The sequence below is a fragment of the Synechococcus sp. CC9616 genome, assembly GCF_000515235.1.
GTDB lineage: Bacteria > Cyanobacteriota > Cyanobacteriia > PCC-6307 > Cyanobiaceae > Parasynechococcus.
In genome coordinates, this window is the sequence record NZ_KI911558.1 from 1,765,987 (window position 1) to 2,449,795 (window position 683,809).

Below are 683,809 nucleotides of genomic sequence, written 5' to 3' on the forward strand. Positions count from 1 at the left end.
CTTGACGCCAGTGATCACAGTTCTGGCATTGAGCCAAGACATTTCCGATGCCTTCTTACCCCTTACAACGCTGATGATTGGCTGCTTCGCGGCTGATCTAGCCGCAACCGCAATAACATTTCAACTGGATGACCAAAGCATGCCCGGACTATGGGCATACGTTCTCTATGTCAGTTTTTTCACCCTCTTCAGCCCGTTGATCACCTGGGCGGCGATCAGCCAGTTGTTGTTCAATCGAACAACGGGATGGCATACCAGCAAGCGGTATTGATTGTTCAGATCATTGCGAACAGCTCCATGGGAATCTGATCCATACACCAGGCCACGCCTCTGGTCACGAACTCACAATGTCCAGCGTTCCCCAAGGCCGATCAAACAATCAGCCGAACTGGCTCGAACTCAACCGTTGTGTCCGGTTCGGTGACACCGATGCCGCCGGCGTGATGCACTTTCACCAGCTCTTGCGCTGGTGCCATGAGGCATGGGAAGAAAGCCTCCAGCGCTACGGCGTCGCGGCAGCCGCAGTTTTTCCGGGTGGTCGGGGTTCTGAGGGCGAACCGACGATCGCCTTACCGGTGATTCACTGCGAGGCGGATTTTCTTAAACCCGTGCATGGAGGTGATGAGCTGATCGTGAAGCTCGAACCGGAACGGCTTGATCCAGGCAGGTTCGAGCTACGCAGCACCTTTTTGCTGAAACAACCGGAGACGATCGTGGCCCGGGGTTTGATCCGTCACCTGGCGATTGATATTGCAAGCAAGCGTCGCTGCCATCTCCCGGAAAGCGTGGATCGCTGGCTGGAGGCCTCTGGCCTGGGACAACTCAGAGAGCTCTGAGCCAATCACGCCAGCGCTGGCGTTGCCATTTGCCAGCTGCAGACGGTTCCAGTTCGGGGCATTGCAACCAGCGTCGCGGTCGATCCGCCGCCGGCCACCCAAGGGTGAGCTGCTGAAGCGCCGGCAGCACGGATGGATCCGACGAACGAACCAGAGCCACCAACCGCTCCCCCCACTCAGGATCCTCCACCCCCAGCAGCAGCAGTGCTTGCACTGGAAGATGCGCCTCTGCAGCCGCTTGCAGCAGACGGGCCTCCAGCTGTTCGGGAAACACCGTCTCCCCTCCGGAGTGAACGGCACCGTCAAGACGCCCCAGGATGCAAAGGCCCGCGCTGAGATCAGCAGCGTCTCCGGATCGCCACCAGCCATCGTCGTCACAAAGGCTGCTGAACCCGGGCTCGCGCAACGGTGACCAACGTCCAATCGCCAGGCGAGGCGTACGCACCCCCAACGCTCCATCCGGCAGCAGCCTCAGCTCCACATCGTTCAGGGCATCCCCGCAACCGTGCTCTCCAGCCAGAAAACGCTGGGGCGGCAATGCCGACACCATGGCCGCGGTTTCGGTGGCCCCGTAGCAAGGTGCGAGTCGAATGCCAGCTTGACGGGCCTGATCGGCAGCAGCCATCGGCAGAGCCGCGCCACCAACCCAGATCAGGGCAAAGCGCTGCAACCAAAGCAAACCCCTTTCGTCTGCCAGCAACCGGACCAACTGGGTGGGCACAAGGGAGAGCAGCCAAGGCTGCTCATCAGGGTTCGCCCGGGACGGACAGCTGTCCAGCAGGGTCGATGGCTCCTTGAGTTGTGCCGGCGGCAGCCAGACATGGGTCGTTCCCCAACAGCGGCTTCGCCACCAGGGCATCAAGCCACTCATGTGATGAAACGGGAGGGGGTTGAACAGACACGTCTGCTCCGGGACCAGTCCGATCGAGCGCAGCCAGTCCCCGGTCGCGGTGGCGGAGCGATCGAGATGACTGGCTGGCTGAGCACAAAGACGGCGCTCACCGCTGCTGCCCCCGGACGAAACCAGCACGCCGGAGCCTTGGGGCAACTCGCCCTGATCGGGCGAGTCCATCGAGGCCGACGAACCCACGAGCTGCACCCATCCGGATCTCTCCAGTGCCTTCTCCAACGCGGCTGCACTGCGCTGTGGGAATGCCGGATCGCACACCAACCTGGAGAGGGACATCAGGCCTCAGCCGCCGCCCAAACCTGGCTGGGATCGGCACTGAACAGCGGACCGGAAGGACACCAGCCCGGCGCCAGACCAGGAGCTGCAGGGGTCGGCCCCGTCATCTGAAGTGCGGCCAGATGGTTCAGCCAGCGCCTGCCGATCCCACTTTCGAATGCAGTGCTGACCATGCGCCACGGCACACCCTCCTGAAGCTGGCGCAACAACGGACGGGGGTCCCCCTCCAAGGCCGGGCGACGGACCTGCCAACCGGCCCAGCGATCCCTCAACCGCGGATCAACATGCAGAGATTCATCGAGAGCGACAGGACCCTGCTCTGCCAGGGCTTCCAGCCCCTCATGATCCTCGGGGGGCAACGGCTGCTCCAACCAGGCGAACCGCGGATCACCAGCCAGAGCCTGCATCCAGGCTTTCGCCGTCGAACGGTCCCAGCCGCCGTTGGCGTCAAGGCGGAGACGTGCCGTCGACGGCAATCGCTGCATCAATTGCTCCAGCCAGCGACGCTCGAGTCGATCGGCTTCAGCAGCCACCTTCCACTTGAAGGTCATCGCCCGCCGTCGGCCGCGCTGCTCCAGCAAACGATCCAGTTGGGAGAGCATCAGTCCACCAGCGGGGAGCAGCTGGGCGCCGTTGGGGGCGGACAACCAGCCATGCGAGCGGGATCCCACGAGCCCGTCCAGTTCCGCCAGAGCGGATCCGAGACCGAAGCCAAGAGCACCCGGTAGCTGCGGCAGCAACGTTTCAAGGCGCTCCCGCGGCAAGCACGACGGCAAAGCAGCCAGCTGTTGCTGACAGTGCGGCAAATGACTCTGATCCAGTGGAGCCACCTCCCCCCAGCCGGTCGCACCCGTCGTCGCCTCCAACCGCAGCAACCAACCACATCGATCCTGCAGAACCCCTGCTGCCGTTCGAAGCGGCCGGATCAGCGCGAACCGGAACGGTCGGATCTGCAGCTGGAGGTCCATCCCTTCATGGTTAGGACCGCAGCGCCCCCATGGCCAGTCCGATGCTGAGGCCCAGTCCGTTCCATGCCTGAAAACGCAGGGCTAAAAATTTGCTGCCGCCGATCCGCAGAGGCTGATCGTGATGGTCCAGCAGCAGGCGACTGAGGGCCACACCGGCCGGAAGTCCGAGCCAAGCAAGAAGGGCTGTGACTGGCCACTCCCCCAGAAGCACCGGCAGCGATTCCAACAGCAGCGTCACGGTGATCCAGACGGGAATCAGCGCCGCGGAACGGGCCGTTCCAAAACGCACCACCGGTGAACGCTTGCCATGGGCAGCGTCCTCTTCGACCTGATGAAAGTGCGAACAGAACAACACCAGGCTCGTCGCCAAAGCGGGACCGGCACCAAGTTGGAGGGCTGTCTGCCAGGGAATCTGGGCCTCACCTTGGGGTCCCAAAACCAGCAGGGACGCAGCAGTGGCCAGCGGGCCGAACGCCAGCCAGCAGAGCGGCTCCCCAAGCCCGAGATAACTGAGTCGGAAAGGGGGACCTTGATAGATGTAACCGATGCCGCAACAAGCGAGCACCAGCGGCAAAACCGCGGGCTGGCTGCGCCAAGTCAGCCAGGCCATCAGCAACAGACCCAGCAGCAGCACGGCATTCGCCAGCAGGGTCAATCCATCGCGACGACCGGTCAGATTCACCAGCGAATGGGGTTTCCCCACCAGGTCCACCCCGGTCTCAGCATCGAAGAGATCGTTACTGAGGTTCTCCCAGAGCAGGAGCAAAACAGCCGCCAGCAGGAATCCGAGCAACTGATCCAGGCGCATCGGCTCTGCTGAACCAATGCGCCAGCCGCTGGCCAGAAGCGCCGGCATCACGGCCACGGAATACATCGGCCACTTGATGGCTGCACGCCAAAGTTTGCGGCGCTGGTCGTAACGGGTTGCGACAGCCTGACGCTCTGACATGGACTAGAGCCCTTCAAGCAGGGTCAGGACCCATACATTTGAGCAGTCCACCCGCACGGCTTTCCCCGCGGATGACGGCTGACCACCGTTTCAGCACCTTGCTCGATGCCGCACGCAGCGGCTGGGAACAACGCAGCTGTGAAGACAGTCTGCTCAGCCTTGCGCTGCCGATTGAAGGAATCGATCCCCTGCCGGCCCTGCCGCATCTGGCCAACACGGACGCGTTCCGTTTCCTGTGGGACTGTGCACCTGGGCTTTCCCTGGCGGCCAGTGGGCGTTGCCAGCATCTGGAGCTGGCGGGGTTAAGACGTTTCGAGCTGGCTCAGCGCTTTTGCGACGTGACGCTGGGTCGGCTCATCGATGCCACACCAGCGACACACCCCCAGGCGCGGGCAAAGGTGTTGCTGGCCTTCAGCTTCTTCGAGCAGAGCGACGAACGCGATCCTCTGCCCAGCTCGGTGCCGTCCGTGCAGGCCGTCCTGCCGCGGTGGCAGCTCAGCCGACAGGGGCAACGTGGCTGGCTGCGCATCAACGGAACCGTCAGCGACATTGCCGACGCGAGGGAACTCGCGGAACAGTTGTGGCTGAAAACCCGAGAACTCGAGGCACCCCCCGGCGGCCCGCCGCTGCAGACGAGCGCGCCCATTCCAATTCCTGGCCGCCTAGCGGCAAAACCCTGGCAAGACCGCTACCGCCAGGCCCTGGACCGAGCCCTCGAGCTGGTTAATGAAGCGGAGCTGCACAAGCTCGTTCTGGCCGTTCGGCAAACCATCGATCTGGAGGAACCTCTCGACACCCTGCCTTTGCTCCAGCGACTGAGACATCAACAGGCCGGCAGCTGCCGATTCCTCTGGCAGCGCCAGAAAGGTGACGCCTTCTTCGGGGCCTCGCCGGAACGATTGCTCTGCCTGCGGGGTGACAACCTCCGCATCGATGCCCTGGCTGGCACAGCAGGGCGAGGGGATGACGGCAGCCAGCTGCTCCGCTCAGACAAGGATCGGCGCGAGCACGAACTGGTGGTGGAAACCATTACGGGCCGCCTGCAGCAAATGGGCCTGAACCCCTGGCATCGACCTCAGCCACAACTGGCGCGCCACGGTCTCCTGACCCACTTGCACACACCGATCACCGCAGATGCTGCCGGACGATCGGCGCTGGCACTGGCTGAGGAACTGCACCCCACTCCAGCGGTCGCGGGCTTGCCGAGGCGGGAAGCCATGGCATGGCTGCGGGCCCTGGAGCCGTTTGAACGCGGCGGCTATGCCGCACCGATCGGATGGATAGACAGTGCTGGAGACGCGGAATTACGGGTTGCCATTCGATGCGGCCATGCCCGGGGACACCGGCTGGATCTCACAGCGGGTGCTGGTCTGGTGCGCGGCTCAATCGCCGAGCGGGAACTGCAGGAAGTGGGCTTGAAACTGGCGGTGCTGGCCAATCAACTGGAGCTGCGCTCAGCGCTTTGGCAGTGAGCGCAAGCGCCACTCAAGTGACGAATCGCTGATCGCCGTTCCGAACGGTTCGGCACGTCCACCCACATGCTGCTGAAGGAAGGCTTCCACCAGCGCCACCATCGCCAGCGCATTGCGAGGGTTGGCCAGCCCATGGCCTTCGTCGGGGAAGACAACGAAATCGATCGGCAACTCTCGCCTCGCCATGGCAGCTGCGATGGCTTCGCTCTCCTGCAGCTTCACCCGTGGATCATTGGCGCCATGGCCCAGCAAAAGCGGCCGTTGAATGCGCTCAACGTGATTGATCGGGGAGATCGCATCAAGATCCACCTGACCCACACCGATCATCCGCTCGAACATGGCGCGGCCTGCTGCCCAGTACGGAGGCAATGACGCCAGCATGGTTCGCAGATTGGACGGTCCGACCTCCGAGATGGCGGCAGCAAAAAGCTCGGGATCACGGGTGAGGCCCGCGAGTGCTGCATAACCTCCGTAGGAGGCCCCCATGATCACCAGACGATCCGGATCAGCGATGCCCGCATCAACCGCCCATTGCACAGCATCGACAAGATCGTCCTGCATAGCGCCGTACCACTCACCTTCACCGGCCAGGAGATGGGCTTTGCCGAAACCGGTGGAACCGCGGTAGTTCACGCTCAGGGCGTGATATCCACGATTGGCCAGAAGCTGATGCAGCGGATCGTATCCCCAGAAATCCCGGGCCTGGGGACCGCCGTGCACAAGCAGCACAAGGGGTTGGGGTCCCTCAGCCGGCATCGCTGTGCGGGTGAGATAGGCCGGCAGTCGTCGACCATCTCGAGCCTTCAGATCCAGGCTCTCCATTGGAACCAGGGCGTATTGGTCAAGCTTTGGCTGAATCGCGAACAATTTGCGCGATGTTCGACGCTCGCGATCCCAGAGCCAATACTCGGCACTTCGGTCAGAGGAACTGATCGCCACAAGCCAAAGCCGATCACTCCGGTCGCGATCGAGAATTGAGAAACTGGCATCACCAGCGAGGCGCTGTAAGGCATCCAGATCAGGCTGAACCGTGTCATCCAGAACAACCCGCCGGCTGCGAAGGTCGGTCTCCACCAGCACCATCGGCGTACCGGTTTCTATGTCGCTCACTGCAAAGCCCACGGCACCGGCGCTGGAGCGATGCACAAGCTCAGGGCGACAATCAGTGCCGCAACGGGCTAACTGATCCCGGCTCCAACGGACGATCCGGGGGAGATCCTCGTCAGTGGTGAGAGCCCCATACAGCCACCGTCCATCACGGGTGAACCCGATCGGGCCGGACACGCGGGAGTCTCTGAAGTCAAAGCGCTGGAAGGGCCGCCATTCCGTCTCACCGGGAAGACGCAGCTCATAGGCACTGCCACCATCCGGCAGGGGCTCGCCCCGTAGGTAGGGATGCCAGTCGCCATTGACATGCATGACGCTGACGGGACGACCGTCCGCCACCGTGTAGAGCAACCGCATGGCCCCGGTGCTGAGGCTAAGGACGTAGAGGTCGTGGTAACGGGGGTCACGATCGTTGAGCCCCACCACAAGCTCGTCTGGCACATCGCGGTCAGCGGCCACCAGCGCGGCCTGGACACCTTTCGGCGGTGTCAGATCAACACTCTCCCCAGTGATGGGATCAATGCGCACCAGCACCGTGTTCTCGTCACCATCGCCATCGCGGCTGGAAATCAGATAACGGCCATCCGCGGTCCAGCTGGCTGGGTCATGAGGTCGCCGGCTGGCGCGGGTCAGCAAACGTGCCGGAGAACGACCCTCGAGATCCCGCACCCAGAGGTTGAGCACTCCTTCGTAAGGAGCCAGGAACACCAGGCGCTTGCCATCAGGGCTGAGATCAACAGCCGCAATCTCCGGGTTGCCGAACAGCACCTGGCGGGGAATCAGCGGCGGCTCCTCTGCAGCGGCAGGCGGCGTCAGGGTGACTGGCATCGTCAGCAGGACCCCGCTGAGCAATGCGACTGCCCGGCAGGCCTCTGATGTTGTCCAAGACCAACGGCGCATTCAGTCGCTCCAAAAGCCCGTCCAGTCTGGCGAGGCTCTCAACCTGCGCAGCCCCATAAGTCGCTCAGAAAGCGCGATGCAGACGTTCGATCGTCTGATCCGCAAGAGGCTGCTGCATCAGCCGTTCCACCTCCCGAACCCCCGTGGGACTGGTGACATTGATCTCGCTGAGCATTCCATCAATGACGTCGATCCCAACAAAGAACAACCCTTCCGTCCGCAGCGCCGGAGCGAGAGCCGAACAGATCAGGCGTTCCCGATCACTCAGCTCCGTGGCTTCGGCCTCACCACCCACAGCGAGGTTGCTACGGAACTCCCCACCACTTGGCCGCCGGTTGATGGCGCCCAGCGGTTCGCCGTCGACCAGCAGGATGCGCTTATCACCTTCCTTCACCGCCGGCAAAAAGCGCTGAGCCATCACCGGAAGACGCTCCTGTTCCGTCACAAGCTCCAGCAGAGCCTTGAGACCAGGCGCCTCTGCGGCAACACGAACAACACCGAGACCAGCACGACCGCCCAGGGGCTTCAACACCACTTCCCCCTGTTCATGTGCGAAATCAGCCAACTCCTGAACCCGGCCAGCCACCAGCGTCGGGGCCATCCAGCGGGAGAAACGCAACGCCCCGAGCTTTTCATTCCAGGCCCGCAGGGCACTCGGACGGTTCAGCACCAGAACCCCCGCTCTCTCCGCCACTTCCAGCAGATGGGTGGCGTACAGGTAAGCCTCATCAACCGGCGGATCCTTACGCATCCAGATCGCATCAAAACCGGTGAGCAGCAGCCGCTCACAGGGCCCGGTTGTGATCCATGGATCCGGCGTGACGGGAGTTGCCATCGCCAGCGGCTCCTCACCGCGGGCGATCAGATCCGACGGCGTACAAGCCCAGAGCTCATCACCGGCCCGGTGTGCGGCCTGCATCAAAGCGGCGGACGAATCCTTCTCCGGGTTGATCTGCCGGAGCGGATCAAGGACAAAGAGCTGGCGCATCCTCAGGCGGAAAGGAGCGGATCCAGATCACCGGCTCTGTTGAGGGCGTGAAGTTCATCGCAACCACCAATGTGCTGATCATCGATGAAGATCTCGGGCACACTGCGACGGCCTCCACTGCGCTCAGCCATCGCGTCACGGGCAGCGCTATCGCCATCGATGGCGTATTCGGTGTAACTCACCCCCTTACTGTCCAGAAGACTCTTGGCGCGAACACAGAAGGGACAGGTGCGCCAGGTGTAGATCTCGACCTTGGCCATAGGAGGAGGTGCTGTTTGCTGGATCTTATGCAGCTCCGACGCGCTGATAGCGTCGATCCCTGTTCAGATCTCAGATCTTGCTGGATCTCACCGACTTCAAACGCGATCTCTCCGAGCTCACTGACCGCCTGGGCAATGCCCAGGACTGTCTTTGACGTTCCTGCACTGAAGGCACGCCAGCAAGACCTCGAACAACTCGCTGCTCAACCGGATTTCTGGGACGATCAGCAAAATGCCCAGAAGCAGATGCGTCGCCTTGACGAGGTCAAGGCACAACTGCAGCAGCTGGCGCAATGGCAGGGGTCGATCGACGATGCCCAGGCCACTCTCGAGCTCTATGAGCTTGAAGCCGATGAAGAGATGCTCGGGGAAGCCCAGCAGGGCCTGACCCAGCTGCGTCAGGGTCTTGATCGATGGGAGCTCGAGCGGCTGCTCAGCGGCACTTACGACAAGGAGGGCGCCGTGCTGACGATCAACGCCGGCGCCGGCGGAACGGATGCCCAGGACTGGGCCCAGATGCTGCTGCGCATGTACACCCGCTGGGCGGAGGATCGCGGCATGCGGGTCAGCGTCAACGAACTCTCGGAAGGAGAGGAGGCCGGTATCAAGAGCGCCTCCATTGAAGTTGAGGGCCGCTACGCCTACGGATACCTGCGCAATGAAAAGGGCACCCATCGGCTCGTGCGGATCTCACCCTTCAATGCCAACGACAAGCGACAGACAAGTTTCGCCGGTGTGGAGGTGATGCCGAAGCTCGATGAGGAGGTCGATATCGACATCCCTGAGAAGGACCTGGAAGTCACCACCAGTCGATCCGGTGGTGCCGGTGGCCAGAACGTCAACAAAGTGGAGACTGCGGTGCGCATCCTTCATGTGCCGACCGGACTGGCCGTGCGCTGCACGCAGGAACGCTCGCAGCTGCAGAACAAGGAAAAGGCCATGGCCCTTCTGAAAGCCAAGCTTCTGGTGATCGCCCAGGAGCAACGGGCCGCTGAAATCGCTGACATTCGCGGCGACATTGTGGAGGCGGCCTGGGGAAACCAGATCCGCAATTACGTTTTTCATCCCTATCAAATGGTCAAGGACCTGCGCACCAGCGAAGAAACCAACGACGTTCAAGCTGTGATGGATGGCGCACTTGACCCCTTCATCGACGCCTCTCTGCGACAAGGTGTTGACCGTCCCGGTGGGGAAACCGACAGCTGAATCCGATGACAACCGAGAGCACGCCTGCTTCAGCCGCACCGCCGAGCTTTGTGAAGCAGGCCATGCGAAACATGGTCCGCAAAGGACGTCAGAGCCTTTTCCACTTCGGGCTGACCGCGCTGGGATTCATCGGTTTCATCGTGCTGGTGGCCAGCCTCGGCCGCCCATCACTGCCGCAGTGAAGTGATCGAGCTGGATCTGGCGTTTGATTCCAAGGCTCTGACGCTGAACGATGGGGCAACGGGCGAGCTCGTTGATGAGGGGATCTGGGCCGGGGAGTTAAGCCTCTGGATTGAGACCATGCGCATGGACCCGTCCATCTCCTGCCCGTCATGCCTGCGGATGGCTGATGAAGTCAGCCTTGGGCTGCGTTTTACGGACGACGCCACCATTCGAGAGCTCAACGGCGCTTGGCGGCAACGCGATGAGAGCACCGATGTGCTGTCCTTTGCCAATCTGGACGGGGAGTCGAACTGGCCCAGCGCTGGCAGCCATGAACCTGCCTGCGTTGAACTCGGAGACATCGTGATTTCCTTGGATACCGCCGCACGACAGGCTGAAGAACATCAACACAGCCTTGGTCACGAACTGCGTTGGCTTGTCAGCCACGGCCTCCTGCACCTGCTCGGCTGGGACCATCCCGATGACGCCAGCCTGCAGGCCATGCTCTCGCAACAGGAGCGACTTCTCGAGAACGGCGGTAGTGTTCAGAGCCACTGCGTCCGAACAGTGGACGCTGAACTCTGACGTGATGCCCACTGATACCCAGATCCCGGCGTCCGAAGAAATCGCCGCCATGCCTGGACCAGCACAGCGGGGGCTCCGTAAGAACGCATGGCGCATCGCTGGAGATCTGCCGGCGAGTTTTCGATATGCCGCACAGGGGTTGGGATATGCCTTCCTGAGCCAGCGAAACTTCCGCATCCATGTCATCACCGCTGCGGTGGTCTTTGCCCTTGGGACCTGGCTGCAACTGGACCTGATCAGAATGGCGGTGCTGGTGCTGACGGTTGCTGCCGTTCTGGTTCTTGAGCTGCTCAACACAGCCATGGAAGCGGTGGTGGACCTGGCCATCGGACGTCGCTTCCATCCCCTTGCCCGAATCGCCAAGGACTGCGCCGCGGCTTCCGTGCTGGTCGCTGCCATGAGTTCTCTGCTGATCGCCCTTTTCCTCCTGCTCCCTCCGCTCCTGCTCCGCCTGGGGCTCTGATCTGAACGACGCCGATGCTGCTGGTCATCGACAACTACGACAGCTTCACCTTCAACCTGGTGCAGTACCTGGGTGAACTCGCTCCGCATCATCCAATTGCTCAGGATCTGCGGGTCGAACGCAACGACAGCCTCTCGATCGAGGAGATTCAGGCGCTGCAACCCAATGCTGTGCTGCTCTCTCCAGGCCCGGGAGACCCTGATCAGTCAGGCGTCTGCCTGGACATCCTGCGTCAGCTGTCTCCCTCCACTCCCACACTCGGGGTTTGCCTGGGCCATCAAGCGATCGCCCAGGTCCATGGCGGGCGTGTTGTGAGGGCCAAGGAGCAGATGCACGGCAAAACCTCTCCCGTGCTGCATCGCGGTGAAGGAGTCTTTGCAGGGTTACCCCAGCCCCTCACGGCCACGCGCTACCACTCGTTGATCGCGGAGCGTGAAAGCCTGCCTGACTGTCTTGAGATCACAGCCTGGCTGGACGATGGAACGATCATGGGCCTCCGGCACAGAGATCACCCTCATGTGCAGGGCGTGCAATTCCATCCTGAAAGCGTGCTGACGGATGCCGGACACCAACTGCTGGCCAATTTCCTGGGCGACGCCGAGCGGCACTCCAGCAAGTGATGGCCTTGCAATCGCTGTTAGTTTCCTGACCCGTCCCTGAACGCGATGTCTGTTTTGCGCTCAACCCTGGCCGCTGTCGCGGGACTGACGCTGAGCCTGTCAGGCTCCGCGATTGCTGGTGGGGGAGTCACGATTAACAGCTACGGACAACGAGCGCTCCTGATCCAGGGAGGTGGCCAGTCCGTACTGCTCAACCCATTTCGATCCGTCGGCTGCGCCGCTGGCCTGGCTGAGCCGCGGGTCAACGCCGGTGTGATTCTGGCCAGCTCGGAACTGGCGGATGAAGGGGCCCGTGGAGTGGCCGGTGGTCGATTTCTTGTTGCTCCAGGCTCCTATCGCATCGGTGGATTGAGCCTGGAAGGTTTTTCGAGTCCCCATGACCGCCTGGGGGGTCGTCGCTTCGGCAGTGCCACAATCTGGCGCTGGGAGCAGGGCGGGCTGAGCTTTGCTCATGTGGGCGCCACCGCAGGACCGATCACCGGTGCCGAACGGGTTTTGCTGGGCAACCCCGACGTGCTGATCATCGGCGTCGGCGGAGGCAGCAAGATCTACGACGGTCAGGAAGCGGCTGAGCTAGTCAACCAGCTCAACCCCCGTCGGGTGATTCCTGTTCAGTACGTCAACGGAGAACCTCCGGACAATTGCGATCAAACCGATGTGCAACCGTTTCTGGATGCCATGGCTGGAACAACAGTCCGCAATGTGGGCCGCACCCTGAGCCTGCCTGGAAGCCTGGGTGACAGCACCGTCATTACGCTGATGCGCTGAAGAGGGCCGCCAGTCCAGCGTGATCCAGGCGCGCAATTGAAGCCAGCAACAACAGCACCCTTGCCTTCTGAGGGTTGAGGCTGCCGGCTGGCAGCAAGCCGAGCCGCTGATCATCAGCATTGCTGTGCACAGGCCCTGAACCACAACGGTTGGCCCGCAGCAGCAGCGGCCGCGCACCTGGCCAGGCCTCAAGAGCGCTGCGCTCACCAACGGACAGCTGTCCCGCACCAGTTCCGGTGAAAACCAAGCCGTCAATACCCGCCTCGAGCAAAAGCGTGATCATCTGGGCATTGGGCTCCACACAGCCGTAAACGATCGCCACCTGTGGCCACTGCTCCGGCAGAGCGAGATCGGGAAACGGAACAGCAGAAGCGGGGGAGGCCATCGGGAGATGCACGCCGGCATCGTCCAGCCAGCCCAACGGCCCTGAGCCCGGGCTTACGAAAGCCCCCACCCCCTGGGTGGCCACCTTGGTGACAGCGCGAGCCCCATGGATCTGACCATCCATCACCACCAGCACGCCCTTCCCACGCGCTTCGGGACTGACCGCCACCTGAACTGCCTGGAACAGATTGAGCGGACCATCCGCGCTGAGGGCCGTGGCCGGTCGCATCGCCCCCACCAACACCACTGGACGGGGATCGTCGATCAACAGCTGCAGCAACCAGGCCGTTTCCTCCATCGTGTTGGTGCCGTGGGTGATCACCACCCCGACCAGCTCTGGGTCAGAGCGAAAGGCATCACGAATGCGCCCCACCAAGGCGCGCCAATGCTCAAACAACAGGTCGGCGCTGTCGACATTGGCCACCTGCTCGACGCTGATCGTCGCCAGATCCTGCAGCTGCGGAACCGCGGCCAGTAGGGCATCACCCCCCAGCACTCCAGCGGTGTAGTCGTTCAGCGTTGCATTGTTGTCCGCACAGCCGGCGATGGTTCCACCGGTGGCCAGCAGCAGCAAGCGGTTCATCGCTCCAGGGGAAGGAACGCCTCAATGAAGCGCTGCATCTGGCTGGTGGTGCCGATGCTGACCCGAAAACAACCATCAATCAGAGGCTTACCCGCCATCGAGCGCACCAAAATTCCGGCCTGCCGCAGGGCCTCATCCACCTCGGCCACCGGGCGCTGGGGCCAGATCAGCAGATAGTTGCCGCCATCGCAGTGATGCCGTACACCCGCCTCCCGCAGCGCCTGAAGGGTCCAGTCGCGAGCCCGCAGCACCTCGGCCACGTAGGCATTCACATAGGACTGATCCGCCAAAGCGGCGAAGGCCGCGGCCACCGCCACGCTGTTGACGTCATAAGGACCGGTGACGCGGCTCACCCGATCGACCACATCGGCATGGCCAATGGCAAAGCCGATGCGCAATCCAGCCAGACCAGCGGTTTTGGCCAGTGATCGCAGCACAAGCAGATTCGGCGTCGCATCAAAATCGACGGTCGGCAGCACGCTGTCGCCGGTGAACGCCTCATACAGCTCATCCACCACCACCAACGTCTGGGGCGCTGAGGCAGCCAACGCGAGGATCCGCTGTGGCTCGAGACGGGTTCCGGTGGGGTTGTTGGGGTTGCAGATCAACAACAACCTCGGCGAACGTTGCCTCAATGCAGCCTGGACGGCTGCCAATGGGAATGAAAAGCTCTCACCCTCGTAGGGGATGGCCTCAAGCTCCATACCCTGCATTCGGGCACAGGGGCTGTAGTAGCCAAAGGTTGGGGATGTCGTGAGCAGCACATCACTCGCATCGCCATAGGCCTGAAACACCGCATGAATCGCGGCATCCACCCCGTTGAAGAGCCCCACCTGATCGGACTTCAACCCCAACCGGCAGCCGCTTTCCTCCAGGTTCTGCACCACGACCTCCCGCAGCCCGTCGTACTCGGGGTAAACGGCGATCTCTTCACTGCTGAAACCTCGCAATGCCTGTGCCACCAATGGACTGGGGCCAATGGTGTTCTCGTTGAAGTCCAGCCGCAGCATCTGGCGGCGACCCTCCAGAGGAGCGCTGTAGGACGTAAGCGTCTCCACAGCAGGCCGCGCTGCAGGGGCTCCAGCGGTGGTGAGGCGACGCTCAGCTTGGCTCACATGCGATCGAGGGTGGAAATCCCCAGCAGTCCAAGCCCCAGTCTGAGGGTGTCAGCCGTCAAACGGCACAAGGCCAATCGGGATGGGAGCGCTTCCGGCTCGGCCTTCAGCACCGGAACCTGGTCGTAGAAACGGTTGAACACCTGGCTCAGCTCGAACAGATAACTGCAGAGACGATTGGGCAACAACTCCTCCTCCACCTCCGCGATCACAGCATCGAACTTCAGTAGCTCCCGCACCAGAGCCCATTCCTGGGGTTCTGAAAAGTGCAGCTGAGCCGTTGAGGCATCCAGATCACCGCCTTTGCGGGCAATCCCCGCAACACGCACAACGGCATACAGCAGATACGGCGCCGTGTTGCCCTGCAGCGCCAGCATCCGATCGAAGGAAAACTGATAGTTGGTGATCCGGTTCTGGCTGAGGTCGGCATACTTCACCGCGGCCAGCCCAACCGTGCCGGCCACATGCTGAATGAACTCTTCAGGCTCGCTGCGCTCCTCCTCCTGCAAACGGGAGCGAAGGTCGGCCTCCGCCCGCTCCACCGCCTCATCCAGCAAATCCCGAAGACGCACTGTGTCGCCTGAGCGGGTCTTGAGCTTTTTGCCGTCCTCTCCCTGCACCAGCCCGAAGGGCACATGCTCCAGCCGTGCGCCCTCAGGGATCCACCTGGCCCGCTGCGCCACCTGGAACACACCGGCGAAATGATTCGCCTGGCCTGAATCCGTCACATAGATCACCCGACGAGCAGCATCCCCATCAGGTGCATCGGCAAAGCGAAAGCGGATCGCCGCCAGATCGGTGGTGGCGTAGTTGAAGCCGCCATCGCTTTTTTGAACGATCACCGGCAGTGGCTTGCCGTCTTTGCCCTGCACACCCTCAAGGAACACGCACTGGGCACCGTCATCGGTGACCAGCAGCTCGGCGTCCTTCAACCCATCAATCACCGCGGGAAGGAACGGGTTGTAGAACGACTCACCCCGTTCGCTGAGGCGAATGTCCAGACAGTCGTAGATCTTCTGAAACTCCCGACGGGACTGGTCGCAAAGCAGCCCCCAGGCCTTGAGCGACACCGGATCGCCCCCCTGGAGCTTCACCACTTCCTCCCGGGACGTGGTCTGGAAGGCCTCGTCGTTGTCAAAGCGCTTCTTGGCCTCGCGGTAGAACGCCACCAAGTCACCGAGATCCACCGCATCAGCGGTGTCCAGGGCTTCCGGCGCCACCTGCTTGAGATGGATAATCAACATGCCGAACTGGGTACCCCAGTCGCCCACGTGATTGAGGCGCAGCACCGGATGGCCGCGGAACTCCAGCACCCGTGCCAGTGAATCACCAATGATCGTGGAACGCAGATGCCCCACGTGCATCTCCTTGGCGATGTTAGGGCTGGAGAAATCCACCACCACCGGCGCCGCGTTCGTAACCGCCGGCCCCCCCAGCCGCTCGTCCCTGATCCGAGCCGACACCTCCGCCGCCAACCGCTCCGGACGGATCGTGAGATTGATGAATCCAGGGCCTGCGATCTGAGGGTCGAAACACAGGGACGTGAACTCGGCATCGTCCTGCAACTGCTCCACGATCGCCGCAGCGATCTGCCGCGGTGCCTGCTTCAAGGGTTTCGCCAATGGCAGCGCCCCGTTGGCCTGGAAATCGCCGAATTCCGGTTTGCTGGCGGGTGCCAACTGGGGATCCAATGGCCCATCCACATCGGGGAAAGCGCGATTCATCGCTGCCCGCAGCTGCTCATCCAGGACGTGGGACAGGCTGAGCATGGGCAGACGCCGAGCGATGTGGGGTTCAGGGATTGATCATCCCCTGCCGCTGCCCAGCATCCAGCTCAGCCGAACCGCATACTCAGATCCAGCCAGCGGCTGCGGGTGACAGGGGCGCTGGTGGAAATCAGATCGATACCGGTGACGGCATAAGCCCGAAGCTGCTCCGGCTGTACACCCGATGCTTCCAGCACGATGGGCCTTGTCGCCAGCGCACGCAGCTGTGGAATGAGCTTCTGCAGCTGCTCCGGTGTGAATTCGTCGAGCAGCACTGCGTCAGCATCCGCCTGGATCGCCTGCTCCGCCTGCTGAGCTGTTTCCGCCTCCACGATCACCCTGACGGGCCAAGGGGCCTGAGCGCGGACAAGCTGGATGGCGCTCTCCATGCTCCCCGCCCACGCCAGGTGGTTCTCCTTGAGCATGGCCGCGTCATCAAGACCCATGCGGTGGTTGCATCCACCTCCGCAACGGACGGCATATTTCTCGAGAACACGTAGTCCTGGAGTGGTTTTGCGGGTATCCGCCAACTGCACGCCGGTTCCGGCGAGTTCAGAGACCAGGTCTGCCGTGGCCGTTGCGATGCCGGAGAGATGCATGGCCAAGTTCAGTGCCGCACGTTCCGCTCCCACAAGAGCCGAGGCGGAACCCCGGATCTCCACCAGACGATCACCCGCGCGAACCGAGGCACCTTCATCGACCAACCAGTCCATTTGCACATCAGGATCCAACCGCTGAAACAATTGCTCAACGCCCGGACCACCGCAGAAGCGTCCCGACGATTTACTGACCCAATGCGCGACAACCTGACGACCTTGCAGAGCCGGAGCTGTCAGATCGCCGCGACCGATGTCCTCCTCGAGCCATTGATCCACAGCGCGGCAGATCGCCGGCGAATGCCAATCCACACCGAGTCGGTCACTGAATCGAGCCTATTGGAACTCTTAGATCCAGGATTCTGACCAGACCAGAATGTTGCAGGACAGAATAAAATGAACAACAAGTGTTGAGACAATGAACGCAATTTTATACATGAAATGTTCTCCATTACAAATGCAATCGAGGAGTGAATCGACAGCCTAAAGAGGAACCAAGCCCGAGGCCCGCAAAAGCCAAAGCACAAAAGAAAGCACCTAAAATAAGCACCCGAAAACACCTGAACTGCCTTTCATACATTCTTTCGAGCTAAGAACAACCCGCCTTACATGGCCAAAATCCTGCATAACACTTTCCTAAAGCAATAAAATTTCAACATGCCAAGCAAATTTAAGACAGCAATCACTTCTTCTTGAGCTTTGCCTGGACAAATTCAGAGAAGGGCTGAAATCCAAAGATAATGGCAACCAATACGAAGCCCATATAATTCTTGGCTCTCAACATATCAGTCAAATAAAAGAAGATGACAACGGATTTTAGATTATCAAACAATTCAACCCAACCGGCAAGCTTAGAAAGCGACTGAATAAATTTCTTCATTAAATAATTGGCATTTACTGAACCTTAGCCCACCTGTAGCTACAAGACATATGCAGATAAGATTAGAGACAAATAAGACCTGCCTCCACGAACATATCTGCCCACACAGGATTGATCAACTCAGCGATATTCACAAGCAATAGGGCTTGATTAACTTGACCATGTGAATGAGCATCGGAGCCCTTAAGATCCATTTGCAAAACATTCTTTTCACCTTCTGGATGTTCGCTTTTCAACATCCAGAAAACCATGATTTCCCCAATCTCATCCTGCAAATTTTTAACATTGGCCATCGAGTATGAAGCTAGATCTACTTTCTGAACAGGCCAATAAAATTAAACGAACATAGGGAATTGAACTGCACTATGGCCTTAGGAATGAGTGATCGCTAATCAAGTACAACCAGCCAAATAAAGACGCACATACGGTCGGTATAGGTATTGCAATGTCCATCCAGATTGACTGGCTGAATGTGATGAATCACACCCTCTACAGAGTTACTTGCCAATGCAGAAACGCGAAAACACCCTGTCAAGGACGGCATCCGTAAGCTCCTCACCGGTGATCTCACCAAGCGCGCGAATCGCCTCACGGAGATCAATGGTCCAGAAATCCCAGGGCAACGTCTCAGCAGCAGCCTCATGGCTTCGAGCCAAAGCACAGGCTGCAGTGGCGGCGAGATCGCGCTGCCGCTGATTGAGAGCCAACAACACACCTGCCGCCTCGCTGGCGCCACAGCGGTGCAACACCGCCTGCACAAGCTGGTCTTCGCCGCGGCCATCAAGGGCGGAGAGGTGCACATCCACCGGCACAGGACAGACAACGGCAGGCAGATCAGCCTTGTTGGCCACTATCAGATGGGGAACATGCTCCGGAATCCGTTCAAGCAGTTCGGCATCGGCATCCGTCCAGCCGACATGACCATCAACGATCAGCAACACCAAATCAGCTGAGGCCATCGCCTCCTCGCTACGGGCGATCCCCAGCAGCTCAACGGCGTCCTTGGTGGAGCGGATCCCAGCCGTATCCAGCAGGGTGACGGGGACTCCCTCCAGCACAATTTCACTTTCCAGCAAGTCACGGGTGGTTCCCGGCAGATCGGTGACGATCGCTCTCTCCCGCCGGCTCAGACGATTCAGGAGTGAACTCTTGCCGACATTGGGACGCCCCACCAGGGCCAGCCTCAGTCCCTGACTCAACACCTGGACGCGTTCGCCATCAGCAATCAAGGCGAGCAGTTCCTCTCGTACGGCTGCCAACTCCCTCAGAACAGCTTCTCCATCGAGAAGCGGCAGGTCCTCCTCAAAATCCACCCGCGCTTCCAGCTCCGTGAGCTGATCAAGCAACCGCTCACGCAAACCGTTGATCCGGACCTGGATACCACCGTCCATGCCCGACATCGCCAGTTCCGCGGCACGACGGCTACGAGCGGACACCATGGCGCTGACGGCCTCAGCACGCGTCAGGTCGAGCCGGCCATTCAGCACAGCCCGCTGACTGAATTCCCCCGGCAGGGCGCGACGGACGCCGGACTGAGCAAGCACACGTTCCAGCACCTGCTGAACGGCGATCACACCGCCATGGCAGTGAATCTCCACCACGTCCTCGCCGGTGAAACTTCGTGGCGCCCGCATCAGCAGCACCAACACCTCATCGAGCCGCCCCTCTCCGGAGGCATCAACAACGTGGCCATAGAAAATGCGATGTGTGTCCCAAGACGGATTTCCGGGACAACGCACCAAGACCTGGGCAGTCTCTAGCGCCGCAGGTCCTGACACACGAATCACAGCGATGCCTCCCTGGCCGGGACTCACCGCAGTCGCAATCGCAGCGATCGTGTCCTGAGAGGCGCTGATCAGTTGGTCGATGAACCGTTCCTACCTTCTTAGGATCCGCCATCGAGTTCGTCGCCCCAGCAGCGGTTGATGGTCAAGCTGCTCTCTGCGAGCCGACAACGCCTGCGGCGCTGGCTTCACTGGCTTTGGTCCCAGGAAGGCACGCCTGGGCAGCGGGCCAGGGGCGTCGCCGCCGGCGTCTTCTGTGGCTGTTACCCGTTCTTTGGGCTCCAAACCGTTCTCAGTATTGGCGTCGCCTCATTGGTGAGAGGGAACCATCTGCTGGCGGCTGCAGGAACCCTGATCAGCAATCCGCTGACCTATGTGCCCCTCTACTGGTTCAACTACCAGCTGGGATGTTGGTTGCTGGGACAAAACACTGCCCTACCCGATCTGAACGACCTCAATCGCAGCAACGTCTGGGAACAAGGCTGGAGCTTCACCAATCGACTGTTGCTGGGTTCCACTGTTGTCGGAGCTGTTCTTGCCCTGATGCTTGGAGCTGCGGCGTACGTGATCTTCCAGCGCAAACCAGCCCAACAGCCCTGAATGGCAGTGGTCCCTTCAACCGACTCCTGTTCTGGCGATGTCAATCACATCAGCCATGGAACGAATCTGATTCATGGTGCGGCTGAGTTGATCAGCACTGCCCAGCTCAACGCGCAGGTCAATCCGAGCCGGGCGACCTTGGGCTGTCTTGACACGGGCATCGCTGACGTTGATTGCACCATCCGACAACCGCATCAGGATGTCCTTGAGGATGCCGACACGATCGATCACCTCAATCCGCAACTGCACTGGGAAACGCTGGCGATCTCCTCCAGGCGCTGAGTTCCAGCGCACCGGCAGTCGTCGTTCACGGGGAATCGACTCCACATTCGCGCAATCCTGCCTGTGAATGGTGATGCCGTGGTTCCCCAGGGCAACCGTGCCCACGATCAGTTCACCAGGCAGAGGACTGCAGCAGCCACCCAGGCGGTAATCCAGACCTTCCACTCCAAGGATCGCTCCCTCCCCACCGCGACGGTCTGGGGTGACGTCTTTGGACGGAACAAGAGCCCGAGCCAACTCCTCGTTGCTGGGTGGGACGACATCTCGCTCTGCCAGCAGTCGGATTTCCTCGCGCAAACGGTTGATCACCTGATGCAGGGTGACCGCTCCAAAACCGAGCGATGCGAGTAAGTCGTCGGTGCTATTGACGTTGCAACGCTGAGCCACTTTGGCCATGGCCTTGCCGTTCAACAGAGCATCAAAACCATCACGACCCAATTCCCTCTCAAGGAGAGACTTACCCCGCTCAATCGTCTCATCGCGGTGGCTGCGCTTGTACCACTGACGGATACGATTCCGAGCTGTTGGCGTGGCGACAAAATTGAGCCAGTCGAGGCTGGGGTGGGCGGTTTTACTGGTCAGAATCTGGATGAAATCACCGTTCCGAAGGGGCGTCGGCAAGGGACAAAGCCGATCGTTGATGCGGGCACCGTTGCAGTGATCGCCCACCTCGGAGTGGATGCGGTAGGCGAAATCAACTGCAGTGGATCCTTTCCGCAATCCAACAACATCCCCTTTAGGCGTGAACACGAAGACCTCTTCGTCAAAAAGATCCTCCTTGATCGAAGCGAGGTAATCGTTGTGATCGTCATTGCCTCCGTCTTGTTGCCAATCCACCAGTTGACGCAACCAGTTGAATCGCTCGGCATCACTGCTGCTACTGGCCGGCGAGCCTCCCTCCTTGTACTTCCAGTGAGCGGCAATCCCGAATTCAGCGACCCGATGCATCTCGATGGTGCGGATCTGCACTTCGATCGGTCGATGGCGACCAATCACTGCCGTATGCAGTGATTGATAGCCATTCGGCTTTGGCAAACCGATGTAGTCCTTGAAGCGCCCAGGAATGGGGCGGAAGGTGTCGTGAACCACCGCCAAAGCCCGGTAACAGGCCTCGACGCTTGGCGCGATGATCCGCAGCGCTGCAACGTCGTAAATCTCGTGAAAAGCCTTCTGCTGGCGCTGCATCTTGCTCCAGATGCCATAGAGATGTTTGGGGCGGCCACTCACCTCGCAGCCGTCTAATCCCGCCTGCCCCAAACGCTCATTGAGCAATGCCACTGTGACGGCGAGCCGTTCCTCCCGTTCGCTGCGCTTGCTGGCAACCTCCTGCTGGATTTCACGAAAGGCCTGGGGTTCGATCAGCTTGAAGGCCAGGTCTTCCAGTTCCCACTTGAAACGTCCAATGCCAAGACGATTGGCCAATGGCGCATAGATCTCCTTCGTTTCGCGCGCGATGCGCTGCTGCTTCTCCGACTTCAGCGCCCCGATCGTGCGCATGTTGTGCAACCGATCAGCCAGCTTCACCAACACCACGCGGATGTCGCTGGCCATGGCCAGGAACATCTTGCGCAGGTTCTCGGCCTGAGCCTCAGTCCGATCGTTGAAGTGAATACCGCCGAGCTTCGTGACGCCCTCCACCAATTCCCGCACCTCGGGGCCGAAATGAGCCTGGATCTGCTGAGGTGTGACGTCGGTGTCCTCCACCACGTCATGCAGAAAACCGGCAGCGATCACACTGGCGCTAGCTCCGATGTCCCGCAGAAGATCGGCAACAGCAACGGGATGAATGATGTAAGGGTCGCCGCTGGCACGAAACTGTCCTTCGTGGAGCTGAAACCCGAAATCAAAGGCTGACACCAGCAGCGCTTCTGGATCGGTGGGGCAGCTCTGCCCAATGCCGGGGGGAACATTCGTGATGCACTGCCGCAACCAGTCCGGCAGATCGATGCCGTAATCATCTGGATGACGGATCGGATGGCGTCGCAATTGAGGACGACCGCCTACCTCAGGAGCCGAATCGAGTCCGGTTCGATGCGTATCCGGTGTTGAGGCGGCGTTGAGCATCCGGCCCAGTGGGTCAATCCATGGTATTCAGTGCGGGGTATCCCGTCCCGTCCATGGCTCAGCCGGTTCTGGAGCTCGAACAGCTTCGGCTTCGCTATCCAGGCAGTGAGCACTGGACTCTCGATGGATTGGATCTGGATCTTCATCCCGGCGAGAAGCTTGCACTGGTGGGAGCATCGGGTTGTGGCAAGAGCACGGTGGCCAGAGCCGTCCTGCAGCTTCTGCCGGCTGGTAGCCACTGCGAAGGCGAACTGAGGCTCAACGGCAGCGACCCTCGATCTCTGGATCGACCCGCTCTGCGCCGGCTGCGTGGAACCGCTGCCGGACTTGTGTTTCAAGATCCGATGACCCGTCTCAATCCATTGATGACGGTGGGAGGGCACCTACTCGATACGCTCCGTGCCCATCGGCCAAACAGTTCAAGCCGCTGGCTGCGGACACGTTCAGAAGAACTGCTGGAGAAAGTGGGGATCGGCGCCAGCCGCTTCCGCGCATACCCCCATGAACTGAGCGGCGGCATGCGCCAACGCCTGGCGATTGCCCTGGCGATCGCACTGGAGCCGCCGCTGCTGATCGCCGATGAACCAACAACAAGCCTGGATGTGGCCGTTGCAGGTCAGGTGATGGCCGAGCTCAGTGGTCTCTGCGATGAACTCGGCAGCGCACTGCTGCTGATCAGTCACGACCTCGCCATGGCAGCACGTTGGTGCGGCCGGATGGCCATGCTGGATGGGGGTCGGAAAGTGGAAGACGGCCCCAGTGATCAGCTGCTCACGTCCCCGGTCTCCGACATGGGGCAACGCTTGGTCAGCGCCGCACGAGCCAGGGAAGGCGGGCGTTCCCCCGAACGCCCGCAAGCGCAAACCGTGCTGAGTGTGGAGGAGATGCGCTGCTGGCATGTCATCGGCGGGGTGCCATGGGCACCAATCTGGCTCAAAGCGGTGGATGGGGTCAGTTTCAATCTGCGGGCAGGAGAAAGCCTCGGCGTCGTGGGTGCCTCCGGTTGCGGCAAAAGCACGCTTTGCCGCGCCCTGATGGGACTGACAGGCATCAGGGGTGGACGGGTGGATTTGCTTGGACAGAACTTGCTCACATTGCGGGGGCGTCCACTGAGACATGCCCGCAGGGCTGTCCAGATGGTGTTTCAGGATCCACTGGCTTGTCTCAACCCAGCTCTGCCGGTCGCCGATGCGATCGCTGATCCGCTTCTCATTCACGGACTGTGTTCAAAGGCCTCAGCTCGCGAACGCTCACGAGCCCTGCTCGAACGGGTGAGTCTGAGCCCCGCCGATCAATTTCAGAATCGTTTGCCAAGGCAACTCTCCGGTGGCCAGCAGCAGCGGGTGGCCATCGCCCGAGCCCTGGCACTGGAGCCGAACGTGCTGATCTGTGATGAGAGCGTCAGCATGCTCGATGCGGAGGTCCAGGCCGAGGTTCTCGCCCTGCTGCGGGAACTCCAACGGGACCTGGGGCTCGCCATGATCTTCGTGACCCACGATTTGTCCGTCGCCAGTGGCTTCTGCCATCGCGTCATCGTTTTGGACAAAGGACGGATTGTCGAGGAGGGGCCTGGTGATCGAATTTTTGAACATCCGCAGGCCACGATCAGTCGCACACTTGTGGATGCCTGTCCTCGTCTTCCCTGACAGCCTGGAGGGGAAAAGCAACGCGCTTCATGGGATGTCGACACGCCTGGTTGATGGCCGCCACAGCAACCCTGACGATTGCTGCAGCTCCGGCTCTGGCAAGAGCCCCTGAAGTTGTCGAGGTGCCGACGGGACCCGCCTTCGTACGGCTTCCTGGCCAGAAGGAAGTCAAAGCCCGAAAGGGACTCAATCTGCGACCGGCAACGCAGTTGCGCACCAGCAAACCCGGACGCATGCAGGTGATGCTCGGCAATGGACGGCAATTCCGCATGGGAGGGGATGCCCTGCTGCGCCTAACCGGTAACAGTGTGGAACTACTCAAGGGATCGGTGATCGGATGGATCCGACCGAACGCCAAAAACCGTCAGCCCTTTCAAATCCGCACCCGACTGGCCACCGCTTCAATCCAGGGCACCACGGTGTTCATCGAACTCAATGACGACACCTTCAAGGTGTTCAGCTGGGAAGGCCGCGTGCAAGTCAAAACCAGAACGGGCGAAGTCTTTACTTTGGAAAGTGGTCAACAGCTGCTGCTTGATCTCTCCAGACAGATGAGCGTCGTCAAAGGACGTCTCGATGGCCTGGAAGCGGCCCTCGGGGAATCCGGCGGAATGTTCACACCCGATGAATGGGAGGAGCGAACCAAGGAAGCGGAGAGTGAAGAGGAAGACATCAGCTGGGATCCGCCAGCGCGCCTGGAGGACAGTGAAGTTCAACAGCGCCTGACCAAGAGTGCCCTGATCAACGGCTTCTCGACTCCGCTGGAAACCTTGCCGGAGATCGAACGGGAGCTGGGTGCAACAGCCCCTTCAGCCACTCCATGACGGCATGGATCACGCCGCTGGTCTGGCGGCTGGCCGTCGTGTTCCCTCTGATTACGCCCTGGGCGTTTGAAGGATTCGACGCGATCAGTCGGCAGCAATTGTTCCAGTGGCGCGGCCCTCGGGAAGCCAGCGACAGCGTTGTCGTTATTGGTGTGGACGAAGCATCTCTGGACCCGGCACTGGCTGACTTCGGTCCCTGGCCCTGGCCCCGCTCGGTGCAGGCCGATCTTGCGGCGTACGTGCTGGGTCTCGGCGCAGAACAGGTGATTTTCAACATCGTCCATTCCGGACCAAGCGGATATGGAGCGGCTGATGACGACGCCTTCGTTGAAACATTGCAGCCGTGGAGCGAGCAAGTGGTGCTCAGCGCGTCCTATGTGCGACAGCTCCAGGGGGATCTGGAGCAGGTGCAGCTGAAACGCCCCCACGCCAGCGACTTCCCAAACGTGGGGTTGTCCAGTTTCACGCTGGACCGCTACGGCGTTGTTGTGGCAATCCCAGGAAAAAAGGAACTGGAGCGGATGCTGTCGACCTTTGCTCCACCCCATCCAAAACCTCTGGCCCACGTTGCAGCCGGAACGAGCATCCGCGATGGCGACGACGGAATCGACTTTCTTGGACCCGCCGGCCACATTCCGATCATCCCCGCCTGGATGGTGGAGTCCATGCCGGAGGAGAGCTGGAGCGGACAACAGGTGATCTTTGGCGCCACAGCGCCATCCCTCGGCGACCAGCTGGAAACCCCCTTCGGCCAGGTCAGTGGGTCGGAGGTGCTGTATGCCGCTCTGGCCGGTGAACTCGACGGTCGAGGCTTCCGGAAACCAGAGCAGGCAATGCTGATCGGGTTGTTGATCCTCTGGGGACTGATCGGACTGTGGCGCCTTGGAACCGGAGGAGCCGCGGCGACCACCGTGATCACAAGCCTGGGGCTGACGACAGTCGCTGCCGGTGGCACCGTCCTGGCCTGGTCCCTGGGTCTCTGGCTGCCGGGGGCCGCGTTAATGCTCTCGCCACTGCTTGGTGGGTCTGTGCGCGCGTCGGTTCAGTTCGTCCAAGAGAACCGTCAGCGGCGCTTTCTTCACACCGTGCTGTCCCGACGGGTTTCGCCGACTCTGATGGACGACATGGTGAAATCCGGCGAAACCGTTTGGACACAGCTCGGAGGCCGAAAAGCACGTTGCGTGGTTCTCTTCACGGATTTGGTGGGATTCACCACCCGCAGCAGCACCTTGGAACCGGCGGCATTATTCACGCTGCTGAACCGTTACTTCGAAGCCATCGCCGAACCGGTCCTGCGGGAGCAGGGGTTGCTCGACAAATTCATCGGGGACTCCCTGATGGCTGAATTTGGCATTCCACACCATCGCGGCGACAAGGAAGAGGCACTGGCAGCCGTGAGGGCTGCCCTGAGGATGCGGGACAACCTCAAACAGCTGAATGCGGAACTTCAGCTGGACGGGCAGGAGCATCTCGCCCAGGGAATCGGGCTCCACTTTGGCGAGGTGATGGCAGGCAATCTCGGCTCAAGCCACAGGCTCGAATACACCGTGATCGGAGCCACCGTGAATGTGGCGAGTCGCTTGGAAGGGTTGACCCGACACTTCGACCAACATTCGATTCTGATCAGTGGCGAATTGCGCGATCTGCTTGGGGATGCTGTCGAGGTGATCGACCTTGGACCACAGATGGTGAAGGGATGGCCAGTACCGATTCAGGTGTTCTCTCTGCTGAAACTCAACGACAACAGTCTTTAGGGTTCCAGGGGTGGCAGCTGGTCATGTCCTTCAAATCCTTTCTCACCGAACTCAGTCAGCTGATCCATCACCGATCAGTCATCAGTTGCACGTACCCGAAGCTGGTCGCTCTCGAGACCGTGAACGAACTCACGGAACTGAACTGCGCTTTCCCGGGACTGAACTGCAGCAAAGGCGCCGAGGTCCTCGCGCATGTGAACCAACACCAGAACCCATCAGTGCTGTTCATCACAGAACATCTCGCGGATGGATTGGGGCTGGAGCTCGTCCAAACGCTCAGCACGTCGCGCTTGGACCATCGCTGCGTTCTGATCCTGACCCATAACCATGATCTCAATCGCGACGGAATCAACGATCCATCGATCTCTGCCGTGGTGCTCGATCACAACATCGGGAGGGATACCTGTGTCCTCGAACAGGCTCTCAAAGCCGTCAACCGCAATCAGCGATTTGTGGATCCGGAACTTTCCAAAGCAGACGGATTAAGCTCGGCCAACACAGAACCTCTGAGTGATCGCGAACTGGAAGTACTGGGCCTGGTCGCTGAAGGATTAAGCAACCGCGAAGTGGCGGAGCGTCTCTATTTGGCTCCCACCACAGTGCGTGATCACCTCCAATCGTTAATGAGAAAAATGGATGTGCGCAGCAGAACCGGTGCAGCGGTTGCTGGGCTGAGGATGGGATTACTGGCAGGGTGATTCAGGCAGCTCGGGGAAGATCAACGGCCTGGTGGAGATCAACAGCCTGAGGAAGTTCCACAACCTTGGGCTGATCCACCACGATGAGATGGCGACGAAGAGGTACAGGGAAAACCTCGTTCCGCAAAGACCGCATCAAGGCGGAAACCCATAACCGTCGACAACGAACGCGGATAACCATGGATAAAAACCACAGCGATGCACCATGAAAAGCATCACCGCAGAAAAGTCCAGTCAATAGCAAATTCAGTGGTCAGATTGCTGGGTGGCCAGCGGCATCTGAGTGAGTCGCGTCGTCGATCTCTGACATCGAAGATGCTTCCAAAAACACGACAGCTGAAGGATTGAGATAAAGCAAAGCTTCTCTGAGGGTTGGGGAAGACCGTCCGTATCTGTTTCCCATGCAGGAAACGTTTGTATCAATTACTGAGTTCGGAGCTCTTGGTGGAAGTCAACACACCACCCACGCAGAACTCATGGGTGGACGTACACCCATCACCACAGAGGCAGTGCTGGCCTACAACCAGCTGCGTAACTTTCTCAACCTGAAGCCAGTCTCGATTGAAGACGTGGGGCGATGGGCTTTCGCTTCGGGTTTGACAAACAACACCACAGCCTCCGGACAGGACGAAGCAGGAGTGGGGCTTTGGTACGCCATGCAGGGTGCCAAGGTCGGTTGGATTGCCGATCAGGCCTTTCATCCGGAACTGCTGGCCGATCTTCAACGATTGGCACGACTTGGCGATCCAGCCGATGTTCTGGCGTTGTCCCGACGGGTGGATCAAGACGGCTTCATCGAACACCTCGAAGCCCATGGAGGCATCGAAGCCTTCATCAACACCCTGAGGATGGAACCCCACTACGGCGGCTGGATGCATTCCAGAGCCCATGGATGGCGAACCATTGAAGGGGGTGCCATTGCTCACGACGTGAACCACCTCACCGTGCTGAGCCATGACCAAACCAGGTCATTCATGAACGACACCTTCGACTGGCCGCAATGGCCGGCTCTTGAAGTTCCTGATTCTGTGGTGATCGACTACTTCCAGAGCATGGTGACGCTGAGCGATCCCACGGGGTCAGGCCCTGACGGAGTCGATCCATCTCCTCAGCCACAGCCCTCTCCTCAACCTCAACCTCAACCTCAACCTCAACCAGACGACAACACGCTCGACGTTCAGATCAACGGTGATCTCTGGTGGAACGGCTTCACCGCTGACATCACCCTCACCAACACCTCCGACAAGCGACTCAACGACTGGACCTGGAGCTTCACCAGCCCCCACACCATCAGCGGTGATCCCTGGGGAGCCAGCCTTTCAACCACTGATCTCGGCGATGGCCGCTTCCGCCACACCTTGTCCGGAACGGGCTGGGGACGACGGATCAAACCCGGACAGTCAGTCACCGTCGGCTTCAACGGCACCCAGCAGGTCGACATTGGTCAGAACGGACAGCTCGATGCCTCACTGCTGCTGGCTGATGACAGCCCCATCCAACCCCAGCCTGCTCCCAGCCCAACCCCAACTCCCCAACCTCAACCTCAACCGGAACCGGAACCAGCACCAGAACCAGAACCACCACCAGCACCCAAACCTGTTGCTGATTACAGCGAGGCGTTGGGGCTTTCGCTGTTGTTTTACGACGCCAACCGCTCCGGTGACCTTGATGAATCAACCAACCGTGTCCCCTGGCGTGGGGATTCCGGGCTGCGTGATGGGCAAGACGGCATCTATTTCGGCGATGCGACAGCGGAGAACCTGCAGGTTGGTCTCAACCTTGATCTCACCGGTGGGTATCACGATGCCGGCGATCACGTGAAGTTCGGTCTACCCCTTGCCTCGACCCTTTCAACCCTGGCCTGGAGCGGAATCAGCTTTGCTGACGGTTACGCCAACAGCAACCAGATGGATGCCTTGCTGAACACCGTCCGATGGGGAACGGACTATTTGCTTAAGGCACAGGGGACTAATGCCATCGGAGAAACCACGTACTTCATTGCACAGGTTGGAGATGGGCAGGCAGACCATGCTCTGTGGAGCGCACCGGAACAACAAACGGTTGAACGTCCGGCGCTGGCCGTCACACCAGACAACCCGGGTAGCGATGTCGCCGCGGCGAGTGCTGCGGCCCTGGCCTCCGCATCCGTGTTGTTTCGAGAGACGGGAGACTCCGGATATGCCGACACCTTGCTTGAGGCCTCGGAATCTCTGTTCACATTTGCTGATCGCTATCGAGGGCGATATTCCGACTCCATCAAGAGCGTTCAGAGCTTTTACAACTCATGGAGCGGCTACAACGATGAACTGGCTTACGGAGCAGCCTGGCTGGCCAGGGCAGTGGATGCACAGGGGGGAGATGGTGACACCTATCGCTCCAGAGCTGTCGATCTCTATCAAAAGGAGATCGGCGGTCTCAACAACGGCTGGACCCATAACTGGGACGATGCGTCCTACGCCACAGCCGTTCTGCTGGCGCAGGATGCTGAATCCGCTGGCAGCCTCTCCGACGTTCGTGGCTGGCTCGACAGCTGGGTCAGTGGCAGCAATGGAGTCCATCTGACGGATGGAAACCTGCGCCACATCAGCTCATGGGGATCTCTGCGCTACGCGGCCAACACCGCAATGCTCGCTGCTGAAGTCGCCGACAAACTGATTGATCCCGACGGTCGCTACAGCGCACTGGCTTCCGAAAGCATCGACTACATCCTTGGAGACAACCCAAGGGAATCGAGTTACCTGGTCGGGTACGGGATGAATTATCCGCAGCAGCCCCATCATCGAGCCGCCTCAGGCGTGGGCTGGGAGAACTTCAACAACAATCAGCCGAATGCCTATGTCTTGGAAGGAGCTCTGGTAGGAGGTCCAACGGCGCCCGACGACCTGTCTTACACCGACTCCCGCAGTGACTACATCAGCAATGAAGTCGCCATCGACTACAACGCTGGCCTGACAGGTGCACTCGCCTACCTCAATCAGGTCTGATCCGAACGTCGCCGCAAGATCCCGATCAACTTCTCCATCACGGGGGGCAAGGGAGCTTCGAACACCATCCGTTCCCCACTGATCGGATGATTCAGTCCCAGCTGAACCGCATGCAACGCCTGACCAGGCATCTCGATCGGCAGCCTGCGGCACCTGCTGTAGGTGGGATCGCCCACCACGGGGTGATTCATGTGGGCGCAATGCACCCGAATCTGATGGGTGCGACCCGTATCGAGCTTGAAACGCATCAAGGAGTAATCACCAAAGCGTTCCAGCAAGCTCCAGTGGGTGCAGGCATGACGACCGGCGTCACCACTCACCACTGCATATTTTTTCCGATCGACTGGATGTCGGCCAATGGCTCCAACAATCGTGCCGCTGTCTCCACCGGGAACGCCATGCACAACGGCGAGGTAATCCCTTGAAGCGATCCGCTTCTGGATCTGAACCTGCAACCGCACCAAAGCCTCCTGAGACTTGGCAATCACGATGCAACCGGTGGTGTCCTTATCCAGTCTGTGAACGATCCCCGGCCGCAGTTTGCCGCTGATCCCAGGCAAATCCGGACAGTGATGGAGCAAGCCATTAACCAGGGTGCCGTCCTTGTTTCCTGGCGCGGGATGCACCGTTAATCCTGCCGGTTTGTTGATCACGATCAGGTGGCTGTCCTCGAAAAGCACATCCAGATCCATGGGCTCCGGCTTCAAATAAGGCAGCGGCTCCGGCGGCGGCATCCAGAGCTGAACCTGATCTCCCTGGCGAAGAGGGGTTTTGGCTTTCCCTGTCGTTCCATTCACACGGACATAACCAGCGTCGATGAACTTCTGGATCCGGGCACGGCTTTGCTCGCTTCGCTGGCTTACCAACCAGCGGTCCAATCGCATCGGCAACGGCTTGGGATAGATCAGGGTCAGCAATTCCCCCTCCCCCTCTCCGAATCCCTGGGTGAACAGCTCCGGCGGCTCCGCTCTTCGACTCCTTGCGCTCATCCAGGCAGCTCCAAGGCAATCCGGCCGAGAGCCGAGCGACGGAAATCATCAAGCAAACGCTGGGCCATACGACCCGTATCGGCAGAGGTATGGCGCTCTGATGACGCTTCCAACCAGAGAGCAGGATGCAACGTCTCCCCGGATAAAGGGATGCCGTACCGCTTGTCGAAAATGTTGAGCATCACGCCGGCCTCCTCCCGTCCCTGCAGGTCGAGCAACAGCTGGAGGAAAGCCTGTGCCACCAGTTCACCGTCATAGGCGGCCTGGCCGATGTCATCGCAAAGAGCCAGATGCAACGCGGCCTGCTGGTCATCAAGCCGTGGGGGCAGGACACCCGGCGCATCCAGCAGATCCAGATCCTGGCCAAGACGCACCCAGCGGAGGGTTCGGGTCACCCCGGCGCGACGGGCGCTGGCGACCACTTTCTGTTTCACCAGTCTGTTGATCAGGGCTGACTTGCCGACATTGGGGAAACCAAGCGTGAGAGCCCGCACCGGGCGAGGGCGCATGCCCCGTTGACGGCGTCGCGCATTCAACTGATCACCAGCACGGATGGCCGCCTGCTGAACCTGCTTCACGCCAGTCCCCGCCTTTGCATCGCACCAGACCGTGCGTTGCCCCTGAGCTTTGAACCATTGCTCCCAGATCTCGCGAGCCCGATTTGTGATCATGTCCCGTCTGTTGATCACGAGCAGGTGCTGTTTGCCCTTCACCCAACGATCCAGATGGGGATGACCGGTCGCCATCGGGATGCGGGCGTCACGCACCTCGATCACCAGATCCACCTTGTCCAGATTGCGGCTGAGTTGCTGTTCAGCCTTCGCGATATGCCCTGGATACCACTGAATGGATGGGGTGGTCACGGCACAACCAAGACCGGACAAGCCGAGTGCTCGATCACCTTCAAGGCGGTGCTGTCCATGTCCTGAGCAGGATTCAAGCCTTGAAGACCCATCACAATCACATCCACATTCAACTCAGTGGCCAGAGAACAGATCTCGAGCGCTGAGCAAGCGGGCCGTTCCACGACCGCACAGGGGACTCCCACATGTTCCACAGCCGTCAGGGTCCGTTGAAGCAACTGGACAAGGCTTTCCGACAACCCTCCTTCAGCAGCGTCCTGGACTCCCACCAGCGACAGACGTGAAAGACGGGATGCGTGCTCCTCAGCGAAGCTGATCACCTTCTTAACGATTTCCAGGGCTTGGTTCCGTTGTTCGATCGGGAACAAAACGGTCTCAAACATGTCGGAGCCTCTGGCTAGGAGCACGGGTTAACCTCCTCCCGTTTTCATACCGCACGACACAACCCCATGGCGAAGCGTTCCCTGGCCAGCCTCAACGCCGGCGATCTGAAAGGCAAACGCGTCCTCGTGCGGGTTGATTTCAACGTGCCCCTCGATGACAGCGGTGCGATCACCGACGACACCCGGATTCGAGCGGCCCTGCCGACGATTCAGGACCTGATCAGCAAGGGCGCCAAAGTGATTCTCTCGGCACATTTCGGCCGTCCCAAGGGTGAGGTGAAGGAGTCGATGCGTCTGACCCCTGTGGCAGCTCGCCTCAGCGACCTGCTCAGCAAGACCGTCACCAAGACCGACAGCTGCATCGGTGCAGACGCTGAATCCAAGGTGTCTGCCATGAACGATGGCGATGTGGTGCTTCTGGAGAACGTTCGTTTCTTTGCCGAGGAGGAGAAGAACGAACCCGGCTTCGCCGAAAAGCTGGCAAGCCTGGCGGATGTCTATGTGAACGATGCCTTTGGCGCCGCCCACCGTGCCCATGCATCGACCGAAGGAGTCACCAAATACCTCAAGCCTGCTGTCGCTGGCTTCCTGATGGAAAAGGAACTTCAGTACCTCCAGGGCGCTGTGGACGAGCCGAAGCGTCCCCTTGCTGCGATCGTCGGTGGCTCCAAGGTGAGTTCCAAGATCGGTGTGCTTGAGGCTCTGATCGACAAGTGCGACAAGGTTCTGATCGGCGGCGGCATGATCTTCACCTTCTACAAAGCACGCGGTCTCTCGGTCGGAAAAAGCCTGGTGGAAGAGGACAAGCTCGAATTGGCCAAGGAACTGGAAGCCAAGGCCAAAGCAAAAGGTGTGGAGCTGCTGCTGCCGACGGATGTGGTGCTGGCAGACAACTTTGCGCCTGACGCCAACAGTCAGATCGCCGACGTGACAGCCATCCCTGATGGATGGATGGGGCTGGACATCGGTCCTGATGCCATCAAGGTCTTCCAGGCTGCCCTGGCCGATTGCCAGACCGTGATCTGGAATGGCCCCATGGGTGTGTTCGAATTCGACAAATTCGCCACTGGAACCAATGCCATCGCAACAACCCTGGCCGAACTGAGCGGAAAGGGCTGCTGCACGATCATCGGTGGTGGCGACTCCGTGGCTGCCGTGGAGAAAGCAGGCCTGGCCGAGAAGATGTCCCACATCTCAACGGGAGGCGGTGCCAGCCTTGAACTTCTTGAAGGCAAGGTCCTTCCTGGAGTGGCTGCTCTCGACGACGCTGCTTGATCAGAGGCCTGGTCTCAAGTTGACCACTGGTCCGCTCCTGAATCAGGAGCGGACCTTTCTGTAGGCGCCGTCAAGCGCGACGACCCTTGCGATCGCCCTTCTGACGCCCCTTCTGTTTGTCTTCGATTGGGGGCAACCCAACCTGGCGACGGACAGGATTGATGTAGGCCCGGTAGTCGGCATTGAGGGCACGACGGGACTCCCGCTTCTTTTGAACACAGCCCTTGTAGGACTGAAGATTGTTCGCCTGACCAATGCAGCGTTTTTCCTTCTCCAGAATGGAGATCCGTCGATTGAAACTCTGACGTTTCCAGGATTTTTTGGCTCGGAACAGCTCTTCCTGTTGTTCCGGCGTTAAGCGCGCTTCGCGACGCATGGAGAGGTCGCCCCCATCGTCGTAAATGTATTGAGCACGAACGACACTGATTGGACCAACGGCCAGGATGGCAGCCGCCGATGCGAGCAGAGCGGAACGACGCAACGCTTTGCCGGTGAAAAGACGCTTAGGCATGAAAGAAAATCTCCAGATCAAACCGTTCACACTCTGACGACAGCAAGGGGCGAAGATCTGATCGATTTCCCTCCAAAACATGACCAGATCTGACTTGCGTCTCGGAATGGTCGGTCTCGGCGCGCTCGGATTGCCAATGGCGGTGAATTTGAACAGCGCTGGTTTCCCTCTCCATGTGCACACGCGGAGTCGAAAAGCGGAACGGAATCCTGCTCTGCTGGGCAGCCAGGGATGCGCCACAGCTGCGGAAGCCGCCTGTGGCGTCGATGTTCTGGTGGTGTGCGTCAGCGATGACGCCGCCGTCAACACGGTGCTGTTCGGTCAAGGCGGTGCTGCCGAAACCCTGGCGGAGGGCAGTCTCGTGGTGGACTGCTCAACGATCGCCCCATCAACCTCCCGAGCTGCCGCAGACCAGCTGGCGCTCCAGAAGGTCAACTACATCGATGCGCCAGTCACCGGGGGCACGGAGGGGGCACAGGCCGGCACACTCACCGTTCTCGTTGGAGGAGAACCCTCCGATCTCAAGCGGGCGCGTCCTGTCCTGGACATCATCGGCGGCACCATCCATCACTTCGGCCCCGTGGGGAGTGGGCAGCAGGTGAAAGCCGTGAACCAAGTTCTCGTGGCAGGAAGCTACGTCGCCGTCGCCGAGGCATTGGCTCTTGGAGAACGGCTTGGACTACCGATGCCAGCTGTGGTCGATGCACTACGCCATGGCGCCGCTGGCTCATGGGCTCTCAATCATCGATCCGGCGCCATGTTGGAGGGGCACTATCCGCTGGGATTCCGCCTGGCGCTCCATCACAAGGATCTTGGAATCGCACTCCAGGCAGCTGCTGATGTCGATCTGAACCTGCCGATCGCAACCAAGGTTCGAACCATGGAGGAAGACCTGATGACAAACGGCCATGGAGCAGAAGACGTTTCCTGTCTGCGCCGCTGGCTGGATCAGGCCGGAAAGCCAGAAGAATCGTAAACAGCGGGAAGTGGCCTAGCGAGCAAGCTCCCGCCGATCACTCACCACGCGAACCCGCTTCGTAATCGTCACGACACCGTCGGGATGCACCAGCATCGCCGCCCAGTTCTGCACACCAGGCCTCTGAGGGGCCTGCACCATTTTGAAGAGACCACCGCCACCAAGGGGTTCAAGCGAGAGGTTGGGGCTGATCTGCTGTTCCACCTGAGCTGGTGTGAGGCTGAGCAGACCGCCCGCCACAATTGCCTGCCCCAGGGGTTCCTCCACAATCACGTCCACGTCGTAGCGGCTGCCCGTGAGCACCGCATCGGGGATCGCAAGGGTGATCGGAAGACTTGTTTCGCCGCTGCGCAGCAACGTCTGTTCAGCCAGCAGTTCCTCGGCCAGCAGGCGATCAGCCTCAAGGCGAACCGCGAGCCGCTGACTTCCCACAAGGCGATACCTCAGACCATCTGAACGGCGCTCACCACGCACCGTCACCTCCAGGATCTGACGCCCTGAGCCATCACTGGAAACACTGCGCACTGTCCAGCTTGCGTCGGGAAACTCCTTTTTGAAGCGGGCCAAGCGTGCTGACAGACCAGGCAGCGTGGCCGGATCAACCAACGCATCGATGGCACCGGCATCCACCCCGTTCAAGGCTGTTTCCAGCCGAGCGTTGAAAGCATCGGCAGCTCGAACCAAAGGAGCTGTAACCGGCAGCAAAAACGCGCTCAGAGCAAAAGCGGCAGCTGCCTGCACTGGGAAACGCACCAGTTGGATCCCGAGAACCGCCTTAAGTTAAGCGGCTTCCATGGGGATGACCGCGGCATGACGAGGCTTCTCATCGCCGCCAGCGGCACCGGAGGGCATCTGTTTCCAGCGCTCGCGTTGGCTGAGGCAATACCTGAGAACTGGAGCATCCGCTGGCTTGGCGTGCCCGATCGCCTGGAGACAAGCCTTGTTCCTGAGACGTACAACCTGATCACCGTCCAGGCAGGTGGTCTGCAGGGACGCGGGCTCACCAAATTGATTCAGTTGTTTCGTCTGATCGGCGCCGGTTTTGCTGTGCGCCAACTAATCCGTCAACACAGAATCAAGGCCGTGTTCACCACAGGTGGGTACATCGCAGCACCGGCCATCCTCGGCGCCCGTCTCAGTGGATGCCCGGTGGTCCTGCATGAATCCAATGCCATTCCAGGCCGGGTCACCAAACTGTTTGGGCGTTTCTGCCATGTGGTGGCCGTTGGCCTGCCGGCCGCAGCAGAACGGATTCCGGGCAGTCGACCGCAAATGACCGGTACTCCAGTTCGAAAGGCCTTTTTGGAGACCCAGCCGATGCCGGCATGGGTTCCCCAAGGATCCGGTCCACTCCTGGTGGTGATGGGTGGCAGTCAGGGGGCTGTCGGCCTGAACCGCATGGTTCGAGCGGTTCTTCCGAACCTGCTGCAGCGAGGTTGCCGGGTCGTCCACCTCACCGGCCGCAATGACCCTGATGTGGGAGGCGTCCAGCATCCCCTGCTGGCGGAACGACCCTTCAGCGATGAGATACCGGGCCTGCTTCAACATGCCGATCTCGCCATCAGTCGAGCAGGTGCAGGGAGTGTGAGCGAACTAGCGGTCTGCGGCACACCGGCGGTGCTGGTGCCGTTCCCCCAGGCAGCAGATCGACATCAGGATGCCAATGCCGCCTGCGCAGCAGAGTTCGGCGGTGCCGTGATCGTGCATCAGCATGAACCGGAACACCAGGCGCTTGCCAACAGCCTCGAGCGACTGCTGGCCCGGCGTTTAAATCACGAAAGTTCGTTCAGCGATCCGCTGCCGCTGATGCAAGACGGCATGAAGAGACTCGCCGTGCGCCAGGCCGATCAGGATCTTGCAGCCATTGTTCAAGCCCTGATCGTCTGATGCAGCGCGTTCAGAATTCTGCGGTTGTCCTGTCGTTGCATCAGGCTGATCCTGAGCCAGTGGTCATCGAGGCCCTGGAATGAGCGGCAATCACGCAACAGGATGCGATGTTGCTGCTCCAACGACTCCTTGACCGGTAGCAATGAACGCTCGGACCGGATCAGGAGAAAATTGGCCGCGGATGGCATTGGCTCAAGTCCCGGACATTCCGCCAGCTGTTGCTGCATCCAGAGGCCTTCACGGGCTGTCCAGCGCTGAACCCGATTGCTCCATCGCTCATAACGAGCGCCGTTGCCCATGAGTTGTACGCCGACGGATGCAGCTGGACCGTTCACAGGCCAGGGGTCCCGCCAGTCGGTCCATTGCTGCAGGCGCTTTGGTGCCGCAATCGCATAGCCCAAGCGCAAACCGGCGATCCCAAAGAGCTTGGTGAGACTGCGAATAACGACCAGATTGGGATGGTCAGCGACGAGTGAAATCAACGAATGTTGCTCGCCCTGGGGAACGAGAGGCAGAAAAGCCTCGTCGCAAATCACCAGGGCAAAGCGATCCAGCAAGAGCTCCAGGGAGCTTCGGCTCCAGAGCTGCCCCGTGGGGTTGTGGGGATTGCAGAGCCAAAGCACATCGCCGGAGCCTGGATCCGGGAACACCTGGGGAAAAGCGCTTGCCCAGCGCAGTGGCATCACCCTGTGGCGGGTTGTTGCCTGCCAGGTGCTTAAGGCACGGGAGTAATCAGCGAATCCAGGTGCCAAAAGCACATTCAGACCAGCAGAGGCGGCATCGCGTGCAGCCCAGGTGAACAGCTCAGCAGCGCCATTCCCCGCCAGAACCTGTTCCGGATCGAGGTCGTGGACATCAGCGATCACCTGGCGCAGGCGCTGCTGCCTGCGATCGGGATAGTCCCGAAGGATCTGCCTGGTATTGAGACGCAACCAAGGGGTCCAGGGAACGAGCGATGCACTGGCATCGAGCAACTGCTCCGGCCGGCACCCGAGCTGTTCGGCAAGCGCATCACGGTTACCGCCATGGCGCAGGTCGACGGCCATCCCTGCTCCCGATACAACACAAGTACATCTCCAGCGTCGCCCACAGCCATGCCGCCAAGAGGCCTGCTGATTTCAGTCCTGATTGCGACGTGGGTTACACCAGCACAAAGCCAGACGTCTTCTGCGGTCGATCTCATCCGCGTTCTGCAGGAGCGACGTTGCCCCGCATGCCGGCTGGCGGACACGGATCTTGTCCATGCCGACCTGCGCGATGCCGACCTCAGCGGAGCACAGCTGCAGCGAGCCAACCTCGGCCAGGCCCGTTTGGATGGAGCAGACCTCAGCAAGGCTGATCTCAGCTTCACCAGCCTGCGTGGCGCTTCGCTGCGCGGCGCCGATCTGCGCGGCAGCCGCCTGTACGGAACGGATCTACGGGACGCGGATCTCAGCGGAGCCCTGCTCGACAACGACGCACTAGAGCAAAGCCACTGGCAAGGCGCCAAGGGCATTCAGACCGGAATTCGCAGCCATGCAGGCCTGCACAACGCCGGCGTCGATGCAGCTCAGCAAGGACGCTGGCCGGAAGCCGAACGCCTCTTCAGCGCAGCCATCCTCGAAAATCCGGAAGAGCCTCTGAGCTGGGTGGCCCGTGGCCTCAGCAGAGGAGAACAAGGGAAAAATGCACTCGCCGCAAAAGACCTGGCCTACGCCGGAACACTGTTTGCCGCCAGCGGGGATCAGATCAAAGCTGAACAACTGAAACTGGCCAGCGAGCGTGTTTACGACAAGCCACAACAGAACGGAGCATCGGGCAACGGCCTGGGCTCAGCCCTGCTCAGTGGAGCACTCTCGGCTGCGCAGGCTTTGGCACCAGTCGCTCTGAAAGCACTGATGCCGATGATTCCCTAGCGATCAACCATTCCTCAGTGATCAACCGCCCGTGCGCAGGAGTTGACGTGACGAGGGGGTGGCCGGTCGGTAGCCATAGCCGTAGGTGCCCCCCTGTTCATCGTCGATGACAGTTGGGGTCACAATGATGACAAGCTCGTCTTTGTTGCGAGTAGAGCTCGAACTGCGGAACAAGTGCCCCAGAATCGGGATGTCTCCCAGAACCGGCCATTTCCGAGACTCCTGATTATCGGTTTCCGAAATCACGCCGGTGAGGATCAACGACTGACCGTCTCGCAACCTGACATTACCGGAACTAAGACTTCGTTTATTAATATTGAAAATTGGAACTCCTTCCTGCTCTCCAGCCGATTCAGCAACAGAAATTACAGGTTTTAAATTAATCGTAACGAAACCATTGTCATCAATTTTTAATACATCAAGAGCAACGGTCAGGCCAGCATTCTCACGTGTATTCGCGAATTCTTCATTGCCATTATCCAAGACGTTTTTCGAGACTCCTGTAATAAAACTGGTTCCGGCTTCTACTGTGGCATTCTCCCCTTCCTGCACCAGCAACGTTGGCTGAGAGAGTGTTTTTGCTGCACCAGATATAATCACCGACTCGATATAAGCGTAAAAAGAATTGTCAGGCTGACGGTACTTAGAGGGATCTTGACCTGGAACATAAACAGGCCGCCCATCTTTGTCATAAACGGGCTTCAGCGTCTGAGCAGTTGCTGGGTTTGTTGACGGTACATAAACGGGTTGACCATTTTGGTCATACACAGGAACCAGGGTCTGAGCCGACGATGGATCTGTCGTTGGCACATAAATCGGCTGACCATTGCTGTCGTAAACAGGAACCAATTGCGGCGCAGCATTTGGATTGGTGCTTGGCACATAAATCGGACGTCCAAGATCATCCAACTTGGGAACCAGCTCAGTTTCGCCATCCGCATTGGTCACATACTCCTGAGCCTCAACAAAAGCTGAGTTCGCCGTTTGCTGAGCGATCTGGGCATCAACTGTTCGTTGACCAGCCTCAACAGGATTGACAACCGTCTGGGCTGGAACCCGGGGAACTTTTCCTTGGTAAGCACCAGGCTCTCCATAGTTGTCACCAGAAGGGTCATACCCCCCTGTTCCTGCCGTATTACCAGGTTTGTAACGACCGAAATTGAGATGGGCATTACCGTTCTGACTTACGACAAAGGTGTCACCCATTCGCGCCGAGAAACTAGAATCGATGGTCTGACTATTTCTTAAGGCAACACTGAGAATCTGGATCTTGACAGCCACTTGGCGCTTACGCAGATCAAGCTGCTTCAAATAGGACTCAGCAACACTGATCAGGGACGGATCGCCTACAAGCGTTACTGTATTGAGACGTGAATTAGTGACACCACTTAATCCAAGCAATGGACCAGTGGCACTGCCAAAGGTTTCGGTCTCGGTAATGCTATTTCTCGTCTGGGACGCATTGTTGCTGATTTGTGACGACCCTACGGTTTCTGATTCACCTGTTGTGATCTCGATGGTTTTCACATGGGTCATCGCAGCACCGAGGCTGGCGAGATACTGCGCAGCTCCTTCAACACCAACCTGATTTAAACGAAACACTTTGGACATTTGCGGACCAAACGTTTTGGCCGCCACTGTTGTCCCCACTAACAATGTGCGTCCATCCAGTTTTCCCTGGAGTCCGGATGCCATGAGCACACTGTTCAACGCCCGATCAAAACGCTCATCTCGAAAAGCCATGCTTACAGGACGACCGAATGAACCCTCTGTGTCCGCCGTCGTGGACTGATCCGGATCACCGACATACACAAATCCATAACCTCCCAGTCGAGCCAGGGACATCAGTGCGTCTTTGGCAGGAGCATTGTTCAGCGTCAACGTGACCGGTGGTCCGGTCACATTCACGAAACTACGATTGCTGATAAGCATGGTGCCAACCGCCATATCACCAACAGGAGGAGCCATGGCGCGAGGCTGCATCGGCGGCACATAGGTGGGCTGAGCAACGCGCCCCGGCCGACGTAAATCCAACTGTCCTGTTTGACGAACAACACTGGAAGTCCCCAATCCTGCGAAGCGGACGATCAAATCCTCACCGTTGGAGCTGATCCGAGGCGATGACAACGAAACACCTGTATCTGCCTGAATCAGCAATTCCAATCTGGATCCTGAACCATCCAGCTGGATGCTTTTAAGCCCTACATCGGGCATCGACAACTGCTGGGTTCCGGAATGGAACAAACGTCCTGACGAAGTGCTGAGACGCCCACGCCAGCTTGAGGAGTCCTGTTGTTGCTCAACTACGCGAGCCCCGGAACCGACACCAGCGATGACAATGTCGACGGTGTCGTCCAGACGCTGCACGCGCAATTGAACCGAATCGGTCTGCTGCGCCAGTGCGGAACGCGCGGTTGCAAAAGGCCCCGCTTCTGTAGCCATCGCCAGACCGACAACGAGAGCCAATGAACACAGTCGCTTCTGAGATCGGAACAGCACGCCAGAGCGACTCGATGAGCATGGTTGATTGGATGGTATCGATGAGAACGACCCACCACCAGCCTCAGAAGGGAGCCTCTCCTGCAGAGCCAGCTCCGGCTGCAGGATCGGAATTGGATGGATCCGTGGTCTTTATCTGATCAACGGGAGCCTGGCGGTCGTAGAACGTCAACTTCAAACGAAGATCGGTTTCGGCGATACCGCTCAGCTTGGCTTCCGACTCATCCCCACCTGGCGGGTCGACCGCTTCCAGTTCGAGATCGCTGCTTTCCACCAACACTTGCAGTCGCTCAACACGCTGAAGGAAATTCAGCAATGCGCCATAGCCACCAGTCACTCGCAGGGCCATAGACGTCCTCCGATAGCCCAACGTCTCCAGTGGATCACCAGACTCGGAGTTGGCGTCGGCGCCCTTCTGATTGGGGTTTTGCTTGGTCTGACGCTCAGGGGCATCGGAAGCAGACGAGCTGGAAGCTGGAGTGGAAGCAACTGGCTCGTATTGCATCAGCATCACGCCTGATGCCATGGACTCGCGGTTCAACAAAGCCAGAACGGTTTGAATGCTGTCGCTGTCGGCAATCAGATCCACCAACAGAGCCTGACGTTGTTCTGCCTGCTTTTGGGTCTGTTCTGCTGAGGCGATCGCCCTTTCAATGGCTGGCAATGAGCTTTGAAGACGCCGTAGTTCGTCAAGCCGTTGACGCAGCTCCTCGACGCGGCTATGGGCGGAACGAATTCCAAAAAGAAAAACAGCCACAGAAGCAATCGCTCCCGCCGACAGCGGAACAGCGATCAAAATCCGCTGCCGCGTAAACCAACCTCGTTTAGATGCTCCAGAAAGGTTGGTCATCCGTCAAAACCTTTCTGGCGCAGAAGTTCATAACGACGAGCAAGGCCCTCAGCACCCAGTGCGCGCAATTCAGCTGGTGATGCCCGAACCGATGAATCGATCGCAACAGACATGCTGAATTCCGTTAAGCCATCGTCTTCAGTGCTGGCCAGCTCAACCCTGGCACCCTGATCCGGAACGGCTGGCAATGACTCAAGATTCAGAGCCAGAGCATTGATTCGTACAAAAGCACCGGTCGTTGGGGAACTGCGAGCAAGTCCGGTCAAGGAAACCTGATCAGGAAGCACACTAACGCTGGTGAGCTGCACACCATCTGGGGTGACCTGACGCAGTTGCTGCAGAAAAGCTGAGCCCGATCGAACGGACACCAGCTGAGCTGAAATCCGTGCCGAGTCGTTCTCAAGAGCTTTGGTTTTGGCTTTGATCGACGTCAACCGTTGATTGGCGCCCTGGAGGCGGGCCTCAAAGGGTTGTAGGCGATCGACCTCGCTCTGCAAACTGTCTGCCTGGCGCATCAGCCAGAACCAGGCGCCAAAGCAGAGAATCAAAACAACCAGGCCGGTCAAGCCCCCTTTCAGAAGCAGGGCACGCGCCGGTTCAATCACAACCGGCTCTGGCAAAACGCCGAGCTCGGCTCGACGTTCACTCAGCAAATCAACAGACTCAACTGGTGGGACCGATGCCATCAGCTCTGCCCTACGCACAATCCCGCGAATGCCAGACGAATGAAGGGGTCCAAACCCCCCGATTCCTGCTCCGGCATCAGGGGAGAAGCAGTCCAGCTGTTATCCAAGACCAAGTGACGATCAGCAGCTGTCTCATTCATCAATCGAGCAGGATCGACCACCTTCTCTTCTGCAACAGTCGCTAACCAGCCAAAAGGCAAATTCTTTTGGCTTTTTAGTTTGCGCCAGGCCTGCACTGTGGTTTTGAACAGTTCCACTGCATCATCATTCGATCGAATGGATTGATCCACTTCTGGAATGCCATCTCGCAGAAGCAAAAGACGACAACCAGGCTGACCCGAGGACTGAATCATCCAAGCCAGATCACCGAACCAATCATCAGGCATTGAACGTTGCAAAGCACCTAACGCAGACGAAAGACTCCACTCGACCCTGCGAAGAGGGACATCGGCAGCCTCAACAACGTCAATCCAGGCCTGCAGGACACTTCTAACGACACCGATCACCAGAGTGTCGTCGCCGAGACCAAGCGTGGAGACATAGAGATTGCCAGGATCAAGTGAATCATCCAGCCCAGCCAGGTAGGCACGAGCTGATTCAACAGATTGGATGGAATCGTTCAAGCCAGCTTCGAACAACCGCCACCGACACGACTGGAGTGGCAGCACCAGCTCGATCTGCGCTCCAGGAAGATCACAATCCTGGAGGAGCTCACCAAGAAAATCACCGATGACCTCCGGTTGAAGCGGAACTCCTTCACGACAACAATCGGGAGGCAACGAACCACTACGCCAGAACCATTCATCACAGGTCATCCAGGAGCAGAAAAGACTGCTGTCAGTTATGGCGACAAGAACACGCTGGGCACGCAGCAGGCGCCTCCAAGACGCTTGCAGGCTTTGAACCTGTGGAAGCTCACCGAAAGACAGTGATGGCAATTTGATTGATTCACCCGAACAAGCTTATCGAGCTGAGCGCAAAGAAAAAGCTACGAAAGGTTTTCCTTCTCATCCAAGGCTCAGAAATCGCTCATTAGAAACCAAAACGCAAGCACAACTCCGTGACGATTATTGAATTGGTCGACCAGACAGAGCCATTGCATAAAGCCACCCCGAACTTTAAAATTCAGACAAATTACAACAAAAACTGAAAGTTAATGTCAGCAAGATTAATTAAAAATATCAATCCTTCCGGGAGCTCTTCTCCTAGGGATTTAGTATCAATTAATGGTATCGTCTATTTTGCAGCGGATCAACTTAACGATATTTCAACGGACGAAAATACTAGCATAAATGTTCCAACCTCTGATGGAAATGAAACAGAAAGTGAAGAAAACGAACTCAATCCTGAAGAATCAGATGAGAGTGAATCCGAGAACGGAGATGCAACCGAAGCAGAATCAGATTCCAGTGGATCAACAACTCAGGAATCAGATTCCGGTGAATCTTTAACTCAGGAATCAGACACGGCAGGTACAACACAATCAGGATCAAAGCCAAGTGGCCTCTGGAAAAGCGATGGATCGGAAGGAGGGACAATCCTACTTAAATCGTTCGACTCCGTAAGCAACTTAGTCGAAGCGAACGGACAACTTTATTTTGTCGCTGAAGTTGGAGGTCAGTTCCAGATCTGGGAGAGCGACGGAACCCAGGGTGGAACAAAACGCGTCAAGGATCTTGTTCCAGGCCCTGACAAGTCTTTCTCACAAGATCTGTTTGCACTGGATGGCGTCCTGTTTTATAGCGCCTACGACGCACCTGATGGCAAGTATCCAGAACAAAATGGATATGAACTTTGGCGTCGGGAGGGCAAAGGTGTTGGCACTCGTTTCTTCAGAAATCTCATTCCAGATGTTTACATTTTAGACCGAGAAATTACAACAGAAGCTGTTCCTTATATCGTTAACGGAGCCCCTGTTCTGGATGCAGAAGGTGAACCAATCAGCAGACCAGAACAAGTGGCCATTCTGACAACAGAAACGTACGTCGGAGATTCATACCCTCAGGAACTAACTTCACTCAACGGTAACTTATTCTTCACCGCAGACTCGAGCAGATTTTACTCTCGTGAGTCTCTCGCCGCATCAGAAAGTGCTCTCGTTGGTGGCACAGAACTCTGGTTCAGTGATGGCACTGAAAGTGGGACACGGCCAATTAATTTAAACACAAATGTCTATGATATCTACAGACCAAAAGATGGTACATATTACGCTGACTCACGCAACGAGTTTGGCACACCAACCGATGGCAGTTTAAATTATACATTACCTTACAGTGAATACTGGCTGAACCAAGTCTCGTCAAGCTCGTTTCCCAGAAACCTAACTCCCTTCAAAAACCGGTTATTTTTTGTTGCTAATAATGGTGTCAATGGTTTCGAACTCTGGTCCGTCGATGATGACGGTTCAGATGCCAGTTTGATCAGTGATGCCATCAGGCCAGGTATAACGAGCTCATCACCGGAGGAATTAACTGTAGTTGGTGACACGCTCTACTTCACAGCAGCGAATGATTCCGGGCGTCAGCTTTATGCCATCGAATCCTCCGTTGGCAGGTTCCAGTCCTCAGGTAGGGTCCCAAAACCAAAATTCGTCTCATCAGCTGGACGAGACCCACAGAATCTCACCAATATCAATGAACAGCTTTACTATTCATCGAAATCAGATCTAGGGCGCGAACTCTGGTCGGCCAGTGGCACAAAAGGACAATTCATTGCAGACATCAATCCTGGTGGTCGATCATCATCACCCGACAACTTTACATTTGTACAGACACTCTCTAATCAAAAAAATTCAAGCTCGATGTTCTTCACGGCTAACGATGGAGAACGAGGCATCGAAATCTGGAGACTTCCACTCGATCAAAAAAATGCCAAGCCGGAACGTTATTCGGATATTTTTCCAGGGCCATCAAGCAGTGATCCAAGGAAATTGGTCAACAGCGACCAGGTCCTATTTTTCAGCGCCAGCGATGGCTTTCTAGGTCGTGAATTATGGACTCTCGGGCCATCCATTAAAGGCCCAACAGGAAGGCCTGGCTCTGGGAGCTCCAAAATTCGCATAAGTGAAGGACAAACGTTTATTTATCGATTTACCACTGATGACGACGACAACGAGCAATGGAAAATCAATGGCGGCCTAGACAGTAAACTTTTCAGTCAAAAAAAGATGAAAAAGAAGGGTGAATTGTTCTTCAAGCAACCCCCCGATTATGAGCGTCCTAAAGACAATGGAAGTAATAATATTTACGAGGTTGCAGTTCGTGCAACGGACTCATCATCCAATCTTTCCTCTGATCAATACATCTATGTCGAAGTTTTAGACGAGCGAGAAGGTGGCCCCGGTGATGGCGAAGTCATTGAAGACATCAATACTGAGGAAATCATTATCGACGATGGGGCAACGGATTCGGATGTTGATAACCAATCAGGGAAGACCGCTTCTCTGGTGAGCAACATTCGCAAAGGCCGGAGCGGTTCCAATCCATCTGGATTGGAACTCTTCAATAAGAGCCTTTTCTTTTCAGCCGACAACGGCAAATCAGGATCTGAACTTTGGGCGAGCGATGGCTCTTCGGCATCAACCCGACTCATCAAAAATATCAACCCAGGAAAGAAAAGTTCATCACCATCGAATCTAATCAACTTTAATAAGCGCCTTTACTTCTCCGCAGATGATGGCCAAAAAGGGGTAGAGCTTTGGAGAAGCAATGGCATAAAAGATGGGACAAAACGCGTTGCAGATATTAATCCCGGTGCATCAAGTTCAAATCCATCCAACATGACGACTCTGGATGGAGCTTTACTATTTGCTGCAGACAATGGTCAAGACGGCCAGGAACTTTGGAAATTTGATCCAATAAACGACAAGCCAAACCAACTTAAAAACATCAATTCGAATTCAGGCTCACTTCCAAGAGATTTAATAAATTTTGATCGCAATGTCTATTTTTCAGCTGAAGGAAATATTTACGGCCGAGAGCTCTGGGTCAGCGACGGCACTAAAAGTGGCACCAATCTCTTTCTTGATATCAATCCAGGCGGCTTCAGCTCCAATCCCAAAGATCTGACAATCTTCAAGGATGATCTTTATTTCACAGCTGAATCGTATTTTGGTGGTCGACAAGTGTGGACAAGCAATGGCAGCACAGGGGGGACGAACAAACTCTCACCAATCTCATCTCTACAGATTTTTTCCGATGTTGAGGAACTGACGGCCACCCCGGATCAGTTGTTCTATACAGCCCAAACATCAATCCAGATTGGAAACGAAATTCCAGCAGAAAACCAGTCGGACGACGTGTCTAATGCCACAAATTCAGAGGCGAGTTCAACCCGAAGTTCAGTCGGAAGAGAGCTCTGGATATCGAGAGGACCTGTCGACAGCATGAAGCTGGTACTTGACATTTATGAAGGGCCTGGCAGCTCTGATCCTACCGTGCTTACGGCGATCGGAAATGTCATTTATTTCAGTGCTGATGATGGTGTGAATGGCGAAGAACTTTGGGTCAGCGATGGGACAGACGTCGGAACACAACGCCTGACAGATATCAACCCAGGGGCAAAAAATTCCTCACCAAGAGATATCACAGGCATGGATGATTCCATTTACTTCACTGCAATCAACGAAAAAACTGGGCGCGAGCTCTGGCGCCTTAGTGAATCCAGCTACTCAAACTCAGTTGCCCGGGTCGTCCAAGCAAGGAAAGGATCGCGCAGCATGCGCGCAATAAAACAAACAAAGGATGAATTTGTCTTCAACCTTCCCAAGGAGTTTGGCAAAAATAAGGCCGATCAAATCATTAACTTCAGGCCCAGTGATGGAGATCAGATTCATCTGGACAGAGATATTTTTGAGGAGAGTGGAAAACGTATCGACCTCGTCACCGTGTCATCCATCCGACAGCTCAAGGCTCAGCAATCACAGCCAAGTCAATTCATCTACTTCGAACCCAGGGGACAGTTGTATTTTGATCGCAATGATGACCAATCCGGCTATGGAAAAAATGCTGGGTTATTTGCCATCTTGAAAGGCGGACCTGACTTAACAGAATCTGATTTCAAGATCATCTGATTCAGTCCTGCCAGGGCAAACCACTGCCAACCGCCTCCGTGATCGACCGCAAGCCGTGACGATCAAGCTGCAACAACAGTCCCTCCAGAATCGCCGGCACCAAGTCGGGCCCCTGAAAGATCCAGCCGGTGTAAAGCTGAATCAGGGAAGCACCGGCAACCATGCGTTCCCAGGCCGCCTCTGCTGAATCAATCCCCCCGACTCCGATCAACGGCAAGGCCGGGCCCGCACCGGCCCTCAACCGACGGATCACCTCGAGAGCGCGAGGCTTAAGTGGACATCCGCTGAGACCGCCAGGTTCTTCAGCCAGTGGTCTGCCGGTCTGCGGGAGACGCCTCTGCTCCAGCCCCAGCCTGTCCAAGCTGGTGTTAACAGCAATCACGCCGGCAAGACCTTCTTCAAACGCCAGACGGGCAATGCCGTCGATCGCCTCATCCTCAAGGTCGGGAGCGATCTTGACCAGCAAAGGAGGGCAGGCAGGCAGACGTCGCAATCTCTCCACCAACCAGCGCAGGTGGGCGGTGTCCTGCAGGTCGCGCAACCCTGGGGTGTTGGGGGAACTGACATTGATCACCGCGTAATCCGCCAGCGGTGCCAAGACCTCCAACGAGGCTGCGTAATCATCCGCCGCCTGATCGAGAGGCGTGACTTTGGACTTGCCGAAATTGATCCCCAAAACAGCCGGACGCTTCCCGGAAGGAGCGAGTCGCTGACGTTCCAGGGTCTTCAGCAGGGCTTTGGCGCCGTCGTTGTTAAATCCCATGCGATTGAGCGCCGCCTGTTCGGCGGCAAGCCGAAACAAACGCGGCCGAGGATTACCGGGCTGTCCATGCCAGGTGACGGTGCCGAGCTCCGCAAAGCCGAAACCAAAGCAATCCCAGATGCCAGCGGCAACACCGTTCTTATCGAAACCGGCCGCTAATCCAACAGGGTTACTGAACCGACAACCAAACAGCACCTGCTCCAAACGCAGATCCCTTCGCTGCAGTTCAGTCGCAACGCCGTTGAGCACCGTGGAGATGCCAGGCCAACCTCGGCGCAGACTGGCCTGGCCCAGGGCAGTTAAAGCGCTTCTGGACAGCTGCTCCGCATCGAGTCCTTCATCACGGCTCAGCACAGGACCCAGCCAGCGACGATAGAAATCACTGGTGGTGGGCGATCCAGCCTGTGAGCTCTGAGCCATGCGGATCCCTCAGGACTGTTCTGATCCTCCCTCGCGGCGGCGCAGCCGCCACCTCCCCGCCTGCACCGGGTCCACAGACCAGTCACGCCATCGCCAGCTGCTGCTGCGTTCCTGCAGTTGCTGCAGTGGCTGTTCAACAAGCTGCGCCAATTCCACTGCCGTGAGCGTGAAGGCTCCAGCGGCCAGACGTTCGGCAAGCTCGAGGCGAGTGAGCAGACGTTGCAGTTCAGCTGGTGCTGCGTCATCCGATGCTGAGGCCCTTGTTGACACAGGGGGGGACGTCAGCGCCTGCCCCCGCGAATAGGCAACGGCGATGCGATCCACCCGTTCATTATCCGGATCACCACTGTGACCTTTGACGTAAGAGAGAGGAACATCAGCCAGACGCGCTTGATCGAGGGCCTGCCAAAGGTCTTGATTGAGGACAGGCTTACCGGCGGCCGTTTTCCAGCCTTTGCGTTTCCAGCCGGCCATCCAGGAACCGAGCCCATCGATCAGGTATTTGCTATCGGTTCTGAGGGTCAGATCGGGATGGCGGGGCAGAGCCTTCAGGCGTTGCAGCAAGGCCAAAGCAGCCTGCAATTCCATCCGGTTATTGGTTGTTGCCGGCTCATGACCACCGAATTCCTCAACGCTGCCGTCCTCGAAACGAATCAATGCGCCCCAGCCCCCAGGTCCGGGATTGCCACTGCAAGCACCATCGGTTGCGGCAGCCACAACCCGACCACGCTCATCAGCCATTGATTCCCCCAGCCGGAGTTCGGTAGAACACGGATTGGCGTCGTTGATCACATGTCGCGAACCTACCGAAGGACCTCGACGGTGGCGGCCATCAGCCTGGGACTCGCCCTGGTGCTGCCCGGTGGAACAACGGCACGGGCATTATTCGACAGCAAACCTCTGCAACAGCAAAGATTTGCTGTTCTTGCTCAGCCGATCGGGCAAAACGACTGGAAGCTGCTGGTGCTCGAGCAGATCAAGACACGGCCGCTGTGCTGGACGCCAAGGTCAGATGGACTGATGGATCCGACGCTGAACACGTTCAACTTCAGCGGCATCTGCAGCCGTTATCTGGACAGCAACGGGTACTCCCTTCGCAGCGGCGGGCAGGACCTCAACCTTCGGTTTCGCCTGCGCTTGAAACAGAGGGGCAATCGCTTGCACCTCCAGGCCATTGATCCTGATCAGTCCATGCCGATCACGGTGGGGACAGCCACCGTGCCCCGGCGCGATCGCAATGGCTTCGTCAAGATCGCGCTGGATTCTGGATGGCGCCTTGAGCGACGGACATACCAGGGCCGCACCCTGAGCCATGTGTACTTCGCGCATCCAGACCCCATCAATCGCCTGCTGGCCAAGGCCGACAACAGCAGTTCGGGGGGATTTTCACGTCTTGGAGCTCCTCAGGCTCCAGGTCGACCCAGTCGCAAACCCACAGCAACAAGCTCTCGGGTTGCAAGCAGTGGACCGATCAGGCTTGACGTGATTCCGTATCGCCGCTGAGCCAAGCGATTGGCACAGTGACAGTCGCCAGAGCGACTTCATCGGGTGGCTGCTTCCATTTCTCAGGTCTAGTTTTTAATTGTGTGAGGAGTGCTGACCGCCTCTTCAGGGTCGAAACAAGGACAGACTCCTGAATGCGTTCCATCCAGAAAACCCTGCCTTTGGCGGGGTTTTTTATTGGAAAGTGAAAAATCAAAAAAAACGGCCTCCGTAGAGGCCGTTTCAATGTCATCAGAGAAGGACTGAAAACCAGGCGTGACTGGATCGACGCAAGCCGATCCAGGGGGTCACTTGATGGTGGCCTTGCCGCCTGCTTCCTCGATTTCCTTCTTCAGCGCTTCAGCATCGTCCTTGGAAATGGCTTCCTTGACCGGCTTGGGTGCCGCTTCAACGAGGGCCTTGGCATCGCCGAGGCCGAGGCCTGTGGCGTTGCGGACAACCTTGAGCACTTTGATCTTGGCTGCAGCATCGAAGCTTTCGAGGATGACGTCGAATTCAGACTTCTCCTCGGCAGCTTCGCCACCACCACCACCACCAGCAGCGCCGGGGGCAGCCATCACAACACCAGCAGATGCTGCGGCAGACACACCAAAAGCCTCTTCGATCTGCTTGACGAGCTCGGAAGCTTCAAGCAGGGAGAGAGATTTCAGCGATTCGAGAATTTCGTCGGTTTTAGCAGACATGGTTTTGAAAGGGGAAGCAACAGATCAGTGAACAGTGGTCTCGGCAGGGCCGAATCAGCCTTCGCCGCCTTCGGCGTGCTGCTTGAGTGCCCTGGCCATACCAGAGGGAACCTCGTTGATGCCCACAGCGACCTTCGTGGCCACGGCGTTGATAGCACCGGCGATCTGAGCCATGAGCTGCTCCTTGGAAGGGAGATCGGCAATGGCTTTGATCTCGTCCTGCGACAGAAGCTTGCCTTCGAAAAGGCCGCCTTTTGTCTCGGACTTCTTGAGTTCCTTCTGGAAGGTCTGAACGGCCTTCACACCAGCACCAACATCGCCCTTCACCAGGACGAAAGCGTTGGAGCCAGTCAGCAGGGAATCGAGGTTGGCCCAGGAGCTGTCGCCATCGATGGCGCGGCGCATCAAGGTGTTTTTGGTCACCTTGCAAACGCTGTCGCTGGCCCGCAGGCGATCCCGCAGGTCAGACATCTCCTTGATGGACAGGCCCTTGAAATCAAGGACCAGTGCCAGTTCAGCGTCGGCGAGGAGCTCCTTGAGCTCTCCGACGATCTGCTGCTTGTTCTCCAGCGTGCGGCCCATAGGGATTGGATCGGATCAAAGGAACAAGCTGGGCATGCGGCCGATCGAGTCTTCAAAAATGAAGACGAGGCCGCGTGCCGATCCAATCCAAAGGGATTAAAAACCGTGTCGCGTTTGCCTCGGCGGGATTTGCATCAGCCGGATCCAAGGGATCCGACGACAACCTGCTGTCTCTGGCCGGGCGCGTGCCCGAGATTTGGCTCTCGCCAAAAAGAGAGTGTAAAGGAGAGCCTGATCAGCTCCCCTGCTCAATGTCCTGCAGAGCCGAGAAATCGACCTCAACGGAGGGCCCCATGGTGGAGGTCACATACAGGGACTTCCAGTAACGACCTTTGGCACCACTGGGCTTGTTGCGATCAATCGTCTCTTGCAACGTCTTGAGGTTCGCAAGCAGGGCCTCGGGGCTGAAGCTGGCCTTGCCGAAACGAACGTGGACGATGCCGGTGCGGTCGGCACGGAACTCCAGCTTGCCGGCCTTGAATTCCTTAATCGCAGCCTCGAGATCCGTGGTGACGGTGCCCGCCTTGGGGTTGGGCATCAAGCCGCGGGGGCCAAGAACCCGTCCAAGTTTTGCAACCTTGGGCATCATGTCCGGTGTGGCGATCAGGAGATCGAAATTCATCTCGCCCTTGGCGATGGTTTCGACCAGCTCCTCCTCACCAGCCAGTTCAGCGCCGGCTGCTTTGGCTTCTGCAACCTTCTCACCGCGGGTCACAACAGCGATGCGGACGGTCTGTCCGGTGCCATTCGGCAGCGCAACGGTGGTTCGCAGCTGCTGGTCGGTGTATTTGGGATCGATGCCGAGGCGCACATGGGCCTCAATCGTTTCGTCGAATTTGGCCGTGGCGTTGTCCTTAACCAGGGCAATCGCCTCGAGGGGGGCGTAGGCACGGTCCTCGATCTTGCCGGCCAGGCTGGCCAGGCGCTTAGAGATTTTGGTCATATTCAGAGGTGGGGTTCAGGCGACATCTGCGATGTCTCCCCCGAGTGGGTTGGGATTGAAAGGGAAGGGCGACGTCAGTCGCTGATGGACACGCCCATGTTTCGAGCGGTTCCTTCAATGATGCGCATGGCAGATTCAATGCTGGTGCAGTTGAGATCCGGGAGCTTGGTCTTGGCGATCTCCTCGAGCTGTGCTCGCTTGATCGAACCGACGCTGCCTTTGGCGGACTCTCCGGAACCCTTCTGGATTCCAGCGGCCTTGGTGATCAACACAGACGCGGGTGGCGTCTTGGTGATGAAGGTGAAGCTGCGGTCCTCATAGACCGAAATCTCCACCGGGATCACATACCCGGCCTTGTCCTGCGTGCGGGCGTTGTACTCCTTACAGAACATCATGATGTTCACCCCGTGCTGACCGAGGGCAGGGCCCACCGGCGGCGCAGGGTTGGCTTTGCCGGCCTGCAGGGCCAGCTTGATGACTGCTGTGACTTTCTTGGCCATCGACTGGGGAGTTTGGACAGCTGCGGATCACCGGGCCCTTGGGTCTGGTGCGGCGGGGTGAAGATCACCCCAAAGGCCGCCCTCCGCAGGGAGACGGCCGCCTGTGGTTAGTTCTGTTTGCTGATCTGGGAGAACTCCAGCTCAACCGGAGTCTCCCGACCAAAGATCGAAAGCAGGGCCTTGAGCTTGTTGCGTTCGCCGGAAACCTCGATCACTTCGCCCTGGAAATCCTTGAACGGACCAGCCGTCACCAAAATCTGATCGCCTTCGGTGAGATCCACCTTGACCACGGTTTTCTTCTCTGCAGCACGCTTGAAAATGCGATCCACCTCGGCACGACTGAGGGGGCGAGGTTTGATGTGTCCGCGTGCTTTACCGGTTGCGCGACGGTCCTCCGCACCCACGAAGTTGATCACGTTCGGGGTGCTGCGCACGGCCATCATCGTGTCCTCATCGAGAACCATGCGCACCAGCACATAGCCGGGAAACACCTTCTCCTCTGTGGACTGTCGCGTGCCGTCCTTCTTCAGCTTCACGGCCGGCGTCTGAGGAATCTCGATCTCAAGAATGCGATTGCTGACCCCGAGGGTCACGGCCCGCTGTTCAAGGGTGGCCTTGACTTTCTTCTCACAACTGGAGGCCACCTGAATGGCATACCAGCGGGCAATCGCCGTCTTGGCGATGCTGGCTTCCTGAAGAGTCCCCTCCTCTCCATCGTTCGGAGCTGGGAGGTCGAGAACCTGCTCCGTGTTGGATTCCGTAGTGGTCAGGTCGTCAGACACGGTGATGAAAACAAACGGATCAGCGGAACACCTGAGACGACGCCCAGCCAAAGAAGCGACTCACCGCAGCGATCGTGGCTGCCGAAAGACTGACCATCAAGATGACCGCGATGGATTCGCTGAAGAGTTGCTGACGACTGGGCCAGACCACCAGCTTCAACTCTTCCAACGTTGCCGCAAGAAAGCCTCCCTGACGGGGAACTTCCGTTCCTGCACCGGCGTCGACGGTTTTGGTTTCCTCAGAGGTTGGGCTGGTCACGGAGATGGGACCGGGAGTTGAACAAGTCGCCCGAAGGCAAGGTGCCAAACAAACACCCTACCGGACGCAGTTCACTCAAGCCGGTTCAAAGACAAAGGGAGCCTCGGCGCTGTCCCCGGCACGCACACACACGCCAGTCGCTCCGCTGAATCGTTCTTCAAGCAACTGGGTGGCCAAAGGATTCTCGAGCTGGCGACGCATCACCCGCTGCAGTGGTCTGGCGCCGTATTCCGGCTCATAACCCTGACGGGCCATGGCTTCCGCAACGGAATCCTCCACCACAAGCGATAGCCCCTGCTCGGCCAGCAGGGAGGAGAGATCAGCCAGCTGCAAGCGCACGATCCTCACCAGGTCATCAACCTGCAGAGGCCGGAAGCGGATCACCTCATCAATCCGGTTGAGGAACTCTGGTCGGAACTGGTCCGCCAAAGCTTCATCAACCTGCTGCTGCAAGGCCTCATCATCCCAATGCTCCTGTCGGGCCTGATCGAGGATGGCGCGACTGGCCAAGTTGCTGGTCATCACGACCACGGTGTGGCGGAAATCCACGGTGCGTCCCTGCGAATCCGTGAGTCGTCCGTCATCCAGCACCTGGAGAAGCAGATTGAACACATCCGGGTGGGCTTTCTCAACCTCATCGAGAAGCAGCACTGCATAGGGACGACGTCGCACCGCTTCGGTGAGCTGGCCGCCCTCCTCGTAACCCACATACCCAGGGGGAGCTCCAATCAAGCGAGCGACGGCATTGCGCTCCATGAATTCGCTCATATCGAGACGCACCAGAGCGTCTTCCTCATCGAAGAGAAACGCTGCCAGAGCCTTGGCCAATTCGGTCTTGCCAACCCCGGTCGGGCCAAGAAACAGGAACGAACCCACGGGCCGCCGAGGATCCTTCATGCCAGCCCTGGCACGACGGATCGCTGCCGCTACGGCTGTTACGGCCTCCGCCTGACCAATGACGCGCTCGCCGAGATGCGATTCAAGGGCAAGCAGCTTGCGCCGTTCACCGGCCAGCAGCCGCTGTACCGGGATCCCTGTCCAGCGCGCTACCAGATCCGCAATGTCGCCAGCTTCAACCTGCTCACGCAGCAGGGCCGTGCCGGCTGCCTGAGCCTGGGCCTGTGACATCTCGAGTTCCTCGCGCCGCTGCTGAACGGTGCGCAGCTGGTCGTACTGCAACCGTGCCGCCTCCTCCAGGTCTCCCTCGCGTTCCGCTTCGGCGATGGCATGACGCAGATCCTCATCCTGTTGAAGCAGGAGGCCGAGTTCCTCCAGCTGGGCTCTCTCCTCCTGCCAACGCCGACGCAGGTCCTCAAGCCTGGCTGACACATCCAAGCGATTGCGCTGCAGCTGGATGCGCTCCTCTTCCGGGGCCTGTTCCGCAGCCAGAAGAGCCAGCTCCACGCGACGCAGTTCGGCCTCGGCCTCCTCAACCACTTGGGGCTTGGAGGTCACCTCAATCTTCAGCTGAGCGGCAGCCTCATCGATGAGATCAATGGCTTTGTCCGGAAGGCAGCGATCACTGATGTATCGATCCGCAAGGCGGTTCGCCACCTGAATCGCCTCGTCGGTGATGGTGACGCCATGGTGAAGTTCATATCGCTCCTTGAGCCCCCGCAGGATCTCGAGGCTCAGATCCAGATCCGGCTCCCGGATCAACACCTGCTGAAAACGGCGATTGAGCGCCGGATCCTTCTCCACCGTCCTGCGGTAGTCCTCCGGAGTGGTCGCACCGATGCAGCGGAGGTCCCCGCGGGCGAGAGCCGGCTTGAGCAGGCTGCCGGCGTCCGTGCTGCTGCGATCGCTGCCGACGACGGTGTGCAGTTCGTCGATGAATAGCACCACTCCTGAATCGGCACCGCTGACCTCGTCCAACACCGCTCGAAGGCGCTCCTCGAATTGACCGCGAAATTTGGCCCCAGCGATCAGAGCCCCAAGATCCAGCGCGACAAGCCTCAGATTCTGAAGGGATTCAGGCACCTCGCCGGAGACAATGCGCTGGGCGAGCAGCTCGGCAATCGCGGTCTTGCCAACCCCAGGAGCACCGATCAGCACGGGGTTGTTCTTGCTGCGACGGGACAGGACCTTAATCAGGTTGCGAATTTCCGCATCGCGCCCGATCACGGGGTCGAGATCACCAACTTCCGCTTCAGCCGTGAGGTCTCGGCCGTAGGACTCCAACGGGGTCGGTTCCCGCGCCAGCTCCGGTTCCGCAGGGGCTGCTGATGGAACTGGAGGACTTGCAGGAGGCGCTGACGTGGGAGCGGGAACCGGTGATGTGGTGGCAACCGGAGCTGGAACGGGATTGAAGGTCGCCTCACGGGGCGGCTGCGCGGGCCGCGGCGCGGGGCGCTGCAGCTCCGCTTCGAGTCGATCCGCAGGCAACCCCAGGGCTTCGAGCAGTTCCGCACCGATGCGGGGGTCTCGTCCCAGAGCGATCAGAACGTGAGGAACGTCGATCAGACGGGATCCCCAGCGCTGGCGGGCCCGCTCCGCAGCATCGAGCAACTCCTCGAGGTCGTCTCCGACGAACAACGCCTCCACGCGCTCCTGTGGCTGCTGCGCCAGCACATCCTCGAGACGATCCAGGAGGGCATCCGGCTGCACCGACAGGGGAGACACCCAGCGTCGAAAAGCTGGGTCGCTGAACAACACCTGAATCAGGTGCTCCACATCCAGCTGGGCATGGCGCCAACGACGGGCAACGTCCTGACTCGACAGCAACAGCTCCCAGGCCTCATCGCTGAAGCGATCCGGTTCCTGGGTGAGGCTGCCCCTGATCGGAGCGGGTTCGCGCATCGAGGTCATTCAGCTCAGGCAGCAGAGCGGGAGGCGAGTTCAATCAATTCCACCTTGTAGCCATCCGGATCCTCAACAAAAGCGATCACGGTGCTGCCGTGTTTCATCGGCCCGGGTTGCCGAACCACACGGCCACCCTGACTGGAGATGCCGGCACAGGTGCTCTGGATGTCGTCCACACCGAGGGCGATGTGCCCGTAAGCATCTCCAAGGGAATAGGAGTCCGTATCCCAGTTGTGGGTCAGTTCCAAAACGGTTTGCTCACTCTCAGGTCCGTAGCCGACAAACGCCAGCGTGAAGCGTCCGCTTGGGTAATCCTTGCGCCGCAGCAGGGTCATGCCAAGCACTTCGGTGTAAAAGGCCAGGGAGCGATCCAGGTCTGCGACCCGGAGCATGGTGTGCAGCATCCGCATAGGAAGCGGGGTCAAAACCTCTGCTCATTCTGCCGACGTGCCACCGGTCACAGCATGGGAGCGGGGGGTGACTCATAAGATCCCCAGGTTTACCCACGTCCAACGTGATCGATTCCCTCGACCTCGTCATCGACACCATCGTGGCCCGTGAGGTGCTCGACTCACGCGGCAATCCGACTGTGGAGGCCGAGGTGCTGCTCGAGGGTGGGGCCATGGGGCGCGCCATCGTTCCCAGTGGCGCCAGCACCGGCGCACATGAGGCCCACGAACTTCGTGATGGCGGCTCTCGGTATATGGGCAAGGGGGTGAGTCAGGCCGTCACGCATATCGAGGAGCGCATTGCTCCAGCCCTCTGCGGACTGTCAGCCCTCGATCAGGCTGCTGTCGACGCGGCAATGCTTGAGCTTGACGGCAGCGACAACAAATCCAATCTCGGAGCCAACGCCATCCTTGCGGTGAGCATGGCCACTGCCCGCGCTGCCGCCAACGGTCTTGGCATCCCCCTTTATCGCTACCTGGGTGGACCATTGGCCAACCTGCTGCCGGTGCCGTTGATGAATGTGATCAACGGTGGCGCCCATGCCGCCAACAGCCTGGATTTCCAGGAGTTCATGCTGGTGCCCCACGGCGCACCCAGCTTCCGAGAAGCCCTGCGTATGGGGACCGAGGTGTTCCACACCCTCAAGGGATTGCTCAGCGCCAAAGGCATGAGCACCGCCGTTGGCGATGAAGGCGGTTTTGCACCCGATCTCGGCAACGTGGAAGCCGGGGAAATCCTGGTGGAGGCGATCAGCAAGGCCGGCTACAAACCGGGCGAACAGATCTCCCTGGCTCTGGATGTGGCCAGCAGCGAGTTTTTCAAGGACGGCCGTTATGCCTTTGATGGCGGCAGCTACACCAGCGCCGAGATGGTGGACCAGCTGGAGCAACTGGTGGAGAAATTCCCGATCGTCTCAATCGAAGACGGACTGGATGAAGACGACTGGGAGGGCTGGAAACTGCTCACCGAACGCCTCGGCGCCAAGATGCAACTGGTGGGCGACGACCTGTTCGTGACCAACACCAAACGGCTGCAGCAGGGCATCGACAACGCCACCGCGAACTCAATCCTGATCAAGGTGAACCAGATCGGTTCGCTCACCGAAACCCTGCAGGCAATCGATCTGGCGGGCCGCTCCGGCTACACCAGCGTGATCAGCCACCGCAGTGGAGAAACGGAAGACACCACGATCGCCGACCTGTCCGTCGCCACCCGTGCCGGCCAGATCAAGACCGGTTCGCTGAGCCGTAGCGAGCGGGTCGCGAAGTACAACCAGCTGCTGCGCATCGAGGACGAACTGGGCAGCCAGGCCATCTATGCCGGCGCTGTCGGGCAAGGCCCCAGAGGCCGCGGATGAGTAAACCGACGATCAGCGGTTGGCGCTGGGCAACTGATCCAAGCGCTGATCCCGTCGCAATTTGACCTGCATACGGAACCAGCCGAGGCTGACCGGCAGGGCCGCCGCAATCGGAGCGACGGACCAGATCGGATTCGTGCTGGCTCCAAGGATGGCCGCTGACAGCGCAAGACATCCCAGCAGCACCGATTGGCCGATGGACTGCTGGGCCAACGTCATGCGCCTGAACTGACGATCGGATTCCCCCAGACGAACCTGTAGTTGCAGATCTCCCTGCTCAAGGCGTTCCAGGCTTTCATCGAGACGCCTGGGCAACGCCACCGCTCGGGTGCTGATGGCGCCGACCTGACGGCCAAGTTCGTTCAGGAGATCGTTGGACCCGGGTCCGCTGGAAGTCATCAGGGGCAGTAGGTACGGCTTGGCAATGGCAACAAGGCTAAAAGCAGGATCCAGCGTTCGGCCCACCCCCTCAAAGGTGGATAAGGCCCGCATCACGAAGATCAACTCAACGGGAAGTCGAAACGGCTGGCCATAAACCAGGTCGTAAAGATCACCAGACAACTTGTCGATCACATTGGCGGTGAAAGGAGGCGTCAATGCCTCCTGGAGCATCATGCGCACGAGCCTGCGAACAGGCCCCACATCAATGCCACCGGTGATCACCCCAGCCGCCTGCATTTCCTCCACCAGAGCTGCCGCATCCCTGGCTGCTGCAGCTCGCACCATGGATCCAAGGCGACGACGCAGGCCATCGGACAGCAGGCCCATCATCCCGAAGTCGTAGTAGATCAGGGCGCCATCACTGGCCACTGCAAGGTTGCCGGGATGAGGATCCGCGTGAAAAAAGCCATACCGGACCAGTTGCTGTAGGTAGCTGGCGGCACCGATCTCAGCCACAGCACTGGGGTCGATGTCCGCCGCCACCAGCGCGTCGCGATCGTTGACCTTGATCCCGGGCAGGTAATCAAGACACAGCACCCGCCGGGTGCTGAGTTCCCAGACCACGCCGGGAACCCGGACACGGTTGTCGTCGAGGAACTGCTGACGGAACCGGGCTGCGTACTGGGCCTCAACCCGAAAATCGAGTTCCCGAAGCAGAACCCGGCGACACTCGCGTGCCATTGCAGGCCAATCCCGACCTCGACCCCAGCTCGGATGGCGCTGAAGCACCGCAGCCACCTGCTGCATCACCTCAAGATCAAGGCGAAACAAGTCCTCCAGCCCAGGACGCTGCACCTTCAGCACCACCTGGCGACCGCTGCGCAGGCTGGCGCGATGCACCTGAGCCAAGGATGCGGCACCCAAAGGCTCCGGATCCAGATCGATCACCTCTGCGCATCGCTGCCCAAGCTCCTCCTCCAGCATCGTCTGAACGCGATCAAACCCGAAGGCGGGAACGCTGTCCTGAAGAGCCGTGAGCTCCTCCACCCAGCCCGCAGGAAGAATGTCGGGGCGTGCGGACAACAGCTGGCCAAGCTTGATGAACGCCGAGCCCAGATGAATCAACTCCGCGGTGAGCCAACGGGCTCTTCGTTTTTGACGAGCGGCCCGCTGTTCCGGCAACGCCTCACCCCGATAGGTCCAGCGTTGTCCGTCCCACCAGAGCAGGGCCAGGAGGGTGAGAACGGTCCTCCAGATCGTCAGAGCACGCATCATTCTGGGCAGAGCAGCCAGCCGTCGCGCCAAGAGCATCAGGAGCGAACCTCAAGCTGCTGACTGATCTCGGCAACCTTTGCCCGCAATCTGTCGATAATTGGCTGGGGGGTGGAGTCAGCCGTGGAAACGGAAGGGGATTCGACCTGTGAGTGGGGGACTTCAGACGAATCCGTGCTGCTGTGATCCAGGCGTTCGGCCTCCGCTCGAACTTCCTCCTGAAACAGCTCCCATTCCTGCCGAATCCGCTCCGGCGCATCCTGCGCCAGCACAGCCAACTCGGCGGCCACATCAGCAAGGCCATGGCCTAGACGGGCGCCCAACCGATTCACTGTGGCGCGAAGCATCGCTTCCGGAGAGCCCATCGATCCGACACGTTCAACTGAGACTGTGGCAGATCTGGGCGTGAATCATGGTTGCGCCGGAAGCTGCTCAGCCGGCGCAACCGGCAGAGGCGGTGGCGGTGTTAGGAGCACTGGCTCCTCGATCGCTGGTTCTGGCAGCGGCAGGGGCTCGGTCACAACCGCTGGCTGGACGGGGGGAGCAGGGGGAGTGGGAGGGGGCTCGGGAGCCACCACAGTCGGCTCAGGATCCGGAGCGGGGAGGGTTGGTTCGGTCCAGTCGGGCTCCAAAGGCGGGGCTGGAAGCACACCAGTCGCCTGGAGCTCCTGCTCAGCCTGTTGCGCTTGCTCCGCTAACTCTTCAACGTCTTGGTCCTTTTTCCGTTCAGCCTCGAGGCGCGCCTCAACGGCTTTGAGATCCACCTGAAAGCTGTTCAACTCGCCACCGTTTCGACCTCGCAAAGCCTCCATTGATTCACCGGGGAAGAGAGCCGGCTCAAAGGATTCAGGCGTCGGTGTCTCCGCGTTGCTCTGAAGCGTCACCACACGATGGGTAATGCCATACCCAAGGGCGAAACAGCAACCTGCAACGAATGGACCCACCCAGAAGCGGGGGCGTTTCACCGGTTGAGATTCGTTTTGACCGGTGGATTCCACAGCAAGGACGTCGGTGGGGCTTGATCCTGGCAGCAAACAACTTGATCAGGTTGTGTAGTCAGCGTTGATGCGCACGTACTGATCCGAGAGATCACATCCCCATGCCCTGGCCTCGGCCGATCCCTCCATGAGCTTCAACCGGATCAGCACGTCCTTGCCGCGCAACACATCGCTGGCGGCCTGGCGATCGAACGGCAAGGGCTGACCCGAAGCCATCAGCTGATGTTCACCGATCCACAACGCCACATCCTCCGGGTTGAAGCGCACCCCAGAGCGCCCGGCCGCGGCCACGATCCTGCCCCAGTTGGGATCGCGACCATGTACGGCGGTTTTCACCAGCGATGAACCGCAGATCGTACGGGCGATCTGCAACGCCGATGCTTCATCCACAGCCCCTTCCACCCGCACCTCGATCAGGCAGGTGGCCCCTTCCCCATCCCGGGCAATCGCGCAGGCCAGCTCCTGCATCGCTTGCGTCAACCCGAGCTCCAGCTGCGCATGGTCGGGCTCTGCGAGAGGTTCACCGGCCGCAAAGGCGAGAACGGTGTCGTTGGTGCTGGTGTCGCCATCCACGGTGATGGCGTTGAAGGAACGACTGACGGCACGGCGCACCATCGACTGCCAAAGCGCCGGCTCAACGGCGGCATCGCATGTGAGGAAGGCGAGCATCGTGGCCATGTCCGGGTGAATCATTCCCGAGCCCTTGGCCATCCCGCCGATTCGAACGGTCCGATCGCCGAGCTGCGCCTCCAGGGCGATCTGCTTGTCCACCAGATCGGTTGTGAGAATGGCAGCCGCCGCGCGATCGCCACCGTCTTCCGTGAAATCGGCCAGCAGTGGCTGCATCCCAGCAAGCAAGTTGGGCATTGGTATCGGCACACCGATCACCCCGGTGGAGCAGATCAGAACCAGCTCCTCGGAACAACCGAGCTGGTCAGCGAGAACCCGCGTGATTCTGAGGCTGTCCACCAGTCCCCGGTCACCGGTGCAGGCATTCGCCTGTCCGGAATTGATCAGCACAGCCCTGGCATGGCCTGCGGTTTGTTGAAGGCGTTCGCTGCAGAGATCGACGCAGGCGGCACGCACACAGGACGTGGTGAAGCAGCCGGCACAGACCGCTTGCTCCGGAGCCACGACAACGGCGAGATCAGGCCTGCCGGAAACCTTCAGGCCCGCGGAGATGCCGCCGGCCTGAAATCCCTTCGCTGCTGTGACGCCACCGGTACAGCGTCGCCAGGGAGAGTCAGCCACTGCAACCACGGCGGAGCGTGAGACTGGCCACATCCTCTCTCCGGACCATGCAACGCCGCATCGGGCTCACCGGCGGCATCGCCAGCGGCAAAAGCCGTGTGGGCCGCCTGCTGGAAGCGTATGGCTGGCCTGTACTCGACGCCGACAGCTACGCCCGGGAAGCCCTGGCAGCTGGCAGCGACGCCACGCTTGAAGTGCTGAAACGCTGGGGAGATGCCGTGCGCGCGCCTGATGAACCGCTCGGCCTGAACCGGGCTGCCCTGGGACGCATCGTGTTTTCGGAAATCGAAGCGCGGCGGTGGCTGGAGCAACTGGTGCACCCGGTGGTGCGTCGACGTTTCGAACAGGACCTCAAAGGACTGTCGGAAGCGCCCTGCATCGTGCTGATGATTCCGCTTCTGTTCGAAGCGGGTCAGACCGACCTTTGCAGTGAGGTGTGGCTGGTGGACTGCGAGGAAGAGCAGCAACTGGAACGGCTGATGCAGCGGGATGGGCTTTCAGAGAAGGAGGCTCAGCTGCGTATCAAGGCGCAATGGCCCCTGAGCAGGAAGCGTCCCCTCGCCGATCGGATCATCGACAACCGAGGACCGGACACAGCGTTGAATGAAACAGTAAAAGCACTGCTGGCGGCGGGATGACGCAGACGTTCCGGGAAGAACGCGACAGTCTGGGACCGATCCAGGTGCCCAGCGAGCGGCTTTGGGGAGCTCAGACCCAGCGCTCTCTCAAGTACTTCAGCATCGGTGAGGATCGGATGCCGAAGGACATGATCCGGGCCTACGCCCTGGTCAAGAAGGCAGCAGCGATCACCAATGCACGATCCGGGCGTCTCGGGCAGAACCAGGCCGAGCTGATCATCAGGGCATGCGATGAACTACTTGAGGGGAGTCATGACCAGGAATTCCCTCTCTTCGTGTGGATGACCGGCAGCGGCACGCAATTCAACATGAATGTGAATGAGGTGATCTCGAACCGCTGTTGTCAGATCAGCGGGGGGGCACTGGGCAGCAAGCAGCCGGTGCATCCCAACGACCACGTCAACATGTGCCAGTCGACCAACGACAGCTTCCCAACGGCAATGCACATCGCCGCTGTCTTGGGAGTCTGTGAATCACTGCTTCCAAGCCTTTCTCAACTCAGGGAGTCCCTGCAACGCAAAGCCGATCAGTGGAAAGACCTGATCAAGATTGGGCGCACGCATCTGCAGGATGCGACGCCACTGACCCTGGGCCAGGAAATCTCGGGTTATGTCGACATGCTGAAGGACAACATCAACCGCCTGGAGGCATCTCTGACGGGGGTGATGCGTCTCTGCATCGGTGGCACAGCTGTGGGGACCGGCATCAATACCGACGAGGGGTTCGCTGAAGCTGTTGCCGAGGAGATCTCAGAGCTGACGGGACAACCCTTCTGCTCCGGATCGAACAAATTCAGCCTTCAGGGAGCCCATGACGACCTGGCCTGGCTCAGCGCCGCCTTGGCCAATCTGGCCGGCTCACTTCTCAAGATCACCAACGACATCCGCCTGCTGTCTTGCGGACCCCGGGCTGGTTTCAACGAACTGCAGCTACCGACCAATGAGCCGGGTTCCTCGATCATGCCCGGGAAGGTGAACCCAACGCAGTGCGAGGCCCTGGCCATGGTCGCAATGCAGGTGATCGCCAACGACCATGCGGTTCAGATGGGGAATGGTGGCGGTCATCTCCAGATGAATGCCAGCAAACCGCTGATCATTTTCAACATCATGAAATCGATCAAAATCCTCACTGACGGCTGCAGCAATTTCCGGCGATTCCTCGTCGACGGTCTGGAGGCCAATGTCGAACAGATCAACCGCTATGTGGAGCGGTCGCTGATGTTGGTGACCGCCCTCAGTCCTGTGATCGGTTACGAGAACGCCTCTGCCATCGCTCACCATGCCCATGCCAATGATCTGACGTTGAAGCAGGCGGCACTCGAGCTTGATCTGGTGAGTGAAGACGACTTCGATCGCATCGTGGATCCCCGTCGCATGATTCATCCAGGCAGTCCTGAACAACGCAGCTAGCCGTTACGTCCGTATTGCGAACGGAACCACTTGGTGATCACCCATTTGTGACCCTCCTCCACCGGCATCGCTTCATGCAGCGTGAAGGGATTCGGGGTTCCATCCGCCTGCAGGTTGTTCCAGGCGAGCCCGAAGCCTGGCAACGGCGTGAAGCAACGACCAAGCCGCTTGAAGCAGGTCTCCCCCCCGCGCTCGACGGCATTGAGGTAGATCATCACGGTCCAGGTTCTCTGGCCTCCTTGCCTGGTGTGCTCGTCGAATTCCTTTGTCCCCGGGCTGAACCAATCGGTGTGTTCCTTGAAGTATTCGCCGTGGTCGTAACGCTGTCCCTGAATGGGTTCTGAGAGTCGGGGATCCACTCCCACCAGATCCGCAAAGCGTTGATCCAGGCGCGCGGCCAGATCGGGGCTGTTCTGGCGGAGATGACAGGTGCGGCTCGTGCGGTAATCGCGACTGCCTCGCGTCACGGTGGAGGGTTGCAAGGAGCCGTTGATCGCATCAATGACGTCCTGGCATTCCGATGGGGAGAGCAGGTCAGGGATGTCATACAGCTGAGCCAGCGGAGTATCCAGACGCCAGGCACGCGGCCGATGCTCAGGACGCGTGAGGGGTGCTTGAAACCAGTGCAGCCACGATGGTGCGTCAATGGCGGAATCATCCCAACGCGGGGACGATTGCTGAGGGGAGGCCAGCACCGCCTCGATCTCCTGGCGATCGAAACCCTGCTGCATCGCCCGCTCGATCAAACCATCGCGATCACAGCCGCGATCACGGTTATGCAGCAACCAATCCCTCCAGGTCTCAGGAATGGCTGCTGCGTCGGACATCAAGCCTTGAGCTTCGTACTCAGAATTCTGTTAGCCAGCTTTGGATCCGCCTTGCCGCCGGTCTTCTTCATCAGCTGACCGACGAAGAACCCCTGCAGTTTGGTTTTGCCACCACGAAAGGCCTCCACTTCAGCGGGGTGGGCCGCAAGCAGCTCATCCACGATCGCTTCGATCGCCGCAGGATCGCTGATCATGCCGAGACCGCGCCCATCCACGATCGCTTTTGGAGATCCGCCCTTCTCCAGCAGCTCGGGAAGAATCTCCTTGGCGATCTTGCCGCTGATCTTGCCGGATTCAATCAGTTGCACCATCTCCGCCAGCTGCTCCGCACGAAATGGCAGCTCTGTGTAGCTGAGCCGATTGCTGTTCACATAGGCGGCAATGTCACCGGTGATCCAGTTGGCCGCAAGCTTGGCGTCCGCTCCAGCACTCACCACAGCTTCGAAATAGTCCGCCATCGGGCGTTCATCGGTGAGCACGCGCGCGTCGTACTGGGATAGTCCAAGGGCTTTGGCATAACGGTGACGCTTGGCCGCCGGCAGTTCCGGAAGTTGCGAGCGCCACGATTCACGCTGTTCGGAGCTCACCTCGATCGGGCCCAGATCCGGATCGGGGAAATAGCGGTAATCACTGGCTCCCTCCTTGCTGCGCATGCTCTTGGTGAGCTGCTTGCCCTCATCCCAGAGGCGGGTTTCCTGCACGATCGGCTCGCCGCTCTCGTAGGCCTTGATCTGACGCTTGATCTCGTACTCGCAGGCTTTCTGGATGGCTGAGAACGAGTTCATGTTCTTGATCTCGACCTTGGTGCCAAAGGGGGCATCCGGTCCACGCCGCACCGAGATGTTCACGTCGCAGCGGAGGGAGCCCTCCTGCATGTTGCCGTCGCTCACTCCGAGGTAACGCATGATCCGGCGGATCTCGGAAGCGTATTCCGCAGCCTCCCGACCCGTACGCAGATCCGGCTTGCTCACGATCTCCGCCAGCGCCACACCGGCGCGGTTGTAGTCCACCAGGGAATGGGTGGAACCATCCAGTCTGTCGCTGCCGGCGTGCACCAACTTGCCGGCGTCCTCCTCCATGTGCAGCCGCTCGATGCCAATGGTTTTGAGATAGGTGTCCTTGCCTTTTTCAGCCACTTCCACCTCGATCCAGCCCTCCTCGGCGATCGGCTCGTCGTACTGCGAGATCTGGTAGTTCTTCGGCAGATCGGGATAGAAGTACTGCTTGCGATCGAACTTGCTGTGCTCAGAGATGTTGAGATTCAGCGCCATCGCAGCCTTGACGGCGTACTCGAGCACCCGTTGATTCAGCACAGGCAGTGTTCCTGGCAAACCGCAAACCACCGGATCGATGTGGGTGTTGGGGTCGTCGCCGAAGGCTGTTGAAGCCGCCGTGAAAATCTTGCTGTCAGTTCCCAGCTGGACATGGGTCTCGAGGCCGATCACGGCTTCCCAGGCTGCTTCCACTGCTGCTTCCACTGCGGCCATGACGGCATCGCTCACTGGGGCGAATCCTATGGAAAGACTGGGCACGCGAACGATGCTGCTTCGAGATGCTGCCTAGAACGGTTGCATCTCTGACAGCAACGTGGCGATCGAGAAGCCCCAGCAGCCAATCCTGATCCTGGGTGGTGGACTGATGGGCCTGGCCATCGCCCATCAACTGGCCCGCCGCGGTCGAGCCGTGCAGGTGATCAGCCGCCGCCGCAGTGAAGCTGCGGGATTCGTTGCCGCCGGCATGCTTGCCCCCCATGCAGAGGGCCTGTGCGGGGACCTACTGGCATTGGGCCAGTCCAGTCTGGAACTGATTCCGCGCTGGGTCGCTCAGATTGAGCTGGATGGCGGCCTGGCCTGCGGTCTGAGAGCCTGCGGCATCGTCGTGCCGTTTCGTTCCGGCGACGAACGGGACAGCTACCCAACAGCAGCATCGGGGGCATCGCTGAATCGCCGACAGCTGGAACGAGAACTGCCGGGCATCGGCGGGGACTGGCAGGCGGGCTTGCTGTTCGAACAGGACGGTCAGATCGATAACCGCAGGCAACTGATGCGTGGTTTGGAGAGAGCCTGCGCCTCCCTCGGGGTGCAGTTCATGGAAGGGACGGAGGCGCTGGAGCTGCGACTGGACGAAACCGGTGCACTCGAAGGCATTCGTTTACGCCATGCCGTCGGAGACGAACAAGACTGGCCGGCACGCCAAGCCGTGCTTTGCTGCGGAGCCTGGAGTCGACAGTTGTTTCCGGGGTTGCCGGTGTTTCCCGTTAAGGGACAGATGCTGTCGCTGCAAGCTCCCCGCGCTGCGCTCAAACGGGTGATTTTTGGGCCCGGCACCTACCTCGTTCCGCGGGAAGACGGACTCGTTGTGGTGGGTGCCACCAGCGAACGGGAGGCTGGCTTTCAGGAGGGGCTGACGCCGGATGGACAGAAACAGCTGGAAACCGGATTGCAATCGCTGCTGCCGCAGGCCGCTAACTGGCCATCGATGGAACGCTGGTGGGGATTCCGCCCCTGCACCCCCGATGAGGGCCCACTGCTTGGACGAGGACCTGTGGCTGGGTTATGGCTCGCCACCGGGCACCACAGGAATGGCGTCCTACTCGCGGCGATCACAGCACAACTGCTCTCAAGGGCCATCGTTGGCGAGGATCAAAGCCCGAACGACAACCAATTGGAGGCATTCCACTGGAATCGATTCACCAGGGAGCACCCATAAGCTCAATACCCGCCCAGAAGAAGGGATTGCCCACACCATCAGCGACCCGGCGTTGTTGGGCGGGCGTGAGCTCGGTCAACAAGGGGGAACCATCGGCTCCAACAACTTGATCATCGACCAAACGGATCAATCCACGAATGAAGGCTTGCCGCGTCAACTGCATGGCTTCCGCTTTAGGGACATCCTGATTGAGGTAGCGATACATCTGAACGAAGTAGGCGGAGGTCACCACGTCGTCGACATACCAGAGTGTTCCAACGGCGCTACGGGCCCCAGCCTGAAGGGCCAATCCACTGAAACCGAGTTCGGCATCAGCATCACCAAGCGCTGTTCGACAAGCACTGAACACCACGAGGTCGAGCGGAACACCGCGCCGGCTCTGACGCAACGCCGTGAGCTGCTCCATCGAGATCGGACCCGTTCCGGAATGGAGTTGGGAGGCCTTCGGACCGCCAGGTTTGAATTCTGCATGGGTGGCCACATGCAGCTTGTCGTAATCCGCTGAACTGGCCTTCTCAAGCAGCGTCGAAGGCGTGAAGTCCTTGTTGAGAAACTGATCCTTGCCACCGCGGCTGCTGATTCGATTCAACTCCTGCGGCACGAGCGGCAGCGATGCCAATCCGTCGAATTGAGAGGCACCAAATGCCAATAAACGCTGGCCAGGTTCGTCCGAGGGATTGAACGTTGTGAGAGCCAGCGACGGTGTGATTGAAAACGCGAAGCGATCGCCAAAAAATCGCTCTCCGTCACTTAGGGCAGCGAAGGGAACAGCCTGTAAGCCGCGATCGGCCGCGATCAACAACGTGGTGACCTTTTCTCTCAGCAGAACCGGCATCAGTTCCGCGATCAGCACCGCATGGAGCTGACGTGATGGTGACGCAGGGTCAGCCTCGTTCAGAGGCTCGAGACGGGACAGCTGGGTGTAGAGCTTCCGAAGCTGAGTTTGGAACTGCTTGAGCGACAGATCCATGCGCAATCCCTCAACCGCGCCAGACGCCAGGATCAAGGTGAGATCCAGGAAGGCATCGGTATCAATGGAGGAGGTTCGTCCTGCCGCTTCCGTGAAACGCACATGCAGAACCGCTGGGTTGTAAGCCTGCCGCTCAAAGCGAGGCAGTTGAGCTCGAGCTGAGACCTCTCCAGAAACCTGAGCCAAGCCTTTCTGTGGCGTTACCAGAGTGGTGAGCCCTGTCCAGGTGACAGACGCCAGGCAACACGCAAGTCCAATGGTCCATCGGGAAGCGTTCAGCCGAGTCATCGCGAACCACCGGAGCGAATCGTTTGCATGGTCTGCTGCAAAAAGTTGGCAATCTCAGCGGGTTTCGGTGTCTTCACGCCTGAGAGATCAGGAAGGTTGAGGTTTTGCGTGAGCCGCTTGGTCGCTACTTCGTCACTGCTCACAACGGTCTGACTGGCTTGTTTGGCATCGACTGAGGTCACGTTCGCGACTGGAGACGATGGTTCGGTCGACGAGTTATCTGAACCAGACGAGGCCTCAGTATCTGATGCTGCATCGGCTTGAGACGACTCATCGGCGTCGGATGTCGACTCAGTGTCTGATGCTGACTTCGCTTGAGACGACTCATCGGCTTCGGACGTCGACTCGGTGTCTGATGATGACTTCGCTTGAGACGACTCATCGGCGTTGGACGTCGAGATGCTCGATTCGTCCGGTGATGAGTTTTGAGTCTGAGCCGGCGCAGAAGACGATGTCGGTCCAGAGGAGGAGGCAGGATCACCTGCACCCTGCTCTGCCGTCTCAACGACTTGGAATCCTGAATCCAAACTCAAATTCACATCCAATCCATCGCCGGACAACGACGAGGGCGCAGGAGCTGCTGCGGCATCCTCCACCACCACTTCAGATCCACTGTCAGCAACGGATGCTGAAGAAGTTGAGGAAGATGACGATGAAGAAGATGTCGACGAAGAACTTGAAGAGGAGGGCGCAGGAGCTGCGGATGACGACTGTGTCGTTGCCGATGACACAGGATTTTGTGTCGTTGTACTTTCGACGACGGCAACCGCTTCGACAACTTGCTCTCCTCCCTCGTCTTCAAGGAGGTCGGAGAACGAATTGGGTTGTTGCTTGGCAGTGGGATCAAGATCCTGCTTCAGAGCGGACGACTGATCAAACTTGGTGTCGTCTGATGTGACCTTTTTAGGTCCAGGTGTCTCTGTTGGCTTGGGCAGATCAGTCGGCTTGGGCTGATCAGTCGGTTGGGGCTGATCCGTCGGCTTCGGTTTGTCCGTCGATTGGGGCTTGTCAGTCGGCTTCGGTTTGTCCGCCGGCTTCGGCTTGTCTGTCGGCTTCGGTTTGTCCGTCGATTGGGGCTTGTCAGTCGGCTTCGGTTTGTCCGTCGATTGGGGCTTGTCCGTCGGCTTCGGTTTGTCCGCCGGCTTCGGCTTGTCTGTCGGCTTGGGCTTCTTCGGTTTCGGCGTTGGCGTAGGTGTAGGCGTAGGTGTGGGTGTCGAGCTGTCGTCCGAGGATGAAGCACAGCGATTCGAAGATGCTCCCGATGAACAAGTCACCGAAGAAGCAAAAGCTCCCTGCACCGTCAACGTTCCAGCATTCACCGTTGTCGCACCCGTATAGGTATTCGCTCCGGACATCGTGAATGTTCCAGACCCTGCCTTTGTGAATGCACCCGTACCAGACATCACACCGCTGAATGTGGTGGACGCGTTATCACCTCCTGCAGTCAAGGTGTAAGACGTCAGATCAACATTTCCCGCCCCAGCTAGAGAACCAATCGCGTCATCTGCACCCAATTCATAGGTCGCACCCGATTCCACAGTGACCGCCGTCGTATCTGCAAGGCTCCCCGAAACCGTGAGCGTTCCAGCATCGACTTCAGTGGAGCCTTCGTAGGTATTTGAACCCGTTAACGTAACAGTTCCAGACCCCTTTTTTGTCAACGATCCCGCACCACTTATAATTCCTGTAAATGTTGCTGTGGCGTCAGTATCAGCTTCAAGAGTGCCGCCAGAGCCACCAAGTACAACGGAATATTCTTTGTCACCTGTACTAACTGAAAATCGCAATGTTCCACCATTCAGGTTCACTGTATCGCTCGTTCCCAACGCAGCACTGTCAGAGACACGCAACGTTCCCTCATCAACGGTGGTATCACCCGAATAGGAATTCTCAACTGTTAAATTCAAAGTACCTGAGCCTGCCTTGGTCAGACCTCCCGTTCCTGTATTGACAGCCGCGACAGAAGAATTACCCGCAACTCTAAAAGTAATATCATCATCACTACCTGTTAAAGCTTGCGAGAAGCTAAGCCTCGCCGAGCCAGAATTAAACTCAGTTGGGCTGTTGACAGTAATCGCCGAGCCCCCAGTGATCCCATTTGTATAAGATGAATCACCAATCGTAACGGTGGAGAACGTCGATGCCAAATTATTGAGGTCATGCACTTCAAAATCACCGGAGGATTCAACTCCGATCGATTGACCAGAGGTGTAGGGATAGACCTCCACGGAGCCAGTTCCAAAAACTGAACTGCTGAAATAAACAGCAGCGTCGGCTCTCAACGTTGTCGATGCACTGCTACTACCAGTAATTGGGACTACGCCCTGAACAGCCGTACTATTTTTGCGCTGCCCCAAATAAGTTTCAGACCATATACGAATCTCAGAATTTGTTGTATCGCGCTTACTCAAAAACTGAATTGATCCATTATTCGAAAGAAACTGATACTCTTGATAACCGTTTGACCCTGAACCAGAAAGTATAATTCCCCGATAACCCTTGGTCGTTTGACTCGAAGAACCTTCAAGACTAATTCCACCGCCGGAGCTTGCTGAACTCTGAATCAAGACAGTTCCGGCCTGATCAGAGTTCGTATTACCTTCACCCAGCCAAATTCCAGCACGATTAATGGAGGTGCCAACGATATTGATGGCAGATGTGGACGTGCTGGCACTACTAATGGCCACATCTGGATAATAATTAACGCCTCCAAAACGGAGGCCTACACCTCCACTCGAAGAGACTTGATCACCTTCAATATGAATGGTTCCCGTACCTGAATCAATTACGACTGCGCGCTGTGAGCCAAAACCGTCTGCCTCATCGGAATCCACGCCCGAGCGACCCCGCACAATCACATCACCACCACCAGAGTTGATCGTGATGCGTGAACCCGTTTGATTGCGAACGCTGCCTAAACTGATACCAGGTTGCTTAGGATTTCTTGAAAATATTTCACCATCTGGATAAATTGAAGTACCGATATAAGCATAACCATCAGGATAACCATCTGAATTGGAATCCAACCCCCCAGCAAGTACAATCTTGCCTCCTGATGAGTTAAGCGACGAACCAGAATCCAAGTTTATGTAATGCTCGCCATAACCAGACTCTTTATTACCTGTATTCGACCAAAGTACAATATCACCACCGTTGGTTTCAATAGCTTTGCCCTCGTCAACAACAATTTGACCATTCGCTTTTGCGACGACATTCAAAGCACCGCTTGTTGAGGAAACATTGTCATTTAATACAACATCATTATCTGCTTCAAACGTTAATGTCGCGCTGCCGCCGCTAGTTTTACTGATCGGACTCGTTAACGTAATATTTCCGACATCAGAAGCAGATCCGGACGAGCCAAGAGACGTATCATCAGTGGCGGTACTAATTGTAACAGAGGTTCCAGAATCTAAAGTGTTTGAAATAGTCGTAGCTGGCGCAGAATTGATCGTGTAGTTGTAAGGATCCTGCAGCCATAATCCAGCCTCCCCTTCGACAGCCGAGGCCTCAACGTTGATCACTGGATCAAGTGACAAAGTTGCACCCGATGTTTCAATTCGCCCGCCATCACCATGCGAGGCCCCCCCGTTAGCACGCAACAAACCTCCGACCTCCGTCACAGAATCACTGCTGTGGATGTCACTCCAAACAACAATTTCACCGCCATCGCCCTGGTCCAAAGCCGAGGCATCGAGACGCGCTCCCGGTTGAATGGATGTTGTCGTGGCCTGACGAACATCCGAATCGCTGTTCTGCCAACTGCCACCCACCTGAATGGTTCCACCGCCTGTTTGGCCCGTGGCCAAGAGCTGGGACGTGCCATCCACCTCGATCGCATCCCCCATCAAGGTGAGCGTGCCAGCCGTGCCCTTCGCTGAACTCACTGAGAGACGACTGTCCGTTAACTCCACCCGTCCACCGGGGGCATCCAGCAGCAACTCGTCATCGATGCTGACGTTGATGCCATCGAGATAAATACCAGGGGGCAGCGAAGAGCTGTCCGCACTGCCGAAAGAGACGTCGTCACCAAAGCCTGCGGCTCCACGCAAAGGGTCCCCTTGAAGTCGGCTTAAATCAGCAGGAGTGCTTGTGATGGCATCGAAGGCACCACCAGGAAATCGCAGTGTGCGAGCCGTACTGAGGTTAAGACGGGGAACATTGGTGAAGCTGGCGCCACGCGTCAGTGAGATACCGCCAGGTGAGAGCCAGAACAGATTGGCTTTGCGGCTGAGTGAAACCATCTTGTTGAGATGGGTTCCATAGGGAGACGTCACGCCAATTACAAGATTGCGTTGACGGCCAGGGTCAATTTCTATCTTTTTGATCTTTCCTCTCGTATCAAATTGACTGAAGCGATGAAATTTATTTTTACCGGAATTCGTTCCTCCACTGATACGACAGATACCTGCCTTGCAGCGACCACCAAGCTTGCCATTCACTTTTGTCGATAACCCTTTGGAACCTTCGGTGGCACGCACCTCTGCACGCAGCCGAGCAGGGACAACCAAGCGAAAACCCAACAGAACACCAAGGCCCGCAAGGACAAGTGCCACAGGTCGCCTGGAACGACTCACAAGCAAATAGGAATCAAGAAAGAATTTGAGACTAGTCGAATCTATTTACACATTTATGAGACTCATAAGTCGCAGCATGATCTGTGTTGTTTTCGCCAATCTTTTTGACCGGCTGTCATTCACGCAGCAGTCCTGAGCGTTGATCTCGCTTTTAATCATCAATATCTCCAGAACCACCTTCACTCTTTGTTTGTTCTGGCGCAGCTGATTGAGCCTCCGATTCAACCAGGTCCTGTCCGGCTGCCAAATCGTCCTTCTCAGGAGCGACAGCGTCAGGAGGAGGCTTCACCACCACCGGTGTTGATGCCGGAGCCTGCATCCTCCCCAGAGCAGCCACAAGAGTCCTCGGATCCAAGCGCTCAGCCCGGAACGTGGCGTCCAACCCTCCAGGGCAAAATCCCCTACAGCGAAGCTGAGCTGCAGACGATCTTCAGTAGCTGCGGCTCAGCCAGCGTGGCGAAAACACTGAATGCCTGCGCTGCAGCCCTCACCGCACGACTGGTGAAGGACGGCTATGTCAACAGCCGTGTGTACGTTTTGGCGTCCCCAGCCCCGGGGGCTCTCGATGTGGTGCTGGGCGTCATCGCCGAACTCCGCGTCAGCAGCGATGACGACGCCCTCAAGACCAGTGTCGAACAACAACTCGATCCCCTGATCGGCACCGTTCTGCACCTGCCGACCCTGGAAGAGGCGTTGGTCAAGGTACGTCGAAGTGGCGTTGGTTCAATCCAAGGAAGCATGGGCCGGCTTGGGAGTGACCCCACCAAAGCGGTGATCAACCTCGCCGTGGAGCCGGCTCCACCGAGTCCACTCCAGGGTGATCTGAGCCTGAGCAACACAGGCAATGCAGGCAGCGGTGAATGGCGTGCGATGGCGTCACTCCTGCAGAACAACCTGATGCGCCAGGGAGACACGGGCCTGCTGTTCATCGAGCTCGACGCTGATGGGGAACTCGAGCTCGGCACCGGTGTGATCTCAGGCACCTACACCTGGCCCCTGAGGGATTCCTGGACACTTACAGGGTCCTTCGGATACAGCTATCGACGCTTCGTTGAATTTGAAAAGCCTTTTTACAACTTCAGTTTTCGGACGCTGCAAGGACTTGTTCAGCTTGAGACCCTGCTGAAGCAGGAGCCAACATTCCGTTGGACGGCATTCGCAGGCGTCAGCGCCAACCGCACCGACAGCTTCGAATCAGGAGGCAAGCCCGACATTCCCCTCGTCGCCGGCGGAGCCAATGTTCTGAGGCTGGCCGATGGTGATTGGGACAGCTGGAGTCGTAGCGGATATCTCAAAATCGGCACCAATCTCAGTGGCGTGGCATGGAATGCCTTCTGGAACGCCAATCTCTACGCCATGCAAGGGCTGGCCGTCCTCAGCCCCGATCAACACCTCTTCAACATGGCTGCGATGGGCGTCGAACCCGGAGAAGCCCGGGCTGTGGGAGCTGTGGCCGATTTCTCCTGGGGCCTCTCGCCCGGCACCACGCTGAACCTACGAGGAGCCGGCCAAGCCGCGTTGAATCCACTGCCCGGAAGCATGACGTTCGTGCTGGGAAGCGATGTGGGCCTCAGAGGCCTACCAGGGACGGTGATCAGTGGCGAAAGCGGTGTGTTGGGGAGCGGAGAGCTGGTCTGGGCCGTCTGGTCACAGGGCGATCAAAGCCTTCAACTGGTGCCATTCATCGGCATGGGTGGCGTCTGGAACGACAGCGGCCGCATCAAAAACACCCTTGGATCAGGGGGGCTGATGGCCCGATATCGCCGTGGTGGCTTCGAGCTGGAGCTGGGTTGGGTGGATGCGTTCAACAGCGATGACGATTCCGATGATTGGAATCAGTGGATCCTTGGCAACGGTTTGTACACCAAGGTCCGCTACAGCTTCTGACCGACAACGACGGCGTCAGTCCTCTGTCCGCCAGGTCTGATCCGAAGGCGTCCAGTCGTTCAGTTCTGCAGCAGAAAACCACAGGCCAATTTCGAAAGATGCGGTTTCCGGAGCATCCGAACCATGAATCACGTTGCGGCCGATGTTCACGGCCAGATCACCGCGGATTGTGCCGGGTTCCGCCTCGAGGGGTTTTGTCGCACCGATCAACTTGCGCGCACTGGCAATCACACCATCGCCTTCCCAGACCATCGCCACCACAGGGCCGGAGGTGATGAACTCCACCAAACCAGCAAAGAACGGGCGATCCTTATGGACGCCGTAATGCTGCTCCGCCAACTCACGGCTCGGGGTGATCTGCTTGAGCCCCACAAGTTTGAACCCCTTGCGCTCAAAGCGACCGATGATCTCGCCGACGAGGCCGCGCTGCACACCGTCAGGCTTGATAGCAACAAAAGAGCGTTCAACAGCCATGAAAAAAGTGTCCAATACGGCGCCATCGTCAATGGACGCCCCACCACTTGGCAAGCACAGAGCGCAGCACTGCCTTTATCTTTCAAGTGCTTCTCCCTTGCCGCCATGGTGCTGACCGGTACAGAACGGTCCTGGTCGGTGGCCCGAAGTGCCGAGCTGTACGGTCTCGATCGCTGGGGAGATCCCTATTTTTCAATCAACGCCCGAGGCCATGTCGTCGTGCAGCCGCGGGGCGATCGCGGGGGCTCCCTCGATCTAGTGGAGCTGCTCAAGGGGCTGGAGGCTCGAGACCTGCATCCACCGCTGCTGATCCGCTTCGATGACATCCTCGAGGACCGGCTGGAACGGCTCCATGCAGCTTTCGAACGCGCCATCGCCCACTACGACTACGGCGGTCGCTACCAGGGGGTCTTCCCGATCAAGTGCAACCAGCAGCGCCATGTGGTGGAGCATCTCGTGGAAGCGGGACAGCGCTGGAACTTCGGCCTGGAGGCCGGCAGCAAAGCGGAACTCCTGATTGCCCTGTCCCTCACCAAAAACCCCGATGCCCTGCTGATCTGCAACGGTTACAAAGACAGGCGTTACATCGAGACAGCAATCCTGGCACGACGTTTGGGCCATCAACCGATGGTTGTGATCGAGCAGGCCGATGAGGTGGAGAGGATCATCGCTGCCAGTCATGACCTTGGCGCTTCCCCCTTCATCGGCATCCGAGCCAAGCTCTCCACGCGCAGTACCGGTCGATGGGGGAGCTCCGTTGGAGCCCAAGCGAAATTTGGCCTGGACCTCTCCGAGATGCTGCAGAGCGTCCGGGCCTTGGATCAAGCTGGCCTGTTGCAGGACCTGCGTCTGCTGCACTTCCACATCGGCAGTCAGATCAACGACATCGCTGTTCTCAAAGATGCGCTGCAGGAAGCCGGACAGATCTATGTCGAACTGACCCGTCTGGGAGCACCCATGGGCTTGTTGGATGTCGGAGGCGGCCTCGGCATCGACTACGACGGCAGCCGCACCGCATCATCCGCCTCAACCAACTATTCGCTGCAGAACTACGCCAACGACGTAGTGGCCACCGTGCGGGAATGCTGCGAGCCCCATGGGATTCCGGTACCCACCCTGGTGAGTGAGAGCGGTCGCGCCATCGCCAGCCATTTCTCCGTCCTGGTGTTCAACGTGCTCGGCTGCGGTCGCACCCCCGAAGTGGAGCCTCCCGTCGAAGACGACGAACCACTGCCCGTCCGCAATCTGCGGGACACCCTCCAGCAGATCCGCAGCCTGGGAAGCGATCAGACCCCCCTTTTGCAGGAAGCCTGGAACGACGCCATCAAGTTCCGGGACGATGCGCTTGCTGCATTCCGTCTGGGCTACATCCGCCTCAGTCAACGGGCGATGGCTGAACAACTCACTTGGACCTGTGCCAAGGAGATCAGCCAACGTCTACCGGACCACGAACCAATCCATGATGACTTGAGAGGTCTTCAGAGAGCTCTGGCCTGCACCTACTACGCCAACCTTTCAGTGTTCCGGTCCGCGCCGGACACCTGGGCAATCGATCAGCTGTTTCCGCTCATGCCGATCCATCGCCTTGACGAACGACCCACGGAGCTGGGGCACTTCGCAGACCTCACCTGTGACTCCGACGGCAAACTTGCTCGCTTCATCGATGCTGGAACCAGTAAGCCCCTGCTGGAACTGCACCCCATGCAGGACGGCCAGCCGTACCGCATCGGCATGTTTCTGGGCGGGGCATATCAGGAAGTGATGGGCAACCTCCACAACCTCTTCGGCAGCACCAATGCCGTCCACATCCGGCTGAATCCCGGCGGTAGCGGGTACAAGCTGGACCATGTGCTGCGTGGTGATACCAATGCGGATGTGCTCGAGGTGATGCAGCATGAGCCGGATCTGCTACTGGAACGCCTGAGGCAAGGGTCAGAGAGTGCGATCCAGCGCGGAGATCTGAGCATCGCCGATGCCCGCCGTCTGATGGATCACCTCAAAGGCAGTCTTGGCCAGACCACGTACTTGGAGGAATGAAACGAATCGCGCAACTGGCACGGGGGCTTGCCCCTTACGTGGGGGTGCTGGGCGCACTGGTTCTTCTCCGCAGCACAGGACTCGCCCAAACAGTGGATCTCGTTTTCTATGACCTGATCACATACAACCGAGCGGCGCCATCCGGAACGCAGACGGCGATCACCCTGATCGGAATATCAGAAAGCGATATCAAACGCTTCGGCTGGCCGATTGATGATGCACTGTTCTGCCAGGCCATCGACACACTCAACGCCCTCGATGCTGCTGCGATCGGATTCGATCTCTACCGAGACAAGGGAGTCGGAGATCAGCAACAGTGCCTTCGGGATCGCTTCCGCGATGACTCCACATTGATATCGATTGCCAACATCGCTGCCGGCATCGGTCCGGTGCCAGAAACCCCTCCGGAGCGGCAGTCCTACAACGATCTAACGGTGGACGCCGATGGAGTGCTGCGACGGGATCTCCTGCACGTGACCGGTCAGGACGCCGCCACCGTGTCGTTTCCCATGCGTGTCATGGAGGTCGCAACAGGCGTCACCAACCTGCGGGAAGCGATGGAGAACGGAACCCATCACGACGCATGGCTCAGCGCCAACGGCGGTGGCTACTTCAACGAAGTCGATGCAGGTCTGGGGCTGCAACGCCTCATGCAATTCCATGAACCCGGCAGCTTCCGTCAATTCACGCTGACCGAGCTCCTCGATGGGGACGTTCCCAGCAAGGCGATTGCCGAGCGCATCGTCTTAATCGGCAGCACAGCCCCCTCGCTGCGGGATCTGTTTGTAACTCCGCACAGCCGTTTCCGTGGAGGAACCGAGCTCTTTCAGATGTCTGGTGTGGAGGTTCATGCCAACCGAGTGGCCAGCCTGTTGGCCAGCCAAGACGGGAGCATGACCATCGGCTGGATTATGCCGGGCTGGGGAAATCTGCTGTTGGTGCTGAGCTGCGCCGCAGGCGGACTCCTGCTCGGGGAACGCGTTCCCAATCTGAGACGGAGCGTTTTGACGGTCAGCCTTGCTGCGGCAGGGCTGATGGGAGCACTGACCTTGCTGCTGATGAATCAGCATGTCTGGATCGGTGCAACCATGCCCACCACCGCTCTGATCGGCATGGGAGGTGCCGCCTGGCTTCGTCGCGGAGCCCTAAGCCAGCAACATTCCCAACAGATCCGTCGCCTGCTCGGACAGACCACCTCTCCGGCGGTGGCACAACAGCTCTGGAATCAGAGAGAGGAGCTGCTGAGCGATGGTCGTTTTGAAGGGCAACAGCTCCCCGTCACCGTGCTCTTCACAGACACGGCGGGCTTCACCTCGGTGTCCGAGAGCCTCAATCCGAGGCAACTGATGGACTGGCTGAACCGTGGCATGGCCGTCTGCATTCCAGCAGTCACCCGTCGCGGCGGCATGGTGAACAAATTCACCGGGGATGGCATGTTGGCCGTGTTCGGAGTCCCCTTGGCTCAGGACCCCAGCGCTGAGGCAGCAGCGGCGATCGAGGCTGCCAAAGAAATCAATGCAGGGTTAAAGCTGCTCAACAATCAACTCAATGACGAAGGGGCTCCGATGATGCGTATGCGGATCGGCATCAGTTCCGGTGACGCCCTGGTGGGATCGATGGGAAGCACGGAGCGCATCGAATATGCCGTCATCGGCGACACAGTCAATTGCGCGTCCCGCCTGGAAAGCCTGCAGAAAGAAACCCATGTCGGGGCCCTGAGAGTGCTGGTGTCCGAGCACACACTGGCCTTGCTCAGTGCTGAAGCCAGGGCTCAGCTACAGCTGATCCAATGGGGGCCAATGCAGGTGAAGGGCAGAGATGAGCGGATCACAGTAAGCGAACTCAGGATGGACAACGAACCGGCAGCTGGCTCGGCCACTGTGACGTGACCAGGTCTGCCAAGCCAAATCCGGACAGGGTCGCCGCTGTTGGGACGGTGGAACCACAGCTTTGGCGCAGCGCTTGCAGTGCCTGCTGAACATCAACATCGGCAGGCTCCTGGTTCGGCAGTAGGAGACTGACCGCTGGAGGCGCTGCCGTGGTCACGAAAGAGAGTGGATCGGCAGCAGCATCTGACCCAGAGCTGCAATCAAAACCTGATTCCCAAACCATGGGAACACGGATGGGCTTCACACGTATCAACGTGATGCCAGCTGGCGCGGCAGGCAGGCTGCGTGAAAAACCATCCCCACCGGCTTCAGGCTTCAAACTGATCGTGAGTGAAACGGGGTTCGCTGTAGGCCCATGAACCATCGCAATATCGCCTGCTGACGAGAGGCCGAAGACACTATTCGCGGGCACAAGATGGGCCAAGATCCGTGCCGTGCATTCTCCGCGGGTGCCACCACCAACCCGTCGACCTGGAAAGGTGCTGCGGGAATCGGTCAGACCATGGGGGCTCAGACCCAATGTGCAGCCGATCAACCCTGCGACGATCAGGACAAAGCTGCGGCCGCAAGACCTGCCAGAAAGGAGCTTGAGAAAAGAAGGCTTCAAGAGCAACAAGAGCTCCGCAACTCAATGCTGACGACACCAGAGGGAGAGGTAAAGCACACCATTTGATTTACTTGGAAAAGAACTTATTGAAAGTCTGCGCCATCCGATCGATCAGACTGAGTTCGAAAGATTTCTGCTGATCAGGTGAAAGGCTGCGATCAGCCGCTTCTCGGGAGGTCATCACTTTGGCGAAGGCTTCCATCGCTGTCTCATTTTTCAGAAAGACATCCTCAATTCGCTGCTGACTGATTTCCTGAAGCATGACATGACCGATCGCTCTGACTGAAGCCGTGCGAGGCGCATTGGTCAATGCAGCAATTTCACCAAAGATCGTTCCCCGTTTCAGCCGAGAGAGTTCCACAGAGTGCTCCCCTCCGGATGGATCAGGTATCAAAACCGAACAGACTCCTTTCAGCAGCACATACATCGATCCGCCGACTTGACCACTGTCAACAATGATTTCGCCAGGTCCAAACGCAAGCGCCCTGTCCTGACAGACAATGCCATTAATCTCTTCATCAGACAGGGATTCGAAAAGATCGATTGATCGCAACAGTTCAAAACTCTGAGACTGAATGAACTGTTGCCTTTCCGAATGCAAGCGCCGAGTCGAATGGTGAGTATGAAGATCAATTACCGGGTATGGCACCGAATAGCCAGCACGCTCCAACTCATACCATATACATGAGTAAATTTCGGTCTTGACCTTATTACGCAAACCGAAGTCGTCGACAAAAAATTTCAACAAGTAAGAAATACACGATTCATCGAATGAACGGATCGCAACAACGTTTCGCGATGGATCAAGGATGCCTTCATGCCGATCCAGAACGCTCCTAAGCAAGGCAACAGCTTCCCCTGGAGGCAGATCGTACGAAAGGCCAACCTCAATCGTAAGACGATATTGAGAATCAGAAGGTCTTGAAAAATTAATAACCTTACCACTATCGATGAATGAGTTTGGAAACACAATTATTCGATCATTAATATCATCATAAAGATACATACTATTCCAGGTCACATTATCAACACGTCCCTGTTTTCCATCAATTTCAACCCAGTCTCCCACAGCAAATTGACGCTCCACCTGAACTGTTAAAGCCGACGATATATTGCTGATCTGTGAAGCCGATCCTGGACCAACAATGAACGCCAGGCCTCCAAGAATCGCTGCTGAACCAACTGTGGTCAACAAACCCTGACTTCTCAGCTCAGCCGAAACAACAATGGCAGATGCAGCAATAAGTGAAAAGTCCTTGAGAATGCGTGGCGGCGCCATCCCACGCGTACTGAAACGCGCTGAAAGCGCCCAGATCAAATCCAGAACGATCTCTACAACAGCGACATAAATACCGGTTTTGGCAACCAGACGGATCCACTCAACGACGTCACCCTGAATACCGGCGAGCACCAGGAATCGACTGATCAGGGCAGCCGTGATGGAGACCCTGAAAAAAACCGTACTGGGGATCAGCCTGCTGAATCTCCAGAGCTGCAACTGACGAATACGCCCAAGCACAAAGGTGAGCAGCCAGAGAACAACCAATAAAGCAACAGTCATGTCAATCCCGAAAAACAATGCAAGACATGCTCAGGCCATCAACATAATAAAAATGACCCACAAAACCTTGCATAAACAATGCAAGGCCTGATCAACAAGCAGCGGATAACCAATTCGGCACTTGCCAAAATCAATACAGAAATGCGTGGCCATTTCAGCCATACCGAGAAGTGGAATATCAGTCAATATCGCAACCATAAATCCATGGGTTGCCGTATGTGCAGTGAGCCACCATTTCCAGTTGATCGTGACATCACAACCAGGACATTTTTCAACGGCCATCTTGTCTCCCTGCAGTGGATAATCTGCAACGAAATGACCAAAAATTAGGACGACAAGGAGGTCCAAAGGATGCTGGAAAGAGCTTAAAAAAGAATGCCATTCAAACTCCACGCCTATGACCTCGGATTGATAACAAGCCTAGGCAGGAACAACCTCTCCAGCAAAACTGAAGCCTTTCCTGGCACGACAACGAGCGGGCAACGCAGTCAGAGTTTTCTCCACAGTGTGGCTCCGTTCCTTGTCGTTCCTCCAATCAAACCTGTCACGAGGAAGGGATCTGGAATCGAGGAGGAAGCAACTGCTCAGACAGGCACCGTTGACCCTGAAGGCGATGGGAAGGATGAAGGATCCTGAGTCTCGACCCTGAGTGGTCTCAGTCGATCAGGCCACGTTTGATCAGAGGCTGAGGATCAACGATGGTCAAAGAACCATCTCTTTCCTGCACGGTTCCCCGACTGCGAAGCTTGCTGAGCGTCCGGGAAGCCGTTTCGCGCGCCAGCCCTGCCAGCAGAGCGATTTCTTTCTGTGGCAAGGGAGGAATAAGGGCAAGTGGATCATTCTCCTTCGAACTTTTGCGTGCCAGGTACGCCATGGCATCGAGAAGTCGCGATGTGGCGTCTGCTGTCTGGAGAGCAAATCGCCGATTGAGATCACGCAGCCTGGTGGTTTCGAGAGAGGCCAACGCCAGGGCGAACATGGCGTGCTGACGCAGCAGTGTTGAGAACGGCTGGATCCGCAGCTTCACCAGCCGCACGGGGGTCAACGTGACCACATCGGCAGATCGAACCAATCCATCTACGGCCACCATCTCACCGAAGACATCCCCTGCTCCAAGCAAAGACATCACCACTTCTTCACCATCAGCGGTGTAGGTGCGGACCTTGGCCAGACCGGACAGCAACAGAAACACCGATTCCCCCCAGTCCTGCTCCATGACGAGAACCTGATCAACGGCGTGCTGGGTCTCTCGATGCCGATCGAGAAGCTGCCGCAGCTGGTCCTGCTCCAGTGAGGCAAACAAGGAAGCCTGAGCAAGTTCATCGGGCGTCAGAGGCGTCATGGCAGGTTTCCGATCAGGAGGAAGACAGCGTGGAGATCAAATCCTGCTTGGCACTCCGAAGGGCATCACCCAAGGCAGCACCGTCCCGCCCCCCAGCCTGAGCCAAATTCGGACGACCGCCACCACCGCCGCCGCAGCGTTTGGCAACCGCGCCGATGAACTTGCCGGCCTGCAGTCCTGAGCCGATGACGTCCTTGCCGAATGCTGCGACAAGAATCACCTTTCCAGGATCCGAGGGATCCGGAAGCCCTCCCAGAACAACAGCTGCCTTCTCACCGAGGCGCTCACCCAGTGTCCGGGCCGCTCCCTGGAGACCCGCGCCGTCCACGCCATCGAGACGTTCCACAAGCAGCTGAAATCCAGCGACGGGCTCCGCACGTTCCGCCAGAGCGGCCGCCTTCGCCACCGCCAGCTCAGCCTGCGCCGCTGCCAAGGCCTTGGCCGTGCTCTTGAGTTCCTCCTGAAGCGCGACCACCCGATCGACGATCTCAGGTGGTTGGACCTTGAAACGTGAACTCAACTGCTTCACAACAGCATCCCGTTCATTCAGATAAGAGAGCACTGCAGGACCGGCAACGGCTTCAATGCGACGAATACCTGCGGCGACACCGCTTTCCGCCACGATCTTGAACAACCCGATCTCAGCGGTGTTCACCACATGGGTGCCTCCGCAAAGCTCCATCGAGACGCCCGGCACATCGACAACCCGTACAACATCGGCGTATTTCTCGCCAAACATGGCAACCGCTCCTGCTGCTTTCGCTTTCTCGATCTCCATCTCCGCGACTTCGAGGTGATGGGCCTCGGCGATCCAATCGTTGATCAGGATCTCGACCCGCTCCAGCTCCTCCGGCGGCACGGCACGGGGACAGTGGAAATCGAAGCGGAGACGCTGAACATCAACCAAGGAGCCTGCCTGACCAATCCCGGGATCCACCACCTGCTTCAGCGCCGCCTGCAGTAGATGCGTAGCGGTGTGATGGGCCTCAGCCCGACGCCGGCAGCTCCGATCCACCTGGGCCGTAATCCTGTCGCCGATCGCCAGCTGACCGCGCTCAATCCGACCGGTGTGAACGAAGACATCGCGATGACGACTCACCGACTCGATCGTGACAATCACATCCCTGCCGGTGAACACACCGCGATCGCCGACCTGTCCGCCGCCTTCTCCGTAGAACGGCGTTGCTTCAAGCACCACCTGAACAGCGTCACCTGCACTGGCCTGTGTGACCGGTTCCCCATTCGCAACCAGGGCCTGGATGATGCTGGAGCTCTCGAGTGACTGGTAGCCATCAAAGGTGGTCACCTCAAGATCGGAGACGACCTGATCAATCGCGTCCTGCAGGGTGAGGTCGATGCTGACGGCAGCGGCCTTCGCACGCTGACGCTGAGCATCCATCGCAAGCTCAAAACCGGAGAGATCCACGCTGAGACCATGCTCCTCAGCGATCTCCTGCGTGAGTTCCAACGGGAATCCGTAGGTGTCGTACAACTCAAAAGCCTGCTCTCCACTGATCTGGGCCGGTTCAGCAGCCAACAGATCAGCCAACAGCTTTTCACCACGCTCCAACGTCTCGAGAAAACGGGCTTCCTCCCGTTGCAGCTCCGAAAGAATCACATCCTGACGCTCCAGGACTGTGGGATACGCTCCCTTGAGCAGGCTGATGGCCGCCTCGCCCATGGTTTTTAGGAACGGTTGATCGATCCCCAGGAGTCGTCCATGACGGACGACCCGACGAAGCAGACGCCTGAGGATGTAGCCGCGGCCGAGATTGCTGGCACTGACTCCATCACAGATGAGTTGGGTCACAGCTCGGCTGTGGTCGCCGATCACCTTGAGAGATGTCTGACCAGCAACATCAAGCTTGTAGTAGTCAACATCCGCGAGTGAGGCAGCTGCCTGGATCAACGGGAAGATCAGATCTGTTTCGTAGTTGTTGGGAACCTTCTGGAGGATCTGTGCCATCCGCTCGAGACCCATGCCGGTATCGATATTGCGGTTGGCCAGTGGTGTGAGCGTGCCGCCGGCGTCGCGGTTGTACTGCATGAACACCAGGTTGTAGAACTCGATGAAACGGTCGTCGTCTTCGAGATCGATTGCGTCATCACCGAGTTCAGGATTGAAGTCGTAGTAGATCTCCGAGCAGGGACCACAGGGGCCGGTGGGACCCGACGTCCAGAAGTTGTCCGCTTCATCCATGCGGATGATGCGTTTCGGATCCACCCCCACCAGATCGCGCCAGATCTCTGCGGCTTCGTCGTCCTCCCGGAAAACACTCACCACGAGGTTGCGGGGAGCAATGCCGTACACCTTGGTGCTGAGCTCCCAGGCCCACTCAATCGCCTGCTGCTTGAAGTAATCCCCGAAGGAAAAGTTCCCGAGCATTTCGAAGAACGTGTGGTGGCGTGCCGTACGGCCCACGTTTTCGATGTCGTTGGTGCGGATGCACTTCTGACTGCTGGTCGCACGTGCCGCCGGACGCTCGCGCTGTCCCAGAAAGACCGGCTTGAAGGGCAGCATGCCGGCGATGGTGAGCAGCACCGTGGGGTCGTCAGGAATGAGAGACGCACTTGGAATCACCTGATGACCACGGTCTTTGTAAAACCCCAGGAACGCCGCGCGAATCTCCTCACCTGTGCGAGGTGCGGACGCTGCAGAAGTCGACGAAGCGGCGGCAGCCATGGACATGAGGGCAGTTCCAGACGTCATGATCGCTCCTGAACCTCCCGAAGCCTTGGCTGATCCACCAAGCGATTCCGAGGTCCGATCCCGGCTTCGTCTCATCTCGATCGGCTGGGCTGTACTGGCCGGAATCAGCGCTGGACTGTTCAGCCTCGGGTGGGGCCTGGAGGACGCTGTCCGCTCGGGAGGCTGTGGTGTGTTCTACGGCCTGCTGGCCTTCCACCTGCAGCGGGTGGATCCGGATGATGGCCATCTGCAGGCTGGTCTCGTTGGCGCCATCTGCGGCGTGCGCAGTCTTGGCCTGCCTCTGAACCTCGAGGGCTTGCAAGCGGACGCTCTGGCATCATTATTGGTAGAGCTCCTAAAGGCTTGGCTGCCGTTGATCGGCAGTGCTGTCCTGCTCCAAGGCACCCATCGCTTCCTTCCCGCGTCGCGGCCATGAGCCTGCTGCACGCCACCTGGCTTCCCGCCATCCGCACTCCAAGCAGTTCCGGACAACCGGCACTGCTGGTTTGGGCTGACACCTGGCGGGTCGCCATACCTGCCGGGCCGGGGCTGACGCCAGCCTCCCATCCCTTCACCCTTGGCGATGAAGACCTGCGAGCCTGGCTGAGTGAGCGCGATCTGGCTCCGCCCAGCAGCATCGACGCCACCGCCTGTCTCACCCTGCCAAGTCGGTCGGTTCGCCCACGTCGAGCTCGCAATCAGCCGGCTGAGCCAACGGAAAGCGAAGAACCCGCCTGGACCGGTTTGCCGCTTCAGGCCGGCGAACCCATCCCCAAACAAACCGAATGGTGGCCATGGCAGGTGCAGGGGCTAGCTCTGGAGCCAGCAGCAGCAACGGAATGGCTGTCCAGACTTCCTCTCTCAGGGCGCCATCCCGATCTGGCGGAGGAGCTGCGCTGGTGGAGCCATCTGCAACGCTGGGCCCTCAGTCTGGTGGCCCGTGGGCGCTGGATTCCCCAGGTTGAGCTGAGCAAGGGAGAGGGCTATCCCCACAGGGCGCGCTGGGTACCGCTGCTGAACAGGGAGGAAGACCGCAGACGCCTGGAGGATCTCGCCGTCAGCCTGCCACTGGTCGCTACCTGCGCCCTGCCCTGGCGTGAACCGATGGGGAGACGCAGCAACCGCACCACTCGCCTGCGTCCCGAGGCGATGCGGGCCGCCAACCCGGTCGCCTGTTGTCGGCCACGCAGTGGTCGTCTGCGTGTGGCGACGCTGCTTGAAGATCTTGTGGACGCTCTGCTTCGCAAGGACTTTGAGCCCAACCTCGACGATCTGGACCCCCTGCTGAGCGCCTGGCAGCACGCACTGGGCTCGGAAACAGGTGTGATCGATCTCGGCGAAGAGGATGCGGAGCGCCTGTCCAGCACCAGCCTCCATTGGCGAGAGGGCATCGCCGGCGATGTCGCCGCAGCCCGAACCTGCCTGGAGCTCCAGACACCACCGGAAGGGGAAGAGCTCTGGGACCTGCGCTTCGCCCTGCAGGCGGAGTCGGATCCAAGCCTCAAACTGCCGGCCGCCTCCGCCTGGGCGTCCGGTGCCAACACTCTGCAGTTGGGGGAGGTGAAAGTCGAACAACCCGGCGAAGTCCTGCTGGAAGGACTGGGGCGAGCCCTCACCGTCTTCCCGCCAATCGAGCGGGGTCTGGAGAGTGCCACCCCGGAGTCAATGCAGCTCACTCCGGCAGAAGCCTTTGTGCTGGTGCGCACGGCCGCACGACAGCTGCGTGATGCCGGCCTAGGAGTCGATCTGCCAGCGAGCCTCTCAGGTGGTCTTGCCAGCCGACTCGGCTTGTCGATCAAAGGGGAACTACCCGAGCGTTCAACCGGTTTCACCCTCGGGGAATCACTGAGCTGGTCCTGGGATCTGATGATCGGTGGAGTGACGCTCACCCTCCGGGAACTGGAGCGACTCAGCGGCAAACGCAGTCCCCTCGTACGCCACAAAGGGGCCTGGATCGAACTTCGGCCCAACGATCTCAAGAACGCTGAACGGTTCTGCGCTGCCAATCCGGAGCTCAGTCTCGATGACGCCCTGCGACTGACGGCCACGGAGGGGGAACTGCTGATGCGACTACCGGTGCATCAATTTGAGGCCGGGCCAAGGCTTCAGGCCGTTTTAGAGCAGTATCACCAGCAAAAAGCCCCGGATCCGCTGCCGGCTCCGGATGGGTTCTGCGGCCAGCTGAGGCCTTACCAGGAACGCGGGCTGGGATGGCTGGCCTTCCTCAACCGCTTTGACCAGGGCGCCTGCTTAGCGGATGACATGGGTCTGGGCAAAACGATCCAGTTGCTGGCCTTCCTCCAATACCTCAAAACCGAACAGGAGCTGAAACGACCGGTGTTGCTCGTCGCGCCGACCTCCGTGCTCACCAACTGGAAACGGGAAGCGGAAGCCTTCACACCCGACCTCTCCGTGTGCGAGCACTACGGACCGCGGCGTCCCTCCACACCCGCTTCTCTGAAGAAGTCCCTGAGTGATGTGGATCTGGTTCTGACCAGCTATGGACTGCTGCAACGGGACAGCGAGCTCCTGGACACCCTGGACTGGCAGGGAGTCGTGATCGATGAAGCCCAGGCGATCAAGAATCCTGGTGCCAAACAGAGCCAAGCCGCTCGCGATCTGGCCCGAGCCGGTAAGAGCGGTCGATTCCGCATCGCTCTGACAGGCACCCCGGTGGAGAACCGGGTGAGTGAACTGTGGGCTCTGATGGATTTCCTCAACCCAAAAGTCCTTGGAGAAGAGGATTTCTTCCGTCAGCGTTATCGCCTGCCGATCGAGCGCTACGGCGATATGTCGTCGCTCCGCGATCTCAAGGCAAGGGTGGGGCCTTTCATCCTGCGTCGACTGAAAACCGACAAGGCGATCATCTCGGACCTACCCGAGAAGGTGGAGCTGAGCGAATGGGTTGGTCTCAGCAAGGAACAGAAATCGCTATACAGCAAAACGGTGGAGGACACCCTTGATGCCATCGCCAGGGCACCGCGCGGTCAACGACATGGTCAGGTGCTGGGTCTGCTGACCAGGCTCAAGCAGATCTGCAACCATCCGGCCCTGGCTCTGCGGGAAGAGACGGTGGATCGAGAGTTCTTGGGCCGTTCCGCCAAATTGCAGCGTCTCGACGAGATCCTCGATGAAGTGATCGAAGCGGGAGACCGTGCTCTGCTGTTTACCCAGTTCGCTGAATGGGGCCATCTGCTGCAAGCCTGGATGCAGCAACGCTGGAAAGCGGAAGTGCCCTTCCTGCACGGGGGAACGCGCAAAAGTGAACGACAGGCCATGGTGGATCGCTTCCAGGAGGACCCCCGCGGACCGCAGCTGTTTCTGCTGTCCCTCAAAGCCGGAGGCGTCGGCCTCAATCTCACCCGGGCCAGTCATGTGTTCCACCTGGACCGCTGGTGGAATCCGGCCGTTGAGAATCAAGCAACCGACCGCGCCTATCGCATCGGCCAGACCAGCCGGGTGATGGTGCACAAATTCATCACGAGCGGCTCAGTAGAGGAGAAGATCGATCGAATGATTCGCGAGAAATCACGCCTCGCCGAGGACATCGTTGGATCCGGCGAGGAATGGCTTGGCAGTCTGGGGGGAGATCAGCTGCGAGACCTGGTGGCTCTGGAGGACAGCTGATCATGAGGAGCAGACCATGACGATCACCAACGGCAACAACAACGGGATCACCGCTATCGGCGACGAAGGGCTGGGACAACAGCCCTGGTGGGTGCAGCAATGGATGGAGCTGATCAACGGCTACCGCTTCAAGAAACGTCTGGAGCGCGCCTGGGGTTACGCCCGCGAGGGCAACGTCACTTCAATCCGATTCGAAGGCCGCCGGGTGCATGCCCGCGTGCAGGGCACAGGTGAGGAGCCTTACAAGGTGAAGCTGTGGCTGGATGTGTTGAACGATGAGGACTGGGGCTACGTGCTCGAGGCCCTCACACAGAAAGCGCGCTGGTCTGCCCAGTTGCTGGCTGGAATCATGCCGGTCGACATTGAGCGTGCCTTCGCCGCAAGCGGCAAACGGCTGTTTCCTTTCAAATTGCAGGAAGTCCGCAGTGAATGCAGCTGCCCGGACAAGGCCAATCCCTGCAAGCACATCAGCGCGGTGTATTTCCTGATGGGGGATCGCTTCAGCGAAGACCCCTTCGTGCTGTTTCAACTGAGAGGGCGCACCCGCGCCAAGCTTCTGGAAGACCTGGCGGAACAACGTCGCAAAGCCCTTGCCGCTCTCGCCGAACAGCACGGAAATGACCGGGACGCAAACGCCTCCAAGGAGGATGCCGCTCCGTTACCTCCTCACCCTGCTGTGCTGGATCCCGCCCTGTGGTGGCGCTACGACCGCAGCCTTGACGGTGATCTTGTGGTGATCACGGCTGCCATGGAAGGTGACACTGGACTGGATGCCGCCGGTGACCTGCCACTGGCTGAGGAACCTCGTTTCCCTGAAGCCCGCTCGACTTTCCTGAACAATCTCAAGGCGCACGGTCAGGCCAGTGCCCAGCGCGCCATGCTTCAAGCGATGGCTGCTGGACACTGAACATCCTGCTCACCAACCATCCGTGCGGCAAACCCCTTGGCTCAGTGATGACAATCAGGGGGTGGTGAAACTTTTGCTGAGCTCGCACAGGCGCGCATTCGGGGAACCACTGCTGGCCAGCGAACGCTCGCATCACTCCAGTCGCCTGATCTGCCAGGAACTGTTTGGATGCGGATTTCCTGTGCTGGCACACGGCGCAGGGGACGATCCTGCTCTCACCTATGCCAACGCCGCCGCTCTGCAGCTCTGGGAGCGCCCCTGGGCTGAGATGGTTGGGATGCCCTCCCGCCTGACGGCACCAGAGGACCAACAAAGTGCACGACAGCGCGCCTTGGGAGACGCCAGCCAAGTTGAGGCGATCAGCAACTACAGGGGCATTCGAATCAACAGCCAAGGGCGACGCTTTCGCATCGAGAACGCACGCATCTGGACGCTCTGGGATGCAGAAGAGCAGGTCTGCGGCCAAGCGGCAAGCTTCAGCGATTGGTGGTGGCTGAGCACTGGTTGAACTTCAATTCGGTTGCCACCACAAACCAGTCGTAGCAACCGAACCCGGTCGTACAGGCCGATCCAAAACGGACGGTTCTCCTGCTCCTCGTTGGCATCAAAACCCCGCAGATTGTCGTTGCGGGCGATCAACAACAGTCCGCTGATGTTCCCCTTCAGGAGTAACAACCATGCTGACCATGCGCCAATCCCCCTTTGATCTGTTCGAGCGACTCGAGCAGCAGATGGCCACCGCTGAACGCATCCCCCAGGCCGAAGTGATCGACGGTGACGGTGCTTACACAGTGCGCCTCGAACTCCCTGGAGTCGAGCGCGACTCCATCGACGTGAAAGCCACGGATCGCACCCTGATGGTGAGTGCCGAACGCAAAGGCGCTGCCGATGCCGACAACCAACAACCAGCTCTGCTAAGTGAATTCCGGACGGGCACCTGGAGCCGCAGCTTCCGCTTTTCAACTGGTCTCGACCGAGATCAGCTCAAGGCCTCCTACCGCGACGGGATTCTGGAAATCACCGCTGGCAAGGCTATTAGCCACACCAGCGTGACGGTGAACGTTGAGATCTGACCAATAACCAGAGAGGAAGAACGGACACCCAACCCCGCTTCGGCGGGGTTTTTTTGATGGAAACCTCCTTGATCTAACCCCCCAAGCCAAAAAAACCATTGGCGACGAAAAGCAGACTGAATCCACCCAAAAACACCAAACCAAACCAGGACAGACCTCGCATGAACGGTCCGTTGCGGTGCTCCTCCGGAACGAGGGGGCTGTTGATGGTGTCCATGGCCATCCAGGCAAACAACGGCGCGGTGATGAAGCTGCCGGTCATTGCTCCGAAGACAAATTGCGTCACGGTGAGGCCGGTCGACTGCGCCAGTACCAGCGCCAGGATCGCGGCCAGCAGATGCAGCACCATCCAGACGCTGAAGCGGCGCCGCTGGGGTCCAGGTGAGGCATCGCCGCTGTCTTCCCCCTTCCACAACCCTTGAATCGCAGCGATGCTGCGGGGGTAGGCATCCAGGCAGGTGATGGTGGTGCTGAACATCGCCGCAAACGCAGCGGGAATGATCACCCACGCAGCCCAGCCCCCCATGGCTTCGGTGTAGAGGCGGATCAATCGCTGGGCAAAGGCAACTCCGGTGCCGGCGAGCATGCCGTCGCCGGTGCCATACATCGTGTAGGCACCAAGAATCACGAAGAACATGGCCGTCACCACCGTGACGCCATAGCCAAGGTTGAAATCGAATCCCGCCTCCTGCGGACTGGCGGTGTGGTCGGTGTCGCGGGCCCGGGAGAACATCCATAGCGAGGGCCAGACGCACATTTCCACCGGTCCGGGCATCCAGCCCATCAGCGGGATCAGAAAGCCAAGGTTGGCGAAGGTCCAGGGCGTCGGGTCGGCAGCCAGCCAGGTGGATCCGACATCGCCCACCGGACCACGCACCAGCAACGACACAGCCGCCACCCCGGTCAACAGGGTCAGCAAGGCCACCAACAACTTGGACAGACGATCCAGGGCTTTGTAGTGCCCAAACAACAACACCAGGCCACTGACGACAAGCACCGCCATCGCCAGGGCGTACTTATTGAATCCACCCAGCAGCGGCACGTTCTGGAGCAGCAAGCCCGCCACGAAACTCACCGCCGCGATCGTGAGTGTTCCCGTCACCAGGCTCACCAACAGGTAGAGCGGGAGGTAGGCGGAATGGCGCCTCTGGAAGCCCTCCAGCAACGACAGTCCAGTGGCAGCCGTGAAGCGGGTGCCCACCCGCAGGAACGGGTATTTGAGCAAGTTGGTCAGCAGGATCAACCCCACCAACGCAAACCCAAAGCGGGCCCCGGCCGTGGTGGACGACATCAAATGGGATCCACCGATGCAGGCACCAGCCAACAGGATCCCAGGCCCAATGCTGCGTCGGAGCGTCGATGACGCCATCACAAGGTTGCGGTTGCGACCAGTCTCCGCCGCCTCCCCCCATGAAATCTCCGTAAAGTCGACATCCGTCACTTCGGATTCATGGTCGTCGCTCCAGCTGCTCCCCGCTTGAGCCTGCAATGCGAAGCGATCGCCGCTGACACCTCCACAATCCGCTCGCTCGACTGGGAACGGAGTCGCTTCGATATCGAATTCGGCCTGCGTAACGGCACCACCTACAACTCTTTCCTGGTACGGGGGGAACGCACAGCCCTGATCGACACCAGCCACGCGAAATTCCGCGACACCTGGATCCCCCTGCTCAAGGATCAGATCGATCCGAGCACGATCGATGTCCTGATCGTGAGCCACACGGAGCCGGACCATTCCGGTCTGATCGGAGATCTGATCGACCTGAACCCCAACATCGAAATCGTGGGGTCGAAGGTGGCGCTGCAGTTCCTCCAAGACCAGGTACACAGACCCTTTAAGTCCCGTGCGGTGAAGTCCGGCGAAGAATTTGATCTGGGGACCAACCCCGAGAGCGGCATCCAGCACCGTTTCGAATTCCTCAGCGCCCCAAACCTGCATTGGCCGGACACGATCTTTTCCTTTGATCACGGCACAGGAATCCTTTACACCTGCGACGCCTTCGGCCTGCACTACTGCTCCGAGGACGTCTTTGACGCCGATCCCGGCGCCATTGCTCCTGATTTCCGCTTCTATTACGACTGCTTGATGGGTCCCAATGCCCGCAGCGTGCTGCAGGCCCTCAAGCGCATGGATGGCCTACCTGAGATCAACACCATCGCCGTGGGACATGGGCCGCTGTTGCGCCATCACCTCAGTCACTGGGTGAGCGACTACCGGGAATGGAGTGGTCAGAGAAGCAAAGGAGAGAGTTATGCAGCCATTTGCTACCTCAGCCAGTACGGGTTTTCAGATCGAATCAGCCAGGCGATCGCCCATGGCGTTGGCAAGGCGGACGCCCAGGTTCAGCTGGTGGATCTGCGTGCCACCGATGCCCAGGAGCTGACGGCACTGATCGGGGATGCCAAAGCGGTGGTGGCACCCACCTGGCCTCTGGAACCGGATGCCGAACTGCAAGCGTCGATCGGCACACTGCTGGCCGCACTGAATCCCAAACAGATGGTTGGCGTGTATGACGCGTTCGGCGGCAACGACGAACCGATTGACGCCGTCGCTGATCAATTGCGAAACCAGGGACAGAAGCAGGCCTTCGCTCCCCTGCGTATCCGTCAACTCCCGCAGGGATCCGATTACCAGAGATGCGAGGAGTCGGGAACGGATCTTGGGCAGCTGCTGACCAAGGAAAAGACCCTTGCCGCGATGAAAAGTCTGGATGGCGACCTGGACAAGGCACTTGGGCGGATCAGCGGTGGCCTCTATGTGGTGACGGCCAGCCAGGGGGAGGGTGAGGAACGCCGCCGCGGAGCCATGGTGGCGAGTTGGGTCAGCCAGGCCAGCTTCTCTCCACCAGGCCTCACAGTTGCCGTAGCCAAGGATCGAGCGATCGAAACCCTGATGCAGACGGGTGATCGCTTCGTGCTGAATGTGCTGCGGCAGGACAATCACCAGTCTCTGCTGCGGCATTTCCTCAAGCGCTTCCCCCCCGGTGCCGATCGCTTTGCAGGTGTGAACGTGTTGGATGGAGTCGCCGAAGGTGGACCGGTACTCGGAGATGCTCTGGCCTACCTGGGTTGTCGGGTGGAGCAGCGCCTGGAGGGTCCAGACCACTGGATCATCTATGGCGTGGTGGAACAGGGCAATGTGGCGGATACCGATGCATCCACAGCCGTGCACCATCGCAAGGTTGGCAACCACTACTGATGACAGCGTCAGCGACAGCAACCACAACAGCCACACGGCAGACGATCACCCTGCCGATCGACACAGGGGCCACCAGCCTGCGCAGCCTCAGCCCGCAGCGCAGCCGCTTCGAGCTGGAATACGCCCTTGAACGCGGAAGCACGGCCAACAGCTTCCTGTTCGAAGGGGATGAGAACCACGCTGCGGTACTGGTCCACCCCCCAGGAGCTGCCTATGGCGAGGTTTTTCTGCCTGCTCTGACCGCAGTCATGCCCGAACCCAACCAGAAACTTCTGGTGGTGGTTGGCCATGTGAACCCCAATCGAGTCGCCCTGCTTCGGGAGCTGGCAGTGGCTTACACAGAGCTTGAGCTGATTGCATCCAACGCCGGCGCCAAGGTCTTGAACGAGTTGTGGAGCCTGCGAAAACCAGCCCCCCCTGGAGAGCTGTCAGACGAGCCGGCACTCCCGGATCTACCTCCGATTCGGGTGATCCGTCATGAGCAGAGCATGCCGCTCAGCCATGGACGCACCCTGTTGCTGCTGCCAGCCCCGACACCTCGATGGCCCGGAGGATTACTGGCTTTTGAAGAAGACCTCGGGCTGTTGATGAGCGACAAGTTCTTCAGCGCCCATCTCTGCACGGAAGACTGGTCCGAGAGCAACCGAAGCAGCACTGAAGAAGAGCGACGCCATTTCTACGACTGCCTGATGGCCCCCATGGCTCGGCAGGTGGACGCCCTTGTGGACCGCCTCGAAGACCTCGACATCAGCACCATCGCACCTGGCCACGGGCCAGCCATCGAAACGAGCTGGAGAAGTCTGCTGAGTGACTATCACCGCTGGGGGCAAAGCCATCAGCAGGCAAGCCTCAGCGTTCTGCTCCTGTTCGCCAGCGCTTACGGCAATACAGCCGCGATCGCCGACGCCCTGGCCCAGGGCGTGGGGCGCACCGGCATCCGGGTGAACAGCCTCAACTGCGAATTCACGCCAGCCAACGAACTGGTGGATGCGATTCAAAGGGCGGACGCCGTCCTGATCGGGTCTCCAACCCTGGGAGGACATGCCCCAACCCCCATCGTCTCCGCCCTGGGAACCTTGCTGGCCGAAGGGGATCGCAGCAAACCCGTCGGTGTGTTCGGCAGCTTCGGCTGGAGCGGAGAAGCGGTGGATCTACTCGAGAGCAAATTGCGGGATGGTGGGTTCTCGTTCGGCTTTGAGCCCATTCGGGTGAAATTCAGTCCGGATGCCGCACGGGTGAAGCAGCTCGAGGAAATCGGTACCCGCTTCGGCCGCCAGCTTCTGAAAATCCAGAAGCGCGCCCAGCGTCGTTCAGCTGGTGGCTTGAGTGAAAGCCGCAGTGACCCTGCCGTGGTTGCCCTCGGTCGGGTGATTGGAACCCTGTGTGTCCTGACGACTCGCAAGGGCGACATGAGTGGCGCGATGGTTGCCAGCTGGGTGAGCCAGGCCAGTTTTTCTCCTCCGGGAATCACCGTGGCTGTCGCCAAGGATCGTGCCGTCGAAACTCTGCTGCACAAAGGCGATCGCTTTGCGTTGAATGTTCTGGCTGAGGGGAGAGAAGCATCGCTGATGAAACAGTTCCTTCAACCCTTTGAACCCGGTGCCGATCGCTTCTCCGGCCTGGACCTGGAGGAAAGCCCTGCCGAGCAACCTCTGTTGCCAGAGGCTCTGGCCTGGCTGGATGGGGAGGTGAAACAACGAATGGAATGTGGCGACCACTGGCTGCTGTATGCCCAGGTCAACCATGGCGGCCTGTTTGATACAGAAGGCTCCACAGCCGTCCACCAACGGCGCAGCGGGGCGAACTACTGAGGAGCCCTTTCGGAAGGGAGGGAGTCTTATCAGTGGGGGAGCAGGCGTGACAACACAAATGCCACGGCGAAACCGGACCCACCAAGGATGCTCACCATGTCGTGTGTTTCCTCAAAGGCTTCCGGCACAACTGTTTGCAGCGTCATGGCCAGAACGCCACCTCCAGCCAGGGCAATCAGAGCTCCCTGCAAGATCGGGCCCGTGTCTTTCAGAAACACGAATGACAGCAGCGAAGTGAACGAACAGATCAACACCACGCCACCCCACATCAAGAGAATTGTCTTGAGCCGCCAGCCGGAACGCTGGAGTCCAGCTCCGCTGGCAAGACCCTCGGGAATGTTGGTGATCGCCACACTGATGATCACCGAGAGACTCACGATCCTGTTCTCCAACAGTGAGATGCCAATGCTTGCCGCCTCTGGAATGCCATCGATCAGAGCACCAATCACCAAGGCCATTCCGGCGGTTTGAGCGGAATCATCAGAGGACTCCTGAGGGAGTCCTCCGTGGATCGGAGAACGTCGACGTTTCACCCCCCTGTGTTGCAGCATCCGATTGAACAGCACAAAAAAGCAGAGACCCAGAAAGAAGCCGAACAAAGCCGGGCCAAGACCAGCTGTTTCGTACGCCACCTCAAGCAGGTCATACGACAAAAGCGAGATCAACAGACCTGCGCTGAAGGCCAGCATCACGGCAGTAATGCGCTTGCTGGGATGGGTGAAGGACCCGATCCAGGCCGAGATCAACAAGGATGCCGTCGCCAGAAAAGCCCAGCCAAACGCTTCATATGGCGTGGCCTGACCTATCGAGGCAGTCGGGGCAACAGCAAAAAGGAGAGAACAATCCAAATGTGTGAATTCGTGGATGTGCTTCTGCACAGCTAGCGACAAATCGTGTTGTTGAACTCCAGGATTGAGGGATGAATCTTTTGAACTGATGACCCATGGAGGGCCCGATCTCCTCGCCATTGCAGCAAGCAATGGCGAGAACCTGAAACTCGCCCAGCAGTTCGTCGACGCAGCCGCCGCCAGAGATGCCTCCGCAGATCTCCTTGATCTCACCCTCCTCGATCTTCCCGTTTTTACGCCGCGAAAGCAGAAAGAGGCTCCACCCAACGGACTGAGTGAACTGGAACAACGCCTGTTCAGCGCTCCACGCTGGGTGATCTGCGCGCCGGAATACAACGGATCGATCCCCCCTGTTCTCAGCAATGCAATCGCCTGGCTGTCCGTTCAGGGAGATGACTTTCGTGCCTTGTTCAACGGCAGACCCGTTGGCATCGCCAGCGTCTCCGGGGGCGGTGGCATGGAGGTGCTTCTGTCGATGCGCATTCAGCTCACACACCTTGGTGCACAGGTGGTGGGGCGACAGCTACAAAGCAACAAGGCCAAACCACCGCGTCAGGAAAGCGTGGATGATCTCGTGGCACGCCTGCTGCAACTACACCCCTTAGTGCTGTGAAATTCCGAGCATCAACCGAGCGATTTCACAGCCAGTTTGACTGGCTCGATTCGTGGCACAGCTTTTCCTTTTCCCATCACTACGACCCCCGCTGGATGGGGTTTGGACCACTTCGCGTCATCAACGACGACACCGTGGCAGCCGGTCGAGGCTTTGGAATGCATCCTCACCAGGACATGGAAATCGTGACCGTGATGGTGCAAGGCCAGCTGAACCACCGCGACTCCATGGGCCACAGCGAAGTGCTCAAAGCCGGAGAGGTTCAGAGGATGAGTGCTGGCACCGGAGTGGTGCACAGCGAAATGAACCTGGGCGAGGAAGCCTGCCGCTTTTTGCAGATCTGGATCGAGCCAGATCAACGCGATCTGAAGCCTGACTACGAACAGAAACCCTTTGGCATCGGACGCGACTGGACTGCTCTTCTGGATCCATCCGGAAGAGACGCTGCCATGGCCATCTCGCAGACACTCTTCCTTTGGAGAGCCAAACCGCAGCCCGGCGATGAACTCTCACTGCCAGCAGAAGGCGGTCCCATGCTTTGGCTGCAGCTGATTGATGGCGCGCTCAGCTGGACGTCGGAGCAGGGAGAGCCCGCAACCCTGGTGAAAGGAGATGGCGTGGGGCTCCACCGTGATGACCCACGTCTTCATCGGCTGAGAGGGACAGATTCCGGCGCTGACGTCTTGCTGTTCGCAATGAACGCTTAACACCACATGTGGTGAAGTGAGCATTCGAGAACGCATTCATTGCGACAGCACCGTGTATGGCCCCTAGCAATATCCACTGCGGCACCAGCACTGCGATTTTGACAATCTCCATGTCAATTGGTGAGCTGCGTCAGCCACCTTCGAGCGATCCCAAAGACATTCGGTGCATCACAGAAACACCACATCTTGTGCCCTGAAATAGCGAAGTCACAATTCAACGATCCCCCGAGCGATGGGATTTCTGATGAACCATCAGACCGTGGTGCGATACCGCGGCTTTCTGCTTCTGCCACAACTCAATCAGAGCTGGTTGGTCCGCCCTGAGCGGAGCCCGATGCGTCTGTTGCCTTTCAGGACAACCACCTGCTCGCTGGCGGATGTCAAAGCCCTTCTCGACTGGAGGCTCTCTCAGGAAGAAATAGAAATCAAAGCAGCCTGAAGATCAGGCTGCTGCCGGCGGTGGAGTGGGGTGGTCGATGGGTTGAAGAGGAATCACCAGGGTTGCCCAATGTTCAGGACGCGCCGGACGTTCACGACGGGCCTGGCGCACACCAAAAGGAACTCTCACAACGTTGGTGCCCTCGATCGGCAATGTATGGCCGCGACGAAGAGCCGATTCCAGGCCATCCGGTAAATCCGGAAGAGTTGGCGGTGGAGTGTTGCTAGTCCGATCCATGGTGTCCCCCGACAGACGAATCAGTTGTCGAACAGTTTGTTTTCAAAAGAAGCAAACCCTGTTCAAACCAAACCAAGTTTTCGGTTTTCAGTGAAAATTTAACGCGGTAACGCCTCAAACACCAGCAAACAGCTGAATTCAGGCGGCTGTCGCCATCTCCTCCACGGACGGACACGTGCAAACCAGATTGCGATCTCCGAAAGCGTTATCGATCCGAGCCACTGCAGGCCAGACCTTTTGCTGGTCCTGACCCTGCATTGGGAACGCCGCCTGCTCACGGCTGTAAGGACGGTCCCATAGATCAGACATCACCGTGGCCATCGTGTGGGGAGCCTGCTTGAGAGGGTTATTGATCGGATCAATGGCGCCGGTTTCAATGGCATGCACTTCCTCCCGGATCACGATCATCGCGTCGCAGAAGCGATCGAGTTCCGCAAGGCTCTCACTTTCGGTGGGTTCCACCATCACTGTTCCCGCCACAGGCCAACTCACGGTGGGGGCATGAAATCCGAAATCCATCAGACGCTTGGCAATGTCATCCACATCAATGGATGCGCTGCGTTTGAGAGGACGCAGGTCGAGGATGCATTCGTGGGCAACACGACCGGTGGGACCACGAAACAACACCGGGTAGTGCTCATCGAGGCGATGGGCCAGGTAATTGGCGGACAGAAGCGCCACAGCACTGGCCTGGCGGAGAGCCGCTGCACCCATCATCCGGAGATACATCCAACTGATTGGAAGAATTCCGGCACTCCCCAGGGCGGCTGCGGACACGGGGCCAATCGCAGAATTTGAGGGTGATGTCGCCAAGGGGTGGCCAGGCAGGAACGGGGCGAGGTGATCGGCCACACCGATCGGACCAACTCCGGGTCCACCACCACCGTGGGGGATGCAGAACGTCTTGTGCAGGTTTAGGTGACAAACATCGGCTCCATAGGCGCCAGGACGACAGAGACCCACCTGAGCGTTGAGATTGGCGCCATCGAGGTACACCTGCCCTCCGTTGGCATGGACCAAATCACAGATCCTGCGGATGCCCGGTTCAAAAACTCCATGGGTGGATGGATAGGTGACCATGAGTGCTGCGAGCCGGTCGGCATGTTCGGCAACACGGGCTGCGAGATCCTGCTGATCGATGTTGCCGTCGGCATCGCAAGCCACTGGAACCACCCGCAGGCCAGCCATCACCGCACTGGCCGGATTGGTGCCGTGGGCACTTGTCGGGATCAGGCACACATCGCGGTTCGCATCACCTCGGGACAGGTGCCAGGCCCGTATCACCAGAAGGCCGGCGTATTCCCCCTGGGATCCGGCGTTGGGCTGCAGTGACACTGCAGCGAACCCAGTCAGAGCCGACAACCACGCCTCAAGATCTCGGGAAAGGCGCTGGTAACCCTTGACCTGATCGGCCGGAGCAAAAGGATGCAAGGAACCGAATTCCGGCCAGCTGACGGGCAGAAGCTCAGAAGCAGCATTCAGCTTCATCGTGCAACTTCCCAGGGGGATCATCCCGTGCACCAGCGACAGATCTCGGCTGACCAGCCGCTGGATGTAGCGCATCAACTCGGTTTCACTTCGGTAGCGATGGAACGCTTCCTGCCTCAGCCATGGGGTTGTCCGCTGAGGAACACCGCTCAGGTCACCGGTGACCGAAGCGACAGGGGACGGTGCCGGCTTCTCGACAGCTGAAGCCAGGGCTGCGACCAGTTCAGAGAGTTCAGCGTCTGTACTGCATTCATCGAGGGCGATACCGAAGCCGCTGGCCTGGTCTGCTTCAACACCATGAGGCAACACCTGCAGGTTGAAACCGGCAGCCCTTGCAGCCCGATGAATCAGGGGTGCCTGAGGGCAGCTGACAACGACACTGTCGAAACGATCGATTGCAGCGAGGGAGAAGCCGAGCGACATGAGCGATGCTTCAAGACGCTGTCGCAGGCTCACCACCCGTCGCGCAATCGCGGTGAGACCTTCCGGTCCGTGATGGACCGCGTAAAACGATGCCATCACGGCCAACAACACCTGAGCTGTGCAGATGTTGCTGGTGGCCTTGTCGCGACGGATGTGCTGCTCGCGGGTCTGCAGCGCCAGGCGCAGCGCCGGCCGTCCCTCCGCATCGCGGGACTGACCAACCAGTCGGCCTGGAATCTGACGCTTGTAGGTCTCTCGGGTGGCGAAAAACGCCGCATGCGGTCCACCGAAACCCATCGGAACCCCAAAACGCTGCGCACACCCAACGGCGATATCAGCACCCATCGAGCCCACCGGCGCCATCAGTGTTTGGGCCAGGGGGTCGATGGCCACGGTGACCAGGGCCCCGACGTCGTGGGTGCGCTCGATTAACTCCGTGGGGTCCCAGACGCGTCCGTCAGCACCAGGGAGCTGCAGCAGTACGCCAAACACGCTGTCGTCAATGACGACGTCGTCCGAGTTCACCTGCTCCAGCTGAATCCCAAGTGGTTCAGCACGTGTCTGCAGGACCGCCCATGTCTGTGGCAGCACGGCTGAATCCACGAGGTAACGCAGAGCATCCGGTCGCTTGCACACCCCATGGCTGAGAGCCATCGCCTCTGCAGCCGCCGTGGCCTCATCCAAGAGCGATGCGTTGGCGATCGGCAGACCGGTGAGTTCGCTGATCAGCGTCTGGAAATTGAGCAGAGCTTCTAGCCGCCCCTGAGCAATCTCCGCCTGATATGGCGTGTAGGCGGTGTACCAGGCGGGATTTTCAAAAACATGCCGCTGAATCAACGCTGGCGTTGCGGTGCCGTGATAACCGAGGCCGATCAGCGATCGAGCGATGCGGTTATCGGCGGCGATGCCCTGAAGATCTCTAAGGGCTGTTGCTTCGTCACAACCCTCAGGAAGTTCTGCGAGTGGTGCCGTTTGATCGAGGATGTCGTCTGGAACGACATCAGCAATGAAGGCGTCGAGATCCCGGTAACCAAGCTGGGAGAGCATCTTCTGCTGGTCCTCCTCGCTAGGGCCGAGATGGCGCTGCAGGAATGGGGAGGACAAGGCGACCGAAGCGAGATTGCGGAGATCGTAAAGAAGGGTCACCAGCAACCGGTGTCAGCTGGCGTTCACCTTGGCACCATATGCAGCTGAATCGAGCAGCGTTTCGAGCTGGGAAGCATCCTTGGGGCGCACCATCAGCAGCCAGCCCTTGCCATGGGGGTCGCTCTGCAGTTCTTCAGGGCTGTCGAGCACTGATTCATTGCGCTGCACCACCTCACCATCCAGCGGGGCGTACATGTCCTCAACCGCCTTAACGGATTCCACGGAACCGAAACTGGCGCCCTTGCTGAGCTCGGAACCCACCTCAGGAAGCTCCACAAACACGATGTCTCCCAGCTGATCAACAGCGAAGGCACTGATCCCAACCCGAACCAGCTCACCATCGGCATGGGCGAACTCGTGACTGTCGGCGAAACGGAAGGATGCTGGAAACTCAAACGCCATTGGCTGGCTGGTCATGCTCTTGCTCCAGTTTGCGGGAGATTGATCAGACCTGCCGCATCGAGAGCTGCCAGCGCCTCGGTTAGAGCCAGCTGAACATGGGCCCGGTGCGTCCCTCCCTGCAGATAGAGGTTGAAAGGCTCACGCAAGGGGGCGTCTGCGGAGAGCTCACTGGTCGACCCATCAATAAAGGTGCCTCCCGCCATCACAAGTTCACTCTCATATCCGGGCATCGCCGCTGGCACTGGGTCCAGGTAGGCACCCACCGGTGAGCAGGCCTGGAGAGCTCGACAAACAAGAATCAGGCTCTCGGAGGAGCCCAGTTGCACGGCCTGAATCAAATCGCTGCGGTGATCTCCCGGGCCGGGATTCACGGCAAAACCCAGCCGTTGAAAGGCACCAGCCACGAGGTCAGCCCCGATCAAGGCCTCAGACACCATCTGCGGCGCTAGAAACAACCCCTGCAGGACCAAGCGCTGCAGGTCAAACCCTGTTCCCCCCTCGCTGCCGATGCCTGGAGCCGTCAAACGGCAACAGGCCTGCTCCACCAGATCAGCCCGACCAGCGACGTAACCACCTGTGGGGGCAATGGTGCCACCCAGGTTTTTGATCAGGGACCCGGCGATCAGATCAGCTCCCACATGGGGCGGCTCTTGCTCTTCCACCAGTTCGCCATAGCAGTTATCGACAAAGCAGACGCAATCAGGCTGGCGTGCATGGATGAGGTCGCAGAGTCGCCCGATCTCGGCAACGGCGAGCGATGGCCGCCAGCTGTAGCCACAGCTGCGCTGGATCAGAACCATCCGGAGCGGTGCCTCAAGAGCCTGTTCCAAAGCGGACTGATCGACAGCACCCGAGGCGGTGAGGGGAAGTTCGCTGTAGCGAACGCCGAAATCAGCCAGGGAACCCTGCTGCGTTCCACGCAGACCGATGACCTCCTCCAAGGTGTCGTATGGCCGTTCAGTGATCGAGAGCAAATGATCTCCCGGACGCAGCACGCCGAACAGTGCCGCGGCGATCGCATGCGTACCGCTGACGAACTGCAATCGCACCGCGGCCGCTTCGGCACCCAGCACCCTTGCGAACACGCGGTCCACCACCTCACGGCCCTGGTCCCCGTGGCCGTAGCCCGTCAGCGATGCAAAGTGCTGAGTGCCGAGCCGCTCAGCTGCGAAAGCGCTCAGAACCCGCTGCAAACGCGGCGCTACTCCCGCTGTGCGCTGCCTGGCGATCGCGTCCTGATCGGCGACCACCTGTTCAACCAAAGATCTGGCCCGCTCACAGGAGCTGGACTTGGCTTCACCAAAGGGCACTGGCTGAATCCGAGTTTCAGCAATGCAGCATGGTCACCCGAACACGAACTAGATCGGTGATTCCTTTAGATTTCCGTGACTAACGGCACCATCCGCTCCCGATCTACTGCTTGAGCGGCGCTGTCACCCCCTGGAGCATTCCTGTTGGTATCCACGCAAACAGCTGACACCCGCGAGGGTCGGCAATGGGCTGCGGTCACGGCTCCCCGCGGTCCTCTGCCTTCCCGACAACGTCGGCTCAAATCCGGCACAACCGGCTTCATGCTGGTGATGCACGTCCTGGCAACGGTGGCTCTGCTACCGCGGTTCTGGAGCTGGCAAGGCGTTGTTGCCTTCGGATTCCTCTACTGGGTCACGGTTCTGGGGGTCACCCTCGGACTCCATCGCCTGGTGGCCCACCGCAGCCTGGTGGTTCCGGTCTGGGTCGAGCGAATCCTGGTGATCATGGGCACTCTGGCCTGCCAGAGCGGACCGATCGAATGGGTGGGATTGCACCGCCACCATCATCGTTTCTCCGATCAGCCGAGCGATCATCACGACGCCGGTCGGGGGTTGTGGTGGAGTCACAGCGAATGGATGCTCCACGACATCCCTGCGTTGAAAGAACTCGATCGTTACGCAGGCGATCTTCTGGCCGACCCCTTCTACCGCTGGCTTGACCGCTGGTTCCTACTTCTCCAGATCCCTCTGGGTCTGAGCCTCTACTGGATCGGCGAAGCAACCCAGGTGCATGGAGGAGGGTTAGGTCTTGTGCTGTGGGCCATTCCCCTCAGGCTGGTTGTTGTGTATCACGTCACCTGGCTGGTGAATTCCGCCACCCATGCCTTCGGCTATCGCAACTTCGACTGTCCGGACCTTTCACGCAATTGCTGGTGGGTCGCGATCCTCTCCTTCGGTGAGGGCTGGCATAACAATCACCATGCGCACCCAGCCAGTGCTCGCCATGGCCTCCGCTGGTTTGAATTCGACTTCACCTGGCAGCACGTCCGACTGCTCAAGCGCCTTGGTCTGGCCAGCAGGATCCGTACAGCTCGATACGTGCCAGGTGCCTCCTGATTAGACGACAGCCAAGTCGTAGGCTGACCGATCGGAGTGAAATCGTTGACCCGTCCTGTCCCATGCCAAAGCGTGTAAAAGTCGTTCTCAATGAGGACATCCTCAGCCTCGGCAGGGACGGTGATCTTGTGGAAGTTGCTCCCGGATATGCCCGCAACTTCCTGCTGCCCTTCGGCAAAGCCGTTCCGGTGACGCCGGCGGTGATGAAGCAGGTGGAGCACCGCCGCGCCAAGGAAGTTGAGCGCCAGGCAGCTCTCAAGCAGCAGGCTTTGGATTTCCAAACCGCCCTCAACACGATTGGCCGCTTCACCGTTAAGAAACAAACCGGGGAGGACAACGTCCTGTTCGGCACGGTGACCAACGGCGATGTGGCTGAAGCCATCGAAGACGCCACCAAGAGGGAAATCGACCGACGCGACATCGTCGTGCCGGAGATCCACCGCACCGGCAAATACGCCGTCACGGTGAAACTTCACAGCGAAGTCACTGCTGAAATCAACTTGGAAGTGGTCAGTTACTGATCGCTAGCGAAACGGCTCAGACGAGCCAGAGTGAGAGAGCTGTCCTCAACGCCCTGCCGCCATGGTGAGCGTCCCCCTACCTGAGAACAACGATGGGGGACGCCGCGGCATCGCTCGAGGACGTCGCGATCAGGAACCCAATTTCGAGGCTCTGCCCGATTCGATCCCACCCCAGAACCTGCAGGCGGAAGAAGCTGTGCTGGGGGGGATTTTGTTGGACCCTGATGCCATCAGCCGCATTGCTGATGTGCTGCAGCCGGAAGCCTTTTATCTCAATGCGCATCGAGAGATCTTCCGCACTGCTCTGATGCTTCACGGCCAGGGCAAACCGACAGACCTCACGGCGATGACAGCGTGGCTGGCCGATACCGGTTCCCTGGACAAGGTGGGAGGCAGCAACCGGTTGATTGAACTGGTGGATCGTGTCAGTTCCACCGCTTCGATCGAGCAGGTGGCGCGGCTCGTCATGGACAAATTCCTACGGCGCCAGTTGATTCGCTCCGGCAATGAAGTGATCAAGCTGGGGTTCGATCAAAGCCTGCCAATGGAGCAGGTGCTCGATCAGGCGGAGCAGACGATCTTCGCGATCAGCCAGGAAAAACCCTCCAAGGGCCTTACGCCAACGGCCGAAATCCTCACCCAAACCTTTGAGGAGATCGAAAGCCGTTCGCTCGGCACATCGGTAGCCGGCATCCCGGTGAACTTTTACGACCTGGATGCGATGACCCAGGGCCTGCAGCGGAGCGACTTGATCATCGTTGCCGGCCGGCCGGCTATGGGTAAAACCTCGATTGTGCTGAATCTGGCCAAGAACGTGGCCCAGCTGCACGACCTGCCTGTCTGCGTCTTCAGCCTGGAGATGAGCAAAGAGCAACTCACTTACAGGTTGCTGTCGATGGAGGTGGGCATCGAAGCCGGCCGCCTGCGAACCGGCCGCCTGCAGCAGGAAGAATGGCCCTTGCTGGGCCAGGGCATCAACACCCTCGGACAGCTGCCGATCTTCATCGACGACAAACCAAACTCCGGCGTGTTGGAGATGCGCTCTCTCTGCCGGCGCCTGATGGCTGAACAGGGCAAGGAGCTGGGCCTGGTGGTAATCGACTACCTCCAATTGATGGAAGGCTCGAGCCCCGACAACCGCGTACAGGAGATTTCACGGATCACCAGAGCTCTCAAAGGCATGGCCCGAGAGCTAAACGTGCCGGTGATTGCCCTTTCTCAGCTGAGCCGGGGTGTTGAGTCACGGACCAACAAACGCCCGATGCTGAGCGACCTGCGGGAATCGGGCTCGATCGAGCAGGACGCCGACCTGGTACTGATGATCTACCGCGACGAGTACTACAACCCTGAAACCCCCGACCGAGGCATCACCGAAGTAATCGTGACCAAGCACCGCAACGGGCCGGTTGGCACAGTGAAGCTGCTGTTCGAACCCCAGTTCACCCGCTTCCGCAATCTCGCGGTATAAAATAAAACAAACACTAAACAATCAATTGGGAATGTTCAGCTTTCAAATTCTTGCTCTCCAGTGCAAGGACACAGAGAAATAACGACAGCGAAGCCCTGGATGACAGACAGACGAGCCGTTGACGCCATATGGGATGAACAATAATGCAAACAAAACGATATGAACAGGCAACCAACAGCCTTGAACAAAACAGCCTTGAGCACAACAGCCTTGTAAATCAATACATCGACAAATCATTTCAAAGCTGTACTGATCTACAACAACTATCTCAAACGCTTAGTCCAAATCTTGTGGCTTTGCAGCTCAGCAAAGGTCCTCTGCAAGGACGCATCCGCATTGTTGCATTGAAGGAGTTTCGATTCAATCTGCTGGAAACAAACCAGAGTTTATTCCTCAGCGGAAAACGAAGACCCGGCACATGCACCATGGCCATTCCACTACAGGAGATAGAGACCAACAACACGTACCGAGCCCAAGGCATAGAAATGCCTTGGGCAGGAATCATTGGTTTCAACCGAAGGCTGACTGATTTTGATCTAAAAATCCCTGCGGGAGCCCAATTGGCGACAGTGGTGATCAGCCACGAGACATGGAGCAACCGTTATGTGAAACAAGGTGATAGCTCATGCCTGTCGGAACGATGGGAGAAGAGCAATCAACTGGAACTACAAAGGCCGTATTTCCTCAACCTTCAACAACAACTACTGAACCTGGTAAACGGCAAAGCAGATGTATGGACGACCAAGGAGTCCGATCAGTTGATCGATCGTCTGATCCAGTGTTTTGAAGATCCAACAGCACGCACCCTGCCGATCGCAAAGCGCGAAGTGCGTCATGAAGCTGCCGTTGAATTACTGCATTGGTGCGCCAACAACCCCACATCCTTGATCAGCATCGAAAAAATTAGCAACGAAATTTTTCAATCACGCACATCCTTATTCAAAGGTTCGAAAGAACATTTCCAACGCACACCAATGGAACTGCAACGTGCGATCCGAATGGATCGCGTACGGCAACTGCTGCTCAATCCCAGGCAATGCCGAAGCCAAGGCCTCAAGGGCGTCGGCGAAATCGCAGCCTCCCTAGGCTTCAGCAGCCGCAGTCATTTTGCGAAGCACTATGAGGATTATTACCACGAATTACCGATAGAAACACTGAAGCGAGATCAAATGCAATTCAGCTAAACGAGTACAAACTTTATTCGCGGACTATTACGCTCGTAACTAGTCCTGTTTAGCCCTGAAGCGGGTTGTGGAGCCAAAACAAAATCAGTAAAAATGGCTCAAAAATCTGCCGTTGGAAAGAATCTCTCTCAAGATTAAAGCAAATGACAATGGCTCTTTCAACTACTACTTAGACAGCAGATGATCGTCTATTCACAGCAAACCTTTATGCATTACAGCAGAATCAAAAAAGTGACATTTCAGAAGACAGTAAAGATGGCGGGTCGAAGAAAGACATACTGCGATCGGAGGCAAAACTCACCTCAGCATCCCATTCAACAGTTTGAAAAAAACCAGTCTCAACAATTTGAGTAAATGCTTGTTTGGGAGGATTTGACTTTTTAGGCTTATCAAACACACGACTAGAGCGGCCGGAGCCTCGACAACCTCCTCGAGAACGACGCGAAGATTGATTCACTGAAAAAACGGCAATATTATCAAACGGCCAATCTGGCTCATCAATCAAGGAATTGCCCTTACACAACAAATCATTTGCAACATCTTTTTGAGTGACGCCAGTCGATGGATCTAGTACACCTATGAAACGATCGCGACGAAGTTGCCCGATGACAAAATCCTCCCGTGCATACCGCTTCGAACTTGCTGTAGGGGGCAAGCTTTTAACTTTACGGGTCAAACCTGATGCGAGGGCAGAACCAGTGAGACTGACATCAACCAACTGTCGAGATGGCTTTAATTTCTTAAACAACTTCTGCTCCAATGTTGCTGCGGGAATATTCTTATTCTTACCTGCCAAGTTAGCAACAACAGCAGAAACCATAGGGGCTGCCTGAGACGTACCGCTTTTAGCCGTAACACCGGACACAGTAAAAGCATCGGAACTCACAATTCGCTCACCAGGCGCAAAAAGATGAACGGTTTCCTTGCCAAAATTTGAAAAGGGTGCAACGGCTCCAGCCAAGGTGACTGCACCGACAGATATCATCCCTGGAACATTTGCGGGAGTTCCAGGTAGAACATCATTATTGTTGGATTGATTTCCAGCTGCGGCTACAAAAACAGCACCATACTTTTCACGACCCAAACGCACTGCTTCCTCCATAAAAGAAAACTCAGAAGGAGGCAATCCAACATCACCAAAACTATTATTGATCACCTTGGCACCATTATCCAGAGCATAAGACCAAGCAAATAATGCATCGGACAACCGCCCATTACCATTCACATCAAGAATGCGGAGAGGCATTATTTTTGACTTGGGTGACAAGCGAGTCACAATGCCCGCAACATGGGTCCCATGACCCTGCGGATCGCCATTATTCAACAATGAAGTGCTTAAGCCGGCAGAGCTAAGCACATCAAATCCGTAGACATCGTCGACCACTCCATTGGCATCATCATCAAGACCGTTTCCAAGAATTTCAGCAGCGTTCGTCCATAGTTTTGGGACAATATCGCTGTGATTGAGATTGAGGCCTGAGTCGACAATCGCTACGACAGCCATCAATAAAAAGATTCAATCAATCTATAGCAGAACTTGAGATAAATGAAAAGGGGAATGACCCGTGAAGCACAGATTATGAGTTTCCATAAGGGAACCGATTCGATCGCTTAGATCAATGTATACATGTTCTTCATCATCCAGACATAGCCAATCCATAACAGTTGAAGGATACCGGGTTGCAAGTTTATTGATAGAGAACGCGAAACTAGCTACGGAAAACACAGCTAGATCATCTCAACCAAATCGGCAGTGAATTGTGAGTGATCGAACTGCGGTGAATTCCTGATTACTGCAACCACACCTCCAAGATCACCCAATCCAGGCTCGTCACCGTTCTGGTTGAAGAGAATAAAAACATCTTTTTTATTCGCCTTGGAAATAAAGTCGATATCGCTATTTTGGAGTTTCTTGAACATCTTCTTGTTTTTCGGAATCCCAATCTCAGCCCCGTTTTCAAGGCCAAAATCCACTGCCCGAATCACCAGACGATCGGACGCTGGATCGAAACCCTTAATGATCTGAGCATTTTTCTTTGTGTATTTATCACGAGGTATTAGCTCATAAGAGACGCCGGTCACATCATCGGACGGAAGAGGATCGTCGGAACCAGGCTCACCGGGTGCATTGGAATTATTAACATTCTTGACAGTCACATTAACCTTTCTCCGAGAAACATTGCCAGATACATCTTCGGCTGTTACAAACATCGTGTATTTTGATTTCTCCTGAAAGCCAGATTCTTCACCCAAGACAACGACACCAGTTTCAGGGTCAATATCGAAATAGCCTGAATCACCTTTACTATCATCCAAGCCAAATACGATTGGAGGTGTATCATCAGTCGCTGTTGCCTGATAAATAGTATCCGCTTCAGACAACGCTCCTTTCACTTTGGCCCTGCCACCGGAGGTAAACTTCGGAGGATCATCATCAACATTATTCACCTCAAACCGAACAAACTTCTCAGAGGAGTTGCCAGCCTCATCATGGGCGGTGACAACAAAAGAGCGCGGTTGCTGAGAATCCTCATGATCAGGATTCAAGCCGAATCTCACATCACCTGAAAGGGGATCAACAGAGAAAGAATCAGTATCATCAATCGAGTACATTACCAGCGATTCATCATCAGAGGTGACCGCGTAAATCAGCTGATTATCACCACTATTCTCATCCAGGGACAGTGCAATATCAGCCGACGTGATTCGGGGTAAACGCGTATCCAATGTGAACACAAGTGGCTCCGAAGCAACGGATTGATTTCCCACTGGATCAGTCGCACGAACCGTCAGCCGATGCACACCATCGTCCAGTTTGGGTAATTGATCCGTATAACTCCATTGCCCTGAAGAATCAGCACGCACAGTACCGATCTGCTGATCATCCAGAAAAAGATCAACGGTGGAGTTGATCTCGGCCGTGCCCTTGAAATCAGGTGATGGATGGTTGGTTAATTGCTTTGAAGACGGTGTTTCAGCATTGTCACCACGAATCAATTCAGGAGTCGCGGGTTGAACGGGTGGATTCGTGTCTGGCTTCACCTTGATGGTGTAGGGAACAGTAAGGGTTTGTGAATCTCCCTTGGAATCTTCAACACGGAAAACAACAGAATGCTTACCGAGCGCATCAACATTCGGAGTCCCCTTCAGGTGACCATCCGGCGTCACACTCAACCAGCCCGGTCCATCCACCATCGAAAAGCTGAGAGGGTCTCCATCAGCATCAAAGGCAAGATCAGCAATCGAGGATGCATAGGGCTCTTGCACAAAGGCATCATCCAGTTCCCAAGCGATTGATTTCCAGACAGGCGGCTGATTGTCGGTCCGCTTTCGAACAACGCGGAATCCCCAATCAGAGCCTTGATCAGACGCTGCCCTGGGCTTACCAGGGGGCAGCGAACTCATGGAGTTGCGATTCACAGGATGGAGGAAACTGCCACCTTTGCGAAAACGAGCTGGTAATTTACTTTGTCCAATCTCAGTAAGATCATCAAGCCATTCCCAGGCATTGCCAGCCTGGTCGAACGTGCCATGGGGGCTGGGGTAGTCGAAGCTGCCGACTGGAGCAAGGCCTGAAAAGGAAGAACCTTCGATATTGGCCTGTTCAACCCCGATGGAATCACTCTGGGTTGGGAAGGCATACAGCGTTGGAACCGACGCAGACGAATACAAACCAGCCTTAAGCCATTCCGCATGGGAGGGAAGCGCAAAGGCACCGTCATCAAACGCATCCTGATTGCGTTGAATTGGTTCATTCTTATTGTCATCCTGCTTGGGCATCATCGTGTAAACACCTTTCTCCGTACTGCCAGTCGACAGCCAGTTCACATAGCGAGCAGCATCCCAGAAACTGACATAAGTCACGGGGTAATTGGCCAACTCAGGGACAACCGAATAGGAATAGTCGCCTGATTCACCGTCTCGAGTGATTCCACCGATCCCTCGATCAAGATCCGTCAGACCCATTTTTTTATCGTAGAGATAATAATCGTCGACGGAGGCCACGGAATTCAAAAATTGCGCATATTGTGCATTCGTTACTTCGTAGGTTCCCATGTAAAATTCATAATCGGGCAAAGGCAAAGTCGACTTGGACACAGGGTCGATCGGTAGTGGATCCCCAGGACGAGCGCGAACCAGAACATTCGGCATCACAGGCCGAGCCTCAGCCACCTGAAACGACCAAAGATCGCCCTCAACAATGGAACCATCCTGCTGTTCCGTATCAACACGCCAGTAATAGGTACGGCTGGGAATCAACTCTTCGGGTGGTGTAAATATATTATTGGCTTGCGAACTGGCCAATGGGAGGCTGCTTGAATCCTCCCCGAAGTAGATATGATTCAGCGCAACATTCTTACCTTCAAGCCACATTAAATCAGCGTCAGGCTTGACAGTCTGTGAACCACTGGGGGCAATTGGGGTCCTGGCTTTCTTTATACGATGACCTGGGATCCAATAGGAATCAGCTCCAAATTCATAGGCACCACTATCGGGGGCCTCTCCCTGATATCCATCAGTAACACCATGAATATGCAAACCAAGATCAATCAGAGGTGATCCTTCCCTTGGGCGAAAATCAAAATTTTCCGGGTCACGTAGCTCTTCTTTAATCAACGTTGTGCGTCTATCAGCTTGTCCGTGATCGCTTACATAGGAATTACCAATCGCCTGATTCGGTGAGCCAACGCCAAAGGGATCAGGCATCCGGTCGAAAGCGTTGTTATGAATCGTTGAATTGAAATGGCCCAGACGCCGATTCGGATCCTTCCCATATTTTGATGGTATGTATCGACACTCCCACTCCAAACAACCAGGAGTGGAGTCCAAGTAACCATAAAACTTGCCACGACTAGAACTAATATCGTAAGAAAAATTAGAAACTAAAGTGTTATTCACTATTTCATGCTGATCACCTTTAATTCTCATTCCACGGCGCGTTTGCCTTGAAACATTGTGATGTGCGGTACCGCGGATACCAGCGGGACTTCCATCAAATCGAATGCCATTGCGACCTGGAGCATCATGAATCCAGTTGTAGGCGACCAAAGATCCTTCTTGAGATGACGCAGGAACCTGTATCCCTGAGATGTCTCCATCACCATGGAAGGCGTAAATATGGTTGTAGCGCCAAACAGAGGAATCACCAATTTTTCCTCCACCACCAAAGCCAAAGGTGTGGAAAGTATTTCTCTCAACATTCATACGTGGTGCCGCCGCGACCCTCAGGGCTCCTCGATCGCGAACATTGTGCAAATAACTGTTCTTCAACTCCAAACCAGGGCCTGCAGCACGCAGAAAACCACTGATGCCATTGGCAAATTCAGAGTTGATAAAACTGATATTGGAATCGGGAACATTCTCCAATTCCGGACGACCTTTCAGGCTGACTGGTTGAATGCGATTATTATAAAGAGGGCGTTGTCCATCCTTCAACATCCGACCGTCATAGGTTGGATAAAGAAAGCGCATCTGATCAAAATTTAAATTGGTCGCTTCATTCAATTCAAAGATTCCAGTATGTAAGGCGATCCCTTTAAAATCTAAAAATGATGAATCCTTGATCTCGAGCAACGAGTGATAATCGGCATCTGGATGTTGGTCAGGATCAGCGATATAGGAAGTTGAACGATCCCAGGCACGAGCCTGCAAGTCACTAAGATTGGGATCCTGGTCATCAGGCAGCCAGACGTAGAGATCTCCTGATTCCTTGTCGTAATGCCATTCCTGAGGACGATCCAGCAATCCCAAGTGGCCCTCGAGATGATAGTGAAACTGTTTGGTTCCCTGGACAGGTCCATTTTTAAGAGGCCAGAGATCGGCAGTCTCTACGGAACCGTCGTTGCCACTGGTCCAGTTGAAATTCTTCAGGGCCTTCTGTCCAGGGCTGCGGAGCCACAATTCAAAGTTTGGATCAATGTCAAATGATGATTCGCCAGCCTTGTGATTTATAATCTCGCCAGAATGAGTTAGACCAAAGCTCTTGTGAGGCACCAGCATGGCCCCATCAACACTGAAGCCGAGATCAGCCAATCGTTGTTGACTTTCATGATTGGTATACACATCTGGCAACTCAGAATTCACCAGCGCGAGAGCTCGCGTTCCTTCAATATCCCAGTAACTTTCTGGTGTTGCATTTCGGCGATCGGAATCATCAAGCCGATCCCATTCCTTTGTGATGTTCGGCCAACGGGCCGCCGTTAACATCTGACCATCGAGATAAAGCTGTGAAATATCAAAATTTAAGTTCGTCTTCCAGATGTTGTCGTCATGCGGCTGCCAGTCGGTCGTAATCTGCTCAGCTCCGGTCAGGACAACATCCTCGTTCTGATAATTTTCAAACGTGATTGGCGCGTCTTCCCGGCCATTCAAATTCTCGATTCTGAGACGCTCTCGAAACGTTCCGCCACGGATTGAAATCACATCACCGGGTTTGGCATTATCAATCGCGTATTGAATCGTTCTGAACGGCGCCAGCAAGCTGCCGGGGTTGCTATCACTTCCATCGTTGGAAACAAACACAACACCGTCTGTTGGCGGCAACGCATCAGCCGCGAGAATCAGCGTGGCAGAAGCGGTCGCAGCAGAAGTGAATTCAGGAGCCAGACCATCCACCACAAGCTCAAGAGCCTTGGCCTGTGAAAGTTCCTCTCCGTCGGCATTCAACTCTTGGGCGGTGATGGAATAGCGGCCATCGAGAAATGCTTTCTCATCAGAAAGGGGCAACTGCCATTCACCGTCTTCATCGACGGGCGCCGAACCGATGTACGTCGACTTTGCAGTGGAATCCTCAGACGACTCTGCAAACAACTCAATTCTCGAACCAGGAGTCGCCACACCGGAAAATCGAGGAGTTCGCACCTGGGTGACCGCATCGCGATCCGAGCTGCCTGTGTCCGATGCCGCATCGAGGCGAAGTGCTGAAAGCAGCTCCAAGTCCGGGTTGATCTCCGTCGGATCGAGCTCCTCATCCACATCGGGCAATGCATCGTCACCGGGGGATGTCTGATCCGCCACGGAGATCAGACCATCCGCTTCTGGATCCTCGTCTGGGAGGTCTGTCTCTGATTGTTCGTCGTCCTCAGAAATCGACGTGACATCTGAATTGGTTCCATCAGAGTCGTCATTGGTCGAATCTTCATCGACAGCGACAACAGTGTCATCATCCGATTCCCCATCGGCGTTAGAAGACGACACAACCTCATCATCGCTGTCAGAATCGTCAATCGATGGCACGTCAAGGCTTGTCATGCTCACCATCGCTCCATCCCCTGAAGCCGAAACGTCCTCGTCTGTGAGTTCAACAGGTGCTGGTGTTTCAACTGTCAGTGCAACAACAACATCAAGGGAACTGCTGTTACCAGCGACATCTGTTGCAACAACCCTGAACTGCAGACGCTCGGGTATGGCGATCAACTCCTCTGTCGTCAGACGAACCTCTCCAAGGATGGGGTCAATCGACAAGCCATCCAGGGAGGAACCATCGAACGGCTCCAGGCTGTAGACAAGCTCCGACAGATCCGTCGCCGTAGCGGTGTAGATCAGATGACTGATGGGAGGCAGCTCATCGACCGAAGCAGCAGTGATGCCGCCACCGCTGCTGCTGTCATCAAGGATTGCCGACTGAAAACGCGCGTCCCATCCCGCAAACAGGGCCTTGGCAGACGTCTTCCAACCTGTTTTGCCAGATACAGTCCCATCAGGATTTACATCGAGGCGTCGAAACAAGCTCGATTTACGGCCTTGTTGACGGAGCAGAACCTGAAAACCCGTCTCGGTGCCAATGGCCTGAATCGCATCCCATCGTTTTGAACTCTTATCGCTTAACGCCTTACCTGCCGCATTCTTCAACGTGACAGATCCGTCCTGAGACGCCATCCGATATCCCTGTCCAGCATCGAGAAACCCATCTCCATCCGCATCCTTCTCCAAACCGAAAATGCCATCCACTTGGATGACATCTCCGAAACGATCTTCCCAATTCCTCTTTAACGCACGATTAACAGGTTGCCATTTCGAGCGCCCATTAATACGTCCTGCTGAATTAACATTCAGAAAACGAAACAAGCCTTTTTTATGCTCCTCCCCCTGAACAAGAACCTCATATCCATTCGATCCAGAAATGGCGCGAACTGGCGTCCAGCTTTTTGTCGAGTCATCAGTAAAAAGCCGATCTTTCCAGTTGGTTAGGGGGAGCTCTCCGCCATCCACAACCAACGTAAAAGTATCCGCACTATCAACAAAGCCATCACCATCCCGATCAATGCGTGAAAGATTTACTGAATGATTCGCAGACATGGCTTTGGCAAAGAAGAGTAGTTGAGCTAATAAACGAAAATCAATGGAAGATTGAGAAGCTAACCGGCAAACAAATCAAGATCTATTAGCTGATCATTGACTACGTTATATCGACAATCTCAGATGTCAAAACAGGATTTCCTTCAAGCACAGCGAACAAACCGCCAGCTCCCCAATTCTTATTTGATCCATTTGCATTGAAATAGAGTCGACCAGAAAGTTGATGGTAAACAAAATCAGCATCACGCCTTGCTGTTTTCTTCCATTTTTTAGCCCTACTGATTGCAAAGTTCGCGTCAGACTCAGCCCCAAAGGATTGGACATCAATTTCCAGACGTTGTGACGATGGATCAAAGTTTGTAATGATATCGGCATTTTTTCTTCCAAAAGAACCACTTCCGCGCACCTTGACAGTGTCAACAATTTGTTCCGTCACGGGTTCCTCGACAGGTTCTGTAACCAGTTCCGTCACGGGTTCCTCAGTAGGTTCTGTAACCGGTTCTGTCACAGTTTCCTCGACAGGTTCTGTAACCAGTTCCGTCACAGGTTCCTCGGTAGGTTCTGTAACCGGTTCTGTCACAGTTTCCTCGACAGGTTCTGTAACCGGTTCCGTCACAGGTTCCTCGACAGGTTTATGGGTCACATCAACAATCTCAGATGTCAAAACAGGGTTTCCTTCAAGAACCGCAACCAGACCACCGCTCCCCCATCCTTTGGCCGCTTTATCCGGATTGAAGAACAACTGCCCAAAACGTTGTCGGTAGACAAATTCGGCATCCAACTGGGCCGCTGCCTTCATCTTCTTTCGCTTATAAATGGCAACGAAGGCATCAGAATCAACTCCAAAGGATTGAGCATCAATCTCCAGGCGTTGCGACGCAGGATCGAAGTTTGGAATGCGATCGGCATTTTTCTTTCCATAGGAGCCATCCCCAACAATCTCAATCGAGTCAATAACGGGGTCCGTCACCGGGTCGGCCACAGGATCAATGACCGGGTCTGTGTCTGATTCAGGCTGCGACTTCTCAGTTGACAAGACAAGCTCCTTTTCAAAGCTGTTGCCGGCAGAATCCTTGGATGAGACGCGGATCTGGAATGACTGATCAGCACTCAAATCCTCTGATCCACTAAACAACAATTGTCCATCTTGAATACTGAATTGACTGTTGTTTGTATCTCCAGCACCCTCCACCAGGGCATAGGTGTGGACATCAACTGGATCAGAATCTGTCGTCGTGAACGTCGCCAGAACATCGCCCTTTCCGGAAGCCGAGCTCAATTCAGTTGTCGACAGGGCTAAGTCGGTGGGTCCATTAGCAGGCCCAACAGTGAAACTCCAGACATCACCAGGTACTTCACCTTCATCCGTGACGGTGTCAACACGCCAGTAGTAGGTCTGGCCTGGGACGAGAGATTGCTGCGGTGTGAAAATATTGCTGACCTGGGCGGCCTGAAACTCGAGATTGGCAGGATCAGAACCGAAGTAGACCTTGTTAGTGATCATCTCCAGTCCCTCCAGCCAGATCAGATCGGTGTTCGGCTTGGCACTTGCCGCACCATCCCCAGGAATCGGACTCTTGGCATCCTCCGTTTTATGGCCGGGTATCCAGTAGTAGTCGTCGCCATATTCATAGGGGCCAATATCAGGGGCATCCCCAAAAAATCCATCGGTGATCCCAGGCTTGTACGTTCCCTTGTCGATCAAGGATGAACCCGCACGTGGCCTGAAATCAAAGTTCGCTGTATCACGCAGTTCATCTTTGATTGAATGGCCACGCATCCACTCGGTCGTTGAGTTCCCGGTTTTATTCTCTGGGTTCAGTACAGGAATCGGGTGTCGCTCAATATTGCCGGCGTTATTATGAACAATTGAGTACAAATTACCCTGATACGGGTTAGAGCCGCGACGCCCTTCTTGTCTATAATCGTAGACATTAACACCGGTTTCTGGAAGAATTAATCCCTGCGTTGCTGGGTCGTAACCACCCGTGTAGCCATAGAACTTATCTTTATCGAAGCCAAAATCATATTTTTCATTGTCAAACGCGAGATTACTTATCAGGGTATGTTGATCGCCCTTGAAGCGATAACCTCGCCGATTGTTGAAGCTCACATTGTGATGGGCCGTTCCACCGATACCAGCGGGATCCCCATCAAAACGGATACCATTACGACCAGGCATATCGTGGATCCAGTTGTGTTGCAACGTGGTTCCAATCGCAGCACCCCGGTTGATCTGGATACCAGAATCATCACCGTGATAATGATAATCGTAAATACGATTTAGCTCCCCGAGTGATTTGCCACCCTGTTGGCCAAACTTCGCTCCCAGGCGAGTCATCCCGCCAAAACCCATCGAGTGGACGCTGTTGCGACGCGCCACCATTCCGTCATAAACACGGAATGATGCGAAACCACCATTACTTGGATTATTGTGAAAATGAGAATTTTCAACCAAAAAGTGGGCAGAGTTAGCCCCAAGATCAAGATCGGCGCCGAAGTTATAAGCAAACTCATTATTAATCCACTTCATATTGGAATTGTGATACCCAAAGCCAGTGGAAGGATCGATATTTCTATCCTCTCCCTTAACACGCCCGCCACCTCCAGCACTGTTGCCGAAAGGGTTGCGATAGGGATCCGCAATGATCGTACGCTTTTCAGCGTTCAACATGAAACGCGGATGAGCTGAATAGAGAAACTTCGTGTTTTTAAATGTAATGTCGTGATCACCCCAAAGATCAAACGCTCCAACCCTGAAGGTGATGTCGTTGAAATCAATAAACGAGGATCTCTGCATCTGCAGGATCTTGTCCGGAGTGCCCCACGCAGACAGGTCTCCGTCGGAGCCAACATTCTTGCTTGGGGTATTGGTTCTTGCCAGTTTGGATGTTTCTTCCTCACCGTAACCGCGAGCCTCAATCCTTTGTTCGTTGGGATTAGCGTTGCCGTCGAGCCAAACGAACAGCTCTCCAGTAGCTTCTTCGTAATGCCACTCCTTGGATTGATCGAGGAGATCTAGATGCTGCGTTAGGTAGTAAACGCTTGGCTGTCCAGGCCCTGTGAGAGTGCCATCCACCTGGAAGGAAGAATCTCCAGCGTTGTGTTGGATAACATCAACGGCATTGTTCTTGTAGCCGACAGCCACAGCACCTTCAACGCTGAATCCAAGATCTGAAAGCTTGTGTTCACTCTGATTGGGAACGGTATTGGCGCGCGTCTTCAGGTCCCAGTAACTGCCAGGCGTTGGATTACTGCCGTCTGAATCATCCAGCTCATGCCAATCTTTGGAGATGTTCGGCCAACGGGCGCCGGTGAGCATCGAATCACCGAGAAAGAGCTGGGTGACATCAAAGTCAACACTGGTTTTCCAGATATTGCCCTCGTGAGGGACCCATTCACTCGTGATCTCCTTCGCGCCGGAAACAACTACCTCCTCATCGTTATAACTCTGAATGGTGATCCGTTGATCGGCCGATCCATCCAGATGGTTGAACCTGAGATGTTCCCGATATGTCCCCTCGCGAATATTGATGGTGTCGCCAGGCTTCAAACGAGCGATGGCATATTGAATCGATCCAAATGGTTCCTCAAGCGTGCCCGGATTGGTGTTATCACCATCCTTCGCCACAAAGTATGTCCCTGATGTGTTGCTGAAATCTTCCGTCAGTCCTTCGGTGATCTCTCCATCAACGTTGATCACATCTCCATACACCTCTTCCCAACCCTGATTGAGCGCTCGCTTTTGGGAAATCCATACGTCGAAAACAGATTCGTTCGAAGCAAGAAGACGACCATCCGAATCAGTTGACCACTCACCGAATAGACCTCTGTTGCTCGTGCCTGTTCCCTTCAACAGAATCCTGTAGGCACCTTCTTGCTCAGGATCTGGATTCGGAACAGCGCGGAAAACGTCATAACCCCACTTGAGTTTATTCGATGAACCAGAAAAAATCTTTCCTTTTTGCCCACTAATTTGAATAATCTTGCCCTGATCAACAATCTTGGATCCGTTGCTTCCATCCAGCAGACCATCACCATCCGCATCCAACTGAGCCGATGTCAGCTCAATCGTGGCATCAGCTTCCGACTCGGAGGTGAACTCCGGCACCGTCTGATCAATGGTGAGGGACGATGCTTCAGAACTGGATGGATCCTCGCCATCGGGTTTTAGCTCCCGCGCCGTGAACAAAAATGTGCCTTCAGCCAGGGCTTCGTTGTCTGCCAAAGCAAAGCTCCAGGCCCCAGACTCATCGGCCACCGCCGATCCCAACACGACATCACCAGCAAGCACCTCAACGGTGGATGCTGCCGTCGCCACACCTGAGAACACCGGGGTGTTGTCGTTCGTGAATCCGTCCGATCCACTGTCGACGGAGACGTTAAGTGTGGAGAGACTGTCATCCCCGACAGGAGTCAGAGGATCAAGGACGGGAATTTCAGGGTCATCAACCGGGATCTCACCGGAAACAGGGACGATGTCGTCCTCTGTTTCGGGTTCGTCGGTGCCTAAATCATCGTCATTGGCATCATCGGCGTCATCAGACGTTGATCCATCAGACACTGCACCTTGTTCAGAATCTGATTCAGCCGCTTCTTCCACACCCACACCCACACCCACTACACCGTCATCCGGCACGGTGTCCTCGACACTGAGAGCGCTGACGCCACCCTCACTCTCTGTTGATGCCTCGCCAAGATCGACGATGGTCTTGGACAGCGACACCTGCACGTCCAAACGGTTGCTGTTACCCGCCAGGTCTGTGGCCACAACAGCGAAGCCGATGCTGTCCGGCAGAGGAACCAGTGCAGCAGGATCGAGCCGAACCTCTCCGCTGGCAGCATCGATCGACAGACCCGCCAGTGGCAGCTCGCTGAGGGACTCCAGCGTGAAGGTCACATCTGAGGCATCCTCTGCGGATGCTGTGTAGATCAGCTGGCCAACCGGGGCGTCGTCGTCCACCGACGCCGCCGTGATGCCCCCACCACTGCTGTCCTTTGCCAGGATCGACTCCCGGAATCGGGAATCCCAGCCAGCCAGAAGGGCCTCGACCGCTGGCAACCAGGAGGTTTTGCCAGTGATGACACCTTCCGTGTTGACATCAAGCAGCTGAAACGCAGATTGATTGCGCTTTCCCTTCTTCAGCAGAACCTCAAACCCGTCCTCGACGACCAACGCCTGAATGGCATCCCAGCGCTTGGAGCTGGAGCTTGAAAGAGGATCCCCCCCCTTGGTCTGGAGTGTGATCGGATTTGAATCGGTGAGGAGCTTGTAGGCCTTGCCCTTGGCGCGATCGAGGAATCCATCGCCGTTGGCATCACGTCGCGGGTCGTGCCCGATGAAGCCGTCCTTCCGGATCTCATCACCAAAGACGCTCTCCAGGCCACTCTTGAGTGCCATGTCGATCGATTGCCACTTGGAGGAGCCGTTGATCACACCAGAGGCATTCGCCTCGAGCACCTTGAACTGCCCCTGTTTCTTCCCTTGCCCTTCCAGCAGCAGTTTGTAGCCGCCATCACCCCCATCCGACACCGCCTTAAGAATGTCCCACCGCTTCGTGGAGGAATCTGAAAAGCCTTTTCCCTTCCAGTCTTTGAGTGGCAGCTCTCCCTCAGCGGTGGCCAACTTGTATCGTCTCGAACCATCAACCAGGCCGTCTGCGTTGTTGTCTCGTGAGGGACGCTTGGTTTGGCTGGCCACGAGCTCGAAGTATTGTTCAACCTTTCATTCTGATGGGCTGAGCAGTACTACGCCAGCCTTGAGCTGAGCCCCAACGTACGGACTTACCAAAGCAACTGGCTCAGTTCATCCTCAAGGCTGTACATTTAAGAAATTGCTAATAAAAAGCACTTCAGGTCAAAGCGATAACGTCAACAAAATGTTTTGCTGACAATGGATTCCTAGGGGGAGTGAACCGAAGACAACATGAGATTCTTTGCAAGCCTGCCCGAAGCTTCGACGTGGTCGAAGGCGGCGATTGCGATACCGGTTGTGAAGCAACTATCACTGCAGCTCGACTGAGGCCAATGAGCGACTCCAAACTACTTTTGAATAAGCAGTTTGAACTTTAAAAGCCATCATTAGTACCCTTATGGCCCATTGCTTAAAGGAAAACGTCAGAGTGTTTGTATCATCCAATAAGCAGGAGCTCCATCCCCTAATTCGATGACGTCCACCCTTTTCAACAATGCGCTGCATTTTGATGGCACAGGTGGCGCCTATTTAGAACGTACGAACACAGCGGTCGATCACTCACCGTTATCACGAACATGGGTCAGACCAAATGCCGTCGCCGACGGTAAGACTGGGAACAGGAGCCAACCATGGGCCTCAAGTATTATTTTCAAGATTGAATCAATCAATACCGATAACAACTCGGTACTCTGGCGAAAAAGAGGAGGTGGAGTTGATCACATTACATTAAAGCTAGATACATCTGGCAAGCTTATTTTTACACTTGGCCGACTGGGTGACGGCAACTACATAAAATTCACCTCAGCAAACAGTCTTGCAATAGATCAGTGGACTGCCATATATATCGATTACAATGGAGGAAGGACGAGAGAGACGGATAATTACAGCAGTCGATTCAGGCTGAGAAGCATTGATCTTTCCGATGGAACTTCAACAGATTTAACAACCGCAGGCACATGGGAGGCATTCGGGAATGGAAGCCGTAATAACGTCACTGGCTCGCTATTGTTAGGAGCAAATAGCGCAGGAAATAATAATTTTTCCGGAGATATTGCAGCATTTGCGATTACAACACTGAAGGCAAATGTAAATCTTCCTGATGACACTGAAATCGATAAATTTGTCAGGGACCCCAAGACATGGCTATCAGATTACAAAATTGGTAACAACTTTAGATACCCGTCTCAGAGGACTAATCAGGCAGGTACAAATTTCGCAATGAGTAGTGCCGGTGCTGCTACCACAGCATCCTCCCAAGCCACACAAGTCTATCTCTTTGGAGATGACATGCCGCTGGGTGGAGCCAGAAGCGACAGTTACGCAGACATGAAAGTTCGAAATAGAGTTTATCCCGGCTTCTCTAATGTTGAGCTAATCAATGGAAGCGGTACAAACTTTAATTCTGCATCATTTACATCGATCTATACACCACTAAGTCCATCAATTAGTTCCGTCAGCTCGTCAACAGCGAATGGCACCTATGGGATCGGTGATGCGATCACCATCAACGTTGAGTTTTCAGCGGCTGTAGATGTCGTCACAACAGATGGAACACCAACTTTAGAACTGGAAACCGGAGATACAGATCGCACAGTCGATTATTCCTCAGGAACTGGTACATCGACCCTCACATTCACATACACGGTGCAGGACGGGGACACTTCCAGTGATCTCGACTTCACGGGAACATCCGCACTCGCCCTCAACAGCGGCACCATCAAAGCCAGCACTGGGGCAGCGAATAACGCAAATCTCACGTTGGTATCGCCGGGAGCTGCAAATTCACTCGGGGCTAATAAAGCACTTGTCATTGATGGCACAGCGCCAACCGTTCAATCCGTCAGCAGTTCCACCGCTGATGGCACCTACAAAACCGGCGACACGATCACCATCAACGTCGTCTTCTCTGAGGCCGTCACCGTCAACACCACCGGCGGTACCCCCCAACTCACCCTCGAAACCGGAACCACCGATCAAGTCGTCAACTACTCCTCTGGATCGGGGACCACCACCCTCGCCTTCTCATACACCGTCCAAGCCGACGATTCCTCCGACGACCTCAACTACAAAGCCACTTCCTCCCTCGCCCTCAACGGCGGCACAATCCAAGACGCCGCAGGCAACAACGCCACCCTCACTCTCCCCGCCCTTGCAGGCAGCGACTCCCTCGCCGGCAACAGCGCCATCGTCGTTGACACCACGCCTTCTCCGAGCCCATCTCCAAGCCCTAGCCCCAACCCATCTCCAAGATCTCCTACTCCTACTCCTTCCCCAACACCAACACCTGCTCCATCACCAACGCCAACGCAAAAGTCCAATCCTTCCCCAACTCCTGATCCAACTCCAGCCAAACCAGACAACTCAAATCCCCCCAATCTGATCCTTGATGCCAAACGAATTGGCAACCAACACGGGAAGGCAACCTACAGAATCAAGCCTGGCGCCAATGTTTGCCAGTCCGTTCTCAATCTCGACAATCAAGCCACGGGCGACGACACAGAAGAAACTGGAGAAGAGCTCACTTATCGAATCACAAAAGGAAACAAAAGAAGCCTTTTTAATATCAGCAACACCGGCATCCTCTCATTCATACCGGTAGAAAATGCATTCAAAAAGCAGATCCAAATCCTGCCTCTCACCATCAGCATCACCAGCAGCAAACGCCTACTCCCAACAACCACTCAAGTGGTGATTGTCATCCCTGCCAAAGCCACCACAAAAAGTACGTGCGACCCAAAAAAATTCAAGCCAGAAGAAGATGGGTTTCGGCTGTTAGGCGGCTCCTGTGATGACACGTTTAAAGGGCGTTACTCATACACAGCACTTCACGGAAAAAAAGGCCATGACCGACTCATCGGCCGGGGAGCCAATGATTCTCTCTATGGCGGACAAGGCCATGACACGTTGCACGCAGGAGGAGGAGATGACCTGCTCATCGCTCATGAGGGGCATGACGTTCTGAAAGGGCGCAAAGGCAACGATCAACTTCGCGGACATTCAGGCCATGACACCCTCCGCGGTGGAAGCGGCAACGACACCCTCAGCGCTGGCTTGGGTGACGACCTCCTCAATGGCCAAAGAGAAGATGACCTTCTACGTGGACGCCCAGGCAACGATCGCCTCCGCGCACACTCAGGCCATGACACATTGCGCGGGGGAGAGGGCAACGACTCACTCTCCGCCGGGGCAGGAAACGATCAACTTGTGGGGCGCAAAGACAACGATCTCCTCAAAGGACGCCAAGGCAACGACACTCTGCGCGGCGGGCCGGGAGATGACATTCTCAAGGGCGGCAAAGGCGCTGATCAATTCCGGCTGTCCAGGGGCACAGACGACATCCTCGATTTCAAACCCCATCAAGGCGACACCATCAAAGCCCCCTCATCCGTATCGCTTCAATTCGTTGAGAACGGACAACATCTCCTGCTTCTCGACCCCAGCTTCAACATTCACTCCACACTCCACAACACCTCAATTGACGCCTTGCTCAATGCTCAGCCTGGGCTCGTGAACTGAACACCTGCTGCTGCCGATAATGAAGCCATGAGCTTTTCCGCCGCCCCCACCGAATCCTTCGACGTGATCGTTGTCGGCGGCGGCCATGCCGGTTGTGAAGCAGCGATCACCGCTGCACGACTCGGGCTGAGCACAGCTCTGTTCACTCTCAACCTCGACCGGATCGCCTGGCAGCCCTGCAACCCTGCCGTCGGCGGCCCCGCCAAAAGCCAGCTCGTCCATGAAGTGGATGCCCTCGGTGGTGTGATCGGACGCCTGGCCGATGCCACCGCCATCCAGAAACGCATCCTCAACGCCAGCCGCGGCCCGGCTGTGTGGGCCCTGCGCGCCCAGACCGATAAACGCCTCTACTCCCGCCAGATGCTGCAGCTGTTGCAGCACACCCCCAACCTTGCGCTGCGCGAAGCGATGGTGACCGGCCTGGAAACAACCGGTGAAGGCGATCAGCAACGCATCAGCGGAATCCACACCTACTTCGGCAGCGTCTACGCCGCCGACGCAGTGATCCTCACGGCCGGCACCTTCCTGGGGGGCCGCATCTGGGTGGGTCATCAATCGATGGCCGCTGGCCGCGCTGGCGAACAGGCCGCCGAAGGCCTCACCGAAGCTCTCCAGCAGCTCGGATTCCACACCGATCGGCTCAAAACCGGTACCCCCGCCCGGGTGGACCGGCGCAGTATCGACCTCGATCAGCTGGACGAGCAACCCAGCGATGCGGCCGATCGCTTCTTTTCCTTTGACCCGGCCGCCTGGGTAAGTGGTGAACAGATGAGCTGCCACATCACACGCACCACAGCAGCCACCCATCAACTCATCCGGGACAACCTGCACCTCACCGCCATCTACGGCGGCGTGATCGACAGCAAAGGGCCCCGCTATTGCCCCTCAATCGAAGACAAGATCGTTCGTTTTGCCGATAAGGACAGCCACCAGATCTTCCTGGAACCGGAGGGACGCGATACGCCGGAGATCTATGTGCAGGGCTTTTCCACAGGCCTGCCGGAGCCGATCCAGCTGCAACTGCTGCGCAGCCTTCCGGGTCTTGAACAAGCGGTGATGCTGCGCCCGGCCTATTCCGTGGATTACGACTACCTGCCTGCCACCCAGCTCAAACCATCCCTGGAAACCAAGCGGGTGCGTGGCCTGTTCAGTGCCGGGCAACTCAATGGCACCACGGGGTATGAGGAAGCGGCTGCCCAGGGCCTGGTGGCCGGCATCAATGCCGCACGGCTGATCGGCGGCCAGGAGCCAGTGCACTTCCCCCGCGAGGGCAGCTACATCGGCACGATGATCGACGACTTGGTGAGCAAAGACCTGCGCGAGCCCTACCGGGTGCTCACCAGCCGCAGCGAATACCGGTTGATTCTCCGGGGCGACAACGCCGACCGCCGCCTGACGCCACTGGGCCGGGAACTTGGCCTGATTGACGATCGGCGCTGGCAGCTGTTCGAGGACAAACTCCAGGCCATGGAAAGCGAAAAGCAACGCTTGGAGAACGTGCGCCTCAAGGTGAGTGATCCCATTGCACCAGCGGTGGAACAAGAAACGGGAGCGGCGATCAAAGGATCGATCACTCTGGCGGACCTGCTGCGACGTCCTGGCATGCACGCCGCCGATCTGGTGCGCCATGGCCTGGCCGATGCCGATCTGCCACTGCCAGTGCGCGAGGGGGCTGAGATCGACATCAAATACAGCGGCTACCTGCAACGGCAACAGCAGCAGATCGATCAGGTGAAACGTCAGAGCCAGCGCAAGCTCCCTGCCGATCTGATCTACGCCGACATCGGCACCCTCTCTCGAGAAGCACGGGAAAAGCTGGATGCGATTCAACCCACCACGCTGGGACAGGCTTCGCGCATTCCCGGTGTCAGCCAGGCTGACACCACTGCATTACTGATGTGGCTGGAACTGCGGCAGCGCAGCCACCTCGCCACCGCCAAAGAAGCTCGATAGCTTTGGGATCATTGGGCTTCGGCCTTGTCTTCCAGGGTTCCTACATCACGTGCCTACTGGAACCTGCGAGCGGAGCAGGTGATGGACAAGGTGTTTGAGCAGGATGCCTTCGATGCGGGAGAGCGGCACCTGATGGCGGTGGACGTTGCCGTTGAGGAGCCAACGACGATCCAGGACGCGCAGCCGAACCCAGCTTCATCAGCAAAACCCCAGGAATCAAACCTGTGGTTGCTGCCGATGCTCACCGGGATCGCCGTAGCCAGCGTGGTGAGTTGCGGCTGGCTGATTGGCAACTGGCAGATCTCCCAGTCTCAGCTCGAACAGGAACGCAACCTTCTGCTTGTTGAGCGTCTGCGCCAGACCATCGCGCCATCGAAAGAACCGGTTGCGACTCGAGAACAAGTTCAACAGCCACAATTCAGCGATTTACCGCCACCAACCGCTCAATCGACCTCCACCCAACAATTGCCGAGCCAACAGCCAGCTTCACAACAGCCAGAGACCATCAGCCTGGCACCACTGACCCTGCCGATCCGCCAAACACCCTTGTCGACCCAGCAACCTGACCAAGCGTCTGTGACGACGGCACCCAACGCTGGACTGTTTGACGACGAGCCACAACTCACCGGTGTTGTGCAGGGGCCTGGCGGCAGCAGTTCTGCGATCTTCCAGATTGGACAGGGATCCCTTTCGGCCGGCATCGGCGAACACATCGGCAACAGCGGCTGGACACTTGAGGCCATCAGCGACACCGGTGCAGTGATCAGTCGCAATGGCGAACGTCGCAACCTGTCGGTTGGGGGCGTGTTCTGATCGAAGAATCCTCCCTGTTCGCCTCGCCTCCTCAGCTCTGGCAGGCCCCAACTGAGGCGGTGCTCTCCGGAGAAGGTCCACGCCAACTCCCGGGACCATGGCGTCTGATGCTGCTTGGAGATGGCAGCCCAACACGCCATCTCCGCTTGTTGACCGGAGAAGCCGTCGCGGTGGACCTGATCGCCATGGAGCCTGAACAGCAACGTCAGGCTGATGCACCAGCGGAAGTGGGCGAATTAGAGGCTCCTCTGCTGCGACGCCAGGTCTGGCTGACCTGCGGAGGAATCACCCTCGCCTGGGCAGAAAGCTGGTGGAATCAGGCCGAAGCCGATCTCCACCTGCAGGACCGCAACCTGCCGATCTGGCGCAGTCTCACGCAGGGACGATCGGAACTGTTCCGGGAAGTGGATGGCCTGGCCCTGGTGGATGCGGACTGGTTACAGAAAGCCTTCGGATTACAGGGGCCCTTCTGGAGTCGCCACTACCGGTTTTTCCGGGGTGGGAAGGCGCTCACAGTGATCCGGGAAGTGTTCAGCCCACAGCTTGAAACCTGGCTGGGACCAACCCTGCGACAGGAACTTCAGAGAAGTTCATGAACTAGCCAACGAGATTGTTGGGATTTGCTCTTGACAACTTGCCATTAGGTATGCAGCGAGGAAGATGTGAGAACAGTGATTCCCCGTGTCATGGCAGCCTCAGCCTCCTGGCTCAGCCTCACCGACCTCGGCCGGATCTATGGGATTTCGGCCATTCATTGCGGCCGCACAATGGAACATCTCGGCTGGCGAGATAGTCGTGGACGCCCGACGCCAATCGCCGTTGACATGGGTGCCGCCATGTCATCGGGACCCCACAGCCAAGGTCGAGGCACCCTCTGGAATCGAGACATCTGCGGCAGGGAGCTGCAGGCCCGCGGCTACTCGCCCATGAGCCGGAGCCTGCAGGTGCAGCAGTGGACCCAGTTTCTGGAAGCGATGGAGGAGGGATCTCCATCGATCGATGCCACCGTTGAACAGATGGCGGAAGACATCCCCGGCGAACTTGCGGAAGATGTCAACCACCAACTCGCTGCTCGTGGCTGTCGCTTCCGCGTCAGCCATTAAACGCAATGCTCAGGCGAGGCGAAGGCCTTCCACCTGCTGAGCGGCCTTCTGCAGCAACGCCCGCAGTTGCTCCTCATCGGTATTGCTGAGGCTGGTTTTCACAAGCCGGGCGTGGGGTACATGGCTGCGAAGACGTTCGACAACCTTGTCGGGCGTGCTATCTCGAACCAGCAGTGCCAGGGCCGCACTTCCCTTCGGCAGCGTTTCACTGAGATCCTTCAGGAACTGGTCGTTGATGCCGATATCACTGAGAGCTCCGGAAGCGGCTCCGGCGCCCGCTCCAACGGCGAGTCCCACGAGCGGATTCAGGAAAATCAGTCCAACCAGCATTCCCCAGAAGCTGCCGCTGACAGCGCCTGCTGCCGCCAGGTTGATTGCCTGGCGCAGATGAACATGGCCGTCCTCCGCGTGTTCCAGAACGACGGCATCCTCCAGGGAGATCAAATGCTCCTGCTGGATTCCGACCAGTTCCTGGCGAACGGTCTCGGCTTCCTCAACCTTTGGGAAACCGATCACGATCAAATTGCTCATCGACTTGAAATGGCGATCAACTGAAAACTAGGAACGGACCACAAACAGCGTCAGGTACGACGACGACTCGACCGGGGCAACGACCGACGTGAGCTCTGATCCGAGCCACGACTCCAGCGCTCGACGCGAAAATTGTCATCATCCGGCCAGCCTTCATCAGCGTTCGAATCAGCAGCTGCAACCTCGCCTGTCCCATCGGGGGTCTGACTTCGCCTGGAAATCGCATCAAGAGGACGCCTGACGGGACGACCTTCAGCAGCAGCAGGACGAACGGCGGAGGAAGCCTGCTCCTGCCATGGCTCGCGCCAATCCTCGTCATCCTCCAGGAGCCACTCCACCTTTTCACCGACCCAGCGGCCCACGGAATCAAGATCCAACGAGGTCCGGCGCTGTCCTGGCCGGCGACCAGACACCCCATCAACAAGCTGACGACCGGTCTCCAGCCATTGATCCATGCGTTGGTCCAAACCATCCCGACGGCGGGAGCCGCGCAAACGTTTGTCATCCATGGTCTGACGTTACCGGCGGCGATGGCGCAACCAGTGTTCCCGTCGCAGCCCAATCACAACAATCACAACGCCTGCACACTCCAGGGTCAGCAGAAAGGCATCCATGGATCAAGGCGAAGGCTCAGCCGGTACGTAGTCGAGCAGACAGCTGGCATGCCACTGTCCGCCATGCAGCCGTTCGCAGCAAGGCCGACAAGCCGCATTCCGCATACGACGCCGACACGCGGTGCGCTGGCAACAGATCGGACAAACCGCCCACCAGCGAGGTGGTTTTGACGGGACGGGGTAACTGTGACGGACACGAACTTCAAAACGCTGCTGATCCGCATTGATCTGGGCCATCCGTTGCCGAAACCTGGGCCCATGGCCCTCCCGGCTCCTCAGAACCAGATCCACCCAGGCATGAATCATCTCGTGACAGAGGGTGCTCTCCGTCGCCTCCTGGGGCAGGGGCTCAAGCAGGGGGCGAGACAACACGATCTCGCAGCCGCGTGCTCCAGCGACACCAGGACCACGGCGATAAAACCCTGCCGTCCGGCTCATGCGGCCATCGCTCCAACGAACCGCAACACGTGGCTCCCCCGCACGGACGAGCACACCATCGAAGTGTTCACGATTGAGGCGATGAAACAGAGGCAGCAGGGGTAAAAGCGGCAGCGGTCGGTCAGTGATTTGGTTGCCCCGTCATCCTGCCGCGGTCAGTCAGACTCGGCGCTGCTTCAAAGGCAAGCGATGGAACTGGGTCTAGTGCGCGAGATCGGCAGCAAGGCGCTACTGGCCGGAGGTGGCGCTCTACTCCTCTACTGGACGTTCACTGCCGTGAAACTGGTGCTGAGCGCCAGGGGCATCAATCCACTGATCAAGCAGTTTTTCACCCAGGTGGCTGCCGGTCGGATTGATGCTGCTTATCTGCTCACCACCAAGTCCTACCGACAACACGTCAACCGGCAGCAGTTCATCCGCTTTCTGGCCGGTCTGAAACTGAACAAGTACCGCAATCTCAAATCGGGTCGCCCGCGCATCCAAGAGAGCGACGTGATCCTGACTGTGAAGCTCAAGGCCGAAAACGACGACGAGCTTCCCCTCGACTTCACGTTCACCAAGGTTGATGACAACTGGCGCATCGCCCGCATCAACCCGGTCAATGCCTGATCAGCACGAGCGGGCCGCAGAACTGCGGCACTTGCTCAACCGTGCAGCTCACGCCTATTACGTTCTCGACGCTCCCGAAATGGAAGACGCGGTCTATGACCGCCTCTACCGGGAACTTTCAGAGCTCGAAACATCCAACCCAAGCCTGCAAAGCCCTGACAGCCCCACCCAGCGGGTGGGTGGTCCACCTGCCGAAGGGTTCAGCAGCGTTGAGCACCGGGTGGGCCTGCTCAGCCTCGACAACGCTTTTAATCGCGACGACCTCCAGGCCTGGCACGAGCGGCTGCTCAGGGTGCTGGACCGCCCCGAGGACAGCCGCCTGCCCCTAGTGGGGGAACTGAAAATTGATGGCAACGCCCTGGCGCTGAGCTACCGCAATGGGATCTTGCAGCGAGCAGCCACCCGTGGCGACGGCAGTCGCGGTGAAGAGATCACCGCCAACGTACGCACGATCAGCTCGATTCCCCTGCGCCTGCAGATCGACAACCCACCGGAATGGGTGGAAGTGAGAGGAGAAGCCTTCATCCCCGATGCCACCTTTACGGCCATCAATGCCGAACGCGAGCAACGGGGCGAGGCCCTGTTCGCCAATCCCCGCAACGCCTGCGCCGGAACCCTGCGCCAACTGGACCCAAAGGTGGTTGCCTCACGCCGGCTCGACTTCTTCGCTTACACCTTGCATCTACCGGGTGATGCCCAACCCCCCAGCCAATGGGCAGCCCTGGAGTGGCTGAACACGGGCGGGTTCCGCGTGAACCCGAACCGGGAACTTTGCGCAGATCTGGCAGCCATCAACCGCTTCTGCGACCACTGGGAGCAGGGTCGCCATGACCTCCCATATGCCACCGACGGCGTGGTGGTGAAGTTGAACGACCTGCTGCTGCAAGACGAAGCCGGCTTCACCCAGAAGGCACCGCGCTGGGCGATCGCCCTGAAATACCCCGCGGAAGAAGCCCCCACCCGTCTGCTGCGCGTTGGCGCTCAGGTGGGCCGCACCGGTGCCGTCACCCCCGTGGCCGAATTCGAACCGGTTGCCCTGGCCGGCACCAGCGTCAGCCGCGCCACCCTCCACAACGCTGACCGGATCGCTGAACTGGATCTGCATCTGGGCGACACGATCGTGGTGCGCAAAGCCGGGGAGATCATCCCGGAAGTGGTGCGGGTGCTACCGGAGCTCAGGCCCAGCACAGCCACCCCGGTGCAGCTGCCGGAGCAGTGCCCCGAATGTGGCTCGAGCCTGGTGCGGGAGGGTGATGAGGCCGCCACCCGCTGTGTGAACAGCAGTTGCCCGGCGATCCTTCGAGGAGGCATGCGGCACTGGGTGAGCAAGGGCGCCCTGGATGTGGATGGCCTCGGCAGCAAGCTGATCGAACAGCTGGTGGACCGTGGCCTGGTGCGCTCGCTGGCCGATCTCTACCGGTTGGATGCGTCCCTGCTCGCCAGCCTGGATCGGATGGGAGACAAGTCAGCCACCAACCTGGTGGCGGCTCTCGAAGCCTCCAAACAGCAGCCCTGGCACCGCCAGCTATACGGCCTCGGAATCCGACACATCGGCGAGGTCAACGCCAAAGCGCTCGCCACCGACTTTGTCAGCATCAACAGCCTCGCGGCAGCGGCCCTGGACGCACCGGAGCAGATCGCTGCGCTGCACGGCATCGGCCCGGAAATTTGCGCCAGCCTCGGCCAATGGCTGCGCACACCCGCCAACCAACAGCTGCTACAGGACTTGCGCAGCGTCGGCCTCTCCCTGGAAGCGAGTGCCTCCGAGCAAGAGGCCGCGAGCCAAGCCGGAGCTGACGCCAACGGCGTTCTGCAGGGCAAGACGTTTGTTTTAACGGGCACCTTGCCCAACCTCAGCCGCAGCGACGCCAAGGCGCTGATCGAAGCGGCCGGCGGCAAGGTGAGCGGCAGCGTCAGCAAGAAAACCGACTATTTGGTGGCGGGTGAAGCCGCTGGAAGCAAATTGAGCAAAGCCGAAAGCCTGAAGATCACGATTCTCGATGAATCCGCACTCCATCAACTTCTTGAGAAAAGCCAATAAAAAAATCCCCACCAGTTAGAGCGGGGATCGTATTTCTGTCCAGGACGGTTAATGCACAACTAGCATGAACAAGATCTTAAAAATGCGCAATCGGCACCTCAGCCATGAAATCCTGATAGGAAACATTCAACACAGTTGTCTTGTAGCCGCCACCAACGATCTTCACGTGATCGCCCGTATCTTTGAACCGAAGATCAGCATCAGCGGGGATCGCGATGTGGTCCTTGCTGAGATCAAAGTCTGTGATTGAATCCTTGCCCTTGGACAGCACAAATCGATCCTGACCTTTGCCACCGGTGAGTTCATCAGATCCCTTACCGCCGTCCAGCACATCGTGACCCTTGCTGCCAGCCAATGAATCCTTGCCAGCTCCACCGTCAAGAACATCATGGCCACCTTTACCCACCAGGGTGTCCTTGCCCTTGAAGGCTGTGATCACATCGTTGCTTTTTTTGCCCTTCAAGGTCTGTGCCCCTTTGGGATCACCGGTGATCTCTTGATCAGATTGCCGTCGGCATCGAACTCAATCACCAAACGACCGATGTAGTCGTAATCGCCGGCTTCTGTGACCACCGCCGTTTGCGTTCCGCCAGCATTGGTCACCCAGGTTGGGTACTCCTCGGTTTTAACGTCTCCTTCACGGGGAACATCATTGGCGTCACCAGTCACCGGCTCTGAACCACCGGCGATGATCACATCCACATCCTTCAACTGGGCCGCCAGGGTTTCTTCGTAGTCGAACACCTGCATGTGGGAGGTGAGAATGATCTTGTTCAGATCAGGATTGGCAGCCTTCAGCGCATCCACCTCGGTTTGAATCACAGCGGCGGTTGCTGCAAGTTCCGCATCCGTCAACAGCTGCGCACTGGCTGTGGGCGACACAACAACACCACCCGAACTGGTGAGATAAGGCAGGCCCGGTGCGGTTGCTCCAATCACGGCGATCTTTTGATCATCTTTGGTGAAGATGACCGAGGAGGTCAGCGTCTTCGCTTGCGGTGCTTGACCACCGGGAACGACCAACGGAGAAAGAAATGTGTCTCCAGAAAAGTCAAGATTGGTAGACAAGAAGGGGAACGTTGCACCTGTATGTGGCGCACCAAAGATGTTGCCAACAGCCTCACCTTCATCGTCCTTTGCGCTGATCAACTCAGCGAAGCCTTCCGACAGAATTGAAGAGTCAATCTCGTGATTACCGACGGCAATCGCATCAAGACCAAGTTCGTTCTGAATCTGCAATTCGCTCAAGCTACGGACACCATAGAGAGCATCACTAGCCTCACTGAAATTACCGGGAATGCAGGTATTTCCAGAACCAATAAATACGGATTGATTGGCACCAGAGTCTTTCTTTCGAAGAGCATTCAGAACAGCAGTCAAACCAGGAATATTATTGAGTACGGAATTGCTTGTAGTCTGCTGATCATTGATGTGAAATAGCTCAAGCTTGTAAGCCATGAAAAGAAAAATGACCTTCAGTAATTTAAAAGCATATGCAAAGAGAAAAGTTAATGCTCACTCAAGAACTGGCTAAAATGCAATTTTTTGATCAGCTAGAAATAAAAAACCTCCCCTTATGGGGAGGTTATTGTCTTCAAAAGTCGAACAACAGCATTTGGCTAATCGAAGTAGATCAGAACAGATCGTTATAGCTAGACGGGAAGGTGGAGACGGAGCCAGACATCTCACTCGCCACGAGCAGCGCGCCCTTGTCATCAGCCTCAGGCACGTAGTAGATACCCTCAGGTGACCATGCATTGGGTGACCAGAATGTCGCCAAATGCTTCACATCTTTGAGATCAGTGACATCAAAGACAGGAATGATGGAGCCAGCTGGCAAGCTGCCATCGGCGGTGCTGCTTGGGTCAAAGGCACGCTTAAGTCCAACCGCGACAAGGTGACGCTCGTTCTTGCCCTTTTTATTGGTCATGCTGAAGGAGACCGTGTGCTCCGGCTCGGTGCCTTTGTCGTCGCTGCGGCCATCGTCGTAATGGTTGAGACTTGCAGCAATCTCCTCAAGCATGTTGCCGGCGTGATAGAGGGTCTTCCCTTTCGCGTCGAAGATCGAGAAATCCCTGGTTCCCATCATGTAAAGATCACCAGTTTTAGGATCATTCATATCCTTCAGAGTCTTCAAACGACCTTCAGCCAAGATCGCAGAATCAAACTTAGATGCATCGCTGTATTCATCTTCTAAATCCTTAGAGCGAACTTCGTCGTAATAGAAGCCATCATCTTTGTTGGCGCCATGCTTAAGGGTAACAAATAGTTCGTCGTCATTCTCTACATCAAAGTCACCCTTGTTGCCGACTCCTCCTTGATCATAAATGTAGATAGTGGCATCTTCTTGCCAAGGATCGGCATCTGAGAAAACAGCGCCGCCTACATCATTCGTACCATAGGAGAAGGTTTTTTCTCCTTCAAAGGCATCGGTCAGTCCGTCTTCAATCAGGGCCTCGATTTCGAGGTTCACATCATCAGGACGGATTCTGCCATCTCCCTCACCGGGCGAGACATAGAGAAGCTTACCCGCCGAATTGACATAGGAGCTGATGCCATCAGGTTGCGACAATCCAAAGAGATTCTGTTTCTCAGTCGGCGCAAAAATCTCATCCTCATTGTTGGTATCGATTGGGATACCATCAAAGCTCTTCGGCTCGAGGCCAAAAACTCGCTTGATTTTCTTTTTGGCAATATCGACCACGGCGATACCATTGTTCTCCTGGAGAGCAACAATCGCTTCGCTGTCACTTGAGGTCGCAACGTATTCAGGCTCAAGGTCAACAACGCCATAGTTCTTGTAATCACCCTTGTCCGGACCAGAGAGACGAACGCCGGCTTTTTCAAGCTTCTTGTTGGATTGATTGAACTCCAACGTCGTGACGTCAGATTTTGAGGGCTTTTTATTATCGACATCAATAATGGCAACCGAACCTTTCGGGTTGGTACCGATACCGTATTGCTTCTTTTCGATCCCGTAGAAATCAAGAGGCTGGCCTTCATTCGCCACAATCAAGGTGTTGCCATCGGGGGTAAACACCAACTGGTCGGCCAGGTTGCCCACAACCTTCGTTGTGGCGACTTCCTTGACTGGATTTTGCCACCAACAAGCTGAAAAAAGGTCACCTTTGACTCAGCTGTCTTCGGCGAGACAACAGTTGCAGCCGCAAGACCCTGGGAACTGATCGCGATATCTGTGGCATCACCTTTCAGGAAGGCTTCACCAATCACCTTTGGCTTTTTCTTGAATCCCTTGGAATAGTCGAGGACGATAACCTGACCGCCTTTTTCGTTATATTCACCGGTAATCAACCAGGCATGCTTATTAACTGGGTCGTAACTGATTTTTTCTGCGCCACCAGGCTGAATATGGGTTTTAGCCTTTATAACCTTGCTTGAAATTTTGGCGTCACCGTTGGAATCAACGATTTTGTTGGCCATGAGAGATGCCTATTTGATGTTAGGTGTTTAAAAATTTTGTACTTCACATGGTAAATCTGGGTTAAAAGTCAGCTAAATATTGTTTATCAACCGCGTAATGTATTACGCATCACATTTATTCCAATCCCTAGAGACATGATTGATCGTTCGACCATTCACCGTTGGATCAAAACCGACTGCGGTCGTGCCAAATTTGCAGAACTGGCATCCCAGAGGGGCTGGCTCGCGTCAGCAAGGCTGCTGTGGTTCGTGGTGATCGCTGCCCTGCGGGACTGGCGCCTACCCAATCCCGATCAGAGCGACGTCTCCACGTCCTGAAGCGCTCGTCTGGCTGCACGGCTCACCAGCCAGACCACGGCCACCGTGGCAAGCACCCCAACCACCCGCAGCCCCCAGGTGCCGGCATCCGCCTCACCACCAAGGACGTCACCGAAACGGGCCACATCACCGGCCAACGCCCCCAACCCGCAGAACAGCACCGTGCCGGGCAGGATCGCGATCAAGCCAATGCAGTAGTCCCGCAGGCTCACCTCACTGAGGCCGTAGGCCAGGTTGAGCAGCGAAAAGGGAAAGGCTGGAGAGAGGCGCGTCAGCAGCACCAGCTTCAGCCCCTCCTTGCTGACGGCTCGCTCCACCGCCTGCAGCTTGGGGAGCTGCTCCAAGCGGCGCCGGGCCCAATCGCGCAGCACCGAACGCCCCAGCAGAAACACCACCACAGCACCAAGGCAGGCCCCGACGAACACCAGGCCGCTGCCGAGCCAGGTGCCGTAGAGCACCCCGGCCAGCATCGAGGCCCAAACCCCTGGCAGCAACAGGGTCACCCAAATGGCATACAACGGCATGAACAGCACCGCCCCGGCCGGTGAGCGCAAGAGCTCCAACACCTCCGGGAGCCAGTGCTGAACCGAAGAGATCAAGCGCAATCACCCATGCATGGAGTGGAGCATTGCACTCAACTGGACGCTGAGGTGTAAAAGCGCAGGGCAAACAACCAGAACGACCGCGCCGCAGCGAAGAAGATCACCGCCAAACCAAAGCCGGTCAGCAGCATTGGTGCTGCGGCTTCCCCGAGCAGCACCTGGGCGGGAACGGTGGTGAGAAAGGCCACCGGCAGCACCACGGTGAACAACAGGCGCAAGGCCGGGGGATAAGCATTGAGGGGATAACGACCGGAGGCCAGCAGGGCCCGCAACACCTCGGTGGCATTCCATGTCTTAACGAACCAGATGCTGGTGGCAGCAATCAGAAACCAGAGCGAATAGAGGATCAAGCCACCGGCCAGCAGCATCACCTGCACGGTGAGCAATGAGGAGAAGGTGAGCATCACGCCGGCCTGATGACAGCCCCAGGCCAGGAGCCCCAGGCCAAGGCCTATTTCTGGCAAACCTGCAGGAGAAAGCGTGCGCAACGACAGCCAGAACTGGCTGTCGATCGGCTTGAGCAGCACGAAATCCAGGGTGCCCTCGCGCACATGTGTGACGATCGCCCCAAGATTCGGGCGCAGCCAGGTGGTGGCCATGCCGTCGAACACGGTGTAAAGCCCTTGCACCATCAGGGCCTGGGCCCAGCTCCAGCCCCCCAGAGTCTGATCGGGGCCATAAAACAGCGAGAGCAGAAACAGGCTGCCGCTGAGGCTCATCGCCACCGCCAACAGCTCGATCAACACATTGGCCTGATACTCCAGCTGCACCGCCACGGCCGTGCCCCAGAAGCGACGCAGGGTTCGCCAGTAGCGCCCCATCAGGCCCCCATCGCGCTGTATCGGCGCACGCCGGCCCGCCAGAGCAGCAGCACCAGCGGCAACAACAGGGCGATCCAGGCCAATTGCGCCCCGAAGCCCGCCATCAAATTCACCGGTTGCCCGGCCAGCACTCTGGCCGGGAAGTCGATCAGATACGGGAAGGGAGTCCACTGGGCCACAGTCCGCACCGCCGGCGGAAACGCCGTGAGCGGCGCCAACAGACCGGACAGGAACACAAAGGGAATGAACTGGAGCCGCTCGAGGGCGCTGGCCTTCTCACTCCAGAAACAGAGGGCCGCAATCAAGCTCTGGAACAGAAAGGCGATGGCAAAGGCCATCCAGGTGGCCAGCCAGGCCAGCAGGAAGCCCCCCAACGACGGCAGCCAGAAGGCCTGGGGCTGCACCGCAAAGAACACCACTGCGATCAGAGCCGCGAAGGGCAGACGGGTGAGCTGCTCGCCGAGGTGGGCCGCCACATAACGCCAGAGCGGATGCAGCGGCTGCAGCAGATAGGGCGAGAGCCGGCCCAGCAGGGCATCCTCCTCGAAGGCATAAACCACCCACACAACCGAGAACTGGCGAACCAGAAAGGCGCTGAGGAAATAGCGATCCAGGGCCACACCATCCAGCCCCAGCCCCGAGCGCGCGTCACTACCGCTCCAGACGCTGAGCATGATGAACGGCAACACCCCTGAGAGCGCCCATAGGGCGATCTCGGCGCGGTACTCGAGCATGTGGGCGTACTGGGAGCCCAGCAGCACCCGAATGATCCGCCGGTTCAGCCCGAAGATCCGCATCAGACGCGCCCCTGCCGGAACAACCCACCGATCAGCTCCTCGATCGGTGGATCGGTCACATCCAGATCACGAACAGGAAAGCGATCCAACAGCTGCGCCACCACCGCGGTGAGCTGGTCGCGGGGAACCAACAGCCGCACGTCACACCCCTCCAGCTGCTCCAGCCGTCCCAACCCGGCCAGTGCTCCCGGCTCAATCGACGACTCCAATTTCAGCCGCACCTCACGCTCCGGCGCCAGCTGATCGGCCAGCACGTCCAGGGGACCGTCATGGAACAACCGCCCCTGGTGGATCAACAGCACCCGGGGGCACAGGGCCGTGATGTCTGCCATGTAATGGCTTGTGAGCAGCACCGTTGCCCCCGTGCGGCGGTTGTAGTCCGCCAGGAACTGACGCACCCGGGCCTGGGCATTCACATCCAGGCCAAGAGTCGGTTCATCGAGAAACAGCACCTCCGGCTCATGGAGCAGGGCCGCCAGCAGTTCAGCCTTCATCCGCTGGCCCAGGGAAAGCTTGCGCACCGGCCGGGTGAGCTCCTCCCCCAGCTCCAGCAGATCGGCCAGCTCACTGATCCGCCGCCTGGCCACCCCATCGGGGATGCCGTACACCGCCGCATTCACCCGCAACGAATCCATCGGCGGCAAGTCCCAGAGCAGCTGCTGCTTCTGCCCCATCACCAGGGTGATCCGGCGCAGAAACTCCGCCTGGCGGCGCTGCGGCCGATAGCCCGCCACCTGCACCTCCCCGGCGCTTGGGTGGATCAAGCCGCAGAGCATCTTCAAGGTGGTGGTTTTGCCGGCACCGTTGGCTCCGAGAAAGCCCACCATCTCTCCGGGCTCAATCCGGAAGGTGACGTCCTGCACCGCCATCACATCCCTGGTGCGGCGGCGGACGAAATGGCGCAGGGTGCCGGCCAACCCGGGCTGCTTCTCGGCAACCCGGTAGATCTTGCTCAGCCCCTCAACCTGAATCACCGAATCAGCTCAGATCCGCCAGGCGCTTACGCGCCAGATCCGCCTGGGCCTGCTTCTCATCCAGGTTGGCCTGGCATTCCGCCACCACCTCTGGCGGAGCCTTATCGGCGAAGTTGGGGTTGCCCAGCCGGCCCGCCAGGCCCTTGATCTCCTTCTCGGCCTTGGCGATGTCTTTCTCCAGGCGGCCCTTGAGCGCGTCGAGATCAACGAGGCCTTCGATTGGCAGCAGCACCTGAAGCTCTCCGCTCACCCCCGCCAGGGCCTTGGCCACCGGAGCGGCATCGGCCTCAGCCGGCGCCATCACCGCCACTGACTCCGCCCGGGTCAAGGCTGTGATGTCGGCCGCACCCTGAGTGAGCACCGCTGCCAGCGCGGCGCGGCCGGTGACGAAACGCACCGGAACCGGTTGGGAAGGCTTGAGGCCCGCCACCGCCCGTAGGTTGCGCACCACCCGGATGGCACCGATCAGCTCAGCAAAAGAGACTTCCAACGCATCATCCAAAGCGCTCTCCTCCAGTGCCGGCCAGGGCTGCAGGGCCAGGAACATGGTCTCCGGCTCACCGGTGACGCTGTGCCAGAGCTCCTCGGTGAGGTGGGGCATCAGCGGATGCAGCATCAGGTGCATCTGGCTGATCACCTTGGCCAGCACCTGCTTAGCGACCCGCTGATCGGCGAGGGCCTCCGCTGAGGGGTTCTCACCGAGATTCAACCGACGCTTGCTTAGCTCCACATACCAATCGCAGACATCGTTCCAAGCGAACTCATAGAGCCCCTTGGCCGCTTCACCCAGGCCGTAATTGCTGTACCGCTCAGCCGTCTCCCGATTCACCCGGGCCAGACGCGACAGGATCCAGCGATCTGCCAGCTGCAGAGCAGCGGGGTTGGCATCCCCCAACTGACCCGGCGTCTCGCCGCCCAGATTCATCAGGGCGAAGCGGGTGGCATTCCAGAGCTTGTTGGCGAAGTTGCGGGACGCCTCCACCGTGGCGGAGGTGTCCTTTTTGCGGTCGTAGTCCAGACGGATGTCCTGCCCCGCACCGGCCACCTCCCGCACCAGGGCGAAGCGCAGGGCATCGGTGCCGTAACGCTCGATCAGCAGCAGCGGATCGATGCCGTTGCCGGCGCTCTTGCTCATCTTGCGGTTCTGCTCGTCCCGCACCAGGCCGTGGATGTAGACGTCCTGGAAGGGCATCTCGCCGGTGAAGGCGCCGGCCATCATCGTCATCCGGGCCACCCAGAAAAAGATGATGTCGAAGCCCGTCACCAGGGTGCTGGTGGGGTACCAGCGCTGCAGGTCAGCGCTGTCGGCATCGGGCCAGCCCAAGGTGGAGAAGGGCCAGAGGCCGCTGGAGAACCAGGTGTCGAGCACGTCTTCGTCCTGCTCGATCTCCGCCAACGCGCCGTACTTCGCCTTGGCCTTCACAAGGGCTTCGGCGGCGTTGCGGGCCACCACGTAGGGCGTGGTGTCGGTGTATTTGCAGCCGGTCTCGCTGATGACGAACCAGGCGGGGATGCGATGGCCCCACCAGAGCTGACGACTGATGCACCAGTCGCGGATGTCGGTGAGCCAATCGCGGTAGACCTTCTCCCAACGCTCGGGGATAAAGCGGGGGTCCTTGTTCTCGAGAGCCTCGCGACAGCGGGTTGCCAGTGGTTCTGTTTTCACGAACCACTGGGTGGAGAGCAGCGGCTCCACCGGCACCTTGCCGCGATCGGAATAGGGAACGCTGTGGCGGTACTCCTCCACCTTCACCAGCAGCCCCAGCTCATCCAGGCCAGCCACCACTGCCTTTCGGGCCTCAAAGCGATCCAGTCCTTCGAACTGACCAGCCTCCTTATTCATCGTGCCGTTCTTGCGCATCACCGTGATCTGGGGCAGACCGTGGCGCTGGCCGATGGCGAAATCGTTAGGGTCGTGAGCAGGCGTCACCTTGACGCAGCCGGTGCCGAAATCCTTCTCCACGTGGTCGTCGGCGACGATTGGAATCTCGCGCCCCACAAACGGCAGCGTGAGGGTCTGACCCACCAGATTGGCAAAGCGCTCGTCGCTGGGATTCACCGCCACCGCCGTGTCGCCCAGCATTGTTTCGGGCCGGGTGGTGGCCACCTCCAGGTGACCCTCGCCGCTGCTGAGGGGATAGCGGAAATGCCAGAGATGACCCTCCACCTCCTTCATCTCCACCTCGAGGTCGCTCACCGCCGAACCTGAGGCGGGGCACCAGTTCACCAGGTATTCACCGCGGTAGATCAGCCCCTGCTCATGCAGCCGCACGAAGGCCTCCTTCACCGCCTCACTCAGGCCCTCATCAAGGGTGAAGCGCTGGCGCTTCCAATCAACGGAATAACCCAAGCGCCGCAGCTGGTCCACGATGCGGCCACCGCTTTCGGCCTTCCACTGCCAGGCCCGCTCCAGAAATGCCTCACGGCCGAGGTCGTGACGGGTCTTGCCCTCCTGCTTGAGCTGCTTCTCGAGGATCGTCTGCACCGCAATCGAGGCGTGGTCGGTGCCGGGCAGGCACAACACGTTCTTTCCCGCCAGACGTTGGTAGCGGACGATCGTGTCGATCAGAGCTGTGTTGAAGGCATGGCCCATGTGCAGGCTGCCGGTCACGTTCGGTGGCGGGATCACCACCGAAAACGCTTCTCCCGGTGCTTTCGGATTGGGATGAAACGCTCCCTGGTCCTCCCAGGCCTGCTGCCAGCGGGCTTCCGTGCCAACCGGGTCGTAGGTCTTTGGGAGATCAGGCACGAAACAAGGGCAGGATCCGAGCGGCCATGCTCGCAAAAGGGTGAACCAGGGAAACGCTCATAAAATCATCTCAATACTTGGAAAGAATGCGGCGTTCTATCCAGTCCCTGGCAGCAGTGCTTCTTTGTTCGGGATTGCTGGCGTCTTGCTCCAACAACGAAGGAGTCAGCCTTCCCACGGTGCTGAGGGTGGCCAGAACCATTCCCAACGACTCCGGGGCTGAATATGACGACTACGAACGCATGGGGGCACTGGTAGATGGCCTTGTCAAACAACTTCGAAGCGTAGACAGCTCGATTCAGATTCAAACCGCACTGTATGGACGGAGGAATTTTGTTGACGAAATTCAGAGGCAAACGAGCAGCGGATTCGGGCCAGATCTGATCATCACCGATAGCGAAACGACTCTGGAATTGTATTCCCGAGATCTCATCCATCCAATTGGATCAGACGCCAAAGTTAGTGACAATATTCCAGGGTATATTTTCAATCTCGTTAGAGCTAAAGACGGACAACTTGTTGGCCAACCCGTCAGCCAATACGTGCAGTTAGCATGTTACAACAAGGAAAAGGTACAAACGCCACCCGATTCGCTAGTCGATTTACCCAAAGACAATGACGACCTGACATTTGGCTTAGCCCTGCAACTCAAGGATTTGTACTGGACTGCAGAAGCTTTTCAAGCTGAGCAAGCTATTGAAATTGCCATGCAGGGCCAGAAACCATCGAAAGAACAGGCCCAGAAAGTCAGCACATGGTTGACATGGCTTAAAACAGCAAGTTATCAACAAAACATCCGTTTCCTCAATGATCAGAACAGCCTTCGCCGCGCGCTGATTTCCGGAGAGCTGGACTGGATTACTTGCTGGAGCACAAATCTCCCGGAACTACGCGAAACAATGAAAGACAAACTTGGGGTTGTAGGAATACCAAAGGGACCATCCAAAAAGCTTCGTGCCATGACAAGACTTTCAGTTTGGTCTTTGGGACGAAACTCAAGCCCCAGACAAAGAGAGAAAGCTCTCACATTCATCGACTTTATTACAAAGCCCTGGGCACAAAAAACCTATGCTCTCCGCAACAAAACATCCTTTCCGGTCGATAAAAATGCAGCCAAAATTGTGGCATCTAAAATCCCTGGCGGGCTATCCGCTTTATCGCAATATGAAAAATTAGCCATCAAGGTTTCGGCCGCAGCAAGCCGAACCAAAGCGATGGTGTTCAGAGACCCAGAACGCTATGACACGATCTCTGAACATTTACTCGACACGATTTACGATATCGAAACCCCTGACGAAGCCAGCCAGAATATCCTCTCTGCGCTTCAGGAGGAAAGGAAATGATTAAAGAATTCCTGCGCGAAATCATCAGCTGGCTCGGCTATCTTCAACGTGGATCCGTTCTTCTTCAGATTTCTCTATTTGTTGTCGCTATTGCCCTAGAGCGACGCTTCCAAAACCGACTGCGATCAAAAATCCCCTCTGCAGCGGTTAGCCTGGTAACACCAATAATCTTGTTGATTATTGGTATAACTAGTATTGCTCTTGGCTTTCCAGGCGGCTTCCTCCGCTACCTTTCCGCCGTCTGGCTGACCTGGAAGCTTGTTAAACCTATCAAAGAAATTTTAAAGAAGCGCGCTCCCAATTTTCCAGCAGATGAAGTTGATAAATCTATTTTCAGACCAATTTTCTTGGTACTTTTACTTCTCACATTTTTCCAAATGATCGGAAGCCGTGAAGCACTTTCAGTGATTCAAATCGGCACCATCTTTGGCGTTGTTCTCACCATCGGGAAACTATTCTCCGCTGTTGTCGTGGTCTACGCCATCTTTACTCTGGCGAGCCGTCCCGCCTCATTTCTCGCCTGGATCAGTGGAAAATTTTTCGGCATTTCAATTCAAGGTCGAAAAGCCCTGGAATTGATCCTTCGCTACTCGATGATCGGCCTCGGCATCATCGGAGTGAGTTACTACATCGGAATCAACGGAACAGCCTTGGTCGCCGTTGCCGGTGGACTTTCCGTTGGCATTGGCTTTGGCCTGAAGGAAATTATTTCCAACTTCATCAGCAGCATCTGGCTGCTGTTTGAAGGAACGGTACGTCCTGGCGAGGTGCTGATGGTGAACGGCGACCCCTGCACGGTTCGGAAACTTGGCATGCGTGCTACGCAGCTACGTCGCGGCAGGGATGGTGCCGAGTTGCTGGTTCCAAACCAGAATTTCTTCACGCAGGAAGCGGAATCCTTCACGGCGGAGGAAACCTCCAGACGCGGCAATGTAGATGTAGGCGCGGCATATCACCACGAACCCCAGCAGGTCATTGATGTTCTGGTGGACGTGGCCAAGAGCCATGAAAGAGTTTTGGAATACCCACCGCCAGCGGCATTCACAACGCAATTTGCCGACTCCTCAATCAACTACAAAGTGCTGTTCTGGGTCCGCAATCCACTCGACGCGTTCGCCGTTGAAAGCGATCTTCGCCAGATGATCTGGGTGGCATTCGAAGAGCATGAAATCGGCATTCCATTCCCGCAGCAGCAGGTTTACCCGATGGAGTGGCCGCCCTCGAAGAACCAGACCCTGCGCATCGGATCAGCAGATCACAGCCTTCAAGCAGAACCTGCCAACGACGATTCAAGTGGAGAGACGGCGTAGATAGTTGTTCTGGCTGCCGCCATTAATCCAACCGGTGGCAATCGTTTTGCTGAGACTGGCATTCACCCTGCCGCGATGAATGTGGGAGGGCCCAGCCGGAAAAATCACCAACTTGCCGCGTTCAGCAGGCTCGTGATGCTCTTGCCAGTGGAATTCGGTCCCGGCCTCATCGACGCTGTCGCAGTAAAGGATCCAGGCCAGAACGCGATGGACGGGCTCAGTGGCTTCCTCACCGATCGTCCAGTCGCAGTGCCATTGCCGGAATCCCTCCCCTGGTGCGTAACGCTGCAGGTTGAAGATCGGCATCACAAACAGGTCCTGATCAGGACAGACCGAGCGAAACAGCGGGCGTTCCTGGAGGTAATGCTCGAGCGCCGCGGACACGCCTCGAATCAGCACCTGCGAAAGGGCATAGGCATCAGGATCGCTTGGGTCGATGGCGACAAGACTGATATCGGTCGAGACCTTGGCAGGCTGATCGCCACCACCGGGGCCGAAGGCGATCCCCGGCCGCTGCAGATCCATACGACGGTCAAAAAACGCCATCACGCCATCGGCCACAGCCTCGAAGCCTGAATTGCGATAGCGACCGATCAACCGCATCAAGCCGTCTCCCGCCGGGGAACCACCACAACCGCATCCAGCTCCTGCCAGCGGTCCTGGTCCGTCACAACATCAGCCATGAGGCCAACCCGCTCGATCACGCTGCAGGCCCGTGACCGGTCCAGAGGGACTCCGGGACCCATGGGCAGGATCAACACCTGCTGCTCAGCGGGATCCGCCATCACTTTCAAATCGAGATCCTCCAGCTCACGCTCGAAGAACAGGCGCCGCATCCTGCCGGTCAAGGTGGGACCAAGTGCATCGGCGAAGGACGTCATGCCGGTCTCGTCGCCACGACACCCGCAATTGAGAGACAACCAGATCAACAGCTTGACCCAGCTTTCGACCGTCCAGGCCGGCTGAAAGCTGTCCCGGTGCTGACGCACCAGTTCAGCGATCGCGAAATCAAACAAGGTGGCCTGGAGGCCGGTGGCATCAGCGGAATCCATGGCTGTCATCCTCTCCTTCAACGAGTCAGACTGAACCGACTGGCTGTATCCACCATGGCCCTAGACCTCAACGACCCGGAACTGGAGTTTTCCGATCTGGTCTACGCCTACCAAAGCTGGGTGATGGCGGTGATCAACGACGAGAAGCTCGGCAGTGAAGAGAAGCTGCTGAACGATGACATCGCTGAGGATGCGCTCAATTCGATGCGCTTCCTGCCCGGTGAAGTCACCAGCGCGATCGAAACCAGCCTGGCGCGTGTCTACGACGTCGACGCGGACGAACTGGCCGAACTGCTGTTCCCGGAAGAGTGATCCTTCATGGGATGGACCGTTGCTGACATTCCCTCCCAGGAAGGCCGCATCGCCTTGGTGACGGGAGCCAATATCGGCCTAGGGCTTGAAACAGTTCGCGCCCTGGCGATGAAAGGGGCAACCGTCTTGATGGCGTGTCGCTCGCATAGCAAAGCTGAATCAGCGCGCAGCGCCCTGCTCGAGCAAGGCCTGACGGGCCTGGACCTGATTGATCTCGACCTCGCGGATCTCGACAACGTGGGGCCTGCGGCCGAAACGGTGCAACGTCGTTACGGCCAGCTGGATCTGCTGATCAACAACGCCGGTGTGATGGCCCCGCCATACCAACGCAGCCGCCAGGGGCATGAACTCCAGTTCGGCGTGAATCACCTCGGACACATGGCGCTCACACAAGCGCTTCTACCGCTGCTGAAACAGGACGGCAGGGTGGTGACGGTGACGTCCGGTGCCCAGTATTTCGGGCGCATCCGCTGGCACGACCTCGCCTGGCAAGAGAATTACGACCGTTTCGGCGCCTACAGCCAGAGCAAACTCGCCAACGTGATGTTTGCCCTTGAACTGGATGCCCGCCTGAAGCGATCCGGTAGTGGAATCAGATCCTTGGCCGCCCACCCCGGTATGGCCCGCACCAATCTGCAACGCAGCAATCTCACCGCCGAGAGCAACCAGCTTGAGCACCTGGCGGTGAAGCTGTTTGATCCACTGCTGCAAAGCGCCTCGATGGGGGCTCTGCCGCAATTGCATGCCGCAACTGCAAGCTCGGCCGCAAGCGGTGATCACTTCGGACCGGATCGGCTGGGCGGTCTGCGGGGACACCCCACCCGCTGCCGTGTGGCACCGGCGGCACGCGATTCCAGCCAGCGGGAGCGGCTTTGGAGCGTGAGCGAAGAACTTATTCAGGCCTGAAACGGCTTTGGCTGAAGCGAACCAGCAGCTTCTGAAACTGGGGCCTTACGTGATGGGGCGAGTGCGCCGCGGTGTTGTCGGAGACAGCCGCTACGCCCGCCGCCTTCGCAGTGCCATCCACGACGCAGCCCATGACCCGGATCATCGTCCCGTGCTGATCAGCGGTGAACCAGGGCTCGGCAAAGACAACCTTGCCGCCCTGATCCACTACGGCTCCGATCAGCGCCGACAGTTGTTGTTGCGCTTCAACCACCGGGATCTTCAAGGCCCGGCTGGCGCGCTGCTCTGCGAACTGGGAGACAGCACTGTTCTGATTAATGGGTTCGACCAGATCGATTCACCCCTGCGCCAGATGCTGATCGCGATGGCGCGTGGTGAGGTCAACACCTTTCATGGCCGGATGCTGTTCACCAGCGAAGCCAGTCAGCCTGATCTCGATGGCATCACCGTGCTGATCCGGGTCCCACCATTGCGCGTGCGGCGATCCGACCTGGGTGACTGGCTTCGCTACCACGTGCGCCTCTAGTGCCGCGAACTCGGCTGGAACCAGCCCCCGCAACTACCAGATGTCGTGGTGCGTCGACTGCAGAATCACGACTTCCCCAACAATCTTCAGGAACTCGAAACCCTGGTGGACAGGGCTCTGAGGCAAGCCCGCCAGCAACGTGGTGACCACTTACCGGTTGCCCTGCCAGAAGCCGTGTTCTGGACCGGAACGGAGCAAGGTCGTCATCGCTTCGACCTCTGGCGCTGGAAACCGCAGTGGCGCCATTGGATGAGAGCTCCAGCCCTGTGGAACAGCCTGCTCTACGGGCTGGTGAGCTGGTTGTTCATCGCCGTGAATCTTGCGCTCTGGCTTGGACCCCAAACCCGAGCGGACAACAGCGTGCTGAAGTTGTTCTGGGCCTGGTGGTGGCCCTTGATCCTGCTGACCTATCCCCTGGTGGGTCGCCTCTGGTGCGCTGTCTGCCCGTTCATGGTCTGGGGACGGTTAGCCCAGAAGCTGACACCATGGCGCCAAAGGGTTTGGCCCCATGGGGATACGGATCGCTGGGCAGCGCCCGCGCTGGCCGCTGGGTTCGCCGCGATCCTGTTGTGGGAAGAGGTCTGGAATCTGGAGGACACGGCCTGGCTGAGCAGCGCATTGCTGCTGCTGATCACCACCGGCGCCGTGATCGGATCGATGCTGTTCGAGAAGCGGTTCTGGTGTCGTTATCTGTGCCCGGTGGGTGGGATGAACGGCCTTTTCGCCAAGCTCGCCATCACCGAACTGAGAGCAGAGTCGGGAACGTGCAGCGGTAGCTGCAGCAGTTACGCCTGCTTCAAGGGCGGCCCCGCCGAGGGAGAAGGACTGGCCAGTGAAGGGTGTCCCTTGGGAAGTCACCCTGCCCAGCTCAGCGACAATCGCAACTGCGTGCTGTGCATGAGCTGCGTCCAGGCGTGTCCAAACCGGTCGGTACAACTGAGGCTGCGACCACCGGCTGCCGATCTCCAACGCAGGATGGATGCCCCTGCGGGTGAGCGGGGACTGATCCTCGTTCTTGCGGGGGGGGTCTGCCTGCATCACTGGCAACGGTTGCTGGGCTGGCTCCCTCTTGCGCCGATGTCACTGCATGAAGGGCCATTGCTCCCAAGATTGAGCTTTGCCGCCTTAGCCCTGGCCATACCGTCTGCCGCTGGAATCTGGTTCCAACGACGTTGGCTGTACGCCTGCTTGCCCCTGCTTTGGGCCCTGCTGCTGGCGCGACATCTACCCCTGGGGATGCAGGAAGCCGGCACAGTGCTGCCGGAAGGTTGGCCCCAATGGCAGGCAGACCGCCACGTGATCGCCTTCTGTCAGACGTTCGTGGTGGGAATCGGATGGATCGGAGCTGCCGTACTTCTGCGACGACTTGCGGATCTCAACCGTTGGAGCTGGCTGACTGGCACGATGATGCTGCTGATGATGGGTCTGGCCGGTCGCTGGCTAGTAGCCCTCTAATCGTGATGAACGATTCCTCCCCAAGGTTGAATGCACGCCAGAAACAACTGCTGGACGCACTGAAATCCAGCCTTGATGAGATGAGTGGCCAACAGCTGCATCGCAGTTTGATGGGAGGGCCAGGAGCCATGGGCCTGGCAACGGTGTATCGCAACCTGCGTCAGCTTCAGCAACGCGGGCTAGTGCGCTGCCGACATCTCCCCAATGGCGAAGCCTTATATGCACCGGTTGACCGTGATCGCCACCACCTCACCTGTGTTGATTGCGGCATCACCAGACCCCTGGACCACTGCCCGATTCACAGCCTTGAAGTGCCCCCGGACGCGGGCCGCGACTTCGTTTTGCTGTTTCACACGCTTGAATTCTTCGGTGTTTGTAGCAGTTGCCGAAACCGGCAGGAGACCGCTTCATGACTCTGGCCGCCACCTATCTGGGAGCAAACGGCTGGTTGCTCGATTTCAACGGACTGCGGGTGCTTGTTGACCCATGGCTGAAGGGAGAGCTCAGCTTCCCACCTGGCGCCTGGCTGCTTCGCGGAGAACTCGGAGAGGAGCGGGACACGCCGGACAATTTGGACCTGCTGCTCCTGACCCAGGGGCTTGCCGATCACAGCCATCCAGCCACGCTCAAAACACTGCCAAAAGAGTTACCGGTTGTGGGGTCCACAGCGGCGGCACGGGTGGTGAAACGACTCGGATTTCAATCAATTTCTGCCTTGAAACCCGGCGAATCGCTGACGCACAAGGGACTCTCGATTCGCGCCACCGCCGGAGCCCCGGTGCCGTCCATTGAAAACGGCTACCTGCTGAAGCACAGCTCCGGCAGCCTTTATCTCGAACCCCACGGTTATCTGGACCCATCACTGGGCAAGGAGCAACTTGACGCGGTGATCACACCAATGGTCGATCTCGGACTGCCGTTGGCAGGTGCATTCGTGAGGGGGTGCACAGTCGTGCCCGAGCTGGTGGAACGGTTCCAACCAACGACCGTCCTGGCCAGCACATCCGGCGGTGACGTGCGCTTTGACGGAGCCCTGAGCCGGATGCTGCAACTGCATGGCTCTATCAGTGACGCGGAAAAACAGCTGCCAGCAGACACCCGCTGCATCGATTCAGAAGCAGGAGAGCGTTACGTACTCTCGGCACGCTGACGCACCTGGAGGCGACGCTGAACCGAAGCCAGATCCTCAGCAAAGAATGAAGCTTGTTGCAGCCAGAACGGTCTCCAAAAGACCAGGCTCCCCCTGAATCCCTAGTCATAACGAGATCAGAACGAGCGCTCAGTGACAGAAGGTCAAGGTTGCGTTACATTTCGTATCAATCGCACTCGACGGATGCAGTCCAATCAAGCCAACGACCAGTGGTTTCAGTCTGCTGCTGCACGCGATATCCACTTGGATCAACTCAAGAGAGTCGAGCGATTCAACGGGCGGGCAGCCATGCTCGGGATCGTGATCGGCATCATCACCGAAGGTCTTACGGGAGCTGGAATCGCCCACCAGATCGGACTGGGAGCTCTCGTTGATGGCTATGCCGCCTGCCGGACCCAGTTCCTACCGTTCTGCTTCTGATTGATAGACAGGAATTTGCCCAGAAGTGCGGACTTGAATCCGTGCTTCTGGGCAGGTTTTCGATCAAACAAGACGACTGAGACATCGTTGTTTCGCTGTGTACAGGAAACAGGCTCAGACGATCGGCGGATTCACCTCAGCCAGTTGCCGGCAGGGAGCCTCCAACCCTTGAGATGGCACTCTGCAATCCAGTGTTGGTTGCCGAGGACTGTCATTGGCTCCGTGCCCTGGGGTGGCAAGCAACGTTCCAGTCGTCAAGACAATGCCTGCCAAACCACAGAGCGTTGAAACGAGGATTTCACGAGTATGTGGGGAGATCATGCTGGTCATGCGAACTCCTTGGGTGGTGGAAAGGACGTCGACCTTTCTCGGTGAGTTCACCATCTCCCAGACGAGTGCTGGTTACATCCCCCAAAGGAGGGACATGTGGACTGCTGAGGCCATGTGAGCATTCCCTCTCAAAACAAGAGCGACTGACAACACAGCAGCCATTCGCACGGCAAAGATCCAGGGATCTGCGTACGTTGAATAAATGGAACGGCTTTACGAACTCGACGTCATTGGCCTCGATGACGCTTGCTACCTGAAAAGGACGCTGAGAACAACCGGCGCCTCAGCAGTCATTGAATATCGCGTTCTGGGCGGCGCCCAGGAGATGTCCATGTTCAATTACACCGTTGAAATCAACAATCACGCTCTTGATCGCTATCCCTGGTCTTCCGAAAAAATCTGAACTCAGCACTGTTTCCGACTGAACGTTCAACGACAAACCTGCTCAAGCATTGCTTCTCCAACCGAGCCCGGCGGCACAAGCAACCATCTCGCTTTCGTTCCATCGCTGTAAGTTGCCCTGGTGCGACCGCGTTCACAATCGGCCTCAACCGTCCAGAGATCACCTTCAGACGATCGATGGAGAAAATACACAGGTGAGACAATCTTCACTGACTCGCAACGACCCTGATCACAACTGATATCAACCCAGCGAGTCATGTTCCTCGCCTGCGCAGTACGATTGATGCCCATGAATGCCACAGACAAAAAACCGATCATTAGGAGTTTTTTCAAAATCAAAGCGCGCAACTCGAGAGGATTTTCAAGATCTTAAACATCCGAACCAGTCGTTGAACGACACATTCACCAAGGTCAGATCATCGAAGAAGACAGATTGACAGCAGGGATCCATATGCTATCAATCCCGACGACACTGCACGTCATATATTGAGCGATCGAGAAGGGCCATAGCAATCGATGGCTGACTTAAACCTTCAGGCTGGCTGATGCAACCAAGCTGCGCTTACTTGGTGCAACGGTTACGAGACAATGACCCGCATTTTGAAGGATCAATGGCTGGCCATGTCGATTGCCTGTGTGGGCCTGGTGGCATTGCTTTGGGTTGAGTGGATCACCACATAACACTCGACTCAGCCGTCATCGTCTGCGTTGCACGCAATCGTCAGGGCCAAGCAAGCCGTCTCGACATGCCTCTGAAATCACCTGAATCCGTTGCTCAGGTGTCGTGGCACCACGACTGTTCAAGAGCTCATACACAGGCAGGCTGATCAAGCGCTCCTTGAGGAGCATGTCGTTGGTTTGAGCCGAGACCGGAATCGCAAGCAAACCGAGAGCTGTCAAAGCAACAACAGCCTGACCACAAGACATCAACATCGATCAAGCGCAATCGCTGGAACCAACTTGCACGAAAGACGGCTGGAAACAAGCTGAGCATCGATGCTGATGGGCAAACATCAACCAACAGCAGCGAGATCGATCAGAGCACTGCATGACGCAAGCGAAATCCGTTCGTCAAACAAGAGTGAACTTGATGCGTGGGAATCAGTTGGCAGTCACGAGAGTCACTCAGATTCAGATGGACCAAGCCAAACAGCTCCAACGCTTAAACCTTTTGGAAGACACCAACACGAACGGAGATGAGCTGGTCGGCCTCTCTGTGCAGTTGATTGAGGACCCCAGCGGTATCAGCGTTGCTCCCCTGGCGCAAAGAGGTTGGTGTGGCTGATCAGCAGCATTCGCAACTGCTGCAGCACTGATCTTGGTCTGCATGTCCATCGGCGCAAGCCTGAGAGCAATACACCTTTCCTTCTCTCTCAACGGATGTTTGCGCAGAAACCTGGCAGCCACAGGGCTCACAGGCACATTCCAATTGGGTCGTGGCCATGGTGAGAACACTTCAATAACTTCTTATAGAACTGAACCCCTCTTGATGCATTCACCCATCTGGGGGAGTTTTCAACAGGTCTCAAAGTTTGTCTCCGCAAACAACGCTGGACTGACTCCCCAGCAGTCAGGGAGTCAGATGCATCCCAAGCGCCCGACGACCCGGATTAGCCATCGGAATGAAGAGGCATCCGTCGATGAGGCCCTTCAATTCTCACGATGCATCACCTAAAGGGGATTGAGAGAGATCAATGACGCGACGCAGGCAATCAATTGATCGCAGGCAAAGTCGGCAACGATGCTTCCGCCAGCTCCGATCACGAAGCATCGCTCTGGCCTTCCAACCAGCAGGCCGTTGCGACATCCAGTGCAAACTTGCCATCAAACTCTTGCTAAAGGGCTGAGGTTTCGACACACAGACAATGGATCACCTGATCAAATAACACCAAGTCCTCGCAGGAGGAAGACCTTCGCGCAGGAAGCTTGTCAAAGCTATGCCCATAGACGGCCTCAGCAATCATCACAATGAAAGGATATCAACCAATCCAAATCGCTGATAAAATAAGCATTCGGCAAACGCTCCAAGCGCAGGAAATGATTCAAATCACAAGCAACTGCCCGCAAAGCTTGATTGCGGATCTCGGAATCAAGCAATGGCCAATCTGGAGCTGCGAAGCAAGCACATTCCCCTGGACATACGATGAAAAAGAAACATGCCTGATTCTTGAAGGAAGCGTGAGGGTGACTCCCAACGAAGGAGAGGAAGTTGAATTTTCAGCAGGGGATCTTGTTGAATTTCCAAAGGGATTAGCTTGCACCTGGCATGTCAAGCAAGCTGTCCGCAAACACTACAAATTTGGTTGAGCCAATGGATTGGCAGACGGAGGCACAAGCAGCCCTCAGAAAAGACGTGCCGTTCTTTGTCCGCGGCGCCGTCAAAAAAAGAGTTGAAGCAATGGCACTGGATGATGGCTTGACGAGCATCGATCTATCTTTTTATCTTTCAGTCAAAGAACGTATGGCACCCAAATAAAATTTAATCAGGTCTCAAAAAAATATATCTATAACCCGTTAATCGTATCCCAAAACCCTGAACGCTGTATCGGCGGCTGATAAGAACAATATTTGCCGACGTAGGTCTGCCAATCGATTTCCAGCTGCATTAGGTCTTGAATCATCTTTTGAGGCGCCTGACGCTGTTGCATCTCATAATTTTCTTCATTCATAAAGTGTGCAAGATTTGTTGCATGGCGACAAGCATAATCATGCCTACCAGCACGATTTTGCTGTTCAGCCATATCCATGACATTTTTCCACTTCTTAAGAGGAGGACCCTCTTCAGCATGAAGCGGCGCCGAAAGCAATAAACCCAAAGCCACAAAAAAGAATGGTTTCACAAAGCATCTTATTAGAAACTCAAGATTAACAGATTCAAGGCATCAACCCTTCAAAAGAAGGAGTGTCCCTAAATCGAGGCGCCCTCCAACGCCGGACTCAGGGATTGCACTGAATTCACCAATAATCACACTCAGATATCAATCGCCACTCTTTCGCAGCAAGAAATCAAGATCATGAACACCTGATCACAGATGTGATGACACTGCGCAAGAAAAAATGCTCGGAAGAAATTTATTTTCCCTGCTTTAGATGCATCAAAACACATCAAAAACTTCAACGGCGCGTGCAGGAAGAGCACTGTTTGAGACATGGACAGCAGCAACCCTAGCCCAAAATAAATTCATCTTCCAATGCAATCGCATCATGATATCTGCCAACATCCTGCAACAGCTCAACTCTGCTATGGAGCCGTTGCGTGCCTTGCTGATCCAGAGGAGCTTCGTTAAATTGCATCACATCTCGATCAGTCCATGACGGATCATTGTCATGGCCGTCATCATCTCGAGGAAAAGCAACATGCATGATTGTCGAGAGGCTTGGATGACCATAAAGTTCAAAGCTCTCCCATGACGTATCAAGATATATTCTTCCGAAACTGATATTGATGATACAAAAATAAAGTGGCAATGCGCCGGGAAAAGACGCTCCTGTGTTGCAACTTCCTTGCATGACATTGGAACTTTCCTAAGGTTCACGTCTCCAACATTCACCCTCCATTCAATGATATCTGTCGGCGGGAGAAAATCGACGATCAATCTGCATTGAAATCACGATCGACGCAATCAAATGGGATCAAAATGCATTGCTCTCTCGATCAAAAATCTTGGTTTTGCAGACCTCACTTCTTTTGATGCGAACTGGCTCGTGCAAGCCAGCAACCGCACAGTCATGAATGGGCGATCACAGGATCGAACTGTGGACAGCCTGCTTGTAAGGCAGGTGCTCTACCGCTGAGCTAATCGCCCTGATCTGGAGATTCTGCCTGAACACGGCACGCTGAATCCAATCCTTCACCGATCGCCGTCATGGCCTCCGGTCGCGACCACGATCGCGCCACATGCCTGAGCTGTCTCCCCTTCGGACTTCTGCTGGGCGTTCTGCTCGGCCATTGGTGCGGACTGATCGGCGCAGTGGCCTTCTTCGTGGGGGGCCTCTGGCTTTCACCTGATCTCGATACTCACTCCAACGCCTTGCGCCGCTGGGGGCCCCTGGCCTTCCTGTGGTGGCCCTACCGCCGACTGTTACGCCATCGTTCCGTTTGGTCCCATGGGCCTCTGCTTGGAACGATTGGACGTCTGTCGCTGTTGACAGCTTGGTTGTGGTGTCTTCTGGCTGTCATCCCTGGCGCAGATTGGAATACCTTCTGGTCCAGCGCGATCCAGTGGTTCAACGCTCAGCCCCAACAGGCTGTGGCCATGTTGGTTGGACTGGAAGCCAGCGTTTGGTTGCACCTGATCCTTGACGGGGATCCATTACCCGTTGAGTGGAACCGGAGTCGCCGGCAATGAGAGGGTGGGCGCGCGTGTTCTCTGCTGATCCATGGACGAAACCAGCGGTGCGGCGCTTCTGAAGCTGATCGATGTTGTTGCCCGTCTGAGAGATCCGATGAACGGCTGTCCATGGGATTTGGAACAGACCCACCGTTCGCTGGTGCCTTACGTCCTGGAAGAAGCCAACGAAGTTGCTGACGCCATCCGCCACGGTGATGACGACCATCTCTGCGAGGAACTCGGCGATCTCCTGCTCCAGGTGGTGCTGCATGCTCAGATCGCCAGCGAGAGCCAGCGTTTCAACCTCTCTCAGGTAGCAGACGGGATCACAGCCAAGTTGATACGCCGCCACCCGCACGTCTTCGGTGGTGAACTGCGCAGCTGGGATGCCATCAAGGCAGAAGAACAGGGGCAAAACGAGGCTGCGTCAACGAGTCCGCTCAGTGATCTGCTGGCGAAAAAAGTGCGCGGTCAACCCGCTTTGGCCGGAGCCATGAGCATCTCCAAAAAGGCAGCGAAAGCTGGATTCGAATGGGACAACCTCGATGGGGTTTGGGAGAAAGTGCGCGAAGAGCTGGCTGAGCTTCAGGAAGCGATCGCCAGCGGAGACACCCAACACGCCCAGGAGGAACTCGGTGATGTGCTGTTCACATTTGTGAACGTGGCGCGCTGGTGCGGAATGGATCCGGAAGAGGGGCTGGCAGGAACCAATCGTCGCTTTCTCGACCGTTTTTCACGGGTGGAAGCAGCCCTGGGAGGAAATCTGCAAGGCAAGAGCATCAATCAATTGGAGGCTCTCTGGCAGGAGGCCAAAGCCCAGATTCGATCAGAAGGGACGCGCCCCGAACAATGATCACAAACACCGTTTGAAAAAGACGGCGGAACTGCCGTGAGGAGTGAAAATTCCGCGCCAATGTTAGAAAAACACCACCTGTGGTGTCTGTCAATTCTCAGACACCAAATCTGTACATCTCAAATGTCGAACAATTCACGCTTCAGAAAACTGAGCATGTCAGCCCAGGCCCGATCGGCCAGCTCAGGATCCCAGCGCCAACCGTCATCACGCATGAAGGTGTGATTCGCTTCATAGAGATGGGTTTCATGACGGAGGCCTGACAAGGCCTGAAGAATCTGGTCACGGGCATCTGAAGGAACGTGCGGGTCCTCCGTCCCGAACAACGTGAACAGTGCACCTTGAATCTCAGCGACCCGCTGCAGTGAATCGGCAACGCCGCGGCCAAGTTTTCCGTTCTGAAGACCCGTCGGATACAGGCAGGCCGTCGCCTTCACGTTGGCCCGGAACGCGGCACGAAGAGCGAGATGCCCACCGATGCAGAAACCCATCGCGCCAAGACGGCCGGCATCCACATCCCCGTCCGCTGCCAACCACTTCAATAGGGCGACGGCGTCGGCATCAAAAGCGGCGATGTCGGAACGGCGGGCATCATCGTTCCCCCGAAGACGGCCCATCGCATCCGGTTCGATCACCGTGCCCACAGGCTCGAGTCGATGAAAGATCTCTGGCGCCGCCACCACAAAGCCATAACCGGCGAGGCGATTCGCCAGACGCAGAATCGGGTCGCCTAGTTGATAGATATCGGAATAGAACAAAACACCCGGGTGGGGGCCACCAGCAACAGGCCTCGCCACATGGACTCGCATCAGGCTGTCATCGACAGTCATTCCGATGGTCTGCTGCTCGATCCGCATGAGAGGCGGCAAATCACTCGTCGAGTCTTGGACGATCTCGCCGGCGCCGCTTGAGATCCCCACGTTTTTTCTTGGCCTCCAGACGTCGCCTGACTGCCCCACGACCAGGACGGGTGGCTTTGCGCTGAGCGGGCGGCGGCTGCAGAGCCTGACGCAAAAGAGTCGCCAGCCGAACCATGGCCAGCTGACGGTTCCGCCACTGGGAGCGCTCTTCCGCAGCCACAACTCGCAAACGACCATCGAGAAGGCGAGGAGCAAGCCTCTCTTTCAGCCGGGCCAGGCGGAAGGGCCCAAGGTCCGAACATGCATCCAGATCGAGCCACAGCTCAACACGAGAATCCGTGGTGTTGACACCCTGTCCGCCAGGGCCTGAAGCCCTGCTGAAACGCCACCGAAGGTCCCTGGCGGGAATAACAAGACGATCGTTAACGATCAAGTCCACATTCATATCTACTCTTCACCTTGTTCATTAAAAACAAATGATCAATCGTTAAATCACCTGTACCAAAACTACGTTTGCTTGCAACTCATTTGATTGTGAATTAAAAATAGTTCGCAAGTCGAGCAAATTGAATTCATAAAAAAGGTGGTGAAGCTGCGCTCTTCCGCCGCAACTCCCACCAATCACAGTCAAACACTACATTTAGCACCAGTCAATCCTTATACAACCAAATGTAGTGTCAAGACCCACCAGAGAGTTAGCTGGATGGGTGCAGGCTCGGATCGCGATGAGCGGCTGGATCGACGAGGTACATCAAGGCGTGCGTTACGGGTTGGCAGGCGAGGTCTTGATCGAGGAGATCAGCCCGTTCCAACGAATCACCGTGATCAGAAGCGAGCGCTACGGCCGGGGGCTGATGCTCGATGGCTGCTGGATGACGGCGGAAGGTCAGGAACGGCAGTATCACGAGGCTCTGGTTCATCCCGCCCTGTGTGCTGCAGCCGCGGTCGAACGCGTGTTGGTGATTGGTGGCGGCGATGGCGGCACGGCCCGTGAGTGCCTGCGCCACAAAGATGTCAAGCAACTGGACCTTGTTGAGATTGACGCCCGTGTGGTGGAGCTCAGCCGGATCCATCTGCCCGATATCGGCGGCGGCGCCTGGGATGATCCACGTCTGCAGCTGAGCATCGGCGACGGCATCGCCTGGGTCTCGAACGCAGAAGCGGCCAGCTACGACGTCATCCTTGTCGACGGCTCCGACCCGGCAGGTCCCGCGGAAGGGCTGTTCAACCAGGCCTTTTTTGAACATTGTCGACGGGTCCTCAGACCAGGGGGCGTGTTCGCCACCCAAAGCGAATCTCCGGAGGCATTCCGTGACGTCCATGTGGCGATGGTGCGCTTGATCCGTGAGGTGTTCGGTCACGCCGATCCGCTCTACGGATGGGTTCCGATGTACCCCAGCGGCATGTGGAGCTGGACCTTTGCTGCTGTCGATGGCCCCCGCTACCGACAGCCCGATCCCTGGCGCGCCGAACACATTGCTGGTGGCTGTGAACTCTGGAGTCCGCGTTGGCAGCAAGGCGCGTTTCTGGCCATGCCGGCCTTCATCGAAAGAGAACTCAAGCCATGAAGAAGCTGTTCGATACGGATGGGAAGATCTTCATGGGAGCCCAACGGAATCCCAACAACTGCCGAGTGGGTTTGTTCGGCGTTCCCTATGACGGCACCACCTCCTTCAGGCCGGGCACGCGTTTCGGTCCTGCGGCGATCCGCGAAGTGAGCCAGGGATTGGAGAGCTACTGCCCCCAGCTCGACCGGGACTTAGACGACATCGCCTTCGCTGATCTTGGAGCGGTCGAGATTCCCTTTGGTGCACCCCAACCGGTTGTGGATGCGGTTCTGAATGCGACACAGACCGTGCTGGCACTGGGCCTCAAACCACTAATGCTCGGCGGTGAGCACTCGATCAGCTCCGGTGCCGTGGCAGCAGTCGCAGCAAAGCATCCCGACCTTGTCCTGCTGCAACTCGATGCCCATGCCGATCTCAGGGAGACATGGTTGGGAGCACGCCACAGCCATGCCTGTGCCATGCGTCGCTGTCTTGATGTCCTGCCCAGTGGTGATCTGCTGCAACTTTCAATCCGCAGCGGCACACGCGAGGAATTTCTGGAACTTCGGCGCAGTGGCCGTCTGATCACAAACGCGCAGACATTAGAAACCGCGTTGATCCCATGGCAAGACCGACCGCTGTATTTGACGGTTGACCTGGACTGGTTCGATCCCTCTGTGCTGCCAGGAACCGGTACCCCGGAACCCGGGGGATATGACTGGCACGATTTCGCAGACGTGGTCGACGTGCTGAAACGTCATCGTCTCGTGGGGGCCGATGTTGTGGAGCTCGCACCGCAACTCGACAGCAGTGGCGTCAGTTCCGTGCTCGCAGCGAAGGTCTGCCGCAGCCTGCTCCTGCTTCTGGGTTCGGACCAACCAGACGCTCAATAGAAGTGGCAGGCGTCCACGCGCTGTTCCCGCAAACGGGCATGCTGGCGCCCCAGTAAATCCAGAACCAGAGTCGGATGTTTATGAATCAGGGTCAGGAAGCTGGCTCGATTGAGACGAATCAACGACAGCGGCGTCAAAGCCTTTGCATCGCAGCTGTGGAATTCGCTCGTTTCAACCAAATCGCGATAAAAAAACAATTCGCCCTGCCCGTAGCGAATCCTGTTTCTTAGCCCTGTGCTGAGTTCAACCAAACCGAGCTGAACCACATACACAGCCTGGACCTGTTCACCTTGTCGGTAAACAAATGAACCGGTCGGAAGCGTGAGCCTGTCACCCTCGGGATGATCCAGAAACAGCTGAAGAGGAGTTGCTTTGGTCGTTGAAGCCCGCAATGCAGAGGCTGAAATTAAAGAAGCATCTTGATCAAGGAAATCCCGATCCACAGTTGTTCACGACACAAGATCGATCAATGGACCTGCCGTTGCGGAATGTTGCTGACGACAACATTCACGCCAGAGCTCGATCCAGCTCCAGCTGACGGTCAAAATCAACGGTTGCGGTTTCGCTTAAACGAGGAAGTTGCGGAGAGCGAGGCGTCCAGTGATGGCAGACCACGAGTTCCGCGACCTCGGCATGCACCTCAAGATCTCTCAGGCGACACCATCCGGATTGACCAGCGTCTCCGGAACAGTGCTGACAGGTTCGGCAACTGAGCCTGCTTGCCAAGAACAACTAGGAAGGACGCTCAGGGTAAGGACGGTTGAAGAAATGGACGACCCACAAACCCAGATCTGCCAAATCACTTCCATTTGCTGAAGACCTCCATAAGATTGCGCGTCCTCCCCTTTTGTTGATGCCATTACTCCGCACTCCCCTGCATGACCTCTGTCTGGAGAGCGGCGGACGCATGGTGCCATTCGCAGGCTGGGAGATGCCTGTGCAGTTCAGCGGGCTGGTTCAGGAGCACGCCGCCGTTCGCAAAGGCATTGGGGTCTTCGACATCTCTCACATGGGAGTGCTGAGGTTGGAGGGTCCCAGCCCCAAAGACGCCCTGCAGCAGCTGGTGCCCAGTGACCTGCACCGGATCGGCCCTGGCGAAGCCTGTTACACGGTGATGCTGAATGCATCGGGGGGCATCCGCGACGATCTGATCGTTTACGACCTTGGAGCCATCGACAGCAAGAGAGGTGCTCTGATCCTGGTGATCAATGCCGCCTGCGCTGAGAGTGATACAGCCTGGATCCGTGAACAGATGGAACCCGCTGGCCTAACGGTCAGTGACATCAAGGACGGTGGCGTTTTGTTGGCCCTGCAAGGGCCAGGGGCCATCAGCCTTCTGGAGCGGCTCAGCGGCAGTGATCTCAGCGGTGTATCACGGTTCGGACATCGAGAGCTGAGGCTCGATGGGCTCAGCCATCCCGTCTTCACCGCCCGGACCGGCTACACCGGCGAAGACGGGGTGGAGATGCTGCTCAATGCGCAGGATGGTCGTCTGCTGTGGAAGCGACTGCTCGCAGAAGGGGTGACTCCCTGCGGACTTGGTGCCCGCGACACCTTGCGGCTTGAAGCGGCGATGCATCTTTACGGACAGGACATGGACGAGACAACCACCCCCTTTGAAGCGGGGCTCGGCTGGCTGGTGCACCTGGAAATGCCAGCTGACTTCATTGGCCGGAAAGCCCTCGAAATCGCTGCCGAGCAAGGTCCTAACAAACGACTGGTTGGACTGAAACTGCCAGGCCGAGCCATCGCACGGCATGACTATCCAGTACTGCACAACAACGAAACGGTCGGGTCGATCACCAGTGGCAGCTGGTCGCCCACCCTCTCCGAACCGATCGCTTTGGCCTTTGTTCCGGCCGCCCTGGCCAAGCTGGGCACGGAACTCAAGGTCGCGATCCGAGGGCGTGAGTCATCGGCTGTCGTAGTGAAACGACCCTTTTACAGGCGCTCGGCGTGATCCAGGCAGCCAAGAACTGATCAGACTGCAAGAGATCCCAGAACGGCGGAATGGTTGAGCTGGTGATGGAGGAGATCGTTCCTCTGATCGCTCTTGCCTTGGCTGGAGTGGCGGCTGGTCGCTTCTTTGATTTCAAGCAGGGAAGCGAAAAAATACTCACGCATTTCGTTCTCTGGCTGGCAGGGCCATCGGCCCTCTTCCTGGCGATCCAGAACAGTTCGGCAGATTCACTGCTGGATGCCGGGCTCAGCTTGACGAGCCTGCTGGTGTTTTCCGTGACCTACCTGGGCACGGTTCTTGTGCATCGCTTCTGGTTGGGCCACGCGGTCGCGGACGGCGCCGTCGCCGCCTGCTGCACCACCTCGATGAATTTGATCATGATCGGATTGCCGATTTCGCTCAGCGTTGCCGGAGATCAGGCCGGAGCCGTTGTGGCCATCAACGCCCTCTTGTCGCTGGTGATCTTCGTCCCAGTAACGGTGGCCTTGCTGGATCCTTCCAAGCCTGAGCAGAGGGATGACTCCTCGAGTTTGGGCAGTCATGTCGCCAGCTCGCTGGGCAACCCCCTGGTCGTTGGCACCTTGATCGGACTGGTTGTCCTCAGCCTTCACATCACCGTTCCCTCCACCATTGAGCTCACGCTTGGTCTCCTCAAGGAAGCAAGCGTCCCCGTTGGCATGGTGGCCCTCGGCCTCACCGTGAATTCCATCGGCCTGCGGTCCATCAACCGGGAAGTTCTACTGATGTGCGGAACCAAAATGGTGGTCGTGCCAGCGATCGCCCTCGGTGCGGCCGTTCTGTTCCGACTCCCCCCGGCCGCGGCCACCGCTCTTGTGGTGTTGTTCAGCTGCCCGCCCGCTCTTCACTCGTACATCCTCGCCAGCGAATACGGCACCTATGAGCAGGAGTCCGACGGCATCATCCTGCTCTCGATTCTGATTTCCGTTCTATCGATCCCCGCCTTCATTTATGCCTGCCAGATGATCTGGGTGATCAGCTGAGAGGCGCGGCAACACTTCCACCGGAACCACGCTGCATGGGATCATCCGGTCTGACTAGGCCCTTCCCATCCCATGCGCAGCAACGGTTGCGGCGACCTGCGCAAGCAGAACATCGACGATCAGGTGATGCTGTGCGGCTGGGTGGATCGGCGCCGCGACCATGGCGGGGTGATCTTCATCGACCTGCGCGACCGCAGCGGCACGGTTCAGATCACCGTCGACCCGGACCTGGGGGCGGAAGCCTTCGCTGTTGCGGAACACCTGCGCAGTGAGACCGTGCTGCAGGTGAATGGCAAGGTGCGGGCGCGACCCGCTGAATCCCTCAACGACAAGCTGGCCACCGGTGCCGTGGAGGTGCTGGCCAGTGGCATCACCGTGCTCAACAGCGTGAAGGGCAATCTCCCCTTCCCCGTGTCGGTGCATGACGAGGAGAACACGCGCGAAGAGCTGCGCCTTCGCCACCGCTATCTGGATCTGCGCCGCAAGCGCATGAACGACAACCTGCGCCTCAGGGCACAAACCATCCAGGCAGCCAGGCGTTTTCTGGAGAAGGAAAGCTTCATCGAAGTGGAGACACCGGTGCTGACGCGCTCCACCCCGGAAGGTGCCCGCGACTACGTGCTGCCCAGCCGTGTCTGCGGCGGCGAATGGTTTGCCCTCCCCCAGTCCCCCCAGCTGTTCAAGCAGCTGCTGATGGTGGGCGGCATCGAGCGTTACTACCAGGTGGCCCGCTGTTTTCGCGACGAGGACCTGCGGGCCGACCGCCAGCCGGAATTCACCCAGCTGGACATCGAAATGAGCTTCATGGATCAAGAGCAGATCCTGGAGTTGAACGAAGCATTGATCTGCGCCATCTGGAAGGCCGTGAAGGGCATCGAGCTACCGCGGCCCTTCCCCCGCATGACCTGGCATGACGCCATGGACCGCTACGGCACCGACCGGCCCGACACCCGCTACGGCATGGAGCTCAACAATGTGAGCGACATCGTCAAGGACATGGGCTTCAAGGTGTTCAGCGGTGCCGTGAAAGCAGGCGGATCGGTGAAGTGCATCGCCGTACCCGGCGGCAATGAGGCCATCTCCAACGTGCGGATCAAGCCCGGCGGCGATGTGTTCAGTGAAGCCCAGAAAGCCGGTGCCGGTGGCTTGGCCTTCATCCGCGTGCGCGACGGCGGCGAAATCGACACGATCGGCGCCATCAAGGACAACCTGAGCGATGAGCAGAAGCAGGAGCTGCTCAGCCGCACCGGCGCGGAACCCGGCACCCTGCTGCTGTTCGGCGCCGGCGACACGGCAACAGTGAACAAGGCCCTCGACCGGGTACGTCAGTTCTTGGCCAAGGAGCTGGGCATGGTCAAGGCCGACCGGGACAACGACCAGTGGAACTTCCTCTGGGTGGTGGACTTCCCGATGTTCGAGTTCAACAGCGACGAGAACCGTTACGAGGCGCTGCATCACCCCTTCTGCGCTCCCAACGCCGAGGATCTCGGCAGCGATGCCTCGCAATGGGCTGAAACACTGCCGGGCGCTCGGGCCCAGGCCTACGACCTCGTTCTCAATGGTCTGGAGCTCGGCGGTGGATCCCTGCGCATCCACGACTCCGCTCTGCAGCGCCAGGTGTTGCAGACCGTTGGCCTGCCACTCGAGGAGGCCCAAGAGCAGTTCGGTTTCCTGATGGACGCCCTCGATGTGGGCGCTCCGCCACATGGAGGCCTGGCATTCGGTGTGGATCGCATGGTGATGCTGCTGGCAGGAGAGGAATCCATCCGCGACACCATTGCCTTCCCCAAGACCCAGCAAGCCCGCTGCCTGATGACCAATGCCCCTGGTGGCGTAGCCGACAAACAGCTGGAGGAACTGCATGTGGCCAGCACCTGGGTGGATCCAAGCGAGGAGGACTGACCTCTGCGAGTGGGCTGAGTCGGTGGTGTTCTTGCCAGTGATCAGCGTCTGATGCGACGGTTCGGCACCAGTCGCTGAGATCCATGGATCTAGCTCTTCCCTGTCCTCTGGAGGCCGGATGGGAGTTGATTCGCACGGTGGTCTTACCGAGGGAGGGGGCTGATGGCCTGCCCTTGGGCGGGTTCTCCGCAGCCGCTTACCAGCCGGAGTCGGACCGGCTTTGGCTGCTCAGTGATGCTCCCCATGGTCATCTCATGACGTGGGGTGGATTGGCCCAGCTGCTCAACGGCATGGCCACCGCGCTGACGCCCGGGCCAAGGCTGCTGCTTCGCGATGCGGATGGGCAACTATTGCCGGAAGGTTTTGATGGCGAGGCACTGGTGCTGGAGGGCAGCCGTGCCTGGATCACCAGCGAGGGCCGCCGCACGCCGGATCGCACTGCCCGGCTGATCAGAATTGATATGAACACAGGCCGGCAGCAGGAGGTGCTGCCGCTGCCGCCATCTTGGAGGGCGGCACCAGGGCGTGGTCTGGCGATCAATCAGGGGCCGGAATCCCTGACGGCGTTGGCCCCTTCCGAGCTGCTGGTCGCCGCTGAGCGACCTCTGCTACAGAGCGACGATCCATCACTGGTTCCGATGGCGCGCGTCAGCAAGGGAGCGGCGATGCGGGATGAGGGCGCGTTGCAGATCCGACCTTTTGCCAAGACTGCTGGTCTCACCGACCTGCTGGCTCTGCCCCGGCAGCGACGTCTGCTGGCCCTTCTCCGCGGATTTCAACCACCACTGAGTTGGACCGCCCAACTGCTGCTGTATCCCTACCCCAACGGCAGGGCTGCCCCGCCGCTCAAGCCTTTGCACGGCTGGGATCTGCTCACAGCTGGGCTGCCGCCGGACAACTGGGAAGCCCTGGCCGTTGGCCCACGACTGCGCGATGGACGCACCACGTTGGTATTGGGGAGTGACGACAACTTCAACCCTCTCCAGTCAAGCTGGATCGCGGTGATGGCTCCTCGCCGCACCGACGCCTGTCCCGACTGATGCGATGACCATGCGCCGCCGCTCTGTTCTCTCCATGCTCGGCCTCGGAAGCGTGGGCCTGCTCACGGCCAAAGGGTTGTCGGGGTATTCCTCCAACGGCATTGGATCCGTCCCCGGCAAGAAGGCCTTCCCCTTCACGCCGGTGCGTGTGGCCTTGCCGGTGAACAGCGATGGCCTGACGGCCGCGGAACAGCAGACCACCTACCGCGAGATCGCTGTTGAAGACCGGCTCGTCGTGCCGGAGGGGGTTCGTTCCGATCTTCTTGCCGCATGGGGGGATGCCCTGGGCAGCAGTCGCTTCGGGTTCAACAACGATCACCTCGGCTTCGTTCAGCACGATGCGAATCGGGCGTCGATGACGGTGAACTTCGAGTACATCAGCCCGAAACCCTGGGTGGATGGCTTCGAAGAGGTGGTGGGCCAACCTCTCCCCTACGCCGCCATGGTGCGGGCGCTGGCTGCCAGCGATGGCCTGATTGATTGCACGGCTTTGGCCGCCACGGACCCGCGTCTGGCTCAGATCCGTGCCATCGCAGATCAGGCGATGACCGATCTCGGCGTTGGTGTGATGACCTTGAAACGGGACAGCCAGGGCCATTGGGTGCGTGCCAAAGCAGCCCAGGACCGGCGCATTGATGGCATCGCCGGCCTTGAGAATCCCGCAGAACGGCTGCGCTGCACGGGGCCGGCCACCAAGGTGTTCGAGGCGGCCAGCCGTCAGGGCTACGACGACGGACTGGGCAGCGCGGTGATCGGCACTTTCGCCAACTGCGGCGGCGGCACCACCCCCTGGGGCACGGTGCTCAGCGCGGAGGAGAACTTCCAGTCCCAGGTTCCGGAACCGGTGTTTGCCGACGGCAGTTCCTTGGCGCCCTCCCAGCGGCCTTTCCTCTGCCTTGAGAGCAAGTTGTACGGACTCGGCAACGTCTACGGACTGGCGGGCAACAAGTACGGCTGGATGGTGGAGGTGGATCCGGATGCCCCCGATCACCAAGCGGTGAAACACACGGCGCTGGGACGGTTTCGCCATGAGGCAGTGGCGGTGCGTGCAGAAGCGGGCCAACCCCTGCTCGTGTATTCAGGCTGCGACCGACGCGGAGGCCATCTTTACCGCTTCGTCAGCAGCAGGACGGTCACGGAAGTGAAAAACAAGGCCAATTCCCGTCTGCTGGAGGAGGGCGAGCTGCAGGTGGCCCGGTTCCAGGCGGATGGCACGGGCGATTGGCTGCCGCTGCGCCCCGACACCGCGGTGGATCCTTTCCTACCCAGCCGGTTTGATCAAGCGGAGCTCGCCTGCCCCGTAGAGCTTCCCAACAGCGATCGCCAGCAGGCCGTTGCCGAGTTGTTCCGCGACGATGCGTCCGTTCAGGCCTACCGCAAGCGCTATCCAACCCTGGCCAGCCTTTATCGCGGGGATGGGGATGCCATGCAGGGGGCAATCCTGGTGGATGCCCACCTGGCGTCCAGCGCCATCGGGGCCACGCCGACCGCCCGCCCGGAAGACACCAAGATCGATCCAATCAGTGGCGATCTGTTGATTGCCTTCACCTCCGGTTCGCCGGGGAGCACCGGTGGTGCTGATCCTGCGGTGTTTCAAGGGCCTGAGGGGCAGGCCAGCTGGCCCAATGGCTGGGTGATGCGTCTCAGCGATCAGGGTGAGAACGGCTTTCGCTGGCGCATGGCGGTCACGGGGGGGACTCCCTGGGCCGGTGGTCTGGGGTTCACCAATCCCGACAATGTGGCCGTCGACGCCAAGGGCAACCTCTGGATCGTCACGGATCGCTCGATGAAAGGGTCAGCCGGAGATGTCTTCGGCAACAACAGCTGCTGGTTTGTGCCGCGCAACGGTGGCCAAAACATTGGCCAAGACAGTAGCCAAGACGAAACGGCCGCCTGTTTTGCCATCGGTCCGATGGAGTGTGAGGTCACCGGCGTCTGCCTGGATCGTCCGGAGAAGACCCTGTTTCTGGCAATTCAGCATCCCGGTGAGGTGCATGGATCGCGCAAGCAAGGCGATGAGGAGTTCCAGACCCATGACCTGGTAGATCGTGAGGACACGGCGTTTCAGCAATTGCGTCAGTTGCCTCTGGGATCGAACTGGCCAGCGCAGGCCCCCGGTCGGCCCCCTCGCCCAGGGGTTGTCGCCGTCCGTCGCAGCAGTGGTGAACCTTTGCTGGGGGCCTAACCCCAGGCTTCACGCTGCATAGAGAAGGAGCCCCAAGTCCATCAGCTGGTTTAAACAGATCCCGAAGGTAATCAGCGCATTTGTCGCACCGCAGTCTCTGGCGAGGAACCCTGAAGTTGGACTTCACAACGGTCAGCTTTTGCCCAGTAAGCCCCGACGGACAGGGGGAACCCGTGAGCGCCGCAGCAGCGGCACGACGGATCTGCTGCGGCTGTATCTCCAGGACATTGGCCGGGTCGACCTTCTCACCAACGAAGAGGAGGTCACGCTGGCGCGTCTAGTGCAGCGCCGCGAGGCCCTGCTGCAACAGCAACGGGATCTGGCCGAAAGCCATGCAGCCATTGGGGAATTGCATCGTCTCGAAGAACTGCAACGCCGCGAAGCGAACCAGCACAGCCACTGGCCGACCAAGCAGGAATGGGCTCGAGCGGCCGGACTGCCCTTGCCGGAGTTGCAGCAGCGAATCGACGTGGGATACCAGAACTGGGCTGAGCAGGCACAACTGGAGGCCAAAGACCTGAAGATTGCCCTCCGCAACGGTCGGCGGGCAAAAGACCACATGATCCAAGCCAACCTCCGGCTTGTGGTGGCGGTGGCCAAGAAATATCAGCAGCGGGGCATGGAACTCCTCGACCTTGTGCAGGAAGGGACGCTCGGGTTGGAACGGGCGGTGGAAAAGTTCGATCCCACCCGGGGGTTCCGCTTCAGCACCTATGCCTACTGGTGGATCCGCCAGGGCATCACCCGTGCCATCGCCACCCAGAGCCGCACGATCCGGCTGCCAGTGCACGTCACCGAAAAGCTCAACCGGATCAAGCGTGTCCAACAGGACATCGCCAGCAATGAGGGCAGAATCGCCTCAATGGCTGATCTGGCCCGTGAGTTGGGCATCAGTGAAGAGACCGTGCGCCAGACACTCGCCCGCGTTCCGCGTTCCGTGTCACTGGATACCCGTGTCGGCCGGGATCAGGACACCCAGCTCGGTGATCTGATCGAGGACGGCAAGGCCACGCCGGAGCAGACCCTGACCCACGATGAACTCCACAACGACCTTGAACATCTGCTGGATGAACTCACCAGCCGGGAAGCCTCCGTGCTGCGGCGCCGCTTCGGCCTGGAGGACGACATACCCCAAACGCTGGCTCAGATCGGAGAAGCGCTGAAACTGTCGCGAGAACGGGTCCGTCAGATCGAAACCCGTGCCCTGCTCAAGCTGCGCCAGCCACAACGTCGCAGCAAGGTGCGCGACTACATCCAGGGGCTGGATTCTTGATTCGCGAACACTGAGCGCTCAGACCCCCCTGCCTGCTGACGAACTGACCAAACCCAGCGCAACAGCTCTGGAGCACCAGGCTGACGCCAGGTACCTTGAAGAAACGACCGGCAAGACATGGCCAAATTCGTCTTCATTACCGGTGGTGTGGTCTCCAGCATTGGTAAGGGCATCGTGGCTGCCAGCCTTGGTCGCCTGCTGAAGTCGAGGGGCTACAACGTTTCGATCCTGAAGCTGGATCCCTATCTGAATGTGGATCCGGGCACGATGAGCCCGATCCAGCACGGTGAGGTGTTTGTCACCGAAGACGGCGCTGAAACCGATCTGGATCTCGGTCACTACGAACGCTTCACCGATACGGCGATGTCCCGCCTCAACAGCGTGACCACCGGTTCCATCTATCAGGCGGTGATCAACAAGGAGCGGCGGGGCGACTACAACGGCGGGACTGTCCAGGTGATTCCGCACATCACAGGCGAGATCCGTGAACGGATCCATCGGGTGGCGGCCAACAGCAATGCCGACGTTGTGATCACGGAAATCGGCGGCACAGTCGGCGACATCGAATCACTCCCCTTTCTTGAAGCGATCCGTGAATTCCGCGGTGATGTGGGTCGCCATGACCTCGCCTACGTCCACGTGACCCTGCTGCCGTTCATCGGAACCTCCGGCGAACTCAAAACAAAACCGACCCAGCACTCGGTGAAGGAGCTGCGCTCAATTGGCATCCAACCCGATGTGCTGGTGTGCCGCAGTGACCGTCCCATCGGCGATGAGATGAAACGCAAGATCGGCGGCTTCTGTGGTGTCCTGACGCGAGCCGTGATCCCCTCACTGGATGCCGACAGCATTTATGCCGTCCCCCTCACCCTGGAACAGGAAGGCCTGTGCCGGGAAGTGCTCGATGTCCTCGATCTCGCCGACCACGAAAGCGACATGGCTGACTGGGCCCAGCTGGTGCACAAATTGCGCAACCCCGGCCCGGCGGTGAAAGTGGCCCTGGTGGGCAAATACATTCAGCTCAATGACGCGTACCTCTCCGTCGTGGAGGCCCTGCGTCATGCCTGTCTGACCCAGGACGCCTCCCTTGATCTTCACTGGGTTTGCGCGGAGCAGATCGAAACAGACGGTGCGGATGCTCTGTTAAAGGGGATGGATGCGGTGGTGGTTCCGGGTGGCTTCGGCAACCGTGGAGTGGATGGAAAGATTGCTTCAATCCGTTGGGCGCGGGAGCAGCGGGTCCCGTTCCTTGGCCTCTGCCTGGGCATGCAGACGGCGGTGATCGAGTGGGCACAAAATCAAGCCGGTCTGACGGAAGCGACCAGCGCTGAACTCGATTCAGGCACACCCCATCCCGTGATCCATCTGCTGCCTGAACAACAGGACGTCGTGGACCTTGGCGGCACAATGCGACTGGGCGTGTATCCCTGCCGAATCGCCTCAGGCACCCTGGCCCATCGACTGTATGGCGAAGAAGTTGTCTACGAGCGACACCGACATCGCTACGAATTCAACAACGCCTACCGCAATCTGTTTCTCGAGTCTGGTTACGTCGTGAGCGGCAGCTCGCCGGATGGACGGCTGGTGGAACTGATCGAGTTGAAGGGACACCCCTTCTTCACCGCCTGTCAGTACCACCCTGAATTCCTCTCACGTCCAGGACGACCGCATCCGCTGTTCCGGGGCCTGATCGAAGCCGCGCAACAGCGCCTGCCCGCGTCCCCAAGCGAGGCTCTCCAGACGCAGCGATGAGCTCAGTCGCCACCCTGCCGGTGGTGGAAACCTTCCACTCCCTTCAAGGGGAGGGGCATCACAGTGGTCGCAGTGCATTCTTCATTCGACTTGCCGGCTGCAGCGTGGGTTGTCGCTGGTGCGACACCAAGCAGTCCTGGCCGGAAAGCGTTCATCCCCTGCAAAGCGTGGACGATCTTGCGAATGCTGCCCTGGCTGCAGTGACGGGTGGTGCCTGTTTCACCGTGATCACCGGAGGTGAACCGCTACACCACGATCTGGGGCCTCTCACGACAGCCCTTGGTCGAACGCAAAGGCCGCTGCATCTGGAAACAAGTGGGGTGGATCCACTCAGTGGTCAGTTCGACTGGATCACCCTCTCGCCGAAGCGCCATCGGCCTCCACGCACCGAACTCCTGCGCCGTTGCCATGAGTTGAAGGTTGTGGTGCACAGTCCGGAAGATCTGGCTTTCGCTGAAGAGATGGCCAACCAGACCGATCGTCAGGCGGAACTTCTTCTTCAGCCTGGTTGGGACAGCGATCGCGGCAGGGAGTTATCGGTGGCACACGTGAGACATCAACCGAGCTGGCGACTCAGCCTGCAAACACACAAGTGGCTGGGCGTGCGTTGAAACTAAAGCCAAGGCTTCTCAATCGACGATGACGACAATTGCCCTCCTCGGTACCGGCCTGCTTGGACACGCCATCGGCCAACGCTTGCTGGAGCAGGGCCAGACGCTGAAGGTATGGAACCGAACCCCCGCACGAATCAGCGCGTTGATCCGTGCCGGTGCAACGCCGATTGAACGACTGAGCGAGATCAGCAAAGGATGCGATGCCGTCATCACCGTCCTGAAAGACGGCCCAGTGACCAGCGACGTCGTGCAGACCCTGGGTGATCTCAAGGGACGGTGCTTGATTCCGATGGGAACGATGGGAATCACGGAAAGCCGCACCCTGGCGACGTTGATGAAAAGCCGGGGCGGGACCTATCTCGAGGCGCCTGTCCTGGGCAGCCGACCAGAAGCCCTAAGCGGATCATTGCTTGTGATGGCCGGCGGCGAACCGGAAGTGTTCAGCCGACATCAGGATCTGCTCGGCCTCCTGTCAGCTCAACCGATGCTCGTCGGACCCGTGGGAAGCGGAGCCGCCACCAAATTGGCTCTCAATCAACTCATCGCCAGCATGACCCACGCGTTTTCAATCTCGTTGCGCCTCGTGCAACAGGCCGAGGTACCAGTCGAGACGTTTATGAACATCCTGCGGCCATCCGCCCTCTACGCCCCCACCTACGACAAGAAACTGAAACGGATGATGGAGCGGCACTACGGCGACCCGAACTTCAGCACAGCCCTGCTTCGCAAAGACTTGGCGCTGTTCCTGCAGGAAGCCATCCATGCCGGATTGAACCCTGAAGGACTCAGGGGACTGTCAACTCTTTTGGCACAAGACAAAGCCCGCGATCTTGATGACCTGGATTACTGCTCCCTGCACGAATTGACGGCTCAAGACGAGAGCTGAGCAATCGCATTAAGCTATTTTTGAAACAACCACCTGCAGCCAATACGAATACAACTCCAGCACATTTAACTGATCAATCGAAGCATTGAGACTCAATAGAAAGATGCTCAGTGCACACTAAACCAACAAGGAAACGACAAGCAACTATGATGGATGGCAACACAATAGAAATCGATCGCTAAATCCAAACAATGGATAATGTCAGATTAATCATTTCCAAAAACCTAGCGATCTACTCCTGAAGCACTAAACGAAGCCAGCAAAATGTTGCCGCGATCTGGACCCCCAGCATTTCGACTGGATCAAGCCCGGCAGGTTCACCGACCTCAGTTGCCCATGAAATGAAGCATGGCTTCCACAGCAGAGAGACCGATTAGAAACGTGCCCGCCAAGAGGGAGGCTTCCTTAAACGTTCTGGCCATCAGCAGCGCCGCAACACCGGTGGAAAGCTCAATCAGAAATCTAAAGGAAATCTGAAGCGGCACTGTGAAGACCCGTAAAGGTTTTGGCAGCCTGGCACGGCAAGTTCACTCAAGTTCATGAAAAGTGCTTTACAGAACTGAGTAAAACGGCTCAAATCTTTTTCTCTCAGCAAAGAAATCATCAATCGTCACATCACCGTGGACGTCTTGAATGAAGAGATGGAATCCAGAACCGCCATCGCCCTGTTGTCCGGCGGCCTCGATTCCGCCACCGCAGCCGCGCTGGCGATTGAATCGGGTGATCGGGTGATCGGCCTGTCCTTCGACTATGGACAAAGGCACCGCCGTGAACTGAAAGCAGCGGAACAAGTGGCACAGAGTCTCGGCTTGGCCGAGCACCATCGGATCAGTGTGAACCTCGCCGCCTGGGGCGGGTCTGCCTTGACCGATGACCAGGTCCGCATACCAACAGATGGCGTCAAAAACGACGGAATCCCGGCGACCTATGTTCCCGGCCGCAATACCGTCTTCATCTCCATCGGCCTGAGCCTGGCAGAGGCAAGAGCCGCTCAACGCCTCGTTCTGGGGGTGAATGCAGTGGACTACTCCGGCTATCCAGACTGTCGCCCCGACTATCTCGAGGCCTTTCAATCTCTGGCCGATCTCGCCAGCAAATCTGGACGCGAGGGACATGGCACCAAGCTTTGGGCACCACTGGTGACCTGGAGCAAAACAAAAATCGTCCAGGAAGCTCTACGACTGGGTGTCCCCATCGCAGACACCTGGAGCTGTTACAGCGGTGGAGACCATCCCTGCGGAGTCTGCGACAGCTGCCGCATCCGTGATGCCGCTCTCCAAGCCGCCGGCCGCTCGGATCTGTGCAGCTGAACGAACCCATCCGTCGCAGCCTGCCCTGGCGTCAACCCGCCACGGTGGCCAGGCGTCTTGCCCAGGAATGGGGAGAAGCTGGCCTGATTTGGCTGGATGGAGACGGCAGTGAACGGGGCCGTTGGGTGACTCTGGCGGTCGATCCGGTTGAACAACGCTGCAGCCGCGGAGGCCCCGGCCAACCAGAGGCCCAAAACCCTTTTGAACTGCTGCGCCAGCTGGGACAAGGGCACTGGTGCGGCTGGCTCAGCTACGAAGCTGCTTGCTGGACAGAACCCGCCAACCCCTGGCCGATGGATGCCATGGCGAGCCTCTGGATCGCACGACATGACCCGGTCCTGCGCTTTGACCTGCTGACTCAAAACCTGTGGATCGAAGGGACAGACCCACTTCGCCTCGAACGGATGTCGCGCTGGCTGACAGCCTCCAATGAGGCAGCGGATGCGCAAGCGGAACCGATCGAGATCGCTCCGGAACAATGGCATTGGCATAGCGACCGAGCCTGCTTCACGGCAGGGGTGCAGCGGATCAAAGAACTGATCGCTGCAGGCGATTTGTTCCAGGCCAACCTCACCGCGTGCTGCAGCACGCCCTGGCCAGCGGAACGATCCTGCCTGGACCTGTTCCTGAAACTGCGTCAGCGTTGCCCAGCACCCTTTGCAGGACTGCTGATCGGAGACGGAGACGCTCTCGAGGAAGCCGTGCTTTCCACGTCACCGGAACGGTTTCTACGGGTCAACTCCAAAGGCTGCGTCGAAACACGACCGATTAAGGGCACGAGGCCACGGGATCTGGATGAGCGACAGGATGCCGACCAGGCAGCTGATCTGGTCTGCAGTGACAAGGACCGGGCCGAAAACGTGATGATCGTGGATCTGTTGCGCAACGATTTGGGTCGGGTCTGCAAGCCAGGCTCGATCCAGGTCCCGCAACTGCTCGGGCTGGAGAGCTACTCAGCCGTTCATCACCTCACATCCGTCGTCCAGGGTGAACTGCAAAACGGTCTCTCCTGGGCCGATCTGCTGCAGGCCTGCTGGCCGGGAGGCTCGATCACAGGCGCCCCGAAACTCAGGGCCTGCCAACGCCTGGCAGAACTCGAACCCGTCAGCCGGGGGCCCTACTGCGGATCCATGATCCGGGTCGACTGGGACGGTCAATTCGACAGCAACATCCTGATCCGTTCCCTGATGCGGAAGGGCGATCGACTGAGAGCCCACGCCGGCTGCGGGATTGTTGCCGACTCCGACCCGGAGAACGAAGCCGATGAACTCAACTGGAAACTGCGACCGCTCCTGGACGCCTTGCGATGAGCCAAGCGGTTGCCTGGATGGATGGTGAGTGGAGCTCTCCCGATGAGCTCTCCATTCCGGTGAGCGATCGCGGCCTGCGACTGGCCGATGGCGTGTTCGAAACGATCCTGACGATCGGCAGCAAGCCACAGCTGCTGTCGCTGCATCTGGTGCGATGGCGAACAGGCGCCGAGCTCCTGGCCATGCAACCGCCACCGCAAGAAAACGACCTGGAACCGCTGCTAATGGACGCCATCACGCGGGCACAGCTGGGCCAGAGCACAGGTGCCTTGCGGTTGAACTGGAGCCGCGGATCGACAGGCGGTCGCGGCCTGGTTCATCCAACCAGCGGCAAGGAACGTTTCTGGCTCACCCTTGACCCCTGCGAACCGGAGTTCAAGCCTGTCACGACGATCATCAGTAGCCATGAACGTCGCAACGCCAACAGTCGTCTGAGTCGATGCAAAACCTTTGCCTATGGACAGGCGGTTCTGGCCCGTCGGGAAGCACTGGCCGCCGGGATGGACGACGCCCTCCTGCTCAACACCAACGGTGAACTCTGCTGCAGCACCAGCGCCAATCTGCTGGTGTGTCGTGATGGAGCCTGGCTGACACCCCCGCTCAGCAGCGGCTGCCTGCCAGGAGTGATGCGCGCCAGAGCCCTGGCTACAGGTCTGTGTCGGGAAGCCTGGATTGGGGCAAGCCTGAAACCAACGGATCAGGCCCTTCTGATCAACAGTCTGGGTTGTCGAGAGATTCAGTCCGTGAATGACAAAACTCTCATCAGGGCGAGCCAAAGCCAGACACTCTGGGGCAATCTTCTGCTCTGAAGCAGCCCGATCAGCCTGGCAGCAATCTCAGCACCGACTCGGCCCAGCCACGGCCATGAGGAGCTCGAGCCAATTGAAAACGACCGGCTTCGATGCCTTCGATCAGCTTTGGGTGGGGTCCCTTCATCCCAGGAACCACAACAGCGATATCCGCCACCTCAAGCAGTGGCAGATCATTGGGCGAGTCCCCGAGTCCCAGGACCTGAACATCACCACAATCCTGTTGCTGCTTCAGTGCTTCGAGAGCCCGGCCTTTGCTGATGCCCTCACCAAGAAGGTGAGCCATGCGGTTGCCCTCGACAATCGTGAGTCGATACTCCTGAACCATCGCGATCAAGCGGTCCCGGCTTGAGCGAGCAGGAGCCACAAAGGGAACGCTGCAACGACGACGCTGAGCCATACGCAACGCCTCCCCACTCAGACCAAGCAATCGATCGCCTTCCGCATCACTGAGTTCATCCAGTGCGAGCAACGGCTCACCAAGCTTTGCCTCGATCTCTTTGAGCTTGGGTCTGAGCTCCTGCCAGCCAGGTCCAAGGCTGATCTCCCATTCCTCGCCATCGGGATGCTGTCCGTGGATCGCTCCACCGTTCTCCACAATGAAGGGATCGGACAGACAGGCATCTTGGCGGAAGCGACGCACTTCCTCCGCCGTCTTGCTGGTGCAGGGAATCACTGGGATTCGTTGCTCTTGCAACCAGCGAATCGCTTCAGCAGCGGGCGACCAGTCGTAGTGATGATCCAGCAGCGTGCCGTCGAGATCGGTCACGACCCACCAGGATGAAGGATCCTGAGTCATCGGCTGACGAGCCATACCACCTGGTAGGGATCAAGTTGAAGCTGTTGTTGACCACTCTCCAGATCACTCGCCTGGAGGCAATCGTGCCACGACGATAAGGCGGCTTTTTCGCTCAAGGTGCTGAGGGGAAGGTTGAGTCGCGCACTCGTCATGTTGTGCACGGCATAGAGGGATTGTTGAGGAGTGCCGCGTTTCAGAACAACCAGATCAGAGCGCCCGTCACTGATCAAGGTCATGGGGGTATCGGGGTGCAGAGCTGGCATCAACGCACGTACGCGCATGGCATGGCGCAGAACGTTCAGCACAAGCGTGGGATCGCTCTCTGGATCATCGAGTCGACGTTCGAGGGAATCGGTTTTGAACTGCGGTCGGTTGAGATCACGACGCTGGCCGGTTTTTCGAAATTTCGAGACGTCGTTGGGGGTGGCCAGCAAGGCGGGAAGGTAAAAGGCAGGCACACCCGGCAACACCATCACCAGCAGCTGCGTCAGCAGAAATCTCTCCAGTTGCAGATGGGAGGGATCAATGCCTCCGTCGGCCATCGCACTCCACCAGCTGATGTTGATCTCGTAAGGAACATCGTCTCCGCTGCTCAACCGGCGATGACTGATCAATCCACCACGCTGTTCGCAGGCGATCAGGAACTGGAGCAGGCGTTTATCAGGCATCAAGCCTTCCAACGGCCGAAGTCCTACGCCGTCATGACAGGCCGTGAAATTGAGTAATCCGGTTTGATCCGGCAACGTCGGCCAGCGACTGAGCCAGGTGTTCAGCAGATCGGCGCGACCACTGATCGCTGCCTCCAGAAGCAGAGGAGGAAGAGGAAAGTTGTAAGCGAGATGAGCTTCCTGTCCGTTGCGGAGATAAGACAGATTCTCCTGCTCGGGAACATTGGTTTCGGTGACGACGACGCCATCTGGACAGAGCGACTGAAGCAGCAGACGCAGAACCTGCACCAACCGATAAGCCTCCGGCCTGTGGATACAGGTGGTGTTCGGTTCCTTCCAGATGAAGCCGACGGCGTCGAGTCGAATCCAGCGGACACCATGACGTGACATCCGCCGCAACAGCTCCGCGAATCCGATCAGCACCTCAGGGCTTCGCCAATTGAGATCCACCTGATCCGGGCCGAAGGTCGTCCACACCTGACGTTTGGCGTTGGGAGGGCCCAGCTGAGTGAACAAGGCCGTGCTGCGCGGCCGGACTACATCGCTCCAGCAGGGATCGGGAGCGGCTTCAAGAACACAGGACTGACCGGGATCCTCCCGTCGCAGAAACTGCCGGACCCATGGATGAGAGGCGGAGACATGGTTCAGCACAAGATCCGCCATCAATCGACGTCCCTCCGCAAGAGCAGAGAGATCGGACCAGTCCCCATGACGCTCCTCCAGTTGCTCATAGTTCGCCACTGCAAAACCACCATCACTGGTGGATTTGAGGAACGGCAGCACATGAATCACTGCAGCGAATTCGGCCAGATGGGCATTGACGATCCTTCTCAGACTTCGCAGACCAGAGCAGCCTGCATCCGCCACCGTGTCGGCGTAGGTGATCAGAACCGCATCCGCTCCACTCCAAAGCGCTGAAGCCTCCGAGGTGTCCCCGTTCCCTAACGAGCTCGAAGAAGATTGCAGCAATTGCGACGACAGTTCTTCGAGATCACAGGAAGAATCGACCGGGTACAAATTTCCCAGAAGCTTCCGCAACGTTCCCGCCTGCGGGTCATGCATGGAGCTTCACCTGTTGGATTTCCCACAGGTATGGAGCAGGTCCCTTCGTCTTGTTGTCGCCTTCAACACTGCATGGATTTTCAGCAAGGTCTGATCACCACGGTCCATGACTACAGCCTCGGGAATCTCGATGCCGTTGCCTTCAGAAAAGAGCTCTCGCAGAAACGAACGGCACTGCTGATTCCATGTCTGATGGACGAGTTCAGTCGACCTGCCCTCGGATTGATCCGTGACGCTCTGAAGGAACTCGAAGGTCTCAGCAGCCTGGTGGTCGCTCTCTCCGCTGAAACAGCTGAAGACGTCGCTGCCGCGGAGGCGTTCTTCAACGGAATGCCCTTCCCTGTCCAGGTTCACTGGACCAACGGTCCAGCGGTTCGGGAAGTACTTTTGTCCGTTCAAGAGCTTGGCCTGGAAGTCACAGGACCACCAGGGAAAGGGTGGGCTGTCTGGCAGGGTCTTGGGGTGGCTTGCAGTCATGCAGAGGTTGTCGGATTGTTTGACGCTGACATCCGCACCTTCGGATCGTCTTACCCCGAACGCATGTTGCGTCCGCTGCTCGATCCGTCCCACGGCGTGGCGTACGTCAAGGCGTTCTACAGCCGCCTCTCCCTGGAAACACAGGCATTGCAAGGTCGGGCAACACGCCTCTTCGTTGGCCCCCTTCTTGCCAGCTTGGAACAGATCTTCGGGCCCCTTCCATACCTCCGCTACCTGCAGTCATTTCGCTACCCGCTGGCTGGGGAATTTGCCTTCACCACCGATCTGGCAATGAACCTGCGTATCCCATCGGATTGGGGGCTGGAGGTAGGTCTGTTATCAGAGGTGTATCGACACGTGGCGTCCAGCCGGATTGCTCAGGTTGATCTTGGATTGTTTGATCACAAGCACAAAGACCTGGGAAGCAAACCATCGGAAGGCCTGCAGAGAATGGCCGGAGAAATTTTCTGCACAGTGCTTCGCAGCCTGATGGAGCACGAAGGTTGTGTGGTTTCAACCGATCAATTACCCACCCTGGAAGTGCTGTATCGAAGGGTTGGAGAAGATCGCGTCCGACAATTCGGCCTCGATTCAGCCATTAACCGTCTGCCCTACGACAGACACAGAGAAGAACTTGCCGTACAAAGTTTTTCAAGCCTGCTCAGACCGGGTCTGAAACGATTCCAGGACACGCCGATAGCGCATCAGCTACCCAGCTGGTCACGTCTGAACAGCTGCAACCCCATGCTTCAAAAAGATCTTGCTGAAGCAGGCCAGTCCGATCGCAGACACTCAAATCGTACGGCCATGATGCAACGCCCTCAATATCCAGCATACGTTTCTCAGGGTCTGCACAGTGAAACTGCAGCTTGAGTCTGCCTTTCAAAGCTCCTGCATTTGCTGACGAATCACCCAGTCCGTTGCGGCACGCTGTGATTGCCATGCTTGTAACAATTGCTTGGCAATAATTTGAAGCTGATGAGGATCAGCCGTTGCCTCGATCGCCCGGTTCATCCTTTCAAGCTCGAATTGCTGAGTGATGCTCATACTGATTCCTTTGGTCACAGAAAAATCATCAACGCGAATCCTTTATCGCCGTGACCTATAGAAATAAACGTCTCTGTTGCGACGAAATCCGACCAGTGTCAGGCCATTCGGATCTAACTGAAGATCACAAAATCTTTCGTCCTCACGCTGATATGCGCTTTGGATGATCCGTCTGGTTTAGAAAACAAGAACCCAACTTGTGTGAGATGCACTACAACTGGGATCAACACCAACGACTGGCTCAAACTATCGCGTGCACGCCGAAGGAGGATTTTGGCGTGGGCTTAGCCCTGATGGGCGTAGCGCTGCTCATGCTGACAAAAGACCTCGAAACGGACCTCGTGGATCAGTCAGTTGATCGTGATGCAATCGTTTAATGTTCTGCGAGGCACATTCCTTTTGAAAAAGTAGCGGTCGATATCGTTAAAATATTAAGGAAAATAGTATTGGTGTCGATGCCTACAAAACAATCAAAAAAGTAAATCGATACTCCTACCACTGCTTTTAGCCTTTCCATGCTCGAATGTTGGTACGAGAACAATTCCAGCAAAATGGTCATTCTCAAATGCATTGGTCCCGATCGGTTTTACCGAGAGAAGGTCGTCATGCCGATGGAGACCTTTTGCTTTGAGGCTCCACCTCAAGCCCGGCTCGAGATATGGCAGATGTCCTTAGAAGGGCAAATGCTTCATCTCCGCGCCGACGCCGCCGACTACGCCTCCGGTTGCGCTACCAACACGTACGACAGTAGCCTTGTAGCCTGATGAACAGCTGATCAAAACCTTTTAAGTTTAACGACAAATACTTTCAGGTTTCCCCGTCAACAATCAATTGTTTTGATGACGATTGGGAATAATATTTTTTGAGTTATCTAAACGCAAAACCATTGAAATAAAAAATTTTTTCACATTCATATCGCAAATCCTGCACGAATATTACAAACCAGTTAAAAGGTTTTACCTAATAGGCAGTCACATGCTCTATAGATTAAAACAGCTCTTTCATTGATTGGCTGCCAGGCTGTTGTTTCATTAAATAAATCAATTACAAATACCAACACATTGAAATTATCTAAAGAAATTAGCATAAAAAATTAGTCAAAAAAATCATACATCCATTCAATAACTGGCTTTATGATGCCAACTTGAAAATGATTTCGGAAGAATTAATTTTACTCTGAAGATCAATAAGATCGATTAAACTCAATCAAGCACGAATAAAGATTTCAGGATTTGAAACCGCCAGGGGTGATGCCTAGCAATTCAGCCGTCAACCTTGAACGAATCACACCTCCAGGTTGGACGGGCTGCCGGAAACGGCTTGATAGCGACGAATCCACCTCGGACTGCTCGGGCTTTAGTTGAAGAAGTTCCGCTGTTTTGGCAGAACGGATGACCCCTGTGGACTCTTGCTTGAAGGCGGAGCGACGGTAAAGGAGCTGGGAGGTCTGAGACGACGACTTTGCGTCCAGTGCCAGTCCAGCTCGCGTAGTCTTGGTGGGCAGATCGGTCATGGTGGTTGCCTCTGTGATTGCAAGGCCGTCGGTTTCCACTCTGAACAGAAACTGGACCTTGTATCGTAGTGAACATCTGTAGCCTTCGCTACAATTTCATTGTGCCAACAACTACCGGCAAAAAACGTTCGGCCTGAAACTCAACCTCCAAAAAGATAGATTTTTTAATGATTCAGAATTTCGATAAACGGCACTTCCGCCTCAATGCCTTACTGCATCTTGGAGCAATGAAGGACATTCCTTGGAGAAAATGCTTCCTGGTATCAGCCGTCGTTCTGACGATGCCATTCCAGGGATGCAAATCCTTGCCCAAGGAGGTGAAATACCAAAACGCAGAGCCAGGAGATGCCCTGGTCGTCAGCGAAGGTACAACGATCGAGCTCTCTCACGCCTTTAAAGGTGGAGAGCCGAATGGCCTCTATGACGGCGGGGTGATCGTGGACGAGCCTGACAACGGCCGAAGGTTGATCGAAATCAATGCTGTCTGCAGCATGCCTGATCTACCTAACTGGCCTGAATACGACAACATTTACGGGCGATGGCTTGAAGCTGATGAAGAGCCTGGGGTTGATGGGGGCGACACCGATTGGCAACTGTTGATGTACTTCGATGGCCGTCTAGTTGATCAAGGGAAGCAAGGAGCACCGTCATGGGCGAAGCGGCTTGCCGAAAATCTCTGCAGAAAAGGCGACTTCGAAGACGAGTCAGCAAAAAATAGGTAACACCGGTTACCAGCGACAGCGATCTCTCGGGCGAAAAACTTGCAGACGGTCTCAGATGCAACAGTTCACCCCAAAACCGTGACGCACCATGGGAATGGTTCTCATTCTTGCCCTATGGCCAGTACGGGTAGCGTCAGTTCCTGGGATGAATCGCTGCTTATTGCGATGATTCAGTATCCAGTTCCTGTGATCAAGGGACCGGAGGACATCCAGACGCAGGTCGATCAGATCTGCAAGGCTGTTGCCACAACGAAGGCCGGCTACCCAGAAGCCGATCTCATCGTGATGCCTGAGTACTCCACTCAGGGTCTGAACACGGCGATCTGGACGTACGACGAGATGCTTCTCCGCATCGACTCTCCAGAAATTGATCGTTTCAAAAATGCTTGCAAGGAAAACGACGTCTGGGGCGTCTTCTCCTTGATGGAAGTGAACGACGATCCCAGCCTCCCACCGTTTAATTCAGCGATCATCATCAACTCAGATGGTGAAATTGCACTTCATTACAGGAAACTGCAACCATGGGTTCCCATTGAGCCCTGGTCACCAGGCAACTATGGAATGCCTGTCTGTGATGGACCCAAAGGCTCAAAACTAGCTGTCTGCATTTGCCACGACGGCATGTTCCCCGAACTCGCCAGGGAAGCCGCATACAAAGGGGCCAACGTTTACATCCGAATCTCAGGATATTCCACCCAGGTGAATGATCAATGGATCTGGACGAATAGAACAAACGCTTGGCAGAATTTGATGTACACAATTTCTGTCAATCTGGCTGGTTACGATGGTGTCTTCTACTACTTTGGAGAGGGAACCGTCTGCAACTACGACGGCAATGTGATCCAACAAGGCCATCGGAATCCCTGGGAGATTGTGACAGCAGAACTCTTCCCCCGATTGGTGGATAAAGCCCGTGAGAACTGGGCACTCGAAAACAATATCTTTAATCTGGGATGTCGTGCCTACGTCGGTAAACCCGGCGGTGAAAGAGCTAACTACCTCACTTGGGTAGAGGATCTAGCCAACGGAGAATACAAACTGCCATGGGACAGCAGCATACGTATTCGCGATGGCTGGAAGTATTACCCCGACGGAGTCAAGCTTGGACCAATGCCAAAAACAGAAGCTCCTGCGGCTGAACCTGTAGCAACAACTGTTTAATCCATACACGATCAGGCTTCAGGCAATACCTGAGGCCTGATTATTTCTTATAAAGGAATTTCACATACCACAAAATATTTTTTTACACAGTAGGAATGGCAACAATATATTGATTTCAAAGCAGGCATCTTTTGTGGTGTGTATCAACTGCGACTTTTGATTCCCCTTTGGATGGATTCAATGGATTTGTCGCAACTGCATCGATGCCTGAAACCCTTTTCAAGGTTGATCTCACAAAACCGATGGATCAACAGGAGATGCCGGGTCATAACAGATGGCATCCCGATATTCCAGCCGTCGCTTCGGTGAATCCAGGTGACGTCTTCCGAATTGAATGCAAGGATTGGACAGACGGACAAATCAAAGATGATGACAACCCGCAAGATATTGCCGATGTCAACCTAGAAGTTGTTCATGTATTGAGCGGACCTATTTGGGTCAACGGAGCACAACCAGGAGACATTCTCGTTGTCGATATTCTTGAAGTCGGCGCTCTACAAGGCGATGAATGGGGTTTTACTGGTATTTTTGCCAAAGAAAATGGTGGAGGTTTTCTCACTGATCACTACCCAAAAGCAGCTAAAGCAATCTGGGATTTAGAGGGCGTTTACACATCTTCGAGACACATTCCAGGTGTGCGCTTCGCTGGTATTACACACCCTGGACTCATCGGATGCGCTCCTTCCATGGAGCTGCTGAATGAATGGAATCGGCGGGAAACTGAACTCGTTAATACTGCACCAGACCGCAGAACGTATGGTGCTGGTCTTTCTGGCAGTGAACCCGTTCTCGCAGCGCTTCCAAATCCAAACAGTGCAATCCTCGGCAATGTTGCAGCTGGCGACTTCGACCGTATTGCCAACGAGGCTGCCCGCACAGTTCCGCCCCGTGAACATGGCGGCAACTGCGACATCAAAAACCTGACCAAAGGCACGAGAATTTACTTCCCTGTATACGTTGAAGGTGGAAAACTCTCAATGGGTGACATTCACTTTTCACAGGGTGACGGGGAGATTTCTTTCTGCGGTGCCATTGAGATGTCTGGCTACCTTGATTTACATGTTGACGTGATAAAAGGTGGAATGGCGAAATATGGGATGGTTAATCCCATGTTTAAAACTAGTCCGGTTGAACCACATTACACAGATTACTTGGTCTTTGAAGGTATATCCGTTGATGAATTCGAGGGCAAGCAGTATTACATGGATGTTCACATAGCATATCGCCGAGCTTGCTTGAATGCAATTGAGTATTTGAAAAAGTTTGGTTATACCGGTGAACAAGCTTATTTGCTCCTCAGCTGTGCTCCTGTAGAAGGAAGGGTCAGCGGTATTGTTGATATCCCAAACGCATGTTGTACGCTTGCACTACCAACCTCAATTTTTGATCAGGATATACTCCCGTGTTGATTCTTTAAATCAACCAAAATAGCCACAACGTCCTAAGCTTCCATCATTCTGATGGAAGCTTTTTAACTTAAACTTCAAAATGCCAGTTTACGAATTCGAATGCAAGTCTGATACTTGCGCAACCAGTTATGAGGTTTGGAGATCTATTGAACAACGCTCCTACGATACGCAATGCCCCGAATGTGGCTGCGATGGCAAGAGGCTATTCTCTCCACCGATGATGCTATCCACAAGTATTCGATTGAAAACCGAAGATAAAAATCCAAAAGTCGTTCGACGAGAAGCACAGGAAAAAATCAACAAGCCAAGGTTGCGTTCGAGTGATTCCCGTCCATGGATGCTGAATAGAGGTTGTTGAACCGTCAGATCAACAACCTAAACAGCAAAGATTAAATTTTTGCCCTCAAATCAAACCGTCAAGAACTCTTCGATAACCCGATCTGATAATTGTGAAGTTGGCCCACTAGACACGATACCGCCGCGTTGCATCGCATAATAGAAACTTGACTGTTTAACGAAATGGAGATGCTGTTCAACCAACAAGACACTGATACCTGTTTCTTTGATGATTCGCTGAACAGCTCTCTCAATATCAAGAATGATAGAAGGCTGAATCCCTTCTGTCGGTTCATCAAGTAAAAGGAGCTTTGGCTTTCCAAGCAACGCTCTCGCAATAGCAAGCTGCTGCTGTTGACCACCACTCAAATCGCCACCGCGACGATTTAAAAACTGCTCAAGGATGGGAAAAAGTTCAAAAACAATTGGATCGATATGCTTATTTTTTCCCATACCGCCTGGAAGTGATTCCATTCCAATCATCAAATTTTCTTTAACAGTGATCCTTGGAATAATGTCACGTCCTTGTGAGACATAACCAATTCCACGTCGAGCACGCTTATAAGGGGCCTGATCAGCTAAAAATACTCCATCGTATTCAATAGAACCAGAGCGCTGCTCGAGCAATCCAATAATTGTTTTCAGAAAAGTAGTTTTACCAACACCATTACGACCAATGAGACAAATCATCTCTCCTTCAGGTATGTGGAGATCTACATTCCTAAGGATATGGCTTTCTCCATAGTAGACGTTTATCCCACTTGCTTTGAGAATGGTTTTTGTGGCGGAAGGGTGTGATTTGGTTTGGATTTGAGTCATGATAATTTAGAGAATTGAATAATAAAAGTTAGTCAGATTGGCCGAGATAAACTTCAATCACTTTTGGATCAGCTTTAACTTGCTCCAAAGTTCCTTCTGTTAACTTTTGACCTTGATGCAATACGGTGACTGGCGCTCCAAGATCGCGAATAAATTCCATATCATGCTCAATAACAACCACGGTATGTTCCCCGGCTAGAGATTTGATCAACTCGGCCGTTTTATTGGTTTCATCGTCTGTCAAACCAGCCACAGGTTCATCCAACAAAATAATGTCAGGAGACTGTGCAACCAGCATCGAGATCGCCAACCACTGCTTCTGTCCGTGAGAAAGAGAACCTGCATCAGCCTTCGCAAATGGAGCCAGACCGACATAGTCCATCAAACGATGCACCTCATCTTTCACAGTGCTATTGAGTTTTTCAAACATCAATTGGAATGGAGCCTTGTTAGGCGAAGCTGCTAATTCTAAATTTCTTGCGACTGTGAGATGTTCAAAAACACGTGGGGTTTGAAATTTACGTCCAACACCAAGATTTGATATTTTCTGCTCAGATAACCCTACAATACTGGAGCCACGTAATGAAACAGAACCCTTGGTTGGTTTTACTTTACCAGTGATTACATCTAGAAAGGTCGTTTTACCGGCACCGTTAGGACCAATAATCGATCGCAACTCACCATGCTCAAGAGCAATCGATAGATCTGTGAGTGCGAAAAATCCATCGAAATCAACACTTACATCACTTAGTTCAAGGATTGGGGTGGACATAGTTTTGGGTGCAAAGTAAGAGCGGAAAAGATAATGTTAAAAATTTGAAATCATCCTGTATACCCCTGATCTAAATCAGCCTTGGGATATGTTGGTGATTTTTTGGCAATACCGAAGGCAGCAAGCATTGTTTGTAAACCTCCATTCTTAAACCATCCGTAGATTCCGTCAGGCATCAGTGTGACGACAAAGATAAACAACCCACCCTGAACAAACAACCATGCTTCTGGCAATGCTTCACTCACAAGGCTACGGAGATAGTTAACAAGAACAGCTCCAATAATCGGACCAATCAAGGTACCTCTTCCTCCGACAGCAACCCAGATCACCATTTCAATAGACATTGAAATGGCCATGTACTGCGGTGAAACAATGCCGGATTGGATGGTATACAAAGCACCGGAAACACCAGCCAAACCTCCAGCAACCAAGAAAACAATGACCTTAAAAGGAACAGGGTTAAAGCCACTGGAACGTAAGCGAGCTTCGTCGTCTCGAATACCGATGAGGGCATCACCAAAACGGCCACTAGTAAGGAACTTGCAAAGCAGATAAGCAAACGGAAGTAAGATTAAAGTAATTCTATAAAAAATAATTTGAGCATCATCAGAACCCACAATTAATCCAAAAATTTCAGTCGTACTTGTTTTCAGCCCATTGGTACCATTAACAAGTTTTTGTTGACCATTGAAGAAATGGTAAAACACCATCAACGATGCCTGTGTGATGATCGAGAAATACACACCTTTGATGCGGTTTCTGAAAATCAAGTAGCCAACCAAACCAGCCACAATTGCTGGTATGAGCCAAATCGCAATCAGAGTCCAGGGAAAAGACCAGAATGGCTGCCAGAAGAAAGGCAGATTGTCGACACCGTAATTCTCAAAGAATTTAGGAAGCCCATTGGCACCCGTCGTGAAATCGTTCTGGGTGACGAGCAACAGGTGCATACCAATCGCATACCCGCCAAGAGCAAAGAAGATTCCTTGACCCAGACTGAGGAGACCTGTATATCCCCAGATCAAATCGATACCTAGAGCAACAATCGCTAGTGAAAAATATCTACCAAAGAGATTCAAGCGAAATTGTGAAAGAATTGCAGGTAAAACGAAAAAGGCAAAAGCAAGAAGGAGCCAGGGAATTAGCTTTTTAAAGAGTTTCATGGTGATTTAGAAGATAAAGATCAGGATTCAACAGATCGTCCCTTCTGGGGGAACATACCTGTAGGCTTGAATTGAAGGAACGAAATAATAAAGATGAATATCAGCACATAAGACATACTTGTGGTGGCGAAGAACTCAATAACTGCAGATGCAGGATTAGGAATATCAGGGAATGCAATCAAGATGGCACCTGAGCCGATAATTGATTGAATAATGCCCAACATCATGGATGCGATCACCGTTCCCACCAAGTTGCCAACTCCTCCCAAAACAATCACCATGAAGCAGGAAACGATATAAGCAGCTCCAAGATTTGGGCCAACTGATCCAAGCAAAGTGATTGCACATCCAGCAACTCCTGCCAGGCCAGAACCAATACCAAACGTGATGCTGTCAACACTATCTGTAGGAATGCCCAGACAATTACTCATCTGCCTGTTCTGAGTCACCGATCGTATACGCAGTCCCCAAACGCTTTTGGTTAAGAACCAAGCAACAAAAGCCAGAAGAAGTGCTGAAAGGATAATGATAAAAATTCTGATGCCTGGTAGCTCAATACCGGCAATGGAACCCCAACTTCCCTGCAACCATTTCGGTGCAGTCACATCAATATTTCGTGGTCCAAACCAGGGCTTTGCTAATGCTTTTGAACCAGATAAGGCGGTAATGGTTACGAATCCAATAATTGCAGAAACAACCCAAAAAATTCCAGAAAGATATGGATAAAAAGCAGCACGTTTGAGCGCTTTTGGTGAAAAACGTGACGCTAAGAATCCAAGTACAACAGCCACAACGATTCCAATCGTCATGCTCGTAGAAACACTACGGATGAACTGAATCAAAACCAAACTCACACCCCAGGTTGCAAGGAGCGTTTCGAGAGGGCGCCCATACAACTGGCGAATCAACGTGCGCTCCAGCAAAACACCGACGATTGCTGTAATCACAAAGGAAAAAACCAATGCAAATAGGTAGTACAGCTGAAAAACACCCTCGCCTAACGGACGAAACATGTTCTGCGTGACAAATGTCACATAGGCTCCAACCATCATCAACTCGCCGTGGGCGAGGTTGATAACGCCCATCAAACCGAAGACAATGGCAAGACCTGTCGCTGCTAAGAGGAGTACCGATCCAATACTCAGGCCATCAAGGAGTTGAGAGAAAATTAATTCCATCGGTTCATAGAGAAAAAAAGTGGGCCTACATGTAATTGTGACCCACTCGAGAAACTATTTCAGATGTAAAAATTACATCTTGGACTTTCCGGTGCCTGGACGATCAGGTGTCCATTTTGAACTTTCCAGCGTCAGGGCGATCAAGAGTCCAGTCGCACTTGAAGCCTTTGGTTTCAGGCACGTACTGGTTCCAGGTGATCGGTGCAACGGGGGTTTTGCTATCCCAGAGGATCTCAAACTGACCATTCTCTTTTGCTTGTCCGATACGAACCGTCTGAGAGATGTGGTGATTGGGATACATCTCAATCGGGCCCTGAGGAGCATCGAGTTTGATACCGATCAGTGCATTTCTGACAGCATCAAGATCCTCGAAGGTACCTGCTTTCTCAACGGCAGCCTTCCACAGATAAACCATGTTGTAGGCCGATTCCATCGGGTCGTTGGTCACCCGTTCGTCGCCATACTCCGCAAGGAATGCATCGTTGAACGTATTGGAAGCCTCGGTTCCGAGGGACATGAAGTAGTTCCAGGCGGCATACGTGTCACCCACATACTCAGGTCCGATCTGACGGATCTCCTCTTCTGCGATGGAGAAGGACATGATCGGGTACTTATCAGGAGTGATACCCGCAGCCTTGAACTGCTTGAACAGTGCGACGTTGGAGTCGCCGTTCAATGTATTGATGATGATTCCGCCATCAGGGAACTCCTTCTTGATCTTGGCGATGATCGGAGCAACTTCTGTGTTGCCAAGAGGAATGTAGTCCTCACCGACGGTTTCACCACCGAGGCTCTTCACCTGTTCTTTGATGATGGTGTTTGCTGTGCGTGGGTAGACGTAGTCGGAGCCCACGAGGTAAACCTTCTTGCCGTATTTGTCGGCAAACTGCTCGAAGAGCCAATCCACAGCAGGTTCTGCCTGCTGGTTCGGAACTGCACCTGTATAGAAGATGTTCTTGGAGCACTCCTGACCTTCGTACTGAATCGGGTAGAAGAGGAAGTGATCTTTTGCTTCATACACGGGAAGCATGGCCTTACGGCTGGCAGACGTCCAACCACCGAAGACAACGGCGACACCATCAGCGTCGATCAGCTTCTGAGATTTCTCAGCGAAGGTGGGCCAATCAGAGGCACCGTCTTCAGAGGTGTAAACGATCTTGTAGCTCTTGCCGTCAACGGAAACACCGCCTGACTCGTTGATCTCCTTGATGGCAAGTTCCTCGACCTCTTTCAAGGTTGTTTCGGAGATGGCCATCGTTCCACTGAGGGAATGAAGGATGCCAACTTTGATCTCTCCATCAAATTCGGCGCCACCGCCGCCATCGCTAGCGGTGTCACCGCCGCCGCCACCTCCGCCACAGGCGGTGATGGTTACGCCAACTGCTGTCGCAGCAAACGCTGCCAGCAAACGCTTTGATAGTGCAGAAGTCATAAATAAGAACACACACTGTGGTGAATGCGCCGTGAGGCGAAACGTGACGGTATGAACCAGATATGACAGCCTTTGTATCATCAGCAACCTTTTGGCAACTGCCGCGCTCAAGCGGCTGTATTCGGTAACTGTTGCAACACAAACGCGACGACTTTTTCGAAACCCTCACCATTCGACAGATTTGTGAAGCACCACGGCCTGTTGCCTCTCATTCGGTCGGTATCCCGTTCCATCACAGACAAATCAGCCCCAACCATGGGAGCCAAATCAATCTTGTTGATGACCAGCAGATCGGATTTGGTGATTCCCGGTCCACCTTTTCGGGGAATCTTGTCACCGGCAGCCACGTCAATGACGTAAATGCACAAATCCACCAGCTCTGGACTGAAGCTGGCGGCGAGATTGTCGCCACCGCTTTCCACTAACACCACATCCAGGTGGGGGAACTGTGTTTCGAGTTCCGCCACGGCGGCACGATTAATAGAACAGTCCTCGCGAATCGCGGTGTGAGGACAACCACCTGTCTCCACGCCTCGGATGCGATCCGGCTCCAGAGCACCGGCTCGCGTCAAAAAGAGGGCATCCTCCTGGGTGTAGATGTCGTTGGTGACAACGGCGAGCTGAAGCTGGTTTCGCAAGCGGCGGCAAAGAGCCTCCACAAGAGCCGTCTTTCCAGATCCCACAGGACCAGCCACACCGAGACGCAGCTTGCTGCTCATCAACTTCGAAACAAACGTGAGTACAACTCAGCATGGGCAAGCTGAGCCATCGATGCACCGACCCCGTGGCTCCAGAGCTGCCTGGGGTCCTGCAACTGCAGCCAGACAGCCTGCTCAGAGATGAGCGGCAGCAGGCGTTGCTGCACGACCTGCGCCCTGGAGGGACCCAGTGGCAGCAACCGCACCGCCGCACTGAGCTGATTGGCCACCCATCCGTAGAGATAACCCTCAACCATGTCGGACTGGGAGACGTCCAGCGCGACTGCGGACCAGGCCCATGCTGATGGCCAGCTCAGCGGCGTCGCCTGGGGCAGCGGATGCCCCATCTCCTTGATCAGCTGAAACAGCGATGCACCCATCTGGGTCTGCTGCGAGCGCACCTCAGAAGACTCACGGTTCGCCAGCAACCAGGAGTCCTGATCGATCAGCCACTGCCGTGCTTGCTGATCACCGTGAGCCCTCCATTGCCGCAGGGCATCCGACAGGCCCTTAAGCGCTGCCGCCTCGAGGCGAAGCGCCCCATGCCGCAGTTCAGCTTCCAGCCAGTCCTGAATCTGACGCTCATCGCTGAGAGTGGCGGCCTGAATCAGTACCTCCAGACCTTCGGAGTAACTGAAGGCACCAACCGGCAAGGCCGGACTCACAAGCTGCAGCAGGGACAGTGCCGACATCAGTGATAGTGCTGTTCATAGGCTCCGCCCTCCGGCTGGAATGGCTGCTCACAGGAGCGCACTTGCAGGCCTCGTCCCAGCAGCATCGACGCCAGTACGGGATCATCCAGAAGCAGCAGTCGATCCGGCTGCAGGTCCAGCGCCACGTGGCGATTGCCCAGGTGATAGGCAGCTTGAAGCAATTGCAGAGGCGACTCCGCCCTCACCTCCAGAAGCTTCTCCTTCGCAGCCATCACACGAACAAGATTGAAATCCTGACTGTCGGAAAGAAGATCACCGGGAGCCAAAGGGCCCTGCCTTGGCAATTGCAACAACACCTCCTGACCACAGAGCGTGCGACGACGACCTCGCAACGACGTGCGCTGCTCAGCCGTAAGCGGCAGCTGCATGCCATGTGCAGCGCCCGAGCGCTGACCGTGACACCGCTCAAGCACAATCACCGTCTCGCCCATTCCCGTCGATCCAGGTTCCGTGAGCCTGCCCAGCTCGACCCTCTCATTTGGTATGGATCGCTACCGATTGGTGCGATCGACCGTGCCGAATGTGGTCTCCACACAACACGTCGATGAACGGCCCTGACCCGTGGCATGGCTCCTGCCAGCTGCAGTTCCTCAGAACAGAGCATGGAACCATCCACCAAGGTGGCTGCAGCGCACCTTTCAAGTTGCTCAGGTCAGATCAGGGGGACGATGGCCGCTGCGAACTGCCGTTGCTCCACACGGCCGGCGGACTGGTCGGCGGTGATCGTCTCAACATCGATCTGACGCTCAGGCCCAACAGCCGAGCACTGATCACCAGCGTTGCCGCTCAAAAGGTGTACGGCTCAGTGGGACGCAGCCAGCTGCATCCGCAAGGCGCTTGGTCTTACCAGAGCGTGACGGGCTCACTACAACCCGGCAGCGACCTGGAGTGGTTACCCCAGGAACTTGTGCTCTACGCCGACGCACTGCTGGAGCAGCAACTCAGGGTGACATTGCCTCTGGATGCCTCATTTCTCAGTGCAGAGATCGTGCGCCTGGGACGGACCGCGGCGGGCGAGAGCCTCGAGCGAGGCTGCTGGAGATCCAGCCTGGCCTTGCAGCGCAGTGATGGCGATGACCACCACTGGGAGATGGTTGATCGACTGGAGCTGGGCGGCAGCAGTCTCGAGAGCGTGCACGGCCTTGCCGGTGCACCGGTCTTCGGAACCCTGGTTTGGGCAGCACCGATGCATCTCGACAAAACAACGATGACCTCCTTGCTCGAAGGGGCCCGGGAGGATCGCTGCGGCCTCGCAGGAGTGATGCACTGCGGTGCACTGCGACAGGGATTGGTCGCCCGGTACACCGGCCACTCCAGCCGTGATGCACGATTCTGGTTCAGCCGGATCTGGTCCCGAACCAGATCCCTGCGAGGACTTCAGCCAGCCCGAATTCCACGTGTCTGGCCTTTGCAGGAAGAGCCGTTACGACGACAAACGTTCACATCAAACGCTCAAACGGCAACAGCAGGGACAAACTGAAAAAGAGCGAGGCTCTCCATGTATCTCAGTCCGCAGGAAAAGGACAAGCTCCTGATCGTGACCGCTGCACTACTGGCGGAACGCCGCCTTGGCAGGGGCCTAAAGCTCAACCATCCCGAAGCTGTGGCCTGGCTCAGCTTTCTTGTTCTCGAAGGTGCCCGTGATGGCCGAACCGTTGCCGAACTGATGCAGGACGGCAGCACCTGGCTGAGCAAGAACCAGGTGATGGAGGGGGTCTCCGAACTGGTGCACGAGGTGCAGATCGAAGCGGTCTTCCCGGACGGCACCAAGCTCGTCACCCTGCACGATCCGATTCGCTGAGGCACTACTCAATGTCACCCTTGACTCCCGGCGAACTGCTCGCTGAACCAGGCGAACTCGAACTCAATGCGGGACGCCCTGTCACCACCATCCACGTCGCCAACAGCGGCGACCGTCCGGTGCAGGTGGGATCCCACTTCCATTTCTTTGAAGCCAACGCTGCCCTGCAGTTCGATCGTGCAGCCGCTCGCGGACAGCGGCTCGACATTCCAGCCGGAACGGCGATTCGATTTGAACCGGGTGACAGCCGTGACGTGAATCTGATCCCCTTCGCCGGCGATCGGCGTGCCATCGGCTTCAACGGCCAAATCAACGGACCCCTCGACGCCTGATCCATGCCTTTCCGCATCTCCCGCCAGGCCTACGCCGAAACCTATGGACCCACCACCGGGGATCGGCTTCGACTCGCCGACACCGAGTTGATCCTCGAAGTGGAAAAGGACTTCACCGTCTACGGCGATGAAGTGAAATTCGGCGGCGGCAAGGTGATCCGTGACGGCATGGGCCAGGCCCAGACCTCACGAGCTGACGGTGCCGTCGACACCGTGATCACCAATGCCCTGATCCTCGATTGGTGGGGCATTGTGAAAGCCGATGTCGGCCTCAAAGACGGCCGCATCGTCGGCATCGGAAAAGCTGGAAACCCCGATACCCAGGAGGGGGTCACTGTTGTTGTGGGCCCTGGAACCGAGGCAATCGCTGGAGAAGGTCACATCCTGACTGCCGGCGGCATCGACACTCACATCCATTTCATCTGCCCCCAGCAGATCGAAACCGCCCTCGCCAGTGGCGTCACCACTCTGATGGGCGGCGGCACCGGTCCAGCCACCGGCACGAACGCCACGACCTGTACACCCGGCGCCTTCCACATCGGCCGCATGCTTCAGGCGGCTGAGGGTCTGCCGGTGAACCTCGGATTCTTTGGGAAAGGCAACGCCAGCACAGCAGAGGCTCTGGAAGAACAGGTTCGAGCCGGTGCCTGTGGCCTGAAGCTGCATGAGGACTGGGGCACCACGCCAGCAGCAATCGATGCTTGTTTGTCCGTGGCTGATCGAATGGATGTGCAGGTGTGCATTCACACCGACACCCTGAATGAAGCCGGCTTCGTCGAAGACACGATCGCCGCCATCAAGGGACGGACGATCCACACCTTCCACACCGAAGGGGCTGGCGGTGGCCATGCCCCGGACATCATCAAGATCTGCGGGGAAGCGAACGTTCTTCCCAGCAGCACCAATCCCACCAGGCCCTACACCCGCAACACACTCGAGGAGCACCTCGACATGCTGATGGTGTGCCACCACCTCGACCCGAAGATTCCCGAGGACGTGGCCTTTGCTGAATCACGGATCCGCCGCGAAACCATTGCCGCCGAGGACATCCTCCATGACCTGGGAGCGTTCTCGATCATTGCCAGCGACTCACAGGCGATGGGCCGGGTGGGTGAGGTGATCACCCGCACCTTCCAGACCGCTCACAAGATGAAGGTTCAGCGCGGCGCGCTTCCGGAAGACAACGCACGCAACGACAACCATCGCCTCAAGCGCTACATCGCCAAGGTGACGATCAATCCAGCCCTGGCCCATGGCATCAGCAGCCAGGTGGGGTCCGTCGAAACCGGCAAGCTGGCGGATCTTGTGCTCTGGAAACCAGGCTTTTTCGGGATCCGACCGGACCTGGTCCTCAAGGGCGGCTCGATCGTCTGGGCTCAGATGGGCGATGCCAATGCCTCCATTCCCACGCCGGGGCCAGTCCACGGGCGTCCCATGTTCGGCGCCTTCGGCAAAGCCCTGGCCTCCAGTTGTCTCACCTTTGTGAGCCAGGCAGCGATGGACCAGGACATCCAACGTCAACTCGGGCTTGAACGGACCTGCATGGCGGTGCAGGACACACGGAGCATCGGGAAAAACGGCCTGAAACTTAATTCAGCATTGCCTTCCGTGAGTGTGGACCCGCAGACCTATGAGGTCTTCGCTGACGGAACGCTGCTCACCTGTGATCCCGCGGAGGAACTTCCGATGGCCCAGCGCTATCTGCTGCTTTGACCTCAAGGCACCTCTTTCAGGCCCGGCTCCACTTGCTCTAGCTGCTCCATGGTCAGGACGGAACGGAGCAGCAGCGTTAAGGGGTCGGAGCCGACACTGAAACTGCCGTTACCAGAAGGAGCCAGGGATGGTGTCGACGTGCGGCCGGCCAGATGTTTGTCGAAAAACAGCTTTGCCATTCCCCTGAGCTCAGTGCGAGCCAACGGCTGATCAGGTCCGGTGATCACTGGCGGCAGAGATGACGTGGCATCCAGAAACGAGAGATGGGTGCCGTTGTTCTGAACAGCCAAAACGGAACCCGGCTGTCGAATCGCGGTGAAAGGACTGAGCTGCTGCGACACCGGCGGTGCAAACACATCGTTCATGCCGGCGATGACCAACATCGGAACCTCCAACTGAGCCATGGAGGCACTGCTGAAGATGGGATTGGTCACCGGGTTCACCGCAACAGCCGCCTTGACGCGAGAGTCTCGAAAACTCGTGCGCTCCACCACCCGATTGGGAGCGGTGCACTGCCAGACGATCGCTGGATTCAGCACCACCGTGTTCGGATCATCGAGCTGACGGCATCCCTGCACGAGGTGTGGCCAATCGAGCGATGCCCCAGCCAGGGCGGTCACGGTGTATCCACCGAGGGACTGACCGAGAACACCAACGCGCTTGGTATCCACACGGGTTCCCCAGCGCAGCTCTACCTGATCAATCAGTTCGCTGACGGTGGTTGGTTGGCGATACCAGGCATTCGCAGGGGGAATGGCTCCTTTTCCCTCGATCGCTGCAGTCACCGTGTCTGCACTGGTGAAAGGCAAGTTGAGAGCTGCTACGGCATAGCCGTGACTGGCAAGCGTCTCACCGACGTACAGCAGCGCATTCATGTCGGTGTTCAAACCAGGAACGAGAACCACCAAGGGCGCCTTGCTGTCAGCCGTTGCGGTGGTTGGCAGATAAAGCGCGGACTTGATGCTCTTGGCGACACGACCCGCGAACGTGAACGGCAGCTGCTGAAATCCGATGCTTCCTTTCACAGCCGCCAAGTTGAGATCAGGTCCGCTGGCAGGTGATCCAGACAGTCCCGACAACCGCTCAAAGAGCTTGTTCTGAAGGTTGTAATCCTGCCTGAGTGTGCGCAGAAGAGAGGTCAATGCGCCAACCTTGATCGGGAGGTTCGGTAAGGGATAGGCCTCCAGCACAGGGATGATGCGAAGGCTTCCAGATGTTGAGGCTCCGAGAATCAAGGCGGAGGTGAGCGCATTCTCCGCAACCTTCGATGGCTGATTGATCAGCTTCGCAAGTTGCTGGATGGTTCGTTGACCCAGCGCTGTTCCGAGGTAATCCGAAGCCATCACGGCATTCACCGGAGCTGACTGGTTCAGGGCCCCGCGCAGCGCCTTTTGCTCGGATGGCTTCAGTAAACGGAGGGCCTCGCGCAGTTCAGGAGCGGGAGGATCACCCGCTGCAAAAACGGCAAGCTCTGAAATCGATAGGGACCGTTCGAATTCACCCAACTGGAAACTGATTCGCTCTGCACACAGGGCAGGTGCAGCGAGTGCAAACAGGCCAATCACTGCCAGAAATGAACGCTTCATGACATCGACACAGTTGTGGGGACCCTAAAAACAGCTCGCGAATGTGTCATCCGACTGTGAGAGGACTCCATGCCGTCGACGGTTCAAGCGACTGATCAGCCGTTCGGTAGCTGTTGCAACCTGCAACTATCGTTCAGCACTTTTTGATGTGATCGAGACTTCGACTGGTGATGTTCACTCAGTACCGGCCGACACAGGGATATGACGAATACTTTTGTCGAAAACGCTTGGCACCCCGGGCCGATCTGGAGCCGCTGCTCTCCACCCTCGGCCAACTCGGTCTGTCGGAACTGAATCGATCCCATGCATCCGCCAGCCATCTTCTGCGCCGGCTGGGCGCAACTTTTCGACTGAATGACAGCGGGCGACTGGGCGGAGAACGAATCCTTCCGTTCGATCCTTTGCCACGGCTGATTCATCGCAACGACTGGTCAACGCTCGAGCAAGGCCTGTTTCAACGCCTCGAAGCCATTGACCTGTTTCTGAACGACGTCTACGGAGACCAACACATCCTCAATGACGGCGTCATCCCCCGTGAAGACGTGGAAAGTTCCCAAGGATGGCGACCCCAGATGAAGGGCATCCAGTTACCGCTTAATCGCTGGTGTCATATCTCAGGCCTGGATCTTATTCGCGATGGCGAGGGCACATGGAGGGTTCTGGAGGACAACCTTCGATGCCCATCGGGCGTCGCCTACTTCCTCGAGAACCGACGGGTGATGAAACGGCTGTTTCCAAGTCTGTTTCGAACGCGAACGGTTCAACCGATCGACGACTACCCCTCACACCTCCTGAGAACTCTGCAGGACCTCGCACCATGGAGTGATGCACCCAAGGTTGTCTTGCTGACCCCTGGGGTCTTCAATAGTGCCTATTTCGAACACAGTTATCTCGCTCAACAGATGGGGATCAGCCTCGTCGAAGGCAGAGATTTGATGTGTGAAAACGGCCGTGTCTGGATGCGCAGCACAGCTGGACTGGAAGCAGTGGATGTGATCTACAGACGGATCGACGATGACTTCCTCGATCCAACTGTGTTTCGCCGTGACTCAATGCTGGGTGTTCCGGGAATGATGGAGATCATGCGAAACGGACGGCTTGCCATCGCCAACGCTCCTGGAACAGGCGTTGCCGACGACAAACTGATCTATGCCTATCTACCGACAATCATTCGTTATTACATGGATCAAGAACCAATTATCGAAAATGTTCCAACATACTTATGTTCAAAACAAGATGATCGGAATTACGTCCTCGAGCATTTAAAGGAACTTGTGGTCAAATCCGTAGCAGAAGCGGGTGGCTATGGCATGTTGATTGGCCCACATGCATCATCAGAAGAAATCGAGAGCTTTGTCGCAAAGATAAAAGCTAATCCTCGTAATTTCATTGCACAGCCCACATTGCAATTATCCACTGTTCCCTCACTTAGCAATGGTGAATTGTATCCCTGCCATGTTGATCTACGACCCTATGTCTTACGCGGACGCAACAACTGGGTGAGCCCGGGCGGCTTGACGCGTGTCGCTTTGAAACGTGGATCCTTGGTTGTTAACTCCTCTCAGGGTGGTGGCTGTAAAGACACCTGGGTCGTCAGCGACAGTCAAGAGGCCGCATTGTGCTGAGCCGAGTTGCGGACTCTTTGTATTGGATCAATCGTTACGTTGAAAGAGCGGAAAACATCTCGCGTTTTCTTGAAGTCAGTGAGTCAATGGCTCTGGACTGTCCACCAGGAAGTGCCGAACCATGGTTGCCCTTGATCGATGCCAATGGAGATCGAGATTTTTTTGACCAACGCTATCCCAATGGTTCACCAGGTGATGTGATGACATTTCTGCTCTTGGATCGGGATAATTCCAACAGCATTGTGAGTTGCATCGACAATGCCAGAGAAAACGCAAGACAAATCCGAGATGTGATCACCACGGAGATGTGGGAACAGCTCAACGATCTCTACTGGACTGTTCAAGATGGTGAAGCCTTGTGGCAGGAGCCAGATCAAGAACAGTTGCGGATCATTCGGCGCGGTTGTCAGCTTTTTTATGGGATTACAGATGTCACGCTGAGCCGAGATCAGGCCTGGCTATTCAGTCAACTTGGTCGCCTCATTGAGCGAGCCGACAAAACATCCAGAATCCTCGATGTGAAGTATTTCTTGCTTCTCCCAACACCAACAGAGGTTGGTGGTGTTCTGGACGAGCTGCAGTGGATTTCACTTCTGCGCACAGCAGATGCTTATCAGATGTACCGGCAGAGCGTGCAGCAATCAATCACACCAGCGTCCGTCGCTCGATTTCTACTTTTAGACCCTATTTTCCCAAGATCTGTGCGCTTCTGTCTTCAGGAGATCAACGACACATTGCGACAGATTCAACAACAGCCACGATCAGGTCCCCCAGATGATCTGGAATGCTTGCACGGTCAGCTGCTGGCGAAGTGGAGTTATGTACGCATCGATCTGTTGATCAAAAATGGGCTGCATGAAGCGATCGACCAACTTCAGAGCGATCTCAACCAACTCCACCAACTGATTCACGACAACTACTTCGTTGTCACGGATTTCGGCTCCGTTCCCAGTGATCCCTCATGCGCGCTCAGCTAGTCCATCGCCTGACCTACACCTATGACGCCCATGTGAGCCTTGGTGAACAGCGGCTGTGTTTACGTCCAAGAGGACAAGGCCATCAGCGCTTGATTGAGCATCGCCTGACAGTCACTCCACAACCGTCCCACAGTCATGACCTTCTTGCTGCGAGTGGCGATGCCATCCAGCGTGTGCGGTTTCTTGCTACCACCGATCAACTCAAGATCGAGGCCAGCAGCCTGGTGGAAACCATCTCATCAGCACCCCTGCTGGACTGCTTCAACGGATTGGAACCTCCGCTTCCCTATCCAAAAGGTCAACTGAATTCAGATCTACAAGGAGCTTTGGCGGGCTGGCTTCCGAACGGACAGCACGACCCATCTGCCGTTGAGTTAGCGCAGGACGCACTGATGGGAAGCAACCAACAGGCCATTCCCTTCCTGCAACAGCTGATGGAGATGATTCAGGATCGCGTCAAGTACACCAAACGCCATGTTGGCCCAGCATGGCCAGCAGGTCGAACGCTGAGGGAGCGCGTGGGCTCATGCAGGGATTTGGCATGGCTCATGGTCGAGTCCTGCAGAACCGTGGGATTACCGGCTCGCTTCGTCAGCGGATATCACCTGGCCGATCCAGCACCGGACAACTACGACCTGCATGCCTGGGCTGAGGTTTATCTCCCGGGCGCTGGATGGCGGGGATTTGATCCGAGCGCAGGCCAGGAAATCAACGATCGTTACATCGTCTTGGCGACATCATCAAAACCAGTCTTAACAGCAGCTGTCAGTGGGACATTCAGTGGGCCCCCTGGTACAAAAAGTGAGCTGATCTGGTCGATCAAGGCAACGGTTGATGGTGGCCAAGCAACGCCATCGTTAACTACAACCGCTCAAGCCGCTTGAAGCTCAGGCCAGAGCTGTGGCTTTGGAGCTGATACAGATGTAACGGCCATCAGCGCAGGAATATCGGCACTGTTGTAAACACGGAATTCATCAACCAATGACACCCCAGGCTCACGCACGGCTTGATTGAGAACGACAGAGCCATCGGGATCAGAGATCGAACGATGAAAAGTGCCGGGTGGGATGCGAAGAATATCTCCACCGCTGTCCAAACGGACGATATGAAACGGGTCGGACCAGGCCAGATTCACCAGATAAAACGTGCGACCCCCACTTGCAGCCAGAAGATTGTCTTCTTGGTGCGGATGAAGATAGAACTGCCAAGCTCCAGTCTTGGGGTCGTCAGGAGGGCTGACTGCGGGCCCGGAGTGCACAACAAGGTCCCTGGCGTTGGATGAACCCACCGTCACATCGAAAAATCTGACGGCTGGAGTATCCCGGAAACGCTTGCATGGCAAACGTTCAAACATTGATTTAACCCGTAAAACCAGAACCGAAAACTCTTTAGAGAACAATCCTCAAGAAGGCCGTCGTCGTTGCGACGGTTTTCACACGAAACTGGTCTGATGACATTTCAAAGATGCCCGAGCGACCCGTGACCATCAGGCGACGCTCCTTTTTGCTCGGCACAGGACTGACAGCCCTAGGCCTGACTGGCGACAACCTCGGGGCATCCCCTGCCGAAGCGCAGGAAACGCCACGGTCGTGTCGTCCTGAGGATCCCCTGCAAGCGTTGAAACAGGGCAACGAACGCTTTGCTGCCGTTTGGCAAAGCAAGAACAGGGCTTCAACAGCAGACGAGAGGGCCAAGGTGATGGCCAGCATGTGGCTCCACAACTGCTTTCTGCCATCAAGCGTTTTAGACGAAGGGCAGGCACCTTGGGCCACGATCCTCACCTGCGCGGATTCACGCGTCTCTCCGGAATGGGTTTTCGACGCTGCCCCCTCTGATCTGTTCGTCATCCGCAGCGCAGGCAACACGGCGTTTGACGAAGCCATTGCCTCGATGGAATACAGCGTTGATGTTCTTGAGACCCCGCTGATCATGGTGATGGGCCACAGTTCGTGTGGCGCAGTGGGTGCTGCTCGGAGCAACAGACCCCTGAGCCCACTGCTGGAGCGGCTCGTGGATCCAATCCGACGCTGTCTCAACCCGGAGGAAGACCTGGAGGCGTCGGTGAAACGCAATGCCTTAAATACGGCTCAGCAATTGACCAGGAAGAGTGAACTACTAAGAAAGGCAGTGTCCGAAAACAAACTCCGGATCGTTGTCAGTTATTTCAATATTGGCGATGGCATCGTGAACCTGGTCTGAGAGGATGGCCTTACTCTTACGAACACGATGCGGCAAATGTGATGACTTAATTCAATACCAAACGAGCATCAAAAAAACACTCTGGATTCATGCATGCCCTCACAAAACAGCAAGCACATACATCATTAAAAACCTCAGACGAAACAAGTCATTGCTATAGAAATATGGCACTCTTATTGCGCAAAACAACATAAAAAACTCGCATCATCTTATTCACAAAGACTGGAACTACTTCGATCAGCAACTCAAAAATATTCCCCGAAAATTCATCAGTGCCTACTAAGCAGAGAAACTCTGCTTACACGAATAGTAAAGCCAAGTTTTTTGAACCCTTGATCGACCTTGCTTCGCAGAATGGTTTTCGATTGAGTCTGATCGTTGTCCTCCGGGATCAGGCAGATTGGATTCATTCAACGTCGCGCATCAAATACACCGCTTTCAGGAAAAGGGCTCATTCAGTCAGTACAGAAAATCCATTCAAAAACGCAACCGTTTCAGCGGCGTCGATTACACCAACAAGTTTGAGGCGATCACATGCAGCCCTGAGATCCAAACAGTTTTTATTCCATTAAGTAGCAGAGCCAGGATTACAGATCCGAATCACATCTGAACAGTCAGCCACCTAAGTAAGCCATTTCTTGACGACGTTGTCCGTGGCTTGAGCAACCTCGTTCCTCGCTGTAGCGATCCTCGCGAGCGATCCAGAGGTCACGAATTGCATTCATTAATCCGTCCTCATCAATCAGAGGCTGAAGCCAGGGACGCAGATCCTTTCCCTGAGTTGCAAAGAGGCAAGTGAAGGCCATCCCATCGGCAGCCACCCTGAGCCGGTTGCAATCACCGCAAAACGGTTCACTAATCGAGGCGATCGTGGCGACCTGACCTTTCCCGTCGCTGAAACGCCAGCGGTTGGCGGTGCTGCCAACGGCTCGTCCCATGGGTTGAATAGCCCAATGTTGACGGACCCTGGCCAGCATCTCGGAAGCCGTGAGCACCTGGTCCTGATGCCAGTCGTTGCGATGCCCAACATCCATAAATTCGATGAACCGCAACTCGATGCCATAACGCCGGGCCAAACGAGCCAACGGAATCAGCTGATCCTCGTTGTGGTGTCGCTGGATCACGCTGTTGATCTTGAGTGCACCCTGGCTGGGGTCAAAACCTGCATCCAACGCGGCATCTAAACCCGACAGCACCCGATCAAACAAATGGGCCGCGGTGTCCGGCATTCCTGCCATACGAACGAACCCATCGCTGTCGGCCGCATCGAGACTCAGGGTGATGCGATCCAAACCCGATTGACGAAGAGCGAAGGCTCTCTCTCGGCTGAGCAGGACTCCGTTGCTGGTGAGGGCCACCTCCTGGAGACGAGACAAGGGATCCTGTGGATCAGAACGGCCAAGTGTGATCGCTTGCAGCAGGGGTTCCAGCTGATGGCTCAACAAGGGCTCCCCGCCGGTTAAGCGCAGAGACTGCAGCCCCAGCCGGCATGCAGCGCGGATCACAGCAATCTGCGCCTGGAGATTCAACCGATTCGACGGTTCATCATCAGAGGGACAGCAATAGGTGCAAGACAGGTTGCAGCGAGCTGTCAGCGACAGGCGCAACACGCCCAGCGGACGCCCAAAACGGTCCTGACTCTGACTACACGTGCTCATCAGACAAGGCTGCCAAATCCTCCGGACAGTTGGCATTGAGAAGTGCTTGAGCAGGCAGCGACACGGGTCGGTACGGGATGCAGTTCAACCAGGCATGCCAACTCCATTCTTCTCCTTTCAATTGAGAAACAAGTGTCGACTGGAAAGGCGAACCGGACGGGTAAATCCCCAGAAGAGGCTGCAATTGCTCTCCGTCATGGGCCACAGCCGCAACTTGAGGTTCCATCGCCCAAACCTTGATCAGACATCGCAGAACCTCCGTGGTGAGTCTTGGCATGTCGACGGGCAACACCATCACAGGTTGATTCATGTCCGGCGACAGAACCTGAGCCATTGCCTGCAAAGGGCCGTTGCAGGAACGCGGATCCTGGAGAAATGAGACCCCATCGCGACAACGAACCATCTCTGCATGATCTGCATGACCGCTGACAACCACAACAGGCAAGGCAAGGGCGGAGAGCTGATCCAGAAGAACTGTCAACCAAACGCCGCCTCGTGGATGCGGCATCAGAGCCTTATCCCTACCCATCCTCCGGCTCATCCCACCACAAAGAAGACAGGCTGAAAGGCGAACTTCGCGTCGATGTTTTGGAATAACAACCATTGAAGTAGCAACCGCAACAAAAACAGGGTCGACAAAGAATGCTGATCAACAGAATTAGCAAGGCAAATGTTTGAACTGAACCTGAGCGAAGGCATTCAGTAACAAAGGCCACATTTCAAGAGCCTCCGGAATTGTTTACTACTCAACGTTGGGCGGACAATTTTTCAGGACCGTCTCGTCAAACCACGGGTGCTGCACTTTTGAAACCCGGGGCTCAAAGTATCTTTTACCCATGCTTGGCGACCTCTGGTCATTCCAGGGGAGATATAGAACTCTTCATCTCACCTGGTTCGCCTTTTTTCTGACGTTCGTCGTCTGGTTCAATCTCGCCCCTCTCGCGACAACAGTTCGAGCCGATCTGAACCTTGATATCGGTCAGATCCGCACCGTTGCCATCTGCAACGTGGCCCTCACCATCCCGGCCCGCGTGCTGATCGGGATGCTCCTAGACAAATTCGGACCCCGGATCACCTATTCCTCGATCCTGGTCTTCTCTGCAATTCCCTGTCTGCTGTTTGCTTCAGCGCAGGATTTCAACCAGCTCGTCGTCGCTCGACTGCTGTTGTCCATCGTTGGTGCCGGCTTCGTGATCGGCATCCGCATGGTGGCCGAATGGTTCCCGCCAAAAGAGATTGGATTGGCCGAAGGCATCTATGGCGGCTGGGGCAACTTCGGCTCCGCTTTCTCGGCCCTCACCATGGTGGCCCTCGCTGGCTTCCTCTCCTTTTCAGGGGGATTCACACTTCCCACAGGCGACATTCTGAATTGGCGCGGTGCCATCGCACTCAGCGGCATTGTTTCAGCCGTGTACGGCGTCTTCTACTTCTTCAGTGTTACTGATACGCCACCAGGCAAAAGCTATCAACGTCCAGCAAGAACAGCAGGCCTGGAAGTCACCTCCATTCGTGATTTCTGGGGTCTCATCGGAATGAATGTGCCCTTCGCAGCCATTCTCTGTGTGCTGTGTTGGCGTCTAAAAAAGGTCGGTTTTCTCACCGAATCCACCTATCCCCTGGCTCTTGCAGCCGTGGGTCTGTGGTTTGCTTTTCAGACGTGGGGAATCATTCGCACCAACCGCGAATTGCTCAGCGGATCCAAGATCTATCCGAAAGAAGACCGCTACGAGTTTCGACAGGTCGCCATTCTCGAGCTCACTTACATCGTGAACTTCGGCTCCGAACTGGCCGTGGTCTCGATGCTGCCGACCTTCTTTGAAACCACCTTCGATCTGCCGAAGGCCACTGCCGGCATCCTGGCCTCCTGCTTCGCCTTCGTGAACCTGGTGGCCCGCCCTGCCGGTGGTCTGATCTCCGACAGCGTTGGCAGTCGCAAGAACACCATGGGCTTCCTCACCGCCGGTCTCGGCGTGGGTTACCTGGTGATGAGCATGATCAAGCCGGGCACCTTCAGCGGCACCACCGGCATCATCGTGGCCGTGTTGATCACCATGCTCGCGTCGTTCTTCGTGCAGTCCGGTGAAGGCGCAACCTTCGCGCTTGTGCCCCTGGTGAAGCGTCGTGTCACCGGACAGGTGGCTGGCCTGGTGGGCGCTTACGGCAACGTTGGTGCTGTGACTTACCTGACCATTTTCAGCCTCCTGCCGATGTGGATGGGCGGCGGCGGTGAACCCACGCCTGAGGTGATCGCAGCCTCCAACAGCGCCTTCTTCCAGGTGCTGGGCGTTGCCGGTTTGATCGTTGCTTTCTTCTGCTTCTTCTTCCTCAAGGAGCCAAAAGGATCCTTCGCAGAGCTGCACGAAGGCGAAACGGCCTGAACCATCTCTTTCCGCAACATGCTGATGTTGCTCAACGACCCGGAGCTTCGGCTCCGGGTTTTGTTCTTGTTTCAGTCCCCGCATGTCGAACTCACCCCGCAGCGTGCGCAGCCAATGCCCTTACTGCGGAGTGGGCTGCGGTCTTGAGTTGATGCCTCCAGCGGTCAAAGGCCAGGCCGTGAAACGGGACGCTGAAGGCAATCCGATGTGGACAGCCCGGGGAGATCGGCAGCATCCCTCCAATCTCGGGCAGGTTTGCATCAAAGGGGCCACCGTCGGCGAAACCCTGGCCCCTGGAAGGCTGCGCCAACCTCTGTTCCGCAAAAAGCTCGAGGACGACTTCGCACCGATCAGCTGGAACGAGGCCCTCGAAACAATCACCGGACACATTCAGGCGAGCGTGACCAAGCGCGGCAACGCCGATGGCATCGCCATGTACGGCTCCGGTCAGTTCCACACAGAGGACTACTACCTGGCCCAGAAACTGCTGAAAGGCGCACTGGGCACCAACAATTTCGATGCCAACTCGCGCCTCTGCATGAGCTCAGCGGTGGCGGGCTATACCCGCAGCCTGGGATCCGATGGTCCTCCCTGTAGCTACGAGGACCTCGACCACTGCACGGTGGCGTTTCTGATCGGCACCAACACCGCCGAGTGCCATCCGGTGCTGTTCCAGCGCCTGCTGAAGCGAAAACGAAAAAACCCAGGCAGCGTGAAGATTGTGGTGGTGGATCCACGCCGCACCGACACCGCCAAAGCCGCCGACATCCATCTCCCGATTGCACCGGGCAGCGACCTGGCTCTGCTGCATGGCATCGCCCACCTGGTGCTGCGGGAGAACGGCCAGGATCCGGCCTTCATCGACGACCACACCGAGAATTACGACGCCTTTTTTGACGTCGCCGCCCGCTGGACCCCAAGGCGGGTTGCCCTGCACTGCAATATCCCCGAAAAACGCCTGCGGGACGTAGCGCAGCTGTTTCATCGACGCGAGAAGCTTCTCAGCCTCTGGTCGATGGGGGTGAACCAACGCCGTGAAGGAACGGCGGTGGTGCAGGGATTGATCAACCTGCATCTACTCACCGGCCAGATCGGCAAGGAAGGGGCCGGCCCTTTTTCCCTCACCGGCCAGCCGAATGCCATGGGCGGGCGCGAGGCCGGAGGGTTGTCTCATCTGTTGCCGGGCTACCGGTTGATTACCGATGCGGATGATCGTGCCGAGGTTGAGCAGGCCTGGCAGCTGCCCAAAGGATGGATCAATCCAAAACCAGGCTTGGCGGCATGGCAGCAGATCGAGGCGATGGAACAGGGCGCACTGGATCTGTGGTGGGTGGCTGCCACCAACCCCCTGGTCAGCCTCCCCGATCTCGAGCGGGTGAAGTCAGCCATGCACAGGTGCCCACTGGTGGTGGTGAGCGAGGCCTACGCCGACTCGGAAACCTCGCATTACGCCCACCTGCTGCTGCCAGCGGCCCAGTGGAGTGAGAAGGCCGGTGCCATGACCAATTCCGAACGACGGGTGACCTATTGCCCTGCCTATCGACGCCGATTCGGCGAAAGCCGGCCCGACTGGGAGGTTTTTGCTGACGTGGGGCGCCGCTTGGGCTATGGCGAACATTTCAGCTTCGATTCAGCGGCCGCGGTCTACGCCGAATTCACCGCGCTGACCCGAGGACGCCTCTGTGACGTCAGTGGACTGAGCCACGAGCTGCTTGAACAGGACGGACCCCAGCAGTGGCCTTACCCCCATGGCAGCACCCCAAGCACAGTGGCGAAACGCCTCTACGAAGACCATCAGTTCGCCACCCCCAGCAAACGCGCCCGCTTCAGCACCGATCAACCGCTCGGGCTGGCGGAACCCCCCTGCGAGACCTACCCACTGGTGCTGACGGTGGGCCGCTACCTGGAGCAGTGGCACACGATGACGCGCACCGGCAAGGTTGAGCGGCTGATGAAACAGCATCCCGAACCGCTGCTGGAGATTCACCCAGGTGACGCGCAGGATCTGAAGCTGATCAACGGCGAACTGGCGGCGATCAGCTCGCGCCGCGGCCACCTCACCGCCACTGTGAAAGTGACTGATCGCATTCGGCGTGGATCGGTCTTCTTGCCGATGCACTGGGGATTCACCCAGGAGAAGGCCTGCGAGGCCAACACCCTGATGCACGACGAGGCCTGCCCGGTGTCGAAGCAGCCAGAACTCAAAGCCTGTGCAGTGATCGTGGCACCGGCCGTTTCGGTGGTGAAGCCCGTTGAGCAGCAGAAAGGCAGGCTGGAGGCTCTGCGGCGGCTGATTACACCAGCACTTCGCTGAAGGCCGCCTCAAGGTTGTGGTGATCGTGCCCCGGCCTGGCCAACTTGCACAACGCAAAGCGATCCAACTCACTGAGCAGGGCCCATTGCTTCAGCGACAGCTGCACACCCCGAGCCGTGGCCGCCTCTTGCACCGCAGCAGGCAACTCCTTGACCTGTTGCCAGGGGGCGCTGCTAACGAGTGGCAGATCCCTAGCCATGCCATCGGCCATGGTGCGCGTGCAATCGCGCAGGTGTTGGCGAAGCTGCTCAAGAGCATCGGCCCCGTCCGGCCAATCCACAAGGGTTTGGCGTTGATCCTGGGAGAGTTGCAGCCAGTGACTGAGCTTTAACTTCACCCCACAGAGATCGAGTTTGCGACGCACACACAGCGGGATACAGCGCCAGTTGCCGATGAAATCCTGCTCAAAGGCAAAGCAATGATTGGCGGAATCACATCGGCTGGACATCAAGCAAAGCCTTGATTGGTGTCAATGATGACAACGGCAGACCAGGAAAACAGGGAAGTTTGAATCGATACAAATCAAGGTCAGTGCGCTTCGCAATCTCCCTCGGAATGCTGCTGGGAATGTCCCATGGATGGGTCACAGCTGAAGCGTTCCAGCATCAGCCCAACCCGGCGCTTAATTTTTTAGAGACTGTTAAAACTAATACACAATTTGAGCCATTTGGTAGTCCAAAACACCAACTTTTTCCATACTGAGATTCTCCTTTGAGAATTTCTGCCGTGACCAGCAGCATCTCGTCCGCTTCCGGCCGCAGTCCCATTACCCTGGCAGCCGGCTTCCTGGGTGCATTCATCGTTGGCTCGCTCGCCGTTCAGTTGGTTCGCAGCCAGTCGGCTTTCGTCCAGGCCGGTACAGCTGCCGTGGAACCCGTGATCGCCGGGCCTGCTGCTGTTTGGGCTCCTCTGGCCGAACGCGACATCGCCGCAGTGAAGACAGAAGTGAACGCAGAAGCCAGTGCAAAACCTGCTGCCGTCATCCAACCGTCCGTGGAACCCGTGGTCGGATCGGAAGCAACCCTCTGGTCTGCTCTCAGCCAACGCTGATCCAACACGGCACGGTCTTGGCCCAGACGACGGTCAGCGGTGACCCGAAACTGGTGCTGGGTGATCTCGAATTCAGCAGCCATGCCGTGCCCTTGATCGAATGACGAAAGACCTGAGTCATCTGAACCAGCAAGGTGAGGTTCACATGGTGGATGTGGGAGATCGGCCTGCCACCAACCGTGAAGCCCATGCCAGTGGGGCTATTCGCATGAAGCGCTCAACCCTGACCATGGTTCAGCGGGGAGAGACGCCCAAGGGAGATCTGCTGGCGGTGGCCCGGGTCGCTGCCATCCAGGCCGCGAAACGCACCTGGGAATTGATACCCCTGTGCCACCCACTGCCGCTGAGCGGCATGGATGTGACGATCGACGTTGACGATGCTCTACCAGGACTCGTCATCCACTGCCGTTGCCGCACCACAGGCCAAACGGGTGTGGAAATGGAAGCGATGACAGCCGTTTCCGTGGGGCTGCTGACCCTTTACGACATGCTCAAGTCGGTCGATCCAGCCATGACGATCGAGACCATCCAGCTTCAGTTCAAAGAAGGGGGGCGACATGGGGTCTGGAAGCGCTGAACCTTACGGACGCGAAGGGCTACCCCTGAACGAGGCGCGCCGACGGGTTCTGGCGGCGATTGATCCCTTGCACCGCACCGAAGAGCTACAGCTGAGCGATGCCCTGGGTCGTGTGAGTGCAGCTGCAGTGCTGGCCCCAGACGCCGTCCCTGGGTTTCGGGCCTCCATCATGGATGGCTACGCCCTGGGGCAGTCCAGCCAGCCGTCCGTCGGAGACCACTGGATATTGAAGGGCCGCTCGGCAGCTGGCGACCCTTTTCACGGAACACTGGTCGCAGGTGAAGCCATCAGGATCCTCACGGGCGCACCCCTGCCAGAAGGCGGTGACTGGGTGCTTCCCCAGGAACTGGTGACCCTTGCGGACAACACCATTCATCTGAACAAGGAGCCCTCAGACCGGCCCTGGATCCGATCCGCAGATGAAGAATGCCGTCCTGGAGAGCAGTTGCTGGCTGCTGGCCTGCGTCTTGGCCCAGCCGATCTTGGACGCCTCAGCGGCTGCGGCATCGCTCAACTGACCGTGCAGCAGCAACCCCGCATTGGCCTCTTGATCAGCGGCGATGAACTGGTGCCGCCTGGACAAGCCAGACCGCCAGGGGGGATCTGGGAAAGCAACGGCACCTTGTTGGAGACGATGCTCCGCGCTCTTGGGCAACGGGTTGATCAACGCCAGGTGGTCGCGGATCAGCCTGAAAGCCTGCGAAAAGCTCTGAGCGATCTGGCCAGGAGCTGTGATGTGGTTGTGAGCACCGGTGGCGTGTCAGCCGGTGACAGTGACTGGATCCGACCCCTGGTGGCCGAACTGGGTGCCGTTGAATTCTGGAAATTGTTCCTGCGTCCTGGCAGACCCTTCGCCTTCGGAACACTCGGCACAAAGGTGCCGTTCTTCGGGCTGCCCGGCAACCCTGTGGCCGCAGCCATCACAGCATTGCAACTGCTCTGGCCAGCCCTCCAGGCCCTGGAAGGGCAGACACAACCCGAGCTGTTCCCAAGATTTGAGGTGCAACTGAAGGATCCGCTGCCGAGACGTCCAGGACGCCCGGAACTCGCCCGGGCCCGCCTCGAGACGAACGACAAGGGTGACCTGCTGGCTCGGATAGACGGCTCCCAGGCGTCATCGCGCATCGGTTCCCTACAGGGGGCCGACCTGCTGCTGGAGCTTCCCGCCTCAGCCGGCAGCCTGGAGCCAGGCACACGTGTTTGGGCGCAACTGATCCGCCGGCGACTTTTCTAGGCAGACTCCGGTTGAAAGCGTCGCCGCTCCCAGGCCTGGAGCCGACCCAAGGAATCAAAAACGATGCTGATCTGCTGAAACAAACCAGAACCCAGCAAGCCACCGATGTGCAGCTGGAACGTCTGATCGGGCAACTGCTCAGGCACAGCAAACACCAGACCATCAGGCATCACAGCAGAGCAGCTCTGGTGCAGGACTTGCTCCGGATCAAACACCGCCGGAACGGGAGCCGTGATCCGGCCGCTCACGCCAGGCAGAGGTTGCAAGGTTTCGCACTGGCCCTGCCAACCCCGCAAAGGCTCCAGCAACGCTTCAGGTGTCCCGCACGTGGGACGTTCAGCCTCCAGGCTGGATGCATGGCGGCAACGGAACGCCACAGCGCCGACTGTTTGCAGCAACCACCGCGCATCAAGCCACTCCCAGATCAGCACCAGCATCGAACGGGACCGACCCCGGAACAGATTGATCTCATGGCCGAAGCGGCTCCGCTCCGGATCGAGATGCAGGCTGGATTGTCCGCCAGCACCTGAAAACTGCCAGCAACCGCCACCAGCGTTGTACGTCTGCCGGCTGATCGCATAGGTGGCCTGACCCCCCGGCGCAAAAAACAAGCCAGAACCATCCCAAGTGCCTGTGTCGGGATCACTGAAAGAGATCGCGTAGGTCGTGGGATCCAAAACGCGCACGGGTTGATCAAGGTCCAGAACACCATCGGCATTGCGGGCGAACCACAAACCGGGTCCCTGCCAATGCCCCTCGAAATTGCCGCGATTGAGAGTCCATTGGTCGGTCGTCACTGACAACGCTGCATGGGAAATGCTGCTCAGGGTCCCAGACATGGTCTTAGAGGGACGTGTTCTCCGTTAACCAGGTGCCCTGATCACCACACCATTCGCGCTTCCAGAACGGGGCGTGATGCTTGAGCTCCTCCAGCAAGGCCGCAGCGCAGCGCTGCGCTGCACCGCGACGATCCGCCTGCACGGCGACCAGAACGATCGGATCACGCGGCAGCAACCGCCCCACCCGATGCAACACCAGAATCGACGCCACCTTGTGCTCCTGCCGCAGGCGCTGCGCCATGGCCGTGATCTGACGTTCGCAAAGACCTGGACAATGCTCCAGCTCAAGCGCCTGAAGAGGCCTTCCATCCATGCTGATGGAACGAACCCGACCGATGAAGATCGCCTCGGCCGCTGCATCTCCAGTCCAGGTGGCGAGCTGGTGCCATGGATCAAAGGGTTCAGGACACACCTCAACACGACAACTGGTCATGCTTCATCCACCCGTGAATGGTGGAAGAAACGCCAATTCGTCTCCAGCCTGCAACAGCTGATTAGGACCGACCAACTCCTGATTGACCGCAATGCTGATCCCTTTTAGTGGGCCAAGATCCAACTGGTCCCATACCGCACCAGCCGTCGACAGTCCCGGCGTGAACGGAAGAGAACGCTCACCCCAACCAGCCCGTTCTCGCAATGAGGCGAACAGCAGCACCTTCAACACCGTGTCCAAAGCAGCTGGAGCGGTTCTAGCGTCCAACGCCTCTGCCGCTGTGCCATGGGTCTTGCCATCGCCCTGCTGACCATCTCCGACACGCGCACACTGGCGGACGACGCCAGTGGAGATCAACTGCGACGCAACCTGGAAGCCGCCGACCATCAGCTTTACGAGCGGAAACTCTGCCCTGATGATCGCTATCAGATCCGCGCTGAGCTGAGCCGCTGGATCGCCGATCCGATGGTGGATGTGGTGATTACAAGCGGCGGCACCGGTCTGACCGGTCGCGATGGCACTCCCGAAGCCGTCGCACCTCTCCTGGACAAAACAATCGAAGGATTTGGTGAACTGTTTCGCGTGCTCTCGTTCGAAAGCATCGGCACCAGCACCCTGCAAAGCCGTTGCCTTGCCGGCGTAGCCAACGGCACGTTCGTGTTTGTCCTGCCGGGATCTCTGGATGCGGTGACCACAGCTTGGAACCGGCTCATCCATCCCCAACTCAATCCCGACACCCGCCCTTGCAACCTGGCCCAACTCAAAGACCGATTGAAGGAATAGAAAATACGTGCCTCAGAACGGAATCGGCATCGTGACTGACGCTGGCGGTGGCATGCATGCCTCAACCTGCTGATCAATCACATCACCAACCACAACAATCGAAGGGGACTTGAAGGCCTGGGATCGGCATTCAGCCGCTACACCAGCCAGGTTCGCCTTCAGACAGCGTTGACCCGCAACCGTGCCCTGCTGAATCACCGCGACAGGAGTCTCTGACGGCAAGCCACCCGCCATAAGCTCTTCCGCGATCCGAGGCAGATTGTGCAGTCCCATGTAAATCACCAATCCGTCACTGGCTGCGGCCAAGGCACGCCAGTTCACAGAAGGACGACGCTTATCGATTTCCTCGTGACCGGTGACGAAGGTCACCGATGAACCCACCCGTCGATGTGTGACCGGAATCCCGGCGTAGGCCGGTGCAGCGATGCCGGCCGTGACACCAGGAACAATCTGAACAGGAATGTTGCGCCCAGCTAGGTAAGCCGCTTCTTCGCCTCCCCGACCGAACAGGAAAGGATCACCTCCCTTCAACCGCACCACCGTGGCGTGTTTATGGGCCATTTCAACAAGCACCGCATTGGTGCTCGGTTGTGGCACCGAGTGATGCCCGCGACGCTTGCCGACGAAGTGTCGTTCACAGGCCTCAGGCACAAGATCCAACACCTCTTCGGGCACGAGCGAGTCATACACAAGGGCATCGCAGCGGCTCAGCAGCCGATGGGCCTTAAGCGTCAGCAACTCGGGATCACCGGGACCAGCTCCCACCAGAAACACGGTTCCAATCAACGTCTGATTCACGGCAGTGCTGCTAGCAAATCGATCAAGCCATCACGAAGCAGAGGGCGTTCCAGTAACGGAACCGTGACTGAAGGTGGCGACATCTCAGCAGACAAACGGTTGGGGGCAAGCACAAGTGGAAACGGACTGGCTTCTGGATGGAGAGCCCGGTAGTCCGGCCAGTCTTCGAAGGACGTCAACGGACAGCCAAGACGACGGGACAACGACGACAGGAAGCGATCGGCAACTCCAGAGCGAAGGGGGTGGTGGATCAGCGTGGTGTTGGGACCGAATCGGGCCTGCTGAAGATCTTGCGACACCAACGTCCACCAAGCCGGCCAGGCACCAAGAAAAGGCAGAAGGGTCACACGGGAATAGCTCTGGATCAGCCGGCGGCGGATCAGGGGAAGGTCGATCCGTACATGGCTGCCAGGCAGCAGCAACAGAGGAATCAGCCAAAGCGAGCCTGAAGATGACGCCGAGCTGTGGTCAGCCGTCAACACCTCAAGTTCAACAGGTGCCTCGCGTCGTCTCTGCAGACGAGCGACGAATTCGGTGATGCAGGCAGAAACAAGACCCTCAGAACGACCATGGACAACCAAACGGATCGCGTCGTGACCAGACCACGCCTTAGAACGCAGAAACGCCCACGGATCCTGTGGCGACTCAGCAAGAGACATCGTCAATCAATGACTGTCCAGGATCGATTTCAAGCACACTGGCCCGGTTCAAGCTTACCCTCGGACGTCTGTGAAACCAGTGACTGACACATCACGCAGGACTGGAGCGTTCAATCAACAATCATCAACGGAACCCCATTCTTGGTAACAACCCAGCCTTTTTGTATTCGATGCGGCGAGTCATACCAGAAGTTGTACTAAGGTGAAGTTGGCGTACAAACCTTCGTGAAACGCCGATTCAGCACTGGGACGGAGCACAGATTCAGTCAATCCGTTACAGGGCTAGAAAACTCATTTATGTCAACAAATACTTCTCCATCTCAATTTTATTTAGATGGAAAAAAGTTAAACAAAATTGAACAGCAAAAAGCCGAGAAAGATGGTCTGGCTATTGGTTCAGAGCTTGACCATTTCGCCAAAATTGGCTGGGAAAAAATGGAAAAATCTGATCTTGAGCTGCGCTTGAAATGGTACGGGATGTTCTGGAGGCCTAAAACTCCCGGAAAATTTATGCTAAGGCTGCGGATCCCGAATGGAATCCTTTACCCACAACAAACGCGCGTAATCGCCACAATTGTTGAGCGGTATGGAGATAATGGCAGCTGCGACATTACAACCAGACAGAATTTACAGCTCAGAGGAGTACTAATTAATGATCTACCTAATATTATTAAGCAACTCAAGGATGTAGGCCTACAGACACTTCAATCAGGATTTGATAATCCAAGAAACGTCACGGGAAATCCACTGGCTGGCATTGATCCGCAAGAAATTATCGATACACGCCCCTTCACGATAGAACTACAAAACTTCTTAACCAATAAAGGAGAAGGAAATCATGAATTCTCAAATTTGCCACGCAAATGGAATACAGCAGTTGCAGGCTCGAAAGATAATTTCCTACTGCACAATGATATTGTCTTTCACCCAGTCTCCAACAATGGAATCCTTGGCTTTGGAGTTTGGGTAGGTGGAATCTTATCCCCTCAAATGAATTCCTATGCAATTCCACTGAATGCATGGATTCCCCAAGACGATATTTGCCGGATGACAGATTGTGTGATCAGAGTTTGGAGGGACAATGGAGAACGAAACATCAGGTCTAAAGGACGATTTAGAGCCTATGTTGAAGCCGTTGGCTTTGATACTGTACGGCAACAAATTGAAGAACTGTATGGACCCTTAACACCGGATCCCGGCTCAATCTTTGATGAGAAACCGAGAAGCCATTATGGTATTCATCAACAAAAGCAGGAGGGACTTTACTATGTTGGTCTTCATGTTCCTGTCGGGCGTTTAACAGCCGAAGACTTGCATGATTTGGCAACTGCAGCAAATTCATACGGTGAAGGCGACGGTGAAATACGTTTGACCGAAGATCAAAACCTTATTCTTGCCAACATTCATCAGGCACAAGTTAGCAATTTGCAGAATGATCCCTTGTTGACGCGGTTCCCATCGAATCCAGGAACTGTGGCATCAGGAACAGTGTCATGCACCGGCAGCGCGTATTGCAGCTTTGCCATGGTTAATACAAAAGATCGAGCCAAAACAATTGCGGACGAACTTGATCAAGAACTCAATCTTCCCGACGAAGTGAAAATTCATTGGACGGGTTGTCCAAACACATGCGGGCAAGCCTATATGGGTGCCATTGGCCTCACAGGTAAAAAAGCCAAAAACAGTGAAGGGATCATCGGCGAAGGATTCCAGATCACTGTTGGTGGTTCTCAGGGACCTGACCCCACGGTTGGGGACATTTATATGAAGACAGTTCCTGCAGAAGATGTTAAATCGGTTGTAAAAGATCTTTTGATTGAAAAATTCGGAGCAACCTGCAAAAGCTAAATGAGAATAAAATACCAACTTGACACTGTGATTTCCAAAGAAACGGAAATCTGGAACCATCTGCACACAAAGCGTCGTCAGCCCATTGACCCACAATGGTTACTTGATCATTATTCAATGGATATCAGCCAAGAGCTGAAGATTATAATTTGCGAGAAATTAGGCCATCAAGAAGACAAAGGGTGGGAAAAAGTAAAAGTTTTGATTAAAACCTTTGGCGTCCAACCTGAACTCATTCACGCTGCCGGTCTCTGCCACCAAAAAGAAGCCTATCACTGGCTTTTGTCATTAATCGTTGATGAAAAGGAAGAACAATATTATTGCAACGTTGCTGAATCTCTTGCGTGCTGGGGCGCGGAGATTCCGGAGCAAGTGTTAATGACATGCATGATGCATAAAAGCCCATCGATAAAACTGGCTGGATTATCAATGTTGAACTTTCGTTCTTATCAAATTTCAGCAAAAGAACTTATAAGATATTGCGAATTAGCCCTCATCGAAAATTATGATGCTCTCAATCTGGAAGTTATACGGATTCTTCAAAAAAGAGACGAACCTGTCATCTCAGAACGATTATTCAAACTTTGCTCTGGAGGTACAGATGCAACTGCAAAGTCTGCATTGAAAGCTTTGGGATGCATCAATACTGCAAAGAGTCGGGAATGCCTCCAACGTCTTACCAAGACACTTCCAGACAGTGAAAAAAAGAATTTTGCTAAAAAACAGTTGTCCCAGCAATGTGTATCAATTAGCCAACATTGATAAAAATCGAAGCAATCTAGCCCTCATAAAATTTTTAACAATTCCCACTGAAACAATTATCAGAACTACCATTGTTTCAAGACCCCCTAAACACAATCGACTTGAAGTTAGTTCTGACTTCGCATGCATCGCCGATCGTGATTTCTTGAAAGTTCAGCTTTTCGAAATTTTTTGATTTCAAAAAAACCTGTTTTATCCGTTCTTTGTTCGAAACCATCAATCAGGCAGATGTCAATGCTTTGAAGAATCTTATTAAAAGCCCCGAGGGATGATCCATCAATAAAATGGCTATTTGGCAATCCGATAAAACAAATTTAAATTATTTACAGCAGACAATTTTTTGCAATCATCCACGCTAACGATTCAGCTGCTCAAGACTGATTCCAAGATAAGTTGCTTCTTTAAAAAGTTGTTGTGTCGCATCGCGATCACCGCGCTCAAAAGCTTTGCGATATCGCAGCTGAAGCGACTTGAGAATTGCAAGATCCCGTTGATTGGAGACGTCCATCGGCCCAGATCGATCGCAATAGTGTATCAAGCAATACAAAATTTGCCAATCAATGCGGTCTTTTCAGATGCGACAGCCTTTTTGGCCGGCCTTCGCTGGCCCATGCCCAGAACAACGCACTGGATCAAGCCACTGGATCAAGCCGGCTCATACAGCAAAACAACAAGATTCCATCGCAGTCCGGAGTTTGATCAGAAACTTTTTAGGCCACTATGTTTCATGCAAAAACACTCATAACTCTCTTGCAATTGCATTGGGAGGCGACCGATCAGTCAAATGGTGATGACTTTCCTGAGCATTATTTTCCAAGCACTGACGAGTGCACTCCACCTCACTCATGTCGTGATCTAGTGTCGTGGCTTCACGAATCCACCAGCCCTCTGTTGAGCAGGTCCAATCGTGATCTTGCCCTGACGGTTGGTTCCGGATAATCCAGTGACCAGACCTTCAACCGCCGTTTCCACACGATTCAAGACGTACCTGCAAAAGGTCGGCAGTGGCGAACACACGAGTCAAGGCCTGAGTCGTGACGAAGCTGCTGACGCCCTCTCCTTGATGTTGCATCAGGAAGCGACTCCTGCACAAATCGGGGCGTTCCTGATCGCGCATCGCATCCGTCGTCCAGAACCCCAGGAACTCGCCGGCATGCTCGATACCTATCGAGAGCTTGGCCCTGTCCTGACATCCGACAGGAACGCCGTAGCTCCGATCTGCTTCGGCATGCCCTTCGACGGGCGGACACGCACCGCACCGATTTACCCGCTCACTGTGCTTGTGCTGTTGGCCGCGCTTCAGCCCGTGGTGCTGCAGGGCGGAGACAGGATGCCGATCAAATACGGCGTCACCGCCCTTGAGTTGTTCAAAGCTCTTGGCCTTGATCTGTCCGGCTTGGATCTGACCTCAGTCCAGGAAGGATTTAACCGCCACGGTTTCGCACTGATCCACCAACCTGAACACTTCCCGATCGCTGAAAGCCTGGTCGGTTATCGAGAAGAGCTTGGAAAACGTCCCCCAGTCGCCAGCCTTGAACTGCTGTGGACTCCACATCAAGGCCCACACCTTCTGGTGAGCGGCTTTGTTCATCCCCCAACCGAAAGTCGTGCCTGGGATGCACTGAATCAGGCAGAGGAAACAGATCTCGTCACCGTAAAAGGCCTGGAGGGTGGCACCGATCTGCCCATTGGACGAGCCTGCATCACGGCAACCATGCAAGATGGACATGTCGAGCGGCTGATCCTTCATCCTCGCGACCATGGCTGTCACGAGAAGGATGTCGTGTGGCATGACCTCGACACCTGGACCGTGCAGGCGCGTCAGGCTCTCGGCAATCAGGGCCCGCTCAGCAAAGCTCTGCGCTGGAACGCCGGAAGTTACCTCTGGTTTTGCGGCATGGCCGATGACATTCAGACAGGACTCAGCAAAGCCAATGCGCTGCTTGAGGACGGTGCCGCTCTTTCAACTCTGGATCAGCTGTGCTCATGGCGGAATGAAATCGCCATCCGATAACGCTCAAACGACACTCCTGCAATCGTGATGAACTCCGGAGCAACCAGTCGCCATCCACGTCGTTCAAGCAATGGACGACTGAGCTGACTTGCCTCGGTGTGAAGAACAGGAATGTGCTGCAAGGCAGCTTCCGCTTCCACGCGATTCAAAAGAGCTGTGGCATGTCCGCGTCCGGCAGAACGACCGCGGCAATACAACAAGGCCAGCCGATCGGAGGGATATCGGACAGCAAAAGCCTCGCCGTCACCGCTAAGCCAGCCAGAGCCTTCGGCGAAGGTTCGATCTAAAACTCCCGGAAGCCACGCCAAGGAAGCCCAGGCACGCACCTGGGCTGGAGAGTAAGAACCAGGCGCCTGAGTCTCAACGGCATCGGCATAAATCTCACGCAACAGAGGGTGATCCCGCTCATGGATTGAACGCAGAGCCATGCTCATGAGCCTGTGGGAATGTGAATGTCCTCCAGCAGCCAGTGCCGTGAAGCGCTTTCGGATACCGATCCTCCTGAGCGCCTTCCTGACTCTGCTCAACGATCGTTTGAGCGAAAGCATCGTCTTTCCGCTGCTCCCGTTTCTGCTGGCACAATTCACCCCCAACGGACGGACCCTTGGACTGCTGGCCGGCAGCTATGCCCTGGCCCAGTTCCTGGTAACCCCTCTCATCGGCACACTCAGCGATCGTCATGGGCGTCGACCGGTGATTGCCATCTGCGTTTGCGGATCGATTGTCGGACTCGGGCTCTTCGCCACCACGGTGAGCTTGCCTTGGCAACAAGCGGCCGGCCTGCCACTGCTGCTTCTGTTCACTGCACGCATCATCGATGGCATCAGCGGCGGAACCGCTGCCACCGCGGGAGCTGTGCTGGCCGACATCAGTCCTCCGGAAGGTCGGGCACGGGCCTTCGGGCTGATCGGGGTGGCCTTCGGACTGGGGTTCATTCTTGGTCCTGGCCTGGGTGGCTGGTTAGCGACCTTCAACATCGCTCTGCCTGTCTGGGTCGCCACGGGTTTTGCCGTTGTGAATCTGCTCGTAGTGGTGACGATGCTGCCGGAGACCCATCCTCCTGAAGCACGCCTGACCTCCCTGAAACAGCGCGCCCTCAACCCGTTCACCAGGATCGGCAGCCTAATGAGCGGTAACAGCATCGGACGGCTTTCCGGAGGCTTCTTTCTGTTCTTCCTCGCCTTCAACGGCTTCACGGCCATTCTGGTTCTCTACTTCAAGCAGCGATTTGACTGGGGGCCGGACCTAGCCACAACAGCATTTCTGATTGTCGGACTCGTGGCCACTCTGGTTCAGGGCGTGCTGATCGGACCGCTCGTGAAACGCTTTGGAGAATGGCGCCTCACATTGGTTGGATTGGGACTGGTGATCGTGGGATGTCTCTTGATCCCTGCGATCGGGACCGCCAACCGCATTACAAGCGTCTATCTCGCCGTTGGGATGCTGGCGTTCGGAACCGGACTCGTCACTCCAAGTCTGCGCAGCCTGGTTTCGAGACGTCTGGGAGACAACGGTCAGGGAGCTGCTCTTGGAAGTCTGCAATCTCTTCAAAGCCTGGGAAGTTTCCTTGGCCCTCCGCTAGCGGGCTTGAGCTACGACGTGGTGGGCCCCGCCAGTCCATTTGCAGGAGCTGCATTTCTGCTCATCATCGTGATTGCCCTCGTCGCAGGCAGTTCCACGCGCGTGTGATTGCTACGTTGCAGGCGACGAGGCCATGCCGTTTGCAACCGTCATGCCCACAAACGCTCTGTCCCCTGACCGCTACATCAACCGGGAGCTGAGCTGGATCTCCTTCAACGAACGGGTGTTGTCCCAGGCGTTCGACAAACGCACGCCTCTTCTGGATCAGGCGAAATTCAGTGCCATTTTCAGCAACAATCTCGATGAATTTTTCATGGTGAGGGTGGCCTCGCTCAAATCACAGGTTGAAGCAGGCATCACCACGCCAAGCGAAGACGGCAAAACACCACTGGAGCAATTGCTAACGATCCGGGAGCGTCTGATCCCCCTGCTTCAACGTCAACAGAAGCACTACAGCCACAACCTCAGATCAAGCCTCCACGATCACGGTGTTCAGCTGCTTGATTACCAGCAGTTGAACAATCCCCAGCGCGAGTGGGTTGACGAATACTTCAAAGCTTCGATTTTCCCGGTTTTAACCCCATTGGCGGTTGATCCGGCACATCCATTCCCATTTGTGAGCAACCTGAGCCTCAATGTGGCAGCCGTGATCAGGGATCCGGAGACAGGTCAACAACAGTTCGCAAGGGTGAAGGTGCCGCAAAAGAATCTTCCTCGCTTCATTGCGATTCCCAAAGAGCACAGCTCATCCGAGCCAACTCCGATCCATACCGCCGTACCGCTCGAACAGTTGATCGCATTCAACCTCGAGGTGTTGTTTCCAGGAATGACGGTCGAAAGCCACTACTTCTTCCGCGTGACCCGCGACGCCGATCTCGAGTTAAGGGATCTCGAAGCGGACGATCTGATGCTTGCCCTTGAACAGGGACTTCGTAAACGACGCGTTGGCGGAGAAGTGGTGCGACTTGAAGTTCCCAGTGAGATGCCGGACAACGTTGTGGAGATGCTGATGACGGGGTTGGCTGTTGAAGAAGAGGATCTCTACCGAATCGATGGTCCGCTGGGACTGGACGATCTGTTCGGGCTGATTGGGCTTCCGTTATCCCACCTCAAGGACAAACTCCATAAAGGATCGACACCGGCGGTACTGGCAAGAACCCAACAGCATCTTGTCGAAGAAGGGTCAATCAAACCCGAAGAATTCGAAAGCATCTTTTCCGTGATGAGACAGCAGGACGTCCTGTTGCATCACCCCTATGAACTCTTCTCAACATCCGTTGAGGAATTCATCAACCAAGCTGCCGATGATCCACAGGTGATGGGAATCAAAATGACTCTTTACCGGACATCGAAGGATTCACCAATCATCGATGCTCTGATCAGAGCGTCAGAAAATGGCAAACAGGTTATGGCACTGGTTGAACTGAAAGCCCGTTTTGACGAAGACAATAATATCCAGTGGGCCCGCCAGCTTGAGCGATGTGGAGTCCATGTGATCTATGGCGTACTTGGCTTAAAAACGCACACAAAGATCGTGCTCGTGGTCCGCAAAGAACAAGAGAGATTACGCAGTTATGTCCACATCGGGACGGGCAACTACAACTCCAAGACCTCGAAGCTTTACACGGATCTCGGCTTACTCTCATCACGACCAGAGCTGGGGCAGGACCTCGTTGAACTTTTCAACTATCTGACGGGGTTCTCAAAACAGCAAAGTTTTCGCAAGCTTCTCGTCGCTCCTGTGACCCTGCGCAAGGGAATGGAATCCCTGATCAGGCGTGAAATCGAACATGCCCGTGAGGGACGACAAGGGCAAATCCGAGCCAAGATGAATTCCTTGGTGGATCCAGACATCATTGCGCTGCTTTATGAAGCCTCGAACGCAGGCGTAAAAATTGATTTGATCATTCGAGGGATGTGCAGCCTGTACCCAGGTTGCGCCGATCTCAGCGAAAACATCAGCGTTGTCAGCATCATCGGGCAGTTTCTGGAGCACTCCAGGATTTTTTGGTTTGGCAATGGAGGATCGCCTGAGGCATACATCGGAAGTGCCGACTGGATGCGACGCAACCTGGATCGACGTGTAGAGGCAGTAACACCGGTTGAGGCACCAGAGCTGCTCAGAAAGCTCGAACAATTGCTCGAGCTTTACCTACAGGACAACCGAGGAGCCTGGGATATGAAAAGTGATGGAAGCTTTGTACAGAGGCATCCAGGAGAATGCGAAGAACGCAATTCCCAGATTCAGTTGATCGATTTATGGAGCAAAGGCCTTCCGATATCTTGATTTTTCGACATGAAGTAATTAAAAGCGACTGTCAGGATTGCTACACCATCCCGGGCGGATTCATTCAACGACTGAGCTCGAATGCACTGTCGAGTTAATTGCAAAGCTCACGCGATGAGCTCCTGAATGTTTTCGGTTTTCTCGCTGTTACAACCGTTCCACGGTGCTACATTCAGCCCAAATTCATTCAGGAGACCAGGGTGATGGGGATCCCTCTGGAATCTTCTGGTTCGGCTGCCAAGTCGAACCGGAAGGAACCTGCTTTGCCGTCATCGACAAGGCGTTCAACTGGCCGTTCAAGCGGCCGTCTTGCGACCGATTCGATCGGCTTTTATCTCAGCAGCATCGGCCGCATTCCTTTGCTGACCGCAGCTGAAGAAATTGAGCTTGCCCATCATGTGCAAGCAATGAAGCAACTCAAGGAGTTGCCGCCGCTCGAACTGACTGCCCGTCAGAAACACCAGATCCGCATGGGCAAACGGGCCAGGGATCGGATGATGGCCGCCAATCTTCGGCTTGTTGTCAGTGTTGCAAAAAAGTACCAGAACCAGGGCTTAGAACTTCTCGATCTCGTTCAAGAGGGAGCGATCGGCCTCGAACGCGCTGTCGATAAATTCGACCCTGCCATGGGATATAAATTCTCGACCTATGCCTACTGGTGGATCCGCCAGGGAATGACCCGCGCGATCGATAACAGCGCACGCACGATCCGACTGCCGATTCATATCAGCGAAAAACTTTCCAAGATGCGACGCATCTCCCGGGAACTATCCCATCGCTTCGGACGACAGCCCAACCGTCTTGAACTGGCTAGTGCCATGGGCATCGAACCTCGGGAGCTTGAGGATCTCATTTCGCAAAGTGCTCCTTGTGCCTCACTCGACGCGCACGCCCGCGGTGAAGAAGACCGCAGCACACTGGGCGAACTCATCCCCGACCCGAACGGGGATGAACCGATGGAGGGCATGGATCGCAGCATTCAGAAGGAACATCTGGGCGGATGGCTCTCTCAACTCAATGAACGGGAACAAAAAATCTTGAGACTACGCTTCGGACTTGACGGAGAAGAGCCGCTGACACTTGCTGAGATTGGACGCCAGATCAACGTCTCCAGAGAAAGGGTTCGGCAGCTCGAGGCCAAGGCCATCCTGAAACTGAGAAACATGACTAATCAGCAGCAGGCAGCCTGATCAATCTTGTTAATCGCAGGACAACTTGCGGTGCTCGGTTTCGTGATCGGGCTTTTGGTTTTATTGGCCGTATGGATTCGTTCACAATGGCCTGAAGCCAGAGAGCTTTCACGAAAAGTAATCCACATCGGCTGTGGACTCTTACTGCCTTTGTCATGGTCTTTGGGACTTCCCAAACTTTTGGCACTTGGAGCGGCGGTGTGCGCAACAGCCATCGTTTGCATCAATCATCGGACGCACTGGTTCGCTTTAATCGAGGACGTTGAACGTAAAACCTACGGAACCATCTTTTACTGCTTATCAATCTGTTGTTTAATCTTTTTTTTCTGGAGCTCCTGTCCAGGAGCCATGCTGGCTGGAGCATTGGTCATGGCAATCTCGGATGGATTAGCAAGCTTGATAGGACGATTCGTGCAATCACCGAAATGGCATTTATACGGCCAGACAAAGTCGCTTGCAGGCACATCAGCCATGCTTCTGTCGACTCTAGGAATCATTTCTATCGTTCAACTTTCAATAGGGCCAGGTTTATCGACGCCGCAGATTTTGACAATCAGCATCGTCATTACAGGGCTCGAACAATTAAGTGGCTATGGAATTGACAATTTAAGTGTTCCTGTTGCAACAGCATCAATGATTGGCTTGATTTCTGAATGGCCAAAGACAACCTAGCGTTCGAAAACTGTACCCTTGAAGACCTCACTATATTGCTTGAGAAGATTGGGTTTTTGAGCAACAAGCTGCTCTAAATCTTTATACTTTTGCCTCACAAAATTCTGACCATTTAATACCTCACTGCCCAAATTACACTTATTAATAAAGTTCTCAAAGTTACGGTAATAGTTGGAATTTTGTCGCTGATTTATCTTGTATTGCATTGGAATACCCACAGTCATTTTAGATGGCTCCATGGCAATAAAACCACTACGATTGTCCTTGATTGGAGCATCATTTGAACGATGCTTTCTCCCACGCATCAGACTTGCACAATATTCATCATGACTCCTGAAAATCCTGTGAAAAACAAACCAAGGCTCGCACTTCCCGATCAATGATGTACAAAAATTCGGGTCAATTCGCTTACCTGAAAACTTCTTGGCAGCGGCGTACTTTATAGTTTTTCCATTACTCATTAGAGCATTAATGTCCGACCTATTACGCGTTATTCCATTAAAATTATGAACAATTGGTATGCCTATTTTTGATTTTAATCGACCAATTGACTTCACTATAGACATCTTTTGAAGCATCTGAGATTCTTCAAAAACGCGTGAAAAAGGCTCTGCATTTCCAGGTAAATCTGAGTACCACAGGTTCGAAAGAATATCAAAATTGCCTGCCGCTCTAAACATTGAATCAATGTTCTGGCCAAAAGACGAAGAAACCAGATATTCATCTATATCTAAAAAAGCAAGATGAGATAATTTTCTTCTCCGTCGTTCAGTAGACCAGGCGAAATGATAAATAATTTGCTGGAATGACTTATTAGCACGCACACTGGTTCCCATCAACCGATCAGCGTCGTAGAAATTGACATTGGCATACTTATCATTTATTAAACGCATTACTTGGTAACTATTGTCAGTTATTCCATTCAGATAAATATCAATTTCATCAATTCCTATGCTGAGATGATGATAAACCCACTCAGCCAAGTAAGCAGCTTCATCTTTTGCGATGGCAACCAATTTAATTGAAGCCATTTAAAAAAATCTATTAATTCAAATTTATCACATTGGCAAGGGCCCACCCAAGCCTTAACCAAATTACCGAAAAAAATTGGAAACCTACGCATGGAGGCTTATCATCATCAAAGATTGGCGATCAAATGCATGATAAACTGTTGATAACAAACCTTTTAAGGATGCAAGACACGAGTTTGCCCAAGGTATTTGTTATTGGACATCACAAAATTGCTACCCGTAGTATTCATCAGCTTTTCAAAGTAGATGGCTACAAATCAATCCATTGGAAAGGAGGTCATATTGCTGAAACGATGCTGCACAACATGAGAATGTCGCAGCCGCTGCTTCAAGGCATCGACAATGCTTTGGTCTACTCAGATATGGAATATGTCCACGATGATGGAGAATTTTTTTATGGACATCGACTGTTTCCAATTCTAGATCTCCAATATCCAGGTTCGATATTTATTTTCAATACTAGAAATTTAGAGTCCTGGATCAAGTCCCAGCTTGCCCATAAATCAAAAAAATCAGGGCTTTACGTCAGGCGAATCAGGAAAGGCCTGAGAACCACATTTCCCGATCGCAAAATCAACAACAATGACGTCATTAAGATGTGGCGTCGTACTTGGCAGCAACATGAGGACGAGGTCAACAGATACTTTTCAGGAAAAAATAATTTATTAAGAGTCGATATAGAAAGCACAGAGAGCAAAAAACAACTCATTACCTCCCTGAGACATTACGGTTATCAACTCACGAGTGACGATCTTCCATATGTTGGCGCCACTCCAAAAAAAAGAAAAATCTCAGACCGTCAAAGCAAGTCCCCTAACTGAGCCCGCCAACTCTTTTAAAAGCGTACGAGTGGTGTCGATACTGATGCAGGCATCCGTGATGCTCTGGCCGTAAGACAGCATTGAAAGATCGGACGTCAATTTCTGGCTACCTTCCACAAGATGACTTTCAAGCATCACGCCCATGAGTGATGTGGAACCACTGCTGACCTGTTCAGTGACTGCTTTCAGAACATCCGCCTGACGCCGATAGTCCTTGTTGGAATTGCCGTGGCTGCAGTCCACCATCAATCGATCAGGTAATCCGGCCGCGGCCAGCTCACTGGACGCAGCCTGAACAGCTTCATGGTGGTAATTGGTGCCCCTATTGCCACCTCTCAAAACAAGATGTCCATTGGGATTACCGGTGGTGCTGACGATCGATGCGTGACCTTCGTGGTTAATACCCAGAAAATGGTGCGGTTTGGAGGCCGCCTGCATCGCATTGATCGCGATGGTGGCACTCCCATCCGTACTGTTTTTGTACCCAATCGGCATGGACAACCCGGATGCCATCTCCCGATGAGTCTGACTTTCCGTGGTGCGGGCTCCGATCGCTGTCCAGCTGATCAAATCGGCGATGTACTGCGGCACAACCGGATCCAGTAGTTCCGTGGCAGTCGGCATCCCCTTCCTGGCCAGATCAAGCAGCAATCCCCGGGCACGGCGCAACCCGGTGTTGATGTCGTACGACCCATCCAGATGTGGATCATTAATCAACCCCTTCCAGCCAACTGTTGTGCGGGGTTTCTCGAAATACACCCTCATCACAATCTCTAATTCAGCAGCGTGTTGTTGACGAATTGGTGCCAGATGTTTGGCGTACTCCCTCGCCGCATCAACATCATGGATAGAACAAGGACCGACGATGACCAGCAGTCGATGATCCTCGCCACGAAGGATGGCTTGGATACGACGACGAGCGGCAGCAACCGTTTCGATGGCCTTCGCGTCAATCGGCAAATCACCGTGAAGCAGGGCCGGCGCGACCAACGGTCGCGTTTCCACCACATGGAGATCGGAGGTGGTGGCCATTGAGCATTGGAAAGACTGCTCAAGGCTACGCACCCCTGCACGATGGGCCCGGACCATTCCCATCCGGACCTTTCCCATCCGGACCGTGCCAATGAAGAATGGTTTTCTGTTCCGTTGATATCCCGTCTTCATGCTGAGCGCTTACCGCACGCTGGCCGCCGACCGGGAAGCCCAAGGCATCCCGGCACTACCGCTCAATGCTGAGCAAGCAAAAGGCCTGACTGAGCTGCTGGAGAAGCCACCGGCTGGCGAAGACGAGGCGTTGTTGCATCTGCTCAGCGAGCGCATTCCGCCCGGGGTCGACGAAGCGGCCTATGTGAAGGCGAGCTGGCTGAGCGCTATCGCTCAGAGTGAGGTGACATCACCTCTGGTTTCCCCACTCGAGGCCACAGAGCTGCTTGGGACCATGGTGGGGGGCTACAACGTGGCGGCGCTGATCGAACTGCTCGGTCACACGGATGACAGCCTGGCCGGCTGTGCTGCCGAGGGGCTCAGCCGCAACCTGCTGGTGTACGACGCCTTCAACGAGGTGATGGAGCTGGCGTCGAGCAACCGTTTTGCCAAGCAAGTGGTCGACAGCTGGGCATCGGCGGAATGGTTCACATCCAGACCTGAGCTGGCCAGCGAAATCACCGTCACCGTCTTCAAGGTGGACGGGGAGACCAACACAGACGACCTCTCGCCGGCCACCCACGCCACCACCCGTCCGGATATCCCACTGCATGCCCTGGCGATGCTGGAAACCAGGGATCCCGAAGGCCTGGACACAATCGCCGCTCTCAGGCAGAAGGGACATCCCGTGGCCTACGTGGGCGATGTGGTGGGCACGGGAAGCTCACGCAAAAGCGCCATTAATTCGGTTCTCTGGCATACGGGCAACGACATCCCTCACGTCCCGAACAAACGAGCGGGTGGCGTGATCCTCGGCGGGAAAATCGCCCCGATCTTCTTCAACACCGCCGAGGACTCCGGCGCATTACCAATCGAATGCGACGTCACGGTTCTAAACACCGGAGACGTGATCACTATCCGGCCCCGCGCCGGCACGATTGAATGCAACGGAACGGTTGTGAGCCGCTTTGAGCTGAGGCCCACCACGATCAGTGATGAAGTGCGTGCCGGAGGTCGCATCCCTCTGATGATCGGCCGGGCCTTGACCGACAAGGTGCGTGCCCAACTGGGACTGCCTCCGTCGGACCTGTTCATTCGCCCCACCGCTCCAAAGGACACCGGCAAAGGCTTCACCCTGGCCCAGAAAATGGTGGGCAAAGCCTGCGGTCTGCCAGGAGTTCGCCCTGGGACAAGCTGCGAACCGCTGATGACCACCGTCGGCAGCCAGGACACCACCGGGCCGATGACGCGGGATGAAATGAAGGAACTGGCTTGCCTGGGCTTCTCCTCGGACTTGGTGATGCAGAGCTTCTGCCACACCGCCGCTTACCCCAAACCGGTGGATCTGCAGACGCAGAAGGACTTGCCGGATTTCTTTGCCCAACGTGGCGGCGTCGCCCTACGTCCCGGCGACGGCATCATCCACAGCTGGCTGAACCGAATGCTGCTGCCAGACACGGTGGGGACCGGTGGTGACAGCCACACCCGCTTCCCACTGGGCATCTCCTTCCCAGGTGGATCAGGCGTGGTGGCTTTCGCTGCGGCCATCGGCGCCATGCCGCTGGACATGCCCGAATCGGTGCTGGTGCGGTTCAGCGGCTCGCTTCAGCCCGGTGTCACCCTGCGCGACGTGGTGAATGCCATCCCCTGGGTGGCAATTCAGAAGGGGTTGCTCACGGTGGAGAAATCCAACAAGAAAAATGTGTTCAATGGTCGGATCATGGAAATCGAAGGGCTTCCGGATCTGAAACTCGAGCAGGCCTTTGAGCTCACCGATGCCAGCGCCGAGCGATCCTGTGCCGGCTGCACCATCAAACTCTCGGAAGAGACCGTTGCTGAATATTTGCGCAGCAATGTTTCGCTGCTGAAGAACATGATTGCCCGTGGTTACAGCGACGCCCGCACCCTGGCTCGTCGGGTTCATGCGATGGAGGCATGGCTTGCTGACCCCCACCTCATGGAAGCGGATCAGGACGCCGACTACGCGGAAGTGATCGAGATCAATTTGGATGAACTGACCGAACCGGTGCTGGCTTGTCCGAATGACCCTGACAACGTGAAATTGCTCAGCGAAGTGAGTGGCGAGCCAATCCAGGAGGTCTTCATCGGCTCCTGCATGACCAACATCGGTCACTACCGGGCCGCCGCCAAAGTGCTTGAGGGGTCGGGAACAAACAAGGCACGACTCTGGGTTTGCCCACCCACCCGGATGGATGAGGACACACTCAAAACCGAGGGCTACTACGCGACCTTTGAAGCTGCCGGCTCTCGGATGGAGATGCCGGGTTGTTCACTCTGCATGGGTAATCAGGCTCGCGTGGACGACAACACGACTGTGTTCTCAACCAGCACACGCAATTTCAACAACCGGCTCGGCAAAGGCGCGCAGGTGTACCTGGGCAGCGCTGAGCTGGCAGCGGTCTGCGCTCTGCTGGGGAAAATTCCAACACCTGAGGATTACCGCAGCATCGCCGCAGCGAAGATTGATCCGATCTCGAGCGAGCTCTACCGGTACCTGAACTTCGATCAGATTCAAGGATTTGAGGATCAAGGACGGGTGATGAGCCCGGATGAGGAAGCCGCTGTACTCGCCGAAGCCTGATCCAACACACCAGGTGCCTTCTCTGAGCGAACCGAAGCAACGACGCCATCATCTCGGCTCAAGCAGAAGCATCAGGAACCTGCTTGAGCGCCGCTGGCTGGTGGTCGTTCTTGCGCTGGCGCTCACAGGCCTGGGTGCTGCGATCACCGGGATGCTGTTCAAAGGCGGCATCAATCTCCTGCGAGATTGGCGCCTGGCCCTGCTGGATGACTTCCCTGCATGGGTGGTCCTGCCGGCACTCGGAGCCCTCGGAGGACTGGTGTCCGGTTGGTTGGTTACCAACTTCGCTCCAGCAGCAGGCGGTGCTGGCGTGACCCACATCATGGGATTCCTGCGTCACCGCTCGGTGCCCATGGGGCTGCGGGTGGGCCTGGTCAAACTGGTTGCCGGAATCATTGCCATCGGCAGCGGTTTTCCGCTGGGACCGGAAGGCCCCGCTGTCCAGATGGGAGGGTCCGTGGCCTGGCAGATGTCCCGCTGGTTGAAGGCCCCCGTGGCCTTTCGGCGCGTGATCGTGGCCGCTGGCAGCGGCGCCGGAATCGCCGCCGTTTTCAGTGCTCCGATCGGTGGTTTCATCTACGCGATCGAAGAACTGCTCCACTCAGCCAGGCCGGTGGTTCTGCTGCTGGTGATCATCACCACCTTCTCCGCCGATACCTGGGCAGATGTGATCGGCTTCCTGGGACTCAACCCCGGCGGCAGTGGCCTGCATCAAACCCTGGGTTTTCAGCTGCAACGTGAATTCACGCCGATGGTGGACTTTCTGCCGATCGACCTGGCCTATCTGATCGCGCTCGGAGCCGTCATCGGCGTTCTGGCAGAGCTTTACTGCCGTTACGTGCTTGTGATGCAGCGCCAGGGCAACCACTGGTTCGGCAATCGGTTGATTCTTCGCATGACCCTCTGCGGACTGGTTCTGGGAGGCACCTACGCCGTGTTGCCCGACATCTTCCACAACACAACAGAGCTCAAGGTGTTGATCGCTGAAGGGAATGCAGGAATCCCACTGGCACTGGGTGGATTTTTGGTGATGTTCTTCACCACAGGACTGGCCGCCGCCTCAGGAGCACCTGGAGGGTTATTCATGCCGATGCTCACCCTTGGTGGAGCGATCGGTCTGGCCTGCGGCGGCTGGGTGGAAACGCTCACCGGTCACGTTCCCAGCACATACGTCTTTGCCGGCATGGGCGCCTTCGTCGCGGGCTGTTCGCGAACACCGATTTCGGCAATGTTCCTGGCCTTCGCTCTCACCAAGGATCTGCTCATCCTGAAACCGATCCTCGTGGCCTGTCTGATGAGCTTCGTCGTGGCAAGGCTGTTCCACCCACAATCAATCTATGAGCGCCAGATGGGAATGGAACTGGAAGTCGAGGAGGCACTGCAGATGAGGCTGGACCGACATCGGCGCCCATTCACGCCACCACCGCTGCCGGAAAGCGGGCGGGAAGGAGGCAACCTCTGAACCAGGAAACACTGCTGTTTGATCCGGCAGTACCGGAACCGAATGCTCTTCGGGCTGTGCTGGCTTTCCCGAGCACCTACTCGATTGGGATCACCAGCCTGGGATATCAGGTGGTCTGGGCCACCCTCGCCCAACGCCGAGACGTGGATGTTCGACGTCTGTTCACCGATCAAGGCGACCCCCTGCACCGTCGCTGCGACCTGTTTGGACTCTCCCTGAGCTGGGAACTGGATGGACCCGTGTTGCCGGACATGCTCAACCGTCAACGGATTCCGATCTGGTCCGCAGAGCGGGGCGACAAGGATCCAATCGTGTTCGGCGGCGGTCCGGTGCTCACGGCCAACCCCGAACCTCTCGCCCCGTTCTTTGATGCCGTGCTTCTAGGAGATGGCGAACAGCTGCTGCCGGCATTCATCAACGCCCTGCAGAGCTGCCGGTCCGCCCCTCGAGAGGAACGACTGCGGTTGTTGTCGAAAGTGCCAGGTGTTTACGTCCCGGCGCTGTATATCCCCCGCTACGACAACAGCGGCCAGCTGGTGGGCGTGGATCCGATCGACGCCGATGTCCCGGCGACCGTTGAAAAGCAAACCTGGCGAGGAAACACGCTCAGCCACTCCGCGGTGATCACCCCTGACGCTGCCTGGCCCGACATCCACATGGTGGAAGTGGTGCGCAGCTGTCCGGAACTCTGTCGCTTCTGCCTGGCCAGCTATCTAACCCTGCCCTTCCGAACGGCTTCTCTGGATGACGGCCTGATTCCTGCGGTTGAAAAAGGCCTCATGGCCACCCGGAGGCTGGGTCTGCTTGGGGCATCGGTCACCCAGCATCCGCAATTCAATGATCTGCTCCACTGGCTGGATCAGGATCGCTTTGATGACACACGCGTCAGTGTGAGTTCGGTGAGAGCCGCCACGGTGACGCCAGAGCTGGGTCGAATCCTGGCGAAACGAGGCAGTCGCTCCCTCACCATTGCGATCGAAAGCGGCAGCCAGCGCATGCGGGAGCTGGTGAACAAGAAACTCAGCGGCGAAGAGATCCAGGCGGCGGCCAGCCATGCCCATCAAGGAGGACTCAAGGGTCTGAAGCTGTACGGGATGGTGGGACTGCCCAGCGAAACCGACGACGATGTGGACGCAACAGCTGAGCTGTTGCTCAACCTGAAAACATCAACCAAGGGATTGCGCTTCACGCTTGGTGTGAGCACATTCGTGCCCAAGGCCCAGACCCCGTTTCAGTGGCAAGGTGTGCGACCGGAAGCGGAGAAACGGCTGAAACGACTGGCCAAACGTCTCAAGCCGAAAGGCATTGAATTCCGTCCGGAAAGCTATGGCTGGAGTGTGATCCAGGCCATTCTCTCCAGGGGAGATCGTCGTCTGGCCCCGGTGATTGCCGCCGTTGGTGAATCGCGAGAAAGCATCGGTGGCTGGAAGAAGGCCTACAGAGCTGCTCTCAACCATGAGCTGGACCCCATGCCAGGCCCGGAACTGCCAGCACCATCTCCCTGGAGTGATCTGGTTCAGGACACCTGGGAAGCATCAAGAATTCTTCCCTGGACCCATCTCAGAGGTCCGCTGAGTGAAGAGACACTGCGGAACCATCGTGATCTCGCTCTCGAGCGCCATGGTTCTGAAGAAAACCGCAGAGTCCGGCCAGCAGGATCCAGCCCAGAAGATTGAGACGACTATCGAAAAAAGGCAGATCCGTGGCATGCATGCCAACCAGAACAAGGCACGCCGCCCACCAAGCCCGATCCATCGGACCACTTCTGAGCATGCCCCGTTGCAGAGCCATCACCAGCAGAAGCAGCACCATGCCCACCACCAGAAAAGCAACGGGCCATCCGTGGCTCACGCCAAGCTCGATCGGAAGGTTGTGGGAATGGCCGTGCCACTTCCGCTGAGCGTGGATCGGATACAGAACGCTGAAGGCCGCGGCACCCCATCCAAACCAGGGTCTCTGACTGATCAACTGCAGGCCGAATCGCCACTGTGCCAAGCGGGTGAGGCTGTCCGTGGACTGTCCTTCCAGGAGACGCTGACGCAAGCTGCTTGGCAGCAGAGCCTCGGCCCACTGCTGAATCGCTGAGGGCACGCCAGGCAGGACAGCCAGCAGCAAAGGTGCTGATAGCAGAAGAAACAGAGGGAGCAGCCACCACCACTGGGCAGGGCCCAGCACCCAGGGCACAGCCAGTGGCAAAGACGCCATGGCGTTCCTTGAGCGGGTAAGCACCACAGCCACAACGATTGCCACGGACAGCAGGAACGCCAGAGCGCGACACCAGGGGGGGTCCCGACGCGCCAACACCGCCGCCAAGGCAAACGACCAGACCACGGCCAGCCAAGCACCAGCGATGTTGGCGTAATCAAACAAACCGGACAAACGACCCTCTGGCTGGCCACCGGGAGCGAGAAACCAGATGATTGCTCCGCCGAACAATTGCCATGGGCCCGTCCAACCCAGCTGCATCTGGCCAAAACCAGTGATCAGAACCGGCACTGTGCCCGCCAACAACAAGCGAGCCGCTCGCTGACGGCGCGAGGCTGTGAGCAGGAAGGGACGAAACGCCCAGAAACCCCAGAAGAAAGGAATCCAGTTCGCGAGTCCGGCCCAGGCCAGGCCAGCGTCCGCCGCCAACAACGCACTGATCAGCATCAGAACCGTTGCCAGCAGCAGGGGACTCATCCAGGGGTCGGTCAGTGGAGTCTCGGACCGACCACAACTGCCAGCCAGACAGGTCACGAACAGACAAACACCAGCGAGCAAAGCGCTCGATGGCAACAGAAACAAACCCAGCTGAAAAGCCAGCCAACCCGGTGATTTGATCTGGAACAAACCCCTCACGCGAAGACAGCTGTACGTCCGCGATAAACGATCACCTGCCGTCGTAGATGCAACCGCAGTGCACGTGCCAAGGCCATGCGCTCGGTGTCGCGTCCTTTACGAATCAGATCCGCCACCTCATCGCGGTGACCGACAGGAACGGTTGTCTGCTCAATGATCGGACCATCGTCCAACTCCTCCGTCACATAGTGCGCCGTGGCGCCGATCAGCTTGACGCCACGGTCCCAGGCCCGCTGGTAGGGCTGAGCCCCTTTGAACGCCGGCAAAAAAGAATGGTGGATATTGATCACATCGGGGAATCGGGCCAGGAATTCCCCGCTCAACACCTGCATGTATTTGGCAAGAACAGCCAGCTCGATCTGGTTGTCCTCCAGTAATCCGAGAATGCGTCGCTCCACCTCAGGCTTGTTCTCCCGGCTGGAGGGTATGCAAACAAAGCGAACGCCGAATCCTGAACAGAGAGCCTCCAGATCCGGGTGGTTGGCAATCACCAACGGCACCTGCATCGGCAGCTCGCCACTCTGGACACGCCAGAGCAGATCCACCAGACAGTGACTCTGTTTGCTCGCAAAGATGGCGACCTTCGGCCAGGCATCTGAAAAGTGGAGCTTTGCCTGCCCAGACAGGCGGTCAGCCAAAGCCTGTGCGGCTGCAGGCAGAGCCTGGCGAGGAATCCCAAATCCCTCCAGCTCCCATTCGATCCGGCTGAGAAACACGCCAGCGCCGGCATCGGTGTGGTGGTCTGCATGACGAATGTTGCCACCGTTGGCTGCCACCCAGCCGGCAAGCTCACTCACCAGTCCAGGCCGATCCGGACAGATCAGCTGCAGGATCACAGTGGCTACCGACACGGAAACGCTTTGAAAAGCTGATTCTCCCGTGGCGGAGGAGCTGGTTAAAGTCCTTCAACCCTTGAATTTCCAATGCTGAACGCCCTGCGCCGTTTCGCTGCGTTCTGCCTCTGCATCGCCCTCTCTCTGGGAGTCCTCGCGCCGGCAGAAAGCCATGCGGACACCGCCAAACCCGAAGACATGGCCGTGATCCGTCGCCAGGCGGAAGCGTTCATGAGTGCCGAAAAACGTCTGCCGGAACTGGCCAAGCTGGTGAGCGACGAGAACTGGGTTTTCACGCGCAACCTCATCCACGGTCCTTTGCAGGAAGTGGGGAGAGAAATGCTGTACATCAATCAGCGTTTGAACCGATCGGAGCGCAAACAGGCAGACAAGCTGGCCCGATCCCTGAAGACAGCGCTCGCCGAACTCGATGAAGCATCCCGGCTTCAGGATCCAGCCAGGATGCAGCGGGCCTACAGCGCTGTGGCGGCAGGCTTCGATGCCTATTCCGATGTGATTCCTGAAGAGGCGCTCAGCTGAACCAGTCGATCGCCGTTGTCGGTGCCGGTGTCGTTGGCGCCGGCACCGCCTGGCATCTCGCCCAATGCGGCTATTCGGTCTGTCTTTACGACCCAAGACTTGGTGCGGCGGTCGATTCAGACCAGATCAACGGGAATCGGAACGGAACCAGTGCCTCCCTAGGGGTGCTGATGGGTCACGTTTACCGACGACACAGCGGTCGTGGCTGGCGATTGAGACAGCGAAGCATGGCCCTTTGGCCGCAATGGATCAAAGCCCTGCAGACCTTTGAACCTGATCTGCGGCTTCAGAGCCCCCTGATCCAGCTGGCCGATGACGACGACGTTCTGAAACGGATGCAAGGCCTGGTTGAGCGTCGCAAGGGCCTTGGCCTGCAGCTGATTCCAGCAATGGATAATCCCGTGCCCTGCCTCGGTGGGTTGAGCTCCTTACGGGACGGCCGGCTCGAACCATTGATGCTGCAACGTGCCCTTCGTCTGGCCATGGCCACTGTTTCCGTCCAGCAACACCCAGCAAAGGTGCGAAACCTGAAACGAACCGGAACGAACGGTGACCCACGCTGGCGTGTCGAAACCGGTGAAGAGAGTTGCCAGGACTACGAGGCCGTTGTGATCTGCACGGCTCTCAACAGCGATGGGTTGCTGGCTCCATTGGGCCACGAGCGACCCATGACCCCGGTGCTTGGCCAGGTCATCGATCTTGAGCTCAAGGATGGGCCTTCGAACTGGAAGAACTGGCCGGCGGTGCTGAGCGTCCAGGGCTTCAACCTTGTTCCAAAGCAACCGGGTCGTCTGCTGCTTGGAGCCACCTTGGAGCCTGGAGCCGAAGCCGACCCAAGTGCTCTCAAGCTGATGCTCGATCGCCTTGGTTCGACGCTGCCATGGCTCAAGTCAGCCACCCCAGTCGAGCATTGGTGGGGCCTGCGGGCAAGGCCTGTCGATCGGCCTGCACCTCTCCTTGAACAGCTGGAACCAGGCCTGCTACTGGCGTCTGGCCACTACCGCAATGGTGTGTTGTTGGCGCCAGCCACGGCGGAATGGGTACAGAAAGGCCTGAATCGTTCATCCGCGATGTTTACCAGTTCTTAAATCAACACTGAACGCTCTTAACTAATGTCCGCGTGGAAAATGTTCACCAGTGACCAAATTCATGCGTCGTGTCCACGCCCATCGGGCCCTGATGGCCATCGCTGGTGTCTCGACAAGCCTGACCCTTGCATCCTGTGGCGGAGGCGGTGAGCAAATCAAAGGTTCACTCAACGCTGCCGGCGCATCATTTCCAGCTGCGATCTACCAGCGCTGGTTTCAGGAATTCGCTCCTGAAGGCGTCAGCGTGAATTATCAGTCGGTGGGCTCCGGTGCAGGGGTGCGTCAGTTCACCGCCGGCACTGTTGATTTCGGTGCGTCCGACAAACCGATGAAGGACGAAGCCATCGCCAAGGTGAGTCGCGGTGTTGTGCAAATCCCAATGACAGCCGGTGCGATCGCCGTGGCTTACAACAACCCTGACTGCGATCTTTCACTCACCCAAAAACAACTAGCGGGCATCTTTCTCGGACAGATTGAGAACTACAGCGAACTCGGTTGTGCCGACAAGGCGATCAATGTGGTTCACCGGTCCGATGGCTCCGGAACCACCTACAACTTCACGAAACATCTGGGAGCCATCAGCCCTGAGTGGAAAAAGAATGTTGGTTCAGACAAGTCGGTCAAATGGCCAACCGGTGTTGGAGCCAAAGGCAATGAGGGTGTGGCTGCCCAGCTGAACCAGATCGCTGGAGGCATCGGCTATGTGGAATTGGCCTACGTGAAGGGTGATCTTCAGGCGGCTGCCGTGCAGAACGCCTCTGGTGAACAAGTGAAGCCCACCAATGCCACTGCCAGCGAAGCGCTGGGTTCCATTGACCTAGGCCCCGATCTGATCGGAGGCAATCCAAATCCGGAAGGGGGCTATCCGATCGTCACCTTCACCTGGGTGCTGGCCTACGAAACAGGCAATGGTGACAAAACAGCTGCCCTGAAGAAAACGTTTGAGTTCATGCTCTCCGACAAGGCTCAAAGCCAGGCCCCCGACCTTGGTTATGTGAGTCTGCCGGCAGAAGTCGTCGAAAAATCCCTGGCTGCCACGCAGAAGATCAGTGATTGATCTCTGATCTGAATTCAACGGACTGAATGCAACGTCCAGAGGATCAGGACAAGAAAAAGGGGCCCAATGGGCCCCTTTCCATTCGCTGAGATCAACCGATTTCAAGCTCAGGCGATCACTTGGACTCGGTGAATTCGGCATCGATGACGTCATCGGCGGAAGGACCGGAACCGTTACCAGCCGCCGCTCCATCTCCAGCATCGCCACCCGGTGCAGCGCCACCTGCTTCAGCTCCAGCTTGCTGATAAACAGAGGCCCCGACGGTGTAGAGCTCCTGCTGAAGTTCCTCCAGCAGAGTCTTCATCGCGTCGTAGTCATCCTTATCGACGGCCTCTTTGAGCTTGAGGCGCTTCTCCTCAAGCTTGGCTTTGGCATCGGCATCGACCTTGTCACCCAGCTCACCCATCTGCTTCTCAGCCTGATAGACAAGCGTTTCAGCCTGATTCTTCAGGTCGATCTTTTCGCGCTTCTCCTTGTCAGCGCTGGCGTTGGCCTCGGCATCCTTGACCATCTTGTCGACCTCGGAATCCGAGAGGGTCGACGCGCCGGTGATGGAGATCGACTGCTCCTTGCCGCTGCCCTTGTCCTTGGCGGTGACGCTGAGGATGCCGTTGGCATCAATGTCGAAGGTCACCTCGATCTGGGGCACCCCCCGTGGAGCCGGAGGGATGCCATCAAGACGGAAGGTTCCGAGCGACTTGTTGTCGGATGCCATCTCGCGCTCACCTTGGAGCACATGGATTTCGACATTGGTCTGACCATCCACCGCGGTTGAGTAGGTCTCCGACTTCTTGGTCGGCACCGTGGTGTTGCGGCTGATCATCTTGGTCATCACACCGCCGAGGGTTTCGACACCCAAGGACAGGGGAGTGACGTCCAGCAGCAGGATGTCCTTGACCTCACCGGCCAGCACACCGCCCTGAATGGCAGCACCAACGGCGACCACTTCGTCGGGGTTGACGGTCTGGTTGGGATCTTTACCGGTGATGCGCTTGACCAGCTCAAGCACGGCCGGGATGCGGGTGGAGCCACCCACCATCACGATTTCGTCCAGCTCACCGGAGGAGAGCTTGGCGTCCTTGAGCGCCTGCTCAACAGGCATGGCGCAACGGTCGATCAGCTTGGAGGCCAGTTCCTCGAACTTGGCGCGGGTGAGGGTGAGATCCAGGTGCTTGGGACCCTCAGGGGTTGCCGTAATGAACGGCAGGTTGATCTCGCTCTGTGTGGCGTTGGACAGCTCAACCTTGGCCTTCTCAGCAGCCTCAGTCAGACGTTGCAGAGCCTGCTTGTCCTGACGCAGGTCGATGCCTTCGTTGGACTTGAACGTTTCAGCCAGATGATCAACGATCACCTTGTCGAAATCGTCACCGCCGAGGTGGGTGTCACCGGCGGTTGAGAGCACCTCAAACACGCCGTCACCGACTTCCAGAACGGAGACGTCAAACGTGCCGCCGCCGAGGTCGAAAACCAGGATGCGCTCGTTGCTCTTCTTGTCGAGGCCGTAGGCCAGAGCTGCCGCGGTGGGCTCGTTGATGATGCGCAGAACCTCAAGACCGGCGATCTTGCCGGCGTCCTTGGTGGCCTGACGCTGGGAGTCGTTGAAGTAGGCGGGAACGGTGATCACCGCCTGGGTGACGGTTTCGCCGAGGTACTTGCCGGCGTCTTCCGCCAGCTTTCGCAGCACCTGGGCTGAGACCTCTTCAGGGGCGAACTGCTTGTCGAGAACCGGGCACTTCACCTTGACGTTGGAGCCGGCCTTCTCGACGCCGTAGCTCACTTCCTTGGACTCCTCATTCACCTCATCAACCCGACGGCCGATGAAGCGCTTGACGGAATAAAAGGTGTTGTCGGGATTCATCACCGCCTGACGTTTGGCGATCTGTCCGACCAACTGGTCCTGGTTCTTGGTGTAAGCAACCACGGAGGGCGTCGTACGGAAGCCCTCGGCGTTGGCGATGACGGTGGGCTTGCCACCCTCCATCACGGATACGCAACTGTTCGTGGTGCCAAGGTCAATGCCGACAACCTTGCCCATCGGTGCCCACCTCCTGAAAATGCGGTTCTGAACCACGTCATCTTCATCAGCAGAGCCCTGGACAGGCGAGGTGTGGTTCCCGAACAGGCAGGCTGGATAAGCGATCCGGCGCAAGAATGATCAACGGTGGAACAGCTCTGCTGGGACTGCTCGGTGATCCGGTGCGGCATTCCCTATCGCCTGTGATGCAGAACGCTGCTCTGGAGAGGATGGGGTTGAACTGGTCGTACATCCCACTGCCCTGTGAGAGCCGGAATCTGCGGGAGGTTCTCCAGGGACTGCACGCTGTCGGCTGTCGAGGCCTGAATGTCACCATTCCCCACAAGCAGAACGCGGCCGCGCTCTGCGACGAACTCAGCCCATTGGCGAAGCGCCTTGGTGCCGTGAACACCCTGATTCCTCTTGATTCCGGAGGGTGGCGTGGGACTAACACCGACGTCGAGGGATTTCTGGCCCCATTGGAAGAAGTGAGGGACTGGCAGGGCCGACGTGCACTGGTCATCGGCAACGGAGGATCGGCTCGGGCGGTGGTGGCAGGTCTGCAGACCCTTGGACTTCAAGCACTCACGGTGGTGGGCCGACGCAGTGAAGCCCTATCCAGCTTCATCTCGGAACTCTCGTTAGAGCAGTCTCCAGTGGATGGCTGCCTGGTCAGCGATCAAGAAGCGCTGCAGGATCAGATCAGATCAAGCGATCTGGTGATCAACACCACGCCGGTCGGCATGGCTGAACACGACGATGCCGATGGCTTACCCCTGGGGCTCGCGGTATGGAACAACCTCTCGGACAACACAACGCTTTACGACCTGATCTACACACCGCGGCCGACACCATGGCTGGCGCTGGGGCAGAAGCAGGGGCTTCACTGCATCGACGGTCTGGAGATGTTGGTGCAGCAGGGAGCCGCTGCACTGAAGCTCTGGAGCGGACGTGACGATGTTCCCGTCGATGCCATGCGCGCCGCAGCCGTCTCGGTACTGAAGCTCTAGCTTCAACGCAGCTTTCGACGTGTTGTGGAGATTCCCCTTTGGCAGCGAGTTGTGGCTCCGCTGGTTTATCTGCTGCCCTGGAGCGATGCGATTCCGTTTGGAGGGCCCCTGTTTCAGCAGTACCCATGGCTGCAATGGTTCACCCTCCCCGTCCTTCCCCTGGCCCTGCTGGAGCGCAGCATTCCCTTCGGACTGGGAGGCCTGCTGCTGTTCTTCGTCCTCTTTCTGGCGGTGGTGCGCAACCCTTCGGTGCCCTATTTCCTGCGCTTCAACACGCTCCAGGCACTGCTGACTGACATCATCCTGGTCGTGCTCGGATTTGCCTTCACGATCCTGCTGCAACCCCTGGGAGGCAGCGGACTACTGATCCGAACGCTCTCCAGTACCGTCGTCATCGCCACTCTGGCGATCCTCGTGTTCGCCCTGGTGGAGTGCCTGCAGGGACGTGAACCAGACCTCCCGGGGATCAGCCAGGCCGCACGCATGCAGCTGTATTGAGAAGGAGGAGACTCGCCAGGGGATAAGGTGTTGGATTCGTCGCTCACTCAGTGAGCCTGAAGCCCCTTCGGAGCAGTCCATGACGCAAGATCCCTACTACGAGACCATGTACATCCTTCGGCCGGATATTCCGGAGGAGGAAGTCGAAAGTCACGTCACCAAATACCGCGACATCCTCGTTGAGACGGGTGCCGAGGTGCTGGACAACCAGATGCGCGGCAAACGGCGCCTGGCCTATCCAATCAACAAGCACAAGGAAGGGATCTACGTCCAGCTCAGCCACAATGGCGATGGACAGCACGTCGGCGTTCTTGAAAAAGCGATGCGGCTCAGTGAGGACGTGATTCGCTATCTCACCGTCAAACAGGAAGGTCCACTGCCCGCTCCCAGGGTGGTTCCAGGCAGTGAGCCTGCGCAGCAGACACAGGAAGCGGCAGCAGCCCCAGCGGGCTAACTGCAGGCTTCAGAGTGAACACGGTTGTGTGCTGGTTGGGCGGGCGATAGCGTCCGCTCATGGATCCCGTCGACCCCTTCCATCAGGCACCAGAACCGGATTGGATGAAAACATCCAACCAGGGCTCCGATGTCGAAGCCCTGAAAAGCAGGATTGAGGACCTTGAAGATCAGGTGAGGGCCTATGAAGCCCTGCTGGACGACCTACCCGATCTGTTCGAGCGGAAATTCCAGCAACGCCTTGAGCCACTGCTCGAGCGATACCGTTTGCTCGCTGAACAATCGACTGACCCTCACGCCGGCAATCCGCCAATGGTGACGGGTGGTCCAACAAATGTGGTGCGTTTGCCGATGCCGAACATTCCTGCGCTGCTTCGCCGACGCCAACGATCAGCCTGACTTGCGCTTGTTGGCTGCCCAGAGACGGATAGGCAGGCCCCAGACGTAGATAAATCCCTCTGCAGCACGATGATCAAACTGATCGTCGCTGCCGTAGGAGGCCATCGACGGAACATAGAGGCTGCTCTCTGAGGAGCCGCGGCCGATCACGGTCGCATGACCCTTGTGCAGACGAAGCCGAACAATGCCGTTGACGTGTTGCTGCGTGCGATCCATGAAGCCATCCAGCGCATCTTTGAGCGGACCAAACCAAAGCCCCTGATAAACCAGGTCGGCCCATTGCATTTCCAACTGGCGTTTGCTGCGCAGCACATCAGCTGCCAGGGTCAGACTCTCCAGGTCCTGATGGGCCTGAATCAACAGCAGCAACCCAGGGGTTTCGTAAATCTCACGGGATTTGATTCCAACAACGCGGTTTTCGATCATGTCGAGACGCCCGATCCCATGAATCCCAGCCAGACGGTTGGCTTCACGGATCATCGAGACCGGATTGAGAGGCTCTCCATTGATTGACACCGGATCACCGGCCTGAAAACGGATTTCAATCTCCTCAGCGCGATCGGGTGCTTGATCAACAGAGGCCGTCATGGCGAACACTTCCTCTGGAGGAGCCACCATGGGATCTTCCAATGGACCGGCCTCAATGCTGCGCCCCAGCAAGTTGAGATCAATGGAGTAAGGCGATTTCTTGCTCACCGGAGCAGGGATTCCATAACGCTCGCCATAGGCGATCGTCTCCTCACGACTCATACCCCACTCCCGGGCCGGTGTTAACACCTTCAGATCCGGTGCCAACGCGGCGATCGCCACGTCAAAACGCACCTGGTCGTTGCCTTTGCCCGTACAGCCATGGGCAACGGCATCTGCACCCATCTCCCGTGCAACCTCAACAAGTCGTCTGGCGATCAGAGGGCGCGCCAGGGCTGTGGATAGGGGGTAACGGCCCTCATACAACGCATTCGCACGGATCGCAGGAAAGGCGAATTCCTCAATAAAAGGCTGCACCAAATCACCAACAAGCGATTGACTCGCTCCTGCATCGAGAGCTTTCTGGCGAATCGGCTCCAACTCATCGCCCTGACCGAGATCTGCAGCGAAGGTGATCACCTCCTCCACACCCCACTCCTGGATCAGATAGGGGATGCAGACACTGGTATCGACCCCGCCGGAATAGGCAAGCACAACTTTTTTGGCGCGGCCCATCAGAGGGACTCCTGTTCAAGGTCGACTGATTCTCCCTTCCCGGGGACCAGCAACCAGAGACCCAGCACAAGCGCTGGAGCAGCGATGAACAGCAGCACCAGCGGCAGCGGCGCGCTGAGAGGTTCCGGATGCGATGAACCCCATTGACGCAAAAGAAGACTGATCACCAGGGCTGATCCCCAGGTTCCAACCATCACAAAAGCCTTGTTCAATGAAAGAAGGTTGGGCGTCGTCTATGTTGAAGGATTGAAGGCGTGCGGCGGCATGAGCGCTCTCGACAGCATCAACCCTTCTCTCACCCGCTACGGGCGCAGGGATCCGGCGCCGGTGCTTCCGCTGCGAGAGGAGCCCGATCTGCTCAGCTGGCTGGAAGCCAGCGGACGGCTTGTGGCTGATGAAGAATCAGGATCGCCGGAAGTGAGCACCGTTGAAGAGGAGGAACTCTCCGCTCTGATGGGTGAAAAAGAGGAATACAACAACGCAGACGAGCAGAACGAGGAGCAATGGGAAGACTGAGGCATTGCCCGTTCACCAGGGTGGTCGAGGCCGGTCAGCTCACGTAAGTTTTCTGCGTCAGATCCGTCCTTTGTGAGCGATTCAGCCCGTCTCCCCTCATCGAGTCGGCCCATGCCGTGGTGGGAAAACGGATCCCTAAGTGCCGGACTGCTGATCCTGGTGGTGATTAGCAGCAGTTTTGCCTCTGACAAATGGATCCCCAATGCCCAGCTGAGCCTTCCTCTGCTGATCGCCACGTTGATGGCGTCCATTGCAGCAGCCGTAGGAATTCCGCGGCTGAGAGCTTTGAAAATGGGACAGGTCATTCGTGAGGAGGGACCACAAGGCCACCGCAGCAAAGCCGGAACTCCCACGATGGGGGGACTCCTCGTCGTCCCCGTCGGCACGATTATCGGCAGCCTTGTGAGTGTGAGCGGCAGCGCCGCTCAGCAGTTGCTGGCCATAGCAGCCGTCACCCTGGCTTACATGGTGATCGGCGGATTCGACGACTGGCAAAGTCTCACGAAAAAGACCAATACAGGCTTAACTCCACGCGGAAAACTGCTGCTGCAGGCCTTAGCAGCAGTGATCTTTCTGGCGGTGGCTGCTTGGCAGGGATGGATCAGTGATCAGGTATCCCTGCCCTTCGGGATCACACTGCCACTGGGCTTGATGATCTGGCCTCTGGGATTGTTCGTTTTTCTGGCCGAAAGCAACGCCACCAATCTCACCGACGGACTCGATGGTTTGGCCAGCGGCTGCGGGGCCCTCGTCTTCATGGGCATGGCGGTCCAACTCATGCTCCGCGGCCACTCCGGCGATCCAGCCATCGCCGGTTTCTGCATGGCCATGGCAGGCGCCTGGCTCGGTTTTCTGATGCACAACCGCAATCCCGCCCGTGCCTTTATGGGCGACACGGGTTCTTTGGCCATGGGAGCCGCCCTCAGTGCCGTTGCGCTCCTCTCGGACAGTCTCTGGCCTCTGTTGCTGATGGGTGGTGTGTTCCTGGCGGAATCGCTCTCAGTGATTATTCAAGTGTGGGTGTTCAAAGCCACTAAAGGTGCAGACGGACAAGGCCGCCGGGTTTTCAGGATGGCGCCGTTACATCACCACTTTGAACTGGGTGGCACCAGCGAGCGCACCGTGGTGCCATGCTTCTGGCTGGCCACACTCGGCATGGTGATTCTTGGCCTTGTGCTTCGACCAATCGGCTGACCTGATGACGTACTTCACCTGGAGAGAAAAAGGACTGACCGGCGATTGCGCCAGCCTTGAGGCCATGGCTGCTCGATTTGAGGAATCCGCCAGCTTGATGCGGCGGATGGCCGATGAAGGTTTTGTGTTGAACCGCAATGGAACTGAACAACGCATCACCCATCCAGATGCTGCTGTGTTCAAAGCATGGGGATTCATTAGCGAAGAATCCCCTGTGCGTCAGCTCACATTGATGCCCGATTTAGACGATTAAATGGAACAATTGCTCTCAACCGTGGCCGATCTATTGTCCGCTGCAGCGTCAGACCCAGACAGGGTTTTGCGCTGGGGACTTGTTTATTTCGGAATCTCCTCAATTGGCTTTATCGCCGTTTGGTTAATTGGAGAAATTCGCAGCCAAAACAAAAATACTAACGGTTAAATCTTAAATCTGACCATAATCCATCAAGAAATGGGCTGCAACATGATTTGTGCTTGTGATGGATGATGAGACTGTTACCCCAGGCACGTAATAAGAAGTATCTGTCGCTTCAGCTTCCCATGAATCCATGAAGAAATTTGCTGAATGAAGAGTGTCCTGATAATCAGGCCAATCAGAAGATGTCTCAGCTTTTATATGATACTTGCCATTTTTTTTCTTGACATTTTTAATTGTGACCGCATGATTATGCCATTCTCCATCGTCTTGATAACTGGTGATGACTCCCTCCGGTAAATCACTTTCTTCATAATATGTCTTGAATTGTTTGGCAAGCTTTTTCAGATTCATTGATCCAATAAAACGATCAGCTCGATCCGAAAAAGCGATGATATCGGTACCATCTTCTGGATCAAAAACAAAGGCTTTGTTGCCACTTTTTTTTGATTTTACCTCGGCATCTCCGGCGCCGAAACTAAATATCCATGAATATTGTGTTGTGCTATCTGGAATATATGATGTTGTTGTTTCTGTTGTAGTGGGATCCGTTGAGCCAGTCCACTGAGACATGATGTGTTGAACGTCATTCTTCAGTAATAGCTCATTGGGCTGATGACGACAAAATTCAAATCAATCACTGGATGGATCAGTGATTGATTACAAGGGCTCCTTCCGGTGCTCTGGTTGATTGGTGTCACCGCCACAGAAGCCAGTCATGAGCCTCTTTCCCCGCACCGTGATGCTTCTGGGAAGCGGAGAACTAGGAAAAGAGGTTGTCATTGCAGCCCAACGACTGGGATGCAGGGTCATCGCCTGTGATCGCTATGGCGGTGCTCCAGCGATGCAAGTCGCCGATCTCGCAGAGGTTCTGGACATGACTGATGCCCAGGCTCTGCTGGAGGTCGTACGGCGTCACCGCCCCGATGTGGTGATCCCAGAAATTGAAGCCCTCGCCGTCAGCGCCCTGGCGGAATTGGAGCAGGAAGGCATCACGATCATTCCCACAGCCAACGCCACGGCTGTGACGATGAACCGTGATCAGATCCGAGATTTAGCCGCAGGAGACCTCGCTCTGCGAACCGCTCGCTTCGCCTATGCCAGCAGTGTCGAAGAACTGATCCAGGCAGCAGAACCACTGGGGTGGCCTGTGGTGGTGAAACCTGTGATGAGTTCTTCAGGTAAAGGGCAAAGCATCGTTGAGGGTCCGGAAGGACTGGCGAATGCTTGGTCCAACGCCATGGATGGTGCGCGTGGCATCTCAACGCGCGTGATCGTGGAGGAATTTTTGCAGTTCAACCTGGAGATCACCCTTCTCACCGTGCGTCAACACAGTGGCGAAACCCTTTTTTGCCCACCAATCGGACACGAACAAGAACGGGGCGACTATCAATGCAGCTGGCAACCAGCCGAGCTCAGCCCCCGGCAACTCAATCAGGCGCAGGCAATGGCCCGCACCGTGACAGACCATCTCGGTGGGGTTGGTCTGTTCGGCGTTGAGTTTTTCCTCTGCGATGAAGAGGTGATTTTCTCCGAACTTTCACCACGTCCTCACGACACGGGTCTGGTGACGCTGATCAGCCAAAACCTGAGTGAATTCGAGCTCCATCTACGTGCGGTTCTCAATCTGCCAATTCCAAAACTGCGAACAGCGGACGCTGCGGCAAGCCGGGTGATTCTCGCTGAACAGGCTTTGCAATCCGTGAGCTACGCGGGCGTGGAGGATGCCCTTGCAGAACCAGACACCAAGGTGCTCCTCTTCGGCAAACCGAGTGCCCGACCAGGCCGACGCATGGGTGTGGCGCTGGCCAGCGCTGAACAGTTGACTGAGGCCCGCTCAAAAGCAGACCGTGCAGCTGCCTGCATCAAGGTGCGATCGAACTGACGAGGGAACGTTGATGCTTGGTCCAAGCGACTGGGACGGGAGCTGCCACAGAGCCCAGCGAGGAAACGTGGTGATGCTGCTGTTGCAGGAGAGCCAGATAGGAATCGACATGGGCATCCCAGCTGAAGTGACGATTGACGGAGTTCAGACCGTTTTCACTCCATCGAGTCCAACGCTCTGAATCAGCCGAAACCTGTTCCAGGGATGTCTGCAGATCGACGGGATTGGTCACATCAACAAGAAGACCGTTGTTGCAACGGGCGTGGATATCGCGCGGCCCTCCATCATTCGTGGCCACCATCGGCAAGCCGCAGGCTGCGGCCTCCAAGAGGGTGAGTCCAAAGGGTTCCGTCAAAGCCGGATTGACAAACATGCCCTTGCGGTGGGCCGCCCACCGATAAAGCGCTGGAATCTGGCCGCGACGATGCCGTTTTGGATAAGCCACAATTCCATACAGCTCATAGCGGTCAACAAGGTCGAAGAGCTGCTGAAACACTCTGCGCTGCTGCGCTTCCTGCTGCTGAAGATCATCGCGACAGCCAAGGATGAGCACCAGATTGTGACGCTCTCGAAGCTCTGTTGAACGTCCAAAGGCCTCAACGAGAGCGGGAATGTTTTTGCGGCGAACGGCTCTCGAAATTGCCAAAAGTGGTGGTTTCTCGGGAACCCTCAGGAACGGACTCAGCAATGTCTCCACGCTCGCGCGCTCCTGAGGAGATCCATTGGGATGGAAACGGGTCGCATCAACTCCAGGTGGCACCACCACGGCACGATCTCGGCTGTACTGGCAATAACAGGAATATTGGTGATCAGCCTCCTGTCGCGTACTGGTGATCACCAGATCAGCCTGAGCCAGGGCCCGCTCCTCGGCCTTGATACGAGAGCTCATTGCATACGACTGTTCAACTTGCTGGAGATCAAGCCCTGCTGCCAACAACCGTCGCCGCTTTTCACAGCCGAGGGAGTGACCTGTGAAGATCAGCGGAATTCCCAGTCGTCGACTGACAATCGCCCCCACGCATCCGGCATCGGCGTAGTGGGCATGCAACCAATCAACCCCTTGGCCAGGCCGGCGTAGATGCTGCACCAGCCGATCGGCTAGTTCCTGCAGATATGGCCAAAGCAATTCCTTGCGGAGATAACCATCTGGGCCAAACGGAATCCGCAGAATGCGAGCACCTGGAACAATCAGCTCCTGGGGACAGCCATAGTCGCCCGCAACATTGGAATCCTTAACCAGGCGCGTCACGACGTCGACCTGTTCAACCTCAGGCCGTTTGGCCAGGCTGCGCACCAGATCCAGGACGTAAAGGGTCTGTCCACCGGTATCAGCATCACGACCAAGTTCCAGATCCCTGGACCGCAGAAGCCCATGCAGATGCAGATGCAACAGCCGGATGCCCATATGCAAGACCTCCCAAACAGCCGAAAGCACAAGTGCCTTCATGTTTTTGTTTAGGGTCGAAAGAGGGCGTTAAAGATGAAAAAAATATTTGATGTCGAGAGGATAAACGTTGAGCATTCTCCAGAACTCGCTCCCAGACTGGGGTTCTGGAGGTCAATTGACTAGACGAAGCGATCGTTAGTGAGGCTGAATTTGTAACTGATCTGAAATGTCAGAGCGCATCACTGATGTCAATTAAAGGCAATATTTGGTTTCCCCAGCCACCAGAGCTGAACCGCAACGAGCCAGATGGACCGGGGCTTTCAACACCCAACTGCTCATTAACCCAGGCCAAAATCATTGGGGCCGCGATGGCCGGTTGTTTCTCATCGCGGAAGCTGCGCAGGCTGAAGTGATCCGCACCCTTCACCAGCACCAGCCTGTGACCTTCACGCACGGCACCTGACGTTCGCATCGGAGCAATCGCCTCGGGACCTGAAGGAACCACCCAGTCCCTGGTACCGCTGACAAGCAGCACCTTGGCACTGAGACGTGACGCACTGCCGGGGTCGAACAGGAGACGGAGCGGCGGGCTGACTGCCACCACGGCTTTGACCCGCGAATCAGACACAGCTGCCTGCTCAATTCCAGACAACCAGCTGCATTGCAACACCCAGCTGATGTTCCGCTCAGGGGCTGAGAGATCACTGCAGCGAGAGACCAACTTTCTCTCGATAGGGGCACCGCCGGCCAGCTGAAGACTGGTGGTGGCACCCCAGGAATGTCCGACCACCGCCACGGATTGCGTGTTCAGGGACTGCCCAGAAAGCAGTTTTCCAGACTCAACAGCATCCAGCAATGCAGAGATATCGCGAGGCCGCAAAAGAAGTTCCTTGGGACCTGGGGGTGGACGATCACCCGCCAGCATCGCCTTCTGTTGCGTGAAGTCACTGCCGGGATGATCCGGCATCAGGACGGTGTAGCCCGCTGTCGCCAGGAATTCACCCCAGCCCTCAAATGATTCCGGGTCATCCCAGAGACCATGGGAAATGGCCACGAGGCGACCGTTAGCGGGGCCTTTCGGTGAGAGCAACAGCACCCGCAGTGGTTCTGGCCGATGGGAGACCGGCAGCATCAGCTGTGATCGAATCCAGCCTTGGCGAAGCTTGCCCTGAAGAGCGGAGCTCGTTGAGACGGCCGGGCCGGCTTTCGCCAGAGCCGCACCTTCCTGCATGTTCGTCATGAGACGGTTCGCCATGGTCGCCAGCTGAGAGAGATCAACAGAGGCCTCCTGTCCTGGCATCTCGCGCAGAAATCCGAGCACGTTGGCTTGTCCCTTGCGCTCCGCACGGATGAGTGCATCCGTGAGAGTTCTGCCATCGGGAGGCAGATCCACCCCCTCAAGCTTCACGAGAGAGGCTGCTGCAAGCAGAGCCTGCTCAAGAAGGGGTTGACCGGATGACCCTTCCAGAAAAAGGCGGGTCTCCACTGGAAGGGGCGCCAGAAAGATCGTTTCAAGCAGCGAAAGAAGCTGGCCTCCACTCGCCCTTTGCAGATCCTCAAGATCAGGGCTGGAGCGAATCAGCTGGGCCGCACTCTCCACCTCACCCAGATTGATGGTGATGCTGGTTTCCAGAATCGGCATCCTCAAAACCAGCCGCTCCAGCGCAGACACAGGTGCGCTCAAGAGAGTGAGAGAAAGACTGCTGAACAAAGCAGCCCAGTAGGAGCGGGAACGAACCATCAGGCGGCGATTGAAGGAATCTCTGGCGGATGCTGCTCCAACACGCGGCTGAGATAGCGGCCCGTATGACTAGTCGGATGCTGGGCGACCTCTTCAGGCGTGCCAGTGACCAGAACCTCGCCGCCCTTATCACCCCCTTCAGGACCGAGATCAATGATCCAGTCGGAACAACGGATCACATCCAGATTGTGCTCAATGCAAATGATGGAATTTCCCTTATCGACCAACCGCTGCATCACCTCCATCAGCTTGTGCACGTCGTAAAAACTCAAACCTGTTGTGGGCTCGTCGATCAGATAAAGCGTCTTACCGGTGGCTCGCCGTGAAAGCTCCGTCGCCAGCTTCACTCTCTGGGCTTCACCACCTGACAAGGTCGGCGCGGGCTGACCCAAGCGGACATATCCCAGTCCCACATCCACAAGGGTTCGCAAACGGTCAGCAGCCTGTGGAATCGCAGAAAACACATCTGCTGCCTGTTCCACCGTCATCTGCAGAACATCAGCGATGGTGAAACCCTTGTAAGTGACCTGCAAGGTCTCCCGATTGAAACGGGCGCCCTTGCAGACGTCGCACTGGACGTAGACATCGGGAAGAAAATTCATCTCGATCACATTCACCCCCTGACCGCGACAGGATTCGCAGCGCCCACCTTTGACGTTGAAGCTGAACTGGCCGACCTGATATCCACGGGCCTTGGCTTCCACGGTGGCCGCAAACACCTGACGGATCGGATCAAAGGCTCCGGTGTAAGTGGCCGGGTTGGATCGAGGCGTGCGACCGATCGGGCTCTGGTCGATCACGATCACCTTGTCGATGGACTTGATGCCCCGAAGCTCGCCAAGACCATGGGGAAAGGGAACTTTCAGTCCAAGGCCATTTTCAAGAGCGGGATGCAGCAGCTCATTCACAAGCGTGCTCTTGCCACTACCGCTGACACCGGTCACCGCCACCAGGCGGCCTAAAGGAAATTCAACGGTGAGGTTGCGAAGGTTGTTGCGATTGCAATCGATCAGCTGCAGTTTGCGCGTGGTGGTGTTGCGCCGTTCCGCTGGGGTTGGAATCGAACGGCGACCACTGAGATAGGCACCGGTGAGTGAGGCTTCACTGGACAGAAGATCATCCACAGACCCTTCCGCGACGATGTGACCTCCGTGAACACCGGCACCTGGACCGATGTCCACAAGGTGATCCGCAGCACGAATCGTGTCTTCGTCGTGCTCGACGACCACAAGCGTGTTGCCCAGATCTCTCAGGCGCATCAGGGTGCTCAACAGGCGATCGTTATCGCGCTGGTGTAAGCCGATGCTGGGTTCATCGAGAACGTAAAGAACACCCGTCAGACCAGCACCAATCTGAGTCGCCAGGCGGATCCGCTGCGCTTCACCTCCGGACAGCGTCATCGCCGGACGGTCAAGACTGAGGTAATCCAGCCCGACGTCCAGAAGAAAACGAAGCCGCAATCGAATTTCCCGCAGCACAAGATCCCCGATCTGGATCTGTCGAGGGTTGAGCAGAGGATCCTCATTCTCAAACGCTCCTACCCCCATGAGGCGTTCGATCCGCTCGAGGGTCTCGGAAACGCTGACAGATGTCAGTTCAGTGATCCGATACGGACCCACACGCACAGCCAACGCCTCCGGTCGCAGACGCTGACCGTTGCAGGATTCACAAGGAACCAGCTCGAGATACTTCTCAAGTTTTTGGCGAATCGCCTCACCGCTCGCATCCCTGAGCTGGCGTTCAAGAATCGGCAGGATCCCCTCAAATGGACGGGTGTATCCGCCCTTGCCTTTTCGATAGCGACTGTCCGCCTGAATCAGAATCGGCTCGCGGCTGCCATTCAGCAGAACATCCCTCTGCTCATCGGTGAGCTCATTCCAGGGGGTTTTGATTTCGAAGCCGAAAGCCTCCCCCACGGAATAGAGGAGGGAGAAGTAATAGCTGTTGTCCTTGTCACTCCAGGGAGCCACGGCTGCATAGACGGGCTGCGTGGGATCGGGGATGACCCGTTCCTTGGTGAATCGACGTAGATGACCGATTCCATGGCAGGCCGGACAAGCGCCATAGGGGCTGTTGAACGAAAACAGGCGAGGAGACAGCTCCTCCATCACAGCGCCATGTTCCGGGCACGCGAAGTTTTCGGAATACAGCCGTTCGCGATCAATCCCCTCGGGCAGCTCTTCGCCTGTTTTGGGAACAACCTCCACAAGCGCCAGACCATCCCCGCGCTTCAGAGCGGTTCGAAGCGAATCAGTCAGTCGTTCCTGGATCCCCTCTCGAGAAACCAATCGATCCACAACCACCTCGATGTTGTGAATGTGGTTCTTGTCTAGTTCGATGTTGTCCGCCAGTTCACGCACATCGCCGTTGATCCGCACCCGAGCGAAACCCTCGGCCGCCAGACCACTGATCAACTTGCTGTGGGTTCCCTTCTTGCCACGCACCACTGGTGCCAGAAGCTGATAACGCGTTCCTTCGGGAAGCAAGAGGATCTGATCGACCATTTCGTCGATGCTCTGCGGCCGGATCGAGCGATCACATTTGGGACAGTGAGGTTCTCCCGCACGTCCGAACAGAAGGCGAAGGTAGTCCTGGATTTCGGTGACTGTCCCAACCGTGGATCGGGGGTTGTGGCTCGTGGATTTCTGATCGATCGAAATCGCCGGAGAGAGACCTTCAATCGCATCAACATCTGGCTTGTCCACCTGGCCGAGGAACTGGCGGGCATAGGCCGACAAACTTTCGACATAACGCCGTTGCCCCTCGGCAAAGATCGTGTCGAAAGCCAGAGAGCTCTTACCGCTGCCGCTGACCCCTGTGAACACCACCATCCTGTTGCGGGGAATGGTGACGTCGACGTCCTTGAGGTTGTGCTGACGCGCCCCTCGAACCCGGATCACATCGTCTGAATCACTGCTGATGTCATGGATCGGAACCGGACGATCAGCGCGATTGGCAGCGACTCGCCCCATGACGCCTCGGTCGTAAGCGCTGAATCTTAAGAAGAACCTTCGACCTCAAGCCGCCTTTCGATCCAAAAGACTGGCTGCATACGCGTCAGCCTGATCTCCACCAGCCAGCTCTGCCAGCTCCTGCTGTCGTTGCTGAGTGTCCCGCAGTCGGGACACTCGTGACTGGGTCATGCCGTCAGAAACGTGCTTGCTGACTCGAAAATGATGTTCAGCCTTGGCAGCCACAAGCGGTTGATGGGTGACGCAGAACACCTGCCGGTGGCGAGCCATGGAATGCAGAAGATCACCAATGGCGCCACTGATCCGACCACTGACGCCGGTATCAATCTCATCAAAGAGAAGCGTGCCGGATCCATCAACAGCAGCAAGGGTCGTCTTCAGCGCCAGCAGAAAACGGGACATCTCACCTCCGGATGCCACCTCTGCAAGAGGGGCCAGAGGCTGCCCTGGATTGGCTGAAAACAGAAACATCACCTGATCCGATCCATGCTCGGCAGGCTCTGCTTCAGAGAGCCGGACCTCAAAACGCAGATGCTGCAAGCCCATGGGTCGCAACAGATCCATCAGGGATGATTCCATCCGACGAGCGGTTTGAAAACGAATCTGATGCAGCCGTTGATGGCTGGCATCCCGGTGCAAGCGTGCATCAAGTTCTCGTTGACTAAGTGTCGTCAGATCGCATGCAGAGCCGTTTTCAGACAACTGGGCACGCAAGGCATCACGCCGTTCGATCAATGCGGGCAGATCCAGACCGTGACGCCGCTGCAGCCGCTTGAGAATGGAGAGGCGATCCTGCAACCGATCCAGACGCTCGGGATCACTTTCAAGGGTCATGCCGTACTGATCAAGAGCACGCAACAAAGTCTCAACAGCGACCTCCAGATCCAGAACCTGATCCCGAACGGGAGCCAGAGATCCATCCATCTGAACCATGGCCTGAAGCTCCTGAATGGAAGCGGTCAGATGGTCCGTCAGAGATGGCGCCTGATCCTGGCCATCACGGATTCGGGACAACAGCGCAGCCAGACCTTCCTGAAGTCTCACCCCGTAGACCAGACGATCCTGCTCCTGCTCAAGCATCAGCTGCTCGCCAGGATCATCCAGGTCAGCATGTTCAAGTTGATCCAAGAAGTCCTGCAGTTCCTGCCGCTGCTGAATCAGATGGTCGGCCTCGGCCTGATATCGGCGAAGTTCAGCAAAAGCCTCATGCCAGGACGACCAAGCTGTTCGAGCCTGAATCAGCTCCTTGTCGAGCGCTGCGCCACCGAGTTGATCGAGCCAGCAACGCTGCTGTCCGGGCCTGGACAGCTGCTGCGTCTGGCCCTGAACCGTGAGATCAATCAGAAGGGGACGCAGATCCAACAACTGCTGTCGATTCACAGCAGTGCCATTGAGACGACAACGACTGGAGTAACGGCTGTCCTGACCCCGCCACTCGCGGCTGAGCAGGAGATCCTCTTCGTCGGTCTCGAAACCAGCGAGCGTTAACCAGTTCCGAACAGCTGGCGTCAGGTTGAAACAGGCTTCGATCCTGGCCCGATCACAGCCGCTCTGAATCAGGCGAACACCAGCGGCACCTTGCGCCCCCCCAAGAACAGCATCGAGGGCATCGAGAAGAATCGACTTTCCAGCTCCTGTCTCTCCGGTGAGCACTGTGAATCCAGCCTCGAACTCAAGTTCGAGACTGTCGATCAAAGCGATGTTCTGCAGCTGCAGACCGGTGAGCACAGAACGAACCGGTGGTCGGCCCGACCGTAGCGGCGGTTGACTTCGTTTAGAAGGGGGGGCAATCACGGAACCCCACACCGATGACCGAGGAGCTCGGGGATTTCATCGAAGCCGCAGGGTTGCTCACCTATGACCCTGCTGCCATCACCCGGATCTACGCCGGACATCCCCAGCGACTGATCCGACGTCTATGGCAAACCTTGGTACCGATCGGGCTCTTCCTAATGGGTGTCGGAGTCGACTGGCTTCTTGGACTTCTCCGTAATCCAGACCGATCCCGCTCAAGAGCCAGAGAGTGCGCAGAACTCCTGGTGGAACTCGGCCCTGCGTTCATCAAGGCTGGACAGGCACTGTCTACCCGCCCGGACATCGTGCCCCCGGTGCTGCTCGAGGAGCTGGCGCAGCTCCAGGACCAGCTGCCAGGTTTTGACAGCGATCTGGCGATGGCCTGCATCGAGGAGGACCTCGGCGCTCCGGTGGACGACCTGTTCGAGGATCTTGAACGGGAGCCGATTTCAGCGGCATCCCTTGGGCAGGTTCATCGAGGGGTACTCAAAAACGGCCAGAGAGTGGCTGTGAAGGTGCAACGACCTGGGCTGCGTGAACAGATCACGCTGGATCTGTACATCGTGCGCAATATCGCCGCCTGGCTCAACAGCAACATCGGTCTGATCAGAAGCGACCTGGTCGCACTGATTGATGAGCTGGGTAAACGGGTATTCGAAGAGATGGACTACCTCAACGAAGCCGACAACGCCGAACGCTTCAGGGAACTCCATCGTCAGAACCCAAGGATTGCCGTCCCAACGATTCATCGAGAGGTCACCAGTCGACGGGTTCTGACGATGGAGTGGATCGAAGGGGTGAAACTCACCAACCTGGAGGCCGTCCGCGAGCTGGGAATCGACCCGGACGACATGGTCCAAGTGGGCGTGAACTGCAGCCTGCAGCAACTGCTGGAACATGGTTTTTTCCACGCTGACCCCCACCCCGGAAACCTGCTGGCGATCGCCGACGGACGTCTCTGTTATCTCGATTTCGGAATGATGAGCGAGGTAACGCGGGAATCACGCACGGGTCTGATCCAGGCGGTGGTTCATCTTGTGAACCGCAATTTCGGGAAGCTGTCGAAGGATTTCGTCACCCTTGGCTTCCTGGCTGAAGACGTGAATCTCGAACCGATCGTGCCGGCCTTTGAACAGGTGTTCAGCCAGGCGCTGGAAGTGGGAGTCAACCGGATGGACTTCAAGGCCGTGACTGACGACATGTCCGGCGTGATGTACAAATTCCCCTTCCGTGTTCCTCCCTACTACGCCTTAATCATTCGATCCCTGGTGACGCTGGAAGGGATTGCCCTGAGCGTGGACCCTGACTTCAAAATCCTTGGAGCGGCCTATCCCTACTTCGCCAGGCGTCTAATGGAGGATCCCGATCCCCAATTGCGGCAAAGCCTCAAGGAAATGCTGTTTGACGGAGACGCCTTCCGCTGGACCCGCCTGGAAAACTTGGTGTCGTCAGCCGCAAGCGAAGCGCAACTGGACTTAAACACGCTGCTGGACCAGCTGCTTGATTTTCTGTTCTCAGCCAATGGCGGTCTGCTTCGAGATCAGCTTGTAGAAACGACGGTGGAACGTTTGGATGCCATCGGCTGGTCAACGATGCAGCGTCTTGGTCGAGGTCTGCCAAAACGTCTCCTACCCGCTGCGATGTCCAATCCGGGAATGGAATCGGGTGACCCAATGCTGCAACTTGAGCCAATTCGTCAGTTAATTGAGGTGCTTCAGTCGCTTCCAGGGTTCAATCCCGACTTGTTGATGCGACGTCTGCCTCGGGTGATGAATGATCCCGCCTCACGTCGCATGGGTGTGAAAGTGGCTAAGGGTCTGGCCGAACGAGGTGTTGTCCGTCTGGTCAAGGTTGCTGCAGGCGTTCGGCCCTAGATTTTCACCAATTTTCTTCGAGTAATGCTTAAAAACCGAGGTCACCGGTCCACCGCAATGGCCCTGGTAGCAAGCATTGGTATCGCTGGTCAATTCTGTTTCAGCCCATCCGCTCATGCGGCAAAAGACGTCGCTCTTGTGAGCGGGGCCTTCCGCCGTTCGATTCCGGTGAAAGAGATCGAACATCTCGCCAAATCAGGCGAGCCGATTGGGCTTCTGAAAAACCTTCTCAGCCTCTCGGGCCAGGATCCAGCGGACGTGGCCAAATTGCTGAATCAGAAAATTGATTTACCGCTGGTTCTGACAAGCAGGCTGGTGAGCACACGAATCGGAGACGCGATCATCAAACGCGTAGCCAAGATCATCTATCCGATCTACACGCCGCAAGCCACCGTCAGTGTTCCAGCAATCCGAGCCGGGGTCGTCAACGGTCTGCAGCTCGAAGAGGGCGGACTGACAGCCGTTTCGTTCCTCAAGGCCTACCCGAATGACGTCATGGCAGTCAATCTTCCAGCCCTGTTCGCGGTGATTGACAAAGCTCAGTCGATTGCTGGGCTGGTGAAGTTCTTTTCGGACTCTCCTCTTGATGGACTCAAGGATGGCTCAAAACCCTGACGCCTAGATTCCGGCAGACCCTCCTGAACGACCGCAGTCGTGTTTGAAAACCTTCGTCGGCGTTTCGCAGCCACTCCGGTGATGCAGGACTGGCCGGGCCTCATCGAGGCATACCGGAGCTGGCTTCCCGTCTCGAGCACGACCCCTGTCATCACACTGCGGGAGGGAGCCACACCGCTCATCCCAGTGCCGTCGATCGCTGAACGGATCGGCAAGGGGGTTTCGGTTTTTGTGAAATACGACGGTCTCAATCCCACCGGGTCTTTCAAAGACCGGGGGATGACGATGGCCATTAGCAAAGCGAAGGAAGCTGGTTGTGAAGCGGTGATCTGCGCCAGCACGGGAAACACCAGCGCAGCAGCAGCGGCCTATGCCCGCCGCGGTGGCATGCGGGCCTTCGTCCTGATCCCTGATGGTTATGTGGCCCAGGGAAAGCTGGCGCAGGCCCTCGTCTATGGAGCTGAAGTTCTCGCGATCCGGGGGAACTTCGATCGAGCTCTCGACATCGTCCAGGAGGCGGCCAAAACCTACCCGGTGACCCTGGTGAATTCAGTGAATCCGTTCCGCCTGCAAGGTCAGAAAACAGCAGCCTTCGAGATTGTGGATGCGTTGGGAGAGGCCCCGGACTGGCTCTGCATCCCGATGGGCAACGCAGGCAACATCACGGCCTACTGGATGGGCTTCCAGGAGTATCAGAAGGCGGGTCACAGCCGCAGGCTGCCCAGGATGATGGGTTTTCAGGCCAGTGGTTCAGCCCCTTTGGTCAAGGGGATGACCATCACCGAACCGGAGACGATTGCAACAGCGATCCGAATTGGCAATCCGGTGAATCGTGAGAAAGCGATCGCTGCACGCAAGGCCAGCAACGGAGCCTTTCTGGATGTCACCGATGCCGAGATCATTGATGCATACAAGCTTCTAGGCGGCGAGGAAGGCATCTTCTGCGAACCGGCCAGCGCCGCGTCCGTTGCCGGTCTGCTGAAACGCAGGGACGAGGTTCCTCAGGGCGCAACCGTGGTGTGCGTTCTCACCGGCAATGGGCTCAAGGACCCGGACTGTGCAATCAACAACAACGACGCGGCTTTCCATACCGATTTGAATCCAGATCTCAACACGGTGGCCAAGGTGATGGGGTTCTAGTTCGGACCCAAAAACCTGCGGAGACAGTCGGCAAACAGCCTGAGGAGAAGAGGACACAACCACACCCCAGAGCTGTGGAAAGTCCAGCACGACAAGATCGATTCGAAGTGAAGCCGAAGTCCACAACTGGTGGAAAAGTGGAATTCCGACAAATTCCGCACAATCGGCTTCGCGTTCTCCACGTGTCTCTGCTTCCAAGACCGAGTGCTGTAACTGGCAGATATGGACGTTTTCCCCTTTTCCCCCGCCCCTTCTACGACGGTTGTTGTTTTAATTATTTCTTGAATACAAAGAACAAAACAGCCGAACATGATCCATTGATGGCGTTGCCATTGCGTTCAGGGCATCCCTGTGAAACGGTGGGGCACTCGAACAGCCCCAAGCCCCCGGCACGATGAAAGTGGTCTGCTCTCAGGCGGAACTCAATGCGGCTCTTCAGCTCGTCAGCCGTGCTGTCGCAACACGCCCAACACATCCGGTGCTGGCGAATGTTCTGCTGACGGCTGATGCCGGTACCGGGCGTGTGAGCCTGACGGGCTTCGATCTGAATCTGGGAATTCAAACCTCACTGGCCGCAGAGGTGGAAAGCAGCGGAGCCATCACCCTTCCAGCCCGTCTGCTCGGCGAAATTGTGAATCGTCTCTCGAGCGATTCGCCGATCACTTTGGCGACTGAGGAATCCGGAGAACAAATTCAGCTCAACAGCCTCAGTGGTAGCTATCAGATGCGCGGCATGCCCGCAGACGACTACCCCGAATTGCCGATGGTGGAAAGCGGCAGAACTCTGAAACTCCAAGCCTCGGTTCTGGTGGAAGCTCTCAAAGGCACGCTCTTTGCCAGCAGTGGCGATGAGGCCAAGCAGCTTCTCACTGGTGTGCATCTGCAATTCCGTCAACAGGCTCTCGAAGCAGCCGCCACGGATGGCCATCGCCTGGCTGTTCTGGAAGTGGACAACGTTCTTCAGGATCAGGACGAGCCTTCAGCCAGCTCCGACAGTGATGAAGAGGGATTTGCAGTCACCTTGCCGGCGCGTTCTCTGCGCGAAGTGGAGCGCATGATGGCGGGTTGGCGTTCCGGCGAGCCGGTCAGCCTGTTCTGTGATCGTGGTCAGGTGGTGTTTCTGGCAGCTGATCAGATGGTGACCAGCCGAACGCTGGAAGGCACTTATCCGAACTATCGACAGCTGATTCCTGATGGTTTCACCCGCAGCCTGGGCTTGGATCGCCGTGCTCTGATCGCTTCGCTCGAGCGGATTGCCGTGCTGGCCGATCAACACAACAACGTGGTCAAGTTCAGCACTGAGCCGGACAAAGGCATCGTTCAGATCAGTGCCGATGCTCAGGATGTTGGCAGTGGGTCGGAATCACTGCCCGCCAATCTCAGTGGCGAAGCGCTGCAGATTGCCTTCAACGTCCGTTATCTGCTGGATGGTCTGAAGGCCATGGCTGTGGACAGAGTGGTTCTCCACTGCAATGCCCCGACAACTCCCGCTGTGCTGAAGCCTGAAGATGTCGCTGATGGTTTCACCTATCTGGTGATGCCGGTCCAGATCCGGTCCTGATGTGAGCTTGCCGGATCAGCTGCTGCTCAGTGATCTGCTGCATCACACCGTCCGTTGTGATCTCGGTCTTGACCACGGTCCCGGCGTAAAAGCCTGGATGCATCCACCGGTGCATCGCCTGCTCGGCTGGGTCAGTCGCCCTTCAGCTCTGCGGATGTCGCGGGAGGTGTGGCGACTGGATCAGTGTTGCGGCTTCACCGATCAGCAGATTTTTGTTCGAGGGGAGCCATCGCTCACCGATCAGAACACCCTGGAACGCCTGCCCACATTGATGGACGCAGATGTGCTGGATCGCCAGGGAGAACGTTTGGGAGTTCTGGTGGATCTGGTGTTTGAACCCTCTTCCGGTGTGATCCTGCACTATCTGTTGGCCCGCAGTGATCCACGTCTGCCTGGCAGTTCCCGTTGGCGCCTGACTCCCGATCGCATCGTTGATCAACAGCCCGGTGTTGTCTCCACCGGGTTGATCAGCCTTGAGGATCTGCCACTTTCGCGAGCCAGCGTTCGAGAGGATTTGCTGCGGCGAACCCAGCGCTGGAGAGATCAACTGCGTCAGATGGGTGATCGGGCGGGTGATCGTCTTGAGGGCTGGTTGGAAGAGCCGCCATGGCAAGAGCCGGATCAACCGGAAGGGTCACCGCCGCAGAGCCGCATGGAGGATGATCCGCTCGATGATTGGGATGACTCAACTTGGTCAGCACCTCGTTCATCACGAACTAGGGAGGACGACCCCTGGGTTTGAGGGGCATGGTCCTGATTGTCGGCAACACTGGATGCACGCGTTGTTTCAGCCTTGATCTCCCTTTCTGATTCCCCTGGATACGACCACGTGGCAGCGCTCAGGCAGGAAGGTCTGAAGCCACGGGATTGGGACGAGATCTGTCGACGATTGGGACGTGTGCCGAATCGGGTCGAGCTCGGCATGTTCGGCGTGATGTGGTCGGAGCATTGCTGTTATCGCAACTCCAGACCTCTGCTCAGGGGCTTTCCCACTGAGGGACCCCACATTTTGGTTGGACCTGGGGAAAACGCCGGTGTGGTGGATCTTGGTGACGGTCACCGTCTGGCGTTCAAGATTGAAAGTCACAATCATCCGTCTGCTGTGGAGCCGTTTCAGGGCGCTGCCACAGGCGTTGGAGGAATCCTTCGGGACATCTTCACCATGGGCGCAAGGCCGATTGCGTTGCTCAACGCCCTGCGGTTCGGGCCGCTTGAGGATTCCGTCAATGTGGGTTTGATGGAGGGGGTGGTTGCCGGTATCGCCCATTACGGCAATTGCGTCGGGGTGCCAACGGTCGGCGGTGAGGTGGTTTTTGATCCGTCGTATTCCGGCAATCCATTGGTCAATGCCATGGCTCTTGGCCTGATGGAGACCGAGGAGATCGTTTGCTCTGGTGCGGCGGGTCTGGCCAATCCCGTCGTATACGTCGGCAGCACCACCGGCCGCGATGGGATGGGGGGAGCCAGTTTTGCCAGTGCTGAACTCAGTGCTGATTCCCTGGATGATCGTCCTGCGGTGCAGGTTGGTGATCCTTTCCTTGAGAAAGGTTTGATCGAGGCCTGTCTGGAGGCTTTTGACACCGGTGATGTGGTGGCAGCTCAGGACATGGGTGCTGCTGGTCTCACCTGCAGCTGTTCAGAGATGGCAGCCAAGGGTGGAATCGGGATTGAGTTGGATCTGGATCGGGTGCCAGCCAGAGAGGAGGGGATGACTCCTTATGAGTTTCTGCTGTCTGAATCGCAGGAACGCATGTTGTTTGTGGTGAAGGCCGGTCGTGAGGATCGATTGATGGAGCGTTTCCGACGATGGGGCCTCCAGGCTGCTGTGGTCGGTCGGGTGCTCGAGGAGCCACTGGTGCGGGTGTTGCATCACGGAGTTGTGGCCGCAGAGGTGCCTGCGACTGCTCTGGCGGATGACACCCCGATCCAACAACACGATCTGCTGGATCAGCCGCCAGAGGACCTTCAGGCGCTTTGGCGCTGGCGGGAGGAGGAGTTATCTGATGTGACTGATCCTGGAGATCTGTTGATGCGGTTGCTGGATGACCCCACCATTGCCAGCAAACGCTGGGTCTATCGGCAGTATGACCAGCAGGTTCTGGCCAACACCGTGATGTCGTCCGGTGCTGGTGATGCGGCCGTCGTCCGCTTGCGCCCCCAGAACTCAATGGAGAAGGAGTCACGTGGTGTTGCTGCCACGGTGGATTGTCCCAATCGTTGGGTCGCCCTCGATCCCGAGAGAGGGGCGATGGCCGCCGTGGCAGAGGCCGCACGCAACCTCAGTTGCGTAGGTGCAGAGCCACTGGCGATCACGAACAACCTGAACTTCCCTTCACCGGAGACGTCGCAGGGTTACTGGCAGCTCGCCATGGCTTGCCGTGGCATTGCTCAAGCCTGTCGAGAGCTCGACACGCCAGTGACGGGCGGAAACGTGTCCCTCTACAACGAAACCAGACGCGACGACGGCACCGTCCAGCCGATTCATCCCACACCCGTGATCGGCATGGTGGGACTCGTTGATGACGTCAGCAGGGCGATTGGTCTCGGCTGGCGTCAGGCGGGTGATCCGATCGTTTTGCTTGGGGTTCCTTTGGATGATCAGGGAGATCCCCGGTTGGGTCTGTCTGGCAGCAGCTATCAGCAGTTGGTTGCTGGTCGGCTGGCTGGGCGTCCTCCCATCGTCGATCTGTCGCTTGAACGTGCGGTTCAGGCTTTGCTTCGTCAGGCCATTGCTGAAGGCCTTTTGGCGTCCTCCCACGACAGCAGCGACGGCGGTTTAGCTGTGGCGCTTGCCGAGTGCTGCATCACCTCGGGACTTGGAGCTGAACTGTTGGTCCAGGATCAACCATCGCGTCTTGATCGAGCCCTGTTCGGGGAAGGGGGGGCTCGCGTCGTGGTGTCGGTGAAGTTGGAACAGATGGAGGGCTGGCAGAGCCTGATCCAGCGTCATCCGGATGTTCCCCTCCAAGCGCTTGGACGTGTGGTCGATCAACCGAGCTTGCGCTTTGACCTTGCAGGACAAAGGGTTCTGAACGGGACGATTCAAGCCCTGCAAAAGGTTCACGAAGAGGCTTTGCCTCGACGTCTCAGGCGTGATGCAGAATCTTGAGCCCAGTGTGAAGTCGAGGCGCCCTGTGCAGCTGCTTGAGGCCGAGCGTCCCGACCGCATGGAAGAGGCCTGCGGAGTTTTTGCTGTTCTCGCCGCGGAGCAGCCCGTTGCGAATCTCGCCTATTTCGGCCTCTATGCCTTGCAGCATCGCGGTCAGGAATCCGCTGGCATCGCGGTGTTCAACGAAGGCAATGTCTGTCTTCACAAGGACATGGGTCTGGTCAGCCAGGTGTTCGATCAGGACGTTTTGGCCCGTATGCCGGGTGATCTCGCGATCGGCCACAACCGTTATTCGACAACGGGCAGCAGTCGTGTCTGCAATGCCCAGCCCGTGGTTCTGATGACCCGTCTGGGAGCCTTCGCTTTGGCTCACAACGGCAATCTTGTCAATGCCGCGGAACTTCGCAGGGCCGTTGACGATGGTCAGGTGGAATTCACGTCCACCACTGATTCAGAACTGATTGCTTTTGCCATTCAGCAGGCCGTTGAACGCGGCCTGGACTGGTCATTGGCGATCAGTGCCGCGCTCGAGCTCTGCAGGGGTGCCTTCAGCCTGGTGATCGGCACGCCCATCGGCTTGTTTGCTGTCAGAGATGGTCACGGCATCAGGCCTCTGGTGTTCGGGCGATTGGGTGATCCCGAGTTCGGGCACTGGGTCGTGAGCAGCGAGAGTTGTGGATTGGAGATCATCGGTGCCCAGTACGTCGATGACGTGCTTCCCGGTGAGCTGGTTCTGTTTCAAGAGGGCAGTCAGGAGCCGTCCCGACGGCGGTGGACTGAGCAACCCAATCGACTGTGTGTGTTCGAGATGATTTATTTCTCGCGACCCGACAGTCGTTTTTTTGGAGAATCTCTTTACAGCTATCGCCAGAGAATTGGTCAGACCCTCGCCAGGGAATCCGCTGTCGATGCCGATCTTGTGATCGGAGTGCCCGATTCCGGTATTCCTGCAGCCATCGGTTTTTCTCAGGTCAGCGGCATTCCTTATGCCGATGGCTTGATCAAGAACCGTTATGTGGGTCGCACGTTCATCCAGCCGACTCAGGCGATGCGGGAGGCAGGAATTCGCGTCAAGCTCAATCCACTGCCGGATGTCCTTTCTGGTAAACGCATTGTGGTGATTGACGATTCCATCGTGCGCGGAACGACGAGCCGTAAGCTCGTTGTGGCTCTCAGAGAAGCAGGAGCCACGGAAGTGCACATGCGGATCAGCTCCCCGCCAGTCACCCATCCTTGTTTTTACGGAATTGACACCGATACCCAGGACCAACTGATCGCTGCCCGTTTGACGCTGAAGGAAATCGAAGAACAGCTCAAGGTTGATTCACTCGCGTATCTCAGCAAGGAGGGGATGGTTGAAGCAGCGAAGGCGGACTCCGGTCACTTCTGCACGGCTTGCTTTGACGGCGACTATCCGATTCCCATGGATCAGGAGGTTCTGTCCAGCAAATTGATGCTGGAACCTTCGGGAATCGCTGCCGGCTAGCGGTTCGTTAGCTCCGAGACTTGTCCTGGATCAGGGGAATCAGTTCCAGGAGAGTTTCATCGGAACTGAGATCCAACTGTTCGAAACTGGCTTCACCAGGTTTGCCGCATGCAAAGTCTCGGGCATCCAATCGCCCATGTCGTTTGCGACTGGTGATCAGTCCGACGAGATCGTCACCGCTGCAGAGCGCCTGGATCCTGTCGTTGTCGTGTTCAAGATGCACCGCAATCTCCCCCAGATCCCCCCGCTGGCAGAGACGCAGCTGGGATGCATCGATGCGAGTGATCCGCCCCTGAGCGGTTGCCACAAGGATTGTGTTGGTTGCCATCAGGCTGATGGCGCCTGCGATCCGTTCTCCCGGGAACAGTCGCATCGTCATGGGTCCCTGAGCCAGACGCCCCATGAGAGGTAAACAGTCTTCCTGAACGGGAAGTTTGATGATTCGACCGATGTCACTCACCAGTGCCAGATCCGAACCGGTTCGGCAGATCACGGCAGCGCGAAGACTGATGCCGTCCTTGAGCTTCACCACACTCGTTGCCCGTCCAGATAGATCCAGGACCTCGCTCAAGGGAAGCCGTTTGAATCGTCCATCGATGCTCAGCAATCCGAGGCTGAGATCAGAACAATCTCCCTGAGGGAGGGGTTCGATTGCGATCACTGGATCCCCTTCAAGACCTGTGGGGAGGAAACGCTCGAGTACGCCCGGTTGTTGACCAGCAAATTCCCAACGCACCGTTGCCACTCGGCCTCCAGCGCTGATTGCCAGCAACCTCGGAGGGGGTTCGATCGGCAGGATTAGACGCGCCGGTGAGGGTTCATCACCAAGTGGACTCGCCTCGTTGATGTGAAGCCGTCCGAGCACCTGGGGAGAGATCACCTTCACCTGACCGTCGGCCTGAATCAGCAGACGAGCATCTCCCGGTAACGCAGCGAGGGCCTGTTGTCTCAGCAGTTCCGTATTGGGTCGTTGGCTGGCGGCCCGCTCGGCCATCAATTCATCACCCCCTTCCACAAGCCGTGTGCGGCGTGGTGTGGCGAAGCGTTTTTTCAGTTCTTTCAGCTCGTCCACCAGAGCGTTCAGAAGCTGATCTCTGTTCTCCAGAAGCAATTTCAGACGCTCCCGTTCCTGACGCAGATCCTCAAGTTCCTTGCGGAGGCTCTCCTGCTCCAATCCCGTGAGCCGACGCAACGGCATGGCCAGTACCGCGTCTGCCTGACGTTCCGAGAGATCGAGACGCACCATCAGGCTGGCTCTGGCGGAAGCGGCATCTGCCGCTTCCTGAATCATGCTGATCACCTGTTGCAGGTTGTTCAAGGCGGTGATCAGGCCTGCAACCACCTCGAGGCGATCCTCCGTCTTACGCAGCGCGTGGCTGGTGCGTCGAATCAGGGTCAGTTCTCGATAGTCGAGAAACGTTTGGAGCAGCTGACGCAGGGAAAGCTGCTGTGGCTGGCCATTGACGAGGGCGAGGAGGATGGCTCCGAAGTTGCTCTGCAGGGCCGTGCGTCGTTGCAGATCTGCGAGAACTTTTTCCGGGTTTCCGTCTCTGCGGAGCTCCACCACGACGCGCATTCCTTCGCGGTCGCTTTCGTCTCGGATATCAGCAATGCCGCCGATTTTTCCGTCGTTCACGAGCTCGGCCAGTTTTTCGATCCAACCGGCTTTGCTCAATTGATAGGGCAGTTCGGTGATCACCACGGCGTTGCGCTTATGGCGGCCCTTGCCGGGTTGCACTTCTTCGATGTGCGCCACACCCCGCATCGGAATGCTGCCGCGGCCTCGCAGGTAGGTGTCACGCAGGCCACTGCTCAGCAGGACTTCGCCTCCTGTCGGAAAATCCGGTCCAGGGATCAACTCCAGCAGCCGTTCGTCACTGATGGCGGGCTTGCGGATCAGGGCGATCAGGCCATCGACCACCTCTCCAAGGTTGTGGGGAGGGATGCTCGTGGCCATGCCGACGGCGATTCCTGAACAACCGTTGAGCAGCAGAAAGGGGAGTTGCGCCGGAAGCACCGTGGGTTCCTGCTGGGAACCATCGAAGTTCGGAGCGAAATCGACCGTGTCGTCGCCGATTTCGTCCAGGAGGGCCTGGTGGGCGATCGGAGCCAGTCGCGTTTCGGTGTACCGCATGGCAGCCGGTGGATCGTCGTCGACCGAGCCGAAGTTGCCGTGTCCATCCAGCAGAGGGTGACGGCTGGAGAAGGTCTGAACCAGGCGCACCAGAGCGTCATAAACAGCCTGGTCGCCATGGGGATGGTATTTGCCCAGAACATCCCCGACGACACGGGCGCACTTGCGGTAGGGGCGATCCGGGGTGAGTCCGAGCTCCTGCATCGCAAACAGGATCCTGCGTTGAACAGGTTTCAACCCATCGCGAGCATCAGGAAGTGCCCGACCCACGATCACGCTCATGGCGTACTCGAGGTAGGAGCGCTGCATCTCCTGATGCAGGGCGATCGGTTGGACGCGCTCCTCAGCCATTGCGTCCGCTGAATCGAGTGCGGAAGGCGCTCAGCCTACAGATGGTCAGGAGCGTTTTTTCCATGTCGCATTGGCTCTCGCCCGTTCGACGGTGTCCGCCAATTCTTCATCCGCCATCAGCTGAGCAGCAGCGGCACGGATCTTTGTACCCCAAAGCTGTTCCTCCTGATGGGGAGCCAGCACATAATTCGGTTCCTTCGCCAAGGAGGTCTTCGCCAGGCGGAGGGCCTCGTCTCGATTGCGGTCTTGCCGATAAAGGGCAGCAGCCAGAGCCAGCATCGGTTCGGGATTGTCTTCGATGCTGAGCACCTTCCGCCAGCGTCGAATCGCCTCCTCGCGATTGCCCAACTGATAAAGCACAAGGGCTTGGTTATTCAGGGCTTCCCAGAAATCCGGTTTGAGTGCTGTGGCCTTTTCAAAAGCCTGCAAGGCCATCTTCAGTTCCTCCTGCATGATCCGGGCGTTGCCGAGATCGAAATAGGCAGCGGAATTGTTGGAATCGAGCTGCAAGCCTCGGTTCAACAGGCTGATCGCCTCGTCCGGACGATCGGAACGCAAAGCAATCGCAGCTTCAGCAAACCAAAGTCCTGCTTTGTCGGGGTTGAGGCTTTTCGCTTTTGCGAGCGACACGCTGGCAGCATCCAGCTGTTCACTGCGAAGTTGGGCTTCCGCCAGCACCGACCAGAGACGTTCGTCGTCGGGGTGAAGGCGCACAGCGAGGGCTGCGAGTTGTGCGGCTTCCCGTGGCTGGCCGAGTTGCAGCAGTTGCGCTGCGGTGCGTCCGATGCCGAGAGATGACCCTTTCAGCTCCTCTTCTGATGGCAGGTAGACGTAGGGAACCAGAGCTTCAGCCGGCAGGCTCCAACCGATCAAGCCAACACCGAGAAGCGCTGCAGCTAGTCCTCCGAAGGCTGATTGACGGTTTCGGCGTTGAGCCATGGGTGCCAGACATTGCTCAAAGAGTAGGGGGCTAATCCATCTGTGCCGCTCTTGCATTTCTCCGCCACATCCAGGGCTTGATCCGTCGCAATGCTGAACTTCGCAGTCGCTGATCCCAGGTGGCGTCATCCCAGCTGAGAGCTTGCTGTCGGGTCAGCTGAAGCAGCCAGGGCCTCGGTTGCAGATCGGCTTCCCTTGTCTGCGGCAGGTCGCGGTGATTCCAGGGACAGACGTCCTGGCAGATGTCGCAGCCAGCGACCCAGGCTCCGAGGGAATCCTCGATCGCCGGGGGCAGCTGAGGGTTGCGATTTTCGATCGTGTGGTACGCCAGGCAGCGGGTGGCATCCACCACAAACGGTTCCCGGATCGCGTCTGTGGGGCAGGCTTCCATGCACGCTGTGCAGCGTCCGCAGAGACTGCGCGATGGTTCATCCGCCTGCAGTCGCTCCGTGATCAGCAGATGTCCCAGAACCATCCATGAGCCTTGAGCGCTGTTGATCAGATTGCTGTGCTTTCCAATCCAACCCAGTCCTGCCTCTTCCGCCCAGGCCTTGTCGAGCAGCGGGGCGGAGTCAACGCAGACCCGCCATCGGATGTCCGGGCATTGCTCTGAGAGCCAGCGCCCAACCCGTCGTAACCGTTGGTCGACCACACGGTGGTAATCGCGACCCCAGGCGTAGCGAGCGATCTTGAGATATCCGGGCTGTATTTGCTGATCGACGTAATAGTTGAGTCCAACGGCCAGCACGCTTCTGGCTCCATCCAGAAGCTGTGCGGCGTTCTGTCGTCGCGGGGCAGCCATCCAGGCCATGTCCGCTGCATGGCCTTGGTTCAACCAGCGTTGCAAGGCTTCGGTGCGCATCTGCAGTCGCCTGCTCCCCGGCAGGTTTGCGATTCCAACCGGCGCAAAACCCTCCTCACGAGCGCGTGCTTTCAGGGCGGCGCTCAGGTTCTTGGAGGAGCTTGGATCAACGTCGGCCATCGACCTTAAAGTTGAGCGCTTTTTTGGCATCTTCACGTGACCGCAACCGATATGGGACGCACTGCAAACGGACGTTTCGCTCCCGTGCTCCGCTGGCTCGGCCTCACCATGGTGGTGGTTCTTCTGCTTCAGATGGCTGCCGTGCTCACGGGGGTTGACTGGAGCGACGAAACCAGGCGCCCGCAGGTGATCGGACCGCTGGTGGCGATTGCGCCAATGGGTTTCATGGGTCTCCTGATCGCGTTGATCGGCTCCCGGTTGGATCTTCCGGAGCAGCGCCTGACACCCCTGCGCTGGGTTGTCTGTGTGCTGTCTGCCGTTTTGGCGATCGGGATGTTGACAGCTGTTCCCCTGTCCCTTTCTTCTGATGGATCCGACGGTCCTGCTGCACAGCGGATCGACCAGGGCCGCAAGGCACTTGAAGAAGCTCGAACCATCCGTAAGGACGACAAGCAGGTTGCGGCGGTTGGGGAACAACTCGCCCAGGCAGGTCAGCTCGCAGCTGATGCCACAGCTGAGGACAAAAAGCGGGCAGCTGAACAAATGATCGATATGCAGATCGCTCAGATGGATGAACAGCTCAAATCACTGGAGACGCAGCAGAGTCGGGCGGCCAGTCAAAGGCTGATTGGTGGAACCGGGAGTGCCGTGGTGCTGGCGATTGCCTTCGTTCTGCTGGCGCTATGCGCGGTTCTCTGATCGATTGGCGCCGGGCGCTGGTTAGGTTGGTTCCAACCTTCCGACTCAGGGCTCAGAAGCTCCTTGGTCCAGTCCACTCCCAGACCTGATCTGCCGCTGACAGCGAGGCTTCAGCAGGATCTCAAGAATGATCTGATCGCAGGCTTGCTGGTGGTGATCCCACTGGCAACCACGATCTGGCTGTCGACCATCGTCAGTCGTTTTGTGTTGGCGTTTCTCACGTCGATACCCAAGCAGTTCAACCCATTCATCACTCTCAATCCTCTGCTTCAGGATCTGATCAACCTGGCGCTGGGACTGACGGTTCCACTGATGGGGATCCTTCTGATCGGGTTGATGGCTCGCAACATTGTCGGACGTTGGTTGCTTGAGTTCGGCGAAGGCACGTTGAGTCGGATTCCTCTCGCTGGTTCGGTCTACAAAACCCTTAAGCAGTTGTTGGAGACCGTTCTGCGCGACAACACCAGTCGTTTCAGGCGGGTGGTGCTTGTGGAATACCCGAGAGAGGGGCTGTTCAGCGTCGGGTTCGTCACCGGTCAGGTGGGTCCATCTCTGCAATCCGATCTCAACGATCCTCTTCTCAGCGTCTTCATTCCAACCGCACCGAACCCCACCACCGGTTGGTACACGCTGGTTCCGGAACAGTCCGTTCGAGAACTCGATATTTCCGTTGAGGAAGCCTTCCGAACGATCATTTCAGCCGGCATCGTCAATCCCGATGAACGGGAAGCACCGGTGAATCGCAGTTTTTCAAGCCTGATCGCCCAGCTGCGTTCCTCCGTCTCTCCAACAACCTGATCCGATGCAGTCCAGATCGTTGTCTCGTGAGCTGGCCTTGTTGCTTCTTGGCCAGGTATCTGATCAGAGCAAGTCGGCTGATCGTCATCCAGCGATGGAGAACCTGCTTCAGAAAGCACTCGACAGCCTGATGCAGCACTGGCGGGAATCTCTTGATGGCAGTGCCGCTGAGCTTGAGCAAGCGCAGCAAGCTCTTCTGGACAGTGAACTTCAGGAGGGCGGTGGATCAACCCTCGATTCGGCCCGGTCCCATCTGCGTGCATCGCTGAGCGCCTCGGAGCAAGTCCTTAATGGACTGTCAGCCTCAATGGAGTTGCCCCGTTTGCTCCTACTCGGCGATCAAGACCAGATTCGGCGTTCCGCCCTGAAGCGCGTTCAATTGGTTTTGGAACAGCGGTCCAGCATCGATTCACGTCTCGACTCGGTTATGGAGGGATGGCGTCTCTCCCGGTTACCGAGAATCGATCGCGACATTCTGCGGCTGGCTGTTGTGGATTTGATCGATCTCTCCACACCAGCACCGGTTGCATTCAATGAAGCTGTGGAACTTGCCAATCGCTACAGCGATGAACAGGGACGTCGCATGATCAACGGTGTTTTGAGGCGTTTCCACGACGCTGCAGCGACCACTCCGGCCTGATGGTTTTCGACTGGTTCCAGCGAGGTGCGGATCAACCAGGGGAACCGCAGCCCACGCCTTCACCACAGATCAAAACGGAGAATCCAACAGGGTCCTCCCCGCAACAGGACCCTGGATTTTCCCCTGATTCGTCGCTGGACACGGTTACAGCGCCGCCGACGAATCCAACGTCATCTCCAGAGGATGAAGCGCTGGTCTGGGCCCGAGAGGCCTATGCCCGTCTCAAGGCTCAGCAGCAAGCATCAGAGTCCGTCCCTGCTCAGCAGCCTTCCCCGGAACCAAGTCCAGAGCCAAGTCCTGAACCGACTCCGGAGCCCACACCGAGCCCTGAGCCCACTCTGGATTCAACGCCCACACCAACGCCAGCGGCAACGACGTCGACGGTTGATGACGTGCCCTCCGAAGCGGTTGCCGAGTTAGTTGCACCGGCGTTGTCCTTTCTCGAGCAGGCCGCGGCCCAGCGTCAGCTGCGTCAGCAGGAACAGGAGGCGCGTGCTGCTGAATTGCCTTCTCAGTCATCGCCGAGTCCAACAGAGGCTCCGGCCTCGAGCTCATCGGTTGCCGAGTCGAATGAACCGACCCTTGGTGCTTTCGACGAGGATTTCACCTGGTCGGCAGAGGTTCTCGCAGCGCAGGGACGCCTTGCCGATCAGGTGTCGCTTGAGGAGATTGATTGGCTGAGTCGGCTCCGGCGCGGCCTCGAGAAGACCCGACAGGGCTTCGTGACCGGATTGTTGGAAAACCTTGGCGATGACCCGCTCACGCCTGAGGTTCTCGATGATCTGGAAACCCTGTTGCTGCGTGCTGATGCCGGAGTCCAGGCCACCGATCAGGTGCTTGATGCCCTGCGTCAGCGGATGAATCAGGAGGTTGTCGAACCTGCCGAAGGTATTCGCTTTCTCAAGGAACAGCTTCGGGGCCTTCTGGAGGAACCGATCCGCAGCAGTGGCGTGGATCTGCTGGCACCCGAACGCGGTCGTCTCAACATCTGGTTGATGGTTGGTGTTAACGGTGTCGGTAAAACAACCACCCTCGGGAAGATTGCCAACCTGGCCGTTCGCAGCGGCTACTCGGCTCTCATTGCCGCAGCGGACACCTTCAGAGCCGCTGCAGTGCAGCAATTGCAGGTCTGGGGTGACCGCAGTGACGTGACAGTGGTTTCCAATCCCAGTGACAACGCGGATCCGGCTGCGGTTGTTTTTGATGCGATCGGAGCGGCACGTTCGCGGCAGGCCGATCTGCTTCTGGTCGATACGGCAGGCCGCCTGCAGACGAAGCACAACCTGATGGAAGAGCTTCAGAAAGTCCGCAAGATCATCGACAGGCTGGCTCCGGAGTCGAAGGTCGAATCCCTTCTGGTGCTGGATGCCAGTCAGGGACAGAACGGATTGAGGCAGGCCATGGCCTTTGCCAAAGCTGCTGGGCTCACGGGTGTTGTGATCACCAAGCTGGACGGCACAGCTCGCGGAGGAGTTGCCTTGGCTGTGTCGTCGGAAGCTGGATTACCCATCCGGTTCATCGGTGCTGGCGAGGGCATTCGCGACCTGCGCCCCTTCAACAGCTTTGAATTTGTCGAAGCTCTCTTGGCGGGGCGCTAAAGCACCGACGCCAAGCCGTTGCTACCTTGCGACTCCCCCGGTGGCCAGGCCTTGAGCAGCAAGCCACCCCGTCGACATCCTTCCACGCCTCTGCGAAGCGCCAATCCAACGCCGCAGGCGATGGCGTCATTGCGCCAGCTCTTCGACAGTCTCAGCGGGGAACAGCGGCGAAATCAAGACCTTCTGGTGTCTCTGGGCTTTGCTCTGCGGAGCTTCACCAATCTGCACCGCTTTCTGGAACTCGTTCCAGTGGTGGCATCTCGGCTGCTCACAGTGGATGGAGCCCTGTTGGTGCCGTTTCAGGCCGACGGCAGGCTTTGGCGCGATCAGCTGCAGGCCGTTCCAGCTGACGATTGCCAGGAGCTGCTGCGCCGACTCGCTGGTTTCGAGCCCGGCCATGCTGCCGGCTTCGGAACCGAGGAAAGCCAGCTGTTCGACATGGATCGATTGGTCCAGCGTCTGTTTCCACGGGCTGGCATGTTTGCCACCTCCGTCGTGTCTCGCGGACGTCCGCGAGGACGTCTGTATGTTTTTGATCTCGCAGGGGAACTCGTCTGGACCGATGTGCATCGCCGCCATGCCCAGCTTGTCGCTGATCTGGCTGGTGTCGCGATCGAAAATGATCAAATGCTGCAGGAAGCCCGTCGCCACGAACGGGTTGATCGACAGCTGAGCATCGGTGCGGAAATTCAGGCCCAGCTTTTGCCGGATCGCTGTCCTGTGATCGAAGGTGTTGAACTTGCGGCTCGTTGCAGGCCCGCGTTTCAAGTCGGAGGCGATTACTACGACTTCATTCCAACCCGACCGGAATTGATGGGTCGTCGTCGCGAGAGAGGTCGCTGGGCCCTGGTGATGGGGGATGTGATGGGTAAGGGAATTCCAGCTGGATTGCTGATGACCATGCTGCGGGGAATGCTGCGCGCTGAAGTGCTCAGCGGTCTTCCACCGGATCGCATCCTGCACGATCTGAACCAGCTGGCCCAGGAGGACCTGGCTCAGTCGCATCGCTTCGTGACGTTGTTTTATTCAGATTTCGATCCGCGTACCCGCTTGCTCCGTTACGCCAATGCTGCTCACAATCCACCGCTGCTCTGGCGCGCCGAGCGGCGCAATATCAGTCGTCTGGATGCCGCGGGGCTCCTGATCGGATTGCAGCCGGAAGCGGATTACAGCAGTGGGGAGGTTCGCCTGGAGCCGGGAGATGTCCTGCTCTATTACACAGATGGCGTCACCGAAGCACCGGGAATCACGGGTGATCGATTCGATGAGGCGCGGTTGATCCGAGCGTTGGAGAGTGCTTGTCGCAGTGGTCAAGGATCCCAGGGGATCCTTGACACCTTGTTTGAACGGCTGGATCGCTTCGTCGGTTCTGATCGTCAGCTCGAGGACGATGCCTCGATGGTGGTGCTCAAGGTGCCGGAGGCGGTCACGTTGCCGAGTGTGAGTCTGCGCTCCTCGCCCTGACAAGCTGTTGGCACAGGCTTGTGGGTCATGGCTGGCGGGGTTACGGGTGGCTCGGATGGAACCTGGAGCGATCGGTTTGAGCAGGGACTTCATCCTTTTATTGAGCGCTTCAACGCGTCGATCGGGTTTGATCTTGCGCTTCTCCAGGAAGATTTAGATGGTTCGATCGCCCATGCCCGAATGCTTGCGGGTTGCGGAGTGATCACAACTGACGAGGCGGATCAGATTGTCGGGGGCTTAGAGACGATCCGTGCTGAAGCGGCCAGCGGCGTTTTTCAGCCGGGACTGGCGGATGAGGATGTTCATTTCGCCGTCGAACGCCGTTTAATCGCCTTACTGGGACCAATCGGCAAAAAGCTCCATACCGGTCGCAGTCGTAATGATCAGGTCGGGACCGATCTCCGACTCTGGCTTCGTCGTCGTCTTGATGAACTCGATCCTGGTCTGGGCCGATTGCAGACGGCGTTGTGGCGGCAGGCGGATCGCCATCGCAGCACGTTGATTCCCGGTTACACACACCTGCAGCGGGCACAGCCGCTCTGTCTTGCTCACCATCTGCTGGCCTACATCGAAATGCTTCAGCGGGATCGCGATCGTCTTGGAGATGTCCGCAAACGGGTGAACATTTGCCCTCTTGGTGCTGCCGCCTTGGCGGGCACGTCAGTTCCGATTGACCGACGCCAGACAGCCAATGAGCTTGGCTTTGCTGCTCCTTATGCGAACAGCCTGGATGCGGTGAGCGATCGCGATTTCTGTGTTGAGTTCACAGCTGCAGCGTCTCTCGTCATGGCCCATCTCAGTCGGCTGGCTGAGGAAGTGATTGTCTGGGCGTCAGAGGAGTTCGGGTTTGTGGGGCTGAGCGACCGTTGCGCCACAGGGAGCAGCTTGATGCCCCAGAAAAAAAATCCGGATGTGCCGGAACTCGTTCGTGGAAAGTGCGGTCGGGTGTTCGGACACCTTCAGAGCCTGCTCACCATGATCAAGGGTCTTCCTTTGGCCTACAACAAGGATTTTCAGGAAGACAAGGAAGCGTTGTTCGATGCCGTGCGCACGACTCGGGACTGCGTTGAAGCGATGGCGATTTTGTTTGAAGAGGGGTTGACGTTTCGTCCTGAGCGGCTGGAACAGGCGGTGGAACAGGATTTCTCCAACGCCACCGATGTGGCTGATTACCTCGTGGCCAAAGGGGTGCCGTTTCGTGAGGCATACCAGTTGGTGGGTTCCGTGGTGCGCCATTGCCTGGAACGCTCATGCCTGCTCAGGGATCTCAGCCTCGAGGAGTGGAAGCGACTTCACCCGGCCTTTGAGGGGGATTTGCATGACGCCCTGGCCGCTCGTGCTGTTGTTGCCGCTCGTCGCAGCGAAGGGGGCACCGCTTTCGAGCGGGTGGATGAACAGCTGATCGCCTGGTCGGATCGACTCGATCTCGGCATCGAATGATCGACCGGGATGACCCGGTTGCGAAAACGGGTCTACGCTGAAATGACCAGAGGTACGTGCTTCTCCTTCGAAGTCCAGGACCCATGGTGATAATCCAGGTCCCTCCGGTCCTTTTTTTCGTACTCAGTCCACTTAAAAGTGAGCATTTTCGTCGGCAATCTCCCCTTCCGCGCTGAGCAGGAGGATGTGATCGAGCTATTTGCCCAGTTCGGTGAAGTTGTGAACTGTGCCCTCCCCCTGGAGCGGGACACAGGCCGCAAACGTGGCTTTGCGTTTGTTGAGATGTCCGATGAGGCCGCCGAAGAAGCTGCAATTGAGGCTCTACAGGGCGCTGAATTGATGGGTCGTCCATTGCGGATCAACAAGGCAGAACCGCGTGGGAGTGCTCCCCGTCGTGGCGGCGGTGGTGGTGGATATGGCGGTGGTGGTGGTGGATATGGCGGCGGTGGCGGTGGCGGTGGCGGTGGCTACCGCGGCGGCGGCGGTGGATATGGCGGTGGTGGTGGTGGATATGGCGGTGGTGGCGGTGGCGGATACGGCGGCGGCGGTGGTGGCCAGGATGGTGAGCGACGCTCAGGAGCCCGTGGTTGGGAGGATCGGAGTTATGGAGCTCGCGATAACCGCGACAGCAGCAGCGGAGAAGGCGGGGGCTATGACGACGGACGCAGTCGGCGTCGCCGTGGTTCTTCCACCGGGGGAGGAGATGACTACTCCGGATATGGCGGCGCAGAGGGCTGATTGATGGTTAGAGGCCGGCATCCCTGAGTTGTTGGCCTGCTGATTCAAGAACGCCGATCCCTGCGTCCCGACGTTGGGCGTTTAAGCCGATTTCACGACGCCAGTGGCGCGCTCCTGGGACACCTTCCACCAGTTGAACGAGATGGCGGCAGAGATCCCATAGCCGACCGCCGCGTTTGAGATGCGCTTCCGCGTGAGGCAGAAGTCCCTGCACCACATCGGATGCCTTGACCGTCTTCGGTAAATCGTCAAAGACATTGGCGTCGATGCACTGCCATCGCAGTGGATGGGCGTATGCAGCGCGGCCCACCATGGCTCCGTCGCAATGTTGCAACGCTTTCAGACAGTCCTCTGGTGATTCCAGACCGCCGTTGAGTTCGATCAGCAGGTGAGGACGACGTTCCTTCAGCGCTGTCACGCGTTCATGCTGCAGAGGTGGAATCGTTCGGTTCTGTTTCGGATCGAGCCCTTCGAGCCAGGCTTTCCGCGCGTGAATGGCAAAACGGCTTGCTCCTGCTGAGGCAACCCGATCCACAAAGGCCGTCAGCAGGGCATCACTATCGAGATCATCAATGCCAATCCTGTGTTTCACCGTTACCGGACGGTCAGTGGCTGCGCACATCGCTTCAACGCAGCGGGCTACAAGATCAGGCTCCGCCATCAGACAGGCCCCAAAATTTCCAGCTTGAACTTTCTGGCTTGGGCAACCGATGTTCAAGTTGATCTCGTCATAACCCCAGTCCGTCGCCAGCCGTGCGGCCTCAGCCAGAAGGGCGGGATCGTCACCTCCGATCTGCAGAGCGATTGGATGTTCGATCGGATCAAAATCCAGAAGTCGTTGCTTGCGATCGCTGTGATGGAGTGCCTGGGCGACCACCATCTCGGAATACAGGAGCGCACGTTGGCTGATTTGGCGCATCAGCACGCGGAAATGTCGATCGGTGCAGTCGAGCATCGGCGCCACGCTGAAGCGATAGGCGCCCATTAATTGATGGGGCTCAACGGAGTTCATCGCCCCATGCTGCCTGTCAGTCGTTTTTCAGCTCGTTTAGAACCATCTGGCTGACCTTTCTTCTGCATCGATGACTCAGATCGCTGCTGCTCTAACCAGACGCTCGCTGCTCTTCGCTGCTTTGACCGGTCCCTTCTGGCGACTCAAGCCAGCCTTGGCGGCATCCAAAGCTGCTGATCCTGCCTGGGATCTCAGTCAGGAGGATTGGCGCAAGCGGTTGTCTGCCGATGCCTATCGGGTGCTGCGTGAGGAGGGCACGGAGCGCCCATTCACCAGTCCGCTGAACAGCGAGAAGCGTTCGGGGACCTACCACTGCGCTGGCTGTGACCTCCCCCTGTTTTCCTCAGAAGCCAAGTTCGATAGCGGAACCGGTTGGCCCAGTTTCTGGCAGTTCCTGCCCCAGGCCGTGGCAACGAAAGTAGATTTCAAACTGATTATTCCGCGCACGGAATATCACTGCCGGCGCTGCGGTGGTCATCAGGGCCACGTGTTTAATGACGGACCGCGACCGACGGGAAAGCGTTACTGCAACAACGGAGTTGCCCTCCGCTTCCAGCCTGCTTGATCTGATTGTCGTTGGCGGTGGTCCCGCTGGATATATGGCAGCGATCACTGCCGCTGAGCAGGGAATTCAGCAGGTGCTGTTGCTTGAAGGAACACCTGAGCCCTTGCAGAAAGTGCGCATCAGTGGGGGTGGTCGCTGCAATGTGACCCATGCCTGCTGGGACCCCCGTGAACTGGCCACCCATTACCCCCGTGGCAGTCGACCACTGCGGGGTCCGTTCAGTCGTTTCGCCTGCGGGGACGCGATCGCCTGGTTTGAAGACCACGGGCTCACGCTGGTGGAGGAGCCTGATGGGCGGATGTTTCCGCAGCAGAACCGCTCCGAGGCGGTGATCCAGTGCCTGCAGAACGCTGCCCGGGCCACGGGTGTTCAGCTGCTTACCAAGGCGATGGTCCAGCACGTGCGCGTTCACCCCGAGGGTGGCTTTGTGCTCGAGGGCCGCGGCCTGGAGCCTGTGCATGCACGCAGCTTGATGCTGGCCACGGGGGGACATCCCAGCGGCCGAAAACTGGCTGAGGCCCTGGGCCACCAGGTGGTGCCTCCGGTGCCATCGCTGTTCAGCCTCACCCTGCAGGCGCCGGTACTGAACGCTTGCAGTGGCATCGCCATCGACGATGTGGGCCTCGATCTGAAACTTGGCAACCAGCGTTTCCGCCAGACCGGGCGGGTGTTGATCACCCATCGCGGTCTCAGCGGTCCTGCCACGCTGCGTCTCTCAGCCTTTGCTGCCAGGGCGCTTCATGAGAGCCGTTACAGGGGTGAGCTGAAGCTGGATTGGAGTGCTGGGCTGGGACGCTCGGGAGTGACCGAGCGGTTGCAGCAATGGCGGCAGGAGCAGGCCCGACGAACGCTTTCAGCAGCCAAGCCTTTTGAGCATCTGCCAAGGCGGCTCTGGCAGGCCTTCCTGACCCTGGCCGCTGTGGAGGCTGAGCGCCGTTGGGCCGATCTGCCGATCAAGGCCGAGCGTCAATTGGTAGAGCTGCTCTGCGCCCAGAGTTTGTCGATCACAGGACGCGGGCCCTTTGGGGAGGAGTTCGTCACCGCCGGCGGTGTCGACTTGGGGGACGTCAACTTGGCCACGATGGAGAGCCGTCGCTGTCCCGGTCTTTATCTGGCCGGTGAACTGCTGGATGTGGACGGGGTGACCGGTGGATTCAATTTTCAGGCCTGTTGGAGTGGCGGTTGGTTGGCGGGTCAGGCGGTGGCTGCAGCACTTACTGGATCTGATCAAACACGGTGAACATCGGCAGATACATCGCCAGAAGAATTGAACCCACAATTCCTCCGACCACAACAATCATGGCGGGTTCAAGCATGGACGTGAGCGCCTTCACCATCGCGCTCACCTCGTCTTCATAGAAGTCGGCAACCTTGCTCAACATCTTGTCCATTTCTCCTGTTTCTTCGCCGATCGCCAACATATTGAGTGCCATATCAGGGAGAACTTTCTGGCGAATCAGTGCTGTGCTCAGCAATACTCCCTCCTGCACCATGGTCCGTGACGCGATGATTGCATCAGAAATAATGGTGTTTCCAGCTGTCTGACTGGAAATTTCCAAAGACATCAGTATCGGAACACCAGCTCTAGTCAGTGAGCTGAAGATCCGGCAGAATTGAGCTGTCGCCGTCATCATGATCAGATTGCCGAACAGAGGTAATTTGAGGACAAGGCGATCAATAGTGCGTCGACCTTTGTATGTGCCGTAATAGCGACCGAACAGCCATATCATAATTAATAGTGTTCCCACAATGTAAAGAGCCGTTGTCGATCGAAGTAATTTGCTCAGATCGACAAGTAGTTGGGTAAATGCTGGAAGCTCTGCCCCAAGATCCTCAAAAATTCCAGCAAATGTTGGGATCAAAAAGATCGTCATCCCTAAAAATACCAGGATTGCAATGACAAGTACGGCAACGGGATATCCCAGTGCCCCTTTGATTTGATTTTGTAATTTTGCATTGTCTTCCAATAATTTTGCAAGGCGCTTGAGAGATTCATCAAGAACTCCACCGGCCTCACCTGCCTCCACCATGGCAACACTGAGCTGATCAAAGACCTTTGGCCATTGGCGAATAGCAGCCCCAAGAGAGACGCCTTCGTTCACATCCAGGCTCACTTTGGTGAGTGCTCGTTTGAACATTGGTAGTTTCTGTTGTGTTGTCATAAGATCCAGGCTGCGAACAATCGGCACTCCGGCGTCCACTAGGGCTGCAAGCTTGCTGGCAAAAACAGCTTTCTCTTTGACCCCAGGCGGTTTCTCAAAAGCTCGTCCAAGATCGAATGACAGCAGGGATTGTTGTTCGTCCTTGCCGTTTTGATTGGTATTTTTTTTTCCGGTGTCGGCGGCCTTCAATTCAGTGGCTTTAATGCCCCTGCGGCGCAGTAAGCGCTTTGCTTCCACCAGGTCTGCAGCCTTCAGTGTGAGGTTGCGAGGCTGGCCAGTGGAACTGTTGTAAGTGGCGACGAAGGAGGCCATCTTTCAACTCGTCAGCGGTTCATTCATCACTGATCAATCGTTCCAGTTCGCCGGGCTTGCTCGCTTTGGCGAGACCTTCGGATCGAGTGATGTCGCCAGCTGTTACAAGATTGGCCAACGCTTTCTCCAGAGTCTGCATGCCGAGTTCTCCACCGGTTTGGATCTGGGAATAGATCTGAGCCGTTTTGCCTTCTCGGATCAGGTTTGCTGTTGCTGCGGTGTTGATCAGGATTTCCTGGGCCATCACCCGGCCGAACTGTCCCGGTTTGGGATTGTGACGTCGGCAGAGTGTCTGAGAGAAGACGGCCACAAGGCTTCCCGAGAGCTGGACGCGGATCTGGGTTTGCTGGGCAGGAGGAAACACATCCACCATGCGGTCAACCGTTTGAGCTGCGGAACTGGTGTGCAACGTTCCGAAGACAAGGTGGCCTGTTTCGGCAGCGCTGATCGCCAGTTGAATCGTCTCGAGGTCTCTCATTTCTCCCACCAGAATTACGTCTGGGTCTTCGCGCAAGGCGGCCCGCAGGGCATTCGCAAAACTGCGGGTGTCTTCATTCAGCTGTCGCTGATGCACAAGGCTCTTGTCGCTCTTGTAGACGAATTCGATTGGATCCTCGATGGTCAGGATGTGTTCGCTTCGGGTGTGATTGATGTGATCCAGCAGTGCCGCCAGGGTCGTCGTTTTCCCTGAGCCTGTCGGTCCTGTAACCAGTACGAGGCCGCGTGGTCGCTTGCTCGTCTCCATCACCACAGGGGGAAGGTTCAAGAGTTCGGCGCTCGGAATATTGCTGCCGAGAGCTCTCAGGCAAGCGGCATAGCTGCCCTTTTGCCGGTAGACGTTCACGCGGAAACGGGCGACCCCTTTGAGCCCATAGGCGCAGTCCAGCTCCCAGGTCTGTTCCAGGGTTTTGCGCTGACCGTTGTTGAGCATGGAGAAGATCAGCCGATTGCAGGCCTCTTCCGTGAGCGGATCCTCCAGCATCGGACGCAGTTCTCCGCTGAAGCGTCCGTAGGGAGGTTGTCCCGAAGCGATGTGCAGATCGCTGCCGCCGCCTTCGACGAGCTGCTGCATCAGATCTTCGATCATCAACTCCATCACGGTCTCCTCACAGGCGTTCAGTCAGGCAGTACGGGCATTCCAGCCAGGACTCCTGGAGACCGGCACCACACCCTTTACAGGTCATTGTGCTGAGCGCCCGGGCTCTGCGCTCGGATTCCAGCCCGGAATCCGTGAGGATCATCCGGCCAACCTCTTCAAGGGTGGTGTGGCCCTCGCGAACCAGCTGAAGGCTGTAGCCCAACAGGGTCACCATTCCGGACTCGAGGGCGAGCTGGCGAATCGTGTCGGTGGTTGCTCCTTTTGAGACCACGGTGGCGATCTCTTCGTTCATGCGAAGCACTTCGTAGACCCCGACGCGACCCTTGTAACCACTTCCCTGGCATCTCGGGCAGACTTTCTCGTTACCGGCGTGATGGTGGGCTTTGTAGAAGGTCACCTTTGCCTCGCCGCTCGCCATCAGTCCGAAGCGTCCGAGTTCCTGTTCGTCAGGGTGATAGGGCACCCGGCAGGCTGTGCAGACCCTTCGCATCAACCGTTGGGACACAATTCCAATCAGCGCGGCGGAGACCATGAATGGCTCCACACCCATCTCGTCGAGACGGGCGATTGTGCTGGGAGCGTCATTGGCATGGAGGGTGCTGAGGACCAGGTGGCCGGTGAGAGCCGCCTCGATCGCCGTTTTCGCTGTTTCCAGATCCCTGGTTTCCCCTACCAGCAACACATCCGGGTCCTGTCTCATAAAGGCCCGCAATGCCGTCGCGAAGTCGAAGCCCTTCTCGCGGTTCACCTGGCATTGCGTGATGCCCGGCAGGGTGTACTCAATTGGATCCTCCACCGTGGAGATGTTGATGCCGGGGTCGTTTCGTTCAGCGAGCAGGGAATAAAGGGTTGTTGATTTTCCTGAGCCTGTCGGGCCTGTCACGAGGATCATTCCAAATGGCTTCGCCCCAAGATCCCGAACGGTCGACAAGGTGTCGGGATTGCTGATCAGTTTGTCCAGTCCTAGTTGCGTGGCGCTGCTGTCGAGCAGACGCAGGCAGACTTTTTCACCGAAGCGGCTGGGCAGGGTATTGACCCTGAAATCAATCACCCGTTCGCGATATCGCCGTCGGATGCGACCGTCCTGGGCCTGTCGACGCTCGGCAATGTCGAGGTCAGCCAGGATTTTGAAGCGTGAGGTGACCGCAGGAATCAGACGGCTGGGCAGCGGTTCGATGTATTGCTGCAGCACCCCGTCCTGCCTGTAGCGCAGTCGCAGACCTTTCTGCTGAGGTTCTACATGGATGTCACTGGCGCTGACCGACATCGCCTGCAGCAGGATTCGATCCACCAGGGTCACCACAGGTGATGCTTCGGCATCCTTCAGGCTCTCCTCGAGATCGACCGTGCTGCTTGCGATTTGTGCCTGTTCTTCCGGGTCTTCCTTAAGAACGCCTTCGGCGCTGAAACCCTCCAGGTAGGAAGTGGCCGTTTCCTCAACATCTTCGTTGCGGGGTTCATGGCTCTCGGCCGTTTCGGCACTGTGCACGTCCACCGCCTCGGATTCGCTCTCTGATGCAGGCATGGATTTTGTCCATGCTGCTTCCAGATCGCTCAGCAAAGCTGGCTGCAGCAAAATTTCCCGATTGAGCTGGGAGAGGCGTGCCACCAGTTCGTCTGAGTGCTGCTGGTCCCAGTGACTTGGAACGGCCACAGCCAAATGGTTCTCATCCAGGCTCACGGGCATTGCCGGGAATGCTTTCCAGGCGTCGCTGTCCATGCTGCTCTCCATGCTCTTGAGCAGGGGCAGACCACTGCTCAGTTCATCGGGCGAGAGAACATGACGACGAAGCAGCAGTTCCAGTTCCAGGCGCTGCTGGGCTGCATCAAGTGCGTCTGGAATCGGCCTGGATAGGGTCACCTTGTGTCGTTGAAGGACTTGAAGGAAAGGTGCGGGCTTCCGCAGCTTGTGTGAGGAGAGCGTTGCCCTTCAACATGTCTAGGCACCAAACCCTGACCGGTCAGCATGAGTGGCGAAGCCCCCACCCCTGAGCAGGAGCAGAGCGTGGAACAGAACGAGGCTGCGACAGCTCCAGAGGCTGAGGCGACGAACAACGAGGCCATCAGTGATGCCTCGAGCGTCAGTGATGCCACGGCTGCGGATCCGAGTCAGCGGCTGCAGCAGCTTGAGCAGGAGCTGCAGAAACTGACCCAGGAACACGAGACCCTGCAGTCCCAGTACATGCGCATTGCTGCTGATTTCGACAATTTCCGCAAGCGACAGAGCCGGGATCAGGATGACCTGCGCCAGCAGCTGGTTTGCTCAACGCTCAGTGAAATCCTGCCGGTTGTCGACAATTTTGAAAGGGCTCGCCAGCAGCTGAATCCTGAGGGTGAAGAGGCTCAGGCCCTGCATCGCAGCTATCAGGGTCTGTACAAACAACTGGTGGAGGTTCTGAAGCAACAAGGGGTTGCTCGTATGGAGGTGGTCGGTCAGGACTTCGATCCCACCCTGCATGAAGCTGTTTTGCGGGAAGAGAGTCACGACCATCGCGAAGATGTGGTGATTGAAGAGCTGCAGCGGGGTTATCACCTCAACGGCAAGGTGCTGCGTCACGCCATGGTGAAAGTGTCGATGGGTCCTGGGCCGTCAACCGATGGATCCGATTCGGTGGATGCTGATCAGCCTCAGGCTCAGGAGGGTTGATGGCTGATTACTACGACCTTCTAGGCGTTTCCCGCGATGCTGATGCCGACACTCTGAAGCGGGCTTATCGGCGCCTGGCTCGTCAGTACCACCCGGATATCAATAAGGAACCTGGCGCTGAGGACCGTTTCAAGGAAATAGGTCGTGCTTACGAAGTGCTCAACGATCCCCAGACCAGGGCGCGTTACGACCAGTTCGGAGAGGCCGGTATCGGCGGTGCCGCCGGCGGCCCGGACATGGGTGACATGGGGGGATTCGCTGATCTCTTTGAAACCTTCTTCAGCGGTTTCGGAGGTGCTGCTGGCGGTGGTCGTCCACGCCGGCGTGGTCCCCAGCAGGGGGACGATCTTCGCTATGACCTCACCATCAGTTTTGAGCAGGCCGTCTTCGGCGAAGAGCAGGAAATCAAGATTCCCCATCTGGAGACCTGTGAAACCTGTGGCGGCAGCGGTGCCAAGCCAGGCAGCGGACCCACCACCTGTGGGACGTGTGGCGGAGCTGGACAGGTCCGCCGCGCCACCCGCACCCCCTTCGGCAGTTTCACCCAGGTAGCCGAATGTCCGAACTGCAATGGCACGGGTCAGGTGATTGCCGATCCCTGTGGTGCTTGCGGTGGTCAGGGTGTCCACCAGGTGCGCAAGAAACTGCGCATCAACATTCCTGCCGGCGTTGATACAGGCACTCGTCTAAGGGTCTCCGGTGAAGGAAATGCTGGTCCAAGGGGTGGTCCCTCCGGCGATCTCTACGTGTTTCTCACCGTCAAACCCCACCCACGGTTGCAGCGCGATGGCCTCAATGTCCTCTCTGAAGTGAAGGTGAGCTACCTCCAGGCCATCCTGGGCGATTCGATCGAAGTCGATACGGTCGATGGATCCTCGGAACTTGAGCTTCCATCCGGCACCCAGCCTGGGGCCGTGCTCACCATGCCCAACAAGGGAATTCCCAAGCTCGGAAATCCTGTTGCCCGAGGGGATCAGAAAGTCACAGTTACGGTTCAGCTGCCTGGTCGCCTCTCCGATGCGGAGAGACGACTCCTGGAGCAACTCGCCGGCCACCACTCTGCCCGTGGCAAACAGCACCATCACCACAACAGCGGTCTTTTTGCTCGCTTGTTCGGCCAAAAGTGATGGCTGCCCGTTCCCTGGACCTGAGGGGCACCCCCTGTCCGGTGAATTTCATCCGTTGTCGGCTGGCTCTTGAATCGATGCAGACCGGAGAGCGTCTCGACGTTCAGCTCGATCGCGGCGAACCCGAGGAGATGGTTGTTCCGGGTTTGCGAGACGAGGGTCATTTGGTTGAGACCACCATGGTTGAGCCGTCCTGGGTTGCCCTGACGGTGATCTGCGGAGGCTGAGGGGCATTGTCTGCCTTGCCCGGCACGGTGGTGGCGCTTCAGGCGAACTATCTGGAGGTTGAGCTTGATGCGGCCCCGCGGGGAATTCCCAGGCGTTTGCTCTGCACGCGGCGTACCCGACTGAACCATCAGGGCGCTGCGGTGTATGTCGGTGATCGCGTCCATCTCGAGGCCGTTGATGCCCAGCAGGCCCGCGCCGTGGTGTCGGGTGTTGACCCCCGCAGCAGCTGGCTTTCCCGCCCTCCTGTGGCCAACGTCACTTCGGTGCTGGTGGCTCTGGCTGTGGATCAGCCCAATTTTGATCCTGATCAAGCCAGTCGTTTTCTGCTGACAGCGGAGCGCACCGGTCTGTCCGTTCAGCTTCTGCTGACCAAGTGCGATCTGATCTCTTGCGAGCAGCAAGAGGAGTACAGGGTTCGCCTGGGGGGGTGGGGCTATGAACCGCTTCTGCTGTCCAGCCAAACCGGTGAAGGCATCAGTGCACTGAAAGAGCGATTGCTCCGAACATCTCTTTCTGTTGTTTGCGGACCATCCGGCGTGGGCAAGAGCAGTGCCCTCAACAGACTCATGCCCCAGCTGAGCCTTCGCGTCGGTTCAGTGTCAGGACGGCTGCAGCGAGGTCGACACACCACGCGACATGTGGAACTGTTCCCTCTGGTGGATGGTGTGCGGGTGGCGGATACACCAGGGTTCAATCGCCCTGACCTCCCGGACGACCCTCGAGAGCTGGCACTCCTGTTTCCGGAACTTCGTCAGCAGCTTCAGGAGTGGCCCTGTCGCTTCCGCGATTGCTTGCACCGTGGTGAGCCTGGCTGCGGGGTCCAGACGGATTGGGAGCGCTACAGCTTTTATCTCAGAACTCTCGAAGCAATGGCTGGATCTAGCCGCCCATCCCGGGGAGATTGAGGTTCAGGCCGCCGGTGAGATCCTCCATCCGTTCCTTCATAGTTGTGGTGGAGGCTTCGTAGGCGGCTTGCAGGGCCTGCAGTGTCGCGGTTTCACAAACGTCCTGACCCTGGCTCAGCAGCTCAGGATCGAGTCGAACGCGCAGGGGCTGTTGGTTGCCTGAAAGCCAGATGGTTGCGCGGCCATCCTCGCTGCTGCCCTCGATTTCCATGCCATCCAACTCCTCCTGCAGTTTCTGGGCGTCCTGCTGGATCTGCTGGGCTTTGCGGAATGCTTCGGTGAGTTGGCCGAAATTGGGGAGTCCGAACCCTGCCATGGTGCTGCTGACTGAGCCGGCAGACTAAGTCGCTAAAGCAAAGCCAAGGCGCTTCACTTCAGGATGCAGCGACAGATCGTGGTGTGACCTGACGCGTTCCTGGACCAACTTGATCAGCTGGTCGATGTCGTCGGCCGTTGCGCCACCACTGTTGACGATGAAGTTGGCATGCAGTGTGGACACCTCTGCTCCACCGATTCGCGTGCCTTTCAGCCCGAGTCCTTCGATTAGGCGACCGGCCTTCAACGGCTCAGGATTGCGGAAAACGCTGCCGCAGCTCGGTTGTGTGTAGGGCTGAGTGCTGGTCCGTTTGCTGAGATTGCCGCTTGTGATCCGACGCAGTTCCCGAGGGTCATGGCCTGGTTCCAGATGGAACCGGGCGGACAACACAAGCAGCGGTTCCTGCTGCAGGCGGCTGTGGCGGTAGTCGAAGTCAAGGTCCTGGCGACTGAGTTCGAACGGATCTCCACCTCGAAGAGACACAACCTGCACGGAATCAAGCCATTCCTGGGTACTTCCCCCTTGTGCTCCGGCGTTCATCACCGCAGCTCCACCCACGGTTCCAGGGATTCCCACAGCCCAGGTCAACCCGCGCAGTCCGGATTGAGCGACTTTGCGGGCCAGGGATGGGATCGGTTCTCCAGCGAGAGCGTTTACAACTCCTGTCTGCTGATCAAGTTCGACCCCTTGGAGCCGACGCAGACAAATGGTGAGGCCGCCCAGTCCCTTGTCGTGAATCAGCAGATTGGATCCAGCACCGATGACGCGGCAAGGAAGCCCTTGCTTGTTCGCCCAGTTCAACCAGTCAGTCACCTCCTCGATGCTGGTGGGTTCTGCCAACCACTCGGCCGGGCCGCCGACTCTCCATGTGGTGAATTCGGAGAGTGGGACCTGGCAACGGGGTTGGAGCGCTGGCATTGCGATCAAACCGCTACCACAGTGGTGGCTAGGTTGGATTGCTCACTGCGCACCAGCCTTTGCCAAAGGCTGTTGACATCGCCGGCACCCATCGCGAGCACGAGATCGTCAGCAAGACTTTCGCTCTTAACCTGCTCAACCAGCTCATCAAGGGCGTCGGCAACCTTGACCGGCAGATCCGGTTTCAGTTGACGAATCTGATGGGCGAGGGCGTGACTGCTGACGCCCTCGAGAGGGGATTCTCCAGCCGAATAGATCGGTGCCAGCAGTAAGACATCGCAGTTGACGAGTGCTTTGGCGAACTCCTGCAGGAACTCACTTGTTCGTGAGTAGCGATGCGGTTGAAAGACGGCGACCACACGTTGAGGTGCGCTGGGGAGAGGGCTGCGGCCGCTCTTCACCATCAGCTTGGCCATCTCGAGCGTGGCCTTCACTTCACTGGGGTGATGTGCATAGTCATCAACGATGTGGCGTCCATTCCAGGTGCCTCGATGGTCAAAGCGACGGCCCGGTGTCTGCAGCACCGTGAGACCGCGTTGCAGGGTTTCGAATGGAATGCCTTCCAGTCGGCAGGCCGCCAAGGCGGCTGTTGCATTGCTCAGGTTGTGAAGACCTGGCATTGGCAATGTGAATTCGCCAAGGGCTTTGCCGTGCTCATAGAACGTCGCCAAGCAGCGATCGCCATCAAGCTGATGTGGGATGGCTGCGAAATCGACATCATCACGTCGCTTCACTGACCACCAGGCGTTGGCTTGAAAGTGTTCTCGAAGGATGGGATCGTCTGCGTTGGCCAGGAGCCGATCGCATCCCTTGCCAAAACGCTGGAGGGTTGCAATGAGATCGTCGAGCCCCTTGTAGTGGTCGGTGTGATCCAGTTCAAGGTTGGTGATCACCCCGAGGGACGGTTGAAATTTCACTAACGAGCCATCCGACTCATCGGCCTCTGCAATCAGGAGTCGTCCTTCTCCAAAATGCCCGTTGCTGCCAAGGCAGGGCACGATTCCGCCAATGATGGCGGTTGGGTCCTCCCCGGCTGCATGAAGGAGTGTTGTGGTCAGGGTGCTGGTTGTGGTTTTTCCATGACTGCCAGCGACAGCAATGGAGGGTTGCAGCTCCATCAGAGCGGCCAGCAGATCGGAGCGATGCCAGATGTCGAGCCCGATCGAGCGTGCTTTCTTCAGTTCAGGATTTGTTTCCGGAATTGCCGTGCTGATCACGACAATTGGAGACGTTTTGTCCTCGTCGACAAGCGTCTGAATTGTCTCAGCAGTCTGCTTTGAAAAAACCCTGACGCCCTGGTCTCTTAGTTGTTGAACAGTGGTGTTCTCTCGGGAGTCGGAACCACTGACTGAATGGCTACGTTTGGCAAGGATGATTGCCAAAGCAGACATCCCGATACCGCCGACACCGATGAAGTGAACCCTTTGGCGGGAATCGAGAGTGCGTGACAAGGATCCCCGTCTGACGCTCGAAAGATAAGCCAGCTGCCTTGATCCGTCCTGAGTCGCTGGGACGGATTCTGCATTTCTGATCAAAAGATCCCTGAAATGTGGACGGGGAATTTTTACTTATTTCTGTATGATCGGCGGCCAAAACCCCTCTAGACGGAAATTCCGTTTCTCCCATGACCCTGCGCGTTGCGATCAATGGATTTGGCCGGATTGGTCGCAACGTGATGCGGGGTTGGATCAGCCGTGGGAATGACACCGGCCTGGAAATCGTGGGGATGAACTCCACATCCGATCCGAAGACCAGTGCCCATCTGCTCACCTACGACTCGATTCTCGGCAAACTCGATCCCAGCGTGAAGATCGAGACCACCGACGACACGATGGTGGTGAATGGCAAGGAAGTAAAATTCTTCGCCGATCGCAACCCTCTCAACTGCCCATGGAAGGACTGGGGCGTTGACCTGGTCATCGAGTCGACAGGTGTGTTCAACACCGATGAGAAGGCCAGCCTCCACCTTGAAGCTGGTGCAAGCAAGGTGATCCTGACGGCGCCCGGCAAAGGCCCTGGTGTCGGAACCTTTGTTGTCGGTGTCAATGATGATCAATACCGGCATGAGGACTGGAAGATCCTGTCCAACGCCAGCTGCACCACCAACTGCCTCGCTCCGATCGTCAAGGTTCTCGATCAGAACTTCGGGCTTGACTGGGGTCTGATGACCACCATCCACAGCTACACAGGCGACCAGCGAATTCTCGACAACAGTCACAGGGATCTGCGTCGCGCCCGTGCAGCCGCCCTCAACATGGTTCCGACAACCACCGGTGCTGCAAAGGCCGTTGCTCTGGTTTACCCGGAGGTGAAGGGCAAGCTCACAGGTTTCGCCATGCGCGTTCCAACTCCCAACGTCTCCGCCGTCGACCTCACCTTCGGTCCTTCCCGCCCCACCAGCGTTGATGAGGTGAAAGCAGTGATCAAGGCCGCTTCCGAGAACGGCATGAAGGGCATCATCAAGTACAGCGACCTTCCCCTGGTGTCCACCGACTACGCAGGAACCAACGAATCCACCATCTTCGATGCGGATCTCACCTATTCCATGGGAGACAAGGCCGTGAAAATCCTTGCCTGGTATGACAACGAGTGGGGTTACAGCCAGCGCGTGGTTGACCTGGCTGAAGTGGTCGCCCGTAACTGGAAGTGATCGTCCGATCCTGAACCTTGTAGCCCCCTCCCTCCGGGAGGGGTTTTTTGTTTTAGGGATTGCCGTAGTGCGCGAAACCATGGCTGTGAATCACGGACTGGTCGTCACTCCATCGCACTCCAACGGGATCGCTGCTGATGTTTCCGATGCGCTGAGCACCTGGAACAAGCTCTAGCCAGGGGCTCACCCATTCCGGCGGCAGGCTCAGAACCAGCTCGAAATCCTCACCACCTGCCAGGCACCAGTGATCCCAGGGCGATCCCATTGGCCAGTTCTGCGGCCGCGGCAGTTGAGCGCGGTCCAGCACGGCTCCGCAGGCACTGCTTTTGCACAGTCCCTCAACGGCGGCTAAGAGCCCGTCGCTGCTGTCGGTTCCCCCCGCTCGCCAGGGCAGGCTTTTTGGTTTGCTTCGCACGAGTGCCTGCAAGGCATCAAAGCGAGGACTGGGTCGCCGATGCTGCTGGACGGCCTGTTTCCTGAGGCTCTCTGGAATCGATTGCGATGTCACAGCAGGATCGTTTTGCAGCAACGCAAGGCCCAATCGGCTGAGGCCATGCGGTCCACTCACAACCAGAACGTCTCCGGGCCTTGCCTGACTGCGATGCAAATGCAGGGAACCGAGCCGCCCCAGAGCGCTGATGGAGAGCAGTCGTTGTGCCCCATCGGAGCAGTCCCCTCCCAACAGAACACCGCCATGGCGGTGGAGGGCTTCTGACATGCCTTGATAAACCCCATTCACCCAATCCCATGGCGTGTTTCCAGGGGCGACAAGGGCCACGGTGACTCCCTCGACGGTCTCAGCACCGCTGGCGGCCAGATCGGACAAATTGGCAGCCACGGCACGCCAGCCCACATCAGTTGGATCCGTTGTTGCTTCACTGAAATGGATGCCGTCCACCAACACATCGGTGTTCACGAGGAGCGGCCTCGGGTCCGCGGTGAGACAGGCCGTGTCGTCGTCCAGTTGACCGGCAGGAGCGAAGTGCGACAACCGCCTGAGCAGCTCAGCTTCGCCGAGATCCGCCAGGGTCTCGCTCATGCGTGCGCTTTCAGTCCGTCCGCACCGCTGATCACCTTGATCGATTGGATTCGATCATCCGTCGTGAGTTCCTCGAGCACGTCGAAGCCGTCCACCACATAGCCATAGGCGGCGTTGCGGCCATCCACAAGATTGAGTCCTGCAGGCGTGAGTTCAGCTTCATAGAGGAACATGAAGAACTGGGAGGAGCCGTCGTCGAGGGCATTGGCGGAATGGGCCCAGCCCAGTGTCCCCAGCGTTGCGAACGGCAGGGTCGGCGTCGCCTTGAACAGACCGACGTCTTCAAAGGTTTCGTTGTAGATCGTGTCCGCTTCTTCGGGAACGCGAATTTCAAGGGGAACCCTGCGTTCCTGGTTGGTCTTCGGATCGAGGTAACCCAGTGCAGGACCCTCAGGGTCACCGCTCTGCAACACGTAGAAGTCCTCGGCACGAATGAAGGGAAGCCCGTCATAGAAACCCTTGAGGGATAGATCCACGAACGCTCCGGCGGTCAGTGGTGCGTTGTACCCATCGACCACTGTCGTGAGATCGCCTTGGGTCGTCTTGATCGTGAGGGTGGCTCGGCCAACGAGCCGGGGCAGAGCATCAAATTCCGCCGGGATCGGTCGTTCAAAGCCATCGGGTACGAGCAGCGCTTCGACATCGCCAATTCGGCTGAGGGTTTCACGTCGTGCCTTGATGAAGCCAGGCTTGTCTTTGCTGTCGACCTGCTGCTTCAGGTTCTCCAGCCCGATATCCACCTGGCTGAACAGGGACTCTGCTTCGGATCGTCGGTCCTCCGGTATGACTTCCAGGATTGCGTTTTGTCGTGTGCTCAGCAGTGCTTCACTGCGGCTCACCGCCTTGCCGAGAGCACTCCAGCGTTTGGCGCGCAGGTCGTCACTGGTTCTTTCGAGGCGGTGTTGAAGAGTCCGGATGTCGTCCTGTTCGAAGGGTAGGGCGTCTCTCAGGATCGCCGCAGGATCCTTCACCGCGTTGCCTTGAGGCAATCCGGCACTCGCAGACTGCGGAAAGGCCAGGAGAACGGTGGCGAGCAGGGCGATCAGACCACGTGTGAAATGCTGATGAGCCAAGGGGAACCCAGTGCTGACGGGACTTTGGCACAGCCGTATGATCCCCTGAGCCGTTCCGCCGGGATGATCTCCAGCAACGACTTTCGCACCGGCACCACGATCGAACTCGATGGTGCCGTCTGGCGAGTGGTCGAGTTTCTGCATGTCAAACCAGGCAAGGGCTCAGCCTTCGTGCGCACCAAACTCAAGGCTGTCAAAACGGGCAACGTGGTTGAGAAAACATTTCGCGCCGGCGAGATGATTCCTCAGGCCTTGCTCGAGAAGTCATCGCTTCAGCACACCTATATGGAGGGCGAGGACTACGTCTTCATGGATATGGGGACGTATGAAGAGACGCGTCTCAGTGCTGACCAGATCGGTGACAGCCGCAAATATCTCAAGGAAGGGATGGAGGTGAATGTCGTCTCCTGGAACGACAAGCCCCTTGAGGTGGAGCTGCCTAACTCCGTTGTTCTCGAGATCAAGGAAACCGACCCCGGCGTGAAAGGCGACACCGCAACGGGCGGGACCAAGCCCGCGATTCTTGAGACTGGTGCACAGGTGATGGTGCCCTTGTTCCTTTCAATCGGCGAGAAGATCAAGGTTGATACCCGTAATGACTCTTACCTCGGCCGAGAGAACTGAATCCTCATGCAGCTCGATCACGATCAATTGCACCGTCTGCTTGAGGTGCTTGCCGACAGCGACATCCAGGAGTTTCGGCTCGAGGGGGATGACTTCCGTCTTGAAGTGAGGCGAAATCTGCCGACCCAGACTGTGATGGCGCCTGTGATGTCTGCGCCTCTTCCAGCCGCCGAACAAGCCCCGGCCGCCGATCCCGCTGCTACAGGCAACCCCCCCCCTGCTGCCACGGCCAGTCGCAGTGACCTTCTGGACATCACTGCACCAATGGTTGGAACCTTTTACCGGGCACCCGCTCCGGGAGAGGATGCTTTTGTCGAGGTCGGCAATCGCATCAATGTCGGTCAGACGGTGTGCATCCTCGAGGCCATGAAGCTGATGAACGAACTGGAGGCCGAAGTCAGTGGTGAAGTGGTGGAGATTCTCGTGGACAACGGCACACCCGTTGAATTCGGTCAGGTGTTGATGCGGGTGCGCCCTGCCTGACCTTCCGTCAGATCCCAGGCTGCCTGGATGGCGGCGATCATGCTGTCTGGTCGCGCGATACCCCTGCCAGCGATATCAAACCCCGTCCCGTGATCGGGGGACGTTCTCAGGAATGGCAATTCCAGGGTTGTGTTGACTGCGGCGTCGAAGGCCAGAAGTTTCACCGGGATCAAGCCCTGGTCGTGATAAAGGGCCAGGATTCCATCCGGTCCTGAGTGATCTGGTTGGTTCCAGGCCTGGGCAGCCCCAAGCCAGCAGCTGTCGGGTGGTTGCGGACCGTCAACACGTAGCTCCGGATGCTCGCAACGCCACGCATCGAGCAGGGGTTCGAGCCAGCTGGATTCCTCATGGCCCAACTGCCCTGATTCACCGGCGTGGGGGTTGAGACCGGCGACAGCGAGATGGGGCTGGGGCTTGAAGCGACGGCAGAAACTCAGGAGCACCGACAGTTTGTGCCGGATCAGCTCAGGCGTGAGCGCCATGGGCACCTGCTGCAACGGCAGATGCGTGGTGGCCAGCAGGGTGTTCAGTCGCCAGCCGGTGTGGGGCGAGACAGCTGTGAACAACATCGAACTGCGCGACTGTCCTGCCAGCTCGGTCAGCCGTTCCGTCTGGCCTGGGTAGTGATAGCCAGCAGCGTGCCAGAGATGTTTTGCGATCGGCGCCGTGACCAGGCCCCGTGCTCCGGGATCGCTGAGGCACTCCACGGCCCGTGTGAGCCAGTGGAATCCTGCGGCGCCACTGATCTCACTCGCCTCGCCCGCATTGATGGTCTGCTCAAGCGGTTGATCCTCGATCTGCAGCTGATCTGGATCAGCAATCTCAGTGCAGCCCAGGGAGAGCAACTGTTGATGAACCTTGGTCAGGCTGCGTCGACAGCCCACCAGCAGTGGTTGGAGTTGATCGGGCAGTGCCTCTGAGCCCAGCGCTTTGAGGATGACCTCCATGCCGATCCCCGCGGGATCCCCGAGGGCGATCACCAGTCGTTGGTTAGCGTCAGGGGAGGCGGGCATCGACGTGCTCAGACTGCTGCTGCTGGGATTACTGCTGGTGGGAATGGCCACTGCTGTCAGCAGGCAGTGGCTTCGGATTGATCTGGATCGTCTGCGGGATGACTTTGGATTGCCAACGAGCGATCAGCAGGATTCCTCCGGGATCAATCAATAGCTGATTGGGAATCCGAAAAAGTCTCCACCTGACTGACGTCCTGTTGCCAACAGTCCTGAAGACCGGAATGGAAATCAGGGTGCAGCAGGTCGTAGCCGAGGTGCTGACGCAACAATCGATTGCTGACCCGTCGATTCTCGCTCCAGAACGAGCGTGCCATGGCACTCATGCCCTCATGGCTGTCCTCAAATGATTCCTCAGCCGGGAGCGGACACCGCAGCAGGCTTGCTGCAAAGCGCAGCAGGTCACTGCTCGGTGCAGGGTGGTCATCACAGACATTGACGATCTGCGGGCGTTGGCCGGCGTTGGCGCAGTGCATGAGATGCAGCGATGCTCCGGCGATGTCCTCGACATGAACACGGCAGAACACCTGACCGGCCTTGTTCATCAACCGTGCGCGCCCCTGCTGCAGCGCGGTGATCACGGACCGTCGAGGCCCGTAGATGCCGGGCAACCTCAGGATTTGAACCGGCAGTCCGGACTGCAGCCAGGCCTGTTCGCAATCCAGACGACGTCGGCTGCGTTCCTGGCTGGGATTGGCCGTGTCCGACTCGCAGACCCATTGGCCTCCGGTGTCTCCATAGACACCTGTTGTGGACAGATAGCCCACCCAGCGCAGAGGCAGTTGCCGAAGCAGAGGTTGCAGCTGGTTGAGGACAGGGTCGTGGCCGTCCTTCGTCGGAGGGATGCAGCTCAGCATATGGGTGACGTCAGCGATCTCACTGAGGCTTGGAGCGATGCCAGCGTCACTGTCAAAACAGAGATCATTCGCCCCTTGGTTGGCTTGCCGTCGCGTTCCCAGAACAGGTGTTCCCAGGCTTTGGAACAGCTGAGAGACGGTTTTGCCGCTGTATCCCTGGCCGAGGATGAGCAGTCGAGACCCTGACGGAAGGGGCCGGCAGCGATTGACAAGTTGGCTCAGCATCAGTACAGATGTATCACTTGATGTTTGCTTTCATGTCGCCAGCCTTTTCTCGTCTCCATCCGATCATCCTTGGTGGGGCTCTGTTGATGTCGGCGCTGTTCATGGCTCCGGAGGAGCCCGTTCAGCAGGCTTCCATCTGCCAGCGCCTTCACTCTGTCGATGCTTGTCGCGTCTGGTGAGCGAGGTCGATTCTCAGGCGGCCTGGAAGCTGAGGCCTGAATCATCCGGTCGCTCCCTTTCGCCGGCTAGCTGCCGTTTTGCGTCGGGCTCTGCCCACTGCAGCAGCCGCAGTGCCAGACGAAGGTCGCCGTCCATCCAGGCGCGAATGGCCATCGCCCGGCGTGGGTCGTAAAACCTCTGTCTCCGGTACCACTCGAAGACGTCCGAATCAGACTTGTGACCGTTGCAAGACAGACAGGCCGGCACGCAATTTTCAGTCACACTCAGACCACCGCGACAGCGGGGCAAAATATGATCAATTGATTCGGAAGGTTTGCCACAATAAATACAACTTTTACCAGTAAATGTATGTAGAGATTGTCTCCATCGTCGAACGCGCAACTTGGGGCAGAGTTCATCGAGAAAAACTGCGTCCTTGTTATGCATCCGAGGATCTCGGTTAATCAAATTTTGCCGTGAAAGCAGATGGCGTCAATGTGTCGAGCGCTGCATTTTCGTCAATGCTCTTGCGGAGTGATATTGATTGATTGCGAGAAACTTGTCGATCGTCTGTGAACCTCTAAGATGTTTGTTTGTGGGCAACGTTTGCTCCGTCATTGACGTCCCACTGTTGCTATCTCGAGCTCTCACCCTCTGGAATGGTCAGAGTGGTGAGTCCGTTCGACGCGGTGACGCAGGCACAGTTGCGTCGGGTGAGGCCCAGAGGATGTTGGCGCGGACAACGCAAGGGTTGGGAGTTCCCGATGGCGTCAGTGGATGCCTTGCAGTCGGCCCTGGGCACGCGTTTCCACATTCGTGACGACTTAAAGCAGTGGATGGCCTGGAGCCATCAACCGCTTCCGCCTCTGCCTCCCCACCGTGAGCTGATTGCCGCTGCCGATCTGGAGGAACCCCTTGAGGATGGGCGGCGGCCTCTGGCACATCAACGATCCGGCGCGCGTTGGTTGCTGGCGCGGCGCGGTGCTGTTCTTGCCGATGAGATGGGACTTGGCAAGACCCTCACGGCTCTGTTGGCCGCCAGGGCCCTAGCCCGTTGTGCGTCCCTGAGGATCCTGGTGGTGGCCCCTGTGGGTCTGCATGCCCACTGGCAACGCGAGGCGGATGCAGTGGCGCAGGTTGTGGAGCTGGTCAGCTGGGCACGACTTCCCACCGAGCTTCCCGAGGCCGGCACGGTGTTGTTGGTGGATGAGGCTCATTTCGCCCAGACCTTGCAGGCGCAACGCACGGAAGCATTGCTTCGGCTCGCCCGTCACCCGCGCCTGCGAGCGATCTGGATGCTGACCGGTACGCCAATGAAGAACGGTCGGCCGAAGCAGCTGTTTCCTTTGTTGGCGGCCATCGATCATCCAATCGCGCGTGATCAGCAGCGCTTTGAGGAGCAGTACTGCCAGGGTCATTGGAGTGAGCGGCAAGGTCGTTATCGCCAGTGGCAGGCCGATGGAGCCAGTCAGCTGGATGAGCTTCGTCAGCTGACTCGGCCGTTGATTCTCCATCGCCGTAAGCAGAAGGTGATTGGGCTGCCTCCCAAGCAACGTCGGCACATCCCGATTGCGCTGGCCCAAGCTGAATTAATCGGTTTCGACCATCGCGTCGATCTTGTGGTGGAGGACTATCGATACAGGGTGCGAAAGGGACAGGTCCGATCTGACGCTGAATCACTGGCAGTGCTCACGTCGCTGCGTCGGATTGCTGCTGAGTTCAAGTTGCCTGCCGTTCGGACCCTTGTGGACGAGCTTCGATTCAGTGGTGAGGCTGTCGTTTTGTTCAGCGGTTTTGTTGACCCATTGATGCTGCTGCATCAGCAGATTGGAGGGGAGCTCTTAACCGGTCGCCAGCGCCCATCTGAACGTCAGCAGGCTGTTGACCGATTTCAATGCGGCGATAGCGATCTGCTGCTCGCGACCTATGGGACCGGTGGACTCGGCTTCACCCTGCATCGGGCCCGCCATGTTGTGTTGCTCGAACGTCCCTGGACACCGGGGGACGTTGAACAGGCCGAGGATCGCTGCCATCGCCTTGGAATGACGGGGGATCTGATCTGCCATTGGATGCAGCTTGGACCCGCTGATCAGTTGGTGGATGGACTGGTGGCCAGCAAGGCTCAGCAGATCGAAATTCTGTTGGGTCCTCGACGATTGGCAGTGGCCCGTCAGCCGCTGGCGTCCATGGTTCGAAGCTGTTTGCAGGTGGCCTGACGCACTGCCAGTTCCTTGCGAAGCAGGGGATCGCTCGACGACGAGTTGCTGCTTTCGAGGAGAGCGAGTGCGGCGTTCACGTCGGTGCAAGCGCTCTTGGCATCTCCTCTCAGAATGTGGACAAGGGACCTATCACTGAGCGGCCCTGGCATGTCCGGATGCTGTTTGACTGTCTCATTGCAGCGCTCGAGCACCTGATCCAGACGATCGGGTTTGAACTGCTCCAAGCAACTGCTGGCGGCTGCCTCTGAAGACACACCGCCAGGTTTGGTTTGCGACGGGGGAAGCGATGAGCTGCAGGCCATACAGCCGAGCAGCAGTCCAAGCTCAGTAGCTGTAACGATCGTCGTCCTGATCGTCGAAACCGTTGATGGCCGTGGCGTTTGGAGCCATGCTGCTGTAGCTCTGCGTGGTTCCTTTGCGGCTTCCAGCTCCGAAGAGATCGCCGAGGTACTGACCGCAATCTGGGAAATTGCCAGGATCCTTCACCACAGCTTCGGTGATCATCACAGAAGCATGTTCAGGAGAGGTTTTGAACATGCCGTTCCCCTGTCGTTTGATCACGGCGTAGGAGGCATTCCAGCTGACGCTGTGATCGTTGCCGCTGGATCGCATGAAGCAATAAATCTTGGCCCCTTTCGTTTCTGTGGTCTCCGCCGCCACGGCTTGCGGCAGGGCGCCGACAAGGGCCCCAATCAGGCCCAGGGTGCAGACAGCCAGGGATTGACCGGAGCGCAACATGGCAGAGAAAACATCACAACTCAACTCAACGTATCGGTCAGATTCGGACTGTCGAGGGCATTACTGTCCGTTGAGACCAAATGGTGTGAGCAGCCTCACAACCAGTGGCAGCACGAGCAACACTGTGATCAGACGGACGGCGTGCAGAGCGGCGACAGCTGCGCCGACGCCGAATTCCGCTCCGACCAAGCTCATTCCGCTGATGCCGCCCGGTGCTGCACCGAGCAACGCCACGACGGGATCAATGCCGAGAAGTCTGCTGCTCCATAAACCGACAACCACGCCTGTGAGTACGAGTGTGAGTGTGATCAGCAGCGCCGGCCGCCAGAGGGCCTGCAGTTGATCCAAGGAGGCCCGTGTCAAACCGGTGCCAATCACAGTCCCAATGCCGATTTCCAGAGCTGTTCGAGTGCCGCTCGGCCAGTCGGCGAGTTCCACCTTTCCACTCATGCTGACCAAGCCGGCTCCAAGCAAGGCACCTGCCAGTGGTGCTGCAGGAATTCCGCTGAGGAGTGCCAGCAGTCCGAGTGTCGTGCCTGCCAGGAGATACAGGCACAGCGTTGCCAGAGGGGGCATCGATCACAGGTCTTGCTGATTCAGTCTGATCTTGAGGCTGGCCCTGCCATGTGCTGTCATCGGTCCAATCTCACTTTCTGTGCGGGTATGACTGCTTCCGTTTCCTTCCGGATCACACGCACGGCCGAGGACCTTGCACAGACGATCACAACCTTGTCTCAGCGACTGGTCAAGCTCGAGCAACGTCAGGAAGCATTGGAGTTGCAGCTGCGACATCAGCAGCAGGACTCGCAACGGGTTCCGGAAGAGGAGCTGGCGACTTTGGACGGTATTGATCAGCTGTTGCGCGAGACCCGAGATCTGCTTGAGGCGTCTGCGATCCCAAACAATGACGATGGTGGTGAATCCGACCATCAAGACCACCACCATGACTTTCATGGTGAGGAAATGGCCGCATAAGGGTGGCGCTTGATGCCAAAATAAAAAGAAAGGCAACTATGGCATCCACCATCTCTGCCTCATCTGCTTGCAACAGCCTCAAGTCCTCCAACACACTCCACAGTTCCGCCATCGGAACGAAGTCCGGTTTTGAGGAACGAGGCCATGGCCTCGAAAAACTCGAATTTGCCCTCGCATTTGCTGAAATGCGTGGTGAAACCGAGCGTTGTCTCAAATTGAGAGCTCAGATTGCCGCCCTAGGTGGTAACGCAGAGGAGCCAGGAACCTGATGTTGAAAATTTACTCTAAAGAAGTGCATCGTTCACTTTGAAGAGCTGGAGTTTTTAAATTCGACGCGGTAAGATTTATTCAAAAGAGAAGCTTCGCGTTCATTGACGCTCACAATTGCCAGCCGTCCAGCTGTTGCTGATCAACGAATTGCTTATCAGCAAGCTGCCAATGAATTCTTCGAGCAGGCACAGGACCAGGCTCATCATGGTTTGATTTCAGAAGCTGGCCTCTTGATTCTCAAGGGCCTCGCTCAGGAACGTCGCGCCCGAATGTCAGGGCCACAAGTCATGCAACTGATCAAGCCAAGAATTTGAGTACTACCTATTGATTTTCAAGCGGGTGACCGGATTTGAACCGGCGACGTTCAGCTTGGGAAGCTGACATTCTACCGCTGAATTACACCCGCATTCTTTCGTTTTAGCCAAGAGCGTCGGCAGCTGCAGCAACACCTGAACCCATCGTGCCCTTATGCAATCCAAGTGATTGAAGCGTGGTTTCGATGGCTGCGATGGCAGTTATCACATCTCGATCGCAGACAAATCCCAGATGACCGATCCGGAACACTTTTCCTTTGAGGTGATCCTGGCCTCCTGCCAGAAGAATATCGAATCTCTTCTTCACTTCCTGCCGCAGTTGTTCCGCATCGACGCCCTCAGGGGCCACAGCGGTGATCGCCGGACTGCCAAATCCTTCCGCTGCGAAAAGAGGAAGACCCATCGCTTTCATCCCCGCCTGCGTGGCAGCACGATGGCGTGAATGACGAGCAAAGATGGCTTCAAGCCCTTCCTGCTGCATCATCTCGAGGGCTACTTCCAGTCCCAAATAAAGGTTCACTGCCGGTGTGAACGGATTGCTGTTCTTGGCGGCCGTTTTTCGATATGGCCCAAGATCGAGATAGAACTTCGGTAAATCTGAGCGTTCATAGGCCTGCCAGGCTCGTTCACCCATGGCAACAAAGCTCAGGCCAGGCGGAAGCATGTAGCCCTTCTGAGAACCGGAGGCCACCACATCGACCCCCCAGGCATCCATGGGGACATCCGTTGCCCCCAGGCTCGTTACACAGTCAGCGATGGTGATAGCGGTGCCATGGGCTCTGACGTAGCCGCTGATCGTTTCCAGATCATTGATCACGCCGGTTGATGTTTCCGAGTGCGTCAAGATCACGGCTCGGATCGCCTTGTTGGTGTCGGCGGTCAGGGCATCACGGAAGGCCTCCGGGTTCAGCGGTTGTCCCCATTCCGCTGAGATCACCTCCACGTCGAGACCGAAGGCTCTGGCCACCTTCACCCAGCGTTCTCCGAATTTGCCGTTGTCGCCGCAGAGCACCTTGTCGCCACGGCTGAGCGTGTTGATGATTCCCGCTTCCATCGCGGCGGTGCCGCTGCCGGTGATCACCAGCACGTCGCCGTCGGTTTGATGCAACCACTTCAGTTGCTCCGTGGTTCGTTGAACCACCGCTTGAAAGTCACCGCTGCGGTGGCCGATGGGATGCCGTCCCATCGCTTTCAACACTGATTCCGGCACCGGGGTCGGCCCCGGAATCATCAGGGTGAGTTTGTCCTGCATGACGCTGGGTGGCCAATCGGCGACTCTAGAAAACAGCTTCTCATTCACTTATCCCGTCTCCTGTCTCAGGACTGACCTTGCCGGTCTGGGTGGCTGCGGCAGCCAAGGCCGCAGTCCGCGCCTTGCTGCAGGAACGCTTTGAGCCGGATCAGGCGTTGTGGATCCCTGAACGGACGGAGCCCATGGTTGTGCCCGTGGTGTCGTCAGCGCTTCTGGATGCTGGCCGGTCGGCTTTGGCGATCAGTCATTGCGATCCAGGGGAAGGCCTCGATCTCACAAGAGATCTGGAGATCTGGGTGACGGCGCGTTGGCGAGACACTGCTGAGCCTCCGATTGCACTGCTCGGCGGTGCGGGGATCGGGCGGTATGCCGCTGGAGGGGAGCTCTGCGTCTCGTCCTTTGCTCGCCGGCTGTTGCAGCTCAATCTTGAGTCCTTGTTGCCCGCAGGTCGCGGCGTGGAACTTGAGGTGGTCTTGCCGCGGGGGCGTGAGCTTGCCGAGCGCACCAGCAATGCCGCTTTTGGTGTTGTCGATGGTTTGGCATTGATCGGTTTACAGGCGGAGGTCCAGCGCAGTGCAGCACCTGATCAGCTGGATCAGGTGCTGGATCAGGTCAAACGCCTTGCGACCGATCACGATTTCGCAGGTCGATTGACGTTGGTAATTGGTGAGAACGGTCTCGATCTGGCGCGGCAAGCGGGTTTCGAGCCTCGGATCAAGGTGGGGAACTGGATGGGGCCTGTTCTCGTCGCGGCTGCCGAAGCTGGGGTGCAGGACCTGCTGTTGTTGGGCTACCACGGCAAGTTGGTGAAACTGGCGGGCGGCATTTTTCACACCCATCACCACCTGGCTGACGGCCGCCAGGAGGTGCTGATGGCTCTGGGACTGGATGCTGATCTCACGAGGCCGCAGTTGCAACAGCTGCGCTCCGCAGCGTCCGTCGACGGTGCTTTATCCGCTCTGGAGTCCGAGGATCCGGCGGCGGCCACTCGTTTGTGGGATCGGCTTGCCGAGGCCGTCGAGCAGCGCAGTGCTGTCTATGTCGCTCGCTACGGCCGCTGGTCCATGCGCATTGGGGTTGCTCTGTTCGATCGCAGTCGCCAGCTGCGCCGTTGGGGCCCAACGGCGGCGGAACGCTTCTTTACGCTGAAGGATTGACGGCTTTCAAAGCCCGTCCCAGCTCTGCATCGATGTCCCAGCCTTCTTTCGACGGTCAGCGGCAGCCGGCCATCGTCATTCTGGATTTCGGATCCCAGTATTCCGAGCTGATTGCAAGGCGTGTGCGGGAAACCGAGGTGTTTTCGGTGGTGCTGGGATACAGCACGTCGGCTGATGAATTGCGGGCCCTGGCGCCCAAGGGACTCATCCTGAGTGGGGGTCCCAGTTCGGTGTATGCCGATGGAGCACCTCTTTGCGATCCGGCGATCTGGGAGCTCGGCATTCCCGTGCTCGGGGTCTGTTACGGCATGCAGCTGATGGTGCAGCAGCTCGGTGGCGTGGTGGAGGCCGCCACCGGCAAGGCCGAATACGGCAAAGCGCCGCTTGAGGTAGATGACCCCACCGATCTGCTCACCAATGTGGACTCCGGCTCCACGATGTGGATGAGCCACGGCGACTCGGTGAAAGCTCTGCCCCAGGGCTTTGTACGGCTGGCTCACACGGCGAATACGCCAGAGGCCGCCGTGGCGCACTTGGAGCGACGTTTGTATGGCGTGCAGTTTCACCCGGAGGTGGTGCATTCCACTTGTGGGATGGCTCTGATCCGGAACTTCGTTTATCACATCTGCCGTTGCGAGCCGGACTGGACCACTTCGGCATTTATTGATGAGGCAGTGGCTCAGGTTCGCCAGCAGGTTGGCGACAAAAGAGTGTTGCTGGCTCTTTCAGGCGGGGTCGATTCATCCACCCTGGCCTTTCTGCTGAAGAAGGCCATCGGTGATCAGCTCACCTGCATGTTCATCGACCAGGGCTTCATGCGCAAAGGGGAGCCTGAATTCCTGATGGATTTCTTTGATCGCAAATTCAATATCCATGTGGAATACATCAATGCCCGGCAGCGCTTCATCGGCAAGCTCAAGGACATCACGGATCCGGAGCAGAAGCGCAAGATCATCGGCACCGAATTCATCCGCGTCTTCGAGGAGGAGAGCAGGCGACTCGGTCCGTTCGATTACCTGGCGCAGGGGACGCTGTATCCCGATGTGATCGAGAGCGCTGGTACCAATGTCGACCCCAAGACCGGTGAACGGGTGGCTGTGAAGATCAAAAGCCACCACAACGTGGGGGGGCTTCCCAAGGATCTTCAGTTCAAGCTGGTGGAACCGCTGCGCAAGTTGTTCAAGGATGAGGTGCGCCGGGTTGGGCGCGCCCTGGGTCTGCCCGAGGAGATTGTGCGTCGCCATCCCTTCCCGGGGCCCGGCCTGGCGATCCGGATTCTGGGTGAGGTCACCGACGAGAAGCTCAATTGCTTGCGCGATGCCGATCTGATCGTTCGCGAAGAGATTCGTGAGGCTGGGTTGTATCACGACATCTGGCAGGCCTTCGCGGTGCTGTTGCCTGTGCGATCAGTTGGTGTGATGGGAGATAAGCGCACCTATGCCTGGCCGGTGGTGCTGCGTTGCGTGTCCAGTGAAGACGGAATGACGGCGGACTGGTCACGTCTTCCTTACGACCTGATGGAAACCATCTCCAACCGGATCGTGAATGAGGTGAAGGGGGTGAATCGTGTGGTGCTGGACATCACCAGCAAACCTCCCGGCACGATTGAGTGGGAATAGGGCTGGACCCGTTGCCTGTGGTCGATACCTTGGGCCATCGGCCTTGACTCCGTGACGGCGACCCAACAGCAGGATCAACAGCTGCAGCGACGCCTGCAGCAGGACAGCATTCAGCTCGGCGGTCGCACGATCTACCTCAATCCTTTTCTGTACTGGCGTCGCTTCGACAGCAACACCGATCGTTGGTTGCGCGAGCCAGGCCAGCTCAGCGAGGACCAGATCGTGGCCAACCGCTCCCGCTTTTATCCAGAGCTGGACTGGACTCAGCTTGAGGCTGACCAGGTTGCGATACGGGATGGCGCCATCGAGATGTTTCTCAAGAGCCTTGAGTTGATCAGCACGTTCCATCCCGAGCTGGGCTCCGGCCAGATGCTCGAGGTGGAGCGCAAGATGACGATCACCAAGAAGCGGGCTTTTGAGCGCTGGGTCGACAAAGCTCTGAAGCGACGCAGTCGCGATGAAACCCGTGAACATCGGCGCTTTGAGCGCAGCCGCTTCTGGCGTGCCTGGTGGGAGTGGATCCGTATGGACACCACTCAAAAAGCAGTGGTGCCGATCGTGATGCTGATGGTGATCTCCGGCGTCGTTGGTTGGTCCTTGGCAGCGAGGCAGTCGGCGTGCCCGACGCTCTCGCTTCCTTCAGGACAGACTGGGGTTCGTTAACGCAGGCCCCATGGCCGATAGCCCTAGCGCGGACAATCCTCTGGATCAACTGCGTCTGTCCCTGATGCAGGACGTGCTCCCCGTGGGTCTGGCTGTGCTTCAACGGGCCCGCCAGGGTGGTCCAACCAAGGTGGCGGAAGCATTCAATGGTGGATCGGATGATCCGATCGCTGACCTGCGTGAGGAAGGTGAGCCGGCGGCTCGCAGCGTTCGAGAGCAGCTGGATCAGGTCAGTCCCGGTCTTGGCAATCCTGTGATGCCGGTGTCGGTTTCCGTTGAAGAGCCTGCGGACTCTGCTGATGAGCGATCGGAGCTCATCGATGCTTTGCAGCGGATCGAGGGACGACTCGAAGAGCTGAACCGCAGGCTGCCGGCGGATTCCTGAGATGTCCATCTCTGGCTCTCAGGGCCGTGCTGCCCAGCGTCAGACCGGGCTGCAGCAGCAACCGCTGGTGCTTCTGCTTCTGGTGCTTCTGTTCTGCGGCGCGATGGGGGCCCGGCTTGTCTGGATGCAGCTTCTGGAGCACAACCGCTTCCGTGAGCTCGCCGATGAGAACCGGATTCGCTTGGTCCCGCGTTCGCCGATCCGTGGTCGCTTGCTGGATCGCAAGGGTCGGGTTCTCGCCTCCAGCAAGCTCACTTACACCCTGTATCTCGAACCGCGTCTGGTCAGCGACCAGGACTGGCCCGCTTTGCGCGATCGTTTGGCATCCCTGCTCAACCTCAAGTCCGAGCAACTCGACGCCCGCCGCGGCCGCGGCTTGGATCGTGATGGCTATCGCACCACCCTGGCGCTCGATCTGAAGCCTGAGCAGGTTCTGCGTTTCCGGGAGCAGAGCGCATCCCTGCCGGGTGCCCAGGTGGACGTGGACATCCTTCGCTATTACCCCAACGGCACCCTGGCGGCCCATGCCATCGGTTACACCTCGCCTGTCACCGACGAGGAGTACAAAACCCTGGCGGAGAAGGGATACAAGATCCGTGACCGGATCGGTCGCATTGGGGTCGAAGCGGCCTACGAGAGTCACCTGCGGGGTCAGTGGGGTGGCCAGATGCTGGAAGTGAATGCGATGGGCGAGGTGCAGCGGAACCTCGGCGATCGCCCATCCGTGCCCGGTAAGGACCTGATCTTGACGCTCGATCTGGATCTGCAGCGGGTGGCTGAGCAGGCCCTGGCCGATAAACCTGGAGGAGCGATCGTCGCTCTGGATCCCAGCGACGGCAGCATCCTGGCGCTGGCCAGCAAGCCCACGTTTGATCCCAACTTCTTCTCCAAGCTGATCACCACGCAGAAGGAGTACGACGCTCTCTTCAAGTCGCCCAAGAAGCCTCTGTTCAGCCGAGCGATGAATGCCTACGACCCGGGCAGCACCTGGAAGCCGATCACGGCGATGGCGGGTATGGAGTCCGGCAAATTCCCGCCAGAGACGAAGTTGCACACCACGGCCTGCATCACCTACGGCGGTCACTGCTTCCCCGATCACAACGGTGCCGGTTTTGGGCATATCGGCTATGCCGATGCTCTGCGTTTTTCCAGCAACACGTTCTTCTACCAGGTGGGCGTTGGGGTGGGATCCATGGAGCTGAAGAAGGCGGCGACTCAGCTCGGTTTCATGCAGAAGACCGGTATTGAGATCGGTTGGGAGGAGAGCATCGGTCTGGTGGGTGATGAGCAATGGGCAGCCGAAGGCCGCGGCGGCTGGGCGAAGCCAGGATCCATGCCCTGGATTCCCGAGGACATGGCCAGTGCCTCGATTGGACAATCCGTTGTTCAGATCACTCCATTGCAACTGGCACGCTCCTATGCGGTGTTTGCCAACGGCGGTTGGCTGGTAACACCGCACTTCGCCAAGTCAGACAAGGATTGGCGATTGCCGCCTTACAAAACCAAGGTGTCCATGAAGCCGTCCACGTTGAAGACCATTCGCGAGGGTCTGCGCAAGGTGGTCTCTGAAGGGACTGGAGCAGCTCTCAATGGCCCTGAGATTCCCCCTGCTGCCGGCAAGACCGGCACCGCTGAGGACAGCACGGGTGGCCCCGACCATGCCTGGTTCGGCTGTTATGCCCCCTATCCCAACGGTGAGATCGTGGTGGTTGCTTTTGCCCAGAACACTCCAGGTGGAGGCTCTGTTCATGCGCTTCCGATGGCGAAGAAAGTGCTGGCGGAGTGGGAAAAAGTCCGCAAGCGTTGAGCGTCAGGCTGCGGCTTTGAGCTCTGATTTGAGAACGTCGCGGTAATAGCCGCGCAGCTGTTCTGTGGCCCCTGCCCAGCCCCAACGTTCGGCCTCTGATCGGGCAGCTTTGCGCAAGGCTTGCCGCTCCAGGTCATTGCCCAACAGTTTTCGGGTGGCAGAGATGAGGCTGGCGGCTCCACCATCGGCGCCGTCGGGCTCGTACAGGCAGCCGTTGATGCCATCCGTGATGATGTCTGGAATCCCACCGCGGTTGGCTCCGACCACAGGGCAGCCGGCGGCCATCGCTTCCAGCAGCACCAGTCCGAGTGTTTCTGTGCTGGAGGGGAACAGGAAGGCATCACCGCTGGCATAGGCCCCAGCCAGTTCTTCGCCCGCCAGGTAACCGACGAAGGTTGTGGCGGTGCCTTCGAAATGCCGTTCCAGTTGTTGACGATGAGGGCCATCACCAACAAGGGCAAACCGGGTATCCGGCAGTGCCTCGAGCACCGGACGAATGCGTTCGATCTGCTTTTCTGCAGAGAGCCGCCCGACGTAGAGCAGCAGGGCGCCGCGATCGTCGTATTGCCCGAGCAGGCGCCGCCTCATCTCGTCGCCGCGCAGCTCGGGCCGGAACAGATCGGTATCGACTCCTCGTTGCCAGAGCGATGTGTGCTGGATGCCCTTCTCGCTCAGTTCCTGAACCATCGCCGTGGAGGTGCACAGATTCAGCAGAGCCTGGTTGTGGGCGGCCTTGAGCATTTCCCACAGGAGTGGCTCCAGCATTCCCAAGCCGTAATGCTCGAGGTATTTGGGCAGGTGGGTGTGGTAACTGGCCACCAGAGGAATGCCTTTGTTCTTCGCGAGCCAGATGCCGCCGAGACCCAGCACCGCCGGGTTCACCACGTGGATCAGATCGGGTTGAAACGCATCGATCGCGTCTGACACCGCTGGGCGAGGCAAGGCCAGTTTCAGTTCGGGATAGAGCGGCAGCGGCATCGCCGGAACGCCAATCAGGCGCGCACCCATGTACTCCTCCGGACAGCCTTCCGGGCAGAACACCACCACCTCATCACCGGCGTCAACGAGGTGTTTCACGGTCTTGGTTAGACGCGTGACGATGCCATCCACCTTGGGGAGAAACGTTTCGGTGAAAAAGGCGACTTTCACAGTTCAGACAAACGCGTCAGGCCGGAACGCCGATGGCCTGGGCCTGGGTTTTGGTCCAGGCGGAGGTGCAGAGGATGCGGTTGCGGTCGCAACGGTCGGCATAGCGCGTCGCGATTTCGACCACTTCTTTGAGTAGCCCGTTATCCAGGGTGGTGGGGTTCAGACCCAGCTCGATGAAGCAGCGGTTGTCCACGATCAGGTCGTTTTCCACCGCTTCGTTGCGGGGGTTCGGCAGGTTGTTCACCTGAGCGCCGGTGAGTGCCGCCACCTTCTTGGCTAGCTCGCCCACCTGATGACTCTCAGTCATCTGATTGAAGATCTTGACCCTCTCGCCCGGCTCCGGAGGATTGTCCAGGGCCAGCTGCACGCAGCGCACTGAGTCGCGAATGTGAATGAACGCCCGCGTCTGGCCGCCGGTGCCATGGACGGTGAGGGGATAGCCGATGGCTGCCTGCATCAGGAAGCGATTGAGCACCGTGCCGTAGTCGCCGTCGTAATCAAAGCGATTGGTGAGGCGTGGATCACGATCTGTTGCTTCCGTGTTCGTCCCCCAGACGATGCCCTGGTGCAGATCGGTGATGCGGACCTTGTCGTTCTTGTTGTAGTAGAGGAAGAGCAGCTGATCCAGCGTCTTGGTCATGTGATAGACGCTGCCAGGGCTGGCGGGATGCAGGATCTCCTCCTCGAAGCGACTGCCATCGGGCTGAGGCACCTCAACTTTGAGATAGCCCTCAGGGATGGTGGCGCCGCGGTGGGAGCCATATCCGTACACACCCATGGTGCCCAGGTGCACCACATGGATATCGAGGCCGCTTTCCACAATCGCTGCGAGCAGGTTGTGGGTGCCGTTGACGTTGTTATCAACCGTGTAGCGCTTGGTGGCGCTGCTCTTCATGGAATAGGGAGCGGCGCGCTGTTCGGCGAAATGCACCACCGAATCAGGCTTCTCGTCCAGCAGCAGATCCAGGAGCCGCTGGTATTCGTGGGCGATGTCCATGTGGACAAAGCGCATCGGCTTGCCGCCGATCTCACTCCAGGCCTTGAGCCGTTCACCGATGTTGGTGATCGGCGTGAGGGATTCCACCTCGAGATCAACGTCGATCTTGCGGCGGCTGAGGTTGTCGACGATCAACACGTCGTGGCCCTGATCAGCCAGGTTCACCGCACAGGGCCAGCCGCAGAAGCCGTCACCGCCGAGAACGAGAACTTTCACCCCAGACTCCTGCAGGAATGAGCAAAACGCTCAGTTGAGGCAAGCTACTACAGGGATTTTCAGCTGATTGCCACGCTGACCGCAACAAGGGCCATCACCAGCACAGCGCCACCGATCATCATCATCAATGAGCCCTGACCACGCAAACGCGATGTCTCGGCATCCATCACTTCCATGCGCGGTTCCTTCGCGAAAGCGTTGAGGCGTCCACCATCTTCCGTGGTGACCTGCATCGTTAAAGCTGCGAATTTTCCGGACCTTATGGGTTTAATTGCTTACTGACTGGCTATGTATCGCCAGATTCATCGGACTTCATCTCTCTTCATTTGTCGCAATCTTCGTCAGCTCACCAGGCCGATTGTTGGTGAGCTTGCTGAGGCTTCTTCGCGTCGGGGCAGACGTCCGGCGCTGTAGGCCAACCGACCGGCTTTAACCGCCTGGCCCATGGCTTCGGCCATTGCTGCTGGAGACCCGGCCAAGGCAATGGCGCTGTTCACCAGAACGGCATCGGCCCCCAGTTCCAGGGCCTGTGCTGCTTCGCTGGGAACCCCGATGCCGGCATCCACCACCACAGGAACGCTGGCGTTTTCAACAATCAATCGGATGTTGGCTGCATTGTTCAGGCCCTGACCGGAACCGATCGGAGAACCAAGAGGCATCACGGTGGCGCAGCCTGCCTCTTCCAGCCGTTTGGCCAGGAGTGGATCTGCATTGATGTACGGCAGAACGGCGAATCCTTCGTTCACCAGCCGTTCGGCCGCCTCCAGGGTGCCGATCGGATCGGGAAGCAGGTGACGGCTGTCCGGGATCACCTCGAGTTTTACAAAGTTGTTGTCCTCCTGGCCGGCCAACTTGGCGAGTTCCCGTCCCAGCCTGGCCACGCGCACAGCTTCATCGGCATCGCTGCAGCCGGCGGTGTTGGGAAGCATCCAGATGCGCGACCAGTCGATGGCGTCCATCAGGCCGGCATGGCCGGCTGCCACGGCCTGAACACGGCGTACGGCCACCGTCACCATCTCGCAACCGGAGCGTTCGATGCTGGCCTGCATCGTGGCCAGGTCGGAATATTTGCCTGTCCCGGTGAACAGGCGACTGCTGAATTGTCGTCCGGAGATGGTGAGGGGGTCGAGAGCGTTCAACGTCGAGACCATGACGCGTGTTGAGGTTGAGAGAACGGCATGGCAGTGCCGATACGGATGAGCAAAACGCCCTACCCTGCAGCCACATCATGTGTGCTCGATGCCCTTCCTGCTTGCCATGGATCTACCGATCGGCAGTCAGGTGCCTTTCATGAGCAATCCCCAGCTGCCCCTTGATCCGATTCAGCTGGCGGTGCCGACTGAAGTGGATGACGGAAACGTAGAAAGTTTTGACCCGGTCAAGCGTGCAGTCCTCCTGGCGGACACCCTTCCCCGTCTGTGGTGTGGAACGTACAAGCCGTTTGATGGCAATCCGGAAGTCAACGTGAAGCTCACCCTCACATCTCTCACGCCGATGGGTCAGATGGTGGATCTTAGGGGCTCCATGGAGCTTGGTTCTGTCACCACACCCGTGCAAGGCAATCTGCATGCCAAGTCAGATCAGCTTGATCTGATCCCCCTGGCAAGTCCCTTGATTGCAGGCGCTGAGCCCGGTGGAGTGTTCCTTGGTCTCCAGGCGTTCAGTCCTTCCGGGTGGGAATCGCCTCGCTTGATCAACACCAACGACTCAGGTGGTGGAATCGGCGGACGTCTGGCTCTCTCCAGCGAATGCGCTCAGCCGCCCCTCCAGCCTCTTTGGTGAGCTGGTTTCAGCCGATGCGTTTCTGAAGTCTTTTTAGACGCTTGCTGGCTGTGCTGTTGTTCGGCTCAATTTCGAGAGTTCGTTCATAAATCGCGATGGCTTCTTCGGTTTGCAACAGCTTTTCCTGCGCAAACCCGAGATTATTGAGCGCAACGGGATAATCAGCTTTGGCTTTCAAGGCCAATTTGTAGTGCTTAACAGCACTTTCAAAGTTCTTTTGCGCAGCCAGCGAAAAGCCCAGGGCGTTTTCAATTAAGGCGCGTGCTTCATCCGGTTCGCCAGAAAGGCGTTTCGCGGCTTGTTTCAGCGTGGCTGTTGCCTGCGGATAAAGCCGTTTGCGCAGCTGGACTGAGGCAAGCTCATACAGGTCGGATGCCTGGCGGGACGCAGCGGCACCAGCCTGCTCCAACTCGATCAGCTTGATTTCGTCCCGACGAACATTAAATAACTGGCGACCCACCACGACAGCAACAATCGCGAGCAGGCCAACCAGGCCCAGTAGATAGGTCTGGGGCAGCAGGTTCACGGGGGGAGGTCAGACCTTGGCGGCACTCACCACATTGGTGAAGCTGCTCGGATCGACAACGGCCAGTTGGGCCAACATCTTGCGGTTGATCCGGACATCGGCCTTTTTCAAGCCACCCATCAGTCGGCTGTAACTCACGCCATTGATGCGCGCTGCAGCGTTGATGCGGGCAATCCACAGGCGGCGGAAATCACGCTTACGGCGACGACGGTCCCGATAGGCGTTACACAACGCCTTCATGACCCTTTGGTTGGCGGTGCGGAACAGGGTTCCATTGCTTCCGCGGAAGCCACGGGCCAGCTTCAGAATCTTGTTACGACGCTTACGGGCGACGTTGCCTCTCTTGACGCGGGCCATGACGTTAGAAGGAGTTGATCAGGTTATGAACGGAACAATCAGGCGTACGGAAGCATCCGGCTGACGCGCAGTTCGTCCGTTTCATGCACCACTGCTTTGGTCGCAAGGTGACGCTTCTGCTTGGGGGTCTTGTGATCCAGCAGGTGATTGCGGAAGGCGCGCCGACGCATGAACTTGCCGGTGCCGGTTGCTTTGAACCGCTTGGCGGCAGCTTTGCGGGTCTTCAGCTTGGGCATTTCGACTGCTCTGTCGGGCACAAACGACAACAATACGATGCAGCGCGACCCTCTTCATGATTTTCCGCGTGTTGCCATTGGCCGTCCTGCTTGCGATGGCAGCAGGCTGTCGTGCAGTGGAACTGCAGGCTGAACCCGAGAGTGCCCCCGCTGCGGTGCGTGCTGTTCCGGCAACCCATCAACCGGTTCCCGCACCTCCTGAGGCGACCGGATCATCGCCAGTGCTCTGGGTGTCTCTTGATGATCATCTCGGTCGTAGCGGTCAATCACCGCTGCTGACCCTCAGAAGCTCATCAGGCCCCTTGATGCTTGAGGACGCAGCTGGACAGCAATGGAGTTCCCCCGCGATTTCGATTGGCTGGAGGAGCGTGCCGCTGGATATTCCGATGACGTTCGCTCGGCGGGTCGCCGGGCCATTTGCCAGCTTTGAATCCGCTGATCGGGTCGCTCAACGCTGGCGTGGGATCGGTGTGACGGCCGAGGTCGCTCACCCCGGCGATTGGGAAGTCTGGGCGCCGCAGGCGTCGCCGGTGCCAGACGGTCTGCGCGTGCGGGACTGGAGTGGCAGCACAACCGCAGTGGTGAAACCCGTTCTGGAACGCGCGGAAGGAGGCACCACACTCGCCGGACCGATTCAGATCAAGGCCCCCAAAGGCCTGCTGTGGAAAGGCGGTTTGTATCGCGGTCCGTTTCGCCTGCAACGGGATGCCTACGGCAGTTGGACGTTGGTGGAACAGGTCCCCATCGAGCGCTATCTGGAGGGTGTTGTCCCCCATGAGATTGGTGCCGGTTCCCCGACCGCAGCGCTCCAGGCTCAAACCGTGTTGGCTCGAACCTGGGCGCTCGCCAACAGCCATCGCTTCCGGATTGATGGGTATCACCTCTGCAGTGATACCCAGTGCCAGGTTTACAGCGACCCTCGCCAGGCTGGCCGCGCCGTGCGGCAGGCCATTCAAGCCACCAGCGGTCGCTTGTTGAGCTGGCAGGGTCAACCGATCAGTGCGGTTTATCACGCCAGTAACGGAGGCGTGATGGCAGCCGGCACCGAGGCCTGGGCGATGGATCCCACCCCATATCTCAAGGCTGAGGCCGATGGAGAGTCGGCCTGGCGGAATCGCCATCAACTGCCGTTGACCCAGGCAGCCGCTGTCGATGCCTTGCTTCAAGGCGGGGCAGGAGCCTATGGAACCAATCACCCCCTGTTTCGCTGGAGGCGCACCCTCACGGCACCGGAGATCAAGCGTTCGCTTGGTGCCGAGGGTATGGGGCTGAGCTTTCCCCTCAACGTTTCCGTTCTGGAGCGAGGAACGAGCGGTCGTGTTCTGGCCCTGAAGATTGCCGGCTCCGGAGATGCGGCCCCCGTGATCCTCAAGCTGGATCGGATTCGGCGGACCCTCAGGCGGCTGCCCAGCACGCTGTTTGTGATCACCCCTCAGGCCGGTGGCAGCTGGTATGTGCGAGGCGGTGGCTTCGGTCACGGCTCCGGTTTGTCCCAGGCCGGGGCGATTGACCTGGCCTGGCGAGGCTGGTCGACCGAGAAAATCCTGCGTCATTACTACCCGGGGACTGTCTACGGCCCCCTTCCTGCGTCGGTTCAAGCCCCTTAGAGTCCTGCGACCTGGTTTGCCGCATGGCTTCGGTCGCTGCTTCTGGTGATCACCGCAGAGTGAAGTCGGCGGCATTTCTGTTCGCCTGCGGCTGTGCTGGAGCAGCTCCCCACTGGCTCGACCCTGCCCGCTCTCTCTGGCCGGCGATCAGCCTGGCCTTGGTGCTTGGTGGATATGGGTTGAGGTCGGTGATGCGTGCAAGCTTCTTAAAGACTGAACCCGAGTCGCAGAAGCTGGTCGCTGAGCGCTTGCCGACGCTGGATGTCGTGGTGGCGGCCCGTGATGAAGAAAGTGTCGTCACGCGATTGGTTGAGCGGCTGTCCGCTTTGCGCTACTCCGCCGGACGACTATCCACCTGGGTGATTGATGACGGCAGTGAGGACCGAACTCCACAGCTTCTCGATGCATTGGCTCAGAAGCATCCTCAGCTTCAGGTGATTCATCGCCAAAGAGATGCCGGTGGCGGAAAATCCGGTGCGTTGAATGCAGCGTTGACTCAACTGAAGGGTGAATGGTTGCTGGTGCTTGATGCCGATGCTCAGCTGCAGGAGGATCTGCTGGAGCGCCTCATGCCCTACGCCCTCGATGGAGGCTGGTCAGCGGTTCAGTTGCGCAAAGCAGTGATCGATGCAGATCGCAACTGGCTCACCCGTGCACAGGCCATGGAAATGGCTCTCGATGCGGTGCTTCAAAAAGGACGTTTGGAGAGTGGTGGCGTTGCTGAGTTGCGCGGTAACGGGCAGTTGATCCGTCGCGCGGTGCTTCAGGCCAGTGGTGGTTTCAACGAAGACACCGTCACCGATGACCTGGATCTGAGCTTCCGACTGCTCACCCATGGAGCTTTGATTGGAATCCTCTGGGATCCGCCGGTCCAGGAGGAGGCGGTACCGACGCTGTCCGCCCTCTGGAAACAACGTCAGCGCTGGGCAGAAGGTGGCCTACAGCGTTTCTTTGACTACTGGCCCACACTCACGTCTTCGCAACTGACCATCTGTCAGCGCTGGGATCTGGCTTGCTTCTTTCTGCTCCAGTACGGCCTCCCGGTGGTGTCGTTCGCTGATTTGAGCGCCAGCCTGGTGAGCCGCACCATACCGACCTTCTGGCCCCTGTCTGTGGTTGCGTTCAGCGTTTCAGGGATGGCTTATTGGCGCGGCTGCCGTGGTCGCCAAGAAGGTCCGGCCATTCCCTCGCCAGGCCTTCTGAACCTCCTGGTTGCGATTGCTTATCTGGGTCACTGGTTCGTGGTGATTCCCTGGGTCACGTTGAAGATGGCCGTGCTGCCCAAACGTTTGGTCTGGGCCAAAACAAGCCATGCAGGAGAGCAGTTGCCCGTTCAGGCCTGACGGTTTTATCCCATTTACCTTCCTCTCTTGTTTTCCCCTTTCAGAAACGCGATTGATCGACATCAAGATCTGGAGTGGGGTCAAATTCTTCTGACACCTTTTCAGTTGGGTGCTTGGTCGTTGCTTGAGCCCATGGGGGTGCAAAACCATGCTCCCCAGCTTTGTTGGATTCGAGCCGATGTCTTGGCTTGCGTCTGGATGGCGGGTGATCAAGAAGGAACATCGGGGATGTCCGTTGTTTTGAGTTTGCTCAGTGCACAGAACAATGCCTGGAGTGAACCGCAATGCATCTCACAAGATGCACAGCGTTCAGAGCAGAATCCGCTTCTCTTTGTGTCTGATGGCCGGCTTCATCTAATTCACTCTGCTCAGCGTGTGCGCGATCCGGAGGACACGAGTTGGGCTGATCAGGACAGCAGCTTCTCCATGCAATGGACTGCCATGCTTCGCCACCAAAGCCTGGATTTAGAGGATTTTCAGCCCGATGATCCCAACAGTTGGGGTGCTGAAGCATGGAGTAAGGCCAATGATCTGGTCGATTCAACTGCTTTTTGTCGACACCCTCCTTATCGCCTTAAAGACGGCATATGGTTGCTTCCTATTTATCGCAGCCTTGAGCAAGGGGGAGCGTTTGGTCATGACCACACGGAGATCTTGGAGCTAAATGATCAAGGGTTGGCCGTTGGCGCTCCAGTCCCGGTTGCGGAGAGTGTGGGACGGGTGCATGGATCAATCGTGCCCTCAGCGGATGAAACAACACTCCTCCAGTTCTTTCGGAGTCGATTGGCTGATCATGTGTATCGATCCATCAGCATTGATTCCGGCCAAACCTGGTCGGCTCCGGAAGCCACGATGCTGCCCAACAACAACAGCTCGATTCAGGCTTGTCGCTTGAGCAGTGGTCGTTTGGCGTTGATTTTCAACCGATTTGGTTTTCCGCCTGATCTCGATGGCTCGGAGTCGGCTCCTAAGTGGGGGGAAGCTCGTTGGCCCCGAACGCGTTGGCCCCTTTCGATTGCGTTAAGTGATGACGATGGCCTGACTTGGCCTTGGATTCGTGATCTCGATACCGGATTTGGCTTTAGCGGAGCTTTGAACTGGACCATTAACGGGCAGCTGGCTTATCCGACTCTTATTGAGGGACAGCCCGGTGAACTGCATGTGGCCTATTCGTGGGGTGGGCGCCAAGCGATTCGTTATGTCTGCTTGAAGGAGATAGACATTCTTGGTGATTAAGCATCGAACTTCGATGCTGAAATAGTTTTATTGATTCTGAATTATTGCCAAATTGTCTCTTCAAAATAGAAGAGAAAACTTATTTATATTACTCCATCTATGCTTCGATTAAATTAATTTGCTTTTTGATCGATCAGTCGTTACTTGTTAAGTTATTGCCGGTCAAAATTGTATTATAAATAGCTGCTAAATGTTGATTTTTAGTCGTCTAAATCTACATCGAGAACTTGGCCATTAAAAAAATCAGCCAGGTTTTTGGCTTGTCGTTCAATGCCTGTTGCCCCTGCATCGGGCTTGGCCATCTGTTGTGGTGGCGGCACCTGAGGTGTCGGTGGATTTGTTGGTGAAGGTCTTGCTGGTGAGGTTGTTCCTGGTGAGGGTGTTGTTGGTGCTGGATCTTGTTGTGCAACTTGTACGGCTGGTGTCGTTTTCACGCCCAACTGTGGTGAGGGCGGTTTGGTGCCAATCGGTTGTTGGATTGCTGGTGGTTGTTGGGCGACAACCGCTGGGCTTACAACCGGAGCTGGAGCTGGGGCCATGGAGCCGCTTTGCGGCTCCAGGATGAGTTGGCGTGAACCCCCCAGCGCTTTGGCGATGGCTTGTTCCAGCAAGGCAGTGCGGCTTTGCACCATGCCCATCCAATTGCCGGCCACCTGCACCACGGCCCGATTGGCATCGAGTCGAACCAACTGGCCCTGCTGGGACAGCAACATTCGCGTTGAGGGCAATTCCAGGCTTCCAAGGATCTGTTGCCACAGCTCCGGCAGGTTGGTGCTGTTGTTTCCGTTGCCGCCGGATAGATCCGGTAACTCTGGCGTTGCGGCTGGTGTGGAAGTCGTGGCGGCAGCCACTGCATCTGCAGCAGTTGGTTGCGTCGTTGCTTCTGGTTCCCCCTGTGCTGCCTTAACGGCAGGTGCCGAAGGAGCAACGGGTTTCGCCGCAGGAGATACGGCAGTTGGTGTTGCTGCTTGCGTCTTCATTGGCGTTGCAACCGCGGCTCCAGATTGGGCCGGTGTTGCTTCCGCGAGCAGTCCCAGCAACAGCACCTCAAGCCACAGGCGCGGCTGCACGCTCTGGCGCAGCTGCTGTTCCGTTCCCCTTAGCTGGGCTTGCCACTGCAGCAGCCTTGATCGTCCGATTGTCTTGGCAAGATCTGGAAGTTGATCGCGGAACTGGGGAGAGACGCTGGTTAGTTCAGGGCGATCCGGTGCGGCGGCCATCAGCACCAGATCCCTCAGGATTCCCGCCAGCCCTTGCAGGACTGCTCCAGGATCGCGGCCGCGATCCAGCAGGTTGCGGGCTGCCTCCAGCAGCTCCACCGGCTCGGCACTCCTCATCGCGTTCACCAGTTCGAGCAGTTCCTGCTCAGGCACCGCCCCCAGCAGATCCCAGACAGCGCCCGCTTCGATCGGAGGCGGCAGCAGGCTGAGTTGATCCAGCAGGCTTTCGGCATCGCGTAATCCCCCCTGGGAACGCTGGGCCACCACATGAATGGCCTCTGGCTGGATCTCGATCGCTTCCTGTTCAGCGATCCAGCTCAGATGCCTGTTGAGGGCATCAAGGGGAATGCGACGGAAATCAAAACGCTGGCAGCGGCTGAGGATCGTTGGCAGCACCCGTTGTGGATCGGTGGTGGCCAGCACGAACACCACCTGTGGCGGTGGTTCCTCCAGGGTTTTCAACAGGGCGTTGAACGCCGCAGTGGAGAGCATGTGGCATTCGTCCACCACATACACCTTCCAGCGCGCCTGCACCGGCGCGAAGCGGGAGCGCTCGATCAGCTCGCGGATGTTGTCGACGCCAGTATTGGACGCGGCATCGATTTCGATGACATCGAGGGCGGTGCCGCTGGCGATTGTGGTGCAGAGCTCGCAGGTGCCACAGGGTTCCGGTGTGGGCCCGTCGCTGTTGAGGCAGTTCAGCGAGCGGGCCAGGATCCGGGCGCTTGAGGTTTTGCCAGTCCCTCTTGGACCGCTGAACAGGTAGGCCGGTGCGATCCGGTTGCTTGTGAGGGCATGGCCAAGGGTGGCGGCGATCGCCTCCTGTCCCACCAGTTGGTCGAAGCGTTGGGGACGGTATTTGTGATGCAGCGGCTGGTAGGCCGTACTCATGCGCCACAGGCGATGTTGCGAGGCTACTCAGCCTCGCGGGATCCAGGCAGAGCAGTTGGTTGTTCCAGCAGTGCGTCGATCCTCTGCTTCAGATCGTCGATCGCTTCAAGCTCATCCGCGAGGCTCTGGCTGCTGAGCAGCAGGCGGCGGTTGGAGCCGTCTCCGGCTTGCTGCAGCAGGGTCTCCAATTTGCCGAGCAGCTTCTGGCGCAGCTGCTCCAACTTGGCCACCCCCTCTCGGGCCAAGGCGCGGGCGTTGTCGTCCAGCCAACCGCGCTGCACCAACAGTTCCAGACCCCTTATCAGGGCTGAGGGCATTAGGCCACTCCAATGACGGGCTCTTTCGAGAGCCGATTCGATTTGGCCGCTGCGGTGGCGTCCGGTTTTGCACCAGGTGGCGAAGTGCTCGCAGTTGTTGAACAGCAGGTTGTAGTTCTGCTCGCCGATGCGGCTGATCGCGCGCCGCAAGGTGACTCCAGTGGTGGAGGCAGCATCGTGCTCAATCACCGTGATCGGTTGCTCCTGGCGGAACGCATCGATCGGGCTGCGCAGGATTTCACGCCCTTCCAGGTAGTGGGCCACGGTGCCATCACCCAGGTCGATTCCGTGATGGTGGAACAGGCCGTGCTGCCGCGGCACCTGCAGGTGATCAGCCGCCGCCAAGGCTTCAGGCGGTCTTTTGCTGGTCTGTTCCGGGCAGTGGCAACACCTTGCCCCCCGTGTGCTCCTCCACCATCGCGCGGGTAATCGTGAAGGCCTTCACACTCTTCTGAGAGGGGAGGTCGTACATCAGATCCAGCATCAGCTCTTCCACGATGCCGCGCAAAGCGCGGGCGCCGGTTTTGCGCCGGTGGGCTTCCTGAGCGATGGCTTCAACCGCTGCCGGTTCGAAATCCAGTTGCACGTTGTCCATGCTCAGCAGGGTGCGGAACTGTTTCACCAGTGCATCGCGGGGCTCGGTGAGGATCGACTCCAGAGCATGTTCATCGAGGGGTTCCAGCACGGCACTCACCGGCATGCGACCAATGAATTCGGGGATCAATCCGTACTTCACAAGGTCGTCAGGCTCGAGGTGGCGAAGCACGTGAGCTGCCTGTAGATCCCGGTTGCCGCGGCCGCGGCCGCGGCTGTCGCTGGGCACAAAGCCAATGGCGTTGCGGCCTATCCGCTTCTGCACCACGTCTTCGAGGCCAACAAAGGCACCGCCGCAGATGAACAGGATCTGGCTGGTGTCGATCTGGATGCAGTCCTGATAAGGATGCTTGCGGCCACCCTGGGGTGGCACGTTGGCGACGGTGCCCTCCAGCATTTTCAACAGGGCCTGTTGAACGCCCTCGCCGGACACATCACGGGTGATCGAGGGGTTTTCGCTCTTGCGGGCGATCTTGTCGATTTCGTCGATGTAGATGATGCCCCGCTGCGCTTGATCCACATCCATGTCGGACTTCTGCAGTAATCGCAGCAGGATGTTTTCTACGTCCTCACCGACGTAGCCGGCTTCCGTGAGGGTGGTGGCATCGGCCACGGCAAACGGCACGTCCAGCATCTCGGCCAATGTCTGGGCGAGCAGGGTCTTGCCGCACCCGGTGGGACCGATCAGAAGAATGTTGCTCTTGTGCAGACGGGTTGCGGTCTGCTCGGTTTCGCCGTTGCCGTCGCCTTGCCAGGCCAGTCGTTTGTAATGGTTGTAAACCGCGACAGACATCACCTTTTTGGCGGCGTCCTGACCGACCACCTGCTGATCAAGGAAGTCCTTGATCTCCTGAGGTTTGGGAATGGAGGCAAGTGTTGGCGCCGGCTTACCGCTCTTGCGTGTGGCGGGAGCGGCTTTGCGGCTGGCTTCAGGGCCTTGCCGAGCATTCCCCTGACTGTCAACGAGTTCCTCATCAAGGATCTCGTTGCACAGATCAATGCACTCGTCGCAGATATAAACGCCTGGTCCGGCGATCAGCTTGCGAACCTGGTCCTGGGACTTGCCACAGAACGAGCACTTCAGATGGGCATCGAACTTGGCCATCGAACGCCAGAACCTTCAAACGGGACTTTGCAGAGTGCGACCGGTGCTGGCCTCCCTGAACACCAAGGATCGTGAACCTGAGCGCTGCTGTCAGCCCTCCGTAACGATTCCTCCGTCCCCGGAACTGTCCACCACTCGGTCGATCAGGCCGTATTGAACCGCTTCTGGCGGCGAAAGGAAGTAGTCGCGGTCAGTGTCTTCGGAGATTTTGTCGAGAGGCTGACCGGTGTGCTCCGCCATCAGGCCGTTGAGGGTTTCCTTTAAAAAAAGGATTTCCTTCGCCTGGATCTCGATGTCCACCGCCTGTCCCTGGGCTCCGCCAAGGGGCTGGTGGATCATGATCCTCGCGTTCGGGAGAGCAAGGCGTTTGCCCTTGCATCCGCCGCTGAGCAGGAAGGCGCCCATGCTTGCTGCCAGCCCATAACAGATGGTCACCACGTCGGGGGCGACCTGCTGCATCGTGTCGTAGATGGCCAAGCCGGCAGTTACCGAACCACCGGGTGAGTTGATGTAGATCTGAATGTCTTTCTCAGGATCCTCGGCCTCCAGAAAGAGCATCTGAGCCACGAGAGCGTCGGCAACGGCATCGTCAACGCCTGTGCCCAGGAAGATGATCCGTTCCCGCAGCAACCGGGAATAGATATCGAAGGCGCGATCACCGCGGCCGGATTGCTCCACCACGGTGGGCAGGGGCCCTGGCGCGGAGATCGGCATCTCGGAGCGCCAGCGGTTCTGGATGGGGTGGTGACTGCGGGCGTCGATCACGCGCTCGGTGTCCTGTGGAATGGCATCAATCTATGGGTGATGCTCAGCTCTCGGCGTCCGCCTTGGACTTGGACTTCGCTGCAGCTTTCTTGGCCGCTGGTTTTGTCTTGGCCGCAGGCTTGCTTTCCGTGTCGTCAGCTTTTTCGGTGACGATTTTTTCGGTGACGGTGCTGTTCTCCTCAAGCCAGCTCATCAGCTGATCCTGGATCAGGTCATCCATCACCGCCTGCCGAAGACGCTCAGGGTCGATTTTTGCGTCGGCTGAGATCTCTTTTTTCACCTCGTCGAGCTTTGCCTCCACGGCCTTGTCGTCGACTGTGATGCTCTCCTTCTCGGCCAGTGCTGTGAGGGCGAAACTGCGGCGCAGTCGCTCCTCCGCCTCAGGACGGGCGTTCTGCATCAGGTTGCGAACCAGATCCTGGGTGAACAGTGATTTCACATCCATTCCCTGCTGCGCAAACTGGGCGGCGGTCTGTTCCACCAAATTGCGACTTTCCTGCTGGATCAGTGCTTCCGGGAGTTCCACCTCCAGCTGATCCACAAGGGCTGCCACCAGGGCATCGCGTCGGTTGCTGGTCTGGCGCCGTTCGGCATCGTCCTTGAGACGTTGTTCAAGGTCGCTGCGCAACTCCTTCAAGGTGTCCTTTTCGCCGGCCTGTTTGGCGAAAGCGTCATCGAGCGCAGGTAGTTCGCGGGTTTTGAGGTCCTTGAGCTCAATGTCGAAGTCCGCCTTGCGGCCCCGGGCATCCTCCTTGGGGTAGTCGTCTGGGAACTGGCAGGCCACGGTTGCCTTGTCGCCGATGTTCATGCCGATCACCCCCTCGATGAATCCGGGGATCATCCGGCCGTGCTCGAGATCCACATCCATGGATTCAGCACTGCCCCCCTCAATCTCCGTGCCGTCATCGCTGTAGCTGCCTTTGAAGCCCAGAACCGCAATGTCCCCCTTGGCTGCGGCACGCCCCTCAACTGGAACAACTGTCGCCAGCTGCTTGCGGGAGTCTTCGATCATCTCTTCCACCTTGGCCTCGTCGTAAGAAACCGGTTCGTATTCGGCCTTCAATCCTTTGGTGCTTTTCAGCTTGGGTGTTGGGGACACATCGGCCTCCAGGGTGACCGTGAACTCCTCGCCGGGTTTAAAACTGTCGAGCAGCCCATCAAATCCCCCGCTCAATTCAGGCTGGCTGATCGGTTCCAGGGATTCCTGCTGGATGGCTTCCCGCCAGGCACCATCCACGAGTGATTCCAATGCGCTGGCCTTGATGCGGACCACACCCAGTTGCTGCACAACCACCGTGCGAGGCACCTTGCCTTTGCGAAAGCCGGGCAGGTTGATCGTGCGGCTGAGGCTCTTGATGGCGTCCTCGTAACTCGCCTTGCTGCGCTCCGCTGGAACCGTCACTGTGACGGCCAGCCGGCTGCTGGGGCGGGCTTCGGTGGTCACCTTCAAGGAAGCGGCGCTCATGGCAGGTGGCGGGGATGTCAGGGCAGCAGCGCAGTTTAAGAAACGAGTGGTGTCGTGTCCCCGTCTAAGCTGCAACTAGGGAGAGTTTTCGTTGCCACATTCACAGCGTTGAGGCGAAACAGAGCGAGGCTCGAACATCGTTGATAACAGCCCACGACAACCTGCTTGTATTCGACACTTCCCGATCGTCCACTCAACGTTGCAGTCCTCGGTGCCAGTGGTGCTGTTGGCCAGGAGTTGCTGCTGCTGCTTCAGGAGCGTCATTTTCCAGTCGCTCAGTTGAAACTGATGGCCTCGTCACGCTCGGCAGGCACCACGCGCCAATGGAGTGGTGAAGCGATCACGGTTGAGGAAGTCACGGCCCAGTCGTTCAAAGGCGTGGATCTTGTCTTGGCATCCGCTGGTGGTTCCGTCTCACGTCAGTGGAGAGAGGCGATCACCGCCTCCGGTGCCGTGATGGTGGACAACTCCAGCGCCTTCCGGATGGAGCCTGGTGTTCCTCTGGTGGTCCCGGAAGTCAACCCCAAAGCAGCTCTGGAGCATCGGGGCGTCATCGCCAATCCCAACTGCACCACGATCCTGCTCACTCTGGCGCTAGCTCCTCTGGCAGCACATCGGGCCCTGCGTCGGGTCGTGGTCAGCACGTATCAGTCAGCAAGCGGGGCCGGTGCCCGCGCGATGGAGGAACTCAAGGGCTTGTCCCGTGTGGTGCTGGATGGCGGTACCCCGGTCAGCGAGGTGCTGCCCCATCCCCTCGCCTTCAATCTCTTTCTTCACAATTCACCTCTGCAGCCGAACCATTACTGCGAGGAAGAGATGAAAATGGTGAATGAAACGCGCAAGATCATGGACCTCCCCGATCTGCGTTTTTCGGCGACCTGTGTCCGGGTTCCGGTGCTGCGAGCCCACTCCGAAGCCGTCAATATCGAATTCAACGAACCGTTTCCAGTTGAAGAAGCACGCCATCTGCTTGAGCAGGCAGCTGGGGTTGAACTGATTGAAGACCTTGCAGCTAATCGGTTTCCGATGCCAATCGATGTCACTGGCCGTGATCCCGTTGCTGTGGGACGCATCCGTCAGGACATCAGCGATCCCAATGCCCTTGAGCTCTGGCTGTGTGGCGATCAGATCCGCAAAGGAGCCGCTCTGAACGCCATTCAGATCGCTGAGCTGTTGATCGCCTCATGAGTCAGTCCGCTGAGCTCTCTCCAGCACCCTTTGGCCGTGTGATCACGGCGATGGTCACCCCCTTCGACTCCCAGGGAGCGGTTGATCTCGCCCTCGCCGCTCGCCTGGCGCGTCACCTTGTGGAAACGGGCTCGGATGGTCTGCTGGTCTGCGGCACCACCGGAGAGTCGCCCACCCTCAGTTGGCAGGAGCAGCTGCAGCTGCTTGAAACTGTTCGTCAGGCTGTTGGCCCCGGCGTGAAGGTGCTGGCGGGATCCGGCAGCAACAGCACTGCTGAAGCGGTTGAAGCCACCCGTGAGGCTGCCTCGGCTGGTGCTGATGGTGCACTTGTGGTGGTGCCCTACTACAACAAGCCTCCTCAAGAGGGCTTGGAGGCCCATTTCCGTTCGATCGCTGCAGCGGCGCCCGAGCTGCCGCTGATGCTTTACAACATTCCCGGCCGTACGGGATGCAGCCTTCAGCCCAGCACGGTGGTTCGATTGCTGGACTGCCCGAATATCAACAGCTTCAAAGCAGCGAGTGGCACCACTGAGGAAGTTACCCAGTTGAGGTTGCACTGTGGATCCCGTCTGGCGATCTACAGCGGAGATGATGGCCTGACCTTGCCGATGCTCTCCGTCGGAGCCGTGGGCGTTGTGAGCGTGGCCAGTCATATCGCCGGATTGCAGATTCGCGCCATGATTGAGGCCTATTTCAACGGCGAGGGTGCAGCGGCACTCGGCCATCACGAACAGCTGCAGCCCCTGTTCAAGGCATTGTTCGCCACCACCAATCCGATTCCCGTCAAAGCAGCTCTCGAGCTCAGCGGCTTTCCAGTTGGCCCACCCCGTCTTCCTCTTCTCTCCCTGCCTGACCCCATGCGAGATGCCCTTTCCCAGACCCTTTCTGCCCTGCGCCAGACCTGACGGGTCGGTTCAAAGGCTTCACGAAAAAGCTATTCCTTTATTCGCTTCTTCCCATGACCAACAGTTCCAGATCGGCCAAAGGCCAGGAGCCCTGCCTAAGGGTGATTCCCCTCGGAGGCCTGCATGAGATCGGTAAGAACACCTGTGTGTTCGAGTACGGCGATGATCTGATGCTGGTGGATGCCGGTCTGGCCTTCCCCAGTGATGGCATGCACGGGGTGAATGTGGTGTTGCCGGACACCAGCTTCCTGCGCGAGAACCAGAAGCGGATCCGCGGCATGATCGTCACCCACGGTCATGAAGACCACATCGGTGGGATTTCCCACCACCTCAAGCACTTCAACATCCCTGTGATTTACGGGCCGCGGCTGGCCCTGTCCATGCTCACCGGAAAAATGGATGAGGCGGGTGTCACCGACCGCACCACCCTGCAGACCGTCAGTCCCCGTGACGTGGTGAAGGTTGGGCAGCACTTCTCTGTGGAGTTCATCCGCAACACCCACTCGATGGCGGACAGCTACTCGCTGGCCATCACCACTCCGGTTGGAACAATCATCTTCACAGGTGATTTCAAGTTCGATCACACCCCGGTGGATGGGGAGAACTTTGATCTCGCCCGCCTCGCTTATCACGGGGACAAGGGCGTGTTGTGCCTTTTCAGCGACTCCACCAACGCAGAGGTTCCTGGCTTCTGCCCACCTGAGCGCTCTGTCTTCCCCAACCTCGACCGCCACATCTCCAGCGCCGAGGGTCGGGTGATCATCACCACCTTCGCCAGTTCAATTCATCGTGTGTCGATGATTCTGGAGCTGGCGATCAAGAACGGCCGCAAGGTGGGTCTGCTCGGACGATCCATGCTCAATGTGATCGCCAAGGCCCGAGAGCTTGGCTACATGCGAGCTCCGGACGAGCTGTTTGTGCCGATCAAACAGATCAACGACGTTCCCGATCGCGAAACGCTGCTGCTGATGACGGGCAGTCAGGGTGAACCGTTGGCGGCTCTGAGCCGGATTTCCCGTGGCGAGCACCCGCAGGTGAGGGTGAAAACCACCGACACGATCATTTTCTCCGCCAGTCCGATTCCGGGTAACACCATCTCAGTCGTCAACACGATCGACAAGTTGATGATGCTGGGAGCAAAGGTGGTGTACGGCAAGGACAAGGGCATTCACGTGTCCGGCCATGGCTTCCAGGAAGATCAGAAGCTGATGCTGGCCCTCACCAAGCCCAAATTCTTTGTGCCGGTGCACGGCGAGCACCGGATGCTGGTGCAGCACTCCAGAACCGGTCATTCCATGGGCGTTCCGGTGAACAACACCCTGATCATCGACAACGGTGATGTGGTGGAGCTCACTCCGGATTCGATCCGCAAGGGGAATCCGGTGAAGGCCGGTATCGAGCTGCTCGATCAGTCCCGCAACGGCATCGTTGATGCTCGCGTGCTGAAGGAGCGCCAGCAGTTGGCTGAGGATGGGGTCGTTACAATCTTGGCTGCGATCAGCACCGATGGAGCCATGGTTGCTCCGGCGCGGGTGAACCTGCGTGGTGTGGTCACCACCGCCGACGCCCGCAAGATGTCGATGTGGACCGAGCGTGAGGTCGGCTGGGTGCTCGAGAATCGCTGGAAGCAGCTCTGCCGCAATACAGGCGGTAAAGCTCCGGAGGTGGACTGGATGGGCGTTCAGCGTGAGGTGGAAGTGGGCCTCGGCCGGCGGATGCGGCGCGAACTGCAGGTGGAGCCGTTGATTCTCTGCCTGGTTCAGCCGGCTCCGGCTGGAACGCCGGCTTACAAGTCGAAGGCGATGGAGGAGAAGGACGACCGACCGGCCCCCAGGAATCGGGGAGGTCGCCATGGCGGAGGCGGGCACTCCGGCCAGGGACGTCGTGAGCCGACACCAGCTCCAGTGAGGACGAACCCCGCCAGAACGGCTGTTGCTGAAAAGGTGGAAGCAAAGGTTGAAGCCAAAGCGGAAGCCAAAGCTGTATCCGCTCCAGAGCCGGAGATGCCAGCAGGTAGAACGCGCCGTCGCCGTTCAGCGGCGGTTTAAGCGTCTCCACAGGTCCAGCAACTGTTGGGAGATTGATGAGGTCGAGCGATCCTGATCGGCCTCATCAGGATCTGATTTTTCGCTGTAATTGCTGTCCGTCAGTTCGCTGCTCTTAACGCGCAGCAGGTAATCCCCCAGAACCTCCATCGGATCAGGCTCAGTAGAGGGCGTTGGTACTGGTTCAGAGTCAGTGACAGGCAGTGGATCTGGGATTGGCTCCGGTTCAGGTTCTGGTTCAGGTGCAGACGTAGATGCCGGTTCGCGAGATGCCGCAGGAGTTGGAGTAGGAGACGGCGTTGGCGATGGAGTCGGTTGAGGCTCAGCTGATGCCTGGGGCTGAGGTGTCGCTTCAGGTTCGTCTGACGTTTGGGGTGGTGTTTCTTCTGGGGGGGCAGGCTCGAACTTGATCTCAGTTGTCAGATCAGAAGTTGGTTCTGGTGCTTGAACTGTGCCGCCACTTGCCGCTAAGTCCTCCAGCCAGGGCATGGCACTTGAGCCAGCAGGAAGGGAGGATCCTGCGCTGGTCGTCGTTCCTGCCAGAAAGGGATCTTTGAGTAGATCCGGCAGTGGCAGGTTTTGAGTCAGTGCTGCTGGTTCTGGGGACGATGGCTGGGATGTTGGTGGTTCTGGCGATTTCTCTGATGTTTGCGGAGCTTCAGCCCAGCTCAGTCCCTGTTGCGCCAGCTCCGCCAGCGTGTCGTGGGGCTGACTGTCGAGCACCAGTTGAAAGTACTGGGCGGCTGTTTCTGGCTGGCCCAGTCCGTACAGGTCGATGTTGCCCAGCAACAGCGCCACAAAAGCTCTCCAGCCGATGACCGCGGCCTGCGTTTCAGAGTCTTTAGGAGCCGCATCGAGCTCATTAAGTAGATCTGTGGCGATCTCGTGCGCATCGGCGTGACGCGCTTCTGCGAAGGCCTGCTCGGCATCCTGATAGCGCTGTTGGAATTCGCCGTCCACGACTTAGGGCTGCCTTGAACCTGTTGTATCGCTCTTCAGGGTTTGTCGAGGGGTGAATTGGACCCCTGTGCTTGATGACGTTCACCACCACCAAGACCAAAGCCGGTATGAACAGCTTGCAGAGCTGCGACGCCGTCCTCTTCCGAGACCACGCAGCTCGTGCGGATTTCACTGGTGGCGATCAAGGCGATGTTGATGTCGGCATCCGCAAGGGCCCGGAACATCCGGCCGGCTGTTCCAGCGGTTGCGGGCATTCCAGCCCCCACAGCGCTGACGCGGGCAATTCCGGAGCTTTCATCGAGAGCAGCTCCGGGCCATTGGGCGAGCAGTGGTGCAAGCACCACATCCGCACGTGCCCTGTCGTCCCGCCGCAGGATGAAACTGATGTCTCGGGAGCCATCACCGTGCTGGCGCTCCGATTGCACGATCGCATCGAGGCTGATGCTGGCGTCAGCAAGGGCTGAACACAGTGCAGCTGCGGTACCAGGTCGATCCGGAACATGGCTCACGCTCAGTTGGGCTTGATCGCGATCCAGAGCCACACCACGAACCTCCGGCTCGCCTTCTCCTTCCACGGCTGGATTCAACTGCACCTGGTTGTCTGTTACATCAAAGGCTTCCTGCACGGCTTGAAGTGCATTGCGGCCGGCATTAGAGGCGATCACACAGCTCACTTTCACCTCGCTGGTGGCGATTAGGCGCAGGTTGATGCCCTGCTGTGAGAGACAGGAAAACAGCTTGGCTGCGATGCCTGGGCGGCCCATGATCCCAGCACCGCGGATGCTGAGTTTGGTCATGCCGCCCTCTGCGGCCAGTTCACCGCCGAGATCATCCAGCAGGCTCCCGGATACCTTGCGCGCCTGGTCGAGATCTTGTTCTGCGACAGTGAAGGTGATGGCATTGCTGCTGCCGTCGTGAGTGGACTGGATGATCAGATCCACGTTGATATCAGCAGATGAGAGTGCTTCAAACAGTCGCGCTGCAACACCTGGCTGATCGGGGATGTGCGACAACGCCAGCACGGCTTGTCCATCCACCTGCTCGACACCGTCCACAGGACTGCACAGCTCCAAGCCATCGCGTCCGATGCTGCGGCTGCTGCGGCTGGTGAGTCGCGTGCCCGGCTCATCGCTCCAGCTGGAGCGCACCACCAGATTCACGCCGTAGTTACGTGCGATCTCCACCGCCCGGGGATGCAGTACGGAGGCGCCCAGGCTGGCCAGTTCGAGCATTTCGTCACAGCTGATCGTTGGCATCAGCTGGGCGTCCACCACTTTGCGGGGGTCGGTGCTGAGTACACCGGGGACATCGGTGTAAATCTCGCAGGCGTCGGCACCGAGGGCTGCCGCCAGGGCGACGGCGGACGTGTCTGAGCCACCGCGACCGAGGGTGGTGATCTCGGCGATGCCACCGCTGCCGCAGCTGGTTCCCTGGAAACCGGCGACCACCACCACCTGCCCTTCACGCAGCCGTGCCATCACCCGGTCTGTTCGGATCTCAAGGATGCGGGCCCGCCCATGGGTGGACTCCGTCACGATTCCTACCTGGGGTCCGGTCATTGAGGTTGCGCTAACTCCCTCGGCATGGAGAGCCATCGCCAGCAGAGCGATCGACACCTGCTCACCGGAGGCCAGCAGCATGTCCATCTCCCGTTGGGGAGGTTCGCTGTTGAGACTGGCGGCTAGACCGGTGAGTTCATCGGTGGTGTGCCCCATGGCGGAGACTACGACGACTACCTCGTCGCCGTCCTCACGACTGCGGGCAATGCGCTGAGCCACAGCTTTGATCCGTTCGCTGCTGCCAACGGAGGTGCCCCCGAATTTCTGCACCAACAGGGCCATGCGCCGCGCTTCACCAACGCTGGATTTTCTCATCAGTTGGCGGTTTGCAGCTCAACATCTGCCAGCCCAACATCCTTCAGCCCAACAACCCATCGCGGAAGGCATCGCTTGCCAGAGCTCCCCGCTTCAAACGGGCCTCCACCTCGAGCAAACGCCCCAGCAGCGACAGGAACCGTTTCGGAGGACGACCCTGCAACTGCTTGCGCATCACGTAAATGCGCTTGGGGTTGCCGATACCGGCCGCTTTGGCAATCACCGCCACATCCCGCTCTCCCTGCTGCTCCAGCAGGCTCACCCAGAGCCAGCCTCGGATTTGCCCGGTGAGGGTGGCCACGATCCGCAAGGCCGGTTCGCCGGCGTCGATCAGGGCGTCCCAGCGGGCGATGGCGTCACCGGGCTTGCCCTCCAGCAAGGCGTCGCCCACCTGCAAGGCGTTGGTGGCCAGGCCGCCCACCAGCTCCTGCACAAGCTTCAAGGTCACCAGGCCGCTGTCATCAGCTCGCAGCGACAACTTGCGTAGTTCGGATTCAAGGCGAGCACTGTCATTGCCGATGGCCTCCACGAGCGCATCGATGGCATCGGGCTCGAGCGTCAGCCCAATGGCGATGGCGGTGCGCTCCACCAACTGGCGCTGACCAGCACCATCCCAGACGGCAGGCAGCACAAAACTCTGCTCGTGATCCAGGCCCTTTTTGATCCTTTTCTGCAGTGTCTTGGTGGTGCGCAGTCGCCCATCCGGTTTGGCTGGGTTCACCAGCACCAGGTGCGTGTTGTCGGGAATCAGTTCAAGGGCGGCCTCGAATTGGTCAGCCAGCTCTGTTGGGCAGGCATTGCAGAACGGACTCCGCTGCAGCAGCACCAGGCGGTCACCGCCACCGAACGGAGGTGTGCGGGCTTCTTCCAATGCCTGAGACGCTTGCCCGGTTTCAGCGCCATCAAGACGACTGAGGTTGATGCTGCTCCAGCTGGGATCGACGACCTGTTCGGTCAGACCCTGAAGGGCTCGGTCTCGCGCTGCCGCGTCATCACCCCAGAACAGATGGATGGGCATGTACTGATGATGGCAGCGATGGTCAGTTGTGGATGCAGGGTCGTGCTGGGTCAGGCCAGGAAGTCCTGGTTGGTCCAGAAGGAGGCCAGTTCCTGGTTCTGATCCAGGGCATGTGCCCGACGGATGGCCCCCTCAGCGTTGACCAGTCCGAAACCATGGGTGGTGTCGAAACCGCTTTGTCCCAGATCCATGGCGCTGCCGATCATGATTTCACGCAGTTCACCGCCATCGAGAGCCCCGTTTTCACTCCACACCAGTGCAGCGACGCCTGCCAGGTTGGGATTTGCACAGGACGTGCCACCGAAGCTGCGAACAAGGCCACCACTGTTCAGGATCGAATCGCTGTTGGTTGGCGCGACCAGCGTCAGGTTGTCGCCGCGGTTGGAGTAGCTGGCCAGTTCGGTGTCTGTGGCATTGCGATGCCCGCTTTCAAATTCAAAGCCCGTGGCGCGCAGGGCGCCGACGCTGGCGATGTGGTCATAGCTGGTGCTCGCTTTGGCAATTCCGGAAACGCTGGTGAGGTAGTTCGGATCCTGGAACGTCGTTCCGCCACCGTTTCCAGCAGCAATGGAGAAGAAGCTGAAGTCGCCGCTGCTGTTGAACAAGCCGTTCATCTCGTTTTCCGTGCCGCCGTTGGTCCACCAGGACTCCCCTTGTACGCCTCCCTGGAAGACCAGCTTTTGGTCGGGGTTGCGGTTCGCGATCGCATCGGAGATGGCGTCTTGCAGCTCGACCCCACCGGCATAAACGTTGTATCCCCATAGCCCGGCATCGGGAGCAACACCGGCCACTTCGCTGTCGTCATGGGTGGCAGCCATTACGCTCATCGCTTGATGGCCGTGATCGGACTGCGAATTCATGGTGTTGACAGCGGTTTGATAGGTCACATGACCGAGATCTCCGTGGACATCTGGGTTGCCGGTGCCGTTCGCATCGAATCCGGCGTCCAGGGACACCAGAACCACGTCTTCGGAGCCTGTGTTGAAGCGCCAAGCGCCATTGACATCCATCACCTGCGTGTTCCATTGGTCGTCGCTGCGGGCGTCCTGATCGGGTGTGAGATCGATGGCGATGTCATCGAACTGCAACCGTTCCACCCCCTGCAGATACAGCTCGTCGCCATTGCTTAAACCAAGCGAATCGAACACGGTGCCGCCGTAAAAGCTCTGATTGCCAAGCTCAGATGCCGACTGAGCATCGATGCTGTGGCTTCCATTGAAGAAGGACACATCGCTGCTATCGACACCATCGAGATGAAGCGTGTCTGTGCCACCGCGGCCCTGGAAGATGCGTGCCGATCCAAATGCAGATCCAAGATCCCGATAGGTGAAATCGTTGCTTGTTTCATCGCCCAGATGATTGCTGCCGAACTGCATTGGCTTGATCATCGTGATGGTTTCTTGGAATGATTCGATCACGTTGCGTTGTTGTCCGCTGCCGGTGAATTTGGTGACAGAAACGGAGTATCGATCTCGCAGGCTGCCACCGGAGACGGCATTGATCTTGTCCTTGAGATCAACCAGAAGGGACGATTGGCCCCGATTGATTGATTGCGTGCCCAGATCGATGACGTCGCCGGTTTCGAGGTCCTTTGCTGTGATGCTCACTTGCACAGGGGCGCCCTGGATGTTGATCTCGTCATGACGGCCAACCTGGATCGTCCGAAAGGGATTGCGCCTTGATGCGTCAAGATTAATTTTGAGTGCGCCGTTTTCAAATACTTCAGCGAGGCTGCCATCACTGGAAGCATCGATGATTCTGCGTGTCTTGAGTGGTTTGAATTCTGTGAGTGGGCTGTCTTTGCCCAGGTCAAACCAATCCGGTTTGACCTTCTGGATTTCGAAATCAGTGGTCTGCTGAAGGATTGCTACAGGGGACTGATCAAAGTTAAAACGTTCGCCGATATTTTTGCTGACAACATCGATTTTTTGATCGGTTCCGATGTTGCCATTAAGCATCAGCATTGATGATTCTTCGTCGCTGCTGTTTGAGACAATTGTGTCCTGTTTCGCGCTGATTCTGTTTGATTTGCGGAGCTTCTTTGAGAGTTGGAAGGCCATGATTTTGAGTGGAGGTTGTGACCTCTTGGGTCGTGAATCAACCCTCCACGTTTTCGATCATCTGTTCAGTGATCTCGTCTGGCTGGGGCGGTGATGTTGCGCTCGATTGCCTGTGATCGCGCTCACATCGTTGATGATGTCAGTCATGGCGACGGATCATCCAATCTTCACGGAAAGCATCCGTCGGATTCGGGCATTGCTGGGAGAGACCGGCCTGGATCCGCTTCAGCAACAGGTGCTGGAACGGATCGTGCACAGCAGTGGCGATCCCTCACTGGCCTCATTGCTGCAGTTCAGTGATCGGGCTTGTGACCGTGGCGTCACAGCGCTTCAGCAAGGTGCCGCGATCGTCACCGATACGGCGATGGCCGCAGCAGCAGTTGCGCCCATGGCCTCCCGCACCCTTGGAACGGATGTCCATTGCCTGTTGGACTGGGCTCCGACCCAGGCTCCGCCAGGGACCACCCGTTCTGCTCTGGGGATGTCCCGTGCCTGGGCAGAACTGGCCACCACGGTGCCCACGCCACTGGTGTTGATCGGTAGTGCTCCCACTGCGCTTGAGGTGCTGCTGGATCAGGTGGCGCTTGGTGGATCGGTTCCAAGCTTGGTGATCGGCATGCCGGTGGGTTTTGTTGGTGTTGCTGAAAGCAAGCGGCGATTGGCGGCCAGCGCGCTGAATCAGATCCGGCTTGAGGGCAGCCGTGGTGGTGCTGGTTTGGTGGCCGCGACGGTCAATGCTCTTCTGCGGGTGGCTGCAGCGTCAGGGCATCGCCCTGCCAGCTAAGTCGCCAGCCGCCAGGGAGGTCGCTCTGTCCCCCTGGCTCTCCAAGTTCCAGTCGACCGCTGAGTTGCTCCAACTGCATGGCATCGAGTGGAGGCACTCCTTGCTGCTCCAGCCAGAGAGCCAGCAGCACTCGGCGTGTCTTACTGCTTAAGGCGCCGATCTGGCGGCGTTGGAGCACTCCGTCGCACTCGAGTTGTTGGAGCACCAGTTCGGCGAGCTCTGCCTGTATGTCCCGCACATGGGACAGTCGCTCTGCCAGTCCAGCCATGCGCAGACTGCTACCTGGATGGAGCTTTTCCAGCACGGGCACCACGTCATGGCGGATGCAATTGCGAGCCAGGCTTCGATCGTCGTTACTGGGATCCAGCCAGATCGGCACGTTCAGCTCTGTGCAGATGCTCAGGGTTTCGGCGCGGCTGAAACTCAGCAGTGGCCGGCGCAGCCATGGGCCCTCAGGGACGTTCTGCCGTAGGGGCCGGGCTGGCCTCAGGCTGCTGAGTCCTTTGAGATCAGTACCGCGCGCCAGATGCAGCAATAGGGTTTCTGCCCGATCGCTGGCGGTGTGGCCGCTCACCACATCTCGCTGCTCCTGATGAGCTAACCGTTCCAAAGCGTCGTAACGCCAGTTTCGGGCGCTTGCCTCGCAGCTCACGGCTTCAGGATCTGCCCGTTCCACGTGCATCCGGATGGAGTTGGCCTCACACCATCTCCCCAGCTCAGAGGCGATGGCAGCGGAGCGGGCATGCCAGCCGTGATCGCCATGCCACACCATCACATTCCAATGGTGCAGACGCGATAAATCAATCAACAGCGCGAGAAGCGCCGTGGAGTCCTGCCCGCCGGAGACAGCCAGCAACAGCGGCGCTCCATCCGGCAGCAACTCAGGCGATCTGAGCAGGGTCCGATGCAATCGATCGTGCCATTGGGTCCAGGGGTGTTCCGCCGGCACGGAGATTCTGGAAATTGTTTTGATTCTCTCTTGGGGTGCGCGTTGCCCGGTGTGAGAATCAAGTCATCTGAACGCGCTTCGATGACCCGTCTTCAGCAGCTGCCCGTCGCTTTATGCCGCAGCTTGGAACAGCGCAGCACCCTGAAGGTGATTGCTGGTCTGATGAATTTTGATGCCGCCAGCGTGGCTCGGGTGGCTCGGGCTGCAGGCCATGGCGGTGCTGATCTGATTGATGTGGCCTGTGATCCTGAGCTGGTGGCCTTGGCCATCAACGAATCCGGCGGCGTGCCGGTGTGTGTGTCGTCGGTGGAGCCTGAGCTCTTCCCAGCAGCAATTGCTGCTGGCGCGGTGATGGTGGAAATTGGCAATTACGACGCCTTTTATCCCCAGGGTCGAGTCTTCGGCGCCGAGGAAGTGCTTGCGCTTACCCGCCAGACCCGTGCGTTGCTGCCCGAGATCGTGCTGAGCGTCACTGTTCCCCATGTGCTGCGGATGGATCAGCAGGAGCAGCTGGCGATCGATCTGGTGGCCGCTGGTGCCGATCTGATCCAGACAGAGGGCGGTACGAGCGCCAAGCCGTTCAGCGCCGGCAGCCTTGGCCTGATTGAGAAAGCCGCTCCCACCCTGGCTGCAGCCCACAGCATCAGTCGCGTCGTGGATGTCCCGGTGCTGTGCGCCTCAGGTCTGTCTGCAGTCACCTTGCCGATGGCGATTGCCGCAGGGGCCTCCGGTGTGGGTGTGGGTTCTGCTGTAAACCGTCTCAACGACGAGCTGGCGATGGTGGCTGTTGTGCGTGGCCTTCGGGATGCCCTTGCCAGATCTGTTGTTACTCGCGTCTAAGGCCTAGCCTTAGATCCAGTGCCAGGTGATGCCATAACTGCTCTGCACGCTGGCAAAGGTATGCCAGTTGCTTGTCTAGATTGCCGTCTCGGGCGCCGAACAGATTGGCCTGTTGCGCCGTTAGGGGACTGAGTGGGACGCGCTCCAGTGCATCGGCTGATCTGATGAATCCGGACCATACCGGTCCTGACAGGATTGAAATGCATTAGCGGCGCAGCACCATTAACTGTTGGGGATTCGCATCCTGGAAGCCCAGTTGCCGGTAGAAGTCGGCGCTGTAGGTAGTCATTAGGTAGACCCGTTCAACGCCCACCACGGGCGGAGAATGCAGCAGTTCTTCGATCACCCGGCGGCCCAATCCATGGCCCTGGAGATCTCCAGCTACCACAATGTCCCAGAGCACGGCACGGCTGAAACCATCGGAGGTGGCCCGCCCGAAGCCCACTAGCCGCTTGCCCCTCCATAGGCTCACTACAGCATTGCTGCCGGCCAGCAGGTGCCGCAGCTGGGCAAAGCTGCGGCCGCGGGCCCAGAAAGCATGGCGATCGAACAGTCGCTGCAACTTGATTAGCGCCCGGCTGGGGCGAAGATCTGGTCCGAGACCGAGCAAGCGCAGCCCGGGAGCACCGGGGGCATGGTGAACCAGCCGGATCGGGGTCACTGGTCTGGAGGCCACAACAATTCATCTTGCTCCCCTGCGACAGTGGTTGCCCGATTCTTTGTACCGCTGCTCGAGCTCCAGTCAGCTTGATTGGCGCAGGGAAGTTCATCATCGAGAATGAAAGGTGCAGTTGCGGTTACCTAGTAAGTCAAAAAGGATTTTGATATTTATTTGTAAGTGAGCTCAGGGTTACATCATTCATTGCTGAGGACTGATTTCAAATTCCTATAGCTCACTGAGTTCCCAATGGAGGACTTGACGGATCAACGTTTTAGGCAGATGATAAAATACCACTTTTGCCTTGGTCGATTTAATTTGAAAGCTGTCATTCTTGCCGGAGGGTTGGGTACAAGGTTAAGTGAAGAAACTCACTTAAAACCTAAGCCAATGGTGGAGGTGGGTGGAAAACCGATTCTTTGGCATATTCTCAAGATTTATAGCAGTTTTGGAATTGATGAATTTATAATTTGCTGTGGCTATAAGGGGTATTTAATTAAGGAATTTTTTGCAAATTATTTTATGTATACTTGTGATGTCACCTTCCATTTGGATGAGGATAATCGCATGGAGGTGCATCACCGTAAGAATGAACCGTGGAAGGTTACTTTGGTAGATACTGGTGAAGAGTCGATGACTGGTGGGCGCCTAGGTCGGGTTCGCGATTATCTCGGTGAAGATTCTTTTTGTTTTACTTATGGTGATGGCGTTGCTGATGTTGATATTCACGCCAGCATTGATCATCATAGGCGTTTAGGAAAATTGGCAACCCTCACCGCAGTTCAGCCACCTGGCCGCTACGGCGCTTTGAATCTTGACGATGATATTGTGCGGCAATTTCAAGAAAAGCCTGATGGCGATAACGCTTGGATCAATGGCGGATTTTTTGTGCTCCAGCCTGATGTCATCAACTGGATTGAAGGCGATAAAACTAGCTTTGAGGCGGATGTGTTACCCCGTTTGGCAGCAGCTGGTGAGCTCACTGCATATAAACACCAGGGCTTTTGGCAGCCGATGGATACCCTGCGCGACAAAGTACGTTTAGAAACGCTCTGGGAGACGGGTCAAGCCCCCTGGAAAGTGTGGTGATGCTTAGTAAGGATTTTTGGCGAGGTTGCCGTGTGCTGTTGACGGGACATACGGGTTTCAAAGGTAGTTGGCTCACACTCTGGCTGCTCTCTTTAGGGGCCGAGGTTTGGGGTTACTCCTTAGAGCCGGAGGGAGCTCCTAATTTGTTTCAGACCCTGGTGCTTGACAAGCCCAGCTTCGGTCAGTTCCCCGGTTCTTTGCATCATCGGATTGGTGATCTCCACGACCTTCCTGCCTTGCAGCAGCTTGTTTCTGAATCCAGGCCGCAGGTGGTTCTGCATCTGGCGGCCCAACCACTGGTGCGCCTAAGTTATCACCAGCCGTTGCTCACTTGGTCTACCAATGTGCAGGGTTGCCTGCATCTTTTGGAGGCGATAAAGCCGCTGCGGCATCCCTGTTCTGTGGTGATGGTTACCACTGACAAAGTTTATGAGAACCGGGAGTGGGATCACGGATACCGGGAAATGGATCGATTGGGTGGACTGGACCCATACAGCGCTAGTAAGGCTGCTGCTGAATTAGCAATTGCTAGTTGGCGAGCCAGTTTCTGTGGCTTGGCTGCTCATCAGACGAGCCATCTGGCTATTTCCACAGCGCGAGCAGGCAATGTGATCGGGGGTGGCGACTGGGCTGCGGACCGTTTGCTACCCGATGCTATGCGCGCTGTTGCCGCTGGTGAGCCCGTGATTGTGCGTTCACCTGAGGCCACCAGGCCATGGCAGCACGTGTTGGAGCCACTCGGTGGGTATTTGTTGTTGGCCCAGAGGTTGAGTGAGAACCCATCCGATCTCTCCAATGCCTTCAATTTCGGACCATTGCTGGAGGCCAATCGCAGTGTGAGCCAGTTGCTGGAGGCGGTGTTTCAGTACTGGCCCGGCGAATGGGTTGATCGTTCAGATCCTGAGGCACCCCATGAGGCTGGGCGCTTGCACTTGCAGATTGATTCCGCTTATCACGAACTGGGGTGGCGCCCATGCTGGCCTTTTCAGAAAACGGTGGAGCGCAGTGTGAACTGGTATCGCCGTGTGGCCCAGGGGCAGAATCCCCTGGATTGCTGTCTGGAGGACCTCAAGGCCTATCAAGAGGCTATGGGTTGTGGCCGCTGAATTGTTCAGCACACCCCTGGAGGGTGTATGGGAGCTTCGGTCCCAACCTTTCCAGGATCACCGTGGCGCTTTTTTGAATGCGTTTCGGCTTCAGGACCCGCTGTTTCAACAGGTGTGGCGAGATCGACCGATTGCCCAGGTGAATTTAAGTTGCACGGAAGCGGTGGGCACCGTGCGTGGCTTGCATTTGCAGGCCTTTCCCCATGCAGAGGCCAAGCTAGTGAGAGCTTTGCGCGGCCGTGTTTGGGATGTCGTGGTTGATTTGCGCGAGTCCTCCTTCACCTTCGGACGCTGGCATGCAGTGGAGCTGAGCCCAGAGCAGGGCAATGCCCTGCTGATCCCTGAGGGCTGTGGCCATGGTTTTCAGGTTTTGGAACCCTCTAGTGAACTGTTGTACTTGCACTCAGGCGCCTGGATTCCTGAGGCTGAAGGTGGGATTCGATGGGATGATGAAACATTGGCGATTGATTGGCCAAAGCCTGTGTCTGCCCTTAGCGAGCGAGATCAGTTGTTGCCTCGCCTGGAGTTGAAACCATGAGTCATTGCTGTCGCCATTGCGGTTCCCCTCTCGCTCATGAGGTGATTGATCTGGGCCATCAACCCCCCAGTAATGCTTATCTCACTGCGGATCAGCTGACTCTGCCTGAGATCACCTATCCCCTGAAGGTTTTTGTTTGCACCAACTGCTGGTTGATGCAATTGCCAGCTCACGCTGCAGCTGATCAATTATTCACATCTGATTATGCTTATTTGTCCAGTACATCTAGTAGTTGGTGTGCCCATGCCAAAGCGTTTGTATCTCAGGCAATTGATCGCTTGGGATTAGATGAAAAGAGCATTGTTGTGGAGCTTGCATCTAATGACGGCTATCTCCTTCAGTATGTAAAGCAGCAGGGTATTTCCTGTTTAGGAATTGAGCCAACCCATGCTACTGCTGAGGCTGCTCGAGCCAAAGGGATCGAAACCATCGAAGAGTTTTTTGGAATTGCTTTGGCAGAGAAGCTAGCAAAGGCGGATCTGGTTGTTGCTAATAATGTGTTGGCGCATGTTCCCGATATCAATGATTTTGTCGCGGGTATTGGGTGTTTGTTGAAGCCTGATGGCCAGGCCTCTGTTGAATTTCCCCACTTGCTGAATTTGCTCCAAGGTAATCAGTTTGATACTATTTATCACGAACATTACAGCTATATCAGTCTGAAGGCTGTTCAGCGGATTGTCCAAGCCGTTGGATTGCAGGTGGTTGATGTTGAGCAGCTTCAAACCCATGGCGGCAGTTTGCGCATCTGGTTAGCCCATCAAGGGCAGGTGGATGTAGCCGATTCGGTTGCCGAAGTGATAGCGCTTGAAGACGCTGCTGGCCTTGAAACCTGTGAAGCCTACGCTGGCTTTCAGAAGCGTGCAGAAGCAGCAAAATTTGACTTATTAGATTTTTTATTGGCCGCTAAGAAAGATGGCGCGCGTGTTATAGGTTATGGTGCTGCGGCCAAGGGAAATACATTGCTAAATTATGTAGGTGTTTGTTCTGATTTGCTGCCTATGGTGGCTGACCGGGCGCTCAGTAAGCAAGGAAAATATTTGCCTGGGAGCCATATCCCTGTGATCACCCCTCAAATGTTGAATGATTGTCAGCCAGACTTAGTTCTAGTGCTTCCTTGGAATCTTATAACTGAGCTTAGCGAAGAAATGCCCGACTACAAATTGCTAACGGCAATACCTTGCCTCAAGGTGATTGAGTAATTGTGATGCTGATATGACACGTCACGTGCGTAAGATTCCATACACCAAGCCTTCGATTACGGAGCTTGAGGTTGAGTATGCGACTGATGCGGCTAGAAATGGTTGGGGAGATCATTGTTATGATTATATATATCGCTTTGAAAATGCTTTTAAGCAGTATTTAGGCGTCAAGTATGCCATAGCTACCAGTAGCTGTACTGGTGCGCTGCATATGGGCATGCATGCCTTGGGTATTGGTCCAGGTGATGAAGTCATCATGGCCGACACAAATTGGATAGCCACAGCTTCGCCAATTGTGCATTTGGGCGCAACACCTGTATTTGTGGATATTTTGCCTGATAGCTGGTGTGTGGATCCAGAGCAAGTTGAAGCTGCAATCACCTCTAAAACAAAGGCAATTGTTGCTGTTCATCTCTATGGAAACCTTTGCGAGATGGACAAGTTGCTTGCCATCGGAGAGCACCATGGTATTCCCGTGATTGAAGATGCGGCAGAAGCTATTGGTTCAATTTATTATGGTAAGGGTGCTGGAAGCATGGGTCGATTTGGCGCCTTCTCCTTCCATGGAACAAAAACAATTACAACTGGCGAGGGTGGCATGTTTGTAACTAATGATCCCGACCTCTATGAGTATGTACTAACGCTCTCCAATCATGGTCGGATGCGTGGGCAGCTCAAACAATTTTGGCCTGACATGGTTGGGTTTAAGTATAAAATGAGCAATATTCAAGCTGCAATTGGATGTGCTCAAATAGAGCGAATTCAGTTGCTCACTGACTTGAAAAGGGCTATCTTTTTAAATTACTATAAATATTTGAGTGGGCTTCCAATTCGCATGAATCCTGAGCCTAAGGGCTGTACCAACAGTTATTGGATGCCTACGTTTGTTGTTAATGATGGGATTTCGTTAAAGCGTGATGAGTTGATTGAAGCACTAAAAAGTAAAGGAGTTGATGCTAGAGTATTCTTTTGGCCTTTGAGCTCAACATCAGTAGGTGGGCGAAAAGCTTTTGAAAAGAACTATCTCTCTGAATCGATTCATTTACGTGCTCTGAATCTCCCTTCACACCATGAACTTTGTCGTAAGGATTCAAGCTTTGTTTCTTCTATTGTTAGATCGTGGATCGAACGACATAATTAGTCAAAGACCTTATTTATAGTGCTCATGTCTCCATCGATAGTTGTGTTTGCAGACGCTGAAGTTGGGTTTTGCTGTACACAGTGGTTGATCGACAATTACAAGTCAGATTTGACTATGGTAGTCACTACTTCTCAAAATCAGATTTTTGACCTAGCGAAGAATAATGGTGTTTCTTCGCATGTATTCCAGGATGATATTTCATATTTGCGGTCTTTCAATGTAGAAGAAACTTTGTGCGATATTGGTTTGTTGCTGTGGTGGCCAAGTATTATAAGCCCTTCTATTATAAACTCTGCTAGGCATGGGTTCGTCAATACTCATCCAAGTTTCCTTCCGTTTAATCGAGGAAAAAATTATAATTTTTGGGCGCTTGTAGAAGAATGCACCTTTGGAGTAAGTATTCATACGGTTGAAGAAGGCATTGATTGTGGAGACATTATTTCACAAAAAAAAATTAATTATACTTGGGAGGATACGGGTGAAACTCTTTATTTCAAGGCAATCGCAGGGATGAAAGAATTGGTTTTTGATACTTATCCGCTCCTTCGACAGTTAAGGTTTCCTAGGAAGAAGCAAGATTTATCAAAAGGCTCTTTTCATTTTTCATCTGAACTTGAACCCGCATCCATCATCGCTTTGGATCAGCCCACAACTCCTAGACAGTTGTTTAATGTTTTGAGAGCGAGAACCTTTCAGGGATACCCGGCATGCAGATTTTTAGACAATGGCGTAGAATACGAGGTTAGAATTGACATCACTGAAAGAGAATGAAATATTCTGAATTTAAGAAAAACTGTATAGACCAAATCCATGCACAGGGAGTGGACAAAGATCTTTCTGCTGTTACAAGTAAATGGTTTTCATTGGCTAATGGTTATGGATATTCATATCATTTTGAATGCCTTGGGAGACCTTTAATTCAATATCCTCAAGATATAGTTCAATTTCAAGAGCTGATTTCTCAGGTCTCCCCTGATCTTATTGTTGAAACTGGAATTGCGCATGGCGGCTCACTTGTCCTTTCTGCTTCAATGCTTTGCCTTTTGGATGTTATGGATGGGCTAGATCCTAGGCAATCTCCTCGGAAAGTTGTAGGAGTGGACATTGATATTCGGCCACACAACCGCAAGGCTCTTGATGAACATCCCCTGCGCTTCAAGATGGAGCTGATTGAGGGATCATCAATTGATCCTGAGATTATTCAACAGGTTCGTAGTCATGCCCAGAGATTCGATCGGGTACTAATAGCTTTGGATTCTAATCATACCCATCAGCATGTGCTTGCTGAGCTGAATGCTTATGCTGATTTGGTATCTGTAGATAGTTATTGTATCGTTTTTGATACTGTGATTGAAGATTTGCCAAGCGGATCGTTCCCAGATCGCCCTTGGGATGTTGGGAATAACCCTAAAACAGCTGTTCGTGAATGGTTAAAGTTTCACGATGAATTTGAAATTGATAGAAGCATCGATAGCAAGTTGCTAATTAGTGTTGCTCCTGATGGCTACTTACGTCGTGTGTCGTGATTGCGTATGATTCTGCAGTTTATATTGCATAGTTTTCGGAATTTAATTATAATCTTGTATTTTAGTATGGATTTATTATTCGGAATTCGTCAATTCATTTGATCTTCTGCTGACTGATTAATTATTCTATAATACTTTATGTTAATATAGCAGTACCCTCTGTGTAGCTAATGCATGAATTTGTAACTATATTTATTCCGACTCACAATCGTCATGGATTGTTGATGAGAAATCTTGTTTGGTTAGAGCAATCTGGATGTCAGATTGTAATCGCTGATAGCTCGAATACTTCTTTTGAATTAGAAGTTGATAGATTAAATTCTGGCTCGGGCCATAAGGGTAATATATTATATTTTCATATGAATAATATTGATTATTACACAAAGATTGTTTCTGCATTAAAGGCTATTAAAACAACTTTCACTATTATGTGCCCAGATGATGATTTTATAATATGGAAAAATATTAAATATCTTGTTGCAGAAGCTGTGAAGTCAAATGCTCAAACAGTTGTTGCGAGAGATTTAAGTTTAAAAGAATGTAAAAATGGTTTTGATATTGAAGAATCATCAGAATATAGAAAATTTGGGATAAAAAGTCAAGATAATCTTTTACTGCATTTGAAATCAGCGATGTCTCCAATTGTTTGTACATATTACCAACTTCATAAGACTTCAATGCTTCTAGACTTATGGTCTCACATGGAAAAGAATAAGAGTCTGATGCCTGGTAATAAGTTGGCTGAGATTGTTTTTCGCTCAGGCTGCTTTATTAATGGTCCTGTTGTTTTTTGTGATAAAATATTTAGAGTATTGGGTTATGAACCACCTTTAAGGTCATACGATAAGAGTAAAGCCATTCAAAGGTATATACTTAACTTCTCAGAGGAAGTAAGGTATCTTCAAGATAATGGTATTTTCAAGGATTTTGTCAACATAATTGCTTCATATATAAATAAGCATCATCCTGGCTTGTCACATAAGAGTAATGAGATAGCCTTGAATTTCATCATTAATCCTATGTTTCGAAGGATGAAATCAAAGCATGAAATTTTATGGAAATCGCGTTATTCATTAGGATTTGACTTTTCTAGTGACAAGGATATGTTTGTTCGCTCTAATGAATCGTTAAAGTACGTTTTTGGTATTAGTAATGATTCGTATCGCCTTCCCGAGTATTTCATGAATCTTGAATCATACTTTTTGTCTGATGAGAGTGAGTGGAATAACTTAATTAGACTATTATCCTTCCTGAATAAACACAAATTAGAACCTCTATAAAAATTTACTACTCGCATGATCATCCGATTGTCAGAATTAAAAGTTTATAAGAGTCAAATAAAAATATATCTCCAGGTATCAAGCTGTCTCAGTCCCAATAGTGCCCTAATTTGCTATATTTTTCTTTATTTAGTATATCCACTTGCCTCAATCTTTGGGAGTTTATCAGGTTAAGAGTTCTTTTGCTCTCTTCTATCTTAGATTTTGCAACAATAGTTTTCCTGTTGACTGGACCGAGTTTTTCTAATGATTCTACCCATTGCCTTGCAATACTATATGAATCATCAAAGCTTTTAGTTATATTAAGCAATAGCTCAAACCAAATCTGCTGATTTTTGAATAAGCTATTAACGTTTATGATGAATGTATCTGATATACTAGTATTGAGCTCTTCAATAATTTTTGCAAGATAATAGTTCTCAATTATGATCGGTCTTTTACCTCCAGCTGTAAATAATGATTCTATTGAATATCCTTCTTTATAAGCATCCTTGAATGTCTCAAAAATTACTTCGTTGATCGAATAAGCATAACCTTCAACTTCTAGATGTTGAAGGCATCCATGAGAGTATCCGCTTATAACCATAGGTATAATATCTCTTATTGAGAAAAGATATATAAGTTTAAGCCCACTACATGATTTTTTCACTAAATGAATTAATTTTGACACTTGCTCAGGGCTTGTTGGTAATAATTCATTGGACAGACAAGCGATATGATTCGTTTTACCATTAAATAACTGACTTATTTTTTCAACAAGTATATCCGGTTCGTAGATATGGTTAAAAAGTGTCTGTTTTATCTCAATCGGCTTAAAATTGATAATATTTAGTGACGAGTCTACCAATAGCTTATAGTGCCTACCTTCGTAGGTATAATTTTTCAATGGTAAAAAAGGAAGGACCATCGATTGAAGACTTGTGGAGCCACATTTTCCGAATCCAAAGTTAAGAATCAATGTATTTTGCTCTCCTCGAAGCTTTTCCAGATTATTGATATTTTTTATTGTTGAAATGTTCATTTAATTTTCTGTCTGATATTATTTACATTCTATACTATCATGATTTAAAATTCAACAACCAATATTAGTTGGTCATGATGACCAGATATGGATATTATTTAAAATATAAATCGTAAATAATCTGTCTTGGTAACAAACTTTTGACCATGACTCCTCTTCTCTGCACTTTTTATCTCATATTATTCTGTTTTATTTATTTTCTTCTGTTATATTTGCTTCTTCTTGTGATTTTTGAAATGACTACATATTTATTGTGCGCTTGTTTCCTTGTAAACTGCTGGGGAGGCTCAGGAAAAACTAATACATCATTTAGCTGATCGTGTCTGCAGTTTAAGGATCGTTTGGCCTTATACCTGCTACCACCAAAGGAGAAGGAAACAAATATATGTCTCTGCCTTGACAGCGCTTCACGAACATGATTTATGATAATTACTTAAAGCGTTCTACTTTAAAGTTCACCCTCCTTATTTTATTGATAGCATGAAATTAGTTTGTTTTCCATGTGAAATTCAGCACCGAGAATTTGACTCCAAGTTATTGTTAGCAATGCGTATCGTCTCCAAAACTAAAGGAGATTGTGCTGTATTAATTGGTTATGATAAATACTTTTCATCAATTCTAAAAAATACTAAAAGCGTATTTTTGCTAGATAAAAGCATGAGTACTATAATGTATAATGCTAGAATAAAGCCCTGCAAACTTAATGACGGCATTGTTTTTATTAATGATGAAGAAGGTGTTAATGATCTTGATGAAACCCCTGAGGCTTTGGATATTAGGCTTGATCCAAATTCAATTAGTTATATTGACAAGTATTTGGCCTGGGGAGAGGATGATGCAAACTTTTTTGCTAGCAGAAAATCAGGGTTATCTTCAAAAATAGTCATCACAGGGAGTCATAGGTACGATCTCCTAAATCATATTGGAAGACAAATATATCAGGAAGATATAGCTGCCATAAAATCCTTATTCGGTTCATTCATATTGTTTAATGACAATCTGATGGTCGATCAATATGATAAAACCTATGTTCCACCAACTAATCAATTTGCTGCTGATGCTAAATCACAAGCTAGAGCTGAACGAGAATGGGATAATATTGTTAGCGAGCATGTACAGAGACGCACAAAAGTCCGGGATTTTCTTCTTAAATTGTCTAAAAATAATTTTAACGTTGTAGTAAGACCACACCCAGTTCACGACCCAATTTACTGGCATGAAAATTTTCGTTTAAATTCTAGAATACATACTTTATATCAAGGACCTGTAGAACCTTGGATCCATTCAGCAGATGCTGTTATAACAACTGGTTGTACTACTGGTTTACAAGCTGCTTTGGCTAACAAGCCAAGTTTTGAGCTACCTGTGACGGCAAAATCAAAGGCCTTTAGTTCTAAAGTTCTACCTAAATGTCATACAATTACAGATTTCAAAAATCTCACCTCAGCAAATCTCTCTGATCATTTTTCTAGCCGCCAATCTGAAATTAAGAAAAGATGGTTTACTTCTGAGTCTTCCACAAAACAAATGTCTGAATTAATTATCACTCACCTCCACTCTTTAAAGTCGCACGGCTCCTTGAATTGGCTTAATAATATTTCACGTCTTCAACCTTTACCTCCTAAGTGGAGAAACATAACTACTGATCTTGTCCTCAGAAGAGCTACATCGATCAATAAAATACTTGGCACTGAGGACAAAGTTAAAATATCAAAAGTAAATAACAGTCTATATCTTGTCCATCGAAAATAGTCTTAATAAGATTTACTCCATCCTGTGTCTTCCTTCCAAGACCATACTCGTGGATCGCGAAAATGGTCTGCAATCCGATCAAAATCCCGTTCACTCATTCCAACATAATTAAGCCACCTCGCTAAATCCTTTGGTTTAATATGATCCATTTTTTCTACAAGTTTGATGCCTTCTGTTCTGCTCAAAATTCCTGCACGAATATCCTTTGACGCGTGATCTGTGCATCGACCATAGCCGAATTTAATAAATTTTAGATAGTCATGAATACCATTTTCGTGCATATCATCTAAATTAGATCCTTTTCTGTAAGTCCTCTCAAAAGGAGTATCACTTACCTCGAAACCATATTTCTCTACTACTAATTCCAAATGAGTATTCGACTCCCATGGTATGTAGTGACCCAGAAATATTTGTCTTAGACCAATATTGCTTATGTCTTTGTCACTTGGATATTTCCAAGGTGTCATATCCTTATCGGTGATTCCATCGATTCCTACGAAGAAATTCCAATCAAAACCTCTTCCATCATGTTCAGTGCGTTCTCTATAGTTCATTTCTGGAAAGTCACTCATAGAAAACTGCCCACATAAATCAGCGTAACCATGCTCACCCCAGAATATTAAGGGGATTTTTTGTTGCACCGCAATTCGAGGAGCTGTCGTGTAGATGCCGACGTGTGAATGCCAATTCATATCTCCCATGACTATGAAAGCTATTTTGTTCAGTTTCTTCAATGTTTTGACTGATGGACTAATAACTAAATGATCACAATCAAAAGCATTTCTCATATTCCATAAGTTTTTCCAGCCAATATCTGTATAATTATTTCCATTGTATGTTACAAGAAGAGGATTTAATCCCATTACCTCTTTTATATAGTGGGTTTGATAATACGAATCTTTTCCTCCGCTAACAGATACAATACAATCATAGCTTTTCGATAAATTTTTTGAATTAATTATTTTGGATAAATACTCCTTTAGCTGATCATACCTTTTGTTTGTTTGTGAAAGTTTTACTTTCGATATTTTGCACCCCATGCACTCACCATCTTCAGCAAATTGCATAGGAGCTGCGCTAATAGATGTGTATAAGCATGATGTACATTGGCGAATTTTTGTCAGCTTAGAACCATCATATTTGTCTTTATGAAATGTGGAGTTTTCACGCGCTTTTTCCATTAATAAATTTTTTTCTGTCTGTGAATATTCTGGTTCTCGTTTAATGAAGGGAGAATCAATTGATGGATATCTAACGTTTTTACAGCCACTTTCTACCAACTCTTTCTTAATATTAAAGTACGAAAGTTCGGTGAAATAAAATACATTAGAAGCTGCTACTGCTGAAACATTCTTGCTGTTCAATCCATGCATAAAATGCGAATTTGTTGTGGCCCCGCTATTAATGATAATTGGAATATTGATTACCATTTTTTCGATTACTTCTATTATATGTTTATCATATCCAAGGGTTGAACCGTCATTATTTATAGAGCTGATGATTAGTTCACCTACTCCCAATTCTGTTGCGTATTCGATTGCCCTATCAAGAGTAAAGCCTGTATTTATCTTTCCTTTCGCTTTCCACACTGAACTCCCTGTAGAATCATGTCTAATATCAATTGATCCTGTAATTGCCTGTTTTCCATATCTTAAAGACGATTTTCTGATTAAGTCCGGGTTATCAAACAGAGAGCTATTAATTACCACTTTGTCTGCACCAGCTTGAAATAGTTCATCAATTTGCGATGAGCTCCGAATTCCACCACCAATTGTTAACGGACAGTGGCAAAACTTTGCCGCTTTTTCTACAAGTTCAATAAATGAACCTTTTCCAATATTGTGATATTTGTCTTCTCGTCTAGAATCCATTATGTCTGTATCACTTATATTGTTAAGAATGATCTCATCTGCATTCCAGTCTGAGAGTCTTTTGATGGTTGGTATTGGATCGCCAATCGCTTGAAAATATTTGAAGAGTTGACTTCTTACAAGAAGTCCCTCTTTTACCAAAATAATGGGTATGAGTCTTTTGAGTGTCATTTACATACCTCCAAAGAAGTTTTTAATCAAGCTTAAACCTTGATATTGTGATTTTTCAGGATGGAACTGTACTCCCAATAGAGAATTCTTTTCAATTGCTGCTGTGACTTCTGAATCTCCATGTTTATAGCATGCCACCCGATTATTAATGTCCCAGCATTTTACATAGTAAGAGTGTAGGTAGTAGAAGTCACCATTTAGTAGCTCTAGGTTTTTATTTCCAACCGCGCAGCTTTGGTACGTAGAATTCCAACCAATTGATGGTACAGGAGCCTTACTATTATCTAAGAATTTTACACTCGCATCAAAGTATCCAAGGCCTGTCTCATTTTTTGAGCTTTCCTCACTTTGTTTGCATAAAAGTTGCATACCTAAGCATATACCTAAACCCGGAACGTCGCTCTTTACCAGTTTCTCTATTACACGATCAAGCTTTTTCCCCCTGATATTTTTCATCCCTTCGTCAAATGTACCTACTCCAGGCAATATAAAGCCGCATTGATTTTGGCTCTGTTTGAAATTATCTTCATGATCAACAGGCATTGCATCAAAATTTAAGAAGTTCAATGCATTTACGAGTGAACCAATATTTCCTACACCGTGGTCAATGATCAAAATCTTACTTGTTCTTTTTTTCATCAGTGTTAAAGTCTATAATCAGATTATTTTATTTTATTGAATGTTCCGAAAAATAATTGTCTTAGGTGCCAGAGGCATGGCTGGCCAGGCATTCTATAAATACTTCAAGGAGCGCGATCTTGATGTATTGGGCGTATCGCGTAATGGTCCTGATCTTAATCTTAATCTTGTCACTGAATACGATTTCTTAGAGGATATTTTTTGTTCTTTTAAGCCATGTATTGTTGTTAACTGTGTAGCCCTAGTATCATTACAAGCTTGTGAAGATAACCCAATTCTTTCCTACCAAGTTAATTCTTTGTTGCCTTCTAAGTTGGCTTCTTCATCTAGGCGTCATAATTTTTTGTTCCTTCATATCTCTACAGATCACTATTATTTGTTGGATGATGTCCCCTCTCTTCACTCCGAAATTGATCCTATTATTCTAATAAATAGTTATGCCAAGTCAAAGTATCTTGGCGAGTTATATGCTTCCTTGTGCGACAGAAGTTTAATTATCAGGACAAATATTACTGGTTTCCGCAATTCTGTTCATCGTCCGACATTTATTGAATGGATGATTGATTCGCTTCAAACTTCCGCTTCGATTCAGCTTTTTACAGATTTTTACACATCTACTATTGATGTATCCACGTTCTGTTGCTTTGTTTATTCGTTGGCTCAGATAGGTTGTTCTGGTTTATTTAATATTGCATCTTCACGGTCAATATCAAAATTCAAATTTGCTTCCTTACTGGCAAAAGAAATGAAGGTAGACTTGTCCGGTGCTTCTGAAGCCAGTGTTCAAGGACTACATCCTGCGAGAGCCTCAGATCTTGGATTAGATTGTTGCAAAGCAGAAGCAATACTCGGTTTAGTTATGCCATCGCCAGAGGAAGTCGTATGTTCTCTTTGGCGTCAATACGACCTATTATAAATAATGTGTTATAGTCATGATTCTTTTATTGCTTAATTGTTCTATGCATATTGGTACCTCTGAAATATCCTACAATGCTCCTAGTTATTTTATTGCAGATATTGCGGCAAATCATGACGGTAGTCTATCTCGCGCAATTGATCTGATAAATCTCTGTGCTGAGGCAGGTGCTAATGCTGCTAAATTTCAAAACTTTTTTGCTGATAGTATTGTTTCCAAATTGGGTTTTAGTAAGCTGAAAGATCTTGATTCTCATCAGTCTTCTTGGGAATCTAGTGTTTATGAAACATATGATCGTGCGTCGATTTCTTTGGATTGGTCAAGCCATTTAAAGAAGGCTTGTGATAGTGCTGGTATTGATTATTTGACTGCGCCTTACGATTTATCTATCTTAGATTTTTTAGATTCATATGTATGTGCCTGGAAAGTCGGATCCGGAGATATCACCTGGTTAGAAATGATTGAAAATCTTGCAATACGTGGCAAGCCTTTGTTATTAGCAACAGGGGCTTCATCTTTTGACGAGGTTAAAATCGCCTTTGATTGCGCAAAAAGATTAACCTCTGAAATTGTTCTTATGCAATGCAATACTAACTACACAGGGTCATTATCCAACTTGCGACATGTAAATTTATCTGTGCTTAAGACATATGCTAGATATTTCCCTGAAGCAATTCTTGGTCTTTCAGACCATACACCAGGTCACTCAAGCGTCTTAGGCGCAATTACTTTGGGGGCTCGAGTCATAGAAAAGCACTTCACGGATGACACATCACGTCCAGGTCCTGATCATCCCTTTTCTATGGATTCCACATCATGGACTGAGATGGTCGTAAGGTCACGAGAGCTTGAGGCCGCCCTAGGCGATGGCGTGAAACGTGTTGAGGCGAATGAGATTGAGACAAACATCCTTCAGAGACGCTCCTTACGGGCTGCATGTGATATCCCAGCCAAGACGGTTCTTGATAGCTCGCTTGTTTCCGCACTTCGCCCTTGTCCTCCTGACGGTTTACCACCCTCTCACCTTCAACGCATTGTTGGAAAAACCACTATTGATGCAATAGCAAAAGGGGATCTAGTTCTTTTGGGTAACCTTTATGCCTGATGCGAGCTATCGTTATACCTGCTTTTAACGAAGAAGCAACGCTAGACGAAATCTTACTTTCTGTATATGATTTTTGTGATCTTGTTGTGGTTGTCAACGATTGCAGCACAGATGCGACTTTAGAAATTTGTAGTCGTTATGATTATGTTCAGACAATTACCAATAGCATCAATCGCGGATATGAATATAGTGTGTTAAAAGGATTGTACCATTCTTTAAAATTAAATGCATCGTCAATTTTAACTATTGATGCGGATGGTCAACATCCAATTCATGAGATCCCGAAACTTTTTGATTTTATCGAAAACCATGGTTATTCAATTTCAATAGGTTCTCGCTCGAAGTTACCTAGGATATCTGAATACATCTTCTCAATTTATAGTTACATCTTTTTCGGTGTATGGGATATAACTTCTGGCTTTAAATGCTATAGGTCAAGTGTAATTAGCAATAATGTGTTTCCAGACTACCCCTCTGTAGGCACATATTTTACAATCAAATGTTTACTTGATGGCTTCAGAGTTAAATCATCTTATATTATTACTCACGATAGAATCGAAGGAGTTTCAAGATTTGGCTTGAGTATTACTGCTGAATTTAAAATTCTAGTAGCTTTTTTTAATGCAATTATCCTTCATCTTCAAAGGTTTTTACTAATACTTCGTCTTCGATAATTAAGACATCAATTTCTGTTTTAAGAAATACATCGTAAGCATCCTTTGAGTTGCTTACTATTGGTTCTCCATGTAGATTAAAAGATGTATTTAGCAGACCATAACAACCTGTTCTTAGTCCAAATGCTTCTATAAGATCATAGTATTGTACATTTGTTTTTCGATCTACTATTTGGGGTCTGCAAGTTTCATCATATGGATGAATCGCTGCTTCTAGCAGTTTTTTGCCAGCTTTTGTAGTCTCACAGCACATTGTCATATATCTGTAGCTATTAATATCGGTGTCTAGATTAAAGTACTCTTCAGCATATTCTTCAATAACCGAACAAGCAAACGGCATCCAAAAATCACGATTTTTAATCTTTTCATTGATAATCTTTTTTATTTTGTTGCTTCTGGGATCTGCCAAGATCGATCTGTTTCCTAGAGCTCTTGCACCAAATTCTTCTCTACCAGAGCATCTTGCTACGATTAATCCATTGCATAACATTGATGCTACATCATCTTGATTATATCTTATTTTTCGAATTGTAATTTCTCGATCTTTGTTCCAGATTAGTTGACTACTTAATGTTTTATCTTCTTGTGTTACTGCGTTTTGGCCCAAATACGGCGTGAATGTTGTCATACTATCAATATGCTTTTTTTCTTTGAATAGATAAGATAATACACAGCCCATTGATTGTGATGAATCATCTGGAGATGGTGGTACAAATAAGTTTTTAACACTAGTTTTTTTTGCTATTAACATATTATTCTTGACGTTCATGCATACACCCCCAGCCATAACCAAATTGTTAATTTTCAAATTTTCAGTAAGGTTGCTTATCCACTTTCCAACTAGATACTCTGTATATCTCTGAATAGCACCACTTATTGAATCAAATCGCTCACCATCTAGCATTTCTTTAATAGCAAAATATAAATCTTTTGGTTTATTTTTAAAGACAAAATTAAATTTCTCTACATCTTGTAAATCTTTGAATTTATTTACTATATGCTCAGAGTATTCCTCTTTGCAGTATGGTGCCATACCCATGACTTTGTATTCATGTTCGTTCGGTTTTAAACCAAGAATAAGAGTGACATATCTGTATAGTCTACCAATAATAAAGCTATCACCAGAGCATATTTTTTCTATTTTTAATTTTCCTTCCTCTCTCTTGTAAACATATGCTGTATAATTAAGATTATCACCAAAAGCATCTAATGTACAAACTATACAGTCATCCGCATGATAAATTTTCGGAGCCATAAAGTAAGCATAGTTTGCATGGCTCCTAGAGTGATCCATGAACACTATGTCATCAACACTAATTCCTAGATGATGAGATACAACGTCCTTTCTAATATTTGCAAATCTGAGTACCTGTTTAGAAGATACGTGGCCTGAGTCACCGTGCATTTCATTAATTATTTCGTTCCAGAATTTTTTACCTGGAAACTGCTCTACATCTAATTTATCCCTAAAAACTTCTAATTGACTGATCTCTGCTTTTTCGTACAGGCGAGGCTTCCATACCTCTCTTTGTTCTCTTATATAGTCTTGAATTGTGAATTTTGTATAGTGTCTAGTCAAAATATACCCTGGACTCCACATTGTCGATACAAATACTACTTTGTCAATATCTTTCCTCTTTAAGTTATTCTTTTTTAGTAAAAAATTAATTGCTTGAATCGGATATCGCTCATCATTTTTGACTCTTGATAACCTTTCTTCGGATAATGTCCCAATTAGTTTTCCCTCTATCCAAAGACTTACAGTAGAATTTTGTTCCCAGTTAATGCCTACTACTTTCATTGATTCAACTTATTTTCAAAATTTTAGCACGCCACTTGTGTTCTCTGCTTAGTTTAATCTCTCAAATCCGGAGTGGCACAATGGGCCGTCAATCAACTTCAAAAGGTCATCATTACTTTTGCAGTTTGAAAGCATTTGGATTACTTTTTTGAATTCTTCTAAATATTTTTTTATTATATCAGAGCTGTGACTTGTCGATGCGTAGAAATTTGTCCCTGATAAATAACCTGCTTTTAGCATTTCTTGAGTTATTAATGTTTTACATGCTATTGAGTCTCTGTTCTTGACCACAAAGCCTGCCAATGATGCGATGCCAGTAATACTATATTCTATGTCATTTTCTGTGAATATTTCTTTCCAGCTTTCTTTTACCTTATTTCCAAGCTGTGTAATATATTCCCAGCTTTTTTCCCGTTCCATTATTTCCAGTGTTTTGAGAGCTGCTGTAGGCCCAATCCGTTCAGTCCAGAAAGTGCTACTAATAAAGGTATTTTGCGCTTCATCCATATATTCTTCTTTCCCTATTACTGCTGTGATTGCGTAACCATTCCCTAGTGCTTTCCCAAATATACAAATATCTGGCGTGACCTTATATTTTTTATGCAGTCCCCCAAAGGTTTCTCTAAATCCAGATGTGCATTCATCAAATATAAGTACAACTCCTTTCTCGGTGCATAGTTTTCTTACATTATCTAAGTAACCTGATGTTGGCTCAGTATTTCTTTCTACTTCCATTTTCACTACACCTATTTCACGATTTTCAAGTATTAGTTTTAACGCCTCCAAGTCATTGTAATTAAATGGATAAACTGTGTCTTGAAGAGCTTTTGGTACCCCTTTTGGTTTAAGACCTGTTAGCAGGTGTTCATCAAGTCCCTCACCGTTTCTCAGATTTGTGGCTAAATACCAGTCGTGCCATCCATGGTATCCGCATATTGCCACTCCATCTTTCCCAGTTGCCGCTCTAGCGATTCGAATCGCGATAGCATTGGCCTCACCACCTGTTCGTGCAAAACGTACTCTGTTTGCCCATGGGTGTATCTTGACTAACTTCTCAGCTAGATAAACTTCTTCTGGGCAATTAAGTGTCGACATATTGCTTCTCCCAATTACTTCTTTCACTGCTTCGTCTATTTCTTCTCTTGCATATCCTAGAGTGTTAGTGCCTATTCCCATCATTGACATATCTATGAATACTCGACCATCCAAATCTTTTACTCTGCATCCATATGCGCTGTCGTAATACGTTGGCCAGTTGTTTGGTAAAAATATTTCTGCTCTTTTCGAGAGTAACATATTACCGCCCGGAATAACTTTTTTGGCCCTTCCCCATAGTTTCTCTCCCGTTGACTTTTTCATGCCTTCGTTACGTTTGTGCATCAAATTACTATCAAAAATATTAGGATTAAGTTCTTTCAACTTCAGAACCTCTTTCCATCCTGCCCCGATGCTGTCGTTCAGGTGTTGATCAATTCTTCTTAATAAGTCTATGTCCTCTTTCTCATCTACTGTCCATCTTAGATAAGAATAATCCTCCGCATTTTTTATACAGTGTCTTTTGACTTGGTCAGTATTTTTCATCCAAGGTGTCACATGCTCTCTTTCTTCGTTGCTATTTGCCTTTTCATATGCACTTTGTAGTACTTCCATTGAAAAGACCTCTATATCCAATCCGTCAGGATATGTTGGAGGGTTGCAGTTACTTATGTAATCAACTTTCTTATTCCTGAAGGTTCTTATTGCATCATCTATTAGGTTTGGATCAGCTAATGGACAGTCTCCTGTAATTCTTACAATTATATCTCCTACGTATAATTTGGCTGCATGATAAAATCTACTAAGCACATCTATTTCCTCTCCCCTATAGCATTTAATACCATTTTGCACAGCCAACTTGCAGAGCTCATCGTCGCTAGTTTTTTTTGTTGTCGCCAGTATTATTTCGTGTGTTTCTTCGGAACGTTTGAGTCTGCTTATTAATAGCTCTAATAAACTAATCTTCCCTACTTTCATCATGACTTTGCCCGGCAAGCGTGTTGAATTGTATCTTGCTTGTATAACTATGATTGTTTTCATTATTCGATTACTGAATTTTTCCTTATTATAGAGGTTTTGACCCAGTTGTTACGTTCGTCAGTATATTTGCCTGTCGATATATCTCTTACACTAGAGTCCATAATTGTATAGTGTGTGTGCCATAAAAACATTTCTTCCGGCTTTGTTTTGTAGCTCTTTATACCCCCTTTATGATGATATTTGTTGCTCATGTCAGCCTTTGACCAAAAGTCGTGGATGATTATCCAACTTTTATTTTTTGTGACTCTATTTCCTTCCGCACTTATTGAAAACAATTCTTCTCTATCACATAAGTACAAGCAGAATCCGTAGATCAGTATATCAATACTGTTAGTTTTAACTGGTAGGCTTTCTGCACTTCCTTTTCGTATATTTATTCCATGTGTCTTACCTGTTTCTATTGCTGCTGTACTAGGCTCTATACCTAGATATTCCCAATCATAATTCTCCCTTAGAGCTTTTAGTCTTCTCCCATCACTACAACCTATTTCTAGTAAACTAACCCTGTTATCAAGATGTTCTGCAATTTCTTTTATATATTTACATATGGGATCATATTTTAAAAATTGGTTCTTATCATAGTTCTTATTTCTTTTATACCATTCGTCCCCTTCGGTGTTCATAAAGACTTCTCTTTGTTTGTCCGCCATTTCCTTGGATCAATATCTTCTATTTTAGCCCAATTCCATCCTAAATAGTCTGATGTGCTGCACTCTTTAATTCTTCTTTTTTCTATTTGCAATATTTGGATTAAATGTTCCGCGCTCTCTACACCAATTGTTATAGCTTCTAAGCTTTCAATACTACTTACAAAATTTATACATTCTTCCAGCTGTGTCAGATTTTTTTCTTTTAGGGATGCTTTCCATCTTTGATGGTGCTTTATCATCTCCTTACTTAGCTTATACCCTGTTAGATTCTTACTAAGTAGTATTCCCTGCATAAAAATACTTCTTGCGAATATTTTTACCCCATTATCTTTCAGCCACTTTATCCCACCATTTCTAATTATTCTCTGATCAAATACCGATATAGGTAGTTGAACAATGTCAATATTTTTAATCTTTACTTCGCTGATCTCATTTTTTTCATATATCGATATTCCTATGTTGTCTATTTGCCCATCTTCTTTTTTTTCTTTCATCCAATTTAATAGACATTCGCCTTCGTTTGTTCCTAATATACTTGGAGTGTGAACAAGAAGCCCTTCTAATTTGCAAACTCTGAGTTTTTTAAAGCTTCCCTGTAATGCTCTTTCAGCTTTCGTTGTCGAGAATATGCCATTTTGAGTTACATCCTCTATGGCGATTTTCGTGATTATTTTAAATTTTGAATTATTTTTTATACACTTTCCCAGGTTTTTTTCTGAACTTCCATAATTCATTGCAGTGTCAATATATTTAATTCCGTAGTTTTCACATAGATTGATTATTTTACGCATTTCTCCAATTCTTGTCCTACCTTTTTTGTTTGTAATTCCATATTTCATTCCGAATTGTGCTGTGCCTATGCAAAATTTTGTTTTCATACAGGCTTAAACTTGTCGTCTACATTGTTAGTTATTAATCGCCTTATTTCGGAGATTGTCAGGAAGTCTGGATTTTCACCGGAATTATATTTAAAGCCTTTGACCACCTTCTTTAGCTCTAGCCCACTTTCTATGTATTTCTTTTCGACACTTCCATCTGCGGGCATTATAACATATTTATTACCAAAGTCATACGTACTTTCACTATCTGCTTCTGTGATCATCTCTTCATGGATCTTTTCTCCTGGCCTTATACCTATTATATTTTTCTTACAGCTCGGACCAATCGCCTCGGCAACATCCATGACTTTGTAACTTGGGATCTTTGGCACGTATATTTCCCCACCTTTATTTTCCTCCAATGTCTTTATAACCATTTGCACCCCTTCTTGTAATGTTATGTTGAACCTTGTCATGTCTTGATGTGTAATTGGCAATACTCCCTCCTTCGCTTTATTAATAAAAAATGGTATGACGGAACCGCGTGATCCCATAACATTTCCATATCTTACGACCGAGAATCTTAAATCTCGAAATCCCACCATGTTGTTTGCAGCAACAAATAACTTGTCTGAACATAGTTTACTTGCTCCATATAGATTTATCGGCGCTGCTGCTTTATCTGTACTCAAAGCTATTACATTCTTTACTTTGCTTTGGAGGCATGCTTTTATGAGATTATCTGCACCGATTACATTCGTTTTTATAAATTCCATTGGATTATATTCTGCTGCTGGCACCTGCTTTAGTGCTGCTGCATGTACAACAACATCTATTCGCTCTAATGCCAATAACAACCTTTCGTGATCTCTCATATCTCCCAAGAAGAATCTAATTTGAGGAAACTTATCTTGTGTGTATGTTTGCTGCATTTCCCACTGTTTTAGTTCGTCTCTGCTGTACACAACAAGCCTTTCTACACCAAAGTCTGAACCTAAAATTTGTTTTATAAAGGCCTTTCCAAAACTTCCCGTACCCCCGGTTAGCAAAATTCTCATCAAGCTTTATTTGCTCTTTTGATCCTAACATGTTGCCAATTTCCATTTTTTTCCCATCTTTTTGCTTGTTATGCTTCTGCTAACCTTTAAGTCTATAATTTTCGTTCATGAAGCTCTTACTTAGTCCGCGCAAGCCTGCCCTTTCGAAGCGATCGCTCCCTTTGTGCACCTTTCGCACCAGTAAAAACTATTTGTGGTGTTTAATCCGTGACCGGCTATTGGAATATTCCTTCAGCTCTACCCCCAATATCCTAGATGCTGCATGTCATGCATCATTAACTCGTACTATGTTTCCTCATTCATGTCAATACTTTGGTCTTGATATCTCATTGTCTAGACTATCTGAGGCTAAAAAGGTATCGTCCCCAGGTGATGTCTTTTTTCACGCAGACTTAATTCGCCCTATTCCTATTTCAGACTTTTTCCACCTAATTGTTTGTTGTAATACTATATCGCATATCCCCTCGGAATTCCACCCTTTGGCTCTTGCTAATTTATGCCAAATGTTAATGCCAGGGCATGACTTGTTGCTCAATTGTTCTCTTGATGGAAGTCATACGACGATTTCTCAGTATCTACTGAATAGTTTTTTGACAGTCGAATGTATCTATTATGATTCTGTGTACTCTGCTGAAGTTGAGGATAAATCGTCCTTAAGTTCTTCAAATATTGTTTCAGAAACTATTAGGTGTGAATCCTCTGTTCCTAATGATGCCTGTATGCACAAGCAGCTTTTCTTGCACGCTAGATCCCTAATACTACCTCCCTGTGGCGTTACCAATTTTGAACCAAATTCTGATTCTGTCATCAGTCTTAATGCAGTGCCTAAAGTCAAGAGTCTTGTTTTTTCTGATGATCTCGACCTTGTAGCTCATTTATCTTCTAACAATGGTTGTTCAGCTGTATTTATTACATCCAAGTTTTTTTCTACAGATATCGGTCGAAAATTTTGTCTAGCACTTGAGTCAATTTCTGTACCCTTTTATGTTCTTAGTACTGGACTCGCTATCCCCTCCCATCTGTATAATTTTTATTATGTAGGTTTGGAACAGGGTTGGTCTTGGGATTTAGCTCAGGATCGTTTAGCCATTAATCAGTTGCGTCAACGACAAGATTCAGCAAATCATATTGTTTTTGTTAAAGAACGTGGCGATAGTGTCTGTCGTCCTTCTGTAGTGAGTTTGGATTTTTGATTATGAGTAATCCGTTCTTCTCTGAATTATGTAGGGATTTCTATCGCTTATTGCTTAAATCAGACTTAACCTTGGAAGAAAGGTATCGTATAGGTAATTTGGTCTCCCAGATCTCAGCAAAGAATCAGCTAGATCGCTGGAAAACCATTACTAAAGCTAGAGTTGAATTTTCTTCCCAACTTAATTCTCTTGTCTATAATGGTTTTCTTCGTTTAAACATACCCTTCTCATCTCTGATCATTGATGAGATTTCCTCGCTCCCATGCCAGGGCCATGGTAAATATTCAGATGGAAATCGTGTTGAGACAGAATATCTTCATAATGTTTCCAGTCTTTCTTCAGTTCGACGTCTCTGCAGTGATTCTCAACTAAATACACTTGTATCCTTGTATCTTGGTGCACCTGCTTATCTTTATGAGTGTGAGGCTTGGTGGCAATATCCTCAAGGCAATTCTCATAGACCAAGTAATGCTCAGCTCTGGCATCGTGATAGAGATGACTTCCATGAACTTAAATTATTCTTCTATGTTACTGACGTTGATCAAGAATGTGGTCCTCATGCCTTCATACCGCATAGCCATAATCCTTCAACCATCTCTATTGCTTTTGATGATGTAGATTATCCACTAGTGTCAGGACGTTCGTCCTCATTTATCGATGATGATCATCTTCAGCATCTTGGTCTGTTGGTCTCACCTAAGGTTTGGCTTGGTAAAGCTGGAACCTGCTTCCTAGAGGATCCTCGCGGATACCATCGCGCTTATCTGCCCACTCTCAAACCACGTTTAATGTTCAGTCTTGTATGGACTGTAGGTCCTGGTTTTAACCATTAAGTTTATAATTTTTTGTCAGATTATCTTTCTATAATTGTATAACTATTTCCTCCTGCCTTCATTCTGCTGTTATTTATTATCTAGAACTAATAATTACAGTTGGTTTCCTCCTGGATTGCTATTTATTCATTGCTGCCGGCAATTTTGGTGGGTATCAGATACACCTGTTCCACTAACACCGCTACTGGGGTGTGGAGCAGTTCTTCAATTACCCTGGGGCCCATGTCGCTGCTCTTCAGATGGTCAGCTCAAGCTATGTCCTTCACACGGCCCGGCTGATGCTGTTGGAGGTTGGCCAGCCGAAGCTCGCTAACCGTTTGCTGTGCCTGTGGCTCACTACGGCATCGTTTTAGGACAGCACAACTTCAGCCGGCCAAAACTGCTTCCACGGGGCCGAGAATGCATGGCGATCGAAGAGCTGCTGCTGTTTTAGTCCCTTGGCTGGGCGTCAGAACTTTCCCGAGGTCAAGCTAGTGCTGGCTGGAGGCATAGCGAACCAGCCGGATCGGGGTCACGCGTCTGGAAGCCGCAGCACTTCATCTTGCTCCCCGGCGATAATTGTCTTCTGCTGTCTGGCCCCGTAGCACCCATGCCCGCCTACGACCTCACGGCTCCTTATTCGCCGAAGGGCGATCAGCCAACCGCGATTGACCAGCTGGTGAAGGGGGTGAACGGTGGTGAGCGTTATCAGACTCTTTTGGGGGCGACTGGAACGGGCAAGACCTTCACGATGGCCAACGTCATCGCCCAGACCGGCCGACCGGCGCTGGTGCTGGCCCACAACAAGACCCTGGCGGCGCAGCTGTGCAACGAACTGCGGGAGTTTTTCCCCGAGAACGCCGTTGAGTACTTCATCTCCTATTACGACTACTACCAGCCGGAGGCCTACGTTCCGGTCAGCGATACCTACATCGCCAAGACGGCGTCGATCAATGAGGAGATCGACATGCTGCGCCACTCGGCGACGCGCTCGCTGTTCGAGCGGCGCGATGTGATCGTGGTGGCCTCGATCAGCTGCATCTACGGCCTGGGGATTCCCAGCGAATACCTCAAGGCGGCGGTGAAGTTCGAGGTGGGGGAGACCCTCAACATCCGTGGTCAGCTGCGGGAGCTGGTGAACAACCAGTACAGCCGCAACGACACCGAAATCGCCCGCGGTCGTTTTCGGATGAAGGGGGATGTGCTCGAGATCGGCCCCGCTTACGAAGACCGGTTGGTGCGGATCGAACTGTTCGGTGACGAGGTGGAGGCGATTCGCTATGTCGATCCCACCACCGGCGAGATTTTGCAGAGCCTGGATGCGGTGAACATCTACCCGGCCAAGCACTTCGTGACGCCCAAAGACCGGCTCGACACCGCCATCCGTGAGATCCGCCAGGAATTGCGGGATCGGCTCGACTTTCTCAACACTGAGGGCAAGTTGCTGGAGGCCCAGCGGCTGGAGCAGCGCACCAAATACGACCTGGAAATGCTGGACCAGGTGGGCTACTGCAATGGCGTGGAGAACTACGCCCGCCATCTGGCTGGCCGCCAAGAGGGCACCCCGCCGGAGTGCCTGATCGATTATTTCCCCGACGACTGGCTGCTGATTGTGGATGAGAGCCATGTCACCTGCTCGCAGCTGCAGGCGATGTACAACGGCGACCAGGCCCGCAAAAAGGTGCTGATTGAGCATGGTTTCCGCCTGCCCAGCGCGGCGGACAACCGGCCGCTGAAGGGAGAAGAGTTTTGGGAAAAAGCGCGTCAGACGGTGTTCGTCTCAGCGACGCCGGGCAACTGGGAGATGGAGGTGAGCAGCGGTGAGGTGGCCGAGCAGGTGATCCGCCCGACGGGGGTGCTCGATCCGGTGGTGGAGGTGCGGCCTACCACGGGCCAGGTGGACGATCTGCTGGGGGAGATCCGCGACCGTGCCAGCAAAAATCAGCGGGTGTTGGTGACCACCCTCACCAAGCGCATGGCGGAAGATCTCACCGACTATCTGGCCGAGAACAAGGTGCGGGTGCGTTATCTGCACTCGGAGATCCACTCGATCGAGCGGATCGAAATCATTCAGGATCTGCGCCTTGGTGAATACGACGTGCTGGTAGGGGTGAACTTGCTGCGGGAGGGCTTGGATCTACCGGAGGTGAGCCTGGTGGCGATCCTTGATGCCGATAAGGAGGGATTTCTGCGGGCCGAGCGCTCGCTGATCCAAACAATCGGCCGAGCAGCCCGCCATGTGGAAGGGAAGGCAATGCTTTATGCCGACAACATGACCGACTCAATGGCCAAGGCCATCTCTGAAACCGAGCGCCGGCGGGCCATTCAGCAGGCATACAACGAGAAGCACGGCGTCGTGCCCACGGCAGCCGGAAAGAAGGCAAGCAACTCGATCCTTAGTTTCCTTGAGCTGAGCAGGAAGTTGAAACAGGACGGCCCTGATGCCGATTTGGTGCAGGTTGCAGGTAAAGCAGCGAAAGCCTTGGTGAGCGATCCTGACGCAGGTATGGCTCTTGAGGCACTCCCGGAACTGATTGATCAGCTGGAATCGAAAATGAAAGAAGCGGCCAAGAAGCTAGATTTCGAGGAGGCGGCGAACCTGCGCGATCGGGTCAAGCAGCTGCGCCAGAAGATGACGGGCTAATGGGTCAACCAACCTTTCTTTGCATTGGCGGACAGCGTTGCGGAACAACAAGACTGCACCTGATCCTGTCTGCTCATCCTCAGGTGTTGATGACCGATTCAGGAGTGGATGCCTTTAACAAGGAAATTCATTATTTCGACGAGCATGTGCTGAATCAACCATTGTCATGGTATGAGGCTCACTTCGCGGATTCAGGAATAACTGGTGAAATTACACCTGCATATTCTGCTTTGAGTCAACAGGCTGTTCTAGAGATTGCTCGCTATCTACCCGATCTGAAGATAATTTTTGTTGTCCGTCATCCCCTTCACCGGATCTGGTCTCAAATCAGCATGATGCGATCGGCATGGGGAAAAAATGACCTTTCATCTGCAGAATTGGCCAAGCTAATTACGATCGCTGAATCTCCAGCTGTCGTTCATCGGTCTGACTATTTCCGCACAATAAGCAACTGGAGTGCTGCGTTTCCTCCTGATCAATTGCTCATCATCACGTTCGATCAATTGCTTCAGCCGGCTGGACTTAGTCGTCTGTTGCATCACATCGGGGTAAATTTAATTCGGTTACCCCTTAAATCATATTCAGAAAAGGTGTTGGCGGCTCCGAAACTGGCGATGCCTGAGGAGCTGAGATGGTGGATTGCTTTGCGCTGGCTAAAGATGCTACGCGACTTGCAAGAATGGGGGGTCAATGTTGATGCTTGGATTGACGACTTAAATCAGCTTTATCAGGAAATTCCCCTTTCATTTCAGAGCCAGTTTGGGAGTCTTTTGGATCATGCACATTCCGCAAACCAAGACAAGTGGATGAAAGCCCATCAACGAGATCAGGCTTTGATTCGCAGCATTCGTGATCGACTGCAAAACGTTCAGGCCGCCAGCTGATCCAGCACCTGACGGGCGCGCAACACCACGGGTGACGGAACGCCGGCGAGGCGAGCCGCTTCGATGCCGTAGCTGCGGCTGGCGCCGCCGGATTGCACTTGATGCAGGAACACCAGATCGTCTCCGGTTTCCTCCACCAATACCTGGAAGTTGGCTACGTTATTCCACTCGGCAGCGAGGTTGTTGAGCTCGTGGTAGTGAGTGGCGAACACGCTGCGACTACCCAGATCACCCGCTAGGTGCTCGCTCACCGCCCAGGCGATGGAGAGGCCATCAAAGGTCGCTGTGCCGCGTCCGATCTCATCGAGGAGCACAAGCGAACGGTCCGTGGCGTGGTGAAGGATGTTGGCGGTTTCGGCCATTTCCACCATGAAGGTGGACTGTCCCGCTGAGAGATCATCCACAGCTCCCACCCGGGTAAAGATGCGATCGGCGATGCCGATCCGGGCGGTTGTGGCGGGCACCCAGCTGCCGATTTGGGCTAGCAACTGAATCAGGCCAATCTGGCGCAGATAGCAGCTTTTGCCGCTGGCATTGGGCCCCGTGAGCACCACCAGGTCCGTGCCCTCCCCCAAGTGCACATCGTTGGCGGTGAAGCTTTTCTCCACTAGCAGTTGCTCCACCACTGGATGGCGGGCGCCCGTAAGTCGTAGTTCCCGACCGTTTAGAACGTTGGGTGGGCAGTAGCCCTCGGTGGCAGCCACATCGGCCAGGCCGCAGAGAGCATCCAATCCGGCCACCGCCCGGGCGGCTTCCCGGATAGGCGCCGCCATGGTTCCCACTTGTTCACGTATCTGGCAGAACAGTTCGTATTCCCGCTGGCAGGCCCGCGCGCGCAGTTGAAAGATGCGCCCTTCCCTTTCCTTCAGCTCCGGCGTAATGAAGCGCTCCTCATTGGCCAGGGTCTGGCGGCGGATCCAGTGATCCGGCACCGCGCTGGCCTTGGCTTTGCTGACGGCGAGGAAGTACCCAAAGGTGCGATGGTGCTGCAGCCGCAGGTTGCTGTTGCCGCTCAACCGGCGTTCCTGCTGCTCCTGTTGGGACAGCCAGGCGTCCTGGTCGTCCAGCTGGTTACGCAGACCATCCAGCAGGGGATCCATACCGTCGTGGATCAGCCCTCCTTCAGAGAGAGACAGTGGAGGCGCCTCCACCAGGGCATGACGGATGGCAGCGGCTAACGCCAGCAGCTGATCCTGCCGCTGCACCAGCGCCACCAACCAATCGGGTTCTGAAGCGATGGCACCGTTCAGCCGTTCTGCTAGCTGAGGCAAGCGTTCGAGTCCGTCAGCGATGGCCACCAGATCTCGGGCCCCGGCATGGCCGGCGCCTGCACGGCCCGCTAGCCGTTCGAGATCCCCCATCGGCCTGAGCAGACGACGCAGGGCCAGGCGCAGGGAGCGTTGCTCCACCAGGGCACTCACCACCACCTGACGCTCCTGGATCAGGGAGCAGTCCATCAAGGGTGCTTCGATCCAGCGGCGCAGGCAGCGACCCCCCATGGCGGTGAGGGTGCGGTCGATCGCCCAGAGCAGCGAACCCTGCAGTTGGTTGTCGCGTTGGGTGGCGGTGAGTTCCAGGTTGCGGCGCGTCTGAGCGTCCAGAACCAGGGCATCGCCGTTGTGAACGATGCATGGCACCTCGAGGGGCACGCGGGCGTCGGCTTCGAGCGGTTGTGTGTCCCGCAGGTAGGCCAGCAGGCCGCCGGCGGCTCGCAGGGCGAGGGGAAGCTCCGGTAGCCCGAGGCCATCGAGGCTGCTGAGGCGGTAGTGGTTGAGCAGGGCTTGTTCGGCCTCTGGGGCACTGAAGGCTGTGCTGCTCAAGGGGGTAAGCCGCAAACGTTCCGGGCACCAGGAGGGTGTGGTTTCACGGTCCTTTCTGTCACTAGCCCTTGCAGCCCAGAGCAGTTCCGAGGCCTCCAGCTGGGCCAGCTGTTGATGCAGCTCACTGGCTCCACGGCGCTGCATCACCTGCACCTCACCGGTGCTCACGTCGGCCTGAACGAGGCCCCATGGCAAGGCGTTGTCGTTGCGGTCTGGCTCCACCACAACAGCCGCTAGCCAGTTGTTGCGGCGGGCGCTGAGCATGCCCTCCTCCAGCACCGTCCCGGGGGTGAGAACCCGGGTGATGTCCCGCTTCAACAAGGATCCCTTGGTGGGGCTGGTTTCGAGTTGATCGCAGAGGGCGACGGAATAGCCGCGACGAATCAGTTCGGCGCAGTAGCGCTCAGCGGCGTGGTGGGGGATGCCGGCCATCGGCACCCGGCCGATGGCCTTGCCCCCCTCCTTGCCGGTGAGGGTGAGCTCCAGTACCCGCGAGAGCTCGATCGCGTCTTCAAAGAAGCATTCGAAGAAATCCCCCAGCCGGTAAAGCAGTACACGCTCTGGGTGGGCCGTCTTGAGCTCCACGTAATGCCGCAGCATCGGCGTGAGCTGGGCGGCCTTCACCTGGCCGTGGTGGGCCCAGGCGGGTTGATCATCGGAATCGTCCGGCGTCGCAACGTCTTCAGCGACTGATTCGCTGGCGTTGGTCTTGCGTTTGTTCGCCTCCTGCCTCTGACGCGGCCGGGCTGCGGCATCGGCATTGAGCTTGGCGTCCGTTAGTTCGTTCAGCTCGGGTGCAGCCGTGTTGCCCTGCAGGCTGGTGCTTGTTTTGGGGGGTTCCGGTTCGCCGAACAGGCTGCCCTGCAGGGCGAGGGAGTCCTGCTGTGCCACCGAGCCAAACATCGTTGGACCGAGGATACGAGGGTTGTCGCGTTTCGGGTTGGCGATGCATCTGCTGATGGCACTGGATCAGGGCTTCGAGTCCTTGGCGGCGGTAGCGCTCACGTCGTTTTTGCTCCATCAACGCTTTGAGTCGCTGGTGCTGGTGAGCCCTGCGGAGGAGACGTTTCCGCAACTCGACGCTTTGGCGGCTGCATTTGCCGTGCCGCTGCGTCATCAAGCCATCGGCGATGCCGCGGCTCTGCATCAACTGCCGGCTTCGGTGCGCCCGTATTTCTTCTGCATCGAAGCGCTGCAGCAGTCAGATCCCGGCCGTTACCTCTACGTCGATGCCGATACCTTGTGCGTGTCCAATCTCGAGGCACTTACCGACTTGCCCCTCAGCGAGGAGAGGCCTATGGCTGCCGCCTCCCATGGCCGGCCTATGCCCGATCGGGCCCTGCTGCTTGGCCTGGAGACCCAATACCACTACTTCAATGCCGGCGTGCTGCTTTTCGACAGCAGCTGCCTGGCTGCGCTGCTGACGCCCCCTGATGTGGTGCAGTATTTCCTGCAGAACCGTGCCCTCTGCCGCTTTCGCGAGCAGTGCGCGCTCAATGCCTTGCTGCGGGGCAGGTTGCAGTACCTACCTGGTCAGTTCAACCTGCTCAGCTGGATGCGCCCGCGCCAACAAGACAATCCCTGGCATGAACTTGCCTGCAATCCGATGGCCTATTGCCTGCCGGATGTGCGCGACAACGCCGCCATCGTGCATCTCTCAGCTGGAGCGCTGCCGAACCGCCTGCCGGCGGAGCGCTTGGAGCGTTTTGACCTTTATTGGTTGATGCTGCAGCAAGGCCTTCAGCAGCCGCAGGTGGCACCACAGTTGCCCCGTTATGCCGAGCGGTGGTGATGGGGGAACCGGCGTTGTTGGATGGCGAAATGAGGAGCCAGGAAGCGGTTCAGTCGCTTCACCGGGGTTTCGCTGATGTGAAACAGCAACAGCTGCTTGGGCGCTTCAGTGCTGAAGTACTGCAGCACCTCGCTGTGATGTTGATACCAGTCCAGCAGCCAGCGCTGCTTGAGTTGGCGGCGGTTGCGGATGCCGTCGGGGCGAAGGGCGTCCAAGTAGGCCTGCGCGAAGCGGCCCTGGTCATGCTTCAGGCGTGAACGGATCCAGTCGAACGGATTACGGGTGTTGAGCACGAACAAGGCATCGGGATAGTCCCGGTGCAACGCTTTGAAGTAGCGGGACCCCTCGATCAGGGGCTGGTCATCGCTGTTGCTGCCTCCCCAGGGCGTGCCTGGGATGCAGATCATGTCCGTATAGGCGGTCCAGCGATCGATCCCTTGCAGCAGTGGTTGGCCTGCCAGATGGTTTTGATGCAGCGCCATGGCTAGGGTGTTGGCGCGCCAGTGCACCGAACTGATGCCGTTGGCCTTGAAATAGTCGTGGAACGACGTGGTGCCGCATTTGTTGAAGCCGATCAGAAAGATCGGCGGTGTTGTCTGGCTGGCGGTTCTCATGGCATCCAGCGGTCATCGCGCCATAGCGCTCGCTGCTCTGGGTTCTCCAGCACGTTGCGGCACAGCTCCGGCAGAGCATGGGCCCGGATAGCCTCCAATGGAAAAGGCGCCACGGCATTGAGTTCGCGCACCTGCATCACCGCGGCATGTAGGGAATCGGCTTGGCCAGCGGTCACAGCCCCTGCATGCTTGCGGTAGCTCACGTGGATGCGGTCAACACCGAGAATCGACACTCCAGCCCTGGCCATGCGCAGGTACTGGTCGTAATCGGTAGCAAGGGATAGACGACGGTTGTACATCCCGCCCGCTGCTCCATAAGCCGCGCGATTGAAGGCTGTTCCGGGGTTCGTGATGAAGTTCATCATCTCCAGCAGCGGTGCACTGAAGGGCTGAAACACGGGTTTGGCATGGCCCCGCGGGTTGCTGCTGCTGAACAGATTTACGCGGGTGTAGATCAGGCGAGGGCTTTCGCTGCTGAGCAGCTCCAGGCAATCGGCAGCCCGGTGGGGGTGGTTGAGATCGTCGCTGTCCAGGGTGATCAGGATGTTGCTGCGGGCTGCGGCGATGGCCCGCTCCCGGCCAGCCGCTTCGCCGCTGGATCCAGGCTCTTGCTTGATGTAGCGGATGCGTGGATCGCCAAGACCTTTCACAAGAGTCTTCAGGTCCGCCTGATCGCTGTGGTCGTCCACGACCACGGCTTCCCAGTCCTCAAGGCTTTGGCAAAGACAGCTGGCCAGAGCTGCCCGCAGTTCCAGCGGTCTGTTGTGCGCTGGGGTGATGAAGCTGACCTGCGGTAGGCGGCTCATGGCACGGCGCGTGTGACGGCTGGTCTCCGATCCAGCGGTATGCAGGATCTCACGTGTGACAATGTCCTAACGATCCGCGTTTCCATGCAGTTCCTTAACACGCTCACCGTTCTGGCCCTGGTGGTGATGTCCTTCGCTTTGATCGTCGCCGTTCCAGTGCTCTATGCCTCCAGTGAGGACAGCGGCCGCTCGAACCGTTTGATCTTGCTGGGCAGTGGTGTTTGGGTGGCTCTGGTTCTGCTCAACTGGGGTGTGAGTTTCTTCGTCGTCTGAGTTCGCCATGGCCACCTTCGAGGGACGGTTCACGGACACGTCTGGATTGCGCATCGCTGTGGTGGTGGCTCGTTTCAATGATTTGGTCACCGGCAAGTTGCTGAGCGGTTGCCTGGATTGCCTGGCGCGTCATGGCATCGATACCAGCTCCAGCAGTAATCAACTGGATGTGGCCTGGGTGCCTGGCTCGTTTGAATTGCCGATCGTTAGCCAGCAACTGGCCCGCAGTGGTCGTTACCAGGTGCTGATCACTCTCGGAGCCGTCATCCGTGGCGACACGCCCCATTTCGATGTGGTGGTTGCTGAGTCCAGCAAGGGGATTGCCTCTGTGGCCAGGGAGACTGGCGTGCCAGTGATCTTTGGGGTGCTGACCACAGACACCATGCAGCAGGCGCTTGAACGGGCTGGAATCAAGAGCAACCTGGGCTGGTCCTATGGACTTCAGGCTTTGGAGATGGGCTCCCTGATGGCGGCATTGCCACCAGTTGAGGCCTAATGCGTTGCGGATTGACCTTGAGCCCCTCCGTGGTGCATGATCATCTCGTCGCAGGGAATACATCTCGCGCCAGCGACCTGCGGATGTAGCTCAGTGGTAGAGCATCTCCTTGCCAAGGAGAGGGTCGAGAGTTCGAATCTCTTCATCCGCTTTTGAAGTTAAATGTCATTAAGTCATGTTCACAAGTATTTACAAATCTAATTTGCTCACAAAAGCCTGAAGATTTAATATTCAACGAATGTTTTTTCAGTTTTTGAATACAAGAAGAATAAAACAACTATTAAATTGTTTGACGTCATAACCCCTTTCTTTATAAGTTTCCTCTTATAGTAATATCCAAAAGTACGGCGCGATAACGATCGGCTGAATGAACTCTACCGAAATTAACAAGTCGTTTACCTCTCCAAAGTGTTACTGCGATACTGCTATTCATAAACATATAACTATTTTAGCAATCGATCGGTCAGAAGCCTAAAAAGGATAGTTGTCAGGAGTCTTTGTAGTTTAAGGATTCCGCAAGATGGTTTTAGATTTGGACCAAGCCCTAACAATCAGAGCCCGAATGATCCTGGTGCGTGCAAAACAATTAAGTGTTGAGCCATCTCGGAAGAATCTGTCGCATTTTTCTGGTTTGCACTACAATCGAAATGCCAACACCCCTAAAACCACTGAAAGAGACCAAGAGTGAGGAAAGTTCATCTGAAAATAGAGATGAACAAGTCAAATTATCTCTCACAACCAAACAAAGGCTCGGTGACGCTACGAACCAGTGGTTAGCTCGAAACCGTTCAATGGTTCTTCGCCAAACGCCAGTTTGGGCGCAGACACTAGCTTTTTTAATGATAAGCCTCAGTACCATCGCAGTAATAGCTGGCATTTTCTTTCGAATTGACGAGGTTGTAACTGTTCAAGGACAGTTGAAGTCAATTGGTGGAACCGTTGAAGTGGAAACGCCTGTGGGTGGCCAGATATCAGGAGTGTTTTTTACGGATGGTGAAAAGGTCATAAAAGGTCAGCTCTTAGTTCGTTTTGACACTCGCCAAGCTTTGGAGCGTAAAACAACATTGACAAAATTAATTGAAATAGAGCAAAAAGAGTTGCAAAACCAGTTGAAAACCTTTGAAAGTCAATTATCTTCTTTGCAATCACGTGAAGAAGTCCTGGAGCAACGATTAGTTACCAAAAAGCTAATCACTTCTGAAATGGGTGAATTAGTTGAGCAAGGAGGTTTTCAGCGACTTCAACATCTTGAACAATTAGATCAAGTATTTGAAATGCAAAAGCAAATTACAGAGTTAAAGGAGCAGAAAAGTCGTTTGCAATTACAATCCGATCAAACAAAACTAGAATCAATTAAATCTTTAGATCAGATGAAAAATCAGCTGAAAGAAATTAATCTTCAATTACAATATCAAAATGTACATGCTCCAGCTACAGGAGTCGTGTTTGACCCTGCTGCACGTTCAAAGGGAGTTTTACAGTCTGGTGAAAGAATCTTATCTATAGTGCCACAAGAAGGTCTATATGCTGAGGTGTTTGTTCCTAACCAAGATATTGGATTTGTACGCAGTGGACAACAAGCAAAAGTAAGAGTTGATGCGTTTCCATTTACTAGGTACGGAGAAATCTCTGCAAATGTTAGCCAAATTGGTGCAGATGTTCTTCCACCAGATAGTGCAATGACCTTTTATCGGTTTCCTGTAAAGTTGGAGCTAAATAAATTTTATTTAGAAAGTCGAGGGATACAAATACCTCTAAAGTCTGGCATGGCAATTACCACAAATCTTAAACTACGCGAAAAACGACTCATAAGCCTCTTGAGCGATCTTTTGGTCGATCAAACAGATAGTATACGGAGTATTCGGCAACAATGAATAAAGATAGTGTAGTGCTTAATTCAGTATTGGATCCAAATCCGGATGAGTGGTTATCGATTAAAAGAATTAACCATTTACATCAATATATTTCTCCAATCTCAAAATTACTTAAAGAAGCCAATTTACTGGACCAAGTATTGGATGCTTGGATCAAGCATGAATTGCGTGTAGAAGCTTCATTGTCTGACGATGGTTTGTCAAACTCTGATAATGCTGAATTGAAGTGGGCTAGGAATCATTGGGGCCATCGTTTAGAGTCTATTTACTTACGTCATAAATCTATGCTTGATTTAGTTAGCTATAAACTTTTGCGTGTAGCCAAGCGTGACTTTGCTTATGAATTATATCATAGACTAAAAGCACATGAAAATACATTTGAGAAATTGTGCTTCGAGTTTTCAACTGGTAATGAAAAATGGCGAGGAGGTTTGTTTGAAGATCAATCTCTTGCTTTATTTCCTGTAGCAATGCAAAAGTTTATTTCGTCAATGCACAGCGGAGATATACATCCTCCAGTTAAATACGGAGAAGAATATGCGATTTTTAAGCTAATAAAATATACATCTGCTGCATTAGATGATGATGGTGAAGAGCGTTTGCTAAAACTAGAATTGAATAATTGGCTTGAAGGAACGCGTCAAGCGTCCTACCATCACTTATTATCTGAGTGTTAGAGACTATTTCGCTTGGCAGCCACCGATCAATTCGACTCATTGTTCAGCCAAATCTCTGGACAACTTCCTTACTCACACCTCACAAGAGATCAATTTCAAAATTTGACTTCTGGATCAAAAATCCTAAGTTTTGATCCAGGCCAGCTGATTTTGAGGCCTGACGAGATACCCCGCAGATTGTTCTTGGTTTTCCAAGGATCTGTTCGACTTCTAGCAAAGCGACCTGATAACAGGGAAGCGATCACTTTGTGTAGACGTGGACCTGGTCAATTATTGGGGTGGGTGAGTTTATTGCGGGGATCACCTTGCGAGTGGGTCACCGCTTCAGAGTCATCTATGGTGATCACGTTATCATCAGAAGCATTCATAGAGGCATATAAAAAAAATCAAGAATTTGCGATTTCGTTCCAAAAATTAAATCACCCTCAAGAAGCTTACGCTGTATTATCTGCCTCTGTACAAGATAAAACAGTATGTGATAAAAATTGGGCAGAATCTCTCCTTAAGTTGAGTCAAAATAGTGCGACATTAACTTTTCCTCATGACCAAGTATTTGAACCGAATGATCACAATGCAGCTTCAGATTGGTTAATCAGCACAGATGGTTTTACGGGTGTTCCCGTTGGATCACTTCTTACTGCTGGTAGTCAGTTACCAGATCGTCCTGGATATCAGCTTGATGTTCGTTGTGTGCGTACTCTTCAAGAAAACAAACAACAATATAATCAGGCCATAGATAAATTCAAAAATCTTGCCGAAGAGGCACAAGATTTACCAGGCATGTCTCTTCGTGAATTGGGAATTCTTGAAGATGATTTCCTTGAAGATGAGCAGAGGTTTCCTGTCGTCTGCGGACGGGGTCCTATTAAGGAAGCTCTTGCTGTTTGTGAAATGATTGCATTACATCAATCTGCACCTTTTCGCAAAGATATTATTGAAAAAATTCTTGAGGACCAATTCCGGCGAAATAAAAGTCTTTCATTAGAGCTTGTAGCTCGTTTGTGTGAGCTTTTGGGCCTTAATTGTCAAATTGCTGCAGTTGACTCTGAATTTATTAATAGTGTAGAGTTACCAGCTATATTAATGATTGAAAGTGTACCCGTTGTAATATATGCATTGAAGAAATCTTCTGTCATTATTGCTCATCCGCACAGAGGAATTTGTCGTTATTCTTATAAAGAATTTAAAAGCTACTTAGGCAAAAGATTCTATTTTGCTCTTCCAAGGCGAGTAGGTAGCACACCCACAAGTCGTTTTGGATGGAATTGGTTCACACCATTAATTAGTAAATATAAAAAGTCATTGATCTTAGTTTTTGTAGCATCTTTGTTGGCCCAATTATTCGGCATAGCTATACCTTTAATGATACAGCAAATTATCGATAAAGTACTCGCCCAAGGAAATTTAAGCAGTTTAAATGTGTTAGGTAGCGCAATGGTTATATTGGCATTATTTCAAGGTATTCTTACTGCCCTCCGTACCTACATATTCGTTGATACGACTGATCGAATGGATTTGACTTTAGGGACCGCTGTAATTGATCGTTTATTAGCACTTCCTCTTGATTTTTTTGAAAAGCGTCCTGTAGGTGAACTAAGTCAACGTTTAGGAGAACTTAATACTATACGAGGGTTTTTAACAGGAACAGCGCTAATGAGTGGACTAAATCTTATTTTTGCTTCGTTGTATTTAATAGTTATGATTATCTACTCTCCGCTTTTGACAGCTGTTGCTTTAAGTATTTTGCCAATCTATTTCCTTTTGATTTTTGGTATATCACCCATCTATAAATGGCTAATAAGACGTCGGGCAGTTGCACAAGCTAAAACACAAAGTCACTTGGTTGAAATTTTGGGTGGCATTCAAACAGTTAAAGCGCAACATTTTGAATTAACTGCAAGATGGAAATGGCAAGATCGTTATAAAGAATATGTTAATCAGGGTTTTCGCAGCACTGCACTCGGTACAGCCTCAAGTGTTGTCGGGAGTTTTCTGACACAATTAAGTGGGCTTCTTGTACTTTGGGTTGGTATGTGGTTGGTTCTTAATGGAGAACTTACTCTTGGTATGTTAATTGCCTTCAGAATAATCAGTGGAAATGTTACAGGACCATTATTGCAATTATCAACATTATACCAAGGATTTCAAGGAGTACAAATATCAATGGAGCGACTTTCGGATATCATAGATCAAAATCCCGAGCTTTCTAATACAGATGACTTAAACCAAATTCCAATACCACTTATAGATGGTAATATTCGCTTTGAAAATGTTTCCTTTCGTTTCAAAGATAGCGGTCCGAATCAAGTTGATGATGTTAACTTAGAAATAAATTCTGGTAATTTTGTAGGCATAGTTGGACAAAGTGGTAGTGGCAAAAGTACACTCATGAAGTTATTGCCACGTCTTTATAAAATCAACCATGGCCGAATATTCATTGACGACTACGATATTTCTAAAGTAAATCTTTCGAGTTTGCGAAGACAAATTGGTATTGTCCCACAGGATTCATTGCTATTTGAAGGGACAATATCTGAAAATATTGCCCTTAATGATCCGCAAGCTACTACTGAATCAATTATCGAAGCGTCAAAAATAGCTTGTGCTCACGATTTTATAATGAGCTTAGGACAAGGTTATGCAACAAAAATAGCAGAGCGCGGAAGTAATTTAAGTGGAGGTCAACGACAACGGATAGCAATTGCTCGAACTATACTGGCTAACCCTCAATTGTTAATTATGGATGAAGCTACAAGTGCTCTAGATTACAATACAGAACGCCAGCTTTGTCAAAATTTGCAAGTTTGGGCTGAAAATCGCACTGTTTTATTCATAACCCACCGTTTAAGTTCTATAAAAGATAGTGACCTCATTGTTGTAATGCATGACGGTCAGCTAGTGGAGAAAGGAACGCATCCCCAGCTAATTTCAAATTGTCAAAGGTATGCTGCATTGTACGAACAGCAAGGCGAATAAGTAAGATTTGTTTTAAGCGCTATAATCTCGTTAGATAATATTTTAAAATTTTAAGCATATTTATCTTATAATGGCTTGTAAAGACTTAATTAAAAGATTTATTGCACAAAGATTTAATTGCTTATTTCGTTGATATTTGAAATATTGACAACTGGTTGTAAAATATAAGCTTTGTATTTATTATGCTGCAGATCTACTATTGTGTCTAAGCGAATTGGATTCCTCATTGATAATGCTTTAGTTCTTCATTGTGGACAAGTTTCTACTATAGATAATATTTTTATAATTAATTGTAGGAACCCACTATTCTCGTAGAGGCTTCAGCTGTTTTAGAAGCTGCTTATATACTACTAATTGGTTTGACATTAAGCAGTGTATAGATATTACCATTACACTTATCAAAGCTTTAAAAGTCCATCACTCTAGTTGCCCATTAAGCACAGCCTTCATATAAAGATTTTAGTGGGGCCTGTAGACTGTCGACTAACTTGTCTGCTGAGCTACTTTATTTTGAAGCACTAAACTCTGGTAATCTCAGCACAAACTGGGGTTGCAGATCAATACAAAATCTTTATTTTCTAAAATACGACAGTATTAGCTATTTTATTTGTAAACTAATATCTAAGAAAAATGCACACTGTAAACGAAATCTGGCTTCAACTTTCGTACTTGAGTCAGCTCTGGTGATTTTATCACTTCTTAAGTTTTTGCGGCTTCGCCGTATTACTTAATTTAATTGGTACCACTTAACAGATAACTAATTAATCTAGCTGGAAAATTATTAATGAGACCCTTTCGTTTATACCTTCTCTATGGAATAAATTTAGATTAATATATAGAAAATAAGTGATGCATTTTGTTGAAAGGATCTAGTCATATATTTATCGTAAAAGGCTCTCGAATGAGGAGCTGGAAATGCTTGTTGAAGCAAATAATATCAGAAACTTAAATTGAAATTCCCCGAGAATGCGGCTAAAAGTCTAATGGTTCAAGCAGAATTGGATGGCGGGTAAATTTGGGCATCAAATTTGTCGCTCCATCTTAAACGAAGAGGTAAGCAGCAGATCCACTCTTGGTTTTGAAGTCATCGGCTTCACCAGTAACAGTCGGTGAATCTATGGTAGGTATGCCCTCTGCTAGAAATGAGTTATCACTAGCGGATTGCATGAACCCATTGCTACTCAACGAAATGCATACTTGGATCCGGCATAACGCCGCTAGCTGGTTTGGCATTATGTAACAGGTAATTGTTGCCAGCTGAATATTTTATTGCATAAAAAAGCCCCTCAAAAGAGGGGCAGGAAAATGAGTGACTAATCGAAATTTAGAGGAATTCCATTTTGAAGTCACCTGATGCTGCAGCTGAAAGTCCAATAGTTCCAGCAGAGTTAGTTGTTGGGTCAAATTTGACAACCAAATCGGTCGCTCCACCTTGAACGAAGAGGTAAGCAGCAGATCCACTCTTGGTTTTGAAGACACCAGCTTCGCCAGTAACAGTCAAACTGTCCATCGCAGAAAGACGTTCTGCTACAGATGAGTTGTCACCAGCGGATTGCAGGAATCCGTTACTACTCAACGAAACGTCACCCTTGGATGCAGCATTCGTGCCGCTAGCTGGTTCGACATGGAGTAGTTGGTAGACGTCGCCTGCGGACTTATCAAAGTTGACGACATCCATTGCTCCAGTTGTCGAGTCGGCAACTGAGCTCCAACCAATAATTCCAGCGAAACCTGCGGTTCCATCTGCCAGACCACCCTGGTTAGATGCACTGAAAGTGATGCTGTCTGCTCCAGCTTGACCGTAGATGGAACCAAATCCTCCACCTGCAGAGAATGCAGCATCTCCAGCAGTCTTATCAGCAACGTTGTAACTGAGAAGAATGGAGTCGCCGCCACCTCCAGCTAGAACCTGAGCGCCTGAACCGGCGCTGCCGAATTCAGCGAATTCAATAGTGTCAGCACCTGCTCCTCCACCAATTGTAAGACCAACAGCTTCAGCGAAAGTTGCGCTCTCAAAGTCAAGAGAGTCAGCGCCACCACCACCGAGAATGAAAGCTGTATCAGAAATGTCGCCATCAACGATCAGCTTATCGTCTCCATCTGCAAGCTTGACTTGTCCAGAATCGAAAACACCAGCCGCAGCTGTAATGGTGAGGGTGTCATTTCCTCCCCCAGCGATAATTGAAAAATCAGTACCAGCTTTCAGATTGAGTGAAAGACTGTCAGCTCCGCCGCCACCAGCAATTGTGCCACTACCAATTTCTGAAGCGGAAAGAATCAATGTGTCCTTTCCAGCACCCATAAGAATGGCAGCACCTGATGCTGACACATCGGAATTGCCGGAGAAGTCGTCAGCACCAGCGCCAAAAGCAGCTGTACCAACATTCAGGTCAAGAGCACCTTTGTTTGTTACGACATCACTGCCGTTTCCAAAACTGATGTTGGAAATTGTGTTGGTTCCCGACAAAGTGAGAGTGTCACCTCCAGCACCTCCCTTGAGGGTTTCGCCAGAGAATGTGACTGAGCTGAGAGAAATGAGGTCAGCCCCTCCGCCCATCGTGAAAGAGACGTTTTTGGCTGAAGAAGCACCGTCGAGAATTTCGACTGTGTCCTTTCCAGCACCGGCTAGGAGGGTTGCCCCACTGACTGCGCCGGATCGATAGGAGAAAAGATCGCCTGAAGCACCGCCTTCAGTCAAAAGACCGGGCGAGACGATTACGTAGTTAGCCATGACTGTAGAGGGTGGTCAGGTTTGAGACACCAGCGGTAATATACGAGCATCAAGCGCTTTGGTCAATCGGATGTGGCCAGATCCAAACCAGCCACACTGCTCCAAGCATTCAAGCAATTGATAGAGCTGAGTCTCTTAAGTCCCATGCGGGTAATTTCTGTAGTTTTTTTGTTCGAATTAAGAGCCATTTTTATTGCTTCAGCAAGCAGGTTGACGTCTCTGTGGTCTGTAAGAATCAGTCCATCGACTTGTTGATTGCAAAATTCTCTGACGGGAGGAACATTGCTTGCAACAATATTTCTACAGCAATGAAGTGCTTCCACAAAACTCCAACTAGCAACATATGGGTGGGTTAGATAAACATGGCAAGAAGAATTTTGAAGCCAATTTATATATGATTTTTCACTTAACCTGCCTATCCACTTCACTTTATGGTCTAATCTCCTCGATTTTAGATATGAGATTGCCCATTGTTTCCAGGATCCTTCTTTAGGCTTAACACCTCCGTAATTCATTTCATCTTCACCAGCTATTTGTATCTCTATTTGTAAGTCCTTTAGTTTCGGTATGCAGCGTATAAATTGTGAAAATCCTCTCATTGGCTCCATGCCCCTAGTTCCATACGTTAGAAATTTTTTTAAAGGATGACTAGGTTGATTTTGGGATATTTTCATATTATATTTATTTGTGTCAATTCCATCAAATATAACTTGACATTTGGTTTGCAGAATTTCTGGAAGTTGTGATTTTTGCCAAATAGTAGGGCTTACGATTTTGTCAGCTGATATTAATTCAAGCGAAATTAGGGAATTTCTTAACCAATGTTTTTGGACAGATTCTGGAGTCAAACTTAATTCTGTATTTTTAGGATCGTATGTATAAACGCTTGATATTGGATTAAACCACCATTCTAAATAACTAATTGTGAGTGAATGCGGCCAAAACAGTTTGGCGTAACTTCCGCAACCCCAACCTGAATGACTAATAATTATGTCTGGTGCCCATGATTGTCTTTTAAGTTCTTCAAAAGCAGATTTATATTGCTCAGCCAAGCGTAATGCACGTTGAGGTGCATTGAGATTTAGATTTTTCAGAAAATCGCCACCCGATTTCCCCTTTAGGCATAAACGTTTGACTCCTTTAACAGTTCTGCCATAGTGTGTTTGGCACAAGAAAATAACATCATTTGATTTCGATGCAAAGAAATGAGATATATGCTTAAATTGGCCTGGAAAATTTGGATGTAAAAATAATATATTCGCCATCTAACCGCATTAATTGTTCTACAGTATCGTACCTCAAGAGTTTTTAAAAGCAATGGGATTGCCACTGGCCCTCAAAGCACATGAGCAAGGAGATCTCAAAAAAGCTGAAACCCACTATAAACGTGCAATGGATCAGGATTCAAGTAATCCTGTTATTTATCAAAATTATGGATCTTTGCTGAAAAGTCAGGGTAGAAATGACGAATCGATAAAAATTTATCAGGCTGGACTAAGTCTCTACCCTGAAAATATTGGAATAAATCATAATTACGCTAATTTGCTTCGAAAAATCAAGCCTGCTTCGGCATTAGAAAAATACATTTTTTTGCTTCAGTTACATTTAGAATCAGGCAATCAACTTAATAATGACAATGTCTGTTCGGTTTTGTCAGATATTGTTAGCTTGCAAAGAGAGCTTGGCCTTTACCAGTGGTCGCTTTTAGTTAATTCCAATGCTCTGCTTATTAGCAATGAAAACGCTTCGCTGGTTGTTAATCTTATGCTTTTACTTGATGATTGTAATTTATCTGAGTCTTATAATGAACTTGTAGATTCGCTGCAGTCTCAATTAAAGGATTTTGTGAACTCCGTGCCACCGTATAAGCGTATCCAAATTCTTTTTGGCCTGGCAACTCACGAAATACAAAGGTTTAATCCGAGTAATGCAAATAATTTTTACCAGGAAGCTTTTATATGCGCACAAGAGTTAATGGATATTGATTCTGATCAATCTGATGATGCTCGTCACTTAATTACTATCAATGGTTGGAACATAGGTTGCAACTTGCTAAAAATGCAAGATTTTGAGAAAGGTTGGAAATTATTTGAGCATGGACTGCAAACTCCATGTAATGGCCCTCAGCGTTGGCAACGTTCTTTAGCTAAACCTTTTTCTTCGGACGAATTAACCTTGTGGAGAGGAGAATCTTTGATCGGAAAAACGATATTGCTTCTTGATGAGCAAGCTATTGGGGATGTAATGATGTTTGCTTCGCTACTTTCCACATTAGTACAAGAGTCCAAAACTGTTTCATTATTCCTATCTGATCGTTTAATACCCATTTACAATAGACACTTCTCTTCACAAATTAAGAGTAATAAAGTTTCTATATTTTCTAGAAAAGATTTTGAATTGGGCCGTTTAGAATCAGGCCAATTTGACTATCAATGCCCAATAGGTTCTATATGTCAATATCGGTTTACTTCAATTGATTCTTATGCACCATCAGTTCCATGTTTAACGGCCGATCCAATTGCTCGAGAAAAATTGCGATCAAGCTATATTAAAAATGCAGAAGGTAAACGATTAGTAGGTCTCAGTTGGCGCGGTGGTGGAAAATCAGATCGCATGAAACAAAAGTCAATCGATGAAGAGGATTTTTTTACGTTTTTGCAGAGCATAAAAAATGTTCGTTTTATTAGTCTTCAGTACGGGAACTGCGAAAAGTTAGTTAATTCATGGAATTCTCGTGGAATTGATATAATTTATGATCCATCTGTTAATGCATTGAAAGATATGGATTGTTGGTTAAGTCAGGTGTCATGTTGTGATGCTGTCTTGAGTGTTGCTAATACAACTATTCATGGTGCCGGCGGTTTGAATCTTCCAACATTATGTTTATTGAGCCGTTTTGATGATTGGCGTTGGTTTGCCGATCCATCAATTATGAGAAGTTATTGGTATCCTTCTGTTGGTATAGCTAGAGAATCTAAGACCTTAGGCTGGCAAACCGCATTTCAGCAAGCAAAACAATGGCTTGAAGATGGATGTCCCACGACATATGGTCCAAATCATAGCCAATAGGTTTAAAATGATGATATGATACATTTAGTTTATTTTTAAAAATGTACGATTCTTTTCTGGACAAGTTTAAAAAAGGTTATTATAGTGAAGTAATTAGACTTGCCGATGAAAATAATATTCAACCAGGTAATGATCCGAGAACTTCTAACATAGTTGCAGCTTCTCATTTTTCTATTGGCCAGTTTACAGAGGCATTAGAAATATTAGGTGAGTTAGAATCAAGTCTTGGTGATGATGAAGGTTATCTTGGTTTATATGGTGCTGCCTTGAGGAGAGTTGGCAATTATAAATCTTCTGAAAATATTTTTGAGCGTGCTCTTTCTATATCTCCTACAAGTCATTCGCTTAGAAATAATTACGCAAATTTGTTGATTGATATGCACGAATTTTCAAAAGCTGAAGCAATTCTCTTAAAATTATTAAAAGAGAATCCTGAATACGAAGACGCCAAGGAGAATTCAAAGCGTCTCGATGCAGTTCGTTCGCTTTTTTCAAAAGCAAATAGTTCTAACGCTAATATTGCTAGTTCCGATTCTGTTTCTGATAATACATTGCCATCGCAAAAGGCTATACTTGATCCACTCATGAGAGCATTTTCACGCGATGAAGTTAAAAATCACGGGCGATTAGCGCCTCCTCCGGATTTAAAGAAAGCAGCATCATCTTCGGATTCTCGCGCAATTGGTTTGGAAAAGCTTAAATTAGCGCAGGTTGCTGTTAAAGAATCTAATTATGATTATGCACTTTCGCTATGTTCACAAACACATCAAGAAATTGGTGTAGAATCACTGATTTATGATTGTGCTTCTGATGGTTACATCCCTAAAAATAAATTTTTAGAAGCAGAGATATGTATATTGCATTCTATAATTTTAGCTCAGCCAACCATGAAACATTATATTAATTTAGTTAGCCTTGCCTCTATGCGTGGTGACATTCAATTGGCAGAAGTATATCTTCAAAAGGCTATATGCTTAGATTCAACTCATAGTAGCTTAGGTAAATTAAAGGATTTTCTCCATAAACGAAAATCTGAGCTTAAATCTACCCCTTTTCAATTTGAGCTTCAATGGGCTTCTTCAAAATTGCAATTACATAAAGCTGAACTTAACGTCACATGATTCGGAATAATCAAGGTATCCTTTATATAGCTACTGGTCCAAAATGTAAGGAAGAAGCTATTTACAACATGTCACGTTCGCGTCAATTTTTAGGCTCTCGTGTATCTTGTTTAGTCACTGATGTACCTACCGATATTGACTACAAATATTTTGATTATGTTTATAAGCATAAAAATCCTTGTTATGGTTATCGAGATAAAATTTTGCCTTTGCTCAATCTGCCTTTTAAGTTTACTTTATTTCTAGATTCTGACGCTTTTCTCATTCAGCCAGTTGATAACATATTTGATTTAGGAATTTATGCTGACTTTGCAGCTGTTCATGCTCCAGTTCGCCATCCACCTGGGTTTCACTCTGAATTTGTACCATCTTCTTTTCCCGAATATAATTCCGGTGTGATGTTTTTTAAGAGGAGCAAAGTTCAGAAGAAACTTGTGAAGCTTTGGTTGAGCTATTATGACTTTCTGTTTGATAATTATGCACAATCCTGGGATCAAGCATCTCTTCGTATTGCTCTTTGGGAAATGATGCTTTCTCGTAAATCTTTTCGTTTGTTGTCGCTTCCATCTGAATTTAATTTACGCACCTCTAAGCCATGGATAGCAGGAAGAGGCCAACCTGTCTCTGTTATCCATGGTCGATTTGATGCCTCAGAAGTGAATGAATTTATTAAATATTTAAATTCGGATTTTGACAGATTCCGCACTTCATTTGGTTGGTTAAATGCTTATCCAAATTCCTCTATAAGGGCTAAATTTGATCGTATGAATTTTTAAGTAAATCTCTCCATATCCATTCAGGTCGTGCTCTTTTCAAATCTTCTTTTTTCGCTTTTTCTTGAATTATATGCCATTTTTTGTTATTTTGAAATTTTTGAGATTTAGCGATATTAATTTCTTCGTTTGGATCTTTTTTTATGTTTGTTGCCCAAAGTATATTTCCATGCGAATTAGTGCAAATTTTTCGGTTTCCATGTATATAAAGTCTTTCTTTGTTATATTCTACAACTACATTTTGTCGCTTTCTGCAATATACCCTAAGACTCTTGCTCGGATTATTCTTTTGGAGTCCTAATATTATGCTTTTAAAGGCTCCCGTGAGGTTAATTGGTTTCTTTATTTGTATGCTTCTCTTATTTGAGTTGGCCTGTTTTAATATAAACGGTACTCGGATTGAGCTCTCAAGAAAAGTACCTTTGTAAAGCATATTTCCATCTCCAAGCATTTCGCCATGGTCTGACATCACTAGAATTGTCGTATTGTCCGAGTCAGGTCTTTTATTCAATGTATTAATTAGTTTGTTTATTTGTTCGTCTAGTAAACATAGGTGATCTGCGTAATCTTCTCTTAGTTCTTTAATATCTTGCTTTGTCAATAAGTCTTTCCATTTTTGTTCGCTTTCTTTAAGTTGGCATTCATGGTTAAGCGCATTGATCCATAGTCTTTTTTCTATTACGGCCGGAAGATTATTACTTTTATTGATTCCTCGCCATGGATGTGGTGTGTCAAACGGTTCATGTGGTCCTACGAAGCTTACCCAGAGCAACCATGGACTTCTTTCTGGCAGCTTCTCAATTTTTTCAACTGCTTGATTAGCTAACCAAATGTCTGGGTAAAGATAGTTTGGTAATATTGTCTCGTTTCTTTTCCATGCAAGTGCTTTTTCAATCCCGCAATATCTTCTGTACAAATCTTTTCTTTGCATTTCAAGATATCCCTCCTCTTTCCAATGATCAGTTATTTTGCAATCTATAGTTCTAAGGGCTCTTGGCCCTGGAATTTCGAGGACATCGTCAAAACCTAGTTGATGTATGAGTCTTTTTGTAACTCTTATATCTCTTGGTTTGTTATGACTTGACCAATGAGTTTTGCCAACAATACTTGTATACCACCCATTTTTCTGTAGGTCTCGAATGATAGATGGCGCATCACTTGGAAGACTGACGTCCTCATTTTTAGTGATGCAAGTTTGGCTTGGCTCTAAACCAGTAATCCAACTAAATCTTGCTGGTACGCACTGGGGGCTATTTGTGTAACATCTCGTAAGTATAATTCCATTTTCTGCAATCTTTTCATATGTTGGCAGTTTAATAACAGGCTTTAGCGGATTGCCCCAGTCCCCTCTCCATTGGTCAAAGCTTATAATTAGCAAATTGTTTCCAGTTGGATTTCCCACCCCTAAGATTTGAATTATTTTAATCTATTGACTTTATCACCTCATTCTCTGGATTGCTTTCAATGAGACGATTTTGGTTAGGCTTGCATCAGGACGTAACTCGGCCTCTGGGAGGTGTAAAGCAGATGCATAGGTTAGGGGAGGTTATTGAGGAATTGGGTTATCAAGCTACACTTATTCAAGAAGATGCAAATTTTCACCCAGGTTGGTTTAGTAGTAAATTGCCAACCATTTCCTATGACAAATGGTTGAACAGAGGTGGATTTACGTCAATTGAAGATGTTCTAATTTTGCCTGAGACATTCATCAATTCACCTTTATTGTTACGAGACGACTTATGTAAGGTAATATTTAATCAAAATGTATCCTACAGCTTCGGCACGCCAAGTTTTCCAGATAACGTTTTTCCGTCGCCAGATAATATTGTTAGTTTGTATCACTCGGATTTAATCTCCAAGATTTTATGTGTTTCTCGTTCTGATCAGCTATTTCTTCGTTCTGCCTTCGGTCTGGCCGAATCGCGTGTAGGTTTGATTATTAATGCAGTAGAAAGTAATCTATTTTTTCCACATAAGCGTAAGAAGCTTCAGGTAGCTTTTATGCCAAGAAAGAATTCCCATGATTGTAAGGCTGTTATATCTTTGCTTAAGCGTCATTCCTGGTTTAAGGGCTGGTCTGTTTGCCCAATTACAAACTGTACGCAAGATCAGGTTTCCAAGCTCATGAAGGATTCTCTGATCTTTCTATCATTTGGACATCCCGAAGGATTTGGCTTGCCGGTGGCTGAGGCTTTATCTTGCGGATGTTATGTAATTGGGTATTCGGGCTTAGGCGGTCGTGAACTATTTAGACACTCATCTTCTTTTAATGCATCCAATGAGATCATGGTTGGTGATTGGCTTGGGTTCCTTTCGGCTATCAAGTCTTTTATTGATCAATTTAATGCAGATCCAAATTCTGTCTTCAAAAATTTACTACTTTGTTCTAAATCTGTACGAAAAACCTATAGTTTTGATGCCATGAAGCGTAGTGTCGATGCCGCATTTGCAGGAATCGTTAGATAATTAATTTATTAACTTATTCTCTGCATCGAGCGCTTTCACGATTTTTTGGATAACTGCTTATCGTGTTAATTTTAATAATGTTTTATATTTTCCTAATGTTTGAACATATGCTTTTGTCCCACCAGAAATTTATTGCGAGTTGCATGTTCATCGTAGCGGTCTTGATTCTATTCAATAATTCATTGTATTTATAGGCCTGTCTGGCGATTTTTAATGTTTTAAAGCATGCCGTTTGCTGAAACTATTTCAATTTGTTTGCCCAATCCCAGCCAAATCCATAGCGTTTTTGTACGCCAATGGCAGTGGCTAACAATTTTTTTCGTAGAATATCACGTAATAACTGATCAATAGTTTTTCCCTCCGGCTCGCCCGCATTCGCCTTTGCCATGTTTGTTTGATACTTCTGAGGCTGTAATTCGAGGAAGCTCTGCAAGTTATCCCAACTACCACTGGGGTCCTCAAAGAATGTCTCGCTTTTCATGACCAACAACTGTTCAGAGGGGAACAGTGCCTCGTATCGATCTAGTTGCTCGAGATAAAGACTGCGACTTAGATAGCTGTGTTTTTGCAGACTATAGGGATCTTTTGTTGCTAGCCGTTTACACTCAGCCTTTAACGCATCTGCAGGCTCCAACCTCTCAAACCCCCGTTTGCGGGCATGGAATACCTGAGAGAGTGCCCTTTCCACTGGGTCCCTGAGCAAAACGATCAGCTTCACGTTTGGTAGCAATGCTTTGATTCTCCTCGGCGCCTCGGGGTGGTACAGATAAAATGGGGTGATTTCCCCACAGTGTTGATCTTTACCAGCTTTATCGAAGTGGTGTGCGTACCACTCGACTGGTCGCTTGTGATTTAGATCGAAATAATGCACTTCCTTGCATGCAGGCAAAAACACCTGTGGGTGTGATGCCAGCAGCTGATGCAGCGTGGTGGTTCCGCCCTTCTGGGTGCCAAGGCCGAGGAAGTGGGGAAGATGGCTTTTCTCGGTCATGCGCGTTCGGGTGAAACGGCCTCAGTAGGCTGCCATCACGATTTTGGTAGTTGCCGTCACCATGCTCAAGCTCCTGCTGGGTGATCCCAATGCCCGCAAGCTGAAGCGCTACCAGCCGATTGTGACTGATGTCAACGTCCTGGAAGAGGACATTGCACCCCTCAGCGACGACGATCTGCGCTCAAGAACACTTGGGTTCCGGGAGCGGTTGGCAAATGCAGGCACCTTGGAGAACCAGCGTCCTGTGCTGGACGAGATCCTCCCTGAGGCCTTCGCCATTGTTCGGGAAGCCGGCAAGAGGGTGCTGGGCATGCGCCATTTCGACGTTCAGTTGATCGGCGGCATGGTGCTGCACGAGGGCCAGATCGCTGAGATGAAAACCGGCGAAGGAAAAACGCTGGTGGCCACCTTGCCGAGTTTTCTGAATGCCCTGACGGGGCGAGGCGTTCACGTGGTGACGGTGAACGACTATCTGGCACGTCGTGATGCCGAGTGGATGGGGCAGGTCCACCGTTTTCTCGGCCTGTCTGTCGGTCTCATCCAGCAGGATATGCGTCCTGAGGAGCGCCGCCGCAACTACGGCTGTGACATCACCTATGCCACCAACTCAGAGCTGGGGTTCGATTACCTGCGGGACAATATGGCTGCCAGTATTTCGGAGGTGGTGCAGCGTCAGTTCCAGTACTGCGTGATCGACGAGGTCGATTCGATCCTGATCGATGAGGCCCGTACGCCGCTGATTATCTCTGGACAGGTGGAGCGTCCCCAGGAGAAGTATCAGCAGGCTTCCCAGGTCGCCGAGGCTCTCGAGCGCTCCGCGGAGATGGGCAAGGACGGGATTGACCCGGAGGGTGATTACGAGGTGGATGAGAAGCAACGCAGCTGCACACTCACCGATGAGGGTTACGCCAAGGCCGAGCAGATGCTTGGAGTGCAGGATCTGTTCGATCCTCAGGACCCATGGGCGCACTACATCACCAATGCACTCAAGGCGAAGGAGCTGTTCACGAAGGATGTGAACTACATCGTTCGCGATGGCGAGGCCGTGATTGTGGATGAATTCACCGGTCGGGTGATGCCCGGGCGCCGATGGAGTGATGGTCAGCACCAGGCGATCGAGGCCAAGGAAGCCTTGCCGATTCAGCCGGAAACCCAGACCCTCGCCTCCATCACGTATCAGAACTTCTTCCTGCTCTATCCACGTCTGGCCGGTATGACCGGCACCGCCAAGACGGAGGAAGTGGAGTTCGAGAAGACTTACAAACTGCAAACCACGATCGTTCCCACCAACCGCGTGCGGGCGCGCCAGGACTGGGCCGATCAGGTTTATAAAACCGAAACGGCCAAGTGGCGCGCGGTAGCCAGTGAAACCGCTGAGATTCACAAGAAGGGTCGGCCCGTTTTGGTGGGGACCACGTCTGTTGAAAAAAGTGAGCTGCTCAGTTCGCTCTTGGCTGAGCAGGACGTCCCCCACAATCTGCTCAACGCTAAGCCCGAGAACGTCGAGAGGGAGTCGGAGATCGTTGCCCAGGCCGGCCGAGCTGGTGCAGTGACCATCGCCACCAACATGGCTGGGCGTGGCACCGACATCATTCTCGGTGGCAACAGCGATTACATGGCTCGTCTCAAGCTGCGGGAAGTGTTGCTCCCTCGTCTGGTTCTCCCGGAAGAGGGCCACAAGCCGCCTGTTCCGCTGCAACGCAGCGCCGCTGCCGGTTTTGCAGACGCCCCAGCAGCGATCGCCCCAGCCCGTGTCAGCGACAGTCTTTTCCCCTGTCAGCTGGCGGATGACACCGATCAGGCCCTGGGTGCGCTGGCGCGCGATCTGGTGAAGGCCTGGGGAGATCGAGCGCTTTCGGTAATTGAACTGGAAGAGCGCATCGCCACTGCCGCTGAGAAAGCGCCCACCCAGGATGCAGAGATCCAGGCCCTGAGAGAGGCGATCGCCCGGGTGAAAGCGGAATACGACGCTGTGGTCAAACAGGAGGAGGAACGGGTGCGTGAGGCAGGTGGCCTGCATGTGATCGGCACCGAACGGCATGAATCCCGCAGGGTCGATAACCAGCTGCGGGGCCGGGCCGGGCGTCAGGGTGATCCTGGGTCGACCCGATTCTTCCTGTCGCTAGGCGACAACCTCTTGCGAATTTTCGGGGGAGATCGCGTCGCCGGTTTGATGAATGCTTTCCGGGTGGAGGAGGACATGCCAATCGAGTCCGGCATGTTGACGCGCTCCCTGGAAGGGGCTCAGAAAAAGGTTGAGACGTACTACTACGACATCCGCAAACAGGTGTTCGAGTACGACGAGGTGATGAACAATCAGCGCCGGGCGGTCTACTCAGAGCGGCGCCGGGTGCTGGACGGCAGAGCCTTGAAAAAACAGGTGATCGGTTATGGCGAACGCACGATGAATGAGATCGTGGAGGCCTATGTGAATCCCGATCTGCCTCCGGAGGAATGGGATCTCGATCAGCTGGTGGGCAAGGTGAAGGAGTTCATATATCTGCTGGACGATCTCAACTCTGATCAGGTGCATGGGCTCGGCATCGAGGAGCTGAAGGCATTCCTGCAGGAACAGTTGCGCAATGCCTACGACCTCAAGGAGGGCCAGATCGAACAGCAGCGCCCCGGCCTGATGCGTGAAGCGGAGCGTTTCTTCATCCTTCAACAGATCGATACGCTTTGGCGTGAACATCTGCAGGCCATGGATGCCTTGCGCGAGTCGGTGGGTTTGCGCGGTTACGGCCAGAAAGACCCGTTGATTGAGTATAAAAACGAGGGTTACGATATGTTCCTGGAAATGATGACCAACATGCGCCGAAATGTGATCTATTCGATGTTTATGTTCCAGCCATCCACGTCAAAATAGTTTTTTAAATATTACTATCTTCTAGGCAGTTGCTCTCTCGATTTCCAATCCCATTTGAACATATGATTGTTGGCGACGCTTCCGGAAAATAGTGAATATTTTAATTTTGATTTTGTCAAGACGTAGGGGAATGAGAGTTGATCTTTTATCGTGAATATACAATTCTGAAGAAACCATTCTTGCATCAAGTAGCGCGCTGAGTAGTGATATGCAAAAAAGGTCATCTGAAAAAGTGCATTGTCGTTAAAATTTGAGTCTGCAAGGTAGCTATTGATTTGTTGATTGATCGGTTCGCCCTTAAAACGTTCATAGAAGTAGGGTAGATCAGGTCTGGTTTTTCGAGTAATAACTTGAGCTTCTTCTTCAATGGTGTGGAGCGATGGATGCTTGAACAAACATAATGGTGCCCCTTGAGATGTTTTAAGGACTTCTTCCGGCAAGTCGCTCTGTGGATTGATTCTGATAGATGAATCCATCCAGATATACCAGTCGGCTTTGTGAAAGCGCCATTCGAGCATTTTGGGTATTTTTGATTTCAACCTTGTATGCATGGCCATCTCTCTGCTATGCGTATTGTTGTCATCATAATATTTGAAGGAAAAATTATGTTTAGATTGAGGTGTGATGTCCCAAGGTTTTTTTGAGCCGAAATGGGCAGATACAATACGAAACTTCATGCATTCCTTGTATAAAATTTGAAGATTTTAAAAGTCATAACAATGTTTGATTGTGGTCAAGTTCCCATTTTTTGAATGAAGCGTCGTAGTCGGGTCGAGGCTGGACCCCATCTGGAACAGCTTCTCCCAACTGTCGGTACAGCCCCTCCTTGCTGCAGCGGTAGAACACCGAGCCCTGGTTCAGATGCTGACGGGGCAGCCCGGAGGCTTTGATGTGGTGCAGCATGATTCTGTCGCCGATCAGGTGGCCGTACTCCGGCATCAGCACCCAGTGGTGCAGCAGCGGAAAGGCTGCGCGGCCGAACACCAAGGCGTTGGTATCCACGAACTGCTCCGGATCGGTTATGGGGCAGGGGCCCATCACGCTTCCATCCAGGCGGCACAGGGTGCGACTGGTGGAGACCACCGCAGCACCTGATTGTTCCATCGCTGCCAGGGCGCTTGCAATGTGGTTCGGGGCGTACCAGTTATCGGCATCGAGAAAGGTCACCACGTCCACGCCAAGGCCTATGGCGTGATAACTGCCGATAAGACGCGGTGTGGAGCCGATGTCGCCATGGCTGCGCGGCAGTCGCACATGTTCGGCGCTCCACTGGTTGATCCGAGGTCGGGGATGGCCGTCGGCCACCAGTACATGCAGGCAGGGAATGGTCTGGCTCAGCACGCTCTGGTGGCACTGGTCCAGTACGGCCAGAGGCTCTTTGTAGTACGGCGTGATCACTGCGACCCGCGCTTGCAAAGGACTCACCACAAGCGCCACCAGGGGCGGGCTTGCAGGGCTTGCTGAAGACGGGTGTCCTCGATCAGCGCGCCACTGGCCAGCTGGGCAGCCAGGCTTTGCGCATCCGGCCGCAGGCCGTCGTAGTACTGAGGCAGAGTCCCGGCCCGCAGATGGTTGCGGTACAAGCTGCGCCAACTGTGGCCGATGCCTGGATCCAGGCGTTCGTTGCGCTCCAGCGCTTCGGCTCCCTGCCGGATCTTGCGCTCGAACTGCTGGTAGCTGCGGATCGGCAGGTGCAGGATTTCGAGCTCCTCGCTGGCCGGTGCTGGCAGGGGTTTGCCATTAACGCTGGCGCTGTGGTTTCCGTCGCTGATCTCCACCCTGGGGTGGGCGCGGTGGATCACCTTTGGGGGTAGCGGCTCACCAAGGCTGTTGCAGGATTGGCGCTCTCGCAGGGTTTGGCGCTCGTGGAAGGGGCGTTGATCTTCGGCATCCCGAGGCGGCGGCAGGAAGTTGCTGCGATCAACGCTGATCGCCTTTATTTCCTCGGGGATCGCCATCAATGTGGCCTGAAGGGATCCCCTCATTGGGTACCAGAATTCATCGGCATCGCCGTTGATCACCCAGTTGGCGTTGAACTCTCGGGCGGCCATACGTGCCATGCGGGTCACCCAGACGGCCTGGTCGTGGGTGTGGTCAGGCTCCTGCAGCAGCCGCAGGCGACCGCGCTGTTCATACCGCTGCAGGATCTCCAGGCTGCCGTCCACCGAACCGTTGTCGGTGGCGATGATCGATCGACCCCCTTATCGAAGTGGAAGCGCAGCGTGCTCTCGAGGATGTCTGCCTCATCTCGGCAGAGCAGGGTGAGAACCACGGTCATCACCGACCTCCTCTGCGTCGCGTGGCCGTCAGCACCCGATCGTGTCTGGTGCTGCTGCGGCCGTAGTACCAGCGCATCTGGGGCGTCAGGCTGGTCAGCGGCAGTGCATGGGACTCGCTGATCGCCTGACAGGCCTGCATGCGCTCCCCCAGTTCTGAATCTGTGAAGGCTGCCGGTGTGCGGTCGAAGCCGAAGGTGCGGAAGTCATCGCGATGCAGCAGGTGGGCCATGGCCCGGAGATCAGGGTCCTGAGTCAGTTCGACTAGATCAGCGGCCGGCCGGCGTCCCTCCCCAGCAGCAATGCGTTCCAGTTGGCCCTTGAGGCTGGTGGGCAGGTTCAGATTTGCGTTGAGCTCAGCAACGCTGTTGGCCAGTTGATCGCAGTGCAATAGGTGATCCACCATCGCCGCTTCGCCGTAGTGGGTGAACCAGGTGATTGGGAAGCCGTGCACATAGCGCAGATCGTGGGCCTCCAGCGCATCGGGAAGCCGGCGTAGGTAAGCCAGCAGTTGCTCCCGGCTGGGGGGGTGGCTGCGTACCTGCATCTCGGTGTTGCGGCTCTTCTGGCGCAGGTATTCACGGCAGGCCGAGGCCAGACGCTCATAGGGGTGACGGATGCAGGCGATCACCCGGTAGCGCTTGAGGAAGCGCCACTCCGGGAAATGACGCAGATCCATCAAGGGAAGGTGGGCGAGATCCACCTGGCGTTGCAGAACCTGGCTGAAGCTGAAATCGAACAGGCTCACCACATCCCGTCCCTCGGCAGCCTCGAGAAACGCCTGCCGCAGGTTGGTTCCAGCACATTTCGGAACGTGCAGGAACACCAGCCTCAGGCTGTGGTCAATGATCATTCCGTGTCGCCTAGGAATTGCAGAATTTCTCGATCTTTCAGGCTTTGAGATTCTCCGGCGCAGACATCGCGCAGCTGCCGTCCAGCTGCCACTTCCTTCAGGCAACGCTGCAAATTGATCACCGTGTTTTCCAGATCATCAATGCGTTGCATCAGATTGCGGATCACATTGGCTTCCGCATCCGGCAGTGCCGAGTGGGCCAGGGGATTGATGCGTACGCCGCTCTGATGGATCACGCGGCCGGGGATGCCCACCACGGTGCAATCGGCTTCCACATCGCGCACGACCACGGATCCAGCACCAATGCGTGTGTTGGGTCCCACGTTGATGGCGCCCAGCACCTTGGCTCCTGCTCCCACGACGACGTTTTCCGCGAGGGTTGGGTGTCGCTTGCCTGATTCCTTGCCCGTTCCGCCCAGAGTGACTCCCTGATACAGCAGGCAGCGGTGACCGATTTCCGCGGTTTCACCGATCACCACCCCCATGCCGTGGTCGATAAACACGCTTGTTCCGATCCTGGCTCCTGGGTGGATTTCAATCCCCGTCAGTCCCCTCCCCAGCTGACTGAGGCAGCGAGCCAACAGTTTGAGGGGCAGTCTTGATCTCCACAACCTGTGGCTGAGGCGGTGCAGGCTGATGGCATGGAATCCCGGATAACAAAACAGAATCTCCAGCAAGCCGCGGGCAGCCGGATCACGCTCGCGGATAATCGCCAGATCGGCGCGGAGGTGATCAAGCATCGCGTTGGCGTCAACTAGCAGCCGGGGTTTGCAAACCGATCTCCTTACGGAGTTGCTCAATCGTATCGACGCTGAGGTAGCTCTCAGCGCAATGCACCTGGGGCATCCGCATCAGTTGGGATCGGTTCTGGCGCAGGCTCTGTTCAACCAGGGGCAGACTCGGGCGATCACAGAGGACGTGGCTGGAGGCCCTCAACAAGGCCAGAAGGCGACTGCCAACATCCGGTGTCGCGGTCATCAGCAGCAGTTCATTGCCGCGCATGGAGTGCAGGATCACTTCAGCAGCTCGGAGAATGCCGGGGCTGATGCTCACAAGGCCAACACAGCTGCCCGGCCGCAGCTCCTTGAGCATCGCCAGTTCCTGGCGGAAGTCATTCAGATCCACAGCAACGGCTCTCACGCCATGGGCCTTGGCGAGCTCCTCGACGGGTTGGAGAAAATAGCGACTGGTGACGACGGTTCCATTGCTGGAGCTCTCCAGCACGCTTTCCAGCTCCTCCATCGGCACCACTTCGACAGGAACGTCCAGGCTGGGCTCCAATTCCTCGGCGATCAACATCGACGCTCCGATGTCTTCGCGGGGAGTGCTCACGAGAACCCTGGCTCCACAGCGCAGGCGCCAGTCGATCTCACGGGTGAGCATTTCGCGGGTTTGCTGCAGGGTGCAGCCGGCGTTGAGCAGCCCGTCGACGCATTTACGAACCTCGCGATCAAGATCGGTGACCCCTCGATTCCTGATGTGGGGGGGTGTTCGGATTTCTCGGGGCTTCTGCTGGTCGCGTACATAGATCCCAGAGCCGGCCATCGCTTCCACGACGCCATCGGTTTCCAGTTGGCGATACACCTTGCTGATCGTGTTGCGATGCAGGCCGGTCTGCATCGCCAGCTGACGGGTGCTGGGCAATCGGTGCCCAGGGGGGTAGTGCCGCGCTGCAATCGCGAAGCAGATCTGGTTGTACAGCTGGGTCGACGCCGGAATGTCGCTTTCCTGCTGGATGTGGAATCGCACGCCGGTAGGCCGGGTTGGAATGCGGCCACCCTAAGGAGCGAATCGCCTGGTGACAATTGGTTGGGTGTCCCGTGAACCTGTGACAATTTCCAACTCTCCTCGTGGCAACTGGGTTCAGGTGCTCGGAGGCGATGTTCCACTGCGCAGCTGGTGGGCCGACGTTGACCATCAAAAGCACGTTGACGTATCAAAAAATGTACGGGAACGTGTTGTTCTCGTGCTGCCTGAGGTTTTCGGCGTCAATCTCTGGGTGCGAAGCGTCGCGGAGCGCATCGCCGAGGCTGGTGTTCAGGCTCTTGCGATGCCGTTGTTTGCCCGCACGGCCCCCGCTCTTGATCTTGGTTACGAGCCGGCGGACTTGCTGGAGGGCAGAAGACATAAAGACGCCACTACAGCGGATCAGATCCAGGCGGATGTGGCTTTGGCGATCACCTGGTTGCAGCAGCGTTGTCCCAAGGCGAGCGTCACGGTGGTGGGGTTTTGTTTTGGGGGTCATGCCGCTTTGCTGGCGGCGACCCACCCCCAAGTGGTGTCCACGTTTGATTTTTATGGCGCTGGGGTGAGCCGGATGCGCCCGGGCGGAGGGCCACCGTCGTTGGAGCTCCTGCCTCAGGTCAAGGGTCGTCTCACCTGTCTTTGCGGCACAAGAGATCCGTTGATTCCCGCCGAGGAACGTGCTGCGATCAGAGCCGGCCTGCGTTCAGCGGATCCGAACGGTCATCGTTTTCGTTTCGAGGAGATTGAGGGGGCTGACCACGGATTTATGTGTGAAATGCGCAGCAGTTTCAATTCCAAAGCCTCAAGCCTGGGATGGCAGTTGCTGTTGGAGGACTTCTCTTCTCTTGCTTAGCCGGGTTTGGACGCCAGCTTGGCGGCCGTTGGTCGTGGCGGAGAAGGAATGGTGCGAACAGCCTTGGCAGCAGCCGCTTCTTTTTCTTCCTTCTTCACCAAAGGAGTCTTCCTTGGTGTCAGGAACATGATCATGTTTCGTCCTTCACGCTTTGGAGCTTGCTGAATTTCGGCTTTTTCTTCGAGGTCCTTAGCCATTCGTCTCAGCAATGTTTCAGCCAGGGCGGTGTGCTGAATTTCGCGACCTCGAAAAATCACGGTGCACTTCACCTTGTCGCCGGCTTTGAGGAATCGTTCTGCCTGGCCGATGCGGACGTCGTAGTCGTGTTGATCGATCTTGTATCGCATCTTGACTTCTTTCACTTCTGTCTGATGCGATTTTTTCTTGGCTTCCTTGGCCTTTTTCTCCTGCTCGAATTTGTATTTGCCGTAATCCATGATTCGGCAGACGGGTGGGTCGGCCTTTTCACTCACCAAAACCAGATCGAGTTCGCGCTCCTTTGAGACGTCCAGCGCTTCTTCGCGACTGATCACCCCGAGTTGAGTCCCGTCTGAATCAACGACCCGCAGCTGCGGGTAATTGATGCGCTCATTGATGTTGGGTAACTCCCGGACAGGAGCACGACGGTCAAAGCGGGGACGTGGAGCCATTCAGATGTTGTTTGGGACAGGAGTGGTCGTCTGTGTCAACCCACAGATCCACATCCTTCACCTTAGTTGTCGCTCGATCAGTGTCATCGCTTCCTTTAGAAGGTCTTCGCCAGCCAGCCAGTTGGGGTTGTGCTGGCGCCGAAACCAGGTTCGCTGACGTTTCGCGAATTGCCGTGTGCGCTGGCTGGTGATCTCAATCGCTCGCTGTCTGCTGATCGAACCAGCAAGCGTGTCAAGTGCTTCTCGGTAGCCAATCGTTTGCAGCAGGGGAAGTTGTGCTCCATAGCGATCGGCGAGCCCCTGGGTTTCAGCCAGGAGGCCATGGCCATACATCTCCTGCGTGCGTTGCTGGATCCGCTGTTGAAGCTTGCTGGGATTCAATCCAAGCTCCAGCACGGTCCATGGAGGAGGTGACATCGATATTTGTTCGCTCATGGGTTGCCCGGTTGCGTAAACCACTTCCAGTGCCCTTTGCGTGCGCACCGTGTCGGCTGCCGCAATTGATGTTGCGGCTTTTGGATCCGCCGCTCTCAACAGTGAGTGGCAGATGGACTGGCCCAGTTGCGACAGCTGTTCTCGTAGTAGCGGTTGTGGAGGAACGGCAGGAGGTCTCAGTCCTGCTGTGATCGCCTTGAGGTAAAGGCCGCTTCCCCCGACCAGGAGTGCGATTCCCTGTTGTTTCAACTGTTCATTGATGCTTCGTTCCGCTTCGCTCTTGAATTCCTGAAGCGTGATCGGTTGATCCGGCCGCCGAAGATCCAACAGGTGGTGGGTCACCCGCGCACGTTGGGATGCTGTGGGTTTGGCCGTGCCAATGTTCATGCCGCTGTAGAGCTGTCTCGAGTCCACGTTGTGGATCGGAATGTTCAGCCGTTCGGCGATGTCCAGAGACAGAGCTGTTTTCCCACTGGCTGTGGGCCCCAGGAGCACGATCACCAGGGGTTGGCAGGACATGGGGATCGCTTGAGGGGTGCACCCAGAGTGGGAAGATCTCCGCAGAGGCCTCTGTGTGCCTCCACGGGCCGCCGGTGGTAATCTGAGCCTGCCAGGTCGAGGTTCCAAGGCTTTGAGGCGTCAAAGAACCCTGTCTCCTGGCTTAAGAGCTTCTGAATGAGCGACGCTTCCAAGGTTCAGAACGCCTACGGCGCTGAACAGATTCAGGTTTTGGAGGGCTTGGAGCCCGTCCGCAAGCGTCCGGGGATGTACATCGGTTCCACCGGTCCCCGTGGTTTGCACCATCTCGTCTACGAGGTGGTCGACAATTCTGTCGATGAGGCTCTTGCCGGACACTGCGATGAAATCCTCGTCGTCCTGGGTGAGGACGGCTCAGCTGCCGTTAGTGACAATGGCCGCGGAATCCCCACCGACGTTCACTCGAGAACAGGCAAGAGCGCCCTGGAAACGGTCCTCACGGTCTTGCATGCCGGAGGCAAATTTGGCGCGGGTGGCTACAAGGTGTCCGGCGGGCTGCACGGTGTTGGCGTTTCAGTGGTCAATGCCCTGAGTGAGTGGGTTCAGGTCACCGTTCGGCGCCAGGGCCAGGTACATCGCCAACGGTTTGAGCGGGGCGCGCCAATCGGGACCCTTTTGTCGGAGTCGTTGCCTGCTGGCGAAGAGGAGCGCACCGGTACGACGGTGTGCTTCAAACCCGATTCCGAAATTTTTACGGTCGGGATTGTCTTTGATTACGCCACCCTGTCCGCTCGCTTGCGCGAACTCGCTTATCTCAATGGTGGGGTGCGAATCGTTTTTCGGGACGAACGTGAAGCAGCACGCAATGCAGAGGGAGAGGCCCATGAAGAGATCTATTTTTATGAGGGTGGCATTAAAGAATATGTTTCTTACATGAATTCTGAAAAAGATGCTCTACATCCAGAGATTATTTATGTGAATTCCGAAAAAGATGGTGTTCAGGTTGAGGCTGCCTTGCAGTGGTGTTCAGACGCTTACTCCGACAGCATTCTTGGTTTTGCTAACAACATCCGCACTGTTGATGGAGGAACCCATATTGAAGGGCTTAAAACAGTTCTCACACGCACCTTGAATGCTTTCGCCAAGAAGTTAGGCAAACGCAAGGAGGCCGATTCCAATCTGGCCGGAGAGAATATTCGCGAGGGCCTCACGGCTGTGCTGTCGGTGAAAGTACCCGAACCGGAGTTTGAGGGACAAACCAAAACCAAACTTGGTAACACAGAAGTTCGCGGCATTGTCGACAATCTGGTCGGCGAAGCACTTTGTCAGTTCTTGGAATTTAATCCATCGGTGATTGGCTTGATTCTTGAAAAGGCGATTCAGGCTTTCAATGCAGCAGAGGCGGCTCGACGTGCCCGAGAGCTTGTTCGGAGAAAAAGTGTTCTGGAAAGTTCAACACTTCCCGGCAAACTTGCTGATTGCAGCTCCCGAGATCCATCCGAATCGGAGATCTACATTGTTGAGGGTGATTCTGCTGGTGGTTCTGCCAAGCAGGGCCGCGACCGGCGCTTTCAAGCTATTCTTCCGTTGCGAGGAAAAATTCTCAATATTGAGAAAACAGACGACGCCAAGATTTATAAAAATACTGAGATCCAGGCCTTAATCACTGCCCTTGGCTTGGGGATTAAGGGTGAGGATTTTGATGCAAAAAATCTTCGCTATCACCGCGTCGTGATCATGACGGACGCCGATGTGGATGGAGCTCATATTCGCACTCTGTTGCTTACTTTCTTCTATCGATACCAGAAAGATCTAGTTGCAGGAGGCTACATTTACATTGCCTGCCCGCCTTTGTATAAGGTCGAGCGCGGAAAAAATCACACTTATTGTTATAACGAATCTGATCTCAAAAAAACGCTGGATGGGTTCGGAGAAAAAGCGAATTACACGATCCAGCGCTTCAAGGGTCTTGGCGAAATGATGCCGAAGCAATTGTGGGAAACAACGATGGATCCCTCAACCCGAATGATGAAACGCGTGGAAATTGAGGATGCCCTTGAGGCAGATCGTATTTTCACCATTTTGATGGGCGACAAGGTGGCCCCTCGCCGTGAGTTCATCGAGACCCACAGTGCTGAGCTGGATATGGCAGCCCTTGATATCTGATGGGTGCTGTTCGATTAGGCGGTGTTCGCTTTGAAGGTGTTTTGCGCTGGAGTTGGTTGTTGGGAGTCGCTCTGATGGCTCCCGCGACGTTGCCGGCAGGAGGCGGTGAGATTTGCCAGCCCCAGATCCGACGTCGTTATCAGGGCAGCGGACCATTGCACACCACCCTTGAAGCTGATCTGCACCAGAGTCCTGTGGCAATGGCTCCGGCTTTATGCAGCCTTGCCGCTGGAACTCCCCTGCGCTTGTTGCATCGTTGGTCTGGAGATGACGGACGAGACTGGCTTCATGTTCACGAACTGACAGGGGAGTCTCGTCGTGGCTGGCTCCGGGTCTGATGCCCTTCTGGTAGGTGTTGGCGCCGTGCCAGGTGCCTGGTTGCGTTTGATTTTGGTGAATCGCTGGTCGCCAATTGTCCCCAAGAAGCATTGGGGCACGTTTGCTGTGAATGTGATTGCCTGCTTTGCCCTTGGTCTGGTGTTGTCGCTGATTGAGGCTGTTCCTCAGGACGCCAAAGCTCCTCTGGCATTGCTGATTGCTGTTGGATTTTTCGGGAGTCTCAGCACGTTTTCAACGTTTGTTCTGGAACTATTGGCTGAGCTTCAGGCACGGCGTCCTGCAACGGCAACATTGTTGGCACTGGCATCCATCGTTGTGGGTTTGATGGCTGCTGCAGCCGGCTATGGCCTCGGTTATCTCAACGATGCCTGATTCAAAACCCTCCCTCAATCGAGAGTTGGATGAGTTGCGGCTGGTCGCCATCGGCGCTGTCCCTGGGGCTCTGTTGCGCTGGCAGATCACGAGTCAGATCAATGATCAGAATCTTTTCGTCAACGTTTTTGGCGCAGCCGTTCTCGGTATTCTTGTTGGCCTTCAATCCTCTCCGAAAAGAACGCTGTTGATCGGAGTTGGGTTCTGCGGTTCTCTCACCACGTTCAGCGGCTGGATCTTGGCTGCTCTGCGTTCGCTCGCCGCAGGGGACTGGCGGCAATGCATCACGTTGATTGCCACGACGCTGGTGTTAGGGCTGGCGGCTGGTGCAGTCGGCTTGCTGATCGGTCGATGGCTTAGGCCGCAAGCGCTGCCTCGATCGCGGTTGTGAGTTCGCCATCCTCCGGCGCAATGCCACTTTTAAAGCGAGCAATCACTGTGCCATCACGGCCAACAAGGAATTTCTCGAAATTCCAGGCCACATCACCGGCCGGATCCATCTGATTGAGAGTGGTGAAGGGCTCTGTGGTGTTGCCCATGGCATGTACTTTGTCGAAGAGCTCGAAACTGGCGCCATAAGTGGAGGAGCAGAACGTCTTGATCTCGTCGAGAGTTCCAGGTTCCTGAGCGCCAAAGTCATTGCAGGGGAAACCGAGCACCGTTAAACCTTTGCTTCCGTAGCTGTTCTGCAACTCCTGCAGGCCGGAATACTGCTTGGTGAAGCCGCAACGACTGGCCACATTCACGATTAACAGGACCTGTCCTGCGTAGTCACCCAGGGACTTGCTGCTGCCTTCGGGGGTGGTCACGGTCACGTTGCTGACGCTGATGGCCATGTCCTGAGTCGTCTGTTCTGCGAGAGGTTAACGCCCTGAATCCCCATACACTTGGTCGTCAGCTGAGGTTCGATGGCTGAAAGTTCTGGGGTAGCAACCGGGGTCACCGTTGAGCACCACATGCTCGCTGATGTGGTGACGCGTCAGCTTGAAGCGATGCTGGCCGTCGGCAATTACGACGCTGTCAAAATGTTGCTGGAACCGGTTCAGCCGGTTGATATCGCAGAAGCCATTGCCAATCTGCCAACGACGCTCCAGGCGATTGCTTTTCGTTTGTTGAGCAAGGACGAGGCGATCAGCGTCTATGAATACCTCGGTACGACGACCCAACAGAGCCTGCTCAGCAAGCTGCGGTCCAGCGAGGTGCTTGAGGTAGTCGAGGAGATGTCTCCCGACGATCGGGCTCGCTTGTTCGAGGAACTGCCCGCCAAGGTTGTTCGTCAGCTGCTCAGTGAACTCAGTCCCGATGAGCGCCGCGTCACCTCAGAGCTGCTCGGATTCAGGGCTGAAACCGCAGGTCGTCTGATGACGACTGAGTTTATCGACCTTAAAGAAGATCATCTGGCGCAGGAGGCGCTGGAAATTGTTCGTCGCCGTGCCCGCGATACCGAAACGGTTTACAGCCTTTACGTCACCGATGCTGAACGGCACTTAACCGGAATTCTTTCGCTGCGGGATCTCGTCACCGCTGATCCCGGTACCCGCATTGGGGACGTGATGACGGCTGATGTTCTGAGCGTGCAGACGGATACGGATCAGGAAAAGGTGGCGCGCACCATTCAGCGTTACGACTTTCTGGCGGTTCCCGTTGTTGATCTCGAGCAACGTCTGGTGGGCATCGTCACGGTGGATGACGTGATTGATGTGATTGAGCAGGAAGCCACCCGGGATCTTTACGCGGCTGGTGCTGTTCAAGCAGGTGATGAAGACGATTACTTCTCCAGCAACCTGTTCACGGTGGCGCGCCGTCGGGTGGTTTGGCTTGCAGTGCTTGTGGTGGCCAGCTTCTTCACCTCTGAGGTGATTGCCGCCAATGAAGACGTGCTCCAGAAAGTGGTGTTGCTGGCGGCCTTCATTCCTTTGTTGGGGGGAACCGGCGGCAACGTCGGTGCCCAGAGTTCAACCGTGGTGATCCGAGGCTTAAGCACCCAGAGCATTTCATCCCTTGGTTCTATGAAGGCGGTTGGCCGTGAAGTGATGGCCGGAGCGCTGCTTGGCATTTTGATGATGCTCTTGGTCGTGCCGTTCGCCTGGTGGAGAGGTGAAAGTGCTCTGGTGGGCATCTCTGTTGGGATCAGTCTTTTGGCGATCACGACCCTGGCTGCGACGGCTGGAGCTGCATTCCCTCTTGTGTTCGATCGGATGGGTCTGGACCCTGCCTTGATGTCCACGCCGTTCATCACCACCTGCACGGACGTGGCCGGCACGCTGATTTATCTGAAAACGGCTGAGTGGTTGCTGACCCATCTTCCCCAGCTCCAGCAGGCAGCGAGTATTTCTACCCAATTTCTGGCAGCTTCTGTTTTCTGAGAGCTTGTTTACGTTTCTTAGGAGTACTCTTTACATAACTCAATGAAGCGTCATGGCTCCTGCCACTGCTGTTGCTTCCAAGCCCGCAACGACTACTACCACCCGTTCCGTCAGCGTTGACGTTGACCTGGTTCGCTCTTACTTGCGGGATATCGGACGAGTGCCGCTTCTGACGCATGAGCAGGAAATCACCCTTGGGCGTCAGGTTCAGGACCTGATGGATTTAGAGGCTCTTGAAGGGGAGCTTGAAAGCCGCGATGGGTCATCGCCAACCCGTGATCAGCTGGCCAAGGCAGCGGGATTGTCTTACCTGCAGCTCAAGCGCAAGCTTCAGCATGGTCGCCGCGCCAAAGAGCGCATGGTTGCTGCGAACCTCAGGCTCGTTGTGAGTGTTGCCAAGAAGTACACCAAGCGGAATATGGAACTTCTCGATTTGATTCAGGAGGGAACGATCGGACTGGTTCGCGGTGTTGAAAAATTTGATCCCACTCGTGGCTACAAGTTTTCCACCTACGCCTACTGGTGGATTCGTCAGGGCATCACGCGTGCGATCGCTGAAAAGAGCCGCACGATCCGCCTCCCGATTCACATCACAGAGATGTTGAACAAACTTAAGAAGGGGCAGCGAGAACTCAGTCAGGAATTGGGTCGTACTCCCACAGTCACTGAACTTGCTGAGTTCGTTGAACTTCCTGAGGATGACGTCAAAGACCTGATGTGCCGTGCTCGCCAGCCGGTGAGCTTGGAGATGAAGGTCGGGGATGGTGACGACACCGAATTGCTGGAACTGCTTTCTGGAGATGGTGACCTCCCGAGTGATCAAGTCGAAGAGGATTGCTTGAAAGGTGATTTACGCAACCTGTTGGGACAGTTGCCTCATCTTCAGGAACAGGTCCTGCGTATGCGGTATGGCATGGATGGAGAGGAGCCGATGAGCCTCACGGGGATTGGGCGGATTCTGGGCATGAGCCGTGATCGGGTCCGTAACCTTGAGCGTGATGGTTTGGCTGGTTTGCGTCGGATCAGTGATCAGGTTGAGGCTTACGTGGCGTGCTAGTCGAGTTTTAGACTTCAGTTTTGTTTGGCATGTAATTTGAAGCGCAAACTTCAGTTTGTACACATTGGCAAGTGCGGAGGTTCTACACTTAAAACAGCACTTTATCGTTCAACGGTAATTGCTGAAAAATATTCTTCTTTTTTTGAATCACACATCAATGGTGTGGTTGTTGATCCTAGCTGTGATTATTTTTTTTGTGTACGCAATCCCATAGAAAGGGCTTTTTCGGCTTTTGAATGGCGAAAAAAGCTCGTTCTTGAAGACTTGGCTTCACATCAAATTGATCGCTTCCCCGGAGAGGCAAAAATTCTCAGTAAATATAAAAGCCTTGGTAACATCGCTCGATCTTTGTATCGGCCTAATAACCGGCTTGATCAGGCTGTAGCAAGAGATTTCCGATCCGTGCACCATTTACGAGAGTCGATATCTTTTTACTGCCAACCTTTATTTGGTGTTCTTACTCCTTCCAATCTTTTTGGCGTTGTTTGTCAGGAGACTTTAGTTGAGGATTGCTCCAGGATTTTGGGAATAGACGCATCAGGCATGCGAGAAAGAAGTAACTTATCCAAGAGGCGTATTGATCAGGATCTTGATGCCAAGGCCCTCGGTAATTTAAAGAGATTCCTTGTTGAAGATTATCAATGTCTTGCAGTACTTTGGAGTCTTGGCGCGCTTAGTGATCAACAGTTTTGGCATGTCATGACTTCATCTGCTGATAAGCAAGCTTCAATCTAAAAAATAATAATTATGAGTTTCGATGCAGTCAGATTTTATCAGGGTCTGTTGGCTGGGCTTGTCTGGCAGAATAACCAGACAAGAGCTGTCTTTTCTTATTAATCGTTAGCGAAGAGTTGCTCCCCCTTGGGTGGGATTCCAAATCCAATTTTTGTTAGCTACTCGCACGTTCCGTAGAAATGTGGTCATTGCATCAAAATTCTTGATGGAATTTGTTGCGCACCCAAAAAGATGGATAGGGTAATTTGACTGATCAGGCATTTCTCCAACTTCTATGGCGGTAACGATCTTAAAATATGATTTAATTTGTTGAGCCCACCAGTCTGATGGAGCAACTAAAAAATGTGCATTTCTTTTATCAGATGTTTTTTTTGAGGCAGGAAGTAAGTCAATGCAAAAGAAAAAAAAGGCTGGGTCAAGTGTTTTTATTTCTTTGAGAGTTTCGCCAATGTTTTCTCTGCCAACATGTTCGAGTACGTCAATTGATGTAATGATGTCAAATGGATGATCGGGGAGTTGCGAAAATTCCGTGACTGCAGGATCGTAGCCATAGGCTTTCGCGGGAACTGATGTATCTTCATTGATGGCATTGACAAGTCCTCCTTTTCCGCATCCATGATCAAGAATATGTTGGATCGGTTGGACTTGATGGGCGGCAGCGACGGCTAGTGGAATAGTTAGCTCATGTTTCATTGATCCTTTTGTGTTGTATTCTGATGCTTTTCCAAAAGAAGAATTTTTTTTGTGTAATTCTTTGGAGGCTTCAAGGAAGTTACTCATTATAATTGTGTAGTTTAAACTTGTTTAATCTTACCAAGAAGAAGCTCATTTAGCTTCTGAGGGTTCTCGTCATGGGGGCAGTGTCCAGCTCCTAGGATAACTTCGAGCGAGCGCACGCAGCTGATGTTGTTATTCCAATGTTCTGCTTCCACTAAAGGCTCCCATGGATCCTTCTCGCCCCAGATAAGGTCGACAGATATCTCCAGATCTCTCATTAGGTCCGGAGCCAGCACATCGTCGAAAAGGTTGATGAAGCCGCGAAATGCCTCTGCTGCTCCTTCACGGCGAGTCGGCTCGTAAAGCAATTCCACTAACGTGTCGTCGATGTTGTTGCCGCTGGGGTAGGCCTGTTTCAGCACCTGCCTGATCACGCCAGGCCGTGCGGCATTGCGGAACAGGGCCGTACTTAACCAGCGCTGCCGCACCAAGGTTTTAAGTAGCGGCCTGATCAAAGCCATCCATGCGGGTTGTGTGGCCAGTTGCTTGTCATCCATCAAGCGCTGAGCGCAATCAATCAGCACGACACCTTTGCAGGAGATCTTGCTTGGACCCTCCAGCAGCATCTGAGCTGCTTGCAGGGCCACAACGCCGCCGATCGAATTGCCGACCAGCAAGACGGGTTTTTCGATGACCTCCTTGCAGAAGTCTGCCACCTGCTGGCCCCAGAGATCAAAGCCGTAGTGCACGGCGCCTGGTTCGATCGCTTCATCCTTCAGGCGTGCCCTGGGTTGATCACTGCGGCCGAAGCCCAGCAAATCGATGGCGTAGGTGGGAGCCAGTTTGCCCAGCACAGGTTGGTTGAAGCGCCAGTGGCCCGTGTTCGCTCCGAAGCCATGGATGAGCAGCACCGCCAACTCGGAATCGATTTGGGGCTGGCTCAAAGACCAGCCAACTGTCCAGTCCTGCCACTGCCACAGGAATTGTCTTGCTGGCTTCATGCCCCAGTTGACAGATTGCCGGCTGGCTGATCAGTCGCTGGCTCGTCGAGTGCCGGTCTGCCGCCACCGAACAGCCGGTCTTCCAGGTTCTTCACCAACACATAAAACGGCGGCACCACCCCAAGGGACAACACCGTGGCCACTACCAGTCCGCCAAAGATCACGGTGCCGAGGGACTGCTGGCTGTTGGCTCCAGCGCCGTTGGCCACCACCAAGGGAAGGAAGCCCGCGAGGGCTGCGATGGCCGTCATCAGGATGGGACGCAGCCTGGATTCAGCTGAGGCCACGACCGCCTCGCTGGCGTTCATGCCCTGTTTGAGCTTCTGCTCAGCCACTTCCACGATCAGGATTCCGTTCTTGGCCGCCAGACCGATGAGCGTGACCAGTCCTACCTGGGCATAGATGTTCAGGTCGATTGAGCGAATCGCCAGGAAGGTGAGTGCACCCAACATCGCCAGAGGCACTGTGGCCAGGATGATCACAGGCGTCACATAGCTCTCGTACTGGGCTGACAGCACCAGGTACACGATCAACACGCCAAGGCCGAACACCAGAACGCTGGCGCTGCCGGCTGACAGCTGAAGAGCTGCCAGACCGGTAAAGGCGTAGTCGATGTTGTTGAAGTTGAGCGACTCAAACAGTTTCTGAATCGAACTGAGGGCCTGGCCGCTGCTCTTGCCCGCCGCCGGACCGCCCTGGACCAGGACGGAACGGGACAGGTTGTAGTGGTTGATGGTGGGAGGTGCACTGCTCAGGTCTGCTGTGGCGAACTGAGATACCTGCACCAGCTCACCATCCCTGGACCGGACGTAATAGCCGAGCACGTCTTCGATGGTTTCGCGCTGATCCGGCGCTCCCTGCAAGTAGATGTTGCGGACCTCGCCGGCTTCATAGGTGAGACCGGTGTAATTGCTGCCAGCGAGGGCGGCGATCGTGTCCATCGCTTCCTGATAGTCGACGTTGAGTGCACCCATCACGTCCCGATCGATCGAGAGCCCAACAGCTGGTGAACTTGGATTGAACTGGGAATAGACCTTCTGGAAGTCGCCGCTGGCGTTGGCTTCCTTGATCAGTTCACCCGCCATGTCGGAGAGCTGGTTGAACGAGTAAGCACCGTTGCTGAGGTCGTTGAACTGGAAGTAGAAGCCACCTTGGGGCGAGAAGCCTGGAACCGCCGGCGGCCCGATGGCGACGGCCATGCCATCACTGAGCCCAACCAGTTTTTCGTTGAGGCTTTTGATGATCGCTTCGGCGCTTTGGCTGGCTTGTTTACGTTCGGAGAGCGGCTTCAGGCCGAAGAAGAACAGTCCCTGGTCCGGGCTGGAGCCGTTGAAGCCAGATCCGCTGATGATCGCGGCATTTTCCAGCTCCGGTTCTTCGCCCAGCACCTTGGCGATCGCCGAAGCGAACTCCTTGGTTTCGTTGAGTGAGGCGCCGTTCTGCAACTGGTAGATGCCAAGGCCATACCCCTGGTCTTCGTCAGGGATGAAGGCCGTGGGCAGGGCGCCGAAGGCGAACATCGTGAGGGCGATTCCGGCGGCGAGTCCAGCCAGGATCAGCAGTCGCGCTTTGATCAGGATCTTCAGAAGCGTGGCGTAGAACGACTGAAGCCGCGCGAATCCGGCGTTGAACACCCGGAAGATCAGACCGAGATTGGCGCCGGCCAGGGCACCGACAACCAGGCCGAGGATGTAAGTCCAGGACCCGAAGGAATCGGCACTGAAGTGACCGAAGGCCAGTCCCACGATCACCCCGATCACAATCCATGAGAAGCCGCGCGGCTCCTTGGGTTTCTGCTTGGGCAGGATTAGGCCCGACAGCATCGGCGAAAAGGTGAGGGCGTTGAAGGCTGAAATCGCGATCGAGAAGGCGATCGTGAGCGCGAACTGCTGATAGATGATCCCGATGCCACCGGGATAGAAGGCCACCGGCACGAACACCGCCATCAGCACAAGGGCTGTGGCTAGCAGGGCGCCGAACAGCTCACCCATGCACTCCAGAGCTGCCTCTCGGGGCTTCATGCCTTTCTCGATGTTGCTGGAGACGGCTTCGATCACGACAATCGCGTCGTCCACGACAAGCCCGGTGGCCAGCACCAGGCCCAGCAGGGTGAGCTGGTTGATCGAGAAGCCGAAAACTTTCAGAAACGCAAACGTTCCCACCAGGGAGATCGGAATCGCCAGGCTGGGCACCAACGTGGCGCGCCAGTTCTGCAGGAAGACGAACAGGATGATCAGAACGAGCACGATCGCCAGTCCAAGGGCGTCGATCACGCCATCCACGGATGCTTCGATGAATTCACCGATGTCGTAGATCTGATTCACCGTGACGCCGGGCGGTGCGGTGGAGGCGAACTGCTCCATCTGCTTCACCACGGCATCGGACACGTCCAGGGCATTGCTGCTCGGCGTTTGGAACACCCCGATGGTCAGAGAGGGGTGATTGTTTTTGTCGATCGCCTGAACGGAGTAGGTGTTGGTGCCGTAGCGCACCTCACCTACATCGCTGAGCTTCAACAGATTGCCCGTTGCTGAGCGGTTGAGGATCAGGTTGTTGAAATCGTCGATCGAGGTGAGATTCCCGTTGTTCTCCACCAGGATCGGGTAGGTGTAGGCCTGATTTCCTGCGGCTGGTGGCCCGCCGACAAGGCCTCCGACGGCGATGCTGTTCTGGGCTTGCACGGCCGAGGTCACGTCTTCCGAGGTGAGGCCGTTGGCGGCGAGTTTGTCGGGGTCAACGAACAGCCAGAACGCCGGGTTGGCGCCGCCATACACCGTCACGGTGGCGACGCCATTGATGCGTGAGAGCGGGTAATAGAGCTGGTCGTAGATCAGACCATTGAGATAACCCGCATCAAACTGGCCCTCGCTGGATCCCACTTCGTAGGCGAGCAGAATCGAGGGTGTGCTCTGCTCCACCGACACACCGGTGGCAGAGACCTGTTCCGGCAGCTGTGGCATTGCCAGGGAAACCCGGTTCTGCACATTCACCTGGTCGATATCGATGTCGGTGGTCTGGTCGAAGTAGACGCTGACCGTGCTGTTCCCCAACATGTCGCTGTTGGAGGTGATGTAACTCATCCCCGGAACACCATTGATCTGCTGTTCCAGGGGATTGGTGACCGCCTGTTCGGTGACTTCGGCATTCGCACCGCCGTAGACCGCCGAGACCTGAATCAGGGGGTTGGCGATGTTGGGCAGGTTCGCGATCGGCAGGGTCGGGATGGCGATCACACCCACCAGCACGATCAGGATGCTGCAAACGGTCGTCAGAACCGGGCGCTTGATGAAGTTGTCGGAAAAGGACATCGCGCTCAGTTCGTCGGTTTGGCCGAGGTTGTCGACTTGGCTGAGCTCACCTTCACCGGCATGCCGCTGCGCAGCATCGAGGTGTTGCTGACAGCGATCACGTCACCGGCCTTCAGGCCTGATGTGACGGGATAGACGTTCTTCTGCAGCGTTCCCAGCTCAACTTTGGTCTGCACCACGATCGGGGTGTTGCTGGGCAACTTCTCGAGCTCCTTCTTTGTTTTATCCGGCGTGCTCTTGGAGGCCTTGATTTTGGGCAGGGCCTGACTCAAAGGGATCACCCGATAGACGAAGGGTTGCTCGGCCTGCATCATCACGGCCTGAACGGGAACGGCCAGGCTCGTGGTGTTGCCGGTGACGATCTCCGTCTGCACGTACTGGCCGGCTTTCAAGGCGCCATTGGGGTTGGGAAACTGCGCCTTCACCATCACCGTATTGGGGGCGCTGCCGGCTTCGTCTTCCTGACCGTAGTAAGGCGAGATGAACACCACTACGCCGTTCGCCGTGATCGGTGGCTTGCCCTGGGAGGTCAGCCTGACGGGCTGTCCTTTCTGCACGGTTGTGGCCAGGGATGACGGGATCTCCATCAGGGTCCACAGGTTGGAGTTATCGACGATTCCTGTGATCGTCTGCCCTGTGGTGACGTAATCTCCCACCTTCACCATGTCGAGGTTGCCGATCACCCCATCGATCGGTGAACGCACCACCTTGTAGCCGAGGGTGGCCTCATCGGAGCGGGCTTCATCGCGGGACTGGATCGCTTCGGCGATGTATTTGTCGCGATCCTTGGCGGAGACAGCTCCTTGGTCGTAGAGGTATTCGTAGCGTTGCGCGTTTAAGCGGTCTTTGACCGCTTCCGATCGAGCCGCATCAAGAGCTGCCCGTTCCTGAATGTTGTCCAGCACCAGAATCACCTGGCCGGCCTTCACCGTGTCTCCATCCCTGGCCAGGATCTTCACCACGCGGCCATCAATGGATGGCTTGAGATCCACATTTGCTGTGGCTTCGAGGGGGGCAATCGCTTCCACCACGGGAGCGAAATTGGCATTGCCCACCTTGGTGGTCTGAATCGAGAGGGGGGTCTGCTTCGTCGATTCCTGGCCGCATCCCGCCAGTGCTGCTGCCAGTGCTGCACCAAGAAACCATGTTCGCCGGGCGAATGAGAAGGTCATCCAAGAAGCGCAACACCTCCCGAAATTAACGACGAGAATTGACTTTGCATGGTTCGAGGAGTCTGCGATTCAGCTGCACCAGCTCACCCAAGCCCTCAGCACCGTGCTGCTGGGGAAGCAGCACCAGGTGCGGTTGGCTCTTTGCTGTCTGATCGCGGGGGGGCATCTGTTGATCGAGGACCGACCCGGCATGGGGAAATCGACCCTGGCGGAATCACTCGCCAGGAGTTGTGCACTCGCTTTCAAGCGAGTCAGTTTCACCAGCGATCTGCTGCCGGCTGATCTCACGGGCCTGACGGTGTTTGATCCCGCCACTGCGAGCTTCCGCTTCCAGCCCGGACCGATTTTCACGCAGGTGTTGCTGGCTGATGAAATCAACCGTGCCAGCCCTCGCACCCAGAGTGCCCTGTTGGAGGCGATGGCCGCCGGGCGCGTCAGCGTGGATGGCACCAGCCATCCGCTGCCGCAGCCTTTCTTTGTCATCGCCACGCAAAACAGTCTTGATCAGGTGGGCACCAGCCCCCTTCCGGAAGCCCAGCTGGATCGCTTTCTGATGCGTCTCAGCCTCGGATATCCCGATCGGGCAGCGGAAAGGGACTTGCTGATGGGAAAAACTGTTCCAACCGAGTCGCTGGTGTCGACCTTGGAGTCCGTTCAGCTGATCGACTGGCAGCAGCGCTGTTCTCAGCAGCATTGCTCACAGAACCTGATTCATTACGTGTTGGATCTTGTGCAGGCCACACGCCAGTGCGGCACTGGTCTGTCACCGCGAGCCAGTCAGGGACTGCTGGCCGCGGCTCAGGCCTGGTCGCTGTTTGAGGAGCGTCCCCACGTGACGGTGGATGATGTTCAGATCGTCTGCGCTGCAGTGGTTGAGCACCGTCTCGATCGCGGGATCCCATCAGAGCCTGATGGCGGTGCCCCACTGACGCAGGCGTTGCTTCAGCAGGTGAATGCGCTTCGTTAAGCCGCCGCTGATTCGACGTCAGAGCGGCACACAGCTGCGTCTGGGTCTGCGCAATCTGTTCATTCTTCCAACCCGTTTTGGTCTCCTCTGGCTGGCTGCAGCCGGGCTTCTGCAGCTGGTGGCGATTCAGATGCGCAGCAACGGCACCCTTCTGCTCAGCTTTTTGTTGTTGGGCCTGATGCTGTTGGCGATGCATCTCACCCATGACGCTTTGAGCGGTCTGGAGATGCGTTGTGGCGAGCCATCGCCAGGGTTTGCCGGCCAGTTGTTGGCCTATCCCTTGCTCATGACCAGCCGCCTGCCGCGGCAACACCTGCAGCTGTCCTTTTCAGCTGCCCAGTTGCACGAGATTGCTGAACTCACGACTGGAGATCATCAACTGGAGGTGCTCTGGCGTCCAAGCCATCGCGGACTGCAGCGTCCGGGTGCGCTGCACATTTCAACCACGTCTCCCCTGGGATTGTTTGTCTGCTGGAGTCGCTGGGAGCCTGAAACACCTCAGCTGATCTATCCCGCTCGCGTGCAGGGACCCGTTGAATTCGATTGTCCAGAACAGGGTCAGGCTGGAGCGCAGGAGTGGCAGGACCTGAAGCCCTATCGCCCCGGGGAACGACTGACCCTGGTCCACTGGGGAAGTCTGGCCAAAGGTCGTCCCTTGCAGCTGAAGCAGTTCAGCGATCCAGCGAGTCAGCACCTAATGCTGAAACCCATGTTGGGTGTTCCCTGGGAACGGGCTCTGGAGCATCTCGCCGATTGCACCTGGCAGCTCCATCACCAGGGGGAGAGCTACGGCCTTCAGCTTCCAGGTCTCACAATCGAGCCCAGGCGCGGCGCTGCCCATCGCGATGCCTGTCTGGCGGCGCTGGCTGTGGCATGAGCCGAATCCTTGCCTGGTGCACCGTGCCCTTGCTGTTGCTGCAGTGTCTGGGGCTAGATCCCTCGATGGTCCTGGGTTGGGTGACCCTCGCCATGGTGTTGGTGTCCAGTTTCAAGTTGCTGGAGGCTCGTCGATCCGTCGAATTCCGGCTGGTCGGGCTGCTGCAGTTGATCGCCGTGGGATTGCTGGCAGCCCAGTCCCCGGGATTGCTGGCCAGCTTGCTGCAGATGCTCTCGGCATTGTTGGCACTCGCCTCTTTGCTGGCGGTGGACGTGGTTGGCGTATCCCGCGTTCGAGTCCTTTTGCTGCGCAGCCTTCAGCTCATAACCGCGGCTTTGCCGCTGGCTCTGATGCTGTTTTTGCTCTTGCCGCGTATCGGCCCTCTCTGGGGTTCGGATCTTGGCGGTTCCGCTCGAGCGCGCACCGGCCTGTCCCCCGATCTGGATCCCCTCGGCATTGCGGAACTTGTGAGAACGGACGCGCCTGCGGCTCGGCTGAGTTTGGGAGAGAACCGTGAGCCGCCCGACGACGGCTACTGGCGGGTGTTGGTGCATTCCCACTTCGATGGGACGCGTTGGCAACGCCGACCCTCTGCACGTTCCGAACGATTCCTTGACCAGACCCTGGCCATGTCCAGCACGGCTGGACAACAATGGTGGACCGTTGAGCCCAGCCCCAGCGATGCCTTGCCCTGGGATGGCCGTTCCCGACCGACATCGCCAGGTCTGCAGTTGGACGCGCTCGGTGAGTTGCGCCTGCGCCAACCGCCAGCAAAACAAAGGGTCTATCGCTTGCAGGAGCTGAACGATTCCGCGCCCTGGCGGCAGCAGCCTGCGACCGCAACTGATCTGGAGCTGCCACCTGGACGCCAGCCACAGCTTGAGGCTCTTGCCGCAACCTGGCGCACTCTCCCAAACGACCAGGCCCGCCTTGCCGCGGCGGAGGACTGGTTCCGCCAGCAGCGATTCACCTACAGCCTTCAGCCGGGTGTTGTGCGATCCGGATCATTGGATGAGTTCCTGTTTCAGACGCAGGTGGGGTTCTGTGGGCACTACGCCAGCGCCTTCTCCGCTCTGATGCGGGCGGCCGGGGTCCCGTCCCGCGTTGTGAGTGGCTACCGCGGTGGCCGTCTAGTCCGTCCCCTGAGCGGATCGCCTTATCTGGATATCCGTCAGAGCGAGGCCCACGCCTGGAGTGAGGTTTGGCTGGATGGACGGGGTTGGAGTCGGGTGGATCCCACAACCTGGGTCGATCGGGTGGATGCCTCGGCACGTCCCTGGAGCGAGGGAGCCGCTGCCGCCATGTCGGCACCCTGGTGGCGCTGGATGCAGTGGCAGTGGTGGGGCCTTGATCTCGCCTGGACCCAGTGGTGGCTTGGCTGGAATCAGGTTGGCCAGCAAGAGCTGCTGCAGCGCTTGCTGGCTTGGGCCGGTGACTGGACCGGGTTGATCGTGCTGTTGGGGGCCGGCGTAGCTGGCGCCAGCGGTCTGTGGATCCTGCGATGGCTGCAGCGTGCACCAGCTGCGGATCCGTTGCAGCGCAGTCTGTTCTTGCTTGCCAGCCTTGGGGCCGTGCCCGCGCCTGGCGAAACGTTTCCCCAGCTCTGTCGCCGCGCGGCGTCCTTAAAGCCAGAACTCTCTGGTCTGCTGGATGCGATGGCCCAGCAGCAACAGTTGCTTGCCCATGCCCGCCTGCGTCGATCGGAGCAGCGTCATCACAGCCGCCTTTGGCGCCAACTGCGTGGAACGTTGGCCCGTCGTCTCAAGGCGATGCGATGAGTGCGAGGTCTTTGCTTCCTAATACGTGAAAACTCCTGATTAGTTGCCTAACCAGGAGAATATTTGAAAGAATCTTCTTTCAGAATGTCGCAAATTGAGTCTTTAAGACCATCCCTTTGCTGACTGAGATTCGACGTTTCTAACACCATCTGCAAGATCAGTTGTGCTGAGTTTTGCACCGAAAGGAGGCATGCCGTTTTTCCTTTGGTCACCTTGTAAGTGATGGCCTCGGGCATTGCCTTCATCGCAACAGCCACAGCGGTCTTGGTCGCCCTGGTCTTGAGGCTCGGCTACTGCTGTGAGTGGTTCGGAATGCATCCGTTCTTTGGCTGAGACGGAGAACCAGCTCTTCGAGTCCTAGTCAGGTCTACGGATGACAACCGCAGCAAGCCGCATTCACCGGACTTCTTTTCTGGAACTTCGCTGGCGAGTGAAGCGATTTGGATGTTCCTTCTGGACATTGGACGCTTAGAGCCAGAGCAATGTGCCTGATGAGCGACAAAGCCGCAGCAGTGATGGGCAAGTGAGCCAAGACTCAGCACACTTCAAAAAGTGAAAAGCTGACTGAATGAAAGGGATGAGTTGGCTTCGGAACCTTTTGTTCAGTGCAGGGATCGCTCTGTTTTTGTTGTGCGGCGCTGGTCCCGCGGCAGCTTGTGTGGAAGGTCTGGCTTGGGGCATGCAACTCGAGCAGGTGAAAATCCATCTGGGAGACGGTCAACCCATGCATCGAGATCAGTCCGGGCGCTATGTCGCTCGCGACGTGTTGTTGGATCGACTTCCCGTCTCACAGGCCACCTTTGACGTGGACCCGGATCAAGGCTTGTTGCACCTGGCCTATGAGTTCGCCATCGACGACATGACTGAAGTTCTTGCGGGACTTCGCGCCCGGCACGGCCCACCTCTCAGCACAAACCTTGAACACAACAGCCACAACGACCAGGTCTGGGTTTGGAACACCGGTGAAGATTTGATCACCGCTGTGAAGCAGGACGTTGCCGGCGAGCAGGCCTTCCTGATTTCCTACCGGCCCAGCCGCCTGCGACCCGAAACACTCTGAAGCAACACCTCAATCCGAGGACGGGGAGGCATGAAGAGTCCGGTGACTCACGTCCCCTAACAAGATGTCCCAAGCCAACGAGGGCGTGGATTCCTGCCTGATGGACCAACGAGGCAGCTCCGAGCATTGCGATCCCAGCGCGACAGCGCCTGGCCTAAGGCGGACTTTGTTGGCCTGGTGGGACGTCAATGGCCGTAAAGACCCTGCCCTGAAGCCGTGGATGTTCACCAAGGATGGCCGCTGGCCAGAGCCCAACGAAGAACTCTCTGTTCTGCAGTGCTGGATTGCTGAAGTGATGCTGCAGCAAACCCAGCTGTCCGTTGTGCTTCCGTACTGGCAGCGCTGGATGGAGGCGTTCCCCAGCCTTGAGGCCCTGGCCGCGGCGTCATTGCAGAAGGTTCGCCTGCAGTGGCAGGGGCTGGGCTATTACTCCCGGGCGCGTCGCCTGCATGAGGCGGCCCAGATGGTTCTGGATCAGTCGTGGCCGCGTGATCTGGAGGGCTGGCTGGCTTTACCAGGCATTGGCCGCACCACCGCCGGGGGCATCCTGTCCAGTGCCTTTAATGCAGCGGAACCGATCCTGGATGGCAATGTGCGGCGGGTTCTGGCGCGTCTGAAGGCACACCCGTCACCGCCGGCACGGGATCAGGCCCTGTTCTGGCAGGTGAGCGAGGCCTTGCTGGATCGCAGACGTCCGCGCGATTTCAATCAGGCCTTGATGGATCTCGGTGCCACGGTCTGCACGCCTCGCCATCCCAATTGCCGGTGTTGTCCCTGGATCGGCGATTGCGCTGCCTACGCTGCCGGCGATCCGACCCGCTGGCCCGTGACCGACGACCGCAAGCCTCTGCCCTTTCAGGTGATCGGCGTGGGTGTTGTGCTGAATGCTGGGGGTGACGTGTTGATTGATCAACGCCTCGAAGAGGGTTTGTTGGGCGGACTCTGGGAGTTCCCTGGAGGCAAGCAGGAAGAAGGAGAAGCCATCTCGGAGTGCATTGCTCGTGAGCTGCGCGAGGAACTGTCGATTGAGGTCCGCGTCGGGGAGGAGTTGATCTGCATCGACCACGCCTACAGCCACAAAAAGCTGCGCTTTGTGGTGCATCTCTGCACCTGGCTCTCCGGAGATCCGCAACCACTGGCCAGCCAGCAGGTGCGCTGGGTTCGACCGAGCGACCTTGCCGACTACCCCTTTCCAGCTGCCAACGCCAGGATCATCGAGGCTTTGCTTGGCAAGTTCAACGACTCTGACCAGGCTGGAGCAAGTCGCAGCGCGGCCTGATGTTGGAGACCGGTCGTCCGACACAGGTGTTGTGCCTGGGGGAGGCTCTAATCGATCGCCTTGGACCGCCGGGGGGCGATCCGCTCGTCGGCCGACCATTTGATGACCGTCTTGGCGGGGCCCCAGCCAATGTGGCCTGCGCGCTGGCGCGCCTCGGCACATCGGCTGCCTTCCTCGGACGCCTCGGCGCCGACGATATTGGAGCGTCGTTCCAGGCTCTGTTCAAAGATCGTGGGGTCGATCGAGCTGGCTTGCAGATTGACCCTGAGCGTCCCTCACGCGTCGTGCTGGTGCGGCGGGATCGTTCCGGTGAGCGGACGTTCCAGGGTTTCGCCGGTGACGCAGGTTTGGGATTTGCCGATCAGGCCCTGGCTGCAGAGGGATTGGCTGAAGCCTGGCCCCAACTTGCAACAGTGGCTTCCTGGTTGCTGATCGGCACGATTCCTCTGGCGACGCCCCAATCCGCGCAGGCTCTGCACTGTGCCGTCGATCTGGCTCGCAGGCAGGGGACAGCGATTGCTCTTGATGTGAACTGGCGCCCAACGTTCTGGGATGCTTCAGCGGATCCGGGCAGTGGGCCTGCGCCAGTTGCCCTGAAGGCGATCCAGCCGCTCCTGCAGCAGGCCGCACTGATCAAGCTGGCTCGGGAGGAGGCGCTTTGGTTTTTTGGCTCCGACGATCCCGCTCATATCCAGGCCGCTCTTCCGCAGCAACCAGCGGTGGTGGTGACCGACGGTGCACAGCCGGTGCGCTGCCGCATGGATGGCGTGTCTGCTCAGATCCCCGCGTTCAAGCCCTCCAAGGTGGTGGATACCACTGGTGCCGGGGATGCCTTCACCGCAGGCCTGTTGCATCGCTGGGCTGCGCCGGTGCCGGAGCGTCTGCGTTTTGCAGCCGCCTGTGGGGCATTGGTCTGCGGTGGCGCTGGCGCAATCGATCCTCAACCCAGCGAGTCAGAGGTTGTCTCCTTTGGAGGAATGAGCTGAGCTTGCCGTCCGCCGCTGGCCAGCGGCTCAAGCACCACGCTCCAGGCTTCCGGCAAGGACAAGCTGAGACGTTCAGGCCATTCCACCGCCATCAGGGCGTTGAGGGCTTTGGCTTCCTCCTCTTCCTGAAGAAAGAGTTCATCGGCAGCAGCGGGGTGCTCCAGGCGATACAGATCGAGATGCACCAGGGGTAAGTGCCCGCCTGTGTAGTGCTGCGCTAACGCAAACGTTGGACTGGTGATCGGTTCAGTGATTCCCAGCCCCTGTGCCAACCCCTGAACCAGAGACGTTTTGCCAGCGCCAAGTGGGCCGTTCAACAACAGAATCGAACCCGGCGGCAGTTGCTCGACCAGTTGACGCCCCAGTACGTGGGTGGTCTCAAGGGTCTCAAGATGCCAGGCAAGCCCTGTAGAGTCCGCCACAAGCGAGCCCGAAGTCTCGGCGTCTCTGCAGCGATTGATCTTCACGACTCCTAGGGAGCATTAAAACCATGGTGGCAGCGCCCACAACAACGGCCGAGCTGAAGCTCGCCAATGATTACGTCATTGCCGACCTCAACCTTGCCGACTTCGGTCGCAAGGAGCTCGACATTGCCGAGACCGAAATGCCAGGGCTGATGGCGCTTCGAGAGAAGTACGGCCAGGAAAAGCCTCTCAAGGGAGCCCGGATCGCCGGTTCTCTGCACATGACGATCCAGACCGCCTGTCTGATCGAGACCCTTGTGGAGCTGGGCGCTGAGGTGCGCTGGGCGTCCTGCAACATCTTTTCCACCCAAGATCACGCCGCTGCCGCCATTGCAGCCCAGAACATTCCGGTGTTCGCCGTCAAGGGTGAAACCCTTGAGGAGTACTGGGATTACACCCACCGCATTCTCGAGTGGGGCGATGGTGGTTCCCCCAACATGATCCTGGATGACGGTGGTGATGCCACCGGGCTGGTGATGCTCGGCAGCAAGGCGGAGCAGGACATCACCGTTCTCGACAATCCAGGTAACGAAGAGGAGACCTTCCTGTTCGCGTCCATCAAGAAGAAGCTGGCTCAGGATCCCAGCTTCTACAGCCGCACCAAGGCGCAGATCCAGGGCGTGACCGAGGAAACCACCACCGGTGTGGCGCGTCTGTACAAGATGCAGAAGAGCGGTGAGCTGCCCTTCCCCGCCATCAACGTCAACGACTCGGTCACCAAGAGCAAGTTCGACAACCTCTACGGCTGCCGCGAGTCGCTGGTGGACAGCATCAAGCGCGCCACCGATGTGATGGTGGCTGGCAAGCAGGCCCTGGTGATGGGTTACGGCGATGTGGGCAAGGGCTCAGCTCAGTCCTTGCGCGGCCTTGGCGCCACCGTCTGCATTGCCGAAGTGGATCCCATCTGCGCACTGCAGGCGGCCATGGAGGGTTACAGGGTCGTGCGTCTCGAGGATGTGGTTGATCAGATGGACATCTTCGTGACCGCAACCGGCAACTACCAGGTGATCCGAAATGAGCACCTGCTGAAGATGAAAGACGAGGCGATCGTCTGCAACATCGGCCACTTCGATAACGAGATCGATGTCGCCTCTCTCAAGACCTATGAGTGGGAGAACATCAAGCCGCAGGTTGATCACATCACCCTGCCTAGCGGTAATCGGATCATCCTTCTGGCTGAGGGACGCCTGGTGAACCTCGGTTGTGCCACGGGTCACCCCAGCTTCGTGATGAGCAACTCCTTCACCAATCAGGTGCTGGCGCAGATCGAGCTGTTCACAAAAGGCAGCGAATACGGCAAAGAGGTTTATGTGCTGCCCAAGCACCTCGACGAGATGGTGGCGCGTCTTCACCTCGATCGCATCGGCGCCAAGCTCACCGAGCTGAGCAAGGACCAGGCCGATTACATCAACGTGCCGGTGGAAGGCCCCTTCAAGCCAGACCACTACCGCTATTGATCCATCGACGTTTCTCGGTGGTAATTTAGTGTCTAGTTGTTGAATTGAGATGAGTGTATTTTTGAAGCCTTCTTGCACTCTTGGTCGCAAGAAGGCTTTTTTTATGCACAATTGGCGTTGCGCGGGATCAACGATGAACTCATTGTTGTCGAGTAATTTTGGTAGCGCATATTTGAAGGTTGGTACTCAGTTTAGCGACTACGGATGGCCACGATATGATTTACCGGAAATTCTCACATTGAATGAGGTGAGAAGTAAGAGTCGCGATGGTGGGATCCTAGGGGGACATCTTTGTTCTGGGATCGAGTCTTGTATTGGAGGTGACTGGGATTTATGGATCAATGCTCGCGACCCCTTGAAAAGACTTTCTAGTGGAATTGTTCGGTTTCATTCGAAAGCATTTGATTTTGTGGGTAATGATTTGGATTTCACAGGCTTTCAGCAGAAAGCTGTTGAAAAGCTCGAGGTGTTAATGGCGGGTCCACTTCGCCATGAGCAAAATGGTGTTGCTAAGCGCCTCGCAGGTTTAGCGATTGCCGACTCAGTCTCTTTTGATCGAGAATCAAACTTAGAAACTCTGTCTTGTTTCCCGCTGAACTCTGAGCATGCATTGCTTTACGAGGTCGCAAAGAGTCAGCTTCAAAAAGTTAAGGTGTTTATTATTCCTGATTATTTGCATGCATCATTAATATGCATTGAAAAAATGTATGATCTCCCACCGATCATTAATTTATTTTCTGATTTGAAGCACAACCCGGTTCAGCTTGGGAAAGCAACAGCGTCTCAGAAGAAGATTTTTGAATATTCGCTTCCAAGGCTTCGTGAAATGTGTGCAATCGACTCACGCCTTTGGTTAGATATTAAGGCAAGGTTTAAGTCTTGCGTAAGCGATTTTCAAATCAGCAAGAAACAGATTGCAATTCGAGAAGCGATTCACGAAAATGGCCTGTTGAATCACAAAATACTTGAAAAATATTCTTCTGACGAAGAGATTATAAGTGCTATAGTGAGATCAATTTCTATACTTTGCAAAGGAAAGAAAGAGCTTGCAAAAGATATTGTCTTTGAAATTACCCGCTGGTCGCGCTTCGACCCTTCAGCAGCCACTGAGATTCGCGAAAGGGCTTTGACGGTTTTGGGATTGACTGCGTGAAAATGGTGTTCTTAGGAATATTTTTAGGTCAAACTTTGTCATGAATAGGAATTTAGTTGTAACTGATTAGTCGGCGTGGAAGACTTGCGCCGTTTCGCGCGGTCTCCATGGGGCTTTCTGATTTGATCACGCAGCTGCCTGAGCTGATCGGACAGGCCGTGGAGTCCAACCAATGGCTCGGGTACATCGCAATTTTCGCGGCGATGTTTCTCGAAAATCTGTTTCCGCCGATCCCGTCAGAGTTGATCATGCCCTTAGGCGGGTTTTATGTGCAGCAGGGCCAGTTGCAGCTGGTGCCGGTTGTGCTCGCTGGGCTGTTGGGAACAGTGCTTGGAGCACTTCCCTGGTACGGGATCGGTCGTTTGATCAACGAAGACAGAATTGAACAGTGGCTGGCTCGCCACGGTCGGTGGATTGGGATCAGTCCCCAGGAGCTGGCGCGGAGCCACCGCTGGTTCACCCGCTATGGCAACGCCCTGGTGTTCTGGGGACGTCTGGTGCCGGGCATCCGCACCTTGATTTCTGTTCCCGCCGGGATCGAGATGATGCCGATGGGTCCTTTTCTGATCTGGACCACGGCTGGCAGCCTGATCTGGACGCTGCTGCTCACTGTCGCCGGCATGGTGCTCGGGGAGGGTTACAGCAATGTCGAGGCCTGGATCGACCCCGTCTCGAAGGTGATCAAGGTTCTGCTCGTTATCGCTGTGCTGGCCGGCGGCATTTGGCTGGGCCTGCGGGTCTGGCGCCGCCGACAGTCATCCGACTGAACAGTCTTCGGACTGACCTGCGGCACCACACAATTCCCTCAGAAGGGAATCTCTTCGTCGCTGGCTTGGTTGCCGCCGAAACCGCCAGCAGCAGCTTCGTTGTCGCGTTTGGATCCGAGCAGTTCCAGCCGGTCGACTCTGACGACCGGCTTGCTGCGCTCTTCGCCGCTGTTGCGGTCGTTCCAGCGGTCCAATTTGAAGCTGCCGACGATCCCCAGCAGGGACCCTTTCTTGACGTAGTCCGCTGCGACCTGGGCCTGCTTGCCCCAGATTTCAAGGTTGAACCAGTCGGGCTCATCGTCCCGGCTGCGCCGGTTGACGGCCATGGTGAGGTTGGCAACAACGCTGCCTGATTCGAAGTAGCGAACTTCGGGATCCCGGCCGGCACGGCCGACAAGGGTGACGGAATTCACGCCCATGGATGACTCTCTCCTGTGATTTGGTCAATGATGCGCCACAGATGAAGTGGCTGCTTTTAAGGAGTTCCACCCCTGACGTCGGATGTATCAGGTCTGCCTGGAAAACGCCCCTAAACTTCTGCGATCTGAAATCGGTGTCTGTGTTTCTCCGTCGCTTCCAGCTGTCACGAGACATCGGCATCGATCTGGGCACCGCGAACACCCTGATTTACGTTTCAGGCCGCGGCATTGTTCTTCAGGAGCCCTCTGTGGTCGCCCTCGATCTCGAGCGCGGTGCCACCCTCGCTGTGGGGGATGAAGCGAAGCTGATGCTGGGCCGTACGCCCGGCAACATCCGCGCGGTGCGGCCACTTCGAGACGGCGTCATCGCCGATTTCGATGCCGCTGAACAGATGCTCAAAACCTTTATCAACAAAGGCAATGAGGGTCGCGGAATCATGGCTCCCCGCTTGGTTGTTGGAATTCCCAGCGGCGTCACCGGGGTCGAGCGTCGCGCGGTCCGCGAAGCCGGTATGGCCGGGGCCCGAGAAGTTCACCTGATTGATGAGCCGGTCGCCGCAGCGATTGGTGCCGGGCTTCCCGTCACCGAACCGGTGGGAACCATGATCGTTGATATCGGTGGTGGTACCACCGAGGTGGCGGTGCTGAGTCTTGGTGGCACGGTCCTGAGCGAGTCGGTGCGTGTGGCCGGTGATGAGATCAGCGATTCGATCGGCGTGTATCTCAAGAAGGTCCACAACATGGTGGTGGGCGAGCGCACTGCTGAGGACATCAAGATCCGCATTGGATCGGCCTTTCCGGATAACGAATTCGATCAGCAATCCATGGATGTGCGCGGGCTGCACTTGCTGTCCGGGTTACCGCGCACCATCAATCTCAAGGCCGGTGACCTGCGCGAGGCGATTGCTGAGCCCCTCAACGTGATCGTCGAGGCCGTGAAGCGCACCCTCGAGCGCACGCCTCCTGAACTCGCTGCAGACATCGTTGACCGTGGCATCATGCTCGCCGGCGGTGGCGCTCTCGTCCGCGGGATCAGTGACCTGATCAGCCATGAAACAGGGATTTTCGTTCATGTGGCAGAGGACCCTCTGTTGTGTGTGGTGAATGGCTGCGGTCAGGTGCTGGAGGACTGGAAGCGTCTCCAGCGCGTGGTCGATACGCCTGAATTCGTCCGCTCCGCCGTCACCGCCTGAAATCCGTGGCACCGACTCAGTGGCCCGGCGGCAGCAGTTGGCGGGGCTTTCTGAAGCTCTGGCCATGGTCCCTCCTGCTGATCGCCTTCCTTTTGGTCCGTGCCAGCAAAGGCGCCGGATTTGCTGATGCTTATGCCTTGCTGATCCGTCCGTTCTGGCCAGGCCCTGCCCAGAGCGAGTGGTTGGGTGCAGCGGCAGATCTGGAGGCAAGGGCAACGCTCCAGCTTCTTGAGGCCGACAACCGGCGCCTGCGTGGATTGCTCGGTTTGCAGGATGGAGGGAACAGTCCGGAGAACCTTTCTGCTGCTGTGATTTCACGTTCCCCCCGCGGGTGGTGGCAGCAGCTGGAGCTGGGCAAGGGTGCCCTAAACGGCATCTCAGCAGGTGATGCGGTGATGGGTCCCGGCGGATTGGTGGGGCAGGTTCAGAGCGTCACCCCCGCAACCAGTCGGGTGAAGTTGCTCACAGCTCCGGGGACGGAGGTCGGTGTATGGCTGCCCCGCTCTCGCAGTCATGGACTGCTCGTGGGGATGGGCACCAGCCGACCCCAGCTTCGGTTCATCGAAAAGGATCCCAATGTTCGGCCCGGGGATCTGGTAAGCACATCACCCGCAAGCACCCTGCTGCCGGCCAACCTGCCCATCGGCGTGGTCCAGTCGGTGGACGAGCGGGCTGTTCCAGCTCCCCACGCTGTGGTGCAGTTGATCGCCGCACCAGAGGCGATCGACTGGGTTCAGGTCCGCAGGCGCTGACCATGGCACGCCTGCACCGTCAGCCCCTGTCCCTGGCCACAGCCCTCCTAGTTCCTTTGCTCTCGCTGGCCACGCCGAGCTGGTTCGGAGTTTCCGGCGTTGGTCCCGCCTGGGCCGTGCTCTGGCTACTGCCTTGGTCCCTGGTGGATGGTCCTGTGTCCGGTGCCTTCGCTGGAGTTTCCCTGGGGTTGGTTCTGGATGGACTCAGCCTCGGGGGAGCCACGCAAGTTCCAGCCTTGCTGTTGCTGGGCTGGTGGTGGGGTCGCCTGGGCCGCCGTGCCCCACCGATCCAGCGCAGCCTCAATCTCGGTTTGCTTGCCTGGATCGGGAGCGTCGCTCTCGGGCTCAGCCTGATCCTGCAGATTCTTGTGCTCCAGGGTGGTGAGCTGGGTCCCTGGTTGGCTGGCTGGGCCTGGAAGACCACCTGGAGTCAGTCCCTGATCACCGCCTTGCTCGCGCCGATGCTGGTCTCGATTCAGCTGTTGATCTGGCGACGGAGGGCGCCGGCATGACGGGGGTTTGGACGCGCCGCCAACTGCTGCTTGCGGCTGCTGCTACGTCCCTGGCGGCCTGTGGTCGTCCGACAACGTCCGGACAGGAGCTGGATCTCTGGACGCTGCAGCTGGCGCCCAAATTCAATCCTTACTTCGCTGATCTGCTGGCCGAATGGAAGCGCAGCCACCCGCGTCTGCCGGTGCGTTGGACCGATCTGCCCTGGGGGTCTGTCGAACGCAAGCTGCTGGCGGCCGTTTTTGCACGCACGGCTCCGGATCTGGTGAATCTCAATCCGCCATTTGCGGCCAATCTCGCCAGCAAGGGGGGGCTCAGTGATCTTTCGCCTCTTTTGTCGAAGGAGGTGGAGCAGCGTTATCTGCCATCGGTCTGGCAGGCCTGCCGTGATGACGATGCCGGGCAGATCGCGATCCCCTGGTACCTCACCGTGCGGCTCAGCCTTGTGAACCGCAGCCTGCTGGAGCAGGCCGGCATCGCCTCACCGCCGCGTTATTGGAGTGAAATTCCGGATTTCGCCCGTCGTCTGCGCGACAAAACCGGACGCTATGGCCTGTTTGTGACCGTGGTGCCGGATGACTCGGCCGAGATGTTGGAAACGCTGGTGCAGATGGGCGTGACGCTGCTGGATGATCGGCGTCGCGCTGCGTTCGACAGCCCTGCTGGCCGTCGAGCCTTTCGCTACTGGACTGATCTCTATCGAGCTGGGCTCCTGCCCCGCGAAGTGGTGAGCCAGGGCCAGCGACGGGCCATCGAGCTCTTCCAGAGCGGTGATCTGGCCCTGGCGGCGACAGGTGCGGAATTTTTGCGCAGCATCCAGACCAATGCGCCCGGTGTGGCTGCTGTGACCGAACCCCATCCTCCTCTCACCGGCTCTGATGGCACTGCCAATGTGGCTCTGATGACTCTGGCTGTGCCGCGTCAGAGTCAACGCCGCGCAGAGGCTGTCGACTTCGCTGCATATCTCACGAATGCGGCCAATCAGACCCGCTTCGCCACAGAGGCCAGGGTTCTGCCGTCTTCAAAGCAGGCCCTCGTGACGATTCGTCAAGCGCTCGAGCGGGAGCAACCCACCACTGCGGCCGCGGCTCAGATTCGATCAGCGCGATTGTTGTCTGCCAAAACTCTGGAGCAGGCCCGCGTGCTTGTGCCGGCGCTGCCGGGGATCAAGCGGCTCCAGAAGATCCTCTACACCCAGTTGCAGAAAGCGATGTTGGAGCAGATCAGCAGTGATCAGGCTGTTGTATCGGCTGCAAAAGAGTGGAATCAGTACGCAACCTCGAGATGGCCGGACGCTTGAATTATTAAGAGAATCGGAAAACAGGTTGCGGTGCAGGCTTTTTACATCACCAAAGCAACATTGAACTGTAGGGTTACACGTCGTTAAGCGTGTGGCCGATGACGGGCAGTGGGCCCTCGCAACCAAAAGCCACGATTTTGGTGGTGGATGACGAGGCAGCTGTGCGGCGTGTCCTTGTAATGCGGTTGCAGCTGTCTGGATATCGCGTTCTCTGTGCTGAAGATGGGGAAGAGGCCCTTGAGCTCTTCCACAGGGAAGAGCCTGATCTGATCGTTCTCGACGTCATGCTTCCGAAGCTCGATGGCTTCGCGGTGTGCCGTCGGCTGCGCGCTGAATCCTGCGTACCGATCATCTTTCTGTCAGCCGTTGAGGCGATCTCCGAACGAGTTGCAGGGCTGGACCTCGGAGCGGATGACTACTTACCAAAGCCTTTCAGTCCCAAGGAGTTAGAGGCGCGCATTGCCACCATTCTGCGGAGAGTTGGTCGCGGTAATGCCGTCGTTGAGAACCGTGATGTGCCCACTGGCCAGGGTGTTTTCAAGCTGGGTGATCTGGTGGTCGACACCAACCGCCGACAGGTGAGTCGCGGTGGGGAACGCATCAACCTCACCTACACCGAGTTCAGTTTGCTTGAGCTGCTCTTCCGTGATCCAGGGAGCGTGGTTCCAAGAGCCGAAATTCTCGAGCAGCTCTGGGGCTATCCGCCTCGGCGTGCCGCTGATCTTCGCGTCGTTGACGTGTATGTGGCCCGTTTGCGCGGCAAATTGGAGCCGGATCCTCGCAACCCTGAGTTGATTCTCACGGTGCGCGGCATCGGTTATGCCTCTCAGCGGCTTGGAGAAACAGCGACAGCCTGACCTGGGGTTGACGGCTGATTAGCGACATCCGACCAACGGGCGGGCAAGATGACGCCCGTCTGCCGTTCATCCGTGTCTGATCTGCGCGACACCCGCCTGGAGAAGGCCCATTCGCTTCAGGAGTTGGATCAGGGGCCCTATGCCCTGCACTTCCGCCCCTCTCACCGTCTGGCGACGTTGCAGAGCGATCACGCGGATCTGCCGAATGGCGAGGAGCGGGATGTCACCGTTTCCGTTGCTGGTCGTGTGATGACCCGCCGGGTGATGGGCAAGCTCGCCTTCTTTACCCTTGCTGATGAAACCGGCACCATCCAGCTGTTTCTGGAGAAGGCCGGCCTCGAGGCGCAGCAGGAAGGCTGGTTCAAACAGATCACGGGCCTTGTCGATGCCGGGGACTGGCTGGGCGTCACAGGCATTCTTCGCCGCACGGATCGGGGTGAGTTGTCGGTGAAGGTCCGTGATTGGCGCATGCTCAGCAAGGCGTTGCAGCCCTTGCCCGATAAGTGGCATGGCCTGGCTGATGTTGAGAAGCGCTATCGCCAGCGCTATCTCGACCTGATCGTGTCACCGCAGTCGCGCGAGACCTTTCGCCGTCGCGCTCTCACGGTGAGTGGGATTCGTCGCTGGTTGGATGAGCGTCAGTTTCTTGAGATTGAAACGCCTGTGCTCCAGGCGGAGGCGGGTGGTGCGGATGCCCGTCCGTTCGTGACGCACCACAACACCCTCGACCTTGCTCTCTATCTGCGGATCGCCACGGAACTCCACCTCAAGCGTCTGGTGGTGGGTGGATTTGAAAGGGTCTACGAGCTCGGCCGCATCTTCCGCAATGAGGGGGTGAGCACCCGCCATAACCCTGAGTTCACCTCTGTGGAGGTGTACCAGGCCTATGCCGACTACGTCGACATGATGGAGCTCACCGAGTCGATGATCAGTTCGGTCTGCCAGCAGGTCTGCGGCGGCACACGTCTGACCTATCAAGGGGTTGAGGTGGATCTCACGCCGCCCTGGCGTCGCGCCACCATGCATGAACTGGTGCAGGAGGCCACCGGGTTGGACTTCAACGGCTTCGACAGCCGTGAGGCAGCCTCGGAGGCGATGCAGGCGGCAGGTCTTGAGGTGCCCAGCAAGGCGGACAGCGTCGGCCGTCTGCTGAATGAAGCGTTCGAACAACGCGTTGAAACAGAGTTGATTCAACCCACGTTCGTGATGGATTATCCGATCGAAATCTCACCTCTGGCCCGCAAGCACCGCAGTAAACCAGGCCTCGTGGAACGCTTTGAACTGTTCATCGTGGGTCGTGAGACCGCCAATGCCTTCAGTGAGCTGATCGATCCCGTGGATCAGCGACAACGATTGGAGGACCAGCAAGCTCGCAAGGTGGCTGGAGACCTGGAGGCCCAGGGTCTCGATGAGGATTTTGTCAATGCACTGGAGGTCGGGATGCCGCCGACGGGAGGCCTTGGGATCGGGATCGATCGGCTGGTGATGCTGCTGACGGACAGCCCGTCAATTCGGGATGTGATCGCTTTTCCGCTTTTACGTCCAGATGTTTGAGAGGTTTGCCCCCCCAGAGTGGATAATTAGGGCAGTGGCATGGTCCGAACTCCATGAGTGGTGAGCGCGTAGGGTTTCGCTTCAAGCACGCCGATGCGGTGGTCAAGCGCAATCCGCAGGGCCGTTCTCGTCGGGGTTGGGTGATGGAACCCGTCGAACAGACCACCAGCCGTGGCACCAAGATGCCGGCTTATCGCATCCGCTGGCGTGACAGCGAACGTCCTGAGATCGTTCTGCAGCACATGCTGATCGCCGATCCGGATCCGACACCTCCACCCGAGGGTGTGAGCCTGGAACCCCCGGCTCCCAAGGCCTGAGATACCTGGCCTGACCTTCAGGGGTCGAGGCCATGACGACGTCTCAGGTTCTTCAGCTCCTGTTCAGCCTCGAACAACGCCCAGTCCTTGTCCAGGTCGACTGGTCTGCTGGCTTTGGCTTCCTCGTCGCTGAGCCTTGCCAGCTGTTGATCCACCTCTGAGAAGCGGCGTCCCAGATCATCAAGGTCGCTCCAGAGATGGCGCCCCTGTTGCATCAAGCCGTCGAGATGGTTTGACGCCCGAGCAGCCAGGTCAGCGGCTCCAGCCCCCTTGGCCCGATTCATGCGGTCCCGCCAGGCCCGTACGTCTGCGGCGAGATCGAGCAGTTGTTGTCGCTGAACATCTGCTTCTGCTTGGAGCTGGATTCTTTGTCTCTTGAGGGCTTCAGCCCGATCCTTGAGGTGCTGGTCCTGGAACAGTCGCTCCTGATTGGGATTGCTGCGCAGAAATGCAGACAGCCGTGCATCGAGCTCTCGTTCCAGCTGGTCCAGCCAGCTCATGGTGTGTCGCCAGCTGGCGTTGTGATCACAGGCTTTTCGATTTCCTTGAGCAGCGGCTCAATCGCCCCGGTTTTTGAATTCAGGATCATCTGGGTGAGCTGGGCGGCTTTCACCTCTCCGACGTCGCCTTCAAGCTGACCAAGCCGATCGAAGGCTGCCAGATAAAGCGCTTCAAGCTCCCGGATCAGTTGTTCCCGTTGTGTCCTGATCGCTTCCCGCCGTTCGTCCTGTTTCATGACGCTTCGCGCTATCAACGTCAGTCTGCCGGCTCCAGCCAGTGAAGAGAGAAGCTGTCGTCGCAGTCATGCCAGCGCTGCTTGATGCACCAGCCCGATTGTGCGGCCAGATCGGCGGCGGCGGCGGGTGAGTATTTCACGCTGTGCTCAGTGATCATGCGCTCATTCGCCTGGAAAGTCCAGGTTTCACCCGCCAAGTCGATGGTCTGCTCACAAGCACTCACAAGGGCCATTTCGATGCGTTGCTCTGCGTCCTGCCACGTCGCTTGATATTGAAATTGCTGGGGATCGATCGTTCCCTGTAGATCCTTGTTGAGTCTGCAGAGCAGATTGCGGGCGAAGGCTGCCGACACTCCTGCGGCATCGTCGTAGGCGGCCTCAAGGGCGATGGGATCGCGGGGTTGATCGAGTCCCAGCAGTAGCGGCCCACCAGCCAGCAGCTGGCGGAATTGACGCAGCACCCGGACGGCGTCGTCATGCAGGAAATTGCCAAGAGAGCTGCCTGGGAAGAAGCCGATGCGGCGCTGCCCATTCAGGCGGGGATGGTCGGGAAGATCAGTGAGGCTGCTGTGGTCACAGCAGATCCCAACCATGGCGGTGCTGGGATGACTGGTCGCCAAACCCGCCAGGGACTGCTCAAGGGCTGATCGACTGATGTCGAGAGCGACGAATGCCGGTGGTTGGATCTTCGCCAGCAGCGGATCCACTTTCCTGGCGTTGCCGATGCCGAACTCCACCACCACCCCACTCCCTGCAGTGTTGGCAATGTCATCGGCATGCTTTTCAAGCAGAGCGATTTCAGTGCGGGTGAGGCTGTATTCCGGTTGCTCGCAGATCTGCGAGAACAGTCGCGATCCCTCGGCGTCGTAAAGCAGCCAGGCCGGCAGCTGACGCGGTTGATGCTGCAAGCCATCCCAGACCAGCTGCACCAGATCCGCCACGGCTGGTTGCAGATCAATGAGCTCGATGTTCATCGGGCCAGTCGCACTCCCGACGCCATCCATCGACTCGCCGGCGGGTAGAAGTTTCTGTACGTGTCCCGGGCATGGCCAGGGGAAGTGAGAAAGCAGCTGCCTCGCAGGACGAACTGAGAGCTCATGAATTTGCCGTTGTATTCACCGATTGCTCCGGCGGCTGGTCGAAAGCCTGGATACGGCCGATAGGGACTTGACGTCCACTGCCACAGATGGCCATGGGCCTGCGCCATCGCCTCACCGTGCCGCAACTTGGCGATTTCCCACTCTCCTTCGCTGGGAAGTCTGGCGCCGGCCCAGCGGGCAAAAGCATCGGCTTCAAACCAGCTCAGATGGCGCACCGGCGCATCAGGACGCAGGGGCTGCCGCCCCATCAGGGTGAATTCCTCCTGCCAGTCCCAGGAGTGGCCTTCGCCGCGCCAGTAGCACGGTGCTTCCCACCTCTGCTGTTGACGCTGACTCCAGCCTTCGCTCATCCACAGGTCTGCATGCTGATAACCGCCATCCGCCATGAAGGCCCTGTACTCGCCATTGGTCACCAGTCGGTTCTGCAGTGCGAAAGGCTCCAGCCAGAGGCGATGCCGGGGAGCTTCATTGTCGAAATGGAAGGCATCGCTTTCATAAACGCCTGGATGGCCGATCTCAACCAGTCCGCCATCGCAATTCAGCCACTGGGTGACACCTTCTGGCCTGAAGGCAACGAGATCTGACTTGGGTGCATAAACCGGTTCCAAAGGCTGTCGGCTGAACCCATCCAGGAGATCCATCAACAGCAGTTCCTGATGCTGCTGTTCGTGATGGAGACCGAGCTCCGCCACCTGCATCAGGTCTGGTCCAGCTGACTCGAACAGACGGGTGAGGCCTTCATCCACGCTAGATCGCCACTGCAGCACTTCATCGATCCCGGGACGACTCAGCAGACCCCGCTGGGGTCTGGGATGACGGGCTCCGACGGCTTCGTAATAGCTGTTGAACAGCACACTCCAACGCGGGTCACAGCGCTGATGGCAAGGGAGGTGGGGTTGCAGCAGAAAGGTTTCGAAGAACCAGTTGGTGTGGGCCAGATGCCATTTGGGTGGACTGGCATCCTCCATGCCCTGGAGTCCAAGATCCTCGGGTTGCAGTGGATCGATCAGCGACTCACTGCGCCGTCGCACCTCCAGCAGGGTGTTCAGCAGCAAGGGGCAGTTGATGTTCCGCGGACCCTAGTGGGGAGTGTCAACGAGCTGACCACCGGTACGATCACGGCGAAGCATTCGGTATTGCGTGAGCGAGTCCAGCGCCATGGCTCCGGGCACCGTGCTGAACGATCGTTACAGGCTGGAGTCTGGGCTCTCTGACCCCGATCCGGTTCAGGGCTGCCTCTGGCTTGGAAAGGATCTTTTGGCGGGTGAGATTCCCGTGGTGATCCGACAGCTTCTGTCAGCGGACACCACATCGAGATTCCAGCGCCACTGGCCCCTGCTGCAGTCGTTGCTGCACCCTCAGTTGCCACGCTTTGGTGAATTGCTGGAGGCGCAGGGAGCGTTCTGGGCGGTGAGGGATTGGCAGGACGGCAGCGGTTTCGATCAGATCCTCGAGCAGCGCCGTGAACGCCAGCTGGTGTTCGGTCCCGGCGAGGTGCTGCTACTCCTGCGTCAGATCCTGCCTGTGCTGGCTGTCCTGCATGGCCGCGGCGTTGTGCATGGCGATGTCAACCCCCGCAATCTGCTGCGCAGGCACAGCGATGGCTTGCCTGTGCTGTTGGACTTCGGCCTAGTGCAGGCCGATGGGGAAGCTCCTTTACCTGGAGCCTCGCCCGGTTATGCCCCGCGCGCCCAGGGGCGACAGGAATCCTGTGCTGCCTGGATGGATCTGCATGGGCTTGGGGTGACAGCGTTGGTGTTGCTGACAGGGCAAGCGCCGGAATCCCTCATCGCTGTTGATGCCAGCGATTGGTCCTGGCCGGACGGCCTTGATGTACACAGTGCTTTTCGCTCTGCGCTGGAGCGTTTGCTGAGCGAAGACCCGCAACACCGCTTCGCAGCGGCAACTGAGGTGCTTCAGGCCCTTGAGGCGGTGCCTATGCCGGACAGCACCGGACCGATCGCACGCTCGGATCGCACCGTTGTTTTGGCGCCGGCTGCACCGGATTTGCCAGATCTCAAGCCGGTCTTCACAGACCCTGCGGCGTCCTCTTCACCGGGCACAGCTTCGGCTCAACCACGCCGACTGAGTCGGGCTGAAGAGCGGGAGCAGGGCGCTGAGGGACGTCTCTGGCCGGTGGTCGCTGCTTTGGTCCTTTCAGCGCTGGTGGGAACGGCGATCGGTTGGTATTTGTTGTCGCGAGGCGCATCCAAAGGCACGGCGCCTTCCACCAGTCGCGATGTGGTGGGTCGTGCTCCCTCGGTGAGTCTTCCGCCGGCTGAAGTGGATGAGCGCCGGCAGTTGCTCAGCCGCTTGCGGGCGTTGCAGGTTGATCGCAGCTGGTTCCTCAAGCTCGTGGACAGCAGCCTGCTCAGCCGGTTCCCCGAACGGGGAGGCCGGTTGCCCAGTGATTCCCTGGAGGATGCCCCTCTCCGCCGCGTCTGGAATGACCTGGCCGAAGAGTGGCTCGCCAGAATTGAGCAGCTGCCACCTGGCCTCCGATCCAAGCTGGGACAGCTGAACGACGCCGACTGGCGTCAGCAGCAGCAGGTGCTCGAGAAACAGGGCGTTCATCCCCGTGTTGTGGAGCAGCTGGTCAGCGCTGCTGCGCGCAATCTGCTTCCCGGGGATTCCCAGGGTCGTAAGCCGCCGGAGCCGTACCGCCAGCTCTGGTATGCCGCAGCGGTTCAAAGCCTGGCTGACGTCAAGATTGAGACGCTGGTCGCCAAGCCCAGGCAGGCCACCAACCTGTCGTTACGTATCCCAGCTGGTGGCGCTCGTCTGATCGCTGTCGCTGTCCCAAGCGGGTATGGGCTGGTGATGGGGATCAATGGCACGCCGTTGATGCAGATGACCATCTACGGCTCTGAAGGGCAGGTGGAAACAGAGCGTGGTCCCCTGCGGGTGGTGACGCTGCCTGCGGAGATGAGCTCTCCGGTTCAGGTCCTGGTGACGAACGAGGGCGTTGCGTCCGGTCTGCTCACCTTGTCCTGCCGTGCGGACCAACCCAAGCGTCCTGTCACTCCGGCTCCTGTCAGGCCCGAGCTGAGGCCGCCGTTGCCGAACCCGATTCGCGAGCCAGATCCTGCGCTTGGTCCTGACCTCGAGATCCCGACCGAACCAGTGCCGGATTCAGCGACAGGTGCTCCGATGCAGCCGGAGCCGCTGGCACCTACCGAACAACAGCCCTCCATGGAAAGGCCCTCCATCGAGGTACCCCTGGTTCCGGATGATGAAACTTAGTAGCGAGCGATCGCTGCCTTCACTTCCTTTCTCACCTGTTTTTCCTTCTCTGCAGCTCTCTTGTCGTGCAGCTTGCGACCTTTGCCCAATCCAATGGTGATCTTGATCCAGGACCCCTTGAGGTGAAGGTTGAGTGGAATCAGCGCCAGTCCCTTCTGATCAAGCTGACCCCGCATCTTGTCGATTTCCCGGCGATGGGCCAGCAGTTTTCGGGTGCGTAGTGGGTCGTGATTGAAATAGCTGCCGGCATGGCTGTGGGGAGAGATGTGCACGTTCATGAGTTGCAGCTCTCCGTTCCGGATCAGGCAGAAACCATCCCGGAGATTGGCTTTGCCGGCCCGGATGGATTTCACCTCAGTACCGACCAACTCGATTCCTGTTTCCAGTGTTTCGAGAATCTCGTACTGGTGGCGGGCCTGCCTGTTGTCCGCCAGAAGCCGATTGGCCGCAGCCCGTGCCGCCGCTGCGGCCTTTTTTCCTCCTTTCGCCATGGCGCTGTCTGCCTTCCCCGACCCTATCTAGTTCTGGGCAAATTGCCCGCATAGAGGTTGTCTCCTCCAGTTCCGCTTGCAAGCCTTCACGCCGCCCTGCAGCGTTGGAGCTTTGTTTGCCTTTTGCATCAACGGTATACTGTTGATGCAAATTAATTTATTTAGAGCCAAGGGAGATGTTGTGCAAAAGCGCGGTCCTTTGCGTCTGGCCTGGATTGCGGAAGAGGGGGCTCGCCCTTGCAGGTGATGGTCACCAACGAGGAGGTCACATCATCTCTGTTTACACTGTCCTGCCGAGCCGATAATCCTCGTCACTTCAAGCTGGATGTTGACTTGAATGCGCTGCAGGATTTGGTAACTTGGGAGGTTGCTTCTATAATTTAGGGTGGTTAATTGTTCAGTAATTTTGATACTATTCGAAAGATTTAATGAGTTTCAATTGAGTAGTCAGATTTTCTCTGGCTCAGATAAATTGTTAATAAAAGCCTTTCTCAAGCATCTCAAGGGCTTTGGTCCACGACAGAAGGTTGTTTTCTGGTTTAAAGCGTTCTAGAAAGGCTGGCCTTAATATCTCATATTTACGGCATAATCTTTTATTCTCTTGAACAGCTTTTTGTAAAAGTAGTGAGAAATCTTTACCAATTAAACACACTTTATTTAGTTCCATATATGAATCCATAGGACTTGCTATAGAAATACATCCATGCTGAATCGAGTCTGTGAGTCTGTTATGGCTGACTCCATTTTTAAGAGGATCTTTTGGATTAGAGGGTATAAGTGAGATGTGGGAATTGCCAAGTTCTTTGACAAGTTGCTCTGGTTGTCTGTTCGCGTCCCAGGGAACAAATCGCAGAGTCCAGTGTTTTGATTGAGGTAAGCTTTTTGTCATTTGGTATTTGAATGCATTTAAGGCATTAGTAGACGCCAATACTGTGAGGACATAATTCATGTTTGCGTTTGAATTTTTTGTTAGTGGGGGCAGGATGTCTTGTAGGTATTCAATATTCTTATCGTTTCCAAACCAGATGAGTCTGCAAATCTGATTGGGCAGTAGCCTTTTGAAAGGCTGTTCTTCGAATAGTTGTGGATCTGTGATTGTAATTACTCTTGTTTGTGAAGCAACTCTTTTGAGAGCATGTTCCTTCATTTTTTTTGACGGTGTAATTACTAGATCAGATAAATAGAGTAAGTTTTTATACATTTCTCCGCCTTGATCCGCGTATTCGCAGATATTGTCTGAGTACATGCAGGCTATTTTTGCTCCCTTTCTTTTGATGTTAAGGACAACATTTAAATGAAATTGGCAAAACTGATCACCGTTTTCTGTTGTCTTGTCGTGTCGCATCTTGCCGATAAAGCATATATCTGGCTGACTAATTTTCTCTATTTCTTTAAATGTATATCTTATATTATAAGAGAGAACTTGCAGATCGTAACCATTTTTTTTGAGGCATTTCATGAGTGGAAGTGTCTGCAGCCTGTCGCTCGCTAGTGTTGTTCTACCCTTCCAAATCGCGTCGGTAATGTCTCGATGCACTCCTGTGCAAGGTATTAAAATAAGTGCTTTCTTATTCATGAATATATTGTTAATTTATCGCTTTAATGTCACTATAACTTTCACCTGACTGTTTTTCTTTTGCGGTTGCGCGTTTGTCAAGCAACTTCCGGCCTTGGTCTAGGCTATTCGTGATTTTGATCCACGACCCTTTGAGATGAAGATTGAGCGGGATCAGCGCCAGACCTTTCTGATCGAGTTGGCCACATAGCTTGTCGATTTCGCGGCGATGGGCCAGCAGTTTTCGGGTGCGTAGTGGGTCGTCATTGAAATAGCTGCCGGCATGGCTGTGGGGAGAGATGTGCACGTTCATGAGTTGCAGCTCTCCGTTCCGGATCAGGCAGAAACCATCCCGGAGATTGGCTTTACCGGCCCGGATGGATTTCACCTCAGTGCCGACCAACTCGATTCCTGTTTCCAGTGTTTCGAGAATCTCGTTCTGGTGGCGGGCCTGCCTGTTGTCCGCCAGAAGCCGATTGGCCGCAGCCCGTGCCGCCGCTGCGGCCTTTTTTCCTCCTTTCGCCATGGCGCTGTCTGCCTTCCCCGACCCTATCCAGGTCTCGGTACCCTGCTTGCATGGCGATTGTCTCCTCCAGCGCAGATCGCAGTCGTCCGTCAATGGAGCGCCCCTCGAATGAGGTGCTCAATTCCTCTCCCACGCCCGACGAGGTTGGCTCCAGGCCTGATGACGGACTGCGTCCGCGCCGCCTGGACGACTACATCGGACAATCAGAACTGAAGCAGGTTCTTGGGATTGCTGTACAGGCGTCGAGCGCTCGCGGTGATGCCCTCGATCACGTCTTGCTGTACGGGCCCCCTGGCCTGGGCAAAACCACCATGGCTCTGGTGCTGGCTGAGGAGCTTGGGGTCTCCTGCAGGATCACCAGTGCTCCGGCACTGGAGCGCCCGAGGGACATTGTCGGGCTGCTGGTGAATCTGCAGCCAAGGGAGCTGCTGTTCATCGATGAAATCCACCGCCTCACAAGGGTTGCCGAAGAGCTTCTCTACCCGGCGATGGAAGACCGCCGCCTGGATCTCACGGTTGGCAAGGGCAGTACAGCCCGCACGCGATCACTGGAGCTCCCCCCGTTCACGTTGGTGGGCGCTACGACCCGCGCCGGTTCACTCAGCTCGCCACTGCGCGATCGCTTTGGCTTGATCCAGCGACTGGAGTTTTACGAACAAGCCGATCTCGAGGCGATCGTGGCGCGAACCGCCGGTTTGCTGGGGGTCTCACTGACGAGTTCTGCCTGTTCCAGACTTGCCGGATGCAGTCGAGGTACTCCACGGATCGCCAACCGTTTGCTGCGACGGGTCCGGGACGTGGCCAGCGTTCAGGGTTCCCAGGAAGCGATCGACGAGGCACTCGTGGCCCAGGCCTTGAGCCTGCATCGTGTCGATCATCGAGGCCTTGATGCCAGCGACCGGCGCCTGCTCACGTTGTTGATTGATCAGCATGGAGGTGGGCCCGTCGGCCTGGAGACGCTGGCGGCCGCTCTGGGTGAAGACGCCTCCACCCTGGAGTCCGTTGTGGAACCGTTCCTGCTGCAGCAGGGCCTGCTGATGCGCACACCCCGTGGACGCATGGTCACCGATGCAGCGCGCGCCCATCTCGATGGAGCAGAGGCGGCATGATCCGTTTGGCTCTCGCGTTGACACTGCTTTTGCAGTTTCTTTTGCCGCCTTCAGTGTTGGCGGAGACCTATCGGTCGCTCTACGACCAGGCACTGATGGCCAGCCAGGCCGGAGACTTCGCCCGGGCTTTGCCGCTCTGGGATCAGCTGCTCGATCTCGAGCCCAGGGATGCAGCTGCTCTGAGCAATCGAGGAAACGTGCGCCTGGCTCTCGGCGATCCCGATGGAGCGATAGAAGATCAGTCCCGCGCCATCGCATTGGCTCCCGCTGAAATCGACCCCCATCTCAATCGGGGGACGGCTGAGGAGGCCCTCCAGGACTGGTCAGCGGCGGCCAATGACTATCTCTGGATCCTGGAGCGGGATCCAGAGGACCCATCTGCTCTCTACAACCTCGGCAATGTGCGGGGATCTGAGCAGGACTGGACGTCTGCCCGTCAGCTGTTCGGCGAAGCCTTCAGTGTGCGGCCGGGATTTGCCATGGCCCGCTCCAGTGAAGCCCTGGCAGCCTGGCAGGAGGGTGATCTGGGATGGGCGGAGGCCGAACTGCGCAAGTTGATTCGCCGTTACCCGATGTTTGCCGATGCCCGCGCTGCACTCAGCGGCCTGCTGTGGCGACAGGGTTCCTCCGGAGAGGCGGAAAGTCACTGGGCCGCCGCTGCAGGGCTCGACCAGCGATACCGGCAACTCGACTGGTTGCTCGAGATTCGCCGCTGGCCCCCACAGCCTGCCGCCGATCTGATGGCCTTTCTGGCTCTCGAGGAGCGATGAGTCATCACGAGCTGCTGGATCGGGACCTGACGCAGCTGATTGAGTTGCGGCGTCATCTGCATGCTCATCCTGAGCTCAGCGGCCAGGAGCATCAAACGGCGGCGCTGATCGCCGGCGAGTTGCGTGATCTGGGATGGCAGGTGCAGGAAGGGGTTGGACGAACCGGTGTTCTGGCCGAACTCGGACCCAGCTCTGCTCCCCTGGTTGGTCTGCGCGTGGATATGGACGCACTGCCGGTGGAAGAACGCACGGGTCTTGCGTTCGCCTCCAAACAGCAGGGGGTCATGCATGCCTGCGGACACGACATCCATACCTGCATTGGTCTCGGCGTGGCGCGCATGCTGGCAGCGGAGTCCGCTTTGCAGGCACGGGTCAGGCTTTTGTTTCAGCCAGCAGAGGAGCTGGCAAAGGGCGCCATCTGGATGCGGGATGCCGGTGCCACCGAGGGACTGCAAGCCCTGTTCGGAGTTCACGTGGTGCCGGATCTGCCTGCCGGAACCGTGGGTGTGCGCAGTGGTTGCCTGACCGCAGCCGCCGGTGAGTTGGAGATCACCGTGAACGGTGTTGGCGGCCATGGGGCTCGACCCCATCAGTCCGTTGATGCGATCTGGTTGGCTGCCAGGGTGGTCACGGAGTTGCAGCAATGCATCTCGCGACGGCTAAATGCTCTCCAGCCAGTGGTGATCAGCTTCGGGAAGATTGAAGGTGGCAAGGCCTTCAACGTGATTGCTGATCAGGTGCGTCTTCTCGGTACGGTGCGCTGCCTTGATGTGGAGCAACATCAGCAGTTGCCCCAGTGGATCGAACAAACCGTGGAAGAGATCTGCCGCAGTGGCGGTGGCCAGGCGCAGGTTCGCTATCGATGCATTGCTCCCCCCGTCTGGAATGACGTTGCGCTGACGTCCCTGCTGGAAACCGCTGCGGTGGGTTGTCTGGGTCGCGAGTCTGTCCTTCCCGTGGACCTTCCGTCCTTGGGTGCTGAGGATTTCGCGGAATTGCTGAGGGATGTGCCCGGCACGATGATGCGTCTGGGTGTCGCGGGGCCACAGGGATGTGCGCCGCTTCACAACGGTGCCTTTGATCCTGATGAACGGGCCCTTGGCGTTGGCGTCCGCGTGCTCACCGCAACGCTGCTGGCCTGGATGGAGCGGGGGGTGAACGGATGAGGCGGACCGTCACCATCTGGTTGTCCTTCGGGGCGCCGCTGATGATTCTGTTGGCGGTGCTGGCCAGTCAGCAACGTCAGGGCAATGACCGGGTGCAGGCTCTGCCGGCAGTTCTGGTGGGATCAGGCCTGATCATCAGCAGCGCCGTCGGCCGCCGCCGACGTCGCGGCAAGCTGCTCAGTGCTCTGCTCAGCAGCCGGGCTCAGCCGGATTGATTCATGACCCAGACCCCTGATTCACAACAACCTGATCCGCAACAGCCAGATCTCGAGGCCCTGCGCGAGGCGATTGCCAGTGGCGATCCTGTGCGGGCGATGCCGGCCCTGACCCAGCTGCGCTTCTGCACGGAAGAGGATGCTGTTCCTCTGCTGGTGCTTGGCACTCAGCAGCAGCCGTTCCTGGTGCGATCCCTGAGCTGCAGCGGACTGGGTTACAAGCGCAATGAGGAGGGCTGGCAGGTTCTCACCCGACTGGTTAAGGGGGATTCCGACCCCAATGTGCGTGCCGAGGCGGCCAACGCGATGGTGAGTTACGGCGTCCAACGTTCCTGGGAATTGCTCAAAGATGCGTTTACAGCCGATCAGGCCTGGTTGGTGCGCTGCAGCATTCTGTCCGCCTTGGCAGAGCAACCCGACATTGATCCAACCTGGTTGTTGGAGTTGTCCCGTCATGCCATCGACGATGGCGACGGCACGGTCCGGGTCAGCGGTGCCGAGATCTTGGCGCGTCTGGTCCGTGAGCAGCCGGCGGATGGACTTGGCGGCACAGCTCGCAGCTTGCTGCAGCCCCTGCAGCAGGACGTTGATCACCGTGTGGTGGCGGCCGCCTTAAACGGTTTGCAAGGCGGCTGAAGGTTCGATTCTCCAAACGTTGCTAGTACTTCGACATCACTAGGGGTGCCTAAGCGTTTCACGACGCCGACAGGCTGAGATCACACCCTCTGAACCTGATCCCGGGTCATGCCGGCGAAGGGAAGTGACCAGCGTGATCGAACCGGCTTCTGCCGACTCCTGACTTTCCACCGCACTTTTGATCATGCGTGCTTCTTGGGTTGAGACCCGCAAGGGCCAGGCCAACGTGTCTCAAATGCATTTCGCCCGGAAGGGCGAGGTCACTGAGGAGATGACTCATGTGGCCAAACGCGAGAACCTGCCTGAGTCCCTGGTGATGGAGGAGGTGGCCCGGGGCCGCATGATCATCCCGGCCAACATCAATCACACCAACCTGGAGCCGATGGCGATCGGCATCGCCAGCAAATGCAAGGTGAACGCCAACATCGGAGCTTCGCCCAACGCCTCCGATGCAGCTGAGGAGGTGAACAAATTGAAGCTGGCGGTGAAGTACGGCGCCGACACGGTGATGGATCTCTCCACCGGGGGCGTGAACCTGGATGAGGTTCGGACAGCAATCATCGATGCGTCTCCGGTGCCGATCGGTACGGTGCCCGTCTATCAGGCCCTTGAGAGCGTCCATGGCTCAATCGAAAAGCTCGATGAGGATGACTTCCTCCACATCATCGAGAAGCACTGCCAGCAGGGCGTTGATTACCAGACCATCCACGCCGGTCTGCTGATCGAGCACCTGCCCAAGGTGAAGGGCCGCATCACCGGCATCGTCAGCCGAGGCGGCGGCATCCTGGCCCAGTGGATGCTTTACCACCACCGTCAGAATCCGCTCTTCACCCGTTTCGACGACATCTGTGAGATTTTCAAGCGCTACGACTGCACGTTCTCGCTGGGTGACTCGTTGCGTCCCGGTTGCCAACATGACGCCTCGGATGCTGCGCAGCTGGCCGAATTGCACACCCTGGGTGAGCTGACCCGCCGGGCCTGGAAGCATGACGTGCAGGTGATGGTCGAAGGTCCTGGCCATGTGCCGCTGGACCAGATCGAATTCAACGTGAGGAAACAGATGGAGGAGTGCAATGAAGCGCCCTTCTATGTGCTCGGCCCCCTGGTGACTGACATTGCTCCCGGTTATGACCACATCACCTCAGCCATTGGTGCGGCCATGGCCGGCTGGCACGGCACGGCCATGCTCTGCTATGTGACGCCGAAGGAGCACCTTGGCCTTCCCAATGCCGAGGATGTTCGTGAGGGTCTGATCGCTTACAAGATTGCTGCCCATGCGGCCGACATTGCCCGCCATCGCCCTGGAGCTCGCGATCGTGATGACGAACTCAGCCGGGCTCGCTACGCCTTCGACTGGAACAAGCAGTTCGAGTTGTCGCTCGATCCAGAGCGGGCCAAGCAGTATCACGACGAAACCCTGCCGGCCGATATCTACAAACAGGCCGAATTCTGCTCCATGTGTGGACCGAAGCACTGCCCGATGCAGACCAAGATCACGGATCAAGATCTCGATGGAATAGAAGAAGTATTAAAATCTAAAGATACAAAACACTTTGCTTCAAATCCAATTTTAATGAAATAAACTATATTTTAGGATTCTTGAGTCGATGAGTATGCTTGATTGCTTTTTCAGCGTTGCGTTAAACATATTTTTGTACGATGACTGAAATAGGTGTTTATCATGGCGATGAGGAGTGGGTTCTCAAGGGAATAGCCCAGGACCTCGCAAATTCACTTGAGAAAGTTAAATCTATTTCTGTCTTAAGGACTGATCAAGTATTTAAGGGCAAGAGGCTTGATGCCGAATATCATATATTTGTTCAACAGGGTCAGCTAAATAAGAATTGTCTAAATAAAAAAGAAAATGTACCTGACGGTACTATTTGTCTCTTTACGCATCTTGATATCACTAATTTTAGGCCAGATATATTGAGCAAGTGTAAGGCTGTGATATTTAATTCTTCTATTCAGCTTTCAATGGCTATAGCGAATGGCTACAATCCGAAGAATGCTTATTTAAAACCACATGCTGTAAATCCTAAATTTCATCGTATAATGAAATTTGATAGCCCGGATATGTTGCATATTATTGAACAACTAAGACAATCTGGATGTAATTTAGAAAGCCGCTCATCTGTTGGATTTTGTGGTCGTTATTGGAGTAAAGCTACATATACTAGGCGCAAAAATTACTCAAAAATTAAGAAAGTTGTTTATGAATTAGCAGATTTAAAAATACCTGTTGTGATACTTGGCCCAGGATGGGAAAAGCTTATTACCCAAAAAAGTCCTTTTATTTTTCTTATAAATTCAAGTTACAAGTATTACCCTGTATTTTATAATTTGATGAGAATTTTTGTTTCATTGTCGGTACATGAAGGTGGCCCGCTTCCCATATTGGAGTCAATGTGCTGCGGCGCTTATCCAATTGTTACGAATACAGGTTTTTCTTTGGATGTTTTGAGAGATCAAAGTGATGGAATTATATTAGACCCCTTTAAGCCTTCAAGTTTTTATACTGAGGTGATAAAAAGCCAATTTTATTCTGATCACTGGAACATTTATGCCATCCGAAAGCAAGCTTCTCAATATAGTTTTGATGCTCTTGCAGCTCTAATAGTAAAAATTTGCAATTTAAAATAGAAATAGATTTTTCGATGTACCTTGAACATTATATGATTTCAACATATTCTTATTCTTTTATTGCTATGAGCTTAAACTTTTGCTTGCTTGCCACGTCTTTCAATAAGTATGCATATGATTCTAGCTTGCTACGGTCAAAAGAACCGAACAAGTTTTCTATATGGCTGATGCATTTTGGATCTATCTCGCATGAATATTCCTTCATTTCAAAATCAACATCATACATAAAAGCTAGTGGAGATGAAGTACTATTTTTGCTTATATCCTTTGTGCACGCTTTTTTGCTCAATAGTCTTAGTCCCTCTGGATGTATCGCTTTTTGGTGAGTAAAGTCTATAATTTGCCAACGATGCGTAGGGTGAGGGCATTCAACGTGGATAACAGCTTTATGTTGGCATATTCTATAAATTTCTTGGATTATTCCGAAGAAGATTTCTGGATCAGCTGGTAGATGTTCGAAGACTGATTTCATAATTATCTCTCTTACTGAGCAATCTTTGAATGGATAAGGAATATTTTTTAAGTCTAAAAGAAGATCAGGATTGCAGTGACTGCTAGAGTCAATATTTATGTAACCAGTCTTTTTCTTATTCCCACATCCTAAATTAAGCTTTAGATTTTTTGAAAATACTTCAGGTAACATAGAAATTTTCTGCTCCTGCATTTGTCAGAAGTGCATAAGTAAGGACTTGCATCTGTAAATATTATTCATGAAAGTAACGACTTGGATTTTGCAAGCACATTCTCAACTGTAAATCCAAACTCCTTCAAACAAGTGCCGCCTGGGGCGGAAGCTCCGAAGCGGTTCATGGTGACGCTGTCGCCATCGAGGCCGATGAAACGGTGCCAACCGAAGGATTCAGCGGCTTCCACGACGATGCGCTTGCGGACGGCGCTGGGCAGGACCTCCTCTTTGTAGGCATCGCTCTGTTCGTCGAAGAGTTCTACGCAGGGCATGGAAACAACGCGTACATTCTTGCCGTCAGCGCTGAGTTGTTTGGCGGCCTGAACACACAGGTCGAGTTCGGTGCCGGTGCCGATCAGAATCAGATCCGGGGTCCCATCGCAGTCCTCAAGGATGTAGCCGCCGAGTGCGACTTTGTCGATGGAGGAGTTGGCCTGGTTGGCCATGCCCTGGCGGCTGAGGCAGAGGGCGCTGGGGCGCTTGCGGTTTTCGATCGCCAGCTTGTAGGCGCCGCTGGTCTCATTGCAGTCGCCAGGGCGGAACACCAGCATCCCGGGCATGGCGCGCAGGGAGGGGATGGTTTCGATCGGTTGGTGGGTTGGGCCGTCTTCTCCCACGCCGATGGAGTCGTGGGTGAGCACGTAGATCACACCCAGTTCGCTGAGTGCGGAGAGCCGCATCGAACCGCGCATGTAGTCGGCAAAGACCAGGAAAGTGCCGCCGTAGGGGATCAGGCCGCTGTCGTGATACGCGATGCCGTTGAGGATGGCGGCCATGGCATGTTCGCGCACGCCGAAGTGCAGGTAGCGCTTCTCAGGGGTTTCAGGCTGGTAAGAGCCGGTTTCCCCCTTGATGTCCGTGTAATTGGAGTGGGTGAGGTCGGCGGAGCCACCGATCAGTTCGGGCAGGTTCGGCCCAAGAGCCCCCAGGCAGATCTGGGAATGCTTACGGGTTGCCAGACCCTTCTCTTCAGGGCCGGCGGTGGGTAGATCCTTGTCCCATCCCTGAGGAAGTTCGCCGCGCAGCATGCGCTCGAACTCGGCGGCTTCGCTGGGGTATTTGGTGCGGTAAGCGGCCAGGGCCTGGTTCCATTCGGCCTCGAGGCTGGCGCCACGGTCAATCGCCTGGCGGTACTGGTCGTAGGCCTCCTGAGGCACTTCAAAGGGGGCATAACTCCAACCCAGTTGCTTGCGGGTCAACTCGGCTTCTTCTTCTCCAAGAGGAGCGCCATGAACGCCAGCGGTATCGCCTTTGTTGGGGGAGCCGTAACCGATCGTGGTGGTGACTTTGATGATCGATGGCTTATCGGTGACTGCCTTGGCGGCTTCGATCGCTTTGGCGATGGCATCGACATCCGTGTTGCCATCTGCGACGTGCTGCACGTGCCATCCGTAGGCCTCATAGCGCTTCAGCACGTCCTCGGTGAAGGACACGTCTGTGCGGCCGTCGATGGTGATGTGATTGTCGTCATAGAGGGCAATCAGCTTGCCAAGTTTCAAGTGGCCGGCCAGGGAGCACGCCTCGGACGCGATGCCCTCCTGGTTGCAGCCATCACCCATCACCACATAGGTGTAGTGATCAACGACCTTGGCGTCGTCCTTGTTGAACTTGGCCGCCATGTGGGATTCGGCGATGGCCAGACCCACCGCATTGGAGATTCCGGCACCGAGGGGGCCGGTGGTCACCTCAACACCGGGCGTTTCAAAGGTTTCCGGGTGACCCGGGGTCTTCGAGCCCCACTGCCGGAACTGCTTGATGTCCTCGATCGTCACCGAGTCGTAGCCGGTGAGGTGCAGCAGCGCATAAATCAGCATGCAGCCGTGACCAGCCGACAGCACGAAGCGGTCGCGGTTGAACCACTTGGGGTTCTTGGGGTTGTGCTTGAGGAACTTGTCCCACAGGGTGTAGCCCATCGGAGCACAACCCATCGGCAGACCGGGGTGGCCGCTCTTTGACTTGTTGACCGCATCAACCGCCAGGAAGCGGATGCTGTTGATGCAGAGCGTGTCGAGAGAAGCGGGAGCGGCGACCATGGTTCTGGGGAAATTGCGTAAGAGTTTGACTGATGGCGGCAGAGCCGCTGTTAGCTCATCTGTCGAATGGCCAGGCAGACGTTGTGACCGCCGAAACCAAAGGAGTTGGACAGCACTGTTCCCAGTGTGTGCTCTCGAGCCGCGTTGGGGACGACATCCAGATCACAGTCGGGATCAGGATTAATGTGGTTGATCGTGGGTGGAACCACGTTGTTCTGTAAAGCCAGAACACAAGCCACCGCCTCAATGCCGCCGGAGCCACCGAGCAGGTGGCCGGTCATCGACTTGGTGGAACTCACAGGGATCTGCAAGGCCCGATCCCCAAGGGCCCCCTTGATGGCCGAGGTTTCGTTTTTGTCGTTCGCCGGCGTGCTGGTGCCGTGGGCGTTCACGTAATCGATCTCGGACGGGTCGATGCCGCCGTCCTGCAGGGCCAGCCGCATCGCTTCAGCGCCCCCCACGCCACCCGGGGTCGGCGAAGTGATGTGAAAGGCGTCACAGGTCATGCCATAACCCACGATTTCGGCCAGAACGGTCGCTCCGCGCGCGTTGGCGTGTTCGAGGGTCTCCAGCACCAGCAAACCCGCCCCTTCGCCGATCACGAAGCCGTCGCGCTCTTTGTCGAACGGGCGACTGGCCGTGGCTGGGTCGTCGTTGCGGAACGAGAGGGCCTTGGCACTGGCAAAACCCGCGACCCCCAGGGGCGTGATGGCGGATTCAGCTCCACCGGCCACCATCGCGTCCGCCTTGCCGAGCTGCAGCAGCCGGTAAGCATCACCGATGGCGTTGGAGCCTGCCGCGCAGGCCGTGGCCACCGCAGAGCTGGGGCCTTTGGTCCCTAGCGCAATCGCGGCAAGGCCAGTGGCCATGTTGGGGATCATCATCGGCACCGTGAACGGGCTCACACGCCCCGGCCCTTTGCCTTCCAGCACATGGGCCTGGGTTTCCATCGTGAGCAGGCCGCCAACGCCCGAGCCGATGATCACCCCAATCCGTTCGGCGTTCTCATCGGTGATGCTGAGGCCGGCATCTGCTAGCGCTTGCTTGGCAGCCACGACACCGAACTTGCAGAAGCGATCCCAGCGTTTCGCTTCCTTCGGTTCTATCAGCGCAGTGGGATCGAAATCCTTCACCTCAGCAGCGAAGCGGCAGGCATGGGCCGAGGCATCGAACAGGGTGATGGCCGCGACACCATTGGTGCCGAACGTCAAACCGTTCCAATAGTCCTGAACCGTGTTGCCGATCGGTGTGACCGCGCCGAGGCCGGTGACCACGACGCGATGGAGACCGTCCACCATGCCGTTCCTCAGGCCTGCTTGTCTTCGATGTACTTGACGGCGTCGCCGACGGTGGTGATGCCCTCAGCGGCTTCATCGGGGATTTCGATGTCGAATGCCTCTTCCAGAGCCATCACCAATTCCACGGTGTCCAGGGAGTCGGCGCCCAGGTCGTTCTGGAAGTTGGATTCAGGCTTCACCTCGCCAGCGTCGACGCTGAGCTGCTCCGCAACGATCGAACGCACCTTCTCGAGGATCGCTTCCTGGGACATGGGCCGTGGCAACGGGACGCTGCATCCTACGGGCACGCCCTGAGCTCAATTCACGTGGGTATGAACAACGGTGACGGCTCTGCCGCCGAGGGGTTGCACAGCAGGTACGTTGAGCCCCAGGACTTCTTTGAGCACCGGGCATGTCCCACGCCGTCAAGATCTACGACACCTGCATCGGCTGCACCCAGTGTGTGCGTGCCTGCCCTCTCGATGTGCTCGAAATGGTGCCCTGGGATGGTTGCAAAGCCGGCCAGATCGCATCCTCACCTCGCACCGAGGACTGCGTGGGTTGCAAGCGCTGTGAAACCGCCTGCCCCACCGATTTCCTCAGCATCCGCGTTTACCTTGGCGATGAAACCACTCGAAGCATGGGGCTCGCCTACTAAGCCCTGATCGAATCACTGAAAACCCCATAAGCTCTGCCCGGCGACTGCCGGGCTTTTCTGTATGTGCGGAATCGTTGCTCTGGTGGGGTCCCGTGAGGCGGCCCCGCAGCTTCTTGAGGGGCTGCGGCAACTCGAATATCGCGGCTACGACTCCGCCGGCATTGCGACGGTGGATGCCAAGGCCGAAGGACTTCACTGTCTGAGGGCCAGCGGCAAACTGGCCAACCTCACCAAACGTTTTGAGGAGCTCGGCTCACCAGGCCAGTGCGGCATCGGCCATACCCGCTGGGCCACCCATGGCAAGCCGGAAGAACGCAATGCCCACCCGCACCGGAGCATGGATGGATCCGTTGCCGTGGTTCAGAACGGCATCATTGAGAACCATCGTGTACTTCGGGAACAGCTTGAGGCGGACGGGGTGGTGTTCCGCTCCGAAACCGACACGGAGGTCATTCCCCATCTGATCAGTGCTGAGTTGCAGCGACGCCTGGCGGCGGGTGAACAGGCCGGTGGTCCGTTGTTGCTGGCTGCACTGCAGGCGGTGCTTCCTGCTCTGCAGGGCGCCTATGCCCTGGCGGTGATCTGGCAGGAGGCTCCCGGAGCGCTGGTGGTGGCTCGCCGGGCTGCCCCCCTGTTGATCGGCCTGGGTGAAGGTGAGTTCCTCTGTGCCAGTGACACGCCGGCTCTGGCGGGTTTCACGCGCACAATCCTGCCGATGGAGGACGGAGAAGTGGCTCTGCTTTCTCCCTTGGGAGTGGAGCTTTACAACGAAGCAGGGCTTCGCCAGCAGCGAATGCCATCGGTTCTCTCTGGTGCGGACCACGTGGCGGATAAGCGCCATTTCCGCCATTTCATGCTGAAGGAGATTCACGAGCAGCCGGATACTGCGAATCTTTGGGTTGCCAGGCATCTGCCTCAGGGTCTGCCGGCTGCTTCTCCTGTTGCCCTCCCCTTCGACGACGGGTTCTACGAGGGCATCGAACGTGTCGAAATTCTTGCCTGTGGCACCAGCCGTCACGCTGCGATGGTGGGGGGCTATTTGCTCGAGCAGTTCGCTGGCATCCCCACAGTCATTCATTACGCCAGTGAGTTCCGTTATTCACCGCCGCCACTGGCGCCCCACACCCTCACCATCGGGGTGACCCAATCCGGCGAGACGGCAGACACTCTTGCCGCTCTCGCCATGGAGGCGAAGCGCCGTCTCGACCACGGCAATCCTGCTTTTGCGCCACGTCAGCTTGGTGTCACCAATCGGCCGGAAAGTTCGCTCTCGCGCCAGGTGCCAGACATCCTCGACATCGGGGCTGGGATTGAAGTTGGCGTTGCTGCCACCAAGACCTTCATGGGTCAGTTGCTGGCGTTCTACGGCCTGACCATCGCGTTTGCAGCGCGTCGCAACAGCCGTTCGGATGATGAGATTGCTGCGTTAGTGCAGGAGCTGCGCCGATTGCCCGATCAGCTGCAGGGTTTGGTTGATCTGCATGATGAGCGCTGTGCAGCGTTTGCCCACCGCTTCGCGGAAACACAGGATGTGATTTTCCTGGGCCGCGGCATCAACTATCCGATTGCGCTGGAGGGGGCCCTCAAGCTCAAGGAGATCAGCTACATCCACGCGGAGGGTTATCCAGCCGGCGAGATGAAGCATGGTCCGATCGCCTTGCTTGATTCCCATGTGCCGGTGGTCTCGATCGCGGTCCCCGGTCTCGTGTTCGAAAAAGTGCTCAGCAATGCCCAGGAAGCCAAAGCGCGGGATGCACAGCTGATCGGGGTGGCACCGGATGGACCGGATACGGCTTTGTTTGATGAACTCCTGCCTGTCCCGGTGGTGAGCGAGTGGATCAGCCCTCTGCTTACCGTGGTTCCCATGCAGTTGATGAGTTATCACATCGCTGCCCATCGGGGCCTGGATGTGGATCAGCCGCGCAATCTCGCCAAGAGTGTCACGGTCGAGTGATGCTCAGATTGCTGCGGCCGTAACGGTCTTCGAAACGCACGATGTCGTCTTCTCCGAGGTACTCACCGCTCTGAACCTCGATCAGTTCAACAGGGATTTTGCCGGGGTTGGAAAGCCGGTGCCGACAGCCCACAGGGATGTAGGTGCTTTGATTCTCACCGAGCAGCTGCTGTTCGCCGTCCCGCTCCACCAGAGCGGTCCCGCGCACCACCACCCAGTGTTCGGCACGGTGGTGGTGCATCTGCAGCGAGAGGCTGGCACCTGGCTTCACGGAAATCCGTTTCACCTGCCAGCGGTGGTCCTCCACCACGCCGGTGTATGAGCCCCATGGCCTGTAAATCTTGCGGTGCGCTTTGCCTTCCGGACTGCCATCCGTTTCCAGCTGTTTCACCACCTTCTTGATGGCTTGTGCCTGAGAGCGGTCCGCAATCAGCACGGCATCGTCGGTTTCCACCACCACAAGATTTTCAACCCCTAGACCCACCACAAGGCGATGCTCGCTGCGTATGTAGCAGTTGCGGCTCCCTTCTGAAATCACCCGTCCCTGCAGCACATTGCCCTCGCTGTCTTGCGTTCCCGTTTCCCACAGCGCACTCCAACTGCCTACATCGCTCCAGCCGGCATCCAGTGGCAGGACGGAGCCAAGGTCTGTTTTTTCCATCACAGCAACGTCGATGGCCACGTTCGGGCACTTGGCGAAGGCTTCGCGCTCGAGACGCAGGAATTCCAGATCTGCCGTGTCCTGCTCAAGGGCCGCGCGGCAACAGCTCACCACCTCTGGGACGAGCCGTTCCAGCTCAGCAAGCATGGCGCTGGCACGGAACAGGAACATGCCGCTGTTCCAGGTGAAGCGACCCGTCGACAGAAATTGCTCAGCAGTGGCTTGATCAGGCTTCTCCACAAAGCGACTGATCGGCACATCCAGCAGCTGATCGCTGCTGAAGGCCTTAGCGGCTTCGATATACCCGTATCCCGTTTCCGGCGCTGTTGGCACAATGCCGAAGGTCACCAGGCGTCCCTCTTCGGCTGGCCTGCGGCCCGCTGCCACAGCATCGCGGAAATGTTGGGCATCACGGATCAGGTGGTCCGCCGCCAGCACCAGCAGCAGCGGATCGTCGCCCTGGGATGTGGCCTGAAGCGCGGCCACTGTCACCGCTGGCGCGGTGTTTCTCCCCATTGGTTCCAGCAGGATCGCGTTGGGCTCGACGCCGATCTGGCGCATCTGCTCAGCCACGATGAAGCGGTGATCCTCGTTGCAGATCAACAACGGTGGTGCCAGGCCCTCGAGACCAGTCAGCCGCTGCTGGGTCTGTTGCAGCAGGGTGGCATCCCCATCACCGCTCAGCGGCCAATACTGTTTGGGGTAACTGGCGCGAGACAGCGGCCACAGGCGGGTTCCCGTACCGCCGCAGAGGATGACCGGTATTAAGGGAGTAACAGCCAAGATTCCCGAGTCAAGGCTTCCCAGAATCGCCTGCATGCACCGACTCTGTCGATGGTTCTCAGAGATCGAGCAATCCAGGTGGAGGTGTGAGCAGCAACCATCCGTCCTCGAGATGCACTTCAGGCACGATGGCTTCGACGAAGGGAACCAGCTTGACTTTGCCGTCCTGGCGGGTGATTTCCAGCAGATCGTGCCCGGCGCTGATCAAATCGGACACTGTCCCGATCGGATCACCATCAGGGTCCAGATGAACGTCCAGTCCGATCAGATCAAGCAGGTGGAATTCTCCGTCCCCCAGCTCAGGCCGGTCGTCTGCCATGACAAGAAACTCCAGACCCACCAGAGCTTCAGCTGCGCTCCGGTCATCGATCCCTTCGAGATGAACCACGAACAAGGATCGGCCAGGCAGCTGGCGGCCGCGTTGAAGACGAACTTCCTGGGGCTGCTCGCCCTTGCGACCGTTCAGCCAGCGAGGCCCTGGGTTGAGGAACCGTTCCGGAAAATCAGTGCATGGGTTGATTTTCAGGTCCCCCTTCAGGCCTTGCGCTCCGACGATGTGGCCAACCGTGAGCCATTCCATCGGCTTGGACATGACGCGGGTCGTCAGAATTGTTGATAATGCCTTGTAATCTGTTCAGCTCAGAGCGATGGCGACAGCATCAGCACCGATCCTGCCTGGTTCGACCGTCACTGTTGAGGATCCCCGCTCCATTTACAACGGGTACACCGGATTCGTGCAACGCATCAGTGGTGATCAAGCCGCTGTGCTGTTTGAAGGCGGTAACTGGGACAAACTTGTGACGATGCGTCTCAAGGATTTGAAGGTTTCCTGAGTTTGATGCCGTCGCCTACCAGCCTCCAGTTGCGCTTAAGGGCCATGGTGCTGGAGACGAAAACTGTCTCCGGACGTGTTTACAACGCAGTTGTATTTGGCGCGATTTTGCTGAGCGTCCTAGCGCTGATGATGGATCCCAATCCGTTGTCAACATCAATTTATAGGCAATCAGAGATTGGCTGGATCCAACTGATTCAGAACGGTTGTCTTGCTGTTTTCATGGCGGACTTCGTTCTGAACATGTACGTCAGTGAGCGCCCGATTAAATATCTCTTCAGCTTTTATGGTCTGATCGATTTGCTGGCGATCGTTTTCTTTGTGATACCGCAGATTCGCAGTGAAATACTGCTTTGGGTTTTCAAATTTGGTCGTATTCTCCGCGTCTTCAAGCTTCTTCGTTTTATCGATGAAGCACGAGTTCTTGGTCAGGCACTGCAAAAAAGTGCCCGCACAATTGTTGTCTATCTTTTCTTCGTTTTCATGCTCCAGGTTGTGCTGGGGTATTTTATTTTTGTGATTGAAAGTGTTAATCCAGACAGTCCCTTTAAGACTATGGGTAATGGCGTTTACTGGGCGATTGTCACAATGACAACGGTTGGATATGGAGATTATGTGCCGCAAACCGCACTAGGGCGACTGCTTGCGTCTGCTGTGATGATGCTGGGTTTCGGAATCATTGCGATTCCGACTGGGATTCTCACTTACTCGGGAGTGCAACAACAGCGCCAGGAGTTAAAAGCCAACAGCTGTCTGGCCTGTGGTCGTTCCGGGCACCGTAATGATGCGGTTCATTGCGATCGTTGCGGCGGGTTGCTTGTTGATCACAGGCCTTCCAAGGTTTGAAGTGCGGCTTCTGCGGCTCTTTGCTCCGCTTCCTTCCTTGAGCGACCCCAGGCTTCAGCTGTGAACTGCTCCTTGAGAAGTACACGGGTGTGAAATCGATTGGGGTCCCCATGTCTGCTATTGCTCTCTTCGGTGAGATAGCGCGGGAGGCCGATTTTGCGAGATTGGCTCCATTCTTGTAAGGCCGATTTGCTCTGGAAGCGAAGGGGATGATCGATGACATCCTTAGCACTTTTGATCCATCGGGGCTCCAGCCATTGATGAACCAGTTTCATGCCTTGATCTTGAAGGTAAAGAGCACCGATGAACGCTTCCGTCGCTTCAGCTCTCAGGGTCTTGAGAGCTTGCAGATCGCCCCTGGCGTCATCTCCCATTGTGAGGATTGATTCAATCCTGATTGATTCACCAAGATCAGCAAGCCATTGGTCGCTTACGAGTTGTGCCCGAAGTTCAGATCGTTTCCCGACGATGAGTTGTGGATACTGTTGATCGATAAATTCTGAGCAGGCCAGCCTCAAAACCGCGTCGCCAAGAAATTCGAGACGTTCATGGTTTTTCCCCATGCGTGCAGACGTATGGGTCAATGCTTCATTGATGACATCTAAATCCTGAATGGCGTTCTTCCATTGCGGCTCGATGCTGACGAGGAAGTTCCTTAGCTTTTGTAGGCGGTCTGCGGGTACTGGCGTCATCGAAGTGAGCATCCGATCCGGTTCGGGTGATGCGTTTTTGGTCTCAAGTCGATCAACATGCAAATTTGTTTCTTCCATTGATTCAAATGTGGCGGAGCAACATTCAACTGGATTCTTCAGAATGATTTTCTTGGTGAGGTGCTGATCCGTTTAGGCATCTTCGGCAAGAGGATGTCAGCAAACATTAAGTGCTGTCGACGCATCTGGCTGAACCAGCTTGCGTAGAGCTGGCAATGTTTCCATGCTCAATGGTGAGGATTCCAATGAATCGGAACTGGTCTGCTTGCAATTTTCAGATTCATCACGGTTCAACGGATCAAAGTGTTCCCTATGCCAGTTATCTTGAGCGGCATCATGATTTTCAGGTAAGGGTTCTCTGTGGGGGCAAAAGTTGATGACAATCCTCCTGAAAATATTTTTCGTCAATTCAATCTTGGTGTGCTCGAGCGGTTTGGTGAATCCATGGTGGTCTTTGAGTGGCTGCTGCTTCAGCAGGGCATCTCAGTGAATTTTGCCTATCCAGGTCGAAAGAATAAAAGCAAGACTGGCCAGCAGCATGCTGAGCATTCGTTGCGGTATATCGATGATGCGTTGAAGATGAATTGTTTTTTGAAGGACTTTGAGCGGCGATGTGAGCTTGCATAGGCTCAAGAGGAGCGAACGCCCTTTATGGGATATGGAAAAAGCCCTGCTGATTTCACCTTATTAGAGCCATCCACAGTCCCTGGGCTGAGGCCGGGATTTGGGTGAAAGCAGGGCATAAGCCGGGTTCTGTTCACCATTCCATAAGGATGGTGGGTGGTTATCTATCTGGGACCGTCGTTACCGACGGCCTCGAGCGGCGCGTTCAGTCGGAACAGGGCTGATGGCCAACCGTTGTTCCTTGGCCTTGCTCCCAGCCGGGGTTTACCGAGCCAGCACCTCTCGATGCTGCTGGTGCGCTCTTACCGCACCTTTGCACCCTTGCCTGTGCCTGGGGGAATCCCCATAGGGCCATCGGCGGTGTGTTTCTGTGGCACTCTCCTCACGGTCACCCGCACTGGGCGTTACCCAGCAAGCCTGGCCATCTGGGAGCCCGGACTTTCCTCAATCGGATCGAAGGGATCCGATCGCAACCACCTCGCCTGCTTTCAGACTTCATCATGCCGCCTCGGCATAATTTGTTCCGAGGGATCAACACTGCCCTTGCCCTGGGGCTGTAGCTCAGCTGGATAGAGCGACGGTTTCCTAAACCGTAGGTCGTGGGTTCGAGTCCCGCCAGCCCCGTTGAGTTCTGGTTAAGTCGTAGTGAACGCTACATCTGGTGGGGTGGCTGGATTGCTCTCCATCGCTAGGGTTGAGTAACCCAGGTGGGTGCTATGACCCAGCTTCACGACCTCCGACTTCGCTTACTGGTCCAGCAGGAGAGCGAGAGGATCGCCGATTCCCAGCCGACGGATCTTGATCTCTCGGTGGTTCAGGCCCGTTGCCTCTGCTGGCTAGCGCTTCTGGCTGAGGCTCACGAAGATCAGGCCGGCGACGCGGAACGTCGCGGGGATACCGAGCAAGCCATGGGTTGGTTTGCAGATTCCATGCGGCTTCGGGACGTCATTCAGGTGGTGTCCTCCATCGAAATACCTCTGCCGGGCATGATTGAGGACGATGAATTGGAGCAAGACAGTGATTCCGGCCCTCTAGCGGCTTGAGGGGTGTCATAGTGGAATTTGAGTGAATGAGGACTGCGGTGCCGGAAGAGCCCTGCCAATGTCCGGACTGCCAGAGGTTTTATCGGGAGCATGACCGATTGATCCGGGAGTTCCCCACTCTTCGTCAGCAACAGGAGCTCAACTGGGCTGCCTTGCAATCCTTCCGTACGCTCTCCGGTCGTGTGCTGGAGGATCTTCAAAAGCAACAGGGTGCCCGCCAGCAGAGTGAAGTCACCAGTGGTCAACAGCCTGCAGGTTCGGGTGCTGGTGCAGGAGCCGCAGAGGAAAGCAGCGATGCTTTCCAGCAGGCGATGGCGGACCTCGAAAACATCAATGCCCATCTGTTCTCCATCGAAGCTCTGATGGAGCGTGTGTTTGATGTACGTGTGCCTGAGGAGATCGAACAGAAATTCCGGGAGCTCGCCGGTGAGCTGGCTCCTGATCCACTCAATGTCGATCGTCTACGTCTGAATCGCCTGCTGCATCAAACGCCCGACTTACCCGACCGCAGCTGAGGCTGGGGTTTCGTTGTGGCGCCGACAGAGGCGGGCAATCATGCCTTCCTCATCGGCTGGAATCACCATTGTTGAGTAGTTGCCCCACCAGTGCAGCGCTTCCGCTAGCTCCTTCTGCAGCTTCTTGTCGTGTTCACCCACCCCGCCAGTGAGTGCAAGCACGTCCACGCCGCCGAGGCTGGCGGCCATGGAGCCCAGCAGCTGAAGCAGACGGTGTCGGAACACGTCGAGAGCTGCGATGGCGCCGATGTGTCCTGCGGCGGCCGCTTCTCGGATCTCCCGCATGTCGCCACTGAAACCCGAAAGCCCTTTGAGGCCTGATTCCTTCTGAAGAATGGCCGACATCTGATCTGCGCTGTATCCCTCCCGCATCAGGCCCAGCATCAGGCCTGGGTCAAGATTGCCGGAGCGGGTTGCCATCACGAGTCCCTCAAGAGGGGTGAATCCCATGGTGGTGTCGATGCAACGGCCGCCGTGAATCGCTGCCAGGGAGGCTCCTGCTCCAAGATGGGCGCTCACTAGTCGCAGTGTTGAGGGGTCTTTGTTCTGGCTGCGCCATCGATCGGCCACCGTTTCTGCGATGTGCTGGTGGTTGATGCCATGGAAGCCAAAACGGCGGAATCCCTTCGTTCTGAATGCAGCAGGGATCGCGTAGGTGTATGCAGCAGCCGGCATGCTGCTATGAAAAGCCGTATCAAAGCAAGCCCATTGAGGCAATGAGGGGGCCCAGGTCGTGGCCCATGCCATCCCTTTGAGGGCTGGTGGATTGTGCAGCGGTGCATTGGGAGTCAGAAGCTCCAGCGTCGCCAACACCTCCTCCGTGATTTGCGTGGGTGCCGTGAAGCGTTCACCACCATGAACGACGCGATGGCCGATCAGTCCGACCTGTTGCCGATGGGGATCCAGGTCGGGTTCCAGCCAATTGTGGAGCACATCCTCGAGAGGCTCATCCGCAGCGATGCTTCGTCCGCTGTGCCAAAGGAAAGCCCCGGTGGAATCCACCAGGGCCGCTTTGATGCTTGAACTGCCGAGGTTGATGACCAGCGTCAGATCAGTCATCAGCGAACGTCGCAAGTGATCTCAACGTTGAGGGCGTCGACGTTCCAGATGTTCTTGCAGTACTCCGCGATGGAGCGGTCGGATGAGAAGAACCCGGTCCGCGCCGTGTTGAGCAGGGACATCCGATTCCAGTGCATCCGATCGGTCCAGGCCAGGCTTACAGCTTCTTGAGCCCGCACGTAATCGCCAAAGTCGGCCATCACGAAGAAGGGATCGTTGCCGGTGAGGTTGTCCATCAGTGGGCGGAACAGTTCCCCATCGCCATTGCTGAAGTGGCCCATTTCGATCAGTCGCAGGGCTTCCTGCAGCTCTGGGATGGCGGCGATGAAGTCGCCGGGACGGTAGCCCTGCTCCTTGAGAGCCTTGATCTCTTCCACGGTTTTGCCGAACAGGAAGAAGTTCTCGGCACCCACCAGCTCGCGGATCTCAACATTGGCGCCGTCGAGGGTGCCGATGGTGAGGGCGCCATTCATGGCGAACTTCATGTTGCCGGTGCCGGAGGCTTCCTTGCCAGCGGTGGAAATCTGCTCCGACAGATCGGAGGCGGGATACACCTGCTCAGACAGTTTCACGTTGTAGTCCGGCAGGAACACCACCCGCAGGCGTCCGTCCATGTCGGGATCGCTGTTAATCGTGTCAGCGATGCCATTGATGAAACGGATGATCAGCTTGGCCATGTAGTAGCCAGGAGCCGCTTTGCCTCCGAAGATCACTGTGCGAGGGGCCATGCCATCGGCCTGACCGTTCTTGATCCGCAGGTACTGGGTGATCACCTGCAGGGCGTTGAGGTGCTGACGCTTGTATTCGTGGATGCGCTTCACCTGAACGTCGAACAGGGTGGAGGGATCCACCAGCACACCGGTGTTCTTGTGGATGTAGCCGGCCAGCTTGCGTTTGACGGACAGCTTGGTTTCACCCCACAACTCAAGGAAGCCTTGGTCGTTCTGCCGCTCTTCAAGCTTGCGCAGAGACTCCATGTTGGAGATCCAGTCTTTGCCGACATGCTCATCCAGGAGGCTGGCCAGTCCTGGATTGGAGAGGGCAACCCAGCGTCGGGGGGTGACGCCGTTGGTGACATTGGTGAATTTGTCAGGCCAGAGATCGGCGAACTCGGGGAGCAGATCGGTTTTCACCAGGTCTGAGTGGAGGGCGGCCACCCCGTTGACGTGATGGGCGCCGATCGTGGCCAGGTGAGCCATCCGCACCGCTTTGCTGCCCTCTTCATCAATGATGGAGAGCTTGCGTTGCATCGCATCGTTGCCTGGATAGCGGATGCGCACCTGCTGCAGGAAGCGACGGTTGATCTCGTAGATCAGCTCCAGGTGTCTCGGCAGCAGATTGCCGAACAGATTGAGATCCCACTTCTCGAGGGCCTCGGGCAGCAGGGTGTGGTTGGTGTAGGCCACGGAACGGGAGGTGATGTCCCAGGCCTTGTCCCACTCCATGTGGCGATCGTCGATCAGCAGGCGCATCAGCTCCGCCACGGCGATGGCAGGGTGGGTGTCGTTCAGCTGAACGCTCCAGTACTTCGGGAAGTCCTCCACGGGCAGTCCGCGGTTGTCGAGGCTGCGCAACATATCCTGCAGTGAGCAGCTCACAAAGAAGTGCTGCTGCTTCAGGCGCAGGCGTCGGCCCTCGTCGGTTCCGTCGTTGGGGTATAGCACCTTGGAGAGGGTTTCGCTGCCGACTTTTTCCTCAACGGCTCCGTAGTAATCGCCGATGTTGAAGGCATAGAAGTCGAAGCTCTCTGTGGCATCGGCGCGCCAGAGCCGAAGCCGGTCGCAGATGTTGACCCGGTATCCAAGGGTTGGCACATCGTGTGGCACACCGATGGCGTGCTCCGCAGGAATCCAGCGGGAGCGATAGTTGCCCTTGTCGTCGATGTAGCTCTCGGTTCGGCCGCCGAAGCCCACGAAACAGGCTTCATCGGGTTGGGGCAGTTCCCATGGCCAACCACCCTTCAGCCACTTGTCGGTGATTTCCACCTGCCAGCCATCACGGATGAGCTGGTCGAAAATGCCGAATTCGTAGCGGATGCCATAGCCGGTGGCGGGAATCTTGAGGCTTGCCAGCGATTCCATGTAGCAGGCCGCCAGGCGGCCGAGTCCGCCGTTGCCCAGACCGGGCTCCTCTTCGACTTCAAGAATCTGCTGAAGCGACTCGATGCCGAAGTTGCGCAGGGCCTCCTCGGCTTCCTTCTGGATCCCCAGGTTGAGCAGATTGTTGTTGAGCTGAGGGCCGATCAGGAATTCGGCGGAGAGGTAAGCAACCGCTTTCTGGGGATGGGCGCGCATTGCCTCCATCGTCGCCAGGTACCGCGTCATCAAACGGTCCCGCACCGCGTAGCTCAGGGCCATGTAGAGGTCATGGCGACTGGCAGTGGGAGCGAGTTTGCCGAGCGTGAAGAACAGATGCTCGGTCATCCCATCGAACACACTCTTGGCATCGAGGCCGGCGCGTTCTGGATCGTTGTAGCAACCGGGGGTCGGAAGTCTCAGATCGAGGGGTTGTGAGGCGGTCATGACGACAGAAAGGTGAAAGGGGAAGCTATGGCTCTCCCCGTTGGTGTGTGATGAGGGGTGCGTCAGCAGCAGCCGGAGTCTGCTCCAAATTTCCAACGCCAGTTGTTGATCTCGGGAGAATCCATCCCCACGGTGTAGGCGTAGGAGCGGTGCTTCTGGATCTCGTCCTTCATGCGCTCTTTGACGTGGGCGGCACGGGAGCCGAGTTTGTCGACGCGGTCGATCACATCGATCACCAGATTGAAGCGGTCGATCTGATTGCTGATGGCGAGTTCCAGTGGCGTGTTGATGTTGCCGTGCTCCTTGTAACCACGCACGTGCAGCCTGTGGGCGCAACGACGGCGGTAGGCCAGGCGGTGAATCAACCAGGGGTATCCGTGGAAGTTGAAGATCACCGGTTTGTCCGGCGTGAACAAGCTGTCAAAGTCGGCGTCACTGAGGCCGTGGGGGTGCTCACTGTCCGGTGAAAGCGCAAACAGCTTCACCACATTCACGTAGCGGACCTTGAGCTGGGGGATCTGTTCCCGCAGGATTTCGATCGCCGCAAGGGTTTCCTTGGTGGGAATGTCTCCTGCGGAGGCCATCACGACATCGGGTTCGTCGAGGTCGGTGCCGCAGTCATCGTTGCAGGCCCATTCCCAGATGCCGGCACCCTTGGCCACATGGCGGCGGGCGGCTTCGAGGTCGAGGTACTGCAGATGCTTCTGCTTGTCGGAAACGATGATGTTGGAGACGTTCGTTTCCACGAGTGCTTTCTCAGCGACGGCCAGGAGGCAGTTGGCGTCAGCAGGCAGGTAAACGCGGGTGATCGACCCCTTCTTGTTGCCGGCCAGATCCATGAAGCCGGGATCCTGGTGGGTGAAGCCGTTGTGGTCCTGACGCCACACCGTGGAGGAGATCAGGATGTTCCAGGGCCCGATCGGGGCACGCCAGGGAATTTCCTCGCAATGCTCCAGCCACTTGCAGTGCTGGTTGTACATCGAGGAGACCACGTGGGCGAAGGCTTCATAGGTGTGGAAGAAGCCGTTGCGCCCTGTGTAGAGGTAGCCCTCCATCATCCCGACGAGCGTGTGCTCTGAGAGCATTTCGATCACCGAGCCCTCGCGTGATAACTCGCTCCCATTGAGGTCTTCTGGCAGGAAGTTGGCCATCCAAACCTTCTTGGAGGCCTCGTAAACAGCCTGCAGACGATTGGAATGGGTTTCGTCGGGACCGAAGAGGCGATAGCCACCGGGGTTGTCGCGAATCAGGTCGCGGATCACCTCGCCGAGGGGGTAAGTGTTCTCGGTCTCTGTGGTGCCGGGGGACTCCACGGCCACAGAGTGCTTTTCAATCGCTGGGAACAGCAGGTCCTTGCGCAGAACACCTCCGTTGGTGTTGGGATTGCTGCCCATACGGCGATTTCCTTTGGGGGACTGATCGCGGATGAACTGCTTGACGGAACCGTCTTCTTCGAAGAGCTCCCAGGGGCGATAGCTCTTCATCCAGTCCTCGAGCAGTCGCAGATGGCTCTCGTTGGACTGCACGTCGGCGACGGGAACCTGGTGGGAGCGCCAGAAGTTCTCGATTTTCTTGCCGTCGACTTCCTTGGGGCCTGTCCAACCCTTTGGCGACCGCAGCACGATCATCGGCCAGCGGGGTCGGAAAGACTCGCCGCTGCTGCGTGCCTGCTCCTGCTGTGCACGGATCTCAAGTACAGCCTGCTCGAGGGCGACTGACATCTCGCGATGCATCGTCATCGGGTCGGAGCCCTCGACGAAGATCGGTGTCCAGCCATACCCGCGGAAGAGGCTTTCAAGCTCTTCGTGATCGATCCGGCTCAGAATCGTGGGGTTGGCGATCTTGTAGCCGTTCAGGTGCAGGATCGGCAGAACGGCGCCATCCCGGATCGGGTTGATGAATTTGTTGATGTGCCAGCTGGTGGCCAGCGGTCCGGTTTCCGCCTCGCCGTCACCGACGCAGGCAATGGTGATCAGCTCTGGATTGTCGAGGATCGATCCACAGGCATGGGAGAGCACATAGCCGAGCTCACCACCCTCGTGAATGGATCCCGGCATCTCGGCGGTGCAGTGGCTGCCGATGTGTCCCGGGAAGGAGAACATCTTGAAGAACTTCTTCAGTCCTTCTTCGTCGATTGACTTGTCGGGATATCGCTCGGTATAGCTGCCATCGATGTAGACGGGGCCTCGGGCTCCAGGGGCACCGTGCCCAGGACCTGACATGTAGATCATGTTCAGGTCGTATTTGTTGATCAGGCGGTTGGCATGGGTCCAGATGAAGGCCTGGCCAGGACTTGATCCCCAGTGGCCCAGCAGGCGTGGCTTGATGTGCTCTGCACGAAGGGGTTCCTTCAGCAAAGGGTTGTCCTGGAGATAAATCATGCCGACGGCCAGGTAGTTGGCCGTACGCCAGTAGGCGTCAAGGTTGTGCAACTCCTCCTCTGAAGGAGATTGCACGGCAGCGAATGCTTGCTGTTGGTGCGCAGTCGTCATGAATTGCTCGAAGTAGCAATGCTGGTCAAGGCACCCACGGCCTCAGAGGGACGAAGGAAGCTTCATCCAGACCATGTGGTTGTTTGGAAAGTAGCCATCTCATTGCGCTCTGCCGTTAAACATCTGGACAAGCTTTCGGTTCTTGTTCAAACGGGACCATTCCTTTCCGGCAATGAGCAGTCCGCTTCAGGAATCGCCACTAATCTCGGCTTGACCGCACTGCAGCACCATGCTGTTACCCACCCTGCTGAGTGAGATCAGCAGTCACGACCTGGAAGTGGCGGAGACTCTGATTGGAGTCCTCCGCTTCATTCTGATTTTTGTCGGCGCAAGAACACTGGCTGAAATCTTGTGTCGTCTCGAGTTACCAACAATTCTTGGGGAGCTGCTCGCCGGCGTCATCATTGGTGCCTCCGGCCTGCATCTGCTGGTGCCACCGGAAACAGGTGTTCAGCTCAGCGCCATGTTTTCGAATGTTGTGGCAGGTCTGGCACACATACCCGCTGAGGAGATTCCCGAGCTGTACGAAGAGAGTTTCGGGGCTCTGGAATCCGTTTCCACCCTTGGCCTTTACTCGCTTCTGTTCCTGACCGGACTGGAGAGCGAACTTGAGGAGCTCATGGCCGTTGGTGTTCAGGCCTTCTCGGTTGCCGTTGTTGGCGTTGTGCTCCCATTCGCCCTGGGAACCTTCGGCCTCATGGCAATCTTCCATGTCGATGCCATTCCGGCCATTTTTGCGGGGGCATCGATGACGGCCACCAGCATCGGCATCACGGCGAGTGTGTTCGGCGAGCTCGGCTATCTGAGAACCCGTGAGGGACAGATCGTGATCGGTGCCGCCGTTCTCGACGACATCCTCGGCATCGTGATCCTGGCTGTTGTGGTGTCCCTCGCAGCTGGCGGAAGTCTCGAGATTGCTCCGATCGTGCAGCTCGTTGTGGCCGCCGTGGTGTTTGTGGTTGTCGCTCTACTGCTCAGTCAAAAAGCTGCGCCAGCCTTTGACTGGGTGATCGATCAACTCAAGGCTCCCGGGGCCAAGCTGATCGGTGCCTATCTGTTGCTCGCTCTTAGCTGCTTCGCCGCAACTGCCATCGGGCTTGAGGCGGCGCTGGGTGCTTTTGCGGGTGGTCTGATCGTCAGCACATCAAAACACCGCGAAGAAATCCAGACCGCGGTAACGCCGATTGTTGCTCTGTTCGCAACGGTCTTCTTCGTTCTGGTTGGTGCCGGAATGGATCTGTCAGTGATCAACCCTGCGGACCCTGCTTCTCGCTCGGCTCTGGTGATTGCGGGATTCCTGTTTGTGGTAGCGATTATCGGCAAGGTTGTGGCTGGTTGGGCCGTGTTCAGCGATAAACCCACCAATCACCTAGTGGTGGGTCTGGGAATGATGCCCCGTGGCGAGGTCGGTCTGATCTTCCTTGGATTGGGCACAGCCTCGGGTCTGCTCAATCCCGGCCTGGAAGCAGCCATCCTGCTGATGGTGATCGGCACCACCTTTCTGGCACCGGTGCTGCTCCGAATTGTTCTCAAAGGCAAGCCGCCTGAAAAGGGAGACAGGGTTCCCGATGAATTCGTCGCCGATCCCACTGCAGGAACCTCAACGCTCTGAATCGTTGGCCTGATTGGTTCAGGGGGACTCAGCCGTCCTCCTGACCGTTGTCTGACAACAGCAGCAGCAGACTCCAGCCGATCCCGATCAGCGCCATGCTTGAGGCCCATTCAGGCCCGAGGGTCCAGCTGAACACCAGCTGCGTCACCAATCCCACGGCCATTGCCAGTAACAGACTGCTGGCGATCAGAACTCCCTGTCGACCTGACTCCGGCACGGGGCTTGATTCCAGACTCTTCTCAAAACGGGCCAGCGGACCGCTGAGAGGGATGTAGAGCGCCAACGCCCAGAACAGGGCTCCGCGCCAGATGGCCGGTTCAGCCAGCGGGCCGCCGATCACCTCGTAGCTCTGCATTCAGCACCCTTGTTGAGCTGCCTAGCATCGCCGCTTCCGCGCCGGACTGTGGAGTCCTTCACCTGGAACTACATCGAGCATCCCGTTCACAGCGTGCGACAAACCCCACCGCACGCCGAGGACGGACGGGATCAGCCCGCCGTGCTGCTGGTGCATGGATTCGGCGCGTCCACGGATCACTGGAGACACAACATTCCGGCCCTGGCGGCCCGTTATGAGGTCCACGCCCTGGATCTGCTGGGCTTTGGCCGCAGCGCCAAGCCTCAGGGATTGCCATACGGGGGAAGTCTCTGGCGCGACCAGCTTGTGGCCTATGTCCATGAACGGATCGGTCGTCCCACGGTGATTGCCGGTAATTCCCTGGGAGGCTTTGCTGCACTGGCTGCCGGTGCCGCTCTGCAAAACGATTGTGCCGGCGTGGTTTTGTTGAATGCGGCTGGTCCTTTCAGCGATGAGCAAAAGCCTCCCAAGGGCCTTGGCGCAATCGCACGCCAAACCATTGGAAACGCCCTTCTGAAGAGTCCCGTGCTGCAGAGGCTTCTGTTTGAAAATCTGCGCCGACCGGCCACCATTCGCCGCACTCTCAATCAGGTGTATCTCGATCGCACGAATGTGGATGACTTCTTGATTGAGTCGATCCGTCGACCATCCCTCGATCGAGGGGCATTCGGCGTGTTTCGCACCGTGTTCGATATTCCTCGCGGCCAACCTCTAGACGAACTGTTCGCGGAACTCCAGGCGCCGCTGCTTTTGCTCTGGGGAATCCGCGATCCCTGGATTAATGCACCTGGGCGAAGGTCCACTTTCCAGCGGCATGCTCCCGCTGCTACCACCGAAGTGGTTCTGGAAGCAGGCCACTGCCCCCACGACGAAGTTCCCGATCAGGTGAACGAAGCCTTGTTGCGATGGTTGTCCCAGCTCGAGGTCAGCCAGAGCACAAGCAGTCCTGAAGGCCACGGTTAGCTTCCGGCCATCTGACCCATCCCGGCGGATGCCGATGACACTGACGCAGCAAACCGCTCCTTACACCCATTGGGAATACGTTCACCCGGAGAGCGGAGACAGGCTTCGGGTTGTGCCTGAGCGCGGAGGCATCGTCACCGAATGGCGCTGCGGTGATCGAGAGGTTCTTTATTTCGACGCCAAGCGTTACAGCGACCCCACCAAAAGCATCCGCGGCGGCATTCCCGTGCTTTTCCCGATCTGCGGAAACCTGTCGGGTGATGTGCTGCCGGTGAACGGAATCGATTACACCCTCAAGCAGCACGGTTTCGCACGCAATCTGCCCTGGCAACTGCAGCTTCTTGATGATCAAACGGGCATCAGCCTCAGCCTCAGCGATACGGACGAGACCCGCGCGTCCTACCCCTTCTCTTTTTTGATCGAGATGCAGGTCCGCCCCATGGCCCAGGCTCTGGAGATCAGGACGTCCATTCTCAATCGCAGTGAGCAGGTGATGCCATTCAGCTTTGGCCTGCATCCTTATTTCAACGTGAGCGATCTGTCTCAGGTTGAGCTGGCAGGTCTCAATGAACGCTGCCTCAACCACCTCGAGATGGCTGAGACCGACACCGCCTCCCAGCTCGGTCGCTTTCTGGACGGGGTCGATTTCCTCTGTCGTCCCGCCGGCCCCGTCACCCTGATCGATCAGGCCAACGAAGGCCATCTGCAGCTGCAGCATCAGGAGCCGATGGATCTCACGGTGATCTGGACCGAGCCCCCTCGCCCGATGGTCTGCGTTGAGCCCTGGACGGGTCCGCGCCAATCCCTCATCTCCGGCGATCGCAAGCTTGAAATTCAGCCGGGCGATCGCCACGAACTCAGCTGCCGCTACGCCATCTCCTGAGCGGCTAGCCGCCGACGCCTGGGAGTCGTCCAGGGCTGAGTTGCCGCTTTGGATCGAACTGTTGCTTCACAGCTTCAATCACCGTGCGTGCCGGTGCATCCAGCCAGCAGGGAATGCGATCAATGGACACATCAGGCTGTTGCAGCACGGTGAGGCGTCCGCCCAGCTCCTCCACCCTGCGGCGCAGCTGGACCACCGTCGCGGCTTTTGTGGCTGATGCCTGCTGCGGTTGCCAGCCATCACCGCAGCCGGCCCCTGCCGCCAGATCCCAGTGCCAGCCTCGCAGTCCTGAGCATTCCGTGCTGATCAGCAGCGATGCCAGCGCTGCTGGCGGCAGGACCACACGCACCAGCCAGTGCATTGGATCGGCGAAGCGTCCGCTGTAGAGCGGGTTGTCACAGGCGTGTTGTTCCGCGCTCAATCTGTGTTGCTTCCCAAGAGATGCGAGGCGGCTCAGCTGGTCTCGCACCGCCTGATCGGACACGCTGCTCACCAGCAGCCGCAGTGTCCAGGCGTTGTCGCCCTCGTTCCACCAGTCGCAGCGTTCTGGCGTGAGGGTTGAGCGCAGCACGCCCGCGCGAAAGCGTTCCAGCTCTTCAACTCCCCCTTGCAGGTGAAGAGCGGCATGGGCTGGTCGGATCGGTTGCACCTTGAGGGTGATGTCGGTGATCAGGGCGAGACTGCCCCAGCTGCCGCAGAGCAGACGCATCAGGTCGTAACCAGCCACATTTTTGACGACCCTGCCGCCAGCCTTGGCGCTGGTTCCGTCGGTTCTCAGCAGACCTATGCCGATGATCTGGTCGCGGATGCCGAGGTGTCGCTGACGCAGTCCGCCCGCCAGGCCACGGGCCACAAGCCCACCGATGCTGCCGGCACTCTTGAGTTCTTGAGGATCCGTGCCCCGCGGCCAGTCGACGGGGAGCCACTGCCCTTCTCTGGCCAGGAGTGATTGCAGGTCCGCCAGGGAGAGCCCCGCTTCAACCGTGATCGTGAGGTCATCGACGGCGTGGTCGATGACCCCTCGAAGTGCGCGGCAGCTGAGGACATCGGGGGTTGCCTCGATCGTCGGCCCCCAGTGCAGGCGGCTCCCCATGCCACTGGGCACCCAGGGAGTTGCATCCTGATGCCACTGGCGCACCAGATCGATCAGCGCATTGCGTGTGGCAGGGGAATGATCCACGGCACGATGGTGCCATGAAGGTCGTGGCGATCGATGATGACCCCACCGGCTCGCAGACGGTTCATGGTTGTCTGTTGCTGCTGCGCTGGGATGTCTCAAGCCTGAGACGGGGGTTACGTCATCCCTCGCCGTTGCTGTTTCTGCTGGCGGATACCCGTTCGCTGGCGCCGGAATCGGCCGCCCAGCGCAATCGCGAGATCGCTTCGAATCTGGATCGTGCCCTCGAAGCTGAAGGCTTGCGGCGGCAAGACGTGCTGCTCGTGAGTCGTGGCGACTCCACCCTGCGGGGCCACGGGGTGTTGGAGCCCGCCGTATTGGAGCAGGCCTTTGGGCCGTTTGATGCCACCTTCCATGTGCCGGCGTTTCTTGAGGGTGGCCGCACCACGCTGAACGGGGTGCATCTGTTGCATGGGCAACCGGTTCACACCACGGCCTTCGCCCGGGACCGGCTGTTCGGCTACGACAGCAGCGATCTGGCGATTTGGCTGGAGCAAAAGAGCGGCGGCGTGATTCAGGCCGCCGATGTGGAGCGCATCCACGCGAATGACTTAGATCAGGCCTGCGCAGATGATCAGTCGGCCCTGATCGCTCGGCTACAGCAGTTGCAGGGCAATCGTTCTGTTGTGGTCGACGCTGAGCGCCAGGAGCAGCTCGAGGCGTTTGCGGCTGCGGTGCGGGCGTTGCAGGGTGAGAAACGGTTTCTGTTCCGAGCGGCGGCCAGCCTTGTGAAGGCGCTGGCGGATCCCGGTCCTCAGCAGCTTGATGCGTCCGGTCTGGCGCGGCTGCGGCGTCGTGATGCCGATGGGCGTGGCCGACCGGGCCTGGTGATGGTCGGATCCCATGTGCCTCTGGCTGATCAGCAACTTGAGCGTTTGCTGGAGGCATCGACCTGCATCGCTGTCGAACTACCGGTTAGGCGTATCGCCCGGGTTGTTGAGGGTCCGACACCGGATCTGATGCTCAACGATCTTGAGATGATCTGGCGGGCTCAGCTACGCGATGCACTGGCGACGGGACAAACCCCGGTGCTGTTCAGCAGCCGTGGTGAACTCCGCTTCATCTCTGAACAGGAGAGTCGTCGCTTTTCACAGGCCCTGTCAAAACTGATGGCCAGGTTGGCAGCTGCTCTGGCGTCAGAGCTTGGTTATCTGATTAGCAAGGGTGGCATCACGACTCAGACGCTTCTGACTCATGGTCTCGGGTTGGAGGCTGTGCAGCTTGAGGGTCAGCTGCTGCCGGGACTCTCGCTGGTGCGGCCTCTGGAGGGAGCGTTCCGAGGGCTACCGATCCTCACGTTCCCCGGCAACCTTGGCGATCCTGGAACCCTTGAGGACGCCTGGCAGCGGATGCAGGCCGGCTGAGGCGGCCAACAGTTCCATCGGGTGAAGCACGTCAGCCCGATCTCCAAGATGACGACGCAATTGCATCGTGCAGCCGATATTGGCGCTGGCCACCAGCTCAGCACCGGTACTGCTGAGGTCGTCTGCCTTGATCCGCCCCAGTTCAGCCGCCTCTTCGTACTGCACCAGGTTGTAGATGCCGGCGCTGCCGCAGCAGACGCCGGCTTCGGTGGCTTCCTTGAGTTGTAGATCCGGGATGGCACGAAGCAGCTGGCGCGGCTGGGCCTGAATCCCCTGCCCGTGAATCATGTGGCAGGCATCGTGCATTGCCACGGTGGTGGCGAGCGGTTTCAACCGGGCTCTGAACGCCTCGCTCAGGCCATGAATCGCCAGAAATTCCTGCACGTCCTGCACCGGTGCACGGAACTGGGTGTCTTCAGTGGTCAGCAGCTCGCCGTAGGCCTTCATGGTGTGGCCGCAGCCGGAAGCGGCGACCAACACCGCGTCGAGCTGGCCTTCAATGCCATTCATGCTCCGCACCAGATCGGTGGCAAGCCTGCGTGTCAGTTCCAGCTCCCCCTGGTGATGACTCACTGCACCACAGCAGCCCTGGTCTGGCGGGATCACCACCTCAAAGCCGTTGGCCTGCAGCACCCTCACCGTTGCGGTGCTCACATTCGGATCGAAGCAACGCTGCACGCAACCGAGCAGCAGCGTAACCCGGCCGCGGCATGCACCCTCAGCGGGATTGATCAGAGGCAATTGATCGCTGAAGGCCTCCGCTGCCAGGGGCGGCAGCAACCGCTCCATCGCTTCGATCTCAGGGCCGAACAAACGGGTGAGCCCTGTGTGGCGGGCCAGGGCCTGGAGCGGTGTGCCGGTGTAGGCCCGCAAGGGTTGCAGCAGGGCTCGCAGGCGATTGGGGTAGGGAAGGACCTGCAACAGCAACTGGCGGAAGCTGGTCTGCCAGGCGCTGCGTTGCCCGGCGTTGATCAGTTTTGGACGGGTGTGTTCGATCAGCTGGTCGTAACGCACGCCGGAAGGGCATGCGGTGACGCAGGCAAAGCAGCCCAGACAGGTGTCGAAATGGCTCGCAACGGTGGCATCCAGCTCCAGCTCACCGGCTTCGATCGCGCGAAGAGCGTGGATACGACCTCGCGGTGAATCCATCTCACTGGCGAGCACGCGGTAGCTGGCGCAGGTGGGCAAACAGAAGCCGCAATGCACACAGGGATCAGCGGCTCCCGGCGGGAGGCCGGGAAGGGTGGTCGGTGAGGCCATGCAGCAATTCTGGCTGATTTGCACCGTTCGGATCGGGCCATTCGAGTTCAGAGGGAGGCTCTGACTCAGGCGTTGTGGTTCGGGTCAGTTGATTGCAATTGACCTGCCGACCCTCCGCTGCAATCACTTGATGGATTCGTTGGTTGCAAGGATGCGTGCCTGATTGGGAAGATCCCTTCCTCACTCATTGATTTGAATGTCTTGACTGTGATGTCAATAATTTCGCGATGCGCAGGATCATTTCAAGTCTGATTTGGTATCAGCTGGTTCGCTATTGAGTCGTTGATGTTGCTCCGTTGATGTTGAGTTTGGCATCTGTCAATTGTTCTCTGGGGGCCTTGGTATGGGATGGATGCTCTGAACAGTGTTTTAACAATTGGATCCATTCGCGGCCCCATAGCAATGATGTGATATTCTTTAATTTGTTCTTAATCTTTGATCATTGCGGGTAGAAATTTGGTTTTTCTGGCCAGACTCAAGATGCTGAATGATGGTGAGTAATCGTGTGCAACATGCATCAATTCTTGTTGTTGTTGCGGGTCCATCGGCCTCGGGTAAGTCAACATTTATTAAGCAGCTGAAACGTCGGAATCGTTCATGTTTGGCTCTACAGACTCTCGCATCAATGGCAATTTCGCCGACTTTCAGGTTTTGTTCAATGGGGGCGAATCCGGCCAGAAACTTGATCAAGCGAGGGGAGAGTCTTGTGCCGAAGAATCACCATCGGATTCTTCATCTTGATTTGACATCTGACAGCCGTGGCAAGCATTTGAAGTTCTGTCCGATTATTTTTTCTCAGTTCAGGGCCATTCATTCAATCCAGCTTTACCTGCCATACCAGGAATGGCGACAACGGATTCAAGCAAGGATGGACGCCGAGGAAAGTATCAGCGAACGTGCATTGGCATTGTTTGAGTTTGGTCTTGTCAATCGTCGGAAGGCTGAAAAGGCATATCGAAATATCTATGCGCGCTGGGAAAATTATTTGGATCGCAATCGTATTCATTCTCGCGTTTTAATTGATCCTCGAAATAACACCATTTTTAAGCGTCATCCTGATGATATTCGGCGAAATCCATTGAGCTCTGTCTTCTATTCGGTGCTTTGTCGAATGCCAATTCTCTCGGCTGATTAAGGCTCCGATGTACAGATAGCGATAATTTGTGCACTAATTTTATATAAAAGGTCGCCAATCATTGGTCCCAAAGTTTGTTTTTAAGTTCGTTTCTGTTGATTCAGAACCGTTCAATGATTGCCTGCGCGAAGCCCCTGCAGCTCACCGGATCAACCTGGGGGGGTACATCAGTCGGGCCAGGTCATAGGTGACCTGTTTGTCGGTGATCGCAGCACTCAGGGTGATCTATGCCATCGCCAGTTGTGTCAGCCAGTGATGGTGTTTGCTGGGGTGAGAGCTTGACTTTGGATCACGCATCTTTTCAGCCTTAGATTTTTCTTTAATTGAGACTTTCTTATTTTCGTTCCCTATGTATTATATAGCAGGGGAAAATCTGGCTAAATGATTTATTTGGAGTTGTTTGTTCGCAACACCTTGGTAAAGGCATGTTTGATTTTAATGTGCAGTCTTTTTAGTATCGTGAATGGGTGTTGTCTGCTTGGAGGGATTGGTTGAGATTGATATTGCCTTTCGTGGATGAATTTAACAAGCTTCAATGTAAGTTCCAGAGTGTCGTCAAGGTTGGGCTTGTAGTTGAACCCGGTAATGTTATTGATGAGGATCTCTGTTGATGTTCGATGGGAACTGCGGTCGGTATTGGTGTTGTGACTTGGAAATAGAGATGTCTGTGTAGGGAAACGTTTCGCGCAAAGCTCTTGATTTGATTTGAAATAACAATTCTTTATTAATGTGGTCGCATCTGCAGTAAAGTAAGTGTAATTATTTTTTTCTATTTGAGGAGTTAATTGGTTGAAAATTTCCTTCATCGTTTGCTGCTCGTCTTTGCTGAGTTGTGCGTTAAGTCTTCTTGAGATCTCTATCATTGGTTTTGACCATCCAGCATTTTTGGCAGAATTTATTGAGCTTAAGGGAAATGCAAGGTCTTTAGTATTGATGGATAGATGTGCGCAAAAGTTTTTAAGAATCTCATTTTTTCCTGTAAATAATTCCCTGCAATAGCGCTCGACGACTACTTGGTTGGCTCCAAATTGATGTTCAAATGTTTCAGTTAGCCTGAGCCAGTTGAAGCTATCGCTGGGTAGGCCATGCAGAAACTCTTGAATTGATTTTGTTGTACCGTCTTTGACGATTTGAGAGTAATATGAACTAATAAACTCTTCCTGTGGACGAATATATAAAATGATATATGGGTTGAGGTTGGAATATTTAGATGCTATGTTTAAGGTATTAGCCATAAGGGGAGCGTCGTTATAGCCTTTGATTGCGTTGCCGCAAAATCCTTCCCAGCTAAGGATGTATGTATTGAGTTGGCTTGTGCATGGTCGCGATTGTTTAGTGATTAGGTCTTCGAGTGTATTGGCCAATCTTTTGGCGGCTGTCTCGTTCCCTTCGGCATGTTTGCGAAGCACGCGCCGTGCATCACGTGGGAAGGTAAGTAATCCAATTCCCTGGTGAGCTAGTGCTGTTCGGTTGGTTTTGAGAAACGCCTCAATGGATGTGGTGCCTGTTTTATGGGTGCCGATGTGAATCCATAGTTTCGGTTTCATTGCGTTGATCAATTATTTAGAAGCGCTGGATGATCGCTTCAGCGAAACCGCTGCAGCTCACCGGATCCACCTGGGGCTCCATCAGTCGTGCCAGGTCGTAGGTGACCTGCTTGTCGGCGATGGCGGCACTGAGGCCCTTGGTCACCAGATCAGCGGCCTCCTGCCAGCCGAGGAACTCCAGCATCATCACGCCGCTGAGAATCACCGAGCCCGGGTTGATGCGGTCGAGTCCCGCATGTTTGGGAGCGGTGCCATGGGTGGCTTCGAAGATGGCAGCGTTTTCACCGATGTTGGCGCCAGGGGCCATGCCGAGCCCCCCCACCATTGCCGCGGCGGCATCGGAGATGTAGTCACCGTTGAGATTGAGGGTGGCCAGGATCGAATACTCCTGAGGCCGGGTTTGAATCTGCTGGAAGATGCTGTCGGCGATGCGGTCATCGACTAGTACCATCTCCTTCCATTTGCCGCCACCGTGGCTGCTGCCGATGGAATCAATCACCGCTTGCACTTCGGCGTCGATGTCTGATTTCTTTTCAGGGGTAAGGCTGTCGTAGCCAGGTTCAATCATGCGGGCGTTGGCCTGCACGCTCAGGCTTGAATCCTTTTCCAGGTTCCCAAGGATCCAGCTCTCCCGTTCCGTGATGCAGACGTCGCGGAATTCGCTGGTGGCCAATTCATAGCCCCAGTCGCGGAAGGCCCCTTCCGTGAACTTCATGATGTTGCCCTTGTGCACCAGTGTGACGTGGCGCTTGTTTCCTTCCAGGCGCAGAGCGTGTTGGATCGCCTTGCGGATGTGGCGCTGGCTGCCGTGCTTGCTCACGGGCTTGATGCCGATGCCTGATCCTTCAGGAATCTGGCGTTGGCCGAGCTTGCCATTCGCAGGAATCACCACCTCGTTGAGGTGCTTGCGCAGTTCTTGGCCGACGGCGTCATCGGCTTCCCATTCCACGCCCATGTAGATGTCTTCGGTGTTTTCCCTGTAAACGATCACGTCCAGGTCCTGGGGACGCTTATGGGGACTTGGGGTGCCGGCGTAGTACCGGCAGGGACGAACACAGGAATAGAGATCGAAAATCTGGCGCAGGGCCACGTTGAGGGAACGGATGCCACCGCCTACGGGCGTGGTCAGCGGGCCCTTGATCGCGACGCCGTAGCTGCGAATTGCTTCGAGAGTGTCTTCGGGCAGGTACTGATAGGTGCCGTAAAGCTCGCAGGCTTCATCCCCGGCGTACATCTTGAACCATTCGATGCGCTTGGAGCCGCCGTAGGCTTTGGCGACTGCCGCATCCAGCACCTTCTGGGTGGCCGGCCAGATGTCCACGCCGGTTCCATCGCCGCGGATGAAGGGAATCACCGGGTCATCGGCCACAACGGGTTGGCCTTTCTCGAAGCGGATCGGTGTGCCTTGGCTGGGGGCGGTGAGCTTCTCGAACTGGGCCATGGCGGTCGATCGGGCGTCAGCAACTTGAGCCTATGACTGAGCGGTGAGTCCTACCGTTGCTTGAGGGATTGGGATCGGATGGGCAGGGACGAGCTCTGGGTTGTGGCGGCTTGCTTCAACGAAGAGAGCCTCATCTGTCAGTTCATGGAAGCGGTGCTTCAGCTTCAGCAGGTGGATCGACTCGTGCTGATCGACGATGGCTCTCGCGATGCCACGGTCGCAGTGATCCGTCAGTGGCAACAGGACCACGCCGAAGCTCCGGTGACCCTGCTTGAGCTCACCCGCAACTTCGGCAAGGAAGCCGCAATGCTGGCGGGACTGGACTTCGCCAACGGTCGCTGCGCTGCTGCGATTCTGATTGACTCCGATCTGCAGCACCCGCCAGAGCGGATTCCTGTGCTGGTGGCGGCCTGGCGGGATGGGGCTGAGGTGGTCACCGCCGTGCGCGATGACAGGGATGAAGAATCGCGAATGAAAGTGGCCACGGCCTCCTGGTTCTACCGGGTGTTCAACAGGTTGGTTGATTCGATTCAGCTTCAGGAGGGTGCCGGTGATTTCCGTTTGCTGTCCGCACCTGTGGTGGAGGCGGTGACCCAGATGCGTGAGGCAACACGCTTTTCAAAGGGTCTGATGCCCTGGACCGGTTACCGCAGCGTTGAAATCCCCTACAGCCGCGTGGCTCGGGCTGGTGGCAGCAGTTCCTGGAGTTCCCTGAAGCTGTGGCGTTATGCCCTCGATGGGATCTTCTCGTTTTCCGTGAAGCCGCTCAAGGTGTGGGGGGTGATTGGCGTGCTGATCTCCTGTGTGAGCTTTTTCTATGCCGCTCTGATCGTGCTCCGCACACTTGTGTTTGGCATCGACCTTCCCGGCTATGCCTCACTGATCGTGGCGATACTGTTCCTGGGGGGGATTCAGTTGATTGGAATCGGTGTTCTGGGCGAATACATCGGCCGGATTTACATCGATGTGAAGCGGCGACCGCATTACTTCATCAGAGCCATTCACCAGGAATGAATTCAAAAGCGCTTTTAAGGTAAAATAAGATTAAAATCCATTAATCTTAAGACAATCTTGTGGTTAGGCTCAATTTGGGGTGTGGCGATAAAATTCTCCAGGGATATGTGAATATCGACACGGTTTCCACGCGTGCGGGCAAGCAGCCTGACATTAATGCTGACATACGTGACCTAAAAATGATCAAGTCATCTATTGCTGATGAGATTTTAGCCGTTCATGTTGTTGAGCACTTTTATTATTGGGAGGTTGTGCCATTGTTGAAGAGCTGGAGAAGGCTGCTAAGGAAAGGCGGAAAGCTGATTCTTGAATGCCCTAATCTTCTCTATGCCTGCCAGATGATTGTTAAAAATCCTTTAATGCGTAGTCAGCCTGGCAAGGCTGGTCAGATGTCGATGTGGCCCCTGTATGGGGATCCATCATGGAAAGATCCATTGATGTGTCACAAATGGGCCTATACGCCTGAATCTTTGATGGCTGTGCTGCATGAAGCTGGGTTTAAAAGTGTTCAGCAAGAGCCAGCTCAGTTTAAATTGCGTGAACCCCGTGACATGCGAATTACAGCTATCAATCCAGATTAATGCTCTTCAAAGATGTATCACGCATATTCAAAGCTTTTGCGTTTCAGGCCATTCTTTTTGACGGTCGGTCGAGTTGAAAAGTCCACAGCCAGTTTAAACGTCTCCTGATCCATCCTGAATCAGGCAAGTCTGGAGGCCTAGGACATGAGGCACTAAGCATTTCGGATTATTTTACAACTGCATCTAGTTGCTGATAGCTTCCAGCCGAAATGTGATCAACTTAAAATTTTGAGAGAAGCTTTTGCTAAATGTGATTAAGCATGATGTGATTGCATTAAAAATCTTTCTTGAGACAATCTGGTTAAATCCTCTTTTATATTATTAAGTAGGTTTGTATTGTTTGAATGCGATAATTTCTATATATAAATGTTCGATTCTGCGCGTACGTCTTTTGTAATCACTTGATCGTGCTTGGCTTTTCCTCTTGATCCAGCCTGGGAGGAGTCTGACAATCCTCTTCGAATTCTGAAGGCAACGATTGATTCGAATATCATTAGATTCTCTATGGAAGTTCTGGCAAGATCATTATGCTTTATGTATGACAAACGGGAGTTTGGATCATTGATGAGCCTAATGGAGCGAGAATTAATTCTGGCTATTATGTCGTTTAGCTTGTGAATGAAATTAATTCCTGTTCCGTCGCCGTGGAACCCCTCTATGTAGGCGGTGTGCGTATCCTCAATGATGATTACACCTTCGGTCCCGATTGCCCCCATGAGGGCAAAATCAATTGTTTTAGCCTGTGAAAATCCAATGTGGCTTCCATCATCGATGATGATGTCAAACTGCCCACATTTTTTGACAAGGTTTTTCCATACCTTCGGATCACTTTGGTCTCCACAGAAAACGGTGTAATCATCACAACTTAACTTTACGCATTCTGGATTTAAGTCTAGCCCATAGATTTTTGAGTGTGGCCCAAGGATTTTCTTCCAAGCTTCTAAAGACCCGCCGTCCATCACGCCAATTTCAAGAAATTTTATTGGCTTGCTGTCTTTTTTCTTCTTAGTTAGAAATTGCTCAAGTGCAGACGCGTAAGACAGGTAGTAGCTGTCATACTTGCTAGTTTTCCTAGTTGAAGCTGTAAAAGCTTCTTCGATTAGCTGGAGGAGCGCGGGCATGTAGCGCCGTGAGTTCTAATGTGGATTTAGTCTAGTTTACTGCTTTATCGAGAGGAAGAGGTTCGCTCCTGCTTTTCTTGTTCATCATGTGAAAGTTTGTATATGTAAATCGTTCGCATGTTTTCGTGTCGGACTGGTTTTGAATCAATGTTGGGAAGATCTAGATTCTTCGGTGTCTCTGCGCCGTCATGCACTTTTAGGACCTCTTACTGGATTTCAGAACTTTTATGACTCTAAAAGCTGTTGCGCTGACGTCCACTCCTTTTGGCGGTTGCTCGAGTTGAAAAAGGCCGCAGATTGCTGAAAAGCCTCCTGATCCATACCCGCTGCAGCATGGCGCTGAGCAGGGTGGATCAGCACAACGGGTCGTAAAGCGCGATGGATCCTTTTGGGGCTGTGCGCTGTGATCCAGCAATGACGAAATGCTTCGCCATACATCGATCCACTGAACAAAACACCAGCAAAGCGTCTGTTGGTATGCAGCCCAGCCCGGCGCAGACGGGGGATGGCCAGCCCGCTCAACAGCTGCAGGATGAGCCACTTTATAAATCCTCCGGTCTTTATGCTTCGCCACCAAAGCCTCAGCGACAGCCCTTCCGGCAGGGCTTCCAGCGTCGTCCGCACCCAGGTGATCGATTCGGAACGGGACAGATCCAGCACCGCATCCAGTACCAGCGGCACAAGGTGAATGTGCTGGTGGCCATCGAGGCGGATGTGCCGCAGCCCCGTGAGCTGGCGATAGCTGCTGAACTGCTCCAGCAGAACCGTGCGTAACTGGGGGGCGATACGTCGGCGCTGCCAGGGCAGGAGTGAGGCCACCAGCAAGCTGCTGAATCCGGTTGGAAGATCCGGGCAGTGGGGCAGACCATGCCCCTCGGTGAGACAGACATGCAGGGTGAGCGGTGGTGGGTCGGTGAGGTCGCGCCAGGCCTCGACGGCGTTGGCCGCACTTGGACCATTCACCAGAAGACTGGCCCCCTGAAGCAGCCCGCTTTGGGCGAGAACGATGATGGCCGAATCCACGCCCTCCGCCAGGCCGAGGTCGTCGGCGTGGAGCAGCGGTGGTTGGCCGTTCTGTTGCTGCCGAGCCTTGGCACTGAAACGGGCGGCACGGCTCCAGATCAAGGCATTGAGCAGCGTGGGCGTGAACACAAGGACGGCCGTTCGCAGCGGCATCGGCATCCAGTTGCCCAGCAGCAGAGGCAGCAGCGCACAGACAGCCAGATTCACCGCGTACTGCAACAGCAGCCAGCGCCTGGCAAACCGCCGGCCTCCCGTTTCCTCACGGAAGGTCACCAAGGCATGACCGATGTAACCGGCGATGGACGCCATCAGAAAGGCCAGGGGGTTGGCCAGCCACAAAGGAGCTACCCGCTCCAGGCTGAGCAGCGCGGTGGTGTGCACCAGCGCTGCAGTACCCCCAACGGCGCCGTATCGGCTCAGACGCAGGATCAGAGATGGTTCGCTCATCGGAGACTCTGGCTTCAAGGCTTGGTCACTCAGGAGCGTTCAAGGGCGTGGCGCAGAGGCCTGTTGACGCAACAGCGTTGCAATCAAACTCCAGGCCCGCTGGTCATAGGCCTTGACGAAGTCATTGAAGCTTTGGGCGGCTTCCGCATCCGCGCCATCGGAGATCACCCGAAGCACCAGCCAGGGAACCCCCTCCTGTTCAGCCACCTGGGCCACGGCGGCCCCTTCCATCTCCACGGCTGTCAGATCCGGCAAGGCATCGCATAACGACATCAAGACGCTCGCATCACCGATGAACTGGTCTCCGGTGCCGATCAGGCCAGGCCTCGGCCTGCCGAAACCTGGGAGCTCTCCAGCCAGATGACTCTGATCAAGTGCTTTTCTGGCCCATTCGAACCAGGCCTGCTGGGGGTTGAGTACAGCGCGATCCAGAGGCGGCACCACGAAGCGCGGCAGAATCGGGCGAACGTCCAGGTCGTGCTGCACAACGGCATCCGCCAGCACGACATCCCATTGCTGCAGCGATGGATCCGCCCCACCCGCGACGCCGGTGAACAGGATGAGATCGATCGGGTCATCCGCCGGGGCAGAAGCCAGGACGCGGGTGGCGGTGCGTGCAGCACAGACCTTGCCCCAGCCGCTCCAGGCCAGGGTGATCTGAACTGCGGCGCCGTCATCACCAGTCCAGCGACCGCGATGGATCACCAGGTCCCCGAATGTCTCCTGACTCGGCTCTTCCAGATGGGCCAGATCAGAGCCGATTTCCTCCGGCATGGCTCCAAGCAGACCGAGATGGAGCGGGCGAGTCATGAAACCTGTGATGTGATGTCACCGTAACGGCGACCCCTGGACGCCCCCTGCAGGATTAAGGGAGGCAAGAGCACAATCTTGAACGCAGGTGAAACCGTTCGCAGTGTGGAGCAGGTGCAGGCCCTGGCCTCCGCCGTCACCCTTGTGAGAAGGCACTTTCCAGCGGCCACGCCCAACCTTCGCCCCTGGCGCGACGACGCTCAGACACGTCAGTGGAGTGAACCGGAGTCCATCGACCTTGCCTTTCATTTCCCAGGCTGGAGTCCTCGCTTGCAGTGCCGCAGCCTGCTGATTCAGCTACGCCTCAGCAGTGACGATCAAGAGCGGCAGGCCCACCTTCTCGGGGTGCTGATGCGTGGGATGACCTACGAGGGCGAGCGTTGGCGGTTGGCCACTGTTGGTGACTGGCAGCCGGCGGGGTCCCATCTGCCTCAGCCGGACCAGGTGAAACAACTCCGCGAAATTTGCCAGGACTTGTTTGAACTGTTTCCGACTGATGCAACGAATGGCACCGGGCCGTAACCCTTCGCAACTCAGATCACCGCTGTTTGAGGCTCTCCTAATAAGGTCAATCAGTTGCTTGCCGCAGGCTGATCATGTCCGTTGCTTTGGCTGCCCAGATCCGTGAAGGCACAAAAAAATCACACACGATGGCCGAGAACACCGGCTTCGTGAGCTGTTTTCTCAAAGGTGTTGTTGATAAGGCCAGCTATCGGAAGCTCGTCGCTGATCTCTATTTCGTTTACACAGCGATGGAAGAGGAGATCGGCAAGCTTGGGGATCATCCTGTGGTGGGTCCGATCGGCATGGAGGAGCTCAACCGCCGCGAAACTCTTGAGCAGGATCTGACTTACTACTACGGAGCCAATTGGCGGGATCAGATCGAGCCCTCTCCTTCGGCGGTTGAGTATGTCGAGCGCATTCATGCCATCGCCAAGGAGTCGCCCGAGCTGTTGGTTGGCCATCACTACACCCGCTACATGGGCGACCTTTCGGGTGGCCAGATTCTCAAGAACATCGCGCAAAAGGCGATGAACATGGACGGTGATGACGGCTTGCGCTTCTACGTCTTCGACGAGATCGACGATGAGAAGGCCTTTAAAACCAACTACAGATCGGCCATGGATGCTTTGCCCATCGACCAGGCCACGGCGGATCGCATTGTTGAGGAGGCCAACCATGCCTTCCACCTCAATATGAACATGTTCAAGGAGCTGGAAGGCAATCTGGTTGCCGCCATCGGCAAGGTTCTCTTTGGTTTCCTCACCCGCCGGCAGCGGGCCGGAAGCACGGAGGCGGCAACCGCCTGATTCTGTGGCCACCAGGGTTGTTCGTTTCCTGGTTCCTGGAACCAGCGGTCGTTTCCGCTGCGGTGGTCTGAGCGTTGAGTTACAGACGGCCCGCCTTGTCGGGACTGTCTGTGACAGCGAGATCGTCACCTACAGGGAGCGCCGTGATGATTGCCATCACATGGCAGATCTGCTCAGCACGGAGTCTGCTTCTGAGGATGTTCTCTGGATTGTGAGCTGGGGATTTGATGTTCCCCAGCTGATCAGGCGTTTGAGGGGCCACCGGGTGGCCTATCACGCCCACAGCAGTGGCTATGGCTTTGATCTTCCGCCAGGTGTTCCGGTGCTGGCGGTTAGCCGCAACACCCTCGGCTACTGGGGGGACCGGGCGCCGCGCAATCCCTTGTTCCTCGTGCCGAATGCGCTGGATCCTCAATGGCTCGAACACGGGGACCGGGCGGATGCCAGCGGGCGCGATCGTCCGATCGACGTGCTTGTGCAAGCCAGAAAAAGCAGTGATTACGTCCTGAAACAGCTGGTTCCTGCCCTGCGTCAGCGCGGGGTGACGGTGGAGGTGCAGAACGGTTGGGTGGAGGACCTTGTCTCGCTGTTCAATCGGTCAAAGGTTTACTTGTACGACTCGGCTGAGTACTGGCGCGTTCGCGGGGTGACGGAAGGATTTGGTCTTCCACCACTTGAGGCAATGGCCTGCGGTTGCGTCGTGTTCACCAGCCTTAATCATGCCCTTGCCGATCACTGTGACCCAGGGCGTTCAGCCCACCAGATCGGTTGTGGCAGCTTGGCTCACGACCTTCATCGCATCCAGGCTGCGATTGGTGAACCCTCCCAATGGCGTCCTCCGGCAGCGGAACTCGGTGCCCTGCTGCATGCCAACGCAGAGCCGCGACTGCTGGACCGTTGGCGACACGTGTTGCTGGAGCTCGATCAGCTTCAGATGCAGTGGAATCAGGATCCGCCGCTTTCAAGCCCTCCCACCTGGCGCCTGCGTTGGGGCCAGATCAAGCAGCGTGCAAGGCGAGTGGTCGATCGGTTTCCCGGCTGGCCGAATCAGGCCTGAAAGCCGATAGCTGGCGGCTTAACTCTGCCTGAAGCCTGGATTTTTACGCGGATTCGTTTCGGCGAAGCGATCGGTTCCTTCTATGCCCGTTTTGCAGAGCCAGACCTGGAATGAGCTGAGTACTCTCCTGCGTGAGCTGTCTCCAAAAAGGCAGAAATTTCTCGGCTTGGTGTTGTTTACCTCCCTGATTCAGGGAGTTGTCGATATTTTTCTGGTTGGCCTGCTCGCGCGGTTGGTTGGTCTACTGGCTGGAGCGAAACTGGGCGATCAAATCCCTGGGATCCGATTTTTCGGTGGTGGTCTCCTTGACCAGGCTGGATGGATTGTTGTTCTCCTGATTGGATCTTTTTGGTTCGCCTCGGCAATCCGGTTTGGGGTGGCACTGCTTGAAGCCCTTCTGGCAGCTGATATCTGGTCTGATCTAGTTAATAAAGTTTATCGCAATCTCCTGCTGCAGAACTACGATTTTTTCACTCAAAAACGTACATCTGTTCTCTCTGAGCGTTTTAATCGCATTTTAACTCGTGTAACTGCAGCTGTAATCTCTCCACTGATTGCGATTACTGGAAATCTGCTCACTGTTGCAGCTCTCTTGATCGGTGTTGCTTTTTCCTTAGGTGGTAAAGCCATCTCTGTTTTTCTATTCCTGTTAGTCGCTTATCTTATCGCCTCTCTGATAATTACGCCCTATATGCGTTTAGCGCTTCGACAGAAGATGCGTTTTACCCGAAGAATTCGACTTACATTTGGCGAATCATTACGTTCTATTCGCGACCTTCAGCTCTATTCATCGCACGATTTCTTTATCCAGCGCTTTATGCGGGATGGCACGATTGCAAAGCGTAATGATCGACTTGCCAATCTTCTTCCAAATGTACCCAAGTTTTTAATTGAACCAACTGGAATTACGGTTTTGTTTGTGATTGGTATGGCTCCGGCTCTTATTAATCAGGACGGCGGTGCTTTGCGAGATGCCATGCCCGAGTTGGCTACTGTCCTTGTCATCCTGCAACGAATATCAGGCCCTCTTCAGTCAACATTTCGCAATATCAACAAGCTGCGAGGTGGCCTTCCCGAGGTGAAAGACGCCTTGGAATTGTTATGTATGAAGCCCACTCGTTTGGAGCTCTCGGATCCTGTCGTTCCATCCCCGGATGGCGTGATGCCGCGTCGATTGATTGAGTTGAGTGATGTGACCTTTTCATATGCCACTTCTCAGAAACCTGTTCTCAGCAATATCGACCTTTCCATCCCGGTTGGCTCCAGAATTGCGTTGGTTGGAAAAACCGGTAGCGGTAAAACAACTCTTGCCCATTTGTTACTTGGTTTATTTCGTCCCGATTCTGGCGATTTGATGTTGGATGGATTACCTGTCTCGGATGAGGAAATGCCAGCGTGGCAGGCCAACTGTGCATTTGTTCCGCAGCAAATTCGGTTGCTTGATGCCAGCGTGAGAGAAAACGTGGCGTTCTGCGAACAGCCTGATTCAATTGATGATGATGAGGTTTGGGCTGCATTGAAAGCTGCTCAGTTTGCAGATGTGGTTGGTGATATGCCCTATGGCTTGTTCACCATGTGTGGTGAAAACGGTATGAAGCTCTCTGGTGGTCAGCGTCAACGACTCTCATTGGCGCGTGCGTTCTATCGCAAAGCCAAGCTGTTGGTTCTGGATGAAGCCACCAGTGCTCTCGACAACAAAACTGAGCATGACGTCATGCAGGCCCTCGAGCTGGTTGGTCGTCGTTGCACGATGGTGGTGATTGCGCACCGGCTGTCCACGGTGAAGAAGTGTGATCGGATCTATGAACTCGCTGATGGTGGAATTCAGGCCTCCGGAGATTTTGAGACTCTTACGGCAATCTCGCCAAGCTTCCGGGACATGGCGATGATCGATGAAGGTTGAGTTTGATGGCTGATGTGATTCTCCTGTCCACTGCGGACTGGGATCACCCCTTGTGGACCAACAAGCAGCATCTGGCTGTTTCTCTTGCTGATGCAGGTCACCGGGTTCTGTACATCGATTCTCTGGGTGTCCGCCCTGCCCGTGTCGGACGCTCAGACGCAAAACGGATCATGCGCCGATTGCGCCGATGCCTGTCCCCGTTGCGGCAGGTACGTCAGCATGTTTGGGTGCTTTCGCCCCTGGTGATGCCTGGGCAGGTGAGCGGTTTGAAGGGTCGACTCAACCGCTGGAGTCTCAACCTTGCCCTGTTCTGGGCGGATTGTTGCCTCGATCTGCGCACCCCCCTGCTGTGGACGTTTAATCCCAACACACGTTTTTATCTGAAGCTTGGTCGCTTTCATTCCACGGTTTATCACTGTGTGGATCGCATCCAGGCGCAACCGGGGATGCCTGTCGCGGAACTCGAATCTGCCGAACAGGATCTCTGCGGGGCTGTCAATGCTGTTTTCACGACAGCACCTCAGTTGCAAGAGGCCTTGTCGCCCCTGAATGCCGGTACTCACCTGTTCGGCAATGTCGCCGATGCCAGCCATTTCGCTCAGGCCCGTTCTGGGGCTCTTTCGCGGCCCAGTGATTTGCCGTCGATCGATGGCCCTTGTCTGATCTTCATCGGTGCCATCGATGCCTACAAGCTCGACCTGCCGCTGTTCGAAGCCCTGGCTGCCGGGAATCCGCAGTGGACCTTCATCCTGATTGGCCCTGTTGGTGAGACCGACCCGAGCACGGATGCATCCGTGCTGACCGCGCATCACAACGTTCATTGGCTGGGCCCAAAGCTCTACAGCGAGCTGCCGGCGTATCTGGCTGCCGCTGACGTCGCTCTGCTGCCGCTGCAGCTCAACGATTACACCCGCCACATGTACCCGATGAAATTTTTCGAGTACCTGGCTGCCGGTTGTCCGGTTGTGTCCACTGCCATCCCTTCCCTCTTGGATCAAGCGGATGTGGCCTATCTCTGTCCCCCGGACGTTGAGCCGTTCCAGGCGGCGATTGCTGGGCTACTGAAGGGGGACGGTCCTCCGTTGGAGCGGCGTCTGGCCAGGGCGGCTCAGTTCACCTATGACAGTCGTACCGCTTCGATGCTGGACTGCCTTGGGGCCCATGGGCTGATGCCTCCGGATCCAGCTCCGCCGCAGGCGATGCCGTATCACCGTGTGCGGCGCCAGTTGCGGGCTGGATGGTTCGCCGCGAGCCTGGGTCTGCTGCTGGTGCAGGGACTCGAACGACTGGGAGTCTCCGGGCTCAGCCAACGTTGTCTGGATGGCTTGCTGAGCCGGAGTCCCGATCGCGTTGTGTTTCTTGCGGCGCGAGCCAGGCAAGCGTTTGCTGCCGGCAACCATCCCACCGGCCGACAACTGATCGAGCGGATCTGGCTGCTGGACGGTGAGGCAGAGCTGCTCCATCAACTTCTCTTCCGTCGAGGCTCGCGTCCCGGCGATCGAACGGATCAGCTGGCGATGTTCGATGCCTTGGCAGCCAGCAGCGTCCTACCGCTTCATTTCGCCGGCTATTGCCGTGTGGTGCGCACCTATCGAGCCATCGATGCCAAGGACCCGGCCACCCTGCAACGCTGTTGCAGGGCATTGGCGAGTGTCATTGAGCAGCTCGAACAGGATCCGAATACGTATCGCTGCCTGAAACCGAACCGTGAGAATCGAGCCAAATTGCTGATCTCCGCTCACCTCACCAGGTTGCGTGGATTGATGGCACTTCACGACCATAATGGCCTTGATCAGGCGGCCCGTGAGCTTGGTAGCTGCGCCGAGCGCTACGACCCGTTCGCGATTGATCGCACCACGGCAACTCGGATGACGCGCAACATGATGCGGTGTCTGGCGATCGCAGCCGTGATGGCTTGGCATGCCTCCGATAGCCAGCGCATGGATGCCGTTCTGGCGCAGGTCGAGCGATTGCGTACAGCCTGTTATGCCGATTGCTTTGATGCCATGTCGCAACGGACGCAGGAGGACCATCGCGGTTTTGCCGATCAGATGCTGGAGAGGCTGCGCTGTTGCCGCTGGTCCACGGATCCCTCTGCAATGGATCCCTCTGCCACGGATCTGTCAGCCACGGTTCCATCAGCTGAAGCGTTTGTTGAGCCCCTTCTGCTCGTTTATTTCCCTGTGCTGCGTCCAGACCGTGCCGAAAAGGCTTGGCGCTTTCTCACGGCACTGACGGGTCAGGCGACGGCATGAGCAAGGGGTCGACTCCGGCGATCGCCTTCACGATCGACTCTCTCAAGCTTGGTGGGGCTGAAAGAACGCTGCTCCGCTGGGCTGTCTGGTGTCGTGATGCCGGTTGGCGGGTGGTGGTGATCACTCGCCAAGGGCCAGAGCGTGATGCCTACCCGCTGCCGTCAGGGTTGATTCGACGCCGGGAGGCCCGACTCCCCTTCGGTTTGGAGCGTTTGGGTTGGTGGGCGTTCCCGGCCAGACTGCTGGCTCTGAGATCCCTGCTGCGAGAGGAGTCTGTCTCGATCGCTGTCGGCGTCACGGTGCTGCCCGCCGTGAAGCTTCTGCTTGCCAGCCGCGGTCTGTCAATCCGTTGTGTGGTGGCCGAGCGCAACTACCCACCGGCGCGTTCGCCCTCCTTGCCCTGGCGTTGGCTGCGGCGTCTCAGTTACCCCTGGGCTGATCTTCACCTTGTCCAAACCACAACAATCGGCGCTTGGTTGCAGCGTCATTGCGGTGCGAATCGCCAGCTACTGCTTCCCAACCCTGTGATCTGGCCGCTGCCCAGTCACGAGCCGTCCCTGGCTCCGGAATCGCTCCTGCCGGAGGATGCCCAGGTGATCCTGGCGGCGGGAACAAAAGCCCAGCAGAAGGGCTTTGATCGGTTGATGCCGATCTTTGCTGCTCTTGCTGATCGATGGCCTCGTTTGCGGCTGGTGGTGCTGGGGCTGAGCGACCAGCCCTATCGAGGTGTCTGTCAGCAGACCTGGTTGAGAGAGCTGCTGGGTGCGAATCCCGACCATCAGCAGCGCCTTCTCATACCAGGGGCCGTCGGCAACATGGCTCACTGGTACGAGCGGGCCAGCCTGTTTGTGCTGCCGTCGCGCTTCGAAGGATTCCCCAACGTCCTGCTCGAGGCGATGGCAGCTGGCTGCGCATGTGTCGCCAGAGATTGCCTAACCGGCCCCTCTGATCTGATTCAGGACAGCCACAACGGTCGATTGCTGGCGCAGGATGCCACGACAGATCAATGGATCGACGTGCTCGAGCTGCTGCTTCAAGACGCTCCAAAACGTTCTCAACTGGCAAGGAATGCCCTGGCCGTGAGGGAGCGGTTCAGCGAGCAGCGGCTTCGGCAGTCGTTTTTGTGCTCCCTCGAGGGTCTGAACCGTGGATGATCTCTGGGTGGTGCTGCCCCATCTCGGTGCCGGAGGAGCCCAGAAGGTCGGTCTTTTGGCTGCTGAACACTTTGCTGAAAAGGGTCTTCGGGTCAGGGTTCTGTCGCTGCGACCGGAGCATCCCGTGAAGCACCGTTTGCCGGAGAACGTCACAACCTTCAGCATCGATCTCAATCCCGATGGAGCCGTTCATCCCTGGCTCAGGGATGTTTGGGATCGGTCGCTGATGGCGCGTGGACGTCGCTTCAGCGTCGCCCAACTGATCCGTTACCGGCGCTTGTTGATCCGTTTGATCACGCAGATCTTGGTTTTGATCCTGCAGCTGCTCCCATCCGGGGTGAACCGTCACTTTCAGCCTGGTTGCAAGGGATTTGCAGGCTGGTTGTTAGCCCACTGCATGCTCAGCGCCGGTGGTCTGCGTTATGCGCGACTGCGTTCATTGCTGGTTGAGCAGCGTCCGCGACGGGTGTTGGCACTGCTCAGCAAAACCAACATCCTTTGCTGCTCAGCAGCTTGGGATCTGCCGATTCATCTTGTGGTGTCGGAACGGAATGACCCGCGCTTGCAGAGGATGGATCGTCTCTGGCGCTGGCTGCGTCGTGTGTTTTACCGCCGGGCTGATGTGGTGACAGCCAACACCGAGGGAGTGCTGGAGGCTCTTCAAGAGATGGGATCGTGGCGACGGTTGGAGCTGTTGCCCAATCCACTGCCTGCTCTAGTCAGCACACACAGCTCGCCCGCTTCCACGGACCGTCGCCAACAAATCCTGTCAGTCGCCCGACTCGTGCCCCAGAAAGGTCTCGATCTGCTGCTGCGGGCCTTCGCCTCATTACCTGAAACCGTTCGCTTCGGTTGGACCGTTGTTTTGGTTGGGGATGGCCCGGAACGAGAGCAACTAGGGAGCTTGGTTGAGAGTCTGTCGATTGCGGATTCGGTTCGGTTCGAGGGATTCCAGCCAAACCCGTTGCAATACATGCAATCTGCCGCCATTTTTGCGCTCCCATCCAGATTTGAAGGCATGCCGAATGCCTTGCTGGAAGCGATGGCGTCCGGGTTGCCGGCGGTGGTGACCGATGCCTCGCCCGGACCTCTTGAAATGGTGTCGGATGGTCGCAATGGTCTGGTCGTGCCGACGGAGGATCCCGCCGCGTTTGCTGCTGCTCTCAACACATTGATGGCGACTCCGGCGCATCGGCTTCAGCTGGGTGAAGCGGCGCGGCAGACGCTGCGTTCGATGGAATGGCCTGTGGTGGAGCCGCTGTGGCGATCCGTTCTCGCTCTCGAACAGCTCTGATGGACGGCGTGCTGACGCCAAACCTGCCATCCACCGGTCCTCCGCGACTTCTGGTTCTCGCGCCGACTCGCCGCGCCGCCAGTGAGACTTTCATCCGCGCCAATCTGCAGCGCTTGCCGTTTTTGATCGATGCCTACTTCGGGGACGAAGTCCTCTGGAGGCAACCACGTCGGTTTCTTTATGGGCTGGCTGTCTTGATCAGCAAGGTGCTCAGTCGCCTTGGATTGCTCCGTCTGGCGTCTCTTCTCCCTTCCGCAGTGGCGGTTCTTCTGATTCGCCATCACCGGCCGGACGTCGTGCTTGTGGAATTTGGATTTCATGCAGTGCGGGTCATGGAACTGGCGTCCTGGTCTGACCGTCCGTTGGTCGTTCATTTCCGCGGTGCTGATGCCTCGGCGGATCGCTATCTGAAGCGGCTAGGTGCTCGTTACCGCCGGCTGCTCACCCTGACCTCAGCGTTGATTGTTAAAAGCCGTGAGATGCAACGGACCCTCACACGGCTTGGTGCCGGCGCTCAGCCGGTTTTGATCAGTCCTTCAGGGGCTGATGAACATCGGTTCAGCGGGGCAGCACCGGAAAAGAATCCTCCTTGTTTCCTATCGGTTGGTCGTTTTGTTGAGAAGAAGGGTCCTCTTGAAACGCTCGAGGCCTATCGCATCTTGCGGCAGACAGCTCCATGGGGTCGGCAGTCCTCGTTGGTGATGGTCGGCGATGGTCCCCTGCTCGAGATCGTCCGAAGCAAGGTGTTGGCTTTGGGCCTGGAGAACTCGGTGCGCTTCCCAGGGGTGCTTGCCCCTGACGGCGTGGTGGCTCTGATGCGACAAGCCAGAGCCTTCGTGCAGCATTCCCGTACCGCAGCCGATGGGGACCAGGAGGGATGTCCTGTGGCCGTTATGGAGGCTCAGTTGTGCGGTTTACCCGTGGTGGCGACGGTTCATGGCGGGATCCCTGATGTGGTTCAAACCGGTGTCAGTGGATTCCTGGTGTCGGAGGGGGATGTCCAAGCGATGGCCGATGCGATGCTGCGTTTGGCGAACGATGGGGCACTGGCACAGAGGATGGGTTCCGCTGGACGCTCTCACGCTTTGACGTCTTACACCGTGCAGCACCACATCAATGAGGTCAGTTCTCTGCTGAATTCCCTGGTGCCGACGGGCTGATGAAGGAAGCGTTGATCCGGCTCATCTACATCACCAGTCGCGGTCACAGTGGCTCCACACTCCTCAGTCAGCTGATCGGCTCCCACAGCCGCGTGCTCTGCCTTGGTGAGATCAAGATGCTCACCAATGCGGATCCGCATCGAAAACTGTGCAGCTGTCATCGCCTGCCTCCGGAGATGTGTCCGTTCTGGAGCGTTATTCAGGACCGATTGATTGATGCGATTGGGCAGACGTTCATGCAGCTCGATTTGAGCGGGGACGACCCATCCAAGTTTCGGCGGGACAATCTGGCCCTGCTTCAGGCGGTGGCATCAGTGAGTGATTGCTCAATCCTTGTGGATTCATCCAAATCGATCCAACGTGCCATGGCATTGCAGCAGGCGTTTTCCAACACGTCTGCCTTGAACTTGAGCATTCTCCACCTGCATCGTGGCCCGCTTGGCTCCCTCAACAGTGCCTTGAAAAAGGGAGACGATTTGCGACAGGCCGCTTACAACTACAACCTGATGTTTTTTCGTACCCAGGAGCAATTGAAAGTGTGCCGCAGCATGTTTGTCAGCTATGAACGACTGGCGACACGGCCGCGGCAACAATTGCGAAAGATTATGGAGTATTTGGGTTTATCGCTTGAAGATTCACAGCTCACCTGGCGGGCTGGTGTACATCGTGATATCCATGGCAACGTCATGCGGTTTGGAACATCGGATCGGATCCGCCTCGATCGAAAATGGTTGTGGCAACTGTCTTGGCGGCAGATGCTTTTGATCAGTGCCTGGACCTTGCCGGTTCGGTTAAGGCGTCAAAGTTTGCTTCAAAGGATGCGGAAATGGATCAAATTTGGTGACTGGCAATCCATGTTCGAGTGATAACAATGATCAAAAAAACAATGTTTGAATTCGGATCTATGTCGTTGTGGGATCGCTTTTTTTGGTCGCATCGTGATGACCAGCCTTTGGGAACATTGGTGTCGTTCCCGAAATCAGGTCGTACCTGGGTGCGCGTGATGCTGGATCGCCTGCGTATTCCCCTGCATTACACCCACGACGGCAGCGACCATAAATATGCGACTCACTTTGATGCGTTGCAGTGCTGTGGTCTCGAGTCCAAGGGTCAGCCACTGGTCTTTCTTCATCGCGATCCACGCGATACAGCGGTCTCGGGGTTTTTTCAAAAATCCCTGCGGATCGAGAACGGCTACGAAGGCGACTTAGCGCAGTTCATCCGCGATCCGCATCACGGCCTTGAGAAAATCCTTGTGTTCAATCTGGCCTGGATTGATCACTGCACTAGCTCAGCCAACTCCAATCGAACACTCTCCTACGAGGCATTACGGGCCAACACTGTGGACGGACTGACAGCTTTGATGACAACTTATTTGCCGTCCCGTCCTGTCAGTCGACGTCGCATTCGCAGAGAGGTTGAGCACGCTAGTTTCGATCGAATGCAGCAGCAGGAGAAACAAGGCGTCTTTGCTCGCCGCTATGACAAAGCGCTGACTCCCGGTGATCCTGATAATCAGGACAGCTTCAAAGTTAGGCGGGGCAAGATTGGAGGCTTTACGGATTATTTTTCGGAGCAAGATTTGGACTTCGCTGACCAACTCCTGCAGCGCTACAACTACTCAGATCGCTTAGCAGCTGCCCACTTGGCTGCTCTGATTTGAGGCTTGCTTCAGTGTCTGGCATGAATCCTCGACGTCCTTCTTTGCTGCTGATTCGTGGACTGGGCCACAGCGGCACCACGATCCTTGATCTTGCTCTTGGCGCCCATCCCCTCGTCATGGGGCTTGGGGAAGCCACAAGGATTCTGGAGACCCCGAAACCTGGTGAGGAGCACCGAGGTCCGGCCATGTTGCGCGGAGCGCATCGGTACGAGCGACGCTGTACATGTGGGGCGATTGCTGCAGAGTGCCCTGTTTGGGGTCCGATGCTGTGTTGGCTTGATGATCATGACGATCAAACTCTGCCGATCAAGATGCAGCAGCTTGTGCAGATTGTGTCTCAGCTTGAGGGACCAACTCCGGAGCTAATCGTGGACTCTTATCAGGATGATTTTGAGTTGTCCTTGGATAACCAATCTGAATTGAATCGATTGGTACTTCACCTCACACGCGATGTGCGCTCTTGGGTGCACTCTCGCTCCCGAAGTGCTCGTGATCGTGGTGCTTGGTTTTCAGCTTGGCAACCCTTGTTGCGTTGGGTGCGGACCAATGCCCGTCATGAAATGTTGCTAAAACGTTCGCCCAATCCTTTGTTTCGGTTGGGTTATGAGGAGCTTGCGCTTGATCCTCGACATCATCTTGAGCGTTTGTGTGGTTGGTTGAATCTTGACTTTTCTGAAGCGATGTTGCGGCCTGGATGTTGTTCAAGCAGCCATATACTCTCCGGCAATCGGGTGCGATTTGACCCCGAACGTACAGGGCATATTACTTATGATGGAACTTGGTTGAGTTATCCAAGTGGTTTGGCTCAATTGGCACTATTGATGCCTTGGATAGCTGCAATGAATCGTCGGCTTGTTTATTCTGGTCAGTTAAAACGGTAAATCCAGCCCTTATTTTTTTTAGGGCTGAACCGGTAAATCTCCTTGTATTTATTGAGTTCTTCACCAAGAAAATCAGTATTGCCTCTGTCGATATTAATCAAAAAATCTCCAGTTCTTGGTGTGTATGATTCGCCACGATTTATCCCGTCGACCGTTGTGTATGACCGGGTCTCAGGGTTAAAAAAGATTAGACGGTCATATTTGAATCGATCGAGATGGCGCTTTCTCCGAAACCATGATTTTGTGAAGATAAGATTGACATCCTCGCCGCGCTGTTTTGCCTCTTTTGTTAGTTGATCGACCTTGCTAAATGTCTGTTGCCATGAATTTTGTTTCGATTTAATCTTGCCAACATTTTTGATAAAACTATTTTCAAGTTTGTTTTCAAAGCTGATCAAGCCGATACAAATTGTTGTGACTGTTAGCCCGATTCCTATTTGACTGCGACGTGAATTTGGCCAGCGTGTTGCATTCCAGAGTTGCCAGATAAACGCAACATCGAGAACAGCGATGAGTTGAATTGGGAGGCTGGTGTAGCTATGACCTTCGTAACCAATGATTTCATAGAGTGCAACGATATAGCAAATGGCTGCGATATTTAAATTGTCTAAAAAATTAAAATTGATATTTCGACACGCTACAATTAACGTGCGAATCAGGATGAAACCAACTAGGAACAAGCTGCGTGGATCTAAATCGAGCCCACCTGAATTATCCATTGTGTAGCTACCAACATTGTGATAGATGCTTGGTAGAAAAGATAAATAGGCATAGGATATGCCAAAAAATACTACAAATGAGCATAGCCACAGTTCAAGACTATAAGCTTTCATTAGTTGAAGACGTTCGCTCCAGTTGCTTTGAAACCATTGCAATTTTGGATAAGATTGAAGCTGTCCAAGTGAGCCGAGTACTAGCTGAACAACTGCAGGTGTGACAAACAGCAAAATGCCAATATCCTTCACAAACATTCCTACTAGAGCAGTTGCAAGAGTGATATTTTTGTCGCCAATATTCTTGCTTTGTTGATGACGTAAGTAAAAAAAAATGTAAACACTAAAGAGCAGTGTCAGTATCCGTTCGCTGTAAATCAGCTGAAAAAAAGCGAAGCCTGTGGATGGAGCACTCAGGAATAGGAGACTAATGATGAGCAGAAGATAGTTTGCTGATGGATAGCCGCAAAGCCTGCGAATAAAACGTGCGCCAAGGATGATGATGGCGAATAGTTCTGCGGCGCTGACGATCATCCACACTTTTACATAGGGAGTAAACCAGCTGAGAATGTGTAGGTCCTGGTGAGCAAGCGGAAAAAATCGATAGTCATTGCGAAGCATTGTTTCCACAATAAATTCAAATCGAATTGAGAAGTTATCGAGAAGTTGATGATCAATTATTCCGTCATACCAGGCCACGAGTTCAGGATAAAACCAGCTCGTTCCATTCACCATGGCGATCGTATAGATCACAAATAGACCGAGTACAGCAGGATGTTCCTTGGCAAATTGGTATAAATGTTGCCACCAGGGTATTGACTTGACTGTTGCATTCTTGGGGCGGCTGCTCCAAAGCAGGACAACAACCACGCTCAGAAGCAGCACTAATGCAATGTCATGCGAGGTTCGGTTGTAGTGATAAAGCAGATCTTTACCCGCATTGCTACGAGGTGAGGGAAGCCATTCAGTGGCCTTGTCCAGCCAAAGCCATGCTCCTACTGCTCCCATGCTTAAGAAAGCCGAGATTGCCGATAGAACAAACCAGGGTTTGAAGAGATAGTTTAAATGTTTGAAGTTCATGCTTTTGACAAGTTGTTTTGGCTGAGAGGGTGATCGCCTAATGCAGAGTTATCTAATGGGAGTGATCAGCGAATTTTGAAAAGTTTGTATTTACGATCTGGATTGGATTGTCATCTGATGAGATTTCGCAAACAATATATTGATCTCACAATAGTGTTTCCATGAATCTCAGATTTTGCACCAACGTCGAGCTGTGGGCCAGAGCTGCTCGGCTTCAATAATTGGAAATTGTTTGACTATCGATTGATAAGTTTCTGCGTGACAGCGACCAAGTTGTGCCATTAGGGAGTCGGGAAGATTCGTTGTGCCTTCACTTGCATTGATTCGTTGTTCCCAGAGCGGTTCTTGGTAATCCACGTTTAAATGACAACATAGGCGGCTATATTCGGCCTCGCTAAAAAGTTGTTCGTAAAAACTGATGAAGATCTGATCGGGACAAAAGACGCGCTTCAGAGCATTCAAAGTAGCGGCGTAATCGCTTCGCAGGCTCATGCGATTTGAGTTTAGGCTCTTGGAAGCGAGAGCTTGAAAGTGATCACGTTCGGCGTCTGGATGGAGTTGCCCTTTCTTTCGTAATTGCATCCTGTGCTGGGACAGCCATCGTTCGAGAGGATCACGCATGACAAAGACCGTTCGAATCGCAATATTGCGGCATTCCAGTTCCTGTCGGATCCAAGTCAGTGTCTGTGGCTCGAGGCAGGCATAGGAGGGAGTTATGTCACCCGTGAGCTTGATGTCATGTTGCTTCAGAAGTGAGAGGAAATAGTCGAAATATCGTTCTGGGCGATTCAGGAATCGTGCTCGTCTCCATGTGCGCCACTTCCATGGCATTGGGCGCTTTGGTTGGAAGCGGCTGAACTGCGGCAGAAAGAGTGCATCGTGAATGTGATATTCCTTGCAAAATCCAAAATCGGCATCATTCCGTCGATGAAGGTTGTGATGAAGCCAGCTCGTGCCCGCTTTCTGGGCCCCCAAGCCCAGTAAGAAGGTACCTGCGGAGTTCATGTTTTCACTCATTCAATTGCAATGGGAGTCATGTGCTTCACCAGATCGTCGATCGCTTTCATCTGGCTGAGGAACGGCTCCAGCAGATCCAGGGGCAAGGCACTGGGACCATCGCAGCGGGCCTGGTTTGGATCGGGGTGGGCTTCGAGGAACAGACCCGCCAAGCCAACAGACATACCCGCTTTGGCCAGATCCACCACCTGGGAGCGACGTCCACCGGAGGCAGTGCCGCCAGGGTCGCGGCACTGGAGGGCATGGGTGACATCGAAGATCAGCGGCAGGTCGTCGCAGGTACGTTTCATCACCCCGAAGCCGAGCATGTCCACCACAAGGTTGTCGTAGCCGAAATTGGTACCCCGCTCGCAGATCAGCAGCCTCTCGTTGCCGCATTCGCGAAATTTTTCAACAATGTTGCGCATCTGTTCAGGGCTGAGGAACTGCGGCTTCTTGATGTTGATCACCGCTCCTGTTTCAGCCATCGCCCGTACCAGATCGGTCTGCCTGGCCAGGAAGGCCGGCAGCTGAATTATGTCGGCCACCTTGGCGGCTGCCGTGGCCTCCTCCGGACTGTGGACATCGGTGATCACGGGTATGCCATGCCTGTCCTTCACCGCCTGAAGGATGGACAGCCCCTCGTTCAGTCCTGGCCCGCGGAAGGAATGAACGGATGAGCGGTTGGCCTTGTCGTAGGAGGCCTTGAACACCAGTGGAATAGCCAGGCGTTCACAGACGAGTTTGTAGTGACCGGCGCAGCGCAGGGCGAAGTCCAGATCCTCCAGGACATTCACACCGCCGAGCAGCGCAAAGGGGCCGTTATTGGCGAAGGTGATGTCGCCGAGCTGAATTTGACTTGCTGTCATCACCGACCATTGGTGCCGGGCGGAGCTTACCGGCTCTGTTCTGCGGGGTTATGAGCGATAGCCTCCAGCCATGAGCTTTCTGGCCGGCCTCAACGACGCCCAACGCCGGGCGGTGGATCACCACGAAGGCCCTCTGCTGGTGGTTGCTGGTGCTGGCAGTGGTAAGACCCGCGCCCTCACCCATCGCATTGCGCACCTTATTGGTGCCCATGGGGTTGATCCGGCCCATGTGTTGGCGGTGACCTTCACCAACAAGGCTGCCCGGGAGATGAAGGAGCGGCTGGAGCTTCTTCTGGCCCAGCGTCTGGCTCAAAGCCAGTTCGGACAGCCTTGGAGCACGTTGCCGGCTGTTGAACAGAGACAGTTGCGCTCCCGCATCTACAGGGAGGTCACCAAAGAGCTCTGGATTGGCACCTTTCACGCGCTGTTTGCGCGGATGTTGCGGTTCGATATCGACAAATTTAAGGATTCCGAGGGCCTCACCTGGACCCGCCAGTTTTCGATTTACGACGAGGCCGATGCCCAGAGCCTGGTTAAAGAGATCGTCACCCAGGAGTTGCAGCTCGATCCCAAGCGTTTCGAACCCAAGAAGGTTCGCTGGGCGATCAGCAACGCTAAGAACCAGGGTTGGCTGCCGGATCAGCTGGAAGCCAACGCGGAAGGGCAGCGTGGAAAGCTCACTGCGGAGACCTATCGGCGTTACCGCAGGGCCCTGGCCGCCAATAACGCCCTCGATTTCGACGATTTGCTCTTACTGCCTGTTCAGCTGTTGCAGCAGAACGAGCAGGTTTGCAGTTACTGGTACCGGCGGTTCCGGCACGTTCTGGTGGATGAATACCAGGACACGAACCGCACCCAATACGAATTGATCAAATTGCTGGTGACGGGCGGGAAGGATCCCCAGAACGTTGAGGACTGGGGTGGACGTTCCGTTTTTGTGGTGGGCGATGCGGACCAGAGCATCTACAGCTTCCGGGCCGCGGATTTCACAATCCTGATGGGGTTCCAGGATGACTTCGGCGATCGAGAGCCGGATGACTCCACCCGCACGATGGTGAAGCTCGAGGAGAACTATCGCTCCACTGCGACGATTCTCGAGGCTGCCAACGCACTGATCGCCAACAACAGTGAACGGATCGACAAAGTGCTGCGGCCCACGCGCGGTGAAGGTGAGCTGATCAGCCTCACGCGCTGTGATGACGAGATCGCTGAGGCCGAAGCCGTCGTGCATCGGCTGCGGATGCTGGAAGCAGCCCACCCGGATCTGAGCTGGGGGGATATGGCGGTTTTGTACCGCACCAATGCCCAGTCCCGAGCGGTTGAGGAATCGCTGGTGCGCTGGGGGATTCCTTATGTGGTGGTGGGTGGTCTGCGGTTTTACGACCGGCGTGAGATCAAGGATCTGCTGGCTTATCTGCGACTGCTCGTGAATCCAGCTGACACGGTCAGCCTGCTGCGGGTGATCAACGTGCCCAAGCGGGGCATCGGCAAGACCACGATCCAGCGCTTGACCGATGCGGCCAATCAACTGGGGATCCCGCTGTGGGATGTGGTGAGTGATCCCGAAGCGGTGCGCTCCCTGGGCGGACGCTCCGCGAAAGGTCTGCTGCAGTTCTGTGAACTACTGAACGACCTGAGGCAGCAGGTGACTGAAGCGGCTCCATCGGAATTGATTCAGCAGGTGATGGAAAAGAGCGGCTATGTCCGCGAACTGATCACGGAGGGAACCGATGAGGCGGATGAGCGTCGGCGCAACCTGCAGGAGCTGGTGAACGCCGCGCTGCAGTTTCAGGAGGAGAACGAGGAGGCTGATCTTGAAGGATTTCTCGCCACCGCTGCCCTCTCCAGTGATGCCGATAGCAAGGACACAGCCGCCGATCGCGTCACTCTGATGACATTGCACAGCAGCAAGGGACTGGAATTCCCCGTGGTCTGTCTGGTGGGACTGGAGCAGGGTCTTTTCCCCAGCTTCCGCTCCCTCGATGACCCCGCTTCCCTTGAGGAGGAACGGCGGCTCTGCTACGTGGGGATCACCCGTGCCAAGGAACGGCTGTTCCTCTCCCACGCCAGTGAACGGCGCTTGTGGGGCGGTATGCGTGAGGCTGCCGTGCCGTCGATCTTCCTGTCGGAACTTCCTGAGGCTTTGGTGCAAGGCGACCTGCCCCAGAGCGGCGGTGCTTCCCTGAGGCGAGAGCGGCGGTTGGAGCGGCTCACCCGTGTTGATCGTGATGTGACGTCGTCGCCTCCGGCGAACGCCGTTCGGCGGAGGCATGCCGGGCCCGCCCCCGGTCGCAGCTGGAGTGTTGGCGACAAAGTGACCCACAGCAGCTTCGGAGTTGGCGAGATCACCCACACCTTCGGCAGTGGCGAGAAGGTGTCGATTGCGGTGAAGTTCACAGGGATGGGACCCAAGATCCTTGATCCACGCCTGGCGCCCATTGAGCCAGTCGACGAGGCCTCATGAAAACCATTTCTTAGTTTTTCAAACCTGTCTTGCCTCAGCGCTGCCGAGGGACAGACCATAAAAGTTGCCGACTAACCTCCTCACCAATCCAAGATCGCCAGTGTCGACTTTCAGCCAGGTGATTCCGATCTTCATCGGCTACGACCCGCGCGAACGGGCTGCCACGAATGTTCTGATTGACAGCCTTTATCAACTGAGCAGTGTGCCGCTAGCGATCACACCACTGGTGACCCCGCAATTGGAGCAGCAGGGTCTGTATTGGCGTGAGCGTGATCCAAAGCAGAGCACGGCGTTTTCATTTACCAGGTTCCTGGTGCCGCATCTGATGGACTACAGCGGCTGGGCAATCTTTATGGACTGCGACATGCTCTGCCGCAGTGACATCAAAGCTCTCTGGGATCAGCGGGATGAGCAATACGGGGCAATGTGTGTCCAACACGAGCACATACCTGGGGAAACAGTGAAGTTCCTGGGGGAGGTCCAGAGCGCTTATCCCAAAAAGAACTGGAGTTCGCTGATGTTGCTGAACTGCAGCCGCTGCCGAAAGCTGACACCTGACTTTGTCAATAAAGCCTCAGGCTTGGAGCTTCATCGTTTTCATTGGCTTGAGGGTGATCATGAGATCGGTGCGATCCAGGGAGGGTGGAACCACCTGGTCGATGTTCAGACCCCTCCTGAGGTGATGAATAAGCCTCCGATGCTCCACTGGACTTTGGGAGGGCCTTGGTTTCGTGAGCAGCGGACCATGGGTGGAGCGCTGGCCGCAGAATGGTTCAGTGCCCGTGACGATGCCATGAAGCTCTGGGATTGATGGCGATTCAACGCGCGCTCGTCGCAGTCCCGGCTCGCCTGCAGTCGTCTCGACTCCCAAACAAGGTCTTAGCGGATATTGGGGGGAAGCCCATGATTCAGAGGGTGCTGGAGGGATGTGTTCAGGCCTCTCAGGTGGAGACCGTGGTTCTGTGCACCGATAGCTCTCAGCTGCATGATCTCGCGGTGCAATGGGGTTTTCCCGTCTTGATGACCTCAGGGGACTGCAGTTCCGGAAGTGAAAGGATCGCTTCAGTGGCGGATGCGTTGCTGGCACTTGCCTGGGGCGATGCAGCCCCCAGTGCAGCTGAAACGGCTGTGATCAATGTGCAGGGGGATCAGCCGTTCATTGATCCGATCACCATTGATGCAATGGTGGCTGAATTTCGACGGCGTGATCCTCTCCCTGCCGTGGTCACTCCGGTCTATGGCCTTCGGCCGGAGACAGTGCACAACCCCAACGTGGTGAAGACTCTGCTGGCCCATGACGGCCGTGCGTTGTATTTCTCCCGCTCGGCGATTCCCCACGTTCGCGATGTAGACCCTGCTGAGTGGCATCAGCACACCACGTACTGGGGCCATGTTGGGATGTATGGCTTCCGAGGAGATGTTCTCGCGGGTTGGGATCAGCTTCCAGCCTCGCCACTCGAGGATGTCGAGCGTCTAGAGCAGCTTCGCCTTATCGAAGCTGGCCTCACCATCGCCACCTTTGAGGTGCAAGGGACGTCCTTGTCCGTCGACACCGCTGAGCAGCTGGAGCAGGCCAGGGCGATCGCTTCAGGTCGCTAGTCGTTCCGATCTCTCCAACCTTGTTCGCTTAGTTGCTGCCAGCGTCCTTTCGCTCGCAATATCCGTTCTGCCAGCTCTCTCACAGCACCGTGTCCGCCAGAACGGCTCAGCACTGCATTGGCTCCACGACGAACCGGGCCGCATGCGTCGTTGGGAGCCAGCAAAAGTTTCACCACAGGACGTACAGCAAGGTCGTTGAGGTCATCCCCCAGAAAGGCAGTTTCGCTTTGAGGTCTCTCCAGCTCCTTTTGCAGAGCGATCAGAGCGGCAGGTTTGTCCTTGATCCCAACCAGACAGTGGCGAATCCCCAGTTGATCTGCACGCACCTGGGTAGCGCCCCCCTGACCGCCGCTTAGAAACACCACCTCCAGCCCCTCCTGCTGCAGCAGACGAATGCCGAGTCCGTCGCGGACATCAAAGCGTTTGGTTAGCTCTCCATCGGCGTTAAACCACAGTCCGCCATCGGTGAGCACTCCATCGACATCGAGTACTAGCAGGTTGATCTGCCGCAAGGTCTGGCGAATCAGGCGCCAACGCAGCTCCCTCATGCCAAGCCGGCTTGGACGAGATCATGCAGTCGCAGCAACCCGAGCATGCGCTTCTTGTTGTTCACCACAGGCAACACCGAAATCGGCTTGCGACGATTGCGTTCCATGCGTTCCAGGGCGTTGACGACCAGCACATCTCCTTCGACGGTGATGGGGTCGGCTGTCATCAGATCCTTGGCGGTGAGATCGGGCCAGGATTCAGTCCCATGCTCCTGAAGGGCACGCCGCAGATCACCATCGGTCAGGATTCCCACCAAGGCCCCAGGTTGAGCGGGGTTTTCGACCCATCCACTGCCGATTCCATCACGTGTCAGTCCCCCAATGACCTCCGGTAGGGATGTGCTGGGTTGCATCGGATGCAGTTTGCTGGCGGGGACCATCAGATCAGCGGCCGTCAGCGTCAGCTGTTTGCCAAGGGATCCTGCTGGGTGATTCAGGGCAAAATCTGCCGGAGAGATTCCCCGTCTTTGCATCCACACGGCTGCCAGGGCATCACCGATGGCCATGGCAACTGCGGTGCTCGCGGTTGGAGCAAGATTGAGAGGACAAACTTCGCGATCCACCCCAGCGATCAGCACCACATTGCTGCCTCGTGCAAGTGACGATTCAGCACGGCCAACAATGGCAATGCGTCCGGTTCCTCTCCGCTTCAAATGGGGTAAGACCTCAAGAAGTTCTGCCGTCTCGCCACTGTTGGACAGCATGAGGCAAACATCCTCAGGCGCCACCACCCCGAGATCACCATGCAGGGCATCAAGAGGATTGAGGAATAAGGCCATCAGGCCAATCGATGAAAAGGTCGCAGCAATCTTGCGAGCCACGATCCCGCTTTTGCCTACGCCTGTGATCACCAGCTTTGCCTTGCGATCGGCACAGTGATCCAACAGTGCCAAAGCGGATTCCACTTCGTCACTGTTGAGACGTTCCGCTGCCGAAGCGATGGCAGATGCTTCCTCTTGCAGGCAGCGTGTAAGAGCAGACACGTGCTCGATCCGAGATGATCAGGCCATTGTCGTGCACACCTCGCGATGGACATACCAGGTGTGCCAACCGCATTGCTGGAAGACCTTCGTCACGCTGCAACGAGCGCGGGGGCAACTCGGTTGGCTCTTGTCGGTGGTGTGGTCCGTGATGGTCTGCTGCACCGCGAGCAGCAAAGAACCTGGACTGGCGTCACCGATCTGGATCTGGTGGTGGAAGGAGACGCTTCCGCCGTTGCATCCGCACTGAAGCAACGCTGTGGACCGAACCGGTTGACCCGCTGCCTCGAGCACGCCAGCTTCGCGACGGTGGCGTTGACGCTGGATGGCCTGGCGGTGGATCTGGCGACCGCCCGTGCTGAGACCTACCCGGCTCCGGCCGACAATCCCGTGGTGCGGCCAGGCTCCCTGGAATCCGACCTGGTGCGGCGTGATTTCACCATCAATGCCATGGCCCTTGATCTGCTTTCTGGAGAGCTGATTGATCGTTTTGACGGGCGCGTCCATCTGGCGGCACACCAGCTTGTGTTTCTGCATCAGGGAAGCGTTGCGGATGATCCGACCCGTTTGATTCGCGCTGCCCGCTACGGCGCACGGCTGGGTTTTGATCTCAGTCCAGATGCCCTGGATCAGGTTCAGTCCACCATCGCCAAATGGCCCTGGCCTTGGCACCCAGGCGATCAGGCTGATCCGTTTCCCCCTGCACTTTCCACGCGATTGCGGATAGAACTGGACCGCCTGCTGGACCATGAGCCCTGGCAACAGGGCCTGGATCTTCTCGATCGTTGGGGGGCTTTGTCCCTGATTGACGTCGGCTTGCAACGGGATACTCAGCGGTCCAGGCGTCTGCGCTGGGCTCAAAGTTTGGACATGCCCCTGCTGCCAGCCCTGTTGACGGCCGCGGATCACCCGCTGGAAACGGCACGACGGTTGCAGTTGTCTGGGGTGCAGCTGTGCTGGCTTGAGCAGCTTCCGTCCCTGCGCCAATGGGCTGAGAGCGATGCGCCGCCTCTGAAGGCCTCGCCCTCTCAGTGGACCCAGGCTTTGGAACGTGGCGGTTGGTTCCCAGGCACGGTGGCTTTGCTGATTTGTGAGCGACCGCAGAACTGGCGTCCCCTGCTGCGCTGGTGGGGCCGCTGGCGTCATCACCGCTCCTCGTTAGCGGCTCGCGATCTGATTGCTGCCGGCTGGGCGCCGGGCCCTGCCCTTGGGGCCGAGCTCCAGCGCCTGCGCCTGGTGGAGCTTGATCAGGGTCGATGAGGCATCGGCTGCATTGGGATCTGCTTCTCGCTGTTGTTGTGGCAGCAGCGTTCGCGCTGCGTTGTCTGCTGCTGATGGATGCCACCGGCCTCTGGAGCGATGAGCTCTACAGCGTGGGCAAAAGCTTCCAGGCCAGTCCTGCGGCCCTGATTGCGATGCTCCGGGAGGACACCCACCCGCCCGCTTATTACGCCCTGCTTTGGATCTGGGGACAGGTTGTTGGGCAGAGTCCGATCACGCTGCGCTTGTTCTCTTGGCTCGCCTACCTGGCGGGAGGGCTGGTGATGGTGGCTCAGTCCAGAGCGCTTGGGGGACAGCGTGTGGTCCCCTTGGCTCTGCTGCTGGCCTTCTGCAGCCCTTTTCCTGTCCGTTTCGCAATCGAGGGCAAGAGCTATGCCTTGCTGGTTCTGGTGGTGGCGCTGGCCTGGTGGTGGCGTCGGGCGGAACGCCCACTTCTTTATGGCTGCGCGGTGGCCTTTGCCTCGCTCACGCACTTCTATGGCCTTTTTCTGTTTTTAGCGACCGCGTTTTGGGACGGGTGGAAGCAGCGCTGGTCCATGGCGTTTGCAGCAGGACTGGCGGTCCTGCCCAGTCTTGGCTGGATCGTGTTTGCCTCCTCCTATCTGTTGAGCTCTCGTTCCGGTAGCTGGATCGGTCGGCCGGATTTCGCTCTGCTGGAAGACACCCTGGCGCGGGGTATCGGCGTCTGGCCCATTCCCAAGCTGGTGCTGCTGGCCGTGTTGCTGGTGCTGTTACGCCGCTGGGGGAGTCAACGGTCGCAGTCCTGGAGCGACCCTGATCTGCTTGATCGCAGTGGGCTGATCCCTTCCGCTGTGATGACCGGGGTCGTGGTGCTCGTGTCTTTCTTCAAACCCCTCGCCTTCAGCCGCTATTTCGTGGTGATGTTGCCGGCTCTGCTGCCCTGGCTGGTGATGCAGTCGCTGGACTGGAGCCTTGATCGCCGCGGACGCTGGCTGGTGAATGCTGCCCTGATCGTGCTGCTCATCAGCTGGTGGGGGCCTGGTTTTGCCGAGTTGGATCCGGTCGTCGGTGGCGTCCGGAGTGGCGTCCGGGAACAGGATCACTTCCGCGCCGTCAGTCAGCGTGCGGCTGGCTTGGAAGAGCGCTACTCACCACGGGCGCGACTCTTGAATCTCAGCGACCGCATGGAGTGGTCGATGGGGAGGCTTGAGCAGCCAGTCGGCAGTTGGCAGGGTCCGCGTCTGCTCAGGGCCCGTCTTGAGGACACCACGCCTCCAGCCGAACTTTGGTTGGCCAGCAGTGGTCCTGAACGGGCGATGCAAAAGAAGCTCAGACCTCTCGAGGAGATGATGGAGCAGGCCGGCTACATCTGCGCGGAGGAGGCATCAGATCTCAGCCATGCTCGGCTGTTGCACTGCCAATCTGGGTCCAGGATCCCTGAGAGATGAGCGTCATGGCGGCGGGCTTGCTGCAGCTCACCAGGAGCGGTCCACAGGTTTGGGGATCCACCAGCAGCTCCTGCAGAACTGAGGGGCTCTGCCCTGTCATTGAAATGCTTCTGTCGAGCAACGCCAGGGCTCGGCGATTGGCCGGTGCCAGGGTGCTGGCCAATCCCTTATCCAACAGCTCGAGAACACCGTCGTAGGCCGGGATGGCTGTGGCATCCAACTCCACGTGCATGTCTGAGCCAGCCAGCATTTCCCCGAGGTGTCCCAGCAGCCCGAAGCCGGTGATGTCGGTGCAGGCATGCAGGGCATCTCCGAGTTCCAGGAGTTGTTCGACCAAGGGGTGCTGGCTCTGGCTCATCCGCTGCAATGCAGCGTCAAGGTGATGGGGGTCAGCGGCTCCGCGCATGGCAGCGGCGAAGAGCACGCCGGTTCCCAGGGGTCGGCTCAGCAGCAGTACGTCGCCGGCCCGCATCCCCTGTTTGCTCCAGATCCTTGGTGCGGTGCCGTTAACGCTCAGGCTGACCTGCACACCAAGACTGTCCGGTAGCGGTGGTGCATGGCGGGCTTCCAGCGTGTGGCCTCCGACCAGGGAGGCGCCCTGCTGCTCGAGGGCCGAGCGGATCCCGGCCAGGGTTTGCCCGAGCAACTGTTGCTGCTGCGTCAGTTCGGTGGCGGGCAATGTGATCACGGCCATGGCGCTTGTGGTGCGGGCACCGCTCGCCCACAGGTCTGAACAGGCATGCAGGGCGGTCAGTCGGCCGTTGAGCCACGGGTCGCTGACCAGGGCCGGGAAACCGTCAACGCTCTGAAGCAGTGATGCTTCGCTGCTGATCAGCACGGCATCCTGCGGGCTGGTCCCCAGGCTGGCTAACCCGGCGTCTGCCAGGGCCGCGGCGAGAGACTCTGCAGGCAACTTGGCTGCACAGCCCCGGCAGGCCATTGCTTGATCGCCGTCCTTGGCGGATGTCTGCATGCCTGCTGCTGGCGCGAACCCCGCCATGAAGCGCCGATCGATCCGTTCTTTCCATCGCCACGCAAGGGAGCTGGCCCCCAGGCGCCAACGACCCCTGCGACCCCAGGCACGGCGTCGGTCGTTCTGGCTGAGGTCGCCGATCAGTTGGAGGGCCGATGGCTGGGGTCGCCACGGCCGTGCCGTTTCGCCCCTGCAGAGGGCTTCCACATTGCGGGCGAGCGGCCGCGCTGCTCGAACAGCCCACACGCCTGAGGCGGGTCGAGGCGCGTTGACCAGCACCGCACAGTCACCGCTGGCGAAGATGTCGGTATGTCCCACAACGTTGAGGCGGGCATCGGTGCAGACCCGCCCGTGCCTGTCGACCGAGAAGCCACAGTCCGACAGCCATGCTGGGGCCCGGCTGCCGCTGCAGAGGAGCACTGGACCTGTGGCGGTGTCTTCGTCGGTGACCAGCCGAATGTCGGCGTCGGCCATGGCCTGCCGGATCTGACGATCCAGCTGATTCAGGCGGGTCTGCAGTTCCAGAGTGCGCTGCGGCCAGCGTCGGCGCAGCGCCAGGACCACCTCGATGCCAGCGGGTCCAGCGCCGACGACGCGAAACGGGCTGTGAACCTCGGTGTCCTGCCCGTCCAAAAAAGCCAGCGCCGGCTCCAGCGGTTTGATGGGGACTCCTGCGGCAGTTGGTCGCGATATCGCTCCAACATTCAGGCTCAGCAATCCGTATGTCAGCGGTGGTCGGCTGTCCAGCAGCAGTTGTCGGCGATTTGGATCGATCCCGGCAATGTTGGCGCTGATGAACGCCGCTCCAGCTCGATCGCAGAGATGGCGCAGGTTGATCTCGACTTCGTCACGGCGATAGAGGCCGGCGATCAATCCCGGAACCATGCCGGAGTAAAGCGCTGTGCTCTGACGGTTCACCAGGATGAGAGTTCGTTTTGGCCGCGTGCGCGGCTGCATCGCCCAACGTTTGAGGAGCAGGGCATGGCTGTGCCCCCCGCCGGCCAGCAGCAAAGCTCCCTGGTTGTTCACGCCGCTGTGCGATAGCCGCTGGGATTGGCCTGCTGCCAGGTCCATCCATCGCGGCATATGTCCAGCAGGGAGCGTTTGGCACGCCATCCCAGAGCTTCTTCGGCCAGATCAGGACAGGCTTCCAGCCTTGGCACATCCCCTGGACGGCGTTCCACTACTTCAAAGGGGATGGTCAGACCGGTGGCCTGCTCGAAGCCGTGAACCACCTCAAGCACCGAAAGCCCCTGACCTGTACCGATGTTGAGGGTGAGATGGCTGGATGGACCCTGCTTCAACAGGTGGCTGATGGTGGCGCAATGGGCTTCGGCGAGATCCATCACATGCAGGTAGTCACGGATGCCTGTGCCATCCGGCGTCGAGTAGTCCGAACCGAAAATGCGCAGCTTTGATCGTCTCCCGGCTGCCACCTGGGTGATGAATGGGAACAGATTGTTGGGAATTCCAAGAGGGTCTTCTCCGATTCGGCCGCTGGGATGAGCCCCTACCGGATTGAAGTATCGAAGACTGGCAACGCGCCATTCGCTTTGACGGCAAAGGGCCTGCAGCAGCTGCTCCACGGCCACCTTCGTCTGGGCGTAGGGGTGGATTGGCGCCGTTGGCATGCCCTCATGCAGCGGAAATGTGTCTGGTTCGCCGTACACCGTTGAGGTGCTGCTGAACACGATGGTGCGGCAGCTGTGCCGTTCCATCGCTGCGGCCAAAACGCGACTTCCATTGAGATTCACATCCCAGTAGAGCAATGGGTTGGCCACCGACTCGCCGACAGCCTTGAGGCCGGCGAAATGAATCACACCATCGATGGGGCCGCGGCTTTGAAAGGCTCGATCGACCGTCTCTGCATCCCGGATGTCCCCCTTCAGCACGTGCAGTGCTGTACTGCCGCTCAGTTCCTTCACCCGTTCGAGGGCCAGCGGGCTGCTGTTATCAAAGCTGTCGAGGACCACCAGCTCGTAGCCCTGTTCAAGCAGGACAACGCAGGTGTGGCTGCCGATAAAACCAGCTCCGCCGGTGATCAGCAGACGGTTGGCCATCAAAAATGCTGGTCCGGAAAGACCTGATTCTGGATCAGGCCTTCAAATCGCCTGTCACTGCGGGGGTTCATCCCTAAGGTTCAAAAACCGACGGTCTTGAAGTGGAGAGTGGATCAGCGGTTGCTGAGTTGAAACGTTTGATCGGCTCCGATGGCCGGGCGCTGCTTCAAAAGTTCAATTTGCTGCGCCCGCTGGTTGAACAGATGGTGATCGCCGAGTCCGTCTCGCAAACCCCGGTGGATGACGACTCCCTGATGCGTGCCCGCCAGGGTCTGCTTGAGCGTCGCGGTTACGAGACGATGGAGGAATGGCCTCAACTGCTCGAGGAGTTGGGTCGTCCGGAACAGGCGGTGCTTGACCAGCTGAAGCGGGGCATTCAACAGAGGGCCACGGCCAGAAATCAATTCGCTGTGAAGGCGGAAGCGCGTTTCCTCGAACGCAAAAACGAGCTTGATCAGGTTGTTTACAGCCTGTTGCGGCTGGAGAACCGCTTCCTCGCCAGGGAGTTGTATCTGCAGATTGAGTCCGGCGAATCCAACTTCGCTGATCTGGCCAAACGTTATGCCGAAGGACCGGAGCGCAACACCAATGGAATTGTTGGACCCGTTCCCCTTACCCAGGCCCATCCGTCGCTAGTTGAGAAATTGAGAGTCTCCCAGCCAGGTGTGCTGCTCGAGCCTTTCCGGATTTCCGACTGGTGGCTCGTGGTGCGTTTGGAGCGTTATTCGCCAGCCACATTCACCGATGAGATTTCAGATCGAATGTGCCGGGAAATGTTTGATGAGTGGATCAATGAGCAGACCACAACTAGTTTGAGCCAACTGAACGGGAACGTCGACGCCAGCGCCCACTCATGACGACGTCACCTCCGTTTCCCCTGCTCAAGCATCCGGCCTTCAAGGGTCTCAGCGACTCCGGTGCTGCACGTCTGCGCCAGGGCACCAAGGTGCTTCGCTTTGAACTCGGCCAGCAGCTTGTTGAGCCGGATGACATCCCAGCCAGGGTGCTGGTGGTGCTCCAGGGGCAGGCGCGTCTGGTGGGGCGTCATAACGGTCGGCTGACCACCGTTGGCAAATTCGGCCCCGGCAGTGTTCTGGGTGCCGCCAGTCTGTTGGTGGGAAAACCCTGTGAAAACATCGTCGCCTCGCAGGAGGTGGTGGCCTGTTCGATCAGCGATGAGCTCTGGAGTGATCTCTACATCTCAGAGACGGACTTCCAGGGTTGGTGTGATCGTCAGATCTGGCCTCAGGAACTGCTCCAGCTCCTTGAAGTGCTTGCCGAACGTTCCGCCAGTGTCGAGGACACGGCCATTGAGTTGCTTGAGGACGGTCTGAAGCTGGCGCAGCGCTGTGCAGCAGAGACGGCTGCCATCGACGCGGCCCTTGCCGAAGGGCAACTCCTCTTCCTCTCCTCGCACTGGGGTTCGGATGAGATCGGTAAGGCTGTCCAGTCCGAGAGCGACCTTGAATCCAGCGGGAGCTTCCGTTCGCGTCTTGTCGCCCTGGCCCCGGAGTTCCAGCAACGCCTTTCGCAGACACTCCCCCCTGCTGATCCGGAAACGGACGGGGACAGTGCTCGTGGAGATCTGATTCCCTTTGAGGATTCAGAAGCGGGAGAAACACTGCCTCCGGTCAGCCGCTACAGCCCGGAACGCAATGTGGTCGACAGCCTGCGGCTGATCCGAGCAGACGGCCCACTGCAGGAGACCCTGGCCTGTTTCCAGATGCTGGCGCAGCTGATGAAGTTGCCGTTTCGTCGTGATTCGATCGAAAAAGTCCTCCAGGACAATCTGCGCCGAGGACTGACGCCCAATCTCCAGCTTTGTGGTCAGCTCGCGGCGAGCCTTGGGCTGCATGTGATGGCGGCGCGGGTGCCCGCCGCTGCCGGCACACGACTCCAGGTTCCATCGCTGGTGCCTTGGAAAAACGGATTCGCTCTTGTGGTGGCCAGCCATGAACGGGCGCTGAAGCTGGCTTCTCCGAAGCATGGGATGGTCACGCTGCTTCCGGATGACCTTGAGGAGAATTTCCCGGAAGGAATCGAATTGCTCCTGATGGAGCGATCCAACGCGACACCGGATCAGAAGTTCGGGCCTGGTTGGTTCTGGCCGGCGCTGAAGCGTTACCGGGGTGTTCTCACTCAGGTGTTGGCGGCCAGTTTCGTCGTCCAGCTGTTCACGCTCGCCAACCCTCTGCTGATTCAGGTGATCATCGACAAGGTGATTAGTCAGCGAAGTCTCGACACCTTGCAGGTTCTCGGCATCGCTCTCGTGGTGGTGACGATCCTCGAGGGTGTGCTCGGCAGCCTCAAGACCTTTCTGTTTGCGGAGACCACGAACCGGATCGATCAGCGTTTAGGTGCAGAAGTGATCGACCATCTGCTTCGTCTGCCGCTCGGCTACTTCGACCGTCGCCCGGTGGGTGAACTGGGGACACGGGTCGCTGAACTCGAGAAGATCCGCAACTTCCTCACCGGACAGGCCCTCACCACGATTCTGGATGCCGCTTTTTCGCTGATTTATATCGCCGTGATGGTGATCTACAGCTGGTTGCTCACCCTGATCGCCCTCTGTGTTCTTCCGATCCAAATCGGCTTGACCATTCTTGGGGCACCCCTGTTCCGCCGTCAGTTCCGCGCTGCTGCTGAAGAAAACGCCAAAACCCAGAGCCATCTGGTGGAGGTACTCACCGGCATTCAGACGGTGAAGGCTCAGAACGTGGAGATGGTGAGTCGTTGGCGCTGGCAGGAGTTTTATTCCCAGTACATCGCGCGCACTTTTGAAAAAACGATCACCGGGACGGCTCTGAACCAGACCAGCCAGGTGCTTCAGAAAATCTCCCAGCTCATGGTGCTTTGGATTGGTGCCTCGATGGTGCTCAGCGGTGATCTGACCCTCGGCCAGTTGATTGCTTTCCGAATCATTTCGGGATATGTGACCCAGCCACTGCTGAGGTTGTCGACGATCTGGCAGAACATCCAGGAGCTGCGTGTCAGTTTCGAGCGCCTTGCCGATGTGATCGACACGCCGGAGGAATCGGATGAGGTGGATAAATCGAAGGTGATGCTGCCTCCGTTGCAAGGTCTGGTGCGCTTCGAGGATCTGTCCTTTCGTTTCCGTCCAGGCCAGCCGGAAGTCCTCAAGGACGTGAATCTGGAAGTTCCGTCTGGAACGTTTGTTGGCATCGTCGGCCAGAGCGGCAGCGGCAAAAGCACGTTGATGAAGCTTCTGCCTCGTCTTTATGAACCTGGAGAGGGTCGCATCCTCATTGACGGCTACGACATCGGCAAGGTGGAGCTCTATTCGCTGCGCCGTCAGATCGGCATTGTTCCCCAGGACCCGTTGCTGTTCAGCGGCACGGTGAGTGAGAACATCGCATTGACCAATCCCGAAGCCTCCAGCGAAGAGATCGTGCGGGCGGCCCGATTGGCGAATGCCCACGAATTCATCATGGATTTGGCCAGCGGCTACAGCACTCCAGTGGGTGAACGGGGAGCTGCCCTCAGTGGTGGTCAGCGCCAGCGTGTAGCCATTGCACGAACCCTGTTGAGCAATCCGAAGCTGCTTGTCATGGATGAGGCGACCAGCGCCCTGGACTATGAAACTGAGCGCAAGGTCTGCGACAACCTGCTGGAAAACCTCAACGACCGCACGGTTTTCTTCATCACGCACCGTCTTTCCACCATCCGCAATGCGGACATGATCGTGATGCTGGATAAGGGAGCCATCGTCGAAGTCGGCACCCACGACGAGCTGATGAATCATCGCGGGCGTTACTACGCCCTTTATCGCCAACAGGGGGACGCCTGATCATGAAGCTGAATCCTTTCAAGCGCTTTCGGGGCGGTTCCTTGGCTGAGCAGCCGGAGGTTGAGGACGTCACTGGATCGACCGTGTCGATCACCAAGTACGACGAGTCCGTCCTGCAGCAGAGCCGTTTCTGGATGCGAACGGTCACCTGGACTTTGATCGGCACCACGATTTTCGGTGTGGCCTGGCTGGCCCTGGCACGCACCGAGGAAATCGTCGTGGCGACAGGAAAGCTCGAGCCGATTGGTTCAGTGAAAAAAATTCAAATGCCTGTTGGAGGCGTTGTACAGCAGATCCTTGTGAAGGATGGTCAGGAGGTTCAGGCCGGCCAGGTGCTGATCAAGCTTGATACCGAAACCAGTGAAGATCAGAAAGAGGCGTTTGAAAGTCAGATCAAATCCACGGAGCAAAGTCTGAAGCTCAAGGCTGAAGAGCTCAACCTCAAAAAAAAGGAGTTGCAAAGCTATCTCGATATGAACCTTCAGGAGCAGTCCATGCTGCGTAACAAGTTGCAGTTGGAAATTGAGATTCTCAGTCGTTATGAGAAACTTTCCTTGGAAGGTGCGACGGCTGAGCTTCAATATTTATCCCAGAAAAATACTGTTGAAGAAACTCGTGGCCGCTTGAGGCAGTCCCAAGTCGATCGTCTTCGCCAAACTGCAATTCTCAACCAAAGTATTCAGCAACTGGAGCAGTCAATCCAGCAACTTAATGTTCAGCTTGCTGATCTGAAGGCAAAATTAACTGAGAGTCGTGTCACGCTGCGCTACCAGGAGCTGAAGTCACCCGTTCGTGGGTTGGTGTTTGATATGCAGCCCACCTCTCCTGGTTACACGGCCCAGAGCACAGAAACCGTGATGAAGATTGTTCCTTATCGCCAGGATGGGCCAGGGGGGGAAGAGGACTATGGCGCTCTGGAGGCAAGGGTCGAGGTGCCTAGCAACAAGATCGGATTTGTCCGCACCGGTATGGAATCGGATATCAGCATTGATTCCTATCCATCCACAGATTTCGGTGTGCTCCAGGGTGAAGTGACCAAGGTCGGATCAGACGCCCTGCCGCCCGATCCTCAGGAACAGCGTCAGGAACTGGCCTTCCCCGTGACGATCACATTGGCCGATCAGCAGCTCAAGCTGAAGAGTGGAAGCAATCTCCGGCTCGGAGTCGGCATGAGCTTGAGTGCCAACATCAAGCTGCGCAAGGTGTCCTATCTCCAGCTTCTTCTGGGTGAGTTCCAGGACAAAGCAGAGTCTTTGCAGAGGCTCTAAGTTCGATGCGGATTCTGTTCATTCACCAGAATTTTCCTGGTCAGTATCTTCATATTGTCCAGAGATTGGCGCAGCATGGCAATCATCAGCTTGTTGCCCTTGGTATCAACCAGCTGGACAAAAGCAGGCCTATTTCTGATTCGCTGAACTATTTTCAATATCGGCTTGATCGAGGAAATACAAAGGGTGTCCATCCGCTTGTGATGGAAACAGAAACCAAGATGATTCGCGCTGAAGGTTGCGCCCGTGCTGCTGAACAGTTGAAGCTGAAAGGATTTACGCCCGATGTGATTTTGGCTCATCCGGGTTGGGGAGAGCCCATGTTCTTGAAAACGATCTGGCCTGATTCGCCGTTGCTTTGTTATCAAGAATTTTTCTATAAAGAGCACGGTTTTGATTCTAATTTTGACGCTGAGTTTCAGGAAGATCGTTCCTGGGGAGCGCAAGCAAAACTCATTATGAAAAATGCTTATTTGCATTTAACGCTTGAGCAGTCTGATTGGAATGTTTCTCCGACGCATTTCCAGGCCAGCAGTTTCCCGCCCTTTTGGCGCCAACGCATCAGCGTGATTCATGACGGAGTTGATACGGAGCGGGCCAAGCCGAATACCAGTCCCGATCCCTTAACTCTCCCGGATGGAACCGTGCTGGAGGCGGGGCAGCCGATCGTGACGTTCGTGAACCGGCGACTTGAGCCCTACCGAGGCTGTCACACGTTCATCAGAGCGATCCCTCTTCTTCAGGAACAATGCCCAGAGGCTCGCATCGTGATTGTTGGAGAGACCAAGGGGGTGAGTTACGGCGCCGCCTGTGAAGAGGGCGAATGGGGAGATCGTTTTCTGGCTGAAATTGATGGCCGCTACGACCCTTCCAAGGTGCATTTCACCGGAACTCTTCCTTATGCGAGTTTCATTCCCCTGCTGCAGCTGAGTGCTTGCCACGTCTATCTCACTTATCCGTTCGTGATGAGTTGGAGCCTGCTCGAAGCGATGGCCTGCGGTTGCGCTGTTGTGGGCTCCGATACGGCTCCTGTGCGGGAGGCAATTCGCCATGGGGAAAACGGTTTATTGGTTGATTTCTTTTCGTCTGGCGATCTGGCGACGGCTGTGGCTGAGCTGCTGAGAGATCGGGAGCGTGCTCGTGTCTTTGGCGAAGCTGCGCGCGAGACGGTTCAACGGACTTATGAGCTCAATGCCTGTGTGTCCCGACATCTGGCTCTGATCAATTTGGTGGCCAGCGGTTCAATCGGAGCCTGAAGCGGCAAACTGGAGCGCTGATTGCGATCGTTCGTCTTGACGCAACTGAAGAGCCTCCGGGGCATGGTGGATCTTCTGCCGGACGCTTTGCAGCGCTGGCAAGCGGTTGAGGCTGCGGCACGCGAACACTTTCGTCGGTCCGGCTTCGGCGAAATCAGGACGCCATTGCTGGAAAACACAGACTTGTTCTGCCGTGGCATCGGAGAGGCCACCGATGTTGTGGGCAAGGAGATGTATACGTTTCAGGATCGTGGCGAGCGTTCTTGCACCCTGCGACCGGAGGGCACGGCTTCCGTGGTTCGGGCTGCTTTGGAGCATGGACTGTTGAGTCAGGGCCCACAGCGGCTGTGGTATTGCGGCTCCATGTTCCGCTATGAGCGACCCCAGGCTGGACGTCAACGCCAGTTTCATCAGATCGGCGTTGAGTGGTTGGGGGCTTCCAGCCCTCGCAGTGATGTCGAGGTGATCGCCTTGGCCTGGGATTTGCTTGATCGGCTTGGAGTTGGTGGCCTCGAGCTCGAGCTCAACAGCCTTGGTTCGATCGAGGATCGTCAGGCCTATCGGTCTGCGCTGGTGGGTTGGTTTCAGGAACGGCGCGATGCGTTGGACGACGATTCCAGGTCGCGTCTGGAGAGCAATCCACTGAGGATTCTGGATTCCAAGAATCCTGACACCCAGGATTTGCTGGAGTCGGCTCCCCGCCTGATTGACGCTCTTGGCTCTGACAGTCGGGAGAGATTCGACAGTGTGCAGCATGGTCTTCATGACCTTGGCATTCCCTTTCGCTTGAACCCTCGCCTGGTGCGGGGCTTGGATTACTACGGGCACACCGCCTTCGAGATCACCAGTGACCAGCTCGGCGCGCAAGCCACTGTCTGTGGTGGTGGTCGTTACAACGGTCTGGTAGAGCAGCTGGGTGGTCCTTCAACCCCAGCCATCGGCTGGGCGCTGGGACTGGAACGGTTGATGCTGGTGTTGGAGTCTGCCGCCTCTAAGGATTCATCCGGACCTGCTGCGCGACTAACGGAAGTCCCAGTCCCCACGGCTTATTTGGTGAATCGTGGAGACTCTGCTGAGCGGGCTGCGTTGGTGTTAGCCAGACAGCTCAGACGTGCAGGACTTTCCGTGCAGCTTGATGACAGTGGAGCCAGCTTTTCTAAGCAGTTCAAGAGAGCTGACCGCTGCGGTGCAAAACAGGCTTTGGTTATAGGTGATGATGAGATAAAGAACGGGATTGTCCGCATCAAAGTCTTGCAACAACAGGCAAGCGAAAGCACCTTTTCACTCGGGGATATCAACCTAATTGTGGATCATCTTAAGGCAAGCTGAAATGAATATTCATCTGGTTACTGGCGGCGCTGGCTTTCTCGGCTCACACCTGATTGATTGGTTAATGGAGGCTGGGGAAGAGGTGATATGTCTGGATAATTATTTCACGGGTCGTAAGTGCAACATTGAACGCTGGATTTCACATCCGCGCTTTGAATTGATACGTCACGATGTTACTGAGCCGATTAAATTAGAGGTCGATAGGATTTGGCATCTTGCTTGCCCTGCATCGCCGATTCATTACCAAACCAACCCAGTGAAGACCGCCAAAACGAGTTTTCTTGGGACTTACAACATGCTTGGTCTGGCAAGGCGTGTGGGAGCGCGTTTGCTCTTAGCTAGTACCAGTGAGGTGTATGGGGACCCTGAAATTCATCCCCAGCCAGAGTCTTATCGTGGTTGTGTAAATCCCATAGGGGTTAGAAGCTGCTATGACGAAGGGAAGCGAATCGCTGAAACACTTTGCTTTGACTACAAAAGAATGAATGGTCTTGATATACGAATAGCGCGAATTTTCAACACTTATGGGCCTAGGATGTTGATTGATGATGGTCGGGTTGTCAGTAATTTCATCGTTCAGGCTCTCCGCGGAGAGCCGCTTACGTTGTATGGCGATGGAGGCCAGACTCGTTCCTTCTGCTATGTCAGTGATTTGGTGGAGGGTTTAATCAAATTAATGAACGGTGAGCAATCGGGTCCTGTGAATCTCGGTAACCCCGATGAATTCACAATTCGGAGGCTGGCTGAGCTCGTGAGGTCCAGGATTGATCCCAGTTTGGAATTGATCTACAAACCTTTGCCTGAGGATGATCCACGTCAGCGATGTCCACGGATAGATACAGCGCAGCAAGCGCTGGGATGGCAGCCGACTGTGTCACTGGAGCAAGGATTGGGAGCGACGATCGACTCCTTTCGTAGTGTCCTCAATCTGGAGATGAGGTCAGGAGCGTGAGGGTCCAACGGATCTGCTGCATCGGTGCCGGATATGTCGGGGGGCCGACCATGGCGGTGATTGCCGATCGTTGCCCCGATGTCCAGGTGACTGTGGTGGACATCAACCAAACTCGCATCGATGCCTGGAATAACGCTGACCTTGCTCAGCTGCCCGTCTACGAACCCGGATTGGATGCAGTTGTCGGGCGTGCTCGCGGTCGAAATCTGACGTTTTCAACGGCTGTGTCTGAGGCGATTGCCTCAGCCGACATGGTGTTTATCTCGGTCAATACCCCAACCAAGACCAAGGGATTGGGTGCTGGTCAGGCGAGTGATCTCCGCTGGGTTGAGGCATGTGCTCGAGAAGTCGCCCTTGCTGCAACTGGCCACACCATTGTCGTGGAGAAGAGCACATTGCCTGTCCGAACGGCTGAGGCGATAAAAACGATTTTGGAGGCAGCCCACGATGGCAGTGAGATGCGATCGTTTTCGGTGCTGTCTAACCCTGAATTTTTGGCAGAAGGAACAGCGATTCGGGATCTTGAGACGCCAGACCGTGTGTTGATTGGCGGTGAGGATCAATCGTCCATTGATGCTTTGGCGGAGGTGTACAGCCATTGGGTTCCTGCCAACCAAATCCTCCGTACCAATTTATGGAGCAGTGAGCTCTCGAAACTCACTGCTAATGCCTTCTTGGCTCAAAGGATTAGCTCCATCAACTCTGTGGCGGCTCTATGTGAAGCCACTGGTGCCGATGTTCGGGAGGTTGCCCGCGCGATAGGTACCGATAGCCGCATAGGGCCAAAATTTCTTCAATCAGGACCAGGTTTCGGAGGTAGTTGCTTTCAAAAAGACATCCTGAATTTGGTGTATCTCTGCCGATATTTTGGATTGCCAGAAGTCGCTGATTACTGGGAAAGTGTTGTGACGCTGAATACCTGGCAGCAACATCGGATTTCACGTCTTGTGGTGCAAAAGTTGTTTGGCACTGTTACCGGCAAGAGACTGGCGATATTGGGGTTTGCCTTCAAGGCTGATACCAACGACACGCGCGAGGCTCCCGCCATTCGTATTGCTGGTGATCTTCTGGAGGAGGGGGCTCAATTGGCGATTCATGATCCCAAGGTCATGGTCAGTCAGATCGCTCGTGACTTGAAATTGGAGTCATCAGGAACCAGCGAAGGGCTCAGTGGAATTGGCAGTTGGGGGCAAGCCACATCGGTTGAGGAGGCAGTCAACGGAGCTGACGCAGTTTTAATCCTGACGGAGTGGCGCGACTATCAGTCGCTCAACTGGAAGTCCCTTGCTGCTCGGATGCGAAGACCAGCTTGGGTCTTTGATGCTCGTGCGGTTGCCAATCCCATCCAGGTGAAGGAGGCAGGTCTCATGCTTTGGCGTGTGGGTGACGGCGCTCAGTGAGCCGCACGGTTGTCGTTACCGGAGCTGCTGGCTTCATCGGAGCTGTTTTAACGCAACGTCTTCTCCAGCGGGGCGATCGCGTTGTTGGTCTTGACAATCTCAACAGCTATTACGACCCCTCTCTGAAACAGGCGCGCCTGGCCCAGATCACGGCCATGGCTCCTGAAGGCCAATGGCGCTTTGAGCGTGTGGCCCTCGAGGAGGGAGAGGCCTTGATGGCCCTGTTTGCCGAGGAGTCACCTCAGGTGGTGGTGAATCTGGCGGCCCAGGCGGGGGTTCGTTACTCGCTCGACAACCCCGCCGCTTACATCCAGAGCAATCTGGTGGGCTTCGGTCACATCCTTGAGGGCTGTCGCCACCATGGCGTGCAGCATCTTGTGTATGCCTCCAGCAGTTCGGTGTACGGGGGGAATCGCAACCTCCCGTTTCACGAGCGACAGCCTGTGAATCATCCCGTGAGCCTTTATGCCGCCAGCAAAAAGGCCAACGAATTGATGGCACACACCTACAGCCACCTCTATGGATTGCCCGCCACCGGGCTGCGCTTCTTCACGGTGTATGGCCCTTGGGGCCGCCCGGACATGGCCCCGATGTTGTTTGCTCGCGCCATTCTCGCCAGCGAGCCCATCAAGGTGTTCAATCACGGCCGGATGCAGCGGGACTTCACGTACATCGATGACATCGTCGAAGGGGTGCTGCGCTGTTGCGACAAACCTGCAACAGCTGATCCCCTGTTTGACCCACTGCAGCCTGATCCTGCGACGGCAGCTGCTCCGCATCGGGTGTTCAACATCGGCAACAGCCAACCCACTCCCCTGCTGCGCTTCATTCAGGTGATGGAACAGGCGCTCGGGCAAGAGGCAATCAAGAACTTTCAGCCCATGCAGCCAGGAGATGTGGTGGCGACGGCAGCCGATACCCAGGCACTGGAGAACTGGGTGGGATTTCGACCTTCAACATCGATTGAACTTGGCGTTGAGCGTTTTGCTCAGTGGTATCGAAGCTTTTACGCAGTTTGATCAATGCATCCCGCGATGGCTGACCAAGATTGTTCGTTCTTCCGTTGATGCCATAAAAAAATCGGCCCTATGACCGATTTGATGATGGATTCAAGGAATGCTGATCCGCTGATGAATCAATCAAAAAGCACTGGATGTCGATCAAGCCGAACCAACGCCTGTGTAGGAGCCATAGAAGAAAAGACCCACCACGAACAGAACAGCCATTCCACCTGCCGTGGCAACCAGCCAGAGAGGTAAAACGCCTTCAGTCCAGCGGGAACGCCACGGAACGGCCGGGCGACCATCAGGAAGACGATCAGGAATTCGACCGTCGGGGAAGGGAGACTTCTTTCCGCTCATGGGACTCAGACCTCAGTTGAAGAAGTAGCTGGAGAACAGCACACCGGTGGTGAACACAAACAGCAGGCCCAGAAACAGGCTGGTGCGATTGAGTTCAACCGGAAGATTGTTCGGATTGGGATTGCGTTCCATTTCGGTGTGACTCAGCGGCGGATGAATTGCATCGCGGCGAGGGCGCCGAGGAAGAACACCGTTGGCACACCCAGGGTGTGAACGGCAAGCCAACGCACCGTGAAGATCGGATAGTTGCGTGGCGTGGTGGACATTGGAGCCTGTGTCATGGCTTATTTCAAGCGAACGTCAAGTTGGTCTTTGCCCTCAAATCGCTGGCTCACAACAGGAGCTCTGCTTTCAGTTGCCTGAAAGTAAGCATCCGGACGGGGGGTCCCAAATGCGTCATAGGCAAGGCCTGTGGACACGAATAGGAATCCAGCCAGAAAGATCGACGGAAGAGTCACGGCATGGATCACCCAGTAGCGGATGCTCGTAATGATTTCGAAGAACGGCCGTTCTCCGGTAGAGCCTGCAGCCATGGTCTCGGGCGTATCAGCCAGGAGATCCTAAAGGGCAGTCCAGGGTGGTCGTCGGTGCTGGTCCTCTCCAGTTACACAGCGTTGCCGACCCAGCGCAGAAGATTGCCCCGTTCACCAAGCACAAAGGCGTGTTCTTCATCCAACACGATGCGGGTGAAATTGCTCGGTTGACTGTCTCCGACTGGATCGATCTCCCAGTTATCGCCATTGTCATGACTCACCAGCAGGGTGCCGTTTCCTCCTCCGGCCCAGATGTCCCCGTTCTCATCCCAGGCCATATCCAAGTAGCCGTAGCCATTGGTGATGGGAATGATGGGCTTGCTCCAGCTCTCAAGATCGCCGGGATCATCGTTTAAACGAATTTGAGCGCCGCGGGCCACCATCCAGAGGTTCCCGTCGGACTGGTAGCCGATGCTCTGCAATCTCTGGCTGCTGACGCGTTGATGCACTTGCCACACCGCATCACCGGGCTCCCAGGTGGCATAGAAGTTGCCAAGGCCGCTCACACTGACGTAGCTGCCGTCGTCGCTGCGGCGAAGATCGCGAACGGCACCTGCCGCATCAGTCACTCTGGCTTCCCAGCTTCCACCGCCGTCGTGGGTCTCGTAAACGGCTCCGACGTTGGTGGCCAGTTCTGCGGAATTAGAGGTCAAGGCCGTAATGAGATACGGCTCACCTGGCAGTTTCGTGTCGAGAAACAGACGGGTCCAGTTCTGACCGGCATCGGTGCTGTGCATCAGCAGTCCGGGTTGGCCGGCGATCCAACCTTCCTGTCCATTGAAATCGATACTGATCAATCGGAAGTTTTCTTCGTCTGGTAGGTCGAGGCTTCGTTCGCTCCAGCTCTGGCCTCCGTCATCGGTTTCCTGGATCATTCGATTGCTACCCACCAGAAAGCCATGGTTGGCATCGGTGAAGGCCACGTCCAGGGGATTGGCTTCCGTGTCCAGGTTCTGCGCTTCCCAGGGACTGATGGCAGCGATCGGGAGTCGTGTGGTGACGCAGCCGCTGAGGCTGACGCCGAGAGCCATCACAAGCGCCAGGTTGAGGATGGAGGTCAGCAGTCGGTTCATGGCTGGGCTGGTTAGCGGAGGGAGTAAAGCGAAAGGAAGAAAGCGAAGGCCAGAGCCAGACCTCCGAAAATAAGGACGTTTTTCTGACCAGGGGTCAGGCGATTCACACCCAGGCCGTAGTCAAGATTCTCGTCGAAGCCGCTAGCTTTGCTGCGGGGACCGATGTCACGGAAGGCCGCCACCCTGCTCCGACAGACCGGACAGCGGAAGCTCATCGGATCAAGATCCTCAAAAGCCGTGCCGGCAACAATCCCCACTTTCTTGACGCCCTCGTCGGGGTCGTAGACGTAACCGCAGCTGCGGCATTCAAAGCGGTGGGTGCGGGGGTCGCTCTCGGTTTCCGCTGCGGCAGTCAGCTCCGATGCGATCTCCGGCGAAGCGCTCGTGTCCTCAACGGACTGAATCTCGTCGCTCACCACGTTGATGTCATGCCGGAAGACTCTATCGACGTCATCTTCCGTCAGTGAGTGCCAGACTGCTCCTTGACTATGGGGACGCCCATGTTCGCCCTGCCCGGCTACGACGCCTTCCTCGGCTTTCTACTGATCGCCGCTGCCGTCCCGGTTTTGGCACTGATCACCAACAAGCTGTTGGCTCCCAGGAGCCGCGCAGGTGAGCGCCAGCTCACCTACGAATCCGGCATGGAACCGATCGGCGGGGCCTGGATTCAGTTCAATATCCGCTACTACATGTTTGCCCTGGTCTTCGTCATTTTTGACGTGGAGACCGTTTTTCTCTATCCATGGGCTGTTGCATTTCATCGATTGGGCCTTCTGGCCTTCATCGAAGCGCTGATTTTCATCGCAATCCTGCTAGTGGCCCTCGCCTATGCCTGGCGCAAGGGCGCCCTTGAGTGGAGCTGAGCCATGACTGAACTTTCACCCCCTTCCATCACAGCCGTCCGCGATCTGCGCGAAGCGACATGTGGCCCCATCGGTGCACCTCAGGTCACCACAGACCTGAGCGAGAACGTCATCCTCACGAGCCTCGATGATCTGCACAACTGGGCCCGACTGAGCAGTCTTTGGCCTTTGCTCTATGGCACAGCATGTTGCTTCATTGAATTCGCAGCCCTGATCGGGTCTCGCTTTGACTTTGATCGTTTCGGTTTGGTGCCCAGAAGCTCACCGCGACAAGCTGATCTTCTGATCGTCGCAGGCACTGTCACCATGAAAATGGCGCCTGCGCTGGTTCGGCTCTACGAGCAGATGCCGGAGCCGAAATATGTGATTGCCATGGGGGCATGCACGATCACCGGCGGCATGTTCAGTGCCGATTCCACAACAGCTGTCCGGGGAGTCGACAAGTTGATTCCGGTTGATCTCTATCTGCCGGGATGTCCCCCCAGGCCCGAATCGATCTTCGATGCCGTGATCAAGCTCCGTAAGAAAGTGGGCAACGATTCCATCGCTGAGCGTCATCAGCATCAGCAGACCCACCGCTACATCACTCTGTCCCATCAGATGAAACGGGTGGAACCCGCTGTGACTGGCCAGTATCTGCGCGCCGACACCCAACGTGAAGCCCTCGCTGCAGCTCCTGGGCAGGCATTGGTGACGGATGCGGCCGTTCTTACCCCTGCTGCTGAACCCGTTGAGTCATGACCGAAACACCGGCTACCCCGCCAGCACCTGAGAATGACTCTTCGGCAGTTGTGGCCTCTGAGCCTGGCAAGGTCAGTCAGTGGTTAGCCGAGCAGGGCTTCGAGCACGCTGTCCTCGATCCCGATCACGTTGGAGTTGAACAGATCGGAGTTGACGCGCCGATGCTTCCGATCCTTGCTGCGGCCCTGAAGGCCCATGGCTTTGATTACCTGCAGGTGCAGGGGGGGTACGACGAGGGACCCGGCAAAAAGCTTGTCTGCTTCTACCACTTTCTGGCCATGGCCGAACAAGTGGAGGCCATGGCGCATTCCCCAGACGTTCAACCCCGAGAAGTTCGCCTCAAGGTGTTTCTCGATCGCGAAGGGACGCCGACCCTGCCTTCGATTTATGGATTATTCCGCGGTGCCGATTGGCAAGAACGTGAAACCTTCGACATGTACGGCATCCAGTTTGAGGGGCACCCCCATCCGAAGCGGCTACTGATGCCGGAGGACTGGAAGGGATGGCCCTTGCGGAAGGACTACGTACAGCCTGACTTTTACGAAATGCAGGACGCTTACTGATCGCGCCCTGTGGCTTCACGACGATGCTTCCGGTAAAAACGCATCACAGCTAAAGCCAGGCTGCGTGGATCATGCCGCAGGGTGGCCGTTGGACGGGCGCCCTGCAATGGCGCCTGCATGACGTCGTATCCATCCTGGCGAAGACTGTCCAGGTTGCAGATCACCGGATCAGCTCCACGGGACCGGTAATGCTCCACCAAAGGGGATGATCCGAGATCATCCTGTGCCAGAACAGCCGTGAACAAACGCCGGCTGATGCCGATGCTGGCGAGCTGTGCCTCGATTGCCCGTAGATGGCCGCTGACATCCAGTCCATCCGTCTCTCCGGGCTGGGTCATCAGATTGCAGATGTAGAGCCTCGGGGCGCGACTGGCCTGAATGGCGGACACCAGCTCTGGAACCAGAAGGTTGGGAAGCAGGGAGGTGTACAAACTGCCAGGCCCCAGCAGGATCAGATCGGCATTGGCGATGGCTTCGAGGGCCCGGGGCAGGGCTGGCGGACGTTCCGGCAGACAGCCAAGGCGCACGATCGGGCTGGGGGCCTTGCCGATGTTGCTTTCACCCTCGATGCGATCCCCGTTTTCCAGCTCCGCCCATAGGCGCACATCCACGTTGGTGGCCGGAACCACCTGGCCTTGCACCGCAAGCACCCGACTGGACGCGGTGATGGCCGTCTCCAGGTTGCCGGTGATGGCCGTCAGTGCTGAGAGGAAGAGGTTGCCGAAACTGTGCCCTTCAAGGCCGCTGCCGGCGGAGAAGCGGTATTGAAACAGGCGCGTCAGCAGGGGCTCCTCGGTGGAGAGGGCGGCAAGGCAGTTGCGGATGTCTCCCGGTGGCAGAACGCCCAGCTCTCTGCGTAGAACACCGCTGCTACCGCCGTCATCCGCAACGGTGACGACCGCTGTGATGTGACTGCTGTAGCGCTTCAGTCCGCTAAGCAGTGTCGACAGCCCGGTGCCGCCGCCGATCGCAACGATGTTGGGCCCACGGTTGAGACGGCTCTTGGCTCGCAGCGCATCCACCAGGATCGTGTCTTTGTCGGGAACGAGGGCGCGCTGAATCGACCCGAAGCTTCTGCTTTGTCCCCAGAGCAGAAGACCGATCCCCAACAGCACTACCAGTGGCCCTGTGATCTCGCGCGGCAGCACAGCGGTGATGAAGCTGAGAAACCAGCTGAGGGTTTCCAGGATCCAGTAAATCGGCTTCAAATCGGCCCAGACGGCCGCTCCCAGCAGGGCCATGAGCAGCCCCAGGCCTGAGGTGAGCACCCAGCGCTTCACCACGAGACCGGGCTGCAGCCAGCGCATGGCGCGGCGGGAGCGCGTCAGCAGATCGCGTCGCCGCTGATCTCTCAGCACCTTGGCTTGTCGTTTTCTGCTCTGCGTGGGCACAGGCGCCAAGAAGCGTGAAAGCAGGGCGTCACCTGAACTGTACGGAGGCTGTCGACACCAGCCAGGATGTGGCCCAAACGACGCGTCCCCCCGTGACCGAGAACCAACCGGTGGTCGAGATGCGCGACCTCACCATGCAGTGGGGCTCAAGACGAATTTTGGACGCTGTCAATCTCGACATGCAGCCCGGCGAACGATTGGCAGTGGTGGGCCCGTCCGGTGCGGGAAAGTCCACGGTGCTGAGACTGTTGGCTGGGTTGCAGATGCCCACCGAGGGAGAACTGAGATTGTTCGGAAAGCCGCAGAGCTATCTGCGCCTGGACCAGGACAATCCTCCTGATGTGCGCCTGGTGTTCCAGAACCCCGCCCTGCTGGCGTCGCTCACGGTCGGGGAGAACGTTGGTTTCCTGCTTCGCAAGAAGGGGGGATTGACCGAAAAGGACATCAGTGAACGGGTGGAGGCCTGCCTGCAGGAAGTGGGACTGTTTGATGTGGCTGATCTGTATCCCGGGGAGCTGAGTGGCGGAATGCAGAAGCGGGTGAGTTTTGCCCGGGCCCTGATCGACGATCCGCAGCGCAGTGATCAGACCATGCCCCTGTTGCTCTACGACGAGCCCACGGCTGGTCTCGATCCGGTGGCGTCCACCAGGATTGAAGACCTGATCGTGAAAACCACCACGGTTGCCAAGGGTTGCTCCGTGGTGGTGAGCCACGTGCGCAGCACGATCGAGCGATCGGCCCAGCGGGTGGTGATGGTGTACGGAGGCCAGTTTCAGTGGCAGGGATCGGTGGATGAGTTCCGCAGTTCAGACAACCCATTCGTTGAACAGTTCAGGACCGGTAGCCTTCGCGGACCCATGCAGCCTGCGCACTGATTGCCGATGAGACGCAGTGTTCGTGACGCCATCGTTGGTTTCTCCGTGATCGGAGCGATTGTTGGTTTTGCGGCGACGGTGGCTTGGATGCGCGGCATCCGGATCGGGGCGAGCGAGTGGAGGGTCACAGCCCAGTTTTCAGATGCCTCAGGACTGGCGGAGCGATCACCGGTCACCTATCGCGGCATCCTGGTCGGTTCGGTGAAGGCGATCCGTGTCACGCCCGGCGCGGTGGTGGCGGATCTCGAGATCAGTCAGGGCGATCTCAAGCTGCCGATGCCTGTGACCGCCACCGTTGCCCCGGGGTCACTGCTGGGGGGTGACGCTCAGGTCTCTTTGGTCAGCAAAGGAGTGGCTCTGCCGAAGGATGCTCCGATGCCCCGATCCGGAGAGTGCGATTCAGCAAAACAGCTCTGTGACGGCGGCACGATTCGTGGATTGCAGGCCCCCAGCATCGCCACCGTCACCAGAACGCTGCAGCAGCTTCTTTCTGAAGCAGAAAAGGCGAGGTTGGTGCCGGCTTTGGCTCAATCCACCCGCCAGTTTGAAAACACAGCGAAGGACGCTTCCCAGTTCCTGGAGAATGCCGAACTCACGACAAAGGAGATCGATGTACTGGTGAAGCAATTGCAGGCTGAAATCGCCAAGGCTGAGCCGATGATTTCCAACCTCAATGCCGCCACGGCAAATGCTATGAAAGCATCGGCCCATGTGAACAACATCGTGGCGTCTTTGGATAATCCGGCCACCTTGAACGAATTACGTCAGACCGCATACAACGCCAGCCAGCTCACCGCAAAGATTGATGCGGTTGGCGGCGATGTTGAGAAGCTCACCTCTGATCCGGAATTTATGAAGGGTTTGCGCAACGTCACCATCGGGTTAGGAGAATTGTTCTCTGAGATTTATCCAGCAGAAACGAATTAAGCACGATAAATACACGGCTTAGTGCCTATATCGTGCTGATGGCATCCATCGCCACCGCTGCAATGGCCTGATCGCTGGCTTTGGGCAGTTGGACATATTTCCCTCCCGCGGCTTCAGCCAGGTCTTTGCCCATGCCACTGCCGATGAATTTCCGCTCCGTGTCGATCACCAGCAATTTGATGCCGAGCATGCGGTAGCGCGCTGCCACATCCAGAACCTCCTGTTTGAGGTCGGGTTTGTCCTCGCCCTCCAGCTCCGGTTGCCCCAGAGAGGTGCTCAGTGGAACGTTGCCGCGCCCATCGGTGATCGCCACGACAACCACCTGGCTGAGATCGCCGGTGGCCAGAGCATTGGCGCCGACGCGGGCCGCCTGGGTCAGGCCATGGGCCAGCGGTGAGCCACCACCACAGGGCATCGACTCCAGTCGCCGGCGGGCGGCGGTGATGGAGCGTGTGGGCGGCAGCAGCACCTCGGCCTGATCGCCACGGAATGGGATCAGGGCCACCTCATCGCGGTTTTCGTAGGCCTCAGTGAGAAGACGGATCACGGCACCTTTGGCGCTCTGCATGCGGTTCAGGGCCATCGATCCGCTGGCATCCACCAGAAACACCACCAGAGCCCCGGCCTTGCGCTGCAGCAACTTGGCGCGCAGGTCGCCTTCCTCAACGATCACGGTTCGTTCCGGCTGCCGTTCGCGGCGCACCTTCTGATACGGGGCGGCGGCTCGAAGCGTTGCGTCCACGGCAATGCGCCGGACGGGCCCGCGGGGCAACATCGGTTTCACGTACCGACCGCGGCTGTCACTCATCACCATCGAACGGCTGCCGCTGCTGCCGCTTTTGCTCTTCGCGGCATTGAACAGCAGCAGATCGGGATCGATGGCCACCGCCTCGGGGTCGAGCATGAATTCCTCCGGGATTGAAGGGGGTGCCTGATCCTCTGGAGTGTCGTCCTCGTCTTCGTTGTCGGGTTCGTCGTCGTCCTCGTTGCTGTCCTCCGGGGGTTCCTGCTCCTCATCCGGCGGCGTTTCTCCTTCTGGTGGCGGCGGCGGCTCCTGCTCCTGCGGCGGGGGTGGCTCCATCTGCTGATCCGGTGGCGGCAGCTGGGAAGCGCGCGGAGCAATCACCAGCGCCACCGCAACCTGGAGGTCGTCGGCTTCGACTCGATCGCGGCCGCTCAGAGCGGCATGGGCGCGAGCGACCCGTACGGCGTAGAGCTCCGAACGGTGACCTTCCACACCGCCACGGATCGCTTCGTTGACGAGATATTGAATCTGCTCGTGGCTGATCTGAACATCCGGCAGCCATTGGCGCGCGAGCAGCAGCTGGGTGGCCAGGGCATCGGTCTCCTCCGCCCAGGTCTCCGCGAAGGAGCGGCTGCACTGGCCATGGTTCAACACCGCATTGGTGATCTCCACGCGCTGTTCGGTCGTGACCAGTTGATTGGCCGAAAGGGCGATGGCAAAGCGATCCAGCAAGTGATCGCGCACATTGCCCTCCTCGGGGTTGTACGTCGCAATCAGCAGCGGGCGACAGGGGTGGCTGAGGCTGAGCCCCTCCCGTTCCACCCGGTTTTCGCCGCTGCCCACAGCCGCCAGCATCAGGTTCACGATGCCGTCGTCGAGCAGGTTGAGTTCATCGACGTAGAGCACGCCGCGGTGGGCATCGGCCAGCAGGCCCGGTTGGAACACGGCACTGCCGCTGGAGAGTGAGGCGGCCACATCAACAGCACCGATTAAGCGATCTTCCGTGATGCCGAGGGGGATCTGAACGAAAGGCGCTGGGATCACCTTGGAGGGGGCATCACCGCTGATCTGCCCACGTGTGGTGGGATCCCATTCCTCGGGATTCTGTGGATCGAGATTGCGTCCCACGCCGCTGATCGCATCGAGAATGTCGATCGGTGGCAGCAGGGCATGGAGGCCGCGAGCGAGCACGGATTTGCCGGTTCCGCGTCCACCTGCAATGACCACGCCGCCTAAGCCTGGATCGACGGCCGCCAGAAGCAGGGCCAGTTTCAACGTGCCGTGGCCGGTGATCGCAGCCAGCGGGAAAGCACGGATGGCCCGGTCGTCCTTTGCCGCTACACCGCTTGCCACCATGGACGCGTCGAGTTCCTTTGTGCCGGCCAGTCTCGCCGATGCCCTTTTCAGACGATGCAGCCTTGGAGGCACCGTTGGCGGTGGCCCTGGGGGCGAATCAGCCCAGTGCGATTGGTGGGCCGCGGCAGACGCTCGCGGCGGTGCGTCCCCTTTTGGAAGAGCAACTCAAGGCCTGGGCTGATCAGCCATTGCAGTTTTATTGGTCAGCTCTGCTGACCACCGATCCGGTGGGGCCTGTGGAGCAACCCTGTTACCTCAATGGTGTGTTGCTGGTGAGGAAGATCGCAGCGGAACCGTCAGAAACTTCGGCTTTACAGCTTCTGGATCGGCTGCATGGGCTGGAGCGTCGGTTCGGCCGTGATCGTGAGCGGGAACAGCGCTGGGGACCACGAACCCTTGATCTCGACCTGTTGTTCTGGGGGGAATTGCGGCTGGACACTCCTCGGGTGGTGCTGCCCCATCCCCGTCTGCACCTGAGAACGTTCGTTCTGGAGCCCTTGCTGCAGGTGATGCAGTCACATCACAAAGTCTCTGGCCATGGAGAGTGACTCACCCAACCCTTTCACTTTGGCAATCAGATCATCGTCCTTGTAAATCAAGGCGTCTCCCTTCCTGGATGTGATCTCGATCTCTCTCAATCCTTCGCTTACCTGGATCAGATCATCATTGGGATCGAAATCAGCGATCACGTCATAACCAGTTCCTCCTTTGACGATGAAGAGATCGCTTCCGCTATCTCCCCAGAGACGATCCTTTCCTTTGCCTCCGATCAGCTCATCATCACCTTGTCCACCCTTGAGTTGATCTTTTCCATCTCCTCCATGGAGGACATCGTTACCCCTCAAACCTGAAATCTTGTCATGGCCCTTCAACCCGGTCAGCTCATCATCGCCTTGTGTGCCTGAAAGGATGTCGCGACGCTTTGTCCCGGATTGCCTGCTCCCGCGTTCTTTCTCATTGAAGATTGTGTTGGAGACAAAGAGAGAGGCCCCTTCTGAATCTTCAATTGTGTAAGAGAATTCAATCAATGTTGAGGATTCACGATCGGGAGTGAACAACCAGGTGTCGTTGTCTTTCTGTTCGAGTGAACCTCCAGAAGTCTGCAGGCCACTGATACTCAACTGATCGCCATCGGGGTCGCTGTAGCCCTTGAGAAGATCACGGGACCGAATCAGAATGGCGGAACTTTCACTTGTTCTGGCTTTGAAATTGCTGTTTGACTGTTTGAACGATGCTGTACCACCGCTCTTTAATGGAGCATTGTTGAATGAAAGGATCTCGACAGATTGAGTAGCGGCTGTGATTCCTCCGTTACCATCTGAGACGTCGTAACTCAGTTTTGCTGTACCAGTGAAATCGTTTTTGGGAGTCAATGACCAGGTTTTGTCATTGATATTTTTGACTGTCCCATTATTTGCCTTGAGATCATTGATAAAAAGAGAATGTCCATCTAAATCTGTATAACCTTTCAGTAGGTCCGAGGATTTGACGAATATTGTTTTGTTGACTTTTCCATCGTCCAGATCAGCTGCTGAGCCAGTGAGTTTTGGGAGGTTGTTAAGGACCTTGAATGATTGGTTGGCTTTGGAAGTTCGTCCGTATGGGTCCATGACGTCATAGCTTAGTGTAATTACACCTGTGAAATTCTCCTCGGGCGTTAATGTCCACGATGTGTTGTTGATCGCCTCGATCTTGCCGTTATTTGCTTTAAGCCTGCTAATAGATAGAAGGTCTTTGTCGGCATCGGTAAAGCCAGCCAAAAAATCAGATGACTTGAGCTCTACGACCTGATTGACTGTTGTGGAGTCCAGCTCTGCTCGCTCGCCTGTCAGAGAGGGAGCGTCATTAACATTCTTGAGGCTAAAACTGTTGGATGCTGCAATCGAGTTGCTGTTGCCGTCGTTGATTCGATAGTTAATGTCAACCGTTCCGAAATAATCGCTGTTCGGATTAAAGGTCCAAGAGCCATCGCTGTTTTCTGAAACCTTTCCATTGCTTGCCTCCATCTCTACGACGGTAAGGTTGTCTCCATCTGCATCAGAAAAACCTTCTAAAAGGTCAGCTTTCCTCAACGTGTAACTTGCGTCTTCTCTGCCTGTTTTCAGGATTGCTTTCTCGCCGGTAAGGGCTGGTTTGTTATTGGATTGAACGACTTTAAATAATTTTGAGGCGTTAATCTCTCCGCCTTTGCCGTCATAAACTAAGTAGTTAAGTGTGATTATTCCGGTCTGGTTTTTTTCTGGTGTGTATGTCCAGCTGGTTCCTGTTTGAGAGAGGACTCCCTTGTCTTCGTTGGCTACTAGGTCGCTCACGGAGAGAGTGTCTCCGTCTATGTCTGTAAATCCCTGAAGTAATTGGGCTGATGTGAATGTTAATGACGAATCGTTTATTATTTCGGGAAATGTGAATTGAGTGCCAGTCTTTTTAGGTGCATCATTGACAGGTTTGATTTCAAATATGTTGGAACCGTTTGTCCAGCCATTGTCGTCTTTGACGACGTATGTGAGTGTTACCGTTCCGTTGTAATTGTTTTCTGGGGTGAACTTAAAGCCCTTATTGGAGGGATCCGATGTGATGACGCCTCTGTCTGCGGAGAGGCTTTCAATGCTCAGTGTTCCTGACCCTTCGTAGTTTGTCAGCAGGTCTGCTTCGTAGAGAAAGATTGGCTGATCTTCAAGTGTTGCGGCGAGTTCTAGCGGTTGCGTTGGTTGTGTTTTGCCTTTGAGTAGAGGAGCCATTGCGTTGATTCTTCGATACGCATATTGTTTCTTTTGTGGTGATCTCTTGAACCCCCCATTTGGGTGATGTCTGTCTGAGCATTGGCCGAGGACTCTCAGGCGTTATTCAGATTCTTCCGATAAACAATCTGGCTTGTGTCTTTGGTGTGATGGATGGTTTCTGCCAAGTGATCAGCGGAACCAAGCGGATTACAGCCATGCTGTTAGACCTTTTGCCTGTTCCTCATGGCGCCGCTGCCGACTCCAGAGCCCTACGCGTTACTGGATGCCGTCGATGCGCTTGATGCGGGCAAGATTCGCTTTGAGCGCAATCGGATCAAGTTGCCGATGGGCGTTGAAGGCACCTTCGGCATCATTCGCCATCCCGGGGCTTCGTTAGCGGTTCCGATCACCAACGACGGCCAGGTGGTGGTGCTGCGCCAATACCGTTTTGCCGTGCAGGCGCGGTTGCTCGAATTCCCCGCCGGCACCCTGGAGGAGGGTGAGGACCCGCTGGATTCGATGAAGCGCGAGCTCGGTGAGGAAGCCGGCTACAGCGCTGAGCGGTGGGACGCCCTGGGCCCGATGCTGCCTTGCCCCGGCTACTCCGATGAGGTGATCCACTGCTTCCTGGCGCGCGAACTTACCCCCCTGGAGAACCCGCCGGCGGGAGACGACGATGAAGATCTCGAGGTGTTGCTGATGAGCCCAGCCGCCCTTGATGCGGCTTTGGCCTCGGGCGATGAATGGCTGGATGGCAAGAGCATCACCGCCTGGTACCGCGCCAAACAATTGCTGGGTCTGGCATGACGACGCCCCGGGTTCTGTTCTGGCACCGCCGTGATCTGCGTCTGGCAGACAACCTTGGTCTTGCCGCTGCGTCTGAGATCAGTCCTGCGCTGACCGGTGTTTACGTGCTGGACCCTCAGGTGATCACACCGCCTGAGCATCTGCCGCCGATGGCACCGGCTCGTTTGTGGTTTCTGATCGAAAGTCTGATCGAGCTGCAGCAGCGCTGGCGTGAGGCCGGCAGTCGTTTGCTGATCCTTGAGGGGGATCCTGCGGCGGTGTTGCCGCAGCTGGCAGAGCGGCTTGGCGCCGAAGCAGTGCTGTGGAACCGCGATGTCGAGCCCTATGCCCGGGAGAGGGATCGCCAGGTCGCCAAGCGTCTGCAAGCCGACGGACGTCGGGTTGTTGTCGATTGGGACCAGCTTTTGATTGCACCGGAGCTGCTCAAGACCGGTGGTGGCGATCCCTATCGGGTGTATGGCCCTTTCCTGCGCAACTGGCGCGGCCAGGTGCAGGCCAGGCAACCCATCTGTACGGATGCTCCGTCCGGTCTGCTGGATTTGGATCCAGAGCATGTTCCTACGGGGGATCCCCTGGCTGCGCTGCGCGAGTCCCATGGTTTTGAGGGCGCCGATCTCTGTCCCTGTCGTCCCGGTGAGACGGCAGCGGTCCAACAACTGCAGACGTTCTCTGATGGTGCTCTGTCCAGTTATGAGCCCGATCGCAATTTCCCTGGCGTCGTAGGGACGTCGTATCTGAGTGCGGCTTTAAGTGTTGGCACCTTGAGCCCTCGCCAGGCCTGGGTGGCCGCCCAAGAGGCCCGTGAACAATCCCGCAGTGATGAGCAGCTGGCCGCGATTGGCGTTTGGGAGCAGGAACTGGGCTGGCGAGAGTTTTATCAGCAGGCGCTGTTTCATTTTCCGGAGCTGGCGGACGGCCCCTACCGCGAGCAGTGGCGCCGCTTCCCCTGGGAGAACAACGAAGAGTGGTTTGCCTCCTGGAAAGAGGGGCTGACCGGCATGCCGATCATTGATGCCGCTATGCGTCAACTGAATCAGAGCGGTTGGATGCACAACCGTTGCCGAATGATCGTGGCGTCGTTTCTGGTGAAGGATCTGATCTGCGACTGGCGCTGGGGAGAGCGCGCCTTCATGGAACTGGAGGTGGACGGGGACCTGGCGGCCAACAACGGCGGCTGGCAATGGAGTGCCAGCAGTGGCATGGATCCCAAGCCCCTGCGGATTTTCAACCCAGCGACCCAGGCTTCAAAATTCGATGCCGAAGGCGATTACATCCGGCACTGGGTGCCGGAGTTGAAGCATGTGAACACGAAGGATCTGCTCAGCGGCGACATCGCTGGCCTGGAACGACGCGGTTATCCCGAGCCCTTGATCAACCACAAACTTCAGCAGGCGCATTTCAAAGCGCTCTACGCCACCATCCGCAGTTGATTAACATTCTTGCTCGCAAAGCATCAGGCTCTGCGTGATGACCATCGGCGCTGGTGATTTGATTTCAACGTGTTGATTCAAGGCTCGATTTTGTTTGTTGTGAGGTTCATGTATTGAATCAAGTGATTGATTGGCGTTATCCCACTCAAGCTGCCAGGAAATGGATGGCTTCTGAAGACAGTTCGGGTTTGTTCTCCAGAACGGCAAATATCCCACCGCGTCCAAATCCAGGGTTCTCGCCGTTTTGGTTGTAAATCAGCCGTCCTAGAGGTTCAAAATAAATGACATCAATGTCTTTCGTAATCAGCTTCTTAAGTTGTTTCTTCCTGGAGGCAGTAGCGAATGTTGGATCTGAATCAAGCCCGTTCAGTCGCCTCGCTCCAAGCAAGAGCCTGTCACCTTCATTAATGTCAAAGTCTTTGATTGTGTCAGCACCTCGCCTGCCAAATCGATCGTTGTGGATGAACAAGAATTGATCAGCTCCTCCTTTCCCGATCAGAATGTCTGCTCCTTTCCCTGCCAAAAGAGAATCATCGTCCTGCGTTCCTCTGATCTTGTCGGCTTGTTTGCCCTTTGATTGGATGATGTTGGTCGTTTCCGAGTTCAATGCTTCCAGCGCTTGGATGGGTTGATTGTGCTTGCCAGCTGATGGATGCGGAGGGTTTGGCTTTTCACTTCCGTTGCCTCGCGTCAGAGGATGATCAGTCCCTCCAGTAATCTCTTCTTCAGATATTGGAGCCGGAGAATTTTTGATCGGTGCAATGTTGAATCGGTTGTTGGCATTGACGGATCCTCCGTTGCCATCCGCAACTGAGTAAGTGAGGCCGATGATGCCGTTGAATGTTTTGGCTGGCTTCAGTGTCCATGATCCATTGTCATTCTTGGAGAGCGAGCCATTGGAAGCGGAGAGATTTGTGATGAAGAGTTGGTCTCCGTCGGGATCGTAATATCCCTGGAGGAGATCTTTTTCTGTAATTGTGTATGCCGAATTCTCCTTTCCTGCTGAAAGAGATGCTTGCTTCCACGCGAGTACTGGGATGTCGTTGATTGGTGTAATCCTGAAGGATTGATTAGATGCAATCGAGCCTCCAAGGCCATCATCAATGGAGTAGTTCAGGTCAACTTGGCCGTTGAAATTGCTGGTGGGCGCGAATGTCCAGGATTGATCGCCATTGTTTGATAGTGCGCCATTGGATGCTGAGAATTCTGAGATGAAAAGACTGTCTCCGTTGGGGTCTGAGTATCCCTGCAGTAAATCAGTTGCTCTAATAATGTAATTCAGGTCTTCACGTCCTTCAGAGAGAGTTGCTTTCTTTCCAGTCAGTGCAGGTGCTGCATTGGTTGCAACATTGTCGTCTTCCATGCCCCAGATTCGTTGCAGGGCATCAAGATCTGCATCTGTGAAGGAAGCGTCCCAGCCATCGGGACTGATGTTGTAAGACATGACGGAATCGTCCGTCGTCCATTGACTGTTGAATGGATCTTCATTGGGGTGGGATAAACCCAGCGCGTGACCGATCTCGTGGATGATCGTATTGGCATCAAAGCTGTCGTTGGAGCCAGAGGCATTTCCCCTCAGAGAATCTTGTGTGATGTCCTTCCAAAGGACATTCCAGCTGGAATCAAGATTCACGACTTGTCCAACAGTGTCGCTAGTCCATGCGTTCCAACCGTCAACGGAGATGATTGTCAGATCTGATTCATCCAGGTTTGATGTTGCTTGAAAATCAAGGTCGATCAGGGGGTCAAGTCGCAGAAAAAGATTATTGATGAACTGAGTTGCGTCGTCTTGATGTTCGAGTGTCTTTAGTTCACTTCCGAGGTATTGAATATTGATCGATTGATCGTATATATAATAATTAAGTGTTTCGCGCCCGCTTAAATATGCCTTTGTGATGTCTCCAAAAGCGTGGCTGATGAGTAGAGAGGGATCGATTGATCCTGTTTGATTGTTTCTGCTGAAATCATTCGGTGAATCCGCAAGCCATTGCTGGTTGCTTTCGGATTGATTTTTGCATGTTGGGCATGCGCAGGTTTTAACGTGGATATGGTTGGCTCCTGCAATCTGTTCTTGATCAAGAACAGACTCACTGAATCGATGAACCTGCATCAAAGAAGATGACGGCTTCTCTGAGGAAGGCATTGAATTGTTTGAATCTTGCCCTTAGTCTTTGTGATATGGCTTGTTGTTTCCCCTTCGTATGGCTGATGGTTGTCTAGGTTTTATCCTTCAAGTCCATGAACGTTTCTCACGGGGATTTCATGCTTTTCTCATGGTGCTTCTGTCTGAGGATGAGCGAGCAGAAAGCGTGTTCGATATTGCTTGAATATATGCGTGAACAGTTCGCTTGAGCAGTTGAGAATCACAAGCTTCCAGTATTCATATTTTTGACGACGATCGCAGTGATCAGTCGCAGTGGTTAATCGCGGTGATCAGTGAGTGATTGATTCAACCTGATTGATCGTTCATTGATGATGCTGGGATCAGCATGTCTTGAACAAATGCATACACCGTTTGGTTGGGGTTTTCCTTCCCAACATTCAATCTTCGATGTGTCAGAACGGGCAGGGCGAAGCTTCTCTTAAGCAACCATTGGAGCCGGGGCTGCCGGGACGCTGCCGTTTAACAACTGCTGAAGCACGGAGACCACCTGCTGCTGGGCGAGCTCACTTAGTTCAGGGAAGATCGGCAAGCTCAGTACCTGGGTGCACAGCCGCTCTGTCGTTGGCATGGATCCCGACTGAAGGTTCAGATGGTCGTAGGCGGGTTGCCGGTGAATTGGGATCGGGTAGTAGATGATCGTGCTGACGCCATTGTCTTGCAGACTTTGTTTCAGCCAGTCGCGGCTTGTGCTCTCAGGCAGTCCATGACGGCTGCTGATCGCTGAAGGGCTCGATTCCGGTTGGCCAAGAGAGTCGCTCGGCGCGCAGCAGTTGACTCGTACCACGAACTGGTTCCAGCTGTGGCCGTCTTCATCTGAGGGCAGGGTGATGCCAGGCAGATCAGCAAGGAGTTCGAGATAACGCTCGGCAAGTGCCCTGCGTTTGTCGATCCAATCGCTGAGCAGCGGCAATTTGACATTGAGAACTGCAGCCTGGATGGCGTCGAGGCGACTGTTGTAACCGAGTGCCGTATGCAGATATCTCTGAGGCATGCCATGCACGGCTAATTCGCGCATGGTCTGTGCCACGTCGTCGTTGTTGGTGGTGACTGCCCCTGCATCCCCGGCAGCACCGAGATTTTTGGTGGGAAAAAAGCTGAAACATCCCACATCACCAAAACTGCCCACGGCCTGGTCCTGCCATGTGGCTCCTGTTGCCTGGGCACAGTCTTCGATCACCCGGAGGCCATGGGCGGAGGCCATGGCCATGACCCGGGTCATATCGACTGGTCGACCAAACAGATGGACAGGAATTAAAGCCTTGGTGGCTGGGGTGATCGCCGCCTCGATTTGATCGAGATTGATCAAATACGTGTCGGGATTCGCATCGACGAAAACCGGTTCAGCTCCAACGGAACTGATCGCTTCAGCTGTCGCAAAGAAACTGAAGGCACAAGTGATCACCTGATCCCCTGGACCAACACCGAGTGCACGCAGAGCAAGGATCAGGGCATCGGTGCCGCTGTTACAGCCCACGGCATGACGGGTACCAACGTTGTCGGCAAAGGCCTGTTCAAAAAGTTGGATCTGGGCTCCACCGATGTATTGACCGCTGCGCAGCACTTCCAGCACTGCCTGCTCGAGGTCTGAGCCCAGATCGTTGATCTGCTGGCTGAGGCTGAAAGGAGGCACTTGCATGAACGCCACCTTAAGCCGATCCATTCGGTGTCGGTCAGCCGAACCAGCTCGGTTCCTGGCCGGGATGCCATTTCACATTGCATCCAACGGAAGCGATTTGCTGAGGATTCACCGGTTGATCATTCAGAACGGCGTTGATGGCTTGGCGCAGGTCAGCGCCATTCAAGGGTTGGTCGTTGCCGGGTCGGCTGCCGTCGAGCTGGCCGCGGTAACGAAGGCTGTGTTGATGGCTTTCTGTTTGGGCGAACAGATAAAACTCCGGTGTGCAGGCGGCTTGAAGAGCTTTGGCCAGCGTCTGTTCCTGATCCATCAGGTAAGGGAAGCGCCAGCCGTGTCGTGTGGCCTGATCCGCCAGTTGATCGGCGCCATCCTGGGGGTGCGTGATCAGGCTGTTGCTGCTGATGCCCACCATTTGAATGGTCTCTCCAAAGTCCTGTTCCAGGCGCGTGAGTTCCGGTTCGATGTGCTTGACAAACGGGCAGTGTGAGCAGATCACCATCAGCAGAATCGGCCGTTCATCCAGATCGTTGCTGGCGAGCTCACTGCTCTTTGCTGTGGGCAGGGAGAAGGCGGGCAGACCCGTCTCCAGAGGAAGCATCGTGGAAGGGGTCAGCGCCATGGTTCCGATGCAGGAACAGAAAGTCCCTATCAGGATGGCGGTCTGGGGAAGCAATCGAGATGACCATGCCAAGGCCAGGGGAGTCACCGTCAGCCTGGGCGTCGATGGCACTGCTTGTTCTTGCCGGTTGCTCCACCAACACGCCCAGTTCAGCCCCCTGGAGCGTCTTCCCTTTGCCGCGCAGTTCTCCGCACGATGGCCTGGCGGTGGTGAGCCAGCCGGATGGCTACGGCCTGCACATTTTTCTGGAGACAGACACCAGTGATTCCAAGCTGTGCAAGCCGCGCTGGATTCCAGACCCAGCACGGCTCTTCAATGGCCGCGGGACAGCACCGTTCAGCTCAGGTCTGGCATCGCGTCAGGAATTCTTCGAGGCAATGCGGCGAAAGGATGTTCTGGACGCTGTGAAGCAGGAGCTTGAGCTGCTTTGCACGGCCCGGGCACCGCAGGCACGTTGGCAATGGGTCGATCCACCCCGTTCTGAGGCAGAGGTGTCACCTGTTCAGCTGCCGGCTCTGGAGGAGCCTGAACTTCTCACCAACCCAAACGAGGAACTGAAACGGCAGAAGGCCTTGCTGGGGGACGACACCGACACAGATGGTCGGGCCAGACTCTGAATTCAGAAAGCCGACCAGACAACCGGTTCCGCCTCGCGCCAGTAGCGGCTGAAACGACCCAGCCGGGGAGGCCTTGGCAGGTTGACGAATGGTTCTCCGTCGAGGATCCAGAGGGGCAGCTCCCGATCGATGGAGGCGGCGATGCGATTCAGGCGAGGGTCCACCGCTCCACTGGTGACAACGCCATCAGCACCGTGGCGATGGGCAAACGCCACAACTTCCTTCACCACATCGCCTTTGCGGATGGTGACGGGAAGTTCAAGACAACATTCGTACAGGAAGCCAAGCCGCTTGCGGCTGATCCGCTGATGTGCGATCCAGGTTTGATCGAACACAAACAGCGCCGGCGTCTGGGGCCAGTCCTCGAGAGCGGGATTGGCAGGGCCGAGGGCTTCCTCATGCACCCACACAATCGGATGGCTGAGATTCATCGCTGGCTTCCCTTTTTGTGGTGGCCCTGCGCCTTGTCGCTGCGATGTCCGGAACGTCGCGTTGGAACACCACGCACGCTTGGTTGCACGGCAAACAGTTGGCTCTCCAGGTGCGCATAGCTGCCCTCAAATGGGCAGTGTTCAGAGCTGGGGCAGCTGTTGCAGAAACGGCCGTTGCTGTAGCGCTCGAGGTTGTCCCTGTTGAAGAAGTAAGGCTTGTGGCTGAAGGTGCTGGCAACCCATTGCCAGCTGAGGTGGTTGCTGGCGGGGTCACCATCCAGCAGATGCTCGAGGAACCAATCGGCTCCCGCTTTCCAGTGCACCTTGCGCCAATGCACCAGCCAGGCCGCCATCCACATGCGGGCGTGGTTGTGCAACCAGCCGTTGGTCACCAGTTCGTGCTGGAAGCCGTCCATGCAGGCCAGTCCGGTTCGCCCTTCACGAACGTCATCGGGAAGCTCTTGGGCGTAGCTGATGGCGTCATGGCCGGTCTTGATCGCTTCCTGGTCGTCCTCGATGCGATCCCCCAGCTCATGCCACATCCGCTGCCAGAAATCGCGCCAGCCCAGCTCGTTGATCAGTTTGCCGCCCTCCTCACGGCTGCGAATCCGTTGAAACATCGCGTCGCGCACCTCAGCCAGCGTCAGCACGCCGTGGCGGATGTAAGGGGATAGCCCTGTGACAGCTCCATTGAGGTGGTTGCGGCTTTTGGCGTAGCGCTTCGCATCCACGCGCTTGAGTGCTTTGTCTGCAGCTTGACGTCCACCCTGAATCGGGCTGATGCGCCCCTGAGCTTCAGGGAACTCGTGTGCCAGCAGCTGATCGAGGTCGTTTCGTGAAGCGAACTGCCGTGGCAGATCGCCGCTGATTGAGGTTGATGGAGCGGTGGTCACCGGCTTTTGGCAGCAACGGTTGGGAGATCTTGGCGAGTGATGGGGGAGAATCGCGCGATTCCAACCCGTTCCGGTCCGCCTGATGCTGCTTGATCTCACCGGCAAGAAGATCCTCGTCACCGGCATCGCCAACAACCGCTCGATCGCATGGGGCATCGCTCAGCAACTCAAAGCCGCTGGTGCCGAGCTCGGCATTACCTATCTCCCGGATGAGAAGGGACGCTTCGAGGCCAAGGTGCGTGAGCTCACTGCACCCCTCGAACCCAGCCTGTTTCTGCCCCTGAATGTTCAGGATGCCGAGCAAATGGCCGGTGTCTTCGCTGAAATTAAAGAGAAGTGGGGCGTTCTCGATGGCCTGGTGCATTGCCTTGCTTTCGCGGGCAAGGAGGAACTGATCGGTGATTACAGCGCCACCACCTCTGAGGGTTTTGCCCGAGCTCTCGAGATCAGCGCCTACTCGCTGGCACCCCTCTGTGCCCATGCCAAACCCCTGTTCAGCGAGAAAGCCGGGGTGGTCACGCTTACTTACCTCGGCGCTGAACGCGCTATCCCCAACTACAACGTGATGGGTGTGGCCAAGGCCGCTCTGGAAGCGTCCGTTCGCTATCTCTCCGCCGAGCTCGGCCCTGACAAGCAGGTGCGCGTTAATGCCATCAGTGCCGGCCCGATCCGTACCCTGGCCAGCTCCGCGATCGGCGGCATTCTCGACATGATCCACAACGTGGAGGAGAAGGCACCCCTGCGGCGCACCGTCACTCAGATGGAAGTGGGTGGTACCGCGGCCTTCCTGCTCAGCGATCTGGCCAGCGGCATCTCCGGTCAAACGATCTATGTGGACGCCGGTTACTGCATTAACGGCATGTGATTCAGTCTCGAGGCCCCAGGGACGTTCTGAGGCTGACCTGGTGGATGATCCGGCATGAGCAGCGTTCTCTGCTGATTGCCACCGCCGTTTGCCTGGTCACTCTTCCTGTTCACGACACCATCGCGGCGGTGCTGTTGCCGGAAGACCTGCTCCAGGTTCTGGGATTTCTGCTCGCCTTCTTCCTCGGTTTCCGCTTCAGCCAGGCCTACAACCGCTGGTGGGAAGCCCGGGTGCTCTGGGGTGCGCTGGTGAATGAAAGCCGGAACTGGCGGGATCTGCTCACCACCGTGCTGCCGCGTCGATCGTCATTCGCGATCCGGCAGCGGCTGCTGCAGTTGGAGGTGTTGCTCGTCTGGTGTGTGAACGCCAGCTTGCGAACACGAGATGGACAGATCGGCTCCCTGCCTTCAGCGGTTCAGGGGCTAGCCGAATCCCTGCGCATTCAAGATCCATCAGTGCAGCTGGTGCTGCAGGTCATGGCCCGCCATCAAAGAGAGCTGGTCGAGCAACAACAGCTGAACAGCATCGAGCGTGCTGATCTGATCCACGTGCAGCAGGAGCTGACCCGTGCCATCGGTGGTCTTGAGCGCATTCGCAGTCAGCCTCTGCCGGCGTCGTCGACCTTCTGCATCAGAGCCCTGACCTGGGTTTATGGCTACCTCGTGTTCCTCAAGATGGATGCGCTGGGTCTGCTCAGCGCTGCCGTTGTGGGTTGGCTGGCATTCCTGACCTTGCTGATGGCCGAGCGGATCGGCATGTTTCTGGAAAACCCGTTCCGCGATCCAAGGTTTGCCCTGCCCCTTGATCGGATCTGTCAGCTGATCACAGCCAATCTGCTTGGCGATGATCATCCACTGGCACAGCATCAGAGGAACCATCCCGGTCCGGTGGTGACCTGAGGCCCGAAGCGCTTGGCGGCACCTCCCCGTTTCGCGATGATTAGTGCATTAAGTGGTGTCATCGGAGTCACGGACATGCGCAGTGGAACCGTGCATCGGGTCACCGGTGAAACCAATGTGAAGGTGCGCCTCGATCTCGATGGCAGCGGGAGCTGCCAGGCCTCAACCGGAGTGCCGTTTCTCGATCACATGCTGCATCAGATCAGCAGTCACGGTCTGCTGGATCTGGAGATTCAGGCTGTTGGTGATACCCATATCGATGACCATCACACAAATGAGGATGTGGGCATTGCCGTTGGTCAGGCCCTGGCTCAGGCCCTGGGAGACCGTCGCGGCATTCATCGTTTCGGCCATTTCGTCGCGCCTTTGGATGAGGCCCTGGTGCAGGTGGCGCTCGATTGCTCCGGTCGACCGCATCTCAGCTACAGCCTGGAGATCCCATCCCAGAAGATCGGCACGTATGACACCGAGCTCGTGAAGGAGTTCTTCGTGGCCGTGGTGAACAACAGCGGCATGACCCTGCACATCCGTCAGCTGGATGGTGTGAATTCCCATCACATCGTGGAGGCCTGCTTCAAGGCTTTCTCGAGAGCTCTGAGGATGGCCACGGAGATTGATCCCAGGCGCTCCGGAGCGATTCCGAGCAGTAAAGGCGTGCTCGAGCAGGCCGGAGCGAACTGATTTAGGCGTCCGGGACACGCTTCACAGTCCGTTACGAGAGGATGGGACAACGTTGATTGCTCCTCCGTGACCGTCACTCCTGTTCGCGCCTACAACCGCAGCGACTGGGCCAGTGCCTTCGTCAACGTGGATCAGGAACTGACGGAGGTGCCTCTGTCAGCGGTTCGTGGAACGGTGCCAACCGAGCTCAATGGCACCTTTTATCGCAACGGGCCAGGGCGTCTGGAGCGTAATGGCCATCGTGTTCACCACCCCTTCGATGGGGACGGGATGATTGCGGCCATGCGTTTTGAGAACGGCAGCGTGACGCTGAGTAACCGTTTTGTGCGAACTGAAGGCTGGCTTGCGGAAGAGAAAGCCGGCAAGGTCCTCTACCGCGGTGTGTTTGGCAGTCAGAAGCCCGGCGGTCGACTGGCCAATGCCTTCGACCTGCGCTTGAAGAACATCGCCAACACCAATGTGGTGCGTCTTGGTGATCAGCTTCTGGCGCTCTGGGAGGCCGCTGAACCCCATGCGCTCGATCCGATCAGCCTGGAAACCCATGGTCTGTCCCGGCTTGATGGAGTCTTGAAAAAAGGTGAGGCCTTCAGTGCCCATCCCCGCTTCGATCCTGGCCATCACGGCAGTCCGCGCATGGTGACCTTCGGCGTCAAGACAGGGCCACGCAGCACGATTCGTCTGATGGAGTTCGCCACCGAGGGGCCGGAGGCCGGTCGTCTGTTGCATGACCGTTCCGACAGCTTCCCCGGCTTTGCCTTCCTGCACGACTTCGCCATCACCCCCAACTGGGCTGTATTCCTCCAGAACGCCATCTCTTTCAACCCGATTCCCTTCGTGACTGGTGAAAAAGGGGCTGCTCAATGCTTGGCTTCGCAGCCTGGCGGCAAGGGACGTTTCTGGTTGATTCCGCGAGATTGCGGACGTTTTGCAGGGCAGAAGCCCCGCATCCTTGAAGCCCCCGATGGCTTTGTCTTCCATCACCTCAATGCCTTTGAGGATGGCGATCACGTTGTCGTTGAGAGCATCGTTTACGACGACTTCCCGTCGATCGGCCCGGATGAGGATTTCGTTGAGGTGGACTTTGACAAGGTCCCCGAGGGCATCCTGCATCGCTGCCGTCTGGATCTCAGCCGCGAGACCGTGAAAAGCGAGCGCATCAGTGAGCGCACCTGCGAGTTCGCCATGGTGAATCCACAGCGACAGGGTCTCAGTTCTCGCTACGCCTGGATGGCGGTGGCGGAACGGGACACCGGTAATGATCCACTGCAGGCCATTCAGAAGCTGGATTTGAGTAGTGGTGAGACCCAGACCTGGAGTGCGGCTCCCCGCGGATTTGTCAGTGAACCTCTGATGGTGCGGCGGCCCGGTGCTGATTCAGAGGACGATGGCTGGGTGCTGGATTTGATTTGGAACGGTTCCCGTGATGCATCAGATCTGGTGATTCTCAATGCGAGGGATCTCTCTGAGGTGGCTGTGCTCGAGCTGCCTCTGGCGGTTCCCCATGGCCTTCACGGCAGCTGGTCAGATCTGTGAACATCTCAACGCTGTTCTGACATCCCTGAGTCGCGAATTCACAGCTCCCTGGAGCTACAGCTGAAACAGCTGCCGCCATGGGTTGTTCTTTCAAACGTCTCGAAGCCATCGCGCCTTGGCGTTGTCTGTGCTGACAGCTTCAGTCGCTGCGATTCTCTTGCCTGCTCCTGCAGCGGTGCAGGCGGATGAGCCTCCTTGCAGCGGCACTGTGCTGCAGCTTTCGGTGGCGGAACAGGGCACAACATCAGCGGTCCGTTTTCGTTTCTCACTGGCTCTGATGGCTGAAGGCAGCAGTGAGAAAGCCGCTCTTCAACAGCTGCAGGAGAGATTGAGACGTCTGCGCCTCGCGCTAGAGCCCCTGGTTGTTGGGACGTTGTCGGTTCCTGCCCCATCCACCCATCAGCGTGGCAACCAGGTTGATGCTGACCGGCAACACACGGCCAGTACGGGTGTGTCCGGTGAAGTGAAGCGCAGCAAATACAACGCTCTGATTGAGGCTGTTGGTGGATTGCCAGGCGTTCGCCTTCAGGGAATGACATCTCAGGCGGACGCAAGCGAAGCGGAGCTTGTGCAGCAGCGCCTCACCGTGGCGGCGCTTCGCCGAGGAACGGCGGAGGCGGAAGCGATGGCTGCAGCGATCGGCGTCGCTCGGGTGCGTTTGCTGCGGATCAACCGTCAGGATGCGATGGTGCGTCCCCGTGCGATTGCTCTGGAGACGGCGCGATCAGGATTCAGACCCGGAGAAGCACCAAAACCTGCGCAAACACTGCGTCTGCAGCTGGATTACTGCCTGAGTGATGGATTAGAGGGGAAGGGACTGGTTGGGGTCGTTTAGGCCCAGCAGAGCAAGACGATCGTGGGCTTGCAGATCCTGCGGGTGTGTTGATTGGTCTGTTGTGACTGAGAACCAGGTTTCACCTGGATCCTGGATGACGATCGGCTCTGTGAGGGGCTCGATTGCCCTGCGTTGGGCGTTGGGACTGAGGCGCCTGGATCCATTGGTTCCGTACAAGGCACGACCTAGTGCTTTGAGCTGCCGGTTGTTGAGCGTGTTCCAAACGGCATCGGGCAAGGCGTTGATCTGCTTGCGATTGAGCTGATTGAACTGCTTTGGGGTGAGCTTGCTGAGTGCCTTTGTGGGGAGGGTTTTGAGCTGTTTGGGGGTGAGATTGTTGGAGGGCAGTTTGCGCAGCTGTTTGTTGGTCATCGCTGCGACGAACTGAGTGGAGAGTTTGCTGATCTGTGTTGGTTGCAGGGCTTTGATGGTTTTGGGCGTCAGTTTGCGCACCTGCTTTCCCTGCATGGCGTTGATCAGCGTGGTTGCCATGCTTGTGAGCTGAGAGGGTTTGAGAGCTTTGATGGCGCTCGGTTTGATGTTGGCGATCTGTTGCTGAGTGAAGCTGCCGATCACGTCAGGCTTGAATTTCGATAGTTGCGCAGGCTTGAGCGCGCTGATGCTGGCGGGGCTCAGCTGTTTCACCTGCTGAGTGCTCAGGATGGCAATGGTTGTAGGCGGCAGGGCTGCAATTTGGTTTGGCTTGAACGTGGCGATCTGATCAGGCAGCAGGGATGGGATGTTTTTTTCGTTGTTTGGGCCCGAAGTGGGTGGCTTGGTGGGGCCAGGAGGCCGTGTAGGCCTAGTAGTCGGTGCTGTCGGCTGTACGGGGCCAGGTGGCTGTACGGGGCCAGGTGGCTGTGCGGGATCAGGTGGCTGTACGGGGCCAGGTGGCTGTGTGGGACCAGGAGCCGGAGTGGGTATGGGAGTTCGCGGTCGCCTTGGGGCAGGTGCCGGTGCTGGGGCGCCACCACCACCGCCACCACCACCACCACCACCGCCACCACCACCGCCACCACTGGGTGAGGGTGCGGGGGTTGGAGCGGGTGTTTGAGAAATCCCCGAAACCGTGATGCCGTTACCGGAGAGATCGGCAATGTCGGCGCTGCTGTCAGCGCCGGGAGCCCAGTCATCTGCAGCGGCGATGTTGTAAGTGGTGCCTTGGGTGGAGGCGGTGCCGTTCTTATTGAGCAGGAAATCGAGGTTGCTCTGATCGGTGCTGTTGAGTGTGATGCTGGCGGCTGTCGCCGATGTCAGCTCAACGTCGCCGGTGGTGAGGGTGTAGGTGATGCCGGAGCCACCGGTGATGGTGAGCTTGGAGACGTCGATGTCGTTGCTGGAACCTGCATAGGCGGGCAGGTTGCTGCCGCTGAGGGCGAGAACACCGCTGGAATCGTTGTAGGTGGCGGATGTCAGCGTTGGCGCGGTTGAGCTGGGGTTGCCCGACCCATCGGTCCGCACAATTAGCGTCTCCTCATCGAAGTCTCCGGCGTTAATGCCCTGCAGCAGAACCGATCCCACGGACGCGACGCTGATCAGCGCATCACTCCCGGACTGGGAGATCGAGTAATCCTGGCCGTTTTCGATGCCAACAGCATCTCCGCTTGCAGCGGAGAAGTCGGTGATCAGGTCATCGCCGCCACCGAGCTGGAACTGATCGGCACCGGTGCCGCCGGTGAGGGTGTCGTTGGCATCGCCGCCGATCAGGCGGTTGGCGCCGCTGTTGCCGATGAGTGTGTTGGCGAGGGCATTGCCCGTGGCGTTGATGTGGCCGGAGCCCGTGAGGGTGAGTTGCTCGACGTTGGCAGGGGCGGTGTAGGTCACCGAGGCCTGGATCAGATCGGTGCCTTCTGAGGAGGATTCAGTGACAACGTCTGAGGTGGAATCAACGACGTAGGTGTCATCACCGGCGCCACCAATGAGGGTGTCGTCGCCGGTGCTGCCATCGATGGAGTTGTTGCCGGTGTTGCCGGTGAGTGTGTTGTCGAGGGCGTTGCCAGTGGCGTTGATGTTGCTAGAGCCCGTGAGGGTGAGTTGCTCGACGTTGGCGGGAGCGGTATAGGTCACCGAGGCCTGAATCAGATCAGTGCCTTCTGAGGAGGATTCAGTGACGACAGTGGTGGCATCCGAGATGACGTAGGTGTCGTCTCCAGCCGCTCCAATGAGGGTGCTGGCAGCAGAATTTCCTGTGAGGGTGTTGTTCGCTGAGTTGCCGGTGGCCGTTCGTGCTGTTGCGCCGGTGATCTCGATATTTTCAACATTGCTTGCAGTGGTGAAGTCCACTGAGGTTTGGATCAGATCGGTCCCTTCGCCGCTGGATTCAGTGACAACATCCGAGCTGGAATCAACGACGTAGGTGTCATCTCCGGCGCCACCGGTCAGCGTGTCAGCGCCAGTACTGCCATCCAGGGTGTTGTTGGCAGAGTTGCCCGTCAATGTGTCTGCACCACTACCACCGATGGCTTTTTCGATCACCGTGCCTGCAGCAATCACAAGGTTGCCGATGTCGCCGGCAATGTTGGAGGGATACAGGCTGGATGCGGATTCATCCGTTGATCGGAGATCAATCGATTGGTCATTGCTGAAGCCACTGAAATCAAAAGTGTCCGTTCCTGATCCATCAAGAATGGTGAAAGCTGTTGAACTGATCCAATCTTTTAAATCCGAAAAGATCTCACTCGTGGATGAATTAATGTTGGTGTTGTATCCATAGGTTGTGTCTCCAGTGAAGGCATTGCTGATGCTGAATCCTTGTGGACCGTATAAATCATCAAAGGCGATCCAGTCCACCGCCATTGGTGAACTTAAAAAGGAGTAAGTTGCTGTGATTGATGTGTTCTCATTTTGAGAGAAATACGACATCATGGTGGTTTGCCATGAGTCATTGGCGTATTTGGCGTCGCTGCTGTAACTGGCAGAGCCGTTGTAATCGCCCTGGTGGCCTAGCCCTAATCCGTGGCCAATTTCATGCAGAATGGTTTGGAAGGTGTAGTTGCCATAGCCACTGCGTCCACCATGCCAGCTTGAGGACACGTTGACATTCACATAGTTGATGTTCCCAGAGAGTGAGCTTGAGGATGCATAGGCACCTGAGTATGCATCTCCAAAGCGGAAATCAGCGTCCGAATTTGATGTGCTCTGGAAATCAATGCCTAAAGCATCTTCAAAAATTTTGAAGGCTTCATCAACGAGTAATGCTCTTGCAGAAGAGATACCGCTGCCGTCAAAATTATTGCCAGATGTGTTGTACGTAATAACGCCGTTTTTTGCATATGTCCCTGTATTTGTCAGGTTGAACTTCCTGGGGCTGCTGCTGAAATCACTCCAAAATCCAGACCTTAAATACGTTGCCAGCGTGACATTGGAGCCTGCGGCCCCAGCTGATATCTTCTCATCGCTTTGATTGGCGAGAATGAGTTCGCCAAGCTTGGTGATATCCGCATCCGGCAATGTGCGGCAGCAAATGCAGCCGGCAGGATGACCAAACAGGACTTTCCTCGTTAAATCATCTGATAGCGATTGAATAGGTCCGAGGTTCGAGTTGTTTATTGCATCACTGAACTTGTTTCGCATTGAAGCTGCTGCTTCCTGCACCTTGGATTTTCATCCTAATCCTGAGAAATTGATGAGTGAACGGCAATCCTCAATTTGTCGGGTTTTGATGAGCTCGGTTCAGGCGTGACTCCTTCCAGGCCAGCCTCGGTGCCAGCCAGAGAGTTGCCAGCACAAGGGGGGTGACTGGCACCGCTGTAATCACGATGAAGGCCTGCAATGCATCGATCGAGGTGCTGTCTCCAAGGCCTGTGCCGATGCGCAGCAGCACGAGGGTGAGGCTGCCGATCATCAGAGCCCAGAACAACCGCAGCGGTGCTGGCGGCTCATTGCGGCCGCTCACCACCATCGCAGCGGCGTAACTCATGGAGTCGGCACTCGTGCACATGAACAGCACTACCAGCACCAGGCCAATGGGGATCAGTAGTCCGGCCAGGGGCAATTGACTAAGGATGGCCAGCAGTGCCGCGGCGGCTCCGTTCTGAGCCAGGGCATCACTGATGCCTCCTCCTGCCAGTTCCAGGTGCATGCCTGTTCACCCAAGCAGGGTGAACCAGAGGTTGGTCACGATCGGGCAGAGGATCGCCACTGCCAGCACCAGTTCACGGATGCTGCGCCCCCGGCTGACGCCGGCGGTGAAGAGCCCCATCAGGGGGGCATAGCCGAGGAACCAACCCCAGTAGAAAACCGTCCAGCCGTTCACCCAGTTGTCGGGAATCGCATTGGGGGTAAGAGCCATCTGTGGCAGATGGATCAGGTAGGTGAAAAAGCTGCTGAAGAAATGCTGGATTAGCCATAGGCCTGGGCCCAGCAGTAAGAGGCCCGCCGCCATGGCCAGGGTGAGCCACACGTTGAGCTCTGAGAGCCATTTGATTCCCTTCTGTATGCCGCTGACTGTGGAGCTCGCGAACACAGCTGTGAGCAGCACCACCACCAGGGATTGCAATCCGGCACTGTCGGAAAGCCAGGGCAATTGTCCAGCGGCGTTGCTGAGCTGTAGGGACAGGAAGCCCAGAGGGCCAACAGTGCCGGCGATCGCGGCCACCACAGACAATCCATCCGCCAGATCACCCAGGGGGCCATCCACCCAGCCCCGCGGCACGATATTGACCAAAAGCGTTCTCGGACGCAGGGGTTCTCCTCGGCGTTCCATCATCGAGAAGGTGATGGTGGTGGTGGTGGCGACCAGGGCCCAGGCCAGGAACCCCCAGTGCAGAAAACTCACGGCCAGGGCTGGATCCACCGCTGCCGCCGTGCTGGCTTTGACACCTTCGAACACCGGTGACGGGGTTTGAAAGTGAAACAGCGGTTCGGCCGCGGACCAGAACACGCCACCTCCCGCCAGCAGGGTGCAGATCAGCACTGCGCACCAATCAAAGAATTTCAGGCTCGGCTTGGCCTCCTCACCCCCAAGCCGGACTTTCCCGACAGGGCTGATGGCAAGGATCAACGCGATCAGAAACAGCAGCACCACCGTCCACTGCCAGACCCCACCCAGGGCATTACTGACAACGGCTTGGCCGCTTTCGGTGAACTGCTTGGCCAGGGCCAGGTCAAGGGCAGAGACCAGCAGAAAAATCAGTAGGGGAACGGCGCCAACCCAGAGAGGGTTTTCCCGCAGCCAGGGGCGGGGGGGCGTGGCGCTATCAGGCATGGACACAGGTTTAGAGACGAACGGCTTTGCGCTGGTGGCTCCAGCAGGACAGATCAACAGCAGGCGTGTTTCCGCTGGCAAGACGGGCCAGAGAGTCGCCGATCAACGGGGCGAACTTGAAGGCTTGGCCGGATCCGCCAGCAAACAAGCTCAGAGTTGGTGTCAGTCGATCGAGGATGAAATTCACATCGCTCGTCATTGAGTAAGGACTGATCACGGTTTCGACCCGTTCTTGAATGCCTTCCACTTCGTTGAACAGGAAGGTGTCGAGCAGTTCCACGAGCCGTGGAGGCGGCTCGGTGGCCATGGCATTGGGCTCGGCTACGCGGAGCACCTCCGGAGCCCAGTCGATTCCGGCTTTGATCCGCGGTCGGCCATCAGCCGTGTGGCTGAGAACGGGGAAGCCGTAATACAAGCCACCGTCGTCGCCGCGTTCCTGCTGGAAGCAGAACCACTGGGGATAGCGATCGGCCAGGGCTGGATCGACGGTGTAGTGGGCCCAGAGCATTGGCCAGACCTCGAGTTTCGGTGCCAGCCCCAACGGAGCCAATAGCAGCTGACTCCAGATGCCGCTGGTCACCACAACCTGGCCAGCGCTGATGTGATGGCCGTTCTCGAGGGTGATGCCCGCGCCATCCGGATCAATGCCTGCCACAGGGCAGTGTTCGACCAGGCGATGCCCCGCCTTTCGAGCTGTGCGGATCCAGTGGGCGATCACCTTGTCGCTACGTACCGCGCCGGCAGTGGGCTCGAAGAGTCCGGTGAAGTCCGGTTTCGGGTTCAGGGGAAACCGTGTCTTGATCTCTTCAGCACTGAGGGCTTCATAGGGGATGCCCTGGTCGTCCATCACCCGGCGAGCACCGGGAATCGACCCCTCGATGGTTTCTTCATCCCAGCTTTCGCCATAGAAGAGGAGACCATGCGTTTCGCGCAGGGGTTCACCCGCCAGGACCTCTTCCTGTCGCCATAGCCGGTTGGCTTCCTGAGCTAGCCGGCAAAGCACTGGATCGGAATACATCTCCCGGAACATCCGGGTTTCGCCGAAGCTGCTGGCACCGGCGTGGGCCAGGGTTTTGGCCTCGAGAAGGACGACATCACCGATGCCGTGGCGTGCCAGAGCAGCGGCACAGCTGAGGCCAGCCATTCCTCCGCCGATGATCACAACGGAGGTTGTCTGAGGCAGGTCCGCAGGAGTGGTCATAGAAGTTCTCCGAAACTGAGCCCAATCGGGTCGTTGGATCGTTCCGCTGCCACATGGACGAGGGCTTCGCTGACGGAGATTCCCTGCTTCCGTTGCTCCAAGAAGTTCATGGCTCGCTGACGCACTTCGCCTCGCACGAACGCATAAACCTCTTCAGGACCAGCATCTTTCCAGGCCTCAGGTGAGAAGCGTTCGATCGAATCGGCGATCACCGCACCGGCATTCACCAGCGGGTCAGGCAGCACCTGGATCCCGCGCTGACGAAGTTCCTCCGCGAGTTGTGGGTGCTGAAAAGGAGCATTGGCGGCCGGTACGACGGCAGATGTACGAATAGCTCTCGTCATCTCGGCTGTGATCAGGCCGGAAATCGAGCAGGGCACCAAAAGATCCAGCTTGAGTTGCCACCAGGGGCATCCCTGAGGCAGGGGTGTTGCGCCAGGAACGGCTGCTCGCTCTCGGCTGAGATCCACGGTGAACACTGTCCAGCCGTGGCGCGCAAGCGTGCGCGCCACCGTGCCGCCCACGGCGCCGCAGCCATGCACCAGAACGCGACCTGGCTTGGCATCTTTGAGTTCCGCGTTGAGAGCCGCTTCAACGGCGCCGAGGGTGCCATGGGCGGTGGCGGCACTGGCGTCAACAGGGCTGCCCACCGCAGCCAGAACATGTGGGGTGAGCGCCGTCAGGCGCTCCATGTCCTCCAGGCTGGTGTTCAGATCGCAACCGGTGATCATCGAGCCCTCCAGGGACTGCAGCAATTCAGCGGTGATGCTGATCAGCTCGTCCTTGACGGCTCCCGGTTCCTTGGCTCGCGCCACGATCTTTCCGCCTGCGAAGCCGGTTCCATAGAGATCGTGCTTGTACGTCATCAGCCCCGCCAGGCGTTCCCCATCGGCGATACAGGCCGCATCCGTCGGGTAATTCAGCAGGCGTAGCCCACCGTTTGCAGGCCGTTCGGAATTGGTGTCCTCGGCAACCACGAACACCGACAGGTGCTCGGAGACGTGTTCGGCCAGCACCGAAATGTTCGGGCTCGGTTGGGTCTTCGTTGCCATCAGGCCACTTTCTCCATCATCTGATGGTGCTCGACATAGTCGAGACTCCACTCGTTGGGGGCCTCGGCGATGCGTTGCTGCAGCCGAGCAAAAACCATGTCTGCAGCTGCATCACCGGCAGCACCAGCAAAGCTGTGGCGGCTCCAGCTGCGGATCGTCGCCATCAGGCCGGCGGCAAATGCTGCAGTGTCTCCGTCTTTGTCCCAGCGCCGGCGGTAGGGGCAGGTCACATAGACAGTCCGCTCATCCACCAACCGCAGACCGTTGCGGTATGCGGCGCTGCTCTCGTCTTTCAAGGGAGCCATGAACTCCTCTGGAGATTTGTAGAAGTTCAGAATGGTGCCGTTGCGGTACTGCTCGTCGTTGATCAAGCCCTCATCGGCCATGCCGCGCCAGATCTGATGAAGCTGGTCATGAACATTGCGGGTTCGGCCGCCGTTGTGGCCGAGATAACGCCCTTCTCCGTCGCGGGAGAGGTTCACTGTCAGCAGGCGGCCGCCCACGGTGAGTTCACGGCTGCGCAGTTCAAGGATGTGGTTCCAGTCCTTCATCGCCTGGGCGGTGAAACGCTCCAAAGCATCCGCATCGCCAGAGGCCAGCACGTGGGTGTGGCTGTCGAGTGGCCCCGGTGAAGCACTGAGCCAGTGCATCGCCGTGGCGGAAAAGCCAAAGCCCACCGTGTTTGGAGCCACGGAGGGCTCATAGAAGCTGCGGGCACTCACTAGCACCGTGGGCTTTGGAGTACGGGGGATCTGAAGCGCCAGGTTCTCCGCCAGCGCGATGTTGTCATTGCTCGGCAAGTCGTTGCCAATCAATGTCAGATGCGCATCAGGCTGGTTTGCGTGCAGGCGATCCAGCACCTGGTTCCAGAGTCCGACAGCCGTTCCTCCATCGGCGGCTCCGTAATCGATCAGAACATGGCTGTCAGAGACACCCATGTGATTGACACAAGTCAAGGCCCAGTCAGAGGCGGCTTCGATGCACAGAAGAGCGCCCTCGGTCTGTGCGCTGTAACCCGTGGTCATGGCGATGGCCATAGACCTCGTCAGCGGCAGGCCTCACCGTACAGACCATGGTCTTCAGGACCCTTGATCAACTCATCAGCTTCAGATCTCCTGGAGCAGGCGCCGCAACTGCGGTTCCAGAAGCGTGAAGGCCTTGCCGCGGTGTCCGTGTTGTTTTTTTTCCGCCAACGGCATCTCCGCAAAGGTTCGACCGGTGCCGGTCACCTCAAAGATCGGGTCGTAGCCGAAGCCACCCTCGCCACGGGGTTCTGTGGTGATGATCCCCTCGCAGCGACCTTCCACTTCCAGCAGCGGCTGCCCTCCCGGCTCGGCGATGCAGAGGGCTGCACAGAACCTGGCGCAACGGTTGCTTTCACCAGTCAGTGCCCGGAGCAATTTGGCGATCCGTTCCGGATCACTAGGGGCGTAACGGGCTGAATGCACTCCTGGGGCTCCGCCAAGAGCCGTCACGCTTAATCCTGAGTCGTCCGCCAGGGCCCAATGGCCGGTGAGGCGCGCGACGGTTTGCGCTTTGATGCGCGCGTTCGCCTGAAAGGTCTCGCCGGTCTCGTCAACGTCAAGACCGTCGGGCTGGGCTTCGATGCTCAAAGGCAGGCCGTCGAGCAAGCCCTGGAATTCACGGATCTTGCCCTTGTTGCCGCTGGCGATCACCAGGACGCGGTTGTGATCGCTCATGTGGCTTCCGCGAGGTCGCGGGCCCAGCCGAGTACGGAGGCGACCCGTTGTGGATCAGGCCCTTCGCAGTAGAGCCGCAGCAGGGGCTCGGTGCCGGAGAAGCGCAGCATCAGCCAGTGACTGGGCCCCAGCCGCAGCTTCACGCCATCGGTGCTGATCACCTCCTGGACCGGCAAGCCAGCGACCTCCGTTGGGGGCGCCTCAGCCAGCAACCCTTCCAGGCGACGGCGCGCCTCCATATCCGCCAGTCGCAGATCGAGGCGGTCGTAGTGACTGGCCCCACCATGGCGTTGCTTCAACGCATCGAGCCGTGCACCGAGGGCCTGGCCACCCTCCACCAGCGCTTCGAGAACCAGCAGAGCTGCAAAGAGGGCATCACGCTCCGGCAGATGCATTCCGAAGCCAACCCCTCCTGACTCCTCGCCGCCGACCAGAACGTCACCAGCAAGCATTTCGGCAGCGATGTACTTGAAACCGACGGGGAGTTCGATCACGTCACGTCCGTGGTCCTCCGCGACGAGGCGCATCAGGTCTGATCCACTGACGGTCTTCACAACCGAGCCGGGCAGGCCGCGGGCGCCTGCCAGATGATCAATCAGCAGGGGCATCAACAGCTGGGTGCTGCAGAACCGACCGGATTCATCCACGGCGGCGATCCGATCTCCATCGCCGTCGAACACCAGCCCAACGGCTGGACGTCCCGTTGAAGCGGCTTCCTTAACGCTGATGATCAACGCATCGAGGTATCGCTCCAGCGGTTCCGGGGGATTGCCGCCGAACAGGGGGTCGCGTTCGCTGCGGATCTCCTCCACCAGCGCCTGGGCGTCAGCACCCAGCAGTTCCGAGATGCAGCCAGCGGCAGATCCGTGCATCGGATCGACGATCACCTTGAGGTTCATGGCCTTCAGCCCCTGCACCAGAGCTCGAATATCAAGTTTTCGTTTCAGCCCATCAAGGTGCTCGCCTCGTCCGTCGAAACGATTCACCTTCTGCGGGATCGGCGCTGTGATCCCGCCGGCGGCCAGGCGCTTCTCAACCGCAGCCGTGAACTCCCCCTCCACGGAACCGCCAAAGGGGCCCTTGATCTTGAGCCCAAGCCATTCAGGAGGGTTGTGGCTGGCTGTGATCACCAGGGCACCGAGGGCCTGACGTTCCACCACCGTCCAGCTGCAGGCCGGTGTCGGAACGGCCGTCTCCGTCAGAAGGGGTTCCAGTTCGCAGCCGCGCACAGCCGCTGCAATCGCTTCTGCCAGCTCCGGAGCGAGGAACCTTCGGTCGTAACCGATCACCACGGTGCGGCTGTTGAGCCCGTCCGGCGCGCTGTGTGCCAGCTCCTGGGCAGCGGCCGCTGCCACCGGCAGAAGCCGCTCGACCGTGATGTCGACACCCAGGACTCCGCGCCAGCCATCGGTGCCGAAGCGGATCGGGTTTGGGTCCAGAGGCAGTGGGGCCGAGGACATGGGTTCGCAGGCAGTGATCAGGATTTAGCAGCTGGTCGCCGTAGGGTCGCTCGATGGGTGACACCCCGCCTGCCGCCAACGTCCTCACCGATCGTTTGCTGCGCAGTTGGCTGCGCTGTCGGCGCAAGGCCTGGCTTGATCGTCACGCGGATCCCTCCGATCGCCGATGGACAGCGCATCGCAACCTCCAGCTTGATGATCAGCAACGGTGTTTTGTCGCTCTGCTGCCACAACCTCCAGGTCACGGTGAGGCGGCCTGCCGCAGTGGCGCCAAAGGAGTTGTGGGTTTGCGCCTCAAAGGCTCAGGACCGGCCGACATGGCGTTGGAAGCACATCCACCGCTGTTGTTGAAAGTGCCGGGTGAGAGCCGCTGGGGCCGTTTTGCCTACCAACCGGTCCTTGCGCGCCAGGGGCGACGCCTCACCCGTGAGCACCAACTGCCGTTGGCGCTCAGTGCTCAGCTTCTGGAATCGGAGCAGCAGGCTCCTGTCCCTGAACTGCTGGTTGTCGGAGGAGGTGGCCGTCGCCTCGAACGCGATCGTGTGCCTTTCACAGCGGGTTTGAAGCGTCAGCTCACTGATTCGCTGCGCAAGCTTGCCCAGGATCTGCAGCGGCAGAGTCCACCGGCGTTGGCCGCCGACCGCCGCAAGTGCACGCTCTGCTGCTGGCGTGGGGTCTGTGGAGAGGAGGCCTCAGCGCAGGGCCATCTCAGTGAAGTCAGTGGAATTGGCGCGAAGCGACGGGAAATGCTGATCGAGCTGGGCATTGAGGGCCTGGCGGACCTTGCGGCAGCCGATCCCGATCAGCTCGCATCGCGCATGGAGCGGTTCGGCGATCAGCACGGCGAGGTGGCTCGGGCTCTCGTCCTGCAGGCCAGAGCCCAGCGGGACAACCTCATGACCCGTCTCACAGAAGGCCCGGCTCTGCCTGAACTGATCGAGGCACCTGGGGTTCTTCTCTACGACATCGAATCGGATCCGGACGCTCGCCATGATTTTCTGCACGGCTTTGTTCGTGTACCGCGCTGCAGTGACGGTCGTTGGGATCTGGATCAGGCGCGTTATCACCCGATCCTTGTGTTGGAGCATCACGGTGAGGCGCGTTGCTGGCAACGGCTGGACCGTTTTCTTTCCCAGTACCGGGACTGGCCGATTCTTCATTACGGCGAGACCGAATCCCTGGCTCTGCGGCGGATGGGCCAGCGTCAGTCCGTGCCGGACGTTCAGCTGAAGCACCTACAGGAACGCCTGATTGATGTGCATGCCCGTGTTCGACGTTCCTGGCGATTGCCGCTCAGCAGTTACGGACTCAAATCAGTTGCAAGCTGGCAGGGCTTTCGTTGGAGTCTGCCGGGAGCGGATGGGGCCAGGGCACTGCTGTGGTGGAGGCAGTGGCTGGGTGAGGGCCCGCGGCGGCGCGGTAGCCGTTATGCCCTGCGCTGGATCCTGCAGTACAACCGCGACGATTGTCTGGCGACCTGGGCGGTGGCGTCCTGGATGGCGGGTCAGGACGCCACCGGCTGAGGTGGATCCTGAAATCCTGAAGGACGCTGCAGGATTAGCTCTTCCCCTGTCGGTCCCTGCAGGCTCGTGGCATCCAGGTGCTGGCGGCGCACCAGTGCCAGCCCGATGCAGCCTGGAGAATCACGATTCGGCAACACCGAGGTGATCAGCCCCGCTCGCGCGCCATCCCGCTTGAGCAGCGTGCCTTGGACCAGTGGGGATGTGCTGCTCCAGGTTCGGAGCTGTTGCTTCACACCCCCTTTGCTGGCCAGCTTGGCCATGGTTTCCTGCCCGAGGTAGCAGCCTTTGCTGAGGCTCACCCAGTGACTCAAGCCAAGTTCAAAGGGATTGGTTTCACCGGAGAGCTCCCCGTCGCCGCCTGGCCACCCCTGCTGCAACCGCCAGCGTTCCAGCGCATCGGCATCGGCGATGGGCCGTTGTTCCCAGAGTTCCGGCAAGGCAGCGGTCGTGTCATGCCAGATCACTTCGGAGGACTCCTGATCCGAGAGGGTCTGGAGGCGCCGTTGGGGTTGGCGTGACAGCAGGCGAACCCGGTCTGCCGGAAAAATCACCTGATCGAAGCCCTGCTGAATGCTGTTGGCATCACCGGCCAGCACCATCACGTCCGCACCGCTTTCATCGAAGCGGATTTCCAGCAGGGCTCTGAGACGTCCACTGGCCGTGAGCCAGCAACTGTGGATCAGCTCGTCCTTGTTTTTGCTGAGGTCAGCGCTGGTTTGTCCCTGCAGGAACGATTCGGCACCGGAACCTTCCAGCCGCAGCACTGGAAATTCGGCGTCCCAGCGAAGGGTCGTCAGCGAAGGCGTTTTGTTCATGACGTCAGTTCTGTGGCACAGGCCGCTACCTCAGACAGGAGAAAAAGGCTCACCAGATCAAGACCCGCCGCTTGCATCGCGGCCGCGCCCCCTTCCTCTCGATCCACGATGGTGACCACCCGCTGGACCCGGTAGCCGGCTTCCTTGAGTTGATTCACGGCCTTGAGGGACGACCCACCCGTGGTCACCACGTCCTCGAGAACCGTCACCAGAGCTCCGGATTTGGGTAGAGGACCCTCCAGCCAGGCGCCGGTTCCATGGCCTTTGGCTTGCTTTCTCACGATCAGGGCATCGAGGGAACGTCCTGCTGTTGCAGCCGTCATCGCAACTCCGCTGACCAGCGGGTCAGCACCCAGGGTGAGCCCGGCCACCGCAACCGATTCGGGTTCCACGTGGGGAAGCATGGCGGCACTCACGAGAGCGAGTCCGCTACCGCTGAGGCTCACCGGTTTGCAATTCACGTAGTGCTCGCTCTGTCGTCCCGATGCCAGGGTGAAATGTCCCCGTCGATAGGCATCCCGAGCCAGTTGCCGCAGCAGTGTCTGGCGCTGCTCCTCAGGTGTGAGCGGCATGGTGGGCATGGGGCTGGCGGCGTTGAACAACCCTTCTTAGTTTGCGTGCAGAAGGGAAAAGATCTGTGTTCCCAAGGTTGCTGTTCGCCATGGCGCTGCTTGGTGCGCCGGCTGTTGCGGGTCCTGTGATCTGCACAACCACCATGGAAGCTCCCGACCCGTCAGCGGACAGTCGTTCGCCAGTGCAGGTCACCACCTGTGAAAGCGTGGAAACCACCCGTGAACTGGTCAACCGTCGCTTTTTTACCTGGAGGGCGCCCTATGCCCGAGGTATCGACATGGTTCACCAGTTCACCGATCTGCTTGGCATTGCGGTTGGGGGGGCGGAAGGCAATCGTTTGATGGGCTTTGGTTTTCCAGATCAAGCCGTGATTTGGGATGCTTCTGCCATCGGGAACACCGTCGAAGCGCTGATCGAGGAGCAGAGCCCCGCACGCCCCTGGAGAACGATGGATCTACCGAATGGCTTCGACTCCAGCTTGGCCATGGAAGACCAGCCAAAGGGGTTCGAGATCCCTGCTGAACCAACACCACTGCAGCCGTTGTGGTAACACTTCGGAAGGTTTGAAACGCTTCGGTGTTTTGGCTTTGGGGGTCTAGCAATCTGGTGAATGCAGCGAACTCATAATTCGCCTAAGGCGAGTTCGATCCTCGCGACCCCCATTCCGTTTCAGCGATGAGGCTGCCGCTCCTGGTTCTGCTTCTGCTTCTGCCGGCCTTCTTCGCCGCCGGTGAAGTGGCTTTGTTGCGATTGCGCCCCAGTCGCGTGGAGGTGCTGGTTGATGAGGGGTTGGATGGCGCGCAGGCCATACAGCGACTGCAACGTCGGCTGCGCCGTGCCCTGATGTTGTCGCAGTTGGGAGCCACCCTGGCCCTGGTCGCGGTCGGGTGGGTGAGTCGCGGACTGGGACGGCAGTTGTGGCCTGATGGCACCCCCGGGGCCGCCTGGTTGGATGCCGGCTTGTTTCTCCTGATCGTTCTGGCCGCCAGCCTGCTGGCCGGTTTGATGCCCAAGGCCTGGGTGCTGAATCGGCCTGAGCCTGCGGCTTTGCGTCTCGCTCCGCTCCTGGAGGCTGTGATGCGGGCTCTCGCGCCTCTGCTCAATCTGCTGGATGGGTTTGCAGCTTTGCTGCTGAAGCTGGTGGGCCTGACACCCCAGTGGGATTCGCTCGTGCCTGCCTTGTCGGCAGGGGAACTGGAGACATTGATTGAGTCCGGTCGTGTGACTGGGTTGTTTCCTGATGAGCGCAACATTCTTGAGGGCGTCTTTGCTCTGCGGGACACCCAGGTGCGTGAAGTGATGGTTCCCCGTTCCGGCATGGTGACCCTGCCGGTGGATGTGCGCTTCGCCCAGTTGATGGAAGCCGTGCACCAGACCCGCCATGCACGGTTTCCTGTGATCGGTCAGTCGCTGGATGATGTGCGGGGACTGTTGGACCTTCGCCAGTTGGCGGAACTGATCGCCCTCGGCAAGCTGCGAGCCGATTCACCCCTGGAGCCCTATCTCCAGCCCGCCGTTCGCGTTCTTGAAACCAGCACGCTGGCGGAACTGATGCCGTTGATCCGCAGTGGTCATCCCCTGCTGCTGGTTGTTGATGAGCACGGAGGTACGGAAGGGCTTGTGACGGCAGCGGACCTCACGGGTGAGATCGTCGGCGATGAGTTGCAGGAGGATTGCGATGAGCCTGTGCTTGAGCAGGAGGACGGGCAGGCCGATGTCTGGATGGTGGACGGTGATTTTGAGATTTTCGAGCTCAATCGCCAGCTCAATCTCGACCTGCCGGAAGCGGACGACCATCACACCCTGGCTGGCTTTCTGCTCGAACGTCTCCAGCACATCCCTTCCCCTGGTGAGGCTTTGCGGTTCAACGGCCTCCAGTTCGAGATCACAGCCATGCAGGGGCCCCGCATCGAGCGTGTGCGTCTCATGCTTCCGGTGGCTGAGGAGCCCCAGGACTGATCGCCTTTAATCTTGCCCTCAACCACCATGGTGATCTGATGTCCCCCGACCCCATGGTTCCAGTCAAGGTCGGGGTGATCGGGATCGGCAACATGGGCTGGCACCACGCTCGTGTGCTCAGCCTGCTCAAGGATGCTGATCTGGTTGGCGTGGCCGATCTGGATGAGCAGCGTGGTTGTTTGGCCCGTGAACAGTTCGGCTGCCACTGGTTTCCCGACTATCGGGCGATGCTCAAAGAGGTCGAGGCAGTCTGTATTGCTGTGCCGACGCTGCTTCACCACCAAGTGGGAATGGAGTGTCTTGATGCAGGTCTGCATGTCCTGATCGAGAAGCCGATCGCCGCGAGTCAGGATGAAGCGGCTGCGTTGATTGACGCCTCCAACCGGGCTGGTCGCCTGCTTCAGGTCGGCCACATCGAGCGCTTCAATCCAGCCTTCCGAGAGCTCACCAAGGTGGTGGCCAATGAGGAGGTGGTGGTTCTGGAGGGGCGTCGCCACAGCCCCCACGCCGACCGGGCCAACGATGTCTCCGTCGTGCTGGATCTGATGATCCACGACATCGACCTTGTCCTGGAGCTGGCTCAGGCTCCTGTCGTCCGACTTGCGGCTGCTGGCGGTCGCAGCGCCGAGGGTCCGATCGACTACGTGAATGCAACGCTCGGCTTCAGCAATGGTGTTGTGGCCAGCCTCACGGCGAGCAAGATGAGCCACCGCAAGATCCGCAGCCTGAGCGCCCATTGCCGTTCCAGCCTTGTGGAGACGGACTTCCTCAACCACACCCTGCACATCCATCGCCGTGCCCACGAGTGGTACTCCGCGGACCATGGAGAGCTGCTTTACCGCAATGACGGTTTCATTGAGGAGGTGAGCACCACCTCGATCGAACCGCTCTATGCCGAGTTGGAGCATTTCCTGCAGTGCGTCCGTGGACGCGAAACACCGGCGGTCGATGGCGAGCAGGCCTCAAGGGCACTGCGGCTGGCTGATTTGATTGAGCAGGCAGTCGAACATTCCGCGATGGGAGCCCCGCTTACGGCTCCGATTTAACCAGGCCTTGCTGTTCGGCCAACTGGCGTAATGCTGTGATCTGCCAGCGACGGCAATCCGCTGGAGAGGCCTGATAGAAGAGCCCCCAGGCCGACGTCTTGTGCTTGGCGTACTGATCGGCATCCAGATCTGGATGGCTCTGCTGCCACCCCACCCGTACCGCGTGGCCGATCACAACGTCGAGAGCAAGGTCGTCATCAACCTGCACATCAGGGTTGGTCTCGATGAAGGCCATTAAGGAGAGAAGACATTCACAGCACAGCTGCCGGTATTCGGGGGCCTCAATGCGGCTGAGGAGATGGTCCACCTGGTTTGCGAAATTGCGTTCGCCAGCTGTTTTTTCCAGCACCAGAGCACTGTTGAGGCGGTTGCGTCGTTCCAGCTTGTCCCCGATGACCAGGCCGCGGCAGTGCTGCAACAGGGACCAGATGCCGGCGTAGAAATCACGCGGTACCCGTTGAAGCGTTCCAAGACGGATGCGGTGCTGCAGCCAGCTGTCACCTCCAGGCCGTTGCTCCAGTGGTGCTGGGACTCTCCACTGGATCCGGCCACTCAGATGCAGATGCTCTCCCCTCTGCAAGGCAGCCCGGGCATGGTCCATGTCGGTGAGTACCCCCCGGAGCCGGGTGCGGATCGCGTGGGGGGGTTCGTTACAGACCGCTTCAAAGGCCTTGTCCTGGCTGAGGTTTTTCGCAAGGGCCAGTTCCGAGGTCAGAAGCAGCAGCAACTGTCCAAGCTGCAGGGTCAAGCTGCCTTTCAGCAGTCCAGGTTCGCGTCTGGCGATCGCGTCGAGCGCCAGCAGCAACTCCTGTTCCAGCATGCGCTCCCTGGCATCCGTACCGCTGGTGCGATCAATCAATGCAGCGATCGATGCGCTCGACTGCGGTGTGATCAGACAGGAATCCGCCGTGTAGTTGCGCCCGACAACCACCTGCTTCTGCCGGACCAGCAGGTCCGTCAGGGCATCCTCCAGTTGGGGATGCACCATGCCCATGGCACCTGCGCAGCGACGCACCACGCTCCAGTCCTGGCAGCGCAGGCCATGGTGGTAAACCTCCTCAAGCAGGATCAGCACGTCGACAGGTCGCCCATCCGGTCCGATTTCGATTGCCTTGTCGCCGAGACGTCGCTGCAGAAGCTCCAGCACCTCCGCCTGTTCATGCAGGGATGAGCTGGCCCACAACCGCTGATGCAGTTGTTCAACGGGTGTGTCATCGAGCTCCTGTTCCTGCGCCGCAGTGAGATCAGCTAGGTCTGTGGCATCCCTCAGCCTTGGACCCTGGGGGGGCTGTGCAGCTGCTCTGATCAAGCTGTCCGATTCGGTCGTTGGCAGCGCGTGCCAGCGTCCCTGATCCGCCAGCCGCGACAGCCTGTCGAACTGCACCGGGATCCCCTCGATCAGCCCGCTCAACAGTGTTCGCCCCAGCGCGATGAATGCGTCCGGGTGGAGTTGGAATGCTTCAGCCCCGATTGGAATCACCAGAAGTGGCAGGCCCTGGCCTCGCCAGTGACGCTGCAACAGGTGAAGCTCATCGACAACGGTTTCCACCAGTTGGCGTGGATCGTCGGCCAGGTAACTGATCGTGTCCTCGAGAACGGCAGCAGTGAAACAGAGCGAGCGATCGTCGCAGCGATAGAAACGGGCCGTGTCCTCGGTTTCGATCCGTTGCGAGGGTTGACCACTCAGTGCCAGCCGCGGGTTCTCGCCGATGCGGCGCAGTTGCCGGCTCAGCATCCCGGATGAGAGCACTTTGATCGAATCGTTGCTCTCGACCGGCAGCCCAGCGGCGATCAAAGCGTGCTGAATGGATGCGGTTTCTGGTTCCAGCGCCACCAGTACCGAATCAGCGCCGAGCCGTGCCGGTTGCCGCCGTTCGCAGGGGTCGAGATCCTCTGGGGTGATCAAACCCTCCAGCAACATCTCCCCAACCCAGGCGAGGCTCTGGGTCCAGATCAGAGGAATGTTGCTGTTGGCCTCACGCACCTGACTGCCTGGCGTCTGGCGTTCCAGATCCACAAGATCATCGGGAACGCGATAAAGCTCGGGAAACAGTTGCTCTCCATTCAGGGAAACGGCTAGAGGGCTGAGACGGTCATGCCATTGACGGGCATCGTCCCAGCGACCTTCGCAACAGGCCGTCACCAGTTCGAAGGCAAGAAACAGGGGCCACTCCGATTCAATCCCCGCAAAGCGCATCAGCTCCTCGGGTTCGTAATGCAGACGGCTGACGTCCTCGACGGCTGTTTGATGGCCATCCCGAAGAAAGCGTTTGTAGCCGTAAGCGCCGCCCAGGTCCCGTCGAATGCGGCTGACCGTGCGTTCAATCAGCTCTGAATCCTCCACCGCCCAGGCGGGATATCCGATCACCGACAGACAGGCACTGTCGGCTTCCTTGCTGGCGGACTCCCTCGGCAGCAGGCTTTCGAGCGCCCTTCTCAGACGGACGATGGCTCCCTGGGGGATCAGCAGTTGCACACTGCCATCGCCATAGGGGCCAAACAGGTCAACTCCTTCCAGGGCTTCAAGCGCAGCCTTGGCCATGCCGATTGAGCTGGCATTGCGTTCGGGGAGCCCGTGATTGCCCTTGTCTCCGCGTTCCCAGATCCCGTAGTCGCGCGTGCGGTAGGCCCTGGACACGTAGTGCACCAGGTTCTGCAGAAAATCAGCTTCGTCCCGGCTGCGGACCACCGGCAGCCCTCCACGGGTCAGCTGGGCCAGCTGCAGCAGAAACAACGAGGTGGCATCGAGCTGAAGATGCCCCCAGGCGTTGTCGGCCACAACGGGGTCACCACTGCTGCTGTCGTACTTGGCATGCAGTGCATCCAGGGGATCAAGGCTGTGCTTGAAACGTTCGACCTTGGCGGCCTGGCGCATCATGGCTCTGAGCAGGCCACGCATCAGGGACTGCACCCTTTCATTCAGCTCCCAGGCCCGGCTGCAGCGTTCCCCGAGGCGTCGTCGGTGGGCGATCGCGAGAGCCCAGACGCACTGAATGGAATAGACGCAGTCCCTTACCCAGGCATCGCCGTAGTTGCCATGCACCGTGTGGGCTGTGCTGGCTGGCAGCAGTCCACTGATCGGGTCCTGACGGTTCAGGACAACGCGCTCGATGGAGCTGTCGAGTCGCTTGAGAAGCTCCGCGGCCCGCGAGTCGTCAGTGGCGGTTTCCGTTGAGAACAGAACCATGACCTCTTGCGACACCGCTCCTAAATTCTCCATCTCAGCCTCCGGCCATGGACTTCGTCTCTACGACCCCTGACGATCGGCGGCGCTGCAGGGTTCTTGACATCCCAGTGGATGCCTGCCGGGATGTCCGAGCCGCTGCCCTTGGGCTGCATGCCCGTGGTGGCGGTCGCATCGTCACCCTGAATGCCGAGATGACCATGACGGCTCGGGCCAACCCGGAGCTCCGCAGAGCCATCGCCTCAGCGGAGTTGGTGATTCCCGATGGGGCCGGCGTGGTGTGGGCTCTGTCCCGTCAGGGTGTGAAGGTTGTGCGAAGTCCAGGGATCGAGCTGGCCTGGACTCTGTTGAGCTACGCAGCGGCCCACCAGTGGCGCGTCGCTCTCATCGGTGCCTCTCCAGAGGTGATGAGCGCGCTTCAGCAGAACCTTCCGGACCAGCTTCCGGGTTTGAATTTGGTGATGGCTGTGCATGGCTACCAGCCTGAGGAGGCCTGGCCTGGGCTGAAATCGCAACTACTGGGACTGCAACCCGATCTGATCTTGATCGCTCTTGGAGTTCCCCGCCAGGAAACCTGGTCTCAAGCCATTGGATCCGGCGTTGCAGGGCTCTGGATGGGAGTTGGCGGCAGCTTTGATGTCTGGGCTGGGGTGAAAACCAGAGCACCAAGCTGGATGGGGCGGTTTCAGATCGAATGGCTTTACAGGCTGATCCAGGAGCCCAGCCGTTGGCGGCGGATGTTGTCACTTCCGCAGTTCGTCTGGGAGGTGATCCGGAAGGGTGAGCGCGCTACGCGCTGATCAGCGGAAACCGACGGAGGCCTGCCAGACAAAAGCCAGGAGAAGGAAAAACACCGGGATCAACGGCAGGATGTCGATCAGGGGACCGAAGGCCTGGTAAGCCTCAGGAAGCTGAGCCAGCAGATCGAAGGTGTAGGCAGCCATCCCTGGTCATAAAAGGGCGAGGGCTGGACGCTACCACGTGTGATGGGCCGGTGAGTCTGGTTGCCAGGGAGCGAAATCCTCTGAGAAACAGCCATCCCGGATCGCCTGTCCTATGGCGGTTGTGAACCGGATCAGATGGGTGATGTTGTGCAGGCTCAGCAGCGTGAGACCCAACAGCTCCTCACTGCGGATCAAGTGATGCAGGTAAGCCCTGCTGTGGTTTTGACAGGCGATGCACGGACAGGTCGGGTCGAGGGGGGTGTGGTCATGCCGGAAGCGTGCGTTGCGCAGATTCCATCGTTCTCCTCCCACCAGTGCTGTGCCGTGTCGGCCAAGTCTGGTTGGAATTACACAGTCGAAGAGATCAATTCCGTTGGCCACAGCGATGGCCATCTCCCGAAGTGTGCCAATGCCCATGAGATAACGCGGTCGATCGGCAGGAAGCAGCGGCGTCACGTCGCGCACGATCCGGTGCATCTCCTCCACCGGTTCCCCGACGCTGACTCCTCCGACGGCGATGCCTGGCAGATCGAAATCCGCGACGGCCATGGCGCTTTCACGGCGTAGATGGGGAAAGCAACCGCCCTGAACGATCCCAAACAGAGCCTGGTCTTCGCGGCTGTGGCTGCTGACGCAACGTTCAAGCCAGGCGTGGGTGCGTCGGCAGGCGTCGACCACGTCGTTCTCCGTGGCGGGATAAGGCGGGCATTGATCAAACGCCATGACCACGTCAGCGCCGAGGGCCATCTGAATGGCGATGGCGTGCTCCGGCGTCATGTCGATCATGCGGCCATCACGAGGGTTTCGAAACACCACGCCCCGATCATCGATGCGGTTCAGGTCCCCCAGGCTGAAGACCTGAAAACCGCCGGAATCCGTCAGGATTGGACCTTGCCAACCCATGAACTGGTGAAGTCCCCCCGCCCCTGCGACCACCTCCTCTCCTGGTTGCAGATGGAGGTGATATGTGTTGGAGAGCACCATTTCGGCACCGGTGCGGAGGAGTTGCTCCGTGCTGATGCCCTTGACGGTGGCCAGCGTGCCTACGGGCATGAACCGCGGCGTATGAACCGGTCCATGTGGGGTCTGAAAACAGCCGCAACGAGCTGCACTGCGGGGGCAGTGCGCGCTGATTTCAAAGCTGAACACGGTTGATCACCGTTTTGTTGACCCTACGGTCACGCCTTGAGGGGGGATTCCGTTGACCTGATCCCTCACCCGTAGGTTTGAAAGGCCATGCAGTACGTCAATCGCTGGGAAATCACCACCCTGGTTGGCTGATTTTGCCGGAGCCTGGGTGTTTTATTCCGTTCTGCCCGGCTTGCCCAGAGTGGAACCAAGCTTCCAGCGAATCGCACGTTTTGCGCCCTGGATGGGGTTGGTGCTTGGCCTGTTTCAGGCTGGCTGCTGGTTGCTTCTGACGCCCCTCGGCTGGTCGTCTACTGCGTTGGCTCCGCTGCTGTTGGCCTTTGGCATCTGGTTCAGCGGGGGACTGCATCACGACGGCCTAATGGACACGGCGGATGGACTCGCGGCCGGAGGGGCGCGTCGTCTTGAAGCGATGGAGGACAGTCGCGTTGGGGCCAGCGGCGTTTTGGCTCTGGCCATGGTGCTGCTGATTGAGATGGGATCTCTGATTCAGCTGGGTCCCCAGGCCCCAGTTGCTCTGCTTCTGGCAGCAATCGGAGGGCGCGCCGCCCCGCTGTGGGCCATGGCTCATTTCGATTACCTCCGTCTCGATGGCTCCGCTGCCTTTCATCGTCATCACTTGCGTCCTGGCTGGGATCTTTTGCCGCTGCTGCCGTTACTGGGTCTGCTTCTGTTCCTGGCCGGTGCTCTCCCTGTGGTGATGGGGGCGTTGGTGGCTCTGCTGATACCGGAATGGCTTGGTCGACGGCTCGGCGGACATACCGGAGATTCCTATGGAGCCTCAGTGGTGCTCAGCGAGGCCTTCATTCTGCTGGTATTGGCGCTGCTGGCGATGGCCATCTGAGCTGAAAGGCATTGCCACTGCTTGGAAGTTCGGGAGCGATGCGCGACGGTTGAATCAGCAGCTCAAGGCTTCCGCCATGCTGCTCCGCCAGATCGCGTGCCAACGCCAGGCCTAGCCCCGTACCGGAACGGTCCTGCCCAGCTGCACCGCGGTATCCCCGCTGGAAGATCCTGTCCCGATCGGCTTCTTGGATGGGCGGCCCGCTGTCCCACACAGCCAGTCCATCGTCCAGGAGGCTCAGGCCAATCGACTGGTTAGGAGGGCTATAGCGGAAGGCGTTCTCCAGCAGGTTGGCGACGATCTCCACGATGGAATCGGTACCCGAAGTGGTGATGTCCGTTGCCCATTGCGGCCAATCCTGTGGCCCTTGCCAGGGTCGCCCCTGAAGCGAGGCTGTGGCTGCAGCGCGATCGATCAGGGGACGCAGCTGTTCCTGAAGAGAAACGGGGCTGGATGACAGCCCTGGTGGAAGCAGCAGGGGGCTGCCGGGATCGGCGGCGGCTGGGAGAACGTCCTGGTTCAGGCCATCCAGGGCATTGATGTATCGACCGAGCTGGCTCTGCTCGCTCAGCATGCCCTCCACAAGCTCTCGGTGCTGGCTGTCCGGTTCCATTCGCCGCAGCAGCAGCTGGGCGTAGGTCCGCAGGGCGGATAACGGGTTGCGCAGCTGGTGCACCAGCGTTTGCGTCTGGCGACGCTGGTCGATCAACTCCTGACGCAGCTGCAGGCATTCGAGGTCGAGTGTCAGTCCATGGCTGATCGCAACGGCAGTGCTGCGCAGTCGCTCGTCCAGTGCAGGACTCCAATCCGCTTCAGGGGGGATCTCGGCCCGTAATGCCCCGAGAATCAGCGAGCCGTCCTGAAGCGGGTACCAGCGTCGATCCGGAGACGGCAGTCGAAGATCTGGATCACGTTCGACCGCAGGCAGCTGGAGGTCTCCCCGTGGCCATTGCCGCACCAGCTCCAGCGCCGGGCCGGGGTTCTGTTCGGGTCGACTGAGGTAAAGCGCCAATTGACGCAGAGACGTCTTTTGGCAGAGCGCCGAAAGCAACCTGTCCGAGAACCCGAGAAATCGGTCTGTCAACGGCATCGAGACAGGTGTGCGGATGACAGCAGGGATTTGACCCGCTCGCAGGGGGACTTGAAAAATCTAGGAAAAGTCTTAAGATTTGAGGATCGACCGAGACAGAGCTCACAAGAGCGAATGTCCGCCAGACCTCGTAAAGGTTGCATTTCCGATGCGACCAAGGCTACAGCAGAGGTTGAAGAGTCCCCTGCTGTTTGCCGGCTCCGGCCTTGCTGGGTTGTTGGTGTTCCGACGGCTGCGGCATGGCTGCAGCTACTTCGTGACGCGGTCTCCTGACGTTCCTGCGTCGCCCAGTCCATTCCAATTGATCGGCGCAGTTTCCCTGTGTCCATCACCGGATGGTTTTTCAGCCTTGTTTTCCTCTTAAAAGTTCCATCCCCGGAGTTCAGTCATGTCCAAGAAGCGCAAGCGCATCAGTCGTCGCCGGCTTGCCGGGCAGCGTGTTCTGGCCCACGTGTCGACCCATCATCTCGAAACCGGCGAATACAAGCCCGTCACGGCGGCACGACGCTTTATCGCTGAAGCTGCGCTGGTTCCCCCTGCTCTGCTGAACGTTCGACGCAACGAGCACACGACCGACCGGTTTTTCTGGGGTGAGAAAGGTCTTTTCAGTGCCCAATACGCCGAGGAAAATCATTTCCTCTTCCCTTCTCTGAGGGTGATAGTCGATTCGGTGGGTGAAGATCAGCTCTTCGAAGGGCTCGATCTCGCCGCCGATGATTGGGAGGAGATGGAGGAATACGAATACGCCTTCGTCTGATCAGTTGCTGCTGGATTGGTTCAGCATCTGTATCAAGGTCTGGCTGAGTGAGGGCATCACGTTTTCAGGAATGGTGTGTCCATCCTGAAACTGATGCTTCTCACGGCGAGAGGGATCCAGTCGTTGCCAGATGGCATCCATCGCCATGGCTGGAACGATGGCGTCCTGATCGCCATGGAGCAACAGAACGGGGGGGTGCGTTGCAGGCGGAGTCCATCCCGGATGTGGATAGCCGCTGCATGAGATCACGCCTGCCAGGTTGAGGGAACACCCGACCTCCAGGGCCATGGCCCCTCCCTGGGAAAATCCGAAAAGCACTGTGCTGGAAAGCGCTTCTTCACTGCCATCGAGCTGCGTCAGCCTGGCTCTGAGGGATTCCACCGCTGCCGGCACGTCCTGCCACTGGGCTGGAAACAGGCCGTACCACTGCCGGCCAGGTGGTTGAGGGTGTGGTTCCGGTGCATCGAGAGCCAGTACATCGAGTGGAGTGGGATGGCGATGTTGGAGAGCCTCTCCCACCGGTCGCAGATCATCTGCATTGGCCCCCCATCCGTGCAGAAGAACCAGACGTGGCATCACTGGGGCCTTGAGCTCTGATGCGTAGGTTGGCTCAGCATCATGTTCCCGCGGGATTCATGGCTCCTTTCGCTCTCTTGAGTGTTTCGGACAAGACAGGCCTGGTGCCTCTCGCCGAGGCTCTGCATCGGCGCCATGGCTATCAGCTTCTTTCAAGTGGCGGCACCGCCAAGGTTCTCGAGGCCGCTGGGCTTCCGGTGACCCGTGTGTCCGACCACACCGGCGCTCCGGAAATCCTTGGTGGTCGCGTCAAGACGCTTCATCCGCGTGTTCATGGCGGAATCCTGGCGAAGCGTGGAGATCCTGGACACCGATCCGATCTGGACCAGCAGGGAATTGACGCGATCGATCTTGTTGTGGTCAATCTCTACCCCTTTCGGGAGACGATCGCCAAGGCTGATGTCACCTGGGACGAGGCCATCGAGAACATCGACATCGGTGGTCCGGCCATGGTGCGCGCCGCTGCCAAAAACCACGCTGATGTGGCCGTGCTCACGAGCCCGGAGCAATATGACCTCGTTCTGGCAGCCATGGATGAGTCCAGCGACGGCGTCCCCGCTGATCTGAAGCGATGTCTGGCTCTTGAGGCCTTTCAGCACACCGCTGCCTACGACACAGCGATCAGCGGCTGGATGGCTGATCAGGTTGATCGACCTGACAGTCCCTGGCTCAGTGCTGTTCCTCTTCGGCAAACGCTGCGTTACGGGGAGAATCCGCATCAGAAAGCACGCTGGTTCAGTCAGCCAAAGCAAGGCTGGGGTGGTGCCATCCAGTTGCAGGGGAAAGAGCTCAGCACCAACAATCTGCTCGACCTGGAGGCTGCCCTCGCAACGGTGCGGGAGTTTGGTTACGGCACAGACGGTGACCACCCAGCCAGGCAACCGGCAGCTGTTGTTGTAAAGCACACCAACCCCTGTGGCGTCGCTGTCGCTGACGGTCTGCCCGCCGCATTAACCAGGGCGCTTGATGGAGATCGCATCAGTGCCTTCGGGGGAATTGTTGCCATCAACGGGTGTGTCGAGGCTGCGGCTGCTCGGGAACTCACCAGTCTTTTCCTGGAGTGCGTGGTGGCCCCTGGCTTCAGTCCGGAGGCCCGGGAAATTCTTGCGGCGAAGCCCAATCTTCGATTGCTGGAGTTGGCGCCAGCTGCGATTGATGCCGCCGGCCCGGATCATGTGCGCAGCATCCTCGGTGGACTGCTGGTGCAGGATCTTGATGATCAGCCCAGCACCTCCGATGCATGGACGGTGGCGACTGTGCGCCCGCCGTCCCCGCAGGAACGCCAGGACCTTGAATTCGCCTGGCGTCTGGTGCGCCACGTGCGCTCCAATGCCATTGTTGTGGCGAGGGATGGCCAGAGCCTGGGCGTTGGTGCTGGTCAGATGAATCGAGTGGGTTCTGCCCGGCTTGCACTGGAGGCAGCCGCTGCAAAGGCCAAGGGCGCTGTTCTGGCCAGCGATGGCTTTTTCCCCTTCGATGACACCGTTCGTCTGGCGGCATCCCATGGCATCAGCGCCGTCATACATCCCGGCGGCAGTAAGCGGGATTCCGATTCCATCAAGGCCTGCGATGAACTCGGGGTGGCCATGTTGCTCACAGGTCGCCGCCACTTCCTGCATTGACACAGTCAGGGACCGTCGACCCCTAGCCTCTCGGAGTCGCTCCCCGTCGTTAGATGCTGGCCACGCTCCCTTTCAGCCTGAATTTTTTCCACCCATTGACGGAGTGGTCCTTGCTGGCCGTAGGGGGTTGGGCCCTTTATCTGGGGATCAAAGCCAAGAAGACCCGCACGGGAACTCCCGAACAACGCAAGCAGCTCGTCTCCGGCAAATTTGCCCAGCGTCATTACCGCTGGGGTGCGTTGTTTCTCGCTGTGATGACCCTTGGGACTCTGGGAGGCATGGCGGTCACCTATCTGAACAACGGCAAGCTTTTCATGGGTCCCCACTTGCTTGTGGGTTTGGCCATGACCGGGATGATCGCTGTGGCGGCCTCTCTTGCCCCCTTGATGCAGCAGGGCAATCTGATTGCCAGAAAAGCGCACGTTGGTTTGAATATGGGTGTGCTGACCCTGTTCCTCTGGCAGGCTGTCAGCGGTATGGAGATCGTCAACAAGATCTGGTCGAATCGCTGAGTGCTCAGAAAGCTGCTCGACGTCGAGGAGGGCACAGAAGCCCGTGATTGGCGTGGAAGTCCTCCTGGACTTTCCATGTCAGGCGCCGTGAGATCTGACGCACGATCTGTTTGAGAAGGTGATCACCGCTGGACTGCACGAGTCCGTCTGGAAGCATTGTGATCACCCGCGGCAGCCTGATCCAGACCGCAAGATCGAGATCCCAGCTGACAGCCGTTGCCTTGGACGCATCGTCTGAAACCTGAGAAGCCCAGGGCTTCAGTTCCATGCGGGCGCGGAAGTCAACGTCGTAGTGATCGTTGAGAGCTGGCCTGTCTCCGTCCATCTCCTCATGGAGATCAATGGTTTCAATCCTGTACACCTTCTGCACTTCAGGAAGCAGTCGCAGCCCGATCGTGGGTTCCACTTCGAACCCGAAATTGCCAAAACGTCCGAGTGTCAGCTCATAGGACTGGCGATCAACGGCTTGCACCTGCATGGGTGCCGCGCAGCGCTCAAACCAGTCGTCGTGACGATCCAGGTAGTCGGCTACAACCGACGTGGGGGCGAGCATCTCCATCTGGTCGGAGAACGAACTCCTGTAGCAACGGACCTGAGGATCAGATCCGTTGCCTAGATGGTCGGTGTCGTTGCGCGACAAAAGCAGCGAGGAACGGAAAATGTCTGCGGAGAGGCGGGCGAACCGACTTGAAATATGAAGCGATTGTAAAGCTCAATTCTCGCTGAGGCGCATCAGTTTCTGGATCACTTCCTCAACGGCGCGGTCTGGAGTGGAGGCGCCAGATGTGATCCCAACCGAAACCGGTCCTTCCGGCAGAAAGTTGGTCTCGATGGTCAGGTCCTCACCCAGTGGTTTGTGGTGGATCTGATTGCCGTCACTGATGCGATCAGGTGTGTCGATGTGGAAGGAACGGATCCCACGACTGATGGCGATTTCCTGGAGGTGGGTTGTGTTGGAGGAGTTGAAGCCACCGATCACCACCATCAGGTCAAGCGGTTCATCCACGAGGGAAAAGATCGCGTCCTGGCGCTCCTGGGTGGCATCGCAGATCGTGTTGAAGGCAAGGAAGTGCTCGTTCAGGTGGGCAGGTCCGTACTTTTTGAGCATGGTCCGCTCAAACAGGCGCCCGATTTCCTCTGTCTCGCTTTTCAACATCGTTGTTTGGTTGGCGACCCCGAGGTGCTGCAGATCGCGATCAGGATCGAAACCGGGGGAGCTGGCCCGCGCGAAGCGTTCCATGAACTCGTCGCGGTTTCCACGACCAAGGATGTACTCGGCGACGAGCTGGGCTTCTTCCAGATCGAGCACCACGAGGTACGTTCCGGCGAAGGAGCTCGTGGCCAGCGTCTCTTCATGCTTCACCTTGCCGTGGATAATCGAGGTGAAAGCATGTTTTTTGTGCTTTTCAACCGTGGTCCAGACCTTCGACACCCATGGGCAGGTGGTGTCAACGATGTGACAGCCGCGTTCGTTCAGCAGTTGCATCTCCTGCACGGTGGCACCGAAGGCAGGAAGAATCACGACGTCGCCTGAGCTGACTCCGGAGAAATCCTTCACCCCTTGGTCAACGGAGATGAACTGCACATTCATCTCACGCAGATGATCATTCACGGACGGGTTGTGAATGATCTCGTTGGTGATCCAGATCTTCTCGTTTGGATAGTGGCGGCGCGTTTCGTAGGCCATGGCCACAGCCCGCTCCACACCCCAGCAGAACCCGAAGGCTTCAGCCAGGCGCACGTTCAGGCGCCCGTGGATCAGCTTGTAACCGTTGTCCCGGATTGTGCCGATTAGGCCGCTTTGGTAGGCCTGCTCAAGGCTCTCCGCAACCTCCTCGGCGCGCCCGAAGCCACGTCGGTTGTAACGCTCGGAATGGTGTAAGGAGCGCTTGAAGGCGTGGGTGTCCATGGCTTGCGCTGTTGTGACATGACTCTATGAGGGTTCCGGTGGCTGGATCGCATCAAAAAGCCCGGCTCTGGTGAGCCGGGCGTGGATGTCGATCAACGAACTGTTCGGAATCAGTTGTTGGTGGTGGAGAAACCGGCGTAGGCCTCCATTCCGTGCTCTCCGATGTCGAGACCTTCGATCTCTTCTTCCTCGGTGACGCGGATGCCGCCGAAGAGAGCACCGATGATCTGCCAGGCGATGTAGCAGGTCACGATGGTCCAGATGGCATAGGCAGCAGCACCCAGGGCCTGGATGCCGAGCTGTTGAATGCCTCCACCCACCAGAAGGCCGAGGCCTGAGCCGTCGCCCTGGACGTCGTAACCCCAGAGACCGATCACGACCGTGCCCCAAACGCCGCACACACCGTGAACTGAGAAGGCGCCGACGGGATCATCGATGCCTGCGGCATCGAGAGCGGCAACGGAGAAGACGACGATGATGCCGCCGACCGCACCGGCTACCCAGGAGCCCATGAGGGTGAGGTTTCCGCAGCCGGCGGTCACGCTCACCAGGCCGGCCAGGATGCCGTTGATGATCATGGTGAGATCAGGCTTCTTCGAGGTGATTGTCGAGATCACCGTGGCAGCGATGGCACCGCCGGCTGCACCGAGGGTCGTGGTAACGGCCACGTACGGAACCCACTGGTCCATGGCCAGCTGGGAGCCGGGGTTGAAGCCGTACCAGCCGATCCAGAGGATCAGGGCGCCGAGGGTGGCGATTGACATGTTGTGGCCAGGAATGGCCTGAACGGTTCCATTCGCGTATTTGCCGATCCGGGGTCCGAGCAGCATGGCTCCGACGAGACCGGCCCAGGCTCCAACGGAGTGAACGATCGAAGAACCGGCAAAGTCAATGAATTCGACGCTGCCAACACTATTGAGCCAGCCGCCGTTCCATTCCCAGCTGCCGGCAATTGGGTAAATGACAGCGGTAAGCACGAGGGCGAAGATCACGAACTCGCCAAACTTGATCCGCTCGGCGACGAGGCCGGAAACGATGGTGGCTGCTGTTCCGGCGAAGGCCGACTGGAACAGGAAATCAACGGTGGGGACCAGGCCGGCATCGCTGATGGTCTCAGCGGTGACGGTCGGATCGAAGAAAAATCCTGCGAAGTACAGCCAGCCGTCGATCGCGGCATCGCCATACATAAAGGAGTAGCCCACGAACCAGTAGGCGGTCACCGCGAGGGCGAACACGAACAGGTTCTTGGCAAGGATATTGACGGCGTTTTTCTGGCGGCACATTCCGGCTTCAACCATGGCGAAGCCGGCGTTCATGAAGATCACCAGGATGGTGGCAACCAGCAGCCACATGTTGTTGGCCAGAAAGGCTGCATTGAGCTCCGGCAGTTCTTCAGCCTTGGCGGCGAAGGTGAAAATTCCCAGGCCCAGCAAGGCAACCGGCGCACATGCCAGCCAAGCAAGGGATCGATGGGAACTAAAACCTCGGATGCTCTTGAGAAGCATCATCGGACCTTCGAGAAGACTGGCTTCCTGAAGTGTTTTTCGGCGCCGGTCCGGCGGCGACTGAGTGGCAGTTGTCATGAACAAAGGGGGCAGAACTGCTAAACGAGCAAGGCCTCTAGTCCTTGCTTACGCACACACGGTGGCGACAGTTTCAGAGTGCTTATGTTTGATCTGATACAAAACTTGAAACTGGTCTCAATGGCCGCAGGGAGTTCCAGAGAATCGCGTTCGGTTCGTAACGGAAGCAGCAGGGCAGGACTTCCACGCCCGAATTCAGCGCCTCCCTGAACAGCTCGCCATAACGCGGATCAGCGGCATCGCCCGGTGCGAAGTCCTTCACATCCGCCCGGCTGAGGCAGGGGACGAGAACAGCTCTCGCGTCTGGCAGTACCCCCATCATTTCCACAAGGTGTTTCTGGCCGCGTTCGGTCACCGTGTCCGGGAAGAGGGCTGTCGTCCCATCGGTCCAGGTGGTGTTTTTCACTTCCAGGTAGATCGCCCTTGAATCAGGGTTGCTTTCCGCTGGTGTGAGGAGTAGATCAATGCGGCTGCGGCGATTCACGCCGTAAGGCACCTCCGCGCGGATGGCAGCAATGGGGCCGAGTTGCTCGTCAAGACAGCCCGCTTCAACGGCGGCGCGGATCAGGCGGTTCGGCACGGCTGTGTTGATGCCCACCCAGCAGGGTTTCCCGTCCACGCCTGGAACTTCAGCCTGCTCCCAGGTCCATGCCAGCTTTCGCTTTGGGGACGGTGCATGGCGCAGCCGAACTCTCTGGCCGGGAATTAGAACACCAGTCATTGGTCCGGTGTTGGCGCAGTGGGCCGTGATCTGTTGGCCGCTGCTCAGTTCCACGTCCGCCAAAAAGCGCTTGTAGCGCTTGATCAGGATCCCTTCCACAAGCGGCTCAAAGCTGAGCAGCGGTTTGCCCTCGAAGGCGCGGCCGGTCATGGCGCTAGCTGAGATAAGGCCATGGTGCTCCCGAACAAGCCCACAATGCGCGGATCCTGAATGCATCCGGATGGCGCGATCACTCAAGGGCATTGCCCTTGTCGTCACCCTTGGAACGCTGCTGAGCAAGTTCGGTGGACTGATTCGCCAGCTGGTCATCGCCGCCGCGTTCGGAGTCGGCGCCGCTTACGACGCTTACAACTACGCCTACGTGTTGCCGGGTTTTCTGCTGATCCTGCTCGGTGGAATCAACGGGCCTTTCCACAGCGCAATGGTGAGTGTGCTGAGCCGTCGGCCGCGTGCTGAAGGCGCCCACATCCTTGCGGCCCTGAACACCAGTGTCAGTGCTCTGCTGCTTGGCGTCACCGCCGTTTTGGTTCTTGCCGCTGGTCCACTGATCACGCTTGTGGGTCCAGGACTGAACAGCGAGTTGCATCGCATCGCCGTTGTTCAGCTGCAGGTGATGGCTCCGATGGCGTTGCTGGCCGGTCTGATCGGCCTCGGCTTCGGTTCACTCAATGCGGCCGATGAGTTCTGGATTCCGGCCGTCTCTCCGTTGATGTCAAGCCTTGCCCTGATCGTGGGTGTTGGCCTGCTCTGGTGGCAGCTGGGAGATGGAATCGCCCTGCCAGCCAATGCCCTGCTTGGCGGTGCTGTGCTGGCGGCAGCCACCTTGATGGGTGCCCTGTTCCAATGGTTGATCCAGTTGCCGGCATTGATTCGGCAGGGTCTGGCCCGCTTTCAGCTGGTCTGGGACTGGCGTCATCCCGGGGTGCGGGAGGTCTGGCGGGTCATGGGACCGGCCACCTTGTCGTCGGGGATGTTGCAGATCAATGTCTTCACCGATCTGTTCTTCGCCTCCGGAATCGCCGGTGCCGCTGCAGGACTTGGTTACGCCAATCTGCTTGTGCAAACACCGCTGGGACTGATCTCCAATGCCCTGCTGGTGCCTTTGCTGCCGACATTTTCAAGGCTGACAGCGCCGGAGGATCGGCAGGAACTGGTCTCTCGTATTCGCCAGGGCCTGATGCTGTCGATCACCTCGATGGTGCCGCTTGGAGGGCTGTTCATTGCTCTTGGGGCTCCGGTCGTGGTGTTGGTGTACGCCCGGGGCGCCTTCGACAGTGAGGCCGTCCGGCTTGTCACCGGCCTGCTGATGGCCTACGGCCTGGGGATGCCGGCGTATCTCGCAAGAGATGTTCTGGTGCGGGTGTTTTACGCGCTTGGTGATGGAACCACTCCTTTCCGCCTTTCGCTGGCAGGCATCGGCCTCAACATCGTTTTTGATTGGTTGCTTGTGGGAGGCCCCTCGCCCTGGGGCAACCAGCTGCCGTTCAGTTTCGGAGCGCCTGGCCTGGTGCTTGCCACCGTGGCGATCAATGTGATCACGTGTGCGGCCTTGCTGGTGGCCCTGCAGCGCAGGCTCGACGTCTTGCCGCTCAGGACATGGGCCGTCGATGCGGCCAAACTTTGTGGTGCCGGCCTGCTTGCCGCTCTGCCGGCCTGGTGGCTTCAGGGAGCAGTGCTCTGGCCCAACGGTCTGGCCGGGCAAGCTCTGCAGGTGGCCCTGCCTGGAGCGCTTGGTCTCGTCCTGTTCGGACTGTTGGGGTCCATCTTCGGGGTCCCGGAGGTCTCAGACCTTGGGAGTGCTCTGCGCCAGAGGCTCAGGATTCGTTGAGTCGGACTTCCCGGTCCTCTCGCACCTGGATTGGCAGCTCCAGCTGCTGCCGTCCGATCAGCTGAGGCCCTTGCACGGACACGATCCGGGCTTCTATGCCGAACTCACGGAATGCCGTCTCCAGTTCCTGAATCAACGCCTTCTCGACCTGAGCTTCCGGGTCGACAACTCGGCCGATCAGCCGCTCTCCCAGGGAGCCAATGCGCTGACGCACCACCTCTCGTGAGTTGGTGACTTCAATGATCAGCACATCACCAGTCCCAGAGGAGTGCAACCTTATCGGCAGTAAGGCTCGAGGATTTCCTCCAGTTCACGAAGCTGTGCGGGCGGTAAAAGTCTTGCCAGTGGCAGTTGTGTAGCTCCGCCCGCCAGCGACACCTTCACCGCTTCGATCGCTTGCCTGGCGGCAACGGAAGCGCCCTGCTCAACACGGGCACTGCACTCAATTGCTAAGGGGCCAGCAAGATCAGCATCTCCCAGGTAGAGATGCCAGCCGCTGATCTGGATGAAGAGTCGGTCGGCAAGTGTGGCCTGCAGATCCTGCAGGTCGGCAGCGGGAAGCGACATCTCAGGGGATCGAGTCCTTGCTCATGCTGCCTCAGCCGTCCGATGGATCCGACGCGGGTTCCGGACGCTGGGCGATCACCACGATCAGGTGCAGGAGCAACCCCGCCAGCCAGAGGCCTGTTATCCAACGCAATCCCTGCCAGGGATGACGCATTTCCTGGATGAACCAGAGGCCACTGTTCAGGGCCGCGAAAACCATCGCGTGAAGGGTGAGATTCACCACACGTTCGAAATGCCGGTAAGTGGGATCGTCGGGATCGGCGGGGCCGTACCAGCGGATCGGCATAGCGATGATCAAGGTTGCGAGGCCGATTGTGGCGCCCGAACGGCTTCAGTTGACGGAGGCCCCCTCGATGGGGTCTGATGGTCGGACGCAGGCGCTTGTAGCTCAGCGGATTAGAGCATCTGACTACGGATCAGAGGGTCGGGAGTTCGAATCTCTCCAGGCGCGCTTTTTAACTGCCCTGCGGGCAGTTTTTTTTTTGCTCATTTGCTTCACGGACGGAAGGAAATCGTTTCTTACGATCGGTTTAAGGACAGACGACTTGCCATGAATGAGCTGAATGACAAAGCAATCAATACCGACCTGGCCGCTGCAGATCCGGCGATCGCCGAACTGATCGACCGGGAGCGATTGCGTCAGGAAACGCACCTTGAGCTGATCGCCAGTGAGAATTTCGCGTCCAGGGCGGTGATGGAAGCGCAGGGGTCCGTTCTCACCAACAAATACGCCGAGGGCTTGCCCCATAAGCGTTACTACGGGGGTTGTGAACACGTTGATGCCATTGAAGAGCTGGCGATTGACCGCGCTAAGCAGCTCTTCGGTGCCGCCTGGGCCAATGTCCAGCCCCACAGCGGTGCTCAGGCCAATTTCGCCGTGTTTCTGGCGTTGCTCCAGCCGGGAGACAAGATCATGGGATTGGATCTGTCCCACGGCGGACATCTCACACACGGTTCGCCGGTCAACGTCAGCGGGAAGTGGTTCAACGTCGTGCAGTACGGCGTCGACAAAGAGTCCCAGCGTCTCGATATGGAGGCGATTCGTGAGCTTGCCCTGGAGCACAAACCGAAACTGATTGTCTGTGGTTATTCCGCATACCCACGAATTATTGATTTCGCTGCATTCCGGGCCATCGCTGATGAGGTTGGGGCGTTTCTCCTGGCGGACATGGCGCATATCGCCGGTCTCGTTGCTGCCGGGGTCCATCCCAGCCCTGTTCCGCACTGTGATGTGGTGACCACGACCACGCACAAAACGCTGCGGGGCCCCCGCGGAGGACTCATTCTTTGTCGTGATGCCGACTTCGCGCGGAAATTCGACAAAGCTGTTTTCCCCGGCAGCCAGGGTGGGCCGTTGGAACATGTCATCGCTGCCAAGGCGGTGGCGTTCGGAGAAGCCCTCAAACCCGAGTTCAAGGCCTACTGCCGTGAGGTTGTCGCGAATGCTGCGGCACTGGCGCAACGTCTGATTGAGCGCGGCATTGATGTGGTGAGTGGAGGCACCGACAATCACGTTGTGCTCCTGGATCTGCGTTCGATCGGGATGACAGGCAAGGTGGCTGATCTCCTGGTCAGTGATGTGCACATCACTGCGAACAAGAACACGGTGCCTTTTGATCCGGAGTCCCCGTTCGTGACAAGTGGACTGCGCCTGGGAACAGCCGCTTTAACCACGCGAGGCTTCGACAACGCCGCTTTCCGGGACGTTGCGGATGTGATCGCTGACAGGCTGCAGAATCCCGAGGATGACGCCATCCAGCTGCAATGCCTGGCCAGGGTTGAGGCTCTTTGTCGGCGCTTCCCCCTCTATTCCAGAGAGAAGCAACCAGCGCTTACCTGAGTGGACCAGTCCGGCTTGGAAGCAAGCCGGGGTACTTCCTAGGATCAAGACAGCCTTCATGAACTGAGGGCCTGCCCGCTTCAGGAGCTTCCGTGTCCCTCGCCTCCAGCCCTGTTGCGGTTGCCTCGGTGAGTTTTTTGTTGGCTGCTGCCATCACCACATCCCTCGTTCCGGTTGTGCGTTCGACCGGGATGAGGTTCGGCCTGACAGATAAGCCCGACCCCCGCAAGCAGCACAGCACGCCAATGGTCCGTCTTGGCGGAGTGGCCATGGTGCTTGGTTTCGGGCTCGCGTTGACGGCGATCTGGCTGATGGGTGGGTTTGGACTTCTCGCTCCGGCGAGGGATCAATTGATCTGGAGCACCCTCGCCGGATCTCTCTGCTTCTTTTTGATTGGTCTCGCCGATGACCTGTTCGCCCTGTCCCCCTGGCCAAGGTTGGCCGGACAGGTGCTGGTCTCCAGCGTGATCTGGAGCGAAGGGGTTCGCATCGGTGCGATTGATCTGCCCTGGCTCACGGCCACTGGAACTCCGATCGTGTTGCCGGACAGTCTCAGTTTGATCGCCACGGTGATCTGGCTGGTCGGCATCACCAATGCCATCAACTGGCTCGATGGACTGGATGGTCTGGCTGCCGGTGTTGCCGGAATTGCTGCCGTTGGTCTTGTATCGGTGAGTTTTTCACTGCACCAGGTCGCGGCCGGTTTTCTGGCCGCGGCGCTAGCCGGCTCCTGCCTGGGATTTCTGAGACACAATTTCAATCCGGCTCGCATCTTCATGGGCGATGGCGGTTCCTATTTCCTTGGCTTCTCACTGGCGGCCGTGAGCATCGTGGGTCCCGCCAAGGGTCTGACCACCGTCAGCCTGTTGTTGCCGCTGTTGATCCTTTCCCTGCCTCTGGCGGACATGTCCGCCGTCATCATGGGTCGGCTGCGCGAGGGGCGTTCACCCTTTCACCCGGATCGGCGCCATCTTCACCACAGGCTGTTGCGAGCCGGTTTCAGCCATCGCCGCACCGTGTTGTTGATCTACGTCTTTACCCAGTGGCTGGCTGCTCTGGCGTTGGTTGTGGCCAATGCCGAGATGCGGTTTCTCTGGTTGGCTCTCGCCACGGCGATCCTTGTGGCCACCGTGGTGATCAGCCGCCGTCAACTGCAGACGGAACTGGCTTTTCGAGAAACAGCTCCGTCCACGACCTCAGACCCGAAAGGGATCGCCTCCTGCGGCGATCGTCATGGCTGATCGCGGTGTCGAGATCCTGTGTGTCGGCACAGAGCTTCTGCTGGGCAGCATCCTCAACGGCAATGCGCGCTGGATTTCAGAGCGCCTGGCCTGCTTAGGTCTTCCCCACTACCGACAGACCGTTGTCGGAGACAACGAGGAACGACTCAAATCGGCGGTGCTGGAGTCGGCAGACCGCAGCAGCATCCTGATCACCACCGGCGGTTTGGGCCCTACGCCGGACGATCTCACCACGGCAAGCCTGGCCGCTGCTTTCGATACCCCTCTGGACGAACGTCCTGAGTTGTGGCGGGAGATCCAGGACAAGCTTGGCTCCGGTGGCAGGCCGGTGGCCGCAAGCAATCGGCGCCAGGCGTTCTTGCCACGAGGCGCAGACGTTCTCCCAAACCCCCTGGGATCCGCACCGGGAATGATCTGGTCCCCGAGGCCGGGTTTCACGATCATCACGTTCCCGGGGGTGCCGTCTGAAATGCGGGCCATGTGGTCAGCGACCGCCGAGCCCTGGCTGCGGCTGCACGGCGGAGCTGCCGGCATCTTCGCCAGTCGTCAGCTTCGCTTCACCGGGATTGGGGAATCCAACCTCGCTGAACAGGTGACGGATCTGTTCGAGGGCAATAACCCAACGGTTGCTCCCTATGCCTCGCTCGGCGATGTGAAGCTGAGAATCACGGCCTGTGCGGCCGACCCCATGGCGGCGGAGTCGCTCCTCGATCCGGTCGAAGCAGACCTGCTTCGACGGGCTGGCCAGTACTGCTATGGCCGCGACGACGACAGTCTGGCGTCTGTTGTGCTGCAGCTTTTGCGTGATGCCGGTGAGACGCTTGCCGTGGCCGAGTCGTGCACCGGTGGTGGGATCGGCGCTGCTATCTCTGCCGTCCCCGGATGCTCGGATGTCTTTCTCGGAGGGGTCATCGCTTACAGCAATGCGGTGAAGCAGAAGCTGCTGTCTGTGAACCCCAAGCTGATCGAGACCCATGGCGCCGTTTCAGATCCTGTCGTGGCGGACATGGCCCAGGGGGTTCGCAAGATCACTGGCAGCGACTGGGCCGTGGCCGTGAGTGGTGTCGCCGGCCCCGGCGGAAGCTCCCCCGACAAGCCAGTGGGGCTGGTGCATCTCGCCGTGGCCGGTCCTGATGGTTGCGTGGCTGCAGCAGAACGTTTCGGCGGGCGTCGTGGACGTGATGCGGTGCAACAGCTGAGTGTGATTCGAGGTCTTGATCGGCTCAGGCTGCGTCTGCTGAACAGGCTCCCGATGTCTCAGAGCTAGGGTTCTCGACTGCCGCAGTGGCGCTGTTGAGTACCGGCACCCTCTACGACAAGGTCTGGGATCTGCATTGCGTGGGGGATCTCCCAGGAGGATCAACGCAGCTGTTTGTCGGTCTGCACCTGATCCACGAGGTCACCAGTCCTCAGGCGTTCGCGGCACTCAGAGACAAGAGACTGACTGTGCGATGTCCCGAACGCACCGTCGCAACGGTTGATCACATCGTTCCAACCACCTCTCAGGCGCGACCGTTTGCCGATCCCTTGGCAGAGGAGATGCTCAGCACCCTGGAGCGCAATTGTGAGGAGTACGGCATCCAACTGAATGGCCTCGGGAGTGGACGCCAGGGAATCGTGCATGTGATCGCACCTGAGCTGGGATTAACCCAGCCAGGGATGACCATTGCCTGTGGGGACTCCCATACATCCACCCACGGGGCCTTCGGGGCCATTGCCTTCGGAATTGGCACCAGCCAGGTTCGTGATGTACTCGCCAGTCAGACCCTGGCGATGAACAAGCTGCGGGTCCGTCGCATCAGTGTTGATGGCCAGCTGGCGGATGGAGTGAGTGCGAAGGATCTGATCCTTCATGTGATTCGTGTGCTCGGCGTCAAAGGCGGAGTCGGGTATGCCTATGAATTCGCCGGGACGGCCATCGAGGCTCTCTCCATGGAGGAGCGGATGACGGTCTGCAATATGGCGATCGAGGGTGGTGCCCGCTGCGGTTATGTCAATCCGGATCAGGTCACCTTTGATTATCTGAAGGGCCGCGTTCATGCCCCTTCAGATGAATCGTGGCAACGCGCGGTGGCCTGGTGGCGCGGACTGGCCAGCGATGGCGATGCAGTTGTGGATGACGAAATGGTGTTCAACGCCGCGATGATTGCTCCCACCGTTACCTGGGGAATCACCCCTGGCCAGGGGCTTGGGATCGATGAGCGAATTCCGGCGTTGGAGGAGTTGGACCCCGGAGAACGCCCCATCGCTGAAGAGGCTTATCGGTATATGGATTTGCATCCCGGGACGGCCATTGCCGGAGTTCCTGTCGATGTTTGCTTCATCGGCAGCTGCACCAACGGTCGTCTCGGCGATCTGCGTGCGGCGGCGGCTGTCGCCCAGGGCCGGCATGTGGCTTCGGGAATTAAGGCGTTCGTCGTTCCTGGATCGGAACAGGTGGCGCGGGATGCGGAGGCCGAAGGCCTCGATCGGGTGTTTCGTGCGGCCGGATTTGAATGGAGAGAGCCAGGTTGCTCCATGTGCCTGGCGATGAACCCCGATCGACTGGAAGGCCGCCAGATCAGTGCCAGCTCAAGCAATCGCAATTTCAAAGGGCGTCAGGGATCAGCCAGTGGTCGAACCCTGTTGATGAGCCCCGCCATGGTGGCTGCCGCCGCCGTCCATGGCCACGTCATCGACGTCCGCCGTCTGTCTCTGAATCCCGTCAAGGCATGAGCACGTTTCCCAATGGCTCCATTCCGCAAATCGAGGGCAGGGCGCTCGCTCTGCAGGGAGAGGACATCGATACGGATCGGATTATCCCGGCGCGGTTTCTCAAATGCGTGAGTTTCGATGCGCTTGGTGGCCAGGTCTTTGCGGACGATCGCGCTGAGCTCAACGGTGAGCATCCATTCGACCGCTCCGAGTTCCAAGGGGCCAAGATCTTGGTGGTGAATAGCAACTTCGGTTGCGGCTCCAGCCGTGAACATGCACCCCAGGCGCTGATGCGATGGGGTCTACGAGCGGTTGTCGGGGTCAGTTTCGCTGAAATCTTTTTCGGGAATTGTCTGGCACTCGGGATTCCATGTGTCACGGCGAGCCCGGACACGATTGAGTCGATTCAGCAGGCAGTTCTCGCTGCACCAGACCAATCGTTATGTCTTGATCTGTCGTCGATGCGTCTTGCATCCAGCAGTGTGGACTGGGCTGTCGCGATGGAGTCCGGGCCGCGCGAGATGCTTCTGAGTGGTCGCTGGGATGCCACGTCACAACTTGTGGAGAACAGTGCGGAGAACAAGGCTCTGATGGCACGCCTTCCTTATCTCAACGACTTCATTACGGCCTAGATAGCAGAAGACTGGCTGCGGGATTGGACGCGTGGGTCTATGAAAGAGATAGGCGATGGCGTGATGTCTCGATGGCTCAGTTCACTGTGCGGCCCGCGTCCGTTCTTGCGGGTCTTTTGGCTCCATTGGCAACAGCTGTGGCTGTTGCGGCGCCTGTGCCTCTGGCCATCGAACCTTTGCAGGAGTCGATGCGTTCCCGATTGCTCCTTGAAGGTGCCTGCCGGGCTTGTGATCTCAGGAATGTTGATCTCCGTTCAGCGCATCTGATCGGCGTTGATCTTCGTGGGGCTGATCTCCGTGGAGCTGATCTACGCCTTGCCAATCTCGAGGGAGCTGATCTGAGCGGAGCGTTGATGAGCAAGGCTGATCTGCGGGAAGCCAACCTCACCAATGCTGATCTCAGCGATGTGGATTTATCCCATGCCGACCTCAGCGATGCGTTGGTGATCAATGCGTATGCCCCAGGGGTCCGTACGGATGGAATTCGCTTTGTCGGGGCCAATCTCACGGGAAGCAACCTGATCTACGGCGGGGCTGATTGATCAGAGAGGCAGGTTATCGACTCTGTCATTAACCCTGACGGGGTTGTAAGGAACAAACGGAACGCCGGTGCCATTGAAGTCGAAGTCGTTGAGCCGGAAGCGAACACCGCCGATGCCTTCATAGGGATTGAAATAGATGCCGATGTCGTAGCTGCGTCGTTGCCAGCGGAATTCGATGTTGGAGTTGATCACATCTCCGTAGTACTGCGACCCAGGGTCGACATTGAGGCTGACTCCGCTGCTGATGACCAGCGGTCCGGCGATCTGCTGTGTGATGCCCAGCCCGAGCGTTCCGAAATCAACCACCCGGTCGAATTCGAAGGGACTGGCGCCTCCGCGCAGGGTTCCGCCACCAATCACCGTGAGCTGCGTGAAATCCATGAAGGGCTTGCTGAACGTTCCCAGCGTCAGCGTGGGCCCTCCACTGAAACTCAGGGTTTGCTGGTAGTCCCCGGTTCCGTACGCCGCGAGGGTGCTGTTGACGTTCGTGTTGAGCGTGACGCCAGGGACGATCGGCTCCGGTGTGTAGCGATAGGCGGCCTGAGGTGTGAGTTCCGCGGTTTCTCCAGTGACCAGTGGAAAGCTGCTTGAAAGAGATCCGAAGAGACTGCCTCGTCCAGTCCGCAGCATCTTCTTGCTCTTGTAGCGATCGGCGTAGTAGTCGCCGAAAGCGCCTCGAACCAGATAGCGATGGGTGGACTCACCCTGTGCCCACTCACCACGCTGCTCGCCGTACAGGCCATAGGCCGCATTGATATCGGTTTCTCCAAGAGATCCATTCCAGGATCTGTAGCGATAGGTGCCAAACAATTCGGCCTTCACCGATCCCAGTCCACCCAGGTTGAGGTCGCGGCCGAAACTTCCCCAGTAACGACTGCCATCCAAAAAATTGCTTGGATTGAAGGTGCTGATGTCGGCATTTGCCTTCAGCCGATAGCCGCCGTAACCACCCGTCAGTTGGCCTTCGAGGCCCAGCAGGTCTCCAACCCCGTCGCCCTTGCCGTCGACGGCGCGCTGGATCAGAAGTTGCGGTTGCAGTGTGACTTCTGTGTCTGAACCGAGCTCAATCGGCTTGAGGTTGCGACCGACGAACAAACCATCTCGGTCTTTGTTGTCGATTCCCAGGACCCAGCGGTTCTCGACTTCTTCTTCCTGTTCGATCAGTTGGCGACGACTCACTGGAATTGGGAGTCGATCCTCCACCAGAAGTCTGTTGCGTCGTGCCGTGATCAGGATGGCGCCGTTTGGTTGCTCCCTGGCGATCACCCCCTCTGCATCGATACGTGTCTGCGCTGGGGTGAAGGGATCATTCGTGAATCCCATGCGATCTGCCGTCCAGCCTTCAGGCGTGATCTGAACCCGAGAAGCCTGGATTCGCCAACGGCTGATTGTTCCATCGATGAGCTGGGTGCTGCCCATTCGCTTGAGCTCCGGCACCTTCACCACGCCGAAACGATTCTCATCCTTGACGTTCGAATTGAGTCGCATCAGTGGAACTCCGCTGCGACGTTCCACTTTCAATGCTCCCTGGAACGACACGTCACTCACACGTTGATCGATGTTGGCGATCGCTTCAGTCCGGCGGCCCTGCTGAACGGCCGGAGGAACGCTGGGTTGAGCGGGTGGCTGTTCAGTAGATCCCTGGCTCTGAGCTTGACCGCCATCGCCAAGGGCCACAGCTTCCAGCTGATCGGAGAGTGAGCTGGGTTTGACGCGATCCTCACGATCCGGGTCAGGGCAGCCGAGCGGTGGAGGCATGACGGAAGATTCTTGCTCCGCCGGTTCGTCACCCCAGCGGTAACGCAGTCCCAGCAGATAGGCATTGCTTCCTTCCGTCACACCGTTGTAAGTGCCAAAGGCACCGGAGCGGTGATGGATGCGACCGACCAGTGAGAGTTCGGACGACACAGCCGCTTCCACTTCAAAGCCCATGTAATTCAGCAGCTGGGTGTAGTTCTCACGGAAGGTTTTCTCGTAGAGGCTGTAATCGGTGTTGTAACTGACGCCTTCGATGAAGCCGAAATTCAGCCAGGGCTGAACCCACAGCCTGGCTCCGATCCCCAGGATGCCCTCTCCGAAAGCCTGAGACTGCAGGTCCTGGTAGGGCGTTGCCTGATTGAACTCGCCTCCCGGTTGTCGGCCGGCTTTGTGACCGAACAGATCGGCTTCCAGTTCGAGTGATAGCGGTCCGGCGCGAAAGATTCGTTTCTGCAAGCCGAGGCCCAGCAGATATTCCGGACGCATCCGGCCGTTGAACAGGAATGTGTCGCCGAAGTTGGAATCAATGGACTGGCCACCCCAGGCGGTGACAGCCCAGGCTTCGGGGTTCCAGTCCGGCGGGGGCGGCAGATCGGGAGGGCATGCCATTCCCTCATCAGGTTCCTGGACGGTTGAAACGTCCGGCTCAGGCTTGCTGGCTAGGGATGTGACCGCGCTGTCCTGGTCGTCTCCGGCATTGGTCTGAGGCTCCGATGCACCGATGACACCGGAGAACGACTCAAGATCGACAACGCCGTAGACGTCGTCCAGTTCTCCTTCGTTCTGAAAGAGGTTGTAGCGAAAGGCTGAGGCCTGGAAGTACTGCTTTCCCCGTTGCAGCCTGACGGAACCACGGGCGAACAGGCTTCGGAAACCGGTATCGAATTCAATGCGATCCGCACGCAGAACCGAGTTCCCGATGACAACGCGAACATTTCCTTCGGCGATGGTGACGCCTCGCCGCTGGTCGTAAAACTGATGATCGGCCTCGAGCTGGATCTCCTCCGGCGGCTGTGGAGCTTCTGCCGGCTGCACAACGGAATCCTGTTCGGTTGGCGCGGGCTCAGCGGCCAACGGCAGATAACCAACCGAAGTAAAACCGGCTAACAGCCAGCCGGAGAATGACAGAAGAAGGCGGGGCGCCGCCAAAGGATGCCTGCTGGGGGCTGCGATCCTGCCACTTCAAATCAACTCTGGAGCGCAAACAAGACCAGTGCGTGGCGCGGTCCGCCAGGGCAGCTGGTCAGTCTTCGAGATCCTTGCGGCTTGGGGTGCGGCTTGGATCGCTTGCCAGAAAGCCGAATACGAAGATGCCGATGAAAAAGAAGACGACCGAGTAAACGGAGATCTTGAGGGCGAGCATGGAGACCGACCGGCGTCTGTGAGAGCGACCATCTTATGGGGCACGACAGCGTTACCAACGAGTTGGACCTCCTGCAAGCCAGGCGATCGGCTTGGATTGAAACGTTTCGACGTCGCTCGCGCTGCGATCTCAAGGCTGGTTGGCGCCGCTGTGACCGTCTGCAGGACGCTCCTTTCGAGAGGGATCCTTGGGGGCGGATCCACCGTCCCGACTGGGCAGAACGGGGTCTTTTGATCTGGCCGCGCGGTCGTCAATCGATCCGATTGGAGCAGACCCTGCGCTGGCCGGATGGGTGGAGAGCATCTGAGGCGAGTCGGGCACGACTGGTGCTCAGCTGGTGGGCAGAGGCCATGCGCCTCTGGGTCGACGGCACATTGGTTCATGAGGGAGATCTCTTCGACACCACCTGTCGCTGGTCGGTGCCCGACCGTGTCCGGGAAGGAGCTGAGCTTCATCTCCAGCTGGAACTCCGTAGCCCCGGGCATGACGACGGTGCACTGATCAGCAGTGCGCTGTGTCTTGAACCGAAGGCCCCCGACCGTGATTCCGATCAGGCTCTCCTCCCGGAGAGGTTGATGCTGCATCTGGAGTCGGGCGGCGCACTTCCGGTTGCCTGGCAGCAGATCGATCCCATGACCGATGAGGCCAGTGCTGCTGTGATCAGTGAGCTGGAGCGAGCTGCTGCTCCGCAGGGAGGCATCCACTGGATCGGCCACGCCCATCTTGATTTGGCTTGGCTTTGGCCCGTCGCCGACACCTGGCTGGCAGCAGAACGCACGTTCCGATCTGCCCTGGAGCTCATGCGTTGCAACCCAGATCTGCGTTTCGCCCACTCAACGCCAGCTCTTTACGCCTGGTTGCAGCAGCACCGTCCCGGTCTGTTCGATGCCGTCTGTGCGGCCAGTCGGGCTGGGCGATGGGAGCCGATCAACGGGCCCTGGGTGGAAACCGATTGCGTTTTGGTGAGCAGCGCCTCTCTTTGGCAGCAGTTCCAGCTTGGCCAGGACTTCAGCGATCGCGTCTTCCCTGAATGGACGCACAACCTGGCCTGGCTGCCTGACAGCTTCGGGTTCAGTGCCGGGCTGCCAGCGGTGGCGGCACGAACCGGCATTCAGTGGTTCTGTACCCACAAGCTGGCCTGGAATGCGGATCAGCCCTTCCCGCACCGGCTGTTCCGTTGGCGCAGTCGCGGTGGAGAAGAGGTGCTGAGCCTGATGTTGCCGCCGATCGGCCGGCGTGGTGATCCACTCGACATGCTTCAGGAGCAACGCACCTGGTGCCAGGCGACAGGGGTGCCGACGGCTCTCTGGATTCCAGGCGTCGGGGACCACGGTGGTGGCCCAACCCAGGAGATGCTGGATCAAGTTGAGCTCTGGAGAGAGTCCCCGCAATCTCTCCCCTGCCGGTCCGGCACGGTTCGCGCTTTTCTTGAGTCTCTGGAGCCGTTGTCCACCAGGCTCCCCGTCTGGAAGGACGAGCTGTATCTCGAGCTGCATCGCGGTTGTGCCACCAGTCGCGTCGATCAGAAGCGTCACAACCGCAGCCTCGAGCGCTTGTTGCGAGAGGCGGATGCTCTCGGCTTTCTTCTGCCGCAAGGATCGGATCAAAGCGGAACTGCTGACTGGCGCCCTCTTCTGTTTCAGCAATTCCACGACATCCTTCCCGGGACCTCGATCCCTGAGGTGTTTGATCAGGCTGAACCGGTCTGGCGAGGGGCTCGCAGACAGGCGAAGGCGCTGCGCGATCAACGCATCCAGCGTCTGTTCAGTACTGGGCAGCCGTCAGACAGTGTTGATCGCTGGGTATGGTTGGCCTTGCAACCGCTGGAGCATTGGTCTCCACTGCTGCGATTGCCGAAGGGGAGCTGGCGAGCAGACACGGTTGTGCTGCCGCAGCAGCCGGCATCAGGCGGCGGCGTCTGGGTGCAGCTTCCCGAGCGGAGTGGCCTTACGGCTCTGGCCCTCGAGCGCTCCGCGATTGAGCAGGCCAGCCCGGCGTCGGTGCGAAACCCTGTTGAGGTTGCTTTGCTAGACGATGGGGTCTGGCGGATCGGCAACGGCCGGATGGCGTTCGATCTCTCCGATCGGGGGCTCCTTCAACTTCGTGATGCCCAGGGCATTGAGCAACTGTCTGCTCCTCTGCAGCTTGGTCGCTTTTCCGATCGGGGTGAGTTCTGGGATGCCTGGGATCTGGCCGCGGACTATCGCGAGCATCCGTTGCCCGTGGACAGCATGGCCGAATTGGACGTTCTCGAGACCGGTCCGCTCCTGGCCCATGCCGTGCTGCGCTATCGGATCGGCCTCAGTGCCCTACGGCTGGATCTGCGCCTGAGGGCGGATTGCCCCTGGCTCGAACTGATCTGCAGTGTCGAATGGCAGCAACGTCATGAACTGCTGCGGCTTGAACTGCCCCTCGCTCAACCGGCGGTTCGCTTTGCCGCGGATACCAGTGGAGGTGTGCTGGAACGCCCTGCCAAGGGCGAGACCCAGCGTGAACACTCGCGGTGGGAGGTGCCGGTGATCTCCTGGCTGGCATCGCAGACGGGGGCTCCGGGTGGTGGACTCGCCCTGCTGCTGGATGGTCCTCAGGGCGTCAATGGAACTCCAGAACGGATGGGGGTGTCGCTGTTGCGTGGACCCACATGGCCGGATCCAAAGGCTGATCAGGGTTGGCAACGCCATCGCGTTGGCTTGATGCCAATGGCATCGGACTGGGCCTCTGCCGGCATCCCGCAAGCGGCGATCGCGTTCAGGGAACCGGGCTGGTGGGGCCCCCTCGCTGGCGCTGAAACGGCTGAATGGCTTCCGGGTTTACCAAGTGATCTGGTCCCCTTGGCCTTTCACAGAAAAGATCAGAGCAGACGTCTGCGTCTGTTGAACCCCAGCGCCAGGCGCTGCCTCTGGAAACCTGGCGATGCCTGGCGGGTCAGGCGCGTGGAGGAAAGTCAGCTCTCGGATGCCGTGATGTTGAAACCGGGTGAACTGACCGAATTGATCCTGACTCAGTCCTCGTGATCATCAAAAGGGTCATCCAACGCCTTGGAGGGTGGACCAAAGGCTTGGTAAACACCGAAACCGGTGAGACCGAGCAGCGCAGCGAGCACGCCAATGGCCACGGATAGGGCTGGGGAGGTGGTTTCCATCACATCTCTCGACAGGATCGACCCTTCACCGGAGTCGGCCCCTACAGTATCGGCACTTCACTCGACCCGAGACAAAGCGTCGCCATGGCTCAACGCACCCGTCTGGGAGACCTCCTCCGCCCTTTGAACTCCGAGTACGGCAAGGTGGTGCCTGGCTGGGGGACAACCCCTGTGATGGGGATCTTCATGGTGTTGTTTCTCGTCTTCCTTCTCGTCTTCCTTCTCGTCATCCTTCAGCTCTATAACAAGTCATTGATCCTTGAGGGCATCAATGTCAACTGGAATGGTCTGGGCTGACCGCCTTCCATGAACATCTTCGGCGTCGGTCTCCCTGAAATGGCGGTCATCGGCGCCGTTGCTCTTTTGGTGTTCGGTCCAAAGCGTTTGCCGGAACTTGGACGAACCCTTGGAAAAACCTTGAAGGGATTTCAGTCCGCTTCCAAGGAGTTCGAGCGCGAGATCAACAAAGCGATGGCCGACCCCGAGGTCATCGAAGCTGAGTCCTCCGAAGCATCGGAGCATCCATCCTCGGATCGTTGAGCTTCAAGCCATGTCCAATCGGTTGAGATTGGTCGTGGGCCTCGGGAATCCCGGCGGCAAGTACCAGGGGACACGCCACAACATCGGCTTCATGGCCCTGGAGCTTCTGGCTGAGAAGAACGGCTTTCAGTTTCGCCATCAATCCAAATTGCACGGTCTCACTGCCGATGTCGGCATTGGTGATCAGCGTTTGCGTTTGTTGATGCCTCAGACCTTCATGAATGACAGTGGTCGCTCGATCAGAGCGGCACTCGACTGGTTCGATCTGGTTCCGGATCAGCTGCTCGTTCTCGTGGACGACATGGATCTACCCCTCGGTCGCCTGCGGTTGAGAGCCAAGGGCAGTGCAGGTGGTCATAACGGTCTGCGCAGCACGATCCAACATCTGAGCACTGAGATGTTTCCAAGACTGCGGATCGGAATTGGTGCTCCTGCTGAGAATCCCACCGAACGGAAGGCTCGCACTGTCTCCCATGTGCTCGGTAGCTTCGGAAAAGATGAGCAGGGGACGGTCAAACAGGTGCTGAATGAAGTGCTCGATGGATTGCAGCTGATCCAGCGGGTCGGCATTGAGCGAGCAGGGAACAGCATCAATGCCTTTCGCCCCGAGCATCACTCCGCGCAGCGATGACGGCACTTCCGGCGACCACAGCCCATCTCAGGGTTCTGAGGCAATGTTTTCTGGATCAATGCCTGGAAGGAGAGGTCATTGCCGGGGGGTTCCAGTGGCAGTTCAGCTGGTTTTTTGATCGTGGAGAACTCACCGTTGAACCGTCGCTTGGACGGGCCCTGATTCAGGACGCGTTGCGTCGCTTCCTGGTCCGGGCTGATTACCGATTGGAGCCTGGTGGTGACTATGTCTTCACCGTTCGCGCACGCTTCTGAGGGGTGCTTGCACCTGCCATGAACAGGTCAGGTTCAGATAAGCCTCCACCATCACCAAAGCTGCAACGGCATCGAGGGGAACCGGCGGCACTCTCAGTCCTTCGGGAAGGAGTCGGGTCAGACCCGTAGGTGGCCACAGCTGCCAGTACCGCTGACGGGCCTTCAAGGTTGTTCCGCGTTCATTGACCTGAACCAAAGTGGTGAGATCCTGCAGCGGCTCGATCCAGGTTTTGCTGCCCGTCCCATCTCCCATCACGATCATCTCCAGATCGCCGCGCTGCCTCCATTTGTTCAATGTGGTAAGCACGGCTTCAGGGACCAGCACATCACTGTCAAGCACCTGGGCTGAGTCGGTCGTCACTAGCACCAGGCCGCACTTGCTTCGGCCTGGATCGAAACCGACCACTCTTGTCATTGGGCGAGTTGAATCAACACCATCACCGGGTCAGCGCTCTCACTGGTGCGAGCCGCCACAACCTGGAGATTCACCGATCCGGATTCACGATTCACCAGCTGTTGTCCGAGCTGGCTGAGGGCATTGGGATCGAATTGCAGACCTTCAGTCAGCGAGCCCCGTCTCCTCACTTCGGCGAAAGCCGATGCAAGCAGAAGGTTCATGCTGGTCCGGATGGTGTCGGGTGATCGCTGGGCTGAGTCCAGAGTGGCGCTGGCCAACACTTCTCCCTGACGGGCGACGGTGCGATTGGGGCGGACATCAGGAATGGCGTAAACGATGCTCTCCCCTCGCAGCACGTTTGTTGCGGAGCGCATCGAAACCACCCAGGTTCCAGGTTTGCTGATCATTTTGCGGAGCCTCTCCACATCGCTTCGGGGGACAAGGATGATCTGCTTTTCAGGTTTGTCGCCAGGTAAAACCCGGCTGTAGGCCGTCAGATTCGCTTCACGCAGCAGGCGATCGATCACCTCTTTGGCCTGGCTGGGATTCTCCAGCTGCACCGTGGTCCTTGCCAGGGTCTGACCGCTGCTGAGAGCAACATCCCCTCGCCGCAAGGCGATCAGATTGCGTTCCAGCTGTTTGAGTTCATCCTCCCCAGCACTGATGCGATTGCGGACTGCCGCAAGCTCTGTTTCGGTGCGTCGAATATCGGCGTCACGCGCTGCGATGTCTTGACTAAGCCGATCCCGTTCGGCTTCCAGGGTTTGGCGTTGCGCCTGCAGTGGTTCCAGTTCTTCGCGTAGCTGAGCAGCCTTTTGCTTGGCTTCACCGAGTTTCGTCTCCACTTCCTGGGTTTGCGCACGGGCAGTGCGCCGGTCCTGTTCAGCGGAGGCGAGGGCGCTTCTGTTTTTTTCGAGTTCCGCCAGGTTGGCTTTGAGCTGTTGCCGGCTTTCGCTGAGCTTCTGCTGCAACGCATCGAGTTCAAACAAGCCGACGCGCAGCTGTCGACTGACCAGCAGCATCAGGCCGAGGGAGAGGGCACTGATCAGGCTGCCGGTGAGCACGGTGATGACCACGGCCGTACGGCGTGGTCGCATGTTGAACAAGCTGAGCCGGGCTTTGCCGACCCGGCTACCAAGTCGATCTCCGAGGGTGGAGAGCACCCCACCGAGGACGAGCAGCGACAGGATGAGAAGCCAGCCGCTCACCGGCTCCTCCCTGCTTGCATGAACGGTTCAGCTGAACCGCTTGGCCAGAGCGATTGGATCCAGCACTGTGATCTTCTTGCGATCAATCTGCACCAATCCGGATTGGCGCAAGTCTCCCAGCAGGCGGGTGATTGTGACGCGGGTTGATCCGATCGCTTCGGCGATCGCCTGGTGGGAGAGGCGCAGATCGATCGTGATGCCCATGTCATCGGGCACGCCGAAATCACGGCAGAGCACTAGCAGAAAACTCACCAAACGGGAGGACATGTCCCGGTGCGTGAGTGTTTCAATCATCGTTTCCGTCTGAAGAATCCGACTGGAAAGGCCTTGTAGCAGTCGCAGGCCAACGGCGGTGTCTGCCTCGATTGCAGTGCGAACGGATGCGGCCGGCGCCGTCACCATCTCAACGCGGGTAAAGGCAACAGCGTGATAAAAGCGGTCGGACCGGTGTCCCGTCAGCAGTGAGAGCACCCCGAACAGACTGTTTTCCCGAAGCAAGGCCACGGTGATCTCTTCTCCGGACTCATAAACGCGAGACAAGCGCACCGCACCACGGCGGATCAGATATACCCGTTCTGCTGGATCGCCAGGAAAAAAAATCGTTTTATTGCGTTCCACCAGTTCGCTGCTGGCACCGTCGAGATCGCGGATCACATCAAGCAGTGAACGGCTCGATGGAGCCTGGGACCCCATTGTCGAAGGGGGCACGGTTGGGGAGTAACGGGTGAAACCACTGCTGGCTGCATTCATGGTTTCGCCGCTGTCCCGTGCTGACTATCAGGAAGCTAAGGATCGACGAAGGTTCATCCTGTAACAGTCATTACTATTTCCCGGCCGCGCTCCAGGCTCATCAGGTTCTGACATCGGCGTAGGCCTGCCTCTGGGCGGTGAACAGCTGCTGTAAGCCGGGTTCAGCAAGATCCAGGAGCTGATTGAGTTGCCCCCGGCTGAACGGAGCTCGTTCGGCTGTGCCCTGAATTTCAAGCAGCCGCCCGTCAGATGCCATCACCACATTTAGATCCACCTCAGCCCGACTGTCCTCGCTGTAATCAAGGTCGAGCAGGCCTCTCCCGTCGACAAGACCGACTGATACAGCTGCCACCTGGTTGATCAATGGATCGCGTTCCAGCAGGCCCTGTTGGAGCAGAGCATCCGTGGCTTGACGCAGTGCCAGCCAGGCTCCGGTGATGGCCGCTGTTCTGGTGCCGGCATCCGCCTGAATCACATCGCAGTCAATCAACAGGCTGCGCTCGCCAAGGGCCTGCATGTCCACAACGGCACGAAGACTTCGAGCGATCAGACGCTGGATTTCCTGGGTGCGACCCGACAGCTTCATGAGTTCTCTCGGCTGGCGCTCAGGAGTGGAGCCAGGCAGAAGCCGGTACTCAGCGGAAACCCATCCCAGTCCCTCTCCCATACGCCAGCGGGGCACCTTGTCCTCAAGACAGACGCTGCAAAGCACCGACGTCTGCCCCGTCTGAACGATCAGCGAGCTGAGCGCAAATCCCATGGGATTCCAGCTGACGCTGAAGGGTCTCAAGTCGTTGATGTTGCGGCCGTCTCGGCGAGAAGCAGGGTGATCACTCATGGAATGATTCGACAGCACACCACAGGTGGTGTCAATGGGCTTGATCCTTGTGATCTCGCCGCTACATTCAAGGTCTTCCCGGGTATCCGGTTGACCATCACCTCGATGACCGCCAGCCTGAAATCCACGCGCACCCCATCAGCGGAGCTTCCAAGCCAGAGCTCTCTGGCAAGAGAACAAGCCGCTTTGCTGCCTCTGGCGACGGTTCCCTCGAGGGTGCCCCTGCATCTTGTTGAGCCTGAAGGTCAGCTGCAGGTGCACACCGCTCCGTATCGGGGCAGCTTTTCAACGGTGTTCAGTCAGGCGATGCGTGCAGCTGGGCTCGGCAGTCGTGTTCTGATTGCGCAATTTCTCAAGGGCGGAGTACAGCAGGGGCCTGGCGGCTGCGTCAATCTCTGCGGTGGTTTGGCCTGGTTGCGGCCTGACGTTCAGGCCTGCCTATCTGAAGCCGGTGTCGAGCAGGCCAGGCCTGCGGTGGAAGCCGTCTGGAACGACTGTCGTCATCACTTGATGCAAGGCGATCTCGACCAACTGGTGCTTGATGAACTGGGTCTTGCTGTGGCACTGGGTTACCTCGATGAACAGGAGTTGGTCGACTCCCTGAAGCAGCGGCCTGGTTCGATGGATGTGATCATCACTGGGCCCGCCATCCCAGCCAGCGTGATGTCGATGGCGGATCAGGTCACTGAATTGCGACGAGGTTTCTGATGCTGAAATGCGATCGCTGGATCACTGAGCAAGCTGCTGAAGGAATGATCACTCCCTTTCAAAAGGGTTTGGTGCGTCATCTCGATCCCGAAAATCGTGAGCGTCCCGTTCTCAGCTTTGGCTGCTCCTCCTACGGCTACGACCTCAGGCTTTCACCGCAGGAGTTCATGATTTTCCGGCACGTCCCCGGCACTGTGATGAACCCAAAGCGCTTCAATCCGGCCAACCTTGAGCCGACCCCTCTGCATGAGGACGAGGATGGCAGCTACTTCATCCTTCCGGCTCACTCCTATGGCCTTGGAGTGGCACTGGAGAAGCTGCGGGTTCCTCCCAACATCACAGTGATCTGTCTCGGGAAGAGCACCTATGCACGGCTTGGAATCATTGTGAATACCACCCCGGCTGAAGCCAGCTGGGAAGGGCACCTCACTCTCGAATTCAGTAACAGTTCTGGCGCTGATTGCCGTATTTATGCCAGTGAAGGCATCTGTCAGTTGCTGTTCTTCGAAGGTGATCCCTGCGACACCACGTACAGCGACCGCGCTGGCAAATATCAGCATCAACCTGAAAAGGTCACACTGGCCAGGGTTTGAACCCCCTCCAATCGCGTTTGATTGAAAGGGACTGTGTGTTATTCGCCGACCAAAATATTGTCTTCACTCAAAGGTGTGCTGTTCGGTAGATCGGCAATGATTCCTCCTTGGTTTTTATTGCAAAATCCTTTTGAGTTTCCGTTCCCATCTACATAAACATCTCCCTTGGGCTCGAAATAAATAAGATCAATCCCCTCGGCTGATGCCTTTTTAAATTCTTTTTTGTTGGTTGCGATAGCGATATCGGGCTCATAATCTTTCTCCTCTTCAAGAGTGTCAACAAGATTCTCAAGCGATTGACTTGTCAGTGTTTCTTTTTTATCGAGATTCGCGATTAATGGGTCATCGTTCATCGTTGCTGTTCTTGTCGACAAAGCCCGTCTCAGAATCATTGGTGTCGATGTAAAGCTCTCCCTTTGGCTTGTAGTAGACAAAATCGTGATCTTCTTTGGCAATCTTGTTGAGGTCCTTTTTGGAGTCTGCAACGCCAACATCCGGGTTTCCGCCGAGTTCTTGAAGGACGGAGTTGGTGATAATTGGATTAAAGAAAATCTGATCTGCAATGATGATTTGATCGCCTTCTTTGGTGTCGAAGTCCACCACTTGATCGGCTTTGCTCTTGGCGAAGGGCTCGTCACCAGAGAAGTAGAAGCGATCGGCGCCAGCATTGCCTTCGAGTCTGTCTTTGCCGTCACCATTGAGGCTTGGTTTGAGCAAACCGGTTAAGGCGCCAGCCGAGCCCGGTGCAGACGACTCTTCTCGTACCAGGCCGCAAATTCAGGTGACCAGCTCAGCAAGTGCGGCCACATCAGATCACAGAGCTGACGAATCTCCAGCTGGGCATCGAGCTTTGCCCTCAGATCCATGAAGTGCAGAAACGCCCTCAGGCTGAAACTCACCACAAAGTGCTGGCGGTAATCGAACGGCAGGATGCCCCGGGCATGCTCCTCGGCAAAACCCGCTTGCAGCAGATCGCGGTAACGCTCGGCGGCTGCCTGGCAGTGCTTCAGATCCAGCTGTCTTTGGTCATCTGTGTAGGCATATTTTTTGCCTTGCCGGTCTCGGTAGTCGCCAATCGGCCGCAGATAGAACACCTCTTCCAGGTCGAGGTTTCCATCGGCGGCTCGGCAGATGCGCTCGCCGGTGTAACGCATCGATTGCACATCGAAGCTGACGCCCACCCTGTGGGTGCGGGCCTGTTGCATCACCGAGTGGGGAAACCAGCCAACGTTCAACACGATTTGGGCATGTTCAAGAGGACCGTAGTGGCCCCGCTCTCCAGATAAAAGTCGCTTGATGCAGATCTCTCCAGCTCGCTGCTCATCGGGCCAGTTCTCACGATCTCCGGCGACAAATCCCTCGCTGTAGTCCTGGTGCATGGCGGCATAGACGCACTGCTGGGGATTGGGAGTTGCAGCGATCAGATCGACCCGGAAACGATCCATGGAGTTGCCGATACGTCTCTGCCGTGATCATGGCGGCCAGGAGCCGGCCACGCTCGTCAGCCGTGGCTTCGAGGGCCGGTGGTCGTTCCGGTTGTTGCCAGATCACTGCTACGAACTGGGCTGACACTGCCCATGCCCTGCAGACCAGGGAGAGCTTTGTCCAGGATCAAGGCTTCGCTGATGGCTTTGAGATCCTCTGGCTGCCTAAGGCCGATCGAGCGACCGCGTGGTGTGCCATCGGGGCCGAACAGATCAAGTTGCGGAATGCCGTTGACGTCGTAGCGGTCCACGAGGTCCTGCCAGCGCGGGTTGTCGACATTCACCATCACAACGTCCAACTTGCCTTGCGTGCTCCTTTCCAGGGAGAGCATTGCGGGTGCCATGGCCCGGCATGCCTGGCACCAGTCCGCATAAAACTCGATCACCGTCGGGCGGCCGTTGGTCAGGGCGACGTCCGGTTCCAGAGATCTCCCTGCCAGCTGTTCAAGAGGTGATTCACTTTGGAATCCACCACGCACGGCCACAAGCGTCACGGCCAGGCCGAGAGCGACGGCCAATAGAAGCAATTTCTGGGCCTGGCCCAGAAGTGGCTGTGGCGTGCTGCCGGTCATCAAAAGCACTGCGATGCCAGCACTCTGCCAGGCCTGATCGGTGGATGCGGCTAGCGTCCGGCCATGGTCGTTCTCCGGTTTCTCGTTCTGCCGCTTCGGGCACCACTGCTGCTGCTCCTGTTTGGAGTGGCTGTTGTGATGGGCAATCACTGGACCCTGCTTCAGCTGCATCTGGAGAACACACGCAACATCAGTGCCGAGCTCTTCTGGACCGTGGAGGTCACACAGGTTCTGGCCGTCGTGGTGATCTGCACCATGCCGGACCTGCTGATGCGTCAGGTCTCTCTGCTCATGGCGTCCAGTCGTGTCGTCAGCCTGGTGGTCACCCTGCTTCTGGTGATCACCCTCGGCATCTATTTGCTGCGGCTGAACATGCTGTCGGACATCCTGATCATCGCCACCTCGATTCTCCTGGCGCGCCTCGATCTCAGTCGCATCGGTGTCTGCCCGCCGCCTGCGATCACCGGATGTCTGTTGTTCGCTCTGGTGATCGGTGGCCTGCTGGTTGGATACCTCCTACCCAGCCCCGTCCTGTTCGCAGACACCTGAGCTCTGCCGGTCCGCGTAACGCAGCAGGTTGTCCATCACTTTTTTGGTGTAGTAGCGGGTTTCCGGATAAGGAATGCGTTCCACCCAGAGTTCCGGGGCTGTGTTGAGCTCGTCGTTGCGCCAGCCGCCGACTGTGCCTGGCCCCGCGTTGTAGCTGGCGATGGCCAGCAACGGGTGTCCCTGCCATTGCCTCAGCAACTGTTTGAGGTACGCAGCGCCAAGCCGGATGTTCAGCTCTGGGTCATCCAGTTCTTCCATCTCGAGTGGTCGGCCCGCGAGCTCCGCGGCCGTTGCCGGCATGAGTTGCATCAGGCCGGCAGCACCGACGACCGAACGCACGTCGGGGGTAAAGCGCGATTCCTGTTTGCTGATGCCGTACAGCAGATTCAATGACACGTTCTGGTCCTTGGCAGCGGACTGAAACAGACCACTGAACAGGCGTGGAGACTGGCTGCGTTGCAGACGTTCTCCCTGCTGGCAATTTGGATGGCGCCAGCGCAGGCTGAGCCGGAATAACTGGTCCAACCCCATCCATGGCTCTCCGACGGCGATCCTTAAGCGGCCCTCGACCAGTTGTTCCGGATAGGACGGCAACTGCCCCGTCTCGCTGCGGGCCTGCCAGTGGTCCCAGGCCTGATCCACAAGGCCGAGTTCCCAGAGCTGGTTCACGACCTGATCAGGACTGTTGAGTGGATCCCCGTCCATGGATGCTGGGCCGGGCAGGTCGGTTAGCTCCGGTTGAAGGTCCGGTCGTTGAAGGTCCGGCAGCGGAGTCTGGTTAAGGCGCCGATCCGCAAGCCAGCTGTAATACCCGGTTGGTTGCTGCTCAAGCAGCTGCTGCCAATGGGCACTGGCGTTGTCTATTTGTCCCAGTCGGTCAGCGCTGAAACCAAGCCAGAACAGTCGTCGGCCTTCGAGGGGGCTGGGCAGCGTTCCCTCGGAAAGTTTGGATAACAGGGTCTGAGCAGTCCCCCACTGGCCGGCCAGCAGAGCATCTCGCGATAGATCCCACTGCAGCTGCCAGATCGCAGGGTCATCAGGCCATTGGTCGATCACCCAATCCGCGCCCTGCCCCTGCGCCAGTCGGACGCGACCAGCCGCTACGGCCGGGGACGCCTCGGCCAGTGTGGTTGGCAGCGCATTGAGAAGCTCCGCCTTGGGGATCAGTGGGTCGCTGAGCAGTTCTGCGGCCTTGAGGCTGTTCGGGTGCTGCGGGTGTTGTCTGGTGAGCTTGATCAGTTGCCGTTCTCCACGGCGCTGTTGTTCACGATCGCCGCGCAGCAGTGTTCTGCCGAGTGCCAGAGCTGTATCAGGATCAGATTGGCCTTGCGGCAGGCATTTCTCAGCTGCTGCGGCATCTCCGAGCTGGGCCAGCCCACGCGCCAGTTGTTGACGCTCGTCGTCATCCGGAGACCAGTTGCCCTCGTCTTCGCAGGCGTCACGAAAACGACCCGCCGCGCCCGGCCAGCTCGTTCCCCAGCGGGCCAGATGAAGCGCCCCTCGATGGCCCTCTGTCTGCTCCGGTTCCATGGCTTCCGCAGCTGAGAGGGCTGCGGGATGGCGTGGTTGAAGCCTCAGAAGTTCAAGGAGAAGCTCAGGCTCAGAGGCGCCAAGCCGCTGTCGAGCCCAGGCTGAGGACGCTGATTCTGGAAAGCGTTTCAGAAGGCTGCGCCAGAGATCCGTCGCTCGCTGCTGCTGCCCGAGCTCTTCGGCGGTTTTCGCCGCAAGTTCCAGAGAGACAGCCGCGAGTGGAGAGTTCCCCCAGCCCTGGCCAGCCAGCAGCCTGGAGATCACGATCGCGTCATCACGATCCCGGGCAGCCATCCGCAAAGCGGCCTCTCGGCGCTGTTGTGGATCGATCGACCATCGATAACTCCTCCAGAGCTGTCCGCTTTCGGTCGTTGCTGATGCCGTGTGCTCCAGATACCACTGCCGCACCCACTGCTGACCAAGCCATGTCGCTGTGAGGGCGCTGGCAGCGGTCCCAAGCAACAGCACAGCTCCTAGTCGAGACCCAGCTGGCACTTGTCAGCCTGAAGTGCTGTCATTCTGATTGTCCTCCGCCAATCGGGCCGGCGATGTCGTCCAATCGATCCGCGGCCCGTCCAGGCCGCTGGCAACGCTGGCGGACCTTTGCGCTGGTCAGCATCGCCTTGCTGGTCTGGGGCCTGCGCTGGTTGTGGCCACTGCAGGGATGGCCCGGCTGGATCGTTGTGCTGCTCTTCGCCTGGGCGGGTCTTGAGCTGATCCGGCTCTGTTGGTTTCCCCATCGTTGGCGATGAGCCGGCGCCTGGGTCGGCCTCCGATGAACGGGCAGAGCGTGACCTGTCCCTTGCTTGTTTTTTAGATGGGGCAAGGCTTTTAAGCTGCAGTCCACGAATGAGACCCATGGTTCAAGGAGTTGTGTCTCCGATCGGCCCTTCGCTTGGGGCTGCTGTTCCAGGGTTTGGAACCGATGGCATTCGGGGCAGGGTTGGTGAGGTTCTCACCCCTGCGCTCTGCCTTCAGATTGGGTACTGGTGTGGACGGATCCTGCCGAAGGAGGGCCCGATCCTGATCGGGATGGATTCCCGCAGCAGTGGCTCGATGCTGGCTTCAGCTTTGACGGCTGGGCTCACGGCGGCCGGCAGGGAGGTTTGGACTCTCGGCCTTTGCCCCACCCCTGCGGTGCCTCTGCTGATCCGTCAGCTGGGGGCTTCAGGAGGGTTGATGGTGTCCGCCAGCCACAACCCCCCGGAGGACAACGGAATCAAGGTGTTTGGTTCCAATGGAGCCAAGCTTGATTCTGAGAATCAGGCCTTGATCGAGCAGGGTCTGCGCGGCGATCTGGGAGCCCCTGGACAGTCTGATCTCAGTTGTGGTTCATCGTTCCAGCGCCCGGATCTGTTGGCCTCCTACCGGGACTGCCTCATCGCGTCGGTCGGTCAGCATCGCCTCGATGGTGTGCCCATCGTTCTCGATCTCTGCTGGGGTTCTGCCACAGCCTGCGGAGCGGATGTTTTTCAAGCTCTCGGTGCAGACCTGACCGTTCTGCACGGACAGCCCGATGGGCAGCGCATCAATGTGAAATGCGGCTCCACGCAACTTGAGCCACTTCGTCAGGCTGTTGTCGAGCGCGGTGCTGCGATGGGATTCGCCTTCGACGGCGATGCCGACCGCATGTTGGCCGTCGATGGCCGAGGACGCGTCGTCGATGGCGATCATGTGATGTTTCTGTGGGGCTCCGTGCTCCAGGAGCAGCAGGCTCTCCCTGACCAGAGGCTCGTGGCGACGGTGATGTCCAACCTCGGTTTCGAGCGAGCCTGGCAGCGACGGGGCGGCGTGCTTGAGCGCACCCCCGTTGGAGACCAGCACGTTCATGCCGCGATGGTGTCAAGCGGCGCTGCTCTCGGAGGAGAGCAATCCGGTCACATCCTTGCCGCTTCACACGGTCTCTGTGGAGACGGTCTGCTCACGTCGCTGCAGCTGGCCACCCTGTGCCACGATCAGGGAATCACCCTGAGTGACTGGTTTGATCGCAGCTTTGAGGCGTTTCCACAGAAATTGGTGAACGTGACGGTTCCCGACCGGAGCCGGCGCAAGGGTTGGACGAGCTGCACCCAACTCGTGGAGGCGTTGCGGACCGCAGAGGATGCCATGGGTGAAAGCGGCCGTGTGCTGGTCAGGGCCAGCGGAACAGAACCTTTGCTGCGGGTGATGGTGGAAGCCGCCGATCCGCAGGATGTGGAGACCTGGACCTCACGCTTGGCATCCCTGGCCGATCAGCACCTCAATGCGGCCTGAGCCTGTCCAGAGCCAGCTGAAGTGCTCCATCGCAGGCATCACCGTCCGGTTCACACCAGGCTGCCTGCGGAACGGCTTGCTCGACAGCTTTGTTCACGGCCCTCTGGAACAGGGGTAGGTGAGTGAGGGCACCACCATGCCCAACGACATGCGGTTGATCCAGGTTTAGAGCTGTGGCAACAGCCTTCAAGGCCTCAGCGAGAGAGGCTGCTGAGTGATCGAGGATCTGCTGAGCAGGTTGCAGGCCTTCGGCTGCTGCCATGGCCACCATTGGTGCCAGTGCGGCGAACGCGGCGGCTCCGAACCCTGGCTTGACGACGCAGGCCTTGATGGCGGCGCTGCTGTCACATCCCAGTTCCTGCCACAGCTGCTGACGCAAAGGGTGATCCGCGAGGCGGCCATCGGCCATGCGCAAGCTGAGCTGCAGGCCCTGATGGCCGATGTCAAAGGCGGAGCCGGAGCCATCCAGCAACCAGCCCCAGCCTGCACTGCGATGTTCCCTGCCGCAGCTGTCACGGCCCACGCAGATCATTCCTGTTCCGCTGATTAGCACGATCCCAGCCCGGTCCGGGAAGGCGCCGCGTAGGGCGGTGCGTTCATCTCCAGTTGCCACAGCATGCGTCTGGGGTAGTCCCAGTTCCTCCGCCAGCAGGGCGGAAGCGCGCTTCTGCAGCTTGGATCCCTGTTCGATGCCGCTCGCTCCAATGGCGGCAGCCTGCAGGTGATCGCGAGTCAATCCAGCGGAAACAAGCGCCGCTGAAAGGCTGTTGTGAACTGCGGCCCGGAATCGTTGTTCCCCCTGCTCAGCATCCAGATGGCAGACACCGGGTCCTTCGCCCGTGCCGAGAGTCCGCAGCTGGCCAGCCTCGCTGCGGCTGATGCGGCAGCGGGTGCCCGTCTGACCAGCATCGAATCCTGCGATCAGCACGGGGTCTCCTCCTCTTTGGAAGGCAGGCTCGTCATCGTCGCCAGGCAGTACCAACCGATGATCTGCACCTCTGGTCGGAAGAAAATGGTGTCGGCAATGCCCTGCCCCATCAAACCGGCGATCGCCGCCAGACTCGCCAGGGCAGCGCCGGCGGCCGGCTCGTTGATTCGCAGACCCCTGAGTCCCGAGCGAATGCTGCTCTGAAGCAGCCCCACACACGCAATCAGCCCAGCGATGCCTGTTTCCACCAGGATTTCCAGGGGGACTGAATAGGCGCTGAGGGCGTTGAACTTCGGCTGCTGGTACAGGGGATAAATGCTGTTGAACGCATTGTTCCCTGGGCCGATGCCGATCCATGGACGGTCCTGGATCATCTCGATGGATGCCAGCCAGACATTGATCCGGAAGTTGTTGGAGCTGTCGCCTCGGCCCGCCAGCAGGCTGCTCACGCGGGTGCGGATCGGTTCCACTTTGGTGACGGCGATGGCGAGCAGGGCTGCCCCCAGCAGCAGGATCATCAAAGGAGCGAGTCGCCGCCACAGGGCTGGCCATTCACGTGTGCTGCGCAGCAGCAACAGCAGAATCAGCACAGCGAAACCAGCCATCAGCCCCACCCAGCCACCGCGGCTGTAGGTAAAAACGATCGAACTTCCAGCCAGTCCCAGTGTGGTGATGGCGAACAACCGTTTTCCCCAGCCCTGCCAGCGCAGAACGGCGATGGCAGCGAGGGGCAGCAAGGCCAGCAGATAACCCGCCAGCAGATTCGGATTTCCGAGCGGACCGTAGATGCGGATTGTTCCTTCAGTGATCGAGTTCGGATCGGCCCAGCGGGCCAGCTCTTCAGAGTTGCTGTATAGCTGCCGCAAGGCCAGAACACTGCTGCCCATGCCTCCGCACAGCAGACCAGCCAGCAAGCGATCCCACCAGAGGCTGTTGCTCAGCAGCAGTTTGCTGGCCAGGGCATAGACCCCGAGATACCCAAGAAACTTGACCAATCCTTTGGCCGCGGCGAATGGAACGGGCGAGAAGCCCGTGGCAAGAGCGGCGATACCGAGAAAAAGCAACAACCAGCCGCCGATTGGACGGATCCGAGCGGGGGGGGTGACGAGTGACCACAGCAGCCACAGGGCGCCAGTCGCGGCGATTAGCAGCGTCAGCCCGGCTCGGGTGAAGAAGGGGAGGCCGGCGAGCAGGAGTGTCAGGAGACCTCCGGCGAGCCACTCCAGACGCTTGATGACGTCTGGTTTTGGGTGCAGCACTCCCTGCCAGCGCAGCAGCAGTGGAACGGCCATTGCTCAGGGTCCAGGGCTGACGGTTTCTGCGGGATTATCAATCTCCCGCCAGCGACTTTCCAGCTCGGCCAACTCCGGGAGCTCAGCCTGGTTGCGCTGATACAGCACCCGGTACACGGGAAGTTCTTGTTCTGAAGTGAAGCGCTCCCGTTCCGTCGGCACCGACAGAGGATTGTCGACACGCCAGGGTCTTGCATCAGCGGCTGGCCGGTTGAAACAGCCGCAGAGTTCGGTGAGCGTCACCATCGGTGTGATCACCTCCAGTACATCGCTCTGGATGAAAAACTCACGTCCTGGTTGCAGAGCAGCCGCGATGGCCAACAGCAGAGCCGGTTGCAGCACCCGCCGTTTGCGATGGCGCCGCTTGAACCACGGGTCAGGAAACTGGATCGAGACCCGTTGCATCTGATCGGGCGGCAGCGCTGCCATCCATCCCTCGAGGCTGATGTTGGCGTTGCAGAACAGCACGCGGACGTTGCCAAGACCGCTGGCCAGGGCATCACGGTCTGCGGAGATCACCAGTGGTCGTCGAATTTCGACGCCGAGATGGTTCCAGTGCGGTTGGCATTGCGCCAGGCCGAGCAGGCAGCGGGCTCTGGCACAGCCGATGTCGAGATGGATCGGCTGCAGAGGTTTCTCGAACAGGTCGCTGGGTGGCGGTAGCTGCAGCGGCAGCTGAAAGAACCGACTCAGCGGATTGACGTGCTGACGCAAGGCTCCCGAGTTCAGGACGGGTCGTGCCGAAGCAGACCCCAGCAGGCTGTATAGCCATGCAGGTGGGTTGCTCCGCCAACCGGTCCGATTTCCCCATTGCAAAAGGCTCCGGCAACCGGAAGTTCCGGCATCACCTGCCTGGCCAGGGACACATCACCGTTGGGGACTCCGAACAGGCCGTTGCCGCGCCCGAGGCAGGCCATCAGCAAACCGAACTGAGCTGGAGCAGCCTGATTGGCCGCTGAGCGCAGCAGTTGCAGGGCCTCCTGACGAGAGGCGTCGGCCTCCCGCAGCTGAAACTGCACGTTCTGGCCGGGGCGGACCCGTTCAGCCACGGCCACGGCGCCATTGCTGGGATCCACGCCGATCAGATTGCGAACCAGAAACGCCCCTTCAGCGGTGTTGGTGCCGTCGGGACCGAGTTTGAGTTCACGGCGTTCGATGCCGAGGAACAGTGAGTGTCGAACCAACTCGCGCTCCTGTTCGCTCAGATCCGCCAGCACCCGTTGCAGGCAGGCCACTGGGCTGGCCTTGCGATCACCCTCGCTCAGTTCCAGCAGCACATTGCGTTGCACTTGCTCAATGGCAAACACCGGACCAATGGGACGACATCCCTGGGCCACCACAGCCTCCATGGTCCAGTCGCCTCCGATGGAGCAGACCACCGCACCGGTGGTGACGGCATCGTCGATCAGCAGTGATCCGTGGGGAGCGTTGTGTGGTCCGGCAATCCCTCCGATGCGGACTGCTGTGGGGTATGCGTAGTCCAGACCGCTGATCAGATCGTTGATCCCGCTACTGGTGGGATCGATCAGCACGATTTGGCTGCGGCACTGCCCTGGATCAATTCCTGTCCATTCCTGCCAGCTCAGTGCCGACCCGTCCAGATCGGGAAGGGCATCGGTTGTCAGGGCCCGCGTCTGGATCTCGGCACCGGGGAGTTTGAGCAGCGATACGCTCAGGGCCGGGGTTTGCTCGAGTTCGGATGCCACCCCGCCTTCGGTGGTGCCGATCACCCCACCACCGGCGCATCCAAGCCAGTGTTTGGCCTTCAGCCGTTGCTGGAGCAGAGGCAGCAAACGGGGCAGGTCGCTGGCGTAACTGGTGGAGGCAAACACCAGGGCCAGATCGGCTTCGCTGTGGCGCCCCAGACTGGCAACAACGTCCTGGACAGCTTCATCCAGGGATGGTCTTGAGGACAAGGCGGTCCGACACGTCGGCGTCGCCGATGCCGCCCGGAACCAGTCGAGGGGGGAGAACGACGCCATGCCGTGGACCCTATCAACCTCGATGGCAGAGAGGGCGTTGATAATGACGCCAACTTGTACCGACCGAGTGAACGAGCTGTCCTATCGCGCGCTGGTCTGGTTGACCTATCGACTGGCGGCCACCTTCGCGCTGGGACTTCCGTTGGTTCTTCTGATCTGGTCTTCCGTGCGCCGTGAGGCGTCCGTGGTGCGTTTGCTCTCCCTGTACTGGAAAGTGGCGAGCCTGATGGGGATCAGCATGCTGCTGCTCACCGATCAGCGTCCTCTGGGCTATCTCACAGCGCTGCTGGCTCCGCTGCTGATGCTCATCTCGGTTTGGTTTTGGGTGGACCTCAACGAAGAGCTGGAGGACCTGCCGCCGTGGCGACCACTCCCTCTCAGCGTGCGGTTGTGGCGATGGGCTCTGAGTGGATTCGCCCTGTTGAGTGCCGCCATGAATGCCACGGCTCTGGGTTGCATGCAGCTGGGCACAACCAGTGAATGCAAGGCGTGGCTGGAGGCGCCCAGGGGGGTTCACAGCGTGGTGGAAACAGTTTTTGACTTCGTTTTCGGAGGTCAGTGGACGGAGGGCGTTGCCGCCTTCATCGGTTACGTCGCACTGGTGGCCTATCTGGCCGGCCTTCTGCAGTGGCTGCTGGTGCGCTTGCCTCGACAGGGACGTGTGGCCGGCGGTTTTTGAGTGATGACCAGAACGCTGACGGATCTGCTGCGGGCCCTGGAGGAGCGCAGCCGTCAATGTCCCAATCGTGTGGTGCGTCTAACCGGCACGGTCGACTCAGAACCGTGCGAATTACTGATCTTCCGAGGTTTCAGCAGCAGCACCACCCACCCCACATCGTTCGATCCGGATGCACCGGTGCTGCTCATGCCGGTTGTGCTCGACAACGCTGAGCTGCTGGAGGGACCGCTCCAGCCCGAGCAGGTCAAGGTGTTGATGGGGCCGATGACGCCTGAGCAGTTGTTGGATCAGGCCATCTGGTGAACGCGCCGTTCCAACACGGCGACACAGCGGCCGCAGAGGTGGGGATGCTCCATGTGTTGGCCGACATCGCTTTCGTAGTGCCAGCAGCGCTCACATTTGATGCCGCGAGCTCGGGCGACTTCGATCAAGGCGTTGTCGTCTTGCTCACTGGCAAGGACCTCCGCCCAGGGTTCACCCCCAAGTTGCAGCTGGGACACCAGCAACCAGTCGCGTAGTCCATCCACATCGCGATCACCGTGGTCCCTCAGCCAGTCCAGGGCGGCTTGAAGCTTTGGCTGAGGAGCGTCGATCCGCACCGCTGCTTCTAGCGAAGCACCCAGTTCCTGGCGGCTTCGGCAGCCCTCCATCACTCTGTTCACCGAGGCCCTGAGCAGTCGTAGCTGCTGAACGGGTTCCACAAGGCTGTTGTCGCGCCACTCATCCGGAACCGATGGCCAACCGCGCTGGAAGACGGAGTCCTCCTCCACGGGGTAGGGCAGGTTCTGCCAGATGTCTTCGGCCATGTGGCAGAGCACCGGGGCGATCAGACCAGCCAGACGCTCAATGATCAGAGCCATGACGGTCTGGCAGCTGCGTCGTCGTTGATCCGCTGGTGCGCTGACGTAGAGACGATCCTTGGGGATGTCGAGGTAGAAGTTCGAGAGGTCGCTGACGCAGTAGTTCTGCAGCAACTGGAAGAACCGGAAGAACTCGACGTTCTCAAAGGCTTCCGTGATTTCATCCATCACCTCGGCGGTGCGCTCCAGCATCCAGCGATCGAGCAGGGGAAGCACGGCAACCGGAATGGCGTCGGTTACCGGATGGAAGTCGTGCAGATTGCCGAGCAGATAACGGCTGGTGTTGCGGACCTTTCGGTACACATCCGCGAGCTGACGCAGGATGCCTGCACCGATGGGAACATCGGCTGAATAGTCGACGGAACTCACCCACAGCCGCAACACATCGGCCCCATAGGCGGGCTCCTGCTTCTGGTTCTTGCCTCCCTCGATGATCACCATGGGGTCAACAACGTTGCCCAGCGATTTGCTCATCTTTCGGCCCTTTTCATCGAGGGCGAATCCATGGGTGAGGACTCGCTTGTAGGGGGCTCGGCCGTTAACTGCAACGGAGGTGAGCAGCGAGGACTGAAACCAACCGCGGTGTTGGTCGGACCCTTCTAGATAGAGGTCGGCTGGATAGCGAAGGTCATTGCGCTGGCTTGCGACGGCTGCCCAGCTGGAGCCCGAGTCGAACCACACGTCCATGGTGTCGGTTCCCTTGCGCCACTGATCGGCCTGGTCGGCATAGGACGGTGGCAGTAAATCCGCTTCGTCGTTTTCCCACCACACGTCAGCACCGTGTTCGGCGATCAGGGTTTCGATGTGCTTCAGGGTGTCGGCATTGAGCAACACCTCGCCGTTGCTGCGGTTGTAAAACACCGGGATCGGCACACCCCAGGTGCGCTGACGCGAGATGCACCAGTCGCCGCGCTCTTTCACCATCGACTCAATCCGGTTGCGACCTGAGGCGGGGGTCCACTCCACCTGGTCGATGGCATCCAGTGCCTGCTGGCGGAAGCCTTCAACTGAGGCGAACCACTGTTCTGTGGCGCGGAAAATGGTTGGTTTCTTGGTGCGCCAGTCGTAGGGGTAACGGTGGCCATAGGCCTCCTGCTTCAGCAGGGCACCGGCGGTATCCAGAGCTTCGATGATGGACGTGTTGGCGTCCTTGAGGACGTTCAAACCGGCAAACGGCCCGGCTTCTTCGGTGAGGGTGCCCGTTTCATCCACGGGGCAGAGCACCGGCAGGCCGTTCTTCTGGCCGGTGTGGAAGTCATCGACACCGTGGCCAGGAGCGGTGTGCACGAGGCCTGTGCCGGATTCGGTGGTGATGTACTCGCCACCGATCACCACCGGACTGCTGCGATCCAGCAGCGGGTGGCGGTAGATCAAACCTTGCAGTTGCGCTCCTTTCACCGTTGCTTGAACGGTGAGTTGCCTGTCCAGAGTTTTGGTGAGTGAATCGATCAGCTCAGCAGCCAGCAGAAGCAGCCGACCGCTGCCGTCATCAGCGAGGGCGTAATCCAGCCGCTCGTTCACCGAGACGGCCAGGTTGGCGGGCAGGGTCCAGGGTGTGGTTGTCCAGATGGCGACTTGCAGGGCCTGTCCCAGCGCTGCTCTTTCGGCTGGCAGCTCGACCCCTTGGGACTTGAGGGCATCACGCAAACCATCCGGCAGTTCAACCGCCGCAAAGGCCGCGTAAACACTCGGACTGGTGTGCCCATCGGGGTACTCCAGTTCCGCTTCCGCCAGCGCTGTACGTGAGCTGGGACTCCAATGCACCGGCTTCAATCCCCTGTAGATGTGGCCTTTGAGCACCATCTCCCCGAACACACGGATCTGGGCGGCTTCGTAGGTCTTCTGCAGGGTGAGATACGGCTCGCTCCAGTCGGCCCAGATCCCCCAGCGCTGGAACCCTTTCATCTGGCCATCCACCTGCTTGCGGGCATAGGCGGCGGCTTTCTTGCGCAGCTTGATGGGTGTGAGTGCCTTGCGCTGATCGCCATCCATCGACTGCAGCACCTTCAGCTCGATCGGTAAGCCGTGGCAATCCCAGCCAGGGATGAAGCGCACGCGACGCCCACGCAAGACCTGGAACTTGTTGATCACGTCCTTGAGCACCTTGTTCAGGGCATGGCCCATGTGCAGAGCCCCGTTGGCGTAGGGAGGGCCGTCATGGAGCGTGAAGATCTCTCCGTCGTTCTCCAGGCCCAGCCTGAGGTCGATGCCGTTGTCATTCCAGAACGCCTGCAGTTCCGGCTCGCGCTTGATCGCATTGGCCCGCATGCCAAAGCCGGTCTGCAGCAGGTTGAGCGTGTCCTTGTAGGAGGGACGTTGGTCCGCAGCGTCTCGCGTCTCCTTGCTCACAGGGGCCCTGATGTGACTTGGGGATTATCAGTCTTCAGGCTCAGCCACTGCTTCTGGCTCAGCTTTCGGTTCTGCCACTGCTTTCGGTTCAGCCGTGGTTTGGGGTTCAGCCACTGTCTTCGACTCCGGAAGGTCGTTCTCCTCGCTGTCCAGCGGCTGCGTTTCCGCGGCGGTTGAGCTCGTTTCCGGTGCTTCTGTGGATAGCTGATCCCCGTCGGCGGTGGTTTCAGGGCGCACCCATTTCTTCCCTGACACCCCTGACTTCGCCGCCGGTTTGAGTTGCTTGGCCGCTCCGCTCAGGCCATGGCTCAGGCTTGATGCTGCAGCGCCCAGCTGCTTGAGACCTGTCAGCCAGTACTCAGGAGACCCCAGACGCTGCCGTTCCTCATCGTCGAGAGCGCGCCAGCGGGATTGACCCACCTCCGCGCTCAGGCGGCTGATCAGCAAACTCCCACAGAGCACGGCCAGCATGGGAGCACCTCGTAAGCGGTCACTGCTTGTGACCAGCACAAGGCCGAGCAGCAGCACCACCGCCCCCCAAACGCCATCGCGAGGACGACTCAGCTCCACCGCCAGCAGGGGAAGCAATAGCAGTGCCAAGCCGAACAGCAGGCAGACGTCGCCGCTGAGAGTCGCCAGCATTACCACCACCACCAATTGATTCCATTGTGATCCGATCCCTAAAGTCGGATCGGTGCCCACCTGGCGGAATTGGTAGACGCGCTGGTTTTAGGTACCAGTGGCTAAGGCTGTGGGGGTTCAAGTCCCCCGGTGGGCATCTCTTTCCCTAACTTGGCAAAGGATTGTTTCGGATCTAGTTGGCTGCTGACCAGATGACCCAGGCACCTGAATCGGCTCAGCAGCCGCGTCTGGCGATGGAGTCGCTGCGGTCTGTTTTGAGCGGTTTCATTGATCCTCCGGATGCATGGAATCCGACTGTTGGCCTGTTCATCGCGGGATATGTCCTGGCCGGGGTCACCATCTGGGGCTGGTTCGTCGGCGGTTGGCCCCTCCCCCTGCTTTTGATCACGGGCTTTCTGGCTCTTCATCTAGAAGGAACGGTTATTCACGACGCCTGCCATAACGCTGCGCACCCCAATCGTTGGTTGAACCAGGCGATGGGCCATGGCTCGGCCTTGTTGCTGGGATTCAGTTTTCCTGTGTTTACAAGGGTGCATCTTCAGCACCACGCCAATGTGAATGATCCGAAGAATGATCCGGATCACATCGTCAGCACATTCGGCCCTCTTTGGCTGATAGCCCCTCGATTTTTCTACCACGAGTGGTTTTTCTTTCAGCGTCGGCTCTGGAAGCGCTGGGAGTTGATGCAGTGGGGCTTCGAGCGCAGTGTCTTTGTCGTGATTGTTCTCGCCGCTGCACGCTTTGATTTCTTGCCGTTCATTTTCAATTGTTGGTTTGCGCCGGCCCTGATGGTGGGCGTCACTCTGGGCTTGTTTTTCGACTATCTCCCTCACCGCCCATTCCTCTCACGAAGTCGCTGGCGGAATGCCCGGGTTTACCCGGGACGTTTGATGAATTGGTTGATTATGGGGCAGAACTATCACCTGGTGCATCATCTCTGGCCTTCAATTCCCTGGTTTGAGTACAAGCCTGCCTACGAAGCAACAAAACCTCTTCTGGACTCAAAAGGGTCACCGCAGCGTCTCGGCATCTTTGAAACGCGATCCGATGGTTTCAATTTTCTTTACGACATTTTGGTGGGGGTGCGCAGTCATAAGTCACGACGTAGTCGGATGAGGCGCATTGCCAAAGTTTTGCCAGGGCGTCGTTTGCAACGTGGCTGGATTTCGTTGCTTCAGCGAACAGCTGTTAGTCCGGTGCGTGGAAGGAGTTAATCGTAATACGTTGTTTTTGCCATCGGATCAACGCCTGGTGCAGGCATATCAATAATGCTCACTCCTTGAATATTGAAACGTTGCCTTAGCTCGGAAATAGGCGTTTTGATGTCATCCCAATAGTTCCAATCGTGGATGATATCAGTATTGATTTTGGCGCCGATAGCCAGGGCCTCGCTGAAAAGATCAGGGTCGAAATTCATTGTGCCTGGTTGGATTCCGTTGGGGAGAGTCCAGGCGATTCCGAGGTGGAAGTCAAGAAGTACCTCTGTGATCATTTCCCAGCCGACGTCGGATCTGGCCATGCCGCATTCCACGGCGCTAACGGCAATCTCTCCTGCCATATCGGTATTGGTGCCGGAAAGAATATGCACGCAGTCGTGACGGACCGCGGATTCTGTGAGGTTGCCGGGCTCGCCAGGGAATTTGAAACCTCTTGTGCGGTAAAACGTGTGAATGGCCTTGCCCAGAGTTCCCTGCTCCAGGTTTGCGAGTTGCTCGAAATCTTCGGCCTGTTCGGAATCGCCGATGTAGCCGTGAACCTGTTTAACAACGGCCCAGATTTTGTGGAGCCCCTTTTCGGGAAGAAACTCGTTGGATGCACGGCGCCCATAATCGATCAGCGCCAATTTGATTCTCCTGTGAGCGATATTATTAAGATCCTGCAGCGAGTTGGGTTCAATGCCAACTGTTTCCGCATATTGATTCACTCTTTCAACATCGTCATCATGGAGACTGCCGGATAGATAGGGCATCAAAATTAGGAATTGAATGGCTATCTTTGCTTTGTGCGGCTCAAAAAATGACCGAGAAAAAAATTCGGGAGTTGAAACAGGGAGCGTCTCTAGATTGATGCCTGGCGATTTAAACAAATGGTCTCTCAGGCCAGCCGCAAAATGCATGCTCGGCCGGTGCTCGCTAGTTCGATCTGGAGCCACTGTGAGCATGGCAGAGAACAGTTCAGTGATCTGATCTCTCGAGAAATCAAGCTTTAACATTTATCCCATTTGAGTATATTTTAGTCTAACGCTTGCAGGCCTGTTATAATGTCTTAATAGCGACATTGGTATTTATTTGTCTGCCAATATTTTTGGCACGCGATAAAAATCCTGCTCCCGTTGGGGAGCTTGATTGAGAATGTCTTCGCGCACATTGGTCGGGGTGACGCCGTCCTCGCGGGTGACGTTCACCACTTCTACAGCGCGCGTGGTGGGGGGCACATCAGTAGTGTCGACGGCCTCGAGCTGACTGACGTAATCCAGGATCGGTTCAAGCTGCTTGGTGTATGTCGCGATCTTGTCGTCCGCGAGGTCCAGTCGCGCCAGCTTCGCCACCTTGCGAACGTCATCGGCAGAGATGCGGCTCATGTTTCGCTTAAAAATCTGCAGAGATCCTCGCTCAGAGCCGAGGCGGCCGTGTTGATCAAGGAAGCACCCTGTTCTGCGGTGGCGAGGGAGGGATGCGAGCCCATGCGCCCGTCCGGATGACGGCGCCGGAAATCCTCAGGACCATGAATTGGCCCCGCAGGTGCTGGATCCGGCAGAGGCCGTTGCTTTCTGACGAGTGTGGGTTCCAGCTGCAGGGTGACGGCGATCTCGCTGGGGGTGGCGTGGTGGCCTTCCTTATCGCCGTAAAGGTCGCGAGCTTCTCGCATCACTGGTCCGGCCATGAACCAGTTGGAGAGACGGCAGCGCAGCTTCGAAGCCACCGGTAGGTCTCGACTGGCGGCGGTGCCGTGGGCCTGGGCAAAGGCTGCCCTGGTGGTGGCGATGTTGCCGCCATGGCCATTGATCACAAACACGCGCTCAAAACCGTGTCGGGCCAACGACAGCACGAGGTCGTGCAGCACAGCCAGCAAGGTGGCGGGTTGAAGGCTCATGGTGCCCGCGAAACCCAGGTGATGTTCCGCCATGCCGAAGGCCTGGGCTGGTGTCACCAGAACTCCAGTGCGCCGACCGACTTCCAGGGCTATGGCTTCCGCAGTGAGAGCATCGGTGCCGATGGCTCCGGTGGGCCCGTGTTGTTCGGTGGATCCAAGCGGGATGATCACGCCCTTGCAGTGCTCGAGGTAGGCCTCAACTTCCGGCCAGCTGCGCAGGGCGAGTCTGATGCCTTCGGCGTTGTCGGCGGGGCCTGGATAGGAAGCGGGCATCGCTGGCTTGGCAGTGGTTTGATGATCGCTCAGCTCGGCCTTGATCAGTGGGCCGTACCGTTCCCGTCGTACTTGTCGGTGTTGTAGTAACCGCCTCGGGTTCCGAAGAACAGGCAGGCGAGCGGGAACAGCACGATGCTGCCAAGCAGCACGGTTCCCAGATTGAAGCCGGAGAGAGCGGCGTCCATGCAGTGCTCGATAGTTTCTTCAGCTTGGCGGAAGTGCAGCCAGCGTGCAGCCCATCAAGGGGACTCTGTTGACAATTCCGCGCCCTCTCCAGGGACATCCAACCAACTCCGTAACCATGCCGTGAGCCAGATGAACGGCATGGTGTCGGCGAGAGCGGCCAACAGTTTGAACAGATATCCCCCGGCGATGAAACTCCCAAGTTGTGGCAGCAGGGCTTCGTCCGGATTCACGGGCAGCACGTGGGCGGCGAAATGGCTGATCAGCACCACAGCGCTGGTGTCCACTAGCTGACTCACCAAAGTGGAGCCGTTGTTGCGCAGCCAGAGCGCTTTGCCATCTGTGAGCTGTTTCCAGAAGTGGAACAGCCGCACATCAACGAACTGGGCCGTGAAATAAGCCACCATCGAGGCTCCGATGGATCCGAAGCTCAGGGCCTGAATGTTGCGGAAGGTTGTTTCGTCGCTTCCCGGCATGGCTGGAAGCAGTCCACCCAGCCAAAGGATCAGCAGGACCCAGCCATTGAGAAGAAGACCCACCCACACCAGCTGATTCGCTTTCTGTTCCCCCCAGAGCTCACTGATCAGATCGGTGCATAAAAAGGTGATCGGATATGGGAGAGCGCCGACGGCTACCACGATCGGCCAGCTGCCGATGGTGCCCAATTGCAGAAAGCGAGTCAGGCCAAGGATGTTGAGCATCCCGAGCGTTCCGAGAAACAGGCCTGCCAACACCAGGAACACGCCATCGCGCCGGGCCTGGAGGCTGCTGCTCATGGCGGTGGAGCTTCCGTGCTGCTCAAAGCCTGGCGAAACGGTGGCACTCTGTCAGCAGGATGAAACCAATTCCTTTCGACTTCTACGCCCGCCCAGCGGAGGTGGTGGGACCTGACTTGATTGGTTGCAGATTGGTCAAACGCCAAGCGGATGGAAGCCTGTTCTGGGGCGTGATTGTGGAAACGGAGGCCTATTCCCAGGATGAGCCCGCTTGCCACGGTTACCGCCGACGCTCACCGCAAAACGAAACCCTGTTTGGCCCGCCAGGGCGCTTTTATGTCTATGTCAGTTACGGCATCCACCACTGCGTGAATGTGGTGACGGATCGCGACAACTGGGCCAATGGAGTGTTGCTGCGAGCCGTCGCACTGCCGGATGAGCCAGAAAGGGCGGCAGCAGGCCCAGGGCTGTTGGCGCGTCGTTTCGGATTGGATCGCCACCATGACACCCTTGCCTTAACCGGTGAAAATGACGTGTGGCTGGCTGCTTGGCCGGCGTCCCTCGCCCGCCCCACGCTTGTGACCACAACCAGGATCGGTATCTCTAAGGGGGAAGACCTGCCCCTGCGCTGGTATCTCCAGAACAGCCGCAGCGTGAGCCGCCGCGCCAAGGGAGATCGCATGCCAGCGCGGATTGACGCATGGTCCCCATCCGCTCAGGAGGGGAGATGAGCGGTTGGCATCACCGCCACATTCTTGATCTGGCGGCCTTCTCCAGAGAGGACTTCGTCGCCGTGCTGGAACTGGCCCAGCGTTTCAGCTCTCTGCCCGTCACCGGCGTCCGTCGCTTGCCTGCGTTGCAAGGACGACTCGTGGCCACGTTGTTCTTTGAGCCCAGCACAAGAACCCGCAGCAGCTTCGAGCTAGCCGCCAAACGCTTGTCTGCGGATGTGCAGAGCTTTTCGCCGTCCAGCAGTTCCCTGAGCAAGGGGGAGAGTGTGCTCGACACGGCGCGCACCTATGTCGCCATGGGGGCTGATGTGCTGGTGGTGCGGCATCGTTCCACAGGGGTGCCTCAGCAACTGGCGGCGGCACTTGAGCAGTCCGGAGACCGCACCGTGATTCTCAATGGCGGTGATGGCTTGCACAGCCATCCCAGCCAGGGGTTGCTTGATCTCTACACGCTTGCCCGTCAGTTTGATCCTGCCCAACCAACGCCGGATGTTCTCCAGGGCAAAAGGGTCGTGATCGTTGGAGACATCCTGCATTCACGGGTGGCGCGTTCCAATCTTTGGGCACTCACGGCTTGTGGTGCGGATGTTGTGCTCTGCGGTCCTCCCAGTTTGTTGCCGCAGGCATTTGAGAACTTCGTGGATGCGCCTCCGCCAGGGCAGCCTTCAGACCCCGTCTTGAACAGAGGGCAGATCAGCGTTGAGAGAAGCCTGGAGCAGGCCCTCCCCGGTGCCGATGCAGTGATGACCCTGCGGCTGCAGAAGGAACGGATGAGCCAGCAGCGGCTCACGGATCTGTATCGCTACCACCGCGACTACGGCCTGAGTCGGGAACGCCTCAAGCTCTGCGGAAAGAGCGTGCCCGTGCTTCACCCCGGCCCTGTGAACCGGGGCGTGGAAATGGCCAGTGATGTGCTGGACGATCCCTCGATCTGCCTTGTGGAAGAGCAGGTCCGCAACGGTGTTCCCATCAGGATGGCGCTGCTCTATCTGATGGCTGCCGCTGAATCAGCAGCGGAGCCTTCGCTGGTCTCGAGCAGTTCCTGAGTTTTTGGGTACCCCGTCAGTTGATGGGAGTAGTAGTCCATCGCGGCGGTGAGAGCAGCATCCGGAGACGCGATCGAAGGACCCTCTCCCGCCTTCATCGGGAAGTGTGCATCGGCCGCGTCGATGGCGAGATGCTGGCTGGGCATGCCGGTCAGCAGCATCGCGGCGCGCTGTTGTGTGAAAAGAGCGAAGATCCATTTGATCGACAGGGAAATGCGGTTTTCCCAGCCGGGTATCAGCACCAGGTGAACAAACGCCCAGAGCAGCCAGCCGATGCCTCCGGCAAACTTCAGGCCACGCAGATCAGCAATGGCCGTGGCTCGATCCAGCACCGCCATGCTGCCGAAATCGAAGTAGTTGAAGGTCGGGCGTGATCGATTAGCGACGATGGCGGCGATGTCCTTGCCGATGAAGGTGCCCGCCTGCTTCGCGGGGGCAGCCATGCCGGGAAGAGGTTTGCCATTGCTGGTGTGGCTGTAGCTGCTGAGGTCCCCTGCAATGCGGATCTCAGGGTGGTTTGGGATCGAGAAATCCGGCTCGACAATCACCCGACCCCCCCGGTCCACCTCGCATCCAGTGGTTTCACTGAGTTTTTTGCCCAAATGGGAGGCACGCACACCGGCTGTCCAGATCACCGTGGCTGCCTGGATGCGAACGTCTCCATCCGGGGTACCGACGATCACCTCACCGGGACGCATGGTCTGCACGCGACCCTTGGGCAGGAATTCGACGCCGTCGTCCTGCAGGGATTTCAGAGCTGCCTTGGAAAGCATCTCCGGCATGGCCCGCAGCACGCGGTCGCCGGGATCGACCATGACGATCCGGGTTTTGTTCGGATCGAGCTGCTTGAAGGCGTTCTCCATCGCCCAGCGCATCAGTTCCGACACAGCTCCTGCCATTTCGCAGCCGCTAGGTCCAGCACCGACGATCACCACGGTTTGAAGAAATTCCCGCGCCTCTGGATCCGGTGTCTGTTCGGCTTGCTCCATCGCCATCAGCAGCCGGCGGCGGATCTCCTCGGCGTGCTCGAGAATCTTCATCGGCGGAGCGAAGGTGCGCCAGTCTTCATGGCCGAAGAAGGTGCTGCCTGATCCGGTGGCCAGCACCAGGTAGTCGTAGCTGAGAGCCTTGCCGTTGAAGACGATCTGTTGGCCTTCCGGATTCACCTGGGTCACTTCCCCCAGCAGCACCTGCACATTCCGCTGAGTACCAACCAGTTCACGCAAGGGCGTGGCGACATCTCCGCGGGAGACCAAGCCCGTCGAAACCTGATAAAGGAGCGGTTGGAAGAGATTGAAATTGCGTTTGTCGATCAAGCTGATTCGGACATTCACATTCTTGAGCGCTTTGCAGGCATGAACGCCAGCGAAACCACCTCCGACGATGACGACGTGGGGGGCACTGCGCAGATGTTCCTCAGGGGGTTCGAGCTCAAGAAAGAAATGGTCGCCGGCCATGGCGCGTCCGATTGTCGTGATCTCAGCTCAGGCTATGAATCTCGAACTGATTTGTCTGTGTCCGTTGAAGGTCAGGCTGTGATCAGATCAGCTTGAAGGCTTCCAGAAACAGTCCATACAGCAAGCCGATCCGGCTCAGATCTAACAGTTGAATCACAACAGGCACGGGTCTCCGTGTTGTCCTGCTCCGTCGCAGTCGAACGGTGAGCTCGCAGCTCAACACCACAATCAAGGCAACCACCGGATCCATCTGCCCCAGAACGCCGGCAACGGACGTGATGACGCTGCCAACAAGAAAGCCGATCAACAGGGCGATCAGCTGCAGGGAAAGTTTTCGCCAGGGATTGACGACCCAGGTTTCCAGCCTGGAATTCACCAGCCCAACATTGTTCTGAAGACGCGTGGACTGCAGTCGGATCGCCATCGTTTGATGGGGAAGAGGCAGGGAAGCTTTCCGGTGATCCCCATCACCCGGCCGAGCCCTGCCGCACCATGTCTACACCAGACTTAGTGGTTGTGCAGGTTACAAGCCCTACAGATAGGGGATGCCAATAAAAAAGCCCGGGATAATCCCGAGCCGGACGATGGGGACTGGCGAAGCAAAGCCTGCCTTGATCGGTTTGGCAACCCGCCCTTTGGCAGTTAGCTCGATTCCGCTTTGGCCTTACGCGACGACTTGCCTTCCAGAAGCTCCAGCAGTGCTTCCATCTGTGCCATCACGCCGCGAACTTCTCCTGCCTCAGGCAGGAGGCCGTCCTCCATGACGCCCTGGTGCATTTCTCGCAGCTCCTGACGGATGTAGCGCAGGTGGCTGACGACCTGCTCACGCTTCGACTGCGACATCGATAACAGGAAATTTCACTCTTCCCTTTTACCCCATGATGTGTCAGCGCTGCGTCGACGTCGGGATGGTGAGACCACCGGCCAGGGCCACAAGGGTGAACGTGATCAGTGCAGCAGGTCGCACAAGAACACTGAGCAGCACAACGCTTGCAAGGATTGTTAGCAATGAGAAACGTCGCCTAATCAGGGATCGAAGTTTCATCTCCCAATCGGCTGTGTTTTGAAATGGAGAATAGGGGAGTTGAACCCCTGACCTCTGCGGTGCGATCGCAGCGCTCTACCAGCTGAGCTAATTCCCCTTGCCGGAAAACTAGCCGTCAGTGTCGGAGCGAGAATAAAGAGATTGGTTCTCGCCGATGCAGACCGCCTCCAACCCATCGTCCGGTTCCAGCGATCCGATCACCCCTGAACGCCTGGCTGCCTTTGATGAAGCGTCCATGGCTGAGTTGGCTCAACGTCTTGATGAGGATGACTATCCGACGCCGTTCGCCGGCCTGTCCGACTGGCATCTGTTGAGAGCACTCGCCATTCATCGCCCAGAGCTGACCAGGCCCTACCTGCACCTCGTGGATCAGGAACCCTTTGATGAGGACTGATGTCGGCGCTCTAAAGGGACGACGCGTCCTTGTGGCAGCCAGCGGCAGCATTGCTGCGGTCAAGACCCCGCTGCTGGTGAGTGGTCTGGTGCAAGCCGGTGCTGAGGTGCGCTGTCTGCTCACCCCCAGTGCCGAACAACTCGTCAGTCCTGTGGCGATGGCCACCCTCAGCAGACATCGCTGTTATCGCGACCAGGATCAATGGGATCCAAGCCGTTCCCGTCCACTTCATATCGAACTGGCTGAATGGGCTGAGCTGATGGTGGTGGCCCCGTTAAGTGCCACCACCTTGGGCCGCTGGTCGCAAGGTCTGGCGGATGGTCTGCTGGCGAGCACATTGCTGGCCTGTGAAAGGCCAGTGCTGGCAGCTGTCGCCATGAACACCGCGATGTGGAGGCATCCAGCTGTTCAGGCCAACTGGGAGTCGTTGCAACGGCTGCCGGGTGTCATCCCCCTGTCGCCGACGGCCGGACTGCTGGCCTGCGACAGGCTTGGTGACGGGCGCATGGCTGATCCGCTTCAGATCGAACTCGCCGTCGCTGCCTTGTTCAGTCGTCAAGAGGCTGAACTCAGTGTCGATCGCAGCTGGTCGGGCCGCCGCCTTCTGGTCAGTGCCGGGCCGACCCTCGAGGCGATCGATGCAGCGCGTCTGATCAGCAACCGCAGCAGTGGTCGTATGGGGGTGCTTCTGGCCCAGGTTGCTCGCTTGCGTGGCGCCGATGTTGAGTTGGTGCATGGGCCTTTGCAGGTTCCTCAGGCATGGCTTGAGGGCCTCGACTGCGAGCCTGTGGAATCGGCGGAACAGATGCAGCAGGCCCTCCATCGCCGGCAGGATCAGGCCTCAGCCCTGGCCATGGTGGCGGCGGTGGCTGATCTCAGGCGTTCGGATGGGGGACTGCCGTCCAAACCCCCCAAGTCGGGTCTGCCCCAACTCTTTGAGCAGGGCTGGGAGCCCATGCCGGATCTGCTTCGGGGCTTGGTCGATCGACGGCCGGCAGGACAGCGGATTCTCGGTTTTGCTGCACTGACGGGAGCCGATCACGACCTGCTGATGCGTGGAGGGCAGAAACGGGCCGGGAAGGGATGCGATTTGTTGATGGTCAATCCCATAGACCGCGCTGGTGAGGGTTTCGGTGAGAACCAGGCCAGCGGCTGGTTGCTGGGTGATGGTCTCCAGCAACGCGTGCCGTTGAAATCGAAATTGGCTGTGGCCCACCACCTGCTCGATGCCCTCGGCGAACTTCTCAAGACAACCACCAGTTGTTGAGACCTGCAAAAGACCAGCCGTGGAGACGGTTTAGCAGCTGTAAGATCGCGCTTGGATCGGCATGATCGCCCTTAACAGCCTTCTGGCTTCATCACTTATGCGCATTCGCTCTCTGCTGGCCGCTGTGCTGGCTCTCTGCCTCGCTTTCGTCACCACCGCCTGCAGCGGCGACAGTGAAGCTGTTCAGCGTGGTGGGTCGAATGTGACCTACGACGACATTCACAACACCGGCAAGGCCAACGACTGTCCCACCATCGCTGACTCGGCCCGTGGCTCCATCCCTCTCACCGTTGGTGGTCAGTACGAGTTGCGCGATCTCTGCATGCATCCGCTGCAGGTCTATGCCAAGGAGGAGCCAACCAACCGCCGTCAGGTGGCTCAGTTCGTTGAAGGCAAGATCCTCACCCGTTACACCTCGAGTCTTGATGAGGTCTACGGCGATCTCACCGTGACTGAAGAGGGTCTTCAGTTCCAGGAAAAGGGCGGTATTGACTTCCAGCCCATCACTGTTCTGGTTCCTGGCGGCGAGGAATTCCCCTTCACCTTCTCGAGCAAGTCGCTTGATGCCACCGCTGAGGGTGCCGCCATCACCACCAGTACCGATTTCGAGGGCAACTACCGCACACCGAGCTACCGCACCAGCAATTTCATCGACCCGAAAGGGCGCGCACTCACCACTGGCGTTCAGTACGCCCAGGGCCTGGTGGCATTGGGTGGCGATGACGAGCAGCTGGAGAAGGACAACAACAAGCGCTACATCGACGGCGTCGGCACCATGAGCCTGTCCATCACCCAGGTTGATCCTGAGACCGGTGAGTTCGCTGGCGTCTTCAGCGCCATTCAGCCCTCCGACTCCGACATGGGTGGCCGTGAGGTTGTGGACATCAAGATCAGCGGCGAGCTGTACGGGCGTCTCGAAACCCTCTGACGGCTGCAGCCTGGCTTAACCAATCGAGGGGCCTGCGGGCCCCTTTTTTGTGCTCTTTTCTTTCATCTGGGAGAATCTCGCCGCAAAGATCCCCCCGCCATGACCGTCAGCGCTACTCCGTCCACGCAGGACTCAGGCGTGATCGCTCCTTACGGAGGCACCCTGGTCGATCTCATGGTGTCGCCAGATGAGCGTGAGGCGGTCAAGTCGAGCGCCACCACAACGCTGGAGTGCTCCGATCGCAACGCCTGCGATGTGGAGTTGCTGGTGATCGGTGGCTTCTCGCCGCTGCGCGGCTTCATGCATCAGGAGGATTACGACGCTGTCGTCGCCGGTCATCGCACCGCCTCCGGGCAGCTCTTCGGTCTTCCGATCGTGATGGACACCGATCGAGAGGATGTTGCTGTTGGCGATCGCATCCTGCTCACCTACAAGGGGCAGGATCTGGCTGTCTTCGAAGTCGGGGATAAGTGGGAACCGAACAAGGTTGTTGAAGCCAAGGGCTGCTACGGCACCACATCGCTGGAACATCCTGCGGTGCGCATGATCTCAATGGAGCGCAGGCGCTTCTACCTGGGCGGCACCCTCCAGGGACTGGCGCTCCCTGAACGGGTGTTCCCGTGCAAAACGCCTGCTGAGGTGCGAGCTGGTCTGCCAGCGGGTGAGGATGTCGTTGCGTTCCAGTGCCGTAATCCGATTCATCGGGCGCACTACGAGCTGTTCACACGGGCGTTGCATGCCCAGAACGTGAGCGAGAACGCCGTTGTTCTCGTCCATCCCACCTGTGGGCCCACCCAGCAGGACGACATTCCCGGGTCTGTTCGCTTCCAGACCTATGAGCGACTGGCTGGAGAGGTCAACAATGATCGAATCCGCTGGGCTTACCTGCCCTATGCGATGCATATGGCCGGCCCCCGTGAGGCCCTGCAACACATGATCATTCGCCGTAACTACGGCTGCACCCACTTCATCATCGGCCGGGACATGGCTGGATGTAAGTCATCACTCAGCGGCGATGACTTTTACGGCCCCTACGACGCGCAGAACTTCGCCAAGGAGTGCGCACCGGAGCTCACGATGGAGACCGTGCCATCGCTGAACCTCGTCTACACCGAGGAAGAGGGCTACGTCACCGCTGAGCATGCCGAGGCTCGTGGCCTGCATGTGAAGAAACTCAGCGGCACTCAGTTCCGCAAAATGCTGCGCAACGGAGAGGAAATCCCTGAGTGGTTCGCCTTCAAAAGCGTCGTGGACGTTCTTCGCTCCGCATGATCTCTCAGGAGAGCATTAACATTCCTTCACTTCTGACGGGATTGCCTTGAACAAGCGCTGGCGGAACATTGGCCTCTACGTCCTCCTAGTAGTGGTTGTGGTCGTTGTTGGAACGGCCTTCCTGGATCGTCCTGATCCAGCGACAACGGCACGCACCCTGCGGTACAGCGACTTCGTCGAAGCCGTCCAAGAGGATCAGGTCAGTCGAGTGCTGATCTCACCGGATCGTGGTACCGCTCAGGTGGTTGAGAACGATGGACGGCGCGCCGAAGTCAACCTTGCTCCCGATAAGGAACTGCTTGGGATGCTCACCAAGCACAACGTTGACATCGCAGTTCAACCCACCCGTCAGCCTGGTGCGTGGCAACAAGCAGCAGGGAGTCTGATCTTCCCCCTGCTGCTGCTGGGTGGCCTGTTCTTCCTGTTCCGCCGCGCCCAGGGCGGCGGCGGCGGCAACCCCGCGATGAATTTCGGCAAGAGTAAGGCCCGGGTTCAGATGGAGCCCTCCACCCAGGTCACCTTCACAGACGTCGCCGGCATTGAAGGGGCCAAGCTCGAACTCACCGAGGTGGTCGACTTCCTCAAGAACCCTGACCGATTCACGGCCGTGGGCGCCAAGATTCCCAAGGGTTGTTTGTTGGTTGGCCCTCCAGGTACAGGTAAAACCCTTCTCGCCAAGGCCGTTGCTGGTGAAGCAGGAGTTCCCTTCTTCTCGATTTCCGGTTCTGAATTCGTCGAAATGTTCGTCGGGGTAGGCGCAAGCCGGGTCCGCGATCTCTTCGAGCAGGCCAAGAAGAATGCCCCCTGCATCATCTTCATCGACGAAATTGATGCTGTTGGCCGTCAGCGTGGTGCAGGTCTCGGCGGTGGAAATGACGAGCGCGAGCAAACCCTTAACCAACTGCTCACTGAAATGGATGGATTCGAGGGCAACACCGGCATCATCATCATTGCGGCCACCAACAGGCCCGATGTCCTCGACGCCGCTCTGTTGCGTCCCGGCCGTTTCGACCGTCAGGTGACCGTCGACCGTCCTGATTACGCCGGTCGTTTGCAGATTCTCGGCGTTCACGCCCGCGGCAAGACTCTGGCCAAGGATGTTGATCTCGACAAGGTGGCCCGCCGGACGCCTGGCTACACCGGTGCTGATCTCGCCAACCTCCTCAACGAGGCGGCGATCCTTGCGGCACGTCGTGAACTCACTGAGGTGAGCAACGACGAGATCAGTGATGCAATTGAGCGGATCATGGTCGGCCCTGAGAAAAAGGACGCCGTGATCAGTGAGCGCAAAAAGCGGCTTGTGGCTTATCACGAGGCTGGTCATGCCTTAGTTGGTGCCTTGATGCCCGACTACGACCCCGTCCAGAAGATCTCGATCATTCCTCGCGGTAACGCCGGTGGTCTCACTTTCTTCACTCCCAGTGAGGAGAGGATGGAATCAGGCCTCTATTCACGTGCTTACCTTCAGAACCAGATGGCTGTTGCTCTTGGCGGCCGCGTCGCCGAAGAAATCATCTACGGCGAAGATGAAGTGACAACCGGAGCCTCTAATGACCTTCAACAGGTTGCTCAGGTGGCTCGTCAGATGATCACCCGTTTCGGGATGAGCGACAAACTCGGTCCCGTGGCTCTTGGTCGTTCGCAGGGTGGGATGTTCCTTGGACGGGACATCGCCGCAGAGCGTGATTTCTCCGAGGACACCGCCTCAACAATCGACCAGGAGGTCTACGACTTGGTTGATGTCGCTTACAAGCGTGCCACCCAGGTTCTTGTCGACAACCGTTCAGTTCTTGATGAACTGGCCGACCTTCTGGTTGAGAAGGAAACCGTTGACGCTGAAGAGCTTCAGGAACTGTTGATCACCCGTGACGTTCGCGTTGCTGAGTACGTCTGACATTCCCTGCTGACACGCACTGGCTGCGTCACCAGGACAACCTGATTTTGTCGTTGTCCTCGCAGCCGGTGCTTCTTGTGGTCCGTCCTCAAGAGATGGATCTCAACCTTGAATCCGGTGAAAGTCCGTTGATTCAATGCCTTGAACCTTTGCATGCCTCCGGACTGCTGCATGTGGAAGTGGCCTGGAGTGATCATCCAGGCTGGATGGGTTTCATCAAAGCTCTGCAGAGACGCTGCCCCGGTTTTTTGCTTGGTGCAGCATCCGTTGTCCATCAAGGGGCCCTTGCTCAGATTCGTTCCCTTGGCTTGTCGTACGCCATGGCGCCGGTCTGGAACCCAGAGCTTCAGCAGATCGCCAGACAACAAGGCCAGTTGCTGGTTCCTGGCGTGTTCAGTCCGAGCGAGGTGATGCAGGCGATCGGTGCCGATTACCGGATCGTGAAGCTGTTCCCTGCCGCTGACTTGGGCTGTCAATACTGGGGGCGACTGCGAGCCCCGCTCGGGTCTCTTCCCTTCGTTATCGCTGCCGGAGGCCTTGGTTTCAAGGATGTCTCCAGCTGGTTGGAGAGCGGCCACGGGGCTGTGGCCCTTGGCCGCAGCGCGATTCAGTCCGATGGTGTTGATCCCGCCTTGCTCCATTGGCTGCGACGGTCGACATCAAGAACCTGACGACGCCCAGTGGTTGTCGTGAGACCAAAGTGCTACAGATGAGATAGCTATTGCCCGGCTTCATGTCTCAGCTCACCATCAAGCTCAGCGATAAAGCTGATGCTCTCATCGCTCAGCTGCAGAAGGAGATCTTCAATCGCCGTCGCAAGAAGGTGTCGGCATCTGGAGTCGTTGAAACCCTTGTGGAAAGTGGTGCCAAATCCCAGTCCGACAAACGCTTCGCAACCTCCTGGACGAATCTGATCAAGGACATCGAAAAAGCTGCCAAGCTGGCTTACGCCCACGGCAGCAAGCCCTCCACGTTGTCCGACGAGGAATGGGCCCTCGTTCTCAGTCATCGCAGCCGTGGCAGCCGCCGCTCAAGCAGCAAGGCCAGCAACAGCACCCGTGTCGCCGGAACGCGGGCCCGCCGCACCGTGAAGAAAAAGGTGGCCGCTCAGAAACCTGCCCGTCGCACCAGGACCCGTAGCTCAGTGTCTGCTTCCGCATCTGAGGCGGCTACCGCCAGCAGCAACGGCAAAGCGCCTGTGGCAGCCAGCTGAAACTCACCAGAGACTGCATTGTCCCTGTTGTTTCAGCAGATGGTCGGCCAGAACAAGGGCGACCATCGCTTCCACCATCGGCACGGCTCTCGGTAAGACGCAGGGGTCGTGCCGACCCTTGGCTGCAAGGGTTGTGGCGTTCCCATCCGAGTCGACGGTCTGTTGTTCCTTGCGGATCGTCGCTGTTGGTTTGAACGCCACCCGCAGCACGATCGGCTCACCGTTGCTGATTCCTCCCTGGATGCCTCCGGAGTTGTTGGTCGCCGTGCGCAACCGTCCGTCCTCACTGGGAAGAAAGGCGTCGTTGTGTTCGCTGCCCCTGAGCAAAGTTCCATCAAATCCGGAGCCGATTTCAAAGCCCTTGGTGGCGGGTAGGGACATCACGGCCTTCGCCAGATCCGCCTCCAGCTTGTCGAACACCGGCATGCCCAATCCGATGGCGGGATGACGGACGACGCACTCAATTACACCGCCGCAGGAATCCCCCTCGCGTCCGATCGACTCGATGCGCTCGATCATCTGCTCGGCAACAACTGGATCCGGGCAGCGAACAATGTTCGACTCGATCGCCTCCGCCGTCACGCTCGCCGGATCGATCGATGCCTCAAGACTGTGAATCCGTTTCACCCAGGCCAGCACCTCGGTGCCTGAGGCTTTGCGCAGCAGCTGCTTGGCGATGGCACCCGCTGCCACACGTCCGATCGTCTCTCGCGCTGAGGCGCGACCTCCTCCACTGCGAGCCTGGATTCCGTACTTGGCCTGGTAGGTGGCGTCCGCGTGGGATGGCCTGAAGGCCACGGCCATTTGCGTGTAGTCGCCGGGGCGTTGATCCTTGTTGCGAACCAACATGGCGATCGGCGTCCCCAGGGTGGTGTCGTCCATCAGTCCGCTCAACACCTCCACCCGATCCGCTTCTTTGCGTGGAGTGGTGATGTGGCTCTGGCCTGGCCGTCGTCGATCGAGCTCAGCCTGCACCGCATCAAGATCCAGATTCAGTCGAGGCGGACATCCCTCGACAATCACGCCAACTCCACCGCCATGGGATTCGCCGAAGGTGCTGACCCGGAAGAGATCTCCGAAGCTGCTGCCCATGACCGTTCCTCGCTCGTTGGAGCCTACGTAGCCGCGCTGTCAGGCGTCTTCAATAATGAAGGAATGCCCTGCCAGGCCGAAGCAACGGTAAGGATCAAAGCCAAGATCCGGCCGTAAGACCTGCAGATCCTTGAGGGCGTTGCGGGCACCTGAGCAAGCGAAGCGAGTGCGTCAGTGTTGCGATGGTGTGGAAGGTCTTCCAGGCCTCGTTCATGCTTCGCAGGCGCCTGCCAGGACAGATTGGCGTAGCGCAAGGGAACGGAGGTGTTGGTCTGCTCTGACGGACGGATCTCAGCCTTGCATGGAGAGCTTTTGATTCACGCTTCCTAAAGATCCCTGAGCTCAGTGGACGAACGACTGGTGGATGTCCTGCATCAATTTGATGTTGTCCGAGTAATCAATGGGGATTTGAATCACAGCCGGAACCGTCTGTTGCAGCGCATCCAGCAGGACATCCTTGAACGCTTCGGCATCCGTCACGACGTATCCCTTGCAGCCGAAGGATTCGGCGAATTTCACAGCGTCGTAGTGCCCGAGCTTGATGCCTGAAACGCGTCCGTAGTGAGCTTTCTCCTGGAATTCCACCATGTCGTAGGACTGGCTGTCCCAGATCAGCAGCACGAATCTGCAGCCGATTCGCACGGCGGTTTCTAGCTCGGTGGCCGTGAACAGGAATCCTCCGTCGCCACAGACGGCGATCACTGGTTGATCGGGGTGGACCAGATTGGCGGCGATAGCCCATGGAAGAGCAACCCCAAGTGTTTGCTGGCCGTTGCTCACCAGCACTTGCCGTGCATGCTCCGTCGGCAAGTAGCGGTTCATCCAGATGTAGTGAGAGCCAACATCCAGGGCCACCGTGGTGTCAGGCGTAATTACCTGATGAAGCTCATGCACCACGCGAAGGGGATGCATCGGCATCCCCTTCATGCTGGCTCCCTCTGCAGCTGTGCTTGTGAGTTCGGCCGCCGATGCCGCCGCCAGGGCCTGGAAGTCAGGGTTGATGTCTGAACCCCCGCCGGCGCTCAACGCCTGAAGGGTGTCTGACAGATCTCCCACCAGCTCGACGTCGGGCAGAAAGGCGCGGTCCTGATCTGGTGGCTCGACATCAATGCTGAGCAGAGATCGGTTGTTGTCACTGTTCCAGATGGACGCGTCGTATTCGACGGGATCAAATCCGATGCAGATCACCCCATCTGATGCATCCAGAAGTCGATCCGCCGGTTGATTGCGAAACAGGCCAAGACGTCCGACAAACTGATCTGGAGCCACCCAACGACCGGCAGCCTGAAAGGTGCTGGCATACGGGAGTCCGCTGTTGCGGACGAAGCGCATCAGCGCCTCCGAGCAGGAGGGATCGGATGTCTGCAATCCGAGCAGCAGCATTGGCTGCTTCAGCTCGCTGATCCGCTTGTTGGCTGCGGCGATGAGATTGGCGGAAGCTGCTCCAAGTCGAATCGGCTGGCCCCATCGATCAGAGGGCTCGCAGTCGTTGATCTCACCCAAGCCGATGTCCTTGGGTAAACCGAGGAAGGCGGCGCCGCGCCGACCATGTTCGGCGGCTCGGATGGCATTGCCGAGGACCTCGGGCAGATCGTGAGCGTTGAGCGCCGTCTTGGCGTATTTCGTCACCGGCTCCATCAACGAGATGGCATCCAGTGATTGATGGCAGTGCTTGTAGCGGTCGTCTGTGGAGACTTCTCCGCCGATTGCCAGCACAGGGTCACCTTCCGTTGTCGCGGTTGCGAGCCCTGTCACGAGATTGGTGACACCAGGCCCTGATGTGGCGATGCAGACGCCGATCGTCCCCGTCATGCGGCCCATCGCCTGTGCCATGAATGCAGCGTTCTGCTCGTGTCTGCACAGAACCAGCTCGATTGGAGAATCGAGAAGAGCGATGAAAACGCTGTCGACCTTGGCCCCTGGAATTCCGAACACATGGGTGATCCCATGCGCTTCCAGGGTCTTCACGATGAACTCTGCGCCGTTCATCCATCTACGTCGATGAAGTCACGTTCTGACAGTCCATCGCGGATCAGCCTGTTGTGAAGAGCACAGTTTTCTGTCTGGTCAGACGCTCAGAGCAGATCCTCGCGGATGCCTCGGGGACGACTCGCAACGGGGCGATCCCGCAGCATTTCAAAATCGTCGAAGCTGAAACCCGGTCCAACACAACAGCTCACCAAGCTGTGGCTCCCCTGGCTGTGCGCTGCCATCCAGACACCGGCTTCAACAGCAACCACGGGGTTCTCGAGGCTCATGGAGGTTTCCCGTGAGCATTCGTCATGGTCGCAGTGCTGAAAAAGGCTCAGCGGTGCTCCGCTGATGAAGGTCCAGATTTCGTCGCCTCCATGGACGCAGTGCCAGCGACTGATGTCCTCCGCTCCAAGCAGAAACAGCACAGTCGTGATGGCGCTTCGCTGTTCTCCATCGGGGCGTCGGACGGAGATCCTGCTGCGCTGAACTTCTCGATACCAGCCACCCTCTGGATGGGGAGCAAGCTTCCATGCGGCGATCAGGGTCGGCAGGTGGTCAGTCATCGACGTCGAGGATCAGAGGCGGTCATCAACCGTGATCTTGAGCAAAGCTCCGATCAAACTGGATCAACGGTTGATCGACGTTGACGAGCGGCTCAGATCTTGAGTTGTTTTGGGCGGTCGTCCTCCACGGCTTTCAACAGGACATCGCACATCCAGTTCGCCGGCTTTGTTGGCCCGATGGACTCAATCAGCAGACAGAGACGAACCACCAGGAAGTTCCCGGGGAAATTGAGAAACATATCGGGATGGCGATTGGCAAAGTACTGAGGAATGAGTTGGGCTGTCCAAAGAACGAGAAGAGCACCCAGGAATCCAAATTTGAAGCAGATTAAATTAATCCAGTCCGGCAATTGCATTACTGGATAACTCGTAAAGGGTAGAAATTCCATGCCAGGGAATGATGTAATTTGTGCGATTACGAAGACAGTTAAGATGACAAAAAATTGACGCCCGGCGAGGTACTGTTGGGACCGAATTTTGCTGCAGATCAAGCGCATCACTGAATAGGCTTTCGGATACTCCGACTTCACACCTGTCAATTCATCAGGATTGCGATCAGATAAACTGACGATCGCAATTTGTGATCCCTCGAGGCTGCTTAAGAGCAGTAGTGTGAAAACTAACAGGAGAAATGTCAGCCATATTGGGCTTCCAAATACAAGCGTTAGTGAAGACTCTCCTGACAGGATTCCGAACAATACGATGTAAACTGTAGCGACGAGTAAAAATAGGCTAAATGCAAATGAAAAGAAGTTCTTCATAGTTTTTATGAAGCTTAGCCATTCGTTGCGGTGCGCAATCTTAAATGAATAGCGAAATTGATTCGGCTGAAAGCATCAGAGCTAGGTTTCAACGAAGCAAAGCGGTCTGGCATGTCCCTTCAGGCTTCGTTCGATCAGCAAGCCAAAACTTTTGATCGCCGGGTTGGCATTGATGATACCGATTGCAAAAAGATTACAGGTTTTCTGGCTCAGCATTACCAGAGGACGAATCAGAGGATCTGGCTTGAGATCGGAGCTGGCACAGGTCAGATTGGCCGTTGGGCTCTCGATCAGACAAATCAATATGTTGGGATGGACATCTCTGATGAGATGTTGAATGAATTCAGAGGAAGAGTGTCCGCGCAAAGCAACGTTCAGCTCCATCAGGCTGATGCGAATAAGCGATGGCCTCTGGAATCTCAGAGCGTGTCTTTGAGTTTCAGCTCAAGAACGATTCATTTGTTGTCACCACTGCATGTAATGAGTGAACTCAAAAGGGTTCACGATCATGGTTATTTCCTGATCGGTCGCCTTGGACGAGAAGAATCAACCAACGTCAAAGATGTGATGAGAGAAAAGATGAGATCTATTCTTTTCTCTCTAGGCCACGAGGGTCGCAGGGGTGAAGAGAATAGGAAACAGATTTTAGATCTTCTCTGTGAGCGTGGTGCTACACGACTCGAAGCCGTTGCTGTGTCGTCTTGGATTGAAACTTTCAGTCCTTTGCGCTCCATTGAGTCATGGCTCAATAAAGATGGATTGGCTGGTCAAGAAATTGATTATTCAATTAAAGAAGAATGTATGAAGAGGTTGAGGGCTTGGGCTAAGGATCGCTACGGTTCACTTGAATATTCAGAACCTGTCAAGCAGTCTTACATCATCGAAGGTGTTGATTTGCATTCATTCCGCTAACCACAATGGCAAACGAACTGCTAACAAAGCTTGGAGAAGCGTTGGTCACGGGAGATCTCACCAATGAGAGTCTTCTTCATGAGACCAAGAAGCCAGAGACGATCCAAATCTTGCCAACAGCCAATGTGGTGAAGATTGGTGGTCAAAGCTTTATTGATCGTGGGCGTGAGGCCGTCTTCCCACTTCTTGATGAGTTGAAGCAATGCATACCGCATCACAAAATGATTATTGGTACCGGAGCCGGGACTCGGGCTCGACATGCCTATAGCGTCGGAATCGATCTTGGAATGCCAACAGGTGTTTTAAGTGTGTTGGGAACATTTGTGAGTATGCAGAATGCACGGATGTTGCATTACCTGCTCGCTGATCAAGGGATACCTTTTATTGAGCCAGTCCAATTTCCACAACTTCCTCTTTATCTTGCCGAGCGGCAGGCAGTGATTTTCTTTGGAATGCCTCCTTACACGTTTTGGCAGAGGAATCCAGCCATTGGACGGATTCCTCCAAATCGTACAGATACCGGTGCTTATTTAATTAGTGAGGTATTTGCTGCTAAGTCCATGATTTACGTGAAGGATGAAGATGGTTTGTATACAGCAGATCCGAAGAAAGATAGGAATGCAAAATTTATCCCCAAGATTTCAACGTCTGAACTCAAAAGTATGAATTTGGATGACGTTGTTGTCGAGAGGGCTGTGCTGGACATGATGGAACATGCTGAGCACCAACGTTCGATTCAGGTCATCAATGGCCTTAAGTCTGGCAATCTCACGAAAGCTCTTAATGGTGAAGATGTCGGAACTATCATTTACGCTGATTAATCATCATGACCGTCACCTCAAACACACAAAGCGACAGATTTCAGGATGACTCTCGCCATCACATGAATTCCATGTTGATGAGAGAAAGTTTGGTTGACAAACACTTACTTGAAAGTACAGACCGACAAACTCCGATCGTCCGCATGCTGCCGAATGTGCATGTGGTCAAGATCGGCTCGCGTTCAATCCTCGAAGCTGGTCACCGGGTTGTTCAGCCTGTTGTTGATGTTCTTGGAACTCTTCTTCAGAGTGAAAAGTTGATCCTTGGGGTTGGTGGTGGATCCAGATCACGTCATGTTTTTTCGATCGGTCTTGATCTTGGTCTGCCAACAGGTGTCTTGGCACAATTGTCTGTTGCAGATGCGCTTGGTAACGCACACATCCTCGGAACTCTGCTTGCTCCCCATGGAGTGGTGGCGATCCCGCCTGAGATTTTCGGACACTTGCTGCCGTTGTTTATTCATTCCGCACCTGGCGTGATTTTCAATGGTGTTCCACCGTATTCACTATGGGAACATCCTCCAGAAATTGGCCGTATCCCCAAGCATCGGACGGATGCTGGTTGTTTCATTTTGGCTGAATGTTTTGGCTGTAAGTCAGTCACACTGGTGAAGGATGTGAAAGGACTGTATACAGAAGATCCAAAGCTTAATTCGAACGCTCAATTTATTGATGAGATTAGTGTGAAAGAGCTTGAGCATAAGAAGCTGAGTACGCTGCCGTTTGATCCGGTTCTCCTTGACATTCTCAAAACATCACGACTGGTTTCCAAATTCCAGATTGTTGACGGCAAAAATCCTGAATCAGTTCAGCGCGCTGTAGAAGGGCAGCATGTTGGCACGATAATTCATGCTGATTGATTCACAATCCAGAAAAATAAAAGAAGAGAATATAACTCTACGCAATGTTTCCTGTGGATATCCACCTCGGTTTTCCAACGTCCTGATAAATCTTTCTATTGGCTTTGATGTGGGCTGCATAACGGCAATTGTTGGTTGTAATGGTTCTGGAAAGTCAACATTGATGCGATGTTTGTCGGGACTTTTGAAACTCAATCACGGAGTTGTTGATGTTTTTGGTGCGAACCCACAAGTTAACTTCAGGGAATGGAATCAAACCTGCGCTTATGTGAGTCAACAGCCTACGTTCGATCATGAAATGACAGGGTTGGAAATCCTTGACTATTTCTCGTGTATGTATGGCCAGGCGAAGGAAGAACGTCGACAAAGAATTTCGAGTCTTATCGATCTGATGAATTTAAATGATATAAAGTCCAGGAAAATTTCCTCCTACTCTGGTGGTAATTTGCAAAAAATTCATTTAGCGATTGGGCTCATCAATGACCCCGAGTTGTTGCTTTTTGATGAGCCTACTAATAATTTAGATGCCATGGCCAAGCATCGGTTTTGGTCTTACTTGAAAAGTCTGTCGAGTGATGAGAGGAAAACTTCAATTGTGATCAGTCATGATCTTGAATTTATTGAGCAATATGCCGATGTGTTGGTCGTCATGGACGGTGGTGCGATTCGTTATCAGGGATCTGTACGAAATTTTATCGACGACTCCACTGTTCATGAACAATCCGGCTCAAATCTTGTCGCCGACAAAGCTCATATGCCAAGAACCAGTTTGTTTGATGCTTTATCCCGCGCCATCCATTTTGATATGAATAAAACGGCGCATTCTCATTATGGTGAACGGGGATCACGGCGAGGTCAACGCAATCAAAATCGTCGGAGGGGAGAGAGGTGATCAATGGCATCGTCTTTCAGGCAGCTTTTCAAAGAACGCTGATGAATATCAGGCGCCGCCCAGTGATTTTGTTCCTGTCATTTCTGCAGCCACTGATCTGGATGACGTTTTTTGGTTTCTTATTTCAAAGATTCCCAATCAATCCTGCACAAGGATCAACAATGCAATATATCGATTTTTTGCTTCCGGGGATTTGTGGAATGACGGTACTTCTAGGGTCTTCTCAATCAGGTATCAGTCTGATTCGGGATAGTCAGTCTGGTTTTCTTGAACGAACGATGATCACGGCACTGGATCTTCATGCCTTTCTGCTTGGCAAAATCACCGCTGATCTTTCACGCGTGATTGTTCAAGCTTTCGTTGTAACCCTGCTGGGAATCACCCTTGGTGCGGTTGTGAGTGTTGGGTTTTCGACATTCTTTTCGTTCTTGTTTTTTATCCTGTTTGGTCTTTCCTATAGCCTGTTGTCATGTTGTATTGCGTTGAAGACAGACAGTCAGGAAGCACTTTCCGCTTTTATTCATCTTGTCAATATGCCAATATTTTTTACCAGCACAGCTTTGGTTCCCCTGAGAGCAATGCCCTCATGGATGGAGCAAATCGCTGTATGGAATCCACTCACATTGGCCGTCACGCCGGTTCGTGGCGCAATGCTTTCGCAATCCAGCTGGTGGAATGGGCAGGCATTCCTGGCATTGTCGTTGATGGCAATACTTCTCTATACGCTTGCCTGGAAGAGTTTAAATGTCAGGAGAATTTGAGATGAAATTCCCCTGCAAGACTGATGTCATCTCTTGTCGATCGATATTCTTGATGTTGATGATGCCGGCGCTTGCCTTGATCAGTGCTGGTTGTTTCAAAGCAACCGATGCAGGGCAGGTGAATTTACTTGTATTTGCGGCTTCAAGTTTAACTAATTCTCTCTCGGAAATTGAAGAGAACTTTGAACAGGAAAAGGGTGTTGAACTGACGATTAATTACGCCGGATCGTCCACTCTTGCGCGACAGATCCTCAATGGCGCTGAGGCCGATGTGTTCATTTCCGCGAATCAGGACTGGGCCAATGCTGTGGAGCAACGTCAGGCCGTTCTGGAAAGACGGGACTGGCTGGGGAATCAGTTGGTCGTGATCACGCGTCGCGATGTGCCCAATCAGCTCGAGTCGTTAACCGATCTTCTGGATCCACGGATTCAAAGGATTGCGATTGCGGATCCGGACGGTGTTCCAGCTGGGATGTACGCCAAAGAAGTGCTGGTGGCGTATGGCTTATGGGACGCGCTCCAGCATAAATTTATTTTCGGCAGCGATGTTCGGCATACTCTGGCTCATGTTGAGAATGGCGGTGCTGATGTTGGGTTTGTTTATTCAACAGATGAATTGATTTCCTCTGGAACTGAAGCCAGTGTTGAAATTGATCATGACTCAATGGATCAGATCAGTTATCCAATGCTGCTTTTGAACAATTCCAATAAACAGTTGCAGGCGAATGATTTTTATGAATACCTGAGCTCAGAAGCTGCCCTTGATGTTTTTGAGAAACATGGCTTCCTGGTCAGGGGAGAGCCATGAATGTTTCGGCAATTGATGTTGTTGCAGTTCGCCTGAGTTTGCAGGTAGCGCTTACGGCAGTTCTCGTCAGCCTCCCCAGTGCCATCGCATTGGGCTATCTCCTGGCCAAACATCGCTTCAGAGGAAAGTTTTTTTTGCAGAATCTCATTGATCTTCCTCTCGTACTTCCCCCTGTTGTGACTGGATATTTTCTGTTGGTTGTTTTGGGGCCCAAGGGACCTGTTGGCTCATTTCTTGAAACGACGTTCCATATCAGACTTGCGTTCAACTGGTTTGGAGCTGCCCTGGCCTCAGCAGTGGTCAGTTATCCCTTGATGGTGCGTTCAATACGCAGTGCTTTTCTGTCCATCGATCCACGTCTTGAGCTGGTGTCTCAGACGCTTGGTGTTACACCCTGGAGAACGTTTCTGCGCATCTCGTTGCCGCTCTCTGCCAATGGCATCATTGCTGGTTGCCTTTTGGCCTTCGCGCGCAGTATTGGTGAGTTCGGCGCGACGATCATGATTGCCGGAGATATCCCAGGGCAGACCAGAACAATTCCTCTGGCGATTTACAGCTTGTCCAACACGATTGGAGGTATTGAGAGTGGTTGGCCACTTGTTCTGATTGCTGTTTTGCTGTCCTCGCTATCCTTGTTTTTAGGAGAATTGCTCGAGCGACAAAGCGGACGATATGAGCATTCTTGAGGTCAGCTTTACCCATCGCTACGCTTCAGGTTTTGTTCTTAATATTGATTTTGCAATCAACAGCAAAATCACATCAATTTTTGGAGCTTCAGGAAGCGGAAAGACAACAATTTTAGCGATGATTGCAGGCCTGAAAATTCCTGAGGAGGGCAGGATTGTGTTGAACAATCGTGTTCTCCTTGATCGTCGTTCCAATGTCAATATACCGATGCATCAAAGAAGAATTGGCGTGATCTTTCAGGATCATTTGCTGTTCCCGCACCTCAATGTTGAAAAAAATTTGTTGTATGGTTTTCCTGGTCGTGCCCCTTCCTCAGCGCACCCGGATTTTCAGCGTGTCTGTGAAGTGTTGGAAATCGGCCACCTGTTGACGCGCTATCCCAAGACGTTGTCCGGCGGCGAATGCCAGCGAGTGGCCATTGGTCGAACGCTTCTCAGCAGCCCCGAGGCGTTGCTGATGGATGAACCACTGGCGAGTCTTGATGATCGCCTGAGGGATTCGATTCTGAATTATCTGGACAGAATCATTGAAGAGTGGAATATACCGGCGATTTTTATCAGCCATAACCAGTCACTGGTGCAGCGTTTTTCCAGCCACACAATTGTTGTGGATCAAGGCCGGGTTCTGTCTACTGGTTTGACCTCCGCGACGATTGAGACCTATGGCCCTGATATCTGGAAGTCACCAAGGGGGCCGATGAATTGGCTCAAAATCGATTCATTTGAAGAACGCGATGGTTTTGCATTTGCGATCGTTTTTGGTCAGAAAATCCAACTTCCGTATGAGCGAGACAGTGTCAGTGACAACATGTATATCCAGTTTTCTGCCAGCGAGGTTGTGTTGAGTAAAGAGCCGTTGTCGAACATCAGCAGCAGAAATCACCTGAATGGCAACGTCAAGCGATTTGTCGAACAAGAGTCGCATGTCCTTGTCGGTATCGACATTGGCAAGATCGTCTGGGCAAAAATAACGCGTGAGGCAAAGCAAGAGCTGAATCTTGAGCTTGGTGGTTCCATCGTTCTATTGATCAAAACCCAGGCTCTGGAGGCTTTTGGTTAAGCGGATGTCTCGATTGAGAAGACGTGTTGAGCGGGGCTTATGACCTGAGGCTGTTGAGCTTGGGCTTTTGAGCTGGGCTGTTCACTGGGTGTGAGTGACAGGTATGGATAACAAAAAGCCCCCACCTTGCGGTGAGGGCTTTCCGATTCAGTTGATCTGAATCGTTATTGCTGTTCCAGATGGAACAGGTTGATTCCAGATCAACCGATGGCAGGTGCCTGCAGAGCCACAGGAGTGGACTCAGCAGCAGCCAGGTCGAGGGGGAAGTTGTGAGCGTTGCGCTCGTGCATCACTTCCATGCCGAGGCCGGCACGGTTCAGCACATCCGCCCAGGTGTTCAGGACGCGGCCCTGACCATCAAGGATGGACTGGTTGAAGTTGAAACCGTTCAGGTTGAAGGCCATGGTTGACACGCCCAGGGCGGTGAACCAGATGCCGACAACGGGCCAGGCAGCCAGGAAGAAGTGAAGGCTGCGGCTGTTGTTGAAGGATGCGTATTGGAAGATCAGGCGACCGAAGTAACCGTGGGCAGCCACGATGTTGTAGGTCTCTTCCTCTTGGCCGAACTTGTAGCCGTAGTTCTGGGACTCGGTCTCGGTGGTTTCACGCACCAAGGAGGAGGTCACCAGGGAGCCGTGCATGGCGGAGAACAGTGATCCACCGAAAACACCTGCGACGCCCAGCATGTGGAAGGGGTGCATCAGGATGTTGTGCTCGGCCTGGAACACCAACATGTAGTTGAAGGTGCCAGAGATGCCCAGGGGCATGGCGTCAGAGAACGAACCCTGACCGAAGGGGTAGACCAGGAAGACAGCAGAGGCTGCAGCGACAGGTGCGCTGTAGGCAATACAGATCCAAGGGCGCATGCCCAGGCGGTAGGAGAGTTCCCACTCACGACCCATGTAGGCGTAGATGCCGATCAGGAAGTGGAAGACGACGAGCTGGAAAGGACCGCCGTTGTACAGCCACTCATCGAGTGAAGCTGCTTCCCAGATGGGATAGAAGTGCAGGCCAATGGCGTTGGAGGAAGGGACAACAGCACCGGAGATGATGTTGTTTCCGTAGAGCAGGGAGCCAGCGACGGGCTCACGGATGCCATCGATGTCGACCGGAGGAGCGGCGACGAAGGCGATGACGAAACAGATGGTGGCAGCCAACAGAGTTGGGATCATCAGCACACCGAACCAACCGACATACAGACGGTTGTTGGTGGAGGTAACCCACTCGCAGAAGGACTGCCAGCCGTTAGCGCCGGAGCGCTGCTGGATGGTGGTAGTCATGAGAACGGAAAGAAATGCTTCCGAGGAAGCGGTTTAAGGAAGGGCAGGGATGCCCTGCCTCGACCCAATGTAAAGGAAGTTTGCGCCATGTGTCCTGTTCTTTATGAAGCTGTCGTAAAGAACTGTTGAGCACTGTGTGCGGGTGAGCTTGTTAGCGTCCCGCAAGCCCTGTGGCCGTTGCCTTGTCACCAGATCAGGAGCGGGTGCTGTTCGTGCGGTTGCCCTGCAACCCCATCTTCCCGATCGGTCCCATCTACCTGGCGGACCATCTTCACAAGTGCTTTCCGGGAATGCCGCAGCGCATTCTCGACCTGGCCGCCCTGCCGGTTCTTGATGTTCAGCGGGTGTTGATCGACACGATCGATCAGTTCCAGCCAACGCTCTTGGTGTTCTCCTGGCGTGATATCCAGATCTATGCGCCAGTGGACGGGCGCGGCGGCAATCCGCTTCAGAACTCCTTCGAGGTGTTCTATTCAGCCAACCCGTTGAAGCGTCTTCACGGAGCCCTCGGCGGTCTGCGTCTGATGACCAGCCACTACGGCGAACTGCATCGCAATCAACGACTCGTTCGCCAAGGCTTGAAGAGAGCGCGTCGTTTTCATGAACAGGCCCGGGCGGTGCTGGGTGGTGGTGCTGTCAGCGTTTTTTACGAGCAACTCGGCCGTTCCCTGCCGAAGGGAACCATCGTCTCCGTCGGTGAAGGAGAGCCGCTTCTGGAGAAACTGCTGCAGGGTCAGACTCTCGAGAACGAGCGTTGTTTCGTCGTCGGTGAACCGCCAAGGCCCGGCCTGATTCACGAGCAACCCCAGAGTCGCCCGAAAACCGCCTGCGATTACGACTACATCGCCTCAATCTGGCCGCAGTTGGACTGGTATCTCGAGGGGGGGGACTTTTACGTCGGGGTGCAGACCAAGCGCGGTTGTCCACACAACTGCTGTTACTGCGTTTACACCGTTGTGGAGGGCAAACAGGTTCGCCTCAACCCTGTGGATGAGGTGGTCAAGGAGATGCGTCAGCTCTACAACCGCGGCGTGCGCGGTTTCTGGTTCACCGACGCTCAGTTCATCCCGGCACGCCGTTACATCGAAGATGCCAAGGAGCTCCTTCGGGCGATCAAGGCGGAGGGGCTCAGCGGAATTCGCTGGGCGGCCTACATCCGAGCCGACAATCTCGATGCCGAACTCGCTCAGCTGATGGTGGAGACCGGTATGAGTTATTTCGAGATCGGCATCACGTCCGGATCTCAGGAGCTGGTCCGCAAGATGCGCATGGGCTACAACCTCCGCACGGTTCTTGAAAGCTGTCGCATGCTCGCTGAGGCGGGTTTCCGAGATCACGTTTCCGTGAACTACTCGTTCAACGTGATCGATGAACGCCCGGAGACCATTCGTCAGACCGTGGCATACCACCGCGAACTGGAGAAGATTTTCGGAGCCGATCTGGTGGAGCCAGCCATCTTCTTCATCGGATTGCAACCCCATACCCACCTTGAGCAGTACGGATTTGACAAGGGCTTAATCAAGCCCGGCTACAACCCGATGAGCATGATGCCCTGGACCGCTCGCAAGCTGCTCTGGAATCCAGAGCCGATGGGGAGCACATTTGGTCGGGTGTGTCTCGAAGCCTTCGATCGCAACCCCGGCGATTTCGGCAGGACCGTGATGGAACTTTTGGAGCGCGACTACGGCGTTGCTCCACTTCAAGAAGCCCTGCGGGCTCCTGTGTCGGGTCGGGCTGCTTTAGCGACTGCTGTTCGTTGATTGGGCAGCTGAGTTTTTAAGCCAGCCAGTAAGAGCCCAAGGCCAACCCAGCCGATCAATCCACCGATTGGGTTGGCTGTGCTCAGCAACCAGGCCGGCCCTGTTCCATCCAGCGTGAGAAGTCCCTGGCTCAGCAGGAACCACCCGCCGACTGCGCCGCCATGCAGCCCGATGGCTCCCCAGAGGACGCCGCCGTCGCGCTGTCGTAGTTCAGCGAGAACCAAGGCGAATAAGAACAGTCCGCCCAGCAGCGGAAACAGTTCAGACGGTGGTAAGTCGAACCGCGTGTGCACCAGGCTGAACAGGAGTGCTTGCAACCAGAGGGCGCGTCCGTAGCCAATCAGCAGGGTGAGCTCACCGAGCAACCAGCCGCGGAAGAGAAGTTCCTCGCTGAAGCCAACTCCCAGGCCTAGCGCTACAGCATTGAGGAGCAGGCCTGGCGTGAGATCGCATTGACCCTGGCTTCCTGCCATCAGCAATGCCACCACGATGAACACCAGCAGTGCTCCTGCCAGAAGCAAGCCCCGGAGCAGGCTCGTGAGCAGCACCGCCAGACGGCAACGCACCCCCAGACGTGTCCAGGGGCTGGACTCTCCCCATGCCCGCTTCAGGCGCCAGGGCAAGGACAGCAACAGCGCTGCCAGGCTTGGGAAGGCAGCGATGGTTGGCTGTTGCGTCAGCGGAACACCGGCCAGGGCGAGTAGCCCTTGCAGTCCCAGAAACAACGCCACGAGAGCGGCTGGATAGAGAAATGCGCCACGCCAGCGAGGCTTCATTCCTCGGGTTCAATCGTGCTGGTGAGTCCTTTGGATTTGAGTGTTTCGCAGTAAAACTCTGCCGGCTCCAGATCGCACACGATGACGAGTCCAACGCCGGTGTTGTGGGCTTCGAGCATCACTGCCATGCAGTCCTGTTCACTCAGCTGAGGGACCACCTGACGCAGGGTGGTGACCACGTACTCCATGGAGTTCACGGGGTCGTTGTGAAGCAGCACTTTGTATCGAGGTGACCGTTTGCGCACCCGTTCGGGCGCTTTTTCCAGCACCGCAGCGCCACCTGGATTGCGGACGGGGGTTTCCACCGTCATGACCATGGGACTGTTCTGAAGGAAATCTAAAGGCTGCTGGGGCGGCTTCGGGTCATAGCGCCTGGATCCTGGCCATGGCGTCGTCAACATTGGCGCGGCTGTTGAAAGCGGACAGTCGGAAATAGCCTTCGCCTGCGGCGCCGAAGCCGCTGCCTGGCGTGCCGACCACGTTGGCGTTGTTGAGCAGATGATCAAAGAATCCCCAGGAATCCATGCCGTCGGGGGTTTTGATCCAGACGTAGGGGGCATGTTCACCGCCATAGACGGTGAGGCCGGCGCTGCTCAGTTGCTTGCGGATGATGGAAGCGTTCTCCATGTAGAAGCTCACCAGCCCTTTCACTTCCTGCTGTCCGGCCGCTGAGTACACCGCCTCGGCGCCGCGCTGGATGATGTAGCTGACACCGTTGAACTTGGTGCTCTGACGCCGGTTCCAGAGGCCCCAGAGTTCCACGTCCTCAGCATTGGCAGCCTTGCCCTTCAGCCCCTTTGGCACCACGGTGAAGGCGCAGCGGGTACCGGTGAATCCTGCGTTCTTGGAGAAGGACCGGAATTCAATGGCGCAATCACGGGCACCATCGATTTCATAGATCGAGTGAGGCAGCTCGGGATCCTGAATGAACGCTTCGTAGGCGGCATCGAACAGGATGAGAGCGCCGTTCTTGCGCGCGTAGTCAACCCAGGCTGTCAGCTGCTTCTTGGTGGCGACGGCACCTGTTGGGTTGTTGGGGAAGCAGAGGTAGATCAGATCCACAGGTTCGCTGGGGATCTCAGCGGTGAAACCGTTGTCAGCGCTGATCGGCAAGTAGCTCAGCCCTGCATAACGACCCTCGTCGCCGGCCTGGCCTGTCCGGCCGGCCATCACATTGCTGTCGACGTATACCGGGTACACCGGATCGGTGACGGCAATGCGGTTGCCCTCACCAAGGATGTCGAGGATGTTGCTGCTGTCGCACTTGGAGCCATCGGAGACGAAGATCTCATCGGCGCTGATCGCGCAACCGCGGGACTGGAAGTCGTGCGTGGCAATCGCCTCTCTCAGCCAGGCGTATCCCTGCTCTGGGCCATAGCCGTGAAAGCCCTCGGCTGTCCCCATCGCGTCGATCGCGATCTTCATGGCATCGCGACACGCCTGCGGTAGTGGTTCGGTGACATCACCGATTCCGAGTCGGATCAGGGGTGCATCGGGATGGGCCGTGCTGAAGGCCTTCACACGCCTGCCGATTTCAGGGAACAGATAGCCCGCCTTGAGTTTGAGGTAATTGCCGTTGACCTGAACCACGGAACCGAAGGGTTTCTGCGGAGGCATCCTGCCGCGCCGGCCGCTCCATACGATGCAGAAATGCGTCGTCTCGCCTGCCGTGATCGCTAACGCCATCGATGCACCCATCGATTTCGCAGATCTGGTGGACGCCGGTATCAAGAAACCAGCCCGGTACATGGGCCACGAACTCGGCGTTGAACCGAGGGACTGGTTGGGCTCCCAGGTGCGGTGGGCCCTCACCTACCCCGAGATCTACGAGGTCGGCTCCAGCAATCTCGGCCACATCATTCTTTATTCGATTCTCAACGCCGTGCCAGGGCAGTTGTGTGATCGTGCCTACCTGCCTGGTTCCGATCTTGCGTCCAGGCTTCGGGAGCGGCATCAGCCGCTGTTCGCCGTGGAAAGCCGACGCCCGCTTCCCGGCTTCGATCTCCTCGGTTTCAGCCTCAGCTACGAGCTCGGCGCCACCAACATCCTCGAGATGCTGGATCTCTGCAGGCTGCCGATTCGGGCCTCAGCACGTGGGGACCTGCCTCTCAGTGATCCTGCAGCTCCACCCTTGATTTTCGCGGGTGGTCCCACTGCCACCAGCAATCCGGAACCTTATGCCGCCTTCTTCGATTTCATTGCTCTCGGTGATGGTGAGGAGCTGCTGCCCGAGATCGGACTGGTCGTGGCGCAGGCCAAGGCCGAGAACCTGAGTCGATCCGATCTGCTGCGGGATCTGGCTCATGTGCCCGGGGTCTATGTGCCGTCTCTCTACGCTCCGGGGGAGGACGGCGTCACGCTGCAGCCCCTGGACCCCGAGCTCCCTTCCCGGGTGTTGCGTCGGGTGGCCACGCCAATGCCCCATTACGCGATGGGATTGGTGCCGAATGTGGAAACCGTGCATGACCGACTCACCGTTGAAATCCGGCGCGGTTGCACCCGTGGTTGTCGTTTTTGCCAACCCGGCATGCTCACGCGTCCGGCCCGTGATGTGGAGCCGGAAGCGGTGATCGAGGCCGTGGAAACCGGCATGAAGCAAACCGGATACAGCGATTTCTCGCTTCTTTCGCTGAGTTGCAGCGACTACCTGGCCCTGCCGGCGGTTGGGGTTGAACTACGCAACCGACTGGCCGATCAGAACATCACTCTGCAGCTTCCCAGTCAGCGGGTGGATCGCTTTGATAACCACATCGCCCACATCCTTGGCGGCACCCGTCAGGCTGGTCTCACCTTTGCGCCAGAAGCCGGTACCCAGCGTCTGCGGGACATCGTCAACAAGGGGCTGACGGATGACGACCTCCTCAACGGCATCCGTACGGCCATGCAGAACGGCTACCGCAAGGTCAAGCTCTATTTCATGATCGGTCTGCCGGGCGAGACCGATACCGATGTGCTCGGCATCGTCGAGACCTGCGAGATGTTGCAGCAGCGCTGCCGCGAGCTTGGGCGGCTGAATCTGAACATCACAATCAGCAATTTCACCCCCAAGCCCCACACGCCCTTCCAGTGGCACAGCGTCTCCACCGATGAATTTGTGAGACGTCAAAGCCTGCTGCGCCATGCCTTCAAGGCACTGCGGGGCTTGAAGGTGAACTTCACCGATGTTCGCCTCTCGGCGATGGAGGACTTTGTCGGTCGCAGCGACCGGCGCCTCGCGCCGGTGATCGAAGCCGCCTGGCGTGCCGGTGCAGGGATGGATGCCTGGTTTGAATCGCTCGATCGAACCTATGAAGCGTGGACTGGGGCGATCGCTGAGGCAGGCCTTAAGGGCCACTACCGGCAGATGGAGTTGGGAAGCTGGAGCTCGGTGGCGGCGCTTGATCGGGAGGATTTGGAGGCGTTCTGTCGTCAACCACTCCCCTGGGACCACATCGACACCGGCATCGACAAACGTTGGCTGGCGGATGATCTGAAGCGGGCACTGGCAGCCGCTGTGGTGCCTGACTGCTCCTTCGACGGTTGCAGCAGTTGTGGAGTCTGTGGTCCGGATCTTGGTCACAACGTCGTTGTTCCCGCTCCAGCGATCCCGACCCAAGTGGCTGCGAAGGCGCCGCCGAGCCAGCGCGCCTGTCGGCTGAGAATCCGTTTCGCCAAGGTCGGTTCGATGGCCCTGCTCAGCCATCTCGATCTCGTGAGGATGCTGGAGCGATCGCTTCGGCGCAGCGGCCTGCCGATCAGCTTCAGCGGCGGTTTTCATCCGCTTCCGAGAATTCAGATCGCTCTGGCATTGCCTCTGGGGGCCAGGGCCCATGGCGAATGGATGGATCTTGAGTTCAGCGAACAGCTGACTCCCGAGCATCTGCTTCAGACCCTGCAGCCCCTGCTCCCTGATGGCATGCGTTTGCTTGAGGTCGAGGAGGTGCCAGTCAACGGGCCCAGCCTTTCTCAGGAGGTTCAGTCTGCGGTTTGGAGCTTTGGCCTCGTTGTTGAGAGTGGCATTTCTCCGGACTGGTCCGCCGCCGTTGAGGCGATCACTGCTTCCAGCCAGTTGATCTGGCACGACACCGATAAGAAAGGGCGACCCCGTGAAAGGGACTGTCGATCGGCTCTGATCAGTCTGCGTCCCCTGGCGGAGCCGAAGGGTCATGCCCTCAGCCTTCTTCTGGAGACGGACGTGGATCCCATGGGCCGCAGTCTGCGGCCTCTCCAGATTCAGCACTGGCTTTCCGAACAGATCGGCGATTCGCTGAAACTTCAAGAGCTGTGCCGCGAAGAACTGCGACTGGCCCGGTGCTAATGTCCGTCTTGGACATCGGGAAACGGTTTCAGTCGTCCCTGGCGTTCCCACCCGTTCCGAGCCAACGACGGAACCTGTGTTTCTATCCGTGCGGCTGACTGTTCGCAGCAGAGCCCGGGATTCAAAGGAGTTTCCAACTCCGCCCTATTTCGGTCCTTAAGACCATTCATTAGTTCATCCAACACCCGATGCGGAAGGCCGGTAGGTCTCCGATCGGATCTGAGCTCTTTTGGGCTCCTGTCCCGACATTCCATGCCCCAACACATCGTTATCGCGGAGCAGTTGCGAATCGCAGCGGTGCTCTCTGATGACCGCGTCGATGAGCTGATTGTTGCCCAGGGTCGTTATCAAATCGGCGACGTTTACCTCGGAACCGTTGAAAACGTTCTGCCTGGCATTGATGCTGCCTTCGTCAATATCGGAGAAAGTGAAAAAAACGGCTTTATTCATGTCACCGATCTAGGCCCTTTGCGGCTGAAGAAGGCGTCGGCAGGCATCACCGAACTGCTCGAGCCTCGTCAGAAGGTTCTTGTTCAGGTGATGAAGGAACCCACCGGTACCAAGGGGCCGCGCCTGACGGGCAACCTTGCCCTCCCGGGCCGTTACCTGGTGCTTCAGCCCCATGGCCAGGGGGTGAACATCTCGCGACGGATTGCTTCGGAAGCTGAGCGCAACAGGCTCAGAGCCCTCGGGGTGCTGATCAAGCCTCCCGGTGCGGGGCTGCTGATCCGCACCGAGGCGGACGGGATCAGTGAGGACCTTCTGATCGATGATCTCGAAGCTCTCCTGCGCCAGTGGGAGGGCATTCAGCAGGCTGCGGACACGGCGGTACCTCCAGTTCTGCTGAATCGCGATGAAGATTTCATCCATCGGGTCCTGAGGGATCACATGGGCCCTGATCTCACCAGGGTCGTCGTTGATGATCCCGCTGCAACGAACCGGGTCACGGGGTTTCTTGGTCCTGATGGTGCAGCGGTTCAGGTGGAAGCGCACAGCGAGTCCAACGAAGTGCTTGAGCACTTCAAAATCAACGACGCCATTCGCAATGCCCTGAAGCCAAGGGTTGATCTTCCCTCTGGCGGCTACGTGATCATCGAGCCCACCGAGGCCCTCACGGTGATCGATGTCAACTCAGGCTCGTTCACGCGTTCGGCCAACGCTCGAGAAACAGTTCTGTGGACCAACTGTGAAGCCGCGATTGAAATCGCTCGCCAGCTGAAGCTTCGCAACATCGGTGGCGTGATCATCATCGATTTCATCGATATGGATTCGCGCCGGGATCAGCTCCAGGTGCTTGAGCACTTCACCAGTTCCGTGCGGGATGACGCGGCACGTCCTCAGATCGCACAACTGACGGAGCTCGGTTTGGTTGAGCTGACGCGCAAACGTCAGGGGCAAAACATTTACGAGCTGTTCGGCCGTGCATGCCCGAGTTGTGGGGGGCTTGGACATGTGGCTGTTCTGCCTGGCAAGGATCTGTTGCAGCCTCTGGCGACGGCGGCGGGGCTGGTGCGTTCCGTTGCATCCGCTCGGGCCGAAGTGCTCTCTCCCTCTGAGGCCACGAACGGCAGCCGCCGCCGCCGTGGAGGTCGCGGTCGTGGTGTGGCTGAGCCGGTCAGCGCGGCATCCGGCATGCCGACTGCAGTGGCTCCGGCCGAAGCCAGCGCCTCTGATGACATCCAGGAGGATGCCACGGCAGCGGTGTCGGCCCGACGGTCCGACCCCGAGCTTGTGGCGGTGTCCATGACGCCGGAGCAGCAGGAGCTCTATGGCTGGCTTGGTCTGAATCCCGCGTTGTTGCTGGAGACGCCGCCTGAGTCGGACAACATCATGGTTCGGGTGGTGCGTCCCGGAGAGGATGCTGACGCTGTGCTGGAAGAAGCCAGACAGCAAATGGCGGCAAGCGCTGGCCGCCGCCGCCGCCGTGGGCGCGGTGGCCGCGGTACCGGCAGGAATGGATCAGGAAACGGAGCTGCTTACAGCCAGGGTTCGACGGATGCGACTGCAGTAGCGGCTGATGAGGTCGAGTCGGAGGCGCCGTTGATGGTGGAAATCACGCCGCTTCCGCTCATCCCTGTGGACACCGTGACGGCTGCCTTTGAGACGACTGCTGCTGTGAAGACAGTTGCTGAGATGAAAGGGGCGAATGATTCGGTGGCGGATTCATCTCAATCGGCCGGCGAGGAGCAAGCCGTTGCCGCGCAGGATCCGTCCGAGGAGATTGAGGAGCCGCGCCGTCGCCGTCGCCGCTCCTCTGCTGCGTCATCCAGCTGATCAAAACAGCTGTCCCAGAGAACATTCCGGCCGGTCCTGGTGTTGCCGGCGTGGATGAAGTTGGCCGGGGCAGTTTGTTTGGCCCTGTGTTTGCCGCGGCTGTAGTGCTTGACCATTCCTCGGCAGGGCGTTTGCTCACGGCAGGTCTGAATGACAGCAAGAAGCTCAGCGCCAAGCGGCGCGAGCAGTTGCTTCCCCTGATTCAGGGGCTCTGCACCGACGCTGGCCTTGGCCAGGCCTCGGCCCGTGAAATTGATTGCCTGGGGATTCGTGCCGCGACTGAATTGGCCATGTTGAGAGCGTTGCAGCGGCTGGATCGATCGCCTGAATTGGTGCTCGTCGATGGGTCCTTGCCCTTGCGTCTTTGGTCCGGCCCACAGGCCACGCTGGTGGCAGGGGATTCCCGCTCAGCAGCGATTGCGGCGGCGAGTGTGATCGCGAAGCAGGCACGGGATGCTCTGATTCGACGCCTGTCGCAACGTTTCCCCGGTTACGGACTGGAGCGTCACGCCGGCTATGGCACGGTTTTGCATCGCCAGGCGTTGTTGACGTCAGGCCCCACCGCGCTGCACCGCCGTAGTTTCCTCAAGCGTCTTTGGGTCGGACATCGCTGATCGGCACCAGCGCCGGAAATCGGCCATCAGCTGCTGCCCGACACGTGCCTTGATGCCAACCAGGATCCCGTTCAACAGGGATTCGCCGGTTGTTTCCAGCATTCTTTTCGGGATCATCCGAAGCAGGGGTGGCTGACTGACGCGAACCGCGAGGCTGGCATCCCCGACAAGGCCGCGGTCCGTGGCGTTGAGGTTGGCTTCGAGTGTCAGCTTGAAATCGTCGACCAGTCCGAGCCCTTCGAGCTCACAATCCACGGCGCGCATCAGCAGGGAGCTGTCTCCATGCTCGATCTGCAACGACACGATCGGCTTCACCTGCAGCTGAAAGACCTGAAGGTTGGTAACGAGATAGCGGTACTCACCAGGCCCTTTCCGGGTTAATTGACGCTCGTCGAGCAGCGCTGCCAGGAGCCTTTCCTCCTGTCTCAGATAGTCGGCCAGTCGCTGGGCATGGCCCTGCACAGGCAGATCAAGATGCTGACTGGCATCGAAGGCCAGAGGCATGGGCATCGCCTGACGCGGCATGATCCTATCCAGTCCAGGTCCCACCCCTGATGCCGACACGCATCGCCTTTCTTGGTCCGGCGGGGACCTATGGAGAACAGGCTGCCGCAGCTCTCGTCGACCTTGAGACGATCTCGGACCCTGAGTTCGTGCCCTGCAAGGGCTTGCGCTCCGTAATGGATCAGTTGGCTTCAGGAGACTGCGGTGCTGCCGTGGTTCCTGTGGAGAATTCCGTTGAAGGGGGCGTGACCGCGATTCTTGATGCCCTCTGGATCCACCGGGAACTCTGCATTCGGCGGGCATTGGTTTTGCCGATTCGCCACGCCTTGCTCAGTCACGGATCCCTGAATGGAATCACGGAGGTGCTGTCTCACCCCCAAGCCCTTGCGCAATGCAGCAGTTGGCTTGCTGAGAATCTTCCAGAGGCTCTGCAGTTGCCGACCTCATCAACGGCAGAGGCTGCAAGGATGGTGGCCGGCAGTCGCTTTAGGGCAGCCATCGCGTCTCGCCAAGCGGGAGTCGAACATGGCCTGGATCAGCTGGCGTTCCCAGTGAATGACGTCCCTGGAAACAGCACCCGATTTTTGTTGCTCCAACGCGGTGAACGTCGTCAGACCGGAGATGTGGCGAGTTTGGCGTTTTCCCTGCAGCGCAATGCCCCCGGTGCTCTTCTGGAAGCCCTCGGTTGTCTGGCACGTCAGAACCTGAACATGAGCCGGATTGAGTCCCGGCCTTCCAAACGCGAACTCGGGGAATATGTCTTTTTCGTGGATGTGGATCTCACTGCTGAATCGTCCTCGGCGCTGCAGGAACTGCTGATGGATCTCCAACCGCTTTGTGAGCACTTGGCCCATTTCGGTGCTTATCCGAGCAGCACGTTGAACGACACGTGAGGCCTCAGCGTTTCAGGCGAAACACGCCGAACTGCATCAACCCAGTGGCAAAAGCCCAATGCATCAGAAGCAAGGTGGGTGTCTCCCGCAGGCCTTGAAGCACTGCTGACGGTCCAAGTCCGAGAACGGCACCAGGCCGCCTGACCCCTTCGGCAATGGAATCGATCCATGACGGCAGGGTGGCACTGGTCCAGTCGGCTGTCTCGACGACTGACTGATGGTGATCGCTCACATCGAGATTGGTTTGAAAACCCTTGATGCTGGCGAATTCCGGATGGGCCCACTGATTGAGGAGCTGGCGCATCACCCAACGCTCTCTGCGATTCATCTCTCCATCGCTGGGATCGCGTCGATTCCAATCCGCGACGGCCAGATGACCGCCAGGTCGCAACACCCGCAACAACTCATCGGCATAGCGCTGTTTGTCCGGCATGTGAGGACCTGCTTCGACGCTCCAGACAGCATCGAAGCTGTGGTTGGGACAGTCGAGCTCGAGGGCATCCATCACGGCAAAACGGCAGCTCAGTCCCTCAGGTGTGAGCTCAGTGGCACGCCGTACCTGCACCGGACTGATGCTGATGCCGAGGACATCAAAGCCATAGTCACGGGCCAGGATTCGGGCGCTCCCACCGATTCCGCAGCCCACATCAATCAATTTGGACCCTGGAGGCAGCTGATCGAGCCCGCTCCAGCGAATCAGTTCATGAACAAACGCTTCCTTGGCGCGGCGAAAGTCGCGGCTTGCCGGTGGGTCGCCGTAATGACCGAGATGCACATGCTCACCCCAGAGCCGTTCGAGCAGGCGGTCATCGGTCCAGGCGTCATAGGCCGAAGCGACGCTTTCAGATGATTGGTAGCGCCGATCCCGCCGCAACCAGATCAGGACAGCTGCGACCAGGAGGCTGGCCAGCAGAACACCACTCGCAAGCATCAGTTGTCCTGGCCATCGGCATTGGCGAACGTGTCTTTGAGAACCGTTCGGGCCGCCAGCTGACGACGCGTGTTGTCGAGCATGTCGAACTGGCGTTGCAGACGCTCAAATGTGTCGGTGAGTTCAAGCAGGGATTGTTGTTCCTGCGCCGCGTTGTGATCGAGATGAGCACCGATCCAAAACGACAGCTCTCTAGGTAAATCAGGGAGATCCTCAGGCAATGTCACGTCGCGACCCTGAAGTTTTGCGGTCAGCGTGACGACGTCCTCAAGCGCATCGCGAACGGTGTCGCGAAGGTCGTTGAGACCCTCGTGCTGACTCACTTGATCGTCTTCGATCCAGCTCACCATCGCGCTTCGAAAAGGCGCTTCGCGGGTGACATTGAGCACTCTGAAGCGCTGTTGTCCGAGCGTGACGATGTAGCTGCGACCGTCCTCGGTGGTTTGATGCTGTAGAACTTCAGCGCAGCATCCAACCTCGGCCATTTCTCGGGTTTCCGGATCGACGCGCACGACGCCGAAGCGTTTGTCGGACTCCAGAGCCGTCTGGAGCATCATCCGGTAACGCGATTCAAAAATATGCAGTGGCAGGAGTTGCTGCGGAAAAAGAACGACGTCCGGCAGAGGAAACAGGGGAAGTTCCCTGACGGAATAATCGTTCACGGACGCCTGCCAGGAGATGTCTAGATCCTAGGAACGCCAAGGGTGTTCCGACGGGATCAAAGCTTCACCTCAATGTCCACACCACTTGGGAGATCGAGCTTCATCAGCGCGTGGATCGTCTTGGCTGAAGGGCTGTAGATATCGATGATCCGTCGATGCGTGCGGGTTTCAAAGTGCTCCCTTGAGTCCTTGTCCACGTGGGGAGAACGAAGAACGCAGTAGATCTTGCGCTTGGTTGGCAATGGAATCGGACCGATCGCTGTTGCAGCGGTGTTGTCGGCCGTCTCGATGATTTTTTCGCAGGAAAGATCCAGCATGCGGCGATCGAACGCCTTGAGGCGAATGCGGATTTTCTGCTGAGCGATGGCAGTGGACATGGGGATACAGATTCAGGCCCGGAAAGGCGCGGAAACAGTTGTCGAGGTTCTGAAAGAAATTTAAGGGATGGCGGGGCCGAAGCCCGCACCATCCCTTGAAGGATCACGTTCGGGAGATCACTCGATGATCTTGGAGACCACGCCGGCACCAATGGTGCGGCCGCCTTCGCGGATGGCGAAGCGCATGCCGTTCTCCATGGCCACAGGGCAGATGAGCTCACCGGTCATTTTGATGCGATCACCGGGCATCACCATCTCAACGGCACTGCCGTCATCGGCGGTGAATGCAGTGATCTGACCGGTCACGTCCGTTGTACGGATGTAGAACTGCGGCCGGTAGCCGGCGAAGAAGGGGGTGTGGCGGCCACCTTCTTCCTTCTTCAGCACATAGACCTCACCTTCGAATTTGGTGTGAGGCGTGATGGAGCCGGGCTTCACCAGCACCATGCCGCGTTCGATGTCTTCTTTCTGGATACCGCGGAGCAGAAGGCCGCAGTTGTCTCCAGCCATTCCTTCTTCGAGGAGCTTCCTGAACATCTCCACACCGGTGACGGTGGTTTTGCGAGGTTCACGGATGCCAACGATTTCGATCTCCTCGCCAACTTTGACCTTGCCACGCTCGATACGACCGGTGGCCACGGTGCCACGACCGGTGATGGAGAAGACGTCCTCAACAGCCATGAGGAAAGGCTTGTCCACCTCACGCTCGGGCTCGGGGATGCTCTCATCCACGGCAGCCATGAGCTCTTCGATCTTGGCTTCCCACTCGGCTTCGCCTTCCAGTGCCTTGAGGCCGGAGACCTGAACCACGGGAATTTCGTCGCCCGGGAAGTCGTAGCTGTCGAGCAGCTCACGCACTTCCATTTCCACCAGTTCGATGATCTCTTCATCGTCCACCATGTCGCACTTGTTCAGTGCAACCACCAGAGCGGGAACACCCACCTGCTTGGCAAGCAGGATGTGCTCCTTGGTCTGGGCCATCGGGCCGTCGGTGGCAGCGCAAACCAGGATGGCGCCGTCCATCTGGGCGGCACCGGTGATCATGTTTTTCACATAGTCCGCGTGGCCAGGGCAGTCCACGTGGGCGTAGTGACGGTTATCGGTTTCATACTCAACGTGGGCTGTGTTGATGGTGATCCCGCGCTCACGCTCCTCAGGAGCACCGTCAATGTCGGCATAGTCCTGCTTCTCGGCTTGCCCTTTTTTGGCGAGCACGTTGGTGATCGCGGCGGTGAGAGTGGTTTTGCCATGGTCAACGTGGCCGATGGTGCCGATGTTGACGTGGGGCTTGTTCCTTTCGAACTTCTCGCGTGCCATTGGTGTTTAAAGAATCGAGGGTTGGAGTGAGAGGAGTTTAGAGATCAGGATTAGTTGCCCTGATTCTTGGAAATGATGGCTTCGGCCACATTGCGAGGAACTTCGGCGTAATTGTCGAATTCCATCGAGAAGATGCCCCGGCCCTGGGTCATGGAGCGGAGCTCGGTGGCGTAACCGAACATCTCGGCAAGGGGCACCTTGGCCGAGATCTTGGAGGTGCCATCTTCGACGCCCTGGCCCTCAACCTGACCTCGGCGTGAGGACAGGTCGCCGATGATCGATCCGAGGAAATCCTCGGGGACCTCGACTTCGACTTTCATCATCGGCTCGAGCAGCACTGGATTGCACTTCTTGACGCCGTCCTTGAACGCCATGGAACCAGCGATCTTGAACGCCATCTCCGAAGAGTCCACATCGTGATAGGAGCCATCAACCATCGTGCATTTGACATCGATGAGAGGGAACCCAGCGATCACACCGGATTCACAGGTCTCCTTCATGCCCTGTTCTGCAGGCTTGATGAATTCCTTTGGAACCACACCACCAACAATTTTGTTGACGAATTCGAAGCCGGATCCCGGCTCACCTGGCTCCATTTCAATAACTACATGGCCGTACTGGCCCTTGCCACCGGTCTGTCGGGAGAATTTTCCTTCGCCGCCAGCAGAGGATCGGATCGTTTCTCTGTAGGACACCTGAGGAGCGCCGATGTTGGCTTCCACCTTGAACTCGCGGAGCATGCGGTCCACGAGAATCTCGAGGTGGAGTTCCCCCATACCGGCAATCACGGTCTGGCCGGTCTCCTGATCGGTGCGCACCCGGAAGGTGGGATCCTCCTCCGCGAGTGACACCAGGGCTTTGGAGAGTTTCTCCATGTCCCCTTTGGTCTTCGGCTCCACAGCCACGGAGATCACCGGCTCCGGAACAAAAAGGGTCTCGAGGACGATCGGGTCGTTCGGCGTGCAGAGCGTGTCGCCAGTGGTGGTGTTCTTGAGGCCGAGAACGGCGCCAAGGTCACCGGCACGAAGCTGGTCAACCTCTTCTCTGTCGTCCGCTTTGAGAACCACAAGTCGGGAGATTCGCTCCTTGGCGTCCTTGGTGGAGTTGAGAACGTAACTGCCCTTCTCCAGAATTCCGGAGTACATCCGGACGAAGGTGAGCTTTCCGTAGGGGTCAGCCATCACCTTGAACGCCAAAGCACTGAAAGGAGCGCTGTCGTCGGAAGGACGGACTGCTTCCTCGCCATTTGGCAGCAAGCCCTGAATCGGGGGGACATCAACAGGCGCCGGCAGATAGTCGATCACCGCATCCAGAACAAGCTGAACACCTTTGTTCTTGAAAGCTGAGCCGCAGAGCATGGGAACGAGACCATGCTTGAGAACGCCTTCACGAATACCGACCTTGAGCTCCTCGACCGAGAGTTCGCCACTGTCGAGGAACTTTTCGATGAGGGCTTCGTCGGTTTCAGCGACAGTTTCCATTAATTTGCCGCGCCACTCAGCGGCTTCATCTGCCATGTCGGCGGGGATCGCGGCTTCCTCGATATCCGTGCCGAGATCGTTCTTATAGATGTAGGCCTTGTTGCCAACAAGGTCGATGATGCCGCTGAGTTCACCCTCAGATCCGATCGGTAACTGGATCGGTACGGCGTTGGCTTTAAGGCGACTGGTGATTTGCTCGTAAACCTTGAGGAAATCAGCTCCCGTGCGGTCCATCTTGTTGACGAAAACCATTCGCGGCACCGAATAACGGTCGGCCTGACGCCACACAGTTTCCGATTGGGGCTGCACACCACCAACGGCGCAGAACACGGCAATCACGCCATCGAGAACCCTCATGGAACGCTCCACCTCGATGGTGAAGTCCACGTGACCAGGGGTGTCAATGATATTGATCCGATGGTCTTCCCAGCTCGTGGAGATGGCGGCAGCGGTGATGGTGATGCCGCGCTCGCGTTCCTGGGCCATCCAGTCGGTCACAGCCGCGCCGTCATGCACCTCACCGATCTTGTGCACCACGCCCGAATAGAACAGAATCCGTTCGGTGGTGGTGGTTTTGCCGGCATCGATATGAGCGGCGATTCCAATATTTCTGACGCGTTCCAGGGGAAAGGCGCGGGCCACAGGAAAGTCTCCGGGGTGGGGGCGTTAAAAGGCGGGTGAGACTCTACAGGCCAGACGTGTCTTTTAGACGTGACGCGCTGGCCTTCGGTCTTTAGTAGCGGTAATGGGCGAATGCTTTGTTGGCTTCAGCCATCTTGTGAGTCTCTTCGCGCTTGCGAACAGCGCTTCCAGCCTCATTGGCGGCATCCATCAGCTCACCGGCGAGCTTTTGCGCCATGCTGCGACCGTTGCGTGAGCGCGAGAAGCTGACGAGCCAGCGCAATGCCATGGCGGTGCCGCGTTCCTGACGAACTTCCATCGGAACCTGGTAGGTCGCACCACCAACGCGGCGAGCGCGCACTTCCACGAGTGGCGTAGCGTTTTTAACAGCGGTTTCGAACAGCTCCAGGGGGTCACCACCTGTCCGCTCATTAATCAGACCGAAGGCATCAGAGAGGATCCGCTGAGCCGTGGACTTCTTTCCGTGCTTCATCAACCGGGCCACCATCATCGTGGCGAGTCGGCTGTTGAACTGGGGATCGGGCAGAACCGGGCGTTTTTCAGCGGCGTTGCGGCGGGACATGGAGGGTCAGGTCGTAGTGAGCGAGATGGTTACAGAGGATCGATATGCTGCCTTAATTACTCCTTTGGAGCTTTGGCACCGTATTTGGAGCGGGACTGACGCCGGTCCTTGACGCCTGCGGTGTCCAATGTTCCGCGAATGATGTGATAGCGAACGCCAGGTAGATCCTTGACACGACCGCCGCGGATCAGAACGACGGAGTGTTCCTGCAGGTTGTGGCCGATTCCACCGATGTAAGCGGTGACCTCGAACCCGGAGGTCAGTCGCACACGAGCCACTTTTCGCAGCGCCGAGTTGGGTTTCTTCGGCGTGGAGGTGTAGACGCGGGTGCAGACCCCGCGACGCTCCGGACAGGACCTCAGAGCTGGGGACTTGGTCTTGGCCTTGAGGCGCGAGCGCTCTGAGCGGATCAGCTGTTGGATGGTTGGCATCGAGGGTCGTTAAGCGGTCGGACGCCCCGACCAGATTCGACAATCCACAACATTACTGGGTCGTGGCTCCCATCAGCTTCGACTGAAGGCGCTTCCGCAGGCACAGGGTTCGATCCCTGCACCACTTCGGATCAGGAAGCCGCCTCCGCTGAGATCGCCGCGGTAGTCCAAACAGAGGCCCTGCAGCTGACGCAGCTGATTCTCAGGAGCGTGGAGGGTGACGCCGTCAGCCCGCGCGATGGCAATGCCGGCCAGATGGCCAGGTCGGATGCGAATCACGTGCTCGGCACAGTCTCCCGGTGTCAGATCAAGATGCATCTGCCCAGGAGTGCCAGCCACAGCGGCCTGACGCGCCAGTTCCGCCGCTGCGCTGGCGGTCAGACGCAGATTGGCAGCCATCAGGTTCAGCAGCAATCGCTCACCACAATGGCAGGGCCCTTTGCCGCACCAGTCCCAGTCCGTTGTGAATCCTGGGTGGGCTGCCGCTTCCGTTGATCAACGTCCGTCCTGCGGCGATCAGGGTTGTGGAGCTGCCACCGTCGAGGTTGAGGGCATCGCGCATTCCGAGCTGTCGCATTGCAAGGCTGGTCTCCAGAAGGGTTGGGTTGCTGCCAGCTCCTCTGATGGCCAGCATCCAGATTCCGCCTTTCCCCTGGGCGATCACGGTTCGTGGGGCTGTCTGGCTCAGGAAGCCTGGGCTGAATCCTTCACGTCGACCATCAAGCACGACCTGCCCGCCCTTCATCAGCAGCGGTCCTCCGCCCAGCACATTCGGCTTGTCCCCGAGCTGGTTGCTTGAGCTCATCTCAACCTTGGCCTGGTCTCCTGTTCTGGCCGGTAAAGGTGCTCCGCCACGGGCGACGACCAAATCAGTGCCCTTTGGCAGGGAGACCCCGCGGCTCAGTTTGCTGTTGTCGTATTGAGCGATCACGCTGCCGGCGCGAATCAGGATCGCCTGTTCCTGGCCACTGAGTGAGCGGTAGTAGGGGCCCCAGGCTGATGTGTAGCGACTCAGACCGCGTTGGACGTAGCCGCTGTTGAGGAATCCAAGTCCCCAGCGGCGGCCATTCGCCACACGGAGTGCCTGATCCAGTCGCAAACGTCCAAAGGTCAGTGAATTGTTGGCTTCCCAGGCGATCACACCGCGATTCAGGATCGGTCCGGAAAGCCACAGCCCATCACGACGCAAAGCGCCAAGCGGAAGCTGTTTGATGCGGTTGAAGAAGCCGCCATTGATGGCGACGAGCGCACCAGCAGGTCTGGAGAGCTGGGGCAGGTAGCGGAGGCCCTGCTGTCTGCCTGCCATCGCCAGCGGCATCAGGGTCAGTCCCAGCCGGGTGAGATCCCCCCCGGCGCGCAGCACCACGAGAGGTTTCACCCCAACCCTGACGGTGCGACGTTCGATGGTCAGGCCGCGGCGGATGAGGGCGCTGATCGCCGGGTCCGAGAGTGGCAAGCCTCGGCCTGGGGTCGATCTGACAGCGGTCGTCGCAGGCTTGACCCCATCGAGCACCACGCGCCATGGACCGGCCAGGGTCAGGCTCTGAACCTTCGTGGCCTGCCCGCGCAGCGTCAGAAACGATCCGACTTGCTTGGGCATCAGTCCAAGACTGCGCAACGTGGCTTGTTGCCGTTGATCGCTGCGCAGATTCAGCAGCAGATCACTGCCTCGGCGCTGAACAAAGACCGGCTTGTCGACATCCAGCACCAAACGCCCGGCTGTGCTGCCTTTGCCCTGTCTCAGTTGCCGTAGTTGTGCCGTCGGAAGCTCCAGGCTGAGGCTGTTGCCCTGGCGCCTCAGGCTCACCCCGAGGTTGTTCAGCCATGTCGCAACCTCCAGCGCTACCTCGTCTCCCAGTGTTCTGGTCGAGAACGACTGAATTCCTCGGCGGCGTCCATACCACTCCAGCTGGGCATTGCCGCCTGCGCCGCTGCGACGAAAGCCCAGACGGGCCTCCAGAAGATTCAAGGGCAGCCAGAGGCGCTCCGGTCGCGAGGCACTGCGGCCCTGCCAGGCCCAGTCAGCGGACAGACCTTCCCCCTCGATCGAGATGCGATTGCCACTGACCACCTCGCTGTTACGCAGCTCTGGCAGCGGAGGAGGCAGCTGAGCGATCAGAAGCATGGTGAAAGTCGATAGGGGAGTGACGCCTGCCTAGGATTGAAAAGAGAGATGATTTTGCGGGCAATGACGCCGCAGATCATGTGTCCGTCCGGTTGATGTTCATGCCCGATTCCATCCATTCCGCTGCTGCATCGTGGCCTGTCTGCGACTCCGCTGCACCGGAGTCTGTTGCGGGTGAAAGGGATGCCTGTGGAGTCGGGTTCCTGGCGCAGTTGTCCGGGGAAGCCAGCCACTGGGTTCTGAGCCAGGCACTGCGTGGGCTTGGCTGCATGGAGCACCGTGGGGGATGTGGCGGAGACGGCGACTCAGGCGATGGTGCCGGAGTTCTTTGTGAGATTCCTTGGACGTATTTCAAAGCCGTATGGCCAGAGGCCAAGTCGGCCCGAGGCCTTGGAATGATGTTTCTGCCTGCCGATGCGCAGCGCCGCGAGGAGGCTCGACGTTTTTGTGAGGAGGAAGCTCGCGCCCTTGGACTGACGTCGGAAGGTTGGCGTGTGGTCCCGGTGGATCAGGATGTTTTGGGACCTCTGGCCCGCGAGACAGCACCGGCCATCGAGCAATGGATTGTCGGTGGTGGGCCGGAGGGAGATGCCTTCGAGGCACTACTGCTGCGGCTGCGTCGCCGGATTGGCTCGAGAGCAAGGCATGCCTGGGGATTTGAGTTGTCCCGCAGCTTTTACGTGGCCTCCCTCAGCAGCCGCACGGTTGTTTACAAGGGCATGGTGCGCTCCGAGGTGCTCGCTCGTTTCTATGCCGATCTACGTGACCCTCGCTTTGAGGTGAGTTTTGCGGTGTATCACCGCCGCTTCAGCACCAACACCTTGCCCCGCTGGCCCCTTTCGCAACCGATGCGGTTGTTGGGTCACAACGGCGAGATCAACACGCTCCTCGGCAATCTCAACTGGGCGAAGGCTTCCGAAGCCAGTCTCGAGGAGGTCTGGGCTGATGCCGCCGGTGATCTCAATCCGGTTGTCAATGAGGCCTTCAGCGATTCGGCCAACCTCGACGCCACTCTTGAACTGATGGTGAGGAGCGGTCGCTCGATCACCGACAGCCTGATCACCCTTGTTCCCGAAGCGTTTCGCAACCAACCCGATCTCGAGGAACGTCCTGAGGTGACGGCGATGTACGAGTTCAACGCTGGGATCCAGGAGCCCTGGGACGGTCCGGCGTTGTTGGTCTTCGCCGATGGCAAGCGCGTCGGAGCCACGCTCGATCGCAATGGATTGCGGCCTGCTCGCTGGTGTGCCACGTCTGACGGCTTTGTGATCATGGGCTCTGAGACGGGCGTCGTTGACCTCAGCGGGAAGACCGTCGTGAAAAAGGGCCGTCTCGGCCCCGGGCAGATGCTGGCTGTGGATCTGGAGCGGGGGCAGCTGCTCGATAACTGGGCTGTCAAAGAGGATGCTGCCGCTCGTTTCCCATACAGCGACTGGCTTGCTGAGCATCGACGTTCCGTGGCGGCACAACCCTGGAATCAGGAGCTTGCCCTCAGCGAATTCGACCTGCTGAGGTTGCAGACCGCCATGGGCTTCACGGCCGAGGACCTCGATCTGGTGATCGAGGACATGGCCGGACTCGCTAAGGAGCCCACCTATTGCATGGGGGATGACATTCCCCTGGCGGTCCTCTCCGATCGTCCACACCTCCTCTACGACTACTTCAAGCAGCGCTTCGCTCAGGTCACCAACCCGCCGATCGACCCCTTGCGAGAGAAGCTGGTGATGAGCCTTGAAATGCATCTGGGGGAGCGTCGCCCTGCTCTCAAGCCACAGGCGGCAGCAGCGGCTTTGATCCACCTGGACAGCCCGGTGATGAACGAGGCCGAGCTGGCTGCCATTCATCAGCAGGGCCTGCCAGTGGAGACGCTCTCCACCCAGGTGGCTGTTGAAGCCTGTGCAGGTGGTCTGCAGTCCGCCTTGAAGGCACTCTGCGACAGAGCCGAACAGGCGGTGCGCAACGGTGTCCAGATCCTGGTGCTCTCCGATCGCGTCGATCAGTCCGGTCAGCCATCGGACCTGACAGCCACCACCGTGGCGATTCCGGCATTGCTGTCTGTGGGGGCTGTTCATCACCACCTGCTGCGCCAGCGCTTGCGTCTGCACTGTTCACTCGTTCTCGAGACCGCGCAGTGCTGGAGCACGCACCATGTCGCCTGTCTGATCGGCTATGGCGCCAGTGCCGTCTGCCCCTGGCTTACCTGGGAAACCACGCGCCACTGGTTGTCCCACCCCAAGACCAAAAAGCGGATCGAGCAGGGCAAGTTACCTGCCCTCGACGCGGATAAGGTCCAGGCGAATGTTCGCGTCTCACTGGAAAACGGGCTGCGCAAGATTCTTTCGAAGATCGGCATCTCGCTGCTGGCCAGCTATCACGGCGCTCAGATCTTTGAAGCGATCGGCCTGGGTGCTGATGTGATCGACACCGCGTTCACCGGCACCACAAGCCGGGTCGCGGGCATGACGCTGGTGGAGCTCGCCAGCGAGACGCTCTCCCTGCATGCCAAGGCCTTCCCCGAGTTGAACCGCAGCAAACTCGAGTTCATGGGATTCGTGCAGTACCGCACGAATGGCGAGTTCCATCTCAATACTCCCGAGATGTCGAAGGCGTTGCATGCAGCGGTCAAGGCCGGTCCGGGCTACGACCATTTCTCCACTTACAAAACACTCCTGGCGAACCGCCCGGTGACGGCGCTCCGCGACCTGTTGGAGTTCAAGCTGGCGCCCACGCCGCTGCCTCTGGATCAGGTGGAGTCTGCCGAGAGTCTCTGCAGGCGGTTTTGCACCGGTGGCATGAGTCTCGGGGCCCTCTCGCGGGAGGCCCATGAGGTGCTGGCGGTGGCCATGAACCGCATCGGTGGCAAGAGCAACAGCGGCGAAGGCGGTGAGGATCCCGCCCGTTTCCAGAGGCTGAATGATGTCGATGCCGATGGACGTTCCCTGTCGTTCCCGAGCATCGGCGGTCTGCGCAATGGCGACACGGCCTGCTCAGCGATCAAACAGGTGGCGTCGGGTCGCTTCGGCGTGACAGCCGAGTACTTACGCAGCGGCAGACAGCTGGAGATCAAGGTGGCTCAAGGGGCCAAGCCCGGAGAGGGCGGACAGCTGCCAGGGCCCAAGGTCGATCAGTACATCGCCTGGCTGCGCAACAGCAAGCCGGGCGTGGCGTTGATTTCTCCGCCTCCTCATCACGACATCTATTCAATCGAGGATCTGGCGCAGTTAATTCATGACCTTCACCAGGTGCATCCCAAGGCCCCTGTGAGCGTGAAGCTGGTGGCCGAGATCGGGATCGGCACGATTGCAGCCGGTGTCGCCAAGGCCAATGCCGATGTGATTCAGATCTCCGGCCATGACGGCGGTACCGGTGCCTCGCCGTTGAGTTCGATCAAGCACGCCGGTAGTCCCTGGGAGCTGGGACTCACGGAAGTGCATCGCAGCCTTGTTGAAAACGGCCTGAGGGACCGCGTGCTGCTGCGCGCTGATGGTGGCCTCAAGACTGGCTGGGATGTTGTGATCGCCGCTCTGCTTGGCGCTGAGGAGTACGGCTTCGGCTCAGTCGCGATGATTGCTGAGGGCTGCATCATGGCTCGCGTTTGCCACACCAATAATTGCCCAGTTGGCGTGGCAACCCAGAAGGAAGCCTTGCGCAAGCGCTTCACCGGCGTGCCCGAGCACGTGGTGAATTTCTTCTGGTACGTGGCCGAAGAAGTGCGTCAGCTGCTCAGCCTGCTGGGGGTTGCCCGGATGGAGGACCTGATTGGCCGCAGCGAACTGCTGCAGCCTCGCTCCGTCGAGCTGGCCAAAACCAAATGTGTTGATCTTGCGAGCCTGCTGGCACCGATCAAGGGATCTGAAGATCGCTCCTGGTTGCGCCACGCTGCAGAAGCCCACGGCAACGGCCCAATTCTGGAGGATGTGCTGCTGGCGGATGCAGCGCTGATGAATGCGGTCGAAACCCATAGTCGCCACAGCCGCACGGTCGAGATCATCAACACCGATCGCAGCGTCTGCGCCAGGCTGGCCGGCGAGATCGCCCAGCGTCACGGCAATCGCGGTTTTACTGGTCAGCTGGATCTGACGTTCCGCGGCGCTGCAGGACAGAGCTTCGGCGCGTTCCTGGTTCAGGGTATGAACGTGCGACTGGAAGGCGAGGCGAACGATTATGTGGGCAAGGGGATGAACAGCGGTCGTATCAGCCTCGTGCCATCGGATCAATGCATCGATCCCGGCGAACAGGTGATTCTTGGCAACACCTGCCTTTATGGCGCCACAGGGGGTGAGTTGTTCGCCCTCGGCCGTGCCGGTGAGCGCTTCGGGGTTCGCAACAGCGGCGCCAGGGCTGTTGTGGAAGGCGCTGGCGACCATTGCTGCGAGTACATGACCGGAGGTGTGGTGGTGGTTCTGGGCAGTACGGGACGCAACATCGGCGCCGGCATGACGGGTGGCGTCACCTTCCTGCTGGATGAAGGAGATCGCGTGATGCCACGCGTGAATCCTGAGATCGTTGAGGTGTGCGGCATTACCACCGCTGAGCAGGAAGCCATGCTCAAGGGTCTGCTGGAAGCCCATCTGGCGGCAACCGGAAGCACCAAGGCAACAGTGCTCTTGGCGGACTGGGCCGCGGCGAAGAGTCGTTTCAGGCTTTTGGTTCCCCCGAGCGAGCGGGAAGCCATGGGTCTTGTCGACAAGCTGGCGGTGGTCGCCTGAGTCAGCCCTCTTGCAGTGGCCTGGTTCATCAAGCACGAAACCTTCACCACCGAAACGCTTGCCCTGCCGATGGCAAAGCGGCGGCCCCACCTCGACGCGCACCGGGCTTGGGTGCAGCAGGAGAGCAAGGCAGGCCGGCGGATCCACAGCGGATTTCTGGTGGATGAGCAGCAACGGCCCGGTGGTGGCGGGCTGCTGATCTTCGAGGCGGAGTCCTATGCCGAAGCGCTGGCCTGGGTTCAGCAGGACCCGATGATCCAGGCCGACCTGGTGAGCTGGACCTTGCAGGAATGGATCCCCGTCAGCGGGGATGGCTGGCCATGAGGCGCTGTACCTCACCGGCGTGGTAGCTGCTGCGGGTAAGCGGAGTGCTCACCACCTGCAGGAAGCCGAGCTCCTCTTCACCCATGCGGCGGTAGTGCTCGAACTGTTCTGGCGTCACGAAGCGATCCACGGCCAGATGTTTGGGGCCGGGTGATAGGTACTGGCCGATGGTCACGATGTCCACCAGATGAGCACGCAGATCGCGCAGCACGCCGATCACCTCCTCGTCGGTTTCGCCAAGTCCCACCATCAGGCCGGATTTGCTGTAGGTCTGGCCCCATCCCTCGCGCACCCGTTCCAGCAGTTCCAAAGACCGTTCATAGATGCCCTGGGGTCTTGCTCGTCGGTACATGCGCGGCACGGTTTCGATGTTGTGGTTGAGCACATGAGGGGCTGCATCCATCACCGTGGCCAGGGCCTGCCAGTTGCCGCAGAGGTCGGGAATCAGTAGCTCGATCGTGGTGAGCGGTGAACGCTGTTTCACCTGTTCAATGCAGGCCACAAACTGGGAGGCGCCGCCATCGTCCAGGTCATCGCGGTTCACCGAGGTGATCACAACGTGCTTCAGGCCCAGGCGTGCCACCGCTTCACCGAGGCGTGTGGGTTCGGTGGGGTCTAAAGCCCGAACGCTCTTGTCGAAATCGATATCGCAGTAAGGGCAGGCTCGGGTGCAGCCGGGCCCCATGATCAGAAAGGTGGCGGTGCCACCGGCGAAGCACTCACCGATGTTGGGGCAGCTGGCCTCCTGACAGACCGTGTTCAGGTTGAGGTCGAGCAGCAGGTCGGCAACAGCACCGATGCGCTCCCGCTGCGGGGCTTTGACGCGCAACCACTCGGGTTTGAGCACGGCAGAACCGGATCAATGCTTGACCCTAGATGTTGCAAGGAATCCATCGACCGGTGTGGGGCTTTCTCCTACGATGAATCCAACGGGATGTAGCGCAGCTTGGTAGCGCACTTCGTTCGGGACGAAGGGGCCGCAGGTTCGAATCCTGTCATCCCGATTGGCATGGTTCAGTTTGATGAGTTCTTGCACTTCAGTGCGTTCTCATGAAGTTCTGCGTGTTTGCTGAATAAGACTGTGCGACGGCCGCGTAATCTCAATCAAGAATAAAATAACGATGTGCTTGAAAAGTGCATTGAATTTCTGATCCATAAGCATCCGTGGCTCACCCAGAAAGAAGCGTTTGCGCTGGTGATGAATGGCTATGATCGCTATAGCTCTCACAACAAATATTCAGGGATGTCCAAAACCCTGATGTCGATTTACATGGGAATCCTTGGGCGGGAGTCTCGCGATCAGGTGATGAACCGTATTGCTGTGATCGAAGAGTGGATCTGATCGATTGTCTTGCTGATCGTTGAAATAATGTTCCAGATTTAATCAGCGCCCAGGCTTGATCCATCAACCAATCAAGACCCCACTGATTGAAAGAATGGCTTCAGACCTTGCGTTCAGAAGCGCAGCAGCGCCGATTAAGAAACTGAAGGACGTCATCCTGTTGGGTGAAATCGGTTAATTCCCACAGCCCGAAGGCCTTAGAGGTATGCGTGTTTCTTCTTGGTGAATGCTCGGCACGTCCTCGCGATTGATAAAACGTTGAACAAGGCAAATGAATGCCCTTGAAGCCAAGCTCTGATTCGATGCATGAGATCGACCAGTGGCCTTGATGGTTGTTTGTTGTGGCTCTAGGCGACATAGTGATTTCGTTGAATCTCATGTTGAACAACAAGACAAATGATTCACGAATTTTGATTCAGATCAAGATGGTGCCTGGTGACCAATGGTTTGTCCACGATGACACCTGAAAGTCATGGCAAAGGCAGGCCCGTCAAGGTGGTTAGACGTAGACGTTCGTGAGTCAGGATTGTTTTTGATATCTGCCGTGGATGAAGTGTTAAGTTTGTGAAGTTGATTTAAGCGCCAATTTTGTTGACGGCGGCTCTTGATTTTTTCAAAATATCTCCTCGCAGCGGCACGAAACCAAGCTTTGGTGCAACATTCTGTGCTTTGTCGCTCAACATAAATGTGAAGACTTCTTTGATCGTTTGTGCATCAGGGCCGTTCCCTTTTTTGTAGGCCAGCACCCAGGTCAGCGTTGAAATCGGATACGCACCCTTCGCCGATGGATTGGGGTTGGTTCCTGCAAGATTCTGGTCAAGCGTGATCTGGTTCAGAGCGATCTCGCCGGAGGCCACACTGGGTTTGAGAAATTCTCCGGATTTGTTCTGCAGTTGTGCAGCAACAATCGGTCCCCTGATATAGGACTGATTCAGGTAGCCAATCGCACCTTCCCGGTTCTTGATCACAGCTGCAACACCAGCATTGCCCTTGGCGCCGACGCCCCCAGGCCATTTCACCGCTTTGGCAGAGCCGATGGTCCATTCCTGTGAAAAAGCCTTCATCGAATTGGTGAATGCGCGTGTGGTGCCGGATCCATCCGATCGATACACCCAGGTGATCCGTCCTTCCTTGCAACCCAGCTCTTTCCAGTTCTTCACTTTGGACAAGGCAACCTTGACGGCCTGGGCCTGGGTCAGCTTCAGCTTGCAACCTGGCTTGTTGTAAGCGAAGGCAATGGTTCCGCCCACCATCGGAATTTGCACAACGCCACGCTTCACTTTCCGGATGTCCCTCCGTGTCAACGGATCATCGGAAGCGCCGAAGTTCACGGTTTGATCGATGTAGGCCTTGCGACCGGAGCCGGAGCCAACAGCTTGATAATTCACTCTGATCCCGCCCTGTCCGGCCAGCATTCCAAACCAGCGCTTGTAGATCTACGCGGGAAACGTGGCGCCGGCGCCTGTAATCCTCCCCGCCGCTGATGCAGACATGCTGGCTGCCAAACACAGAATGGAGCTCGTGACGGCTATCTGCTTGATGCGTTGCATTATCCGGATGTGCACATTTGTTCCGTACAGCATAGACGCAACTTTTAGATCAACTTTATTGGCTCAAGTTGCTGACAAAGCAAAGAGCAAAGTTATGAATTCTTTAAGGCGAATAGTTTGTTGTTCTGTTGAGTCAAAAGTGATGTGCAATTGAATCCTTAGCCCCTTGCGTCTCGATGCTGAGCCGACCGTCTTCCCTTGCTTTGGGTGTCCATCATTGGATTGCAATGGCATTCATGCATCAGAAACTGAAAGACGTCATCACAAGTCCCCCCAGTTGCTGAAAAGTGCCCCCGCTAGCTGTTTCCTGGCCGAGCGGACGGGAGAGATAAAAAAGAGCCGGAGTGACGCTGATGTTGTCCGTCACTTGAAATTGATACCACCATTCCCAAACGTAATTGCCATCGTCCGGCGTGTCGCCGCCGTAGAGGCTGGTGGCGAACACCGGCTGTCCAACTGCCATCCCCGCCTTGTTGCCCTGCTGGAACACGTCATCCCACTGAAGTGCCAGGGTCCATGACTGGCTGAACTCCACCAATCCATCCCGATGTACGCCAGGGTCATAGGTGGTCGAGTTGATGCCCCAGCCGGCACTGATCGAGGGAATCCAGCCACTATCGGCAGGCTGCCAGGAGCCCCCAAGTCCAAAGGCATGGGTGCAGCCGCTGTTGTTTTGCAGGCTGTCGTTCAACAGCGGTGTGCCATAGGGCTCCAGCCAGCTGCCGTTCTGCAGCCCCGAGTACACCGCGGCCATGGCCCATGATCCGCTCTGATACCCCGCCTGAATGGTGGCCGTGCCGCCGGCTGAGGATGTGGCGATGCCACCTTGCTGGGTGTTGTCGCTGTTGCCGTTGATGGCGACATAGCTCCCTGTGAGGCTGAAGCCACTCTCTCCAGACCAGATCAACCCGGCGCCAGCCCCTTGGTTCTGGTTGTAAGCCAGGGGGGCACCAGCCAGGGCCGAATAATTCAGGATGGCGTCATCGCCGTACAAGCTCGGGTACATCCCGAACATGTCGTCCTGGGCGACGTTGGGACCAATGATGACGGTGAAGTCTGATCCGATTGGAAATTGGTAAAAGAGCTTGTCGACTGAAAGAACCGGTTCACCGGCATCGTTTGAGGAGTAGGCGATGTTCAGCGCGGACTGATTGGTGGGGGCGCCACTGAGGCTGTTGTTGGCGTTGAAGCTGCCCGTGCGCAACTTGGTCAGCAGCAGGTCTTTTCCGCTGAAGCTGGTCGAGAGGTCCAGTTCGAGATCGAAGAGCAGATTGGCAGCGCCGAGAGAGCGGTTGGCCTCACGCTTGAAGCCACGTGCTGAGCCTTTGAAGGCATTGGCGTTTGCTACAAAGTAGGCCTGGCCCCGCAAGGTGGTGGTGGTTGAGAACTGGGTGGCTTCCAGCTCTCCCAAACGAGCCTCTAAGCCATCAACGCGTCCGCGAATCAGAGCGAGCTCGCTCTCAAATTCCTTGATCAGACGTTGCAACGCATCGGTGACGTCACTGACCTGCTGAAGACAGGTGTTCAGGAGTGCGGCGGCCTCGAAGCGTGTGATGGTCCGCTCACCCAGCAGGCTGCCATTGCTGAAGCCGGCAACACAGCCAAAGCGATCGACAAGTTGACTGAGGGCTTGGTAAGCCCAGTCCGTCGGCCTCACATCACTGAATCGATCCAGCCCTCTGATCGGTTCGACGGCGCTGACAGGCCCTGGTGCCAATACAGAGCATGCCAGGGATAGACCCAACAGTGAGGCGACGCCTTTGCGCACAGCTGCTGACCAGTATTTGGAAAAGGTAGTGATTTTTCTTTGGAGAAAAGCAACGAGTGGGCAGCCAAGCGAGCCGTCCCCTTGTGCGGTCGAAATCGCACAGAAAAAGCGTGCAATCAAGACAGGTTGGGGTGACGGTTTTACTCAAGCGCTGGAGAAGCTCTGAATCGCTTATTGCTATTGAGAATGACTTGCATTTTTGACTTCGGCTAAGTACTCTTGCAAGTAATTCTCAATCTCAGGTGTCGTGACCGTGTCCGCCTATCGCTTTCTGCCGGATGATCCGGTTGCACCGATGGCGATGCCGAGGCTGCAAACCGTCCTTCTAGACCCTGCTGGCCGTGGACAGGCAACGGTTCTAGAGGTGATGGAGGGCATCTGTCGGGTCTATTGCCCATGTGAGGAGACAGAGGGGATGACCCTGGCGTTCCTGCAGTCGGGTGATCGCTTGCGGACCGATCGCTTATGCAGCGATGGCGCCTGTGTGGAAGCACTCACGGCACTCAAGTTCCGCCGTGATGCTGTTGGTTCGGATGAGCTCGGGATGGATGCCGTGAACGAATGGACCCTCCAGCTTCTGCGTGTTCGTCATCTCGGTCAGGCTGAGCAACGTCTCCATGCGCTGTTGGCGCTCCTGGTGAATCGCCTTGGCCTTCGTTGCAGCGATGCCTTCCAGCTGCCGTTCCGTCTCACTCACGATCGGTTCGGAGAACTGATTGGAGCCACGCGTGTCACCACGACTCGACTTCTCTCCAAGTGGCGTCAAGCCGAGCTTCTCGAGATGAGCGGCGCCGATCTAACAATGCGTTTTTCTCCTGAATTGATCGAAAGTTCTCCGCTGAGCTTCTGACCCCTGTGAGGACCATGTCAGACACTGTTGTTGGAACTCTTCTCAGGGAGGTTGAGTGGATTCGGCGTCGTCTTGATGCATTGCATCGAACATATCCATTCTGTGGGAATCAGCGGTTGCGCCAGCGGCTCAACCATGAGCAGAAGCTTTGGCAACGTCGCTGCCAGGAAATCGAGTGTTGCCATGCTCGTCTTCAATCCGCTGTTCGTATCGAATCTCTGCAACGGCAACTGCTCAAGGAGCAACTCAAGAGAGCGCAGCAGCAGACGTCACGCTCATCTGCTCTTCAGACACCAATTTATTGAGCAAATAAAAAACATCGATCTGATTCATCTGTGCATGAGATCTTGATCAGATCGTACAAATCCTTCATTGTTGCTCATCAATAATTGAACAGGTTCACATCCGGGAACCATGCCGAGAGGAGGAGCGACAACCGAGCTCTCGGAGGCGATCACCCTAAAACTCAGCTTTCTGTGCCTCGCAGAAAGCTGAGAGATCGTCCTGACAAGGCAATTTTTCTCTTGTTATTTAGATCTCCAGCTGTTGTTCATTGGATACACGAAATCTATTCATTCCGTCTCCTTCGATTATTGGGATTGTCGATAATACAGATGTCGTCCTTGGACGGGATCGACAGCCCCATTTTCAGCCACCTTTTGTCGTGATGGTCGACAGGGGGTGGAGGGGTTTTGAGAGGAGATAGTCGTCACATGATTTCAAATTTCGTTAGATTAGTTGTGTCCCGTCCAAGGCAGAAAACCCTCTCAATTGCTTTGAGGGGGTTTTTCTTATCGATTTCATTCCTGGGATTTTATTCCAGGGTGAACTGTCTTGAAATCTGTATCTGAGGTGACGTGTAAAGGTTCGCTTTTATGCCACTATTACAATGATCGCAGTACTGTTGTGATTACCAAAGAGCAGGCGATGACTCTGGCTGGAAAACAAATGTTGGAATGCTTTGTTGAGCATATAGAATCAAATTCTTATGAACGTAAAAGATGGTTAGCCCGTGTGAGAGAGGCAGGCTTTGATCAAACCTTGTCTGAGTTTCGGCAAACCTTTGAATGCTGTTCGCAGATCTTTCATCGTCGGAGGTTGATGGGTGGCAATGAGGCGGACTAGCCCAGTATTTATATGTATCAAATATAACTTTTTCGCTATCAGAAGATCATCGCAAAAAGATCATATTTTCAACCAGAATAGATAAGAGTTACAAGCCTCTTTATCATGGATCAAGATCTCCGAGATAGGGGGAGAGAAAATTATTAGGTAACAGGTTTACTATGGCTTTCACAATTTTCTTTGCAACGTCCACAGGAAAAACTGAGGATGTTGCCGATCGTTTAAAAGAGCTTCTTCCGGGTGTAGAAGCAAAAGATGTCGACAATATCGGCTCTGCAGATGAGCTTGCGGCAGCCGAGGGACTGATCTGCTGCATTCCAACATGGAACACCGGAGCTGATGAAGCTCGTTCCGGTACAGCTTGGGATGATTATGTTCAGGAGATTCCCAATTTGGACTTTGCTGGAAAGCCAGTAGCAATCGTCGGATTGGGTGATTCGTCTGGCTATTCAGATTATTTCTGCGACGCTATGGAAGAGCTCTACACGGCTTTTTTGCAGTCAGGTGCCAAGTTGATCGGTAAAGTTTCAACAGAAAGTTATGACTTTGACGAGTCAAAGAGTGTTATCGACGGCAAATTCTGTGGGCTCGCTATTGATGAAGATAACCAGTCTGAACTGACGGATGAACGTTTGAAAGCTTGGGTCCAGCAAATCAATTCTGAGGCTTGATCGGAGATTTGAAAAGCGCCATATAAATGGCGCTTTTTTACTTGTGAACCCAGTCAACACGGATATCCTTCCGTTGATTTAGAAATTTATCAATGGCCATTGCAGCGATACAGCCGTCTGAGCAAGCAACAATGGCTTGCTTATAGGGTGTATTCCGAATGTCACCGATCGCCCAAACACCCTGAGTATCTGTTCCCATACTTTCACTGACCTTGATTCCTCCTTCTGAATTAACATTGACTTGACCATGTAGGAAATCGGTGATTGGAAGTGTCCCAGTGGCGTAGACAAATACTCCGGTCACTTTTAAGTCCACGGGATTGCTTTCAGACGATGGCTTGAGTTCTATTTTCTCAACTCCTTCAGTACTGCCGTGAATGGAGAGCAGTCTTGTTCTTTCCCAATGTTTGATGTTGGGTGAAGCTAATAATTTTTCGGCTCCGATGATTGATTTTTTGGGCTTCGTGTTGGTTATCCAGTGCACAGTTGAGGCGAATTTAGTGAGAACAAGAGCCTCGTCCACTGCTTCTTGATTTGATCCATAGACACCTACATCTTCCCCTTTGTAGAAGGCAGCGTCACATGTTGCGCAATAGCTCACTCCACGACCGAGAAATTCAGATTCACCGGGAAGTGTGGAGGTGCGCCCCATTGCTCCAGTTGCGAGAACCAATGTTCTGCTTCGATATTCTCCTTCGGGTGTATAAACAATTTTGATATCACTTGAAAGATCAACCCCATAAACCTGAGTTTGAACGTATTCACTACCATAAGAAATGGCCTGTTCTCTCATCGCCTTTAGCAGATCAGAACCTGATATTTCTTGGCTAAATCCAGGATAGTTTGCAATTTTGTGTGTAATTGCTAGTGCACCAACATTTTGATTTTTATCCAAAATGCAAGTCTTTAAAGATGATCTTGAGGTATAAAGAGCGCAACTGCATCCAGCTGGACCGCCGCCAATGATGACAACGTCGTAAATTGATGATTCGGACATTATGAATTATTGGCTTGAGTTGAAAGGAGATTTCTTGAAGTCCACCCGAGAGATGATGTCGTTGGGATCATGTCTAGAAAAGCGTTGATTCTCTGAACAGTAATCTCTGGATGGTGGAAGTGAAAAAAGTGCCTGCTTTTAGGCACTGAAACATAGCAATCACCCGGTTTAAGCTTAGTACTCCAACGCTCTTCTGCGTTGCGGTCAACGACGAAATCATTATCGCCATTCATAACTAATGTTGGCACAGAATTCATGGTTAATGAACGATTTAATTCATGGGACACCAAGGAACTCGTAATAAAATTAGTATCAAGGCATTTTGCCATTATTCTGGCTAACGCTGAGTAAACTTTTGGCTCCTTGCTCTCAAAAAGTAGAGAGGTTAAATGCTCTAAAAGTCGAGATCGAGAGCAAGGTAATTGGCTTCTCATTGTGTGGTAATGAGATGACCATTGATTGGCTGTGTTTGTATCAACTGAAAGCAGAGTTAATGATTGAATGAGTTCTGGATATTGGCTTTCGAATAGGGATGCAACAATGCCACTGAAGCCATGTGCAACCAGATGAGGACGCTGCCTTGTATCGACAATGGTTTCGCGTAATAGATCGTGAACGATCGAGATAGTGCAGGCTTCATCCGGATCATGTTGGAAAGACCAACGCCGAACAGTTCTTTTTTCTGATAAAAGTCGGCTCAGTCTGCAGTTGAAACAATACAAGCTTGGTTGGAGATCAAGCCATAGAATCTCAGGTACAACCATATGGAAAAGATTTTCATTATTCTCAGCGAGGGAGGTATCGATACGGCTCTTATTGAGACATGGGTAGGCATTAAATGCTACACGTATGCGTCTGCTTGCTTGACGATTCCAGTGGTAAAAGCTTAATGATTTTGGCGTCAACCATGCGATGGATGGTTTGAATTAATCGCATTTCAGAATCATCAGCAGCCGCTCTTAAAGCTTCAAGCCGTTGAAGAGCAAGGACTGACATTGCTCTAAACGTTACAGCATTGAGATAAATTGACACGATGTCTGAAATGTTTCTCTCCGCACTGGCTTGAACCATCCTTTTCTAATTGATTTTGGGATTTACTCTTGCACTTCGGCCGCAGGCAATGCGTACAAAATGTTGCCTGCTTGTGTTCAGTCGCTTGCTGCCCGGTGTGTTTTTTCTGAGTGCTCTATGTAGAGACACATTTATAATGATAAAAAGCATATAGTGGTATGGAATTTTTATCAGATCAAGGTCAATATATTTCCGGAGAAACGTCTACTTGGGATCGCTGGTTTCAGGAACTGGACAAGCTTCATCTTGTAACGATCCATCATTCTAGGCTTCACTCAGCGACAATAGATCTTAATCGCCCTGTTGCTAGCAAGCAGGCTTATCGGCAAGATCGCATCTGACTTTGATCGTTGCGATTTATTCGGAACTACCGTGATTAAGGTATTGGTTTCTAATAAAAAAGCCCCCCTTTGAGGGGGGCAACAAGGAGCCTTGAATCAGTTTCGCTTAGCTGATTTTTGCTGTGTCCATTGATTCGAAGGCCTTGGAGACGCTCTTGAAATTGAAACCCATACTTCTCAGCGCATGCCAGAAATGTCCTTGTAGGAAGAAGAAGGCCAGATAAAAGTGTGTGTTAGCAAGCCATGCTCTTGCTGTATGACCACCACCAATGACGGATGCGGTATCACTGAAATAGGGTGAAAAAGCAAAATTGAGTTTGAGTGCTTCTCCATAGAATTCAACCGGATAGATGGTTGTATTCTGAGCGCACCAAATACTTGTCACAAAACCCATTAAGGCAATTCCAGCGAGTGAATAGGACAGAATTGCCTCACCTGAATAAATCAAGATCTTTTTGAAGGGTCCGAAAGGTGAACTAACAATGTGCCAGACCCCTCCGATTGTGAGAATGAATGCCAGGACGGCATGGCCACCCATGACATCTTCCAGACTATTGATTGTCAGGAAATGAGTCTGATATCCCCAGACCATGCTCAGATCAATATTCGGCTCGACCTTGCGTACAGCTCCGATCGCTGTGTCGTAAATCCCATGGCGCTTGGCCCATTCCACAAAGGCAATCACACCCAGACCGAGAAAAATGAGGTGATGGCCAAGGATGAAGGTCAGTTTTTTCGGGTCGTCCCAATCAAAGTGGAATTTACCGGCGCGTCCTTCTGCTTCGGAAAGGTCTTTCGGGGCTCTTAACGTGTGCCAGATTCCAGCTGCTCCAAGAACGGCTGAGGAGACAAGATGGAAAGCTGCGATAGCGATATAAGGTTCCGTATTTGCGATTGTGCCACCCTCTCCCAATCCCAAGCCAAGAGAGGCGAGATGTGGAAGCAGAATTAAACCTTGATCTCCCATCGGTAGGGCAAGGTCATATCTGGCGAGTTCGAACAAAGTGAATGCGCCAGCCCAAAACATGATTAGGCCTGCATGTGCTGCATGGGCTGCAATAAACGACCCAGAACGTTTGGCAACACCCGAGTTGCCGGCCCACCAGTCATAAGAGACTGACGGGTTCCCGTAGGATTGCATGAATGGTTGTGAGGGGCATTTGAAACCTAATGTTTTGCGGTATCTGTTTCTCTATCAGGTTCACACTACTTTTTACACATGACTCATAAAAAGCGGCCAATAAGATCATTTTTTACCGCATGTTGTAATTGTCTTGTTTGACCTGGTCAACTGTGTAATTTGTCACTGAGGTTTATTGCCTTTGTTTCTTTTGGCCGCACTTCAAGCTTATGGGTCAATCCGTTCCAGACAGTTTTTGTGGAGAGATTTCTGGATTCCGACAACCTGAAATGCCTCGGCCTTTACGTTGTCACCAAATCTCCTCTTCACAATTTGTTCGAATGACCAATTGCGAGGTAGCGTAAGCTACACAAAGTAAGGCATAGCCAGATTGAATTTGTTGATCATCAAGAAAGCTTTGATCCCTCTGATCTAATGTTCCTTCAATGATTTTTGCAGCGCAGGAGCTACAAGCACCAGCTCTACATGAGTAAGTCATATCAATTCCGGCATTCTCAGCTGCTTCAAGAATATATTCATCGTCTGGACATTCAAATTCACGAACACCATCAGGTGTATTTAGTTGAACATGAAAGTAAGCCATCGATTAGAACTCTCATTTTTTTAGATTAAGATGGAACCGTTCATAACTCGTGTCGGACTAGTTAAGATATCGATGTAATTGTCACGCCTGTTTGTTTCTATTTTTACACGCGTTGACTCGATCGAGTGTCCAAAATGTTTTGAATGATCTCGAGCCGTAGAACTTGGCTGATACGATTTTCAAAACAGATGATTTTATGACTCAACCAACACAACGTATTTCCAGATATCTTGGTTCTGCGCATGGTTGGAGGTCAAAGAGACTGCGGATTGCAGTTGCTCTTAGGCAGCAAGGATGGACCTATAAATCGATAGGTGAGCATTTATTTATATCGCCAAAATCAATCATGAGAGATATCAAATGCTATGTAATCAAGTCTAGGAATTGCGCAATGATCAAATTTTAAGAGCATTTCAGGTTCGTTCTTGCCTTTGGGTTGAGATTTTCATTGGCGGCTCTCACAAGATGAGCCAAATAAGATATCCTATATTGCTTTGAATAGGAATTATGCATCTCATCATTTGATGGGCTTTTTATTTGGAAAGCAATTTTTTCTATTCATGCTGCTCAAATGAACCGATTTAGTTGATGATATTTGAATCAACGATCGTCTAGTCATTTTGCCAGCGGAAAGAGCTGGCAGTTTGATTGTTTTTGGTGCCTCTGCTTATTTCGGTTGGAGGATTGTTGAATTAGCGAACTGTAAACATCGTGTTTGTGATCGTTAGAATCAACCACAAGGATACAAGTCCGACGCTTGTGAGTCCTGCTAGCCATAAAATCAATGACTTTCCTTTAGGCTTTTCATAGATTAATGCTGCAATTTTTGTTTTACTTTGATTGTATATTATGTGATCATTGATCGACATTAACATCATTCTGCTGATTAATCGTTGTTTCCAGTCGTCCGCATATCTTGGCAGTGCTTGATAGATGGGAAGAGTTCCTTCTTCCCTGCCAGGCAATATTCTTTTGATCTGATAGGGGACGCAGTCGTCCCCAAATCGGTTGATGTATTCTTCTGAATTGAGCAAGGTGTCGACAAAATATGCAAATCCGTTTGTTGCTATTTGAATTGAGTATGCCCTTAATTCGCCGTCGTTATAGGAGTAGCGCCCTAAAATGCGTCCTATGACCTGTTTCGCAAGCCGCTCGTTGTTATTGCATTGTATGTATCCGCTGTAAAACCTTTCTGAGAGCAATAATCCTCTTATAAAGTCTCTAACGGTGATGCTCTTATTGCGTAGCTGTGATTCCAGAAATAGTTCTCTATCACAGTCCATTGAGTGGAAAAAGACTTGCCTGTAGCTCTTTTCTATGATGTCTTGAATGTCATCGCCTTTGTTTGATTGATTGAATTCATCTCTTTCTATTTGGTACGATTGAACTCGAGAATTTTGAGTTGTTAGTGCGTATTCAAGTATCGGTAAAGGACTTGGCATGCACGAATTAACCGTTCAATTGAGCCTAAAGGAACCGCTAAATGATTTGAGCACTAAATGAAGCGAGCCGTTAAATGTCAGGCCTGTCTGTATTATTTGATCGTTTTTTTGCACTATTTACTACCAGTTACCGTTGGTATCACGCTCCTTTCGTAAAGATCTAATCCTGATGGCCGATTTCGATCATCAGGATTAGATCACAAAAATTGATTGGTCTCTAGTTGTTCTGCAACGTGGCAGGTTGGTGGCGCCCTTCGTCCAACTCATTGTCAATAATGAGAATTGCTGAGGGTTGGTTATCTGCAAAACGAACTCTTCCCAGCAAATGAGCGAATTCGTTTTCAGCCTGAATCTGCTTCTCAATCATTGGATCAAGAAAAACTGTGGTGCGAACATCGCTGGCACGTTCCGCCAGGGCGTAGAGCTGATGCAACGATGTGGTGATATCAGCTTCCATCAGAAAGGAGGTTTTCATGATCTCCTCTGCAGTTGCCCAGGTTTGCAGGGGGGCCTCCAGGGGATGCAGTTCCACGGTTTGACCTCTTGCGATTAAGTATTCGCCAAATTGAGCGGCATGGTCATGCTCGCTTTGGGATTCCGCTCTGAAGTAGCGGGCGAAACCTCTCAATTCCCGCTCGGCAAACCAGATGGCAGAAGCAAAATATGCGGCGTGGGCATGCCGCTCCATGTTGAGGTGCTGTTGAAAGGCGGAGAGCAGCTCGGAGTCCATGGCTTCGGCAACAGCTCTCCCAACGGGACCTGTGAGAACACTGCTGTTGCTTTTGCTGAGGCTTGAGGTTGAAGTCATGTGCATTCAGTCCTTTAAAGACATCATGCACTGACCATACAGATAAGACCACTATTTGAGGGGAAGATCGTGCGATTTTCCCCTCTTTTAATGATATGCATTCTCAATTTCGTTACTGGACGTTTATTTTTTAATGATATGCATTCTCATTCGCGTTACTTGGGGAGGTATGTCTTACTTCCAGCCATTTGCAGCCATAATCTGTATTGCTAGTTTTTGATTTTTACCGAGCGCGCTGATTGATACATTGTCAGGATTGAATTTGCCAAAAGCTTTGAGCTGAGATGCTGATCCATAGCCTCTCATAGGATATTCATAAGTTGGACCTGCCAGTTTGGCACTGCCTTTTGGGGATGCCAAAAATTCAATCAACTGAATTGCTTCTTTTTTGTTTTTTGCTGATTTTGCGACACCAGCAGCACTGATGTTGACGTGTGCTGGATTTGGCATGATCAATTTGATTGCATTGCCAAGGGTCTTATCCTTCGCTCCTGACTTTCCAGCTTGCATTCTTGCCAGGTAGTAATGATTGACGACTCCAATGCCACATTTCCCCTGGCCAACCGCACGAATTAATGAGGTATCTCCTCCGAAGAATGGCTGGCTGACGTTTGCAACCATTCCCTTGACCCATTGGGAAGCTTTGTTTTTGCCTTTCAGAACGATTTGATCAGCAACAAGTGATTGGTTATAGACATTTTTGCGCTTTCTCAGGCAGAGCTTGCCTTTGAATTTTGGATTTGCTAAGTCAGCATATGTTTTGATCGAACCTGGATCAACGATTTTTGGATTAACGATGATCGCGCGCACGCGTCGTGTTAGGCCAAACCATCGATTATTAGGATCTCGATATTGTTTTGGTACTTCCTTATTGAGAAGGCTGGACTGTATGGGCGCTAATAATCCTGCGTTAGCAGCATTATTAATTCTTGCTGCGTCAACCAGCAGGATCACGTCAGCCTGGGACTTTGCCCCTTCGCGCTTCAGCCGTTCAACAAGCGAAATTCCTGTTGCCTCAATCAACCGCACTTTGATGCCTGTCGATTGACTAAAGGCTTTGAAAACCTCCCTGTCCGTGTTGTAGTGCCTTCCTGAGTAAACTCGAACCTCTTTTGCGAAGGCTTTGGCACTTGCAAAAGGAATGCATAAAGCACCAATTGCAATTGTGCTTAAAAGAGCCTTGTTCATCGAAGACAAAATGGATAATTAAACTGTATACAAGAGGCGATTGGCGGCAGTGCCGATTGCGCTAGTTGGCTGTATCAAATGATGCTCTGCTGTCTCCTCTAGTCTGTCAGGAGACCGCGTGCGGGAATGCATTTCTTATCAACACCTTTGCTTGAACAGCATGATGTTGATGCCATTGTCGAATCGTTGAGTTTTGATTCAACGCTTTGGCGTGACGGCAGCCTGACGGCTGGTGAATTTGCGGCGGCTGTCAAAAAGAATAAACAGCTTGATCCGAAGTCGCCAGCAATGGTGTCTGGAGTGGATCTCGTCACCAAAAAGCTGATTGCGAATCCTCTGATTAAGAGTTTCTCTCTAGTTAAGAGAGTTCATTCGATTATGTTTTCTAAGTGTGAGGAAGGCGATGGCTATGGCTGGCATGTTGACAATCCTTTCTCGAAGTATGGAAGGAGAGATCTTTCTTTTACCATCTTTTTGTCTGATTTAAGTGATTATCAAGGAGGTGAGCTGTCGATTCAACTATCTCAAGAAAGTTGTGATATACGGTTGCCACCAGGACAGATTTTTCTCTATCCGAGCACGGCACTTCATTGCGTTCAAACACTGACGAGTGGTACACGTTTGGTTTGTGTTGGCTGGATCGAGAGTTATGTACCGTCCAGTGAAGATCGTCTATTGCTGTTTAATCTTGAAGCGGCAGCTCGATCTCTTTTAGCGCGTCATGGACGTTCTGATGAGCTTGATCTTATTTATCAATCTTATGTCAATGCTATTAGGCGGCTATCAGGGTAAGCATGTTACATATGTTACTAGGCAAGGGATCATCTCTACCTGCGCTCTGCTGAGTTGAGCTGATAATAGGTTTTTGCTTGATTTGATAATGGCAAAACTATCACCCGTTTCAATGTTCCTGGCGGCATCGTCTTTGATTGTGGCGGCAGGGACAGTCCAATCGGTTCAGGCGCAAAGTGATGGTGGCTTGAAAGAATGGAATACGGATCAAGGTGTCGAGGAGAAGAGCATGCCTGATGCTGATGCAGCAGCTTTGGAGAAAAAGGCTGAGCAGGAAGATGTTTGCGTGCCGATTGGTGAAGGCGAGAACTGTTGGTAAATTCAGCTCCCTTTGCTCTTAAGGCTGCTTTGATAGGCGGCCGTTTTTGATGGCAATTTATTTGTAAAAAAAAAGGGAGCACCATTGATGCTCCCCCTTTGATTGTTTCAGCTTTTGGCTGATCAGAACTTGAAGGTGGTTTTCACCAGTCCGCCGAATTTGTTCTGACCGTCGATCTGCTCCTGTCCATAGGCGTCATCCACCCAGAAAACCGCAGGTGTCACCACGATGTTGTCTGTGACTCGGAAGTCGTAGTAGGCCTCAACAGCGAAGTTTTCGTCGTCAGGCCAACCCTGTCCTTTCACTGATGTGGCATAGCTCGAGTAGGAGCCGACGCCAACCCCAAGCTTGTTGCCCTTCATGAAAGCATCTTTCCAGTTCAGGCCAACCATCCAGCCTTTGACGGCTTCAGAGTTGCCGTCGAACTGGGAATCAGCGAAACCGAAATCAATACCAGCACTGATAGAAGGAATCCAACTGCTGTCTTGTGGAGACCAGTAACCACGCAGTCCAACAGCGTTCAACGGATGACCAAGATCCTTGGCACGGGGGGTTGAGTAACCCATCGCGGCTTTGGCACCAGAGACGTTGCTGCAGCTTGTTAGACCGGCTTCATCTGTGAGGCATTCTTCTCTTTGCCCGGCGTTCTTCAGGGCATACAAGGCGGCAATGTACCACTGCCGGTTTCCATAACCGATCTGACTTAGGAAGTAGGCATCGGTGTTTTCACCAAACAAGCCCTCCTTCGAGTCACCCTTGGCGCCATCGCCTCCATCAGCAACGTAGTTGGCTGCGATGTTCAGAGCAGGTTCGCCAGGATCGACATCTTGTCTCCACTGCAAACCGAAACCCTGACCGGTGCTTGCTCCGAGAACGGCTCCATAGCCACCAAGCTTGAAGGCTTTCAGGATGGGCTTGTAACGCGTTGGCGTTTCAATCATGTAGTAGTTCTCAATCAAAGCACCAACGGTGGCTTTGAACTCAGAACCGATCGGGAAGGAATACCAGAGTTTGTCAACCTTCAGGGTGTTGTCACCACTCTTGGCGTCAGCCAGGTAGGAGTCAGTTTGTGTCCACTGGTTGCTCATGTTGCCCGCTCTCAAACGGGTATACAGACGATCTTTTCCAGTGAATGACGTGTTCAGGTTCAGTGTGAGCCTGTAAGAGAAGTTGAAGGCATCGCTATTGCAGTCTCCGCCTTCGTCATTGCACTCATCGCGATCGGCGTACTGGATCGCACCTGTGAAGAAGTCTGCTTGTCCTTTCAAGCGTGTAGTGGTGGAGAACTGGGTTGCTTCCAGTTCACCGACGCGGGCCTCAAGGCCATCGACGCGGCCACGGATGATGGCGAGTTCTCTTTCAAATTCCTTGATCAGGCGACGCAGTTCGTCGGTGACCTCAGTGATGCGGTCGA

General features: G+C 56.5%; 642 protein-coding genes, 9 tRNA genes, 1 other RNA gene, 3 pseudogenes and 1 riboswitch (1 of these 656 cut by a window edge). Of the genes and pseudogenes, 343 read left to right on the plus strand and 312 right to left on the minus strand.

Going from position 1 to position 683,809, the window contains the following annotated elements:
• Together SYN9616_RS0110290 and SYN9616_RS0110295 are read left to right on the plus strand one after the other, a co-directional pair.
• On the plus strand, window positions 1–271 hold the 3' end of the coding sequence (locus tag SYN9616_RS0110290; protein WP_071991448.1) for a glycosyltransferase family 2 protein. Its footprint begins 932 nt before the window's first position; only the last 271 of its 1,203 coding nucleotides appear in the window; its start codon lies beyond the left edge, outside the window; the stop codon is at window positions 269–271.
• 76 nt (window positions 272–347) lie between these two features.
• Window positions 348–836 (plus strand): thioesterase family protein, encoded by a 489-nt coding sequence (locus SYN9616_RS0110295; RefSeq protein ID WP_028953006.1) that lies wholly within the window; start codon window positions 348–350, stop codon window positions 834–836.
• On the opposite strand, the gene SYN9616_RS0110300 is transcribed toward SYN9616_RS0110295, so the two are convergent.
• The 3 genes from SYN9616_RS0110300 to menA are packed head-to-tail and all read right to left on the minus strand — an operon-like array spanning window position 823 to window position 3,939.
• A complete protein-coding gene (locus SYN9616_RS0110300) occupies window positions 823–2,022 on the minus strand; it encodes an AMP-binding protein (RefSeq protein ID WP_037990946.1) in 1,200 nt (399 codons plus the stop codon). The genes SYN9616_RS0110295 and SYN9616_RS0110300 overlap by 14 nt on opposite strands.
• Window positions 2,022–2,990 (minus strand): o-succinylbenzoate synthase, encoded by a 969-nt coding sequence (menC, locus tag SYN9616_RS0110305; RefSeq protein ID WP_028953008.1) that lies wholly within the window; start codon window positions 2,988–2,990, stop codon window positions 2,022–2,024. Before menC ends, SYN9616_RS0110300 begins: the two co-directional genes overlap by 1 nt.
• 10 nt (window positions 2,991–3,000) lie before the next feature.
• Window positions 3,001–3,939, minus strand: a complete 939-nt coding sequence (gene menA, locus SYN9616_RS0110310) for a 2-carboxy-1,4-naphthoquinone phytyltransferase (RefSeq protein ID WP_028953009.1) — start codon at window positions 3,937–3,939, stop codon at window positions 3,001–3,003.
• Between the two features lie 71 nt (window positions 3,940–4,010).
• On the opposite strand from menA, the gene SYN9616_RS0110315 reads away from it, so the two are divergent.
• Window positions 4,011–5,411 (plus strand): isochorismate synthase MenF, encoded by a 1,401-nt coding sequence (locus SYN9616_RS0110315; RefSeq protein ID WP_028953010.1) that lies wholly within the window; start codon window positions 4,011–4,013, stop codon window positions 5,409–5,411.
• Here SYN9616_RS0110315 and SYN9616_RS0110320 read toward each other — a convergent pair.
• From SYN9616_RS0110320 to grxC, 3 genes are all read right to left on the minus strand, one after another.
• Window positions 5,394–7,418 (minus strand): S9 family peptidase, encoded by a 2,025-nt coding sequence (locus SYN9616_RS0110320; protein ID WP_051411009.1) that lies wholly within the window; start codon window positions 7,416–7,418, stop codon window positions 5,394–5,396. The two genes, SYN9616_RS0110315 and SYN9616_RS0110320, sit on opposite strands and share 18 nt — an antisense overlap.
• A gap of 64 nt (window positions 7,419–7,482) precedes the next feature.
• On the minus strand, window positions 7,483–8,406 hold the full coding sequence (gene gshB, locus SYN9616_RS0110325; RefSeq protein ID WP_028953012.1) for a glutathione synthase: 924 nt from the start codon (window positions 8,404–8,406) through the stop codon (window positions 7,483–7,485).
• 2 nt (window positions 8,407–8,408) lie between these two features.
• Complete coding sequence (gene grxC, locus SYN9616_RS0110330) at window positions 8,409–8,666, minus strand: glutaredoxin 3 (RefSeq protein WP_028953013.1); 258 nt, start codon at window positions 8,664–8,666, stop codon at window positions 8,409–8,411.
• 77 nt (window positions 8,667–8,743) lie between these two features.
• Here grxC and prfB point away from each other — a divergent pair.
• From prfB to SYN9616_RS0110360, 6 genes are all read left to right on the plus strand, one after another.
• Window positions 8,744–9,872 (plus strand): peptide chain release factor 2 gene (gene prfB, locus SYN9616_RS0110335; protein ID WP_156918760.1). Its coding sequence is split into 2 segments (ribosomal slippage): window positions 8,744–8,818 and window positions 8,820–9,872, totalling 1,128 coding nucleotides; the frame shifts between segments, so codons are not numbered across the junction.
• 5 nt (window positions 9,873–9,877) lie between these two features.
• Complete coding sequence (locus tag SYN9616_RS16565; protein ID WP_071991449.1) at window positions 9,878–10,054, plus strand: DUF3285 domain-containing protein; 177 nt, start codon at window positions 9,878–9,880, stop codon at window positions 10,052–10,054.
• 4 nt (window positions 10,055–10,058) lie between these two features.
• Window positions 10,059–10,619, plus strand: coding sequence for an rRNA maturation RNase YbeY (ybeY, locus tag SYN9616_RS0110345; RefSeq protein ID WP_028953015.1), 561 nt, complete (start codon window positions 10,059–10,061; stop codon window positions 10,617–10,619).
• Between the two features lie 4 nt (window positions 10,620–10,623).
• Window positions 10,624–11,082: a diacylglycerol kinase family protein gene (locus SYN9616_RS0110350; RefSeq protein WP_028953016.1), complete on the plus strand. Its 459-nt coding sequence runs from the start codon at window positions 10,624–10,626 to the stop codon at window positions 11,080–11,082.
• Window positions 11,083–11,096: 14 nt separating this feature from the next.
• Window positions 11,097–11,702: an aminodeoxychorismate/anthranilate synthase component II gene (locus tag SYN9616_RS0110355; RefSeq protein WP_028953017.1), complete on the plus strand. Its 606-nt coding sequence runs from the start codon at window positions 11,097–11,099 to the stop codon at window positions 11,700–11,702.
• 45 nt (window positions 11,703–11,747) lie between these two features.
• A complete protein-coding gene (locus SYN9616_RS0110360) occupies window positions 11,748–12,470 on the plus strand; it encodes an MBL fold metallo-hydrolase (RefSeq protein ID WP_028953018.1) in 723 nt (240 codons plus the stop codon).
• Here SYN9616_RS0110360 and SYN9616_RS0110365 read toward each other — a convergent pair.
• The 7 genes from SYN9616_RS0110365 to mnmE form a co-directional block, all read right to left on the minus strand.
• Window positions 12,454–13,437, minus strand: a complete 984-nt coding sequence (locus SYN9616_RS0110365) for an asparaginase (RefSeq protein WP_028953019.1) — start codon at window positions 13,435–13,437, stop codon at window positions 12,454–12,456. The genes SYN9616_RS0110360 and SYN9616_RS0110365 overlap by 17 nt on opposite strands.
• Entirely contained in the window at window positions 13,434–14,552 is a 1,119-nt protein-coding gene (locus tag SYN9616_RS0110370) for a histidinol-phosphate transaminase (RefSeq protein WP_028953020.1), read from the minus strand. Before SYN9616_RS0110370 ends, SYN9616_RS0110365 begins: the two co-directional genes overlap by 4 nt.
• Window positions 14,549–16,321, minus strand: a complete 1,773-nt coding sequence (argS, locus tag SYN9616_RS0110375; protein WP_028953021.1) for an arginine--tRNA ligase — start codon at window positions 16,319–16,321, stop codon at window positions 14,549–14,551. Before argS ends, SYN9616_RS0110370 begins: the two co-directional genes overlap by 4 nt.
• Before the next feature lie 65 nt (window positions 16,322–16,386).
• Entirely contained in the window at window positions 16,387–17,226 is an 840-nt protein-coding gene (gene nadC / locus SYN9616_RS0110380) for a carboxylating nicotinate-nucleotide diphosphorylase (protein WP_028953022.1), read from the minus strand.
• A gap of 370 nt (window positions 17,227–17,596) precedes the next feature.
• Window positions 17,597–17,794: a hypothetical protein gene (locus tag SYN9616_RS17985; RefSeq protein WP_028953023.1), complete on the minus strand. Its 198-nt coding sequence runs from the start codon at window positions 17,792–17,794 to the stop codon at window positions 17,597–17,599.
• Between the two features lie 62 nt (window positions 17,795–17,856).
• A complete protein-coding gene (locus SYN9616_RS0110390) occupies window positions 17,857–18,087 on the minus strand; it encodes a hypothetical protein (RefSeq protein WP_028953024.1) in 231 nt (76 codons plus the stop codon).
• 204 nt (window positions 18,088–18,291) lie between these two features.
• Window positions 18,292–19,662, minus strand: coding sequence for a tRNA uridine-5-carboxymethylaminomethyl(34) synthesis GTPase MnmE (gene mnmE / locus SYN9616_RS0110395; RefSeq protein ID WP_369791944.1), 1,371 nt, complete (start codon window positions 19,660–19,662; stop codon window positions 18,292–18,294).
• 57 nt (window positions 19,663–19,719) lie between these two features.
• Between mnmE and SYN9616_RS0110400 the strand changes: the two genes are divergently transcribed.
• Window positions 19,720–20,178 (plus strand): DUF2062 domain-containing protein, encoded by a 459-nt coding sequence (locus SYN9616_RS0110400; RefSeq protein ID WP_028953026.1) that lies wholly within the window; start codon window positions 19,720–19,722, stop codon window positions 20,176–20,178.
• 15 nt (window positions 20,179–20,193) lie between these two features.
• Here SYN9616_RS0110400 and SYN9616_RS0110405 read toward each other — a convergent pair whose 3' ends face one another.
• On the minus strand, window positions 20,194–22,524 hold the full coding sequence (locus SYN9616_RS0110405; RefSeq protein ID WP_028953027.1) for a bifunctional (p)ppGpp synthetase/guanosine-3',5'-bis(diphosphate) 3'-pyrophosphohydrolase: 2,331 nt from the start codon (window positions 22,522–22,524) through the stop codon (window positions 20,194–20,196).
• A gap of 20 nt (window positions 22,525–22,544) precedes the next feature.
• On the opposite strand from SYN9616_RS0110405, the gene SYN9616_RS0110410 reads away from it, so the two are divergent.
• The 4 genes from SYN9616_RS0110410 to SYN9616_RS0110425 are packed head-to-tail and all read left to right on the plus strand — an operon-like array spanning window position 22,545 to window position 27,446.
• Window positions 22,545–24,170: an ABC transporter ATP-binding protein gene (locus SYN9616_RS0110410; RefSeq protein WP_037990950.1), complete on the plus strand. Its 1,626-nt coding sequence runs from the start codon at window positions 22,545–22,547 to the stop codon at window positions 24,168–24,170.
• A 29-nt stretch (window positions 24,171–24,199) separates the two neighbouring features.
• Complete coding sequence (locus SYN9616_RS15680; RefSeq protein WP_084218342.1) at window positions 24,200–24,994, plus strand: FecR family protein; 795 nt, start codon at window positions 24,200–24,202, stop codon at window positions 24,992–24,994.
• Window positions 24,991–26,748 carry an adenylate/guanylate cyclase domain-containing protein gene (locus SYN9616_RS15685; protein WP_051411011.1) on the plus strand — a complete coding sequence of 586 codons (1,758 nt, stop codon included), beginning with the start codon at window positions 24,991–24,993 and terminating at the stop codon, window positions 26,746–26,748. The genes SYN9616_RS15680 and SYN9616_RS15685 overlap by 4 nt, the downstream gene beginning before the upstream one ends.
• A gap of 23 nt (window positions 26,749–26,771) precedes the next feature.
• On the plus strand, window positions 26,772–27,446 hold the full coding sequence (locus SYN9616_RS0110425) for a response regulator transcription factor (RefSeq protein ID WP_028953029.1): 675 nt from the start codon (window positions 26,772–26,774) through the stop codon (window positions 27,444–27,446).
• Between the two features lies 1 nt (window position 27,447).
• Here SYN9616_RS0110425 and SYN9616_RS17990 read toward each other — a convergent pair whose 3' ends face one another.
• Window positions 27,448–27,627, minus strand: coding sequence for a hypothetical protein (locus SYN9616_RS17990; RefSeq protein WP_232200321.1), 180 nt, complete (start codon window positions 27,625–27,627; stop codon window positions 27,448–27,450).
• Between the two features lie 220 nt (window positions 27,628–27,847).
• Here SYN9616_RS17990 and SYN9616_RS16145 point away from each other — a divergent pair, with 220 nt between their 5' ends.
• A complete protein-coding gene (locus tag SYN9616_RS16145) occupies window positions 27,848–30,430 on the plus strand; it encodes a glycoside hydrolase family 9 protein (RefSeq protein ID WP_051411012.1) in 2,583 nt (860 codons plus the stop codon).
• On the opposite strand, the gene SYN9616_RS0110445 is transcribed toward SYN9616_RS16145, so the two are convergent.
• Genes SYN9616_RS0110445 through SYN9616_RS0110455 form a run of 3 tightly spaced genes read right to left on the minus strand, consistent with a single transcriptional unit; the run spans window position 30,421 to window position 32,665 of the window.
• Window positions 30,421–31,419, minus strand: coding sequence for an RluA family pseudouridine synthase (locus SYN9616_RS0110445; RefSeq protein WP_028953030.1), 999 nt, complete (start codon window positions 31,417–31,419; stop codon window positions 30,421–30,423). The genes SYN9616_RS16145 and SYN9616_RS0110445 overlap by 10 nt on opposite strands.
• On the minus strand, window positions 31,416–32,282 hold the full coding sequence (gene ylqF, locus SYN9616_RS0110450) for a ribosome biogenesis GTPase YlqF (RefSeq protein WP_028953031.1): 867 nt from the start codon (window positions 32,280–32,282) through the stop codon (window positions 31,416–31,418). Before ylqF ends, SYN9616_RS0110445 begins: the two co-directional genes overlap by 4 nt.
• Window positions 32,279–32,665 carry a universal stress protein gene (locus SYN9616_RS0110455; protein ID WP_028953032.1) on the minus strand — a complete coding sequence of 129 codons (387 nt, stop codon included), beginning with the start codon at window positions 32,663–32,665 and terminating at the stop codon, window positions 32,279–32,281. Before SYN9616_RS0110455 ends, ylqF begins: the two co-directional genes overlap by 4 nt.
• Window positions 32,666–32,731: 66 nt before the next feature.
• Here SYN9616_RS0110455 and pgk point away from each other — a divergent pair, with 66 nt between their 5' ends.
• Window positions 32,732–33,940 (plus strand): phosphoglycerate kinase, encoded by a 1,209-nt coding sequence (gene pgk, locus SYN9616_RS0110460; protein ID WP_028953033.1) that lies wholly within the window; start codon window positions 32,732–32,734, stop codon window positions 33,938–33,940.
• Between the two features lie 70 nt (window positions 33,941–34,010).
• Here the strand turns inward: pgk and SYN9616_RS0110465 are convergent, their stop codons facing one another.
• A complete protein-coding gene (locus SYN9616_RS0110465; protein WP_156918761.1) occupies window positions 34,011–34,451 on the minus strand; it encodes a hypothetical protein in 441 nt (146 codons plus the stop codon).
• Window positions 34,452–34,530: 79 nt separating this feature from the next.
• Between SYN9616_RS0110465 and SYN9616_RS0110470 the strand changes: the two genes are divergently transcribed.
• Window positions 34,531–35,427 (plus strand): NAD(P)-dependent oxidoreductase, encoded by an 897-nt coding sequence (locus SYN9616_RS0110470; RefSeq protein ID WP_028953035.1) that lies wholly within the window; start codon window positions 34,531–34,533, stop codon window positions 35,425–35,427.
• Between the two features lie 15 nt (window positions 35,428–35,442).
• On the opposite strand, the gene SYN9616_RS0110475 is transcribed toward SYN9616_RS0110470, so the two are convergent.
• Entirely contained in the window at window positions 35,443–36,180 is a 738-nt protein-coding gene (locus tag SYN9616_RS0110475) for a hypothetical protein (protein ID WP_232200323.1), read from the minus strand.
• Window positions 36,181–36,237: 57 nt separating this feature from the next.
• Here SYN9616_RS0110475 and SYN9616_RS0110480 point away from each other — a divergent pair, with 57 nt between their 5' ends.
• A complete protein-coding gene (locus SYN9616_RS0110480; RefSeq protein ID WP_028953037.1) occupies window positions 36,238–37,314 on the plus strand; it encodes a glycosyltransferase in 1,077 nt (358 codons plus the stop codon).
• On the opposite strand, the gene SYN9616_RS0110485 is transcribed toward SYN9616_RS0110480, so the two are convergent.
• Window positions 37,296–38,360, minus strand: a complete 1,065-nt coding sequence (locus tag SYN9616_RS0110485) for an aminotransferase class I/II-fold pyridoxal phosphate-dependent enzyme (protein WP_028953038.1) — start codon at window positions 38,358–38,360, stop codon at window positions 37,296–37,298. The two genes, SYN9616_RS0110480 and SYN9616_RS0110485, sit on opposite strands and share 19 nt — an antisense overlap.
• Before the next feature lie 48 nt (window positions 38,361–38,408).
• Between SYN9616_RS0110485 and SYN9616_RS0110490 the strand changes: the two genes are divergently transcribed.
• Window positions 38,409–39,209 carry a pentapeptide repeat-containing protein gene (locus SYN9616_RS0110490; RefSeq protein WP_028953039.1) on the plus strand — a complete coding sequence of 267 codons (801 nt, stop codon included), beginning with the start codon at window positions 38,409–38,411 and terminating at the stop codon, window positions 39,207–39,209.
• Window positions 39,210–39,230: 21 nt separating this feature from the next.
• On the opposite strand, the gene SYN9616_RS0110495 is transcribed toward SYN9616_RS0110490, so the two are convergent.
• The 4 genes from SYN9616_RS0110495 to SYN9616_RS0110510 all read right to left on the minus strand — a co-directional run bounded on the left by SYN9616_RS0110495 (window position 39,231) and on the right by SYN9616_RS0110510 (window position 44,182).
• Entirely contained in the window at window positions 39,231–41,675 is a 2,445-nt protein-coding gene (locus SYN9616_RS0110495) for a type II secretion system protein GspD (protein ID WP_232200335.1), read from the minus strand.
• A 97-nt stretch (window positions 41,676–41,772) separates the two neighbouring features.
• Complete coding sequence (locus SYN9616_RS0110500) at window positions 41,773–42,558, minus strand: hypothetical protein (protein ID WP_028953041.1); 786 nt, start codon at window positions 42,556–42,558, stop codon at window positions 41,773–41,775.
• Window positions 42,555–43,244: a PilN domain-containing protein gene (locus SYN9616_RS0110505; protein ID WP_028953042.1), complete on the minus strand. Its 690-nt coding sequence runs from the start codon at window positions 43,242–43,244 to the stop codon at window positions 42,555–42,557. The genes SYN9616_RS0110500 and SYN9616_RS0110505 overlap by 4 nt, the downstream gene beginning before the upstream one ends.
• Window positions 43,244–44,182: a hypothetical protein gene (locus SYN9616_RS0110510; protein ID WP_028953043.1), complete on the minus strand. Its 939-nt coding sequence runs from the start codon at window positions 44,180–44,182 to the stop codon at window positions 43,244–43,246. The genes SYN9616_RS0110505 and SYN9616_RS0110510 overlap by 1 nt, the downstream gene beginning before the upstream one ends.
• Before the next feature lie 218 nt (window positions 44,183–44,400).
• Between SYN9616_RS0110510 and SYN9616_RS16570 the strand changes: the two genes are divergently transcribed.
• On the plus strand, window positions 44,401–48,315 hold the full coding sequence (locus SYN9616_RS16570; protein ID WP_071991450.1) for an ELWxxDGT repeat protein: 3,915 nt from the start codon (window positions 44,401–44,403) through the stop codon (window positions 48,313–48,315).
• 1 nt (window position 48,316) lies between these two features.
• On the opposite strand, the gene SYN9616_RS0110530 is transcribed toward SYN9616_RS16570, so the two are convergent.
• Both SYN9616_RS0110530 and SYN9616_RS0110535 read right to left on the minus strand, forming a co-directional pair.
• Window positions 48,317–49,498 (minus strand): quinone-dependent dihydroorotate dehydrogenase, encoded by a 1,182-nt coding sequence (locus SYN9616_RS0110530; protein ID WP_028953046.1) that lies wholly within the window; start codon window positions 49,496–49,498, stop codon window positions 48,317–48,319.
• 9 nt (window positions 49,499–49,507) lie between these two features.
• A complete protein-coding gene (locus SYN9616_RS0110535) occupies window positions 49,508–50,239 on the minus strand; it encodes a ribonuclease H (RefSeq protein WP_028953047.1) in 732 nt (243 codons plus the stop codon).
• A gap of 51 nt (window positions 50,240–50,290) precedes the next feature.
• On the opposite strand from SYN9616_RS0110535, the gene SYN9616_RS0110540 reads away from it, so the two are divergent.
• A complete protein-coding gene (locus SYN9616_RS0110540) occupies window positions 50,291–51,001 on the plus strand; it encodes a DUF3747 domain-containing protein (protein WP_028953048.1) in 711 nt (236 codons plus the stop codon).
• A gap of 287 nt (window positions 51,002–51,288) precedes the next feature.
• On the opposite strand, the gene rplL is transcribed toward SYN9616_RS0110540, so the two are convergent.
• From rplL to gloA, 8 genes are all read right to left on the minus strand, one after another.
• Window positions 51,289–51,684 carry a 50S ribosomal protein L7/L12 gene (gene rplL, locus SYN9616_RS0110545; RefSeq protein ID WP_028953049.1) on the minus strand — a complete coding sequence of 132 codons (396 nt, stop codon included), beginning with the start codon at window positions 51,682–51,684 and terminating at the stop codon, window positions 51,289–51,291.
• A gap of 54 nt (window positions 51,685–51,738) precedes the next feature.
• Window positions 51,739–52,266, minus strand: a complete 528-nt coding sequence (gene rplJ / locus SYN9616_RS0110550; protein ID WP_028953050.1) for a 50S ribosomal protein L10 — start codon at window positions 52,264–52,266, stop codon at window positions 51,739–51,741.
• Between the two features lie 235 nt (window positions 52,267–52,501).
• Window positions 52,502–53,209, minus strand: a complete 708-nt coding sequence (rplA, locus tag SYN9616_RS0110555) for a 50S ribosomal protein L1 (protein ID WP_028953051.1) — start codon at window positions 53,207–53,209, stop codon at window positions 52,502–52,504.
• A gap of 74 nt (window positions 53,210–53,283) precedes the next feature.
• The gene (rplK, locus tag SYN9616_RS0110560; protein ID WP_028953052.1) at window positions 53,284–53,709 is read right to left on the minus strand and encodes a 50S ribosomal protein L11; all 426 of its coding nucleotides are present in this window, start codon (window positions 53,707–53,709) and stop codon (window positions 53,284–53,286) included.
• Window positions 53,710–53,816: 107 nt separating this feature from the next.
• Complete coding sequence (gene nusG / locus SYN9616_RS0110565) at window positions 53,817–54,491, minus strand: transcription termination/antitermination protein NusG (RefSeq protein WP_028953053.1); 675 nt, start codon at window positions 54,489–54,491, stop codon at window positions 53,817–53,819.
• A 19-nt stretch (window positions 54,492–54,510) separates the two neighbouring features.
• A complete protein-coding gene (gene secE, locus SYN9616_RS0110570) occupies window positions 54,511–54,750 on the minus strand; it encodes a preprotein translocase subunit SecE (protein ID WP_028953054.1) in 240 nt (79 codons plus the stop codon).
• A gap of 75 nt (window positions 54,751–54,825) precedes the next feature.
• Window positions 54,826–57,549: an ATP-dependent Clp protease ATP-binding subunit gene (locus SYN9616_RS0110575; protein WP_369791945.1), complete on the minus strand. Its 2,724-nt coding sequence runs from the start codon at window positions 57,547–57,549 to the stop codon at window positions 54,826–54,828.
• Window positions 57,550–57,563: 14 nt separating this feature from the next.
• Entirely contained in the window at window positions 57,564–57,962 is a 399-nt protein-coding gene (gene gloA, locus SYN9616_RS0110580; protein WP_028953056.1) for a lactoylglutathione lyase, read from the minus strand.
• A 104-nt stretch (window positions 57,963–58,066) separates the two neighbouring features.
• Between gloA and eno the strand changes: the two genes are divergently transcribed.
• On the plus strand, window positions 58,067–59,359 hold the full coding sequence (gene eno, locus SYN9616_RS0110585; RefSeq protein WP_028953057.1) for a phosphopyruvate hydratase: 1,293 nt from the start codon (window positions 58,067–58,069) through the stop codon (window positions 59,357–59,359).
• Window positions 59,360–59,371: 12 nt separating this feature from the next.
• Here the strand turns inward: eno and SYN9616_RS0110590 are convergent, their stop codons facing one another.
• The 4 genes from SYN9616_RS0110590 to argJ are packed head-to-tail and all read right to left on the minus strand — an operon-like array spanning window position 59,372 to window position 63,294.
• On the minus strand, window positions 59,372–61,051 hold the full coding sequence (locus tag SYN9616_RS0110590) for an AarF/ABC1/UbiB kinase family protein (RefSeq protein WP_037990953.1): 1,680 nt from the start codon (window positions 61,049–61,051) through the stop codon (window positions 59,372–59,374).
• On the minus strand, window positions 61,051–61,377 hold the full coding sequence (locus SYN9616_RS0110595; protein ID WP_028953059.1) for a hypothetical protein: 327 nt from the start codon (window positions 61,375–61,377) through the stop codon (window positions 61,051–61,053). The genes SYN9616_RS0110590 and SYN9616_RS0110595 overlap by 1 nt, the downstream gene beginning before the upstream one ends.
• A gap of 45 nt (window positions 61,378–61,422) precedes the next feature.
• On the minus strand, window positions 61,423–62,010 hold the full coding sequence (locus SYN9616_RS15705) for a hypothetical protein (RefSeq protein WP_198015172.1): 588 nt from the start codon (window positions 62,008–62,010) through the stop codon (window positions 61,423–61,425).
• A 45-nt stretch (window positions 62,011–62,055) separates the two neighbouring features.
• Window positions 62,056–63,294 carry a bifunctional glutamate N-acetyltransferase/amino-acid acetyltransferase ArgJ gene (gene argJ / locus SYN9616_RS0110605; protein WP_084218344.1) on the minus strand — a complete coding sequence of 413 codons (1,239 nt, stop codon included), beginning with the start codon at window positions 63,292–63,294 and terminating at the stop codon, window positions 62,056–62,058.
• A gap of 14 nt (window positions 63,295–63,308) precedes the next feature.
• On the opposite strand from argJ, the gene coaE reads away from it, so the two are divergent.
• Together coaE and fumC are read left to right on the plus strand one after the other, a co-directional pair.
• Complete coding sequence (gene coaE, locus SYN9616_RS0110610; protein WP_028953061.1) at window positions 63,309–63,899, plus strand: dephospho-CoA kinase; 591 nt, start codon at window positions 63,309–63,311, stop codon at window positions 63,897–63,899.
• Window positions 63,896–65,308, plus strand: a complete 1,413-nt coding sequence (gene fumC / locus SYN9616_RS0110615) for a class II fumarate hydratase (protein ID WP_028953062.1) — start codon at window positions 63,896–63,898, stop codon at window positions 65,306–65,308. The genes coaE and fumC overlap by 4 nt, the downstream gene beginning before the upstream one ends.
• Here the strand turns inward: fumC and SYN9616_RS0110620 are convergent.
• Both SYN9616_RS0110620 and gatB read right to left on the minus strand, forming a co-directional pair.
• A complete protein-coding gene (locus SYN9616_RS0110620) occupies window positions 65,305–66,135 on the minus strand; it encodes a 2OG-Fe(II) oxygenase (RefSeq protein ID WP_028953063.1) in 831 nt (276 codons plus the stop codon). The genes fumC and SYN9616_RS0110620 overlap by 4 nt on opposite strands.
• On the minus strand, window positions 66,135–67,622 hold the full coding sequence (gatB, locus tag SYN9616_RS0110625; RefSeq protein WP_028953064.1) for an Asp-tRNA(Asn)/Glu-tRNA(Gln) amidotransferase subunit GatB: 1,488 nt from the start codon (window positions 67,620–67,622) through the stop codon (window positions 66,135–66,137). Before gatB ends, SYN9616_RS0110620 begins: the two co-directional genes overlap by 1 nt.
• A 151-nt stretch (window positions 67,623–67,773) precedes the next feature.
• Here gatB and SYN9616_RS0110630 point away from each other — a divergent pair, with 151 nt between their 5' ends.
• Window positions 67,774–68,844 (plus strand): FAD-dependent oxidoreductase, encoded by a 1,071-nt coding sequence (locus SYN9616_RS0110630; protein WP_051411116.1) that lies wholly within the window; start codon window positions 67,774–67,776, stop codon window positions 68,842–68,844.
• Here SYN9616_RS0110630 and SYN9616_RS15710 read toward each other — a convergent pair.
• A complete protein-coding gene (locus SYN9616_RS15710) occupies window positions 68,825–70,102 on the minus strand; it encodes a CHAT domain-containing protein (protein WP_084218345.1) in 1,278 nt (425 codons plus the stop codon). The two genes, SYN9616_RS0110630 and SYN9616_RS15710, sit on opposite strands and share 20 nt — an antisense overlap.
• Window positions 70,099–74,658 carry an autotransporter-associated beta strand repeat-containing protein gene (locus SYN9616_RS17380; protein ID WP_232200341.1) on the minus strand — a complete coding sequence of 1,520 codons (4,560 nt, stop codon included), beginning with the start codon at window positions 74,656–74,658 and terminating at the stop codon, window positions 70,099–70,101. The genes SYN9616_RS15710 and SYN9616_RS17380 overlap by 4 nt, the downstream gene beginning before the upstream one ends.
• Window positions 74,659–74,865: 207 nt before the next feature.
• On the opposite strand from SYN9616_RS17380, the gene SYN9616_RS0110680 reads away from it, so the two are divergent.
• Window positions 74,866–76,566 (plus strand): ShlB/FhaC/HecB family hemolysin secretion/activation protein, encoded by a 1,701-nt coding sequence (locus SYN9616_RS0110680; RefSeq protein ID WP_028953068.1) that lies wholly within the window; start codon window positions 74,866–74,868, stop codon window positions 76,564–76,566.
• A 15-nt stretch (window positions 76,567–76,581) separates the two neighbouring features.
• Here SYN9616_RS0110680 and ndk read toward each other — a convergent pair whose 3' ends face one another.
• The gene (ndk, locus tag SYN9616_RS0110685; protein WP_028953069.1) at window positions 76,582–77,040 is read right to left on the minus strand and encodes a nucleoside-diphosphate kinase; all 459 of its coding nucleotides are present in this window, start codon (window positions 77,038–77,040) and stop codon (window positions 76,582–76,584) included.
• A gap of 105 nt (window positions 77,041–77,145) precedes the next feature.
• Here ndk and speA point away from each other — a divergent pair, with 105 nt between their 5' ends.
• Both speA and SYN9616_RS0110695 read left to right on the plus strand, forming a co-directional pair.
• Window positions 77,146–79,077 (plus strand): biosynthetic arginine decarboxylase, encoded by a 1,932-nt coding sequence (gene speA / locus SYN9616_RS0110690; protein WP_028953070.1) that lies wholly within the window; start codon window positions 77,146–77,148, stop codon window positions 79,075–79,077.
• A complete protein-coding gene (locus tag SYN9616_RS0110695; protein WP_028953071.1) occupies window positions 79,074–80,966 on the plus strand; it encodes a CHASE2 domain-containing protein in 1,893 nt (630 codons plus the stop codon). The genes speA and SYN9616_RS0110695 overlap by 4 nt, the downstream gene beginning before the upstream one ends.
• Here the strand turns inward: SYN9616_RS0110695 and SYN9616_RS0110700 are convergent.
• From SYN9616_RS0110700 to alaS, 5 genes are all read right to left on the minus strand, one after another.
• Window positions 80,920–81,573 carry a hypothetical protein gene (locus tag SYN9616_RS0110700; protein ID WP_156918766.1) on the minus strand — a complete coding sequence of 218 codons (654 nt, stop codon included), beginning with the start codon at window positions 81,571–81,573 and terminating at the stop codon, window positions 80,920–80,922. The two genes, SYN9616_RS0110695 and SYN9616_RS0110700, sit on opposite strands and share 47 nt — an antisense overlap.
• A 67-nt stretch (window positions 81,574–81,640) precedes the next feature.
• Window positions 81,641–83,134, minus strand: a complete 1,494-nt coding sequence (locus tag SYN9616_RS0110705; protein ID WP_028953073.1) for a mechanosensitive ion channel family protein — start codon at window positions 83,132–83,134, stop codon at window positions 81,641–81,643.
• Window positions 83,135–83,164: 30 nt separating this feature from the next.
• Window positions 83,165–83,527: a DUF3307 domain-containing protein gene (locus tag SYN9616_RS0110710; protein WP_051411019.1), complete on the minus strand. Its 363-nt coding sequence runs from the start codon at window positions 83,525–83,527 to the stop codon at window positions 83,165–83,167.
• Between the two features lie 262 nt (window positions 83,528–83,789).
• Window positions 83,790–84,476 (minus strand): Crp/Fnr family transcriptional regulator, encoded by a 687-nt coding sequence (locus SYN9616_RS0110720; protein WP_028953076.1) that lies wholly within the window; start codon window positions 84,474–84,476, stop codon window positions 83,790–83,792.
• Window positions 84,477–84,489: 13 nt separating this feature from the next.
• Window positions 84,490–87,159: an alanine--tRNA ligase gene (gene alaS / locus SYN9616_RS0110725; RefSeq protein ID WP_028953077.1), complete on the minus strand. Its 2,670-nt coding sequence runs from the start codon at window positions 87,157–87,159 to the stop codon at window positions 84,490–84,492.
• Between the two features lie 25 nt (window positions 87,160–87,184).
• Here alaS and SYN9616_RS0110730 point away from each other — a divergent pair, with 25 nt between their 5' ends.
• The 5 genes from SYN9616_RS0110730 to SYN9616_RS0110750 all read left to right on the plus strand — a co-directional run bounded on the left by SYN9616_RS0110730 (window position 87,185) and on the right by SYN9616_RS0110750 (window position 92,772).
• The gene (locus tag SYN9616_RS0110730; protein ID WP_028953078.1) at window positions 87,185–87,601 is read left to right on the plus strand and encodes a hypothetical protein; all 417 of its coding nucleotides are present in this window, start codon (window positions 87,185–87,187) and stop codon (window positions 87,599–87,601) included.
• Window positions 87,598–90,792 (plus strand): DEAD/DEAH box helicase, encoded by a 3,195-nt coding sequence (locus SYN9616_RS0110735; protein WP_028953079.1) that lies wholly within the window; start codon window positions 87,598–87,600, stop codon window positions 90,790–90,792. Before SYN9616_RS0110730 ends, SYN9616_RS0110735 begins: the two co-directional genes overlap by 4 nt.
• 16 nt (window positions 90,793–90,808) lie before the next feature.
• On the plus strand, window positions 90,809–91,699 hold the full coding sequence (locus SYN9616_RS0110740) for an SWIM zinc finger family protein (RefSeq protein WP_028953080.1): 891 nt from the start codon (window positions 90,809–90,811) through the stop codon (window positions 91,697–91,699).
• Between the two features lie 22 nt (window positions 91,700–91,721).
• Window positions 91,722–92,207: an MEKHLA domain-containing protein gene (locus SYN9616_RS0110745; protein WP_028953081.1), complete on the plus strand. Its 486-nt coding sequence runs from the start codon at window positions 91,722–91,724 to the stop codon at window positions 92,205–92,207.
• A 169-nt stretch (window positions 92,208–92,376) separates the two neighbouring features.
• Window positions 92,377–92,772, plus strand: a complete 396-nt coding sequence (locus SYN9616_RS0110750; RefSeq protein WP_028953082.1) for an Hsp20/alpha crystallin family protein — start codon at window positions 92,377–92,379, stop codon at window positions 92,770–92,772.
• 73 nt (window positions 92,773–92,845) lie between these two features.
• Here SYN9616_RS0110750 and SYN9616_RS0110755 read toward each other — a convergent pair whose 3' ends face one another.
• Window positions 92,846–94,141, minus strand: coding sequence for an NRAMP family divalent metal transporter (locus SYN9616_RS0110755; protein ID WP_028953083.1), 1,296 nt, complete (start codon window positions 94,139–94,141; stop codon window positions 92,846–92,848).
• 81 nt (window positions 94,142–94,222) lie between these two features.
• On the opposite strand from SYN9616_RS0110755, the gene SYN9616_RS0110760 reads away from it, so the two are divergent.
• Window positions 94,223–95,971, plus strand: coding sequence for a diflavin flavoprotein (locus SYN9616_RS0110760; RefSeq protein WP_028953084.1), 1,749 nt, complete (start codon window positions 94,223–94,225; stop codon window positions 95,969–95,971).
• Window positions 95,971–97,782 carry a diflavin flavoprotein gene (locus SYN9616_RS0110765; protein WP_037990962.1) on the plus strand — a complete coding sequence of 604 codons (1,812 nt, stop codon included), beginning with the start codon at window positions 95,971–95,973 and terminating at the stop codon, window positions 97,780–97,782. The genes SYN9616_RS0110760 and SYN9616_RS0110765 overlap by 1 nt, the downstream gene beginning before the upstream one ends.
• 29 nt (window positions 97,783–97,811) lie before the next feature.
• Here the strand turns inward: SYN9616_RS0110765 and SYN9616_RS0110770 are convergent, their stop codons facing one another.
• Complete coding sequence (locus tag SYN9616_RS0110770; protein ID WP_156918767.1) at window positions 97,812–98,630, minus strand: ZIP family metal transporter; 819 nt, start codon at window positions 98,628–98,630, stop codon at window positions 97,812–97,814.
• 88 nt (window positions 98,631–98,718) lie between these two features.
• Here SYN9616_RS0110770 and SYN9616_RS0110775 point away from each other — a divergent pair, with 88 nt between their 5' ends.
• The 3 genes from SYN9616_RS0110775 (at window position 98,719) to SYN9616_RS0110785 (ending at window position 100,389) form a co-directional block, all read left to right on the plus strand.
• Window positions 98,719–99,243, plus strand: coding sequence for an NAD(P)H-dependent oxidoreductase (locus SYN9616_RS0110775; RefSeq protein WP_028953087.1), 525 nt, complete (start codon window positions 98,719–98,721; stop codon window positions 99,241–99,243).
• Window positions 99,240–99,950: a pirin-like bicupin family protein gene (locus tag SYN9616_RS0110780; protein WP_028953088.1), complete on the plus strand. Its 711-nt coding sequence runs from the start codon at window positions 99,240–99,242 to the stop codon at window positions 99,948–99,950. The genes SYN9616_RS0110775 and SYN9616_RS0110780 overlap by 4 nt, the downstream gene beginning before the upstream one ends.
• 232 nt (window positions 99,951–100,182) lie before the next feature.
• Complete coding sequence (locus SYN9616_RS0110785) at window positions 100,183–100,389, plus strand: hypothetical protein (RefSeq protein ID WP_028953089.1); 207 nt, start codon at window positions 100,183–100,185, stop codon at window positions 100,387–100,389.
• 3 nt (window positions 100,390–100,392) lie between these two features.
• On the opposite strand, the gene SYN9616_RS0110790 is transcribed toward SYN9616_RS0110785, so the two are convergent.
• From SYN9616_RS0110790 to SYN9616_RS0110805, 4 genes are all read right to left on the minus strand, one after another.
• The gene (locus SYN9616_RS0110790) at window positions 100,393–100,626 is read right to left on the minus strand and encodes a hypothetical protein (protein ID WP_028953090.1); all 234 of its coding nucleotides are present in this window, start codon (window positions 100,624–100,626) and stop codon (window positions 100,393–100,395) included.
• Window positions 100,627–100,764: 138 nt separating this feature from the next.
• Window positions 100,765–103,683: an aminomethyl-transferring glycine dehydrogenase gene (gene gcvP, locus SYN9616_RS0110795; protein ID WP_369791930.1), complete on the minus strand. Its 2,919-nt coding sequence runs from the start codon at window positions 103,681–103,683 to the stop codon at window positions 100,765–100,767.
• 12 nt (window positions 103,684–103,695) lie between these two features.
• Window positions 103,696–104,085, minus strand: coding sequence for a glycine cleavage system protein GcvH (gcvH, locus tag SYN9616_RS0110800; RefSeq protein ID WP_028953092.1), 390 nt, complete (start codon window positions 104,083–104,085; stop codon window positions 103,696–103,698).
• 11 nt (window positions 104,086–104,096) lie between these two features.
• Window positions 104,097–105,347 carry an aminotransferase class I/II-fold pyridoxal phosphate-dependent enzyme gene (locus SYN9616_RS0110805; RefSeq protein ID WP_369791946.1) on the minus strand — a complete coding sequence of 417 codons (1,251 nt, stop codon included), beginning with the start codon at window positions 105,345–105,347 and terminating at the stop codon, window positions 104,097–104,099.
• 192 nt (window positions 105,348–105,539) lie between these two features.
• Here SYN9616_RS0110805 and SYN9616_RS0110810 point away from each other — a divergent pair, with 192 nt between their 5' ends.
• The 4 genes from SYN9616_RS0110810 (at window position 105,540) to SYN9616_RS0110825 (ending at window position 109,624) form a co-directional block, all read left to right on the plus strand.
• The gene (locus tag SYN9616_RS0110810; RefSeq protein ID WP_028953094.1) at window positions 105,540–106,451 is read left to right on the plus strand and encodes a fatty acid desaturase; all 912 of its coding nucleotides are present in this window, start codon (window positions 105,540–105,542) and stop codon (window positions 106,449–106,451) included.
• A 62-nt stretch (window positions 106,452–106,513) separates the two neighbouring features.
• Window positions 106,514–106,972, plus strand: coding sequence for a 50S ribosomal protein L9 (rplI, locus tag SYN9616_RS0110815; protein WP_028953095.1), 459 nt, complete (start codon window positions 106,514–106,516; stop codon window positions 106,970–106,972).
• 61 nt (window positions 106,973–107,033) lie between these two features.
• Window positions 107,034–108,440 (plus strand): replicative DNA helicase, encoded by a 1,407-nt coding sequence (dnaB, locus tag SYN9616_RS0110820; protein WP_028953096.1) that lies wholly within the window; start codon window positions 107,034–107,036, stop codon window positions 108,438–108,440.
• Between the two features lie 143 nt (window positions 108,441–108,583).
• Window positions 108,584–109,624, plus strand: coding sequence for a helix-turn-helix transcriptional regulator (locus SYN9616_RS0110825; RefSeq protein ID WP_084218346.1), 1,041 nt, complete (start codon window positions 108,584–108,586; stop codon window positions 109,622–109,624).
• Window positions 109,625–109,847: 223 nt separating this feature from the next.
• Here the strand turns inward: SYN9616_RS0110825 and SYN9616_RS16580 are convergent, their stop codons facing one another.
• The 3 genes from SYN9616_RS16580 to SYN9616_RS0110835 form a co-directional block, all read right to left on the minus strand.
• Window positions 109,848–111,128 carry a S8 family serine peptidase gene (locus SYN9616_RS16580; protein ID WP_071991452.1) on the minus strand — a complete coding sequence of 427 codons (1,281 nt, stop codon included), beginning with the start codon at window positions 111,126–111,128 and terminating at the stop codon, window positions 109,848–109,850.
• Window positions 111,129–111,352: 224 nt separating this feature from the next.
• The gene (locus tag SYN9616_RS16160) at window positions 111,353–117,922 is read right to left on the minus strand and encodes an Ig-like domain-containing protein (RefSeq protein ID WP_084218347.1); all 6,570 of its coding nucleotides are present in this window, start codon (window positions 117,920–117,922) and stop codon (window positions 111,353–111,355) included.
• A 100-nt stretch (window positions 117,923–118,022) separates the two neighbouring features.
• Window positions 118,023–123,623, minus strand: a complete 5,601-nt coding sequence (locus SYN9616_RS0110835) for an Ig-like domain-containing protein (protein WP_028953098.1) — start codon at window positions 123,621–123,623, stop codon at window positions 118,023–118,025.
• 465 nt (window positions 123,624–124,088) lie between these two features.
• Here SYN9616_RS0110835 and SYN9616_RS17390 point away from each other — a divergent pair, with 465 nt between their 5' ends.
• The 5 genes from SYN9616_RS17390 to SYN9616_RS0110860 all read left to right on the plus strand — a co-directional run bounded on the left by SYN9616_RS17390 (window position 124,089) and on the right by SYN9616_RS0110860 (window position 131,002).
• The gene (locus SYN9616_RS17390) at window positions 124,089–127,133 is read left to right on the plus strand and encodes a hypothetical protein (protein WP_156918769.1); all 3,045 of its coding nucleotides are present in this window, start codon (window positions 124,089–124,091) and stop codon (window positions 127,131–127,133) included.
• 27 nt (window positions 127,134–127,160) lie between these two features.
• Window positions 127,161–129,086 carry a tRNA uridine-5-carboxymethylaminomethyl(34) synthesis enzyme MnmG gene (gene mnmG / locus SYN9616_RS0110845; protein WP_028953100.1) on the plus strand — a complete coding sequence of 642 codons (1,926 nt, stop codon included), beginning with the start codon at window positions 127,161–127,163 and terminating at the stop codon, window positions 129,084–129,086.
• Between the two features lie 24 nt (window positions 129,087–129,110).
• The gene (locus SYN9616_RS0110850; RefSeq protein WP_071991456.1) at window positions 129,111–129,899 is read left to right on the plus strand and encodes a type II secretion system protein N; all 789 of its coding nucleotides are present in this window, start codon (window positions 129,111–129,113) and stop codon (window positions 129,897–129,899) included.
• 14 nt (window positions 129,900–129,913) lie between these two features.
• Entirely contained in the window at window positions 129,914–130,495 is a 582-nt protein-coding gene (locus SYN9616_RS0110855; protein ID WP_198015213.1) for a chorismate lyase, read from the plus strand.
• A gap of 90 nt (window positions 130,496–130,585) precedes the next feature.
• On the plus strand, window positions 130,586–131,002 hold the full coding sequence (locus SYN9616_RS0110860; RefSeq protein WP_028953103.1) for a hypothetical protein: 417 nt from the start codon (window positions 130,586–130,588) through the stop codon (window positions 131,000–131,002).
• 9 nt (window positions 131,003–131,011) lie between these two features.
• Here SYN9616_RS0110860 and SYN9616_RS0110865 read toward each other — a convergent pair whose 3' ends face one another.
• From SYN9616_RS0110865 to SYN9616_RS16600, 3 genes are all read right to left on the minus strand, one after another.
• On the minus strand, window positions 131,012–131,533 hold the full coding sequence (locus SYN9616_RS0110865) for a DUF1269 domain-containing protein (protein ID WP_028953104.1): 522 nt from the start codon (window positions 131,531–131,533) through the stop codon (window positions 131,012–131,014).
• A 50-nt stretch (window positions 131,534–131,583) separates the two neighbouring features.
• A complete protein-coding gene (locus SYN9616_RS0110870) occupies window positions 131,584–132,042 on the minus strand; it encodes a hypothetical protein (protein ID WP_028953105.1) in 459 nt (152 codons plus the stop codon).
• Window positions 132,043–132,150: 108 nt separating this feature from the next.
• A complete protein-coding gene (locus SYN9616_RS16600; RefSeq protein WP_071991457.1) occupies window positions 132,151–132,699 on the minus strand; it encodes a SprT family zinc-dependent metalloprotease in 549 nt (182 codons plus the stop codon).
• A gap of 75 nt (window positions 132,700–132,774) precedes the next feature.
• Between SYN9616_RS16600 and SYN9616_RS0110885 the strand changes: the two genes are divergently transcribed.
• A complete protein-coding gene (locus SYN9616_RS0110885) occupies window positions 132,775–133,194 on the plus strand; it encodes a membrane protein (RefSeq protein ID WP_028953107.1) in 420 nt (139 codons plus the stop codon).
• On the plus strand, window positions 133,187–135,235 hold the full coding sequence (gene ligA, locus SYN9616_RS0110890) for an NAD-dependent DNA ligase LigA (protein WP_028953108.1): 2,049 nt from the start codon (window positions 133,187–133,189) through the stop codon (window positions 135,233–135,235). Before SYN9616_RS0110885 ends, ligA begins: the two co-directional genes overlap by 8 nt.
• A gap of 76 nt (window positions 135,236–135,311) precedes the next feature.
• On the opposite strand, the gene SYN9616_RS16170 is transcribed toward ligA, so the two are convergent.
• The 4 genes from SYN9616_RS16170 to SYN9616_RS0110910 form a co-directional block, all read right to left on the minus strand.
• Complete coding sequence (locus tag SYN9616_RS16170) at window positions 135,312–135,698, minus strand: hypothetical protein (protein WP_051411023.1); 387 nt, start codon at window positions 135,696–135,698, stop codon at window positions 135,312–135,314.
• Window positions 135,695–136,483: a hypothetical protein gene (locus SYN9616_RS0110900; RefSeq protein WP_028953109.1), complete on the minus strand. Its 789-nt coding sequence runs from the start codon at window positions 136,481–136,483 to the stop codon at window positions 135,695–135,697. Before SYN9616_RS0110900 ends, SYN9616_RS16170 begins: the two co-directional genes overlap by 4 nt.
• Before the next feature lie 385 nt (window positions 136,484–136,868).
• The gene (locus SYN9616_RS0110905; RefSeq protein WP_198015173.1) at window positions 136,869–138,299 is read right to left on the minus strand and encodes a hypothetical protein; all 1,431 of its coding nucleotides are present in this window, start codon (window positions 138,297–138,299) and stop codon (window positions 136,869–136,871) included.
• A complete protein-coding gene (locus tag SYN9616_RS0110910) occupies window positions 138,248–138,676 on the minus strand; it encodes a hypothetical protein (protein ID WP_028953111.1) in 429 nt (142 codons plus the stop codon). Before SYN9616_RS0110910 ends, SYN9616_RS0110905 begins: the two co-directional genes overlap by 52 nt.
• Window positions 138,677–138,811: 135 nt before the next feature.
• Here SYN9616_RS0110910 and SYN9616_RS0110915 point away from each other — a divergent pair, with 135 nt between their 5' ends.
• Window positions 138,812–138,994 carry a hypothetical protein gene (locus tag SYN9616_RS0110915; protein ID WP_037990967.1) on the plus strand — a complete coding sequence of 61 codons (183 nt, stop codon included), beginning with the start codon at window positions 138,812–138,814 and terminating at the stop codon, window positions 138,992–138,994.
• On the opposite strand, the gene SYN9616_RS0110920 is transcribed toward SYN9616_RS0110915, so the two are convergent.
• Genes SYN9616_RS0110920 through SYN9616_RS0110940 form a run of 5 tightly spaced genes read right to left on the minus strand, consistent with a single transcriptional unit; the run spans window position 138,970 to window position 144,937 of the window.
• Window positions 138,970–139,593 (minus strand): TVP38/TMEM64 family protein, encoded by a 624-nt coding sequence (locus SYN9616_RS0110920; protein ID WP_028953113.1) that lies wholly within the window; start codon window positions 139,591–139,593, stop codon window positions 138,970–138,972. The two genes, SYN9616_RS0110915 and SYN9616_RS0110920, sit on opposite strands and share 25 nt — an antisense overlap.
• A gap of 35 nt (window positions 139,594–139,628) precedes the next feature.
• Window positions 139,629–140,417 (minus strand): ABC transporter permease, encoded by a 789-nt coding sequence (locus SYN9616_RS0110925; protein ID WP_028953114.1) that lies wholly within the window; start codon window positions 140,415–140,417, stop codon window positions 139,629–139,631.
• Complete coding sequence (locus tag SYN9616_RS0110930; RefSeq protein ID WP_028953115.1) at window positions 140,417–141,214, minus strand: ABC-2 family transporter protein; 798 nt, start codon at window positions 141,212–141,214, stop codon at window positions 140,417–140,419. Before SYN9616_RS0110930 ends, SYN9616_RS0110925 begins: the two co-directional genes overlap by 1 nt.
• Window positions 141,214–142,188 (minus strand): ATP-binding cassette domain-containing protein, encoded by a 975-nt coding sequence (locus SYN9616_RS0110935; protein ID WP_028953116.1) that lies wholly within the window; start codon window positions 142,186–142,188, stop codon window positions 141,214–141,216. The genes SYN9616_RS0110930 and SYN9616_RS0110935 overlap by 1 nt, the downstream gene beginning before the upstream one ends.
• Before the next feature lie 4 nt (window positions 142,189–142,192).
• A complete protein-coding gene (locus tag SYN9616_RS0110940; RefSeq protein ID WP_028953117.1) occupies window positions 142,193–144,937 on the minus strand; it encodes a valine--tRNA ligase in 2,745 nt (914 codons plus the stop codon).
• An 86-nt stretch (window positions 144,938–145,023) separates the two neighbouring features.
• On the opposite strand from SYN9616_RS0110940, the gene SYN9616_RS0110945 reads away from it, so the two are divergent.
• The gene (locus SYN9616_RS0110945; protein WP_028953118.1) at window positions 145,024–146,280 is read left to right on the plus strand and encodes an extracellular solute-binding protein; all 1,257 of its coding nucleotides are present in this window, start codon (window positions 145,024–145,026) and stop codon (window positions 146,278–146,280) included.
• Window positions 146,277–147,590 (plus strand): mechanosensitive ion channel family protein, encoded by a 1,314-nt coding sequence (locus SYN9616_RS0110950; RefSeq protein ID WP_028953119.1) that lies wholly within the window; start codon window positions 146,277–146,279, stop codon window positions 147,588–147,590. Before SYN9616_RS0110945 ends, SYN9616_RS0110950 begins: the two co-directional genes overlap by 4 nt.
• Here the strand turns inward: SYN9616_RS0110950 and SYN9616_RS0110955 are convergent.
• Both SYN9616_RS0110955 and SYN9616_RS0110960 read right to left on the minus strand, forming a co-directional pair.
• A complete protein-coding gene (locus SYN9616_RS0110955) occupies window positions 147,570–148,193 on the minus strand; it encodes a 2OG-Fe(II) oxygenase (RefSeq protein WP_028953120.1) in 624 nt (207 codons plus the stop codon). The two genes, SYN9616_RS0110950 and SYN9616_RS0110955, sit on opposite strands and share 21 nt — an antisense overlap.
• Window positions 148,193–148,642, minus strand: a complete 450-nt coding sequence (locus tag SYN9616_RS0110960) for a hypothetical protein (protein WP_037991503.1) — start codon at window positions 148,640–148,642, stop codon at window positions 148,193–148,195. The genes SYN9616_RS0110955 and SYN9616_RS0110960 overlap by 1 nt, the downstream gene beginning before the upstream one ends.
• A gap of 54 nt (window positions 148,643–148,696) precedes the next feature.
• Between SYN9616_RS0110960 and SYN9616_RS0110965 the strand changes: the two genes are divergently transcribed.
• The 8 genes from SYN9616_RS0110965 to SYN9616_RS0111000 all read left to right on the plus strand — a co-directional run bounded on the left by SYN9616_RS0110965 (window position 148,697) and on the right by SYN9616_RS0111000 (window position 154,144).
• On the plus strand, window positions 148,697–148,954 hold the full coding sequence (locus SYN9616_RS0110965; RefSeq protein WP_028953122.1) for a hypothetical protein: 258 nt from the start codon (window positions 148,697–148,699) through the stop codon (window positions 148,952–148,954).
• Window positions 148,955–148,960: 6 nt separating this feature from the next.
• The gene (locus SYN9616_RS0110970) at window positions 148,961–149,860 is read left to right on the plus strand and encodes an oxidoreductase (RefSeq protein WP_028953123.1); all 900 of its coding nucleotides are present in this window, start codon (window positions 148,961–148,963) and stop codon (window positions 149,858–149,860) included.
• 7 nt (window positions 149,861–149,867) lie between these two features.
• Complete coding sequence (locus SYN9616_RS18220; RefSeq protein ID WP_369791931.1) at window positions 149,868–150,386, plus strand: sigma 54-interacting transcriptional regulator; 519 nt, start codon at window positions 149,868–149,870, stop codon at window positions 150,384–150,386.
• A 48-nt stretch (window positions 150,387–150,434) separates the two neighbouring features.
• Entirely contained in the window at window positions 150,435–151,841 is a 1,407-nt protein-coding gene (locus tag SYN9616_RS15735) for a 4Fe-4S binding protein (protein ID WP_369791932.1), read from the plus strand.
• Window positions 151,842–151,846: 5 nt separating this feature from the next.
• Window positions 151,847–152,254 carry a transcriptional repressor gene (locus SYN9616_RS0110980; protein ID WP_028953124.1) on the plus strand — a complete coding sequence of 136 codons (408 nt, stop codon included), beginning with the start codon at window positions 151,847–151,849 and terminating at the stop codon, window positions 152,252–152,254.
• Entirely contained in the window at window positions 152,251–152,991 is a 741-nt protein-coding gene (locus tag SYN9616_RS0110985) for an MBL fold metallo-hydrolase (protein WP_028953125.1), read from the plus strand. The genes SYN9616_RS0110980 and SYN9616_RS0110985 overlap by 4 nt, the downstream gene beginning before the upstream one ends.
• A 183-nt stretch (window positions 152,992–153,174) precedes the next feature.
• Entirely contained in the window at window positions 153,175–153,411 is a 237-nt protein-coding gene (locus tag SYN9616_RS0110990) for a chlorophyll a/b-binding protein (RefSeq protein WP_028953126.1), read from the plus strand.
• Between the two features lie 532 nt (window positions 153,412–153,943).
• The gene (locus SYN9616_RS0111000; protein WP_028953127.1) at window positions 153,944–154,144 is read left to right on the plus strand and encodes a hypothetical protein; all 201 of its coding nucleotides are present in this window, start codon (window positions 153,944–153,946) and stop codon (window positions 154,142–154,144) included.
• Window positions 154,145–154,170: 26 nt separating this feature from the next.
• Here the strand turns inward: SYN9616_RS0111000 and SYN9616_RS0111005 are convergent, their stop codons facing one another.
• Window positions 154,171–154,491: a hypothetical protein gene (locus SYN9616_RS0111005; RefSeq protein ID WP_156918775.1), complete on the minus strand. Its 321-nt coding sequence runs from the start codon at window positions 154,489–154,491 to the stop codon at window positions 154,171–154,173.
• A 348-nt stretch (window positions 154,492–154,839) separates the two neighbouring features.
• Window positions 154,840–155,076: a hypothetical protein gene (locus SYN9616_RS15740; RefSeq protein ID WP_156918777.1), complete on the minus strand. Its 237-nt coding sequence runs from the start codon at window positions 155,074–155,076 to the stop codon at window positions 154,840–154,842.
• 202 nt (window positions 155,077–155,278) lie between these two features.
• Between SYN9616_RS15740 and SYN9616_RS0111020 the strand changes: the two genes are divergently transcribed.
• The gene (locus SYN9616_RS0111020; RefSeq protein WP_156918778.1) at window positions 155,279–155,428 is read left to right on the plus strand and encodes a hypothetical protein; all 150 of its coding nucleotides are present in this window, start codon (window positions 155,279–155,281) and stop codon (window positions 155,426–155,428) included.
• On the opposite strand, the gene SYN9616_RS16605 is transcribed toward SYN9616_RS0111020, so the two are convergent.
• On the minus strand, window positions 155,429–155,587 hold the full coding sequence (locus tag SYN9616_RS16605) for a metallothionein (RefSeq protein WP_071991458.1): 159 nt from the start codon (window positions 155,585–155,587) through the stop codon (window positions 155,429–155,431).
• A 593-nt stretch (window positions 155,588–156,180) separates the two neighbouring features.
• On the opposite strand from SYN9616_RS16605, the gene SYN9616_RS0111025 reads away from it, so the two are divergent.
• Both SYN9616_RS0111025 and SYN9616_RS0111030 read left to right on the plus strand, forming a co-directional pair.
• Window positions 156,181–156,450 (plus strand): cupin domain-containing protein, encoded by a 270-nt coding sequence (locus tag SYN9616_RS0111025; protein ID WP_028953130.1) that lies wholly within the window; start codon window positions 156,181–156,183, stop codon window positions 156,448–156,450.
• Window positions 156,451–156,454: 4 nt separating this feature from the next.
• The gene (locus SYN9616_RS0111030) at window positions 156,455–156,619 is read left to right on the plus strand and encodes a PCP reductase family protein (protein WP_028953131.1); all 165 of its coding nucleotides are present in this window, start codon (window positions 156,455–156,457) and stop codon (window positions 156,617–156,619) included.
• A 28-nt stretch (window positions 156,620–156,647) separates the two neighbouring features.
• Here SYN9616_RS0111030 and SYN9616_RS0111035 read toward each other — a convergent pair whose 3' ends face one another.
• The 3 genes from SYN9616_RS0111035 to SYN9616_RS0111055 all read right to left on the minus strand — a co-directional run bounded on the left by SYN9616_RS0111035 (window position 156,648) and on the right by SYN9616_RS0111055 (window position 157,949).
• The gene (locus SYN9616_RS0111035) at window positions 156,648–156,983 is read right to left on the minus strand and encodes a hypothetical protein (protein ID WP_028953132.1); all 336 of its coding nucleotides are present in this window, start codon (window positions 156,981–156,983) and stop codon (window positions 156,648–156,650) included.
• Between the two features lie 325 nt (window positions 156,984–157,308).
• Window positions 157,309–157,653: a hypothetical protein gene (locus SYN9616_RS17395; protein ID WP_156918780.1), complete on the minus strand. Its 345-nt coding sequence runs from the start codon at window positions 157,651–157,653 to the stop codon at window positions 157,309–157,311.
• A 224-nt stretch (window positions 157,654–157,877) separates the two neighbouring features.
• Window positions 157,878–157,949 (minus strand) — tRNA-Val (locus SYN9616_RS0111055).
• Window positions 157,950–158,009: 60 nt separating this feature from the next.
• On the opposite strand from SYN9616_RS0111055, the gene SYN9616_RS0111060 reads away from it, so the two are divergent.
• Window positions 158,010–158,492, plus strand: coding sequence for a metal-binding protein (locus tag SYN9616_RS0111060; protein ID WP_028953135.1), 483 nt, complete (start codon window positions 158,010–158,012; stop codon window positions 158,490–158,492).
• Window positions 158,493–158,523: 31 nt separating this feature from the next.
• Entirely contained in the window at window positions 158,524–159,327 is an 804-nt protein-coding gene (gene mazG / locus SYN9616_RS0111065) for a nucleoside triphosphate pyrophosphohydrolase (protein WP_028953136.1), read from the plus strand.
• A gap of 119 nt (window positions 159,328–159,446) precedes the next feature.
• On the opposite strand, the gene SYN9616_RS0111070 is transcribed toward mazG, so the two are convergent.
• Window positions 159,447–160,184, minus strand: a complete 738-nt coding sequence (locus tag SYN9616_RS0111070; RefSeq protein WP_028953137.1) for a dienelactone hydrolase family protein — start codon at window positions 160,182–160,184, stop codon at window positions 159,447–159,449.
• A 13-nt stretch (window positions 160,185–160,197) separates the two neighbouring features.
• Window positions 160,198–160,632 (minus strand): alternative ribosome rescue aminoacyl-tRNA hydrolase ArfB, encoded by a 435-nt coding sequence (gene arfB / locus SYN9616_RS0111075; RefSeq protein ID WP_028953138.1) that lies wholly within the window; start codon window positions 160,630–160,632, stop codon window positions 160,198–160,200.
• A gap of 280 nt (window positions 160,633–160,912) precedes the next feature.
• On the opposite strand from arfB, the gene speE reads away from it, so the two are divergent.
• Together speE and speB are read left to right on the plus strand one after the other, a co-directional pair.
• Window positions 160,913–161,755: a polyamine aminopropyltransferase gene (gene speE / locus SYN9616_RS0111080; protein WP_028953139.1), complete on the plus strand. Its 843-nt coding sequence runs from the start codon at window positions 160,913–160,915 to the stop codon at window positions 161,753–161,755.
• On the plus strand, window positions 161,752–162,627 hold the full coding sequence (speB, locus tag SYN9616_RS0111085) for an agmatinase (RefSeq protein ID WP_028953140.1): 876 nt from the start codon (window positions 161,752–161,754) through the stop codon (window positions 162,625–162,627). Before speE ends, speB begins: the two co-directional genes overlap by 4 nt.
• Here the strand turns inward: speB and SYN9616_RS0111090 are convergent.
• Window positions 162,621–163,019 carry a cyclic nucleotide-binding domain-containing protein gene (locus SYN9616_RS0111090; protein WP_028953141.1) on the minus strand — a complete coding sequence of 133 codons (399 nt, stop codon included), beginning with the start codon at window positions 163,017–163,019 and terminating at the stop codon, window positions 162,621–162,623. The two genes, speB and SYN9616_RS0111090, sit on opposite strands and share 7 nt — an antisense overlap.
• A 115-nt stretch (window positions 163,020–163,134) precedes the next feature.
• The gene (locus SYN9616_RS0111095; RefSeq protein WP_028953142.1) at window positions 163,135–163,353 is read right to left on the minus strand and encodes a hypothetical protein; all 219 of its coding nucleotides are present in this window, start codon (window positions 163,351–163,353) and stop codon (window positions 163,135–163,137) included.
• Window positions 163,354–163,480: 127 nt separating this feature from the next.
• Here SYN9616_RS0111095 and gcvT point away from each other — a divergent pair, with 127 nt between their 5' ends.
• From gcvT to SYN9616_RS0111140, 9 genes are all read left to right on the plus strand, one after another.
• Window positions 163,481–164,587 (plus strand): glycine cleavage system aminomethyltransferase GcvT, encoded by a 1,107-nt coding sequence (gcvT, locus tag SYN9616_RS0111100; RefSeq protein WP_028953143.1) that lies wholly within the window; start codon window positions 163,481–163,483, stop codon window positions 164,585–164,587.
• Window positions 164,588–164,637: 50 nt separating this feature from the next.
• Window positions 164,638–165,588: an AEC family transporter gene (locus tag SYN9616_RS0111105; protein ID WP_028953144.1), complete on the plus strand. Its 951-nt coding sequence runs from the start codon at window positions 164,638–164,640 to the stop codon at window positions 165,586–165,588.
• A gap of 72 nt (window positions 165,589–165,660) precedes the next feature.
• The gene (aspS, locus tag SYN9616_RS0111110) at window positions 165,661–167,490 is read left to right on the plus strand and encodes an aspartate--tRNA ligase (protein WP_028953145.1); all 1,830 of its coding nucleotides are present in this window, start codon (window positions 165,661–165,663) and stop codon (window positions 167,488–167,490) included.
• An 83-nt stretch (window positions 167,491–167,573) separates the two neighbouring features.
• On the plus strand, window positions 167,574–168,530 hold the full coding sequence (locus tag SYN9616_RS0111115; protein ID WP_028953146.1) for an esterase-like activity of phytase family protein: 957 nt from the start codon (window positions 167,574–167,576) through the stop codon (window positions 168,528–168,530).
• A gap of 10 nt (window positions 168,531–168,540) precedes the next feature.
• Complete coding sequence (locus SYN9616_RS0111120; protein WP_051411117.1) at window positions 168,541–170,715, plus strand: PhoX family phosphatase; 2,175 nt, start codon at window positions 168,541–168,543, stop codon at window positions 170,713–170,715.
• Between the two features lie 139 nt (window positions 170,716–170,854).
• On the plus strand, window positions 170,855–171,988 hold the full coding sequence (locus tag SYN9616_RS0111125; RefSeq protein ID WP_028953148.1) for an RNA polymerase sigma factor, RpoD/SigA family: 1,134 nt from the start codon (window positions 170,855–170,857) through the stop codon (window positions 171,986–171,988).
• Window positions 171,989–172,105: 117 nt separating this feature from the next.
• Window positions 172,106–173,740, plus strand: a complete 1,635-nt coding sequence (locus tag SYN9616_RS0111130; protein WP_028953149.1) for a CTP synthase — start codon at window positions 172,106–172,108, stop codon at window positions 173,738–173,740.
• The gene (locus SYN9616_RS0111135) at window positions 173,737–174,351 is read left to right on the plus strand and encodes a 7-carboxy-7-deazaguanine synthase QueE (protein ID WP_028953150.1); all 615 of its coding nucleotides are present in this window, start codon (window positions 173,737–173,739) and stop codon (window positions 174,349–174,351) included. The genes SYN9616_RS0111130 and SYN9616_RS0111135 overlap by 4 nt, the downstream gene beginning before the upstream one ends.
• A gap of 28 nt (window positions 174,352–174,379) precedes the next feature.
• A complete protein-coding gene (locus SYN9616_RS0111140) occupies window positions 174,380–175,240 on the plus strand; it encodes an NAD(P)-dependent oxidoreductase (protein WP_028953151.1) in 861 nt (286 codons plus the stop codon).
• Between the two features lie 326 nt (window positions 175,241–175,566).
• Here the strand turns inward: SYN9616_RS0111140 and SYN9616_RS17995 are convergent, their stop codons facing one another.
• The gene (locus tag SYN9616_RS17995; protein ID WP_232200347.1) at window positions 175,567–175,725 is read right to left on the minus strand and encodes a hypothetical protein; all 159 of its coding nucleotides are present in this window, start codon (window positions 175,723–175,725) and stop codon (window positions 175,567–175,569) included.
• A 156-nt stretch (window positions 175,726–175,881) separates the two neighbouring features.
• On the opposite strand from SYN9616_RS17995, the gene queC reads away from it, so the two are divergent.
• From queC to SYN9616_RS0111160, 3 genes are read left to right on the plus strand one after another with little or no spacing between them, the layout of a single operon-like run.
• Window positions 175,882–176,550 (plus strand): 7-cyano-7-deazaguanine synthase QueC, encoded by a 669-nt coding sequence (gene queC, locus SYN9616_RS0111150; protein ID WP_028953153.1) that lies wholly within the window; start codon window positions 175,882–175,884, stop codon window positions 176,548–176,550.
• Complete coding sequence (locus SYN9616_RS0111155) at window positions 176,547–177,860, plus strand: anthranilate synthase component I family protein (RefSeq protein WP_028953154.1); 1,314 nt, start codon at window positions 176,547–176,549, stop codon at window positions 177,858–177,860. Before queC ends, SYN9616_RS0111155 begins: the two co-directional genes overlap by 4 nt.
• Window positions 177,857–178,669: an aminotransferase class IV gene (locus SYN9616_RS0111160; protein WP_028953155.1), complete on the plus strand. Its 813-nt coding sequence runs from the start codon at window positions 177,857–177,859 to the stop codon at window positions 178,667–178,669. The genes SYN9616_RS0111155 and SYN9616_RS0111160 overlap by 4 nt, the downstream gene beginning before the upstream one ends.
• A gap of 10 nt (window positions 178,670–178,679) precedes the next feature.
• Here the strand turns inward: SYN9616_RS0111160 and SYN9616_RS0111165 are convergent, their stop codons facing one another.
• Both SYN9616_RS0111165 and SYN9616_RS0111170 read right to left on the minus strand, forming a co-directional pair.
• Window positions 178,680–179,468, minus strand: a complete 789-nt coding sequence (locus SYN9616_RS0111165; protein WP_028953156.1) for an HAD-IIB family hydrolase — start codon at window positions 179,466–179,468, stop codon at window positions 178,680–178,682.
• Window positions 179,465–181,198, minus strand: coding sequence for an alpha-amylase family glycosyl hydrolase (locus SYN9616_RS0111170; protein WP_028953157.1), 1,734 nt, complete (start codon window positions 181,196–181,198; stop codon window positions 179,465–179,467). The genes SYN9616_RS0111165 and SYN9616_RS0111170 overlap by 4 nt, the downstream gene beginning before the upstream one ends.
• 72 nt (window positions 181,199–181,270) lie before the next feature.
• Between SYN9616_RS0111170 and SYN9616_RS15750 the strand changes: the two genes are divergently transcribed.
• Window positions 181,271–182,548 carry a glycosyl transferase gene (locus tag SYN9616_RS15750; RefSeq protein ID WP_037990974.1) on the plus strand — a complete coding sequence of 426 codons (1,278 nt, stop codon included), beginning with the start codon at window positions 181,271–181,273 and terminating at the stop codon, window positions 182,546–182,548.
• 9 nt (window positions 182,549–182,557) lie between these two features.
• Here SYN9616_RS15750 and SYN9616_RS17400 read toward each other — a convergent pair whose 3' ends face one another.
• Window positions 182,558–182,740, minus strand: a complete 183-nt coding sequence (locus tag SYN9616_RS17400; RefSeq protein WP_028953158.1) for a hypothetical protein — start codon at window positions 182,738–182,740, stop codon at window positions 182,558–182,560.
• Between the two features lie 497 nt (window positions 182,741–183,237).
• Between SYN9616_RS17400 and SYN9616_RS15755 the strand changes: the two genes are divergently transcribed.
• On the plus strand, window positions 183,238–183,486 hold the full coding sequence (locus tag SYN9616_RS15755) for a DUF1830 domain-containing protein (RefSeq protein WP_037990976.1): 249 nt from the start codon (window positions 183,238–183,240) through the stop codon (window positions 183,484–183,486).
• Between the two features lie 461 nt (window positions 183,487–183,947).
• Here SYN9616_RS15755 and SYN9616_RS0111195 read toward each other — a convergent pair whose 3' ends face one another.
• A complete protein-coding gene (locus SYN9616_RS0111195) occupies window positions 183,948–184,235 on the minus strand; it encodes a hypothetical protein (RefSeq protein ID WP_198015174.1) in 288 nt (95 codons plus the stop codon).
• Window positions 184,236–184,540: 305 nt separating this feature from the next.
• Between SYN9616_RS0111195 and SYN9616_RS15760 the strand changes: the two genes are divergently transcribed.
• From SYN9616_RS15760 to SYN9616_RS16610, 4 genes are all read left to right on the plus strand, one after another.
• The gene (locus SYN9616_RS15760) at window positions 184,541–184,957 is read left to right on the plus strand and encodes a hypothetical protein (protein WP_156918782.1); all 417 of its coding nucleotides are present in this window, start codon (window positions 184,541–184,543) and stop codon (window positions 184,955–184,957) included.
• Between the two features lie 39 nt (window positions 184,958–184,996).
• Window positions 184,997–186,118 (plus strand): formamidase, encoded by a 1,122-nt coding sequence (locus tag SYN9616_RS0111205; protein WP_232200354.1) that lies wholly within the window; start codon window positions 184,997–184,999, stop codon window positions 186,116–186,118.
• A gap of 203 nt (window positions 186,119–186,321) precedes the next feature.
• A complete protein-coding gene (fmdA, locus tag SYN9616_RS0111210; RefSeq protein ID WP_028953161.1) occupies window positions 186,322–187,527 on the plus strand; it encodes a formamidase in 1,206 nt (401 codons plus the stop codon).
• Between the two features lie 79 nt (window positions 187,528–187,606).
• Window positions 187,607–187,885, plus strand: a complete 279-nt coding sequence (locus SYN9616_RS16610) for an FmdB family zinc ribbon protein (protein ID WP_028953162.1) — start codon at window positions 187,607–187,609, stop codon at window positions 187,883–187,885.
• A gap of 50 nt (window positions 187,886–187,935) precedes the next feature.
• Here the strand turns inward: SYN9616_RS16610 and urtE are convergent, their stop codons facing one another.
• The 8 genes from urtE to ureE form a co-directional block, all read right to left on the minus strand.
• Entirely contained in the window at window positions 187,936–188,682 is a 747-nt protein-coding gene (gene urtE, locus SYN9616_RS0111220; RefSeq protein ID WP_037990977.1) for an urea ABC transporter ATP-binding subunit UrtE, read from the minus strand.
• Between the two features lie 28 nt (window positions 188,683–188,710).
• Window positions 188,711–189,454: an urea ABC transporter ATP-binding protein UrtD gene (gene urtD / locus SYN9616_RS0111225; RefSeq protein ID WP_028953164.1), complete on the minus strand. Its 744-nt coding sequence runs from the start codon at window positions 189,452–189,454 to the stop codon at window positions 188,711–188,713.
• Window positions 189,455–189,504: 50 nt separating this feature from the next.
• Window positions 189,505–190,617 carry an urea ABC transporter permease subunit UrtC gene (urtC, locus tag SYN9616_RS0111230; protein ID WP_028953165.1) on the minus strand — a complete coding sequence of 371 codons (1,113 nt, stop codon included), beginning with the start codon at window positions 190,615–190,617 and terminating at the stop codon, window positions 189,505–189,507.
• Window positions 190,618–190,637: 20 nt separating this feature from the next.
• The gene (urtB, locus tag SYN9616_RS0111235; RefSeq protein WP_028953166.1) at window positions 190,638–191,795 is read right to left on the minus strand and encodes an urea ABC transporter permease subunit UrtB; all 1,158 of its coding nucleotides are present in this window, start codon (window positions 191,793–191,795) and stop codon (window positions 190,638–190,640) included.
• 103 nt (window positions 191,796–191,898) lie between these two features.
• Window positions 191,899–193,227, minus strand: a complete 1,329-nt coding sequence (urtA, locus tag SYN9616_RS0111240; RefSeq protein WP_028953167.1) for an urea ABC transporter substrate-binding protein — start codon at window positions 193,225–193,227, stop codon at window positions 191,899–191,901.
• 107 nt (window positions 193,228–193,334) lie between these two features.
• On the minus strand, window positions 193,335–193,946 hold the full coding sequence (ureG, locus tag SYN9616_RS0111245; RefSeq protein WP_028953168.1) for an urease accessory protein UreG: 612 nt from the start codon (window positions 193,944–193,946) through the stop codon (window positions 193,335–193,337).
• Window positions 193,946–194,617, minus strand: coding sequence for an urease accessory protein UreF (locus SYN9616_RS0111250; protein WP_028953169.1), 672 nt, complete (start codon window positions 194,615–194,617; stop codon window positions 193,946–193,948). Before SYN9616_RS0111250 ends, ureG begins: the two co-directional genes overlap by 1 nt.
• Window positions 194,617–195,069 carry an urease accessory protein UreE gene (ureE, locus tag SYN9616_RS0111255; protein ID WP_028953170.1) on the minus strand — a complete coding sequence of 151 codons (453 nt, stop codon included), beginning with the start codon at window positions 195,067–195,069 and terminating at the stop codon, window positions 194,617–194,619. The genes SYN9616_RS0111250 and ureE overlap by 1 nt, the downstream gene beginning before the upstream one ends.
• 113 nt (window positions 195,070–195,182) lie before the next feature.
• On the opposite strand from ureE, the gene SYN9616_RS0111260 reads away from it, so the two are divergent.
• From SYN9616_RS0111260 to ureC, 4 genes are read left to right on the plus strand one after another with little or no spacing between them, the layout of a single operon-like run.
• Window positions 195,183–196,118, plus strand: a complete 936-nt coding sequence (locus SYN9616_RS0111260) for an urease accessory protein UreD (RefSeq protein ID WP_028953171.1) — start codon at window positions 195,183–195,185, stop codon at window positions 196,116–196,118.
• An 18-nt stretch (window positions 196,119–196,136) separates the two neighbouring features.
• Window positions 196,137–196,439, plus strand: coding sequence for an urease subunit gamma (locus SYN9616_RS0111265; RefSeq protein ID WP_028953172.1), 303 nt, complete (start codon window positions 196,137–196,139; stop codon window positions 196,437–196,439).
• 11 nt (window positions 196,440–196,450) lie between these two features.
• Entirely contained in the window at window positions 196,451–196,771 is a 321-nt protein-coding gene (locus SYN9616_RS0111270) for an urease subunit beta (protein WP_028953173.1), read from the plus strand.
• Between the two features lie 3 nt (window positions 196,772–196,774).
• Entirely contained in the window at window positions 196,775–198,484 is a 1,710-nt protein-coding gene (gene ureC / locus SYN9616_RS0111275) for an urease subunit alpha (RefSeq protein ID WP_028953174.1), read from the plus strand.
• 2 nt (window positions 198,485–198,486) lie between these two features.
• On the opposite strand, the gene SYN9616_RS0111280 is transcribed toward ureC, so the two are convergent.
• Window positions 198,487–200,070: an alpha/beta hydrolase gene (locus tag SYN9616_RS0111280; protein WP_051411026.1), complete on the minus strand. Its 1,584-nt coding sequence runs from the start codon at window positions 200,068–200,070 to the stop codon at window positions 198,487–198,489.
• 170 nt (window positions 200,071–200,240) lie between these two features.
• Between SYN9616_RS0111280 and SYN9616_RS0111285 the strand changes: the two genes are divergently transcribed.
• From SYN9616_RS0111285 to SYN9616_RS0111295, 3 genes are read left to right on the plus strand one after another with little or no spacing between them, the layout of a single operon-like run.
• Window positions 200,241–201,695, plus strand: coding sequence for a circularly permuted type 2 ATP-grasp protein (locus tag SYN9616_RS0111285; RefSeq protein ID WP_028953176.1), 1,455 nt, complete (start codon window positions 200,241–200,243; stop codon window positions 201,693–201,695).
• Window positions 201,689–202,672: an alpha-E domain-containing protein gene (locus tag SYN9616_RS0111290; protein WP_028953177.1), complete on the plus strand. Its 984-nt coding sequence runs from the start codon at window positions 201,689–201,691 to the stop codon at window positions 202,670–202,672. The genes SYN9616_RS0111285 and SYN9616_RS0111290 overlap by 7 nt, the downstream gene beginning before the upstream one ends.
• Window positions 202,657–203,556 carry a transglutaminase family protein gene (locus SYN9616_RS0111295; RefSeq protein WP_028953178.1) on the plus strand — a complete coding sequence of 300 codons (900 nt, stop codon included), beginning with the start codon at window positions 202,657–202,659 and terminating at the stop codon, window positions 203,554–203,556. The genes SYN9616_RS0111290 and SYN9616_RS0111295 overlap by 16 nt, the downstream gene beginning before the upstream one ends.
• Here the strand turns inward: SYN9616_RS0111295 and SYN9616_RS0111300 are convergent.
• Window positions 203,544–204,026 (minus strand): hypothetical protein, encoded by a 483-nt coding sequence (locus SYN9616_RS0111300; RefSeq protein WP_028953179.1) that lies wholly within the window; start codon window positions 204,024–204,026, stop codon window positions 203,544–203,546. The two genes, SYN9616_RS0111295 and SYN9616_RS0111300, sit on opposite strands and share 13 nt — an antisense overlap.
• Window positions 204,027–204,136: 110 nt before the next feature.
• Between SYN9616_RS0111300 and SYN9616_RS0111305 the strand changes: the two genes are divergently transcribed.
• Window positions 204,137–204,871 (plus strand): carbonic anhydrase, encoded by a 735-nt coding sequence (locus tag SYN9616_RS0111305; RefSeq protein WP_051411027.1) that lies wholly within the window; start codon window positions 204,137–204,139, stop codon window positions 204,869–204,871.
• A gap of 614 nt (window positions 204,872–205,485) precedes the next feature.
• Here the strand turns inward: SYN9616_RS0111305 and SYN9616_RS0111310 are convergent.
• Window positions 205,486–206,529, minus strand: coding sequence for a GTP 3',8-cyclase MoaA (locus SYN9616_RS0111310; RefSeq protein ID WP_028953181.1), 1,044 nt, complete (start codon window positions 206,527–206,529; stop codon window positions 205,486–205,488).
• Window positions 206,516–207,133, minus strand: coding sequence for a molybdenum cofactor guanylyltransferase (locus tag SYN9616_RS0111315; protein ID WP_071991459.1), 618 nt, complete (start codon window positions 207,131–207,133; stop codon window positions 206,516–206,518). Before SYN9616_RS0111315 ends, SYN9616_RS0111310 begins: the two co-directional genes overlap by 14 nt.
• A 232-nt stretch (window positions 207,134–207,365) precedes the next feature.
• Here SYN9616_RS0111315 and SYN9616_RS0111325 point away from each other — a divergent pair, with 232 nt between their 5' ends.
• Both SYN9616_RS0111325 and SYN9616_RS0111330 read left to right on the plus strand, forming a co-directional pair.
• Complete coding sequence (locus SYN9616_RS0111325) at window positions 207,366–208,907, plus strand: NarK family nitrate/nitrite MFS transporter (RefSeq protein ID WP_028953183.1); 1,542 nt, start codon at window positions 207,366–207,368, stop codon at window positions 208,905–208,907.
• 82 nt (window positions 208,908–208,989) lie between these two features.
• Entirely contained in the window at window positions 208,990–211,221 is a 2,232-nt protein-coding gene (locus SYN9616_RS0111330) for a nitrate reductase (protein WP_028953184.1), read from the plus strand.
• Here the strand turns inward: SYN9616_RS0111330 and SYN9616_RS0111335 are convergent.
• Window positions 211,202–211,669 (minus strand): nitrate reductase associated protein, encoded by a 468-nt coding sequence (locus SYN9616_RS0111335; protein ID WP_028953185.1) that lies wholly within the window; start codon window positions 211,667–211,669, stop codon window positions 211,202–211,204. The two genes, SYN9616_RS0111330 and SYN9616_RS0111335, sit on opposite strands and share 20 nt — an antisense overlap.
• A 278-nt stretch (window positions 211,670–211,947) precedes the next feature.
• On the opposite strand from SYN9616_RS0111335, the gene SYN9616_RS0111345 reads away from it, so the two are divergent.
• The 3 genes from SYN9616_RS0111345 (at window position 211,948) to SYN9616_RS15765 (ending at window position 214,082) form a co-directional block, all read left to right on the plus strand.
• A complete protein-coding gene (locus SYN9616_RS0111345; protein ID WP_028953186.1) occupies window positions 211,948–212,271 on the plus strand; it encodes a hypothetical protein in 324 nt (107 codons plus the stop codon).
• 100 nt (window positions 212,272–212,371) lie between these two features.
• Window positions 212,372–212,848, plus strand: coding sequence for a cyclic pyranopterin monophosphate synthase MoaC (moaC, locus tag SYN9616_RS0111355; protein ID WP_028953187.1), 477 nt, complete (start codon window positions 212,372–212,374; stop codon window positions 212,846–212,848).
• Window positions 212,829–214,082: a molybdopterin molybdotransferase MoeA gene (locus tag SYN9616_RS15765; RefSeq protein ID WP_037990979.1), complete on the plus strand. Its 1,254-nt coding sequence runs from the start codon at window positions 212,829–212,831 to the stop codon at window positions 214,080–214,082. Before moaC ends, SYN9616_RS15765 begins: the two co-directional genes overlap by 20 nt.
• On the opposite strand, the gene SYN9616_RS0111380 is transcribed toward SYN9616_RS15765, so the two are convergent.
• The 3 genes from SYN9616_RS0111380 to SYN9616_RS16880 are packed head-to-tail and all read right to left on the minus strand — an operon-like array spanning window position 214,079 to window position 215,621.
• A complete protein-coding gene (locus SYN9616_RS0111380) occupies window positions 214,079–214,921 on the minus strand; it encodes a hypothetical protein (protein WP_051411028.1) in 843 nt (280 codons plus the stop codon). The two genes, SYN9616_RS15765 and SYN9616_RS0111380, sit on opposite strands and share 4 nt — an antisense overlap.
• A 4-nt stretch (window positions 214,922–214,925) precedes the next feature.
• On the minus strand, window positions 214,926–215,354 hold the full coding sequence (locus SYN9616_RS0111385) for a molybdenum cofactor biosynthesis protein MoaE (protein ID WP_028953192.1): 429 nt from the start codon (window positions 215,352–215,354) through the stop codon (window positions 214,926–214,928).
• Window positions 215,355–215,357: 3 nt separating this feature from the next.
• On the minus strand, window positions 215,358–215,621 hold the full coding sequence (locus tag SYN9616_RS16880) for a MoaD/ThiS family protein (RefSeq protein WP_232200360.1): 264 nt from the start codon (window positions 215,619–215,621) through the stop codon (window positions 215,358–215,360).
• 18 nt (window positions 215,622–215,639) lie between these two features.
• On the opposite strand from SYN9616_RS16880, the gene moaB reads away from it, so the two are divergent.
• Window positions 215,640–216,137 (plus strand): molybdenum cofactor biosynthesis protein B, encoded by a 498-nt coding sequence (moaB, locus tag SYN9616_RS0111395; protein ID WP_028953194.1) that lies wholly within the window; start codon window positions 215,640–215,642, stop codon window positions 216,135–216,137.
• Between the two features lie 12 nt (window positions 216,138–216,149).
• On the opposite strand, the gene cobA is transcribed toward moaB, so the two are convergent.
• Both cobA and SYN9616_RS0111405 read right to left on the minus strand, forming a co-directional pair.
• On the minus strand, window positions 216,150–216,935 hold the full coding sequence (gene cobA, locus SYN9616_RS0111400) for a uroporphyrinogen-III C-methyltransferase (RefSeq protein ID WP_028953195.1): 786 nt from the start codon (window positions 216,933–216,935) through the stop codon (window positions 216,150–216,152).
• The gene (locus SYN9616_RS0111405) at window positions 216,932–217,594 is read right to left on the minus strand and encodes a hypothetical protein (RefSeq protein ID WP_028953196.1); all 663 of its coding nucleotides are present in this window, start codon (window positions 217,592–217,594) and stop codon (window positions 216,932–216,934) included. Before SYN9616_RS0111405 ends, cobA begins: the two co-directional genes overlap by 4 nt.
• 297 nt (window positions 217,595–217,891) lie before the next feature.
• On the opposite strand from SYN9616_RS0111405, the gene SYN9616_RS0111410 reads away from it, so the two are divergent.
• The 3 genes from SYN9616_RS0111410 to SYN9616_RS0111430 all read left to right on the plus strand — a co-directional run bounded on the left by SYN9616_RS0111410 (window position 217,892) and on the right by SYN9616_RS0111430 (window position 222,218).
• Entirely contained in the window at window positions 217,892–219,442 is a 1,551-nt protein-coding gene (locus SYN9616_RS0111410) for a ferredoxin--nitrite reductase (RefSeq protein ID WP_028953197.1), read from the plus strand.
• A 27-nt stretch (window positions 219,443–219,469) separates the two neighbouring features.
• Window positions 219,470–220,204 carry a hypothetical protein gene (locus SYN9616_RS0111415; protein WP_071991515.1) on the plus strand — a complete coding sequence of 245 codons (735 nt, stop codon included), beginning with the start codon at window positions 219,470–219,472 and terminating at the stop codon, window positions 220,202–220,204.
• A gap of 943 nt (window positions 220,205–221,147) precedes the next feature.
• Complete coding sequence (locus tag SYN9616_RS0111430) at window positions 221,148–222,218, plus strand: anthranilate phosphoribosyltransferase family protein (RefSeq protein WP_028953199.1); 1,071 nt, start codon at window positions 221,148–221,150, stop codon at window positions 222,216–222,218.
• On the opposite strand, the gene SYN9616_RS0111435 is transcribed toward SYN9616_RS0111430, so the two are convergent.
• Window positions 222,179–222,646 (minus strand): acetyltransferase, encoded by a 468-nt coding sequence (locus SYN9616_RS0111435; RefSeq protein ID WP_028953200.1) that lies wholly within the window; start codon window positions 222,644–222,646, stop codon window positions 222,179–222,181. The two genes, SYN9616_RS0111430 and SYN9616_RS0111435, sit on opposite strands and share 40 nt — an antisense overlap.
• A 4-nt stretch (window positions 222,647–222,650) precedes the next feature.
• On the opposite strand from SYN9616_RS0111435, the gene SYN9616_RS0111440 reads away from it, so the two are divergent.
• The 4 genes from SYN9616_RS0111440 to SYN9616_RS17410 all read left to right on the plus strand — a co-directional run bounded on the left by SYN9616_RS0111440 (window position 222,651) and on the right by SYN9616_RS17410 (window position 227,948).
• The gene (locus SYN9616_RS0111440; RefSeq protein WP_028953201.1) at window positions 222,651–223,907 is read left to right on the plus strand and encodes an MFS transporter; all 1,257 of its coding nucleotides are present in this window, start codon (window positions 222,651–222,653) and stop codon (window positions 223,905–223,907) included.
• A 43-nt stretch (window positions 223,908–223,950) separates the two neighbouring features.
• The gene (gene ppk1 / locus SYN9616_RS0111445) at window positions 223,951–226,086 is read left to right on the plus strand and encodes a polyphosphate kinase 1 (protein WP_028953202.1); all 2,136 of its coding nucleotides are present in this window, start codon (window positions 223,951–223,953) and stop codon (window positions 226,084–226,086) included.
• A gap of 203 nt (window positions 226,087–226,289) precedes the next feature.
• Entirely contained in the window at window positions 226,290–227,276 is a 987-nt protein-coding gene (locus SYN9616_RS0111450; protein ID WP_028953203.1) for an RpoD/SigA family RNA polymerase sigma factor, read from the plus strand.
• Between the two features lie 30 nt (window positions 227,277–227,306).
• A complete protein-coding gene (locus tag SYN9616_RS17410; protein WP_156918785.1) occupies window positions 227,307–227,948 on the plus strand; it encodes a diacylglycerol/polyprenol kinase family protein in 642 nt (213 codons plus the stop codon).
• On the opposite strand, the gene SYN9616_RS0111460 is transcribed toward SYN9616_RS17410, so the two are convergent.
• Window positions 227,945–228,979 (minus strand): glycosyltransferase family 2 protein, encoded by a 1,035-nt coding sequence (locus tag SYN9616_RS0111460; protein WP_028953205.1) that lies wholly within the window; start codon window positions 228,977–228,979, stop codon window positions 227,945–227,947. The genes SYN9616_RS17410 and SYN9616_RS0111460 overlap by 4 nt on opposite strands.
• Window positions 228,980–229,011: 32 nt before the next feature.
• On the opposite strand from SYN9616_RS0111460, the gene SYN9616_RS0111465 reads away from it, so the two are divergent.
• Complete coding sequence (locus SYN9616_RS0111465) at window positions 229,012–229,800, plus strand: sulfotransferase (RefSeq protein WP_198015176.1); 789 nt, start codon at window positions 229,012–229,014, stop codon at window positions 229,798–229,800.
• Here SYN9616_RS0111465 and SYN9616_RS0111470 read toward each other — a convergent pair.
• Window positions 229,771–230,832: a 3-deoxy-7-phosphoheptulonate synthase gene (locus SYN9616_RS0111470; protein WP_028953207.1), complete on the minus strand. Its 1,062-nt coding sequence runs from the start codon at window positions 230,830–230,832 to the stop codon at window positions 229,771–229,773. The genes SYN9616_RS0111465 and SYN9616_RS0111470 overlap by 30 nt on opposite strands.
• Before the next feature lie 130 nt (window positions 230,833–230,962).
• Between SYN9616_RS0111470 and acnB the strand changes: the two genes are divergently transcribed.
• The 3 genes from acnB to SYN9616_RS15770 are packed head-to-tail and all read left to right on the plus strand — an operon-like array spanning window position 230,963 to window position 236,683.
• Window positions 230,963–233,545 carry a bifunctional aconitate hydratase 2/2-methylisocitrate dehydratase gene (acnB, locus tag SYN9616_RS0111475; protein ID WP_028953208.1) on the plus strand — a complete coding sequence of 861 codons (2,583 nt, stop codon included), beginning with the start codon at window positions 230,963–230,965 and terminating at the stop codon, window positions 233,543–233,545.
• The gene (locus tag SYN9616_RS0111480; protein ID WP_051411030.1) at window positions 233,514–235,007 is read left to right on the plus strand and encodes a ClC family H(+)/Cl(-) exchange transporter; all 1,494 of its coding nucleotides are present in this window, start codon (window positions 233,514–233,516) and stop codon (window positions 235,005–235,007) included. The genes acnB and SYN9616_RS0111480 overlap by 32 nt, the downstream gene beginning before the upstream one ends.
• Before the next feature lie 56 nt (window positions 235,008–235,063).
• The gene (locus tag SYN9616_RS15770) at window positions 235,064–236,683 is read left to right on the plus strand and encodes a radical SAM protein (protein WP_051411031.1); all 1,620 of its coding nucleotides are present in this window, start codon (window positions 235,064–235,066) and stop codon (window positions 236,681–236,683) included.
• Here the strand turns inward: SYN9616_RS15770 and SYN9616_RS16625 are convergent.
• Both SYN9616_RS16625 and purU read right to left on the minus strand, forming a co-directional pair.
• Complete coding sequence (locus SYN9616_RS16625; protein ID WP_028953210.1) at window positions 236,568–237,839, minus strand: O-antigen ligase; 1,272 nt, start codon at window positions 237,837–237,839, stop codon at window positions 236,568–236,570. The two genes, SYN9616_RS15770 and SYN9616_RS16625, sit on opposite strands and share 116 nt — an antisense overlap.
• A gap of 5 nt (window positions 237,840–237,844) precedes the next feature.
• A complete protein-coding gene (gene purU, locus SYN9616_RS0111495) occupies window positions 237,845–238,699 on the minus strand; it encodes a formyltetrahydrofolate deformylase (RefSeq protein WP_028953211.1) in 855 nt (284 codons plus the stop codon).
• Window positions 238,700–238,771: 72 nt separating this feature from the next.
• Here purU and psbQ point away from each other — a divergent pair, with 72 nt between their 5' ends.
• The 3 genes from psbQ (at window position 238,772) to pstS (SYN9616_RS0111510) (ending at window position 241,366) form a co-directional block, all read left to right on the plus strand.
• The gene (gene psbQ, locus SYN9616_RS0111500) at window positions 238,772–239,221 is read left to right on the plus strand and encodes a photosystem II protein PsbQ (protein ID WP_028953212.1); all 450 of its coding nucleotides are present in this window, start codon (window positions 238,772–238,774) and stop codon (window positions 239,219–239,221) included.
• Window positions 239,222–239,229: 8 nt separating this feature from the next.
• Window positions 239,230–240,309 (plus strand): NAD(P)/FAD-dependent oxidoreductase, encoded by a 1,080-nt coding sequence (locus SYN9616_RS0111505; RefSeq protein ID WP_369791947.1) that lies wholly within the window; start codon window positions 239,230–239,232, stop codon window positions 240,307–240,309.
• Between the two features lie 61 nt (window positions 240,310–240,370).
• A complete protein-coding gene (pstS, locus tag SYN9616_RS0111510; protein ID WP_028953214.1) occupies window positions 240,371–241,366 on the plus strand; it encodes a phosphate ABC transporter substrate-binding protein PstS in 996 nt (331 codons plus the stop codon).
• A 115-nt stretch (window positions 241,367–241,481) separates the two neighbouring features.
• Here the strand turns inward: pstS (SYN9616_RS0111510) and dnaK are convergent, their stop codons facing one another.
• A complete protein-coding gene (gene dnaK, locus SYN9616_RS0111515) occupies window positions 241,482–243,401 on the minus strand; it encodes a molecular chaperone DnaK (RefSeq protein ID WP_028953215.1) in 1,920 nt (639 codons plus the stop codon).
• A gap of 116 nt (window positions 243,402–243,517) precedes the next feature.
• On the opposite strand from dnaK, the gene SYN9616_RS0111520 reads away from it, so the two are divergent.
• The 4 genes from SYN9616_RS0111520 (at window position 243,518) to SYN9616_RS0111535 (ending at window position 245,740) form a co-directional block, all read left to right on the plus strand.
• Entirely contained in the window at window positions 243,518–244,390 is an 873-nt protein-coding gene (locus tag SYN9616_RS0111520; protein WP_028953216.1) for a shikimate dehydrogenase, read from the plus strand.
• Window positions 244,391–244,414: 24 nt separating this feature from the next.
• A complete protein-coding gene (locus SYN9616_RS0111525) occupies window positions 244,415–244,888 on the plus strand; it encodes a Tic20 family protein (protein WP_028953217.1) in 474 nt (157 codons plus the stop codon).
• A 79-nt stretch (window positions 244,889–244,967) separates the two neighbouring features.
• The gene (gene rpsF, locus SYN9616_RS0111530; RefSeq protein ID WP_028953218.1) at window positions 244,968–245,342 is read left to right on the plus strand and encodes a 30S ribosomal protein S6; all 375 of its coding nucleotides are present in this window, start codon (window positions 244,968–244,970) and stop codon (window positions 245,340–245,342) included.
• Between the two features lie 104 nt (window positions 245,343–245,446).
• Complete coding sequence (locus SYN9616_RS0111535) at window positions 245,447–245,740, plus strand: hypothetical protein (RefSeq protein ID WP_051411119.1); 294 nt, start codon at window positions 245,447–245,449, stop codon at window positions 245,738–245,740.
• On the opposite strand, the gene SYN9616_RS0111540 is transcribed toward SYN9616_RS0111535, so the two are convergent.
• Window positions 245,732–246,943 (minus strand): argininosuccinate synthase, encoded by a 1,212-nt coding sequence (locus SYN9616_RS0111540; RefSeq protein ID WP_028953220.1) that lies wholly within the window; start codon window positions 246,941–246,943, stop codon window positions 245,732–245,734. The two genes, SYN9616_RS0111535 and SYN9616_RS0111540, sit on opposite strands and share 9 nt — an antisense overlap.
• The gene (locus SYN9616_RS0111545) at window positions 246,943–247,137 is read right to left on the minus strand and encodes a hypothetical protein (RefSeq protein ID WP_051411120.1); all 195 of its coding nucleotides are present in this window, start codon (window positions 247,135–247,137) and stop codon (window positions 246,943–246,945) included. Before SYN9616_RS0111545 ends, SYN9616_RS0111540 begins: the two co-directional genes overlap by 1 nt.
• A 70-nt stretch (window positions 247,138–247,207) precedes the next feature.
• On the opposite strand from SYN9616_RS0111545, the gene SYN9616_RS0111550 reads away from it, so the two are divergent.
• From SYN9616_RS0111550 to SYN9616_RS17715, 4 genes are all read left to right on the plus strand, one after another.
• On the plus strand, window positions 247,208–247,459 hold the full coding sequence (locus tag SYN9616_RS0111550; protein WP_028953222.1) for a DUF3134 domain-containing protein: 252 nt from the start codon (window positions 247,208–247,210) through the stop codon (window positions 247,457–247,459).
• A gap of 72 nt (window positions 247,460–247,531) precedes the next feature.
• Window positions 247,532–248,653: a phospho-N-acetylmuramoyl-pentapeptide-transferase gene (gene mraY, locus SYN9616_RS0111555; protein ID WP_028953223.1), complete on the plus strand. Its 1,122-nt coding sequence runs from the start codon at window positions 247,532–247,534 to the stop codon at window positions 248,651–248,653.
• Between the two features lie 4 nt (window positions 248,654–248,657).
• Window positions 248,658–248,906: a hypothetical protein gene (locus tag SYN9616_RS0111560; RefSeq protein ID WP_028953224.1), complete on the plus strand. Its 249-nt coding sequence runs from the start codon at window positions 248,658–248,660 to the stop codon at window positions 248,904–248,906.
• A complete protein-coding gene (locus SYN9616_RS17715; protein WP_198015177.1) occupies window positions 248,907–249,074 on the plus strand; it encodes a hypothetical protein in 168 nt (55 codons plus the stop codon). It begins immediately after the preceding gene.
• Between the two features lie 3 nt (window positions 249,075–249,077).
• Here the strand turns inward: SYN9616_RS17715 and SYN9616_RS17415 are convergent, their stop codons facing one another.
• Window positions 249,078–249,641 (minus strand): hypothetical protein, encoded by a 564-nt coding sequence (locus tag SYN9616_RS17415; RefSeq protein ID WP_156918788.1) that lies wholly within the window; start codon window positions 249,639–249,641, stop codon window positions 249,078–249,080.
• A 145-nt stretch (window positions 249,642–249,786) separates the two neighbouring features.
• Between SYN9616_RS17415 and purT the strand changes: the two genes are divergently transcribed.
• A complete protein-coding gene (purT, locus tag SYN9616_RS0111570) occupies window positions 249,787–250,953 on the plus strand; it encodes a formate-dependent phosphoribosylglycinamide formyltransferase (RefSeq protein ID WP_028953226.1) in 1,167 nt (388 codons plus the stop codon).
• Window positions 250,954–251,002: 49 nt separating this feature from the next.
• On the opposite strand, the pseudogene SYN9616_RS15775 reads toward purT, so the two are convergent.
• The 4 genes and pseudogenes from SYN9616_RS15775 to recN form a co-directional block, all read right to left on the minus strand.
• Window positions 251,003–252,358, minus strand: a pseudogene (locus tag SYN9616_RS15775) (glycosyltransferase); the annotation flags it as partial.
• A 211-nt stretch (window positions 252,359–252,569) separates the two neighbouring features.
• Entirely contained in the window at window positions 252,570–254,081 is a 1,512-nt protein-coding gene (locus tag SYN9616_RS0111580) for an alpha/beta fold hydrolase (protein WP_028953227.1), read from the minus strand.
• Window positions 254,081–257,053: an excinuclease ABC subunit UvrA gene (uvrA, locus tag SYN9616_RS0111585; protein WP_028953228.1), complete on the minus strand. Its 2,973-nt coding sequence runs from the start codon at window positions 257,051–257,053 to the stop codon at window positions 254,081–254,083. Before uvrA ends, SYN9616_RS0111580 begins: the two co-directional genes overlap by 1 nt.
• Before the next feature lie 45 nt (window positions 257,054–257,098).
• Window positions 257,099–258,781 carry a DNA repair protein RecN gene (recN, locus tag SYN9616_RS0111590; RefSeq protein WP_028953229.1) on the minus strand — a complete coding sequence of 561 codons (1,683 nt, stop codon included), beginning with the start codon at window positions 258,779–258,781 and terminating at the stop codon, window positions 257,099–257,101.
• Window positions 258,782–258,861: 80 nt separating this feature from the next.
• Between recN and SYN9616_RS0111595 the strand changes: the two genes are divergently transcribed.
• From SYN9616_RS0111595 to purF, 7 genes are all read left to right on the plus strand, one after another.
• On the plus strand, window positions 258,862–260,721 hold the full coding sequence (locus tag SYN9616_RS0111595; RefSeq protein ID WP_028953230.1) for an AarF/ABC1/UbiB kinase family protein: 1,860 nt from the start codon (window positions 258,862–258,864) through the stop codon (window positions 260,719–260,721).
• A 57-nt stretch (window positions 260,722–260,778) separates the two neighbouring features.
• Window positions 260,779–261,336, plus strand: coding sequence for an alpha/beta hydrolase (locus SYN9616_RS0111600; protein WP_232200371.1), 558 nt, complete (start codon window positions 260,779–260,781; stop codon window positions 261,334–261,336).
• 81 nt (window positions 261,337–261,417) lie between these two features.
• Window positions 261,418–262,476 carry a threonine synthase gene (thrC, locus tag SYN9616_RS0111605; RefSeq protein WP_037991514.1) on the plus strand — a complete coding sequence of 353 codons (1,059 nt, stop codon included), beginning with the start codon at window positions 261,418–261,420 and terminating at the stop codon, window positions 262,474–262,476.
• Window positions 262,477–262,870: 394 nt separating this feature from the next.
• Complete coding sequence (gene dnaN, locus SYN9616_RS0111610; RefSeq protein WP_028953233.1) at window positions 262,871–264,037, plus strand: DNA polymerase III subunit beta; 1,167 nt, start codon at window positions 262,871–262,873, stop codon at window positions 264,035–264,037.
• Window position 264,038: 1 nt separating this feature from the next.
• Window positions 264,039–264,779, plus strand: a complete 741-nt coding sequence (locus SYN9616_RS0111615; RefSeq protein ID WP_028953234.1) for a hypothetical protein — start codon at window positions 264,039–264,041, stop codon at window positions 264,777–264,779.
• Window positions 264,780–264,830: 51 nt separating this feature from the next.
• Entirely contained in the window at window positions 264,831–267,146 is a 2,316-nt protein-coding gene (gene purL / locus SYN9616_RS0111620; RefSeq protein WP_156918906.1) for a phosphoribosylformylglycinamidine synthase subunit PurL, read from the plus strand.
• The gene (purF, locus tag SYN9616_RS0111625) at window positions 267,133–268,632 is read left to right on the plus strand and encodes an amidophosphoribosyltransferase (protein ID WP_028953236.1); all 1,500 of its coding nucleotides are present in this window, start codon (window positions 267,133–267,135) and stop codon (window positions 268,630–268,632) included. The genes purL and purF overlap by 14 nt, the downstream gene beginning before the upstream one ends.
• A gap of 7 nt (window positions 268,633–268,639) precedes the next feature.
• Here purF and SYN9616_RS0111630 read toward each other — a convergent pair whose 3' ends face one another.
• Genes SYN9616_RS0111630 through queG form a run of 3 tightly spaced genes read right to left on the minus strand, consistent with a single transcriptional unit; the run spans window position 268,640 to window position 273,038 of the window.
• Window positions 268,640–271,117 (minus strand): DNA topoisomerase (ATP-hydrolyzing) subunit A, encoded by a 2,478-nt coding sequence (locus SYN9616_RS0111630; protein ID WP_028953237.1) that lies wholly within the window; start codon window positions 271,115–271,117, stop codon window positions 268,640–268,642.
• Between the two features lie 45 nt (window positions 271,118–271,162).
• On the minus strand, window positions 271,163–272,056 hold the full coding sequence (locus tag SYN9616_RS0111635) for a tetratricopeptide repeat protein (protein WP_028953238.1): 894 nt from the start codon (window positions 272,054–272,056) through the stop codon (window positions 271,163–271,165).
• A 31-nt stretch (window positions 272,057–272,087) separates the two neighbouring features.
• Window positions 272,088–273,038 carry a tRNA epoxyqueuosine(34) reductase QueG gene (gene queG / locus SYN9616_RS0111640; protein ID WP_028953239.1) on the minus strand — a complete coding sequence of 317 codons (951 nt, stop codon included), beginning with the start codon at window positions 273,036–273,038 and terminating at the stop codon, window positions 272,088–272,090.
• Window positions 273,039–273,089: 51 nt separating this feature from the next.
• On the opposite strand from queG, the gene SYN9616_RS0111645 reads away from it, so the two are divergent.
• From SYN9616_RS0111645 to SYN9616_RS0111675, 7 genes are all read left to right on the plus strand, one after another.
• Window positions 273,090–273,737: an HpsJ family protein gene (locus SYN9616_RS0111645; protein ID WP_028953240.1), complete on the plus strand. Its 648-nt coding sequence runs from the start codon at window positions 273,090–273,092 to the stop codon at window positions 273,735–273,737.
• A gap of 63 nt (window positions 273,738–273,800) precedes the next feature.
• Complete coding sequence (locus SYN9616_RS0111650) at window positions 273,801–274,535, plus strand: DUF502 domain-containing protein (protein WP_028953241.1); 735 nt, start codon at window positions 273,801–273,803, stop codon at window positions 274,533–274,535.
• A gap of 4 nt (window positions 274,536–274,539) precedes the next feature.
• Entirely contained in the window at window positions 274,540–275,175 is a 636-nt protein-coding gene (gene nusB / locus SYN9616_RS0111655) for a transcription antitermination factor NusB (protein WP_028953242.1), read from the plus strand.
• On the plus strand, window positions 275,175–276,773 hold the full coding sequence (gene ftsY, locus SYN9616_RS0111660; protein WP_028953243.1) for a signal recognition particle-docking protein FtsY: 1,599 nt from the start codon (window positions 275,175–275,177) through the stop codon (window positions 276,771–276,773). Before nusB ends, ftsY begins: the two co-directional genes overlap by 1 nt.
• 51 nt (window positions 276,774–276,824) lie before the next feature.
• Window positions 276,825–278,237 (plus strand): PP2C family protein-serine/threonine phosphatase, encoded by a 1,413-nt coding sequence (locus SYN9616_RS0111665; protein WP_028953244.1) that lies wholly within the window; start codon window positions 276,825–276,827, stop codon window positions 278,235–278,237.
• 27 nt (window positions 278,238–278,264) lie between these two features.
• The gene (gene argH / locus SYN9616_RS0111670) at window positions 278,265–279,677 is read left to right on the plus strand and encodes an argininosuccinate lyase (RefSeq protein ID WP_028953245.1); all 1,413 of its coding nucleotides are present in this window, start codon (window positions 278,265–278,267) and stop codon (window positions 279,675–279,677) included.
• Between the two features lie 138 nt (window positions 279,678–279,815).
• Entirely contained in the window at window positions 279,816–280,415 is a 600-nt protein-coding gene (locus tag SYN9616_RS0111675) for an RNA-binding protein (RefSeq protein ID WP_028953246.1), read from the plus strand.
• A 7-nt stretch (window positions 280,416–280,422) separates the two neighbouring features.
• On the opposite strand, the gene dusA is transcribed toward SYN9616_RS0111675, so the two are convergent.
• Window positions 280,423–281,427 (minus strand): tRNA dihydrouridine(20/20a) synthase DusA, encoded by a 1,005-nt coding sequence (dusA, locus tag SYN9616_RS0111680; RefSeq protein WP_028953247.1) that lies wholly within the window; start codon window positions 281,425–281,427, stop codon window positions 280,423–280,425.
• A 70-nt stretch (window positions 281,428–281,497) separates the two neighbouring features.
• Here dusA and msrB point away from each other — a divergent pair, with 70 nt between their 5' ends.
• Together msrB and SYN9616_RS0111690 are read left to right on the plus strand one after the other, a co-directional pair.
• Complete coding sequence (gene msrB / locus SYN9616_RS0111685; RefSeq protein ID WP_028953248.1) at window positions 281,498–281,992, plus strand: peptide-methionine (R)-S-oxide reductase MsrB; 495 nt, start codon at window positions 281,498–281,500, stop codon at window positions 281,990–281,992.
• A gap of 34 nt (window positions 281,993–282,026) precedes the next feature.
• Window positions 282,027–283,232 carry an NAD(P)/FAD-dependent oxidoreductase gene (locus SYN9616_RS0111690; protein ID WP_232200741.1) on the plus strand — a complete coding sequence of 402 codons (1,206 nt, stop codon included), beginning with the start codon at window positions 282,027–282,029 and terminating at the stop codon, window positions 283,230–283,232.
• Here SYN9616_RS0111690 and SYN9616_RS0111695 read toward each other — a convergent pair.
• From SYN9616_RS0111695 to SYN9616_RS0111705, 3 genes are read right to left on the minus strand one after another with little or no spacing between them, the layout of a single operon-like run.
• Window positions 283,207–284,466, minus strand: a complete 1,260-nt coding sequence (locus SYN9616_RS0111695; protein WP_028953250.1) for a type II secretion system F family protein — start codon at window positions 284,464–284,466, stop codon at window positions 283,207–283,209. The genes SYN9616_RS0111690 and SYN9616_RS0111695 overlap by 26 nt on opposite strands.
• 19 nt (window positions 284,467–284,485) lie before the next feature.
• A complete protein-coding gene (locus SYN9616_RS0111700) occupies window positions 284,486–285,562 on the minus strand; it encodes a type IV pilus twitching motility protein PilT (RefSeq protein WP_028953251.1) in 1,077 nt (358 codons plus the stop codon).
• A gap of 10 nt (window positions 285,563–285,572) precedes the next feature.
• Window positions 285,573–287,426 carry a GspE/PulE family protein gene (locus tag SYN9616_RS0111705; RefSeq protein ID WP_028953252.1) on the minus strand — a complete coding sequence of 618 codons (1,854 nt, stop codon included), beginning with the start codon at window positions 287,424–287,426 and terminating at the stop codon, window positions 285,573–285,575.
• 105 nt (window positions 287,427–287,531) lie between these two features.
• Between SYN9616_RS0111705 and grpE the strand changes: the two genes are divergently transcribed.
• From grpE to rsgA, 4 genes are read left to right on the plus strand one after another with little or no spacing between them, the layout of a single operon-like run.
• Window positions 287,532–288,212, plus strand: a complete 681-nt coding sequence (grpE, locus tag SYN9616_RS0111710; RefSeq protein ID WP_028953253.1) for a nucleotide exchange factor GrpE — start codon at window positions 287,532–287,534, stop codon at window positions 288,210–288,212.
• Complete coding sequence (gene dnaJ, locus SYN9616_RS0111715) at window positions 288,212–289,339, plus strand: molecular chaperone DnaJ (RefSeq protein WP_028953254.1); 1,128 nt, start codon at window positions 288,212–288,214, stop codon at window positions 289,337–289,339. The genes grpE and dnaJ overlap by 1 nt, the downstream gene beginning before the upstream one ends.
• Complete coding sequence (locus tag SYN9616_RS0111720) at window positions 289,339–289,566, plus strand: sulfurtransferase TusA family protein (RefSeq protein ID WP_028953255.1); 228 nt, start codon at window positions 289,339–289,341, stop codon at window positions 289,564–289,566. Before dnaJ ends, SYN9616_RS0111720 begins: the two co-directional genes overlap by 1 nt.
• Before the next feature lie 6 nt (window positions 289,567–289,572).
• Complete coding sequence (gene rsgA / locus SYN9616_RS0111725; protein WP_028953256.1) at window positions 289,573–290,472, plus strand: ribosome small subunit-dependent GTPase A; 900 nt, start codon at window positions 289,573–289,575, stop codon at window positions 290,470–290,472.
• Here the strand turns inward: rsgA and SYN9616_RS0111730 are convergent.
• From SYN9616_RS0111730 to murC, 3 genes are read right to left on the minus strand one after another with little or no spacing between them, the layout of a single operon-like run.
• Window positions 290,447–290,788 carry a YbaB/EbfC family nucleoid-associated protein gene (locus tag SYN9616_RS0111730; protein ID WP_028953257.1) on the minus strand — a complete coding sequence of 114 codons (342 nt, stop codon included), beginning with the start codon at window positions 290,786–290,788 and terminating at the stop codon, window positions 290,447–290,449. The two genes, rsgA and SYN9616_RS0111730, sit on opposite strands and share 26 nt — an antisense overlap.
• Window positions 290,789–290,812: 24 nt before the next feature.
• The gene (gene murB / locus SYN9616_RS0111735; protein ID WP_028953258.1) at window positions 290,813–291,706 is read right to left on the minus strand and encodes a UDP-N-acetylmuramate dehydrogenase; all 894 of its coding nucleotides are present in this window, start codon (window positions 291,704–291,706) and stop codon (window positions 290,813–290,815) included.
• A gap of 5 nt (window positions 291,707–291,711) precedes the next feature.
• On the minus strand, window positions 291,712–293,157 hold the full coding sequence (gene murC, locus SYN9616_RS0111740; RefSeq protein WP_028953259.1) for a UDP-N-acetylmuramate--L-alanine ligase: 1,446 nt from the start codon (window positions 293,155–293,157) through the stop codon (window positions 291,712–291,714).
• Between the two features lie 173 nt (window positions 293,158–293,330).
• Here murC and gap point away from each other — a divergent pair, with 173 nt between their 5' ends.
• The gene (gene gap / locus SYN9616_RS0111745; protein WP_028953260.1) at window positions 293,331–294,356 is read left to right on the plus strand and encodes a type I glyceraldehyde-3-phosphate dehydrogenase; all 1,026 of its coding nucleotides are present in this window, start codon (window positions 293,331–293,333) and stop codon (window positions 294,354–294,356) included.
• 52 nt (window positions 294,357–294,408) lie between these two features.
• On the opposite strand, the gene thiL is transcribed toward gap, so the two are convergent.
• Complete coding sequence (gene thiL / locus SYN9616_RS0111750; RefSeq protein WP_028953261.1) at window positions 294,409–295,395, minus strand: thiamine-phosphate kinase; 987 nt, start codon at window positions 295,393–295,395, stop codon at window positions 294,409–294,411.
• A complete protein-coding gene (locus tag SYN9616_RS0111755; RefSeq protein WP_028953262.1) occupies window positions 295,392–296,468 on the minus strand; it encodes a peptidylprolyl isomerase in 1,077 nt (358 codons plus the stop codon). Before SYN9616_RS0111755 ends, thiL begins: the two co-directional genes overlap by 4 nt.
• 63 nt (window positions 296,469–296,531) lie before the next feature.
• On the opposite strand from SYN9616_RS0111755, the gene efp reads away from it, so the two are divergent.
• Together efp and accB are read left to right on the plus strand one after the other, a co-directional pair.
• The gene (gene efp, locus SYN9616_RS0111760) at window positions 296,532–297,092 is read left to right on the plus strand and encodes an elongation factor P (protein ID WP_028953263.1); all 561 of its coding nucleotides are present in this window, start codon (window positions 296,532–296,534) and stop codon (window positions 297,090–297,092) included.
• 6 nt (window positions 297,093–297,098) lie between these two features.
• Window positions 297,099–297,575, plus strand: a complete 477-nt coding sequence (gene accB, locus SYN9616_RS0111765) for an acetyl-CoA carboxylase biotin carboxyl carrier protein (RefSeq protein WP_037990992.1) — start codon at window positions 297,099–297,101, stop codon at window positions 297,573–297,575.
• Here the strand turns inward: accB and pdxA are convergent.
• Window positions 297,545–298,588 (minus strand): 4-hydroxythreonine-4-phosphate dehydrogenase PdxA, encoded by a 1,044-nt coding sequence (gene pdxA / locus SYN9616_RS0111770; RefSeq protein ID WP_028953265.1) that lies wholly within the window; start codon window positions 298,586–298,588, stop codon window positions 297,545–297,547. The genes accB and pdxA overlap by 31 nt on opposite strands.
• A 4-nt stretch (window positions 298,589–298,592) precedes the next feature.
• On the opposite strand from pdxA, the gene SYN9616_RS17420 reads away from it, so the two are divergent.
• Window positions 298,593–298,742 carry a hypothetical protein gene (locus SYN9616_RS17420; protein ID WP_156918791.1) on the plus strand — a complete coding sequence of 50 codons (150 nt, stop codon included), beginning with the start codon at window positions 298,593–298,595 and terminating at the stop codon, window positions 298,740–298,742.
• Here the strand turns inward: SYN9616_RS17420 and SYN9616_RS0111780 are convergent.
• Window positions 298,732–299,667, minus strand: coding sequence for an SDR family oxidoreductase (locus SYN9616_RS0111780; RefSeq protein ID WP_028953266.1), 936 nt, complete (start codon window positions 299,665–299,667; stop codon window positions 298,732–298,734). The two genes, SYN9616_RS17420 and SYN9616_RS0111780, sit on opposite strands and share 11 nt — an antisense overlap.
• 32 nt (window positions 299,668–299,699) lie before the next feature.
• On the opposite strand from SYN9616_RS0111780, the gene SYN9616_RS17720 reads away from it, so the two are divergent.
• Window positions 299,700–299,846, plus strand: a complete 147-nt coding sequence (locus SYN9616_RS17720; RefSeq protein WP_198015221.1) for a hypothetical protein — start codon at window positions 299,700–299,702, stop codon at window positions 299,844–299,846.
• A 13-nt stretch (window positions 299,847–299,859) separates the two neighbouring features.
• Here SYN9616_RS17720 and SYN9616_RS0111790 read toward each other — a convergent pair whose 3' ends face one another.
• Window positions 299,860–300,273 (minus strand): HNH endonuclease, encoded by a 414-nt coding sequence (locus SYN9616_RS0111790; protein WP_037990995.1) that lies wholly within the window; start codon window positions 300,271–300,273, stop codon window positions 299,860–299,862.
• Window positions 300,274–300,485: 212 nt separating this feature from the next.
• On the opposite strand from SYN9616_RS0111790, the gene SYN9616_RS0111795 reads away from it, so the two are divergent.
• On the plus strand, window positions 300,486–302,042 hold the full coding sequence (locus tag SYN9616_RS0111795) for a DEAD/DEAH box helicase (protein WP_198015215.1): 1,557 nt from the start codon (window positions 300,486–300,488) through the stop codon (window positions 302,040–302,042).
• On the opposite strand, the gene SYN9616_RS0111800 is transcribed toward SYN9616_RS0111795, so the two are convergent.
• Genes SYN9616_RS0111800 through SYN9616_RS0111810 form a run of 3 tightly spaced genes read right to left on the minus strand, consistent with a single transcriptional unit; the run spans window position 301,997 to window position 303,359 of the window.
• Window positions 301,997–302,347 (minus strand): hypothetical protein, encoded by a 351-nt coding sequence (locus tag SYN9616_RS0111800; RefSeq protein WP_051411033.1) that lies wholly within the window; start codon window positions 302,345–302,347, stop codon window positions 301,997–301,999. The two genes, SYN9616_RS0111795 and SYN9616_RS0111800, sit on opposite strands and share 46 nt — an antisense overlap.
• Before the next feature lie 22 nt (window positions 302,348–302,369).
• Window positions 302,370–302,783, minus strand: coding sequence for a DUF6554 family protein (locus SYN9616_RS0111805; protein ID WP_028953270.1), 414 nt, complete (start codon window positions 302,781–302,783; stop codon window positions 302,370–302,372).
• Window positions 302,784–302,843: 60 nt separating this feature from the next.
• Window positions 302,844–303,359: an AbrB family transcriptional regulator gene (locus tag SYN9616_RS0111810; RefSeq protein WP_028953271.1), complete on the minus strand. Its 516-nt coding sequence runs from the start codon at window positions 303,357–303,359 to the stop codon at window positions 302,844–302,846.
• An 87-nt stretch (window positions 303,360–303,446) separates the two neighbouring features.
• On the opposite strand from SYN9616_RS0111810, the gene SYN9616_RS15785 reads away from it, so the two are divergent.
• Window positions 303,447–303,758 carry a hypothetical protein gene (locus tag SYN9616_RS15785; protein ID WP_037991525.1) on the plus strand — a complete coding sequence of 104 codons (312 nt, stop codon included), beginning with the start codon at window positions 303,447–303,449 and terminating at the stop codon, window positions 303,756–303,758.
• A 38-nt stretch (window positions 303,759–303,796) separates the two neighbouring features.
• A complete protein-coding gene (locus SYN9616_RS0111820) occupies window positions 303,797–304,027 on the plus strand; it encodes a hypothetical protein (protein WP_028953273.1) in 231 nt (76 codons plus the stop codon).
• Window positions 304,028–304,362: 335 nt separating this feature from the next.
• Here the strand turns inward: SYN9616_RS0111820 and SYN9616_RS0111830 are convergent.
• Together SYN9616_RS0111830 and SYN9616_RS0111835 are read right to left on the minus strand one after the other, a co-directional pair.
• A tRNA-Gly gene (locus SYN9616_RS0111830) sits at window positions 304,363–304,434 on the minus strand.
• Window positions 304,435–304,445: 11 nt separating this feature from the next.
• Window positions 304,446–305,594, minus strand: a complete 1,149-nt coding sequence (locus SYN9616_RS0111835) for an alanine--glyoxylate aminotransferase family protein (protein ID WP_028953275.1) — start codon at window positions 305,592–305,594, stop codon at window positions 304,446–304,448.
• A 71-nt stretch (window positions 305,595–305,665) separates the two neighbouring features.
• Between SYN9616_RS0111835 and cbiD the strand changes: the two genes are divergently transcribed.
• Genes cbiD through mrdA form a run of 5 tightly spaced genes read left to right on the plus strand, consistent with a single transcriptional unit; the run spans window position 305,666 to window position 311,225 of the window.
• Window positions 305,666–306,751 carry a cobalt-precorrin-5B (C(1))-methyltransferase CbiD gene (cbiD, locus tag SYN9616_RS0111840; RefSeq protein WP_028953276.1) on the plus strand — a complete coding sequence of 362 codons (1,086 nt, stop codon included), beginning with the start codon at window positions 305,666–305,668 and terminating at the stop codon, window positions 306,749–306,751.
• A gap of 32 nt (window positions 306,752–306,783) precedes the next feature.
• Window positions 306,784–308,370, plus strand: a complete 1,587-nt coding sequence (gene guaA, locus SYN9616_RS0111845) for a glutamine-hydrolyzing GMP synthase (protein ID WP_028953277.1) — start codon at window positions 306,784–306,786, stop codon at window positions 308,368–308,370.
• A gap of 51 nt (window positions 308,371–308,421) precedes the next feature.
• Window positions 308,422–309,033, plus strand: coding sequence for a hypothetical protein (locus tag SYN9616_RS0111850; RefSeq protein ID WP_028953278.1), 612 nt, complete (start codon window positions 308,422–308,424; stop codon window positions 309,031–309,033).
• 10 nt (window positions 309,034–309,043) lie between these two features.
• Complete coding sequence (locus SYN9616_RS0111855; RefSeq protein ID WP_028953279.1) at window positions 309,044–309,418, plus strand: hypothetical protein; 375 nt, start codon at window positions 309,044–309,046, stop codon at window positions 309,416–309,418.
• A 1-nt stretch (window position 309,419) separates the two neighbouring features.
• Complete coding sequence (mrdA, locus tag SYN9616_RS0111860) at window positions 309,420–311,225, plus strand: penicillin-binding protein 2 (RefSeq protein ID WP_028953280.1); 1,806 nt, start codon at window positions 309,420–309,422, stop codon at window positions 311,223–311,225.
• A 3-nt stretch (window positions 311,226–311,228) separates the two neighbouring features.
• On the opposite strand, the gene SYN9616_RS0111865 is transcribed toward mrdA, so the two are convergent.
• From SYN9616_RS0111865 to SYN9616_RS0111880, 4 genes are all read right to left on the minus strand, one after another.
• Entirely contained in the window at window positions 311,229–312,374 is a 1,146-nt protein-coding gene (locus SYN9616_RS0111865) for a glycosyltransferase family 1 protein (protein ID WP_028953281.1), read from the minus strand.
• Window positions 312,375–312,390: 16 nt separating this feature from the next.
• Window positions 312,391–313,587, minus strand: a complete 1,197-nt coding sequence (locus SYN9616_RS0111870) for an NAD-dependent epimerase/dehydratase family protein (protein WP_028953282.1) — start codon at window positions 313,585–313,587, stop codon at window positions 312,391–312,393.
• Between the two features lie 59 nt (window positions 313,588–313,646).
• The gene (gene psb34 / locus SYN9616_RS0111875) at window positions 313,647–313,820 is read right to left on the minus strand and encodes a photosystem II assembly protein Psb34 (RefSeq protein WP_028953283.1); all 174 of its coding nucleotides are present in this window, start codon (window positions 313,818–313,820) and stop codon (window positions 313,647–313,649) included.
• A 108-nt stretch (window positions 313,821–313,928) separates the two neighbouring features.
• Window positions 313,929–314,738 (minus strand): thiazole synthase, encoded by an 810-nt coding sequence (locus SYN9616_RS0111880; protein WP_028953284.1) that lies wholly within the window; start codon window positions 314,736–314,738, stop codon window positions 313,929–313,931.
• Window positions 314,739–314,826: 88 nt separating this feature from the next.
• On the opposite strand from SYN9616_RS0111880, the gene SYN9616_RS0111885 reads away from it, so the two are divergent.
• Window positions 314,827–315,369 carry a hypothetical protein gene (locus tag SYN9616_RS0111885; protein ID WP_028953285.1) on the plus strand — a complete coding sequence of 181 codons (543 nt, stop codon included), beginning with the start codon at window positions 314,827–314,829 and terminating at the stop codon, window positions 315,367–315,369.
• Between the two features lie 7 nt (window positions 315,370–315,376).
• Here the strand turns inward: SYN9616_RS0111885 and SYN9616_RS0111890 are convergent, their stop codons facing one another.
• From SYN9616_RS0111890 to rpmI, 3 genes are read right to left on the minus strand one after another with little or no spacing between them, the layout of a single operon-like run.
• Entirely contained in the window at window positions 315,377–315,895 is a 519-nt protein-coding gene (locus SYN9616_RS0111890) for a tetratricopeptide repeat protein (RefSeq protein ID WP_028953286.1), read from the minus strand.
• 9 nt (window positions 315,896–315,904) lie between these two features.
• On the minus strand, window positions 315,905–316,252 hold the full coding sequence (rplT, locus tag SYN9616_RS0111895) for a 50S ribosomal protein L20 (protein ID WP_028953287.1): 348 nt from the start codon (window positions 316,250–316,252) through the stop codon (window positions 315,905–315,907).
• A 38-nt stretch (window positions 316,253–316,290) separates the two neighbouring features.
• The gene (gene rpmI, locus SYN9616_RS0111900; RefSeq protein ID WP_028953288.1) at window positions 316,291–316,488 is read right to left on the minus strand and encodes a 50S ribosomal protein L35; all 198 of its coding nucleotides are present in this window, start codon (window positions 316,486–316,488) and stop codon (window positions 316,291–316,293) included.
• A 56-nt stretch (window positions 316,489–316,544) separates the two neighbouring features.
• Here rpmI and SYN9616_RS0111905 point away from each other — a divergent pair, with 56 nt between their 5' ends.
• Genes SYN9616_RS0111905 through SYN9616_RS0111915 form a run of 3 tightly spaced genes read left to right on the plus strand, consistent with a single transcriptional unit; the run spans window position 316,545 to window position 320,674 of the window.
• Window positions 316,545–318,095: a SpoIID/LytB domain-containing protein gene (locus SYN9616_RS0111905; RefSeq protein WP_198015178.1), complete on the plus strand. Its 1,551-nt coding sequence runs from the start codon at window positions 316,545–316,547 to the stop codon at window positions 318,093–318,095.
• A 23-nt stretch (window positions 318,096–318,118) separates the two neighbouring features.
• Complete coding sequence (locus tag SYN9616_RS0111910; RefSeq protein ID WP_028953290.1) at window positions 318,119–319,438, plus strand: glycosyltransferase family 2 protein; 1,320 nt, start codon at window positions 318,119–318,121, stop codon at window positions 319,436–319,438.
• A gap of 27 nt (window positions 319,439–319,465) precedes the next feature.
• Window positions 319,466–320,674 (plus strand): exo-alpha-sialidase, encoded by a 1,209-nt coding sequence (locus SYN9616_RS0111915; protein WP_028953291.1) that lies wholly within the window; start codon window positions 319,466–319,468, stop codon window positions 320,672–320,674.
• 200 nt (window positions 320,675–320,874) lie between these two features.
• Here the strand turns inward: SYN9616_RS0111915 and SYN9616_RS0111920 are convergent, their stop codons facing one another.
• The 5 genes from SYN9616_RS0111920 to tig all read right to left on the minus strand — a co-directional run bounded on the left by SYN9616_RS0111920 (window position 320,875) and on the right by tig (window position 327,031).
• Window positions 320,875–322,785 carry a DNA polymerase III subunit gamma/tau gene (locus tag SYN9616_RS0111920; RefSeq protein WP_028953292.1) on the minus strand — a complete coding sequence of 637 codons (1,911 nt, stop codon included), beginning with the start codon at window positions 322,783–322,785 and terminating at the stop codon, window positions 320,875–320,877.
• A 23-nt stretch (window positions 322,786–322,808) separates the two neighbouring features.
• Window positions 322,809–323,447: a lecithin retinol acyltransferase family protein gene (locus SYN9616_RS0111925; protein WP_028953293.1), complete on the minus strand. Its 639-nt coding sequence runs from the start codon at window positions 323,445–323,447 to the stop codon at window positions 322,809–322,811.
• A gap of 4 nt (window positions 323,448–323,451) precedes the next feature.
• Complete coding sequence (gene clpX / locus SYN9616_RS0111930; RefSeq protein WP_028953294.1) at window positions 323,452–324,801, minus strand: ATP-dependent protease ATP-binding subunit ClpX; 1,350 nt, start codon at window positions 324,799–324,801, stop codon at window positions 323,452–323,454.
• Between the two features lie 90 nt (window positions 324,802–324,891).
• The gene (gene clpP, locus SYN9616_RS0111935; RefSeq protein ID WP_028953295.1) at window positions 324,892–325,566 is read right to left on the minus strand and encodes an ATP-dependent Clp endopeptidase proteolytic subunit ClpP; all 675 of its coding nucleotides are present in this window, start codon (window positions 325,564–325,566) and stop codon (window positions 324,892–324,894) included.
• 43 nt (window positions 325,567–325,609) lie between these two features.
• Window positions 325,610–327,031, minus strand: coding sequence for a trigger factor (tig, locus tag SYN9616_RS0111940; RefSeq protein ID WP_028953296.1), 1,422 nt, complete (start codon window positions 327,029–327,031; stop codon window positions 325,610–325,612).
• Between the two features lie 165 nt (window positions 327,032–327,196).
• On the opposite strand from tig, the gene SYN9616_RS0111945 reads away from it, so the two are divergent.
• Genes SYN9616_RS0111945 through SYN9616_RS0111955 form a run of 3 tightly spaced genes read left to right on the plus strand, consistent with a single transcriptional unit; the run spans window position 327,197 to window position 331,172 of the window.
• The gene (locus SYN9616_RS0111945) at window positions 327,197–328,219 is read left to right on the plus strand and encodes an aspartate-semialdehyde dehydrogenase (RefSeq protein WP_028953297.1); all 1,023 of its coding nucleotides are present in this window, start codon (window positions 327,197–327,199) and stop codon (window positions 328,217–328,219) included.
• Window positions 328,216–329,124, plus strand: coding sequence for a 4-hydroxy-tetrahydrodipicolinate synthase (gene dapA, locus SYN9616_RS0111950; RefSeq protein ID WP_028953298.1), 909 nt, complete (start codon window positions 328,216–328,218; stop codon window positions 329,122–329,124). Before SYN9616_RS0111945 ends, dapA begins: the two co-directional genes overlap by 4 nt.
• A gap of 53 nt (window positions 329,125–329,177) precedes the next feature.
• The gene (locus SYN9616_RS0111955; protein WP_028953299.1) at window positions 329,178–331,172 is read left to right on the plus strand and encodes a ribonuclease J; all 1,995 of its coding nucleotides are present in this window, start codon (window positions 329,178–329,180) and stop codon (window positions 331,170–331,172) included.
• Here SYN9616_RS0111955 and SYN9616_RS16175 read toward each other — a convergent pair.
• From SYN9616_RS16175 to SYN9616_RS0111975, 4 genes are all read right to left on the minus strand, one after another.
• Window positions 331,158–332,129 (minus strand): hypothetical protein, encoded by a 972-nt coding sequence (locus SYN9616_RS16175; RefSeq protein ID WP_051411034.1) that lies wholly within the window; start codon window positions 332,127–332,129, stop codon window positions 331,158–331,160. The genes SYN9616_RS0111955 and SYN9616_RS16175 overlap by 15 nt on opposite strands.
• A 35-nt stretch (window positions 332,130–332,164) precedes the next feature.
• On the minus strand, window positions 332,165–333,970 hold the full coding sequence (locus SYN9616_RS0111965; protein ID WP_028953300.1) for an aspartate kinase: 1,806 nt from the start codon (window positions 333,968–333,970) through the stop codon (window positions 332,165–332,167).
• A 76-nt stretch (window positions 333,971–334,046) separates the two neighbouring features.
• The gene (gene holA / locus SYN9616_RS0111970; protein ID WP_028953301.1) at window positions 334,047–335,021 is read right to left on the minus strand and encodes a DNA polymerase III subunit delta; all 975 of its coding nucleotides are present in this window, start codon (window positions 335,019–335,021) and stop codon (window positions 334,047–334,049) included.
• 50 nt (window positions 335,022–335,071) lie between these two features.
• Window positions 335,072–336,985, minus strand: coding sequence for a S8 family serine peptidase (locus SYN9616_RS0111975; RefSeq protein WP_028953302.1), 1,914 nt, complete (start codon window positions 336,983–336,985; stop codon window positions 335,072–335,074).
• Between the two features lie 232 nt (window positions 336,986–337,217).
• On the opposite strand from SYN9616_RS0111975, the gene SYN9616_RS0111985 reads away from it, so the two are divergent.
• Window positions 337,218–337,865, plus strand: a complete 648-nt coding sequence (locus tag SYN9616_RS0111985; protein ID WP_037991532.1) for a precorrin-8X methylmutase — start codon at window positions 337,218–337,220, stop codon at window positions 337,863–337,865.
• Here the strand turns inward: SYN9616_RS0111985 and tilS are convergent.
• Complete coding sequence (gene tilS, locus SYN9616_RS0111990; protein WP_051411035.1) at window positions 337,813–338,814, minus strand: tRNA lysidine(34) synthetase TilS; 1,002 nt, start codon at window positions 338,812–338,814, stop codon at window positions 337,813–337,815. The genes SYN9616_RS0111985 and tilS overlap by 53 nt on opposite strands.
• Window positions 338,815–338,895: 81 nt before the next feature.
• Between tilS and SYN9616_RS0111995 the strand changes: the two genes are divergently transcribed.
• Window positions 338,896–339,654 (plus strand): DUF561 domain-containing protein, encoded by a 759-nt coding sequence (locus SYN9616_RS0111995; RefSeq protein ID WP_028953305.1) that lies wholly within the window; start codon window positions 338,896–338,898, stop codon window positions 339,652–339,654.
• A 205-nt stretch (window positions 339,655–339,859) separates the two neighbouring features.
• On the opposite strand, the gene SYN9616_RS0112000 is transcribed toward SYN9616_RS0111995, so the two are convergent.
• Entirely contained in the window at window positions 339,860–340,315 is a 456-nt protein-coding gene (locus SYN9616_RS0112000; RefSeq protein ID WP_028953306.1) for a GNAT family N-acetyltransferase, read from the minus strand.
• Window positions 340,316–340,630: 315 nt separating this feature from the next.
• Here SYN9616_RS0112000 and rfbF point away from each other — a divergent pair, with 315 nt between their 5' ends.
• The 8 genes from rfbF (at window position 340,631) to SYN9616_RS16630 (ending at window position 348,191) form a co-directional block, all read left to right on the plus strand.
• Complete coding sequence (gene rfbF, locus SYN9616_RS0112005) at window positions 340,631–341,401, plus strand: glucose-1-phosphate cytidylyltransferase (protein ID WP_028953798.1); 771 nt, start codon at window positions 340,631–340,633, stop codon at window positions 341,399–341,401.
• Window positions 341,401–342,507, plus strand: coding sequence for a CDP-glucose 4,6-dehydratase (gene rfbG / locus SYN9616_RS0112010; RefSeq protein ID WP_051411036.1), 1,107 nt, complete (start codon window positions 341,401–341,403; stop codon window positions 342,505–342,507). The genes rfbF and rfbG overlap by 1 nt, the downstream gene beginning before the upstream one ends.
• Window positions 342,497–343,045: a dTDP-4-dehydrorhamnose 3,5-epimerase family protein gene (locus SYN9616_RS0112015; RefSeq protein ID WP_028953308.1), complete on the plus strand. Its 549-nt coding sequence runs from the start codon at window positions 342,497–342,499 to the stop codon at window positions 343,043–343,045. Before rfbG ends, SYN9616_RS0112015 begins: the two co-directional genes overlap by 11 nt.
• Window positions 343,042–344,244: a class I SAM-dependent methyltransferase gene (locus tag SYN9616_RS0112020; protein ID WP_028953309.1), complete on the plus strand. Its 1,203-nt coding sequence runs from the start codon at window positions 343,042–343,044 to the stop codon at window positions 344,242–344,244. The genes SYN9616_RS0112015 and SYN9616_RS0112020 overlap by 4 nt, the downstream gene beginning before the upstream one ends.
• Before the next feature lie 13 nt (window positions 344,245–344,257).
• Window positions 344,258–345,385, plus strand: coding sequence for a DegT/DnrJ/EryC1/StrS aminotransferase family protein (locus SYN9616_RS0112025; protein ID WP_028953310.1), 1,128 nt, complete (start codon window positions 344,258–344,260; stop codon window positions 345,383–345,385).
• A gap of 24 nt (window positions 345,386–345,409) precedes the next feature.
• Window positions 345,410–346,156 carry a formyltransferase family protein gene (locus SYN9616_RS16180; RefSeq protein ID WP_051411121.1) on the plus strand — a complete coding sequence of 249 codons (747 nt, stop codon included), beginning with the start codon at window positions 345,410–345,412 and terminating at the stop codon, window positions 346,154–346,156.
• Window positions 346,153–346,911, plus strand: a complete 759-nt coding sequence (locus SYN9616_RS0112035; RefSeq protein ID WP_028953312.1) for a cephalosporin hydroxylase family protein — start codon at window positions 346,153–346,155, stop codon at window positions 346,909–346,911. Before SYN9616_RS16180 ends, SYN9616_RS0112035 begins: the two co-directional genes overlap by 4 nt.
• 170 nt (window positions 346,912–347,081) lie before the next feature.
• Window positions 347,082–348,191: a TIGR00180 family glycosyltransferase gene (locus SYN9616_RS16630; protein ID WP_071991464.1), complete on the plus strand. Its 1,110-nt coding sequence runs from the start codon at window positions 347,082–347,084 to the stop codon at window positions 348,189–348,191.
• A gap of 88 nt (window positions 348,192–348,279) precedes the next feature.
• On the opposite strand, the gene SYN9616_RS0112050 is transcribed toward SYN9616_RS16630, so the two are convergent.
• Complete coding sequence (locus SYN9616_RS0112050) at window positions 348,280–349,212, minus strand: hypothetical protein (RefSeq protein ID WP_028953315.1); 933 nt, start codon at window positions 349,210–349,212, stop codon at window positions 348,280–348,282.
• A gap of 480 nt (window positions 349,213–349,692) precedes the next feature.
• Between SYN9616_RS0112050 and SYN9616_RS16635 the strand changes: the two genes are divergently transcribed.
• Window positions 349,693–350,964, plus strand: a complete 1,272-nt coding sequence (locus SYN9616_RS16635; protein WP_071991465.1) for a surface carbohydrate biosynthesis protein — start codon at window positions 349,693–349,695, stop codon at window positions 350,962–350,964.
• A 2-nt stretch (window positions 350,965–350,966) separates the two neighbouring features.
• Here the strand turns inward: SYN9616_RS16635 and SYN9616_RS16640 are convergent, their stop codons facing one another.
• Complete coding sequence (locus tag SYN9616_RS16640) at window positions 350,967–353,006, minus strand: N-acetyl sugar amidotransferase (RefSeq protein ID WP_071991466.1); 2,040 nt, start codon at window positions 353,004–353,006, stop codon at window positions 350,967–350,969.
• Window positions 353,007–353,645: an imidazole glycerol phosphate synthase subunit HisH gene (hisH, locus tag SYN9616_RS0112070; protein ID WP_037991011.1), complete on the minus strand. Its 639-nt coding sequence runs from the start codon at window positions 353,643–353,645 to the stop codon at window positions 353,007–353,009.
• 40 nt (window positions 353,646–353,685) lie between these two features.
• Between hisH and SYN9616_RS16645 the strand changes: the two genes are divergently transcribed.
• From SYN9616_RS16645 to SYN9616_RS16655, 3 genes are read left to right on the plus strand one after another with little or no spacing between them, the layout of a single operon-like run.
• On the plus strand, window positions 353,686–354,561 hold the full coding sequence (locus SYN9616_RS16645) for an SDR family oxidoreductase (protein WP_084218349.1): 876 nt from the start codon (window positions 353,686–353,688) through the stop codon (window positions 354,559–354,561).
• A gap of 43 nt (window positions 354,562–354,604) precedes the next feature.
• A complete protein-coding gene (locus SYN9616_RS16650) occupies window positions 354,605–355,666 on the plus strand; it encodes an N-acetylneuraminate synthase family protein (protein ID WP_071991468.1) in 1,062 nt (353 codons plus the stop codon).
• Window positions 355,666–356,340: a glycosyltransferase family 2 protein gene (locus tag SYN9616_RS16655; RefSeq protein WP_071991469.1), complete on the plus strand. Its 675-nt coding sequence runs from the start codon at window positions 355,666–355,668 to the stop codon at window positions 356,338–356,340. The genes SYN9616_RS16650 and SYN9616_RS16655 overlap by 1 nt, the downstream gene beginning before the upstream one ends.
• Here SYN9616_RS16655 and SYN9616_RS0112075 read toward each other — a convergent pair.
• From SYN9616_RS0112075 to pseB, 5 genes are read right to left on the minus strand one after another with little or no spacing between them, the layout of a single operon-like run.
• On the minus strand, window positions 356,294–358,141 hold the full coding sequence (locus SYN9616_RS0112075) for a carbamoyltransferase C-terminal domain-containing protein (RefSeq protein WP_028953319.1): 1,848 nt from the start codon (window positions 358,139–358,141) through the stop codon (window positions 356,294–356,296). The two genes, SYN9616_RS16655 and SYN9616_RS0112075, sit on opposite strands and share 47 nt — an antisense overlap.
• A 48-nt stretch (window positions 358,142–358,189) precedes the next feature.
• Complete coding sequence (locus tag SYN9616_RS0112080) at window positions 358,190–360,217, minus strand: aminotransferase class III-fold pyridoxal phosphate-dependent enzyme (RefSeq protein ID WP_028953320.1); 2,028 nt, start codon at window positions 360,215–360,217, stop codon at window positions 358,190–358,192.
• Window positions 360,217–360,867: a class I SAM-dependent methyltransferase gene (locus tag SYN9616_RS0112085; protein ID WP_084218350.1), complete on the minus strand. Its 651-nt coding sequence runs from the start codon at window positions 360,865–360,867 to the stop codon at window positions 360,217–360,219. The genes SYN9616_RS0112080 and SYN9616_RS0112085 overlap by 1 nt, the downstream gene beginning before the upstream one ends.
• The gene (locus SYN9616_RS0112090; protein WP_084218351.1) at window positions 360,837–361,745 is read right to left on the minus strand and encodes an aldo/keto reductase; all 909 of its coding nucleotides are present in this window, start codon (window positions 361,743–361,745) and stop codon (window positions 360,837–360,839) included. Before SYN9616_RS0112090 ends, SYN9616_RS0112085 begins: the two co-directional genes overlap by 31 nt.
• Window positions 361,742–362,743: a UDP-N-acetylglucosamine 4,6-dehydratase (inverting) gene (gene pseB / locus SYN9616_RS0112095; protein WP_037991015.1), complete on the minus strand. Its 1,002-nt coding sequence runs from the start codon at window positions 362,741–362,743 to the stop codon at window positions 361,742–361,744. Before pseB ends, SYN9616_RS0112090 begins: the two co-directional genes overlap by 4 nt.
• A 479-nt stretch (window positions 362,744–363,222) precedes the next feature.
• Between pseB and SYN9616_RS17425 the strand changes: the two genes are divergently transcribed.
• From SYN9616_RS17425 to SYN9616_RS0112125, 4 genes are all read left to right on the plus strand, one after another.
• Window positions 363,223–363,936: a hypothetical protein gene (locus tag SYN9616_RS17425; protein ID WP_156918793.1), complete on the plus strand. Its 714-nt coding sequence runs from the start codon at window positions 363,223–363,225 to the stop codon at window positions 363,934–363,936.
• Window positions 363,937–363,938: 2 nt separating this feature from the next.
• Window positions 363,939–364,769, plus strand: a complete 831-nt coding sequence (locus tag SYN9616_RS17430; protein ID WP_156918794.1) for a hypothetical protein — start codon at window positions 363,939–363,941, stop codon at window positions 364,767–364,769.
• 589 nt (window positions 364,770–365,358) lie between these two features.
• Window positions 365,359–367,392, plus strand: a complete 2,034-nt coding sequence (uvrB, locus tag SYN9616_RS0112120; protein WP_028953325.1) for an excinuclease ABC subunit UvrB — start codon at window positions 365,359–365,361, stop codon at window positions 367,390–367,392.
• Window positions 367,392–368,276: a sulfotransferase gene (locus SYN9616_RS0112125; protein ID WP_028953326.1), complete on the plus strand. Its 885-nt coding sequence runs from the start codon at window positions 367,392–367,394 to the stop codon at window positions 368,274–368,276. Before uvrB ends, SYN9616_RS0112125 begins: the two co-directional genes overlap by 1 nt.
• Here the strand turns inward: SYN9616_RS0112125 and mutS are convergent.
• Entirely contained in the window at window positions 368,261–370,999 is a 2,739-nt protein-coding gene (gene mutS, locus SYN9616_RS0112130) for a DNA mismatch repair protein MutS (RefSeq protein ID WP_028953327.1), read from the minus strand. The genes SYN9616_RS0112125 and mutS overlap by 16 nt on opposite strands.
• Window positions 371,000–371,021: 22 nt before the next feature.
• Between mutS and SYN9616_RS0112135 the strand changes: the two genes are divergently transcribed.
• Entirely contained in the window at window positions 371,022–371,888 is an 867-nt protein-coding gene (locus tag SYN9616_RS0112135) for a glycosyltransferase (protein WP_037991017.1), read from the plus strand.
• Here the strand turns inward: SYN9616_RS0112135 and SYN9616_RS0112140 are convergent.
• Window positions 371,870–372,502, minus strand: coding sequence for a sulfotransferase family protein (locus SYN9616_RS0112140; protein ID WP_028953329.1), 633 nt, complete (start codon window positions 372,500–372,502; stop codon window positions 371,870–371,872). The genes SYN9616_RS0112135 and SYN9616_RS0112140 overlap by 19 nt on opposite strands.
• Complete coding sequence (locus tag SYN9616_RS16185) at window positions 372,499–373,308, minus strand: glycosyltransferase (protein ID WP_028953330.1); 810 nt, start codon at window positions 373,306–373,308, stop codon at window positions 372,499–372,501. Before SYN9616_RS16185 ends, SYN9616_RS0112140 begins: the two co-directional genes overlap by 4 nt.
• A gap of 84 nt (window positions 373,309–373,392) precedes the next feature.
• Here SYN9616_RS16185 and psbZ point away from each other — a divergent pair, with 84 nt between their 5' ends.
• The 6 genes from psbZ (at window position 373,393) to SYN9616_RS16670 (ending at window position 379,604) form a co-directional block, all read left to right on the plus strand.
• Window positions 373,393–373,581, plus strand: a complete 189-nt coding sequence (gene psbZ / locus SYN9616_RS0112150) for a photosystem II reaction center protein PsbZ (RefSeq protein WP_028953331.1) — start codon at window positions 373,393–373,395, stop codon at window positions 373,579–373,581.
• 7 nt (window positions 373,582–373,588) lie between these two features.
• Window positions 373,589–374,077, plus strand: a complete 489-nt coding sequence (gene ribH / locus SYN9616_RS0112155; RefSeq protein WP_028953332.1) for a 6,7-dimethyl-8-ribityllumazine synthase — start codon at window positions 373,589–373,591, stop codon at window positions 374,075–374,077.
• A 79-nt stretch (window positions 374,078–374,156) separates the two neighbouring features.
• Window positions 374,157–374,228, plus strand: a tRNA-Gly gene (locus tag SYN9616_RS0112160).
• Window positions 374,229–374,724: 496 nt separating this feature from the next.
• On the plus strand, window positions 374,725–375,951 hold the full coding sequence (locus SYN9616_RS0112165; protein ID WP_156918796.1) for an HlyD family secretion protein: 1,227 nt from the start codon (window positions 374,725–374,727) through the stop codon (window positions 375,949–375,951).
• Entirely contained in the window at window positions 375,948–376,628 is a 681-nt protein-coding gene (locus SYN9616_RS16665; protein WP_071991470.1) for a peptidylprolyl isomerase, read from the plus strand. The genes SYN9616_RS0112165 and SYN9616_RS16665 overlap by 4 nt, the downstream gene beginning before the upstream one ends.
• 102 nt (window positions 376,629–376,730) lie before the next feature.
• Window positions 376,731–379,604, plus strand: coding sequence for an ABC transporter transmembrane domain-containing protein (locus tag SYN9616_RS16670; protein WP_255326805.1), 2,874 nt, complete (start codon window positions 376,731–376,733; stop codon window positions 379,602–379,604).
• Window positions 379,605–380,928: 1,324 nt separating this feature from the next.
• Here SYN9616_RS16670 and SYN9616_RS0112180 read toward each other — a convergent pair.
• Window positions 380,929–382,335, minus strand: a complete 1,407-nt coding sequence (locus tag SYN9616_RS0112180; RefSeq protein ID WP_156918798.1) for a hypothetical protein — start codon at window positions 382,333–382,335, stop codon at window positions 380,929–380,931.
• Window positions 382,336–382,397: 62 nt separating this feature from the next.
• Window positions 382,398–383,600: a glycosyltransferase gene (locus tag SYN9616_RS16675; RefSeq protein ID WP_071991472.1), complete on the minus strand. Its 1,203-nt coding sequence runs from the start codon at window positions 383,598–383,600 to the stop codon at window positions 382,398–382,400.
• Between the two features lie 52 nt (window positions 383,601–383,652).
• Between SYN9616_RS16675 and SYN9616_RS17435 the strand changes: the two genes are divergently transcribed.
• Genes SYN9616_RS17435 through SYN9616_RS17440 form a run of 3 tightly spaced genes read left to right on the plus strand, consistent with a single transcriptional unit; the run spans window position 383,653 to window position 387,301 of the window.
• Complete coding sequence (locus SYN9616_RS17435) at window positions 383,653–385,404, plus strand: tetratricopeptide repeat protein (RefSeq protein WP_071991473.1); 1,752 nt, start codon at window positions 383,653–383,655, stop codon at window positions 385,402–385,404.
• A gap of 41 nt (window positions 385,405–385,445) precedes the next feature.
• On the plus strand, window positions 385,446–386,525 hold the full coding sequence (locus SYN9616_RS16685) for a M48 family metallopeptidase (RefSeq protein ID WP_071991474.1): 1,080 nt from the start codon (window positions 385,446–385,448) through the stop codon (window positions 386,523–386,525).
• Window positions 386,522–387,301 carry a hypothetical protein gene (locus SYN9616_RS17440; RefSeq protein WP_156918806.1) on the plus strand — a complete coding sequence of 260 codons (780 nt, stop codon included), beginning with the start codon at window positions 386,522–386,524 and terminating at the stop codon, window positions 387,299–387,301. Before SYN9616_RS16685 ends, SYN9616_RS17440 begins: the two co-directional genes overlap by 4 nt.
• Here the strand turns inward: SYN9616_RS17440 and SYN9616_RS0112200 are convergent.
• Window positions 387,276–388,700 carry a sulfatase gene (locus SYN9616_RS0112200; RefSeq protein ID WP_198015181.1) on the minus strand — a complete coding sequence of 475 codons (1,425 nt, stop codon included), beginning with the start codon at window positions 388,698–388,700 and terminating at the stop codon, window positions 387,276–387,278. The genes SYN9616_RS17440 and SYN9616_RS0112200 overlap by 26 nt on opposite strands.
• A gap of 62 nt (window positions 388,701–388,762) precedes the next feature.
• Here SYN9616_RS0112200 and SYN9616_RS17445 point away from each other — a divergent pair, with 62 nt between their 5' ends.
• Window positions 388,763–389,764 (plus strand): glycosyltransferase, encoded by a 1,002-nt coding sequence (locus SYN9616_RS17445; RefSeq protein ID WP_156918808.1) that lies wholly within the window; start codon window positions 388,763–388,765, stop codon window positions 389,762–389,764.
• A gap of 241 nt (window positions 389,765–390,005) precedes the next feature.
• Here SYN9616_RS17445 and SYN9616_RS15805 read toward each other — a convergent pair whose 3' ends face one another.
• On the minus strand, window positions 390,006–390,755 hold the full coding sequence (locus SYN9616_RS15805; protein WP_051411037.1) for a sulfotransferase: 750 nt from the start codon (window positions 390,753–390,755) through the stop codon (window positions 390,006–390,008).
• Between the two features lie 61 nt (window positions 390,756–390,816).
• On the opposite strand from SYN9616_RS15805, the gene secA reads away from it, so the two are divergent.
• Entirely contained in the window at window positions 390,817–393,621 is a 2,805-nt protein-coding gene (gene secA / locus SYN9616_RS0112210; protein WP_028953336.1) for a preprotein translocase subunit SecA, read from the plus strand.
• A gap of 14 nt (window positions 393,622–393,635) precedes the next feature.
• On the opposite strand, the gene SYN9616_RS0112215 is transcribed toward secA, so the two are convergent.
• From SYN9616_RS0112215 to SYN9616_RS0112240, 6 genes are all read right to left on the minus strand, one after another.
• The gene (locus tag SYN9616_RS0112215; protein WP_037991020.1) at window positions 393,636–394,298 is read right to left on the minus strand and encodes a glycosyltransferase domain-containing protein; all 663 of its coding nucleotides are present in this window, start codon (window positions 394,296–394,298) and stop codon (window positions 393,636–393,638) included.
• 34 nt (window positions 394,299–394,332) lie between these two features.
• The gene (locus tag SYN9616_RS15810) at window positions 394,333–395,046 is read right to left on the minus strand and encodes a glycosyltransferase (protein ID WP_198015182.1); all 714 of its coding nucleotides are present in this window, start codon (window positions 395,044–395,046) and stop codon (window positions 394,333–394,335) included.
• A complete protein-coding gene (locus tag SYN9616_RS0112225; RefSeq protein ID WP_084218355.1) occupies window positions 395,043–395,810 on the minus strand; it encodes a glycosyltransferase family 2 protein in 768 nt (255 codons plus the stop codon). Before SYN9616_RS0112225 ends, SYN9616_RS15810 begins: the two co-directional genes overlap by 4 nt.
• Before the next feature lie 88 nt (window positions 395,811–395,898).
• Entirely contained in the window at window positions 395,899–396,750 is an 852-nt protein-coding gene (locus SYN9616_RS0112230) for a sulfotransferase family 2 domain-containing protein (RefSeq protein WP_028953339.1), read from the minus strand.
• Window positions 396,747–397,490 carry a serine O-acetyltransferase gene (gene cysE, locus SYN9616_RS0112235; RefSeq protein WP_028953340.1) on the minus strand — a complete coding sequence of 248 codons (744 nt, stop codon included), beginning with the start codon at window positions 397,488–397,490 and terminating at the stop codon, window positions 396,747–396,749. Before cysE ends, SYN9616_RS0112230 begins: the two co-directional genes overlap by 4 nt.
• 10 nt (window positions 397,491–397,500) lie before the next feature.
• A complete protein-coding gene (locus SYN9616_RS0112240; RefSeq protein ID WP_028953341.1) occupies window positions 397,501–398,499 on the minus strand; it encodes a GntR family transcriptional regulator in 999 nt (332 codons plus the stop codon).
• 79 nt (window positions 398,500–398,578) lie between these two features.
• On the opposite strand from SYN9616_RS0112240, the gene SYN9616_RS0112245 reads away from it, so the two are divergent.
• Entirely contained in the window at window positions 398,579–399,349 is a 771-nt protein-coding gene (locus SYN9616_RS0112245) for a dienelactone hydrolase family protein (RefSeq protein ID WP_037991022.1), read from the plus strand.
• Here SYN9616_RS0112245 and infC read toward each other — a convergent pair.
• Complete coding sequence (gene infC / locus SYN9616_RS0112250; RefSeq protein ID WP_028953343.1) at window positions 399,346–399,999, minus strand: translation initiation factor IF-3; 654 nt, start codon at window positions 399,997–399,999, stop codon at window positions 399,346–399,348. The genes SYN9616_RS0112245 and infC overlap by 4 nt on opposite strands.
• Window positions 400,000–400,056: 57 nt before the next feature.
• Window positions 400,057–400,953, minus strand: coding sequence for a tRNA (adenosine(37)-N6)-dimethylallyltransferase MiaA (miaA, locus tag SYN9616_RS0112255; RefSeq protein ID WP_037991023.1), 897 nt, complete (start codon window positions 400,951–400,953; stop codon window positions 400,057–400,059).
• 156 nt (window positions 400,954–401,109) lie between these two features.
• Between miaA and gyrB the strand changes: the two genes are divergently transcribed.
• From gyrB to SYN9616_RS0112275, 4 genes are read left to right on the plus strand one after another with little or no spacing between them, the layout of a single operon-like run.
• A complete protein-coding gene (gyrB, locus tag SYN9616_RS0112260) occupies window positions 401,110–403,077 on the plus strand; it encodes a DNA topoisomerase (ATP-hydrolyzing) subunit B (protein ID WP_028953345.1) in 1,968 nt (655 codons plus the stop codon).
• Window positions 403,077–403,415 carry a hypothetical protein gene (locus tag SYN9616_RS0112265; protein ID WP_051411040.1) on the plus strand — a complete coding sequence of 113 codons (339 nt, stop codon included), beginning with the start codon at window positions 403,077–403,079 and terminating at the stop codon, window positions 403,413–403,415. The genes gyrB and SYN9616_RS0112265 overlap by 1 nt, the downstream gene beginning before the upstream one ends.
• Complete coding sequence (locus SYN9616_RS0112270; protein ID WP_028953347.1) at window positions 403,396–403,788, plus strand: CrcB family protein; 393 nt, start codon at window positions 403,396–403,398, stop codon at window positions 403,786–403,788. The genes SYN9616_RS0112265 and SYN9616_RS0112270 overlap by 20 nt, the downstream gene beginning before the upstream one ends.
• A complete protein-coding gene (locus tag SYN9616_RS0112275) occupies window positions 403,781–404,179 on the plus strand; it encodes a CrcB family protein (RefSeq protein WP_028953348.1) in 399 nt (132 codons plus the stop codon). The genes SYN9616_RS0112270 and SYN9616_RS0112275 overlap by 8 nt, the downstream gene beginning before the upstream one ends.
• Here SYN9616_RS0112275 and SYN9616_RS0112280 read toward each other — a convergent pair.
• On the minus strand, window positions 404,145–404,624 hold the full coding sequence (locus SYN9616_RS0112280) for a glutathione peroxidase (RefSeq protein ID WP_028953349.1): 480 nt from the start codon (window positions 404,622–404,624) through the stop codon (window positions 404,145–404,147). The genes SYN9616_RS0112275 and SYN9616_RS0112280 overlap by 35 nt on opposite strands.
• A 72-nt stretch (window positions 404,625–404,696) precedes the next feature.
• On the opposite strand from SYN9616_RS0112280, the gene mgtE reads away from it, so the two are divergent.
• The 3 genes from mgtE to SYN9616_RS17450 are packed head-to-tail and all read left to right on the plus strand — an operon-like array spanning window position 404,697 to window position 407,946.
• Complete coding sequence (mgtE, locus tag SYN9616_RS0112285) at window positions 404,697–406,154, plus strand: magnesium transporter (RefSeq protein ID WP_028953350.1); 1,458 nt, start codon at window positions 404,697–404,699, stop codon at window positions 406,152–406,154.
• 52 nt (window positions 406,155–406,206) lie between these two features.
• Window positions 406,207–407,211: an RpoD/SigA family RNA polymerase sigma factor gene (locus SYN9616_RS0112290; RefSeq protein ID WP_028953351.1), complete on the plus strand. Its 1,005-nt coding sequence runs from the start codon at window positions 406,207–406,209 to the stop codon at window positions 407,209–407,211.
• A gap of 36 nt (window positions 407,212–407,247) precedes the next feature.
• Window positions 407,248–407,946, plus strand: a complete 699-nt coding sequence (locus SYN9616_RS17450; RefSeq protein ID WP_156918810.1) for a sulfotransferase family 2 domain-containing protein — start codon at window positions 407,248–407,250, stop codon at window positions 407,944–407,946.
• A 105-nt stretch (window positions 407,947–408,051) separates the two neighbouring features.
• Here SYN9616_RS17450 and SYN9616_RS17455 read toward each other — a convergent pair whose 3' ends face one another.
• The 4 genes from SYN9616_RS17455 to SYN9616_RS15815 are packed head-to-tail and all read right to left on the minus strand — an operon-like array spanning window position 408,052 to window position 414,144.
• Window positions 408,052–408,726, minus strand: coding sequence for a cyclopropane-fatty-acyl-phospholipid synthase family protein (locus SYN9616_RS17455; protein WP_156918811.1), 675 nt, complete (start codon window positions 408,724–408,726; stop codon window positions 408,052–408,054).
• 14 nt (window positions 408,727–408,740) lie between these two features.
• Complete coding sequence (locus tag SYN9616_RS0112300) at window positions 408,741–409,664, minus strand: alpha/beta fold hydrolase (RefSeq protein ID WP_028953353.1); 924 nt, start codon at window positions 409,662–409,664, stop codon at window positions 408,741–408,743.
• A complete protein-coding gene (locus tag SYN9616_RS0112305; RefSeq protein WP_028953354.1) occupies window positions 409,661–412,972 on the minus strand; it encodes an efflux RND transporter permease subunit in 3,312 nt (1,103 codons plus the stop codon). The genes SYN9616_RS0112300 and SYN9616_RS0112305 overlap by 4 nt, the downstream gene beginning before the upstream one ends.
• A 5-nt stretch (window positions 412,973–412,977) precedes the next feature.
• The gene (locus tag SYN9616_RS15815; RefSeq protein ID WP_051411041.1) at window positions 412,978–414,144 is read right to left on the minus strand and encodes an efflux RND transporter periplasmic adaptor subunit; all 1,167 of its coding nucleotides are present in this window, start codon (window positions 414,142–414,144) and stop codon (window positions 412,978–412,980) included.
• Between the two features lie 103 nt (window positions 414,145–414,247).
• Between SYN9616_RS15815 and SYN9616_RS0112315 the strand changes: the two genes are divergently transcribed.
• The 3 genes from SYN9616_RS0112315 to SYN9616_RS0112325 are packed head-to-tail and all read left to right on the plus strand — an operon-like array spanning window position 414,248 to window position 417,766.
• Window positions 414,248–415,111: a MoxR family ATPase gene (locus SYN9616_RS0112315; protein WP_232200402.1), complete on the plus strand. Its 864-nt coding sequence runs from the start codon at window positions 414,248–414,250 to the stop codon at window positions 415,109–415,111.
• Window positions 415,098–415,988 carry a DUF58 domain-containing protein gene (locus SYN9616_RS0112320; RefSeq protein ID WP_028953356.1) on the plus strand — a complete coding sequence of 297 codons (891 nt, stop codon included), beginning with the start codon at window positions 415,098–415,100 and terminating at the stop codon, window positions 415,986–415,988. Before SYN9616_RS0112315 ends, SYN9616_RS0112320 begins: the two co-directional genes overlap by 14 nt.
• On the plus strand, window positions 415,985–417,766 hold the full coding sequence (locus SYN9616_RS0112325) for a transglutaminase domain-containing protein (protein ID WP_028953357.1): 1,782 nt from the start codon (window positions 415,985–415,987) through the stop codon (window positions 417,764–417,766). Before SYN9616_RS0112320 ends, SYN9616_RS0112325 begins: the two co-directional genes overlap by 4 nt.
• A gap of 47 nt (window positions 417,767–417,813) precedes the next feature.
• Here SYN9616_RS0112325 and SYN9616_RS0112330 read toward each other — a convergent pair whose 3' ends face one another.
• Window positions 417,814–418,002, minus strand: coding sequence for a hypothetical protein (locus SYN9616_RS0112330; RefSeq protein ID WP_232200406.1), 189 nt, complete (start codon window positions 418,000–418,002; stop codon window positions 417,814–417,816).
• A gap of 341 nt (window positions 418,003–418,343) precedes the next feature.
• On the opposite strand from SYN9616_RS0112330, the gene SYN9616_RS0112335 reads away from it, so the two are divergent.
• From SYN9616_RS0112335 to SYN9616_RS0112345, 3 genes are all read left to right on the plus strand, one after another.
• A complete protein-coding gene (locus SYN9616_RS0112335) occupies window positions 418,344–418,826 on the plus strand; it encodes a hypothetical protein (protein WP_156918815.1) in 483 nt (160 codons plus the stop codon).
• Window positions 418,827–418,926: 100 nt separating this feature from the next.
• Window positions 418,927–420,105, plus strand: coding sequence for an 8-oxo-dGTP diphosphatase MutT (gene mutT, locus SYN9616_RS15820; RefSeq protein ID WP_051411122.1), 1,179 nt, complete (start codon window positions 418,927–418,929; stop codon window positions 420,103–420,105).
• Window positions 420,105–421,091 carry a carbohydrate kinase gene (locus SYN9616_RS0112345; RefSeq protein WP_028953360.1) on the plus strand — a complete coding sequence of 329 codons (987 nt, stop codon included), beginning with the start codon at window positions 420,105–420,107 and terminating at the stop codon, window positions 421,089–421,091. The genes mutT and SYN9616_RS0112345 overlap by 1 nt, the downstream gene beginning before the upstream one ends.
• On the opposite strand, the gene tsaE is transcribed toward SYN9616_RS0112345, so the two are convergent.
• Window positions 421,046–421,513 (minus strand): tRNA (adenosine(37)-N6)-threonylcarbamoyltransferase complex ATPase subunit type 1 TsaE, encoded by a 468-nt coding sequence (tsaE, locus tag SYN9616_RS0112350; protein ID WP_232200420.1) that lies wholly within the window; start codon window positions 421,511–421,513, stop codon window positions 421,046–421,048. The two genes, SYN9616_RS0112345 and tsaE, sit on opposite strands and share 46 nt — an antisense overlap.
• A gap of 68 nt (window positions 421,514–421,581) precedes the next feature.
• On the opposite strand from tsaE, the gene ahcY reads away from it, so the two are divergent.
• From ahcY to SYN9616_RS0112365, 3 genes are all read left to right on the plus strand, one after another.
• Window positions 421,582–423,012, plus strand: coding sequence for an adenosylhomocysteinase (gene ahcY / locus SYN9616_RS0112355; RefSeq protein WP_028953362.1), 1,431 nt, complete (start codon window positions 421,582–421,584; stop codon window positions 423,010–423,012).
• 133 nt (window positions 423,013–423,145) lie between these two features.
• Window positions 423,146–424,165 (plus strand): hypothetical protein, encoded by a 1,020-nt coding sequence (locus SYN9616_RS15825; RefSeq protein ID WP_232200426.1) that lies wholly within the window; start codon window positions 423,146–423,148, stop codon window positions 424,163–424,165.
• Between the two features lie 107 nt (window positions 424,166–424,272).
• The gene (locus SYN9616_RS0112365; protein ID WP_028953364.1) at window positions 424,273–424,932 is read left to right on the plus strand and encodes a DedA family protein; all 660 of its coding nucleotides are present in this window, start codon (window positions 424,273–424,275) and stop codon (window positions 424,930–424,932) included.
• 38 nt (window positions 424,933–424,970) lie between these two features.
• Here SYN9616_RS0112365 and SYN9616_RS0112370 read toward each other — a convergent pair whose 3' ends face one another.
• Complete coding sequence (locus SYN9616_RS0112370; protein WP_028953365.1) at window positions 424,971–425,351, minus strand: single-stranded DNA-binding protein; 381 nt, start codon at window positions 425,349–425,351, stop codon at window positions 424,971–424,973.
• Between the two features lie 140 nt (window positions 425,352–425,491).
• On the opposite strand from SYN9616_RS0112370, the gene SYN9616_RS0112375 reads away from it, so the two are divergent.
• From SYN9616_RS0112375 to SYN9616_RS0112405, 7 genes are all read left to right on the plus strand, one after another.
• Window positions 425,492–426,544 carry a rod shape-determining protein gene (locus SYN9616_RS0112375; protein ID WP_028953366.1) on the plus strand — a complete coding sequence of 351 codons (1,053 nt, stop codon included), beginning with the start codon at window positions 425,492–425,494 and terminating at the stop codon, window positions 426,542–426,544.
• A gap of 5 nt (window positions 426,545–426,549) precedes the next feature.
• Complete coding sequence (gene mreC, locus SYN9616_RS0112380) at window positions 426,550–427,296, plus strand: rod shape-determining protein MreC (RefSeq protein WP_028953367.1); 747 nt, start codon at window positions 426,550–426,552, stop codon at window positions 427,294–427,296.
• Between the two features lie 2 nt (window positions 427,297–427,298).
• Window positions 427,299–427,808 (plus strand): hypothetical protein, encoded by a 510-nt coding sequence (locus tag SYN9616_RS0112385; RefSeq protein ID WP_028953368.1) that lies wholly within the window; start codon window positions 427,299–427,301, stop codon window positions 427,806–427,808.
• Window positions 427,805–429,106: a sugar ABC transporter substrate-binding protein gene (locus SYN9616_RS0112390; RefSeq protein WP_028953369.1), complete on the plus strand. Its 1,302-nt coding sequence runs from the start codon at window positions 427,805–427,807 to the stop codon at window positions 429,104–429,106. Before SYN9616_RS0112385 ends, SYN9616_RS0112390 begins: the two co-directional genes overlap by 4 nt.
• Before the next feature lie 98 nt (window positions 429,107–429,204).
• On the plus strand, window positions 429,205–429,963 hold the full coding sequence (gene rpaB, locus SYN9616_RS0112395) for a response regulator transcription factor RpaB (protein WP_028953370.1): 759 nt from the start codon (window positions 429,205–429,207) through the stop codon (window positions 429,961–429,963).
• Window positions 429,964–430,011: 48 nt separating this feature from the next.
• Window positions 430,012–431,517 carry a lysine--tRNA ligase gene (lysS, locus tag SYN9616_RS0112400; protein WP_198015183.1) on the plus strand — a complete coding sequence of 502 codons (1,506 nt, stop codon included), beginning with the start codon at window positions 430,012–430,014 and terminating at the stop codon, window positions 431,515–431,517.
• A 53-nt stretch (window positions 431,518–431,570) separates the two neighbouring features.
• Window positions 431,571–431,834, plus strand: a complete 264-nt coding sequence (locus SYN9616_RS0112405; RefSeq protein ID WP_006851112.1) for a hypothetical protein — start codon at window positions 431,571–431,573, stop codon at window positions 431,832–431,834.
• A 17-nt stretch (window positions 431,835–431,851) separates the two neighbouring features.
• Here the strand turns inward: SYN9616_RS0112405 and SYN9616_RS0112410 are convergent, their stop codons facing one another.
• From SYN9616_RS0112410 to egtB, 4 genes are read right to left on the minus strand one after another with little or no spacing between them, the layout of a single operon-like run.
• Window positions 431,852–432,334, minus strand: coding sequence for a hercynine metabolism protein (locus tag SYN9616_RS0112410; RefSeq protein ID WP_028953372.1), 483 nt, complete (start codon window positions 432,332–432,334; stop codon window positions 431,852–431,854).
• A complete protein-coding gene (locus tag SYN9616_RS0112415; protein ID WP_028953373.1) occupies window positions 432,331–432,570 on the minus strand; it encodes a hercynine metabolism small protein in 240 nt (79 codons plus the stop codon). Before SYN9616_RS0112415 ends, SYN9616_RS0112410 begins: the two co-directional genes overlap by 4 nt.
• A gap of 20 nt (window positions 432,571–432,590) precedes the next feature.
• On the minus strand, window positions 432,591–433,544 hold the full coding sequence (gene egtD / locus SYN9616_RS0112420) for an L-histidine N(alpha)-methyltransferase (RefSeq protein ID WP_028953374.1): 954 nt from the start codon (window positions 433,542–433,544) through the stop codon (window positions 432,591–432,593).
• Window positions 433,541–434,725, minus strand: a complete 1,185-nt coding sequence (gene egtB, locus SYN9616_RS0112425) for an ergothioneine biosynthesis protein EgtB (RefSeq protein ID WP_028953375.1) — start codon at window positions 434,723–434,725, stop codon at window positions 433,541–433,543. The genes egtD and egtB overlap by 4 nt, the downstream gene beginning before the upstream one ends.
• A 103-nt stretch (window positions 434,726–434,828) precedes the next feature.
• Between egtB and SYN9616_RS15830 the strand changes: the two genes are divergently transcribed.
• Window positions 434,829–436,913, plus strand: coding sequence for a protein kinase (locus SYN9616_RS15830; RefSeq protein ID WP_037991027.1), 2,085 nt, complete (start codon window positions 434,829–434,831; stop codon window positions 436,911–436,913).
• Here the strand turns inward: SYN9616_RS15830 and smpB (SYN9616_RS0112435) are convergent.
• From smpB (SYN9616_RS0112435) to smpB (SYN9616_RS0112445), 3 genes are all read right to left on the minus strand, one after another.
• The gene (gene smpB, locus SYN9616_RS0112435; RefSeq protein WP_028953376.1) at window positions 436,910–437,404 is read right to left on the minus strand and encodes an SsrA-binding protein SmpB; all 495 of its coding nucleotides are present in this window, start codon (window positions 437,402–437,404) and stop codon (window positions 436,910–436,912) included. The genes SYN9616_RS15830 and smpB (SYN9616_RS0112435) overlap by 4 nt on opposite strands.
• Window positions 437,405–437,879: 475 nt before the next feature.
• On the minus strand, window positions 437,880–438,863 hold the full coding sequence (locus tag SYN9616_RS0112440; protein WP_156918818.1) for a hypothetical protein: 984 nt from the start codon (window positions 438,861–438,863) through the stop codon (window positions 437,880–437,882).
• A 127-nt stretch (window positions 438,864–438,990) separates the two neighbouring features.
• Window positions 438,991–439,485 carry an SsrA-binding protein SmpB gene (smpB, locus tag SYN9616_RS0112445; protein WP_028953378.1) on the minus strand — a complete coding sequence of 165 codons (495 nt, stop codon included), beginning with the start codon at window positions 439,483–439,485 and terminating at the stop codon, window positions 438,991–438,993.
• Between the two features lie 50 nt (window positions 439,486–439,535).
• Between smpB (SYN9616_RS0112445) and ruvB the strand changes: the two genes are divergently transcribed.
• The 7 genes from ruvB (at window position 439,536) to SYN9616_RS16695 (ending at window position 446,024) form a co-directional block, all read left to right on the plus strand.
• A complete protein-coding gene (gene ruvB / locus SYN9616_RS0112450; RefSeq protein ID WP_028953379.1) occupies window positions 439,536–440,594 on the plus strand; it encodes a Holliday junction branch migration DNA helicase RuvB in 1,059 nt (352 codons plus the stop codon).
• The gene (locus tag SYN9616_RS0112455) at window positions 440,591–441,364 is read left to right on the plus strand and encodes a tetratricopeptide repeat protein (protein WP_037991029.1); all 774 of its coding nucleotides are present in this window, start codon (window positions 440,591–440,593) and stop codon (window positions 441,362–441,364) included. The genes ruvB and SYN9616_RS0112455 overlap by 4 nt, the downstream gene beginning before the upstream one ends.
• Window positions 441,361–442,530 (plus strand): amidohydrolase, encoded by a 1,170-nt coding sequence (locus SYN9616_RS0112460; protein ID WP_028953381.1) that lies wholly within the window; start codon window positions 441,361–441,363, stop codon window positions 442,528–442,530. Before SYN9616_RS0112455 ends, SYN9616_RS0112460 begins: the two co-directional genes overlap by 4 nt.
• Window positions 442,527–442,745, plus strand: a complete 219-nt coding sequence (locus SYN9616_RS0112465) for a DUF3188 domain-containing protein (protein ID WP_028953382.1) — start codon at window positions 442,527–442,529, stop codon at window positions 442,743–442,745. Before SYN9616_RS0112460 ends, SYN9616_RS0112465 begins: the two co-directional genes overlap by 4 nt.
• 3 nt (window positions 442,746–442,748) lie before the next feature.
• Window positions 442,749–443,381 (plus strand): HEAT repeat domain-containing protein, encoded by a 633-nt coding sequence (locus SYN9616_RS0112470; protein ID WP_028953383.1) that lies wholly within the window; start codon window positions 442,749–442,751, stop codon window positions 443,379–443,381.
• 31 nt (window positions 443,382–443,412) lie between these two features.
• Window positions 443,413–443,521, plus strand: a riboswitch (TPP riboswitch).
• Between the two features lie 44 nt (window positions 443,522–443,565).
• Window positions 443,566–444,963 (plus strand): phosphomethylpyrimidine synthase ThiC, encoded by a 1,398-nt coding sequence (thiC, locus tag SYN9616_RS15835; RefSeq protein ID WP_051411042.1) that lies wholly within the window; start codon window positions 443,566–443,568, stop codon window positions 444,961–444,963.
• A gap of 77 nt (window positions 444,964–445,040) precedes the next feature.
• Complete coding sequence (locus SYN9616_RS16695) at window positions 445,041–446,024, plus strand: glycosyltransferase (protein WP_071991477.1); 984 nt, start codon at window positions 445,041–445,043, stop codon at window positions 446,022–446,024.
• 49 nt (window positions 446,025–446,073) lie between these two features.
• Here SYN9616_RS16695 and SYN9616_RS17460 read toward each other — a convergent pair whose 3' ends face one another.
• The 4 genes from SYN9616_RS17460 to acpP are packed head-to-tail and all read right to left on the minus strand — an operon-like array spanning window position 446,074 to window position 450,291.
• Complete coding sequence (locus SYN9616_RS17460) at window positions 446,074–446,688, minus strand: hypothetical protein (RefSeq protein WP_156918820.1); 615 nt, start codon at window positions 446,686–446,688, stop codon at window positions 446,074–446,076.
• Window positions 446,689–446,732: 44 nt separating this feature from the next.
• Entirely contained in the window at window positions 446,733–448,742 is a 2,010-nt protein-coding gene (gene tkt / locus SYN9616_RS0112485; protein WP_028953384.1) for a transketolase, read from the minus strand.
• Window positions 448,743–448,792: 50 nt separating this feature from the next.
• Complete coding sequence (gene fabF / locus SYN9616_RS0112490; protein ID WP_028953385.1) at window positions 448,793–450,040, minus strand: beta-ketoacyl-ACP synthase II; 1,248 nt, start codon at window positions 450,038–450,040, stop codon at window positions 448,793–448,795.
• Window positions 450,041–450,048: 8 nt separating this feature from the next.
• Complete coding sequence (gene acpP / locus SYN9616_RS0112495; RefSeq protein WP_007099572.1) at window positions 450,049–450,291, minus strand: acyl carrier protein; 243 nt, start codon at window positions 450,289–450,291, stop codon at window positions 450,049–450,051.
• Between the two features lie 140 nt (window positions 450,292–450,431).
• Between acpP and psaC the strand changes: the two genes are divergently transcribed.
• Window positions 450,432–450,677 carry a photosystem I iron-sulfur center protein PsaC gene (gene psaC / locus SYN9616_RS0112500; protein ID WP_006850103.1) on the plus strand — a complete coding sequence of 82 codons (246 nt, stop codon included), beginning with the start codon at window positions 450,432–450,434 and terminating at the stop codon, window positions 450,675–450,677.
• Window positions 450,678–450,738: 61 nt separating this feature from the next.
• On the plus strand, window positions 450,739–452,631 hold the full coding sequence (gene glmS, locus SYN9616_RS0112505) for a glutamine--fructose-6-phosphate transaminase (isomerizing) (protein ID WP_028953386.1): 1,893 nt from the start codon (window positions 450,739–450,741) through the stop codon (window positions 452,629–452,631).
• Here the strand turns inward: glmS and SYN9616_RS0112510 are convergent.
• Window positions 452,618–454,111 (minus strand): mannose-1-phosphate guanylyltransferase/mannose-6-phosphate isomerase, encoded by a 1,494-nt coding sequence (locus SYN9616_RS0112510; protein ID WP_051411043.1) that lies wholly within the window; start codon window positions 454,109–454,111, stop codon window positions 452,618–452,620. The genes glmS and SYN9616_RS0112510 overlap by 14 nt on opposite strands.
• Window positions 454,112–454,133: 22 nt before the next feature.
• Window positions 454,134–454,667 (minus strand): ribosome maturation factor RimM, encoded by a 534-nt coding sequence (gene rimM, locus SYN9616_RS0112515; RefSeq protein ID WP_028953388.1) that lies wholly within the window; start codon window positions 454,665–454,667, stop codon window positions 454,134–454,136.
• Window positions 454,668–454,722: 55 nt separating this feature from the next.
• On the opposite strand from rimM, the gene SYN9616_RS0112520 reads away from it, so the two are divergent.
• Both SYN9616_RS0112520 and SYN9616_RS0112525 read left to right on the plus strand, forming a co-directional pair.
• Window positions 454,723–454,908, plus strand: coding sequence for an NAD(P)H dehydrogenase subunit NdhS (locus tag SYN9616_RS0112520; protein WP_028953389.1), 186 nt, complete (start codon window positions 454,723–454,725; stop codon window positions 454,906–454,908).
• A 5-nt stretch (window positions 454,909–454,913) separates the two neighbouring features.
• On the plus strand, window positions 454,914–455,753 hold the full coding sequence (locus tag SYN9616_RS0112525; protein WP_028953390.1) for an ion transporter: 840 nt from the start codon (window positions 454,914–454,916) through the stop codon (window positions 455,751–455,753).
• Here the strand turns inward: SYN9616_RS0112525 and rnc are convergent.
• On the minus strand, window positions 455,732–456,523 hold the full coding sequence (gene rnc, locus SYN9616_RS0112530; protein WP_232200439.1) for a ribonuclease III: 792 nt from the start codon (window positions 456,521–456,523) through the stop codon (window positions 455,732–455,734). The two genes, SYN9616_RS0112525 and rnc, sit on opposite strands and share 22 nt — an antisense overlap.
• A gap of 300 nt (window positions 456,524–456,823) precedes the next feature.
• On the opposite strand from rnc, the gene SYN9616_RS0112535 reads away from it, so the two are divergent.
• Entirely contained in the window at window positions 456,824–457,090 is a 267-nt protein-coding gene (locus tag SYN9616_RS0112535; RefSeq protein ID WP_028953392.1) for a hypothetical protein, read from the plus strand.
• Between the two features lie 99 nt (window positions 457,091–457,189).
• Here SYN9616_RS0112535 and rnpB read toward each other — a convergent pair.
• Window positions 457,190–457,577, minus strand: an RNA gene (gene rnpB, locus SYN9616_RS16215) — RNase P RNA component class A.
• A gap of 60 nt (window positions 457,578–457,637) precedes the next feature.
• Here rnpB and SYN9616_RS0112540 point away from each other — a divergent pair.
• The 3 genes from SYN9616_RS0112540 (at window position 457,638) to SYN9616_RS0112550 (ending at window position 458,645) form a co-directional block, all read left to right on the plus strand.
• A tRNA-Arg gene (locus tag SYN9616_RS0112540) sits at window positions 457,638–457,711 on the plus strand.
• 92 nt (window positions 457,712–457,803) lie between these two features.
• Window positions 457,804–458,130 (plus strand): hypothetical protein, encoded by a 327-nt coding sequence (locus SYN9616_RS0112545; RefSeq protein WP_028953393.1) that lies wholly within the window; start codon window positions 457,804–457,806, stop codon window positions 458,128–458,130.
• A 38-nt stretch (window positions 458,131–458,168) separates the two neighbouring features.
• Window positions 458,169–458,645, plus strand: coding sequence for a hypothetical protein (locus tag SYN9616_RS0112550; protein ID WP_028953394.1), 477 nt, complete (start codon window positions 458,169–458,171; stop codon window positions 458,643–458,645).
• Here the strand turns inward: SYN9616_RS0112550 and SYN9616_RS0112555 are convergent.
• The 3 genes from SYN9616_RS0112555 to SYN9616_RS0112565 all read right to left on the minus strand — a co-directional run bounded on the left by SYN9616_RS0112555 (window position 458,628) and on the right by SYN9616_RS0112565 (window position 464,718).
• Entirely contained in the window at window positions 458,628–459,704 is a 1,077-nt protein-coding gene (locus SYN9616_RS0112555; protein ID WP_028953395.1) for an acetate/propionate family kinase, read from the minus strand. The genes SYN9616_RS0112550 and SYN9616_RS0112555 overlap by 18 nt on opposite strands.
• Window positions 459,704–462,226: a glycogen/starch/alpha-glucan phosphorylase gene (locus SYN9616_RS0112560; protein ID WP_028953396.1), complete on the minus strand. Its 2,523-nt coding sequence runs from the start codon at window positions 462,224–462,226 to the stop codon at window positions 459,704–459,706. Before SYN9616_RS0112560 ends, SYN9616_RS0112555 begins: the two co-directional genes overlap by 1 nt.
• A gap of 62 nt (window positions 462,227–462,288) precedes the next feature.
• A complete protein-coding gene (locus tag SYN9616_RS0112565; protein ID WP_028953397.1) occupies window positions 462,289–464,718 on the minus strand; it encodes a phosphoketolase in 2,430 nt (809 codons plus the stop codon).
• On the opposite strand from SYN9616_RS0112565, the gene SYN9616_RS17465 reads away from it, so the two are divergent.
• On the plus strand, window positions 464,701–464,973 hold the full coding sequence (locus SYN9616_RS17465; RefSeq protein ID WP_156918822.1) for a hypothetical protein: 273 nt from the start codon (window positions 464,701–464,703) through the stop codon (window positions 464,971–464,973). The two genes, SYN9616_RS0112565 and SYN9616_RS17465, sit on opposite strands and share 18 nt — an antisense overlap.
• Window positions 464,948–466,330, plus strand: coding sequence for a cation:proton antiporter (locus tag SYN9616_RS0112570; RefSeq protein ID WP_028953398.1), 1,383 nt, complete (start codon window positions 464,948–464,950; stop codon window positions 466,328–466,330). Before SYN9616_RS17465 ends, SYN9616_RS0112570 begins: the two co-directional genes overlap by 26 nt.
• 28 nt (window positions 466,331–466,358) lie before the next feature.
• Here the strand turns inward: SYN9616_RS0112570 and SYN9616_RS0112575 are convergent, their stop codons facing one another.
• The gene (locus tag SYN9616_RS0112575) at window positions 466,359–466,685 is read right to left on the minus strand and encodes a hypothetical protein (protein WP_028953399.1); all 327 of its coding nucleotides are present in this window, start codon (window positions 466,683–466,685) and stop codon (window positions 466,359–466,361) included.
• Window positions 466,686–466,733: 48 nt separating this feature from the next.
• On the opposite strand from SYN9616_RS0112575, the gene SYN9616_RS15840 reads away from it, so the two are divergent.
• Both SYN9616_RS15840 and SYN9616_RS0112585 read left to right on the plus strand, forming a co-directional pair.
• On the plus strand, window positions 466,734–467,648 hold the full coding sequence (locus SYN9616_RS15840; RefSeq protein WP_037991031.1) for an alpha/beta fold hydrolase: 915 nt from the start codon (window positions 466,734–466,736) through the stop codon (window positions 467,646–467,648).
• 28 nt (window positions 467,649–467,676) lie between these two features.
• Window positions 467,677–468,531: a galactose mutarotase gene (locus tag SYN9616_RS0112585; RefSeq protein WP_028953400.1), complete on the plus strand. Its 855-nt coding sequence runs from the start codon at window positions 467,677–467,679 to the stop codon at window positions 468,529–468,531.
• A 4-nt stretch (window positions 468,532–468,535) separates the two neighbouring features.
• Here SYN9616_RS0112585 and SYN9616_RS0112590 read toward each other — a convergent pair whose 3' ends face one another.
• Window positions 468,536–469,711 carry an FAD-binding oxidoreductase gene (locus SYN9616_RS0112590; RefSeq protein ID WP_028953401.1) on the minus strand — a complete coding sequence of 392 codons (1,176 nt, stop codon included), beginning with the start codon at window positions 469,709–469,711 and terminating at the stop codon, window positions 468,536–468,538.
• Between the two features lie 14 nt (window positions 469,712–469,725).
• Here SYN9616_RS0112590 and SYN9616_RS0112595 point away from each other — a divergent pair, with 14 nt between their 5' ends.
• A complete protein-coding gene (locus tag SYN9616_RS0112595; RefSeq protein ID WP_028953402.1) occupies window positions 469,726–471,072 on the plus strand; it encodes a four-carbon acid sugar kinase family protein in 1,347 nt (448 codons plus the stop codon).
• On the opposite strand, the gene SYN9616_RS0112600 is transcribed toward SYN9616_RS0112595, so the two are convergent.
• On the minus strand, window positions 470,992–472,332 hold the full coding sequence (locus SYN9616_RS0112600; RefSeq protein WP_037991556.1) for a (Fe-S)-binding protein: 1,341 nt from the start codon (window positions 472,330–472,332) through the stop codon (window positions 470,992–470,994). The genes SYN9616_RS0112595 and SYN9616_RS0112600 overlap by 81 nt on opposite strands.
• Before the next feature lie 658 nt (window positions 472,333–472,990).
• Here SYN9616_RS0112600 and SYN9616_RS0112605 point away from each other — a divergent pair.
• Window positions 472,991–473,467, plus strand: coding sequence for a hypothetical protein (locus SYN9616_RS0112605; protein WP_028953404.1), 477 nt, complete (start codon window positions 472,991–472,993; stop codon window positions 473,465–473,467).
• Window positions 473,468–473,853: 386 nt separating this feature from the next.
• Here SYN9616_RS0112605 and SYN9616_RS0112610 read toward each other — a convergent pair whose 3' ends face one another.
• Window positions 473,854–475,014, minus strand: coding sequence for a hypothetical protein (locus tag SYN9616_RS0112610; protein ID WP_028953405.1), 1,161 nt, complete (start codon window positions 475,012–475,014; stop codon window positions 473,854–473,856).
• A 16-nt stretch (window positions 475,015–475,030) separates the two neighbouring features.
• The gene (locus SYN9616_RS0112615; RefSeq protein WP_028953406.1) at window positions 475,031–476,455 is read right to left on the minus strand and encodes an NADP-dependent isocitrate dehydrogenase; all 1,425 of its coding nucleotides are present in this window, start codon (window positions 476,453–476,455) and stop codon (window positions 475,031–475,033) included.
• A 78-nt stretch (window positions 476,456–476,533) separates the two neighbouring features.
• Between SYN9616_RS0112615 and SYN9616_RS0112620 the strand changes: the two genes are divergently transcribed.
• Window positions 476,534–477,469 carry a glycosyltransferase family 2 protein gene (locus SYN9616_RS0112620; RefSeq protein WP_028953407.1) on the plus strand — a complete coding sequence of 312 codons (936 nt, stop codon included), beginning with the start codon at window positions 476,534–476,536 and terminating at the stop codon, window positions 477,467–477,469.
• A gap of 59 nt (window positions 477,470–477,528) precedes the next feature.
• Window positions 477,529–478,050, plus strand: a complete 522-nt coding sequence (locus SYN9616_RS0112625) for a methyltransferase domain-containing protein (protein WP_028953408.1) — start codon at window positions 477,529–477,531, stop codon at window positions 478,048–478,050.
• A gap of 356 nt (window positions 478,051–478,406) precedes the next feature.
• Here SYN9616_RS0112625 and SYN9616_RS16190 read toward each other — a convergent pair whose 3' ends face one another.
• From SYN9616_RS16190 to SYN9616_RS0112640, 3 genes are all read right to left on the minus strand, one after another.
• The gene (locus SYN9616_RS16190; protein WP_051411044.1) at window positions 478,407–479,171 is read right to left on the minus strand and encodes a hypothetical protein; all 765 of its coding nucleotides are present in this window, start codon (window positions 479,169–479,171) and stop codon (window positions 478,407–478,409) included.
• A gap of 225 nt (window positions 479,172–479,396) precedes the next feature.
• Window positions 479,397–480,641, minus strand: a complete 1,245-nt coding sequence (locus tag SYN9616_RS0112635) for a ChbG/HpnK family deacetylase (protein WP_028953409.1) — start codon at window positions 480,639–480,641, stop codon at window positions 479,397–479,399.
• Between the two features lie 39 nt (window positions 480,642–480,680).
• Window positions 480,681–481,451 (minus strand): 5'-methylthioadenosine/adenosylhomocysteine nucleosidase, encoded by a 771-nt coding sequence (locus tag SYN9616_RS0112640; RefSeq protein ID WP_028953410.1) that lies wholly within the window; start codon window positions 481,449–481,451, stop codon window positions 480,681–480,683.
• 78 nt (window positions 481,452–481,529) lie between these two features.
• Between SYN9616_RS0112640 and SYN9616_RS0112645 the strand changes: the two genes are divergently transcribed.
• From SYN9616_RS0112645 to SYN9616_RS0112695, 11 genes are all read left to right on the plus strand, one after another.
• Window positions 481,530–481,973, plus strand: a complete 444-nt coding sequence (locus SYN9616_RS0112645) for a hypothetical protein (RefSeq protein WP_028953411.1) — start codon at window positions 481,530–481,532, stop codon at window positions 481,971–481,973.
• Between the two features lie 74 nt (window positions 481,974–482,047).
• A complete protein-coding gene (locus SYN9616_RS0112650; RefSeq protein WP_028953412.1) occupies window positions 482,048–482,761 on the plus strand; it encodes a heme oxygenase (biliverdin-producing) in 714 nt (237 codons plus the stop codon).
• Between the two features lie 4 nt (window positions 482,762–482,765).
• Entirely contained in the window at window positions 482,766–483,818 is a 1,053-nt protein-coding gene (locus SYN9616_RS0112655; protein ID WP_028953413.1) for a glycosyltransferase, read from the plus strand.
• A gap of 82 nt (window positions 483,819–483,900) precedes the next feature.
• Window positions 483,901–485,721, plus strand: coding sequence for an ABC transporter ATP-binding protein (locus SYN9616_RS0112660; RefSeq protein WP_028953414.1), 1,821 nt, complete (start codon window positions 483,901–483,903; stop codon window positions 485,719–485,721).
• 5 nt (window positions 485,722–485,726) lie between these two features.
• Complete coding sequence (locus SYN9616_RS15850; RefSeq protein ID WP_037991558.1) at window positions 485,727–487,976, plus strand: glycosyltransferase; 2,250 nt, start codon at window positions 485,727–485,729, stop codon at window positions 487,974–487,976.
• A complete protein-coding gene (locus SYN9616_RS0112670; protein ID WP_028953415.1) occupies window positions 487,973–489,130 on the plus strand; it encodes a glycosyltransferase in 1,158 nt (385 codons plus the stop codon). Before SYN9616_RS15850 ends, SYN9616_RS0112670 begins: the two co-directional genes overlap by 4 nt.
• Window positions 489,123–490,424: a glycosyltransferase gene (locus SYN9616_RS0112675; protein ID WP_028953416.1), complete on the plus strand. Its 1,302-nt coding sequence runs from the start codon at window positions 489,123–489,125 to the stop codon at window positions 490,422–490,424. The genes SYN9616_RS0112670 and SYN9616_RS0112675 overlap by 8 nt, the downstream gene beginning before the upstream one ends.
• Window positions 490,391–491,584, plus strand: a complete 1,194-nt coding sequence (locus SYN9616_RS0112680) for a glycosyltransferase (protein ID WP_232200440.1) — start codon at window positions 490,391–490,393, stop codon at window positions 491,582–491,584. Before SYN9616_RS0112675 ends, SYN9616_RS0112680 begins: the two co-directional genes overlap by 34 nt.
• Window positions 491,584–492,450, plus strand: coding sequence for a sulfotransferase (locus tag SYN9616_RS0112685; RefSeq protein WP_037991035.1), 867 nt, complete (start codon window positions 491,584–491,586; stop codon window positions 492,448–492,450). Before SYN9616_RS0112680 ends, SYN9616_RS0112685 begins: the two co-directional genes overlap by 1 nt.
• Before the next feature lie 98 nt (window positions 492,451–492,548).
• Window positions 492,549–493,247 carry a sulfotransferase domain-containing protein gene (locus SYN9616_RS0112690; protein ID WP_198015184.1) on the plus strand — a complete coding sequence of 233 codons (699 nt, stop codon included), beginning with the start codon at window positions 492,549–492,551 and terminating at the stop codon, window positions 493,245–493,247.
• Window positions 493,248–493,267: 20 nt separating this feature from the next.
• Window positions 493,268–494,128, plus strand: a complete 861-nt coding sequence (locus SYN9616_RS0112695; RefSeq protein ID WP_037991037.1) for a sulfotransferase — start codon at window positions 493,268–493,270, stop codon at window positions 494,126–494,128.
• On the opposite strand, the gene SYN9616_RS0112700 is transcribed toward SYN9616_RS0112695, so the two are convergent.
• The 3 genes from SYN9616_RS0112700 to kdsA all read right to left on the minus strand — a co-directional run bounded on the left by SYN9616_RS0112700 (window position 494,113) and on the right by kdsA (window position 497,786).
• On the minus strand, window positions 494,113–495,921 hold the full coding sequence (locus tag SYN9616_RS0112700; protein ID WP_051411046.1) for a hypothetical protein: 1,809 nt from the start codon (window positions 495,919–495,921) through the stop codon (window positions 494,113–494,115). The two genes, SYN9616_RS0112695 and SYN9616_RS0112700, sit on opposite strands and share 16 nt — an antisense overlap.
• Window positions 495,922–496,089: 168 nt before the next feature.
• Window positions 496,090–496,926, minus strand: coding sequence for a sulfotransferase family protein (locus SYN9616_RS0112705; protein ID WP_051411123.1), 837 nt, complete (start codon window positions 496,924–496,926; stop codon window positions 496,090–496,092).
• 8 nt (window positions 496,927–496,934) lie between these two features.
• A complete protein-coding gene (gene kdsA / locus SYN9616_RS0112710) occupies window positions 496,935–497,786 on the minus strand; it encodes a 3-deoxy-8-phosphooctulonate synthase (protein ID WP_028953423.1) in 852 nt (283 codons plus the stop codon).
• A 70-nt stretch (window positions 497,787–497,856) separates the two neighbouring features.
• On the opposite strand from kdsA, the gene SYN9616_RS0112715 reads away from it, so the two are divergent.
• From SYN9616_RS0112715 to kdsB, 3 genes are all read left to right on the plus strand, one after another.
• Window positions 497,857–500,250 (plus strand): UvrD-helicase domain-containing protein, encoded by a 2,394-nt coding sequence (locus SYN9616_RS0112715; RefSeq protein ID WP_028953424.1) that lies wholly within the window; start codon window positions 497,857–497,859, stop codon window positions 500,248–500,250.
• A gap of 100 nt (window positions 500,251–500,350) precedes the next feature.
• Window positions 500,351–501,061 (plus strand): hypothetical protein, encoded by a 711-nt coding sequence (locus SYN9616_RS0112720; protein ID WP_028953425.1) that lies wholly within the window; start codon window positions 500,351–500,353, stop codon window positions 501,059–501,061.
• Window positions 501,061–501,849, plus strand: coding sequence for a 3-deoxy-manno-octulosonate cytidylyltransferase (kdsB, locus tag SYN9616_RS0112725; RefSeq protein ID WP_028953426.1), 789 nt, complete (start codon window positions 501,061–501,063; stop codon window positions 501,847–501,849). Before SYN9616_RS0112720 ends, kdsB begins: the two co-directional genes overlap by 1 nt.
• Here the strand turns inward: kdsB and SYN9616_RS0112730 are convergent.
• Together SYN9616_RS0112730 and SYN9616_RS0112735 are read right to left on the minus strand one after the other, a co-directional pair.
• Window positions 501,846–502,397, minus strand: coding sequence for an HAD family hydrolase (locus SYN9616_RS0112730; protein WP_028953427.1), 552 nt, complete (start codon window positions 502,395–502,397; stop codon window positions 501,846–501,848). The genes kdsB and SYN9616_RS0112730 overlap by 4 nt on opposite strands.
• Window positions 502,394–503,380, minus strand: coding sequence for an SIS domain-containing protein (locus SYN9616_RS0112735; protein WP_028953428.1), 987 nt, complete (start codon window positions 503,378–503,380; stop codon window positions 502,394–502,396). Before SYN9616_RS0112735 ends, SYN9616_RS0112730 begins: the two co-directional genes overlap by 4 nt.
• Before the next feature lie 120 nt (window positions 503,381–503,500).
• Here SYN9616_RS0112735 and SYN9616_RS0112740 point away from each other — a divergent pair, with 120 nt between their 5' ends.
• On the plus strand, window positions 503,501–504,637 hold the full coding sequence (locus SYN9616_RS0112740) for a CCA tRNA nucleotidyltransferase (protein ID WP_369791933.1): 1,137 nt from the start codon (window positions 503,501–503,503) through the stop codon (window positions 504,635–504,637).
• Window positions 504,634–506,067 (plus strand): hypothetical protein, encoded by a 1,434-nt coding sequence (locus SYN9616_RS0112745; RefSeq protein ID WP_028953430.1) that lies wholly within the window; start codon window positions 504,634–504,636, stop codon window positions 506,065–506,067. The genes SYN9616_RS0112740 and SYN9616_RS0112745 overlap by 4 nt, the downstream gene beginning before the upstream one ends.
• Here the strand turns inward: SYN9616_RS0112745 and selD are convergent.
• Both selD and galE read right to left on the minus strand, forming a co-directional pair.
• Complete coding sequence (gene selD / locus SYN9616_RS0112750; protein WP_084218357.1) at window positions 506,012–508,114, minus strand: selenide, water dikinase SelD; 2,103 nt, start codon at window positions 508,112–508,114, stop codon at window positions 506,012–506,014. The genes SYN9616_RS0112745 and selD overlap by 56 nt on opposite strands.
• The gene (gene galE / locus SYN9616_RS0112755) at window positions 508,066–509,100 is read right to left on the minus strand and encodes a UDP-glucose 4-epimerase GalE (protein ID WP_028953432.1); all 1,035 of its coding nucleotides are present in this window, start codon (window positions 509,098–509,100) and stop codon (window positions 508,066–508,068) included. Before galE ends, selD begins: the two co-directional genes overlap by 49 nt.
• A 128-nt stretch (window positions 509,101–509,228) precedes the next feature.
• Between galE and SYN9616_RS0112760 the strand changes: the two genes are divergently transcribed.
• Genes SYN9616_RS0112760 through SYN9616_RS0112795 form a run of 8 tightly spaced genes read left to right on the plus strand, consistent with a single transcriptional unit; the run spans window position 509,229 to window position 520,132 of the window.
• Window positions 509,229–509,957 (plus strand): peptidylprolyl isomerase, encoded by a 729-nt coding sequence (locus SYN9616_RS0112760; RefSeq protein ID WP_232200442.1) that lies wholly within the window; start codon window positions 509,229–509,231, stop codon window positions 509,955–509,957.
• Window positions 509,954–512,908, plus strand: a complete 2,955-nt coding sequence (locus SYN9616_RS0112765) for a type I secretion system permease/ATPase (protein ID WP_028953434.1) — start codon at window positions 509,954–509,956, stop codon at window positions 512,906–512,908. Before SYN9616_RS0112760 ends, SYN9616_RS0112765 begins: the two co-directional genes overlap by 4 nt.
• A gap of 2 nt (window positions 512,909–512,910) precedes the next feature.
• A complete protein-coding gene (locus tag SYN9616_RS0112770; protein WP_028953435.1) occupies window positions 512,911–514,176 on the plus strand; it encodes an HlyD family secretion protein in 1,266 nt (421 codons plus the stop codon).
• 5 nt (window positions 514,177–514,181) lie between these two features.
• On the plus strand, window positions 514,182–515,432 hold the full coding sequence (locus tag SYN9616_RS0112775; RefSeq protein ID WP_028953436.1) for a glycosyltransferase family 4 protein: 1,251 nt from the start codon (window positions 514,182–514,184) through the stop codon (window positions 515,430–515,432).
• Between the two features lie 36 nt (window positions 515,433–515,468).
• Window positions 515,469–516,761, plus strand: coding sequence for a histidine--tRNA ligase (gene hisS, locus SYN9616_RS0112780; protein WP_028953437.1), 1,293 nt, complete (start codon window positions 515,469–515,471; stop codon window positions 516,759–516,761).
• A 1-nt stretch (window position 516,762) separates the two neighbouring features.
• Window positions 516,763–517,713, plus strand: coding sequence for a UDP-glucuronic acid decarboxylase family protein (locus SYN9616_RS0112785; protein WP_028953438.1), 951 nt, complete (start codon window positions 516,763–516,765; stop codon window positions 517,711–517,713).
• Window positions 517,710–519,113: a nucleotide sugar dehydrogenase gene (locus tag SYN9616_RS0112790; RefSeq protein WP_028953439.1), complete on the plus strand. Its 1,404-nt coding sequence runs from the start codon at window positions 517,710–517,712 to the stop codon at window positions 519,111–519,113. The genes SYN9616_RS0112785 and SYN9616_RS0112790 overlap by 4 nt, the downstream gene beginning before the upstream one ends.
• Entirely contained in the window at window positions 519,110–520,132 is a 1,023-nt protein-coding gene (locus SYN9616_RS0112795) for an NAD-dependent epimerase (RefSeq protein ID WP_028953440.1), read from the plus strand. The genes SYN9616_RS0112790 and SYN9616_RS0112795 overlap by 4 nt, the downstream gene beginning before the upstream one ends.
• 141 nt (window positions 520,133–520,273) lie before the next feature.
• Here SYN9616_RS0112795 and SYN9616_RS0112800 read toward each other — a convergent pair whose 3' ends face one another.
• The 6 genes from SYN9616_RS0112800 to SYN9616_RS0112825 form a co-directional block, all read right to left on the minus strand.
• On the minus strand, window positions 520,274–520,474 hold the full coding sequence (locus tag SYN9616_RS0112800; RefSeq protein ID WP_028953441.1) for a photosystem II reaction center protein J: 201 nt from the start codon (window positions 520,472–520,474) through the stop codon (window positions 520,274–520,276).
• A 12-nt stretch (window positions 520,475–520,486) separates the two neighbouring features.
• Window positions 520,487–520,606 carry a photosystem II reaction center protein L gene (locus SYN9616_RS0112805; protein ID WP_028953442.1) on the minus strand — a complete coding sequence of 40 codons (120 nt, stop codon included), beginning with the start codon at window positions 520,604–520,606 and terminating at the stop codon, window positions 520,487–520,489.
• An 11-nt stretch (window positions 520,607–520,617) separates the two neighbouring features.
• On the minus strand, window positions 520,618–520,755 hold the full coding sequence (gene psbF, locus SYN9616_RS0112810) for a cytochrome b559 subunit beta (RefSeq protein ID WP_028953443.1): 138 nt from the start codon (window positions 520,753–520,755) through the stop codon (window positions 520,618–520,620).
• Window positions 520,756–520,758: 3 nt separating this feature from the next.
• Window positions 520,759–521,007: a cytochrome b559 subunit alpha gene (psbE, locus tag SYN9616_RS0112815; RefSeq protein ID WP_028953444.1), complete on the minus strand. Its 249-nt coding sequence runs from the start codon at window positions 521,005–521,007 to the stop codon at window positions 520,759–520,761.
• 71 nt (window positions 521,008–521,078) lie between these two features.
• Window positions 521,079–522,080 (minus strand): photosynthesis system II assembly factor Ycf48, encoded by a 1,002-nt coding sequence (locus SYN9616_RS0112820; protein WP_028953445.1) that lies wholly within the window; start codon window positions 522,078–522,080, stop codon window positions 521,079–521,081.
• An 11-nt stretch (window positions 522,081–522,091) separates the two neighbouring features.
• Window positions 522,092–522,496: a rubredoxin gene (locus tag SYN9616_RS0112825; protein ID WP_028953446.1), complete on the minus strand. Its 405-nt coding sequence runs from the start codon at window positions 522,494–522,496 to the stop codon at window positions 522,092–522,094.
• 84 nt (window positions 522,497–522,580) lie between these two features.
• Here SYN9616_RS0112825 and SYN9616_RS0112830 point away from each other — a divergent pair, with 84 nt between their 5' ends.
• The 3 genes from SYN9616_RS0112830 to SYN9616_RS0112840 are packed head-to-tail and all read left to right on the plus strand — an operon-like array spanning window position 522,581 to window position 524,247.
• Window positions 522,581–522,943: an NAD(P)H-quinone oxidoreductase subunit 3 gene (locus tag SYN9616_RS0112830; RefSeq protein ID WP_028953447.1), complete on the plus strand. Its 363-nt coding sequence runs from the start codon at window positions 522,581–522,583 to the stop codon at window positions 522,941–522,943.
• Between the two features lie 3 nt (window positions 522,944–522,946).
• Window positions 522,947–523,684 carry an NADH-quinone oxidoreductase subunit NuoB gene (gene nuoB / locus SYN9616_RS0112835; protein WP_028953448.1) on the plus strand — a complete coding sequence of 246 codons (738 nt, stop codon included), beginning with the start codon at window positions 522,947–522,949 and terminating at the stop codon, window positions 523,682–523,684.
• On the plus strand, window positions 523,681–524,247 hold the full coding sequence (locus SYN9616_RS0112840) for an NAD(P)H-quinone oxidoreductase subunit J (RefSeq protein WP_028953449.1): 567 nt from the start codon (window positions 523,681–523,683) through the stop codon (window positions 524,245–524,247). The genes nuoB and SYN9616_RS0112840 overlap by 4 nt, the downstream gene beginning before the upstream one ends.
• On the opposite strand, the gene yvcK is transcribed toward SYN9616_RS0112840, so the two are convergent.
• Window positions 524,241–525,554: a gluconeogenesis factor YvcK family protein gene (gene yvcK, locus SYN9616_RS0112845; RefSeq protein ID WP_232200753.1), complete on the minus strand. Its 1,314-nt coding sequence runs from the start codon at window positions 525,552–525,554 to the stop codon at window positions 524,241–524,243. The genes SYN9616_RS0112840 and yvcK overlap by 7 nt on opposite strands.
• A 203-nt stretch (window positions 525,555–525,757) precedes the next feature.
• Between yvcK and SYN9616_RS0112850 the strand changes: the two genes are divergently transcribed.
• Both SYN9616_RS0112850 and SYN9616_RS0112855 read left to right on the plus strand, forming a co-directional pair.
• The gene (locus tag SYN9616_RS0112850) at window positions 525,758–526,513 is read left to right on the plus strand and encodes an ABC transporter ATP-binding protein (protein ID WP_084218410.1); all 756 of its coding nucleotides are present in this window, start codon (window positions 525,758–525,760) and stop codon (window positions 526,511–526,513) included.
• Between the two features lie 6 nt (window positions 526,514–526,519).
• Window positions 526,520–527,440: an MlaD family protein gene (locus SYN9616_RS0112855; RefSeq protein WP_028953452.1), complete on the plus strand. Its 921-nt coding sequence runs from the start codon at window positions 526,520–526,522 to the stop codon at window positions 527,438–527,440.
• Between the two features lie 25 nt (window positions 527,441–527,465).
• On the opposite strand, the gene SYN9616_RS0112860 is transcribed toward SYN9616_RS0112855, so the two are convergent.
• Window positions 527,466–529,541, minus strand: a complete 2,076-nt coding sequence (locus SYN9616_RS0112860) for a putative cobaltochelatase (RefSeq protein WP_028953453.1) — start codon at window positions 529,539–529,541, stop codon at window positions 527,466–527,468.
• Window positions 529,542–529,579: 38 nt separating this feature from the next.
• Between SYN9616_RS0112860 and folK the strand changes: the two genes are divergently transcribed.
• Window positions 529,580–530,089: a 2-amino-4-hydroxy-6-hydroxymethyldihydropteridine diphosphokinase gene (gene folK / locus SYN9616_RS0112865; RefSeq protein ID WP_028953454.1), complete on the plus strand. Its 510-nt coding sequence runs from the start codon at window positions 529,580–529,582 to the stop codon at window positions 530,087–530,089.
• Here folK and SYN9616_RS0112870 read toward each other — a convergent pair.
• Window positions 530,057–532,279 (minus strand): cadherin-like domain-containing protein, encoded by a 2,223-nt coding sequence (locus SYN9616_RS0112870; RefSeq protein WP_028953455.1) that lies wholly within the window; start codon window positions 532,277–532,279, stop codon window positions 530,057–530,059. The two genes, folK and SYN9616_RS0112870, sit on opposite strands and share 33 nt — an antisense overlap.
• Window positions 532,280–532,504: 225 nt before the next feature.
• Here SYN9616_RS0112870 and SYN9616_RS0112875 point away from each other — a divergent pair, with 225 nt between their 5' ends.
• Window positions 532,505–533,068: an NUDIX hydrolase gene (locus SYN9616_RS0112875; protein WP_028953456.1), complete on the plus strand. Its 564-nt coding sequence runs from the start codon at window positions 532,505–532,507 to the stop codon at window positions 533,066–533,068.
• Window positions 533,065–534,498, plus strand: coding sequence for an FAD-binding domain-containing protein (locus SYN9616_RS0112880; RefSeq protein ID WP_028953457.1), 1,434 nt, complete (start codon window positions 533,065–533,067; stop codon window positions 534,496–534,498). The genes SYN9616_RS0112875 and SYN9616_RS0112880 overlap by 4 nt, the downstream gene beginning before the upstream one ends.
• Before the next feature lie 145 nt (window positions 534,499–534,643).
• Here the strand turns inward: SYN9616_RS0112880 and SYN9616_RS0112885 are convergent, their stop codons facing one another.
• The 3 genes from SYN9616_RS0112885 to SYN9616_RS0112895 all read right to left on the minus strand — a co-directional run bounded on the left by SYN9616_RS0112885 (window position 534,644) and on the right by SYN9616_RS0112895 (window position 538,917).
• Window positions 534,644–536,641: a cadherin-like domain-containing protein gene (locus SYN9616_RS0112885; RefSeq protein ID WP_084218358.1), complete on the minus strand. Its 1,998-nt coding sequence runs from the start codon at window positions 536,639–536,641 to the stop codon at window positions 534,644–534,646.
• A 439-nt stretch (window positions 536,642–537,080) separates the two neighbouring features.
• The gene (locus SYN9616_RS0112890) at window positions 537,081–538,298 is read right to left on the minus strand and encodes a DegT/DnrJ/EryC1/StrS aminotransferase family protein (RefSeq protein WP_028953459.1); all 1,218 of its coding nucleotides are present in this window, start codon (window positions 538,296–538,298) and stop codon (window positions 537,081–537,083) included.
• Between the two features lie 34 nt (window positions 538,299–538,332).
• Window positions 538,333–538,917 (minus strand): thioredoxin family protein, encoded by a 585-nt coding sequence (locus SYN9616_RS0112895; RefSeq protein ID WP_028953460.1) that lies wholly within the window; start codon window positions 538,915–538,917, stop codon window positions 538,333–538,335.
• A gap of 65 nt (window positions 538,918–538,982) precedes the next feature.
• Here SYN9616_RS0112895 and SYN9616_RS0112900 point away from each other — a divergent pair, with 65 nt between their 5' ends.
• On the plus strand, window positions 538,983–539,534 hold the full coding sequence (locus SYN9616_RS0112900; protein WP_028953461.1) for a hypothetical protein: 552 nt from the start codon (window positions 538,983–538,985) through the stop codon (window positions 539,532–539,534).
• Window positions 539,535–539,536: 2 nt separating this feature from the next.
• Here SYN9616_RS0112900 and SYN9616_RS0112905 read toward each other — a convergent pair whose 3' ends face one another.
• Together SYN9616_RS0112905 and SYN9616_RS0112910 are read right to left on the minus strand one after the other, a co-directional pair.
• Window positions 539,537–539,965, minus strand: coding sequence for a DNA polymerase (locus tag SYN9616_RS0112905; protein WP_028953462.1), 429 nt, complete (start codon window positions 539,963–539,965; stop codon window positions 539,537–539,539).
• Window positions 539,962–540,858 carry an FAD-binding domain-containing protein gene (locus SYN9616_RS0112910; protein ID WP_028953463.1) on the minus strand — a complete coding sequence of 299 codons (897 nt, stop codon included), beginning with the start codon at window positions 540,856–540,858 and terminating at the stop codon, window positions 539,962–539,964. The genes SYN9616_RS0112905 and SYN9616_RS0112910 overlap by 4 nt, the downstream gene beginning before the upstream one ends.
• 82 nt (window positions 540,859–540,940) lie before the next feature.
• Here SYN9616_RS0112910 and fabI point away from each other — a divergent pair, with 82 nt between their 5' ends.
• The 5 genes from fabI (at window position 540,941) to SYN9616_RS15855 (ending at window position 545,671) form a co-directional block, all read left to right on the plus strand.
• The gene (gene fabI / locus SYN9616_RS0112915) at window positions 540,941–541,723 is read left to right on the plus strand and encodes an enoyl-ACP reductase FabI (RefSeq protein ID WP_028953464.1); all 783 of its coding nucleotides are present in this window, start codon (window positions 540,941–540,943) and stop codon (window positions 541,721–541,723) included.
• 44 nt (window positions 541,724–541,767) lie between these two features.
• Window positions 541,768–542,622: a bestrophin family ion channel gene (locus tag SYN9616_RS0112920; protein WP_232200445.1), complete on the plus strand. Its 855-nt coding sequence runs from the start codon at window positions 541,768–541,770 to the stop codon at window positions 542,620–542,622.
• Window positions 542,623–542,697: 75 nt separating this feature from the next.
• Window positions 542,698–543,303, plus strand: a complete 606-nt coding sequence (gene hisB, locus SYN9616_RS0112925) for an imidazoleglycerol-phosphate dehydratase HisB (protein WP_028953466.1) — start codon at window positions 542,698–542,700, stop codon at window positions 543,301–543,303.
• Window positions 543,304–543,369: 66 nt separating this feature from the next.
• Window positions 543,370–544,836 carry a carotenoid oxygenase family protein gene (locus SYN9616_RS0112930; RefSeq protein ID WP_028953467.1) on the plus strand — a complete coding sequence of 489 codons (1,467 nt, stop codon included), beginning with the start codon at window positions 543,370–543,372 and terminating at the stop codon, window positions 544,834–544,836.
• Between the two features lie 82 nt (window positions 544,837–544,918).
• Complete coding sequence (locus tag SYN9616_RS15855; protein WP_156918825.1) at window positions 544,919–545,671, plus strand: SIMPL domain-containing protein; 753 nt, start codon at window positions 544,919–544,921, stop codon at window positions 545,669–545,671.
• Here the strand turns inward: SYN9616_RS15855 and SYN9616_RS16195 are convergent.
• On the minus strand, window positions 545,639–548,704 hold the full coding sequence (locus tag SYN9616_RS16195; RefSeq protein WP_198015186.1) for a M10 family metallopeptidase C-terminal domain-containing protein: 3,066 nt from the start codon (window positions 548,702–548,704) through the stop codon (window positions 545,639–545,641). The genes SYN9616_RS15855 and SYN9616_RS16195 overlap by 33 nt on opposite strands.
• Window positions 548,705–548,819: 115 nt before the next feature.
• On the opposite strand from SYN9616_RS16195, the gene SYN9616_RS17725 reads away from it, so the two are divergent.
• Complete coding sequence (locus tag SYN9616_RS17725) at window positions 548,820–549,074, plus strand: hypothetical protein (protein WP_198015187.1); 255 nt, start codon at window positions 548,820–548,822, stop codon at window positions 549,072–549,074.
• A gap of 240 nt (window positions 549,075–549,314) precedes the next feature.
• Here SYN9616_RS17725 and SYN9616_RS15865 read toward each other — a convergent pair.
• The 6 genes and pseudogenes from SYN9616_RS15865 to SYN9616_RS0112970 all read right to left on the minus strand — a co-directional run bounded on the left by SYN9616_RS15865 (window position 549,315) and on the right by SYN9616_RS0112970 (window position 556,290).
• Window positions 549,315–550,877 (minus strand): annotated as a pseudogene (locus tag SYN9616_RS15865) (BCCT family transporter).
• 10 nt (window positions 550,878–550,887) lie between these two features.
• Window positions 550,888–552,078: an FAD-dependent oxidoreductase gene (locus SYN9616_RS0112950; RefSeq protein ID WP_028953469.1), complete on the minus strand. Its 1,191-nt coding sequence runs from the start codon at window positions 552,076–552,078 to the stop codon at window positions 550,888–550,890.
• On the minus strand, window positions 552,075–553,130 hold the full coding sequence (locus SYN9616_RS0112955; RefSeq protein ID WP_028953470.1) for a Glu/Leu/Phe/Val dehydrogenase dimerization domain-containing protein: 1,056 nt from the start codon (window positions 553,128–553,130) through the stop codon (window positions 552,075–552,077). Before SYN9616_RS0112955 ends, SYN9616_RS0112950 begins: the two co-directional genes overlap by 4 nt.
• The gene (locus tag SYN9616_RS0112960) at window positions 553,130–554,167 is read right to left on the minus strand and encodes an SAM-dependent methyltransferase (protein ID WP_028953471.1); all 1,038 of its coding nucleotides are present in this window, start codon (window positions 554,165–554,167) and stop codon (window positions 553,130–553,132) included. The genes SYN9616_RS0112955 and SYN9616_RS0112960 overlap by 1 nt, the downstream gene beginning before the upstream one ends.
• Window positions 554,168–554,236: 69 nt before the next feature.
• A complete protein-coding gene (gene rdgB, locus SYN9616_RS0112965; RefSeq protein ID WP_028953472.1) occupies window positions 554,237–554,830 on the minus strand; it encodes an RdgB/HAM1 family non-canonical purine NTP pyrophosphatase in 594 nt (197 codons plus the stop codon).
• On the minus strand, window positions 554,827–556,290 hold the full coding sequence (locus SYN9616_RS0112970) for a phosphoglucomutase/phosphomannomutase family protein (RefSeq protein WP_028953473.1): 1,464 nt from the start codon (window positions 556,288–556,290) through the stop codon (window positions 554,827–554,829). Before SYN9616_RS0112970 ends, rdgB begins: the two co-directional genes overlap by 4 nt.
• Window positions 556,291–556,343: 53 nt before the next feature.
• Here SYN9616_RS0112970 and SYN9616_RS0112975 point away from each other — a divergent pair, with 53 nt between their 5' ends.
• Window positions 556,344–557,813 (plus strand): TM0106 family RecB-like putative nuclease, encoded by a 1,470-nt coding sequence (locus SYN9616_RS0112975; protein WP_028953474.1) that lies wholly within the window; start codon window positions 556,344–556,346, stop codon window positions 557,811–557,813.
• Here SYN9616_RS0112975 and SYN9616_RS0112980 read toward each other — a convergent pair.
• Both SYN9616_RS0112980 and pyrE read right to left on the minus strand, forming a co-directional pair.
• Window positions 557,795–558,628, minus strand: a complete 834-nt coding sequence (locus SYN9616_RS0112980) for a folate-binding protein YgfZ (RefSeq protein ID WP_232200449.1) — start codon at window positions 558,626–558,628, stop codon at window positions 557,795–557,797. The two genes, SYN9616_RS0112975 and SYN9616_RS0112980, sit on opposite strands and share 19 nt — an antisense overlap.
• Entirely contained in the window at window positions 558,625–559,209 is a 585-nt protein-coding gene (gene pyrE, locus SYN9616_RS0112985; RefSeq protein WP_028953476.1) for an orotate phosphoribosyltransferase, read from the minus strand. The genes SYN9616_RS0112980 and pyrE overlap by 4 nt, the downstream gene beginning before the upstream one ends.
• Window positions 559,210–559,289: 80 nt before the next feature.
• On the opposite strand from pyrE, the gene SYN9616_RS15870 reads away from it, so the two are divergent.
• From SYN9616_RS15870 to SYN9616_RS0113000, 4 genes are all read left to right on the plus strand, one after another.
• The gene (locus tag SYN9616_RS15870) at window positions 559,290–559,751 is read left to right on the plus strand and encodes a hypothetical protein (RefSeq protein ID WP_037991570.1); all 462 of its coding nucleotides are present in this window, start codon (window positions 559,290–559,292) and stop codon (window positions 559,749–559,751) included.
• Window positions 559,752–559,790: 39 nt separating this feature from the next.
• Window positions 559,791–559,863, plus strand: a tRNA-Ile gene (locus SYN9616_RS17470).
• A gap of 13 nt (window positions 559,864–559,876) precedes the next feature.
• Window positions 559,877–561,160: a hemolysin family protein gene (locus SYN9616_RS0112995; protein ID WP_028953477.1), complete on the plus strand. Its 1,284-nt coding sequence runs from the start codon at window positions 559,877–559,879 to the stop codon at window positions 561,158–561,160.
• A gap of 38 nt (window positions 561,161–561,198) precedes the next feature.
• A complete protein-coding gene (locus SYN9616_RS0113000; RefSeq protein ID WP_028953478.1) occupies window positions 561,199–562,206 on the plus strand; it encodes a Gfo/Idh/MocA family protein in 1,008 nt (335 codons plus the stop codon).
• Here SYN9616_RS0113000 and SYN9616_RS0113005 read toward each other — a convergent pair.
• Complete coding sequence (locus SYN9616_RS0113005) at window positions 562,190–565,393, minus strand: glycoside hydrolase family 15 protein (protein ID WP_028953479.1); 3,204 nt, start codon at window positions 565,391–565,393, stop codon at window positions 562,190–562,192. The two genes, SYN9616_RS0113000 and SYN9616_RS0113005, sit on opposite strands and share 17 nt — an antisense overlap.
• A 47-nt stretch (window positions 565,394–565,440) precedes the next feature.
• Here SYN9616_RS0113005 and SYN9616_RS0113010 point away from each other — a divergent pair, with 47 nt between their 5' ends.
• The gene (locus SYN9616_RS0113010; protein WP_028953480.1) at window positions 565,441–566,190 is read left to right on the plus strand and encodes a WecB/TagA/CpsF family glycosyltransferase; all 750 of its coding nucleotides are present in this window, start codon (window positions 565,441–565,443) and stop codon (window positions 566,188–566,190) included.
• Here the strand turns inward: SYN9616_RS0113010 and SYN9616_RS0113015 are convergent, their stop codons facing one another.
• Both SYN9616_RS0113015 and tgt read right to left on the minus strand, forming a co-directional pair.
• A complete protein-coding gene (locus SYN9616_RS0113015) occupies window positions 566,191–566,334 on the minus strand; it encodes a photosystem II reaction center protein K (RefSeq protein WP_028953481.1) in 144 nt (47 codons plus the stop codon).
• A gap of 30 nt (window positions 566,335–566,364) precedes the next feature.
• Entirely contained in the window at window positions 566,365–567,483 is a 1,119-nt protein-coding gene (tgt, locus tag SYN9616_RS0113020) for a tRNA guanosine(34) transglycosylase Tgt (RefSeq protein WP_028953482.1), read from the minus strand.
• Window positions 567,484–567,607: 124 nt separating this feature from the next.
• On the opposite strand from tgt, the gene cobS reads away from it, so the two are divergent.
• Window positions 567,608–568,327, plus strand: coding sequence for an adenosylcobinamide-GDP ribazoletransferase (cobS, locus tag SYN9616_RS0113025; RefSeq protein ID WP_232200455.1), 720 nt, complete (start codon window positions 567,608–567,610; stop codon window positions 568,325–568,327).
• Here the strand turns inward: cobS and SYN9616_RS0113030 are convergent.
• Window positions 568,287–569,417, minus strand: a complete 1,131-nt coding sequence (locus SYN9616_RS0113030) for a sensor histidine kinase KdpD (RefSeq protein WP_028953484.1) — start codon at window positions 569,415–569,417, stop codon at window positions 568,287–568,289. The two genes, cobS and SYN9616_RS0113030, sit on opposite strands and share 41 nt — an antisense overlap.
• 114 nt (window positions 569,418–569,531) lie before the next feature.
• On the opposite strand from SYN9616_RS0113030, the gene SYN9616_RS18000 reads away from it, so the two are divergent.
• Together SYN9616_RS18000 and SYN9616_RS0113035 are read left to right on the plus strand one after the other, a co-directional pair.
• Entirely contained in the window at window positions 569,532–569,690 is a 159-nt protein-coding gene (locus tag SYN9616_RS18000; RefSeq protein WP_232200460.1) for a hypothetical protein, read from the plus strand.
• Between the two features lie 115 nt (window positions 569,691–569,805).
• Window positions 569,806–570,174, plus strand: a complete 369-nt coding sequence (locus SYN9616_RS0113035) for a DUF3155 domain-containing protein (protein ID WP_028953485.1) — start codon at window positions 569,806–569,808, stop codon at window positions 570,172–570,174.
• On the opposite strand, the gene SYN9616_RS0113040 is transcribed toward SYN9616_RS0113035, so the two are convergent.
• The gene (locus SYN9616_RS0113040; RefSeq protein ID WP_028953486.1) at window positions 570,175–570,750 is read right to left on the minus strand and encodes an alpha/beta hydrolase; all 576 of its coding nucleotides are present in this window, start codon (window positions 570,748–570,750) and stop codon (window positions 570,175–570,177) included.
• Between the two features lie 59 nt (window positions 570,751–570,809).
• Between SYN9616_RS0113040 and purH the strand changes: the two genes are divergently transcribed.
• Together purH and SYN9616_RS0113050 are read left to right on the plus strand one after the other, a co-directional pair.
• Window positions 570,810–572,372, plus strand: a complete 1,563-nt coding sequence (gene purH, locus SYN9616_RS0113045) for a bifunctional phosphoribosylaminoimidazolecarboxamide formyltransferase/IMP cyclohydrolase (protein ID WP_028953487.1) — start codon at window positions 570,810–570,812, stop codon at window positions 572,370–572,372.
• A 53-nt stretch (window positions 572,373–572,425) separates the two neighbouring features.
• Window positions 572,426–572,884, plus strand: coding sequence for a DUF4079 domain-containing protein (locus tag SYN9616_RS0113050; protein WP_028953488.1), 459 nt, complete (start codon window positions 572,426–572,428; stop codon window positions 572,882–572,884).
• Window positions 572,885–572,888: 4 nt separating this feature from the next.
• Here the strand turns inward: SYN9616_RS0113050 and SYN9616_RS0113055 are convergent, their stop codons facing one another.
• From SYN9616_RS0113055 to sfsA, 4 genes are all read right to left on the minus strand, one after another.
• On the minus strand, window positions 572,889–573,437 hold the full coding sequence (locus tag SYN9616_RS0113055) for a DUF1997 domain-containing protein (protein WP_232200465.1): 549 nt from the start codon (window positions 573,435–573,437) through the stop codon (window positions 572,889–572,891).
• Between the two features lie 159 nt (window positions 573,438–573,596).
• Window positions 573,597–574,793: a 4-hydroxy-3-methylbut-2-enyl diphosphate reductase gene (locus tag SYN9616_RS0113060; protein WP_028953490.1), complete on the minus strand. Its 1,197-nt coding sequence runs from the start codon at window positions 574,791–574,793 to the stop codon at window positions 573,597–573,599.
• A gap of 110 nt (window positions 574,794–574,903) precedes the next feature.
• The gene (locus SYN9616_RS0113065; protein WP_028953491.1) at window positions 574,904–576,376 is read right to left on the minus strand and encodes an ammonium transporter; all 1,473 of its coding nucleotides are present in this window, start codon (window positions 576,374–576,376) and stop codon (window positions 574,904–574,906) included.
• Between the two features lie 82 nt (window positions 576,377–576,458).
• A complete protein-coding gene (sfsA, locus tag SYN9616_RS0113070) occupies window positions 576,459–577,247 on the minus strand; it encodes a DNA/RNA nuclease SfsA (protein ID WP_028953492.1) in 789 nt (262 codons plus the stop codon).
• A gap of 70 nt (window positions 577,248–577,317) precedes the next feature.
• Between sfsA and murJ the strand changes: the two genes are divergently transcribed.
• Window positions 577,318–578,925, plus strand: coding sequence for a murein biosynthesis integral membrane protein MurJ (gene murJ, locus SYN9616_RS0113075; RefSeq protein WP_028953493.1), 1,608 nt, complete (start codon window positions 577,318–577,320; stop codon window positions 578,923–578,925).
• On the opposite strand, the gene SYN9616_RS0113080 is transcribed toward murJ, so the two are convergent.
• Genes SYN9616_RS0113080 through SYN9616_RS0113090 form a run of 3 tightly spaced genes read right to left on the minus strand, consistent with a single transcriptional unit; the run spans window position 578,912 to window position 579,778 of the window.
• Window positions 578,912–579,175: a hypothetical protein gene (locus SYN9616_RS0113080; protein ID WP_028953494.1), complete on the minus strand. Its 264-nt coding sequence runs from the start codon at window positions 579,173–579,175 to the stop codon at window positions 578,912–578,914. The two genes, murJ and SYN9616_RS0113080, sit on opposite strands and share 14 nt — an antisense overlap.
• 26 nt (window positions 579,176–579,201) lie before the next feature.
• Window positions 579,202–579,492 (minus strand): DUF3181 family protein, encoded by a 291-nt coding sequence (locus SYN9616_RS0113085; protein WP_028953495.1) that lies wholly within the window; start codon window positions 579,490–579,492, stop codon window positions 579,202–579,204.
• Between the two features lie 31 nt (window positions 579,493–579,523).
• On the minus strand, window positions 579,524–579,778 hold the full coding sequence (locus tag SYN9616_RS0113090) for a hypothetical protein (protein ID WP_028953496.1): 255 nt from the start codon (window positions 579,776–579,778) through the stop codon (window positions 579,524–579,526).
• 91 nt (window positions 579,779–579,869) lie between these two features.
• Between SYN9616_RS0113090 and SYN9616_RS0113095 the strand changes: the two genes are divergently transcribed.
• From SYN9616_RS0113095 to SYN9616_RS0113125, 7 genes are all read left to right on the plus strand, one after another.
• Window positions 579,870–579,943 (plus strand) — tRNA-Arg (locus SYN9616_RS0113095).
• A gap of 99 nt (window positions 579,944–580,042) precedes the next feature.
• Complete coding sequence (gene glyA / locus SYN9616_RS0113100; protein WP_028953497.1) at window positions 580,043–581,332, plus strand: serine hydroxymethyltransferase; 1,290 nt, start codon at window positions 580,043–580,045, stop codon at window positions 581,330–581,332.
• Window positions 581,333–581,424: 92 nt separating this feature from the next.
• Window positions 581,425–582,573 (plus strand): MraY family glycosyltransferase, encoded by a 1,149-nt coding sequence (locus SYN9616_RS0113105; RefSeq protein WP_028953498.1) that lies wholly within the window; start codon window positions 581,425–581,427, stop codon window positions 582,571–582,573.
• Window positions 582,566–583,840 (plus strand): competence/damage-inducible protein A, encoded by a 1,275-nt coding sequence (locus SYN9616_RS0113110; protein ID WP_028953499.1) that lies wholly within the window; start codon window positions 582,566–582,568, stop codon window positions 583,838–583,840. Before SYN9616_RS0113105 ends, SYN9616_RS0113110 begins: the two co-directional genes overlap by 8 nt.
• A gap of 26 nt (window positions 583,841–583,866) precedes the next feature.
• Window positions 583,867–585,288, plus strand: coding sequence for a 3-isopropylmalate dehydratase large subunit (leuC, locus tag SYN9616_RS0113115; RefSeq protein WP_028953500.1), 1,422 nt, complete (start codon window positions 583,867–583,869; stop codon window positions 585,286–585,288).
• Window positions 585,285–585,899: a 3-isopropylmalate dehydratase small subunit 2 gene (locus SYN9616_RS0113120; RefSeq protein ID WP_028953501.1), complete on the plus strand. Its 615-nt coding sequence runs from the start codon at window positions 585,285–585,287 to the stop codon at window positions 585,897–585,899. Before leuC ends, SYN9616_RS0113120 begins: the two co-directional genes overlap by 4 nt.
• A 71-nt stretch (window positions 585,900–585,970) precedes the next feature.
• Window positions 585,971–586,441 carry a pentapeptide repeat-containing protein gene (locus SYN9616_RS0113125; RefSeq protein ID WP_028953502.1) on the plus strand — a complete coding sequence of 157 codons (471 nt, stop codon included), beginning with the start codon at window positions 585,971–585,973 and terminating at the stop codon, window positions 586,439–586,441.
• Here the strand turns inward: SYN9616_RS0113125 and SYN9616_RS15875 are convergent, their stop codons facing one another.
• A complete protein-coding gene (locus SYN9616_RS15875; RefSeq protein WP_084218361.1) occupies window positions 586,442–589,348 on the minus strand; it encodes a DUF3769 domain-containing protein in 2,907 nt (968 codons plus the stop codon). It abuts the gene before it with no gap.
• Between the two features lie 94 nt (window positions 589,349–589,442).
• Entirely contained in the window at window positions 589,443–589,562 is a 120-nt protein-coding gene (locus SYN9616_RS0113135) for a photosystem II reaction center protein I (RefSeq protein ID WP_006172424.1), read from the minus strand.
• A gap of 35 nt (window positions 589,563–589,597) precedes the next feature.
• Between SYN9616_RS0113135 and SYN9616_RS0113140 the strand changes: the two genes are divergently transcribed.
• Entirely contained in the window at window positions 589,598–592,576 is a 2,979-nt protein-coding gene (locus tag SYN9616_RS0113140; RefSeq protein ID WP_051411048.1) for an alpha-mannosidase, read from the plus strand.
• On the opposite strand, the gene psbN is transcribed toward SYN9616_RS0113140, so the two are convergent.
• Window positions 592,564–592,704 carry a photosystem II reaction center protein PsbN gene (psbN, locus tag SYN9616_RS0113145; protein ID WP_028953504.1) on the minus strand — a complete coding sequence of 47 codons (141 nt, stop codon included), beginning with the start codon at window positions 592,702–592,704 and terminating at the stop codon, window positions 592,564–592,566. The genes SYN9616_RS0113140 and psbN overlap by 13 nt on opposite strands.
• Window positions 592,705–592,788: 84 nt before the next feature.
• On the opposite strand from psbN, the gene psbH reads away from it, so the two are divergent.
• Genes psbH through SYN9616_RS0113165 form a run of 4 tightly spaced genes read left to right on the plus strand, consistent with a single transcriptional unit; the run spans window position 592,789 to window position 594,129 of the window.
• Window positions 592,789–593,001: a photosystem II reaction center phosphoprotein PsbH gene (psbH, locus tag SYN9616_RS0113150; RefSeq protein WP_028953505.1), complete on the plus strand. Its 213-nt coding sequence runs from the start codon at window positions 592,789–592,791 to the stop codon at window positions 592,999–593,001.
• Between the two features lie 9 nt (window positions 593,002–593,010).
• Window positions 593,011–593,244, plus strand: coding sequence for a TatA/E family twin arginine-targeting protein translocase (locus SYN9616_RS0113155; protein WP_028953506.1), 234 nt, complete (start codon window positions 593,011–593,013; stop codon window positions 593,242–593,244).
• 10 nt (window positions 593,245–593,254) lie between these two features.
• Complete coding sequence (gene pth / locus SYN9616_RS0113160) at window positions 593,255–593,875, plus strand: aminoacyl-tRNA hydrolase (RefSeq protein ID WP_028953507.1); 621 nt, start codon at window positions 593,255–593,257, stop codon at window positions 593,873–593,875.
• Entirely contained in the window at window positions 593,872–594,129 is a 258-nt protein-coding gene (locus SYN9616_RS0113165) for a DUF3146 family protein (protein ID WP_028953508.1), read from the plus strand. The genes pth and SYN9616_RS0113165 overlap by 4 nt, the downstream gene beginning before the upstream one ends.
• Here the strand turns inward: SYN9616_RS0113165 and SYN9616_RS0113170 are convergent.
• The 4 genes from SYN9616_RS0113170 to rph form a co-directional block, all read right to left on the minus strand.
• Entirely contained in the window at window positions 594,107–594,544 is a 438-nt protein-coding gene (locus tag SYN9616_RS0113170) for a resolvase (RefSeq protein ID WP_028953509.1), read from the minus strand. The two genes, SYN9616_RS0113165 and SYN9616_RS0113170, sit on opposite strands and share 23 nt — an antisense overlap.
• Window positions 594,541–595,734, minus strand: coding sequence for a DUF3084 domain-containing protein (locus SYN9616_RS0113175; RefSeq protein ID WP_028953510.1), 1,194 nt, complete (start codon window positions 595,732–595,734; stop codon window positions 594,541–594,543). The genes SYN9616_RS0113170 and SYN9616_RS0113175 overlap by 4 nt, the downstream gene beginning before the upstream one ends.
• A 27-nt stretch (window positions 595,735–595,761) precedes the next feature.
• Window positions 595,762–596,427 (minus strand): global nitrogen regulator NtcA, encoded by a 666-nt coding sequence (gene ntcA / locus SYN9616_RS0113180; RefSeq protein WP_369791948.1) that lies wholly within the window; start codon window positions 596,425–596,427, stop codon window positions 595,762–595,764.
• Window positions 596,428–596,584: 157 nt separating this feature from the next.
• Window positions 596,585–597,322, minus strand: a complete 738-nt coding sequence (gene rph, locus SYN9616_RS0113185; protein ID WP_028953512.1) for a ribonuclease PH — start codon at window positions 597,320–597,322, stop codon at window positions 596,585–596,587.
• A gap of 105 nt (window positions 597,323–597,427) precedes the next feature.
• Here rph and SYN9616_RS0113190 point away from each other — a divergent pair, with 105 nt between their 5' ends.
• Both SYN9616_RS0113190 and dcd read left to right on the plus strand, forming a co-directional pair.
• Window positions 597,428–598,030, plus strand: coding sequence for a cob(I)yrinic acid a,c-diamide adenosyltransferase (locus SYN9616_RS0113190; protein WP_028953513.1), 603 nt, complete (start codon window positions 597,428–597,430; stop codon window positions 598,028–598,030).
• Window positions 598,030–598,623 (plus strand): dCTP deaminase, encoded by a 594-nt coding sequence (gene dcd / locus SYN9616_RS0113195; protein WP_028953514.1) that lies wholly within the window; start codon window positions 598,030–598,032, stop codon window positions 598,621–598,623. The genes SYN9616_RS0113190 and dcd overlap by 1 nt, the downstream gene beginning before the upstream one ends.
• 38 nt (window positions 598,624–598,661) lie before the next feature.
• Here dcd and SYN9616_RS0113200 read toward each other — a convergent pair whose 3' ends face one another.
• From SYN9616_RS0113200 to SYN9616_RS0113215, 4 genes are read right to left on the minus strand one after another with little or no spacing between them, the layout of a single operon-like run.
• Complete coding sequence (locus SYN9616_RS0113200; protein ID WP_028953515.1) at window positions 598,662–598,976, minus strand: hypothetical protein; 315 nt, start codon at window positions 598,974–598,976, stop codon at window positions 598,662–598,664.
• Complete coding sequence (locus SYN9616_RS0113205) at window positions 598,966–599,340, minus strand: calcium-binding protein (RefSeq protein ID WP_028953516.1); 375 nt, start codon at window positions 599,338–599,340, stop codon at window positions 598,966–598,968. The genes SYN9616_RS0113200 and SYN9616_RS0113205 overlap by 11 nt, the downstream gene beginning before the upstream one ends.
• 5 nt (window positions 599,341–599,345) lie before the next feature.
• Complete coding sequence (thyX, locus tag SYN9616_RS0113210) at window positions 599,346–600,068, minus strand: FAD-dependent thymidylate synthase (RefSeq protein ID WP_028953517.1); 723 nt, start codon at window positions 600,066–600,068, stop codon at window positions 599,346–599,348.
• A gap of 56 nt (window positions 600,069–600,124) precedes the next feature.
• Window positions 600,125–600,679 carry a thioredoxin domain-containing protein gene (locus SYN9616_RS0113215; RefSeq protein WP_028953518.1) on the minus strand — a complete coding sequence of 185 codons (555 nt, stop codon included), beginning with the start codon at window positions 600,677–600,679 and terminating at the stop codon, window positions 600,125–600,127.
• Between the two features lie 63 nt (window positions 600,680–600,742).
• Here SYN9616_RS0113215 and SYN9616_RS0113220 point away from each other — a divergent pair, with 63 nt between their 5' ends.
• Window positions 600,743–601,228 carry a hypothetical protein gene (locus tag SYN9616_RS0113220; protein ID WP_028953519.1) on the plus strand — a complete coding sequence of 162 codons (486 nt, stop codon included), beginning with the start codon at window positions 600,743–600,745 and terminating at the stop codon, window positions 601,226–601,228.
• Here SYN9616_RS0113220 and SYN9616_RS0113225 read toward each other — a convergent pair.
• A complete protein-coding gene (locus tag SYN9616_RS0113225; protein ID WP_028953520.1) occupies window positions 601,196–603,253 on the minus strand; it encodes a lytic transglycosylase domain-containing protein in 2,058 nt (685 codons plus the stop codon). The genes SYN9616_RS0113220 and SYN9616_RS0113225 overlap by 33 nt on opposite strands.
• A gap of 53 nt (window positions 603,254–603,306) precedes the next feature.
• Here SYN9616_RS0113225 and SYN9616_RS0113230 point away from each other — a divergent pair, with 53 nt between their 5' ends.
• Both SYN9616_RS0113230 and glmM read left to right on the plus strand, forming a co-directional pair.
• Window positions 603,307–603,510 (plus strand): hypothetical protein, encoded by a 204-nt coding sequence (locus SYN9616_RS0113230; RefSeq protein ID WP_028953521.1) that lies wholly within the window; start codon window positions 603,307–603,309, stop codon window positions 603,508–603,510.
• 106 nt (window positions 603,511–603,616) lie between these two features.
• Window positions 603,617–605,011 carry a phosphoglucosamine mutase gene (gene glmM, locus SYN9616_RS0113235; protein WP_028953522.1) on the plus strand — a complete coding sequence of 465 codons (1,395 nt, stop codon included), beginning with the start codon at window positions 603,617–603,619 and terminating at the stop codon, window positions 605,009–605,011.
• On the opposite strand, the gene SYN9616_RS0113240 is transcribed toward glmM, so the two are convergent.
• The 4 genes from SYN9616_RS0113240 to SYN9616_RS0113255 are packed head-to-tail and all read right to left on the minus strand — an operon-like array spanning window position 604,998 to window position 609,213.
• A complete protein-coding gene (locus SYN9616_RS0113240; RefSeq protein ID WP_028953523.1) occupies window positions 604,998–605,939 on the minus strand; it encodes a BadF/BadG/BcrA/BcrD ATPase family protein in 942 nt (313 codons plus the stop codon). The genes glmM and SYN9616_RS0113240 overlap by 14 nt on opposite strands.
• The gene (locus tag SYN9616_RS0113245; RefSeq protein WP_028953524.1) at window positions 605,933–607,231 is read right to left on the minus strand and encodes an IctB family putative bicarbonate transporter; all 1,299 of its coding nucleotides are present in this window, start codon (window positions 607,229–607,231) and stop codon (window positions 605,933–605,935) included. The genes SYN9616_RS0113240 and SYN9616_RS0113245 overlap by 7 nt, the downstream gene beginning before the upstream one ends.
• A 3-nt stretch (window positions 607,232–607,234) precedes the next feature.
• A complete protein-coding gene (gene trmB / locus SYN9616_RS0113250; protein WP_028953525.1) occupies window positions 607,235–607,945 on the minus strand; it encodes a tRNA (guanosine(46)-N7)-methyltransferase TrmB in 711 nt (236 codons plus the stop codon).
• Window positions 607,946–607,956: 11 nt separating this feature from the next.
• Entirely contained in the window at window positions 607,957–609,213 is a 1,257-nt protein-coding gene (locus tag SYN9616_RS0113255; protein ID WP_028953526.1) for an FIST N-terminal domain-containing protein, read from the minus strand.
• Between the two features lie 67 nt (window positions 609,214–609,280).
• Here SYN9616_RS0113255 and SYN9616_RS0113260 point away from each other — a divergent pair, with 67 nt between their 5' ends.
• Window positions 609,281–609,892, plus strand: coding sequence for a DUF3177 family protein (locus tag SYN9616_RS0113260; RefSeq protein WP_028953527.1), 612 nt, complete (start codon window positions 609,281–609,283; stop codon window positions 609,890–609,892).
• Window positions 609,893–609,895: 3 nt separating this feature from the next.
• Entirely contained in the window at window positions 609,896–610,195 is a 300-nt protein-coding gene (locus SYN9616_RS0113265) for a hypothetical protein (RefSeq protein WP_037991052.1), read from the plus strand.
• On the opposite strand, the gene ileS is transcribed toward SYN9616_RS0113265, so the two are convergent.
• The gene (gene ileS, locus SYN9616_RS0113270) at window positions 610,180–613,101 is read right to left on the minus strand and encodes an isoleucine--tRNA ligase (RefSeq protein ID WP_028953529.1); all 2,922 of its coding nucleotides are present in this window, start codon (window positions 613,099–613,101) and stop codon (window positions 610,180–610,182) included. The two genes, SYN9616_RS0113265 and ileS, sit on opposite strands and share 16 nt — an antisense overlap.
• 27 nt (window positions 613,102–613,128) lie before the next feature.
• Window positions 613,129–613,743, minus strand: a complete 615-nt coding sequence (locus SYN9616_RS0113275) for a Ycf66 family protein (RefSeq protein WP_028953530.1) — start codon at window positions 613,741–613,743, stop codon at window positions 613,129–613,131.
• Window positions 613,744–613,797: 54 nt separating this feature from the next.
• Between SYN9616_RS0113275 and SYN9616_RS0113280 the strand changes: the two genes are divergently transcribed.
• Together SYN9616_RS0113280 and crtR are read left to right on the plus strand one after the other, a co-directional pair.
• Window positions 613,798–613,879, plus strand: a tRNA-Leu gene (locus SYN9616_RS0113280).
• Between the two features lie 55 nt (window positions 613,880–613,934).
• Window positions 613,935–614,957, plus strand: coding sequence for a beta-carotene hydroxylase (gene crtR / locus SYN9616_RS0113285; protein WP_028953531.1), 1,023 nt, complete (start codon window positions 613,935–613,937; stop codon window positions 614,955–614,957).
• Here crtR and SYN9616_RS0113290 read toward each other — a convergent pair.
• The 5 genes from SYN9616_RS0113290 to SYN9616_RS0113310 form a co-directional block, all read right to left on the minus strand.
• A complete protein-coding gene (locus SYN9616_RS0113290; RefSeq protein WP_156918830.1) occupies window positions 614,954–615,859 on the minus strand; it encodes a hypothetical protein in 906 nt (301 codons plus the stop codon). The two genes, crtR and SYN9616_RS0113290, sit on opposite strands and share 4 nt — an antisense overlap.
• A 168-nt stretch (window positions 615,860–616,027) precedes the next feature.
• Complete coding sequence (gene gatC, locus SYN9616_RS0113295; protein ID WP_028953533.1) at window positions 616,028–616,324, minus strand: Asp-tRNA(Asn)/Glu-tRNA(Gln) amidotransferase subunit GatC; 297 nt, start codon at window positions 616,322–616,324, stop codon at window positions 616,028–616,030.
• The gene (locus SYN9616_RS0113300) at window positions 616,321–617,109 is read right to left on the minus strand and encodes a creatininase family protein (protein WP_028953534.1); all 789 of its coding nucleotides are present in this window, start codon (window positions 617,107–617,109) and stop codon (window positions 616,321–616,323) included. The genes gatC and SYN9616_RS0113300 overlap by 4 nt, the downstream gene beginning before the upstream one ends.
• Window positions 617,110–617,153: 44 nt before the next feature.
• On the minus strand, window positions 617,154–617,297 hold the full coding sequence (locus tag SYN9616_RS17730) for a hypothetical protein (RefSeq protein WP_198015188.1): 144 nt from the start codon (window positions 617,295–617,297) through the stop codon (window positions 617,154–617,156).
• 54 nt (window positions 617,298–617,351) lie between these two features.
• Entirely contained in the window at window positions 617,352–618,071 is a 720-nt protein-coding gene (locus SYN9616_RS0113310; protein ID WP_051411049.1) for a queuosine precursor transporter, read from the minus strand.
• A 59-nt stretch (window positions 618,072–618,130) separates the two neighbouring features.
• Here SYN9616_RS0113310 and SYN9616_RS0113315 point away from each other — a divergent pair, with 59 nt between their 5' ends.
• Window positions 618,131–618,742: a DNA-3-methyladenine glycosylase gene (locus tag SYN9616_RS0113315; protein ID WP_028953536.1), complete on the plus strand. Its 612-nt coding sequence runs from the start codon at window positions 618,131–618,133 to the stop codon at window positions 618,740–618,742.
• Window positions 618,739–619,788: an aspartate carbamoyltransferase catalytic subunit gene (locus tag SYN9616_RS0113320; RefSeq protein ID WP_028953537.1), complete on the plus strand. Its 1,050-nt coding sequence runs from the start codon at window positions 618,739–618,741 to the stop codon at window positions 619,786–619,788. Before SYN9616_RS0113315 ends, SYN9616_RS0113320 begins: the two co-directional genes overlap by 4 nt.
• Here SYN9616_RS0113320 and SYN9616_RS0113325 read toward each other — a convergent pair.
• The 5 genes from SYN9616_RS0113325 to SYN9616_RS0113350 form a co-directional block, all read right to left on the minus strand.
• A complete protein-coding gene (locus SYN9616_RS0113325; protein ID WP_028953538.1) occupies window positions 619,728–621,245 on the minus strand; it encodes an NAD(P)/FAD-dependent oxidoreductase in 1,518 nt (505 codons plus the stop codon). The genes SYN9616_RS0113320 and SYN9616_RS0113325 overlap by 61 nt on opposite strands.
• A gap of 82 nt (window positions 621,246–621,327) precedes the next feature.
• A complete protein-coding gene (locus SYN9616_RS0113335; protein ID WP_028953539.1) occupies window positions 621,328–621,669 on the minus strand; it encodes a DUF565 domain-containing protein in 342 nt (113 codons plus the stop codon).
• 218 nt (window positions 621,670–621,887) lie between these two features.
• Window positions 621,888–622,088 (minus strand): hypothetical protein, encoded by a 201-nt coding sequence (locus SYN9616_RS0113340; protein ID WP_028953540.1) that lies wholly within the window; start codon window positions 622,086–622,088, stop codon window positions 621,888–621,890.
• Window positions 622,089–622,131: 43 nt separating this feature from the next.
• Window positions 622,132–622,290, minus strand: coding sequence for a hypothetical protein (locus SYN9616_RS17735; RefSeq protein WP_198015189.1), 159 nt, complete (start codon window positions 622,288–622,290; stop codon window positions 622,132–622,134).
• A gap of 24 nt (window positions 622,291–622,314) precedes the next feature.
• Window positions 622,315–622,387, minus strand: a tRNA-Ala gene (locus tag SYN9616_RS0113350).
• Window positions 622,388–622,444: 57 nt separating this feature from the next.
• Between SYN9616_RS0113350 and SYN9616_RS0113355 the strand changes: the two genes are divergently transcribed.
• The 7 genes from SYN9616_RS0113355 (at window position 622,445) to SYN9616_RS15885 (ending at window position 629,258) form a co-directional block, all read left to right on the plus strand.
• Window positions 622,445–622,684 (plus strand): DUF2555 domain-containing protein, encoded by a 240-nt coding sequence (locus SYN9616_RS0113355; protein WP_028953541.1) that lies wholly within the window; start codon window positions 622,445–622,447, stop codon window positions 622,682–622,684.
• The gene (gene coaBC, locus SYN9616_RS0113360; RefSeq protein ID WP_037991057.1) at window positions 622,674–623,951 is read left to right on the plus strand and encodes a bifunctional phosphopantothenoylcysteine decarboxylase/phosphopantothenate--cysteine ligase CoaBC; all 1,278 of its coding nucleotides are present in this window, start codon (window positions 622,674–622,676) and stop codon (window positions 623,949–623,951) included. Before SYN9616_RS0113355 ends, coaBC begins: the two co-directional genes overlap by 11 nt.
• 97 nt (window positions 623,952–624,048) lie before the next feature.
• Entirely contained in the window at window positions 624,049–624,879 is an 831-nt protein-coding gene (locus tag SYN9616_RS0113365) for a photosystem II manganese-stabilizing polypeptide (RefSeq protein WP_028953543.1), read from the plus strand.
• Window positions 624,880–624,978: 99 nt separating this feature from the next.
• Window positions 624,979–626,151, plus strand: coding sequence for a sulfate adenylyltransferase (gene sat / locus SYN9616_RS0113370; RefSeq protein WP_028953544.1), 1,173 nt, complete (start codon window positions 624,979–624,981; stop codon window positions 626,149–626,151).
• Between the two features lie 46 nt (window positions 626,152–626,197).
• Entirely contained in the window at window positions 626,198–628,045 is a 1,848-nt protein-coding gene (ftsH, locus tag SYN9616_RS0113375; protein WP_028953545.1) for an ATP-dependent zinc metalloprotease FtsH, read from the plus strand.
• A gap of 53 nt (window positions 628,046–628,098) precedes the next feature.
• Window positions 628,099–628,716 carry a bifunctional 4-hydroxy-2-oxoglutarate aldolase/2-dehydro-3-deoxy-phosphogluconate aldolase gene (locus SYN9616_RS0113380; protein WP_232200470.1) on the plus strand — a complete coding sequence of 206 codons (618 nt, stop codon included), beginning with the start codon at window positions 628,099–628,101 and terminating at the stop codon, window positions 628,714–628,716.
• A gap of 62 nt (window positions 628,717–628,778) precedes the next feature.
• Window positions 628,779–629,258 (plus strand): hypothetical protein, encoded by a 480-nt coding sequence (locus SYN9616_RS15885; RefSeq protein ID WP_037991062.1) that lies wholly within the window; start codon window positions 628,779–628,781, stop codon window positions 629,256–629,258.
• Window positions 629,259–629,261: 3 nt separating this feature from the next.
• Here the strand turns inward: SYN9616_RS15885 and aroC are convergent, their stop codons facing one another.
• The 4 genes from aroC to SYN9616_RS0113405 form a co-directional block, all read right to left on the minus strand.
• Window positions 629,262–630,350 carry a chorismate synthase gene (gene aroC, locus SYN9616_RS0113390; RefSeq protein WP_028953547.1) on the minus strand — a complete coding sequence of 363 codons (1,089 nt, stop codon included), beginning with the start codon at window positions 630,348–630,350 and terminating at the stop codon, window positions 629,262–629,264.
• Window positions 630,351–630,692: 342 nt separating this feature from the next.
• Window positions 630,693–632,339: an acetolactate synthase AlsS gene (gene alsS, locus SYN9616_RS0113395; RefSeq protein WP_028953548.1), complete on the minus strand. Its 1,647-nt coding sequence runs from the start codon at window positions 632,337–632,339 to the stop codon at window positions 630,693–630,695.
• 86 nt (window positions 632,340–632,425) lie between these two features.
• On the minus strand, window positions 632,426–632,887 hold the full coding sequence (locus SYN9616_RS0113400) for a cupin domain-containing protein (RefSeq protein ID WP_037991065.1): 462 nt from the start codon (window positions 632,885–632,887) through the stop codon (window positions 632,426–632,428).
• 92 nt (window positions 632,888–632,979) lie between these two features.
• Window positions 632,980–633,648: a hypothetical protein gene (locus tag SYN9616_RS0113405; RefSeq protein ID WP_028953550.1), complete on the minus strand. Its 669-nt coding sequence runs from the start codon at window positions 633,646–633,648 to the stop codon at window positions 632,980–632,982.
• A gap of 111 nt (window positions 633,649–633,759) precedes the next feature.
• Between SYN9616_RS0113405 and SYN9616_RS16700 the strand changes: the two genes are divergently transcribed.
• The 8 genes from SYN9616_RS16700 (at window position 633,760) to modC (ending at window position 640,448) form a co-directional block, all read left to right on the plus strand.
• Window positions 633,760–634,560 (plus strand): class I SAM-dependent methyltransferase, encoded by an 801-nt coding sequence (locus SYN9616_RS16700; RefSeq protein WP_071991479.1) that lies wholly within the window; start codon window positions 633,760–633,762, stop codon window positions 634,558–634,560.
• A gap of 5 nt (window positions 634,561–634,565) precedes the next feature.
• A complete protein-coding gene (locus SYN9616_RS0113420) occupies window positions 634,566–635,381 on the plus strand; it encodes a uridine kinase (protein ID WP_028953553.1) in 816 nt (271 codons plus the stop codon).
• Window positions 635,382–635,386: 5 nt separating this feature from the next.
• Window positions 635,387–636,241 carry a uridylate kinase gene (locus SYN9616_RS0113425; protein ID WP_051411050.1) on the plus strand — a complete coding sequence of 285 codons (855 nt, stop codon included), beginning with the start codon at window positions 635,387–635,389 and terminating at the stop codon, window positions 636,239–636,241.
• Window positions 636,231–637,133 carry an ABC transporter ATP-binding protein gene (locus tag SYN9616_RS0113430; RefSeq protein WP_071991480.1) on the plus strand — a complete coding sequence of 301 codons (903 nt, stop codon included), beginning with the start codon at window positions 636,231–636,233 and terminating at the stop codon, window positions 637,131–637,133. Before SYN9616_RS0113425 ends, SYN9616_RS0113430 begins: the two co-directional genes overlap by 11 nt.
• Window positions 637,130–637,894 (plus strand): ABC transporter permease, encoded by a 765-nt coding sequence (locus SYN9616_RS0113435; RefSeq protein WP_028953556.1) that lies wholly within the window; start codon window positions 637,130–637,132, stop codon window positions 637,892–637,894. Before SYN9616_RS0113430 ends, SYN9616_RS0113435 begins: the two co-directional genes overlap by 4 nt.
• A 61-nt stretch (window positions 637,895–637,955) precedes the next feature.
• Window positions 637,956–638,702: a molybdate ABC transporter substrate-binding protein gene (modA, locus tag SYN9616_RS0113440; RefSeq protein WP_232200475.1), complete on the plus strand. Its 747-nt coding sequence runs from the start codon at window positions 637,956–637,958 to the stop codon at window positions 638,700–638,702.
• Window positions 638,699–639,388, plus strand: a complete 690-nt coding sequence (gene modB, locus SYN9616_RS0113445) for a molybdate ABC transporter permease subunit (protein WP_028953558.1) — start codon at window positions 638,699–638,701, stop codon at window positions 639,386–639,388. The genes modA and modB overlap by 4 nt, the downstream gene beginning before the upstream one ends.
• A complete protein-coding gene (gene modC, locus SYN9616_RS0113450; protein WP_028953559.1) occupies window positions 639,375–640,448 on the plus strand; it encodes a molybdenum ABC transporter ATP-binding protein in 1,074 nt (357 codons plus the stop codon). The genes modB and modC overlap by 14 nt, the downstream gene beginning before the upstream one ends.
• A 200-nt stretch (window positions 640,449–640,648) precedes the next feature.
• Here the strand turns inward: modC and psbA are convergent, their stop codons facing one another.
• Window positions 640,649–641,728 (minus strand): photosystem II q(b) protein, encoded by a 1,080-nt coding sequence (gene psbA, locus SYN9616_RS0113455; protein ID WP_028953560.1) that lies wholly within the window; start codon window positions 641,726–641,728, stop codon window positions 640,649–640,651.
• A gap of 182 nt (window positions 641,729–641,910) precedes the next feature.
• Between psbA and SYN9616_RS0113460 the strand changes: the two genes are divergently transcribed.
• The gene (locus SYN9616_RS0113460; RefSeq protein ID WP_232200478.1) at window positions 641,911–643,488 is read left to right on the plus strand and encodes a photosystem II high light acclimation radical SAM protein; all 1,578 of its coding nucleotides are present in this window, start codon (window positions 641,911–641,913) and stop codon (window positions 643,486–643,488) included.
• Here the strand turns inward: SYN9616_RS0113460 and SYN9616_RS15890 are convergent.
• From SYN9616_RS15890 to SYN9616_RS0113475, 3 genes are read right to left on the minus strand one after another with little or no spacing between them, the layout of a single operon-like run.
• Entirely contained in the window at window positions 643,428–644,264 is an 837-nt protein-coding gene (locus tag SYN9616_RS15890; RefSeq protein ID WP_084218363.1) for a CPBP family intramembrane glutamic endopeptidase, read from the minus strand. The two genes, SYN9616_RS0113460 and SYN9616_RS15890, sit on opposite strands and share 61 nt — an antisense overlap.
• Window positions 644,261–644,581 (minus strand): ATP-dependent Clp protease adapter ClpS, encoded by a 321-nt coding sequence (gene clpS / locus SYN9616_RS0113470; protein ID WP_037991069.1) that lies wholly within the window; start codon window positions 644,579–644,581, stop codon window positions 644,261–644,263. Before clpS ends, SYN9616_RS15890 begins: the two co-directional genes overlap by 4 nt.
• 46 nt (window positions 644,582–644,627) lie before the next feature.
• A complete protein-coding gene (locus tag SYN9616_RS0113475; RefSeq protein ID WP_028953563.1) occupies window positions 644,628–645,854 on the minus strand; it encodes an LL-diaminopimelate aminotransferase in 1,227 nt (408 codons plus the stop codon).
• Between the two features lie 52 nt (window positions 645,855–645,906).
• Between SYN9616_RS0113475 and SYN9616_RS0113480 the strand changes: the two genes are divergently transcribed.
• The 3 genes from SYN9616_RS0113480 to SYN9616_RS0113490 all read left to right on the plus strand — a co-directional run bounded on the left by SYN9616_RS0113480 (window position 645,907) and on the right by SYN9616_RS0113490 (window position 651,449).
• A complete protein-coding gene (locus SYN9616_RS0113480; RefSeq protein WP_028953564.1) occupies window positions 645,907–648,561 on the plus strand; it encodes a TIGR03960 family B12-binding radical SAM protein in 2,655 nt (884 codons plus the stop codon).
• 252 nt (window positions 648,562–648,813) lie between these two features.
• The gene (locus SYN9616_RS0113485; protein ID WP_028953565.1) at window positions 648,814–650,835 is read left to right on the plus strand and encodes an Rne/Rng family ribonuclease; all 2,022 of its coding nucleotides are present in this window, start codon (window positions 648,814–648,816) and stop codon (window positions 650,833–650,835) included.
• Window positions 650,835–651,449 (plus strand): ribonuclease HII, encoded by a 615-nt coding sequence (locus SYN9616_RS0113490; RefSeq protein WP_037991071.1) that lies wholly within the window; start codon window positions 650,835–650,837, stop codon window positions 651,447–651,449. The genes SYN9616_RS0113485 and SYN9616_RS0113490 overlap by 1 nt, the downstream gene beginning before the upstream one ends.
• Here the strand turns inward: SYN9616_RS0113490 and SYN9616_RS0113495 are convergent.
• Complete coding sequence (locus tag SYN9616_RS0113495; RefSeq protein ID WP_028953567.1) at window positions 651,387–651,953, minus strand: DUF1997 domain-containing protein; 567 nt, start codon at window positions 651,951–651,953, stop codon at window positions 651,387–651,389. The two genes, SYN9616_RS0113490 and SYN9616_RS0113495, sit on opposite strands and share 63 nt — an antisense overlap.
• Window positions 651,954–652,003: 50 nt before the next feature.
• Between SYN9616_RS0113495 and pheA the strand changes: the two genes are divergently transcribed.
• Window positions 652,004–652,846 (plus strand): prephenate dehydratase, encoded by an 843-nt coding sequence (gene pheA / locus SYN9616_RS0113500; RefSeq protein WP_028953568.1) that lies wholly within the window; start codon window positions 652,004–652,006, stop codon window positions 652,844–652,846.
• A gap of 4 nt (window positions 652,847–652,850) precedes the next feature.
• Here pheA and SYN9616_RS0113505 read toward each other — a convergent pair whose 3' ends face one another.
• The 9 genes from SYN9616_RS0113505 to SYN9616_RS0113545 form a co-directional block, all read right to left on the minus strand.
• A complete protein-coding gene (locus tag SYN9616_RS0113505; protein WP_028953569.1) occupies window positions 652,851–653,777 on the minus strand; it encodes a methyltransferase domain-containing protein in 927 nt (308 codons plus the stop codon).
• A complete protein-coding gene (locus SYN9616_RS0113510) occupies window positions 653,777–654,439 on the minus strand; it encodes an LON peptidase substrate-binding domain-containing protein (RefSeq protein WP_028953570.1) in 663 nt (220 codons plus the stop codon). The genes SYN9616_RS0113505 and SYN9616_RS0113510 overlap by 1 nt, the downstream gene beginning before the upstream one ends.
• 56 nt (window positions 654,440–654,495) lie before the next feature.
• A complete protein-coding gene (gene rpsJ / locus SYN9616_RS0113515; protein ID WP_028953571.1) occupies window positions 654,496–654,816 on the minus strand; it encodes a 30S ribosomal protein S10 in 321 nt (106 codons plus the stop codon).
• A 117-nt stretch (window positions 654,817–654,933) separates the two neighbouring features.
• Entirely contained in the window at window positions 654,934–656,133 is a 1,200-nt protein-coding gene (tuf, locus tag SYN9616_RS0113520) for an elongation factor Tu (RefSeq protein WP_028953572.1), read from the minus strand.
• A gap of 50 nt (window positions 656,134–656,183) precedes the next feature.
• Entirely contained in the window at window positions 656,184–658,256 is a 2,073-nt protein-coding gene (gene fusA, locus SYN9616_RS0113525; protein WP_028953573.1) for an elongation factor G, read from the minus strand.
• Window positions 658,257–658,347: 91 nt separating this feature from the next.
• Entirely contained in the window at window positions 658,348–658,818 is a 471-nt protein-coding gene (gene rpsG, locus SYN9616_RS0113530) for a 30S ribosomal protein S7 (RefSeq protein WP_028953574.1), read from the minus strand.
• 56 nt (window positions 658,819–658,874) lie between these two features.
• Window positions 658,875–659,249 carry a 30S ribosomal protein S12 gene (gene rpsL, locus SYN9616_RS0113535; protein WP_028953575.1) on the minus strand — a complete coding sequence of 125 codons (375 nt, stop codon included), beginning with the start codon at window positions 659,247–659,249 and terminating at the stop codon, window positions 658,875–658,877.
• A 72-nt stretch (window positions 659,250–659,321) separates the two neighbouring features.
• Window positions 659,322–659,648 (minus strand): AIR synthase, encoded by a 327-nt coding sequence (locus tag SYN9616_RS0113540; protein ID WP_028953576.1) that lies wholly within the window; start codon window positions 659,646–659,648, stop codon window positions 659,322–659,324.
• Window positions 659,649–659,667: 19 nt separating this feature from the next.
• Window positions 659,668–661,374 carry a phosphodiester glycosidase family protein gene (locus tag SYN9616_RS0113545; RefSeq protein ID WP_028953577.1) on the minus strand — a complete coding sequence of 569 codons (1,707 nt, stop codon included), beginning with the start codon at window positions 661,372–661,374 and terminating at the stop codon, window positions 659,668–659,670.
• A gap of 101 nt (window positions 661,375–661,475) precedes the next feature.
• Between SYN9616_RS0113545 and gltB the strand changes: the two genes are divergently transcribed.
• On the plus strand, window positions 661,476–666,083 hold the full coding sequence (gene gltB, locus SYN9616_RS0113550) for a glutamate synthase large subunit (RefSeq protein WP_028953578.1): 4,608 nt from the start codon (window positions 661,476–661,478) through the stop codon (window positions 666,081–666,083).
• Window positions 666,084–666,098: 15 nt separating this feature from the next.
• Window positions 666,099–666,407, plus strand: a complete 309-nt coding sequence (locus SYN9616_RS0113555) for a YciI family protein (RefSeq protein WP_028953579.1) — start codon at window positions 666,099–666,101, stop codon at window positions 666,405–666,407.
• Here the strand turns inward: SYN9616_RS0113555 and lipA are convergent.
• A complete protein-coding gene (lipA, locus tag SYN9616_RS0113560) occupies window positions 666,385–667,254 on the minus strand; it encodes a lipoyl synthase (protein ID WP_028953580.1) in 870 nt (289 codons plus the stop codon). The genes SYN9616_RS0113555 and lipA overlap by 23 nt on opposite strands.
• Window positions 667,255–667,337: 83 nt before the next feature.
• On the opposite strand from lipA, the gene SYN9616_RS0113565 reads away from it, so the two are divergent.
• Window positions 667,338–667,411: transfer RNA gene (locus tag SYN9616_RS0113565), tRNA-Pro, on the plus strand.
• 913 nt (window positions 667,412–668,324) lie between these two features.
• Here SYN9616_RS0113565 and pstS (SYN9616_RS15895) read toward each other — a convergent pair.
• Window positions 668,325–669,299, minus strand: a pseudogene (pstS, locus tag SYN9616_RS15895) (phosphate ABC transporter substrate-binding protein PstS).
• Window positions 669,300–669,540: 241 nt separating this feature from the next.
• A complete protein-coding gene (locus SYN9616_RS0113590; RefSeq protein WP_232200496.1) occupies window positions 669,541–671,067 on the minus strand; it encodes an iron uptake porin in 1,527 nt (508 codons plus the stop codon).
• On the opposite strand from SYN9616_RS0113590, the gene SYN9616_RS18005 reads away from it, so the two are divergent.
• From SYN9616_RS18005 to fldA, 4 genes are all read left to right on the plus strand, one after another.
• The gene (locus SYN9616_RS18005; protein WP_232200501.1) at window positions 671,060–671,233 is read left to right on the plus strand and encodes a hypothetical protein; all 174 of its coding nucleotides are present in this window, start codon (window positions 671,060–671,062) and stop codon (window positions 671,231–671,233) included. The genes SYN9616_RS0113590 and SYN9616_RS18005 overlap by 8 nt on opposite strands.
• A 135-nt stretch (window positions 671,234–671,368) precedes the next feature.
• Window positions 671,369–671,917, plus strand: coding sequence for a Crp/Fnr family transcriptional regulator (locus SYN9616_RS0113595; RefSeq protein ID WP_037991574.1), 549 nt, complete (start codon window positions 671,369–671,371; stop codon window positions 671,915–671,917).
• Window positions 671,918–671,931: 14 nt separating this feature from the next.
• Complete coding sequence (locus SYN9616_RS17475) at window positions 671,932–672,222, plus strand: hypothetical protein (protein ID WP_028953584.1); 291 nt, start codon at window positions 671,932–671,934, stop codon at window positions 672,220–672,222.
• 981 nt (window positions 672,223–673,203) lie between these two features.
• Window positions 673,204–673,713: a flavodoxin FldA gene (gene fldA, locus SYN9616_RS0113610; protein WP_028953585.1), complete on the plus strand. Its 510-nt coding sequence runs from the start codon at window positions 673,204–673,206 to the stop codon at window positions 673,711–673,713.
• Window positions 673,714–673,750: 37 nt separating this feature from the next.
• On the opposite strand, the gene SYN9616_RS0113615 is transcribed toward fldA, so the two are convergent.
• The 7 genes from SYN9616_RS0113615 to SYN9616_RS0113635 form a co-directional block, all read right to left on the minus strand.
• On the minus strand, window positions 673,751–674,710 hold the full coding sequence (locus SYN9616_RS0113615; RefSeq protein WP_028953586.1) for an NAD(P)/FAD-dependent oxidoreductase: 960 nt from the start codon (window positions 674,708–674,710) through the stop codon (window positions 673,751–673,753).
• Window positions 674,710–675,615, minus strand: coding sequence for an alpha/beta fold hydrolase (locus tag SYN9616_RS17480; protein WP_156918834.1), 906 nt, complete (start codon window positions 675,613–675,615; stop codon window positions 674,710–674,712). The genes SYN9616_RS0113615 and SYN9616_RS17480 overlap by 1 nt, the downstream gene beginning before the upstream one ends.
• Before the next feature lie 613 nt (window positions 675,616–676,228).
• Entirely contained in the window at window positions 676,229–677,263 is a 1,035-nt protein-coding gene (locus tag SYN9616_RS0113620; protein ID WP_028953587.1) for a chlorophyll a/b binding light-harvesting protein, read from the minus strand.
• 289 nt (window positions 677,264–677,552) lie between these two features.
• Window positions 677,553–677,846 (minus strand): 2Fe-2S iron-sulfur cluster-binding protein, encoded by a 294-nt coding sequence (locus SYN9616_RS16710; RefSeq protein WP_071991483.1) that lies wholly within the window; start codon window positions 677,844–677,846, stop codon window positions 677,553–677,555.
• Window positions 677,847–678,538: 692 nt separating this feature from the next.
• Entirely contained in the window at window positions 678,539–679,288 is a 750-nt protein-coding gene (locus SYN9616_RS0113625; protein WP_028953588.1) for a phycobilisome rod-core linker polypeptide, read from the minus strand.
• Window positions 679,289–679,505: 217 nt separating this feature from the next.
• The gene (locus SYN9616_RS0113630) at window positions 679,506–680,018 is read right to left on the minus strand and encodes a ferritin (protein ID WP_232200762.1); all 513 of its coding nucleotides are present in this window, start codon (window positions 680,016–680,018) and stop codon (window positions 679,506–679,508) included.
• A 252-nt stretch (window positions 680,019–680,270) separates the two neighbouring features.
• Window positions 680,271–681,284, minus strand: a complete 1,014-nt coding sequence (locus SYN9616_RS0113635) for an extracellular solute-binding protein (protein WP_028953590.1) — start codon at window positions 681,282–681,284, stop codon at window positions 680,271–680,273.
• Between the two features lie 126 nt (window positions 681,285–681,410).
• Here SYN9616_RS0113635 and SYN9616_RS16715 point away from each other — a divergent pair, with 126 nt between their 5' ends.
• Both SYN9616_RS16715 and SYN9616_RS0113640 read left to right on the plus strand, forming a co-directional pair.
• Window positions 681,411–682,076, plus strand: a complete 666-nt coding sequence (locus SYN9616_RS16715; RefSeq protein WP_071991484.1) for a Fe2+-dependent dioxygenase — start codon at window positions 681,411–681,413, stop codon at window positions 682,074–682,076.
• Window positions 682,077–682,164: 88 nt separating this feature from the next.
• On the plus strand, window positions 682,165–682,395 hold the full coding sequence (locus SYN9616_RS0113640) for a hypothetical protein (protein WP_028953591.1): 231 nt from the start codon (window positions 682,165–682,167) through the stop codon (window positions 682,393–682,395).
• A gap of 122 nt (window positions 682,396–682,517) precedes the next feature.
• Here SYN9616_RS0113640 and SYN9616_RS15905 read toward each other — a convergent pair.
• Window positions 682,518–683,809 (minus strand): iron uptake porin (locus tag SYN9616_RS15905; protein WP_037991078.1); only part of this gene is annotated, 1,292 nt, incomplete at its 5' end.

What these genes read in the sequence shown, in the direction of transcription:
- SYN9616_RS0111140 (WP_028953151.1), top strand. Translation starts at nt 174,380, where the DNA reads ATGACGACAATTGCCCTCCTCGGTACCGGCCTGCTTGGACACGCCATC.
- SYN9616_RS0113495 (WP_028953567.1), bottom strand. Translation starts at nt 651,953, where the DNA reads ATGCCTCTGGCCTTCGATGCCAGTCAGCATCTTGATCTGCCTGTGCAG.
- SYN9616_RS0112920 (WP_232200445.1), top strand. Translation starts at nt 541,768, where the DNA reads ATGATCCGGCATGAGCAGCGTTCTCTGCTGATTGCCACCGCCGTTTGC.
- SYN9616_RS0111410 (WP_028953197.1), top strand. Translation starts at nt 217,892, where the DNA reads ATGTCAACAAATACTTCTCCATCTCAATTTTATTTAGATGGAAAAAAG.
- SYN9616_RS0110315 (WP_028953010.1), top strand. Translation starts at nt 4,011, where the DNA reads ATGACGGCTGACCACCGTTTCAGCACCTTGCTCGATGCCGCACGCAGC.
- SYN9616_RS0113120 (WP_028953501.1), top strand. Translation starts at nt 585,285, where the DNA reads ATGAGCACGTTTCCCAATGGCTCCATTCCGCAAATCGAGGGCAGGGCG.
- mrdA (WP_028953280.1), top strand. Translation starts at nt 309,420, where the DNA reads ATGTCCATCTCTGGCTCTCAGGGCCGTGCTGCCCAGCGTCAGACCGGG.
- glmS (WP_028953386.1), top strand. Translation starts at nt 450,739, where the DNA reads ATGTGCGGAATCGTTGCTCTGGTGGGGTCCCGTGAGGCGGCCCCGCAG.
- tig (WP_028953296.1), bottom strand. Translation starts at nt 327,031, where the DNA reads ATGAGCGCCGCTTCCTTGAAGGTGACCACCGAAGCCCGCCCCAGCAGC.
- SYN9616_RS0111060 (WP_028953135.1), top strand. Translation starts at nt 158,010, where the DNA reads ATGGCCTCCGGTCGCGACCACGATCGCGCCACATGCCTGAGCTGTCTC.
- ruvB (WP_028953379.1), top strand. Translation starts at nt 439,536, where the DNA reads ATGGCGATTGTCTCCTCCAGCGCAGATCGCAGTCGTCCGTCAATGGAG.
- SYN9616_RS0112410 (WP_028953372.1), bottom strand. Translation starts at nt 432,334, where the DNA reads ATGAGCTGGCTGGACCAGCTGGAACGAGAGCTCGATGCACGGCTGTCT.
- purF (WP_028953236.1), top strand. Translation starts at nt 267,133, where the DNA reads ATGCAGAATCTTGAGCCCAGTGTGAAGTCGAGGCGCCCTGTGCAGCTG.
- SYN9616_RS0112215 (WP_037991020.1), bottom strand. Translation starts at nt 394,298, where the DNA reads ATGAAGTTTCGTATTGTATCTGCCCATTTCGGCTCAAAAAAACCTTGG.
- SYN9616_RS0112465 (WP_028953382.1), top strand. Translation starts at nt 442,527, where the DNA reads ATGAGGCGGACCGTCACCATCTGGTTGTCCTTCGGGGCGCCGCTGATG.
- SYN9616_RS0112715 (WP_028953424.1), top strand. Translation starts at nt 497,857, where the DNA reads ATGAGCTTTCTGGCCGGCCTCAACGACGCCCAACGCCGGGCGGTGGAT.
- fumC (WP_028953062.1), top strand. Translation starts at nt 63,896, where the DNA reads ATGACGCAGACGTTCCGGGAAGAACGCGACAGTCTGGGACCGATCCAG.
- SYN9616_RS0111195 (WP_198015174.1), bottom strand. Translation starts at nt 184,235, where the DNA reads ATGACCGATCTGCCCACCAAGACTACGCGAGCTGGACTGGCACTGGAC.
- SYN9616_RS0111250 (WP_028953169.1), bottom strand. Translation starts at nt 194,617, where the DNA reads ATGTCGGCACTGTCCCTGCTGCAGCTTGTGAGTCCGGCCTTGCCGGTT.
- rnc (WP_232200439.1), bottom strand. Translation starts at nt 456,523, where the DNA reads ATGGAAGAAACAAATTTGCATGTTGATCGACTTGAGACCAAAAACGCA.
- SYN9616_RS0110965 (WP_028953122.1), top strand. Translation starts at nt 148,697, where the DNA reads ATGGCCCTAGACCTCAACGACCCGGAACTGGAGTTTTCCGATCTGGTC.
- SYN9616_RS0111170 (WP_028953157.1), bottom strand. Translation starts at nt 181,198, where the DNA reads ATGCATGACCCGCAGGCGGGAACGTTGCGGAAGCTTCTGGGAAATTTG.
- SYN9616_RS0112905 (WP_028953462.1), bottom strand. Translation starts at nt 539,965, where the DNA reads ATGAATCTCAGCCATCCGATTGTGTGGGTGCATGAGGAAGCCCTCGGC.
- SYN9616_RS0111955 (WP_028953299.1), top strand. Translation starts at nt 329,178, where the DNA reads ATGACCAACAGTTCCAGATCGGCCAAAGGCCAGGAGCCCTGCCTAAGG.
- SYN9616_RS0113630 (WP_232200762.1), bottom strand. Translation starts at nt 680,018, where the DNA reads ATGGACTCCGAGCTGCTCTCCGCCTTTCAACAGCACCTCAACATGGAG.
- SYN9616_RS0112820 (WP_028953445.1), bottom strand. Translation starts at nt 522,080, where the DNA reads ATGAACCGACTGCTGACCTCCATCCTCAACCTGGCGCTTGTGATGGCT.
- SYN9616_RS0110740 (WP_028953080.1), top strand. Translation starts at nt 90,809, where the DNA reads ATGACGATCACCAACGGCAACAACAACGGGATCACCGCTATCGGCGAC.
- SYN9616_RS0110590 (WP_037990953.1), bottom strand. Translation starts at nt 61,051, where the DNA reads ATGCTCTTGGCGCGACGGCTGGCTGCTCTGCCCAGAATGATGCGTGCT.
- msrB (WP_028953248.1), top strand. Translation starts at nt 281,498, where the DNA reads ATGACTCAGATCGCTGCTGCTCTAACCAGACGCTCGCTGCTCTTCGCT.
- SYN9616_RS0110860 (WP_028953103.1), top strand. Translation starts at nt 130,586, where the DNA reads ATGGCAGCCTCAGCCTCCTGGCTCAGCCTCACCGACCTCGGCCGGATC.
- SYN9616_RS0113085 (WP_028953495.1), bottom strand. Translation starts at nt 579,492, where the DNA reads ATGTCGCTTCCCGCTGCCGACCTGCAGGATCTGCAGGCCACACTTGCC.
- SYN9616_RS0110405 (WP_028953027.1), bottom strand. Translation starts at nt 22,524, where the DNA reads ATGCTCAACGCCGCCTCAACACCGGATACGCATCGAACCGGACTCGAT.
- SYN9616_RS0110535 (WP_028953047.1), bottom strand. Translation starts at nt 50,239, where the DNA reads ATGGCTGATGAGCGTGGTCGGGTTGTGGCTGCCGCAACCGATGGTGCT.
- SYN9616_RS0113420 (WP_028953553.1), top strand. Translation starts at nt 634,566, where the DNA reads ATGGCAAACGAACTGCTAACAAAGCTTGGAGAAGCGTTGGTCACGGGA.
- SYN9616_RS0112365 (WP_028953364.1), top strand. Translation starts at nt 424,273, where the DNA reads ATGGGGCTTTCTGATTTGATCACGCAGCTGCCTGAGCTGATCGGACAG.
- SYN9616_RS16685 (WP_071991474.1), top strand. Translation starts at nt 385,446, where the DNA reads ATGTACGATTCTTTTCTGGACAAGTTTAAAAAAGGTTATTATAGTGAA.
- SYN9616_RS0113595 (WP_037991574.1), top strand. Translation starts at nt 671,369, where the DNA reads ATGCCGAGGCTGCAAACCGTCCTTCTAGACCCTGCTGGCCGTGGACAG.
- SYN9616_RS0112605 (WP_028953404.1), top strand. Translation starts at nt 472,991, where the DNA reads ATGGGGGCGAATCCGGCCAGAAACTTGATCAAGCGAGGGGAGAGTCTT.
- SYN9616_RS0113485 (WP_028953565.1), top strand. Translation starts at nt 648,814, where the DNA reads ATGCCCCAACACATCGTTATCGCGGAGCAGTTGCGAATCGCAGCGGTG.
- psaC (WP_006850103.1), top strand. Translation starts at nt 450,432, where the DNA reads ATGTCCCACGCCGTCAAGATCTACGACACCTGCATCGGCTGCACCCAG.
- SYN9616_RS0111985 (WP_037991532.1), top strand. Translation starts at nt 337,218, where the DNA reads ATGTCAGTCATGGCGACGGATCATCCAATCTTCACGGAAAGCATCCGT.
- SYN9616_RS0111130 (WP_028953149.1), top strand. Translation starts at nt 172,106, where the DNA reads ATGGCCAAATTCGTCTTCATTACCGGTGGTGTGGTCTCCAGCATTGGT.
- SYN9616_RS0111810 (WP_028953271.1), bottom strand. Translation starts at nt 303,359, where the DNA reads ATGCCCCCTCTGGCAACGCTGTGCCTGTATCTCCTGGCAGGCACGACA.
- SYN9616_RS0112290 (WP_028953351.1), top strand. Translation starts at nt 406,207, where the DNA reads ATGGCTCCTGCCACTGCTGTTGCTTCCAAGCCCGCAACGACTACTACC.
- SYN9616_RS15740 (WP_156918777.1), bottom strand. Translation starts at nt 155,076, where the DNA reads ATGTTGATGTCTTGTGGTCAGGCTGTTGTTGCTTTGACAGCTCTCGGT.
- SYN9616_RS0111720 (WP_028953255.1), top strand. Translation starts at nt 289,339, where the DNA reads ATGGCTGCCCGTTCCCTGGACCTGAGGGGCACCCCCTGTCCGGTGAAT.
- rplI (WP_028953095.1), top strand. Translation starts at nt 106,514, where the DNA reads ATGCCAAAGCGTGTAAAAGTCGTTCTCAATGAGGACATCCTCAGCCTC.
- mutS (WP_028953327.1), bottom strand. Translation starts at nt 370,999, where the DNA reads ATGTTTGGCTCGGTGGCACAGCAGGACTCCCTCGCCCTGCAGGGCAGC.
- rpsJ (WP_028953571.1), bottom strand. Translation starts at nt 654,816, where the DNA reads ATGTCCACTGCCATCGCTCAGCAGAAAATCCGCATTCGCCTCAAGGCG.
- SYN9616_RS0110350 (WP_028953016.1), top strand. Translation starts at nt 10,624, where the DNA reads ATGCCCACTGATACCCAGATCCCGGCGTCCGAAGAAATCGCCGCCATG.
- fabF (WP_028953385.1), bottom strand. Translation starts at nt 450,040, where the DNA reads ATGGTGGACGGTCTCCATCGCGTCGTGGTCACCGGCCTCGGCGCGGTC.
- SYN9616_RS0111160 (WP_028953155.1), top strand. Translation starts at nt 177,857, where the DNA reads ATGAGCCAAGCGGTTGCCTGGATGGATGGTGAGTGGAGCTCTCCCGAT.
- SYN9616_RS17990 (WP_232200321.1), bottom strand. Translation starts at nt 27,627, where the DNA reads ATGGTTATCCGCGTTCGTTGTCGACGGTTATGGGTTTCCGCCTTGATG.
- SYN9616_RS0113540 (WP_028953576.1), bottom strand. Translation starts at nt 659,648, where the DNA reads ATGGCTGCCAATCTGCGTCTGACCGCCAGCGCAGCGGCGGAACTGGCG.
- SYN9616_RS0113275 (WP_028953530.1), bottom strand. Translation starts at nt 613,743, where the DNA reads ATGCTGGCGACTCTCAGCGGCGACGTCTGCCTGCTGTTCGGCTTGGCA.
- SYN9616_RS0111545 (WP_051411120.1), bottom strand. Translation starts at nt 247,137, where the DNA reads ATGGTTGGAACCTGGGGATCAGCCCTGGTGATCAGTCTTCTTTTGCGT.
- SYN9616_RS0111910 (WP_028953290.1), top strand. Translation starts at nt 318,119, where the DNA reads ATGGCTTCGGTCGCTGCTTCTGGTGATCACCGCAGAGTGAAGTCGGCG.
- SYN9616_RS0110465 (WP_156918761.1), bottom strand. Translation starts at nt 34,451, where the DNA reads ATGCCTAAGCGTCTTTTCACCGGCAAAGCGTTGCGTCGTTCCGCTCTG.
- thiC (WP_051411042.1), top strand. Translation starts at nt 443,566, where the DNA reads ATGCGTGCTTCTTGGGTTGAGACCCGCAAGGGCCAGGCCAACGTGTCT.
- mazG (WP_028953136.1), top strand. Translation starts at nt 158,524, where the DNA reads ATGGACGAAACCAGCGGTGCGGCGCTTCTGAAGCTGATCGATGTTGTT.
- dnaN (WP_028953233.1), top strand. Translation starts at nt 262,871, where the DNA reads ATGAAAGTGGTCTGCTCTCAGGCGGAACTCAATGCGGCTCTTCAGCTC.
- SYN9616_RS0111305 (WP_051411027.1), top strand. Translation starts at nt 204,137, where the DNA reads ATGCCCGAGCGACCCGTGACCATCAGGCGACGCTCCTTTTTGCTCGGC.
- psbZ (WP_028953331.1), top strand. Translation starts at nt 373,393, where the DNA reads ATGCAGTTCCTTAACACGCTCACCGTTCTGGCCCTGGTGGTGATGTCC.
- SYN9616_RS0110355 (WP_028953017.1), top strand. Translation starts at nt 11,097, where the DNA reads ATGCTGCTGGTCATCGACAACTACGACAGCTTCACCTTCAACCTGGTG.
- SYN9616_RS0113165 (WP_028953508.1), top strand. Translation starts at nt 593,872, where the DNA reads ATGACGGCACTTCCGGCGACCACAGCCCATCTCAGGGTTCTGAGGCAA.
- SYN9616_RS0111965 (WP_028953300.1), bottom strand. Translation starts at nt 333,970, where the DNA reads ATGGCCCTGTTGGTGCAGAAATTCGGGGGCACCTCCGTTGGCAGCAGC.
- SYN9616_RS0113400 (WP_037991065.1), bottom strand. Translation starts at nt 632,887, where the DNA reads ATGACTGACCACCTGCCGACCCTGATCGCCGCATGGAAGCTTGCTCCC.
- tkt (WP_028953384.1), bottom strand. Translation starts at nt 448,742, where the DNA reads ATGGTCGCCGCTCCCGCTTCTCTCGACACGCTCTGCATCAACAGCATC.
- SYN9616_RS17730 (WP_198015188.1), bottom strand. Translation starts at nt 617,297, where the DNA reads ATGGACGCCGCTCTCTCCGGCTTCAATCTGGGAACCGTGCTGCTTGGC.
- glyA (WP_028953497.1), top strand. Translation starts at nt 580,043, where the DNA reads ATGAATGAGCTGAATGACAAAGCAATCAATACCGACCTGGCCGCTGCA.
- infC (WP_028953343.1), bottom strand. Translation starts at nt 399,999, where the DNA reads ATGGCTCCACGTCCCCGCTTTGACCGTCGTGCTCCTGTCCGGGAGTTA.
- purH (WP_028953487.1), top strand. Translation starts at nt 570,810, where the DNA reads ATGGCTCCTTTCGCTCTCTTGAGTGTTTCGGACAAGACAGGCCTGGTG.
- SYN9616_RS0111540 (WP_028953220.1), bottom strand. Translation starts at nt 246,943, where the DNA reads ATGGGCCGCGCCAAAAAAGTTGTGCTTGCCTATTCCGGCGGGGTCGAT.
- SYN9616_RS17395 (WP_156918780.1), bottom strand. Translation starts at nt 157,653, where the DNA reads ATGCAAGGAAGTTGCAACACAGGAGCGTCTTTTCCCGGCGCATTGCCA.
- SYN9616_RS0112470 (WP_028953383.1), top strand. Translation starts at nt 442,749, where the DNA reads ATGACCCAGACCCCTGATTCACAACAACCTGATCCGCAACAGCCAGAT.
- SYN9616_RS0112525 (WP_028953390.1), top strand. Translation starts at nt 454,914, where the DNA reads ATGCCGTCGCCTACCAGCCTCCAGTTGCGCTTAAGGGCCATGGTGCTG.
- SYN9616_RS0112830 (WP_028953447.1), top strand. Translation starts at nt 522,581, where the DNA reads ATGTTCGCCCTGCCCGGCTACGACGCCTTCCTCGGCTTTCTACTGATC.
- SYN9616_RS0112020 (WP_028953309.1), top strand. Translation starts at nt 343,042, where the DNA reads ATGAGTCATTGCTGTCGCCATTGCGGTTCCCCTCTCGCTCATGAGGTG.
- SYN9616_RS15755 (WP_037990976.1), top strand. Translation starts at nt 183,238, where the DNA reads ATGCTCGAATGTTGGTACGAGAACAATTCCAGCAAAATGGTCATTCTC.
- murB (WP_028953258.1), bottom strand. Translation starts at nt 291,706, where the DNA reads ATGCCAGCGCTCCAACCCCGTTGCCAGGTCCCACTCTCCGAATTCACC.
- SYN9616_RS16695 (WP_071991477.1), top strand. Translation starts at nt 445,041, where the DNA reads ATGACTGAAATAGGTGTTTATCATGGCGATGAGGAGTGGGTTCTCAAG.
- SYN9616_RS0112510 (WP_051411043.1), bottom strand. Translation starts at nt 454,111, where the DNA reads ATGCAGGCGATTCTGGGAAGCCTTGACTCGGGAATCTTGGCTGTTACT.
- SYN9616_RS0112280 (WP_028953349.1), bottom strand. Translation starts at nt 404,624, where the DNA reads ATGGCCATCAGCGTCAGCAACGTGACCGTGACCACCCCCGAAGGCAGC.
- mutT (WP_051411122.1), top strand. Translation starts at nt 418,927, where the DNA reads ATGGACCAACGAGGCAGCTCCGAGCATTGCGATCCCAGCGCGACAGCG.
- sat (WP_028953544.1), top strand. Translation starts at nt 624,979, where the DNA reads ATGACCGTCAGCGCTACTCCGTCCACGCAGGACTCAGGCGTGATCGCT.
- SYN9616_RS0112875 (WP_028953456.1), top strand. Translation starts at nt 532,505, where the DNA reads ATGGCGCCGCTGCCGACTCCAGAGCCCTACGCGTTACTGGATGCCGTC.
- SYN9616_RS0112610 (WP_028953405.1), bottom strand. Translation starts at nt 475,014, where the DNA reads ATGAAACCGAAACTATGGATTCACATCGGCACCCATAAAACAGGCACC.
- SYN9616_RS0113040 (WP_028953486.1), bottom strand. Translation starts at nt 570,750, where the DNA reads ATGCCACGTCTGGTTCTTCTGCACGGATGGGGGGCCAATGCAGATGAT.
- SYN9616_RS0110500 (WP_028953041.1), bottom strand. Translation starts at nt 42,558, where the DNA reads ATGACCAACCTTTCTGGAGCATCTAAACGAGGTTGGTTTACGCGGCAG.
- SYN9616_RS0112620 (WP_028953407.1), top strand. Translation starts at nt 476,534, where the DNA reads ATGGGCAGGGACGAGCTCTGGGTTGTGGCGGCTTGCTTCAACGAAGAG.
- SYN9616_RS0111470 (WP_028953207.1), bottom strand. Translation starts at nt 230,832, where the DNA reads ATGGCCACCACCTCCGATCTCCATGTGGTGGAAACGCGACCGTTGGTC.
- SYN9616_RS15685 (WP_051411011.1), top strand. Translation starts at nt 24,991, where the DNA reads ATGACGGCATGGATCACGCCGCTGGTCTGGCGGCTGGCCGTCGTGTTC.
- gatC (WP_028953533.1), bottom strand. Translation starts at nt 616,324, where the DNA reads ATGAGCCGCATCTCTGCCGATGACGTTCGCAAGGTGGCGAAGCTGGCG.
- pstS (WP_028953214.1), top strand. Translation starts at nt 240,371, where the DNA reads ATGCGTCGTGTCCACGCCCATCGGGCCCTGATGGCCATCGCTGGTGTC.
- SYN9616_RS0112335 (WP_156918815.1), top strand. Translation starts at nt 418,344, where the DNA reads ATGAGTTGGCTTCGGAACCTTTTGTTCAGTGCAGGGATCGCTCTGTTT.
- SYN9616_RS0110480 (WP_028953037.1), top strand. Translation starts at nt 36,238, where the DNA reads ATGACGAGGCTTCTCATCGCCGCCAGCGGCACCGGAGGGCATCTGTTT.
- SYN9616_RS0112275 (WP_028953348.1), top strand. Translation starts at nt 403,781, where the DNA reads ATGCCTGATTCAAAACCCTCCCTCAATCGAGAGTTGGATGAGTTGCGG.
- SYN9616_RS0110575 (WP_369791945.1), bottom strand. Translation starts at nt 57,549, where the DNA reads ATGCGCGAACCCGCTCCGATCAGGGGCAGCCTCACCCAGGAACCGGAT.
- SYN9616_RS0113005 (WP_028953479.1), bottom strand. Translation starts at nt 565,393, where the DNA reads ATGGTTCTGTTCTCAACGGAAACCGCCACTGACGACTCGCGGGCCGCG.
- SYN9616_RS17390 (WP_156918769.1), top strand. Translation starts at nt 124,089, where the DNA reads ATGACGTCCACCCTTTTCAACAATGCGCTGCATTTTGATGGCACAGGT.
- SYN9616_RS0113480 (WP_028953564.1), top strand. Translation starts at nt 645,907, where the DNA reads ATGCAGAAATGCGTCGTCTCGCCTGCCGTGATCGCTAACGCCATCGAT.
- SYN9616_RS16645 (WP_084218349.1), top strand. Translation starts at nt 353,686, where the DNA reads ATGTTCCGAAAAATAATTGTCTTAGGTGCCAGAGGCATGGCTGGCCAG.
- queC (WP_028953153.1), top strand. Translation starts at nt 175,882, where the DNA reads ATGGAATCCAGAACCGCCATCGCCCTGTTGTCCGGCGGCCTCGATTCC.
- hisB (WP_028953466.1), top strand. Translation starts at nt 542,698, where the DNA reads ATGCGCAGTGGAACCGTGCATCGGGTCACCGGTGAAACCAATGTGAAG.
- argJ (WP_084218344.1), bottom strand. Translation starts at nt 63,294, where the DNA reads ATGTGGCCAGTCTCACGCTCCGCCGTGGTTGCAGTGGCTGACTCTCCC.
- SYN9616_RS0113430 (WP_071991480.1), top strand. Translation starts at nt 636,231, where the DNA reads ATGCTGATTGATTCACAATCCAGAAAAATAAAAGAAGAGAATATAACT.
- pyrE (WP_028953476.1), bottom strand. Translation starts at nt 559,209, where the DNA reads ATGCCCACCATGCCGCTCACACCTGAGGAGCAGCGCCAGACACTGCTG.
- rpsL (WP_028953575.1), bottom strand. Translation starts at nt 659,249, where the DNA reads ATGCCAACCATCCAACAGCTGATCCGCTCAGAGCGCTCGCGCCTCAAG.
- aroC (WP_028953547.1), bottom strand. Translation starts at nt 630,350, where the DNA reads ATGGGCAGCAGCTTCGGAGATCTCTTCCGGGTCAGCACCTTCGGCGAA.
- SYN9616_RS0111730 (WP_028953257.1), bottom strand. Translation starts at nt 290,788, where the DNA reads ATGGCAGGGTTCGGACTCCCCAATTTCGGCCAACTCACCGAAGCATTC.
- modC (WP_028953559.1), top strand. Translation starts at nt 639,375, where the DNA reads ATGAGCATTCTTGAGGTCAGCTTTACCCATCGCTACGCTTCAGGTTTT.
- SYN9616_RS0112995 (WP_028953477.1), top strand. Translation starts at nt 559,877, where the DNA reads ATGAGGCTGCCGCTCCTGGTTCTGCTTCTGCTTCTGCCGGCCTTCTTC.
- SYN9616_RS17430 (WP_156918794.1), top strand. Translation starts at nt 363,939, where the DNA reads ATGAGTAATCCGTTCTTCTCTGAATTATGTAGGGATTTCTATCGCTTA.
- SYN9616_RS0111025 (WP_028953130.1), top strand. Translation starts at nt 156,181, where the DNA reads ATGATTCAAATCACAAGCAACTGCCCGCAAAGCTTGATTGCGGATCTC.
- rplA (WP_028953051.1), bottom strand. Translation starts at nt 53,209, where the DNA reads ATGACCAAAATCTCTAAGCGCCTGGCCAGCCTGGCCGGCAAGATCGAG.
- SYN9616_RS0112125 (WP_028953326.1), top strand. Translation starts at nt 367,392, where the DNA reads ATGGGTCAACCAACCTTTCTTTGCATTGGCGGACAGCGTTGCGGAACA.
- SYN9616_RS0112555 (WP_028953395.1), bottom strand. Translation starts at nt 459,704, where the DNA reads ATGACTGATCTGACGCTGGTCATCAACCTCGGCAGTTCAAGCATCAAA.
- crtR (WP_028953531.1), top strand. Translation starts at nt 613,935, where the DNA reads ATGACCCAGGCACCTGAATCGGCTCAGCAGCCGCGTCTGGCGATGGAG.
- SYN9616_RS0112320 (WP_028953356.1), top strand. Translation starts at nt 415,098, where the DNA reads ATGCGCTTCGTTAAGCCGCCGCTGATTCGACGTCAGAGCGGCACACAG.
- SYN9616_RS0111440 (WP_028953201.1), top strand. Translation starts at nt 222,651, where the DNA reads ATGAGCCTGTGGGAATGTGAATGTCCTCCAGCAGCCAGTGCCGTGAAG.
- SYN9616_RS15765 (WP_037990979.1), top strand. Translation starts at nt 212,829, where the DNA reads ATGGGGTCTGGAAGCGCTGAACCTTACGGACGCGAAGGGCTACCCCTG.
- SYN9616_RS0110445 (WP_028953030.1), bottom strand. Translation starts at nt 31,419, where the DNA reads ATGAGCGCAAGGAGTCGAAGAGCGGAGCCGCCGGAGCTGTTCACCCAG.
- SYN9616_RS0111580 (WP_028953227.1), bottom strand. Translation starts at nt 254,081, where the DNA reads ATGGTTCGTTCCCGCTCCTACTGGGCTGCTTTGTTCAGCAGTCTTTCT.
- cysE (WP_028953340.1), bottom strand. Translation starts at nt 397,490, where the DNA reads ATGCTTGATCACCTCCGCGCCGATCTGGCGATTATCCGCGAGCGTGAT.
- thiL (WP_028953261.1), bottom strand. Translation starts at nt 295,395, where the DNA reads ATGAGCGAGACCCTGGCGGATCTCGGCGAAGCTGAGCTGCTCAGGCGG.
- SYN9616_RS0112615 (WP_028953406.1), bottom strand. Translation starts at nt 476,455, where the DNA reads ATGGCCCAGTTCGAGAAGCTCACCGCCCCCAGCCAAGGCACACCGATC.
- SYN9616_RS0112700 (WP_051411046.1), bottom strand. Translation starts at nt 495,921, where the DNA reads ATGAACTTCAAACATTTAAACTATCTCTTCAAACCCTGGTTTGTTCTA.
- SYN9616_RS0112455 (WP_037991029.1), top strand. Translation starts at nt 440,591, where the DNA reads ATGATCCGTTTGGCTCTCGCGTTGACACTGCTTTTGCAGTTTCTTTTG.
- SYN9616_RS16630 (WP_071991464.1), top strand. Translation starts at nt 347,082, where the DNA reads ATGCATGAATTTGTAACTATATTTATTCCGACTCACAATCGTCATGGA.
- rpaB (WP_028953370.1), top strand. Translation starts at nt 429,205, where the DNA reads ATGACGGGCAGTGGGCCCTCGCAACCAAAAGCCACGATTTTGGTGGTG.
- dcd (WP_028953514.1), top strand. Translation starts at nt 598,030, where the DNA reads ATGCTGAAATGCGATCGCTGGATCACTGAGCAAGCTGCTGAAGGAATG.
- SYN9616_RS0110540 (WP_028953048.1), top strand. Translation starts at nt 50,291, where the DNA reads ATGTCGCGAACCTACCGAAGGACCTCGACGGTGGCGGCCATCAGCCTG.
- clpX (WP_028953294.1), bottom strand. Translation starts at nt 324,801, where the DNA reads ATGGCCAAGTTCGATGCCCATCTGAAGTGCTCGTTCTGTGGCAAGTCC.
- SYN9616_RS0110455 (WP_028953032.1), bottom strand. Translation starts at nt 32,665, where the DNA reads ATGTTTGAGACCGTTTTGTTCCCGATCGAACAACGGAACCAAGCCCTG.
- SYN9616_RS0111330 (WP_028953184.1), top strand. Translation starts at nt 208,990, where the DNA reads ATGTCGAACTCACCCCGCAGCGTGCGCAGCCAATGCCCTTACTGCGGA.
- menC (WP_028953008.1), bottom strand. Translation starts at nt 2,990, where the DNA reads ATGGACCTCCAGCTGCAGATCCGACCGTTCCGGTTCGCGCTGATCCGG.
- SYN9616_RS15680 (WP_084218342.1), top strand. Translation starts at nt 24,200, where the DNA reads ATGGGATGTCGACACGCCTGGTTGATGGCCGCCACAGCAACCCTGACG.
- SYN9616_RS16565 (WP_071991449.1), top strand. Translation starts at nt 9,878, where the DNA reads ATGACAACCGAGAGCACGCCTGCTTCAGCCGCACCGCCGAGCTTTGTG.
- SYN9616_RS0111020 (WP_156918778.1), top strand. Translation starts at nt 155,279, where the DNA reads ATGGACCAAGCCAAACAGCTCCAACGCTTAAACCTTTTGGAAGACACC.
- rplL (WP_028953049.1), bottom strand. Translation starts at nt 51,684, where the DNA reads ATGTCTGCTAAAACCGACGAAATTCTCGAATCGCTGAAATCTCTCTCC.
- SYN9616_RS0110720 (WP_028953076.1), bottom strand. Translation starts at nt 84,476, where the DNA reads ATGACGCCTCTGACGCCCGATGAACTTGCTCAGGCTTCCTTGTTTGCC.
- SYN9616_RS16580 (WP_071991452.1), bottom strand. Translation starts at nt 111,128, where the DNA reads ATGGCTGTCGTAGCGATTGTCGACTCAGGCCTCAATCTCAATCACAGC.
- ppk1 (WP_028953202.1), top strand. Translation starts at nt 223,951, where the DNA reads ATGCCCACAAACGCTCTGTCCCCTGACCGCTACATCAACCGGGAGCTG.
- modB (WP_028953558.1), top strand. Translation starts at nt 638,699, where the DNA reads ATGAATGTTTCGGCAATTGATGTTGTTGCAGTTCGCCTGAGTTTGCAG.
- SYN9616_RS0112140 (WP_028953329.1), bottom strand. Translation starts at nt 372,502, where the DNA reads ATGAGAACCGCCAGCCAGACAACACCGCCGATCTTTCTGATCGGCTTC.
- grxC (WP_028953013.1), bottom strand. Translation starts at nt 8,666, where the DNA reads ATGGCCAAGGTCGAGATCTACACCTGGCGCACCTGTCCCTTCTGTGTT.
- SYN9616_RS0113200 (WP_028953515.1), bottom strand. Translation starts at nt 598,976, where the DNA reads ATGAACGATGACCCATTAATCGCGAATCTCGATAAAAAAGAAACACTG.
- SYN9616_RS0111885 (WP_028953285.1), top strand. Translation starts at nt 314,827, where the DNA reads ATGCCCTTCCTGCTTGCCATGGATCTACCGATCGGCAGTCAGGTGCCT.
- SYN9616_RS0113405 (WP_028953550.1), bottom strand. Translation starts at nt 633,648, where the DNA reads ATGAAGAACTTCTTTTCATTTGCATTTAGCCTATTTTTACTCGTCGCT.
- SYN9616_RS0112180 (WP_156918798.1), bottom strand. Translation starts at nt 382,335, where the DNA reads ATGGCTAACTACGTAATCGTCTCGCCCGGTCTTTTGACTGAAGGCGGT.
- SYN9616_RS0113625 (WP_028953588.1), bottom strand. Translation starts at nt 679,288, where the DNA reads ATGCCAAGTCCTTTACCGATACTTGAATACGCACTAACAACTCAAAAT.
- SYN9616_RS0112050 (WP_028953315.1), bottom strand. Translation starts at nt 349,212, where the DNA reads ATGAACATTTCAACAATAAAAAATATCAATAATCTGGAAAAGCTTCGA.
- SYN9616_RS0112805 (WP_028953442.1), bottom strand. Translation starts at nt 520,606, where the DNA reads ATGGAACGCAATCCCAATCCGAACAATCTTCCGGTTGAACTCAATCGC.
- SYN9616_RS0111265 (WP_028953172.1), top strand. Translation starts at nt 196,137, where the DNA reads ATGTATCTCAGTCCGCAGGAAAAGGACAAGCTCCTGATCGTGACCGCT.
- SYN9616_RS15785 (WP_037991525.1), top strand. Translation starts at nt 303,447, where the DNA reads ATGACTGCTTCCGTTTCCTTCCGGATCACACGCACGGCCGAGGACCTT.
- SYN9616_RS0111405 (WP_028953196.1), bottom strand. Translation starts at nt 217,594, where the DNA reads ATGTCTCTTGCTGAGTCGCCACAGGATCCGTGGGCGTTTCTGCGTTCT.
- ureG (WP_028953168.1), bottom strand. Translation starts at nt 193,946, where the DNA reads ATGAGCAGCAAGCTGCGTCTCGGTGTGGCTGGTCCTGTGGGATCTGGA.
- SYN9616_RS0110490 (WP_028953039.1), top strand. Translation starts at nt 38,409, where the DNA reads ATGCCGCCAAGAGGCCTGCTGATTTCAGTCCTGATTGCGACGTGGGTT.
- ureC (WP_028953174.1), top strand. Translation starts at nt 196,775, where the DNA reads ATGCCTTTCCGCATCTCCCGCCAGGCCTACGCCGAAACCTATGGACCC.
- urtE (WP_037990977.1), bottom strand. Translation starts at nt 188,682, where the DNA reads ATGACTCAAATCCAAACCAAATCACACCCTTCCGCCACAAAAACCATT.
- SYN9616_RS15830 (WP_037991027.1), top strand. Translation starts at nt 434,829, where the DNA reads ATGGCTCCGGGCACCGTGCTGAACGATCGTTACAGGCTGGAGTCTGGG.
- dapA (WP_028953298.1), top strand. Translation starts at nt 328,216, where the DNA reads ATGAGTCAGTCCGCTGAGCTCTCTCCAGCACCCTTTGGCCGTGTGATC.
- psbQ (WP_028953212.1), top strand. Translation starts at nt 238,772, where the DNA reads ATGCTGAACGCCCTGCGCCGTTTCGCTGCGTTCTGCCTCTGCATCGCC.
- SYN9616_RS0110930 (WP_028953115.1), bottom strand. Translation starts at nt 141,214, where the DNA reads ATGCGGATCTTCGGGCTGAACCGGCGGATCATTCGGGTGCTGCTGGGC.
- efp (WP_028953263.1), top strand. Translation starts at nt 296,532, where the DNA reads ATGATCTCCAGCAACGACTTTCGCACCGGCACCACGATCGAACTCGAT.
- SYN9616_RS0110870 (WP_028953105.1), bottom strand. Translation starts at nt 132,042, where the DNA reads ATGGATGACAAACGTTTGCGCGGCTCCCGCCGTCGGGATGGTTTGGAC.
- mgtE (WP_028953350.1), top strand. Translation starts at nt 404,697, where the DNA reads ATGGCTGAAAGTTCTGGGGTAGCAACCGGGGTCACCGTTGAGCACCAC.
- SYN9616_RS17985 (WP_028953023.1), bottom strand. Translation starts at nt 17,794, where the DNA reads ATGAAGAAATTTATTCAGTCGCTTTCTAAGCTTGCCGGTTGGGTTGAA.
- rimM (WP_028953388.1), bottom strand. Translation starts at nt 454,667, where the DNA reads ATGTCCAAGCCGATGGAATGGCTCACGGTTGGCCACATCGTCGGAGCG.
- SYN9616_RS0112545 (WP_028953393.1), top strand. Translation starts at nt 457,804, where the DNA reads ATGACCCAGCTTCACGACCTCCGACTTCGCTTACTGGTCCAGCAGGAG.
- dnaK (WP_028953215.1), bottom strand. Translation starts at nt 243,401, where the DNA reads ATGGGCAAGGTTGTCGGCATTGACCTTGGCACCACGAACAGTTGCGTA.
- SYN9616_RS0110730 (WP_028953078.1), top strand. Translation starts at nt 87,185, where the DNA reads ATGATCGCTCCTGAACCTCCCGAAGCCTTGGCTGATCCACCAAGCGAT.
- speB (WP_028953140.1), top strand. Translation starts at nt 161,752, where the DNA reads ATGAAGAAGCTGTTCGATACGGATGGGAAGATCTTCATGGGAGCCCAA.
- SYN9616_RS0112460 (WP_028953381.1), top strand. Translation starts at nt 441,361, where the DNA reads ATGAGTCATCACGAGCTGCTGGATCGGGACCTGACGCAGCTGATTGAG.
- moaC (WP_028953187.1), top strand. Translation starts at nt 212,372, where the DNA reads ATGACGAAAGACCTGAGTCATCTGAACCAGCAAGGTGAGGTTCACATG.
- SYN9616_RS17445 (WP_156918808.1), top strand. Translation starts at nt 388,763, where the DNA reads ATGAGACGATTTTGGTTAGGCTTGCATCAGGACGTAACTCGGCCTCTG.
- fldA (WP_028953585.1), top strand. Translation starts at nt 673,204, where the DNA reads ATGGCTTTCACAATTTTCTTTGCAACGTCCACAGGAAAAACTGAGGAT.
- SYN9616_RS0112570 (WP_028953398.1), top strand. Translation starts at nt 464,948, where the DNA reads ATGCTGTTACCCACCCTGCTGAGTGAGATCAGCAGTCACGACCTGGAA.
- SYN9616_RS0111285 (WP_028953176.1), top strand. Translation starts at nt 200,241, where the DNA reads ATGTTCACTCAGTACCGGCCGACACAGGGATATGACGAATACTTTTGT.
- SYN9616_RS0111335 (WP_028953185.1), bottom strand. Translation starts at nt 211,669, where the DNA reads ATGTCCAGCCGATGTGATTCCGCCAATCATTGCTTTGCCTTTGAGCAG.
- SYN9616_RS0112575 (WP_028953399.1), bottom strand. Translation starts at nt 466,685, where the DNA reads ATGCAGAGCTACGAGGTGATCGGCGGCCCGCTGGCTGAACCGGCCATC.
- mnmG (WP_028953100.1), top strand. Translation starts at nt 127,161, where the DNA reads ATGAGCTTTTCCGCCGCCCCCACCGAATCCTTCGACGTGATCGTTGTC.
- SYN9616_RS0112415 (WP_028953373.1), bottom strand. Translation starts at nt 432,570, where the DNA reads ATGAAACAGGACGAACGGCGGGAAGCGATCAGGACACAACGGGAACAA.
- galE (WP_028953432.1), bottom strand. Translation starts at nt 509,100, where the DNA reads ATGGCCAACCGTCTGCTGATCACCGGCGGAGCTGGTTTTATCGGCAGC.
- SYN9616_RS0110755 (WP_028953083.1), bottom strand. Translation starts at nt 94,141, where the DNA reads ATGGCGTCATCGACGCTCCGACGCAGCATTGGGCCTGGGATCCTGTTG.
- uvrA (WP_028953228.1), bottom strand. Translation starts at nt 257,053, where the DNA reads ATGGGGCGAGTCGCTGCCAATCGCGCTGATCGTCCGGTTCCGATCCAT.
- SYN9616_RS0113010 (WP_028953480.1), top strand. Translation starts at nt 565,441, where the DNA reads ATGGACTTCGTCTCTACGACCCCTGACGATCGGCGGCGCTGCAGGGTT.
- SYN9616_RS0110425 (WP_028953029.1), top strand. Translation starts at nt 26,772, where the DNA reads ATGTCCTTCAAATCCTTTCTCACCGAACTCAGTCAGCTGATCCATCAC.
- SYN9616_RS0112085 (WP_084218350.1), bottom strand. Translation starts at nt 360,867, where the DNA reads ATGGCGGACAAACAAAGAGAAGTCTTTATGAACACCGAAGGGGACGAA.
- SYN9616_RS0113015 (WP_028953481.1), bottom strand. Translation starts at nt 566,334, where the DNA reads ATGGCTGCCTACACCTTCGATCTGCTGGCTCAGCTTCCTGAGGCTTAC.
- SYN9616_RS0111975 (WP_028953302.1), bottom strand. Translation starts at nt 336,985, where the DNA reads ATGCTGATGCTTAATGGCAACATCGGAACCGATCAAAAAATCGATGTT.
- SYN9616_RS0110765 (WP_037990962.1), top strand. Translation starts at nt 95,971, where the DNA reads ATGACAGCGTCAGCGACAGCAACCACAACAGCCACACGGCAGACGATC.
- SYN9616_RS0111280 (WP_051411026.1), bottom strand. Translation starts at nt 200,070, where the DNA reads ATGAAGCGTTCATTTCTGGCAGTGATTGGCCTGTTTGCACTCGCTGCA.
- SYN9616_RS0112075 (WP_028953319.1), bottom strand. Translation starts at nt 358,141, where the DNA reads ATGAAAGTAGTAGGCATTAACTGGGAACAAAATTCTACTGTAAGTCTT.
- SYN9616_RS0112850 (WP_084218410.1), top strand. Translation starts at nt 525,758, where the DNA reads ATGCGCGACCTCACCATGCAGTGGGGCTCAAGACGAATTTTGGACGCT.
- glmM (WP_028953522.1), top strand. Translation starts at nt 603,617, where the DNA reads ATGGTTCAAGGAGTTGTGTCTCCGATCGGCCCTTCGCTTGGGGCTGCT.
- SYN9616_RS0110630 (WP_051411116.1), top strand. Translation starts at nt 67,774, where the DNA reads ATGGGCCTGGCCATCGCCCATCAACTGGCCCGCCGCGGTCGAGCCGTG.
- SYN9616_RS0113505 (WP_028953569.1), bottom strand. Translation starts at nt 653,777, where the DNA reads ATGCTTGCGAGTGGTGTTCTGCTGGCCAGCCTCCTGGTCGCAGCTGTC.
- SYN9616_RS0111315 (WP_071991459.1), bottom strand. Translation starts at nt 207,133, where the DNA reads ATGGTTGTTATTCCAAAACATCGACGCGAAGTTCGCCTTTCAGCCTGT.
- SYN9616_RS0110295 (WP_028953006.1), top strand. Translation starts at nt 348, where the DNA reads ATGTCCAGCGTTCCCCAAGGCCGATCAAACAATCAGCCGAACTGGCTC.
- SYN9616_RS0113055 (WP_232200465.1), bottom strand. Translation starts at nt 573,437, where the DNA reads ATGCTCGCCCCCACGTCGGTTGTAGCCGACTACCTGGATCGTCACGAC.
- thrC (WP_037991514.1), top strand. Translation starts at nt 261,418, where the DNA reads ATGCAGGACTGGCCGGGCCTCATCGAGGCATACCGGAGCTGGCTTCCC.
- SYN9616_RS0110595 (WP_028953059.1), bottom strand. Translation starts at nt 61,377, where the DNA reads ATGGGCTCTCCGGAAGCGATGCTTCGCGCCACAGTGAATCGGTTGGGC.
- SYN9616_RS0110750 (WP_028953082.1), top strand. Translation starts at nt 92,377, where the DNA reads ATGCTGACCATGCGCCAATCCCCCTTTGATCTGTTCGAGCGACTCGAG.
- SYN9616_RS0113315 (WP_028953536.1), top strand. Translation starts at nt 618,131, where the DNA reads ATGAAACCAATTCCTTTCGACTTCTACGCCCGCCCAGCGGAGGTGGTG.
- pdxA (WP_028953265.1), bottom strand. Translation starts at nt 298,588, where the DNA reads ATGCCCGCCTCCCCTGACGCTAACCAACGACTGGTGATCGCCCTCGGG.
- SYN9616_RS16655 (WP_071991469.1), top strand. Translation starts at nt 355,666, where the DNA reads ATGCGAGCTATCGTTATACCTGCTTTTAACGAAGAAGCAACGCTAGAC.
- SYN9616_RS17440 (WP_156918806.1), top strand. Translation starts at nt 386,522, where the DNA reads ATGATTCGGAATAATCAAGGTATCCTTTATATAGCTACTGGTCCAAAA.
- psbA (WP_028953560.1), bottom strand. Translation starts at nt 641,728, where the DNA reads ATGACTACCACCATCCAGCAGCGCTCCGGCGCTAACGGCTGGCAGTCC.
- SYN9616_RS0112300 (WP_028953353.1), bottom strand. Translation starts at nt 409,664, where the DNA reads ATGAAGCCAGCAAGACAATTCCTGTGGCAGTGGCAGGACTGGACAGTT.
- SYN9616_RS0110960 (WP_037991503.1), bottom strand. Translation starts at nt 148,642, where the DNA reads ATGGATTCCGCTGATGCCACCGGCCTCCAGGCCACCTTGTTTGATTTC.
- rplT (WP_028953287.1), bottom strand. Translation starts at nt 316,252, where the DNA reads ATGGCCCGCGTCAAGAGAGGCAACGTCGCCCGTAAGCGTCGTAACAAG.
- SYN9616_RS0111920 (WP_028953292.1), bottom strand. Translation starts at nt 322,785, where the DNA reads ATGAGTACGGCCTACCAGCCGCTGCATCACAAATACCGTCCCCAACGC.
- SYN9616_RS0110990 (WP_028953126.1), top strand. Translation starts at nt 153,175, where the DNA reads ATGCAGTCCAATCAAGCCAACGACCAGTGGTTTCAGTCTGCTGCTGCA.
- urtB (WP_028953166.1), bottom strand. Translation starts at nt 191,795, where the DNA reads ATGGAATTAATTTTCTCTCAACTCCTTGATGGCCTGAGTATTGGATCG.
- SYN9616_RS0112640 (WP_028953410.1), bottom strand. Translation starts at nt 481,451, where the DNA reads ATGACTCGCCCGCTCCATCTCGGTCTGCTTGGAGCCATGCCGGAGGAA.
- SYN9616_RS15710 (WP_084218345.1), bottom strand. Translation starts at nt 70,102, where the DNA reads ATGACTCGGCTGAACGCTTCCCGATGGACCATTGGACTTGCGTGTTGC.
- SYN9616_RS0113060 (WP_028953490.1), bottom strand. Translation starts at nt 574,793, where the DNA reads ATGGACACCCACGCCTTCAAGCGCTCCTTACACCATTCCGAGCGTTAC.
- SYN9616_RS15815 (WP_051411041.1), bottom strand. Translation starts at nt 414,144, where the DNA reads ATGACCTTCTCATTCGCCCGGCGAACATGGTTTCTTGGTGCAGCACTG.
- SYN9616_RS0111560 (WP_028953224.1), top strand. Translation starts at nt 248,658, where the DNA reads ATGACGTACTTCACCTGGAGAGAAAAAGGACTGACCGGCGATTGCGCC.
- ntcA (WP_369791948.1), bottom strand. Translation starts at nt 596,427, where the DNA reads ATGGGGTCCCAGGCTCCATCGAGCCGTTCACTGCTTGATGTGATCCGC.
- SYN9616_RS17455 (WP_156918811.1), bottom strand. Translation starts at nt 408,726, where the DNA reads ATGAGTAACTTCCTTGAAGCCTCCAAAGAATTACACAAAAAAAATTCT.
- SYN9616_RS0111300 (WP_028953179.1), bottom strand. Translation starts at nt 204,026, where the DNA reads ATGTTTGAACGTTTGCCATGCAAGCGTTTCCGGGATACTCCAGCCGTC.
- SYN9616_RS0111070 (WP_028953137.1), bottom strand. Translation starts at nt 160,184, where the DNA reads ATGCGGATCGAGCAGCAGACCATCGGAATGACTGTCGATGACAGCCTG.
- SYN9616_RS0113000 (WP_028953478.1), top strand. Translation starts at nt 561,199, where the DNA reads ATGTCCCCCGACCCCATGGTTCCAGTCAAGGTCGGGGTGATCGGGATC.
- SYN9616_RS0112230 (WP_028953339.1), bottom strand. Translation starts at nt 396,750, where the DNA reads ATGATCATTGACCACAGCCTGAGGCTGGTGTTCCTGCACGTTCCGAAA.
- SYN9616_RS0112025 (WP_028953310.1), top strand. Translation starts at nt 344,258, where the DNA reads ATGACACGTCACGTGCGTAAGATTCCATACACCAAGCCTTCGATTACG.
- SYN9616_RS0112705 (WP_051411123.1), bottom strand. Translation starts at nt 496,926, where the DNA reads ATGAACTCCGCAGGTACCTTCTTACTGGGCTTGGGGGCCCAGAAAGCG.
- grpE (WP_028953253.1), top strand. Translation starts at nt 287,532, where the DNA reads ATGAGTGGCGAAGCCCCCACCCCTGAGCAGGAGCAGAGCGTGGAACAG.
- speA (WP_028953070.1), top strand. Translation starts at nt 77,146, where the DNA reads ATGGTGCTGACCGGTACAGAACGGTCCTGGTCGGTGGCCCGAAGTGCC.
- SYN9616_RS0112955 (WP_028953470.1), bottom strand. Translation starts at nt 553,130, where the DNA reads ATGGCAACGAAGACCCAACCGAGCCCGAACATTTCGGTGCTGGCCGAA.
- selD (WP_084218357.1), bottom strand. Translation starts at nt 508,114, where the DNA reads ATGGACCTGGCAGCAGGCCAATCCCAGCGGCTATCGCACAGCGGCGTG.
- psbN (WP_028953504.1), bottom strand. Translation starts at nt 592,704, where the DNA reads ATGGAAACCACCTCCCCAGCCCTATCCGTGGCCATTGGCGTGCTCGCT.
- SYN9616_RS16675 (WP_071991472.1), bottom strand. Translation starts at nt 383,600, where the DNA reads ATGGCGAATATATTATTTTTACATCCAAATTTTCCAGGCCAATTTAAG.
- SYN9616_RS0111855 (WP_028953279.1), top strand. Translation starts at nt 309,044, where the DNA reads ATGGCCGATAGCCCTAGCGCGGACAATCCTCTGGATCAACTGCGTCTG.
- SYN9616_RS0111595 (WP_028953230.1), top strand. Translation starts at nt 258,862, where the DNA reads ATGACCGAGGAGCTCGGGGATTTCATCGAAGCCGCAGGGTTGCTCACC.
- SYN9616_RS15870 (WP_037991570.1), top strand. Translation starts at nt 559,290, where the DNA reads ATGGCGCTGCTTGGTGCGCCGGCTGTTGCGGGTCCTGTGATCTGCACA.
- SYN9616_RS0111635 (WP_028953238.1), bottom strand. Translation starts at nt 272,056, where the DNA reads ATGGCTCAACGCCGAAACCGTCAATCAGCCTTCGGAGGACTAGCTGCA.
- SYN9616_RS0112960 (WP_028953471.1), bottom strand. Translation starts at nt 554,167, where the DNA reads ATGGCCATCGCCATGACCACGGGTTACAGCGCACAGACCGAGGGCGCT.
- SYN9616_RS0111795 (WP_198015215.1), top strand. Translation starts at nt 300,486, where the DNA reads ATGGTCAGAGTGGTGAGTCCGTTCGACGCGGTGACGCAGGCACAGTTG.
- psbE (WP_028953444.1), bottom strand. Translation starts at nt 521,007, where the DNA reads ATGGCTGCAGGCTCTACCGGAGAACGGCCGTTCTTCGAAATCATTACG.
- SYN9616_RS0110985 (WP_028953125.1), top strand. Translation starts at nt 152,251, where the DNA reads ATGACTCTGGCCGCCACCTATCTGGGAGCAAACGGCTGGTTGCTCGAT.
- urtA (WP_028953167.1), bottom strand. Translation starts at nt 193,227, where the DNA reads ATGACTTCTGCACTATCAAAGCGTTTGCTGGCAGCGTTTGCTGCGACA.
- SYN9616_RS0113355 (WP_028953541.1), top strand. Translation starts at nt 622,445, where the DNA reads ATGCAGACCGCCTCCAACCCATCGTCCGGTTCCAGCGATCCGATCACC.
- SYN9616_RS0110390 (WP_028953024.1), bottom strand. Translation starts at nt 18,087, where the DNA reads ATGGCCAATGTTAAAAATTTGCAGGATGAGATTGGGGAAATCATGGTT.
- SYN9616_RS0113050 (WP_028953488.1), top strand. Translation starts at nt 572,426, where the DNA reads ATGCTGGCCACGCTCCCTTTCAGCCTGAATTTTTTCCACCCATTGACG.
- SYN9616_RS0112635 (WP_028953409.1), bottom strand. Translation starts at nt 480,641, where the DNA reads ATGAGCGAACCATCTCTGATCCTGCGTCTGAGCCGATACGGCGCCGTT.
- SYN9616_RS0113155 (WP_028953506.1), top strand. Translation starts at nt 593,011, where the DNA reads ATGAACATCTTCGGCGTCGGTCTCCCTGAAATGGCGGTCATCGGCGCC.
- SYN9616_RS0113365 (WP_028953543.1), top strand. Translation starts at nt 624,049, where the DNA reads ATGCGCATTCGCTCTCTGCTGGCCGCTGTGCTGGCTCTCTGCCTCGCT.
- SYN9616_RS0110695 (WP_028953071.1), top strand. Translation starts at nt 79,074, where the DNA reads ATGAAACGAATCGCGCAACTGGCACGGGGGCTTGCCCCTTACGTGGGG.
- gatB (WP_028953064.1), bottom strand. Translation starts at nt 67,622, where the DNA reads ATGGCCGCAGTGGAAGCAGCAGTGGAAGCAGCCTGGGAAGCCGTGATC.
- murJ (WP_028953493.1), top strand. Translation starts at nt 577,318, where the DNA reads ATGGCGCGATCACTCAAGGGCATTGCCCTTGTCGTCACCCTTGGAACG.
- SYN9616_RS0111995 (WP_028953305.1), top strand. Translation starts at nt 338,896, where the DNA reads ATGACCCGTCTTCAGCAGCTGCCCGTCGCTTTATGCCGCAGCTTGGAA.
- ndk (WP_028953069.1), bottom strand. Translation starts at nt 77,040, where the DNA reads ATGGCTGTTGAACGCTCTTTTGTTGCTATCAAGCCTGACGGTGTGCAG.
- clpS (WP_037991069.1), bottom strand. Translation starts at nt 644,581, where the DNA reads ATGGTCATGACGGTGGAAACCCCCGTCCGCAATCCAGGTGGCGCTGCG.
- SYN9616_RS0113620 (WP_028953587.1), bottom strand. Translation starts at nt 677,263, where the DNA reads ATGCAATCCTACGGGAACCCGTCAGTCTCTTATGACTGGTGGGCCGGC.
- SYN9616_RS0112950 (WP_028953469.1), bottom strand. Translation starts at nt 552,078, where the DNA reads ATGACCACTCCTGCGGACCTGCCTCAGACAACCTCCGTTGTGATCATC.
- SYN9616_RS0112745 (WP_028953430.1), top strand. Translation starts at nt 504,634, where the DNA reads ATGAGGCATCGGCTGCATTGGGATCTGCTTCTCGCTGTTGTTGTGGCA.
- SYN9616_RS17720 (WP_198015221.1), top strand. Translation starts at nt 299,700, where the DNA reads ATGTCGCCAGCCTTTTCTCGTCTCCATCCGATCATCCTTGGTGGGGCT.
- SYN9616_RS0111805 (WP_028953270.1), bottom strand. Translation starts at nt 302,783, where the DNA reads ATGTTGCGCTCCGGTCAATCCCTGGCTGTCTGCACCCTGGGCCTGATT.
- SYN9616_RS0111820 (WP_028953273.1), top strand. Translation starts at nt 303,797, where the DNA reads ATGGCATCCACCATCTCTGCCTCATCTGCTTGCAACAGCCTCAAGTCC.
- SYN9616_RS0110400 (WP_028953026.1), top strand. Translation starts at nt 19,720, where the DNA reads ATGGTCAAGCTGCTCTCTGCGAGCCGACAACGCCTGCGGCGCTGGCTT.
- SYN9616_RS0111325 (WP_028953183.1), top strand. Translation starts at nt 207,366, where the DNA reads ATGCTTGGCGACCTCTGGTCATTCCAGGGGAGATATAGAACTCTTCAT.
- SYN9616_RS0113170 (WP_028953509.1), bottom strand. Translation starts at nt 594,544, where the DNA reads ATGACAAGAGTGGTCGGTTTCGATCCAGGCCGAAGCAAGTGCGGCCTG.
- SYN9616_RS0113300 (WP_028953534.1), bottom strand. Translation starts at nt 617,109, where the DNA reads ATGCCCGCTTCCTATCCAGGCCCCGCCGACAACGCCGAAGGCATCAGA.
- SYN9616_RS0113290 (WP_156918830.1), bottom strand. Translation starts at nt 615,859, where the DNA reads ATGCATTTTGCGGCTGGCCTGAGAGACCATTTGTTTAAATCGCCAGGC.
- SYN9616_RS0113255 (WP_028953526.1), bottom strand. Translation starts at nt 609,213, where the DNA reads ATGGCGTCGTTCTCCCCCCTCGACTGGTTCCGGGCGGCATCGGCGACG.
- SYN9616_RS17475 (WP_028953584.1), top strand. Translation starts at nt 671,932, where the DNA reads ATGTCAGACACTGTTGTTGGAACTCTTCTCAGGGAGGTTGAGTGGATT.
- SYN9616_RS0113635 (WP_028953590.1), bottom strand. Translation starts at nt 681,284, where the DNA reads ATGAACAAGGCTCTTTTAAGCACAATTGCAATTGGTGCTTTATGCATT.
- gcvH (WP_028953092.1), bottom strand. Translation starts at nt 104,085, where the DNA reads ATGGCGTTTGAGTTTCCAGCATCCTTCCGTTTCGCCGACAGTCACGAG.
- accB (WP_037990992.1), top strand. Translation starts at nt 297,099, where the DNA reads ATGCAGCTCGATCACGATCAATTGCACCGTCTGCTTGAGGTGCTTGCC.
- SYN9616_RS15850 (WP_037991558.1), top strand. Translation starts at nt 485,727, where the DNA reads ATGGCTGATGTGATTCTCCTGTCCACTGCGGACTGGGATCACCCCTTG.
- SYN9616_RS0112370 (WP_028953365.1), bottom strand. Translation starts at nt 425,351, where the DNA reads ATGGGCGTGAATTCCGTCACCCTTGTCGGCCGTGCCGGCCGGGATCCC.
- rpmI (WP_028953288.1), bottom strand. Translation starts at nt 316,488, where the DNA reads ATGCCCAAGCTGAAGACCCGCAAAGCTGCCGCCAAGCGGTTCAAAGCA.
- gshB (WP_028953012.1), bottom strand. Translation starts at nt 8,406, where the DNA reads ATGCGCCAGCTCTTTGTCCTTGATCCGCTCCGGCAGATCAACCCGGAG.
- SYN9616_RS16715 (WP_071991484.1), top strand. Translation starts at nt 681,411, where the DNA reads ATGCATTTCTTATCAACACCTTTGCTTGAACAGCATGATGTTGATGCC.
- ligA (WP_028953108.1), top strand. Translation starts at nt 133,187, where the DNA reads ATGCCTGATCAGCACGAGCGGGCCGCAGAACTGCGGCACTTGCTCAAC.
- fabI (WP_028953464.1), top strand. Translation starts at nt 540,941, where the DNA reads ATGCTGCTTGATCTCACCGGCAAGAAGATCCTCGTCACCGGCATCGCC.
- dusA (WP_028953247.1), bottom strand. Translation starts at nt 281,427, where the DNA reads ATGAACTCCGTTGAGCCCCATCAATTAATGGGCGCCTATCGCTTCAGC.
- SYN9616_RS0112600 (WP_037991556.1), bottom strand. Translation starts at nt 472,332, where the DNA reads ATGGCCTCACCGACCACCCTTCCCGGCCTCCCGCCGGGAGCCGCTGAT.
- urtD (WP_028953164.1), bottom strand. Translation starts at nt 189,454, where the DNA reads ATGTCCACCCCAATCCTTGAACTAAGTGATGTAAGTGTTGATTTCGAT.
- SYN9616_RS0112855 (WP_028953452.1), top strand. Translation starts at nt 526,520, where the DNA reads ATGAGACGCAGTGTTCGTGACGCCATCGTTGGTTTCTCCGTGATCGGA.
- SYN9616_RS0110910 (WP_028953111.1), bottom strand. Translation starts at nt 138,676, where the DNA reads ATGGCCAACAAAATCGTTGATTCCAACGGTGACGCCAAAATTTCAAGC.
- SYN9616_RS0112770 (WP_028953435.1), top strand. Translation starts at nt 512,911, where the DNA reads ATGAAGCTGAATCCTTTCAAGCGCTTTCGGGGCGGTTCCTTGGCTGAG.
- SYN9616_RS16160 (WP_084218347.1), bottom strand. Translation starts at nt 117,922, where the DNA reads ATGTCTGCGAATCATTCAGTAAATCTTTCACGCATTGATCGGGATGGT.
- SYN9616_RS0112775 (WP_028953436.1), top strand. Translation starts at nt 514,182, where the DNA reads ATGCGGATTCTGTTCATTCACCAGAATTTTCCTGGTCAGTATCTTCAT.
- pgk (WP_028953033.1), top strand. Translation starts at nt 32,732, where the DNA reads ATGGCGAAGCGTTCCCTGGCCAGCCTCAACGCCGGCGATCTGAAAGGC.
- SYN9616_RS0111105 (WP_028953144.1), top strand. Translation starts at nt 164,638, where the DNA reads ATGGTTGAGCTGGTGATGGAGGAGATCGTTCCTCTGATCGCTCTTGCC.
- coaBC (WP_037991057.1), top strand. Translation starts at nt 622,674, where the DNA reads ATGAGGACTGATGTCGGCGCTCTAAAGGGACGACGCGTCCTTGTGGCA.
- SYN9616_RS0110915 (WP_037990967.1), top strand. Translation starts at nt 138,812, where the DNA reads ATGATTGATCGTTCGACCATTCACCGTTGGATCAAAACCGACTGCGGT.
- psb34 (WP_028953283.1), bottom strand. Translation starts at nt 313,820, where the DNA reads ATGCAGGTCACCACGGAAGATGGTGGACGCCTCAACGCTTTCGCGAAG.
- sfsA (WP_028953492.1), bottom strand. Translation starts at nt 577,247, where the DNA reads ATGACCGGCCGCGCCTTCGAGGGCAAACCGCTGCTCAGCTTTGAGCCG.
- SYN9616_RS0112585 (WP_028953400.1), top strand. Translation starts at nt 467,677, where the DNA reads ATGCCGATGACACTGACGCAGCAAACCGCTCCTTACACCCATTGGGAA.
- SYN9616_RS0113090 (WP_028953496.1), bottom strand. Translation starts at nt 579,778, where the DNA reads ATGCCGATCCGCTGGTACGGCCCCGCCGATCCCGACGATCCCACTTAC.
- SYN9616_RS0112970 (WP_028953473.1), bottom strand. Translation starts at nt 556,290, where the DNA reads ATGTCCTCGGCCCCACTGCCTCTGGACCCAAACCCGATCCGCTTCGGC.
- alaS (WP_028953077.1), bottom strand. Translation starts at nt 87,159, where the DNA reads ATGGCTGCCGCCGCTTCGTCGACTTCTGCAGCGTCCGCACCTCGCACA.
- SYN9616_RS15825 (WP_232200426.1), top strand. Translation starts at nt 423,146, where the DNA reads ATGAACTCATTGTTGTCGAGTAATTTTGGTAGCGCATATTTGAAGGTT.
- SYN9616_RS0111115 (WP_028953146.1), top strand. Translation starts at nt 167,574, where the DNA reads ATGGATCTAGCTCTTCCCTGTCCTCTGGAGGCCGGATGGGAGTTGATT.
- SYN9616_RS0113335 (WP_028953539.1), bottom strand. Translation starts at nt 621,669, where the DNA reads ATGGCGATCCGACTGCAGTCCACGCGTCTTCAGAACAATGTTGGGCTG.
- SYN9616_RS0111165 (WP_028953156.1), bottom strand. Translation starts at nt 179,468, where the DNA reads ATGACTCAGGATCCTTCATCCTGGTGGGTCGTGACCGATCTCGACGGC.
- SYN9616_RS0112900 (WP_028953461.1), top strand. Translation starts at nt 538,983, where the DNA reads ATGCCAAGGCCAGGGGAGTCACCGTCAGCCTGGGCGTCGATGGCACTG.
- SYN9616_RS0111460 (WP_028953205.1), bottom strand. Translation starts at nt 228,979, where the DNA reads ATGGCTTCAATTAAATTGGTTGCCATCGCAAAAGATGAAGCTGCTTAC.
- SYN9616_RS0112890 (WP_028953459.1), bottom strand. Translation starts at nt 538,298, where the DNA reads ATGCAAGTGCCTCCTTTCAGCCTCAGCCAGCAGATCAACGATCTGGGC.
- SYN9616_RS0112840 (WP_028953449.1), top strand. Translation starts at nt 523,681, where the DNA reads ATGACCGAAACACCGGCTACCCCGCCAGCACCTGAGAATGACTCTTCG.
- ahcY (WP_028953362.1), top strand. Translation starts at nt 421,582, where the DNA reads ATGGTGGCAGCGCCCACAACAACGGCCGAGCTGAAGCTCGCCAATGAT.
- SYN9616_RS0111270 (WP_028953173.1), top strand. Translation starts at nt 196,451, where the DNA reads ATGTCACCCTTGACTCCCGGCGAACTGCTCGCTGAACCAGGCGAACTC.
- SYN9616_RS17415 (WP_156918788.1), bottom strand. Translation starts at nt 249,641, where the DNA reads ATGTCTCAGTGGACTGGCTCAACGGATCCCACTACAACAGAAACAACA.
- SYN9616_RS0110970 (WP_028953123.1), top strand. Translation starts at nt 148,961, where the DNA reads ATGGGATGGACCGTTGCTGACATTCCCTCCCAGGAAGGCCGCATCGCC.
- SYN9616_RS0111520 (WP_028953216.1), top strand. Translation starts at nt 243,518, where the DNA reads ATGATCAACGGTGGAACAGCTCTGCTGGGACTGCTCGGTGATCCGGTG.
- SYN9616_RS0113640 (WP_028953591.1), top strand. Translation starts at nt 682,165, where the DNA reads ATGGCAAAACTATCACCCGTTTCAATGTTCCTGGCGGCATCGTCTTTG.
- egtD (WP_028953374.1), bottom strand. Translation starts at nt 433,544, where the DNA reads ATGAACATCGAGCTCATTGATCTGCAACCAGCCGTGGCGGATCTGGTG.
- SYN9616_RS0111385 (WP_028953192.1), bottom strand. Translation starts at nt 215,354, where the DNA reads ATGACCAGTTGTCGTGTTGAGGTGTGTCCTGAACCCTTTGATCCATGG.
- coaE (WP_028953061.1), top strand. Translation starts at nt 63,309, where the DNA reads ATGCAACGCCGCATCGGGCTCACCGGCGGCATCGCCAGCGGCAAAAGC.
- SYN9616_RS0113230 (WP_028953521.1), top strand. Translation starts at nt 603,307, where the DNA reads ATGTCGTCCAATCGATCCGCGGCCCGTCCAGGCCGCTGGCAACGCTGG.
- SYN9616_RS0112895 (WP_028953460.1), bottom strand. Translation starts at nt 538,917, where the DNA reads ATGGCGCTGACCCCTTCCACGATGCTTCCTCTGGAGACGGGTCTGCCC.
- SYN9616_RS0112885 (WP_084218358.1), bottom strand. Translation starts at nt 536,641, where the DNA reads ATGCCTTCCTCAGAGAAGCCGTCATCTTCTTTGATGCAGGTTCATCGA.
- SYN9616_RS0110705 (WP_028953073.1), bottom strand. Translation starts at nt 83,134, where the DNA reads ATGACTGTTGCTTTATTGGTTGTTCTCTGGCTGCTCACCTTTGTGCTT.
- SYN9616_RS0110785 (WP_028953089.1), top strand. Translation starts at nt 100,183, where the DNA reads ATGGGATTTCTGATGAACCATCAGACCGTGGTGCGATACCGCGGCTTT.
- SYN9616_RS0112305 (WP_028953354.1), bottom strand. Translation starts at nt 412,972, where the DNA reads ATGTCCTTTTCCGACAACTTCATCAAGCGCCCGGTTCTGACGACCGTT.
- SYN9616_RS0112330 (WP_232200406.1), bottom strand. Translation starts at nt 418,002, where the DNA reads ATGCCCGAGGCCATCACTTACAAGGTGACCAAAGGAAAAACGGCATGC.
- SYN9616_RS0113030 (WP_028953484.1), bottom strand. Translation starts at nt 569,417, where the DNA reads ATGCCGTTGACAGACCGATTTCTCGGGTTCTCGGACAGGTTGCTTTCG.
- SYN9616_RS16665 (WP_071991470.1), top strand. Translation starts at nt 375,948, where the DNA reads ATGAATAAAGATAGTGTAGTGCTTAATTCAGTATTGGATCCAAATCCG.
- SYN9616_RS0111690 (WP_232200741.1), top strand. Translation starts at nt 282,027, where the DNA reads ATGGCAGCGATCACTGCCGCTGAGCAGGGAATTCAGCAGGTGCTGTTG.
- ureE (WP_028953170.1), bottom strand. Translation starts at nt 195,069, where the DNA reads ATGGGCGAGACGGTGATTGTGCTTGAGCGGTGTCACGGTCAGCGCTCG.
- SYN9616_RS0112090 (WP_084218351.1), bottom strand. Translation starts at nt 361,745, where the DNA reads ATGAAAACAAAATTTTGCATAGGCACAGCACAATTCGGAATGAAATAT.
- SYN9616_RS17715 (WP_198015177.1), top strand. Translation starts at nt 248,907, where the DNA reads ATGGAACAATTGCTCTCAACCGTGGCCGATCTATTGTCCGCTGCAGCG.
- SYN9616_RS0112980 (WP_232200449.1), bottom strand. Translation starts at nt 558,628, where the DNA reads ATGAACAAAACGCCTTCGCTGACGACCCTTCGCTGGGACGCCGAATTT.
- SYN9616_RS0112685 (WP_037991035.1), top strand. Translation starts at nt 491,584, where the DNA reads ATGAAGGAAGCGTTGATCCGGCTCATCTACATCACCAGTCGCGGTCAC.
- SYN9616_RS0110485 (WP_028953038.1), bottom strand. Translation starts at nt 38,360, where the DNA reads ATGGCCGTCGACCTGCGCCATGGCGGTAACCGTGATGCGCTTGCCGAA.
- SYN9616_RS0111000 (WP_028953127.1), top strand. Translation starts at nt 153,944, where the DNA reads ATGGAACGGCTTTACGAACTCGACGTCATTGGCCTCGATGACGCTTGC.
- SYN9616_RS16570 (WP_071991450.1), top strand. Translation starts at nt 44,401, where the DNA reads ATGTCAGCAAGATTAATTAAAAATATCAATCCTTCCGGGAGCTCTTCT.
- SYN9616_RS0111450 (WP_028953203.1), top strand. Translation starts at nt 226,290, where the DNA reads ATGGGGATCCCTCTGGAATCTTCTGGTTCGGCTGCCAAGTCGAACCGG.
- urtC (WP_028953165.1), bottom strand. Translation starts at nt 190,617, where the DNA reads ATGAAACTCTTTAAAAAGCTAATTCCCTGGCTCCTTCTTGCTTTTGCC.
- gltB (WP_028953578.1), top strand. Translation starts at nt 661,476, where the DNA reads ATGCCCGATTCCATCCATTCCGCTGCTGCATCGTGGCCTGTCTGCGAC.
- rdgB (WP_028953472.1), bottom strand. Translation starts at nt 554,830, where the DNA reads ATGAGCGATCACAACCGCGTCCTGGTGATCGCCAGCGGCAACAAGGGC.
- SYN9616_RS0111030 (WP_028953131.1), top strand. Translation starts at nt 156,455, where the DNA reads ATGGATTGGCAGACGGAGGCACAAGCAGCCCTCAGAAAAGACGTGCCG.
- SYN9616_RS18000 (WP_232200460.1), top strand. Translation starts at nt 569,532, where the DNA reads ATGTCCGCCAGACCTCGTAAAGGTTGCATTTCCGATGCGACCAAGGCT.
- SYN9616_RS15890 (WP_084218363.1), bottom strand. Translation starts at nt 644,264, where the DNA reads ATGAAGCCTCGCTGGCGTGGCGCATTTCTCTATCCAGCCGCTCTCGTG.
- SYN9616_RS0113135 (WP_006172424.1), bottom strand. Translation starts at nt 589,562, where the DNA reads ATGCTCGCCCTCAAGATCTCCGTTTACTCGGTCGTCTTCTTTTTCATC.
- SYN9616_RS16145 (WP_051411012.1), top strand. Translation starts at nt 27,848, where the DNA reads ATGCAGGAAACGTTTGTATCAATTACTGAGTTCGGAGCTCTTGGTGGA.
- SYN9616_RS0112560 (WP_028953396.1), bottom strand. Translation starts at nt 462,226, where the DNA reads ATGACCGCCTCACAACCCCTCGATCTGAGACTTCCGACCCCCGGTTGC.
- dnaB (WP_028953096.1), top strand. Translation starts at nt 107,034, where the DNA reads ATGGTGAGCGTCCCCCTACCTGAGAACAACGATGGGGGACGCCGCGGC.
- SYN9616_RS0110865 (WP_028953104.1), bottom strand. Translation starts at nt 131,533, where the DNA reads ATGAGCAATTTGATCGTGATCGGTTTCCCAAAGGTTGAGGAAGCCGAG.
- folK (WP_028953454.1), top strand. Translation starts at nt 529,580, where the DNA reads ATGCCCTTTTCAGACGATGCAGCCTTGGAGGCACCGTTGGCGGTGGCC.
- SYN9616_RS0110775 (WP_028953087.1), top strand. Translation starts at nt 98,719, where the DNA reads ATGACCCATGGAGGGCCCGATCTCCTCGCCATTGCAGCAAGCAATGGC.
- queG (WP_028953239.1), bottom strand. Translation starts at nt 273,038, where the DNA reads ATGGCCGACGTTGATCCAAGCTCCTCCAAGAACCTGAGCGCCGCCCTG.
- argH (WP_028953245.1), top strand. Translation starts at nt 278,265, where the DNA reads ATGGCTGGCGGGGTTACGGGTGGCTCGGATGGAACCTGGAGCGATCGG.
- SYN9616_RS16635 (WP_071991465.1), top strand. Translation starts at nt 349,693, where the DNA reads ATGAAATTAGTTTGTTTTCCATGTGAAATTCAGCACCGAGAATTTGAC.
- SYN9616_RS0113215 (WP_028953518.1), bottom strand. Translation starts at nt 600,679, where the DNA reads ATGACCGGCAGCACGCCACAGCCACTTCTGGGCCAGGCCCAGAAATTG.
- SYN9616_RS0111535 (WP_051411119.1), top strand. Translation starts at nt 245,447, where the DNA reads ATGAAAACATCCAACCAGGGCTCCGATGTCGAAGCCCTGAAAAGCAGG.
- menA (WP_028953009.1), bottom strand. Translation starts at nt 3,939, where the DNA reads ATGTCAGAGCGTCAGGCTGTCGCAACCCGTTACGACCAGCGCCGCAAA.
- SYN9616_RS0111550 (WP_028953222.1), top strand. Translation starts at nt 247,208, where the DNA reads ATGAGCGCTCTCGACAGCATCAACCCTTCTCTCACCCGCTACGGGCGC.
- pheA (WP_028953568.1), top strand. Translation starts at nt 652,004, where the DNA reads ATGCCGACACGCATCGCCTTTCTTGGTCCGGCGGGGACCTATGGAGAA.
- psbF (WP_028953443.1), bottom strand. Translation starts at nt 520,755, where the DNA reads ATGACACAGGCTCCAATGTCCACCACGCCACGCAACTATCCGATCTTC.
- SYN9616_RS0111480 (WP_051411030.1), top strand. Translation starts at nt 233,514, where the DNA reads ATGAGGAAGCCGCTGTACTCGCCGAAGCCTGATCCAACACACCAGGTG.
- SYN9616_RS0111135 (WP_028953150.1), top strand. Translation starts at nt 173,737, where the DNA reads ATGAGCTCAGTCGCCACCCTGCCGGTGGTGGAAACCTTCCACTCCCTT.
- SYN9616_RS16610 (WP_028953162.1), top strand. Translation starts at nt 187,607, where the DNA reads ATGCCAGTTTACGAATTCGAATGCAAGTCTGATACTTGCGCAACCAGT.
- SYN9616_RS0110320 (WP_051411009.1), bottom strand. Translation starts at nt 7,418, where the DNA reads ATGCGCCGTTGGTCTTGGACAACATCAGAGGCCTGCCGGGCAGTCGCA.
- SYN9616_RS0113310 (WP_051411049.1), bottom strand. Translation starts at nt 618,071, where the DNA reads ATGAGCAGCAGCCTCCAGGCCCGGCGCGATGGCGTGTTCCTGGTGTTG.
- SYN9616_RS16710 (WP_071991483.1), bottom strand. Translation starts at nt 677,846, where the DNA reads ATGGCTTACTTTCATGTTCAACTAAATACACCTGATGGTGTTCGTGAA.
- ribH (WP_028953332.1), top strand. Translation starts at nt 373,589, where the DNA reads ATGGCCACCTTCGAGGGACGGTTCACGGACACGTCTGGATTGCGCATC.
- SYN9616_RS0113035 (WP_028953485.1), top strand. Translation starts at nt 569,806, where the DNA reads ATGTCCAAGAAGCGCAAGCGCATCAGTCGTCGCCGGCTTGCCGGGCAG.
- SYN9616_RS16190 (WP_051411044.1), bottom strand. Translation starts at nt 479,171, where the DNA reads ATGCCCGCGCTCCTCCAGCTAATCGAAGAAGCTTTTACAGCTTCAACT.
- SYN9616_RS0110360 (WP_028953018.1), top strand. Translation starts at nt 11,748, where the DNA reads ATGTCTGTTTTGCGCTCAACCCTGGCCGCTGTCGCGGGACTGACGCTG.
- SYN9616_RS0110530 (WP_028953046.1), bottom strand. Translation starts at nt 49,498, where the DNA reads ATGGCTCAGAGCTCACAGGCTGGATCGCCCACCACCAGTGATTTCTAT.
- thyX (WP_028953517.1), bottom strand. Translation starts at nt 600,068, where the DNA reads ATGGATCGTTTCCGGGTCGATCTGATCGCTGCAACTCCCAATCCCCAG.
- SYN9616_RS0110470 (WP_028953035.1), top strand. Translation starts at nt 34,531, where the DNA reads ATGACCAGATCTGACTTGCGTCTCGGAATGGTCGGTCTCGGCGCGCTC.
- SYN9616_RS0112520 (WP_028953389.1), top strand. Translation starts at nt 454,723, where the DNA reads ATGGCGACAGCATCAGCACCGATCCTGCCTGGTTCGACCGTCACTGTT.
- SYN9616_RS0113125 (WP_028953502.1), top strand. Translation starts at nt 585,971, where the DNA reads ATGGCTCAGTTCACTGTGCGGCCCGCGTCCGTTCTTGCGGGTCTTTTG.
- SYN9616_RS15750 (WP_037990974.1), top strand. Translation starts at nt 181,271, where the DNA reads ATGGATTTTCAGCAAGGTCTGATCACCACGGTCCATGACTACAGCCTC.
- rfbG (WP_051411036.1), top strand. Translation starts at nt 341,401, where the DNA reads ATGCTTAGTAAGGATTTTTGGCGAGGTTGCCGTGTGCTGTTGACGGGA.
- SYN9616_RS16605 (WP_071991458.1), bottom strand. Translation starts at nt 155,587, where the DNA reads ATGGCCACGACCCAATTGGAATGTGCCTGTGAGCCCTGTGGCTGCCAG.
- SYN9616_RS0113320 (WP_028953537.1), top strand. Translation starts at nt 618,739, where the DNA reads ATGAGCGGTTGGCATCACCGCCACATTCTTGATCTGGCGGCCTTCTCC.
- kdsB (WP_028953426.1), top strand. Translation starts at nt 501,061, where the DNA reads ATGGCGATTCAACGCGCGCTCGTCGCAGTCCCGGCTCGCCTGCAGTCG.
- SYN9616_RS0110885 (WP_028953107.1), top strand. Translation starts at nt 132,775, where the DNA reads ATGGAACTGGGTCTAGTGCGCGAGATCGGCAGCAAGGCGCTACTGGCC.
- SYN9616_RS15805 (WP_051411037.1), bottom strand. Translation starts at nt 390,755, where the DNA reads ATGACCGAGAAAAGCCATCTTCCCCACTTCCTCGGCCTTGGCACCCAG.
- SYN9616_RS16185 (WP_028953330.1), bottom strand. Translation starts at nt 373,308, where the DNA reads ATGAGCCGCCTACCGCAGGTCAGCTTCATCACCCCAGCGCACAACAGA.
- dnaJ (WP_028953254.1), top strand. Translation starts at nt 288,212, where the DNA reads ATGGCTGATTACTACGACCTTCTAGGCGTTTCCCGCGATGCTGATGCC.
- SYN9616_RS0111260 (WP_028953171.1), top strand. Translation starts at nt 195,183, where the DNA reads ATGAACGGCCCTGACCCGTGGCATGGCTCCTGCCAGCTGCAGTTCCTC.
- uvrB (WP_028953325.1), top strand. Translation starts at nt 365,359, where the DNA reads ATGCCCGCCTACGACCTCACGGCTCCTTATTCGCCGAAGGGCGATCAG.
- SYN9616_RS0110955 (WP_028953120.1), bottom strand. Translation starts at nt 148,193, where the DNA reads ATGCGGTTGATCGGTCGCTATCGCAATTCAGGCTTCGAGGCTGTGGCC.
- purT (WP_028953226.1), top strand. Translation starts at nt 249,787, where the DNA reads ATGAGCCTCTTTCCCCGCACCGTGATGCTTCTGGGAAGCGGAGAACTA.
- smpB (WP_028953378.1), bottom strand. Translation starts at nt 439,485, where the DNA reads ATGGCGAAAGGAGGAAAAAAGGCCGCAGCGGCGGCACGGGCTGCGGCC.
- SYN9616_RS0110300 (WP_037990946.1), bottom strand. Translation starts at nt 2,022, where the DNA reads ATGTCCCTCTCCAGGTTGGTGTGCGATCCGGCATTCCCACAGCGCAGT.
- SYN9616_RS0111645 (WP_028953240.1), top strand. Translation starts at nt 273,090, where the DNA reads ATGGGACGCACTGCAAACGGACGTTTCGCTCCCGTGCTCCGCTGGCTC.
- SYN9616_RS0112405 (WP_006851112.1), top strand. Translation starts at nt 431,571, where the DNA reads ATGAGTGGTGAGCGCGTAGGGTTTCGCTTCAAGCACGCCGATGCGGTG.
- miaA (WP_037991023.1), bottom strand. Translation starts at nt 400,953, where the DNA reads ATGTCCTGCCAACCCCTGGTGATCGTGCTCCTGGGGCCCACAGCCAGT.
- SYN9616_RS0111700 (WP_028953251.1), bottom strand. Translation starts at nt 285,562, where the DNA reads ATGGAGTTGATGATCGAAGATCTGATGCAGCAGCTCGTCGAAGGCGGC.
- SYN9616_RS0112800 (WP_028953441.1), bottom strand. Translation starts at nt 520,474, where the DNA reads ATGAGCGGAAAGAAGTCTCCCTTCCCCGACGGTCGAATTCCTGATCGT.
- SYN9616_RS0111790 (WP_037990995.1), bottom strand. Translation starts at nt 300,273, where the DNA reads ATGCATAACAAGGACGCAGTTTTTCTCGATGAACTCTGCCCCAAGTTG.
- SYN9616_RS0110505 (WP_028953042.1), bottom strand. Translation starts at nt 43,244, where the DNA reads ATGGCATCGGTCCCACCAGTTGAGTCTGTTGATTTGCTGAGTGAACGT.
- SYN9616_RS0112385 (WP_028953368.1), top strand. Translation starts at nt 427,299, where the DNA reads ATGGCACGCCTGCACCGTCAGCCCCTGTCCCTGGCCACAGCCCTCCTA.
- SYN9616_RS0113615 (WP_028953586.1), bottom strand. Translation starts at nt 674,710, where the DNA reads ATGTCCGAATCATCAATTTACGACGTTGTCATCATTGGCGGCGGTCCA.
- holA (WP_028953301.1), bottom strand. Translation starts at nt 335,021, where the DNA reads ATGCCCATCCATCTGTTCTGGGGTGATGACGCGGCAGCGCGAGACCGA.
- SYN9616_RS16650 (WP_071991468.1), top strand. Translation starts at nt 354,605, where the DNA reads ATGCATATTGGTACCTCTGAAATATCCTACAATGCTCCTAGTTATTTT.
- gyrB (WP_028953345.1), top strand. Translation starts at nt 401,110, where the DNA reads ATGAGCGACGCTTCCAAGGTTCAGAACGCCTACGGCGCTGAACAGATT.
- SYN9616_RS0112265 (WP_051411040.1), top strand. Translation starts at nt 403,077, where the DNA reads ATGGGTGCTGTTCGATTAGGCGGTGTTCGCTTTGAAGGTGTTTTGCGC.
- secA (WP_028953336.1), top strand. Translation starts at nt 390,817, where the DNA reads ATGCTCAAGCTCCTGCTGGGTGATCCCAATGCCCGCAAGCTGAAGCGC.
- gcvT (WP_028953143.1), top strand. Translation starts at nt 163,481, where the DNA reads ATGCCATTACTCCGCACTCCCCTGCATGACCTCTGTCTGGAGAGCGGC.
- SYN9616_RS0113545 (WP_028953577.1), bottom strand. Translation starts at nt 661,374, where the DNA reads ATGCTTCTGATCGCTCAGCTGCCTCCTCCGCTGCCAGAGCTGCGTAAC.
- SYN9616_RS0111310 (WP_028953181.1), bottom strand. Translation starts at nt 206,529, where the DNA reads ATGAGCACGTGTAGTCAGAGTCAGGACCGTTTTGGGCGTCCGCTGGGC.
- SYN9616_RS0113190 (WP_028953513.1), top strand. Translation starts at nt 597,428, where the DNA reads ATGACCGCCAGCCTGAAATCCACGCGCACCCCATCAGCGGAGCTTCCA.
- SYN9616_RS17435 (WP_071991473.1), top strand. Translation starts at nt 383,653, where the DNA reads ATGGGATTGCCACTGGCCCTCAAAGCACATGAGCAAGGAGATCTCAAA.
- SYN9616_RS0110950 (WP_028953119.1), top strand. Translation starts at nt 146,277, where the DNA reads ATGATTAAAGAATTCCTGCGCGAAATCATCAGCTGGCTCGGCTATCTT.
- SYN9616_RS0113110 (WP_028953499.1), top strand. Translation starts at nt 582,566, where the DNA reads ATGGCTGATCGCGGTGTCGAGATCCTGTGTGTCGGCACAGAGCTTCTG.
- yvcK (WP_232200753.1), bottom strand. Translation starts at nt 525,554, where the DNA reads ATGCGCTGGCTGCAGCCCGGTCTCGTGGTGAAGCGCTGGGTGCTCACC.
- SYN9616_RS16180 (WP_051411121.1), top strand. Translation starts at nt 345,410, where the DNA reads ATGTCTCCATCGATAGTTGTGTTTGCAGACGCTGAAGTTGGGTTTTGC.
- acpP (WP_007099572.1), bottom strand. Translation starts at nt 450,291, where the DNA reads ATGTCCCAGGAAGCGATCCTCGAGAAGGTGCGTTCGATCGTTGCGGAG.
- smpB (WP_028953376.1), bottom strand. Translation starts at nt 437,404, where the DNA reads ATGGCGAAAGGAGGAAAAAAGGCCGCAGCGGCGGCACGGGCTGCGGCC.
- SYN9616_RS0111880 (WP_028953284.1), bottom strand. Translation starts at nt 314,738, where the DNA reads ATGGTCTCGACGTTGAACGCTCTCGACCCCCTCACCATCTCCGGACGA.
- SYN9616_RS0113340 (WP_028953540.1), bottom strand. Translation starts at nt 622,088, where the DNA reads ATGTCGCAGTCGAAGCGTGAGCAGGTCGTCAGCCACCTGCGCTACATC.
- gap (WP_028953260.1), top strand. Translation starts at nt 293,331, where the DNA reads ATGACCCTGCGCGTTGCGATCAATGGATTTGGCCGGATTGGTCGCAAC.
- SYN9616_RS0110620 (WP_028953063.1), bottom strand. Translation starts at nt 66,135, where the DNA reads ATGTCCGACGCAGCAGCCATTCCTGAGACCTGGAGGGATTGGTTGCTG.
- rpsF (WP_028953218.1), top strand. Translation starts at nt 244,968, where the DNA reads ATGACGCAAGATCCCTACTACGAGACCATGTACATCCTTCGGCCGGAT.
- SYN9616_RS0110825 (WP_084218346.1), top strand. Translation starts at nt 108,584, where the DNA reads ATGCAAACAAAACGATATGAACAGGCAACCAACAGCCTTGAACAAAAC.
- SYN9616_RS0110980 (WP_028953124.1), top strand. Translation starts at nt 151,847, where the DNA reads ATGAACGATTCCTCCCCAAGGTTGAATGCACGCCAGAAACAACTGCTG.
- kdsA (WP_028953423.1), bottom strand. Translation starts at nt 497,786, where the DNA reads ATGACAGCAAGTCAAATTCAGCTCGGCGACATCACCTTCGCCAATAAC.
- ftsY (WP_028953243.1), top strand. Translation starts at nt 275,175, where the DNA reads ATGGTTTTCGACTGGTTCCAGCGAGGTGCGGATCAACCAGGGGAACCG.
- SYN9616_RS0112975 (WP_028953474.1), top strand. Translation starts at nt 556,344, where the DNA reads ATGGGTGACACCCCGCCTGCCGCCAACGTCCTCACCGATCGTTTGCTG.
- SYN9616_RS0110410 (WP_037990950.1), top strand. Translation starts at nt 22,545, where the DNA reads ATGGTATTCAGTGCGGGGTATCCCGTCCCGTCCATGGCTCAGCCGGTT.
- rplK (WP_028953052.1), bottom strand. Translation starts at nt 53,709, where the DNA reads ATGGCCAAGAAAGTCACAGCAGTCATCAAGCTGGCCCTGCAGGCCGGC.
- SYN9616_RS0113140 (WP_051411048.1), top strand. Translation starts at nt 589,598, where the DNA reads ATGGGGCACGACAGCGTTACCAACGAGTTGGACCTCCTGCAAGCCAGG.
- SYN9616_RS0112035 (WP_028953312.1), top strand. Translation starts at nt 346,153, where the DNA reads ATGAAATATTCTGAATTTAAGAAAAACTGTATAGACCAAATCCATGCA.
- SYN9616_RS0111435 (WP_028953200.1), bottom strand. Translation starts at nt 222,646, where the DNA reads ATGGCTCTGCGTTCAATCCATGAGCGGGATCACCCTCTGTTGCGTGAG.
- rplJ (WP_028953050.1), bottom strand. Translation starts at nt 52,266, where the DNA reads ATGGGCCGCACGCTGGAGAACAAGCAGCAGATCGTCGGAGAGCTCAAG.
- SYN9616_RS17725 (WP_198015187.1), top strand. Translation starts at nt 548,820, where the DNA reads ATGCCTAAAGCATCTTCAAAAATTTTGAAGGCTTCATCAACGAGTAAT.
- SYN9616_RS0113325 (WP_028953538.1), bottom strand. Translation starts at nt 621,245, where the DNA reads ATGGCCGGCGACCATTTCTTTCTTGAGCTCGAACCCCCTGAGGAACAT.
- SYN9616_RS0113425 (WP_051411050.1), top strand. Translation starts at nt 635,387, where the DNA reads ATGACCGTCACCTCAAACACACAAAGCGACAGATTTCAGGATGACTCT.
- SYN9616_RS0112080 (WP_028953320.1), bottom strand. Translation starts at nt 360,217, where the DNA reads ATGAAAACAATCATAGTTATACAAGCAAGATACAATTCAACACGCTTG.
- SYN9616_RS0110925 (WP_028953114.1), bottom strand. Translation starts at nt 140,417, where the DNA reads ATGGGGCGCTACTGGCGAACCCTGCGTCGCTTCTGGGGCACGGCCGTG.
- SYN9616_RS0111600 (WP_232200371.1), top strand. Translation starts at nt 260,779, where the DNA reads ATGGCCCTGGTAGCAAGCATTGGTATCGCTGGTCAATTCTGTTTCAGC.
- SYN9616_RS0112165 (WP_156918796.1), top strand. Translation starts at nt 374,725, where the DNA reads ATGCCAACACCCCTAAAACCACTGAAAGAGACCAAGAGTGAGGAAAGT.
- SYN9616_RS0112785 (WP_028953438.1), top strand. Translation starts at nt 516,763, where the DNA reads ATGAATATTCATCTGGTTACTGGCGGCGCTGGCTTTCTCGGCTCACAC.
- SYN9616_RS0113065 (WP_028953491.1), bottom strand. Translation starts at nt 576,376, where the DNA reads ATGACAACTGCCACTCAGTCGCCGCCGGACCGGCGCCGAAAAACACTT.
- guaA (WP_028953277.1), top strand. Translation starts at nt 306,784, where the DNA reads ATGTCCCAGCCTTCTTTCGACGGTCAGCGGCAGCCGGCCATCGTCATT.
- SYN9616_RS0111120 (WP_051411117.1), top strand. Translation starts at nt 168,541, where the DNA reads ATGCGCCGCCGCTCTGTTCTCTCCATGCTCGGCCTCGGAAGCGTGGGC.
- modA (WP_232200475.1), top strand. Translation starts at nt 637,956, where the DNA reads ATGCCGGCGCTTGCCTTGATCAGTGCTGGTTGTTTCAAAGCAACCGAT.
- SYN9616_RS0110760 (WP_028953084.1), top strand. Translation starts at nt 94,223, where the DNA reads ATGGTCGTCGCTCCAGCTGCTCCCCGCTTGAGCCTGCAATGCGAAGCG.
- SYN9616_RS0110945 (WP_028953118.1), top strand. Translation starts at nt 145,024, where the DNA reads ATGCGGCGTTCTATCCAGTCCCTGGCAGCAGTGCTTCTTTGTTCGGGA.
- SYN9616_RS0113265 (WP_037991052.1), top strand. Translation starts at nt 609,896, where the DNA reads ATGACCAGAACGCTGACGGATCTGCTGCGGGCCCTGGAGGAGCGCAGC.
- SYN9616_RS0112325 (WP_028953357.1), top strand. Translation starts at nt 415,985, where the DNA reads ATGAGCCGAATCCTTGCCTGGTGCACCGTGCCCTTGCTGTTGCTGCAG.
- SYN9616_RS0112695 (WP_037991037.1), top strand. Translation starts at nt 493,268, where the DNA reads ATGAATCCTCGACGTCCTTCTTTGCTGCTGATTCGTGGACTGGGCCAC.
- SYN9616_RS15885 (WP_037991062.1), top strand. Translation starts at nt 628,779, where the DNA reads ATGTCTCAGCTCACCATCAAGCTCAGCGATAAAGCTGATGCTCTCATC.
- SYN9616_RS0111695 (WP_028953250.1), bottom strand. Translation starts at nt 284,466, where the DNA reads ATGGCCTCCTTCGTCGCCACTTACAACAGTTCCACTGGCCAGCCTCGC.
- rph (WP_028953512.1), bottom strand. Translation starts at nt 597,322, where the DNA reads ATGAGTGATCACCCTGCTTCTCGCCGAGACGGCCGCAACATCAACGAC.
- SYN9616_RS0112345 (WP_028953360.1), top strand. Translation starts at nt 420,105, where the DNA reads ATGTTGGAGACCGGTCGTCCGACACAGGTGTTGTGCCTGGGGGAGGCT.
- SYN9616_RS0112390 (WP_028953369.1), top strand. Translation starts at nt 427,805, where the DNA reads ATGACGGGGGTTTGGACGCGCCGCCAACTGCTGCTTGCGGCTGCTGCT.
- SYN9616_RS16700 (WP_071991479.1), top strand. Translation starts at nt 633,760, where the DNA reads ATGTCCCTTCAGGCTTCGTTCGATCAGCAAGCCAAAACTTTTGATCGC.
- pseB (WP_037991015.1), bottom strand. Translation starts at nt 362,743, where the DNA reads ATGAGAATTTTGCTAACCGGGGGTACGGGAAGTTTTGGAAAGGCCTTT.
- gloA (WP_028953056.1), bottom strand. Translation starts at nt 57,962, where the DNA reads ATGCGGATGCTGCACACCATGCTCCGGGTCGCAGACCTGGATCGCTCC.
- SYN9616_RS17735 (WP_198015189.1), bottom strand. Translation starts at nt 622,290, where the DNA reads ATGAAACTTCGATCCCTGATTAGGCGACGTTTCTCATTGCTAACAATC.
- argS (WP_028953021.1), bottom strand. Translation starts at nt 16,321, where the DNA reads ATGCTCAGCCTGTCCCACGTCCTGGATGAGCAGCTGCGGGCAGCGATG.
- moaB (WP_028953194.1), top strand. Translation starts at nt 215,640, where the DNA reads ATGGGTCTTGCCATCGCCCTGCTGACCATCTCCGACACGCGCACACTG.
- SYN9616_RS17460 (WP_156918820.1), bottom strand. Translation starts at nt 446,688, where the DNA reads ATGCAGGAGCAGAAAATTTCTATGTTACCTGAAGTATTTTCAAAAAAT.
- SYN9616_RS0112670 (WP_028953415.1), top strand. Translation starts at nt 487,973, where the DNA reads ATGAGCAAGGGGTCGACTCCGGCGATCGCCTTCACGATCGACTCTCTC.
- SYN9616_RS0111835 (WP_028953275.1), bottom strand. Translation starts at nt 305,594, where the DNA reads ATGCAGGACAAACTCACCCTGATGATTCCGGGGCCGACCCCGGTGCCG.
- pth (WP_028953507.1), top strand. Translation starts at nt 593,255, where the DNA reads ATGTCCAATCGGTTGAGATTGGTCGTGGGCCTCGGGAATCCCGGCGGC.
- SYN9616_RS0112880 (WP_028953457.1), top strand. Translation starts at nt 533,065, where the DNA reads ATGACGACGCCCCGGGTTCTGTTCTGGCACCGCCGTGATCTGCGTCTG.
- SYN9616_RS0112440 (WP_156918818.1), bottom strand. Translation starts at nt 438,863, where the DNA reads ATGAAATGCCTCAAAAAAAATGGTTACGATCTGCAAGTTCTCTCTTAT.
- SYN9616_RS0113245 (WP_028953524.1), bottom strand. Translation starts at nt 607,231, where the DNA reads ATGGCCGTTCCACTGCTGCTGCGCTGGCAGGGAGTGCTGCACCCAAAA.
- SYN9616_RS0112595 (WP_028953402.1), top strand. Translation starts at nt 469,726, where the DNA reads ATGAAGGTCGTGGCGATCGATGATGACCCCACCGGCTCGCAGACGGTT.
- alsS (WP_028953548.1), bottom strand. Translation starts at nt 632,339, where the DNA reads ATGAACGGCGCAGAGTTCATCGTGAAGACCCTGGAAGCGCATGGGATC.
- tuf (WP_028953572.1), bottom strand. Translation starts at nt 656,133, where the DNA reads ATGGCACGCGAGAAGTTCGAAAGGAACAAGCCCCACGTCAACATCGGC.
- SYN9616_RS0111780 (WP_028953266.1), bottom strand. Translation starts at nt 299,667, where the DNA reads ATGCTGAGCCAACTTGTCAATCGCTGCCGGCCCCTTCCGTCAGGGTCT.
- SYN9616_RS0112870 (WP_028953455.1), bottom strand. Translation starts at nt 532,279, where the DNA reads ATGGCTCCTCTACTCAAAGGCAAAACACAACCAACGCAACCGCTAGAA.
- nusB (WP_028953242.1), top strand. Translation starts at nt 274,540, where the DNA reads ATGCAGTCCAGATCGTTGTCTCGTGAGCTGGCCTTGTTGCTTCTTGGC.
- nuoB (WP_028953448.1), top strand. Translation starts at nt 522,947, where the DNA reads ATGACTGAACTTTCACCCCCTTCCATCACAGCCGTCCGCGATCTGCGC.
- SYN9616_RS0110735 (WP_028953079.1), top strand. Translation starts at nt 87,598, where the DNA reads ATGAGCCTGCTGCACGCCACCTGGCTTCCCGCCATCCGCACTCCAAGC.
- SYN9616_RS0113220 (WP_028953519.1), top strand. Translation starts at nt 600,743, where the DNA reads ATGGTCGTTCTCCGGTTTCTCGTTCTGCCGCTTCGGGCACCACTGCTG.
- SYN9616_RS0112650 (WP_028953412.1), top strand. Translation starts at nt 482,048, where the DNA reads ATGTCCGTTGCTTTGGCTGCCCAGATCCGTGAAGGCACAAAAAAATCA.
- fmdA (WP_028953161.1), top strand. Translation starts at nt 186,322, where the DNA reads ATGCCTGAAACCCTTTTCAAGGTTGATCTCACAAAACCGATGGATCAA.
- SYN9616_RS0110790 (WP_028953090.1), bottom strand. Translation starts at nt 100,626, where the DNA reads ATGGATCGGACTAGCAACACTCCACCGCCAACTCTTCCGGATTTACCG.
- SYN9616_RS0112565 (WP_028953397.1), bottom strand. Translation starts at nt 464,718, where the DNA reads ATGACGACTGCGCACCAACAGCAAGCATTCGCTGCCGTGCAATCTCCT.
- SYN9616_RS16640 (WP_071991466.1), bottom strand. Translation starts at nt 353,006, where the DNA reads ATGACACTCAAAAGACTCATACCCATTATTTTGGTAAAAGAGGGACTT.
- acnB (WP_028953208.1), top strand. Translation starts at nt 230,963, where the DNA reads ATGCTGAGCGCTTACCGCACGCTGGCCGCCGACCGGGAAGCCCAAGGC.
- SYN9616_RS0111800 (WP_051411033.1), bottom strand. Translation starts at nt 302,347, where the DNA reads ATGGCCTGCAGCTCATCGCTTCCCCCGTCGCAAACCAAACCTGGCGGT.
- SYN9616_RS0110365 (WP_028953019.1), bottom strand. Translation starts at nt 13,437, where the DNA reads ATGAACCGCTTGCTGCTGCTGGCCACCGGTGGAACCATCGCCGGCTGT.
- hisH (WP_037991011.1), bottom strand. Translation starts at nt 353,645, where the DNA reads ATGAAAAAAAGAACAAGTAAGATTTTGATCATTGACCACGGTGTAGGA.
- aspS (WP_028953145.1), top strand. Translation starts at nt 165,661, where the DNA reads ATGCGCAGCAACGGTTGCGGCGACCTGCGCAAGCAGAACATCGACGAT.
- arfB (WP_028953138.1), bottom strand. Translation starts at nt 160,632, where the DNA reads ATGAATGTGGACTTGATCGTTAACGATCGTCTTGTTATTCCCGCCAGG.
- SYN9616_RS0111380 (WP_051411028.1), bottom strand. Translation starts at nt 214,921, where the DNA reads ATGTCTGGGACCCTGAGCAGCATTTCCCATGCAGCGTTGTCAGTGACG.
- SYN9616_RS0112730 (WP_028953427.1), bottom strand. Translation starts at nt 502,397, where the DNA reads ATGAGGGAGCTGCGTTGGCGCCTGATTCGCCAGACCTTGCGGCAGATC.
- psbH (WP_028953505.1), top strand. Translation starts at nt 592,789, where the DNA reads ATGGCTCAACGCACCCGTCTGGGAGACCTCCTCCGCCCTTTGAACTCC.
- SYN9616_RS0112765 (WP_028953434.1), top strand. Translation starts at nt 509,954, where the DNA reads ATGACGACGTCACCTCCGTTTCCCCTGCTCAAGCATCCGGCCTTCAAG.
- SYN9616_RS0112860 (WP_028953453.1), bottom strand. Translation starts at nt 529,541, where the DNA reads ATGGTGGCAAGCGGTGTAGCGGCAAAGGACGACCGGGCCATCCGTGCT.
- SYN9616_RS0111630 (WP_028953237.1), bottom strand. Translation starts at nt 271,117, where the DNA reads ATGGCTGAGGAGCGCGTCCAACCGATCGCCCTGCATCAGGAGATGCAG.
- SYN9616_RS0112660 (WP_028953414.1), top strand. Translation starts at nt 483,901, where the DNA reads ATGCCCGTTTTGCAGAGCCAGACCTGGAATGAGCTGAGTACTCTCCTG.
- SYN9616_RS0111295 (WP_028953178.1), top strand. Translation starts at nt 202,657, where the DNA reads ATGCGCGCTCAGCTAGTCCATCGCCTGACCTACACCTATGACGCCCAT.
- speE (WP_028953139.1), top strand. Translation starts at nt 160,913, where the DNA reads ATGAGCGGCTGGATCGACGAGGTACATCAAGGCGTGCGTTACGGGTTG.
- SYN9616_RS0111905 (WP_198015178.1), top strand. Translation starts at nt 316,545, where the DNA reads ATGATTTTCCGCGTGTTGCCATTGGCCGTCCTGCTTGCGATGGCAGCA.
- rpsG (WP_028953574.1), bottom strand. Translation starts at nt 658,818, where the DNA reads ATGTCCCGCCGCAACGCCGCTGAAAAACGCCCGGTTCTGCCCGATCCC.
- lysS (WP_198015183.1), top strand. Translation starts at nt 430,012, where the DNA reads ATGACGCCCGTCTGCCGTTCATCCGTGTCTGATCTGCGCGACACCCGC.